Source organism: Pseudomonas sp. Pseusp21 (assembly GCF_059492145.1).
Genome location: NZ_CP168520.1, coordinates 5,247,981 through 6,167,678, shown reverse-complemented (window position 1 = coordinate 6,167,678; position 919,698 = coordinate 5,247,981). Strand labels below are relative to the sequence as shown.

Genomic DNA, 919,698 nt, shown 5'->3' with positions numbered 1-919,698 from the left:
CTTCCACGCCTTGAATGCGCAGCAGGTACGGGCGCGCCAGCAGGCCGAAGGTCACCAGCGCCGAGGTCGGATTGCCCGGCAGGCCGATCACCGGCACCGTGCCGAAATGGCCGACCGTCAGCGGTTTACCGGGTTTGATCGCGAGTTTCCACAGCAGCGGTTTGCCATTGTCGCGCAGCACCTGGCCGAGAAAATCGGCATCACCGGCAGACACGCCGCCGGTGGTCAGAATCAGATCGGCCGCCACTTGCAGTTGCTCGAGTTTGAGCCGGGTCTGCGCCGGGCGATCGGGCAGAATCCCGGCGTCGATCACTTCGCAACCCAGTTCGCGCAACCAGTGGTCGAGCAAGGTGCGGTTGCTGTTGTAGATGCTGCCGGGACGCAGCGGCTGGCCAGGTTCCACCAGCTCATCACCGGTCGACAGCAATGCCACGCGCGGACGACGCACCACCGGCAAATGGGTCATGCCCTGCCCTGCGGCGACGGCCAGCTCGAACGGGCCGAGGCGTTTGCCGGCGCGCAGCAAGGTGTCGCCGACGCGGTTCTCCTGGCCCTGGGGACGGATGTTCTGGCCGACCTTCAGCGGTTGCAGGAAATGTACGCGACCGTCCTCCAGCACTTCGACGTTTTCCTGCATCTCCACGCAATTGGCGCCCATGGGCAACGGCGCACCGGTGAAAATCCGTGCGCAGGTGCCGGACAGCAAGGCGTCCGGCGCCATCCCGGCGTAGACCCGCTGTGACACGCTCAACGGCTGGCGATGCAGGTCGGCAAGGTTCAAGGCATAACCGTCCATGGCGCTGTTCGGCCACGGCGGCAGGTCGAGGGTGGCGACCAGATCGCTGGCCAGCACGCGCCCGCGAGCCTCATTGAGCGGCACCGATTCACTGTCCGGCAGACGTTGTTCATTGGCCATGGCCAGCAGTTGGTCGAGGGCGTCCTCGACCGGCATCAACCCGGGCTTGCTCATCCGCGCGGCCCGCAGGCTTGCACCGGCTTGAGGTGCGGAACGAAGTTGCACGGGCGATGACGGTTATCCAGTTGTTCGGCGAGGATGCCTTCCCACGCGGTGCGGCAGGCGCCGGTGGAGCCCGGCAGGCAGCACACCAGCGTGCCGTTGGACAGGCCGGCCAGCGCGCGGCTTTGTACGGTCGAGGTGCCGATGTCGAGAATCGAGATGGCGCGGAACAGCTCGCCAAAGCCGTCGATCTGCTTGTCCAGCAGGCAAGCCACGGCTTCCGGAGTGCTGTCGCGACCGGTGAAACCAGTGCCACCGGTGATCAGCACCACTTGAATGCCGTCGTCGGCGATCCACTGCGCAACCTGGGCGCGGATCTTGTACAGGTCGTCCTTGAGCAGGTTGCGTTCGCTCAAGGTGTGGCCGGCCTCCAGCAGGCGGCTGACCAGCAACTGGCCGGAGGTGTCGCTGGCGTAATCGCGGGTATCGCTGACCGTCAGCACGGCAATATTCAGGGGAACGAACAAGGCATCCGATTTCACACTCATGGCACTCTCCGGCCGTCGTCAATTCAATGGATGACGAGCCTAAGTGCCGCTTGTGAGGACTGTCTAATCACTCTGGCCAACCACACTATCGACCTGCTCTATCGGTGATTTTTTTCAGCCCCTCGACCACTGTCCGACCCAATGAAACCGGGGGTCATCGAGATCCTCGATAGGCTCTTAGACACTGCCGATTGGACGAAAAAAACCATCAATGGGATCGTCGTTCCCTGCGCTTTCCGTGCGCTGTACGCATCTGCGTCAATACTCAATCAAAATTCCTTATCGAGCAGGTGCCGTCGTGGACATCAAACAACTCAAGTTCCTGATCGCGCTGGACGAAACCCGCCACTTCGGCCAGGCCGCCGCGCGCTGCCACATCACCCAGCCGACCCTGTCGATGCGACTGCGCAATCTGGAGGACGAGCTGGATCTGGTGCTGGTCAATCGCGGCCAGCGCTTCGAAGGTTTCACCCAGGCCGGCGAGCGCGTACTGGCCTGGGCCCGCACGTTGCTGGCCGCTCACGACGGGCTGTTTGCCGAAGCGGCGGCCTGCCGGGGGCAACTGGTGGGTAGCCTGCGCCTGGGGCTGGTGCCGCTGAGCAACTTCAATCCGGTGAATTACATTCAGGGTTTGTCCGGGACTTATCCGGAGCTGAAGTACAGCCTGTCGTCGCTGAGTTCGGACGAGATCATCGAAGGCCTGGGCAACAATCAGCTGGATCTGGGCGTGTGTTATCTGGACCACGTCAACCCGAACTATTTCGAGTTCTTCGAGATCGGCGAAACCCGCGTCGGCCTGCTCTACGACACCCGCCACTTCCATTTCGAAGGCCCGGAAATGAGCTGGGAAGACGCCGCCGAACTGCCGCTGGGGATGATCACTACCGGCATGCACTACCGCAAATCCATCGACCTGAGTTTCCGCAGTCGCGGGTTGAATCCGCAGCCGATCCTGGAAAGCGACTCGACCTATCAACTGCTGCAGGCGATTCACCAGGGCTTCTGCTGCTCGATCATGCCGCTGGACAGCGGGCTGGAAGAGCCGATCGAACATCTGGCTTTCATTAACCTGCCGGATGCCAGCGTGCTCGCGCCGCTGGGGCTGGTGATGCGCAAGACCGAACCGCGCTCGGCGATTGCCGAGAAGTGTTTTGCCGAGGCGCGCAAGATGTTCGGGATCGAGGCGCCTGCCGTTTAACCCTCCCCAAGTTGCCTGAAACGTTGCACTTCGGTGCAACGACTTCAGGTGCGCCTGCGGTCATCGACCAATCCAATCACTGCATCGGAACAAGCGATTGGACGCACTTTTCCCTGCCCCGTAGCCTGAACCCACTTCAGCGCTTCGTGGGACTTTCAAGATGCTGTGCCAAGTTGAACAACTCATCGAACCGGGCGACGCCAACGCCCCCGCGCCACAACCGGCGCAAGTGGCTTATCGCGAATACCTCGACGACGCGCCGGTGTCCCACGCGGCGCTGGCAGCCGAAATCGCATTGGCCATCAGTTACAACGGTTTGAATCAGGCCGTGATGATGGTCTCGCCAGGCAACATCGAGGACTTCATTCGCGGGTTCAGCCTGAGCAACGCCATCGTCGACCGCCTCGACGATATCCACGACATTCGCCTGACCCGTTTCGACCAGGCCTGCCAGGCCGACGTGCAGATTTCCAGCCGCGCGTTCTGGGCCCTGAAGGATCACCGCCGGCAAATGGCGGGCACCAGCGGTTGCGGCCTCTGCGGTGTGGAAGCCCTTGAGCAGGCGCTGCCGCAACTGGAGATCCTGACCCCTACACCGCTGCCACCGGCCGCGCATTTCAACGGCATCCGCCAGCGCATCGAGCAGGCCCAGCAACTGGCCCGCAGCAGCGGCGCCCTGCACGCAGCGTTGTACTTCGACGCCGACGGCCAAGCGTTGCTGTGCCGCGAAGACATCGGCCGCCACAACGCCCTCGACAAGCTGATCGGCGCTCTGCAATTCGAAGGCCTCGATGCGCGTCAGGGCTTCGTCGTGGTCACCAGCCGTTGCAGCCTCGAACTGATCCACAAAGCCGTGCGCGCCCGCCTCGGCACCCTCGTCAGCCTGTCTGCCCCCACCGCGCTGACCGTGCGCTGGGCGCTCAAGCACCGCTTGAACCTGATCCACGTCCCGCACCGCAACGCCCCGCGAATCTACAGCCCGATCCAGGAGCCCACCGCATGAGCAACACCCTCACCCATCTCGACGATCAGGGTCGCGCCAACATGGTCGACGTCAGCAACAAAGCCGCCACCCGCCGCGAAGCCACCGCGCAAGCCTGGGTGCAGATGCGTCCGGAAACCCTGCAAATGATCCAGTCCAACGGCCACCCCAAGGGCGATGTGTTCGCCGTGGCGCGGATCGCCGGGATTCAGGCGGCCAAGCGCACTCATGAGTTGATTCCACTGTGTCATGCGCTGCTGCTCAGCTCGATCCACGTCGAGCTCAAAGCCTGCGAACCGGACCGCGTACAGATCACCAGCACCTGCCGCCTCACCGGCCAGACCGGCGTCGAACTCGAGGCCCTGACCGCCGCCAGCGTCGCCGCGCTGACCATCTACGACATGTGCAAAGCGGTGGACCGGGCGATGGTTATCGGCGACATCCGCCTGCTCAGCAAACAGGGCGGCCGCTCCGGCCACTTTCAATGGGAGAACCCGCAATGATTCTGATCAACTACTTCGCCAGCTACCGTGACCGGCTCAATCTGGGCGGTGAAAAGATTCCGGCCAGCGACACCCTCGCTTGTGTCGAGGATGTACGACAGATGCTGATGCAGCGTGGCGATGTCTGGCGTGAAGTGCTCGGCGCCGGCAACCTGATGTGCGCGGTGAATCAGGAGCTGTGTCAGCCGGATCAGACGATCGAGGATTTCGACGAGATTGCGTTTTTCCCGCCAGTTACGGGGGGTTGAGGCATGGGTGTTCGAGTCCAGCGTAAAGGCTTCGATGCCGGTCAGTTGATTGCCGACCTGCATGCGCGCAATCCACGGGTGGGCGCGGTGGTGAATTTCATTGGTTATGTGCGGGATCTGAACGTCGGGCAGCCGGTGACCGAGCTGTTTCTGGAGCACTATCCGGGCATGACCGAAAAGGCCTTGGAGCAGATCGCCGAACAGGCCCGCGAGCGGTGGCCGCTATTGGCGGTGGAGATTGTGCACCGGGTCGGCGCGCTGTCAGTGAGCGAGCCGATCGTGTTCGTTGGCGTCAGCAGCAAGCATCGGCATGCGGCTTTTGAGGCCTGTGCGTTCATCATGGATGTGCTGAAGACCCGTGCGCCGTTCTGGAAGCGTGAGACCACGCCGGAGGGTTCGCATTGGGTCGAGGCGCGGGAGAGTGATCAAAATGCGGCGTTTCGCTGGAGTCTGGCGCATGCCTGAAGACCGAAAGCCCTCACCCTGGCCCTCTCCCAGAGGGAGAGGGGAGCGATTGGGGGATATTTCAGAAATACGCCGACCTGAACGTATAGCGTTGAATTCGAATGCAAGCAGTTTCGAATCCATAATCGACTCGGACTTTCAGGTCGATGTTTGACGCAAGACACTTCGGTCGGCCCCCTCTCCCTCCGGGAGAGGGCTGGGGTGAGGGCTGCAATCTCGATACCACTCCTTAACAAAAGCCTGATTAGATAGCCGCTCCACCACAACTCAACTCGGGAGCCACACTTGAGCCAGACACCAAAGGGCTTGCCCCGCCCCCAACCCATCACCCTGCGCCAGGCCTGGCCGTTCTGGCTCAAACTCGGCTGCATCGGCTTCGGCGGCCCTGCCGGGCAGATCGCGATCATGCATCAGGAACTGGTGGAGCGTCGGCGCTGGATTTCCGAGCGGCGCTTCCTGCATGCGCTCAACTACTGCATGTTGCTGCCCGGCCCGGAGGCGCAGCAACTGGCGACTTACATCGGCTGGCTGCTGCATCGCACCCGTGGCGGCGTGCTGGCCGGGGCGTTGTTTGTGATGCCATCGTTGCTGATCCTGATCGCCTTGTCGTGGGTGTACATCGCGTTCGGCGACGTACCGGCGGTGGCCGGGGTGTTTTACGGAATCAAACCGGCGGTGACCGCGATTGTGCTGCACGCGGCCCATCGCATCGGCTCCCGAGCCTTGAAGAACAGCTGGCTCTGGGCGATCGCCGGGGCAGCGTTCGTGGCGATTTTTGCCTTCAACCTGCCGTTCCCGCTGATCGTGCTCGGCGCGGCATTGATCGGTTATTTCGGCGGACGCTGGGCGCCGCAGCGGTTCAGCAACGGCGGCCATCGCGGCGGCGAAAAATCCTTCGGCCCGGCGCTGATCGATGACGACACACCGCCGCCCGAACATGCGCGGTTCAACCTGCCCAGGCTGCTGCGTCTGGCGCTGATCGGTGCGCTGCTGTGGTGCCTGCCGATGGCGTTGCTGACCGCGTTGTTCGGCTGGAACGGCACCTTCACGCAGATGGGCTGGTTCTTCACCAAAGCGGCGCTGCTGACGTTCGGCGGCGCCTACGCCGTGCTGCCCTACGTGTATCAGGGCGCGGTCGGACATTACGGCTGGCTGACGCCAACGCAGATGATCGACGGCCTGGCCCTGGGCGAAACCACGCCGGGGCCGCTGATCATGGTCGTGGCGTTTGTCGGGTTCGTCGGCGCTTACGTGCAACCGACGTTCGGTCCGGAACACGCGTTCGCCGCCGGCGCGCTGGCCGCGACGCTGGTGACCTGGTTCACCTTCCTGCCTTCGTTCCTGTTCATCCTCGCCGGCGGGCCATTGGTGGAGTCGACCCACAACGAATTGAAGTTCACCGCGCCGCTGACCGCGATCACGGCGGCGGTGGTCGGGGTGATCCTCAATCTGGCGTGTTTCTTTGCCTGGCACGTGTTCTGGCCCGCCGGTTTTACCGGTCAGCCCGATGTGTTCTCGATCGTGCTGGCCCTCATGGCCGCCCTCGCCCTGTTCTTTTTCAAGCGCGGCGTGATCGAGGTGTTGATCGTTTGCGCCCTCGTCGGGCTGGGGTTTTACCTGCTGCGTTGAACCGGGGAGCACGCCACCGCTCGCGGAATCAGGCGTTTACTTATCCGGGGATTCCCCCTTACTATCCAGCCACACCGGCATGGCGGGACGCTCCCGCCGCCGACGTTTTCCGCCAACGGAAACACGCGTCATGAGCACGTCACTCCAACAATCAGAATCGTTGAACGTCTCTGCACTGCGCGCCCTTCTTCACAGGGGCCGCGCATGAATCGCATCGTCAATCTCCCCATGGCCCTGAGCCGTTCCAAGCTGCGTCACTCCGCACGCCCGCCGGATATCTGCCTGCCCGTCTGATCGCGCCGGTAAAAATCGCGACAGCTCCCCCTCTTTTTTCGATATCCCTGCCAGGACGCACCCGCCTTTTGCCGAGCTGCGTCCAGGCCGAATCTGCGCGCCTGTGCGGCGCCACCGTGAGTGATTGATTATGAAATTCGCAGCCATTGAAGACGCCCGTCATTTTCTCGAGCAGAACCCCGACATCGACATGATCGAGCTGTTCATCCTCGACGCCAACGGCGTGCCGCGCGGCAAGCTGTTGCACCGCGAAGAACTGCTCGCCGTGTACGAAAGCGGTCGCCCGCTGCCGAGCACCATCCTCGGTCTGACTGTGCATGGCGAAGACGTGGAAAACTCAGGCCTGGTGTGGGACGTCGGCGACATCGACTGCCGCGCCTACCCATTGGAAGGCAGTCTGGTGCGCCTGCCGTGGCGGCAGATTCCGACCGCTGCGGTGCAGGTCAGCATGCACCCGGAACAAGGCATGCCGGCGAGCATTGCCGACCCGCGTCACCTGTTGATCAAGGTCATCGACCGCCTGAAAGCCGAGGGCTACCACCCGGTGATGGCCTGCGAGCTGGAGTTCTATCTGCTCGACGCCAAACGCGATCACAACGGTCGTCCGCAACCGGCGCTGGATGCCGATGGTGGGCGACCGCGACACACGCAGGTCTACGGTTTGCGTGAGCTGGAGCAGATCGAACCGTTCCTTGCCGACCTCTACAGCGCCTGCAAACTGCACGGCATTCCGGCGCGCACGGCTATCTCGGAATACGCGCCGGGCCAGGTGGAAATCACCCTCGAACACGGCGATGCGCTGGAAGCAATGGACCAGGCCGTGCGCTACAAACGGCTGGTCAAAGCCGTAGCGCACAAGCACGGGATGCAGGCGACGTTCATGGCCAAACCGTTCGATCACCTGGCCGGCACCGGCATGCACATGCACGTCAGCCTCGCCAATGCCGAGGGGCGCAATCTGTTCGCCTCCGAAGACCCGGCCGGCACCCCGCTGTTGCGCACGGCGATTGGCGGGATGCTCGCGTCCCTGCTCGATTCGCTGCTGCTGTTCTGCCCGAACGCGAACTCCTACCGCCGTTTCCAGGCCAACAGCTACGCACCGCTGGCACCGACCTGGGGCGTCGACAACCGTACCGTCAGCCTGCGCGTGCCCGGCGGCCCGGCCAACACCCGGCACATCGAACACCGCATCTGCGGCGCCGATGCCAACCCGTATCTGGCAGCGGCGGCGATCCTGGCGGGCATTCATCGCGGGATAAAAGAAGACATCGATCCGGGTGAACCGGTGGAAGGCAACGGTTACGCGCAGGCGAAAGAATTGCTGCCGACCGACTGGCTGACCTCGCTTACGGCGCTGGAGAATTCGGTGTGGGCGCGGGATGCGCTGGGGCAGGAGTTTCTCGGGGTGTATCTGGCAGTGAAACGTGCGGAATACCGGCAGTTCATGGCCGAAGTGGGCGAGCAGGACTGGCGCTGGTACCTCACAGAGGCCTGATCTTTCACAACTCCCCCTGTGGGAGCGGGCTTGCCCGCGAAGGCGTCGTCACATCCAACACTTCAGGTGACTGACACATCGCTTTCGCGAGCAAGCCCGCTACCACAGGGTCCGTGCACCGACTTCCGAATCTGGACACTGAAATGACTCAACGCAGCAATTCCTACTACACCGCGACCCTCAACCGCGACACCGACTACCCGACCCTGCAAGGCCGGCACAAGGTCGATGTGGTGATCATCGGCGGCGGTTTCACCGGCGTTGCCACCGCCGTCGAGCTGGCCGAAAAAGGCCTGAAAGTCGCCATCGTCGAAAGCCACAAGATCGGCTGGGGCGCCACCGGGCGCAATGGTGGGCAGGTCACCGGCAGCCTGTCCGGCGACGGCGCGATGCGCAAACAGATGCGCAATACATTGGGCGATGAGGTCGATGATTTCATCTGGCACCTGCGCTGGCGCGGCCACGAAATCATCAAGCAACGGGTCGAGAAATACGCGATCGATTGCGACCTCAAGCACGGCCATTTGCATGCGGCATACAAGCCAAGCCATATGGCCGGTTTGCGCAGCGACTACGACGAAGCCGTGCGCCGAGGCATGGGCGATGAGGTCAGTCTGCTCGACCGCAGCCAGGTCCGTGATCTGCTGCAAAGCGATCTCTACCACGGCGCAATCAAGAACACCCGCAACATGCATTTGCACCCGCTCAACCTGTGCATCGGCGAGGCGCGAGCGGCGCAAAGCCTCGGCGCGCTGATCTTCGAAAACAGCGAAGTGCTGGAGATCATTCACGGCGACAGCCCTGGCGTGCGCACCGCCCACGGCCGGATCGACGCCAATCAGGTGCTGCTGGCCGGCGACGTCTACCACAAACTCGAGCCGGGCCAGCTCAAGGGCAAGATCTTCCCGGCCATGGGCGGCATCGTCACCACCGAACCGCTGGGCGATCTGGCCAAACAGATCAACCCTGAAGACCTCGCCGTTTACGACTGCCGCTTCGTGCTCGACTACTACCGCCTCACCGCCGACGGGCGCCTGCTGTTCGGCGGCGGCGCCAACTACAGCGGCAAGGACTCACGGGACATCGCCGGCGAACTGCGGCCGTGCATCGAACAGACTTTCCCGGCGCTCAAAGGGGTGAAGATCGATTACCAGTGGAGCTGCGCGATGGGTATCGTCATCAACCGCATCCCGCAACTGGGCAAGCTTTCGGACAACGTCTGGTATTGCCAGGGTTACTCCGGCCACGGCATCGCCACGACCCACATCATGGGCGAGATCATGAGCCGGGCGATCACCGGGCAGATGCAGCAGTTCGACACGTTCGCCGCGTGCTCGCACATTCGCGTGCCGATGGGCGATCTGCTGGGGAATCCGATGCTCGCGGCGGGCATGTGGTACTACCAGATGCTGGAAAAACTGCGCTGATCGAACAGGCCCCATCGCCAGTGATGGGGCCTTTTTTGCCGCAAAACCTCAGTCGGGCAACTGCTCCACCTCAATCCCCAACCGCCGATAATCCTCGACACTCCCCGACGCCACATGCCGTTCGGTGATCAGCGTGTGCAAGCGCTCGCACGGCGCCACCACAAACGGTTCCACCGCGCCGAGCTTGTCCGCCGTGGTCACGGCAATCACCCGCGCCGCACAGTCGAGCAGTGCCTGCTTGACCGGCACTTCATCGAAATGCAGCGAGGTGATGCCAACCTCCGGATGAATCGCACAGACGCCGGTGATCGCCAGATCCGCCTTGATCCCCGACAGCAGCCGCAGCGCCTCGTGACCGCCAGCAGACAGGGTTTTCGGATTCAACTGCCCGCCTGCCAGAATCACCTTGATGCCCGGGTATTCGGACAACGCGATCGCCGTCATCGGTGAGGCCGTGACCGCCGTGAGGCTGATGTCCCTGGGCAACGAGCGCGCCACCTGCAACGAGGTGGAACCGGAGTCGAACATCACCGTTTGCCCATTCCGAATCTGCTGCGCCGCCAACTGCGCCAGACGAATCTTCACCTCGTCGATCTCGTCCAGCCGGGTGAAGTAATCCTTGCCAGTATCCTTGGGCCTCGGCAGCGCACCGCCGTGCACTCGCTGCACCAGTCCGGCGTTGTCCAGCTCGGCGAGATCGCGGCGGATGGTGTCTTCGGACACCGCAAAATGCTGGCTCAACTCGGACGCCATGACCTTGCCGTCACGTTCGAGGATCAGAAGGATTTTCTGCCGGCGCAGGGAGGGAAGCTCGGAAGCGGAATGATCACGCATGGTTTTGCCTGTTTGTGCTTTTAATTGCAGGTTTGCGCGAGCTTAGCCAAGCAAACCGGCAAACACAACGCCGGTATCAATGGCTTCGATCATTGGAATCACAAAGCCGAATTTTTTCTTTTGACCCGTCCCCGGCAGAATGGCCCCACTTTCAAAAGGACCAGGATGAACACCCCATGAACCTCAATTTCGCTTTCGCCTGCATGGTCGTCGTGTCGTTTGCCATCGCGCTCGTGCACGCCTGATCAAAATCAAGGCTCACTAGGCGATCATTCCACCACCCGCGCCTTGCGCACGAACAACGCATGCACCTTGTCCCAGAAGTTGCCGCCCAGCACGAAGAAGCTGCCGATGAACATCAAGTCGCCGAGCGCCTGCAACTGCCAGAGATTGGGCCGCACGCCCGGAAAGAAGTTATCGAAATACGGCTCCAGGAATGACGACAGCAGCGGCAGGCAGAACATCACCACGCCGATCTTGTGGCGCAGCGGGCTGACTTCGGCCACCGGGGTCGGAATCACGCCGGAAATATAGTGGCCGATCGTGCGCTTGAGTTCGGCGAACCCGGCCTTGCCCATCACCGCGATCACCAGCAGCAACAGCACTTTATTACTGATGAACAGCACCCCGGTCAGCGCCGCGACTTTCGAGCCCGGCACGTCGAGGGCGGCGGCAATCGGCACCATCAGCCACGAACCGAGCATCAGGCAGATGATTGCCACGCCGACCTTGAAACGCCAGCTGGCGCTGGTGGGGGCAAGCGGTTCTTGAGCAGTGTCCATGGCTTCCTACCTTTTTATCCGGGGCGGGGTTCGGTGGCGTTCGCCTGAAAAAGCGTAGCAGCTGATTGCTTCGAACAACCCGCAATCTGCGGTCTATGCTCCAGTGACATTTCCCGCTGGGGCCTCCCGGTATGCCTGCAACGCCAGCCCTGCTGATCCGTCCCGGCCACCTGCTGTTGCTCGGTGCGCTGAGCCTTGGCGGCTGCCTGCGGCTGGGCCCGGATTTCCAGCCGCCGGCCGAGGCCTGGAGCAAGCAGTGGCAAAGTCCGGCGTTGGAACAGGCCAGCGAACGCGGCACGGTACCGGATCTGCGCCAGTGGTGGCAGGTGTTTGCCGATCCGATCCTCGACCGTTTGATCAGCGACGCCGAAGCCCGCAACAGCAGCCTGAAAATCGCCGGCCTGCGGGTACTCGAAGCCCGTGCGCAACTGGGCATCGCCGACAGCGGTCGCTACCCGCAGCTGCAACAGGCCAGCGCCGACAGCCTGTACATCGACCGCCGTCAGTCCGGCGGCAACAACCCGCAGGACTTGCACTTCTGGCAGCACAGCGCCGCGTTCGATGTCGGTTGGGAGCTGGATTTCTGGGGCCGTTTCAGCCGCGCCATCGAGTCGGCCGACGCCAGCTACTTCGCCGCCCAGGCCAACTACGAAGACGCCCTCGTTCTATTACGCGCTCAAGTGGCCGACACCTACTTTGCTCTGCGCACCACCGAAGCCCGGCTGCGGGTCGCCCGGGAAAACGCCGCCCAACAAAAGCGCAACTTCGAGATCACCGAAAAACTCTTTCGCAGCGGCCAGACCGCCGAACTCGACCTGCAACAGGCCAGAACCCAATACCTCGGCACCCTGAGCAGCATTCCGGCGTTCGAAGACCAATTGCTGCGTACCCGCAATGCGCTGGCGGTGCTGGTCGGCCAGCCGCCCGGTGGCGCGGCGTTTCTGGCGGAGCAACCGGGGCTGATTCCGTTGGTGGATCGCGCCGTGTTGCAGGATGTCCCGGCCAACCTGCTGCTGCGCCGTCCCGATGTGCGCGCGGCGGAGCTGAACGTGGCCGCGCAATCGGCGCTGGTCGGCGTGGCGGAAACCGATCTGTATCCCTCGCTGACCCTGCTGGGCAGCATTGTCTGGTCCAGCGACACCCTCGGCGCCACCCCGCGCAGCTTCGACCTGATCGGCGGCCCGAGCCTGCGCTGGAACCTGTTCGACTACGGCCGCATCCACAACAACATCCGCGTGCAGGATGCGCGCTTGCAGCAACTGATCGAGGCCTATCGCGACAAAGTCCGCCAGGCTGCCCGCGAAGCCGACGACGCCGCCAGCGGCCTGACCAAGGCGCTGGAACGCGAGCGTATTCTCGGCGAGGCCGAAGGCGCGGCGCGGCGTTCGCTGGTGCTGGCCAACACTCAATATCGCGAAGGCTATTCGGACTTTCAGCGGGTGCTCGACGCCCAGCGCGCATTGCTGGAGCTGCAGGACAACTATCTGGTCAGCCGCAGCAACGCCGTGAGCAATCTGATCGCCCTGTACCGTGCCGTTGGCGGTGGCTGGCAAAGCGCCGGGCCGCAGATTGATTCAGCAACCCGGCAGCAGATGCAGCAACGCACCGACTGGGGCGATCTGCTGAGCGCCCCGCCGCCGCAACCGACCTATCCGATTCCCTCGCAGGTAGACCGCCATGAGTGATGAAGCGCCGCCGGATCCGGCGAAAAAAGGCATCCGCTGGGTGCTGCTGGTGATTGTGCTGAGCCTGGTCTGGTATCTGCTGGCCGACCGTTTTACGCCCTACACCCAACAGGCGCGGGTCGGCGCATTCGTGATCCCGGTGGCAGCGGAAGTCGCGGGCCGGGTGATCAAGGTCAACGTGCGCAACAATCAGGACGTGCAGGCCGGCGACATCCTTTTCGAGCTCGATCCACAGCCGCTGCAAATTGCTGTCGACCGGGCCCGCGCCGATCTGGAAAACACCCGGCGCACGGTCGGCGCCAGCACCGCGGGCATCGCTTCGGCACAGGCGTCGTTGCGGGCCGCGCAAGCCAATGAACTCAAAACGCGCCAGGACAATCGACGGCTGGAAGGCTTGTACAAAGAAGATCCGGGCACGGTGTCCGTAAGGCTTCTGGAAGTGTCCCGGGCCAATCACGAGGCCGCCGTCAGCCAGGTCGCCGCCGCCCGGGCCGAAGTGCTGCGCGCGCAGGAGCAGGAAGGCGGCAACACCGACACCAACGCCAAACTGCTCAGCGCCGCCGCCACGCTGGCCAAGGCCGAACTGGATCTGGCCAACACTCGCATCGGCGCACGTTCGGCGGGTCTGATTACCGACCTGCGCACCGACGTCGGCCAGTTCGCCGCTGCCGGCAGTCCGGTGATGACGCTGATCACGATCCAGGACGTGTGGGTCAGCGCCGATCTCACCGAAAACAACCTCGGCCGGATCAAGCCCGGCACGCCGGTGTCGATCATCCTCGACGCCCTGCCCGGCGAAGTGCTCGACGGCCGGGTGCGCAGCGTCGGTTACGGGGTCAGCGTCGGCCAGACGCCGCCGCCCGGCACCCTGCCGACGATCCAGAACAGCCGCGACTGGCTGCGTCCGGCCCAGCGTTTTCCGGTGATCATCGAGTTCAGCGAAGAGGCGAAAAGGCGCCTGTTCGAGAGTCGTTCGATTCGCGCCGGTGGGCAGGCGGAAGTCATGGCGTTTCCCAGCGAAGGCAATCTGCTCAATCCGTTGGGCCGGATGTTTGTCTGGCTGATGAGCTGGCTGAGCTATGCCTACTGAGCGGCCTATTGAGCGCAGCGTCCCGGCGCAACGTGCCTTGCGCCTGGCCTGCGGCACCGCGTTGTGCACCGCCGCCAGTTACGGTCTCGCCTTGCCGTTGTCGTTTCTGTCGCCGGTGCTCGCGGTGTTGCTGCTGGCCAGCATGCCCCGACCGTTGCCGGTGAAAATGGCGCTGGTGCTGACGTTGGTCGCCGCGTTCACCACCAGTATCGGGCTGTTGCTGGTGCCGTTGCTGCGTTATTACCCGGTGTGCGGCGTGCTGCTGATCGGTGTCGGTCTGTTTCTGGTGTTCACCTACGGTTTGCGCGGCGGCAACGTGCTGATCATGACGTTTCTGGTGATCGGCATGACCATGATTTCCGCCGCCGGTTTCGCCTCATTCGAGCTGGCCATGGCGGTGATCGGCGCGCTGGTCAAAGGCCTGTTGCTGGCCGTCGTCATCGTCGGCCTGAGCCACGTCCTGTTCCCGGAACCGGCCAACAGCCCCACGCCACCACCCGCTCCCGCCCTGCCCGCCGAAGACGTGCCCCGCGTAGCGATGCGCGCAACATTGATCGTGCTGCCGACCTTTCTGCTGGTGCTGATCGACCCGGCCAGCTACCTGCCGATCATCCTCAAAGCCGTCAGCCTCGGCCAGCAGAGCACCACCACCCGCACCCACCACGCCGGGCGCGAATTGCTCGGCTCGACCTTATTGGGCGGGCTGCTGGCGGTGTTGTTCTGGTGTGCGTTGAGCCTGTTCGTGCACCTGTGGATGTTCTTTCTGTGGATGCTGCTGTTCGGGCTGTTGGTGGCGCGCAAACTCTATCGACTGCACCCGACGCAGCTCGCGCCAGGGTTCTGGCTCAATACGCTGATCACCATGATCATCCTGCTCGGCCAGTCTGTTGAGGACAGCGCGGCGGGCAAGGACGTCTACACCGCCTTCGCGGTGCGCATGGGGTTGTTCATTCTGGTGACGCTCTACAGCGGCGTGATGATGCACCTGCTCGTCGCGCACCGGGAAAGCCGTCAGGGCGTGACCTGATAACCCCGCCCTTGCAGGCAACCGGTGTAGGCGCTTGAAGTGGCTGAAGCATCGATCCGCCGCTGCTCGCGCCGATCCTGCCGCTGCCGCGCACCGCCGACTACCGCACCGGCGGCGGCCGTCTCTTTGGCGCGGTTCTGGCGATAATCCTGTTTGCGGTCATCGTCCACGGCTTCATAGAACTCGTCGTGCTGACGCCCGCGCACTTCAGCGGCAGTGGCGCCGGCAGCGGCACCCGCGGCAGCGCCCTTCAGCCGACCACCGGCCTGGGGTGTCGACGTGGTTGAGGTGGACGCGATGGAATGGCAATCGTTGATGTCGATCTGGGTTTGCTGGGAAGTCTGGCCCTTGAGCGGGACGACGGATTCAGCGCTGGCCTGTGTGGCGCACAGGCACGCTGCGATGAACAGTGAATGGCGGAACATGATGACCTCCGACGCGGCGGGGTTGCCTGTGGGGCGGGGTAATCTTGGAGTGTAGTTCACGACCAATCCAGCAACGCTGAGCGAGTGATGGCCAAGAGATATCAAATTGAGTATAAACGTTGAGTTCTGTCATTCATTTGGAATGCAGCGATGGAAAGGATGAGCAAGGATGTACGTATATAAAATGGTTCAGGTCCCACCAAACATTGAAGTTCGTGCCAAGGAGCACCGTGGGAATGAAGCCGCAGCCTACCTTCAGAACGTAGTGAACTCCCACGCAGAAGACGGTTGGGAGTTCTACCGAATCGATACCATTGGGGTTTCTGTCAAACCAGGGTGCTTCGATGCGCTGCTCGGTAAGAAAAACGTGCTGACCGAGTATTACGTCATTTCCCTACGCAAGCCTGCATGATGGTCCCCATCGCCATATTGGCAATCCGTTGCTATCAGAAAATGGCGCCTGAAAGGCTGAGATCGGCATGTAGATTCGAACCTAGCTGTTCGAACTACTCGATTTTGGCCTTTCAGAAATATGGCTTTTTCAAAGGGGTCGATCTAACCGCCCGGCGAATTTGCAGATGCCGTTATCCAAACGGTGGCACTGATTATCCATAAAAGTCAGTACCACCTGGATCACGCCCCTTCCCGCACCCGCCGTACCTGCACCAGCAACGCCGGCGCAAAGTGCAGCACCACCATTCGCGCCAGATGGTGAGTCAGGATAAACACCACATTCAGCCCGCCGGCGAACGCGACAATGGCGATGGTTTCGATGGCCCCCGGCATGTACGCCAGCCACAGCGACAACGCATCGCTGCCCAGCAACCGTGCCGCCGCCAATGCAAAAACCGCCGCGACCAGAATCATCAAACCCACCGAGACCATTGCCGTGCGGCCATGACGTCCCAGTTCCGCGAGGCCAAGTCCCTGGAATCGCGAACCGATCCGCACACCCAGAATCAGCGCCGCCAGATTCAGGCTCCAATCCGGCATGTGAAAGCCCTGCAGCCATCCTGATTTCACGAATACGGCGGTGATGATGATTGCCGTCAACATGAACGGCGCCGGCACGCCAACGGCCAGCAGCAAACGCCCGACCACCACGCTCAAACCGATCACCGACAGCACGGTCAACGCCATGCCCGTCGACAGCGGCTCGACCTCGGCCACGTCAACCGGTGCCGTTCCGGGAATCAGCAAACTCACCAGCACCGTGATCAGCAGCAGCCGCATCAAGTGCACGATGATCACCTTGCTCGACGCCTGATGCGATTCCAGCAAATCGAACACCGCCGCCAGCGCGCCCGGATACACCGCCAGCAAGGCATCCGTGCGATTCCACCCAGCCCCGCGCGCTAGCCACCATGCGGCCAGCGCCACTTGCACTGCCAGGCACAGCAGCAACACGCCGAGGCTCGGCAACATCGTGGAGACGGTCGCGCTGTCCCACGCTTCGAACATCAACCCGGTGGCGATGCCCAGCGTGATCTGGATGTAGCCCAGGCCATAGGGCGTCGCTGGCGCGAATTTGAATTTGGTGACGACCAATGCCGTCGCGAGAATCGAGCCCAGCAGCAAACCGTGGGGCACGCCTTCGAACTGCAACAGCGCGCCGAACCCGGCAGCAATCAACAAACACAGAATGGATTTCATGGTCGCCTTCCTGGCTATTAAAAGGAGTTACGAGCGCAATCGTCCAATCGCCCGCCGGTATTTTTCGATCCGCTCCAGATCCTCCCAACTTGGCGAGGCAATCCGCGACAGGTCGCTGTTCTCTTCCAGATCCGCCAGTTTCACCACCCGCCCGATCGGGTTCTGCGCCGCGCGCTCGACAAAGTCCTCGTAGGATTCACCCGGCACTTTGGTCACCGATTCGATGGCGGACAAAACGGCTTCGCTGAAACCTTCCTTGCGCAAATCCTCCAGGCTGATGCCGCAGTCCTCGACCACATCGTGCAGCACCGCGACGATGCGTTCTTCCAGGCTGCTCATGCGCAACATGACCTTCAGCGGATGCAAAATGTACGGTGCACCGCCCTTGTCCACCTGCCCCGCGTGGGCCGTGGCGGCAATGGCGATGGCGCGTTCCAGTGTCTGAGTCATGGGCTTTTCCTCGGGTCAGACGCCGTACCGGCCGCCAATATAGAAGTGACGCTTGAACCAGCGCCCAATCGCCTGCAAACGTCCGGCTGGCTGCGCCGGCTCGGCATGGCGCTGAAGGATCAGCGAGACCAGATCAGCCTGACTGTCCCTCGGATGTGCATCCAGCAACTCGGCCACCCAGGCGCATCCGGCCTTCTTCAAATGCTCACGCCATTCACCGGGCCAGCCATCCAGCTCATCCAGCGCCAACCACCGCGCACCGCCCTGCTCAACATGCCCGCCGCCAATCGATTGCTCGAAGCAGAACGGCGTCGCCGGGCGGGACAGGTCGATGCTGAAGATGTAGATGTCCTGGGTTTTGTGCTGCGGCGTGGGGGCGTTGTTGCGGCTGCCGATGTGAATCATGCGCGGTTCCGTCCGTGGGAGAGGCGTTACAACTTGTTTCGCAGTCTACGACGTGGTGCTGATGGGGGGAACCTTTGGCGATGAGCCGGGGGGAGACAAGTGAGATGGTTCAAACCACCCTCTTTTGTGTAACATTTCCAAAACAGCGTATTTACAAGGATGTTCACCATGTCAGGAAAACCCGCTGCCCGAGTTACTGATCCAACCTCCTGCCCGCTACCTGGGCATGGAGTAAACCCAATCGCCGCCGGCTCACCCGACGTTTTTTTTGATGGGTTACCTGCAGCCCGCCAGAACGATAAGAGCGCATGTGGCAGCCCCATCGTGGGAGACGTAGCTTCCACCGTGCTCATCAACGGCTTGCCTGCCGCGACCGTGGGAAGTGTCGGAGGCCACGGCAATAAGGTAATCGCTGGCTCCTCAACTGTAATTATCGGAAATTCGCACACACCGGCAGAATTCGTCCCCCCGTCAGCCATGCCTCTCTGGGCCATGAAGTTCGACGAAAAGTTTTGCATCGTCGGGAGTGACGGCCAGCCTCTCGCCAATGTGCCGTACCACATCAAAGACGAAGCAGGCAGAGTTTATACAGGCTTCTCTGATGAATCTGGGCATACACCTCGCATCGCAACTAGCAAGCAAGAAACTCTTGAAGTGACAACCGGTGTAGCCGCGCTTGAAAAATGGGAGGACGTATGACGGAGTTCTCTTGCAAAGTGCCAACAAACAAGCAGGCAAACTCCGTTAGCAACGTACCCGGCTATTTAATGCCGGCCAATATTCATTTATTTGTTGTTGTAGATGAAATCGGCAAAGATGGATTTCTAGTCAGAAAAATTTATTCTTCGCCCGACAACCCTCACCTGATCGCAAAAAATCTTTCCGAACTTCAAATTAAAAATGAAATCTGGCCGGAAAAGTATGGAATGCGCTCTGTTGCACCTAATTCTGGCGCTACAGTTGCCCAACATGTTTACAGCAGTAGAAAATACCCTTCGGGCTATATTTCCACGAGTTCTGAATTCCCGAATGGTTCACCAAGATTCGAAGGAAAAACTGTCTACATTGATATTGAAAAAGCTAAAGCAGCAGGCGCAAAGCTAGTATCCACTGATGAAATTCTAAAAGCACTCGAAGACTACAAAAAACACGCACCAAAAAACGTAGCAAAAATCGATGAAATTGCTGGTTGGGTAAAGAACATCGACAAAGAAGTATTGATTCAAGCAGATAAGGTCCCAGCGAAGGCGATTTTCACGCCTACCTCCCACAAAGTTACAAACGCCTTTATAAAAGGCGCGAGAGTGGTGCGGGTGTTCGGGATTGCATTCACTGCATACGATCTGAAGGTCGCGACTGAAGAGTCAATTAAACAAAACAGCATCAAGCCTATATCCGTTGAGGTTGTCAAACAGGCTGGTGGTTGGGGTGCGGCGATAGCTGGTGCCAGGATTGGCGTGGTGGTCGGAGCAGCAGTGGGAATCGAAACAGGCCCTGGCGCAGTTGTCAGCGGTGCAGTCGGGGGCATTATATTTGGCACTGCCGGTTATTTAGGTGCTACTTGGCTAACTGAATATATGCAAGAGTGAGAGCAGCATGAGCTTTATCAAAAAAATAATGGCACTACTGAAGCCAGAACCTAGGCAAGAGCAAATTGCCGGGTACAGCAAGCAGGAGCTTAAAAGCTTATTCTCTCGGCCTTTAGCTCATACCAACCTACCCGTTCAGCCTCCCACTACTTCATTAGAAAGCGCTGATATCTGCGCATTTTTTTCGCAGTTCCTTATCGAACCTAAAGATTTAGTTGAATTCGAATCACTCGTTGAATCTCACTTCAGAAAAAACAATGAACGAACCTTCAATGATCTTCCGGTATTTGAATACGAAAGCGCATTGAGCGGAGACCGACTGATATTCTTCGCATCTTCTAGAGAATTCAACTCCGTCACGATTCGTTTGATAACGAACAGCCTTGACTTTCTAACGATGCTTAACCGCAAAAAATTCGCGGTTCCTCCGCCATGGTTTGCTTTTGAGGGCTACGAGCCTTCTTGGTGGGGAGGCAGCATGCAAGGTGCTCAAGAATATTACGACAACAACTACTTTTTCAGTTTTTTCACTCAATTGAGTGACGTTGAAAAGCAATCTTATTATTCGAGGTTTCGCGCAACTGATGAATGGATCGAAAGGTTAGAGTTAATGTACGACATCGAGTGAGCTGAACAGGAGCATCTTCGCGTACTCTCACCGGAATGGTTAATGGAACCTTCCGAGACGAGCCAACCTCGAAACCATAAGCGCCCCGCTCACGATCAAACACGGGGCCATGGGAGAGTTCCGCGATGAACATCCGACTGTTGCTCCTGATCGCCACCTTCAGCTTCATCCCCACCTGCGTCATGGCCGAGGGCTGCGACGTCAGGACCCGCTCCTCCAGCCCCTCGGTGCCCGCCGTCGAGACGCACAGCTGCTACGAATACGAAGGCATGCCGGTCAACGCCATCGACTGGTCATGCAGCAACGAAAGCAAGGACATGCTCAACAGCAGCAAAACCAAGGTCGAACACTGCGCCGACCACTATCAGGCCTCGTGTATCGCCACCCTCACCCAGGAATCCCTGGCCAACCCGCACTCCACCAGCAAGGACAAAAACGCCAAGACCCTGAACATTCCGGACAGCGCGCAAGTGACCACCTATTACTACGACGTGGAGCATCTGGCGCAGGCGCGGATTGATTGCGAGAACGGGGGTGGGCATTGGAAGGCGAAATAACGGCGTTCAAGCGCGCATGAAAAAGGGACACCGATGGGTGTCCCTTTTTGTTCTCAATGGCGGGTGGATTCAGCGTTTCATGGCTTCACACTGACTGCGCAGATCATGATCGCCAATTGACGAACAACTACTGCCCTTCTTCGCTTCACAAAAGGCACGTTGGTCATGATCACCGATACTTGAACACGAACTGCCTTTCTCCGCTTCACAGGCCGCGCGCAAGTCGTGATCGCCGATGGAGGAACAACTGCTGCCCTTTTTGGCTTCGCAATAAGCGCGTTGGTCATGGTCGCCAATGCTTGAGCACGAACTGCCTTTCTCCGCTTCGCAGGCCGAACGCAAATCGTGGTCGCCGATGGAAGAACAACTGCTGCCTTCCTCCCTGGCCTGGCAATAACTGCGTTTGTCGTGATCACTGATGCTGGAGCAACTGGCGGAAACGTAACCGCTGAACAGCAACAACATCGCAAGAATCAGTTTCATCTCACACTTCCTTGAGTATGCCGGGAAACAGCCTGGCACTGGGTAAAGCAATCAAAACCAGATCAGCGCTTCATGGCCTCACACCGCGTACGCAAATCATGGTTGTCGATATTCCCGCAACTGCTGCCGCCCGTGGTGGCATTGCAGTAGGCACGCTGGTCGTGGTCATCGATGTTGCCGCAGGAACTGCCACCCTGCTCCGCGTTGCACCGCGCACGCAGGTCATGATCATCGATGTTGCCGCAACTGCTGCCGCTCTTTTTGGCATTGCAATAGGCGCGCTGGTCATGGTCGTCAATGTTGCCGCAGGAACTGCCGCCCTGCTCCGCGTTACACGCCGCCCGCAGATCGTGATTGTCGATGTTGCCGCAACTGCTGCCGCTCTCCCTTGCATTGCAATAGGCGCGCTGATCGTGGTCATCAATGTTGCCGCAACTGGCAAAGCTGTAGCCGCTGAACATCAACAACATTGCGAGTAATAGTCTCATCACACACTTCCATGGTTGACCAGGAACCAGCCTGGCACTGCTTGAGCCGAAGAATGAGCGTCGCGACACGCCATCAAATTGACATCAGTTTTGAGGAAAGTTCCGGGGCAGGAATGCGTGATGGATTTTTTGATCTGAAAACGCCGTAGGAAATTACTCCGCGTGGTGAGGGAGCTTATTCTTTTGGGGCTGCGAAGATGGCCGAAACCTGGCAAGTCGTTTTCCCCTGATACGCCGCAGCCCTTGATTTACATGGGTCACGCCCCCGAACGGGAACGAACTCTCTCGCCAGACGTGGTGATTTTGCGTCCTACAGGCTGATTGCGACGCTGGGGATCGGTGCCTAGAGTGGGTCTGTCGCTGAACGAATTTGGCGATAGGGTTTCGCAGCCCTAGCGAGCTAAGTCCACACCCGGCACAATGCGGCCCGGCTATTTGCCTGTGCTTCATTTTCATGGCGGTTGTGCGTGGGAGACCTTCGGGTCTGCCGGGTCTTAGCTCCTCGGTCTGCGAACCCGCGCATAACTGCCACCCAAATCGTTTCGCAGCGAATGGTGGAAACTTTCTGAGCTAAGGATTTTTACCCATGACAAGTAAGTCGCAGCTGTGCAACTACGCTCCAATGTCCCACCCCGCCACTGACCATCCCGTCCTGTTCATCGATTCCGACGCCGCACTGCGCGATCTCCACGCCTGCGTCAGCGAACGCCTCAACGCAGTCCTCAAATACCTTGACCTCATGGCCTGCATCCGACTCCAAGACCATGCCGAACACGACATCCACACCGTCACCACCCTCGCAAGAATCATGGTGCAAGACGTGAAGGATGTTTTTGGGGTTATTGAGCGACGGCGGGATTGATATTTAACTCACAACATTTCAAGAAAGTTCTCTATTGAAACAGTCCTCCTGAAATACGAGCGCATGTCACAACGTCAATTAACATCTTAAAAATCATTCTGTAATTATAAAAAACTCTAAAAAACTGTCAGATCCAACAGGTGCCACCTCTGCCAACTTCCTCGACTCTGTCTTGGCGAATAACAAGCTTATTGCGCAAACAATGCAGGGTAATTTTAATTAAGGAAAAAATTATGAAAATCAATAAAAAATCCATCATCATCCCATCACTTTTCTTCGCAGTGAGTGGTATCGGCTACGCAGGTACAGCATTGGCTAGCCTTGCAAGCACCGAGTTGTCTGTGAAAGAGCAAAAAGTGATTTATGCAGAGCAATGCGCAGAAAAGGACAAAATCGACGGAAAATGTACTCAAAAATAACGATAGACGAAAAAGAGAAACCGCACTTTTGCGGTTTCTCTCGAGTACTTAATACATGCACTACGGACTGATAAAATCCGAACTCAAAAATTCGCCGGCGTATTCGCACTAATAATCTCAGCCTCATCCGCCCCGATATTCCGAAACTTATGCGGCAGCGTCGTCGGAAAATAATACCCATCCCCCGCACTCAACACGCTCACCTGCCCATCCACCGTCAACTCCACGGTGCCACGGGTCACCAACCCACACTCCTCGCCTTCCGCGTGAACAATCGGCTCTTCCCCGGAACTCGCGCCCGGGGCGTATTGCTCGCGCAGCAAGCGCATCTGGCGGCTTGGGACCGAGGCGCCGATCAGCAGCAGGCGCAGGCCGTGGCGGCCGAGGTCGGGTTGTTCGTTGGCGCGGAAGACGTATTGGTGTTCGCGGGGGGGCTGGTCGAAGGTGAAGAAGTCGGCCAGGGACATCGGGATGCCTTCGAGCAGCTTTTTCAGTGAGCTGACGGAAGGACTGACACGATTCTGTTCGATCAGGGAGATGGTGGCATTGGTCACGCCGCTACGCCGGGCCAGCTCGCGCTGGGAGAGTTTGTAGCTTTCGCGTACTAGTTTGAGTCGAGAACCCGTATCCATGACAGCCTTATGTGAGAACGACTTAAGGGCGATGGGGGTGGGTGGCGGGTGCCGCGCAGGTCGCGCGGATCACGTTGCTCCCGTGTCCCGGAACCGTGAAAGGCGGCTATTAAATCACGTTTGCTGGTGTTGCTCAGCAGGTTCGATGGACGGCACATGAAAAAGCCGGCGGCGCCCTTTTTGGGGGCGCCACCGGCGAGGTTAATCAGATGCCGAAACGGTCGCGCAGCGAGTAGTACACGGCGCCGAGGGCGGTCAGTGGCGCGGAGAAGGTGCGGCCGCCGAGCATCGGCATGTGTGGCAGGGAGGCGAAGGCGTCGAAGCGTTCGGCGTCGCCGCGGATCATTTCCGAGATCAGTTTGCCGGCCAGGTGCGAGCAGGTGACGCCGTGGCCGCTGTAGCCCTGCATGTAGTAGGCGTTTCTCTCGATGCGGCCGAATTGCGGCATGCGTGACATGGTCAGCAGGAAGTTGCCGGTCCAGCGGTAGTCGATTTTCACGTCCTTGAGCTGCGGGAAGGTCTTGAGGATCTTCGGGCGGATCAGGGTTTCGATGTCGTCCGGTTCACGGGCGCCGTAAACCACGCCGCCGCCGTAGAGCAGACGGTTGTCGGCGGTGAGGCGGTAGTAGTCGAGCAGGTAGTTGCAGTCTTCGACGCAGTAGTTGTTGGTGATCAGGCTGCGGGCCTGTTTTTCGGTCAACGGTTCGGTGACGCAGATCTGCGAGCCGCACGGCATGCTCTTGGCCGTCACGCGATTGTCGAGGCCTTGCGGCAGATAGGCGTTGCCGGCGATCAGCAGGTACTTGGCGCGGACCTGGCCTTTGGCGGTGCGCACGACGTTGGGCTCGCCGTATTTGATTTCCACGGCAGCGGACTGCTCGTAGATCTTGCCGCCCAGACGCACGATGGCCGCGGCTTCACCGAGGGCCAGGTTCAGCGGGTGAATGTGGCCGCCCTGCATGTCCAGCAGACCGCCGACGTAGGCGTCGGAACCGACTTCGCGACGGATGTCCGCAGCGTCGAGCATCTTCAGGTTTTTATTGCCGTAACGTTCCCAGCTGCGTTTTTGTTCGGCCAGGCCGTTCAATTGTTTCTTGTTCATCGCTGCGAAGATGCCGCCCGGGCGGTAGTCGCACTTGATGTCGTATTCCTTGATGCGCGAACGAATGATGTCGGCGCCTTCGAAGATCATGCTGCCGAGGATTTCGGCGGTCTTGTCGCCGTAACGCTCTTCGATCACGTCGACGTCGCGGCTGTAGGAGTTGACCAGTTGGCCGCCGTTGCGACCGCTGGCGCCATAGCCGACTTTCGCCGCTTCCAGCACCGTCACCTTGTAGCCGGCTTCGCTCAGGAACAGCGCCGAGGAAAGGCCGGTGTAGCCGGCGCCGATGATGCAGACATCGCACTCCACCGACTCTTCAAGCGTCGGGAAGTCGATGACTTCGTTGCGGGTGGCGGCGTAATAACTGTTGACGTGTTGTTGTTTCATTATTGTTCTCCGAGGGACGCCGGAAAAACCGGCGTCCACCGTTGTAAATAGAATTAGAGCTTGATCCAGGTCGCTTTCAGCTCGGTGTACTTGTCGAACGCGTGCAGCGATTTGTCGCGACCGTTGCCCGACTGCTTGAAGCCACCGAACGGCGCGGTCATGTCACCGCCGTCGTACTGGTTGACCCACACGCTGCCGGCGCGCAGGCCACGGGCGAAGGTGTGAGCCTTGCTCAGGTTGCTGGTCCAGACCCCGGCAGCGAGGCCAAAGATGCTGTCGTTGGCGATGTGCAGTGCTTCTTCAACGGTGTCGAAGGTGATCAGCGACAGCACCGGGCCGAAGATTTCTTCCTTGGCGATGGTCATGGCGTTGGTCACGCCGTCGAAAATCGTCGGCTCGATGTAAGTGCCGCCGGTTTCCTCGAGGGTGCGTCGGCCGCCGGCGATCAGTTCGGCGCCCTGCTCGCGGCCGATGCTGATGTAGCGCAGCACGTTGTCCAGTTGACGCTGATCGACCACGGCGCCGACGGTGGTCGCCGGATCCAGGGCGTGCCCCGGTTTCCACGCTTGCAGCGCTTCCACCAGCAGCGGGATGAATTGCTCGCGGATCGAACGCTCCACCAGCAGGCGCGAGCCGGCGGTGCAGACTTCGCCCTGGTTGAACGCAATGGCGCCGGCCGCCGCTTGTGCTGCCGCGCGCAAGTCCGGTGCGTCGGCAAACACCACGTTCGGGCTCTTGCCCCCGGCTTCGAGCCAGACGCGTTTCATGTTGCTTTGACCGGCATAAATCATCAGTTGTTTGGCAATCGCGGTGGAGCCGGTGAAGGCCAGCACGTCGACGTCCATGTGCAACGCCAGCGCCTTGCCGACGGTGTGGCCGAAGCCTGGCAGGACGTTGAACACGCCTTTCGGAATACCGGCATCCAGCGCCAGTTGGGCGATGCGGATCGCGGTCAGCGGGGATTTTTCCGAAGGTTTGAGGATGAACGAGTTACCCGCTGCCAGCGCCGGGGCGAATTTCCAGCTGGCCATGATCAGCGGGAAGTTCCACGGCACGATCGCAGCAACAACGCCGGACGGCTCGCGGGTGACCAGACCGAGTTGATCGTGCGGGGTGGCGGCGACTTCGTCGTAAATCTTGTCGATCGCTTCGGCGCTCCAGCGGATCGCGTTGGCGGTCGCCGGGATGTCGATGCTCATCGAGTCGCTGATCGGTTTGCCCATGTCGAGGGTTTCGAGCAGCGCCAGTTCTTCCTGGTGTTGCAGGATCAGATCGGCGAAGCGAATCAGGATGCGCTTGCGCTCGGCCGGGGCCTTGTTCGCCCACACGCCAGAATTGAAGGATTGGCGCGCGGCTTCGACGGCGAGGTTGGCGTCGGCTTCATCGGTGCTGGCGACGGAGGCCAGGAAACGGCCGTCGACGGGGCTCAGGCATTCGAAGGTTTCGCCGCTGATGGCCGGGCGGTATTCGCCGTTGATGAAGGCACGGGATTCGAGGGTCAGGGACTGGAAGCGTTGTTCCCAGTCGTTGCGGGTCGTTGTCATGGTGGTGGCTCGACGCGGGGGAATTTGGGGGTGTCTGGTGTGTGTGTGTTCGGCTTGAGATGGCTGCCCTCACCCTAGCCCTCTCCCTCCGGGCGGTCCGACGTATCGGGAGGGTTAGGGTGAGGGGCTTTTAAAGGCCTCACACCGTATGCAGATACCAGTTGTACTCAAGGTCAGAGATCGAGTTTTCGAACTCGGCCAGCTCGCTTTCCTTGCACGCGACGAACACGTCGATGTACATCGGGTCGATGTAGCGGGCCATGACTTCGCTGTCGTCCAGCTCACGCAGGGCGTCGCGCAGGTTGTTCGGCAGGCTCTGTTCGTTCTGCTCGTAGCTGTTGCCTTCAACCGGCGCGCCCGGCTCGATTTCGTTGGTCAGGCCGTGGTGGATACCGGCCAGCACCGAAGCCATGAGCAGGTACGGGTTGGCGTCGGCACCGGCGACACGGTGCTCGATGCGCACGGCATCCGGCGAACCGGTCGGCACACGGACAGCCACGGTACGGTTGTCGATGCCCCAGCTCGGCGAGTTCGGCACGTAGAACTGCGCGCCAAAGCGGCGGTACGAGTTGACGTTCGGGCACAGGAAGGCCATTTGCGCAGGCAGGGTCTCCAGCACACCGCCGATCGCGTGGCGTAGCGCGGCGTTCTGCTCGGGATCCTCGCTGGCGAAGATGTTGTTGCCTTCTTTATCCAGAATCGAAATGTGTACGTGCAGACCGTTGCCCGCCTGGCCCGGATACGGCTTGGCCATGAAGGTGGTGTCCATCTCGTGGTCGTAGGCGATGTTCTTCACCAGACGCTTGAGCAGGACGGCGTAGTCGCAGGCCTTGATCGGGTCGGACACGTGGTGCAGGTTGACTTCGAACTGCGCCGGGGCGCTTTCCTTGACGATGGCGTCGGCAGGAATGCCCTGCTCTTTCGCGCCTTCCAGAATGTCCTGAAGGCAGTCGACGTATTCGTCGAGGTCGTCGATCAGGTAGACCTGGGTCGACACCGGACGCTTGCCCGACACCGGCGAACGCGGCGATTGCGGACGGCCGTTCACGTTGTCCTGGTCGATCAGGTAGAACTCGAGTTCGAACGCGGCGCAGATGGTCAGGCCCAGTGCGTCGAACTTGCGCACCACGTTGGCCAGCACTTCACGCGGGTCGGCAAAGAACGGCTCGCCTTCCAGTTCGTGCATGGTCATCAGCAGTTGCGCGGTCGGACGCTTCTGCCAGGGCTCGATGCTCAGGGTGCCGGGGATCGGGTAGCAGATGCGGTCGGCGTCGCCGATGTCCAGGCCCAGGCCGGTGCTTTCCACCGTGGAGCCATTGATGTCGAGGGCAAAGAGCGAGGCCGGCAGGTTGATGCCTTTCTCGTAAACCTTGTGAAGACTGGTGCGCTCGATGCGCTTGCCGCGCACCACACCGTTCATGTCTGCAATCAGAAGGTCGACGTACAAAACCTCAGGATGTTTCTTAAGGAATGCGTTTGCTTCGTTGAGTTGAACGGCACGCAGAGGGACCGACATGATGCACCTATTTAGCTGTTAATTATTATGTTCACTGCTGTTTCGCCGAGCCAGTCAACCCGAACGGCAAAGTGAAGTCAATAGCGAACACAGAGCCGCCCAGCGTTTATTTTTCGGGCTTTTTTTAACACTCTCGTGCCAATGCAGGCGCCAGAGCCCCGGTCTTGATGAAGACTTGATGAACGGCGTTTAGAATTTTTTACATGGGAGTTGTTAATTAAAATCAACGAGGCTAAGCTCCGGAAAAGCTCGTTCAAGTGTCAAACTTCGAGGTGAATAAAAATGGCATTCAAGCCATTGATCGGCGTTACTGCGTGCGTCAAACAGATTGGCCTGCACCCCTATCACATCAGCGGCGACAAGTACGTTCGCGCTGTCAGCGTTGCGGCGCTGGGGTTGCCCGTCGTCATTCCTTCCCTTGGCAAACTGACTGAAATCGAAGACCTGCTGGGTCAGCTCGACGGTCTGTTGCTGACCGGCTCGCCGTCCAATGTGGAACCCTTCCACTATCAGGGCCCGGACAGCGCTCCCGGCACGGACCACGATCCGGCGCGGGATGCCACTACCCTTCCTCTATTACGTGCAGCCATCGCGGCGGGCGTTCCGGTACTCGGCATTTGCCGCGGCTTTCAGGAAATGAACGTGGCGTTCGGCGGCAGCCTGCACCAGAAGGTGCATGAGCTGCCGGGCATGCTCGATCACCGCGAAGCCGACAGCCCGGACGTCGCCGTGCAATACGCCCCGGCCCACGCCGTGAAGGTATTGCCGGGTGGCGTGTTCGAAGCGCTGGAGCTGCCGGGTGAATTCCAGGTCAACTCGATTCACAGTCAGGGCATCGACCGCCTCGCGCCCGGCCTGCGCGCCGAAGCCGTGGCGCCGGATGGCCTGATCGAGGCGGTCTCGGTGGAGCACAGCCCGACCTTCGCCCTCGGCGTGCAATGGCACCCGGAATGGCAGGTGCTGGACAACCCGAACTACCTGCGGATTTTCCAGGCATTCGGCGAGGCTTGCCGCCAGCGTGCGGCGCGACGCAACCAGCGCTGACGCCACCCAACGATTGCAAAACCATTTACTGCCCCCGCGGGGTCGGCGGTTGCGCGCTTGCGCATCCGTCATCCGCGATCAGCAACACACCGCGAAAACAAAAAGCACCACCCGGCAGCCAGGACGGCGGCGCCGAACAACCCGCACGGTGCGGGTCTGCAATCCACTCTTAAGCCAGGCCGCGTTGGCCCGGCGACTGAAACCTGTTGGGAGTTTCACATGGCAAACGCCTCCAGCACTTACAGGAAGGCTCTTGAAGGTCATCAGCAACCGAAAAAGGTTCTGGTGAAAGTCGATCGAGTCACCAAGAAGTTCGACGAAACCACGGCGGTGGACGATGTGTCCCTGGAGATCCATCAGGGCGAAATCTTCGCCCTGCTCGGCGGCTCCGGCTCGGGCAAATCGACCCTGCTGCGCATGCTCGCCGGTTTCGAACGGCCGACTGAAGGACGCATTCTGCTCGACGGTGTCGACATCACCGACATGCCGCCGTACGAGCGGCCGATCAACATGATGTTCCAGTCCTACGCCCTGTTCCCGCACATGACTGTTGCGCAGAACATCGCCTTCGGCCTCAAGCAGGACCGTTTGCCGGCCAGCGAAATTGACGCCCGCGTCGAAGAAATGCTGCGCCTCGTCCACATGACCCAATATGCCAAACGCCGCCCGCATCAGCTGTCCGGCGGCCAGCGTCAGCGCGTGGCCCTCGCCCGCTCGCTGGCCAAGCGTCCGAAGCTGTTGCTGCTCGACGAACCGATGGGCGCGCTGGATAAAAAGCTGCGTTCGCAGATGCAGCTGGAACTGGTGGAAATCATCGAGCGCGTCGGCGTGACCTGCGTGATGGTGACCCACGACCAGGAAGAGGCCATGACCATGGCCGAGCGCATCGCGATCATGCACCTGGGCTGGATCGCCCAGATCGGCAGCCCGGTCGACATCTATGAAGCGCCGGTCAGCCGTATGGTCTGCGAATTCATCGGCAACGTGAACGCCTTCGACGGCACCGTGGTCGAGGACCTTGAAGGTCACGCGATCATTCACAGCCCGGACTTGCAGCAAAAGATCTACGTCGGTCATGGCGTCAGCACTTCGGTGCAGGACAAGTCGATCACCTACGCGATCCGTCCGGAAAAAATGCTCGTCAGCACGATCAAGCCCGAGACCCGCTACAACTGGTCCGAAGGCAAGGTGCATGACATCGCCTACCTCGGCGGCCATTCGGTGTTCTACGTCGAATTGCCGAGCGGCAAGATCGTCCAGTCGTTCATGGCCAACGCCGAACGCCGTGGCGCGCGGCCGACCTGGGACGACAAGGTCTACGTCTGGTGGGAAGACGACAGCGGCGTGGTACTGCGCTCATGAGAACCTTCAATCAGCAATTCCTGCGCCTGGTGCCCAGCGGGCGAAAATTCGTCATCGGCATCCCGTTTATCTGGCTGTTCCTGTTCTTCATGCTGCCGTTCTTCCTGGTGATGAAGATCAGCTTCTCGGAAGCCGCGCTGTCGATCCCGCCGTACTCGGAGATCTACACCTACGCCGAACAGAAATTCCAGCTGCTGCTGAACATCGGCAACTACACCCTGCTCGGCGAAGACGAGCTGTACCTGTCGGCCTACCTCGGATCGTTGAAGGTGGCGCTGCTCAGTACGCTGATGTGCCTGGTGATCGGTTTCCCGATGGCCTACGCGATCACCAAGACCGGCAAGGAAACGCAAAACGTCCTGCTGCTGTTGATCATGATGCCGACCTGGACCGCGATCCTGATCCGCGTGTATGCGTGGATGGGCATCCTCAGCAACAACGGTCTGCTCAACGCGTTCCTGATGTGGACCGGGCTCACCGACCACCCGATCGAGATCCTCAACACCAACACGGCGGTGTATATCGGCGTGGTCTATGCGTACCTGCCGTTCATGGTGCTGCCGCTCTACGCCAACCTGGTGAAGCATGACGGCAGCCTGCTGGAAGCCGCGCAGGATCTGGGTTCGAGCAACTTCAACAACTTCTGGAAAATCACCGTGCCGCTGGCCAAGAACGGCATCATCGCCGGTTGCATGCTGGTGTTCATTCCGGTGGTGGGCGAGTTCGTGATCCCGGAACTGCTGGGCGGCCCGGAGACCCTGATGATCGGTCGCGTGCTGTGGCAAGAGTTCTTCAATAACCGCGACTGGCCGGTGGCGTCCGCGCTGGCGGTGGTGATGCTGTTGATCCTGATTGTGCCGATTCTGCTGTTCAACCGCAGCCAGGCCAAAGAGATGGAGGCACGGGGATGAAACGCTTCGGTTTTGCAAAGTTCATGTTGATCTTCGGCCTGACGTTCATTTATCTGCCGATGCTGATTCTGGTGATCTACTCGTTCAACGCCTCGAAACTGGTGACGGTCTGGGGTGGCTGGTCGGTGAAGTGGTATGTCGGTTTGCTCGACAACACCCAACTGATGGGCTCGGTAGTGCGCTCGCTGGAAATCGCCTGCTACACCGCGATTGCCGCCGTAGCGTTGGGCACCCTCGCCGCTTTCGTGCTGACCCGCGTAACGCGCTTCAAGGGTCGTACGCTGTTCGGTGGTCTGGTCACCGCGCCGCTGGTGATGCCTGAGGTGATCACCGGTCTGTCGCTGTTGCTGCTGTTCGTGGCGATGGCGCAACTGATCGGCTGGCCGCGGGAGCGTGGCATCGTCACCATCTGGATCGCCCACACCACGTTTTGTGCCGCTTATGTGGCGGTGGTAGTCTCCGCCCGCTTGCGCGAGCTGGACCTGTCGATCGAAGAAGCGGCGATGGATCTGGGCGCGAAACCGTTCAAGGTATTTTTCCTGATCACCATCCCGATGATCGCGCCGTCGCTGGCGGCGGGCGGCATGATGTCGTTCGCCCTGTCGCTGGACGATCTGGTGTTGGCGAGCTTCGTCTCGGGCCCGGGTTCGACGACCCTGCCGATGGAAGTCTTCTCGGCCGTGCGTCTGGGCGTTAAGCCCGAGATCAACGCCGTGGCCAGCCTGATTCTGCTGGCGGTGTCGCTGGTGACCTTCCTGGTCTGGTACTTCGGCCGCAAGGCAGAAGCCAACCGCAAGCGGGCGATTCAGGAAGCCATGGATCAGACCGCCAACGAATCGTGGCAGCAACCTCAACGAGTGGCAGCGACGGCCTAGGGCCGTCGCGTTTTACGGCTTTGCGCTTTGGCTTAAAAGCTTTTGAATAAAAAGAATGGAGTTTCACCGATGAAAATGTTTGGCAGGACTCTGCTGACACTGTCCTTATTGGGCGCAATCGCCACGGGCGCCCAGGCCAACGACAAGGTGCTGCGCGTTTACAACTGGTCGGATTACATCGCCCCGGACACCGTCAAGAAGTTCGAGGACGAGACCGGCATCCGCGTGACCTACGATGTGTTCGACAGCAACGAAACCCTTGAGGCACGTCTGCTCGCGGGCAAATCCGGCTACGACATCGTGGTGCCGTCCAACAGTTTCCTGGCCAAGCAGATCAAGGCCGGGGTCTACCAGACTCTGGATAAATCGAAGCTGCCAAACTGGAAAAACCTCAACCCGGTGCTGCTGAAAAACGCCTCCGCCAGTGATCCGGACAACGCCCACGCGTTCCCGTACATGTGGGGCTCGATCGGCATCGGCTTCAACCCGGACAAGGTCCGCGAAGTGCTCGGCAAGAACGCGCCGACCAACTCCTGGGACCTGCTGTTCAAACCGGAGAACGCCGAGAAGCTGAAGGCCTGCGGCGTCAGTTTCCTCGACTCGCCAACCGAAATGCTCCCGGCTGCCCTGCACTACCTGGGCTATCCGGTGAACGACAAGGACGTGAAGCACATCGCCGAAGCCGAAGCGCTGTTCATGAAAATCCGGCCGTCGGTGGCGTATTTCCATTCGTCGAAGTACATCTCCGATCTGGCCAACGGCAACATCTGCGTGGCCGTCGGCTACTCGGGTGACGTGCTGCAGGCCAAGGCCCGCGCGGTGGAATCGGGCAACAAGGTCGAGATCGACTACAGCATTCCCAAGGAAGGCGCCGGCAGTTTCTATGACATGGTCGCCATCCCGCGCGATGCCGCCAACGTCGAGAACGCCTACCTGTTCATGAACTTCCTGATGCGCCCGGACATCATCGCCGAAGTCACCAACAGCATCGGCTACAGCAACGCCAACGAAGCCGCGACGCCGCTGGTGGACGAAGCGATCCGCAACGACCCGGGCTCGTACCCGCCGCAAGCGGTGATGGCCACGTTGTATGCGGTGCCGGATCAGCCGATTGCCACCCAGCGGATCATGACCCGGGGCTGGACCCGCGTGAAACTCGGCAAGTAATGGCACCACCGATGATCGTTCCCACGCTCTGCGTGGGAATGCCTCAAGGGACGCTCCGCGTTCCAGCTCCGGAAGGGACGCGGAGCGTCCCGGGCTGCATTCCCACGCGGAGCGTGGGAACGATCAGACAGTCAGCGATCAGTCTAGAAAGTTTCCGTTCATGCAGCGCCTTACCACCGCTGCCCCCTGCTCTGAACGGCCTCACCTGGCTCTCCTCGGTTCAGGTGAATTCAGGCGCCCTCGGGCGCCTTTTTTTGTCGGCTCAGATCAGTGGCCAGTCGGCCAGCGAGCAATAACGGCCCTTGTGGGATTCGAACAGCGCAAAGCGTTCAGCGCGCAGGAAAAACTCCGGCGACGTGGCGGATTCCGGTTCCGGCGCGCGATAGTCCCGGGCCAGCGTCAGGTGCGGACGATACTCCCGCGTCGCCTCTTCAAACCCGAACGGCAACATTGCCTGCTCCAGCGCATACACCAGTCGCAGCAATGCCTGCGGCGCCTGCTCCGGCGCCAGCGACAATACCCCGGCACGACGCCAGACCTGCAACCGATCCAGTGAAATCCTCAGCGCCTCGCCCGGCGTGCGCACCTTCGCCGCCGCCTCACAGACTTCGCCAATCTGCGCCAACGGCACCGCGCCGAGAAACAGCAGCGTCAGGTGAAAGTTGTCCGCCGGCACCGGTTTGCCGGTGCGCAACCCCAGTTCGCTGCGCCACTGGGCAATCGCCTTGCGCTGCGCCGGCGGGCAGTCCAGGGCGAAGAACAGCCGCTTGAATGGTTGATCCCCGCGCGTTTCGTCCGTCATGGCCACGCTCCTTCGTTCGTCGAGATCCCTGGATTCTACACGCCCGTTTCTGGCGACTCCCGGCATGGGGTTTATAGTTCAACGATTGCCATCAACCGGAGGACGTCATGCGCGAGATCCTCAGCAAAGAACCCTGGTGGGCCCGACCGCCGAATCCCGGGCAGGATGAGAGCGAACTGGAATGGGGCTGGCTGGTGCATTACAGCGAAGGTGAGCCGCGTTTCGAATTCGTCCGCGAGCGGCCGACGGACGAGCAGATCCGCAACCGCAAAGGCTGCCGGATCACCCCGTCGGCGGAGTGACCCGGCAGCGCGACATCAAGGTTCGAGAATGTCCTTGAAGCCACCGAAGATCATCCGCTGCCCATCGAACGGCATCGGATTGACGTCTGGCTGCATGCGCGGGTCTTCCATCATTTTCGCCATGCCGCTGTCGCGGGTGGCCTTGTCCGGCCAGACCAGCCAACCGGCCGATACGACTTCGCCTTCCTTGAGTTTTACGGCCATCGGGAATGAGGTGACCTTGCCGTCCGGCACGTCATCGCCCCAGCCCTGAATCACCTCCAGCGCGCCGTATTCCTTGAACAGCTTCGCGGCGATTTCGCAGTGTTTTTTGTACTGTTCGCGGTTGGCATTCGGCACGGGAGCCACGAAAACATCGATGTAAGCCATGATCATTCTCCTTGCAGGGTGGGTTCGATCTGCTGAGTAGTCGACTCGGGCGGCCGCCATTCGACACGGTTGACGCCCAACCCGACCGACGGTTCATCTCGCCCGCCCAGATTGCCCTCGACCTGCGCCGCCATGTGCAGCGTGCCGGCCATCACGCCGGTGGTCGGGTTTTGCACCAGTTTCAGCCAGGCCTTGTCGAAGGTGTTGCCCAGGCTGCTGCGGATCAGCGCTTCGCTGTCCGGGCGGTCGTTGGCCTGAATGATTGCGCGCACGCCCGCCACCCCGACCGAAATCAGCGCCCCGGCCAGTTTGCCTGCCGCTGCCGCCACCGCACTGGCCGCGCCGCGCGGGGCCATTTCCGCCTCCATGCGCTGACTGGCGCGCTTGGCCACCGGCGCCATGGCCGATTCGGTCGAAGCCACGCCTTTGGAGCCGCCGTCGGTGTGGATCTTGTCGATCAGCGCCGCGTAGGCCGGCAGCGTGTTCAACGGTTCAGTGCTGACAACCTGATACAGCGAAGCATCCCTCGCCGGCGGCGGGCCAAGGGCGATGGCAGGGATTTTCTGCAATCGTCCGTTGAGCTGGGCGATGGGCACGCCGTGGCGCTGGGCAATGACTGGCATCTGCTGCGCCATCAGTTGCGCGTAGAACGCGGTGGACTGGCCGAGGATCGCGTCCGGGTCGATCTCCACCGCCACCGGCGCCAGCACGCGTTCCTGATATTGCTCCAGCAGATAGGCCGCCAGACGTTTGGCCGAAGCATCCTGCTCGCCGCTGGCACTGATCGTGTACCAGCTGACCTTCATCGACAGCCATTCCTGGGTCCAGTAACTGCTGAACCACGGGATGAAATTTTCTTCAGTTTGCTCATAGACCCGAATGCGCCAATGTTCCATCGAGCCACGGGCGAACACCTTGACCTGCTCGGTGGCCTGTTTCGAGGCGCTGACGATTTCCCGGTCGATCTGCTGCCAGGTCGCCGGCGAAACCACCACCGCCGGCGCGGTCACCGGGGCCCGCGCCGTGGTGGCGCAGCCGGCCAGCAACACCAGTGCGGCGACGAGCAGCGCACGCAGGTTCACGGTGGCGGTCCTTATCTGATCTTTGGTCGCAAGACCTGAAGAATCCGGGGGAGATGACATGAGTATAGGTGCGTGCGGTGCGCCGTTTATCCGCTGGTCAGGGCCGCTCCGGTCCAACCATCAATGCCGTCGATATTCACCATCGCGACGATTGCCTTCCGCATGTTGCTCGCCAAAGGCACGATTAGCCCATCCGAAACACACAGCACGAGGAGTTCACATCATGATCAATACCGTCACCCTCGCCGTGAGTTTCCCGGTCTTCGGCAGCAACTACTACGATCAGCACGCCGTGTCGCGCAAGACCCAGGCGCTGGTGTTCGACGAAGCCTTCGAAGATCTGTTGATGCCCGCCGCGAGCAATCATTTCAGCAATGAAGTGGTCGGCCTCAACGATCAGTTCCGGTTTCTGAGCGACATTCTCGCCACCCATTTGCTGGACATCGAGGCCTCAGTGCCTGCGCGATCCAGCGTCCGGGCGAGCGCTCATTTTTAATGCCAGAGGGCGTTCCCGTCGGGGAACGCCCTCTTCGTTTCAGTCAGTCATCATCCCGGTCGCGGTAATAACGACGCCCGTCGCGGCGGTCGTCATCGCGGTCGTCCCAGCGCCGGTCATGATCGTAGTAACGGCCATGGTCGCGGTCGTAATGCCGGCCATGGCGATGGTCATCATCGAAATCCGCCACACAGCCGCCCAGCAATACGGCGGCGGAAACAGTCAGCAGCAGGCTTGTTGCACGCATCATTCAGAATTTCCCTAAAACCAAGGTCTTGACGACGGAAACGGCAGCGCTGCCCGCACCGAAGAGGCGCGGTGTGCGCTGCCGCAGATACGACCGGGGAAAACGACGATGATTCACCGACAGCCGATGACCGTTGATCGCCTCGCCCGCCTCGCCCGAGCGGCGGCCAAATGCCACCTATACTGCTTGCAACGCGCAAAGGATCTGCCCCTCAAAAACAACAAGTAGAGGTGCGACATGGTCTGGCAACAAGTCTATGACCCGTTCGGCAATCCGGTGATTTCCACGATCATGGCCGCCGTTCCAGTGGTGGTGATGCTGGCGGCGCTGGCCTTCTTTCATGTGAAGGCGCATCTGGCCGCACTGCTGGCGCTGGCCTCGGCGCTGCTGATCTCGATCTTCGCCTTCGGCATGCCCGCCAACATGGCCGGTTCGGCGGCGCTGTTCGGTGCGGCCAACGGGCTGCTGCCGATTGGCTGGATCGTGCTCAACATCATTTTTCTGCATCGCCTGACCACCGAGAACGGCTCGTTCAAGGTGTTGCAGGATTCGCTAGCCCGCATCACCGACGACCGGCGCCTGCAATTGCTGCTGATCGCCTTCTGTTTTGGCGCCTTCTTTGAAGGTGCCGCCGGATTCGGCACGCCGGTGGCGGTCACCGGCGCCATTCTGATCGGTCTTGGTTTTTCGCCACTGGCAGCGTCCGGTCTGGCGCTGATCGCCAACACCGCGCCGGTGGCCTTCGGCGCACTGGGCACGCCGATCATTACGCTGGCCAAGGTCACCGGGCTGGATGAGATGGAGCTCTCGATGATGGTGGGACGGCAGCTGCCGTTCTTTTCGGTGCTGGTGCCGTTCTGGCTGATCTGGGCCTTCGCCGGGTGGCGCAAGATGCTGGAGGTATGGCCGGCGATTCTGGTGGCGGGCGTCAGTTTCGCCATCCCGCAGTTTCTGGTTTCGAACTACCACGGGCCGATGCTGGTGGACGTGATCGCCGCGCTGATTTCCATGGCGTGCCTGACGTTGTTCCTCAAGGTGTGGAAACCGGCAACCGTCCACACCTCGGCCGCGCTGTCGGGGCGGCATGACGACTCGAAGGTCGAAGAAGAAAAGGTCACGGCCAGCGCCGCATTCAGCGATCAGGCGCGCCCGGCAGTGATGCGCGCGTGGATGCCGTGGATCATCCTCACGGTGTTCGTGTTTGCCTGGGGCACCCAGGGTTTCAAGAACATGTTCGACACCCGTCCGGCGATTGATCCCGTCAGCCAATCGGCCAGGCTCGATCCGCAGGGCAAACCGCTGCGCGAGGCCAATCCGGTGTTCGCCCCGGCCGTGACTTTCAGCTCCCTGCATCTGCAGATCGAAAAAGTCCCGCCGGTGGTCGCCGCGCCGAAAGCTGAAGAGGCGGTGTACAAGTTCACATGGTTCACTGCCACCGGCAGCGGCATCCTGCTCGCGGCGATTGTCGGTGGATTGCTGATGGGCTACTCGATCCCCCAACTGATCAAACAGTACCTTCGCACACTGTGGGTGGTGCGCTTTTCGCTGATCACAATTGCCGCGATGCTGGCGCTGGGATTCCTGACCCGCTACTCGGGGCTGGACGCGACCATGGGCCTGGCATTCGCTGCCACGGGGATTTTCTACCCGATGTTCGGCACCTTGCTCGGCTGGCTTGGCGTAGCACTGACCGGGTCGGATACCGCGTCCAACGTGCTGTTTGGCGGCTTGCAACGGGTGACGTCGGAACAGCTGGGCATCAGCCCGGTCCTGATGGCGGCGGCCAACAGCTCCGGCGGAGTGATGGGCAAAATGGTCGACGCGCAGTCGATCGTGGTCGCCTCGACGGCGACACGCTGGTACGGCCATGAAGGGGAAATCCTGCGTTACGTGTTCTTCCATTCCATCGTGCTGGCAATCCTGGTCGGCGGCCTGGTGACGTTGCAGGCATATGTGGCGCCGTTTACGTCCATGGTGGTCGGCGCACATTGAGAATCGCGGGTGCCTCGGTTGTGAGAGCGATCTGACTCACAGCCAAGGCACCCGCGTTCATTCTGTCGATTCATGAACCGCGCGCATGAGGCCATGCGCAAATCAAAGAAAACCTTTTCCTCTCCAGCGTGGTCACTCCTAGAACAGAGCGAGACTGGCAACCACGCCAGCGTACCCGTGCGGGTCTTTCACACCCTGCCGACCTGATAGAGGAAGCCAAGCCAATGAACGACCATCCGCCAATGGCGATCTCCCGACGCCGTTTCCTGATTCTCGGTGCCGTGACCGCAACCGCGTTCGCGATGCCCCCTTTCATCAACCTCAAGGCCTACGCGGCCAGCCTGGAGCAACCGGCCATGGCCAAAGTAACCATCGAAGTCAACGGCAAGCCACAGGCGCTGGAGGTTGATACTCGCACCACCCTGCTCGACGCCCTGCGCGAACACCTGCACCTGACCGGCAGCAAAAAGGGCTGCGACCACGGCCAGTGCGGCGCCTGCACGGTGATCGTCGATGGCCGGCGAATCAATTCCTGCCTGACCCTGGCGGTAATGCAGGACGGCGCCAAAGTCACCACCATCGAAGGCCTCGGCATGCCGGACCACCTGCACCCGATGCAGGCCGCGTTCATCAAGCATGACGGTTACCAGTGCGGCTACTGCACGCCGGGGCAGATCTGCTCGGCGGTCGCCGTGCTTCAGGAAATCCGTGACGGCATCCCCAGCCACGCCAGCGCCAGCCTCACCGAAGCGCCGCAACTGATCGCCAGCGAATTGCAGGAACGCATGAGCGGCAACATCTGCCGGTGCGGCGCCTACTCGAACATCATCGAAGCCATCAGCGAAGTCGCGGAGGTGCCAGCATGAGAGCGTTCAATTACAGCCGCGCCGACTCCCCTGCCGCAGCCGCCGCTCAAGCGGCGAAAATCGAAGGTGCGCGTTTCATCGCCGGCGGCACCAACCTGCTGGACTTGATGAAACTCGACATCGAAACGCCGCAGCAGCTGATTGACGTCAATCACCTGGGCCTCGACCGGATCGAAGCCACCGACGACGGCGGCTTGCGCATCGGCGCACTGGTGCGCAATACCGATCTGGCCGCCGACAGCCGCGTCCGGAAAGACTACGCGCTGCTGTCCCGCGCCTTGCTCGCCGGCGCATCGGGCCAGTTGCGCAACATGGCGACTACCGCCGGCAATCTGCTCCAGCGCACGCGCTGCCCGTATTTCTACGACACCAATCAAGCCTGCAATAAACGCAATCCCGGCAGCGGTTGCGCGGCGATTGGCGGGGTCAGTCGACAACTCGGCATTATCGGCGTCAGCGACGCCTGCATTGCGACCCATCCGAGTGACATGGCGATTGCGATGCGGGCGCTGGATGCCCAGGTCGAAACGATCAAGGCCGACGGCAGCACGCGGCGCATCGCCATCGCGGACTTCCACCAGCTGCCCGGCACCACACCGAATGTCGAAACCAGTCTGATGCCGGGCGAGCTGATTACCGCCGTCACCCTGCCCGCGCCAGCGGGCGGCACCCATGTCTATCACAAGGTGCGCGACCGCTCGTCGTACGCCTTCGCGCTGGTGTCCGTCGGACTGATTCTTCAGAAGGATGGCAGCGGCCGCATCGCGGTCGGCGGCATCGCGCCGAAACCCTGGCGAGTCGAAGCGGCGGAAGCTCTGCTGCCGCAAGGCGCGAAAGCAGTCAGTGCGCGCCTGCTCGACGGCGCCACGCCTACTTCTGACAACCAGTTCAAAGTGACATTGGTCGAGCGCACGATTGCCTCGGTGCTGGCCCAAGCGAGGGACGAAGCATGAAATTCGACACGCCCGCCACGACCAACCCGATTGATCAGTTGAACGTCATCGGCAAACCCACCGACCGCATCGAAGGCCCGCTGAAGACCAGCGGCCAGGCGCCTTACGCCTACGAGCAACATGAGGCCGTGAAGAATCAGGCCTACGGCGTAGTGGTCGGTTCGGCCATTGCCAAAGGTCGCATCACCCGCATCGATCTGGAGGCCGCCCGCGCCGCGCCGGGCGTGCTGACCATCGTCACCGCCGCCAATGCCGGCAAGCTCGGCAAAGGCCAATACAACGCCGCGCACCTGCTGGCCGGGCCGCAAGTGCAGCACTATCACCAGGCAGTAGCGCTGGTGGTCGCCGAAACCTTCGAACAGGCGCGGGCTGCCGCGCAGTTGGTCAACGTCGAGTACGCGGCCGACAAAGGTCAATTTGATCTGGCCAGCGTGCGCGATCAGGGCGTGGAGCCGAAAGACGATCTGCCGGACGTCAAGCACGGCGATTTCGCCAGCGCCTTCGCCGCCGCGCCCGTGCAGTTCGACCAGACCTACACTACGCCGGATCAGTCCCACGCGATGATGGAGCCCCACGCGACCCTCGCCGCCTGGAAAGGCGATCACGTGACGCTCTGGACCTCCAACCAGATGATCGCCTGGAGCGTCGGCGACATCGCCGCCACCCTAGGCCTGCCCAAGGAAAACGTGCGGCTGATCTCGCCGTACATTGGTGGTGGTTTCGGCGGCAAGCTGTTCATTCGTGCCGACGCGATCCTCGCCGCCCTCGGCGCACGGCTGGCGAACCGACCCGTGAAGGTCGCCCTCGCCCGTCCGCAGATCGCCAACAACACCACCCACCGACCCGCCACCATTCAACGCATTCGCATGGGCGCCACGGCGGACGGCAAACTCACCGCCATCGCCCATGAAGGCTGGTCGGGCAACCTCGCCGACGGCAAGGTCGAAGTCGCGGCGCAGCCGAGTCAGTTGCTCTACGCCGCAGAAAATCGCCTGGTGACCATGCGCCTTGCGCCGCTCGATCTGCCGGAAGGCAACGCCATGCGCGCACCGGGTGAAACGCCGGGGCTGATGGCGCTGGAGATCGCCATGGACGAGATGGCAGAACAACTCAAACTCGATCCGATCCAGTTCCGCATCCTCAACGACACCCAGGTCGATCCGGTGAAAACCGAGCGGCCGTTCTCCCAGCGGCGTCTGATCGAATGCCTGCAAACCGGCGCCGAGCGTTTTGGCTGGGATAAGCGCAATGCGACGCCCGGCACCCGTCGCGAAGGTCGCTGGCTGATCGGCATGGGCGTTGCGGCAGCGATTCGCAACAACCTGCTGGTGAAGTCCGGCGCACGGGTACGACTGGAGCGCGACGGCAAGATCAGCGTTGAAACCGACATGACCGACATTGGCACCGGCAGCTATACGATCATTGGTCAGACTGCAGCGGAAATGATGGGAGTCAGCCTGGACGATGTGGTGGTGCGACTCGGCGATTCGAATTTCCCGGTGTCGGCCGGCTCCGGCGGCCAGTTCGGCGCCAATTGCTCGACCGCCGGGGTTTACGCGGCGTGCATGAAGCTGCGCGAAGCGGTCGCGACCAAACTGGGCATGAACGCGGGTGAAGCGCAGTTTGTCGACGGCCACGTGCGGCTGGGCAACCAGAACGTGCCGTTGCGTGACGCCGCGCAACACGCCCCGATCGAAGTCGAGGACAGCATCGAATTCGCCGACCTCGCCAAGCAGTACCAGCAATCGACCTTCGGCGCGCACTTCGTCGAAGTCGCCGTCGATGCCGCCACCGGCGAAGTCCGCGTGCGGCGCATGCTCGCGGTCTGCGCCGCCGGGCGGATTCTCAATCCGAAATCGGCCCGCAGCCAGGTGATCGGCGCGATGACCATGGGCGTCGGCGCAGCATTGATGGAAGAACTCGCGGTGGACAAGCGCCAGGGCTTTTTCGTCAACCATGACCTGGCGGGCTACGAAGTGCCGGTGCATGCCGACATCCCGCATCAGGAGGTGATTTTCCTCGATGAAACCGACCCCATTTCCTCGCCGATGAAAGCCAAGGGGGTCGGTGAACTGGGGATCTGCGGCGTGAGTGCGGCGGTGGCGAATGCGATCTATAACGCCACCGGTGCACGGGTGCGGGAGTATCCGATTACTCTGGACAAGGTTCTGGATGCGTTGCCTGAGATGATCTGAAACCGAATGAAAAACGCCCGGCGTGAGCCGGGCGTTTTTGTGCCTGAGACGGCATGGCACCTGCGGTTGCTGTATCCGATTCGTCTACCTGGCGGCCACGCGCTCAAGGCCTGGGCGCAGAGATTCGCTGGCGTGGAGAGTGATCTCGGCTTCCGGCACCTGCGCACTCCGTTCCTCGGCCTCGCCATTGAGCGCCCTGTGCATTTTTTCGCTATCGAGCGCCCCGACCCATTTGGCGATGGCCATGGTGCCCACGCCATTACCGATGGTGTTGGTGATTGCCCGAGCCTCCGACATGAAGCGATCGACCCCGAGCAACAGCACCATGCCTGCCACCGGAATCGTGCCGAGCGAGGCCAATGTCGCGGCCAGTATGATGAACCCTGAACCGGTTACCCCCGCCGAGCCCTTGGAGGTGAACATCAACACCGCCAGCACAATCAATTGGTCGGTCAGCGTCAGCGGTGTGTTCGTCGCCTGAGCGATGAAGATCGCCGCGATGGTGTAGTAGATGGCCTGGCCGTCCGGGTTGAAAGTCAGCCCCGAGGGGATGATCATCCCGGCCACCGGTTTCGATACGCCGGCCTTTTCCATCTTCGAGATCATCTGCGGCAGCACCGACTCCGAGGAGCTGGTGCCGAGTACCGTAAACAGCTCTTCCTTGATGAACCTGAGGAATTTCCACAAGCTGAAACCGCTGTAACGGCAGATCGGGCCGAGCACAAAAATCACGAACACCGCACAGGTCAGGTAAACGCAGGCCATCAGTTTTCCCAGCGAAAACAGCGAACTGAAACCGTACTTGCCAATGGTGAAGGCAATGGCGCCGAACGCACCAATCGGCGCCAGACGCATGACCATGTTGACGATTCGAAACATGCCCTGCATCAGACTCTCAAGCGCATCGACAAACACCTTGCCACGCGGCCCGACATGGGCCAGGGCGATGCCCAGCAGGATCGAAAACAACAGGATTTGCAAAACATTGCCCTTGGCAAATGCATCGACGATCGTGTCGGGGATGATGCCCATCACAAAATCCATGAACGACGCATGTTTGGCCGCTGTGGTGTACGTCGCCAGGCTGCTGGTGTCGAGACTGGCGACATCGACATTCATGCCCGCGCCAGGCTTGAACACGTCCACCACGATCAGCCCGATGACCAGCGCCAGCGTCGACACCACCTCGAAATAAATCAAAGCACGAAAGCCGACCCGACCCAGCTCCTTCATGTTTTCCATGCGGGCGATACCGGTCACCACCGTGAGAAAAATCACCGGTGCCAGCAGCATTTTGATCAGTTTGATGAAGGCGTCGCCCAAGGGTTTGAGCGCGGTGCCGGTCTCGGGCACCAGCACGCCGATGAGTGCGCCGAGAATCACGGCGACAAGGACTTGTACGTAAAGTTTGCCGAATATTCTTTTCATGACAGGGCCCTGATTTTTTATTGTTGTCAGGAAATGCCGAGGGGCGCGATACGCCCCTCGGCGGTGTGCCGCAGTACTGATTTGAATTGCAGAGGGATCAGCGGTTGATCAGCGCGATCACCGCGTCGGTGACTTGGCGCGTCGTGGCGGTGCCACCCAGATCCGGAGTGTGCAGACCGCTTTCCGTGACTGCCTCGATTGCCGACATCAGGTGTTTGGCGGCTGTTTTTTCGCCCAGATGCTCAAGCATCATCGCGGCAGTCCAGAACGTCGCGATCGGATTGGCCACGCCTTTGCCGGTGATATCAAACGCCGAGCCGTGGATCGGCTCGAACATCGAAGGGAAATCACGCCCTGGATTGAGGTTGGCCGTGGGCGCAATGCCGAGGCTGCCGGACAACGCAGCGGCCAGATCAGACAGAATGTCGGCGTGCAGGTTGGTCGCGACAATCACGTCCAGCGTCGCCGGCTTGAGCACCATGCGAGTGGTCACGGCATCGACCAGTTCCTTGTCGATCTTCACGTCCGGGAAGTCCTTGGCGACTTCGTAGAAGATTTCGTCCCACAGCACCATGCCGTGCCGCTGGGCATTGGATTTGGTGACCATGGTCAAATGTTTGCGCGGGCGGCTTTGCGCCAGTTCGAAGGCGAAACGATGAATGCGCTCGACCCCGGCACGGGTGAACACCGACACTTCGGTCGCCACTTCTTCCGGCAAGCCTCGATGAACGCGGCCGCCGTTGCCGGAATACTCGCCCTCGGAGTTTTCCCGGACCACGACCCAATCGATCTGCTCACCGTTGTGCAGCGGACTTTTCACCCCCGGCAGCACGCGGGCCGGACGCACGTTGGCGTATTGATCGAAACCCTGGCAGATCGGCAGACGCAGGCCCCACAGGGAAATGTGATCCGGCACATTGAGTGCGCCGACCGCACCGAAGAAAATTGCGTCGAAGGTTTTCAGTTCCTGCAAGCCGCCTTCAGGAATGTAGTGACCGTTTTTCAGGTAGTTGTCGGAGTTCCAGTCGAAGTGTTTGAAATCCAGTTCAAAACCGGATTTTTTCGCCAGGGCTTGTAGTACTTCGACGCCGGCGGCAATCACTTCCACACCAATGCCATCACCCGGAACCGCTGCAATCTTGTATGCACTCATGGTCAACTCCACTCTCTTCACGTTTTTGTTTTGCCTGCCGGACAGGGCTGTCAGGCGGGGTGTGATCGGAGTATATGTAGTGACCAGAAAGCGGTGAGTTACAGAAAATCACTACATCCATAACTTTGAGTTACCAATGAGCCAGACCCTCGATCTGTCGTTTTTTCATTTGCTGGCCAACAAAGGCAGCCTGGCCGCCACGGCTCGGGAATTGGGTGTGACGCCTCCAGCCGTAAGCAAACGCCTGAGTGCGCTGGAGGCTCGTCTGGGTGTGCGGCTGGTCAATCGCACCACGCGCTCAATGAGTCTCACGGCAGAAGGCGAACTGTATTTTTCCCATGCGGCGCGGATCCTGACGCAGATCGACGAGGTCGAGCAGTTGATCGGCGCCAGCCGGGCAACCCCTAAAGGGCTGATCCGGGTCAATGCCTCGCTGGGCTTTGGTCGTCGCTACATCGGTCCGGCCCTGGCGGCGTTTTTTGCCCGATACCCGGAGGTGGAAATCCAGCTGGAAATCAGCGACCACCCACTGGATCTGACGACCCACGGCTTTGATCTGGGGATCCGTTTCGGCACCCTGCCCGACGCGGCATTTCATGCCCGCAAGATCGCCTCCAACCGCCGCTTGCTCTGTGCCTCGCCGCTGTATCTGGAGAAACACGGGGTGCCACAGAAACTGTCGGACCTGCCGCAACACAACTGTATATTCCTGCGGCAGAACGAAACGCCCTACGGCGTCTGGAGTTTCACTGACGGCGGACGGACGCAAAACATCAAAGTGCGCGGTGCCCTGGGTTGCAACGATGGTGAGGTGGCTTTGAATTGGGCCCTGGAAGGCTATGGCATTCTGCTGCGTGCTGAATGGGACATCGCCCGCTACGTGCGCAGCGGCCGTTTGCGCCTGGTGCTGGAAGACCAGACCCCGACCCGCGCCGATGTGTACGCGGTGTATCCGCAACAGCTGCACCTGTCGGCACGGGTTCGCAGCCTGATCGATTTTCTGGTGGAGCGCTTCAAGCACATCGACAATCTGGATGACCCAGGCGACTAACTGACCAAGGCAATCAACTGCTGACGCTGCGCATCGGTCAACATCAACCCAAACCCGGCGCCGGCGTTGTCGGCCATGTACAACGGGTTGCTGGTGCCGGGAATCACACAAGTCACCGCCGGATGCGCCAGCAGGAATTTCAATGCCAGTTGCGGCCAGCTCTTCGCCCCCACCTGAGCTGCCCAACCCGGCAGCGGTTTACCTTTGAGCCGCGCGAGCAGGTCGCCACCGCCGAATGGCCGGTTGCAGATCACCGCCACCCCACGCTCGCGGCACAGCGGCAGGATGCGCTTCTCGACCCCGCGATCATCGAGCGCGTAGTTGATTTGCAGGAAGTCCAGCGGCTCGGCCTTGAGCACCGCTTCCACCTCCTCATACGCCGACGGCGTGTAGTGGGTGATGCCGATGTAGCGGATGCGGCCCTGCTCTTTCCAGTCGCGCAGGGTCGGCAGATGGGTTTGCCAGTCGAGCAGGTTGTGGATCTGCATCAGGTCGATGCGCTCGGTGCGCAGCAGGCTGAACGACTGTTCCATCTGCGCGATGCCCTCCTCGCGACCACGGGTCCAGACCTTGGTCGCCAGAAACGCCGGTGAGCGCGGTTCGTGGATCGACAGCAGTTCGCCAGTGGTTTCCTCGGCGCGGCCATACATGGGCGAGCTGTCGATCAGCGTGCCGCCCTTTTTGAACAGCTCGCCGAGCACCGCCGGCAATTGTTTGTAGACCGGATCGCCGGGGGCGACGTCGAAACCGCGATAAGTGCCCAACCCCACCAACGGCAGTGGCTCGGAGCTCGAAGGGATGGCGCGGGTCTGCATGGTCTGGGCTCCTGTGGCGTTCGGCGACGTAATGGCGGCCAGCGCCCGGTCAAAGGTGAAAACCGCTGACACCCCGGCTGCCAGCGTCAGCAACCGGCGGCGGGAATATCCCTCAGTGTGGTTCATGCTGGCGCCCTTGCCCTGTGGATCTGTTGCACCTTGTGTTTGGATGCAGCCCGCAAAACCGTTGGACTACACTGCGACAGCCAACCTGCGCGCCCGGTTAACGTTAGTCGAATGTCCAGAACCCTGTTGTCCCTCGTCGCTTTGATCGTCGCCGTGTACCTGATCCTGTGCGCGGCGCTGTTCGTTTTTCAGCGGGCGCTGATCTATTTTCCCCAGCCCGCCAGCCTCGATTCGCCGGAGTCACGGTTGACGCTGGCCATGCCCGACGCCGAGATCCGCGTGACGGTGCGCGAGCGCGCCGGCCCCAGAGCGCTGATCTATTTCGGCGGCAATGCCGAGGACGTTTCGCGCAATCTGCCGGAGTTTTCCGAGGCGTTTCCTGACTATTCGTTGTATTTGCTGCATTACCGGGGATTTGGCGGCAGCGGCGGTTCGCCCTCCGAAGCGGCGATTGCCGAGGATGCGCTGGCGCTGTTTGATCAGGTGTATGCGAGTCATCCGCAGATTGCGCTGCTGGGGCGCAGCCTCGGTTCCGGCGTCGCGGTGCGGCTGGCCAGCCAGCGACCGGTGGAACGGTTGATTCTGGTCACGCCTTACAACAGCCTCGAGGAAATCGCCGCCCGTCAATACCCGTGGGTGCCGGTGCAGTGGTTGCTCAAGGATCGTTTCCGGTCGGGCCAGTACGCGGCGCACATCCGCGTGCCGACGTTGCTGCTGGCGGCGAGCGACGACGAGGTGATTCCACGGGCCAGCACCGAGCGCTTGCTGCACAGTTTTCCCGACGGTGTGGCCACGCTCAAAGTGGTGGCGAACGCGACGCACAATTCGATTTCCGAACGGCCGCAATACCTGCAATGGATTGAGGATGCGTTGAATCGCTGAGCACTTCGTCGGCAGCCGATGAAACCCCGCGCTGCTTCGTGAACCAAGTGCAAAAAGGCCAGTCCTACCCGCGCCGCGTTCTGCGGTTCACTTTCCTTCAGCCTTGTCTTTGTTCAGAGCTTTGCGTCCCATGCGCCACGCCGTACGTTCGTCTCGCTTCGTTTCGCTGTGCCTGTTGATCCTTTCTCCCCTGTTTTCTCCCTCTGCCCACGCCGGCGCCGAGCGGCAACTGGTGGCCGCCATCAACGACTACCGCGCCCATCCGCAACGATGCGACCGACGCCCGGCCCAACGGCTGGCGCCGCTGACGCTGAAGTCGAACCTGGCGTTGCCGGTCGGTTATGGCTATGGCGGTGGATTGCGCGAACGATTGAAGGATTTCGGTTATGCGGCCGTGGCGGTGCGCAGCATCCGGATCGTCGGCGCGCAGGACGCCGAAGAGGCGTTCGAAATGCTGCAAGACGATTACTGCGGCGCGCTGCTCGACGGTCAATACGCCGACATCGGCATCAGCCGCGCCCGCAGCGAATGGCAAGTGGTGCTGGCCCGGCCGGTGCTTGACAGTCGCGTCGGCGACAACCGCAGCGTCGGCAAGGCCTTGCTGGCCGAGGTCAACGCCGCCCGCGCCCGACCGCGCATGTGCGGCCGCCAGCGCTTCGCCGCCGCCCGCCCGTTGAGCTGGAACCCGGCCCTCGGCGCCGCCGCCCAGGGCCACAGCAAGGCCATGGCCTACGGCAACTATTTCGCCCACCGCGACCCGGACGGCGACGGCCCGGCAGATCGCGCCCGTGCGGCCGGCTACCGTGGCCGGCAGATCGGCGAAAACATCGCCGCCGGGCAAAGCTCACCGGGCAAGGCCATGGCCGGCTGGCTGGCCAGCCCCGGACACTGCGCCAACCTGATGAACCCGATGTTCACCCAGGTCGGCGCCGGGTTTGCCAGTGAGGCGCGCAGTGATGAAGGGGTTTACTGGACGATGCTGTTCGGGGCGCCCTGATCCGGTTCCATCCGAAACCGTCGAAGAGCGCTGCAAGTCGCAACTCGACGGCTGATCGTCAGACCGGAGAAATCGTGGCAAGGACGCCGATCATGATGGTCAACACAAGAAAGCCGCCGAGGAAAATCGCCATCTTAGCCATGAAGGCCTCCTGAATACTCAATGTCCGGCGCACCGGGCACTTCGGAATGAAGCGCGTCGCGTATGGCCGAACGGCAGGGCCATTTTGGGCCCGTGGCTGAGATGGTTACAGATGCAGATTCGACAGGAAAAAGCGGATCAGATGGATCGGGTTGGCGCATGGGTCGATATTCAGATCGGTACAGAGGGTTTCCGTTGCGCCGCTTTGATCTAGAGTCATGGGCGCCGCGCCTAAAACAACAAAAAATACAGGAGTGAAACCATGTCCGACCTGAACCTGCACCCCAAAGCCGCCGAATCCCTGAACCGCTGGCACGAGATGATCCGCACCGGCAACCTCAAGGCCCTGCCCGAATTGCTCGATCCCAAAGCGGTGTTCCGCTCGCCCATGGCCCACACGCCTTATCCAGGCGCGCCGGTGGTGTCGATGATCCTCAATACCGTGTTCGAGGTGTTTGAAGACTTCAAATACCACCGTGAACTGGCGACAGCCGATGGCCTGAATGTGGTGCTGGAATTCAGCGCCAAAGTGGGTTCAAAAGAGCTCAAGGGCATCGACATGATCCGCTTCGATGAACAGGGCAAGATCGTCGAGTTCGAGGTGATGGTGCGGCCGCTGAGCGGGTTGCAGGCGTTGGGCGAAGAGATGGGACGGCGGTTGGGAGCTTATCTGGCGGCCGCCAAAGCCTGAAACCCGGACACAAAAAAGCCCACTGACCGTCGCCGGTTCAGTGGGCTTCGTGTGTCTGGCGTCTAGTTACAGAGCCATGTCACGTGCAGCGCTTTCTTTCGGAGCCGGGGCTTTTTCAGCCGAGGCGTCCGCCGCTGGAGCTGCAACCTGGCCAATCACCGGAGGGGTTGGCAGTTGCAGGATCTTGGCGGTGTAAGCCCACTCTTCAGCCACTTTGGCTGGATCGTTGTTCAGCTGGGTGCCGTAGCTTGGAACGATCTGGTGCAGTTTGGCTTGCCACTCAGGGGTAGCGACTTTGTCTTTGAAGACTTTCTGCAGCACGCTCAGCATGATCGGTGCAGCGGTCGATGCGCCTGGCGATGCGCCCAGCAGACCGGCGATGGAGCCGTCTTTCGAAGCAACGATTTCGGTGCCCAGTTTCAGCACGCCGCCAGCGGTTTCATCACGCTTGATGATTTGCACGCGTTGGCCGGCTTGCCACAGGCGCCAGTCTTCGGCTTTGGCGTTCGGGAAGTATTCCTTCAGCGCGTTCAGACGGTCTTCATCCGACAGCATCAGTTGACCGGCCAGGTACTCGACCAGCGGGTATTCCTTGATGCCGACCTTGGTCATAGGCCAGATGTTGTGGGTGGTGGTGGTGGTCAGCAGGTCCAGGTACGAACCTTCTTTCAGGAACTTGGTGCTGAAAGTCGCGAACGGGCCAAACAGGATGACGCGCTTGCCGTCCAGGACACGGGTGTCCAGGTGCGGAACGGACATCGGAGGCGCGCCCACCGAAGCTTTACCGTAGGCCTTGGCCAGGTGCTGTTCGGCGATGGCCGGGTTATCGGTCACCAGGAACGAGCCGCCTACCGGGAAGCCAGCGTATTCCTTGGCTTCTTCGATACCGGACTTCTGCAGCAGGTGCAGGGCACCGCCGCCGGCGCCGATGAACACGAACTTGGCGTCGGTTTCAGTCTTGGTGCCGTCTTTCAGGTTCTTGTAGCTGACGCGCCAGGTGCCATCGGCATTCTTGGTGATGTCCTGTACTTCGCTGGACAGCTTCAAGTTGAAGTTAGGCTTGGTCTGCAGGTAACCGGCGAACTGGCGGGTGATTTCGCCGAAGTTCATGTCGGTACCCAGCGGGCTCCAGGTGGCCGCGATTTTCTGGTTCGGGTCACGCCCTTCCATCATCAGCGGAACCCACTTCTTGATCACAGCCGGGTCTTCGGAGTACTGCATGCCGGCGAACAGCGGGCTCGCTTGCAGGGCTTCGTAGCGTTTTTTCAGGAACTTGATGTTGTCATCGCCCCACACGAAGCTCATGTGCGGAGTGGTGTTGATGAACGAACGAGGGTCCTTCAGGACGCCTTGACGAACCTGCCAGGCCCAGAACTGACGGGAGACCTGGAACGCTTCGTTGATCTCGACGGCTTTCGGGATGGTGACATTGCCCTTGTCGTCTTCCGGGGTGTAGTTCAACTCGGCGAGCGCCGAGTGACCGGTACCGGCGTTGTTCCAGCCGTTGGAGCTTTCCAGGGCGACGCCATCGAGGCGCTCGACCATTTCCATCGACCAGGTCGGTTCCAGCTCATTGATCCACACACCGAGGGTGGTGCTCATGATGCCGCCGCCGATCAGCAGGACGTCGACTTTCTTCGCTTCTTCGGCATTGGCGGAAGACATCCCCATCGCCAAAGCCAGCCCCAGCAAGGCTGTGTTCACTTTTTTAAACATCTGTTGCACCTATGATAAAACGCCTTCCGCCCGCCGCTGTTGTACGTATGAGGTCCCCTCTTTAGCGACACTCAGGCCAGCATCGCGGGTTCCGGCACACTTCAATTTTGACGGGTGGGCACACAAGACCGACAGGCAGTGTCGACCTCAGTTATATGTCCCTTCTGAACTGACTTCTTATCATTATTGGCTTCAGCTACTTGAGCGACAGGGGTTCTGCCTGGCCCGCCGAAAAGCGCACCAGACTGAATTGGGTCAAAACAAGTGGCGCGAAGAATATCACGTCATGGCAAACCCGCGCGTCTGTTCGCGACCGGATAGTTTTCGATTGGTTCCTCAAGCACTTTCTTACACCGATGAATTCCTGCTAAGTTGTACGACGACTGACAAATATTTCGGTCGCTCTCATCACCTACAACAACAAGGAATACCGATGAACAAAACCAGATTGCTGCTCGTTCTCGCCTGCCTCTTCAGCGGTTACGTCGCCGCCGCCCCGGCGGAACAGGATGTCGCCCAGGCCGTCGATCACCTGACCCAGGCGATGCTGCACAAGGACATCGCCGAACTGAACGCCCTGACCGCCGACAACCTCACCTACGGCCACTCCAGCGGCAAGATCCAGGACAAGAAAGCCTTCATCGCCGATATCGAAACCGGCAAGAGCGCGTTCAAGACCCTGGAGATGCAGAACCAGACCATCACCCTGTCCGGGGACACCGCGCTGGTACGCCATCACTTCTCGGCGCAGGCACTGAAAGGCACGGAGGTCGTGCCGACGGAAATCGAGAATTTCCAGATCTGGCAGAAGCAGTCTGGCAAGTGGTTGCTGGTGGGGCGTCAGGCGTACAAGTTCTGATTAAAGTAGAAGGCTCTGGCGAGTACCTCGTCAGAGTTCTCTCCCCTGGTGAGCACTTTACCTACCTGTCCATTTCGCTCCAATTTGCTCCTGCCGTTTGTCCCCTGCCCTGATATGCTGCATCGCTAAACCGTACAAGCTCGTCCTATGGAGTGATCAATGACCCGACTACGCGTCAAGCATTTCGGCCCTATCCGCGATGGTGTGAAGAACAATGGCTGGATAGAGTTCAAACGCGTGACGGTTTTCGTGGGTAACCAAGGCTCCGGGAAGAGCACGCTGGCCAAGCTTTACTCGACATTCTCCTGGATAGAGAAGGCGTTGGTGCGGGGTGATTACGATAAGAAATGGTTTGAAAGAAAGAACAAATTCATCAAACCTTTTTTGACATATCACAGGCTGGAGCACTACATCTCCGATGCAACAGAGATCGAATACGAGGGCGAGGCGTATTCGATTCTTTTCATGTGGGGACTGTTACATATCACTGAATCAAAAGGTGGTAGCTACCATCTGCCTCAGATCATGTACGTGCCTGCCGAGCGAAACTTCATCTCCTATGTCAGACACCCTCGCGAGCTGAAACTGTCCTCGGATTCTCTCAAGGAATTCCTGACCGAATTCGATGCAGCCAAAGCCAATATGAAAGGCACTTTGCTGTTGCCTATCAATCAGGCCGAACTCGAATATGACAAGCTCAACGATATCCTCAATATTCGTGAGTCCGACTACAAACTCAGGTTGGCAGACGCCTCCAGTGGCTTTCAGTCTGCCGTGCCATTGCATCTGGTAAGCCACTACCTGTCCAACGCGGTTCAAGAGCGTAGCGAAGAGCGGCAGGAAACCATGAGCGCCGATGAGCTGGATCGCTTCAGGAAAGAGGTTAAAGAGATCTTTGCCATTGATTCGCTGACAGAAGAACAAAGGCGCATTGCTCTCTCCACGCTGTCCTCCAGATTCAACAAGTCAGCGTTCATCAACATCGTCGAAGAGCCTGAGCAGAACCTTTATCCCCAGTCACAATGGAGCGTTTTGCAGAGTCTTCTGCAATTCAACCAAGGCCGGGCCAACCGCCTGGTGCTGACAACCCACAGCCCATACGTAGTGAATTACCTGACCATTTCGGTACAAGGCAAGCACCTGCAAGACAGCATTCTCCAGAAAAAGCGCCACAAGGATCTACTCCCTAAACTCGCCGCCGTTATTCCTTTGCATGCCTTGCTAGACGCTGAAGAGTTGGCGATATACCAAGCCGATGAAAGAACTGGATCGATCACGAAACTGCCTATGGTTGATGGCATTCCTTCCGATGACAATTTTCTGAACAGATCCTTGCAAGAAGGCAATGATTTATTTGACGCACTCCTCGATATCGAGGAGGAGCTTGAAGGGTGAATTTTCTTGATATCCGCTGCCAGACAGGCCCGTTTACTGATGCCGAATTTGGACTACGCGACGATCAAGAGCACCCTCTCGCTTATGTCGACTTGGACAATTCGAAAGAATGGGTAGCCACGGTATCGAACCCGCTCCAAAGACCGATCGTCTTTACCGCAATTGACAAATGCGTGATCAAAGACGCTGAGGAAATAGGTCGGGATCGATGTGACTGCATGCTGAGGACTGATGACGCGCTGTACCTTGTTGAGTTGAAAGACCGAGATGGAGGGGGCTGGCAAGGACAAGGGATCAAACAATTGGAGTCTACAATTCAATTTTTGATTGATGCACACGGCGAGCAATTCCTGGCTAACCACCACCCCAAAATTGCCTACGTCTGCAACAAAAAGTCCCCCTTCGTTAAACCAGAACTCAATGCGAAGAACCGCTTCAAGAAGTACAACTTCAGATTGAAGGTTGAGGCGACCATTAATGTACGGCGAAAAGCGGATCAGTGATCCGCTGGCTCATCTCACCTTGAGCAGATACTTACATTCCCCTCACAACCGAAACCGGTCCACCGACTGCGCCAGCCGCCCCGCCAGACTCGACAGTTCATCCGTGGTATTCGCCGTCTCGCCGATGACCTTGCTGTTGCCCTCCGACATGCCCGCGATCATCTCCACCTGATGGGCAATTTCGTTGCTGGCCTGGCTCTGTTCGCCGATGGTGCGGGTGATGTCGTTGACCAGTTGCGTGGTGCTCAGGGTGGCGTCGAGGATTTCGCGGATGGCGCGCTCGACGTCGGCGGTGACCGCCATGCCCTTGTCGACCTGGGCGACACCAGCCTCCATGCTGCTGACGGCCTCGCGGGTGCTGTTCTGGATGCGCGCGACCATCGCGGCGATTTCCTGGGTCGAGGCGCTGGTGCGCGCAGCCAGACTGCGCACCTCATCGGCCACCACCGCAAAGCCCCTGCCCTGCTCACCCGCCCGGGCCGCCTCGATGGCGGCGTTAAGCGCCAGCAGGTTGGTCTGGTCGGCGATGCTCTTGATCACCTGAATGATATTGAAGATGCCTTCGGATTCCTGATCGAGGGTGCGGATCACTTGCGCCGATTGCTGGGCGGAACGGGCGATGTCGTCCATGTCGCTGACGACCTGATGGATCACCTGCCCGCCGTTTTTCGCCAATGACTCGGCCTGGCTGGCCATGTTCAGCGCGCGCTCGGCGTGACGGGTGATTTCCTCGATGCTCGCGGTCATCTGGCTCGCGGCGGCGGCCATGGTGCCGGCGGCGGTGCTTTGCTGCTGACTGCTGTCGGCCACCTGATGGCAGCCGTGGCTCAATTGTTCGCTCATGCCGCTGACGCCGTGGGCGTTGCGCCGCACCACGTCGATCATGTCCCGCAGGTCGCGCTGCATCGTGGCCAGCGTGCGGATCAGCGCACTGGCTTCGTCCTTGCCGGACGGTTCGGCGATCGGCTCGCTGAGGTTGCCATGGGCGATGCTTTCGGCGATGCGGCTGGCGGATTTCAGCGGCCCCATGATGCTCAGGATCACCCACCGGCCCTGAGCCAACAGCAGCAACAGACTGGCGACCAGGACAATGCCGAGGGCGATATTGGCATTGTGGATCGCCGCCTCGGTGCCTTCGCTGGTGTGCCGGGTATTGGTTTCGATCAGCTCGCTGAGAGCGGCCATCTGTTCTTCGAGCTGGCTGAATGCGGTATTGAAGGTCCCCAGTTGCTGCTGGGCGCTGTCCGGATCCTCCAGTGCAAGACCGACGATCTGTTCGCCGGCGCTGATGTAGGTGTCGAGGCTGGGCTTGATCTGCTCGAGCGCGGACTTGATCGTGGGATTGACCGGCAGCTTGAGGTTTTCACCCAGCACCTCGCGAAAATGCGCCGCATGCTCTTCGACCGAACTGCGCACCTCGTCCGCCGAACTGGTGCTTTTGCCCAGCCCCACCAGCATCGCCGAATACACGTCCGCGCGCAGGGCGTCGTGCATCATGTCGGCTTCCATGTGGTTGCGCAGCGCGCTCATGCTGACCCCGTTATCACTGACCGCCGAAGCCATCCGCTGGTTGCCCACATAACTGACCAGGCTCACGATCAGCGCCGTCAGCAGGCTGGTCGCAATCAGCAACACCAAACGCAGTTTGATCGACACCGTGATTTCCTCCCAGGCTGCGCCACACGGCGCCTTTCAACGCTTCAGTTAAGCCTATTTCCATGAACCCGCTGCGTTAGAGCGTCTCAGCGTGTTTCGTTACATCCAGTAAAAATGCCGCACTGTGCGACGGTTCTCATTCCGCCCCCTACCGCCTGAGCCGACTTACGGAACTCCCGTGCCCGCCGACACCTCTCACATTATGTGGTACTTCCTTTTCGCTTTACGCTGCTGGAGGAACACCGTCATGCGTCGTTTACTACTGGTTTCGTCTCTTATGCTGTGCCTGCCTTTCGGTTCGGCTTTCGCCCGCGTGGATGCGGGGGATGTCGCCACTTCGGCCGGCGTTTCCGCCTCGCTGTATTCCACGTTCAAGGATCACAAAATGGTGATTCCGGCCCGTGACGACTTGTCGGCATTCGTCGCCAGCGGCGGAACGATCCGTGGCGTGTACCTGGAATCGGTACTGCAGCAGGTGCGTCAGGACAATCCTGGGCTGAACGCCAGCGATGAAGAGCTGGCCAATGCCATCCTGGTTCAGTACGAAGGTCTGTCGCAGTAACCACGGCACGTTCGATGATGATGGTGGCTGACGGACTTGCCACCGTTACGCCCTGCCGATGGACGGCTGGCGAACGACCATGGGCAAAACCGTCGAACGGCCTCTATGATGGAGGCCATGACGATTTCCGCCTCACTCCGCTCCCCTTGCCCGCCGGGTCTGTGCATCTGCGGGCGTGATCCGCTGCTGGATACGCCCGGCGCGGATGTGCGCATCCTGTTGCTGACCCGCGAAGAAGAAAAGCGTCTGCTCGAGCGTCTGGAAAACCTCAAAGACCTCGCCGACCTTGAGCGTCTGCAAGGCAAGATGTTCGATCAGCTCGGGATTCGTGTGCTGATCGCGCCGAAGTTCGGTGAAGTGCGGACTGTGCGCGGAGGCATCGAGATTGAGGTCGAAGAGCTTCCGGGGCTGTGCCGTAAAACCCGAAAAACCATCCCGGCCGCCATCCGCCGTGGCCTGGAAAAAAACCCGCAAGTCGCCTTCGACCTGCTCAACGCCCACGACTTGCTGCGCGACACCTGATCATTTCTTCATGCCCACCCGCTTGCGCATCTCGGCCGTGATGCTTTGCCGGGTTTTCTTCATGTCCGCCCAAGGTTCATCGCCCACGTCCGCCAGCCGTTCGTGAACGTTGTGCACGGTCCATTGATCGGCACCTTTGATCTCGCCGACCTCCTCCCGAAACAGCGGCACCGACACCGGCAACCCTTCACGGGTACGCGCCGCGTAGGCGCAAATGGTGGTGGCGCCCAGGCCGTTGCGCAGGTAATCGATGAAGATCCGCCCTACGCGATTTTTCGGCCCGGACACCGCAGAAAAACGCTCCGGCAACAATTTCGCCATGTGCGTGACGATGGCGTGGCTGAAATCCTTGACCTCGTCCCAGCCATGCTTGCGGGTCAGCGGCACCACCAGATGAATGCCCTTGCCGCCGCTGGTCTTGAGAAACGCCTTGAGGCCCAGCTCATCCAGCACGGTCAGGGTCAGCGCCGTGGCTTCGACCATGCTTTTCCACGGCAGCGCCGGGTCCGGGTCGAGGTCGAGGACAAAACGGTCGGGCTTGTCCAGATCGGTGGTGGTAGCGTTCCAGGTGTGCAGTTCGACCGTGCTCATCTGCACAGCGCCGATCAAGGCTTCGGCGTTGTTGATCAGCATCACCGGCTGGCCGGTCAGTTCCTTGTCCAGCGTGCGGATGCCGGGGATCGCCAGGTTTTCGGCGTTCTTCTGGAAGAACAGCTCACCGGCGATACCGTCCGGCGCGCGCACCAGCGCCACCGGGCGATCCTTGAGCTGCGGCAGAATCCATTCGGCGACGCTGGCGTAATACTCGGCCAGCTGCATTTTGGTGGTGCCACTGCTGGCGTCGATCACTCGGTCGGGATGGGTGATCCGCACCTTGCCGTCGGCCAGGCCGGATTGCGACGGCGCGGTAGATTCAGTCTTTGAAGTCTTCATGGGTTTGGCGCGCTCCTCGGTGATGTCCTTGGCCGGTTTGTCCTCGCGCAAGCCATGAAAAACGGCGTGACGCACCGAGCCGTCCTGGGTCATTTCGGCGAAGGCCACTTCCGCCAGCAAACTCGGCTTGAGCCAGTGCACACCCTTGGCTTCGAACCCTGTGGGCGGGTTGGCCACTGCCGGTTTTTTCACTCGCAACGGTTTCAACTGCGCGAGGATGCTCTTGAGGGTGGTTTCATTGAATCCGGTGCCGACCTTTCCGGCGTAACGCAACTCGCCGCTGTCACGATCATGCAGCCCCAGCAGCAACGCGCCGAATGAACTGCGCGCGCCTTTCGGATCGGTATAGCCGACGATCACGAATTCCTGGCGATGCTTGCACTTGAGCTTGATCCAGTCGCTACTGCGGCGCGACACGTAAGACGAGCCGAGGCGTTTACCGATCAGGCCTTCCATGCGCATCTGGCAGGCGCTGTTGAGCAAGGCCTGCGGGGTTTCGTCGAACGCTTCGGAAAAACGCAGCAGCGGGTCTCGATGCGTTTTCAGCACCGTCGCCAGCGCAGCACGCCGTTCCTCCACGGGCACCTCGCGCAGGTCGACACCGTTCAGATACGGCAGATCAAACAGGTAATAGACGATGTTTTCGCTGCGTCCCGAATCGAACGCGTTTTGCAGGGCCTGAAAATCAGGTACGCCGTCCGCGTCGGCGACCACCATCTCACCATCCAGCCACGCCGACTCCAGGCCCAGCGCCGCCAGGGCTTGCGCCTGTTTCGGCAATTTGTGCGTCCAGTCATGGCCATTGCGAGTGAACAACTGCACCTCATCCTGATCGACGCGCGCCATGATCCGATAGCCGTCGAACTTGATTTCGTATTGCCAATCCCCTTCCGGCGCGCTCTCCACCAGAGTCGCCAGTTGAGGTTTCAACTGCGCCGGGATACTCGCCTTGTGGGCGCCAGTGAGTTTGCCGGAAGCTGGCTTGCGCGGTGCTTTCGCCGGGCCTTTCAGTGGCTTGACCTGCTTCGCACTCAGCCGGGGTTTGTCGACGATCGTGCGCTCGCTGAGCACGCTGTCGGGCTCGGCGACCAGCACGTCGTAATCGCTTTGCGGGCGTGCGGCGCTGTCCTGATGCTTGATCAGAAACCACTGCTCTTTCTTGCCCGGCATGTGGGTGCGCACCAGGTTCCAAACCCCGGCGAGCTTCTCGCCGCGCAGTTCGAATTTGAGCTTGCCCCTGGCGTAGGCTTTCTCCGGGTCTTCCAGCGGAATCCACACGCCGCGATCCCAGACGATCACATCGCCGGCACCGTAATGCCCTTCGGGAATGCTGCCCTCGAACGTCGCGTAATCCAGCGGGTGATCCTCGACGTGCACCGCCAGCCGCTTGACCTTGGGATCCAGCGACGGGCCCTTGGGCACCGCCCAGCTCTTGAGCGCGCCGTCGAGTTCCAGGCGAAAGTCATAATGCAGGTGCGAGGCGTCATGCTTCTGGATGCAAAATTGCAAAGCCTGCTCACCGCCGGGCTTCTTGCCCCGTCGGTGGTCGGCTGCCGGTTCCGAGGTCGCCGAGAAGTCACGCATCCGGTTGTAGTCGTCGAGATTCCTGCTCATCCTGCACCTGCCTTGTTTCAACCTGTTCGAGTCACCGTCAGCGCGACCACGGCAATCCGGTCGACGCGCTGATAGCCGGGATTCAGCAACTCTTCGCCGAACACATCGGGATCGAGTTCGCGGTAGGTCCAGCCGAACCGTTTTTCATCCAGCCGTGGCAATACCGTGTCGAGGAAAGGATCGCGGCCATCGACCATCGCCACGCCGGTGTACAGCAGCAGCGAACCACCGGGGGTCAGGTGATTGAGCGCCTGTTCGACGATGCGCAACGACAGCCCCGCCCCCAGCGTCCCACCGCCATGGCGGTAAGCTCGTCCGGCCGGATCGGCCATGTACGGCGGGTTGGCGACGATCAGGTCGAATTCACCGTCCACGCCTTGCAATACATCACTGGCGCGCACCTCGACGTTGGCCACTTCGGCCAGCGCCGCGTTGATCGTGGTCAGGCGCAGCGCAGCGGGATTGATATCCACCGCCAGCACTTGCGCTTCGCGCCGGGCACGGCCGATCAGGATCGCGCCGACTCCGGCGCCACAACCGATGTCCACCGCACGGTGGATGGGCGCAAAGTTCTGCTGCAAATGGCTGTGAATCAGTTGGGCAAAGCGATAGGTATCCGGGCCGAAGAACACCGAATCGGCGGCATCCGTGGGAAACCCGGAATGCACGAACAGCATGTCATCCAGGCTCGACCAGCGCACCCGGCTCTTCAAGCGTCCGTCGAACGCATCAATCACCTGGGCGTCCTGCAATTGTCGCTGTTCATCGACAGACAGCAGGCCCGGTTCGAACGGGCGCGACCATCCGAACACATCCCGCAGGCAATCGGCGGCCTGCCCTTCGTCGCGCTGGTTGACCCGTTGATGGGTCAGCGGCGTCGGGGTGATGAAACGATAGCCGTCGGCCTGCAGGCGCCGCCCCAGTTGCAGCAGCACCAGATCGTTGGCAGACAGTTGTTCTTCCTGATTCATTGAATATTTCCTTAACGCAGGCCGGATTTGAGTTGGATGAATTGGCGAGTGGCAAGCAGCCCGGCCGGATGCGCGTGCCGGGCCGGCGCGAGCCAGGGGATCAACGTTGCGAACCTGGTGTGTGCGTCCTGCCCTTGCAGTGCCGCATTCAGGCGTTGCACATCGGGGTCCTGCTCGGGCACCTCGATCGGCGCGGGGACTGAGGGGCGGCGGCGGAACGCGACGGTTTTGTCCGCAGAAATCCAGTCACCGGCAATCCAGTCGTGCACCAGTTGTTTTTCATAGGCGCTGAACACGCCGAACATCGCCGCACCGTCGCCATCGATCAATTGCCAGAAGCGGCTGCCCTGTGGATCTTCGTGGCGCTTGATCCAGCCCTTGTCCTGCATGGCCTGCAGGAACCCGGACAGCTGCTGCGGATCGGCCAGCCACTGATTGACGGTCTTGCCTTCGAAGCGGCAATAGTCGGAGTGCATGTGTTGAGCGAACGGACACTTGCGTTCAAGCATCGCCAACAGTTCGCGCTCCAGATCGAACCCCTCGATGATTGCGCGACTGCCCTGTCCCAGGTCATTGAGCCGATAGCCCAGCGATACCCGGCGCAGGAAATCGCTGCGATCAGCCTCCAGAGGCAGCAGATCGAGAACGGCCTGAACGGCTTTTTGCGCATGACCGGTGCTGGCATTGTCGATGGTCACGTGCAGAGTGAAGTAGTAAGGATCGATCCCCAGTTCACTGAGTTCGTAACTGCTGATCAACAGGTGCAGGGGCAGTTGCTCGTAGCCAAGGTTGTAACCGATCACCTCCGGCAAAAAATCCATGCCGCCGGCACCCAGGGCCAATTGCAGCGCGCCTTGCAGATAGCGTTCGTCGGGCAGGGGACTGCTCGGCTCGAGGCCCTGTTCGGCGAGCAGCTGGCGGTAGATCACGACGTGGTTCTGGGCCGGATTGCCCTCGCCCAGTTCTTCCAGATAAGTGCTGATCAGGCTGCTGAAGCGCGGATCGCGCCACTGTCCGAGCAAGCCGTAGAGCCAGGCGCCATCGACCAGTTTGGTCGGCGCCACCGCTTGCAGGAAATACAGCGCATGAGCCTTGCAACTGAAGAACTGCCGCGCGCCTCCAGCCTTGCGTTGTTGCAGATAGTCGGCGTATTGCCGGGCGACATCGGCACAGTGCTCGGCCACCCAGGCATGCCACTGCGCGGGGTCCGATGGCAGCTCATCCTTCAACTGCGCGGCTTGCAGCAGGTGATCTTCCAGAAAGGCGCACGCCAGCGGCTGCGGATGTTCCTCGGATAAAAGTGCTTCATGGATACGCCGCAACCCACCCGGAGAATCGAGCGGACGCGATGGGGCGGGGGCAGCTTGCAGGTGAGTCAGGACAGTCATGGCAATATTCTCGATCGATTGGCAGGACGCTCAGTCACTCGCCTCTAATGAAGCAGAGAGGCTTGGCGCGTCAAAAATTCAATCGGCTTGAAAATTGCCCTGACGGACGGAGCCTTCGGCTCGCTCCTTGCTTGAACGGAACGGTCGAAGGCTTTGAGAGGAGAGGGTCAGGCCGTACCCTTGGCCTGCTGTTCGAGGTGAACCTGCAACTCGGGGTCGATCTGCAACGCCGCTGCCAGTTCATCCAGATAATTGCGCTCGGCGTCCTGCTGATCGTCCACCAGCATCACGCTGGCCAGGTACATCTCGGCGGCCATGGCTGGATCGTTCTGCGCCGCCTGCGCCACTTCGGTGGGATCCAGTGGTTTGGCGACCTCGTCGTCGAGCCATTGCTGCAGGTTCAGGTCATCGGTGTGCTTGCCGATTTCACTGCTGATGAGGTGTTTTTCCGACTCGTCGATCCGCCCGTCAGCCTTGGCCGCCGCGATCAATGCACGCAGAACGGCGTGGCTGTGTTCTTCGACTTGCGGGCCGGACAACAGATCCGCAGTCTGCGGAGTTTGCTGCGGCGCGGCGGACGCCTGGCTGCGTTGCCAGGCTTGATACGCCTGGAAAGCCATCATGCCCAGCGAAGCCAGCGCCGCGTAATTGGTGCCGCCGGACCGACGCTGCGTGCCGCCACCCAGCGCCCCGCCACCGCCGAGCAATCCGCCAAGCAACCCGCCCAGGCCACCCAGCCCTCCGGCAGCAGAACCGCCGCCACTGCCGCCGCCCAGCAGACCGCCGAGCAACCCGCCAAGCCCACCCGCTCCCCCGCCGGCCGACGCGCCACCTGGTTGTCCCGCCGAGGCCTGGCCTCGCAGCAGTTGTTCGAGCAGATCGCTGGTGTTCATGACGTCGTCCTCAGGCAAAGGGGTATGACTGCGTCAGGCAACGATAGCCCTCCTGATGCGTTGCGCCAGCACCGTTTGGCTGACGTGGCCCTGGGGCGAGTGATTCTCCAGAGAAATTTTTCCCCGGCCAGCTAATCTTCACGAATGGGTGAACCTTGACCCGGCCCGACCGGTCGATAGCTGCAACCCCGACCCGGTTGGTCGCCGCCCTTGCTGCCCGAGGGTTTACGCGGCTTGCTGCATTTTCTGGAGAACGCCTTCGTGATATCGACCGTCCACATCGCCAGGCTCAAGGCCTGGGGCGCCCATGGTTTCACCGCGACCGGCGTGGTCACCGCCTTCCTGGCCACCCTTGCCCTGCTGGAAAACCAGCCGATCCACTGCCTGATGTGGCTGGGCGTGGCGCTGATCGTCGACGGCCTCGACGGGGCGCTGGCGCGCAAGGTCAACGTGCAGTCGGTGTTGCCGAGTTTCGACGGATCGATCCTCGATCTGGTGATCGATTACCTGACCTACGTGTTCATCCCGGCGCTGTTCATCTATCGCTACATTCCCCTGCCTGACTACACCCTGCTGCTGACCGTGTCGCTGATTCTGGTGTCGTCGTTGTTCTGCTTCTGCAACGTCAACATGAAGAGCAAGGACAACTACTTCGTCGGCTTCCCCGCCGCCTGGAACGTGGTTGCGTTGTGTCTGTACATCATCGATCCGGGGCCGTGGCTCACCTTCCTGACGGTGATTGGCCTGGCGCTGCTGACCGTGACCCGCATGAAATTCCTGCATCCGTTCCGGGTACGCCGGTTCATGCCGATCAACATTGCGGTGACGGCGATCTGGCTGTTGTGCAGCTTGTCACTGGTGCTGAACCACCCGGTGATCAACCCGCTGGTGATGGGCCTGTGGCTGCTGGCGTCGGCGTACTTTCTCGGCATCTGCATCTGGCGCACGGCGCTGGAGTGGTTTGACAGCGCGCATCTGAAATAGAAGCCCTGTCGCAATCCCTGAGGGAGCGAGCCTGCTCGCTCCCACAGTTGTTTTGCATGACGCTCAGCGTTTGGTTATCACCACCTCCAGATACTCACTCGGCACCACCATCGATTCCGACCCCGCCCGGTTCAGCCCGTCGATCAGTAGCGTCAGGTCTGTTTCCAGCGCCTGCCCGCTCTCCGGCGGCAACGCCGCGAACGCCTTGTGTACCGGGCCGTACCAGTGGCGAAACACATCAATGAAATGCGCCGCCGAGCGATAGCGGAAGTTGAAGTGGCGCCGAGTCACCTGCAACTGAAACTGGCGATCGTCGAAATGCGAATGCAGCCAGGCTTCCGCGCCCCAGTTCGAGGGCGGTTGCGCAACGGGTGGCGGTGGCAGGTAGCGACCGAGGGTCTTGAACATCTGGCCGACGAAGCCTTCCGGCGTCCAGTTGGCCAGGCCGATCCGTCCGCCACGGCGGCAGACCCGCGCCAGCTCCTTGGCCGCTTTCGCCTGATCCGGGGCGAACATCACGCCGAACGTCGACAGCACTGCGTCGAAACTGGAATCGGCAAACGGCAGCGCTTCGGCATCGGCGACCTGAAACGTCACCTCCAGGTGCTCGGCGCGCGCCCGATCCTGGCCGCGTTCCAGCAACGCCGCGACATAGTCGGTGGACGTCACCAGACAACCCCGGCGTGCCGCCGCCAGCGTGGCATTGCCGTTGCCGGCGGCGACATCCAGTACTTCTTCATCGCAGCGCAGGTCGCAGGCCTCGGCGAGGGTTTCGCCGACGATCTGCAGCGTGGTGCCGATCACGGCATAGTCGCCACTGGCCCAGGCGACTTTCTGGCGTTCCTTCAGGGCAGTGAGATCAATGGGGGTACTCATGAATCGGTGCTCCACGGCAGAGGGGTCAATCGGCGGTGGTCGGGTCGATGATGCTCGTCACCCGGGCCACGCTGTTGGCCGGAAATCCCCCACGCCTGGCGTGTTCGCGTACCAGTTCCTCGTTGGGTGCGATGTACACGCAATAGATCTTGTCGGCAGTCACATAACTCTGCAGCCACTGCACCTCTGGCCCGAGTTCACGCAGCACGTTGCAGGACGTTTGCGATACGGCCTTGAGTTCTTGCTCCGATAGCTTTCCGGCTCCTGGAATCTCGCGTTCAATCACGAACTTCGGCATGGCAACCTCGCATTCTTTTTATGGATGTCAGAGCCGTTGGCGGCCCTGCTCGCCCACTATCGCGCGGGCGCTGTCCGGCGTCCCTGCCAATCGTCCGGAGAGCCCGTAAAACCGGGCATTGGCCGATGAATGGCGGGATTTTGTAAAGGCCCCGAAACACTGTCGGAGGGGTTGCCAACGCGCCGGCTGATCGGCTCTCATGCAGGCCCTCACCGGAACGGAATTCGATCATGTCCTTGCGCTTCGAATGGCTCGCCGATCACCTGCAGCACAGCGACACTTACGCGGCGTGGATCCACCGCCAGTTTCACTACGAATATGCCGAGCAACCTTTGGCCGAATGGCTGCGCGAATTTGCCGAGGGCCAGACCAATGGCGACTGGCGTTGCCTGATTGCGCTGGACGGGGATCGACTGCTGGGCGGTGCGGCACTGGCCCGGGCGGATCTGGCCCTTCGACCGGATCTGGGGCCGTGGCTGGCCTGTGTGCTGGTCAGCCCCGAATCACGCGGCCAGGGTCTGGCAGAAAGGCTGATCGAGGGAATTGCTGAGGAGGCGAAAAAACGGGGCCTGCCGCGTTTCTATCTGCACACCCAGAACAAACAGGACTATTACGCCAAACGCGGCTGGACGGTGCTGGAGCGTTTTCACGCCTGGGGCAACGAACAATGGCTCATGGTGCGCGACCTGTGAGCCATTGAGTTTCGCGGTTTACGCAGCAGGCGCCTTGGCCTCTTTGAGCAGCTGCTGAATCATCTGCTCCTGCGCCTGATAACTGCCTTCGCCAAAGTGGGTGTAACGCACCTGCCCCTTGGCGTCGACCAGATAATGCGCCGGCCAGTACTGGTTATCGAAGTTGCGCCAGATCGCGTAGTTGTTGTCGATGGCCACCGGGTAGGTGATGCCAAGCTTCTTCACCTGATCCTTGACGTTGTCGATGATCCGCTCGTAGCCGTATTCCGGGGTGTGCACGCCGATCACCACCAGACCGTCCTTGCCGTACTTCTTCTCCCACTCTTTGACGTACGGCAGGGTGTGCTGGCAGTTGATGCAGTCATACGTCCAGAAGTCCACCAGCACCACTTTGCCGCGCAGGGACTCAGCGGTCAGTTCCGGCGAGTTCAACCACTGCACCGCGCCAGACAGCGACGGCATCGCGCCTTTGCCCGCCTCGTCTTCAGTCGAGTCTGCACGGACTTTGCTGACGAAGTAGTCCACCACTTTCGGCACGTTCTCCAGCACGCTTTTCTCGACCGATGCCACGCCTTGGGACGAGGTATTGGCCAGCAGCACGTTGTCGGTACCGGTGGCGATCACCGCCGCCGTCGCCAGCACCGCAACACCCGCGCCGCGGCGGAACCAGCCAGTGAAAGGAATCGACGGTTTCAGTCGGTTGACCAGGCCGCGACCGGCGAAGATCAGCGTTCCCAGCGACAACGCACTGCCTGCGCCGTAGGCCAGCAGCAACAGGCTGGTCTGGGCGTTGGCGCCTTGCAGCATGGCACCGGTGAGGATCACGCCGAGGATCGGCCCGGCGCACGGCGCCCACAGCAGACCGGTGGCCACGCCGATCATGATCGACGCCATGGGCCCGGTCTTTTTCCGGCTGTCCGGGTCGAGGCGATTGCCCAGCAGCACGAAGGGCCGCGCCAGCCAGTCACCGATGCGCGCGGAAATCAGCGACAGCGCAAACAGCACCATCACCGCCAGCGCAATGTGGCGACCGGTGTTGCTGGCCTCGATCACCCACTCACTGCTGACCACCGCCAGACTGGAGATCACGGCAAAGGTCAGGGCCATGCCGCCGAGAGTCAGCAGGATCGAAGAACGGGTGCGGTCGGCTCCGGCGAACAGAAACGGCACCACCGGCAGGATGCACGGGCTGAGGACAGTCAACAGACCGCCCAGGAAAGCGATGAGAAACATGAGGTTCACCTTTTGAATGAGGGGTGGTCTGTCGACTGGATCGGGGGCCGCCCGTTACGGGCAGCCCCCTTCAATCCTCAAGCCGTCTGGTTGTCCAGCCATTGGCTTTGCGGCGTGCGGCTGGCACCGTTCTCGGCCAGCGTCTGGCCTTGCGGCGTACGGCTGGAGCCGTCGGCAGCCAATGTCTGGCCCTGTGGCGTACGGCTGGAGCCGTCGGCAGCCAATGTCTGGCCCTGTGGCGTGCGGCTGGAGCCGTCGGCAGCCAGTGTTTGGCCTTGTGGTGTGCGGCTGGCGCCGTCGGCGGCGATCAGGCCGTCGCTGCCCGGCTTGGCCACCGGAGCCAGTTGGAAGCAGGTGCTGCTGCCACAGCTGTTCTGTTCGACGGCAGCGTTGGCGTGGGCCGCGACGCCGGCGAGGGAGAAGGCAACAGCGGTCAGATAGCGCGATACGTTGTTCATGGCGATGTTCCTTTTATAGAGGTGGGTAATCAGTTGTCTTCGTTGCAGCCGTCGGCGAATTTGCGGTAGTCGAGCACCTGGGTCTTGCCGGCCGAGTCGAGGTAGGTCAGGCGGGCGTCGACGATGCCGCAGGTCATCGAGTTGTCCTGTTTCAGCGACACCACTTTCTGGATGTCCAGGTGGCTGCCGTAGGAGTAGGTTTGCGGGGTGACATCGGCTTCGGCGCGGGCCGACAGGGTGCAGATGTTCAGAGCGGCAAACAGGCAAGCGGCAGCGATCGATTTGGTCTTGGCGTTCATGGCGTTTTCCTCGGGGCTTCAATGGTTGAATCGTTGATTGGGCCGAGGCGTTCTGTGTGTGCCTCGATGGAGCTCATTTAAAGCTCGCGAGGTATCGCGCATGTGTCGGCAAATGCCGTGTATAAATCGCTACGTATCCGCACGCGCCCGGGATACACAGCGATACAAAACCCTGTAAAAATCCGCTTTTTGCGTCGGTGTGTATCCGTCACAGCGCTGGATACACTGCAATACAAAGGCAGGCAGGCGGCCTCGCGCAGGCTCGATAGACTGCCCGGCAATCCCCTTTGATTGAGGTTTGGCCCCATGGAACATGTCGATCACATCCTGATCGTCGACGACGACCGCGAGATTCGCGAACTGGTCGGCAATTACCTGAAGAAGAACGGCCTGCGCACCACAGTAGTTGCCGATGGCCGGCAGATGCGCAGTTTTCTGGAAGCCAACACCGTCGACCTGATCGTGCTCGATATCATGATGCCCGGCGACGATGGCCTGCTGCTGTGCCGCGAATTGCGCTCGGGCAAACACAAGGCCACGCCGATCCTGATGCTCACCGCGCGCAATGATGAAACCGACCGCATCCTCGGCCTGGAAATGGGCGCCGATGACTACCTGACCAAACCCTTCGCCGCCCGCGAGCTGCTGGCGCGGATCAACGCCGTGCTGCGCCGCACGCGAATGCTGCCGCCGAATCTGGTGGTCACCGAAAGTGGCCGGCTGCTGGCGTTCGGCCGCTGGCAGCTCGACACCTCCGCCCGGCATCTGCTGGACAAGGACGGCACCATGGTCGCGCTCAGTGGCGCGGAATACCGTTTGCTGCGGGTGTTCCTCGACCATCCGCAACGGGTGTTGAGCCGCGACCAGTTGCTGAATCTGACCCAGGGCCGCGACGCCGATCTGTTCGACCGATCCATCGATCTGCTGGTCAGTCGCCTGCGCCAGCGCCTGCTGGATGACGCCCGCGAACCGGCCTACATCAAGACCGTGCGCAGCGAAGGCTATGTGTTCTCGCTGCCGGTCGAAGTCCTCGGAGCCCCCGCATGAATCTCGCCCTGCGCTGGCCGCGCACCCTTGCCTCCCGCTTGTCGCTGATTTTTCTGATCGGGTTGATCCTCGCTCAGGCGCTGTCGTTCGGCGCACAGTATTACGAGCGCTACGAAAGCGCGAAAAACACCATGCTCGGCAACCTCGAAACCGACGTTTCGACCTCGATTGCCATCCTCGACCGTCTGCCCGCCGAAGAACGCCCGATGTGGCTCAAGCGCCTGGCCCGCAAGAATTACGGCTATCTGCTGAGCGAGGGCGAACCGGGCACACCGCTGGACCCGCAGGACGTGCCGATTGCCGTCACCTCGATCACCGATGCGATCGGCGAAGCGTACCCGCTGACCTTCACCGATATTCCCGGCCCGAAAAAACACTTTCAGGGCCACCTGCGCCTGAGCGACGGCAGCCCGGTGACCATCGATGTGCGCCCGTCGATGGTGCCGCTGTCACCGTGGCTGCCGGTGGTGTTGCTCGGGCAACTGGCGCTGATGCTCGCCTGCACCTGGCTGGCGGTGCGCATCGCCATCCGCCCCCTCACCCGCCTCGCCAACGCCGTGGAAACCCTCGACCCCAACGCTCACCCGATCAACCTCGACGAAAAAGGCCCGAACGAAGTGGCCTACGCCGCCCGCGCCTTCAACTCGATGCAGGCGCGCATCGCCGCGTACCTGAAAGAGCGCATGCAACTGCTGGCGGCGATCTCCCACGACCTGCAAACCCCGATCACCCGCATGAAACTGCGGGCGGAGTTCATGGACGATTCGGCCGAGAAAGACAAACTGTGGAACGACCTCGGCGAGATGGAACATCTGGTGCGCGAAGGCGTGGCCTATGCCCGCAGCATCCACGGCTCGACCGAGGAAAGCCGGCGCACCAATCTGGATTCGTTCCTCGACAGCCTGGTGTTCGACTATCAGGACATGGGCAAGGAGGTGCAACTGAGCGGCAAGAGTGACGCAGTCATCGATACCCGCCCCCACGCCTTGCGCCGGGTGCTGGTCAACCTGACCGACAACGCGCTGAAGTTCGCCGGCGCTGCCGAGCTGCTGATTCAACGCGACAGGAACGGCCTCTCGATCAAGGTCATGGATCGCGGCCCGGGCATCGCCGAAGAAGAGCTGGCCCAGGTGATGGAGCCGTTCTACCGCGTGGAGAACTCACGCAACCGCAGCACCGGCGGCACCGGGCTGGGGCTGGCGATCGCCCAGCAACTGGCGCTGGCGCTGGGCGGTTCGCTGACCCTGAGCAATCGTGAAGGTGGCGGATTGTGTGCGGAGCTGAAATTGCCACTGAGCTGAGCGCCAGCGGTCGCTACTGTCAGATCTGACAGTAGCCGGCCGGGCAGAATTATTGTGGGATGACACCTCGCTCAGCCGTTGCGTGGTGATCCATGTCTCTGCTCGAAACTGTCAATCAAGCATGCCGACGGCTCGCGCCGGGTGGCTGGCACTCGCTGTTGCTGGCCCATGGTCTGGACATTCTTGCGGTACCGCTCAAGGCCGAACTGCTCAAACCGCTGCGTATCGATCGGACTGTTCCCGGTTTCGAGGACTTTTGCCCGGCCGGCAATCGGGCGATCGAACCTTCCCGGCCCGCTCAGAGCCTGCTCTTTCATGCATTGGCGTCACCACGGGTCACGCGCGACGCGGGCGGTCAGCCCCTGCAAACGTATCCAACCCCAGCCGAAATCGAGGCGGTGCTGAACTATGTCTTCGGCGTCCAGCCGCCCACGCTCAAGGATTTACAGCGACAAGTCCAGGGCGCACCGCTGGCCGTGGCAGTGTTTGCCAGCGAATACCGTTGCGCCGCCGACACGGTGCATGGTGAGCACGCCGATCTGTGTTTCTCGCGTACAGGCGTTGCCCGGGTAGGCAATACCAGCGAACTGTACTCCCCCGATCTGCGCTCTTTCTTGCCCTTTGTTAGGAATGACGCCTACGGCATTCGCATAATGCCGGTGCGTTACAGCGCCTATATCGCCGTGCAACGCCAAGGAAATCACCATCAGTTCGGACCCATGGACTTTCAGCAGGACATCGATCCCACGCTGAACTTCTGGGTACCGATATACAAGCTGTTCAATGGAAAGGAATGCCTTGCGGGGCTGGATCTGGACGTAAGATTCGAAGCCTTTCATATCAATGAAAAGATTCGCCACATCCATCTGCGTCACAGCGACACCGGCTGGCAAGAACCGGATATTTCCCAATACCCATTTGTCATCACCGATGGTCTGGCAACGCTGGAGGTGGAGCGCGGATCGGGGTCGAGTCTACTGTTGCCCCGGCCCAGACCCAGGCTCGCCGAGCAGGCCCATTACCGGGGCCAGTTGTTGTCATTCACGATGCCCAGGGACTCGGGAGGCATGATCCACGGTCGGTCAATGCTCCACGACGATGGCACGATCGAAGATCTGAACCACCGCGAGGGTGTCGCCGAGCTGGTGAGGCAAGGCGGCTATCGCGCCCTGCACCATCGGGACGGCACGGCCGACGGTTGTATCAGTGCGCACTGCACGTCGCTGGGGCATCTGCAGTCGATACCTGCCTATTCGATCATTGCCCCCCCGGATTTCTTTCCGTTTTGCCACCCGCGCCGCCTGATGCACTGGGCCAGCCAGGTGCCAGCCTTTACCGACCCGAACATCTGGCATGCCCGACTGCAGGCGTTATCGAATGTGCGCTATTGCCCCAACCTGGCACTCAAGGGTCAACCGTTCTCCCCGGAGGATCGAGGAGTCACCGCGATAGTCGGCTTGCCGCACAAGCTTGGCTCAACGCCGTTGGCAGGCACACACCTTCCCGGTATTGATCGCCCTTCTACATTGCCGGACGGCGAAGCCGGGCTTTTCGCCCCCGGGTGGGGGGTGGGCCAGGTTCGCGAGCAGAGCCCGGACGGCAGCTGGATCAACCGTCTCGCCGGTTACCAGATGGCCAGCCCTTTTCCCGAGGATGCAAGAATCTGCGCAGCATTGGGCTCTTTCTGGCCAGGCCTGGCACCCGATTCCGCTCGCATATACGAACCACGCTCCAGCCTGCCCACCATCATCCCGTTGACCGATGCGGAAACCGGAACCGGCAACGTCGCCTGGGACAACCAGCCACCCCCGCAACTGATCCAGAATCAGGGTCGGATGTTCGTCCGCTATCGCGCCTACGAATACAGCGATTACACACAAGTCGCCCTTGAAAACAGATTCTCCCTGCAACAGACCGGCGCAATAACCCAGCAGGAATATCAAGACCGGGTGCTCTCGATGTACCGCGTGTACAACGTACTCGGTGCGGGAACCGACATGACCTTGCGTAATACGTGGCCGTTGCTGTCCTTCATCCGTGTGCAGCGCCCCGACCCGGAACTTGATTCGGCGCAACAGCAGGTCGGCATCGTGTTACGCGGTTGGGTCTTTCGCTTCCTGATATACAAACGTGGCACCGAAAGCATCCCTGTCGAAGACTTCAGATGGAGGGATGTGCAGGTCAAGCAACTGGTACGACTGTTTGCCAGCGCCGAAACGATACTGGTCAAACACGAAAACACCACGTGGCAGCTCGCCCTTGAAGTCCTTTGATGTCGTGGTGATCGGCGGCGGTCCGGCAGGGTCTGCGGCGGCGATCGGTTGCGCACAGCGCGGCTTGCGCGCGGCATTGATCGAGCGTCATGACTTCCCGCGATTTCGCCCCGGTGAAAGCCTGCATCCAGGCATTGAACCTGTTTTGCAGCAACTGGGCGTCGCCGGGCAACTGTGTGCGCAGGATGCGTTGCGCTTCAACGGGTACTGGGTGCAATGGAACGAGCCGTTGCGTTTCAACGGTTTCGGTAGTGACGACAAGGGTCCATGGCAAGGCTTTCAGATTCCCCGTGAAACGCTGGACACGACGTTATTGCAGCACGCCGCAGCGCTGGGAGTGATGGTGCGTCAGCCGTGTCGCGCACTCGCCGTCCTCAGCGAAAAGAACCGCGTGGCCGGTGTGCGAACCGATTCAGGCCCGTTGCACGCCGACTATGTGATCGATGCCAGCGGCGCATCCGCCTGGTTGCATCGACAGCTGAGATTGACCATCCGCCGCTGTTCGCCACGCCTGATTGCCCGCTACGGTTACGTCCGGGGTTGTCCACTCGCTTACCAACACGCACCGCACTTGTCGGCGGGCCCTGCTGGATGGACGTGGATCGCCAGGGTACAGGCGCAATTGACGCACTGGACGCATCTGGCATTCGAAGCGCCAAACCTTGGCCACCCAACCGTGCCGGAACCGCTGCAACACTTGCCCACGCAAGGCGCCATCCACGGCGCCGATGTGACGTGGCGCATCAGCACCGCAGCAGCCGGTGGCGGCTACTTCATGGTCGGCGACGCGGCCAGTCAGCTTGACCCGGCGTCTTCCCATGGCGTGCTCAAGGCCTTGATGACCGGCATGCAAGCCGCGCAGGCGGTGTATGACTGCCTCGGGCAACCCTCTGTCCAAACGTCGGCTCAGCGGCAATACAAACAATGGCTGGGTGACTGGTTCGAGAAGGACATGGCACAACTGCGTCGCTTCTACCGCCTTCATCCTGATCCTCCACGCTGGCTGGCTGCTGACGACTGATTTCAGACAATGCCGATCACACCGTCCTCATGCATCTGGCGCAGCAACGCCAGTCCGCTGTCCATGAACGACGCAGTTCCGGGCAATCCCGCCTCCATCGCCAACCCTTGCAACTGCTCGCGACCGCTCAGCAACGGGAACTCGTCGATCCGCTGCAACAGCCGCCACGCCAATGGGCTCAACTCGGAAAACTTCACACTCCAGTCCGTCGTGCGCCGCACCAGCAACAGCGTCGGCTGGGCCGGCGGCGTGGCCGGTTGATGATCCGGCCCGAGCATCTGCACCGGCCAGGTGTACGCCAATGCCCAGGCCAGCGCCGAGACCTGCAACGGCCGCTCCAACAAGTGCGCCGGATTGCTCGCAGGCAAGGGTTCAGCGTCAGACTGCTGCAATACCATTTCCACCCATTCGTAATGCGCCAGTTCCACCAGAAACGCCGGCCAGTCACCCGCGCTCAATACAGCGGGCTCCGACGCCAGGTAACCGACAAACTCCTCGGCGATCTCGCCGAATTTCGGCGTCTGCGCCCGGTAGTCCCGCAGGAAGCCACGAATCAATGTGCGCCAGCGTTCCTGGCCGATGATCCGGATCAGCACAGGAAACGTGCTGCCCAGCAGTTGCGAGACGTTGTTGAACACCAGATCGCGATAGACATTGACCCGTGCCGCGTTCATGTCGGCGGGCGGCGCTTCATGCTCTGGATCGCGCAGGTAGCGGGTCAACGCCTGTTGTTGCCGCAGAAGATTATCCACGCGGGCCTCCTTCGATTTGCAGACGGCGAATGGTCTGCAGCTCGGCCACCAGTTCAGAAAACGCCGGAAAGTTGAAATCCCGCTCCAGCAACGTCGGCTGCGCACCGAATCGGGCATAGGCGTCGGCCAGCAACGACCAGACCACCGGTTTGACCGAGGCGCCGTGGGTGTCGATCTTCAGCGTGTCGGACTCGTCGAAGTGCCCGGCCACGTGCATGCCGACCACCCGGCCCGGCTCAATGGCAGCCAGGAACGTCTGCGGATCGAAACCGTGGTTGATCGAGTTGACGTAGACGTTGTTCACGTCCAGCAGCAGGTCGCAATCGGCCTCGCGCAACACGGCATTGGTGAAGGTCACTTCGTCCATGTCCTGCCGGGGCGCGGCGTAGTAGGAAACGTTCTCCACCGCCAGCCGCCGGCCGAGAATGTCCTGGGCCTGACGGATCCGTGCGGCGACATGGAGCACCGCCTCTTCGGTGAACGGCAGCGGCAGCAAGTCGTAGAGGTGACCGTCGTCGCTGCAATAACTCAGGTGTTCGCTGTACAGCGGCACCTTGTGCTGATCGAGAAAGGTTCGCACTTCCCCGAGAAAGCCCACGTCCAGCGGCGCCGAACCGCCGAGCGACAACGACAACCCGTGGCAGGACAACGGATAGCGCTCGGCCAGCTCGCGCAACGCGGCGCCATGGGCACCGCCGACGCCGATCCAGTTTTCCGGCGCCACTTCGAGAAAGTCGAAATCGCCGGTGCGCGCGGCCTGCAGGTCTTTCATCAGGCCGCGACGCAGGCCGAGCCCGACGCTGGCCTGCAAGGAGGGGTGGGGAATCTGCATGGGCAAGATCTCTGCTGAGGAGTCGCCGGGCGTGGCGACTGACAGGTTCAGTAAAACCGGCGGGTGTATCGCGGCTGTGTGGGTAATGCGGGGGAAGTGGCGGGATTTGTATCGGCGGCGGGCCTGTACACAGTGGGATACAGACACCGTCGCGATACACAACCCCGAAATCCACACAGCCCGCTCCCGCCAGCGCCAACAGCGGCTAGACTCAATCAGTACCCAGTCGAGGGGGAAGCAGGACAGCAGTGTCGCCCTGCCCGTTTCCACGACCACCGCCCGGTGGTGAATGCCTCGACCCCCAACGCCACCGGACTGTGATCCTGTCAATGGAGCACATGAAATGGACGAGGCCAGACTCAATGAATTCATGGGCAAACTGGTCAACGACATGGGCGGCGCGGCGATGCTGGCCAATGTCATTGTCGGCGAAGAACTCGGCCTGTATCGGGCAATGGCCGACAGCCAGCCGATCAGCCCCGAAACCCTCGCTGCAAAAACCACCTGCAACCCGCGACTGGTGCGCGAATGGCTGAGCGCCCACGCGGCGTCCGGCTACATGGAACACCACGACGGCAAATTTCGTCTGCCGGAAGAACAGGCGCTGGCCCTGGCCAAGGAGGATTCGCCGGTGTACGTGGCCGGCGGCTTGGGCGTGGTGGCGTCGTTTTTCCATGACAAAGACAAACTGGTCAAAGCCATGCGCGGCAACGGCGCTTTGCCCTGGGGCGATCACCATCCGTGCATGTTCACCGGCACCGAGCGCTTCTTCCGCCCCGGATACAAGGGGCATTTGATCGCCGAGTGGCTGCCGGCGCTGGACGGCGTGGTGGCCAAACTCGAAGAAGGCGCCAAGGTCGCCGACATCGGCTGTGGTCACGGTGCGTCCACGGTGATCATGGCCCAGGCCTATCCCAACTCGCGGTTCGTCGGCTTCGACTATCACGCACCTTCGATCACCGTCGCCACCCAACGGGCCGAAGAAGGCGGCGTCAGCAGTCGCGCGCGGTTCTTCCAGGGCACGGCGAAAAGCTATCCCGGCGATGACTATGACCTGATCTGCTATTTCGACTGCCTGCACGACATGGGCGACCCGGTCGGTGCGGCAAAGCATGCGTTTGAATCATTGAAAGACGACGGCACGGTGCTGCTGGTCGAGCCGTTCGCCAACGACACCCTGGACGAAAACATCACGCCGGTCGGACGCTTGTTCTATGCCGCGTCGACGTTCATCTGCACGCCAAATTCGCTATCCCAGGAAGTGGGACTCGGCCTCGGTGCGCAGGCGGGCGAGTCGCGCTTGCGCAAAGTGTTTACCGAAGCGGGCTTCAAACACTTCCGGCGGGCGACGCAGACGCCGTTCAACCTGATCCTGGAGGCGCGCAAGTAACCTCGGGCAGCGGACGCCTCTGAAAAGAGGCGTCCGTCGGTGCTAACCTGCAAGGCACTTACAGCCTGCGGAGCGCTGATCATGCTCGACCGTCCCCTCCCCGACCCGCTCGACTATCTGCAACAGGTCATGGCCGACGGCGACTTCATTGTGCTGACCGGCGCCGGCATCAGCACGCCGTCAGGCATTCCGGACTACCGCGACAGCGACGGTGTGCGCCGGGGCCGGCAGCCGATGATGTACCAGGAATTCCTCGCTGCCCCGCAATCGCGCCGGCGCTACTGGGCCCGGGCCATGCTCGGCTGGCCACGGGTGCGCCAGGCGCGACCGAACGCTGCCCATGAGGCGCTGGCCAGTCTGCAAAGCCACGGCCGGATCGGCGGCCTGATTACCCAGAATGTCGACACCCTGCACGATCAGGCCGGCAGCCACGATGTCATCGAACTGCACGGCAGCCTGCACTGGGTGCTGTGTCTGGATTGCGGCCAGCGCAGCGAGCGGGACTCGATTCAGCAACTGATGGAAACGCAGAACCCGTATCTGGCGGGCGTCGATGCCGTGCAGGCACCGGACGGCGATACTCTGCTCGATCCGGCCTTCGAGGCGCGCTTTCAGGTGCCGCACTGCCCGCATTGCGCAGGCGAACGGATGAAGCCGGACGTGGTGTTTTTTGGCGAGAACGTGGCACAGCCAACGGCGGCGCGGGCCATGGCGCTGGCGGAAAATGCCGCCGGGATGCTGGTGGTCGGTTCGTCGCTGATGGCGTATTCGGCGTTTCGCCTGTGCCGGGTGATTGCGGATCGGGGCAAGCCGCTGATTGCGATCAATCTGGGGAAGACGCGGGCGGATGAGTTGCTGGATTTGAAGATTGAAGCGTCGTGCGAACAGTTGCTGCCGCTACTGGCACAACGCCTCAATGCTCAGCCTTAAGGATGTCGAACAACGCCTGCGCCGCCGCCGACAGTTCATTCCCCGGATCCGTCAGCACGCCAATCGCCCGCTCCACTACCGGTTTGTGCAAGGTCAGACACCGCGCCCCCAGTTCGCGCATCTGCCCGGCACACAAGGCCGGCACCGCACTGACGCCCAGCCCGCTCGCCACCATCCGCCCGACCGTCGCCAGTTGATGGCTTTCAAATTCCACCGGCAGTTTCATGCCTCGAGCCTGCAAGTGTTCCTCCAGCATCACCCGCACCGTGGACGGTCGTTGCAGGGTGATGAACGGCTCCTGCAGCAAGGTCTGCCAATCAATGTCACTGCGATCAGCCAGCAGCGAATCCTGCGGCACCACGGCGACGAAGCGATCGCGGTAAAGCGGTGTAAACGTCAGCGAGGTGTTCTGCATCGGCTCGAAGGCCACGCCGAGTTCGACCTGACGATCGCGAACCATTTCCAACACTTGCTCGTTGATCACGTCGTTGACCGTGACATTGACGTTCGGATAACGCGCGCGGAAGGTCTTGAGGATCGGCGGCAGCAGATTGCCGGCAAACGACGGCATCGCCGCCAGCGTCACCCGCCCGCGCTGAAGGCTGAAGCGCTGGCGCATTTCGTCTTCGGCGTTGTCCCAATCGGCGATCAGGCGCCGGGCCAGCGGCAGCAGCGATTCCCCTTCCGGGGTCAGCGCCACGTTGCGCGTGTTGCGACTGAACAGGCGCCCGCCCAGGCCTTCTTCCAGCGCCTTGATGGTCAGGCTCAGTGCCGACTGCGACAGGTGCAGACGCTCGCAGGCCACGGCGAAGCTCAGGCTCTGGGCGACGGCGAGAAAGGCGCGGATCTGCTTGATGGTCATGAACGCTATGCTTCCCTATCAGAGTCTTGATCGTTCCCACGTCGAGGCGTCGAACCGTCTGCGTGGTAACGCAGCCCGTGACGCTCCGCGTCCCCGGAGGCGTTCCCACGCGGAGCATGGGAACGATCAACGAAGCCAATTATTGAGCTTTATCAATCAATCAACCTTAAAAATCAACTTAACAAATATATCCTTGAGCGCGACACTCCAGTCATTCGGCTAGCCAGCCGCCCGACAAACAATAAAAGAGGTGCATATGGCAGGTTTCGACAAGCGCGTGTATTCCTACGAGGAAGCCATGGCAGGTCTCGAAGACGGCATGACCGTGATCGCCGGCGGCTTCGGCCTGTGCGGCATTCCGGAAAACCTGATCGCCGAGATCAAGCGCAAGGGCACCCGCGACCTCACCGTCGTCTCCAACAACTGCGGCGTCGATGGCTTCGGCCTCGGCGTGCTGCTGACCGACCGCCAGATCAGCAAGGTGGTCGCCTCCTACGTCGGCGAAAACAAACTGTTCGAAGAGCAACTGCTCAAAGGCGACATCGAAGTCGTCCTGACCCCGCAAGGCACCCTCGCCGAGAAAATGCGCGCAGGCGGTGCCGGCATTCCAGCGTTCTTCACCGCCACCGGCGTCGGCACCCCGGTCGCCGAAGGCAAGGAAGTGCGTGAATTCCACGGTCGCAAGTACCTGATGGAAGAATCCATCACCGGCGACTTCGCCATCGTCAAAGGCTGGAAAGCCGACCACTTCGGCAACGTCATCTATCGCCACACCGCCCAGAACTTCAACCCGCTGGCCGCCACCGCCGGCAAGATCACCGTGGTCGAAGTAGAAGAAATCGTCGAACCCGGCGAGCTGGATCCGGCACACATCCACACGCCCGGCATCTACGTCGACCGGGTCATTTGCGGCACGTTCGAAAAACGCATCGAACAACGCACCATCCGCAAATAATCCAGGCTGACGGAGAACAAGAACATGGCACTTACCCGCGAACAAATGGCTCAACGCGTCGCCCGCGAAATGCAGGACGGCTACTACGTGAACCTCGGCATCGGCATTCCGACCCTGGTCGCCAACTACATCCCCGAAGGCATGGAAGTCATGCTGCAATCGGAAAACGGCCTGCTCGGCATGGGCCCTTTCCCGACTGAAGACACCATCGACGCCGACATGATCAACGCCGGTAAACAAACCGTGACCGCCCGTATCGGCGCGTCGATCTTCAACTCCGCCGAGTCCTTTGCGATGATCCGCGGCGGCCACGTCGACCTGACCGTGCTCGGCGCCTTCGAAGTCGACGTACAAGGCAACATCGCCTCGTGGATGATCCCCGGCAAACTGGTCAAGGGCATGGGCGGCGCGATGGACCTCGTAGCCAGCGCCGACAACATCATCGTCATCATGACCCACGCGTCCAAGGACGGTGAGTCCAAGTTGCTGAGCCAGTGCAGCCTGCCGCTGACCGGCGCCGGGTGCATCAAGCGCGTCCTGACTGACCTGGCCTACCTGGAAATCGAAAATGGCGCTTTTGTCCTCAAGGAACGCGCACCTGGCGTCAGCGTCGAGGAAATCGTCGCCAAAACCGCTGGTAAGCTGATCGTCCCGGATCACGTACCAGAAATGCAGTTCGCTGCCGAGTGAGGAATTCGAAAATGCAAGACGTCGTCATTGTTGCCGCCACGCGTACCGCGATCGGCAGTTTCCAGGGATCGCTGGCCAGCGTCTCCGCCGTGGATCTGGGCGCAGCGGTCATCCGCCAGTTGCTTGAGCAGACCGGTCTGGACGGTGCCCAGGTCGATGAAGTGATCATGGGCCAAGTGCTGACCGCCGGCGCCGGCCAGAACCCGGCGCGCCAGTCGGCGATCAAGGCCGGTCTGCCCCACGCCGTACCGGCCATGACCCTGAACAAGGTCTGTGGCTCGGGCCTCAAGGCCCTGCACCTCGGCGCTCAGGCGATCCGTTGCGGCGACGCGGACGTGATCATCGCCGGTGGCCAGGAAAACATGAGCTTGGCCAACTATGTAATGCCGGGCGCGCGCACCGGTCTGCGGATGGGTCACGCACAAATCGTCGACACCATGATCAGCGATGGCCTGTGGGATGCGTTCAACGATTACCACATGGGCATCACCGCCGAGAATCTGGTCGAGAAATACGAGATCAGCCGCGAACAGCAAGACGCCTTCGCTGCCGCGTCGCAACAGAAAGCCGCCGCCGCCATCGAGGCCGGTCGTTTTGTCGATGAAATCACCCCGATCCTGATCCCGCAGCGCAAAGGCGATCCGGTGGCGTTCAAGGTCGACGAGCAGCCACGCGGCGACACCACCGCCGAATCCCTGGCCAAACTGCGTCCGGCCTTCAAGAAGGACGGCAGCGTCACCGCCGGCAACGCTTCTTCGCTGAACGACGGCGCGGCTGCCGTGATCCTGATGAGCGCCGAAAAAGCCAAGGCCCTGGGCCTGCCGGTGCTGGCGAAAATCGCCGCCTACGCCAACGCCGGCGTCGACCCGGCGATCATGGGCATCGGCCCGGTTTCCGCCACTCGCCGCTGCCTGGACAAGGCCGGCTGGAGCATCGGCCAACTCGACCTGATCGAAGCCAACGAAGCCTTCGCCGCACAGTCCCTGGCGGTGGCCAAGGATCTGCAATGGGATCTGGACAAGGTCAACGTCAACGGCGGCGCCATTGCCCTCGGTCACCCGATCGGTGCGTCGGGCTGCCGTGTGCTGGTGACCTTGCTGCACGAAATGATCAAGCGTGATGCGAAAAAGGGTCTGGCGACCCTGTGCATCGGCGGCGGTCAGGGCGTGGCCCTGGCACTGGAACGCGCTTAAGCGCAAAAGAGGTTCAACAGCGGGCGGCGGATCCACGACATCCACTGCCCGTTGGCAACAAACCCGGTACGACTCACGTCGCACCGGGTATTTTTTTGCCCGGACGTCAGGCGAACTTCACCAGATTCAGCACCGGCAACGGCCCGCCCGGGAACTGCACCAGCCGCGCGCCCACGCTCAATTCGCCCAGATCGATACCGAAGAAGCCGAGCTGATCGATCAGCGCACCCACTTCCGCCTTGGCCTGCGCATCATCCCCGGACAGGAACAACACGCGCTTGCCACCCTCCGACGCCGGATCCGCTTCCAGCAAGCGTGCCAGCAAATGGTTGAACGCTTTGACCACCCGCGCACCCGGCACCCACTCGGCGAACACTTCGCTGGAAGGTCGACCCTGCAAGTCCACCGGTTTGAACGATGGCGCTTCAATCGAGTTGTTGGCGTCGATGACGATCCGCCCGCCAAAGTCCGGCAGCCCGGCCAGTGCCATCGGCAGTTTCGACCAGTTCACCGCGACCAGCACGATGTCCTGGGCCGCCGCTTCTTCACGGGTAACGGCACGGGCAGTCGGGCCGAGTTCTGCGACCAGTTCAGCCAGGGTCTCCGGCCCGCGACTGTTGGCGATGACCAACGGGATGCCCTGACGCGACAAGGCTTTGGCAAACGCTGAACCGATGGCGCCAGCGCCGATGATTCCGATAGTGCTCATGGTGTTCTCCTCAAAGTGGGGTAAGACTCGAAACGAATCTTGCGCTTGCCATTCCCACTTGATTAGCCGGTAATGCCTTGAATGATCTTCAAGTATCACTATCAGGTCGAAATCCATGGAAACCCTCGCCAATCTCGAATCCTTCGTTCGCAGCGCCGAGACCGGCAGCTTCTCTGCTGCTGCGCGGTTGCTGGCGCTGACTCCGGCGGCGGTCAGTCGCAACGTGGCGATTCTTGAACGCAACCTCGGCGTACGGCTGTTTCAACGCTCGACCCGCAAGCTGTCGCTGACCGAGGCTGGTGAAGGTTTTCTGGCGAGCATCGGCGGCAACCTCGACGCCTTGCAGGCAGCGATTGCGACGGTGGCGACCGAGCGCGGCGAGCCGGCGGGCGTGCTCAAGATCAGCCTGCCTCCGACGTTCGGCATCGATCACATGCTGCCGCTGCTGCCGGAGTTTCTGGCGCGCTATCCGCTGATTCGCCCGGAATGGCACTTCGAGAATCGTCAGGTGGATCTGATCGCCGAGGGTTATGACGTGGCGATTGGCGGCGGGTTCGAACTGACGCCCGGCGTGGTCGCCCGGCCATTGTCGTCCGCCGAAGTGCTGGCGGTGGCGTCGCCGGCGTATCTGGCGGGCCGCACACTGCCGCGACATCCGGCCGATCTCGCCGATCACCACGGCATCGTCATGCGCGGCCTGCGCACCGGGCGCCTGCGCCAATGGCAGATGCACAACGAAGCCGGCGAACAGGCCAGCGCCCTGCTCAACCCGAACATCGTGCTGAATGATCCGATGGCCATGCGCAAGGCTGCGCTGCTGGGCTTGGGCGTGACGATGCTGGTGCTGCCCGATGTCAGCGCGCAGATCGAACGCGGTGAACTGGTGCGGCTGTTACCCGACTGGCAATGCGATGCCGGCGCGATTTCGCTGTACTACCCCAGCCGTACCTTGCTGCCGGCCAAGACCCGGGTGTTCATTGATTTTGTAGTCGAAGCGTTTGGCTCATGATCGTAATGATCGCCCCACGCTTCACGCATGATCGTTCCCACGCTCCGCGTGGGAATGCAGCCCGGGACGCTCTGCGTCCCATTGGAGCGCGGAGTGTCGGGCCGATCACACCGGCTACGCGGCCAGTTGCAGAATCAACCAGGCATTCGCCCCGCTGATCACCACAAACAATCCCCACGCGAGAACCTTGGTCGGCAACCGGTTCACAAACGGCCCCATCAGCCGTTTGTCGTTGGTCATGCGAATCAGCGGATACAGCGCAAACGGCAATTGCAGGCTCAGCACTACCTGGCTCAGCACCAGCAACTTGCCCACCGCGCCGTCGCCCATCAGCCACACGCCGATGAACGCCGGAATCAGCGCCAGCCCACGGGTAATCAGGCGTCGCTGCCAGCAAGGGATTCGCAGTTTCAGATAGCCTTCCATGATCACTTGCCCGGCGATGGTGCCGGTGAAGGTCGAACTCTGCCCCGAAGCCAGCAGCGCCACGCCGAACAGCACACTGGCCAGCGCGCCGCCCACCAGCGGATCGAGCAAGTGATAGGCGTCCTGGATGTCGACCACGTCGGTGTGCCCGGACTGATGAAAGGCTGCCGCCGCGAGAATCAGGATCGCCGCGTTGACCAATAACGCCAGCGCCAGTGAACCGATGGTGTCGATGCGCGCCAGTTTCACCGCGTCCTGCTTGCTGGCCAGATCCTTGCCGATCAGCCGTGTCTGCACGATCGAGGTGTGCAGGTACAGGTTGTGCGGCATCACCGTGGCACCGAGGATGCCGATGGCCAGGTACAACGGCGCGGCATCGCTGATCGCCGACAGTGAGGGTTTGAAGCCTTGGGCGACGTCCGGCCAGTACGGTTTGATCAGCAGCAGCTCGACGAAGAAACACGCGCCGATGGTGCCCACCAGCACCAGCATGATCGCCTCCAGCCGGCGGAAACCGCGGTTTTGCAGGGCCAACACCAGCAGCGTATCGAATGCGGTCAGCGCGATGCCGAACGTCAGCGAACAACCCAGCAACAAGTGAAACGCCAGTGCGCAACCAAGCACTTCTGCCAGGTCAGTGGCGATGATCGAGATTTCCGCCAGCACCCATTGCAGCCGCGCCGTCGGAGTGCTGTAGCGTTCGCGGGAAAGCTGCGCCAGATCGCGCCCGGTGGCGATGCCCAGCCGCGAGCACAGGCATTGCACGACCATGCCCGCCAGACTCGCCAGCAACACCACGAACAGCAAGCTGTAACCGAAACGCGAACCGGCCTCGATGGCGGTGGCCCAGTTGCCCGGATCCATGTAGCCGATCGACACCAGCAAACCGGGGCCGGCAAAGCGCAGCACGCGTTTGAAGAACGAGGCGTTGGGATCGACCGGGACACTTCCGGCCACTTCCGGCGGGCAGAACGGCGCCGTGGCGATTTTGGGCAAGCTGAACTTCACAAACACATCCAGAAACAAGTCGAAAGGCGCAGCTTAGACGTTTCAGTCGGCAGGCCCAAGCGCCGATGTGCTGCGTTCAGGGTTGGGCAGTACCCAGCAATTGCCGGCGCAGTTCGGGATTGCGTGTGCGTGGATCCAGCCAGATGTTGAAAAAAGCCTGGGCGAACAACGGGTCGTTGATTTCGTGCTGCAACTGTTGGCCAACAAAGAACCGCGCGCCCTGCCCCGGCAGATACACCCCCGTGATCCGCGTGCCGGCCTGCACGTCGACGAACGATTGCTGCATCTGGGCCTGCCACACCGCCAGTTGCGCAGGACTGATGGAGGCGCCTGCCAGGCGTTTGATCTCGTCGACGCTGGCCTTGACCAAATCTTCGCGGGACACGCTGCGCCGGTAGATCAGCTCCAGGGCGAAGGGCTGACCATCGGCCAATGGACGCGCGGCGCTCCACAACCGGGCGTTGTAAACGTCGAAACCGAAAATGCTGAAATCGCCGGTGCCAATGATTTGCGCACCGGGCACCACGTCTTGCCAACTGGCCCAGGTGGGTGTCAGCAACAAGGCCCACAAGCCGATCCCGCAGCATCCACGCAACAACTTCGGTGTACTGCTCATTGCGGCATCGACTCCGGTAAACCCTGATACCCAAAGCATAGTCGGCAATCGCACCCATGTTTTTGTATACATGTTTTGCATGCATATGCAGCAATCCGTGAACCACAATGCTAACGTGGCCCTCATTGACCCGACGGAGACACCTGCGTGCTGATCCTCAAACTGCTGCTGATTCCCGGTTTCCTGCTGCTGATTTCCCTCGCGGGCAAGCGCTGGGGCCCCAGCGTCGCCGGGTGGCTGTCGGGATTGCCGGTGGTGGTCGGGCCGATCCTGTTTTTCCTCGCCATCGAGCAAGGGCCGGCGTTTGCCGCGCAATCGGCGGTCGCGGCGCTGTCGGCCATGTTTGCGATGATCGCGTTTTGTGTCACTTATGCGCAGGTGGCGCAGCGGGCGAACTGGCCGCTGGCATTGATAGTTTCTTTATCGGTCTGGGCCGTGCTGGCGCTGATTCTGTCGCTGATTCCGGCCTCGTTGCCTTTCTCGATTGCCGCCGCTGCAACAGCCCTTCTTGCCGCGCCGTACCTGTTCCCCAAGGTGCAACCGGTGGTCAGCGGCCCGGCGCCGAAGTCGGACAAGCTGGTCTGGCGGATGATCGCCGGGGCCGCGCTAACGCTGGTGGTGACAATGCTGGCCAGCACCGTCGGCGAACGCTGGAGCGGTCTGCTCGCGGTGTTCCCGGTGTTGGGCAGCGTGATGGCGGTGTTCTCCCAGCAGACCCGTGGCCCGACGTTTACCGCCGCGTTGTTGCAGGCGACGGCGACGGGGATGTATTCGTTTTCGGCGTTTTGTCTGGTGCTGGCTCTGACGGTTCCCAATCTGGGTTTCGGTGGTTTCGTGGTGGCCGTGGCCGTTTCGGTGGCGATGCTGGGCGTCACTCGGCAGCTGTTGGCCAAACCGACGCCGGCGCCATCGCCGAACTGAACCCGACCGGACAAACCGCGCTGGAGTGCCAGGCACCCTCCATGGGATGATCGCCGCCCAAGCGCGACCCATCCCTCGGAGATTCGAATGTCATTGCTTTGCAAGAAAGCCGCCGTCCTGTTGTTGGCGGCGGTGGCCGGTTTCGGCGCCATCAATGCTCAAGCGGCCAAGGCCAAAGAGAAGGCTGTCACCGAGAAGGTCTCGATGCTCGACGGCAAATTCAGTTTTGTCCTTCCCAAGGGCTTTGTCGCCGACCCTCTGCCCGCCGGCCCGACCGGTGCCAAAGGCACGATGTACACCAACCAGACGACAAAGACCGTGGTCATCGCCGCCGAAAACCAGATTCCCGAAGGCAACAACGTCAAGGACAACGACAGTGCGTTCCTCGACGGCACGGTGTCCGACTTCATCGACGCCCAGCGCAAGGCCCTGCCGGACTTCAACAAGCTCAGCGAAAAGAGCCTGACCCAGAAAGGCAACGGCCTGGGCCTGCGCCAAGTCGACAGCACCGCCACCCAGGGCGGCGGCCAGACCCTCAACACCACGTTGCTGGCCGGTTCCGGCACGCGCATGGCGCTGGTCCAGGTGATTTCCCGGGCCAGCGACAAGAGCGGTCACGAGGCGCTGGTGAAAACCATCCTCAAGGAAAAATGATCTTCACGGGTTGAGTTGCTGCAACCAGTCGTTCAAATCCCGAAGCTCGGCCGCGCTGATGCTGTGGCCGACGCCGGGATAGGCATGAAATTGCGTTTTGTACGACAGCTTCTGCAACAACGCATCGGCTTCGGTGCCACCGCTGTACGGCACCCGGTCATCCGCCGTGCCGTGGCCGATGAAGATTTCCAGCGGCGGATGCTGTTGCTCCGACTTCAGCTCGCTCTTGAGCACCGGCAACACCCGCCCGCTCAACGCCGCGATGCCACCCACCGCCGCAGGCTGCCGCAACCCGACCTCGTAGGTCATCATCGCGCCCTGGCTGAAACCGATCAGGTACACCTTCTCCGGTTGCGCGTGATATTTCTGCGCCGCAGCGGCGATAAAGGCTCGCAGTTTCTGGCTGCTGGCCTTCAGATCATCAGTCTCGCCGTTGTAGGCACCTTCGCCTTTCTTGCGAAACCACTGGAAACGCCCTTCTCCCAACGCCATCGGTGCCTGCACCGACAGGTAGTTGTACTGCTGGGGCAGTTGAAATTTCATACCGATCAAGTCTGCTTCATTGCTGCCATAGCCATGCAGGAAAATCACCAGCGGACGCTGTTCAGCGTCCGGGTGCACCTGGGCCAGGTAGTTGAGCGGCAGATCGTTTTGCAGCGAGGTCTGAGCCTGAACGGCAGTGGACGCCAGCAGCGTCAACAGCGCAAACACCTTCAACATAAGCCTTCCTTCACACAGTGCAGGGTTCGGGGCAGAGCCTAACACTGTGATCCGGAGGATGGGGTGTCAGTCGTTGATCAGCTTCCCGACTCGAATCGGCTCACGCCCCGCCACTTTCGCCTGCCAGATCCCCGGCTGGGTGTAGCGTCCGCGATCGATGGCGAACAACACGCCGCTGGTGCCGGCGCGAACGGTGGTCACGCGGTCGTTCAGCGGATCGACCACTTCGAACAGCGCACCGCCACGCTCGACCCACTCACCGGCATCGCGCAGGAAACTCACCACGCCGTGGTGCGGGGCGAACAGGTATTCGGTGCCTTCGAACGGCATGCCTTCGCAGCATTCGTCCGGCGCTTTCGGCCATTCGCCGCTGATGAAACCCTGCTCGGCGAGAAAGCCCAGGATCGCCTCGCAATTGGCCTGAGCCTGATCGACGCGGGTGTCGCCCATGCTGCCCAGTTCCAGGGTGGTGGCGAGGTTGGCCGGCGGAATCGCCGCGTTCGGGAAGGCCCGGGCCAGGCGCAACCACGGCGACGAGCAGGATTCATCGAACGAACTGCCGCCGGAGTCTTCACACAACAGCGCCACGCCAGCCTTCAGGCGTGCGGCGAGGGATTTCCACTGTGGCCAGTGTTGCGGCAAGGCGTAGATATGAATCGCCGCGTCGAAATCGCAATGCAGATCGAGGGTGATATCGGCTTCGCAGGCGTGGCGCAGCAACTGGCGGTGCAGCGCTTCCAGTTGCGATGCCGGGGCCGGCAGTTCGTCGAGTACCTGCCCCATGGTCTGGCGGATCAGCGCGATGTTGGCTTCCGCATCACTGCCCAACTGATGCCCGATGCGCTCGGCCACCGGCGCACTGAGTTCCACGAAGGAGCGGTTGAAGTTCTTGCCGCTGCCCAGCTCGAAACGCCCCATGTGGCTGCCTTGCAGGTGCTGATCGAGACCGATCGGGTTGGCCACTGGCACCAGTTCGATCACGCCTTGCAACTGGCCGTTGCTCTCCAGCTCGGCCAGGCGTTTTTTCAGTTCCCACGCGGTGCGCATGCCCGGCAGTTCATCGGCGTGCAGGCTGGCCTGGATGTAGACCTTGCGCGGGCCGGCGCCGTAACGGAACACGCTCAGGGAACGTTCGCTGCCCAGGTGGCTCCAGGGCAGAAGATGGTCGATGCGTTGCATGGGGAACTCCGGGAATTCTGTGGTCGTTGCCGGGGCAATGACTGCATTGAAAATGTGCTGACAGGATAAATCACGGGCGAAAAAAAAGTGGCCACCGCGTCAACGGGGCCACTTTTTTCTACGGCGTATTAATGGCCGTACACGTCAAAGTCGAAGTACTTGTCCTGCACTTGCTTGTACTTGCCGTTGGCGCGGATTTCGTTGATGGCGGCGTTGAATTTCTCCGCCAGCTCGGTATCGCCTTTACGCACCGCAATACCGGCGCCACCGCCGAAGTACTTGGCGTCTTCGTAGGTCGGGCCGACGAATTCGAAGCCTTTGCCGGCGTCGGTTTTCAGGAAACCGTCGCTCAGGTTGACCGAGTCGGCCAGCATCGCGTCGATACGACCGGACACCATGTCCAGGTTGGCTTCCTGCTGCGAGCCGTAACGCACCAGCTCGATCCCGGCCGGCACCAGCACTTCGGTGGCGTAACGGTCGTGGGTACTGGCACGCAGCACGCCGACTTTCTTGCCTTTGAGCTCAACCAGCGGGTCTTTCACGCCGGAGCCTGCCTTCATCACGAAGCGCGCCGGGGTGTGGTAGTACTTGATGGTGAAATCGACGTTTTTCTTGCGGTCGTCAGTGATGGTCATCGAGGACAGGATCGCGTCGATCTTCTTCACTTTCAGCGCGGGGATCAGGCCGTCGAACTCTTGCTCGACCCAGGTGCATTTGACTTGCATCTGCTCACACAGCGCATCGCCGATGTCCACGTCGAAACCGGCCAGTTTGCCGTCAGGGGTTTTCATCGAGAATGGCGGGTAACCGGCTTCGATACCGATACGGATCGGCTTGGCGTCTTCGGCCACGGCGGTCAGGGACAACATCGACAGTGCCAGGGCACCGAACATAACCAGCTTTTTCATTTATTACTCCCGTGTGCGGAGGCTTTTATTGGCAGCTTTCGATTGTCAGGTTCGGCCTTGGGCTGTACAGCGCAAAAAAACCGAAGTGGCCGGCAGTCTATGGCGGCGCGCACGGGGCAAATTGTTTTTAAGCGACAAATACTTACAGAAAATCGGCGAGTGCCATCACGTGGGAAAAGTGTGCGCCAGAGCGGTGCAAAGGGTTGTAGGACAAAGCCGACAAAAGCTGCCGCCGAAGCGGCAACCCTCCGGCGATCAGCAATCGCAGGCGATCGGCGCGGTGGCGACGCGTGGTGTCGCAACACTCAACTGAAAGCCTTCATCCAGCCACCCGGTCACCCCGCCGATCATCTCTTTGACCGGATAACCCAACGCCGCCAGCTTCACCGCGGCCTTGTTGGCGCCATTGCAGTGGGGACCGGCACAATAAACCACGAAAAGCGTGTTTTTTGGGTAGTCCACCAGCCCCTCCGCTGTCAGCAAACGCCCGGGAATGTTGATCGCCCCTGGCACATGTCCACGCTCGAAGGCCAGCGGCCCGCGCACGTCCACCAGCACAAAGTCGACTTCGCCGGCCTGCTGGCTGCTGAAGACATCGGAACAATCGGTTTCGAAGGTCAGACGGTTGCTGAAATGCATCAGGGCAATGGCCGAAGGCGCTGCAGGAATCTCGCGAACCAGGCTGGGCATGTTGAATCACTCCTTTGTCTGTGGGGATGAACAGACTTTATCGAGGCGCCGCTTGCCGCTACAGTGGCGCACAAGACACTCACCGGGAATTTTCCGCCAAATGCCTGATTCACCTGGATTGGTCGCGATTCTGGCCTACGACGGCCTCTGCACATTCGAGTTCGGCATCGCCGTGGAGATCTTTGGCCTGGCCCGGCCGGAGTTCGATTTCCCTTGGTACGCGCACTGCATTGCGGCGGTCGATCAAGGGCCGATGCGCGCGATGGGCGGGATTCAGGTGCTGGCGGACGGTGGTCTGGAATTGTTGGCGGATGCGCGGACCATCATCATTCCCGGCTGGCGCGACCGAAATGCGCCGGTGCCGGAAGCCTTGCTTGAAGCATTGCGTGATGCCCATTCACGCGGCGCCCGGTTGCTGTCGATCTGCTCAGGCGTGTTTGTTCTGGCGGCCAGCGGCCTGCTCGACGGTCACGGCGCCACCACTCACTGGCGCTACACCTCGGAGCTGGCCGAGCGCTTTCCGGCCATCGATGTCGATCCGGATGTGCTTTACGTGGATTCCGGCCAATTGATTACTTCGGCCGGCAGCGCGGCCGGGATCGACGCCTGCCTGCACCTGGTGGCACGGGACTTCGGCACCCAGATCGCCAACTCGGTGGCCCGACGACTGGTGATGTCGCCGCAGCGCACCGGCGGTCAGGCGCAATTCATTCCCACCCCGGTCAGCCCGACGCCGCGCAGCGATCTGTCGCGCGTGATGCAGTGGGCCCGCGAGCGCCTGCACGAACCGCTGGAAGTGCGCGATCTGGCCAGCGAAGCGGCGATGAGCGAACGCACCTTCCTGCGCAAATTCAGCGAAGCCAGCGGCCAGTCACCCAAGGCCTGGTTGCAACACGAACGTCTGGCCCGAGCCCGGGAATTACTGGAAAGCACACCGCAAAACACCGAGCAGATCGCCCTGCGCTGTGGTTATCGCTCGGTGGAAAGCTTTCGTGTGGCATTTCGCAGCGTGGTCGGGGTGCCGCCGTCGGTGTATCGCGAGCGCTTTGGGCGTGAGATCAAGGCTTGCGCAACAGATAGGTGTCCATGATCCAGCCATGCTCGGCCCGCGCAGCTTTGCGCACCCGTTTTATCTCATCGGCAACGTCGCTGAGCTTGCCATGGATGAGGATTTCGTCCGGCGTGCCGAGGTAGGCGCCCCAGTAAATCTCGGTCTCCTGATCTGCCACTTGGTGGTAGGAATCTTCCGCGTCGAGCATCACCACCAGACTGTCCGTGTCACTCACCTGCCCCGCCGCCAGGCGTCGGCCGGTGGTGATCTCAATCGAGCGGCCGATGGTGTTCAACGGCACCTTGTGCTGCGCCGCCAGAGCCTGAACGCTGGTGATGCCGGGAATGACCTCGAATTCAAACGCACATCGCCCCGAGGCCAGAATCGCCTGCAGAATACGAATCGTGCTGTCGTACAACGCAGGATCGCCCCACACCAGAAAACCGCCGCACTGCCCGTCGGACAATTCGTCATTGATCAGGCGTTCGAAGGTTTGCTGCTTGGCGCGGTTCAGATCATCGACGCTGGCGCTGTAGTCCACATCGCCACGCTCGCGCTCAGGGCTGTGGGCTTCGGCGAAACGGTAGGTACGATCGGTGATGTAGCGTTCGCAGATTTCTCGCCGCAGGTCGATCAGCTTGTCCTTGCTCTGGCCCTTGTCCATCAGGAAAAACACGTCCACCCGATTCAGCGCCTTCACCGCCTGCATCGTGATGTAGTCCGGGTTACCGGCACCGATGCCGATCACCAGCAATCGCTTCATTACTCTGCTCCTTCCAGGCTCATGCCGGACAAGCGTAGTCGCCAGCGCCCGGCAAATCGCAGATCGACCGCCGCCAGCGGCTCGACATCCAGGCTGTGAAACGCCTCACCCTGCACGACCTGCATCAAGGCAGCACGAATCACGAACGGATGGGTAACCGCCACCACGTGCCCCGGTATGGTTTGCAGTGCAACCAGCCACGCGGCGACCCGCTCACGCAACTGCGCCACCGACTCACCGCCATGGGGTGCGGCGTGCGGATCTTCGAGCCAGACTTGCAACGCCTCGGGTTCGTTTCGTTGCAAGTTTTTGATTGACTGACCTTGCCAGCGACCCCAGTCGCAATCACGCAGGGCCTGATCGATTTGCGCTTCATGGCCAAACCACGACGCCGTCTGGCGAGTGCGCAGTTCCGGGCCGCAAATCAGGCGCGTAGCTGAGTCGAAGCGCGAAGCCAGCGAGCAGGACGCCAGCGCCGTTTCTTCAACAGGTTCGTTCGTAGGAAAACACGCCAATTTTTGTGCGACGGTTCTGGCATGGCAGATCAATGTCAAACGGGTGGTCTGCACGGGAAGTCACTCGGCTGGAAAACAAGACGGTCATCGACAAAGTCGCTGATGCGGCGGCAATTGTGCCGTAAACCGGGAGGCTCCGGACAAGTCGATTGATGCCTTAAGCATTTGAAAGCGGCAATGTCTGACACCACGATGGGCAATGGACTACAAGACTGATCGACATCCGTGTAGCCCTTGCGTTACGGGCATTGCGCCCCATTTTGGGGCCTGGTCTAAACGCCGAAAAATTCGCTAGACATGTAGCGCCAGTTACATAAATACTGTTTTAACGGATTGTGAAGCGAATTCAACACCCCATCCAGCAGGAGCCCGGATGCCCCCTTTAAGAGACCTGATCACCGACCCCGGCCTTGACCTGACGCCGTCGGAGCGCAAAGTCGTTCGCGCCTTGCTCGATCAGTATCCACGCAACGGACTTGGCCCGATGGCGCGCCTGGCCGAACATGCCGGCGTCAGCGATCCGACCATCGTGCGGCTGGTGAAAAAACTCGGCTTCGGTGGTTACGCCGACTTCCAGGACGCCCTGCTCAGCGACATGGACCATCGCCTGCGCTCGCCGCGTACCCTGTTGCAGCCGCGCTCGCATCAGAACAAGGACGACGCCTGGAGTCACTATCTGGCTCACAGCCACAATTTACTGGCCGAAACCCAGGCCCTGACCCAGCCGGAAGACGTGCGCATTCTCGCCGACTGGCTGCTCGACACCCGGCATCAGGTCTACTGCTTCGGCGGACGCTTCAGCAGCCTGATGGCGACTTACCTGCTCAATCATTTGCGTCTGCTGCGCCCCGGCTGCTTTGCGCTGGAAGACAACGCGCAACTGCCCGATCGTCTGTTCGACCTGCAACGCCAGGACGTGGTGCTGGTGTTCGACTATCGCCGTTACCAGACCCAGGCCTTGCGCGTGGCCAGCGCCGCGAAAAACAACAACGCTCGCGTCGTGCTGTTCACCGACATCTATGCCTCACCGCTGCGCGAACTGGCCGACATGATCATCAGCGCCCCGGTGGAGTCGGCTTCGCCGTTCGACACGATGGTCCCGGCGCTGGCTCAGGTTGAAGCGCTGATTGCCTGCCTGACCCTGCGCAGCCCGGACCTGGCCGATCGCCTGGAAGGCATCGATGCCCTGCGCAACGACTTCGACACCCACTTGCTGGAGGATAAATAAGGATGTTCAGCCTTCCCCATCGCTCGCCACGGGACCTGCCGTTTGTCACCGACCACTCCGCCCTGTTGCTGGTCGACATGCAGCGTGCCTGGCTCGAGCCGCAGTTCGACCCGCACCTCGAAGGCCCGGACGCCGCGTACTTCCTCAACCGCACGCGCTCGCAAGTGGTGCCCAATCAAGTCCGCCTGCTCAAGGCCTTCCGCGACGCTCGGCAGAACGTGCTGCACACCCTGATCGAAAGCCTCACTGCCGACGGCCGCGATCGCTCGCTGGATCACAAGCTGTCGGACATGCACCTGCCCAAGGGCAGCCCGCAGGCACAGGTGATCGCCGAACTGACCCCGGCGGAAAACGAAATCGTGCTGCCGAAGACCTCTTCCGGGGTCTTCAACTCGACCAACATCGACTACGTGCTGCGCAATCTGGAAACCCGTCACCTGATCATCGCCGGGATCGTCACCGACCAGTGCGTAGACATGGCCGTGCGCGACGCCGCCGACCGTGGCTACCTCGTCACCCTGGTGGCGGACGCCTGCGCGACCTGGACCGAAGCACGCCACGACGCCTGCCTGAACGCGATCAAGGGCTACTGCTGGATCACCGACACCGACACCGTGCTCGGCCGGTTGCAGGAGATGCAGCCATGAGCGAGCGCCTGTCGCCGTTGCCGATGACCACCATCGTCACCACCGACCTGATCGGCGTCACCCGTGGCCGTTCGTTTCCCACCGATGAGCTGGAGCACTATCAGGCCGCCGGTTGTGGCTGGGTGCCGGCCAACAGCGCGCTGACGCCGCAGGACATCATCGCTTCGACCAGTCCGTGGGGCGCTTATGGCGACCTGCGGCTGATTCCCGATCTGGCCAGCCGCGTCACCGTCGGCAACGGTCCGGACGCTGCAGCGCCAGCGCTGGATTTCATCCACGGCGACATCCGCGAGACCGATGGCCGGCCATGGGCGGCCTGCCCGCGCACGCTGTTGCGCAACGAGGTCGAGCGCTACCGCGATGAGCTCGGCTTGCAGGTCAACGCCGCGTTCGAACACGAATTCAACCTGCACGCCGGGTTTGCCGAACATCTGGCGTTCTCGCTCGAAGCCCAGCGCCAGGGCGCCGAATTCGGCGGCTGGCTGCTCAGCGCGTTGCGCGCCGGTGGCGTCGAGCCGGAAATGTTCCTGCCCGAATACGGCAAGCACCAATACGAAATCACCTGCCGCCCGACCCTCGGCGTGGCGGCAGCCGATCGCGCGGTCAACGTGCGCGAGATCACCCGCGAAATCGCCCGGCAGATGGGCCTGGATCTGAGCTTTGCGCCGAAGACCGCTGCCGACGCGGTGTGCAATGGCGTGCACCTGCACGTCAGCCTGCTCGATCTGGCCGGTCAGCCGATGTTCTACGACGCCGGCACCAGCAATGGCCTGTCGACCCTCGGCCAGCATTGGGCGGCGGGTGTGCTGCATTACTTGCCGGCACTGTGCGCGTTCACTGCACCGACGCCGGTGTCGTATGAGCGTTTGCAACCGCATCACTGGAGCGCGTCCTACGCCTGTCTGGGCCAGCAGAATCGCGAAGCGGCGCTGCGCATCTGCCCGACCGTGAGCGTGGGCAACAAGCCCGTGGCGAGGCAATACAACCTGGAATTCCGCGCCATGGACGCCACCGCCTCACCGCATCTGGCAATGGCTGCGCTGCTGATCGCCGGACGCCTGGGCATCGAGCAGCGTCTGGCGCTGAACGCGATCACCGATGAAATCCCCGATTCACTCAACGACGAACAACGCAAGGCCCGGGGCATCGTTGCCCTGCCCGCCTCCCTGGCCCAGGCACTGGATTGCCTGCGTCGCAGTGAAGCGCTGGTCGAAGCGCTGCCAAGCGCGTTGCTCGATACTTTTTTCGCCCTTAAAACCGAGGAACTGGCGCTGACGGAACAGCTCTCGCCCGCTGATCTTTGTGAGCACTATGCACGCCTGTACTGAATCCGTTGAGCTTGGGTTGTACACCCGACCGGTCTACAACCTGAGCCGTGAAGATTCGACGCACCCGCTGATTCTGGTGTGCGAACACGCCAGCCGCTACATCCCCGAGGCCCTGAACAACCTGGGCCTGGATGACACGGCCGCGCGCGAACACATCGCCTGGGACATTGGAGCCCTGGCGCTGGCCGAGCAACTGTCGGAGCGACTGGGTGCGACGCTGCTGAGCGCCAATTATTCGCGCCTGCTGATCGACCTCAATCGCCCCCGGCATGCGCCCGACAGCATCCCGGCGCAGAGCGAGATCTACCAGGTGCCGGGCAACCGCGAGCTCGACGAGGCCACCCGCGAATACCGGCGCCAGTGCCTGTTCAAGCCGTTTCACACGCGCCTGCAACAACTGATCGATGCACGTCTGGCCGAAGGTCGACCGGTGCGGGTGGTAGGGATTCACAGTTTCACCCCGGTGTATTACGGCCAGCCGCGCGAGCTGGAAGTCGGCGTACTGTTCGGTCAGGCCCGGGCCTATGCCCAACGGATGCTCGACGGTCTGGAACGACACCCGCTGAAAGTCGCCGGCAACCAGCCGTACAAGATCGACCCGCTGGGCGACATGACCGTGCCGGTGCACGGCGACGCCCGGGGCCTCGATTCGGTGTTGATCGAAGTGCGCAACGACCTGCTGCGCAGCCCGGAAGCGGTTTCTCGCTGGGCGAATTATCTGGCACCACTGCTGTAAAAAATGTTGTAACCACTGCTGATGCTGTAAACGACGGACCGATATAACAACTAAAACGACCGATTGGCTGACAAGGAGTTGCGCTTCATGGAAATAGAAGAGTTCGGCTACAAACAGGAGTTGAAACGTAGCCTGACACTGACCGACCTGGTGGTGTACGGGATGATCTTCATGATCCCCATCGCCCCGTTCGGCGTGTATGGCTACGTCAACGCCGAGGCACCGGGGATGGTGCCTCTGGCGTACATCATCGGCATGGTGGCGATGGTTTTCACCGCGCTCAGCTACGGCAGCATGGCCCGAGCCTTTCCGATTGCCGGATCGGTGTATTCCTACGCGCAACGGGGTCTGAATCAACACGTCGGCTTCATCGCCGGCTGGCTGATGCTGCTCGATTACCTGCTGATTCCGCCGCTGCTTTACGTCTACGCGGCGATGGCGCTCAACCATCTGTACCCGGACATCCCGAAAGTCGGCTTCATTCTGGCGTTCCTGGTCAGCGCGACCTTCGTCAACCTGCGCGGCATCACCTTCACTGCTCGCATGAACATCCTGTTTCTGCTGGCGCAACTGGTGGTACTGGGGATTTTCCTGTTCTACGCCTGGAACGCCCTGCACAACGGTGGCGGCAACGGCCAGTTGACCCTCGCGCCGCTGTATCACCCGGAAACCTTCAACTTCGCCCTGCTGATGCAAGCGGTGTCGATTGCGGTGCTGTCGTTCCTCGGCTTCGATGCGATCTCCACCCTCGCCGAGGAGATCAAGGGCGATCCGGGCCGCAGCGTCGGCAAAGCGGCGTTGATCACGCTGGTGGTGATGGGTCTGATTTTCGTCGCGCAAACCTGGATCGCTACCGATCTGGCAGCGGGCATGGGCTTCAAGTCCGCCGACACTGCGTTCTATGAAATCGCCGAAATCGCTGCCGGCAGCTGGCTCGCGACCTTGACCGGCGTGGCCACGGCCCTGGCCTGGGGCGTGGCGGTGGCAATCACTTCGCAAGCGGCGGTCTCGCGCCTGCTGTTCGGCATGGCCCGCGACGGCAAGTTGCCGAAAGTGCTGGCCAAGGTGCACCCGAAACACAACACGCCGTACCTGAGCATTTATCTGGTGGCCGTGCTGTCGCTGGTGATCTGCTACCTGTTCATCAATTCGGTGGACACCCTGACTTCGCTGGTCAACTTCGGCGCCCTGAGCGGCTTCATGCTGCTGCACCTGACCGTGATCAATTACTACTGGCGCCGGCAGAAATCCGGCCAGGTGATCCGTCACCTGATCTGCCCGGTGATCGGCTTCATCATCGTCGCGGCCATCATGTACAACATGGGCGTCGATGCACAAAAACTCGGCCTGATCTGGATCGCACTGGGTCTGGTGTACCTGTTCTTCCTGAACAAGCTCGGCGCCAGTACCGCGCTGCCTGACCCGAGCAATGGCTGACAAGAAAAAGAGCGGCGTCTGACAACAAATCAGGCGACCGCCGCTTTAACGCGTGGAAACCGACAGTGATAGTCAGGTTCGGCGAATGGGCCGAACCTTTTGATACAGGAGTGCATCCATGCTGGTCTTACGTCCAGTCGAGCCAAACGACCTGCCTCAATTGCAACAATTGGCGCGCGACAGTCTGGTGGGCGTCACGTCCCTGCCGGACGACAGCGAGCGCCTGGGCGAGAAAATCGCCGCGTCCTGCGCCTCGTTCGACAGCGATGCTGAGGCCCAGGGCCCGGAAAATTACTTCTTCGTACTGGAAGACCTGGGCAGCCGCCAACTGGTTGGCTGTTCGGAAATTCTCGCCACCGCAGGTTTCAACGAGCCGTTCTACAGTCTGCGCAACCGCCACTTCACCAGCGCCTCGCGGGAGCTGAATATCGAGCACGGCGTGCCGGCGCTGTCGCTGTGTCACGACCTGAGCGGGCATACGCTGCTGCGCGGTTTCCACATCGACGCGGCACTGGTGCGCACGCCGTTTTCCGAATTGCTGTCGCGGGCACGGCTGCTGTTCATCGCCGGCCACGCGCCTCGATTTGCTGAAGCGGTGATCACCGAAATCGTCGGTTACAGCGACGAGCAAGGGCATTCACCGTTCTGGGATGCGCTGGGCAAACATTTCTTCGACCTGCCCTACGTCGAGGCCGAGCGCCTGTGCGGCTTGCAGAGCCGTACGTTTCTCGCCGAGCTGATGCCGCAATACCCGATCTACGTACCAATGCTGCCGCAAGCGGCGCAGGACTGCATCGGCCGCATCCACCCGGACGGTCAGGAAGCCTTCGACATCCTCGAGCGCGAAGGTTTCGAAACCAACAGCTACATCGACCTGTTCGATGCCGGCCCGACCTTGTATGCACGTACCGCCAACATCCGGTCGATCGCGCAGAGCCAGACCGCCACGGTTCAGGAGCAATCCCTGATTGATGCCCGCGGTCGCTATCTGGTGAGCAATGAGGCGCTGCATGGCTTTCGGGCGGTGGTCGCCGAGCTGGATTTCCAGCCCGGTCAGCCCCTGGCGCTTGACCCGGCCCTGTGCGCGGCGCTCAACGTCCGCACTGGCGGTACGATCCGGGTAATCGCCCTGTGAACCGCGCCCCTACCCAACGACAGTGCCCGAGCAGGCGCGCAAAAGGAGTTGCAGCATGATTGTCCGTCCGGTCCAAGTCAGCGACCTGCCAGCGTTGATGACGCTGGTGCAACAGGCCGGGCCGGGGTTCACCACCCTGCCCGCCAACGAAGATCGCCTGGCCCACCGGGTGCGCTGGGCACAACGGGCGTTCGCCGAACAGGTCGAGCGGGCCGATGCCGATTACCTGTTCGTGCTTGAAGACGACGAACAGCGCGTGGTCGGCGTCAGCGCCCTGGCCGGGGCCGTCGGCCTGCGCGAGCCGTGGTACAACTATCGGGTCGGGCTGACCGTCAGTTCGGCGCCGGACCTGGGTATTCAGCGGCAGATTCCGACGCTGTTCCTCAACAATGAACTGACCGGCCAATCGGAACTGTGCTCGCTGTTCCTGCGCCACGACCAGCGCCACGGCAGCAATGGACGTCTGCTGTCGCTGGGGCGTTTGCTGTTTGTTGCCGAATTCCCGCACCTGTTCGGCGAAAAAATGATCGCCGAACTGCGCGGCAGTGCCGACGAACAAGGCCGTTCGCCGTTCTGGGACAGTCTGGGCCGGCACTTCTTCCAGATGGACTTCAGCCACGCCGACCACTTGTCCGGGCTCGGCAACAAGGCCTTCATCGCCGAACTGATGCCGCGCCAGCCGCTATACACCTGCCTGCTCACCGAACAGGCCCAGGCCGTGATCGGCCAGGCCCACCCGAACACCGAGCCGGCGCTGAAAATCCTCCAGGCCGAGGGTTTTGCCCATAAAGGCTATATCGACATATTTGACGGCGGCCCGGTGATCGAGGCGCCGATCCGCAACATCCGTACGGTGCGCGACAGCCTGGAACTGACCCTGAGCATCGGCACGCCGGACGATCAGGCGCCGCTGTGGCTGATCCACAATCGGCGCCTGGAAAACTGCCGCATCACCGTGGCGGCGGGACGCCGGGTCGGCAGTAGTCTGGTGATCGACCGCCTGACCGCCAAACGCCTGCAATTGCAACCGGGCAACTCGGTGCGGGCGGTGCCGTTGCCCAATCGACAGCAGCAGGCGGTGGCGGCCTGAGCTCAGATTCCTGGAGAGAAAGCGCCTGAACAGGTTTTTCCTGGTTAACTTCCTCGTTAATTCGTCATGATCCTTGACCCATTGGCGTGATAGCCTTTTCACCTTCGGCGTTGACACCTTTGCTCAAGCCTTTCCATTCCTTTGTATTGGTGGAACTCGTATGACCAGGCTTTCTCATCAAGATTTGCGCCGTAACTTCCGTCAGCTGCTGGCTTCCGACACCTGCTATCACACCGCCTCGGTGTTCGATCCGATGTCCGCCCGCATCGCCGCTGACCTGGGTTTTGAAGTAGGGATTCTCGGCGGCTCGGTCGCCTCGTTGCAGGTGCTGGGCGCTCCGGACTTTGCCCTGATCACCCTCAGCGAATTCGCTGAGCAGGCCACGCGCATCGGCCGCGTCGCCCAATTGCCGGTGATCGCCGACGCCGACCACGGCTACGGCAATGCGCTCAACGTGATGCGCACCATCGTTGAACTGGAACGCGCTGGCGTCGCCGCGCTGACCATCGAAGACACCCTGCTGCCAGCACAATTCGGCCGCAAATCCACCGACCTGATCACCGTCGCAGAAGGCGTCGGCAAGATCCGCGCGGCACTGGAAGCCCGGGTCGATTCGGAAATGGCGATCATCGCCCGGACCAACGCCGGCATCCTGCCGAACCAGGAAATCATCAGCCGCACCAAGCAGTACCAGGCCGCCGGTGCCGACGGTATCTGCATGGTGGGTATCCAGGACTTCGACCAGCTCGAGCAGATCGCCGAACACCTGACCGTCCCGCTGATGCTGGTGACCTACGGCAACCCGGCGCTGCGCGACGACAAACGCTTGGCCGAACTGGGTGTGCGCGTGACCATCGACGGCCACGGTGCCTACTTCGCGGCGATCAAAGCGACTTACGACAGCCTTCGCGAACAGCGCCAGATCTTCACCCAGGCTTCCGACCTGAGCGCCACCGAACTGACCCACACCTACACCCAGCCTGAGGAATACATCCTCTGGGCCAAGGAATACATGAGCGTCAAAGAGTAACCTCGCACCACGCTACAAAGAGGCAGAGCGGCCCGACGCCATCACGAGTCCACTCGCATGGCGCCCGCCGCGAAACCGCTAGACCGCTGTCTTGAAGCCTTCCTCCCGCTGTAATGCCCGCGTCTGAATCACGTTCAGAATGGCGCAGCCCTCCCGTATCAGCAGATGCACTGCGCTGGTAATGCGCGTCAGATCACAATCGGAAATGCCCTTGAGGTCGAGACTGGAAAACGTGTCGGCCAGATCGCGCACGACTACAAAACGGTGCACCTGATCGTCGATCGTTCCCACGCTCCGCGTGGGAATGCAGCCCGGGACGCTCTGCGTCCCTTCCAGAGCCGAACGCGGAGCGTCCGTTGAGGCATTCCCACGCAGAGCGTGGGAACGATCAGGCGGCTGTTACCGTTTCGCCAACTCCATAATCATCCGCGACAACAGATAAATCCGCGGCGCCACACTCTCCACCTCCGCGTATTCCTCCGGCGTATGAATGTTGCCGCCGACAATCCCGAACCCGTCCAGCGTCGGCGTCCCCACTCCGGCCGACAGGCTCGCATCCGCCGCCCCGCCGCTGCCTTCTTCGGTCAACTTGCGGCCGATTTCGCCGTAAATCCCTTGCGCCATCGCCATCAAACGATCCGACTCCGCCGTCTGCGGCATCGGTGGCAAGCCGCGTTGCAGCGAGGTCTTCACTTCGGTATCGGGGATCAACTTGTCCTGCGACACCCGCGCCAGATCCTTCTCGATCCGGTCAAATTCTTCCGGCACCGCCGCCCGCACGTCAGCCTTGGCCGTGGCCTGATCCGGGATCACGTTGGTGCGATCACCGGCCTTGAGCACGGTGAAGTTGATGGTGGTTTTCCTGGCCTCGTCGCCCAGCTTGCCCAGTTGCAGAATCTGGTGCGCCGCCTCCATCGCCGCGTTGCGCCCCAGTTCCGGCGCGACGCCGGCGTGGGCCGCCTTGCCCTTGACTTCGACCAGAGCGGTTGCGCTGCCCTTGCGCCACACCACCAGGCCATCGGCCGGGCGGCCCGGTTCGAGGTTGAGGGTGACGTCGTGAAGTTTGGCGGTTTTCTTGATCAGGTCGGTGGCGACGTCCGAGCCGGTTTCTTCGCTGGCATCGAGCAGGAAGGTGATTTGCGCGTAGTCCTTGAAGTCGAGGTTCTTCAGAATTTTCAGCGCGTAGATGCCGGCGACGATCCCGCCCTTGTCGTCCATCACACCCGGCCCGTAGGCGCGGCCGTCCTTGATGTGAAACGGTCGCTCGGCGGCGGAGCCTTCCTTGAACACCGTGTCCATGTGCGCCATCAGCAGGATTTTCGCCTTGCCGGTGCCTTTGAGCGTGGCGAGCACGTGGTTGGTTTTTTCCGGCGTATTGGGCACCAGCTCGATGGTGGCGCCGAGCTTTTTCAGCTCGTCGATGGCGATTTCGCTGACTTGCTTGAGCCCCGGTTCATAGCCGGAACCGGAGTCGATATTGACCAGGCGCTCGAGCAATTTCAGGGCTTCTGGCTTGTATTGCTCGGCATCGGCCAGCACTTGTTTGTGCGGTTCGGCAAAGACACCGGAGGCTGCAAAAGTGAGGGACAGACCGGCCAGCAGAGAACGACGGAAATTGAACGTCATGAATCAATCCTTGTTTCGTGTCGGGTACTGAACCGTACCTGACATCGCCCCAAGGCTCCATCCCGGATGCGACACCCGATCCGTTCAAACCGAATCGAATACCTCGCGCCGCGGCTTGTCGTCGCTGCAGCAAATCACCCGGTTACGCCCGCCAGCCTTGGCTTCGTACAGCGCCTGGTCGGCGTCATCGAGCCAGCGTGTCGCGTCGCCTTGGGCCGGATCGAGTGCCGCCAGACCGATGCTCAGGCTGACTTTCAGCGCCGGGTTCTGTTCGTACACCAGAAAGGAAAAACGCTCACGCAAGGCCTCCATCGCCTGCACCGCATTGAACAGCGGCAAGTCCGGCAGGATCACGCAAAACTCGTCACCGCCGTAGCGCCCCGCCACATCGGCCAAGCGCAGGTTCTGCTTGAGCATCTTGCTCAGCTGGCGCAGGACGATATCGCCAGCCACATGGCCGTAGGTGTCGTTGATCGCCTTGAAATGGTCGATGTCGATCAGCGCAATCGCCGCACCGCTCTGCTGGCGTTTGCAGCGTTGAAACTCGACTTCCAGTTGATCCTTCCAGGCGCCGTGATTGAGCAGACCGGTGAGGCTGTCGGTGCGGCTCAGGGCCAGCAATTCGCGTTTATGCAAGCCGAGGGTGTAGGCCTGGCGAAAGCAGATCCAGCCCAGCGCCAGCGGATACAGCATCAACAACGGCAGACAGGCATAGAGCTGTGCCGGCGTGGTCATCGGGACGAGCGCGGGGGCAAACACCACCAGCCCGACGCCGACGCCGAGCAACTGCGCCGCCGCTCCGGCCAATAGAAAACGAGCACCACCGATAGCGACGTTGTTCATCGCCATCATCGAAATGGTCGTGGCACTGGGCAAGGGATTGAAGTGCATGGCGGCGACCCAGAAGCCACCGAGAAAGGCGTCGATCAACAAATTACGGTGTTCGGCGTGGTACGGAACCTTCGCCCGGCGCGCCCATTGATACGCGAGGTGCGGCCAGACCAGGCCGTTGAACAGCATCACCGCCCAGACCCAGGCCGGCGGATCGAGTGGATACATCGCGACGCTCACGCACAAAAGCCCCAGAACCAGCCCGAGGATTCGCGATGTATAGAGCCTCCTGGCCAGTGAAAGTCCCTTTCCTCCCGTTCTTCCCATAGGGGCCTCGACCACTCGACGGCACTGCGCAGACCGCAGACCCGATGTATTGGGAGTCTATCAGGGCAACGTCAAATAGCCATCACCGGCCAGCGGGCCGAATACCCCGTCATCAGCACCACACGGCGAGCAAATGATTGGCTATACATGAAAGGAAGAAAATGGAAAAAAGACTCTAAAAAGGAGGCCCATGCAGACCTATCAAGTGTTGATCATCGGCAGCGGTTTTGGCGGCCAGTGCGCGGCGGTCAACCTGCTCAAGGCCGGTATCGACGACTTTCGCTTGCTGGAGCGCCGCGACTTCTTCGGCGGCACCTGGTGCCAGAACACCTACCCCGGCGCAGCAGTGGATGTGCCGTCGCCGCTGTATTCGCTGTCGTTTGCGCCTTACCGCTGGACCCAGATGTTCGCCGAACAGGCTGAACTGCACCGCTACACCGACCATGTGGTGGAGCGCTTCGGCCTCGGTGATCGGGTAGAACTGGAGGCCAATGTCGAGCGCGTCGAATGGAACGACAACGACAAACGCTGGGCCGTATACACCGGAACCAAAGGCATTTTTTATGCGCAGTTCCTGATCAATGCCACCGGGCCGCTGAGCCAGCCGGTTATCCCACACTTTCCCGGCCAGGATCGCTTTCAGGGCAAGACCTTTCATACAAACAATTGGGATCACAGCTACGACTATCACGGTAAACGCGTGGCGATTGTCGGCAGCGGTGCCAGTGCGGCACAGGTGATTCCGGCCATTGCACCGAAGGTCGCCCAATTGCATGTGTTTCAGCGCACAGCGCATTGGGTGCTGCCCCGGGCTGATCGTACGTTCGGGCGATTCCAGCGCTGGCTGCTGGGTCTGAAACCGGCCTACAAACTGCTGCGCTGGATGATCTACTGGAAATTCGAAACCCGGGTCATCGCCTTCAAATACTCGAAACCGGCGATTCACATGGTGCAGCGACACGCCCTGAAGTTTCTCAAACGCCAGGTGACTGACCCCGAGTTGCGGAAAAAACTGACACCGGACTTCACCATCGGCTGCAAACGGGTGCTGCTCTCCAGCACCTACTACCCGGCACTGACCCGGCCCAACGTCACGTTGCACAGCCGCGAGCAAGGCATCGCCAGCCTCGACGAAACCGGCATCGTCACCACCGATGGCCAGCACATCGACGTCGATCTGATCGTCTGGTCGACCGGTTACGACGCCACCGACGGCGTGATTTCCTACCCGGTCAGCGGAAAAAACGCCGTGCAACTGCGCGATGTCTGGGCGCAGTACCCGCGCGCCTACCTCGGCACGAGCCTGCCGGACTTTCCCAACCTGTTTATCGTCACCGGGCCGAACACCGGCATCGGCCACACCTCGGCGCTGTTCATCATCGAATCGCAGATGAACTACATCCTCGACTGCATCCGCATCTTGCAGGCCAATGGTCTGCGCAGCATCGAGGTTCGCCCCGAAGCAGAACGTACCTACACTCAGATGATTCACCGAGAAATGGAACGCACGGTCTGGAAAACCGGCGGCTGCCACAGTTGGTATCAAAGCAAAAGCGGTCATGTGATCGCGATGTTCCCCGGCTTCAGTTTCAGCTACCACCGGTTGACCCGGGCGCTGAAACCGGCCGACCACATTCTGTCTTGAACAAGGAAGACCCACGATGCTTTTGCTGTTTGTCGCCCTCGCGGTTTTCGTGGCCTGGAGCTGGTTGAGTTACCCGGCGGTCGGCCACTGGCTCTACGATCTGAGCGCGGCCCTGGAGGCCAGGCTATACCGGTTGCACAAGATTGAAGTGCCGATTGCCGAAATGACCGTGTCGACCTGGCAAGGCGGGCCTTATGAAGCGTCGAGCAGCATTTTGATGCTGCACGGCTACAGCGCTGAAAAAAACCTGTGGCTGCGCTTCGCCCGGCATTTTGTCGGGCAGTATCGGGTGATCATCCCGGACCTCGCCGGTCATGGTGAAACCGGCTTCAAGGCCGGCGGTGGCTACGACATTCCGGTGCAGGCCAAACGCATGATCCAGTTGCTCGACGTCTGCGGCGTCGAGAAAGTCCACGTGATCGGCAACTCCATGGGCGGCTACATCGCCGCGTGGCTGGCGGCCACCTACCCGGATCGCATTGCTTCGGTGGCGCTGATCGACCCGGCCGGCGTCACCGCGCCCGAGCCCAGCGACATGGAGCGCCACCTCGCCCGTGGGCACAATCCGTTTCTGATCAATTCCCGGGAAGAATTCCGACGCTTCTATGCCATGACCATGGCGTCGCCACCGTGGGTGCCCGGCCTGGTGCTCGACGCGATCGCCCAGCGCTACGAACAATGCCGCGACGAACTGGAAGAGATTTTCCGGGACTTTCGCGCCAGCCCGCCGATGGAACCGAAACTGCCGGACATCAAATGCCCGGCGCTGTTGCTCTGGGGCCGCAAGGACCGGCTGATCGACGTCAGCAGCGTGCCGGTATGGAGCAAAGGCATCAGCAATCTGCGGGTCGATGTCTGGGACGGCGTCGGCCATATGCCGATGGTCGAACAACCGTCGAACACGGCACGTCTGTATCGGGAGTTTCTGGGGGAAAACTCGCGCCAGGACAGGTAAACGGTCAGTCGTTGGCAGAATGAAGTTCGTAGGATTCTTCGTTTGCCCGCGTCGGCGAAGGCTGCGATCTTTTCCGACATCCTTTACGTGACCGTGCCAGGAATTTTTTTCATGACCGTGCAGCCTTTCGTCAGCCCCGACCTGATCCGCCAACGCTTCTCCAAAGCGATGTCCGACATGTACCGCGAAGAAGTGCCGCTGTACGGCGCATTGATGGAACTGGTGGAACAGACCAACCGCGACGTGCTGGCACGCGAGCCGCAAGTCGCCAGTCAACTGCACAGCACCGGCGAAATCGAACGGCTGGACATGGAGCGCCACGGCGCCATCCGCGTCGGCACCGCCACCGAACTGGCCACCCTCGCCCGCCTGTTTGCGGTGATGGGCATGCAACCGGTGGGCTATTACGACCTGACCCCTGCCGGGGTGCCGGTGCATTCAACGGCGTTCCGGGCGGTGCATGAAGATGCGCTGCAGGTCAGCCCGTTCCGGGTGTTCACTTCGTTGTTGCGACTGGAATTGATTGAAGACCCCGAGCTGCGGGCCTTCGCGCAATCGGTGCTGGATAAGCGTTCGATCTTTACGCCATCGGCGCTAAGGCTGATCGAACAGGCTGAATCTGCTGGCGGCCTGAATGATTCCGAGGCAGGGGAATTTGTCCTGCAAGCGCTGGAGACTTTTCGCTGGCACCACAGCGCCACCGTCACCGCCGCGCAATACCAGACGCTGAGCGCCCAGCATCGCCTGATCGCCGATGTCGTCGCGTTCAAGGGCCCGCACATCAACCACCTGACCCCGCGCACACTGGACATCGACATCGTCCAGGCGCAGATGCCGCTGCACGGCATCACGCCCAAAGCGGTGATCGAAGGCCCGCCGCGCCGGCAGCATCCGATCCTGTTGCGTCAGACCAGTTTCAAGGCGCTGGACGAACCGATTGCCTTCACCGACCAGACGCAAACCCGCGGCAGCCACAGCGCCCGCTTCGGTGAAATTGAACAACGGGGCGCGGCGCTGACACCCAAGGGGCGAGCGTTGTACGACCGACTGCTGAACGCGGCGCGCGATGAACTGGGCGATTTCCCCAACGAAGCCAATGCCTCACGCTACAACGCGCTGATGGCTCAGCATTTCAGCGAGTTCCCTGACAGCCTTGAGGGCATGCGCGAGCAGGAATTGGCGTATTTCCGTTATTTCCTGACAGGCAAAGGAAGTCGTCCCGCTGATGTTTCGCTGCAAGGGTTATTACGCGACGGCTATGTGAAAGCCGAACCGCTGGTGTACGAAGATTTCCTGCCGGTGAGTGCAGCGGGGATTTTTCAGTCGAACCTGGGGGACGCGGCGCAGGCGCACTATGGCGAGCACTCCAATCGACAGGCGTTCGAGTTAGCGTTGGGGCGTTCGACCATTGATGAGTTGGGCCTGTATGCCGAAACCCAGCAACGTTCGATTGAGGAATGCCTCACTGCAATTGCCCGATCCGCGTGAAAAGCGGCGATTGGCCATACTGCGCAAGAAGTTGCGCACTTGTTTCGTAAAAATGCTCACCGATTCCGCTGGAGGCCATGTGTTTAAAGGCCTCCAGCCAAGTGCGCAAGAAGTTGCGCAGTACTGCGCAACTTCTTGCGCACTTTGAGCTACCTGGCTGATCAAAAAACGCTCAAACCCGCGAGCCAGAGCGGTCAAGTCCCCGGCTCCCGGGGACGTGGCAAAAGCTGGCACGCTCCTTGATAACAGTCAGCCACCCACCGGGCGATTTCGCCTCCCGGGCACCCTAACTTTATCCGCAAGGAGCACCTCCCATGGCAACACCAGCGTACATGTCGGTTACCGGCGAAAAACAAGGCCTGATCACTGCCGGCGCTTTCACCGCCGACTCCGTTGGCAACACCTACCAGGAAGGTCACGAAGACCAGGTCATGGTTCAGGCGTTCAGCCACGACGTGATCATCCCGCGTGACCCGCAATCCGGTCAGCCAACCGGTCAGCGCGTTCACAAGCCAGTGATCATCACCAAGGTCTACGACAAGGCTTCGCCACTGCTGCAAGCTGCTCTGACCTCCGGCGAGCGCATGAGCGAAATCGTTATCCAGTGGTACCGCACTTCGGCTCAAGGCACCCAAGAGCACTACTACACCACCAAACTGGAAGACGCGATCATCGTCGCCATCAACAACAAGATGCACAACTGCCAGGATCCATCGAACGCCCACTTCACCCACCTGGAAGAAGTGCAGTTCACCTACCGCAAAATCACCTGGACCCACGAAGTATCCGGTACTTCGGGTTCCGATGACTGGCGTGCTCCAGTCGTTTAATTACGGCTGATCGTTACAAGCATCGGCCAGCTCTGCTGGTCGATGTTGTTTACGCCCCTCCAGAATTTCGCGTGCGTTGAACCGCCTGGCGGTCGTCGACACACGCCGTATGCAGCACGAGGAACAAGGGATGTTCGCGCCGGCCAATGAAACCCACTTTGCCCTGACCATCGAAGGTCTTTCCGCCGACTTTCAGGTGTTTACCCTCACCGGTCGGGAAGCCATCAGCCAGCCTTTTGTGTTCGAGGTGGAGCTGGTCAGTGAGCAGCCGTCGCTGGACCTCGAAACCCTGCTGCACAAACCGGCCTTCCTGCAGCTGTCGCCCGACGGCAGCGGCATCCACGGCCTGATCTACCGCGCCGCGCAAGGCGATTCCGGCAAGCGCCTGACGCGCTATTCCGTGACCCTGCGCCCGCAACTGGCGTACCTGGCGCACCGGATCAACCAGCGGATCTTCCAGAACCTCAGCGTGCCGAAAATCATCGGCAAGGTCCTCGAAGAACACGGCATCCAGGGCAACGCCTACGCCTTCCAGACCGGTTCGATCTACCCCGACCGCATTTACTGCGTGCAATACGACGAATCGGACCTGCATTTCATCCAGCGCCTGTGCGAAGAAGAGGGCATTCACTACCACTTCCAGCACAGCGCCACGGGCCACAAACTGGTGTTCGGCGATGACCAGACGGTGTTCAAGAAACTGGCGCCGGTGGCCTATCAGCAGGACTCCGGCATGGTCGCCAGCAAGCCGGTGATCAAACGCTTCGACCTGCGCCTGGAAACCCGTACCAGCCGCACCACCCGCCGCGACTACGACTTCGAAAAACCGCGCCTGACGCTGGAAAGCGAAAACCGCGGCGACGCCCTGCCCGACCTCGAGGACTACGATTACCCGGGCCGTTTCATCGACCGCGAACGCGGCAAGCACCTGGCCAAACGCGCCCTCGAACGCCACCGCAGCGACTTCCAGCTCGCCGAAGGCAAGAGTGATCAGCCGCTGCTGGTCAGCGGCCATTTCCTCGCACTCAAAGAACACCCGAAAGCCAAGTGGAATGACCTGTGGCTGCTCACCGAAGTCCATCACGAAGGCAAGCAGCCGCAGGTGCTGGAAGAATCGGTCACCAGCGACACCACCGCGCTGAAAGACGATTTCCATCAGGGCTACCGCAACCGCTTCCAGGCCACCCCGTGGGACGTGCCGAACCGCCCGCCCCTGCGCCACCCGAAACCGCGCATCCTCGGCAGCCAGAGCGCCGTGGTCACCGGCCCGAAAGGCGAAGAAATCCACTGCGACGAATATGGCCGCGTCAAAGTCCAGTTCCACTGGGATCGCGACGGTCAGGCCGACGACAAGACCAGCTGCTGGCTGCGCGTCTCCAGCGCCTGGGCCGGCGCCCAGTACGGCGGCATCGCCATCCCGCGCATCGGCATGGAAGTGCTGGTGACCTTCCTCGAAGGCGACCCCGACCAGCCGCTGATCAGCGGCTGCCTGTACCACAAGGAAAACACCGTCCCGTACGCCCTGCCGGCGAACAAGACCCGCACCACCTTCAAGACCCTGAGCTCGATGGGTGGCGGCGGCTTCAACGAACTGCGCATCGAAGACAAGAAAGGCCAGGAGCAGATCTTCCTCCACGCCCAGCGCGACTGGGACGAGAACATCGAACACGACCAGAAAATCCGCGTCGGCAACGAACGCCACGACGTCGTGGAAAAAAACAGCTACACGGAATTCAAGGCCGAAGAACACCACACGGTTTACGAAGACCGCAAAGTCGAAGCACGCGCCAACGACCACCTGACCGTGGGCGTGAACCAGCACATCAAGATCGGCACCGGGCAATTCATCGACGCGGGGCAGGAAATTCACCTGAGCAGCGGGATGAAGGTGGTGCTGGAGGCTGGGGCTGAGCTGACGCTGGTCGGCGGTGGCAGCTTCATCAAGATCGATGGCGGCGGCGTGACCATGAGCGGGCCGGCGATCAACATCAACTCCGGCGGAGGACCGGGCAGCGGCACCGGTGCAGCCCCGTTGATGCCGGGCGTACTGAAGCAGGCAGATGCCGACAAGGCTGGCGCCGTACTGACCCCGGCGCAAATCAACACCCTCAAACGTAATGCGCCGTTCTGCGAAGAGTGCGAAAAATGCAAGGCAGGTGCCTGTGCCATCTAATCGACTGACACCCAAAGACTGGCTGGCGCAACAGCCGCTGCAAAAAGATGAGCGTCTGTATCTGGTCATCAGCGCCGCCAGTGATGCCGAAGCGCTCAAAGCCTTGTATCAGAGCGAACCGTCCGTCCAGGCCATTCCCGTCTGGGGCGGAACGCCCTACTCCACCTGGCAACCGGTGATGCCTTACGTCGCCGAACTCAAGGCCAACTCGGCCTTCCTGCCCTGGATCACCGAAACCGACGCCCTCGACTGGGGCTGGCTGGCGGTCTCCCGCTCGGAGCCCAACGAAGTTTTCGAACATCTGCGCAGTTTGACCCAGGTGAAGATGCCAGACGGGACCGAAGTGTTTTTCCGGTTCTGGGATGGACGGCATATCTATCCGATTCTTGAAGGGTTGGGTGAGAAGGCTGGGGAAGTGTTGCCGGTGTTTGAGCGGTATCTGATCAATGGTCGGAGCCTGGAAGTCGGGCCGAGGGTGGTGCCGAAGGCGAAGGATTGGCCGTGGTGGGAGGTGCCGAAGAAGTTGCTGGATCAGTTGGCGAAAGAGGATCACACGACGCTGGTCGCCAACTTGATGCAATGGCTCGAAGAAGCACGCCCGGACCTCTACAGCGCATGGCCCGAGAACAACCTGAAACTGAAAATCACCCGTTTCGTGCGTCGCCCGGATGCTCCGGACAACCTTAAAGAAGCACTGTTAAACCACCTGATTCTGGAGCAAGGCTGATGGATCGCGTTGCCTTTGTTGACAACCAACTGAACACCTTCAAGGACAGTCTGAAGCTGTATCAGGAACAGACCAAAACCTGGTACGCCAGCGTCGCCGACAAAGCCAGCCGGGCGGCTGATCTCCCTTCCCTGCTGGGCATGGAGCGAGTGATCAAGGTAGGTGATACCAGCAAGTCGGTGAGCATGACCGACGGCGACTTCACTTCGAACGTGGCCCAGTGCCCGTTGAAGGGACCGCTGCTGATCGAGAGCAAGTTCGAATCGGTTTATGACATTCCTGTAGGCGATATCGAAGTCGAGATCGTCGCTGTGGAAGGTGGAGCAGTCAGCAAGGTCAAACTCGATCAACAAGGCAAAGCCAGCTGGACCGGTGGGATTCCCGGCAAGTTCTACAAAATCCGGGTTCACAACGAAGTGACACCCGCGCAGATCGACGCTCTGTTCAGCTCCTACAGCGGCGTGACAGCGGAGCTCGAAGGTTTCCTGCGCAAGGAGTGGGCCGGGTTCAAACCACAGTGGTCGAACCTGTCGGCTTCGGGCACTGCGATGGCGATCGGCAACGGCATTCTTGAAGGTGGCTGGGAAGCCATCAAAGGCGTGTGGGATGGCATCAGTCTGGTGCTCGACATTCTGCAAGACCCCAAGAAGTTTGCGAATGATCTCGGTGCCGGCGTCCAGGACCTGATCAACGTCGCCAAAAGCTCGCCAGACATCATGAAAAAAGCCATGTTGCTGGCCAGCGACGAAGCCGCTTTGTTCCTGCTGGTACGCAGTGCCGTGATCTGGCTGGCAGGCTTGCCGCCAATGAAGATGGCCGGCGACGTTGCGAAGATGACCACGGCCATTGTCGTCGGCATCGCGATCGACATCGTGATTGGCGTGGTACTGACGATTGCAGCTGAAGGCACAGGGGTTATCTACCTCGCCGCCCGACTGAAGAAGTACGGTGAGCTTGTCATCAACGCTGTCACCAGCTTCGTGAAGTCGCTATTCAAGATCATCAATGGCTTTATGGAGTACGTTGCCAAATACACTGCCGTTGCGGCACGTGGGGTGACGGCGAAGGTGAGAAACGGCGTCTCGGAGTTGCGTTTCGACGGTAAGCGAGTGACAACCGTCGAAGCACCAAAAGCCCATCACGACGCGCCTGCACAATCCAAGACGCCTGACGAAAAAAGTGCAACTTGCGCTAAAAACACATGCACGAATGGTTGCCCGGTTTCGATGGTGACCGGAGAAGAACTGCTGACACTGACTGATGGGGAACTGAATGGTATTTTTCCATTTTCCTGGACTCGTCTTTATCGCACTAGCGCAGCAGAAATCGATTGTGGCCTTGGCTATGGCTGGAGTCATGCGCTGGCACAACGGGTTGACGTCAACAATGATGAAGTAGTCTGGACTGACCACGAAAATCGAGTTATCACATTCCCGCTGCCGAGCCTGCAACGTCCAGCAATAACAAACAGCCTTTCTGAAGCTGCAATTTTTATTGGTGATGATCCCTCTGAGATCATCCTTGCTCAGGCTGGCGAACGCTCCCAGTTTTATCATTTCCGCTACAACCGTACCGGCGCAACACTGATTGCTGTCAGCGACGCGTATGGCAACAGGCTGCATATCACTCGCGATATCCATGGCCGCATCAAGCGAGTCGATAACGGTGCAGGTCGTGCGTTGCTACTGCGGTATGACCGCAAACACATCGTAGCCATCGAATATCAGCAATTCATCCCAGCAGACAATCTGGAAGATGCATGGAGCACAATCCAGACCATAGTTGCTTATAGCTACGACTCAGAACATCGACTGATCGCGGCAAAAAACGCAGCAGGTGAAACGGAGCACTACGCATACAACGCTCAGAACGTCATCCTAGAACGACGCCTTGCTGGTGGTGCCATCTTTTACTGGGAATGGGAAAAGGAAGGTAAATCTGCCAGGTGCATCCATCACTGGGCTAACTTTTCGCAAATGGACACGCACTACGCTTGGGATGATAAAGGTAGTGTTACTGTCACCAATGCGGACGGCAGTGAAGAGGTCTACACCCACGATGACAAAGCACGACTAGTCGCCAAAGTTGACCCTGACGGTGCTGAAAATCTCAAAGCCTATGATGACAAGGGTCGTTTGGTCGCAGAGCAAGATCCTTTAGGTGCAATTACTGAATTCCATTACAACGAAACCGGGCGACTGATTGCGGTTATTCCACCAGAAGACGAACCCACCGGCTATGAGTACAGCCATGGATTCGTGAGCAAGGTCAGTCGCGGAAAAGCCACTTGGAAGTACCAACGCAACAACCAGGGCGATGTAACGCAGCAGACTGATCCAGATGGCAACACGACCCACTACAGCTACGACAACCGGGGACGACTGCTGGAAATCAGTTACGCCGACGGTGGCCGTCATCAATTGGGCTGGAACAACCTTGGCCAATTGTTGGAGGAGCGCCTCCCCGACGGCGGTAAGCGTAAATATCGCTACGACGCACTCGGCCGGCAAATCACGCGCCAAGATGAGTCCGGCCAGATTACCCAGTATCAGTGGGATGCCGCTAACCGTCTCTCGCAAATCACCCTGCCAGGCGGAGCCACTCGCGCTTACACCTATAACCCATATGGGCGCGTGACTGCCGAACGCGACGAACTCGGCCGCGTCACCCGTTACGAATATGCCGACAACCTGCACCTTGTCAGCCGTCGCATCAATCCTGACGGCAGCCAGCTGCGCTATCGCTACGACAACTCGCGCCTGCTGCTGACCGAAATCGAAAACGAGCGCGGCGAGCACTACAACCTCGACTACTTCCCGAATGGCCTGATCCAGCAGGAAACCGGCTTCGACGGTCGTCGCACTGCGTACGAATACGACCTCAATGGCCAGTTGCTGAAGAAAACCGAATTCGGCGATGACGGCAGCGAGTTGGTGACTGAATACCAACGCGATGCCGCAGGCAGGCTTCTGGTGAAAACTCTTCCCGATGGCGAAGAAATTCACTACAGCTACGACGCCCTCGGCCGCCTGGTCAACGTCGACGACGGACACTGGCCGCTCGCCTACGAATACGACCTGCAAGATCGCCTCGTCACCGAACACCAAGGCTGGGGCACCTTGCGCTATGAGTACGACAGCGTCGGCCAGCTCAAGCATTGTCGCTTGCCCGATGGCAGCAAACTCGATTACCGCCATCAACCCGGCGGCCTGCTCAGCGGCATCGATCTCAACGGCTCGCGCCTGACGTCTCACCAGTTCAGCGGTGGTCGCGAACAGCAGCGCCAGCAGGGCCTGCTGCTCAGCCAGTATCAATATGACGAACAGGGCCGCTTGCAGGCTCACAGTGTCAGCCAACGCGACAAAAACCTGTTCCAGCGCCGCTACAACTACGACGCAAACGGCAACCTCGCCGGTATCGACGACAGCCGCAAAGGTAGCCGCAGCTACCACTACGACCCGCTTGATCGCTTGATCAGCGTTCGTGGCTCGACACCGGAAAGCTTTGCTCATGATCCGGCCGGTAACCTGCTCGGCCAGAACAACGAAGGCACAGCCAACCTCGCCAACGTCAAAGGCAACCGTCTGCTGATGCAGGGCGACCGCCACTACGACTACGACGCCTTTGGCAACCTGATTCGCGAACGCCGTGGCGCTGGCCAGAAACTCGTCACTGAATACCGCTACGACTCCCAGCATCGACTGATCGGCGCGAGCCTGCCGGGTGGCAGCACCGCGTCCTACAAGTACGACGCTTTCGGTCGTCGCATCGAGAAAACTGTCGATGGCCATACCACCGAATTCTTGTGGCAAGGCGAACGTCTGATTGCCGAAAGCGGTGACAATCGTTATCGCACTTATATCTACGAACCCGGCAGCTTCCGCCCGCTGGCCATGCTCGACGGCGAAGGCCCGCGCAAGGCAACGCCGTTCTACTACCAGCTCGACCATCTCGGCACACCGCAGGAGCTCACCGACTACAGTGGCGAGATCATGTGGTCCGCGAAGTACCGCGCATACGGCAACCTTGCCGCGCTGGACGTTAGCGAAATCGATAACCCGTTGCGCTTCCAGGGTCAGTATTTCGATGCAGAGACGGGCCTACACTACAACCGTCATCGCTACTACAATCCGGGGACTGGGCGTTTTCTGACTCCGGATCCGATCAAGCTTGCGGGTGGGTTGAATAACTACCAGTACGTGCCTAACCCTACGGGGTGGGTGGATCCGTTGGGGTTAAATACGTGTCCGGGAGGAACAAACTGTCAGCCGGGCCAACAACCCGATGATCACAGTAATGCAGCAACAAAGGATGGGGCTCCGACACCTCCAACGCCCTATACACACTTCCCTAGTGACCCGAATGAACTGACTCAAGCGCTAGGAGTTCAACCGAAGGTATCGCAGACTCAGCACGGAACGCAGCGAATGCTTTGGGAACCGAACGCAGATACACGCATAAGATATGAAAGCCATCCTGGAGATGCAGGACCTTTCAATGCAAGACACCATGGTGAGCATTATCATATTGAGTTGAAACCTTCTAACGTGACTTGGAATCAAGCTAAAAAACAAGGTTTGGTAGAGAAAGCCAAGCCTGACAACTACCAACCTGGGCATGGAACTGGCTTCCTGCCTGGTGAAAAACACCCAGGACAGTAAAATGAACGATTTTTCCATCACTGACGGCACGATACAAAAAATAACAAGCCTTCCGGGAAAACTTTCAATAGATTTTAAAGATTGGAAAGAAGATAGCTGGACGCTTATATTTGAGAACCTTATTGCGTTTCAAAGTATTGGCGCAGAAGGCGAGGAAATTGCGGAGATCTCGATGCAAAAATCAGAATTTCTAGAAAATCTGGATCAGGATGATTTGGAACAAGATTCAAAAAGCTATTCTTTTCTCTGTGCCTGGTACCAAAAACCAGTATTAATAGTAATCGCAAGCAGTTTCGAACAAATAAAATCATAAAAATCAAAAAACAAAAAGGGGCAGATTTATTCTTCACCAATTCAAATAACTCTGCCCCTGAGGGATCGAAGGTGCGACGCGCGCGTTCACCTACAACGTCTACATCAACGCCACTGCAAAGTCGCTGCAAACTCAAAAACTCAAAGGGGACAACTCAAAGGTGACAGATTTATTTTCTTTAGCGAAGAATAAATCTGTCCCCTTTTCAAAAAATATATCTGTCCCCTTTTCACTAAAAAGATGGAAAAGTCATCCGAATTTATTGGCCGAATCCGTTCGATGGGCAAAAATGACAGCGCAAAAATATATCCCACGAAGTGTATGGTATGGGCTTGACGGGACAGGCTACGACAACATTGCGCAAGAGCTAAAATCCGATGAACCATCATTAAGAAAATGGATTTCAGTTTATGCCATTTACAAGTACTCCTTCACCAACGACCCAAACCAATATTACGAATTCATCCACCATTCAAAAAGCTTCCGATACGCGATTGTAATATTTACAATTCCTACCGAAACACTTGAAACAAGCGACGGCATAGATGACGGCGATATTACTATCGAAAAAATAGAAACCATGAACTCCGAGGATGAGATCAACGCTCTACTTGAAAAACTCGATATCGATCCAGAGCTTTTCACTACACCATGGTGCTGTGAATATCCGCTATAACCACAAAATCGAAAAAAGAAAAAGCAAAAAATCCAAAGTGAAATCCAAAGGGGACAGATTTATTATTTGAAGAAAATAAATCTGCCCCCTTTTCAACCATACCTTCGCACCTAAGAGTTGGAGTGACGCAAAAATACTGAAAGTTACTGATGAAGTAGCAGCAGAGCCTGGAAAAATCTTAAGAAATGAACCTGGAGCTCTCGTCACCGAACACACAAAAATTGTTGATGGCGTTGAATGGTAGGTTATCAAAGAAAACGGCGCAGTTACTCCATCATACCCAACAGGAGCGACTCCATGAGAAACTTTGAAAAAGATGAGATTTATGAAAAATTTTGTGCCTGGATTGGTGATTCAGAAGATTCAAATTGGACAGAATACACCACGGAGATTGTTGCAAAAACAGTCCTGATAGATTTTACAAAACAACAATGGGACCGCTTAACAACAGAGATACTTTCCAAGCCAGAATATTGGCAACAACGTTGCGCGGTCTCATTGGGTGAGGACCGTACTGAACGCTCAATAGAAATACTGAAACTTTTACTTTCCGAATCGAATTACAAAGATGTAAAAACAATTGCAATATACGAACTCGACTGGGCAGAAGCCCCTATAGAAAAAAAGTATGTGCCTTTTATCAAAGAGGTTATAAAAAACACCCCCCATGAAGAAATCGAACCTGAACTCAATAACTTGCTGACCAAAGCCGAATCAACCTAACAACAATTTAAAGGGGACAGATTTATTTTCCGTTAAAAAACATAAACCCGTCCCCTTTTTTCACTAAGAACAAGACTAATTCATTCAAACGATGGACTTCTTTATACAACCAGCGACCACTACGAAACCGTTAGCTCTATTGGAACCTGAAAGTGAGTCTTAAAATGATAATTGTACTTGATGGCTTAACCATTTCATCAGAGCAAGAGTTCCATAAAAAAATAGCCATTGCTTTTGCGGTGACAGATTTTTATGGGAACAATCTCAACGCCTTATGGGACCTACTCAGCACCGACGTGGAGCGCCCAGTAAATTTAATATGGAAAAACCCTGAATACTCTCAAAAAAACATGGGAGATTCGTACAATAAAATAATTAGTATTTTTGAACGTACAAAGCAACAGGATGTGAATTTCGGATGGGAGGAAAAATTTAACTATTATCTAGAGCAACCACTAGAAAGCTAAAAGGGACTATCAAAACCACAAAACAACGTGGATAGATTCATTTTTTACTGAAAAAAATAAATCTGCCCCTGTCCCCTGTCCCCTTTTCCGCATTTCAAAACCAACAGGCAAAATGAAAATTTTTCTCAGCATTGAACACCTGAAAAACTACAATTTCCCTAGTACATTCATAGAATTCGCGACTACGGAACCTGAACCGGACATTGAACCTTGGTGGTTACTAATATATCAAGAGGGAAAAATAAATTACTGGCACAACACGCTAAAAAACCTTTACCCAAACCGCACTCTAGTTCCTTTCGCCAAATTCAATGCGAATGATGATATTGCTTGCTTTGACGGCGATGATTTATCCGGCAATCCAAAAGTGCTAATAATACATGCATATGCTTCAGAGGGATGGGAGCTTCACGGAGAACATCCTGACTTTAGCGCGTGGCTAAAAATAGCCATTGAGACCCATGCGGAATGGAATGAAGAAGATTAAAAGCATCCACATCCAACATCTCATCCAACCAAAGATGGGGACAGATTTATTTTTCGTTAAAGAAAACAAATCTGTCCCCTTTTCACTCCTAGCCCCCTTTTCACTCATTGTTAATATTTATTAAACAAGGAGCATTAATTGAAAACAATATCAGCCCCCCCCCCCTTAACGCACTTGCAATGCAACGCCTAGACATTGACGAAGCTCAACCAGGTGATTTAGCTGAACTAATATTGACGAATGATCAATACGCCGACCTCCCCAATTCTGGAGTATTTGAAAAAATCAATAAAATTTTGGGAACGCTAATTGACGAATACGAAGATGAATCCATCAAGGGGCAAAAAATCTAGCAACCACGCTTGCATTCTTTAGCGACGCGTTTAATAGTAGCCATCTTGAAGTATTTAACGACATAGTAAAGCTCAACAAGATAGCAATTGAAAAAGAAACTGGAATATTTTTTTATTTTTAACCAACGCACCAATCAAGTACGATAACAGAGGAAACCCGTTAAAAAATTCTGAGATATTCCTAGGGGAATTCAAAACAAAAAACAAGATGGAATTTATTAAAAAAAACGAAGATTTTATGCTTGAAGCATAACAAACCAAAATTTATTTTTCGCTGAAGAAAATAAATCCCCCCCTTTTCAACACCTTTCATACATTATGTTCTTGAAGACAATCCCACCACATTCCTCAGAGCTTGGAGATTCCATCAAATGAAGGTCGTATGTATATTAAATAACCTCAATCAAGCACCAAATCCAGAAACCGTCTCAAGATTAAAAAAACACATATCACTTCCTGATGGCGAATTAGACCTGCAAATAGGAAAAGAATACATTGTCTACGGAATAGAATTTCGGGATAACCAACCTTGGTACTATCTGTGTTCAGAAACCCATGATGAATATCCCATCCCTGTCGCAGCTGACTTTTTCGAAATTGTCGATAGCAGACTTTCGCGCCATTGGAAACTTTGCTTTCTCGCCTTAAAATCAAAGCCAGAAAGCAAATTGGTTTTCGCTGAGTGGGCTTCAGATATTAATTTTTATGAAACCCTGATTAATGGCGACAAGCAAGCCATCGCTATATTTTCCAAATACAGAAAACTCATGGATGCAGAAGAATAGTAGTTCCAGAGCCATGATTACTTCGTATCGATCAACGCGTCCAAAACCTCATACTTAACCACCACCCGATTCCCATACAACCGCTCCCTCTCCACCAACGCCCCCACCTGCCCCTTCTCCCTCACCTCCCGCCAAATCTCATTCTCCCGATACACCCACTCCCCTCCCGCACAAACCGTTGCCCCACCTCAAACACGTGATACCGATACTCCCGCTCCCGATCACACAACAACTCCCCCTCCAACTGCGTCTCTCCGACCTTCAGCTTCAGCTGAAAGCTGCGATCCGTCGGGTTGTGCAGTACCAGGTCGATGTAGTTGTAGAAGATCGCCGCGCCGGAGCCGAATGGCAGGACGCGGCCGTCGTCCGGGAAGGGGTCGAAGCTGTGGTTGGCGCGTTCGATGACGACCAGGGGTGAGTGAATGGCCATCCAGTGGATGAGGTTGCTGAGTTGGCAGATGCCGCCGCCGATGCCGGTGCGGGCTTCGCCGAATGAGAGTTCCATGCCTTCGACATAGCCGCGTTGGCGGCTCGGGCGGCCGACGAGGCGGCAGAAGGAGAAATATTCGCCGGGGGCGATGGTGACGCCGTCGATGGCGGCGACGGCGAGTTTGAGGTTGATGACTTTGTTGTGTTGCAGCGCGAGGTCGGAGTCGCCGAGTTTGCGGATCAGTTTTGAGGTGTGTTTGAGGTAGCGGTAAGGCAGGCGCTCGGACGTCGTGGCAGGCCGCGCGTAGCGTTTGCTCGAGCAGTGCCAGGCGATGTGGCGGAACAGTCTTTTTTGCCACACGCGCAGCCAGTAAAGGGCCGGGTGGTAGAGGGAAAGTGGTTTCATCCTTGGCGAACGGCGCGGGCCGTTGTCTTCCTTGAACTTGAAATGGCGGCGCATCTTACCGTGGAACCGCGCTTGATCGCCAAGCGCCTCGCCGGTGTTGCAGGCCGTAACAAGTCGCCCGGCCCGGGGGCTCGGAAATTAAGCTTCAACTAAGGTTGCGTCCCTACCATCCGGGCCACAAAGCAGCGGTTCTGTGTGCTGATTGCCGTCAGCAGAACCCTTCAACTTGAAGTGAGCCCGGACCATGAGTGCGATCGATTCCACCTCTAAACAACTGCCCGCCTTCAGTCTTGTATTGGTCAATTACAAGACGCCGGAAATAACCCGGATGTGCCTGGAGTTTCTCCAGCAGTATGTCAAGGAGCATCAAATTCCGGTGTGGGTGGTGGACAACGATTCCGCCGATGAAAGCCTGATTTACTTGCGGTCTCTGGACTGGATCAACTTGATCGAGCGCCCTTCTCCCGGCAAGGAAGCGGGGCATATTGCTCATGGCAAGGCACTTGATCTGGCACTTGCGAAAGTTGAAACCGATTACCTGTTTTTGCTGCACACCGACACTTTCGTTTTTGACAGTACTGTCTTTTCGATGATGATGAATGAGTGCATGCAATCTTTGGATACCGCGGCGGTCGGTTGCGTCGAACAATTGGATCGCGGCGTCCTTAGAGACACCTGGCGTTTGTCTTCGCGTTATTTCAAACACTATTTCCGCCGGGCAAAACAGCACTTGGGGTTGCCCTCCCGAGATCCAAAACCCTACCGGGAAACTCACCTGAAAAGCTTCTGCACCTTGTGGAATGCACGGCTGATCAAGGCTCACGGGCTGCATTTTTCGATGGACGACCGGGTCCCGGGATACACGCTGCAGGATCGTTTAAGCAGCCTTGGCTACGGCATCAAATGCCTCTCGCCGCGGACGATCTTCCGCTACCTGGATCACATCCAGGCCGGCACCGTGGCCGCGATCGGTGGATACGGCAAACAGCACCGCCGCACCACCATGTATCAGGAAACGCTCAAGCGCCTTCAGTTACAACAGGGCATGCGACCCGCCAAATCGTAAGACAATAAAAAAGGGCGACTTCAAAGTCGCCCTTTTTGCATCTGAATTCTTTGGCCTCCACTCCGAGGAGGTGTTCGCCCAGTGTAATGGCCTGGCAATCCATGCACCGGTAAAGAGCCCTGACACTGGGCGAACGCGAAGGATTTTAATGGAAATTGGCGGATATGTCGTCCTGCTTCAACATGAAATTTATGTACTGAAAAGTTAAAGAAAATATTCGTCGATATTTCCCGACAAACTTCCTGACATCACCACCTCGAATACTTCATATGACTGTTCTCATACAATTACTTGTACAAGAACAGCCATTCTGTAGAGTCAATACTCAACTTTCATGCTGACTGGTCACTTTTAATACATCGGTGTAAGTGACCACGACGCTTTGCCCGACTTTCAAATCTTTCAGTTTGGCCTGAATCTCAGGCTTTTCGACGTTGAGGGTTTTCGACTGGCCCGACGGGTTTTCCAGGGTCACCTGGTTTGTCGCCAAATCAATTTTGGTGATTTTCAACTGGACCTGAACCTGGCGGAAAGCCTCGCCACCGGGGTTGCTGCTGCCCACGGCGTTGCGCAGTTCACCGGTGCGCTCGGTAGAGCCTGGCAGACCTTTATCCACGTCGGTGTCCAGATAAGCGGCGACCGAACGTGTCACCTCGATCTGGACCAGATCCCCCACCTTGAGATTTCCGAGGTTTTTCGCCTTGTCGCTGAGCTGAATGTGCACCTGGCGACCTTCCGCGCCTTCCAGGACCACTTGATGATTGGCCGGGTCAACCGCCAGCACTTTGGTGGTGACCCTGTCGGCCTCGACAGCGGCCGACAGCGGGATATCGGCGGCCATCGCCGAAAGGCTGGCCGTAGAAAGGACGGTGGCAAGTGCTATGGCGTGCGTCAGTGCTTGGAGCTTCATAAGCGATACATTCCCTGTGATGGATGGCAGCACCCATCGCCGACGTGGTCAGCGACGGATGTGCCACTGAGCATAGACGCCCTTCAGGGTTTGTTCCGCGATCGTTGCGCAGTGTCCTGCGCGGTGGACTCGCCACTGGCGGTGCCTTTCCCGGAGCTCTGTCGCTGTTTGGGATCGGTGGGACGCAGTGCGTCGTTGTCGCGCTCGGTTTCACCCGGCGGACGAGGTTCGTCGGGGTGCTCGTTATCAGGGACAGTGTTCATGTCGGGCCTCCTCAGGCTTCGGGGTCGTCGAGTTCCCGCGCGACGTTCATGGCGGGCGAGTCCTTGTGCAGGTCATCGGCCTTGGCTCTGAGAATCTGCCACTGCTCAAGATCGATGGCACCTTGGCCGAGCAAATCGTCAGCAATGCGCTGCAGATCGAAGTAATGGGCATCCGGGGATTGTTGCCAGTACGTCTGATCGTCAAACATTTGCTGCCAGGTCGTCAGGTCTGGAGATTTCAGTTCCTCGCTCATGGATCGGATCCTCGGCCATGTTCCTCGGTAGAGGGGGCATCCTGGACAGAGTTCCAATCGATTCCTTCGCAGGCACGGTACGTGGAATCAGTACCCGGTCATTTCCAGATAGCCCTGCCCGCCCCGATTGCCGCTCAGGCGCACCGGCCCTTCCCAATACGGAATGCGCAGGTTCATCCAGGCGTCGGGGTTGATTGCATCGAGGGTGATCTGCAGATTCCTCGTCGGGATCTCAATCGACCAACGCACCGGCATCGAACGGCCGGCGACCTTCGCAGTGCCTTGCGGGGTCAGCTTGATCTGCTCGGCGTGCAGGGTTTCGGTCTGGCCATCGGCGGCAATCCACGTGCCGGTCAGGTAGGGCGCCCCTTCCTTCTGGCGCATGCGGTACAGCATGACGTGTTCGCCGCCGTCCAGATGCAGGGAGAACCAGTCCCACCCTGTCTGGTTGGCGGTCAGCGGCTGGCTGCTCCATTCGCGGTCGAGCCAGGCCGGGCCGTTGACGGTATAGGTCTGGCCGTCGATCTGCAGGGTGCCGCTGGCCTGGAAAAACGGCTGGCTGTAGTAATACGACGCCTGGCCCTGTTCGGATTTCTGGCTGAAGCCCTTGTCGCCCTGCAACACCAGCGGGCGGCTGGAGGTCAGGCGCAGCTGGTAGCTGAAGTTCTTGTCCCGGGCGCTGAGTTGCAGGTCGGCCAGCGGATCGCTCGCCTGACTGACGAAACGCCAGTCATCGATCCAAGCCTCGAACGGCGCCGCACGCACCCCGGCCTGCCCGACGCCGCCACGAGCGTAGCGCTCGGCGGCGTGGTGGACGCTGGCCGAGGTCACCGCTGCATGCCCGAGCCAGATCGTCTGGTTGGCCCAGCCCGGCTGCTGCGGCGAGGCGTTCAGGGCGCTGCGAAACAACGTCCACTGCACGCCGAAATCGTTGCCCTGCGCGTCCTTGAGATTGGCCGTCACGTACCACCATTCGATGCGAAAGCCGTCATGGGCGCCGTGATCCGCCGGGAAGCTGAACACCCGCCCCGGCACCACCGGTGTAAACGCCTGCGCCTGAGCGCCCATGCCGGCGAAACCCTTCTGCTCCGCTGTGGGGTTGTCGCAACCACCGAGCAACAACGCCAAAAACACCAGCGCAAACCTAGTCCTCATGGGCAAACGTCCTCAGCAAGTCCGCCGGTTGCGTGCGGTACAGCGAATACAGCGGCCACGCCGAGGCCAGCAAGGTCGCCAGCAGCGCCAGCCCCATCAGTTGCAGCAACTGCCATGGAAACACCCGCAGCGGCAGACGCCAGCCAAAGGCCTGCACGTTGATCACCGCGTCCAGACACCACGCCAGACCGATGCCCAACGGCAAGGCCAGCACCAGCGTCAGCAGCGCCAACAGCCACGTTTGCCCGAGATTGAGAAGCATCAGCTGCCGCCGCGTCACACCCAGCGCCCACAACGGTGCGAGCTGGCCGAGGCGGCTCTGGCTCTGGGTCAGCAGGCTGATGAACAGCGCCACGCCGGCGACGGCCAACGTCAGGCTGTTCAGCGCGGCGGTCGCGGCGAAGGTGCGTTCGAAGACTTGCACCGACCAGCCCTTGAGTCGCGCCTGATCGACGATCCGGCTGTCATCGAGTTGGAAGCGTGCCTGCAAGGCCCTGAGCAGCGCTGGGATGTTCGACGGGTCGATGCGCAGGTTGAAGCGGTTTGGCGTCAGCTGCGGCCAGCCGCGCAACAGGTGGTTGCTGTTGACCAGCACATGGCCCTTGGGATTGCCGTAGTCGGCGTAAATCCCGACGATGCGCGGCGACCACGACCCGCCCGGCGTGGGAATCGACAAGTGATCGCCCGGCGTCACCTTCAAGCGCCGCGCCAGTTGTTCGCTGAGCATCACCGCATCGTCCTTGGCCAGCGCCGCCCACGGGTCGTCTCCTCGAGATTCGAGCAACGGCCAGTGCTGGCGATAGTGCGGATGATCGATGATCCCGAACACGTCCGCCGGCCAGCCTTGCAGCGACACCGAAACCTGCCAGTTGGGCATGATCGCGGTGACGCTCGGTTGCTGTTTGAGCCAGGTGTACAGCTCTCGCGCCTGAGCCGGGTTGCTCGGATTCAGATAAAGCTCGGCGGTGAGCCGTTGTTCGAGCCAGTCGTTGAAGGTCTGGCGGAAACCGGCGGTCATGCTGCCGGCGCCGATGTTCGCCGCCATCGCCAGCAGCAGCGCCATCAAGGCCAGGCTCAGCGCCGGCAATTGCTGGCGGCAGTCGGCGAGAAACCACTGCCCGAGCACCGAGCGGCTGCGCCCGAGCAAACCGTTGAGCAACGCACTGAGCAACACCGGCAACGCCAGCGCGGCGCCGAGCAACAGCCCCGCCATCAACACAAAACCGCTGGCGAGACTGTTGCCCCACACCAGCGCCGCCAAGGCAATCGCCGCACACACGCCGGCCACCCAACCCTGACGCCGCAACCAGCGCGCATGTTGCTGATGCCAGGCCTGCGGATCCGCCACCGCCAATAACGGCAGACGCGCCGCCCGCAGCAGACTGTTGGCCCCGGCCAGCAACGCGCCGAGCAGGCTCAAACCGATGCCGCTGAACCACCACCACGGACTCAGGCGCAACTGCCCCGCCACTTCCGCGCCGTACAGACCGCGCAGGCTGGCGGCGACGTCCGGCAACAGCACGCTCGCCAGCCAATAACCGCTGACCACGCCGAACAGCCCGCCGATCAACGCCAACGCGCCGAGCTCGACGATCAGGCAAGCGATCAACATTCGCGCGCTGACACCACAGGCCCTCAGAGTACGCAGCAATCCCCGGCGCTGCTCCAGCGCCAGACCGATGGCCGCATGGACGATGAACAAACCGACAATGAACGAGAGAAACCCGAGGGCATCGAGGTTGAGGTGGAAGCTTTCGGTCAATCGCGCAAGGTTGTTTTCCTCGCCACTGCTCTTGAGCTGCAACTGGCCTTTGAACGCGGCCGGCACCTCGATATGAAAATCCTTCGGCAGCAGCAGACGCGACAGTTGATCAGGCTGTTCGAGCACGCGCTGAGCGACGCCAATGTCCACCAGCAGCACGCCGGGGGCCATGTCGGTTTGCGCCCGCAGCGGCGGCAGCGTCTGGCCGGTTTCGGTGGCCGGGGTCGCGCCCTCGGCGAGGTTCAGCGCCCGCAAGGTTTCGGGAGAAATCCAGGTGCTACCCGGCGGGGTGAAGAATTCGACGACGCGTTCAATCGGCATCGCCTGCCCGGCCACCGCGCTGTCACCGGGTAAAGACACCGGCTCGATGCCCATCAATTGCAGGCGCTGGTTTTCGTGATTTTTAAGAATCAGGCGCCCTTGCAGAACCGGCGACACCGGCCAGCCCAGACGCCGCAGATCGACGAACCATTGCTGCGGAAACGTCGCGCCGTTTGGCGTACTGAGGCTGGCCTGGGGTTCGCCGCCAATCAACTGGCTGGCCCGGGCATAACTGTCCCGCGCCTGACTGTTGAGCGCTTCGACCCCGGTCAACAGACTGGTGGCCAGCCACAACCCGGTCAGCACGCTGAAAAACTGCACCGGATGGCGCCGCCAGTGACTGAGCAGCGCCATCAGCGCGTAGCGGAAAACCCTCACGTCAAGCGACCGCTGGACAGCACCACGCGCTCCGCCAGCCGCGCTGCCACGCGCTGACTGTGGGTGACCATCAGCAAGGTGGTGGGTGTGTCGTCGAGCAATTCCAGCAACAGTCGCAGGACTTCGTCGCTGGTGGCTTCGTCGAGGCTGCCGGTGGGCTCGTCGGCCAGCAGCAATTTCGGTTGCGCCGCCAGCGCTCGGCCAAGCGCGACCCGCTGTTGCTGGCCGCCGGAGAGTTGTTCGGGATAGCGTTTGAGCAATTCGCCCAGCCCCAGGCGCTGCACCAGATGCTGCTGCCAGCGCGGATCATGCCGCCCGGCCAGCCGCGCCTGAAACGCCAGGTTGTCCTCGATCCGCAGGCTGCCGATCAGGTTGTACTGCTGGAACACCAGACCGATTTCGGTGCGCCGCCAGTTGGCCAGTTGCGCCTCGTTCATCCGGTCCAGCCGATGTTCGCCGCTACTGATGCTGCCGCTGTCGACCTTGTCGAGCCCGGCGATCAGGTGCAGCAGCGTGCTCTTGCCGCTGCCCGACTCGCCCATCAGTGCCAGACTGCTGCCGGGCCTGAGCGTCAGGTCGATGCCTTGCAGCACCGGCAACGGGCCTTGCGGGGTGAGGTAGCTTTTGAAGACGTTTTGAACCTGGAGCATGCCGCCATCCGATCGATCCGTGTCGGCCAAGGATAGCGGATACCGACGCGTTACTGACCCACCGCCACACTCGTCGGCGCTTCACCCGGCGTGACGATGCTGTTCAGGTCGATGTGCTTCCACTCGGGTTTGGCCCCCAGCCGCGCGTTGAAGCGGTAGTTGAAGGTGAATTCATCCGCCGTCGCCACGCTCAGCGGTTTGCCGTATACCGCTTCGATTCCCGGCAGGTCGTAGCCCATCAACTGCAACAGGGTCGGGAAGATGTTGTAGTGACTGGAGCGATCCTTGTTCGCCGCCAGTTGCGCCGACCAGTCGAGTGTCTGCAACTGATCGCCCTGAATCACTACCAGCGGCACCAGCCCTTCTTCCTCCACCGGGTCGCCGCCGCAGTGGGTGTTGAGCCCGGGATTGCCGCGTTCGTGCAAATCCTGGCCGTGATCCGAGGTGTAGATCAGCAGCGCGTTGTTCAGATTGGCCTGGGCAAACACCCGCGAAAAAAACTCGCCGACATTCCACAGCACCGTGTTTTTGTAGGCATTGCGATACAGCACCCAGTCATCCGGCTGGCCGTTGAAGCCGGTGCGTTCACCGGTGTCGGCGACTTCCGTGAACTGCCCGCGGGGCAAGGTCGGGCGGTAGGCCATGAAAGCGTCCGGGTATTTGTCGTGTACCGGGAAATGCGCGCCGACCTTGTTGATCAGCACCAGCTGCGGTTTACCGTCGTTGAGCAGTTCGATCAGCTTGGCGGCGGCAGCCATGTCGCGGTCGCGCACGCTGATCTGGTCGAATTGCACGAATTCGTCGATGTCCTTTTTCTCGGCATCGTTCATCAGGTTCTGCAGGTTGCCGCCGGTGCGCTGAGCGTCGATGTAGACCGTGCGCAGGCCGGCCTTTTTCGCGTACTGCCAGATCGACGGCAGCGTGCTGTTGATCCGCATGTAGTCGGCGCGGGTGCCACCGTAGCGCAGGGTGATGTTGGTGTCGGCGCTGCAATTGGCGATGGACGCCGCGTAGCCGTAGTTGAAGATCTCGACGCCGGGACGGGCCTGCTTGAGGTTGCTGTGCACGCCGAACGGCGCGTTGATGTCCAGGTAATTGCCGGAAATGCTTTCGTCGATGATCAGCACGATATCGTGACCGACCGCCGGGCCATTGCGCGCCAGGGTCACCGGCTCACGCGGACCGACGGTGTTGTGCAGCGCTTCGTAGCCGAACAGGTTCAGATAGGCCAGCGGCGTGTACATGATCGGCAACCCGCGCGCGCCCTCCCCGGCGCGCACGAACAGTACGGCGCTGAGCAGCAACACACCGCACAACGGCGCAGCGATCCGCAAGGCGTTGGGTACCGGGATCGTGTGCCGGGGCTTGAGACCGATCCCGAGCAACAGCAACAACCCGTTGAGCAGACCGTGGATGATCGCCCCCCGGTACTGATACGCCGCTTCCTGGATGAAGCCGCCGGAGTACACCAGTGAGACAAAACTGCTGTAGGTCAGGTAATCGGCGGTGACCCTCGTGTAAACATCGAAGAACACCGCCGAAACAAACAGGGTTAATGCGAACAAATGCCGAATGAAAGTCTGACGTATATAGGCTGTCAGTAATAATGCGAAAGTCAGCGTCAAAAACATCGCGCCAAAAAGAAGTACTGCCAAACCAATACCCATCGCATTTAAACGGTCAAGGTAATATTCGGAATAAAGCAATAGATAAATAATTAAAAGCAGTTCTTTCAGATATCGAAACATGGCAATTCCGGAGTGCGTCCGACGAGAGGTTGTCAAGGGTTTGTCGGTCAAAATCTGACACTAGCACCGGGCCATTAAAGCGCAAGAAATGTCGGACATAATCAAAAAGCGTCAAAAAAACGTTGACTCAAATCTGACACACCCAAGTCGTTAAAACCCTTGTAATACGTGGCCTACGACCGTTTATCGTTTTCTTCGAACACGTCAAGAACGGGACAAATCCAGCTACAGCAAGCACTTGATGGCCTTTCGCCCCCAAAAATGGGGGTGTTATACCCTTGCAACATGTCATTTTGCTGACACGCTTTTCCCACGCTGCGCTATACCCCTTTTGACAGTTCCATTTTCAATCTTCCATCACCGTCTTACGAGGCACGCCAATATGGACGTGAGCGTATTTGGTACGGGCTATGTTGGCCTGATACAAGCAGCCGCACTTGCCGATGTCGGACATCGCGTATTGTGCGTCGATATTGACCCGAACAAGATTAAACAACTGCAACAGGCGGTACCGCCTATTAGCGAACCGGGTCTTTCGGCAACTTTGGAAGAAAACATCAAGGCCGGGCGTTTATTGTTCAGTACCCAGGCCAGCGATGCGGTGGAACACGCCGAACTGATCTTCATCGCCGTGGGTACGCCGGCCGACGAAGACGGCTCCGCCGACCTCAGCCATGTGCTCAACGTGGCGCGGCAGATCGCAAGCTTCATGGAAGACGATCGCACGTTGATCATCAAATCCACGGTGCCGGTCGGCACGGCCGATCAGGTGCTGCACACCGCCGAAGAAGAACTGCAACGGCGCGGCAAAAGCGCTCTGGCAGTGCGGGTGGTGTCCAACCCGGAATTTCTCAAGGAAGGCAGCGCCCTCGCCGACTGCATGCGGCCGGACCGGATCATCGTCGGCACTCGCGACGAACAGGCCCGCGAGCAGATGAGCGAGCTGTACGCGCCGTTCTGCCGCAACCACGAAAAACTGATGTTCATGGACAACCGCAGCGCCGAGCTGACCAAGTACGCGGCCAACGCGATGCTCGCCACCCGCATCAGCTTCATGAACGAGCTGGCCAACCTCACCGAACTGCTCGGCGCCGACATCGAAGCGGTGCGCAAGGGCATCGGCTCCGACCCGCGCATCGGCTATCACTTCATCTACCCGGGCTGCGGCTTCGGTGGCTCGTGCTTTCCCAAGGACCTGCGCGCCCTGCTGCACACCGCCGAACACAACGGCATGCCATTGAAACTTCTGCGCAGCGTCACCGACGTCAATGACGCGCAACGGCACATTCTGTTCAGCAAACTCAGGGCGCAATTCCCTCAAGGCCTGGCCGGCAAGTCGATCGCGATCTGGGGCCTGGCGTTCAAGCCGAACACCGATGACATGCGCGAAGCCCCGAGCCGTTATCTGATGGAGGCGCTGTGGGCCGAAGGCGCCAGCGTGCAGGCCTACGATCCGGAAGCGATGTCCGAGTGCCGGCGCATTTACGGTTACCGCAATGACCTGCACCTGTGCGCCACCCGCGACGACACCCTCGAGGATGCCGACGCACTGGTGATCTGCACCGAATGGAAGAATTTCCGCGTGGTGGATTTCGAGCTGCTGGCCAGCAAGCTGCGTTCCAAAGTCATCATCGACGGACGCAACCTCTACAACCCGGAACAAGTGGCGGCCGCCGGCCTGCATTACAGCGGCATCGGTCTGCGCCACATCGCGCCCGACGGGTTGCGGCCATGAAAATCCTCGTCACCGGTGCGGCCGGGTTCATTGGTGCTCATTGCGTGCTGCGGCTGGTGCGATACGGGCATCAGGTGATCGGCCTGGACAATTTCAACGGCTACTACGATCCCCAGCTCAAGCACGATCGGGTGGACTGGGTGCGCAAGCAAATTGGAGATTTCCAGCTTGCCACGATTGATCTGGCCGACGCGTCGGCGCTGCAAGCACTGTTCAGCAGTGAACGACCACAAGTGGTGGTGCATCTCGCGGCGCAGGCCGGGGTGCGCTATTCGCTGGAAAATCCACGGGCCTATCTGCACAGCAACCTCGATGGTTTCCTCAACATCCTGGAGTGCTGCCGCCAGTACCCGGTCGAGCACCTTATCTACGCCTCGTCCAGTTCGGTGTACGGCGCCAACCAGCGCACACCGTATTCGGTGCAGGACGGCGTCAATCACCCGCTGTCGCTGTACGCCGCGACCAAGAAAGCCAATGAATTGATGGCCCACAGCTACAGCCACCTGTTCGGCATTGCCTGCACCGGGCTGCGGTTTTTCACGGTCTACGGGCCGTGGGGCCGGCCGGACATGTCGCCGATCCAGTTCGCCAAGGCCATCAGCGAAGGCTCGCCACTGAAGCTGTTCAACTACGGCGAGCATCAGCGCGATTTCACCTACATCGACGACATCATCGAAAGCATCGCACGCCTGATCGAGCGGGCGCCCCGGGCCAATCCCGAGTGGGACCGCGAACAACCCGATCCAGCCAGCAGCATGGCCCCGTGGCGCTTGTTCAACATCGGCGGCCAGCACCCGGTGGCGCTGAAAACCTATCTCACCCTGCTGGAAAAACACCTCGGCCAGAAAGCCGTGGTCGAGCTGCTGCCGCTGCAGCCGGGCGACGTACTCAATACCTGCGCCGAGGCCAGCGACCTGGCCCAGGCCACCGGGTTTCAGCCCCGGATAGAGCTGGATGAGGGACTGGGGCGGTTTGTCGCCTGGTTCCGCGATTACTACCCCACTGCCTATCGCCCACGCGCCGTTCGCGGCTGAACATCAGCGGAGGACTCCATGACTGGACTTGAGAAAGGTATACCGATCCAACAACTGGTGCGTGACAAACGCATGGATCCGGAACAGCGAATGCGCCTCGACGCGGCAATCCACCGCCAGGGCCAGGGCTGGATGACCGGTCGAGAAGGTGGCCGGCCGTGGCAACTGTCGCGCACCAATCGGGTGGTCGCCTGTCTCGGCGCCCTGATGATTCTGCTGATGATTTCGCCGCTGCTGATCGGTCTGGCGCTGGCCATCAAGTTCACCAGCAAAGGCCCGGTAATGTTCGTGCAGAAACGCACCGGCTATCGCGGCCGCAAGTTCGGCATGTACAAGTTCCGGACCATGGTCGCCAACGCCGAAGAGCTCAAGGAGTCGTTGCGCCACCTGAACAAGCACGGTGCCGACGCCATCGACTTCAAGATCGACCAGGACCCGCGCATCACCGGGATCGGCGGCTTCCTGCGGCGCACCAGCCTCGACGAGCTGCCCAACCTGATCAACGTAGTGACCGGCGACATGCGCCTGGTCGGCCCTCGTCCGACCTCGTTCAACACCTACCGCTACAAGGACAGTCACCTCGCGCGTCTGGCGATCTACCCCGGCATGACCGGCCTGTGGCAGATCTCCGGACGCAGCAATATCGACTTCGACCAGCGCGTTGAGTTGGACCTCAGCTATATCGCCGAGCAGAGCCTACTGCTTGATCTGAAGATTCTGTTGAAAACCCCCTTCAAAGTATTCAGCGGCCACGGAGCAAGCTAATGGACGGTTCAACCAACAAAAGCCTGAGCATTGCCAGCCCCAGCGAGTCGAACCTGACCTCGACCGTGCTGGACCTGGATCTGCGGATCCTGTTTCTGACCGCCGCCAACCCCGGCGCCGGCACCACCACCAGCGCCCTGGCCATGGCCAGCCAACTGGCACAGATGAGCAGCGGCCAGGTGCTGTACGTCGACGCCAGCCAGTCGGCGAGCAACCTGACCCAGCAACTGAACCTGAGCAAGGAGCGCGGCCTGCGCGACCTGTTGTTCAACCCGGACAACCCGCCGCTGTTGCAAGACTGCGTGGTGCAGGTGTCGAGCCTGCCATTCCACGTGCTGCCCAACGGCCGGCCGATCCGCACCCTGGAACACCTGACCGCCGAGCGTCTGAGCCCGTTGCTCGATCAACTGGGCAGCCAGTACCGCTTTGTGGTGATCGACGGCGACGCGGTGTATTCGGCGGCCGACACGCTGGTCATCAGCACCCAGGTCGACGGCGTGGTGTTCGTGGTACGCGCCGAAGACACTCGCTGGGAAGTTGCCCAGGCGGCGGTCCAGCGGTTGACCCAGGCCGGGGCGAAAGTGGTCGGCAGCGTGTTCAACCGACGCAAGTACTACATGCCTAAATGGCTCTACAAAAACCTGTAAGCAACCGCAAAGGATGACGCCATGAACGCCAGGATTCTTGTGCTGCTGATGCTGCCGCTTGCAGGCTGCTCGAGCACCTCCGAAACCCAGAACATGCCGGTGAATATTCTCACCGCTACCCCGGCCAACGCCCAGGCCACCGACATGCCGAAGGTCGAGCAGACCCTGCGCCCGCAGGATGTGCTGGACGTGATCTTCCACATCAGCACCAGCGGCTCGGACGCTTATCGCGTGCAGTCGGGGGACCAGATCGGCCTTAACTTCACCGCTGCCAGCCAGCTCAATGGCAACCAGTTGGTGCTGCCGGACGGCACCATCGAACTGCCGGGCGCCAACACCTCGGTGAAAATCGCCGGGCTGACCAGTGAAGAAGCGCGCCAGGAAATCCAGCGCGCCTATCAACGCAAACAGTTGTTCCAGCCCAACCGCAATCAGTTGACAGTGCAGATCATCAGCCCGCTGACCAACGAGCAGAACCTGAAAAGCGCCCTCAACCACCCGGCCACCGGCATGAGCCGCGAGATCACCGTCGGCACCGACGGCTACGCGAGCTTCCCGGAAATCGGCGCGGTGCCGCTGCAAGGCATGACCGTCAACCAGCTCGAAGCCTTCCTCAACAAGAAGTACGCGCAACTGCCGGGCCGGATGACCGTGGACGTACTGCTCAAGTCCACCGCCGGCAACGAAATCTACGTGCTGGGTGAGGTCGGCCAGCCGGGTTCCTATCCGATTCGCCGGCCGGTGTCGGTGCTTGAGGCGCTGACCCTGGCCCGCGGCACCAACGTCAAGGCGCGGCTCGATTCGGTGGTGATCATGCGCCGCAACGGCAATCAGGTGCAGGCCGTGCGCTACGACGTCGAGAAAGCATTGTCGGGCGAGGCGCCGCAAATCGCCTACCTGCAACCGGATGACATGCTGTACGTGCCGAAAACCAAACTGGCCAGCGCCGGCGAACTCGCCCGGCAACTGGCCGACGTGGTGCTGTTCCAGGGTGTGGGCTTCAGCTTCGGCTACCGCGTCGACAACAAAGACAGCAACAACAACTGACTCTCAGGTGACCGATCATGAATCCAAAGGAAAATTACCTGCATGAGTTCTTCAGGATCTTCTTCGCCAACAAGCAACTGGTGAAACGGGTCTTCCTGATCTTTGCAGTGATCGCGCTGGTGCTGCCGCTGCTGCTCAAGCAGACCTTCGATATCACCGCTCAGGTGATCGTGCAGTCGAAAAAACTTTCACAGGGCGACGCCACCACGTCGCTCACTGTGGACAACGCCACCTTCATCCCGCCGTCGCTGGCGGACATGGAAACCGAGAGCAACATCCTGCGTTCGCCGGCGCTGATCCGTCAGACCATCAGCGAACTGCGCGACAAGGGCGAATACACCCCGTCGCCCGGGATGTTCAACAAGTTGGTGAGCGAGCCGTTCAAGCGCTACATCAGTTCGCCGCTGCGCCAGTACGTGATCAACCCCGTGCGCAACACCCTGGGGCTTGAGACCGATCCGGTGCGCGACACCGCGCTCGATGCGCTGACCCAGGATGCGATAGACAGCCTGAAAATCGAGACCCTGCCTGGCTCCAACGTGATCTCGATCATCTACAGCTTCCCCGATCCGCATCAAGGCACGACCTTCGTCTCTGCCCTGTTGCAGAACTATCTGGTGAGCCGTCAGGCGCTGCAATCGATCGACCTGCCGCAATCGTTCTACGAAACCAAGAAACACCTGTATCAGGTGAGTCTCGATGGATTGGAAGGCAATCGCCAGGCGTTGCTGGAAAGTGTCGGTGCGTCGGATCCGAAGGAGGAAATCACCTTCCGCCTCAACGCGATCAACACCGAAGAGCAGGCGCTGAACCTGTATCGCGACCGCCTGCTGCAAAGCCAGCGCTGGCTCGAGTACCTGAAGACCGCGCTGGCCGCCGCCAGTAACAGCAAACTCAACGACTACACCTTCCCCTACACCTTCACCACCACGGTCGACAACGTGGCGTTCGAGGACCGGGAAATCAAACAGATGGGCGAGCAACTGACCACCCAGGTCAGCCGCTACATGAACGATCTGGCGGTGTTCCAGCCCAGCAGTGAACCGATGTTGCTGACCCGCGAGCAGATTGCCCGCACTCGCCAGCAGTTCCTCAAGGTGGTGAGCAACCGTATCCAGGAACGCACCAACGATCTGGCGGTGGTCCAGCAGGTGATCGATCAGAAAACCGCGCGCATCGCTGAGTTCAAGAACCGTATCCGCGAGCTGCAGCAAACCCAGAGCAAGCTGCGGCAGATGGATACCGAGATCGATGCCCTGCACGCCGCGTTCTCGACCTACGCCCAGCGTTTTGCCGAAAGCAGCACCACCCGTTCGCTGAGCGATGATCTGTCCAACGCCCGGGTGTTGAGCCCGCCGTTCGAACCGACCGAACCGGCGTTCCCCAAGCCGATGCTGATCATTCCGTTCGGGTTGTTCACCGGTCTGCTGCTGGCGATTGCACTGGTCTACGTGCGTGAGTTCTTCGACCACCGCTTCAAACACCCGGCGCAAATCAGCCACGAGCTGGGCCTGCCGGTGCTGTTGGTGATCAACGATCAGAACGCGCAACCGAGCAACCCGCACAAGAACTGGACCGTGCCGAGCTTCGTACACTGGGTGCGCAATTGAACATGTCCTCTACCCAGAACGCCGCGCTGCCGATCATGCATTTGCTCAGCAGCGGCGGGTTCTATGGTGCCGAGCGGATGTTGCTCGATCATTGCCTGGCGACGCCGGGGCAGCACCAGGTGCTGTTCCTCGATGCGCCGCCGGAACTGATCGCGCGCTTTCGCGAGGCTGGCGTTGATGCGCAAGGCTGCGCGGGGCTGGGTGCCCTGCTGCGGCACTTGCGTCAGCGGCGCAGTGAACGTCCGTTGATCAACACTCACAATTTCAAAGGGCTGTTGTTCGGTTGGGTCGGCGCCACACTGTTGCGCCTGCCGCTGGTCATCACCCAACACGGCTTCACCCCGCGCAGCCGCAAGCAGAAGTTCTACACCTGGCTGAGCCTGCAACTGTGCCGCACGGCGTCGGTGGATCGGGTGGTGTGTGTCGCCGAAAGCATCGCGGTGTTGCACCGTCAGGCCAGCGTACGCGCAGAGAAATTGCAGGTGATCCCCAACGGATTGCCGGCAGCGGCCGCCCTGCCTTGCGATGCGCCAGGACCACGCTGGCTCGCCGGTTACGTCGGGCGCTTGAGCAGTGAGAAAGGCCCGGATCTGTTTCTCGACGCGCTGATCCCGCTGTGTCATCAGCACCCGCAACTCGACGCGGTGATGCTCGGCGACGGCCCGGAACGCGAAGACTTGCAGGCAAGGATCGACGCCGCCGGATTGCAGCAGCGCATCCGCCTGCCGGGTTACCAGACCGACATGCGCCCCTGGTGGCAACAACTCGATGCGCTGGTGATCAGCTCGCGCACCGAAGGCACGCCGATGATTCTGCTGGAAGCGATGCAGGCCGGGGTGCCGGTGGTGGCGTTCGGCGTCGGCGGGATTCCCGATGTGCTGGAGAACCGCCACAACGGGTTGCTCGCGGCCCCGACCGACAGCGCCGCCCTCGCCCGCCAGCTCGACACGTTGCTGTCCGAGCCTGGCCTCGCGCGGCAACTGCGCGACAACGCAAAACGCACGCAACAGGACCGCTACGACCTCAAGGCCCTGGCCGAACGCTGGTCGCAGCTGTACATCCGCACGGCACGGGAGGCACGCGCATGATTTTCCCGCTCTCGATCGTCAGTCTGCTGGGGCTGGCCTGCATCGCTCTGCTGGCCAGTCCCTGGCCCTATCTGGCGCCGGGCGCAGTCATCGGCCTGGTCGGATTCGCAGTGCTGTACCGCAAACCGACCTGGGGCCTGCTCGGCATCGTCGCCCTGGTGCCGTTCGAGGGTTTTTTCAAGGACAGTTCACTGTCGGGCAGCAAACTGATCGGCGCTTCGCTGGCGGTGATCCTGATGCTGCAACTGGCGATGCACCAGATTCCCTCGGATCGCCTGCGCAGCAATATCTGGCGTTTTCTGATCGCCTTCATGGTTCTGTACTTTCTGAGCCTGCTCAACACCGATGACATGGGCATGTCGCTGGGTCATCTGCGGGAAATCAGCGTCGGCCTGATTCTGTTTGTCATCACCCTGCTGATCGGCCGCGAGCTGAACCTCGACCTGTTCGCCCGGCTGGTGACCCTGGCCGTCAGCACGACCTGCGCCATGGCCATGTTCTCCAGCAAATTCCAGGATCAGGGCCGCGCCGCCGGCCTGCTCGAAGACCCCAACGCCTTCGCCCTTCTCATCGCCTTCGCCATTCCGCTGGGGCTGCTGCTGGTGATCCGCAGCCCGAACCTGTTGCATCGGCTGTTCTGGGGCGGTTGCTGCCTGCTGTTGCTCGGCGGTATGACCAAGACCGAATCGCGCTCCGGGCTGGTGGTGCTGGCCTTGAGTCTGGTGATCGGTTGCTGGCACTACCGCGCGCAACTGGCGCGGATTCGTCCACGTCACCTCGGTTTTGCCATGCTCGGTGCAGCGATCGTGATTCCGCTGGCGATCTATGCGATGCCTGCCGGTTACATCGCCCGTATCCAGTCCCTCAGCGTGTTGAGCGCCGGCGCCAAGGGCCACAACGACGAATCCCTCGGCCGCCGCGCCTCGTACATCGTGGTCGGCAGCCAGATGATCCGCGAGAACCCGCTGCTCGGTTCCGGCCCCGGCACCTTTCCGCTGCACTACGCCACCACCGGCTACGCCAAGGCGTTTTCCGCCAACCGCAAGATCGGCGACCTGTATCGCCGGGCGCATAACACCTACCTGGAAATCTTCAGTGAGCTGGGGATTCCTGCCGGCCTGATGTTCGTCGGCATGCTCGCGCTGGGTCTGTACAACCTGATGCGGGCGCGCAAGGCGTGGATGTTGCGGCGTGACTGGCAACAGGCGGATCTGATGACCCATCTGGGGGTGAGTTTTCTGTCGCTGACGCTGTTCCTGATGTTCCTCAGCGCGCCGAACCAAAAATACGTGTGGATCATGCTCGCCATGACCAGCGTTCTGCGCCTCAAAGCCGAGCAGGCACCGCTGACGGAGAGCAGGACATGAGCCGGATCAGTATCGTCATTCCGATGTACAACGAGGCCCGACACATTGGCCGCACCTTGCTGGCCGCGCAAAAAGCGGCGCACGCGGCGGATGTCGAGTGTGAACTGATCGTCGTCGACAATGGATCGAGTGACGAAGGGCCGCAGATCGCCCGGCAGTTCGGCGCCCACGTACTGGTGATGCCAGGCCTGCTGATCGGCGCGTTGCGCAATCGTGGCACCGCCATCGCCACCGGGGAATGGCTGGCGTTCATCGATGCCGACATCGAAATGCCGGAAGACTGGCTGCGCCCATTGTTCGACATCGAAGCCAGTGGCCAGGCCGATGTCTTCGGTCTCGACCTGCACACCCCCGCCGCCGCGCCGTGGTACGCCACTGCCTGGCAGCGCCGCACCTTACGCCCGACCACACATACCAGCCATGTCGTCGACTGGCTGCCCAGTGCCAACCTGTTGATGCGCAAGCGCTGGTTCGACAAGGTCGGCGGTTTCAACGAAACCCTGCGCACCGGCGAAGACAAGGAATTCACCCTGCGCCTGCGCGAGCACGGCGCCCGACTGCTGTCGATCAATGAGAACGTCGCGCTGCACTGGGGTTACGAAATGAACTGGCGCGAGTGGATGGGCAAGGAACTGTGGCGCCAGGGCAGTCACCTGCAACTGCTGCGCAGCCATGGTTTCAGCCTGCGCCTGTTGCGGTTTCCGATGCTGTCGATCTTCGTCTGGGTTCTGGATTTCCTGGCGATCTCCGCGCTGCTCGACGGCTTTCCCCATCACGCCGCGATCATGGTGATGCTGACGCTGGTGCCGGGGCTGGTGCTCAGCGTGCGTCAGAGCGCCAAGCACCACAACGTCTGCCTGACCCTGCAACTGTGGGGCCTGCACTGGCTGCGCCTGCACCTGGCGGGCGCCGCGTTCATTCTCAGTCTGTGTCATTGGAACGCCAGGAGGCCTGCCCGTGGCTGAATTCATTTTCTGGATGTGCCTGCTGCTGCCGGCCTACGCCTATGTCGGCTACCCGCTGCTGCTGACACTGCTCGCGCCGCTGTTCCCGGCGTGGCGCCATAGCCCGGCACCGCCGCTGAACGTCAGCATCGTCATCGCCGCCCATAACGAGGCGCGGCACATCGAACACAAGCTGCGCTCGCTGCTGTCCCAGGATTATCAGCCGGCGACCCTGCAAATCATTCTGGCCAGTGACGGTTCCACCGACGACACCGTGGCCTGTGCGCACAAGGTTGTCGACCCGCGAATCACCGTGCTCGACCTGCCCCGCCAAGGCAAGGCCGCCACGCTGAATGCCGGTACGGCTTTGGCCACGGGCGACATTCTGGTGTTCACCGACGCCGACAACCAATGGTCGCGGGAAACCCTCGGCTACCTGCTGGCGCCCCTGAGCGATCCGCAGGTCGGCGCCTGTGCCGGGCACATGGTGATCCCGGTCACCGGCGGCGGCTTGAGCGTCGGCGACAGCCTGTACCGGCATTACGAGGGCTGGTTGCGCCGGGTCGAGAACCGCACCGGTTGCATGGTCTCCGCCGACGGCGCGCTGCTGGCCTTGCGCCGGGAACTGTTCGAGAACGTGCCGGCGGAGGTCAACGACGACTTCTTCATCAGCACCTGCGCACCGGTCAAATTCAAACGCATCGTCTACGTGCCCGAAGCGCAAGTGATCGACCACGGCGTGGACGAAGCCGACAAGCAATTCCGCCGGCGCCAGCGGGTCACCGTCGGCGGCCTGCAAAGCCTGGCGCAACGCAGCGAGCTGCTCAATCCGTTCAAGCACGGGCTGTATTCGATTGCGTTGATCAGCCACAAGTTGATTCGCCGTCTGGCGCCGATCCTGTTGCTGCCGCTGCTGCTGAGCAATTTCTGGCTGTGGCAAGAGCACGGTTTCTATCGCCTGAGCCTGATCGCGCAAGTGGTCGGCTATGCCATCGCGATTGCCGGCCTGCTGGATTCGCAACACCGCTTGCCCAAGCCGTTCCGCCTTGCGGCATTCCTGCTGGTGACACTGGCGGGCATGAGCATCGGCCTGTGGCAGTTCCTGCGCGGCCAGCGTTATGCCCAATGGAACCCTGACCAAAACCGTTGAGAGGGATCGAGCCATGGCGATCAAGCAACTGATTAAACGCACCAGCGGCTGGCTCTATCTCAACTCGTCCGTGGGGCGCAACCAGCTGCACGGCGCCGGCGTGATCCTGATGCTCCACCGGGTGCTGTCCAACGACCGCGCCGCCGACCTGCCGCACCGCAACGAGCTGTGCGTCGGGCCCAAGGCCTTCGAACACTTGCTGGTGTGGCTGCGCAAGCATTTCGATTGCGTGCCGCTGATGGAGATCCTGCAGCCCAATGCCTTGCGCACCGAGCGTCCGCAAGTGGCATTGACCTTCGACGACGGCTGGCGCGACAACGCCGCCAACGCCTTCCCGCTGCTGCAGAAACATCAGGTGCCGGCGAGCATTTTTCTCTCCACCGATTTCATCGGCAGCCGCCAGCGCTTCTGGTGGGAAAGCATCGGCGAAACCCTGTGGGGCAGCCATGGCGAAAAGGCCCGCACGCACCTGATCGAATGCCTGCGTGCCGCCGGCCAGCCGTTGCCAGTGCTGCTGGACGACATCGATGTGGATCGCCGCAGTCTGACCCTGTTGCATTATCTGCAAAGCCTCAAGGCGCTCGATCCGAAGAGACTCGAACGCCTGACCGACGAGTGCCCGCAAGAGTCGCAACCACAGGCACTGGACTGGCATCAGGTGCGGGCGATGGAAGCGTCGGGGCTGGTGCGTTTCGGCCCCCACGGCGCCAGTCACGCGATCCTCACCGGCCTTGACGATGTGCGCCTGGGCGAAGAAATCAGCCGCAGCCGCGATGCCATGCTCAATGGCTGCAACCGGCCGCTGCCGGTGTATTGCTACCCCAACGGAGACAACGATGAGCGGGTGCGCGAACAGATCGCCAATCACGATTTCCCGTTTGCGCTGGGCACCGGCAGTGGCATCTATCGCGGTACCGGCGATCCGCTGAACCTGCCACGCTTCGGCGTCAGCCAGCGCACCGCGCGCAATCCGGAACTGCTGTCGTGGCGGATCTATCGCGGGGCGCGGCCATGAGTCGAAGCAGTTACCTCAAGCATCTGGCGCTGAGCATGGGCACCAAACTGGCGATGATCGCCCTGCGCCTGCTGAGGAATGTGCTGCTGGCGCGGATTCTCGGCCCCAGCGAACGGGGCCTGTTCGCCCTGCTCAGTACCCTGCCCGATCTGATCAGCGCCGCCACCAGCGGCGGGTTGAATTCGGCGGTCGGTTATCAGGCCGCCAAGCAGCGGCCGATGGGTTTGCTACTGGCTCAAGTGCTGGTGTTCGGTTGTTTGCTGGCGGGTCTGTTGACCTTGCTGGTGGTGGCGCTGGTGCGCGAGTTCGGCAGTGAACTGGACGTGACCCTGCAACTCGGTCTGCTGGCGTGGCTGTTGCTGCTGGCGGTGCCGTTGACCGTGCTCAAAAGCGGTCTGCTGACCTTGCACAATGCGTCCGGCGGTGTGGTCGCGTTCAACGCCTTGCGGCTGGTGGAGTCTTTGGCGCCGCTGTTGCTGTTTCTCGCGCTGTTCTGGATGTGGAAAGAAGCGGCCCTGGAAGCGGCGCTGATCAGTTGGCTGGCCGGCATCAGCCTCGTAGTGCTGGTCGGCTGGCTGTGGCTCAAACGCGCCCAGCCGTTGCAACTGCAATGGGATCGCGCCAGCCAGAACGAACTGCTGCGCTTCAGTGCGCGCAGCCATCCGGATCTGCTGTTCCAGCAAGTGATCCTGCGTTCCGATTACCTGTTCATCGGCGCCCTGCTCGGCAGCACCGCCCTCGGGCATTACGCGATGGCCAGCGCCGCCGCCGAGTTGCTGCTGATCGTCCCGGAAGCGGTGACCACGCCGCTGATGAAACGCCTGCTGCAACAGGACGAAGGCATGGACAAGGTCACCCCGCTCGCGCTGCGTCTGACCGCCACGGTGATGCTCGGCGCCTGCCTGACCATGGCCGTGATCGGCGAATGGCTGATCGTCACCCTGTTCGGCGTCGCCTACCAACCGGCGTATCCGGCGCTGCTGGCCTTGCTGCCGGGGCTGCTGGGCCTGTGCTACGCGAGCATCCTGCGCCTGGACCTGATCGGCAAGAACCGTCCCGGCACGGTGTCGTTGATGATGGGGCTTGGCGCGCTGCTCAACCTTGCGCTGAATCTGCTGCTGATTCCGGCCTACGGCATCGTCGGCGCAGCGGCGGCGTCATCGATTGCCTATCTGGCGGTGACCGTGGCGATGCTGGTGTTGTACTGCCGGCTGAGCGGCGTGGCGTTCTGGCAAACCCTGATCATTCTGCCCAGCGACCTCACACCGATGTGGCTGATGTTGCAGCGTCGGAAGGCAGCATGAAAGGCCTGGCCCTGCTATTCGGCCTCGGCCTGTCGCTGGACGCCTTCGCGGCGTCTATGCGTTGGGGCGACATTCGCGACGGCAGTCTGTACCTGCAAGCGGATCGCCCCGACACGGTGACCGTGCGCTGGGCGCCGGCGTGGCAGGCGGAGGCCAACGAAGAGCACATTTACCTGCTCGACGGCCGGGGCAAACTGCAGGGCGAGCGCTTCATCAAGGCCAGTGAAACCCGTGGCAGCCAGAGCTGGCCGTTGGCACCGGGCGCCGCGAGTTATCAGCTGGAGATCCCCGGCTACAGCTTCCGCAGTTACCGAGTCGAACACGACGAAACCACCGTGGCGCTGTTTGCCCCGGCCAAGGTGCATTTCAGTGCGGAAACCCGTAACGGCGATGAGCTGTATTTCAAGGTCGCCGCCGGTGAGCACGCGATATTGGCGGGCAAGTTTCACGGCGGGGTCAGCGCCCTGCAAGCGCAGCGGGTCGGCGACGGACAGCCTCTGACATTGGCGCTGAAACCCTATCGTGCCTATTGGCAGTTCGATCAGCTCGCGCTGCCCGTCAGTCAGCGTGAGCAGATCTGGCGCCTGCGTCTGCAAGGCAGCGGCAAAGCGGCGTTCTGGCTCGACGGCACGGCCAATCTGTTCGCACAGACCCCGCAACAGCTCAAACCGCTGCGCTTGGACGACGGCCAGACGCGCCTGACCCTGCACGACAAAGTCCTGGGGCGCACACCTGATCTGGGCATCGCCCTGCCCTATGTGATGCCGCCGCCCGCCAGCCATCCGCTGCTCGATGCACTGAAACCGACGGCCGCGAGTTACTACACGTTCGTCGACGTGACGGCAAAAAATCCGCACTTCGAAGATGCGTTTCGCCAGGTCTATCAGGATCGTTTCGGCATTCGTCAGGACATCACCTTGCTTGCCGGCAGTCAGCGCCAGGCCGATCTGCGCGCCGACGTGCAAAGCAACAGCGGCCTCGACGCCTGGCTCGCCAGTACCCGTGCGCTGGGCGGCAAAGGCACGCATTACATCGGGTTTGCCGACGAGCCCAACCTGAATTATTCGAGTTACGAGCAATACCGTTCGATCTTCACCAGCATGGCCCGGCAAGTGCGCAGCGATCCGGCCAATGCCAAGGCCGGCGTGCGCATCGCGATGCCGGCCAGTTCACGGCTGATCAACGGCCCGTTCGCCGATAACGCGGCGAACAAGCGTGGCATCGACTGGGCCCGGCGCCTGCTCGGTGAATCCGCCGATCAGGTCGATGCGCTGGCCTGGCACGAATGGATGATTCGCGACCTGCTCGCCACCCGCGTGTACCGCGACAGCGTGCGCCGGGCGGCGGATCTGGTTGGCCTCGATGCCAAGGGTCAGCCACGCAAGGCCTTGTTGCTGGATCAGACCAACCTGTCCAGCGGCTCGAGCCTGAGCCCCTACGATCAGGAAACCCATTTCACCTCGCTGTGGTGGGCCTCGGTGGTGATCAACGCCTCCCAGGACGGTTTGCTGACCATGCTCAACTGGTTTCAGGCCGCCGATGAGCCGCAATACCCCAAAGGCATGTTGCGGGTGCTGGGCGATGACCGCTTCGAGTTGAAACCGGTGGGCCTGGCCCAGCAGTTCATCCAGCAACACTGGCTGCATCAAGTGCTGCGGCTGGAGAACGACGCGTTCGAAGTCGATGTGCTGGCGATGGCCGGCGACGATCAGCGCGGGCTGCTCGGCGTGAACAAGGGCACGCGCTTGCAGCATGTCGATCTGGCGGGCGCCAAATGCCCGTTGAACAACGGCGCGCTGCGCTACTTCGGCGCCGACAACCGCAGCCGCGACGCGCCGTTTCGCTGTCAGGACGGCCGCGTGCGCTTCGAGCTGCCGGGACAGACCCTGTTTGCCCTGAGCTGGAGCGCCTCATGACCGCCCTGTTGATGTCCGGCCGCGCTGGCCCTTGGCCGCGCGATGACTCGTCATCAGGAGCAACGACCATGAACATGCTGCGCAAACTGACTGAAAACCTACGGCAGAAAGGACTCACTGCCACCGTGAAAAAGGTCTGGAAACACTACGTCTTTTCTCATCAGGAACTGCTGTGGATGGAGCGCGATCTGGTCAGTCCGGTACCGCCCCACAGCCTCAAGCCTTACCCGCCGCTGCGGGTGGTGAAAATCACCCCGGGCAACGTCAGCGCCTTCGCCCGCCACTTCGGCGACCGCGTCGGCACCATGGCGGAACTGGCCCTGGAAAATCACACCGGGCACATGCACCTGGACGATCAGGGCCATGCGGTGGCGTTCATCTGGGGCAGCGCCCGGGACTACTTCGACCGTCACTACTACGGCTGCCTGTTTCCGGTGAAAGCCGGCGAGTTCTTCGAGTTCGGCGGCGAACTGACCCGCTCGTATTGGGGCACAGAGCTGTCGGTGGATCTGCAACTGGAACTTTGGAAAGCCATGGCCGCCCAGGGCTGCGACAAGGTGGTCGACGTCTGCGAATTCCACAACATCCCGGCGCTCAAGCTGCACCTGCGCATGGGCTATACCGAACAGGGCCGGATCATGAACATCTACAAACTGTTCGGCCGCTGGCGCTTCTACCGCGAAACCCGCTACAGCGGCTCGCGCCTGGAGGCACTGCGCAAACCTTCCCGTCCACCTGTCACAGCAACGGTGACCTGAATCTATGGCGCGATTCGAATGGCGCACCTCGTTGTGCGCACCTGACTTCCCGGCGGCGGCCTATGAAGCGCTGCGCCTGCGGGTGACGGATCACACGCCGTTCAACAGCCTCGACTGGCTGTGTGCGGCAGAGCAGGCGCTCGACACGCACGAGCGGCTGCACGTATTGCTGGGTTGGGAAGCGGACGAATTGCGCCTGTGCCTGCCGCTGGTGGCGATCCGTGAACAATTTTTCGGATTGCCGTTTCGGGTGGTGCATCACCTGGGTTATCCGCTGGCCGATCGCCTGGCGTTGTTATCACAGCTGAACGCCGACGACATGCGCCAAGCCCTGCGGCTGATTCGCCAGCGAGTGCCCCACGCCCTTTTGCAATTTAACGAAATCTCCGAGCCGGTCGGCGACGAAAGCGTGCTCACCGAATGGATGGCCCACAGTTCCACCGGCGAACGTCGCTTGAGTTGCCGGGTGCCGGTGCACCTGATCAGCGAGGCTGACCGCCAGGAAGTCTCGGGCGACCCGCGCTACAAACTGCGCCGAGCCCGCAAACGGATTGCCGCGTGCGGCGCCGAAGTCCGGCGGATCACGCCCGACGCGACCAGCATGGGCCCGTTGTTGCAGGTCATCAGCGAAGTCGAAGCGGTCAGTTGGAAAGGCGACGAAGGCGTCGGAATCTTTGCCAGCGACCGCAGCCGCCGCTGCATGGAAAACGCCTTCACCGCCCTCGCCGCTTCGGGCCGGGTGCGCGTCGTGATGCTGGAACTGGACGGACGTTGCATCAGCTATCGACTCGGTCTGTTCGAACAGGGCCGGCTCTACGATTACAACCTCGCCTTCCTGCCGCAATACGCCGACCTTGGCAGCGGCCGGGTGTTGCTGGAGGAGTGGATTCGCTGGGGGCTGGATGACAACTGGCGCTGGATCGATGCCTCGCGGGTCAGCCTGGAAAATTCCAGCCATCAACTGCACGAACGCATGACCGGGCAACTGGAGCACTGGCGCTGGAGTTTCTACTCGTGGCGCCCGAGCGGCCTGTTGCTGGGGCTCGGGCTGCGCGCCTGGCACCGGCTCAAACCTGCGTTGCAACAATGGCGGGCGAAGCGTGCGGCGGCCAAAGCGGCGGCCATTGCGACACCTGTGATCAACCCCGGCAAGGAGGGCGAACATGCCACGCCAAGTCATAGTCAACGCTGACGATTTCGGCCTGAGCCCGAACGAAAACGCGGTGATCCTCGGTGCGTTCCAGGCCGGGGTCATCAGTTCCGCTACCGCCATGGCCAACATGCCGGCGTTCGAAGCGGCCTGCGCCATGGCCCGGCTGCCGCTGCTGGAGGGCCGGATCGGCCTGCATTTCAACCTGACCTACGGCCGGCCCTTGAGCCGGGCCATTGTCGAGCGCCGCACCTTCTGCGACAGCCACGGCGTGTTCGACCTCAACCTGCCTCGCCACAGCCTGTGGCTGAGCCGCGAAGACCGCGAGGCGGTGCAGGAAGAATTGCAGGCGCAGTGGCAGCGCTGCGTCGATCACGGCGTGCGTCCCAGCCACCTCGATTCGCATCAGCACGTGCACAACATCTGGCCGATCGGCGAGATCGTCGCGCGCTTCGCCGCCCATCAAGGGGTGCCCGTGCGCCTGGCGCGCAACCAGGGGCAAAACCTCAGCCTGCCCAAGCGCCTGTTCAAGGGGTTGCTCAACCGCCGATTGCAGGGATTGGCCGGGGTCACGGCCGATTACGTCTGCACCCCGGTCGACCTGCGCAACGCCCCCGCGCCGACCGACGGCGTGCTGGAAATCGTCGCTCATCCGAACCAGCTCGGGGCGGATTTCGGCGACGCCTATCTGCCACCCGAAGAGTCCCTGAGCCGCTTGCTAGAGCAGCGGCTGACGGGGGTTCCACGGGTTTCCTATGCCGATCTGAACAAGGATTTTTTGCGGGGTGCCGAGGCGATCTGAGCCGTTACACAACTTGCAATACATTCAAAGCTGGCGCTTTGACATGAATTTGCAGGGGTGATCTATACCCACAAAAGCGTCATCCACAACACCCGGGCTCCGGCCTCGGAGGGCATCATGAGCGTCATTGAAAAGCTGCGCGAACGTATCAAGCAAAAAGGCCTGGGCCGTACCTTCGGCACGTTGTGGAAACGCTACGTGTTCTTCCATTGGGAACTGTTGTGGATGGAGCGCGACCTGGTCAGCCCGGTACCGCCGCACAAGCTGCGCCCCTACGACGGCCTGCGCAAAGTCGACATCACCGCCGAGAATGCCGGCGCGTTCGCCAAACACTTCGGTGACCGGGTGCAGACCATGGCCGAACTGGCCAACGAAGGCCACACCGGGCACATGTACCTGGACGCCGACGGCCATGCGGTGGGATTTATCTGGGGCAGCACTCGTGACTACCACGACCGCCACTATTACGGCTGCACCTTCCCGGTCAAACCCGGCGAGTTCTTCGAGTTCGGCGGTGAAATGATTCGCGCCTACTTCGGCAGCAGCCTGTCTGTGGACGTGCAGGTCGCCCTCTGGGAAGCCATGGCCGCCCGGGGTTGCAACAAGGTGGTGGACGTCTGCGAAACCCACAACATCCCCGCGCTGAAACTGCACATCCGCATGGGCTACCACGAACAGGGCCGCGTCACCCACGTCTATTGCCTGTTCGGCAAATGGCGGTTCTTCCGCGAAACCCGCTACGAAGGCTCACGCCTGGACCCACTGCGCAAACCGGGACGGCCGGTGGTGACGGCGGCTGCGCAGGCTTGACGGGTTTAACCTGCGACGGCCGGGACGGCGTCGCAGAATCTTCCTACTCTCGTACAGGAACCAGCGTCATTCAGTTTCAGCTCCATCTGGCTGCTCGCAATCATGTGAATGAATACATTCATGCAGAAACGCAGAGACAAACCGATGGAACAAAACACATCCGACTTTGAAATGACGACATTGCTGGTTGATCTGAATGCCATCCGTGAGTACCTCTCTCAGGTACTGGCAGAAGGTGACGACGAAGAGTTGTTTCGAGCAATCGGATACGTGACGCAAGCCCGTATCCGACTCACCGAAAAAGAGACAGCACCTCTCACCTCCCCCTCTTGTAGCTGCCTCAGCGCTTCACCCCCACCCACGTAAAACACATCGGCATCTGCGCCTCGCGGTTCTGGTACTGGTCATACACTTCTTCCCGGTTCGAGTGCGGGTATTCCTTGAAGTGCGTGATGTTCAGGCCGGCCTCGAGGGCGGCGGTGAAGATCGCGCCGAGGGTGTGTGCGAACCAGTAAGACTTCGCCGCCGGCTGTTCGACCTTGCCGACGTAGACGATCGGCTCCTCCTGCACGAACGGTTCTTCGCGGAAATACGAGCTGGCAAGACGAAACGGGTCTTCGGCCTCGGGGTCGACCATTTCCAGGAACGGGTGGGTTTCGTAGATCACCAGTTGTCCGCCCGGTTTGAGGGTCGAGGCGACGTGGCGGAAGAATTTGCCGATGTCAGGCATCCAGTTGAGGACGCCGATGGTGATCAGTGCAACGTCAAAACGGCCGCGCAGCGATTCAGGCAAATGATGAATATCGGCTTCGATGAATTCGGCGTTGTGCGGCGAACGCTTGTTCAGTTCGCGGGCCTGTTCGAGAAACGCGCTGGACTGATCGATGCCGACCACGCTCCGTGCGCCGAGGGCGAACAGTGACAGGCTTTCGCGGCCGTTGTTGCAACCCGGTTGCACGACGTCTTTGCCATCGACACCGACCTGCTCGAGCAAACCGCGCAGGGTGTCGTCGAGGCAGGAAAAATCCGCCTGCGTAACCTCGGTCAGCAAGGCCTGCCAATCGGGCGAGTCCTGATGATGACGGGCGGAATCATTCCACGCCTGACGATTGCTCTCGACGGCGTTTTTATTGTTTGGCACTTCCATGGCGCACTCCGGGCGATGCTCACAATTGAGCGGCCCGAGTCTAGATCAGCCACGCGCTACAGGTTGTTGCGAACTTGTAAGCCGACAACGCCTGCACCAACGCCTGCACCGCTGGCAGCTATAGTTAATAGCCTTGGGGAAATCCGCTTCCACAGGTGCTGCCATGGGAATGTTCAATCGACTGCTGTTGTCCGCCTGTCTGCTCGCCGCCACCCAGGCGCAGGCGCTGGACAGCAACTTCAACTACTACGGGGCGGACCAGCCCTTTGCCCACCCTGCTCCACCGTCGCTGTCGGCCCAGCCGCCCCGGCCGTTCGATGACACGCCGCCACAGGATTTCATCGTTATCCCGGATCGCCATGTATTCCAGGACTCGCAGCTGCCCACCGTGGCTGATGCGACGGTGCGGGTATTCATCCGCACCTACGATGCCGAACGCGGCATTTACGTCAACGACGAAGTGCTGGACCCGACGTGCGTGCTCGAATGCCTGAGCCCGCCGAATCCAAGCAGCACCGCCGTTTACCACTGACGCTTGTCCGGCCGCGCGAGGCCGAGTTTTTCGATGCGGTAGCGCAGCATGTCGCGGCTCAGGCCCAACAGGCGCGCCGATTTGGTGACGTTCCAGTCGGTCTTGTCGAGCATCTTGCGCACCATGTCGCGCTCGACTTCCGGCAGGTTCATCGATTCGGTGTTGCTCGCCGGGCGCGGTTCGAAGTGCGGGTGCTGCACCTCGTGCTGATGTTGCGGTGGCAGCTCATCGCACAGGCTCATGCACACGTTCAGTTGATGCGCGGCGATGGTGTCGTTTGGCGCCAGCAGCACGGTCTGTTCGAGCATGTTGCGCAGTTCGCGCACGTTGCCCGGCCAGGTGTAACTGAGCAGCAGCTCTTCGGCCTGGTCGCTGAAATGCAGGTTCGGTTTGCCATAGCGTTTGCCGTGGCTGGCAAGAAAGTGCCGGGCCAGCAGCAGGATGTCTTCGCCCCGGGCGTACAGACGCGGGACCTTGATCGAGATGATCCGCAGCCGGAAAAACAGATCGCGGCGGAACTTGCCCTGCTGGACCATCTGCTCAAGGTTGCAATTGGTGGCGCTGATCACCCGCAGGTTGACCTTGCGCTCCTTCACCGAGCCGACCCGGCGAATGGTGCGATCCTCCAGCAGTTTCAGCAGTTTGGCCTGGAGCACCAGATCCATTTCACCGATCTCATCGAGAAACAGCGTGCCGCCATCAGCGGCTTCCACCAGCCCGACCCGGCGGTCCTTGGCATCGGTGAACGCGCCTTTCTCGTGGCCGAACAATTCCGATTCCACCAGATTGGCCGGAATCGACGCGCAGTTGAATTCAATGAACGGGCCTTTGCTGCGCGCGCCGTCGAAATGCAGCGCACGGGCCACCAGTTCCTTGCCGGTACCGGTTTCGCCCTCCACCAGCACCGGCGGCAGATCGCCGTTGGCCATGCGCCGCTCGGCGTCGAGCAACTGGCCGATGGTGTTCTTCAGGTGCAGCATCGGCGCTGACTCGCCGATCAGCGCCTGCACCCCGGATTTCTGCGCCTCGCGCTCCTGGTAGAACGACAGCGTGCGCTCCATCCGTTCGGTGGCCAGGGCCTTGTCCAGCAGCAGTTTGAGTTCCGGCAGCGCAACCGGTTTGGTGACGTAATGAAAGGCGCCCTCCTTCATCGCGACCACCGCGTCTTCGACGTTGCCGTAACCGGTCATCATGATCACTTTCAGGTCCGGCGCGCTGATGCGCAGCTTCTGGATCAGATCGTGACCGCTCATGCCCGGCAGCGAGTTGTCGGTCAGGACGATGTCCGGCATGAAGCTTTCCAGTTGCCCCAGCGCGTCCTCGGCCGAGTGGCAGACCGTCACCTCGAAGTCTTTGCGCTCCAGGTAGGTCTGAATATTTTCGGCCAACAGTTCGTCATCCTCGACCAGCAGAATGCTGTGTTCCATATTCCCCTCCCGATGCCACTCTAAAGTTGAGACTGACGCGGGTTCCTTCCTGCTCGCGGCTGGTCAGCACGACCGAACCCTGAAACCGCTCCATGATTCGCTTGACCAGCGCCAGGCCGACCCCGAGGCCGCCCTGTTTGGTGGTGAAAAACGGTTTGAACACCTGTTGTTGCTGCTGCGCGCTCATGCCTTTGCCGGTATCGCTCAGGGTCATGCGCACCTGACCGGACTGCGCCGTTTCAATCTCGACACTGAGTACGCCGCCTCTGGGCATCGCTTCCAGGGCGTTGGCAAACAGGCTATTGAGTATTTGCGTGAGCAGCACCTTTTGGCTGACGACCGGCGGGCAATTCTGTGGCGTGAATCGCACTTCGACGCCATTGCGCCGGATCAGCGCGTCAAATGCTCCCAGGGTGTCCTCGACCGCCGCGAGCAGGTCCACCGCCTCGCCGTCATCACTCATCGGGCGCAATGACACCAGCAGCTCGCGCACCCAGCGCGACATGCGGTCGACCTGGCTGATGATGTCGCCGATGTTGCGCTGCGCACCGGGGCTGGCGATTTCCTGGGCCAGTTCGGCACTGGAACGAATGGTCGCCAGCGGGTTGCGCAGGCTGTGGGCCACCGCCGAGGACATCTCGCCCAAAGCGACGAAGGTCTCGTTGCTGATCAGTTGCTGTTGCTGGCTCTGCAACAGGCTCGAGGCGCGCCGCACGATCCAGAACAACCCGAGGTAAATTACCGCGCCGCCGAGGATGGTCGCGGCCCAGATCGAGGCGAATCCACGGTCGATGCGGTCGACCAGATCGGCCGGCTCCTTATAAATCTCGACCATGGCGACCACTTTGCTTTTGTCGGCGTTGAACATCGGGATGTAGTTTTCGATGAACAGGTATTTCGGTTCGCGGGACAGCCGCTGTTCGGGTTTTTCATCGTCGATCTTGTGGTAGCTGGAAGACACCGGCACTTTCATTTCGAACGACTCGTCCAGCTCGTCGTCATCTTCGATCCTGACGTTGATCAGCTCGGGGTTGGTCGACCAGATAATCGTGCGATCCAGGGCATACACCGTGGCCAGCAAAACGTCGGGCAGGTGTTCGACATGATCGAGAAACTCGGCACGGGCCATTGCATGAGCCAGCAGATCAACGTCGGGGTAGCTGTGATCCTGGCGCGAGTCGAGCATCTCGCCCATGGTCCGTTGCGGCGTGATGTTGGCATGGCGCATTTCCGCATCGCCGATGGCCTGCACGAATTGCGCGGTGAGCAGCGCGTCACGCTCTACGCTTTCGGTGACCACGAAACGCGTGGAGATGTAGCCCAGCCCCAGCGCCACGGCCGCGATGATGAAAAAACTCGCCAGCGAAAACCAGCGCAGCAGATTGAACTGCCCGCCCCAGCTCTTGATGGCCGCCAGCGCGAGGTTCGGTGCCGATGTTTTCTGTTCTTCCAGTCGTTGCATGGGGATGCCCTGGCGTTCTGGTATCGAGCCGGTTACAGCCGCCCTCTCGAATGAGTGTAGGTGGCAATGACCGTGACACACGGTTCAATGATGCTATTTAGCCGCTACTGCATTCGACTCACCGTTTCGCTGGCAGAAGCCGGTTTTACTGGCGTCAATGCCCCGTCGGCCAAGGGCTGCACCGACGGATGCTGACGCTCGGTTTCGGCACTCAGAAAGTCGATGATCGACTGCGCCGAAGCTTCATCCAGACGCAGATTGGGCATCGGGATGCGCTCGTATTGCTCGAACAGTTGCAGCGCGATCGGATCTTTCTCCGCCAGCACCCGATCCGGTTCGCGGATCCAGCGATTGAGCCAGGCCGGGTCACGCTGGCGGGTCACGCCGATCAGGTCCGGGCCGATGTTGCGCATGCCGATGCCTTCGCCGTCCTGCGGGCCGAGGCTGTGACACGAAGCGCAGCGGGTGCGGAACAGTTCTTCACCATTGCTCGGCGGCCGGATCTGCGGGGCGTCGGCGTAGCTTTCTTCGGTGCTGGCCTGCTTCCAGTTCTGCAGCGTGTTGGCGAGTTGGTCGGCGAGGATCCAAGGGTTCTCGAACGGCGAGGCTTTCATCCAGCGCCCGGTGCTCTGGTTACCGACGATCAGGCTCAGGTTGTGATCCTTGGTCCGGCCGTTGTCGACGCCTTCGATAAACAGCCCGAGTTTCTTGCGCAGCTCGGTGACGTCTTCGAACTCGCCGGTGAGGAATTTCCAGCCGGGGCCGACCTTGAAGCGTTGCGCATAGGCCTTGAGCACTGCGGGGGTGTCGCTCAACGGGTCGATGGTGATCGAGTAGAAAAAGATGTCTTTCCCGACCCGATCCCCCAGCAGTTTCTGCACCTGGCGCAGGCGCGCGGTCTCCAGCGGGCAGGAGTCGCTGCACGAGGTGAAGATGAAGTTGATCACCACCACCTTGTCTTTGATCAGGTCATCGAAAAACCGCACCTGCCGACCGTCCTGGTCGGTCAGCAGGGTGTTGGGGAAATAGTCGCCACCCCACGGGGTGGCGGATTCACTGGCGCCTTCGGGCTGCGCCTGATGGGCGATGAGCACCTGGCTGCCGAGCAGGCAGGTGACCAGCACCAGAATCAGGTGCATGCCCAGGGCGCGGGAGCGCGGCGTTGGCTGGGTCATGTCGGCTCCCTCCCTTTTCATGGTTTCACGGTCACTTGCGGGCCGAAGCCGTCGCCGGTGCGGAAGGTTGGCAGCGCGGCGGAGTTGACGTAGCGCACGCCATCCCAGCTCGGCAGCGGTGTCGGCATCAACTGCAGCTGCCCGGGTTTTTCCAGGTCCCAACGCAGCAGCATCGAGTTGTCCTCATGCTGAGTGTTGTGACAGTGCTCCATGTAGGTCCCGGCAAACTCGCGGAAGTTGATCGCCATCTCGACGTTGTCCAGCCCGTCGGCCTCCGAACCGATCCGGTAGACGTCCTTGCGCGCCCATTTTTCCCATTCAGGCGGGGCCTTGCCGCCACGGCTGAGGATGATCCCCTCCTCGAAGTGCACATGCACCGGATGACTCCAGCCCGTGCCGCCGGCCTTGATGTTCCACACTTCCAGGGTGCCGATGCCGCTGACTCCGGCGTCGGTCGGGCCGCTGGCCAGTTTTGTCGAGGCATTCAACCGGCGTGGGTCCATGTGGAAGCCGAAACCGCTATCGGTCTTGATCGTCCACGGCGCTTCATCGGTGCCGTCGGCGCGACCGAAGGTGAAGGTTCGGTGCAGCGCCTTGGCCAGCAGCGCCTTGTCGGCAGCGTTGTCACGGTGGATCTTCAGCGGAATCATCACCAGGCCTTCGGCCTTGCCCGGTTTGGCCGGTTCGTAGGCCGCCGGGTTCATCGACAGATCCTGGCCGGTATAAGCCTTGACGTTGAGTTGCAGGACCTTGCCCACTACCGGGTCGCCCCGGTCCCATTGCGGGCCTTTGCTGGTCTGCTTGATGACCGCCAGGTATTTCTCCGAAAGCACGTCGGCCAGCGGGATCACTTCTTTCGGGCCCTTGCCGTCGTCCTGGGCCTGCAGGTTGACGAAGAACAGCTTGTCGCCCGGCTTGATGCCGTTTTTCGCAAAGTTGACGATGATGTCGAACCGCTCGGCGATGCCTTGGGTCGGCAGAATCGCGTTGTGGTTCTGTTTGTCGCCGTCGGCATCCAGGTCCATCGAGCCGTCGAACGGCACGCTGTGTTCCATGATGTTGCCGTCGTTGGCGATCATGTGGAACGGCACCCGGCTGTAGGACACACCGGAGTTTCTCGGCCCCTGGAATTCGCCGCCGGTGCCTTTGACTTCACGCACCAGCGCGAGCTTGAAGTAGCGCGACACCGAACCGTTGAGGAGGCGGAAGCGATAACTGCGGGCCCGCACGTCGAGGGTCGGTTTCCACTGCCAGTTGACCAGCACCTGATCGCCGATGAAGCCATCGGTGTTGAACGGGTTGAACCACAGCTGACCCTGCTGATCCCAGGCCTTGTCGGCGAACACCAGGTTGACGTCGTAGTCGCGGTTGCCCCACGGCAAGGCGCTGCCGCTGGGGAAACGCAGGTTGACGCCGTCGTTCACCGATTCGTTGCCACGGTCCAGGGCGCTGTAGTAGTTCATCATCGCCGCGTTGCCCTTGTAGACGTTCTGCGCGGTGAAATCGAGCATGTGGTCGTGGAACCAGTGGGTGCTCATGGTTTCGCGCCAGTCGCCACGAATCTTGATGGTGCCGTGATCGCAGGTCTTTTTCGCAGGCTGCAGGTCGTTGACCCACAGGGTTTCCCCCGGTGCGCAGGGGAATGCGGCGCGTGGATCTTCAGCCTTGGTGTTGATGCTGTCGTAACCGGCGAGCTGGATCGGCCAGCGATAGTCGTAAAACTGGCCGGGGAAGAAGAACGCGTTGGCATAACCGTCGCTTTCAGCCGGCGCGTGGCCGTTGTGCTCATGGGTGGTGATGGTGTGCAGACCGAAACCGCGGTTGGCGGAAGGATCAATCGGCAAACCGTTGTAGTGCCGCATCAGCACCGGTTGGCCGTAGCGCACCATCAACAGTTTCGGCGGCAGCGTGCCGTCGAAAGTCCACACCGAGTTGTGGTCCTGCACCGGCATCGCCGGGTGGAACCGTGGGTCGACACCCTTGGCTGTGCCATCCGTCGCCGGCACGCCCGCGACGTTGTGGTACAGACCGCCGGGGCCGAACTCGCCCACCGCATAACCGTGCATCTGCCGACTGTCACGCAGGCCACCGTTCAGCCGCGCACCGGTCTGCACGGTCTTGTAGGCGACTTGCGGGTAGAACTCGTTCCAGCGCTGATGAGCCCAGCCTTTTCCCGGTGGCCGGCCTTCGGCGGAGGAACCGATGTGACGGTTGAGAAACAGTTCGATCTGCGCCTGCCAAGGGTTGCGGTCAACCGTGTTGGCATACTGGCTCGGAAATGGCGTGAGCCCCGGTTGACGCAGGAACGCATCCAGCGCCGTGCCGGGAGGCGCGCTGCGGGCGATGTTGTTCGGGTCTTGCGCCGGCGCCGGGCCGATGGCGGCCGGCGGAAAACTCAACGGCGCGGCCGGTGTGGTCGGGTCGAGTTTTTCCGGGCCGAACTCTTCGAACAGCACCAGTTGCTGAGTGAACGGCTGGGCACCGTACAGCGGGCTCGGCTTGCCGTTGGTGGGGTAATTGAAACTGGTCTGGACGGTGGGCGGCAGGATGTTTTCCGTGCGCGTCGTGTCCCGCGTGCCTTTGACCCCGTCGGGCAGATCGAAGGAGTCCTGGTTGGCCTCGGGCATCGTCAGGATGGCGTTGAGGGCGCCGGCGCGGTCTGCGGGCTCGTCGTAATAGGCCGACGGGTCGGACGCTTCCGGCTGATTCTCGTCGTCGATCGGGCTCGCTCGAACCCCGGTCATCTGGCCGAGGGCCAACATCAGGAAGACGCTCAGTGGCGTCAACAGGAAGAGTTTTTTGGGGTCATGCGTTGTTCTGTCCATCACCAGCCGCCTCATCTAAGGAAGGGGTGATGGTGTTTTGCAATTACCTCGCCAAAAAATCATTTCCAGTTGTAACAGGGACTTGGGCGCGCTGTTGCATTCCCCACTCCCCGGTGACCGGGGCCTGACACCCACTGCTGGGGGAAAGTTCACCCCAATTTACTGAATGAGCTGAAACGCCAGACGAACGGTGGTGCCCTCGCCTTCGCGGCTGTCCAGGCTCACGCCGCCGCCGAAGCGCTCCATGATCCGTTTGACCAGCACCAGCCCCACGCCGAGGCCGCCCTGTTTGGTGGTGAAGAACGGCCGGAACGCCATGCTGCGCTGCTCCTCGTTCATGCCTTTGCCGGTGTCGCTGAGCATGACGCTCACGCCACGGCTGTCGCTCGGTTCGAGGGTGATGGTCAGCGTGCCGCCCTTGTCCATGGCTTCCAGCGCGTTGGCCAGCAGGCTGTTGAGGATTTGCGTGAGCTGCACCGGCTGGCTCAGCACCATCGGCGTCTGCTGGGGTTGAAACACCACCTGCACGCCGGCCCTGGCGATCTGCTGCTCGAACGCCATCAGGCTGTCGTGCAGCGCCGCCACCAGGTTCACCGGTTCCGGGTCGTCATTGAGCGGTCGCAACGATTGCAGCAGTTCGCGCACCCACTTCGACATGCGGTCGACCTGGCCGATGATGTCCTTGATGTTCTTCTGCGCCGGCCCCGCGTCGAACTCCAGCGCCAGCTCGGCGCTCGAGCGAATGGTCGCCAGCGGATTGCGCAGACTGTGGGCTACCGCCGAGGACATCTCGCCCAGCGCGACAAAGGTTTCGTTGGCGATCAGTTGTTTTTGCTGGGCCGCCAGCAGAATCGCCGCCCGCCGCACGATCCAGTACAGCCCCAGGTAAATCAGCCCGCCGCCCAGCGCGGTGGCCAGCCAGATCAGCGTCAGCCCACGCTCCATGCGGGCGATCAGGTCCTTGGGCTCTTTATAGATTTCAACCATCGCCGTGACGTTCTTGCCCTCGGCGTCGAACAGAGGAATGTAATTCTCGATAAAGATGTATTCCGGGGGGACGACGAACTTCTGTTCTTCACGGCCCTTGTCTACGTTGTGGTAACTCGCCGACACCGGGATCCTTTGATCGAACGCCCGGTCGAGGTCTTCGTCGGCATGAATGCGAGTGTTGACCAGCGCGGGATTGGTCGACCAGATCACGGTACGATCCGGCGCATAAATGTTGGCGAGGATCACATCCGGCAAATGCTCGATGTGATCAAGAAACTCACCCCTGGCGCTGGCTCGGGCCGCCGGGTCGACGTCGGGAAAGTCCTTGTCCTGGCGCGGGTCGAGCAATTCGCCCATGGTGCGGATATTGGGGATCGAGACGTGGCGCACCTCCGCCGCCGCAATCGCCTGGATGAACTGCGCAGTGAGCAAGGCATCGCGCTGCACGCTTTCTTCGATCACGAACCGTGTCGACACCGCCCCGAGCGCCACGGCCACGGTGCCGATCACCGCCATGCTGATCAATGAAAACCAGCGCAACAGGTTGAACGGCTGCTTGCGCGAGTTCAGCCGCTGGCTGCCCTCCTCGACCGGTAGCGATTGTGACTGCATGTTCATGGCGGCGACTTCCCGATACGTCCCTATAGGGTTATAGCCCACGGTTGGGTGTTTGCCCGGATGCGGGGGGTGAACGGCCCCACACTCAGCCGATTTCCCGGTCAGGGAAAAACCGCCAGGCGTTCATGCCCCCACAATCCCCAATCCTGGGGACAGTCGCCCTATCCGGACGTTTGCCCTCTTCCCGCGTATCCAGCTTCCAGCCCTTGCGCCACGGGCCTTTGCCGCCGGTTGGCCAATCGTTGGTATGGAAGTTGTAAAGCCCTCAGCAACTGACCCAACCCCACGGGGCAGGTATTTTGATAGAGGGATTAACTCATGCACCCTTTACTGTCCAAAACCGCGACCGTCCTGGTCGTGAGCGCCTTGGCCCAAGGCATTGCCCAGGCCGCTCTGTTCGCCGTCGATCCGGGTCCCTACACACCGGCCAATGGCGGTTTCGCCAGCTGGTATCAGGACACCCACGGTCGCACCCTGGATCTGTGCCTGTCCAAAGCACTCAGCTCCCGCGTGCCGAGCACCCCGGGCGCCCCGTCTTACATGTGCTCGCTGCTGCCGACCCCCGGCGTGTTCGATGACACGCAACCGCTCGTATTCCCCACCAACTTCCCCGATGAAGCCTTCTGGTTCACTGGCGATACCTCCATCGTCGATGCGGCACGCGGCATCAATCTGACTTACGTCAGCGCCGTCGAGGCTGCCTTTGCCGCCGGCGATCCGGTGGAGGGCGACCAGATCAGCTTCGCGCGGATCCGCATCCGGGTCGATGTGCCCACCGCCGGCACCTACGTCATCACCCACCCGTACGGCGTCGATGTGTTCACTGTCGACACCCCCGGTCGCCGCGCGATCAACATGACCCGCGACATCGGCATCGGCACCCCGCAAACCTACGACGGCGCGCTCAAGGGTGACATCGGCCCGTTCCTGCGCAGCGTCAACGGGCCGTACACCGAGACCAATCCGTTGACCGGTGCGGCCGAGCAGTTCGTGGGCGATCCGAACCTCAATGAGGCCGTAACCGGCAGCCCGTTCAACACCAACTTCGTACGCATCGAAGGCCCCGGTGGCATCGACCTGCGCAGCACGACTTTCGCCGTGTCCGGCAAGTTGTCGACAGTGGTGCGGCCAACGCCTCTGATCACCGAGCGCAGCACCTACTCGCGCAAGCCCGGTGAAAGCGCACCAGTGGCCCAACAAGACGTGTTCGTCAAAGCCCCGCCCGCGCCGGGCACCGCCGCCATCACCAGCAGCACGCCCGTGGTGAACATGACAGAAGCCGACAGCACCGGCAGCTGGTATGCGCAATCGGCGGTCAACCCGACTTTGCCGGCCGTGTTGCAAGTGACCGCCGACAACCACCTGGCGATCGCCACCAGCTCGCCGACCACCCTGCCCATGACCCTGACCGACCTGGTGGTGATCCAGCGTGCCGAGTACAGCCTCAGTTCCGGGCAATTGACCGTGGTGGCCACGACCAGTGACGAAACCTCGCCACCGGTGCTCACCGCCACCTCCGACACCGGCGCCGCTATCGGTGCGCTGGGTGGCGACGGTGCGGAGAAAACCCTGGCCACCGGGATCACGCCGATACCACCGGCCAAGGTTCGGGTGACGTCGTCCAACGGCGGCAGCGATACCGAAGAAGTGGTCATCGTGCAATGAACGCTCACATGCCCAGATCCGCATCAGGAGGCATCATGAACAAGTGGCCACGCTTCGCGCTCAACGCGCTCGGGCTGACAATCTCGCTGACCGGCAGTGCGTTCGCGCAACTGGCCGCCGTCGATCCCGGCCCCTACACCTTCGCCACCGGGAAATTCCCGATGTGGTACCAGGACAACAATCAGCTGTCGATGGAGCTCTGCCAGTCGCGCGCCGCCAGTTCGCGGGTGCCGGTCAGCACCCCGCCGGCGTACATGTGCACCCTGCTGCCGGAACCGGGCGTGTTCGATGACAGCCTGCCGATGGTGTTCCCCGACAACTGGCCGCCAGAGGCGTTCTGGTTCCTGGCTGAAACCGCCATCCCGAACAACGGCGCCGGTTTCGGCGTGGATGCCTACGTGGCGGGGATTGAAGCGGCGTTCGCCTCGGGGAATCCGGTGGATGGCGATCAGCAAAGCTTCGCGCGGATCCGCATTCGGGTGAACGTCCCGGTGGCCGGCACCTACACCATCACCCACCCGTACGGCGTTGAAACCGTCAACGTCACCACCCCTGGCCGGCGGGCGATCAACATCACCAAAGACATCGGCATCGGTGCGCCGGGCAACTTCAGTGGCGCGCTCAACGGTGCCATCGGACCGTTCCTGCGCAGCATCAACGGCCCGTACACCGAAGTGAACCCGGACACCGGCGGCATCGAAACTTTCGTCGGCGACCCGAACCTCACCGAAGCGGTGACCGGCAGCCCGTTCAACACCAACTTCCTGCGGATCGACGGTCCGTCGGGTGTTGGCTCGATTCAGACCAACCTGTTCACCGTCGCCGGCAAGGTCCTCGACAATCGTCAGCAAACCCACGTCGCCGTCGACCGCGCCACCTATCGCCGTACCTCGGCCGGTGTGCGCGCCGAAGTGTTCGCCAATGCCGACAGCAGCTCGACCCTGTGCTTCCGCGAAACTCTGGCGCTGCTCCCCGGCCCACCGCCGACGCCGTGCCAGACCAGCCTGCTGGGTGACAACAACGGGCTGTTCTTCGGCCAGCGCCTGGGCACCGGCACCCTGCCGTCGGTGGTAGTCGTGACCGCGACCAACCCGGCCGGCACTACCCGGCCGACTGCCGTCTCGGCCAAGCTCACCGACGTGGTGAAAATCCAGACCGCCCGCTACAGCTGGGCCAACCACAGCCTGCTGATCGAAGCCACTTCGACCGATGAAGTCGCGGTGCCGGACATGGTTGCCCAAGGCTACGGACGCCTGTCGAAAACCGGCACGCTGCAAAAAATCACCGTCGCCGACCTGACTCAGCCTCCAGCCACCGTCACGGTCAAATCCGCCGCCGGCGGCAGCGATACCGAGCCAGTCGTAGTGGTCGGTGCAGCACCGGACACCGGTGAAAACCAGGCACCACTGGCCAACGCCGACACCGGCAGCACCAGCTTCGGCGTGCCGATCACCCTCAGCCTGTTGACCAACGACAGCGACCCGGACAACAACGTGCCGCTGACCATCACCGCGTTGACTCAACCGGTCGCCGGCCAGGGCACCGTGGCCCTGAACGGCACCACGTCGGTGGTCTACACCCCGCCAGCCGTGGTCAATACTCCGCTGACCACCACCTTCACCTACAAGGCCCAGGACAACAAAGGCCTGGCCTCGGTGAACCCGGCCACGGTAACGATCAGCGTCGCGCCTAACCGGCCACCGACCGCCGTTGCCGACAGTGTCGCCACCCTCGGTGTCGCGATCCCGATCAACGTCCTGGCCAACGACACCGATCCGGAAGGCAACACGCCGCTGGGCGTCGCCAGCCTGACCCAACCGCCGGCAGGACGCGGCACGGTCAGCACCGACGGCACGGTGATCACCTACACCCCACCGGCCACCGTGACCACGGCCTTCACCACGACCTTCACCTACATCGCCCGGGACAGCTTCGGCGCCCAGTCGACGCCGGCGACCGTCACGGTGCAAGTGTCGCCACGGCCAGCGGCGGAAACCTTCACGGTCACCACCTCGACCGTGCAGGCCCGTTCCGGCGGCCGCTTCAACTGGGACTTCGCCGGCACCTCGTCGGTGACCACCGGCAACACCATCACCGTGCAGGTCACCACCCCGACCGGGCTGGTAACGCTGGGCACCACCACGGTACCGGTGACCGGACGCTGGCGGCTGACGCTGAACAACACGCTGGTCGTGCCATCAGCCAACCCGACCGCCACCATCCGCTCGTCCCAGGGCACCGTTCGCACCATCTCGGTGAACACGCTCTGAACCCACGCCCCACCCAACCCACACCGCTTGGCGCGGGATGGGTGGGGCTGCCTCAGCCACGATTCCGGATTTGAGCAACACACAACACAGGACAACGCCATGAACACGCCGACCGCCGCCCTGCTTTGCCTGCTCGCCCTGTGCGTCAGTGCGGGCGTGCGCGCCGACGACCTGATGGAAAACGATGACCTGGCGCCCAACAGCGCCGATCTCGGCGAACTGCCGCCCCCCGTGGGCCAGCAAGCCCTGATCGACCAGAACGGCCAGGTCAACCTCGCCCTGCTCTCGCAGAACGGTCAGTCGCTGCTGGGCAAGATCGTGCAGTCGGGCAGCAATCAGGAGGCGTACATCCTGCAACAAGGCAGCGACCTGATGGCCCTGATCACGCAAAACGGCTCCGGCAACGCCGCGTCCATCACACAAACCGGCAGCCACAACCGCGCGCAGATTTCGCAAAACGGCAACAACAACGACGCCAGCATCGAGCAGGCCGGCACGGGGCTGCAAAGCGCCGTGACCCAGTCGGGCAACGGCATGAGCGTTTCGGTCAAGCAATATCGCTAAGCACTGCAATCATCGGAGAGTTCATCATGTTCAAACTGACGCCCCTCACCGCCGCCATCCTGGTCATGATCAGTGCCCAGGCCATGGCCGACGACAGCCTTTCCACCCAGAGCCAGTTCGGTACGGCCAACATCGCTGATGTGAAGCAGACCCAGGCCCCGTTCAGCACCGCGACCCAGACCCAACTGGGCCAGGGTAACAACGCCGCCGCCGTGCAGGACACCGCCACCAGCGTCATTACCCAGGACGCGGTCGGCGACTACAACGCCGGTTACGCCGAACAGCTTTTCGAAGACAACAGCACCATCACCCAACAACAGACCGGTGCCTTCAACACCGCCCACGCCAGCCAGTCCCTCGGTTTCGGCGCCGGCAACCAGGCCCTGCAACAACAGCAAGGCACCGGCAACTTCTCGTTCGTCTACCAGGACTCGCAGAACGGCAGCGAAGGCAAGACCTTCCAGTTCGGCGACAGCAACGAAGCCAACATCGAGCAACTTTACGAAGGCGCCGGCAACAGCTCGGTGATCACCCAGTACGGCACCGCCAACTACGGCACCGCCGAACAAGTGCTGCACAACGGCGGCCAGATCGGCATCAACCAGGCCGGCGAAGGCAACTACGCCTACGGCGACCAGCGCAACGGCACCGGCGGCAACATCACCATCAACCAGTTCGGCAACCTCAACGGCACCGAAATCTGGCAAGACTCGCAACTGGCCAGCCAGGCCACCGTCAACCAGTACGGCGACAGCAACGAAACCGTGGTCGACCAAAGCTTCGGCGAAAACAACACCGCCGCCGTCACTCAGATCGGCAACACCAACGCCATCTATGCCGACCAGTTCGAATCGGTCAACTCGACCCTGGCGCTCTATCAGGTCGGCAACGGCAACGTGCACTTCACCTACCAGAACGGCGACAGCCACACCCTCAACGCCACCTCGGTGGGTAACGACAACAAGGTCTACGCCAGCAACTGGAAAGGCCCGCAACATGGCGGCCAGTTCGGCAGCAGCCAGCGCGCCACCGTCACCCAGGCCGGCAACGGCAACATCGCCAGCTTCAAACAGGACGGCATCGGCCAGATCATGACCACCCACCAGACCGGCACCGGCAACAAGACCACGGTCAGCCAGGCTGATTCCTACAACGAGCTGTACTTCGATCAGAACGGCAGCGACAACATCCTCATCGCCGACCAGCGCGGCACCACCAACCTGGTTCAGGGCTCGTCGAACGGCTCGGGCAACAGCGCCGAATTCGACCAGTCCGGCACCGGCAACCAGGCCTACACCGCGCAGCTGTATGGCAGCGACAACATGATCACCGTGAAACAGGCGGACACCATGAACGTGGCGTATGTAACCCAGGGCGGCACCGGGAACATTGCCAATGTGGATCAGAGCGGGATGACGCAGACCGCGACCATTCAGCAGTTTGGGTCGGCTAACCAGGCTACGGTTTTGCAGCAGTAAGGGTTGGGTGTTGGAAAACCGCGACCTGTTGAGGGTCGCGGTTTTTTTGCGCTGACGCTTGAGTGGCGTCCTACGGAAAACGGAACGTTTTCAGAAATTCGAGGAGTTTTCTGACGAATTCTGGCGGTTGGCCGTCGGAAGTGCAGGCTCTAGGATTTGCCGGGACAACTTGATCCCCATGGAGCTTGGCCTACATGCAATTCATCCAGACAGCGACGACAGCGATACCGTTACCGAATAGACTTCCAGGCACCCAACCCGGAGGTTCCATGATTGACCCGTCTTTGATCGACCCACTGTGCCCGGTTGTTTCGGATCTTGGTCCTGAGGAGCAGGCTGCGAGTTATGACCGTTGGTTGATCGCCAAAATACAAGCTTCCATGGATGACCCACGTCCGAGCATTCCTAATGATCAGGTGATGGCCGAAATGCATGCCCTGATGGAAGCAAAGCGTAAAAAATACGATGCAGGTTGAGTGGCAACCCGAAGCTCGGGCTGAACTCCTGCACATTCTTGACTACATCAGTGACCGTAATTTCAAAGCGGCTAACAAGCTCTCAAACGCTATCGAAGCCGCCACGGTTACCCTTACCAAACATCCACACCTCTATCGAGTGGGGCGAACTCCCGGCACTCGCGAGATGGTCGTACATCCCAACTACCTGCTCATTTACCAAGCGGTGGGCCGGATAAATATTCTGGGCGTTGTGCACGCACGTCAGGAATATCCGTGATGTGGCGCTCGGCCACAGAATGAATGACTCCACTGAAGCAAAAAATGCGCTCCCTTTTGGGGGCGTTTTTTTCGCTGGTACTTGAGTCGTTGATCGTTCCCACGTCGAACCGACTCGGGAAATGCCTCAAGGGACGCACCGCGTTCCAGCTCGCGAATTTGACGCGGAGCGTCAGGGGCTGCATTCCCACGCAGAGCGTTGGAACGATCAATCTGGTGCTGCGGTGCAGTCCTTGTTCGACGCCTCAAGTGCCTCGTACCTGCGTTGAGCCTCTTCCATCAATACCTGTATTTCAGCCATCACTTGCTCATGCGGAATACTTGGACGCGGGTCATCGATTGACGCTTGGACTTCGGCACGGAACCACCGGTCGTAGCTGGCGGCCTGCTCTTCGCTTTCGAAGTCTGAAACGATTGTGGAGATCAGGGGATCCATGGTGGCTCCGGATTGAAAGTGAAAAACGCGACCCGTTTTTGGGTCGCGTTTTTTTATTGGGGATGTGCTGGATCAGTCCTTCAGTTCGACGTGATCCAAGGCCTGATTTACGGCCAGTTCACCCAACATGAGAATCTGCGCGATGCCCAGGGCGGTCTTGCGGTGGGCGGGGTCGAGGGTGGCGGCGAAGTTGTTGAGCATTTCGCTGGCCGAGCCCAGGGATTCGCTGGCGTTGGCGAGCAGGGATTCGGTGTTGTAGGCCGGGTTGGCGAGGTACATCGGGGCGGGTTCGTTGACGCTGCCCATGATGTGGGCGCCGGGGCAGAGGTAATGATCGAGGGCGCGTTCGGCGGCTTCGTGGAGTTTTCTGGAGGTGGTGGAGGTGTATGGGGAGGTTGGGTCGGTTTCGGGGTTGGCTTGGGTTTCGGGTGGGTTGGGTGTTGGTTTGAACATGATGTTTTTCTCTGTTTGAGTAATGAAGCTGGCCCATTCGGTTTCCGGACGAAGGGGTGGCAGCTGTACGCAGGCTGGAAACCCGGGGAACAGAGAAACCCGGACGACCCGAAGGTCCCCACGTACAGCCGCCATAACAAGGAGCACACCAGAGAAGGTGCGCAGCATACGTCATGAATGCCGCCGTTTGTTTCTGTTTTCCCGCGGGTTTCCAGGCCCGATCGCTGAATTGGCAGCGACCGAAACAGGCTAGAGCCCGCGCTTCCGACGGACAACCTGAAAACCTTGTGGGAAGGATCGCTGAAACAGACACAACTTTTAAACATTCGAGAATGGAACGCGGAGCGTCCCAGGCTGCATTCCCACGCGGAGCGTGGGAACGATCAAAGCAAAAGCAGTCCGCTTTCTGCTTTCTGCTTTCTGCTTTCTGCTTTCTGCTTTCTGCTTTCTGCTTTCTGCTTTCTGCTTTCCGCTTTCCGCTTTCCGCTTTCCGCTTCTCACCACTCAACACAATGAGCGTTAGCTCGAGTACCGCTCTTGACGTGCCGGCCCCTTCGGAAGGCTGAGTGGAGGGATTTATCCGGGGGTGGGAGCGCAGCGACCGTTTGGCGAAGCCAAACACATCGAGAGGAGGTGCAGCGAAGCAAACCGGAGGCGATGCCCCCGGATGAATCCCGGAGCGAAGGAACCCCGAGCCCCAGCGAGGGGCCGAACGCCGGGGCCAAGCCTTTTGCTTACTTTTTGGCGTTTGAAAAAGTGAGCCGCTGTAAGAGCGGAACCGCCAGCGGCAACACCCGAAGAAACGGATATTCACCCAACCCAACAAGAACCTGGTCGGCCCGAAGGCCGCCACGTTCACTCGGCATCCGGATCAATCTTGTTCTGAGTCAGGTACCGATTCAAAACATCATCCTGCGAAGGCGTAGAAGCATCCCCCGCCACCTGCCACAACCGCCGCTCAATCCCCTGCGCCACCATATGCCCCACCGCCGCCTCAATCGCCGACAACACACACAACTGCGCCGGCTCATTGGTCGTATACCCGACCTCAGCCTCAAGCAACTTCTTGAACTCGATAAACTTGAAAATCCCCGCACTGCGCGCCACCGAATAAATCGTCTTGCTGGTCATCACATTCGCCAGCACCTGCCCACTACGCACATCCACCGCACGCAAATTCACCGTCACCTGATCCACCCGATACTCACGGGACAGATCAATCCCCAGATACCGCGCCCCTTCCCCACCGCTGCGCACGTTGGTGTCGTAAGCGATGATCCCGCCCTCGAGCATCATGTTCGCCGCCTGCAACGGTGGCAGCTCACCCTGAATGTTCACCGGGGTATTCGGCTTTTTCTGCGACGCGCGAATGATCTTGCGTTCAGTCAGCAGGTTCTGCAGCCCTTCACGCTCAAGCACCACAAACCAGCCGCTGGCCTGCATGGCGTCCATCAACATCGACGCCGCGCCCTGGGTGACGCTGGTGGAAAAGGAGCTGGCCGGCGTCGGTTTGTACTGCCCGGTCTGGTCACGGAAGCCGTACACCACCGCCATCAGCCGGCCCTTGGGTCGCGGCATTTTCAGCAAGTCGTAATAAGTGGAGGCCCTGGGGGTCAGGGTCGGGGTATCGGTGTCCTGCTCGGCCGGCATCGGCTCGCGCAGACTGCACCCTTGTAATGCTGCCAACATCAGCCCTAGCGCTATTATTTTTTTCATGTCCATCACTCCCCGGAACCGTCATCCCGTCATGGGTTGAGGCCGTTCACCTGAATTTCGGAAACTTCGCCGCTCGCTCGGTCGGTCACTTCAATCGTGAGTGCCCCCGAGTCATCAACGACGTTGACGATAAAAGCGTCGGTGGACAGGCTCCCCGTGTTGCCGGTGGAGATGTTGTCCAGCAGTTGCCCCAGCAGCCGCGACTGCAATTGACTGGTGAAACGTTCGAGCGCCGAAGTGCCGGCCACCGTCGAACGCTTCTTGAGATCCGGATCGTCGTGGTCGTTTTGCGCCTGGGCGTTGTTGAGCAGCCAGGTGCCGTTGAGCGGGTTGCCGCCGAACGACGGGTTGACCGGCGTGTAGACCAGTTCGGTGGCCTGGACGGCAGCGGCGCTGGCAAGCCCGATCAACAACCCCGAGATCCAGAATCCGCTGCGCCGTGAGAACGTTGTCGTGTTCATAGTTCGTCCTTCTCAAGGTCGGTGGTGTCCTGCAACAAGGCTTCCAGCTTGCGCCGGACGACCTCCAGTCGAACCGAGTCGGCGGCCGCGTAGGCCTCGTCCTTCAGTTCCACGGTGTTCGGCGGCAGGAAGCGCCGATACACCAGGCGTTGTTGATACTCGACGGTCACCAGGCTCCCCCAGCGTGCGTCGGGGCGCTCGCGCACCACCAAGTTGAAATCCATGCGGCTGGTGTCGCGCAAGCGCTCGCTGAACGAGTAGTAAAAGTCGTGGCCGATGTGCGAGATCGTGTCGTCGACGATGAAGCCCATCATTTCGTCTTCCTCGCTGGCGCTGGCGAAAGACGCCACGGCCGCGAGGATCAACGCGCACCACACGTGGCGGCTCATGGTTGCAACGCCTGCGGCAGGGCCGACTGGCCTTTGACCGGGGCCCCGTTGCCAGAGCCGGTGCCGTCGAGGAAGGCTTTCTCGGCCACAAACTGCCAGTCCGAATAACGCTGCATGCCTTCGAAATCCGACCACTGCGACGGGAAGTCCGCCTGCTTCAACGGCACCTCGGTGGAGGCACTGTTGATGCCGGTGATGCGTCCGTCGAAACCCCGTTGCAGTGCCCATTCGCCGCCGCCGATCGGGTCCGGATAGAGCTGGCGCAGATGGTGGCGGGCTTCCGGAAAACGTTCGTCCTGCAGCAGGTCGGCCAGTTCTTTCGGGTACTGCGCCAGACCCGGCGAACTGCGGTAGTAGCTGCGCAGCGCCTGGGCGTACTGGGTGCCGACCCATAGCAGTTGCTTCTCGCGGTCGCGGCGCGACACGGTCGACCACAACTCGCCGGCACTCGCCAGGCCCATGCCCATGATCACGATCAGGAACAGCACGCCCAGGTAGGTGAACCCACCCTGCTCCACGTGCTTACCACTCGGAATACTGGCTGCCATCACGCGCCCTCCCGGTAGCTCCGCTCTTGATGTCGGCGACGCCGCCCGCCACACCGTCCGGCGGTGCGATCAGCACCCATTGGTCATTGCGTTCGGTGATCGGGTCCAGCGGCGCGTTGCGCAGGTAACGCATCTCCACCAGTTGCTCGATGGAATCGGGATAGCGCCCGGTGTCGCCGTAGTAGTGATCCAGCGCCTCGCGCATGGCCGACAGGCTCTGGTGCAACGTGGTCTCTTTCGAGGCCTCGAGGCTGTTGAAGTAGCGCGGCAAGGCGATGGTCATCAGGGTCGCGATGATCGCCATCACCACCATCAGCTCGAGCAAGGTAAACCCCTTTTCCCGGCGCATGAGAATCACCACTCGCGGTAAGCGATGCCGTTGAGGCCATGGCCCCGGGCGAGGGAGTAGACGTCGAACACGTCTTCGCCATCGCGCGGGTTCTGGGCCGAACTGTTGTAGGCCCGCAGGCCCCAACCGCCGTTGTCGTCACGTTTGGCCGGCACCAGCGGATCCCGCGGTATCCGGCGCAGAAAGTAAAACTTCGCCCCCTTGGCACTGCGCACGTCGCGCACGCCTTCGACCAGCACTTTCAGGTTCGGCGGGTAGCCGCTGCTGTTCAGGGATTTCTCGATGTAGCCGGCATCGAAGGCACGCTTGTAGGCGTCGATGCCATCGCGAATCTGATACAGCGCGGTGCGCAGTTCCTGCTCCTTGCCACGCCGTACCAGGGTCTCGGTCAGCGGTGCGGCCATGCCGGCCAGCAGGCCGATCAGGGCCAGCGTCACCACGACTTCAATCAAGGTAAAACCGCGCTGGGAGGCGTTCATGATCAAGGCTTCTCGACGGTTACACGGGTGGTGGCCACGGCCGCTTCACCGACTGCACGAGGCTGCGCGGCAGGCGTCGGCATCGAGTAACTCTGCGAACGGTCCGGCGCCTGGATGTGCATGCTGGTTTCGGTGCCGGTCGGGAATTCCATGTCCGACGGGCTTTGGTACGGCAGGTTGCGCACGATCCGTGGGGTGATCGAGAGCACCAGTTCCGATTTGCCGATGGTGTCCTTGTTGCTGCCGAACAGCCGGCCCAGACCGGGGATGTCGCCGAGGCCCGGAATCTTGTTGCCGGTGGCGCCGTGGTCGTTGCGCATCAGGCCGGCAAGGATCTGGGTTTCGCCGTCATGCAGACGCAGCGAAGTCTGGGCGTTGCGGGTGTCGACCTGCACCGGGATCGTTCCTTGGCGGGTCGGCTCCAGCGGCGTGGCGTTACTCACTTCCAGAGCAATCTTGATCGCCACTTCGTTGTTCAGGTGCACGGTCGGTTGCACTTCGAGCTTCAGACCGACGTCGAGGTAGGTGACGCTTTCGGTGATCACCGGGCCCTGAGTCGACGGCACCGAGGTGGCGCTGATGATCGGCACGCGCTGGCCGATGTGGATGCGCGCCTGTTCGCGGTTGCTGACGCGGATCACCGGGCTGGCCAGGGTGTTGATGTCGTTGTCCTGGGCATTGATCTTGGCTTGCGGCGACGGCGAGATCGAAATCCGGCTGGAGTTGATGCCCTTCAGTTGATCAAGAATGGTCACCGCCGAACCGTCGCTGTTGACCACGCCGAAAGTGTTCGGCCATTGCAGGCCGAGGTCGAGAATGCGCTGGGTGGCGACTTCCATCACTTCCACTTCCAGCACCACTTCGGGGTTGGACTGGTCTTGCGATTGCAGGAGTTTCTCGGCCATGCGCACGGCGTCTTCGGTGTCGCGCATGGTCAGGGTGTTCAGGCGTTCGTCGACGAACACGTCGCGGGTCTTGAGCATGGTCTTGATCATGTTCAGCGCGGTGTTGGCGTCGATGCTGGTCAGGTAGAAGGTGCGCATCACCAGCTCTTGGTAATCCTTGAGCTTCTGCGGCGAGTCCGGAAAGATCAGCAAGGTGTTTTCGTTCACCACTTTCTGGTGCAGCTGGTTCTGTTGCAGCAGCAGTTGCACGGCGTCTTCGATGCGCACGTCACGCACGAAGATCGTGGCTTTCATGTCGGGGCGCAGGTCCTTGTCGAAGATGAAATTGAGGCCGGCGACCTGCGACAGCACTTCGAAAATGGTCTTGAGGTTGGCGTCGCGAAATTCCAGGGTCACCGGGCGGTCGAGCCGGGTGCGCAGTTGCGGGTACTGGACCACGTTGCGGCTCTGCACCAGACGGATGTTGCCTTGCAGCTCCAGCGCGCCGTCGTTTTTCGGGTCGAGTTCGAGGATCTGTTTGACCTGGCGGTCGGCGCCGTAGATGTCGCCCCGGCGCAGGTCGCCACGGGCCAGCTCCAGTTTCTCATCCATGCTGCGCAGATAGTCGAGTTGGCGCAGGGCATCCTGGGCGCGGCGGTTGTTCGGCTCGATGGTCAGCACCCGGCTGTAGGCGGTGCGGGCCGAGGCGAAATCGCGGCGGGCGCGGTCGGTGTCGCCGGAGGTCAGCAGCGCGGTGATGGCCTTGGCCCGACCGCTATTGAGCAGCAGGTGCAGCTCGGTGTCGCGCGGATTTTCCCGCAAGCCTTCCTCGATCCGGGCCAGGCCCGCCTCGTACTGGCCCTGCTCGATCAGGTCGGCGGCTTCCTTGTTGGCGACCTGCGCGGAACTGCACGCGGCCAGCCCGGCACACAGGCCGAGGCTCATCAGCAAACGGGATCTGTTCATTGCGTACTCCCCACAGACAAGGTCTGCGACAAATGCAAAGGCAGGTAGACCAGGCTCAGTTCCACATCGGAAATCGCCGCAATCTTCCAGGTGTCGTCGATCACATCCCCGCTGCGCACGACGTAGATTTTCTCGCCGTCCTGCAAGAACACCTGCAGGTCGCTGCGGTCATGCAGCCTGCCGACGAACTGAAACGGCACCGGTGGCAGGCTCGGGGCTTGCACCACCGGGGTCGGGTTGATCGCTTGTTCGGTGACCGTCGCCAGCGTTGGCGCGGCCTTCCAGGATTTGCTCGCAAACAGGTCGCCGGCCGGGCTCAGGTCCTTGATCGGCGCCGCATTCGCCTTGGCGCTGCTGGCGGGCAAGGCGCCACGGGCGCTGGCTTTGGCCGGGCTGGCCACGGCGACTTCGGTCGAATCCGCTTCGTCGCTCGGCAAGAAATATTCCGGCAACCAGGCCAGCGCCGCCGCCACGCCGAAGAACGCCACCCAGCCGGTTATGCGTTTGCTGTCCATCACGACCTCGACAGGTAGAGGGTCATACGGATCCGGCCGCTGAGGTCGGTGTCGGCAATCTTCTTGCGTTGAAACTCGACGTCTTCCACCACCACCGCCGGCAACTGGCCGAGCAAGGCGTGCAGGAAACGGCGCAGCTGCGGATAGCTGCCGCGCACCGGCAACAGGATCTGGTAGCGCGCCAGATGGGTCTTGGGATCGACGCCGAGAGCGTATTCGCCGCGCGCCAAGGTGATGTGTTCCTGCGCGGCCAGGGCGTAGATGCGGTCGATGGCGACAGTGGCTTGCGGCTGGGCCGGCAGCTTGTTGCGAAAATCATCCAGCTGACGTTGCGGCACCACCGGCGGCGCGATGCTGCCGTCCTCGACCTTGGCCAGGTATTCGGTGGCTTCCCGGGTTTGCTGGCTGAGTTGTTGCAGCGATTGCCAGCCCGGCAGCAAACCGCCGAGTGCCCAGGCCAGCGTGACCAGCAGCAGTGCCAGACCGGCCAGGCCCGGAACGCCGAGGCCTTGCAGGTATTCGTGAACGATCAGTCTAGGGATTCGCATCGCCTATCTCCCAGGTCGCCGACAGGTTGAATTGCACCGGTTGCTCCGGCGATTTGACGACGATTTCATGGCTCAGCAGCGACACGTCGGACAGCTCGTCACTGGCCTCCAGCCGTTTGTGGAAATCCAGCATCGCTTGCAGATCCCGCGCTTCGGCGCTGATCCGCACCTGGCCCTTGCGGGCATCCGGGGTCAGGGTCAGCAAGGCGATGTCGTCGCGCGGCATGGCTTCGAGCATGGCGAACAGGCGTTCCCAGGGCCGGCGCAGTTGCTGCGAGACCTTGCGCATTTCGGCGAGGTTCTGCGCCTGCTCGCGGGTTTCCGCCGGGCTCAGCGTTGTCTTGCTTCCGCTGTCGCCGGTGAGCTGGCGCTGGGTGTGTTGCAAGTGACCCTGCTGTTGTTCGGCCTGATCGCCGAGGTGCTGCTGCACACCGAAGCACACCAGCGCGAGCAACACACCGCCGCCGAGCAGGCTCCAGCCCAACGGGCCGGAACGCGGACGAGGCTGGAAGTCGAGGTTCAAGGCGCGCATGTCAGGCCACCGCCCGGGACATGACGTACAAGGCGTCACGCACGGTCATCGAGTTGTCTTCGAGGGTGCGCAGGTGCACCCCCGCCACCTCCGGTTGCGCATCGAGGCGCGCCGGGGCGTGCAGATAAACGTTGAAGGCGCGTTCACTGGTGGAGGCTTGCAGTTGCCGTTCGCGACCGATCAGCGCGCTGAGTGCCGCGTCGCTGTCGCTGCCGCCCACCGAACGCACCGACGACCAGCGCCCTTCCCTTGCCAGCAGCAACACGCTGCGTTGCGGCTCGGCGACGATGAACAGGAAGTCGCCGGCATCGAGGCTTTTGTCGAAGCGGTTGAACGCGCTCATCAGGTACGGCTGCACCGAACGCAGGCGCAGACCGCGACCCGTGACCAGCGTGCGCAGGCGTTCCAGCAAATCCTGCGGCAAGGCACTGGCGATGCGGTCATACCCTGCCGGCTCAGCCGACAGCACCAGGCTCCACGGTTGGGTCGGTGCGCCGAACAGGTCTTCGAAGCACAGTTGGGCGAAGCCGCGCAGTTCGTCAGGGCTGCTGATCTGCTCGCTCCACGGCACCAGGCAGAAACGGCTGAAGTGGCCGGAGATGACCACGCTCAGCTCGGCGCCGGCACGGGTGTGTTCGCCGAGCAGACGGTCGAGGGTGTCCAGCGCCACCGCGTAGCTCTGGAAGCCTTCGTCGATGTAGCCGACGCTGCCCAGCCACAGGGTGTCGCTGCCCCGGCGCTGGCCGAGGCCGACACCGCTGGCGCCGAGCACGGCGATAAATTGATCACGCGATAAAAGTGACACGATTGATCTCCTCCAGCGTGGTCCGACCGTGCTCCACCAGCTCCAGCGCCGATTCGCGCAAGAGGCGCAAACCACGGGCGCAGGCCAGGGCTTTGATCTGAGTGATGGGTTGGCGCTCGACGATCATCTGGCGCAGTTCGTCGTCCAGGTGCAGCAGCTCGGCAATCGCCGTGCGGCCGCGATAGCCGCTGCCCCGGCAGTGACCGCAGCCCTTGCCGTGGACGAAGTGGTAGTGATCGACTTTCTGTGGGTCGAGGCCCGAAGCGCGCAGCTCTTCATCGCTCGGGTTGACCGGCGTGCTGCAACTGCTGCACACCAGCCGGATCAGACGTTGGGCAAGAATCGCGTTGAGCGCCGAGACCAGGCTGTAGGGGTCGATTTCCATTTGGGTAAAACGACCGATCACGTCGAACACGTTGTTGGCGTGGATGGTGGTGAATACGAGGTGACCGGTGAGCGCCGATTGCACGGCGATCTGCGCGGTGTCCGGGTCGCGGATCTCGCCGACCATGATCTTGTCCGGGTCGTGACGCAGGATCGAGCGCAGGCCACGGGCGAAGGTCAGGCCTTTTTTCTCGTTGACCGGAATTTGCAGCACGCCCGGCAGCTGATATTCCACCGGGTCTTCGATGGTGATGATCTTGTCCACGCCGTGGTTGATCTCGGTGATCATCGCGTACAGCGTGGTGGTCTTGCCGCTGCCGGTGGGGCCGGTCACCAGCACCATGCCGTAGGGTTCGGCAGCCAGGCGGCGCAGTTGGCGCAGGGTTTCGTCTTCAAAGCCCAGCGCTTGCAGTTGCACGCCGCAGACCTTGTCGGCCAGGTCCTGTTTGTCCAGCACCCGCAGCACCGCGTCTTCGCCGAAGATGCTCGGCATGATCGACACCCGGAAGTCGATCTGCCGGCCGCTGATACCGATCTTGAAGCGACCGTCCTGCGGCACGCGTTTTTCGCCGATGTCCAGTTCGGCCATGACCTTGACCCGCGAGATCACCTGCTCGGCGAACTCGCTGCCCTGGATCTTGCCGATGTTGTTCAGCACGCCGTCGATCCGGTACTTGATCACCAGGCCTTGGCCGGTGGTGCCGAGGTGGATGTCGCTGGCGTGCATTTTCAGCGCGTCGTACAGGGTCGAGTTGACCAGTTTCACCACCACGCTCGAGTCTTCGCTGATGCTGGTCAGCGACAGGCTTTGCAGGGTGTCGGTCTCGCTGCCGGCGTCGGCTTGGGCGTTGAGCGATTCGACGGCGTGGAAGCTTTCTTCGTGGCGGGCCAGATAGGCCTTGAGGTCGTCGGCATGCACCAGGTACAGCGGCGCGCCGTGCAGGCATTCGTCGATCCAGGCCAGACGCGAGGTGTCGAAGGGGTCGGCGAACACGCCGATGACTTCGTCGTTGTGGCGCAGCAGGATGAATTCACGTTTGAGGCATTGCGCGAGGGTGACCCGGTCGAACACCGGGGTCGCCAGAAACAGCGTGTCGGTGTCAAGCACCGGGTAATGCAGGGTGGCGCCGAGGCTGGCAATGAACGGCATCGGCGCCAGTTCGCAGAGCACGGCCAGTGCATCGAGCACCCGTTCCCCGGAAGTGCTGGCCCGTGCCCGGGCCTGGGCCAGTTGCTCACTGGAAAAGCGTGGCGGGGTCTGTGCCTCCTGTGGAGGATTGACCGACAGCGGTTCGACGACAACGGACAGACGATCCATGGCTTGCTCTCCAACACCCGGGGCTTGAGGCCCTGACGGCGCGGGAGGCGAGTTCGGCGAGTGCCGGAACGTCTATCGCGCCATTACTCCCCGGTGAGCATTTGATCGTCGTCCGGTGCCATGACCTCCGACCGGTTTCGTCGGCGGTCCGCCAGCACCCAACTGCCATCGTACAACTGCAACGGGAAGCTCTCGGTCCTGCTCTGGCGTCGTTCGACAAAGCCTTCGGATGGGCTCGCACCGGGTTTCGCTTCGCGCTGGATCCCCAGAAGGTCGCAGACAGCTCGGGCCAGTTCCGCCAGTGGAAACGGTTTGAACAGGATGTGACTGACCCCCAGTTGCCGCGCCCGCTCACAGACTTCAGCGGTCGGGTGACCCGTTATCAGCACGAAATGACACGTCCTGTTCTGGCGGACCGCGTCGAGCACCTCGAACCCTTCCATATCGGGCAAGCGGTAATCGAACACCAGCACGTCGGGGGCGAAAGTCTCGGCCAGGCCGATTCCCTCTGCGCCGTCATGTGCAATCCGGACTTCCAGCCCTTGCGCCGACAGATAATCCTGAAGGTTCTGTGCAAGCAGCTGTTCGTCTTCGACAACCAGTACTTTGTTAACCAAGGTGGACTCCCTGAAACCTCAAGTGCCGGCAATTGAAATTCAATGACCCGAACCTGCTGGAGTGCGCCTCACAAGAGGTAACGCACACTTCATGCCAGGCGGAATGCCGGTAATTTTTTGTCTTCATGTCCTTGAATTGAATGGAAATGCCCGCTCGTCCCGGTACCCCGTTCCCCAGAAACGGGGAAGCACCTGAATGGGCATCGAAGCCATTCCCCACTATTGGGGGGGAACCTTCAGTCGTCGTCAATTCGTTCGATCCTGTTCTCTGCCCGTAACTGCGCGAGCACCTGACGACGAGCCTGGGTCTGTTGCTGTCGGGCGAGGTACGCCCTGACTGTTTCCAGCCCTTGCTCCTCTGGGACATCGGCCGCCTCCCTGTGGTTCTCGACAAAGATCAAATGCCAGCCGAACGGTGTGCGCACCGCTTCGCTGACTTCACCAGACTTGAGGGCAAACGCTGCCGTTTCGAAGGCCGGCACCATCTGCCCACGGGCGAAATACCCCAGGTCCCCGCCCTGGCTGGCGGTGACATCTTCCGATCCCGATTGCGCGACGCTAGCAAAGGTTTGCCCCCCTGCGATAGCGGCATGCATCTGCATCAAGCGTAGTCGTGCCGCTTCAACCGTGGCGGCATCGGCATCGCCAGCAACCTTGATCAGAATGTGCCGGGCCTGCACCTGCTCCGGCGCGCCCATTTCAGCGCGGTGTTCTGCAAAAAACGCCCGCACGGTCTGTTCATCCGGGGCCTGGACTTGGGTCAGCTCGGCAAACATCCGCTGCGCCGCCAGCTCACGATGGGTGTACTCGGTGAACGAGGCTTCGTCGAAACCGGCGTCCTGCAAACGCTGGAGGAATTTGTCGGTGCCACCGATGGCGGTACGAGTCCGTTCGACCTGGTCGCGCACGGTTTGCTCATCGATCTTCACCCCGCGCTTGCGCGACTCCTGCCAGAGCAATTCCTTGTCGATCAGCGTATCCAGTGCGGCCTGACGCAGTTGTTTGTAGGCCTTGGGGTTTCGGATGCTCGCCACGGCGCGGCCCTGATCTTCCAGGTACTCGGCGAAAAAACGCTCCAGGCGAAACTCGGAAATCGCCTCGCCGTTGACCCGGGCGGCCACCGGTTCATTGTTCGCCATTCCCACCGACAACCAGCCTGTCAGCAGCCAACACAGGGTTTTGAGCTTCATGATCAGGGCCTCCGGTCAGGGCGTGGCAATAATCGGTTTGTAGGGAGCGACCAGATAAAAACGCTGGTCGGGCAAGTCAACGGTGACCACGTGCGCCCCGCTCAGGCCCAATCGTCGGCCGGGGCCGAAGCTCAGGCGCGGGGTCAGGCCGGTGTCGAAGTCATGCAGGCCTTCGAGCGCCGCCACCAGTTTTTCGCGGCTGGCGTCGCGGCCGGCCTGCTTCATGCCTTCGCTGAACAACAGCATCGAGGCGTAGGCGCCGACTTGCAGCACCGCATGCTGGGCGCCGAGGCCTTGATGCTCGCGCAACAGCGTCAGGGCCATGCGCCCGGCCTGGGTCCAGTCGCTGGGCACGAACGGATACGCCAGAAACACCCGCCGGGAAAAACCCTCCGGCACTTGCAGCAGATCCCCCGCCACCTGGCTGGATGCGGCAAAAAGGTATGGCACCTGCCCGGCATTCTGCAACCCGGCCGCCAGCCGGCTGAAACCACCGCCGTTGCCCAGGTAGAACACCGAGCGTGAGCCCAGCGGCAAGCTGTCCGCCGCCGGGTCGTAGGCCTGCAGATGGACTTTTTCCCAGCCGTGTTCCTGCAGATAGCGGCCAAGGGTCTGCGCCGCCAGCACTTGGGCCGGGTCATCGGGATAGGCAATCAGCGTCGGCCCTTGCAGCACCCGCAGACTGGCGGTGGCGTAATCGGCCAGCGCGATCAGTTGCTCACGCAGCCCCGGCAGCGGTTCGAAAATCTGCGGGCTGGCCTGCACCGGGCCGAGCAACGACATGGCCCCGATCAGCGGCACGCCGGACTGCTCAAGGCGCGGCGCCAGTTCGCTGTCCAGCGCCGGGGCCAGCGGCGCGATCAGGGCGAAAACTTGCTCTTCCTCGATCAGCCGTTGCAGGGCCTGTTCGGCACTGGCGCGATCCGGGCCGGGATCGGCCACGGTCAGGCGCAACTGCCGGCCGTGAATGCCACCGGCCTGATTGATCCGCGCCACGCTTCCGTTGAGCACCGCCGCGATGGTTGCGCCCTCCTCGGCCAGCGGCCCCTGGCTGGGCAGCAAGGTGCCCAAGTGCAAGGTCTGGTCATCGAGCCCCGGATCGCGGTCATCGGCCAGACGCTTGAGGTACGCGGTGAGGTTGCGCTGATCCTTCATCGACAGCAGGAAGCGCGGCATGCTCGGGTCGAGGCGATTGTTGCCGGGGTCGCGACCCTGCTGGATCACCCGCGCCAGACTGCTGTCGGTGTAGGCCGGGTAGTTGCGGCCGTTGATCTGTTGCTGGCCATGAATGCTGGTCAGCCGCGACCAGTTGAGTTCCGGCGGACGCACCCCTCCCTCGGGCCGGCCGAGGCCGTCGGCACCGTGGCAGTTGGCACACGGCAGGCTGGTGGCCGGCAGCAACACATCCGCCGCGCCGACCCGCGCCATGATCGGCTCGCCGCTGGCGGACAGGCCTTCGCGGTACAGGCGCTTGCCGGCGCTTTCTTCATCGGTCAGCGGCAACGCGGCCGCGCCGAGGCTGACGCCAGCGAGCAGGATCAGGGCGAGGACGCGGCCGAGGCTCATGGCGCGGACTCAGCGGCCGGCCACGGGCATTGTCAGCAGCTGCAAGCGCTGGGCAATGGCGGCGGCCGGGGCGTCGGGACGGATTTTGCTCCAGCGTTTGTTGGCCACATCGCCGACGATCAACTGGGTCGAGTGCTGTTCGGGCGTCGGCACGATCTGGCCGATGCGACCCAGCACCAGGTCCATCTGCGCCTTGTCGCCGGTAAGGAAAAGCCAGTGAGGGTCATCGGCGCCCTGCTTCAAGGTGTAAGCCTTGAGCACCGCCGGCGTGTCGCGCAGCGGATCACTGGTAAGGGAAATAAAGGTGATGCCGTCGGCCTTGTCGCCCAGCAGCTGGCGGACTTCCTTGAGCTTGCGGGTGATCAGCGGGCAGGCGTCATTGCAGCTGGTGAAAATCACGTTGAGCAGCACCACACGGTTGTGCAGCGCATCGCTGTAGAAACGCTGGACGTCGCCGTTCTGATCCAGCAACGGGGTGTCGGTGAACCAGGTTTTCGCATCATGGGTGCCTTTGGCCGGTGCGGGCGCAGCGCTGGTCGTTGTCGTTGCTGGTGCCGGTGCCGGTTGCTCGTGGCCTTCGTGAGCCAGGGCCATGGCGCTGAAAATCCAGAAACACACCGTCAGGGTGATCCAGTCCAGGGTTCTCATGGTTGTTGCTCCATGGCAATCGCGGTGTGTTTGGCGTGGGTGCGCAGGCCGCTGAGTTTCTCGACTTCCCTGGCCAGCAGTGCCGGGTCGGTGAAGCCGTAATAGCGCGTCCAGTGGCGACTGTTGCCGTCACCGACGAGGATCAGCGGCTGATGATTCTTGAAATCGCCGCTGAAACTGCCGAGGCCCTTGAGGGTGGCGCTGATCGATTGCGGCGAACCGGTGAGCCAGCTCCAGCCCGGGCCTTTCTGGAAGGTGCGGGCGTAATCCTGCAGACGTTTCGGGTCGTCGCGCTGCGGGTCGATGCTGATCGACACCAGTTGCACTTCCGCGCCGACCCGGGCACCGAGCTGTTTCTGCACCTTGCCCATGATCGACGAGACCACCGGGCACACCGTCGTGCAACTGGTGTAGATGAAACTCATGACCACGATTTTGTTGTGCACCAGATCCTGCTCCAGGTGCACGGTTTTGCCGTTCTGGTCGAGCAGCGGCACGTCGGCGAACTTGACCTGGGCGTGCTCCTGGCTGTTGGCGGCCGGTGCGGTGTGCCCGGCATGCTCGTCCGCCGAGTGGGCGCTGGCCTGCTGGATACCGACGGCCAACAGGCACAGGGTCAGCAGGCCACGGGATGCAAATCGGTTCATGGTCGTTTCCTCGTCACTGAGTCTGGCCGGGCAGCGCCCGGACACTGGCAAAGGTCTTGTCGTCGAAACCGGCGCCCAGCGATGCCGCGCGCACGTGCAGGTACCAGGCGCCGCTGCGGTCGAGGGTCACCGGCGCTTCGTACACGCCGTCGGCGACTTCCCGTGCGGCCACTTCACGGGGCCGGGAAGTCGGCGCGAGGAAGTAACGCAACTGCACGTCGGTCACGCCGCTGCGCTGGATCTTCTGTTTGCCCTGGACGATGCGAAAGCGCACCACGTAGGGGTCGTTGAGGGCCACGGCGGTCTTGTCCAGCAGGAACTCGACTTTTGCCGCGCCCAGGTGTTTTTCAGACACACCATCGGACGCCACCTGGGCGCTGAAGCAATGAATGATGTTCGGCTGGTTGAGCAGGAACGCCACGTCGAAGCGCCCCGCCGCCGGCAGCTTGACCCGGGCGCTGTAGAGCCCCGGCGAGACTTCGCGCAGGCTGCGGTCGATCACCAGCGCCGCGCGGGCGATTTGCCCCCGATTGGGGTAACCGGACATCGGCGCGTTCATGCCTTCGGCGTAGAAATAGGTGGTGTTGTCGACCGGGTTGACCACAAACACCGCGTTGTCATCGCGCGATACCGCGAGGCTCGACGCCAGCGGCAGGTCCCCGGCCAGCCGTGGCGGCTGCGGCCCGGCCTCGAAACCCTGGGTAATCGGCTGACGCCCTTCGCCGAGCGAAGACAGGTTGATCATGGTGACTTTCGGCGAGGCCAGTCCGCGCACGTAGGCATAGGCCTGGGTGAACACCACTTGATAGGGTTCGGCCGAGACTTCCAGATCATGGATCGCCGAATCGTTGGCCGCGTCGATCACCGTGGCACGATTCTCCACCGTGTTCAGCACCACGCCAAACCGGCCGTCGGCGCTGAAGCCCATCGGGCCGAGGCCCTGTTGCAGCTTGATCACCCGGCGGACGGCGCGGCTATTGCTGTCGATCACCGTGACGGTGCCGTCCTTGCCATCGGCCACGTACACCGCGCCGGACAGCGGCGAGTACGCCACCGACAACGGGCTGGAGCCGGTCTTGACCTGTTGCAGCAGGCTCAGGCTGGCAATGTCGATAACGCTGAGGGTGCCGTCGTCGCGGTTGCTGACGAAGGCGAAACGGCTGTCCTTGCTGAAACTGATTTCGTGGTGGCCGCGACCGGTCGCCAGGTGTTTCAGCGGTTTGAGGCTCTGGGTGTCGATCACCGTGACCCCGGACTCTTCAGCCTTGCTCGCGTTGTTGCCGACCCACAGCAGACGCTCGTCCGGTTGCAGCGCAACCCGCACCGGTTGGCTGCCGGCGGCCACCGAGTCGATGACCTTGAATTGCTCGCTGTCGATCACCGCCACTTCCCCCGCCGTCGGCATCGACACGAAGACCTTTTTGTTGTCCTTGGGCGTGACCCAGTCCATCGGCGATTGCTTGAGTTCGATCCGCGCCAAAGTGCTGGTGATACCGCCGACCGAGACTGACGGATCCACCACCGAAACGCTGGCATCGCGGTTCATCACCAGCAGGAAATAGCTGTTGAGGTCGAGCAGCGGCCGCGCGCCGATATTGGACTTGAGGAACGTGCCGACCCGCGACTTGCAGCTCTGGTCACGGCCCTGGGCCTGGTCGGCGGCGACGGCTTGCGGATCGATCCATGCCCCCGGCGCCACACCGGACAACGGCTGGCCGGAGGCGCCGTCGGTGACGCGAAACTGCACGTCGGCGAACTCGCCCTCACGCAACTGACCGTCGCTGGCCAGCGGCTTCAGATCGAAGGCGATCGACACGCCGTCGCGGGTCAGCACCTGCCCGGCGCCGGTTTGCGCCAGGGCAATCTCGCTCAGCGTGAGCAGCGCGCCGGCCATCGCCAGCAGGCAGACGCCGATGATGTTGATGATCCTGTTCATGTCGCTCTCCCCTACAAATCCTGTCCCCACCTGTGGGAGCGGGTTCACCGGTTCCCACAGGTCGCGCATTGACAGCTACTGAGCAGGCGGCGCCGGCTCCGGCTCATTGGTCACCCGCAACAATCCCCACAGCCCCGAGGTGTTGCCATAGGCGCCGTAATCGCGGAACAGGTAGTCCCCCGGTATCGCGTTGCTGCCCCCGGCGCTCGGGATCATGAAGCTGAAGTGCGCCGCCGGCAGGATGCTTTCGTGAGCGCCGATGTACATCGACATCGGGTTGTAGCCGAAGCGCACCGAACCCACGCCCGGCGTGCCCATCGGGTAGCCGCCGGTGTCGCTCTTCTCGGCCTGGAACGGGTTGAGCGACCAGACGTGCCCGTCGAGCTGGAACGTCGTGCCGCGACTGCCGCCGCTCGGCATCAGGATGTGCGTGCGGAACGGCTGACCCGGTTTGGCGTACAGCACCGGCGTCTGCGGATCGCCCCCCACCAGCGCATTGCTGTAGGCCATGTGTGCGTTGGTCATGTCGCCATAACCCGCGCCATCGGCATGACCGAACGGCGCATCCGGGGCGAGGCCGAAGCGGTACCACAAAGGTTCGGTCTTGTAGTTGATCGCCATGCTCGAGTTGTCCTGCGGATCGGTCGGTACACCGAAGCCCTCGGCAGCGATGCCTTCGACCGGCCGGCCATTGGCCCAGCGAGTGTTCAGCGCCTTGTGCCAGACCATCGCGAAGTCGCGGTAAGTCGTCTGCCCCGGTGCGGTGACCGTGGCGTTGACCTTGCGCGCATCGTCGACCCAGGTCGCGCCAATCGGCAGGATGCTCATCGCCCCACCCAGGCCTTTTTGCGGTTGCTTGATCACATCCGCCGGGGTGAAGTTCAGGCCACCGAACTCCACGGCCGTGGCGTTGATGTTGTCGACACTGCGCCCCAGTTGCGTGACCGGTTTGCCTTCACGCTCCAGGTGCCCGGCGTAGTACTGATAGGTACGGGTCGGATAGGCGCCGCTGCTGCCCAACCGTGGTGGCACGGTCTGGACCGGGTTGGCGCCGACGTTGGCACCGTCGGACTTGGTGATGTCATAGGCCAGCAGTTGCGCGTGCAGACCCACATGGCTGGACGGCCGCATCAGGTTGTTGCTGAAAGTGGTCGAGCCCAGGCCGCTGTTGCGATCACGTTTGACGATGCCCTGCATCACGGCAGTCTGAGTCAGGTCGGGCATCACGCTCGGCAGCCGGTTTTCCAGGGTGATATTGATGCAGTCCCCGGCCGCTGCGCGCAGCACCAGCGGTTCGACCGGAATGCCGGGTTTGAGCTTGCCGCTGACCGGATCGAGGTCGGATTTGCGCACATACAGGATCGCCGTCGGATCATGCAGCGGCCCGCTCTGGCCACCGATGGTGATGGTCTCGCCGTCCTCCGGATCGGTCACCGTGACCTGCGGGATGCTCACCGTGCGCGAGTTCAGCACCAGGGTGCCGCCCGCCGGATTCAGCGGCCCGCCGACATGCTGACTGAGCCCGGCCGAATCGCCGATGCTCAGGCCCAGCGAGTTGCCGAGGATGTCGTTGGCCAGCGCCGCCACCACTTCATAGTTGCGCTGCACCGTCGGCCGGGTGCCGATGCCGTTGGGGTTGGCGCTGATCCGTGGGCAACTGCCTTCGAAGGCCACGGTGTTGCGCATGCCCGCCGGACTCGGGTTGTTGGGGATGGCGAACAGGTCATTGCGTTTGGCCGTGTAGTTGCGCATCACGCCCCAGATCCCGCTCCAGTAGCCTTCGATCGAAGCGTCCATCGAGTACAGATAGTCACCGGTGGTCGCCGCAGAGCTGGACAGCATCGACACCGGTGCGATGAAGCCCATCTGTTCGGAGATGCCGATCATCTGCGAGGCGCGCCAGCCCGAGTTGGAGCTGTTGCCGAAACCGGAACCGCTCTGCAGCCACTTCACGCCGTGCAGGGTGACGTTGTGCTCTTCCTCGTGTCCGCCGGCATGTACCCGCAGGCGTACGTTGTCACCAGTGTAGGTGCGCAGCATCGGGGTGAACGGGTCGCCCGGCTCGCTGCCGCCCTTGTTGATGTGCGGCGGGAACAGGGTGGTGCCGCCGGTCGGGCCGGTGGCGGCCGTGACCAGGTTCGGCGCCAGGTTCATCGCCGGGATCGCCCGGTCGGTACGGCTTTGCATGGCGTACGCCAGATCGCCGCCGAGGCCGTCGGCCTGCATGCCGCGCTTGCCGTCCGGGCCGACCTTGTTCGGGTCGTAAACCCGCAGGGCCAGCGGCTCGTTGCGATAGTTGACGACGAACATGCCCGGGTCATCCACGGAGATCGCTTGCGGGCAAGGCCGGCTCGGGCAGCCCGGCACCTGACCGCCCTGCACTTCCAGCACGCCTTCCAGCAGGGTGCTGGCGTTGTTGCGCACCGGCGGGTTGATCGCGTAGCGGAAACTGTCGGCGGTGGCCGGGAACGCTTGCGGATTCGGCACGCCGTTGGGGCCGGCGCCCACGTACACACCGGCTTCATAGGCGTGCTGGAAGTCGCTGTATTCGAGGAAGAACTCACGGAAGCTGTCGTTCTTGCCGTCGCCGTCGAGGTCGCCGGTGTTGATCACCGCCTGCCAAGAGGTCGGCCCGCCGTCCTGCCGCGCGCCGCTGTACAGAGGCTCCCCGGTTTCGGCGTGGAACCAGGTGGAACCGGCCGGCTCCGCCAGCACCGTGGCATACAGCCCGATCTGCTGGTGAGTCGATGGGCCGAGGTGGTCGTGGGTGAAGATGGTGCCCAGCCCGCGATCCACGCCCTTGGCGTTGACCACCGGGTCGACGAACCAGCGTTGCATGGCCGTGCGTGCGCCCATCCAGTCACTGCGCCCGAACTGGCCGAAGAACGGATGCGCCTTGGCTTTCGGGCACGCCTGGGTGCCGTCGCGCGGGTCGGTGCCCTCGCACTGGTTGAATTCGCGGATCGCGTGAATGCGTTCCTGAACGGCGCCTGGGGAGAGCACACCGTCCTCGTAGTTCCAGCCGTTGGAGGAGCCGTCGGCAGCCGTCAGATCCCACTTCGGCAAGTGAATGTGCTGGCCGATCACGTCGGTCGGCGTGCGCACCTGATAGTCATCCATCTCGTAGGTGGCGGGCACCAGGTTGGTTTGCTGGTACTGCACGCAGTCGAAGGTGTTCATGCGCATCACCAGCGGCTCTGGCGGACGCTGCTTGGTGATCACCGGCCAGGCGTCTTCCCACAGCGCCAGAATCCGGGCTTGCGGGAAGTGATAGCCGACTTTGTTGTAGACCGCATCGAACTGGATGTTGGCGGCCTTGTAGATCCGTGGCCGGTCGGCGGTGAAGGTCGAGGCGCCGACGAAGGACATGCCGTCCAGCCGGTCACCGCTGGCGAATTCGCCGCTGCCGGCGCTGCTGGTCAGGCGTTTTTGCCGGTCGTCCATGCACGGTTCGTAGTACGGCGCGCCGGCAATCGGCAAGGCGCCGTTGGTGCGGAAGGCCTTGGCCACGATCTGATTGCCGGGCAGCAAGGCAAAGCTTGGGTGATCCTTTTTCGCGTGGAACGCCATCGCCGCCTGTTCCACTTCGGTGCCCTCTTCGGGCAGGTAAATCGGTTTGGCGCGGGTGACTTCCTTGGAGAAGTCCAGCGAGGTGGTCACGGTGTGCGCCTCGCCTCCGGCCGCCACCCCGTCGAGGGTGTGACGCTGCAAGCCGCCGTCCCAGCCGCCAGACTGATTCGGATCGAGGTTGGCCCACAGCGCTTTGCCGCTGGCTTTCAACGATTGCGCGGTGGCGGCGTCGAGCATGTCCAGCGGTGGAGTGGGCGGACGTTGGCCGACCGAACTTTCCATGCCGCCGATCCAGAACGGATAGCCAGGGTTTTTCAGGCTGCCGTCGGCGTTACGGTTGGCCTCGCTGCGATCGACCAGTGCCAGGGAACCGATGGCTTGCGATCCACCGTTACCGCCGTGGTGCTCGCCGTCGTCATCGCCCTCGTCTTCCTCATCGTCGTCATCGTGGCCGGCGACCAGGGTTTCGCCGATTTTCGGCACCACCACCACTTTGCCCGGCATCGGCGCCATGGCTTTGCCGGGCAGCGGCACGACGGCAGGAATCGGCGTGCCGGCGATGATCTCGCCATCCGGCAAGGCGCGGGCACCGGCGGCGGGTTTACCGCTGCGCAGCGCGTAAGGTTCGCTGTGATAACCATCGGCGCCCTGTTGCGAGACTTCCAGCCGGGTGCCTTCCTCGAACACATCGTGCACCCGCCACATCGACCACATGCCCTGGGCGAAATGCGGGTAGAAGTGGCAGTGATAGATCGCATCACCGGCCACCCGGTTGCGGTTGCCGGAGCCACCGTTGGCGATTTCGTAGGTATAGCCGGCGCCCGGACCGATGCCTTGGGCATCGACGTAATCGGAGTTGTCGTCGTTGGGGTTGAACAGCCACTGATGACCGTGCAGGTGGAAGATGTGCTGCTCATGCCCGTTGTGGGTGTTGCGGAATTTGACGAAGTCACCGATGTAGCTGTGGTTGACGTTCGACGGCTCCGACGGATACAGGGCCATGGTGGCCTTGACGCCAACCTGATCGGCGCTCGGTGTCTGGCCGGGGGCGATGTTCTCAAGCCCGGTGTTGGCCGGCACGTCCACCAGCATCGCCACATCACCGACGGTGTGCGAGCTGAGGAAGAATTCTTCGTAGGCGCACGACAGGCAATCGTGCATCGGCCCTACGCCGAGGCGGTTGGCGACCACTTCGGCGCCCATGCCGCCGGAACCGTAGTTGATCATGAACGAGTCGCGGGTCGGCTCCAGCACATGGGCCATGACCGGGTCGGCCCAGTAGGCGGGGAATGCCTGGGTGGCGGCGGTTTCGTCCTGGAACTGCGAGGCGAAATCGCGAAACGGCTCGAGGCGATTGGGGATCGCCGGGTTGCGTTTGCCCACCGATTCCAGCGGATAGGTGCTGGGCGCGAAACTGCCATCGGCATTGCTGCCCATGACGATGGCGTCGCTTTCGCTGGAGATGATTTCGTTGCCGTCGACCATGCTGATGATCGGCGTGCCGGCCTTGCCTTCACGCAGCCACGGTTCGCGCTGCGGGTAGCGGGCCTGGTAATCGACGATGGGGTGACCGGCCGGTGTACGGCCGGTGGTGGCCAGACGCATTTCTTCTTCGGTGAGGGTGTTGCGATAGGTGCGTCCCGACTTCGGCACCACCACGACCTGGCCGAACAGGCCATTGGCGGTGTTGCCGGCCGCGCCTTCCCCGCCGAATGTCGCACCACGGCTGCTGACGGCAAACGCCCCTTCGCGCTCGGCATACAGCACGTACGAACGGCTCGCGCCCGGCGGCACCAGGGTGTTGGCGTTACGCCCGGTGTAGGAGGAAATGTCGTCGATGCTGTTCACCGCTTGCAGGCCGTTGACCTGGAAACCGACATGGCGGTCGGCGACCTGCTCGTCGACCTTGAAAGCATCGGCGCCACTGACGTTCTCGGTGCCCTCCTCGCCTTCAGGCCCTTCGAAATGCTTGTTCGGGTTGGCCTGATAATCGAGCAGGTTCTGCAGGTTGATCGTCAGGCAATCACCGGCGGCCACCCGCAGCACCAGCGGCCGTGGACGCTTGTCCGCACGCAGCGATACCTTGCCCGGCACCGCGCTGCCGCCGTAGGCCAGCGAAACGTCATGCTCATCGACGACATCGCGGCGCAGGGCGTACATCATGCCGTTGGCATTCTGCGCACCGAGGCGGTTGAACATCAGCGGTTGATCGAAGGCGACCACGTTGGCCACCAGATTGCGCTCGCAGCGCACGGCGGCGCTGGCCAGTTCGACGCTGAGCATCGAGACCAGCAACAGCAGCCAGTTCAACAGGGGCGGAGCGTGGTGAATGCCAACCATGATCGGAAACCTCGTAGTGGGTGCTCACAGGGAACGATTCTCGTTAAAGCCCTGAGAGCAATCCGCATGCCACAAAAAATTGCCTTCCATCTCAATCAGTTACACAGGTCACTTGAGAATGCGGGGGATATTCCCCACCCGTTTCCCCACTTTTCCGGGCCCCTTGGGTTTGCCCCGATAGTGGGGAAAGCCGGGGCTGGATTTTCAAAAAAAGCTTTACAACGGCGCATCCACCGCCAGCCCCTGCAGGCGCCGGTACTGACGCAGCACGCTCGGGACATAGCGCTGGGTTTCGGCGAACGGAGGAATCACCCGGCCCCGGCTGAGCACCGCGTCAGGCCCGGCGTTGTAAGCGGCCACGGCCAAGGCGATGTCGTTGTCGAACAGGGTCATCAGGCGCTTGAGGTATTTGGCCCCGCCCTGGATGTTGGCCTTGGGGTCGTAGACGTCTTTCACCCCCAGCTCGCGGGCGGTGTCGGGCATCAATTGCATCAGTCCGCCGGCGCCCTTGGGCGAGGTGGCGCCGGGGTTGTAGTTGGATTCGGACTTGATCACCGCGTGCAGCAAGGCTTCGGGCAGGTGATTGGCGCTGGCCGCCGCTGACACCAGCTCCGCGTAGGGCTGGTTGGCGATCAATTGCGGTTGCCGGTCAAGGCTGACCAGTGGCGCATCGGACTCGCGAATCACCCGCTCGTAAGTGCGTCCGGGACGATGGACGTTCGACAGCACGTAGCTGCCCTTGGCGTCCATGGAAACGAAGACATCGGCTTGCGCGGCACCGACCGACAGCACGCAGCCGAGCAGTCCTGCAGTGAATGAATGGATCATTGGGCCTCCCCTGACAGGCCCCGAAAAATTGGGGGAAATGCCCCACTGACCCGTCGTTGATCAGCCGTACGCAAGCACTGTGCCGACTCTTGAAAAGCCCGTAATACAAGGGCTTCAGCCCGACCACAGAATTTATCGGGGGCTGAGCATGGCAATTGCATAAGCCCTTTCGGCGACACGGCTGCCACTCACGGGAGGTCATCATGAAGCTGCATTTTCGTCCGCGTGCCCAACGCGGTTTCACCCTGCTCGAATTGCTCGTGGTGCTGGTGGTGCTCGGCCTGTTGGCCGGGATCGTCGCGCCCAAATATTTCGCCCAGCTGGGGCGTTCCGAAGTGAAGGTCGCCAAAGCGCAGATCGAAGGCCTGAGCAAGGCGCTGGATCTGTACCGGCTGGAGGTCGGCCACTACCCGTCCACCGAACAAGGCTTGCAGGCGCTGGTGACCGCACCGAGCGACGAAGCCAAATGGACGGGCCCGTACTTGCAGAAAAAACTGCCGCAGGATCCGTGGGGGCGTAACTACACCTACCGCTATCCCGGCGAAAACAGCGAGTACGACCTGCTCTCAATGGGCAAGGACGGCCAGCCCGGCGGCGATGGCGAAAACGCCGAAGTCACCAACTGGCAATAAGCGGAGCACACGGCATGCGATTTCAACTCAAAGCAGTGGGCAAGGCCGGGGTGGTGTCGCTGAGCGTCGAGGCGCCGGGTCAGAGCGAGGCGCGGCGCATTGCCGAGGATCAGGGCTTGCGCGTGGTCAGCCTGCACGCCGAGAGGCACTGGCGTTCGTTGCGCCTGAGCAAGCGTGAAACTTTCAACCTGGTGCTGTTCAGCCAGGAACTGACCACCCTGCTCAACGCCGGCCTGCCGCTGATCGATGCGCTGGAAAGCCTGGCCGAAAAAGAAACCGCCCCCGCCGCCCGCAAAACCTTGAGCGAGCTGGTGCGGCTGCTGTACGAGGGCAAATCCTTCTCCCAGGCGCTCGGCCAGTTGTCGGCGGTGTTCCCGCCGTTGTACGTGGCGCTGGTACAGTCCAGCGAGAAGACCGGCGCGGTCGGCGATGCGCTGGGCCGTTACGTGAGCTATCGCCAGCGCATGGACGAAGTGCGGCAGAAGATCGTCAGCGCCTCGATCTACCCGCTTTTGTTGTTGGTGGTCGGCGGTGGCGTGGTGCTGTTTTTGATGGGCTACGTGGTGCCGCGCTTCAGCCTGGTGTTCGAAGGGCTGGGCTCGAACCTGCCGTGGCTGTCGCAGATCCTGATGAGCAGCGGCATGTTTCTGCACGCCCATCAGGGTGAGTTTTTCGGCCTGTTGGCGACGATCGTCATCGCCCTCGCCGTGCTGCAGAAACAACCGGCGTTTCGCCGTGGGCTGGATCGGCTGGTGGAGAAACTGCCCGCCGTGCACCAGCGGATTTTCATGTATGAGCTGGCGCGGTTTTACCGGTCACTGGGGATTCTGCTGCAAGGCGGGATTCCGCTGGTGACGGCCATGGGCATGGTGCGGGGCCTGCTCACCGTGGCCTCGCGAGCACGCCTGGATCAGGCCTGCGAACGGGTGCGCGAGGGGCAGTCGTTGTCCACTGCGCTGGAGCTCAATCGTCTGGTGACGCCCGTGTCCCTGCGCCTGCTGCGCGCCGGCGAACAGTCCGGCAACCTCGGGCAAATGATGGAACGCAGCGCCGATTTCTACGACGAGGAAATCAGCCGCTGGATCGAGTGGTTCGTGAGGCTGTTTGAACCACTGCTCATGACCTTCATCGGCCTGTTGATCGGGGTGATCGTGATCCTGATGTACATCCCGATCTTCGAACTGGCTTCGAGTATCCACTGACCTCGGGAACGGGTCGGATCACACGCAAAAACAAGGCACATCCACGTTCCCAATCAAGACAACAAAGACGGAGAACGATATGCACATTAAAAAGCTCGTGCTCGCAATGGCCATCGGCGCAGTCCTCTCGGCGTCTACCGTACTGATTCCGGACAGCCTGTCCGGGGTGTCGAGTGTTCAGGCCAAGGAAGGGGGAAGTGGTGGTGGAGGAAGCGGCGGTGGCGGCGGCGGTGGAAACGGTGGGGGTGGCGGCGGTAATGGAGGGGGCGGTAGCGGAGGCGGTGGTGGCGGTAATGGAGGCGGCGGCAGCGGTGGCGGTGGTGGCGGGGGCGGCAGCGGTGGCAATGGTGGTGGTCACGGCGGCAGCGGCGGTGGCGGCAACAGTGGCAGTGGCGGTGGTGGCAACAGTGGCCACAGTGGCAGTGACCACGGCTCGGGACATTCCGGCAACACGGCGTCATCCGGTCGCAGCGGCACGCATTCTGAACCCGGCGACGACCATGGTGTGCATCGGTCCGGAGAGATCGGTGATGACCACGGCGTGCATCGCGCTGGTGAAATCGGCGATGACCATGGTGTACACCGCGCTGGTGAAATCGGTGACGACCATGGCGTACATCGCGCTGGCGAGATCGGTGATGACCGTGGCGTACACGTTGGCGGCGAGCCTGGCGATGACAAGCGCGCCAACTGAACCGAACTGAAAGCACCGCAATCCCTGTGGGAGCTGGCTTGCCAGCGATGAGGCCTGGTCAGTTAAAGCATCACTAACTGACCCACCGCTATCGCGGGCAAGCCCGACTCACACAGGGCTCATCGGTGCCCACCAGTTCACCGCAAAACCTAGAGAGCGACATGATTCTGATCCAGCCGCTCACGCAAAAACTCGATCAACGCCTGCACCGGCCGCGATGCCTGACGATGCTGCGGGTACACCGCCGACAGGGTCAGCGGTTCCGGCCGAAACTCGTCCAACACCGGCACCAGCCGTCCATCCTTCAGCGCCGCGCCGACAATGAACGTCGGCAGATAGGTAATCCCCATCCCCGCCACCGCCGCATCCCGCAGCAACTCACCGTTGTTGACGCGCATCCGCCCGGTGACATTCACCAGCAGCGGCTTGCCCTGCCCCGCATTGAACCGCCACTGCACCGAACGCCCGTGGCCGTAAGGCAGACAGTCGTGGCCAAGCAGATCTTCCGGTTTGACCGGCGTACCGCGTTCGGCCAGATACGCAGGACTGGCGCAGTACACCCGCTCGATTGCCGCGATGCGTCGGGCGATCAGGGTCGAGTCTTCCAATACGCCAATGCGCAGCGCCAAGTCGTAGCCCTCACCGAGCAGATCCACCGGCCGGTCACTCAGGTCCACTTCCACCGTGACCTCGCGATAACGCTGCAGAAACGGCGGCAGCAGACAGCCCAGATGGGCCAGCGCAAACGACAGCGGCGCACTCACGCGAATCGCCCCGCGCGGCTCGGCGGTCTGCCCGGCGATGCCCTGCTCCACCGACTCCACTTCACCGAGCAAGCGCAGCGCCGATTCGTAATAGCTCTGGCCCAGCGGCGTCACGTCCAGGCGCCGGGTCGAGCGGTTGAGCAATCGCACGCCGAGGCGTTCCTCCAACTGCATCAACCGACGGCTGACGAACTGCTTGGACAGGCCCAACTGATCGGCCGCCGCCGTGAAGCTGCCGGAGTCCATGACCTGGCAAAAAATACGCATGTCTTCGAACGGGTTCATTGTCACTCTCTGGTTGACAGTTAAACGCTTTATAGCCGCTTTTTCACTTTCCGGCACCTCATTAATCTGTGCTCACGGTGTTGCTGAGGCCTGAAGCCCAGCGCCACAGCAGCCCGATCCCAAGGCATACAAAAACTCAAACGACTTAAAAAGGAATTGCACATGAACATCAAGAAAACCCTCGCCGCTTCCCTCCTCGCCCTGTCCATCGGCAACGCATTCGCCGCCGAAAGCACTGGCGTCGAACACAACACTCAGGCCTTCCTCGACGCCCTCGCCGCCGGCGGTGGCAAACCGCTCGAGCAATTGAGCCCGAAAGACGCCCGTGCGGTGCTGACCGGCGCCCAGGCTTCGGTGAAGGTTGACCTGTCCGGCGTTGAAGTCAGCGACAAGGCGATCAAGGTCGACGGCCAGACGATCAACCTGAAAGTGGTGCGTCCGGCCAAGGTCAAAGGCGAGTTGCCGGTGTTCATGTTCTTCCACGGTGGCGGCTGGGTGCTGGGCGACTTCCCGACGCACCAACGCCTGATTCGTGATCTGGTGGTGGGTTCTGGCGCGGTCGCGGTGTACGTCGATTACACGCCGTCGCCGGAAGCGCAGTACCCGACCGCGATCAATCAGGCTTACGCCGCGACGAAATGGGTCGCCGAGCACGGCAAGGACATCGGGGTCGACGGCAAGCGTCTGGCGGTGGCCGGCAACAGCGTCGGCGGCAACATGGCGGCAGTCGTGGCGTTGATGGCCAAGGAACAGAAAACCCCGGCCCTGCGCTTCCAGTTGCTGATGTGGCCGGTGACCAACGCCGGGTTCGATAACGGCTCGTACCAGCAATTCGCCGAGGGCCATTTCCTGACCAAGGGCATGATGCAGTGGTTCTGGGACAACTACACCACCAACCCGGCCGAGCGTGCGCAGATCCATGCCTCGCCGCTCAACGCCAGCGCCGAACAGCTCAAGGGCCTGCCCGCCGCACTGGTGCAGACCGCCGAGTTCGACGTGCTGCGTGATGAAGGCGAAGGCTACGCCCGCCACCTCGACGCGGCTGGCGTGCCGGTGACCTCGGTGCGCTACAACGGGATGATTCACGACTTCGGCCTGCTCAACCCGCTGAACGGGATTCCTGAAGTCAAAGCCGCCGTGCGCCAGGCAGCGGCAGAACTCAAGACTCATCTGAACTGAGTGCAACCCCTCGCCACACCTTCGGGTGTGGCGTTTTCTTTTGTGTCCGCCGGAGTTCATCCCATGAGCCTTTTTTCTGCCCATCTGCTGTCCTGGAGCGCCCTGCTGCTGGCGCTCGACGCCCTGCTCTGGCATCTCGCGCCGTTCAAACATCGCGCCCCGCGGGTCGGTGTGCGGCTGGTGCTGTTTCTGGCATTCAGTGCGCTGGCCATCAACGCCGGCGTCAGCCCGTTGCAGGTGCCGTTGTTTGCCGACGACCCGGTGGCGCAACTCGGGGCGACGGCGCTGGGGATTCTCTGGTGGCTGTACGCCGCGCGGGTGCTGACCGAAGTCATCGGTCTGATCCTGATGCGCCGCATCGGTCACAGCGGCCGGTTGTTGCAGGACGTGATCGGGGCGCTGGTGTTTCTGGCGGCCATCGTCGCGGCGGCCGGTTATGTGCTGGATTTGCCGGTCAAAGGCCTGCTGGCGACTTCCGGGGTGGTAGCGATCGTCATCGGTCTGGCGCTGCAAAGCACCTTGGCCGATGTGTTTTCCGGCATCGTGCTCAACACCACCAAGCCGTATCAGGTGGATGATCTGGTGGTCATCGACGGCGTCGAGGGCAAGGTCCTCGACATCAACTGGCGCGCCACGCACCTGCTGTCCAGCAGCGGCACTCTGGCCGTGGTGCCGAACTCGGTGGCGGCCAAGGCCAAGATCGTCAACCTCAGCCGGCCGAACAACCTGCACGGCGTGTCGATCAGCATCAAGGTGCCGAACCACATCCGCCCGCGCCGGGTGCTCGACGCCCTCGACCGCACGCTGCAAGGCAGCAGCAGTTTGTTGTTGTCGCCAGCGCCGAAAGCGGTGCTGAAAGAGGCCGGCGAAGAAATGTCGGAATACGTGGCCAGCGGATTCATCGCCGAACTGGGCAAGAAAAGCGAGGTGCGCAATCAATTGTTCGACCTCGCCCACCGGCACCTTGAAGCGGCTGGCATTTCGCGGCATCCGGATGGCGTGATCGAACCTTCTACCCGCGCTCGCGCGTTGCTCGATGAAGTGAAAATCTTCCGCTCGCTGAGCCACGAGGAACGCGATCGCCTCGCCGAATCGATGGTCGCGCAGCAGTACAGCGCCGGGCAGGTAGTGCTCAATCTGGAGGAAGTCCCGGACAGCCTGTTCGTCATCGCCACCGGCGTGGTCAGCGCCAGCGTGCCGGACGGCAGCGGCTTCACCGAGGCCGGGCGCATGGGGCCGAGTGAGGTCATGGGCGAACAGAGCATTCTGGCCGACACGCCTTCGCAGGCGACGTTCACGGCGCTGACGTCGTCGATCATTTATCGCCTCGACAAGAACCTGACCCGCCAGTGCATGGAGCAGCGCAGTGAAGTGGGTCAGGCGTTGAACAAGTTGCAGGCGGTACGGCAGCAGAACAGTCGGTTGGCGCTGATGGCCAAGCCTGTACCGGTTCGCAAGGGTGGGTTTTTGGGGTGGTTGCAAAAGCGCTGAGCCCTTTGCTACAGACGAAAAAATGCCCGCTCTTCAGCGGGCATTTTGTTCAGCCAATTACTGAGCAGTGAACTTGGTATAGCTGTTGATCAGGTTGCGGTAGTTAGGCAGACGCTGCGACAGCAGATTCGCCAGGCCTTCCATGTCGTTGCGCCAGTCGACTTGCAGCTCACAAGCCACAGCGAACCAGTTCAGCAGGTGTGCACCGGCAGCCGACATGCGCGCCCACGCCGCTTGTTGCACGGTGGTGTTGAAGGTGCCGGAAGCGTCGGTGACCACGAACACTTCAAAACCTTCAGCGATGGCCGACAGGGTCGGGAACGCCACGCACACGTCAGTCACCACACCGGCGATGATCAGTTGCTTGCGACCGGTGGCCTTGATGGCCTTGACGAAGTCTTCGTTGTCCCAGGCGTTGATCTGGCCAGGGCGGGCAATGAACGGCGCGTCCGGGAATTGCTCTTTCAGCTCAGGCACGATCGGGCCGTTCGGGCCGGAATCGAAGCTGGTAGTGAGGATGGTTGGCAGGTTGAAGAACTTGGCGATGTCGCCCAGTGCCAGCACGTTGTTCTTGAACTCGTTCGGCGAGAAATCCTGTACCAGCGAGATCAGACCGGTCTGGTGGTCGACCAACAGCACAACGGCATCGTCTTTGTTCAGGCGGCTGTAAGGAACGTTGCTCATGTGAAACTCCTCGATGGATGGTTGTTGCGGGGAGCGCCGCTCGCACAGAGCGGCGCTTTTTTCAAAAGGATCAGAACGCGAAGCAGGAACAGCCGAACGCGCCCCAGAAGCCGGCGAAATCGCTGACCGGCGCATTCGACATCCGCGCTTTTTCATGGCTGTGGGTATGCACCGCGCACGGGCCGCTGCACTGGTGCACCTGAGCCTGCAAGGGCGAATTCGGGCGCCAGTGGCCCGGGACTTTCACCACCGGCGACCAGTCCGGCAGCACCGGCAGCGAACGTGGGCCGAGGTCTTCGAAGTCGCCGGCGGCGTACACGATCTTGCCGCCAACCACGGTCATGACCGACTCGATCCACTTGATCGCTTCTTCCTCGACACTGAAGAAGTCCGCGCTCAGCGCTGCCAGGTCCGCCAGTTGCCCGACCTTGATCTGGCCTTTCTTGCCTTGTTCGGACGAGAACCAGGCGCTGCCGTGGGTGAACAGTTCCAGCGCGGTGCTGCGTGGCAAACCTTCTTCGTACAGCGCCAGACCGCCAACGGTGCGACCGCTGACCATCCAGTACAGCGAAGTCCACGGGTTGTAGCTCGACACGCGAGTGGCATCGGTGCCCGCGCCGACCGGCACGCCTTCGGCAAGCATGCGCTTGATTGGCGGGGTGGCTTCGGCGGCTTGTTTGCCGTAACGGTCAACGAAGTATTCGCCCTGGAACGCCATGCGATCCTGAATCGCGATGCCGCCGCCCAGTGCCCTCACCCGCTCGATGTTCTGCGGGGTGATGGTTTCGGCGTGATCGAAGAACCACGGCAGGCCGTTGAACGGAATGTCGCGGTTGACCTTCTCGAACACATCCAGCATGCGGCTGATCGATTCGTTGTAAGTGGCGTGCAGACGGAACGGCCAGCGCTGTTCGACCAAATGGCGCACTACCGGCTCAAGCTCCTGTTCCATGGTCTGCGGCAGGTCCGGGCGCGGCTCGAGGAAGTCTTCGAAATCCGCTGCCGAGAACACCAGCATTTCCCCGGCGCCGTTGTGGCGCAGGAAGTCATCGCCCTGATGCAACTTGACGCTGCCGGTCCAGTTCTGGAAGTCGGTCAGTTCTTCTTTCGGCTTCTGGGTGAACAGGTTGTAGGCGATGCGCACGGTCAACTGGTCGTCTTTGGCCAGTTGCTCGATCACTTGATAGTCGTCCGGGTAGTTCTGGAAACCGCCGCCGGCATCGATCGCGCTGGTCAGGCCGAGGCGATTGAGTTCGCGCATGAATTGGCGGGTCGAGTTGACCTGATATTCCAGCGGCAGCTTCGGCCCCTTGGCCAGCGTCGAGTACAGGATCATCGCGTTCGGCCGCGCCACCAGCATGCCGGTCGGGTTGCCGTTGGCATCGCGCACGATCTCGCCACCCGGCGGGTTCGGCGTGTCGCGGGTGTAGCCGGCGACGCGCAACGCGGCGCGGTTGAGCAACGCACGGTCATACAGGTGCAGGATGAACACCGGGGTGTCCGGCGCCGCCTGGTTGATTTCTTCGAGGGTCGGCATGCGTTTTTCGGCGAACTGGAATTCGTTCCAGCCACCGACCACGCGCACCCATTGCGGAGTCGGCGTGCGGTCGGCCTGATCCTTGAGCATGCGCAGCGCATCGGCGAGCGACGGCACGCCTTCCCAGCGCAGTTCGAGGTTGTAGTTCAAGCCGCCACGGATCAGGTGCAAGTGCGAGTCGTTGAGACCGGGAATCACGCAGCGGCCCTTGAGGTCGACCACTTGAGTGCCGGCGCCCTTGAGGGCCATCGCCTCGGCATCGTTACCGACGGCGACGAAACGACCGTCCTTGATCGCCACGGCACTGGCGAGGGGTTTTTCGCGGTCTACCGTATGAAATTGGCCATTGAACAGAATCAGATCGGCGTTCATCGCAGTTCCTTCGAGATAAGTGAAACGGAGCCCGGACCCGCCGCTTCAGCGCGGCGGATTGGCATTGGATTCGAGGTGTTTGTGTGACTGACCGGCTTCCAGCCACGGCGCGAACAGACGGGTCACGGGCGGCATGAACACGTAGACCACCGACACCACGATGGTCAGGGTGATCAGGAACGTGGCGACCACGTAGTTGGACAGGAAGGCATTGAGTTGCAGCAGTGGCCCCCAGATCAGCGGCACCAGCAAGGTGTGCGGCAGGATCACCAGCAGCGTCACTACAGCCTGCTTCCAGCGCGGTGGCGGTGAGCCGGCCTCGGCCAGCGGCGTGAACCAGAATTCGTTGGCCGCATTGACTTCGGTCTGGTCGCCGTCGGCGAGCATCGGCGCGGCTTCGTCGATCAGCTTCTGACGCTGCGGCGAATCGAGCCAGCGCTGCATCGCCTCGGTCGAGCAATAACGCAGCACGCAGGTGAACAGTGCGAGCCCGCCCTGCTGGCTGCGCATCACGTCCACGCCCAAGTGCCCTTCTTCGCGCCCCGCCACGCTGACGATGTTGCGCAGCCAGGCTTCGTAAGGCTGCTCGAAACCGGCCTTGACCCGGTGCTTGACGATCAGCGTCACGGTTTCTTCGGGTCCCGGTTTTTTCAGGGTCTGGGCATCAGGCATAACGGAGTACTCCGGGCAAACGAACATTGAGCGCCAGCCGTCCGGGCCCGGCGATCAGAACAGTGGTGAAGAGGATCAACAGCAACCAGCCGAACTGCCCTTCGGCCACACTCCATTGCGGATGCACAAGCAGCAGCGCCACCAGCAGCACAAAGAGAATAGGCAAGCACGCCAGACGCGCCAGCACCCCGGCGACGATCAGCAGCGGACAGAGGACTTCGGCGAAGATCGCCAGAATCAAAGTGAGATGGGCCCCGAGGTGAAACGGATCTTCGATCTGTTGCAGCTGCGCGGTGAAGTCCAACAGCTTGGGCAAGCCGTGGACGAACAGCAGAAACAATCCGCCGGCGACCCGCAGAAACAGCAGGCCGAGATCTTGCGCCTGGTCATTGCGTTGTACAGCGTTCATGGGCCCACCCTTGATCAATCATTGCAGGGAATAGTGCAATGATTGATCGGGGGGGAAATTGGATGGGTGTGCTCTCTTTTTTGAGAGCACCGTCGATCGTTCCCACGCTCTGCGTGGGAATGCCTCAATGGACGCTCTGCGTCCGCTCTTTGGGACGCGGAGCGTCCCGGGCTGCATTCCCACGCGGAGCGTGGGAACGATCAGGTGAGCAGTCGATCAGTCGATCAAGCTACAGCGGGCGCCTCAGCCTTCAGTTCCAGATTATCCAGCACTCGATTCACCGCCAGCTCCCCCAACATGATCAACTGCGCAATCCCCAACAGCACATGCCGCTGCGTGCCGTCCACCAGCCCGGCGAAGTCATTGGCCATGACCTTGGCCGAGGTCAAGGTTTCGCAGGCGTCGGCCAGCAGTTCTTCGCTGTCTATACCGGGGGCGATGAGGTAGCGGGTGTTGGGTTTTAGCAGCGGTTTTCTGGGGAGGAGCGGATTGAGGTAATGATCGAGGGCGCGCTCGGCGGCTTCGTGGAATTTCTTGGAATCGAGGGTTTCGTAGGGCGAGGTGGGGTCGGTTTCAGGCGGGTTTGGCGTTGGTTTGATCATGGATAAAGCCTCTAGAGTAGTGGAGGCGCCATGCTTCGCTGCTAAACGAAAGAGGTGGCGGCCGTACGCGGGTTAGCAGACCAGGACTCTAGAACCCGGCGCACCGAAGTGCCCCACGCAAAGCCGCCATAACGTGGACGGTCAGGCGTGAGCCTGATCACGAACGAACGGCATTGTGCGTCTAGAGTAGATCCGGGCTGCTAAACCCGATCGCTGTTTTTCAGCGACCGCCAAACAATAGAACCCGCCCCCAAGGCGCACAAGCCGGCGGATTCTGGCGTACACGTAGGCAAAGGCGCAAGGCGTTGTGGCTTACCGGAAGTAACCTTAAACGCCTTTCAACACCGCGCTAAACCGCCGGAATATCCAGCGACACCGACATGAACTGACTGATCCGCGAACGCAGCCATTTCTCTGCCGGGTCGTTGTCATGCACCCCGCTCCACGCCATCGACAGTTGCGCCGCATCAATCGGGAACGGCGGATCTTCAGCCCGCAACGCACACCCTTCGACCAATGCACACGCCGCGTAATCCGGCACGGTCGCGATCATCTCGGTGCCGGCCAGCAGCGCGCGCAGGCCGCTGAACTGCGGCACACCGAGCACCACCCGGCGGCTGCGACCGACCTTGGCCAGGTCCATGTCGATGTTGCCGCTCAGGTCTCCGGAGAACGACACCATCGCGTGCGGGCGCTCGCAATACTCGTCAAGCGTCAGCGGGCCCGGACGATTGTCGCCACGCAGGACCTTGCAGGGAATATCGCGCAGTTTCTTGCGCTTGGCGTTGGCCGGCAGATCGGTGGTGTAGCTCACGCCGACAGAAATTTCTCCCGATGCCAGCAACCCCGGCATCAGCAGGTAATTGGCGCGACGTACCACCACGACAATCCCCGGCGCTTCTTCCTGCAACTGGCGCAGCAACGGCGGGAACAGACCGAATTCGGCATCGTCCGACAAGCCGATGCGAAACACGTCGCAACTGGTCGCCGGATCGAACTCCTTGGCCCGGCTGACCGCGCCGGAAATCACGTCCATCGCCGGTTGCAGTTCCTGGAGAATCGCCAGCGCCCGCGCCGTCGGCTCCATGCCCCGGCCATTGCGCAGCAACAGCGGATCATCGAACAGATCGCGCAGACGCCCCAGCGCGGCGCTCACCGCAGGCTGCCCCATGAACAGTTTTTCGGCGACGCGGGTCAGGTTCTTTTCGAACATCAGCGCTTCGAAAATCACCAGCAGGTTCATGTCGACGCGACGCAGATCGTTACGGTTCATGGGGCACGTTTTCCTTGTTTGAGCCTGACGTGGGAGCTGCGCACTTTACTCGATCAGCGGCACTTTGGCCGCGCGTTTGTAGGGGCCGTACTCAACCGGTACCCACTGGAAGTGCTTGTCGACTGCCGTGATGTGGCCGATGCCCGGGAACGGTAAGTGCGCAGCCGTGACCCAGGTCTTGTTGGCCGCCGCTGCACTGAACACGGCGTTACGACTCTTGATCGCCTGCTGACCGTCGACGTCGAAGCGGATCGATACCTCCGGATGATCGAACTGCACCGCCAGGTTATGCACCAGGTCGCCCATGAACACGATGCTCTGGTTCTGCGAAGTGAAACGGTAGGTGGTGCTGCCCGGCGTGTGCCCGGCTTCCAGTGTCGCTTCGACCACACCCGGCAAAGGCGACTGGCCCTCTGCGAACGTCTTGAAGCGCCCGGCCGCCACGTAAGGCGCAGTGGAATCCTGGGCGATCTTGAAAAACTCCCGGGCACCGGCCGGCGCCTTGGCCTCGGCCTGCGGATCGAGCCAGTAATCGGCTTCGGCCTTGGCGGCGTAAACCGTGGCATTGGCAAAGATCGGCCGTTGCTGGCCGTCGACCAGCCCACAGACGTGATCAAGGTGCAGGTGCGTCAGCAGAATCGCGTCGACCTGCTCAGGCTTGTAACCGGCTGCCTGCATGTTCGCCGAGAGCTGGCCGGCAGTGGCGCCGATGCACTGGCCCGCGCCGGTATCCACCAGAATCAGTTGTTTGCCGGTATTGACCAGGAAGGCATTGAACGCGGTCTGCACGCCCGGCGTTTCAATCGAGCGACGGGCCAGCAGCGCGCGAATCTGGCTCTGGCTCATGCCCTGCAGCAGCTTCGGCGACAAGTCGTTGTAGCCGTCGAACAGCGCCGTCACTTCGTAATCGCCCAGCGCCAGCCGGAAATAACCCGGCGCCTGCGTGCCGACCTGCGGTGCCTGCGCCATGGCGGTGGACATCACACCGACCAACGCCATGCCGATTACGCCGTTGAACAAATCTTTCATATGCATCCTCTCGCCCGAGCCCGATTCTGCGGCCCCTTATGGCCCGCCCCCAATCGTCGCCATCCTGCCCGGTTCCCGTCATGGGGACTTGAAGCGGTGTGCTGAGTTGCAGCCGAGGGTGGAATTAACAACGTTTAACTCGTCAGCACTCGCCCTTCACCAAACAATGAATCCCTCTGCGCAGCGTTGTTTTTTTGACCTGAGGGAAAGCGCTGACCGTGCGTTCCCCCCCCCCGACACGGACCTAGGCCATGGCTCACTTACAGCAAACCGTCGCCCTCGCCCCTGCCAGCGAACACCGCAAATCCAGCACCGGCGGCCTCAGTCCGCAACGGGAACGCCTGGTGAAACAACTGATCCTCGAACGCCTCGGCGACAGCCTTGAAGTCACCGAGCTGGCCAGCGCTTGCTCACTGTCGCGCAGTCATTTTTCCCGGGCGTTCAAGTGCAGCACCGGGTACTCGCCGCAAGACTGGATCCGTACCCAGCGCATTGCCCGTGCCAAGCTGTTGATCCAGCAGACCAACCACAGCCTCACGCAGATCAGCCTGGAATGCGGCTTCTGCGATCAGGCGCACTTCTGCCACATCTTCACCCGCAGCGAAGGGATCAATCCGTTTGCGTGGCGTTGTCAGGTCATGAAAAACCGCTGAGGCGGTTTCATCCGCGAGCCATCCGCTGAGCCAGTCGCGCCACCCGCTCGCCCAGGTGCGCGGCGGTTTGTTGGTCCTCCAAAGGCGGTGCCTGCTCGGGCGGTTGTTCGACACTGGATTGGGACATCGCACCGAGGGAGCTGCCGAGGCGATTCAACTGGCCGTCGAACACACCTTCGCACGCACGCGCCGGCAACAGATCAAGCCCGACCCAGATCATCGAATGCTGGGCCGCAAACACCGCCATTTGCAGCAGGGTATTGAGCTTGTCGCCGCACAGGCTGCCGGAATTGGTGAAGCCCGCCGCGAGCTTGTCGCGCCACGGCCGGGCGAGATAGAACGAGGCCGTGGCCTCCATGAATTGCTTGAACGCCGCCGACGCGCTGCCCATGTAGGTCGGCGCGCCGAAAATGATGGCGTCGGCGCGGTGCAAGTCATCCCAGTGGGCTTCCACGTCTTCCACGGCCAGCAACAGGCAGGTGCTGCCCAGGTGACGTTCCACACCTTGGGCCACAGCCTGGGCAATGACGCGGGTATGCCCGTAGCCACTGTGATAGACCACCACCACTTTGCTCATCGCAGCGTCCTCCGGACGTATGCATTCCATTGCCCCGCAGTTTTGGCTCTGAAGCCGGCACGGACGAGTTAATCGTTGTTAATTCTCCCCGGCTGTCGGGTCAGCGGGCACGGTTTCCACCCTTTAAATACAGTGGTGACGGCACTGGAGGCCGAGCGATTCCCGGACGCGCGCCCAACGTGCACATTGCGCTGGCGCCAAATCCTGAGGAATATGCCCGGATACTGCGGTTCAGACGGCTTGCGTGCCCCTCAAGTCGCCATCCGCCCTGCCCGTCACGGACTCTTCACCGAGGCGGACCAGGATCATAAAAAACGTCGAAGGAGTGAGCGGTTGAGTTTTTCCCCGAATCAGGCCATCGGTTTCGGCCCCTATCGGATCCACCCCGGCCAGCGGCTGGTGCTTGAAGGCGACCAGCCTTTGCGCCTGGGCCGCCGCGCCATGGACATTCTGCTGATCCTGCTGGCCAACGCCGGCGAGGTGGTGAGCAAGCAGCAGTTGATCGCCGGGGTCTGGCCGGACAGCGTGGTGGAAGACATCAACCTGCGGGTGCACATGGCCGCACTGCGCAAGGCCCTCGGTGACGGTCAGGCCGGGCAGCGCTACATCGTCACCGTGGCGCAACGTGGTTACAGTTTCGTCGCGCCGGTCGTGTTGCAATCGATTGAACAACGCCCTGCCGCCGCCAACCTCGGTCGGCATAACCTGCCATTGCGGCGCACGCGGATGATCGGTCGCCAATCGGTGATCGACAGCCTGATGACGCAACTGCCGCGCCAGCGCTGCATCACCCTGGTCGGCCCCGGCGGCATCGGCAAGACCACCGTGGCCCTGCGTGTCGCCGAACAATTGATCGGCCGTTATCGCGACGGTATTCGGCTGCTGGACCTGGCACCGCTCAACGATCCGGGCTCGATCTGCTCGCACCTCGCCGCCCTGCTGGACCTTTCGCTGCATGACAGCGAGCCGATGGCGTGCCTGATCAACAGCCTGCGCGAGCGGCAGATGCTGCTGGTGATCGATAACTGCGAGCACTTGATCGACGCTGTGGCGTTGCTGAGTGAAAGCATTCTGCGTGGCGCGCCGCAGGTGCATATTCTGGCCACCAGCCGCGAAAGTCTGCGCGCCGAGGGCGAGTATGTGCAGCGCCTGGAATCTCTCGATTGCCCGCCACCGATTGCAGTGCTCGACCGCGATCAGGCGATGGGGTTTTCTGCGTTGCAGTTGTTCGTCGAACGGGCGATGGCGGCCCACGAACACTTTGAGCCGGGCAACGCCGACCTGCCCTTGATCATCGAAATCTGTCGGCGGCTGGACGGCATCCCGCTGGCACTGGAACTGGCCGCAGCGCAGGTGGCAGGCCTTGGGCTGGAGGGTTTGCTGAGTCAGCTCCAGGGGCGTTTGCCGGCTGGCAACCAGACTCGCCTCGGCCGGCATGAAACCCTGCGCGCTACGCTGGACTGGAGTTTCAATCTGCTCAACGCCTGCGAGCAGACCGGCCTGCGCCGACTGGGCGTGTTTCGTGGCGCGTTCACGCTGGAATCTGCGGCGGCGGTCATCGTCGGTCAGCACATCGAATCGAACGAAGTGTTTGCCTCGATCACGCAACTGGTCGCCAAGTCGCTGCTCAACGTCGAGGTCGGTGATGAGGAAGTGTTTTATCGCCTGCTCGACACCACTCGTCGCTATGCATTGGAAAAGCTCGACCAGGCCGCCGAACTCGGCGAAACCCGCGAGCGCCATGCCGAACGCAGCCTGGCGCTGATGCATCAGGCCCAGGCCGATTGGGAGAACACGGCGACCGAAGTCTGGATCGAGCGTTACGCCCGGGGCCTTGAAGACCTGCGCGCGGCGCTTGAATGGACGCTGAATGACCAAGGCTCGCGCGCGCTCGGCGTACGTCTGACGGCGACCTCGGCACCGTTGTGGCAGGAACTGTCCCTGCTCAAGGAGTACGGCGTTCATGTGCGCCGGGCACTGGCGTTGCTGGCGTCATCCGACAAGCCCTGCCCGCGACTGGAAATCGCCTTGAAACTGGCCCTCGGCAGCGCCTGCTACCACACCTGGGGCGGCACGCCGGAAACCATCGAAGCCTTCGTCAGTGCGCGGTTGCTGGCGCAACGGCACGACGACATGGCCGGCCAATTGCGCGCGGTGTCGGGGCACATGGCGGTCAATCTCAGTTGCGGGCATTACCAGATGGCGCTGGAGCAGAGCGAGCAATTCGAAAGCCTCGGCGTGCACGGCGATGCGCAGTTGTCCTTGAGTACCCATCGCTTGCGGGTGCTCGCGCTGCATTACGCCGGCGATCAGCATCAGGCGCGAATCCATGCCGAACAGGTCATTCAACGCATGGCCCACAGTGGCCACCTCAACCGTTTCACTCATGGTTTCGGCGTGCAATACGACCAGAGCGTCGCCTCGCTGACCGTCCTCGCCCGGGTGTTGTGGCTGCAAGGTTTTCCCGAGCAGGCCTGGCGCACGGCGCGGCAGGCACTGGACATCGCGGTGCAGATCAACCACGGCACTTCGATCTGCTACACCCTGGCACTCGCCTCGTGCCTGATCGCCCATTACAACGGCGACGTACAAAACGCCCGCGCGTTGCTGCAACTGCTGCTCGAACAGGCGCAGAAGCATTCGGTGCTGCTGTTCTACACCTGGGCGCGGCACTACGCGCAGGTGATCGACGCCGACAAGGCCCCCGCCATCCCGCCCGCCGACAGCGGTCTGGTCAGGGAAATCATGGTCACGCTGGATCCGGATTTCGTCGATGACGCATTGCTGGAACGGGCGCAAAGTGGCGCAGCCGGTTGGAGTACTGCGGAGATCTTGCGGGCCCGGGCCGAGCGATTGCTGGCGGCTGAATCGCCCTGCCATCACACGGTCGAAAGCGCCTTGCAGCAATCGCTTGAGATAGCACGGACACAAGGCGCCCTGGCCTGGGAACTGCGCAGCGCAACGTCGCTGGCTCAGTGGTGGCAGCGCCAGTCGCGTTATCGTGAGGCTATCGAATTGCTGGCGCCGGTCTACCAGCGCTTCACCGAAGGATATGCCACCCCGGACTTGCGCAAGGTACGTCTACTGCTCGACGAACTGCGCGCTCAGTCGGCCGCTTGAGGCCGGCCGGGTGCGGCCCAGGTAACGCGTGTGTCGACGCTCGACATCATTCAGCTCGCCGCACTGCTCCAGCCGTTCACGGGCATAGCGGCGCGTCGTGTTGAGCATTCGATAGCGCAGTGTTCCGCTGGACCGATCTGTGGTCAGCAACGACTTGGCCGCTAGCTGTTCGACCACGGCCACCAGTGTCGAGGGTGGCAGTTGCGCGCAACTGATCACTCCGATAGCGGCGTCCAGGGTGAATGCCATCTTGAACACCGACAAGCGTTGCAGCACGCGTTGTTCCTGCTCGCTCAAGCGCTGATAGCTCCAGTCCAGCGCGGCCTTCATCGACTGATGGCGTGGCACGGCGGTACGGCGACCGTGACTCAGTACTTGCAGACCTTGATCCAGTTGCGTCTGAAGGCCGACCAGCGCCAAGGCATCGATCTGTGCCGCTGCCAGTTCGATCGCCAACGGCAGACCATCGAGCCGCCGACAGATATCGCGCACCGTTTCCAGATCCTGTTCACGCAGACTGAAGCCGTGTTGACGGGCACGGGCACGACTGACAAACAGCTGCACCGCCGAATAGCCCATGACCTCGGCGACACTGTTGAGGGCCGAGGCTTTGGGAAGGGTCAGTGGCGGCAGCGGCTGGAGGACTTCCAGACCGAGACGTAACGGTTCGCGACTGGTGGCCAGGATCGATAGACGGGGCGCGGCGTCGAGGAGTTTTTGCACCAGGTTCCGGCAGGCTTCGTGCAGATGCTCGCAGTTGTCCAGCACCAGCAAGGCGTGACGCGCTGCGAGGGTGGGGAAATCAGTGTCGAGGGTTTTCAGCAGGTGATCGAGGAGCGGGATGTCATCGCCGACCAGCGACAGATCCACCTGCCACACGCCGTCACGAAAATGCTGCAGCAGCAGTTCCGCTGCGCGTAACGCCACGGTGCTTTTGCCAACGCCGGCAGGCCCCGTCACCGTCAGTAGCCGGGACAACGGCAGTTGCCGCACCAGACCACCGACCAGCGAATCGCGTCCGGTGACCGGCGTCAGTCGTGCAGGCAAATTGTGCTGGGGTGCTTGCAGGCTTTCGAACACCACCTGCGCGACGCTGTCGCCCTGCACCGGCGCCACGAAACTGTACCCGCATTGCGGGACATTGACGATGTAGCGCTGACCGTTCTCGCCGTCGCCAAGGGCCCGGCGCAGCGCGGCGATGTGCACCCGCAGGTTGATCTCCTCGACCACCGAGGTCGGCCACACCAGCGCGATCAATTGCTCTTTGCTGACCACCTGGCCGGCGCGCTCGACCAGCACTTGCAGAATGTCCAGCGCACGCCCGCCCATGCGCAATTGCCGATCCCCTTCGAGGATCAGCCGCTGGCGCAAATGGAACGCGTACGGCCCGAAGCGCAGGACCGACGCCGAGTTCAATTCGTTGAGGCTGTTCATGTCCGTTATCTTCGCAGGCCTCGATGACGGTACAACCACCACGCGGGGTCCAGCACGGACATCCGGATGCCCGGAACGGACAGAACCGCTCTAGCTGAACTGTTCGCGATATTGCGTGGGGGTCAGCCCGAGCTTTTCGCCGAACAGAAACCGCATGTGCCGCACACTGCCGAAACCGCTTTTGTAGGCCACGGTTTTCAGCGGCAGATCGCTGGTTTCCAGCAGATTTCGCGCGCAATCGATACGTGCACTTTGCAGGAATTCCATGGGCGTCATGTTGACCTCCCGAGCGAACACCCGGGCGAAGTGCCGTGCGCTCATGTTCGCAAGTCCCGCCATGCGCTCGACGGTGAAGGCTTCCTCCAGATGTTCCAGCACATGGTTCTGCACCCGGGTAATCGGCGTTTCCTGGGGCGCCACCGCTGCCATCAACGGGCTGAACTGCGCTTGCCCGCCCTGGCGCTTCATGACCACCAGCAGCACCTTGGCCACGTCCTGGGCAATCTTTTTGCCATGATCGCGAGCCACCACCGCCAACGCCATATCGATGCCGGCCGTGACACCTCCGGAGGTGATCAGGTTGCGATCCTCAATAAAAATCTGGTCGGTCGCGACGTTTGCCTTCGGAAAGCCCTTGATCAAGCGTTCGGTGTAATTCCAGTGGGTAGTCACACGATAGCCATCGAGCAACCCGGCATGGCCAAGCACGAAAGCGCCGGTACAGATCGAACCGTACTGCCCGGCACGCGTCACCGCACCTTGCAGCCAGGCGAGCAGCGGCGGGTGTTTTTCGTTGTAGGCGCCGGGGCCACCCGGCACCAGCAGCAAGTCGTAGCGCTCATCGGCTTCGTCCATATGCCGATCGGTGTGCACGAGGACGCCATTGGACGCACGCAACGGCCCGCGCTCGGTGCCCAGGGTGGTCAGGTGATAGTGGTCTTGCGGTTTCAGGTAGCGGTTGGCAACCGAAAAGACTTCCAGCGGCCCAGCCATGTCGAGCAGCAGAAAATCCGGAAACAGCACCATTGCCACGGTCTTCATGTGGGCATCACCAAAATCCAAGCAAAGTCATAAGTCTGCGCATTATGGCCAGATACGGTGAAAACGTTGGAAAAGAATGCGTGATCCAGTGCACACAACTGTCAACCAAAACAGGACAGTATTTCAATTTTCATCTACTTATTGCATCGCATGGTAACCAGTAACCTTCTCCTCACTCGGACGAATCAACGTCCTGAAAGGAGATTTCATCATGCTGACCCTTCGTAAAGCTTCCGACCGTGGTCTGGCCAATCATGGCTGGTTGAAGTCGTTCCACACCTTTTCCTTCGCCAGCTACCGTGACCCGCGTGAACAGGGTTTCTCCGACCTGCTGGTGATCAACGATGACCGCGTCGCCGCCGGCAAGGGCTTTGGCCAGCACCCGCACCGTGACATGGAGATTTTCTCCTATGTGCTCGAAGGCGCCCTTGAACACAAGGACACCCTCGGCACCGGTTCGGTGATCCGCCCCGGCGATGTGCAACTGATGAGCGCCGGCAGCGGCGTGGCCCACAGCGAGTTCAACCACTCGGCGAGCAAGCCTGTGCACTTCCTGCAGATCTGGATCGTGCCGGATGTCAGTGGCGCCAAACCGCGCTACCAGCAAGAACACTTCAGCGAACAGAAAAAACGCGGTCGCCTGCAACTGATCATTTCGCCCGAAGGCAGCCACGGCTCGCTGAAAGTGCGCCAGGATGCACGGGTGTATGCCGGGCTGTTCGATGGCCAGGAAAGCGCCACCCTCAAGCTGCCCGCCAATCGCTACGCCTATGTGCATGTTGCTCGCGGCAGCGTGGAATTGAACGGCGTGCAGTTGAAGGAAGGCGACGGCGTGCGGGTTCGTGAAGAACAGGCGCTGACCCTGAGCAATGGCCAGAATGCCGAAGTCCTGGTGTTTGATCTGCGCCCACAGGAACTGCCGGAAATGCCATGAGGCAGCGGTTTCAACGCTCACAAAAAACGGCCTTCAGTGAAGGCCGTTTTTTTCGCAGAACAACTATTCGTTTTCCAGCACAAACGCTTCGACAATGTGTTCGATCACCGCTCTGACCCGCGCGGTGTGGCGTAAATCCGCATGGGTCACCAGCCACACTTCATAAGGCAACGGCCGCGTGCGCTCCGGCCACAACCTGACCAGACCATCACGCTCGCCCATGTAGACCGGGATTTCTCCTACCCCCAACCCGGCGGCAATCGAGCGGCGTACCAACAGGCTGGAGCTAAGACCGGCGACGATCCGCCCGCGAGTCATGGGCTCCGACACGAGGGTCAGATCCTTGTTGCTTTGCAGATACGGCTGGTACACCACCAGATCATGGCCCTCGAACGCACTGCCCGGCGCCGGCACGCCATGGCTGTCGACATAGGCCTGCGAGGCAAACAATCCCACCGGCCAACGCGCGATGCGCCGGGCGATCAGGTCCGGATTGTCCGGGCGGGTGTTGCGCACGGCGATGTCCGCTTCGCGTTTGGCCAGGCTGAGGATCTGCGTGGAGGCGTCCAGTTGCACGCGCACGTCCGGATGCCGTTCGTGCAACTGCGCAATGGCCGGGATCAGGAAATCGATGGCCAGCGAATCGGTGGTGCTGACCCGCACACTGCCGGTCAGGCGATCGTCCAGGCCTTGGATACGCCGTTCCAGCTCCAGCGCCGAATGCTCCATTTTTTCTACCGACTTGAGCGCCGCTTCGCCGACGGCCGTCAGTGCATAGCCCTCGGAGGTGCGCAGAAACAAGGTCGCGCCCAGCGACTTTTCCAGTGCCGTGATGCGGCGCCCGACCGTTGCCTGATCCACGCCCAGCACGCGCGCGGCGCCGCGCAATGTCGACTCGCGGCAGACCGCAAGAAACACCCGTGCATCATCCCAGTTCATACCGTTCTCCATTGATGCATAAACGCATCACTATCACGCAAACTCGCTGCATTAACGCAGCAACGATAGCCGATATGCTGGGCGCCATAAACCTTTCAAAGGATTGCCGTCATGCACACTTCAACTGCTTCGCCCGAACGTCCGGACACAAGTGTCTGGCTGGCGATCTTCGCCGGCCTCTGCGCCAGCCTGGTCAGCATCGGTCTGGCACGTTTCGCCTACACACCGCTGATCCCTTCGCTGATTCAGGCGCAGTGGTTTTCCGCCCATGATGTGGTCTATCTCGGCGCGGCCAACCTGGTCGGTTACCTGATCGGCGCCCTCCTCGGCCGACCGCTGGCACGTCGGCTCACCCAGAGAAATGCCTTGCGACTGATGATGCTGGCGGTGACCGTGGCGTTTTTTGCCTGTGCGTATCCCGTGTCGGTGAGCTGGTATTTCGGCTGGCGCCTGCTGTCCGGGATCGCAGGCGGCGCGATCATGGTGCTGGTGGCTGCGACTGTATTGCCCCATGTACCGGCCGCGCGCAAAGGCCTGGCCAGCGGGGCGATTTTCCTCGGCATCGGTCTGGGCATCGCCGGATCGGGCACGATTGTTCCGCTGCTGTTGAGCCTTGGCCTGCAGGCGACCTGGCTGGGATTGGGCGCTTTGTCGCTGGCACTGACGGCATTGAGCTGGTTCGGCTGGCCCTCGCAGCTGCCCCATGCAATCACCACCACCGCTGAAGTGGAACCGGTCGCTCCGACACCGCCTGCTGTTTATCTGCTGTTTGCCCAATACGCATTCATGGCCGCCGGGCTGGTGCCGGCCATGGTTTTCCTGGTGGATTACGTCGCCCGTGGCCTGGGCGCCGGGGCGCACGTCGGCGCGCTGATCTGGGTCATGTACGGCCTGGGCGCCATCGTCGGCCCGGTGAGTTATGGCTTCCTCGCCGATCACCTTGGCGCGCGGACCGGCATTCGTCTGGTGCTGGTGGTGCAGGCGATCACCCTGGGTTTGCTGGCGGTTTCACATTCGTTCCTGGCGTTGGCGCTGCTGGCGGTGATCCTTGGTTCATTTCCGCCGGGCATTGTGCCGCTGGCACTGGCCCGGGTGCATGAGCTGGTGCCGGATCACCATCGCCAACAGGTGGCGTGGAGCCGGGCCACGGTGTCGTTCGCCACGTTTCAGGCGCTGGCGGGCTTCGCCTATTCGGCGCTGTTCAACGCCACGGGCGGACAACATGCGCTGGTCTTCGTGATTGCCGGCGGTGCCATGGTGATCGCGCTGATACTTGAGCACGCCATGAAATTGCTGCCCTCCTCCGTCGAACAACGCTGCTGCGCCGAATGACGGGAATCATTGCGCCCTGACTGCGTTCCCATCTACTGATCACTTTTTCAAGAGGAATCGAAAATGACGTTGCCCACTGAAATGACCCGAATCGAAATCACCGAACCGGGTGGGCCCGAGGTTCTGCAATCCCGACGCGTGCCGCTGCCGGTCGTCGCAGAAGGCGAAGTGCTGATCCGTGTGCACGCCGCCGGCGTCAATCGCCCGGACGCCCTGCAACGCGCCGGCAAGTACCCGATGAAACCCGGCATGAACCCGATCCCGGGCCTTGAAGTGGCGGGTGAAGTCGTGGCGGTCGGCAATGGCGTCAGCACATTCGCGGTGGGTGATCGGGTGTGTGCGCTGACCAATGGCGGCGGTTACGCCGAATACTGCGCGGTTCCGGCGGGCCAGGTCTTGCCGATCCCCGATGGGCTGGACTGGATCCAGGCAGCGGCCATTCCGGAAACCTTTTTCACCGTATGGGCCAACCTGTTCGGCCTCGGCGGCGCCAGCCGTGGCCAGCGCGTCTTGATCCACGGCGGCACCAGCGGCATCGGCACCACCGCGTTGATGCTGTGCCGCGAGTTTGGCATCGAAGCTTTCGCCACCGCCGGCAGCGCCGACAAATGCGCAGCGATCCACAATCTGGGCGGCGAAGCGATCAACTACCGGGAACAGGATTTCGCCGCTGTCATCGCTGAAAAAACCGCCGGCCAGGGCGTCAATGTGATCCTCGACATCATGGGCGGCTCGTACCTCAACGAGAACATCAGCGCCTTGGGAATGGATGGGCGGTTGGTAATGATCGGCTTCCTCGGCGGCGCGCGGGCCAATGACATCGATCTGCTGGCCATCCTCGGCAAGCGTGCGGTGGTCACCGGTTCCCTGCTTCGCGCCCGTACCTCGGCGGAAAAAGCCGCCATCGCCGATCAATTGCGCGAACACGTCTGGCCGGCGCTGGCTGCCGGGCGTTGCCTGCCGATCATCGACAAGGTCTACCCGCTCGCCGACGCAGCCAAGGCCCATGCGCACATGGAAGCGGGCGACCACATCGGCAAAATCGTGCTGAAGATCGATTGAGTCGTTGCAGCATTTTGTAATCGTTGCAGGCGTGCGGTGGTCGAAAATGTCACGCGCGGGTCAAGGCATCTGGTAAAAAGCGTTCTTTGTCCGCGCCTTGGTGAAACGTTTAATGTTCCTCGCCTTCATGACCCGACTTCGACGCCGCCGTCTGGCGTTCGCCTGCATGGCTGCCCTGATCATCGGCGTGCCGGCGAGTTGTGCCGTGCTGGAACACACCGAGCGCAAGCTGCTGTTTCGCATTGAACCGGGCACCGCCGGCTGGTATCACGGCTTGCCCGGCAGCGTGCAGGAACTCGACCTGCAACCGAAAAGCTTCAAGGCCGGGCAAAACATTCACGCATGGTGGTGGCCGGCAGAGCGCGCCGATGCACCGGCCATTCTTTATTTGCATGGCGTACGCTGGAATCTGACAGGGCAACTGTTTCGTATCGAACAATTGCGCGCGGCAGGTTATTCGGTATTGGCCATCGACTATCGCGGTTTCGGCCAGAGCCGTGGCGATCTGCCGTCGGAAAGCACGGTGTACGAAGATGCCCGGGTAGCCTGGGAACGCTTCCAGCTGTTGCAACCCGATCCGAACAAACGCCTGATCTACGGGCACTCGCTGGGCGGCGCGGTCGCCATCGATCTGGCTGCCGAACTCGGTCGCGATGCCGCCAGAAATCACACCCCACTGCCGGTGCGCGGGCTGGTCATCGAATCCACGTTTACCTCCCTGGCGGATGTTGCGGCAGCCGTGGCCAACACCTCCCTTCCGGTACGCTGGCTGTTGTCGCAGAAATTCGACTCCATCGACAAGATCGCCGAAATCCACATGCCGTTGCTGGTGGTGCACGGTCTGGCCGACGCCTTCGTGCCGTCACGCTTCAGCGAACAACTGTTCGCCGCCGCCCGGCAGCCGAAGCGCCTGCTGCTGGTGCCCGGCGCAACCCACAACAACAGCATGGCGCTGGGCGGACAGAACTATCGCAAGGCGATCGATGCGCTGATGCAAACCCGACCTGCCGCTCGGGTGGCAGGCGCTGCGGTGCAAAAGAATCCGCGCGATTCCTGACGTCCCTCCCCCGCAGACCATCGGTCACCCCGAAAGGAAATTCTTGCAGCATCGGCTGGAAATCCGGCGATCTAACGCTTTGCTGGATGGAGTCCATCCATGACGCTGCTTCGGCACACCCGGCCGCGCGGCGTTCCACTGCCTATTCGGGAGCACCACCATGAAAATCAACCCGTACCTGATCTTCAACGGCGACTGCCGCACTGCCTTCACGTTTTACGAGCAATGCCTGCAAGGCAAACTCGAAGCGATGATGACCTTCGGCGAAACCCCGGCCGCCGAACATGTCCCCAAAGAGCACCACAACCTGATCATCCACACCTGCCTGAAAGTCGGCGATCAGATGCTCATGGCTTCGGACACCACGCCCGATCGCCCGACCCAAGGCATGAGCGGTTGTTCGATTTCCCTGAATGTCGACAGCATTGCCGAGGCCGAACGGGTGTTTAACGCCCTGGCCAGGGACGGTCGTGTCGACATGCCGCTGGAAGCCACCTTCTGGGCCGCGCGCTTTGGCATGTTGGTGGATCGTTTTGGCGTGTCGTGGATGGTCAATTGCGAAAGTGACAAGTGACGCTGTCATTGCAGCGGACATGAAAAAGCCCGACCTCTTCAGGTCGGGCTTTTTCGTTCAACGCTGGGCCAGTTCATGGCGAACGCACTGCTCGTAGTAGGTTTGCTTGACGGCCGCCGGCTTGAGGCGCGACGCGCTGTCATAGGTCTGCTCGGTAATGCCCATGGCGGTCATGCGCATCCACGGTTGCTGAAACTTGCGTGCCTGCAAGCGCTTGCGCGCGCCATACAGGGAAATCCCTGACAACTTCGATTGTTGCGCGCCGGCCGCGATGTCCGAGCCCCAGGCACACGCAAAACGATGGCTCTTGCTCAGTTCCCTGGCCTGGGCCTCCAACGCGAACAGAGCGAGGGAAAGCGTTGCTACGGTGATGACAATCGTCCGCATATAGCCCACCTAACCTTTTGAAAAAAGGCGAGTTTGCCGGGACTGAAAGCTTTCGGGGGCCAGCAATTTGCCGCCTATTGCTCCCGAGCGCGAACTTCAACCTTTAACCGGTCTGCGCCTTCTTCCTGGCACTGGACGTGGATCGGTACAAACCGCTCGATCACCGAGATGTTGCTGTGCAAATGCTCGGTCATCCTGGGCGTGGTAAACGATCCACCTCCGGCCAGCACGATCGGCAACAGCAGTTGATCAGCCAGATGCTCCGCTACCGCCGCACCGCTGTGCAACCAATCGGTCGCTTGATCGATCGCGGCGTCCGCCACCTTCTCCGAACGCAGTGAGGCTTGACCGAAAGCGCTGAAAACCTCGGTGACGTGTTCAAACGCATATTCCAGCAGCAGCACATTGCCCGGTCCACATGCCGGATCAAGGATGACGGTGTTCAATTCTGCTGACACCATGTTCAATCGCTGGGCCACCCTTTCGAGCTCGCGGACACCGACACTCGGCGCCAGTCCCGCCGTCAGCGCAAACGCCTGTTGCGAAAGCGGCAAACCGCGCTCACACAAGTGCAGTGCTGACAGTTTCGATGGTTGCACCCTGACGTCGATTTCACCGCCACCCGCCGGTACAAACCCGTGGCGCAGCAACGTCAGTTCAACCTCCGCGCCCATGCGTCGCAGCAGCGGCAGCCAGCTGCGGCTGAGAAAATCGGTCGGTGGTGCCAGCGGATTATGCGTGCCGCCGCTGATCCGCACGCGGCTGGCTTGCGGCGCCAGTAACAAGGCGGGCAGCAAGGTTTGCAACACCAGGGTGCAACCGCCGGCGGTGCCAATGGCAAGGCGATAATCGCCGCCACGGATCGGCCCTGGCTCGAAGCTCAATGTCTGCGAGCCCAGTTCAGCCCCCTGGACCTTCGCACCGCAGACCTGCGCCGCCGCCATCACGGCGGTCAGATGCTGGCGCAACAGGCCCGGACGACTGCGACGGGCCCGAATCCGCTCTATTCGAAACGCCTGGCCCGTCACCATCGACAGACTCAGCGCACTGCGCAACACCTGGCCACCGCCGATGGCGCCGTCCAGCTCAATCACGTCCTGTTTCATTTTTTTCCTTAGGCGTACAAACCAACGGTTTCCCGCAGGAATTGATTGAGCTGGCGCGAATCCTCCCGGGTTCGGGGCAATGTCGGCACCACACGCTCAAGTTCCTCCTCGATGAACGCATGCAGCGCCGGACGACGAGGACCGTAAGCGCTTTCGTCGGCATTGCGCTTGAGCGCAAGCAATTCATCGACTTCATCGAGCAAGGCCCGGTCATCGACGGTGCTCAGCAGATCGCTGAACGTCATCGGCGGCCGACCCCGTCCCTGATCGATCCAGCGCACCGCCAGCAGGGGCCGCAGTACATAGAAGTACTTCTTGAACCGCACGCTTTCGCCTTGCAGATAACCACGGAAGGTCTTCTTCGCCATCGACAGGTAATGATTGCGCGCGGCTGGCGGGCTGTAGAACGCCTCGGCCAGTGCCCGCAGCTGAGAAACCGCTGCAGTCTCGCTGCGATAAACCAGCGGTGAGTCGAGCCATTCGAGCAAGGTCGGGTTGGATTTGCGCAACAGCCCGAGGGTTTTGCGCAGCTCCCAGCCACTGACATCCAGCTCGTCATCCAGCGGCCGCTCGATCACATCACTTGGCGTATCGACCTGGACGAACCACTCCGGTTTCTCCACATAAACGAAGCGCACATCGTAATCACTGTCCGGCGAGGCAAAACCCCAGGCCCGGCTGCCCGATTCGCAGGCATACAGCACCGTGACATTGCGTTCGCGTTCTATGCGCGCCAGTTCTTCCAGCACCCGGGCGCGCATGGCGCTGCACAGCGGGTGACGTTCTTCGAATTTCATGTCCTTCAATCCTTGTTCCGGCGTGCCTTGCGGCACGCGTTATCCCTTGACGCACACCACCTGACGCAGGGTGTGCAGCACTTCAACCAGCTCACGCTGGGCGTGCATGACTTTGTCGATGTCCTTGTAGGCCATCGGAATTTCATCGATCACCGCAGCGTCCTTGCGGCATTCAACGTGCGCGGTGGCGCGGATCTGGTCTTCGACGGTGAAGGTGTTTTGGCCTTGGTTCGGCTCATGGTTCGACCGGCACCGTGGCTGCAGGAGCAAAACGATTCTTCGTTGCCCAGACCGCGCACGATGAAACTCTTGGCGCCCATCGAACCGGGAATGATCCCCAACTCGCCCTTCTTCGCTGACACCGCGCCTTTGCGGGTGACCAGAATGTCCTCGCCGAAATGCCGCTCTTTCTGCACGTAGTTGTGGTGGCAGTTCACCGCTTCCAGCGCGACGTCGAATGGCTTGCGGATGATCTGCCGCGTGGCCTGAATCACCGCTTGCATCATCAGCGCACGGTTCTGCTTGGCGAAATCCTGGGCCCAGCCCACGGCTTCCACGTAGTCATCAAAATGCCGGCTGCCTTCTTCGAAGTACGCCAGGTCACGATCCGGCAGGTTGGCGATGTGCTGACGCATATCCGCCTGGGCCATCTGGATGAACAGGTTGCCGATGGCGTTGCCGACACCGCGCGAGCCGCTGTGCAACATGAACCAGACCCGGTTGGCCTCATCCAGGCACACTTCGATGAAGTGGTTACCGCTGCCCAGTGTTCCGAGATGCCCGCGGTTGTTGGTGTTGGCCAGTTTCGGGTACTTGTCGGTGATCGCCTTGAACCGTGGATTCAACGCCGCCCAGGCCTGATCGGCCTGTTGCGGGACTTCGTCCCAGGCGCCTTTGTCACGGCGCGACCGGGTCGAACTGCGGCCATGAGGCACCGCTTGCTCGATGGCACTGCGCAGGCCATGCAGATTGTCCGGCAGATCGGCCGCAGTCAGCGAGGTTCGCGCGGCAATCATGCCGCAACCGATGTCCACCCCGACCGCTGCCGGGATGATCGCGCCGACCGTTGGAATCACGCTGCCGATGGTCGAGCCCTTGCCCAGATGGACGTCCGGCATGACCGCCAGGTGCTTGAAGATGAAGGGCATCTTCGCCGTGTTCATCAACTGCTCGCGCGCTTCGTTTTCCACCGGGACGCCTTCGGTCCAGAGCTTGATCGGTTTGCCGTTGGCGACTTCCAGCAGTTGGTAAGTGTGTTCTTTCATCATCTCGATTCTTCAAGTAGTCCCACCGGCAGTCGCCGGCAGATTCAAAAAAAGGTGGCACGACAAAGGTTGATGACTGTTGCGCGTTGCCGCGCACCGGGGTTAGCCGGCCTCAAATGTACAGCCATCGGCATTCGTGCCGTCACGCGCACTGACAAGGGTTTGGTGGGACGTCTTGGATGTAGTCCCACCGGCATTCAGTGCCCGTGACAAATCAATTCGTTGGGCGGCTCAGCGCTTCACCCCATGCTTTCAATCGCTTCGACCCAGTGCTGCGGTCCGTACAGGCCGGCAGTGAACTGCTCGATCACATCGAACACCGCGTCACTGAAACCGCCGACATTCAGGATGTCGTCACGATCCGCCGCTGGTGTCGCCCAACCCGGTTGCAGGTCAATGCAAATCAGGCGTGCCTGGGGGTTGATGCGCTTTATCCGTTCCCATTGCAGCATCGTCTCGCTGGCGCCCTGGCGTCGCGCATCGATCCAGGATTCGTTGTCCGACACCATGATCAGCGTATCGACCCTGGCCTTGCTGTCCGCCAGCTTCTTCAACGGCGCCGAGCAGCAGGTTCCGCCGCCGAAAATGCCCGCAAGCTTTTCGGCATTACTGATCACACTGTCGCGCGGGTTGAGAGTGATATCCACCACCTTCCATTCGAACGGCATCACCCGCGCCGTCGGTTGTTTGCGCAACACCGCCGCCGTAATCAACGCCGCCACATCGATGCAGCGCACCGCCGTGGTCGCGCCCTGACGGTAACCGGTCAGCGGGCTGCCCATCGAGCCGGAAACATCCGGGCAAACCACCACCGCACCCGGAAGCTTCGGCACATTGGTCAACGACAGCTCCAGCGCATCCTGCAAAGCCTCGCGAATCAGCGCCGGCACGTCATCGCCGACCATCCTGTACGCCGCCAGCAACTGGTACGGATACACCCGCGCTTTAGCGACCGCTTCAGGATCCGCCAACCGCACGGCCACGTATTCGGTGCAACCCGGTACTTCAAAAGCACCGTGGCGCGCCAGCGTATTAAGGTTGATACGCAGGCCATGCCAGCCCATGTTTCGTGCCTGAGCCGCCCATTGCTCCTTGCTCAATGTTTCGTTACCGAGCAATTGAAACGGCACTTCAGGCACTTGATCACTCGCACCGCTGCGAAAGGCCAGCAAATCGCGAGTCAGTGCGGGCAACGCCTGTGCATCCACCGGTTTACCGATCACCCAGGCAAAAAAAGCTTCGCGCCAGGCCTCGGACGGTTTTGGGTGAACCATCTTCACCACATCCGCCAGCGAAGGCTGATTGCCGATCGATGCCTGCAACAGCTGTCGCTCGGTCGCGCTGTTCAGCCAGTTCTGCACCAGACGCTTGGGTTGAGAACCGAGGGAGCGGCGACCGGTGGCGCCACTGCGCAGGATCTGCACGAAGTTGCGCAGCATCTTGCCGCTGTCCACGACCTGCCCGAACACCTCCGGCACCAGCGCCGAACGCTGAGCCGTCAGCGCTGCCAGCAACAACGCCGGCATGTCTTTCATGTGTCCTTTCTGGCGAGCATAAAGAGCGGCATTTGCCACGAAACGGCTGTCCAGCTCCGCCACCAGCTTCAACACCTGATCCAAGTGACTTTGCGCGGATGCGTAAAAGGTCGAATTCAGGCAACCGGTGACTGCCAACTGAGCCAATTGATGCTTGGGCGTGTAGGCATAAGCCGCGGCTCCGGAAGCATTTAAAGTGTCGCAGGCCGGCAGGGTTTTCGATTGCGTGTTGAAGAGGTTGAAGTTGGCCATCGTGGCGTCTCGCTGTGTTGTCCTGTTCGTTGCGAGAGGTATAGCAGCCGCTGTGCCAATTTTTGACGACCATCGTGAAATATTTTTATCTATTTGATTTATAACGTTTTTATTTCTAGAGCGAGCGTGACCTGATTTTCATCACGACAAATAAAGCCCTAGAACACTATCATTCGATATCGTCATTTATCTTTCAGGATAATCAATGTCCAGCAAGCGCACCGTCGCCATCGGTTTCATCGGCGCCACCCTCGATCGCGTAGGCAAAGGCGCCAACCGCTGGAACCATTGGCGGCCTAGCGTGGGCCTGTGCCAGCAACCGGACGTATTGATCCATCGCCTGGAACTGATACACGGCACAGATGCACGGGACGCGAGCCTGGCCGAACGCATTCGCGAGGACATCCGTCAGGTGTCTCCGGGCACGGAAGTGCGCCTGCACCCGATGGCGTTGCGCAACCCCTGGGATTTCGAAGAGGTCTACGGCGCACTCCACGACTTCACCTCCGAGTACACCTTCGATACCGAGCGTGAGGACTATCTGGTGCACATCACCACGGGGACCCACGTCGCGCAGATCTGCTGGTTCTTGCTGACCGAGGCGCGCTACCTGCCCGCGCGCCTGATCCAGACCTCCCCCGCCCGCCGCAAGAGCGAAGAAGAACCGGCCACCGGCACCCACGCCCTGATCGACCTGGATCTGTCGCGCTACGACCGGATTGCTTCACGCTTCACCCACAGACGTCTGGAAGGCCTGGAGTTTCTCAAGTCCGGCATCGCCACCCGCAACACCGCATTCAACCGCTCGATCGAGCAGATCGAACGCGTGGCCGTGCGCTCGAAAGCGCCGATGCTGCTGATCGGCCCGACCGGCGCCGGCAAATCCTTTCTCGCCCGACGCATCTACGAGCTCAAACGCAGTCGCCATCAAATGCAGGGACGTTTCGTTGAAGTCAACTGCGCCACCCTGCGTGGCGACGGGGCAATGTCCGCGCTGTTCGGCCACGTCAAAGGCGCCTTTACCGGCGCACAAAACGCTCGCGACGGCCTGCTGCGCGCAGCTGACGGCGGCATGTTGTTTCTCGACGAGATCGGCGAGCTGGGCGCGGACGAACAAGCCATGCTGCTCAAGGCCATCGAAGAGAAGCGCTTCTTCCCGCTGGGCTCGGACAAGGAGGTCGACAGCGATTTCCTGATCATCGCCGGCACCCACCGCGACCTGCGCAGTCGCGTCGCCGAAGGTCTGTTCAGGGAAGATCTCTACGCACGGATCAACCTCTGGACGTTCGACCTGCCGGGCCTGGCGGGTCGCCGCGAAGACATCGAACCCAACATCGATTTCGAGCTTGAACGCCACGCGCGCGAACACGGCCAACTGGTGCGCTTCAATCTTGAAGCACGACGGCGCTACTTGAGTTTCGCCAGCTCACGGGAAGCTGCGTGGCTGGGCAATTTCCGCGAGCTTTCGGCCTCGATCACGCGCATGGCGACGCTGGCCGACAGCGGGCGAATCGATGAAGCGCAGGTCGAGGAGGAAATTGATCGGCTGCGGTATGCGTGGGGCCTGGCGCAACCGGCCGGGATGACGAATGACTTGCCGGGCGATGCCGAGACGCTGGATCTGTTTGATCGATTGCAATTGAAAGCAGTGCTTGAGGTTTGTAGACAGGCAGACAGCTTGTCGGATGCCGGCAGGCGACTGTTCGGCGTGTCGCGACAGGCGAAGGCGCAGCCCAATGATGCGGACCGATTGAGGAAGTACCTCGGACGGTTCGGCATTGACTGGAGCCAGTTGCGTGAGCAGTGAAACATGACCGTGACCAATTGAGTCGATGAGATAAACTGCGCCGCACCGCGATACCGGCACCGAACGAAGGACAAAAACGGATGGACTTACTGGATTTTTTTTCAAACCTGCTATCGATTCTTGACGGCTTCCAGACGTCCGGCCAAAAGCCTCGCAGAGTCTTCACCCGCGGATTTGTCGTGACCTGCGTCTTTGTGGCGATCATCGAGCTGTTCTTGCTGAACCACATCTATAGCGGGCGTGCGTGAAGAATAGCTATGAGTTCCCGCCCGTCAGTTGACCGGCACTTTACCCCGAGTCAGAACTTCCAACGTCTATCCACCTGACGCGGAAGCCCGACGATGAACAGAACCATTGCAGCCCTCATGCTTGGAAGTCTTTTATCTGCCACCGCACCGCTGGCGATGGCGGGAAGCAGCGTACCGCCTACCGGAATTCCAGGGGTCAATCAGGGAGGCACCGAATCCAAGGAAGACAAGGCCGATAAAAAGGGTGAAGAAGCCTCGGGGTCGAACTCCGGTGCAGAGTCCCACGAGACAGAGAAGGACGCACAAACATCCAGCAGGTCGAAGGATGGATTTGAAGAAAAGAAACCTTGAACGGTTTTGCTGCAACAGCAATTTTTCGCGGGCACAAAAAAGCCGATCCAGGTGATCGGCTTAAATGTCTGATTTTACTCAGGAATAATGGTCGGGACGGAGTGATTCGAACACTCGACCCCTAGCACCCCATGCTAGTGCGCTACCGGACTGCGCTACGCCCCGACTAGGCGTGAAACTCGCTCTTCGTCTCGAAGAACGCTCAAGAATATATCGCAAGCTTTTGAAAACTGGAAGTATTTAAAAGCAGGAAATTATTTCTTGAGAACCACCAGAACGTCTTCGAGCTCGGCGATCATCTGGCGGATCATTTGCTTGTATTGGGTGGTGTCGTCTTTGGCCTCATCGCCGGACAGTCGCAGACGCGCACCGCCGATGGTGAACCCCTGATCGTAAAGGAGCGCGCGGATCTGCCGGATCATCAGCACGTCCTGGCGCTGATAATACCGGCGGTTTCCGCGGCGTTTGACGGGGTTGAGCTGAGGAAACTCCTGCTCCCAATAGCGCAGCACGTGTGGTTTTACCGCACACAGCTCGCTGACTTCACCGATGGTGAAGTAGCGTTTGCCCGGGATGACGGGTAGTTCGTCGTTATGACTTGGTTCCAGCATAAGCCTCAACTCGGGCCTTCAACTTCTGCCCTGGACGAAAGGTGACCACACGGCGAGCCGTGATCGGGATTTCTTCCCCCGTTTTCGGGTTGCGGCCAGGCCGCTGGCGTTTGTCCCGAAGGTCGAAATTGCCGAAACCCGACAATTTGACCTGCTCGTTGTCTTCGAGAGCGTGCCTGATTTCCTCGAAAAACAGCTCCACCAATTCCTTGGCTTCCCGCTTGTTCAGGCCCAGCTCTTCATACAGACGTTCCGCCATCTCAGCTTTCGTCAAAGCCCCCATACGTCACTTCCTTAACGTGGCGTTCAACCTTTGTTCGAGCGAGGTGAGGATATTTTGCGTCGTCGAATTCACCTCATCGTCATTAAGAGTGCGCGATGGATGCTGCCAGGTCAAGCCGACTGCAAGGCTTTTTCTATCAGGATCAATGCCTTTACCCTGATACACGTCAAATAGCCTGAGGTCTGTCAGCCATTCGCCTGCATTTTCACGGATTACGTCCAGTACAGCCGAGGCTGCGACGTCTTTGTGCGCAATCAGTGCCAGGTCACGACGCACCTCAGGAAAGCGCGACAACTCATGGAATTTCGGCATTTTACCCAGAGCGACTTCAGCCAGAACCAGCTCGAAGACGAAGACCGGACGGTCGAGACCCAGGGATTTCGACAACTCAGGGTGAATCGCGCCGATAAAGCCGACTTCACGCCCTTCCCGCTCGATGCGTGCGGTCTGGCCAGGATGCAGTGCAGGATGTTTACCCGGTGCAAAAGTGAACTGATCCAGCGCACCAGCAAAGCCCAGCACCGCTTCTACGTCAGCCTTGACGTCGAAGAAGTCAACGGTGTCGCGACCTTGCGCCCAGCCTTCCGGCAGACGGCTGCCGCACACCACACCGGCGATCATCGGCTCTTGTTTCAGACCTTCCAGCTGACCTACAAAGCGCAGACCGCTCTCGAACAGACGAACGCGATCCTGCTGACGGTTGAGGTTGTGCTGCAGCGCCTTGACCAGACCCGGCCACAGCGACGAACGCATGGCGGCCATGTCATTGGAGATCGGGTTCGCCAACAGCAGCGGCTCAACGCCCGGGTTGAACAGCTCGAACTGCTTCGGATCGATGAAACTGTAAGTGATTGCTTCCTGATAACCACGAGCGACCAGCAGACGACGCAGTTCCGGCAGATCGCTGCGCGCTTCGGCCTTGGCCTGTGGCGCCAGACGAGCTTGCGGGTAACGAACCGGCAGGCGGTTGTAACCGTACAGACGTGCCAGCTCTTCGATCAGATCGACTTCCAGGCTGATATCGAAGCGATGGCTCGGCACTTCTACGCGCCACTGCCCTGCTCCGTCGGCGGAAACCTTCAGACCCAAAGCACTGAGCAGACGCTCGACTTCGGCGGAATCCATTTCCATGCCCAGCATCTGGGTAATGCGCTGCGCACGCAGAGTGATCGGCGCGATCGACGGCAGGTGCTGCTCGCTGACGGTCTCGATGATCGGGCCAGCTTCGCCACCGGTGATTTCCAGCAGCAGGCCAGTGGCGCGCTCCATGGCTTCACGGGCCAGTTGCCAGTCCACACCGCGCTCGTAGCGGTGCGAAGCATCGGTGTGCAGACCGTAGGAACGAGCCTTGCCCGCCACAGCGATCTGGTCGAAGAACGCACTCTCAAGGAATACATCGCGAGTGGTCGCGGATACACCGCTGTGCTCGCCACCCATCACGCCGGCAATCGCCAGAGCGCGACTGTGGTCGGCGATCACCAGCGTATCGCTACGCAGGCTGACTTCCTGACCGTCGAGCAGCACGAGCTTCTCACCCTCTTCCGCCATGCGCACCCGGATGCCGCCATTGATTTCGGCGAGATCGAAAGCGTGCAGCGGCTGACCCAGTTCGAGCATTACGTAGTTGGTGATGTCGACTGCGGCATCGATGCTGCGCACTTCAGCGCGACGCAGACGCTCAACCATCCACAGCGGCGTCGGCTTGGACAGATCAACGTTGCGAATGACACGACCCAGATAACGCGGGCACGCGGCAGGTGCCAGAACCTCTACCGAGCGCACTTCGTCGTGCACCGCAGGAACGGTCATCACCACCGGGCGAGTGACCGGAGCGTCGTACAGCGCGCCGACTTCACGAGCCAGACCAGCCAGAGACAGACAGTCGCCACGGTTCGGAGTCAGGTCGACTTCGATGCTGGCGTCTTCCAGGTCCAGATAAACACGGAAATCTTCGCCCACCGGCGCATCAGCCGGCAGCTCCATCAGACCGTCATTGCCTTCGCCGATCTGAAGTTCGGCTTGCGAGCACAGCATGCCGTTGGACTCGACGCCGCGCAGCTTGGCCTTCTTGATCTTGAAGTCGCCCGGCAGTTCGGCACCGATCATCGCGAACGGAATCTTCAGGCCCGGACGCACGTTTGGCGCACCGCACACGACCTGGAAAGTTTCCGCGCCATTGCTGACCTGGCAAACGCGCAATTTGTCGGCATCGGGGTGCTGCTCGGTGCTCAGCACCTCGCCCACCACCACGCCACTGAAAACACCGGCGGCCGGCGTAACGCTATCGACCTCAAGACCGGCCATCGACAGACGGGCAACCAGCGCGTCGCGATCTACCTGCGGGCTGACCCAGCCACGCAGCCATTGTTCACTGAATTTCATCCTGCTCTCCTAAGAATTCGTTACGACTAGCGAAATTGCGCGAGGAACCGCAAGTCGTTGTCGAAGAACAGACGCAAGTCGTTCACGCCGTAACGCAGCATGGCCAGACGCTCAACGCCCATGCCGAAGGCAAAGCCCGAGAACTCTTCCGGATCGATCCCGGACATGCGCAACACGTTCGGGTGAACCATGCCGCAGCCCATCACTTCCAGCCAGCCGGTCTGTTTGCAGACGCGGCAGCCTTTACCACTGCACATCACGCATTCCATGTCGACTTCGGCGGAAGGCTCGGTGAACGGGAAGTACGAAGGACGGAAACGCACGGCCAGTTCTTTTTCGAAGAACACCCGCAGGAACTCTTCGATCGTGCCTTTGAGGTCGGCGAAGTTGATATCGCGATCGACCAGCAAGCCTTCGACCTGGTGGAACATCGGCGAGTGGGTGATATCGGAGTCGCTGCGGTACACACGACCTGGGCAGACGATGCGGATCGGCGGCTTTTTCGATTCCATGGTGCGGACCTGTACCGGCGAGGTATGGGTGCGCAGCAACATGTTGGCGTTGAAATAGAAGGTGTCATGCATCGACCGGGCCGGGTGGTGGCCTGGGATGTTGAGCGCCTCGAAGTTGTGATAGTCGTCTTCGACCTCAGGGCCTTCGGCGATGCCGTAGCCGATATGGGTGAAGAACTGTTCGATACGTTCCAGAGTCCGGGTTACCGGATGCAGACCACCGGAGGTCTGACCACGGCCCGGCAGGGTCACGTCAATGGATTCGGCAGACAGTTTGGCAGCCAGTTCGGCTTCCTCAAACAAAGCCATGCGCGCATTGAGAACGCCTGTAACACGCTCCTTGGCAACGTTGATCAGGGCGCCGACTTGCGGACGCTCTTCTGCCGGCAAATTCCCCAGGGTCTTCATCACCTGAGTCAATTCACCTTTTTTGCCAAGGTATTGAACCCGGATTTGCTCCAGGGCATTGATATCTTCAGCGCTTTGCACAGCCTCTAGTGCTTGAGAGACCAGCGCATCCAGGTTTTCCATGTACAGACTCCAGATACAAAATAGGGGAAGAGCTTGAAGGCTCTTCCCCTATTTATGACGTTTAACACCTGACCCCACAGAGGTGAGGCCGGGTGACTGTCGGGGGTACTTAAGCCAAGGTGGCTTTAGCTTTCTCGACAATCGCAGCAAACGCCGCTTTTTCGTTCACTGCCAGATCAGCCAGAACCTTACGGTCGATCTCGATGGACGCTTTTTTCAGGCCGGCGATGAATCGGCTGTAGGACAGACCGTTAACACGAGCACCAGCGTTGATACGAGCGATCCACAGAGCGCGGAACTGACGTTTTTTCTGACGACGGTCACGGTAGGCGTATTGGCCTGCCTTGATTACCGCTTGCTTGGCAACACGGAATACGCGGGAGCGTGCGCCGTAGTAGCCTTTAGCAAGTTTCAGAATTTTTTTGTGACGTTTACGGGCAATGACGCCACGCTTTACACGAGCCATGAGTTACTTCCTCTATTCTTGATCCAAAAATTAACGAAGGCGCAGCATGCGCTCGACTTTTGCCACGTCAGACGGATGCAGCAAGCTGCTACCGCGCAGTTGACGCTTACGCTTGGTCGACATTTTGGTCAGGATGTGGCTCTTGAAAGCGTGCTTGTGCTTGATACCGTTAGCAGTTTTCAGAAACCGCTTAGCAGCACCACTTTTGGTTTTCATCTTTGGCATGTTCGGATACTCCGCATTCAGTTGATAAACATAATCAGAAGGCCTGCCGTGCCCTGTTGATTACTTCTTCTTTTTCGGGGCGATGACCATGATCAGCTGGCGTCCTTCCATCTTAGGATGCTGTTCGACCGAACCGTACTCGAGCAGGTCTTGTTCAACCCGCTTGAGGAGTTCCATCCCCAGCTCCTGGTGGGCCATCTCACGGCCGCGGAATCGCAAGGATACCTTGGCCCTGTCCCCGTCACTCAGGAAACGTACCAGGTTGCGCAGTTTTACCTGGTAATCCCCTTCCTCCGTCCCTGGACGAAACTTGATTTCTTTTACCTGAATCTGCTTCTGGTTCTTCTTCGCCGCAGCAATCTGCTTCTTCTTTTCGAAGATCGATTTGCCGTAGTCCATCACCCGGCAAACCGGTGGGACTGCGTCGGCAGAGATTTCTACCAGATCAAGCTTGGCTTCTTCAGCAATACGAAGCGCTTCATCAATCGAGACGATGCCAATCTGCTCGCCATCAGCGCCAATTAACCGAACCTCGCGTGCCGAGATATTCTCGTTGATCGGGGCTTTCGGTGCAGCTCGTTTATCTTGTCTCATTTCACGCTTAATAATAATTACTCCGAATCTGGGCGACCACGCCGGGAAACCGCTTGCGCGAGAAACTCAGCGAACTGGGCGACGGGCATCGAGCCCAGGTCAGCACCTTCACGAGTACGCACAGCGACAGTCTGCATCTCGACTTCCTTATCCCCAATAACCAAGAGATATGGAACCTTGAGCAAAGTATGCTCGCGGATTTTAAAGCCGATCTTTTCATTTCTCAAGTCGGACTTGGCACGAAACCCGCTTTCGTTGAGAGTTTTTTCGACCTGAGCGACGAAATCTGCCTGTTTATCAGTGATATTCATGATCACTGCCTGGGTTGGCGCCAGCCACGCAGGGAATGCACCTTCGTAGTGCTCGATCAGAATCCCGACGAAACGCTCGAACGAACCGAGGATCGCACGGTGCAACATCACCGGGTGCTTGCGGCTATTGTCTTCGGAGACGTATTCGGCTCCCAGACGCACAGGCAGGTTGAAATCGAGCTGCAAGGTACCACACTGCCACACGCGGCCGAGGCAATCTTTCAGCGAGAATTCAATCTTCGGACCGTAGAACGCACCCTCACCCGGCTGCAGATCGTATGGCAGGCCAGCGCTATCAAGGGCTGCAGCGAGGGCTGCTTCGGCGCGATCCCACAGCTCGTCGGAACCAACGCGCTTTTCCGGACGAGTGGACAGCTTCATCTCGACATCGGTGAAGCCGAAGTCACGGTAAACATCCATGGTCAGCTTGATGAACGCAGCGGATTCAGCCTGCATCTGCTCTTCGGTGCAGAAGATATGGGCGTCATCCTGAGTGAACGCACGCACACGCATGATGCCGTGCAGCGCACCCGAAGGTTCGTTACGGTGGCAGGCACCGAACTCGGCCAGACGCATCGGCAACTCGCGGTAGCTTTTCAGGCCCTGATTGAACACCTGCACGTGGCACGGGCAGTTCATCGGTTTGATGGCGTAGTCGCGGCTTTCCGACTCGGTAGTGAACATGTTGTCGGCGTAGTTGGCCCAGTGCCCGGACTTTTCCCACAGGCTACGATCAACGACTTGCGGCGTCTTGATTTCAAGATAGCCATTGTCGCGCTGCACCTTGCGCATGTACTGCTCGAGTACCTGGTACAACGTCCAGCCATTCGGGTGCCAGAACACCATGCCCGGCGCTTCTTCCTGTGTATGGAACAGGCCCAGGCGCTTGCCGATCTTGCGGTGATCGCGCTTTTCAGCTTCTTCGATACGCTGGATGTAAGCAGCCAGTTGCTTCTTGTCTGCCCACGCGGTGCCATAAACGCGCTGCAATTGCTCGTTCTTGGCATCACCGCGCCAGTAGGCGCCGGACAGCTTGGTCAGCTTGAAGGATTTCAGGAAGCGTGTGTTCGGCACGTGCGGACCGCGGCACATGTCGACGTATTCTTCGTGGTAGTACAGGCCCATGGCCTGCTCGTTCGGCATGTCTTCGACCAGGCGCAGCTTGTAGTCTTCGCCACGGGCCTTGAACACTTCGATCACTTCGGCACGCGGAGTGACTTTCTTGATCACGTCATATTCTGTATCGATAAGCTGCTGCATGCGCTGTTCGATGGCCGCCATGTCGTCCGGAGTAAAAGGACGCTCGAAGGCGATGTCGTAATAGAAACCTTCGTCGATGACCGGCCCGATGACCATTTTTGCAGTCGGATACAGCTGCTTGACCGCATGGCCGACCAGGTGGGCGCAAGAGTGGCGAATGATCTCCAGCCCCTCTTCATCCTTTGGCGTGATGATTTGCAGCGTTGCGTCGCTGTCGATGATGTCGCTAGCGTCAACCAGCTTGCCGTTCACCTTGCCGGCCAGGGTGGCCTTGGCCAGGCCTGCACCGATGGATGCGGCGACCTCGGCTACGGAAACCGGGTGATCGAATGAACGTTGACTGCCGTCGGGAAGAGTAATAGTTGGCATGGCGCCTCCTCTCCTAGTGGTGACCCCTACCAAAGGTCACGTGGGTTGGGATGAGCCAGTACAAGATCCGGTCCAGGCCATTCAATGACGAACGCCTGCCTTACAGCGGCAGGAGCCTTGCGGCCAACCGGAAAACCGAACCAGAGTGACTGGGATTCAAATCAGAAAATTCGTGCGCGGCCGCAACCGGGACTGAAGGTCATCCGGAGCCTGCGAACGCCCGAGCCAGGCATGCTAGCACAGATGAATGGTCACCGATGCACTCTGGTTTTTACCAAGAGGCAAATCGTCTGTTTTATGCCAGAGTGCTGAACTTGATCGGCCTTTGGGCCCTCAGATAACAAGACATTGACCCACAAGGAGCATCCTCGCATGCGTCTTAATACCCTGCTTGCTGCAGTCGCCCCCCTCGTTTTGCTGCTGCCGCTGAGCGCCCACGCCGACTGGCCAAAGGGCGAGCGTGAGAAATACATGGCTCAGTGCACCCAGGCGGCCACTCCGCAAATCGGTGCCGCTGCCGCAAAATCCCACTGCGCGTGCGGTGCCGATGCCATCAAGTCTTATCCGGCCAGCGACATTCAGTCATTGATGGACAACAAGGCCACGCCTGAGCTGCAACAAAAAGCTCTGGGGCAAATTGCCAAATGCAAGGCCAACGTCCCGGCGAAAAAATGATGAAACAGGCCTTTTCACTGCCCCCAGCCCCGCTGAAAGGCATCTGATTCAGGCCTTTTCGTACGATTTATGCAGGTTTTACAGGTTTTTTTATTGTCTTTACTTTTCGCGAAAAGCCTTTTAAACCGGGGCCTCCAGCCGAAACAGGCAGTAAAGAAAACACGACTGATTGGCAAACAGCACGTCCGGGGGGCTACCAAAGCGAACATTTCGACTATGATACCCCGGTGTGCCCAGTTGGCCTGAGCAGCACAGTACTACTGAAAATATATGTTTCTTGGAGATACACCATGTCTAATCGCCAAACCGGCACCGTTAAATGGTTCAACGATGAAAAAGGCTTCGGCTTCATCACTCCTCAAGGTGGCGGTGACGACCTGTTCGTACACTTCAAAGCTATCGAAACTGACGGTTTCAAAAGCCTGAAAGAAGGCCAAACCGTCTCCTTCGTGGCTGAGAAAGGCCAAAAGGGTATGCAAGCTGCACAAGTTCGCCCAGAGTAATTTCCCGGCGCACTAAAAAAACCCCGTCCATGTGACGGGGTTTTTTATGGGTGATACAAAAGCTCGACAGATTCAGCCGCAGTTGACGCGGGTGACCACCAGGTTCTGATCGGTATTCAGGTTGAGGCGATCAGAGCGGTACTCCAAAGTAATCATGTCATTGGGCTTGAGGAACCGGGCGTTCTGCGCACCGGCTTTTTTGCGTGCCTGCTCCAACAGCTCCGGCGAAGCTTTCTTGCCGAGAGCGAATTCCGCTGCTGACGCCTCACAACGACCAAGGCCGGCCTCAGTCGTCACTGGATCCTTTTGCGACTCACTGGAGGTTGTGCTGCAACCCGCCAACACAGCAACGGTCATCAGTGCACCCAGTGACGCGAACTTCCAAGGCATGAAGCCTCCTTATTTCAATTTTGAGCAGAGATCGTGCGACCGCCAATACGGCGTTTGGTTTCACGGTGAGAGCCATCCCCCTGCCCCACGATCGGAAAAACGCCGAGTGTGCCTGAGCAACGCCTGAAATCTCACCCCGTAAAACGTCACTGAATATTAATAAGGCTCAATAGACATCAATGTAGTCGTAAGGCGGATTCGGCCAATTGTCTTTGAGCGCATTGAAAATCTGCATGACCCAGACTTCGTCGCTGGCCGCGACATTTCCCACATACCCCGAGCCTTTTGCCCAGGTCTCCAAGCGAAACAGCAGGCCATCGATGTCCTGGCCGCCAGTGACACCCGAAGAGATATAGGCAATCCCGCCCTTGGTCACGCGCAGTTGGGTATGTTCGTCATCACTGGCCGACGCCAGCATCCGGCGGACAGCATCAAGGGTCAGGCCATCGGGGCTATTCAGATCGATCTGCACAGCGCAATCCTTGTTTTCTGCGGAAACGACCAAGTGTCGCATAGCCCTGCGCTCATGCCTAAGTCGCAGTGCCAAACGCTCGACAAAATGGTTAACTCAAAAATCCGATCTCGCGACCGAGCCTTGCCATGACCACCGTAAGCATTACCGCCGACATCAAGGCCACCTGGCCACAAGGGCACAGCTCCTATAGTCCGGGCAGTCCGGAGGAATTGGCATTGATCACTATCGATTTGCTGGTGAAGTCGCTGGGAACCCAGGGCGCGCAGTCATTCATTGCCCAGCTGTTCGAGAAATATCCCGATGACATCAAAGGGGCATCGGACACCGAGAGGGAGTAAAAGCCCGCAAGCTGGCACCTGCGGGGCGTATCGCTTACTTCAGACGCTTGAGACGCTCGGTCAGCAGGTCGAAGAAGCCCTGGGCGTCACCGCTCTCCACCCAGAAAGCGTTCTTCGGCGCCTTCAGGCCGTCATACCAGTCGACAATGGTCTGGCCGAAGGTCGGGCCTTCACGGCTGTCGACCACCACATTCACCGAACGCCCCGTGAACAGCTCAGGCTTGAGCAGGTAAGCCACGACAGTGGCGTCATGCACCGGGCCACCCGGAATGCCGTAGTGCTCCATATCCCCTTTGATGTACTCGTTGAGGATGTCGCCAACAATCTTGCTCGCATTGTTGTTCAGCGCCGCGATCTGCTTCAGGCGCGCGTCACTGGTCAGGATCTTGTGGGTCACGTCCAGCGGCAGGTAAGTCAGTTTCACGCCGCTTTTGAGCACCACCTCCGCGGCTTGCGGGTCGGCGTACAGATTGAACTCGGCCACTGGCGTGATATTGCCGCCATTGAAGTGGGCGCCCCCCATGATCACTACTTCCTTGATTCCCTGAACAATCTCCGGCTCCTGGATCAGCGCCAGGGCCAGGTTGGTCTGCGGGCCGAGCATCGCAATAGTGATACTGTGCGGCTTGGCTTTTTTCAGGGTGTCGATCAGGTAGTTGACAGCATTGCCCTCGGCCAGGCCTTTTTTCGGTTCGTGCACGGTGACACCCGACAGGCCTTCCTTGCCATGGATGTTTTCGGCGTAGATCGGCGTGCGCATCAACGGTTTTGGCGCGCCGGCGTACACCGGAATCTCTTCCCGCCCTGCCCACTCACGGGCCAACCGCGCATTGCGCGAAGTCTTGTCCAGACGCACGTTGCCAGCGACGGTGGTCAACGCACGAATGTTCAAATCCTCCGGGGAGGCCAGGGCAAACAACAGGGCGACCACGTCGTCGGCGCCAGGGTCGGTGTCGATGATCAGGTCGATCTTTTCCGCCGCCTGGGCGCCGGTCGCGGTTATCACGGACAAAAGCAGCAGACTCCGAATCAATTGATGCATTTTTTGAGCATAGCGGTGCATGGCGCATTCCTTGTGCAGATGAAATCAAAAGGGGCGAACCCTGTTTAGAACGTAACACCGGCCACAAGCACGATGTTGCAGTACGGCTGACATTCACCCGTACGAACAATCGCTCGTGCCTGTCGGCTGAGTACCTTGAACTGCTCGTGACTGAACAGGTCACGCCGCCCCAGCGAGCCTTCGTCATTCAGTTCGTCCAGCGTGGGCAGCGAAGTCGGTTGCTTGTCGAAAATCTCCTTGGCCAGTGCGTGGCTTTCCACCTGCATCTCGCTGAGCACGACTTTCAGGGTGCTGACGAAATCCGGCACGCCGTGCGTCAACGCCAGGTCGATCAACTCGACACCCGGCGGTACCGGCAGGCCGGCATCGCCGATCACGACCATGTCGCCGTGGCCGAGGGAAGCAATCAGCCGCGAAAGGGCGACATTGAGCAAAGGAGTCTTTTTCATGCGGGTTTGAATGCCTGTACGTCGGAGGTGGTAGGAATGGAGGGCTGGGCACCTGCCCGGGTGACCGACAGGGCCGCAGCGACCTGCCCGAAGCGAATGGCCTCGTCCTCGGTTTTGCCGGTCGCCAGCGCAGCCGCAAATCCGCCGACAAACGTATCCCCGGCGGCAGTGGTATCGACAGCCTTCACTTTGGGTGCAGGAAAATGCCGGTAACCCGTGCCGTTGGCGAACAATGAGCCTTGAGCCCCAAGCGTGATGATGACCTTGCCGGCGCCCAGTGACATCAGGTGCGCTGCTGCTTTTTCAGCGGTCTCCAATGAGTCCACCGGCAAACCGCTGAGGGCGGCGGCCTCGCTCTCGTTGGGAATAAGGTAATCGATTGCAGCAAACCAGTCCGTTGGCAGCGGGCGACTGGCCGGCGCCGGGTTAAGGATGACCGTCTTGCCCAGTTCACGTCCGCGCTTCAGCGCATGGCCTACCGTGGCATCGGGGATTTCCAGCTGGCAAATGATCACGTCGGCAGCCTGCAGCACGGCGTCAAACCGGTCGACAACCGCCGGAGTCATCGAACCATTGGCGCCGGCCACGATGACAATCGCGTTTTGACTGTTGTCATCGACCACGATCAGCGCCACGCCACTGGAATCCTCCACCACGCTGACCGCCTGGCAATCGATCTGCTCGGCCAGCAACGCGTCGCGCAATTGCACGCCATAGTCATCGCTGCCGACACAGCCGACCATCGACACCTTCGCACCCAGCCGCGCAGCAGCCACCGCCTGATTGGCGCCCTTGCCACCGGACACGGTCGCGAAGGAATGGCCGATCAGCGTCTCACCACCCCGGGGCAAGCGCGGCGCCCGGGTGACCAGATCCATGTTCAAGCTGCCTATTACCACTACATTTGCGGACATACATCACTACTCTTCAATTCGTTTCAGCGGTATTCGGTGAACACGCCGGACAGCGGTGCAGTCGATTCGCGCAGGACAATACTCGGGGTCACGATCCGCTGATCCGTCGCCAGACCCGGGGTGGCAATTCTTCGCAACAAAACTTCCGCGGCCATCTCCCCCAGTTGCAGGATCGACTGGCCCACAGTCGTCAGCGCGGGATACACGTAACGGCTCATCTGGATATCGTCGAAACCGATCACCGACAGTTCGGCAGGCACGCGCACGTTGCGCTCCGCCGCCGCTCGCAGCACACCGATGCCGATCATGTCGTTACCGGCAAAAATCGCGCTCGGCGGATTGCGCTCAAGCAGGACGGAAGCCGCGTTGTAACCGCCAGTGCTGGTGAAGTCGCTTTCCAGCATGCGCGACGGGGACACTTCAACACCGGCCTCTTTCAACGCGCGACTAAAACCGGCCTGACGCATTTGCGCAACACTGGTACTGGCCGGACCACCGATCGTGGCGATATCGCGATGACCAAGTTCAAGCAGATGCCGCGTCGCAAGGTAGGCGCCATATTCGTGATCGATGCGCACCAGGTCGGCGTCCACGCCTTCGAGACCACGGTCGACAATCACCATCGGTGTCTTCACGCCCGCCAGTCCTTGCGCCAGACCGCTGTCGCCACCCGCAGACGCGACGATCAAGCCGTCGATGCGCTTTTCGAGCAGCACCCGCAGGTAGCTGCGCTGCTTGTCCGGGTTGTCGTCGGAGTTGCAGAGAATTACGCAGTAGCCGTTACGCTCGCAGTAATCCTCGATTCCGCGCGCCAGTTCGGCGAAGTACGGGTTGAGGCTGTTGGGCACCAGCAAACCGATGGTGGCGGTGGTTTTCGCTTTCAGCGATCGGGCCACGGCGCTCGGCACATAGTCGAGACTCTTGATCGCCGCCTCGACCTTGAGCCGCACCTCTTCGCTCACCGGTCGGGTCTTGTTTACTACGTGGGACACGGTCGTGTAGGAAATTCCTGCAAGTGCCGCCACATCCTTGATCGTTGCCATTTATCAGCCCCGTCGACTTGCGCGTTGACTGCGATAGGTGTCGAGCACCACGGCGATCACGATCACCGCACCGGTGATGATGCGCTTGGTCGGTTCGGTCGCGCCAATCTGCGCCAGGCCGGCCGCCAGCACGGAAATGATCAACACGCCGAAAAAGGTGCTGATCACAGAACCACGCCCACCCATCAGGCTGGTGCCGCCGATCACCACGGCAGCGATCACTTGCAGCTCAAGGCCGGAACCGGCATTCGGGTCGGCCGCTTCCAGCCGGGAAATCTGGAACAGCGCCGCAATACCGGCGAGCAGCCCCATCAGACTGAACACCAGGATCTTGTAGGGTTTTGGATTGATCCCCGCCAGACGCACCGCTTCTTCGTTGGTGCCAATGCCGATCAGGTAGCGACCGAACACAGTACGGGTCAGAACGGCCTGGGCAATAAAGATAACCAGCAAGGCAATGATGAACGACGGCGAAATGCCGAAGGCGATCGGGTTCGACAGCCAGGCGAAGGAGTCACCGATGTAAGCCGTACGCGACCCCGTCATCTGATAGGCCAGACCACGGGCCATTTCCAGAACCCCCAGAGACACGATGAACGACGGAATTCGCCACGCCACGGTAATCGAACCAGTTACCGTGCCAGCCAACGCCGCGACAGCCATACCCAGCAAGGCCGCCGGCAGTACGCTCCAGCCCCAGCCAAGAATCGCCACGCTGACAGTGGAGGCCGCGAGTGCCAGTACCGAGCCCACCGACAGATCGATCCCGCCGATGATCAGGACGAAGGTCATGCCCACTGCCAGCACCATCAGGTCGGGAATCTGGTTGGCCAGGGTGCTGAAGGTGTTGTACGACAGGAAATGGCTGCTCATGACCGAGAACAGCGCAATCATTGCCAGCAAGGCGCCGGCGAGGCCCAGATAAGTGCCAAGGCCGTAGAAATTGCCACTGGATTTGCCGGCGGAAGATGCAGTTTTCATGGGAGATCCCTAGGCGCTGCTTCGTTGAGCAACGCATCACGTTTCTGATAGCCGGCGAATGCGGCGGCAAGCAAGTCATCCTGGGTCCAGCTGTCGCGTTCGAACGTATCGATCAGACGCCCCGCCGACAACACACCGATGCGGTCGCAGATCAGCATCAACTCGCGCAAATCGCTGGACACCACGACCAAGGCCTTGCCCTGCCGGGTCAGTTCGCCGAGCAAGGCATAGATATCGAATTTGGCACCGACGTCGATACCACGAGTCGGCTCATCGAACAGCAACACCGAGCAGTCGCGCTCAAGCCAGCGACCGATCACCACCTTTTGCTGATTGCCGCCGGACAGCTCGGACACCAGCTGCGTCGGACTGGAACTGCGGATGCGCATGGCGTCGATCTGCCGCTGCGCGAGCTTCGTTTCATCGCCGTTGTTGACGAATCCGCCGCTGGAAATTTCCGGCATGTTGCCCAAGGCAATGTTGGCGCTGATCGATTGGCTCAGCAGCAGGCCTTCGCCCTTGCGATCCTCCGTGATCAAGGCGATGCCATTGCGCACCGCATCCACAGGCGAACGAATGCTTACCGTTTTTGCCGGCGAACCGAGCGCCACCGTGCCGCTGTCCGCGACGTCGGCGCCGAAGATCAACCGCAAAAGTTCGGTGCGCCCAGCTCCGATCAGCCCCGAAATGCCAAAAATCTCGCCGGCGCGAACCTCAAAGGAAACGTCGCGAACCTTGTCGGAGCGGGTCAGGCCTTTGACCGTCAGGGCCGGCGGGCCGATATTGCGAGCCCCCAGATCGATATGCTCGCCCAGCTCGCGACCGACCATCAGGGTGACCAGTTGCTCGCTGTTGTAATTGGCCATCGGTTCGACGCAAACCAGGTTGCCGTCACGCAACACAGCAATGCGCTGAGCGACCCTGGCCAGTTCTTCGAGGCGGTGGGAGATGTAGATGATCGAGACGCCACGCGCCTGCAACCGGCTGATCTGCTCGAAGAGCATCTCAACTTCACGGGCGGTCAGCATCGCGGTCGGTTCGTCGAGGATCAGCACATGACAATCGCCGATCAGGTTTCGGGCGATCTCGACCATTTGCTGGTGACCGATGCCCAGCTCGCCGACCAGTGTGTCCGGGTCGATGGCATCGAGACCGACTTGAGCCATGGCTTCGATAGCGGCTTTGCGCAGTTGCTTGCGACTGATCCAGCCACCATTGCTCGGCAGGTTGTCGAGAAAAAGGTTCTCCGCCACCGAAAGCGTCGGCAGCAGATTGAGCTCTTGCATGACCATGCGCACACCCAGTTCTTCAGCCTGCGTGCGACTGCCGGGGCGATAATCCTTGCCCTGGAACTGCATCTGGCCGGTGGTAGGGGTGACCAGGCCACCGATGATCTTCGACAGGGTGCTTTTACCTGCACCGTTCTCACCGGTCAGTGCCAGCACTTCACCGCGCATCAACGTCAGATCGATGCCGGTCAGTACCGGTTGCGCATAGGTCTTGCCGATACCGCTGACCGAGAGGACAGCGATCGGAGCGGAAACTGACATAAAAATCTCCATGCGCTCGCCCGGACGGACGAGCGCCATTGTGTCGCCAAAGGACTTACTTGGTGACCAGCTCGACAGGCGTTTCGATCACGCCATTCGCACCGCTGTCGACTTTCTCGCCCTTGATGATTTTCAGCGCGGTCTCGATACCGAACACCGCTTGCTTCGCAGCGTACTGGTCGGCGGTCGCCAGAACGCGACCGTCCTTCAGCATGGGCTTGATGGCATTGATATTGTCGTAACCGACAACCTGCACCTGACCGGCCTTGCCGGCAGCGCGCACGGCGGAAACGGCGCCCACAGCCATGCTGTCGTTGCCGGCCAGCAGCGCCTTGACGTCCGGGTACTCGCTGAGAATCGAAGCGGCCACCTTGTTGCCCTTGTCGATTTCCCAGTCGCCGGACTGCAGGGAAACAACCTTGATCTGTGCAGCCTCCATCGCATCCTTGAAGCCAGCGGTACGCTGCTGGGCGTTGGTCGTCGTGGAGACGCCTTCAATGATGCCGACTTCGTCACCGGCCTTCAGTTGTTTGGCCAGGTACTCGCCCACCAGACGCGCGCCTTTACGGTTATCCGGGCCTACGAACGGAACGCTGATGTTCTTGCTCTTGATCACAGCCGGATCGAGCTGGTTATCGATGTTGATCACAGTGATACCGGCATCGACGGCCTTTTTGATCACCGGCACCATCGCCTTGGAATCAGACGGTGCGATAACCAGCGCGTTGACCTTCGCCAGAATCATCTGCTCGACAATGCGCGTCTGCCCCGCCGTATCGGTTTCGTCCTTGATGCCGTTGGAGATCAGGTCGAAATCGGCGGAATGTTCTTTCTGGTAGGCCTTGGCGCCGTCTTCCATGGTCAGGAAGAATTCGTTGGCCAGAGATTTCATGACCAGGGCGACTTTGGGTTTTTCAGGGGACTCGGCGAAAGCCGAAGAGACAGGCAGTGCGGCGGATGCGGCAGCCAGCATGGCGACAGCAAGAAGACGTCCAGCGAATGGCAGCTTCATGGGTTCACTCCGATCTTATGATTATTGTGAGCAACGCTTGCGCTGGCGTAAGCTCGCTGCACCCCACGACGAAATCAATTCACCGCGAAGACCGCGCAAACGTTTGCGTAGACCGAACTATGCGAATCCTGTCGACATTTGTCAACGACTGAAAATCTGCTTTTTTTGTAGGGCGAATCATAGTCATCGCCCCTTTTCCTACGCAGTCGTGTTGATCACACCGCCACTGCCAGACCCCTTGGCCATCTCGCGAACCAGATTGCCGGCCACTTCCATGAGTGCAGCGTTGGTGTCTGCGATCTGCCCCTGAATCGACATCACCACAGTTGTCTTGGCTTCTTCGGTCGGATAACTCGCTGCCTGCGCGGCAGCCAATTGCTGTTGCTGCTCCTGCAATTGCTGTTGCAATTCCTTCATGCGTTTGAGCAGTATTTTTATCGTGATGCTTTGATTGCCACTGCTCTCGGCCGGCGCCTCTTCCTGCACGGGTCCGCCACCGGTTCTGACTTGCTTCGTATCGCCAGCGTCTTTGCCCAGCGCTTCGGCCGCTGCTTGCTCGTTGGCCTCGCTCAGGGCATTGATCGTAGCGGCTGTTTTTCCGCCGATGGTAACCGCGCCGGGATTTGGCAAACCGATAGTCAATGACATTTGAACTCCTGAAAAATTGGATCCCTATCAAGGCGCATCGGCCAGTGCGCCGCTTTCTTTAGCACAGATCCGAAAACTGGCCAGCCCCCCTGTGGACGGAGCTCGTAATCCTTTTCGGTGAGCCGAACGAGAAAACAGCCCGCGTTCGGAAACCCGGATGAGCGACGGAGGATCAAACTCACCCTTCGAACAAATCTTGATTTAAATCATGAGGTTAAACATTTCTCTCAAGCACAGTACGACTGGTACAGATCCTGCTCCCTTCCTGCACCCCTGGCATTCAGATCGGCCCGGGGCGCATCTAGATGAACCTGCATCAGCACCGTCTCACTACTAGAGAGAAAAATAATGACATCTGCTTTGAAGAGTTTCGTTCCGGGCGCTTTGGCCCTCCTCCTGCTCCTGCCAACCGCCCTCCAGGCAAAAGAAGCTGAAACCCAGGCCAAACTGGCCAACGTAGTGGTACTGGCTACCGGCGGCACCATTGCCGGCGCGGGCGCCAGCGCAGCCAACAGCGCGACCTATCAGGCCGCGAAAGTGGGCATCGAACAATTGATCGCCGGCATTCCCGAACTGAGCACGCTGGCCAATGTGCGCGGCGAACAGGTCATGCAAATCGCCTCGGAAAGCATCACCAACGAAAACCTCCTGCAATTGGGTCGTCGCGTTTCCGAACTGGCCGACAGCAAAGACGTCGATGGCATCGTCATCACCCACGGCACCGACACCCTGGAAGAGACCGCGTACTTCCTTAACCTGGTGGAAAAAACCGACAAGCCGATCATCGTCGTCGGCTCCATGCGCCCGGGCACCGCCATGTCGGCAGACGGCATGCTGAACCTGTACAACGCCGTGGCCGTCGCCAGCAGCAAAGAGGCTCGCGGCAAAGGCGTACTGGTGACGCTGAACGATGAAATCCAGTCGGGTCGCGATGTCAGCAAAATGATCAACATCAAGACCGAAGCCTTCAAAAGCGCCTGGGGCCCACTCGGCATGGTAGTTGAAGGCAAATCCTACTGGTTCCGTCTGCCGGCCAAGCGCCACACCATGGACTCGGAATTCGATATCAAAAACATCAAGAGCCTTCCTGATGTAGAAATCGCCTATTCCTACGGCAATGTCAGCGACACAGCCTACAAGGCTCTCGCCCAGTCCGGCGCCAAGGCGATCATCCATGCCGGTACCGGCAACGGCTCGGTTTCCTCCCGCGTGGTTCCGACCCTGCAAGCCTTGCGCAAGGAGGGCGTGCAGATCATCCGCTCGTCTCACGTTAACGCCGGTGGGTTCGTTCTGCGCAACGCCGAACAGCCTGATGACAAATACGACTGGGTGGTTGCTCACGACCTGAACCCACAGAAAGCCCGCATCCTGGCCATGGTTGCCTTGACCAAGACCAACGACAGCAAAGAGCTGCAACGGATGTTCTGGGAATACTGATCTGCCTTCGACCGATCCATTGCTGATCGGGCACTGACTTCACCCTTCGTCAACTTGACGAAGGGTGAAGCTTGCGCCTCCTCCAAAGAAAAATTACACCTGCGCGACACCAAAACCGGAAAACCGCTGTCAGAGGATTTTCTTGAATTTTAAGCAGTTGCGAAAATGCCTACAGTTAAATACTGTATGCACGTACAGCTTAATAAGGATAACCTCGTGGCCACTTCCCCTGATGCTCCTGACGCTTACGAACGCATGGGCATGCGCGTTCAAAAAATCATCAACTCCCCTACCGCACAAAAAGCCAAAGCCGCGCTGATCTTCCGCCTTCCAGACGAGCCGGTGGATGACTGGGAGCGCTTGCTGGAAGAGATCGACGAGAACGACAACGTCACCCTCGCCTACCGCGACGATGGCGGTGTACAGATTTTCTGGGTTGTGCCGAAGGAAGATTGATTCAATGATTCTGCGTTTTGCTGCTGTGCTGTTGCTGTTCATTTCCCTGGGCGCGCACGCTGGCGCACCGCGTACATTCACCGAAGCCAAGAAGGTCGCCTGGAAGCTGTACGCCCCACAATCCACCGAGTTCTATTGCGGGTGCAAATACACTGGCAACAAGGTCGATCTGGCCGCCTGCGGCTATGTCCCACGCAAGAACGCCAAACGGGCGTCTCGCATCGAATGGGAGCACATTGTTCCGGCCTGGCAGTTCGGCCATCAGCGTCAATGCTGGCAAGAAGGCGGTCGCAAGAATTGCACCCGCTATGACCCGAGCTATCAGAAAGCCGAAGCCGACCTGCACAACCTGGTACCGAGCATCGGCGAAGTGAATGGCGACCGCAGCAATTTCAGCTACGGCTGGTTGCCGGTCGAAAAGGGTCAGTACGGCTCATGCCTGACTCAGGTCGACTTCAAGGCGAAGAAGGTCATGCCCCGCCCTTCGATCCGCGGCATGATCGCCCGTACCTACTTTTACATGAGCAAACAATATGGTTTGCGCTTGTCGAAGCAGGATCGGCAATTGTACGAAGCCTGGGACAAGACTTATCCAGTGCAAGACTGGGAACGCCAACGCAATCAGAGCGTGGCGTGCGTGATGGGACGCGGTAACGAATTTGTCGGCCCGGTGAACCTGAAAGCCTGCGGTTGATTGCCTGATCAAAAGAAAAGGCCTTGAGCGATAAACTCAAGGCCTTTTTTGTGCTCAACCGCCGGACTTGTTGAAACGCCAGTAGCCCATCAGATTGAGCGACTCGCGAGGGATGCCGCGCTCCTTGATCAGGTATTTGCGCAGACTCATGACCGCAGCGGATTCGCCGGCGATCCAGCCATAGAATCCCTCGCTGGCCGTATCGGCGATCTCCCAAAGAATTTCTTCTTCGATGTCGACATCCGCCAGTTCGACCGCTTGCCCAACCGGCGATGCATCGACAGGCAACGTCGCCTGCCGCACGGCTTCCACCATCAACGTACCTGCAACTGCCTGATCGCGAATCAGCCATTGCACCAAAAGCCCGGGCCAGTCAGGAACCGCCAACATGTCTTCACGACTGTCGACCTCAAAAAACGCCTGGGTCTGCGGCGGTTCAGCCAGTGTCGCCAGTTCTTCCAGAATCCCCATGGCGGCCGGCAAGGCGGTGGCATCGGCGACCAGCAAAAGTTGCTTGAGCGTTTGCGGAGGCTTCCATTCAAATCCCCCTGCCTCTTGTGCCGAGAATCGGCTGTCGGGGGCCAGAATCTGCATCGACTCGCCGGGCTGGGATCGCAAGGCCCAACGGGAGGCTGGACCGGTCTCGCCGTGCAGTACGAAATCGATATCCACTTCGCCTGCTTCGGCACGCAAGTGGCGGATGGTGTAGGTGCGCATCGCCGGGCGACGATCGATCAGCATCGAGCGGAAACGGGCGTACCACCCCTCGCCCTGAGAAAGCCTGGCGGGTGAGCCGTCTGCGGCAGGAAAAAACAGCTTCACTCGCTGATCCGGCGCCCAGGTCGCCATCTCGGTGACCGTGGGGCTTGCGAGCGTGATCCGCATGAGATGCGGGCTCAACTGCTGCTTGTGACGCAAAACGACGTCGAACAATTTGTAAGGATTGGCGGAGGCCATGCGGAGCTCCTTCTGGGTATCTTCAGTGACTCCTTGAAAAACGAATCACGCCGGACACCCTTTAGTCAGCTCCGCCGAATGGATCCTTATTGCGCCGCCGGGCGCTCGATCACCAGCGTTTCGATGTTCTGCTTCTTCGCCTTGATCAGCGCGGCGTTCACATCCGCCTGACGCGCCTCGGCGTCAGCCTTCGAATTGAAAGGGCCGAGGAGGATCCGGGTCTTGCCGCTGGCGTCCTTGACGACACTGGCCACAAAGGCATGCTCGATCAGCCAGCCGCTGAGGTCGCTGACCGCCTGAGGGGTTTCACCGCGCACTTCGAGATCCCACTGCGGGCCCACCGCAGCAGGCGCCGCTACCACCGCCGGTTTCGCTTTTTGCGCATCTACACTCTTGCCTTCGCCACATCCTGCCAATGCCAGTGCCGCGACTACCCAGACCAATTTGCGCACAACGCTTCCCTCTGATTTTTCAAAGCGGCGATCTTAACATTCGAGAATACTTTCGGAGCCCCGCAAAATGGGCACAAAAGGACGAGATTGATGCTGACAGCCCCTGTATAGTTACGCGCTGGGAATTAATGCCGCTGCTGCGCGTCAGAAAGAGGCACCCAGACTTTAAGACTTCGCACTAATCTATACGTACCACCGACCTCTGCACTGTCTGAATCAGGTGCCCTACAAAGCAATCAAGGAGAAGACCATGCTGATACTCACCCGCAAAGTCGGTGAAAGCATAAACATTGGTGATGACATCACGATCACCATTCTCGGCGTCAGCGGCCAGCAAGTTCGAATCGGCATCAATGCTCCGAAGAACGTTGCAGTGCACCGGGAAGAAATCTACCAGCGCATCCAGGCTGGCCTGACCGCTCCGGACAAGCCACAAACGCCCTGAGCCCTACCGCAGTCAGTAGCCAGTTCGTTTGCCTGCGCGCAATGACTGGCTAAAGATTCAAGCGCCGTATTGCCATTCCCCCACCTCCCTGGTGACGGCGCGTGCCACGCCCCTTCCCGCCTCACCCTTCTCGCGACCGATACTAACCGTCATTCAAAGGGTTGGCTGTCGGATATTTCCGAATAGCGAATGGGAATCTCGCCCGCCTAGCCGAATGTAACGCCACGCGCCATTCCGGTAGCCGCCACGACCATCAATATCAATAGCAGCGCTTCGGCATGACTGATCCGCGCAAACACCCTGGCACGCTCCGTGTCAGGGATAGCGCCGCGCGCCTTGGCCACGCGCCACTTGATCAGAGTGATCATCGGCACCAGTTCCAGAAGCAGAATCAGCACAAACAACGTCATCTTCAGATGGAACAGCGGCTGATGCAGGTAGTAGTCGGCTCCCTTCTCATAACCGGCAAAGGCGCGCATGCCGCCGGTGATGAGCAGCACCAGCGCCGAGAGCCCCCAGAGATTGTCGGCAAGCAATACGCGCCCGACTTCACCCGAGCCGGACGCCAGGCGACTGAAGGCCGTCCCACGCGTCAACACCGCCCAGAAGCCCATGGCAAATGCCAATAGATGAATCGCTGCAAGAAACCAGTGAACCAGCATTGATGAACTCCTGTCCGGCAGAGGCGAAATCAGCCTGACAGTAGTAGTCGAAAAAGTGTGGACTTGCCTGTCACCCCCTCCCGGAAAAACGGAAGCGGGCGAGACGAGAGACTGGCAGAGGCGCGGGAAAGGCAAATCGCGGGCAAAAAAAATCCCAAGCAGCTGATGGAAGCTTGGGATTTAAAAATGCATAAACCGTGGTGGTGAACGCGGGGCGGATATTACTGATTTATTCGTCTTGTAACAACGTATTTTTGATAACCGAATGGTTAATAAAATCCGTAACCCCTTAAATATCCACACTATTTAAAAGGATGCTCACGAAAGTCGGCGACGAATGGATCAAAATCCTTCGCAGTCAATACGCGCATGGCTCAAGAATTTTACAAAAATGAGTTCAGGATCCCCCGGGGCAAGGTTCTCCACCATTCCGCTATGCTGATATTCAAGATTTATCAGCAGCTGCCGCATCGGCAAGTTGGACGCATTGGTCGACGTGAAGATCTTGCCTGCAACAGCGTGATGCTCCAGACCACTCACGATTTGCCGACCCACGCCGGAACGCCTGCTCGCACTGGAGACGACCACGAGGGATATGAACCACTCACCGAAAAAGCTTCGATCCAAACAGCCGTAGCCGAGAAGAACGCCAGGATTGTCAGTCTCACAGACAACCCAGCACTCATGCGCCCCAACCGACCTCGCGATACACGCTCGACGGCAGCTATCTTTTTCAGCGACAGGATCAATCTTCAACAGGCTTTCGATGTCGCCTGGACAGGCGCGCCTGAATTGGCGACTCATGAATACCCCCCCTGCAAATGTGCCGAAGTGTAGCTGCGGTCGACCAAACGGGAATTTGCAAAGGTTCTGAAAATCGCAGACAACAAAAAAGGGCCCACCTTTCGGTGAGCCCTTTCAGACCGCCCAGCAGAGCGGATTTTGTTTGGTAGGCGCGATTGGACTCGAACCAACGACCCCCACCATGTCAAGGTGGTGCTCTAACCAACTGAGCTACGTGCCTGCTGTGAGGCGGCATTCTACGGAATTCCGGAGGGGTGTCAACACCTTTTTTTCACCTAACCCTATGAATATGCAAAATATTTAATTTCGACCCGCCGCGAGAAGATTTCCTGGTGGCTGGCGGAGGTTTTTCAACTGGGGTAGGATCGCCGCACTCGTAAAATATATTAAACAGAGGCTGCAGGATGGCGAACACCCCTTACCCAGAGTCTTATTACGCTGCGTCGGCCAACGCCGTACCACCACGCCCTGCCCTGCAGGATGACGTGGAGACGGATGTCTGTGTGATCGGCGCTGGTTATACGGGACTTTCCTCGGCGCTGTTCCTGCTGGAGAACGGTTTTCGCGTGACCGTGCTGGAAGCCGCCAAGGTCGGCTTCGGCGCCTCGGGGCGCAATGGCGGGCAAATCGTCAATAGCTACAGCCGTGACATTGATGTGATCGAACGCAGCGTCGGCCCGAAACAGGCGCAACTGCTCGGGCAGATGGCCTTCGAAGGCGGCCGGATCATTCGTGAGCGTGTCAGCAAATACAACATCCAGTGCGACCTGAAGGACGGCGGCGTATTCGCCGCCCTCACCGCCAAGCAGATGGGCCACCTGGAATCGCAGAAACGCTTGTGGGAACGCTTCGGCCATACCCAACTGGAACTGCTCGATCAGCGCCGCATCCGCGAAGTGGTTGCCTGCGATCAGTACGTCGGCGGTATGCTCGACATGAGCGGCGGCCACATCCACCCGCTTAACCTGGCGCTGGGCGAAGCTGCTGCCGTGGAATCCCTTGGCGGCACCATCTACGAACAGTCACCGGCGGTGCGCATCGAACGCGGCGCCAATCCGGTCGTGCACACGCCGCAGGGCAAAGTCAGGGCCAAATTCATCATCGTTGCCGGCAACGCCTACCTCGGCAATCTGGTGCCGGAGCTGGCGGCCAAATCGATGCCATGCGGCACTCAGGTCATCACCACCGAGCCACTGGGCGATGAGCTGGCGAAATCCCTGCTGCCGCAGGACTACTGCGTCGAGGACTGCAACTACCTGCTCGACTACTACCGCCTCACCGGCGACAAGCGTCTGATCTTCGGCGGCGGTGTGGTGTATGGCGCGCGGGATCCGGCAAACATCGAGGCGATCATCCGCCCGAAAATGCTCAAGGCCTTCCCGCAGCTCAAGGACGTGAAGATCGACTACGCCTGGACCGGCAATTTCCTGCTGACCCTGTCGCGCCTGCCTCAGGTCGGACGCCTGGGCGACAACATCTATTACTCCCAGGGCTGTAGTGGCCACGGCGTGACCTACACGCACCTGGCCGGCAAGGTATTGGCCGAGGCACTGCGCGGACAAGCCGAGCGTTTCGATGCCTTTGCGGATCTGCCGCACTACCCTTTCCCCGGCGGGCAACTGCTGCGCACACCGTTTGCCGCATTGGGCGCGTGGTACTACGGACTGCGCGACAAGCTCGGTTTCTGACGCGCGAAAAAAAGGGCCGCTGAATAGCGGCCCTTTTTACATCCAGCATCAATCACAACTGATCCCGCGCAATCCCGCTGCGAATCCGCAGAATGTCTGCGAGCACCGCCAGAGCAATTTCCGCCGGCGTCTTGCTGCCCAGGTTGAGGCCGATCGGCGCATGAATTCGCGCCAGCTCGCTCTCCCCCAGACCGCCAACCCTACGCAAACGCTCGAAGCGCTTCTGTGAAGTCTGCAACGAACCCATCACGCCGATGTAAAACGCCTCGGTGCGCACAGCTTCCATCATCGCCAGATCATCGATGCGCGGATCATGGGTCAAGGCCACCACCGCGGTATCACGGTGGCAACCGCCATCGGCAATAAACATCGACGGCAATTGCCGGCGAATCTCCACGCCATTGAGCACCACGTCTTTCAGCACTTCTTCACGCGGGTCGCAGAGAATCACTTCGAAGCCGAGACCAACCGCGAACTCCGCACAGGCCTGCGCCACGCTGGAATATCCCGCCAACAGCAAACGCTGAGCGGCACCGATGCGGATCCGTACCCGGTCGATCTCACGTTCGATCCGCGCACCCTGTTCGCGATCGGCAAACAGGCTGCGCGCACCAGTAGTCAGATCGACCTCGCGAATCAACCGGCGCTGCCCCAGCAACGCCGATTCGAGTTCGCGCAGGTGCGCCTGCACATCGCAACTGGCGTCAAATTTCTCTACCAGCACATCGAGAATGCCGCCGCACGGCAGGCTGACCCGCGAACGCGGATCGTCACCTTCGCCATAACGCACGACATTGATCGCATCGAGAAACGCACCTTCGGCGACGCGCTCGAGAAAATCTTCCTCGACGCAACCACCGGACAGCGACCCGATCCACTGCCCGCCGTCGTTCACCGCCAGCAGCGAACCTGGCGCGCGAGGTGCCGAGCCGTAGGTGGTCAGCACGGTGCAGAGCCAGATGCGTTGCCCCGCCGTCGACCACTCCAGCGCCCGTCGAACCACTTGCAGATCGAGATGCTGCATGATCAGTGCGCCTTGTGCTCAACGGACGGCGCATCAGCCTGCAGCTTCTGCACATCACCAACCGCCAGCTCGGCCGACTGACCACCCCAACCCTGACGCAGGTAGTTCAGCAGATCGGTCAGTTGTTCGGCACTGAGCTTGTCGGCAAAACCCGGCATCGGCTGCATGTGCTCGAACCCGGCGAATTTCTGTTCGCCGATGCCATCCTCGATCACGCGCAACAGGTTGCGCGGGTCTTCCAGACGCAACGTGGTGTTGCCGCGCATGGCCACCGCGATGTGCGGTTTGCCCTCGCCACCGGCCGCGTGACAGCCGGCGCAGACGTTCAAGTATTCCTGACGGCCGCGCTGGGCGCTGACACTGAGTTTTTCCACCGGCACTTCGGTCAGTTCTTTCGCCGCCGGAGGCTTGTCGCCCAGCAGGAAAGTCGCCATCGCCGCCAGATCCGGATCATTCAGGCCCTGGGTGCTGTTGTGGAACACCGGGAACATCTCGTTGAACATCGTGCCCTGGGCGCTCATGCCGTGCTTGAGGAACGTGCTCAGGTCCTGATGGTTCCAGCCGCGTGCCGCCAAGTCGGTTGCCAGCAGGCTCGGCGCCAGATAGCCGTTAAGGATGCCGCCGGTCAGGCGCTTGTCCAACTGCATCGCGCCCGGCAGGCCACGTGGTGTATGGCATTCGCCGCAATGGCCTAACACTTCGACCATGTACTGGCCGCGTTTCCAGGCGTCGCTTTTGCCTTCGGCAGGCTCCAGCTTCAAGGCGTTGCCGTACATCATGTTCCAGCCGATCAAGCCCGGACGCACGTTGAACGGAAAGCTAAGGCTCGTCACCGGCGCGGCACGCTCGATTGGCTCGATGGTTTTCAGATACGCGTGAATCGCATCCGAATCCGCACGCGGCATCAAGTGATACGAGGTGTACGGCATCGCCGGGTACAGGTTCGCGCCGTCACGGCGCTTGCCTTCAGTCAGCGCAGCGAAAAACTCGTCGTCGTTGTACAAACCGATGCCGTGCTCTTTGCTTGGAGTGATGTTGGTGCCGTAGATCGTGCCGAACGGCGACACGATCGGCAGCCCGCCGGCATACGGCGCACCACCCGGCGCCGTGTGGCAGGCCATGCAGTCAGCGGCGCGGGCGAGGTATTCGCCGCGCTTGACCTGATCATCCGCGTGCACCGCCAACACAGGCGCAGCCAGCCCGACCGCCAGGGTCAGGCGGGTCAGTAGTTGCTTCATGCTTAACCCTCCTTGACCAGGCCGAGATCGGTCAGCACGTTGCGGGTGGCGTTGTAATAACGCACGTACCCGGTGCAACGACAGATGTGATGGCCGAGGCTGTCCTCGATAACTTGCTCCAGTTTGCTTTTGACGATTGGCTGGCGTTGCAGCTTTTCCACCAGCACGGTCGCGGCGTTGACGAACCCCGGCGCGCAGTAGCTGCACTGGAAGGCGAATTCGTCGACGAAACGCTGCTGGATCGGGTTCAGCTCGGTGACCTGGCCTTGCTCGTCACGCTTGGCGTGGCCTTCGATGGTGCGAACCTTCTTGCCCTCGAAGTAATGCGCGCCGGTGATGCAGGTGCGCACTTCTTCGCTGGTGCCGTCCGGGTTGTCGACGATCACCACGCAGGCGTGGCAGATGCCCTGGCCGCAGCCCAGGCGCGAACCGGTGAGGTTCTTGTATTCGTGCAGGTAATCGATCATCGGCAGGTCATCAGGGATGTCCACCGGGCCGACGGATTGACCGTTGAGGGTCAGTTGAAGCGGACGGTTAGCCATTGAGGGCCTCCTTGATGCGCGCAGCAGTGATTGGCAGATCGCGAACACGTTTACCGATGGCGTGGGCCACGGCGTTACCGATGGCGCCGACCACCGGGATCATCACCACTTCGGCGATGCCTTTGGACGGGGCGCTCGGGGACAGCGGTGGCAGGATTTCCGACGTCTGCTTCCATACCGCCACATGGCGCGCCATCGGCAGGCGATAACGGTTGAAGTTCCAGTCACCCTCCCCCGGCCCGCCTTCGTACAGCGGCATCTCTTCCATCAAGGCGTGACCGATGCCCATGGCGATCCCGCCTTCGAGTTGGCCACGAACCAGTTCTTCGACCAGCACCCGGCCGCATTCCAGCCACGAGTGATGGTTGAGCACTTCGACTTCTGCCGAACCTTTGTTGACCTTCAACTCGACCAGCGTTGCCACCGGGCTGTAGTAGGTCACGGCGGCGTTGTTCAACTGGACGACCGGATAGGCGATGTTCTGCCGATCCAGCAGGTGGAAACCGGCGCTGGTCATCTGCGCCTTTTTCGCTTTCGGGGCGCCGTCGCCGTACTTCACCGCCAGACCGTCGAGCGGCAGACGCTCGCGCACGCCATCGATGCTGTATTCGGCCTCGGCCCAGCTCCAGCGGTTGAAACCGTGAACCGTGGCGCCAGTGACCAGACCGCGCTCGTGAGCACGCTTGGCCAGCTCTTCGAAGGTCAGTGGCTGCATGCCGTTGGCGGTCAGTTTTCCGTCGACCCAATGCGCATCTTCGCGACGCACCACGTAAGGGTTGGCCTGGCCGCCGTACGGACCCTGACGCCAGATCTCCAGCGCCGCCGGCCACAGACCGTGGTTAAACAGCACGCGCGCCGCTTCACGGGTGGCGTGGCTGAAGTAGTAGGCGGAGTTGGTCGCGGACGAAGCCGATGCCAGCTTGCCGACCCAGCGCGGATTGCGCAGGAAGTTGTCCTGCTCGGCCTGGCTCATGATGTAAGGGTTGCCGGCGGTGACCAGCTGCATCTCATCCCACTCGGTTTCGCCGGTCTTCACATCGTGAGCCGCGCTGCCGAGGAAATCAGCCACCACCAACGCTTGCGAGGTGGACATGCCGGTGCCGATCTCGATACCGATATGACGCAGGGAAATGCGCCCCTCAGCGGTGAACTCGATGCTGGCCATCGGTGCTTCGGAACCGGTGCCGAAGTCTTTCTGGCAAATGGCGAAACCTACGCCATACCAGTTGTCCGGGTCTGCCGCTTCGCGCTGTTTCTTGATCGCGTCGCGGTTTTTCCAGACTTCGTGCAACGAAGCCTTGTCGAGAATCTCGTGCAGGCGCAACGCACCGGCCGGGATCGCGCCCTGGGTGTTTTTCATCCCCGAGCGCAGCGCGTTCTTGCGGCGCAGATCGATGGCATCGACACCAAGGCGATCGGCGATTTCGTCGACCATCATCTCGGTGGAAGCCATGCTCTGCAGGGTGCCGTAGCCGCGCATCGAACCCGCTTCAACCGCTCGGGAATGGTAAGCGGTGACCTGCAGGTCGTTCTGCGGCATGTAGTAGATCGACTGCGCGGCAGTGGCACCAACGGCAGCCACCGACGGGCTGTAGTTGATCCGACCGCCACCATCGACGCTCATCTCGGCGCGGAAAATTTTGAAACTGTGATCGGTCTTGTCCACTGCCAACTGGTAGCGGATGTCGAACGGGTGACGCTTGATGCCGCTCTGGAATTGCTCGTAGCGGTCGTTGGCCAGGCGAATCGGTACACCCGCGCCGTACAACGCCGCCAGGGCCGCGTAGTAGACGAAAATGTTGTGGTCCTTGGAACCGTAACCGACGGTGTAACCCGGGTGCATGTTCAGGTTCGCCAGGCCGAAACGCGACGGCCCGATCATCTTCGCGGTCTCGGTGGCGGTTTCCAGCGGGCACTGGGTGGCGACGACGAAATGCAGGGTCTTGGTCGCCGGGTCGTACCAGCCGTTGCCGTTGTCCGGCTCCATCGCAGCAGGTTCGATCGACGGAGTTTTGTAGCGCTCGTCGAACACCAGCCAGTTGTCCGGCGGGGTATCGATCTCTTTTTTCATGCGATCGGCGTAGAACAGGCCGCGCTCGGTCAGGTTGCCGTGCAGGTTCGGCTGGGAATTCCACACCGGACGACGGTTCTTCAGCATCGGGAACAGGATCGAGTCCTTGAGGCTGGCGAACTCGTCTTCGTCCGCCGACGTCGGGCCACCGACGCGCACATAGCGGAAACTGCCATAGGGATCGCCTTCGTAGAACGGCACTTTTGCGCCGTAACGAATCGCTTTGTCATTGAATTTGAGTTTGTTCTTGGCCTGACGGAACCGCTCGAAGTCGTTCCAGATCAGGATCGCGACCGGGTGACCGATGAACATCGGCACCTTGCCTTCCGGCAGCAGCGGATCCGGTGCGTGCTCTTCAGGGAACACGATGCCGTCCTTGTCCAGGTCGGCGGCGGTAACGATCCGATCAGGCTGCAGATCGGCGCCGAGCCACGACAGGTCATAGCCTTCGTAGATACGGTCAGCCTTGATGGTTTTCAACAACATGGCGTGGCCTTGCTGCTGGGGCCAACCCGGCATGTCCTTGGAACGGATGTCGCGAGCAAACACTTTGCTGCCGCAGACCTTGGACAATGCATCGTTACGCTGGCGTGCCTTGCCGTTGCTGCCGAGCCATTGCTCGGACGGCACAGTCACGCTGTTTTCCATCAAGGCAGCCAGCGCCTGACTGCTGAGCGGCGTGAGCGTGACACTCACACCCGCCACCAGCCCGCCCTGAAGGAACGAGCGCCGGGATATTTCACGGTTGGACATGGATCATCCTCTGGACGGTTATGGATCCGCCCTTCTGGTTATCTACTGGGAATCTCGAGTCTTGCAGAAGCCCTTTTTGACGAAGCAAAGGGCGTGATGACAGTGCAAAGCTGACCGAAAGGTTAACTTTATAGGTTTCTGAGCTCGCAGCAAACAACCAGTTACAAAAATTTGACTAAAGAATCAAAAAATCAATGCGGCATTGCATCGCAGCGACTCGGAGACGCAGGTAGATTGCCCGGCAGCATCGAACGAGCCACGGCCAGGGTTCGTCGCCGGCTACAAGGGAGGAATTTGGGAGAGGTCAAATTTCAGACACAAAAAACCCCGGTCTTTCGACCAGGGTCTTTGCTATCGATTCCGAATCAACCAGAGGTTGCTTTCGGTGTTTCAAGGCGTTCAGTGGTCCTTGAAACAGATATGGCGCAGCGGACGGGACTCGAACCCGCGACCCCCGGCGTGACAGGCCGGTATTCTAACCGACTGAACTACCGCTGCGTATCGCTTTGAGCTGACGCTCAAGTAACTCGTTTGACTGAAAGCTTCGGTGCTTTTCAATCGCGAACCAGACAGTGCCTGACTCGTTAAATATGGCGCAGCGGACGGGACTCGAACCCGCGACCCCCGGCGTGACAGGCCGGTATTCTAACCGACTGAACTACCGCTGCGCGTCGGTGCAGGCACTTTCAGCCTACGCTCTTGCTTGCGCAAGTCTCTCGGGAGTGGTGGGTGATGACGGGATCGAACCGCCGACATTCTGCTTGTAAGGCAGACGCTCTCCCAGCTGAGCTAATCACCCGTTTGCATCTCCGAGGCCGCGAAATTTACGCAGGTAGCGAACCTAAGTCAATAGCAGGATTGAAGTTTTTCTAAAAAAGACGAAATTGCTTCATTCCGTATAAATCATCTTCTTGGTCATGCCGCCATCGACCACGAATTCCTGCCCGGTCACAAACCCCGCATTCTTCGACAGCAACCACGCCACCATCGCCGCCACATCCTCGACCGTCCCTACCCTGCCCGCAGGATGCTGGGCATGATCGGTGTCGGTCAGCGGCTCCGCGCGCCGGGCAGATGGATCCCGCGCATCGATCCAGCCCGGACTGACCGCATTGACGCGAATCTCCGGCCCGAGGCTGATCGCCAGCGCGTGAGTCAACGCCAGCAAGCCACCCTTGCTCGCCGCGTACGCCTCCGTATCAGGTTCCGACTGCGCCGCACGGGTCGAGGCCAGATTGACGATCGCCCCGTTGTGCGCACGCAGATAAGGCGCGCAGTGCTTGGCCAGCAACATCGGCCCACCGAGGTTCACCGCCAGCACCCGATTCCAGTAAGCCAGATCGAGACTTTCCAGCGTGATGTTGTGTGGATCGGCCACTGCAGCGTTACACACCAGCGCATCCAGACGACCAAACTGCCCCAGCACCTCAGCGACACCCAACGCCACCTGACTTTCGTCCGCGACGTCCATGGCGATGAACCAGGCGTTCTCGCCGAGCACCTTCGCCACTTTCGAACCCCGCGCACGATCCAGATCCGTCAACACCACCTGCCAGCCTTCGCTGATCAGCCATGCCGCGATGCCCAGACCGATCCCCCGCGCGGCACCCGTGACCAATGCAACGCGGCCATGGGTGCCGATCTTTGGCGTAGACAACTCGATCACAACGCCGCCAGACCGCGCGACAGGTCGGCTTGCAGGTCAGCGACATCTTCCAGACCGACTGCGATGCGGATCAGGCTGTCACGAATGCCGGCAGCCTCACGCTCCTGCGGCGCCAGACGGCCGTGGGACGTAGTGCTCGGGTGGGTGATGGTGGTTTTGCTGTCACCCAGGTTGGCGGTGATCGAGATCAAACGGGTCGCATCGATGAAGCGCCAGGCGCCCTCTTTGCCGCCCTTCACCTCAAAGCTCACCACCGCGCCGAAGCCTTTCTGCTGACGCTGAGCCAGCTCGTGCTGCGGATGGCTCTTGAGGCCGGCGTAATGCACCTTCTCGATGCCGTCCTGCTGCTCCAGCCACTCGGCCAGTTGCTGGGCGTTGGCGCAGTGCGCCTTCATCCGCAGGTTCAGGGTTTCCAGCCCCTTGAGGAAGATCCAGGCGTTGAACGGGCTCAGGGTCGGCCCGGCGGTACGCAGGAAACCGACGACTTCTTTCATCTGCTCGCTGCGACCGGCAACCACACCGCCCATGCAACGGCCCTGTCCATCGATGAACTTGGTGGCCGAGTGCACAACGATGTCTGCGCCGAGCTTTAGCGGCTGCTGCAAGGCAGGCGTGCAGAAACAGTTGTCGACTACCAGCATCGCACCCTTGGCGTGCGCGATTTCCGACAGCGCGGTGATATCCACCAGTTCAGCCAACGGATTGGACGGCGACTCGACGAACAGCAATTTGGTGTTGGACTTGATCGCTGCGTCCCAGGCCGACAGATCGGCCAGCGGCACGTAATCGACTTCCACGCCAAAACGCTTGAAATACTTCTCGAACAGACTGATGGTCGAACCGAACACGCTGCGCGACACCAGCACATGATCGCCGGCGCTGCACAGGCTCATTACCACCGCCATGATCGCGGCCATGCCGGTCGCCGTAGCCACCGCTTGCTCGGCGCTTTCCAGCGCGGCAATGCGCTCTTCGAACGCGCGAACGGTCGGGTTGGTGTAACGCGAGTAGACGTTGCCCGGCACTTCCCCGGCAAACCGTGCGGCGGCGTCAGCGGCGGTACGGAACACGTAGCTGGAAGTGAAGAACATCGGATCACCGTGCTCGCCTTCCGGCGTACGGTGCTGACCGGCACGTACGGCCAGGGTATCGAACGCTACGCCTTCGAGGTCGCTGTCCAGCCGACCGGCATCCCATTCCTGACTCATGCTGTCACTCCTTGCCCTGTTCTCGGTAAATAAAAGTCTTTTGCCAGATACAAAACCGGCCCCTAGGGGCCGGTTGAAACTCAGTTGTTGTACAGATCGATGATCGCACTGACCGCCTGGGTCTTGACCTTCGAGGCATCGTTACGTGCCTGTTCGATCTTGTTCAAGTAAGCCTCGTCGACATCGCCAGTGACGTACTTGCCGTCGAACACTGCGCAATCGAAGTTTTCGATCTTGATCTTGCCGCCACCGACCGCTTCGATCAAGTCAGGCAGATCCTGATAGATCAGCCAGTCAGCACCGATCAGATCAGCCACGTCCTGGGTCGAACGGTTGTGCGCGATCAGCTCGTGAGCGCTCGGCATGTCGATGCCGTACACGTTCGGGAAGCGAACAGCCGGAGCCGCCGAGCAGAAGTAGACGTTTTTCGCGCCGGCTTCGCGGGCCATCTGGATGATCTGCTTGCAGGTAGTGCCACGAACAATCGAGTCGTCGACCAGCATCACGTTCTTGCCGCGGAATTCCAGCTCGATGGCGTTGAGCTTCTGACGTACCGATTTCTTGCGCGCGGCCTGGCCGGGCATGATGAAGGTACGACCGATGTAGCGGTTCTTGACGAAACCTTCGCGGAATTTCACGCCCAGATGGTTGGCCAGCTCCAGCGCGGCAGTGCGGCTGGTGTCCGGAATCGGGATGACCACGTCGATGTCGTGCTCTGGACGCTCGCGCAGGATCTTCTCGGCCAGCTTTTCACCCATGCGCAGACGGGCCTTGTAGACCGACACGCCGTCGATGATCGAATCCGGACGCGCCAGGTAGACGTGTTCGAAGATGCACGGAGTCAGGGACGGGTTGGTTGCGCACTGACGGGTGTGCAGCTTGCCGTCTTCAGTGATGTAGACCGCTTCGCCTGGTGCCAGGTCGCGGATCAGGGTGAAGCCGAGCACATCCAGCGAAACACTTTCGGAGGCGATCATGTACTCGACGCCTTCGTCGGTGTGACGCTGACCGAACACGATCGGGCGGATGCCGTGCGGGTCACGGAAACCGACGATGCCGTAACCGGTCACCATCGCCACGACCGCGTAACCACCGACACAACGGTTGTGCACGTCGGTCACGGCAGCAAACACGTCTTCTTCGGTCGGTTGCAGCTTGCCGCGCTGGGCCAGCTCGTGGGCGAACACGTTGAGCAGCACTTCCGAGTCGGAGCTGGTGTTGACATGACGCAGATCGGATTCGTAGATCTCTTTGGCCAACTGTTCAACGTTGGTCAGGTTACCGTTGTGCGCCAGGGTGATGCCGTACGGCGAGTTGACGTAGAACGGCTGAGCCTCGGCCGACGTCGAGCTGCCGGCAGTCGGGTAACGGACGTGGCCGATACCCATGTGGCCGACCAGGCGCTGCATGTGACGCTGTTGAAACACGTCACGCACCAAGCCATTGTCCTTGCGCAAGAACAACCGGCCATCATGGCTGGTCACGATACCGGCAGCGTCCTGGCCGCGGTGCTGGAGCACGGTTAGCGCGTCATACAGCGCCTGATTGACGTTCGACTTACCGACGATACCGACGATGCCACACATGCGACGCAACCCCTACTTAATGGATCTGAACTGAACAACACTCACTGAGGCGTTTTGGCCGACGGCAAGAGTTGCTCCTTGAACGGAATATCAGCGGGTACGCTGATTCCGCTGGCAAGCCACTGACTGCTCCACCCGAGAATCAGGTTCTTGGACCAGTCTGCGACCAATAGAAACTTTGGCACGAGCTGTGATTCTTTCCACCACCCGTCCTGCTGTACCGGCCCCAGGCTCAACAGCCCGACCGCCACGACCACCAGCAACACGCCACGCGCAGCGCCGAAGGCCATGCCGAGGAATCGATCGGTCCCGGACAACCCGGTGACGCGAACCAACTCGCCGATAAGATAATTGATCATTGCGCCCACGATCAGTGTGGCGACAAACATGATGGCACAGCCCGTGATCACACGAGCCGACGGTGTTTCGATGTATCCGGCGAGGTACTCGGACAGTGAGCCACCGAACATCCAGGCAACAGCTCCTGCGATGATCCAGGTCACCAGCGACAATGCTTCTTTGACGAAGCCGCGGCTCAAACTGATCAAAGCGGAGATGGCGATGATTGCAACGATCGCCCAGTCAACCCAGGTAAATGGCACAGTGCAGCCTACAGACGGATAAGGCGGCGCATTTTAGCAGAGCGCATGGCTGTCGGTAAGCTGCGATTTTCAGTGCATTTCTATCGAAGTGATAGATATCAGCCACGCTCAGGCTGGAAGCGCACCACAAACCCCTTGAGGTTCTGCTGGCGGCTCAACAGATCGCGCAGACGATCGGCTTCGGCGCGCTCAATCAACGGACCGACGAACACCCGGTTCTTGCCATCGGCAGAACGGATGTAAGCGTTGTAGCCCTGACTGCGCAGGGTTTTCTGCAGGCTTTCAGCGCTGGCGCGGCTCGATAGACTGGCCAGTTGCACCGACCAGCTCACCGACAGACCATTGGCATCGACGCGGCTTTGAGTGGTGTCCGGCTTGGCAGACAGCGCAGCGATCGGCTGGGCCGGGGCTGTGGTTGGCTTGACCACAGGAGCGGGAGCGGGAGCCGGCGCAACCGGTTTGGCTACCGGCGCCGGAGCCGGGGCTGGCGCGGCGGAAGCAATAGGTGCCGTTGGCACAGCCTGCTCGGCGACTTCGTCATCGCTTGGCACTGGCTCTTGCGGGAGAACCTGCGGCTCAGGTACGGCCACGGTTTCCATCTGGATCTGCGCCACGGCGGGCGCTTGCGGCGCAGCCGGCGCTTCGACAGTCACCTGACGCTGTTCATCCTGACGGGAAAATAGCATCGGCAGGAAAATCACCGCCAGCGCCACCAGCACCAGGGCACCGACCATGCGCTGCTTGTACGCTTTATCCAGCAAAGCCATTTGCCGCTTCCTCCGTGGAGCGCCGAGACAGCCATTCGAGGGCCTCGGCGACACAATAAAATGATCCGAACAGCAAGATCTCGTCGTCGCTGGTGGCCACTGCACACTGCCCTTCCAGCGCAGCCGCCACACTGTCATAAGACGTGACCGAGGCGCCAAGGTTCTGCAATGCCTGATTCAATTCATCCACCGGACGCGCACGTGGCGAATCCAGCGGCGCCACCGCCCAGTGCTGGACGCTGGCATTCAATTCACCGATGACGCCGTCCAGATCCTTGTCCGCCAGCAGGCCGAACACCGCCAGACGCTTGCCGACCGGCGGACGAGCCGCCAGACGCCGCGCCAGATACTCCGCCGCATGCGGGTTGTGTCCAACGTCCAGCAACAGGTTCAGACGTTTGCCGTTCCATTCGAACGAGCGACGATCGAGACGACCGACCACACGAGTCGCCCGCAACGCCGCAACAATCTGTTCGGCATCCCATGGCAAACCGAGCAGCAGATAAGCCTGCAACGCCAACGCGGCGTTTTCCATCGGCAGATCAAGCAGCGGCAAATCACGCAGTTCGACGACCTGACCGTCAGCATCGGTACCGCGCCACTGCCAGAATTGATCCGTGATACCCAGATCGAAATCACGCCCGCGCAGGAAGAACGGGCAAGCAAGCTCGCGCGCCTTGTCCAGCAGGGGTTGTGGAGGATTCAGATCGCCGCACAGTGCAGGTTTGCCCTGACGGAAAATCCCGGCCTTCTCGAAGGCCACGGATTCGCGGGTATTGCCCAGGTAATCGGCATGATCGACACCAATGCTGGTGACCAGCGCGATATCGGCATCGACCACGTTGACAGTGTCCAGACGCCCGCCCAGCCCGACTTCCAGCACCACCGCATCGAGCCCGGCCCGTTGAAACAGCCAGAACGCCGCCAGGGTGCCCATTTCGAAGTAAGTCAGGGAAGTGTCGCCACGCCCCGCTTCGACCGCCGCGAAGGCTTCGCACAGCTGCGCATCAGTGGCTTCGACGCCATTGAGCTGCACCCGCTCGTTGTAACGCAGCAGGTGCGGAGAATTGTAGACACCGACGTTCAGGCCCTGCGCCCGCAGCAAAGAAGCCACGAAAGCGCAGGTCGAACCCTTGCCGTTGGTGCCGGTGACCGTGATCACCCGTGGCGCCGGCTGGCCCAGTCCCATGCGGGACGCTACCTGTTGCGAACGCTCCAGCCCCATGTCGATGGCCGATGAATGCAACTGTTCAAGGTAGGCGAGCCACTCGCCAAGGGTGCGCTCGGTCATACGTTGGCAGGCACCGGCGGAACGACGATCGGCTCGATCGGCGCAGCAACGAATTTAGGCGTCGGTTTGCCGGTCAGTTGCGCCAGCAGGTTACCCAGACGCGGGCGCAGTTCGCGACGATCGATGATCAGGTCGATGGCGCCGTGCTTCAGCAGGAACTCGCTGCGCTGGAAGCCTTCCGGCAGTTTTTCGCGCACGGTCTGCTCGATCACGCGCGGGCCGGCGAAGCCGATCAGGGCTTTTGGCTCGCCGACGATCACGTCGCCCAGCATCGCCAGACTGGCGGAAACGCCACCGTAAACCGGGTCGGTCAGCACGGAGATGAACGGAATGCCTTCTTCGCGCAGGCGCGCCAGCACGGCCGAGGTCTTGGCCATCTGCATCAGAGAGATCAGGGCCTCCTGCATGCGCGCGCCACCGGAAGCGGAGAAACAAACCATCGGGCAACGGTTTTCCAGCGCGTAGTTGGCGGCGCGCACGAAGCGCTCACCGACGATGGCGCCCATGGAACCGCCCATGAAGCTGAATTCGAACGCCGAAACCACGACCGGCATGCCCAGCAGGGTGCCGCTCATGGAAACCAGTGCGTCTTTCTCGCCGGTCTGCTTCTGGGCAGCGACCAGACGATCCTTGTACTTCTTGCCGTCACGGAATTTCAGACGGTCAACCGGCTCCAGGTCGGCGCCCAGTTCAGTACGGCCTTCGGCGTCCAGGAAGATGTCGATGCGCGCACGTGCGCCGATGCGCATGTGGTGGTTGCACTTGGGGCAAACGTCCAGGGTCTTTTCCAGCTCCGGACGATACAGCACAGCCTCGCAGGACGGGCATTTGTGCCACAGACCTTCAGGGACCGAGCTCTTCTTGACCTCGGAACGCATGATCGAAGGGATCAGCTTGTCTACCAACCAGTTGCTCATGCTTTCTTTCTCCAGTACCGGCGGCCCGAACGCTCTGGTTCGCGGCCCCGCGTATGCCCTTCAGCTAAATTCATGTGTGGCGATGATCGGCCGGACTGCCGGGTCAGCGGAACTGACCTGCGTACACCCCGAAAAGACCCTCAGCCTCTTTTCTACAGAGCTGTGGACGGCGGCAGTCTGCCAGCCGTCACATCAGCGTACGGCGTTGATGAATGCACGAATCTTTGCGTGATCCTTGATGCCCTTGCTCGCCTCTACCCCGCCGCTGACATCCACGGCATACGGCCGCACCCGGGCGACCGCATCGGCGACGTTCTCCGGCGTCAGGCCGCCGGCCAGAATCAACGGCTTGCTCAAACCCTGCGGAATCAGTGACCAGTCGAACGCCTCGCCGGTTCCACCGGGCACGCCTTCGACATAAGTGTCGAGCAACACGCCGCTGGCGCTCGGGTAGGCATCGCAGGCAGCGGCAATGTCATCGCCCGCCTTGACCCGCAAGGCCTTGATGTACGGCCGGTGCCAGCCTTCACACTCGGCGGCGGTTTCGTCGCCGTGGAACTGCAGCAGATCCAGCGGCACGGCATCGAGGATTTCCCCGAGCTCGCAACGGCTGGCATTGACGAACAGCCCGACCGTGGTCACGAACGGCGGCAATGCGGCGATGATCGCCCGCGCCTGCTGCACGGTCACGGCCCGGGGACTTTTAGCGTAGAACACAAAACCGATGGCATCGGCCCCGGCCTCCACGGCTGCCAACGCATCTTCTATGCGGGTAATCCCGCAAATCTTGCTGCGAACGGCTGACATGTCGATAAAAACCCCAAGGCAAATCCGAGAAAGTCCCGGATGGTAACAAATGCGTTCGAGGGCGTCAGCCGTCAAGTTCCGCGAAACCCGTAAGGAAATGTGGCCCGATGAAACGCTCCGGCAACGGGAACTCGTCGTGGTACTCGACCTGCACCAGATACAGGCCGAACGGATGCGCCGTAACTCCGCCGGAACGCCGCTCGCGGCTCTCCAGCACTTCTTTCATCCACTCTACCGGCCGCTCGCCGGCACCGATGGTCATCAGCACGCCGGCGATGTTGCGCACCATGTGATGCAGAAACGCGTTGGCGCGGATGTCCAGAACGATCATTTTGCCGTGACGGGTCACGCGCAGGTGATGCATCTTCTTGATCGGCGACTTGGCCTGGCACTGGCCGGCACGGAAGGCACTGAAATCATGAGTACCGATCAGGTACTGCGCGGCCTCGGCCATGCGCTCGACGTCCAGCGGACGGTGATTCCAGGTGATTTCTTCATTGAGATGCGCCGGGCGGATCTGATCGTTGTAGATCACGTAGCGATAGCGCCGGGCAATCGCCTTGAATCGCGCATGGAAATGCGCCGGCATGACCTTCGCCCAACTGACGCTGATGTCGTGGGGCAGATTGATGTTGGCGCCCATGACCCAGGCTTTCAGCGAACGGTCGACCTGGGTGTCGAAATGCACCACCTGCCCGCAGGCATGCACACCGGCGTCGGTGCGCCCGGCACATTGCAGTGAGATCGGCGAGTCGGCGACCTTCGACAGGGCTTTTTCCAGCGTTTCCTGCACGGTGAGTACACCGGTGGACTGGCGCTGCCAGCCGCTGTAGCGCGAGCCCTTGTATTCAACGCCCAGCGCGACGCGGAAAAAGCCTTCGGGTGCCATTTCGGCGGCCGGGTTATCTATGTTTGCCAAGTCGGTACAGCCTGCTGATCTACAAAGGCGGGCATTATAAGGCGGCGGGACGGGGAAACCAGACCCAAACAAAAACGGCAGCCTCATGGGCTGCCGTTTTGTTTACCGCTGAATGCCGACTCAGGCCAGATGCGACAGCATTTCGCTCGCTTCGCTCTTCTGCTTGTCGTTCCCCTCACTGATGACCTCATTGAGGATGTCGCGCGCGCCGTCGTTGTCGCCCATGTCGATGTAGGCCTGAGCCAGATCGAGCTTGGTCGCAGCTTCGTCAGTACCGGACAGGAAGTCGAAGTCATCCTCGCCCAGATCATTGCCCAACGCTGCGTCAGCCTCGGTGAAGCTTGGCTCGTTGATGCTGCTCGACAGGCGATCCAGCTCGGCGTTGACGTCGTCCAGTTCGGCGGCGAACGCATCCGGCTCGGCTGGCGTCGCGTCCATTTCGTCAGCCAGGGACAGGTCGAAATCGGCTGGCAGCTCCAGATCATCCTGCGGCACGTCGGCGACGGCCGGGGTTTCGACCAGCGGCAGATCCTTCACGCCTTCGTCCAGATCCAGCAGGAAATCATCATCTGCCAGCTCGACCGGCGCAGGCGCAGGATCGGCACCGAGATCCATATCCAGGTCGAAATCCGACAGGTCGTCGAGGTTTTCCTTGATGTCGGCCTGCTGTTGCAGCACCGACTCGAAGCTCAGATCGTCGTCAGTCGGGAACGCATCCAGCTCGACCGGCGCTTCCGGCTCGACAGTCGCCACAGGCTCTACTGGCGTGATGTTATCCAGATCGTCGAGGCTCAGGTCGAAAGCACTGTCCAGTTCGGCATCTGCCGCGGCAGGCGCTTCAGGCTCGTCGAGCAGCAGCTCCTTGACGTATTCCGCGTCCAGCTCGGCGGCCATGGCAGCAGCCGCCAGGCCGCTGGCCGCGACGATCGCCATAGCCGGGAAGCGGCTTTTCAGCTCCTCGACCTTGGCGAAGTTGTCGCCATTGGCGACCAGTTGGCGCTCCTGGCCGACGAACGCATCGCGATCACCCTGACGACCGTAGACTTCCATCAGTTTCAGACGCAGATCGCTGCGCTGCGGCTCCAGGCTCACGCCCTCCTCCAGCAGCGCGGCCGCTTGATTCAGGCGACCGCCGTCGATGTGCGACTGCGCCTTGTCCAGCACGTCGTCGGAACGCTCGGCGGCCGGCGCCACCAACGGCGCGGCGATCGGCTCGGCCATCACGACTGGCGCCACTACAGCAGCAGCGGCTGGGGCTGGGGCTGGGGCTGGGGCTGGGGCTGGGTTCAGCTTGACGCTGGCGGCTGGCACTTCCAGACCTTCGAAGCTGCTTTCCGGCAGATCGAGATCCTGGGAGAACGATTGCTCCTCCAGCGCACGGGCCATGCGCAGGTGTTTTTCGGCTTCCTGCTGCGCCTTGCGGCGGCGGGCCAGCAGCAACAGCAGGAGCAGCAGAACCACCGCACCGCCACCGACCAGACCCAGCAGGATCGGATTGGTCAGCAGTTCGTTGAAGGTTTTCTCGTCATCGGCGGCGGGCGTGGTTTCAACCACAGGCTCGACAACCGGCTCGACCGGTGCCGGGGCGGCGGCTTCAGGCGCAGGTGCGCCCGGGGCTGCCTCTGCAGGAGTAGCCGGCGGCGTGGCCGCCAGTTCAGCGGTGATCGCCGGCACCACTGGCGCAGTGGCTGCGGTCGCGGGAGCAGCACCCGAACCTTCGGCCTGCATCTTCGCCAGTTGATTGTTTTTCAGCTCGATCAGGCGTTGCAGCTTGTCCAGCTGGCTTTGCAGATCGGCCATCCGGCTTTTCAGTTCTTCGTTGTCACGACGGGTGGTGTCGAGACTTTCCTGAGTGACCGCCAGTTTGTTGCTCAGGGCCTTGGCGTCGCCGGCCGGGCCCTTGCCACGCGCCTTGGCGCTTTCGGCGGACACCAGGCTCAGGTTGTCCTTGGCGTTTTGCGCAGCACCGGTATTGGCGCGGCCACGATTGGTCGCATCGAGCTGCTGCTGACCGGTGCCCGGTTTGGCTACATAACGACGGCCCTGACGCCAGGCTTCGTTCTGCGCCGCCACTTCGGCAATCGCTTTGGATTGCGGCAGCGCGGTGCTTTGCACTTGGTCCGGCAGACGCAGCACCTGACCGGTTTTCAGGCGGTTGATGTTGCCGCCGATGAACGCGTCCGGGTTCAGGGCCTGGATCGCCAGCATGGTCTGCTGCACCGAACCGCCGGTGCGCGCCTTGGCGGCGATTTCCCACAGGGTGTCGCGCGGCGTGGTGGTGTGGGTCGAATGCGTGGCGCCGGTGGTCGGAGCGGTGATGGTTTGCGCCGGCGCAGGCTGGGCGGCGGCATCGGCGGTCTGCGGCGAGAACTTCGATGGATCCAGCAGCACGCTGTAATCACGCAGCAGGCGGCCGTTCGGCCACATTACCTGCACGAGGAATTTCACCATCGGTTCCGACAGCGGTTTGCTCGAGGTAACGCGCAGCACACTTTTGCCGCTGGCGTTGAGCACCGGGGTGAACGTCAGATCATTGAGGAAGGCCTGGCGATCGACGCCGGCCTTGGCGAAATCTTCCGGCGAGGCCAGGCTCGGCACCACTTCGGCAGCGGTCAGATCCTTGACATCGAGCAGCTCGATTTCCGCTACCAGCGGCTGGTTCAGGGTCGACTTCAGGGTCAGCTCCCCGAGCCCGAGGGCATGCGCCATACCGGAGGACAGCGCCGAGGCGGCCGCTATTGCTAACACCAGTTTGCGAACTTGAACCATAGCCTCTTCCTTTGTTTGAACGTTCCTCGGCCAGCGAGAAGATGTTGATAGTCGCTGCCGTAAGGCATTGCGCGCGACGACGACAGCATGCCGCGCGCGATCATTTCTTTGATGCCCCGGAAAGTCCCGGAGGGTGACACGTTGCCAACTGCTCCGGCCAAGCATAGCGCCCGGCTAGAATCAGTCGACAAATTGTTGCCAAGTATCTTTTACAGCAGGTCTTTTATCAACAACTCGGCGACCTGCACGGCGTTGAGGGCCGCACCTTTGCGTACGTTATCTGACGTCAGCCACAGATTAAGTTCCGACGGTTCGTCGACACCGGCACGCACCCGCCCGACGTAGACCACGTCCTGCCCCACCGCGTCACCGACGGCGGTCGGATAATCACCGGCCTCGACCAGCTCGATGCCCTCGGCATCTTCCAGCGCAGCATTGACCTTTTCCAGGTCGACCGCGCTCGCTGACTGCAAGGTCACGCTAAAGCTATCGCCAAAAAACACCGGGGCTTGAACGCAAGTTGCGGAAATCTTTAATAAAGGCTTGGCCAGCACCTGACGCAGCTCGCGCACCAGGCGTTTTTCCAGCAGCGTATGACCTTGCGCATCCGGTGTGCCGACCTGGGCCAGCAGGTTGAAAGCCATCTGCCGGTCGAAGAATGTCGGCTCCAGCGGACGCATGTTCAGCAGCTCGGCGGTCTGGCGCGCCAGCTCGGTCACGGCTTCGCGGCCCTGGGCGGAAACCGCCAGATTGGCGGTGACATGCACGTATTGCAGTTCGATCAGATCGAGCAGCGGCGCCAACACCACGGCCAAAGTAGTGGCCGACGGGCTTGGACTGCTGACCTGGAACGGCACTTTCAAACCGGCCAGCACATCGGCATTGGCTTCCGGCACCACTTGCGGCGCCTGATCCGCCGGCAAGGCGCCGGACAGATCGACCAGCGAGCAACCCGCCGCGTGAGCGCGGGCGGCGTAACTCAGGGTGATGGCCGGGCCAGCGGCGAAGAACGCCAGTTTGACCTTGCTGAAATCGAACTCGTCGACTTCACGCACGCGCACGTTCTTGTTGCGAAACAGCACCGAACTGCCGGCGGATTCGCTGCTGGCCAACAGGTGCAGCGTGCCGACCGGGAAGTCGCGTTCTTCGAGGATCTGCACAAGGGTTTCGCCGACAGTACCGGTGGCGCCGATCACGGCAATATCAAGGGTCTGGGTCATGTTGCTACCTCTGGCGAAACGGGGGGAGCGGCACTTTACCGGGTGAGTCGCACGCAGGCAATTCGCGCCCGCCGCGAAGAGCGGACGCGGAGCGTCCATGGCTGCATTCCCACGCAGAGCGTGGGAACGATCAACAGGTACAAAAAAACCCGCGCCTCGTGCAAGGCGCGGGTTCTTTCATTGCATCAAGCGATCAACGCTCAAGCAGGATCCGCAGCATGCGACGCAGCGGTTCGGCCGCGCCCCACAGCAGTTGGTCGCCGACGGTGAAGGCACCGACGAACTGCGAACCCATGTTCAGCTTGCGCAGACGACCGACCGGTACGTTCAGGGTGCCGGTGACTTTCGTCGGGCTCAGCTCCTGCATGCTGATTTCACGGTTGTTCGGCACCAGCTTGACCCAAGGATTGTGCTGGCTGATCAGCCCTTCGATATCGGCGATCGGCACGTCTTTGTTCAGCTTGATGGTCAGCGCCTGGCTGTGGCAACGCATGGCGCCGATGCGCACGCAGATGCCGTCGACCGGGATCGGGCTCTTGAAGCGACCGAGGATCTTGTTGGTCTCGGCCTGGGCCTTCCACTCTTCGCGGCTCTGGCCGTTCGGCAGTTCCTTGTCGATCCACGGGATCAGGCTGCCGGCCAGCGGTACGCCGAAGTTTTCGGTCGGGTAGGCGTCGCTGCGCATGGCTTCAGCCACACGACGGTCGATGTCGAGGATCGCGCTGGCAGGATCGGCCAGTTGATCGGCGACAGCGGCGTGGGTCGCGCCCATCTGCTTGATCAGTTCACGCATGTTCTGCGCGCCGGCACCGGACGCCGCCTGATAGGTCATGGCGCTCATCCACTCGACCAGACCGGCCTCGAACAGACCACCCAGGCCCATCAGCATCAGGCTGACGGTGCAGTTGCCGCCGATGTAGTTCTTGGTGCCTGCGTCGAGCTGCTGGTCGATGACCTTGCGGTTGACCGGATCGAGGATGATGACGGCGTCGTCGTTCATCCGCAGGCTCGAGGCCGCGTCGATCCAGTAACCCTGCCAGCCGGCTTCGCGCAGCTTCGGGAATACTTCGCTGGTGTAGTCGCCGCCCTGGCAGGTCAGGATCACGTCGAGGGTCTTCAGCTCTTCAATGCTGTAAGCGTCCTTGAGCGGAGCAATGTCCTTGCCCACGGACGGGCCTTGGCCACCGACATTGGAAGTGGTGAAAAACACCGGCTCGATAAGATCGAAATCCTGCTCTTCCAGCATCCGCTGCATGAGCACGGAACCGACCATGCCGCGCCAACCGATCAGACCTACACGTTTCATCGCAACTACACCTTCTTGAAAAGTGGGCCGCTGCTTTGTATTGAATTTCGCAGCGGGCCCGAGAGATTACAGATTCCGCAGCGCGGCGACTACTGCGTCACCCATTTCCTGCGTACCGACTTTAGTGCAACCGGTCGAAAAGATGTCGCCGGTGCGCAGACCCTGATCCAGCACCACGCTGACCGCTTTCTCGATGGCGTCGGCGGCTTCGTGCAGATTGAAGCTGTAACGCAGCATCATCGACACCGACAGGATGGTCGCCAGCGGGTTGGCAATGCCTTTGCCGGCGATGTCCGGTGCCGAGCCGTGGCAAGGCTCGTACATGCCCTTGTTGTTGGCATCCAGCGAGGCCGACGGCAGCATGCCGATGGAGCCGGTGAGCATCGACGCTTCGTCGGACAGGATGTCGCCGAACATGTTGTCGGTGACGATCACGTCGAACTGCTTCGGTGCACGCACCAGTTGCATGGCGGCGTTGTCGACGTACATGTGGCTCAGCTCGACGTCCGGGTAATCCTTGGCCACCTGCTCGACCACTTCACGCCACAGTTGGCTGGACGCCAGCACGTTGGCCTTGTCCACCGAGCACAGTTTCTTGCTACGCACGCGGGCCATGTCGAAACCGACACGGGCGATACGGCGGATTTCGCTTTCGCTGTACGGCAGGGTGTCGTAGGACTGGCGCTCGCCGTTTTCCAGGGTGCGGGTGCCGCGCGGTGCGCCGAAGTAGATGCCGCCGGTCAGCTCACGGACGATCAGGATGTCCAGGCCGGCAACGATTTCCGGCTTCAGGCTCGAAGCCTCGGCCAGTTGCGGGTACAGGATCGCCGGACGCAGGTTGCCGAACAGGCCCAGTTGCGCACGGATTTTCAGCAGACCGCGCTCAGGGCGGATATCACGCTCGATGGTGTCCCATTTCGGGCCGCCGACGGCACCCAGCAGCACGGCGTCGGCGGCACGGGCGCGATCGAGGGTTTCATCGGCCAGCGGCACGCCGTGCTTGTCGATGGCGGCGCCACCGATCACGTCATGGCTCAGCTCGAAGCCCAGGCTGTACTTGTCGTTGGCCAGCTCCAGCACCTTGACCGCTTCGGCCATGATTTCCGGACCAATACCGTCGCCTGGGAGAATCAGAATCTGCTTGCTCATGCTTTCCTCGTGTCTTCAGTCGGTGCGCCATCGACGGGCGCGCCCGGAAAAATACTTATCGTTTCAGGATTACTTTTCAGCCCAGAGCACCAGTACATCTGTACTGAACGAACCATCGGCCTCAATCTCAAAATATTCGCGTACTTCGTTGCCCATCGACTGCTGCAACTGGCGGATCGCGGCGCGCATCACCTCTGGCGTGCGCATGCGCTCGACCCAGCTGTTGTACTCCAGACGCAGGCGCTGACGCGTGGTGCTGCGGGTGTGCAGACCGGCCTCGCTGACCTGGCGCAACCACTCACCGGCCGAATAATCGCGTACATGGCTGGTATCGCGCAGCACTTCGACGCTCTGCAAATAGGTGTCGAACAGCGGACTGCCCGGCGACAGCACATCGATGAACGCCGCCACGCCACCCGGCTTCAGCACCCGACGCACTTCGCGCAAGGCCACACCGAGATCGCTCCAATGGTGCGCCGAATAGCGGCTGAACACGAAGTCGAATTCGCCATCGGCAAACGGCAGACGCTCGGCGGCGCCGTTGACCGTGGACACATTGCTCAAACCGCGATCAACAGCAGCGGCGGCCACCACGTCGAGCATCTGCTGCGACAGGTCGTAGGCCACCACTTCTTTCACCAACGGGGCAACGTGAAAACTCACGTGCCCGGCGCCGCAACCCAGATCCAGCACCCGCGCCTCGCCCTGCCCCGCCAACTCAGCCTGCAGCAGCGCAAATTCAGTGCCTTGAGCGTGAACGGCGCTGCTCAGGTAGGCGGCGGCCTGTTCACCGAATTGCTTCTGTACAACCTGACTGTGCTGGGCGGTGCTGGTCATGGGTACGTCCTTTTCTGGGTTTCAACCTTTCAGATTCACGCGTCGCGGAACAACCACGGCTGGCTAGCGCGATGTTTGGCTTCGAACGCGGCAATCGCATCGCCGTCCTGCAAGGTCAGGCCGATGTCGTCCAGGCCGTTGAGCAGACAGTGTTTGCGGAAGGCGTCGATCTCGAAGCGGTAGACCTTGCCGTTCGGGCTGGTGACGGTCTGCTCGTGCAGATCGATCTGCAACTGATAGCCCGGTTCGGCCTCGACCTGCTTGAACAGCTCGTCGACTTCGGCATCGCTCAGGATGATCGGCAGCAAACCGTTCTTGAAGCTGTTGTTGAAGAAGATGTCGGCATAGCTCGGCGCGATGATGCTGCGGAAACCGTATTCTTCCAGCGCCCACGGCGCGTGTTCACGGCTGGAGCCGCAACCGAAGTTCTCGCGGGCCAACAATACGCTGGCGCCTTGATAACGCTCGGCGTTGAGCACAAATTCCTTGTTCAACGGACGTTTGGAGTTGTCCTGATACGGCTGACCCACATCGAGGTAACGCCACTCGTCGAACAGGTTCGGGCCGAAACCGGTGCGCTTGATCGACTTCAGAAACTGCTTCGGAATGATCTGGTCGGTGTCGACGTTGGCACGATCCAGAGGCGCGACGAGACCAGTGTGCTGGGTAAAAGCTTTCATGCTGCGCTCCTTTAGATCAATTCACGAACGTCGATGAAACGACCGTTCACCGCCGCCGCAGCGGCCATGGCCGGGCTGACGAGGTGGGTACGGCCACCGGCGCCCTGACGGCCTTCGAAGTTACGGTTGGAGGTCGAGGCGCAATGTTCGCCGGACTCCAAACGGTCCGGGTTCATCGCCAGACACATCGAGCAACCCGGCTCGCGCCATTCGAAACCGGCTTCGAGGAAGATCTTGTCCAGACCTTCGGCCTCGGCCTGGGCCTTCACCAGACCCGAGCCCGGCACCACGATGGCCTGTTTGATGGTCGACGCAACCTTGCGACCCTTGGCGATCACCGCCGCAGCGCGCAAGTCTTCAATCCGCGAGTTGGTGCAGGAGCCGATGAATACGCGGTCGAGCTGAATGTCAGTGATCGCCTGATTGGCGGTCAAACCCATGTATTTCAAGGCGCGGACGATCGAGTCGCGTTTGACCAGATCCATCTCTTTAGCCGGGTCCGGCACGTTCTGATCGACGGCCAAGACCATTTCCGGCGAAGTGCCCCAGCTGACCTGCGGCTTGATCTGCGCGGCGTCGAGCTCGACCACGGTGTCGAAATGCGCGTCGGCGTCGGACACCAGGTCTTTCCAGGACTCGACCGCCAGATCCCACTCGGCGCCTTTCGGTGCGAACGGACGACCCTTGACGTAATCCACGGTCTTCTGGTCCGCCGCCACCAGGCCCACACGGGCGCCGGCTTCGATGGACATGTTGCAGATGGTCATGCGGCCTTCGATGGACAGGTCGCGAATCGCGCTGCCGGCGAATTCGATGGCATGGCCGTTACCGCCGGCGGTGCCGATCTTGCCGATCACCGCGAGGACGATGTCCTTGGCGGTCACGCCGAACGGCAATTGGCCTTCGACGCGCACCAGCATGTTCTTCATTTTCTTGGCGACCAGGCACTGGGTGGCGAGCACGTGCTCGACCTCGGAAGTACCGATACCGTGAGCCAGGGCGCCGAACGCGCCGTGGGTCGAGGTATGCGAGTCGCCGCAGACCACGGTCATGCCCGGCAAGGTCGCGCCCTGCTCCGGGCTGATCACATGAACGATGCCCTGGCGCACATCGTTCATCTTGAATTCGACGATGCCGTACTCATCGCAGTTGTCGTCGAGGGTCTGAACCTGCAAACGCGAGACCTGGTCGGCAATGGCTTCGATGCCGCCCTTGCGCTCCGGGGTGGTCGGTACGTTGTGGTCCGGGGTGGCGATGTTGGCATCGATGCGCCACGGCTTGCGCCCGGCCAGACGCAGGCCTTCAAAGGCTTGCGGCGAGGTCACTTCGTGGATGATGTGACGATCGATATAGATCAGCGCCGAGCCATCGTCGCGCTGCTTGACCAAATGCGAATCCCAGAGCTTGTCGTAGAGCGTTTTGCCGGCCATCAGACGGTTCCTCATCAGCTTGTTTCTATGCCCTGGGCTTATCAATAACCCTTTGGCTTGTGAGGCGGATCCTATGGGGTTAGATTAAATAACTCAAATTCATATTTTTTATGCTTTGGATAACCAACTGGAATACGAACATGGACCTGGCCAACCTCAATGCTTTTATCGCGATTGCCGAGACCGGAAGCTTCTCCGGTGCCGGCGAACGGCTGCACCTGACGCAACCGGCGATCAGCAAACGCATCGCCGGACTGGAGCAGCAATTGAATGTGCGGCTGTTCGACCGGCTCGGTCGCGAAGTGGGCCTGACTGAGGCCGGCCGGGCCCTGCTGCCACGGGCTTACCAGATTCTCAACGTGCTCGACGACACGCGCCGCGCCCTGACCAACCTGACCGGCGAAGTCACCGGCCGCCTGACCCTGGCCACCAGTCACCACATCGGTCTGCACCGTCTGCCGCCATTATTGAGGGAATACACCCGCCGCTACCCACAGGTGGCGCTGGATATTCAGTTTCTCGATTCGGAAGTGGCCTACGAGGAAATTCTCCACGGCCGGGCGGAACTGGCGGTCATCACCCTCGCGCCGGAGCCGCATACGCTGGTCAAGGCCACGCCCGTCTGGGACGACCCGCTGGATTTCGTGGTGGCCCCGGAACATTCATTGATCAGCAACGGCGCCGTCACGTTGGCGGACATTGCCGGCCATCCGGCGGTTTTCCCCGGCGGCAACACCTTTACTCACCATATTGTCCAACGTCTGTTCGAGGCTCAGGGCCTGACGCCGAACATCGCCATGAGCACCAACTACCTGGAAACCATCAAGATGATGGTGTCGATCGGCCTGGCCTGGAGCGTTTTGCCGCGCACGATGCTCGATGAACAGGTGGCGCGCATACCTTTGCCGGGCATACAGCTCAGTCGCCAGCTAGGCTATATCCTGCACACTGAAAGGACGCTGTCGAATGCTGCACGGGCGTTTATGGCCCTGCTGGACGCTCAAATCGATCTGCCAGGGACTCTCGGCTAACTTGTGCTACTCCTATAGAGCTGCCGCCCCTGTGCCAAACGCCCAAATCAGCTCAAGGCCCCTTAACAATGCCGAAATCTGTTGACCGTATTCCGCCGATGCCGCGTATTCAGGCCATTGATCCACGGCGATCCGAGCAGAGCTGGGAGAGCGCGCCGCAATTGCTCGCGGCGCTCAACGGTGCCCGGCTCGGCGCCTGGTACTGGGATATCGAGCGCGGGCAGATCAGCTGGTCACGCGGCACTCAGGCCTTGTTCGGCTTTGATCCTCGGCAACCGCTGCCCGAAGACCTGGAATACCTCGACCTGCTGCCACCTGAAGACCGGGCGAAAACCATCCGCGCCTTCCACGCCGTGATTGCCGGCGCGCCGCTGGAGCAGGCAATGCACCACCGCATCCGCTGGCCCGACGGCAGCCTGCACTGGCTGGAGATCAACGGCAGCCTGCTCCCCGACAAACACGGTCGACCCCGAATGATCGGGGTGATCCGCGAAATCACCCACCAGCGGCAACGGGAACAGGCGCTCAGCAGTTCGGAGAAACGTTTTGCGACACTGTTTCATCTGTGCCCGAACATGGTGCTGCTGACCCGCCAGGAAGACGGCCTGATCAGCGAGGCCAACCAGTATTTCGAAAGTCTGTTCGGCTGGCCGGTACAAAGCGCCATCGGGCGCACCACCCTGGAACTGGGCCTGTGGGTGCATCCCGAGCAACGGGCGGAGCTGGTCAAGAAAACCAAGGCCAAGGGTGAACTGGTCAGCATGGAGGTGCAGTTCCGCGCCAGCAACGGCCAGATCCACGACGGCATCCTCAGCGCGCAAAAGGTCGAACTCGAAGGCCAGCCTTACCTGCTCAGCACCTTTCTCGACACTACCGAACGAAAAGCCGCCGAACATGCCCTGAAAGACAGCCAGGAACGCCTCGACCTGGCGCTGGATTCGGCGCAACTCGGCACCTGGGACTGGCACATTCCCAGCGGCATGCTCTACGGCTCGGCCCGCGCTGCGCAATTACACGGCCTGGAGCCGAAACCGTTCCATGAATCCTTCGAAGAGTTTTTCGAGGGCGTCCCCGGCGAAGAACGCGACAGCATGCGCGACGCCTATCGCAGCCTGCGCGAAGGCCCGGCCGGCAACTATCAGCTGACTTACCGCGTGCAACTGCCGGACGGCAGCTCGCGCTATCTGGAAAGCCGCGCCCGCCTCTATCGCGACGACAACGGCGTACCGCTGCGGATGGCCGGCACCCTGCTGGACATCACCGATCAGGTTGAACGCGAGCAACGGCTGGTGGCTTCGGAAGAGAAATTCGCCACGCTGTTCCAGGTCAGCCCCGACCCGATCTGCGTCACGCGCCAGGAAACCGGGGAATTCATCGAGATCAACTCCAGCTTTTCCCAGACCTTCGGCTGGAGCGCCAGCGATGTGATCGGCCACACCGCCGAAGAAATCGGCTTGTGGGACGCCTCGGCGAAAAGCCTGCAACGCATCGAACGGGTGATCCGCGAACAGGGCCTGAGCAATGTTGCGATCATCGTCCAGCACAAGGACGGCCAGTCGCTGACCTGCGTGATTTCCAGCCGCCAGATCAGCGTCGGCAACCAGCCGTGCATCGTCACCACGCTGCGCGACATTACCCAGCAACAGCGCTCGGAAGCGGCGCTCAAGGCCAGCGAAGAGAAATTCGCCAAGGCGTTTCACTCCAGTCCCGACGCGATCACCATCACCGAGCGCGATACCGGGCGCTATCTGGAGGTCAACGACGGCTTCTGCCGCCTCACCGGCTATCGCGCCGACGAAGTGGTGGGCAAAACCGTGTATCAGGTCGGTATCTGGGCCGAGGAAAAACAGCGTTCGGCACTGCTGGCCGAGCTACAGATCAAGGGCCGCGTACATCATCAGGAAATGCTCGGGCGCAACAAGCGCGGCGAGATCCTGACGGTGGAAGTCTCGGTCGAGCCGATCACTCTCAACGAAACCGCCTGTCTGCTGTTGACCGCCCGGGACGTCAGCCTGCTGAAGAACGCCGAGGCGCAGATCCGCCATCTGGCCTATCACGACCCGCTGACCAACCTGCCCAACCGCGCACTGCTGATGGATCGCCTGAGCCAGCAGATCGCCCTGCTCAAGCGCCACAACCTGCGCGGGGCGCTGCTGTTTCTCGACCTGGATCACTTCAAGCACATCAACGACTCGCTGGGGCATCCGGTCGGCGACACGGTGCTGAAAATCATCACCGCACGGCTTGAAGCCAGCGTGCGCATGGAAGACACCGTGGCGCGGCTCGGTGGCGATGAATTCGTGGTGCTGCTCAGTGGCCTGGAAGGCACGCGCAACGAAGTCAGCGCTCAGGTGCGCGAGTTGGCCGACACCATTCGCGAGTTGCTGTCGGAGCCGATGTTCCTCGACGGACAGCGCCTGCAAGTGACGCCGAGCATCGGCGTGGCGCTGATTCCCGATCACGGTTCGACCCCGACCGACCTGCTCAAACGCGCCGACATTGCGCTGTACCGCGCCAAGGATTCGGGGCGCAACACCACGCAGATGTATCACAACACCATGCAGAAAGCGGCCAGCGAACGGCTGCGCATGGAGACCGACCTGCGTCTGGCGCTGGCCCGGGGCGAATTCGACGTGCATTACCAACCGCAAATCGACGCCCAGGACAACCGCATCATCGGCGCCGAAGCCCTGGTACGCTGGAATCACCCGGAACTCGGCGCGCAATCGCCTACCGAATTCATCAAGGTGCTGGAGGACAGCGGACTGATTCTGGAAGTCGGCACCTGGATCCTCGACGAGGCGTGCGAAGCCTTCAAACAATTGATCGCCGAAAAACTGATCGACCCTCTGGCCTTCAGCCTGTGCGTGAACATCAGCCCCCGGCAGTTCCGCCAGAACGACTTCGTCGAGCGCATCGAACACAGCATGAGCAGCCACGGTCTGCCCTGCTCGCTGCTGAAACTGGAAATCACCGAAGGCATCGTCATCCAGAACCTGGAAGACACCATCAGCAAAATGCGCCGCCTGAAAAAACTCGGCGTGAGTTTTGCCATGGACGATTTCGGCACCGGCTATTCATCGCTGACGTACCTGAAACGACTGCCGGTGGACACGCTGAAGATCGATCAGTCATTCATCCGCGACGCCACCACCGACCCCAACGACGCCGAAATCATCCGCGCCATCGTCGCCATGGCCCGCAGCCTGGAACTGGAAGTGATCGCCGAAGGCGTGGAAACCCCGGAACAGCTGGCCTTCCTTCAGGGGTTGGGCTGCCATTTGTATCAGGGTTATCTGCACAGTCGGCCGTTGCCGCTGGAGGGATTGAAGGGATTGCTGGAATGACCCGACACCTGCGATTGCTTGTCGCAAGTATTGACCCAGGCCGGTAATTGCCAGGGTTGGCGGCAACCTGTAGGGTCACGTTTTTTCGCGCTGTTTCGAGATCGATCATGCAGGATGCATCCCTCCCCCGCCCGGCCCTGCTGGGCATTGACCTTGGCACCACCAACAGTTTGATCGCCGTCTGGCAGGACGGTCAGGCCCGATTGATCCCCAACGCCCTCGGCGAGGTGCTGACCCCGTCGGTGGTCAGCCTCGATGAAGACGGGACCATTCTGGTCGGCAAGGCTGCACGCGCACGCCTGACAACCCACCCGGAACGTACAGCCGCCGCGTTCAAGCGCTTCATGGGCAGCGACAGGCAGATCGACCTCGGCACACAAACCTTCAGCCCGGAAGAGTTATCGGCATTGGTACTTGGCTCACTCAAGCAGGACGCCGAGGCTTTTCTCGGCCACCCGGTGGCTGAAGCGGTGATTTCCGTGCCGGCGTATTTCAGTGACGAACAACGCAAACGCACCCTGTTCGCCGCCGAACTGGCGGGCCTGAAGGTCTCCCGACTGATCAACGAGCCGACCGCCGCCGCGATGGCGTATGGGCTGCACGAGCAGAAATTCGAACGCACGCTGATCTTCGATCTGGGCGGCGGGACGTTCGATGTCACGGTCCTGGAATATGCGTTGCCGCTGATTGAAGTGCATGCGTCCACCGGGGACAACTTTTTGGGGGGCGAAGACTTTACCGATGCACTATTGAATGCCTGTCTGAAAAACTGGCAATTGACCCCGTCGATGATAGATCCGCAAGGCATGGCCAGCCTGGGCGATGCCCTGGAACAACTCAAATGCAAACTCGGCGAAGGCACTCAATCGTTGAACTGGCGCCATGCCGACAAACTGTACGAGTGGTCGCTGGACGAACCCGCTGCCGTGAAGATCTGGGAACCATTGCTGGCGCGGCTGCGCGCGCCGATCGAACAGGCCCTGCGCGATGCGCGCCTGAAACCACGGGATCTTGACAGTCTGGTGCTGGTGGGTGGGGCAACGCGGATGCCTGCGGTACAACAGATGGTCGCGACCCTGTTCGGACGCCTGCCCTACCGGCATCTTGATCCCGACACCCTCGTTGCACTGGGTGCGGCCACGCAAGCGGCCTGCAAGGCGCGCGATGGCGCGATCGAAGAGCTGATCCTGACCGATGTCTGCCCTTACACGCTGGGCATCGCAACCATGCGTGGCAAAGGCATCGACGGCGCCTTTTCGCCGATCATCGAACGCAACACCATCATTCCGACGTCACGGGTCGAGCGCTACCACACAACCCACCCCCGACAGGAGCTGCTGCGCATTGCCGTTTATCAGGGTGAGCGCCCGTGGGTACGTGACAACATCCTCATTGACGCTTTCGATGTCACCTTGACGCCCACCGATAACATTCAGGAGCTGGACGTACGCTTCAGTTACGACATCAACGGCTTGCTCGAAGTCGATGTCACGATGCTCGAGACCGGCGAACGCCACAGCCACAGCATCGATCGCAGTCCCACCGGGCTGGATGAACAAGCGCGCAGAGACAGCCATAACCGACTGTCGACGCTGAAGGTCCATCCACGCGATGCATTACCCAACCGCACACTGCTGGCCCGTCTGGAGCGGGCATGGATGCAAAGTCTGGGCACGCAGCGCGAACACATTGCCGAGTGGCTGCACAACTTCACCACGGTACTCGCCGGACAGCAGCCGGCAGAGATCGCCAGCCACCGCTCAGAGCTCAACAAGGCTCTGGACCAGCTGCGCCTCTAGCCGTTGAGTCGCCGCAGAGCAGCCTGCAGACCACCGGACAGCATCTCGCCAGCGCCGCTGTCCGGTGGCACGCCATATCGGTTGGGCAACTTGTCACCGGGAAAGCCGAACAGCAGCAGCGGCAGGAACGGCAAGATCGGCGACAAGGCCATGAATATCAGCAACGTGGGCAAACCTCGACCCATGTCGTGCAAACGACGCAGAGTGGCGCCGAATAACAACAGAACACTGAGTAACAGAATCGGAATGCCAAAGAACGTGGCACCGCTGATCAGAGCTGCCACCGGCGCAATCACTACACACCCCAGAACCTGAGCGATAAAAGCCTTGCGCCCCAGCCGCGACCCCAGGCGCCAGATCGCCCCAGCAGGCACCGGCTGAATATCACTTTTGGCCAGCATCAAACGCTCCGACCAGGACAGCAAGGCACACAGCGCCAGGCGCAAGCCGATACTGTTCTGCACGTCATCCTTGCCCTGCTGCAATTGGCGCAGTACTCGCGTTTTCGGCACTCCGGCAGCGCCATAGCGAACCATGGCCTTGAGCGCATCGAGAGACTCGTACGCCAACAATTTGTCGACCCCGAAATCCGTCAACACCTTGCGCGGCGGCCACAGTGGCTCGCCTTTGATCAAGCCGTCACGAAACCCTTCGAACCAGTCGTCTTCGCAACTGACCGCCGCGATGGATTGCAACAACGCACGGTGCTGCTCGGCGCTCAGGCTCGGGTCGTGATAGAGCACGCCCCAGAACATCAACAGCCCCAACAGATCGTCGCCACATGCAGCGCGATCGCTTTCGATGCAGGTGTAAAGCAGGGTGTTGGCAGGCAATCGGGCGCTGTCGAGTGCCTGCTGAACGCTGAACAATTGCTGCACCAACAAGCCGTGCACCGGATCATTGCCTTGCAGCCAGCCCAGTAAACCGTCGCAATTGCCTTGCTCGCGTTGCAAACGGCGCAACAGTGGCTGCAATCGGCTCAAGGGATGAGCCGGACTGAACGGCAGACGCTCCAGGCACTGCCCATCGATCAATTGCAGACAACGTTCCGGCTGATCCAGCAACGCCAGCAAAAACATGGTTTGAGCGTGCCACTCCCACACTGCCTCCCCCAGCCCGACCGACGGCAACCCGATCCCGCGACGGCTCAACTGAAAAAGCAGATCGAGTTCGGACAGGTCACAGTCGTCTTTGACGGCACCCAATTTGAACGCTTCAGCGATGCGCTCCAGGGCGGTGTAACTGTAGGGCCGCAAGCGACGCAGCCACAGGCGACAGACCTTGTGCAGCTCGCCTGTTGTCAGTTCCTGCGGCAATTGCTCCGATGTTGAATCCGCTTCGCTGAAGGCGCTCATCACCTGCGCAATCGGCGCATTCGCCAACCAGCGCAGATGCTGCCCGGCCTGAACTTTGAACCCGCTCAACACCAGGCATTCGAGCGCATCGACCGGAAGCGGCTGATCCAGAATCCGCTGCAGCAAGACCGCATCACCGCGATGCAGCGCCCAGGCATGCCGGTACAGTTGCAGCAGCCGGCTGTCGGCATTCTCACCCAGCAGTTGGGCAAGCAACGGGAGCTCATCGCCTGTCATGCGCCAATCGACAAAACTTTGCGCCAGGCTATCGAGCTTCAACCGCCCGACACCCAACCAACGGTTCAGCGTCTCGGGACGTTGTGACGGACTGCCGTATACCTGGGCGTCATCCCCGAGATCCGCAGGCCACTCGGAGAAATCGCCCAGACAATCGAACGCCTGAATCAGCAGAGGCAGAAAAGTCGGTTGCCGCTTGGCGCACAATTCCAGCAGACGACTTTCGGCCATCGGATGGCGGAACTCGTTCCACAGTCGGATCCAGCACGGCAATGCCTGATCGTCCCGCCCCAGCAGACTGCTCTGACACGCCAACAGGTAAAGCCAGTCCACGTCATCCGGTGCTTCCAGCTGTTTTTCGACACAGCACTGCAAAAATATCGGTGCACCGATGCCCGCTTGGGTGAACTGCACCAGTAAACGTTTCATGAACACAGCATCATCCGGCAACGGCAGGCACGTGTGCTGGCTGGCGAAGTCGGCGAATTCATGGAGGGGACGCTGGGTGAAAATAAAGTCGAGACTGCGGGCGTACCAGAGTGTTTCGGTTTGCGCAGCCACTGACCAGGCGCTCATCAGATCGGTATCGAACGGGTCAGGCGTTTCGATTCGCTGCAAAAAGGCTTCCACCCGATGCGCGTCGTTGAATTCCAGATCCAGTAACTGCTGATGCCAGGCCATACGCTTGGCCAACAAATTCGCGCAGCGGTAAGACAGCGGGCCGGCATCGGCCATCCGGTGGTAGAGACCCCAACTGAGTTCATCGAGCTGCTCCAGCGACAGCTCGTCCAGCACCCGGACAAATGCCTGCCACGCCTCGAAGTTGAAACGCCGCGCGGGATCGTCAAGCAACTCGCAGAAATCCGCGAACGCCTGCGGGATCTCGACAACCTCCTGCCCTGACTCTTCAGTTTTTTCCTCGGGCGCTTCTTCCTCGTCTTCACGCGCCAGACGCAACGCGTTTTCGTAGGCCATGCGCAGCGCCTGAAATCCTTCAGGATCGGTTTCCGGATGATGCGACGGCAAACATGCGCGGTAGGCATCACGAATCCGGGTTTCGTCGGAGGTGGGCTCGATGCCCAGTCGAATCCAGCAACTCATGACCAGTCGAACTCCTTGAGCGATGCAGGGCGGGGCAGCAGATCAATCTCCATGTGCCAGGGCAGGTCGGCCAGAAAGTGCGGGATGTTCTGGGCGAGGCCGCGGGTGATCCGCAGGTTATGAGCACTGTCCCCTTGCCGCTCCAGCTCGCAAGCCAGCTCGTCGTCGCTTGTGTCCAGGCAACACCAAAACGTACGCCCCACAACAAAGCCATTGAAGTAGGACATCCAGCTACCGTAGTGAAATTGCGCCCTGACGGCTAAACGGCTGTGCAGCCAGTTGCTTTCGGCCAGATCAATCCACTGATTGCGCACTGCGCAACGCAAGAGAAACCCCATTCGCCCGTAATCCCAGGACAAGATCCCTCCTGGACCGCAACCGCCGAAAGTGCGACTGGCAAACTCATGCAGAACCCGCTCGCGAGGGCTCAGCTCTTCGAGCAGGCGCTGCCATTCACTCGGCAGACAACGTTGCCATGCCAAATAGGCACCACTCAGGTGCTTTGCATGTCCGTCGTCCGTCATCCACTGGAGCATGTCGAACAATTGCCGCCGGTCATCGATTCCCCAGCTGCCTTTCAGATCGATGTAGCGGTCGTCGCAGAAGGCAGGGTCGTCATACCCGGCGCCGGTGTTGAGCGCTGCCATTGGCGCAGAAAGGGCGCACAGCCAGCGCTGTTGAATATCGTCCATGAAAAAAGGCTCCAGGCCGACCGATAAGGATGGGGTCGGCAAAACTGCGGCGGATTGTAGAGAAACCGCCGCTGGCGGCAAAGTCGAACAGCCATTTTCCTGCGCCCACAAAAAAAGGCCCCGACGTATCGGGGCCTTCATTCAGCGGCTTATCGCCCGTTCAGACGATTTGTTTCTGCAAGTGACTCAGTGCTGCAGTGCCGGCTGCGCTCCGTTGATCGGGATGCGCTTGGCTTTCGCCTCTTCCGGAATCACGCGCAACAGGTCGATGCTCAACAGACCGTTGCTCAGGCCGGCGGCCTTGATCTCGATGTGATCGGCCAGACGGAAGGACAGCTTGAATGCACGCTGGGCAATGCCCTGGTGCAGGAACGTGACGCCTTCGTTGGCATCGCGCTTGCCGCCACTGATGGTCAGCACGCCTTTTTCGACTTGCAGTTCCAGGTCTTCTTCCTGGAAACCGGCCGCCGCCACGACGATGCGGTATTGATCGTCACCGTGTTTTTCCACGTTGTAAGGCGGATAGGTGCTGCCTGGCTCGTTGCGCAGGGCAGTTTCGAACAGGTCGTTGAAACGGTCGAAACCCACCGAGGAACGGAACAGTGGAGCGAGGGAAAATGCAGTACTCATGATTCAAATCTCCTGAAAACAATCAGCAAGTTTTTTTGTCTCCGCGACCCGAATTCGGCATCGCGTAACCCTTAGATAGGGACCTGCGTTTTGTTTTCAAGAGATCGTTTGAAGATTTTTTTCAGGCGGCTTCGGCGACCGGCAAACCCAGTAAACGCGAGACCTGATCCGGCTCGGTCTCCCGGCGCAGCACGGTAAACAGCTCGACGGCCTCGGGGTAATTGCGGGTCAGCATGGCCAGCCACTGTTTCAAACGGCCCGGCGACTGGCGCGCGGTCATTTGCGCTTTGGCTTGCAGCCAGAAGTCCTGGATCAGTGGCATCAGTTCGGCCCAGGTCATTTCGACGACTTCCACGCCGGCACGGGCGGCGGCGATCTGACGGGCCAGATCCGGACGCGACACCAGGCCGCGACCGAGCATGATGTCTTCGACGCCGCTGATTTCCCGGCAGCGGCGCCAGTCGTCGACGCTCCAGATATCGCCGTTGGCGAACACCGGCACCTTGACCACGTCCTGCACGCGCGGAATCCACTCCCAATGCGCCGGCGGCTTATAGCCGTCGACCTTGGTGCGGGCGTGAACCACGATGTGCTCGGCGCCGCCCTCGGCCAGCGCCGTGGCGCACACCAGCGAGCCGTCCGGGCTGTCGAACCCCAGGCGCATCTTGGCGGTGACGGGAATGTGTGCGGGCACGGCGCGACGCACGTGTTCGACGATCTGATTGAGCAGCTCCGGCTCCTTGAGCAGTACCGCACCGCCACGGGACTTGTTGACGGTCTTGGCCGGGCAGCCGAAGTTCAGGTCGATCACTTCAGAGCCCAGCTCGCAGGCCAGCGCCGCGTTTTCCGCCAGGCACACCGGATCGGAACCCAGTAACTGCACGCGCAGTGGCACGCCGGAAGCGGTGCGCGCACCGTTGAGCAGTTCAGGGCCGAATTTGTGGAAATAGGCCGGGGTCAGCAACTGGTCGTTGACCCGAATGAACTCGGTCACGCACCAGTCAATACCGCCGACACGGGTCAGGACATCGCGCAGAATGTCGTCGACCAACCCTTCCATCGGCGCCAGAGCAATTTGCATGGGGAACACACACTCAAGGAAAAACGTGCGGCAGTTTACTGGGTTTCGCGAGCTAAACCCATGTCCGCCGTCTGTATGACCGGGCCGTAGCCCTCGATGAACTCGGCAGGCATGCGCTTGGGCCTGCCGGTGGACAGCTCGATGCAGACGAAGGTGGTCTGGGCGCGCAGCAGCGTGGCGTTGTCGCTGGGGCGGATCAGCTGGAAGTGACGGGTCATTTTCAGGCGCTGATCCCAATCGACGATCCAGGTCGCCAGTTGCAGTTCATCGCCTTCGTAGGCAGCGGCCAGGTAATCGATTTCGTGTCGCACCACGGCCATCGCCCGATCCAGCCGCCGGTACTCGACCAGATCCAGACCCAGACGCTGTGAGTGGCGCCAGGCGCAGCGCTCGAGCCAGGTCACATAGACCGCGTTGTTGGCGTGGCCCAACCCGTCGATGTCCTCGGCGCCCACTTGCAGATCAATGGTAAACGGCGTTGCCCGATCCCAGCCCATGCCCTACTCCCGGTCAGATGATTCAACCGGGGCAGTGTAACGGATGACTACGCCGATTGCCGCGCCTGAAGGCTGCGCCCGGCCAGCAGTGATAACACGCCATCAATCACCCGAGGGTCGGCCAGCACGCGTTGATGGCCGCCGGCTTCCAGGCGCAGCAAGCGACTGTCGAACCAGGATTCGTGGATCAGCTGGGATTCCTTGACCGAGACGAAGGTGTCGTCCTCGGCATGCACGATCAGGCCTGGCATATCCAGTTGATAGTGGGCGACATCGAGGGTGGCGGCGCGCATCCCGACGTCCTGCTCGACTTGCCGAATGAACGCCGAGCGAGCTCTGGGCGGCATGCCGACATAACGGGCAAACCCGCGCAAAACACCAAGAATTCGCGCCGGAGCGGCAATGCTCACGAGGGTTTCGGTGCGCAATCCTAATTGCACCGCCAGCATGGCGCTGGCGCCGCCCATGGAGTGACCGATGACAGCCTGCAACGGAGGCAATTCGGCAGCGGCTTCAAGCATCGCTCGAGCGAACAGGACCACGTTGGCTTCACGCCCCGGCGAGCGACCGTGGGCCGGGCCATCAAGCGCGACAACGGTGTAACCCGCTTCAACCAGCGCGGTGATCAACGCGGCAAACTGGGTGGGCCGCCCTTCCCAGCCGTGCATCAGCAAAACAGTCGGGCCTTGCCCCCAGCGCAGGGCCGAAAGACCGAAGCGCAAGGTGATGCGTTCGGATTTCGCCAGCAGCGGCAATTCCCAGTCCCTCGGTTTATTCACGCGCGGCGTCATGAACGCCAACCGCATTTTGCTCGCCACCAGTTTCGGTGCGAACCAGCCCAAGGTGCCATTAACGCCGCGAACCCACTTCAACGTGCTCATCGCTCTCTCCCCGGGCTTGCAGCCTTCAGGTCAACGCACCGCCGACTTGGCGGCGCGCAGCAATCGATCGGATAAATCCCCAGGACCCAACGCCCTCGCGAGCGCCAGGCCACCCACCATCAAGGCCACGTCGGCCAACGCTTTGTCGGTGTCTTCCGGCGCTGCGGCCAACTGCGCAATCATCAATTCCAAGTGTTCGTTCAACGCAATCCGAAAGGCCTCCGGCAGACGGCCCAACTCGCCAATAGAGGCCGGAATCGGGCAGGCCGAATCGCTGGAATCGCGGTGCTTGCGCGACAGGTAAAACGCAGCCACCAGGGCGCGGCGCTCTTCACCGGTCAGCTCGCTGTCCATGTCGGCAATCAGGTCGCGACGGCGACCAAGCAATTGCTTGAACGCCTCAAGCATCATGGCGTCCTTGCTTTCGAAGTGGGCATAGAAGCCGCCGACGGTCAGGCCGGCCGCACCCATCACTTCGCCCACGCTCGGTTCAGCCGGACCGCGCTGGATCAGTGCAGCACTGGCGGCCTTGAGAATGCGTTCGCGGGTTTGAGCTTTCTTGTCGTTCATCGTCGCCTCCGAATATTACGATAGCAATATTATTCTCATAATAATATTCCGCAAGTCACACGCGTGACCGCTGGTCTGAAGCACAGTGTTAAGGAAAAAGAGGATTTGGCCAAACGCCAGACAAACAAAAGGGCCATTCAATAATTGAATGACCCTTATAAAATCCCGCAAAGCGGGCAATCGTGGCGTCCCCTAGGGGACTCGAACCCCTGTTACCGCCGTGAAAGGGCGGTGTCCTAGGCCACTAGACGAAGGGGACACAAACCTTCTATACAACTGATCAGCGCTGAGTACCGATCGATTCAAGGCCGGTGTGGCCAGACCTTGAACTGTAAATTGGTGGAGCTAAGCGGGATCGAACCGCTGACCTCCTGCATGCCATGCAGGCGCTCTCCCAGCTGAGCTATAGCCCCGGATTTTTCGCCTCTCGGCGGAGCGACATCTTGCAACATCGCTTCTGCAAAACTGGCGTCCCCTAGGGGACTCGAACCCCTGTTACCGCCGTGAAAGGGCGGTGTCCTAGGCCACTAGACGAAGGGGACGCAAACCCTTCTATACAACTGACCAACGCTGAGTGTTGATCGCTTCGAAGCCGGTGTGGCCAGGCTCCGAAGTGTAAATTGGTGGAGCTAGACGGGATCGAACCGTCGACCTCTTGCATGCCATGCAAGCGCTCTCCCAGCTGAGCTATAGCCCCTCATCGTTGATGTCATCGCTGAGGACGGGGCGAATCTTAAGGGCGTATCGAAAGGCTGTCAAACTTATTTTTGAAAAAATTCAAAATTTTTTGTCGGCATTACAATCACTTACCGCCCTCCCCCCGTAAATTCGGGGGAAAACACCGAAGGACAGGATCAAAAGATCCTGACCTTCGGCGCGTCCCGCAGAGTCAAACGCAATCAGGCGATGGCGCCCAACAGCTTTTCCCACTCTTTGTTTTCTTTCTTCGACACGCCGCCCAGCAGGTCAATCGCCTGGCGCAGACGGAAACGGGTCAGGTCCGGCCCGAGGATTTCCATTGCATCGAGCACCGACACCGAACTCGCCTGCCCGGTGATCGCAGCAAACATCAGCGGCATCGCATCACGCAGTTTGAGCTCGAGGGATTCAACCACCGCCTGAATCGTCGCGGTGATGCTGTCCTTCTCCCACTGACGCAGGCTTTCCAGCTTCCACAGGATCAGTTGCATCAGTTGACGCACCTGATCGCCCGACAGCTTTTTCGATTCGAACAGCTTGGCATCCGGGTTCACGCCACCGGCGAAGAAGAACCCGGCCAGCGGTGCAACCTGGCTGAAGGTTTCGACGCGGCCCTGAACGTGCGGCGCGATTTTCATCATGTATTCGGAATTGAACGCCCACTTCTGTACGCGAGCGGCGAACTCTTCCACCGGCAGATCACGCAGCCACTGGCCGTTGAGCCACGACAGCTTCTCGATATCGAAAATCGGCCCGCCCAGCGACACACGCTTGAGATCGAAGTTGTCGACCATTTCCTGCAGCGAGAACTTCTCGCGCTCGTCCGGCATCGACCAGCCCATGCGGCCCAGGTAGTTGAGCATCGCCTCAGGCATGAAGCCCATGCGCTCGTAGAACGTCACCGAAGTCGGGTTCTTGCGCTTGGACAACTTGCTCTTGTCCGGGTTACGCAGCAGCGGCATATAGCACAGCTCCGGTTGTTCCCAGCCGAAGTACTCGTAGAGCAGGATCAGTTTCGGCGCCGACGGCAGCCATTCTTCGCCACGCAGCACGTGGGTGATGCCCATCAGGTGATCGTCGACTACGTTGGCCAGGAAATATGTCGGCAGGCCGTCGGTCTTCATCAGCACTTGCATGTCCATGCGATCCCACGGGATCTCGACATCGCCACGCAGCATGTCCGGGACCACGCAGACGCCTTCGCTCGGCACCTTCATGCGGATCACGTGCGGCTCGCCGGCAGCCAGGCGACGGGCGACTTCTTCCTTGGACAGCAGCAGCGCGCGGCCGTCGTAACGCGGGGTTTCGCCGCGAGCCATTTGCTCGGCGCGCATCTGGTCCAGCTCTTCGGCGGTGCAGAAGCACGGGAAGGCGTGGCCCATGTCGACCAGTTGCTGGCAGTACTTCTGGTAGATGTCGCCGCGCTCGCTCTGACGGTAAGGACCGTGCGGGCCGCCGACGTCCGGGCCTTCGCTCCAGTCGATACCCAGCCAGCGCAGGGCGTCGAAGATCTGCTGTTCGGACTCGCGGGTCGAACGCAATTGATCGGTGTCTTCGATCCGCAGGATGAACTCACCGCCGTGCTGCTTGGCAAAGCAGTAGTTGAACAGTGCGATGTAAGCGGTACCTACGTGGGGATCCCCGGTAGGCGATGGCGCGATGCGAGTGCGGACGGTGGTCATGGCATGTCTCGAAAAGAATGAAAAGCAAAGAACGATCAAGCGGCGAATGGTAACAGGCGACACCCGCCCCGCTCCAGCGGGCAGGGCATTTAAGCCAAGGTTGCGTCTGGAACGCCCGTTGGCCGTGGTGAATGGCCGAATATCAACAGACGGCATTTACCGCTCATCGGCTGTGTGCCAGATTCGCCTGCTGATAACTTTCCTTACAATTCCTCGACTACAGTTTGCCCATGCCTGCCCAACTCAAGCGTCGCCTGTTCATTTTCCTGTTGCTGGTCCTGCTGATTGCCGGGGGCTTTTTCGCCCATTGGTTTTTCAAGGGACGCTTTTATGAAAGCACCGACAACGCCTATGTCCAGGGTGAAATCACCCGGGTATCGAGCCAGTTGAGCGCACGCATCGAGGAAGTGCTGGTGCAGGACAACCAGCATGTGGAAAAAGGCCAGTTGCTGATCCGTCTCGAACCGAATGATTTCCGCCTCGCTGTCGATCGCGCCAATGCCGCCCTCGCCACCCGCGAAGCCGAACGCCTGCAGGCCCAGAGCAAATTGACTCAGCAATCGAGCCTGATCGCCGCCAGCGATGCACAAGTGGCAACCACGCAAGCCACCCTCGGGCGCTCGCAGATGGATTTGTCGCGGGCAGAAACCCTGCGTAAACCCGGCTACGTCTCCGAGGAGCGGGTCACCACCCTTTCCGCCGACGCCCACATCGCTCGCTCGCAAGTGGCCAAGGCCCAGGCCGATGCCCAGAGCCAGCGCCAGCAAGTCAATGCACTTACGGCCGAAATCAAACGCCTCGACGCGCAGATCGCCAACGCCCGCGCCGACCTCGCCCAGGCCGAACTGAACCTGACGCGCAGTGAAATCCACGCACCGATCAGCGGCCTGATCGGCCAGCGCGCGGCGCGCAATGGTCAGGTGGTGCAGGCCGGCGCCTATCTGCTTTCAATCGTTCCGGACGAAGACATTTGGGTGCAGGCCAATTTCAAGGAAACCCAAATCGGTCACATGCAGCCGGGCCAGAAAGCCGAGCTGCTTTTCGATGCCTACGGCGATACGCCGATCGAGGCCCGGGTCGACAGCCTGTTCGCCGCCTCCGGCGCGCAGTTCAGCCTGTTGCCGCCGGACAACGCCACCGGCAACTTCACCAAGGTCGTACAGCGGATTCCGGTCAAGCTGACGTTCAAGGCCGATAACCCGCTGCACGGCAAGATCCGTCCGGGCATGTCCGTCACCGCCACCGTGAACATCAAAGACGCCCCTGACAATGGCCGGTGATTCACTGATCCGCCCGGTCGGCGAACCGACCCGGCGGGACTGGATTGCGGTGATGAGCGTGATGCTCGGCGCCTTCATGGCGGTGCTCGACATCCAGATCACCAACTCGTCGCTCAAGGATATTCAGGGCGCCCTCTCGGCGACGCTGGAAGAAGGCTCGTGGATTTCGACGTCTTATCTGGTGGCGGAAATCATCATGATCCCGCTGACCGCCTGGCTGGTGCAGTTGCTGTCGGCACGGCGGCTGGCAGTGTGGGTGTCGCTGGGGTTTCTGATTTCGTCGCTGCTGTGCTCAATGGCCTGGAGCCTGGAGAGCATGATCGTGTTTCGCGCCATGCAGGGTTTCACCGGCGGCGCGCTGATCCCGCTGGCGTTCACCCTGACCCTGATCAAACTCCCCGAACACCACCGCGCCAAAGGCATGGCGATGTTTGCCATGACCGCCACCTTCGCCCCGTCCATCGGCCCGACCCTCGGCGGCTGGCTCACGGAAAACTGGGGCTGGGAGTACATCTTCTATATCAACATCCCGCCGGGGCTGATCATGATCGCCGGGCTGATGTACGGGCTGGAGAAGAAAGAAGCGCATTGGGAGCTGCTGAAAAGCACCGATTACACCGGCATTCTCACGCTGGGCGTCGGCCTCGGTTGCTTGCAGGTTTTTCTCGAGGAAGGCCATCGCAAGGACTGGCTGGAATCGAGCCTGATCGTGACGCTGGGCAGCATCGCCCTGCTGAGTTTGATCACCTTTGTGATCGTGCAGATTTCCAAGCCCAATCCGCTGATCAACCTCGGGATCCTGCGCAACCGCAATTTCGGCCTGTCGAGCATTTCCAGCCTCGGCATGGGCGTCGGGCTGTACGGTTCGATCTATCTGCTGCCGCTGTATCTGGCGCAGATCCAGAACTACAACGCCCTGCAGATCGGCGAAGTGATCATGTGGATGGGCGTGCCGCAGCTGTTTCTGATTCCGCTGGTGCCGAAACTGATGAAATTCGTCTCGCCGAAATGGCTGTGCACGATCGGTTTCGGCCTGTTCGGGCTGGCGAGTTTTTCCTCCGGCGTGCTCAACCCGGATTTCGCCGGGCCGCAGTTCAACCAGATCCAGATTATCCGCGCCTTGGGCCAGCCGCTGATCATGGTGACTATTTCACTGATCGCCACGGCGTACATCCTGCCGCAGGACGCGGGCTCGGCGTCGAGCCTGTTCAACATTTTGCGCAACCTCGGCGGCGCCATCGGCATCGCCCTGCTCGCAACGCTGCTGGACGCGCGCACCAAGACCTACTTCGATTATCTGCGTGAAGCGGTGGTGCCGACCAATCCGCAGGTTGCCGAACGCCTGGCGTCGATGACCGATCGGTTCGGCAGTGACACGGCGGCGTTGGGCAAGTTGAGCGAGATCGTTCATCAGCAGGCGCTGATCATGGCCTACAACGATGCGTTTCATTTTGTCGGGATTGCGCTGGGGATCAGCATGTTGGCGATTTTGCTGACCAAGAAATTGCCCGCCGGACTGAAGGCCGGCGAGGCACATTAACCTTGAGCGGACGCAGAGCGTCCAGGGCTGCATTCCCACGCAGAGCGTGGGAATGATCCGTTAAACGACCAACAGCCGCTCACGCAGCTTGGCGATTTCGTCGCGCATCTGCGCGGCCGCTTCGAATTCCAGGTCGCGGGCCAGCTGGTACATCTTCTCTTCCAGTTGGCGAATGCGCTTGGTGATCTCGCTCGGCGAGCGCAGTTCGGCTTCGTACTTGGCGTTTTCTTCGGCGGCCTTGGCCATGCCCTTGCGCTTCTTGCTGCGCGAACCGGGCACGGTGGCGCCTTCCATGATGTCGGCGACGTCCTTGAACACGCCCTTCGGCGTGATGCCGTTGGCCAGGTTGAAGGCGATCTGCTTGTCACGACGGCGCTCGGTTTCGCCAATCGCCCGCTCCATCGAACCGGTGATGCGATCGGCGTAGAGAATCGCCCGGCCATTGAGGTTACGCGCCGCCCGGCCGATGGTCTGAATCAGCGAGCGCTCGGAGCGCAGAAAACCTTCCTTGTCCGCGTCGAGAATCGCCACCAGCGACACTTCCGGCATGTCCAGGCCTTCACGCAGCAAGTTGATCCCCACCAGCACATCGAACGTGCCGAGGCGCAGGTCGCGGATGATTTCGACCCGCTCGACGGTGTCGATGTCCGAGTGCAGATAACGCACGCGCACGCCGTGATCGGCCAGGTAATCGGTCAGATCTTCGGCCATGCGCTTGGTCAGCGTGGTGACCAGCACTCGCTCCTCTACCGCGACGCGCTTGGTGATTTCCGAGAGCAGATCGTCGACCTGGGTCAGCGCCGGACGCACTTCAACCTGCGGGTCGACCAGACCGGTCGGGCGCACAACCTGTTCGATCACCCGGCCGGCGTGTTCGGCTTCGTAGTTGCCGGGCGTGGCCGAGACGAAAATCGTCTGCGGGCTGACCCCTTCCCACTCGTCGAAGCGCATCGGCCGGTTGTCCAGCGCCGATGGCAGGCGGAAGCCGTATTCCACCAAGGTCTCTTTACGCGAGCGGTCGCCCTTATACATCGCGCCGACCTGCGGCACGCTGACGTGGGATTCGTCGATCACCAGCAAGGCGTCGGCCGGCAGGTAATCGTAAAGCGTCGGCGGCGGTGCCCCGGCCGGACGCCCGGACAGGTAGCGCGAGTAGTTTTCGATGCCGTTGCAATAACCGAGTTCGAGGATCATCTCCAGGTCGAACCGGGTGCGCTGCTCCAGACGCTGGGCTTCCACCAGTTTGTTGTTGTTGCGCAGGTATTCCAGGCGTTCCTGCAACTCGACCTTGATCCCCTCGATGGCATCGAGCAGGGTTTCCCGCGGCGTCACGTAGTGGCTTTTCGGATAGAAGGTGAAGCGCGGCAGCTTGCGGATGACCTCGCCGGTCAGCGGGTCGAACGCGGAAATGCTCTCCACTTCGTCATCGAACAACTCGATGCGGATCGCTTCGAGGTCGGATTCCGCCGGGTAGATGTCGATCACATCGCCGCGCACCCGGAAGGTCGCACGGGCGAAATCCATGTCGTTGCGGGTGTATTGCAGGTCGGCCAAGCGCCGCACCAGCGCACGCTGGTCGAGCTTGTCGCCGCGGTCGACGTGCAAGACCATTTTCAAATAGGTTTCCGGGCTGCCCAGACCGTAGATGCACGACACCGTGGTGACGATGATCGCATCCTTGCGCTCCAGCAACGCTTTGGTCGCCGACAGACGCATCTGCTCGATGTGGTCGTTGATCGACGCATCCTTCTCGATAAAGGTGTCGGACGACGGCACATAGGCTTCGGGCTGGTAGTAGTCGTAGTAGGAAACGAAGTACTCGACGGCGTTGTTCGGAAAGAACGACTTGAACTCGCCGTACAACTGCGCGGCCAGGGTCTTGTTCGGCGCCAGCACCAGGGTCGGGCGCTGCACCTGGGCGATGACGTTGGCGATGCTGAAGGTCTTGCCCGACCCGGTCACCCCGAGCAGCGTCTGGTGCGACAAACCGGCTTCGATGCCTTCGACCATCAGGCGAATGGCTTCAGGCTGATCGCCGGCAGGGTCGAATCGGGTGACGAGCTGGAATTCAGACATAAACACCTCTGGAATCGCGACGCTGCTGGCAAACCGCAGCACCACGAGAATGACCGCAAACGACCGATGTCGCGCAAGAAAAAACGAAGATTGTGCTGAATGTGGAGCCGATTGCCTCGCCTTTCAAGGCAAACGTCCTACATCCGGTAAAGTCTCCGACAAGTCCATTCGACTAACGGTCGAGAAATAATCGGAAAAACTTACCTTAAAAGCCGAATCGCCTGTCGCCATTGATCGATGATGGCCTCTATACTAGCTCCCCGTTTGTGCACCGCTCTAGTGCATTCGGCTGGAGCGCGACACGTCCCTCCACTCTCCATTCAGAGCTGCCGTAAAAATGAGCCTGTTCTCCGCTGTCGAAATGGCACCCCGCGATCCAATCCTGGGCCTCAACGAAGCATTCAACGCCGATACCCGGACCAATAAGGTCAACCTCGGGGTGGGTGTGTACTGCAACGAAGAGGGGCGAATTCCACTCCTGCGCGCCGTCATCGAAGCCGAAACCCTTCGCGCCGCTCAGCACGCCTCGCGCGGCTACCTGCCGATCGACGGCATCGCGGCCTATGACCAGGCCGTGCAAAAGCTGCTGTTCGGCAATGATTCGCCACTGCTGGCGGCTGGCCGCGTTGTCACTACTCAGGCCGTCGGCGGTACCGGCGCACTGAAAATCGGTGCCGACTTCCTCAAGCAACTGCTGCCCAATGCCGTAGTGGCGATCAGCGACCCGAGCTGGGAAAACCACCGCGCGCTGTTCGAAACCGCCGGTTTCCCGGTGCAGAACTACCGCTACTACGACGCCGCCACCCACGACGTGAACCGTGCCGGCCTGCTCGAAGACCTGAACGCCCTGCCGAACGGCTCGATCGTCGTGCTGCACGCCTGCTGCCACAACCCAACCGGCGTCGACCTGAGCCCGGCGGACTGGAACAACGTGCTGGAAGCGGTCAAGGCCAAAGGTCACGTACCGTTCCTCGACATGGCTTACCAGGGCTTCGGTGACGGCATCGCCGAAGACGCCGCTGCCGTGCGTCTGTTTGCCGAATCCGGCCTGACCTTCTTCGTATCGAGCTCGTTCTCCAAGTCGTTCTCGCTGTACGGCGAGCGCGTCGGTGCGCTGTCGATCATCAGCGAATCGAAAGAAGAAAGCGCCCGCGTCCTGTCGCAAGTCAAACGCGTGATCCGCACCAACTACTCCAACCCGCCGACCCACGGTGCAAGCATCGTCGCCGCCGTGCTGAACAGCCCGGAACTGCGCGCTCAGTGGGAAGCCGAACTGGCTGAAATGCGCCTGCGCATTCGTGGCATGCGCGAGCAGATGGTTGCTCTGCTGGCGAAGAAAGCCCCGCAGCGTGACTTCAGCTTCGTCGGTCGTCAGCGCGGCATGTTCTCCTACTCCGGCCTGACCACCGAACAGGTTCACCGCCTGCGCAACGAGTTCGGCATCTACGCCCTGGACACCGGCCGCATCTGCGTCGCCGCGCTGAACCAGAGCAACATCGAAGCCGTGACGGACGCCATCGTTCAGGTCATCTGATCCGGCGCCGCACTGAAAACGGGAAGCCTTCGGGCTTCCCGTTTTTTATTTGTCTGAAGAAAAACCGCTACACCCTCTAGACTGCACCCAAACGATATTTCAGAGAGACGACATGAAAAACGATGACCTGCGCGCCGACCGCGACGATCTGGATGACTTCATCCCCCGCGCCCCGGCCAAACGCGGCAACAACCTGGTGCTGCAAGTCGCGGCCGGGGTGTTTCTCGGCGGGCTGGCGCTGTGGCTGGTGCAACTGGGTGCGACGATGCTCTACGCCAAACTGATGCTCGGCACCTTCACCTTCGGCGGTTAAGCCAGTTCCGCTGCACGCTGAGTCGCCGCATCGTCATAAACGACGTAGAGCGATTCGGCGACCTGGCTCTTGATGGCCTTGGTGCTTTCCAGGCCGAGGACAAAACCTTCGGCCTTGCCGCCTGCGCGGTTCAGCTCTTCAGCCGTAGCGGCCTGAGTGATCGCGTCGAAAAGCTTTTCGGCATGTGGGCCAACGCCTTTGGGCAGGCTGATTTGCGCGGTGCTCATGCGAACACCTCGACAGGACGACGGGTTAGGATGGGACTATTCATGGCGCGTACCTTTTCGGCGAATGGCCGGCAGCGCGTGTGACCACTTCCGGGCGGCCATGGTAGTCCTCTGGTGGAGTTCTGGTAACCGCCAATCGCCGATAAACCACCGCCCGTCCTGACCTTTCCAACAAACTTACATCTCGCGCTTGACTAGTCTTTTTAAATCAGTAACATACGCACCAATTCCGCAATAGCTCAGTTGGTAGAGCAAGTGACTGTTAATCACTGGGTCCCTGGTTCGAGTCCAGGTTGTGGAGCCAAATACAGAGCCCCTGAATCGAAAGATTCAGGGGCTTTTTTGTGGGCGCTGAAAAAAAGGCGACATAGAAAAAGGGCCGATCAGTTTTCCAGCTGATCGGCCCTTTTCGTTCAACGACAACGGTCAGACGTGCTCGCTGCTCTTGGCATGTGCCTTCGGTACGCCATGACCGTGATCTGCATCCGGATCGATCACCGGTACTTCGTTGCCGTCGCAGTCATGCAGCTTGCCGTCGCTGAAGTAGTCGCCTTCACGCAACGCTGCCAGATCGCGATAACGCAGGGTCCGCTCTTCTGCTGCCGCGAACACCGACTGCTGATCCGAGTTACCCGCCGTGAAGTGGTTGAACGCCAGGTTCAGCAGGATCGCCATGATCGCCGACGAGCTGATGCCCGAATGGAAAATGGTCGCGAACCAGCTCGGGAAGTGATCGTAGAAGTTCGGCGCGGCAATCGGGATCATGCCGAAGCCGATCGAGGTGGCGACGATGATCAGGTTGACGTTGTTGCGGTAATCAACCTTGGACAAGGTGCGGATACCACTCGCCGCCACGGTGCCGAACAGCACGATACCGGCGCCGCCGAGTACCGAGGTCGGCACTGCCGCGATGACCCGGCCCATGAACGGCAGCAGGCCGAGGATCACCAGGAAGATACCGCCGGTCGCCACCACATAGCGGCTCTTGATCCCGGTCACCGCCACCAGCCCGACGTTCTGGGCGAAGGCACTTTGGGTGAACGAGCCGAAGATCGGCGCAAACATGCTCGACAGCATGTCCGCCCGCAGGCCGTTGCCCAGACGCTTGGAGTCGACCTTGGTGCCGATGATTTCACCGACCGCCAGGATGTCCGCCGAGGTTTCCACCAGGGTCACCATGACCACGATGCACATCGACAGGATCGCAGCGAAGTGGAAGGTCGGCATGCCAAAATGGAACGGCGTCGGGAAGCCGAACATCGGCCCCTGGGTGACGCTGGAGAAATCCGCCATGCCGAGGAACACCGCCAGCACCGTGCCGATCACCATGGCCAACAGGATCGACAGACGCGAGATGGTCGAGCTGCCGACCTTGCTCAGCAACAACACCAGCACCAGCGTGACCGCCGCCAGACCGATGTTCTGCATGCTGCCGAAATCAGGGGCGTGACTGTTGCCGCCCATGGCCCAGCGTGCGGCCACCGGCATCAGCGTCAGGCCGATGGTGGTGATCACAATGCCGGTTACCAGCGGCGGGAAGAACTTAGTGATTCGCGAGAACACCGGCGTGATCAGCAAACCGATCAACGACGCGGCTATCACTGCGCCGAGCACCGACTGGAAGCCGCCCTCCCCGCCGCTGCTGACAATCGCCACCATGGTCGCGACACCGGAAAACGACACGCCCTGCACCAGCGGCAACTGACAGCCGAAAAACGGTAAACCCAGGGTTTGCAGCAACGTGGCCAGCCCCCCCGCAAACAATGAAGCAGCAATCAACAGACCGATGTCCGCCGGCGAAAGCCCGGCGGCCTGACCGATGATCAGTGGCACCGCGACGATACCGCCATACATGGTCAGAACGTGTTGCAGGCCGTAAGCCATATTCGCGCCGACCCCGAGATTCTCGTCCTCGGGCCGTTGGTGTGAAACATGGGGCGTTTTCATGGTGGGGGAGTTCCCTGGTTTTTGTTATGCACACACTGTATGCAAGAGTCAGGACAAATGTCCATAGACTTGTATACAACTTGTCAGTCACATAATGGTTAGCTAGCCACCCAACCTTCTATCCCGTTACTTTCATCCCCCACAAATCCGGCAACACATCCCCAATCGAGTCCACGTTTTATCCGCCTAGGCTGAAGTGTTCATGGCGACCGACGGCGCGGCCGCACTCTTTTATACATATAAAGTATGCATAATGAAGTCATTCAAGATTCAGTTCGACAAAAGCAAGAATGCTGCCAACGCATTCGAGCCCAGCGAACGATGGCAACTTTGCGCAGAGGTGATCAATGAAGGATGAGTACGATTTCAGCCAGGGTAAACGCGGCGCCATCGCGCCGATCAAGGGCAAGACCCGCATCACCATCATGCTCGATGACGCGGTGATCGAAGCCGCGCGCGAGGTCGCTGAAAGCGAGGGGTTTGGCTATCAGACGGTCATCAACAACACCCTGCGCCACGCATTGCTTAACAGCCGTGGCGCAACCGAGGAACTCGAGCATTCCAGCGGGCAATTCAAGCAAGGCATCACCGCCACCGACCTCAAAAGCCTTGAGAAAAAACTGTCGGCGGCCGTGAACGAGATCCGGCGGGTACTGGAACCGGACGTCAAACCGTAGCATTCAACTTGGCTGAATCAAGCGCGCCAGAGCCTCTCGTGCACCGGGCTGGTGCGGCAAGCGCAGGCCAAATTCCCGTTCCAGCAATTCGATCAGTTCATCAACATCTGTCACTTCGCGCCGCTCGCTCTCGGCGCCGATGCGGTGAATGGCGAAACTGCCGTTGTTCAGCGTACGCCGCCAGCCGTCGCCGGTACGCGCCACCATCAGGCGCTGGGCGAATGGTGAGTCCGGGTGGGTCGAGACGTACCAGTTGCCGAGGGTGTAATCGATGTCTTCCTGGCGCTGCAGGTCGAACAGGTACATCGGCCGCCATTCGCCAGCAACCTTGGCCCGCAACATGTAGCCATCGGCCTGCACTTCGATGCGATACGGTTCGTGCGGGGTGGATTGCTCGGCTTCGGTATCCAGCACCAGCGGCGCGGTCGGGACCATGCCGCCGAAGCCGACGTCGGTGATGTAGCGCACGCCATCGATGGTCACCAGGCTCAAGCGGTGGGTGCGCGCCGTCCAGCTGCCCTCGGGCTGATTCATGACCACGCGCCCGCTGATGCCCCGCGCATCGAACCCCAGCTCCAGCAACAAGGCCAGAAACAGGTTGTTCAGCTCGTAGCAGTAACCGCCACGGGCGTCGTTCAGGACCTTGCGCTCAATGGAGGGCAGATCGATCAGCACAGGTTCGCCACTCAGCGTCGACAGGTTTTCGAAAGCAAAGGCGCCGGTATGGCGCAGTTGCAACAGGCGCAAGGTTTCAAGGGTCGGTGCCGGGGGCGCATCGAATCCCAGGCGTTGCAGATACTGTTTCAGATTCGTCAGGCGTGGCTCGCTCATGGCTGGGTCCTTTCGCATGGGGGCGCGGATCGTTCCGCCGATGGTCGCCATGTATACGGGATCCGGGCCTCGAATCGACAATTGAATTAACCAATCACCGGCTAGCGTCTTTTACGCGAATCGATACGAATCCACGTTGGCGCGTGATCACTGGCATGCGGTTCATTACGCACCCAGGCATCCACCCCCGCCTCGTGCAAATAAGGCGTCAGCTTCGGATTGAGCAGCAGATGGTCGATCCGCAGCCCGGAGTTCTTCTGCCAGTGCTGACGGAAATAGTCCCAGAAGGTGTACAGCCGATCTTCGGGATACAGATGCCGCAACGAATCCGTCCAGCCCTGATCCAGCAGGCGCTGGTAGCACTCGCGGCTCTCCGGTTGCAACAGCGCGTCCTTGAGCCAGGAACGGGTGTTGTAGATATCCAGATCGGTAGGCACCACGTTGTAATCGCCAGCCAGCACCACCGGATGATCGCTGCTTTGCAGATCCTTGGCGTATTTGATCAGACGCTCGAACCAGGCCAGTTTGTAGTCGAACTTCGGCCCCGGTTGCGGGTTGCCATTGGGCAGGTACAGGCATCCCACCAACACCCCGTGCACCGCTGCTTCGAGGTAGCGGCTGTGTTTATCGTCGGGATCGCCGGGCAAACCGCGCCGGCTCTCCAGCGGTTGCGCATCGCGGGCAAGAATCGCCACGCCGTTCCATGACGCCTGACCGTGCCAGATGGCGCCGTAACCGGCAGCCTCCAGCTCGGCGGCGGGAAACGCGCTGTCCACCAGTTTCAGCTCCTGCAAACAGGCGATGTCCGGCTGCTCGCGCCTGAGCCATTCCAGCAGGTTTGGCAGTCGGGCCCGCAGGCCGTTGACGTTGAACGTGGCAATGCGCATTTTTTTCATCGTCCGGGTTCCTGCCAATGACCGATAAAAACTCTGACATCCGCCCACCGCGACGGTTGCGTCGGATCCTTCCCGTACGGCGTAATAAGCCCTCGCCCGATCGCCGAGAATCCCCACATGCAAACCACGCTGCAAGGCCAGGGCATCATCCTGCGCCCGCTTCAATACGCCGACGCCGATGCCCTGCTCCGCGCTGCCGCCGACGGTGAACTGTGGAACCTCACGGTCACCGTGGTGCCGTCGGCGACCACCGTCGACGCTTACCTGAAGAAGGCCCTCGACGGCCGTGAGGCGGGAACGGTCATGCCGTTTGTCATCGTACTGAAGGAAACCGGCGAGGTGATCGGCTCGACCCGGTTCTGGAAGATCGACCCGCTCAACCGCAAGCTGGAGATCGGCAGCAGCTGGATTTCGGCACGATTTCAGAAGACCTTCGTCAACACCGAGGCCAAGTACCTGATGCTGCGCCACGCGTTCGAGGTGCTCGATTGCGTGCGGGTGCAGTTCACCACCGACGAAAACAACCAGAAGTCGCGTAACGCGATTCTGCGGCTCGGCGCGCAACAGGAAGGCATCGTCCGCCACGAACGCATCATGCCGGACGGCCGCAAGCGCAACTCGGTGCGCTTCAGCATCATCGATGACGAATGGCCGCAGGTGCGCCTGAACCTGGAACGCAAACTGGCGGATTACGGCCTGCGCTGAACAGTCAGACGCGATTGCGCAGCCATTGCAGGAAACCTTTCTTCGGCAGCGCCACCGGCGTTTCTTCCGTCAGGGATTGCGCCTTGTGCAGGCGGAAATCGAGCAGCGCCTGCATCGCGTCGTTGATGTCGTGACGAGCGTCCAGGCACGGCTTGAGATAAGACTTTTCAATGCGATACAGCGCGCAGAAGGTCTTGGCGGAGAAGTCGGCCGGCAATGACGTATCGGACAGAATCCCCGCCTCGCCGATCACTTCACCCGGCCCCATCCGTCCTGACTCGAACGGCGCGCCATGGCGCTTGAGCGTCACCGAGACCACGCCGGACTCGATGATGAACAGATGATCGCTGACCTCGCCGCCCGCGAGGATCGTCTCGCCGGCGCGGAAGGTTTGCAGGGTCATGTTCTGGCTGAAGGTTTCTTTCTCCTCCTGACGCAGGGTGGAGAAAATCGGCGAGCTGTCGAGCAACGCCCGAGGGCGCGAGAGATTGCTCGGCACGCCGGGCTCATCGCTCGATAGCAGATTGACCCCGGACGCCTGCAGGTGCCGGAACACCAGGTCGAACAGCTGATTGCGCACCACGCGCTTTTCGCTCATCGAGGCGACGAACCCGCTGATTTCATATTCGGCACCCGCACTGTTGGAGCTCTTCAGCGCGACACTCGGCGCGGGGCTCTCCAATAACTGGCGGCAGCCCTGCATCGCCCGCTCCAGGGCATCAATCACCGAGCTGGGCCGCGCATGGGGACTGACCTGCACGCTGACGGCCACCCCGAACATATTGCTCGGCCGGCTGAAGTTGATGATCTTGGCCTTGGCCGCCAGCGAGTTGGGAATCACCGCCATGCTGCCCTGACTGGTTTGCAGCCGCGTGGCGCGCCAGTCGATGTCGGTGACCCGGCCTTCGGTGCCGTCGATGGAAATCCAGTCATCCAGTTGATAAGGCTTGGTGGTGTTGAGCACGATCCCGGAAAACACGTCACTCAAGGTGCTCTGCAACGCCAGACCGACGATGATCGCCAGCGCCCCGGAGGTTGCCAGCACGCCCTTGACCGGCAGATCCAGCACATAGGCCAGTGCCGCGATGATTGCGATCAGGAAAATCACCGCACCGAGCAGATCCTGCAACAACCGCCCGGTGTGCCCGACCCGTTGCATCATCACCGCACCGATCAACACCGTCAGAGTGCGCGCGCCGAACAGCCACCAGCCGATCTGCAACCCGGTCGCCGCCAGGTGCAACGGCACATTGTCGGCCCACGGCGCAGGCTCCATCGGGTTGAGCCCTTCGTTGAACAGCAGGATGCTGAACAGGGCAAAAATCAGCACCCGCACCAACAGTTTCCATGCGCTGCCGTGGGCGCTGATCAGGCGCCACAGACCGAGATCGATCAGGATCAGAATCAAGGCGCAAAACAACGGATGATCGGTGAGCAGAGACAGCATCAAACAACTCCGACAGGGGCCAATCGCGAGAAGATCGCACAGATTGGGCTCAGTGTAGGAGTAATTGATTTGGCGGGATGAGCGCTACTGCGCGTGCGCAAAAAAAAACGGCAGGCGCACGTGGCGCCTGCCGGGATTTTCAGCCGTGCATCTGGCCGAAGCGGCCGGACTGGAAGTCGGCGAAGGCCTGATGGATTTCCTGCTCGGTGTTCATCACGAACGGGCCGTGGCCGACAATCGGCTCGTCGATCGGCTCGCCATTGAGCAGCAGCACCACCGCGTCCTGGCTGGCCTGGAGGGTGATGCGATCACCGTCACGCTCGAACAGCGCCAACTGCCCTTCGCGCATCGACTCCCCACCGTTGATCTGAACCGAACCCTTCAACACCACCAGCGCCGTGTTGCGGCCTTCGTGCAGATCCAGCGAGAGCAACTTGCCGGTGTTCAGTCGCAGATCCCACACGTCGATAGGCGTGAACGTGCGGGATGGACCTTTGTGGCCGTCGAACTCACCGGCGATCAGCCGCAGGCTGCCGGCACCGTCCTTGAGCGCGATTTGCGGGATATCACTGTCCAGAATGGTCTGGTAACCCGGCGCGGCCATTTTGTCCTTGGCCGGCAGGTTGACCCACAGCTGCACCATTTCCAGATTGCCGCCGGTTTTGGCGAAGTTTTCCGAGTGGAACTCTTCATGCAGGATGCCGGAAGCCGCCGTCATCCATTGCACATCCCCCGGACCGATGGTGCCGCCGCTGCCGGTGGAGTCGCGGTGCTGCACTTCGCCTTCGTAAACGATGGTCACGGTTTCGAAGCCACGGTGCGGATGCTGCCCCACGCCGCGGCGTTCAGTAGTCGGGGTGAAATGCGCAGGACCGGCGTGATCCAACAGCAGGAACGGGCTGATGTGTTTGCCCAGGTTGTCGTAGGAAAACAGGGTGCGCACCGGAAACCCATCGCCGACCCAGTGGCCGCGAGGGCTGGTGTAGATACCGATCAGGTTTTTCATGGTGGACTCCGTCATCAGGTTGATCATGGAGCGATCATAAATTCGTCATGTATTTAGTACTAGTCAGCCAAAACCGTCCTCATCGTTCTACTGGTGGAACGATATCGATCGCGGTGATTCTTGACTTTCAGTCAACAGTACTTTGCCCCGACAGCGGTTTTTCCCAAGGAATCAGACGCGGATACTCCTGCCCATTCCCACTGCAACCCTGGAGTCCTGCATGTCTGTTCCCGCTTTCGGTCTTGGTACGTTTCGCCTGCAAGGTCAGGTGGTCATCGATTCGGTGAGCACTGCCCTTGAACTTGGTTACCGAGTCATCGACACCGCACAGATCTACGAAAACGAGGCCGACGTTGGCGCAGCCATCGCTGCCAGCGGCATTGCCCGTGAAGAGCTGTTCATCACCAGCAAGATCTGGATCGCCAACTTCGCCAAGGATCGTCTGATCGAAAGCCTCAAGGAAAGCCTGCAAAAGCTGCAGACCGACTACCTCGACCTGACGCTGATCCACTGGCCATCGCCGGAAGATCAAGTGCCGGTCGAAGAGTTCATGGGCGCGTTGCTGGAAGCCAAACGCCTGGGCCTGACCCGGCAGATCGGCGTGTCCAACTTCACCATCGACCTGATGAAACAGGCGATTGCTGCGGTCGGTGCGCAAAACATCGCCACCAACCAGATCGAGCTGCACCCGTACCTGCAAAACCGTAAGGTCGTGGAATTCGCCCAGAGTCAGGGCATTCAGATCACCTCGTACATGACCCTCGCCTACGGCGAAGTGCTGAAGGATCCGCTGATCGTGCAGATCGCCGAGCGTCTGCAAGCCACCCCGGCGCAGGTCACTCTGGCGTGGGCGATGCAGTCGGGTTACGCGGTGATTCCGTCGTCGACCAAACGCGCCAACCTGCAAGGCAACCTCGGCGCCACGGCGCTGACCCTGAGCGATGCCGACATGGCGCTGATCGCCACACTGGAGCGCGGCCATCGCCTGACCAGCCCCAAAGGCATCGCGCCGCAGTGGGACTGACCGATCAGGCCTGAAGCTGCTGCGCGAGGTCGTGCATGGCCACGCGCAGCGAATCGATGGCAGCCGTCAATGCCGCTTCGGGCTCATCGTCACGACAGGCTTGCTCGAGTAACCGACACGCCGAGACCACGCGCTCGGCACCGATCATGTGCGCCCCGCCCGTGACGTGATGCGCCAGATCACGCAAGACTTCGCGATCACGGCCTGACTCTTCCAGCCGCTTCAGGTCGATACGCAGATTGCTCAGTACTTCCTCACGCAATTGGTCGATCAGCGGGTTGTCCGCGCCCGCCAGTTGCAACAGCGCGCTCAGATCGAACTCGGCCGGTGCCGGATCGTCCGCGCTGTCGGCCTGCGAACCCCCGGAGACGGCGGCCATCAAGGCCAGGCTCAATTCGCGCAGCAGAACCGGTTTGAACAGGCAATCATCCATCCCGGCCGCGCGGCATCGCTCCTTTTCTTCCATCTGTGCATTGGCGGTAAATCCGAGGATCAGACAGGGCGTCCTGCCCATGGCAGCCTCTTCCCGACGCACCGCCCCTGTCAGTTCATATCCGTTGAATTCCGGCATGTTGCAGTCGGTGATCAGTGCATCGAAAGATTGCTCGCGCCACAGCGCGAGCCCTTCCTCACCGCCACCGGCGTCAACAGCGCGATGCCCGAGCTCACTCAACTGCCGGCACAACAGCAGGCGATTCACCGGATGGTCATCCACCACCAGCACGTTCAGCGACTTGACCGTCGCCGCCACTGGCGCCGGCGCAGCCTCTTGCACAAGCGGCGCCAGCACCGGCAGTTCCATTCGCAGCATGACCTGAGTGCCCCTTCCCGGTTCGCTGGTCATCCACAAATCACCGCCCATCATCCGGCACAGGTTGCGGCTGATCACCAGCCCCAGACCAGAACCGCCATGCGCCACAGACTGATGATCGCCGACCTGCACAAACGGGCGGAACAACCGCTGCTGATCCTCGGCGCTGATCCCTCGGCCACTGTCTTCGATGATCACGCCCGCTTCAATCAGCCCGTCCTGTTCGCCGAACACGCGCAGGCGCAGGCTCACCTCGCCGTCCTCGGTGAACTTGATTGCATTGCTCAGCAGGTTCGACAGCACTTGTTTGAACCGCAGGGGATCGAGCATCACCACGACGTTGCTGCGCTCATCCATTTCTACATGCCACAACAATTGTTTCTGCCGGGCCAGGCCTTCGAAAATCCGACACACTGACGCCACCACTTCATGCAGATTGACGCGCTCGGGGGCCAGCGACAGATGCCCGGACTCGATGCGTGCGATGTCGAGGATATCGCCGATCAATGCCAGCAGTTGCTGCCCGGCGCTGGACGCCACCTCGATCGCCTGGCGATCGGTCACGCCTTCATCGGCACGCTTGAGGGCCAGTTCGAGCATGCCGATCAGGGCGTTCATCGGTGTGCGGATTTCATGGCTCATGGTCGCCAGAAACGTGCTCTTGGCGCGATTGGCTTCATCGGCCGCGTCCTTGGCCTCCTGCAATTGCCGTAGCCATTGCTGGCGCTGGCGGATCTGCCGACGCTGAAAGCCGATCCAGCCCAACGCCAACAGCAACAGCCCCGCCGCCACTGCAAACCCGCGCAGTATTTGCGTTTGATGACGCTGCCAATAGCTGTCTTGCAGCACCACGTTACGACTCCAACGCGCGACCAGACCGTCGATTTCCTGGGGTGCGATGCTCAGCAGTGCCTTGTTCAGAATCGATTGCAACTGCGGGGCATCGAGCGCCGTGGCCATGGCGACCCGGGCCGGCTGATCACCCAGCGTGGAAACAATGCGCAAACGATCGCGGAACTGGTGATCGATCTGGTAGCGCGCCACCAGCAACGAACTCAACGTCGCATCCGCCTTGCCATCGAGCAGCGCCTGCGTGCCGTCAGCCGGGCTTGGCAACTCGATCAGGTTGATCTGCGGCACGTGCTCCAACAGATAATCGCGCAGTGGATTACCGCGGTAGAGCGCCAGGCGCCTACCTGCCATCTCTTCGAGGCTGCGCGGCGCCTGTGACTTCAAATCGGTGATCAAGACAAAGGGGCTATTGGCGTACGAGCGGGTAAGCAGCATTTGCGTTTCGCGCTGGCGGCTCGGTGTCATCACCGGCAGCAGATCCAGTTGCCCGCTCCTGAGTTGCTCGACCTGACGATCCAGCGACTGACCGCGCACCACCTCGAATGTCAGGCCACTGCGCTGACTGATCAGGTTGAGCAATTGGGCGGCCAGGCCATTGAAGCGGCCATCGGCGTCAAAGAATGTCAGCGGGGCAAAATCATCGACAGCGCCGACCCGTATCACCGGATGCTGATCCAGCCATTGTTGCTCGCTGTCGCTCAGGCTCACCCGCGACTGCGCCGCCATGTCGGCGCGACCGGCGCTCCAGCGCAGTTCCATGGCCAGGCGCTGTTCCATGGGAATCGCCAGCAAGGCCTTGTCGACCAGACGTTTCAAGCGTGTGTTGCTGCGGGCCAGGGCGAAGCCGAACGGGTTGGCGTCAAGGCCCGAGGGCCCCGCCAGTTGCAGGTCGTTGTGAAAGTGAGTGTTGATCAGATAGCTGGCGCTGATGAAGTCGCCGAGATAAAGAACAGCGTCGCCGAACGCTACAGCTCCGAGGGCATCAAGGATCGAGGGGTAACGCTGGAGGATCGCTTGCGGATAAGCCTCCTCGATGGTCCAGACAGGCAAGTAGTCTTCCACCATGGCGATACGTTTGCCGGCGAGATCATCCGGCAACGGCTCATCGAGCCGGGTCACCCACATCGGCTGATCTTCAGCGTAGGCGCGCGACAGCATCAGGTCGGGATCAGCGATTTCAAAGTTGTTCGACGTACCCAGCAGGTCCACATCCCCGGCCTTGAGCGCGGCCATCGCGCTTGCGCGGTTGGCATAACACCAGACTTCGACGTCGATGTTCAAAATCTGTGCGATCGCATCGGCGTAATCGGCGGTGAGGCCTTCCAGTTCGTGTCGTTTGCGAGTCAGTTCAAAGGGCGGGTAATCCGGCCAGGAGGCACCGATGCGCAATACCGGGTGCGTGCTCAGCCACTGCCGATCCTGCTTGTCCAGTTGAATCTGTACACCTTCCAGGCGGGTGCGGGAGACGATTTCAAGCCGCTGCGCCGGCCCGGTCGCGTGCGCTGCGCTTGCAAGCATCAGTATCGACAGAAGTACGGCCCGCAGAGGACATATCATGAGGCTACCGATCAAGACAGGCCGTTGCGTTTGACAAACGCTCCCAACGCCACCAGCGAGCTCACTCCGAGTTTCAGCATCAAACGGGTCTTGTAGGTGCTGACGGTTTTGTGACTGAGGTTCATCGTCAGAGCGATGTGCTTGTTGGACTCACCTCTGGCCAGCTTCAGCATGATTTCCATTTCGCGGGTGGACAGAAGTGCGATCAGCTCTCGCTCATCGCGGTGCGCTTCGGATTGCACGGCATTGACAGGCACTTCAGGAAAGTAGCTATAGCCCAAACGGACGGCCTTGATAGCATTCTGCAAATGCTGCATCGAGGCGGACTTGGAGACAAAAGCCATCGCCCCCGCACGTCGACAGCGCACCACATAGTGTTCAGGTTCGGCCGAGGTGAAAATCACCACCTTGCAGACCAGCCCGATGGCTCTGATGCGTTCCAATACCTCCAGGCCACCGAATCCGTTGAGCTTCAGGTCGAGCACGACCAGTTCCGGCGAGTGTTCACGGAGCATTGGCACCACATCGACACCGCTGGTAGCCACATGAATCTGTTTGTAGCCCAACCCCTGCAACAGCAGGCTGATGGCAGTGACAACCACCGGATGATCTTCGGCAACCAGTACTGAACCCATGACCACTCCCGGGGCGAATACCTGACATGACGCCACCGATCCAGCATGAACGGGACTATTGGTAGCTGCGCTACAACTGTTGCACGGTGTGCACGCTGAATCACCTGTCAGATCTGACAGGTGCGCGCCAGACCGATGTGTGATAGTGGACGCGATGATCGCCCAAGCGATGCTTCGACCGAGGTCATCAACTGTTCGATTTCGTCGAATGAAGGCAGCGCTGCAGGGCAGGTGATGATCTTTGCCTCGAAATGCCCGGGAACCCCTGTGGAATCCGCCGGCGCACCATAGACCAGGGCCCGTCGGATTTGTGGGTGATCGAACAGAAAACCGGGCAGATCCGCGATCCCGCTCGCCACTTCGGCATTGACCACCAGGACATCGAACGGCTGACAGCCGTAATCGACCAGAGTCAACAGTTCGGCAAGACTTTGCACCGGTGCAATGCGGTAATAATCGAGGCCGTTGAACAGGCGCTCGATCTTCATCCGATGAAAGTGCTGCAAGTCGGCGATCAGGATGCGCAGGGTTTTGTCGGTCAATGTGGAAGTCCGGGTAGTCGCTTCAAGTGGCGGCAAGACTACCCAAGCATCGGGATACACTCTGTAGGACTTTTCCGAAAAACACGGTCACTCATCGGGATTGAAAAAGTTACTCCGTGGTGCTCGGACTCCAGAACGCCTGCACCACCAGCGTCGACGTCGAGATTCGCGCCACCAGCGCATCCAGTTCATCACCGTCCACCGAGGTGGTGGCCAGCGTCGCTTCGATCTCGATTTCATCGGCACCGAAGGCATGTACATCGACATCGCTGGCCGGGTAATTGCTGCGTTCCAGCTCGGCCTCGAGCAAGGCGAACACGGCTTTCTGCTGCGAACGCCGGGCGATGACATAAACAATGTTGGTGACTTCCGCCGAGACCACGTCCAGCGGCTGACGGTTGATGTTGTTGACGATCGGCCGCAACAAGGTATTGGCGGCCAGCACGAACAAGGTGCCCAGCACCGCTTCGGCCAGCAGGTCGGCACCGGCGCAGGCGCCGACGGCCGCCGAGGTCCAGAGCGTGGCGGCGGTATTGAGCCCGCGCACGTTGCCCTCTTCGCGCATGATCACCCCGGCACCGAGAAAGCCGATGCCGGAGACCACATACGCGACCACCCGCACCGCGCCTTCGGCCCCGGCGAGACGGTTGGCCATGTCGACGAAAATCGCCGCGCCGACCGCCACCAGCACATTGGTGCGCAAGCCCGCCGTGCGTTGCCGGTACTGGCGTTCGAAGCCGATCAGGCCGCCGAGGATGAACGCCGCGCTGAGGCTGACCAAAGTGTCGAGCAATGAGCTGAGGTTGAGATTGTTGATCGCTTGCATGTGAAGCTCCTTGAAACCGCCCCCCTCGCTCCCACAAGGGGGGAATTCTTGCCTGTTACTGCCAGCCAAAGCGGCGGATGTAGAAGCCTTTGACGGCCTGGGTCAGTGCCATGTACGCCAGCAGGATCACCGGCAGGAACACGAAGTACATCGACGGCAGCGCCTGCAATTTGAAGTAGTGCGCCAGCGGCCCCATCGGCAGGAAGATGCCCACGGCCATGATGATCCCGGTCATCACCAGCAACGGCATGGCCGCGCGGCTTTGCAGGAACGGAATCTTCGGCGTGCGGATCATGTGCACGATCAGCGTCTGGGTCAGCAGCCCCACCACGAACCAGCCGGACTGGAACAGGGTCTGGTGATCCGGAGTGTTGGCATCGAACACGTACCACATCAAGGCGAACGTTGTGATGTCGAAGATCGAACTGATCGGACCGAAGAACAGCATGAAGCGCCCGACATCCCCCGGCTGCCAGCGTTGTGGCTGTTTCAGCATCTCGTCGTCGACGTTGTCGAACGGGATCGCGATCTGCGAAATGTCATACAGCAGGTTCTGCACCAGCAGGTGCATCGGCAGCATCGGCAGGAACGGAATGAACGCACTGGCGACCAGCACCGAGAACACGTTGCCGAAGTTCGAGCTGGCGGTCATCTTGATGTACTTGAGCATGTTGGCGAAGGTCCGACGCCCTTCCAGCACGCCCTCCTCCAGCACCATCAGGCTCTTTTCCAGCAGGATGATGTCGGCCGCTTCCTTGGCGATGTCCACCGCGCTGTCCACCGAAATCCCGATGTCTGCGGTGCGTAGCGCCGGGGCGTCGTTGATACCGTCGCCCATGAACCCGACCACGTGGCCGTTGCCCTTGAGGATGCGCACGATGCGTTCCTTGTGCGACGGGGTCAGCTTGGCAAACACGTTGGTGGTTTCCACCGCCACGGCCAGTTCAGCGTCGCTCATGCGCTCGATGTCGTTGCCCATCAGCAGGCCTTGCTGGGCCAGGCCCACTTCGCGGCAGATCTTGGCGGTCACCAGCTCGTTGTCGCCGGTCAGCACTTTCACGGCCACGCCGTGTTCGGCCAGGGCCTTGAGTGCCGGGGCGGTGCTTTCCTTCGGCGGATCGAGAAACGCCACGTAACCGATCAGCGTCAGTTCCTGCTCGTCGCTCAGGCTGTAAGTGTCGCGCCCCTGCGGCATCGACCGTGCCGCCACCGCGACCACGCGCAAGCCTTCAGCGTTGAATGCTGCTGTGACCTGACGAATTTTCGCCAGCAATTCATCGCTCAAGGCTTCGTCGACTTCACCGTGACGCACCCGGCTGCACACCGCCAGCACTTCTTCCACCGCGCCCTTGCAGATCAGCTGATGCGGCTGGCCGCGCCCTTCCACCACCACCGACATCCGCCGGCGATTGAAATCGAACGGGATCTCGTCGACCTTGCGAAACGCCGTGCCGACCTTCAGCTCACGGTGGATTTCCACGTGTTCCAGCACCGCCACGTCGAGCAGGTTTTTCAGGCCGGTCTGGTAGTAGCTGTTGAGGTAAGCCATTTCCAGCACGTCGTCGGAGTCTTCGCCCCAGACGTCGACGTTACGCGCCAGGAAAATCTTGTCCTGGGTCAGTGTGCCGGTCTTGTCGGTGCACAGCACGTCCATGGCACCGAAGTTCTGAATCGCATCCAGGCGTTTGACGATGACTTTCTTGCGCGACAGGAACACCGCGCCCTTGGCCAGCGTCGAGGTGACGATCATCGGCAGCATTTCCGGGGTCAGGCCCACGGCAATCGACAGCGCGAACAGCAGCGCTTCGGTCCAGTCGCCCTTGGTGAAACCGTTGATGAACAACACCAGCGGCGCCATGACGAACATGAAGCGGATCAGCAGCCAGCTGACTTTGTTCACCCCTTGCTGGAACGAAGTCACCGCGCGATCAGTCGCCCCGACCCGCTGCGCCAGTGCACCGAAATAGGTGCTGTTGCCGGTAGTGAGAATCACCGCCACCGCCGTGCCGGACACCACGTTGGTGCCCATGAACAGGATGTTGTCGAGCTCCAGCGGATTGCGCGTGTCACGATCGGCCTGACGCGGGAATTTCTCCACCGGCATCGATTCGCCGGTCATCGCTGCCTGGCTGACGAACAGGTCCTTGGCGCTGAGCACCCGGCAATCGGCGGGAATCATGTCGCCGGCCGACAGCACGATCAGATCACCTGGCACCAGTTGCTTGATCGGCAATTCAGCACGCGGCGCATCCCGGCGCAGCACGGTGGCGGTGTTGCTGACCATCGCCTTGAGCGCGTCGGCGGCCTGGTTGGATTTGCTTTCCTGCCAGAAGCGCAGCAGCGTCGAGAGCACCACCATCGAGAAAATCACGATCGCGGCCTTGAGGTCTTCGGTCAGCCACGAGATCACCGCCAACAGGGTCAGCAGCAGGTTGAAAGGGTTCTTGTAGCAGTGCCACAGGTGGGTCCACCACGGCAGCGGTTGCTCGTGTTCGACTTCGTTGAGGCCGTGCTGCGCACGCAGCACATCGACTTCGAAATCGGTGAGGCCATCAGTGTGGGTGCCGAGTTTCGACAACAGCACGCCGCTGTCGCAATGGGCGGCGTCCACCAGCGTGTTGGCGAGGGTGGGCGGCACTTCACGGCTGACCGTGGTGTCGCTGAGGGTTTCCAGCAAGGCCAGGCGACGGAAGTGCCGGGCGATGTGACGGGTCCGCAGGAAGCCTGCGAAAAATTCCTTGAGCGTAAGTTTCATGGCTGTTGCCCCTATGGTCAGCCGGGAAACCGTCGAGCAGGTACGTCCTCGTCCCGGGCACCGGAAAACCGGCACGGCAAGGCGTGGCGCGCCGGTCAGAAAAGACAGGCGTGTCGATAGGGCTGCAATGACGACGATGAAGTCGACTTCACAGGCTTTTCAGTGTCGATGAGAAGGACGTCGGGACATGACCGGGACCGGTCATGATCGGGATGCCGCTGCTCGCTGTTCGGCGAGACAACGGCACAAAAAAATGCGCGTTATCTTGCCGAGAATCCGCCGGTTACAAGGACCGGCCGACAACTGTCACTCGAACAAGTACCCACTGTGGGTCTCCGCTATTGATGAAAACGCGCGAAGCTTACGCCCCGATTTCAGGAGAGTAAACCCGCAAAAGGAAGCGTGTCGGGGAATGTGGCGGGTGTTCAGGAAGGGTTCAGGATTGCCCCCGAGATCGCTCCCTCCGAGATCGTTCCCACGCTCTGCGTGGGAACGATCAGTGTGGAGGCTGAAAGGATACTTAGCTGGCAGTCGCCAGCAACAGATCCATCACCGAACGGCTGTGCCCGCGGTTTTTGCCATGCTCATACAGCGAGCCGGCAATCTCGTCCGCGCGGATCGGCAGGATCGACAGCAGCGTATCGCTCAGACCATGACTGGCCTGGCAGAAGCCCTGCATGTACAGACCGGCCTTGCAGCGCTCGTCGGTGATCAACCGGTAATTGCGATCGACCTCGAAGTCGCCCAGGTATTCTTCCAGCGGCGCCAGCAGTTTGCGGTGCATCTGACGCTCGTAACCGGTGGCCAGCACGACTGCATCGTAGGTACGCACGGTGACTTCGCCGGTGGCATTGTTGCGCACGGTCAGTTCAATGCCGTGTTCGGTGGCAGTGGCTTTCTCGACCGTAGTCAGAGTGCGGAACGCATGACGTGCGACGCCGGAGACTTTCTGACGATAGAAGATGCCGTAGATGCGCTCGATCAGGTCGATGTCGACCACCGAGTAGTTGGTGTTGTGGTACTCGTTGACCAGACGCTCACGCTCGCTGCTCTTCTGCTGGAAGATCAGGTCGGTGAATTCCGGCGAGAACACTTCGTTGACGAACGGGCTGTCGTCCGCCGGTTTCAGGGCCGAGCCGCGCAGGATCATGTCGACCTGCACCGACGGGAACGAATCGTTCAGGTCGATGAAGGCTTCCGCCGCGCTCTGGCCGCCACCGATGATCGCAATGCTCATTGGCTGGTTGTTGATGCACGGCTGCTTGGCCATCTCGGCCAGGTATTGCGAGTGATGGAACACCCGACCGTCGCCCTTCAACGCCTTGAACGCTTCGGGAATGCGTGGCGTGCCGCCGGCGCTGACCACCACCGAACGCGCAGTACGCACAAACTGCTGGCCTTCGGTATCACGGGAAATCACCCGCAGCGCTTCGACCTGATGGTTGTGCAGCACCGGCTCGATGGTCAGCACTTCTTCACCGTAGCGGCTCTGTTCGGTGAACTGCCCGGCCACCCAGCGCAGGTAGTCGTTGTACTCCATGCGGCACGGATAGAAGGTGCCGAGGTTGATGAAGTCCACCAGACGGCCGTGGTGCTTGAGGTAGTTGACGAACGAGTACGGGCTGGTCGGATTGCGCAGGGTGACCAGATCCTTGAGAAAGGAAATCTGCAACTCGCTCTGGGTCGACAGGGTGTTGCCGTGCCAGCTGTAGTGGGGTTGTTTGTCGAGGAACAGCACATCCAGCTCGCCCTGGGTCGGGCCGCGCTCTTGCAGAGCGATGGCCAGCGCCAGGTTCGAAGGGCCGAAACCGACGCCGATCAGGTCGTGAACGATGGGCGATGCAATTGCCTGTGTCATTTCCAGTGTCCTCTGGAGGAACCCCGAACCAGCGGGGACGAAAAGCCTGAGTGACCTGACCGGCCTTGAGCAGGACAGCAGATCGTCTGTTGAGTAGGAACGAGGACAGTGAAAAAAAATTTAACGCCGGTAGCTCAATGGACATCCCATTGCTTGATGCGCAGGCGGCAATGTTTCATGGCGTTGACGATGTGCTTTTCCACCAGAGCCTTGGAAATCCCGAGGTGCTGCGCGATTTCGGGATGCGACAGACCTTCGATCTTGCGCAACAGAAAACTTTCGCGGCACAGCGGCGAAAGTTCTGCCAGGGCACGCTGGAGCATCTCCAGTCGCTGACCGTGATCGAACGTGTTGTGGGGGGACGGCGTGAAATAGCGCTCTTCGCTGTCGAGTACTTCCAGCGATTCGACCTGACGCAGGGCATTGCGCCGATGGTCGTCGATTACCAGATTGAGCGCGGTGCGGTAGAGGAAAGCCCGGGGTTGCTCGATCGGCGTGTCGCTGGAACGCTCCAGAACCCGTACATAAGCGTCATGCACCACATCTTCGGCGACCTGGCGGTTGCCGAGCTTGGCGTTCAGGAAACACACCAATTCGCGATAGTAGTTTTCCAACATGACTCCCGGCCGCAAGGGGTGCGGTTTCTGTCCTTGAGCCCGATCCTGACTGCACTGGAGGCAGTAGCATGATAGTGGCAACTTGAAGGGCGTAATTTATAGTAATTCTCATATAGATTTAAAGTAGTGATTCTCTTCACCAGACAAATAGTCCTGCCGGGCAACCTGTAACTTCGTGTGTGAGCACTTAAATTCCCTTGCGCATTCATCGTTTACAGGACAGCTCCCCGTGTCTGTCGTGCCTTGCGACAGCGTTCAGCGACCGACCGAACCTGTTCACCTGCTGAACGACGGGCCGAATTCCACTGGCCGGAACCCTGCATGAAACGTCCCCGCCCCGCCCGACGCGCCCTGTTCGTTGCCCTCTGCCTGATCCCTGTCATCGCCGTTGCCGCGTGGCAGGTATTGCCGCCGGGCCGTGAGACCCTCGCCACTGTTCAAGTGACACGCGGCGATATCGAAAACAGCGTGACCGCACTCGGCACCCTGCAACCGAGGCGCTATGTGGATGTGGGCGCCCAGGCGTCAGGGCAGATCCAGAAAATTCATGTCGAGGCCGGCGATGTGGTCAAGGAAGGCCAGTTGCTGGTGGAAATCGACCCGTCCACGCAAAAGGCCAAGCTCGACGCAGGCCGGTTCTCCATCGAGAACCTCAAGGCGCAGTTGCAGGAACAACGTGCCCAGCATGAGCTGGCGCAGCAAAAGTACCAGCGCCAGCAAAAACTCGCCGCCGGCGGCGCCACCCGCGAGGAAGACGTCCAGACCGCCCGGGCCGAAGTGCGCGCCACGCAGGCCCGCATCGACATGTTCCAGGCGCAGATCCGCCAGGCGCAGGCCAGTTTGCGCAGCGACGAAGCCGAGCTCGGTTACACACGCATCTATGCGCCGATGTCCGGCACGGTGGTGGCAGTAGGCGCCCGGGAAGGCCAGACACTCAACGCGCAACAGCAGACCCCGCTGATTCTGCGGATCGCGCGGCTCTCTCCGATGACCGTATGGGCCGAGGTCTCCGAAGCCGACATCGGTCACGTCAAACCGGGCATGACCGCTTACTTCACCACCCTCAGCGGCGGCAGCCGGCGCTGGAGCAGCACCGTACGGCAGATCCTGCCGGTGCCGCCGCGTCCGCTGGAACAGAGCCAGGGCGCCAGCCCCACCAGCGGTCGCAGTGGTAGCGAACGGGTGGTGCTTTACACGGTATTGCTGGATGTCGATAACGCCGATAACACCCTGATGACCGACATGACCGCCCAGGTGTTCTTCGTTTCGCAACAGGCACAAAACACCCTGACCGTGCCCACCGCCGCCCTGCAACGCAGCGCTCGCGCGGACTGGCAACTGGCGCAGGTGGTCGCCGCCAATGGCGAGGTTCAATCCCGGGAAGTGCGCACCGGCATCCGCGACCGCTTGCGCACGCAGATTCTTGAAGGGCTTGTCGAAGGCGATCATGTCCTGAGCAGCCCGGCCACCGGCAACGGAGGCTGAATGCAAACGCCCCTGATTGACCTGCGGCAGATCCGCAAAGCCTATGGCGGTGGCGACAGTCCGCGGGTGGAAGTGCTGCGCGGCATTGATCTGTCGATTCATGCCGGCGAATTCGTGGCGATCGTCGGCGCCTCCGGTTCCGGCAAGTCGACACTGATGAACATCCTCGGCTGCCTCGACCGACCGACCAGCGGCGAATACCTGTTTGCCGGTGAAGAGGTCGCGCGGCTGGACACCGACGCTCTGGCCTGGCTGCGACGCGAGGCGTTCGGCTTCGTGTTCCAGGGCTATCACCTGATTCCGTCCGGCTCGGCCCAGGAAAACGTCGAAATGCCGGCCATTTACGCAGGCACACCGGCCGCCGAACGCCACGCCCGGGCCCACGCGCTGCTGACTCGCCTGGGCCTTGCCGGCCGCACTGCCAATCGCCCGCACCAACTCTCCGGCGGGCAACAGCAGCGGGTGTCGATTGCCCGTGCGCTGATGAATGGCGGTCATATCATTCTCGCCGACGAACCCACCGGTGCGCTCGACAGCCACAGCGGTGCCGAGGTCATGACCCTGCTCGATGAACTGGCAGATCAGGGCCATGTGGTGATTCTCATCACCCACGACCGCGAGGTCGCGCAACGTGCCAAGCGCATCATCGAAATCCGCGACGGCATGATCATCAGCGACACCGCCGATCCGTCATCGCCCCCCTTGCCCGCCGTCGGTTCCGGCGCATTGCAGGCCATGGATCTGCGCGAGCGTCTGAACACCGGCAGCACCCAGACCGGCGCCTGGAAAGGCGAATTGGTGGACGCCGTGCAAGCGGCGTGGCGAGTGATGTGGGTCAACCGCTTCCGCACCGCGCTGACCCTGCTGGGCATCGTCATCGGCGTCGCGTCTGTGGTGGTGATGCTGGCGGTGGGCGAAGGCAGCAAGCGCCAGGTGATGGCGCAAATGGGCGCCTTCGGCTCCAACATCATTTATCTCAGCGGCGCTGCCCCCAACCCGCGCACGCCACCGGGCATCATCACCCTCGATGACGTCGCCGAACTAGCCGCCCTGCCCCAGGTGGAACGCATCATGCCGGTCAACGGCTCGACCGCCGGCGTGCGCTTCGGCAATGCCGACCACACCAGCTATGTGGGCGGCAATGACACCAACTTTCCGACCATTTTCAATTGGCCGGTGGTTCAGGGCAGCTACTTCACGCAAGCCGACGAAGACAGCGCCGCTGCCGTGGCGGTGATCGGCACCAAGGTTCGCGACAAACTGCTCAAGGATGTCGCCGATCCTGTCGGTCAATACATCCTGATCGAAAACGTACCGTTCCAGGTGCTCGGGGTCCTCGCTGAAAAAGGCTCCAGCTCCGGCGACTCGGACAGTGACAACCGGATCGCCGTGCCCTACTCCGCCGCCAGCATGCGCCTGTTCGGCAGCCGCAACCCCGAATATGTGGTCATCGCCGCGCGGGACGCCCGCAAGGTCAAGGAGGCGGAGCAGGCCATCGAGCAATCGATGCTGCGCCGGCACAACGGCAAAAGGGATTTCGAGCTGACCAACAACGCCGCCATGATTCAGGCCGAGGCGCGAACCCAGGGCACGCTGTCGCTGATGCTCGGCGCGATCGCCGCCATTTCCTTGCTGGTGGGCGGTATCGGCGTGATGAACATCATGCTCATGACCGTGCGCGAGCGCACCCGGGAAATCGGCATCCGCATGGCCACCGGCGCCCGTCAGCGCGACATCCTGCGCCAGTTCCTGACCGAGGCAGTGATGCTCTCGGTGGTCGGCGGCGTTGCCGGGATCAGCCTGGCGATGCTGGTCGGCGGTGTGCTGCAACTCAGCGGCGTCGCCATGGCGTTCCAGTGGATTGCGGTGTTCGGCGCCTTCGGTTGCGCGCTGGCCACCGGTGTCATCTTCGGCTTCATGCCTGCCCGCAAGGCCGCCCGGCTCGATCCGGTCAAGGCCCTCACCAGTGAATGATCGACCTATGAAAGCCCACCTGACACTTCTCGCCGCCAGCGTTTTGCTGGCGGCGTGCGGCAGCCCCGCGCCACGCCCCGACAGCGGCCTGCAACCACCGCCCGCCTGGCAATCGCCCGAACATCCCGGCGCCAGCCAAAGCGATCGACAATGGTGGACGCATTTCGGCAGCACGGAACTCGATCATCTGATCGAACAGGCCCGGCTGGGTAGCCATGACCTGGCCGCCGCAGTCGCCCGGGTGAGGCAGGCGCAGGCCAGCGCGACCATCGCCGGCGCGCCGCTGCTGCCCGAAGTCAAGGCCGGGCTGAATGCCAATCGGCAGAAACTCCTGCACGGCAAAGGCTACAGCCAGCTCGACGTGAACCCCGACAACCGCTCGCTGGATTACTACGACGCCGAGTTGAGTGCCAGTTACGAAATCGATTTCTGGGGCGGCAAACGCGCCGCCCGGGACAGCGCGGTGCTCGGTGTGCAGGCCAGCGAATTCGACCGTTCAACGGTGGAACTGACCCTGCAAAGTGCCGTCGCCAACAGCTACACCCAGGCCCTGGCGCTGCGCGAACAGGCGCGGATCGCCGAACTCAATCTGGTCAATGCGCAAAGTGTTCTGCATCTGGTGCAGACCCGCCACGACGCCGGCAGCGCCACCGCGCTGGAACTGGCTCAGCAGAAAAGCCTGGTCGCCGAACAACAACGCAAACTGCCGCTGGTACAACAACAGGCCCGCGAGGCACTGATCACCCTGGCCGCCCTGCTCGGCCATCCGGTGCAGGAGTTGCCGACACCCCGACAGGCGTTCGCCCAACTGCAATGGCCGGACATCGCCAGTGGTGTGCCCAGCGATCTGCTGCAACGGCGCCCGGACATCGCCAGCGCCGAAGCCAGACTGGCCGCCGCCCAGGCCGATGTGACCGTGGCCCGCGCCGCCATGCTGCCCAAGGTCACGCTGACCGCCAGCCTCGGCACCGGCGCGGACCTCGCATCGGATCTGCTGCGCACGACCTTCTACAACCTGTCCTCAGGTCTGGTGGCACCGATCTTCAACAATGGCCGCCTGCGTGCCGAACGCGACAAGGCCACGGCGCGCCAGGAAGAATTGCTGGAGACCTATCGCGGCGCAATCATCAATGGCTTCGCGGACGTGGAAAAAGCCCTGACGAGCATTCGCGGCCTCGATGAACAGCGTCAATGGCAAGGCGAGGAACTGCGCCAGGCACAGACCGCGTTCGACATCGCCCAGAGCCGCTATCAGGCCGGCGCCGAGGATCTGCTGACGGTGTTGCAGACTCAACGCACGCTGTATGCCGCCCAGGACATGAACGTGCAGCTGCGGCTGTCACGCCTGCAGGCCAGCATTGCGCTGTACAAGGCGCTGGGCGGGGGTTGGCAAGTCATCTGAACAGCGCCTTGTTCAAGGCAAAAAAAATCGCAGCCCGACGCTGCGATTTTTTTGCCTTCAGAGCTGCCGACCCTTGACCTTCAGGTGCCTGGCGTACCACGGTCGCTGCGGCACTTTGCGGAACAGGTCGGCCATGTTGTCTTCATCGCCGAACGTGATGCGCAATGCCAGCTTCATGGTTTCCGGGTCCATCTCCACCGAACGCCCCACCTGAAGGCCCGGAACGGTGCTGCAACCATGGGTGTCCGGGCCGAGCCACGGATCATCGACCTCGACCCAGCGCCCCGGTGCAAACCATTGGACGCCATTGACTTGCAGACGGCTCACTTCACCAGGATGAAAGCGTTCGTGAGCGCGATACCAGTCTTCAATGCGGTCGTCGATCCAGCCATGGAATCGCCAGAACACCGGGTTCACATGGGAGGAAAACGGGTCGCCGAGAAAATCGTTTTCCGGGGCATACCAGCGCGCAGCGAAGTCAGCCTGATCCCGGGCCATCGGCACTGGAATATCGTTGGACGGATCACGGGCGACCGACGCCCAGCGCATGTGCAGCCAGTCGTGCAGACCCAGCTCGACTTCCGAGCCGAACTGGCCGAGCGTCAGCTTCGAGAGATAGCGCGGATCGGTGTACTGCGATTCCCAGACCTGGAAGTTGCTGTGGTAGGTCTCGGCCGACTTGATGTCGCTGACCCACTTTGTGTATTCGTCATCGCCTTCGGTCAGCCAGGTGGGTGGCAAGGCGTCGCCGTCATGGTTGTCGAAGTAGCGGGCAAAACCCTGACGATCGCGCTCGAGCTCCGGTTGCGGCGCGGGGAATTTCAACCAGGACGGCAAGTCCTGCATCGAACGTGCAGTGCCCAGCATGTGCCGGTGCATGAAGAAGAAGTCGATGCCCGAGCCGTTGCGATCCTTGCGCGGACCGCGCGCATCGCGCTCCTTGTAACGCGGGCCGGGTTGCCAGCCGATGCCGCGCAACGCATCGCGTTTTTTCTCGGACAGTTTGTGCCACTTGTCCCGCGAGGCATGCCAGAGCTGGTGAAACAGGCGATGCTCGGGCGACACCAGCCACGCCAGCAACGTCGGGTTCAGACCGGTTCGCTCACGAGCCTCGGGGAAACGGCGTTTGACGGCGATGAAACGGTTATCGAGCTCCGGCAGACCCAACGGCCGATCCAGGCGCAGCACCTGCCCGGTGAACGTGCCGCTGCCGGCATTGCCGAAGGCCGCCCAGACTTCGTCCAGTTTGACATCGAGCTCGTAGACCGCCGGCGCCTGTGGCTGGTCCGTGCGCATCAGACGCCAGTACAGCTGCGCGCCATTACCCGAGACCAGATCGCCAATGACGTCATAGCGGGGCAACCCGTCGCTCCGCAACCGCGCGCCGGTGTCGAGACAGCCGCGCAAGCCGCGCCCGCGCTGGGCAATATCGAGAAACAATTCCAGGCCCTCACGGGGCAGGCCGTCGAGCCCGGCATCGGCGCCCGTGAAGCGGATGTCCCAGACACCGCGCAGGTTGTCGGCCAACTGCTGGCCGGCAGTGTCTGCCAGATCCACCGTGGCCTCGCCCGGCGTGACCGGCTCCTCCTCGCGGGTCAGCTCACGATGTGCATAAAAAGCGGCAGGCAGCGCAGCGCCCGTGAGTGCCATGCCCGCCATGAACCAGCGTCGAGAGATCGTCATTGCCCTACCTGTGTCAGCCATGAAGCAGGCTTTATCCAAGCTAGAACGTTTGCTGGTGCGACAAATTTATCGCCTGCCCGAAAAGATCCTCCGAAGGTCCGGACCGCGTTCGCGCGTTCTTTTGCCGCCTCGCTAAATTGTTTGCCTCCCCAGTCGTTCCTCCCAGATAGCAAAGGCCCCTGCGCCTGTACCTCGACGGCGAACCTGAATGAGATGGCAATGACAAAACCGCGTTCGAAAAAGGCTCTATACATCGGCCTGCCGCTGGCCTTGGCGATCAGCGCCGGTGCAGGCTTCCTGGCCTGGGATTACTGGTTCAGGGACAACCCCGGCTACCCGGTCAAGGTGATGAAACAGGCCACCGAACTGCAGGAACGGATCCTGTCGTTCGACAGCCATATCACCGTGCCCTTGAGTTTCGGCACCCATGGCAATGAAGCCGACAAGGACGGCTCCGGGCAGTTCGACCTGATCAAGGCCAACCGTGGACGGCTGTCCGGCGCGGCGCTGACAGTGTTCGGCTGGCCGGAAATGTGGAACGGCCCGAACGCGCCTCACCGCCCCACCGACGGTTTCGTCGAAGAGGCCCGCAATCAACAGGAAGTGCGCTACAAGATCATCTCGGGCCTGGTGCGCGACTTCCCCAATCAGGTCGGCATCGCCTACACCCCCGACGATTTCCGCCGCCTGCACGGCGAAGGCAAGTTTGCGATTTTCATCAGCATGCTCAACGCCTACCCGCTGGGCAACGACCTGAGCAAACTGGACCTGTGGGCCGGTCGTGGCATGCGCATGTTCGGCTTCAGCTACATCGGCAACAACAGCTGGGCAGACTCCTCGCGCCCGCTGCCGTTTTTCAATGATTCCCCGGATGCGCTCGACGGCCTGTCGGATATCGGCAAACAGGCCGTGCACCGCCTGAACGACCTGGGCGTGATCATCGACGTCTCGCAGATGTCGACCAAGGGCCTGGAGCAGGTCGCGCAACTGAGCCGTACACCGCTGGTGGCTTCGCACTCGGCGCCGAGGGCGGCGGTGGACATTCCGCGCAACCTCAGCGACAAGGAGCTGCAACTGATCAAGAACAGCGGCGGCGTGGTGCAGGTGGTCGGTTTCTCGCAGTACCTCAAACCGCTGACCCAAGGCACCCAGGACAAACTCAATGCCTTGCGCGCCCGTTTCGATCTGCCGCCTCTGCCGAACCTGGCCATGGCGTTGATGCCGGGCGACCCGATCATCACCGCCTGGTCGGAACAGAAACTCGGCCAGTACGCCAGCGGCCTGTACGGGATTCTCGAAGAAGAACCGAAAGCCACCCTGAAGGACTTCGGCGACGCCATCGACTACACCGTACGCAAGATCGGCATCGATCACGTCGGCATCTCTTCGGACTTCAATGACGGCGGCGGAATCAAGGGTTGGGAGAACGTCGGCGAAATCCGCAACGTCACCGCCGAACTGATCCAGCGCGGTTACTCCGAAGCCGACATCGCCAAGCTGTGGGGCGGCAACTTCCTGCGGGTCTGGGATCAGGTGCAGAAAGCCGCCAAACCCGCACTGCTCTCCCGTCAGGACGCGACCCGACCATGACTGACCGCCGTACTTTTCTGAAACAGGCCGGCGTACTGGCCGCCGCTCTGCCTCTGGGTGTGAGCCTGGCTGAGCCGGCCCGCGCCGCCGCTTCGCCGCAGGACAAATGGGTGAAACTGCGCGGGCTGTTCGAACAGGACCCGGACGCGATCCACTTCGCCAACTTTCTGGTGACATCGCACCCAAGGCCGGTGCGCGAAGCCATTGCCCGCCATCGTGCGGACATCGACCGCAATCCGGGCCTGGCGATGGACTGGGATCTGGGCGTCACCGAACAGCGCGAAGAAAACGTGCGGGTCTGGGCCGGCCAGTACTTGCAGGCCAGGCCGAGCCAGATCGCCCTCACCGGCAGCACCACCGAAGGTCTGGCGATGATCTACGGCAGTGTGCACGTGCGCCCGGACCAGGAAATCCTGACCACGGTTCACGAGCATTACTCCACCCGCAACATCCTCGACTTCCGCACCGCCCGCGATGGCACCCGGGTGCGCAAGCTCACGCTGTTCGAGAACCCGCACAACGTTTCGATGGATCAGGTGCTCGACACCATCAATCGCAACATCCGCCCCGAAACCCGCGTCCTCGGCATGACCTGGGTGCATTCGGGCAGCGGCGTGAAACTGCCGATCGCCGACATTGCCCGCCTCGTCGACGAACACAACCGAAACCGCGACGACAAGGACCGGATCATTTACGTGGTCGACGGCGTGCACGGCTTCGGTGTCGAAGACCTGAGCTTCCCGCAGATGAACTGCGACTTCTTCATCGCCGGCACGCACAAATGGATGTTCGGCCCGCGCGGCACCGGCATCGTCTGCAGTCGCAGCGACGAGGTGAAATACGTCAGCCCCAGCGTGCCGACCTTCTCCGAAGCCACGACCTTCGCCAAGACCATGACGCCCGGCGGCTATCACGCCTTCGAACATCGCTGGGCGGTGGACGAAGCGTTCAAGCTGCACCTGCGACTGGGCAAGGCCGATGTGCAAGCCCGCATCCACCAGCTCAACAGCTATTTGAAACAGCGCTTGCAGGAGCAACCGGGCGTCGAGCTGGTGACCCCGGTCGAGCCGAAGTTCTCCGCCGGTTTCAGCTTCTTCCGGGTCAAGGGCCGTGACAGCGATGACATCGCCGCCCGCCTGATGAAACACCGCGTGGTCTGCGATGCCGTCAGCCGCGACGTCGGCCCGGTGATCCGTACCGCGCCCGGTCTGCTCAACACTGAAGCCGAAGTGGACCGTTTCCTCGATGTGCTGGGCAAGACGCTGCGCGCCTGAGCCCTGCGCCCCCGGTTTTACTTTAAACAGAGACGACTCATGAAAAAGCCTCACGCCTCAACCGCCTTCAAGGCATTGTCCGCACTGGCGCTGACCGCCCTGTGCGCGGGCCTGCTGCCGGGCGCCGCCCTGGCAGCCACCCCGCCGGCACCCGGTAAAGTGTTCAAGGACTGCAAGGACTGTCCGGAAATGGTGGTGTTGCCGACCGGCAGTTACACCATGGGCACACCGGACGACGAAGTCGGCCGTGAACCCGACGAAGGCCCGCGACACGAAGTGACCTTCACCCGACCGTTCGCCATCAGCCGCTTTCAGGTGCTGGTCGGCGAGTGGGACGCATATGTCCGCGAGACCGGCGCCAGGCCCTACGACTTCGATGATCGCCCGGGTCGCCGCTGCACCGCCGGCAAGCCCGAGTTCAAACAGACCAAACGCGACCCGGCCGTCTGCATGAACGTGGCCGAAGCCCAGGGCTACATCGACTGGCTGTCGAAAAAGTCCGGCCACCGCTATCGCCTGCCGAGCGAGTCGATCCGCGAATACGCGGCCCGTGGCGGCAGCACCGGATCGTTCCCCTTCCCGTTCGACGAAGGCAGCGACTACCAGATTTCCAAACACGCCAACACCTACGGCGCCGCCGACGGTTACAACTTCACGTCACCGGCCGGCACCTTCCCGGCCAACGCCTTTGGCGTGTACGACGCCCACGGCAACGTCTACGAATGGACGGCTGACTGTTATCACAAGGATTACTCCGGCGTACCCAGTGACGGCCGTCCGTGGGTGCAGGAAAACTGCGAACGCCAGGTCATGCGCGGCAACGACTGGGGCGAAGCACCGGTGTTTTCCCGTTCCGGCAACCGCAACAGCAGCTGGCCGACCAGCAAGGGCGACTGGCTGGGCTTTCGCGTAGTGCGCGACCTCTGAGCCCGACTGTCAGCGACCGCAGCCCGTCTGCGGTCGTTTAAAGAAACCCCGTGACCATTCGTTTTCCTTACATACCGGCACTCCCTCCGCACCGAAGCAGGAATCCTCCATGACCAAGCCAACGCGTGGGGCGATCAACGAATTGTTCGCCCTGCTCAAGCCCTTCCGCCTGATTGTCTGCGTATCCATCGTGCTCGGCATGATCGGCGGCCTGAGCGTCACCGTGCTGCTGGCGACCATCAACAACGCCTTGCACTCGGCCGACGGACTGACCCGCACCGTGGTCATGATTTTCGCCGGGCTGTGCGCCCTGGCCTTGCTGACCACGATCCTGTCCGACATCGGCACCAACTACGTCGGCCAACACATCATTGCCCGCCTGCGCAAAGAGCTGGGGGAGAAAGTGCTGTCGGCGCCGATCGACCAGATCGAACGCTATCGCAGCCACCGCCTGATTCCGGTGCTGACCCACGACGTGGACACCATCAGCGACTTCGCCTTCGCGTTTGCACCGCTGGCCATTTCCATGACCGTGACCCTGGGTTGCCTCGGCTACCTGGCGATGCTGTCCTGGCCGATGTTCCTGATGATGCTGGTGGCGATCGCCATCGGCACCACCATCCAGGCGATTGCCCGCGCCAAGGGCATGCGCGGTTTTTATGCGGCGCGCGACTCCGAAGACGAACTGCAGAAGCACTACAACGCGATCGCCGAAGGTGCCAAGGAGCTGCGCATCCATCGCCCGCGCCGCCAGCGCATGTTTGTGTCGGGTATCCAGAAGACTGCCGAAAAGATCTGCGACACCCAGATCAAATCGATCAACACCTTCGTGATTGCCAAGTCCTTCGGTTCGATGCTGTTCTTCGTGGTGATCGGCATGGCACTGGCCCTGCAATCGTTCTGGCCGAGCGGTGACAAGGCCGTGATGAGCGGCTTCGTGCTGGTGCTGCTGTACATGAAGGGCCCGCTGGAACATCTGGTCAGCACACTGCCGATCATCAGCCGCGCACAGATCGCCTTCCGCCGGATTGCCGAATTGAGCGAGCAATTCTCCTCGCCCGAGCCGCACCTGCTGCTGCAAGACCAGGGCAACAAGCCCGGTGTCGTCAACCGTCTGGAATTGAACAATGTGCGTTATGCCTTCCCGCCAGTGGCAGGCAGCGAACCGTTCCGCCTCGGACCGGTGAACCTGCGCATCGAGCAAGGCGACATCGTGTTCATCGTCGGTGAAAACGGCTGCGGCAAAACCACCCTGATCAAACTGCTGCTGGGCCTGTATGCGCCGACCGAAGGCGAAATCCGGGTCAACGGTCAGCCGATCACCGCGTTGAACCGTGACGACTACCGCCAGAACTTCACCACGATCTTTGCCGACTACTACCTGTTCGACGACCTGATCCAGGGAGATCGCGAAGTCCCGCAGGACGCTACCCGCTACCTCGAACGCCTGGAGATCGCGCACAAAGTCAGCGTACGGGATGGCGCCTTCACCACCACCGATCTGTCCACCGGCCAGCGCAAGCGTCTGGCACTGGTCAACGCCTGGCTCGAAGAGCGCCCGGTGCTGGTGTTCGACGAATGGGCCGCCGATCAGGACCCGACATTCCGGCGGATTTTCTACACCGAACTCCTGCCCGACCTGAAACGGCTGGGCAAGACCATCATCGTGATTTCCCACGATGACCGTTACTTCGACGTTGCCGATCAACTGGTCCGCATGGAGGCCGGAAAGGTCAAAAGCGAACTGCAAACCGCTTGATCGACGAAGCCGCGGCCAGACCGGAAAAATATTTTCCGGTTTACCGCGGCTTTCTCGTCTTAATGAGATGAATAAGAACCATTAACAACTACACCTGCCAAGGTCTTAACCTCATGTCCGCATCCCGCTTCATGCTTCGCCCACTGACCCGAGCCCTGCTCATGCACGGTGCTACCCGCTCCCGTCTGGCCACCACCGGCCTGGGACTGGCAATGACGCTGGCCGTCACCCCGTATGTCCAGGCTCAGGAATGGAATCTGAACATCCCGGCGCAACCTTTGGTCCAGGCCCTGCAATCGCTCGGTCAGCAGACCAGCCTGCAAATCATCTACAGCCCGGAAAGCCTGCAAGGGCTGCGCTCCACCGCCCTGAACGGCCGGTATGCGGACGACAGCGCAATCGCGGCCATGCTCAAGGGCACCGGCATCCGTCACCAGCGTGACGGCAATACCGTGACCCTGCTGGCACCCGCCACCGGCAGCGCGATGGAACTGGCACCGACCAACATCGATGGGCAACGACTGACGGCCACTACCGAAGGCAGCAACTCCTACACCACCGGTGGCGTGACCATCGGCAAGGGCGTGCACTCGCTGAAGGAAACCCCGCAGTCGGTCACGGTCATGACCCGCAAGATGCTGGACGACCAGAACCTCAACACCATCGAACAAGTGATGGAAAAGACTCCAGGCATCACCGTTTACGACTCGCCCATGGGCGGCAAGTATTTCTACTCGCGCGGTTTCCGCATGACCGGCCAGTACCAGTACGACGGCGTGCCGCTGGACATTGGCAGCAGCTACGTACAGGCCGACAGCTTCAACAGCGACATGGCCATTTATGACCGCGTCGAAGTGCTGCGCGGTGCTGCCGGCATGATGAAAGGCGCAGGCGGTACGGCCGGTGGCGTCAACTTCGTGCGCAAGCGCGGCCAGGACACCCCGCACACCCAACTGTCGCTTTCGGCAGGCTCGTGGGACAACTATCGAGGTCAGGTCGACACCGGCGGCCCGCTGAACGACGCCGGCACCATCCGTGGCCGCGCCGTGGTCACCCAGCAGACCCGTCAGTACTTCTATGACGTGGCCAGCCGCAAGGACCAGATCTACTACGGTGCGCTGGACTTCGACCTCAGCCCCGACACCACCCTGGGCCTGGGCATGGCCTATGAAGACGTCGACGCCACACCTTGCTGGGGCGGTCTGCCGCGCTATGCCGATGGCTCCGACCTGCACCTCAAGCGCTCCACCTGCCTGAACACCTCGTGGAACAACCAGCGCAGCAAACGCGCCACCTACTTCGGCGACGTGAAACACCAGTTCAACGACGACTGGTCCCTGAAAGTGGCCGGGGTCTTCTCGCGCAACACCCAGGACATGGAGTACGCGTTCCCGAGCGGCGCGGTGCCGGTAGGCGCCACCAGCTCCAACACGCTGATGCTGGGGAGCATCTACGACTACGAGCAGACCGACTACGGCTTCGATGCCTACGTGGACGGCAAATTCGACGCGTTCGGCCAGCAGCACGAACTCACCGTCGGCGCCAACGCCAGCCGTTCCCACAAGGATGACTTCTACGCCGTGGCGGCCTTGCCACAGCGCCAGAACGTGCTGAACCCGAACCATCACCTGCCCCAGCCTGACGAAAGCTACTACCTGGCCAACGCCTCCCGGGGCGGTCCGGTGGACATGCGCATCAAGCAATACGGCGTTTACTCCACTGCCCGCCTGAAACTGGCAGACCCGCTGACCTTCGTGCTGGGCAGCCGTGTCAGCTGGTACAAGTCCGACACCGACTCCGTGCAGTACTTCCGCGGTGAAGGCACCCCGGTCAGCACCAAGTCCACCGAAACCGGACAGGTCACCCCGTTTGCCGGGCTGTTGTTCGACCTCAACGACAACCTGACCGCGTACGCCAGCTACACCGATATCTTCACCCCGCAAGGCGGCTACAAGACCATTGACGGCAGCACCCTCAAACCCCTGATCGGCCAGAGCTACGAGCTGGGGATCAAGGGCGAGTGGTTCGACGGTCGCCTGAACAGCTCCTTCAACCTGTTCCGCACCATTCAGAAAGATGCGGCCCAGGATGACCCGCGCTGTGAAGACAGTTCCTGCTCGCTGAACTCCGGCAAGGTCCGCGCCCAGGGCTTCGAAGCGGAAGTCAGCGGTGAAGTGATCGATCGCCTGCAACTGCTGGCCGGCTACACCTACACCCAGACCAAAGTGCTGGAAGATGCCGACGCCACCCAGGACGGCGTGGTCTACAACTCCTACGTACCGCGCCACCTGCTGCGCGTCTGGGGTGACTACAGCCTGAGCGGCCCTCTGGATCGCGTCACCATCGGTGCCGGCGTCAACGCCCAGAGCGGCAACTACCGCACCTCGCCACTGGGCGGTGACAACATCACCCAGTCGGGTTATGCGGTCTGGAACGGTCGCATCGGCTACCGCATCGATGACACCTGGTCCGTCGCCCTCAACGGCAACAACCTGTTCGACAAACGCTACTACGCCACGGTGGGCACCGAAAGTTTCGGTAACTTCTACGGCGATCCGCGCAACTTCGTGATGTCGGTCAAAGCCGACTTCTGATTACAGCGCCCATGAAAAAACCCCGCATTGCGGGGTTTTTTCTGGTCTGCGAATTTGTCTGGGGTTCAGTTCAACGCGCGATTCAGCGCACGGCTCAGGGTTTCGTGTACCTGCAGGACATCGGGCATCACCGACGCCAGCCTGAGCAAATCGTGGGTCAACCCCGGGCAGTGCTCGAGCTCGACGCTCACACCGTGCTCACGCAACTTGTCGACATACGCCTGGCCCTCATCGAGCAGCGGATCGAACCCGGCCAGCACGACAATGGCCGGGGCGACGCCACGCAGATCTTCGGCCAGCAACGGCGAGAAACGCCAGTCCTGATAATCTTCCGGGGTGCGCGCGTAATGCCCGTAAAACCAGTCCAGTGTCTCGTCTTCCAGCAGATAGCCTTCGCTGAACAAGGTACGCGAATCATGGGCACGCGAAGCGTCGGTGACCGGATAGCACAACAACTGAGCCTTGGGCGCGATGGCCACGGTGTGCGGCTGAACCACCGCTTGCACCGCGAGTACGGTGGCCAGCGTGGCCCCGGCGCTGTCACCGCCGAAGGCGACCCGGCCCGAGTCCAGGCCCAACGAAGCCGCGTGTTCGGCCAGCCACGACAAAGCGTCCTCACCGTCTTCCAGTGCCGTCGGGAAACGGTGCTCCGGCGCCAGTCGATAGCCCACGGAGAGCACCGCGCACGGCGTGCGCCGGCAGAACTCGCGACACACGCCGTCATGGGAATCGAGGCTTCCGACCACAAACCCGCCACCGTGGAAATACACCAGTACCGGCATCGGCGCTGCCACACCGTGCGGGCGATACAAGCGCAGTGCCAGAGACGCACCGTCCCGGGCGGTAGCGCTGATGGCCTGCACGTCCAGGTCTTCGGGCGCCGTCCAGCGCAACTGCGCAGTGGTCTGTTCGAAGGTGTCCCGGGCCTGGGCCGGGGTCATTTGGTGCAGCGCCGGCAGACCGGCATCCTGGCTGTCTTGAGCCAGATCGAGAAAGGCTTCCAGATCAGGGTGTAACGACATCGCGAAGATCCTTGTATCAGCAAAAAAGGGGCGCGCCTCGGCGACGCCCCCCAAAATTGATCCAGCGTGCAGCGATCAGCCCACACGCGCCATGCAATGCTCGATCAGCGCTTCAAGTTCACGCTGGTAATCCTGCATCAGTGCGTCCATGGTGCCGGCGCGGTAACGCTGGCTGCTGTAGATGCAGCGCAACGCCAACTGGCCGTCATACACCTGGCCGACAATTTCCAGCCAGTTGCCCAGGTTCGCCTTCAGGCTGTAGTTGTCACCGGTCTCCTCCAGCGCCGGCACCAGCAGAGCCTGCTCGTCGAAGCTCTGGTCGAACTGCCCCAGGTAGTTGAACGTCACCCGCGCCTGCGGCAGATCCGCCAGTTGCCGGGATACCTCGGCGCCCGCCAGATGACGCAGCACGCCGTAACCGATGCCCTTCTGCGGCACCGCCGCCAGCTGCGCCTGTACGTCGATGATCGAACGTCCGATATCGTCGCTGTCCGGACGCAACCGCACCGGGAACATGCTGGTGAACCAGCCAAGGCTGCGGCTCAGGTCGATGGATTCGAACAGATCCTCGCGGCCGTGCCCTTCCAGCAGAATCAGCGCCGATGGCTGGCCGCTCCAGCGGCACAGGGCCCGACCGAGTGCCGACAGCAGCAGGTCGTTGATTTGCGTGCGATAGACCGCCGGCGCCTGCTTGAGTAATTGTTCGGTGTGCTCGCGGGACAACTTGAGCCGCGCCTGCGCCTGCTGCCGCACCTGGTTCTTGCCACGGTAGTTGTCGCACGGCAGATCGACGCCCGGTTGATCCAGTTGTTCCAGCCAGTACGCCAGTTCCTGTTCGGCAATCGCCGGGGCCTTCGCCTGCAAGGCCTCGGCAAACGAACGATAGCTGCTGGTACGAATCGGCAGTTGCGGCGTCAGCCCTTGCACACACGCTTCATAAGCGGTTTTCAGGTCATCGAGCAGGATCCGCCAGGACACGGTGTCGACCACCAGGTGATGAATCACCACCAGCAGTCGCGCCTGACCATCCGGCAGGGCGACATGCATCACCCGCCAGACCGGCCCGTCGTCCAGTTTGAGGCTGCGCTGGGCAAGGTTGGCCAGCGCTTCGACCTGCTCGCTGTTCTCGGCCTCACGGCGCCAGAGCACCGCATCGCCCTGTTCGGTGGCTGTGCAGTAGCGTTGCAGCCAGCGCCCGTTCTCCTGAGTGAAGCGCAGGCGCAGCGAGTCGTGGTGTTGCTCGATCCAGCCCAGGGCCTGTTCGAGCGCATCCAGATCCAGTGGCTGGCGCGCACTCAACAGCAGTGACTGGTTGTAGTGATGGGCTTCGGACATGCCCTCGGCGAAGAACCACTCCTGGATCGGCAACAGATTGAACAAGCCCTCGCCCGCCACCTGCGTGACGTCCACCAGTGGCTGTCCGGCGCCTTCCTTCGTCACGTTCTGTTCGACGATGCCGGCGATGGTCTGATAGCGCATCAGATCGCGCAGCTTCAGCTCCATCTGCAACGTCGGATGGTTCCTGACCCGGGAAATGACCTGCAGGCTGAGGATCGAATCGCCGCCCAGTTCGAAGAAGTTATCCGTGATGCCCACCTGCTCGACTTGCAGCACCTGGGCCCAGATCTCGGCCAGCAGTGTTTCCTGCTCGTTGCGCGGGGCGACATATTCCTCGCTCTTGAAGTCCGGCTCCGGCAGCGCCTTGCGGTCGAGTTTGCCGTTGGGCGTGACCGGGAAAGCACTCAGGCAGACAATCTGCGCCGGCACCATGTACTCCGGCAGCGAGGCGCGCAGCCCAGCCTTCAGTTCATCGCCCACGTCTTCGCCCGTCGGCGTCACCACATAACCGATCAGTTGCTTGCCGGACGCATTGTCCCGGGCGATCACCAGCGCATCGGTCACACCCTCCAGTTGGCGCAGGCTGGCCTCGACTTCACCCAGCTCGATCCGGAAACCGCGCACCTTGACCTGATGGTCGATGCGCCCGACGTAATCGACCACGCCGTCCTGACGCAAACGCACCAGGTCGCCGCTGCGATACAGACGCTCGCCGACCGCGAACGGATTGGGTACGAAGCGCTCGCAGGTCAGATCTGCACGGCCGTGGTAACCACGGGCAACTCCATAACCGCCGATGTACAGCTCACCGGCAAAACCTGGCGGCAGCGGGTTCAGATCCTCGTCCAGCACGTACAGCGAACGTGCGCCGACGGCACGACCGATCGGTGCATAGGCCGCGTCACACTGCTGGCTCACCGGTACCTTCCAGAGCATCGGCGTGACCACGGTTTCCGTCGGGCCATAACCGTTGGTGAAGTACTCGGGGCGCAGGGCCGCCTTCACCTGTTCGAAGGTCTGGTCCGGCACGGCATCGCCGCCGAAGCAGTAAATGCGCACCGGTGGTGGCGCGATGCCGCTGGCCGCCGCGTACTCCGCCAACTGCTTGAGATAGGCCGGCGGGAAGCAGGCGATGGTGACGCCATACTCGTGCAACGCGGCGTAGGTCTGCTCCGGCGTCCACAGGCAACCGTCGCGAATCACCAGACGGCCACCGCTGTAGAGCGTACTCAACCAGCGCTCATGGGCACCGTCGAAAGCGAATGACATGAAGTGCAGCTCGCAGCTGCTGGCGTCCATTTCATACAGCTCGGCGATAGCCTGACAGTGCATGCTCAACGGCCCTTGCGTGACCGCAACGCCCTTCGGCCGACCGGTGGAACCGGAGGTATAGACCAGATACGCCAGCCCCTGCTCCTGCACGCGGCAGACTGGCGCGTGATCGGGGTAACGGGTCTCGTCGAGGTGATCGATTTCCAGACGCAACAGTCCTTCGGGCGCCGGCAAGGTGGCGCGCAGGCTGCTCTGGGTCAGCAACAGGGCCATGCCCGAATCCTCGATCATGTACGCCAGTCGCTCAGGCGGATAATCGATGTCCAGCGGCACGTACGCCGCACCGCTCTTGAGCACCGCGAGGAAGCTGACGACCATTTCCAGCGAGCGCGGCAGCGCCACGCCGATCACCACTTCCGGACCCGCCCCGTGTTCGGTCAGACAGTGGGCCAGACGATTGGCCCGTTGTTCAAGTTCGGCATAGCTCAGGCTCAACCCGGCGCACTGCAGGGCAATAGCCTCTGGTTGATGCTGTGCATGCCGGCTGATCAGTTGCGGCAGCAGCACCGGTTCGTGGCTGGAGACCGGTTCGGCACTCCAGGCGTGGATCGCCTGCCACTGCTCGTTCGACAGGCGCTGCAGATTGCCCAGTCGCTCGTAAGGCGCACGCATCATCGCTTCGAGGGTGTTTTCCAGCGTCAGGCGAATGCCTTCCACGGCCTCGGCGCTGAAGTGGCTGCGCAGGTACAGGTACTCGATCGACAGCTCGTCACCCAGCATCACCGCGAGGTCCATCGGTACGTTGGTCACGCCGTGGCCGATGGATTTGCCGAAGGTCAGGTCGGTGTCGTTTTCTTCTTGCAGGCGATCATCGATCGGGAAGTTCTCAAACACGATGATGCTGTCGAACAGTGCCTGGCCACCGAGGTTGGACCAGCGCTGCACATCGGCCAGCGGCGCCTGGGAATAGTCACGAATGTCCAGATTGTAGGCCTGCACTTCGCCCAGCCAGTCCGCCAGGCGCTGATCGGCCTGCGGCGTCTGGATGATCGGCAAGGTGTTGATGAACAGACCCAGCATGTTGCCGACATTCGCCAGCCCTTCGGGCCGCCCCGAAACCGTGGCACCGAACGTGACCGTGCGCTGCCCTGTGTAACGCTGCAACAGCAGCAGCCAGGCACCCTGAATCAACGTGTTGGGGGTGATGCGCAGGTCGCGGCAGAACTGCAACAGGCGTGCGGTTTGCGCCTGATCCCAGTTCGAGTAGATCGCATCGTGGCCGGAGACATCGGCCGAGTGCCGCGGATGGATCGCCTGGCTCAACGCCGTCGGTTCGTTGACCGCCGCCAGACGCGCTTTCCAGAACAGCTCCTGCGCGTCCTGATCCTGTGCCTGCAACCAGGCGATGAAGTCGCGGTAACGACCGTTCTCACCGCTGACCTTGCCCTTGGAGTAATACTGCAAGACTTCGCCGAACAGGCGCGAGCTGCTCCAGCCGTCCATCAGGATGTGGTGGCTGGTCCAGATCATCTGATAGCGGTCATCGCTCAGGCGCAACAGCGTCACCCGCTGCAAACGCGCCTGGGACAAGTCGAAGCCGAGGGCACGATCATCGCTGGCGAACCCGGCGATCGATTCATCGCTGACCTCACGCTCGCGCCAGTCGAGCACCTGCATTTGCAGCGGGGCCTGACGATGGACCACTTGCAACGGCTTGGCCAGCCCGTCCTGCCAGTGAAAACTGGTCCGCAGGATCGCCTGGCGATCGATCACAAATTCCCAGGCGCCCCGGAAACGCTCCACATCCAGGCCCTGGATCGGCAAGCTGACCTGGTTGACGTACAGGCTGCTGCCATTGTCCGAGAGCGTATGGAACAGCATGCCCTCCTGCATCGGCGACAGCGGATAAACGTCCTCGATCAGATCCGCCGGCACCGGCAACGCATCGAGCTGCGCCTGCTCCAGACGCGCCAGCGGGTAGCTTTCCGGCGTGCCGTCGGCCTGATGCGCGGACTCCACCGATGCCACCGTCGCCAGTTTCTGCACGGTCTGTTGCTGGAACAGATCCTTGGGGGTAAAGCGGATGCCCTGCTGGCGCGCACGGCTGACCAGCTGGATGGAGATGATCGAATCACCGCCCAGGCTGAAGAAGTTATCGGTCACACCGACCCGGTCAATCTTCAGGATGTCTTGCCAGACCACAACCAGCTGTTGCTCAAGCTCCGTTGATGGGGCGACATAGTCCCGGGCCGACTGATTGACGTCCGGTGCCGGCAAGGCCTTGCGGTCCAGTTTGCCGTTGGGGGTCAGCGGCAGCGCCTCGAGGTACAGCCACTGCGCAGGCACCATGTAATCCGGCAGGTGCGTCTTGAGGGCGGACTGCAGCGATTCGCTCAGCTCATCCTGTTCCTGAAGGCTGAGGCCGGATCGGGTCGGCACCACATACGCCACCAGTTGTTGACCGCTGAGACCGTCCACCGCCAGCACCACGCCCTCGTGCACGCTGCCCTGGGCCAGCAGGCGCGCTTCGATTTCACCCAGCTCGATACGGAAACCGCGCACCTTGACCTGATGGTCGATGCGGCCCACGTATTCGATCCGCCCATCGTCCCACAGGCGCGTCAGGTCGCCGGTGCGGTACATGCGCTCGCCGCTGGTCGAGGCCGGGTTCGGCACAAAACGCTCGGCGGTCAGGCCCGGACGGAACAGGTAACCGCGGGTGATGCCGTCACCGGCCAGATACAGCTCGGCCGCCACCCCGACCGGCGACGCTTGCAGTTGCCCGTCCAGCAGGTAGGCGGTGGTGTTGACCAGCGGCCGGCCGATGTTCGCCTGGCCGCCGGCTTCGCGGCGGGTCCAGGTCGAATAGGTGGTGTCTTCCGACGGCCCGTACAGGTCGTAGACGTGCTCGACCGACGTCTCGCGATACAGGCTGTCGACCACGTTTTGCTTGAGCGGCTCGCCAGCCAGATTGATGATCCGCACGCCATTCGGAATATGCCCGGCACGGTGCAAGGCAGCGATCGCCGACGGCACGGTGTTGATCAGGCGCACCTGATCGCGCTCCGGCAGGTCCGGCAGCTCCAGGGCATTGCGCGCCATGACGATCGAACCGCCACGCGCGAGGGTGACAAAAATCTCCCACACCGACAGGTCGAAGCAGACCGAGGTCGATGCCAGCACACCTTGCAGTTCGGCTTCGCTGTAAACGTCGGCGGACCAGTGGATCAGCGCCTGGACGTTACGGTGGGCAATCGCCACGCCTTTGGGTTTGCCGGTGGAGCCGGAGGTGTAAATGACGTAGGCCAGGTTCGCCGAATCGCCACGCACGTCGAGGTTCTCGGCAGCCGTGTCGGCAAAGGCCTCGCCGCCCGCCTCCACCAGCACCACCTGTGCGTCGGTCTGCGGCAGTTGCCCCAGCAGCGATTGTTGCGTCAGCAGGACCTTCGCCTGGCTGTCTTCCAACATGTACGCCACGCGGTCGGCCGGGTAGTCCGGATCCAGCGGCACGTAGGTGCCACCGGCCTTGAGCACCGCCATCAAGGCAATCACCAGTTCCGCCGAGCGCGGCATCGCCACGCCCACCCGAACCTCGGCGCCGACGCCCAGCGTCACCAGATGACGGGCCAACTGGTTGGCCCGGCGGTTGAGCTCGGCATAGCTCAGGGCTACGCCGCCGTGGCTCAGGGCCACAGCGTGCGGACGGGCCTGGACCTGCGCCTCGAAGCTTTGATGAATCAGACGCTCAGCCGGATACGCGGCGTGGTTGTCGTTCCATTGCGCCAGCGTGTTGTGCTCGGCACCCGACAGCAGCCCGACCTCACCCAACAGGCGTTGCGGCGACTCAAGGAACTGTTGCAGCACCACTTCCAGGTGCGTGGCCAACCCAACTACGCCGCGCTCGGAAAACTGCTCGGTCAGGTAGTTGAAGTCCAGACTCAGGACCTCGCCGGCACCGGCGATCAGGGTCAGGCCGTAGTTGGTCTGCTCGCGGTGTTCCAGACCACCGAAGCGCAGGCCGCCCGGATTGGCCTCCAGCGTCTCCGACACCGGGTAGTTTTCAAACACCAGCAAGGTGTCGAACAGCGCTTCGCCGTTGAGCTCGGCCAGACGCTGGATGTCTTGCAGCGGCGTCTGCTCGAAGTCGCGCAGCAGCAGGTTCTTGTCCTGCACGCTGCGCACCCAGTCGCGCACGCTGACGCCCGGTTGCGGGCTGGCGATCACCGGCAAGGTGTTGATGAACAGCCCCAGTTGCTGCTCGATGCCCGGCAAATCCACCGGACGCCCGGACACCGTGGCGCCGAACGCGACCGTGGCCTGGCCGGTGTAACGCTGCAGAATCAGCAGCCATGCTGCCTGCACCAGACTGTTGAGGGTGACTTGCTGCTGGCGCGAGAAACTGTTCAGGCGACGGGTGAAAGCGGCGTCGAAGGTCAGGCGATGCACGCCCTTGCCCGCCCCCGGCTGCACGTTGCCCGGGCACGCCGAGGCCAGACGGGTCGGCTCGTCGAGCTCGGCCAGTTGCCCGCGCCAGAAAGCCTGCGCGGCCTGTTTGTCCTGGCCTTGCAGCCAGGCCAGGAAGTCCCGGTAACGGCCCTGCGCACCCGGCACCGGATGGCCGGCGTAATCCTGCAACACCTCACCGAACATCCGCGAGTTGCTCCAGCCATCCATCAGGATGTGGTGGCAGGTAAAGATCAGACGATGGCGATCATCGGCCGTACGCAACAGGCACAGACGCAGCAGCGGCGGATTCTGCAAATCGAAACCGCGCTCCAGATCAGCCCGGGCCCGCGCCTCCATGGCCACGGCCAGGTCCGGCTCGTGGCGCATGTCCACTTCCGGCATTTCCAGGGTCAGTTGGCGATGTATGACTTGCAGCGGCGTGTCGAGACCGTCGCGGCCCCAGATGAAACCGGCGCGCAGCACTTCATGGCGATCCACCACCCGCTGCCAGGCTTGCTGGAAGCGCGCGACGTCCAGACCTTCGATGTCCAGCAGCATCTGATAGACATAAGCGCTGGCATCGGCGTCATAGAGACTGTGGAACAGAATGCCCTGCTGCATCGGCGCCAGCGGATAGATGTCTTCGATCCGCTGGGCAACGATCGGCAGGTTGTCCAGATGGGTCTGGGACAACCCGGCCAGCGGCACGTCGGACGGTGTCAGACCACCGCTCGGGTGATTCAGGCAATGGTCGATCAATTCGGCCAGCGCCTCTTCATAGGCACGTGCCAGCGCATGGATGGTCGCGTCTTCGAACACATCGCCGCTGTAGGTCCAGGTCAGGCTCAACTGCCCCTGATAAACCCGGCCATCGATGGTCAGCGTGTTGGCCATCGGCGCCCGTTCGTCCTGCCCGGCGCCCTTGTCTTCAGTGGCCGGCACCCACAACGCGTCTTCATCGAAGTTGTTGTCGAACTGGCCGAGGTAGTTGAACGTCACCTTCGGCTGCGCCGCGCCGCCCAGGACGGCCTGCGCCTCGGCGCTGCCCAGATAACGCAACAGGCCATAACCGATGCCCTTGTTGGGGATCGCCCGCAGTTGTTCCTTGATGCCCTTGATCGACGTTTCGACACCGGCGCCGGGGGTCAGACGCACCGGGAACATGCTGGTGAACCAGCCCACCGTGCGGCTCAGGTCGACATCGTCGAACAGGTCTTCACGACCATGGCCCTCGAGCTGTACCAGCGCGCTCTCGGCACCGGTCCATTCGCACAGCACCTTGGCCAGCGCAGTCAGCAACAGGTCGTTGACCTGGGTGCGGTAGACCGCCGGGGCCTGTTGCAGCAACTGCCGGGTGCGCTCGGCATCCAGACGCGTATCGACGCTGCGCTCGAAACGGTTGCTCAACTGACCCTGCGGGTTGTCCAGCGGCAGCTCGATGCCCGCGCCGCTCAACTGCCCGCGCCAGTAATCCAGCTCGGCTTCCAGCACGGCACTGTGCGCATGCCCTTGCAGGCGCGCGCCCCAGTCCTTGAACGCGGTGGTCTTGGCCGGCAGGCGCACAGCCTGCCCCGCCGTCAGCTGTTGGTAAACGGTTTGCAGGTCTTCCAGCACGATCCGCCAGGACACCCCGTCGACCACCAGGTGATGGATCACCAGCAACAGGCGCTGGCTGGCGTCAGGCAAGTCCACCAGCACCGCGCGGATCAGCGGACCGTTGTCCAGATCGAGGCTGCGTTGCAGTTCCTGGCACAGCGCCGGCAAAGCCGCGCTTTCCTGCAAGGTCACGGTGCGCAGCAGTTCCAGGTTCTGTTCAACCGGCGCGTGGATTTGTTGCCAGCCACCCTCAAGGTCGCGGTAACGCAGACGCAAGGCGTCATGGTGTCGTTGCAGGTGCTGCAACGCCTGCTCCAGTGCAGCCGCCGCCAGTGGTTTGGTCGGAGTCAGCAGGATCGACTGGTTCCAGTGATGACGCGCCGGGATATCGCTGTGGAAAAAGTACTGCTGGATCGGCGTCAGCACCGCCTCGCCGAGCACATCGCCCTGGGTCGCGAGCACCGCGTCACTCTGCTGCGCGACCGTTGCCAGGCGCTGCACCGTCTGATGCTGGAAGATGTCCTTGGGCGTGAAACGGATGCCCGCCTGACGGGCACGGCTGACCACCTGAATCGAAATGATCGAATCGCCGCCCAGCTCGAAGAAATTGTCGTTGAGGCCGACACGCTCGACCTTCAGCACGTCCTGCCAGATGGCGGCCAGTTGCTGTTCCAGCTCACTGCGCGGCGCGGCATACGCTTCCTGCACCTGAGCGACCTGCGGCTGCGGCAGTTGCTTGCGATCGAGTTTGCCGTTGGCGGTCAACGGCAGGCGTTCGAGGAATGCCCAGCTGACCGGCACCATGTAGTCCGGCAAGGCTTCGCGCAGTTGCGCCTTGATCGAATCGCGCAGCGTCGCTTCGGCATCGGCTTGCAGTGCCTCGTTCGGCACGATCCAGGTCGCCAGTTGCTGACCGCTCGGGCCTTCGATCGCAAGCACCACCGCCTCGCGCACCGCCGGATGCTTTAGCAGCCGGGTTTCGATTTCCCCCAGCTCGATGCGGAAACCGCGGATCTTCACTTGATGGTCGATACGACCGATGTACTCGATCACCCCGTCGCCGCGCAGGCGCGCCAGGTCGCCGGTGCGGTACAGACGTTCGCCGGCCTGCGGGTTGAACGGGTCGGGCACAAAACGCGTAGCGCTCATGCCCGGCTGATTCAGGTAACCCCGGGCCAGACCGGCACCGGCGATGTACAGCTCGCCGATGCAACCTTGCGGCACCAGGTTCAGCGCGCTGTCGAGCAGGTACCACGACAGGTCGACGATCGGCTCGCCGATCGGGCTGCTGTGGCTTTGCTCAAGGTCGGCCATCGACAACGGACGATACGTCACGTGCACGGTGGTTTCAGTGATGCCATACATGTTCACCAGCGTCGGTGCACGGTCGCCGAAACGCTCGAACCATGGTCGCAGGTTCTGCACTTCCAGCGCTTCGCCACCGAACACCACGTAACGCAGCGAATGGTCGCGCGAGGATTCACTGGCCAGTTGCATCAGCGGCTTGAACGCCGATGGCGTCTGGTTCAGCACCGTGACGTGTTCATCGCACAGCAGGGTGTAGAAATCTTCCGGGGAACGGGTGACGTCGTGGGGTACGACCACCAGTTTTCCGCCGTACAGCAGCGCGCCGAAAATTTCCCAGACCGAGAAGTCGAACGCGTAGGAATGGAACAGGGTCCAGCTGTCGTCCGGGCCGAAACCGAACCAGTGGTCGGTGGCGCTGAACAGGCGGATGACGTTGCTGTGCGGCAGTAATGCGCCTTTGGGCTTGCCGGTCGAACCGGAGGTGTAGATGACGTACGCCAGGTTGTCCGGCGTGGCCAGGCACGCCGGGTTTTCGCTGTTGCCCGGCTCCAGTGCCTGGCTCAGGTCCAGGCAGGTGAGCCCCGGCGGAATCGGCAACTGTGCCTGCAAATGGCCTTGGGTCAGCAGCAGACCGATGCCACTGTCCTCGATCATGTAGCTCAGGCGGTCTTGCGGGTAGCCCGGATCCAGCGGCACGTAGGCACCGCCGGCCTTCAGCACGGCGACGATGGCGACGATCATGTCCAGCGAACGCTCGACCGCCACACCAACCCGCACATCCGGACCGACGCCGTTCGCGATCAACCGATGCGCCCACTGGTTGGCCCGGCGATTGAGTTCGGCGTAGGTCAGCCGCTGCCCGGCAAAGGTCACGGCGACCGCATCGGGATGGCGCTCAGCCTGAGCCTCGATTACCTGATGGATGCACTGCTCGACCGGGTGCTCGACCCGCGTCGGATTCCATTGGCTCAACAGTTGTTGCTGACGGGCGTCATCGAGCATCGGCAACTGCCCGATGCTGCGCGACGGGTCGGCGACGATCGCCTGCAACAGCGCGGTCCAGTGCTGCGCCAGACGCTCGATGGTCGCCGCGTCGAACATGTCAGTGGCGTACTTGAACACCGCTTCGATCCCGTGGGCCTGTTCGGTGGTGTTCAGGGTCAGGTCGAACTGGGCGGTCTGGCTCTGCCATTCCAGTGGCTCGATGCTCAGGCCATTGAGGCGCGTCTCGACACTGCTGCGGCGTTCGGCCTGATGGTTGAACATGACCTGGAACAGCGGGCTGTGGCTCAGGCTGCGACCCGGTTCCAGGGCTTCCACCAGTTGCTCGAAGGGCAAGTCCTGATGGGCCTGGGCTTCCTGTGCGGTCTGTTTGACCTGACGCAGCAAATCGACAAACGGGATCTGGCTGTCAACGTCGGCCTTGAGCACCTGCGTGTTGACGAAGAAACCGATCAGGCGTTCGATCTCCATCCGGCCACGGTTGGCCACCGGCACGCCGACACGGATGTCCGACTGCCCGCTGTAGCGGTGCAACAGCGCCTGGAAAGATGCCAGCAGCAAGACGAACAGCGTGACGTTTTCCTGCCGCGCAAAGGCTTTCAGGCCTTGGCTCAGCTGCGCATCGAGAATCAGGTTGTGGCTGGCCCCGGCAAAGCTCTGATCGACACTGCGCGCGCGATCGAGCGGCAGTTCCAGCACCGGTTGTTCGCCGCCAAGTTTTTCCTGCCAATAGGCCAGTTGCCGCGCCTGCTCGCCGGCTTCCATCCACTGGCGCTGCCACAAGGCGTAGTCGGCGTATTGAATCGGCAGGGCCGGCAGACCGGCATCGTGACCAAGGCTGAAACCGGCGTAGAGCTGCACCAGTTCTTCGATCATCACTTGCAGCGACCAGCCGTCAGAGACGATGTGGTGCAAGGTCAGCACCAGCACATGGTCGTTCGGGTTGACCTGCAACAGGGCCGCGCGCAACAGCGGGCCTTGCTGCAGATCGAAAGTCTTCTGGCTCTGGGTCTGGACGAACGCCTGGATCGAGGCATCCGGGTCGCTCGCCAGCTCAGGGCTCAACGGGTAAGTCTCCAGTGCAAACGGTCCTGGCGGCAGGATCGTTTGCAGCGGTTGTTCGGTTTCCTGGGAGAACACCGTGCGCAAGGTTTCGTGTCGTTCGATCAGCGCCTGAAGGCTGCGCTCCAGCGCCGACTCATCCAGCGGACCCTGCAAGCGCAGGGCCGTCGGAATGTTGTAGGCCGCGCTGTGCGGCGCCCACTGCCAGAGAAACCACTGGCGCTGCTGGGCGTAGGACAGCAGCAGCGGCTCTTCGGCCGTGCGCTTGAAAACCGGGGCAATGTCAAAGAGGTTGACGCCTTTCTGCTTGAGCAGAACCGCCAGAGCCTTTCTTTGCTTAGCCGAAAGTTGTCCTACCGACTCGATTAACTCTTGCACGCGTTTTTCCCTCTCAAGAAATCAGTTTTTCCAGATCATCGAGGGATAGACGTTTGAGGGCCTCCAGGGATTTAGCCAATTCATCCTGAACGGGCGACATTTCGACGCGCAGCGCCTCGATCCGGTTGCAGAACGCTTTCAGCGTATCGGCTTCGAACAGCTCCTTGAGCGGCACCTTGTCGCCCAGACGCTCCTTGATCCGGGTCACCACCAGCGTCGCCAGCAACGAATGGCCGCCGAGCTGGAAGAAGTTGTCCGCCAGGCCCACGCGCTCGACTTCCAGCACTTCCTGCCAGACCGTCGCCACCTCCCATTGCAAGTCGGTCTGCGGCGCTTCGTACTGCTGCTGCGTCGGGCTGTCGCCCAATGCCATCAGCGCCTTGCGGTCGAGCTTGCCGTTCGGGGTCAGCGGCACCGCCTCGATCACATGCAGGTGCCCCGGCACCATGTGCGCCGGCAAACGACTGGCCAACGCTGCGCGCAGACGCTCGGTCAGCGCCGCCGGATCGGTGACCGGTTGCGCCGCCACGATGTAGCCATGCAGGTGCTTGCCCGCCGCGCCGTCCTGAGCCAGCACCACCGCCTCGCGCACCTCGTCCTGCTCCAGCAGACGCGCTTCGACCTCGCTCAGCTCGATACGGAAGCCACGGATCTTCACCTGATGGTCGGCGCGGCCCAAGTACTCGATATTGTCATCCGCGCCCTGGCGCACCAGGTCGCCGGTTCGGTAAAGCCGCTCGCCGTTGCCGGCATACGGGTTGGGCACGAAGCGTTCGGCGGTCAGCCCCGGGCGCATCAGATAGCCCCGGGTCACGCCGGCGCCGCCCAGGTACAACTCGGCCGCCACACCGGCCGGCAAGCCATTGAGCTGCGTGTCGAGCAGGTACGCCACGGTGTTGTCCAGCGGCCGGCCGATGTTGGCCTGACCGTGCGCGGTGCGCAGGGTGAATGTCGAATACGTGGTGTCTTCCGACGGACCGTACAGGTCGTAGACCTGCTTGACTGACGTGCTCGCGTACAGCGTGTCCACCAGGCTCTGCTTCAGCGGCTCGCCGGCCAGATTGATGGTCGCGACCGACGATGGAATCTGCCCGGCCCGTTGCAGCGCGGCAATCGCCGACGGCACCGTGTTGATCAGCGTGACCCGCTCGCGGGCCGGCAACTCCGCCAGGGCCAGCGCGTTGTCCGCCAGCACCATGCAGCCACCGCTGGCCAGGGTGACAAAGATCTCCCAGACCGACAGGTCGAAGCAGATCGAAGTCGACGCCAGCACACCGCGCAGTTGCTCCTCGCGGTACACCCCTTGCGACCACTGGATCAGCGCAGTGAGGTTGGCGTGACTGATGGCCACACCCTTGGGCTTGCCGGTGGACCCCGAGGTGTAAATGACGTAAGCCAGGTTTTGCCCGGTGATCCCGGCCATTGGCGCGGTGGACGGATACCCGGCCAGCGATTGCTCGCCCTCTTCCACCAGCACCACCTGAGCGCTCAACGCATCAGGCAGCATCGCCTGCGCCGCCGGCTCGGTCAGCAATACCGCCGCACGACTGTCGTCGAGCATGTGCAGCAGGCGTTCCTGCGGGTAATCCGGGTCCAGCGGCACATAGGCGCCACCGGCCTTGAGAATCGCCAACAGCGCGACCAGCATGTCCGGGGTACGGCGCATGCACACACCGACGCGCACCTCCGGCCCCACGCCCAGCGCTTGCAGCTTGTGCGCCAGCCGATTGGCCCGCCGGTCGAGGTGGCGATAGTCGATCTGCTGTTCGGCGTAGATCACCGCCGCCGCATCCGGTCGCTGTGCAACACGGGCCTCGATGAACTCGAGCACCGTGCGCGAATCGGTCGCCGTGACACCGGCCTTGCCCCAGTCGATCGCTTGCTTGCGCTGAGGCTCGTCGAGCAATTGCAAGGTGCCCAACGGTTGCGCGGCGTTGCCGAGGAACTGGCTCAACAGACTTTCGAGCTGACGACTCAGGCCGACGATCGTCGCAGCATCGAACAGGGCCTGATCGTAACTGACGCCCAGGCTCAGCTCGCGACCGGTAACCGCCACCAGCGTCAGCGGGTAGTTGGTCTGCTCCTGACGGCGGATCGCCGAGAACACCAGACCGGTATCCGGCCCCTGTTGCAGGGCTTCGGCCATCGGGTAGTTCTCGAACACCAGAATGCTGTCGAACAGCGCTCCCGCACCGAGTCCGGCCCAGCGCTGAATCTCGTAGAGCGGCGTGTGCTCGTGCTCGCGCAGCGCCAGGTTGAGGCCCTGCACGTGTTGCAACCAGCGCTCGACCGGCATCTCGGCGGACGGCGCCGCCACGACCGGCAAGGTGTTGATGAACAGGCCGATCTGCTGCTCGAGGCCGGGCAGATCGGTCGGACGTCCGGCCACCGTAGCGCCGAAGGCCACGCTGTCCTGACCGGTGTAACGCTGCAACAGCACCAGCCACGCCGCTTGCACCAGGGTGTTGAGGGTGACTTTCTGCTCCCGGGCGAAACGGTTCAGATCCGCCGTCAGCTGTTCGCTGAACAGATGCTGGTGATCGGCATAACCGCTGACGCCGGACGGCTGCGTCGGCACGGCACTGGCCAGCCGCGTCGGCTCTTCGAGTTCGGCCAGCGCCTGCTTCCAGAACGCCCGACTGGCTGGCTGATCGCGCTGACCCAGCCATTCGATGTAGTCGCGATAACGTCCCTGGGCAGCAGTCGGGGTCAGGCCCGCATAACGCTGCAGCACTTCGCCGAACAACTGCGAGGTACTCCAGCCATCCATCAGGATGTGGTGGCAGGTGTAGATCAGGTGATGCGTCGAATCATCGGTACGCACCAGCGAAACCCGCAACAGCGGCGCACCCGTCAGCTCGAAACCGTTGGCCAGATCATCGCCGGCCAGTTGTTCCAGCGCAGTGTCGAGGTCGGTTCGACCCCGCCAGTCCTGCACGCTCCACGGCATTTGCACGCTCTGGCGAACCACTTGTACCGCTGCTGCGGCGTCGCTCGGCCAGACAAACGCGGTACGCAGAATGTCGTGGGCGTCGAGGGTCTGCTGCCAGGCCTGACGGAAACGCTCGACCTCCAGATGTTGCACGTCGACCCGCAGCTGGTTGGTGTACGCCGGGCTGTCGGGATCGTTGAGGCTATGGAACAGAATGCCTTGCTGCATCGGCGACAGCGGGTACAGATCGGTGATCTCCCGGGCCGGAATCGGCAGGGCCGAAAGTTGCGCCTGCGTCAGGGTCACCAGATCGAAATCCGACGGCGTCACGCCGGCCTCGCCGCTGTCGCAGCAGTGATCGATCAGCCGTTCCAGCTCCAGGCGATAAGCCTCGGCCAGTGCCTGCACCGTGTCGGCGCGGTACATGCCCGAACCGAATGTCCAGGTCAGTTCCAGCTCGCCGCCATACACCTGACCGTCGATGCTCAGCCAGTTGCCCAACGGTGCCGCAGGGTCCTGATTGGCCCCGGTGCTTTCGCCGGACGGCACGAACAGTGCGCCCTCGGCGGCACCGAAGTCGCCATCGAACTGGCCCAGATAGTTGAAGGTCACCCGTGGCAGGGCCAGTGACCGCAGCTCGGCGGCGCCAGTCAGGTAGCGCAGCACGCCATAGCCGATGCCTTTGCCCGGCACGGCGCGCAGTTGCTCCTTGATCGCGCACAACGATTCGCCCGGCGCTGCCTGCGGTGTCAGACGCACCGGGAACAGGCTGCTGAACCAACCCACCGTGCGGCTCAGGTCGAGTTCCTCGAACAGGTCTTCGCGACCATGGCCTTCAAGCTGGATCAGCACCGACGGCTGTCGGCTCCAGTCACACAGCACCCGCGCCAGCGCCGTGAGCAGCAAATCGTTGATCTGGGTGCGATACGCGGCCGGAGCAACCTTGAGCAACTTGTGGGTCAGTGCCTGGCTCAGGCGTGAACTGACGCGTAGTGCCTGTTCCTGAGTCTGCACGTCCTGGGCAAAGTCCCGTGGCAACTCCACGTCACCCGCGCTCAGGGTCGTCAGCCAATACTCGCGCTCGCGGCTCAGTGTTTCGCTCTGGGCATAACGGTGCAGGTGCTCGGCCCAACTCTGCAGCGTGCTGCTCTTGCCCGGCAACACCAGCGGCTTGCCCGAGGCCAGTGCGGTGTAACCGAGCTGCAAGTCTTCCAGCAGGACGCGCCAGGACACGCCATCGACCACCAGGTGATGGATCACCAGCAACAGGCGCTGTTCACCGCCGGGCAGATTCGCCAGCACCGCCCGCAGCAGTCGCCCTTGTTGCAGATCCAGACTGCGCTGAGCCAGATCCGCCAGCGCCGTCAGTTGATCCAGGCTGTCCAGATCACGCACCCACAGCAGCTCCGGGTCGCGTTGCTTTTGGAAGGTTGCCTGCCACACATCGCCCGACGCCTGGAAGTTCAAGGCCAGCGCATCATGCTGTTCGATCAGTGCCGCCAGCGCGGCTTGCAGATGACCGGCATCAAGCGGCGCCTGCGGCTGCAGCATCACTGACTGGTTCCAGTGCTGACGCCGGGCAATCGGCGTTTCGAAAAAACGCGCCTGAATCGGCAGCAAAGCCAGCTGTCCGCCAACCTTCTGCGGCGCTGCCGCCACGGGTTTGGCTTCGATCAGTTTGGCCACCGCCGCCAACTGGCCGACGGTCTGCTTCTCGAACAATTGCTTGGGGCTCAACTTGATGCCCTGACGTTTGGCCCGGGCAATGATTTGCAGGCTGAGGATCGAGTCCCCGCCCAGTTCGAAGAAATTGTCGGTGCTGCCCACACGCTCGAGCTTGAGCACATCGGCCCAGATCGCCGCGAGTTTTTCCTCGACCTCGCCCACCGGCGCGACGAAGCGCTGCGTCACCACGCCCGGCACCGGCAAGGCGCGCTTGTCCAGTTTGCCGTTGGCGGTCAGCGGCAATTGCTCCAGCAGGACAACCTGCGCCGGCACCATGTAATCCGGCAGACGGGCTTGCAGTTGCTCGCGCAGGTTTTCAGCCTTCAGCGCTGCACCCGCCGCCGGCACGCACCAGGCCACCAGTTGCAGACGCGCCGGGTCGTCATCCAGCGCCAACGCGAGTACCGCCGCTTCGCTGACACCGTCCAGGCCGAGCAGCACCCGGGCGACTTCCGCCGGTTCCACCCGATACCCGCGCACCTTGACCTGATCGTCGGCGCGCCCGATGAACTCCACCGCCTGCTGGCGATTGCGACGCACCCGGTCGCCACTGCGATAGACCCGCGCACCGGCCGGCCCGAACGGGTCGGGAACGAAGCGCTCGGCCGTCAGCCCCGGTTGCCCCAGATAACCGAAGGCAACACTGTCGCCGCCGATATACAGCTCGCCCGCAACCTGATCGGCCACGTTGTTGAGCACATCGTCGAGCACATACACATGCGCACCGGTCAATGGCGTGCCGACCGGCACACTGCGAGCCCCCGGTTCCAGCGAACCGACTTCGTGGGCCAATACACCGACGGTGGTTTCGCTCGGGCCATAGTGGTTGATGACCCGGCAACCCGGCTTGAGCTGACGCACACGTTCCACCAGCACCGGCGAACAGGCTTCGCCACCGACAATCAGCGCCTGCTCCGGCAGCACATCGGCAGCACGCGACGCCTGCAACAAGGCGGCCAGATGTCCCGGAACGATTTTCAGCATGCCCACCCGGTGTCCGGCCATGTACTCGGCGAAGCGATCCGGATCGAAGCCCAGCTCTTCCGGCAACACATGCAGCAACCGGCCCGAGCACAGCGCGCCGAACAGCACGGTGAACCCCAGGTCCGCCGCGATGGTCGAGACCAGCGCCATGCTGGTGTCCGGCGCCGGATCGAGACGCTCCAGCACCCCGCGCACGTAACTGGCCAACGCACCGTGGCTGACCAGCACGCCCTTGGGTTGACCGGTGGAACCGGAGGTGTGAATTACGTAGGCCGGCGACTGCGACGACAACTCGCAGACCGGGGCCGTCACCGGCTGGTGTTGCCATTGCTGTGCATCGAACGCCAGCCCCTGACAACCGGCGACCGCCAGTTCCGACACCCGCGAATCCCCCTCGACACACACCACTGCGCGAGCCCTCGCGGCGCCGAGCATCTGCTGCAAGCGCGCGGTCGGTGCCTTGACGTCCAGCGGCATGTACACCGCGCCGGCCTTGAAGATCGCCAGCACGCACGTCAGCCAGTCGAGCGAGCGCTCCATCAGCACCGCCACCGGCTGACCGACAACTGCACCGTGGGCCAGCAGATGATGCGCGAGGCGATTGGCAGCCTGATCCAGTGCCTGGAAGCTCAAGCCGCCATTCAGATCCCGCGCTGCCAGCGCTTGCGGCTGGCGCGCGACTTCGCGTTCCCAGTGCTGCAACACCGACTGTGCCGGTTCACGCGGTGCCGCGAGAGCACTCGGCATTGCCGTCGCCACGGTGTGCAGCGGCGCTTGTGGCGCTTTCAGCAGCGCACCGAACAGACCGAGCAAGGCCGGGACAAAACCTTCGACGGTTGCGTGTCGATAGAGGTCGCTGGCGTAGGTCATCTGCCCGTGGATCAACGTGCCGTCGTCGGTGATATCCAGCGCCAGATCGAAGTGCGTGCCGTCCTTGTCCAGCGGATACTCCGCCACGGTCAGGCCCGGCAACGCCATCGAACGCTGCTTCTGCATGCCGACGTTCTGGTTGAACTTGGCCTGGAACAACGGGTTGTGCCCCAACGTACGCTCGGCGACCAACTCGTCCACCAGTTGCTCGAACGGCAGCTCCTGATGGGCCTGCGCGCCGAATGACGCCTCGCGCACCCGCGCCAGCAAGTCCTCGAAACTGCCTCGCTCATCCACCTCGCAGCGCAGCACCTGGGTATTGACGAAGAAGCCGATCAGCCCTTCGACCTCGGCGCGACTGCGGTTGGCGTTGGGCACGCCGACACGGATGTCACGCTCGCCGGCCTGACGCGAGAGGAACAGCGAAAAACCGGCCAGCACCAGCATGAACAGACTGATGCCCTGAGCCCGGGCGAACCCGTTGAGCTGACGTGACAGATCCGCGCCGAAATCGAAGCTCAGGGTCTGGCCTTCAAAACTCTGGGTCAGCGGCCGGGCGAAGTCCGGGGCGACTTCCAGCAGCGGATGCTCCTCACCCAGTTGCTGGCGCCAGTAATCGAGTTGACGCTCGCCCTCGCCCGCTTCCAGCCAGCGCCGCTGCCAGATGGCGTAGTCGGCGTATTGCAAGGCCAGCGCCGGCAACTGCGGCTCGCGCTCCAGGCTGAACGCCTGATAGCACTGCACGAATTCCTTGACCATCACGTCCATCGACCAGCCGTCGGAGACGATGTGGTGCATGCTCACCACCAGCACGAACTCATCGTCCGCCAGGCAAAACAGACTGGCGCGCAGCAACGGGCCGTGGCGCAGATCGAACGGCTGCGCCGTCACCTTCTGCACGTGCTCGGCCAGCGCCTGCTCGCGTTCCTGCGCGGCGATACCGGTCAAGTCGATGCGTTCCAGCGCAACACCCTGCGGGTCAAGGATCACCTGATGCGGCTGGTCGCCGTCGGTGCGGAACACCGTGCGCAGCACTTCATGGCGCGCCAGCAAGTGATCGAACGAGCGGGTCAGCGCCGCTTCGTCCAGCCGTCCTTTCAGGCGCAGGCCGGCGGCCATGTTGTACGCGGCGCTCTGCGGTTCGAGCTGCCAGAGAAACAGCAAACGCTGCTGGGCGAACGACAGCGGGATCTGCGCGCAGTCGTGGCGACTGACCGGCAGCGGCAGCAGGCTGAAGTCCTTGCCCTCTTCGCGCAGCCTGGCCAGAAACAGCCGACGCCGCTCAAGCGGCAAGCCGACGAACCTTTTAGCGATGCGCTCCGCCATGGTGCCGCTCATACTTCTTCTCCTTCCAATTCATTCATGAACAGGTCCATGTCGGACCAGTCGTTATCCGCTGCCCCGTCGGCCAACTGCGCCACTGCCTGGGCCAGTTCACCGAGCAGCGGCTTTTCGAACAGGTTGCGCAGCGGCAACACCACGTTCAGCTGTTTCTTGATCCGGCCGATCACTTGCGCCGCCAGCAGCGAATGGCCGCCCAGCTCAAAGAAGTGATCGTCCAGACCGACGCGAGGCACTTGCAGGACATCCGCCCAGATCTGCGCCAGGGCTTGTTCGATGTCCGATTGCGGGGCGCGGTAATCGACCTGCAGTTGATCCATGTCCGGCGCCGGCAAGGCCTTGCGATCAAGCTTGCCGCTCGGCGTCAGTGGCAATTCCGCCAACAGCAGCAGATGGCCCGGCACCATGTAGTCCGGCAGCCTGGCTTGCAGCGAAGCCCTGACCTGCTGACGGAACGCCGACTGACCGGCCACCCCGTCGAGCACGTCCTGATCGGCCACCAGATACGCCACCAGTTGCAGGCTGCCATTGAGCGGCAAGGCCAGCACCACGGCCTCGCGGATGCCCGGGCATTGCTGCAGGCGCGATTCGATTTCACCCAGCTCGATACGGAAGCCGCGAATCTTCACTTGATGGTCCACGCGACCGACGTATTCCACCGCGCCATCAGCGCGCAAACGTGCGCGGTCGCCGGTGCGGTACAGGCGCTCGCCGCTGGCAAACGGGTCGGCAATAAAGCGCTCGGCGCTCAGGGTCGGTTGTCGGTGATAGCCGCGCGCCAGGCCCGGACCACCGATGTACAACTCGCCCACCGCGCCTTGCGGCAGCAGGTTCAAATCATCGTCCAGCACGTACAGCCGACGTGCGGCCAGACCGTGACCGATCGGAATGCCGCGCCACGACACGGCGTCAGCGGTCAGCGCCGAGCAGTCGTGGATCGTCGACACCACGGTGGCCTCGGTCGGCCCGTAGGTATTGAGCAGGCGCACATGACCCAGCCCGGCCTGCTGCCACAGGCGCAGACCGTCCACCGCCATCGCCTCGCCGCCCACGTGTATCTGGCGCAGCGCACCGAAATGCGCTGGAGGATTGGCGGCGTATTCCTGCACCAGCCAGTACCAGTACGCCGCCGGCAAGTCGGCCTGGGTGATGCCGTGCTCGAGGATCACCTGATGCAATGTCGCGCTGTCCCACAGCCGTGCGTCGCGCAGCACCACGCTCGCGCCGTGACAGAGCGGCGGGAAAAACTGCTCGACGAAGCCATCGAAGCTGCTGGTCGCGAACTGCAAGACCCGGTCGCCTTCGCGCAGGTCGCTGTAGTCGATGGCGCGCTCGATGAACTCGCTCAGCGCGGCATGACTGATCGCCACGCCCTTGGGCCGACCGGTCGAACCGGAGGTGTAGATCACGTAGGCCAGGTTCTGCGGCTCGACCGTCACCGGCAGATTGTCGCTGGCGCCATCATCCGGCAGCGTGTCGAGGCAAAGGCTTTGCACGCCGTCGAGAGCCGGCAGAGCGGCCAGCGTCTGACGGTCGGTCAGCAACAGTTTCAGCCCACTGTCGTCGAGCACATGGCACAGGCGCTCGCCCGGCGTCTGCGGATCCAGCGGCACATACGCGCCGCCGGCTTTGAGCACCGCCAGCAAGGCGACAGCCAGCTCCAGCGAACGCCCCAGTGCCACGCCGACCAGCACGTCCGGGCCGACACCCCGGGCGCGCAGTTGATGGGCCAGGCGATTGCTGCGCCGGTTCAGTTCGGCATAGCTGATCGAGGGTGACGGCTCGCTCGCCAGAATCACCGCCGGCGCCTCGGGGGTTCGGGCCACTTGCGCTTCGAACAGGGTCTGAAAGCTGTCCAGTCGCGGACTCTCTTCAGTGGCCTGGATCAGACTTTCCTGTTCGGCAACGGCCAGCATCGAAATATTGCCGATCAACTGCTGCGGATCACGGCAGACCGACACCAGCACGTTGCGCCAGTGCCCGGCCAGCGCGGCGATGGTGGACTCGTCGAAAATGTCGGTGGCGTAGGTGAACGCGGCGAACAGTTGCTCGCCCTCTTCACGGGTATCGAGCATCAGATCGCTGGTGGCCGCATGCTCCCGGCCGCTGCCGGTCAGTTGTTCCTCGGTCAGGTAACCGACCCGCAAGCCGGATGCCAGCTGCGCCTGCTGCAAATCGGTCACCAGCGGCTGGTGGTTGAACATCACCTGGAACAGCGGGTTATGGCTCTGACTGCGGGCCGGTTGCAGGGCTTCGATCAAGGCATCGAACGGCAGATCCTGATGGGACTGCGCGCCGGCCGCGCACTGGCGCAGGCTCTGCAACAGATCGGCGAAACGGCTGTTCGCGGTAACCACGCTGCGCAGGATCTGCGTATTGACGAAGAAGCCGATCAAGCCTTCGGTTTCGCTGCGGGTGCGGTTGGCGATCAGGCCGCCGACGCGAATGTCGGTCTGGCCGCTGTAGCGATGTAGCAAGGTCTTGAACGCCGCCAGCAGGACCACGAACAGGGTCACGCCCTGACGTTGGGCAAGGTTCTTCAGATCCTGGCGCAGGCTGGCGTCGATGACCGTTTCCAGACGCGCGCCACGGTGACTGGCCTGGGCCGGGTACGCACGATCGGTCGGCAATTCAAGCACCGGGTGTTCGTCGCCCAGTTGCGCGCGCCAGTAGTCGAGCTGACGCTCGCGCTCGCCCGCCTCCAGCCAGCTGCGTTGCCACAGCGCATAGTCGCGGTAGTGCACGGTGATCGCCGGCAATTGTGGCTCGCGCCCGGCCACCAGCGCATCGTAGGTGCGCATGAATTCATCGATGAGAATGTTCATCGACCAGCCGTCGGCAATGATGTGGTGCAACGTCAGCAACAGCACGTGTTCCTGTGCGTCCAGCCGCAGCAGACGCAGGCTCAGCAACGGCCCGTTTTGCAGATCGAAGGCTTGCGTGGCCTCCGCCATCATGTGCTGTCGGGCCAGCGGCCAGCGCTGTTCCTCGGGCAACGCGCTCAAGTCAGTGAGGGTCAGCTTGACGGGCTGCGGTTCGGCGACTTTCTGAAAGGCTTGCTCGCCCTCCTGACCGAACGTGGTGCGCAGGCACTCATGCCGCGCCGCCAGCAGACTGAACGCCTGCTCCAGCGCCTCGGGCTGCAACTCACCGTTCAGGCGCACAGCCATCGGCAGGTTGTAGGCGGCGCTTTGCGGATCCATCTGCCAGAGAAACCACATCCGCTGCTGGGCATAGGACAGGCCGTCACGCTCGGCGGCCCCAATGCAGGCGGTCATGGGCAGCTGCGCAAAATTGATCCCTTCACGGGCCATGCCGGCGAGAAACAAACGACGTTTGTCCTGAGGCAATTCGATAAAGCGGCGGGCTAGTTTCTGTGCGTCTGCGGCATTCATGCATGGGGTCCTTGCTGATCGGCGGCGTGACCAGGAGGCCCGGTCGTATCAACAAGAACGAATGACAAACGCAATGATTTAGCGGGGCCGGGCAATCACCGGCCGACGGTTGCCGGGACTGGCGCACAAACGCCGAGGCCGGCTCACGACCGGCTTCGACAACCACCCGTTCAACTGATGCGACGGGTCAGAGTGCGTCCTGGGAGTGACCTTCGGCCATGGCCACGATCACCTTGCGCGGGCCTTCGAACGGCGAGCGGGCATGGGCCGACAACATGTTGTCGAGCATCAGTACATCGCCCTCCTGCCACGGAAAGCTGATGGCGCATTCGTCGAGCACCGCACGAATCTGGCTCAACACTTCATCCTCGATGGGCGAACCGTCACCGTAGTAGACGTTACGCGGCAGGTCCTCTTCATCGACGATGTCGAGCAGGCTCTCGCGCACCTCCGGTTGCAGGTTGGAGATGTGGAACAGGTGCGCCTGGTTGAACCAGACCATGTCCCCGGTGACCGGATGCCGGGCCACAGCCTGACAGGTCTGGCGGGTACGCAGTTCGCCGTCGTCCTTCCACTCGCAGACAATGCCGTGGGCCTGACAGTAGGCTTCGACCTCGGCCTGATCTTCGGTGTTGAACACATCTTCCCAGGCCACATCCAGGCCGTTGCCGAAGTTGCGCACATACATCAGACCTTTGCTGACAAAGCGTTCGCGGATCGCCAGCGGAATCCGGCGATACACTTCGCGACTGTCGGCAATCGGCGTTTCGCCACCCGACCTGGCCGCGATCATGCTGTAGAACCAGATCTTCATCGGCCAGTCCCGGGAGTAGGCCTGCTCGTTATGCAGCGGAATACTCTGGTGCGCCGGGTATTCGGTGGAGGTGTATACCCCCTGCGTCACGTTGGTACGTGGCGTGGAGCCGAACTCGTAGTTCAGCAGCGGATGGCCGAAGCTCGCCGCAAACTCGCGAAAGCGCTCCGCACCCTCCAGCCGGAACCCGCGAAACAGCACACCGCCGTCTTGCAGCAGGTGCTCATCGACCAGCGCTTTCAATTCGTCGAACACCGCCAGCAAATCGGTATCGGCGTCGCTCGCCTCCACCAGCAGCGGCAGGCGACCGCGGTGCGGCAACAACGGACGGACGGAAAATCCCTCAGCAACAGCCATGACTGGCCTCCTCAAAACACTCGATAGGTGAACCGCGCCTTACAGCGCCGGTGCCGCCGACAGCGCATGGCGCCGGTGATGGGCTTCCAGGTGATTCTTGAGCGTGCGGATGACCCGGGCTTCATGCTCATGAATGAAGAAGTGCCCGCCGGTCATCATGTCCACCGAAAAACTGCCCAGCGTCTCTTTGCTCCAGCCGATCAACTGTTCTGTGGTTGCGCGGTCCTCCTTGCCGCCCAGCACATGCACCGGGCAATTGAGCAGTGGCCGCTCGATCGGCGTGAAGCGTCCGCACATCATGAAATCGGCGCGCAGGACCGGCAGCGTCAGGCTCATCAGCTCCTGATTGGCCAGTACTTCTTCGCTGGTGCCCTGAAAGGTGCGCAGCTGTTCGATCAGCTCTTCGTCGCTGCGCGGCTCGGAAAAACCTCGGTCGTAATCGCTGCGCATGCTCGGGGCGGCCGTGCCGGAGGCGAACAGCGCCACCGGCTCGGGCGCACCAAGATCGCGAAAGGCGTGGGCCAGCTCGCACGCGAGCAGCGCGCCCAGGCTATGCCCGAACAGCGCATAGGGCGCCTGCAGCGAAGGTTTATGCTCGCGAGCCAGTTGCCGGGCCAGGGCCCGCATGTCGATTTGCAGGGGTTCGTCGTAGCGCGCGCCGCGTCCGGGCAACTCCACCGGTTGCAGTTGCATCCACGACGGCAGCTGGCGCCGCCAGCGGCTGTAGACCATGGCGCTGGCGCCCGAATAGGGCAGGCACAGCAGTGTCAGCTTTGTCACCGCGTTTACCTCAATGGGTTATCTGTAAAAGAGAACGGATGAGGCACGACGGGAATTAGTCCGGGTGACGATCACTTCAAATGACGGAAACTCTGCACCGCCGAGCCCAGCACCACCGCCCCGGCGGCAATCGCCAGCCAGAAGCCGCTGCGGGCGCCGAACGCATCCACCAGTGCGCCGGAACCCGCCGCGCCGATGGCCACGCCGATACTCAAACCCGTCACCAGCCAGGTCAGGCCTTCGGTGAGTTTGGCTGGCGGCACGATGCGCTCGATCAACGCCATCGCCACGATCAGGGTCGGCGAGAAGAACAGGCCGGCGATGAACACCGCGACGGCCAACCCGAAAATGTTGCTCGCCAGCAACAGCGGCAAAGTGGTCACCGCGTTCGCCAGACCGCCGTAGAGAAACAGGCGCGGCAACGGCAGCTTCGAGCGCATCGCACCGAAGGCGATACCGGCCAGACAGGAACCGATGGCGTACACCGACAGCACGATGCTCGCCGCCGCCGGCTGACCCTGCTGCTGGGCGAACGCGACGCTGACCACATCCACCACGCCGACAATCACGCCCATGGCGAGCATCAACGCCAGCAGCCATTGCACGTCGCTCGAACGAATGATCGAACCCTGATGCTGCGATTCGTGCGGATGCACCGGCGGCTCAGTACTGCGCTGGGCGACGAACGCCGTGACGCCGATGACCAACATCAACAGCGCCGCCAGCGGCCCGGCCTCGGGAAACACGCCGACGCACAAGCCTACCGAGAGCGGCGGGCCGACGATAAAGCAGACTTCGTCGAGCACCGACTCCAGCGCATAAGCGGTCTGCAACTGCGGCTGGCCGCGATAGATTTCGGTCCAGCGCGCTCGCGCCATCGCCGACATGCTCGGCATGCAACCGGCCAGCGCGGCGCAGACAAACAGGGTCCAGGTCGGCGCCTGCAAACGGGTGCACAGCAGCAACATCAGCAGCGCGCCACCGCCGATCAGCGCCGCCACCGGCAGCACCCTCCCCTGACCGAAGCGATCCACCAGTCGCGACACCTGCGGCGCACAAAACGCCGTGGCCAGCGCAAACGTCGCCGCCACCCCACCCGCCAACGCGTAGCCGCCGGTCAATTGCGAGAGCATGGTGATCACGCCGATGCCGGTCATGGAAATCGGCATGCGCGCGATCATCGCGGCCATCACAAAAGCCCGGGCGCCGGGGGCGTTGAACAGTTCGCGGTAAGGGTTTGCCATCGGATGCAGCCTCATCAGGGGCGGCCAAGTTGCCACAAAGCCTGACGGGCGGGGAAGCGAGGAATTGTTGGTGGAGTGTGAAGACTACAAGCGTGCGATTGACTCACGACTGACTCTACGTGCCTGGTCATCTATTGCCAGAATGTCGTCAATCGTATTAACCGGCGCTGAGTCGATGCGTTGCAGGGTTCGATCAATGACTCGCACGATGTCAGTGAAAGAAATTCGCATGGACAAAAAGGCGTCGACCGCCACTTCATTTGACGCGTTCAGGACAATACTTGCCGCCGGCGGTTGATTGATCACCTCCATGGCCAACTCAAGACACGGGAAACGAACAAGATCAGGTTTCTCGAAGGTCAATGCCGACAACTGGCTGAGATCCAATGGCGCGACGCCTGAAGTTATACGTTGCGGATAGGCCAACGCATGGGCAATGGACATGCGCATATCGGGATTGCCCATCTGTGCCAGTACGGACTGATCCCGAAAAACCACCATCGAATGAACAATGCTCTGAGGGTGTATCAGCGCCTCGATACGCGACGGCGCCGTATTGAACAACCAGCTGGCCTCAATGATCTCCAGGCCTTTGTTAATCATCGTTGCTGAGTCGACGGATATTTTTCGGCCCATCACCCAGTTGGGATGAGCACAGGCTTCTTTGGGCGTAACGTCTCTGAGCGATGCCAGCGAACGCGTCCTGAACGGCCCGCCCGAGGCGGTCAGAATCAACCGCTCAACGCCGGATAATTCGGGATCACAACCTTGCAAGCATTGAAAGATCGCATTGTGTTCGCTATCCAGCGGCAAAATAACTGCACCGGACTCTCTGGCCGTGCGCATGAACAACGCACCAGACATGACTAAGGCTTCCTTGTTGGCCAAGAGTATTTTTTTTCCGGCCCGGGCAGCGCTCAAAGTTGGCAGAAGCCCTGCCGCACCGACAATGGCAGCAACGACGGTATCGCACTCTGCGACACAAACGACCTCGCACAAAGCCTCAATACCGCAACATACTTCGGTACGTGACTGTACTGCCTGTAGATGTGCCTGAAGCTCTATCGCGTGGTGCGGTTCACTTACGACAGCCACGATCGGGTTAAACTCAAGACACTGTTGAAAAAGCTTTTTTATATTGCAATGCGCACTTAATGCATACACAACATACTTGTCAGAGTTACGTGCGACTACATCTAAAACACTGTCGCCAATAGACCCGGTAGAACCGAGAACACATAGGCGTTGTAACATTTGAATACCCTAACCCATCAAAACCAGACGTTAAAACTTCGATATATACAAAATCGAAATCACCCAACATCAAAAAAACTCCCACAACCTGCGACATCCACCATCACAAAATTCAGAGAAGTTCTGTCTGACAATAGCTACAAAGCTACGTACCACAAGTGCTATCTCTATGAGCGTTTGCTATAAGCATCAATACAATTCTGAATATTCACTCGCAAAATACCGCATACACCATAGAACTATACAACCAGAAAAACGCACCAAGAATAAGAAAAAGATCTAATCAAAATTTGCCCCTTCAACAACAAACAACTAACTTCCAACCACAACACCCGTCTGTTTTTCCCTAAGAAGTCTGGTCAGCGTAGTAACGCCCAGTAGCGAAGACGTATTGGAGTCTAGCTATGGAAGAGTTACTTATTCTGGTCAATCGGCGAGATCGTAAAAAAGGCTGTGCGCCCAAGTTGCAGGCCCATCAATTCGGGCTTTTGCACCGTGCGTTCTCGATCTTCATTTTCGATAACACTGGCCGTGTCCTGTTACAACAACGCGCCTTCGGCAAATACCATTCTCAAGGCCTGTGGACCAACACTTGCTGCGGGCATCCCCGGCTTGGCGAGCGGACGCTTTCAGCCGCAAAACGCCGTTTGCAGGAAGAGATGGGCATAACCTGCTCCTTGCGCAAGGTTTCCACGCTGCTCTACCGCGAAGAAGTCTCGAACCAACTGATAGAGCACGAGTTCGACCACGTGTTCGTCGGTGTCAGTGACTGTGACCCCATCGCCAATCCCGAAGAAGCCCATGCATGGCAGTGGCTCAAGCTTTCACAACTCCCCGCACGCATCGCAGCTGCCCCCGAGACCTTCACCGTTTGGTTCCGTCGGATCGTCGAGACCACCGGAGTTGCCAGGATAAGCACCTGGAAAGAACTCGCAAAAACGAACCACTAGAAAGGAATCCAGCATGTTCGAATTACTCAAGACCATCGATAGCCCGGTTGATTTGCGTGCGCTGCATGTCGCCGCCCTGGGCCCACTCGTGGATGAACTGCGGGCGTTCATTTTGCATAGTGTCGCTAGAACCGGCGGTCACCTCTCGGCCAACCTTGGCACCGTGGAATTGATTGTTGCGCTGCATTACGTGTTCAACACCCCCAACGACAGAATCGTGTGGGATGTCGGCCATCAGGCCTACGCCCACAAAATCCTTACCGGTCGACGTGAAGCGATGGAGAGTATTCGCCAATTCGGTGGAATTTCCGGCTTTCCTCGCCGTTGCGAATCTGAATTCGACACCTTTGGCACGGCGCACTCGAGCACTTCCATCTCGGCGGCACTGGGCATGGCGTTGGCCGCTCGCAATCAATCGCAACCCCGCCATTGCGTAGCAGTAATCGGCGACGGCGCGGTAACCGGCGGCATGGCATACGAAGCGATGAACAATGCCGGCTTATATAAGCAATTGCCGTTTCTGGTGATTCTCAACGACAACGACATGTCGATCTCGCCACCGGTCGGGGCCTTGCGCGAATACTTCGGGAAATTGAAGCAGGTAAAAGAGTCAGGAACACAGGCGACTTTTTTCGAAGCCTTGGGCTTTGGCTACACAGGCCCCATCAACGGCCATCAACTCGACGAGTTGCTGCCTGCACTGCGTGCCCTGAAAAAACTGCGCGGCCCGCAACTGCTGCACATTGTCACGGAAAAGGGGCACGGTTATTCACCGGCAGCATCCAACCCGGTGCTTTACCACGGACCGGGAAAATTTGACCCCGCACACGGTATCGATCCCCCTGTGACCAGCAAGGCCACTTACACCCAAGTATTTGGCAGGTGGATATGTGATGAAGCTGAACGTGATCCAAACGTCGTGGCAATCACCCCAGCGATGTGCGAAGGATCAGGTCTGGTGGAGTTCGAACGACGCTTCCCCGACCGTTTTTTCGATGTCGGAATTTCCGAACAACACGCGCTGACCTTCGCTGCAGGATTGGCAGTCGAGGGTTTGAAACCGGTGGTGGCGATCTACTCGACCTTTTTGCAACGAGCTTACGACCAGTTGATTCACGATATCGCTATCCAGAATCTGCCTGTGGTTTTCGCCATAGACCGGGCTGGTATCGTCGGTGCCGACGGCGCCACTCACACGGGCGCTTTCGACATCGCTTATCTGCGCTGTGTACCGAACCTTACTGTCATGGCCCCGGCAGATGAAGACGAATGCCGGCAGATGCTCCACACCGCACTCCTCCAAAAAGGCCCGAGTGCAGTGCGATATCCACGCGGATCGGGTAACGGCATCGTTACATCGCGGGCATTGCATACCCTGCCGGTGGGCAAAGGTGAAATCCGCCGAACCTCCACGCAGCCCACCGGCTATCGCATCGCCATCCTGGCGTTCGGCTCGATGCTGCGCCCCGCCCTTGAAGCCGCCGAAGCATTCGACGCCACTGTCGCCAACATGCGCTTTATCAAACCCCTCGATGGGGCCCTCGTTGAGCAACTGGCCCGGAACCATGATCTGTTGGTAACCATTGAGGAAGGTTGCGTGATGGCGGGTGTTGGCTCAGCGTGCCTGGAGCAGTTAGCCGCGATCAGCCACTCACCGCCAGTGCTGCAATTGGGCTTCGTCGATCAATTCATCGAGCACGGTGCATCTGAAAAATTACTGAGTATGTGCGGGCTCGATGCGCCCGGGATCACGCGTTCGATAGAGGTGTTTATAAGCCGCCTCGATGTGAAGTTTCCCGACAACAGCAACGCAACGATCGGCGTGTCGTTGCGGACACGAGTATGACGTGAATATTCACAAGGAGAGAAAACAATGAGCAAACAAGCCAAACCGGCTGTCATCGCCGACGAAACTCACTTGCCCTATCAGATCATTCAAGGATCCAGCGTCGATAACTACCAGGAAAAGGTTGTATACACCTATGGCGACAGTCCCGAAGACTGGCGCAAGGCGATCGGTAATTACATCCTCTTCCAGTTCGGTGTCTATGACGATCCACGTTCGACACCGCCAATCAGCCTCGACGAGTCAGGTATTCGCTACTTTGAGCGCCAACTGAAACTGGCAGGTCTGGAAGAACCCGATCGCCCACCGATCAAACGTATTCTCGATATCGGCTGTGGCTGGGGTTACATCCTTAAGTACCTGGCCGAACGCTTCCCGGAATGCCAGCACCTCGACGGCGTGAACGTCAGCCGGCGCCAACTGGAATTCTGCGCAAAATTTCACGCCGAACAGGGTTTGACCGATCGCATCAATCTGTACCTGTGCAACGCCAAAGACATCGAATTGCTCCCCGATGCCGATGAGCCCTATGACCTGGTGATCATTCGCGGCGTGATCTCGCACTTTCCCGATGAACTCTACGAAAACACCATGCGCGCCCTCTTTTCTCGAGTGCGCGAAAGCGGCGTCGTGGTGATTTCCGACAACCTTTACAACACCGATCCCAAGGAATACAAACCCGACACTCCGGATGACGTGGATCGCTTGGCCTGCAAACACCGCAAGACACCTGAGTACTTTCGTCAAGTGCTGGAAGGGAGTGGTTTCACCACTCATGACATGCGCGTATTGCCATCCAACATAGATGTTGCACGCTGGTTGATGGATTCGAAAGCCAATATTGAAAACGAGGAACTGTTTCCGAATGGGGTGACGGGGGCATTGGAAGAGTTGCGGGTATTGGCGGAGAACTGGTCGGTGGCGCTGCTTAAGAACAAGGTTTCTACTTATAGTGTGATTGTAAAAAAGCCAGGCGAAAAGTTCTGATCGCTTTTAAAAATATCACAAGGAGTCTACATGACCACTCTTACACTAACCAATATCAATTGCCCATTGCCATATAGAATTTATCCAGAAAGTGAAAAGCTTGAGGAAGGAGTTATCTCGTGGATGGATAAATGGCATTTATACAGTGATGAAAAACATCGGCAACGTCTGGCCAGCGTTGGATGCGGCCGCCTGGCGGCACTGATGTACCCCTATGCGGCGAGTGCTTATATCGCACAAATCTTCGCGGACTATACTCTTTGGGCTTTTTCATTTGACGACGAGTACTGCGACGAAGGTGCAATGAGTGAAAACCCCGCGCGATCAATTACCGCCATGTTACAGATGCAACGCTCGATCGAATCACCCGAAGTCCCCGCTTACCCTGAAAACAATTTTGCAATGGCTTTACGCGACATACGTCTAAGGCTGGACAAATATACAACTCCATTACACACCTCTAGATTTGTAAATACTCAACGTGGCTACTTCATGGTCGAAGTAGGAAAACTGGTCAATCCACAACCAACCTTGAACGATAGCGCACTGCTGCGTCTTAGTTCAGGTGGCGGAATGGTTTTTCCAACTTTTGGCCATATTAGCACCCTGGTCAATATAAGCCAGTCAGATATGGAGGATCGACGCCTATGTGCTCTGACCGAAATGGCTGCAATGATGATTGTCTGGGAAAGTGACTTCTTTTCGTATGGCAAAGAACTGGCAAGAGATCCCGAGGGCAGACAACATAATATTGTCTCTCTGATTCAACAGCGCACTGGAATTACTCATAATCAAGCATTGGCAGAAGCTTTCAGCATGCGCGACAACATTGCTGGCTTGTATATGCGACTGAGAGAGTCTGTGCTAGCAAAAGCATCACCGGAAGTTGAAGCCTATATCCAGAGCCTGGATTGTTACTGGCGTGGGGGGTTGGAGTGGATAATTGAAAACCCTCGATACCGTTACTTGAATGGAGTCGACGGACCACTGGCTTATTACGGGGGAACTCTGACCGAGAACTTCCCGGATAATTGCAGGGGAATAGTCGATATTCCTTCAATATCTTGGTGGTGGCATTACGATCCTTTGCATTCAGCCCCTATAGACTAGGCCACATAGAGAAAAAAGTGTGCGACAGGAATCCTGTCGATTACGAGATAGTGGGGAAACTCACCGTCCATTAATACTCAACTATAGGTGGGATCACTTCGTGACAATGTCGAGCACTCCTAATGAGAGGATAACTCCATCAACTTTATATCCTGACGGCTGGTTCGTACTGTGCTTCGCCAGTGAACTCAAACCCAAAGCTGTGAAAACGGTGCCATTCATGGGCGAGGAATTAGTGCTTTACCGCACGGAATCAGGCGCTGTCCGAGCCGTCGAGCCCTTTTGTCCGCACCTGGGTGCCCATCTCGGAAGAGGAGGAAAGATCGTCGGCGAAACCATTGTGTGCCCGTTTCATCATTTCGCGTTCACTGCGGATGGCCATTGCCTACACACTCCCAGCGGGATCAAACCGCCACAGGCAAGGCTCACTCACCGCCGAGTACAAGAATGGAACGGACTGATATTCGTGTGGCAGGGATCTGATGTACCCCACGCAATATGGAAACTGCCCGACCTTCAATTGGCAGGATTTCCCACTCCGCTCAGAAGTCATCACAACGCACGGGGCAACCTCCAGAACATAGGCGAAAATGTCTTTGACCTGAACCATTTCGCACCTGTTCACAGCTGGATGAATGCAGTCATGCAGCCACCTATCGCCGAAGGTCATCAACTGACAGTCCAGTACACTATGGAAGTACTCGGGCTCGCCATAGAGATGAAAATGACGCTTTACGGGCTCGGATTAACGGTTGTGGATGTGACCCAGAAACGACTAGGTCTGCATATCATATTGATGGTGACTCCTACCCAGATAGCCCCACAGCAATGGTCATTGAAAGACTTCATGGTGCTTCGGGTCGAGAGGCTCTCGATGTTCCCACGCTGGATAAGAAACACATTGAATCTGGCCCTGACAGCGGCGGCTTACCATTTCTGGTTCATTCCTGAGGCGAAAAAAGACCTTCATATCTGGGCGTACAGGAATTACGGCGCAAAACCTAAACTCACCGTCAACGAAGGCCCGATTATGATTTTCCGCAGTTGGACGGCGCAGTTCTATCCACCTCATGAAGTCGCGCCCGAAAAGCTACCGCTAACGGGATCGCTCATTGCTTCTACCCGCGACATACACACTTGAAGTGTCACGGAGCCAGGGCCAGCAATGGACACTGATCGCCCTTTGAGTAGCATCGAACAGCCGTAAAAGCCCCTCGCGAACCTTTAGCGACAGAGATGTGGGCGAAGCCTGTTCAGATAGATTGTGCTCATTGACAGGTAAATACCGAAGGAACGTGAGAATCCACCATGAAAGTCATCCTCGCCCAACCCCGAGGTTTCTGCGCCGGTGTAGTTCGCGCTGTCGATACCGTCGAACAGGCCCTTGAGCAATTCGGTGCACCAGTCTATGTGCGGCACGAAATCGTCCATAACCAGCACGTGGTCGAGGACTTGCGGGCCAAAGGAGCACGATTCGTCGAAGATCTGAATGAAGTACCAGCCAATGCCGTCACGATTTTCAGCGCTCATGGTGTTGGAAAAGAGGTAGAAAACAATGCTCACCAGCGGGGATTAAAGGTCCTGGACGCCACCTGCCCGCTGGTGACCAAAGTGCACAACCAGGGTCGTCAATACGCTGCCCGAGGTTATCAGGTGATCCTGATTGGCGAACCGGACCATCCCGAGGTGATCGGCACGCTCGGACAAATTCCCTCTCCGGTGGTGGTCGTACAAACCGAAGCGCAAGTCGCCACACTCGAGTTTTCACAGGACACACCGCTGGCCTACATCACCCAAACCACCCTCAGCGTCGACGACACCCATGCAGTAGTCGACGCACTCAAGCGGCGTTATCCGCAGATCATCGGACCCGACACCCGCGACATTTGCTATGCCGTACAGAATCGTCAAACGGCTGTACGTGAACTGAGCCAATGCGTCGATGTGGTGCTGGTGATCGGCAGCCCACAAAGCGCCAACTCCGTGACGTTGCGTGATATCGCCGCTGAAACAGGAATCCCCAGTTACCTGATCGCCGATGGCAGCGCAGTTCACAGCGAATGGCTTAACGATCAATCGACCATCGGTATTACCGCCGGGGCTTCAACGCCTGAGGCAATGGTCAGCGATGTTCTCAACGCCCTGAGCAGGATCGCCCCGCTCCAGATCGAGAACCTGCCGGGGCGCGAAGAACATGTTCACTTCCGCCTTCCCGACGGGTTGATCACCCGTCAGTAAGCAGCACCCCACTGGAGTCAAATCCATGGACAACCCCATCGTTCGACGCACCACCCGGCAAGTAATCATCGGTCCCGTCACCATAGGCAGCGAAGGGCCTGTTGTTGTGCAGGCCATGACCAACACCGACACCACCGACGCCCAAGCCACAGCCCGTCAGGTCGAAAGTCTGGCGCTGGCAGGTGCCGAGCTGGTGCGGATCACGGTCAACAGCCACGATGCCGCAGCGCAAGTGGCGCACATTCGCGAGCTTCTGGATCGGCGCAACATTAAAGTGCCGCTGGTGGGTGACTTTCATTTCAACGGCCATCGTTTATTGGCGGCATATCCCGAATGCGCCGAGGCACTGGGCAAGTACCGCATCAACCCCGGCAATGTCGGCAAAGGGGCCAAGCGTGACGAGCAGTTTTGCAGCATGATCGAAGCCGCCTGCCGCTACGGCAAGCCGGTGAGAATCGGCGTTAACTGGGGCAGCCTGGACCCGGTTTTGCTGGCTCGAATGATGGACGCAAACGCGGCATCAGCCCTGCCGCTGGAGTCCGATGCGGTGATGCGTGAGGCGCTAGTGGTATCGGCGCTGGAGAATGCGCAACGGGCCATCGACGTCGGCTTGCCGGCAGACCGGATTGTGCTGTCGGCAAAAGTCAGCCATGTGCAGGATTTGATCGCGGTGTACCGCAATCTCGCCGCACGTTGCGATTTTCCGCTGCATCTGGGGTTGACCGAGGCCGGCATGGGCTCCAAAGGTATCGTCGCCTCCTCTACCGCGCTGGCGGTGCTTTTGCAGGAAGGCATCGGTGACACGCTGCGCATTTCCCTGACTCCGGAACCCAACGGTGACCGCACCCGTGAAGTGCTCGTGGCGCAGCAGATTCTGCAGGTCATGGGCTTGCGTGCATTTACCCCCACCGTGGTGGCCTGTCCCGGGTGCGGGCGCACCACCAGCAGCTTTTTTCAGGAACTGGCGCAGCAGATTGAAGGTTTTCTCCAGGCCCGAATGCCCGAGTGGAAAATGCAATTTCCCGGCGTCGAAAATATGCATGTCGCGGTCATGGGCTGCGTCGTCAATGGCCCGGGCGAAAGCCGTCTGGCGAACATCGGCATTTCCCTGCCTGGAGCAGGAGAGCATCCATCGGCACCGGTGTACATGGACGGCGAGCGGGTAATGACACTCAAGGGCAGCAACATCGCAACGGACTTCACTGAGTTGCTCGACGCCTACGTGACTGCCCGGTATGGCCTGCAATCCGAGGCCAAAGCCAGACTGGAAGCACTGTTAAATCCATCCCGGTGAAGTTGAATAGATTTAGCAACGTCGTTGGAGATCTCTTCAAGTTTCAATGTGAACTCGTAGCCAAGTTGCCACAAAGCCTGACGGGCGGGGAAGCGAGGAATTATTGGTGGAGTGTGAGGGGAGTGCTCCCGCGAAAGGTTCAGGATCTTGGCTTCGCGAATTGCCTGCCTGACGCTTCGGGCGGGTCGCTGACCGCTCGTCCATTGAGCTGCGCACCTGTCAAACCTGACAGGTGCGTAAATTCTGCCAAAGGTTTTACATGGACCTGTCACCCCTGCCCAGGAACCGCGTCGGTGAGCACCACAATCGACCGCGAATAAAGGATCGCACCATGAATCAATCCATTGCCCCGACACCACGCAGCGCGACTGCACCCTTTATCATCCGCGCCGTACGCTGCCCGCCGCCTACGCGCATTGATGATGCGCTGGGCCAGGAAGTCAACGATCGCCTGATGGCCTGGATACCGAGCGTGGGAATCTTTGCCGGCAAAGAGGAAAAAATCCGCGCCAGCGACTTCGGTCGCTATGCAATGCTGTGCCACGCCGACACGAATGATCCGAATCGACTGTTACTCGCAGCGCAATGCTTTGCGGCGTTGTTTGCGGTGGACGATCACTATTGCGACGATCAATCCCTCGGCGGTCGCCCCGAGACAGTGGCCGAACACTTATCGTTCGCCCTCACCGCGATCGACCCGCCCTATGTGCCTGCACCGTTCGACAAAGAACTCGTAAAACAGCAGATACGCGACCCAGTGATCAGAGGATTGCTGGCTTACATGAAACGGGTCGCCCAATTCTGCACGCCCTCGCAAGTCGCCCGGGTACGCCAGATCACCATCGCCATGTTCGTCACCATGGCGGCGGAAGGTCCTTGGCGCCTCTATGGCACTCAACCCACCGTCGCCGAATACCTGGCCAGTCGGCAGGTCAACAGCTTCTGGCCTTGCCTGGTATTGATCGATCCGATTGGCGGCTACGAAGTCCCGGCCAACACATATTCCCGTCCAGAGATTCACCACATCACCGCACTGGCTTCGCTGGCGACCACTCTGGTCAACGATCTGTATTCCGCTTACAAAGAGCACCTGAACGAAACCGGCGACTTCAAGCTGCCTTATCTGCTGGCAGCCAGGCACAACTGTTCGCTTCAAGAGGCAATCGACCTGGCAGCCGATATCCATGACGCAGTGATGGAAGAATACGAACGCCTGCATGGAACGCTGATGAAAGGCACGCGCTCGCCGGTATTGCGGCGCTATCTCACAGGATTGAGTACATGGATCGGTGGCAATCTGGAGTGGCATAAACACAGTGCCCGGTACCATATCTGAACCCGTCCAGCCCTGCGGGGCTCGACTTGATTACGTGCCCCTTCGCATTCACGCTGAACTCTGACTCAAGGATGCCGGTCAGCAGATCAGATCCCCGCATAAGGCGCGACCGTTCATGCAGATTTCCCTCGCCCGCCAAGTGGCTCTTGTCACCGGCGCCAGTTCCGGCATCGGCCACGGTGCCGCCAAAGCCCTGGCCGCTGCCGGTGCTGCCGTGGTCATCAACTACAACCGTCAGGCCGAGCCCGCCGAAGCGCTGGCCCGGCAGATCGTCGCCGACGGTGGCCAAGCCATCGCCATCGGCGCCGATGTCTCGAAGGAGGAAGACGTTGAGCGGCTGTTCCAACAGACCCTCGACGCCTTTGGAACGCTGGACATTCTGGTGGCCAACTCCGGCCTGCAAAAAGACGCGGCGGCTGTGGATATGTCGCTGGCCGACTGGAACGCGGTGATCGGCGTCAACCTCACCGGCCAGTTCCTCTGCGCCCGCGCCGCGCTGCGGATCTTCAACCGCCAGGGCGTGCGCGAAGGCGTGTCCCGGGCTGCCGGCAAGATCATCCACATGAGTTCGGTGCACCAGCGCATTCCATGGGCCGGACACGTGAATTACGCAGCGTCCAAGGGCGGCGTCGATCAGTTGATGCAGACCCTGGCTCAGGAAGTCAGCCACCAGCGCATCCGCATCAACGGCATCGCGCCGGGGGCGATCCGCACGGCCATCAATAAGGACGCCACCGAAGGCGATGCGGGCCAGGCGCTGCTCAAACTCATCCCTTACGGGCGCATCGGCGATGTCGAGGACGTGGCCAACGCGGTGGTGTTTCTCGCCTCCGATGCCTCCGACTACATCGTCGGCACCACCCTGTTCATCGACGGCGGCATGAGCCTCTATCCGGAGTTCCGTGGCAATGGCTGAGCATCCTTCCGAACGACAAAGCCCCATCGACGCCCACGGCATCATTGGCGACCTGCGCAGCGCAGCGCTGGTCAACGACAAGGGCAGTGTGGATTTCTTCTGCTGGCCGGAGTTCGACAGTCCGTCGATCTTCTGTTCGCTGCTCGATACCCCCGACGCGGGAATTTTCCAGCTCGCGCCAGACCTGCCCGATGCCCGGCGCGAGCAGATCTACCTGCCGGACACCAATGTCCTGCAAACCCGCTGGCTCAGCGACCACGCCGTGGTGGAAATCACCGATCTGCTGCCGATTGGCGACAACGACGATGCCTTGCCGCTGTTGATGCGCCGAGTTCGGGTGGTCAGCGGGCAGGCGACGTTTCACCTGCGCTGCGCCGTTCGGCATGACTACGCCCGCGCTGAGACCCGCGCCGTCATCGATAAACAGGATGTGCTGTTCAGCGCCAGCGGGCAGCCGACGCTGCGCCTGGCCTCGGATCAAACCTTGAGCGTCGATCACGCTGCGGCGGTCGGGCAATTCACCCTCAAGCAGAATCAGACTGCCGCATTCATGCTCGGCGCCAGCGACGATCCGCGCTTTGCCGAAGGCGCCGCGCAGCTGTGCATCGAACGCACGCTGAAGTTCTGGCGCGACTGGATCGGCCAGTCCAACTATCGCGGTCGCTGGCGGGAAATGGTCAACCGCTCGGCCCTCGCTCTGAAGTTGTTGACCTCACGCCAGCACGGCGCAATCCTCGCCGCCGCCACCTTCGGCCTGCCGGAAACACCCGGCGGCGAACGCAACTGGGACTATCGCTACACCTGGATCCGCGACGCCTCGTTCACCGTCTACGCCTTCATGCGCCTGGGGTTTGTCGACGAAGCCAACGCCTACATGCGCTGGCTGCGCGGGCGGGTCAGCGACTGCTGCGGCCAGTCGTCGATGAAGCTGAACATCCTCTATGCGATCGACGGCCGCCAGGAACTGCCGGAAACCGAACTCACGCATTTGTCCGGCCATGGCGGCGCGAAACCGGTACGGATCGGCAATGGCGCGTACGACCAGATTCAACTGGATATCTTCGGCGAACTGATGGACGCCGTTTATCTGGTCAACAAATACGGCGACGCGATTTCCCACGAAGGCTGGCAACACGTGATGGAAGTGGTCGACCAGGTCTGTGAGACCTGGCAGACCAAGGATGTAGGCATCTGGGAAATGCGCGGTGAGCAACATCACTTCCTGCACTCGCGACTGATGTGCTGGGTGGCGCTGGACCGGGCGATCCGCCTGGCTTCAAAACGCTCGCTGCCGGCACCGTTCGCCCGCTGGGACCAGACCCGTCAGGCGATCCACGCCGACATCTGGGACAACTTCTGGAACGAAGAGCGCGGACATTTTGTGCAATACCAGGGCGGCACGGCGCTGGATGGCTCGATGCTGCTGATGCCGCTGGTGCGCTTCGTCAGCGCCAAGGATCCGAAATGGCTGGCGACGCTGGAAGCCATCGAGAAACATCTGGTGCGTGACGGCATGGTTTACCGCTACCGCAACGACGATGCCGGCATCGACGGTTTGTCCGGCACTGAAGGCGCCTTCGCCGCGTGCTCGTTCTGGTACGTCGAATGCCTGGCCCGCGCAGGGCAAGTTGAAAAGGCTCATCTGGAATTCGAGCAACTGCTGCGCTACGCCAATCCGCTGGGGTTGTACGCCGAGGAATTCGACAACCGCGGCCGGCATCTGGGCAACACGCCCCAGGCGTTAACCCATCTGGCGTTGATCAGTGCGGCGAGTTTTCTTGATCGCAAGTTGAGTGGGGAGAAGAATTACTGGCAGCCGTGAGTGAACGTTTCCTTATATTCCACACTTGGCTATCCCCTATGAAAACACGCTCTAGGCAGCAAGGACCGTGATTCCCCACAGCTTCCTAAAATGAGGATGCCCCACAATATTTTGGCTACGAAGAACAAAATGCGGTTTGGACGGGGCACTGACCGGAGCGTCATCATGCAACCTCAAACTGTCCTGGAGCTTTTCAAACAGAACGTTAAGCAGCTTCCCCATCACATTGCCCTCCACAGTCCTGAACGACAGGTCACTTACGCTGAACTCGATAGCGAAAGTGAGAAAGTCGCCAGCTATCTGATTCAGAACGCCATCAAACAGGGTCAACGGGTGCCCATCATCGGGCACCGGTCCATCGAGCTGATCGTCGCTCAGCTCGGGGTCATCAAGTCCACCGCCTGTCATGTGCCGATCGATGCCCGCCTGCCGGATAGCCGCAAACGCAGCATCATCGATCAATGCGGGGCTGACGTGGTACTGGTGACCGACAGCGACGATGCCACGGATAGTGCAGTACCCAAGCAATCCATCAAGACCCTGCTCGAGGCCCCTTCATCTGCTCTCCCCCCATCGCTCATGCTCAAGGCCGAGGATGTCGTGTACGTGATTTTCACGTCTGGCACGACGGGACAGCCCAAAGGGGTCGAGATTGAACACCATTCGTTGCTGAACCTGATCGAATGGCACAACGACCGATTTGGGATGAACAGTGACTGCCGTACGACAATGATGGTCGGCCCCAGCTTTGACGTTTCGCAATGGGAGATCTGGGCAACGCTGTGCGCAGGCGCCAGGCTGTACATCCTGCCGGATGAAATACGCAGCAGCGTTGCTGACCTGCATGATTTCTACCGCGAACACTCGATCACCCACGCCTATGTTCCGACGGCCCTGGTCAGAGAACTGATCGGCTACCCCCACACCCCGAATCATGCCTTGCGGTATCTGTTTACAGCGGGTGAGAAACTGCCGCCCATCGATACTCAACGCCTGAACTACACATTGGTGGATTACTACGGCCCCACGGAAGCGACGATCTATGCAACGTGTCGGCGGTTCGATCAGTCCGGCGATCCAGGTGTGTCCTCGATAGGGTTTCCCGTGGCTGACACACGAGTGTTCATTCTGGATGAAAAACTCGAGCCTGTTTCAGCAGGCAGCATGGGTGAGCTGTTCATCAGCGGCCAATGCCTGGCGCGCGGCTACCTGTCCAGCCCGGAACTGACGGCGCAGCGCTTCATCACACTGCCTTCTTGTAACCTGCGGGCTTATCGCACTGGCGACCTCGCACGCTTCCTGCCCGACGGCAGCATTGAGTACCTGGGGCGTAACGACGACCAACTGAAGATCCGCGGCTACCGGATCGAACTGGGTGATGTGGAGGCAGTCCTCTCGCGTCAGCCCGGTGTGAAGGCGGCAGTCATCTGGGTGGACGCGAACGAAGGGCCGGCCGGCAAACGCCTGATTGCCTTCATCGTGCCAACGACCGATGCACAGGCAAGCCTCCTGATCAGTGCTTTGAAAATCGGCATGAAAAAAGAAGTGCCGGACTATATGTTGCCGGCGCGCTATTTTCTGCTGGATGCCATTCCTTGCAACCTCAATGGCAAAACGGACAAACAGGCACTTCAGGCACGCTTCGCCGCCGCATCCGGAGATGTACGGACAATCGATTTCGCCAATGAAGCAGAGGCCCGCATCGTTGCCATCTGGCAGAAGCATTTGGGCCATGCCGATTTCACCACTGGCGATGACTTTTATGCGGTCGGAGGTCACTCATTGATGGCGGCGGCAGTGCTGCGCGACATCTCGGAACACCTTCAGGTCCCTGCGTATGTCCGGGATTTCTACGAGTTTCGCTCCATCAAAGCGTTGGCCGCAGAGCTGAATCGAAGGAAGAACGCCAGTGCCCCAGTACCGCAAAGCGAGCCGGTGCGCACGCTGCAAGACGACATAAGCCTGCCGTCGACGTTCGCTCCGCCCGACCATTTCAGCGAGCCGCAACTGACAGAGCCGAAACACATCATGCTTACCGGGGCAACGGGCTTCATTGGAGTTCACTTGCTTGAAACACTGCTGAGGACAACCGATGCAAAGATTCATTGTCCAGTGAGGGCCGCCAGCCTTCCATTGGCCCGGCAACGTGTGACCGCCACGCTTGAACGCTACAAAATTCAGCTCGACGCCAATGCGCTGGCCCGTATTGTCACTTTCCCCGGCGATCTGTCACAACCGCAGTTCGCAATGGAGCAGTCGTTGTACGCGCAGTTGGGCATTCAGATTGACGTCGTCTACCACTGCGCCAGTGCGGTCAATTTCATTCAGCCGTACTCCCACATGAAGAAGGACAATGTTGAAGGGCTCAAACAGATCATCGACTTTGCCGCCCGCAGCCGACTCAAACCGCTGATCCTGCTGTCGACCATTTCGGTGTACAGCTGGGGGCATTTGCACACGGGTAAAACCACGATGTATGAGCACGACGACATCGATCAGAATCTGCCCGCCGTCGTGACCGACCTGGGCTACGTGCGCAGCAAATGGGTCATGGAAAAGATTGCCGATCTGGCCGCGGAAAAAGGCCTGCCGCTGATGACCTTTCGCCTGGGTTACGCCACTTGCGACAGCCGTACCGGCGAATTTGCCGAATATCAATGGTGGAGCCGTCTGATCCAGACCTGTCTGGCATTCAAAGCCATACCCGCACTGACCAACCTGCGCGAAGGACTGACGACCGTCGATTACATGTGCGAAGCGATTGGCAGAATTTCCCGCAACCCGCTGGCCCTTGGCAAAAAATTCAATCTCATCCCCTCGCCCGAGAAAAACCTGACCCTTGAGGATTTTTTCGCTCGTCTGGAAACCCATTGCGGCCTGACATTCACCCGCCTGCCGTTCAACGACTGGGTCGATCTCTGGAAATCCAACCCCCGAGCCCCGCTTTACCCCCTGTCGAGCCTGTTTCGGGACAAGATCGTCAACAACCAGTCCACCGTGGAGCTTTACCAGAACACCTATCTTTGGGGCTGCACCAACGTCCAGCGTTTTCTTGAAGACAGTGGCATACAAGAACCGGAGTTCGACGCAAAACTACTGACTCCGTACCTGAAAAAGATTCAGGAATCGCCTTTCGTGGCGTGACCAACACTGCAATTGTGCGTCTGGGCATGACCGCATCGCGATGCGACTTCGTCATGTCCAGTTATCTCCCGTCATCTCCCGTCATCTATGTACTTGTCTTCCCACCTGAAATAGCACCAGACATTGTCAGAAAAATGCCTTTACCCTTCAGAATTTGTAGGAAAAGACTGAGTCAATGGGTCAGCTCCCCCCACTTGAATATCCTGATGCCCGCCTCAGTCATCCAACACTGAACCCTGTTGTACCGTGGCCACGCGGGTTATCAGCGGCCATCCGGCTGCCGCCATGTGCGTTTAACCACCGATAAACACTCATCCCCCCCCCGCACGCCTTCCCCATCCTTCGCACTTACACCCCGAAATACCTTGTTGCCAGCTGTTACATCCCCCCCTACCATCCACCGCAACGGGCACAGCGGAGCTGTCCAATAAAAACCCGATTCAAGGAACCAGAATGAGCCAACGCATCCACCGCCAGATCGATACCCCTCTGCGCACCGGCCTCAAGCGCGACGAACTGTGGGAAGCCGCCGACAAGGGCCTGATCAAATGCTGGGAAATCGGCCGCCAGCGCGCCGCCCGCTTCCCCGACCTCGCCCAACGCTGCCGTGCCGATGAACTGCCGGTACTCGGCTGGAAAGGCGGAGTCAGTCGCAGCTTGAAGAAGAATGAAAAATACGGATCACTGAAATACCTCGCCCAGTGGCAGGGTTTGCGCGGGGAGGATCTGGATATTGATCTGGGCGCCGAGCGGGTCATGACCTGCTCGCGGACTAAGATGGTGGTGACGTTTACCCCGGATCGCAGCAAGTATTTCAATCAGGTGGCGGAAGCCGAGGTGTAAGGAGACTTTCCATGACCCGTGCCGAAATCCGATTCAGCCAGACCCCAAGCCTGACCATCGGCTATGAACATCACGGCCCGGAAAACGGCATGCCGGTCATCCTGCTCCACGGCTTCCCCTACTCCCCCCGCGCCTACGACGAAATCGCCCCGCCCCTCGCTGCCAAGGGTTATCGGGTGATCGTGCCGTATCTGCGCGGTTACGGCCCGACCCGTTTCAACAGCCCGGACACGTTGCGTTCCGGCCAGCAAGCGGCGCTGGCGCAGGATCTGCTGGATTTGATGAACGCACTGGGGATCGAGCAAGCAACGCTGTGCGGTTACGACTGGGGCGGTCGGGCGGCGTGCATTGTGGCGGCGCTGTTCCCCGAGCGGGTGCGCGGGTTGGTGACGGGCGATGGCTACAACCTGCAGGACATTCCGAATTCGGTCCAGCCGCTGGATCCGCAGAGCGAGCATCGCTTCTGGTATCAGTATTACTTCCACACGCCCCGTGGCGTTGAAGGGCTGACGCAGAATCGTCGGGCGCTGTGCGAGTTGCTGTGGCAATTGTGGTCACCGACCTGGGCGCGGAACGCCGAGCGTTTTCCGCTGAGCGCGCCGGCGTTCGATAACCCGGATTTCGTCGAGGTGGTGATTCACTCTTATCGCCATCGCTTCATGTATGCGCCGGGCGATCCAGCGCTGGAAGGGATGGAGCAGGCGCTGGAGAAACAGCCGGCGATCGGCGTGCCGACGATTTCGCTGTGCGGTGCGGATGATGGTGTTGGCCCGGCGCCGGAAGACGATGAAGATGCCCACCACTTCACCGGGATTTACGAGCGGCGGGTGCTGGCGGGTGTCGGGCATAACATTCCCGAGGAAGCGCCGGGCGAAACGCTCAAGGCATTACTGGATCTGCTGCAGCGCTGACCGAAAACCGCTCCCGATACGCCTGCGGCGTCACGCCCATGGCCCGCAGGAAACTGCGTCTCAAGGTTTCTTCACTGCCAAATCCACAGTTGGCCGCGACCCGTTTGATCGGCAAACCTGTGTCACTCAACAACCGGCGAGCGGTTTCAACGCGGATCAGTTCGATGGCGCGGGCCGGGGTCTGGCCGGTGTCGGCGCGGTAGTGGCGCACGAAGCTGCGTTCGCTCATGCCGGCCTGTTCGGCGAGGGTCGGGATGCCCAGGTCGCAGTTCAGGTGTTCGGCGATCCACGCGTGCAAATCGTCAAAGCGGTTGCCCTGTTTTTGCAGCGACAGCGTCACGCTGAACTGCGACTGCCCGCCCGGGCGCTTGAGGAACACCACCAGTTGCCGGGCGACGTCCAGGGCCATGTCGCGGCCGAGGTCGTCTTCAACCATGGCCAGCGCCAGGTCGATGCCGGCGGTGACGCCCGCCGAGGTCCAGACCGGGCCGTCGTTGATGAAGATCGGATTCGGTTCGACCTGCAATTGCGGGTGCTGCTGCGCCAGTTGCTCGCAGCGGGTCCAGTGGGTGACGACCCGGCGACCGTCGAGCCAGCCGCTGGCGGCCAACAGAAATGCGCCAGTGCAGACCGACGCCACGCGCCGACAGCCATTCGCATGTTCACGCACCCAACTCACCAACCCGGCATCTTCGGCAGCGGCGTAAACACCCCAGCCGCCGGCGATGATCAGCGTATCGCTGGGCTGCTTCGGCAGCGGCTCGGCCAGCATCGCCAACCCGGCAGACGAGTTCACCGCCCCGCCACCGCTGGCAATTACCGTTGGCGCGTACGGCGCAGGCAAACCCTGCTGACGGGCGATGTCGTTGGCCGAGGCGAAGACCTGCAACGGCCCGGTGACATCGAGCAATTGCACGTTGGCGAATGCGAGGACATGGATGGTTTTCGGCATTTGGCGTAATTCGTGGGCTGATTGGCGTATGCGCCAAAACCTACGCGCCTACAGTGAAGCCGTCCACCCCTTTCACGGAGAAGAATCATGGCGTTGCAGATCGGTTTTCTGTTGTTTCCCCAGGTGCAGCAACTCGACCTGACCGGCCCGTATGACGTGCTGGCGTCGTTGCCGGACGTGCAAGTGCACCTGATCTGGAAGGATCTGGTGCCGGTCACCGCCAGCACCGGGCTGGTGCTGAAACCGACCACCACGTTCGAGGATTGCCCGGCTCTGGACGTAATCTGCGTACCCGGCGGCGCAGGCGTCGGGCCGTTGATGGAGGATGAGCAGACGCTGGCCTTTATCAAGGCGCAAGCGGCGCAGGCGCGGTACGTGACGTCGGTGTGCACCGGTTCGCTGGTGCTCGGGGCGGCGGGCCTGTTGCAGGGCAAACGGGCGACCACGCATTGGGCTTATCACGATCTGCTGCCGACACTGGGCGCGATTGCGGTGAAGGATCGGGTGGTGCGCGACGGCAATCTGTTTACCGGGGGCGGCATCACGGCGGGGATCGATTTTGCCCTGACGTTGGCGCAAGAGCTGGTCGGTGTCGATACGGCGCAACTGGTGCAGTTGCAGCTGGAATATGCGCCGGCGCCACCGTTTGATTCGGGCAGCCCGGAGACGGCGCCGAGTGCGGTTGTCGATGAGGCGCGTAAGCGTGCGGCGCCTTCGCTGAAGTTGCGCAAGGAGATCACCGAGCGCGCGGCGGCGAAACTCAACCTGCGCTGACATTTCAGCCACACCCGAGAACTTGTGGGAGCTGGCTTGCCAGCGATAGCGGTGAGTCAGTTAATGAAGGTGTCGACTGTGCAGACGCCATCGCTGGCAAGCCAGCTCCCACAGGTCTCTGACAGGTCTAAGTGTCAGCCACAGGTTTGCGTGTTGTCCCGGTTTCTCGCCACACCTTCACTTGTCCCCTCGTCCCCACCCGTGTAGAAAGCCTGTCCACAAATCGTGCACAAGGACTTTCCATGACAGCTCTGCCATGGCTCTATCTCGGGATTCTCAGCCTTGGTTACGGATTGGCGTCGAGTTTCGGCCAGCTCGGCTGGCTGGCGCTGATCTCCATTGCACTGCTGGTTTTCGCCGGTTACGCCGTGCGCCAGCAAACCGTGCCGGTCGGGCGTTATCTCGGGCATGGCCTGTTTATCGTGCTGGCTCTGGCGCTGGCCCTGCACTGGCTGCCGGGTTTCTACAACGGCCGGGCCATCGAGCCCCAGCGCTTCACCGACAACGCTGTGCCGTTCTCGATGTACCTGAATCTCGACAAACCGCTGATCGGCTTCTGGCTGCTATTGGTCTGCCCGTGGATCGTCGCGCGACGCTCATTGCGCCTGACGGTGTACGCCACCGCGCTGGCACTGACGCTGAGCGTGATTCTGGCGTTGGGCGGCGCCGTGTTACTGGGCATGATCACTTGGGCGCCGAAGTGGCCGGATCAGGCATGGCTGTGGGTGCTGAACAATCTGCTGCTGGTGACGCTGGTCGAAGAGGCTCTGTTTCGCGGCTATATCCAGGGCGGCCTCAGCCGGCGTTTCAAACACCTGCCCTACGGCGACAACCTCGCGCTGCTGCTGGCGTCCCTGCTGTTCGGCCTGGTGCATGTGGGCGCCGGCTGGCAATGGGTGTTGCTGGCGAGCCTGGCGGGTGTCGGCTATGGTCTGGCCTACCGTTTTGGCGGGCTCGGCGCGGCGATCGCCACACATTTTGGTCTGAACCTGCTGCATTTCGGTCTGTTCACCTATCCGATGCTCGCGGGTTGAAGCAAGGGCCGTTTTGCGACGCCGTACTTATAAATGAAAAAAAATTTCAATAAATGGCCGCCCCCGCCGACAACCTTTCAAAGCCTTGCGGATTGAAAAACCATGCGTAACAACCAGCCCATTACACAACGCGAACGGACTTTCCCGGCTCAGCAACGGTTGATTTCCACAACCGACGCCAAAGGCGTGATCACCTACTGCAACGACGCTTTCGTCGAAATCAGCGGGTTTTCGCGTGAGGAACTGATCCGTGCGCCGCACAACCTGGTCCGTCACCCCGACGTCCCGGCAGCGGTGTTTTCGCACATGTGGGGCACACTGAAACAAGGCTTGCCATGGATGGGCATTGTCAAGAATCGCTGCAAGACCGGTGATCATTACTGGGTGAACGCCTATGTAACGCCGGTGTTCGATGGCAGTCAGGTGGTCGGTTACGAGTCGGTGCGGGTCAAACCCACCGCCGAACAGATCCGCCGTGCCGAAGCGCTCTACCAACGCATCAACCAGGGCAAGTCGGCGATTCCTTCGAGCGACAAATGGCTGCCGATCGTGCAGGACTGGCTGCCGTTCATTCTGGTCAGCCAGTTGAGCTTCATGATCGGCGCCACCCTCAACTCGCAGTGGGGCTTCGCCCTCGCCGCCGGTCTGTCGGTGCCGCTGGGCCTGCTGGGCCTGCAATGGCAACAACGCGGGCTCAAGCGCCTGCTGCGTCTGGCCGAGCAGACCACCTCCGACCCGTTGATCGCGCAGATGTACACCGACAGCCGTGGCGCCCAGGCGCGTCTGGAGATGTCCATCCTCAGCCAGGAAGCGCGTCTGAAAACCTGCCTGACCCGTCTGCAGGACACCGCCGAGCACCTGACCGATCAGGCCAAACAGTCCGACGCCTTGGCGCACAACAGCTCCAGCGGTCTGGAACGTCAGCGCGTGGAAACCGAACAGGTCGCCACCGCCGTCAACCAGATGGCCGCCACCACCCAGGAAGTGGCGAGCCACGTCCAGCGCACCGCCGACGCCACCCAGGAAGCCAATCGTCTGACCGGCCGCGGCCGCGACATCGCCGGCGAAACCCGCGAAGCCATCCAGCGCCTGTCGGTCGTGGTCGGTGAAACCGGCCTGACCGTCACCCAACTGGCCAAGGACAGCGACGAAATCGGCGGCGTGGTCGACGTGATCAAAGGCATCGCCGACCAGACCAACCTGCTGGCGCTCAACGCTGCGATTGAAGCCGCGCGTGCCGGCGAGATGGGCCGTGGTTTTGCCGTGGTTGCCGACGAAGTCCGCCAACTGGCACAACGTACCAGCGAATCCACCGGCCAGATCCACGCCCTGATCGCCAAGTTGCAACAGACTGCATCCAGCGCCGTACAAACCATGGAAGCCGGCCATCGCCAGGCGGAAGAAGGTGTGGCGCGGGTACTGGAAGCAGACCAGGCACTGGTGGGCATCAGCGAAGCCGTGGCCAACATCACCGACATGACCACCCAGATCGCCGCCGCGACCGAAGAGCAAAGTGCCGTGGCTGAAGAAATCAGCCGCAACATCAGCAACATCTCGGAACTAGCGGACCAGACCTCGGAACAGGCGCATAACTCGGCGTTGCTGAGTGAAGAGCTGACCAAGACCGCCAACACGCAATACTCGTTGGTGGAGCGGTTTAACCGCTGATTGTTCTGCAATAGAAAAAACCCGGATAGCGAGAGCTTCCGGGTTTTTTATTGTGGCTCACCGCGTGACTACACATAGGGGCGCTATGCCCTACAAGAACGCCAGAATCCGCTGACTGGTGCACCTTTGGGGTCGGCTCTATCGTTTGCCGGTAGAAATCCAATCCCTTAAGCTGGTCAGTATGAATACATCTCCTTTGGAGGCTCCGATGGCCACCACCAGAAAGATCGACAAGCCAGTCAAAAAAGTCATTCGCGATGAACTGACTTTTCTTGATGTCCGGCAAGCCGCGCGTGATGGGCAGAAAGCGTTCGATAAATATGTGATCACTGGCAAGCTACCCATAACAAAGTAGCCATAGATGCCAGCAGTCAAAATCTCTGCGCTTTTCGAACAAATCAACAACTGGAAAAATTTCGCCGCTCATTTTTATAACTACAAAGTGTGCGGCGAACTGCCCGCTATTTTTGGGCGAGACGAACGACTCGACCTCAGCGATATGCATCACATCCACCTGGCCAGTACCCAAGCGACCCAGGCGCGGTGGGCAAAAATAGACCGCCAGTATTATCGAACTGCCCTGGTTGACGATCCTGACAACGACTTCTGGCTTATCTACGCCTACGATGCTTTCCGGGATGAATACCTTTTGCTGACAATCACTGGCCCGGATGCCCATAACCGGAGTGAGTGGGGTTCATTTCTGCGAACGGTGCATTACGAGATTGTTGAGCCATGGGTCGTGGGAAAAGTCATCTATCTGGACCTCGACGACTTTTGATTAACTGGCTGGCCAGTTCTCGGAAAATGTATTTAGTGGGTGATAACAAAAAACCGGATAGTGAGAGCTATCCGGTTTTTTGTTTTTGATTTGGCGTTACACGCGGTTACCAGCGATTACTGTGGCAAGCGCAGCCTGTCCAGCAGTCGATTTACCAGCAGCTCGTTCAACATGATCAGCTGTTGCAGCGCCAGCAGCGGTTTGCGTTCCGGGCCTTTTACCGAGTTGGCGATATTGCCGGCCATGGCGTTGGCTGACGACAGTGATTCACTGGCTTCGACAAGCAGTGTTTCGTCATCGAGCGTGGGATCGACCATGTAGATGGGACGGGCCTTGGGTGGGAAGTACTTCGGAATTTCGGGGCCGAGGTAAAAGTCGAGTGCGCGGTCGGCGGCTTCTTTTGTCTTTTGGGACTCGAGCTCGGGGTCTTGGAGGATTGGGTCGGCTTCTGGTGGGTTAGGCGTGGCTTTGAACATAGATTTAACTCCAGTTTCGAATATTTAGGAGCCATCACCCTCGCTACCAAACGAAGGGTGGTGGCCATACGCGGGTTGGTAGACCGGTCGAAACGGGAAACCCGGCGCTCACAAAGGAGCCCCGCGCATGCCCACCATAAAATCTGAGCCCCAAATAAGGGACTGCATATGGTGACGCCATACGACGGTTTCGAAGCGGGCTACCAAACCCGATCACTGTTTTTCAGTGACAGGGAAACGATATAGCCCTTTCCAAACCGCGTAAGCCGGCGGATTCTGGCGTACGCGTAGGCAACGACGCAAGGTGTTGTAGCCCTTATGGCGTAACGGTTCGTGTACTTTAAACGTGGTGACGCGATCGTGTTTATTCGCTGGAAATGCCGGGCTGGGGGGCTTTCAGTTTTTGTGGTGTGTCAGTGAAATCCTTACCCCTCACCCTAGCCCTCTCCCCGAGGGAGAGGGGACTGACGGAGGTGTTTGGGCGAGGTACGCCGACGTGGGATACCGAGTTGAACTCAGGTTTTGAACAGCACTTCAATCGGCTCCTAACCACTCAACAGGATGAGCGTTAGCTCGGCTGCAGCTTTTGATCTTGATCCACGGGCGACTTCGGAAGGCTGAGTGGAGGGATTTATCCGGGGGTGGGAGCGCAGCGACCGTTTGGCGAAGCCAAACACATCGAGAGGAGGTGCAGCGAAGCAAACCGGAGGCGATGCCCCCGGATGAATCCCGGAGCGAAGGAACCCCGAGCCTCAGCGAGCGGGCCGGACGTAGGAGCAAGACCTTTTGGTTACTTTTGGGGCGTTTGCCAAAAGTGACCCGCCGTAAGGGCGGAACCCTAAGCAGCCATAACCGCAGCAACGGATATACACCCCAAAACCAAACCTCAACGAAGAAACCCGGCAACCCTCTCCGCCGCCAAAGCCAAATGCTGCTCATGCGTAAACCCGGAAACCTTGAGCGGCTTCAAATCATGATCCCCAGAGGCCAGCCAAAACACCTCAACACTCGGCGATAGATCGTAAGCCTCGACAGCGTCCCGATTCCCCAGAGCATCCCGCTCCCCCTGAACAATCAACGTCCGAGTCTGCAAAGAAGCCAAATGCTCAACCCGAGGCTTCTCCGGTTTCCCCACCGCATAAAACGGATAACCAAGGCAAACCAACGCATCAGCGCCAAGCTCATCGGCAAGCAAACTCGCCATCCGCCCCCCCATGGACTTCCCGCCAATCGCGAGTGGCCCAGCGACATGAAGTCGCACCAAGCCATACACCTCACGCCAGCACTCCTGCAATTTCCCCGCAGGATTCGGCGGTCGCTTAACCCCATCAACCCGCCGCTGCGCCATATAAGGAAACTCAAACCGCAACACGTTGATACCAAGTCCGGCAAGGCGCCCAGCCACATCCGTCATCCACTCACTGTCCATCGGCGCCCCCGCACCATGGGCGAGAATGAGCGTCGCCGAAGCCTCCCCAACAGCGGCATCCCAAAGCCACCCGTGATCCCGCAGGCACTGCGCCCATTGATCCCCGTCAATACTGGCCTTGTGCTGTTTGTCCATGCTTGCCTCGCTTTTAGTCTGCCTATAACTCCAGGCGAAGGACGCGCTGTTGGCGCTCACTTCGGCTGAACCGTGGATGGGGAACCATGAACACTTCTATCAGTACCGCCTACAACTACAAGGTGGTCCGCCAATTCGCCATTATGACGGTGGTGTGGGGCATCGTCGGCATGGGGCTCGGGGTTTTTCTCGCGGCTCAATTGGTCTGGCCCGAACTCAACTTCAACCTGCCGTGGACCAGCTTCGGACGCCTGCGCCCGCTGCACACCAACGCGGTGATCTTCGCGTTCGGCGGCTGTGCCTTGTTCGCCAGTTCGTTCTACTCGGTGCAGCGCACCTGCCAGACCCAGCTGTTTGCGCCGAAAATCGCCGCGTTCTGCTTCTGGGGCTGGCAGCTTGTGATTCTATTGGCGGCCATCAGCCTGCCACTGGGTTACACCAGTTCCAAGGAATACGCCGAGCTGGAATGGCCGATCGACATCCTGATCACCATCGTCTGGGTCGCCTACGCCATCGTGTTCTTCGGCACGATCATGCAGCGCAAGACCAAGCACATTTATGTGGGCAACTGGTTCTTCGGCGCGTTCATCATCACCGTGGCGATCCTGCACATCGTCAACAATCTTGAGTTGCCGGTGAGCTTTACCAAGTCCTACTCGGTGTACGCCGGTGCAACCGATGCGATGGTGCAATGGTGGTACGGCCACAACGCCGTAGGCTTTTTCCTCACCGCCGGTTTCCTCGGGATGATGTACTACTTCGTGCCGAAACAGGCCGAACGTCCGGTGTATTCGTATCGTCTGTCGATCGTGCACTTCTGGGCGCTGATCACCCTGTACATCTGGGCCGGTCCGCACCATTTGCACTACACCGCGCTGCCGGACTGGGCGCAGTCGCTGGGCATGGTGATGTCGCTGATTCTGCTGGCACCGAGCTGGGGCGGCATGATCAACGGCATGATGACCCTCTCGGGCGCCTGGCATAAGTTGCGCAGCGACCCGATCCTGCGCTTCCTCGTGGTATCGCTGGCTTTCTACGGCATGTCGACCTTCGAAGGTCCGATGATGGCGATCAAGACTGTCAACGCCCTCTCCCACTACACCGACTGGACCATCGGCCACGTACACGCCGGCGCACTCGGCTGGGTGGCGATGATTTCCATCGGCGCGCTGTACCACATGATCCCGAAAGTCTTCGGCAAAGAGCAGATGCACAGCATCGGCCTGATCAACGCGCACTTCTGGCTCGCGACCATCGGCACCGTTTTGTACATCGCGTCGATGTGGGTCAACGGCATCGCCCAGGGCCTGATGTGGCGTGCGGTGAACGAGGACGGCACGCTGACCTACTCCTTCGTCGAAACCCTGGTGGCCAGCCACCCAGGCTTCGTCGTGCGGCTGATTGGCGGGGCGATCTTCCTCAGCGGCATGTTCCTGATGGCTTACAACACCTGGCGCACCGTGCGGGCCTCGCAGCCTGCTGACGTCGTTGCTGCCGCGCAGATGGCCTGAGGAGTCCGCCATGAAACACGAAACGATTGAAAAGAACGTCGGCCTGCTGATGCTGCTGATGGTGTTCGCCGTGAGCATCGGCGGCCTGACCCAGATCGTCCCGCTGTTCTTCCAGGACGTGACCAACAAACCGGTGGAGGGCATGAAGCCCTACACCGCGCTGCAGCTGGAAGGTCGCGACATCTACATCCGCGAAGGCTGCGTCGGTTGCCACTCGCAGATGATCCGTCCGTTCCGCGCCGAAACCGAACGCTACGGGCACTACTCGGTGGCCGGTGAAAGCGTGTGGGATCACCCGTTCCTGTGGGGTTCCAAGCGCACCGGTCCGGACCTGGCCCGGGTTGGCGCGCGCTACTCGGATGACTGGCACCGCGCGCACTTGTACAACCCGCGCAACGTTGTACCGGAATCGAAAATGCCGGCCTACCCATGGCTGGTCACCCAACCGGTCGACAGCAGCCACACCGAAACCAAGCTCAAGACCATGCGCACCCTCGGCGTGCCCTACACCGACGACGACATCAGCGGCGCGGTGGCCAGCCTCAAGGGCAAGACCGAAATGGACGCCCTCGTCTCCTACCTGCAAGTGCTCGGCACTGCGATCAAGAGCAAGAGGTGAGCCATGGTCTTTGAATTGAGCGCGGGGCTGATTCGCGGCCTCGGCACGGTCGTGGTGTTCGTGGCCTTCGTCGGCCTGACCCTGTGGGTGTTCAACCGCAAGCGCACGCCGGAATTCGCCGAAGCACGCCTGCTGCCGTTCGCCGACGAGCCGCAACCCGACACTACCCAAGTTAATGAAACAAGGAGTACCCGGCCATGACCACCTTCTGGAGTACGTGGATCTGCGTACTGACCATCGGCAGCCTGATCGGCCTGACCTGGCTGCTGATCGGCACCCGCCGGGGCGAGACCAAGGGCAGCGTCGACCAGACCATGGGCCACAGCTTCGACGGCATCGAGGAGTACGACAACCCGCTGCCGCAGTGGTGGTTCATGCTGTTCGCCGGCACGCTGGTGTTTTCCGTGGGCTATCTGATCCTTTACCCAGGCCTGGGCAACTGGAAAGGCATCCTGCCCGGCTACGAGGACGGCTGGACCGGCGTCCACGAATGGGAAAAGGAAATGAGCAAGGCGGACGCCAGGTTCGGGCCGATCTTCGCCAAGTTCGCCGCGATGCCGGTGGAAGAAGTGGCGAAGGATCCGCAGGCGCTGAAAATGGGTGGCCGTCTGTTCGCCTCCAATTGCTCGGTGTGCCACGGCTCGGACGCCAAGGGTGCGTTCGGTTTCCCTAACCTCGCCGACAAGGACTGGCGTTGGGGCGGCAGCGCCGAAACCATCAAGACCACCATCATGGGTGGCCGGATGGCGGCAATGCCGGCGTGGGGTGAAGTGCTGGGTGAGACTGGCGTGAAAAACGTCGCCGCCTATGTGCGTCATGAACTGGCGGGGCTGCCACTGCCGGCGGACAACAAGGCTGATCTCCAAGCGGGTCAGCAGGCGTTCAGCACAACCTGCACCGCCTGTCACGGGGCAAACGGCCAGGGCACCGAAGCCATGGGCGCGCCGAACCTGACGCACCCGGCCGGTTTCATCTACGGCACCAGCCTGACCCAGCTCGAGCAAACCATTCGCCATGGCCGTCAAGGCCACATGCCCGCTCAGAACGAGCTGCTGGGCAACGATAAAGTGCAACTGCTCGCCGCTTACGTATACAGTCTGTCAAAAAATACTGAGCAGTTGAGCGACAAGCTTCAAGCTGAAAGCTCCAAGTAAAATCACAAGCAATGTATACAATCCTGCAGGCGACATGATTCGTCTTGTCGCTTGCAGCTTGCAGCTTGCAGCTGCTTCCTTTTGTCGCACCCCTTCACCCCCTCTCCTTTCGGTTACCCGGATTCGGGTCTACGCTTGCTCGATGCGGACTGGCCCGTGCCGGTTCCAGGTCGACCCCGAGCGAGGCGTTGAACGAATCGGCTGACTGACATGGCCGCAAAGGCCGGTAGATACCGGCTGTCGTGCCCATTACCGTCCGTCACCCTAACCGAGCGTTCGAACACACCCCGTTACATCCGACCGGGACCCCTCGCTTTTTTCGTCCGCTGCGACATTTTGTCCGAGGGCAATTTTGTCCTTACGCGGCGCATGGAAAGGCCGCAGAATCAGCGTTGGAAAGCATTGACCCAGGTCATGGCGCGTTGCATTGACCCCCTGCTTTCTACATACTTGCGGCCGATTTTAATCCTAATAAAACACCCAAACCGTGGAACCTTAGAATGAGCACAGCAATCAGTCCGACTGCTTATAACTATAAGGTAGTCCGCCAGTTCGCCATCATGACGGTGGTCTGGGGGATCCTTGGCATGGGGCTCGGTGTCTTCATCGCCTCGCAACTGGTCTGGCCGGAGTTGAACTTCGGTCTGCCGTGGACGAGCTTTGGACGCCTGCGCCCGTTGCACACAAACCTGGTGATTTTCGCCTTCGGTGGTTGTGCACTGTTTGCCACTTCCTACTATGTCGTGCAGCGAACCTGCCAGACGCGACTGATTTCCGACAGCCTCGCGGCCTTCACCTTCTGGGGATGGCAAGCGGTGATCGTCGGCGCGATCATTACCTTGCCGCTGGGTTACACCACCACCAAGGAATACGCGGAACTGGAATGGCCGATCGCCATTTTGCTGGCCATTGTCTGGATTTCCTACGGACTGGTGTTCTTCGGCACCATCACCAAGCGCAAGACCAAGCACATCTATGTCGGTAACTGGTTCTACGGTGCGTTCATCGTGGTGACCGCGATGCTGCACATCGTCAACCACATGTCGCTGCCGGTCAGCCTGTTCAAGTCCTACTCGGCCTACTCGGGCGCCACCGACGCGATGATCCAGTGGTGGTACGGCCACAACGCCGTGGGCTTCTTCCTGACCACCGGCTTCCTGGGGATGATGTACTACTTCGTGCCGAAACAGGCCGAACGTCCGATCTACTCCTATCGTCTGTCGATCGTGCACTTCTGGGCGCTGATCACCCTGTACATCTGGGCCGGCCCGCACCACCTGCACTACACCGCACTGCCGGACTGGGCACAATCGCTGGGCATGGCGATGTCGATCATCCTGCTGGCACCGAGCTGGGGCGGCATGATCAACGGCATGATGACCCTGTCGGGCGCCTGGCATAAGCTGCGCACCGACCCGATCCTGCGCTTCCTGGTGGTATCGCTGGCGTTCTACGGCATGTCGACCTTCGAAGGTCCGATGATGGCGATCAAGACCGTCAACTCGCTTTCGCACTACACCGACTGGACCATCGGCCACGTACACGCCGGTGCACTCGGCTGGGTAGCGATGATCTCGATCGGCGCGATCTACCACATGATCCCGAAACTGTTCGGCCGCGCGCAGATGCACAGCACCGGCCTGATCAACGCGCACTTCTGGCTCGCGACCATCGGTACCGTGCTGTACATCGCTTCGATGTGGGTCAACGGCATCACTCAAGGCCTGATGTGGCGTGCAATCAACGACGACGGCACCCTCACCTACTCGTTCGTCGAAGCGCTGCAGGCCAGCCACCCCGGCTTCATCGTCCGTGCCCTGGGCGGTGCGTTCTTCGCCAGCGGCATGCTGCTGATGGCTTACAACGTATGGCGCACCGTGCGCGCCTCGAACCCGGCTGAAGCCGAAGCCGCCGCCAAGATCGCCGTAGTTGGAGCTCACTGATGAAGCATGAAGCTGTCGAGAAGAATATTGGTCTGCTGGCCTTCTTCATGGTCATCGCCGTCAGCGTCGGTGGCCTGACCCAAATCGTTCCGCTGTTTTTCCAGGACGTCACCAACAAGCCGGTCGAAGGCATGAAGCCGCGCACCGCCCTTGAACTGGAAGGCCGCGACGTTTACATCGCCAACGGCTGTGTCGGCTGCCACTCGCAGATGATCCGTCCGTTCCGTGCCGAAACCGAACGCTATGGCCACTACTCGGTCGCCGGTGAAAGCGTCTGGGATCACCCGTTCCTGTGGGGTTCCAAACGTACCGGCCCGGACCTGGCCCGCGTCGGCGGTCGTTACTCCGATGACTGGCAGCGTGCGCACTTGTACAACCCGCGCAACGTCGTCCCCGAGTCGAAAATGCCGGCCTACCCGTTCCTCGTAGAAAACAAGCTCGATGGCAAAGACACGGCCAAGAAAATGGAAGTGTTGCGCACGCTCGGCGTCCCTTACACCGACGAAGACATCGCCGGTGCAAGAGATGCCGTGAAGGGCAAAACCGAAATGGACGCGCTGGTGGCCTATCTGCAAGGCCTGGGCACCATCATCAAAAGCAAACGGTGATTCTGATGGATATCGGGATGATTCGAGGCCTGGGCACCGTTGTCGTGATGGTTGCCTTCATCGGCCTGGCGTTGTGGGTGTTCAGCCCCAAGCGCAAGTCGGAGTTTGAAGACGCGACCTTGCTGCCCTTCGCGGATGATCCCGAAGCCATCAAGCACGTCGAGCAAGCTTCTAGGAGTAACAAAGAATGACTACATTCTGGAGTCTGTACGTCACAGTCCTCAGTCTCGGTACGATCTTTTCCCTGACCTGGCTGCTGCTGTCGACCCGCAAGGGCCAGCGCAGCGAGCAGACGGACGAGACGGTCGGCCACTCCTTCGACGGGATCGAGGAGTACGACAACCCGCTGCCGAAATGGTGGTTCATGCTGTTCGTGGGCACCATCGTGTTCGCTCTGGGTTATCTGGTGCTGTACCCGGGCCTGGGCAACTGGAAAGGCCTGCTGCCGGGCTACAACTACCTCGATACCGAGAAGCAGACCGCGTTCGCCAACGGCCAGACCGGCTGGACCGGCGTTCACGAGTGGGAAAAGGAAATGGCGCGTTCGGATGCCAAGTTCGGTCCGATCTTCGCCAAGTTCGCCGCCATGCCGATCGAAGAAGTCGCCAAGGATCCACAAGCCCTGAAAATGGGTGGCCGCCTGTTCGCCTCCAACTGCTCGGTCTGCCACGGTTCCGACGCCAAGGGCGCTTATGGCTTCCCGAACCTGACCGACGCCGACTGGCGCTGGGGCGGCGAGCCGGAAACCATCAAGACCACCATCATGGGCGGTCGTCACGCGGTGATGCCGGCCTGGGCTGAAGTGATCGGTGAGCAAGGCGTGGCCGATGTGGCTGCGTTCGTACTGACCAATCTGGATGGCCGCAAGCTGCCGGAAGGCACCAAGGCAGATCCGGCCAATGGCCAGAAACTGTTCGCCGCCAACTGCGTGGCCTGCCACGGCCCGGCGGGTAAAGGTACGCCAGCCATGGGCGCACCCGATCTGACCCACCCGGCCGCGTTCATCTACGGTTCGAGCTTCGCCCAACTGCAGCAGACCATCCGTTACGGCCGTCAGGGCCAGATGCCTGCCCAGGAACAACTGCAAGGCAACGACAAGGTTCACCTGCTGGCGGCTTACGTTTACAGCCTGTCCCACGGTGAAAAACCAGCGGAAGCCGAGGCCCAGTAAGGCCAACGCCTGAAGCAAACAAAGCGGCCCCGCCAATGAGAATTGGCGGGGCCGTTTTGTTTCTGCCTTTTTGAATGCCCGACCAGCGGTCAGGCTCGTCAGGCCTTCCCGGTTGTGAGACGAGGCATGAGGTAGTAACGTTGCTACATATCTTTTTCAGGAGAGGTCGCAATGATGGCCATCACCACCATTTCCAGCCGCGAATTCAATCAGGACACAAGCAGTGCCAAAAAAGCCGCACGCAATGGGCCGGTGATCATCACGGATCGTGGCAAGCCCGCCCACGTACTGCTAAGCATTGAGGAGTACGAAAAACTAACCGGCCTCAACGCGAGCATCGTCGATCTGCTGGTCATGCCTGAAGCGGCAGACATCGAGTTCGAAACCGAGCGTGCCGTGATCACTCACCGCCCTGTGGACCTGTCCTGAATGTATTTGCTAGACACCAATGTAATTTCCGAATTGCGCAAACCCCAGGCCGACAAGAACGTTGTCGCCTGGGCCAGAACGATCATTGCCCCTCGCATGTTTATCTCGGCCATTACGCTGAAGGAACTGGAGACCGGCGTCCTACGCATGGAGCGCCGTGATCCGGCTCAGGGAAAGATACTGCGCACCTGGCTCAAGCGCCACGTAATGCCGGCCTTCGATGCGCGAATCCTGCCGGTCGATGCAGCTGTCGCCCTGCGCTGCGCGCGCATTCATGTGCCGGATCAGGCCAATGAAAGCGATGCGCTGATTGCCGCGACGGCACTGGTTCATGGGCTGACGGTGGTCACCCGCAATGTCGCCGACTTTGAATCCAGCGGCGTTGCGCTGATCAATCCGTGGGAATGAAAGACCCGCATCTCAGCTTCACATCTCGCAACTGAAATTCGATGGGCACATTGGCTGGCAAGCGATAACGTCCTGCTGCAGCCGATGGGCTGCCTACCTCACAACTCATCTTGCAAGGAAGCTATCCGATGAACGAACAACATCCGAATCAGGAAACTGATCAGCCGATTCAAATGGGTGAACAGACGCCACAAATTGACGAAGCCAACAGCGACAGCCTGAGACGACAAACACGATCCATCGTGAACGAAGCCACTGCCGACAGAAAGCGCAGTACCGGCGGGATGGACAGCCTTGGCGGCGGCCGGTTGCTTTGACCGATTGATGAAAGCGGCGGCAATTTCCGGGTTTGGGTGACTGAGCCGTCGCGATGTCAGCAGCACCCATCGTCTATAGTCAATTGATCTGCATCATGCTTTGTTACATTCGCTACACCATTCATGATTTTTCCCCAACGCGACCAAAGGTCGCACCCGTTCGTCGGTAGTACAGGCGTATCATTGCGCCACCGCAACACCCCTTTTTGACCCCGGCCGGCACGTATCGACCGAGGCATTTTTCCACTGCCGTGGGATGCAATGATGAGCAACCAGATTCCGGTACACGACGTCACGCCACCCAGTAAGAACGCAAACAACAGCGTCGACCTTTACGCCTCTCGAGAAAAAATCTACACCCGTGCTTTCACCGGCCTGTTCCGCAATCTGCGGATGATGGGCGGCGCGGCGCTGTTCCTGCTGTATTTCGGTACGGTGTGGTTGAACTGGGGCGGTCACCAGGCAGTGTGGTGGAACCTGCCGGAGCGCAAGTTCTTCATTTTCGGCGCCACCTTCTGGCCGCAGGATTTCATTCTGCTTTCCGGGCTGTTGATCATTGCCGCCTTCGGTCTGTTCTTCATCACCGTGTATGCCGGCCGGGTCTGGTGTGGTTACACCTGTCCCCAAAGCGTCTGGACCTGGATTTTCATGTGGTGCGAGAAGGTCACCGAAGGCGACCGCAACCAGCGCATCAAGCTCGACAAGGCGCCGATGAGCGCCAACAAGTTCCTGCGTAAATTCGCCAAGCACGCGCTGTGGCTGCTGATCGGCTTCGTCACCGGCATGACCTTCGTCGGCTACTTTTCGCCGATCCGCGAACTGGTAATCGAATTCTTCACCGGGCAAGCCGATGGCTGGTCGTATTTCTGGGTCGGTTTCTTCACCCTCGCCACCTACGGCAATGCCGGCTGGCTGCGTGAGCAGGTGTGCATCTACATGTGTCCGTATGCACGCTTCCAGAGCGTGATGTTCGACAAGGACACGCTGATCGTTTCCTACGACCCGCGTCGCGGTGAAAGCCGTGGTCCGCGCAAGAAAGGCATCGACTACAAGGCTCAGGGCCTGGGCGACTGCATCGACTGCACCATGTGCGTCCAGGTCTGCCCGACCGGCATCGACATCCGCGACGGCCTGCAGATCGAATGCATCGGCTGCGCCGCGTGCATCGACGCCTGCGACAGCATCATGGACAAGATGGATTACCCGCGCGGACTGATCAGCTACACCACCGAGCACAACTTGTCCGGGCAGAAAACCCATAAACTGCGGCCACGCCTGATCGGTTATGCCGTGGTGCTGCTGGCGATGATCAGCCTGTTGGTGACGGCCTTCTTCATGCGTTCGCTGGTGGGTTTCGACGTCAGCAAGGACCGCGTGCTGTACCGCGAAAACGCCGAAGGCCGGATCGAAAACGTCTACAGCCTGAAGATCATGAACAAGGATCAGCGCGACCACACCTACGTGCTGGAAGCCGCCGGTTTGCCGGATCTGCGCCTGCAAGGCAAACGCGAGATCAAGGTGCCGGCCGGGGAAATCTTCAGCATGCCGGTCGAGCTGTCGAGCGCGCCTGAACAACTGCCATCAAGCACCAACGAGGTGAAATTCATCCTCAGGGATGCCGATGACGACAGCGTCCACGTAGAAGCCAAGAGCCGGTTCATCGGCCCACAAAATCGTTGAGAGAACTGAACATGCCCGCAGCAAACGCCGCAAGTCCCTGGTACAAGCACCTTTGGCCATGGATCATCATCGCGATTCTGGCCTGTTCGGTGACCCTGACGCTGTCCATGGTGACCATCGCGGTGAACAACCCGGACAACCTGGTCAACGACAACTACTACGAGGCCGGCAAGGGCATCAATCGTTCGCTGGACCGTGAATTGCTGGCTCAGACCCTGAAGATGCGCGCCGCTGTGCACCTGGATGATGTCACCGGCGAAGTCGACCTGCGCCTGAGCGGCGACAGCCAGCCGAAAACCCTGGAACTGAACCTGATCTCGCCGACCCAGCCGGAGAAGGATCGCAAGATCGTCCTGGCCCGCAGCGAGACTGAAACGGGCCGCTACATTGGCCAGTTGAGCGACAAGGTCGAAGGCCGGCGCTTTGTTGAATTGCTGGGCACTCAGGACGATCACGTGTGGCGGATGTTCGAGGAAGAGCTGGTCAACCATGACAAGGATCTGTTGCTGGGTGATGAGCCGTTGCAGGGTGCAGAAGACCTGAAGAAATAAGCCTTACTCTGATCGTTCCCGCGCTCTGCGTGGGCACGCCGCCAGGGACGCTCCGCGTCCCAGCCGAAGCGGACGCGGAGCGTCCGGGGAGGCATTCCCACGCGGAGCGTGGGAACGATCATCGGAACGCCTCATGACCATTCCAATCCCCTGCTACCACTGCGCCCTGCCCGTCCCGTCCGGCAGTCGCTTCACCGCCGTCGTGCTCGGGGAATCCCGCGAGTTCTGCTGCCCCGGCTGTCAGGCCGTGGCCGAAGCCATCGTCGCCGGCGGCCTGGAAAGTTATTACCAGCATCGCAGCGAAGCTTCGGCCAACCCCGAAGCGCTGCCGGTGCAACTGGTCGATGAGCTTGAGCTGTACGACCGCGCCGACGTGCAGCAACCCTTCGTGCGCCACGAAGGTGAGCTGGCCGAAACCACGTTGCTGATGGAAGGCATCAGTTGCGCCGCGTGCGGCTGGCTGATTGAGAAACACCTGCGCACCCTGCCCGCCGTGGCCGAGGCGCGGCTGAACCTGTCCAACCATCGCCTGCATGTGCGCTGGGCTGACGGGCAATTGCCGCTGAGCCAGATCCTCGGCGAACTGCGCCACATCGGTTACGCCGCACACCCGTATCAGGCCGACCGCGCCAGCGAACAACTGGCCAGCGAAAACCGCCTCGCCCTGCGCCAGCTCGGCGTCGCCGGGCTGCTGTGGTTCCAGGCGATGATGGCGACCATGGCGACCTGGCCGGAATTCAACATCGACCTCAGCCCCGAGCTTCACACCATCCTGCGCTGGGTCGCGCTGTTCCTCACCACGCCGATCGTGTTCTACAGCTGCGCGCCGTTTTTCAAAGGCGCCATGCGCGACTTGCGCACCCGTCATCTGACCATGGACGTCTCGGTGTCGCTGGCGATCGGCGCGGCTTACGTCGCCGGGATCTGGACCTCTATTACCGGGGTCGGCGAGCTGTATTTCGACGCAGTGGGCATGTTCGCGCTGTTCCTGCTCGCCGGGCGCTACCTCGAACGCCGCGCCCGGGAGCGCACCGCTGCCGCCACCGCACAACTGGTCAATCTGCTGCCGGCCTCGTGCCTGCGCCTCGACGACGCCGGCCAGAGCGAACGCATCCTGCTCAGCGAACTGCGCCTCGGTGATCGGGTGCTGGTGCAACCGGGCTCAGTGCTGCCGGCGGACGGCAAGATCCTCGATGGCCAGTCGAGCATCGACGAATCGGTGCTGACCGGCGAATACCTGCCGCAACCGCGCACCAAAGGCGATGCGGTCACTGCCGGCACGCTGAACGTGGAAGGTGCGCTGACCGTCGAGGTGCAGGCACTCGGCCAGGACACGCGGCTGTCGGCCATCGTCCGCCTGCTGGATCGCGCCCAGGCGGAAAAACCACGGCTGGCGGAAATCGCCGACCGCGCCGCGCAATGGTTCCTGCTGCTGTCGTTGATCGCGGCGGCCGCCATCGGCCTGCTGTGGTGGGAACTGGATTCGTCACGGGCGTTCTGGATCGTCCTCGCGATGCTGGTTGCAACCTGCCCGTGCGCGCTGTCTCTGGCGACGCCGACCGCCCTCACCGCCGCCACCGGCACCCTGCACAAACTCGGCCTGCTGCTGACGCGCGGTCATGTGCTGGAAGGCTTGAATCAGATCGACACGGTGATCTTCGACAAGACCGGCACCCTCACCGAAGGCCGACTGGTACTGCGTTCGATCCGCCCGCTCGGGGCCCTCGACAACGATCAATGCCTGAGCCTGGCCGCCGCCCTGGAAAACCGTTCCGAACACCCGATCGCCCGCGCCTTCGGTCGCGCGCCACTGGCTGCCGAAGAGGTCCATAGCACGCCGGGGCTGGGGCTTGAAGGGTTGGTCGGTGAACAGCGTTTGCGCATCGGCCAGGCGGATTTTGTCTGTGATCTCAGCGGCGTGCCTGTGCCCTCGATGCCGAAGGAACCGGGGCAATGGTTGCTGCTCGGTGACAGTAACGGACCGCTGGCCTGGTTCGCCCTCGACGACCGCCTGCGCGACGACGCCCCGGCCCTGCTCGCGGCGTGCAAGGCACGCGGCTGGCGCACGCTGCTGCTGTCGGGCGACAGTTCGCCGATGGTCGCCAGCGTCGCCGCCGAACTGGGCATCGACGAGGCCCGGGGTGGTCTGCGTCCGGACGACAAGCTGCAAGTGCTGCAACAACTGCACAAGGAAGGCCGCAAGGTGTTGATGCTCGGCGACGGGGTCAACGACGTGCCAGTGCTGGCCGCTGCGGACATCAGCGTGGCCATGGGCTCGGCCACCGATCTGGCGAAAACCAGTGCCGATGCGGTGTTGCTGTCCAACCGCCTCGACGCCTTGGTACAAGCCTTCACGCTGGCCCGCCGCACCCGTCGGGTGATCATCGAGAACCTGTTGTGGGCCGCGCTGTACAATGGCCTCATGTTGCCGTTCGCCGCCCTCGGCTGGATCACTCCGGTGTGGGCCGCCGTCGGCATGTCGATCAGTTCGCTGACCGTGGTGCTCAACGCCCTGCGCCTGACGCGCCTGCCGAGCGCGCCGGCCGTCAGCGCCTCGTCAGAAACCCGCCCGCTGCCGGCCTGAGCCGCGCGGGCATGGAGTACAGATGCCAGCTCTCTACGTGATGATTCCGGCCGCGCTGCTGATCGTGGCCATCGCCGTCTACATCTTCTTCTGGGCGGTGGACAGCGGCCAGTACGACGACCTCGACGGTCCGGCCCACAGCATCCTGTTCGACGACCAGGACCCGAACCACACTGCCGCTGTGGACGAAGCCAACCCCGCCAAACCGGACGACAAGGCGCCACCCCATGCTTGAACTGGCGCCGCTGCTGGTGTCTGCGTTGATCCTTGGCCTGCTCGGCGGCGGCCATTGCCTGGGCATGTGCGGAGGCTTGATGGGCGCACTGACCCTGGCGATTCCCAAGGAACAACGCAGCCGACGCTTTCGATTGTTGCTGGCCTATAACCTCGGGCGAATCCTCAGCTATGCCACGGCCGGTCTGCTGATCGGGCTGGCCGGTTGGGCGGTGGCCAACAGTCCCGCCGCGCTGTTCATGCGGGTTTTGGCCGGGTTGCTGCTGATCGCCATGGGCCTGTATCTGGCGGGCTGGTGGAGCGGTCTGACCCGCATCGAAAGCCTTGGCCGAGGACTGTGGCGTTACATTCAACCCGTCGCCAACCGCTTGCTGCCGGTGTCGAGCCTGCCCCGGGCCTTGCTGCTCGGCGCGCTGTGGGGATGGCTGCCGTGCGGGCTGGTTTACAGCACGTTGCTGTGGTCGGCCAGTCAGGGCAATGCGTTGGACAGTGCATTGCTGATGCTCGCCTTCGGGCTCGGCACCTGGCCGGTGTTGCTGGCCACCGGCCTCGCGGCCGAGCGGGTCACGGCGCTGTTGCGCAAACGCAGCGTGCGCATGGCCGGCGGTCTGCTGGTGATCCTGTTCGGTATCTGGACCCTGCCGGGGCCGCACCAGCACTGGCTGATGGGCCACTGATCCCGTTGATGCAAATCAAGATGCCTTTTCGCGCCCTCCCCTAGACTCGGCACACTGCCAGCCTATCCGGGGGAATGCCCGCATGCTCGACGCCATTCGTTGGGACACCGATTTGATCCGCCGCTACGACTTGGCGGGGCCGCGCTACACCTCGTACCCGACGGCCGTGCAATTTCACAGCCAGGTCGGCACCTTCGACCTGTTTCATGCCCTGCGCGACAGCCGCAAGGCCCTGCGCCCGCTGTCGCTGTACGTACACGTGCCGTTCTGCGCGAACATCTGCTACTACTGCGCCTGCAACAAGGTCATCACCAAGGATCGCGGCCGCGCGCTGCCCTATCTGCAACGGCTCGAGCAGGAAATCCAGCTGATCGCCTGTCACCTCGACCCGGCGCAGAAAGTCGAGCAACTGCACTTCGGCGGCGGCACGCCGACCTTTCTCAGCCACGATGAATTGCGCCAGTTGATGGCGCACCTGCGCAAGCATTTCAATCTGCTGGACGATGACTCCGGTGATTACGGCATCGAGATCGACCCGCGCGAAGCCGACTGGTCGACCATGGGCCTGCTGCGCGAATTGGGCTTCAACCGGGTCAGCATCGGCCTGCAGGATCTCGACCCGGCGGTACAACGGGCGGTCAATCGCCTGCAAAGTCTGGAGGAAACCCGCGCGGTGATCGACGCGGCGCGGACCCTGCAATTTCGCTCGATCAACATCGACCTGATTTACGGCCTGCCCAAGCAGACTCCAGATAATTTCGCCCGCACCGTCGAGGAAGTCATCAGCCTGCAACCGGACCGGCTCTCGGTATTCAACTACGCACACCTGCCGGAACGCTTCATGCCGCAGCGGCGGATCAACGGCAACGAACTGCCGAGCCCGGCGCAGAAACTGGAAATGCTGCAGCGGACCATCGAACAACTGACCGCCGCCGGCTATCGCTACATCGGCATGGACCACTTCGCCCTGCCCGACGATGAACTGGCGATTGCTCAGGAAGAATCGACCCTGCAACGTAATTTCCAGGGCTACACCACCCACGGTCACTGCGATCTGATCGGCCTGGGCGTGTCGGCGATCAGCCAGATCGGCGATCTGTACTGCCAGAACAGCAGCGACCTCAATCACTACCAGAACACCCTCGCCGGCGCGCAACTGGCTACCAGCCGAGGCTTGGTGTGCAACGCTGACGATCGCCTGCGGCGCGCGGTGATCCAACAACTGATCTGCAATTTCAGCCTGGACTTCGCCGAGATCGAGCGCAGCTTCAACATCGATTTTCAGGGTTACTTCGGCGCGCTCTGGCCACAATTGCAGGGCATGGCGCAGGACGGGTTGATCGAACTGGATCGCGAGCGCATCACCGTGCTGCCGGCCGGGCGACTGCTGGTGCGTTCGGTGTGCATGGTGTTCGATGCGTATCTGGAACAGCAGAATCGCCAGCGCTTTTCCCGGGTGATCTGACTTTTCATCAACAACGCAGGGGGCTGCGTATCCATAGCGGTCATCGAAACGGTGCCTTGCACGCCGTCCGAGACACGTTTATCGGCCGTCATCCCTGCGGCGTTTTGCCGGCCGGGCAATCTCGCCACAGGCTGGCCTGAATGTCCTCCGCTGGGTTACCCTTACGCCTTATGTGTGTTTTCCCACAAGGATTTAAGAAATGTCCGAGCCAGTTAAACTGCGCGCTCACAACCAGGCTAATTGCAAGGATTGCAGCCTGGCCCCTCTCTGCCTGCCACTTTCGCTGAATCTGGAAGACATGGAAGCGCTGGACGAAATCGTTAAACGGGGTCGCCCGTTGAAAAAGGGTGAGTTCCTGTTCCGCCAGGGCGACACCTTCGATTCCGTTTATGCAGTACGCTCCGGCGCTCTGAAGACCTTCAGCCTGAGCGATACCGGCGAAGAACAACTGACCGGCTTCCACCTGCCGAGCGAGCTGGTCGGGCTGTCCGGCATGGACACCGAGAAACACCCGGTTTCCGCCCAGGCCCTTGAAACCACCTCGGTCTGCGAAATTCCGTTCGAACGCCTTGATGAGCTGGCCCTGCAACTGCCGCAGCTACGCCGTCAGCTGATGCGCGTGATGAGCCGCGAAATCCGCGACGACCAACAGATGATGTTGCTGCTGTCGAAGAAAACCGCCGACGAGCGCATCGCCACCTTCCTGGTCAACCTGTCGGCGCGTTTCCGCGCTCGCGGCTTCTCGGCCAATCAGTTCCGCCTGAGCATGTCGCGCAATGAAATCGGCAACTATCTGGGGCTGGCGGTGGAAACCGTGTCCCGGGTCTTCACCCGCTTCCAGCAGAACGAACTGATCGCCGCCGAGGGCAAGGAAATCCACATCCTCGACCCGATCCAGCTCTGCGCCCTGGCCGGCGGCTCGCTCGAAGTCTGATCTCGACCCGCGGCCGAGCGAATCGTTTCAGCCGCGGGTATACTGCGCCGTTTGCAGCCCTGCCAGGACACCTCGACGATGGTCTTCGACTCCTTCGACATCAAATCCCTGATCCGCCCCGTGATCGACTTCCCGAAACCGGGTGTGATCTTTCGCGACATCACCCCGCTGTTCCAGTCGCCCAAGGCTCTGCGCCTGGTGATGGACAGCTTCGCCCACCGCTATGTCGAAGCCGACTTCACCCACATCGGTGCGATGGATGCGCGTGGTTTCCTGATCGGTTCGGTACTGGCCTATCAGTTGAACAAGCCGCTGGTGTTGTTCCGCAAGCAGGGCAAGCTGCCGGCGGACGTGCTGGCCGAAGGCTACGCGACCGAGTACGGCGAAGCGTTCCTCGAAGTGCACGCCGACAGCCTGTGCGAGGGCGACTCGGTGGTGATGTTCGATGACCTGATCGCCACCGGCGGCACGCTGATCGCAGCGGCCAACCTGATCCGCCGCATGGGCGCCCGCGTTCATGAAGCGGCGGCGATCATTGATCTGCCGGAACTGGGTGGTTCGCAGCGTCTGGAGGACATGGGGATTCCTACGTTCTGCCTGACGCAGTTTGCGTTGACTGATAAGTAAAACCCCGCGCCTGATCGTTCCCACGCTCTGCGTGGGAACGCCTCAACGGACGCTCCGCGTTCGGCTTTGGAAGGGACGCGGAGCGTCCCGGGCTGCATTCCCACGCGGAGCGTGGGAACGATCAAACACCGAAGATTACAGTCCCATCTGTTTGCTGATGATCTCGTTCATCACTTCCCGCGTCCCGCCGCCAATCGACAGAATCCGGTTATCCCGATACAGCCGCTCCACCAGACTTTCGCGCATATAACCCAGCCCGCCAAGAATCTGCACCGCCTCATTGGTAATCCGGTCCGAAGTGTCCGTGGCAAAGTTCTTGGCCATGGAAATCTCCTTGATCACGCTCTGCCCTGCCGCCATCTTCGCCGCCTGCCGATAGGTGAACTCCCGCGAGACTTCCAGCGCCGTGGCCATTTCCGCGAGGCGATGCTTGATCACCTGGAACTTGCCGATGGGTTTGCCGAACGCTTCACGCTCCTTCGCCCACTTCAGGCTTTCTTCCAGCGCCAGTTGCGCGGTCATGTTGGCCATCAGCGCCAGCGCCAGACGTTCGCTCTGAAAGTTGCCCATGATGCAGGCGAACCCCATGTTCTCCGCGCCAATCAGGTTTCCTACGGGCACCCGGCAATCATCGAAGAACAATTCAGCCGTGTCCGACGCCCACCAGCCCATTTTCTTCAGCGGCCGGCCGACGGTGAAACCGGGCGTGCCCTTCTCGATCAACAGCAGGCTGATGCCGCCAAAACCGGGCGCGCCGGTACGCACTGCGACGGTGTAGTAGTCGGCGCGCACGCCACTGGTAATGAAAGTTTTGCTGCCGCTGACTCGATAGTGGTCGCCATCGCGTACGGCGCGGGTCTGCAGGTTGGCGACATCCGAGCCGCCGCCCGGTTCGGTGACGGCCAGCGCGCTGATTTTCTCGCCGCTGAGTACTTGGGGGACGACGCGGTTACGCACTTCGGGCCGAGCCCATTTGACGATCGGCGGCAACCCGATATCGAGCGAACCGAGCCCGGCGACCAGCCCGCCGGAGCCGCAACGCATCAGTTCTTCGCTGGCGGCGATCTTGGCAAACAGATCACCTTCGTGACTGCCGCCGAGCGCTTCGGGGTAACCGATGCCGAGAATGCCGGCCGCACCGGCCTTCAGGTACAGCTCACGGGGAAAGCTCTCGGCTTCTTCCCACGCATCGATGTCCGCCAGGATCTCGCGCTCGACGAAACGTCTGACGCTGTCGCGGACCATTTGGTGGCTGGGGTCGAAGTATTCCTGGAAGGCGGGCATCGGCGAACTCCATGGAAGGGTTCGCCGAACTTAACCGAGCGCTTGCTTGGTTTTCAACAGGATTGTGTGACTCAGAGGGAAATCGGCTTGCGCCCGGCAAACGAGTGGGCCAGCGTGCCGCCGTCCACCAGCTCCAGTTCGCCGCCCAGCGGTACGCCGTGAGCGATGCGCGAGGCGATCAGGCCTTTGTTCTGCAGCAACTGGGCGATGTAGTGTGCCGTCGCCTCGCCTTCCACGGTCGGATTGGTGGCGAGGATGACTTCGGTGAAGGTGCACGCCTCTTCGATCCGCGCCATCAATTGCGGAATGCCGATGGCTTCCGGGCCCAGGCCGTCCAGCGGCGACAGGTGCCCCTTGAGCACGAAATAGCGCCCGCGAAATCCGGTCTGCTCGACCGCGTAGACGTCCATCGGCCCTTCCACCACGCACAGCAGCGTGTCGTCGCGACGGGTGTCGGCACATTGTGGGCACAGATCGTCTTCGGTCAGCGTGCGGCACTGGCGGCAGTGTCCGACCCCTTCCATGGCCTGGCTCAAGGCCTGGGCCAGGCGCGTACCGCCGCTGCGGTCACGTTCGAGCAACTGCAACGCCATACGCTGGGCAGTTTTCTGACCCACGCCCGGCAAGGTTCGCAGGGCGTCGATCAGTTGGCGAATCAAAGGGCTGAAGCTCATGGGGAAAAAGTCCGACAAAACAACGAGACGCGGTTTATACCCGCGCCTCCGGCCAGCGTCAAATCCTCAGTCCTGGGCGACCTTCACCACCAGTTTGCCGAAGTTGCGCCCCTCCAGCAGCCCGATAAACGCCTCAGGCGCCTGCTCCAGGCCCTCGACCACGTCCTCGCGGAATTTCACCTTGCCATCGCGCACCCACGGCACCATCGCGCTGATGAATTCCGGCTGACGGTCGCCGTAGTCGTCGAACACGATGAAACCCTGAATCCGTACCCGTTTGGTCAGCAAGGTGCGTTGCAACATGGGCAGGCGATCCGGGCCTTTCGGCGCTTCCGAAGCGTTGTAGCCAGCAATCAGGCCACACAACGGGACCCGCGCCTTGGGATTGAGGAGCGGCACGACGGCATCGAAGACGTGACCGCCGACGTTTTCATAATAGATGTCGATGCCATTGGGGCAGGCCTTGGCCAGTTGTTCGGCGAAATCCGGCGCCTTGTGATCGATACAGGCGTCGAAGCCCAGTTCCTCGACCACGTATTTGCACTTCTCGGCACCACCGGCCACGCCGACGGCGCGCAGGCCTTTGATCTTGGCAACCTGGCCGACCACCGAACCCACTGCGCCGGAAGCGGCGGCGACCACCAGGGTCTCCCCTTCTTTAGGCTGACCGATGTCCATCAATCCCATGTAGGCGGTCATGCCCGGCATGCCCAGCACGCCAAGCGCCATTGACGGACTCGGCAGGCCGGACGGGATCGGGATGATGTTGCGGCCATCGCTGATGCTGTGGCTTTGCCAGCCGGTGGCACCAACCACCAGATCGCCGGCGTGGAATTTCGGATGACGCGACTGCTCGACCCGGCTGACAGCGCCGCCGGTCATCACTTCGTCGATTTGTACCGGCGCCGCGTAGGACGGCGCGTCACTCATGCGCCCGCGCATGTAGGGATCAAGCGACAGGTACAGGGTTTTGAGCAACACCTGGCCGTCTTCAAGGTCCGGCAGCGCCTCGCGCTCCAGACGGAAGTTCTCGGGCGTTGGCGCACCTACCGGCCGCGAGGCAAGCACGAAGCGTTGATTGAGGGTCAGAGGGTCGGACATGTCAGCGTCTCCTTTGAATGATGAATTCGGCGGTATAGGGAGCAGACCGTTGCAGCTATTGCGCGTTCGATGTTTCGTCAGCCGGAAACAAAAATGCCAGGCGCGATGCCTGGCATTTTTTGTAGCTCATCCAACCCGCAAAGGCGAATCAGAACGGCAGTTTCATACCGGCCGGCAGGTTCATGCCAGCGGTCATGCTGCCCATTTTGGCCTGGCTGTTGGCTTCGATCTGACGCACGGCGGCGTTGACGGCTGCAGCCACCAGATCCTCGACCACTTCGCGGTCGTCTTCGTCCAGGCCCGGCAGTACGCTCGGGTCGATGCTGACTTTCTTCACGTCATGACGACCGGTCATCACCACGGTGACCAGATCGCCGCCGGCCTTGCCGGTAACTTCGGCATTGGCCAGTTCTTCCTGCATCTTGGCCATTTTTTCCTGCATCTGCTGCGCCTGCTTCATCAGGCCGGCCATGCCACCTTTCATCATGGGAATCACCTCAAAAGTACTTGGATCAAAACAGCGCCCGGCCATACAGGCCGGACGCCCTCAGTTATTAGCCCTGACTGACCAGGGCGTCGACAGGTTCAATAGTATCGTGTCGCACGACCGCGCCGAACTGCTGGACCATCTGCTGGATGAACGGATCGCCGTGGATCGATTCTTCAGCCTCGCGCTGACGGTTGGCACGGCGCCGGGACGCGGCCTGGGCCGGGGTTTCCTGTTCGGGCTTGATCAGCTCGATGGTCAGGGTCAGCGTGCGTCCGTGGAACTGGTTCAGCGCATCGTTCAGGCGACGCTGCTGGGTGGCGTTGAACAAGGCGCTGTGGGCCGGGTCCAGGTGCATCAGCCAGTTGTCGCCGTCGACCGCGATCAGCGTGCAGTTGGCGGCGATGCTGCCGGTCATGCCGGAGATCGGCAGTTTCGGGAACAGTTCCAGCCATTGCAGGGCCAGACCGGTGGCCGGCGCGGCGGCAGGTTCCGGCTCGGGTTCGGGAGTCGGTTCTGCGGCGTGTTCGCTGGCCAGATCGTCGAGGTAACTGTAGGCCGAATCCATGTCCGGCTCGATGTAATCCTCGTCGAGCGGCGGCTCGTCGTCCATGTCCATGCCCGGTGTGGCGGCATCGACGTCGGCTACTGACGGCTCGGGGATCGGCGCGGCGGCCCACTCTGGGGCGTCCGGCACGACGCTGTCCGGAGTCGGCAGTGGCATTGGCGGCAAATCGGGTTGTTCGGCGGTGGTTTCCAGAACGGGCTCCACCGCTGGCTGCTGCACAGGCGCCGGTTCTACCGGGTCATTCCACGGCAGATCGACAACTTCCTCAACAGCAACCGGCTCTGGCTCTGGCTCAGGAACGGGTTCCGGCACAATCACCTGGGCAACCGGTGCAGGCTCGGGAGCAGGCTCGGGAGCAGGCGCAACCACCAGTGCTGGCGCGGGTGTGGGTGCAACAGCCGCAGCAACTACCGGCGCAGGTTTAGGCGCGGCAGCCACTGAGTTTGCGGAATCAACTGTGGCCTGGCTGATCCCCACTGGCTTTAGCGGTTGCCTCGGGGCGTCCGCCGTGTCCGCCGGCCGGAAGGCCAGCATCCGCAGCAGGACCATTTCGAAGCCGCCTCGCGGGTCCGGCGCCAGCGGCAAGTCGCGGCGACCGATCAGGCCCATCTGGTAATAGAACTGCACGTCTTCGGCCGGCAACGCCTGCGCCAGTGCCAGCACCCGGTCACGGTCGCCATGACCGTTGTCGACACCTTCCGGCAAGGCCTGGGCGATGGCGACGCGGTGCAGCACGTTGAGAATTTCCGAGAGCACGCCGTTCCAGTCCGGCCCCTGTTCGGCCAGGTGGCGCACGGCTTCGAGCAACGCCTTGGCGTCGCCTTCGATCAGCGCGTGCAGCACGTCGTAGACCTGGCCGTGATCCAGCGTACCGAGCATAGCCCGCACGTCGGCGGCCAGCACCTTGCCTTCACCGAAGGCGATGGCCTGGTCGGTCAGGCTCATGGCGTCACGCATCGAACCGTCGGCCGCGCGGCCGAGCAGCCACAGTGCGTCGTCTTCAAACGGTACGTTTTCGGCGCCCAGAACGTGGGTCAGATGCTCGACCACCCGCTCAGGCGTCATGTTCTTCAGGGAGAACTGCAGGCATCGCGACAAAATCGTTGCCGGAAGTTTCTGCGGGTCGGTGGTCGCCAGGATGAACTTGACGTAGGGCGGCGGCTCTTCGAGGGTTTTCAGCAGCGCATTGAAGGAATGGCTGGAGAGCATGTGCACTTCGTCGATCAGGTAGACCTTGAAGCGCCCGCGGCTCGGGGCGTACTGCACGTTGTCGAGCAGCTCGCGGGTGTCCTCGACCTTGGTCCGGCTCGCGGCGTCGATTTCGATCAGGTCGACGAAACGGCCTTCATCGATCTCACGGCACACCGAACACTCGCCACACGGGCTTGAAGTGATACCTGTTTCACAGTTCAGGCATTTGGCGATGATCCGCGCAATCGTGGTCTTGCCGACGCCCCGCGTACCCGTGAAGAGGTAGGCGTGGTGCAGGCGCTGGCTGTCCAAGGCATTGATCAGAGCCTTGAGCACATGGGTCTGGCCGACCATTTCGCGGAACGAGCGCGGACGCCATTTACGTGCAAGAACCTGATAACTCATCGAAAACCGTCGCGGCAAAGGAAGCAGAAGCGGCTAATGCTAGCGGAGCAAGGGCAAAATTGCATCCGGTGTGCTCGTCTATTCTGGCTAAGCTGCATGGGCAGGGGCTTTTATCGGTTCGGGATCGGGAATTACCGGAGCGTTTATGCGGTGGGCCGTGGGGGCAATACTGGGAATCAGCCTGAGCGCGATGGCGTCGCAACCGCCACTGCGCTTCGCCGTTGCCGACAGCTGGGCGATGCCGATGGTGCAGATCGAACGCGGCCGCCCGACCCAGGGCATCCTCTACGACATGATGCTCAGCCTGGCGACCCAAGTCGGCGTGCCAGCACAATTTCACGTCCTGCCCCGCGCCCGGGTGCAGAACGCCATGGAACACGGCGAAGTCGACGTGCGCTGCTATGCCGCACAATCCTGGTTGCCGAACCTGTCCGGCGATTACATCTGGAGCCTCCCGCTGTTCTTCCAGCGCGACCTGCTGATCAGCCGTCAGGACCAACCAACCAGCGCAGATCCGGCCCACCTGCCCCGCCAGTCGATCGGCACCGTGCTCGGCTACAGCTACCCCACGCTGCAACCGATATTCGACGCCGATCGACTCTGGCGCGAAGACGCACGCAATCAGGAGCAGGTGCTCGACAAACTGCTGGCCGGCCGCTACCGCTACGCGGTGAGCAATCAATGGACCCTGGACTGGTTCAACCAGCGCCTGCTGCCGGGGCAACAACTGCAAGCGGTGGCGGTGTTGCAGGAGCAGAAGGTCGGCTGCTATGTACGCAATGATCCGAACGTGCCGGTGCAGCAGATATTGAGGACGTTGCTGCGGATGAAAATGTCGGGGGAGATTGATGACATCATTCGGTTGTATACCGGGAGCTCCGAGATCAGCCCATAACATTTTGGAGAGTGTGAGCTTTCGCGGAGGTTGCAGCGTCTTAAAACTGCCTGCACTAACGGCTGCTCCAATTTGCAACGATTTCCAAACAGCGCGCCTTCAGCTCATCCCTTTCAACACCGTAATGGAGCTGGCGATGGGCATCCGCAGTTATTGCTATCACGTTATCAACCGTATCAGGACCACCCTCTGAAAGCGGGATAATGTGATGAGTTTCTAAATAAACACCACCATTTGCCATCTTAAAGCCGGCAACTTTCGTTAGCTCACAGATGCCTCCAGATCGTGCTAATACTCTACGGCGAACGCTCGGATCACGAAAACGCTTCACTCCCCCATAAACATAGCTATCAACGCGCCCCTCAACGAGAAACTGATCGACGACTCTTCCATCAGCAGATATATCAGCCCCATCAAGAAATTCTTCAGCTCCAGTATTTCTACAGATAATGTTTGGCTGATCTCGCTCGCCACGAACCAAAACGAAGGCTCCTGTAGCACTGTCAAACGACTCTACGAACCATGCTTGATCATCCAGCTCCCGCCCGACTGCACGATCATGCTCTGCTTCGCCTTCTTCTTTTTCGCGAACAGGTCCAGAGACTATAACTACCCGAACATTTTTTTCATTCACGTACGCAAGTTCAACGGTAGAACTGAAATGCTGTGCCCGCGTGATGCGCGGATCCTTGATTGTACGGTTTCTATTCCTTATGTCTTTTTCAAGTTGCCGTATCAGCGTGTCGGCATAGCTCCTCAGGTTTCCAACAAAACAGATTCGCCCACGACTATCGAGCTCCATTTCCTCGAACCAAACGCATAAAAGTAATACGTCACCATTTTCACTTCGAAAAGACCATTCGTAGCAGTACCCACCATTTGATTGAGGTAGGGCTACGGGCTGTCCATCTTTTCTTCTGAAGCTCCACGCTTGAATATCGATACCTGCGCTTTGCACGCAATCTATGATCATCCATTTGCCAGTTGGCTTTAGGGAATCCAGAACTGGCTCCATTGCGCACTTCCTTGTGATTTATGTGGATGCTCTTGAGGATAGCAGCCAATCGTATTGAGCACCCAGATGCTGCGACAACCGCGCGAATACTACTAGTGCACCACACTCTGTCCATGCAGGATGGAAGCTAGCAGAGCGAAAAATCGCAAGCACAAACCGCAATGGATGGCCGCCTAAATCGCTCCAACTTGTATGCTACGAACACTGTTTTTAAATGAAGCCCATCAATATCCATGCGACTCACGGAATTTCTGCGTTCTGCCTTGGTGTTCGTCCACCCATTCAACGACATCCATCGGAACGTAAAGCTTCACTTTTGCACGAGAAATTGCAATGTAAACAGCGCAAATCCGCCGATCGAACTCATAGGCATCCTTGAATCGCTCTTTGGTGAGCAGCTCAGGAGTTAAGAAAACCTCATCAAACTCCATGCCCCCCGTGCTTTCTGCAAGCATCAACATGCAGCATTTTTCAGAACGACCGATCATTCTGTTCAAACGAGTCAGATCGGCAATCTTGAAGCCTTTCTCCAGTTCGCCTTTGACCCATAGAAACGACAAGTCAAATTGGTTGGCGTCGCACACTTGCTGCCAATCAGTCATATCACTGAAATACCGATGTGCACCATTCGGGATGGCGTCGATACTGTAAAAATCAGGTTTAAACAATGCGATAGCGGTAGTCATGAAACGCTTGAGGTCATCCTCTGCGCCATCCGAAAAGCTAAACGCGCAATTGGCATCGTGCAAGGAGATCGCCCATCTCACCGTATCCCAGGGCGATGCCGTCAGTACTACACAACCTTCAGGTGGAACAAAACCTGGCGAGTAGATTTCTATACCGACGTCAGCGTCACGAGCACCTTCGAATGGAATCTTGCTCTTCTCTGTATGAAGGGAGATCAACGGATTGACCAAACGCTCAACATTGCGGCCTGAGCGTACGGAGTAACAGACGTCACTTTGCCGAACCTCACGCTTTCTTTTGACTACGTCACGATTGGCATGCTGATACTCATCCCCCAGAGTTATCAGTACCTGACGCCCACGATCAATGATCTGTAAAAGCGACGCGGGGATGTCCTGACTCTCGTCAATCAGAATATGCGTATATCGGGCAGGCACCGCACATCCTGCCAAACTCGCCCGTTTTATCATCAATAAAGCTTCGAGGTCTGCTTGAGCGACCCATGTCGGATTCGCTGAGAGATAGACCCAAAGCCGGCTCGAATACTCGAGAAGCACTTTGGCATCCAGGGTAGACAAGGCGCGCTTGAAATGAGGGAAGTGTTTGGCCGACAGCGTGTGATCCGTAGAGCCGCAGTAGAGCTCAATCACCTTGAGGCAGATATCAAGGGTGGCCGGACCATTGCGAGACTGGAAACCGAGGATATTCAATTCCCGCGAAAGAGCATCCTTGCTCGGCCCTCTGAGCGAAACCTGTGCAGCTCTGGGCGCAAACTCATGCAACAACTTCCGTGCAAAGGTTTCGAAGGTGGCGCAAGAAGTCCCCTTACCTGCGCTTCCAATGCGCTTGCGCAGCGTTTCCAGCTTTGCCTTTGTGCGCGCCAACACCAAAGCCGCACCAGGTTGCAAACAGTCCATCAGGACGCTTAGCAGGTGGCTCTTTCCAATTCCCGCGTAACCTTGAACATGTAGATCCTCATCCAGATTTGCACGAAAGGTTCTGACCAACTTGTCTTGCGCAGCGCTCAACCAACGCTCACGGTGCTTAGGCGTGACCATCTGCTGGCTGAATGGGTTGTGGGCCTTATGGTGGCGGATTTTGTACCCAACATCCCATTTGCCATCAGACATCAGGTATTCCTGCGCCGACACTTCATCAGCCAGGAGGAAACGAAGATTCAAACGCTTGAGAGCTTTCAGGCCGCGGGTCAACTTATCATTGTTGAATAACCGTTGCGCTTCGGGCAGCAAACCTGCGCCTCCCAAGCTACGAGAATCAACAGCCCACGCAATAAGCTTGACCAGAATCTTCTCCGCCGCGACAGCATTCAGGTCTTTTTCGCCTGCCTGTGCCAAATTTTGAATGACCAGCACCGCCGCCAGTTCCGGATCGCTTAGGACGTCGAGATTTTTTGCGCCATTTGCCAGAAGCAAGCTCGCACACACTTCTTCTGTAATGGGCAGAAACGCAGGACTGGATAAATCAAAATGTTCCGGGTGCATAAGTCCTCTTAGCTAAGGCAGGGAACCTCACAAGCTCAATCCCAACCATGATCTTCATTCATTTCGGGATCATCCTCCTCTGGATCATCGACTGACCAGAGATCACTATCTTCAAATACCCGAACTATTTCATTTCGGATCGGCGTGACATGGCGAACATCATTGAGCCAACCCAATTCGACCAATCTGGATCGTACCTCTCCAATCGGCACACCCAGAGTGGTGCTCAAGCGGTAAAGGATCCTTTCGGCGATCTGGATATTTCCATCCTGATGGTCGACATAGATAACCCCATGCCCGCGCCACTTCACCTCAAAATGGTCAAGGAGTGGCGCCAAGTGTTCTGCCAAGTTTTCCTTTGCCATCCATTTCGAATCACTCATGGCTGACCTCGTCATTGATTCGAAGCTCAAAGCGATAGCCCCCGAAAGTGCCCGACATTTCTCCGGGATATCTGCCCCCCCCCTTCCCTACGCTGGCTCCTTCGGCACCGATTTTCCCCTTCAACTCACAAGCCGCCATATCGAGCAGCCTGAGCAAATTTTCGGGACTCTCGGCAGTCACGCGCAACTGCAGATCACATTTCTCCGCAACCATGTGAACTGAAGGCCGGGAATTCACTATCGGATCGAGAGATATGTCTTGCTGAGATTCATCCACGCGTTTGCTAGCGGCTGCACCACTTAGAATTGCAGCATGCTCTTCGTCCATGAGATCGAGCACCCTCGAAAGCTCAAGGGTCTTTTCAGGATGCAATTGCATCTGCTCCTTGATCTCTAGGCGGCGTAGCTGCCAGTCCCGAATTTTTGCTTGGGTCGAGTTATCCATTTCACCCACTTAGACTAGTTTTCAATGCTGGGTAACGGAGTATGACAGCCTTCATCTGCGATGGTTAAAAGCACGTGCAGGACAGGAAAGCCATTTCATTAAATATGGCGGCATTGCGAGACGGGATCCCACAGGAAGAATTTGCGTGCTCCACCAAATCGCAGGCATAAAAAAACCGCAGTGGGCGAAACCCATGCAGTTCGGTGTTGATTCGTTCGATGTTCGTTAAGGTGGTAACCCTACCAGCCACACCCCGGCACACAATGTTCCCGCTGTGGCTGCTGCCTTCCGGCTCTGACCAGGTTCACGGGTAATCGTTGCGGGGGGACCGATAGGGTCACCATAACGACACTCGCCTGTCGGCGAGCCGCGCCATTGTACCTATCTGAGACGAAGTTACAACTGCTCGTTGCAGATTAAAAATATGAAGGGCTTCAAGCACTTGCTATTGCGCCTGAAGCACCTCGTCCGCCCGACCGCCCTCTTGCTGGATCACCAGATGAATGAAGTGCAGCTTGGCGATTGCCGCCGGCGGCAGGACGAAGGGATAGAAATCCGGCTGACCCATGCTGCGTGACAGTTCGTTGAGCATGCCGGCCAGTTCGATCCACGCGTTGACGAACGACAGGAACGCCGCGCCGCCGGGATGTTCGGGGTCGTACAGCGTGCTCGACGGAAATGGCTGGTAGTCGAGGTCCATCTCCCGGGCGCTCATGCCGAAACCCAGCGCCGTGTCCACCGCGTCCATCATGTGCAGGTAATGCGCCCAGGTTTCCGCCCAGTCTTCCCACGGGTGCATGGTGGCGTAGGCGCTGACGTAATGCTGCGACCAGTCCGCCGGCGCGCCCTGTTGATAATGCCGCTCCAGCGCCTCGGCATAACTGGCGCGTTCGTCGCCGAACAGGTTGCGGAAGGAACCGAGCCACGGGCCGTTGTCGATCAGGCGATCCCAGTAGTAATGCCCGACCTCATGGCGAAAGTGCCCGAGCAGCGTGCGATAAGGTTCGTGCATCTGCGCCCGGACGCGCTCGCGGTGGGCGTCGTCGGCTTCTGCGATGTCGAGGGTGATCAGGCCGTTGGCGTGGCCGGTCATCGGCGCGTTGCCTTGCAGATCGACGCCGATGAAATCGAAGGCCAGGCCGGTGGCTTCGTCGAGCGTTTTCGGGATGACCGGCAGTCCAAGGCTGATCAGTTGCGCGACCAGTCGCCGCTTGGCGATTTCCACCTTGCGCCAGCGTTCGGGGTTTTCCGGGACGGACAGATCGGGAATGGTGCGATTCAGAGCGCAGGCCGCACACAGACTGTCGTGATCGTTGGCGGGCAGCAGCCAGTTGCAGGCGGCCGGGGTGTCGAGGTTGGCGCAGCGCCGGAACAGCCCGGCGTCGGGATCGACGTCCAGCGTCCAGGTGCCCTCTTGCGGCCCCGGTTGCAGCGAGGTCAGCCGGCTGTGTTCCGGTTGATAACCCAGCGCCGCGTTGCAGGCCAGGCACTGGCTGTTGCGAAAGAACAGCGACTGGCCGCAACGGCACGGCCAGACTTTGCTGTTGCGCGAGGATTCGCCCATCAACGGCGCGACGATGCGGGAACTGAGCTGCTCGAAAAAGCGGTACATGGCGATCTCTCCCTTGGGCTTGCCAAGACTAGATCATTCCCGCCCAAAGATCGTTCCCACGCTCTGCGTGGGAATGCATACCGTGACGCTCTGCGTCACAGCGGACGCGGAGCGTCCGGGGCGGCATTCCCACGCGGAGCGTGGGAACGATCATCAGGCGCTGATACCGTGCCCTTTCAGGAACGCGATAAAAGCCTCTTCGTCCATCACCTTCACACCCAGCTCGTTGGCCTTGGTCAGTTTCGACCCGGCGCCCGGCCCAGCGACCACGCAGTGAGTCTTGGCTGACACGGAACCGGCGACCTTGGCGCCGAGGCTTTCCAGGTGTTCTTTGGCGACATCGCGGCTCATCAGCTCGACCTTGCCAGTCAGCACCCAAGTTTCGCCAGCCAGCGGCAAGCCTTCGACGACTTTCTTTTCGCTCTGCCAGTGCATGCCGAAATCGCGCAGTTGCTTTTCGGCCGCTTCAGCCAGTTGACGATGCTCGGGCAAGGCAAAAAACTCGCGAACCGAGTTGGCCTGCTTCTCCGGCAGTGCCTGGCGCATGTCCAGCCAGTCCGCGTTCATCACCCCTTCCAGCGTTTCGAACTTGTCAGCCAGCTTCTGCGCCCCGCCCGGCCCCACCGAAGGAATGTGCAGCTTGTCGAGGAAGCCACCCAGCGTGGTGCTGGCGGCAAACTCGGCGCCCAGCTCGCCCTGATCCTGAATTTCCAGACCGTGGCCCAGCAACTCGGCGATCACCTGCTGGTTGTGCGCATCTTCAAAAAAGCTGTGGATCTCGTGCGCCACTTCCAGACCGATGTCCGGCAGGTACGTCAGCACCTGCGGCAAGGCTTGCTGGACGCGCTCCAGCGACCCCAGCGAACGCGCCAGCACCTTGGCCGTCTCCTCGCCGACATCCGGAATGCCCAGCGCATAGATGAACCGCGCCAGCCCCGGCTTCTTGCTGTCTTCGATAGCGGTCAGCAACTTGTTGCTCGACACTTCGGCAAAGCCTTCGAGGTCGACGATGTCATCGAACTTCAGGGCGTAAAGATCGGCCGGCGAACTGACCAGACCTTCGTCCACCAACTGCTCGACGCTCTTGTCGCCAAGACCTTCGATGTCCATCGCGCGACGGGAGACGAAGTGAATGATCGCCTGCTTGAGCTGTGCACCACAGGCCAGTCGGCCGACGCAGCGATACACCGCGCCTTCGCTGATGGTTTCCTTGCCCTTGCTGCGTTTGACCAGTTGCGTGCGTTCGACATGGGAACCACAAACCGGGCAACTCTCGGGAAGCTGCACCGGCCGCGCGTCTTCGGGACGACGCTCGGTGACAACCTGCACCACTTGCGGGATCACGTCACCGGCGCGGCGAATGATCACCGTGTCGCCGATCATCAGGCCCAACCGGGCGACTTCGTCCATGTTGTGCAGCGTGGCATTGGCCACGGTAACGCCGGCCACCTTGACCGGCTTCAAGCGCGCCACGGGTGTGACGGCGCCGGTGCGGCCGACCTGGAATTCCACGTCGAGCAGTTCGGTGAGTTCTTCCATGGCCGGGAATTTGTGGGCGATGGCCCAACGTGGTTCGCGGGCGCGGAAGCCCAGTTCGCGCTGATCGGCAATGCTGTTGACCTTGAACACCACACCGTCGATTTCATAGGCCAGCGAGTTGCGGCGTTCGCCGATATCGCGGTAGTAATCCAGACATTCTCCAATGCCCTTGGCCAGTTTCAATTCGTGGCTGATCGGCATGCCCCAGGCTTGCAGTTGCTTGAGGTTGCCGATGTGGGTGTCGGAAATATCGTGAGAGACCTGACCGATGCCATAGCAGCAGAATTCCAGCGGGCGGTTGGCGGTGATCTTCGAATCCAGCTGACGCAGGCTGCCGGCGGCGGCGTTGCGCGGGTTGGCGAAGGTCTTGCCGCCGACTTCCAGTTGCGAGGCGTTGAGGCGTTCGAAACCGGCCTTGGACATGAACACTTCGCCGCGCACTTCCAGGGTCGCGGGCCAGCCCGTGCCGTGCAGTTTCAGGGGGATGTTGCGCACCGTGCGCACGTTGACGCTGATGTCTTCGCCGGTGGTGCCATCGCCGCGCGTGGCACCGCGTACCAGCACGCCATCCTGATACAGCAGACTGACCGCCAGACCATCGAGTTTCGGCTCGCAGCTGTATTCCACCGCCGCGCCACCGCCGAACAGATCGCCGGCCGGCAGATCCAGACCCTCGGTCACCCGACGGTCGAACTCGCGCATGTCGGTTTCTTCGAAGGCGTTGCCGAGGCTGAGCATCGGCACTTCGTGACGCACCTGGGTGAACGCGGTCAGCGCGACGCTGCCAACGCGCTGGGTCGGCGAGTCGCTGGTGATCAGTTCCGGGTTGGCCGCTTCCAGCGCCTTGAGCTCGTGGAACAACCGGTCGTACTCGGCATCCGGAATGCTCGGCTCATCGAGGACGTGGTAACGGTAGTTGTGCTGATCGAGTTCAGCGCGCAGCTCTAGAATGCGGTCTTTGGCGGCAGTCATGGATGTTCTCTCATAAAGCAAAAGAGCAGCCGAGGCTGCTCAATCTATTTTGCCGATTGCCTCTTTATCGCGAGGCAACCTTTTCAATCAACGCTTCTGGGTCAGGGCGCGGCGTTCGAATTCGACGATGCGCTGACGGTAGTGCTCGATGGTCTGCGCGGTCAGGACGCTGCGCTGGTCATCTTTCAATTCGCCGTTCAGTTCCTGGGACAGCTTGCGGGCTGCCGCGACCATCACGTCGAAGGCCTGCTTCGGATGACGCGGGCCTGGCAGGCCGAGGAAGAAGCTCACCGCCGGGGTGCTGAAATGGTCGATGTCGTCCAGATCGAAGATGCCCGGCTTGACCGCGTTGGCCATGGAGAACAGCACTTCGCCGTTGCCGGCCATGCTTTCGTGACGGTGGAAAATATCCATCTCGCCGAAACGCAGACCGCTTTCCAGAATGTTCTGCAGCAGTGCCGGGCCCTTGAAGCCGGCCGGGTCGCGGCAGATCACGCTGATCACCAGCACTTCTTCTGCCTGCGGCTGATCCTTGTCGGCCACTGCCGGCGAAGACTTGGCGGCAGGTTCGACAAAATCATCGTCGCGGCTGCTGATGCTCGGGCCGCCGTCCAGGTCCAGATCGAGATTCAGGTCGCCCTGGGCCGGACCGCTGCTGCCACGCTTGCCGCGCTTGGAACCGGATTCGCGAGGCTCGCGAGCCGGCATGCTCACCGATGGCAGATCGTGCTCGTCCAGTTGCGGCTCTTTATGGGTATCCAGCACGCGGGCCGGGCCCAACAGCTCGGCGCTGGTGTCCTCGTCGGGCAGGTTGGACAGACTTCGGTCAAGACGGAATTTCAGTTTTCCCTTGCCGCCGCGCATACGGCGCCAGCCATCGAAAAGAATACCGGCTATCACAATGATGCCGATGACGATCAGCCACTCGCGCAGACCGATTTCCATGTAATCCCGTGCCTCTATAAAAAATGCTGAAAAATAAGGGGTTTACACTGTGCAAACCGCTTTAAAACGTGGCGCCAACTCTATGTTCTGACAGGCGTTTTGCCCACGTATACGAAAAATTGACATTAAACTAGCACGACCAAAGACAACTTTACACCGTCTGTCGAAATCGCCGCGCAAATTGTGTCGAATTGCCACTTTCATTCAAATAGCCCACCTGTCGTCAGCTTTGCGCAGCTCAGCTGCAAGTTGCGAGCTACAAGCTCTTCTCTTACAGCTCGCAGCTTATCGCTCGAAGCTGCGCCGCTAGGCGTCCACCATCGCCATCGCCTCCTCGACATCCACGGCTACCAGTCGCGAACAACCCGGCTCATGCATCGTCACCCCCATCAACTGGTCAGCCATTTCCATGGCGATCTTGTTGTGGGTGATATAGATGAACTGCACGGTCTGCGACATCTCTTTGACCAATCGTGCGTAGCGTCCAACGTTAGCGTCATCCAGTGGTGCGTCAACTTCATCGAGCATGCAGAACGGCGCCGGATTCAATTTGAAGATCGCAAAAACCAGTGCCAGTGCGGTCAGGGCTTTCTCGCCGCCGGAGAGCAAATGGATGGTGCTGTTCTTCTTCCCGGGCGGCTGCGCCATGATCGTCACCCCTGTATCGAGTAGATCTTCGCCCGTCAGTTCCAAATACGCCCGCCCGCCACCGAAAACTTTTGGGAAAAGTGCCTGTAAACCGCCATTGATCTGATCAAAGGTATCTTTGAAACGGTTACGGGTTTCCTTGTCGATCTTTCGGATGACGTTTTCCAGAGTCTCCAGCGCCTCCACAAGATCGGCGTCCTGGGCATCCAGATAACGTTTACGCTCGGATTGTTGCTGGTATTCGTCGATCGCCGCGAGGTTGATCGCGCCCAGGCGCTGAATCCGCGCGGCGATGCGTTCAAGTTCTTCTTCGGCAGCCTTCTCGCTGGCCTCGGCAGTCAAGGTGTTGAGCACGCCGTGCAGATCGTAGCCGTCTTCCAGCAATTGATCCTGCAGGGCCTTGCGGCGCACGGTCAGGGCTTGCCATTCCATGCGTTGCTGTTCGAGCTGGCCACGGATCAATTGCGATTGCTGCTCGGCCTGGGTCCGGCGTTTTTCTGCATCGCGCAGTTCGCGATCGGCGTCTTCCAAAGCAATCTGCGCAGTCTTGAGTTCGTCGTCGACGCTCATGCGCTTGTCGAGCAATTCTTCGAGTTTGAGGCGCAATTCTTCCAGCGGCGCCTCGCCCTCCTCCAGATTCAGGCTGAGCTGTTCACGTTTTTCAGTGAGGCGCTCGGCCTGCATTTCCAGACGCTCAAGGGCCTGGCGAGTCGAATCATGCTGGGCCCGCAGCGAGCCGAGGCGCACGGCCAATTGATGCGCGTGGTCCTTGTGCTGGCGGGCTTCCTGACGCACCCGATCCAGCCGCTCGCGCAGGCTGTCACGTTGAGCCAGCAGCAATTCGCGCTGCTCGGTATCGAGGGCCATGGCGTCGAGGGCCTCCTGCAACAGGATCCGCGCTTCGCCGATGTTTTCGTGTTCCAGCTCGCGCTGCTCGGCGAGCTCGACCAGCTCTTCGTCGAGGCGGGTGCGACGCAGGTTCAACTGCTCGGCCTTGGCCTTGCCGGCGGACAGTTGAGCTTTCAACTCGCCTTGCTGACGGGCTTCGTCTTGCAGCAAACGACGCAAATGTTCGCGGCCGTTTTCCTGCTGACGCTGTTGCGCGCGCAGGGTCTGCAAACGGGTTTCCATAGCCTCGACCGTGGCTTCGCGCTCTTCGCGTTCGGCATGCAACGATTCAATTTCCTGGCCGCGCGCGAGCATGCCGCTTTCGGCTTCGCTGGCGCGGCGCACCCGCAGGAAATGCCGGCCGATCCAGTACCCGTCGCGGCTGATCAGGCTCTGCCCGGCAGCCAGTTGGCCGCGCAGGGCCAGCGCCTGTTCAAGGCTGTCGACCGGTTTGACCTGCCCGAGCCACGGCGACAGATCGACCTGCGCCTCGACCTTGTCCAGCAGACTGCCGGCCACGCGCACACCGTCATTGCCGGGGCTGAGCAATCGCAGATCGCCTTGGGCAAAACCGGACAGATCCAAGCCGTCGAAATCATCCACCAGCACCGCTTGCAGGTCGGCGCCGAGCACGGTTTCCACCGCCAGCTCCCAACCGGCCTCGACCTTCAGGCCTTCGGCCAGACGCGGGCGCTCGGCGAGGTTGTGTTCCTTCAGCCATTCGGCAGTGCCGGTGCCCGGATCGAGCGCGGCCTGCTGCAAGGCCTCCAGCGATGCGAGGCGACCATTGAGGCGCTGCAAATCGCCCTGCGCCTGTTGCTGCGCAGTCAACGCCTGCTGCAATTCCTGGCGCAGTTGCTCAAGTTTTTCGACCTGGGCTTCTTCGCTGGTCTGCAAATCTTCAAGGGTGGCTTCGGACTCGGCGAGCTGCTCGCTGAGCTCCATGATCGCCGCATCTTCCGGATCGGCCGACAGCAGCGCCCGCTCTTCGCCCAGGCGCTTTTGCCGATCGGCCAAACGCTCCATGCTGGATTCCAGCTGCTGGATGCGCGACTGCTGCACTTCGGCCTGGCGACGGGGTTCAGCGGCGGTCAGGTTGAAGGCGTCCCACTGCTCCTGCCAGCCGTGCATCACGGCTTCGGAATCTTCCAGCGCAGCGGCGGCTTCTTCGGCGGCGGCGTTGGTGATTTCCTGCTCGGGAGTCAGTTGATCGAGTTCTTCGCCGAGGGTCAGCAGCAAGGTGCGGTCGTGGCCCAGGTGCGATTCGGTTTCGAGGCGTGCGCGCTCGGCTTCTTTCAGATCGTCCTGCAACTGGCGCAAGCGTTGCTGACCATGCTGGATGCTCTGCTCGACCCGGGCGATGTCGCCGCCGACCGAATAGAAGCGCCCCTGCACCAGATTGAAGCGCTCGGACAGGTCATGGTGACCGTCGCGCAGGCGTTCAATGGCGGCGTCGGCGTTGCGCTGCTCGGCGACCAGCGCTTCGAAGCTGATTTCCTGGTTGCCGATGATCGATTCACGCTGGCTGACCTGATCGTTCAGATCCTGCCAGCGCAGGGCCGACAATTGCGCCTTGAGCTGGCGTTCTTCGGCCTTGTATTCCTGATACTTCTTGGCGGCTTCGGCCTGACGGTGCAGGCGTTCGAGCTGGCGCTCGAGCTCTTCGCGCAGGTCGGTCAGACGGGCAAGGTTTTCGTGGGTGCGGCGGATGCGGTTTTCGGTCTCGCGCCGGCGCTCCTTGTACTTGGAGATGCCGGCGGCTTCTTCGATGAAGTTACGCAGGTCTTCCGGTTTGGACTCGATCAGCTTGGAGATCATCCCCTGCTCGATGATCGAGTAACTGCGCGGGCCGAGGCCGGTGCCGAGGAAAATGTCGGTGATGTCGCGACGACGGCATTTGGCGCCGTTGAGGTAATAAGTCGTCTGGCTGTCGCGGGTCACTTTGCGGCGGATCGAAATTTCCGCGTAGGCCGCCCACTCGCCCAGCAGCGTGCCGTCGGAGTTGTCGAACACCAGTTCGATGCTCGCCTGGCTCACCGGTTTGCGACTGGTCGAGCCGTTGAAGATGACGTCGGTCATCGACTCGCCGCGCAGGTTTTTCGCCGAGCTTTCGCCCATCACCCAGCGCACGGCGTCGATGATGTTCGACTTGCCGCAACCGTTCGGCCCGACGACTGCCGCCATGTTGCTGGGGAAGTTCACCGTGGTCGGGTCGACGAAGGATTTGAACCCCGCCAGCTTGATGCACTTGAGCCGCAAGGTCAGGCAACCGTCAGGGCGGACACCACCAGATCGCAGCTGCGCTGGGCGTAAGCCGTCAGCACGATGCGAATCTGCGGCAGGTCACGGGCGAGGACGGCGGCGAGCAGGCGTTCGAACAGGTCGAGGAACTCGCTCATCTCGGCCTTGCGCTGCTCCAGCGCGAGGAAGTACGCACGGCTCATGGCCGGTTGCAGGTTCTCGACGGTTTCCTGCAGGTACGGGTTGTTGGCGAACGGGTACGCGGCGCGCATGACGTTGAAGCTGTCGTCGACGAAGGTGCGGATGTCCTGACGCTCGTAGCTGGCGGTCAGGCGCTGCTGGATCTGCACGAACGGCGCCATGTCGGCCTGGGTCTGCCAGCCATTGGCCACGGCGTTGCCGAGCAGGATGTACAGCTCGCTCATCAGCGTGCACAGGCTCTGCACCTTGTGCGCCGTCAGCTCAGTGACGTGCGCGCCGCGGCGCGGCAGGATCGCGATCAGGTGACGGCGCTCGAGGATCAGCAAGGCTTCGCGGACCGAGCCGCGGCTGACGTTCAGCGCCAGCGTGACCTTCTGTTCCTGGATGCGCTCTCCCGGCTTCATTTCGCCGCGAATGATCCGTTCGGCGAGGTGGTGAGCGATTTGCTCGGCGAGGCTGTCCGGCGCCTTGAACGTCATGGTTGTCCTTCAAACTCTTCGATCTGCACAAGCGGCGCAGTGTAGCGCAATGCGCGGTCATGGCGGAGTGCCCGCACAGCGGTTTTTGGCACGATTCCCGCAAAAAAGCGCTTGATCCAATGAGGGTCAATACTGAAGAGACACGTGGTTGAGCGACAAAACGGCTTTTCCTGACCTTTAAGTCAGAAAACCATTGACCGAAAAGTCAGACCTGCTAAATTCGGCTCAAGTCGCTCAACAACAATAATGAGTCTGCGAGGCCTTCCGTGATCCAGTTTTTACTTAACCAGGAACTCCGTAGCGAGCACGCCCTGGACCCGAACCTGACCGTGCTCAACTACCTGCGCGAACACGTGGGTAAATCCGGCACCAAAGAAGGCTGCGCCAGCGGTGACTGCGGCGCGTGTACGGTGGTGGTCGGCGAGTTGCAGACGGATGACGATGGCCGCGAACACATTCGCTATCGCAGCCTCAACTCGTGCCTGACGTTCGTGTCGTCGCTGCACGGCAAACAATTGATCAGCGTCGAAGACCTCAAGCACAAGGGCGAACTGCACAGCGTGCAGAAAGCCATGGTCGAGTGCCACGGTTCGCAGTGCGGTTTCTGCACCCCCGGTTTCGTGATGTCGCTGTTCGCCCTGCAAAAGAACAGCGATGCACCGGATCAGGCCAAGGCCCACGAAGCGCTGGCCGGCAACCTTTGCCGCTGCACCGGCTACCGACCGATCCTGGCCGCCGCCGAACAATCCTGCTGCGCCAAGCAACCGGATCAGTTCGACGCCCGTGAAGCGGAAACCATCGCCCGCCTCAAAGCCATTGCCCCGACGTCGATCGGCGAACTCAACAGCGGCGACAAACGCTGCCTGGTGCCGCTGACCGTCGCCGACCTGGCCGATCTTTACGACGCTTATCCACAAGCCCGCCTGCTGGCCGGCGGCACCGATCTGGCGCTGGAAGTCACGCAGTTCCACCGCACGTTGCCGGTGATGATCTACGTCGGCAACGTCGCCGAAATGAAACGCATCGAGCACTTCGAGGATCGCATCGAAATCGGCGCCGCCACCGCCCTCTCCGACTGCTACGAAGCGTTGAACGCCGAGTACCCGGACTTCGGCGAGCTGTTGCACCGCTTCGCCTCCCTGCAGATCCGCAACCAGGGCACTTTGGGCGGCAACATCGGCAACGCCTCGCCGATCGGTGACTCGCCGCCCCTGCTGATCGCCCTCGGCGCGCAGATTGTGCTGTGCAAGGGCGAGACCCGCCGCACGCTGGCCCTCGAGGATTACTTCATCGATTACCGGGTCACCGCGCGTCAGGAAAGCGAGTTCATCGAGAAAATCATCGTCCCGCGCGCCACGGCCGAGCAGCGCTTCCGCGCCTACAAAATCTCCAAGCGTCTGGACGACGACATCTCTGCCGTCTGCGCCGCGTTCAACCTGCGCGTCGAGAACGGCGTGATCACCGACGCCCGCGTCGCCTTCGGCGGCATGGCCGCGATCCCGAAACGCGCCGCTCATTGCGAAGCGGTGCTGCTCGGCCAGCCGTTCAACAACGCAGTGGTCGAACGCGCCTGCACCGCGCTGGGCGAGGATTTCACCCCGCTCTCTGACTTCCGCGCCAGCAAGGAATACCGCCTGCTCAGCGCGCAGAACCTGCTGCGCAAATACTTCATCGAACTGCAAACACCGCACATCGAGACTCGGGTGACCGCTTATGTCTAACCATCACGGCGTAGAGAAAACGCAAGCTGAACTGGCTGAACTGTTCGCCAAAGACCTGACCACCGGCGTCGGCCGCAGCGTCAAGCACGACAGCGCCGCCAAACATGTGTCCGGTGAAGCGCAATACATCGATGACCGCCTGGAATTCCCCAACCAATTACACGTTTACGCGCGGCTGTCGGATCGCGCCCACGCGAAAATCATCAGCATCGACACCCAGCCCTGCTACGCCTTTGAAGGCGTGCGCATCGCCATCACCCATGAAGACGTACCGGGCTTGAAAGACATCGGCCCGCTGCTGCCGGGCGATCCGCTGCTGGCCATCGATGACGTGCAGTTCGTCGGTCAGCCAGTGCTGGCCGTGGCCGCCAAGGATCTGGAAACCGCACGCAAGGCCGCCATGGCCGCGATCATCGAATACGAAGATCTGGAACCGGTGCTGGACGTGGTCGAAGCCCTGCGCAAACGCCACTTCGTGCTCGACAGCCACACCCATCAGCGCGGCGATTCGACCACGGCTCTGGCCACGGCCGAACATCGCATTCAAGGCACGCTGCACATCGGCGGTCAGGAACACTTCTATCTGGAGACCCAGATCTCCTCGGTGATGCCGACCGAAGACGGCGGCATGATCGTCTACTGCTCGACCCAGAACCCCACCGAAGTGCAGAAACTGGTGGCTGAAGTCCTCGACGTGTCGATGAACAAGATCGTGGTGGACATGCGCCGCATGGGCGGTGGATTCGGCGGCAAGGAAACCCAGGCCGCGAGCCCGGCGTGCCTGTGCGCGGTGATCGCGCACCTCACCGGCCAGCCGACCAAGATGCGCCTGCCGCGTGTCGAAGACATGCTGATGACCGGCAAGCGTCACCCTTTCTACGTCGAGTACGACGTCGGTTTCGACAGCAACGGGCGCCTGCACGGCATCGCGATGGATCTGGCCGGTAACTGCGGCTGCTCGCCTGATCTGTCGGCCTCGATTGTCGACCGGGCGATGTTCCACTCGGACAACTCGTATTACCTGGGCGATGCGACCATCAACGGTCACCGCTGCAAGACCAACACCGCGTCGAACACCGCGTACCGTGGTTTCGGCGGGCCGCAAGGGATGGTCGCGATCGAAGAAGTGATGGACGCCATTGCCCGTCACCTGAACCTCGATCCGCTGGCCGTGCGCAAGGCCAACTATTACGGCAAGACCGAGCGCAACGTCACCCATTACTACCAGACCGTCGAGCACAACATGCTCGAAGAGATGACCGCCGAACTGGAAGAAAGCAGCCAGTACGCCGAGCGCCGCGAAGCGATCCGTCGCTACAACGCCAACAGCCCGATCCTGAAAAAAGGCCTGGCGCTGACCCCGGTGAAGTTCGGCATTTCCTTCACTGCCAGCTTCCTCAATCAGGCCGGTGCGCTGGTGCACGTCTACACCGACGGCAGCATCCACCTGAACCACGGCGGCACGGAAATGGGCCAGGGTCTGAACACCAAAGTCGCGCAAGTCGTGGCCGAAGTGTTCCAGGTGGAAATGGACCGCGTGCAGATTACCGCGACCAACACCGACAAAGTGCCGAACACCTCGCCGACCGCGGCCTCCAGTGGCGCCGACCTGAACGGCAAAGCGGCGCAGAACGCTGCCGAGACAATCAAGCGGCGTCTGGTCGAATTCGCCGCGCGGCACTACAAGGTCAGCGAAGAAGACGTGGAATTCCACAACGGCCACGTACGGGTGCGTGACCACATCCTGACCTTCGAAGCGCTGATCCAGCTGGCGTATTTCAATCAGGTGTCGCTGTCGAGCACCGGGTTCTACAAGACCCCGAAAATCTACTACGACCGCAGCCAGGCCCGTGGCCGGCCGTTCTACTACTTCGCCTTCGGCGCGGCGTGCTGCGAAGTGATCGTCGACACCCTGACCGGCGAGTACAAGATGCTGCGCACCGACATCCTCCACGACGTCGGCGCCTCGCTGAACCCGGCCATCGACATCGGCCAGGTCGAAGGTGGTTTCGTTCAGGGCATGGGCTGGCTGACCATGGAAGAACTGGTGTGGAACAACAAGGGCAAGCTGATGACCAACGGCCCGGCCAGTTACAAGATCCCGGCCGTGGCGGACATGCCGCTGGACCTGCGGGTGAAGCTGGTGGAAAACCGCAAGAACCCGGAAGACACGGTGTTCCACTCCAAGGCTGTGGGTGAACCGCCGTTCATGCTCGGCATCGCCGCGTGGTGTGCGATCAAGGATGCGGTGGCCAGCCTTGGCGATTACAAACATCAGCCGAAGATCGACGCGCCGGCGACCCCGGAGCGGGTGTTGTGGGGCTGCGAGCAGATGCGCCAGCTCAAGGCGGTGAAAGCCGTCGAAGCTGAAACCGAGGTTGTTTGATGATCGTTCCCACGCTCTGCGTGGGAATGCAGCCCGCGACGCTCTGCGTCGCATCCTGAACAGCGGACGCGGAGCGTCCAGTGATGCATTCCCACGCGACGGTTCGACGCCTCGACGTGGGAACGATCTGAGAGGTGAGATATGTACAACTGGATCGACGCCCTCGCCGACCTGCAGAACCAGGGCGAACCCTGCGTTCTGGTGACGATCATCGAAGAACTCGGCTCGACGCCGCGCAATGCCGGCTCGAAGATGGTCGTCAGCGCCCGCCAGACGTTCGACACCATTGGTGGCGGGCACCTGGAATACAAAGCCATGCAGATCGCCCGCGAGATGCTCGCCAGCGGCAGGCAGGACACCCATCTGGAGCGCTTCAGTCTCGGTGCCAGCCTCGGCCAGTGCTGCGGCGGCGCCACGGTGCTGCTGTTCGAACCGATGGGCCAGGTGCAGGCACAGATCGCCGTGTTCGGCGCCGGTCATGTCGGCCGCGCGCTGGTGCCGCTGCTCGCCAGCCTGCCCTGCCGGGTGCGCTGGATCGATTCCCGGGAAGAGGAATTTCCCGAACAGATTCCCCACGGCGTGCGCAAGATCGTCGCCGAGGAGCCTGTGGATGAAATCGACGACCTGCCCGCCGGCAGCTACTGCATCGTCATGACCCACAACCATCAACTGGATCTGGAACTCACCGCCGCGATCCTCAAGCGCAACGACTTCACCTGGTTCGGCCTGATCGGCTCGAAGACCAAACGGGCCAAGTTCGAACACCGCCTGCGTGACCGTGGCTTCGACGCCAGCGTCGTGCAACGCATGCGCTGCCCGATGGGCATCGGCGAAGTCAAAGGCAAGTTGCCTGTGGAAATCGCCATCTCCATCGCCGGCGAAATCATCGCCACCTATAACGCCAATTTCGGCCAGCACACCGCCAGCGCCGAACCGATTGCCAAACTGCTGCCGGTTTCGCGCCGCAGTCGGGCCGCCACACTCAAAGCCTCAAACTGATTAGAGAACCCTCATGCCTCTGACTCGCAAAGCCTACCGCGCCGCCATCCTGCACAGCATCGCCGACCCCGCCGAGGTCGGCATCGAAGCCTCCTACGAGTATTTCGAGGACGGCCTGCTGGTGGTCGATGGCGGCAAGATCAGCGCCCTTGGCCACGCCAGCGAACTGCTGCCGAGCCTGCCGGCGGACATCGAGATCACCCATCACAAGGATGCGCTGATCACCCCGGGCTTCATCGACACCCACATCCACCTGCCGCAGACCGGCATGGTCGGCGCCTATGGCGAGCAACTGCTGGACTGGCTGAACACCTACACCTTCCCTTGCGAAAGCCAGTTCGCCGACAAGGCCCACGCCGATGAAGTGGCGGATATTTTCATCAAGGAACTGTTGCGCAACGGCACCACCACCGCGCTGGTGTTCGGCAGCGTGCACCCGCAATCGGTGAACTCGTTCTTCGAAGCGGCCGAGAAGCTGGACCTGCGGATGATCGCCGGCAAGGTGATGATGGACCGCAACGCGCCGGACTACCTGACCGACACCCCGGAATCGAGCTACGTCGACAGCAAGGCGCTGATCGAGCGCTGGCACGGCAAGGGTCGTCTGCACTATGCAGTCACCCCGCGTTTCGCGCCGACCAGCACCCCGGAACAGCTGACCCTCGCCGGCCAGTTGCTCAGCGAATACCCGGATCTGTACATGCAGACCCACATCAGCGAAAACCTCAAGGAAGTCGAGTGGGTCAAGGAGCTGTTCCCGGAGCGCAAGGGCTATCTGGACGTCTACGACCACTATCAATTGCTCGGCGAGCGTTCGGTGTTCGCCCACGGCGTGCACCTGTGCGACGACGAATGCGCGCGCCTGGCGCAGACCGGTTCGGCGGTCGCGTTCTGCCCGACCTCGAACTTCTTCCTCGGCAGCGGCCTGTTCAACCTGCCGATGGCCGAGAAGCACAAACTGAACGTCGGCCTCGGGACTGACGTCGGCGGCGGCACCAGTTTCTCGCTGCTGCAAACCCTGAACGAAGCCTACAAGGTGATGCAGCTGCAAGGTGCGCGCCTGAGCCCGTTCAAGTCGCTGTACCTCGCCACCCTCGGCGGCGCGCGGGCACTTCGTCTGGAAGACAGGATCGGCAACCTGCAACCGGGCTCCGACGCCGACTTCCTGGTGCTGGACTACAACGCCACGCCGCTGCTGAGCTATCGCTTGAAGCAGGCCAACAACATTGCCGAGACGCTGTTTGTGCTGATGACCCTGGGCGATGACCGCACTGTGGCTCAGACTTATGCAGCAGGTGCGCTGGTACACCAGCGCTAACTGATTGCTCGATCGTTCCCACGCTCTGCGTGGGAACGATCAGACGGACAAAAAAAATCCCCCGGTACTTTGCAGTCCGGGGGATTTTTATTGCCTGTCGATTCGCCTCAGAGCTTGACCGCCGGCCGCCCCGGCTTCTTGGTCTGCAACAGGTGCGAGAACACTGCATGCAGATCGTCCGAAGCGCTTTCCTCGTCGAGGTTGAGCTTGCTGTCGATGTGATCCATGTGATGCATCATCAGGTCCACCGCCAGCTCGCCGTTGCGCGCTTCGATGGCGTCAATCAACTGGGTGTGCTCGTCGTAGGAACAGTGCGAGCGGTTGCCGCTTTCATACTGGGCAATGATCAGCGACGTCTGCGAAACCAGACTGCGCTGGAAGCTGATCAGCGGCGCGTTCTTCGCTGCCTCGGCCAGTTTCAGGTGGAATTCGCCGGAGAGACGGATGCCGGCGCCGCGATCGCCACGGGAGAAGCTGTCGCGCTCGTCGTTGACCATCTGGCGCAGTTCGGCAATCTGCTCGGCGGTGGCGTGTTGCACCGCCAGCTCGGTGATCGCGCGCTCCACCAGACGTCGGGCGAGGAACACCTGACGCGCCTCTTCAACGCTCGGGCTGGCGACGACCGCGCCACGGTTCGGCCGCAACAGCACCACGCCTTCATGGGCCAGACGCGAGAGCGCGCGGCGAATGATGGTGCGGCTGACCCCGAAAATTTCCCCCAGCGCTTCTTCGCTCAACTTGGTGCCGGGCGCCAGACGCTGTTCGAGGATGGCCTCGAAGATATGCGCATAGACAATATCGTCCTGGGTTCCGCTGCGGCCGGCTTTGCCTGCTCGCGGTTGTTTCTTGAGGGGTTGCAACTGTTCGTTCATGGGCACTCGAGTCGGGAAGAACGGCGGCGAATTGACCGTGACTGTAATACGGCACAGTGGGTCGCTGGCAAGTATCGCGTAAAAAACAGCGCGATTGTACACAATGGAAGGTGGCAACACGACTGTACGGCTGTTTGCGACTTCGGCTGTATTGCAACGCTCCGTTACGTTTGAGTTTAGGCTTAAACCCGAAATCCGTGGCTTGAACAAGGAACGCCGCTGTCATGAACGAAATTACCCACACCCGACTGCGCCCGCTGGCGGACACATCGCCCTCCGCCATTGTCGCCGGGTTCATTGCGATGATGACCGGCTACACCAGTTCGCTGGTGCTGATGTTCCAGGCCGGGCAGGCGGCGGGCCTGACCAGCGGGCAGATTTCCTCGTGGATCTGGGCAATTTCCATCGGCATGGCGGTGTGTTCGATCGGCCTGTCGTTGCGCTATCGCACGCCGATCACGATTGCGTGGTCAACGCCCGGCGCGGCGCTGTTGATCACCAGCCTCGGCGGCGTGACGTATGGCGAAGCGATTGGCGCCTACATTACCTGCGCCGTGCTGGTGACGATCTGCGGCCTGACCGGCAGCTTCGAACGGCTGGTGAAAAAGATCCCGGCCTCCCTCGCCGCCGCGCTGCTGGCGGGGATCCTGTTCAAGATCGGCAGTGAAATCTTCGTCGCCGCACAGCACCGCACCGGCCTGGTGCTGGGGATGTTCTTCACGTATCTCATCGTCAAACGCCTGTCGCCGCGTTATGCGGTGCTCGCTGCGCTGCTGATCGGCACCGCGCTGTCGGGCTTCATGGGTTTGCTGGACTTCAGCGGCTTTCATCTGGAAGTGGCGACACCGGTCTGGACCACGCCGCACTTTTCCCTGGCCGCGACCATCAGCATCGGCATTCCGCTGTTTGTCGTAGCGATGACCTCGCAGAACATGCCCGGCATCGCCGTGTTACGGGCCGACGGCTACAACGTCCCGGCCTCGCCGCTGATCACCGCCACCGGCATCGCGTCCCTGCTGCTGGCGCCGTTCGGCTCCCACGGCATCAACCTGGCGGCCATCAGCGCGGCGATCTGCACCGGGCCCCATGCCCATGAGGATCGCAACAAACGCTACACCGCAGCGGTGTGGTGCGGGATTTTCTACGGGATTGCCGGGGTGTTCGGCGCCACGCTGGCGGCGCTGTTCGCCGCGCTGCCCAAGGAACTGGTGCTGTCGATCGCTGCGCTGGCGCTGTTCGGTTCGATCATCAACGGCTTGAGCATCGCCATGACCGAGGTGAAGGAACGGGAAGCGGCGCTGATCACGTTCATGGTCACGGCGTCGGGGCTGACGTTGTTTTCCATCGGTTCAGCGTTCTGGGGGATTGTCGCGGGGGTGTTGACCTTGCTGATCCTCAACTGGCGCAAGGCTTGAGGCCTGAATAAAAAGCAGGCATAAAAAAACGGCGACCCTCGGGTCGCCGTTTTTTTCAGTATCACTTGGCCGCGTTGATCGGCTTTTCCGGATACCAGACGTCCAGCAGCGGGCTGATTTCAGTGCTGGTCAGCTCGGAGCGGGTTTTCAACCAGGCTTCAACAGCAGCGCGCTGCTCTTCGGTGACCGAGCCGCGCTTCTGCAGGCAAACCAGACCGAAGTCGTCGCCGCCGACATAGCCCAGACCGTTGGCTTCCATGGCTTCTTTGATGAATGCTTCGAGGAAAGCGTCAATGGCTTCTTCGGACAGGTCTTCTTTGAAGCCCAGGTTCAGTTCGAAACCCAGCTCTTGAAATTCATCGACGCACAGTTTTTTGCGCAGACGCTGGGAACGGTTAGTCGCCATTGGAACAATCCTCTTAAGTAATAACGGCCGGCACTTTACCAGTTTAAGCCGGCGATTGCCCGACTCTCTGGAACGTGCGTGCGACCGCCTGTAAAAAAATAACGAATTGGCGCCCTTGCGAAAGGCACAAGCTGTAACAGCTTGGGGCATAATGCCGACACTTTCATGACCACTGAGGGCCTTTTCATCCATGTCCTCGTCTTTTTTCCCCTCGGCTGTAGGGTTTTATTTCATATGATCAAATCGTTGCGTCCTCTGCTCCTGGCCGGTCTTCTTCTGCCGCTGGCCTTGCCCGTCTCCGCTGCCACCATCAACACCGCCCTGACCCCCAACGTCGAAAAAGCCCTCAAGGCCAGCAAGCTGCAGCCCACTGCCCTGTCGCTGGTGATGGTGCCACTGGACGGTCCGGGCACGCCGACCGTGTACAACGCCGACGTGTCGGTCAACCCTGCCTCGACCATGAAGCTGGTCACCACTTACGCGGCGCTGGAAATGCTCGGCCCCAACCATCAGTGGAAAACCGAGTTTTACACCGACGGCGACCTGAACGGCGGGATCCTCAACGGCAACCTCTACCTCAAGGGTGGTGGCGATCCGAAGCTGAACATGGAAAAACTCTGGCTGCTGATGCGCGACCTGCGTGCCAACGGCGTAACCCAGGTCACCGGTGATCTGGTACTGGACCGCAGCTTCTTCGTGCAGCCGCAACTGCCGGAATTCAACGATGACGGCAACGACGAGAACAAGCCGTTCCTGGTCAAGCCGGATTCGCTGCTGGTCAACCTCAAGGCCCTGCGCTTCGTGGCCCGCAACGACAATGGCCGGGTCTTGATCTCGGTCGAACCGCCGATCGCCAGCATCAACATCGAAAACACCGTCAAAGCGCTCAACTCCAAACAATGCACCGGCGGCGTGCGCTACAACCCGGTGCCGCAGGCCGATGGCAGCGTGACCGTGACCGTGGCCGGCCAGTTGGGTGAAGGCTGCAGCTCGCAGACTTATCTGTCGCTGCTCGACCACGCAACCTACACCGCTGGCGCCGTGCGGGCGATCTGGAAGGAACTGGGTGGCAGCATCCAGGGCAAGGATCGTCTGGCCCCGACCCCGAGCAGCGCCAAAGTGCTGGCCCGTGCGTTCTCGCCGGATCTGGCGGAAATCATCCGCGACATCAACAAATACAGTAACAACACCATGGCTCAACAGCTGTTTCTGAGCCTGGGCCAGAAATTCCGCAACGACGCCGACGGCGATGACGCCAAAGCCGCGCAACGCGTGGTGCGTCAGTGGCTGGCGAAGAAAGGCATCACCGCGCCGCATCTGGTGATGGAGAACGGTTCCGGTCTGTCGCGTTCCGAGCGGGTCAGCGCCCGGGAAATGGCCAACATGCTGCAAGCGGCCTGGCACAGCCCATATGCTGCCGAGTACATCAGTTCACTGCCGATCGCGGGCACTGACGGCACCATGCGCAAACGCCTGAAGACCACCGCGATGCGCGGCGAAGCCCACGTCAAGACCGGCACCCTGAACACCGTACGGGCAATCGCCGGCTTCAGCCGCGACGTCAACGGCAACACTTGGGCGGTGGTGGCGATCCTCAACGACAAGGCCCCGTTCGGCGCGTCGTCGGTGCTGGATCAGGTGCTGCTGGATCTCTATAAACAGCCGCGGACGCCGCAGACTGCTTCGGTTCTGTAATCCCCGTAATTGATTGTTCCCACGCTCTGCGTGGGAACAATCATCACAGCCGAAACTGCCGCCCCCCCCAAACCTGATTGTTCCCACGTCGAGGCGTCGAACCGTCCGCGTGGGAATACAGCCCGTGACGCTCTGCGTCACTGGACGCGGAGCGTCCCCGGGGAGGCATTCCCACGCAGAGCGTGGGAACGATCAGGTGGCAGAGGGGCTCAGTTCATCTGCCGCTCGACCCGATCCCGTCCGCCCTGCTTCGCCGCATACACCCCGGAATCCGCCCGCAACAACAGCGCATCCGCGCCCTCCCCCGGTCGCCAGCTGGCAATCCCGAAACTGGCCGTCACCACCCCCACCACGTCGATCGGCGCACTGCGCAGGCTGTGCCATAACTCCTCGGCCAGCATGTGGGCGTGTTCGCCGTCGATGTCCGGGCACAGCACCATGAACTCTTCGCCGCCCAACCGGCAGAACACGTCGGTACGCCGCAGCCGGTGACCGATGCGCTCGCAAACCGCCTGCAACACGCGGTCGCCCACCGCGTGACCGTACTGATCGTTGATCCGTTTGAAGTGGTCGATGTCGAGCATGATCACTGACAACTCGCCACCGCCACGCTCGACCCGCGCCATCTCGGTGGTCAGGCGCTCCTGGAAATAGCGCCGGTTGTGAATGCCGGTCAGGGAATCGGTCACCGACAGCGCGCGCAATTCTTCTTCCACCCGTTTCAGGTCGGAAATATCCGAAATATAGCCGTGCCACAGCACGCCGCCACCCGGCAATTCCTCCGGCGTCGCCTCGCCGCGAACCCAGCGCAGGCCGCGCCCGGGTAATTGCACGCGGTATTCCTCGCGCCACGGGCTGAGATTGTCCGCCGAAGCGCGGATCGACTTGCGCACGCGGCTGACGTCCTGCGGGTGGATGCGGGTGAAGATCGCTTCGGCGTTGAGCAGCAGCACATCCGGCTCGAGCTCGTAGATTTCGCGGATACCGTCGCTGGCGTAGATCACGCTGAAGCGTCCGTCGAACTCCATTTTGAATTGATAGATCCCGCCGGGAACATGGGCGCTGAGCTTCTTCAACAGCACATCCCGCGCGGCCAGCGCTTCGTGCACGCGCTTGCGTTCGGTGATGTCGATGCAGATCGCCAGGTGCCCGACCCACAGCCCCTGCTCGTCCAGCACCGGCGTGGCCAGCATGTTCACTGGAATGTGGCTGCCGTCCTTGCGCACCAGCGTCCACTCGCGCGCCTCGTGCCCGCCGACTTCGCCACCCTCCACCAGCATCGCCTGGCAGGTCGGAATGGTCTTGCCATAGCGGGCGCTGAGCTCCGCCGCGCGGGCCACCAGTTCCCGGGGAAAGTGCAGGTTTTCCAGGGTCATGTGGCCGACCACTTCGCTGCTGAGATAACCGAGCATCTGCTCGGCGCCGGGGTTGAACGTGTTGATCACGCCGCGCAGGTCGGTGGCGATGATTGCCACTTGGGTTGCCGCGTTGAGCACTCCGCGCAACTGACCGTGGGTGCCGCGCAGTTCCTGTTCGCGTTCATGCAGCTCCTGAGTACGCAACTCGACCATGCGCAACGCGCGCTGGCGCTGACTGACCAGCACATAAAGCAGCGCACTCAACAGCAGACTGAGCAACCCGCCCAGCACCACCACGCTGCCCACCGCAGAATGGTTGGCCTGCATGAACGCTTCGCTGGGCAGAATATCCACCTGGTAGTCGTGATCGGCCATGCGCACCAACCGCGTAGCCGACAGATCGCTTGGCACCGGCTCATTGGTCGACTCGAACAACACTTCATGCTGATCGGTGGTGGACAAATCGAGGATGCGTACCGACAGATAGTCATGAAGTGCATCCGGCAAGCCGTCTGCCAGCAGCTGTCGCATGCTGATGACAGCCATCACATAGCCATATGATCTGGACTCCCCTTCGCGCAGCAGCGGTGCCACCAACAATACGCCGCGTGCGTAAGCCGGCTCGATACCGACCAAATGCATGGGCTGCGACACCGCCAGACCGCGTAGCTGGTCGGCGCGTTCAAGGGTCGAGCGGCGCAATGGCTGGGCCAGCAAGTCGTAACCCAGCGGCGCGCCAAGCCGGCTCTGGGTCTGGCTGTACAACACCACTACGTATTCATCGCGGGCCGAGGCCAGTTGCAGCTCGCCGCGGGCATTGAGTTCGCGCACGCTGAAGGTGCTCAGGCCTTCATCCCGCGCCCGCTGTTCAAACGCTGCACGCTCGGCACCGCTCACCCGCAGGGCGAACGAATAGGCCTGGGTGCGCAGTAATAAAGGTTGGGTGTAACCATCGAATTCGGCGCGGGACACCGATTCGGAGTTGGCGAAGAACCGACGCAAGCCGTCGAGGCGTTGCTCCTGATCCTGAAAACGTTCTTCGATGCGGCTGTAGCGCTCGTTGGCCAGTAGCTGAAAGCGTTGGCGCAACTGGCTATGAAACTGATTGAGGGTGCCCCAGGCGAGCAGCCCCGTGAGAATCCCGCCGGCGAGCAATACCAACACCGCGACCAGCCAGGCCGAGACTTCTTCGCTGATAAAACCCAATATCTTCGGGCGCACGGGGTGCAACGACATAAAAGCCACTCACTACGTCAGCATCTGCGGGAAAAACCCCATCGGCCGTGTGTGAGTTATAGCTATTAGCCACTAATTTGGCTAGTTCTGAACGGATCCAAGAGCCTTTAAAAATCAAGGCTCTGTGGATCCAATGTTGCAGAGTGTCAACGAGCCGTGATTTTCCAGGCGCGGTGGATCTTGCCGTTACGGGCGAAATCCGGGTCGATGGTGCTGGCGGTGATTTCCTCGACCGCGTAACGCTCGGCCAGGGTGTCTTCGAGCTGGAACTTGCGGAAGTTGTTGGAGAAATACAACACCCCGCCGCTGGCCAGACGCGCCATGGCCAGGTCGATCAACTGCACCTGATCTCGCTGCACGTCGAAGATGCCTTCCATGCGCTTGGAGTTGGAGAACGTCGGCGGATCGATGAAGATCAGGTCGTACTCTTCGCGGCAATTTTCCAGCCACGCCATCACATCGCCCTGCTCCAGACGGTTCTTGTCGGAGAAACCGTTGAGCGAAAGGTTGCGGCGCGCCCAGTCGAGGTAGGTTTTCGACAGGTCGACGCTGGTGGTGCTGCGCGCGCCGCCCTTGGCCGCGTGCACGCTGGCGGTCGCGGTGTAGCAGAACAGGTTGAGGAAGCGCTTGCCGGCCGCCTCTTTCTGGATCCGCATGCGCATCGGCCGGTGGTCGAGGAACAGCCCGGTGTCGAGGTAATCGGTGAGGTTGACCAGCAACTTCACGCCGCCTTCGGTCACTTCATTGAACTTGCCTTGGGCAGCCTGACGCTCGTACTGCTTGGTGCCGCTCTGACGCTCGCGGCGCTTGACCACCACGCGGCTCTTGTCGATGTTCAGCGCCTGCGGGATGGCCGCCAGCGCGTCGAACATGCGGATCGAAGCCTTTTCCGGGTCGATCGACTTCGGCGCGGCGTATTCCTGAACGTGCACCCAGTCGTGGTACAGGTCGATGGCCATGGCGTATTCCGGCATGTCCGCATCGTAGACGCGGTAGCAGTCGATGCCTTCGCGCTTGACCCACTTGCTCATGGCCTTGAGGTTCTTCTGCAGGCGGTTGGCAAACATCTGCCCGCCTTCGCTCAGGCGCGGTTGCTCGATCACTGGCGCCGGGGCCGGCGTCGGTTTGATCGGATTGCCGTTCTTGTTGAACTTGCGCTCTTGCGGCTCGTTCGGCGTCTGGTCGTAAGCCGCTTGCTCGCGCTCGGCCTGACGCTGCTCCGGGGTGCGGCGCTCGCCGGTGACGAACTGATCCGGCAGGACCTTGATCAACAGCAGCTTGCACGGCAGCGCGCCGTTCCAGAACGAATACTGTTTGTGGCTGCGAATCCCCATGCGTTTGCCCAGGTCCGGCGCGCCGGTGAACACCGCCGCTTCCCAGTTCAGGCAGGCCTGACGCAGACGCTCGCCGAGGTTCTGGTAGAGGTACAACAGACTGGCTTCATCACCCAGACGCTCGCCGTACGGCGGGTTGCAGATGACCAGACCTTTCTGGTTCTGGTCCGGACGCGGTTCGAACGTCGCCACTTCACCCTGATAGATCTTGATCCACTCGCTCAGGCCGGCGCGTTCGACGTTGTTGCGGCCCGGCTGGATCAGGCGTGGGTCGGCTTCATAACCACGGATCCACAGCGGCGGTTTGGCCAGACCGGCAGCGGCGCGCTCGACGGCTTCTTCATGCAGTTTTTTCCACAGCGCCGGCACGTGGCCCAGCCAGGCGGTAAAGCCCCACTGTTCGCGACGCAGGTTCGGTGCCATGTCGGCGGCGATCATGCCGGCTTCGACCAGGAACGTGCCGACACCGCACATCGGGTCCGCCAGCGCGCCACCTTCGGCGGCGATGCGCGGCCAGCCGGAACGGATCAGGATGGCCGCTGCGAGGTTTTCCTTCAGCGGCGCGGCGCCCTGCTGCAAGCGATAGCCGCGCTGGTGCAGGCTGTGGCCGGAGAGATCGAGGGACAGAATCGCTTCGCCGCGATCCAGACGCAGGTGAATGCGCAGGTCCGGGTTGAGCTTGTCGATGCTTGGACGGTCGCCCTGCGGTGTGCGCAGTTTGTCGACGATGGCGTCCTTGACCTTCAGGGCGCCGAAGTGAGTGTTGTCGATGCCCGAGCCATGACCGCTGAATTCCACGGCCAGGGTGCCGTCGGCCAGCATGTGGTCCTGCCAGTCGACGTCGAGTACGCCGTGGTACAGGTCTTCGGCGTTTTTCATCGGGAAGCGCTTGAGCACCAGCAGCACCCGGTTGGCCAGACGCGACCAGAGGCACAGGCGATAAGCGGTTTCCATGGTCGCCATGCCACGCACGGCGGAGGTGTGTTCGCGGGCCTCTTCAAGGCCAAGCCCGACGGCTTCCTCGATGAGCAGGCCTTCAAGGCCTTTGGGGCAAGTGAGGAAGAGTTCGAAACGGTCGGACATGGTTTTTCCAGAGCCTTTGGCTGATGAACCGGCAACGCATTGCCGGTCCGGTTTTCAATCAGGCGCTTTTCTACAAGAGCGCCCGCGTGGCACGAAGGTGTGCCGTTCCATCCCCGCTGCTCGGGTTAAAAGAGCTTAGATGCCGGGACAGATAAAAAAGTTGAAGCAACAAAATGACTCAAAGCAACCCTTCGTCGAATAGTAGCCCAGCGTAAACGTGGGTCATTCTCACTAAAGAATTAACCTCATCATCCAGCGCGGGGCCGATCATACCGGGGTTTGGCCAATAAACGCTGGATAAATACGCGGTTACTTATGGCCATAGCATCTTTTTCGTTACGTCCTTATGACAAAACGGTCATTCCATCGATGTGACTCATTGGTTAGAACTGGACACAGGTTGACGTCGCAACGGCGTCAACACCTTGGCTCGCCACGCCGGCAGCGAGCCGCCAACGGCAGAGTTTTTCTGCCAGACCTCAATTGAGGTCGACGCGACAAAAACAGTCAACAAGTGAGGGAAACACCCTATGAGAAGACTTAAGCGTGATCCGTTGGAAAGAGCATTTTTGCGCGGATATCAATATGGCGTTGGTGGTAAATCCCGTGAGCTTTGCCCATTTACTCTACCGTCGGTACGTCAAGCCTGGATCAACGGCTGGCGAGAAGGACGCGGCGACAACTGGGACGGTATGACCGGCACTGCGGGAATCCACAGACTCAACGAACTTCACGCCGTCGGCTGACACAGGGCACTTATTCCGACACGACAATCTGATTTCGTAACAACCTGATCACCATGCACGTCCTTCCCGGACGGCGGGCTACGGCCCAGGGGCTCCTTCGAGGAGCCCTTTTTTATGCCTGCCTTTTTATGCCGGCCAATCAGCGTTTGGCGGCGATCGCGTCCACGGATTCGCGGATCAGCGCCGGGCCCTTATAGATGAAGCCGGAGTAGATTTGCACCAGGCTCGCGCCAGCCGCGATCTTCTCGGCCGCATGTTTGCCTTCGGTGATGCCGCCCGCCGCGATGATCGGCAGCTTGCCGCCCAGCTCGGACGCCAGCACTTTCACGGTGTGTGTGCTCTTCTCACGCACCGGCGCGCCGGACAGACCGCCCGCCTCGTCACCGTGTTCCATGCCTTCGACGCCCACGCGGCTGAGGGTGGTGTTGGTGGCAATCACCGCGTCCATCCCCGTTTCGATCAGCGCCTGGGCGACTTGCGCGGTTTCTTCGTCGGTCATGTCCGGCGCGATCTTGATCGCCAGCGGTACATGTTTGCCGTGGCGCAGGGCCAGTTCGGCGCGGCGCGTGGCCAGATCCGCCAGCAATTGCTTGAGCGAGTCGCCGAATTGCAGGCTGCGCAGGCCCGGGGTGTTCGGCGAGCTGACGTTGACCGTGACGTAACTGGCGTGGGCGTAAACCTTGTCCAGGCAGATCAGGTAGTCGTCTACTGCGCGCTCGACCGGGGTGTCGAAGTTCTTGCCGATGTTGATCCCCAGCACGCCTTTGTATTTGGCCGCCGCCACCCGCGCCAGCAGGTTATCCACACCGAGGTTGTTGAAACCCATGCGGTTGATGATCGCCTCGGCTTCCGGCAGGCGGAAAATTCGTGGTTTCGGGTTGCCCGGCTGCGGACGCGGGGTCACGGTGCCGATTTCGACAAACCCGAAACCCAGCTGGGCGAAGCCATCGATGGCCGCGCCGTTCTTGTCCAGACCGGCCGCCAGACCCACAGGGTTCGGGAACGTCAGGCCCATGACATTCACCGGCAGCGACGCCGGCGCCTTGCACAGCAAGCCGTTTAGGCCCAAACGCCCGCCCGCGCCGATCAGATCCAGCGACAGATCGTGGGAGGTTTCCGGGGAAAGTTTGAACAACAGCTGACGGGCCAGGGTGTACATGGGCGGCTATGACTCGGGCGGCGAAAAGAGGCCGCGATTATAGCCGGGCATCGTCCCGCCGCGCGAGGCGCACGGGTAAATCCGTGCGCATGGCATATGCCTTGCACCCTCCTCGGCATCAGCCCTCAGGCCAATGGTGGCGTGCAGGCAAAGACAATGGCGTCGTCTCTCGGTTTTGCGCGGGCAAAGCCTGGGACGACGTTTTTTTTGAGGGTAGCTTTCATGACTCAAACCTCCGCCGGGCCGCTGGCCTGGGTCAACGGCAGCGATGCCCCGGAAAAAAGCGCGATCAACCTGGGTTTCATGGCCCTGAGCGACTGCGCCTCGCTGGTGGTCGCCGCCACTCAGGGCTTTGCCCAGCCTTACGGCCTGACCCTGAACCTCAAGCGCCAGAGTTCCTGGGCCAACCTGCGGGACAATCTGGTCAGCGGCGAACTCGATGCCGCCCACAGCCTTTACGGCCTGATCTACGCGGTGCATCTGGGCATCGGCGGCGTCGCGTCAACCGACATGGCGGTGTTGATGGGTCTGAACCAGAACGGCCAGAGCCTCAACCTGTCCCACGGTTTGCAGGGCCTGGGCGTGACCGGTCCTGAAGCGCTGCACCATCATGTGCACCAAACCCGCGCAAAACTGACCTTCGCCCAGACCTTCCCGACCGGCACCCATGCCATGTGGCTTTATTACTGGCTGGCGAGCCAGGGCATTCATCCGTTGCAGGATGTCGACAGCGTGGTGGTGCCGCCGCCGCAAATGGTCGCGCACTTGCAGGCCGGACGCATCGATGGTCTCTGCGTTGGCGAGCCGTGGGCGGCCAGCGCCGTGCAGCAGAATCTAGGCTTCACCCTGGCCACCAGCCAGACCATCTGGCCCGATCACCCGGAAAAAGTCCTCGGCTGCACCCGCGCCTTCGTCGAGCAATACCCCAACACCGCGCGCGCGCTGGTGATGGCGATCCTCGAGGCCAGCCGTTTCATCGAAGAGAGCCCGGAAAACCGCCGCAGCACCGCGCAACTTCTCAGCGCCGCCGAGTACCTCGACGCCCCGGCCTCCTGCATCGAACCGCGCTTTCTCGGCGACTACGACGATGGCCTCGGCAATCGCTGGCAAGACCCGCACGCCCTGCGCTTTCACGGCGATGGCGCGGTGAACCTGCCGTACCTGTCGGACGGCATGTGGTTCATGACTCAGTTCCGCCGTTGGGGTTTGCTGCGCGATGACCCGGACTACCTCGCCGTCGCCCGGCAGGTGCAGCAACTGGAGATCTATCGCGACGCGGCGACTGCTGTGGGCGTCGCAGCCTGGGGCAAGGACATGCGCAGCAGCCAGTTGATCGACGGCAAAATCTGGGACGGCAGCGACCCGGCCGCCTACGCCCGGAGCTTCAAGCTCCACGCGCTGAGCGACAGCGCGCCACTTCTTGCCCGCCGCTGACAGGAGACCGCGAACATGCTGCGCATTCTGCTGATCAATGACACCGCGAAAAAAGTCGGGCGCCTGAAAGCCGCGTTGACCGAGGCCGGTTTCGAAGTGATCGACGAGTCGGGCCTGACCATCGACCTGCCGGCGCGCGTCGAAACGGTGCGTCCGGACGTGATCCTGATCGATACCGAGTCACCGAGCCGCGATGTGATGGAACAAGTGGTGCTGGTCAGCCGCGACCAGCCACGGCCGATCGTGATGTTCACCGACGAGCATGACCCCGGCGTGATGCGTCAGGCGATCAAGTCCGGGGTCAGTGCCTACATCGTCGAAGGCATTCACGCACAACGCCTGCAGCCGATTCTCGACGTGGCCATGGCCCGCTTCGAAAGCGATCAGGCCTTGCGCGCCCAGCTACAGGCCCGCGACCAGCAACTGGCCGAGCGCAAGCGCATCGAACTGGCCAAGGGCCTGTTGATGAAAATGAAGGACTGCAACGAAGAAGAGGCCTACACCCTGATGCGCCGCCAGGCCATGAGCCGCCAGCAGAAACTCATTCAGGTGGCGGAGCAGATCATTGCCATGAGCGAGTTGCTTGGCTGAAAAGCCCCTCACCCTAACCCTCCCGAAACGTCGGACCGCCCGGAGGGAGAGGGAACTGATCGGGGAATATTCGAGAGATACGCTGACGTGAATGATCGGCTTTGAATCCATAATCGACTGGCTTTTTCAGGTCGATGTATGACGCAAGACACTGCGGTCGGTCCCTCTCCCTCCGGGAGAGGGTTAGGGTGGGTAAAGACCGGGTACATCCTTTACGTTTGAGACCGGGGACATGGTTTACAGGTATCAATCATGGTCAGGAGGTGCTGACCATGCCCTGGAATCAAGAGTCCCCGATGGATCAACGAGTGAAATTAGTCAGTGACTGGCTCAGTGGCAGCTACACCAAGAGCCAATTGAGCCGGCGTTATGGGGTCAGCCGGCCAACCGTCGATAAATGGCTGGATCCGTATGCAGCGCTCGGTGTGGATGGCTTGAAAGAGCAATCCCGCAAGCCTTTGAACTGCCCTCATCAAACCCCGGATGAAATCATTGCCACATTGCTGACCAAGAAAAACGAGCATCCGGATCGAGGTCCCAAACAGATCATTGATCGCCTGCGAAAGTCCGATCCACAGATCCCATGGCCGGCCGCGAGCACTGCCGGTGAGTGGTTGAAGAAGGCTGGCTTGGTCATTGCGCGGCGCCCTTATCCTTTGCGCCCGCGTGCTCCGACGCATTTACGCCCGGCCGATGAACCCAACCAGACCTGGTGTGCCGACTTCAAAGGGCAGTTCAGGATGCAGGACGGCAATTGGTGCTATCCGCTGACCATTACCGATCAGATGAGCCGCTATCTGCTGCTCTGCCGGGCGCTGCCCGGCACGCACAGCGAGCCGACGCGACAGGGGTTCGAATGGGCTTTCCGGGAGTTTGGATTGCCGGACGTAATCCGCACAGATAACGGGGCGCCTTTCGCATCGACCGGTTTGGCGCGGCTGTCGAAGCTGTCCGTCTGGTTCATCAGGCATGGCATCCATATCGAGACAATCACACCAGGGCGTCCTGACCAGAACGGTCGACACGAACGGATGCACCGCACCCTCAAAGCAGCGGTACTGCGAACACCTGCGGAAAATCTCGTACGCCAGCAGTTGGCCTTTGAAGAGTTCGTTCAGGACTTCAACCATGATCGACCACACACCGCACTGGGCATGAAACCGCCGGCTTCCGTATACAGACCTTCGTTGCGCCCGTATCCGGGCTACTTGCCCGCGGTCGAATATGGCCCTGAGGTTGAGGTACGCAAGGTTCGCTCGAACGGCGAGTTCAAGTGGAAGGGGCAACGAATGTTTTTGGGCGAGGCGCTGATCGGCGAGGACATCGCGCTGAAGGAAGTGGCTGATGACGTGTGGGAGCTGTACCTTTGCAACTTCTGTTTAGGCAGGCTTGAGCGCGGTGCCAACCGCGTATCAAGCCTGTAAAAGGTGTAAACGATGTCCCCGGTCTAATGTGTAAAGGATGTACCGGTCTCTACAGTGAGGGGCTTTTGATTTTGACTTGGCACAAATCTCGCTATGTAATCCCTACAGGTAACCAACGGCGGTTGCCCCACCTACGACAAAGACGTCGCTCACCCTCTTCGCCCCTTTTGGCGATCCGGGTAGCGGCGTTTTTGCGTTTTGGCCCCACAGCCCGGGGCCGGTGGTGCGGCCGTGGCGGCGCTCCACTTGCTGGCTTGTGACTCCTTCTCGAGATTCTTAACAGCTGAGGTGCGCGATGAATAAAAGCTTCTGGAAATCCGGCCACACCCCGACCCTGTTCGCAGCCTTCCTGTATTTCGACCTGAGCTTCATGGTCTGGTACCTGCTCGGCCCGCTGGCGGTGCAGATTGCTGGCGACCTGCACCTGACCACTCAACAGCGCGGCCTCGTGGTGGCCACGCCGATTCTGGCCGGCGCGGTGCTGCGCTTTGCGATGGGCATGCTTGCCGATCGCCTGTCACCCAAGACTGCCGGGCTGATCGGCCAGGTGATCGTGATCTGCGCATTGTTCGGTGCCTGGAAACTCGGCATCCACAGTTACGAACAGGCTCTGCTGCTCGGCCTGTTCCTCGGCATGGCCGGCGCCTCATTCGCCGTCGCCCTGCCGCTGGCCTCGCAGTGGTATCCGCCGGAGCATCAGGGCAAGGCGATGGGCATCGCCGGGGCCGGCAATTCCGGGACCGTGTTCGCCGCGCTGATCGCCCCGGTGCTGGCGGCGGCGTTTGGCTGGAGCAATGTGTTCGGGTTCGCCCTGATTCCGCTGATCCTGACCCTTGTGCTGTTTGCCTGGCTGGCGAAAAACGCGCCGGAGCGACCAAAAGCCAAATCCATGGCCGACTACTTCAAGGCCCTGGGCGACCGTGACAGCTGGTGGTTCATGTTTTTCTACAGCGTCACCTTCGGCGGCTTCATCGGTCTGGCCAGCGCCCTGCCCGGCTACTTCAACGATCAATACGGTCTGAGCCCGGTGACCGCCGGTTACTACACCGCCGCCTGCGTGTTCGGCGGCAGCCTGATGCGTCCGCTGGGTGGCGCGCTGGCGGACCGGTTCGGCGGGATTCGCACCCTGCTGGCGATGTACACAGTGGCCGTAGTCTGCATCGCGGCGGTCGGCTTCAACCTGCCGAGTTCCTACGCGGCGCTGGCACTTTTCGTCTGCACCATGCTTGGTCTCGGCGCGGGTAATGGCGCGGTATTCCAACTGGTGCCACAGCGCTTTCGGCGTGAAATCGGCGTGATGACCGGGCTGATCGGCATGGCCGGCGGCATCGGCGGCTTTGCCCTGGCGGCAGGCATGGGCGCGATCAAACAGAGCACCGGCAGCTATCAACTGGCGCTGTGGTTGTTCGCCAGCCTTGGCGTGCTGGCGTGGTTCGGCCTGCACGGGGTCAAACGTCGCTGGAGAACCACTTGGGGTTCGGCGGCCGTGACCGCTGCACGGGTCTGAAGCCCGAATGGCTCTGCAACTGAGCTTTGCCGAAGCCAGCGCCACCGGCCCCCGCGCGGAAAACCAGGACGCCTTGCGCCTGGTCACGCCGGCTCCGGCGCTGGCGGCCAGCAAAGGGTTTCTGTTCGCCATCGCCGACGGCGTCAGCCAGTGCGCCGATGGCGGGCTGGCCGCGCGTTCGACCTTGCAGGCGCTGGCGCTGGACTACTACGCCACCCCGGAAACCTGGAGCGTGGCCCAGGCCCTCGATCGTCTGCTGCTCGCACAAAACCGCTGGTTGCAGGCCAATGGTGGCGGTCAGCCGCTGCTCACCACGGTCAGTGCGCTGGTCCTGCGCGGCCGGCGGTTTACCCTGGCCCACGTAGGCGATTGCCGGGTCTATCGCTGGCACGCCGAGACCTTGCAACGGATCACCGAAGACCACGTCTGGGATCAACCGGGCATGCAGCATGTGCTCAAGCGGGCATTGGGACTGGATCAGCATCTGGTGCTGGACTTTCTCGATGGCGAACTGCGTGACGGCGAATGTTTCGTGCTGCTCAGTGATGGCGTGTGGGCCGCGCTTGGCGATAGCGCCATCGCCGGGATTCTGCGCGATCAACCGGATCTGCACAGTGCCGCGCAAACCTTGGTCAATGCCGCGCATCTGGCCGGCAGTCAGGACAATGCCAGTGCGCTGTTGGTGCGGGTGGATGCTGTTGGCGAGGCCAGCATCGGCGATGCGCTGATTCATTTGCAGCAGTGGCCGCTGCCCCCGCCGCTGAAACCGGGTCAGGTCTTTGAAGGCTGGCGGGTTCAAGAGGTTATAAGCCGGAGCCAGCAATCGTTGTTGTATCGCGTGCTCGATGGTCAGGGCCAGGCGTGGCTGTTGAAGACGTTGCCTGCACAACTGGCAGACGATGCCCAGGCCTTGCTGGCGGAGGAATGGTTTCTCAAACGCGTCGCCGGGCGGCATTTCCCTGAAGTCCATAGCGCCGGTCAGCGTCAGCATTTGTACTACGTGATGCGTGAATATTCGGGAACCACCCTGGCGCAGTTGTTCGAACAAAGCGGCCCGCTGCCACTGGCCCAGTGGCAGGGTTTGGCCGAGCGCCTGCTGCGGGCCGTCGGCCTGCTGCATCGACGGCAGATCCTGCACCGCGACATCAAACCGGAGAACCTGCACCTGGGGGACGACGGCGAGTTGCGCCTGCTGGATTTCGGCTTGGCGTATTGCCCCGGTCTGTCGCAGGACGCACCGTCGACCTTGCCCGGAACCCCGAGCTACATCGCACCGGAAGCCTTTCAAGGCGCAGCACCCGGCGCACAACAGGATCTGTATGCGGTGGGCGTGACTCTGTATTTCTTGCTCACCGGGCATTTTCCCTACGGCGAGATCGAAGCGTTCCAGCGCCCGCGTTTCGGGGTGCCAGTGAGTGCCGGTCGCTATCGCCCGGATCTGCCGGAGTGGCTGGCGCAGTGTCTGGAGCGCGGTGTGGCAGCTGATCCTTTGCAACGTTATGAAACCGCCGAGGAATGGCTGCTGACGCTGGAACAAGGTGAGCGCCGCAGCCTGAATGTACGCCCTCGCCCCTTGCTGGAACGGGAGCCGCTGAAGGTCTGGCGGACACTGGCGTTACTGGCACTGCTGGGCAATCTGGTCCTGCTGTTTCTGTTGTTTCATGGCTGATGCGGCGCTCCATTAACGAGCGTACTGCTTCCATTCAGTGCAAAAACCACAACGAAAATCTGGCCAATTCCAGCGTTACCCAGTGAATTCGCGGCCCGCCGCGACTTGGCACAACCACTGCATTAACGTTTTCAACTGACATACAGCCCGACCTTCAACGACGAAGGCCAGGCTTCCCGAGAGAACGGGACAAGGACAAAGGCGTCCTCGCTAGGTAACTGGCGGGACGCCTTTTTTGTTTGCGCCATTTTTGTCGAGCAAGGCCTGACTGCCCACAAGAGGCAAGCCCGATGCTCCCGGAGAACCTGATGAAAAAACTCAAACTGGTGATGATCGGCAATGGCATGGCCGGGGTCCGCACCCTGGAAGAACTGCTCAAGCTGAGCAACGAGCTGTACGACATCACGGTCTTCGGCGCCGAACCGCACACCAACTACAACCGCATCCTGCTGTCGCCGGTATTGGCCGGCGAGCAGACCTTCGAAGAGATCGTGCTCAACGACCTCGACTGGTACCTGGAAAACAACATCAAGTTACTGCTCAACCGCAAAGTGGTAGAGATCGACCGGGTCAAACGCCGGGTGATCGCCGAAGACGGCACCGAGGCCGAATACGATCGCCTGCTGATCGCCACCGGCTCGACCCCGTTCATCCTGCCGATCCCCGGCAACACCTTGCAGGGCGTGATCGGTTACCGCGACATCGCCGACACCCAGGCGATGATCGACACCGCAAAAACCCACAAGCACGCCGTGGTGATCGGCGGCGGCCTGCTCGGCCTCGAAGCCGCCAACGGCCTGATGCTGCGCGGCATGCACGTCACCGTGGTGCACCTCGGTGAATGGCTGCTGGAGCGGCAACTGGACAAGACCAGCGGCCAGCTCCTGCAAACCGCCCTCGAATCCCGTGGCCTGCACTTTCGCCTGTGCGAACAGACCCAGGCCCTGCACGACGCCGGCAATGGTCGGGTCGGCTCGGTGCAATTCAAGAACGGCGACATCATTCCTGCCGATCTGGTGGTCATGGCCGCCGGCATCCGCCCCAACACCGAACTCGCGGAAAAGGCCGGCATCCCGTGCAATCGCGGGATTCTGGTCAACGACACCCTGCAAACCTACGACCCGCGCATCTATGCCATCGGCGAATGCGCCAGCCATCGCGGCATTGCCTACGGCCTGGTGGCGCCGTTGTTCGAACAGGCCAAAGTCTGCGCCAACCACCTGGCCCAACTGGGCTTCGCCCGTTATCAGGGCTCGGTGACGTCGACCAAACTGAAGGTCACCGGCATCGACCTGTTCTCCGCCGGTGACTTCATGGGTGGCGAAGGCACCGAGACCATCACCCTCTCCGACCCGATCGGCGGGGTGTACAAAAAACTGGTGATCAAGGATGACGTGCTGGTCGGCGCCTGTCTGTACGGCGATACGGCAGATGGCGGTTGGTATTTCCGGCAGATTCGTGAGAATCACGCCATCGGCGAGATCCGCGATCACTTGATGTTTGGTGAAAACGCCCTCGGTGACGTAGGACATCAGGGCCAGGACAAAGCCATGAGCATGGCCGACAACGCTGAAGTCTGCGGCTGCAATGGCGTGTGCAAGGGCACCATCGTCAAGGCGATTCAGGAACACGGGCTGTTCAGCGTCGACGAAGTGAAGAAACACACCAAGGCCGCTAGCTCCTGCGGCTCCTGCGCCGGACTGGTCGAGCAGATCCTGATCAACACCGTTGGCGGTGCAGCCGACGTCAAACCGAAAAGCGAAAAAGCCATCTGCGGTTGCAGCGACCTCAACCATGGCCAGATCCGCCAGGCGATTCGCGAACAGCATCTGCTGACCATCGCCGGCACCATGAGCTACCTCAACTGGCGCACCCCGAACGGCTGCGCTACCTGCCGCCCGGCCCTAAACTACTACCTGATTTCCACTTGGCCCGGCGAGGCCAAGGACGATCCGCAGTCGCGCCTGATCAACGAGCGGGCCCACGCCAACATCCAGAAGGACGGCACTTATTCGGTGGTGCCACGGATGTGGGGCGGCGTGACCAACCCGTCGGAACTGCGGCGGATCGCCGACGTGGCGGACAAATATCAGGTGCCAATGGTCAAGGTCACCGGCGGCCAGCGCATCGACTTGCTGGGGATCAAAAAACAGGACTTGCCCGGTGTGTGGAAGGACCTCGACATGCCGTCCGGCCACGCCTACGGCAAATCGATCCGCACCGTGAAAACCTGCGTCGGCAGCGAGTTCTGCCGCTTCGGCACGCAGAACTCGACTCAGTTGGGCATCGACCTCGAACACGACCTGTTCAACATGTGGTCGCCGCACAAAGTGAAACTGGCGGTCTCCGGATGCCCACGCAACTGCTCGGAAGCGGGGATCAAGGACGTAGGCATCATCGGCGTCGATTCCGGCTGGGAGATGTACATCGGTGGCAACGGCGGGATCAAGACCGAAGTCGCCGAGTTCTTCGTCAAGCTCAAGACCGCCGAGGAAGTGCGCGAATACAACGGCGCGTTCCTGCAGCTGTACCGCGAGGAAGCCTTCTACCTCGAACGCACCGTGCATTACCTGCAACGGGTCGGCATGGAGCACATCAAGAAAGCCGTGCTGGAAGATCCCGAGCGTCGCAAGGCCCTGAACGAGCGCCTGCAATTCTCCCTGTCGTTCGAACAGGATCCGTGGAAAGAGCGCCTCGCCCAGCCGCAACTGAAGAAAGAATTCGACGTGATCCCCGTGAAAAACCTGGAGGTGCCGGCATGAACTGGCTCGATATCTGTGCCCTGGAAGAGATCAACGCCCTCGGTTCGCGGATCATCGCCGGGCGCAAAGGTGACATCGCGATCTTTCGCACAAGCGACGACGAAGTTTTCGCACTCGATGACCGCTGCCCGCACAAGGGCGGCCCCTTGTCCCAAGGATTGATTTACGGCAAGCGTGTCGCCTGCCCGCTGCACAACTGGCAGATCGACCTGAAGTCCGGCGAAGCCCAGGCCCCGGACGTCGGCTGCGCGCACCATCACCCGGCCCGAGTGGAAAACGGCCGCGTGCAACTGGCCCTGCGGGACGCCGTCTGATGAACCGCCAGACGACCGCCTCGACCTGCTGTTATTGCGGGGTCGGCTGCGGCGTGCTGATCGAGCATGACGGCGAGCGCATCCTCGGCGTCAGCGGTGATCCTGCGCATCCGGCCAACTTCGGCAAACTGTGCAGCAAAGGCTCGACCCTGCACCTGACCGGCGACTTGGCGGCGCGGGCGTTGTACCCGGAACTGCGCCTGGGCAAAGGCCTGGCGCGCAGTCGTTGCGACTGGGACACCGCGCTGGATCACGCCACCAACGTGTTCGCCGACACCATCGCCGAACACGGCCCGGACAGCGTGGCGTTCTATATCTCCGGGCAGTTGCTGACCGAGGATTACTACGCCTTCAACAAACTGGCGCGGGCGCTGGTCGGCACCAACAACATCGACAGCAACTCACGGCTGTGCATGTCTTCGGCGGTGGTCGGCTACAAGCGCAGCCTCGGCGCCGACGCACCACCGTGCAGCTATGAAGACCTGGAGTTGAGCGATTGCGTGGTGATCGTCGGCAGTAACATGGCCTACGCCCATCCGGTACTTTTTCGCCGTCTCGAAGAAGCCAAATCCCGCCGCCCGCAGATGAAAGTCGTCGTCATTGATCCACGGCGCACCGACACCTGCGATCTGGCCGACCTGCATCTGGCGATTCTGCCGGGCACCGATGTCGCGCTGTTCCATGGGATTTTGCATCTGCTGTTGTGGGAAGACTGGATCGACCGCGACTTCATCAAAGCCCACACCGAAGGCCTCGCCGAGCTGAAAAGCCTGGTGCGTGATTACACGTCGGCGATGGTGTCGCAGCTGTGCGGGATCAGCGTCGAGCAGTTGCAGCAATGCGCCGAATGGATCGGTACATCACCAAGCTTTCTGTCGCTGTGGTGCATGGGCCTGAACCAGTCCACCGCCGGTAGCGCAAAGAACAGCGCGCTGATCAATCTGCACCTGGCCACCGGGCAAATCGGCCGGCCGGGTGCAGGACCTTTCTCCCTGACCGGTCAGCCAAACGCCATGGGCGGACGGGAAACCGGCAGCCTTTCCAATCTGTTGCCCGGTCACCGTGAAGTCGCCAATCCAGAGCACCGCGCAGAAGTCGCGGCGTATTGGGGTGTGGATAAGCTGCCGGAAAATACCGGTCTCAGTGCCATCGAACTGTTTGAACAGGTGCGCAGCGGCAAGATCAAGGCGTTGTGGATTGCCTGCACCAACCCCGCGCAATCGATGCCGGACCAGAACGCCGTGCGTGCAGCGCTGGAGGCTTGTCCGTTCGTGGTTTTGCAGGAGGCGTTTCGCACCACCGAAACCGCGGCGTTTGCCGATCTGCTGTTGCCGGCGGCCAGTTGGGGCGAGAAGGAAGGCTCGGTGACCAACTCCGAGCGGCGGATTTCCCACGTCCGCCAAGCCATTGCCGCACCGGGTGAAGCGCGACCGGACTGGGCGATTACCGTTGATTTCGCACAACGCCTGGAGAAACGTCTGCGCCCGCAACAGCCGGGGCTGTTTGCGTTCGAGCATCCGGTGCAGTTGTTTGACGAGTACAAACAACTGACCCAAGGGCGCGATCTGGATTTGTCCGGGATCAGCCATCGGTTGATTGATGAACTGGGGCCACAGCAATGGCCCTTTCCCGCTGGTGCCCGCCAAGGTACAGCCCGGCTGTATGGCGACGGGATCTTTCCTACAGCGAATGGGCGCGCGCAGTTTGTTGCCGATCCCTATCGCGCCGCCAAGGAACAACGCGATGCGCGCTTTCCCCTGACCCTGATCACCGGCCGCCTGCGTGATCAATGGCACGGTATGAGCCGCACCGGCACGGCGGCGCAGTTATTCGGTCATGTCAGCGAAGCAGTGTTGAGTCTGCACCCGGAGGAGTTGCGCCGGCACCGTTTGCAGCCGGGGGAGCTGGTGAATCTGAAAAGTCGTCGGGGCGCGGTGATCGTGGCGGTCGCCAGTGATGACAGTGTGCGTCCGGGCCAGGCGTTCCTGCCGATGCACTGGGGTGATCGCTTCCTCAAGGGTGGCGTGAACAGCCTGACCCTGCCCGCCTTCGATCCTTTGTCGAAACAGCCGGAACTCAAGCATAGCGGCGTGCGGCTGGAGCCGGTGGATTTGCCATGGCAACTGTTCGCACTGATCGAGGGCGATGTTCAACGGCATTTCGAGGCGCTTCGACCGCTCTGCGAGGCGTTTTCCTACGCAAGTCTCAGCCTTGTCGGACGTGAACGGCCTGCGCTGCTGATACGCGCAGCCAGCGTCGTGGCGCCAGAACCGCAATTGCTGCGTGAAATCGACCAGTGCCTGGCTCTGATCGAGGGGCCGGTACTGGCTTATGACGATCCTCGCCGCGCCATTGGCAAACGGGTACGCATCGAAAACGGACGAATCACCGCGATCCGTCTTGCGGGTGAAACCCTCGCTCAGCACTGGTTGCAAGGCCTGTGGCTGGAGGGTCGTGCCGACGAACAACTGCGGCGCTGGCTGCTGGCACCGATGAGTGCACCGCCGGGCAATGCCGGCGCGCAGGTTGTGGCGGACAAAACCCTGTGCAACTGCAAGAACGTCAGCCACAGCGCGGTCTGCACCGGTATTCGTGAAGGGCTGGATCTGCAGGGTTTGAAAAATACATTGGGGTGCGGCACGCAATGCGGCTCCTGCGTCCCGGAAATCAAGCGTTTGCTGGCCGCCGAAGTGCGTCCGGTCGCCGTCATCTGAAGAGGAAAACACCATGAACGCGAAAGTCTGGCTGGTGGGCGCGGGCCCTGGTGATCCTGAATTGCTGACGCTCAAAGCGGTGCGTGCCTTGCGCGAGGCCGAGGTGGTGCTGATCGACGATCTGGTCAATGAGGCGGTACTTGAGCACTGCCCTGCTGCCCGGATCATTGCCGTCGGCAAACGCGGCGGCTGCCGCTCGACGCCCCAGGCGTTCATCCATCGGCTGATGCTGCGTTATGCCCGTCAGGGCAAATGCGTGGTGCGGCTCAAGGGCGGCGATCCGTGCATTTTCGGGCGTGGGGGTGAGGAAGCGCAGTGGTTGCGCGAGCGCGGGGTCGAGGTGGAACTGGTCAATGGCATCACCGCCGGACTGGCCGGCGCGACCCAGTGTGATATTCCGCTGACATTGCGCGGCGTGGCCCGAGGCGTGACGCTGGTCACGGCCCACACTCAGGACGACAGCCAGTTGAACTGGCGGGCCTTGGCGCAGGGCGGCACGACGCTGGTGATTTACATGGGGGTGGCGAAGCTCGGCGAGATTCGCGAACAGCTGTTGGCAGGAGGGATGGCGGCAGATATGCCAGTGGCGATGATCGAGAATGCTTCATTGCCGGAGCAACGCGAATGCCGCAGCAATCTGACAGCGATGGAAGACGATGCCCTTGGTTTCCAGCTCAGGAGCCCTGCGATTCTGGTCATAGGCGCCGTCGCAGCGGCTGCAACCCTGGTCGATTCGATTCACTGGCCAGCCGACCGGTTGGCCTGAAAATCCCCGGTTTCACCAAATCGCAGGCAAAGAAAAGCCCGGCATAAGCCGGGCTTTTCTCGTAGCGGCAGCTAATTACTTAGCTTGAGCTTCAACCTGCGCTTCTACGCGACGGTTAACAGCGCGGCCAGCTTCAGTTTTGTTGTCAGCAACTGGGCGGGATTCGCCGTAGCCGATCGACTGAACGCGGGACGATTCAACACCGTACTGGTTGGTCAGAACTTGCTTAACGGCGTTTGCACGACGCTCGGACAGTTTCTGGTTGTAAGCGTCAGGACCGACGGAGTCAGTGTGACCTTCAACAGTAGTGGTGGTGGATGGGTACTGCTTCATGAAGTCAGCCAGGTTCTTGATGTCGCCGTAGCTGTTTGGCTTAACAACCGACTTGTCGAAGTCGAACTTCACGTCCAGCTCAACACGAACAACTTCAGCAACTGCTGGGCAGCCATCAGCGTCAACAGTTACGTTGGCTGGGGTGTCCGGGCACTTGTCAACGTTGTCGCAAACGCCGTCGTTGTCGCTGTCGGAGCAGACTTCAGCCGGTGCTGGAACTGGAGCAGCAGCTGGCTTGGAGCCGCCACCGAAGTTCACACCGATACCGACGCTAGGAGCCCACTCGGTGTCGCCCTGGTCGATGTTGTACTGAGCTTCAACGCCAGCACGGGCGTAGAAGTTGTCGGTGAAGTACAGCTTGGCACCAGCGCCCAGGTTGGCGAAGGTGGAACGGTTACGACCGTTCGAACCGTTCTGGTCGATGCTCTGGTCAGAGAAACCGGCCGAAACGTATGGACGCAGCATGTCGCCTGGGTTGTTGAAGTGGTACAGAGCGTCCAGAGCGGTGTTGGCGCCCTTGACGTTCTTGCCATCGTCGGCACGCACGTTGTGCACTTCGTCGTAGCCCAGACGCAGTTCAACGTCGTCGGTCAGGAAGTAACCGATCGAACCGCCGAACAGGTTGCCGTTGTTCTTGAAGTTACGAGCGCTGTCGAATTGTTCTTTCTTTGCGAAGCCTTCGATTTCAACTGCGCCTTGGCCTTGTGCCAGAGCGCCGAAAGAAGTGGCGGCAATCAAAGAACCAATGGCCAAGCCCAAGGTGTTTTTCAGTTTCATCCGTTAAATCCCCATCTGGTGATTGTGAAGCAGTCCCGCAAACCGGGGGACAACTCGGCGGCAAGTCTATCAGAACTTGCCTACACGTAAGAGATATTTGCGCCGAACTAAGTTTCAGCAATGCCTGCAAATTTCTCACGCAATTTATCAAGAGCGCGTTTGTAACGCATTTTTGTCGCACTCAAACCCATGTGCATGATGTCTGCGATCTCCTGAAACTCCAGCTCTGCGACAAATCGTAGCACCAGAATTTCCCTGTCGATCGGGTTCACATACACCAGCCAGCGATCCAGTCCGCCCTTCTCCTCGGGTTTCGGCGCCTTTTCTTCGGACGCTTCCTCGAGGGGGTCAAGACTCAGTGCGTCCATCAAGCGACGCTTTCGCCGTTCCTTCCGATACTGTGTGATGCATTCGTTGTAGGTGATGCTGTATAGCCATGTCTTGAACTTCGATTTCCCCTCGAAGTTCTTCAGGCCGTACAGCACCTTCAACATCACTTCCTGACAGACATCGTCTGCGTCGCGATCGTTCCCAAGATATCGTGCGCACACGTTAAATAATGTCCGCTGGTAACGCCGCATCAGTTCTTCGTAGGCGCGCGTCACGTGAAAAAGCTCGGTATGCGAGCGCGCGACCAACTCCTCATCAGAGAGCTCGCGGGGATCGTAGCGCGTGGATAGCGTTTGGGCTTTATTCAAAACAAGTCGTGCCGACAGTCAGGTCAATGTCCACCGCAGCCAGCGACAGCTGGCATTTTGCGGCGGCATACATTAGCAGGGTTTGCCGGGTTAGCGGCTACTCACATGCTGTTCCAGCAGGATCCGATTGGAGAGAGAGACTAGCTCACCCTCATCGGTCAGCAATGTGGTCTTAACCGTGCCGATCTCTTCGATCTGGCCTTCGACCTCGCCAATACGCACTTGTTGCCCAACCTGATACAACTCACGCACATAGATTCCCGCAAGAATCTGACCGGCAATTTCCCGGCTTCCCAAACCCATGGCCAGCGCAACCGCCAGACCAACGGTAATCAATACGATGACGATCACATGGTTCAGCAGGTCGGTCTTGACCTCCAGCTGACTGATCGCGACCGAAATGCTGATGATGATCACCAGGCCCTGGGCAATTCGCCCAAGTCCTGAAGCGTAGTCCAGGCCTACGCCTTCTGCCGCCCCGCGAACCAGGCCATTGGCCAGTTGTGCGAGCAGGACACCCACCAGCAATACCAGCGCGGCACCGAACACTTTCGGCAAATACAGCGCGAGCATGTCAAGCGTAGCTGAAACTCGCTCAAGTCCAAGGGATTCTGCTGCCGAAACCAGAAAAATCAGCAGAACGAACCAGTAAACGATTTTGCCGATCAACGTGGAGATCGGCACTTGCAGCCCCGCGCGGGACATCAATTTAGTCAGGCCGGTGCCGCCCATCAGGCGATCAAGCCCCAGTTTGGCCAGCAACTTGGAGAGCAAGGTGTCCAGCAGCTTGGCCACGACGAAACCCAAAAGCAGCACAACCAATGCGCCGAACAGGTTAGGAATGAAGTTAGCGACTTTGGTCCACAACGCAGTCATTGCAGTGACGAGGCTCTGAGTCCAGAGATCAAGTTCCATATTCAATCAGCCTTATCAGCAGTGCGAGCGGTAGGTTTACGGAGACGGGAGACCGGCGCGACATGGGCCGAGCCGTTATTCAGGGCGATCATCAGCGCGGGCAGCCAGCGGCCCAGCAGGCTGAACAGATCGCCGGCGCCGACCTGGCGGTTGGCGGTTTTGAGCACGCGACCCAGGCAGGCATCGTCGTCGCGGCTGGACGGCGAAGCGTTGAGCATGTCGCGCAAAGACTGTTCAAACGGATCGTGCATACGCACCTCTCGTGATGTCTGTGAAAGACGCGGGCAAATTTGGTCGGGTCACATGATGCATCGTCAGACCCAGCGCAATCGGCGGAACAACCACCATTGTCCGAACGCCAGGGCGAGCACCGTCAGGCAGGCGATGAGGAAGCCATAAGGGCTGCTGGCGAACGGTATTCCGCCAACGTTTATGCCCAACAGACCGGTAATAAAACTCATCGGCAAGAAGATGCAGGTGATGATCCCGAAGCGATACATCGTGCGATTCATGTGCACGCTCAAGCGCCGGTCTTCGGCCTCCAGCACCAGCCCCACGCGCTCTCGGGTCAATTCGAGCTCTTCGAGATAACGGGTCAGGCTGTTGTTCAATTCGTTCCAGTAGTCGGCATCGTCATCGACGAACCACGGCAGCTTTATCCGCGTCAGCTGTCCGAAAATATCCCGCTGCGGTGCCAGAAAACGCTTCAGTCCGGCGGCCCGGCGACGGATATGCAAAATGGCGCCGTGCTCGGGGGTATACCGTTCGTCGGCATCCAGTTTTTCTTCCTCTTCATCGACCACTTCGGAGAGACAAGTCACCAGATCCTGCACCTTGTTGGTGAGGAATTGCGCCAGATACAGCATCAGTTCGGACGAGGTTTTCGGCCCCTTGCCCTCGGCGAGCATCGCCAGCAACTCGTCGGTGGCGCGCAATGGACGCAAACGCAGGGAAATCACCCGCTGGGCGGAGGCAAAGATCCGCACCGACACCATGTCTTCCGGCTCGGCACCCGGGTTCAGATTGACCCCGCGCAAAAACAGCAGCAGCTCGGAGTCCGGCAGCGGCAACAGGCGTGGGCGGGTATTTTCTTCCAGCAGCAAATCGCAGGTGAACTCGTTGAGCCCACTGGATTTGCGCAGCCAGGTCTGGGTCTGCGGGTGACTGCGATCCCAGTGCAGCCACAGGCTTTCATGAGCCTGCAGTTGCAGATCGTCGAGATCAGTCCGGGCTATCGAACGCGCACCGCCTTTACCGTCCAGCACCAGGGCATGCACCAGCCCCCATTGCGCGTTTTCTTCCTCGAACATCCTCACCCCTGTGGTTACCGCGATTTATTCAGGCATTTTCAGCGGACTTGGCGAGATGATCACGCCATTGTTGTCCGCATAGATGTACTGACCAGGATGGAAGGTCACACCCGCGAAGGTCACCGGCACGTTGAGGTCGCCGAGACCGCGCTTTTCAGTCTTTTTTGGATGGCTGGCCAGGGCCTGAACGCCGAGATCGGTCTGGGCGATGACGTCCACATCACGGATGCAACCGTAGATCACCAGCCCTTCCCAACCGTTTTTCGCGGCTTTCTCGGCGATCATGTCGCCCAGCAGCGCGCAGCGCAGGGAACCACCACCATCGACCACCAGCACCTTGCCGTTGCCCTTGAGCTCGGCTTGTTCCTTGACCAGCGAGTTGTCTTCGAAGCATTTGATGGTCACGATTTCGCCGCCGAACGAATCACGGCCGCCGAAATTGCTGAACATCGGTTCCAGCACCTGAACCAGCTCCGGATAGGCGTCGCACAGGTCAGGCGTAAGGTAATGGTTCATCGAAAAACTCCTGTAACAAGGAAGACGAGCAAGAATGTCGCACTCTTTTGAAACGAGTCCCAACGGTCGCTGTTTACCTTAGCCCATGTCATGGTCGCTGAACGAACCTGAACACAGGCTGAAACGTAATAGCGAAACAGTCACTAAATATGACCAGAACCGTCCAGCGCGTCATATCTTAGCCGCAAGCCGCCCCGAACGAAATGCCCTTTTCAGGGCGCCGCGCTCACACCGCTGCCGCCAGATCCGGCTTCTCGCCGAGCAATGGCGTGTGCTGATCCGCCAACCAACGCGCCACCAGCGGCCAGACCTCGGCCTGCGCCGCTTTGCTGACCAGCATCTCGACATGGCCGAACTGATCGTTGAAACCCTGTTCACGGCCCAAGTTGATGAACTGCTTGTGCTCGGAGCCGATCTGTTCGAACAGTTTCCGGCAGGCCCAGGCCGGATCCTGATGATCCCCCGCCGCGCTTACCGCCAGCACCGGGACCTGCACGTCGGCAAGACCTGCCCACCAATCCTTGTCCTTGTCGCCGAAACGCCCGAACAGTCCGTACCAGCGCATGCTTTCCAGCGCCAGGCCGATCGGCTCGTCCTCGGGGCCGCGCTTGAGTCGCGAGCCGGACAACTGGGCAAAACGCTTGAGAATGAAGCGCCCGCTCCACTCCACCGGCGGAATCTTCAGCGGCCAATAGGTGCGGCTGACCTGGGTGCCGAAAAACGCCGCCGACGCCACCGCCGGCTCACCGAGGTATTCGCCGCCCAGCGCAGCCGCCAACGTGATGCCACCCAGCGAGTGACCGATCCAATGCGGAATCTGCCCGCTCTGCTCACGGACGAACGCGGCAATCGCCGGCAGATCGTAACGGGCATAGTCGGCGACCCGGTTGCGGCGGTAGTCCTCGTTGCGCTGGGACAGACCGTGACCACGCATTTCCGGGATCCACACATCGAAACCCAGACGCGTCAGATACGCGCCCAGACCCAGCCCCTTCGGCGAGAACCAGAAGCGCCGATTGGAAAAACTGCCGTGCAGCAAGATCACCGGCACGCCGCGCGACGCCGGCTCATCGGCCATGCCGAGCCGGGTCACCGCGATTTCCACGGACCAGTCAGGGCTGTTGCCCGGTTTCAAACGGTAAACGTCTTCGCTCAGATCACCGCGTCGCTCGGCGCTGATCAGGGCGACAGGAAATAAGTTGCTGCTGCTTTGCATAATGCTCTTGCACAAAAAAGGGCGGCATCCGGAGAGCTCGCCCTACTTCAATCTTAAAGCCCTGACCCGACTCAACGGGCCGGGGCTTCATTCACGGCTTATTCCGCCGCCTGGCCTTCGGCAAGGAAGAACCAGGTTTCCAGCACGGTGTCCGGGTTCAGCGACACGCTTTCGATGCCCTGCTCCATCAGCCACTTGGCCAGGTCCGGGTGGTCCGAAGGGCCCTGACCGCAGATACCGATGTACTTGCCGACCTTGTTGCACGCGGCAATCGCGTTGGCCAGCAGCTTCTTGACCGCCGGATTACGCTCGTCGAACAGGTGCGCGATGATCCCGGAGTCACGGTCCAGACCCAATGTCAGCTGAGTCAGGTCGTTGGAGCCGATCGAGAAACCGTCGAAGAATTCGAGGAATTCTTCAGCCAGGATCGCGTTGGATGGCAGTTCGCACATCATGATCACGCGCAGGCCGTTGTCGCCACGCTTGAGGCCATTCTCGGCCAGCAGATCGACCACCTGGCTGGCTTCGCCGAGGGTACGGACGAACGGCACCATGATTTCGACGTTGGTCAGGCCCATCTCGTTGCGCACGCGCTTCAGCGCACGGCACTCGAGTTCGAAGCAGTCACGGAACGATTCGCTGATGTAACGCGAAGCGCCACGGAAGCCCAGCATCGGGTTTTCTTCTTCCGGCTCGTAGAGTTTGCCGCCGATCAGGTTGGCGTATTCGTTGGACTTGAAGTCCGACAGACGCACGATGACCTTCTTCGGTGCGAACGCAGCGGCCAGGGTGCTGATGCCTTCAACCAGTTTCTCGACATAGAAGCCGACCGGATCGTCGTAACCGGCGATGCGCTTGTCGACGCTTTCCTTGATGTCCTGTGGCAGGCCGTCGTAGTTCAACAGCGCTTTCGGGTGTACACCGATCATGCGGTTGATGATGAATTCCAGACGGGCCAGGCCCACACCGGCGTTCGGCAGCTGCGCGAAGTCGAAGGCGCGGTCCGGGTTGCCGACGTTCATCATGATCTTGAACGGCAGCTCCGGCATGGCGTCGACGGAGTTCTTCTTGATGTCGAAGCCCAGTTCGCCTTCGAAGATGTAACCGGTGTCGCCTTCGGCACAGGACACGGTCACGCCCTGGCCATCCTTCAGCAGTTGGGTGGCGTTACCGCAACCGACAACAGCAGGAATACCCAGCTCACGGGCGATGATCGCCGCGTGGCAGGTACGGCCGCCACGGTTGGTGACGATGGCGCTGGCGCGCTTCATGACCGGTTCCCAGTCCGGGTCGGTCATGTCGGAAACCAGCACGTCGCCCGGCTGGACTTTGTCCATCTCGGAGACGTCCTTGATGATCCGCACCTTGCCGGCGCCGATGCGCTGGCCGATGGCACGACCTTCCACCAGCACGGTGCCGGTTTCTTTCAGCAGGTAACGTTCCATGACGTTGGCCTGGGTGCGGCTCTTCACGGTTTCCGGACGGGCCTGCACGATGTACAGCTTGCCGTCGTCACCGTCCTTGGCCCACTCGATGTCCATCGGGCAGCCATAGTGCTTCTCGATGATCATCGCCTGCTTGGCCAGCTCGCCGACTTCAGCGTCGGTCAGGCAGAAACGCGCGCGCTCGGCCTTGTCGACATCAACGGTTTTCACGGAACGACCGGCCTTGGCCTCGTCACCGTAGATCATCTTGATGGCCTTGCTGCCCAGGTTGCGGCGCAGGATTGCCGGGCGACCGGCTTCCAGGGTGCCCTTGTGGACATAGAATTCGTCCGGGTTCACCGCGCCTTGTACGACGGTTTCGCCCAGGCCGTAGGCGCCGGTGATGAACACCACGTCACGGAAGCCGGATTCGGTATCGAGGGTGAACATCACGCCGGCGGTGCCGGTTTCCGAACGCACCATGCGCTGCACGCCCGCCGACAGGGCGACCAGTTTGTGGTCGAAGCCCTGGTGCACGCGGTAGGAAATGGCACGGTCGTTGAACAGGGAAGCGAACACCTCCTTGGCCGCACGGATGACGTTTTCCACGCCACGGATGTTCAGGAAGGTTTCCTGCTGACCGGCGAACGAAGCGTCCGGCAGGTCTTCGGCGGTGGCGGAGGAACGCACGGCCACGGCCACGTCAGGATTACCGGCCGACAACGCGGCGAACGCGGTGCGGATCTCGGTGTTCAGTTTTTCAGGGAATTCGGCTTCCATGATCCATTGGCGGATCTGGGCGCCGGTCTTGGCCAGGGCATTGACGTCATCGACGTCCAGCGCATCAAGGGCCTTGTGGATCTGATCGTTCAGACCGCTCAGTTCCAGGAAGTCGCGATAGGCTTGCGCCGTGGTGGCGAAGCCGCCGGGGACCGAAACACCGGCACCGGCCAGGTTACTGATCATCTCGCCCAGGGATGCGTTCTTGCCCCCCACATGCTCAACATCGTGTTTGCCGAGCTTATCGAGGGAAACTACGTACTCTACCAAGGTGATCTCTCCACTAACTGTGTTGGAAAAGCTCAGAAACCGGCGGCTCGGGGGAGCGTTGGCCGGCTGTATGGCCTGGACCTGGAAAATAAGTGAGAATGCGGGCCAATGGCGGCCGACAAATCGCGCCTATCATATCCAGAAATGCTCATTAGCTTAAGGCCCAAGGTGCAAATGAAACGATCTGCTTTCTTTATCTCCGATGGCACCGGTATCACCGCCGAAACCCTGGGTCAAAGCCTTCTGGCGCAGTTCGAAAACATTACCTTCAGCAAATTCACGCGCCCCTACATCGACAGCGTTGAAAAAGCGCGGGCCATGGTACAACAAATCAACAAAGCCGCTGAAACCGACGGTTTCCGGCCGATTATCTTCGACACCATCGTCAATCAGGACATTCGTGAGATTCTCGCAACCTCCAATGGTTTCATGATCGACATCTTCTCGACGTTTCTCGCCCCGCTCGAGCAGGAACTGACCGAGCATTCTTCCTACACCGTCGGCAAGTCCCACTCCATCGGTCACAACTCCAATTACATGGAGCGGATCGAGGCGGTGAACTTCGCCCTCGACAACGACGACGGCGCCCGCACCCACTATTACGACAAGGCCGATCTGATACTAGTGGGCGTGTCGCGTTGTGGTAAGACGCCGACGTGCCTGTACATGGCGATGCAATTCGGCATCCGCGCGGCCAACTACCCGCTGACCGAAGACGACATGGAACGCCTGCAACTGCCGGCCGCCCTGCGCGCCCACCAGCACAAGCTGTTCGGCCTGACCATCGACCCGGACCGCCTCACCGCGATCCGCAACGAACGCAAGCCCAACAGCCGTTACTCGAGTTACGCCCAGTGCGAGTTCGAAGTGCGCGAAGTGGAAAACCTGTTCCGCCGCGAGAACATCCCGAACATCAACTCCACGCATTTCTCCGTTGAAGAAATCTCCGCGAAGATCCTCGTGGAAAAAGGCGTCGAGCGGCGCTTCAAATAGCTCTGCGGTGTCTGATCTGACGCCTTCGCGGGCAAGCCCGGCTCCCACAGGTGTCGTGGCGTTTGCAAAAATTGCATCCGACACAAAACCCTGTGGGAGCGTGGCTTGCCCGCGAAGAACGATAACGCGGCCCCTCAGATCACAAACAAATCGACAAACCGGTGCACCGGCGTGGCCTCGAGCCGCGCCTGATCCTTGCACAACACCAGAATCTCCCCGCTGCGCTGCCCGGTGAAGCGGGTCGCCAGATTTGCCCGGAATTTGTCCTCCAGCAACGGAATACCCTCGGCGCGACGCCGGCGATGGCCGATCGGGTACTCCACCACCACGTTTTCCGTGCTCGAACCGTCCTTGAAAAACACCTGCACCGCATTGGCGATCGAGCGCTTGTCGGCCTCCAGGTATTCGCGGGTGAAACGCGGATCTTCGACGATGACCATTTTCTCGCGCAGCACATCGATGACCGGATGGGCCTTATGGAAATCGTCTTCGTACTGCTCGGCCACCAGATTGCCGAACGCCAGCGGCACGGCGGTCATGTACTGGAGGCAGTGATCGCGGTCGGCAGCATTGGCCAGCGGCCCGACCTTGGAAATGATGCGAATCGCCGATTCGTGGGTGGTGATGACGATCCGGTCGATCTCATGCAGACGGTTGCGCACCTGCGGGTGCAGGGTCACGGCGGCTTCGCAGGCGGTTTGCGCGTGGAATTCGGCGGGGAAGCTGATTTTGAACAGCACGTTCTCCATCACGTAGCTGCCGAACGGTCGCGAAAAGCTGAAGGCGCGCTTGTCTTCAGGCTTGAGTGCCAGATCATTGTTGGTGTGGCTGAACAGAACGTCGTAAAAGCCCCACTGTCTGGCACTCAAGACGCCGGGAATGCCCATTTCGCCGCGCATCGCGATATCCGCCAGCCGCACGCCCCGGCTCGACGCATCCCCCGCCGCCCAGGATTTTCGCGAACCGGCGTTCGGCGCATGGCGGTACGTGCGCAACGCCTGACCGTCGGCGAACGTATGGGACAACGCCGATAACAGCTGCTCACGGTTGGCGCCCATCAGTTTGGCGGTCACGGCAGTCGAGGCCACTTTCACCAGAATGACGTGGTCGAGGCCTACACGATTGAAGGAGTTTTCCAGAGCGATCACGCCTTGAATCTCGTGGGCCATGATCATGGCTTCGAGTACATCATGCATGGTCAGCGGCGCTTCACCGTTGGCCAGACGCTTTTGCGACAGGTGATCGGCCACCGCGAGAATCCCGCCGAGGTTATCCGACGGATGGCCCCATTCCGCGGCGAGCCAGGTGTCGTTGTAATCGAGCCAGCGCACGATGCAGCCGATGTCCCACGCGGCTTTCACCGGGTCGAGGCGATAGGAGGTGCCAGGGACCCGCGCGCCGAATGGGACGACGGTGCCTTCGACCATCGGGCCAAGGTGTTTGGTGCATTCGGGAAAGCGCAGGGCCAGCAGGCCGCAGCCCAGGGTGTCCATCAGGCAATTGCGGGCGGTGTCGAGGGCTTCGGCGGATGTGATTTTGTAGCTGAGGACGTAATCGGCAATGTCCTGCAGGACACGGTCGTAGTCGGGGCGGTTGTTCAGGTCGACGTTGGCGCTCATGTTCGATTCACTCTTGAAAGTGGTTCGTTGATGGGACCTCGGTTCAGGACTAATTTTCTTCTTATTGAAATGCAGACAACTGTGGGAGCGAGCCTGCTCGCGATTGCGGTTTATCAGCCGACATCAATCCTGAATGTCAGTCCGTCATCGCGAGCAGGCTCGCTCCCACATGTGCTCGGTGTCGGGATCAGAAAGAGTCGCCAGGAACGCGGACGTAACCTTCCATCAGGACGCGCGCACTTCGGCTCATGATCGCCTTCTTCACCACCCACTCACCATTTTCCAGGCTGGCTTCTGCGCCAACACGCAACGTCCCGGACGGATGCCCGAACCGCACCGCATTCCGCTCCACACCACCAGCCGCCAGATTCACCAAAGTGCCCGAGATGGCTGCTGCGGTGCCAATCGCCACCGCCGCCGTCCCCATCATCGCGTGGTGCAGCTTGCCCATCGATAACGCCCGCACCAGCAAATCCACATCCCCGGCGCCAATGGCTTTGCCGCTGGACGCGACGTAATCCGCAGGCTTGGCGACAAACGCAACCTTCGGTGTGTGCTGACGCTTGGCCGCTTCATCCAGACTGGAAATCAGCCCCATGCGCAAAGCACCGTAGGCACGAATGGCCTCGAACATCTGCAACGCTTTCGGATCGCTGTTGATCGCGCCCTGCAGTTCGGTGCCGGTGTAGCCGATGTCTTCGGCGTTGACGAAGATCGTCGGGATCCCCGCGTTGATCATGGTCGCCATGAAGGTGCCGGCACCCGGTACTTCCAGCTCGTCGATCAGGTTGCCGGTGGGGAACATCGAGCCACCGCCGCCCTCTTCTTCCGCCGCCGGATCCATGAATTCGACCTGGACTTCGGCAGCCGGGAAGGTCACGCCGTCGAGTTCGAAATCACCGGTTTCCTGAACTTCGCCATTGGTGATCGGCACGTGGGCAATGATGGTTTTGCCGATATTGGCCTGCCACACGCGAACCACCGCCACGCCGTTGTGCGGAATGCGGCTGGCGTCCACAAGACCGTTGCTGATGGCGAACGAACCGACCGCCGCCGACAGGTTGCCGCAGTTGCCGCTCCAATCCACGAAGGGCTTGTCGATGGACACCTGACCGAACAGGTAATCGACGTCGTGATCGGCCTTGATGCTTTTCGACAGGATCACGGTTTTGCTGGTGCTGGACGTGGCGCCGCCCATGCCGTCGATCTGCTTGTCGTACGGATCGGGGCTGCCGATGACCCGCAGCAACAGCGCATCGCGGGCCGGACCGGGAATCTGCGCGGCTTCGGGCAGGTCCTTGAGGCTGAAAAACACGCCTTTGCTGGTGCCACCACGCATGTAGGTGGCGGGGATTCTTATTTGCGGTGCGTGAGCCATGGTGCTCCTTATCAGCAAACGCGGATCAACCGACCCGCGTTCGCACTACGTGGTTTAAACGGCAACCGCCGACTCTTCGAGGAAGTCCTGAGCGAAGCGCTGCAACACCCCGCCAGCCTCATAGATCGACACTTCTTCAGCGGTGTCGAGACGGCAGGTCACCGGCACGTCGACACGCTCGCCGTTCTTGCGATGGATCACCAGCGTCAGGTCGGCACGCGGCGTGCGCTCGCCGATCACGTCGTAGGTTTCGCTGCCGTCGATACCCAGGGTCTTGCGGTCGGTGCCCGGTTTGAACTCCAGCGGCAACACGCCCATGCCCACCAGGTTGGTGCGGTGAATGCGCTCGAAACCTTCGGCGGCGATCGCTTCCACACCCGCCAGCCGCACGCCTTTCGCCGCCCAGTCGCGGGACGAACCCTGGCCGTAGTCGGCGCCGGCGATGATGATCAGCGGCTGCTTGCGCTCCATGTAGGTTTCGATGGCTTCCCACATGCGCATCACTTGGCCTTCCGGCTCGACACGGGCCAGCGAACCCTGTTTGACCTTGCCGTTTTCCACGACCATTTCGTTGAACAATTTCGGGTTGGCAAACGTCGCGCGCTGCGCGGTCAGGTGGTCGCCACGGTGGGTCGCGTAAGAGTTGAAGTCCTCTTCCGGCAGGCCCATTTTCGCCAGGTATTCGCCGGCGGCGCTGTCGAGCATGATCGCGTTCGAAGGAGACAGGTGATCGGTGGTGATGTTGTCCGGCAATACCGCCAACGGACGCATGCCCTTGAGCGGCCGCGCCCCGGCCAACGCGCCCTCCCAGTACGGCGGACGGCGGATGTAGGTGCTCATTTCGCGCCAGTCGTACAGCGGCGTTACTTTCGGGCCGGTGTCTTCATGGATGGCGAACATCGGGATGTAGACCTGACGGAACTGCTCGGGCTTGACCGAGGATTTCACCACCGCGTCGATTTCTTCGTCGCTCGGCCAGATGTCTTTAAGGCGGATTTCCTTGCCGTCGACCACGCCCAGCACATCTTTTTCGATGTCGAAACGGATGGTGCCAGCAATCGCGTAAGCCACCACCAGCGGCGGCGAAGCGAGGAACGCCTGCTTGGCGTACGGGTGAATCCGGCCGTCGAAGTTGCGGTTGCCGGACAGCACAGCGGTGGCGTACAGATCGCGGTCGATGATCTCTTGCTGGATCACCGGATCCAGCGCGCCGGACATGCCGTTGCAGGTGGTGCAGGCAAACGCGACGACGCCGAAACCGAGCTGCTCCAGTTCCGTGGTCAGCCCCGCTTCATCGAGGTACAGCGCCACGGTTTTCGAGCCCGGCGCCAGCGACGACTTGACCCACGGCTTGCGGGTCAGCCCGAGCTTGTTGGCATTGCGCGCCAGCAGGCCGGCGGCGATCACGTTGCGCGGGTTGCTGGTGTTGGTGCAACTGGTGATGGCGGCGATGATCACCGCGCCGTCAGGCATTTGCCCCGGCACGTCCTGCCACTGGCCGGCGATGCCTTTGGCGGCCAGATCCGAGACCGCCACACGGGCATGCGGGTTGCTCGGGCCGGCCATGTTGCGCACCACCGAAGACAGGTCGAAGGTCAGACCACGCTCGTATTGCGCGCCTTTCAGGCTGTCGGCCCAGAGACCGATCTGCTTGGCGTATTGCTCGACAAGTTGCACTTGCTGGTCTTCGCGACCGGTGAGTTTCAGGTAATCGATGGTCTGCTGGTCGATGTAGAACATCGCCGCCGTGGCGCCGTATTCCGGGGCCATGTTGGAGATGGTCGCGCGGTCGCCGAGGGTCAGTGCCGAAGCACCTTCGCCGAAGAACTCCAGCCATGCGCCCACGACTTTCTGTTTGCGCAGGTATTCGGTCAGGGCCAGCACCATGTCGGTGGCGGTGATGCCCGGTTGCAGCTTGCCGGTCAGTTCGACGCCGACGCTTTCCGGCAGGCGCATCCACGATGCGCGGCCGAGCATCACGCTTTCAGCTTCGAGACCACCGACGCCGATGGCAATCACGCCCAGCGCATCGACGTGCGGGGTATGGCTGTCAGTGCCGACGCAGGTATCCGGGAACGCCACGCCGTCGCGCACCTGGATCACCGGCGACATTTTCTCCAGGTTGATCTGGTGCATGATGCCGTTGCCCGGCGGGATCACGTCGACGTTCTTGAACGCCTTCTTGGTCCAGTTGATGAAGTGGAAGCGGTCTTCGTTTCGACGGTCTTCGATGGCGCGGTTCTTCTCGAAGGCCTGCTTGTCAAAGCCGCCCGCTTCCACCGCCAGCGAGTGGTCGACGATCAGTTGCGTCGGCACCACCGGGTTGACCTGCGCCGGATCGCCGCCCTGCTGGGCAATCGCGTCGCGCAGGCCGGCCAGGTCCACCAGTGCGGTCTGGCCAAGAATGTCGTGGCACACCACGCGGGCCGGGAACCACGGGAAGTCGAGGTCGCGTTTGCGCTCGATCAGTTGTTTCAGGGAATCGGTGAGCGTGGCCGGGTCGCAGCGACGCACGAGGTTTTCCGCCAGCACGCGAGAGGTGTACGGCAGGGTGTCGTAGCTGCCGGGCTGGATCCCATCGACAGCCGCGCGGACGTCGAAAAAGTCCAGCGGCGTGCCGGGCAGGTTCTTGCGAAATTCTGTGTTCATCGGTCAGGACTCGGTCACGGTAGTTTCAAAGAGGGGGCGCCTGTGCCGGCGCCCTCCCCGGTCAGCGCTGTTCGATTGGCACGAACTTGCGCTGTTCGACGCCGGTGTACTCGGCGCTTGGACGGATGATGCGGTTGTTGGCGCGCTGTTCGAATACGTGCGCCGCCCAGCCGGTCAGGCGCGAGCAGACGAAGATCGGGGTGAACAGCTTGGTCGGAATGCCCATGAAGTGGTACGCCGAGGCATGGTAGAAGTCGGCGTTGGGGAACAGTTTTTTCTGTTCCCACATGGTCTTGTCGATGGCTTCGGAAACCGCGAACAACACCTTGTCGCCCACTTCGTCGGCGAGTTTTTTCGACCAGCCCTTGATCACCTCGTTGCGCGGATCGCTGTCCTTATAGATCGCGTGGCCGAAGCCCATGATCTTGTCCTTGCGCTCGAGCATGCCGAGGGTGCCCTTGATCGCTTCTTCCGGCGACGAGAAGCGCTCGATCATTTCCATCGCCGCTTCGTTGGCGCCACCGTGCAGCGGGCCGCGCAAGGAACCGATGGCCGCCGTGACGCAGGAATACAGATCGGACAGGGTCGAAGCGCACACCCGAGCGGTGAAGGTCGAGGCGTTGAATTCGTGCTCGGCGTAGAGGATCAGCGACACGTTCATCACTTTGACGTGCAGTTCGCTCGGCTTCTTGTCGTGCAGCAGGTGCAGGAAGTGGCCGCCGATGGACTGTTCGTCCGTCACGCAATTGATGCGTTTGCCGTCGTGGCTGAAGCGATACCAGTAGCACATGATCGCCGGGAACGCGGCCAGCAGGCGGTCGGTCTTGTCGCGTTGCTCGGAGAAGTCTTTCTCCGGCTCGATGTTGCCCAGGAACGAGCATCCGGTGCGCATCACGTCCATCGGGTGGGCGTCGGCGGGGATGCGTTCCAGCACTTCTTTCAGCGCTTGTGGCAGGTCACGCAGCTTGCTGAGTTTGCTCTGGTAGTCGGCGAGTTGCGCCTTGGTCGGCAGTTCTCCGTAGAGCAGCAGGTACGCCACTTCTTCAAATTGTGCGTCTGCTGCCAGTTCGCGCACGTCGTAGCCGCGATAGGTCAGCCCGGCACCGGCCTGGCCCACGGTGGACAGTGCGGTTTGCCCGGCAACCTGGCCCCGGAGCCCGGCGCCACTGAGTACTTTTGCTTCGGCCATTGTTGTCTCCAATCTTGAATTTATTAGGGAGTACGGTTGCGGCTTACTTCTTCGCCGCAAACAACGCGTCGAGCTTCTGCTCGAAGGTGTGGTAATCGATGCGATCGTAAAGCTCCATGCGAGTCTGCATGGTGTCGATGACATTTTGCTGAGTGCCGTCGCGGCGGATCGCGGTGTAGACGTTTTCCGCGGCCTTGTTCATCGCGCGGAATGCCGACAGCGGGTACAGCACCAGCGACACATCGGCGCCGGCCAGTTGCTCGGTGGTGTACAGCGGCGTCGAGCCGAATTCGGTGATGTTGGCCAGGATCGGCGCTTTCACACGGCTGGCGAACAGCTTGTACATCTCCAGTTCCGTGATGGCTTCCGGGAAAATCATGTCGGCGCCGGCCTCGATGCACGCGGCGGCGCGATCCAGTGCCGATTCCAGGCCTTCAACAGCCAGCGCGTCGGTGCGGGCCATGATCACGAAGCTGTCGTCGGTGCGGGCATCGACGGCAGCCTTGATGCGGTCGACCATTTCCTGCTGGGTCACGATCTCTTTGTTCGGACGATGACCGCAGCGCTTGGCACCGACCTGGTCTTCGATGTGAATCGCCGCCGCGCCGAACTTGATCATCGACTTGACGGTGCGGGCCACGTTGAACGCCGAGGCGCCGAAACCGGTGTCCACGTCCACCAGCAGCGGCAGGTCGCAGACGTCGGTGATGCGGCGCACGTCGGTCAGCACGTCATCCAGGCCAGTGATGCCCAGGTCCGGCACGCCGAGGGAGCCGGCAGCCACCCCGCCACCCGACAGGTAGATCGCCTTGAAACCGGCGCGCTTGGCCAGCAGCGCGTGGTTGGCATTGATCGCCCCGACCACTTGCAGCGGATGTTCGCTGGCGACCGCATCGCGGAAACGCTGGCCTGGAGTGCTCTTGTTGGAACTCATGACTCACCTCGTTCAGTGGCTGTCTTGTTGTCGGCGCCGTCCTGGTAATGACGGGCGATGTTGCGTTTCGAGGCGCCGATGTGACGGCGCATCAACAATTCCGCGAGCTCGCCGTCACGGTCGGCGATGGCATCGAGAATCCGGTGGTGTTCGGCAAAGGCCTGGCGCGGGCGGTTGGGCGTGGTGGAAAACTGGATGCGGTACATGCGCACCAGTTGATAGAGCTCGCCGCAGAGCATTTGCGTGAGGGTGCGGTTGCCGCTGCCCTGGATGATCCGGTAGTGAAAGTCGAAATCGCCTTCCTGCTGGTAGTAGCCGACACCGGCCTGAAACGCTGCATCGCGTTCGTGGGTTTCCAGCACCCGGCGCAGTTCGTCGATTTCTTCGACGCTCATGCGTTCGGCCGCCAGACGGCAGGCCATGCCTTCGAGGGACTCGCGGATTTCGTAGAGTTCGAGCAATTCGGCGTGGCTCAGCGACACCACCCGGGCACCGACGTGCGGTACGCGCACCAGCAGACGCTGGCCTTCCAGCCGGTGGATCGCTTCGCGCAGCGGCCCGCGGCTGATGCCGTAGGTGCGCGCCAGTTCCGGCTCGGAGATCTTGCTGCCCGGGGCGATCTCGCCTTTGACGATGGCCGCCTGGATGCGCCGGAAGACGTTTTCCGAGAGCGTCTCGGAATCGTCGCCGCTGACCACCGGGGGATCGAGTTGATCCAGCATATTGTCGACACCTTCAAATCCAATGCGGCAAAAACTAGCGAATCAGCCCGCATCAGTCAAAGGATAAATCTAGATTGTCGACAATCGTCTAATAAGCCTTCATCTCAGCCCCAAGGGTTATAGACCGGTCCCGGCGCTGGCGCCATAAAACCACCGTGCTAGAATGCCGCCCGCATTTGCGAGTCATTTGCACGGCTTGTCATAAAAAGCTGATAGGCACACGAAGGCGCATGGGCAGACAGGATTTCCTGATGCCATGGCCCTGAACCGAGAACGGAACGCTGCTCGCCAGGATTTATGAGACTCAAGCCCTTCCCCACATTCTTTGCACTGTTTTGCCTGCCCGGCCTCGCTGCGGCGGGGGAAAAGACCGTGTACGGCCTCAACGAATACGCTGCCCTCGACGGGATCAACCTGGAAGTGGCGGCGAAACTCGACACCGGGGCGAAAACCGCCTCCCTGAGCGCCCGCGACATCAAACGCTTCAAACGCAACGGCGAGTCCTGGGTACGTTTCTACCTGGCCATCGACGCCGCGCATTCGCACCCGATCGAACGGCCGCTGGCCCGGGTCAGCAAGATCAAGCGCCGCGCCGGCGACTACGACCCGGAAGAAGGCAAGAAGTACACCGCCCGCCCGGTAATCGAGCTGGACATCTGCATGGGTTCGGCAATGCGCAGCATCGAAGTGAACCTGACCGACCGTAGTGCGTTCCAATACCCGCTTTTGATCGGCTCCGAGGCGCTGAAACGCTTCGATGCGCTGGTCGATCCCAGTCTTAAATACGCTGCCGGCAAACCCGCCTGCGCCATCGCCGCTCATACCGCCGAGTAATTTCCATGCGTTCTCTAACCTTCCACCTGAAAGTCCTGATCACCATCCTGGTGTTGCTGGGCGTTTCGGTTACGGCCTATCAGATTTTCGTGCTCGGCATCCCGGTGACCGAAGACGCCACCGACGACCTGTGGAACATCGACGCCAAGGTCGAGTTCGTCGCCAGCACCAAGGATCCGGTGAAGATCCAGATGTTCGTGCCGCCCCTGAGCCGCGATTACGTCAGCCTCAATGAAAGCTTCATCTCCAACAACTACGGCGTGGCGGTCAACCGCGTCGACGGCAACCGCAAGGTCACCTGGTCGGCACGCCGGGCCAAGGGCAATCAGACTCTTTATTACCGTCTGGTGCTGACCAAGCGTTACACCGCCGAAAAAACCAAGGTCAAAGGCCCGACCTTCCGCGACAGCATGGCCATCGAAGGCCCGGAAAAGATCGCCGCCGAAGCCCTGCTCGCGCCGATCCGCCAGCATTCGGCCGACGTCGAGACCTTCATTGGCGAGGCGATCAAACGCGTCAACAACGTCAACGACGACAACGTGAAACTGCTGCTGGCCGGCGATCCGTCGACGCCGCACAAAGCCAAGATCGTCGAGCTGCTGCTGTCCATCGCCCACGTGCCGGTGGAGAAAGTCCACACCATCCGCCTCGTCGCCGATCAGCCGCAAACCCCGGAACTGTGGCTGCGCAGTTTCAACGGCACCGACTGGCTGTACTTCAACCCGGAAACCGGCGAACAAGGCCTGCCGACCGACCGCCTGCTGTGGTGGAGCGGTGATGAAAACCTGATCACCGTCGACGGCGGCAAGAAAGCCAACGTGACCTTCAGCCTGAACAACAGCGAGATGAACGCGATTCGTCTGGCCAAGCTGACCGACGAAAACACCGACGCCAATTTCCTCGAATACTCGCTGTACGGCCTGCCGCTGCAAACCCAGCAGACCTTCATGATCATGGTGATGATCCCGATCGGCGTGCTGGTGATCCTGATCCTGCGCAACCTGATCGGCCTGCAGACCCTCGGCACGTTCACGCCGGTGCTGATCGCCCTGGCCTTCCGCGAGACACAGCTGGGCTTCGGCATCCTGCTGTTTACCGTGATCACCGCGCTCGGGTTATCGCTGCGCTCGTATCTGGAACACCTGAAGCTGCAAATGCTGCCGCGCCTGTCGGTGGTGCTGACGTTCGTGGTGGTGCTGATCGCGGCGATCAGCCTGTTCAGTCACAAACTCGGTCTGGAGCGCGGTCTGTCGGTGGCGCTGTTCCCGATGGTGATTCTGACCATGACCATCGAACGCCTGTCGATCACCTGGGAAGAACGCGGCGCCAGCCATGCCATGAAAGTGGCGATCGGCACGCTGTTCGCGGCGTCCCTGGCGCACCTGATCATGACCGTTCCGGAGCTGGTGTACTTCGTGTTCACCTTCCCGGCGATCCTGCTGATCCTCGTGGGTTTCATGCTGGCCATGGGTCGCTATCGCGGCTACCGCCTGACCGAGCTGGTGCGTTTCAAGGCTTTCCTGAAGAAGGCTGACGCCTGATGTTCGGTTTCTGGAAGACCTGGAAGGCCCTGGAAGCCCGGGGCATCATGGGTATCAATCGGCGTAACGCCGACTACGTGCTCAAGTACAACAAGCGCAGCCTTTACCCGATCGTCGATGACAAGATCATCACCAAGGAACGCGCGATCGAGGCCGGCATTCACGTGCCGGAACTGTATGGCGTGATTTCCACGGAGAAGGAAATCGACAAGCTCGGCGAGATCATCGGCGGGCGCAACGACTTCGTGATCAAGCCGGCCCAGGGCGCCGGCGGTGACGGCATCATCGTCATCGCCGACCGTTTCGAGGGCCGCTATCGCACGGTGTCGGGCAAGATCCTTGCCCACGAAGAGCTGGAGCATCATATCTCGAGCATCCTCACCGGCCTGTATTCGCTGGGTGGCCACCGCGACCGGGCGCTGATCGAATATCGGGTGACCCCGGACCAGATCTTCAAGAGCATCAGCTACGAAGGCGTGCCGGACATCCGCATCATCGTGCTGATGGGTTACCCGGTGATGGCGATGCTGCGTTTGCCGACCCGTCAGTCCGGCGGCAAGGCCAACCTGCACCAAGGCGCCATCGGCGTCGGTGTTGACCTGGCCACCGGCCTGACCCTGCGTGGCACCTGGCTGAACAACATCATCACCAAACACCCGGACACCACCAACGCGGTGGACGGCGTGCAACTGCCCTACTGGGACGGTTTCATGAAGCTCGCCGCCGGTTGTTATGAGCTGTGTGGCCTGGGGTACATCGGCGTGGACATGGTGCTGGACCAGGAGAAAGGCCCGCTGATTCTGGAGTTGAATGCGCGGCCGGGGCTGAATATCCAGATTGCCAATGATTGCGGGCTGACGTTGCGCACCCATGCGGTGGAAGCGCATCTGGAAGAGCTCAAGGCGCGCGGGGTGACGGAGTCGGTTGAAGAGCGGGTGGCGTTTGCTCAGGAGTTGTTTGGGCATATTCCGGCGGTCGAGGGCTGACTTCCCTTTCATGATCGTTCCCACGCTCCGCGTGGTAACGCCGACATGGACGCTCCGCGTCCACTGTGACGCGGAGCGTCACGGGATGCATTCCCACGCAGAGCGTGGGAACGATCAAACGATCAAGCGTGATACCTGCCGCCAATCTGCCAATCCCCGACATCCCCTCTAGGAGCAATTCCCGGAGGGGACTACAATCCCCACCCCGCCTCGATGGCCGATCTGCCCCGCCCATGTTGACCTGTTCCGTACACCCGCTGCCCTACCGCGCCAACCCCGCCGACTATTTCGCGGCCGTCCGCCATGCGCCCGGCGCCGTGCTGCTCGACAGCGGCCGGCCGAGTGCCGACCGTGGCCGTTATGACCTGCTCAGCGCCTGGCCGCTGGAACAACTGGCGGTGTTGCCGGACGAACACGGCGACGATTTCCTGCAACGCTTGCGGAACAATCTGACCCGGTTGGGCGAGGCGCAATTGCCCGACGGCTACGAATTGCCCTTCGTCGGCGGCCTGATCGGTTACCTGAGCTACGACTTCGGCCGACATCTGGAAAACCTGCCGAGCCAGGCCCGGGATGACCTGCAATTGCCCGATGCGCGTTTTGGTCTGTACGACTGGGCACTGATCAGCGATCACCAATCGGCCACCAGCCAACTGGTGTTCCACCCCTCGGTCAGCGCCAGCGAGAAACAACGGCTGATCGATGTGTTCAGCCAGCCGGTGGACACCGTACTGACGCCTTTCAAGCTGAGCAGCCCGATGGCAGCCGATCTCTCGGCCGATGAATACCGTAAGGCGTTCGAGCGTATCCAGCATTACATCCAGGCCGGCGACTGCTATCAGGTCAATTTCGCCCAGCGTTTCCGCGCGCCGTGCCAGGGCGATCCATGGCTGGCCTACTGCAAATTGCGCGAGGCCTGCCCGACGCCGTTTTCCGGGTTCCAGAGCCTGCCCGACGGCAACGCAGTACTGAGCCTGTCGCCCGAGCGTTTCGTCAAAGTCAGTCAGCGCCAAGTGGAAACCCGTCCGATCAAGGGCACCCGCCCCCGTGGCGCGACTCCGGCCGAAGACGCGGCGAACGCCGCCGAACTGCTGGCCAGCCCCAAGGATCGCGCGGAAAACCTGATGATCGTCGACCTGCTGCGCAATGACCTGGGCCGCACCTGCCGCATCGGCTCGGTGCGGGTGCCGGAGTTGTTCAGCCTGGAAAGCTATCCGAACGTGCATCACCTGGTCAGTAGCGTAACCGGTGAACTGGCGGAACATCGCGATGCGCTGGATCTGATTGCCGGCAGCTTCCCCGGCGGCTCGATCACCGGCGCACCGAAGATTCGTGCGATGCAGATCATCGACGAACTGGAGCCGACCCGACGCGGCTTGTATTGCGGTTCGTTGCTGTATCTGGACGTGCGTGGCGAGATGGACAGCTCCATCGCCATTCGCAGTCTGCTGGTGAAGGATGGGCAGGTGTGCTGCTGGGGCGGTGGCGGGATCGTCGCTGACTCGGACTGGCAGGCGGAGTATCAGGAATCGATTACCAAGGTCAGAGTCCTGCTAGAAACCCTGCAAAACCTTTAACCGTTGATCGTTGATCGTTCCCACGCTCTGCGTGGGAATGCAGCCCGGGACGCTCTGCGTCCCAAAGCGGACGCAGAGCGTCCATTGAGGCATTCCCACGCAGAGCGTGGGAACGATCATCAGGTGGCTAAAGGGATAAGTCGCGGTTCGAAGCTTTGAGAAACTCCTGCTTCAACTCGGCAAACGTATGCACCGCCGGAAACTGCGGAAACTCGCGAATCACGTTGTCCGGCGCATGGAACAGAATCCCCGCATCCGCTTCGCCGAGCATGCTGGTGTCGTTGTAGGAATCCCCCGCCGCAATCACCCGGTAATACAGGCTCTTGAAGGCCAGGACCGACTGACGTTTCGGATCTTTCTGACGCAACTGATAGCTGGTCACCCGACCGCTGTCATCGGTAATCAGTCGGTGGCAGAGCAAGGTCGGAAAGCCCAGCTGACGCATCAGCGGCTGGGAAAACTCGTAGAACGTGTCCGACAGAATCACCACCTGAAACCGCTCGCGCAGCCAGTTGACGAACTCCACCGCGCCGTCCAGCGGCTTGAGCGTGGCGATCACTTCCTGAATGTCCGAAAGTTTCAGGCCATGCTCATCAAGGATGCGCAGGCGCTGTTTCATCAGCACGTCGTAGTCGGGAATGTCCCGGGTGGTGGCCTTGAGCGATTCGATTCCGGTTTTTTCGGCGAAGGCGATCCAGATTTCCGGTACCAGCACCCCTTCAAGATCAAGACAGGCAATTTCCACAGGACACTCCATTTGTAATGTTTATTGAGCCGAGCGAGCCCGAACTCTAGCGGCTCGACCTGGAGCGCGCAACGCAGAGGCTGCCCCGGCGCGCGTTGCTTTTTGTTACCATCGCCGCCATATAGAGCGCCCAGCGCCACCGACCTGTAGGAAGCCGCCCTGATGAGCCCAACGTTCGACGTCGTGGAACTCGCCACGACCTATGCCAACAAATCCGCGCAGGACATCCTCAAACTCGCGTTCGCCGAGTTCGGCGATGACCTGTGGATATCTTTCAGCGGCGCCGAGGATGTGGTGCTGGTGGACATGGCCTGGAAGCTGAACAAGAACGTCAAGGTGTTCAGTCTCGACACCGGTCGCCTGCATCCGGAAACCTACCGTTTCATCGATCAGGTGCGCGAGCACTACAAGATCGACATCGAACTGGTCTCACCGGACTACACGAAACTTGAACCGTTCGTGAAGGAAAAAGGCCTGTTCAGTTTCTACAAGGACGGCCATGGCGAATGCTGCGGGATCCGCAAGATCGAGCCGCTGCGCCGCAAACTCTCCGACGTGAAGGCCTGGGCCACCGGCCAGCGCCGCGATCAAAGCCCTGGCACCCGCAGCGCCGTGGCGGTGATGGAAATCGATACAGCGTTCTCCACCCCGGAGCGCACCCTGTACAAGTTCAACCCACTGGCGCAGATGACCAGCGAAGAAATCTGGGGCTACATCCGCATGCTGGAGCTGCCGTACAACAGCCTGCATGAGCGCGGTTTCATCAGCATCGGCTGCGAACCGTGCACTCGTCCTGTCCTGCCGAACCAGCACGAACGTGAAGGCCGTTGGTGGTGGGAAGAAGCGACCCAGAAAGAATGCGGGTTGCATGCCGGGAACATCATCAGTAAGGCATAAGCATCGCTGTTGCCCCGTGGGAGCAATTCAGCTCCCACAGTGTTCACCGCCCGTCTTGAAAAATGTGTACACACGAATGTCACCATCGGTGCCATTTATGTGTGCACTTTTCGTTTCTGCGCCCTGAAAAGTTACATCAGGCTCCAAAAACACTCCCTCCCGGCGCCCGCCAAAATCCCTCCCGAAAAATAAATACCTGTTCGAACGGTCAACTTATATCGCCGGTATTTCAACGACTTGGTGTTCTTCAATAACTTTTCGAAATCAGCGGTGATTTTCATAGATCGCGGGCTGGCACAGATCTGGCTTTAGTGCATACATGTTTTGTATACAAAACCGCAAAACATGAACCCACACTTTCGATCCGCAAGCCTGAAGCGCCCTATCCCGTACAGGCTGCAGATGCCCCGAAACCAGTGATGTTTCACCGCCGCGACGAAGATCTGCCGAGCCCGAGCGCTCATGCACAGTCATCGCGACCCGGACATCAGGAGCCTGCCGGAATGCGTACGAGTCTCTCCAATAACAACATCGCGCTGAATCTGCCCGCCTCTTCAACCCTCGACCACAGCGTGGCCGGTGATGGCATCGCCGAACCGCTGCAATTGAGCCCGCGTCTGCACAACAGTGACCTCGCACCGACCAAGGTCGAAGGACGGCGTTGGGGCAAATACAGCATCTTTGCCCTGTGGACCAACGATGTGCACAACATCGCCAATTACTCGTTTGCCATCGGTCTGTACGCCCTGGGCCTGGGCGGCTGGCAGATTCTGCTGTCGCTGGGGATCGGCGCGGCGCTGGTGTATTTCTTCATGAACCTGTCCGGCTATATGGGGCAGAAAACCGGCGTGCCGTTTCCAGTGATCAGCCGGATCAGTTTCGGCATTCACGGGGCACAGATTCCAGCATTGATCCGGGCGGTGATCGCCATCGCCTGGTTCGGGATTCAGACGTACCTGGCGTCGGTGGTGTTTCGCGTGTTGCTCACGGCGATCCATCCCGGTTTCGCCGACTACGATCACAACTCGATCCTCGGCCTGTCGAGCCTGGGCTGGGTGTGTTTCGTGGCGATCTGGTTCGTGCAACTGGCGATTCTGGCCTACGGCATGGAAATGGTCCGCCGCTACGAAGCCTTCGCCGGGCCGGTGATTCTGCTGACCGTCGCCTGCCTCGCCGCGTGGATGTACACCCAGGCCAACGCGACCATTGCCTGGTCGATCCGCGAACCCCTGACCGGCGGTGAGATGTGGCGCAACATCTTTGCCGGCGGCGCCTTGTGGCTGGCGATCTATGGGACGCTGATCCTCAACTTCTGCGACTTCGCCCGCTCTTCGCCGTGCCGCAAAACGATCAAGATCGGAAATTTCTGGGGCCTGCCGGTGAATATTCTGGTGTTCGCCGGGATCACCGTCTTGCTGTGCGGTGCGCAATTTCAGATCAACGGGCGGATCATCGAAAGCCCGACCGAAATCATTGCGTCGATCCCCAACACGTTCTTTCTGGTGCTCGGCTGCCTGGCGTTCCTGATCGTCACCGTGGCGGTGAACATCATGGCCAATTTCGTCGCCCCGGCCTTCGTGCTCAGCAACCTGGCGCCGAAATACCTGACCTTCCGCCGCGCCGGGCTGATCAGCGCAACGATTGCTGTGCTGATCCTGCCGTGGAACCTCTACAACAGCCCGCTGGTGATCGTGTATTTCCTGTCCGGCCTCGGCGCCCTGCTCGGCCCGCTGTACGGCGTGATCATGGTCGACTACTGGTTGATCCGCAAAGGCCGGATCCACGTGCCGCAGCTGTACAGCGAACACCCGAACGGTGCGTATTACTACAGTCGCGGGGTCAATCTGCGGGCGGTCGCAGCGTTTATTCCGGCCGCCTTGATCGCGATCGTCCTGGCGCTGGTGCCGGGCTTCCACAGCGTTTCGCCCTTCTCCTGGCTGATCGGCGCCGGCATTGCCGGGATGCTCTACCTGATCATCGCCAAACGCCAGCCGCACTACGCCGACGTCGACGGTGAAGCCATCGCCGTCGACAACGTCAGCCACTGAATCTTTTGGCGGCCCTTCGCGGGGCCGCAGAACCAACCGTAATAAGGACTTCCCATGCGCATTCTCGTGGTCAACGTCAACACCACCGAATCCATCACCCAGGCCATCGCCCGCTCGGCGCAGGCTGTCGCTTCCCCCGGCACCGAGATTGTCGGCCTGACGCCATACTTCGGCGCCGATTCAGTCGAGGGCAATTTCGAAAGTTATCTGGCGGCCATCGCCGTGATGGACCGGGTGATGTCCTACGACCAGCCGTTCGACGCGGTGATCCAGGCCGGCTACGGCGAGCACGGTCGCGAAGGTTTGCAGGAGTTGCTCAACGTGCCGGTGGTGGACATTACCGACGCGGCGGCCAGCACCGCGATGTACCTTGGCCACGCCTACTCGGTGGTGACCACGCTGGATCGCACCGTGCCGCTGATTGAGGATCGGCTGAAACTGTCCGGCCTGTGGGATCGCTGCGCCTCGGTGCGTGCCAGTGGCCTGGCGGTGCTGGAGCTGGAACACGAGCCGCAACGGGCGCTGGAAGCGATCGTCCATCAGGCGGAACTGGCGGTGACTCAGGATAAAGCCGAAGTGATCTGCCTGGGTTGCGGCGGCATGGCCGGGCTCGATGAGAAGATCCGTCAGCGCACCGGGGTGCCGGTGGTGGATGGCGTCACAGCGGCCGTGACCATCGCCGAATCGCTGGTGCGGCTGGGCTTGTCGACCTCCAAGGTACGCACCTATGCGACGCCACGGCCAAAAACCATCATCGGCTGGCCAGCACGTTTTGCGCGTTGAACCGTTCGGCGAGGCCCTGGGTTGAAAACTGCTCGATGACAAAATCGACGAAGGCCCGGGTCTTGCCCGGCAACAGTTTGTGTTCGGCGTAATAAATGGAGATGTTGCCGTCGTCGACGTACCAGTCCGGCAGGACCCGCTGCAACGTCCCCGCCTCAAGATAGCCGACGGCGAACGGCATGCTCACCAACGCAATCCCCAACCCCTGCGCCGCCGTGGCGCAGGCGGCTTCGGAATCGCTCATGGTCATTCGCGCCTTGAGGGTCAGCGGGCTGTGTTGTCGGGTGCGATGCGTCAATTGCCAGGAGCGCACGCGACCAGTCTGCGGTGAGCGGATCAGGATGCCGTCGTGCAGTGTGAGGTCGTCCGGTTCGCTGATCGGTGCGTACCGATCCAGATAATCCTTGGAAGCCACCAACACCCGATGCGCTGGTGTCAGCCTGCGCGCCACCACGCCTTGGGGCAGTTCGAAGCCACCGCCAATCGCTGCATCGAAACCCTGGCCGATCAGATCGACCTGGCGGTTATCGAAGTGCCAGTCCGGGTTGATCGCCGGAAATCTTTTCAGGAATTCCCCCAGCAACGGCACGATGTACAAACGGCCGAACACCGTGCCCATGCTGACTTTCAGCGTGCCCGCCGGTTGGCCGCCGGCGCTGGCCAGATTGTTCACGGCGTTCTGGATGGTGGTCAGGCTGCCGCTGACCTCACTCAGAAACAATTGCCCCGCTTCCGTCAGGGTCAACCGACGGGTGCTACGCTGGAACAGCCTCACACCGAGGCGCGCTTCCAGTTTCGCCACGCTTTTGCCCACGGCGGCCGGTGTCAGGCTCAGACGGCGCGCGGCCTCGGCAAAGCTGCCGACTTCGGCGCTGCGCACGAAGCATTCGATACTGCTGAAGGTTTCCATGGCCGCCACTCTAAACTTTTGGTTTACACAGACTATAGCAACCACGGTCTACCCGCCTATTGGCGAGGGGCAGATACTCGACACCACACCAAGGCAGCCTGCCTTGAAACTCCTGGAGATCGAACATGACCACTCAACACCTCAGCGGTAAAGTCGCTCTGATTCAAGGCGGCTCTCGCGGCATCGGTGCCGCCATCGTCAAACGCCTGGCCGCTGAAGGCGCCGCGGTTGCCTTTACTTACGTCAGCTCGGCCGCCAAGGCTGAAGAACTGCAAAACAGCATCACCGCCACCGGCGGCAAAGCCCTGGCGATCAAGGCTGACAGCGCCGACGCAGGTGCCATCCGCAACGCGGTGAACGCCACTGTCGAAACCTTTGGCCGCCTCGACATCCTGGTCAACAACGCCGGTGTGCTGGCCGTCGCGCCGCTGGAAGACTTCAAACTGGAAGACTTCGACCAGACCCTGGCAATCAACGTGCGCAGCGTGTTCATCGCCAGCCAGGAAGCCGCCAGACACATGGGCGAAGGCTCGCGCATCATCAACATCGGCAGCACCAACGCCGACCGCATGCCCTTCGCCGGTGGTGGCGTGTATGCGATGAGCAAATCCGCACTGGTCGGCCTGACCAAAGGCCTGGCCCGCGACCTCGGCCCACGGGGCATCACCATCAACAACGTGCAACCCGGCCCGGTCGATACCGACATGAACCCGGCTCACGGCGAGTTTGCCGACAGCCTGATCCCGCTGATGGCGGTGGGTCGTTACGGTAAAGCCGAGGAAATCGCCAGCTTCGTGGCTTACCTTGCAAGCCCGGAGGCCGGTTACATCACTGGTGCGAGCCTGACCATCGACGGTGGTTTCGGCGCCTGATTGATCAGATAGTCGATAACGAAAAACGCCGCCCCTCCTTTGACAGAGGGGCGGCGTTTTTATGTCGGCGGTTTGATCAGGCCCAGTCGAGCGCTGGCAATCCGCATGCACTCGGCGTGAACGCTTTCAACGTACGAAGAATCCCGTCGGCGTGTGCGTATTTTTCATCGGCCATGGCGGCATCCGGAATGGCGATGGCGGTCATGCCGGCCGCTTTCGCGGCTGTCACGCCGAATGGCGAATCTTCGAACACCAGGCAATCTTCCGGCGCCACACCCAGGCGGCGCGCAGCGGTGAGGAAGATGTCCGGCGCCGGTTTGGCCGCGCCGACTTCCGGGTCGTCAGCGGTGACGATGAAGTCGAACAGCGCGAACCAGTCGCGGTGCAAGGTGGTTTTCTGACCGAACGACTGACGCGATGAGCTGGTACCGACCGCAATCGGAATGTTGTGCGCCTTGAGGTGACGGATCAGTTCCTCGGCACCCGGCATCGCCTGCGCGGTGGGAAAACGCTCGCGCATCAGCGGCTCGCGGATAACCAGAAATTCTTCGGCGGTGATCGGCAGGTCCAGCGCCTCAACCACGTAGCGCGCCAGATCGCCGGCGCCACGGCCGATGATGTTCTGCTTGATGCTCCAATCGAAGGTGCGCCCGTAACGCTCGGCAATCAGCGAGGTGACCTCGGTGTAGATGCCCTCGGTGTCCAGCAGCAAACCGTCCATGTCGAAAATCACGGCCTTGATCGGGCCAAACGCCTTCAGCGGTGCATTCATCATCGGATCCGTTATCAAAGACATCCCGAGCGACGTGGATATCGCCGCTGCTCGGATCTGATTAAAGGGTTCAGCAGCATAACGAGCGCAGCCGAGGTTGAGCAACGGGCAATGTCGGTTGTCCGCCGAACGCCCTCCCGCACATTTAGAGAATCGCCCTACAGACATCGCCTACTCGGCTGACTTCTTTCCTGTTCGATCCCCCGCAAAGTTTCGCGCCATTCCCCCGATGCGCGCGAGTGACTGCCAATGCTTCCACCTGATCCACTCCTGAAACTGAACAACAGCATCGGTTTGCTGGTGGTTGCTGCGCTGAACCCTGATCAGCCTGACGTCGAAAAGCTGTTTCAGGAGTTTCGCCTTTGTCTCAATAACTATGAAGCCTGGGCCGAACAGTTCTGGACAGGCACCGCGCTGGGTGTCGAGCAGGTGTTCAAGGTCGGCAACGATGTCCGGCTCAGTGCACCGGTTGGCAGCCGCAGCCCCATCAGTTCCTCCGTGGTCATGTGCCCCGCCACCGGCCCCCTGACGCTGGTGCACATGTTCGAAGCCGCACGGTTTGTGCCGATCGGCAACACGCCGGTGATCCTTGAACCGGTGATTTCCGATGTCGACGGCATTTTGGGGTTCGGCGAACCGCTGCATCACACCATCGGCCCCACCGGCATTCTCGAGGTCAGCGACTGCGACCGGGGCCAGCGTTATCGCATCACCTTCTTTCCCGATGTTTCCACCGCGCATATCCAGACGTTGTACGCCTCGTATCAGGGCCTTGTTGATGGCCTGGAAGGCTGGCTGCGTGAGGAATGGAAAGGGTTTCAACCGCAGTGGACGGCGTTTTCCAGCGCCGGTTTCACCGAGCGTTACGGGCAGCTGCAACAGGCTGACTGGCACGGTTTCGAATCTGCGCTGAATGGCGTCTGGGATGACGTGAAACAGCTGTTTGCCCTGCTTGCAGATTTGCAGGCCAACAGCGAAAAGCTTCTGCAATACCTGTCCAGCGCTGAACTGGATGCTTTGCTCCAGGCATCCACCGAAGCCATCGCCAATGGCTTGCTGATGCTCAGCGACGAGCCGTTGCTGTTCATTTATCTGGCGGCCTTTACCTGCTGGCTGAAGATGCTGCCGCCGCAGTATCTGGCCGAGGTGCTGGCTGAAGTTCGGGCTGAGCTGCTGGTCAGTTTTCTGCTGATGTGTGTGTCGGGTGGCATGGGTGTGCCGCTGCGGTTGAGCACCCAGGTACTGGGCAAGATCAAGTCGCCGCGTGCGCGGGAATGGCTGGCGGCTTCGGCGCTGCGGCTGGCGGAGCTGACCTCCGCGCCTGATCTGACCCGGCATGCGAGCGCGTTGAAACCGCTGATGGTCAATGCAGGCCCGGCACCGTTGCGGCCGACACCGGCTATTCCGCTGGAGGTTCGCACGGGGGATGCGCTGGTGCTGAAGGTGCCCAATCCGGCGGCCATTGCCCGCGACAAGTCCCACGGCATGACACGAATGGAACGGCACGAGCCTCGGGATGATGCTTCGGATCAGGCAAAAAATCCCAACGGTGACAGTGCCGATTGTGCACCGAGGACCTGCACCAATGGCTGTCCGGTTTCGATGGTCACCGGTGAAGAGCTGCTAACGCTGACCGATGGTGTGCTCGATGGGCTGCTTCCATTTGAGTTCAGCCGGTTGTACCGCAGCAGTGCGGCCGAGATCGATGTTGGGTTGGGGTTTGGCTGGAGTCATTCGCTGGCGCATCGGCTGGAGATTGATGGCGCTTCGGTGGTCTGGGTCGACCATGAGAACCGGCGGACGCGGTTTCCGTTGCCGAGTGTCGAGCGGCCGGAAATCCACAACAGCTTGTCGCGGGCGGCGATCTTTTTGGGGGATGAGCCGGAGGAGTTGATTGTTGCGCTGGCGGGGGACGCTACGCGGTTTTATCACTTTCGGGTTGGGCGTCTGACGGCTGTCAGCGATGCCTATGGCAATCGTCTGACCGTGCATCGGGATCTTTCCGACCGGATTCAGCGCCTGGACAACGGGGCTGGCCGTTCTTTGTTGCTGCGTTATGAGCGGGCGCATCTGGTCGCGGTCGATTATCAGGTTTTTCGGGAGTCTGCCTGGCGTACCGAGCAGACGCTGGCCAGCTACCGCTTTGATGCCCGCCATCGATTGATCGAGGCGTCCAACGCGGTCGGCGAGACTGAGCGTTACGACTACGACGACCAGCACGTCATCCTGCAACGGCAGCTGGCCGGCGGCGCGAGCTTCTTCTGGGAGTGGGAGCGTGCCGGCAAGGCAGCGCGTTGCGTGCGGCACTGGGCGTCGTTTTCGCAGATGGATACGCGTTACGTCTGGGATGACGCCGGCCGTGTCACGGTGCAGTACGTCGACGGCACTGAAGAAACCTACGTCCACGACGATACGGCGCGGTTGGTGCGTCAGGTTGCCGCCGATGGTGGCGAACAGCTCAAGGCCTACGACGCGCAGGGCCGATTGGTCGCCGAGCAGGATGCGCTGGGGGCGGTCACCGAATACCGCTACGACGATGCCGGACGGCTGATCGCGCTGATTCCGCCGGACGATGCGCCGACGTCCTACGAGTACCGCAACGGTTTCCTGCACAGTCGTTCACGTGGCGATGCCGTGTGGACGTACCGGCGCAATGCCCAGGGTGATATCACCGAAGCGGTCGACCCGGACGGCCACGTCACCCATTACCACTACGACGCGCAGGGGCGGTTGCTGTCGGTCCGTTATCCGGATTCGGGTCGGCATGTGTTCGTGTGGAACGACCTGGGCCAACTGGTCGAAGAAAGTCTGCCGGACGGTGGGGTTCGCAAGTTTTCCTACGATGCGCTAGGGCGGCGGATTACGGCGCAGGACGAGCATGGCGCGGTCACCCGTCATGCATGGGATGCCGTTGGCCGGCTGATCCAGACCACCTCGCCGAATGGCGCCACCCGCGCCTGGTCCTACAGCGCCTACGGCCAGATCACCGCCGAACGCGATGAACTGGGGCGCATCACCCGCTACGAATATGACGATGACCTGCATTTGGTCAGCCGGCGGATCAACCCCGACGGCACGCAACTCCGGTACCGCTACGACCATGCGCAGCTGCTGCTGACGGAAATCGAGAATGAGTCGGGCGAAAAGTATCGGCTGGACTACACGCCCACCGGACTGATCCGACAGGAAACCGGCTTCGATGGCCGGCGTACGGCGTATGTCTACGACCGCAACGGTCATCTGCTGGAAAAGACCGAGTATGGCGACGACGGCTCGACGCTGGTCACCACTTACCAGCGCGACAGCGCCGGGCGATTGCTGCTCAAGACCCTGCCGGACGGGGTCGAGGTCAGCTACCGCTATGACCGTTTAGGCCGTTTGGTCGGCGTGGATGACGGCCAGGATCACCCGCTGGCTTTCGAATACGACCTGCAGGACCGGCTGGTGCGCGAGCATCAGGGCTGGGGCACCTTGCGTTACACCTACGACGCCTGCGGCCAACTGACTCGCATGCGTCTGCCGGACAACAGCAAGCTCGATTATCACTATGCCAAGGGCGGTGCGCTGACCGCGATCGACCTCAATGGCGCCTTGCTGACCCGCCATGTCTACCAGAACGGTCGTGAACAGCAACGCCAGCAAGGCCTGCTGCTCAGCGAATATGCCTACGACGAACAGGGCCGCTTACGCGCCCACGCCGTAGGCCATCAGCGCAGTGCGCTGTACCGCCGCGACTTTGCCTACAGCGCCAACGGCAACCTCGAACACATCGCCGACACCCGCCACGGCCAGCGCAGCTACACCTACGACGCCCTCGACCGGCTGATCCGCGTGCGCCACACCCGCGACGATGTGCCGGAAAACTTTGCCCACGACCCGGCCGGCAACCTGCTGCTGCAGGACCGCCCCGGCCCGACGCAGATCAAAGGCAATCGCCTGCAAATGCAGGGCGACCGGCACTACGACTACGACGCCTTCGGCAATCTGATCCGCGAACGCCGCGGCCGCGCGCAAACCCTCGTCACCGAATACCGCTACGACAGCCAGCACCGCCTGATCGGCCTGACCCGCCCCGACGGCAAAACCGCGACCTACCAATACGACGCCTTCGGCCGGCGCATCCGCAAGACCGTCGACGGCCAGAGCACCGAATTCTTCTGGCAAGGCGACCATCTGATCGCCGAAAGCAGCCCGACCCAGCACCGCAGCTTCATCTACGAACCCGGCACCTTCCGCCCGCTGGCGCTGCTCGACGGCAAAGGCCCGAAACGCGCCTGCCCGTTCTACTACCAACTCGACCACCTCGGCACCCCGCAGGAGTTGACCGACTACAGCGGCGACATCGTCTGGTCCGCCAAATACAGCGCCTACGGCAAGGTCACCTCGCTGGAACTGGCGACCGAGGACTACCTGAACCAGCCGCTGCGGTTTCAGGGGCAGTACTTCGATGACGAAAGCGGGCTGCATTACAACCGGCACCGGTATTACGACCCGGACGTGGGCCGGTACCTGACGCCGGATCCGGTGAAGCTGGCGGGTGGGTTGAATCAGTACCAGTACGTGCCGAATCCGACGGGGTGGGTGGATCCGTTGGGGTTGACGTCCAACTGTCCGCCCAAAAATGGAAAATCAGTTGCTTGTTCAGATTTTGGTGAGGTTGAGCTTCCGGATGTTTCCAGACGCGGCGCTTTTAGACAGGCAAAAGCTGATGCAGGGATTCCGAAAGGTCAACAGCCAGACGTACAGTTTGACGAAGTCAGTGGCAAACCAGGTCAGTTTATTTACATCAACATGACCGATATAAACGGCAAAAGCATCTTGAACGACTCCGGCATACCCATTAGAACTAGACAGTACATGTACACTCGACAGGATGGTTTCAAGCTAATATTGCAAGATCACTCTGCTGGACATAAATTCGGCGATGCTAGGAAAATTGGAGATCAAGGACCACACTTTAACATCCGTCCCGCAGCCAACCCAAGAACTGGAAAAGTCAAAAATACTGACGAGCACTATCCTTTTAGGAAATAGCCATGAAACACTGGAACGATATAGCAGAAAGCACTTTTTTCAACATGATTTTTAGCTCCCCAATAGCCATTGGAGAAATAAAACTTTTCATCTTAAATATCGACAACAATTACTCGACCGTCACATTAGGTTTCGATATACCTGAAATCCCGGACACTCCTCCGAAAAAATGGGAAAAAATGGGATTTAACGCTTGCCGCATAGGAATAACATGCAGCGAGATAGAGGATTTGGCATTACACAATCTACCTACAAACAAAAACCTGAGATTAACCATAAAAAATACTGGTTTACGATTTAGAGTTTCGGCCACTTCTGACGACTCATCAATACATTTCACGACAGCTTTTATATGCCTTCGCGAGCCTACGGTTTATCTGACCAGCACTCCATTCCATGAAACATGATTAAAACTTGATATTTTAACTTCCATCGCGATAGTTTTTTATTTGTAATAATTGCAATTTTTATCAAGAGATATGCGCAATTACTTTATTTTTTACAGATCAGAGTAGCCAAGTCGATTACCCAAATTTAAACGAACAACACACGAAAATTGCTGCAGGAAAATTGATGCGAGCACCCCATCACTCATCATCATCAAAATCCTCATACTCAAGCTCCTCCTCACCCTCCATAAGCGGAACCGTCGCATCATCCATCAACGACCCCGGATCTTCATTCCCCGGATCATTGATAAACGGCAACCCACTCGGGCCTTTTTCTTCCTTGCCTTCGGTTTCGGGAGTCATGGCGCACCTCGTCAATCGCATTCGTATACGACGTTCGAAAAGTATGGCCGCTAATCGTTCCAGCGCATGACGCGCAGGCGCAAAAAAACCCGGCATAAAGCCGGGTTTCCGTAGAACCGATCACTCAACGATGACGATTCTTGTGTTTGTACTTGTGCTTATGACCACCGCCGGAGTGCGACTTGCCGCCATCGTCACCCAGGTTGTTGCCGACCGCACCACCCGCTGCGCCGCCCAACCCTGCGCCGATGGTCGAACCGGTGGAGCCGCCGAGGCTGTTGCCGATCACTGAACCGCCAGCGGCACCGAGGCCACCGCCAATGGCGGCTTCCGTGCGATTGCGTTTGTTCGCGCCGACGGCACTACCGGCCGCGCCACCAACACCAGCGCCCACCGCAGCACCGGTGCTGCCGCCGAGCTGGCCGCCGACCACGTTGCCCAGCGCGCCACCCAATCCGCCACCCACGGCGGCTGTGCCATCACCAGCGGCCATGGCGCCTTGGGCTACCAGTAATCCCAAAACCAATGCGGATAATGTCAAGCGCATACAGACCTCACAGGTCCCGGATCGGGACGGTACGCCCGCGGAGGGGGCTATGTGGTATTGGAGGGGATTTCGGGAAAAACGTTCAGCAACGAAAAAGCCCGGCATAAAACCGGGCCTTTTCAGTCATGCGTTGGCAATCAGTGACGCTTGTGACCCTTGGACAGGTTGCTGCCCACCGCGCCACCGGCTGCGCCGCCCAGGCCAGCACCGATGGTGGCGCCAGTCTTGCCGCCCAGGCTGTTACCGATCACCGAACCGCCCGCCGCGCCGACGCCGCCGCCGATGGCTGCTTTGGTACGAGCACCTTTCTTGGCAGCCAGTGCACTGCCGGCCGCACCCGCTACACCAGCGCCAATCGCTGCGCCGGTGCTGCCGCCCATTTTCTGGCCAACCACGTTACCCAGCGCGCCGCCGAGACCGCCACCCAGTGCGGCGGTACCGTCACCAGCCATTGCACCTTGAGCAACCAGAAGCCCCAGAACCAGAGCAGGCAGAGTTAAACGCATGACGAAAACCTCAACAAAAGGAATAAAAAAGGGCGCAGATTGAATGCTGTTGCCGCGGCAATGTCCAGCGTTGCAGCGCACTTGGCGCCGATTGGACAGTGAATACGGAAAAGGTTTTATGACGGACAAAAAAAAGCCCGCTGGGGAGACGGGCTGGAGACTTGCTTTCTAACGGATGGCTTCACCCTACTCAGGCGGGTGTGAAAAGTTTGTGAAAAAACCGGACAAAAGCTTCAATCAATGTAGGACGCTTCTTTACCAGGCAGGCATAAAAAACCCCGTTCAATGACGGGGCTCTGCGGGACAGGACTCACTTTCTGGAGCGGGTGGTGACCTTGGGCAGAAACTTCGCCTTCGGGCCCTTGGGTGCCGTGGACTTGATCTTGCCGGTCTGCACCGGATCCTCGCCAAATCCGGCCTGATACTCCGTCTGGCCGCAGCGCACGCAATTGTTGAATGAAAATTCAGCCCCGTCGTCTTCGATGTACGGATCAGTCATCTTTGCTCCCCTTCTCAAATGCGGGCCGACACCGGCAAACCCTTTTGCCTGAAAAAATATCGACCTCCAAGGCTTTTGAGACTAGCCGGTCATTCCTGGACTTGTGGTTCAGATCACCCGGAGCCCGACGAATGGCCCACGGAAATTAAACACAATGACGAACCGTTGGTCTCACGCGGCTAAAGATTCCCGGCGACCGGCCGCTGCCCTTTTTCCTACGCAATAAATCTCAAGGAGAGAACATGGAAATCAAAGGATTACCGACACTGCCTGTTGTAAAGCTCACGGATGAACAGATCGCCGCCGGCAAGGCCGGGGCGGAGAAACTCAAGGAAAAGATCGCTTCGGGTGAAATCGTCATCAAGCAGCCAACCGGACCGAGTCCGTTGCAGCCTGGCGTGATCTACCACCCAGACCCGGTTCAGCCAGTTCAACCCGGCGATACGCCGCCTCTCGTCGCGAACGACACGCCGCTGACCTACGATTCGAAAGGCACCATCCTGCTCAAACCGCAGGGCTGATTATCAGCACAGAGCCCATTCCGTTGAATGGGCTCACTAGCCTCAGCGCAACTTGACCGCCGTACCGGTCGCAAACACCACAACCATGCCACCCTTCCCTACGGGCATGCTGATCTCGAAATCCACCCCGACCACCGCATCCGCCTGCAAAGCCCGCGCACGCTCCCTGATCTCGTCAGTCGCCTGGATACGTGCCTCCTTCAATGCCCGCTCCAGCGTCTGCGAACGCCCGCCGAAAAAGTCCCGCATACCGGCGAACATATCGCGAATCACATTCACGCCCTGCACCGACTCGGCACTGACAATGTCCAGATACGCCGTAATCTGCCGGCCTTCGATGGAGTGGGTGGTGGAAATGATCATGGAGGTCGTCCTTTTTTACATGCCGGATAAAACCGCGATTGTAATGCCCTGGCAAAGGGAAGCCGAAGCAATCTCTGTGACCAAAAAACCGGGCACCAGAATGCACAAAACCCCTGGCTTCTTTCGAAACCAGGGGTTTTGTTTACATCGAATTTGGCGGTGAAGGAGAGATTCGAACTCTCGATACAGTTTCCTGTATACACACTTTCCAGGCGTGCTCCTTAAGCCACTCGGACACTTCACCGTATCTCTTCAAACATGTTCTGTCTGTCGAGGCGCGCTAATGTAGTCGAAAGCTTTTCTGATGGCAAACTTTTTTTCAGAATTTTCATGCGGTTAAGCGAAAAAGCCGCGACCGCCATCGAGAGTCCATGGCGATCCGGCCAATCTCGGGTAAACGCGGCCCTTCTATATAGGCGCGCAGGCGTCAGGCACCGGGCGCGTTGCAGCGCATCGGCCAGTAAACAGTGACTGGCGGGTCAGTCACAGTGCTTTACCTGACCGACGACGGTGGGTAACGTCTGCCCATCTTTCTTATAAGGAATTGCGCCATGAGCGACCTGATTGCCTACCACCTCGAAGACGGTATCGCGACCCTGACCCTGAGCAACGGCAAGGTCAACGCCATTTCCCCGGACGTGATCGCGGCCTTCAACGCGGCGCTGGATCAGGCGGTGGCGGATCGTGCCGTTGTGATCATCACCGGCCAGCCGGGCATTCTCTCTGGCGGCTACGACCTGAAAGTAATGACCGCCGGCCCTAAAGAGGCGGTGTCGCTGGTGACTGCCGGTTCGACTCTGGCCCGTCGTCTGCTGTCGCATCCGTTCCCGGTGATCGTCGCTTGCCCGGGTCACGCCGTGGCCAAAGGTGCATTCATTCTGTTGTCCGCCGACTACCGCATAGGTGTCGACGGCCCGTTCAGCATCGGTCTGAATGAAGTGCAGATCGGCATGACCATGCACCATGCCGGTATCGAGCTGGCCCGTGATCGTCTGCGTCGCTCGGCCTTCCATCGCTCGGTGATCAATGGCGAGATGTTTGATCCGCAAAGCGCAGTGGATGCCGGTTTCCTCGACAAGGTTGTCGCGGCCGAAGAGTTGCAAGGTGCCGCCCTCGCCGCCGCGCGTCAGTTGAAGAAGATCAACATGACCGCGCATAAGAACACCAAGCTGAAAGTGCGCAAGGCGCTGCTGGAAACCCTGGACAACGCGATCATTCAGGATCAGGAGCATCTGGGCTGACACCCGGCTCATACCGATTCTGAAAAGCCCGACCGTCGTGTCGGGCTTTTTCTTACACGCCCAGTTAAAAACTCTGCAGCAGCTCTAGGACGCCTCTGACCAACAAGTCGGAAACATGCGCTTAAACATTGCCCATCTCCGGACTCTATAGCGGCAATTGCCGAAAACAGTGCACATCCGTACACTGCGCCACCTTTTGTCCCGATGGGCCTGAAAATGCTGTTCGTGTTTCGTATGTTGTTGATGGGCCTGCACTTTATTCTGGCGGGAGTCCTCGGTGTGATCCTCGGGCTGTGCCGCCCATTCAATCCGGACAACAGTCGTCTGTGTGCCCGTCTCTATGCACTGCCGGCCATGTGCATTTTGCGTTTGCGAGTGAAAGCCGATGTCGGGCCGTTGATGAACAAGCCCGACAGCTGCGTGATCATCGCCAACCATCAGTCCAACTATGACCTGTTCGTGTTCGGCAACGTGGTGCCGCGCCGTACCGTGTGCATCGGCAAAAAGAGCCTGAAGTGGGTGCCACTGTTCGGGCAGCTGTTCTGGCTGGCGGGCAATGTGTTGATCGATCGCGGGAACGCGCACAAGGCGCGCCAGTCGATGCTGACCACCACCGACACTTTGCAGCACAAAGACACCTCGATCTGGGTCTTCCCGGAAGGCACCCGCAACCTGGGTGAAGAACTGCTGCCATTCAAAAAAGGCGCGTTCCAGATGGCCATCGCCGCCGGGGTGCCGATCGTTCCGGTGTGTGTCAGCAGCTACATCAAGCACATGCGTCTGAACCGCTGGCACAGCGGGAAAGTTCTCATACGCTCGCTGCCGGCAATTCCTACCGCTGGCCTGACCATGGATGACATGCCCATGCTCATTACCCAATGCCGCGAGCAGATGCGCGAATGTATCGATGCGATGGATCGGCAGCTGCAAGCCGCGTGAATAAAGAAGCCCGCCCAGTGCGGGTTTTCTTTTGCCCGGTGAACTGTGCAGATTTCACTGACTCTCAAGCAGCGACACGGCTAAGCTGAAGCCATGTCTCCCCTGCCATCTGCCAAGAAGAAGTGAATCAACACCATGGGTCGAGTTGTTGCTGCTGCGGTTTACAGCGCTGGTAAAAAAGTCACCAATATTTCCCTCGACGAAGGTGCGGCCTGGGCCGCCAAGACCGGCCACTTTGTCTGGATCGGACTCGAAGAGCCGAGTGCCCAGGAACTGTCCAACCTGCAACGCCAGTTCAACCTGCACGAACTGGCCATCGAAGACGCTCTGGAAAAACACAGCCGGCCAAAGCTGGAAACCTTTGGCGACGCGCTGTTCATCGTCACCTACTCGCCGGTGCGCGAGCACGGGATTCTGCAGTTCATCGAAACCCATATCTTCGCCGGCAAGGGCTACATCATCACTGCCCGCAATGGCCATTCGGCGTCCTACGCCCATGTCCGCCAGCGCTGTGAGGCGCGGCCGCTGTTGCTGGAACACGGGGAAGATTTCGTACTGTATGCGCTGCTGGATTTCGTGATCGAAAACTATCAGCCGGTGGGCGAAGCGATCCATGCAGAGATTGATGAGCTGGAACGCAACGTGCTGTGCAGTGCGCTCAATGAACACGACATCCAGAAACTCCATGGCCTGCGCCGAGACGTCTTGCGTTTGCGCCGTTACGCGGCGCCGATGGTGGAAATCGGCGAGGAGCTGCAGAAGCTGAGCTTCCCCTTCATCGACAAGAACATGCGCCCGTACTTCCGTGATGTGCAGATCCATGTGACGCGGCAGATGGAAGACCTGACCACCCTGGCCGACATTGCCAGCCAGACCATCGAAATCGGCGTGCTGCTGGAGGCGTCACGCCAGAGCGTGGTGCAGCGCAAATTCGCCGCGTGGGCGGCGATTCTGGCGTTCCCCACGGCAGTGGCGGGGATCTACGGGATGAACTTCCAGAACATGCCGGAGCTGAGCTGGCACTACGGCTATTTCGGCGTACTGGGCTTTATCACGGTCGGCTGCGTGAGCCTGTGGGCGAGCTTCAAGAAATCCGGTTGGCTATAAGAAAAAACGCCCCCGTGCAAGGCACGAGGGCGTTCGAATTCAAGCGGCGGTCGGCTTGTGCGCCACGAAGCGCATCATCCACTCCGCCACCGTGGTGCCGTGGTGCTGATGTTCCAGGCTGGCCACACCCTTGCTGTACACCTGCTCGCCCAGCGCTTCCTGACGCAGATCCAGCAACGCCCGCGAGTAGTCGTGAATGAACTCCGGATGCCCCTGGAAGCACAGCACCTGATCGTTGATGTGGTACGCGGCGAACGGGCAGAAATCGCTGGAAGCAATCACCGTGGCGTTCTCCGGCAACGCCGTGACCTGATCCTGGTGGCTGATCAACAGCGTCAGCTCTTCGCGCACCGGGCTCATCCACGGCGCCTTGGCCGCCAGTTTGTAGTTGTGAATGCCGACACCCCAGCCTTGAGTAGCACGCTCGCTCTTGCCGCCCAGCAACAGCGCCAGCAGCTGATGGCCGAAGCACACGCCGAGCAGTTTGTCGCCCCGCTCGTAGCGGGTCAGCAGGTATTGCTTTAGGGTCTGGATCCACGGGTCGGTGCCGAACGAGTCGGCCTTGCTGCCGGTGACCAGATACGCATCGAAAGTCAGGTCATCACTCGGATAGTCGCCCTGCATCACGTTGTACACCGTGAACTCGGCGGCGATCGGCTGTTGCGAGAACAGGCGCTGGAACATCTGCCCGTAACCCTGATATTGATCGACCAGTTCCGGACGCAGGATGTCGGTTTCCAGAATGCAGATGCGTAGCGACATAAAAAATACCTGACACGTGATGGGAATAATGCACACCCCAGAGCCTGCCTTGAAACCACCCGGCAAGGCAAGCCCCGAAATGCCTCCCCTCCCCGTTAGAACAACTCGCCTTTCGCGGCTTTTTCCAGCAGCAACGCAGGCGGTGCGAAACGCTCGCCGTACTGTTCCGCCAGGTACTGCGCCCGCGCGACGAAGTCCTTCACGCCATATTGATTGATGAACTGCAACGCGCCGCCCGTCCATGCCGCAAAACCGATGCCGAAGATCGAGCCGACATTGGCGTCCGCCGTCGAGGTCAGCACGCCCTCTTCCACGCAACGCACGGTTTCGATGGCCTGCACGAACAGCAACCGATCACGTACATCCTTCGGCGAAATCTGCCCGTCGGCTTTCTCGAAACGGGCTTTCAGTTCGGGCCATAGATGTTTCTGCCCACCTGCCGGGTACTCATAAAAACCGCCTCCCCCTGCCTTGCCCGGCCGCTTGTATTCGTTGAGCAGCAAGTCAATCACGGCGAACGCCGGGTGCTCAATCAGCGGTTTCCCTTCTGCCTGCAGGTCTTTGGCCGTTTGCTGACGGATATGGCTCATCAGGCTGAGGGAAACTTCGTCGGATATCGCCAGCGGCCCGACAGGCATGCCGGCCTTGCGCGCTTCGGTCTCGATCATCGGCGCACTGACGCCCTCACCCAGCATGGCAATGCCTTCATTGGTGAAAGTGCCGAATACCCGCGAAGTGAAGAAACCACGACTGTCGTTGACCACAATCGGGGTTTTCTTGATTTGCAGTACGAAATCGAACCCGCGTGCGAGGGTTTCGTCGCTGGTTTGCGCGCCTTTGATGATTTCCACCAGCGGCATCTTTTCCACCGGGCTGAAGAAGTGCAGGCCGATGAACTTGCTTTGATCCGGCACTGCGGTCGCCAACCCCGTGATGGGCAAGGTCGACGTGTTGGAAGCAATCACCGCGTCGGCGCCGACCACCTGCTGTGCTGCTGCCGAGACCTTGGCCTTGAGATCACGATCCTCGAATACCGCCTCAATGATCAGATCGCAACCTGCCAGATCGGCGTCGCTTTCGGTCGGATGGATGCGCGCCAGCACCGCTTCACGCTGCTGCGCAGTCATCTGCCCGCGAGCGACTTTCTTGTCCAGCAATGCCGCCGAATGGGTTTTGCCCTTTTCCGCAGCCGCGAGGTTGATGTCTTTGAGCACCACGTCGATCCCGGCCGATGCGCTGACATAGGCGATCCCGGCGCCCATCATGCCCGCGCCGAGCACGCCCACGCGCTTCGTCACATAAGGCGCAAAACCCTGCGGCCGCGAACCGCCGGCATTGATTTCATTGAGCTGGAACCAGAAGGTGCCAATCAGGTTTTTCGAGATCTGGCCGGTGGTCAGTTCGGTGAAGTAGCGGGTTTCGATCAGGTGCGCCGTGTCGAAATCCACCTGCGCGCCTTCCACCGCCGCACACAGAATCTTCTCCGGCGCCGGCAACGTGCCCTGGGTTTTGGTGCGCAGGATCGACGGCGCAATCGCCAGCATCTGCGCGACTTTCGGATTGGATGGCGTGCCGCCGGGAATCTGATAGCCCTTCACATCCCAACGCTGCACGGCCGCGGGATTGGCCAGAATCCAGGCCCGGGCCTTGGCCAGCAGCTCATCGCGATCCGCTGCCAGTTCATCAATCAGCCCCGCCTGCAACGCCTGCTGCGGACGGACTTTCTTGCCTTCAAGCAGATACGGCAAAGCCTTTTCGATGCCCAGCATGCGCACCATCCGCACCACGCCACCGCCGCCCGGCAACAGGCCGAGGGTCACTTCCGGCAAACCGAGCTGCACCGACGCATCGTCCAGTGCCACGCGGTGGTGGCAGGCCAGGCAGATTTCCCAGCCGCCGCCGAGCGCCGCGCCGTTGATCGCCGCGACCACCGGTTTGCCGAGGGTTTCCAGGGTGCGCAACTGGCCCTTGAGGGTCAGCACCATGTCATAGAAGGCCTTGGCTTCGGGCTTGCCGACCTTGATCAGTTCATTCAGGTCGCCACCGGCGAAGAAGGTTTTCTTGGCCGAGGTGATGATCACCCCGGCGACGTCCTCTTTTTCCGCCTGCAAACGGGCGACGCTTTCGGCCATGGCCTCGCGGTACACCGAGTTCATGGTGTTGGCGCTCTGGCCCGGCATGTCGATGGTCAGGAGGACGATGCCGTCCTGGCCTTTTTCGTAACGAATGGCTTGGGTCATGACAGGATTCCTTGGGGTCAGAGGCGTTCGATGATGGTCGCGATGCCCATGCCGCCGCCGACGCACAGTGTCGCGAGGCCGTAGCGCAGGCGCCGGGCTTCCAGTTCATCGAGCAAGGTGCCGAGGATCGCGCAACCGGTGGCGCCCAGCGGGTGGCCCATGGCGATCGAGCCGCCATTGACGTTGACCTTGTCCGGGTCGACAGCCATGTCCTTGATGAACTTCAGCACCACCGAGGCGAACGCCTCGTTGACTTCAAACAAGTCGATGTCTTCCACCCGCAGCCCGGCCTTGGCCAACGCCTTGCGAGTGGCCGGCGCCGGGCCGGTGAGCATGATGGTCGGATCGGTGCTGGTGACCGCCGTGGCGACGATCCGCGCCCGGGGTTGCAGGCCCAACGCGCGGCCCTTGGCCTCGGAGCCGATCAACATCAGCGCCGCGCCGTCGACGATCCCCGAGCTGTTGCCCGGCGTGTGCACATGGTTAATCCGCTCGACATGGCTGTAGACCCGCAACGCCGTGGCGTCGAAGCCCATCTGGCCAATCATTTCGAAACTCGGCTTGAGCTTGCCCAGACCTTCAAGAGTCGACTCGGCGCGAATGAACTCATCGTGATCGAGCAGGATGATGCCGTTCTGGTCCTGCACCGGCACCAACGACTTGTTGAACGAACCGTCGGCCCGGGCACGGGCGGCTTTCTGTTGCGAATGCAGCGCGTAGGCATCGACGTCCTGGCGGCTGAAGCCTTCAAGGGTGGCGATCAGGTCGGCGCCAACGCCTTGTGGCGTGAAGTGGCTGTGCAGGTTGGTCTGCGGGTCCAGCGCCCAGGCGCCACCGTCGCTGCCCATCGGCACGCGGGACATGGACTCCACACCACCGACCACTACCAGATCCTCGAACCCGGAGCGCACTTTCATCGCCCCCAGGTTCACCGCTTCCAGCCCGGAAGCGCAGAAGCGGTTGATCTGCACACCCGCGACGCTGACGTCCCAATCGGCCACCTGCACGGCGGTCTTGGCGATGTCGGAGCCCTGATCGCCAATCGGCGTGACGCAACCGAGCACCACGTCATCGACCTGGCTGGTGTCCAGCGCGGTGCGCGCCTGCAAAGCGGTCAGCAGCCCGGCCACCAGGTTCACCGGTTTGACGCTGTGCAGCGAACCATCGGCCTTGCCCTTGCCACGGGGCGTGCGTAACGCGTCGAAAATCAAAGCTTGGGTCATGACGTCCTCGAACCTGTGCGGTGAGTGAAATTCGTGCTGTCACTGTTGTCTTCGCAGGCGACGGATTCAATGACCACAGCGCTCAATGACGTTGACGCGCACGCTCAGACGGACGGTCATCCATGGCTTGGTTAACCGGTTCAGGTGTGCGAGCTGTCTAGCAAACGGGCGGCAAAGAAGCTGGCAATGGGCCTCATGCCTTTTTAATCGCAACCGGTAGCAAGTACATACGAAATGGATCTAAGCGAAGCGTGACGCGGGCCCTAAGGTGAAGATGTACGTTGTTGTCGTCGGGTTTTGCCGAGGCAGACGTTCTTCAACAGGAAGTGCAGCGCTTGCCATCATGGATATGCAGGCAGGCATCAGGAAATAACAAAAAAGGCGGTCAAGCCATGTTCAAACAACCGAAAGTACGGCAAGCAGGACTCATTCTTTTCGCCACGACGCTGTTGTTGATTCTGCCGAACCTGACCAAGGTCCTCGGCTGACTCAAGCGGCAGGTATTGTTTATCGCCACTGAAAATGTGACTGGCCCGCTATCCGGGCCAGCGTGGCTGTGCCAACCTTTGCGCACTTCCACGACACGGACGGCGATCACTTGAAAACGCTCATTCTGTTCGGGGCCATGCTGCTGAGCATGCCCCTGTCTGCCGCGCAGTTGAACCTGGAGCTGGGCGCGAACAGCCGCACCTGGCAGACCGAGGAGTTGCTCAAGCATCCTCAGGTACAAACCCTCACGATCAAGAATGATGTGTCCTACAAGAAGGACATGACTTATCGGGCCGTGCCGATTGCCGCGCTGCTGACCGGCATCAAACCGGACGATCACCTGCAAGCCGTAGCGCTGGACGGTTTTGCCGCTGAGCTGTCTGCGGCTCCATTACTAAAAACCCAAGGCTCACGCGCCTGGCTGGCCATCGAAGATCCGGCGCAGCCCTGGCCGCCGCTGTCGGAAGGCAAGCACAGCGCCGGGCCGTTTTATCTGGTGTGGACCGATCCGCAGGCCGGCAATATCAGCCCGGAACAATGGCCATTCGAAGTGGCGAGCATCAAGCGCATGGCACCGGTGGCCGAACGCTTCCCTGCCCTGTTGCCGGCCCCTGCGTTGAAGGCCGATGACCCGGTGAATCAGGGTTTCGCGCTGTTCCAGAAGAATTGTCTGGCGTGCCATCGCCTGAATGGCGCGGGCGATGCGCAGTTTGGGCCGGATCTGAATATCCCGTACAACCCGACCGAGTACTTCGGCGCGGACTTCCTCAAGCGCTACATCCGCGATCCGCAGAGTCTGCGTCAGTGGCCGCAGGCGAAGATGCCGGGGTTTAACGCCGAGGTGTTGCCGGATGCGGATCTGCAGAAACTGATCGGGTATTTGCAGCACATGGCCGGGCGCAAGGTTGCGCCCGCCAAGTAAACCGACCACATCGTTTACTGCTGCTGCACCGAGATGATTGGCGCTGGTGTCGGCGACACCAGCACTTTCGCGTGCATCTGCTCTGACCCGCCGCCCCGGCGCATGCCGCGCACCGGACAGGCATCCAGATAATCCAGACCCACCGCCAGTTTCAGGTGCCGCTCCGGCCGCGCCAGTTCATTGGTCACGTCAAAGCTGTACCAGGCGTCATCGATCCAGGCTTCGGCCCAGGCGTGACTGGCCAGATGCTCGCAATCCTCGCTGTACAGATAACCCGACACATAACGTGACGGCACGCCAAGGCTGCGCGCGCAGGCCAGAAACGCATGGGCGTGATCCTGGCAAACACCCGCTCGCCCGGCAAACGCTTCGGCGGCGCTGGTGTCGACTTCGGTGGAACCCGGCTTGTAAGTCATGTGCTGGTTCAAACCGTGCATCAGATCGATCAATGCGTTGCGGTCACGTCGTTGCTTGCAGGACTTCTCGGCAAACGCCCGCAATGCCTCGTCAGCCTCGGTCAGCCGGGTGAACCGCAGGAACGGCAGCGCCGACTGACTCTCGTGCTCCGCCTCGCGCAATTCGTCGATATCAACCTGCCCCCGGGCGCCGATGATGATCGCTTCGTGGGGCTCGTCCATGGTCAGGACGTGCAGGATGTTGCCGAACGGATCGAGCTGGGCGCGCACCGGGCGCGGCAGGTCAAGCTGCCAGCTCAGCACGTGCTGACGCTCGCTGTCGTGGGGTGTCAGGCGCAGGTACTGGATGCTCGCGCGCACCTGATCTTCGTAGTGATAGGTGGTCTCGTGGCTGATGGAAAGTCTCATGCGGCCTCCAGGTAGGAACTGTGAATGGCGTTGCCCAACTGGCGCACCAGCGGGATGAATTCGGTGAGCCAGGCGTGCAGCCCTTCCTCGAGAATTTCTTGAATGCCGGTGTAGCGCAGACGCGCGTCCATTTCCGCCGCCAGTCGTTGCGCAGGACGACCGTTGGCCCCCGGCAGTTGCGCGAGGATCTGGTCGATCTCTTCGGTGCAGGCCCGCAGCGAACGCGGCACGTCGGCGCGCAACAACAGCAGCTCGGCCACATGCCGGGCGCCGGGCGCATCGCGATAGATCTCGGTATAGGCCTCGAACGATGACAAGGCCCGCAACAGCGCACTCCACTGGTAATAGGCGTGAGCGGTGCCGTCGCTGACAGCTTCCGCCTGATCGCCTGCCATTTCGTAACGCGCATCGAGCAGACGCAACGTGTTGTCAGCGCGTTCGATAAACGTACCCAGGCGAATGAAACGAAACGCGTCGTTGCGCATGATGGTGCCGTAGGACGCGCCCCGAAACAGGTGCGAACGCTCCTTGATCCACTCGCAGAAACGGCTCATGCCGTAGCGACTGAGGCCCTGATTGGCGATCCCGCGGATCTCCAGCCAGGTGGCGTTGATGTTCTCCCACATGTCAGCGGTGATTCGTCCTCGCACCGCATGGGCGCTGGCCCGTGCCGCACCTAGGCAGCTGTAGATGCTTGCCGGGTTGGCCGCGTCGAGGGCGAAGAAGTGCAGCAGTCGCTCGGCATGCAACTCGCCGTGGCGTTCCAGGTAATCGTCCAGCGTGCCGGTGATCAACAGCGGCATCGCCAGTTCGTGCAGACCGTCGCCACGGCCGTCCTGCGGCATCAGCGACAGCGAATAGCTGACATCGAGCATCCGTGCGAGGTTTTCCGCCCGCTCCAGGTAACGCGACATCCAGTACAGATCCGAGGCAGTTCTACTTAACATGGCAGGCTTCCTTCAATCCTCGACCACCCAGGTGTCTTTGGTTCCGCCACCCTGGGATGAATTCACCACCAGAGAGCCTTCGCGCAGGGCGACACGGGTCAAACCGCCGGGCACGACCCGGGTTTCGCGGCCGGACAATACAAACGGGCGCAGGTCGATATGGCGCGGCGCAATGCCGTTTTCGACAAAGGTCGGACAGGTCGACAGTGACAGCGTCGGTTGCGCGATGTACGCGTGGGGCTTGGCCTTGATCCGCTCGCGGAACGCATCGATTTCCGCCGTGGTCGCCGCCGGCCCCACCAGCATTCCGTAACCGCCGGAGCCCTGGGTTTCCTTGACCACCAGATCCGGAAGATTGGCCAGTACATGGGAAAGCTCGAACGGGTTGCGGCATTGCCAGGTCGGCACGTTCTTCAGGATCGGTTCTTCGTCTAGGTAGAAACGGATCATCTCGGTGACAAACGGATACACCGATTTGTCATCCGCCACGCCGGTGCCGATGGCATTGGCCAGCACCACGTTGCCGGAGCGATACGACGACAGCAGTCCCGGCACGCCAAGCATCGAGTCCGGGCGGAAGGCCAGCGGATCGAGGAACGCGTCGTCGAGCCGGCGGTAGATCACGTCCACCGCTTTCGGGCCGTCGGTGGTGCGCATGAAGACTTTGTCGTCGCGCACGAACAGGTCCGCGCCCTCCACCAGCTCCACGCCCATTTCCCGGGCGAGAAACGCATGCTCGAAAAACGCACTGTTGAAGCGTCCCGGTGTCAGCACCACCACACTAGGGTCGTCGATCGGGCTCGAGCTTTTCAGGGTGTCGAGCAGCAGGTTCGGGTAATGATCGATGGGCGCGATGCGCTGGGCCGCGAACAGCTCGGGGAACAGGCGCATCATCATCTTGCGGTCTTCGAGCATGTAGCTCACGCCGCTCGGCGTACGCAGGTTGTCCTCGAGCACGTAATACGTGCCGTCGCCGTCGCGCACCAGATCGACGCCGGAGATGTGCGAATAGATATCGCGGTGCAGATCCAGCCCCTGCATCGCCAACTGGTATTGCTCGTTGGCCAGCACCTGCTCGGCGGGAATGATCCCGGCCTTGATGATGCGTTGCTCGTGGTAAAGGTCGGCGAGGAACATGTTCAACGCCTTGACCCGCTGGATGCAGCCGCGCTCGACGATCCGCCACTCGCTGGCCGGAATGCTGCGCGGAATGGTGTCGAAGGGAATCAGGCGTTCTGTCCCTTGCTCGTCCCCGTAGAGCGTGAAAGTGATCCCAGCACGATGGAACAGCAGATCGGCCTCGCGTCGCCGCTGGGCCAGCAGCTCGTCAGGTGTCTCGGCCAGCCAGCGGGCAAACTCCCGGTAATGCGGGCGGATCTGGCCGCCGGCATCATACATCTCATCAAAATAGGTGCGGATCATGCCGTACTCCTTGTCACTCCGGACATACAGGCCTTCGCAAGGCCCGTGCCATCGGCATAAACGCTTTGATTTCAATCGGTTGGATATTCACGCCACACGCGCCGCACCATTCCTGTGCGGCAAATGCTCCAACCTGATCGCCCCCGCTTCATTGCGACGCAATCCCGTCGCCTATCACCAGCATAGTCAGAGTTGATTTCACTGCCCGCAGGCCACTGCGGATAATCCGCGCATCCGCTGCAAAAACGTCGCTGACGAAGTACGCAGCCTCACTGATCCGGCTTGCCTCGGCAGCCCTCCCGGCCGTAACCCTGACCGGTTTCCTCTCCTTCCGGTCTTCCCTTTTAGCCACCTTTTCAGGTGGCTTTTTTTTTGCACCGGTTTCTTGTTTCAGGGTTTTGCCATGCGCTTTCGGGGCCGTAGAAACGACAACGGCCGACCCGAAGGTCAGCCGTAGCTCGACGTGTTGCGAGAGTGATCAGTTCAAACGATGCCGGTTGCGGATCTCCTGTTTCACGCCCCAGCCTTCGATGATGCCGCCCAAGGGCTCGACCACCGCCGAGAAGCCCTGCTCGAAATCGCCAATGTCGTCGTAGGTTGCGTACATCACCTTGCTCAATTCCAGAGACCAGGCGCCGTCGTCGCGCGCACTGACCTGGGCATTGATGGATTCACCGCGAAATTTGCCTGCCGCCCTGCGCGCCCGCTCCTCGTCCGGGAAAATGGCGTAGAACTCGATGGGATGGAATCGGGAAAAATCGAAACCGCCTTCTTTCATGCGGCGCAGCACGCTGCTGCTGATGTCTTCTTGATAGGCTGTGCTCATGAATCGTCCCCCTCGCATAGATGGATAGACTTTCCGTATTCCCTGCACTGGCCCACTGGGCCCGGGTGCTTACGGCAACCGCGTTGCCGGCGGGAAACAAGCATGTAGCTGACAAGACCAGACCTTAGCGATCCGTTCGCTGATCTCGCTTGCAGAGTAGCCCCAAGATAGAGCCGCTGCCAAGGCCTGGTACATGAAGAAAATGAAGATTCAGATTGGGGTGATGCTGCGGATTTCGATGCTGTTCTGGGTTTTCAGGCTTTTTACGCCGGCATCGGCGGTGCGCCCTTCCAGATCGTTCAGGTCAAGCTCGGCGGCGACTGGCAGGAATCGTTCCTTGATGAGGCGGGCTGCCCGTTCATGGCTGGGGCATTCCTCGCACTCGAAGACTTCGTCGATCGTTTCACCATGATCGTCCACGAAAGTGACTTTCCACTTTGACATCGGAGCCTCCTCGATCAAACCCGCAAATGGGCTTACACCTATCTCGACTTTTGTCAGGATTGATCGTTCAAAAGGTTTACACCGATGCAACATGAAAAAAGCCGAGGCCGGTGTGTTTTCGCACACCGGCCTCGGCTTTTTCTGACCCGCGAACGATCAGTCGTTGCTTGGCTTGCTCACCGCTTGCAGCACGTATTGCGGCAAGGCGAAAGCACCGATGTGGATTTCCGGGTTGTAGTAGCGGGTGACGATGCCGCTGCCGATGAAGCGCTGTTGCAGCACTTCGCGGCTCAGCTTGCGGTAGGCCGGGTTGGTCGAGCCCCAGGCAAAGGTCATCGAACCGCCGATGTAGGTTGGGACGGCTGCCTGATAGAAGTGCCAGTCCGGGAACAGGCTGCGCAGGCGGCCGGCAGTGGTTTTCACTTCTTCGATCTGCATGAACGGCGTGCCGTTCTGGGTCACGAGGATGCCGCCCTCGTTCAGGCAGCGGTGGCAGGCCTGGTAGAAGTTTTCCGAGAACAGCACTTCGCCCGGGCCGATCGGGTCGGTGGAGTCGGAAATGATCACGTCGAACTTTTCAGTGGTGGTGGCGACGAAACGCATGCCGTCGTCGATCACCAGATTCAGGCGTGGATCGTCGTAGGCGCCCTTGGAGTGGTTCGGTAGAAACTCTTTGCACATGTCGACCACGGTGCCGTCGATCTCGACCATGGTGATGTGCTCGATGCTGGCGTGTTTGGTCACTTCGCGCAGCATGCCGCCGTCGCCACCGCCGATGATCAGCACGCGCTTGGCGGTGCCGTGGGCGAGGATCGGCACGTGGGTGAGCATTTCGTGGTAGATGAATTCATCGGCTTCGGTGGTCTGGATCACGCCGTCCAGCGCCATCACCCGGCCCATGCGCGGGTTCTGGAAGATCACCAGGTGCTGGTGTTCGGTGCGCACTTCGTGCAGCAGTTTTTCCATGCGAAAACGCTGGCCGTAGCCTTCGTAGAGGGTTTCCAGGTATTCGCTGGTCTTGGTGACGGTCATGGTGAAGTGCTCCGATGAATGCGCGGGCGCCAATCGTCAGGTTCGATTGCCCGGGAAAGGCGCGCATTCTACGTTGCCGAAGATGACAGGTCGAACCTCAGTTCATCGGCCCGACCCGATCAGGGTGCGAACGGTCAGATCCGCACGTTGCCCCGCGGCCCGGCAATCGCCCAGATGATCAGGCCCAGCACCGGCAGGAGGATGATCAGCAGCACCCAGAGGATTTTCATCCCGGTCTCGGCGCCGCTTTTCAGCACATTGATGATCGCCCAGATGTCGAGCGCAAGAATGATCAGGCCGACCAGGCCGTTGAACGTGGAACCCATGGTGTCGCTCCAGAATAGTGGCATGCACTTTTAGGATAGACGGTCGCGCTCAGGGTTCCCTTTTATTGCGTCAGACGTGAACGGCGACCTTCAAGGCTTCCAGCGACGGCGCGGCGGCAATGCCGACTTCGGCGCACAGATCCAGCACGCGCGGCACGTCGTTGCCGTAGACCAGCACCACTTGCAGCTCGTCGTCGAGCAACTGGCTGAAGTTCATCAACGTGTAACCGCCGTTTTCCTTGTTCAGGCTGCTCATCTGCACCTGGATGCGGTTGAGCGCGGTCAGGGCCTCGGTCTTGGCCAGTTGCTTGGGCTTGAGGTTGAACTCCACGCCCGGACCGAACGAGGCAACGATCTGCGCGAACAGGTCGGCGTAGGTGTCAGCCTGGAACAGCACGGTCTCCGGCAGGCTGCCGACCACGACCCACTCGCCCAGCGGAATCGGGAAAGTCTCGTCGTAGTTAATGTCCGGGTTGGCGGTCAGAAAAGCGTCGGCATCGGCGTAGGCCTGCGCCGCTTCGTCAGCGACCTTCAGGATCTCGTCTTCGCCCATGCAGCCGGAGCTGATTTTGCTGATGAGTTCGGCGAGTGCGGCTTTCATGGGGGCGGATCCTGTGGCGAAGGGAATTTTGAGGGCGCGAAGGATAGCGCATTCTCGCCTTCGCCACAGAGCGGGTTCCGGCCAGCGGCCTCAGCCCAGCAGTTTTTCCAGCTGCGCGGTGGTGTCCACAGCGCCCATGGTGCGGGCCGCGTCCAGCGCGGTGACGCCATTGGCATCTTTGGCTTTCGGGTCGGCGCCCTGGTCGATCAAGTAGTCGACGATTTCAACCCGGTTGAACATCGCCGCCATCATCAGCGCCGTGCGGCCATCGAAGGAGGCGCCTTCAATCTGCGCCCCGCCCTCGACCAAGGCCTTGACCACGGCCAGATCGCCCTTGAACGCCGCGCCGGCAATCGGGCTCTGGCCGTTGCCATTGCGTTGTTCCGGGTCGGCCTTGTGCTTTAGCAGCACTTGCACCGCATCCACGTGACCGTAATAGCTGGCGAGCATCAGCAGGGTGTCGCCCTTGCTGTTGGTCAGGTTCACCGGCAGACCGGCAGTGATCAGGCGATCGAGCATCACCGCATCGCCCTCGCGCGCCTTGTTGAACACCTGTTCAGTGAATTCGGCTGCTTCCTCGGGGGTCATCTGGCGGCTTTGGTCAGACATGGTTCACTCCACTTTCGGTCAATCGGAAAGCCGACAGTTTCCCGAGCGCAGCGATAGCTGTCATCCCCTTTTTTCCAAGACCGCCGATAGCCAATATCAATAGCGGTACTTGCCTGCCCGGATGTCGGCAAGGATTTCATCCGTGACCTGCACGTAGGTTTCGCTCCCCGGCAGCCAGGCGTAAATCGGATCATCCGCCGTCAGGCCGGGGTCGAAGCCTTCGTTTTTCAGGCGGGTTTTCTGGTATTTGAAGGTGCCGGTGGTTTCCATTTTCACCTTGACCCGCAAGAACAGCGGCACTGCGTAGGCCGGCATGCGCTGGCGGGCGAAAGCCAGCAGCTCGGCGAAATCCAGGGTCGCGAGGGACTCGGCCGGGGTGATCGCCGCCATCCCGGCGCGGCCATTGGTGTTGGGGATTTCCACGCCATAGGCCACCGCTTCGGAAATATGCGGATGCTGGAGCAGCAGATTTTCGACCTCGGTGGTCGAGACGTTCTCGCCCTTCCAGCGATAGGTGTCGCCGAGGCGGTCGACAAACTGTGCGTGGCCGAAACCGATATTGCGCAGCAGATCGCCGGTGTTGAAGAAGCGGTCGCCCTTGGTGAACACGTCCTGCAATACAACCTTGGCGGTTTTCTGCGGATCGGTGTAGCCGTCCAGCGGCGCCTTGTCGTCGATCCGCGCCAGCAGCAGGCCTCGCTCACCCCGACCGACCTTGCGCATGAATCCGTCAGCGCCACGAATCGGCTCGCCGCTGTCCTGGTCATAGGCGACCAGTTCCCAGGCCATCAGCGAGAAACCGATGGTGTTGTCGAAATTGAGGATGTTGGTGAAGCCGATATTGCCGTCGCTGGCGGCGTACAGCTCGCAAATGTGATCCACGCCGAAGCGGGTCTTGAACTCGGCCCACGCACCGGGCCGCAGGCCGTTGCCGATCATCTTGCGCACATCATGACGACTGTCGTCGGCACTGAGCGGCTGATCCACCAGATACCGGCACAACTCGCCGACGTAACCGATGGTGGTGGCGCGGTAGCGGCGCACGTCGCTCCAGAACTGGCGGGCGCTGAACTTGCGGCGAATGGCGAAACCCGAAGCGCCATTGACCGCCGAACCCCAGCACACGCAAAGCCCGGTGGCGTGGTACAGCGGCAAGGTGCAATAGACGATGTCGTCCGGGCGCATGTCGAGGGCGATCATGCCGAAGCTCGCCGAACTGCGCATCCAGCGTCCGTGCTTGAACACGCCGGCTTTCGGCAAACCGGTGGTGCCGGAGGTGTAGATATAGAAACAGGGGTCGTCGAAGAAAATCTGCCGGCTGCTGGCCGGGTTGTCGCCCGAGGCGTCGGCGCTGGCGCTGATCAGGTTGATGTAGCCCTCGGGCGCGATGCCCGGATGGCTGAAGGTATCCTGATCGGCGACGAACCAGGCGCGCACTGCCGGGATCGACACTTGCTCGCGTACCGCCGCAAACGCCGGCAACAACTCTTCACCGACGACAATCGCCGCCGGCATTACCAGATTGATGCTGTGGATCAGCGTATCGCGGGTCTGCGAGGTATTGAGCAGCGCACTGACGGCGCCCACTTTGGCCAGGGCCAGAATCGTCACCAGCAATTCCGCGCGGTTCTCGATGAACACCGCCACCACATCGCCTTTACCGATGCCCTGCCCGATCAGATAGTGGGCGATGCGGTTGGCCCACTGGTTGACCTGTGAATAACTCAGCACCACCTCACCCGACAGCAGCGCGGGGCCCTCGGGATTGCGCAGAGTCGCTTGCTCGAAAGTCCAGCCCAGGCCACAGGTTTGGGTCGGATCCTTGACGTTGGCCACCTTCATGCCTTTCACCACCCGAGGGATGGCTTTGGCAATCATCGGCAGCTTGCGGAGCATCATGCCCCAGGTAATCGTGTCGCTAGGCGCGTGGCGCATGGCAGCTCCCGTTCGACCTTGACGTGCAGGCCGGATTTTTATTGTCGGGCAATCGGGTGAGGCAACCGGCGCTTCTCGAGCGAGGGTCGAGGCCGAAAATACGTCAGGGCTTCTCAGGCTGTACACGCGGTTTTTGCAATGTTTTGTATCCGCCCGGGGCTGCAAAGCACAGCGGGATTCCGGCCGGAGATATTGGTTCCATCGGATCGACAGTGATCCCGCAAAATGCAGGATGCACGATGGCCATTCATGCAGATTGCACGACAGACGAAACGAGTAGAATTTATAACTTACTGATTTACAACGATTTTTATAAAAATAAATACTGGCACAATCGCTGCAACTCCCTATACATGCTTGCCATTCAAGTGCATACGGAGCTGAAAGACATGAACCTGATCCAAGAAAAATTTACCTCCCTGTTCTCCAACTTCGCCGTCACCACCCAGCCCCGTCCCGATGGCGGGATTCTGCTGACGCTGAAGAGTGCCGACGGCAAAGTGTTCAAGCGTGCACTCACCTATCAGCAATTGCATACCGGCGACCAACTGTCGTGGGCGATCAGCGCGATCCGTCGTGATCTGGCAGAACAAGCCAGCGAGCTGCCGCAGATCGGCATGTTGCAAAGCCAGCAGCGTTTCGCCCTGCCGACTTATCACTCGATGTAATTCGAACACCGTATAAACAGACAGGCCGTGGAGCTTTCGCTTCACGGCCTGTTTTTTTTGCGCGTCGATTGGGTGAACTCAGAACGCTTCCGGTTCGATCCCGGTAAAACTGTCGACGGTCACATGCCCTGCCAACTCCCCACCCTCACGGGCCAGCCCGCAGGTTTGCAAGCTGGCGGCCTGGGCCGCATCGAGTTCCTGCACGATATCGGACAGGAACAGGATCTCCTGCGGTTCGACACCGATGGCCTGCTGGATGTTGCTGTACGACTGCGCTTCGCGCTTCGGCCCGGAGGTAGTGTCGAAATAGCCGCTGAACAGCGGCGTCAGATCCCCTGCTTCCGAGCAGCCGAAAATCAGCTTCTGCGCCTGGATCGAACCGGATGAATACACAAACAGTTGATAACCGGCCTGATGCCAGCGCTGCAGCGCTTCAACGGCATCCGGATAAACATGGCCTTTCAACTGCCCGGCCTGATAGCCCTGTTCCCAAACCATGCCCTGCAACGCTTTCAGCGGCGTGGCTTTCCGGTCTTCGGCGATCCAGGCCAGCAGAATTTCCACGACCCGCTCGACGTCAGCCTGCGGTTCGTTGCTGTAGCGGCGCACGGCGTCCAGTTGCTCGGCAACATCCGCGCGCTGAGCGTTCTGGCGAACGAAGTCCGGCAGATGTTTCGCCGCATACGGAAACAGCACGTCGAACACAAAACTCACCGCGCTGGTGGTGCCTTCGATGTCGGTGAGAATGACCTTGATCGACATTGGCTCAGTCCTCCAGACGCGGGAAGCGGCCGGCGATGTCTTCGCCGGTGAAGTTGGCGACCCAGCCTTCAGGGTTGTTGAACAGGCGGATCGCCACGAAGTGCGGGTTCTCGCCCATGTCAAACCAGTGTTTGGTGCCGGCCGGCACCGAAATCAGGTCGTTCTTCTCGCACAGCACGGCGTAGACGTAATCATCGATGTGCAGGGTAAACAGGCCACGACCGGCGACGAAGAAGCGTACTTCGTCTTCGCCATGGCGATGTTCTTCGAGGAACTTGGCGCGCAATTCGGCTTTTTGCGGGTGGTCGCTGTTGAGGCTGATCACGTCGACCGTGATGTAACCGCGCTCGGTCATCAGTTTGTCGATCTGCTCTTTATAGGCACCGATCACTTCTTCCTGGCTGGCGCCGGGCTGGATCTTCGCGGCGGCTTGCCAACGGTCGAAGCGCACGCCCTGCTCGGCCAGGGTCGAGGCGATGTCTTCGAAATGGGTCAGCACCTTGTTCGGAATTTCGGGGCTGGAAACGTGATAGACGGACAGGCTGCTCATGGGGCATTCCTCGGTATCGGCCTTGCCGTCCGGTTCTTCGAGACCGGTCGGGCACTGCATTCATCAGGCAAATGGGCTGGTTCTGGTGAAGTCAGCCTTGGCGGTTCATGACGCTGCGGGTCTTCAACTCGCATTCAAACAGGAATTCAAAGGCCTCGATCTGGCGCAACGCGTCGCTCATCTGCGCGCCCCAAGTGTAGAGGCCGTGGCCGCGAATCAGATAACCGACGCAATCGGGATGGGCGTCGAGCCAAGGCTGCACCTTGGCGGCGAGGCGCGCAATGTCCTGATCGTTGTCGAAGATCGGCACGCGCACCCGGGATTCGTGGGTCGAAATACCGCTGAAGGCTTTTTGCAGTTCGTAGTCTTCGAACTCGATGAAGTCTTGTGGCGTCAGGCGCGACAGCACCGTGGCGTTCACCGAGTGGGTGTGCAACACCGCGCCGATCTCCGGGCGCCAGTTGTAGAGCTGGGTGTGCAGCAGGGTTTCGGCGGACGGTTTTTTGCCGGGCTCAAGACTGTTGCCGGACAGGTCGGTGGCGAGCACGTCGTCCAGGCCCAACTGGCCCTTGTGCTTGCCGGACACGGTCAGCAGCGCTTCGCTCGGCGACAGGCGCGTCGAGTAATTGCTGCTGGTGGCCGGCGACCAGCCGCGACCATAAAGAAAACGCCCGGCGTCGACAATTTGCTGGGCAAGCTGTTCACGGGTAAGGCTCATGGCCTGTCCTCTTGCATTCGAATGGCAATGATAACGGCAGCGGCGAGCGCTGCGAGACTGGCAATACTAAAGGTCAATGTCGCGCCGAGGGCATTCCAGCTGTAACCGGAATACAAAGCGCCGAGCGCACCGCCGGTGCCGGCCAGCGCGGCATACAACGCCTGGCCCTGCCCTTGCTGGCGCGCGCCGAAGCTACGTTGCACGAACGCGATGGCAGCCGCATGAAAGCTGCCGAACGTCGCCGCGTGCAGCACCTGGGCAAACAGCAAGACCCACAGGAACTCGGCGAACGAACCTAGCAGCAACCAGCGCAGCGCCGCCAGCAGAAAACTCGCCATCAGCACCCGCCGCAGGGAAAAACGCGCGAGGATCCGGCTCATGGCCATGAACATCAGCACTTCCGCCACCACGCCGACCGCCCAGAGCATGCCGATCACGCCACGGCTGTAGCCCAGTCGCTCGAGGTGCAGGGTCAAAAACGTGTAATACGGCCCGTGGCTCATCTGCATCAGCGCCACGCAACCGTAGAACGCCAACACCCCAGGATTGCGCAACTGCTTGAGAAAGCCCTCGCCTGTCGGCCGGTTGCCCTGAGGTGGCTGCGCATTCGGCACCCACAGGCTGCTGAGGACGATGCCGGCCATGATCAACACCAGCGCCGCCGGGTAGATATCGAGGCTGAGCCACTCGAACAGGCGACCGAGGGCGACCACGGTGATGATGAAACCGATCGAGCCCCACAGGCGAATCTGACTGTAGCGGGAGGTCTGGCCCTGCAAATGCGCGAGGGTGATGACTTCGAACTGCGGCAGCACCGCGTGCCAGAAGAACGCATGCAAGGCCATGACCATCGCCAGCCAGGCGTAGGTCTTGCTGACGAAAATCAATGAGAACGTCAGCAGCGTGCACACCGCGCCAAAGCGCACGATGGCCAGGCGCCTGCCGGTGTAATCGCCGAGCCAGCCCCAGATGTTCGGCGCCACGCAGCGCATCAGCATTGGGATCGCCACCAGCTCGCCGATCCGAGCGGCACTGAAACCGAGGTGATCGAAGTACAGCGCCAGAAACGGCGCCGTCGAACCGAGCAAGGCGAAATAGAACAGATAGAAACTGGACAGCCGCCAGTACGGGAGCGCCGCCACGCTCAGACCGCAGCGGCAGTGAGTTGACCCATCAGAGCTGGCCCAGCACCGGGGTGCTCACGCGCACATCGGCATTCTGGCCACGGTGACGCAGCAGGTGATCCATCAGCACGATGGCCATCATCGCCTCGGCAATCGGCGTGGCGCGGATGCCGACGCACGGATCGTGACGGCCCTTGGTGATCACGTCGACCGGATTGCCGTCGATGTCGATCGAACGGCCCGGGGTGGTGATGCTCGAAGTCGGCTTCAACGCCAGGTGCGCAACGATCGGCTGACCCGAGGAGATCCCGCCGAGAATGCCGCCGGCGTTGTTGCTGAGGAAGCCTTCCGGAGTCATTTCATCGCGGTGCTCGGTGCCACGCTGGGCGACGCAGGCGAAACCGGCGCCGATTTCCACACCTTTGACCGCGTTGATGCTCATCAGCGCATGGGCCAGTTCGGCGTCGAGACGGTCGAAGATCGGCTCGCCCAGGCCCGGCATCACACCTTCGGCAACCACGGTGATCCTGGCGCCGACGGAGTCTTGATCGCGGCGCAACTGGTCCATGTAGGCTTCCAGCTCCGGCACTTTGTCGGGGTCCGGGCTGAAGAAGGCGTTCTGCTCGACCGATTCCCAGGTCTTGAACGGGATTTCGATCGGGCCGAGCTGGCTCATGTAGCCGCGAATGACGATGCCCTGGCTGGCCAGGTACTTCTTGGCGATGGCGCCGGCCGCGACGCGCATGGCGGTTTCCCGCGCGGAGCTGCGACCGCCGCCGCGGTAGTCGCGCGCGCCGTATTTGTGGTGGTAGGTGTAGTCGGCGTGGGCCGGGCGGAACAGGTCCTTGATCGCCGAGTAGTCCTTGGACTTCTGGTCGGTGTTGCGGATCAGCAGGCCGATGGAGCAACCGGTGGTGCGGCCCTCGAACACGCCGGAGAGGATTTCGACTTCATCGGCTTCCTGGCGCTGGGTGGTGTGGCGGCTGGTGCCCGGCTTGCGACGGTCGAGGTCGCGTTGCAGATCTTCAAGGGAAATCTCCAGGCCCGGCGGGCAGCCGTCGACAATGGCGACCAACGCCGGACCATGGCTTTCGCCCGCGGTGGTGACAGTGAACAGCTTGCCGTAGGTATTGCCGGACATGCAGGACGCTCCGTGAAATTGAACCCAGATTCGTGATGCGCGCCAGTATACGCAGGCTAACCGAGTAGTTCATCCTCGAACCTTAGCGGTGTGGGTGAGTCCAACCGGCACCTTGGCAAATGATGGCGTGATGATGCTGCGAGTTTTGATCTTGAGCCTTTCCCTGTTTACCGGCTTCGTCCAGGCGACTGTCCTGCAACGACCGGTCACGTTGACGACTGACAACGGCGAACTTTTCGGCTCGCTGTTGCTGCCGAAATCCGACAACCCCGTGCCGGTTGTCCTGATCCTTTCCGGCTCGGGTCCTACCGATCGTGACGGAAACAACCCCGACGGTGGACGCAATGACAGCCTCAAACGACTGGCCTGGGTGCTGGCCAAACACAATATCGCCAGTGTGCGCTTCGACAAGCGCGGCGTGGCCGCCAGCCTGGCGGCGACTCCGGACGAGCGAAACCTGTCGGTGGAAGCCTACGTGGCGGACGCCGTGGCCTGGGGTCAGAAGCTGAAAGCCGATCCGCGCTTCGGTCCATTGATTTTGCTGGGCCACAGCGAAGGTGCATTGATCGCCAGCCTGGCGGCGCCGAAGGTGGACGCCGCTGCGGTGATCTCTCTCTCTGGCACAGCCCGGCCCATTGATCAGGTGCTGCGCCGGCAACTGGCCCGCAGCCTCCCTCCTCCTTTGATGCTGCGCAGCAACGAATTGCTCGACAGCCTCAAGGCCGGGCGCACCGACGACAATGTGCCGGCGCCGTTGCAGGTGATTTTCCGTCCGAGTGTGCAGCCGTATCTGATTTCGCTGTTCCGTCAGGATCCGGCGGCGGCCTTCGCTCAACTGCAAATGCCGGCGCTGATCGTGCAAGGCAGCAACGATATTCAGGTCCAGGTCGATGATGCGAAATTGCTCAAGGCCGCCAAACCGGATGCGCAACTGGCGCTGATCGAAGGCATGAACCACGTGTTGCGCATCGTGCCCAATGACGTGAAGCGGCAACTGGCCTCCTACAAGGACCCGAATTTGCCCTTGGCGGCGGAACTGGGGACACGCGTGCTTGAGTTTATTGACGGACTTCGCACCCGTTGAGCTCTTTTACCCTCTAGTCCTGTAGAAAACGGCCGATAAGCCTTTGTCGCCAGCGTACTGGCTGGCGGCAAGCAGCTTGGACAGGATCTCGCCGTTATGACTGATACCCAGACTTCAACCGACACCACCGCTGAAAAAGACGCACCGCCAGCGGTCGAGCTGCCATGGGCGGATGTCCACGTCGAGCACCACAAGATGCTCCGCCTGGCGCCGTTGCAGACCGACCGCAATACCGGCGGGCGGCCACTGCGCTTCGTTGAATTCGGTTACGCCGAGCGCAACGGCAAAGAACACAGCCTGATGCGCATGGCGATCAAGTTGCCCGCTCAGCGTGTGCGTAAAGAACAGAATCACCTGGACGTGTGGGTCGATCACACGACCAAACGCGTGCACTTCGGCCCGGACAGCGGTTTGCAGATCGAACCTATGAACCGTGGCATCGGCCGTTTCATGGCTGCCCAGGGCATCAACTGGGCGAAAAAACGCTGGCCCACCTACACCGTCGACGGCATGGACTTGAACAACAAGGACGCGCTGAACGAAGACACTCGCCTGCGCCGCGATCACTTTCTGCGGGTGCACGGCTTTGATGTGGTTTACGCCGACGCCCAGCATTTGAAGGGCAGCGTCAAGGAAGTAAAGGTCGGTGACTTGCTGGGCGACTGGAACAGCGAAAAGCTGCAGATCGTCGAAATTCTCGAAGCTGCGCAAATGCTGCAGCAGGCCGAGCAGAATCTGGCCGAGCAGGAAGTGAAGCTGAAGAAGCAGGAAGACAAGGTCAGCAAGTTCAAACGTGAAGACGCCGGGTTGCGGTTCACCATTACCTGTCTGGTGGCGTTTGCGGTGTTTCAGGCCGGGTTGCTGATCTGGATTGCAACGCACCGCTAAGACCATGATCGTTCCCACCGAGGTGGGAACGATCGGTTCAGGTCAGACGCGGGAGGCGAACAGTGCCTGATGGGCGCGGCACTGTTCGGCGGTCAGCATGAACACGCCATGCCCGCCGCGCTCGAACTCCAGCCAGGCGAAATCGACTTCCGGGTACAGCGCCTCGACGTGGACCTGGCTGTTGCCCACCTCGACAATCAATAAACCCTTCTCGGTCAGGTGATCCGCCGCTTCGGCGAGCATCCGGCGCACCAGGTTCAAACCATCGTCGCCGCAAGCCAGACCGAGTTCCGGCTCGTGCTGATATTCGTCCGGCATGTCGGCGAAATCTTCCGCATCGACGTAGGGCGGGTTCGACACGATCAGGTCGAAACGTTGACCCGGCAGACCATCGAAACCATCGCCCTGCACCGTGAACACCCGCTCATCGACGCCATGACGCTCGATGTTCTGGTTCGCCACTTCCAGCGCTTCGAACGACAGATCCGCCAGCACCACTTCGGCGTTCTGGAACTCGTAGGCGCACGCGATGCCGATGCAACCGGAGCCGGTGCACAGGTCGAGAATCCGCCCCGGCTCGTCGCCGATCCATGGGGCAAAACGGTTTTCGATCAGTTCGCCAATCGGCGAGCGCGGGATCAGCACGCGCTCATCGACGATGAACGACATGCCGCAGAACCAGGCTTCGCCCAGCAGATAAGCGGTCGGAATGCGCTCTTCGATGCGGCGCTTGAGCAGGCGCTGAAGATTGACCAGCTCGTCGTCCTCCAGCGCGCAATCCAGATAGCTGTCGGCGATTTCCCACGGCAGGTGCAAGGCACCGAGCACTAGCTGCCGGGCTTCGTCCCAGGCATTGTCGGTGCCATGGCCGAAAAACAGATCCTCCCCATGGAAGCGGCTGACGGCCCAACGAATGTGGTCGCGCAGGGTACGAAGTCGGGAAGTGATCACGGGGCAGAACTCCAGAAAAAACGACTGGCGATTCTAGCAGCCAAAACGCGCCGCGACGACGCAGGAAAGATTCCGGGGCGACGGTAGGACTCTTCCGATTTTCCCCTCGGCTATTGAACAGATCGTGTAACTTGACAAGGCTGCAGGCCAGCAACGACGGTGTCTACGATGGTAGCGATTCACAGAACCGCTCAGCCAGAGGACAATGTCGCAAAAGCCCCACCCGAAGGAGCCCCAGAATGTCCGTTCCAAAAACGATGTTTCAACTCAGCGGTCGCGGTTACGCAGCGGCCACGTTGAGCCATGCCACCGTGGTCATCATCGATGCCCAGAAAGAGTACCTCAGCGGCCCGCTGGCCCTGAGCGGCATGGACGCGGCTGTCGCGAACATCAAACAACTGGTTGCCGCCGCCCGCGCGGCCGGCCGGCCGATCGTGCACGTGCGCCACCTCGGCACCGTCGGCGGTCTGTTCGACCCGCAGGGCGAACGCGGCGAGTTCATCCCCGGCCTGGAACCCCAGGGCGATGAAACCATCATCGGCAAGTTGCTGCCGAGCGCCTTTCACGGCACCGAACTCTACGATCGTCTGCAAACCATCGGCTCGCTGGACCTGATCGTCTGCGGTTTCATGAGCCATTCCAGCGTCAGCACCACCGTGCGCGCGGCGAAGAACCTGGGTTTCCGCTGCACCCTGGTCGAAGATGCCTGTGCCACCCGCGATCTGCCATTCAAGGGCCGCGTGCTCAGCGCCGAACAGGTGCAGGAAGCGGAAATGGCGATCATGGCTGACAACTTCGCTACCCTCGCCCTGACCCAGGATCTGATCTGATCTTCCGTAAATGAGCGGCTCAGCCCGCCGCTCATCTGCAAAAACCTCGCATTTGCTTCAATTACCCTAGCCTCAGGAACAACCCGGTCAACTCCCGGTCGAAGGGCCGATACCCATTGAGGAAGGTCGGAATGAAGTTATCCGATGGATTTGACGCACGCCGCTTGCGGCCCAAAGGCCAAAGCAACTGGCGATTTCGATTCGGCGCGGCGATCGCGGCCATACTGGCGACGTTCGGCGTGCTGCTGGCGATGGCCGGGGCCGCCAGCCTGCTGGGGCGCCCACCGGCGCTCGGCGACCTGAACGCAACACCGCTCGGCTCGGCGATCATTCTCGCAGTCGGCCTGCTGTTCCTGTATTTCGGCGTGGCCCTGTGGCGTCGTTGCCGGCGTCGCGCACGGCAATCGCGGGAATTGAACATGTCCCCGCACCTGATGAAAAAACACGATTGATCGACGGCCTGGCTTTTTGCCGGGCCGTTTTGTGTCTGTTTGGGTAAACTGGCCGCCCTTCGCGGAGGCTGACATGCAAGACGACGATTTTTCCCTGTTCAAAAGTGCGATCCAAGGCGTCAAGCCGATCAAGCACGACCGCGCCGACACCGGCAAACCCAAGGCTGACCGAGACCGGATCGCCAAGCTGCGCCAGTCCGCCACCGTGCGCACCGACACCACCACCGTTGACGGCCTGTCCGATCAGTTCGTGATTGACGTAGGTCCCGAAGACGAGCTGATGTGGGCCCGCGACGGCGTGCAGGAAAGCCAGATGCGCAAGCTCAAGATCGGACAGATCCCGTTCGAAGGCAGCCTCGACCTGCACGGCATGAGCGTCGAAAAGGCCCGGGAAACCCTTTGGGCCTTTCTCGCCGAAGCGACCAAATTCGAAATCCGCTGCGTGCGCGTTACTCACGGCAAGGCTGTGCGTCTGGATGGCAAGCGTCCGATGATCAAAAGCCACGTCAACACCTGGCTGCGCCAGCATGCGCAAGTGCTGGGTTTCTGCTCGTGCCAGGCGAAACATGGCGGCGCCGGCGCCGTGTATGTGATGCTCAAACGCACCATGATGGAAGGCCGCGACGAATAATCCCGTCACACCGAACTTGCAGGGTCGTGTCCGCCACCGTACCCTTGCCCTTTGCGAAAATCCCCACAGGTAGTTTCATGTCCCTGGAACAGAATTACACCGCGATTCTCGGCCAACTGGGCGAGGACGTCTCCCGCGAGGGCCTGCTCGACACGCCAAAGCGTGCCGCCAAAGCCATGCAGTACCTCTGCCGCGGTTATGAACAGACGCTCGAAGAGGTCACCAACGGTGCCCTGTTCAGCTCCGACAACAGCGAAATGGTGCTGGTCAAGGACATCGAGCTGTACTCGTTGTGCGAACACCACCTGCTGCCGTTCATCGGCAAGGCCCACGTCGCGTACATCCCGAGCGGCAAAGTGTTGGGCCTGTCGAAGGTCGCGCGGATCGTCGACATGTACGCCCGTCGCCTGCAGATTCAGGAAAACCTCAGCCGCCAGATCGCCGATGCGGTCCAGCAGGTCACCGGCGCGCTGGGCGTGGCCGTGGTGATCGAGGCCAAGCACATGTGCATGATGATGCGCGGTGTGGAGAAACAGAATTCGTCGATGATCACTTCGGTGATGCTCGGTGAGTTCCGTGAAAACGCGGCGACCCGCAGCGAGTTTCTCAGCCTGATCAAGTAATGCGTGACAGAAAAAACCGGCGTTGATCGCCGGTTTTTTTTCGTCCGTGAAAAATCGGGTAAGCTGCGCGCCTTCTTCAATGTCCCTGTGAGGCTTGTAACGTGTTCGTCAAAGCGCTTCGTGTCGGCCTCGGCCAACTGATCATCTTCGTGGACTTTCTGACCCGCCCGGGCAAGAAGCAGCGCCCCGCCGCTGCCCAGGCTCAGGTTGATGCCGCCGCCAGGAACCTGACCCTGTATCAGTTCCACGCCTGCCCGTTCTGCGTGAAGACCCGCCGCAGCCTGCGTCGCCTGAACGTTCCGGTGGCCCTGAAGGATGCGAAAAACAACGAGCAGGATCGTCAGACCCTGCTGGAACAGGGCGGCAAGATCAAGGTGCCGTGCCTGCGCATCGAAGAGAACGGCCAGACCACCTGGATGTATGAGTCCAACACGATCATCGAATATCTGAACAAGCGGTTCGCCGCAGTCTGAATCAAAAAAACCGGCCTGATGGCCGGTTTTTTTATGCCGCCTGCGCGGCCTGGGCCTGGCGCACCACCGCTGCCAGGCGTTTGAGCCCTTCGTCCAGTCGGGCCGGGTCGATGTGACTGAAGTTCAGGCGCAGATGCCCGGGATTGCGATCCGGCTCGGGGAAGAACGGCTCCCCGGGCATGAACGCCACATCGTTGGCCAGCGCGGTGTTCAGCAACGTGCGGGTGTCCAGCGGTTGCTTCAGAGTCAGCCAGAAAAACAGCCCGCCCTGCGGCGTGTTCCAGTCCGCCAGATCGGCGAAATGGGTTTCCAGCGCCGCTTGAAAGGCGTCGCGGCGCTGACGGTAGAAGCCGCGCAATTCACTCAAGTGCTGCTGATATTTCTCACTGCCGATCCACTGCAGCGCCTGCCACTGGCCGATGCGGTTGGTGTGCAGATCCGCCGACTGCTTGAGTTTGAGCAGATGCGGGAACAGATCCGGGCTGGCGATCAGGTAGCCGACACGCAGGCCCGGCAACAGGGTTTTCGACACGGTGCCGGTGTAGATCCAGCTGGATTTCTTCAGGCGTCCGGCAATCGGCTGGGCGCTGCCGCCGTCGAAGGTCAGCTCGCGATAGGGCTCGTCTTCGATCAGGGTCACGCCGAATTCGTCGAGCAATGCCGCAACGGCCGCGCGTTTGGCTTCGCTGTAGCGCACAGCGGACGGGTTCTGGAAGGTCGGAATCAAATAGATGAACGCCGGGCGGTGCTGCTCCACACGCTGACGCAATTGCGCAAGGTTCGGACCGTCAGCCTCCAGCGGCACGGTCAGGCAATCGGCGCCGAACAGCTGGAAAATCTGCAACGCCGCCAGATACGTTGGCGCTTCAAGCAGGATTTCGGTGCCCTTATCGATGTACAGCTTGGCCGCCAGGTCCAGAGTCTGCTGGGAACCACTGACTACCAGCACCTGACTCGCCTCACACGGCAAACCCAGCGCCCTCGCCTCTGCTGCCAGCGCTTCGCGCAATGCCGGCTCACCTTCGCTCATGCCGTACTGGCCGAGAGATAGCGGCATGTCGGCCCACTCTACCTTCGGCAGCATCGCTTCGGCAGGCAGCCCGCCGGCGAAAGACATGACCTCCGGGCGCTGGGCCGCGGCAAGGATTTCACGGATCAGAGAACTTTTGAGGCGCGAGACACGTTCGGAAAAAGCCATGGAAGTCACCGCTAGCGAGGCATGGGAAAAATGAGTCAAACTTGTTGACTGAAATTACGACACCTTCTCTGGAAACGTCAATATGCTTGACCTTAAAAACTGCGCCAGCCAACAACAAGCCATGGAAGCGTTTTTCTTCGGTTATCAGGCGTTCACCTCCAAGGCCGACGAAATGCTCGAACGTCGCGGCCTGTCCCGAGTGCATCAACGCATTGTGTTTTTCATAGCTCGCTATCCGAACCTTAGCGTCAAGGAGTTGCTCGCGCTGCTCGGCGTCAGCAAGCAGGCGCTGAACATGCCGTTGCGGCAATTGCAGGAAATGCACCTGGTGGACAGCGTTGCGTCCGAGACCGATAAACGTAAACGCCTGCTGGAGCTGACCGCTGAAGGCGCGAAACTTGAACAGGCGCTGCGTCGTGAACAGGTGAAATTGCTTGAGCGCGTCTTTGCCGAAGCCGGCGAAACGGCGGTCAACGGCTGGCTGGCGGTCAATCTGGCGCTGGGAACCAATCGCCCAACCGAGTGATATAGCTCGATCACCAGTCTTTTCGTCTACAAAACCAAAAACAATATTTGCTTTATTTGTACACAAAAGCATAATCCACAGCGTGCGAGTTCCTGACCGCATGGTCAACAAATTCGCGTATGCCTCAAAGGGCCGCTGCCACCCCTCATGGGTCCGGTCCTGGAAATAACAATAAAACTCTTGAGGAGTACTCGCTGTGGAAAGCCGCAAATCCGAAGCATCGACGCTGGAACTCTCGCCGCCGTTACGCACTGGCCTGCTTGAGCGCATCTTCAAACTCAGCTTGCATGGCACCACGGTGAAGACCGAGCTGATTGCCGGTCTGACAACCTTCATCACCATGGCCTACATCATCTTCGTCAACCCGAACATCATGGCCGATGCCGGGATCGATCACGGTGCAGCCTTCGTCGCCACCTGTATCGCCGCCGCGCTGGGCTGCCTGCTGATGGGCCTCTACGCCAACTGGCCGGTGGGCCTGGCGCCAGGCATGGGCCTCAACGCGTTCTTCACCTACACCGTGGTCGGCACCATGGGCTACAACTGGGAAACCGCCCTCGGCGCGGTGTTCGTCTCGGGCGTGCTGTTCATGATCCTGACCTTTTCGCGGATCCGCGAATGGCTGCTCAACAGCATCCCGGTCAGCCTGCGCTATGCGATGGGCGCCGGTGTGGGTCTGTTCCTCGGGCTGATCGGCCTGAAAACCGCCGGCATCGTCGTCGATAGTCCGGCGACTCTGATCAAGCTCGGCTCGCTGCGTGAACCCGGCCCGCTGCTCGCCGCCATCTGCTTCCTGATGATCGCGATCCTCAGCTACCACAAAGTATTCGGCGCGATCCTCATCAGCATCATCACTGTGACCCTCGCGGGCTGGGGGATTGGTCTGGTGCACTACGAGGGCATCATGTCCGCCCCGCCAAGCCTGGCGCCAACCTTCATGGCCATGAACGTCGCCGGCGTCTTCAACGTCAGCATGATCAGCGTGGTACTGGCCTTCCTCTTCGTACACATGTTCGACACCGCCGGCACCCTGATGGGCGTCGCCCAGCGCGCCAATCTGGTGAACGCTGACGGGCGTATCGAAAACCTCTCCCGCGCGATGAAAGCCGACTCCGCCTCCAGCGTTTTCGGCGCGGTCGTCGGTGTTCCGCCGGTCACCAGCTACGTGGAAAGTGCCGCCGGTGTAGCGGCTGGTGGTCGGACTGGTCTTACCGCCGTCACCGTGGGTGTGCTATTTATAGCCGCGATGTTCTTTGCACCGCTGGCCGGCATGATTCCCGCCTATGCCACCGCCGGCGCACTGATTTACGTAGCGATGCTGATGATGGGCGGCATGGCGCACATCGAATGGGACGAAGCGACCGACAGCATTCCGGCCATCGTCACCGCGATCATGATGCCGCTGACCTTCTCGGTCGCCGACGGTATCGCGCTGGGCTTCATTACCTATGTCGCGCTGAAGGCCGGCACCGGTAAATACAAGGAAATCTCCGTCAGCCTGTGGGTGCTCTGCGCGATCTTCATCGCCAAGTTCATCTTCCTGTAAGCGCTACGCGGTTCACGCTTCAAAACAGCCTCACCCCACCGGGTGGGGCTTTTGCACATTCTTGATAACGATAAAAAGGAGCAAGTGATGAGTCTGGAAACCTGGCTGCTGTTCAGTGGCGCTGCGCTGGTGGTGATCCTGATTCCGGGGCCGCTGTCGTTGCTGATGATCAGCAACAGTCTGAATTACGGCCTGCGTCGTTCGTACCCGGCGTTCCTTGGCGGCGTGTTCGCCTCGATCTGCCTGCTCAGTGCCTCGGCGCTGGGGCTGGGCGCCCTGTTGCTGGCGTCCGAAAAACTGTTCAGCGCCCTGAAAATCATCGGCGCGATCTACCTGTTCTACCTCGCCTGGCAGAGCTGGCAGCAATCGCGTCAGCCGTCGGTGGGGGCCGAAGTGCCTCAGGCCGCACCGGTTCCGAAATTCCGCGCATTGTTCAGCCGGGCCTTCGTGCTGGGCGCGAGCAATCCGAAAGACATTTTGTTTTTCGCCGCATTTCTGCCGCAATTCCTCAGCGCTGAACAGCCGTTCCTGCCGCAACTGCTGGTGATGATCGCCACCTGGACGTTGCTCGACCTGCTGTGCAAATTGACCTACGGCCTCGGTGCCCATGGCGCCGCGCGTTATCTGCGCAGCGGCAAGGGGCAGAGCTGGTTCAATCGGGTCAGTGCCGGACTGTTCGGAGGCGCTGGAGCTGCTTCACTGTTGAGCGGGCACTGAATAACGTAGTGATCGATAATGCCATCCAGGACCATAAATTGAATTTCTGGATGGCAGCAAAGAACGACGGTTGATTCGAGTACAACAACTCAAGCCATCTGCAACACACCGCAATAGCCTGCGGATATACAAAATTGAATTTCTTTAACTACCATGGAGCAGCAAATACATAACCACGCAAGAACAAGGATGTTCTATGGCAACGCTAATACTCGACTCCACCATCAACCATAATTCAGTAGACATTTCGGACATTGAACTAACTTCCTACCCCAAACCCGCCTCCACGATTGATTTTGAAGAACACCAAAGCAATACCGGGAAACCTTCTGAATCAAAACGCAAAACATCAGAGTTGAAAGTTGTCGACCAAGTATATGGTCCTCTTCGGATCGGCAACTTCTACATAACCCGAAGATCTCTCGACGCATTGGGTGCCACCCTTGACGGCCAAGTTCTGGATGGAAAAAACACTTTTTTCCGCACTCCAAGTAGAAAGTTCATCGATGGTTTGCAGTTTGATCCAGTTAAAATCAACGCTCGCATGAAAACGTCCGTCAGCGATGATGATTACTCGCTGACTGCGCTGCTGTTTGAAATTGCCAGCCGACGACCGCTGACGTCGCCCACCTTGCTGAATAACGATATCGATACCCACTCCGACACCGATGGTTATCTGACCAAGTTGAAGCAACTTCTAGTCTCTGCACAGAAACTGGACATTCGACATGCGCATATGTCCGAGCCCCTTCCTAAATGGGCAAACCGTACCGCAAGCCGCACCATGGCCGGCACCGGCATTGGCCTCCAGGCGTTTGGTATCTACAGTGGACTTTGCGGGCTCCAGGATGCAGTGAAAAACAAGGATTCCTACGGGATCATCTTCAACAGCGCTGCCTATACAGCAGATATCACTTCGATTGCAGTGGACCTGGCGGTCACTCACAAAGCCACCCAGATGCTCAAGGCCGGACAAAGCGCCTACAAGGGCTTCGCACACACCAGCTTTGCATTGAAACTGGGCCGGGGGGGCGGCTTGATCGGCGGAGCCTTGACCCTCCCTTTCGATATCATCAGCGCGGTGGATTCATTCAATGCAGCAGCCAAAGCCACGGGTAAAGAGGCTGTCAATCATTACGTAAACGCTGGCTTGAGTGTGACCAGCGCGGCGATGACCGTACTGCTGGGCACCGCGGCTCTGGCCGGTTTTTCCTCTGCCGGCCCTATAGGGCTGGTGGCTGGCCTGCTGCTGGTCGCCGGTTCGCGTATCTGGGCGGCCATCAACGTGGTCGATGACATCGACGATTACATCACCCTGACAACCGAAGAACGATTGCGCACAGGCTGGTTTGCATTCTGGGGAATCAGCCCGGATGAAAGCGTCGAAAATCGCCATATCATTGCCAGGGCCGCCGCTCAACATGCCCGGCAGCTGCAAGCCTCCGCCAGAAAATTGCTCGACGAAGATCTGAAAGACCATACCGAGGCTGTCATCAACGGCAGATTTCACGTCGAAGTCGAGTCGATTCAGATCCCCACCTACCACTCGACCCCGGAAAACCCGCAGTACAAAACCATCAAGCGCCCTAGAATCGTCGATGACAACGACACTATCGATGCACGTGCCGGCGTCACGGAAAAGACCAAAGGCTCCGTCCTCGGAGCGTCATCGGAACTCAAGAACATTCTTTGGTTTCTCGGTGGCGGTTTCGACACCGTGCAGGGAGTGACGAATAAACCCAACAACTTCTATTACAGGCTGGGTCCGAAGTTTCTGGACGGAGGCAAACAGGATGACGAATTCGTCTTTGAGGGGGCCGCCGATCTGCTGCAAACAAAAGACCATTCCGGCCTGATCGGCGAACTGGATGGAGGCGCGGGAAGCGACAGCCTGAAACTGACCGGAACGTTTCCTGCCGGACACGAAGAGCGCTTTGGCTACAAAATCGATCTGAAGCAAGGCGAGATGTTTGTAAAGGTCGAACCGGATAAAGCAGACGGACTGATTCTGCACAGCATGCTGCGCAATATCGAGAACATCGACACCCTTGCAGGATCGAACAACGAGGTGATCGGTACCGACGGGCCAAACATCATCAAGGCTCGTGGCAAGGATCATGTCGATGCCGGAGCCGGCGATGACCAGATCTACGTGCTCAGCCCCTTTGCATCAATTCGTGGCGGCCCCGGCAAAGACACTTATGCGCTTTCCCATTTACCCGGCAACGTAGTGATTCACGAGGAAGGTACAGACGAGAGTTTCATCGTGCTGGACTGGCGATCGGATCTGATTGAAAGCTGGGAAATCAAAAATGCAGACTTGATCGTCACTTCGGGGTTCGATCTCGATGACGACAAAAAAAGATACGTGCGCCTGACCAATCTTTACGACTGGACTGACAATCGAACACAAAAATTGAGGGGGGGAAAGCTGACGTTCATCACCAGGGATGGCTTCCGCTGGATACCTGAACTCCCGGAAATCATTATTGACTCGCAATACGCGCCTGCTTCACAGATTCAGGTTTCCATGTTGCAGCAAGGCACGCGCGAGCTCCCGGCCATCCTCCACTCCTCGGACATTACCGTCCCTCAGGATAAAAACACCCACTATTGGATTTCACGAAACAACCAGCACACCACTCTGACGGTCACAGAACAAAAGAACAGTTTTCTGACCACTGTGTACCTTGATTTCTCCAGCGTGGAACTTTCGAATGTCCTGGCGACTTACAACATCGAAGTCCTCGCGGAAGGTGAACTCAAAAACATCATGTACAGGAATTGCAACCTGAAGCTTTTTTTCGGTGAGAAAAGCCTGTCGATCAACAATCTTGCCAGCTCCTGGTGGCGCAGCCCTGGACGGATAAACAATGGCCTGACCCGCCCTCTCATGATGCTCAATCACTCATTCGTGCTGATCCTGAACGATGGGGTTTCTTATCGCCTGCACGTGCCTCCCATCGCGGACGACCATCTATCGAATTACGGTATCGGTCATTCGCAAAGGGCGAAGGCGATTACCCTGACACCTCGGGAAGGAGAGCATCTCTATTTGCGTCCCCTCGACAATACCCCACACCCGCTGGGCGACCAGGCACGGTGTGTCAGGTTCTCGCTCCCGACCGCCCAGACCGCCATCGAAACCCTGAGCGGAAATGGATCGACCTATCTCGTTCACCTCAGCAATGACATGTCCTTGCGCCTGTCCACTCCCGGTGCCATGGCCTCGGCGACTGAACGGCTCGCCTTCTCCTCGACCTGGGAGCTGGACGCGACAGCCCTGGGTCACGTCGACATAACGCTCTCCAACAATCAGTTACTGATTGGGAAATGCACCGTGCACCTGCCTGAATACGACAACAGCGAAGATCTGGTGGATCAGATACGTGTGATCACGGCTTCGGGGATTGTGCATGCAGTCGATCTGATCTTTGAGGCCATCTATATAGAATCGATCGATGCCAGGTTCTTCATCCCCCCCGACGATCCCGACACGCCTCTGCCTGCCGAATGGTCCACCGCGACGAGCGTTCAACTCCCCGTGCGCAATATATCGATGAAAGACGGCACACCGGGAGCGCTCTCATATCACCTGAGTCAACGTCGCTGGGTATTGGATACCGATTTTTCCCGCCTTGTGGACGTCGACGACCTGAAGACGATCAACCACTGTACCCATCAGATGAATGTGTTCGAAGTGGTAGCAAAGATTGCCCTCGATTACTCCCCTCCGATCAGCGCCCAGGGTCTGCACACGCTTCGAGCGCAATGCGCGAAGCTGAGGGGAGATCTGTCCCTTGATGACGCGACAAGGCTGGAGCGAGCGAAGAACCTGGCCTGGCTTCTGGCCGGACAATCCAGCGTCAATTGAAGGCTTTGCCTCCATCAGTGTGCAGCGTTCATGACAGACCGGCCGGGGGGTCGCGACCTCCGGCCGTTTCGGGTCAGTCATTGGCGCTGACGTCACTGGAAAGATCCGGCATCACGAATGCGTGCGCATAGACATATGTATTACCCGGAACGGGTCTGGGCTGACGATCATTTCCCCTCAATGATCCGCACTGTCGGTCTTCCAATCGCCTCGTTCATTTCAAGAGCACATCCATCAATGAGCCCCAAACGCCCTATCCGCGCCAAAGACACAGCCTCCCACGACAGTCCTCCGACTTCACGCATTCCGGCACCGGATCTGCTTCCGGGACCCCGCATTCATGCGGACGGCCACAATGCACTGCCTTTGCCTGACCATCGCTCGGACCGCTCCGTGCACTTGCCGGAGCCTCAGCCACCCACGGTCGAGATCATTGACCTGCCCGGCGATACGCAGATAACGCGACTGAATGTAGAGCCCCCCATGTCCACCTATTTTCTGGCTCCCCGACTTGTCGACCGCCTGCCGCAGCCCGACGTACAAACCGGGCTGCGCTCATCCGGACGTTATCACTATGTCGACCTGATCGACGGTGCAACGGTTCTGGTCGGTACGGATACGCAGAACCGGATACGGGCACGCCTACCCAACGAACTCATCGCTTCCGGCCCGCTTCTGGAGCGTATCGAAGGCACTGTTCAGTGGCGCCAGGTCCAGGCGCAGAGCGGTACTGGTGCGGAACCCTCGCAACTGATCCTCACTCGCCATCTCCAGGATGAATCGCCTGCCATTCCGGAAAAACGGGCGCGCCGTGAAGAAGACATTGGACCAGAGAGCGAAGGAACGCCTGCCGTTGAAAAAGACGATGCAACGGCAACAGTTCCTCGTTCACCCGCGCCGCTACCCGATGCTCCAATCGACCACTGGGAGCAGTGGGCAATCGACGCACCGCCCGGAACAACCCACGATATACAGATCAATGGCAAACGATACATGGTGTTGCCTCAAGGGCCTGCAGAAGACACACCCATTGTTTACATCACCAACCCCACACACCTGATTCACAACTATTCATCACTGGAAAGGGTTCTCGCTTCGGACCTGTTGCAACAGCCTCGCGGTGCAATCCGCGTACCTCCCGCCGGTCACTGGGAGATCGATCCCACACTGCCCTTCCTGCAACCGCTTGCAGGTTATGTTGCCGTGCATTTTCCGGAGTTGTCGGCCACCTGCCTGCAGCAGGTGGCAAAGCGTCAGTTCGAACTTGCCAATGGCTCCGACAGGATAACCGGCACCGGACTGACTCTCTTGCGCCAAACCTTCAACGACTGGAAAGCCGGCAACACCTACCCGCGAGCCGAGCTTGCGGACCCGTTATTGATGCTGCCCTCGATGATCACCCTCGAGCCGGAAAACGCGCGCTTCATGGCGCTGCCGCTACCTGATGGAGAGGGGTCGCTGCAACGCCTCGATTTCGACCCCAACCGATTCAAACTGGAATGGAGGCACTTCATGCCCAGTCAATCGGGCCAGGACTTGAAACGTTTCACTGCGGCACTGCTGAAACGCAACGGATACAACGTCTTCGACATCAGCCCTTCGACGTCATTTCCCGCCGTCGTATTCAATCGGCCAGGACATGATTTTCTGTTCTTTTTGAGCCTGCACCGCATCAGAGGTCAAAAAATCCATCTCCCCTTGAATCTCGACCCGAAGAGCTGGGGTGTCTCTCTGGGCGAACAGGTCGGCACATCGGCGGCACAGGCAGTCATTCAGGCAAATGCCGAAAAAAGGGTCGTCTGGCTCAGAGGAGGACCGCAAACGCTGGCGACTTATCCGCAAACTTTCGTGATTGTCAGGGACGAAAATTCCAGACTCTAAAATGAAACTTCGTCAGACCAAAGGCCAGCCTGCGGCGAATTTCAAGCAAAAAAAGCCCGCAGTGTGAGCGGGCGAAAGACCAAAGAAGCTATATGCGCAGTCGCTTCCCGGTGGGGGCAGCTGCTTGGGGGTCAGCTGCCCCGATAGGTGGAATAGCTGTAAGGCGAGATCAGCAACGGCACGTGGTAGTGATCCTGTTCGGCAGAGATGCCGAACCGCAGCACCACCACGTCCAGAAATGCCGGCTCCGGCAACTGGACGCCACGGGCGCGGTAGTAATCGCCGGCGTGGAACTGAACCTGATAGACACCGGTACGGTAGTCATCGCCTTGCAGCAGCGGCGCATCGACCCGGCCATCGCTGTTGGTAAGCGCACTGGCGACCAATTCCAGGTGCGAACCTTCAACGCGGTACAGCTCGACCTTGATCGAGCTGCCCGGGCAACCGTGTGCAGCGTCCAAAACGTGTGTTGTCAAACGTCCCATTGATTCTGCGCGCCTGCCTGCGTGGAGCAGTCAGACCTCGCGCCTCCCGAAGTCAGTTGAAAAGGAGACCGCACCGTTTCGGAGCACGAAAAGCTGCGGCTAGCGACTGATTAAGACACTTTTAAAAAAAATTGTACACAATAAAAACGACATTTTTCCTCCCGCCCCCAGCCTCCGCCGATTTTCCGCTGCTCAGCCCTCGAACCATGCATTCATTGAACCTCTGATCCATTAGCTGACTGATCAGGCAGATTTCTTGCAGGCTCTCACCGTTATCAGCAAAAGAGGACGGCCGGTGAAAAATGCGAAAATTCAGGCTTACAAATTGAGAATAAAGTTGTATACAATCAGCCCATCGCTGTGACGCCAGCTGCCATCCCATCTTCAAGGCGCCACACAATCTGTCAACGAATAAGAAGGAAGACTGCAGTGAGCGCTGACTACCCACGCGACCTGATCGGTTACGGCAGTAACCCTCCTCACCCACACTGGCCGGGCAATGCCCGGATCGCCCTGTCCTTCGTACTCAATTACGAAGAAGGTGGCGAGCGCAACATCCTGCATGGCGACAAAGAATCGGAAGCCTTCCTCTCGGAAATGGTCGCGGCCCAGCCTCTGCAAGGCGCGCGCAACATGAGCATGGAATCGCTTTACGAGTATGGCAGCCGCGCCGGCGTCTGGCGGATCCTGAAACTGTTCAAGGAATTCGACATTCCGCTGACCATCTTCGCCGTGGCCATGGCCGCCCAGCGTCACCCGGATGTAATCCGCGCGATGGTCGAGGCCGGTCACGAGATCTGCAGCCACGGCTACCGCTGGATCGACTACCAGTACATGGACGAGGCGCAGGAACGCGAGCACATGCTCGAAGCGATCCGCATCCTCACCGAACTCACCGGCGAGCGCCCGCTGGGCTGGTACACCGGTCGCACCGGCCCGAACACTCGTCGTCTGGTGATGGAAGAAGGCGGTTTCCTCTACGACTGCGACACCTACGACGACGACCTGCCCTATTGGGAACCGAACAACCCGACCGGCAAGCCGCACCTGGTGATCCCGTACACCCTGGACACCAACGACATGCGCTTCACCCAGGTCCAGGGTTTCAACAAGGGCGACGATTTCTTCGAATACCTCAAAGATGCGTTCGACGTGCTTTATGCCGAAGGCGCCGAAGCGCCGAAGATGCTGTCGATCGGTCTGCACTGCCGTCTGATCGGCCGTCCGGCGCGTCTGGCTTCGCTCAAGCGCTTTATCGAATACGCTAAAAGTCATGAACAGGTGTGGTTCAGCCGCCGCGTCGACATCGCGCGTCACTGGCACGAAACCCACCCGTACCAAGGGGCTGCCAAATGAGCACCTTTCAAACCCTGAAACCGTCGACCCTGAGCCGCGACGCCTTCGTCAAAGCCTTCGCCGACATCTACGAACATTCGCCATGGGTGGCCGAGAAGGCCTTCGACCTGGGCCAGGACGCATCGATCGACCAGATCGAAACCCTGCACCAGCGCATGAGCGACATCCTGTTGAGCGCCGATCACGCCAGCCAGCTGGCACTGATCAACGCTCACCCGGACCTGGCCGGCAAAGCTGCCGTCCAGGGCGAGTTGACCGAAGCCAGCACCCATGAACAGGCTGGCGCCGGTATTCACCAATGCACGGCCGAAGAGTTCCAGCGCTTCACCGAGCTGAACGACGCCTACAAAGCCAAGTTCAAGTTTCCCTTCATCATGGCGGTAAAAGGCAGCAACCGGCATCAGATCCTCGCGGCGTTCGAAACGCGCATTCACAACCCGGTCGACACCGAGTTCAAATGCGCGCTGGCGGAGATCAACAAGATCGCCCTGTTCCGATTACTGACTCTCTAGCGAGCCTGGCCCGAGAAACCTCTAGAACGCTTGTGTTTCCCAGGGCCCTGCAAGCATCCCAAGCCACTTATTTAAAGGCAGACAAGAAGAATGAAAGCTTACGCCGTACCTTTCGAGAAGTTCGTCAACCTGGCCGATGCCCGCCTGGGCACCAAAATCATCTCGGTCACCGATGACTGGTTCGCAGACGCCAATCGTCTGTTTCAGCCGACCCCGGCCGTGTGGAAGGAGGGCGTGTTCGATGACAACGGCAAGTGGATGGACGGCTGGGAATCGCGCCGCAAGCGCTTCGAAGGCTACGACAGCGCGGTGATCCGCCTGGGCGTACCGGGTTCGATCAAAGGCGTGGACATCGACACTTCATTCTTCACCGGCAACTTCCCGCCATCGGCCTCGCTGGAAGCCTGCTTCCTGGCGTCGGGCGAGCCGGACGAAAACACCCAGTGGACTGAAGTGCTGTCGGCCGTCGAACTGCAAGGCAACAGCCACCACTACCACGAAATCAGCAACGACAAGGCGTTCAGCCACCTGCGCTTCAACATCTACCCGGATGGCGGCGTGGCCCGTCTGCGCGTATACGGCATTCCGTTCCGCGACTGGTCCGCTGTTGGTGACAACGAGCAAGTCGACCTCGCCGCAGCCCTCAACGGTGGCCGCGCCCTCGCCTGCTCCGACGAACACTTCGGCCGCATGAGCAACATCCTCAATCCGGGCCGTGGCATCAACATGGGCGACGGCTGGGAAACCGCACGTCGTCGCACGCCAGGCAATGACTGGGTGATCGTCGCACTGGGCCACCCGGGCGAGATCGAAAAAATCATCGTCGACACCCTGCACTTCAAGGGCAACTACCCGGACACCTGCTCGATCCAGGGCGCGTTCGTCAAGGGCGGCACCGACAGCCAGATCGAAACCCAGTCGCTGTTCTGGCGTGAACTGCTGCCAAGCCAGAAGCTGGAAATGCACGCCGAACACACCTTCGTCGAGCAGATCAAGGCACTGGGCCCGATCACCCACATCCGTCTGAACGTGTTCCCGGATGGTGGTGTGAGCCGCCTGCGCGTTCTCGGCAAGGTCGCGAAGTAACACCCGATCGTTCCCACGTCGAGGCGTCGAACCGTCTGCGTGGGAATGCATACCGTGACGCTCCGCGTCACAGTGGACGCGGAGCGTCCATGGCAGCGTTCCCACGCAGAGCGTGGGAACGATCAATTTTCAAGAGATTAAGAAGAACAGCATGCGCACACTGACGATTGAACCGCTGACCAAAGAAGCCTTCGCCCCTTTCGGTGACGTGATCGAAACCGACGGCAGCGATCACTTCATGATCAACAACGGTTCGACCATGCGCTTCCACAAACTGGCGACGGTCGAAACCGCGACGCCTGAGGACAACGCGATCATCAGCATCTTCCGCGCCGACGCGCAGGACATGCCGCTGACCGTCAGCATGCTGGAACGCCATCCGCTGGGCAGCCAGGCTTTCATTCCGCTGCTCGGCAACCCCTTTCTGATCGTGGTCGCGCCACTTGGCGATGTACCTGTATCAGGCTTGGTCCGCGCCTTCGTCACCAACGGCAGGCAGGGCATCAATTACCATCGCGGCGTCTGGCACCACCCGGTGCTGACGATCGAAAAGCGGGATGACTTCCTGGTGGTTGATCGCAGTGGCACAGGCAACAACTGCGATGAGCATTTTTTCAAAGAGGATGAGCGTTTGATCCTCGCCCCCCACCAATAAGAGAAGGTCCGATCACTCGACAACAAGAGTGACGGGCGAGAGGTAAAGACTGTGGAAGCACATCTGTTGGAATGGCTGAACCTGAGCGTGCGCTGGGTTCACATGATCACTGGCGTGGCCTGGATCGGCGCGTCGTTCTACTTCGTCTGGCTGGAGAACAACCTCAACCGCGTCAACCCGAAAACCGGTCTTGCCGGTGATCTGTGGGCGATCCACGGCGGTGGTATCTATCACCTGGAAAAATACAAACTGGCCCCTCCGTCGATGCCGGAGAACCTGCACTGGTTCAAATGGGAAGCCTATTTCACCTGGATGTCGGGGATCGCGCTGCTGTGCGTGGTGTTCTACTCCAACCCCGTGCTCTACCTCGTGGCACCCGGCAGCGGCCTGACCGGCCCTGAAGGCGTGGCCATCGGCATCGGTTCGCTGATCGCCGGCTGGTTCATCTACGACTTCCTCTGCGATTCGCCTCTGGGCAAAAAACCGGCCCTGCTCGGCTTCATCCTGTTCGTGCTGATCATCGGCGCGGCGTATGGCTTCAGCAAGGTGTTCAGCGGTCGCGGTGCCTACCTGCACGTCGGCGCGATCATCGGCACCATCATGGTCGGCAACGTGTTCCGCATCATCATGCCGGCGCAGCGCGCACTGGTGGCCGCGATCGCCGAGAACCGCACGCCGGATCCGGCCCTGCCGGCCAAAGGCCTGCTGCGTTCGCGTCACAACAACTACTTCACCCTGCCGGTGCTGTTCATCATGATCAGCAACCACTTCCCGAGCACCTACGGCAGCCAGTACAACTGGCTGATCCTGGCCGGGATTGCGGTGTTGGCGGTGTTGGTGCGTCACTACTTCAACACCCGTCACGACAGCCACAAGTTTGCCTGGACCCTGCCGGTTGCAGCGGTGGGCATGATCAGTCTGGCGTACGTCACCGGCCCGGCGCCGATGTCGACCGCGCCGGACGTGGCCAAGGCCCCTGCGAAAATCGAGTACCAGCCGCTGCCGGAAACGGCTTTGGGTGGTGGCGCGAAACCGGCTGAAGCTGCGCAACCGGCCGCCCCTGCTGCACCTGCCGCCGCTCCCGCTCAGGCGTCCAACGCCGGCCCTGCGTTCGACAAGGTGCACACGGTGATCCAGGAACGCTGCGCGGTCTGCCACTCGGCCAAACCGACCAGCCCGCTGTTCAGCGCTGCCCCGGCCGGTGTGATGCTCGACACCCCCGAGCAGATCCGCCAGAACGCGGCGCGGATCCAGGCGCAAGCCATCACCACGCAGATCATGCCACTGGGCAACATCACGCAGATGACCCAGCAGGAACGTGACCTGATCGGTGCATGGATCGCCCAGGGAGCCCAGACCAACTAAGCAGTAAAAGCATCGCTGGCAAGCCAGCCCCCACTGGTTTTTGCACTGCCTGTGCGGGAGCTGGCTTGCCAGCGATTAGCCGCCACGCGGTTTACCTGATGCAAAGAAACAGCTGTGAGCAACCCGGCAGCTGTTCAATCACAAGAATAAAAAAGATCCGAGGTGTTGCATGTCCGAGCTGTCCAAAGCGCGCATCCCCGACGCACCCGCCATTCAGCGTTTGCCCCTTTTGCAACTGATCCTGGTCGGTTTGCAACATGTACTGCTGATGTACGGCGGCGCCATCGCGGTACCGCTGATCATCGGACAGGCCGCTGGCCTGAGTCGTGAAGAAATCGCCTTCCTGATCAACGCCGACCTGCTGGTCGCCGGCATCGCCACCATTGTGCAGTCCCTGGGGATCGGCCCGATGGGCATCCGCATGCCGGTGATGATGGGCGCCAGTTTCGCCGCCGTCGGCAGCATGGTCGCCATGGCCGGCATGCCCGGCATCGGTCTGCAGGGAATCTTCGGCGCGACCATCGCCGCCGGGTTCTTCGGCATGCTCATCGCGCCATTCATGTCCAGGGTCGTACGCTTCTTCCCTCCGCTGGTGACCGGCACGGTCATCACCTCGATCGGTCTGTCGCTGTTTCCCGTGGCCGTGAACTGGGCCGGTGGCGGCGCCGCCGCTGCGCAATTCGGTTCACCGATTTACCTGGCCATCGCCGCACTGGTGCTGGCCACCATTCTGTTGATCCACCGCTTCATGCGCGGTTTCTGGGTCAACATTTCCGTGCTGATCGGCATGTGCCTGGGCTACGTGCTCTGCGGCGCCATCGGCATGGTTGACCTGAGCGGCATGGCCAACGCGCCGTGGGTTCAGTTCGTCACCCCGCTGCATTTCGGCATGCCGAAGTTCGAACTGGCACCGATCCTGTCGATGTGTCTGGTGGTGGTGATCATCTTCGTCGAGTCCACCGGGATGTTCCTCGCGCTGGGCAAGATCACCGGTCAGGAAGTCTGCCCGCGCATGCTGCGTCGCGGCCTGCTGTGTGATGCCGGTGCGTCGTTCTTCGCCGGTTTCTTCAACACCTTCACCCACTCCTCCTTCGCGCAGAACATCGGCCTGGTGCAGATGACCGGCGTGCGCTGCCGTTCGGTGACCATCGTCGCCGGCGGTCTGCTGATCGTCCTGAGCCTGCTGCCAAAAGCGGCGTTTCTGGTGGCATCGATTCCACCGGCGGTGCTGGGTGGCGCGGCGATTGCGATGTTCGGCATGGTCGCGGCCACCGGCATCAAGATTCTGCAGGAAGCCGATATCGGCGACCGTCGCAACCAATTGCTGGTGGCGGTGAGCATCGGCATGGGGCTGATCCCGGTGGTGCGTCCGGAATTCTTCGCTCACCTGCCACTGTGGATGAGCCCGATCACCCACAGCGGGATCGCCATGGCCACCCTCAGCGCGCTGACGCTGAACCTGTTGTTCAACATCCTCGGTGGCGCCGAACGCGCCGCGATCAACGACTGCCACGCACACCCGCACTGATCCGAAGAGTAAAAAAAGGGGGCTCGCCCAAGCCTGCCCCCTCGCGACAGCTTTGCCTCAAACAATAAAAACAAGAGGGAGCAACAGATGATCCGGACTCAAACCAGCGTGTTGTTAGGCGGCGGCCTGCTGGCCGCCTCGCAAGCCATGGCCGGCGATTTACTGCTATGGCAGACCAACAGCCTGAGCTACCTGTACGGCAAGAATTTCGCGATCAACCCGTCAATCCAGCAGACGGTGACGTTCGAGCACGCTGACAAGTGGAAGTACGGCGACAACTTCCTGTTCATCGACAAGATTTTCTACAACGGCCAGGAAGACCGCAACAAAGGCCCCCACGCGTTCTACGGCGAATTCAGCCCGCGCCTGTCGTTCGGCAAGATCTTCGACAGGAAGCTGGAGTTCGGCCCGATAAAAGACGTACTGCTGGCCATGACCTACGAGTACGGCGAAGGCGACAGCGAGGCCTACCTGATCGGCCCCGGCTTCGACCTCAAGGTGCCGGGCTTCAACTATTTCACCCTGAACTTCTACCGCCGCCAGACCGAAGGCCCGCGCCCCGGCGACGGCGTCTGGCAGATCACCCCCGGCTGGTCCTACAGCATTCCCGTGGGCAATTCCGACCTGTTGATCGACGGCTATCTGGACTGGGTGGTCGACAACGATCAGAACTCGCGCGGCACCTATCACGCCAACCTGCACATCAACCCGCAGATCAAATACGACCTGGGCAAAGCCCTCGGCTGGGGTGAAAAGCAGGTGTACGTCGGCACCGAATACAGCTACTGGAAAAACAAATACGGCGTCGAAAGCACCCACAGTTTCGACACCAACCAGAACACCGCCAGCCTGCTGGTCAAGGTGCACTTCTAAGATGGCCCGCAACCGTGCCCCCTACCTGTCGTCGGTGCTCTGTTGCGGGGCACTTGAGGCCTGGCCGTTGAGTCAGTATTCTCCGCGGCCTCCTGAATTCGGTCTAAAAAAAAGCCCGAATTTAATTCCTGACCGAAAAGCCAACTTATCCAGGCTTCGGTCAGTACCGAGGCATCCCGAAAACACGCTTAATCGACTGTTTTTCAGCAGCCGACGGGCTTTTTTTTGCTTTTCGAAAAGCCTTGGCTCAGCTCTTGCTAACAGCATGAAAGCTGACCGGATGGATGACTTTTGCATCAATGAAAAAAGGCGCCACACCAGAGCGCCGACTCAAAAAAATAAACGTGGAACACCTACTTTGGGAGCAACCGAATGAAACGTATGTGCACCAGCCTGATGCTTGCGGGATCGCTGCTGGCAGGGGGTCAGGCCATGGCCGACGGCCTGCTGCAATGGCAGAACAACAGCCTGACCTACCTCTATGGCAAGGACTTCCAGGTCAACCCGCGCATTCAGCAGACCGTCACCTTCGAGCACGCCGATGCCTGGAAGTACGGCGACAACTTCGTGTTCGTCGACAAGATCTTCTACAACGGCAAGGATGACGGCGGTGTGGGTTCGAACACCTACTACGGCGAAATCAGCCCGCGTCTGTCGTTCGGCAAGATCTTCGATCAGAAACTGGCTTTCGGTCCGGTCACCGACGTACTGCTGGCCATGACCTACGAATTCGGTGAAGGTGATACCGAGTCGTACCTGATCGGTCCAGGCTTTGACCTGGCGATCCCGGGCTTCGACTACTTCCAGCTGAACTTCTACCAGCGCCACACCGAAGGCTCCCGCGCCGGTGACAACGTCTGGCAGATCACCCCGGTCTGGTCCTACACGATTCCGGTCGGCGACTCGAACATCCTGATTGACGGCTTCATGGACTGGGTGGTCGACAACGACTCCAACTCCAAAGGCGATTACCACGCCAACCTGCACTTCAACCCACAGGTCAAATACGACCTGGGCAAGGCGCTGAACATTGGCGAGAAGCAGTTGTATGTGGGTGTCGAGTACGACTACTGGTCGGACAAGTACGGGATCAAGGACAGCCAGTATTTCAAGACCGATCAGAGCACCACGAGCTTCCTGGTGAAGTTCCACTTCTGATCCGGCGGCGTCCTCACGGGCGCCTTCGCGAGCAGGCTCGCTCTCACATTGGCTCTGTGCACGACACAAATCCCTGTGGGAGCTGGCTTGCCAGCGATTGCTGCACAACAAAACTCAGGCCGGAACCAGCGACTCGCCAATCCCGAGAAACCGGCACAGCTCATCGCGCTTGGCCAAGGCATCGCGCCTGCCCAGATCGATCAATTCGCTGCAATACCCCGCCTCGAACAGCAAGTAACTCAACACCCCTGCCCCGCTCGTTTTGGTCGCCCCCGGCCCACGCAGAAACAGACGCAACGCCGCGGGCAATTCCTGGCGATGCCGCGCCGCAATTTCATCGATCGGCTGGCTGGGTGAAATCACCAGAACGTCCACCGGCGCCACACCCAACGCGCGGGTCGGCGTGCCTTCGGGCATCAGATGACTGAACTGGTTGAGACGCTGAAGCAGCTCGATATCGCTTTCCAGGCTATCAATGAAGGTGCTGTTGAGCATGTGCCCGCCGATCTGCGCCAGCGTCGGTTGCTGCCCGGTGTAAGCACGCTCCAGCGGTTGCGCCGGATCGAAACCGCGCGGGTTGCCGCTGACGCCCACCACCAGCACCCGGCTCGCGCCCAGGTGCAGCGCCGGGCTGATCGGCGCCGACTGTCGCACCGCGCCATCGCCGAAATACTCATCGCCGATCTTCACCGGCGCGAACAACAGCGGGATCGCCGAACTGGCCAGCAAGTGCTCCACCGATAACTGCGTCGGCACACCGATGCGCCGATGACGCAACCAGGAATCGATGGTCCCGCCGCCCTGATAGAAGGTCACGGCTTGCCCGGACTCGTAGCCGAACGCCGTCACTGCCACCGCGTGCAATTGCTTGCGCGCGATGGACTCGGCGATGCCGGGCAGGTGCAGTTTTTCGTTGAGAAGATGACGCAGCGGCGAGCTGTCGAGCAGCGCCACCGGCAGTTGCCGGCCCATGCCCAGCAGGCTGTGACTGACAAAACGACTGGCCTGACGGATCACCCCCGGCCAGTCGCTGCGCAACACGCGATGGCTGCGAAAGCCTTGCCAGAACAGCGTCAGGCGTTCGATGGCCGCGCGAAAATCCGTCGCACCGCTGGCCAGGCTGACCGCGTTGATCGCCCCGGCGGAGGTGCCGACGATCACCGGAAACGGATTGTCCGCCCCCAGCGGCAACAATTCAGCAATCGCCGCCAGCACCCCCACCTGATACGCCGCCCGAGCCCCGCCGCCGGAAAGAATCAAACCTGTGACCGGTTCAGCTGGGCTCATCGCAACGCTCCGTGGTGCTTGTGGGGATGGGTCAAATCAACCGCGTTTGGCGTACAGCTTCGGCTCGCCCGGTGGCCGGCTCTTGAAACGCCGGTGTGCCCACAGGTATTGCTCGGGGCACTCCCGCAACACGCCTTCGACCCACTGATTGATGCGGATGCAATCTTCTTCTTCGGTCTCGCCCGGGAAACCTTCCAGCGGCGGATGAATCACCAGACGATAACCGCTGCCGTCGGCCAGACGCTCCTGAGTGAACGGCACCACGAGTGCCTTGCCCAGACGGGCGAACTTGCTGGTGGCAGTCACGGTGGCGGCCTGAATGCCGAACAACGGCACGAAGATGCTTTGCTTGGCGCCGTAGTCCTGATCCGGTGCGTACCAGATTGCCCGGCCTGCGCGCAGCAGCTTGAGCATGCCGCGCACGTCGTCACGCTCCACCGCCAGCGAATCAAGATTGTGCCGCTCCCGGCCCTGACGCTGGACGAAGTCGAACAGCGGGTTCTTGTGTTCGCGGTACATGCCGTCGATGGTGTGCTGCTGGCCGAGCAGCGCCGCGCCGATTTCCAGGGTGGTGAAATGCACCGCCATCAGAATCACGCCCTTGCCTTCGCGCTGGGCCTTTTGCAAATGCTCCAGGCCTTCGACGTGGGCCAGTTTCGCCAGACGCTGACGCGACCACCACCAGCTCATCGCCATCTCAAAAAAAGCGATGCCGGTGGAGGCGAAGTTTTCCTTGAGCAGACGCTTGCGCTCGGCGGCGGACTTTTCCGGGAAACACAGTTCCAGATTGCGCTTGGCGATGCGCCGTCGGTCGCCGGCGAAGCGATACATCAGGGCACCGAGAAAACGACCGATGGCCAGCAATGCCGGATACGGCAGCTGCACGATCAGCCACAACAGCCCGAGGCCGCACCAGAGCGGCCAGAAGCGTGGGGCAAGAAATGCTTTTCGAAAACGCGGGCGATCCATTAAAGCTTCCGTAAATACAGTGGCCGCGCATTCTACATCGTTCGACCCGGCTTGCGGCCTGCGGGCGTTCTCGTTATAAGTCTCGGCACTTTTAGTGACAAGCCGTTGTATGCCGACATGAGCCAAACCGAACCGAAAGACCAAGATCCCGTGTTCCAGCTGAAGGGCAGCATGCTCGCCATTACGGTGCTGGAGCTGTCCCGCAACGACCTGGACAGCCTCGATCGGCAATTGGCCGCCAAAGTCGCCCAGGCACCGAATTTCTTCAGCAACGCGCCGCTGGTTCTGGCGCTGGACAAACTGCCGCCAAGCGAAGGCGCCGTCGACCTGCCGGGCCTGATGCGCGTGTGCCGTCAGCACGGCCTGCGTACCCTGGCGATCCGCGCCAGCCGCATCGAAGACATCGCCGCCGCCATCGCCATCGACATCCCGGTGCTGCCGCCGTCCGGCGCCCGCGAACGACCGCTGGAAGCAGCCGAACCCGTCGCCCCGAAGAAGCCGGAAAAGCCGTCGGAGCCGGCCGTCAAACCGACCCGCGTCATCACCACGCCAGTACGTGGTGGCCAACAGATATATGCGCAAGGTGGCGATCTGGTGGTGGTTTCCTCGGTCAGCCCGGGGGCGGAACTTCTCGCCGATGGCAACATCCATGTATACGGCCCGATGCGCGGTCGTGCGCTGGCCGGGGTCAAGGGCGACACCAAGGCGCGGATTTTCTGTCAGCAATTGAGCGCTGAACTGATCTCCATCGCAGGCCATTACAAGGTTTCCGAGGACCTGCGTCGCGATCCGATGTGGGGTTCGGGCGTACAGGTCAGCCTGTCGGGCGACGTGTTGAACATCATTCGGCTTTAACGGATACTGCCGCATTTTCCAAGCATCTCTAAAACGTAGCGAAAACGGCTCAAACGAAGTAGGAAAAAGGCCAAAAGCCGGATTCCAGCCAAGGCTGTCCGACTGCAGTAGTTTTCTAGAGATGTTTTTCAGGGGCTGAACAGTCCTTCTTCCTTAGGGGTGAAACACCTTGGCCAAGATTCTCGTGGTTACATCCGGCAAGGGTGGTGTGGGTAAGACCACCACCAGCGCCGCTATCGGTACCGGCCTCGCTCTGCGCGGGCACAAAACAGTGATCGTCGACTTCGACGTGGGCTTGCGTAACCTCGACCTGATCATGGGTTGCGAGCGCCGCGTGGTGTATGACTTCGTCAACGTCGTGAACGGCGAAGCCAACCTGCAACAGGCCCTGATCAAAGACAAACGCCTGGAAAACCTCTATGTACTGGCCGCCAGCCAGACCCGCGACAAAGACGCGCTGACCGTCGAAGGCGTGGAAAAAGTCCTGATGGAGCTCAAGGAACAATTCGACTTCGTCGTCTGCGACTCCCCGGCGGGTATCGAGAAAGGCGCGCACCTGGCCATGTACTTCGCTGACGAAGCGATCGTCGTGACCAACCCGGAAGTCTCCTCGGTACGTGACTCGGACCGCATGCTCGGCCTGCTGGCCAGCAAGTCCCGTCGCGCCGAACGCGGCGAAGAGCCGATCCAGGAACACCTGCTGATCACCCGCTATCACCCGGAGCGCGTCGAAAAAGGCGAAATGCTCGGCGTCGAAGACGTCAAGGAAATCCTCGCCGTACGCCTGCTGGGCGTCATCCCGGAATCCCAGGCCGTACTCAAGGCCTCCAACCAGGGCGTACCTGTGATCCTCGATGATCAAAGCGACGCCGGCCAGGCCTACAGCGATACCGTTGATCGCCTGCTGGGCAAGGAAAAAGAACACCGGTTCCTGAATGTCGAGAAGAAGGGATTCTTCGAGCGTCTGTTTGGAGGTAGGTAATGAACCTTTTTGACTTCTTTCGTGCCAACAAAAAGCCAAGTACCGCCTCGGTCGCGAAAGAGCGTCTACAGATCATCGTGGCGCATGAACGCGGCCAGCGCAGCACCCCGGACTACCTGCCCTCCTTGCAGAAGGAACTGGTGGAAGTGATCCGCAAGTACGTCAACATCGGCAACGACGACGTGCACGTGGCACTGGAGAGCCAGGGCAGCTGCTCGATTCTGGAACTCAACATCACCCTGCCAGACCGCTGAGTCGATCCGGCAGGAACGACGGCGGCTCAGGGCTCCTCCGACACCGGAGGGGCCCTGAGCCGCCGTTGGCATTTGTTACGAGGCTGTTTTAATGCCGTTGTCCAACGTCCAAATCATTCATCAGGACGCCGCCGTTCTGGTGGTGAACAAACCGACCCTGTTGCTCTCCGTCCCCGGCCGGGCCGATGACAACAAGGACTGTCTGATCACCCGTCTGCAGGAAAACGGCTACCCGGAAGCACGCATCGTCCATCGCCTGGACTGGGAAACCTCGGGGATCATTCTGCTGGCCCGCGACGCCGACACCCACCGCGAACTGTCGCGCCAGTTTCACGATCGTGAAACAGAGAAAGCCTACACTGCGCTCTGCTGGGGTCAGCCGGAACTGGACAGCGGCAGCATCGATCTGCCGTTGCGCTACGACCCGCCGACCAAACCGCGCCACGTGGTCGATCACGAACACGGCAAGCACGCCCTGACCTTCTGGCGTGTGCTGGAGCGCTGCGGCGACTGGTGCCGCGTCGAACTGACACCAATCACTGGTCGTTCGCACCAGTTGCGGGTGCACATGCTGTCGATCGGTCATCCGTTGCTCGGTGACGGTCTCTACGCCCACGAGCAAGCCCTGGCGGCCTGGCCACGCCTGTGCCTGCACGCGAGCATGCTCAGCTTCACCCATCCACAGTCCGGCGAACGCTTGCGCTTCGAATGCCCGGCACCGTTTTAAGCACTGTCGGACCGACAGCTGCCCGATTTATAGGATTTTGTTCCGGATGAGTTGTACTGATTCCCTGGCAACACCCGTCAAGAAAACCCGTCATCAACTGCTCTACCTGATTTACGGCAATCAGGATGTCTACCGGCGCGAAGCCAAGTTCAGCATCCTGACCGCCCTGTCCCATGCCAAGAACGGCAAGCGCCCGGCGATCAGGATTCTCACCGACCGGCCGCAAGACTACGAAGGCTGGCCAGTCGACACCGTACTGCTCGACGAAGCGACCCTGACCCGCTGGCAAGGACAGAACGGTTACCACCACCGGCGCAAGGCCTGCGCGATTGCCGCCGGTTTGCAACTGGCCGAGAAAACCCTGTTCGTCGACACCGACACACTGTTCACCAGCCACCCGAACAGCCTGTTCCAATACATCGATGCGAATCAGTCGGTGATGGATCGCTTCGAATACGACTGGAAAGACGTCTTCGAACGGCCGGACTACCTGAAGCTCGCTCGCGACCTCAGTGTCCACGGTGTTTCCCCACAGAACGGTTTCAAGCTCTACAACAGCGGCCTGTGCGGTATCACCGACCGCGACTCGGCATTGTTCGAAGAGTCGATCAGGCTGATCGACGAGTGGACGGCCGGCGGGTTCGAGATTCACACCATCGAGCAGATCGCGCTGTCCTACGCAATGCGCGAACGGCCGGTGGTGGAAGCGCGCAAACACATCTACCACTACTTCGCGGAAAAACGCTTCTTCCACGCGATGCAGGCGTTTTTCTTCGCCCAGCACGGCGAGAAATTCAGCCAGCGACTGGTGGACCTGTGTGCCGATGTGCCGCGCGTCAAACCCTTTCCGTCCGCCTGGCAGCGTCTGAAGATCAAGTGGAAGCTGCGCAACCAGAGCGGCGCCATGCGCAAGGTGGGTCGGGATCTGTTGTACGGCAGCGCCGCGCCGGATCACCCGTACTACAGCGCCTGTCGTCATGAGTGGTGGGAATGCGCCTCGCGGGAGATTCTGCGCTGGGACGAGAGCCGTCAGAAAAAGCTTCTGGAACAGAGTCGCTGGCCAAAGCAGCTGCCTCGTCCGGACAAGCCTGAAGACGAAAAAGTGATCATGAACTACCTGAAAAAACGCGTGGCCGCCGCTCGTTGACGCGAGCGGCACATGTCATGTCCCAAGCATCAGGCCGATGCGTTAAACTCCCGCCCATTGCTGTCTGGAGCTTCTTATGCGCGAAGAGTTGAACCAAGGCCTGATCGACTTCCTCAAGGCCTCCCCTACCCCGTTCCACGCCACCGCCAGCCTTGTTCAACGCCTTGAGGCCGCCGGTTATGTGCGCCTCGACGAGCGCGAAACCTGGCACACCGAAGCCAATGGTCGTTACTACGTCACCCGTAACGATTCCTCGATTGTCGCGATCAAGATGGGCCGCAACTCGCCGCTGCACGACGGCATCCGTCTGGTCGGCGCCCACACCGACAGCCCGTGCCTGCGGGTCAAGCCACAACCTGAATTGCAGCGCCAGGGCTTCTGGCAGCTCGGCGTCGAAGTCTACGGCGGCGCGCTGCTGGCGCCGTGGTTCGACCGCGACCTGTCGCTGGCCGGCCGCGTCACCTTCCGCCGCGACGGCAAGGTTGAAAGCCAGCTGATCGACTTCAAGGCCCCGATCGCGATCATTCCCAACCTCGCGATCCACCTCAACCGTGAAGCCAATCAGGGCTGGGCGATCAATGCCCAGACCGAACTGCCGCCGATTCTCGCGCAGTTCGCCGGTGACGAGCGCGTGGATTTCCGCGCGGTGCTCACCGATCAACTGGCTCGCGAACACGGCCTCAACGCCGACGTGGTGCTGGATTACGAGCTGAGTTTCTACGACACCCAGAGTGCTGCGGTCATCGGCCTGCATGGCGACTTCATCGCCGGCGCGCGCCTGGACAACCTGCTGTCGTGTTACGCCGGCCTGCAAGCCCTGCTGACCGCCGACACTGAAGAAACCTGCGTGCTGGTGTGCAACGACCACGAAGAAGTCGGTTCCTGCTCGGCCTGCGGCGCCGACGGCCCGATGCTGGAACAGACCCTGCGCCGCCTGCTGCCGGAAGGTGAAGAGTTCGTACGCACCATCCAGAAATCCCTGCTGGTCTCGGCCGACAACGCCCACGGCGTACACCCGAACTACGCCGACAAGCACGACGCCAACCACGGCCCGAAACTCAACGCCGGCCCGGTGATCAAGGTCAACAGCAACCAGCGCTACGCCACCAACAGCGAAACCGCCGGGTTCTTCCGCCATCTGTGCATGGCCGAAGAAGTGCCGGTGCAGAGCTTCGTGGTGCGCAGCGACATGGGCTGCGGCTCGACCATCGGCCCGATCACCGCCAGCCACCTGGGCGTGCGCACCGTGGACATCGGCCTGCCGACGTTCGCCATGCACTCGATCCGCGAACTGTGCGGCAGCCACGACCTGGCACACCTGGTCAAAGTGCTGAGCGCGTTCTACGCCAGTCGCGAACTGCCATAGGAAACAGCCGGGCGCGCCGCGTCGCGCTGCGATCCCCGGCCTTTAGAACCGGCTCATTTCTGATACACATCAGCACCGTCCATCGAAAACCCACCTAGACTTGAATAATCCCCTTCGACAAGGCTGTCGCCATGATCTCGATGTCTGCGTTTCACTCCATGCTCATTCCCATCCTCGGCGGAATGATTCTGCTGGCCATCGGTTTCAACTTCCGTGACAAGAACGCCGGTGTGTTCGCCATGTGGATCGGCATGCTGATGATCCTGGCCACCGTGGTCTACAAGATCCTCGCCAAACTCAACGAATAAATCCGCGCCCGGCTCGCATTGAATCTGGCGGGCTCGTACACTCGCCCGATCCGCCCCTTGCGAGGTTGACCGCCTAGTGTTTGCTCGTCTTTTTGCCCTGCCCTGCCTGTTTCTCGTTTGCCTGATGATCCTGGTGTCGCCGGCGCCTGCCGACGCCGCCGGTCTGCCGGGATTGCTCACGGGCGCCGGCAAGGCTCAGCCCGAAGCTCAGGAACCGCTCGGCCAGTCCCTGGACGAAGTCATCAAGTCGCTGGAAAACGACAAGCAACGTGCCCAGTTGCTGACCGACCTGAAAAAACTGCGCGACGCCACGAAAAAAGCCCAGGCCACCCCGGAAGAAGGGGTGCTGGGACTGATCGGCGGCACCCTCGCCACTTTCGAAAAACAGTTCTCCGGTGCCGACAGCCCACTCAATCGCTGGTCCGCCGAATTCGACATGGCCAAGGACGAGCTCAAAGGCCTGATGCTGCCGGCCAGCGAATGGCTGCCGATCATCTTCGCCTTCGCCGTGATCCTCGCGGTCTGGAGCCTGCTCGCCGCCGCGCTGATCTGGCTTGGTCATCGGGTACGCATGCGCTTCGGTCTGACCGAAGAACTGCCGCAACATCCCCGAGCCCTCGACATGCTGCGCTTCGCCCTGCGCAAGCTCGGGCCGTGGATGATCGCCCTGGTCATCACCGTGTACATGAGTTACGCGCTGCCATCGTCGCTGGGCAAAAGCCTGGCGATGGTGTTGGCCTATGCGCTGGTGGTCGGCACCTGCTTCTCGGCCATCTGCGTGATTGCCTTTTCCGTACTCGACGGCCCGCACCGCCACCGCGCGCTGTACATCCTGCGCCACCAGGCCTTCCGCCCGCTGTGGCTGATCGGCAGCTTCGCCGCGTTCGGGGAAGCCCTGAGCGATCCGCGACTGATAGCCGGCCTCGGCGTACACCTGGCCCACACCGCCGCCACCGTCGCCAACGTCCTCGCGGCGCTGTCGACCGGTCTGTTCATCCTGCGTTTCCGCCGGCCGATCGCCCATCTGATCCGCAACCAGCCGCTGTCCCGCCGCCTGACCCGCCGCGCCCTCAGCGACACCATCGAAATCCTCGGCACCTTCTGGTACGTCCCGGCGCTGGTGCTGGTGGGCATTTCGCTGTTCGCCACCTTCGTCTCCGCCGGCGACACCAGCACCGCCCTGCGCCAGTCGCTGATCTGCACCGTGCTGCTGGTGTTGTGCATGGTCATCAACGGCCTCGTCCGCCGCCACGCCCTCAAACCCCAACGCGGCCCGAAACGCCACGCGCTGTATTCCGAACGCCTGAAAAGCTTCTTCTACACCCTCGCCCATTTGCTGGTGTGGCTGGCCTTCATCGAACTGGGCCTGCGGGTCTGGGGCATGTCGCTGATCGGCTTCACCGAAGGCGAAGGCCACGACGTCAGCGTCAAACTGTTCAGCCTGATCGGCACGCTGATCTTCGCCTGGCTGATCTGGATCCTCAGCGACACCGCCGTGCACCACGCCCTCACCCGCTCACGCAAAGGCCTGGCCAACGCCCGCGCACAAACCATGATGCCGCTGATCCGCAACGTACTGTTCGTGGCGATCTTCATCATCGCCCTGATCGTCGCCCTGGCAAACATGGGCATGAACGTCACGCCCCTGCTGGCAGGTGCCGGCGTGATCGGCCTGGCCATCGGCTTCGGCGCCCAGTCGCTCGTGGCCGACCTCATCACCGGCCTGTTCATCATCATCGAAGACTCCCTGGCCATCGACGACTACGTCGACGTCGGCGGGCACCTGGGCACCGTCGAAGGCCTGACCATCCGCACCGTACGCCTGCGGGACATCGACGGCATCGTCCACACCATCCCGTTCAGCGAAATCAAAAGCATCAAAAACTACTCCCGCGAATTCGGCTACGCGATCTTCCGCGTGGCCGTGCCGTTCAACATGAGCATCGACGAAGCGATCAAACTGATGCGCGACGTCGGCCAGAAAATGCGCACCGATCCACTGCAACGACGCAACATCTGGTCACCCCTGGAATTTCAGGGCGTGGAAAGCTTTGAATCCGGCAACGCAATATTACGTGCAAGGTTCAAGACCGCACCGATCAAACAGTGGGAAGTTTCACGGGCGTTCAATTTGTCGCTCAAACGACATCTGGATGAAGCCGGCCTGGACCTGGCGACGCCAAGGATGAATGTGCAAGTGATCACCGCAGGCGGTGGCGGCCAAACTCAAGAATAGACCCGAAGAATCGGGCCGACTTCAAAGCCCTCATCGCTGGCAAGCCAGCTCCCACAGAGAGCAAAAGCAACACATATGCCCTTCCACCACTCAACACAATGAGCGTTAGCTCGAGTACCGCTTTTGACGTGCCGGCCCCATCGGAAGGCTGAGTGGAGGGATTTATCCGGGGGTGGGAGCGCAGCGACCGTGCGGCGCAGCCGCATGCATCGAGAGGAGGTGCAGCGAAGCAAACCGTAGGCGATGCCCCCGGATGAATCCCGGAACGAAGGAACACCGAGCCAAAGCGAGGTGCCGAACGCAGGGGCCCAGACCTTTGGTTCCTTTGGGGCGTTTGCCAAAGGGACTCGCTGTAAAAGCGAAACCGTCAGCGGCAGCACCCGAAGCAACGGATATTCACCCAAAACAACCCAAAACCTGGTCGGCCCAGCGGCCGCCAAGGTCAAACAACATCAACCCCGACGTGAATCGCATCATGCCGCCAAAACTCCAGATCACAATCAATCAACCGCCCAAACTGATCATAATTAACCCGAGCAATCCTCAACCCCGGACTCCCCACCGAAACCCGCAACGCCGCCGCCGCATCGACCGATAAAGACGTAGGCACAATCTCGAACCGCACCCGCCCATAGTGCAAATCGTAATGCCGCGCATACAGCTCGGTAATCGACTGATTCAGATCAAACTCCAGAATCCCCGGAAAAAACTGCGGATTCAGATAATGCTCCACATACAACACCAGCCGCCCATCGATCCGCCGCGACCGGCAAATCTGGATCACGCTCGACAACGCCGGCAACTGCAACCACGCACACACCGCCGCTGACGCCGGCTGCAACCGCGCCGAAATCACCTCGGTCGACGGCACCCGCCCCTGCGCACTGACCATCGCGTGAAAGTGACTGCGCTGCATCAGGTTGTAAGCCAGACGCGGCGGCGACACGAACCAGCCACGCCGCTCCTCGCGATAAATCTGCCCTTGCGCCTCCAGCTGCAACAAGGCTTCGCGTACCGTAATTCGCGTCGTGCCGAACAGCTCACTGAGCTTGCGCTCGGCCGGCAACTTGCTCCCCGCCGCCAGCAACCCATGGTCGAGTTGCTCCTGAAGGATCTGGCCAATCGCTGTCACCGCTTTTGTTGCCTCATCGCGCATCAACGTTACCTATCTGGACTAGACCAGCACTGTTTCGGGGCAAAACCGCACAGCAATCGTGCCGTCCGGTCGTTTTGCAAGCCTAGGCAGTGCAGATGACCGAGAGATGACAAAACTACCGAACGGTCGCCCTGACAACTTGCAATACATCGGCCAAGTCCCTTGCCCACCGGGACTTGGCGGGTGGTCTACGCTTACCGGGCACTCGCCGATACCGGAGATAGAAAAGGCTGGGTGAGCCATCGCCGACATCAAAGTGTCATCGAGTCCCCTTAAATTGGCTCAGGTATTGCTGACCTAGACCAACACAAACCGCAATCGCAGCGTTGAACACGACCCAAGGAGCTTTGGAATGAAACAGTTTTTCCTGGCATCACTGTTAGGCTCGACCATTGCCATGTGCACCGCCGCCATGGCGGCTGACGATCTGAAAACCCTCGAAGCCGCTGCGAAAGCGGAAGGCGCCGTCAACAGTGTCGGCATGCCCGATGACTGGGCCAACTGGAAAGGCACCTGGGAAGACCTGGCCAGGAAATACGGCCTGAAACACATCGACACCGACATGAGCTCGGCCCAGGAAATCGCCAAGTTCGCTGCCGAGAAAGACAACGCCACCGCCGACATCGGCGACGTCGGCGCGGCCTTCGGCCCGATCGCGGTCAAGCAAGGCGTGGTGCAACCGTACAAGCCGAGCACCTGGGATCAAGTGCCGGACTGGGCCAAGGACAAGGACGGCAACTGGGCACTGGCCTACACCGGCACCATCGCCTTCATCGTCAACAAGAAGCTGCTGCACGGCTCCGAAGTGCCGACCAAATGGGCTGACCTCAAGGGCGGCAAATACAAGGTTTCCATCGGTGACGTGAGCACTGCCGCGCAAGCTGCCAACGGCGTACTCGCCGCTGCACTGGCCAACGGCGGCGACGAGAAGAACATCCAGCCGGCCCTGCTGCTGTTCGCGGACATCGCCAAGCAGGGGCGCCTGTCGATGGCCAACCCGACCATTGCCACCATGGAAAAAGGCGAGATTGAAGTCGGCGTGGTCTGGGACTTCAACGGTCTGAGCTACAAGGCCAAGATGGCCAACCCGGATGACTACGTGGTGCTGATCCCGTCCGACGGCTCGGTGATTTCCGGCTACACCACAATCATCAACAAATACGCGAAGAACCCGAACGCCGCCAAGCTGACTCGCGAATACATCTTCAGCGACGCCGGCCAGACCAACCTCGCCCGCGGCAACGCTCGCCCGATCCGCGCCGAGCACCTGCAACTGCCGGAAGACGTGAAGGCCAAGCTGCTGCCGAACGAGCAGTACAAAAAGGTCACGCCGATCAAGGACGCCGATGCGTGGGAGAAAACCTCCAAGGCCCTGCCGCAGAAGTGGAATGAAGAAGTCATCGTCGAGATGAAGTAAGCCGGCGAATCACCGCTGTGTGATTTGTTGGAGATCCAAATGTGGGAGCGAGCCTGCTCGCGAATGCGCCGTCTCAGTCAACATCATCGTTGAGTGAACAACCGCCTTCGCGAGCAGGCTCGCTCCCACAGGGGATTGAGTTGATTTCGAGATAATTGAATTTCGCGGAGTTTTTGCCCCTATGAAGCACACCGTCATCCTTGTCGTGCTCGACGGCCTCAACTACGAGGTCGCGCGTCACGCCATGGGGCATCTGCAGGCTTACGTTGGCGCAGGACGCGCCGCGCTCTACCAGTTGGAGTGCGAGCTGCCGGCCCTGTCCCGACCACTTTACGAATGCATCCTCACGGGCGTGCCGCCGATCGACAGCGGCATCGTCCACAACAACGTCTCGCGCCTGTCCAACCAGCGCAGCATCTATCACTACGCCCGCGATGCCGGTCTGAAAACCGCCGCTGCGGCGTACCACTGGGTCAGTGAGCTGTACAACCGCTCGCCGTTCGTGGCGGCACGGGATCGGCATACCGATGACCCGACGCTACCGATCCAGCACGGCCACTTCTACTGGAACGATCACTACCCGGACTCGCACCTGTTCGCCGACGCGGAAAACCTGCGCCTGCGCCATGCACCGGACTTTCTGCTGATCCATCCGATGAACATCGACGACGCCGGGCACAAGCACGGCCTCGACACCCCGCAATACCGCAACAGCGCGCGCAGCGCCGACATCATCCTCGCCGACTACCTGCAAGGCTGGCTCGACGCCGGCTGCCAGGTGCTGGTGACCGCCGACCACGGCATGAACAACGACCGCTCGCACAACGGCCTGCTGCCGGAAGAGCGCCAGGTGCCGCTGTTCGTGATCGGTGATGCGTTCAGCCTGAACAGTGACGCTGCACCGAAGCAGACCGACATCTGCGGCACCGTCTGCGAACTGCTCGGCGTGCCCCACGACAAACCTGTATGCCGGGGGTTGCTCAAGTGAACTCAATAACTCGCGGCAAATGGCTGGCCGCCCTGTGCCTGGTGCCTTTCGCACTGTTCTTTATCGTGTTCGAAATCGCCCCGCTGATCTGGGTGATGATCAACAGCCTGCAATCGGAAGAATTCGGTTGGGGCTTTGCCAACTTCAGCAAGATCTTCAATTCGAAGTTCTATCTGCAGGCGATCCAGTACAGCCTCGAAATCAGTTTCTGGTCGAGTGTGTTCGGCATCATCATCGCGGTGCTGGGCGCCTACTCCCTGCGCCGGGTCGACTCGAAACTGCGCAACTTCGTCAACGCCTTCGCCAACATGACCAGCAACTTTGCCGGCGTGCCCCTGGCCTTCGCGTTCATCATCCTGCTCGGCTTCAACGGCAGCATCACCATCATGCTGAAGCAGGCCGGGATCATCGAGGACTTCAACCTGTATTCGAAAACCGGGCTGATCATCCTCTACACCTACTTCCAGATTCCCCTCGGCGTCTTGCTGCTGTACCCGGCATTCGACGCCCTGCGTGAAGACTGGCGCGAATCCGCCGCACTGCTCGGCGCCGACAGCTGGCAGTTCTGGCGCCACATCGGCCTGCCGGTACTGACCCCGGCCCTGCTCGGCACCTTCGTGATCCTGCTGGCCAACGCCCTCGGCGCCTACGCCACGGTCTACGCGCTGACCACCGGCAACTTCAACGTATTGCCGATCCGGATTGCGGCGATGGTCTCCGGCGACATTTCCCTCGATCCGAACCTGGCCAGTGCCCTGGCCGTGGTGCTGGTGGCGCTGATGACCCTGGTGACCGTCGTGCATCAACTGCTGCTGAAGAGGAGCTACCATGTCTCGCGCTGAATCCGGACCGGCCGGCGTCTACCACCGCGTCGTGGTCTATCTGTTGTTCGCCATCCTGCTGCTGCCGCTGGTGGGCACGCTGATCTATTCGATCGCCAGCAGTTGGTCGGCCACCATCCTGCCCAGCGGTTTCACCTTCAAGTGGTACCTCCAGCTGTGGAGCGATCCGCGTTTTCTGCACGCCTTCGGCCAGTCGTTGCTGGTGTGCGTCGGCGCGCTGTTCCTGTCGGTGGTGCTGATCCTGCCGCTGCTGTTCGTGGTGCATTACCACTTCCCGAAACTCGATGCGCTGATGAACATCCTGATCCTGCTGCCCTTTGCGGTGCCGCCGGTGGTGTCGTCGGTGGGGCTGTTGCAGCTCTACGGTTCCGGGCCGTTCGCGATGGTCGGCACGCCGTGGATCCTGATCGGTTGCTACTTCACCGTGGCGCTGCCGTTCATGTACCGGGCGATCACCAACAACCTGCAAGCGATCAATCTGCGCGACCTGATGGACGCTGCCCAACTGCTCGGGGCCAGCACCTTTCAGGCAGCCTTCCTGGTGGTGCTGCCGAACCTGCGCAAAGGCCTGATGGTCGCGTTGCTGCTGTCGTTCTCGTTCCTGTTCGGTGAGTTCGTGTTCGCCAACATCCTGGTCGGCACCCGCTACGAGACCCTGCAGGTCTACCTCAACAACATGCGCAACAGCAGCGGCCACTTCACCAGCGCGCTGGTGATCTCCTACTTCTTTTTCGTGCTGGTCCTGACCTGGGTCGCCAACATCTTGAACAAGGACAAAAGCGAATGAGCTATGTCAGCGTCCAACACCTGCAAAAAAACTACGCCGGCACCACGGTGTTCAGCGACATCAACTGCGAAATCCAGAAGGGTGAATTCGTCACCCTGCTCGGCCCGTCCGGTTGCGGCAAATCCACCCTGCTGCGTTGCATCGCCGGGCTGACGCCGGTGGATGGCGGCAAGATTCTGCTCGATGGTGTCGACATCGTGCCGCTTACCCCGCAGAAACGCGGGATCGGCATGGTGTTCCAGAGCTACGCGCTGTTCCCCAACATGACCGTCGAACAAAACGTCGCCTTCGGCTTGCGCATGCAAAAGGTCAACACCGACGACAGCCACAAGCGAGTTGCCGAGGTGTTGAAACTGGTTGAACTCAACGATTTCGCCAGCCGCTATCCGCATCAGCTGTCCGGCGGTCAATGCCAACGTGTCGCCCTCGCCCGCTCGCTGGTGACCCGTCCGCGCCTTTTGCTGCTGGATGAACCGCTGTCGGCCCTTGATGCGCGGATTCGCAAACACCTGCGCGAACAGATCCGTCAGATCCAGCGCGAACTCGGCCTGACCACGATTTTCGTCACTCACGATCAGGAAGAAGCCCTGACCATGTCTGACCGGATTTTCCTGATGAATCAGGGAAAGATCGTACAAAGCGGCGATGCCGAAACCCTCTACACCGCGCCCGTCGACGTATTCGCCGCCGGCTTCATCGGCAACTACAACCTGCTGGATGCCGAGAGTGCGTCGAAGCTGTTGCAACGGCCGATCAACCACCGCATCGCGATTCGCCCGGAGGCCATCGAACTCAGCCTCAACGGGGAGCCCGACGCGCAAATCCGCAGCCACAGCCTGCTGGGCAACGTGATTCGCTACCGCGTCGAAGCTCGGGGTGTGGAACTGGTGGTGGATGTGCTCAACCGCTCGGCGGCGGATCTGCATCCCGACGGTCAGCGCCTGTCACTTTCCATCGATCCCACCGCCCTGTGTGAGGTAGCTTGAAAACAGCTGCAAGCTGCGAGCTACAAGCTTCAAGCTGTAGACTGCGGCATACCTGATTCCAATTCTTGCTGCTCGAAGCTTGTAGCTTGCAGCTGTTCTCGGAGAGAACCGATGGCTCTGGCAATTTTTGATCTGGACGACACCCTGATCCACGGCGACTGCGCCACCCTCTGGTGCGAGCAGATGGGGCGCCTGGGCTGGGTCGATCCTGAGTCGTTCATGCGCAGGAACAACGAGCTGATGGACGCCTACAGCCATGGCAAGTTGCGCATGGAAGACTATATGGACTTCAGCCTCGAACCGATGATCGGGCGTACCCCGGAGGAGGTCGAGCATCTGGTCGGGCCTTGGGTGGAAGACTTCATCGAGCCGATCATCTTCAGCGACGCCACCAAGACCATCGCCGCTCACCGTAAGGCCGGCGACCGAATCCTGGTGATCTCGGCCTCGGGCACGCACCTGGTCAAACCCATCGCCGAGCGACTGGGCATCGACGAGGTCCTGGCAATCGAGCTGGAAGTGGCGCACGGCGTATTCAGCGGCCACACCGTGGGCACCCTGACCTACCGCGAAGGCAAGATCACCCGTCTGCTGGAATGGCTGGATGCCGAAGAGGAAAACCTTGAGGGCGCGAGTTTCTATTCCGACTCACGCAATGATCTGCCGCTGCTGTTGAAAGTGGATTACCCACATGTGGTCAACCCGGATCCGGTGTTGCTGGCAGAGGCCGAGAAATCCGGCTGGCCGATCCACCTCTGGAAATAGGCAATTGGCTTGTGGGAGCAGCCTGCTCCCACAACCGTCGATGATCAGTTCAGGCTTTCGTCGATCACCAGCACCAACTTCCCTGCCACCGTGTTGCTCGCCAGCTCGGCGAAGGCAGCCTCGGCATCCTTGATCGGGAACGTCCTGGCCAGTTGCGGCTTCAGGCGACCTTCGGAAAACAGCGGCCACACGTGCTGGCTCAGATCGCTGAACAGATCCGCCTTGAACTGATCGTCACGGCTGCGTAGGGTCGAACCCAGCAGTTGCACGCGCTTGGCCAGCACCTGGGCCAGATCCAGTTTTGCCTCGCGGCCGCCCATCAGGCCGATCAGCACCCAGCGTCCGTCCTGCGCCATCAGCTTGAGATTCAATGCCGAATAGTTGCCGCCCACCGGATCCAGAATCACATCGAACGGCCCGAAATCCCGCAGGCTTTCCAGGTCGTCGGTGCGCACCACCCCGCCCTGAGCACCCAGCGATTCGCAATAGACCAAGCGCTCCGCCGAACCGACGCTGACCCAGCACGGATTGCCGAAAGCCTTGCACAGTTGAATGGCGGCCGAGCCGATGCCACTGGCTCCGGCGTGCAGAAGAATTTTCTCACCCGGTTTGAGCGCCCCAAGTTGAAACACATTCAGCCAGACGGTCGCGTACACCTCGGGCAAGCCAGCGGCCTCGATCAGGGATACACCTTCCGGAACCGGCAGCACATGCCGTCCGTCGACGACCACTTCTTCGGCCATCCCGCCCCCGGCCAGCAAGGCGCAGACCCGGTCACCGACCTGCCAGGACGATCCTGCACCGACCTCGCTTATCACCCCGGAACACTCAAGACCCAGCACCTGGCTGGCACCCGGAGGGGGTGGATAAAGTCCTGCTTTCTGTAATAAATCCGCGCGATTGAGGCCCGCTGCCGCCACCCGAATGCGAACTTGTCCTACATCGCATGTAGGACTCGGTTCATCAACCCATGCCACTTGACCTTCAACGCCTTGCAATGCCTTCACAGTGCCTCCATAGTGAGTCTGGACTGAGCCCGAAGCTGTAGCGCCGGGCTTTTTGCATTATGCGACCGGCCCTGGGGTCTGAACGAACGCTTAACAGCAGTTATCGTACAGAGCGTAGCGGTACCGGCGACTTCAAAGACGGCCTAATATGCGTTATCAATTGTCCCCGCGTCGAATCAGCATGAAGCATCTGCTCCCCAGCACCGCCCTCGCTCTTTTCATCGGTATCGGTCTGTTGCCGGTGTCGGGCACCACATTCGCAGCCAACAGCTGGGACAAGTTACAGCCTGATCGCGACGAAGTGATCGCCAGTCTGAACGTCGTCGAGTTGCTCAAGCGTCACCACTACAGCAAGCCGCCGCTCGACGATGCGCGCTCGGTGATCATCTACGACAGCTACATCAAGCTGCTCGACCCGTCGCGCAGCTATTTCATGGCCAGCGACATCGCCGAATTCGACAAGTGGAAGACCCAGTTCGACGACTTCCTCAAGAGCGGCGACCTCAACGCCGGGTTCACCATCTACAAGCGCTATCTGGATCGCGTGAAGGCGCGTCTGGACTTCGCCCTTGCCGAGCTGAACAAAGGCGTCGACAAGATGGACTTCACCACCAAGGAAACCTTGCTGATCGATCGCAAGGACGCTCCGTGGCTCAAGTCCACCGCCGAACTCGATGACCTGTGGCGCAAACGCGTCAAGGACGAAGTGCTGCGGCAGAAGATCGCCGGCAAAGAGCCGAAGCAGATCCAGGAAACCCTGACCAAACGCTACAAGAATCAACTGGCGCGTCTGGACCAGACCCGCGCCGAAGACATCTTCCAGGCGTACATCAACACCTTCGCCATGTCTTACGATCCGCACACCAACTATCTGTCGCCGGATAACGCGGAGAACTTCGACATCAACATGAGCCTGTCCCTCGAGGGCATCGGCGCCGTGTTGCAGAGCGACAACGATCAGGTGAAAGTCGTGCGTCTGGTGCCGGCAGGCCCGGCCGACAAGACCAAGCAGGTTGCTCCGGCCGACAAGATCATCGGCGTTGCCCAGGGCAACAAAGAGATGGTCGACGTGGTCGGCTGGCGTCTGGACGAAGTGGTCAAGCTGATCCGTGGCCCGAAAGGCACCGTGGTTCGTCTGGAAGTCATCCCGGCCAGCAATGCGCCGAACGACCAGACCAGCAAGATCGTGCCGATTACCCGCGAAGCGGTGAAGCTCGAAGACCAGGCCGTGAAGAAGTCCGTGCTGAACCTGAAACAGGACGGCAAGGACTACAAGCTCGGCGTGATCGAGATTCCGGCGTTCTACCTCGACTTCAAGGCCTTCCGTGCCGGCGATCCGGACTACAAGAGCACCACGCGCGACGTCAAGAAGCTGCTGACCGAACTGCAGAAAGAGAAAGTCGACGGCGTGGTGATCGACCTGCGCAACAACGGCGGCGGCTCCCTGCAGGAAGCCACCGAGCTGACCAGCCTGTTCATCGACAAAGGCCCTACCGTGCTCGTGCGTAACGCCGATGGCCGGGTCGATGTACTTGAAGATGAAAACCCGGGCGCGTTCTACAAAGGCCCGATGGCGCTGCTGGTCAACCGCCTGTCCGCCTCGGCTTCGGAGATTTTCGCCGGCGCCATGCAGGACTATCACCGTGCGCTGATCATCGGTGGCCAGACCTTCGGCAAAGGCACCGTGCAGACCATCCAGCCGCTGAACCACGGCGAACTGAAACTGACCCTGGCCAAGTTCTACCGGGTTTCCGGCCAGAGCACCCAGCATCAGGGCGTACTGCCGGACATCGATTACCCGTCGATCATCGACACCAAGGAAATCGGCGAAAGCGCCCTGCCGGAAGCCATGCCGTGGGACACCATCCGCGCAGCGATCAAACCGGCGAGCGATCCGTTCAAGCCGTACCTGGCCCAGCTGAAATCCGAGCATGACAGCCGTTCCGCCAAGGACGCGGAGTTTGTGTTCATCCGTGACAAGCTGGCCCTGGCGCAGAAGCTGCTGGAAGAAAAAACCGTCAGCCTCAATGAAGCCGAACGCCGTGCCCAGCACGCCGACATCGACGCCAAGCAACTGGCGATGGAGAACATCCGTCGCAAGGCCAAAGGCGAAGAACCGCTCAAAGAGCTGAAGAAAGAAGACGATGACGCCCTGGCGGCCGCCGAGCCGGACAAGGTCAAACCGGAAGACGACGCCTACCTGAGCGAGACCGGGCGCGTGTTGCTGGATTACCTGAAGCTGAGCAACCAGGTCGCAAAGAAGTAAGGTGATGGCAATTTAATGCTGACGATCCCCGGATCGTCATCAAACAGTCATCATTCTGTCGTGCAATAAAGGACTGGGAGCGGTTCTCTTCATCGAGAACGCTCCCAGTCCTTTTTTTATCGCCAGAGATTGCCATGACCACGACCGAACAGCTGAGTGCCTTGAGCTCGATCCTGACTCAAAGCGGTTTACACAGCCTGTTCCAGCCGATCATTTGCCTCTCCGAACGGCGCATTCTCGGCTACGAAGCCCTGACCCGCGGCCCGTCCAACAGCCCGCTGCACTCCCCCATCGCCCTGTTCGCCGTGGCCCGCCAGGCCGGACGCTTGAGTGAACTGGAAATCGCCTGCCGCCAAAGTGCCTGTCGTCGTTTCAACGAACAGCAGTTGCCGGGCAAGCTGTTTCTCAACGTCTCTCCCGAATCCCTGCTCGAAGCGGCGCACCAACCGGGGCGTACGCTGCAATTGCTGCAGGACTTTGGCATCCCGCCGAGCCAGGTGGTCATCGAACTTACCGAACAGACGCCGATCGATGATTTCCAGTTGCTGCAGACCGCACTGCATCACTATCGGGCGATGGGGTTTTCGATTGCCCTCGATGATCTTGGCGCCGGTTATTCGAGCCTGCGTCTGTGGTCGGAGTTGCGGCCGGATTACGTGAAGATCGACCGGCACTTCATCGACGGCATTCATCAGGATGCATTGAAACGCGAGTTTGTCGGATCGATCCTGCAAATCGCCAAGGCCTCGCGGGCCCAGGTAATCGCCGAAGGCATCGAGTTGCCGGAAGAACTGGCGGTGCTGACCGAAATGGGTGTGGATCTGGTACAGGGCTACCTGCTCGGGCGCCCTCAGGAACACCCGCCGCGCGATGCCCGCGCCTTGATGCCCAAGCACGACAGCAGCGCCGTGGCGTTGAATGACGAAGGCAGCGACCTCAGCGCCCTGCTCAACGATCAACCCGCCGTGAATCGCGACACACCGACCGCCACCGTACTGGAGGCTTTCCGCCGCCAGGCCAACCTCAACTCGCTGGCGGTGCTCGATGAACAGGGCCAACCGTGCGGCATCGTTCATCGTCACTCGTTGTCCGATGCGCTGCTCAAACCCTTTGCCACCGACCTGTTCGCCCGCAAACCGATCAGCCGCCTGATGAACGACGACTTCCTCGCCGTGGAAATGAGCCAGTCGCTGCAACAGGTCAGCCGCCTGATCACCAGCCGCGCCCGCCAACGCATCGAAGAGGATTTCATCATCACCCTCAACGGCAGCTACCTGGGCCTGGGCCGGGTGATTGACGTGCTCAAACTGATCACCGAACTGAAAATCCAGCAGGCCCGCTATGCCAATCCGCTGACCTTGCTGCCGGGGAATGTGCCGATTCAGCAATGTTTGACGAGGTTGCTGCAGCAGGGGCGCGAGTCGGTCATTTGCTATGTCGACATCGACAGTTTCAAACCCTTTAACGATATCTACGGGTATGGACGTGGGGATGAGGTGCTGCTGTGTCTGGCGCAATGCCTCAACGAACGCGTCGACCCGTCTCGCGACTTTGTCGGGCATATTGGAGGGGACGATTTTCTGTTGGTGCTCGGCCCGGAGGATTGGCGCAAACGACTTAACCAGTTGCTGGATGATTTCCAGAGCCAATGCCGACGGTTTTATCGTCCCGAACACCTTGAGGCTGGGTGTTTTGTTGCGCCTAACCGCCAGGGTATACGACAGGAGTTTCCGTTGCTGTCACTGTCCATTGGCGTGGTGCATTTGCATCCTGAAGCGTGTGCACAACTGGATGCGAGTCAGTTGGCAGAGATGGCTTCGCAGGCGAAGCATCATGCGAAGAATGTTCCGGGGTATAGCGTGCATTTGATTGATAGCCTGTTCGCGGAGGCACCTGTAGAAGCACTTACACTCGGACATCGTTGATTCAACTTCACCGAATCTCATTCAGTCAGCATCTTTACCCTATGAATGCCCCCAAAGCTTACAAAATCGCAGCGAGCACCAAGTCGCGCCTACCAAGTTGATGAGTCTTCCTGACTGGCTTTGTAAAGCTCGTCTATCCATGCTTCGGATAACTGAAAGTACATGCCTTCGAAAAATGCCCTTGGATCACTTATCTCATCCCAGCCGTCTGGTAGCAAGGAGTGAGAGTATGGATCATGCTCCAGCACCTCTTGAAAGACATTACCACTCCCTTCAAGCGCCTCTCCCAACACAGCAAACAAAACGAACTTATGCCGATAGCTCAGTTTCGAGAACCGCTTGATGACGTACTTGGATATTAAAATACTTCTGTCTGATGGATCCTCAGGATCGTAGGCAGCCAGCGTCTCACCCAAGCTCTCTTCGCGATCATACGTATCAAACCCACCGAGAAAGTGAGACAACCTCGGACGATAAGGAATATCAAGATAAGGGTGCATCAACATTATGCTTTCTCTATCGGATAAAGAGCCCAAGGCTCCAGCGTCTCGAAATCAAATTTCATTTCAAAGCCGTTCATTTCAGAAATGTAGCGTGGATCAGATGGATCTGCAGGATTTGGCTCATATCCTTCACCAATATTTTCAGTTTCCATTCTCACCACCAGATTTCCCATACTATCCTCTCCAGTGAAACTGGGCATTTTTCTGGACTCTCTTGTCATCGCCTCGTTATATGCATTCATCTGTGCTTTGTGACTCAAAAAGCGAGAGCTGTGAACACCTCGGAACTTTTTAACTTTAGGAGCTGCCTCCTCATTTAACTCCTGTTTATTATTAGCAGACTCTTCAACTTCCTGAAACTGGAGCTTCGCCCTTTGCTTCACAAACACCCCTATACCTTTACAACAAAAACAAAACCCTTGATAAAAAAACCAACTTTACGATTCTGCTCAACCACAATACCAACTCCTCATAAAGCCACTTTCTTATTCAACGAGTATCAAATGACACTAATAACCGCAGAAACACTTAAACATCATTATGCGATGCATCACTTAAAATTACAGAAATGTGCTTCAACCACGAAGCTCCGTCCTGCCACTCATTCCAATAACAATAGCAACAACCATTTTTTTTCAGCAAAAAATCTCGAGTTTCATTTTCTGAAACCTTCATCGCCAAAAGAGAATCGATTTCCTTTACCACTTTCTCAAGCTCGCGAGATTCCGAGTCCGCTATGAAAGATTTGACGACATCATCTGCCGAGTCAAACTCACACATCCAGTCCTCATGAAAATAGGCCCCGAGAAACTGAAACAGGCTAGGAAAATCTTCAATTGTCATTTACAAACCCCGTCAAAATAAAGTATCCAAGCGGTGAAGTTGCATCTCGCCGCAACACCAATCTAATGCTAGACAAAGGCTCCAGCCTTCCACTCTGCCTCACTACCCCCACGCCTGCAGGAGCAGACACCTGCTCATTAATTACCAGCTTGCTTGCATTGCCCTGCAAAAAATTATCAATTGTCACTTTGTTGTTTCTAATAACCTTCGAAAGTGCAGCTTCAGCTTCTGACCTATTTAGAAACGTTGACGCAATAGGTATGTTTGGCTCGGCCGCTAGCCTAGCTCTGAGTTGAGCCTCCGATCTATCTACATGTCTGGCAATAGCATGTCCACCGCGAGACTCATGGGCTTCTAAGCCTCCACCGGGAACAATTTCGCTATAAGGTCCATCAGCAGGAATGCCTCCTGGGCAGTTACAACTCAACCCCAACGGATCCACCCACCCCGTCGGATTCGGCACGTACTGGTACTGATTCAACCCACCCGCCAGCTTCACCGGATCCGGCGTCAGGTACCGGCCCACGTCCGGGTCGTAATACCGGTGTCGGTTGTAATGCAGCCCGCTTTCGTCATCGAAGTACTGCCCCTGAAAGCGCAGCGGCTGGTTCAGGTAGTCCTCGGTCGCCAGTTCCAGCGAGGTGACCTTGCCGTAGGCGCTGTATTTGGCTGACCAGACGATCTCGCCGCTGTAGTCGGTCAACTCTTGCGGAGTGCCGAGGTGGTCGAGCTGGTAGTAGAACGGGCAGGCGCGTTTCGGGCCTTTGCCGTCGAGCATCGCCAGCGGGCGGAAGGTGCCGGGTTCGTAGATGAAGCTGCGGTGTTGTTCCTGGCTGCTTTCGGCGATCAGGTGATCGCCTTGCCAGAAGAACTCGGTGGTCTGGCCGTTGACGGTTTTGCGGATGCGCCGGCCGAAGGCGTCGTATTGGTAGGTCGCGGTTTTGCCGTCGGGGCGGGTCAGGCCGATCAGGCGGTGCTGGCTGTCGTAGCGATATTCGGTGACGAGGGTTTGTGCGCGGCCGCGGCGTTCGCGGATCAGGTTGCCGAAGGCGTCGTAGTCGTAGTGGCGGTCGCCCTGTATCAACAGGCGATTGCCTTTGATCTGTGTCGGGCCCGGACGGTCCTGCAGCAGCAGGTTGCCGGCCGGGTCGTGGGCGAAGTTTTCCGGCACATCGTCGCGGGTGTGGCGCACGCGGATCAACCGGTCGAGGGCGTCGTAGGTGTAGCTGCGCTGGCCGTGGCGGGTGTCGGCGATGTGTTCGAGGTTGCCGTTGGCGCTGTAGGCAAAGTCGCGGCGGTACAGTGCACTGCGCTGATGGCCTACGGCGTGGGCGCGTAAGCGGCCCTGTTCGTCGTAGGCATATTCGCTGAGCAGCAAGCCTTGTTGACGTTGCTGTTCACGACCGTTCTGGTAGACGTGACGGGTGAGCAAAGCGCCGTTGAGGTCGATCGCGGTCAGCGCGCCGCCCTTGGCGTAGTGGTAGTCGAGCTTGCTGTTGTCCGGCAGACGCATGCGAGTGAGCTGGCCGCAGGCGTCGTAGGTGTAACGCAAGGTGCCCCAGCCCTGATGCTCGCGCACCAGCCGGTCCTGCAGGTCGTATTCGAAGGCCAGCGGGTGATCCTGGCCGTCATCCACGCCGACCAGTCGACCGAGGCGGTCATACCGGTAGCTGACCTCGACCCCGTCCGGCAGGGTCTTGAGCAGCAATCGCCCGGCGCTGTCACGCTGGTAAGTGGTGACCAGCGTCGAGCCGTCGTCGCCGAACTCGGTCTTTTCCAGCAGGTGGCCGTTGCGGTCGTAGGCGTAGGCGGTGCGCCGGCCATCGAAGCCGGTTTCCTGTCGGATCAGTCCGGTGGGCGTGTAGTCCAGCCGATACTTTTCGCCCGACTCGTTTTCGATTTCCGTCAGCAGCAGCTGCGCATGGTCGTAGCGGTACCGGAGTTGCGTGCCGTCGGGATTGATCCGCCGGCTGACCAGATGCAGGTCGTCGTCATACTCGTAGCGGGTGATGCGCCCAAGTTCATCGCGTTCGGCGGTGACCTGGCCGTAGGCGCTGTAGGACCAGGCGCGGGTGGCGCCATTCGGCGAGGTGGTCTGGATCAGCCGGCCAACGGCGTCCCACGCGTGACGGGTGACCGCGCCATGTTCGTCCTGAACCGTCGTCCGCCGCCCCAAAGCATCGTAGGAAAACTTGCGAACCCCACCGTCCGGCAAGCTCTCCTCGACCAACTGGCCCAGGTCATTCCACATGAACACATGCCGACCACTGTCCGGATAACGGACCGACAGCAACCGCCCCTGCGGGTCGTAGTGGTAATGGGTGACGTGGCCGTCCGGATCGACCGCCTCGGTGATATCACCCTGGGCATTACGCCGGTACGTCCACACGGCATCGCCACGTGAACGACTGTGCAGGAAACCGTTGCGGTATTCGTAGGACGTCGGCGCATCGTCCGGCGGAATCAGCGCGATCAGCCGTCCGGCATCGTCGTAGCGGTACTCGGTAACCGCCCCCAGCGCATCCTGCTCGGCGACCAGCCGACCCTGCGCGTCATAAGCCTTGAGCTGTTCGCCACCGTCCGCCGCGACCTGACGCACCAGCCGCGCGGTGTCGTCGTGGACGTAAGTTTCCTCAGTGCCATCGACGTAATGCACCGTGACACGGCCGGCGTCATCCCAGACGTAACGCGTGTCCATCTGCGAAAACGAGGCCCAGTGCCGCACGCAACGTGCTGCCTTGCCGGCACGCTCCCACTCCCAGAAAAAGCTCGCGCCACCGGCCAGCTGCCGTTGCAGGATGACGTGCTGGTCGTCGTAGTCGTAACGCTCGCTTTCGCCGACCGCGTTGGTCGCCTCGATCAATCGATGACGGGCGTCGTACCGATAACGGGCGAGGGTCTGCTCGGTGCGCCAGGTCGACTCCCGAAAAACCTGATAATCGACCGCGACCAGATGCGCCCGCTCGTAGCGCAGCAACAAGGACCGGCCAGCGCCGTTATCCAGCCGCTGAATCCGGTCGGAAAGATCCCGATGCACCGTCAGACGATTGCCATACGCATCGCTGACAGCCGTCAGACGCCCAACCCGAAAGTGATAAAACCGCGCCCCGTCCCCCGCCAGCGCAACGATCAACTCCTCCGGCTCATCTCCCAGAAAGATCGCCGCCCGCGACAAGCTGTTGTGGATTTCCGGCCGCTCGACGCTCGGCAACGGAAACCGCGTCCGCCGGTTCTCATGGTCAACCCAGACCACCGAAGCGCCATCGACCTCCAGCCGATGCGTCAGCGAGTGACTCCAGCCAAACCCCAACCCAACATCGATCTCGGCCGCACTGGTGCGGTACAACCGGCTGAACTCAAATGGCAACAACCCATCGAGCACACCGTCAGTCAGCGTTAGCAGCTCTTCGCCGGTGACCATCGACACCGGGCAGCCGTTGGTGCAGGTTCGCGGCGCACAATCGGCACTATCACCGTTGGGGTTCTTCGCCTGATCTGGCGTGTCGTCGTGGTGCTCGTCTTTTTTCAGGGAAGCATTACGCCGGGCATCCCAGCGCAATTGCATGCGGCCCTTTTTCACCCCGGCGGCGATGCCTCGTGCGGCGACGGTTTTGTACTGGTTCACGTAGCCGATGAAGGTGCTGACGATGCCGAACATCGCCTTCACCAGGCGCGTCACCGCCGACAGCAACTGAGCGCCACGCTCCGCCAGACGCAAGGTCAGATACGCAATCCCCGCCCCGGCGCCAACAAAGGTCAGCACAACGCCGATCAACACATCGATCAGCAGTTGCACCACTACCATCGAAACGGCCTCGGCGGTTTTTCCGGCGACTTCACTGGGTGGCAGCATCTCCAGCCAGAGGCTGGCGGTACGCAGCAACAGGCACAGCGCCGCCTCGTCACTGACGAGCAGTTGGAGCTGCTCCATCTTTTCGGGCATCGACACCGCGAACTCGGCCAACGCTGTCGCGCTGTCTCCCAGACGACCACCAAACTCGAGCGGATTCTTGAGAATCTCCGACAACAACCCGATGCTGTCCCACACTCCCTCGATCGCCGCCCAGCTCCCGGCCAGCATGCCGTTCCCGGCTGCTGTGGCCACCGACTGCGACCATTGCGGCTTGAATCTCTGCCACTCGCTGCGCAGCCAGCCATCCAGCTGCCGAGTCAGGCCATCGTAGGATTCGAAAAGCGCATCAACCTGCTGCTCGCTGGCCTCGCCGTGCACCACTACCCGATAAAACTTGCCCGCCTCACCGGTGAACACCCCCTTGCCCTGAGCATCGAGGGTGACCGACTTGACTGCGCCGCCCTCCACCGCCACCACATCGACAACGATGTCACCCAACGGAATGTCGTAGGCCGACTCGAACTTGCTTTCGATCTCCATCGGCCCGGATTTCGGGCATTGCACGACCGCAGAAAAGAAGCGGTTGTCGTCAATCGCGACTGCCGTGCTGTGCTCGCCGAAACGGATGATCCGCTCCATCCCCATCAGCGAAGGCAGATCGGCCGCATGACTGACGCCGTCTGCCGAGCGACTGAGCCAGTGCTTCAGCTGTTCGCGATAGAGATCGAGGGTGCGGGGAAAGCTGTCGAGTTCTTGCTCGATGCGGGTGACGGCATCCATCAGCGCATTCCCATGCGCATGGCGAAACGAAAAACCGGGTCGAACATATGCGTTCCCTCGCGCAAAAATCAGGCGAGGGACTTTGCGGGGGATCAAACAGAAAAGAAGTCAGGCGAGTAGGCAGAGGATGTAGGAGAAGTCTGTAACTGATTTTTATCGAATTGCAGACGCAAAAACGGGGCGGGAGGTTTCCCTCACGCCCCGTTCACAGAACAGATGATTTGCTTATTGAGAGGCGTCTCGGCCGGCCAGCTCTTTCAACTTGAGCTCCGCCAACGGATGCCCGGCCCTGGCGGCCATGGTCCACCAGCGAGCGGCTTCCGAAGGATCCGGCGCTTTGCTCGGTGTACCTGCAAGACTGATGACACCGACTTGATACGCCGCCTTGCCATCCCCGGCCAGCGCCGCCAGTCGCAGCAACCGAACACCTTCCTCACGTGCGCCCAGGCCAACCCCGCGAAACGTCAGGATGTGCCCGTAAAAGCTTTGCGCGCCGACATCGCCCAGATTGGCCATGCGCGCAAACTGCCCTTCGAGCCAGCGCCAGCCGCGGGGCTGACGAACAAACCACGACCAGTGAAACAGCCTACGGGCCAGCCAGTAACTTGCCCGCGCCTTGAGTCGTAAAAACACTCAGGCCTCCGCCGATTCCGGGTATTCGTACTCAAACACCCGTACCACTTCCGAGGCATGCCAGGAGGCGGCGGCAACACCGTCGGACGGCCCGGAAAAACGCCCCAGACGCTCGACACACTCAAAGAAACCGGTGCGTGGCAGACGACTGGCACCCTGGCTGATCACCAGCGAGCTGCGCAACGGTTGTTCGGCTTTCGCGTCCAGTGCGGCGAGATGCTCCAGTGCTGCAGTCAATGTCTGCATGGCCGGCGTGGGCAGTTGCAGACGTTCAAGCAAGGCTCGATAAGTCAAAAGATGGCGCTGCCTGCGCGCCTGATCCAGTTCCCCCAGCAATCCGTCCCAATGTTGACGACTGATGCGTACGCTCACGATTGTTCCCTCCACCCTGGCACCGTCAACTCCCAGGCCAGGCTGCGGCGAATCGCGGCGTCGGGCAGACGCTCGCCACTTTCAATCATGGCCAGGTAAGACGGGCTGATGCCTACCGTGCGGGCCAGCGCCTCGATGGCGATGCCCTTCCCTTCGCGCAAACTGCGTAACTGATCCAGACCTGGAAGAATCGGGTCCGGGGTTGCCGCAAGCGGCGCTGGAGCCGCTTGCGACGGTGCTTCATTGATGCCTGCTGCTTTCAGTAGAGCCTGATACTGAGCCCATGGCAGAACCGCATATTCGGGCTCGCCATCGCGTGCAATTATCTGAATATCCATGACTACCCCGTAGGACAACAACACTTAGCGAGTCGGCACTTTTCCCTAGAAGTGTAATCCTAACAGCGGCCAAGGTCGTGGGGGGTATCTATCTCTGTACGAGGCTGTCGCGATTCAGGACTTTTTCGGCCCCTGAAGCTGAAGTTGCTCGGGCGTATCGGGCAGACGCTCGACCACTCTGAGCTTTTCCGGCGCCTGGCGCTGACGCCACAGGCGGAAGGCGTTCAGTTCATCGTCGAGGGTTTTCATCAGCCAGGCGAGGACGGCGATGTCATCGAGCATGCCGAACATGGGAATGAAATCCGGGATCGCATCCACCGGGCTGAGGAAGTACATCAGGCCGGCCACTACCGAAACGATCGCCTTGGCGCTGATCGCGCGGTACTCGCCGCGCCAGTACGCCAGACACAACGACTGCAATAGACGCAGATCGTCCTTCAGTTTGCCGAGGCGATTGCCTTGGGCAGCGCCTTTGCTGGCCACGGCGAACAACAAGGTCGGCAAGCGGCCTCGAGCCAGCAAGCGTCCGGCCAAAGGCAGGAATCGGGCGAAATTCCACGGCGCTTTCATTTATTTCTCCCGTTGAAATGTTATCCACACAAATTGTGGATAACCTTGTGAACAGAGCTGCATTTCAGCGCTGAGAGCCCCGTTTCATAAGGGCTGCGCTTAAATCGGGCGTTTTTTACTCACATAAAAAATCCCAATATTTCATTGACTTGGCGGCTCCGGGCGTCTAGCGCGAACAACCTTAAAGTCTAGGACTGCCATGACCGGCATCGGTTCGGTCTGTTTACGCCGACCATCGTCCAGATGCAACAACGCCCCGCATAAGCGAGGCGTTGTTGTTGAAACCGGTGCCGATGCTTATTGCTTGGCGGCAGCGGCGTCTTCTTTGGCTGGATCCTTGATACCCAGCAGTTCCAGGTCGAAGACCAGAACCGAGTTGGCCGGGATTGCCGGGCTTGGCGATTGTGCGCCGTAAGCCAGGTCGCTAGGGATGTACAGCTTGTACTTCTCGCCAACGTGCATCAGTTGCAGGCCTTCGACCCAACCCGGAATCACACCGCTGACCGGCAGATCGATCGGGCTGCCGCGCTCTACGGAGCTGTCGAAAACGGTGCCATTGGTCAGCTTGCCGGTGTAGTGAACGGTCACGACATCGGTAGGCTTGGGCTGTGGACCGTCGGCTTTCTTGACCACTTCGTACTGCAAGCCGGAAGCGGTGGTGGTCACGCCAGCCTTCTTGCCGTTTTCTTCGAGGAATTTCTTGCCGGCGGCTGCCGACTCTTCGCTCATCTTGGCCATACGCTCTTCGGCACGCTTTTGCAGCGCGGCGAAAGCTTCGACCAGTTCTTCATCTTTCAGCTTCTGTTCTTTCTTGCCGACGGCATCTTCGATGCCCTGGGCTACCGCTTTGGAGTCCAGATCATCCATGCCTTCCTGAGCAAGGCTCTTGCCCATGTTCAGGCCGATACCGTAGGAAGCTTTTTGCGCCGGGGTTTTCAGCTCTACGCTGGTCTGCGAATCACAACCCGCGAGTACCAGGCTAACCAGGGCAACCGCCGCCGCCAACCGATGCTGTTTCATGCTATTTCCTTGTTCATGCGCCGAAAGGGCAATCGAGTAAAGCCGCGAGCTTATCAGGCCGCCACGACCAATGGCTACCGGCATGAGAGCAGGAATCTTCCGATAAGTTCAGGGATTAAAACGCATTTGGCCAACGCCGTGATGAAGCTTCTGTCATCTGGCTCTGACGACAATTGATGTCACCTCCCACAACACTTGGCGTAATGGCCACTTGCCGCACACCACCCGCCTCAGGCATAACAGCGCAACAAATCGACAAGGATGTTCATCTTGCGCCTCTTATACCGTGTGCTGACGCTGATCGTGGTGCTGCTGGGACTGGTCCTGGCAGTGGTTCTTTACTATGTCGCCAATCCGAAATTGCCCTTCCCGACGCCCGCGAAACAGGTGCATTACCTGGATCAGTGGACTGAGCAAGAGCGCCAGACCTACTACTTCACCCCGCAGGGGACGCAGGTCAAGGGCTTGCGCTATGAGTGGTTCCAGGCGCTGGAGCTGCCGTTCTCGCAGCAACGCTTCGCTTCCCCGGAATACCTCGCGCGTTTCGGTTTTCTGATCGATCCGCAGCAGAAAGCCACGCCGGACAACCCGGGCAATCTGCCCGTGGGTTTCGCCCGTCACCGGAATCCCGGGAGCTCCGAGCAATATCTCGACATCACTTGCGCGGCCTGCCATACCGGCGAACTGCACTTCAATGGCCAGGCAGTGCGCATCGATGGCGGCTCGGCCCAGCACGTGTTGCCTTCCAGCGTTCCTACGTTGCGCGGCGGAAGTTTCGGACAGGCATTGGTCGCCAGTCTCACCTCGACTTACTACAACCCGTGGAAATTCGAACGTTTCGCCCGCCATGTGCTGGGTGACGACTACGACGCGCGCCACGAACAACTGCGCAAAGACTTCAAACGCTCACTGAACACCTTCATCAAAGTGGCCTGGAATGACACCCATCGCGGCCTCTACCCCACCGAAGAAGGCCCCGGCCGCACCGATGCCTTCGGGCGTATCGCCAACGCGACCTTCGGCGATGCGATCTCCCCGAGCAACTATCGCGTGGCCAACGCCCCGGTGGATTACCCGCAGCTATGGGACATGTGGACCTTCGACTGGGTGCAATGGAACGGCTCGGCACAGCAACCGATGGCACGCAATATCGGCGAGGCGCTGGGTGTCGGCGCCACCCTGAATTTCTTCGACGCCAACGGTCAGCCACTGCAGGGCGATGAGCGCTATGCCTCCAGCGTACGCGTGCGTGATCTGCACAAGATCGAAGAAACCCTGCAAAAACTGCGACCGCCGGCCTGGCCTGAAGAGGTGCTCGGCGTCGTCGACAAACCCTTGGCAGCCAAGGGCCGAGCCCTGTTCGCCGAGAACTGCGCCGGGTGCCATGTGCCGCGCCAGACCCAGGAAGGCGAACGCTGGGTGCAGCACCTGCACATGCTACCGGTGGACGTCATCGGCACCGACCCGAATGCGGCCAACAACATTGCCAATCACCGCTTCGACCTGACCGCTCTGCAATGGAACCCGGCGGAGTTGGAACAAATGGACGTGAAGTTGCACCCCAAACCCAAGGAACCGCTGGACCTCAGCCAGCTGTCGGTGGCCAAGGGACTGGCTTACGTCACCGCCTTCGTGGAGAACCGCGCGTACCGCGAAGCCGGCATCACTGCTGCCGAGAAACCACAGCTCGACGGCTTCGGTCTGCCGATCGGCGTTCGCGAAAAAGTCGCCTACAAGGCCCGACCGCTGGCCGGCGTATGGGCCACGGCCCCATTTCTGCACAACGGCTCGGTGCCGAGCCTTTATCAGTTGCTGTCACCTCAGGACGAGCGCGCCACCACCTTCTATAAAGGCACCTTCGAATACGACCCGCGCCATCTGGGCTACCGCACCGAAGCCTTCACCAACGGCTTCCTGTTCGACACCCGCATCACCGGCAACCACAACAGCGGCCACGAATTTCGCGCCGGCGAGCGCGGCAAAGGCGTCATCGGCCGACTGCTGCAGCCTGAAGAACGCTGGGCGTTGCTGGAATACCTGAAAGTGCTGGGCGGCCCGCTGGAGGCGCAACTGCCATGATCTTCAATTCCTTCAAAAGACCTTCGCTGCTCGCGCGTTTCTGGCTCTGGCTGGGACGGATACTGGGCAAAACCTTGGTCCTCCTGCTGGTGATCGGCCTGATCGGCTGGGCCCTGGCGACCACCTGGTTCGCCTGGCAACACCGTGGCCCGGTGTCGGCGCTGGAGCAGGTTCCGGACGGCGAGGCCGCCATGACCCAGGACGTGATTCAGACCGCGGTGCGCATCGTCGATCAGCACCGCGAAAGCACCCGCTACCTGCGCGACGCCCATGCCAAGGCCCATGGCTGCGTGAAGGCCGATGTGCAGGTGTTGCCGGATCTGGCTCAGGAATTGCGCCAGGGCGTCTTCAGCGAACCGGGCAAGCTGTGGAAAGCGACGATGCGCCTGTCCAACGGCAACGCGTATCCGCAATTCGACAGCATCCGCGATGCCCGGGGCATGGCGCTCAAACTGCTCGATGTGCCGGGCAAGCAGTTGCTGGGTGACCGTCAGGGGCTGCACGAGCAGGATTTCGTGATGTTCAGTCATCCGAACTTCTTTGTCAGCGATGTCGCCGAGTATCGTCAGAATGTGGCGGCGCAGGCTGACGGCAAGAAGGTCATGGCGTTTTTTCCGGGGTGGGATCCGCGCCAGTGGCAAATTCGGCACCTGTTCATTGCGCTGGCGACCCTTTCGCCACCACCAGAGAGCCCGACACGTACGACCTACTTTTCGGTATCGCCCTACAAGTTCGGCGAGGCCAATGCCAAGTTCCGGGTGATGCCGGATCCGGAGCGCTGCCCCGCATATACCTTGCCGAAACAGAACCGGGATCTGCCGAACTTCCTGCGCACCGCGTTGAATCAGCAGCTGTCGACCGACCGGATACCGGCGTGTTTCGTATTGCAGATCCAGCGCCAGGACGCGAACAAGTACATGCCGATCGAAGACACCAGCATCGAATGGCGCGAGCAGGACAGCCCATTCCAGACAGTGGCGAGGATCACCCTGCCCCCGCAGGACTTCGACACCCCGGCGCTGAACCTGCAATGCGACAACCTGTCGTTCAATCCCTGGTTCGGCATCGACGCTCATCGCCCGATTGGCGGGATCAACCGCCTGCGCAAAGCGGTGTATGAAGCGGTGAGTGATTACCGCCACAGCCGCAACTCGGCGCAATAGCAGCGCCAGAAACGAAAAAAGCGACCGTCAAAGGTCGCTTTCTCATGTTCAGGCCCGGCAAAAGCCAAACCCCGGACAGCAAAAAGCCCGCACTTGGCGGGCTTTCTGTGGTGATCTGGCGTTCAGTGTTCCAGATGACCGAATATGGCGCAGCGGACGGGACTCGAACCCGCGACCCCCGGCGTGACAGGCCGGTATTCTAACCGACTGAACTACCGCTGCGCGAAACGCTTGAAACGAAATGGTGGGTGATGACGGGATCGAACCGCCGACATTCTGCTTGTAAGGCAGACGCTCTCCCAGCTGAGCTAATCACCCTTCGCTTCGTTACGGGGCGCATTATGCCACAAGTTTTCGTAAAGTGTTGATTTAATTGAAGTTTTTTTCAAAAAAATCCGAAAACCGGTGAAACGACACATCCCGCCTGTACAACTCGAGGCAGAAAAAAACCCGCCTTGGCGGGTTTTTCCGTGGTGACCTGGCGTTCAGTGTTCCAGGTTACCGAATATGGCGCAGCGGACGGGACTCGAACCCGCGACCCCCGGCGTGACAGGCCGGTATTCTAACCGACTGAACTACCGCTGCGCTAAACACTTGAAAACGAATGGTGGGTGATGACGGGATCGAACCGCCGACATTCTGCTTGTAAGGCAGACGCTCTCCCAGCTGAGCTAATCACCCTTCGCTTCGGTGTGGCGCGCATTCTACGGAGCGACCCAACCTCTGGCAAGCACTTTTTTAAATAATTTTCTCAGGCCTTCCAAAGGCTTAGAGAAGGGTTGGCCTATGACCCGGCGAAGACAATAATGCCCCCCTTTGTATAAAGGAGAGACTCACCCCATGTGGTTCAAGAACCTGCTTATCTATCGCCTGACCCAAGACCTGCCTGTCGATGCCGAGGCGCTGGAAACTGCACTGGCCACCAAACTGGCGCGTCCATGTGCAAGCCAGGAGTTGACCACCTACGGTTTCGTCGCGCCGTTCGGCAAGGGCGAAGATGCTCCACTGGTGCACGTCAGCGGTGACTTTCTGCTGATCTCCGCCCGTAAAGAAGAACGCATTCTGCCGGGCAGCGTCGTGCGCGATGCGGTCAAGGAAAAGGTCGAAGAGATCGAAGCCGAGCAGATGCGCAAGGTCTATAAGAAGGAACGCGATCAGATCAAGGATGAAATCATCCAGGCGTTCCTGCCGCGCGCGTTTATCCGCCGCTCGTCGACCTTCGCCGCCATCGCGCCGAAACAGGGCCTGATCCTGGTCAACTCGGCCAGCCCGAAACGCGCCGAAGACCTGCTCTCCACCCTGCGTGAAGTGATCGGCACCCTGCCGGTTCGTCCGCTGACAGTGAAAACCGCGCCGACCGCCGTGATGACCGAATGGGTCACCACCCAGCAAGCCGCCCCGGACTTCTTCGTCCTGGACGAGTGCGAACTGCGCGACACCCATGAAGACGGCGGCATCGTGCGTTGCAAGCGTCAGGACCTGACCAGCGAAGAAATCCAGCTGCACCTGAGCACCGGCAAGGTGGTGACTCAACTGTCGCTGGCATGGCAGGACAAACTGTCGTTCATGCTCGACGACAAGATGACCGTCAAGCGCCTGAAATTCGAAGATCTGTTGCAGGATCAGGCGGAACAGGATGGCGGCGACGAAGCCCTCGGCCAACTCGACGCCAGCTTCACCCTGATGATGCTGACGTTCGGCGACTTCCTGCCGGCGCTGGTTGAAGCGCTGGGCGGCGAAGAGACTCCGCAGGGGATCTAAAGCCTCTGCGCAGTCTTTGGGTTATCTTCAAACGCCACCGCTTCGGTGGCGTTTTCACATAATAAGGAACAGGCCATGCGCGCACTGGCTGCACTGAGTCGTTTTGTTGGCAACACCTTCGCTTACTGGGTTCTGATTTTCGCGGTGATCGCGTTCTTGCAACCAGCCTGGTTCCTCGGCCTCAAAGGCGCGATCGTGCCGTTGCTCGGGCTGGTGATGTTCGGCATGGGCCTGACCCTAAAACTCGACGACTTCGCCGCCGTCGCCCGCCATCCGTGGCGTGTGGCACTGGGCGTGGTCGCGCATTTCGTGATCATGCCGGGGATGGCCTGGTTGCTGTGCCAGATCTTTCATCTGCCGCCGGAAATCGCCGTCGGCGTGATTCTGGTGGGGTGCTGCCCGAGCGGCACGTCCTCGAACGTCATGACCTGGCTGGCCCGTGGCGATCTGGCGCTGTCGGTGGCCATCGCCGCCGTCACCACCCTCCTCGCCCCGCTGCTGACGCCAGCGCTGATCTGGCTGCTGGCCTCGGCCTGGTTGCCGGTTTCGTTCATGGAATTGTTCTGGTCGATCCTGCAAGTGGTCCTGCTGCCGATCATCCTCGGCGTGGTCGCGCAACGTGTGCTTGGGGACAAGGTGCGCCACGCGGTGGAAGTGCTGCCGCTGGTGTCGGTGGTCAGCATCGTGATCATCGTTGCCGCCGTGGTTGCCGCCAGCCAGGCGAAAATCGCCGAATCCGGCCTGCTGATCATGGCCGTGGTGATGCTGCACAACAGCTTCGGTTATCTGCTGGGTTATTTCACCGGACGCCTGTTCGGCCTGCCACTGCCGCAGCGCAAGTCCTTGGCGTTGGAAGTCGGCATGCAGAACTCGGGGCTGGGTGCTGCGCTGGCCAGTGCGCACTTTTCGCCACTGGCGGCGGTGCCAAGTGCATTGTTCAGTGTGTGGCACAACATTTCCGGGGCGCTGCTGTCGACCTGGTTCCGGCGGATGAGCGAAAAAGAAGACCGTGAGACGTTGGCACAACAGACGGCCGACTGATTCCGGATCGCGGTGCGGCGCACATTTTTAGGTAGTATGTGCGCCACGCGGGGACGACCCTGCGGCTCAATCGAGTTTTCAATCTGGGGACGGCCCCGTCAATCGATGGAGGTCTTTCATGTCCTGGATCATTCTGTTTTTCGCCGGCCTGTTCGAAGTCGGCTGGGCCGTCGGCCTGAAATACACTGATGGTTTCACCCGTCCGCTTCCAACCGTTCTCACCGTTGCCGCCATGGCAGTCAGCTTGGGATTGCTGGGTCTGGCGATGAAGGAATTGCCGCTGGGCACGGCCTATGCGATCTGGACTGGCGTCGGTGCCGTGGGCACGGTGATTGCCGGGATCATCCTGTTTGGCGAATCGATGGCGTTGATTCGCCTGGCCAGTGTCGCGTTGATCGTCACCGGACTGATCGGGCTCAAGGTCAGCGCTTAAGCCACTGGCCTCATCACGGGCTTGCCCGCGATGAGGCCGGCACAGCCAATGATTATCTGACAGTCCCGCGCAATTCCCCGACCAACGCCTGCAGTTCCGCCGGTTGCGCTGATTCAACGGCTACCGGCGAACCCGCCACCAGCGTCACCCGCGACCACAAGCGCCGGAATACCCCCTTGTTCGGATCGCGACTGAAGAAACTTCCCCACAATCCCTGCAACGCCAGCGGAATCACCGGCACCGGCGTCTCTTCGAGAATCCGCGTCAGCCCGCCCTTGAACTCGTTGATCTCGCCATCGGCGGTCAATTTGCCTTCCGGAAAGATGCAGACCAGCTCACCTTCCTTCAGGTATTGGGCAATCCGGGTGAAGGCCTTTTCGTAGATCTGGATGTCTTCCTGGCGTCCGGCGATAGGAATCGTCCCCGCCGTGCGGAAGATAAAGTTCAGCACCGGCAGGTTGTAGATCTTGTAGTACATGACAAAGCGAATCGGCCGACGCACCGCACCGCCGATCAGCAAGGCATCGACGAACGACACGTGGTTGCACACCAGCAACGCCGCGCCCTCATCCGGAATCGCTTCAAGGTTGCGATGCTCGACGCGGTACATGGAATGGCTGAGCAGCCAGATCATGAAACGCATGCTGAACTCGGGGACGATCTTGAAGATGTAGGCGTTAACGCCGATGTTCAGCAGCGACACCACCAGGAACAGCTGCGGAATCGACAGTTTCACCACACTCAGCAACACGATGGTGACAATCGCCGAGATCACCATGAACAGCGCGTTGAGAATGTTGTTGGCGGCAATCACTCGCGCCCGCTCGTTCTCGGCGGTGCGCGACTGGATCAATGCGTACAGCGGCACGATGTAGAAACCGCCAAAGATCCCGAGGCCCAGCACATCGATCAACACCGCCCAGGCATGACCGAAACTCAGCACTTCGGTCCAGCTATGGCCAACAGCGCTTTCTGGTATTCCACCGGAATGCCACCACAGCAGCAGCCCGAAAACGGTCAGGCCGAACGAGCCAAACGGCACCAGGCCGATCTCGACTTTGCGCCCGGAAAGCTTCTCGCACAGCATCGAACCGAGGGCAATACCGACCGAAAACACCGTCAGAATCAGGGTAACGACGGTTTCGTCGCCGTGCATCCACTCCTTGGCGTAAGCCGGGATCTGCGTCAGATAAATCGCCCCAACAAACCAGAACCACGAGTTGCCGACGATCGAGCGCGACACCGCTGGCGTCTGCCCCAGGCCGAGTTTCAGGGTCGCCCAGGACTGACTGAAGATGTTCCAGTTAAGGCGCATTTCCGGGGTCGCCGCTGCTGCGCGGGGAATGCTGCGACTGGCCAGATAACCCAGCACGGCGATGCCGACAATCGCGGCGGATACCACCGGCGCGTAATTGGCCGACGACATCATCACCCCCGCGCCGATGGTCCCGGCCAGGATCGCCAGGAACGTGCCCATCTCCACCAGCCCGTTGCCGCCGACCAGTTCGTCGTCCCGCAATGCCTGCGGCAGGATCGAATACTTCACCGGCCCGAACAGCGCCGAGTGCGTGCCCATGGCGAACAGCGCCACCAGCATCAGCGACAGGTGATCGAACAGAAAGCCGATGGATCCCACGGCCATGATGGCGATTTCTGCCAGTTTGATCAGACGGATCAACGCGTCCTTGGCGAACTTTTCCCCGAACTGCCCGGCCAGCGCCGAGAACAGAAAGAACGGCAGAATAAACAGCAGCGCACACAGGTTGACCCAGATGGAGCGGTCACCTTCGATGGTCAGCCGATAGAGGATGGCGAGGATCAGCGACTGCTTGAACACGTTGTCGTTGAACGCGCCCAGCGACTGAGTGATGAAGAACGGCAGGAAGCGCCGGGTACGCAGCAGGTTGAACTGTGAGGGGTGACTCATCTTCCGTGTGACCCTGTTGTTTTTGGAAAGAGAAGGTAGCGAGTGGCCTGGCTACGCTTATAAGAATCTCGAACCGCGATCCAGGCCACACATTACCTAATCTTTGCAGGTTATTTCTTCAAACCTGCAATGCACGGTGAAACAAACAGCTCACCGCGCCACGCGCCTTGCAGGGTGCGTTTACCGACGATCAGCCACATCACCGCCAGCAACGTCACCAGCACACAACCGGCCACGCTGAAGAAAGTCAGGTGCAAGGTGCTGCCCAGTTTCAGGGTTGCCAGCGAATAAACGCCCAACGGGAAGGTGAAACCCCACCAGCCAAGGTTGAACGGGATGCCATCACGCAGGTAACGCACGGTGATCAGCAGCGCCATCAGCATCCACCACAGACCGAAGCCCCACAGCGTGATCCCGGCGATCAGGCCCAGGCCCGAAGCGATTTCACCGATGCCCGGCAGACCGTTGGCCGCGAAGATCGCCGGGGCATCGCCGCCCAGCAGCAACATGCCCAAGGCGCCGGTGCCGATCGGGCCGAGAGCCAGCCAGCTCGACGCCGCCATGTTTTCGTGGGGCAGTTTGTGCAAGGCCATGCGCAGCAACAGGATGGTCAGGATGCTGAACGCCACCGGCAGAGAAAAGGCCCAGAGCACGTAACTGGTCACCAGCACCACCAGTTGCGAGTGCGCATCGGCGAGATGCGGCGCCAGCAGTCCACCGCTGGCCGCCGCCACTTCCGCGGCCACCACCGGCAACAGCCAGACGGCGGTCATCTGATCGATGCTGTGTTCCTGACGGGTAAACATCATGTAGGGAATCAGCACGCCGCAGGCCAGCGACATCGCCACGTCCAGCCACCACAACACTTCAGCCAGATGAATGACCCCATCGCCCCAGCGCGGCAGACCGAACAGCAGAAAGCCGTTGATGATGGTCGCCAGGCCCATGGGAATGGTGCCGAAGAACATCGAAACCGTGGAGTGCCCGAAGATCCGCCGCGCTTCGTCGAAGAACAGAATCCAGCGGGCGGCGTAGGCAGCGGTAAACAGCACGAACAACAGAATGTTGAACAGCCACAGCCCTTCGGCCACGGCGTGCAGGCCGGGAATGGAAACGGGCAATTGCGCCAGCGCCAAGGCCAGCACGCCGGTGCCCATGGTGGCGGCGAACCAGTTCGGGGTGAATTGGCGGATCACTTCACGCGGGTGCTGAAGCTGGCTGAATGGCTTGATGCCGGGTTTGGCGCTGTTGGGGCAAATCATCATGAACTCCTGTCCTCAGGTGAGGTTGAGCTCATGGTAGAACCGAATCGAATATCTATATAACGGGTAATATCTCTAACTGTTATCTGTTTTGTAGATATGAAGTCAGACACTGCCTTCGGTTTCGATCACCAGAATCCGCGCCGCGCCCTGAGGATGAGCGACGTGTTCAGTGCCGATGGACGCGTAGAAGATGTCGCCAACATCAAGCAAGACCTGCTTCTCCTCACCTTCTTCGCGGTAGTGCATGAGCACTTTGCCGTCGAGCACCACAAACACTTCTTCCCCGTCATTGACGTGCCATTTGTAAGGCTGATCGGTCCAGTGCAGACGCGTGGTGATGCCGTTCATGTTGGCGATGTCGAGCGCGCCCCAGGCGCGCTCGGCGGTGAAGGTCTTGCTGCGGATGATCTTCATGCGTCGGTCCGTGAGAAGAAGGGGCTGGCCAAGGCTAACCGAATCTGACGGGCTTATGGAGCGCTGCAGGTCTTTGCCGCTTGCGCCCGGAAACTCATCAGCAGCGCACCGACCGCCAGCACAATCAGCACCGCGCCATACACATCGGTGGTGGTCAGCAGGCCCACGCTGTGGGTGAAATGTCCGGCCAGCAACGCCGGCAGGCAGAACGCCAGGTAACTCAGCACATAAAATGCCGACATCAAACCGGCACGCTCATGAGGCAATGCCAGCGGCACCAGACTGCGCACCGCACCGAGAAAACCAGAGCCAAAGCCACAACCGGCCACCAGCGTGCCAAAGAAGAACAGCGACAGACTGGCGCTGTGCACGCCCAACAGAATCAGCACGATACCGGCCGGCAGCAGGCTCGCCCCAAGTTGCAGCGCCCGGGAGGCGGGACGATTGCGCAAGGTGAAGATCATCAGCGCACCGGTCACCGTCAGCGCCGCAACAGTGGCACCGCCGATCAGGTTGGAGGTGGAGCCAGTGGCCGTGCGCACCAGCGACGGTGCCAGCGAGGCATAGAAACCACCGAGCGCCCAGGTCGCGGTGTTCAACGGCAACACTCGCCACAGTGTCGAACGCGCCTGGACCGGCACGTGCAGGGTCGGCCGCAACGAGGCCCACGCCCCGGCCTGCGGCGAGACGCTCTCCGGCAGGCGCCACACATAGATGCCCTGCAACACAAACAGCGCGAGCAGCAGCCAATAGGTCAATTGCAACGGCGCCGGGGCGAATTCCGCCAGCAAACCGCAGCCCATGCCGCCCAACGCCATGCCCAGCAACGGCGCAACGCTGTTGATCAGCGGCCCCTGCTGGCGATCAATGTCCAGCAGCGTCGCACTCAACACAGCGGTGGCCATGCCGGTGGCAAAACCTTGCAGCACCCGCGCGCCGATCAGCCAGCCCACGCTGTCGGCGTAGATAAACAGCAGCATCGCCAGCGCATTGAGCGTCACGGCGGTGAAGATTACCGGTTTGCGTCCCAGGTGGTCCGACAGCGAACCGACCGTCAGCAACGCGGCCAGCAGACTGAGGGCGTAGACGCCGAAAATCAGGGTCAGCACCGCTGCCGAAAAATGCAGCTGATCCTGATACAGGTGATACAACGGCGTCGGCGCAGTGGAAGCGGCGAGAAAACTCAGTAAGGTGATCGCCAGAAACCACAGGCTGGAACGGTTGGAAGCAAGGCTGGTCATGTGCACACTCCGCAAAAGCTAATTTTTTGCTTTTGCGGAGTGTGCTCTTGGCTTGCGCTTAAAGCAAATTCTTTGTGTTAAGGTCTGCCGCATGGCTATTAAAGAAGGTTTACGCCCGGGTGGCCGCAGTGCCCGGGTGCAGGAGTCGATTCACTCGGCAGTCCGCGCGCTTCTGCAAGAACAGGAGCGCTCAACGGTGACCGTCCCGCAAATCGCGGCGCGCGCCGGGGTGACGCCGTCGACGATTTATCGGCGCTGGGGCGATCTGGCGACCTTGCTGGCCGACGTCGCCCTCGCCCGCATGCGCCCCGACAGCGAGCCGGCTGAAACCGGCAGCCTGCGCAGCGATCTCCGCGCGTGGGCCGAACAATATCTCGACGAAATGAGTTCGGAACCCGGCCGCAACATGATGCGCGACGTGCAAGCGAGCGCGACGCCGGGCTATTGCGTGGCGATCATCGGCGCGCAGTTGCAGACCATCATCGAGCGCCACCCCAAGGAACCGGCGCCGAGCGTGGATCGGCTGATCAATCTGGTGGTGTCCCCGGTGGTGTTCCGCATTCTGTTTTCGGCAGCGCCGCTGGAAGTCGGAGAACTGCACCGCTTGATCGACATCGCGCTGAAACCGGACTGACCGCAAAACCGGCCGGTTCTGTTCCTGCGACACCCCGCCGCGCCACGACCTTGGTCGACACTGACTAACCGCCGCGCCCGTGCGAGACTGTCTGACCGGGCGCGAGTCCGGTCGTTTTCTGTCGGGAGTGTTCCATGTCGTTGTCCACCGGGCTGATCGCCGCCGTCGCCCTGGCCTATATGGCCATCATGTTCGCCATCGCCTTCTACGGCGACCGTCGCAGCACGCCGCTGCCGCCACGGGTGCGTGCCTGGGTGTACAGCCTGTCGCTGGCGGTCTACTGCACCAGCTGGACCTTCTTTGGCGCAGTCGGCCAGGCCGCCGAACAACTCTGGTCATTTCTGCCGATTTACCTCGGGCCGATCCTGCTGCTGCTCGGTGCGCCGTGGGTGCTGCAGAAAATGGTGATGATCAGCAAGCAGGAGAACATCACCTCCATCGCCGACTTCATCGCCGCCCGCTACGGTAAATCCCAATCGCTGGCGGTGGTCGTCGCGCTGATCTGTCTGGTCGGCGTCCTCCCCTACATAGCCTTGCAGCTCAAAGGCATCGTCCTTGGCGTGAACCTGCTGATCGGTGCCGGCGCCGACGCCATGGGCACCCGCGCCCAGGACACCGCGCTGATCGTGTCGCTGGTGCTGGCGCTGTTCACCATCGTCTTCGGTACGCGCAACCTCGATGCCACCGAGCACCACCGGGGCATGGTGCTGGCGATTGCCTTTGAATCGCTGGTCAAGCTGTTCGCCTTCCTCGCCGTCGGCGCCTTCGTCACTTATGGCCTGTATGACGGCTTCGACGACCTGTTCAACCAGGCGATGCTCGCCCCGCGCCTGGAGGAATACTGGAAAGAAACCATCAACTGGCCGTCGATGGTGGTACAGACCGGCGTGGCGATGATGGCGATCATCTGCCTGCCCCGCCAGTTCCACGTGACGGTGGTCGAGAACATCGACCCACAGGATCTGCGCCTGGCCAAATGGGTGTTCCCCGCCTACCTCGCACTGGCCGCGCTGTTTGTAGTCCCGATCGCCCTGGCCGGTCAGATGATGCTGCCCAGCTCGGTCATCCCCGACTCTTTCGTCATCAGCCTGCCATTGGCCCAGGCCCATCCGGCGCTGGCGATGCTGGCGTTTATCGGCGGTGCGTCGGCAGCCACCGGCATGGTGATCGTGGCGAGCGTGGCGCTGTCGACCATGGTCTCCAACGACATGCTGTTGCCGTGGCTGCTGCGCCGCAACAATGCCGAACGGCCGTTCGAAGTGTTCCGCCAGTGGATGCTCTCGGTGCGTCGCGTCAGCATCGTGCTGATTCTGTTGCTGGCCTACGTCAGCTACCGTTTGCTCGGCTCGACCGCGAGCCTGGCGACCATCGGCCAGATCGCCTTCGCCGCCGTGACCCAACTGGCCCCGGCGATGCTCGGCGCGCTGTACTGGAAACAGGCCAACCGGCGTGGTGTATTCGCCGGTCTCGCCGCCGGTACGTTCCTGTGGTTCTACACCTTGATCCTGCCAATCGCTGCGCGCAGCCTCGGTTGGTCGCTGGACAGTTTCCCCGGACTCGCCTGGCTGCACAGCAACCCGTTGAACCTGCCGATCACCCCGCTGACCCAAGGCGTGGTGCTGTCGCTGGCGGGCAACTTCACGCTGTTCGCCTGGGTCTCGGTGCTGTCGCGCACCCGCGTGTCGGAGCACTGGCAGGCCGGGCGTTTTATCGGCCAGGAAATCAGCGCCCGGCCGAATGCACGCTCGATGCTGGCAGTGCAGATCGACGATTTGCTGCAATTGGCGGCACGCTTTGTCGGCGAAGAACGCGCGCGCCAGAGCTTCATTCGCTTCGCCTACCGTCAGGGCAAAGGCTTCAACCCGAACCAGAACGCCGACGGCGAATGGATCGCCCACACCGAGCGTTTGCTGGCCGGTGTCCTTGGCGCTTCGTCAACGCGAGCGGTTGTGAAAGCCGCCATCGAAGGTCGAGAAATGCAGCTGGAGGACGTCGTGCGGATCGCCGACGAAGCCTCGGAAGTGCTGCAGTTCAACCGCGCGCTGCTGCAAGGCGCCATCGAGAACATTACCCAGGGCATCAGCGTGGTCGACCAGTCGCTGAGACTGGTGGCCTGGAACCGCCGCTATCTCGAGCTGTTCAACTATCCGGACGGTTTGATCAGCGTCGGCCGACCGATTGCCGACATCATTCGCCATAACGCCGAGCGTGGTTTGTGCGGTCCCGGTGAAGCGGAAGTCCACGTCGCCCGGCGCCTGCACTGGATGCGCCAGGGACGCGCCCACACCTCCGAGCGACTGTTCCCCAATGGCCGGGTGATCGAGCTGATCGGCAACCCGATGCCTGGCGGCGGTTTCGTCATGAGCTTCACCGACATCACCGCGTTCCGCGAAGCCGAGCAGGCTTTGACCGAGGCCAACGAAGGGCTGGAGCAACGGGTCAGCGAACGGACCCAGGAACTGTCGCAACTCAACGTCGCGCTGACCGAAGCCAAGGGCAATGCCGAGGCGGCCAACCAGTCCAAGACCCGCTTCCTCGCCGCCGTCAGTCACGACCTGATGCAGCCCTTGAACGCCGCACGGCTATTCTCCGCCGCCCTCTCCCATCAGGAAGACGGCCTGAGCGCCGAGGCGCAGAAACTGGTGCAGCATCTCGACAGTTCGCTGCGTTCGGCCGAAGACCTGATCAGCGACCTGCTGGACATTTCCCGCCTGGAGAACGGCAAGATCAACCCGGATCGCAAGCCATTCGTGGTCAATGAGCTGTTCGATATTCTCGGCGCGGAATTCAAGGCACTGGCTCAGGAACAGGGCTTGAGTTTCCGGGTACGGGGCAGTCAGTTGCGCATCGACAGCGACATCAAGTTGCTGCGGCGGATTCTGCAGAACTTCCTCACCAACGCTTTCCGCTACGCAAAAGGCCCGGTGCTGCTGGGCGTGCGTCGGCGCAAAGGCGAGATTTGTCTGGAAGTGTGGGATCGCGGGCCGGGGATTCCGGAGGACAAACAGCAAGTAATCTTCGAGGAATTCAAACGCCTCGACAGCCACCAGACCCGCGCTGAGAAAGGTCTCGGCCTGGGCCTGGCGATTGCCGATGGCCTGTGCCGCGTGCTCGGCCATACCTTGCGCGTGCGCTCATGGCCGGGGCGTGGCAGCGTGTTCAGTGTCCGTGTGCCATTGGCCAAAGCACAGACCGTGCAACCGCCAGCGGCGGTGGAAATCAATGGCAAATTGCACAGCGGCGCGCAGGTGCTGTGCATCGACAATGAAGACAGCATTCTGATCGGCATGAACAGCCTGCTCACGCGCTGGGGCTGTCAGGTCTGGACCGCGCGCAACCGCGAAGAATGTGCGGCGCTGCTCGATGACGGCGTGCGGCCACAATTGGCGCTGGTGGACTATCACCTCGATCACGGCGAAACCGGCACCGAGTTGATGGCCTGGTTGCGCACTAGGCTGGGCGAGCCGGTGCCCGGCGTGGTGATCAGCGCCGACGGGCATCCAGAAACCGTGGCGCAGGTGCATGCAGCGGGGCTGGATTATCTGGCCAAACCGGTGAAACCGGCGGCGTTGCGGGCGTTGTTGAGTCGCTATTTGCCGCTCTAGCAGAGCGGCTTATTCAGGCAGTTCGACCAGGCCGTCGGCGTCGGTCATCGCGCGCTCCAGCAGATCCGCCGGCAGGCTTTTGCTGGCCCGCGCGCCGAGCAACTTGAGCTGTTCACTACGGCTGACCAGGTTGCCGCGCCCTTCTGTCAGCTTGTTGCGCGCCGCGCTGTAGGCTTTGTCCAGTTGCTGCAAGCGATTGCCGACTTCGTCCAGATCCTGAATGAACAACACGAACTTGTCATACAGCCAACCGGCGCGCTCGGCGATTTCCCGGGCGTTCTGACTCTGGCGCTCCTGCTTCCACAGGCTGTCGATCACCCGCAGGGTGGCCAGCAGCGTGGTCGGGCTGACGATCACGATATTGCGGTCGAAGGCTTCCTGGAACAGCGTTGGCTCGGCTTGCAATGCAGCGGAAAACGCCGCTTCGATGGGCACGAACAGCAAGACGAAATCGAGGCTGTGCAAGCCTTCCAGACGCTTGTAATCCTTGCCGGCCAGACCTTTGACGTGGCTGCGCAGGGACAGCACGTGCTGCTTCATGGCGATCTGGCCGATGGCGTCGTCGTCGGCCGCCACGTATTGCTGATACGCGGTGAGGCTGACCTTGGAATCCACCACTACCTGCTTGTCGCCCGGCAGGTAAATGATCACGTCCGGCTGGAAACGCTCGCCATCCGGCCCCTTGAGATTGACCTGGGTCTGGTACTCGCGGCCCTTCTCCAGCCCGGCATGCTCAAGCACGCGTTCGAGAATCAGCTCGCCCCAGTTGCCTTGGGTTTTCTGGCCCTTCAGGGCGCGAGTCAGGTTGGTCGCTTCGTCGCTGAGGCGCAGGTTCAGTTGTTGCAGACGCTCCAGTTCCTTGGCCAGCGAAAAACGCTCGCGGGCTTCGGCCTGGTAGCTTTCCTCGACGCGCTTTTCGAACGACTGGATACGCTCCTTTAACGGGTCGAGCAACTGGCCGAGGCGCTGCTGGCTGGTTTCGGCAAAGCGTTGTTCGCGCTCATCGAAGATCTTGCCGGCCAGTTCGGCGAACTGTGCGCGCAGCTCGTCACGGGAACCTTGCAGGTCATCCAGGCGTTGTTGATGGCTTTCCTGTTGCTCGCGCAATTCGGCATTCAGCGAAGCCGCCTGGGCGTCCAGGCGCCGCAATTCGGCTTCCTTGTTCGCGCGTTCGAGGTTCCAGGCATGGGCGGCGTCACGGGCGTCGTCGCGCTCGATCTGCAACAGCTCGACTTCCCGGCGTACGGCGGCGAGCTCCGCTTGTTTCGAGGCATTGGCCTGGCCGAGGTCGGCGACTTCATCGCGGCAGGCTTCAAGTTGTGCAGTAAGGCCGTCCTGGGCCATTTGCGCCATGGCCAGCCGCTCCTCGAGCAACGCGACTTCAGACTGGTTCTGACTGGCCCGACGTTGCAGTTGCCAGGCCAATGCCAGCAACGGCACCGCCGCACCTGCCAGCCCCAGCAGGATGCTGGTCAAGTCCATCGCCATAGTGACTCCCGCCGATCCGATAAAGCCTGAAGGTTAACCAAGGCGTCTGGTCTTGGACAGCTCAGTCTTCGATCAGGCCGAGTTCCTGTTGCGCGCGTCGGTCACCGGCGCGGGCGGCCTGGCGCAGCAGGTCCTGGCCGATCCGGCGATCCCGGGCATTGCCGCACTCGCGACACATCAACTGGCCGAGGCGACTCTGCGCCGCGACCACCCCTTCCCGGGCCGGTTGCTTGAGCAGGCGGCCGGCGAGGTGCTTGGCATTTCGGCTGTCGCCCAAGCGCGGGCTGTCCAGCAGCCATTCGGCCACGCGCACGGAAAATCGCTTGGGAGCGGTAACACGAGGGAGTTGGGAGGTAACAGATTCTGGAGCTGAACGAAACTTCATAAAACACTGTGGGACAGATCGGAAGGCGCGCCACTCTACTCTTTTTTTCGCACAGGTAAAGTCGAAAAAAACCCGGCACGCCCGTGCTAGAGCAAGCGCTCGGGACAATCCACAGAAGCTGTGGATAACTCAGTGGACAACCGCCCTCCAGTCGCCGCAAAGCCTTGTGGAACGGGGCTCGCAGTCAAACTGACGATTTTTTCACCAGTTAAAAAAAGCGATGTTTTTCATTGACTTAAACTTTCGATGCAGGCAGCCATCGGGGTCAGGATTGTTGTGACAGCGCCGTTACAGTCTGCGCAACTAATGTGCACAAGTACCTGTTACGCGGTTATATCGATGCGCCTTTTCGGGTCGTTTTGGCATTCGTGCTGGGGATAAGCCGCTGCGCAGAGCGTCAGCATCTTTCGGGTCGTGGCGACCGACGGAGGTAAAGTGAGCCAGATCGGGGCAGGCGGGGAGCCCGGGCAGCGGATTCTGATTTTTTTGATCATCGGGTTTGCCTTCTGCGGTTCGTTCCGTTAGTATCCGCGGCGTTAGTACCAAGCTGAAAGTCAATTCCGGTCGAACACACCCCCACGGTCAAGTTTCTCTCACAGAGACCTTCACTGAAAAAAGCGGGATCGACCCCTCGATGGTTTCCAGGTAAATCTTGCGACGACACAGTCTTTGAATCGAATGCAAAGAGTGTTGCGAAGACCACTTACTCTGACCGAACCAACCTGCAAATTGATCAGGATCTTCACCAAGGGCCCAGAACCTCTGCCCTTGATATGTTGCCTGTCCTCCTAAGTACCTACCTGCCAGCCCAAGCGCGCCAACTTTTATAGCGCTCGAACTGGCTGCCTTGTTCCAGTCGGGTTCTTCGTTCGACCAATGGTGGTTGACGTTACTGGAACGTTTTAACGTTGCACGGTTCTTATCCGTGTCATTTGTAGGAACACCTAATAACTATGTCGACTCAAATCCAGACTCAGGATGCCATTCGCACCCTAACCAACGCTTTTGCTCCAATGAACTGCCTGATCATGGCCGCTCGCAAAGGCTGCTTCAGCTTCACCGTGGTCAATGAACACGGGATCGCCCGCCACAGCGAGCGTCTGTACCCCGATCAATACTCCAGCGCCGAACCGCTGCAGGCCGTGATTGATCGCACCCGTCAGGCATTGATCGCCTGAGAGGCCGAAATGGCTGCAAAAGCAAAAGCCCCGCTGAAAATGCGGGGCTTTTTATTGCCCGATGTTTCACTTTTACCTCTTTCCGCTTAAGCACCAACCGGTATAACGATTATAACGGCGCGCCGGAAATATTTTAAAAACAGTCCTTTACGTCGCGAATATGACACTACACTTCAACTCAAGCGGCGTGATCCGCTTCCGGCGAGCCTGAGTCGATCCACAGCTGCCAAGCTCCCCCTTCAGGCCTCGCCGCCCAATAACAAGATCCGAGGGATTTATGGGTATCGCTGCCAGCGAACTGTGCCGCTATGTGATTCGTCCTACGCTGATCTACCTGGGACGTCACTGCGCAACCGCCGAATCCCTGCTGCTGGGCATTGCCGCCAGCCAGTCCGCTCTCGGTTCCGCCCTGCATGACCGCCGTGGCCACGGCCTGTACCGGATTGCCGAGCACCGCCACCAAGCCCTTTGGGACCATTATCTTGCGCTGGATCCGGAACGCGCCAGCCTGGTTCGCGGCCTCGCCAGCCAGCATGCCTTCCTCAGCGGCCCGCACCTGGAACTGACCGTCAATTTGCGTTATGCCACAGCCATCGCCTGGCTGCTGGTCGAAGAACAAAACACTCCCCTCCCCGAGCCGGACGATCTGCTGGGCATGGCGCGTATCTGGCGTCAGACCTTTCAGCCCCAAGGTCGTCTGCGCGACTTCACCTGCGCCTGGCAAACCTGTGTTTCACCGCTGAATCAGGTCGCTTGCTGACCCGCTGGTTTCACAACATCGCCCAACAGGCAGTGATTTTGGTCGGATTGTCCTACAAAACCGCTCTAACTCAAGGCATACGGACTATAGCGCCGGGACGAAAATGTTGGTAATTTTCGCCCCGGTGATCACCAGGAGTTCTAATAATGAAAAAAGTCATGCTCAAAACCACCCTTAGCCTTGCCGTAACCGTGGCATCCACCCAGATCTTCGCAGCTGGCTTTGCCATCAACGAACACAGCATCAGCGGGATGGGGACTGGGTACGCCGGGCGATCTTCTTCTGCCGACGACGCAAGCACCGTTTATGGCAACCCTGCCGGCATGTCGCGCATCACGCGCGAACAAATCACCGGTGGCGTTGCATTCCTCGACGCAAAAACCGATATCAGCGACGCCAGCTCCAGCCCGAACGGCGGCAGCAACAAAGGCGACATGGTGCCCTTCACCTCCGTACCTATGGGCTACTACGTCAAGCCGATCGACGAGCATTGGGCATTCGGTCTGGGTGTGTACGTACCCTTCGGCCTGATCACCGACTATGAAAACGGCTTCGCCGGCCGTTACTTCGGCAGCAAGTCCGAAGTCAAGATCATCACCTTCCAGCCAACGGTCAGCTACAAGTTCAACGATGTCGTATCGATCGGTTTCGGCCCGACCATCAACCGCATCGACGGCTCGCTGGAATCCAACCTGTCGATTACTCAGGCAGCGCCGGACGGCAAGGTCAAGATCAAGGGCGACGACACCGCACTGGGCTACAACATCGGCGTGCTGGTACAGGCTACCGACAGCACTCGCCTGGGTCTGACCTACCACTCGAAAGTCGACTACAAGCTCGATGGCAACACCAAGGTCAACTACGGTGTGCTGGGCGCGATCGGCCTGGGTGCGAACCAGAAGTACGACGCTTCGCTGAAGATCACCACGCCTGAATCCGTGGACCTCTCTGTCACCCAGGCGATCAACGATCGCTGGAACGTCTACGCCGGTACCACCTGGACCCGCTGGAGCCAGCTGGAAAAGATCACCGTCAAGAACTCCGGCGTTCAGCCACTGCTGGCTGGCCAGTTCGGCGAGATCACCGAAGAACAGAACTGGCATGACACCTGGGCTTACGCCATCGGTACGTCCTACCAGTTGAACAAGGAATGGGTACTGCGTACCGGCCTGACGTTCGACCAGTCGCCGACCAACAACGTCGACCGTTCGCCACGCATCCCGACCGGCGACCGGACCATCTTCAGCATCGGTGCCGGCTGGAGCCCGACCGAAGACCTGACCATCGACGTCGCCTACTCGTACCTGAAGGAAGAGAAGGTCAACATCCGCAACGAAAACAATCGTGGCCAGAGCTACAACTCGCAGTATGAAAACTCGGCAAACGGCTTCGGTGTCGGCGCAACCTACCGCTTCTGATGCTGTACGGCGAGGCTAATGCCTCGCCCACTAAAAAGCCCCGCTCTCTTCACAGAGGCGGGGCTTTTTAATGGGCGTCGATCAGGGTTTCAGCGGCTGGGAGGCAATGGCTTTCTCGATGGCCGCCAGAAATTCAGGATCATCCGGTTTGGTCAGGCTGGAGAAATTGGCGATCACCTTGCCTTGGCGGTCGATGACGTATTTGTAGAAATTCCACTTCGGTGCGCTGCTCTGTTTGGCCAGCACCTGGAACAAGTGAGTCGCATCGTCACCCCGGACCTTCTGCGGTTCGGTCATGGTGAACGTCACGCCGTAGTTGGCGTAGCAGACCTTGGCGGTCTCGGCGCTGTCCTTGGACTCCTGCTTGAAGTCATTGGAAGGCACGCCGAGCATTTCCAGGCCCCGGGCCTTGTAGCGCTGATTCAGCACTTCGAGCCCCTCGAACTGCGGCGCAAAACCACAGAAGCTGGCCGTGTTGATCACCACCAGCGGTTTGTCGGCGTAGCGCTGACACAGGTCGATGGATTCCTTGGCCCGCAACTTGGGCAACGAACCTTGCAACAGATCCGGACAGTCCGCGGCCTGGGCCAGTCCGGTCAACGCCATCAGCAACGCGGGAACAGCACACCAGCGCTTGAGCATGTCGGGCATCCTTGAGCAATCGTCAGACCTCGACGTTACTCGCCCTCCCGCCGATCTAGCAAGCACCCATGCCCAACTGCATCAGCGCCAGCCCGCCCTGATGCCAGCCCCACCACACCAGCGCCAGCAACGCGGCGCCGAGTGCGGTGACGACGATCTGCGGCCAGAAACGGCTCATGCGGCGCTCGCACGCGGTTGCAGTCGCTCGACCGGACGCTCGCGCACCGGCCAGTTCAGCGCTGCCGCCAACAGGCTCAAGAGAATCGCCACTTGCCAGATCAAGTCATAACTCCCGGTCCGGTCATACACCACCCCGCCCAGCCAGCCGCCGAGGAACGAACCCAACTGATGGAACAGAAACACGATGCCGCCGAGCATGGACAGGTTTCGCACGCCAAACAAGGTCGCCACCGTACCGTTGGTCAACGGCACCGTCGACAGCCAGAGGAAGCCCATGGCCATGCCGAACAGATAGGCCGAAGTCGTCGTGACCGGCAGCCACAGGAACAGCACGATCACCACGGCGCGCAGCAGATAAAGTCCGGTCAGCAGACGCGGTTTGGACATCCGCCCGCCGAGCCAACCGGCGGTGTACGTACCGAAGATATTGAACAGACCGATCAACGCCAGCACCGTGGTGCCGACACTCGCCGGCAAATGCTGATCGACCAGATACGCCGGCAGGTGCACGCCGATGAACACCACCTGAAATCCGCAGACGAAAAAACCGAATGCCAGCAACCAGAAACCGGAGTGCGAGCAGGCTTCGCGCAAGGCTTCGGACAGGGTTTGTTCGTGGCCGAGCACCGGCAGCGGCTTGTCCTTGAGCATGCTCACCAGCGGCACGATCAGCGCCACCAGCAGGCCCAGCACCAGCAATGCCGCCGACCAGCCGAGCCAGCCGATCAGCCCGAGGGTGCCCGGCAACATCGCGAACTGGCCAAAGGATCCGGCGGCGCTGGCAATGCCCATGCCCATGCTGCGTTTTTCCGGCGGCACGGCGCGGCCGACGACCCCGAGGATGACCGAGAACGAGGTGCCGGACAGACCAATGCCGATCAGCAGACCGGCACTCAGGGACAGGCCCAGCGCCGTTTCCGACAGGCCCATGAACACCAGGCCCAGGGCGTAGAGCACCCCGCCGATCAGCACCACTTTCGCCGCGCCGAAGCGGTCGGCCAGCGCGCCGGTGAACGGTTGCGCCAGCCCCCAGATCAGGTTCTGCAAGGCGATGGCGAAGGCGAACACCTCGCGACCCCAGCCGAACTGGGCGCTCATCGGCGACAGAAACAAGCCGAAGCCGTGCCGCACGCCCAATGACAACGCCAGAATCAGCGCACTCCCCAGCAACACCCAACCGCACGTACGCCACATCGAACTCATTATTATTCTCCAGTCGCGGGTATATACCCGCTTAGATTCGGAAAAAACCGGCCCTCAGGCCAGTTCATCCAATAGCCGCAGCAAGGTTTCACGCTTCTCGGCACCCAGCCGGTCGATCAACCGCTGTTGCGCCGCTTCCCAGGCCGGCAAGGCTGCTGCCAGGCGTTGCGCACCGGTTTCGGTGAGCCGGACGATGCGGTTGCGCATGTCTTCGCCCTCGGCCAGCGCCACCAGGCCCTCGCCTTCCAGCACCCGCAGATTGCGCCCGAGGGTGCTGCGATCCAGGCCCATGGCCTCGGCCAGTTCGGAAATGCTCGGCTGATCCAGGCGCTGCAGATTGCACAGCAGAGAATACTGGGCAACGTTGATCCCGAAGCCGTCGAGAGCGCCGTCGTAATGCCTGCTGACGCCACGCGCGGCGCGTCGCAGGTTGGTGCACAAACACTGAGAAGGAAGCATGATGCGTGTATATACCCGCGACTGTGTTAAATCAAGTTACAGATCAAAGTTACTTATCAAAACAAGGCCAGCCCGACCAGCACTGACATTTCCAGCAATTCCAGCAACGCGCCGGCCGTATCACCGGTGGTTCCACCCAGTCGCCGCACCATCAAATGCCGCAGCCAGATGAACACGACAACCGCCAGCAGCAACGCCACGACAGCGTCGAACCCGGCGATCGCCACACACGCCGCCGCACTCCCCGCCAGCACCTGCCAACCCGCCTTGCGCGGCAGATGATCGGCCAGCGCCTGCCCCAACCCGCCGGCCCGCACATAAGTCGTGGTGAGAAACAGCCCGAGCAACGCCGCTCGGCCGATCAGCGGCACGATGATCAACGCCGTGCCCTGCTGTTGTTCGATCAACGCCAGCAACGCGGCGAACTTGAGCAGCAACACCAGCACCAGCGTCACCACCGCGATCGGCCCGCTGCGCGGATCCTTCATGATCGTCAGCGTACGCTCGCGATCACCGAACCCGCCGAGCCACGCGTCGGCGCTGTCCGCCAGGCCATCAAGGTGCAACGCGCCGCTGAGCAGCACCCACACCGTCAGCAACAGCGCCGCATGCAACAGCAACGGCGTGCCGGCCAAGGCAATGTTCAGCGCCCAGAGAATGACACCGAACAACAGGCCCACCAGCGGATAAAACAGCAGCGACCGGCCAAGCTGTTCGGGCGTCGGCATCCCCGGCAGACGAATCGGCAGGCTGCCGAGAAATTGCAGGGCGATCCACAGAGGCAGCATTTCAGAGCACTTCCCTGAGCGAACCGTCGGCCTCGACGATCAGCGAAAACAGCGCGCCGTGGCCGACTTCAACATTGAGCAGTTGTTCACGGGGCAAGCCACGGGCCTGCGCCAGCAACAGACGCATGACACCGCCATGACTGACCAGCAACACCCGCTCACCCGCGTGCGCCGCGTGCAGTCGCATCACCGCCGCCAGCACCCGCGCCGAAAAATCGCTGACCGGCTCACCCTGCGGCGGGGTAAACCCATAGGGATCCGCCCAGAACAAGCCCAGGCCCTCGGCATCGGTTTCCATCAACGCCGCCGCGCTCTGCCCTTCCCAGGCACCGAAATGCAACTCCTGCAGATCCCTGTCCAAAGAAACCGGCAGATCCCGCTGCGCGCTCAACTCTTCAGCAAACCGCGCACAACGCTGCAACGGCGAACTGACCAGCCGGTCCCACGGCCCCTGCCCGCTCACCGCCTCGCGCATCTGCGCCCAGCCTTTTTCGGTCAACGCATCGTCGAGGCTGCCGCGCAGGCCGCCGCCGAGCTCGGTTTCACCGTGGCGCAGCAGATCCAGACGCAGCGTCATGCCGGGCGGTCCGCTACCGCGGCTTCAGCGAAGGTTGCCATCTGGCCGTGCAGGTCGCAGGCCAGGCGCAACAACGGCACCGCCAGCGCCGCGCCACTGCCCTCGCCCAGACGCAGGCCCAGCTCGAGCAGCGGTTCAGCGCCGAGGGTTTCCAGTACATGGCGATGGCCCGGCTCGGCACCACGGTGACCGAACAGCAGCCATTCACGGCAGGCCGGATTCAGGCGCACCGCCACCAGTGCCGCGACCGTGCAGATGAAACCATCCACCAGCACCGCCACACCTTCCTGAGCGCACGCCAGATAGGCGCCAACCAGTGCCGCAATCTCGAAGCCGCCGAGATTGAACAGCGTCTGCAACGCATCGCCACGTTGCGCCGCATGCAGTGCCAGCGCCCGCTCGATCACCTGCGCCTTGTGGCTGACGCCTTCGGCATTCAGCCCGGTGCCGGGGCCGGTCAGATGCGCCACCGGGCAATCCAGCAAGGCACAAGCCAGCGCACTGGCGGCGGTGGTGTTGCCGATGCCCATTTCGCCGCCGATGAACAATTGCGCGCCCGCCGCCTTCGCACGCAGCACGCTGTCGCGACCGCCCTGCAAGGCGAGTTCGCCCTGGGCCTGAGTCATCGCCGCACCCTTGGCGAAATTCGCCGTGCCCGGGCCGATGTTCAGGTGACGCACGCCCGACAAGTTCAACGACGGGTTCACAGTGCCCAGATCCACCACTTCCAGCTGCGCGCCGAGTTGCCGCGCCAGCACGCTGATCGCCGCGCCGCCGCTGACGAAGTTCAGCAGCATCTGCCCGGTGACTTCCTGCGGGAACGCGGAAACGCCTTCGGCAACAACGCCATGGTCGCCGGCAAAAATTGCGATCCAGACCTGATCCAGTGTCGGCTTGACCCGGCCCTGCAATCCGGCCAGTTGCACCGCCACCGATTCGAGCCGCCCGAGAGAGCCGGCGGGTTTGGTCAATTGCTGCTGACGCGCCGCCGCGTTTTCAACGGCGTTCGCGTCCACCGGTTTGCACGGGTTCAGCCACCAGGCTTGGGTCATAACGCAGGTCCTTTCAGAGTCAGGGGCAGGCCGGCGACCGTCAGGACGACTCGCTGACAACGCTCGGCCAGAGCTTGATGCAGCCAACCGGCTTCATCGACGTAGCGGCGAGTCAATTCGCCCAGCGGCACGACACCCATTCCGGTCTCGTTGCTGACAAAAATGATTTCACCCGGCAGCGACGCCAGGCATTCGAGCAGGGCCTCGCGTTCGGCGGCGAGGCGTTCGGCGTCGTCGAGCATCAGCAGATTGGTCAGCCACAGCGTCAGGCAATCCACCAACAGGCAACGCTCGGCGCCAGCGTTTTCGCGCAGCACACGGGCCAGTTCCAGCGGTTCTTCGATCAACGCCCACTCGACGGGACGACGGGCGCGATGATGGGCGACACGCTCATTCATCTCGCCATCCAGCGGTTGGCTGGTGGCGATGTAAGTGACGGCCAGCGCGCTGTCAGTGGCGAGTTTTTCGGCCAGGCGACTTTTGCCGGAGCGGGCGCCGCCGAGGATCAACTGGAGCATGGGGAGATTCCACAGAGTTCACGTAACAGCCCGGTATCCAGGTGCTTCTCCACCAGATCCGCCAGCCGTTCGATATCGCGTTCACGCAGGCCGTGGTAATCCACCTCCTGCACATTGTTCAGACCGGCCCAGCGCAACAGCGCGGCACTGGCCGCCGGCGATTCGAACAGGCCATGCAGGTAGGTGCCGAAAATCTGCCCGTCGAGACTTTGCGCGCCGTCGCAGCGACCGTCGTCCAGATGCACGGCAGCATTTTCCAGCGCAGGTCCCGTGGTCACGCCGGCATGGATTTCATAACCGCTGACCTCCGCATCTTCCAGCGCCAGACGCCCGCGCACATTGCGCAACTGCTTCTCGGCTTCGAGCTGTGTTTCGAACCCCAGCAAACCCAGACCGGCACTGGAGCCCGGTGCGCCTTCCAGGCCCAGCGGATCGTGCACCTGCTCGCCGAGCATTTGCAGACCGCCGCAGATCCCCAGCAGCTTGCCGCCGTAACGCAGGTGACGGCGAATGGCGGTTTCCCAGCCATTGGCGCGCAGATACGCCAAGTCACTGCGCACACTTTTCGAGCCCGGCAGGATGATCAGATCAGCCGGGGGAATCGCTTGCCCCGGGCCGATGAATTGCAGATCAACTTGCGGATGCAGACGCAACGGATCGAAATCGGTGTGGTTGCTGATACGCGGCAGCACCGGCACCACCACTTTCAAAACTTGCTCGGCCTTGTCGGTCTGGCGCTGGTCAATGCCGTCCTCGGCCTCCAGATGCAAGTCCATCACGTACGGCAGCACGCCCACCACCGGTTTGCCGGTGCGCTGTTCCAGCCAGTCGAGGCCCGGTTGCAGCAAGGCGATGTCGCCGCGAAAGCGGTTGATGATGAAACCTTTGACCCGCGCCTGTTCGCTCGGTGACAGCAGTTCCAGCGTGCCCACCAGATGAGCGAAGACGCCGCCACGATTGATATCGGCAATCAACAGCACCGGGCAATCCACCGCTTCGGCGAAGCCCATGTTGGCGATGTCGCCGGCGCGCAGATTGATCTCGGCCGGCGACCCCGCACCTTCGACCATCACCAGCGGATAGGCGGCACTCAAACGTTCGTGGGAGGCGAGCACCGCCTGCATGGCGATGGCTTTGTAGTCGTGATAGGCGACGGCGTTCATGCTGGTGACCGCTCGACCGTGAATGATGACTTGGGCGCCGGTGTCGCTGTTGGGCTTGAGCAGCACCGGGTTCATGTCAGTGTGCGGTTCAAGGAACGCCGCCTGGGCTTGCACCGCTTGCGCGCGACCAATCTCGCCGCCGTCGGCAGTCACTGCGCTGTTGAGCGCCATGTTCTGCGGTTTGAACGGCACCACGGCAACGCCCTGACGGGTTGCCCAGCGGCACAGCGCCGTCACCAGCGTGCTTTTGCCGGCGTCGGAGGTGGTGCCTTGCACCATTAATGTGGTCATGCTGGTTTTTCCATGGAGCAATGCTTGGCGAATGCTTGCAGGGCTTGCTCAAGGCGCGCCTCGTCGGCGGCATCGACGGGCAGGCCGAATCGCAGGCTGCTGTTGTGCGCAAACAGGCGCAGAAGAATGCCGCGTCGAGCCATGAATTCGTGCAACGTGGCAGCCTGTTCGGTGATCAGCCACTGAAACAGCGCACAGCCACCCTGCGGCTTGAAGCCGTGGCGCTCAAGCAGCGCAGCCAATCGTTCGCTGGCCTCGTCGCTGCGGATGCGCTGACGCGTGTGGCCTTCGGTGTCGCGCAGACAGGCCTGACCCAGCACCCGGGTCGGCCCGCTGACTGCCCAGGGCCCGACCTGTTCGGCCAGCAACCGGAGCAACTTGCGCTCGGCCAGCACGAACCCCAGCCGCACACCGGCCAGACCGAAAAACTTGCCGAACGAGCGCAACACGATCAACCCCACTTGATGCGCATGCGGGGCGAGACTCAGCTGCGGCGTGTTGTCCATGAACGCTTCATCGACCACCAGCCAGCCGCCGCGCTGGGCCAGCCGCGCATGCCAGTCGAGCAGGCGCGCCGGGGTCAGATTCAGGCCCGTGGGATTGTTTGGATTGACCACCACCAGCACGTCGAGGCTGTCGAGAAAGAAGTCGACTTCCTGCTCCAGCACCTCACGCACGATATAGCCGCTGCGCCGCCAGGCTTCAGCATGCTCGGCGTAACACGGCGACAGCACGCCGACCTTGCCGGCACGGCGCAATCGCGGCAGCAGTTGAATGGCCATCTGCGAACCGGCCACCGGCAACACCTGGCTGGCGCCGTAGTAATCGCAGGCGGCCTGCTCCAGACCGTCATCGTTTTCCGGCAGGCGCGCCCACGCCCGCAGCGGAATCTCCGGGACCGGAAACGGCCACGGCGCAAGACCCGTGGACAGGTCGAGCCAGTCTTCTTCCGCGATGCCGTATTCGAGCGCCGCCCTGCGCAACCGGCCACCGTGCTCAAGCATAGAATTCAGCCCCCACGCAGAGAATCAGCAGCCATAACCATACCCCGCGCTGGACCAATTGCCAGCCGCGATCAATGGAATCGGCATCCGCCGGTGTGCCCTCGCCCAATTGCGGACGCTCGTGCAGCTCGCCGTGGTAAATCGCCGGCCCGCCCAGTTCGACACCCAGCGCACCCGCGCCGGCGGCCATCACCGGGCCGGCGTTCGGGCTGTCCCATTTCGGCGCCTGGGTGCGCCAGCATTTCAACGCCAGTCGGGTTTTGCCGAGCAGCGCGTAGGTCAACGCTACCAGCCGCGCAGGAATGTAGTTGAGGACGTCGTCGATTTTTGCCGCCGCCCAGCCGAAACGCTCGAAACGCTCGTTGCGATAGCCCCACATCGCGTCGAGCGTATTGCTCAAACGGTAGAGCACCACGCCCGGCGCACCGGCCACGGCAAACCAGAACAGCGCGGCAAACACCGCATCGCTGCCGTTTTCCAGCACCGACTCGGTGGCGGCGCGGGCGACGGCGGTGCTGTCCAGCTCATCGGTCTGACGGCTGACCAGATAACCCACACGCTTGCGCGCCTCTGCCAGATCATCGGCGCGCAAAGCCTTGGCCACCGGCTCGACGTGCTCACCCAGGCTGCGCATGCCGAGGGCGCAATACAGCGCAAGAATCTCGACGATCCAGCCCACGTAAGGCGCCCAGGAAAACGCCGTGGCCAGCAGGGTCAGCGGCAACACCGCGATTACCCACGCGGTGACGCCATGGCTGCGCCAGCCACGACCAGCGCTATTGAAACGTTGCTCGATGCGCCCGGCGAAATTGCCGAACGCCACCAGCGGATGCCAGCGTTTCGGTTCACCCAGCAGCGCATCCAGCGCAACCGCGGCGACACTCAACAACGCCACACTCATTGACTCACTCCCCAAAAATTTTCGTACAGCAGCTCATTGAGCGGACGCGCCTGCGCCCACCCTTCGAGTACCAGCATCGGCGCCGGATAGAATTCCTTGACCGGCCCCAGGCAAAGCACCGCCAGCGGCTTGGCCCCGGCCGGCAGTTTCAGCAGATCGGCCAGCGCCTGCGGCTCGAACAGCGACACCCAGCCCATGCCCAGGCCTTCGGCACGCGCGGCCAGCCACAGGTTCTGGATCGCGCAGGACAATGAGGCCATGTCCATTTCCGGCAGCGTGCGACGACCAAAGATGTGTTTTTCGCGATCGTCCATCAACGCGGCAACCAATACTTCGGCGCAGTCGTTGATGCCCTCGACCTTGAGTTTCATGAATTCGTCGCTGCGCTCGCCGAGGGCTTCGGCGGTACACACGCGTTCTTCTTCAACAAGGTTCTGGATCTGGCCACGTAGAGCGCGGTCGCTGATGCGGATGAAGCGCCACGGCTGCATCAGGCCGACGCTCGGTGCCTGGTGTGCGGCTTCAAGCAATCGTCGCAACACGTCAGGCTCGACCGTACCGCCGCTGAAGTGGCGCATGTCGCGGCGTTCGGCGATGGCGCGGTAGACCGCTTCGCGCTCGGCGTCAGTGAAGGCGTTGTCGGTCATGGCACCAACAGTGCGGCAATCGCCGACGGATTCGACGGGAAGTAAAAGTGCACGTACGAGGCGGTCATCCGCCCTTCCCGGTAAACAGCTTCCGCGCCGCGCCCGCCGTTGGGGCTGTGGCCACGGGCAATCGGCGTCAGTTCGGTGGTGGTCAGGGAATGGTGATAGGTATGGCCGCGCAACAAGCCTTCCGGCAGGTCGACCTCTTGCAAGGCCAGTGCGGCGAGGCGCTTTTGCATCACGGCGTCGCCACTCAACAGGCCGACCAAATCAGCGCGGGTGCCTTCGACATCCGTCAACGAGTCGAGCAGATAAAGCATGCCGCCACATTCGGCGAGCAGCGGTTTGCCGGCCGCATGATGCGCGCGGATCGCTTTGAGCATGTCAGTGTTCTGCGCCAAGGCAACGTGGTGCAATTCCGGATAACCGCCAGGCAGGTACAAGCTGTCGGCTTCAGGCAATTGCGCATCGCGGATCGGCGAGAAGAAACTCAGCTCGGCGCCCATCGCCCGCAGCAGATCGAGACTGGCGCCGTAGGTAAAAGCGAAGGCTTCGTCGCGGGCGACGGCAATTCGCACGCCTTCGAGCAGCTTTTCGGTCTCTACGATTGCTGGCGCGGCGAATTCCACGGCCGGTGGCAGCGCTACCTCGCAAGTGCCGGCCAGCGCTTCGGCGGCGGCGTCGAGGCGCAGGTCGAGGTCATTGAGTTCGCTGGCCTGCACCAGGCCGAGATGGCGGCTCGGCAGTTCGATCCCGGTTTCCCGGGACAACGCGCCGTACCAGCGCAGGCCTTCGGTGAGGCTGCCTTCGAGCAATTGCGCATGGCGCACGGTACCGACGCGGTTGGCCAGCACGCCGGCGAACGGCAAGTCCGGCTGATAGCGCGCCAAGCCCAGCGCCAGTGCGCCGAAGGTCTGCGCCATGGCCGTGCCGTCGATCACGCCGAGCACCGGCACACCGAAATGCCGCGCCAGATCGGCGCTCGACGGCGTACCGTCAAACAAACCCATCACGCCTTCGATCAGGATCAGATCGGCTTCGGCGGCGGCTTCCCACAACAGGCGACGACTTTCCTGCTCGCCGACCATCCACATGTCCAGTTGATAAACCGGCGCACCGCTTGCGCGCTCGAGGATCATCGGGTCGAGAAAGTCCGGGCCGCATTTGAATACGCGGACCTTGCGCCCCTGATTGCGATGCAGACGGGCCAGCGCAGCGGTGACGGTGGTCTTGCCCTGACCGGAGGCCGGCGCGGCGATCAGTACCGCCGGGCAGTGACGTGGTTGATTCAAAGTTCGACGCCTTTCTGCGCTTTGATGCCGGCCTGGAAGGCGTGCTTGATCATGCCCATTTCGGTGACGGTGTCGCCCATCTCGATCATTTCCGGCTTGGCGGCGCGGCCGGTGACGATCACGTGTTGCATCGGCGGACGGGCCTGCAGATCGCTGAGCACCTGATCCAGATCGAGATAACCGTGCTTGAGGGCAATGTTCAGTTCATCGAGCACCACCAGACCGATCGACGGATCGCGCAGCAGCTCGCGGGAGACTTCCCAGGCCGCTTCGGCGGCGGCGATGTCGCGCTGACGGTCCTGGGTTTCCCAGGTGAAGCCCTCGCCCATCACATGAAAACGCACTTGCTCGGGGAAGCGGCGGAAGAACAGCTCTTCACCGGTGCTGTTGCGGCCCTTGATGAACTGCACCACGCCGCACTGCATGCCGTGGCCCATGGCGCGGGCGAGCATGCCGAATGCCGAGCTGCTTTTGCCTTTGCCGTTGCCGGTCAGCACCAGCACCAGGCCGCATTCGTCTGGCGAATTGGCGATGCGCTCATCGATCACGGCTTTTTTGCGCTGCATGCGCGCGAGATGGCGCTCGTCGCGTTCGGGGGAATCAGTCATGGGGGAGCTCTCCGTTGAGGCTGGATAACGGCGGGCAGGCACAAGAATAGACGGCAACAAGCCTGGCATCGCCCACCGTGATGCCGCTGGATGGATCAGGCCGGTCTCCGGGCTCATGAGCGGCTTGCGCCTGGCTGCGCGCCTTCCCGCTTTTACGCAGTGGCATCAGACGCAGCTTTTACTCATTTACCGTTGCGGGGGCAGCGCCGGGATCGTGAGGGTTCATCGCTTGAAGACCCGCCTCACCGGCTTCCCTGTTTCACTCTGTCGACATGCGCCACAGAGCACCTGAAACAAGCCGCGAAGGTTAGAGGGTTGGGGGTGGAGCGTCAATTGAAGAGGGGCTTGTGCGGCGAATAACTGCCGCCGATCAATTAACTGACGCCAATCTTGTGCCACACTGCCAGCAGTAATATCAAAGAGCCATGCTCTTTGACTGCAGAGAGCCCATCACAATAACAAGGGAGAGCCCCATGCAAGGCATGATCATCAGCAATCCGCGGCTGGAATTCCTGCGCCCGGTGCTGGAACGCTGGTTTGACTGTATCGACCGCTACAACGCCGTGCGCGGCGACAATGACACGCCCTACTGGCACGACGAAAAAGCCAATCTCGGCCTGCTGTCGGCCGCCGCGTGGATGGCTGAACTGGTCACGCTGCGCGACACTGCCACCCGCAAACAGAACGAAGAGGGCGAGCGCAACGCCCGCGCCGATTTGTTTATTGCTGGCACCGAGGATCGCGCCTTCATTCAGGCGACCCAACGCTGGCCGCGCGTCACCAGCCTGAATCTGACCCAGGCCCTGGCGGATATCACCAGCGACGCCAAGCGCATCAGCTACGCCAGCGACTTGAAACTCGGCTGCCTGTTCGTCGCCCCGCAAAAAGCCCAGCACAGCGCCAGCCCGGAGGAATTGCAGGACATGGTCGACGACCTGCAGAAGGAACACACCTGCGCCGTCGCCTGGTATTTCCCCTACGCCTACCGCAAATTGCGCAGCGAAGCCGGCAACTATCACCCCGGCATTGCCGTGCTGTTCAAGGAAGCCCGCGGCTGAGGGTTGAACCATCGGGCTTGTGCGCTTCTCTATGTTTAGGAATGCATTCATAGGGAAGATCAGCAATGCGCAAGCCCCAGCTCGTTTTCGTCATCATGATCGCCGGAGGGCTCGCCGCCTGTGGTGAATCCTCCAGCTTGCAAGTCTCTGACGGCACCGGCCCGTCACCGAAACTGCCCGAACCGAACAAGACCCTGATTCCGACGGTGAACATCGCCCCGGCCATCGGCTGGCCGGCCGGCGCGAAACCGACGGCGGCGGCAGGCACGCAGGTGGCAGCCTTTGCCGAAAATCTCGATCACCCACGCTGGCTCTACGTGCTGCCCAATGGCGACGTGCTGGTGGCGGAAACCAACGCCCCGCCCAAACCCGACGACAGCAAAGGCATTCGTGGCTGGGTGATGAAAAAAGTCATGGGCCGCGCCGGTGCCGGCGTGCCCAGCCCGAACCGCATAACCCTGCTGCGCGATGCCGATCATGACGGCGTGGCCGAGACCCGCACGGTGTTCCTGCAGAACCTCAATTCGCCGTTCGGCATGACCCTGGTCGGCAATGATCTATACGTCGCCGATACCGATCGCCTGCTGCGCTTTAACTACGAGCCCGGCGCGACCGAAATCAAGAGCCAGCCGATCAAGGTCGTGGATTTGCCTGGCGGCACGCTCAACCATCACTGGACCAAGAACGTCATCGCCAGCAAAGACGGCAGCAAGCTGTACGTCACCGTCGGCTCGAACAGCAACGTCGGCGAAAACGGCCTCGATCAGGAAGAGGGCCGTGCGGCGATCTGGGAAGTAGATCGCGCCACCGGCAACCATCGGATTTTCGCTTCGGGCATCCGCAACCCCAACGGCCTGGCCTGGGAGCCGCAAAGCGGTGCGCTGTGGACTGCCGTGAACGAGCGCGACGAAATCGGCAGCGACCTGGTGCCGGACTACATCACGTCGGTCAAGGACGGTGGCTTCTATGGCTGGCCGTTCAGCTACTACGGCCAGCACGTTGATGTGCGCGTGGAACCCCAGCGGCCGGACATGGTGGCCAAGGCCATCGCTCCGGACTACGCCGTCGGCCCGCACACCGCATCACTGGGGCTGACCTTCGCCGAGGGCAATCGCTTGCCGGCACAGTTCAAGGAAGGCGCATTCATTGGCCAGCACGGCTCGTGGAACCGCAAGCCGCACAGTGGCTACAAGGTGATCTTTGTGCCGTTTGCCGCTGGCAAGCCGAGCGGAACGCCGGTGGACGTGCTGACCGGATTTCTCGACAAGGACGAGAACGCTTTGGGTCGCCCGGTCGGCGTGGTGATCGATCAGCAAGGTGGGTTGCTGGTAGCCGATGATGTGGGGAACAAGGTGTGGCGGGTGTCAGCGGCCCGCTAATGTATTGCAGGCATTAAAAAACCCGTGGGAGTCATTCAGCTCCCACGGGTTTTTAAGTATCTGGATTACGGGTTGTGCGCCAGATGCTCCGGCTGCAGAACGCGCTTGGCGCTCAGATAGGCTTTCTGCCAATACGCTTTTGACAGACTGTCCAGCTTCACCGTCCCGCCAGTGGCTGGTGCATGAACGAAGCGCCCTTCCCCGACGTAGATCCCCGCATGGCTGACCTGAGAGCCGCCATTGGTGGCGAAGAAGATCAGGTCGCCGGTCTGCAGCCCTTCCTTGCCGACGTTCGGCGCCTGCATGACGATCATCTCGCGGGTCGAACGCGGCAGGCTGATGCCGGCGGCATCGCGGTAGACGAAACCGATCAGGCCACTGCAATCAAAGCCCGAATCCGGCGTATTGCCGCCCCAGCGATAAGGCGTGCCGACCAGCCCCAGCGCGCGGAACAGCACGTCTTCGGCAGCAGGCGAAAAGGTCTGGGAGGATCCGAATACGATCGGAGCGCGAACCACCGGCGCAGGCGGCGGAGTGCGGCTGGCGCAGGCGCTGAGCAGCGCGGCGAAGAACATCAAGGCAAAGCGGGCCGACATCGTCATATGCAGAACATCCTGATCTGGCTGCGGCTTTGACTGCCGATTCGATAGAAAACAAAACCGCCTGCGTTGGGACGCAGGCGGTTTGCCATCAATATAGATCAGGATTCTAGCGGCTACGCGGCAAACTTCAAGTAAGACTTTAACTTCACCTTGTAAAGTTTAGGTCTATTGCGATTGAAGGGCCGCTTTGTCGCCACCAGCGTGGCGACAAATGCGTGATTACTTGCGAGCGGTAACCACGGTTGGAGCGTTCGCCAAAGCGCGTTTGGCTTCGATAAAGGTCTTGCTCCAGTAGCTGTCGCCCAGGCTGTCGATGCGAACACCGCCGCTGCGACGAGAGCTGGAATGGATGAACTGGTTGTCGCCCAGGTAGATCCCGGCGTGGCTTACACGACCGCGACGACCATTGGTGGCGAAGAACAACAGATCGCCTGGCTCAAGGTTGCTGCGCGAAACCAGCGGCGCATCCACGTTGATCATTTCGCGAGTGGAGCGTGGCAGGTTCATGCCGGCTTCTTCGCGGAACAGATAGCCGATGAAACCGCTGCAATCGAAACCGGCTTCAGAGGTACCGCCGAAACGGTAACGGGTACCGATCAGGGACATGCCGCGTTCGAGGATGCTGTCGGCCAGAACCGGAAGCTGGTAAGGCTTCTTGCCGTTGAAGTCGGCGAGTTCTTTTTCGGTGTCCAGCTCTTCCTGGTAAATAACGGAAGACTGGGCGGTGGCAGAGTTTTTTACCTGTTGTTGCTGCTCTTGATTAACAGGTGAATGAGCAGCGCAACCGAACAACAGGGTGACGAGTGCGAGAGGCACGAGGGGTGCGAAGCGCTTTAGCATGGGCACGACCGTGGCTGATAGTTGTAAAGAAGCCGAGACTATGCCCGCTATCAGCCTCATTTGCAAATTCAATCGATCTTTTTGTGACTTCCCGGTTTCTCGTTAACATCTAAGCGCTTAAGCCTATTTGAATCGAGACGCGGCCTGTGCAACCCACAGGAAAGCGGGTTTTCTGGCGCCTGAAATATGCCGAAACCGGCTGAAAGCCCCGGTTTTACCAGCCCAGCGTTTCTTTCAGGAAGGGAATGGTCAGCTTGCGCTGAGCCTGCAAAGAGGCCTGATCGAGCTGCTCCAGCAGATCGAAAAGCGCGCTCATGCTGCGGGTACCGCGAGTCAAAATAAAATGCCCGACTTCATCGGTCAGGTGCAGACCGCGACGGGATGCGCGCAATTGCAGGGCACGCAATTTGTCTTCATCGGAGAGAGGACGCATCTGGAAGATCAGCGCCAGGGTCAGGCGCGATTTCAGGTCGGCGAGTTTGATCGGCAGTTCACGCGGCGAAGTGGATGCCGCGATCAGCAGACGGCGACCGCTGTCACGCAGACGGTTGAACAGATGAAACATCGCCTCTTCCCAGTCCGCCTTGCCGGCAATAACCTGCAAGTCATCCAGGCAGACCAGTTCGTACTGTTCGAGGTTGTCGAGAATTTCGATGCCGCGATCCATCAACTCGGCCAGCGGCAGGTACACCGCCGGTTCACCCATCTGCTCGAAACGCAGGCATGCAGCCTGCAACAGATGCGTACGTCCTACCCCGTGCTTGCCCCACAGATAGATCAGGCTTTCGGTCCAGCCGGCGTCGGCTTCGCATAGACGCTCGACATAGCCGAGTGCAGCGGCATTGGCGCCTGGGTAGTAGTTGATGAAGGTGGCGTCGTCACGCAGACGCACACCTAGGGGCAGCTGAATCGGTTTCATGCTGACTGAACAGTTCCCAAGGAACCGTTAGTGGCCTCTGTGTAAAGTGAGCGAAGTTTATACCCGTGAAGCGGAGCGCACAATGCGACAGACCCCAAGCAAAATCAAAGGTTTGCGTTAACGTGCTGGTTTTATGACAGTTTCTTTGGCGCCATGGCCTGCAGGAGACGGGCCAACCCGGCAATCCACCGGGCAGCCCGCGCGTCACGATTACAACTCCGGCTCATCCACCCCGCTATAGATGTCGGAATCCTTGTACAGATCGTGGACGTGTCGCACCAGCACCATGATCACCGCCGCCACCGGCAATGCCAGCAGCACACCGGTGAAGCCGAACAGCTCGCCACCGGCCAGAATCGCGAAAATCACCGCCACCGGGTGCAGACCGATCCGATCCCCCACCAGCAAAGGCGTCAGCACCATGCCTTCCAGTGCCTGGCCGACCATGAACACCGCGACGATCCCGATCATCGGATACAGATCGCCACCAAACTGGAACAACCCGGCAATCAGCGCCGCGCCGATGCCGATCACAAACCCCATGTACGGCACAATCGCCGCCAGCCCTGCAATCAGACCGATCAACAGGCCCAGCTCCAGCCCGACAATCATCAGACCGGCCGCATAGATCACGCCCAACGCCAGCATCACCAGCAACTGCCCGCGCACGAACGCGCCCAGCACTTCATGGCACTCACCCGCCAGCGCCACCACACGCTCTTCGCGATCACGGGGCAACAGGCCACGGATCTTGGCCATCATCACGTCCCAGTCACGCAGCAGGTAAAAGCTCACCACCGGGATCAGCACCAGATTCGCCAGCCAGCCGATCAGTGCCAGGCTCGAGGCCGTCGCCTGACTCAGCACCACACCGACGATGTCGGTGGTCTGGCCCATGTGTTCGCTGATCGCGGCTTTGACCTTGTCGAACTTCCAGAAGCCGTCAGACAGCCCCAGCTTCGATTGCGCCCATGGCACGGCAGTGTGCTGCAACCAGTCGAGCATTTGCGGCGCCAGTTCATACAGCCGTACTAATTGCTTGGCGAGCATCGGCACCAGCACCAGCAACAACGCAGTGACGATCAGGGTGAACAAGGCGAACACCGCGATAACACCCCAGGTGCGAGACAGCCCCAGGCGTTCCAGACGATCGACGAGCGGATCGAACAGATAGGCGAGCAGCAGCGCCACCAGAAACGGCGTAAGGATCGGATGCAGCAACCAGACAAACGCGCAAAGCAGGAGCACCCCACCGAGCCAGAACCAACGCCGCGTATCGGCCATGTAACACTCCATTGCTTATATATAAGAAAGAAAAACTACCAGCGGAACCGCAAGGACGGCGCCGCCGGTGTCGGTGTCGGCGCAACGGTTGGCGCCGCCCCGACGACCGCAGGCTGAGGCGCAGCCACCGGAGCCGGTGCCTCGGCCGGCAGTTCCTGCAACTTCGCCAGCGACAATTGCGCTCGCAATTGATCGGCACTGCCGTTGACCCGATAGAGGATGCGATCGGCATCGACACTCTGCAGACGCACGCCGAACGGTTCGAGTAACCGCAGCAGCGCTGCGTAGTGCTCCAGATTCATGCCCTGCACTTCCAGGGTCTGCTGGCCGGACGCGCCCGGCTTGGCCACAAAGCGTGGCGCCAGACGTTCAGTGACCGCCAGCATCACCGCATCGGCCACCGCCGCCTGATCCGCGCCCTGCACGTTGCCCGCCTCTTTTTTATCGCCCAGCCACAATTGCCATTTGGCCTGCCATTGCCCGCTTTCTTCGCGCGCATGCACGGCGAGCAAGGCGTCAGCGTTATAGCGCTCGGAAGCGTTACGCAGCGGCGCCGGGTCGGCCCCTTCAAGCGCAGGCGCGGTTGCGACCAATTGCTCACTCAAGTCCGCCAAAGGCAGGCGCAACGGCAATCCACGGTGCTGGGCGGCGCGGCGCAACGGTGCGGCACTGGCCTGACCGTCGCCCACCAGGCTCGAACCCTCGGTCGAATCGTTCAGCCACCAGCTCAGGATCGAGGGCCGATTGGCACCCCACAGCGCCAGCCCGGCGCGGCGCAACGCCTGCTCGGTGGTTCCCGGGTCGAAATCGACTTTCAGCACTTCCGGCGGCCCGGCATCGAAACCGAACTGACTGATGATCTGCTGCGGATCCTTGCGAACCGGCGCCAGCCCCGGGTTCTGCGGGGCCTTCGGGTCACCGGTCAGGCGCAGCACCAGCGTATCCAGCGCAGCCTGGGTCGCGCGATCGCGCTCCTCTGGCGACTGGCCAGTGACCGGTTCGCGCACCTGATAAAGACCTTTGAGATTTTCCGCCTGGGTCGCCAGGCTGATCAGAGACAAACCACCCACTAACAGCAATTTACAAAAACGCATGGAGAATTCCCGTCGACAAGAGCGGCTGGAACAGGCCGCGTGCACCGTTGTGGCAAGCCTGTGACCACAGGCCGTCGCAAAACATTCACACGCGGTCGGTAAGTTTTTGCACAGTCCTAACGATAGACGGTTCCTTATACAGGCACCCGTGATGTCATCCACAGCGTCAATTGCAAAATTTTTCCATCGATATGCCCCTGCCCGTCGGCGTGAGGATGGCCGCTGCCCCTCAAGCCTGATAAAATCGCGCGCCTTCGCAGACCGGCAACAGCCGGGCACCCCGAACTTCGCGTGAGGCAATCGCCCCTGTCGGATTCGGCGTTCCCGCTGAACTCGGTCGTTACCCCTGAATCCCCTCCCCTAAAGGCCTGGATCATGAGCAAGCAACCCTCCCTGAGCTACAAGGACGCCGGTGTAGACATCGACGCCGGTGAAGCATTGGTCGAACGCATCAAGAGCGTCGCCAAGCGCACTGCGCGCCCGGAAGTCATGGGCGGCCTGGGCGGTTTCGGCGCCCTCTGCGAGATCCCGGCCGGTTACAAGCAGCCGGTACTGGTTTCCGGTACTGACGGCGTCGGCACCAAGCTGCGTCTGGCGCTGAACCTGAACAAGCACGACAGCATCGGTCAGGACCTGGTCGCCATGTGCGTCAACGATCTGGTGGTGTGCGGCGCCGAGCCGCTGTTCTTCCTCGACTACTACGCCACCGGCAAGCTGAACGTCGACGTAGCGGCCACCGTGGTTACCGGTATCGGTGCAGGCTGCGAACTGGCTGGCTGCTCGCTGGTCGGCGGCGAAACCGCTGAAATGCCGGGCATGTACGAAGGCGAAGACTACGACCTGGCCGGCTTCTGCGTCGGCGTCGTGGAAAAAGCCGAAATCATCGACGGCTCGAAAGTCGCCACCGGTGATGCCCTGATCGCCCTGCCATCGTCCGGCCCGCACTCCAACGGCTACTCGCTGATCCGCAAGATCATCGAAGTGTCCGGTGCCGACATCGAAACCGTTCAGCTCGACGGCAAGCCGCTGACCGAACTGCTGATGGCTCCGACCCGCATCTACGTGAAGCCGCTGCTCAAGCTGATCAAGGACACCGGTGCGGTCAAAGCCATGGCCCACATCACCGGTGGCGGCCTGCTGGACAACATCCCACGCGTTCTGCCAAAAGGCGCTCAAGCCGTGGTTGACGTGGCCAGCTGGACTCGCCCGGCCGTCTTCGACTGGCTGCAAGAGAAAGGCAACGTCGACGAAACCGAAATGCACCGCGTGCTGAACTGCGGCGTGGGCATGGTGATCTGCGTGGCTCAGGAGCACGTTGAAGTTGCCCTGAACACCCTGCGTGACGCCGGCGAGCAGCCTTGGGTCATCGGTCAGATCGCTGTCGCTGCCGAAGGCGCGGCTCAGGTCGAACTGAAGAACCTCAAGGCTCACTGATGTCCCAGACCTGTGATGTCGTGGTGCTGTTGTCTGGCACCGGCAGTAACTTGCAGGCCCTGATCGACAGCACGCGGACCGGCGACAGCCCGGTCCGCATCGCTGCGGTGATTTCCAACCGCGCCGACGCCTACGGCCTGCAACGCGCCAGTGACGCGGGTATCGCCACCCGCTCGCTGGATCACAAGGGATTCGAGGGCCGCGAGGCCTTCGATACCGCGCTGATCGAACTGATCGACGAATTCAACCCCAAACTCGTGGTACTGGCCGGCTTCATGCGCATTCTCAGCGCTGACTTCGTCCGTCACTACCAGGGTCGCCTGCTCAACATCCACCCGTCGCTGCTACCCAAATACAAAGGGTTACACACTCATCAGCGCGCGCTGGAGGCCGGCGACGCCGAACACGGCTGCTCCGTGCACTTCGTCACCGAGGAACTCGATGGCGGACCACTGGTCGTACAGGCAGTAATCCCGGTAGAGTTGCACGATTCGCCGCAAAGTCTGGCGCAGCGGGTTCACGCTCAGGAACACCTGATCTACCCGATGGCCATACGCTGGTTCGCCGAAGGACGGCTGAGCCTCGGCGAGCAAGGTGCTTTACTGGATGGCCAGCCACTGCCGGCCAGCGGTCACTTGATTCGAAACTAGGAGATATTATGCGTCGCGCCCTGCTCTTCGCTTGCGCTCTGCTCGCCCTGCCCTTCGCGCAGGCGGCAGACCTTCAACCGTTCTCCGCCAGCTACACCGCCGACTGGAAACAGCTGCCCATGAGCGGCACCGCCGAGCGCAGCCTGACCAAACAGGCCAACGGCGTCTGGAAGCTCAGCTTCAAAGCCTCGATGATGATTGCCAGCCTGTCCGAGGAAAGCACCCTGACCCTGGACAAGGACACCCTGCTGCCACAGTCCTACCACTTCGAACGCGGTGGTCTGGGCAAGGCGAAAAAGGCTGACCTGGACTTCGACTGGGCCAACAAGCTGGTGACCGGCACCGACCGCGGCGACGCGGTGAAAATCCCGCTCAACCGCGGCATGGTCGACAAATCCACCTATCAACTGGCGCTGCAGCATGACGTGGCCGCCGGCAAGAAAAGCATGAGCTATCAGGTGGTCGATGATGGCGAAGTCGATACCTACGACTTCCGCGTGCTGGGTTCGGAAAAAGTCGAAACCAAGGCCGGCCAGATCGATGCGATCAAGGTCGAGCGCGTTCGCGATCCGACACAAAGCAAGCGCATCACCGTCCTGTGGTTCGCCAAGGACTGGGATTACCTGCTGGTTCGCCTGCAACAGGTCGAAACCGACGGCAAGGAGTACAACATCATGCTCCTCGACGGCACGGTCAACGGCAAGACCGTCAAAGGCAGCTGATCCGACGCAAAATCAAAAAGCCCCGCAAATGCGGGGCTTTTTTTCGCCTGTCGAACGCTGATCAGACCGAGAACCTGGCCACCATGCTGTTCAGGTCCACCGCCAGCCGCGACAGCTCCTGACTCGCGGCACTGGTCTGATTGGCCCCGGCAGACGTCTGCATCGCCAGGTCGCGGATGTTCATCAGGTTGCGGTCCACTTCCCGCGCCACGGCCGCTTGCTCTTCCGACGCACTGGCGATCACCAGATTGCGCTCGTTGATCAAGGTAAACGCCGAAGCGATTTCCTCCAGCGCAACGCCGGCGGCCTTCGCCAGCTCCAGGGTCGAGCGCGCCCGGACGTTGCTCTGCTGCATCGAGCTGACCGCCGAATCGGTGCCCTGCTGGATGCCGCCGATCATCTGCTCGATCTCCCGCGTCGACTGCTGAGTGCGATGGGCCAGCGCCCGCACTTCATCCGCCACCACCGCAAAACCCCGTCCGGCATCACCCGCCCGGGCGGCCTCGATCGCCGCGTTCAATGCCAGCAGGTTGGTCTGTTCGGCAATCGAGCGGATCACGTCCAGCACCTTGCTGATGCTGTAGACCTTCTGCGCCAGATCCTCCACTTGCGTGGCATTGGCGGTGACATCGTCCGCCAGCAGCTCGATGGACGACACGGTCTGCTGCACCTGCTCGCGGCCATGCTGGGCAATACGATCAGACTCACGGGACGCCTCGGAAGTCGCGACGGCATTGCTCGCCACCTCCTCCACCGCCGCCGTCATCTGGTTGACCGCCGTAGCCGCCTGTTCGATTTCCAGGCTCTGCTGATGCAGCCCCCGCGTCGCGTCTTCAGTGACGCAACTCAACTCCTCTGACGCCGAGGCCAGTTGACTGGAGGACTCCGAGATCTGGCGGATAGTGTCGCGCAGGTTGTGCTGCATGCTCTTGAGCGCGTGCAGCAGCCGCGCCGGTTCGTCCTTGCCGGAAATGCTGATATCCCCGGTCAGATCGCCACCGGCCACCACTTCCGCGACATTGAGCGATTGCGACAGCGGCAGCACGATGCTGCGGGTCAGCAACAACGCCAGCGCGATGGTGATCAGCGCAGTGATGCCGATCATCACCCCGACCCACACCCGCGAGTTGGTGAACACCAGCCGTGCGGCCTCTGTGGCGAGGTTGGCGTTGTGCTTGTTCAACTCGACCAGCTCACGCAGGGTCACTGCAATTTCATCCGCCAGTGGGCTCATCTGTCCGTTGAGAATGGCGGCCGCCTCTTCCACTCGTCCCTGAGCAGACAACGTCATCACCTGCGCCTGCAGCTCCAGGTACTTGTGTTCGGCAACCCTGAAGCGGTCGAACAACGCACGCTCTTCAGGCAGTACGATCAACACGTCATAGCGCTGCTGGGCCTCACTCAAGACACCGCGCAACTCATTGAGCTTGGCCACGTTCTGCTCCAGCGCCTGCGGATCGCGATTGAGCAACAGGCGCATGGTCAGCGCGCGCAGGCGCAGCATGTCCTGGCTCATCTCGCCCACCGCCATCACGCTGGGCAGCCAGTTATTGTCGACCTCGTCGGACTGCGCACGCATGTTCGACATCTGCAGCAGGGCGAACGCCCCAAGGGCAAACACCATTAGCGCCAACACGCCGAAACCCAGGCCGGCCCTGGGCGCAATATTGAGACTACGGATACTCATTGCTCTGGTTCCTTCCAAAAGCGCTGCATCAACCCTGCAGCTGGTTGCTCTAGAAGGTATCGGCCCTTTTAAAAAATGCGTAAGACCAAAACGCGATATCAAAAGGCCTTGATCCTACGAACCGTCGGCATTAACGATTCAGCGCGGGTTTGCCGGACTTGAGCGCTGTTCGCGGCAATATCGCCAAGAAGTTGTCCCGTGCGACTTTTTTCGCCACCGCTTCCGGCAAGGCGTCGAGAAACGGCTTGAAGCCGTGGATTTCCTTGCCGAGTTTATTGAATCGCCCGACCACGTCCGAACCGAGCATGAAGCGATCCGGGTAGCGCTCCACCAGTTGCACCCAGTCCGCTCGCGGTTGCCCCTTTTCGTCCAGCAGATAAGGCGTCAGCAAGCTCCACGACAGATCAATAAACAGGTTCGGGTACGCCTCCAGCATTCGCGTCAGGGTCGGCAGCAGAAAATCCAGCTGCGTCTGATGACGGTGGATTTCGGCGCTGGTGCCGGCATGCGCCCAGATGAACCGGGTGTGCGGATGATTACGCAGCGGCTCTTCGATTTCCTTCAGGTACAGGGGGTTCTTCTCACGCTTGGAGGTGATGTTGGAATGCAGCATCACCGGCAGATCGTTTTCAGCGGCCAGGTGATAGATGCGGGTCATGGCTTCGTTGTTGGCGCGTGGCGTGTCGCCGGAGGTCAGCGCGGTGAGATCGTCGTGACGGGTGAAGACTTCGCCTATGCCCTGCCACAAGCCGGGATACAGATCGAGCATGCGCTGGATATGCGCGGCGGAGTTCTTGTCGTTGGGGTTGAAGCCTGAAAGAAACGGGTGAAAGTACTGGCGTTGCTCAGGTGTCAGCTTCTGCACCGCGTCGGCGACGATCACGTCAGTCGCGCTGTACCAATAGGCATCGGCATCATCGCCAGCGTAGTAACGCGGACGCTTCGGCTCGTCTTCGTGCCATTTCTTCGCCACGGGAATGCCGGAAATCATCACATGCTCGATGGCATTTTCCTTCATGGCCGTCAGCAATTTCGGCATGCCGGCGGTTTCCTGGAAAAAATCCACGTAATGCAGGTGCGCGTCACTGTAGGTGTAATCCCGGGCACTGGCGGCGCCGGTGAAAGCCATCAGGCAGGCAAGGCTCAAACGAAACACGGACACAAGCATTCTCCGGCAGACAGGCATAGCCTAGACCCTCGCCGGGCGACGAGGGTTCACCCGGCAAGAAAGTGGAACGCGCCTGTGTGGGAAATGCTCTATACCTGCAAGGTCTTTTTTGATCGAATCCCTTTTCCTACAGCTTGCGAGGTTCACATGACCGTTACCGTCAATACCGTGTCCGCCGAAGGTTTTCGCCACACCGTTCAGATCGATGAGCATGAGCTGTTTACAGACGTCCCGACGACTGCCGGCGGCGAAGGCTCGGCTCCGGAACCGCACGATTACTTCGACGCAGCCCTCGGCGCCTGCAAGGCTCTGACCCTGAAGCTGTACGCGAAGAAAAAGGACATCCCGCTGACCGGCGTCGGCGTTGAGGTCAAACGCGACAACAGCCAGGAACAGAAAGGCAAGTACGCCCTGCACGTGACCCTCACCCTCAAGGGCGTGCTCACCGATGCCCAGCGCGAAGAACTGCTGCGCGTCGCCGATCGCTGCCCGATCCACAAGCTGATGACCACCAGCGAAGTCACCATCGAAACCCACGCGCCAGTCGGCTTCGACAGCCAGTAATCACCTCGATGACACCGGCGGGTTATGCTCCACGCATCACCCGCTCAGCCTGGAATGGACCATGGACACCCAACCCCTGATCATCCGCCCGCGCGCCGAAGACGTCGAAGGCCAGCCGATCCTGCGCCCGCTGCCGTCAGCCAAATGCCGCAGCGTCGGGCCTTTCGTGTTTTTCGACCACATGCTCGAAACGGTTTATCCGGCGGGCAAAGGCATGAACATCCGACAGCATCCGCACATCGGTCTGTCGACCCTCACGTATTTGTTCGAAGGACAGATCCAGCACAAGGACAGCCTGGGTTCGGATCAGGTGGTCAGCGCCGGCGATGTCAGCTGGATGACGGCCGGCACGGCGATCGCGCACGTCGAGCGCACGCCCGAACCGCTGTGGGAGCAAAGCTTCAAGATGCACGGCCTGCAAATCTGGCTCGCCTCGCCCAAGGATCACGAACAAGGCCCGGGGCATTACAGCCATCACCCGGCCTCGACCTTGCCGGTCAGCGATAACCTCGGTGTACAGATCCGCATGATCGCCGGGTCAGGCTTTTGCCTGGAATCGCCGGTGCCGGTGCTTTCTCCTACGCTGTATGCCGAACTGAAGATGCAAACCGCGACCACGCTGCTGATCCCGACCGAACATGACGAGCGGGCGCTGTATGTGTTGAGCGGTGATGTGCAATTGAATGGCGAAGCGGTCGAACCCCATGCGCTGGTGGTGTTGCCGGCTGGGGAAGAGATGAGCCTGTTTGCCGAGAGCGACAGTCACGCAGTGTTGTTCGGCGGTGCGCCACTGGACGGGCCACGGCGGATCAACTGGAATTTTGTTGCGAGCGATCCGGCGGCAATCGATGAGGCGCGGCGCAAGTGGGCGGCCGGGGATTGGCCGACGGTGCCGGGGGAAGTCGAGCGGATCGAGCTGCCTAAATCGCGCAGCGAACCGACACCGCTGTAAAGCCACACTCCCACGCCAGGCGTGGGAGTGTGTTCAGCCGATTCAGCCCTTGAACACTTCTTCCAGCAAGTCATGCATCGACTTGAACGCCCGCGCTGCGGTCTTCGCGTCGTACATCATCTTGCCCGGCACATTGGCGTGCGGATCAGTGAACGAGTGCACCGCGCCACCGTAGCTCAGCAACTGCCAGTCCACACCGGCGGCGTTCATCTCGTCCTCGAATGCCGGCAACTGCTCTTTCGGCACCAGCGGGTCCGAAGCACCGTGCAGCACCAACACCGAGCCCTTGATGTTCTTCGCGTCCGCCGGGTTCGGCGAGTCCAGCGTGCCGTGGAACGACACCGCCGCTTTCACCGCAGCACCAGTGCGCGCCAGATCCAGCGCACAGCAACCGCCGAAGCAGAAACCGAATACCGCCAGTTTCGAGGTATCGACCGCCGCCTCGCCCTGCTTCTGCAATTGTTCGAACGCCGCCTGCATACGCTTGCGCAGCAGCGCGCGGTCATTCTTCAGCGGCATCATCGCCGCACCGGCCTGATCAGCGTTCTGCGGACGTACGGCCTGGCCATACACGTCAGCGATCAGCACCACATAACCCTTGGCCGCCACCGATTTGGCGATTTCTTCAGCGCCAGCGCTGACACCCATCCAGTTCGGCGCCATCAGCAGCCCCGGACGCGCGCCTTTGTGCTCGGCGTCGAAGGCCAGGCGACCTTCATAAGGCTGGCCGTCAATCTGATAGACCACGGAACGTACAGTGACTTGGCTCATTTCTGACTCCAGATTGGTTGAATTCCAGAATGAAAAAACCCGCCGAAGCGGGTTTTTCTGCAGCTTGGTTAAACCGACAGTTCAACCAGCAGCTTGTTCAGACGTTTCACGTAAGCGGCCGGGTCTTTCAAGCTGTCGCCCGCCGCCAGGGCGGCTTGGTCGAAGAGGATGTGCGACAGGTCGCTGAAGCGATCTTCGCTGGCCTCGTTGTCGAGCTTCTCGATCAGCGGGTGGCTCGGGTTGAATTCGAAGATCGGCTTCGAATCCGGCACCTTCTGCCCGCTGGCCTCGAGGATCTGACGCATTTGCAGACCCAGGTCCTGCTCGCCGATGGCCAGAATGGCCGGCGAATCCGTCAGGCGATGGGAAACCCGGACTTCGGCAACGGAGTCGCCCAGTGCGGTTTTCAGACGCTCGACCAGACCTTCTTTCGACTTGGCGACTTCTTCCTGGGCCTTCTTGTCCTCTTCCGAGTCCAGGTTGCCCAGATCCAGGTCACCGCGCGCGACGTCGACAAACGTCTTGCCGTCGAAATCGCTGAGGTAACTCATCAGCCACTCGTCGATACGGTCGGTCAGCAGCAGCACTTCGATGCCTTTCTTGCGGAAGACTTCCAGGTGCGGGCTGTTCTTGACCTGCGCGTAGGTTTCGCCGGTGAGGTAGTAGATCTTGTCCTGACCTTCCTTGGCGCGCGCCAGGTACTCGGCCAGACCGACGATCTGCTCGCCGTCGGTGCCGTTGGTCGATGCGAAGCGCAGCAGACCGGCAATTTTTTCCTTGTTGGCGAAATCTTCTGCCGGGCCTTCTTTCATGACCTGACCGAAGTTCTTCCAGAAGCCCTTGTATTGCTCAGGCTCGTTCTTTGCCAGTTTTTCCAGCATGTCCAGCACGCGCTTGGTCAGCGCCGACTTCATCGAGTCGATGATCGGGTCTTTCTGCAGGATTTCCCGCGACACGTTCAGCGACAGGTCGTTGGAGTCGACCACGCCCTTGATGAAGCGCAGGTACAGCGGCAGGAACGACTCGGCCTGATCCATCACGAACACGCGCTGCACGTACAGCTTCAGGCCTTTCGACGCTTCACGCTGGTACAGATCGAACGGTGCGCGGGCCGGCACGTACAGCAGCGAGCTGTACTCGAGCTTGCCTTCAACCTTGTTGTGACTCCACGACAGCGGATTTTCGAAGTCGTGGGCGATGTGTTTGTAGAACTCCTGGTATTCCTCGTCCTTCACTTCAGTGCGAGGACGGGTCCACAGGGCGCTGGCGCGGTTGACGGTTTCCCATTCAACTTCAGGCTTCTCTTCGCCTTCGGCAGCGGCCACTTCTTTTGGCAGCTCGATCGGCAGCGCGATGTGGTCGGAGTACTTCTTGATGATGTTGCGCAGACGCCAGCCATCGGCGAACTCGTCTTCACCGGATTTCAGGTGCAGGACGATGCGGGTGCCGCGTTCCGGTTTGTCGATGGTGGCGACTTCAAATTCGCCCTCGCCTTTCGACGACCAGTGCACGCCTTCGCTGGCAGCGGTGCCGGCGCGACGGCTGTACACGTCAACTTTGTCGGCAACGATGAAGGCCGAGTAGAAACCCACGCCGAACTGACCGATCAGGTGCGAATCCTTCTTCTGATCGCCGGACAGGTTTTTCATGAAATCGGCAGTGCCGGATTTGGCGATGGTACCCAGGTGGGTGATCACATCGTCACGGTTCATGCCGATGCCGTTGTCTTCGAGGGTGACGGTCTGGGCGTCCTTGTCGAAGCTCACACGGATTTTCAGTTCATCGCCACCTTCGAGCAACTCAGGCTTGGCCAGGGCTTCGAAGCGCAATTTGTCGACAGCGTCAGAGGCGTTCGAGATCAATTCGCGAAGGAAGATTTCCTTGTTGGAATACAGCGAATGGATCATGAGGTGCAGCAGTTGCTTCACCTCGGTCTGGAAGCCCAGGGTTTCCTTTTGAGTTTCCACACTCATGGTCATCAAACTCCAATCAGATGGCATTGGCCGCGACCTTGCTGGTCGGCGGCGGGTTGTTCTGTGAGTTGGGGGCGTGGTTCAGGATTTCAAGGGCTCATCGATTTTGAAGTGAGCACGGGCAGTGGCAATCGGTTCGCTTTCGGTACTTTGCCAGGCCGTGACCGCGACGTTGGCCACCCGCCGGCCCTGACGGCAGACCTGACATCGGGCCCAGGTATCGCGAAACTGCCCGGCCCGCAGGTAATCGAGGGAAAAATCGATAATCTTCGGCACACCGGGCGCGCCGGTGAAAATCAGCAGGTGCAGGGCCGCGGACAGCTCCATGAACCCGGCAATTACCCCGCCGTGGATCGCCGGCAATAAAGGGTTACCAATGTTGTCCTTGTTGGCCGGCAGCTTGAACAGCAAGTCATCACCGACCCGCGAACACTCGACGCCGATCAGCCCGGCATAGGGAATCAGCTTCAGGAGCGGCGCGTAGTCACCCTTCTCGTGTGCCTCTTGCAATTGCTGCTTGAAGTCGTCGCTCATGGGGTTTCTCCCTTGATCGCGCCACCGAAGCCTTTGGTGCCTTTCAGGCCTTTGCCCATGCGCATGAAGGTGCCGACGACATGGGCAATCGGTTGCTCGGGATCATCCTGATAGGCAAATCCGCGAGCGAAGATCACATCGGTGGTGACTCGATAACATTGGGCGAAGCCGTAAACATCTTTATGCGGCTCGGCGGCATGCATGTAGTCGATGCGCAGATCGAGGGTCGGGCAGACTTCGAATTCCGGCAGGACGCACAGGATCGACATGCCGCACGCGGTATCCATCAGCGACGTGATCGCCCCGCCGTGGATGACGCCGGTCAGCGGATTGCCGACGATTTGCGCACTGTACGGCAGCACCACAGTCAGGCCTTCGCTACTTGCGCTGTGCACCTTCAATCCCAGCACCTGACAGTGGCGCAGGGCCGAGAGAAACCGTGTCGCACGCTCAAAAACGGGGTTTTCGGCCATTTGATAATTACTCTTGTTAGTGGCTATTCCCAGTAGTGGAAAGAACAGCAAAAGTTCCATTGCAAAACAAACTTATATATCTGAAAGAAATGAGGAACTTAAGCCGTGGGCCTGAGCTCTTAAGGCCAGTAGTTATTTTCCATAAGGAGAAACACCCCATGCGTAAGACTTTAGCTATTGCCTTGATGTTGACCGCTTCCCTCGGTCTCGCTGCCTGCGATAAAAAATCCGAGGACAAAGCTCAAGATGCCAACCAACATGCTGAACAAGCTCAGCAAGACATGAACAAAGCTCAGGATAAAGTGAACGACGCAGCGAAAGAAAACGCCGAAGCTGCCAAAGCTCAGGCCGAATCGAACGCTGCAGCGCAAGAAGAAGCTGCCAAGAAGCAATAAGCCGCTTCTCGACAGCCCAAAAGAAAACCCGCCAAGTGCGGGTTTTCTTTTGCCTGTGGTTTTTGTCCATGCCGTCTTAGAGCAAGACAGTTCTAAAAGTCGGACTAATCATCAGCAACAATGAACACACTAAGCCGACCAGCCAGACCAGACTGCGCAGCTTGGGAATATCCGCCAGGTAGAACCACAAATAGAAAATCCGTGAGATCACGAAGATGATCGCCAATGTATCGATCAGCCATCCCGCTGTCTGCGTGGTATGCGCCATCAGCACGCCAACGGCGAACAGGATGAACGCTTCGATGCTGTTCTGGTGGGCCGCCAGCGCCCGGGCCCCGTAACCGGTGAGTTGCGCCTGCTGCTGACGCGGCAGGTGGTTGTTGTAACCGCCCTGCTCTTTCATGGCCTTGCCGACCGGCATACGCGCCACGTAGATCAACAATGCACTGATAAACACACACCAGAACGGAATACTCATCAAGCAGCCTCTTTGTTCGCTTCGGGCAATGGCGCCTCTGTAGGGGTATAGACCATTACATCGAGCACGTCGGAATGAAACTCCCGGCGATACAACACGAGTACGACGCCTGCGCTCATCAACATGAACAGCCACGGACTGACGAACCACGCCAGCATGCTCATCCCGAAGTAATAGGAACGCAGACCGAAGTTGAACTGGTTGGCCGCCATCGAAATCACCCGAGCCGCCCGCGAGGCGAACGCCTTGCGCTCCTGCTCCGAGACTTGCCGCTCACCGATCATCGGGGCCGAGCCGACCAGAATCGCGGCGAAGTTGTACTGGCGCATGCACCAGCTGAAGGTGAAGAAGGCATAGACGAACACCAGCGCCAGGCACAGCAACTTGATCTCCGACATGCCCTGCGAGGCCTGTTGCACCATCGGAATATCTGCCAGCAATGACACCGCGCGCTCGGAAGCGCCGAGCACGGTCAGAATGCCCGCCAGGATAATCAGCGTGCTGGAGGCGAAGAACGAGGCGTTGCGCTCAAGGTTGCCGATCACGCTGGCATCGGCGATGCGGTTGTCGCGCAGCAGCATGCGGCGCATCCAGTCTTCGCGATACAGGTGCAGCACGCTGGCCAGGCACGCGGTGTCACGGCCCTTCCAGGTGGCATAACGGGTGTAACCGCCCCAGCAGATGACAAACCAGAGCGCGGCCAGCAGGTGGATCAGGTTGGCTTGGATGAACGACATGCAGGTCCTTTGATGATAGCTAGGCAAGTAGCAAGAAAAGTTTCCGCGCAAGCAATAACTTCATAGTTTTACCCTCGCGACATGAACCCAGCTTGGACGCCAGATGAGCGCAAAAGGCACCGCTTATTGAGAATTCTATTGGTCGTGTGCAATCAATAGCTGTCAATTCTGACAGGTGCAAGGTGGACTTCAGCCGAGTAACGTCATTGGAGAATGATCAACCGCCATCCCGGAGCACCAACCATGTCAAAACCAGCTCAGACACGCGCGAAAAAAAGTCGGAACAACCAAGGCTTTGATCCCACGTTTGGTGAAGATGGAGTTGCCTATGATTTTTCCCTCCCAGGGAGCAACACCCTTGATATTGTGGCACGACTCGACGAAGGCAAAATCTTGATGTGGGGAAGCGTCAGATGGGAGGATCGCCTGGACTTCCAGCTGGTTCAACTCCTGGAAAACGGCACCCTGGATACCGGATTCGCCAATAACGGAATATTCACCGGCGGCTTCAAGGATGGTGCTCCCGCGTTTCCATCTGGGGCTCAACGAAATGACGACGGCAGCATTATTCTGATCGGCACCCATTATGGTACTGATGCTCAGAATCAAGCCATCCTGCGCCTTCTTTCAGATGGAACTCGTGATCAAACTTTTGGTGATGACGGCGTAGTGATCGTCCCACCGATTGCGAATCCCAATGTATTGAGCCTGATAGCGATGTCGGCAAATACCTCGAACTCTCCCCTTTCCAACGTTGCAATCGGCCCTGATGGTGCAATCGTATTCACTTCATGGACACTGATCCAAAAATTCTCACACGACGGTTCTCCAGACTTATCGTTCAATGGCAGCGGCAGTCTGAACACCAATTACCGCATCGCAGCTGTGGCCGTATCGAACGACGGAAAGATCACCATTGCAGGCTCCACATTTGACTATGAGGGCCTCATCGCCCGCTACCACCCCAATGGAACACCCGACCAGGGATTTGGGCAGAACGGCGAAATCCGAATCCGAGTGGACGGCGTATACACAGGGTTTTCGAGCATGATGCTGAATCCGGATGGCGGCGTTATTGTCGCTGGATCGCGAGATCTGAATTCGAATGACGTCTGGGGGCGTGAGCGAAGAGGCGTAATTGCTTTTTACAACGCTAATGGCAGCCCCAACCTCGTTTTCAACGGAGGCAAGCCTGTGGTCAGTGAAGCGCCAACAGGAGAGGCCAACGCATGGAGCGCGATAGGTGGAAACACAATCAGTGGAATTGTTGTTGCAGGCCTGCTCGGTCTCAGGAGTTATGAAAGTTCGCTAGTCGCCCGATACGATGTGACAGGCAAACCTGATACCACCTTCGGAACCGCTGGATTTCAAGAAACGAATATCGGGTATGATCGAGAACTATGGGAGTCAGTCGTCGTGCAACCTGACAACAAAATCATTGCATCCGGCAACTGTCGCTACCAATTCAATACGGCTACCGTCGTCCGCTATCTCGCTACCAACAATAGTGTGTGAAATACAAAAAATGCCCCGCATCGATTGATACGGGGCATTTCTGTTTAATCGCTCGGCAGCCGCTTGTGGCGGCCCGGCAGTCTTAGGCGAGTGCTTCGGCGCGCTTGCCCAGCAGGCGGTCGCAAACCACGGCAACCACCAGGGTCATCACGCACGGCACCAGCCACGCCAGACCTTGCTCGCTCAGCGGCAGGTGGGCCAGTTGCGATGGCATCCAGTCAGCCAGACCGGCGCCTTTCAGGGCATCGATGGTACCGAACACAAACGACACCAACATTACCGGGCCCATGATGCGGCTCTGTTCATGCCAGAACGCCGCACAGAAGCTCAGGGCCACCAGCACGATGCACGGCGGGTAGATCGCGGTCAGTACCGGGATCGAGAACGCGATCAGCTTGGTCAGACCCAGGTTGGACACCAGCAGCGAGAACGCCGCCAGAATGATCACCAGAGTCTTGTAGGACAGCGGCAATACGCGGCTGAAGTATTCGGCACAGGCGCAGGTCAGGCCAACCGCTGTCACCAGACACGCCAGGGAAATCAGCACGGCGAGGAAGCCACTGCCCAGCGAACCGAAGGTGTGTTGCACGTAAGCGTGCAGCACCGCCGCACCGTTGGTCGCGCCCGCCGCCACTTCATGGCTGCCGGAACCCAGACGGAACAGGCTGACATACACCAGCGCCAGACCGACACCGGCAATCAGCCCGGCAATGATCGCGTAACGGGTGATCAGCGCCGGCGACTCGACGCCACGGGAGCGGATCGCGTTGACGATGACGATGCCGAACACCAGTGCGCCGAGGGTATCCATGGTCAGGTAACCATTGATGAAGCCCTGGGAGAACGGTGCCGCAACGTATTCCGGAGTGGCCACGCCGATGTCACCGGCCGGCAGTGCGAATGCGGCGATGCCGAGCACGGCCAGAGCGATGATCTTCAGCGGCGCGAGGAAGCGACCGACGGTGTCCAGCAGACGCCCAGGGTAGAGCGAAATGAAGAACACCAGCAGGAAGTACACCGAACTGTAGAGGAACAGTGCCAGCGGGCTCTCGCCGGTCAGCGGCGCCAGACCTACTTCAAAGGAGACGGTCGCGGTTCGCGGGGTGGCGAACAATGGGCCGACGGCCAGGTAGCAAGCCGCTGCCAGTACGCCGCCAGCGATCTTGCCGATCGGGCTGCTCAGGGCGTCCATTGCGCCACCGACCTTGGCCAGTGCGACCACGGTGACCACCGGCAGACCGACCGCCGTGATCAGAAAGCCCAGCGCCGCGATCCAGACGTTAGGCCCGGACTGCAAACCGACGATAGGCGGGAAGATGATGTTGCCGGCCCCGACGAACAGGGCGAATGTCATAAAGCCAAGTGCCAGGATGTCCTGACCTTTCAAAACTTTCATTAAGGAAATACCACACTACTGAATCGGAATTTAGAGGGGGATTTCCCTGTGGGGTTAGGGAAATGCTGTCAATCCGTATAAGACTGACCCGTTTAGCGCGTTGCATGCCTTGTGGGCGGCAGACGCAAAATGGCGGCTAGCCTAACGAATTTGCCCGACAAACGCACTGTTAGAGGGCGAACTATCCGATACGCGACGTTTCTGTGTCGCTTTTTTGCATGTTATTGGGTGAGTGCTTATAAAATTGCCATCGTCCACCCGAACGCCAGAAACGACAAAGGCCACCCGAAGGTGGCCTTTGTTGCTGGAGCAGAGAAGTCAGCCGAAGCTTACTTCTTCACTTCCCAGCCAGTCAGCTCGGCCAGGGCCTTGCCGATGTCTGCCAGCGAACGCACGGTTTTCACGCCTGCGTCTTGCAGAGCAGCGAATTTCTCGTCTGCAGTGCCTTTGCCGCCGGAGATGATTGCGCCAGCATGGCCCATGCGCTTGCCCGGAGGAGCAGTCACACCAGCGATGTAGGAAACAACCGGCTTGGTCACGTTAGCCTTGATGTAGGCAGCCGCTTCTTCTTCAGCCGAACCGCCGATCTCGCCGATCATGACGATCGCTTCGGTCTTCGGGTCTTCCTGGAACAGCTTCAGGATGTCGATGAAGTTCGAACCCGGGATCGGGTCACCGCCGATGCCGACGCAAGTCGACTGACCGAAACCGGCGTCAGTGGTCTGCTTCACAGCTTCGTAGGTCAGGGTGCCGGAACGGGAAACGATACCGACCTTGCCTGGCAAGTGAATGTGACCTGGCATGATGCCGATCTTGCATTCGCCTGGGGTGATCACGCCTGGGCAGTTAGGGCCGATCAGGGTAACACCCAGCTCGTCGCACTTAACTTTGGCGTCCAGCATGTCCAGGGTAGGAATGCCTTCGGTGATGCAGACGATCAGCTTGATGCCGCCGAAAGCTGCTTCCAGGATCGAGTCCTTGCAGAAAGGAGCCGGAACGTAGATCACGCTGGCGGTGGCGCCAGTGGCTTCTACAGCTTCTTTCACGGTGTTGAACACAGGCAGGTTCAGGTGAGTGGTGCCACCTTTGCCTGGGGTCACGCCGCCAACCATTTTGGTGCCGTAGGCAATGGCTTGTTCGGAGTGGAAAGTACCCTGCGCGCCGGTGAAGCCCTGGCAGATTACTTTGGTGTCTTTATTGATCAGGACGCTCATTACTTGCCCTCCGCAGCTTTAACGACTTGTTGAGCAGCGTCGGTCAGGCTGGTAGCAGCGATGATGTTCAAACCGCTTTCTGCCAGTACTTTAGCGCCCAGTTCAGCGTTGTTGCCTTCAAGACGAACAACAACCGGGATTTTCACGCCGACTTCTTTCACTGCACCGATGATGCCTTCGGCAATCATGTCGCAACGAACGATGCCGCCGAAGATGTTAACCAGTACTGCAGCGACATTGCTGTCGGACAGAATGATCTTGAAAGCTTCGGTCACGCGTTCTTTGGTAGCACCACCACCTACGTCGAGGAAGTTGGCTGGCTTGCCGCCGTGCAGGTTGACGATGTCCATGGTACCCATGGCCAGGCCGGCACCGTTCACCATGCAGCCGATGTTGCCTTCCAGTGCTACGTAGTTCAGTTCGAACTTGGCAGCGTGCGCTTCGCGCGGATCGTCCTGCGACGGATCGTGGAAAGTCTTCAGCTTGGGCTGACGGTACATTGCGTTGGCGTCGATGTTGATCTTGGCGTCCAGGCAGTGCAGATCGCCGTCAGCCTTGATCACCAGCGGGTTCACTTCCAGCAGAGCCAGGTCGTGATCCTTGAACAGCTTGGCCAAACCTACGAAGATCTTGGCGAACTGAGCAACCTGCTTGCCTTCCAGACCCAGCTGGAATGCCAGCTCGCGACCCTGGAATGGCTGAGCGCCAACCAGTGGATCGATAGTGGCTTTCAGAATTTTTTCTGGAGTGTCGTGAGCGATTTTCTCGATGTCCACGCCACCTTCGGTGGAAGCCATGAACACGATGCGACGGCTCGAACGGTCAACGACAGCGCCCAGGTACAGCTCTTTAGCGATATCAGTGCACGATTCAACCAGGATCTTGGTGACTGGCTGGCCGTTGGCGTCAGTCTGGTAAGTCACCAGACGCTTGCCCAGCCACTGCTGTGCGAAGGCTTTGGCGTCTTCTTTGCTGCGAACCAGCTTGACGCCGCCCGCTTTACCGCGACCACCGGCGTGAACCTGGGCTTTGACAACCCACTCGTTGCCGCCGATTTTGTCGCAAGCTTCTGCTGCTGCTTCCGGGGTGTCTACTGCGAAACCAGTGGAAACTGGCAGGCCGTATTCAGCGAACAGCTGCTTACCCTGATACTCGTGAAGATTCATGCTTTTTACCGTCTTCGTTAGGTACTGCGCATTCGGCGCTGCGCTCTTTATGAGTGCCGCGCCACCTGTGACTGCTGCTTGCGTAGCTGAGCTACGCAAGGCTGCGTCCAGCGGACATTCCGCGGTGAGTCTTGCACGCAAGGCTCACGACGGGCCGTACCGCCGTGGTTTCTTATTGTGTCTTAACGCTTCTTGCGGTTGGCAATGTGGATGGCGCCGCCATTCACTGCCAAAGCTGCTTCGTGCAAGGCTTCAGACAGGGTCGGATGGGAGAAAACCATCATGCCCAGGTCTTCAGCGCTGGTGCCGAATTCCATACCGATCGCGCCCTGCTGAACCAGTTCTGCAGCGCTCGGGCCAATCACGTGCACGCCCAATACGCGGTCAGTCTTGGCATCGGCGATGACCTTGACGAAACCACCGGTATCGTTGGCGGCCATGGCACGGCCGGATGCTGCGAACGGGAAGGTGCCGACGTTAACTTCAACGCCTTCAGCTTTCAAGGCCTGCTCGGTTTTACCGACCCATGCGATTTCCGGGTGAGTATAAATAACCGAAGGGATCAGGTCATAGTTCATCTGGGCCTTGTGGCCCTTGATGCGCTCGACAACCATGATGCCCTCTTCCGAGGCTTTGTGAGCCAGCATCATGCCGCGAACCACGTCACCGATGGCGTAAACGCCCGGTACGGTGGTGGCACAGTGATCGTCAACGTGCACGAAACCGCGCTCGTCCAGGGTCACGCCGCTGTCGGCAGCCAGCAGATCAGTGGTCACCGGACGGCGACCAACGGCTACGATCAGCTTGTCGAAAGTGATGGTCTGTTCGCCGTTGGCGTCGGTGTAGTTCACAACGACTTCGTCGCCGTTCACTTTCGAGCCGGTTACGCGAGCGCCCAGTTTGATGTCCAGACCTTGCTTGGTCAGGGTTTTCAGCGCTTCCTTGGAAACCGCGGTGTCCGCCGCCATCAGGAAGGTGTCCAGGGCTTCCAGGACCGTCACTTCCGCACCCAGACGCGACCAGACCGAACCCAGTTCCAGACCGATCACGCCAGCGCCGATCACGCCCAGACGTTTAGGTACGGATTGGAATTCCAGAGCGCCGGTCGAATCGACGATGACTTTCTGATCCACCGGAGCCGGTGGAATGTCGATCGGACGCGAGCCTGGAGCCAGAATGACGTTTTCGGCTTCGATGACTTCAACCGAGCCGTCCGGCTTGGTGACTTCGACTTTCTTGCCGGCCAGCAATTTGCCGTGGCCCTGGATCGAAGTAACGCCGTTGGCCTTGAACAGAGTGGCAACACCACCGGTCAGGTTCTTGACGATGCCAGCCTTGCGGCCAACCATCGCAGCGACGTCCATTTTGACTTCGCCGGTCGAGATACCGTGGACGTTGAAGCTTTCTTTCGCTTCCTTGTATTTCCAGGAGCTGTCCAGCAGCGCCTTGGAAGGAATGCAGCCTACGTTCAGGCAGGTGCCGCCCAGGGCTTGCTTGCCTTCAGCATCGGTGTACTTCTCGATGCAGGCAGTGCTCAGGCCGAGTTGCGCGGCCTTGATAGCTGCCACGTAGCCGCCAGGGCCCGCACCGATCACCACTACGTCAAATTTCTGCGACATTCAAAAAATCCTCTTTAGCGAAAAGCTTCAAGCCACAAGCTTCAAGCCAAGCCGCCCTTTCTTGCGGCTTGTTGCTCGAAGCTTGCAGCTGCTTCTATCAGATATCCAGCAATAGACGAGCCGGATCTTCCAGCAGGTTCTTGATGGTCACCAGGAAGGTTACAGCTTCTTTGCCATCGATCAGACGGTGATCGTAGGACAGTGCCAGGTACATCATCGGACGGATCACGACCTGACCGTTGATGGCCATCGGACGCTGGATAATGTTGTGCATGCCCAGAATCGCTGCCTGCGGCGGGTTGACGATCGGGGTCGACATCATCGAACCGAAAGTACCACCGTTGGTGATGGTGAAGGTGCCGCCGGTCATTTCGTCCATCGACAGTTTGCCGTCACGAGCTTTCTTGCCGAAGGTGGCGATGCCGCCTTCGATTTCAGCCAGGCTCATGTGCTCGGCGTTACGCAGAACCGGAACTACCAGGCCACGGTCGCTGGAAACAGCGACACCGATGTCGGCATAACCGTGGTAAACGATGTCGTTGCCGTCGATCGAAGCGTTGACCGCCGGGAAGCGTTTCAGCGCTTCGGTGGCAGCCTTCACGAAGAACGACATGAAGCCCAGGCGTACGCCGTTGTGGGACTTCTCGAACAGGTCCTTGTACTTCGAACGCAGGGCCATGACTTCGGTCATGTCGACTTCGTTGAAAGTGGTCAGCATCGCCATGTTCGATTGAGCTTCAACCAGACGCTTGGCAACGGTGGCACGAACGCGGGTCATCGGAACGCGCTTCTCGATGCGGTCGCCAGCGGCGAACACAGGAGCGGCGGCGGCCGGAGCAGCAGCCTTGGCAGGCGCGGCAGCCGGAGCGGCTTTCTTGGCAGCAACGGCTGCAACCACGTCTTCCTTGGTCACGCGACCGCCCTTGCCGGTGCCGGCAACGGAAGCGATGTTGATGCCGTTCTCTTCAGCCAGCTTGCGCGCGGCAGGAGCAGCGATCGGGTCGTCTTCGCCATCAGCGGCAGCAGGTGCAGCGGCAGCAGCGGCCGGAGCAGCAGCGGCAGCCGGAGCGGCGGCAGCAGCGCCGCCTTCAACGATGGAGCCCAGGACTTCGTCGGACAGGACGGTGTCGCCCTCGCCCTTGACGATTGCGCCCAGCACGCCGTCGGCGGTAGCCAGCACTTCCAGTACGACTTTGTCGGTTTCGATGTCGACGATCAGTTCGTCACGCTTGACGGCGTCGCCCGGTTGTTTGTGCCAGGTGGCAACGGTGCCATCGGCAACCGATTCCGGGAAAGTGGGGGCTTTGATCTCGATAGCCATTATCTGTGGTTCCTTAAATTCGGTTTCAGGTGCGCGAAGGCGTTAAACGGTAAACGCGTCTTGCAGCAGTTGTTCCTGCTGCTCGGCGTGCATCGATGCGTAACCACATGCTGGGGCAGCAGAAGCCTCACGGCCCGCGTACTCGAGTACGAGAGATTTGTTGAGGTTGCTGATGCTGCGACGCAGGTGGTGCTGGCTGCAGTACCAGGCGCCCTGGTTCATCGGCTCTTCCTGACACCACACGGCCGCTTTGGCATTGGTGTAAGGAGCCAGGACTTCTTTCAAGTCGTCCTCAGGGAATGGGTACAGCTGCTCGATACGCACGATGGCGATATCTTCGCGGCCTTCGGCACGACGTTTTTCCAGCAGGTCGTAGTAGACCTTGCCGCTGCACAGAACAACGCGCTCGACCTTTTTCGGGTCCAGGGCATCGATTTCCGGGATAACGGTCTGGAACGAACCTTCGGCCAGATCTTCCAGGGTCGAGATGGCCAGTTTGTGGCGCAGCAGCGACTTTGGAGTCAGAACGACCAATGGCTTGCGCAGCGGGCGAATCACCTGACGGCGCAGCAAGTGGTAGATCTGGGCCGGGGTGGTCGGCATGCACACCTGAATGTTGTGCTCGGCGCACAGCTGCAGGTAACGCTCAAGACGTGCCGAGCTGTGCTCAGGGCCCTGACCTTCGTAGCCGTGCGGCAGCAGCATGGTCAGACCGCAGAGACGGCCCCACTTGTGCTCGCCGCTGGTGATGAACTGGTCGATAACAACCTGTGCACCGTTGGCGAAGTCGCCGAACTGGGCTTCCCAGATCACCAGCGCGTTTGGCGTGGTGGTCGAGTAACCGTATTCGAACGCCAGTACGGCTTCTTCCGACAGGAACGAGTCGTACAGGTCGAAGCGTGGCTGACCTTCATACAGATGCTTGAGCGGAATGTAGGTACCGGCATCTTTCTGGTTGTGCAGCACAGCGTGACGGTGCGAGAACGTACCGCGGCCGATGTCCTGGCCAGTCATGCGGATCGGGTGACCTTCGAACGCCAGGGTCGCGTACGCCATGGTTTCGGCGTAACCCCAGTTGATCGGCAGGCCGCCGGCTTGCATCTTCTGACGGTCTTCGTAGATCTTCGCGACCTGACGCTGAACCACGAAGCCTTCCGGAATTTCCAGCAGCTTGGCGGACAGTTCCTGCAGGGTCTTGAGGTCGAAGCGAGTGTCGTGACGCGCAGTCCAGGCGTGGCCCAGATACGGACGCCAGTCGACGAACAGCTCTTTGTTCGGCTCTTTGACCAGCGATTTCACGACGTGCAGACCGTTGTCCAGCGCGTTGCGATATTCGTCGACTTTCGCCTGAACACGCTCTGCGTCCAGTACACCGGCCTGGGTCAGACGATCAGCGTACAGCTCACGGGTGGTGCGCTGCTTGGTGATCTGCTGATACATCAGAGGCTGGGTGCCGCTTGGCTCGTCGGCCTCGTTGTGGCCGCGACGACGGTAGCAGACCAGGTCGATCACCACGTCACGCTTGAACTGCATGCGGTAGTCGATGGCCAGCTGGGTCACGAACAATACGGCTTCCGGATCATCACCATTCACATGGAGGATCGGCGCCTGGATCATTTTCGCGACGTCGGTGGCGTACTCGGTGGAACGCGAGTCCAGCGGGTTGCTGATGGTGAAACCGACCTGGTTGTTGATCACGATGTGCACGGTACCGCCGGTCTTGAAACCGCGGGTCTGCGACATCTGGAAGGTTTCCATGACCACGCCCTGACCTGCGAATGCAGCATCACCGTGGATGGAGATCGGCAGAACCTTCTCACCGGTCGAATCGTTGCGACGGTCCTGACGGGCGCGAACCGAACCCTCGACCACCGGGGAAACGATTTCCAGGTGGGACGGGTTGAACGCCATGGCCAGGTGAACTTCACCGCCGGTGGTCATTACGTTGGACGAGAAGCCCTGGTGGTATTTGACGTCACCGGAACCCAGCTCGACCTTCTTCTTGCCTTCGAACTCGTCGAACAGCTCGCGCGGGTTCTTGCCGAAGGTGTTGACCAGTACGTTCAGACGACCACGGTGGGCCATGCCGATGACGACTTCCTTGGTGCCGTAGGAACCGGAACGCTGGATCAGTTCGTCGAGCATCGGAATCAGGCTTTCGCCGCCTTCCAGACCGAAACGCTTGGTGCCCGGGTATTTGGTACCCAGGTATTTTTCCAGGCCTTCACCGGCCGTCACGCGCTCGAGCAGGTGGCTCTTGATGTCCGCGGAGTATTCCGGACGACCACGCACGCTTTCCAGACGCTGCTGGAACCACTGGCGCTGCTCGGAATCGGTGATGTGCGTAAATTCAGCGCCGATGGTGCGGCAATATGTCTGCTGCAACGCTTCGTGAATTTCGCGTAGGCTCGCTTCCTCTTTGCCGATGAACAGGTCGCCGGCACGGAAGGTCGTATCAAGATCGGCATTGGTCAAGCCGTAGTGATTGATCGACAGGTCTGCAGGTGCAGGACGCTGCCACAGCCCCAGCGGGTCAAGCTGGGCTGCCTGGTGGCCACGCATACGGTAGGCCTGGATCAATCGCAGCACTTCAACTTGCTTCTTCTCGTGCTCACTGCTCACGCTGCCGGCGGAAACCGGTTGGGCGCGGCGCTGGTTCTTTGCCAGCAGCACGAAATGATCGCGAATTGTGGAGTGCGAAACATCGGTGGCAGAGCTGCCGTCGGCAGGCAGCTTCTGAAAGTAGGTGCGCCACTCTTCTGGCACAGCGTTAGGGTCGTGCAGGTAGAGCTCGTAGAGCTCTTCCACATAGGCAGCGTTTCCACCTGAAAGGTAGGCGCTGTTCCACATGCGCTGCATCACGCTTTCTTGCATGCTTGGTCACCCTCGGTTAGGGGAACACCATCGGTGCCGACACCGAGCAAGCTTGCAGAAGTCCGAATGCAGCGACCAAAACAAGCCACTTAGGATCACACTGATAGTCCGGGTACCAGCCCGGATGCCCCTGCTTGTCTCATTTCTTCAAAATAAGAGCCGCAGCTTATGGCTGCTGCTCTGGTTATAGCCATGGCGCGGGTTGAAGCCCGCGCCTAAGCCCTCTGCGGGTACAGCGGTTACAGCAGCTGAATCACACGCCGCTCGAAAGCAGCATGTTACGGATGTGACCGATGGCCTTAGTCGGGTTCAGGCCTTTCGGACATACGTTGACGCAGTTCATGATGCCCCGGCAGCGGAAGACGCTGAACGGGTCATCGAGGGACGCCAGACGCTCGGACGTCTTGGTATCACGGCTGTCTGCCAGGAAGCGGTACGCTTGCAGCAGGGCAGCTGGACCCAGGAACTTGTCCGGGTTCCACCAGAAGGACGGGCAAGAGGTCGAGCAGCAGGCGCACAGGATGCACTCGTACAGACCGTCGAGCTTTTCACGCTCTTCAGGGGACTGCAGACGCTCGATGGCCGGAGCCGGCGTGTCGTTCTGCAGGAATGGCTTAACCTTCTCGTATTGCTTGTAGAAGATGCTCATATCGACAACCAGGTCACGGATAACCGGCAAACCTGGCAGCGGACGAACGATCAGCTTGTTACCTTTGACGACAGCGGACAGCGGCGTGATGCACGCCAGGCCGTTCTTGCCGTTGATGTTCATGCCGTCGGAGCCACAGACGCCTTCACGGCAGGAGCGACGATAGGAGAAACCTTCGTCCTGCTCTTTGATCAGGGCCAGCACGTCCAGCACCATCAGGTCTTTACCACCGGTATCAACCTGGAATTCCTGCATGAACGGCGCAGCGTCCTGATCAGGGTTGTAACGATAAACACTGACTTGCAACATGGCGGTCACCCTTAATAAGTCCGGACTTTAGGTTCGAAAGTCGGAACAGTCTTCGGCGAGAAGTTCACGGCACGCTTGGCGACGCGTTTCTCACCCGGGAAGTACAGGGTGTGGCACAGCCAGTTTTCGTCGTCACGGTCTTCGAAGTCTTCACGGGCGTGAGCGCCGCGGGACTCTTTACGTACTTCGGCAGCGATGGCGGTCGCTTCAGCCACTTCCAGCAGGTTTTGCAGTTCCAGCGCTTCGATACGTGCAGTGTTGAACGCCTGCGACTTATCGTTGATCTTCACGTTGGCGATGCGCTTGCGCAGATCGGCCAGCTGGGCAATACCCTTCTGCATGTATTCGCCGGTACGGAATACACCGAAGTAGTTCTGCATGCAGCTTTGCAGCTCGCGACGCAGGGTAGCGACGTCTTCGCCGTCGGTACGGTTGTTCAGGGCGTTCAGACGTGCCAGGGCAGCTTCGATATCGGCTTCGGTAGCGTCGTCGTATTCAATGCCGTCGGTCAGCGCCTTCTCCAGGTGCAGGCCGGCAGCGCGGCCGAATACCACCAGGTCGAGCAGCGAGTTGCCGCCCAGACGGTTGGCACCGTGAACCGATACGCAAGCCACTTCACCTACTGCGAACAGACCAGGGATGATCTGATCCACGCCTTCGGCGTCCTGGGTGATCGCCTGGCCATGAATGTTGGTGGCAACGCCGCCCATCATGTAGTGGCAAGTCGGAACAACCGGAACCGGAGCAACCACCGGGTCAACGTGTGCAAAAGTCTTCGACAGTTCGCAGATGCCTGGCAGACGGCTGTGCAGCACTTCCTCGCCCAGGTGGTCGAGCTTGAGCATCACGTGGTCGCCATTCGGACCGCAACCGTTGCCGGCGATGATTTCTTTAACCATCGAACGGGCAACCACGTCACGGCCGGCCAGGTCTTTGGCGTTCGGAGCATAACGCTCCATGAAACGCTCGCCGTGCTTGTTGATCAGGTAACCACCTTCACCACGGCAACCTTCGGTAACCAGTACACCGGCGCCGGCGATGCCGGTCGGGTGGAACTGCCACATTTCGATGTCTTGTACCGGCACGCCAGCACGCAGAGCCATGCCGACGCCGTCACCGGTGTTGATCAGGGCGTTGGTGGTGGATGCATAGATACGACCTGCACCGCCGGTAGCCAGCACGGTGGCCTTGGCGCGGATGTAGGTGGTTTCGCCGGTTTCGATGCAGATTGCGATCACACCAACGAATTCGCCTTCCTGGTTTTTCACCAGGTCGACAGCGTAGTACTCGTTCAGGAACGTGGTACCGGCTTTCAGGTTGCCCTGATAAAGGGTGTGCAGCAGCGCGTGACCGGTACGGTCGGAAGCGGCGCACGTACGGGCAGCCTGCCCGCCTTTACCGTAATCCTTCGACTGACCGCCGAACGGACGCTGGTAGATACGGCCTTGCTCGGTACGCGAGAACGGCAGACCCATGTGGTCCAGCTCGAAAACGGCAGCCGGGCCTTCCTGACACATGTATTCGATAGCGTCCTGGTCACCGATGTAGTCGGAACCCTTGACGGTATCGTACATGTGCCAGCGCCAGTCATCGTTCGGGTCGGCCGAAGCGATGGCGCAGGTGATCCCGCCCTGTGCGGACACAGTGTGCGAACGGGTCGGGAAAACCTTGGTGATCACGGCAGTCTTGTGACCGCCCTGTGCCAGTTGCAGCGCCGCGCGCATGCCGGCACCGCCGCCACCAATAATGATGGCGTCGAAAGAAATCGTTGGAATGTTAGCCATGAATCAGATACCCCAGAGAATCTGCACACCCCAGACGAAGTAAGCGAACATCGCGACGCCGCATACTGCCTGGAAAAGGAAACGTACTGCAGTCGCGGACTTGCCCAGCGCCATTGGCGTCAGGTAGTCGGTCGCGATGGTCCACATGCCGACCCAGGCGTGAGCGCCCAGGGCAACCAGTGCCAGCAGACTGAAGATACGCATTCCGTTGTGGGCGAACAGGCCGTGCCATTGGTCGTAGCCAATGCCCGGGTTCGCGGCGAGGTAGCCGATCAGGAATATGAAATAAGCCGCGAGAACGACCGCAGACACACGCTGTGCCATCCAGTCATAGAGGCCCGAACGCGAAAGGTTTGTAACGCTGGTTACCATATCCAAACTCCTGCCAGAACGATCAGCACCACGGAAACGGCGATGATCAGTTTCGAGCCCAGGCGGCCGCCTTCCAGCGTCTCACCGATGCCCATGTCCATGATCAAGTGGCGCACACCGGCAACCAGGTGATACAGAAGAGCGGACAGGAGGCCCCATGCTACGAACTTGGCCAGCGGGCTGGTCAAGCATGCCTTCACCTCGACATAACCTTCCTCGGAACCCAGGGATTTGCCCAATGCATAAAGCATGATGCCAAGGCCCAGGAAGAGGATGATGCCGGAAACACGGTGAAGAAACGACGTAACGCCGGTGATGGGGAGTTTGATGGTCCTTAGGTCTAGGTTTACAGGTCGTTGGCTTTTCACGGCTTTTTTTTCACACTGAAGAGCCCCTAACAATCAGGGCAAAGTTGTTGGGGAGTGCACTGGTCAGGTAACCACCACCCAGGGATGCGACCCCCAATGAAAGCAAGCCCAAAAGCCCTTGGCGGTCGGTCGCCGAGTATAGACAGTTAGGCTACTAATGACAACGCAATCGCCTACCCCCAATAGCGGATTGCACAAGTCGTATAAAAGGCGTAAATGGCAGGCAATTTCGAGGAAAAAGTGCGGTTAAAGCCTTCTGGAGCAAGACTTTAGGCAAATTGACATTCGAATTTATCTCACTATAGTGGTGCGGGCCCTGCGTGGGGGGTCTGTCTGATGATTTCAAGCATAAATAGGAGGCCACATGGCTGACAAAAAAGCGCAGTTGATCATCGAGGGCGCAGCCCCCGTCGAGCTGCCCATTTTAACCGGCACCGTTGGTCCCGATGTTATCGATGTTCGGGGCCTGACGGCCACGGGCCGCTTCACTTTCGACCCCGGTTTCATGTCGACCGCTTCCTGCGAATCGAAGATCACCTATATCGACGGCGACAACGGCATCCTGCTGCACCGCGGCTACCCGATCGAACAGCTGGCTGAAAAGTCGGACTACCTGGAAACCTGCTACCTGCTGCTGAACGGCGAACTGCCGACCGCAGAACAGAAGGCCCAGTTCGTCGGCACCGTGAAGAACCACACCATGGTTCACGAGCAGCTGAAAACCTTCTTCAACGGCTTCCGCCGTGACGCCCACCCGATGGCTGTCATGTGTGGTGTAGTCGGCGCCCTCTCGGCCTTCTACCACGACTCCCTCGACATCAATAACCCGCAGCATCGCGAAATCTCCGCGATCCGCCTGGTTGCCAAGATGCCGACCCTGGCCGCGATGGTTTACAAGTACTCCATGGGTCAACCCATGATGTACCCGCGCAACGACCTGTCGTACGCGGAAAACTTCCTGCACATGATGTTCAACACCCCGTGCGAGATCAAACCGATCAGCCCGGTGCTCGCCAAGGCCATGGACCGGATCTTCATCCTCCACGCCGACCACGAGCAGAACGCCTCGACCTCCACCGTGCGTCTGGCGGGCTCCTCGGGCGCCAACCCGTTCGCCTGTATCGCCGCCGGCATCGCCGCACTGTGGGGCCCTGCCCACGGCGGTGCGAACGAAGCCGTGCTGACCATGCTCGATGAAATCGGCGATGTTTCGAACATCGACAAGTTCATCGCCAAGGCCAAGGACAAGAACGATCCGTTCAAGTTGATGGGCTTCGGTCACCGCGTCTACAAGAACCGCGACCCACGTGCGACCGTGATGAAGCAGACCTGCGACGAAGTGTTGAAGGAACTGGGCATCCAGAACGATCCGCAACTCGAACTGGCCATGCGCCTGGAAGAGATCGCCCTGACCGACCCGTACTTCATCGAGCGCTCGCTGTACCCGAACGTCGACTTCTACTCGGGGATCATCCTCAAGGCGATCGGCATTCCGACCAGCATGTTCACTGTGATCTTCGCCCTGGCACGTACTGTCGGCTGGATTTCGCACTGGAAGGAAATGCTCTCCAGCCCGTACAAGATTGGCCGTCCGCGTCAGCTGTACACTGGCTACGAGTCGCGGGATATCACCAAGCTGGAAGACCGCAAATAAGAGCTGTCTTGCGATAGCGCCTTAAGTTGTATCGGAAACGGCCTCCATGAGAATGGGGGCCGTTTTTTTGTTTTTGGCATATCAGCGGCCTTTGGGCCGACTGTTTTTTTTGTTGATTGGGTACATATCCGTTGCTTCGGGTGCTGCCGCTGGCGGTTTCGCTCTTACAGCGAGTCCCTTTTTCAAACGCCAAAAAGGAACCAAAAGGCTTTTGCCCCGGCGTACGGCACTTCGCTTAGGCTCAGTGTTCCCTCGCTACGGTGTCCATCAGGGGGCATCGCCTACGGTTTGCTTCGCTGCACCTCCTCTCGATGTATGCGGCTGCGCCGCACGGCGCTACGCGCCTACCCCCTGATGGACACCTCCGCTCGGCCTGCCGAAGGGGCTAAAGATCAAAAGCCAGAGCCAGAGCAGAAGCCAGATCAAGAGCCCCCCCTCACCCTAGCCCTCCCGAAACGTCGGACCGCCCGTAGGGAGAGGGAACCGACCGAGTTGTTTGGGAGAATTGCGCCGACATGAAATACCGCGTCGAACTCAGACTCTGAAAAGCCCACAAATCGGCTCCCTCTCCTCGGGGAGAGGGCTAGGGTGAGGGGTAAACCCACCACAAAACAAAAGCCGAACACCCGCCCTTCACCACTCACCACGATGAGCGTTAGCTCGAGTACCGCTTCTGATCGCAGGGCCCGTCGGCAGGCTGAGTGGAGGGATTGATCCGGGGGTGGGAGCGCAGCGACCGTGCGGCGCAGCCGCATGCATCGAGAGGAGGTGCAGCGAAGCAAACCGTAGGCGATGCCCCCGGATCAATCCCGGAGCGAAGGAACCCCGAGCCTCAGCGAGGGGCCGTACGTCAGGGCAGAGACCTTTTGGTTACTTTTGGGGCGTTTGCCAAAAGTGACCCGCCGTAAGGGCGGAACCCCAAGAAGCCGTTACCGCAGCAACGGATATACACCCACCTCCCAAGAACACCCGATAACCGCCCACAAAAAAAATGCCCCAATCTCTCGACCAGGGCATTTTCAATTCAAATCAACCTACACAAAAAGCCTCAGTGCGAAACCGCCCCACTAGCCCCCAACCCAGTCTGCGAACGCACAAACTGCGGGAAGAACGCCGCACGCTCGTTCTCTGCCGCCACCGACTTATCGGTGATCGAGAAGAACCAGATCCCGATAAACGCAATGATCATCGAGAACAACGCCGGATACTCATAAGGGAAGATCGCCTTCTCATGATGCAGAATCTGCACCCAGATGGTCGGGCCAAGAATCATCAGACCCACCGCACTCACCAGACCCAGCCAGCCGCCAATCATGGCGCCACGGGTGGTCAGCTTCTTCCAGTACATCGAAAGCAGCAGCACCGGGAAGTTGCAGCTCGCCGCGATGGAGAACGCCAGACCAACCATGAACGCAATGTTCTGGCTTTCGAACAGGATGCCCAGGCCGATGGCCAGAACGCCCAGCGCGATGGTGGTGATCTTCGAAACGCGGATTTCATCCTTCTCGTTGGCCTTGCCCTTCTTGATCACGCTGGCGTACAGGTCGTGAGACACCGCCGAAGCACCGGCCAGGGTCAGGCCGGCCACTACTGCCAGAATGGTCGCGAACGCCACCGCCGAGATGAAGCCGAGGAACACGCTGCCGCCCACGGCGTTGGCCAGGTGCACCGCCGCCATGTTGTTGCCCCCGAGCAGAGCGCCCGCTGCATCTTTAAAGGCCGGATTGGTGCTGACCAGCAGGATCGCGCCGAAGCCGATGATGAAGGTCAGGATGTAGAAGTAGCCAATGAAACCGGTCGCGTACAGCACGCTCTTGCGGGCTTCTTTCGCGTCGCTGACAGTGAAGAAGCGCATCAGGATGTGCGGCAGGCCGGCGGTACCGAACATCAGTGCCAGACCCAGGGAGAACGCCGAGATCGGATCTTTGACCAGACCGCCCGGGCTCATGATCGCTTCGCCCTTGGCGTGAACCTTGATCGCTTCGGAGAACAGGGTGTTGAAGTCGAAGTTGACGTGCTTCATCACCATCAGCGCCATGAACGAAGCACCGGACAGCAACAGCACCGCCTTGATGATCTGTACCCAGGTGGTCGCCAGCATGCCGCCGAACAGCACGTACATGCACATCAGGATACCGACCAGAATCACCGCAACGTGGTAGTCGAGACCGAACAGCAGCTGGATCAGCTTGCCGGCACCGACCATTTGCGCGATCAGGTAGAACGCCACCACCACCAGCGAACCGCAGGCAGACAGCGTGCGGATCTGGGTTTGCCCGAGGCGGTAGGACGCCACGTCGGCAAAGGTGTATTTGCCCAGGTTACGCAGACGCTCGGCGATCAGGAACAGAATGATCGGCCAGCCCACCAGGAAGCCGATCGAGTAGATCAGGCCGTCGTAGCCGGAGGTGAACACCAGCGCGGAAATCCCCAGGAAGGACGCCGCCGACATGTAGTCACCGGCAATCGCCAGACCGTTCTGGAACCCGGTGATCTTGCCGCCCGCCGCGTAGTAGTCGGCCGCCGAGTTGTTGCGCTTGGACGCCCAGTAAGTGATGCACAGGGTTGCGCCAACGAACGCCACGAACATGACGATCGCGGAAACGTTGAGTGGTTGTTTGTGGACTTCGCCGGTCAGGGCGTCAGCGGCCCAGACGGCTGGAGCGAACGCTGCGATGCTCAAAAGAGCCAGTAGACGCCGGATCATTGCTGAGCCTCCTTGAGAATCGCGTTGTTCAGGTCGTCGAACTCGCCATTGGCGCGGCGTACATAAATGCCGGTCAGGATGAAGGCCGAGACAATCAGTCCGACACCGATCGGGATGCCCCAGGTGATGGATGATTCGGGACTGATTTTCGTGCCGAGCACTTGCGGCCCGTACGCGATCAGAAGGATGAAGCCGGAGTAGAGCCCGAGCATGATCGCCGAGAGTATCCAGGCGAACCTTTCTCTTTTCTTGACCAGCTCCTTGAAGCGCGGGCTGTTCTGAATCGAGAGGTAAATGCTGTCGTTCATTGTTTTTATCCTCGCAGCACAGATTTTTATTTTTGGAACGTATCCACTGTATGCGGCTGCGAGCCGGGTTCCAGACGACCTTAGTAGTAGAACGCCATGACGTTTTTGCCAATTTCCAGACCAGCCGAAAACGCCCACGCCTGCCTATTAATAGAGGACAAACAAAAAAGGCCGCCCGACTGTCATGTCGGGCGGCCCTGGGAAGCGCAGATTAGACGCTTCGGCTTAAATCACTTGGTCCAGTCGGCAACACGCTCAGGGTGCTTGGCAACCCAATCCTTGGCCGCTGCGTCAGGTTTTGCACCGTCCTGAATCGCCAGCATGACTTCGCCGATTTCGTCTTTCGAAGCCCACTGGAAGTTCTTCAGGAACTTGGCCACTTCCGGCGCCTTGGTCGCCAGTTCCTTGCTGCCGATGCTGTTCACGGTTTCAGCCGCGCCGTACACGCCTTTCGGGTCGTCGAGGAAGCGCAGTTTCCACTTGGCGAACATCCAGTGCGGCACCCAGCCGGTAACGGCGATGGATTCGTTTTTCTTCTCGGCACGGGTCAGCTCGGCAATCATGCCGGCGCCGGAACTGGCCTTGAGTTGATAACCCGTCAGGTCGTAATCCTTGATCGCCTGATCGGTCTTGAGCATAACGCCTGAACCGGCGTCGATGCCGACGATGCGCTTCTTGAAGGAGTCGTCGGTTTTCAGGTCTTCGATGGTCTTGGCCTTGACGTACTCCGGCACGATCAGACCGATTTTCGCGTCCTTGAAGTTCGGGCCGTAATCGACGACCTGATCCTTGTTCTTGGTCCAGTATTCGCCGTGAGTCACGGGCAGCCAGGCCGAGAGCATGGCGTCGAGTTTGCCGGTGGCAACGCCCTGCCACATGATGCCGGTGGCGACGGCCTGCAGTTTCACGTCGTAGCCGAGTTTCTGCTTGATCACTTCGGCCGCCACGTGGGTGGTCGCGACGCTGTCGGACCAGCCGTCAACGTAACCGATGTTCAGGGTCTGTTTTTCAGCGCTGGCGAAAGTGGAGCCCATCGCAAATACCAGAGCGGCACCTGCGCCTAAAAGTCGTCGCATCTTCATCGTTACTTCCCCGAAATGCTGCGCCCGACGGATGCCGGGCATCGTCAACGTGTTGTTATGGTGCTCGGCGCCCCCATCACGCCCGTTCGCGAACTCGTTCGAACATCAGCGGAGTACTGATGAGTCCGATCATCAACCTGACGCCCGTTAAGACCTGCTCTGCCAGCGACCTCGAAGCAACGAGAAACGACATCAGAAAGCCATTAACTGCCTCCGGATATTTGGCGCCAGACAATCCGCCCGAACTTTGCATGTCAAAATCGTGCGGGCCACCAACCTGCTTATAAATGCAGGTAACATGCGTCGCTTTGCAGCCACTCGGCCTGACCATGTCCGCAACTTCCCGTTTCCCCTTTCTTCCTTATCTGTTCGCCTGCCTGCTCGGGCTGTTTGCCCTGTGCGGTTTCTGGTACGGCCTCGGCAAACCGGTGATCCTGCCGGACGTCGCCACCCCGACCCACAAGTTGCAATGCGCCTCCTACACCCCGTTTGATAAAGACCAGTCGCCGTTCGACGTGCCGTTCAAACTGCGCCCGGAGCGCATGGACGCCGATCTCGCCCTGCTCGCCACCCGCTTCGAATGCATTCGCACCTACTCGATGACCGGCCTCGAAGCGCTGCCGGATCTGGCGCGCAAACATGGTTTGAAGTTGATGATCGGCGCGTGGGTCAACAGCAATCCGGTCGACACCGAGAAGGAAGTCGACTTGCTGATCGCCTCGGCCAATGTCAACCCGGACGTGGTCAGCGTGGTGATCGTCGGCAACGAAGCCTTGCTCCGTAAAGAGGTCACCGCGACCCAATTGGTGAAGCTGATCAACAAGGTCAAGAGCCACATCAAGCAGCCGGTGACCTACGCCGATGTCTGGGAGTTCTGGCTCAAGCACCCGGAAGTCGCGCCGGCGGTGGATTTCCTGACCATTCACTTGCTGCCGTACTGGGAAGACGATCCGTCGAACATCGACGCCGCGCTGCATCATGTGGCGCAAGTGCGTCAGGTGTTCGGCAACAAGTTCGCTCCAAAAGACGTGATGATCGGCGAAACCGGCTGGCCGAGCGAAGGCCGCCAGCGTGAGACCGCCCTGCCGAGCCGGGTCAACGAGGCCAAGTTCATTCGTGGATTTGTCACCCTCGCCGAACAGGAAGGTTGGCGTTACAACCTGATCGAAGCGTTTGATCAGCCGTGGAAGCGCGGCAGCGAAGGCGCGGTCGGCGGTTACTGGGGGCTGTTCGATGCGGATCGCCAGGACAAGGGCGTGTTGGCCGGGCCGGTGTCGAATGTGCCGTACTGGTCCCAGTGGCTGGCGGTCGGCGGAGTGATCTTCCTCGGCACATTGCTGCTGGGCGGTCGGGTTCGTACGACGCGCTCGGCGCTGATCCTGCCGTTGCTCGGCGCCCTCGCCGCCTGCTCCATCGGCGCCTGGGGCGATCTGGCGCGGGTGACCACGCGGTTTGCCAGCGAATGGCTGTGGGTCGGTTTGCTGACGATCCTGAATCTGTTGGTGCTGGCCCATGCCGCGCTGACCTTGAGCGCCCGCAATGGCTGGCGTGAACAGGCGTTCAACGCTTTCGAGCGACGGGCCGGCTGGCTGGTGGCGGCAGCCGGTTTCGCCGCTGCCGTGATGATGCTCGAACTGGTGTTCGATCCGCGTTATCGCAGTTTTCCGAGCATGGCCTTCATTCTGCCGGCGCTGGTTTACCTGTGCCGCCCGGTCAGCGTGGCCCGTCGGGAGATCGCCCTGCTGACCTTCATCATCGGCGCAGGCATTGCGCCGCAGCTGTTCCGTGAAGGATTGCAGAATCAGCAGGCGTGGGGCTGGGCGCTGGTCAGCGTGTTGATGGTGGCTGCACTTTGGCGCTGCCTGCGGGTTCGCAAAGCCTGATTCACAGAGAATACCCGCGATGACTGACGATCAGGCCTCGCGGGATTCCCGGACCAGTCGCAACCCGGCAATCACCACCGCAAACACGGCCAGCGTCGTGTTGTACAGCGCCAGCGCCGGCAACCCGAACACCAGCGCCAGCACCGCCAGCCACCACCCTGCCCGGCCCGGCACGACAAAACCGAGCACGGCTGCAGCGACCGCCGCCCAGCCCAGCAGCTTGAAATGAATCAGCAGGCCCAGGTTCGAGCGCACCGAGCATTCCCAGCGGCTCGCCTCATCCACGCAGATGCCCACCCACTGCGCATCCTCCATGAAGCCATAACGCGCGCCATAACTGGCAGCCAGCCACAACGGCAACAGAACGAGCAGCAGAATCACGGGCAAGCGGCGGGACATGGAACACTCCAATCGACGAAATCGGCGGCCAGCTTAATCTGCCGCCGCGCATACGCAAGGACTAACAACTCTTAACTGGTCATTCCTTCCTTGCAAAGTGTATCGTCCGGCTACTATTACTCCGAATTCTGTCAGTTTGGTGCCGTGGCATGGCACTTTGACGCAAACCCGGTGGTCATAGCCTGCGAACTTCATTCGGCACCTTCCTCTAAGGGATCCAGTCATGCTCCGTTCCTTGCGCTTCGCCGCCCTGTTTGGCGGCCTTATTCTGAGTGCGTCCGCGCTGGCGGTGGATATCGACGCCGCCAGCTATGGCTATCCCCTGACCAACCCGTTCGAGGCGACCATCGCCACCACGCCGCCGGACTTGCGCCCGGAACTGCCACTGGACGACGACATCGATCAGGCCGATCGCAGCATCACCCTGCGTCCCGAGCGCGAATTCATCCTGCCGGACAATTTCTGGCCGGTGAAAAAACTCACCTACCGCATCGCCACTCAGGACAAGGCCGCGCCGCTGATCTTCCTGATCGCCGGCACCGGCGCGCGCTACGACAGCACGCTCAACGAGTACCTGAAGAAGCTTTATTACAAGGCCGGCTACCACGTGGTGCAGCTGTCATCGCCGACCAGCTTCGACTTCATGAGCGCCGCCTCGCGTTTCGCCACCCCCGGCGTGACCAAGGAAGACGCCGAAGACATGTACCGGGTGATGCAGGCCGTACGGGCGCAAAACCCGAAACTGCCGGTCACCGACTATTACCTCAGCGGCTACAGCCTCGGCGCCCTGGACGCGGCCTTCGTGGCGCATCTGGATGAAACCCGTCGCAGCTTCAACTTCAAGAAAGTCCTGCTGCTGAATCCGCCGGTCAACCTCTACACCTCGATCACCAACCTCGACAAGCTGGTGCAGACCGAGGTCAAGGGCATCAACAACAGCACCACCTTCTATGAACTGGTGCTGAACAAACTGACCCGCTACTTCCAGCAGAAGGGCTACATCGACCTCAACGATGCGCTGCTCTACGACTTCCAGCAGTCCAAGCAGCACCTGAGCAACGAGCAGATGGCGATGCTGATCGGCACGTCATTCCGTTTCTCGGCGGCCGATATCGCGTTCACTTCGGACCTGATCAACCGTCGCGGCCTGATCACCCCGCCGAAATTCCCGATCACCGAAGGCACCAGCCTCACGCCGTTCCTCAAGCGTGCGCTGCAATGCGACTTCGACTGCTACCTCACCGAACAGGTGATCCCGATGTGGCGCGCCCGCACCGACGGCGGCAGCCTGCTGCAACTGATCGATCAGGTCAGCCTGTATGCGTTGAAGGATTACCTGCACGACAGCCCGAAAATCGCCGTCATGCACAACGCCGACGACGTGATCCTCGGCCCGGGCGATCTCGGTTTCCTGCGCCGGACCTTCGGCGATCGCCTGACCGTTTACCCGCTGGGCGGCCATTGCGGCAACCTTAACTACCGCGTCAACAGCGACGCCATGCTGGAGTTCTTCCGTGGCTAAATATCTCCTGCTGATTGCAGCGCTCCTCAGTGCAGGTATGGCCCAGGCCGACAACAGCAAAGCCAATGCACCGGTGGTCATCGACAGCGACGGTTTCAAGGAGCCGCTGTCCAAACTCAAGTTCAACCCGGGGCTGGATCAGCGCGAGTTCGAGCGCTCGACCCTCAGCGCGCTGAACGTCTATGACCCGCTGGAAGAGTGGAACCGCCGCGTCTACCACTTCAACTACCGCTTCGACCAATGGGTGTTCCTGCCGGTGGTCGATGGCTATCGCTACATCACCCCGAGCTTCGTGCGCACCGGCGTGAGCAACTTCTTCAACAACATTGGCGACGTGCCGAACCTGGTCAACAGCCTGTTGCAGTTCAAGGGCAAGCGCTCGATGGAAACCACCGCGCGCCTGCTGCTCAATACCACCATCGGCATCGCCGGACTCTGGGACCCGGCTACCGCCATGGGCCTGCCGCGCCAGAGCGAAGACTTCGGCCAGACCCTGGGCTTCTACGGCGTACCGGGCGGCGCCTATTTCGTGCTGCCGATCCTCGGCCCGTCGAACCTGCGCGACACCGCAGGCCTGGCCGTGGACTACACCGCCGAGTCCGCGATCAACTTCCTCAATGTCTCGGAAGTCAGCTCCAACCACCCGGAAGTCTGGGTACTGCGTGGCGTCGACAAGCGTTACCAGACCAGCTTCCGCTACGGTCAGCTGAACTCGCCGTTCGAGTACGAAAAGGTGCGCTACGTCTACACCGAGTCGCGCAAGTTGCAGATCGCCGAGTAAAAACGCCGGCCACAAAAAAGGCCATTCGATGCGAGTCGAATGGCCTTTTTGTTTGCCTCAGGATTTAGCCTTTCAGGGCTTTCCAGACTTTACCGATCACGGACACGCCCGCCAGCACCACCGCACCCGCGATGATCCCCGCCACGCCATTCAACAGCATCGGCACCACAAACCCGGCGCCACCGGCCGCAGCGCCGACGCTCTCGATCCAGTGATGCATCACCGGTACGCCGTGGGTCAGGATGCCGCCACCGACCAGGAACATCGCTGCAGTGCCGATCACCGACAGGCTTTTCATCATGTACGGCGCAGCGCGCAGGATGCCGTTGCCGATACTTTTGGCCATCTGCCCAGGCTTCTGAGTCAGCCACAGACCGAGGTCGTCGAGTTTGACGATACCGGCCACCAATCCGTAAACGCCCACGGTCATGACAATAGCGATGCCCGACATCACGATCACTTGCTGGGTCAGCGAAGCATCGGCCACGGTGCCGAGGGTGATGGCGATGATTTCCGCCGAGAGGATGAAGTCGGTGCGGATCGCGCCCTTGATCTTATCCTTCTCGTACGCCACCAGATCGGTGGCAGGATCGGCCACGGCGTCGACCAGTTGCGCATGCTCGGCCTCGTCTTCGGCCTTGCTGTGCAGGAACTTGTGCGCGAGCTTTTCGAAACCCTCGAAACACAGGTAGGCGCCGCCGACCATCAGCAGCGGCGTCACCAGCCACGGCACGAACGCACTGATCGCCAGCGCCGACGGCACCAGGATCAGTTTGTTGACGAACGAGCCCTTGGCCACCGCCCAGACCACCGGGATTTCCCGCTCCGCGCGTACGCCGGAGACTTGCTGGGCGTTGAGCGCCAAGTCGTCGCCGAGCACGCCGGCGGTCTTCTTGGCAGCCATTTTGGTCATCAACGCAACGTCGTCCAGAACGGTCGCGATGTCGTCGATCAGCACCAGCAAACTGCTTCCTGCCATGAATCATGTTTCCTTATGTTAATAATGCCGCGCAGCATACCGCGACTGCGGGCCAGACGGGGCATTGTTGAGCGCCGCGCGAGGCCGGTGCTACCATGCGCAACCGCCAGAACAGGCAAGGAACCACCGGGTTTATGAGCACAATCCGCGAGCGCAACAAAGAACTGATCCTGCGTGCAGCCAGTGAAGAGTTTGCCGACAAGGGCTTCGCTGCGACCAAAACCAGCGACATCGCCGCCAAGGCAGGACTGCCCAAGCCCAACGTCTATTACTACTTCAAGTCCAAGGAAAACCTCTACCGCGAGGTGCTGGAAAGTATCATCGTGCCGATCCTGCAGGCCTCGACCCCGTTCAATCCGGACGGCGTACCGAGCGAAGTGCTGAGCGGCTACATCCGCTCGAAGATCCGCATCTCCCGCGACCTGCCCTTCGCCTCCAAGGTGTTCGCCAGCGAAATCATGCACGGCGCCCCACACCTGAGCGCCGACCTGGTCGAGCAACTCAACGGCCAGGCCAAGCACAACATCGACTGCATCCAGACCTGGATCGACCGCGGCCAGATCGCCCCGATCGACCCCAACCACCTGATGTTCAGCATCTGGGCCGCAACCCAGACCTACGCCGACTTCGACTGGCAGATCTCCGCCGTCACCGGCAAGGACAAGCTCGACGAAGCCGACTATGAAGCCGCGGCACAAACCATCATCCGGTTGGTGCTCAAGGGCTGCGAGCCGGACTGAAGTCCGCACCTCCAGACACAAACAAGCCCGCCCTCACATGATCCTGTGAGGGCGGGCTTGTGCGTTTCAGCGGCTATTCGGTTTTAGCCACTCAGGCTGCCACCCCCGCATCCGCCCGCAGATCCAGGGCCTCCACGGCCTTGATCGCGACCTGCTCATCGATGTCCGACAGATCGCCGCTGATGCCGATCGCACCCAGTACGTTGCCCGCCTGATCACGAATCAACACACCACCCGGTGCCGGCACGACACTGCCCTGCCCCATGCTGTTGAGGGCGGCGATGAACGCCGGGCGTTGTTGCGCGTCCAGCGCCAGCAGGCGTGAGCCCTTGCCCAGGGCGATGGCGCCCCAGGCTTTGCCGATGGCGATGTTCGGGCGCAGCAGGCTGGCGCCGTCTTCGCGTTGCAGGGTGACCAGATGGCCACCGGTATCCAGTACTGCGATGGTCAGCGGCGCGGCGGAGATCGCCCGCCCTGCATTGATGGCTTCGTTGACCAGCTTGACTGCGACTTTCAAGGTTAAAGCGCTCATGGTGCCGTCCTCATTTTGTTATTGGGAAAGTCGTTGGACTGCGCGCAAGTGCCGCAGCCCGATGCAACAAATAGAACACAATGAATTATCTTTTTGTATACAATAATTCTCGAAAAGCGCCTCATGCGACGAAAAGCCACAGCAGAACAGGCTTCCGACGAATGAAACAGGCGCTTGAGAAAATGGATTGACCTGCGCCGTCCGCCGTGAATACACTCTGCGCAAAGCCACTTGTATACAATTACAAAACGTAAAGAGGCACAAAACCATGAGCAAAATGAGAGCAATCGAAGCCGCCGTTCTGGTGATGCGCCGTGAAGGGGTTGATACCGCTTTTGGCATTCCAGGCGCTGCAATCAACCCGCTGTACTCCGCCCTGCAGAAAGTCGGTGGCATCGATCACGTCCTCGCTCGCCACGTTGAAGGCGCCTCGCACATGGCCGAGGGCTACACCCGCACCAAGGCCGGCAACATCGGCGTGTGCATCGGTACTTCCGGCCCGGCCGGTACTGACATGGTCACCGGTCTGTACAGCGCCTCCGCGGACTCGATCCCGATCCTCTGCATCACCGGGCAAGCCCCCCGCGCCCGTATGCACAAGGAAGACTTCCAGGCCGTCGACATCACCAGCATCGTCAAGCCGGTGACCAAGTGGGCGACCACCGTTCTGGAGCCGGGCCAGGTGCCTTACGCCTTCCAGAAAGCCTTCTACGAAATGCGCTCCGGCCGTCCGGGCCCGGTGCTGATCGACCTGCCGTTCGACGTGCAGATGGCCGAAATCGAATTCGACATCGACGCCTACCAGCCACTGCCGCTGGCCAAGCCGAGCGCGACCCGCGTGCAAGTCGAAAAAGCCCTGGCGATGCTGGATCAGGCCGAACGTCCATTGCTGGTGGCCGGCGGCGGCATCATCAACGCCGACGCCAGCGAGTTGCTGGTCGAGTTCGCCGAGCTGACTGGCATTCCAGTGATCCCGACCCTGATGGGCTGGGGCACCATTCCGGACGATCACCCGCTGATGGTCGGCATGGTCGGTCTGCAGACTTCGCACCGCTACGGCAACGCCACGATGCTGAAATCCGACGTGGTACTGGGCGTCGGCAACCGCTGGGCGAACCGTCATACCGGCTCGGTCGACGTTTACACCGAAGGCCGCAAGTTCATTCACGTCGACATCGAACCGACCCAGATCGGCCGCGTGTTCACCCCGGACCTGGGCATCGTGTCCGACGCCGCTGCCGCGCTGACCGTGTTCATCGAAGTCGCCCGTGAATGGCAAGCCGCCGGCAAACTGAAAAACCGCAGCGCCTGGCTGCAGGACTGCCAGCAGCGCAAGGCCAGCCTGCACCGCAAGACCCACTTCGACAACGTGCCGGTCAAGCCGCAGCGCGTTTACGAAGAAATGAACCAGGTGTTCGGCAAGGACACCTGCTACGTCAGCACCATTGGTCTGTCGCAGATTGCCGGCGCGCAGTTCCTGCACGTCTACAAGCCGCGTCACTGGATCAACTGCGGCCAGGCAGGCCCGTTGGGCTGGACCATTCCGGCAGCGCTGGGCGTGGTGAAGGCCGATCCGAACCGTAAAGTCGTGGCCCTGTCGGGGGACTATGACTTCCAGTTCATGATCGAAGAACTGGCGGTCGGCGCTCAGTTCAAACTGCCGTACATCCACGTCGTGGTGAACAACTCGTACCTGGGGCTGATCCGTCAGGCCCAGCGCGGTTTCGATATGGACTACTGCGTGCAGCTGTCCTTCGATAACCTGAACGCGCCGGAACTCAACGGTTATGGTGTCGACCACGTCGCAGTCGCCGAAGGCCTGGGCTGCAAGGCACTGCGTGTGTTCGAACCGGCTGACATCGCCCCTGCCCTGCGCAAGGCCGAAGAGCTGATCGAAGAGTTCAAGGTGCCGGTGATCGTCGAGATCATTCTGGAGCGTGTGACCAACATCTCCATGGGGACCGAGATCAACGCCGTCAACGAATTCGAAGACCTGGCGCTGGTCGGCAACGATGCGCCAACGGCGATTTCGCTGCTCGATTAACTGCTTTTGCTTGATCGTTCCCACGTCGAGGCGTCGAACCGTCTGCGTGGGAATGCAGCCGGGGACGCTCTGCGTCCCAAAGCGGACGCAGAGCGTCCATAGAGGCATTCCCACGCAGAGCGTGGGAACGAGAATCTAGAACGGGAGACCACCATGCCGCGTTTCGCAGCCAACCTGTCCATGCTGTTCACCGAACAGGATTTCCTTGCCCGTTTCGACGCCGCCGCCAAGGCCGGCTTCAGCGGTGTCGAGTATCTGTTCCCGTACGATTTCAGTTCTGCCGAAATCAAGGCCAGACTCGACGCCAACGGTCTGACCCAAGTGCTGTTCAACCTGCCGGCCGGTGACTGGGCCAAGGGCGAGCGCGGTATCGCGTGCCTGCCGGACCGGGTCGAAGAGTTCCGCGCCGGGGTTGATCTGGCCATCGCTTACGCCCAGGTGCTGGGCAACACCCAGGTCAACTGCCTGGCCGGCATCCGTCCACAGGGCGTGGACGATGCCACCGTTGAAAAGACCTTCGTCGCCAACCTCAAGTACGCCGCCGACAAGCTGCAAGCCGTCGGCATCAAACTGGTGATGGAAGCGATCAACACCCGCGACATCCCGGGCTTCTACCTGAACAACACGGCGCAGGCCCTGTCGATTCGCGAGCAGGTCGGCAGCGCCAATCTGTTCCTGCAATACGACATCTATCACATGCAAATCATGGAAGGCGATCTGGCCCGCACCCTGCAATCGCACCTGGCCGAGATCAACCATGTGCAGCTGGCCGACAACCCGGGCCGCAACGAGCCGGGCACCGGCGAGATCAACTACCGCTTCCTGTTCGAACACCTCGATCGCATCGGTTATCAGGGCTGGGTCGGCTGTGAGTACAAACCGCTGACCACCACGGAAGCAGGCCTCGGCTGGCTGAAGACCCACAACGCGATTTAAGAACAATGCAAAACCCTGTGGGAGCGGACTTGCTCGCGAAGACGGTGTGTCAGTCACCGAAGATGTTGAATGTTGAACCGCATTCGCGAGCAAGCCCGCTCCCACCCGAAGCAACACCCCCTATTTGCTTGAGCAAGACAAAAACAAGAGGATTTTCTCATGGCTAAAATCGGATTCATCGGCACCGGCATCATGGGCCACCCAATGGCGGCGAACCTGCAGAAAGCCGGTCACAGCCTGTTCCTGTCGGCGCACCACGACACCGCCCCTGCCGACCTGGTCGCCGCTGGCGCCGTCGCTCTGGCCAACCCACGCGAAGTGGCGCAGGAAGCTGAATTCATCATCGTCATGGTGCCGGATACTCCGCAGGTCGACGACGTGCTGTTCCGCGCCGACGGCGTCGCTGCCGGCATCGGCAAAGGCAAGGTCGTGATCGACATGAGCTCGATCTCGCCGACCGCCACCAAGGCGTTCGCCGCGAAGATCAACGAGAAAGGCGCGCAATACCTCGACGCCCCGGTGTCCGGTGGTGAAGTCGGTGCCAAGGCCGCGACCCTGAGCATCATGGTCGGTGGCGACGCCGATGCCTTCGAACGCGCACTGCCGCTGTTCCAGGCCATGGGCAAGAACATCACCCTGGTCGGTGGCAATGGCGACGGTCAGACCGCCAAGGTTGCGAACCAGATCATCGTTGCCCTGAACATTCAGGCCGTGGCCGAAGCCCTGCTGTTCGCTTCGAAAAACGGTGCCGATCCGGCCAAGGTGCGCGAAGCGCTGATGGGCGGTTTCGCTTCCTCGAAGATCCTCGAAGTGCACGGCGAGCGCATGATCAAGGGCACCTTCGATCCGGGCTTCCGCATCAGCCTGCACCAGAAGGACCTGAACCTGGCCCTGCAAGGCGCCAAGGAGCTGAACATCAACCTGCCGAACACCGCCAACGCCCAGCAAGTGTTCAGCACCTGCGCGGCCATCGGTGGCAGCAACTGGGACCACTCGGCGCTGATCAAGGGCCTGGAACACATGGCCAACTTCTCGATTCGCGACAAGAAGTAAGCCCTGCCCCGTCGCTCGTTCCCACGTCGAGGCGTCGAACCGTTTGCGTGGGAATGCAGCCCGGGACGCTCCGCGTCCCTGCCGAAGCGGACGCAGAGCGTCCATTGAGGCATTCCCACGCAGAGCGTGGGAACGATCACCCGCACTAACCAAGAACAATAAGAATGGGAGCCCGCCATGTCGGTCGATCCGCAACAACTGCTGCGCGAGCTGTTTGCCACAGCCATCGACGCGGCCCATCCGAACCAGGTCCTCGAAGCGCATCTGCCGGCCGATCGCACCGGTCGCGTGATCGTTATCGGCGCCGGCAAGGCTGCCGCTGCCATGGCGCAAGTGGTCGAGCGCTGCTGGGAAGGTGAAGTTTCGGGCCTTGTGGTGACCCGCTACGGTCACGGCGCCCCGTGCGAAAAAATCGAAGTGGTCGAAGCCGCGCACCCGGTGCCGGACGCTGCCGGTCTGGCCGTGGCCAAACGCGTGCTGGAACTGGTCAGCAACCTGACTGAAGACGACCGCGTGATCTTCCTGTTGTCCGGCGGCGGCTCTGCCCTGCTGGCGCTGCCGGCCGAAGGCATCACCCTGGCCGACAAGCAGTCGATCAACAAAGCCCTGCTCAAATCCGGCGCGACCATCGGCGAGATGAACTGCGTGCGCAAGCACCTCTCGGCGATCAAGGGCGGACGCCTGGGCAAAGCCTGCTGGCCGGCGACTGTTTATACCTACGCGATTTCCGATGTACCGGGCGATCTTGCCACGGTCATCGCCTCCGGCCCGACCGTGGCCGACCCGAGCACCAGCGCCGAAGCGTTGGCCATCATCAAGCGCTACGGCATCGAAATTCCGGCGTCGGTGCGCAGCTGGCTGCAAAGCCCGGAATCGGAAACCGTCAAACCCGGCGATCCGAGCCTGGCCCGCAGTCACTTCCAGTTGATCGCCCGCCCTCAGCAATCGCTGGACGCGGCGGCGGTGAAATGCCGTCAGGCCGGCTTCAGCACGCTGATCCTTGGCGACCTGGAAGGCGAATCCCGCGAAGTGGCGAAAGTCCACGCCGGCATCGCGCGCCAGATCATCCATCACGGCCAGCCACTGGCAGCGCCGTGCGTGATCCTCTCCGGCGGCGAAACCACGGTGACCGTGCGCGGCAATGGCCGTGGCGGGCGCAACGCCGAATTCCTCCTCAGCCTCACCGACAGCCTCAAGGGCCAGCCGGGCGTCTATGCGCTGGCCGGTGACACCGACGGCATCGACGGCTCGGAAGACAACGCCGGCGCGATCATGACCCCGGACAGCTACGCCCGCGCCGCTGCCCTCGGCCTGAGCGCCAGCGACGAGCTGGATAACAACAACGGCTACGGCTACTTCGCGGCGCTCGATGCGCTGATCGTCACCGAGCCGACCCGCACCAACGTCAACGACTTCCGCGCCATCCTGATCCTCGAGAGCTCTAAATCATGACGCCTGATAAAAAGGTCAAAATCCTCGCCACCCTCGGGCCTGCCGTCGACGGCATCGAAGACATCCGCGAGCTGGTCGAGGCCGGGGTCAACATCTTCCGCCTCAACTTCAGCCACGGCGATCACGCCGACCACGCCAAGCGCTATCAGTGGATCCGCGAAGTCGAGCGCCAGCTCAACTATCCGCTCGGGATCCTGATGGACCTGCAAGGGCCGAAACTGCGGGTCGGCAAGTTCGCTGACGGCAAGGTGCAACTGCATCGCGGCCAGGCGTTCCGCCTCGATCTGGACACGACACCGGGCGACGAACGCCGGGTGAACCTGCCGCATCCGGAGATCATCGCCGCGCTGGAAGCCGGCATGGACCTGCTGCTCGATGACGGCAAACTGCGCCTGCGGGTCGTGACCAAATACACCGACGCGATCGACACCACCGTGCTCAATGGCGGCGAACTGTCGGACCGCAAAGGCGTGAACGTGCCGCAAGCGGTGCTCGACCTGAGCCCGCTGACCACCAAGGATCGTCGCGACCTGAGCTTCGGTCTGGAGCTGGGTGTGGACTGGGTCGCGCTGTCGTTCGTGCAGCGTCCGCAAGACATCATCGAGGCCCGCACGCTGATCGGCGACAAGGCGTTCCTGATGGCGAAAATCGAGAAGCCGTCGGCCGTCGAGCAACTGCGCGAGATCGCCGAACTGAGCGACGCGATCATGGTGGCTCGCGGTGACCTGGGCGTGGAAGTGCCGGCCGAGAGCGTGCCGCAAATCCAGAAGAACATCATCACCACTTGCCGCCAGCTCGGCAAACCAGTGGTGGTGGCGACGCAGATGCTCGAGTCGATGCGCTTCTCCCCGGCGCCGACCCGCGCCGAAGTCACCGACGTGGCCAACGCCGTGGCCGAAGGCGCCGATGCGGTGATGCTGTCGGCAGAAACCGCGTCCGGCGAGTACCCGCTGGAGGCCGTGCAGATGATGAGCAAGATCATCCGCCAGGTGGAGAACGGTCCGGACTACCAGACCCAGCTCGACGTCAGCCGGCCGAAAGCCGAAGCGACCGTGTCCGATGCGATCAGTTGCGCGATCCGCCGGATCAGCAACGTGCTGCCAGTGGCTGTGCTGGTCAACTACAGCGAGTCCGGCGCATCGAGTCTGCGTGCGGCACGGGAGCGGCCAAAGGCACCGATCCTCAACCTGACGCCGAACCTGCAGACCGCCCGCCGCTTGAGCGTGGCGTGGGGCATTCATTCGGTGGTCAATGATCGCCTGCGTCAGGTGGATGAGGTGTGCTCGACCGCGCTGGAAATCGCGCAGGCGCAAGGAATGGCCGAGCGTGGCGATACGTTGCTGATCACCGCGGGTGTGCCGTTCGGGCAGCCGGGGTCGACGAATTCGCTGCGGATCGAAACATTGATTTAACCACTGACCAAGATCGTTCCCACGCTCCACGTGGGAATGCGGCCCGGGACGCTCCGCGTCCCAAGAGCAGACGCAGAGCGTCCTTTGAGGCATTCCCACGCAGACGGTTCGACGTGGGAACGATCAGTACTGACTTTTTAGAACTGCCATGCCTGCCAATCATTTCAACACCCACTGCCCTGACTGGGCCGAAGCGTTGCTCAACGGCTTCAGTCAAATCTTCCTCCAGCGCCATCCGCTGTGTGGACTCCTGTGCCTTCTGGCCATTTTATTCACCGCGCCGGTGCTGTTCGCCGGCGCGCTGCTCGGCGCGGTCGCCGGTTTGCTCACCGCGCAACGGCGCAACTACGCCAAGGCGGATCGCCAGGCCGGACTGTTCAGCTACAACGGCGTACTGGTCGGCCTGTTGCTGAGCCTGTATTTCCCCTGGTCGCCGATGCTGCCGCCGCTGATTCTGGCGGCCGGTGGCCTGAGCGCGATGATCACGCAGCAGTGGCTCAAACGCGCACGCCTCACCGAGTACCTGCCCGCCTACACCGCGCCGTTCGTGTTGCTGAGCTGGGTGTTCTTGTGTTTCGCCGAGCCTTCGACGCCGGCTCCGGCGCTTGAACTGAACACCGTGAACCTGCTCGGTGCCGCCCTGAAAGGCTTCGGTCAGGTGATGTTCCTCGACCATCCGTTGGCCGGTGGATTGATCGCCGCCGGTTTGCTGATCGCCGATCGCCGGGCCTTTGCCTGGGCGCTGCTGGCTTCGGTAATCGGTCTGGGTTCCAGCCTGTTGCACCACGACAGCCAGATCGCGTTGTTGGGCCTGGGCGGCTACAACGCCGTCCTCGCCGCCCTCGCCTTCAGCGCCCAGCGCCAACAACCGTGGCTGCCGCTGTTCGGCATCGGTCTGGCGCTGCTGCTGACGCCGCTGTTCAGTGCCCTGGGTCTGGCAACCCTCACGGCACCGTTCATTCTCGCCTGCTGGCTGCTGCGCACCGGCATTCGCCTGATGCAACAACCGCAGATCAGCGGCGCGCCTTGCGCTCGCGGGGAGAATCAACCTAGGCTGCGCTGATCTTTGATTCAGGCGTGATCCATGGACAGTAACCAGCACTGGCGTGAACAGCTTTACGTCATGATTTTCCAGAGCGACACCCCCGCCGGGCGACGTTTCGACGGCATCCTGCTGTTGATCATTCTCGCCAGCCTGGTGATCGTGATGCTCGACAGCATCGACAGCGTTCACCGCAATTACGCCGATGTGCTGGCGTATATCGAGTGGGGGTTCACCATCATCTTTGCCGGCGAGTACATCCTGCGTCTGTACTGCTCACCCAAACCGTTGCGCTATGCCTTCAGTTTTTACGGATTGGTGGATCTGCTGGCGATCGTGCCGGGCATCCTCGCGCTGTACTACAGCGATGCGCAGTACTTGCTGATTATCCGGATCATCCGGATGCTGCGAATTTTCCGCGTCCTCAAACTCAGTCCGTACCTCAAGCAAGCCAACTACCTGATGTCGGCGCTGCGTGGCAGCAAGCAGAAGATCGTGGTGTTTCTGGTGAGCGTCTGCACACTGGTGACGGTCTTCGGCACGTTGATGTACGTGATCGAAGGCCCGGAACACGGTTTCACCAGCATTCCCAAGGGTATCTATTGGGCTATCGTGACCCTGACCACCGTCGGCTTTGGCGACATCGTGCCGAAGACTCCGTTGGGCCAGGTGATTTCGTCGCTGGTGATGATCACCGGTTACTCGATCATCGCGGTGCCCACCGGGATCTTCACCGCCGAACTGGCCAATGCGATGCGTGGTGAACAGTTGCAACACGACTGCCCGGTTTGCCAGAAAAAAAGCCATGAAAGCGGCGCCGCATTCTGTTCGCGATGCGGTAATCCGTTATTCAAGAAAATGGAATAAGCAAAGTTCTTTTTAATCTTTAAGCGACTATGCGCGCCCCGCTATAGTCGCTGGCAAATGGCCTTATCATTGTCAAAAACACCCCCACAGAACAAGGAATGCGCAGTGAAAAAACTCTTTGGCGCCTCACTTCTCGCCGCAGGTCTTGCCTTCGGCAGCGTGGCTCAGGCCGCACCGACCCTGCTCAACGTGTCCTACGACGTGATGCGCGATTTCTACAAGGACTACAACACTGCGTTCCAGAAACACTGGCAGGCCGAACACAACGAAAACATCACCGTGCAGATGTCTTTCGGCGGTTCGAGCAAGCAAGCCCGTTCGGTGATCGACGGCCTGCCGGCTGACGTCATTACCATGAACATGGCCACCGACATCAACGCCCTGGCCGACAACGGTCAACTGGTGCCGAAGGACTGGGTCACCCGCCTGCCAAACAACAGTGCGCCATTCACCTCGGCCACCGTGTTCATCGTGCGCAAAGGCAACCCGAAAGCCCTGAAAGACTGGCCGGACCTGCTCAAGGACGGCGTGCAGGTGATCGTGCCGAACCCGAAAACTTCGGGCAACGGCCGCTACACCTACCTGTCCGCCTGGGGCTACGTCCTGAAAAACGGCGGTGACGAGAACAAGGCCAAAGACTTCGTCGGCAAGCTGTTCAAACAGGCGCCGGTGCTGGATACCGGTGGCCGCGCCGCGACCACCACGTTCATGACCAACCAGATCGGCGACGTGCTGGTGACATTCGAAAACGAAGCCGAAATGATCGCCCGCGAGTTCGGCCGCGACCAGTTCGAAGTCATCTACCCAAGCGTCTCCGCCGAAGCCGAGCCGCCGGTGTCGGTGGTCGACAAAGTGGTCGAGAAGAAAGGCTCCCGCGCCGCTGCCGAGGAATACCTGAAGTTCCTGTGGTCGCCGCAAGGTCAGGAAATCGCGGCCGCCAACTACCTGCGTCCACGTGACCCGGCGGTACTGGCCAAGTACACCGACCGCTTCCCGAAAGTCGACTTCCTGTCGGTCGAGAAAACCTTCGGCGACTGGCGCACCGTGCAGAAGACCCACTTCAATGACGGCGGGATCTTCGACCAGATCTACAGCGGCCAGTAAGGTGTGAGCTGACATGAAAAAGGCGACCTGCAGAGGTCGCCTTTTTTGTGGGCCGCTACATGGGCGGCTTCACGCCATCCTTGCCGGCGGAGATGGACTGCGCGGTCAGCGTGCCGTCCGCGCTCTGGGTCACGAAGGTGACGATCTTCACCCCGACCTTGAGCAGGCTGCGATCACCCGGCGTCAGGTTGACGATCGGCACGTCCTCCGGCACCAGGATCTTCTGCTGGCCGCCCTTGTAGTTCACGGTCAGCACCCGGCCGTTGCTCACCACCAGATCGCCGACGCTGCCATTGGTCATGCTGCTGCCCTTGGCCAGGTCGAACGGCCGATGACCATCGCCGCTGCCGGCCAGCTCCGGCGGGAACACGTGAACCTCCAGCGCCTTGAGCGTGCCATCCTCCTGGGGAATGGCGGCCGAACCGATGTAGCTGCCGGGCTTGATGTCTTCGATATTGGCCAGGGTGACCGCGCGGACCTTGGTGTCCGGGGTCAACTGGATCACGACGTTTTCACCGCTGTTGACGTGAACCTTGAGCGAGTCGGCACTGACCCCGGTGATCTCGCCGCGCACACCCATGCGCATGCCGGGCGCTTCGGCGGCCTGCACAGCAGTGGCGCCGAGCAGACTGATCAGGACAATGGTTGTGGTGTGGCGAAGCAACTGACGAAACATCGCAATCCTCCGTTGATGAATGTTGAAACCCGGTCACAACATAAGCACGCTATCGAACAAGATGTAAGTGAATGTATCATCGACGCTCAACGGTCGGACGCAAGGTTCGCCGATGAACAATGGATTGTTCGGCGCCACCTGTTCCGCAACGGAATAACTGATATCGATCAGAAGCCTCTACTGCCGGCTCGGCCCGTCCCTTAGCCTCACCGCATTCCTTTTCGCTGGATCGAGAAACCCTATGACCGCCACAACTCACACAATGACCCGAGGCATGGTGCTGCTGTTCGCTTTCTGCTGCGGCGCCATCGTTGCCAACATCTACTACGCCCAGCCGATCATCGGCCTGATCGCGCCGGATATCGGTCTGAGCGACACCATGGCCAGTTTCATCGTGTCGCTGACCCAGATCGGCTATGCGCTGGGCCTGTTCTTCCTGGTGCCGCTGGCGGATCTGCTGGAAAACCGCCGCCTGATGATCATCACCACCGTGGTGGCGATTGCCAGCCTGCTCGGCGCGGCGTTTACCGATCAACCGAATGTGTTCCTGCTGATTTCGTTGCTGGTGGGGTTCAGCTCGGTGTCGGTGCAGGTGTTGATTCCATTGGCGGCGCATCTGGCGCCGGAAGAATCCCGTGGCCGGGTGGTCGGCGGGATCATGGGCGGTTTGCTGCTGGGGATTCTGCTGGCGCGTCCGGTGTCGAGCGTGGTCGCCGACCATCTCGGCTGGCGGGCGATGTTCATGATCGCCGCAGCCTTGATGGCGGCGATCAGCGTGGTGCTGGCGTTGACCGTGCCCAAGCGCCAGCCGGATCACAGCGCCTCCTACGGCCAGTTGCTGGGTTCGTTGTGGACGCTGCTGCGCAAACAACCGGTGCTGCGTCAGCGGGCGTTTTACCAGGCTTGCATGTTCGCCACGTTCAGCCTGTTCTGGACCGCCGTGCCGCTGGAACTGGCGCGCAACCATGGCCTGTCCCAGAGTGAAATCGCGATCTTCGCCCTGGTCGGCGCAATCGGTGCCATCGCCGCCCCGATCAGCGGACGCCTGGCCGATGCCGGCCACACCCGCATCGCCTCGTTGCTGGCCATGCTGTTCGCCAGCCTGAGCTTCCTGCCCGCCTTCATCCACCCGGCCTACAGCGTGATCGGCCTGGCCGTGACCGGTGTGGTGCTCGACTTCTGCGTACAGATGAACATGGTGCTCGGCCAGCGCGCGGTCTACTCCCTCGATGCCAAAAGCCGCGGCCGCCTCAACGCGCTGTACATGACCAGCATCTTCGTCGGCGGCGCCTTCGGCTCGTCGGTAGCCAGTGCGGTGTACGAGCATGGCGGCTGGTTGTGGATCGTGATTGTTGGCAGCGCGTTCCCGCTGCTGGCGCTGGTGCGGTTTTTGAGTGCTTCGCAGAAGCCTGTTCTGGCTACGGCCTAAAATCTGAAAAGCACTGCCGGATCGCTGATCCGACAGTGCTCGAGGCTTAATGCCGGACCAGCTTTTCCATGGCGGCATCCGCCAAAAAAGAGGAACGGCTTTTGACATTGTGCTCACGCACATAGCGGTCGATCCGCTGGATGACATAGCCGGGCAACGTCACGTTGACCTTTTCGGTCTTGCCCATGTACGGCGAGATGTCCAGTTCGAGCATGCCCCAGCCCATGTCGGCAAACTCCGGGTTGTTGCGATGGGTGGCCGCCGAGGTCGGCATCGGAATCGAGTCGCCATCGGCCGCGATCTCCTGCAGCATGATGTGGGCAATCTCGACGGCCGCGTTGTAGGCATCCTCAAACGTATCCCCGGCAGTAATCGCGCCGGGAATATCGGGATATCTGAATCCCGATGGCGGTGTTCTCGTCACCCCACTCGATGCAGATTGGGTATTGCATTGTGAAATTGCCTCGCCCATTAAAGTAACTCTAGAGATACCTTTAGTAGCCTGCGGAAGGTTGTGACACAACGTTGGTTGTTCTGCAGGATGTTTTGACTATCTGTCGGCGGTGTTTCCGACGAGTAGGCTGGCCAGTGTCAAGGCGCGGGCGTTCGTTGAATATGTGCAGGGGTTGTCGGCGAAAAGCCATAAAACTCCTACTCGTTTCGTTTATTGCGATTTTCGCTTATTTCGAATAACGTTCCGGCATTCCTCATTTCCAAAGCCGGACTCGCCATGTCGACCGTTATTCATCCCTCCATCAGCCTCCCCGTAGAACGCGAAGTAAAAGCCGCCATTGAAGGGCAGCGTGCCCTGGCGGCATACCTCGCGACCCATTTCGAGACTCAGCACATCCAGATTTTCGACGAGCAGAACGAAGCTCATCGCGTCGAACTGCCCACCTCGGCCCTGCGCTTGCTGATCGACATTCTGGCGGAACTGGCAGCCGGCAACGCGGTGCAGGTCGTACCGGTGCATGCCGAATTGACGACCCAGGAAGCCGCGGACCTCCTCAACGTCTCACGTCCACACCTCATAAAACTGCTGGAAAGCGGCGAGTTGTCCTACCACAAAACAGGCAAGCACCGACGCGTGCGTTTTGCCGATCTGATGGACTATAAGACCCGGCGCACCACCGCCAGCGAGCAGGCAATGGCGCTTCTCGCAGAGCAAGCTCAGGCGTTAAGGACAGGATACGAGTGAGGCATTCCTCTTTTACCGCTTTATATGATGCATGCGTCTTGTACCCTGCCCCCTTGAGAGACTTCCTCATGTGGCTTGCCCTCTCGGGGCGATTTCGGGCGCGATGGACCCAGGAGATTCACTGCGAATGGAAACGCAATCTGTTGAAGAACCGTCCTGACCTGACGATGGAACAGCTGGATCGTACGTCCGGCCTGATGGATCAAGCGATACCCGACGCCTGTGTCCATGACTATGAAGACCTGATTGCCGGCCTCACCTTGCCCGACTGCGATGATCGCCATGTTCTGGCGGCGGCCATCCGCTGCGGCGCAAGTGTGATAGTGACCTTCAACCAGAAAGACTTTCCCTGCAAAACGCTAGAGCCTTTCGGCATCGAGGCGCAGCATCCGGACGAGTTCGTCGACAACCTCTTGGGGCTTGATCCGGCAGCAGTGGTTGCTGCGGCCCAAAAGCAGCGTCGGCAGCTGAAAATGCCTGCCATGGACGTCGAACCTTTTCTTGATCTACTGCAACGACAAGGCCTGGTTAAATCAGTCCAGGCACTCCGCGGCTATCACGCAATCCTTTGAAAGCTCATTACCCCCACACAGCAAAACGGCGATCCAAAGATCGCCGTTTTTCATTACTGCCCGAACTGCTTGCCCAGTCCCGCCGGTACGCCGTGGATGTTGGTTTCTTCCCACGGGCCGTTGGGGCTGATCGAGCGGCTCCAGCCGTTGTTCCAGCGGTAGTAGGTGCGCTGACGGTAGAAGGTGTTGGTCTGGTCGTCGAGCACGTAAACGCCCAGTTTCTGGTCCCAGTGGCTGTTGCCGCCCGGTGGTGGGGCGAAGCTGGCGGAGGTGCGCGGGACAGGTTTGGCGGGTTTGGCCGGGATGCCCGGCTTGCTCGGCGTCGGGCTGGTCGACGGGGTCGGGCTGGGTTGTGACGGTGGGATCGGCGGCAGCCGTGTGGTGGGCTCCGGTCGTTGCACCGCACATGCGCTCAAGCCCAGGGCCAGTGTGAGGACTGTGATTCGGGCGATGGCGTTCATGGCGGTGCTTTCCTGTTGGTTCCGGCTATTTGTCCGGGCTGTCGATGGTCAGTGTCTGCGGCGCGGTGGTGCTGCTGGCCAGAGGCCCGCTGCGACCGACCCACTCACCGGCGGTCGGCTGACCGGCACGGGAGATGCGCGCAACCAGTTGGACTTCGGGGAAGTTCGACAGTTTCAATTGCGGCATCATCGCGTCGGCATCACCCAGTTCGACGGTCACCGGCAGATCGGCGACGGTCAGGCGCTTGGCCGCCAGCGGTGCCGGCGGGCCCGAGGTGGCGCGGGCAAAAATGAATACGCTGTCACCCGGTTGCACTTTGGCTTTGAGCTCGCTGGCCAGATCCACACGCACTTTCAACAACGCCGCCGCTTTCGCCGCCGGTGCCTGGGCGACCTTGCCGCCGCTGGCCTGCAGTTTTTCGGTGGCGCGGGTGATACCACCCTGCAGAGCCTCGCGGGATTTGTCCTGTGGTGGCAGTTGCGCCAGCAGACGGTTCCAGTAGTCGATGGCCTCCTGATAACGCTCGCCTTCGAACGCGGCGATGCCCAGCAGGCCGAGACTGGTGACTTCTTTCGGATCGGCTTTCAGCGCTTCATCGGTCAGAGCCTGAACCTTGTCCGACCATTTTTTGTTGTCGGCGAAGTATTGGGCCTGCGCCCACTGGCCGAGCAGTTCCGGCTGACGACCGGCCAGATTGACGGCACGCTCGAACATCTTCGCCGCATCAGCCGGACGATCCTGGGCCATGTAAGTGCGACCGAGGAAATACACGCCTTCAGCCGAATCCGGCTGCGCAGCGACTGCGCGTTCCAGACGCTGAGTCATCTCTTCCATCGACTGCGGCGCCTGGGCGAATTCCCGGGTCAGTTCGACCTTGTCGCTCGCGCCAAAGTGCAGGTACAAACCGAGGCCCAACACCGGCACCAGCACGGCTGCCAGCAATGGCAACGGCTTGCCCAGACGCGAAACCCGCGCCGGCGCCACACCTTCGGTGTCGGCCAACAGTTCCCGGGCCGCTTCGGCGCGGCCGCTGTCCATTTGCGCGGCGTCGAGCACGCCTTCCGCCTGCTGCGATTGCAGCTCGGCGACGCGTTCCTGATACAGCGCGACGTTGAGAGCGGTTCGATCCTCTTCACGCTGGGCGCGACGTTCGCGCAGAACGGGGATCAACAGAAAACTCAGGGCGACCAGAAGCAACAGCCCTGCGGCAAGCCAGAAATCAATCATTCTTGGTTTTTATCCAACAGTTGGTCGAGGCGCTGACGCTCTTCAGGAGACAGCGATTGCGGCGTCTCGGCGCGCTGCCCGCGACGGCGGCGGACGATCACCGCGATCACCACGAACCCACCCAGCAACAGGCCGGCCGGGCCGAACCAGAGCAAAGCGGTCTTGGCATTGAGCGCCGGTTTGTAGCGGACGAAATCACCGTAGCGGTCGACCATGAAGTCGATGATCTGCTGATTGTCCTTGCCCTCGCCGAGCATGCGGAAAATCTCTTTGCGCAGGTCGGCGGCAATCGGCGCGTTGGAGTCGGCGATGTCCTGGTTCTGGCACTTGGGGCAGCGCAGTTCCTTGGTCAGCTCGCGGAAACGCTCGCGATCGCCTTCTTTGGCGAACTCGTAGGTGTCGATGGCCGCGTGGGCCACGCCGGCCAGGCTCAAGCCCAGCACCATGGCGGCTAAAAAGCGCTTCATGGCTTGGCCTCGTCGACCAGCGCCTGATACTTGGCCGCCAGTTTTTCCCGCCAGACCTGCTCGTCGATCACCCCGACGTACTTGTCGCGGATGATGCCCTTGGCGTCGATGAAGAAGGTTTCCGGCGCGCCATAGACACCCAGGTTCAGGCCCAGCGAGCCTTCGTCGTCGCGGATGTCCAGTTGATACGGATTGTGGAATTCGGCCAGCCACTTCAACGCATCGGCGTTGGTGTCCTTGTAATTGATGCCGTAGATCACCACGCCGCGCTCGGCGAGTTTGTTCAGCACCGGGTGCTCGACCCGGCAGGAAATGCACCAGGTGCCCCAGACGTTGACCAGTGCCGGTTTGCCGAGAATGTCGGACTTGGTCAGGGTCTTGTCGCCCTGCACCGCCGGCAGCGAAAACTCCGGAAACGGTTTGCCGATCATCGCCGACGGCAGCTCCGCCGGATCCAGGTACAGACCGCGATAAAGGAATACGGCCACCAGCAGGAAAATCGCCAATGGCACCAGCATCAACCAACGTCTCATGCAGCGGCTCCTTCCATGCCCAGCGCTTCACGCACGCGGGCTTTGACCTTCATTCGATAACGCCGATCCAGCGCCGCCAGCAGACCACCGAAACCGGTCAGCAGACCGCCGAACCAGATCCAGCGCACAAACGGTTTCACATGCACCCGCACCGCCCAGGCGCCATCGCCCAGCGGTTCGCCCAGGGCGACGTATAGGTCGCGGGTGAAACCGGCGTCGATCCCGGCCTCGGTCATCACCGAGTTCTGCACGGTGTACAGACGTTTTTCCGGGTGCAGCACGCTGATTTCCTGACCGTTGCGGATCACCCGGACGGTGCCCTTGTCGGAGGTGAAGTTCGGGCCTTCGAAATGTTTGGCGCCTTCGAACACGAACTGATAACCGGCCAGGTCCATCGACTCGCCCGGCGCCAGGCGCAGGTCACGCTCGGCACTGTTCTGGCTCGACAACACCACGCCCAGCGCACAGACGGCGATACCGAGGTGGGCGATCTGCATGCCCCAGTAACTGCGGGTCAGGGTCGGCAGGCCTTTGATCAGACCTTTGTGGCGGGTCTTGTCGAAGATGTCGCGCACGCCGGCCAGCAACACCCAGGCCGCGAGCAGGAACGTCGCGATGACGGCCCAGTTGAAATCGCCGTAAGCGACACCGGCCACCACCGCCAGGGCAACGCTGCCCAGCAGCACCGGGGTCAGCATGCTGACCAGCCATTTCACCGGCGTGTCTTTCCAGCGCACGATCACGCCGACTGCCATCACCAGCATCAACAGCGCCATCAACGGAATGAACAACGCGTTGAAGTACGGCGGGCCGACCGACAGCTTGGCGCCGCTGATCGCATCAAGAATCAGCGGATACAGGGTGCCGAGCAGGATCATCGACGCCGCCACCACCAGCACCAGGTTATTGCCCAGCAGCAGGGTTTCTCGCGACCACAGATTGAAACCGACCTGGCTCTTGACCACCGGGGCGCGCAGCGCAAACAGGGTCAGCGAACCACCGACCACGAACAGCAGGAAGATCAGGATGAACACGCCGCGCTCAGGATCCGAAGCAAACGCGTGCACCGAGGTCAGCACGCCGGAACGCACGAGGAAAGTGCCGAGCAGGCTCAGGGAGAACGCGGCAATCGCCAGCAACACCGTCCAGCTCTTGAACACGCCACGTTTCTCGGTGACCGCCAGCGAGTGAATCAACGCCGTGCCCACCAGCCATGGCATGAATGAGGCGTTTTCCACCGGGTCCCAGAACCACCAGCCGCCCCAGCCGAGTTCGTAGTAAGCCCACCACGAACCGAGGGTGATGCCGATGCCGAGGAAAGCCCAGGCGACGATGGTCCACGGACGCGACCAACGTGCCCACGCCGCATCGAGACGACCGCCGAGCAGTGCGGCGATGGCAAACGCGAAGGCCACCGAGAAACCGACGTAACCCATGTAGAGCATCGGCGGATGGACGATCAGGCCGATGTCCTGCAGCAATGGGTTGAGGTCACGACCGTCGGCCGGGATCTGCGGCAGGATCCGCGAAAACGGGTTCGAGGTGAGGATCAGAAACAGCAGGAAACCGGTGCTGATCATGCCCATCACCGCCAGCACGCGGGCGAGCATGACTTGCGGCAGTTGCCGGGAGAACACCGACACCGCGAAGGTCCAGCCGCCGAGGATCAACGCCCACAGCAGCAGCGACCCTTCGTGGGCGCCCCACACCGCGCTGAACTTGTAGTACCACGGCAAAGCACTGTTGGAGTTCATCGCGACGTAAGCCACGGAGAAATCGTCGGTCATGAACGCATAGGTCAGGCAACCGAAGGCGAATAGCAGGAATGCGAACTGCCCCCACGCCGCCGGTTGGGCGAGGCCCATCCACAGACGGTCGCCGCGCCAGGCACCGAGCAACGGCACCACGGCCTGCACCAGCGCGAAACACAGCGCCAGAATCATGGCCAGATGGCCCAGTTCAGGAATGAAAATGCTGGATGTCATCGATCAACCCTCCTTCGCAGGGGTTGGCGCGGATTGACCGCTGTCCTTCAGGGCCTTGGTCACTTCCGGCGGCATGTATTTTTCGTCGTGCTTGGCCAGCACTTCATCGGCAACCACCACGCCGTCGGCGTTGAGCTTGCCCAGCGCGACGATGCCCTGCCCTTCGCGGAACAGGTCCGGCAGGATCCCGCGATAGGTGATGGTCACGGACTTGTTGAAGTCGGTGACCACGAATTTGACGTCCAGCGAATCCGTGGAGCGTTGCAGCGAGCCCTTCTCGACCATGCCGCCGGCGCGGATGCGGGTGTCCTGCGGCGCTTCGCCGTTGGCGATCTGGGTCGGGGTGTAAAACAGGTTGATGTTCTGCTGCAGGGCGCTCAGGGCCAGGCCGACGGCAGCGCCGACCCCGACCAGAATTGCCAGGATGATGATCAGACGCTTTTTACGCAGCGGATTCACTTGCCGTTCTCCCGGCGCAGACGACGCGCCTCTTGTTGCAGATAGCGCTTGCGGGCCGCGATCGGCGCCGCCACGTTGAGGATCAGTACCGCCAGACAGATGCCGTAGGCCGACCAGACATACAGGCCGTGATGGCCCATGGCGAGGAAGTCGCCGAATGACGCGAAACTCATCGAGCGGCCTCCAGGCTGTTCTGCACTTCTTCTTTCACCCAACTGGCGCGGGCTTCGCGCTTGAGCACTTCAAGGCGCATGCGCAGCAACAGCACGGCGCCGAAGAAACAGTAGAAACCCAGCACCGTCAGCAGCAGCGGCAGCCACATTTCGACGGGCATCGCCGGTTTTTCGGTGAGGGTGAAGGTCGCGCCCTGGTGAAGGGTGTTCCACCACTCCACCGAGTATTTGATGATCGGGATGTTGATCACGCCGACGATGGCCAGCACCGCGCAGGCCTTGGCGGCGCTGTCGCGATTGCTGATGGCGTTGCCCAGGGCGATCACGCCGAAATACAGGAACAGCAGAATCAGCATCGAGGTCAGACGCGCGTCCCAGACCCACCACGAACCCCAGGTCGGTTTGCCCCAGATCGCTCCGGTGACCAGCGCCACGGCGGTCATCCAGGCACCGATCGGCGCGGCGCATTGCAGGGCGACGTCGGCCAGTTTCATCTTCCACACCAGCCCGACCACACCGCACACCGCCAGCATCACGTAGATCGACTGAGCGAGCATCGCGGCGGGAACGTGGATATAGATGATGCGAAAGCTGTTGCCTTGCTGATAGTCCGGCGGCGCGAAGGCCAGGCCCCAGATGACGCCAACGCAGATCAGCAACAACGCGGCGAGGCTCAACCACGGCAAAAACTTGCTGCTGATGCCGTAGAACCACTTGGGCGAGCCGAGCTTGTGAAACCAGGTCCAGTTCATACTGTTTCCATCACGGGTGCCGCTCATCGGTGTGAGCAGTCTCAGGGTCTTTGCTGGTTAAATTTTAACCAGACCTCATTATTCGCCGACGCTGATCTTCAGGCCAGCCGCTATTGCAAAAGGTGTCAGGGTTATCGCCAGGGCGGTCAGGCTGCCAAGCCACAACAGATAACCAAGCGCCGGCATGCCCTGCAACGCCGCCTGCAAGGCGCCACTGCCGAGGATCAACACCGGGATGTACAACGGCAGAATCAGCAGCGCCAGCAACAGGCCTCCGCGTTTCAGACCGACCGTCAGCGCCGCGCCCACCGCGCCGAGCAAGCTCAGCACCGGTGTTCCCAGCAGCAACGAAAGCAGCAATACCGGCAGACACGCAGCCGGCAACCCGAGCATCAACGCCAGTAACGGCGAGAGCAAAACCAGTGCCAGCCCGGAAAAAAGCCAGTGTGCCAGCACCTTGGCCAATACCAGAAGTGGCAGGGGGTGCGGCGAAAGGACCCACTGTTCAAGGGAGCCATCTTCGAAATCACTGCGGAAAAGCCCGTCCAGCGAGAGCAGGACCGACAACAGTGCCGCCACCCAGACTAACCCCGGGGACAAGTTTTGCAATACTTGAGTTTCCGGTCCGACGGCCAGCGGGAACAGCGCGATGACGATGGCGAAGAAAATCAGCGGATTGGCCAGCTCCGCCGGGCGGCGGAACAGCAGTCGGGACTCACGGGCAACCAGCAGGCCGAACACACTCATACCGCCCAATTCCCCAGGTCGATGTCGCGATAACCGGCCGGCATCCGGCTCAGCGTGTGGTGGGTGGTGAGCACCACCAGCCCTCCCCGTTCGCAGTGCCCGGCCAGGTGTTCTTCAAGCTGTGCCACGCCCTGTTTGTCCAGCGCAGTGAACGGTTCATCGAGAATCCACAACGGCGGGCTATCGAGATACAACCGCGCCAGCGCCACGCGGCGCTGCTGGCCGGCGGACAGGCTGTGGCAGGGAACATCCTCGAAACCACGCAATCCAACCGCCGCCAGGGCCTGCCAGATCGCGTCGCGTTCGGCGGGTTGATGCAGGGCGCAGAGCCAGGCGAGATTTTCTTCCGGGGTGAGCAAGTCCTTGATCCCGGCAGCATGGCCGATCCACAGCAGGTTGCGCGCCAGTTCGCTGCGTTGCTCGCCCAGTGGCTTGCCGTTGAGCAATACCTGGCCATCGGTCGGCTGCATCAGACCGGCCAGCAAACGCAGCAAACTGGTCTTGCCGCTGCCGTTGGGGCCGCTGATCTGCACCATATCGCCACTGGCCAGTCTCAATTCGAGATTGTCGAAGAGCAGTCTGAGATCACGTTCACACGCGAGGGCGACGGTTTGCAGGACAGGACTGGTCAAGGGATCACGGGCCTTATACGGTTCAAGTCGGCTCTGGCGCGGCCGTTAAAGAGTTGCAGCATAAATGCAATGACGGCTCAATCCAGAGAGCTGCGTCAAACAATTGCTATGTTTTTTGAACGAATGGAAGGACGGGCGGCATTATACATGGCGTCCCCCGCTCTCCCGAGTGCATTTTCCTCAGGTTGTGTCCGCGTATGACAGGCGAAATGAACATCCTCCCGCTCCCGCCCACCGCCCCGGCGACCGTTCGCCCGCAGGTGGGTGAGCTGCTGAAGTTGCTGACGCCGGTCGACGGGCTGATTGCCGCCGGCCAGAGCGCCAAGGCCGAGGTGTTGTCGCTCAAGCAGGCGGATCAGACCTTTCAATTGCTGCTCAAGGTGACGCTGGACAGCGGCCGTCAGACCACCGTGCAGGCGACCAGCAATCTGCCGCTGCCCCAGGGAACCAGTCTGGCGATCACCCAGCCGTCAGCGGGCAATCTGGCGATCACCGTGCAACAGGCCATCGCCAGCAGCGTCGCCACCCTCACCCGCATCGACACCGCGCAATTGCCGGTTGGCACGCTGCTGCAAGGCAAGGTGCTGACGGCTCAGACCTTGCCGCAGGTGCCGGGGCAGCCGACCGTATACCGCTCGATGGTCAGCCTGCTCAACACCGCGTTGAGCGGCAGCACCTTGACCATCGACAGCCCGCAACCGCTGCGCATCGGCACCCTGCTGTCGGCGCTGGTGCAGGACTCGCAGACCCTGAAGTTTCTGCCGCTGAGCAATCGCCAGGAACAACTGGCGGTCAGCCAGCAGCTGGTCAGCCAGCAAAGCCGTCAGGGCTCCCTCGACGGCTTGCTGAAAATGCTCCAGAGCCTGCCCCCCGCCACCGATCAGACGTCCCAGGATTTGCGCGCCGCCGTGGACAAACTGCTCGCCAACCTGCCGGACGTGCAGCAACTGAGCACCCCAAAAGGTCTGGCCCAGGCGCTGGCCAACAGCGGTGTGTTCCTCGAAACCAAACTGCTGACCGGGCAGAACCCGACGCTGGCCCCGGACATGAAAGCCGATCTGCTCAAGCTGATCGCCCAACTCACCCCCGGCCTGCCCGGCAACACCAACCTGAATGCGATCATCGCCGCCAACACCCTGGCTCAGGCATTGCCGAGCTTTGTGCGCAACGCCCTCGGCATGCTCGGTCAGGTCAGCGCAAAACCGGTGCCGAGCAGTTTCCCGTTGCCCGAGCGACTGCTGCAAAGCCTGGAAGGTGAAGGCGATCTGGAGCATTTGCTGCGCCTCGCCGCAGCCGCCGTGTCGCGCCTGCAAAGCCATCAGCTGTCGAGCCTGGAACAGACCGGCGTCACCGATGACGGTCGTCTGCTCAGCACCTGGCAGCTGGAAATCCCGATGCGCAACCTGCAGGACATCGTGCCGTTGCAGGTCAAGTTCCAGCGCGAAGAAGCACCGGAGAAACAGGAAGCGAACGAGCAGCGCCGCGATGAGCGCGAACCGAAGCAGCAACTGTGGCGCGTCGATCTGGCGTTCGACATGGAACCGCTGGGGCCGATGCAGATTCAGGCACAGTTGATCAGCGGCAGCCTGTCCAGTCAGTTGTGGGCCGAGCGGCCGTACACCGCGAGTCTGATCGAAAGCAACCTGACCGCCCTGCGTCAACGCCTGCTGGATTCCGGGCTGAACGTCGGCGACCTCGACTGCCACCTCGGCACCCCGCCGCAAGGCATCCAAACCCGCCTCGAACACCGCTGGGTCGACGAAACCGCATGAATGACACCACCGCTCCACGCCAGGCCATCGCCCTCAAATACGACGGCAGCCACGCCCCGACCCTTACCGCCAAGGGCGACGAAGAACTGGCCGAAGAAATCCTGCGGATCGCCCGCGACTGTGAAGTGCCGATCTACGAAAACGCCGAACTGGTGAAACTGCTGGCGCGAATGGAACTGGGCGACAGCATCCCCGAAGAGCTGTACCGCACGATCGCCGAGATCATCGCGTTTGCCTGGAACCTCAAGGGCAAGTTTCCGGCGGGACAGGACCCGGACGCACCGATGGTCGAGAAAGACGTCACCGAACGCGGCGACGATTACTGAAGGCAAAAAAAACGCAGCCATCGATGACTGCGATTTTTTTCGCTGATTGTTCCCACGCTCTGCGTGGGAACACCCGCCCGTGACGCTCTGCGTCACCCTTCACACGCGGAACGCGGAGCGTTCCAAGATGCATTCCCACGCAGACGGTTCGACGCCTCGACGTGGGAACGATCCAGGTGTGACGACTAGTTCTTGTGCAGCTTGCGCATCAACTCCGCCTCAGCCTGGGTCAACCCGCAGGACTGAGTCAGCTCATCGACACTCGCGCCCATCCCCACCAGTTTCGCCGCCTGGGCGAATGACAGGCTGGAAGGATCGCGCTGTTCGAGCTGGGAGAGTTTGTCCGGGATCGGACTGACCACCGCGCGCAGCTCGTGCAGGGCTTCGCCCATGCGCACGTTGCCGTTCTGGTAATCGTCGACACGTTTGGCCAGGTCCCTGATGCGCTGATCACGCAGCGCATCGCCCTGGGCCTGTTGCGCAGCGATCACGCGCTGCGCCTTGATGTACGCCAGAAACATCGCCAGCGTGCCTGCCCAGAACAGGAACAGGACAATGACCGCTACCTCGAGAATCAATCAGATGTTCTCCAGTTCCGACCACTCTTCTTCGCTCATCATCTTGTCCAGCTCGACCAGGATCAGCAACTCGTTGTTCTTGTTGCACACGCCCTGGATGAACTTGGCCGACTCTTCGTTACCGACGTTCGGTGCAGTCTCGATTTCCGACTGACGCAGGTAAACCACTTCCGCCACGCTGTCGACCATGATGCCCACGACCTGCTTGTCGGCTTCGATGATGACGATACGGGTGTTGTCGCTGATCTCACCGCTCATCAGGCCGAAGCGCTGACGGGTGTCGATCACGGTCACCACGTTGCCGCGCAGGTTGATGATGCCCAGCACGTAGCTTGGCGCACCCGGAACCGGAGCGATCTCGGTGTAGCGCAGGACTTCCTGAACGCGCATCACGTTGATGCCGTAGGTTTCGTTATCCAGCTTGAAGGTCACCCATTGCAGGATCGGATCTTCGGAACCCTTTGCCGCCGTAGCCTTGTCGTTCATACCCTAGCCCCTCGAAAAACCGCGCCTGGCGGTGTGTGTTTCGTTCGCCGGCATTTGAATGCCGGTACTGTCTTTATGTCGGTTTGTGGTTCGGCTTACTGCCGGACATGTGCTTTGCCCCACCGCTGGCGATCAACTCGGCCAGTGCGGAAACATCAAGCAAGGCGCACATGTGTTCAATCACCGTGCCGGCGAGCCATGGCCGCTGACCTCGGTGACTTCTCCATTTGATTTCATTCGGGTCCAGACGCAACGAGCGACTGACCTGATGCACCGCCAGGCCCCACTCGTAACCCTGCACCGAAATCACGTATTGCAGGCCCTGACGGAAGTCATCGCGGTAGCGATCCGGCATGACCCAGCGTGCGGTGTCCAGCACCTTCAGATTCCCGGCCTGGCTTGGCAGGATGCCGAGGAACCATTCCGGCTGACCGAACAGCGGCGTCAGCTCATGGCCGGCCAGCGAATAGATCGAGCCGAGGCACACCAGCGGCACCGCCAGCGTCAGCCCGGCCACGTCGAACAACAGGCATTCGAACGCTTCCGAAGCCCAGGCGGGACGACCGTCGGTTTCCACCGGTGGCGGCGTGTTGCTGGGTGGCAGATGCACTTCCACCAGTGGCGCAACCAAGGTCGGTTCGACCGGGGCTGGCGCAGGCGCTACAGGCTCGGGCTCTGGCGCCGCCGGAGCCTGTGGCGTTTGCAGAAGTTGGGTTTGCAGCAGCGGTGCCAGGGTCGATACCACGCGCACCGGCTCAGGCTCTTTGATCAACGTCGCAGGTGCCTTCGCTACCTCAGCGGCAGGCGCTGCAACCGGGGCGACCGGCCGGGTGGCTTTTTGCGCATCCCGGGCCTGCTCTTCAAGCACGGCGGCCTGGAATTCATCGAGCGCCGCAGCGGTCTCGATCACCTCGACCGGCGCTGCGATTTCCTGCTCGACCTCGTCCGTCACTTCCTGCAGCAAGCCGTCCAGATAGGACTGCAACGCCAGTTGCGGCTTGGACGTCAGCTTGATCGGCCGATTCATGCTCAGGCCACCTGCGGAACGAGTTGCTGCGCCAGCAGATGCTTGAGCAGCGCGCGGTAAGCCAGCACGCCACGGCTCTTGCCGTCGAACTGCGAAGGGGTGACACCGGCACGACTGGCGTCACGCAGACGGGTATCGACCGGGATGTAACCCTGCCAGATCTCGTCGGGGAATTTGTCGCGCAGCACGCGCAAGGTGCCCATCGACGCCTGGGTGCGGCGGTCGAACAGGGTCGGCACGATGCTGAACGGCAGCGCCTGTTTGCGCGAGCGGTTGATCATCGCCAGGGTGTTGACCATGCGCTCCAGGCCTTTGACGGCCAGGTGCTCGGTCTGCACCGGGATCACCAGTTGCTGACTGGCGGCCAGCGCGTTGACCATCAGCACGCCGAGCAATGGCGGGCTGTCGATGATCGCGTAATCGAAGTCCTGCCACAGCTGCGCCAGACTCTTGGCGATCACCAGACCCAGGCCACTCTGCCCCGGCGACTGGCGCTCGAGGGTGGCCAGCGCAGTGCTCGATGGCAACAGGGAAATGCGTTCGTCGCTGGTCGACAGCAGCAGTTGGCCCGGCAGGCCTTGCGGCACGCTGCCCTTGTGTAGAAACAGGTCGTAGTTACTGTGTTCCAGGCTGTCGGGGTCGTAACCGAAATAGCTGGTCATCGAGCCGTGCGGGTCGAGATCGACCACGACCACGCGCTTGCCCGCCTCTGCCAGCAAACCGGCTAAAGCGATGGAAGAAGTGGTTTTACCAACACCACCCTTTTGATTGGCGACTGCCCAGACTCTCATTCGGATCGTTCCTCCCGGCCGGGATACTCGGCCGAGACATGGTTCAGCGTATTAATGCGGGCGACGGAGAATTGACGGCACTCTCGCGTCCCGGCGTCTTGACCGGGGTCGGTGCAGTTTGTGTGCCAGCACGCTTCAACGCGGCGTCCGGTTGCGCATGAGCGGTTCCGGTGCCGGTGAGGCTGCGGCGCACATCGAGATTGCGCGACACCACCAGTACCACACGACGGTTTTTCGCCCGGCCTTCAGCGGTGGCGTTGTTGGCCACCGGCTGGAATTCGCCGTAGCCCACCGAGGCCAGGCGGCCAGGGTTCACACCCTGCATCGCCAGCATGCGCACGATGCTCGCCGAACGCGCCGAGGACAGTTCCCAGTTGGTCGGGTACTGCGCAGTGCGGATCGGTTGATCGTCGGTGAAGCCTTCGACGTGGATCGGGTTGTCGAACGGTTTGAGGATCGCCGCGACCTTGTCGATGATGTTGAACGCGATGTCGCTCGGCATCGCATCACCGCTGCCGAACAACAGGCTGGAGTTGAGTTCGATCTCGACCCAAAGCTCGTTGCCGCGCACGGTCATCTGGTTCGAGGAGATCAGGTCGCCGAACGCAGCGCTGATGTCATCGGCGATGCTTTTCAGCGGATCGCTGGCTCCGGCGATACCGGCGTCGACCTGTTCGGCGTCCTTGACCAGCGGCTTGGCCGGGGTAACGGTCTTCGGTCGTTCTTCGCCGATCGGAATCGGCTTGAGCGCGCGGTCGGAGTCGGTGAAGACCCCGATCAGCGCTTCGGAGATGATCTTGTACTTGCCTTCGTTGATCGACGAGATGGAGTACATCACCACGAAAAAGGCAAAGAGCAAGGTAATGAAGTCGGCGTAGGAAACCAGCCAGCGTTCATGGTTTACGTGCTCTTCATGCTGGCGACGACGTGCCATGAGGTCAGTCCCTTAATCCATGAAGCCCTGAAGCTTCAACTCGATGGAGCGTGGGTTTTCACCTTCAGCGATCGACAAAATACCTTCCAACAACATTTCGCGATAACGCGACTGCCGCAACGCGATTGACTTGAGCTTGGCGGCCACCGGCAACAGGATCAGGTTGGCACTGGCCACACCGTAGATGGTGGCGACGAACGCAACCGCGATACCGTTGCCCAGTTGCGACGGATCGGCCAGGTTGCCCATCACGTGGATCAGACCCATCACCGCACCGATGATGCCGATGGTCGGCGCGTAGCCGCCCATGCTTTCAAACACTTTGGCGGCCTCGATGTCGCGGGCTTCCTGAGTGTAGAAATCCACTTCGAGGATGCTGCGGATCGCTTCCGGCTCGGCGCCGTCGACCAGCAGTTGCAGGCCCTTGCGCGAGTAGGCGTCGGGCTCGGCATCCGCCACGCCTTCCAGGCCCAGCAGGCCTTCCTTGCGGGCGGTGAGGCTCCAGTTGACCACGCGGTCGATGCCGCCGGCCAGGTCCACCCGCGGCGGGAAAAAGATCCAGGCCAGAATCTGCATGGCGCGCTTGAACGCGCTCATCGGCGATTGCAGCAGCGCGGCACCGATGGTGCCACCAAGCACGATCAGCGCCGCCGGGCCGTTGGCCAGCGCGCCGAGGTGACCGCCTTCAAGGTAGTTGCCGCCGATGATGGCGACGAACGCCATGATGATCCCGATAAGGCTTAGAACATCCATCAGACGCACGCCTCGACCAAGTGCTTGCCGATATCGTCCAGGCTGTACACCGCGTCGGCGAGGTCAGCTTTGACGATGGCCATCGGCATGCCGTAAATCACGCAACTGGCTTCGTCCTGGGCCCAGACCGTGCTGCCGCCCTGCTTGAGCAGGCGTGCACCTTCACGGCCGTCGGCGCCCATGCCGGTCAGTACGACCGCCAGAACTTTGTCACTGTAGGATTTGGCTGCAGAACCGAAGGTGATGTCCACGCACGGCTTGTAGTTCAGACGTTCGTCGCCCGGCAGGATTTTCACCGCGCCACGGCCGTCGATCATCATCTGCTTGCCACCCGGTGCCAGCAGCGCCAGGCCCGGACGCAGGATGTCGCCATCCTCGGCTTCCTTGACGCTGATGCGGCACAGCTTGTCCAGACGTTCGGCGAAGGCCTTGGTAAAGGCCGCCGGCATGTGCTGGATCAGCACGATCGGCGCCGGGAAGCTGGCCGGCAACTGGGTCAGGACCCGTTGCAGCGCGACCGGGCCGCCGGTCGATGTACCAATGGCGACGAGCTTGTAGTTCTTGCGTTTCGGCGCCGGCGACGAAGCGCTGGCCGCTGGCGCGCGAGTCGGTGCGGGCGCGGGCGCCGGACGGGCCGGAGCGCTGTGGCTGCCAAAGCTCGACGGCGCTGCTGCCGGAGTCGGTGCAGGCGTCGGTGCAGCGGCAGGCGCCGGCGCACTGTAGGCACTGAAACGACGGTTACTGCGCGAGATGCTGTGAACCTTCTCGCACAGCAGTTGCTTGACCTTCTCCGGATTGCGGGAGATGTCTTCAAAATTCTTCGGCAGGAAATCCACCGCGCCGGCGTCCAGCGCATCCAGGGTGACCCGGGCGCCTTCGTGCGTCAGCGAGGAGAACATCAACACCGGTGTCGGGCAGCGCTGCATGATGTGCCGCACGGCCGTGATGCCATCCATCATCGGCATCTCGTAGTCCATGGTGATCACGTCCGGCTTGAGGGCCAGGGCCTGATCGATCGCCTCTTTACCGTTGGTTGCCGTGCCGACAACCTGGATGCTCGGATCCGCTGAAAGAATTTCCGAGACGCGGCGGCGGAAAAAACCCGAATCGTCCACCACCAGGACTTTGACTGCCATAAACACTCCATTAGGTGCGGCGGGACGTCGTCGCCCCGCCACCCCGGATTCAAATACGCCGTGCGGCGTAACGCTTGAGCATGCTCGGAACATCGAGAATCAGTGCAATGCGGCCGTCACCGGTGATGGTGGCGCCGGACATGCCCGGAGTTCCCTGGAGCATCTTGCCCAGTGGCTTGATGACCACTTCTTCCTGGCCGACCAGTTGATCGACGACGAAGCCGATCCGCTGGGTGCCCACCGAAAGGATCACCACATGGCCTTCGCGCTGCTCTTCGTGAGCGGCGGAGCTGACCAGCCAGCGCTTGAGGTAGAACAATGGCAGCGCCTTGTCCCGCACGATCACCACTTCCTGGCCGTCCACCACGTTGGTGGTCGACAGGTCGAGGTGGAAGATTTCGTTGACGTTCACCAGCGGGAACGCGAACGCCTGATTGCCGAGCATCACCATCAGGGTCGGCATGATCGCCAGCGTCAGCGGCACCTTGATGACAATCTTCGAGCCCTGGCCCTTGGTCGAGTAGATGTTGATCGAACCGTTGAGCTGGGAAATCTTGGTCTTCACCACGTCCATGCCGACACCGCGGCCGGACACGTCGGAGATCTCGGTCTTGGTCGAGAAACCCGGGGCGAAAATCAGGTTGTAGCACTCGGTGTCGCTCAGGCGATCGGCGGCATCCTTGTCCATCACACCGCGTTTCACGGCGATGGCACGCAGGACGTTCGGGTCCATGCCTTTGCCGTCGTCGGAGATCGACAGCAGGATGTGGTCGCCTTCCTGCTCGGCCGCCAGGATCACCTTGCCGCCACGGGCCTTGCCCGAGGCTTCGCGTTCTTCCGGCGACTCGATGCCGTGGTCGACCGCGTTGCGCACCAAGTGGACCAGCGGGTCGGCCAGGGCCTCGACGAGGTTCTTGTCGAGGTCGGTCTCTTCGCCCACCAGTTCCAGGTTGATCTCTTTCTTGAGCTGACGAGCCAGGTCGCGAACCAGACGCGGGAAGCGGCCGAAGACTTTCTTGATCGGCTGCATCCGGGTCTTCATGACGGCGGTCTGCAAGTCGGCGGTGACCACGTCGAGGTTCGACACGGCTTTCTGCATCGACTCGTCGCCGCTGTTCAGGCCCAGACGCACCAGACGGTTACGTACCAGCACCAGTTCGCCGACCATGTTCATGATTTCGTCGAGACGTGCAGTGTCCACACGTACGGTGGTCTCGGCTTCGCTCGCCGGTTTTTCCGGTGGCGGCGTCGCCGGTGCACGAGCCGGAGCCGGTGCAGCAGCGGCAGCCGGTTTGGCCGGCTCGGCTTTCGGCTCAGGTGCTTTTGCAGCAGGTTTTGCCGCAGCGGCCGGGGCCTTCGCAGCAGGTGTTGCAACAGCCGAAGAATTACTGGCAGTCACGACGGCACCGGTGGCGACGTCAGTGAACTTGCCTTTGCCATGCAGATCGTCGAGCAGCGATTCGAACTCGTGATCGCTGATCAGATCGCTACCGGCCGCAGCCGCTGCCGGAGCAGCCGTTGCAGGGACCGAAGCAATCGCCGACTCCAGCGCATCAACGGCAAAGTTGCCCTTGCCGTGCAACTGATCGAGCAAGGCTTCGAATTCGTCGTCGGTGATGTCCGAGCTGTCGCCCGCCGCCGGAGCAGCAGGTGCAGCAGCAGCCGGAGCCACGGCGTCGGTCGCGAACTGGCCTTTGCCATGCAACTGGTCGAGCAGCGACTCGAACTCGGCGTCGGTGATTTCATCGCTGGCCGCTTCGGCGGAAGCAGGCGCAGCGGCAGCCGCCGGAGCTTCGGCTTCGGCCTTGACGGCGTTCAGCGAGTCCAGCAACTGTTCAAATTCGTTATCGGTGATGTCACCCGAATCACCTTCGACGACCAGTTCTTCGATCATCTCGGCAACCGGCGAAGCCGGGGCTTCATCCGCCGATTGCGGTTCGGCCAGACGCGCCAGGGCGGCCAGCAGTTCCGGGGTGGCGGCGGTGATCGGGCTGCGATCGCGGACTTCGCTGAACATGCTGTTCACCGCGTCCAGCGCTTCGAGCACCACGTCCATCAGTTCTGCATCGACGCGCCGTTCACCCTTGCGAAGGATGTCGAACACGTTTTCGGCGATGTGACAGCACTCCACCAGCTCGTTGAGCTGAAGGAAGCCGGCGCCCCCTTTTACAGTGTGGAAACCGCGAAAAATTGCGTTGAGCAGATCTGCGTCATCCGGGCGGCTTTCCAGCTCGACCAGTTGTTCGGACAGTTGCTCAAGAATCTCGCCGGCCTCAACCAGGAAATCCTGAAGGATCTCTTCATCGGCGCCGAAGCTCATTAATGGGGTGCTCCTACAGGTCTAAAAACCCAAAAAACCTATGATTCCAAAACTCTAGAATCCAAGGCTGGATAACAAATCGTCCACATCGTCCTGACCGGACACAACGTCTTCTCGTTTATCGGCATGAATCTGCGGACCTTCACCCTGCGAGAGATGTTTTTGTGGATCTTTTTCAGCAAGCATCGCCGCACGGTCATGTTCGATGCCCGCAAAGCGGTCCACCTGGCTGGCCATGAGCACGAGCTTGAGCAGGTTGCTTTCGACTTCGGTGACCAATTGGGTCACGCGCTTGATCACCTGACCGGTGAGGTCCTGGTAATCCTGGGCGAGCAGAATGTCATTCAGATTGCTCGACACCGCGCGGTTGTCCGCGCTGCTGCGTGCCAGAAAACCGTCGACCCGGCGCGCCAGTTCGCGGAACTCTTCAGCCCCGACCTCACGGCGCATGAAGCGGCCCCAATCGGCGCTCAAGGCCTGGGCTTCGTCAGCCAGGCCATTGACCACAGGGGTCGCGCTTTCCACCAGATCCATGGTGCGGTTGGCGGCAGCTTCGGTCAGTTTGACCACGTAGCCCAGGCGCTCGGTAGCGTCGGTAATTTGCGACACTTCCTCAGCCTGCGGCATGTGCGGATCGATCTGGAAATTGACGATCGCACTGTGCAGTTCACGCGTGAGCTTGCCCACTTCCTGGTACAGGCCACGGTCACGGGTCTGATTGAGCTCATGGATCAGTTGCACGGCGTCGCCGAACTTGCCTTTTTCAAGGCTTTCGACCAGTTCGACCGCGTGTTTTTTCAGGGTCGACTCAAAATCGCCCTGTGAAGATTCGTTATGCTCCATAGCTCCCCCGCGCGTTCATCAGCCGATGCGTTCGAAAATCTTCTCGATTTTTTCTTTCAACGCCTGGGCCGTGAAAGGTTTGACCACGTAGCCGTTCACGCCGGCCTGGGCCGCTTCGATGATCTGCTCGCGCTTGGCTTCAGCGGTCACCATCAGCACCGGCAGGTGCTTGAGCTTTTCATCGGCACGCACGTGGCGCAGCAGGTCGATACCGGTCATGCCGGGCATGTTCCAGTCGGTCACCAGAAAGTCGATGCTGCCGCTGTTGAGCACCGGAATGGCAGTGGTGCCATCGTCGGCTTCAACGGTGTTGGTGAACCCCAGATCACGCAACAGGTTCTTGATGATCCGCCGCATCGTTGAGAAGTCATCAACGATGAGGATTTTCATGTCTTTGTTCAATTCGACCTCCAAGCAGTCTTAAACGCGCCCAGCACCTGGACGCGCCATTTCAATCAATCCGGCAAAACACTCGATGACTGTCTGGAGCACAACAGATCGAGACCGGTGCCGTTCACCACCGCACCAGCCTCGTTCGCAGTGTCCCCACACTGCCTTCAGCGCGCTCGCCACTCCCCCAAACGCCCCCGCAAGCGGGCCGCGCACTGGCTGTGTAACTGGCTGACCCGCGATTCACTGACGCCAAGGACTTCACCGATCTCCTTGAGGTTCAGCTCTTCGTCGTAGTACAGCGCCAACACCAGTCGCTCACGCTCCGGCAAATTGGCAATCGCGTCCGCCAGCGCGGCCTGGAAACGTTCGTCTTCCAGATCGCGCGACGGCTCCAGATGAGCACTGGCGCCATCCTCGTGCAGCCCTTCGTGTTCGCCGTCCTGCAACAGGTCGTCGAAACTGAACAGCCGGCTGCCCAGGGTGTCGTTCAAAATCCCGTAGTAATCGTCGAGACTCAATTGGAGTTCGGCCGCAACTTCGTGATCTTTAGCGTCACGGCCGGTTTTAGCTTCAATCGAGCGAATTGCGTCGCTGACCATGCGGGTATTGCGGTGAACCGAGCGTGGCGCCCAGTCCCCTTTTCGGACTTCGTCGAGCATCGCACCACGGATCCGGATGCCCGCGTACGTTTCAAAACTGGCGCCCTTGCTGGCGTCGTATTTGGTCGAGACTTCGAGCAGGCCGATCATCCCGGCCTGGATCAGGTCTTCGACCTGCACACTGGCCGGCAATCGCGCCAGCAAGTGGTAGGCGATGCGTTTGACCAGTGGCGCGTAACGCTCGATCAGCTCGTACTGCGCGTCACGCGCCGACTTTTTGTAAAGGTTCATACCGCTGGCGGTCATAGCACAGGTCCTGCCGTTTGCTGCACGAGGCGCTCGACGAAAAATTCGAGGTGGCCGCGCGGGTTGGCGGGCAGCGGCCAGGTGTCGACCTTCTGTGCGATCGCCTTGAACGCCAGTGCGCACTTGGAACGCGGGAAGGCTTCATAGACCGCACGCTGCTTCTGCACCGCCTTGCGCACGCTTTCGTCGTAGGGCACCGCGCCGACGTATTGTAGGGCGACGTCGAGGAAGCGATCCGTGACCTTGGTCAACTTGGCGAACAGGTTGCGACCTTCCTGCGGGCTCTGGGCCATGTTGGCCAGGACGCGGAAGCGGTTCATGCCGTAGTCGCGGTTAAGCAGTTTGATCAGCGCGTAGGCGTCGGTGATCGAGGTCGGCTCGTCACAGACCACCAGCAACACTTCCTGGGCTGCGCGCACGAAACTGACTACCGAGTCACCAATACCCGCAGCGGTGTCGATCACCAGCACGTCGAGGTTGTCGCCGATGTCGCTGAACGCCTGAATCAGGCCGGCATGCTGGGCCGGGCTCAGGTGAACCATGCTCTGGGTGCCGGAAGCGGCCGGCACGATGCGGATCCCGCCGGGGCCCTGCAACAGCACGTCGCGCAGCTCGCAGCGGCCTTCGATCACGTCGGCCAGGGTGCGTTTGGGTGTGAGGCCCAGCAGAACGTCGACGTTCGCCAGCCCCAGGTCGGCGTCCAGCAGCATGACCCGACGGCCAAGCTCTGCCAGCGCCAGGGACAAGTTCACTGACACATTAGTCTTGCCGACGCCACCTTTGCCGCCGGTCACCGCGATCACCTGTACGGGATGCATGCTGCCCATGTTATTTCTTTACCTTGTCTTGCATAGACGGAGGCCACATTACTGGCTGCGCGTTCACAACCGGAACAATGCATGGCAGACCATCGATGTAGGTACAAAAACGGTTCATTACCTCAGCCAACCTGCTTGGTCGGACTGTGGTAGATATCAGCGAACATGTCAGCCATGGCTTCTTCGCTGGGTTCTTCCTGCATTTGCACACTGACGGCGCGGCTGACCAGTTGATGACGGCGCGGCAGATGCAGATCATCCGGAATACGCGGCCCATCGGTCAGGTAGGCGACCGGCAGTTCGTGACTGATCGCCAGGCTCAGCACTTCGCCAAGGCTGGCCGTCTCATCCAGTTTAGTCAGGATGCAGCCGGCGAGCCCGCAACGCTTGTAACTGTGATACGCGGCGGTTAGAACCTGTTTCTGGCTGGTGGTTGCCAGCACCAGATAATTTTTCGACCGAATGCCACGACCGGCCAGACTTTCCAGCTGCATGCGCAGCGCCGGATCGCTGGCTTGCAGGCCGGCGGTATCGATCAGCACCACGCGTTTGCGCAGCAGTGGATCCAGCGCCTGCACCAGGGACTGGCCCGGATCGACGTGGGTCACCGACACATTGAGGATGCGACCCAGAGTCTTGAGCTGCTCCTGCGCGCCGATACGGAAACTGTCCATGCTCACCAGCGCGATGTTCTGCGCGCCGTACTTGAGCACGTAACGGGCGGCCAGTTTGGCCAGGGTAGTGGTTTTGCCCATGCCGGCAGGACCGACCATGGCAATCACCCCACCCTCTTCCAGCGGCTCGACTTCCGGTACGGCAATCATCCGCGCCAGGTGCGCCAGCAGCATGCGCCAGGCCTGACGGGGTTCGTCGATCTCGGTGATCATCGACAGCAGATCACGGGACAGCGGGCCGGACAAACCGATGCGTTGCAGACGACGGTACAGATTGGCCTGAGCCGGACGGCTGCCTTGCAGCTGGTTCCAGGCCAGGGTGCCGAGTTGCACTTCCATCAGTTCGCGCAGGCTGTTGAGCTCGAAACGCATCGAGTCCAGAGCACGCGGATCAACGCCAGCGGAAACCGCTGCAGGCGCCGGTGCCGGACGGGCCGGAGCTTCGTAGGTCGGTTCGGTCAGCGGTTCGGCAGCGGTCAGCGGCAGGCCGGCCGTCAACGGCAGCCCGGCGAACAGCTGGCGATTGGTGTTGCCGTCGGCTTCGCCACGCAGGCTCAGTTCGGCCTGGGCGGTGACGATGCGCGACTGGGTCTTGCGCAGTTCATCCTCGAGCTCCATGTTCGGAACACGCGGGGCCAGCGCCGACAGTTTGTAATCGAGCGCCGCCGTCAGCTCGACGCCGCCGGCAATGCGGCGGTTGCCAATGATGGCGGCATCAGCGCCCAGCTCATCACGAACCAGCTTCATGGCCTGACGCATATCGGCGGCGAAAAAACGCTTAACTTGCATAAACCACTACCTCAGCCGTTGGGCCCTACTGTCGCAACGATGGTCACTTGCTTGTTGTCCGGAATTTCCTGGTAGGCCAGCACATGCAGTCCGGGAACTGCCAGGCGACCAAAGCGCGAGAGCATCGCGCGAACCGGGCCTGCTACCAACAGGATCACCGGCTGACCTTGCATTTCCTGGCGCTGCGCCGCTTCGATCAGCGAACGCTGCAGCTTCTCGGCCATGCTCGGCTCCAGCAGAACGCCCTCTTCCGAGCCTTGTCCTGCCTTCTGCAGACTATTGAGCAATATTTGTTCCAACCTTGGCTCCAGCGTGATAACTGGCAGCTCCGACTCAGTCCCTACAATGCTTTGGACGATGGCGCGGGATACGCCGACCCGCACAGCGGCCACCAAAGCGGCGGTATCTTGACTCTTGGCGGCATTGTTGGCGATGGCTTCGGCAATGCTGCGGATATCGCGCACCGGCACGTGTTCGGCCAGCAACGCCTGCAACACCTTGAGCAACTGCGACAGCGTGACCACGCCCGGCACCAGCTCTTCAGCCAGTTTCGGCGAGCTCTTGGCCAGCAATTGCATCAGTTGCTGCACTTCTTCGTGACCGATCAGCTCACTGGAGTGCTTGTACAGAATCTGGTTCAAGTGAGTCGCAACCACGGTGCTGGCGTCGACCACGGTATAACCGAGCGATTGCGCCTGGGCGCGCTGGCTGACTTCGATCCACACCGCCTCCAGGCCGAAAGCCGGATCTTTGGCGGTAATGCCGTTGAGCGAGCCGTAGACCTGACCCGGGTTGATCGCCAGTTCGCGATCCGGGTAGATCTCGGCTTCGGCCAGGATCACGCCCATCAGGGTCAGGCGATAGGCGCTCGGCGCCAGATCGAGGTTGTCGCGGATGTGCACGGTCGGCATCAGGAAGCCCAGATCCTGCGAGAGCTTCTTGCGCACGCCCTTGATCCGCGCCAGCAATTGCCCGCCCTGATTGCGGTCCACCAGCGGAATCAGGCGGTAGCCGACTTCCAGGCCGATCATGTCGATCGGAGTCACGTCGTCCCAGCCCAGCTCCTTGGTTTCCATGGCGCGGGCCGGCGACGGCAGCAGTTCCTGTTGACGCTTGACCTCTTCCAGCGCGATGACCTTGGCCACGTTCTGCTTCTTCCAGAACAGGTAAGCGCCACCGGCAGCCAGTGCAGCCATGGTCAGGAAGGAGAAGTGCGGCATGCCCGGCACCAGGCCCATGACCGCCATCAGACCGGCAGCCACCGCCAGCGCTTTGGGCGAGGCGAACATCTGGCGATTGATCTGCTTGCCCATGTCTTCCGAGCCGGAAGCACGGGTCACCATGATCGCCGCCGCTGTAGATAACAACAGTGATGGCAATTGCGCCACTAAACCGTCACCGATGGTCAGCAAGGCGTAAACCTTGCCCGCGTCAGCGAAAGTCATGTTGTGCTGGAAGATACCGACGGCCATACCGCCGATCAGGTTGATGAACAGAATCAGCAAACCGGCGATGGCGTCACCGCGCACAAACTTGCTGGCACCGTCCATCGAACCGTAGAACTCGGCCTCCTGGGCCACTTCCTGACGACGGGCCTTGGCCTGCGCCTGATCGATCAGACCGGCGTTGAGGTCGGCGTCGATCGCCATTTGCTTGCCGGGCATCGCATCAAGGGTGAAACGCGCGCTCACCTCGGAAATCCGCCCGGCACCTTTGGTTACCACGACGAAGTTGATGATCATCAGGATCGCGAAAACCACGATACCGACCACGTAGTTACCGCCGATCACCACCTCACCGAAGGCCTGAATCACCTTACCGGCAGCGGCGTGGCCGTCCTGACCGTGGAGCATCACCACCCGCGTCGACGCCACGTTCAGCGCCAGTCGCAACAGCGTCGCCACCAGCAGGATCGTCGGGAACACCGCAAAATCCAGCGGCCGCAAGGCGTACACGCAGACCAGCAGCACGACGATCGACAGGGCAATGTTGAAGGTGAAGAACACGTCGAGCAGGAACGGCGGCACCGGCAACATCATCATCGCCAGCATGACCAGCAGCAACAGCGGCACACCCAGATTGCCTCGACTGAGGTCGGCAACATTCGAGCGAGCAGTGTTGAATAACTGAGAGCGATCCACCGGTTTTCCCCGTTCCTTTAAAGCAAACTTTTGACGCCCGAAGCGGGCGCAGGGCGGCTACTGCAAGAAGCCTTCCAACTTTTGCCAAGGCGTGAAACAGAGGGGGTGATGAATGCACAAAGGGGCGGCACGCACGTCGTGCGCCCGCCCCTGTTCAGCGATGTTCACTGAGATGAAATCCCGATAGTCAACTGGCTACCGGAATGTGCGCCGAAGTGATCGGACCGAAAGAGAGGGCTGCATTATCCAGATAGCGCGTGCCCCTGAACACGCTGTGACCACCAACATCGACAACGTCCTCCTCCGTATACATCAGTACCACCATGGTGACAGGCGCGACATCAGTGGACTTCGCATGACCCTCCATCAGATTCAATGACCATTCGAAACGCATGAATGGCAGGTCGCTGATTTCAATCGGAGGAGCCCCCGCATCCAGCCGAAAGTACTGCCGCGTCGTGATGCGCAATTGGTTGCCGACTACCGTGAACGAGGGTTTTCCATATCGTTGTTCTACGGGCCCGCCATTACTCGCCCACTGGTCCATGTAATGACCGGGGTCGGTAAATAGAGCGAACAACGACGGGTTATCGCGGATATTACCGGCTGCGCCAAAGAAGTCGTTGTAGGAGTGGTGATACGCAAACCCGGCCAGTTCAGGCCGGATCGCATTGCTGGGATTATCCAGATAACTCGGAATGAACTGATTGGCCATGACCAGAAAGTTGAGAAAGTCCAGCTTCAGGTCGAACGTCACCTCATAGAAAATGGCCCGCTCGCCTGCGTCCCTTTCCAGCTTCCCTGAAACGAACTCCATCTCCATGCCCGGCAGTTTTCGGTAAACGCGACTTGTCATGATCTACCCCGGATTTCCAGTGAATGAGTTATCAACCACTGCGTTCGCAGAGTGCGAACAGGCAACGGCGTGAATTCCGGATTTATAAGGCGCCTGGGAACAACACGCGTCTACTGTCAGAACTAACAGGTCGCGGGACATTTCAGACCGACGGCACCCATTGTCTTTTAAACGCTGGTGTTTAAACGAAACCTTCAGAAACGCCTTACAGGCTACGAATTCTTGCGCCGCTGCCTACAGCTACGCCAGAATCCGCCGGCTTGTGCGCCTTGGGGGCGGGTTTTATTGTGAGTCGGTCGCTGACGAATCAGCGATCGGGTTTAGCGACTCGAACTTTCTCAGCGCATCAGCGTTCATGGCTTCGTTGTGGGACTCTTCGTCCGCAATTCCGTTATGGCGGCTGTATGCGGGAGACCTTTGGGTCTACCGGGGTGCCTGAGACCGGTTCGCTAACCTGCGTACAGCTGCCACCTTCACTTGTTTAGCGACAGGGGGAAAGTGGCTCCATAACCTCAGGAGCTTCATCATGATCAAACCAACACCCAACCCACCCGAAACCGATCCCGCCTCGCCCTACGAATCCCTCGATTCCAGAAAGCTTCACGAAGCCGCCGACCGCGCCCTCGATCACTATCTCTGCCCGCCCGGCTCCACGCCACCACCACGCAAAACCCGCAGAATGTACGCCGTCACCGCAGACTTCAAAAACGAAGAACTGCTGGCCGATGCCTGCGAAACCCTGGCTTCCGCCAGGACCATCGTCAATGACTTCACCCATCTCATGCCCGCCTCGCAGCGCAGGACATTGGTGGGGATTGCGCAACTGATCATGCTCGGAGAGCTGGCAGTGAATCGGGTGCTGGATAATCTGGAATTGCCGAATTAACGCGTCGCCACTGCCGCCCTCCTGTGGGGGTGAGCTTGCTCACGAAGGCTGACTTACAGGCAACACATCTTTCCAGACAAAAAGAACCGCCGCTCCGAATCAACCGGGACGGCGGTTTTTTCATACAGTACACGACCACTCGTCGCAAAACCGCCGTCACCTGTCAGATCTGTCAGGTGCGAAATTCATCGTTTAGCGCTCTGATAGCTCCTGCCCGTTCCCACCGCGCAGGAGCCTCATCCGTGACCACTTCAACCCCACCGGACAACACCGTTCTCGTCCTCTATCCGCCAATCGTCAATGGCCACACCACGCCCGTAGAAGGTGCGCATATCGGAGTGCCCCTGGTCGCCTATGATCTGGTCACCGATGGTGAAGGCGCTGTCGTTCTCGTCGATCCGCCGCCGACGGGCACCATGAATCCCGGAGACATCATGGAGCTTTGGCTTGAGGGGGAACCGGCAGCACTGGACAGCGAAACCATTGTCGATCCGAACGCACGCACCACGCTGCGTATTCCCAAGGGTCGACTACATCCGGACCGGGTCAACAAGCTGTACTACACGATCAGGCGTGGAAGCAGCAATTTAGGGACGTCCACGCCCCCGCTCGAAATACTCTATAACCGCATCCGTCCCGGCCTGAAGGATCGCCTGACCGACCCCGGCGGCCACTCTGAACTCAAGCTCCTTCTGCCTGACGCGATCAAGAACGGCGTCGGCCCGGATTTCGTCAGCGCCGAGGTGTGCGTTGCCTATCCATATTGCCGGGCGTATGACCTCATCACCCTCAAGTGCAATGGCGAACTGCTGGCGCCCAAGCCCAGGGTCAATCCGGATCAGGCGCCGCAACCGCCGAATCCCGGTGACGAAGACCCCATCACCACTTGCTTCACCATCACCCGCGCGTATCTGGACAAGGCAAAACGGCTGGATCATAAGCTGCATTTCTCCTACACCGTCAACGATCAGCTCGGCAACGGCCCGGACACCGATGCGCCGTGGTCGCCCGTGCAGAGTGTGGATGAGGATCTGGATGGCGTCTTACTTCCAATGCCAATTCTGCTTGAACGTAAAGAGGACTATCCCGGTGATGACGCGAGCATCATTGATCTGGAAAAACTGGCGGGTAATCCATTGCTGCTGGTCGTGATCACCAAAGACAACCGCTTTGTGGTAGGTGACGAGATTGTGGCGACCTATACCACTACAGGGCAATCCGACCCCGTGGTAGTCCGGGGCAAAGTCGAAGAGGATCCCTTCACTGGGAAACTGCCCTGTTTCCTTGAAGTGCCCAATGACAAGGTCTTCGCTGGCAGCAAGGTGACTGCGAATTATGAATTGCACAGGCCCACAGTTGGTTTGGTGGGGATTTCCAACATGGCTACCGCAACGGTGACAGGGACTGCCCCGGTCAATCTGAAGCCGCCAACACTGGTGGCACCGGCGACCAACCCCATTGATGTGCTGGCCTACGAAAACGGAGTCACCGTGCGCGTCGAGCACCTGTCAGCATTGCCGGGTGACCAGGCTCGGTTGCTGGAAGTTAACCCGTTACCCGGCGCAGAACCCTTTCCATTACTGACACTCAACGAGAACAAACGCGCCAACTTCAAACTTGACCCAGCGTTTCTCGTGGCACGGCGCGGGACAGCCATCAAGTTACGCTGGGAATTGATTCGAGGAGGAGAACCCGAAGGCGAATCGACTGATTTGACGCTGACCATCCGATCTATCGCCGAGGATGATCCGCGCTTGCCGACACCCAATATCGCCGGCAATACGAGTTCAGAGCTGAAGGTTCAAGAACTCACAACAGATGCGCGGATTCTCGCAGGGAAATGGCCGCTGTTCGTGCCAGGGCAACCGATCTGGGTGACCTGTTCAGGCTTCGACAAGAATGGGGATCCCGTCAACAAAGACGTCAGGTCGGGAGAGCCCAATGACTCACCGGATGGATTGTCGGTGCTCGCGCCGGTTGAGTGGTTGAAAACACTAAAAGATGGAAGTGAGCTGACGATTGCCTGTGCGGTCAATCTGGACGGATCTGCAATTGAAGCTGAAGCGGTGAGTTTTCCGCAACGCCCTTACATAATAAAAAGTTCCATTTCAATATATGAAAACTTTGAAAGCGCTCCGAAACAGGTATTCTATGAAAATAAACCTGTGACACTTTATAGCGGCCTGACTATAAATGTATTAAAAGATGCACACGGTATTCATCATAACCAAACAATTGAGGACCCATCCCCTCCAAGACTTCAGACCCTGCGCGTTACTGCCGGCTCGATAGTCAAATTTAGTTGGGCGGGCCTTGCGACCACAATAAAACTCGAGGTTCGTCAAGCTCACAGACCGCACACTATTATTTTCTTTGACCCCAGCGGTAACACAATAGAAACCAAGCAACTTCCTTATCGCTCCAGTGGCGACCTAATCCCACTTGATTTTGAATATAAAGCGCCTGCAGGACGATATATTTCGCACTTTCAGATCAATGCAGCGCAAGACCCCGGGACCGGCCATCTACGCTGGTTCTATCTAGATGACCTTACGATAAACTAAAAAAAGGGGACGTAAAAAAGGGGACGTATTTATTTACCAGCAAATTCGCTCCCACAGAGAAATGCATTCCAGATGTGGGAGCGACGGTTCGACCTGCTCGCGAAAGCGACCTCACAAACAACACAGCTCATCGGGCATAAAAACCGCCACCGGATTCAACCGGATGGCGGTTTTTTTGTTTCATCAGCATCAGGAATCGCGCCGTAGATCCGGCGGGATCGGCAGGTCGTCCTTGAGCGGTTCCGGGAACTTGCCCTTGCCCGCGCGGTGCTGGCGGATCTGGTAGACGTAAGCCAGCACCTGGGCGACCGCCAGGTACAGGCCACCGGGGATTTCTTCTTCCAGCTCCGTGGAGTAGTAGATCGAACGCGCCAGCGCTGGCGATTCGAGGAGCATGACGTTGTTGGCCACGGCGATTTCGCGGATCTTAAGCGCCAGGAAGTCGCTGCCCTTGGCCAGCAGCATCGGCGCCCCGCCCTTCTCGGCGTCGTACTTGAGCGCCACGGCGTAGTGGGTCGGGTTGGTGATGACCACGTCGGCATCCGGAATCGCCGCCATCATCCGGCGCTGCGACATCTCGCGCTGGAGCTGGCGAATCCGTTGTTTGACCTCCGGCCGCCCTTCCTGGTCCTTGTGCTCATCGCGCACTTCCTGCTTGGTCATTTTGAGCTTTTTGATGCTCTCCCAGATCTGCACGGGCACATCGACAGCGGCGATGATGATCAACCCGCACGCCAGCCACAGCGAGCTCCAGCCCACCAGTTGCAAGCTGTGAATGATCGCCCGGTCCAGCGGCTCGTGGGCGATGCGCAGCAGGTCGTCGATGTCCGAATTGAGCACCACCAGCGCGACGCCCAAGGTGATGAGAAACTTGGCCAGCGCCTTGAGCAGTTCGACCACGGCCTTCATCGAGAACATCCGCTTGAGGCCCGCCGCCGGGTTCATCCGGCTGAACTTGGGGGCCAGCGAACCGGCGGCAAACAGCCAGCCGCCCAGCGCGATCGGCCCGAGGAATGCCGCCAGCAACAGGGTGATCATGATCGGCTGAATCGCCAGCAATGCCTGCAATCCGGAACTCATCAGGAACGTCGCCATGGAGCGCTCGTCCATGATCACTTCCCGCGACAGCGTGAAGTTCTGGCGCATCAGGTCCATCAATTCCTGCGCCAGCATCCCGCCAAAAATCAGCAGCGCGGCAGAGCCGGCGAGCATGATCGCCAGGGTGTTGAGCTCCTTGGAACGCGCAATCTCACCCTTTTCCCGGGAGTCCTTCTTGCGCTTCTCCGTGGGGTCTTCTGTTTTGTCCTGACCGCTTTCGCTCTCAGCCATGACTCAGCGCGCCTGTGCCAGTTCGCGTAAAAACTGCAAGGCCTCGGTGGCCAGCGGTTGATACTGATTGAGAATGTCCGCCAGCCCGACCCAGACGATGAACAGGCCGAGCACCAGGGTCAGCGGAAAGCCGATGGAGAAAATGTTCAGCTGTGGCGCAGCGCGGGTCATCACGCCAAAGGCGATGTTGACCACCAGCAGCGCAGTGACCGCCGGCAGCACCAGCAACAACGCGGCGCCCAGCACCCAGCCAAGCTTGCCGGCCAGTTCCCAGTAATGCGTGGTCATCAGCCCGCCGCCGACCGGCAGCGTGGTGAAGCTCTCGGTGAGCACTTCGAAGACCACCAGGTGCCCGTTCATCGACAGGAACAGCAAGGTCACCAGCATCGTGAAGAACTGCCCGATCACCGCCACCGACACGCCGTTGGTAGGGTCGATCATCGACGCGAAGCCCATGCCCATCTGGATCGCGACGATCTGCCCCGCCACCACAAAGGCCTGAAAGAACAACTGCAAGGAGAAACCCAACACCGCACCGACCAGAATCTGCTCGGCGATCAGCAGCAGGCCGCTGAGGTCCAGAGGACTGACCGCCGGCATCGGCGGCAGGTTGGGCGTGATCACCACGGTGATCGCAAAAGCGAAGTACAGACGGATCCGCCGGGGCACCAGCGTGGTTCCGAAGACCGGCATCACCATCAACATCGAGGCGACGCGAAACAGCGGCAGCATGAACGTCGCCACCCAGGTACTGATCTGGGTATCGGTCAGCTGAAGCAGCGATTGCATGGCTTAGCCGATGACCATCGGGATGTTTTTGTACAACTGGGTGATGTATTCCATGAACGTCTGCACCAGCCACGGGCCGGCGACGATCAGCGTCACCAGCATCACCAGCAGACGCGGCAGGAAGCTCAGGGTCTGTTCGTTGATCTGGGTGGCGGCCTGGAACATCGACACCAGCAGGCCCACCAACAGACTCGGCACCACCAGGATCGCCACCATCATGGTGGTCAGCCACAGGGCCTCGCGAAAGATGTCGACCGCTACTTCTGGCGTCATGGCGACACACCTCCGAAACTGCTGGCCAGGGTGCCGATGATCAGCGCCCAGCCATCCACCAGCACGAACAGCATGATTTTGAATGGCAGCGAGATGATCAGCGGCGACAGCATCATCATACCCATCGCCATCAGCACGCTCGCGACCACCAGGTCGATGATCAGGAACGGGATGAAGATCATGAAGCCGATCTGGAACGCGGTTTTCAGTTCAGACGTCACGAACGCCGGCACCAGAATCGTCAGCGGCGCCTGATCCGGCGTCGCAATGTCGGTGCGCTTGGACAGGCGCATGAACAGTTCCAGATCACTGGAGCGGGTCTGGGCGAGCATGAAGTCCTTGATCGGCACCTGAGCCTTTTCCACCGCCTGCTGGGCGGTCAGCTTTTCCGCGAGGTACGGCTGCAAGGCATCGTTGTTCACGCGATCGAACACTGGCGCCATGATGAACAGCGTCAGGAACAACGCCATGCCGGTGAGGATCTGGTTCGACGGTGTCTGCTGCAGACCGAGGGCCTGACGCAGGATCGAGAAGACGATGATGATCCGGGTGAAACTGGTCATCAGGATGACGGCGGCCGGAATGAAGCTCAGCGCCGTCATGATCAGCAGGATCTGCAGGCTGACCGAGTACTCCTGCGCGCCCTCGGCATTGGTGCCCAAAGTGATCGCCGGGATCGACAACGGATCGGCGGCGAATGCCAGCGGCGCGGCCAACATCAAGGCCAGGGTCAAGACGATGCGCAACGCACCCATTACTTCTTATCCTTCTGATCCTTGCCGAGGATCTTCAACAGATGCTGGGCAAATTCCGGAGTCGCTTTGTCGGCGGTGCTCGGCACCTCGACCGGCTCTTTGAGCACGTGCAGCGCAGTGATGGTTCCGGGGCTGAGGCCGAGCAGGATCTGCTCGTTGCCGACCTGCACCAGCATCAGACGGTCACGCGGCCCGAGCGCGCGGGAACCGATCAACTCGATCACCTGGCCCTTGCCGGCGGGACCTGCCTGCTGCACCCGGCGCAACAGCCAGGCGAGGAAGAAAATCAACCCCAGCACCAGCAACAGACCCAGCACCAGTTGCGTCAGCTGACCCGCCACGCCGCTGTTGACGGCCGGCGCAGCCGCCGCTGCCGTGGTCGCCACCGGCTCGGCCGCCAGCACGCTGAACGGCAACGCCAGTGCCAGGCCGAACAACGCCCCCAGAAGCTTTTTCACTCAGCGCAGCTTCTTGATGCGTTCGCTCGGGCTGATCACGTCGGTCAGACGGATGCCGAACTTTTCGTTGACCACCACCACTTCACCGTGAGCGATCAGGGTGCCGTTGACCAACACGTCCAGCGGCTCGCCGGCCAGACGATCGAGCTCGATCACCGAACCCTGGTTGAGTTGCAGCAGGTTGCGGATGTTGATGTCGGTGCTGCCCACTTCCATCGAGATCGACACCGGGATGTCGAGAATCACGTCCAGGTTCGGACCGTCGAGGGTCACTGGATCGTTGTTCTTCGGCACGCTGCCGAACTCTTCCATCGGCAGACGGTTGGAGCTCGAAGCACCTGCATCGGCGGCCAGCAGCGCGTCGATGTCGGCCTGCCCGGCTTCACCGGTTTCTTCCAGGGCGGCAGCCCATTCATCGGCCAGTGCCTGATCATCCTGGGTGTTCATATCGTCGTTCATCATTTGTCCTCGGCGGGCAAAAAACCGGTAAAAGAATCAGGGAGTGAGGGCGCCGTTTCAGCGGCGCTCGATCGGCTCGATCACTTGCAACGCGAGGTTGCCTTTGTGCGAGCCCATCTTGACCTTGAAGGCCGGCACGCCGTTGGCGCGCATGATCATGTCTTCCGGCATCTCGACCGGAATCACGTCACCCGGCTGCATGTGCAGGATGTCGCGCAGCTTCAACTGGCGGCGGGCCACGGTGGCACCGATCGGCACGTCGACGTCGAGCACGTCCTGGCGCAGGGCATTGACCCAGCGTTCGTCCTGGTCGTCGAGGTCCGACTGGAAACCGGCGTCGAGCATTTCGCGCACCGGCTCGATCATCGAGTACGGCATGGTCACGTGCAGGTCGCCGCCACCGCCGTCGAGTTCGATGTGGAACGTGGAGACCACGATCGCTTCGCTCGGGCCGACGATGTTGGCCATGGCCGGGTTCACTTCCGAGTTGATGTACTCGAAGTTGACTTCCATGATCGCCTGCCAGGCTTCCTTCAAATCGACGAACGCCTGCTCCAGCACCATGCGCACCACGCGCAGTTCGGTCGGGGTGAATTCACGCCCTTCGATCTTGGCGTGACGGCCGTCGCCGCCGAAGAAGTTGTCCACCAGTTTGAACACCAGTTTGGCGTCGAGGATGAACAGCGCGGTGCCGCGCAGGGGTTTGATCTTGACCAGGTTGAGGCTGGTCGGCACGTACAGCGAGTGCACGTATTCGCCGAACTTCATCACCTGTACGCCACCGACGGCAACGTCCGCCGAGCGGCGCAGCATGTTGAACATGCTGATGCGGGTGTAGCGGGCAAAACGCTCGTTGATCATTTCCAGAGTCGGCATGCGTCCACGGACGATGCGATCCTGGCTGGTCAGGTCGTAGCTTTTGACACTGCCGGGTTCGGCAGCGTTATCGGTCTGTACCAGACCATCGTCGACACCATGCAACAGCGCGTCGATTTCATCCTGGGACAGCAGATCCTGCACGGCCATGTCGTGTTCCTACTGCAGTACGAAATTAGTGAAAAGCAACTGTTCGATCACCACTTTGCCCAGCTCTTTCTGCGCCACTTCCTGGACGCTGGCTGTGGCCTTCTGGCGCAACATCTCTTGACCGACCGGGGTCGCCAGCGTGGCGAAATCCTGACCGGAGAAGAGCATCACCAGGTTGTTGCGGATCACCGGCATGTGCACTTTGAGCGCTTCCAGATCGGCCTGATTGCGCGCCAGCATGGTGATGCTCACCTGCATGTAGCGCTGACGGCCGTTCTGGTTGTAGTTGGCCACGAAGGCCGGCGCCATCGGCTCGAAAATCGCCGGTTGCTTGCCAACCGGGGCCGCTTCGGCGGTCGCCGCAGGCTTGCTCTGGGCACTGTGCATGAAGAACCAGGTCGCCCCCACGGACGTGCCGATGGCCAGCAACAAACCCAGCACGATCATGATGATCAGCTTGAGTTTGCCTTTGGTTGCGGGGTCTTTTACTGCTGCAGCTTCGCTCTTCGCCATGCCAATAATCCGTCACTAATCGGGTTTTCACAGTCGCACGGCAAGGCAAGAGCAAGTGTTATGCCAGAAGTGTTGGTAGTAGCGGAGACAACGCTGAAGTCAAAAGCAACCCTCACCCCAGCCCTCTCCCGGAGGGAGAGGGAGCCGATCGAGTTGTCTTGTTGTGATATATCGACCTGAGGCACCGAGTCGACTTGGATTCAGCCCAAACAATAAGGTTAGCGAGCATCTCAAGCATCCCCCAATCAGTTCCCTCTCCCTCCGGGCGGTCCGACGTTTCGGGAGGGCTAGGGTGAGGGGCTTTTGATTTGATCAGGCGTAGTAGTCGACGGCGCTGGAGCCGATCACGTGAGTGGCAGTAGCTGCCGCTTCAGCCACGGCCGTCGGGGTCAACTCTTCTTCAGCCGAATCCAGGCGACCGCCGGCAGCGCTGGTGCGACCACTCTGCCCCTGCTGCGCCTGTTCCTGGCCCTGGCCCTGCCAACCACGATTCTGGTCGGACACGTTGACGTCGACCTGCCCCATGCCTTGCTGATTGAACATCTCGCGCAGGCGGTGCATCTGACCGTCGAGGGCTTCACGCACGCTCGGATGCGCGCTCATGAAGGTCACCTGGGTCTGCTGGTCCGGCACCATGTTCACCCGGATATCCAGACGCCCAAGCTCGGCTGGCTGCAACTGGATGTCGGCGGCCTTCAGGTTGTTGCTCGACAGGTACATGACCCGGTTGACCACCTCTTCGGTCCAGCCGTTCTGGTGCATGGCGATCGGCTGGTTCACCGGCACCGCGTTGGCGGTTTTCGGTGTGGCAGCCTGGGTCAGCGCCGCCAGACGGTTGGCGAAATCATCCACCCGGGTATCGCTGGTGGCGGTCTTCAGGTCTTTCAGGCCGTCATCGATCAAACCGCTGAACGCCTTCTCGCCGCCCTGACTGGTGCTGTCCTTGTCAGCCTGCACATCCAGCATGCTGGCCATACCGGCAGCGAAGTTCTGCGCCGAGGTCAATTCGCCGTCGGCCTGAGCCTGGGCCGGAGTGGCTTTGGGCTGGGACTGGCTGGAAGCAGAAATGTGACCACTCTGCTCCATGGCCATGCGCACGGCAGGCAGTGAATCCAGTGGATCCGCCTCGGGGTCGAAAGCCGGGTCAGCGGCCGGCGCCGGATCCTTGACCATACCCGGCAATGCCGCCACGACTGGCTTGTCGGTTTCAGGCTTCGCGGCGGTATCGACGACCGGAGTGGCGACTACCGGCGCCGTGACGACCGGTTCTACCGCCGCCATTAGCGCCGGGTCCACCGGAGCAGCATCAGCGACCGGGGTGGGCAGCGTTTCAACCGCTTCGTCATCGGTAGTGGTCTTGTCGTCCGTTGCCGCCGTCGCCGGTTTGTCGGCGGGCAAGGCTTTGCCGCTATCGGCAACCGCCGGCGTCGGGGCGGCAGACTGATCCTTGCCGAGGTCTTTCTTGCCGCTGTTGTCGGCAACCTTGTCACGGGCAGGTTTGAGCGAATTGTCGACGGTCACCGAGGGCTTGTTCGCGCCCTGGTCGGCGAACACCTGAGCGAAGCTGGAGGCCTTGTCCCCGGGCTCTGCGGCCACTGCCGATGATTTGGCCGAGGCAGCTTGCGCCTTGGCCTGGGCGGCGGTCTGAAGAAGAATGTTGGGGCTTGCAGGCATGGCACGGTCTCCGCTGCACTGGGATCGTAGGTACAGTTGGGATAGATGACTGCAAGTGCCGGGCCAGTTTCGCCAGGAAACCTGCAAAACCGCCCGACGGCAGAATCAGTGCGTCAGCGAGCGCTGTCGCTCGGCGACATAAACGGGCCGCACATCCGCGAATTCGCTATGAATATCGGCAACCAGTTTGATGATTTCAGAAGGGCTTTTGTCTTTGGCATGCTGTTCCAGCTCCTGGCACAGCACCGCAAGACGGGTTGCACCCATGTTGCTGCTGCTGCCCTTGAAGCTGTGCGCAACGGAAGACAATGCGTCGGCATCGGCAGTCTGCTGCAACTCGCGCAGGCGATTTTCGGAATCGGCGAGGAAGGTATCCAGCAGTTCCGGATAGCTGTCTTCCATCACTTCCCGCAGCGCACTCAGCGCTTCGTGGTCCACATGTGTATCAGCCACTTGTTCACTCCTTGATCAAGAATGCGCGGATTATGCCAGAGCCTCCCAGAAAAACTCCACGCGGGCACTGCGACCATCGTCTGACCAGCTGGCATTACGCGCCAATTGCCGGATCAGACTGACACCGCGCCCCGACAGACGGACATCGTCGAGCGGCCGCTCCATCACGCGCGCGACGTCAAATCCCTGGCCGCTGTCTTCGACCCGCACCACCAGACAACCACCCTCGCCTTCCGGCCGCACCTGCAAATGCACCCGCACGTAACCGTCCTGCAGGGCCTCGAGGCGCGCATTGCGCTGCTCGTAATAATGGGCGAAACCCGAGGCATCGCGCTTGAGGCCCGAGTCCAGGCCCAGTACACCATGCTCCAGCGCGTTGGAATAAAGCTCGGCCAGCACGCTGTACAGTGCGCCACTCTGCGCCCGCAAGCCATGCACCTCAAGCAGCAACTGCAACAGATAAGGCAAAGGGTTGAAGCGCTTGAGCGTGGCACCGCGAAATTCGAAGCTCACCGACCAGTCCAGCGGACAGGACTGGCCGCTGTCGGAATACACCGGCGCCGATGGATTGACCTGCGCCATCTCCAGCAGGCTGACTTCGACCATGCTCACATCGTCCCGGGCCTCACCGCGAAAGTCCTGCAACGCCTGCTCGATGTCCTCGAACAGCCGATCCGGCTGGCGATTGGCAGCGAACACCTGGTGCAGGCGCTCGACACCAAACAACTGATCGTTGGCATCGCAGGTGTCGATGACCCCGTCCGAGAGCAGGAACACCCGATCACCCACCGCCATCGGGTGAACCTCGGTGCGGTCATCGAAAGTCTGCGGGCTGAGCACCCCCAGCGGCAGGTGGCGTGCCGCCAGCGGCGTGCGCTCCCCGGTGGCGAGGCAATGCAGATAGCCGTCGGGCATGCCGCCGTTCCAGACCTCCACCGAGCGCCGCTGAAAACTCAGGCACAACAGCGTCGCGCAGCAGAACATGTCCACCGGCAGGATGCGCTTGAGCTTGGCGTTCATTTCCCGCAGGGTCTCGGCCAGGCCGTAACCCTTGGCCGTCATGCCATAGAACACCTCGGCAAGCGGCATGGCGCCGACCGCCGCCGGCAAACCGTGACCGGTGAAATCACCGAGCAACACATGCATGTCGCCGGCCGGGGTGTACGCGGCCAACAACAGGTCGCCGTTGAACAGCGCATAGGGTGATTGCAGGTAACGGATGTTCGGTGCACTCAGGCAACCGGAATGCGCGACCTTGTCGAACACGGCCTTGGCGACCCGCTGCTCGTTGAGCAGATAGTCGTGGTGTTTGGCGATCAGATCGCGCTGCTGAAGAACCGTGGCCTGTAAACGTCGCAAGCGATCCATCGCCTTTATTTTGGCGGCGAGGATCACCTGGTTGTAAGGCTTCGCCAGAAAGTCGTCACCGCCGGCCTCAAGGCAACGGGCCAGGGCTTCACTTTCCGTCAGCGACGTGAGGAAGATGATCGGCACCAGGTTCTCACCCGCCAGCTTCTTGATCTGGCGTGCGGCTTCAAACCCGTCCATCACCGGCATCATGGCGTCCATCAATACCAGATGCGGCTTTTGCCGGATAAATGCCTCCACCGCCTCCTCACCATGGGTGGCCGTCAGCACCTCGTGCCCCTGGCGACGGACGATGGTCGACAACAACAGCCGGTCGGCGGCGCTGTCTTCGGCGATCAGGATCGTCAGCGGCTCTAGCGGCTGCATGGCCGTCAACTGATGTCGAACAATTTGTCGAAGTTGGAGATGGCGAGGATCTTGCGCACATCCGAATTGCTGTTGACCACCCGCACATCCGAGTCGTCACCGCCGGCGTGATCACGCAACAGAAGCAACATGCCCAGGGCCGAACTGTCGAGATAGGTGGCATCCTTGAGATCCACCACAATGGAGTCAGGCTTTTTAGTGAGCCGCTCGTAGGACTCGCGAAATTCCTGATGGCGACCGAAGTCGAATCGGCCCTTGACGGAAATCGTCAACTTTTGCCCATCCGCAGACACTTCTGTAACGACTGACATGTACTGGCTTCCTTGTCATTGACGAACCTGTACAAGGTGTAGCACTTGGAGGGGTCATGGGCAAGGCGCGATAGCGTCGGGATCTGTCAGAGATCGGCTCGTCAAAACGCCTCATGACGCGGCAAACGCTGGGACAACTCGTCCAGCAGCTTCTGTTCGCGCTTGTCTTCGGCGCGCTGGGCTTCGTCGCGGTAGCGTTGTACAAGTTTGCGCAGGCCCTCGACCCGGGCGAATGCCTGTTGCCAGGCGTCACGGGCCTTGTCCAGGTTGTTCTGGTGCCATTGCAAGCTCTGGCGCTGCTGATCGACAGCGGTGTCGAGTTGCGCCAGGAAGCCCTGAAAACCCAGCAGCCATTGGCCGGTCACGCCGGTGCTGCCGCGCACGATCCACTGCTGCGAATAATCCAGACGAAAGGCGTTGAGGTCGGCGAGTTTGCTCTCGGCGACTTTCACCTGCCCCTGAAAGTAACCCAGACGCTGCACGGCGGTTTTCTCGGCCTTCTCGGCCATGTCCACCACCGGCGCCAGACGCGCGGCTCGACTCAGGGCCATGACCGGTTACCCGCCGGCCGCCGGGGCGAAAATCGTTTCGAGGTACGCCTCGCTTTCACCCAGGCTGATTTTGTCGTTGAGCCCCTGACGCAGGTATCTGACCAGTTGCGGTTGCAGATTAATGGCAAGGTCTGTCTCGCGGTCACCGCCAGCAACATAGGCGCCGACGCTGATCAGGTCGCGACTCTGTTGATAGCGCGACCACAGCTGCTTGAAGTATTGCGCGCGCTGCATGTGTTCCGGCGCCACGACTGCGGGCATCACCCGGCTGATCGAGGCTTCGATATCGATGGCCGGGTAATGCCCTTCCTCGGCCAGCCGCCGGGACAGCACGATGTGCCCGTCGAGTACCCCCCGCGCGGAGTCGGCAATCGGGTCCTGCTGGTCATCGCCCTCGGACAGCACGGTATAGAACGCTGTGATCGAACCACCGCCCTTCTCCGCGTTACCGGCGCGCTCCACCAGTTTCGGCAGTTTGGCGAATACCGACGGCGGATAACCCTTGGTCGCCGGCGGCTCACCGATGGCCAGGGCGATTTCCCGCTGGGCCTGGGCGAAACGGGTCAGGGAATCCATCAGCAGCAGGACGTTCTTGCCCTTGTCGCGGAAATATTCGGCGATCCGCGTGCAGTACATCGCCGCACGTAAACGCATCAGCGGCGCATCGTCCGCCGGCGACGCCACCACCACGGAGCGCTTGAGGCCTTCTTCACCGAGGATGTGCTCGATGAACTCTTTAACTTCCCGACCCCGCTCACCGATCAGGCCGACGACGATAATGTCGGCCTCGGTAAAGCGGGTCATCATGCCCAGCAGCACGGATTTACCGACACCGGTACCGGCGAACAGACCCAGACGCTGACCGCGACCGACCGTCAACAATCCGTTGATGCTACGGATGCCGACGTCCAGCGGTTCGCTGATCGGGTCTCGGTTGAGCGGGTTGATCGTCGGGCCGTCCATCGGCACCCAGTCTTCGGCCTTCATGCCGCCCTTGCCGTCCAGCGCCCGTCCGGCGCCGTCCAGCACGCGACCGAGCATGCTCATGCCCATCGGCAAGCGACCGGTGTCGGCCAGCGGCACCACGCGGGCGCCCGGGGCAATGCCGGCCACACTGCCGACCGGCATCAGGAACACCTTGCTGCCGGAGAAGCCCATGACTTCGGCCTCAACCTGGGACGGGTGATAGGTGTCGTCGTTGATCACCATGCAGCGGGTGCCCATGGCGGCGCGCAGGCCTTCGGCTTCGAGCGTCAGGCCGACCATGCGCAGCAGGCGACCTTCGAGAATCGGCGCACCGGCGATTTCGGTGGCCTCGGCGTAGGTGCTCAGGCGCTTGGCGAAACTGGTGCGTTCAAGGCGCATCGGGGGCGTCCGCGAGCGGCTCTTCTGCGACCGGTGCCGGTTTCGGCGTTTCCGGCAAGTCCAGGCTCAGATCCGGCGCGGCCGGGTGCAGGGCCTGCTCATGCAACTGGTCGAACAGCTTGGACATGACCTGGCTGACGCGGGTTTCGATACTGGCGTCGATCCGGCTGTGGTCGGTCTCGACCCGGCAACCGCCCGGCAGCAGGGTTTCGTCCTCGACGATGCGCCAGGTTTCCTCATGACGTTCGCGCAGGGCTTTGACCTGCTCGAAATCCTGCGGATTGACGTACAGCCGCACATTGCCCACGCCCAGCGGCAACAGCTTGAGCGCGTCGCGCATGACGTGTTCGATCTGCGTCGAGTCGATGGCCAGTTCGCGCTGAATCACCTGTTTGGCGATGTGCTGCACGAGGTCGACCAGCGATTTTTCGATCTGGGTGTCCTGCTCGGCGATGGGCTCGAACAGGTGGCCCATCAGTTGCTCAAGGCTCTCGACCTTGGCCGTCAGGACCACTTCGGCTTCCTGACGCACCTTGAGGGTGGCGCTGTGAAAGCCTTCCTTTTCGCCGATGGCGAAGCCCTCGTTGTAGGCCTCCTGACGGATGCTTTCGAGCTCTTCGAGGGTCAGTGGCTGGACTTCCTCCAGCGGCACTTCTTCCATTTCCGGCGGTTCGGGCTCCGGTTCCGGCTCGGGCTCAGGCGCCGGCGGATCGAAGCTGGGCAAGGCCCAGGTATCGAAACCGCGGACGTCCCGGGCACGGATCAGGTCCGTCACATCGTCGTCATGCTTGTCCATGGGCTTAGATCATTTCCTCGCCGCCCTTGCCACCGAGCACGATTTCTCCGGCTTCGGCCATACGGCGGGCGATGGTGAGGATTTCCTTCTGCGCGGTCTCCACGTCGCTGACGCGCACCGGGCCCTTGGCCTCGAGGTCGTCGCGCAGCAGTTCGGCGGCACGCTTGGACATGTTCTTGAAAATCTTCTCCTTGACGCCTTCGTCCGAACCCTTGAGGGCCAGCACCAGCACGTCGGAAGATACTTCGCGCAACAGTGCCTGGATCCCGCGGTCGTCGACATCGGCCAGGTTGTTGAACACGAACATGAGGTCTTCGATCTGACCGGACAGGTCTTCGTCGACTTCGCGGATCGAGTCCATGAGCTGGCCTTCGATCGAGCTGTCGAGGAAGTTCATGATGTCCGCCGCCCGCTTGATGCCACCCAGGGTGGTGCGCGAAGCGTTCGAGTTGCCGGAGAACTGCTTCTCGAGGATCTGGTTCAATTCTTTCAGTGCGGCCGGCTGCACGGTGTTCAACGACGAGACGCGCAGGATGATGTCCAGACGCACCTTGTGGTCGAAGTTGCCCAGCACTTCACCGGCCTGATCCGGATCGAGGTACGCCACCACGATCGCCTGGATCTGTGGGTGCTCGTAACGGATCACGTCGGCAACGGCGCGCGGCTCCATCCATTTCAGGCTGTCGAGGCCACTGGTGTTGCCGCCCAGCAGAATGCGGTCGATCAGGCCGTTGGCCTTGTCTTCACCCAGGGCCTGGGTGAGCATTTTGCGCACATAGTCGTCGGAGCCGACGCCCAGGCTGGTCTGATCGCCGACGATGTCGACGAACTCGCTCATGACCTGCTCGACCTGCTCACGGTGGACGTTGCCCATCTGGGCCATGGCCACGCCGACTCGCTGGACCTCTTTGGGGCCCATGTGGCGCAGCACTTGTGCGGCATCGGTCGAACCCAGGGACAGCAGCAGAATCGCGGCTTTATCGACCCGGGACAGTTTGGCGACGGCGGCTCGGTTATCACTCATCTGCGTTAATCCACTCTTTCACGACCTGGGCCACACGACCCGGGTCTTCTGCCACCAGACTCTTGATTGCGTTCAACTGAGCGTCATAACCCTCGCTCGGGCTCGGCAGCAGAATGCTGGTCGGGCCGCCGAGGCTGACGCGATCGTTGGACAGTTCACCGTCCAGACCGCCCATGCCACCGAGTTCCATGTCGCCGCCCAGACCGGCCAGCTCCTTGCTTTTGCCGCCACCGGTGATGTTGTTGAGCACCGGACGCAGCACGCCGAACACCAGCACCAGGATGAACAACACGCCCAGCACTTGTTTGACGATGTCCCAGAACCATGGCTGGGAGTAGAACGGAATGTCGGCGATCACTTCGCCGCGCTCGGCGGAGAACGGCATGTTGATCACGCTGACGCTGTCGCCACGGCTGGCGTCGAAGCCGACGGCGTCCTGTACCAGACGGGTGAAGCGCGCCAATTCGTCGGCGCTCCACGGCGCGCGAGTCGTTTCGCCGTTGGCCGGGTTGATCTTGACCTGATCGTCCACCACCACCGACACCGACAGGCGATTCAGGCGACCCTGCTGCTGTTTGGTGTGGCTGATGGAGCGGTCGAGCTCGAAGTTCTTGGTGGATTGTTGACGCTTGTCCGCCGGATACGGCGCGAGCATCGGCTGGCCGGTGGCCGGGTCCATGATCTGCTGACCGTTGGCATCAACCAGTGGCTGGCCTGGCTGCACCATGCTCGCCGGGGCGGCGGCGCCACCGGTGGTCTGCGGCGCCGAAGCCGGCGAAGGTGGCTGGTTGCTCAAGGCACCCGGCACACCTTGCGGGCCATTGCTGGCAGTGCGTTGTTCGTTGACCGACTGTTCGCTGCGCAGGGCCGGTTGATCCGGGTTGAACTGCTCGGCGGTCGATTCGACGGCACTGAAATCGACGTCAGCCGAGACTTCAGCCTTGTAGCGATCGTTGCCCAGTACCGGTTGCAGAATGTTGTGCACGCGCTGGGTGAGCATGCTTTCCATGCGGCGGCTGTAGTCGAACTGCTTGCCGGCCATGGTCATTTCGGAGTTTTCCGCCTGATCCGACAGCAGGTTGCCCTTCTGGTCGACGACGGTGATCTGCGATTTGCTCAGCTCGGGAACGGAGGTGGCCACCAGGTTGATGATGGCAACGACCTGGCCTGGCTCCAGCGAACGACCGGAGTACAGCTCGACCAGTACCGAAGCGCTTGGCTTGCGTTCATCACGCACGAACACCGAACTTTTCGGGATCGCCAGGTGAACGCGCGCGCCCTTGACGTTGTTCAGGCTGGAAATGGTGCGGGCCAGTTCGCCTTCCAGGCCGCGACGATAACGGGTCGCTTCCATGAACTGGCTGGTGCCCAGACCCTGTTCCTTGTCGAGAATTTCAAAACCGATGTTGCCGTCGCTGGGAGTGACACCAGCGGCCGCGAGCTTGAGCCGCGCACGGGACAGGTCATCGGCCTTGACCAGCAAGGCGCCGGAATTCGGTTCGACGGTGTAGGGAATGTCGGCGGAGGCCAGGGTGTCCATGACCTGCTTGGCGTCCATGCCGGCAAGGCTGCCGTACAGAGGCCGGTAGTCCGGTTGCTGCGACCACAGCACCACGGCAAAGCCAATCGCCACGCTCGCGGCCAGGCCGACCAACAGGCCCACCTGACGCAGCACGGTCATCTCGGAGAGGTTTTCCAGGAAGGACAGGCCGAACAACGGCGGTTTGCCGTCTATCGGGGTGGCCTTGGCCGGAACGTTATCGGCGACTGCTTCTGCCATGACTCAATCTCGTCCTTAAACCGGCATCTGCATGATGTCTTGATAAGCCTGAACCAGCTTGTTGCGCACCTGGGTCAGAGCCTGGAACGACACGCTGGCCTTTTGCGAGGCAATCATCACGTCCGTCAGATCGACGCCGCTCTTGCCGATCTCGAACGCGTTGGCCAATTGGCTCGACGCCTGCTGGGTATCGTTCACTTTGTTGATGGCTTGACCGAGCATGTCGGAAAAGTTGCTGCCTGCCACTTCCGGGACAGCGGAAGTCGATTTCGGCTTCGACATGGCGTCCATTTGCATGGCCTTCATGTCCATCATCAACCGATTAAATTCAATACCTTGGCTCATGGTCTACTCTCTTGGGCGGCCCGCAATTTTTTGACACTCACTCGGCGGGTACTCAGGTGTTAGCAACAACGGTGCCAGCTCATGGCACCGCTTTCAGAAAAGCCGTTTCAAACGTTTGCGCAACCGGTCAGGTGGCGAACAGGTAGCCTTCGACATCCATGCCCGCATCGCGCATTTGCGCCAGTTTGTAACGCAGGGTGCGCGGGCTGATGCCGAGTTTTTCCGCGGCCTCCTTGCGCCGACCGCGCTCGGTACGCAGGGTGTCGATGATCATCTGGAACTCGCGCCGACGCAGGTCATCGCCCAGCGCACCGGCCGAATCGGCCTCGATTTCGACTTCACGAATGACCGGCGTTGCCGGAACGGCCGCCGGCAATGGAGCGAATAACGCAGGCCCGGAGAGACAGAAATCCTGCGGCTGGATCAAGCCGCCCTGCTGCAGAATCAAGGCCCGCTGGACCGCGTTATCCAGCTCGCGCACGTTGCCCGGCCACGGATAACCGATCAGGCACGCTTGCGCCTCGGGCGAGAACTTCGCCGTCGCATGCTTCATTTTATTGACGTGTTTGGCCAACAGACGCTCGGCCAGCGGCAGGATATCGGCGGTGCGCTCGCGCAACGGACGCCAGGCCAACGGAAATACCGAAAGACGGTAATAGAGGTCTTCACGGAACCGCCCCGCCGCCACTTCACCGGCCAGATCACGGTTGGTGGTCGCCACCACGCGAATATCGAGGGTGATCGGCTTGCGTGCACCGACCCGCTCCACTTCCCGCTCTTGCAACACGCGCAGCAGTTTGGCTTGCAGACCCAGGGGCATTTCGGAAATTTCATCGAGCAGAATGGTGCCGCCGTCCGCCTGTTCGAACTTGCCGGCCTGGGCCGCGATGGCGCCGGTGAACGAGCCCTTTTCGTGACCGAACAGGGTGGCTTCGAGCATGTTGTCGGGGATCGCCGCGCAGTTGATCGCAATGAACGGCTGGCTGGCGCGATGGGATTGCTGGTGAATGTAGCGCGCCAGCACTTCCTTGCCGGTGCCGGACTCGCCGGAAATCAGCACGGTGGAATCACTGCGCGCAACCCGCGCTGCCAGATCCAGCAATTGAGCACTGGCAGGCTCGACCGCGACCGGGCCTTCGGCATCACTGACGCCAAGGCTGCCCAAGGCGTGACGCGCCACCAGATCCAGCAGAGCCTTGGGTTCGAACGGCTTGACCAGATAATCCGCCGCGCCTTGACGCATCGCATCGACTGCGCGCTCGACCGCACCATGGGCGGTCATCAGCAGCACCGGCAATTGCGGTTGTCGCGCACGCAGCAGGCCGAGCAATTGATGGCCGTCCATACCCGGCATGTTGACGTCGCTGACCACCAGACTGAACGCTTCGCGCTCGACGGCGCTCAGCGCCTCTTCGGCCGAACCCACTGCGTGATAGTCGTGACCGGCCAGCAGCAGCGTATCGGCCAGCGCTTCGCGCAACGAGCGGTCGTCTTCGACCAGCAGAACCTTGATGCCCATGACCTTCACTCAGCTCCCTGAACAGCAGAAAACAACGGCAGGATGACCTGCGCGCACGTACCGCGCCCGACCCGCGAACGCAGCTGCAATTCTCCCTGATGCGCACGCGCCACGGCCTTGACCACGGTCAGGCCCAGGCCGGTCCCGGTGACTTTGGTGGTGAAAAACGGCTCGCCCAGCCGCGCCAGCACTGCCGCATCAATACCGCTGCCGCTGTCGCTGACACACAAACGCAAGGTGTTGTCGCGGGTATAGCAATGCACCTTCAGACGCACCTCACCGGCACTCGCCTGAATCGCGTTTTCAATCAGATTGAGCAGCGCCCCGACCAGCGTGTCGCGATTGCAAAGCAACTCGCCGGCATGGCTGTCGCATTGCCAGCGGATCGGCAGATCCTGCACATGGGTCAGCGCCGCGGCCTGCAACGACTGCATCAAGGCATACGGTGTGACACGATCGGTCAGCGGCAGCTCGCCACGGGCGAAGACCAGCATGTCGCGCACCTGATGCTCCAGCTCGTGCAGACGCTCCTTGAGGCGACCGGCAAAACGCTGCTGAGTGGCGACCGGCAATTCCTGCTCGGTCAAATGACTGGCGTACAGCAACGCGGCAGACAACGGCGTGCGAATCTGGTGAGCCAGCGACGCGACCATCCGCCCCAGGGACGACAGGCGCTCGTGGCGCGCCAGTTGATCCTGCAAGTGACGGGTTTCAGTCAGGTCGTTGAGCAGCACCAACTGCCCCGGCTCGGCATCCAGCGAGCGGGTGGCAATCGACAGGCGTCGACCGTTTTTCAAGGAAATTTCGTGACCGTCATCTTCACGGGGCGCGAAGCAACGGGTGATGACGTGGCGCCACAGCTCGCCTTCCAGCGGTAGACCGAGCAATTCGATGGCGGCAGGGTTGGCCTCGCACACAATGCCGTGGCCGTCGATGACGATGACGCCACCGGGCAACAGGTCGAGGAGGTTTTGCAGACGGTTGGCCAGGCGTTCTTTTTCCGCCAGTTCCTGCATGCGCTGGGCACTGACCACGGCCAGCTCGCCCTTGAGCTCGGTGACCCGGGCTTCGAGCATGCTGTAGGAGTCGGTCAACTGGCTGGACATCTGGTTGAACAGGGCGAATGCCTGCTCAAGCCCCTGGCGGCTCGCCTGCTCTACGGACGGCAGTTGCCCCGAGGACTCGGGAACAGAAGACATCTGGGAGGCTTGGGGCATTGTGCTTTCTCGCTTGGCTGACCGTCAGTGAAACGGAACGTTGCGAGGGACATAGCAATACCCGTGCCTAAAAAAAACCGCTTATAAATGAAGCAGTTGAAAAACAGGCGTCAATCATCCGCCTGTTCATCACCTTCACGACGGCTCATGCCGTACTTGCGCATCTTCTCCACCAGCGTGGTGCGGCGAATGCGCAGACGCTCGGCCGCACGCGCCACGATGCCGTTGGCATCGTCCAGCGCCTGCTGGATCAGACCCTGCTCCAGACCACCGAGGTAGTCCTTCAGGTCGAGACCTTCCGGCGGCAACAGGGCGTTGGCGCTGAAGTCCGGCGTATGGCCGTTGATCGCCACGCGCTCTTCCAGATCGCTGCGCAGGCTGTCGACCATCTGCTCGTCTTCGTCGTCGACGTAGCGGAATTTCTTCGGCAACTCGACCACGCCGATCACCCCGTACGGGTGCATGATCGCCATGCGCTCCACCAGGTTGGCCAGTTCGCGAACGTTGCCTGGCCAGCCATGGCGGCACAAGGACATGATTGCGGCGGAGTTGAAGCGGATCGAACCGCGCTTCTCGTGCTCCATGCGCGAGATCAGCTCGTTCATCAGCAACGGAATGTCTTCGACGCGCTCACGCAGCGGCGCCATCTCGATCGGGAACACGTTCAGGCGATAGTAGAGGTCTTCGCGGAAGGTGCCGATCTCGATCATGCTTTCGAGATTCTTGTGGGTCGCGGCGATGATGCGCACGTCGACGCTCTGGGTCTTGTTGCTGCCCACGCGCTCGAAGGTGCGCTCCTGCAGCACGCGCAGCAGCTTGACCTGCATCGGCAGCGGCATGTCGCCGATTTCGTCGAGGAACAGCGTACCGCCGTTGGCCAGCTCGAAGCGGCCGGCACGGCTGGTGATCGCGCCGGTGAAGGCGCCCTTCTCGTGACCGAACAGTTCGCTTTCCAGCAACTCGGCCGGGATCGCCCCGCAGTTGACCGGTACGAACGGCGCGTCGCGGCGCTTGGAATGGTAATGCAGGTTGCGCGCAACCACTTCCTTGCCGGTCCCGGACTCGCCGAGGATCAGGACGCTGGCGTCGGTGTCGGCCACTTGCTGCATCATCTGACGCACGTGCTGGATCGCACGGCTGGTGCCGACGAGGCTGCGGAACAGGTTGGGTTCGCGATGACGGCCGCGCTCGCGGGCCTGGTCGTACATTTCGCGATAGACCTGGGCACGGTGCAGGGAGTCGAGCAGTTTGCTGTAGCTCGGCGGCATTTCGAGGGTCGAAAGCACCCGGCGGCGTTGGTCTTCGGGCAGGTCCACCGAAGAATTATCGCCCATCAGCAAAACCGGAAGGAACTCATCCCAGGTTGAGAGTGTCTTTAGCAAGCCCAAAAGCGCACCAGGAGCATTAACCGTCCCGATCAGTACGCAAATGACCTCACGACTAGACGACAAAGAGCCGACTGCCTGCTGCCAGTCATGGCTTCCGCAGGGTAAATTTTCTTCGCCAAGAAAATTTAAGATCACCGCCAGGTCGCGGCGGCGGACGCTATCGTCATCGATCAGCAAAATTTTGGTTTCACGCCACATGCAATAGCAACTTCCCTAGTCAACTCAATGCCCAAAATGAGGGGCAAGCGAGACGCTTGCAGGACACCTTGTGCCTGTAGACGCCTGAAATCTGAAAACAGCCACTAGTTAAGTCAAAAAACCGTGCACAGTCAAATTTATGGCGCACATGTCTGGATTAACTGAGGGTTAATTAACCAAACAGATGGTAAACCTTTGCCGCGTTCTGCGCTTGGGTGATCTGCGACATCTCGTCGACTATCGCCTGACGCTCACCCATCGCCACTTCCAGAAGCTGCTTGTAGACATGCAGCAACTCCTCAAGATTATCGCGCAGCGCGACCTCGTCCACCGAAGCTTCACTCAAGACATCTTCCATGCAGGAACGGCAATCGAGGTCCAGTTGACCGATCGCCTCCCAATTGCGCTCGGCCAGGGCTCCGACCAAGGCTACTCGGGTTTCTTCAATTCGCTGCAAAACAAGACTCATGGTGATCTCCTCAGAACTGCGGAGCGGGCGCAGGTGCGATCGCATCCCAGCCTTCCTTGACGGTGCTCAGCAAGCCGGCAACCTCATCAAGAATGCGCGGATCGCTGCTGATGTTCGCCTCGGCGAGACGCTTCATCATGTAGATGTAAAGACCGTCCAGATCAGCCAGCGTATCCGCGGAATTTTCCAGATCCAGGCCTTCGCGCAGTCCGCTGACGATGCCGATGGCCTTGCTGATCGACGTGCACTTGGCAGGAATATCCTTGCGCTCGATCGCACCTTTGGCCTGAGCGATACGGTCCAGGCCGCCTTCCATCAGCATTTGCACCAGGCGATGAGGGCTCGCTTCAGATGTCTGAGCGTGCGCGCCTACTTTCTGGTATTGCCGAAGGGCTAACATCGGATTCATGTTCTACCTCATTTGCCACAATGACTCGTATGAACAGTGTATCGCCAGCGAGTCGAAAAACTTTAGACCACAAGACAAAAACCCGGCGCACGCTCGAAAGCGTAGCCGGGTTTTTGTCGCTCTTGCATGTTACTTCGCGGATTGCTGAGCGTTGAGCGAGGCGAAGAACGACGTGATGTTGCTCGCCGTAGACTTCATCTGGCCTACCAGCAAGTCCATGGCGTTGTATTTTGCAGTCAACGTCTTGGTCAGGTTGGCAACACGCAGATCGAGCGCCAGTTGCTGACTGGTCAGGCTCTTGGTGTTGTTGTTCAGGATGGCCATGCGCTGATCAAGCAAACCTGTAGCAGTAGGCAGACTACCGGCAGGAGGCTTCAGGTACGGATCCACCGCCTTGCTCATACGCGCCAACAGACCGTTGGTGTCGTTGGTACCCGTAAACATCTGCTGGACCTGACCGGTCATGCCCGGCGTGGACATGGTCTTGTTGAATGCAACGGTGTCGAATGTCAGGTTACCGGTGAGCTTGTCAGTCATCACGCCCAATTGCGACAGGTAGGCCATCGGACCGGTGCTGGTCCCGCTCGGCATGGTCAATTGGCTACGGATATCGGCAATCAGCGAACGCGGCAGGGAGTCACCGGTAAAAGCCGCCTGAACAGTCAGCTTGCCATCTTCATCCGGCGTCGCCTTGGACAGGGTGTCGATGGTGGTCTTCAACGTGTTGTAGGCATCGACGAAAGCCTGGACAGACGTCTGCAGACCTTTGGTGTTCGTGTCGACGCTCACCACAACAGGCGTGCCTTGCGGATTCGGGACAGTCAGCAGGTTCAACGACAAACCACTGATGGCGCCGGTCACCGTGTTGCTCTTGCTGGTCACTGTCAGCCCATCGATGGTCAGCGATGCATCTTTGGCGAGCCCGTTGACCGCTCCGGAATCACCCGCCGCCGGAGTGGCACCCATTGTTTTGGTGCCATCGATTTCCAGACCGGCAATGCCGCTCACGCTCAAGTCAGAGCCTGCGCCAGTCTTGCTCGAACTGATCACCAGGCGCGAGGCACCGGTGCTGTCCGTCACGATGTTGGCAGAGATACCATTGACACCCTGAGCCGTGTTGATGGCATCACGAGTGCTCTGCAGGGTCGCATTGGCCGGGATCGTGACATTGTAATCAGTGCCATTCTGACTGATTTTCAGGGTACCACTCGGAATGGCACTGGCAGCACCGCCGGCAAAGGATGCACTGGCTACTTTCGAGCCGGTGGCCAGATTATTCACAACAACACTGTAAGTACCCGAGACCGCGGTGTTATCCGAAGTAGCGCCCAGAACAGTTGGATTACCCGAAGTCGCCGTGTAACCGGCAAACGCTGGGTTCGTCTTGCTGCCCAGGTTGGTCATCGCGGTCTGGAATGCCGTCAGCGCACTCTTCAGCGTACCTACACCGGAAATCTTCAGCGTGTTGGTTTTCGTCGCATTGTCGATCTGCGTCTGCTTCGGCGACTTGTCGGCGTTGACCAGCGCAGTAACGATCGCACCGATGTCCAGGCCGGAACCCAGGCCAGAACCCGGTAAAATTGGACTTGCCATGTGCATCTCCCTTGGGTTGTTGCCAGTCTTTTGACCAATACCTGCGTCTAAAGAACTTCAAACACTATTCATGCCAGCTATCAGACTTTGGCGTCGAACAACACGTGACTTGCGTTGGCGAGGCTGTCTGCCAGCTTGAGGGCTTCTGCGGAAGGGATCTGTCGTACGACCTCGCCCGTCTCGCTTGCGATCACCTTGACGATGACCTTGCCGGAATGCTCGTCGATCGAGAACTCCAGATTGCGTTTGATCGACTGAACGAACTTCTCGATCTCCTGCACCGCCAGCTTCAGCTTGGTCTCATCTGACTCCTGACTCTTTTTCGAGGCAGGAACAGCATCAACGGTCTGAGGCTTGGTTTCCGACGGCTTGTCGGCAACGGTATTGACTGGCTTGGGAGCCGGATAAGACACGTTAAGCTTGACGCTCATGTCCATGCTCATCACCTCATAACGTAAAAAGCGAGAGAGCACGCAAGCGCACTCCCCCGCTAAAACTCATTCCGAAATTACTGAAGCAGCTTCAGTACAGCGGAAGGCAGTTGGTTGGCTTGAGCCAGAACAGAGGTCGAAGCCTGTTGCAGGGTTTGCTGCTTGGTCAGGTTAGCAGTCTCTGCGGCGAAGTCGGTATCTTGTACGCGACCTTGTGCAGCAGTGGTGTTCTCGGTGATGTTCTGCAAGTTCTGGATGGTGCTGGTCAGACGGTTTTGCGAAGCACCCAGGCTGGCACGAGTTGCACCGATTGCAGCGATAGCGGCGTCGATTGCAGTGATCGCGTTGTCGATGTTCTGCGAAGCAGAACCAGCGCCAGTACCGGTAGTACCGGTCAGAACTACAGTACCGCTACCTACGGACAGGCTGACGGCGTCGAACTTGGAGCTCAGTACCAGGTCGATGTGGTTAGCCGAACCGGTGTTCGCGCCCACTTGCAGGGTCACAGTACCAGCCGAACCGTCCAGCAGGTTTTTGCCGTTCAGGTTGGTAGCAGCCGAGATACGGGTGATCTCGTCGGACATCTGAGCGAATTCAGCGTTGGTAGCGGTCTGGTCAGCAGTGCCGTTGGTACCGTTACGTGCTTTAACAGCCAGTTCACGCATACGCTGCAGAATGTCGGTCGAAGCTTGCAGAGCGCCTTCAGCGGTCTGGGCAACGGAGATACCGTCGTTGGCGTTCTGGATTGCCTGGGTGTTACCGCGGATCTGGGAAGACATACGGTTGGAGATCTGCAGGCCAGCGGCGTCGTCTTTAGCGCTGTTGATTTTCAGGCCGGAAGACAGGCGCTGCATCGAAGTCGACAGAGCGTCGGAAGCGCGGTTCAGGTTTTTCTGAACGTTCAACGACGTGGTGTTGGTGTTTACTGTTAAAGCCATGACGAATTCCTCGTTGGTTGGGTACTGCGGCTTCCGGCCCTGGCAACCGCCGGGTATGGCCTAGAGAACCTTCGTAATAGTTATCGTCGGGTTTGCAGGTTGCTTGAGGGCTTTTTTGAAAAATTTTGCCATCACCCTGCCACCCCCTAGAAAACAAAGACTTAGCAGCACTTTACCTTCGAAAAAATGACGCCATAAAACCGTCCGTGGCGCAAACCTGCGGGCCAGCGCCTTCGACCGTCGTCAGGCGGACGGGGCTTCCAGCAATTGGATCAACTCGTACTCCATGAAATCGGCAAGGCCCAACCAGTCCTGACGCTCCTGGCACTCGAGCATTTGTGCGAGCAATTGCGCCCAGACTTGCTGCTTCTGCGTGCCGGCCGACAGCAATGACTGCTGCGCGCCCTCGAACACATCGACCATGGTCAACGCCGCCTCGACGTCACGTCCCAGGCGGAACAACCCGGCGCACTGATGGCATTCGTCTACCCAGCTTTGCAGTGCAGTCATTGCACAAACTCCTGATTGAACGCTGTACCGGCAATCTGCGCACCCGCGCGGCTGCTGTTGAAAAATGCCACCTGCGGCTGACTGGCGATGTATCGCTCCAGCACGCACAGATAACCGCGAAAGTTGAGCTGGGTACTGACGCGCTCGCCATACCCGTCACGCACCCAGTGCCGCGCCTGATTCACCGACGGCCCCAGGTCACCGTCATTCCAGCCGGCATGGGTCTTGTTCATCGGAAAGGCAAAATCGGCACCGAACAGCGTGATGCGTGCAGCGCCCATCTTCACCGCCAGGTCCACGGCCGGGTGAATCACACTGCCACCCACATGCAGCAGCGCCCTCGGGTGCTGTTCACGCAATGCCGCATAGACCGGGCTGGCCGAGTAACCGCCATAACGCTTGCCCTTCCAGGCCCTCAGCACCTCGGGGTCACTCATGGGCAGATACACCAGCGGGATGCCGTCGGATTCCTCGAATGGCAAATGCCGGGAGCTGATGCGCTGATCGATACTCACCACATAGTCGGGCACGATCCCGTGCTCGCGCAGCGGCCGGTACGCGGTATCGACACAAATGAACAACGGACGCCCGGCCCGCTCGCGGATCGCGGCCAGACGTTCGAAATGCTGTTCCAGCGTCGGCCCGGTGCCGATCACATAGATCTCCCGACCGGCACAGGTGCCGAACAAGGTCGCCACATCATCATCGGCGAGCAACACAGGCAAGCAGTCGCGCAGACGCTGTTGAATGAACGGTGACTGCGGATCGAACTCACGATTGTTGAAGCTCAGGTGCACTTCGCTGACCAGCCGATCGCGGATCTTCGCGTTGAAGTCATCAGCCAGCAACATCTCGGCGGGCAAGGCGAAAAACGGCGTGCAGATGTCGGACAGGTCGCCGGCGTAGAGCAATTCAATCCGCGGGTCCTGCAACCACTCCCGTTGATCGAGCAATTGCAGCACCAGGGCAAACAGCGCGCCGTTGAGGATGTGCACATACAGCCGCTCGAGTCCGGTGCGCTCCAGCAGCACCGTGGGCAAGTCCCCAAGGCCGGTGCCGTAGACATGCAGTTGCGGCTTGTCCGCCGGCAGGCTGGCAGCCTGAATCTGCGCCTCGCGGACACGGTCATGCCGGCTGGTGAGCTGAATGCCGCCAATGCTCAGCGTCGAGCCCAGCCCCTGCGTCAGCTCAGCCTCGATCGCCGAACTGTCTTCGCCGAGCAGTCGTGCGAACAGCGCCGGCCAGCGTCGCTCGACGACTTCAGCATTGGCCTGGAAAAACTCGCTCATGGCGCCTCGCGCTCCCTTCAGGCAAAAAAATAGCGTTCAAGGTTAACCCTTGAACGCTATTTTTGTATCCGCCGTTTTTAACCGATTCAAGGACGATAAATGATCGCCGAACCCCACGACAGACCGACGCCGAAACCACTGATCGCGATGCGGTTCCAATCGGAATCCATCACGTGTTTTTCCAGCAGCAGCGGCACACTGGATGACACGGTGTTACCGGTCTCGACCATGTCCTTGATGAACTTCTCCGGCTCGCCTTCGAAGCGCCGCGCCACGGCATCGACAATCGCCGCACTGCCCTGGTGAATGCAGAAGGCATCGATGTCATCGGCCTTCAGACCGGAATCGTCGAGCAGTTCGTGCAGATGCGCAGGCACCTTGAGCAGTGCGAAGTTGAACACCTGACGGCCGTTCATGAAGAACACGCCATCGGTGACTTTCAGGTGCGGTGCGCCGGAACCGTCGGTGCCGAACTTGGCCTTGCCCAGCGCCCAGACTGGATCTTCGCCCATCCAGGTGGCAGTGGCGGCATCGCCGAACAGCATGGTGGTGTTGCGGTCTTCCGGATCGACGATCTTCGAATACGGGTCGGCGGTGATCAACAGCCCATTCTTCAGGCCGGCGGCTTCCATGAAGCCTTTGATCGCGTAGATGCCGTAGACGTAACCGGAGCAGCCGAGGGAAATATCGAACGCCGCGACATTGGTCGGCAGGCCGAGTTTGTCCTGGACGATGGCAGCGGTGTGCGGCAGGCCTTCTTCGTCACCGTTCTGGGTGACGACGATCAGCGCATCGATGGATTCACGTTTCAGTTCAGGGTTGTTGGCAAACAGCGCATTGGCCGCTTCAACGCACAGATCGGAGGTTTCCTGTTCCGCGTCTTTGCGTGGGAGGAAGGCCGAACCGATCTTGCCGAGGATGAATTCTTCATCCTTCTCGAATTTTGCACCTTGTGCGTAATTGTCCACGCCGGCTACAGGAACGTAGCTCGCAATGCTTTTTATGCCAATCATTACGGCTTCCCAATAATAAACAGCCCAATACCACCGCTCGCAAGGATTCGAGGGGCGCCGACAAACAGAAAACGGCCGCCACAACGGGCAGCCACGGGGAGCGCAAAGGGCTATCACTGGAACCGAAAACGGGCCAGGCGCCATCTCCCCGGTCATTACAATACAGTGAAGATGCGCGTTATGACTCGCAGGTCACGCTATTTTGCCGAATCGATGACAGATCGGGTCATTCGACCAATGACCAGTCCAGCGGCGTACCACGTTTGATCGGCTGGCGCGCACGGCGCCCGAGGACGGCTTCGGCGTGCTTGGGCGGCAAGCCGAGACCGGGACGAATGGCGCGCACATTAGCCACAGTGAAGGGTTCACCGGCCGCCATATCGGCCGTGACGTACAGCGACCGGCGGTAAACCAGAGACTTTTGCTCAGCCTCGGTCACGCCGTAATGCACCTGGCCCATGGCCTGCCATGCGCGCTCGGTCTCGACCACCAGACTGGCCAGTTCCGCCGGTTCCAGCGAGAAACTGGCGTCCACCCCACCGGCAGAACGGTCGAGGGTGAAGTGTTTTTCTACCACCGTAGCGCCCAGCGCCACCGCCGCCACCGACACGCCAACGCCCATCGAATGGTCTGACAGCCCGACCTCACAACCGAACAACTCACGCAGATGCGGGATCGTGCGCAAGTTGCTGTTGGTCGGGGTCGCCGGGTAGGTGCTGGTGCACTTGAGCAGCACCAGATCCTTGCATCCCGCCTCACGGGCGGCGCGCACGGTTTCGTCGAGTTCGGCGAGGCTGGCCATGCCGGTGGAAATGATCAGCGGTTTGCCGGTCGCCGCGACACGACGGATCAGCGGCAGGTCGGTGTTCTCGAAACTGGCGATCTTGTACGCCGGCACGTCGAGGCTTTCGAGAAAGTCCACGGCGCTGTCATCGAACGGTGTCGAAAACGCAAGCATGCCCAGCTCTTTGGCCCGGGCGAAGATCGGCACATGCCATTCCCAGGGTGTGTGGGCCTTTTCATACAGGTCATAGAGCGAGGTGCCGGCCCACAGGCTGTTCGGATCCTTGATGAAGAATTCGCCTTCCGCCAGATCCAGGGTCATGGTTTCGGCGGTGTAGGTTTGCAGCTTCAAGGCATGGGCACCGGCCTTGGCCGCCGCTTCGACAATCTGCAAGGCGACGTCCAGCGACTGGTTATGGTTGCCGCTCATTTCAGCGATGATGAACGGCGGCGCATCGGCACCGATCCGGCGGCTGCCGATCTTGAAACTGCTCATTGACGGGATTCCTTCAAAACCTTGGTGAACGCGCAGGCACTCTGGGTGAACCCGGCGTCACGGAAAACATTCATCGAGGGCTGATTGGCCGGCAAGACCTGGGCGGTAATGGCGGTCATTTGCGGCCAGTGCGCTGCCACAAAGGCTTCGCCCTGTGCCAGCAGCGCCCTGCCCCAGCCGAGGCCGAAACGCCCCTCGAGCAGATACAGCGAAACCTCTGCCTCAAAGCCGCGCAAATCGTAGCGCAGGACACCGACCGGGCCGTCATCCGCCTCGGCCACCAGCAGCAACCGCTGAGGATTGCGCAGGCTCGCGCCCAGCCAGTTCACATGTTGCGTCCAGTCAATCGCAGCGCTGTCCAGCGACCAGCGGCGCACCGCCTCGGCATTGCGTCCGTCGAACAGCAACTGCGCGTCATCCGGCGTCGCCGGACGCAACTTGAGCACCGCGCCGGCCAGTGCCGTCGCCACCCGCAGCGCACCGCGTCCGTCGACCAGTTGCCGCGAACGCTCGGCCAGGCTCTGGCGCAGATAAAAGTTGCCCACGACAAAGCCGATGGCATCGCGCAGTTGCTCGACACTGACCTGCTCGCGCGCGCCCATGAACACATGCGCGCCGGCCGCCGCCATCACTTCGCCGTTGGCCTGTTGGTTGTTCGACACCGCAATGCAGATCGTCGGCAGGCCCAGGGCCGCGCGTTCCCAACTGGTGCCACCGCCGGCGCCGATAAACAGGTCGGCCTCGGTCATGCGCCGATGAAAATCACTGACGAAACTGTGCAGCCGCCAGTGTGGTCGGGTTTCGGCCAGCGCCTGCATCTCTGCCCAGGCCGGGTTGTCGGCGCCGGCGACGAAATCCACTTCAAGCGCCGAAAAATCCGCCAGCGCCAGCATCGCGTGATGAGTCTGGCGTGCCGCATCAAAGCCGCCGAAATTCACCAGCACCCGGCGCGCCACCGGTTTGATCTCGATGGCCGGGGCACTGAACTCTTCGCGCAGCATGGCGAAGCGCGGGCCGAGCAGTGTTCGGCAACCGGCCGGCAGCAGCGGCTGATAATTTTCGCTGAGCCCGGAGAGGTTCTGATTGAGCAACAGGTCCACGCTGTAGCGGCGGGTCGCCAGATCATCGACGGCGGCGACCCGTGGTGCGAAGCGACGAGCTGCGGTCTGCCAGTGATGGTCGAGGCCGTAATGGTCGGCGACGACCCAGTCAAATCCGGGCTGCCCTTCCAGTTGCGCCGCCAGTGCATCGATATCCGCCTGCCACGGCAGCATCGATTCGATGGCCTGCTCCGGGTCTTCACCGGCGTAACGATCCGGCAACGCAAACGTCGCGAAGCCCTCGGCGTGCAACATGTCGAGCCGATGGCCAGGCAAGCGTCGGCAGGCAAACGCGACATGACTGCCCTGCGCCCGCAACACCCGGGCCAGAGGCAGGCAGCGGGCAATGTGACCACTGCCGATGGTTGGCGACGAGTCGGCGCGAATCAGGACTCTCACTGCAGTTCTCCACCTGCCTTGAGTGCAGCGTGAAGGTATTCGGCACGCTGCCAGTCTTCGGCATTATCGATATCCTGCACCAGATGCCGCGGCAGAATAACCGGCAGGCTGGCCGAGGAGTAGAGGACATCGCCTTTCAGCCATGCGGCGCTGCGCCCCCAATAGAACTGCCCGGCATCCTGAAAGGCCTCGGGCAGATCCTGCGAGCGGGTATTGCGAAACTCCGGATACAACGCGGTCAGAGCGCCCCGCCCGTCAAGGGTCAGCGCACGCTGTACCGGGAAACCGAAACGGCAAACCGAGAAGGTAAAGGACTTTTCCGGCTGACGCTCGAGCAGTTCAAAGCCCTCACGCAGGAAACGCGTCTGCAGCAATGGCGCCGTGGCGTAGACGCAGCAGGCGTAATCGAAGCCCGGCAGTTGTTGCAGCGCATGCACGATGACTGCTGCAGTGCCGGTGAAGTCATCGGCCAAATGTGCCGGACGCAGGAACGGTACCTGCGCACCGTGCGCCATCGCCACTTCGGCAATTTCTGCGTCGTCGGTGCTGACCACGACTTGCTCGAACAATCCGGATTTGAGTGCCGTACGGATCGAGTGGACGATCATCGGCAAACCGTCGAACAGTTTCAGATTCTTGCTCGGTATCCGTTTGCTGCCACCGCGCGCAGGAATGATTGCAACATTGCTCAAGAGCGTTTTTCCAGTAAGAAACAAGTGATGTCGTCCGCCGGAAATTGTGGATCGTGGTGATACACAACCCCGTAATCCAGCAATTGCAGATCAGCATAAAATTCAAGCACTCACCGGCGAAATCGCTTGAACAATTTGCCGCTGTTGCCGCGACAGGATACCTCCACCGGTGCCGAGTTGTAGTACTCGGCAATCAGGATGTAGCGACTGCTCAGATCATACAGCTACGCATAAGCCATCGGCAGCAACGACGAATCCAGATGAATCAGCCCCCTTGCTGAGGGTCAAGTCGTACTGTCGATCCCGGGGAAACCGAACAGCGAACCGTGCCCTGGCGCAGGTATTGGCATTGGTCCGGACCCCGAACAGCTTGCATCCGGGCAGCAGTTGACGCAGCGCCTGCAAATTGTTGCCGGCATTGGTCCCCAACTCCACCCGGTTGTCGATCCGCCTGGCACGCGCCAGCACCCTGGAGAATATCGCCAGGGTGCTGCGACCAGTGGCTGGCCGACATTACGGTCAACGTACTGGTTGCCGAGTTCGCCCTGCCAGAATTCCTCCTGCTCACTCAGATCACGCAGTGCAAGGTTCCCATCCTCCATAGCAGCGAAATTCATTGGGTCAAACGACGCAGTTGCTCGACGACATGATCCTGTTGCTCAGCACTCAACAACGGAAACATGGGCAAACTGATCGCTTCGGCGTAATAGCGCTCAGCCTCGGGAAAATCGCCTTCGGCAAATCCCAGGTCGCGATAGTACGGCTGCAAATGCAGTGGAATGTAGTGCAGGTTCACACCGATACCGGCCGCGCGCAATCCTTCGAACACCTGGCGATGGCTAAGACCGACACGCTCGGTCTGCAAGCGAATCACATACAAGTGCCAGGCCGAATCGGCTTCCGCTTGCGCGCTCGGGAGCGTCACAGGCAGATACGCCAGCAAGCGTTCATAGCGTGCCGCCAATTCTCGGCGGCGGTTGACGAATTCGTCCAGCCGGCTCATTTGCGAAAGGCCGAGCGCGGCTTGCAAGTCAGTGATCCGATAGTTGAAACCCAGCTCGACCTGTTGGTAGTACCAAGGGCCATGGCTGGGCCCGATCATCTGTTGCGGATCCCGGGTTATGCCATGGCAACGCAGACGCTGCAAACGCTCGGCCAGCTCCGGACGATTGGTCAGGACCATGCCGCCCTCGGCACTGGTGATGATTTTCACCGGGTGAAAACTGAACACGGTCATCGCTGCGAACTCGCCGCAACCGACCGGGCGCCCGGCATAGGATGCTCCGACGGCATGCGAGGCATCTTCGATCACGGTGAAGCGGTAACGCTCAGCCAATTCCGCGATTCGCCGCATGTCGCAGCTCTGCCCGGAAAACGCTACCGCCACCAGCACCTTGGGCAACGTTCCCGTCTGCTCGGCGGTCTCGAGCTTGCTGGCCAGAACCTCGGCATCAAGGTTCCAGGTCAGAGGATCGATGTCCACGAAGTCGACATCGGCACCGCAATAACGCCCGCAATTGGCCGAGGCCAGAAAGGTATTCGGCGTGGTCCACAAGCGGTCGCCAGGTCCCAGCTCCGCGGCCATGCAGGCAATGTGCAGCGCCGCCGTGGCATTGCACACCGCCACCGCAAAGTCAGCCTGACAACGCTCGGCCATTGCCTGCTCGAAACGCTCGATGGTCGGCCCCTGGGTCAACCAGTCCGACTGCAGCACGGCAACCACAGCATCGATATCAGACCGTTCGAAACGCTCTGCCGCCGAACCCTTGACCAGCCCGTCCGATTGCAGCTCCGCGACCACCGCATCAATGTCCGCTTCATCGACACTTTGCCGACCGTAGGGAATCATGCCGAATGCTTCGCAGGTGAGTCGGCGAACAGCCCGGAGCCGCTGCAGATGAAGATCGACTTACCATTAACCATAACTTGAGTCCTGTTCCTTGTACGCCAGGCCTAGGCGATCAATTGCGCCCAGTTCAGCGAAGCGCTGTCGTTCAGCACAAAGCCTTTGCCAGTCAGGCTCAGGTTGGCGTTGTACGCCTGATCCTGAGCGAACGCCGCCGCCCATTTTTCCTGCAATGCAGCCAGTGCCTGATCAGCCTGGGCGATATCGCCCTGATGGATGACTTGCACCGATGGCGTCCAGACAGTCAGGTAGCCGGCCTGACCGGCCTTCAGGCACAGGTCGACATCGCTGAAGCCGGCAGCGAACGTGTTGTCGTCCAGACCGCCCAGAGCCTCGAACAATTCTTTGCGCACCATCAGGCAAACGCTGGAAACCGCCGTGTAGTTCTGGTCCACGGACAACCGGTACAGATAGCCTTCGGCGTCGTGTTTCTCGCCGACGAATGCCGAGCCGACACCACCGTTCATGCCCAGGATCAGACCGGCCTGGCTGACCTTGCCGTCGCGGTCGACCAGTTTGGGACCGACCACCCCAATTTCCGGACGCAGCGCATGGTTGAGCAGCGAGTCGAGCCAGTTCGGATTGACCACTTCCGCGTCCGCCGCCAACAGCACCAGAAACTCGCCTTGAGCCTGCTGGCTGGCCGCGTTGCACAGCGCGGCCGTGCTGAGCGATTGATCGGCGCGCAGCACGCTGACTTTCGGATGCTGATAAGTCCCGAGCCAGTCATTGACCTCGGCCGATTGCGAAGCCGTGGTTGCAATCAGGATTTCGTACTTGTGATAGCGGGTGCGCAACAGCACGCCTTCCAGGCAGCGTTGCAGAGCAGACAGATCGTCCCCGGCCGGGATAACGATCGAAACCAGAGGGCGATCACTATGGTGATAATCGATCTGGTAGACCCCCGGCACCGCCGACGTGACCTTGGCCTTGTAACCGCGATTGCCCAGATGACGCAGCAATGCCAGACGCTCATGCGGATTCTCTTCAAGCTCCGGCGCCTGAGTGATCAGCAGCGGCTCATCAAGGTGCGCCAGGCTGTTCAGGCCACCCTGTTCAATGATGCGCAGCAGCAGATCGAACTCCAGCGCCTTGCTGAAATCGGCCCGGTAGCCGTCAACTTCCAACAACACTTCACGCCGTATCAGCCAGTGCCGCGCCATCAGGCCCGGCAGGCTCAACAACAGGTCCAGATTGAAGCCCGGACGGAACACATCCATCAGCGCACCGTTTTCCCGGCGCTGAATCTCGTCCGTGGAAACGGCGCTGATACCGCCAGCGTTCATCAGCTCCAGGCTGGCGCGCAACAGGCCGCCGGCAGTGAACTCATCCCCCGCCTCAGCCAGAAGCAACCAGTCGCAAGGCGACTGACGAGCACTCTGGTTGAGCTTGTCGACCAGATTGTCGGGAGTCACGCGGACAAAGTGCAGCGTGTTCTGCGCAGTGGTCGCCGCCGGTGCTTCACCGGTGGTGAACACGACAATGCGAAATGCCTTGCATTGACCTTCGAGCAGGCTGTCGAGGCTGACCTGCAACTTGTCGATGTCGTCATCCATATCCAGCAGGAAAATGCCGAATTGCGGACCACCACCGTTCACGGCCAGATGTTCGGCAATCGACCCGATCTGCACCGCATCGGCTTGACGCGACTCCAGCCACTTGAGCAGACGCCCGGATTGCATCTGGTCGAACACCTGATGGTGATCGGCGACGGTCAGCGTTTCCAGACGTGCGATCCAGTCACGCATCTTCAGCGCTTCCTCACTTTCGCCAGACAGCTCCAGTTGCTCGGCCAGGCGCTTGGCTACGGTGCGGTTGAACGCATTGAGATCATGGGCCTGCCACAGACGGTCGAGCACGCTGGCCGGGGTATCGTTGTTGCGCGCCTGGATCAGGTGCGCCTGACGCGTCCACACACCCTCGAGTTTTTCCAGTTGAATGCGCCCGGCCGGCATCGCGTGCAGCATGAATTCGAACTGTTCGAGGCGATCGAAGAATGCCTGGTTGTAGAACGGCATTTCGACGTACTGCAGGGGGCCGAAGCGGCGGTCCGGCCGCTTGAGCTCCTGGTTCCACGTCGACTGGATAATCAGCTCCGCCGTCAGGGCGCGGCCGCTTTGCAGACTGTCGACCATCGCCTCGAAACTTTGCAGGGCAAACGCCTTGCCCTGCTCTGCGTTCAAGTCTTTGATACCGGTTGGCAGACCCGCGAGGAACTCGGCGAAGGCTTCGCGTTCGGCCACGGATTTCGCATCGATATAGGTCAGCGAGTGGTAGACCTCTGTGCTGTGCTCAGAGTTGCCATAGTTGATCTCACGAACCACATACGGGATCGGCAGGATTCGCGCCTTGGCACTGGCCAGCAGGAAATATACATGGCCGATTTCCTGCCACTGGAAACTGGTGCCCGGCGGCAATGCCGAATGCCAGGTTTTCATCAGGTCGGTACGGGTGACCGCGTAGAACGGCGGGATGTACTGACTCATGTAGTCGACGACGCGGTCCTGCGCCCGTTCGGACGCATAGTCTTCCTGCACTTTCTTGTCGCGGCGGTAGTAGCTCACGCCACCGCCCAGCGTCAGGTACATCATGCAGTAACCGTGGCACATGCCGTAATCCGGATTCGCCTGCAGGAAGCCCACCGACTCGGCCAGCGAATCGTGCAGGATGAAGTCGTCGTCGGCCGCCAGCACCATGTACGGCGTGGTCAGTTGCTCCACGCCATAGGCCAGCTTGGCCTGCATGCCCCAGTAAGCGAACTGCGGCACGTGGTGGTAATCAACTGCGGAGAAGTCGCCTTCCGGCCGCTCGGCCGTGGAGTCCAGCACCATGATTCTGCAGGGCAGGCTGCTGTAATACTTCACCGCCCGACGCAGGAACGCCGGACGATTGTGCGTAATCAGCACTACGGTCAACAGCTCGTTGAGCGGTAGCGTCAGTTCAGAACTGTACTTGCCTTGCATAACTTCTCTCCACAACCGGCGACTCGCCGAGACAACGCTTTGGTGATGTTGCGAATTAACGAACGCGACGCAGATAGCCGTCCGGCGCCACGGTGATCAGCAGCTTGTTCTGCAGCTGAACGTCGATCTCGAAATCCTTGCTCTCTTCCAGGTATTTCCACACGGCGGTCTTCGGGTTATCGCCCGGACCCCATGGACGATCCGGGAAGAAATCGGCCGGCATGTCTTCAACCACGGTGTCCATCACCACGCAGTAGCTGTCGACCGAAACCAGTGGCGCGTAGAGGCGCAGCTCTTCGAGCACGTGGTCGTGGGTGTGGTTGGAATCGAGCACCAGAATGACTTTCTTGCCCTCGGCGGCAGCGCGAACCTGAGCGGCGATGGCCGGGTCGATGCTCGAACCTTCGATCATCTTGATGCGCTTGCTCATCGGGTGGCTTTCGATGGCTTCTCGGTTGTGCGCACGGATGTCCAGATCGATGCCCAGCACCTCGCCGTGACCTTGCAGTTCCAGCAGGGAGGCGTAGTAGATGATCGAACCGCCGTGGGCGATACCGCACTCGATGACCAGATCCGGCTTCACCTGCCAGATGATTTCCTGCATGGCCATCATGTCTTGCGGCAGCTGGATGATCGGACGGCCCATCCACGAGAAGTGGTAGCTGTACTTGTGCTTGGCCGATTCGTTGAAGAAATCGCGGGCCAGGCCGGTGAGTTTCTGGTCGTCACCCTGTTGGGCGATCTGCTCGCGGCATTCGGCTTCGAAAGCTTTGTTGATGCTGTTGTCGGTCATTTTCAAAATCTCAAGGGTCACTGGAACGAAGCGCTGTCGACGGCGTGATAGACGTAACGTCCACCGGTCATCCGCTTGATCTCTTCGAGGTAATTGGAATTCATCACAAACAGGTTGGCGCCCTCGGGCAAGGCGTCCATCGCCTCTTGCGGCGAGGACACCCGAGCGCCGCTCACGGGCAGGTAACGCCCCTGTTTGGCCGGGTTGATATCGACCACGCGATCCACCGCCACGCCGGCGCGTTGCAGGAACAGCGAATAGATCACGCCTTTGGACGAGGCGCCCCAGATCGCCGAACCCTGCTCGGGTGCGCCCTGGATGATCTGCACCGCGCGCTCGAGGCTGGCGGTGAAATCGTCCGGCAAGGCCAGGCGTGGCACCGGTTGTTCCGGGGTCAGGCGCAACGTGGCAAGGTCAGCGACGATGTACAGGTATTGGCCACCGAACAGGTGACCGGCCTCGTGCACGGTGCCGAACATCCGGCGCAGGTCATCGAGGCGGAAGTAATTGACGTGCTCGTAGAACAGGTCGAACCAGGCGCGGTGTTCGAGGATCCAGTCGAAGCACGGCACTTCGATGTAGATCTGCCCGCCGCCCTGGTTGGCTTCGGCGATCACCGCCAGAAAGCCCAGCGGATCCTGGATATGTTCCAGCACATGACGCAGCACGATGGCGTCCGCCTCAAGGCCCAGACCTTGGGTGAACGGGGCCTTGATCACGTCGGCGTTATCGCCTTCGTAAGCCGGGTCGATGCCGGTGATGCGGTAGCCCAAACCTTTGAGCAACTCGAGGAAATAGCCTTTTCCGCAGCCGACTTCGATCAGTTCCTGACCCTTGAAGTGCCGGGCAATGATGCCTTCGACATCGCTCAAGTGCTTCTGGAACTGACCGGAATGCGCCTGCTCGTTCTGGTAGTCGGCGTCGTAGCTGAGCTTGTCGGCGTCGAACGCCGCATTGAAGATCAGACCGCTGCGCTCATCCTGCACCAGCAGCATGTCGGCGCGGGCCGATGCCTTCGCCGATTCGGGATCGGCAAAGGTGCGGTTCTGCAGCACCGGCAGGTCGCTGACCCGATACAACTCGTGCCTCATTGCGGCTCTCCCAATAACTGTTGCAAGCGCTCGGTCACCGCCCAGAACGCCAGCGGTTCGTGGGTCGGATACGGGTAATGGCCGAGGTTCAGGCCGATGGTCGCGCCGCGTTCACGCACGTGCTGTTCGACCAGCGACCGCACCGAAACCGGCTGGCCGCTGGCGCAGTTGATCGTGCCGTCGAAGTCGCATTTGTGCAGGATCGCGGCGAGATGAGCGGCAGCGGTTTCAATCGGCAGAAAATCGCGCAGCTGTTCACCGGCCGACATGTTGAACGTCGCATCGCCGGCATCGATTGCCCGGTCCAGCGCGGCCAACAGACTGTTGGGGTTCTGCCCTTCACCGTGCAGGTAGAACAGCCGTGCCCATTGCAGGGTGAACGGATGCTCCTGCTGCAGATGTTGCAAAAACAGGTGCAGCGTGTGTTTGGCCAAACCGTAAGGATTGCTCGGCTGCGCGTCGTTCTGTTCGCTCAACGGGCCGCTCTGCATGCCGTACTCGAAGCAGGTGCCGGTCACCAGCACCTGCTTCGCGCCCGCCTCTACCGCGCCTTTGATGAAGCGATAGTCGGCCATCAGGTTGTGCTCGAAATGGAACAGCGCCCGATAGTTCGGCAACCCCGGCCAGGCCAGGTGGGCGAGTGCATCGACCCCCTCGGTGAGCGCCGCGACATTCAGATCCGCCGCGTGAATATCCGCGCTCACGAACTCGACGTCATTGATCCACGGCATGTCCGCGGCTTTCTGCGCGTCGCGTGCAACCGCCCGCACCGTGCAGCCACGGGCCAGCAACGCTGCGACCAGATGGCGACCGACGAAGCCGGTAGCGCCAGTGACCAAAACCTTCACAGCACGCTCAACTCAGGCACGGCGATCACGAAGCGACCGTCCCACTGACGCACCTGAGCCAGCTGCTGGCTGACTTCATGCAACAGGTTCCATGGCAGCACCAGCACGTAATCCGGCTTCTCGATATCGATCTGCGCCGGCGCGACAATCGGGATGCGGCTGCCCGGCAAGAACTTGCCCTGCTTGTGCGGGTTGGCATCGGCGACCCAGGCCAGCAGATCCGGTTTGACCCCGGCGTAGTTGAGCAAGGTGTTGCCCTTGGCAGCGGCGCCGTAGCCGACCACACGTTTGCCGTCGGCCTTGGCCTGCAACAGGAAACGCAGCAGGTCATGCTTGATCCGTTCGGCAGCCGGCGCCAGCGTCGCGTAGTACTCGGCGCTTTTCACCCCGGCGTCGAGCTCGGCCAGCAACTGCTGCTGCACGGCAGGCTGCACGGCGCGGCGTTCGCCGTCCTTGCGCTGGACGAACACCCGCAGCGATCCACCATGGGTGGTCAGCTGGCTGACGTCGAACACTTCCAGGCCGTTGCGCTCGCACAGGGTCTGCACGGCGGTCAACGACAGGTACGAATAGTGTTCGTGATACAGCGTGTCGAACTGCGCGCCGGCCATCAGCGTCAGCAGTTGCGGGAATTCGAAGGTGGCGACGCCGGTCGGTTTGAGCAGCGCAGCGAAACCACCGAGGAAATCGTTGATGTCCGGCACGTGGGCGAGCACGTTGTTGGCGGCCATCAGATCGGCGGCCCAGCCTTCGCTTTTCAGCTGGGTGGCGGTATCGCGACCGAAGAACAGTTCACGAATCTCCAGGCCTTTTTCCCGCGCCGCTTGCGCGGTACTGCGGGTCGGCTCGACGCCCAGGCACTGGATGCCGCGACCGGCCACGTATTGCAGCAGGTAGCCGTCGTTGGCCGCGACTTCCACCACGCGGCTGTCAGCGGTCAGGCCAAAGCGCTCGACCATCTGGGCCACATAACGCTCGGCGTGGGCCAGCCAGGTGCTGGAGAACGAACTGAAGTAGGCATACTCGGCGTCGAACAGGCTGTCGGCGGAGGTGTAATCCTCGGTCTGCACCAGCCAGCATTGCTCGCACACGGCGACCTTCAGCGGCACCCATTGTTCGGCCTGCTCCAGCCGATCGGTGTGGACGTAGGCATTGGACGGTGGCGAGGTGCCGAGGTCGATCAGCGGCAGGCTCAGCGGTGCAGCGCACCCACGGCAGTTCATAGACGCACTCCAGCAAAGTGTTGATCGAGCGCGGGATGGCTGGAATCACGCGCTGACAAATTATTGACAGGCAACGGCCAGGCAATCGCCAGCCGTGGATCGTTCACCGACAGGCCGCCCTCGTGCTCCGGCGCGTAATCGGCGCTGTGCAGATAAAGCAGTTCGGCGTCTTCGGTGAGGGTCTGGAAACCATGAGCGAAACCGGCCGGAATCAGCAGGCTGCGTCCGTCACCGGCCTTCAGGTGCTCGGCGTGCCAGTGCAGGAAGGTTTCGGAATCCGGGCGCAGGTCCACCGCCACGTCCCACACTTCACCGCGCAGGCAGGTGATCAGTTTGGCTTCCGGCGCATTGGCATTCTGGTAATGCAGACCACGCACGCTGCCCTTCTCGCGGGTGCAGGAATGGTTGATCTGGCGGATGTGAAATTCCCTGCCAAACGCCTTCAGGCTGCCTTCACAGAATAGCCGGGCGAAGTGCCCGCGCTGGTCCTCGAAGCGCTTGTGCTGGACGCTGAACAATCCGGCCAGCGGTAGCTGTTTCAAGGAAAACTCGCTCACAGCGCGCCCCGGTACAGGTTCAGTTGGCCGAGGGTCACGGTGCGCATGTCGTCACCGTTCTGCCACGCCAGGTGCCAGTCGAGGGTCTGGGTCAGGCATTGCTGCAACGACCAGCGCGGTTGCCAGCCCAGCACCTGACGGGCGCGGCTGCTGTCCAGGCGCAGCAGACCGGCTTCGTGCAGGTCACTCTTTTCGAGGCGCAGGCCACGGGCCTGAGGCCAGCGGTTGGAGAGCAGTTCAACCACTTCGCCGACGCTGCACATGTCTGCTTCGCCCGGGCCGAAGTTCCACGCCCCGGCGTATTCCGGGCCTTGTTCGTAGAGCCCGGCGGCCAGTTGCAGGTAGCCGGCCAGCGGCTCCAGCGCGTGCTGCCACGGGCGCACGGCTTGCGGGTAACGCAGGGTCACCGGCTCGTCGGCCGACCAGGCTTTCAGTACATCGGGAATCAGCCGTTCTGGGGCGAAATCGCCGCCGCCCAGCACATTGCCGGCGCGCGCAGTGGCCAGGGCCAGACCGTGCTCGGCGTACTTGTCGGCCGGGAAAAACGATGCCGCGTAAGACTGCGCCAGCAACTCGCAACAGGCTTTGCTGCTGCTGTAAGGGTCGTGGCCACCGAGGGCTTCGTCCTCGCGGTACGGCCACAGCCATTCCTTGTTGGCGTAGACCTTGTCGGTGGTCACCAGCACGCAGGCCCGCACGCAACCGACCTGACGAATCGCTTCGAGCAGGTTGAGGGTGCCCATGACGTTGCTGGAATAAGTGCCGAGCGGATCGCGATAGCCTTCGCGCACCAGCGGCTGGGCCGCCAGGTGCAGGACGATCTCCGGTTCGGTGTCGGCGATGATCTCGAGCAAGGCGCCCAGATCACGCAGGTCGCCGCGCTGATCGTTGATGCCTTCGTGCACGCGCGCCAGTTCGAACAGGCTCGGCTCGGTCGACGGATCGAGGGAAAAACCGCTGACCTGCGCGCCGAGGCTTTGCAGCCACAGGGTCAGCCAACTGCCCTTGAAACCGGTATGCCCGGTGACCAGAACCCGCTTGCCGCGCCAGAACTCAGAACTCAGGCCCATTGCTTCCATGGGGCCTCCCCGCTCTGCCACAGCGCTTCGAGATGGTTCTTGTCGCGCAGGGTGTCCATCGGATGCCAGAAGCCTTCGTGCTCGAAGGCTTTCAGTTGTTCGTCCTGGGCCAGTCGAGCCAATGGCTCCGCTTCCCAGGTAGTTTCGTCGCCGGCGATATACGACAGCACTTTTGGCGACAGCACGAAGAAGCCGCCATTGATCCAGCCGCCGTCGCCGCGCGGTTTTTCGGTGAAGCCAAGGACCTGATCGCCATGCCGCTCAAGGGCGCCGTAGCGGCCCGGCGGCTGCACGGCGGTGACGGTCGCCAGACGGCCATGAGCCTTGTGGTAGTCGACCAGTTGAGCAATGTTGATGTCGGAGACGCCGTCGCCGTAGGTGAAGCAGAACGCTTCTTCGTCCTTGAGGTAACGGCCGGCGCGCAGCAGACGGCCGCCGGTCATGGTTTCCTCGCCGGTGTCGATCAGGGTGACGCTCCACGGCTCGCTGTAGTTCTGGTGAACGTCCATGCGGTTGTTGCGCATGTCGAACGTGACGTCGGAGGTGTGCAGGAAGTAGTTGGCGAAGAAGTCCTTGATCGCGTAGCCCTTGTAGCCGAGGCAGATCACGAAGTCGTGAATTCCGTGGGCGGAATACTGCTTCATGATGTGCCAGAGAATTGGCTTGCCGCCGATCTCGATCATTGGCTTGGGCTTGAGGTGCGACTCTTCACTGATGCGCGTGCCGAGGCCACCCGCCAAAATAACTGCCTTCATCGTCTCCCCTCTTCTACGTCACAGGGCTTGGCCTCGCTGTTGCAGGCCTTTGCGGCTGAACCTTTGCCAGTCCGGGCGCAGGTGAATGACCGCGAGCGCTCGTTTTATGGCGATTTGAGGGGGACTTGCAGGAAACGCGCCAGCTCCACAGGCCCGACGTCGGCGGGAAAGTCGGGGCATGAAAAAAGGGATGAATCCGTTGCCGGATTCATCCCTTTCATCAAGCTACTTCAATGAGTCGGACGGATCAGCCAAACATCGCAAATCCATCGATCGTGGCCGGCAGGTCGTAGACCTGGCCGTCAGCGGTCTGCAGATGCTCGATTTTGTTGTAGCCGGCGTACCAGCCCTGCAGCTTCACGCCGCTGTCGGGAACGCCGGTGCTGCCGTCATTGGCGCTATGCAGGTAGGCGTCATCACCGATGCGAGTGACGTTCAACTGGCTGATATTGGCGAGGGTGTTCAGGATCAGGGTGTCATTCATATCCCAGCCCAGGTCCTGAATCGTCACCAGACCTGTGGTGTTCACCACGTAGGTGTCATCACCCTGACCACCATAAGCACTGCCGCCGGAATGCGACTGGCCGGCAACATTGAGGATCAACAGGTCGTTACCCTCATCACCGGCCAACTGGTAGTTGCGCCCGGTGCCCGTCAGGACGTCATTGCCCTCTCCACCACGGGCGATCCCGCCGACCACAGTGACGATGTCATTACCCTCGTCGCCACTGGCGAGGGTGTTCGTGTCAAAGGCATCACTGATGATGACGTCGTCACCGGCCCCCCCCGACAGGAAATCGGAGTTATAGCCTTGCTCATCGAGACCGGACGCCAGACCGCCATAAATATGGTCGTTACCCTCTCCACCATAAATCTGGTCGTAGCCGGCGCCGCCCTCCAGGACGTTGTCTCCCGAATCGCCTTGCAGAGAATCATTGAACCGGCTGCCGCGCAGGCCTTCGATATCGATGTAGGTGTCGTAGAGCGCGATACCGCTTTGCGACCCCCAGCTCAGCGAGGCGCTCAACCCTTCGCTACTGTCGTCGTAGCTGACGATGTCGATACCGGCCCCACCTTCAAAGCGGTCACCGCCCGCGCCCCCCAAAAGGACGTCATTGCCGGCGCCCGAAACGATGACGTTGTCCCCGTCATTACCGTAGCCCGTAAAGTCTGCGGTGCCGGTATACGTCATTTTTTCAATGAACGGATCCATGTGCATCGACGACAGGCTGGTGTACACATGGTCGGTACCACCAAAGAGGTCCGACTCGACGATACTCACACCGGCGCTGTTGATGATGTACACATCGTCGCCTCTTCCGCCTTCCAGCGTCACGCCCGCGATGTTGGCGGTGAATCGGTCATCGAACGAAGTACCGATGACTTTCTCGACGTTCAGCAACGTGACATCCGGACCTGCCTGCTGACCAATGCCGATATTGACGCCGTCCCAGGAGAGGCGGTAGCTCACGGTGTCGTAACCATCAGCGCCATCCACGATCATGGCGTTATCGAGCAGATACACCACGTCATCGAAATTCGATCCCTGAATCGCCTCGATGCCGGTGAAGGTGTCGCCAGCGGCGATGGTCAATGCGTCGTAGTTCTCGAAGTCGTGGACTCTCACACCTTCAAGGCTGTCGCTATAGCTGACGGTATCGAAGCCTTCGCCACCCACGAAGTGATCAGCGCCGGCGCCGCCCCACAGCCAGTCGTTGCCGGTGCCACCGATGATCTCGTTGTCGCTGGCATTGCCGTAACCCTTGAAGTCGCCCGTGCCGGTAAAGGTCAGCTTCTCGATGAACGGGTCCATCTTGATGGTATTGAGACTGGTGCGCAGCTCGTCGTAGCCGAGATAGTTTTCCTCGATGATCGTTACACCTTCGCTGCCGACGATATACACATCGTCACCGGCACTGCCTTCCAGCGTCACGCCGGCCACATTGCTGGTGAAGGTGTCATTTTGAAAAGTGCCGAAGACCTTCTCCACGCCGATCAGCGTATCGACCTTGCCGTCAGCGGCAGTGACGGTCGTCGAGGTATCGTTGAACTCGACGCTCACCCCCGAGGACAAGGCGTAATAATTCGCCGTATCAAACCCTTCACCGCCATCCAGCAGATCATTGCCGGCACTTGCCAGCAACACATCGTCCGACTCCATTCCATAGAGTTCGTCATTGCCATCGGTGCCCGACAGGACATCTGCCTCACTCGTTCCATTCACTACTGACATTTGCGTCTTCCTTGCGTTGTTGTTGAATCGGGAAACCTGCCTCCCGGGCACAAGCCGATCACGCCAGCAGCAACCGTCCGAGGTCAGCGAATAGAGAAGTATCGACAGGAAAATTCCGATTCTTGAGGCTCTGCGGTGAAAAAAGTATCAATACCGATACAAACAGAATCTTGAAGACGCAAAAAAGGCGACTCGAAAGTCGCCTTTTTTTCAGCAGTGCCGGTCAGTCGGCCAGCCAGCCGTTTTCCCAGTACCGCAGGTTGTCGCCGCGCAGCACGTAGTCGCGCAGTACGACTTCACGCAGCTGATCACCCATGCGGTAACTGGCATCCGGATCAGCCAGGTGCATGCGGATCGCTTGCAGCCACTCCTCGGTGGAGTTGGTCTTGACCCGGGTGCACGGCAGGTAACCCTGATAGGCCTCGGTATCGGTGCAGACCACCGGGTAGCCGCACGCGCCGTACTCCAGCAGGCGCAGGTTGCTCTTGCAGTCGTTGAAGATGTGGAACTCCAGCGGTGCCAGGGCCAGGTCGAGGTTGAGGCTGGCCAGTTTCGCCGGATACACATCCAGCGGGATCACGCCGTGGAACTCGTGCATGTACGGACGCAAGTCATCCGGGCACATGCCGAAGAACACCCAGTCGACCTCGTTTGCCAGTTCACGGACCACATCGGCAATCACCGCCAGATCACCGTGGTGGCTGGTGCCGCCGCCCCAGCCGACCCGCGGCTTTTTCGAGGTGCGACGCTGGCTGCGCAAGTCGGTCCACAAGTGCCGCGACAACATGTTCGGTACGACCCGGATGTCGTGATGCATGTCCGACAGAACGTTGGCCAGCGGTTGGGTAGACACCACCACCCGATCGCACAGACCGATCGCCCGCCGCACCAGCCGCTCCATTTCCTGCTTGTTCGGCATGTTGCGAATGTGCGCGTTGCGATGAGGGACATCGATGACATAGTCATCGAGCTCGTAGATCCGCCGGGCGTTGAAAAAGTTTTTCAGCGGTGGAATTTCATCGATGGCACTTTCCGAATAGCGCCCCTGCAATACGATCACATCGGGAGCCTGCCGCTCGATGTCGATGATCGAAGGCAAACCGTAGCAGATCCGCCCCTCGGCACGGTTGGCCGCCTCCAGTTCGATCATCGGTTGGCTGATGCGATAGTGACCAATGGCGGAAGCGTTGATGGGCACCGCCAGCACATTCGGCAACTGTTTGCGCGAAAACGGACTCCAGCCGGTACGCAGGCCCGGCTCCAGACTGAAGCTGGTCGCACCGACACCCTGCACCGCCAGATTGACGTTGAACGCAGGATCGCGCGCAATCAGTGGCAACCAGCGCTTGTAGAACGTTTCGTGTTCCTGAATCTGCAGTTGCTCTTCTTCTGCCGTGGCCTCGGCCGTCGGCCGCGCGCCCAGGGCCAGCATGGCATAAGGAGTCCAGACCACCAGGTAACCTTCCCGGCCGACGCGCAGACACAGATCCGCCACATTGAGGGCCTGCGCCAGATCCTGTTCGTCGAGCCCGTCGACAGCATCAAAGACAGCCTTGCGAATCATCAGGCAATCACCGCCGACCGCACTCAGGTCATGCACCGCCTGCAAGCGGAACATGTACCCGTCCGCCTGCAGCGACTGACCATAGAAGGGCAATCCCACGGCGCCCTGCATACCCAGAATCAGGCCGGCATGCAGCACACAACCGTCCGGATTGTACAACTTGGCGCCGACGACCCCGACTTCCGGGCGCTGCGCATGATTGAGCAGTTCGTCCAGCCAGTCGGACTGGGTGATCACCGCAAAGGTATTGAGCATCAGCACGTATTCGCCGCGGGCCTGCCCTACCGCAAAGTTGTGCGTGGCGGCTGCATTGCCCTGTTGCGCGAAGCTCAGCACGCGAACCCGGTCGCTGCCCAGTTGCGCCATGCCGTCCAGCCAGGCCAGCGCCTCGGCACTGGTGCTGCCGTTATCGACCAGCAGCAGCTCGTACTCGGTGTAGGCGGTTTTTTCCAGCAGCGTCTCGACGCAACGCTGCAAGGCGGCGGTCTGGTCCCGGGTCACAATGATGACCGACACCAGCGGACGCCGGGCGTGATGATAGTCGACACGATTGAGCAGCTCGCAGCTGCCACGGCGAATGTCGTGGGCCAGACCCAGACGCTGCAGATGCGCTTCGAGCACGCGCGGATTCTGTTCGAGGACGCCCGGGGCCGCCAGCCACTTCGACAGGTCGAAAGGCGACTCCAGCATGACCTCGGCAATGTGGCCGACAACCTGTGTGCCATCGCTCTCGACCAGACGCCACAACACATCGTGCGGCGCGAGCTGAGCGAAGTCAGGTGCAAAACCACCGAGCGCCAGAAAACGCTCACGCTCGAACGCCAGTGCCCGGCCCACATAAGGGTAGCTGCGCATCAGGTCGAGGTTGAAATCCGGCTTGAACGCAGGTTCTGCCGACTCCCCGTCACGCAAGCTGCCCTCGTCGCTGTACAGACATTTCAGTGACGGGGAATGCACGATGCGCTCGGCCATGACCAGCAACGCCGGCGCCACCAGCCGATCACCCGCCTGCAGCAGGTAGAACCAGTCGGCTCCCGCCAGTTGCGGCAGCAGCGCATTGATCTGCTCCATGCCGTCGTCTTGCAAAGGCATGCGGAACACCCGCCCGTCCAGCTCGGTTTCGGTACACGAGGCGGACAGGACAAGGATCAGCTCCGGCGGATAATCCTGAGCGGCGAGCGACGCCAGTGTGCGTTCGACACTGTCACGACTGCCCTGCCCGTCGATGACGATCGGCACGATCCGGGGTTGATGCGACCAGCCGGCCAGGGTTTCCGGCAGCAACGTGCGCTGACCTTCGGTCAGTACCCGGCAGTTGAGCCACTGCGCGTAGAGCTCGGCAAAACTCCAGCTGTCGATGCCGACACTCCACTCCTGACGGCTCTGTTTGGAGCCCAGGGTGCGACTCAGCGGCAGCTCTTCCCAGACCCGCGGAGACTCATCGGCCTTGCTCAGCGGAACATAGCGAACCCATCCCGGCGCCGGCGCGGCTTCGCCGCTGCGCGATTTGAGCATCTGCAGCATCCACTCACGCTCGACCTCGAGCGCGTCTTTCATCGGCTGTTGCGCACTCAGACGTTCCGGGTAGAGCCGCTCGGCGCTGAGCACGTTGTTGGAGACGGCCAGATTGCCGCGCCGCAGCAGGCAGACGTACAGGGCAAAATCCAGCGACGCGACGAAGCAGTGACCTTCCTGAGTCAGCGCCGGCAACAGCTCTTCAACGTCGGCACGCCGGAACAGTGCGTTGGTGAATCCACCGAGGACGTTGACCGGGAATTTCTCGAAGATGCCCAGCAGATCGTCGCCCTTGAACAGACCGCTGTGCGGCGACAACGACGTGTTTTCCAGGCGAGCGGGCAGGATGATGTCCTGCGCATCCCAGAACAGTCGCTGGGCCAGTACCAGCCTGACCTCTTCACGCATCATCTCCTGGGCCTGCTGCCGGATGCAGTCGGCATACAAGTGATCGTCGTCGCACAGGAACTTGATGAACTCGCCCTGCGCCTGACTCAGGCACGCCTTGAGGTTGCCGATCATTCCCAGGGTGCGCGGATTGCGCACGTAGCGCACCTCGACGCCGGACTGCTCGATGACCGACGCGACGATGCGTTCGATCTCGGAACCCCGACTGTCATCGCAGACGATGATTTCCAGAGGGCTGTAAGTCTGGCTGACAGCACTGTTCAATGTCCGCTCGAAGAAGCGCGGATTGAAGGCAGGAATGACGAGGCTGACAAGAGGAAGTGAATTCACGGCGGACTCGCAAGCGGCGGGAACCCGCCCGGAACAGCGAGCCCTTTGAAACCGCAGAAAAAGACAAATGATACAGAGCGAACGGAGCAAGCGGGCGCTTGCGCGCCCGCTCAGGCTTCAGATCTTGTTGAACAGGCCCAACTGAGAGATTTTGCTGAACGCCAGCTGCGAGGCCTGCAGCATGGTCTGCTGCAAGGTCAGGCGGGTCATCACTTCGGCCGGATCCGAATCACGGATCGTGCCCTGGGTGGTGGCGTTCGCCAGTTGCAGGCTCTGGTTGGTGGTGCTCTGGTCATCCAGCGACTGCCCGCGGGCACCGATGGACGTCACCGCACTGCCGATCTGGTTGGCGGCACTGTCGATGTTGCCCAGTGCCGACTCCATTGCCCCCTGGAATTTCTGCTTGGCCACCGGATCACCGTCGATCGGGGTGTTCAGCGCCGCGACCATCTGGCCCAGGGTGTCGAGCACGTTCTGGGTCTGGTGGTTGTTGGACTGGATCGAGAACTGGTCACCGGCCGCGGGCGTGCCACCGAGAGCGAAGGTCACACCGGCCGCCGTCGCGTTGCCGCCAGCCACGGTGCCCGACGAGATCGGCTTGCTGTCAGCGGTGACAGGCGCCGCATACAAGTCGAACGCGGTGGCGCTGGTGAATTTCAAGACTGCACCGCCGCCCGACGGGAAGGCCGCGTTGTAGGCTGCCTGGTTGGTCACGCTGGAACCGGTGATAACCGCAGTGGACGGGTTGCCCGGGCTGCGTGCGGTATTGAAAGTGTCCGGCGTGGCCGACAGCTGGAAGCTGTGGCCGGCAATCACCGCATCCGGGTTGGTATCACCAGCCTTGAGATTGATGTTCAGCTTCAGATCGACACCGCGGAAGCTGACCGTCTGGTTGGCGCCGTTGCTGTTGCTGATCAGACCGTTCTGGCTGGCTTCGGCCGTCACATCGTTGCCCAAGGCATCGGTAATCTTCAGCTGAGTGCTGCTGATGAAGTCCACGGTGTACGGCTGGCCGGCCGTGAACTTGGAGTTGTACGTCGCCGCGTTGCCAACGACACCGTTGGTCAGCACAACGCGACCGTCATCAACGGCCGGAGCCGTCATGTTGGTCTGGGTGCGCGCAGTATTGATGGTCTGCTGGAAAGCATCCCAACCGGTGGTGTTAGTGGCCACCGACAAACCATCGCCAATGCCCAGGTTGATCTGGGTCTGGTCACCGTTGTAGGTGTAGGTGCCATCGGCGTTCTGCGAGTACGGCGCGGTATCGGTCTTCGAGCCGGAGAACAGGTAGTTGCCGTTGGCGTCCTTGGAGTTCATCAGGCCCAGCACTTGTTGCTGGATCTGGCTCAGTTCGGCGGCGTAAGCCTGGCGGTCCTTGTCGGTGGCGATGCCGTTATTGGCTGCCAGCCCGATTTCCTTGGCGCGCTGCAAAGCGTCGGTGATGGCCGTCAGCGTAGATTCCTGAACAGTCAGCGAGCTCTTGGTGGTGTCGATGTTGCCTTTGTACTGATCGAGCATCGCGGCCTGCTGACCCAGGCGCAGCAAACGACCAGCCCCGATCGGATCGTCGGCGGCGGTGTTGATGCGCTGCAGGCTGCTGGCTTCGTTGGCGGTCGCGACCGTCTTGCTGTAGTTGCGCTGATATTGGGCAGCTTGTGTCGCGTAATACTGGGCGGTGGAAATGCGCATGAATTACGGCTCCTTAAAGGCTGTTGATCAGCGTGGCGAAAGTTTCCTGCGCAGCCTTGATGATCTGCGAAGACGCTGTGTAGTACTGCTGATACTTGACCAGGTTGCCGGTCTCTTCATCCAGGTTGACCTGGGACAGCGAGTCCCGCGCACCCTGGGCCTGATCCAGGATCACCGTGGTGGCCGCACCGTCGGACTTGCTCTGGGCGGCCTGGGTACCGACGTTGGTCACCAGTTTGTTGTAGGCGTCGGTCAGGCTGATGCCCTTGCTCGCCGTGCCGGTGTCGACGGTCTGCTTGGTCTGCAGACCGACCAGTGCCTGGGCGTTGCGGTTGTCCGAAGAGGCTGCGCCGGTCAGGTTGATGGTGAAGGTTTCGCCGGACTTCGGCGTCGCGCCCACGGTGGTCTGCACGGTGAAGGTCTTTTGCACGTTCGGGATGACGGTGGTGTCCATCACCGGAGCCCCGGTGGAGTCGACCATGCCGATCTTCAGGTTCAGGGTGTTCGCCTGACCGGGAACGATGACGCCGGAACCGATCGTGGCACCCTTGGCATCAACCATGTTGTAAGTCTGGCTGCCGCTGGTGGTGGCGCCGAATACCAGTTTGACCGGGGTCGAATACTTGAGCGCGTTCTGCAGCTCCGCCTGGGACGCCGGGTTGTAGATATCGACGACGTCTGTCAGCGTCGGCTGGGTGTAGGTGCCTGAGTTGTTGGCACTGGCCACGCCGGTCAACGGTGCGGCTGCCGCGATTTTCTTCGGATCGGTGAGAACGGTCTGGATGCTGGCCGCCGCGTTGCGGGTCGGGGTGACCTTGAACGTGTCGCCGGCACTCAGGGCACCACCGTTAAGGGCCAGGGTAAAGCCGTCGATTACCGGAGGCGGCGTGGTCGTGGTGCTGAACGAACCCATGTCGGTGCCGTCGGAGCGCTTGACCGTGTAGTTGGTCGCGCTGGTGAAGGTGACCTGGTAGTCGCTGGTGGTCAGCTTGCCGGTGTCCTTGATGGTGACATCAAGGTTGCCCGAACCTGCGCTATTGCCGGACTGGGCAATACTGCGCTGGCTGATCAGGGCGGCACTGTTGATGTTGTTGAAAATCGCTGCGCCGAAGTCACCGTTCTTGTCGATGCCCTGGGCTTGCTGGCGGTTGATCTGGTCGGCAACGACCAGTGCCACACGGCCCAGCTCGTTGAGTGCAGGATCGAGCACTTCCTTGCGATAAGTCAGCAGACCACCGATTTCACCGCCGGTCATCGCCGAGGTGATGTCGATGGTGCTCGAACCACGATCCATCTGGATGCCCATGCGCGATGGGTCACCCTTGAGCGGCACGGTGCTCAGGGTATTGGTGGTATTGCCGATGACCAACGGCTGGCCGCTACCGATGTAGATGTCGAAGCTGGTGCCACGCTCAACGACTTGCGCGCCGGTCAGCTCGGAGAGCTGACGCACGGCTTCGTTACGGCTGTCGAGCAGATCGTTCGGCTGGCCGCCGCTGGTGGAGATCTCGCCGATCTTCTGGTTCAGCGTGGCAATCGAGGTTGCCAGCTTGTTCACCTGGGACGCCATGTCGGACAGGTTGCCATTGAGCGTGGCGTTCTGATCGTTCATCTGCTTGGCCAGTGCATTGAAGCGACTGGTCAGGGCCTGCGCGCCGGTCAGTACCGACTGACGGGAAGTGTCGTCGGTGGCCGAGGTCGATACGCCTTGCATCGAGGTGAAGAATTTCTGCAGCACGCCGGTCAGGCCGGTGTTGGTGTCGGACAGCGAGCCGTCCAGTGCGGTCGCCTGCGCACCGAAAGCGGCGGCTTCGCTATTGAGCGACGTGGCGGTACGCAGCTGAGATTCGAGGTAGGAGTTGTACACCCGGCGCACGTCGGCCAGGGTCGTACCGGTACCGATGAACACGTTACCGTATTGAATCGAGGACTTGGTGCCCTGCACGGTTTGCTGGCGTGAATAACCGGCGGTGTCGACGTTGGCAATGTTGTTACCCGTCACAGCCAGAGAGGATGAACTCGCGGCCAACCCCGACATCCCGATATTGAGCAAACTCATGATTCAAACCTTACCTTGTGTTTATAAGGGCGTTGTTGAAACGCCGGCCGCAGCGTAGTTCTGATTGACCGTCATCTGCCTGGCAATCTGCGAAATCTTCGTCGCGTAGTTCGGGTCGGTCGCGTAACCGGCCTTTTGCAATTCGCGTACAAACTGTTCTGGGTTATCGGCCGACTTCAGCACATCTTGATAGCGATTATTGCTCTGCAGCAAAGTCACCAGATCGTGGAAGCTGTCCTTGTACGAGGCATAGGAACGGAACTCGGCCGTCTCCTTGACCATCTGCCCGTTGCGGAACTCGCTGGTGATCGCCCGGGCCGAATCGCCCTTCCAGTTGCTGCTCGCCTTGATGCCGAACAGGTTGTGACTGCTGCTGCCGTCCTGGGCGCGCATGACCGATTTGCCCCAGCCGGTTTCCAGCGCAGCCTGAGCCACCAGATAACGCGGATCGACGCCGATGCGTGCCGCAGCTTCCTGCGCCATCGGCAGCATGGTGTTGACGAATTCGTCGGCGTTGCCGAACGCTTTCTTCGCCGGTGCCAGCGGGATCTGCGCCATGGCGCGGCCGTAAATCTGCATCTGCCCGCCCGAGGCTTTATCGGCCTCGGCGCGCTCCAGCCAGTCGCCGTTGTACAGCGGGCCGGAACCGGTGACAGCGGCGGTCGTGGCGCGTTGCGGCAGTTGAGTGGTCGCCGCCGGCGTGGCCGACGGCACCAGACCGGCGAGCAAGCGATCCGCCAGTTTCGGCGGCAGTGCCAGACGACGCTGGTTGATCATTTCCATGTCATTGCGATGGGTCAGTTCGGTGCTCGGCGCATGCACCGAACGCGACGCCCACAGCGGACGCTCGCCATTGAGTCGCGACAACGGGCCATTCGTAGCCACGGTGCCGGCAGCAATCGGCGTGGCCACGGCAGCGGCCTTGGCTTTGGCTTCTTCCTGCTTGGCAGCGGATGCGGCCGCCGCCTCGCCCGGCGCCATCGGTTTGTTCTTCGACATCTGGCGCATCAGCACGTCGGCCAGGCCGATACCACCGCCCTCGCGGGACATGGAAACCGCCAGTTGCTGGTCGTACATCTCCTGATACTGCTTGGCTGCCGGCGTGTTGAGCGGGTTGTCCTGGCCCAGCGCTTCGGTGGCCGAGCGCATCGACTTGAGCATTTCACCGAGGAACAGCGATTCGAATTCCTGCGCAACCTTGCGCATGTTCGCATCGCTGTTCTTGTCGCCGACCTTGAGCTGATTCAGACGATTGAGGTCGGAGTACGAACCCGAATCGCTGCTGCTGACCAGACCGCTTTTGCGCATATCCATGGTCGCCGTCCTCAGATCACGATCAGGTCGGCTTGCAACGCGCCGGCCTGCTTCAGTGCTTCAAGGATGGCCATCAGGTCACCCGGCGCGGCGCCGACCTGGTTCACCGCACGGACGATCTCGTCGAGGGTGGTGCCCGGGCCGAACTTGAACATCGGCTTGGCTTCCTGTTCGGCATTCACCCGCGAGCGCGGCACGACGGCGGTCTGGCCGTTGGACAGCGGGCCCGGCTGGCTGACGATCGGGTCTTCAGTGATGGTCACGGTCAGGCTGCCGTGGGTCACGGCGGCCGGCGAGACCTTCACGTTCTGGCCGATGACGATGGTGCCGGTACGCGAGTTGATGATGACTTTCGCCACCGCCTGACCGGGATCGACTTCGAGGTTTTCCAGGATCGACAGATAGTCGACGCGCTGGCTCGGATCGAGCGGCGCGGTCACACGGATCGAACCGCCGTCGATGGCCTGGGCCACGCCTGGGCCGAGCATGTCGTTGATCTTGTCGACGATGCGCTTGGCGGTGGTGAAGTCGGAACGGTTGAGGTTCAGCGTCAGGCTGTTGCCCTGGTTGAAACCGCTCGGCACCGAACGCTCGACCGACGCACCGCCAGGGATGCGACCGGCCGACGGAACGTTGACGGTGATCTTCGAACCGTCACGACCTTCAGCATCGAAACCACCGACCACCAGGTTGCCCTGAGCGATGGCGTAGACGTTGCCGTCGATACCCTTGAGCGGGGTCAGCAACAGCGTGCCGCCGCGCAGGCTCTTGGAGTTACCGATGGACGACACGGTGATGTCGACCTGTTGACCCGGTTTGGCGAACGCCGGCAGATCGGCACTCACCGATACCGCCGCAACGTTTTTCAGCTGCACGTTGCCCGATCCCGGCGGCACCTTGATGCCGAACTGCGAGAGCATGTTGTTGAAGGTCTGCAGGGTGAACGGGGTCTGCGTGGTCTGGTCGCCGGTGCCATTGAGGCCGACCACCAGGCCGTAGCCGATCAACTGGTTGGAACGCACGCCAGAGATGCTGGCGATGTCCTTCAACCGTTCGGCTTGTGCATTGAAGGCCGCCGACAACAGGAACGCGGCCACCATGAGACTTCTGAAATTCAACGTAGCCACCTAGAAAGGGAACAGCGGGCTGAGGAAGAAACGGTCGAACCAGCCTGGCTGACTCGCATCGGCGAACGAACCGGTGCCCGAGTAGGTGATGCGCGCATCGGCGACCCGGGTCGAGGACACGGTGTTGTCGGTGGCGATGTCATCGGCCCGCACGAGACCGGCGATCCGCACCAGCTCGTCGCCGGTGTTGAGGGTCATCCACTTCTCGCCACGCACGGCGATGATGCCGTTGGGCAACACGTCGGCGACGGTCACGGTGATCGAGCCGGTCAGGGTGTTGCCCTGGGCGGCCTTGCTGTCACCTTTGGTCGCGCGGTCGCCGCTGTAACCGACATCCAGGCTCAGGTCGTTACCGCCCAACGGGTTGTTGGTGGTGGCACTGCCGCCGAACAGCGACGTCAGGCCGATACCGGTCTTGCTGTTCTTGGCCACCTGCGAGTTGGCGTTCTTGCTGGCCTGGGTCCTCTCGTTCAGGGTGATGGTGATGATGTCACCGACCCGGAACGCCTTGCGGTCGCTGTACAGGTTCTGCTCGAAACCGGCCTGATAGATCGAGCCGTTGTTGGCGGCCGACGGCAACGGTGTGCGCGGCAACACCGGGGCGTAGTAAGGATCATTGGGCTTGGGCGTCGGAGCGACGCAGCCCGCGAGCGAGACGACCCCGCTCAATGCCACAACAGATACAAAGCGTTTCATGACCCTTACCTCACGGTGTTGCAGGCAGCCTCATGGCCGCCTCATAGACTTGATTACAGATTCTGCGTTACGAACGAGAGCATCTGGTCGGCGGTGGAGATCACCTTGGAGTTCATCTCGTACGCGCGCTGAGTAGTGATCATGTTGACCATCTCTTCCACGGTGCTGACGTTGGAGGTTTCCAGGGTGTTCTGCAGGGTGGTACCGAAACCGTTCAGGCCCGGCGTACCGACTTGCGGCGCACCGGAGGCGGCGGTTTCCAGGAACAGGTTGTTGCCCACCGCTTGCAGACCGGCCGGGTTGATGAAGTCGGCGGTTTGCAGGTTGCCGATCACTTGCGAGGCGGCGTTGCCGGCGGTGGTGATCGACACGGTGCCGTCACGGCCCACAGTGAAGGTCTGGGCGTTGTTCGGGATGACGATGGCCGGTTCCAGGGCGAAACCGCTGGCGTTGACGATCTGGCCGTTGGAGTCGAGGTGGAACGTACCGTCACGGGTGTAGGACGTGGTGCCGTCCGGCTGCAGGATCTGGAAGAATCCGCGACCGTCGATGGCCATGTCCAGCGGCTGCTCGGTGGTTTGCAGGCTGCCGGCGGTGAAGTTTTTCTGGGTGCCGACGATGCGCACACCGGTACCCACTTGCAGACCCGACGGCAGTTCGCTGTCCTGGGTCGACTGGGCGCCTGGCTGACGCTTGATCTGGTACAGCAGGTCCTGGAACTCGGCGCGGTCACGTTTGAAACCCGTGGTCGACACGTTCGCCAGGTTGTTGGAAATGGTGGTCAGGTTGGTGTCCTGGGCGGACAGACCGGTTTTGGCAACCCATAGAGCCGGAAGCATTCGATTCTCCTCGTGCGCCTGTTTTACGGCGCGACGTTCTGATAATTAGCTGATCTGCAAGACCCGAGCCATGGCCTGGTCGTCGTCTTTGGCGGTGTTCATCATCTTGACGTGCAATTCGAATTGCTTGGCCAGGGCCAGCACCGACGTCATTTCTTCCACGGCATTGACGTTGCTCGATTCCAGGAAACCCGACACCAGTTTGACGTTGGCATCGGCCGGCGCAGGCTGGCCGTCCTTGGTGTAAATCGAACCGTCCAGGCCCTTGTTCATGTTCTTGATGTCCGGATTGACCAGCTTGATGCGGTCGACTTCGGCCATGACGCGCGGGCCCTCGCCCATCGCTCGAATACTGATGGTGCCGTCTTCGCCGACTTCCACCTGCTGCTCCGGCGGCACCGCGATCGGCCCGCCATTGCCCATGACCGGCATGCCGTTGCCGGCACGCAACACGCCGAGGGCATCGATGTTGAGGCTGCCGGTGCGCACGTAGCTTTCACCGCCGTTGGGATTCTGCACGGCGATCCAGCCGTTACCCGACACGGCGACGTCGAGGTCACGGCCGGTCTGCACCAGCGAGCCCGGCGTGAAGTCGGTGGCGGGCCGTTCGCTCATCGCAAACGCACGCGCCGGAAAGCTGTCACCGAACACCGGCATCGAACGCGCCTGCTCCAGGTCGCGCTGAAAACCGTTGGTGGAGATGTTCGCCAGGTTGTTGGCATGAGCCTTTTGCGCCAGTGCGTTCTGGCTGGCGCCGGTCATTGCCACATAAAGGTACTTGTCCACACTCTTTCCTCTGCATGCCGGACGTTTGCCGCCCACCGCTGTACTGCTGAGCCATAAGCAATTTGCAGACCAACTTTTTTCTGGCGGCCCACGACCCGGTAAACAAAGGACTTGAGGGATTTTGCGGGGAGGAGGGAAATGTATCGAAGACGAAAAACCGGCGGTGTCATGCCGCTTGGCGGCAAACACCTGACCCTGATTGCTGATTGCTGATCGCGGATCGCGGATCGTTCCCACGTCGAGGCGTCGAACCGTCCGCGTGGGAACGCAGCCCGGGACGCTCCGCGTCCCAAAGCGGACGCAGAGCGTCCATTGAGGCATTCCCACGCAGAGCGTGGGAACGATCAGCGTGGGGGGATCAGTGTGGGGCTGATTAGGCGCTGCCTGACTCCTTGCCGACTTCATACTCACGCAGCTTGTTGGCAATCGTAGTGTGCGAAACCCCGAGCCGCTTACCCAGTTGTCGGCTGCTCGGATGCTCGGAATACAAGCGTTCCAGCACTGCTTTTTCGAAGCGCCCGACAATCTCGTCCAGCCCTCCCTCGAGGGAAAAATCGCCAAGCGGCTGACGCACACCGTAATCCGGCAGGCGAATGTGCTCGGCCTTGACCGTGCCGCCGTCGCACAGCGAAACCGCCTGGAACAGCACGTTCTCCAGTTGCCGCACATTGCCCGGCCAATGGTAGTGACTGAGCCGATCCATCGCCGCCGGTGCCAGTTTCGGCAGCGGGCAGCCGATCTGTCGACTGGCCTGATCGAGGAAGTGCTCCACCAGCGGCGTCAAACCGTCGAGGCATTCGCGCAGTGGCGGGATGTGCAGCGAAAGCACGTTCAAGCGGTGATACAGATCCTGGCGAAATTCGCCGCGCGCGCACAGCTCCGACAAATCCACCTGGGTTGCGCAGATCACCCGCACATCCAGGTAAACCTCTTCATCACTGCCCACACGGCGGAAGCAGCCGTCCTGCAGGAAGCGCAGCAGTTTCACCTGCAAGCGCGGGCTCATTTCGCCGACACCATCGAGGAACAGCGTGCCGCCCGCCGTCAGCTCCAGCAGCCCGAGCTTGCCTTCGGCCCGAGCGCCTTCAAAGGCACCGGGGCCGTAGCCGAACAGTTCGGTCTCGGCCATCGACTCCGGCAGCCCCGCGCAGTTGAGCGCCATCAGCGGCGACTGACCACGCGGGCTCGCCAGGTGGCAGGCCCGCGCCAGCAATTCCTTGCCGGTGCCGGTTTCGCCCTCAATCAACAACGGCGCATCCAGCGGCGCCATGCGCCGGGCCTCGCGCACCACCGCTGCCATCACTTTCGAGCTCTGGAAGATGCTGTCGAAACCGCGCAACTCCTGTTTGCGCACGTTGTAGATCCGCTCGCCGACGCGGTCCGCGCGGTGCAAGGTGAGCACAGCACCGGCCATGGCTTCGCTGTCGTCGTGTTCAGATTGCAGCGGCGCGATGTCGGCCAGAAAGATGTCGCCCTTGACCTTGACCCGCATGCCGTTGATTCGCGATTTGTTGGCGCGCACCAGTTCCGGCAGGTCGAAGTCCTCGGCGTAACGCGACAACGGAATCCCCGGCACCTCGTCCACCCGCACACCGAGCAACTGCGCCGCCGCACGGTTGGCCGCCACGATGGAGCCGCCCATGTCAATCGACAGCACCGGAAACTCCAGCGCGCCGAGCAACGCATTCAACTCCATGTGCCGCCGCTCGCTGGGCATCAGCCCGACCCGCTTGACGCCGAACACTCCGGCAATTGCCTCGAACTTCGGTCGCAGCGCCTGGAACTGAATGTTGATCAGGTTCGGGCAATGCAAATAGATCGCGTTGCCATGCTCACCACCCACCTCGCCACGGGCGACGTTGATCCCGTACTCCACCAGCAGATTGAGAATGTCGCGCAGGATGCCGATGCGGTTCTGGCAGTGGACTTTGATACGCATATAAAGGCCCGAAACAGGTGAAAAGGTGGTCTGACGCCGGAATTTTCTGCGCCGCGCGCAAGATAGTCGTCAAGATTATGTGACAGCCATAAGCCTTTTCAAACCCGACAGTCACCGCAAACACGACTTATCGCACGAAGCGTAACGAAAATTTTACGAATTAAAGAGACTTTTCCTACTCAGCCAGTCTTCAACCTGCTGCAACAACAAACGTTCCGGGGTATTTCTCAGTCCATCGCAGGACATAACAAGAACGAAATTCCCCTCGCAGGAGAGCAGTATGAAGCAGACGCAATACGTGGCCCGCGAGCCCGATGCGCAAGGTTTTATCGACTACCCCGCAGAAGAACACGCGGTGTGGAACACGCTGATCACCCGCCAGATGAAAGTGATCGAGGGTCGTGCGTGCCAGGAATACCTGGACGGTATCGAAAAACTCGGTCTGCCCCACGACCGCATTCCTCAACTGGGCGAGATCAACAAGGTGCTCGGCGAGACCACCGGTTGGCAGGTTGCCCGCGTCCCGGCGCTGATCCCTTTCCAGACCTTTTTCGAATTGCTCGCCAGCAAGCAGTTTCCGGTGGCCACGTTCATCCGCACCCGTGAAGAACTGGACTACCTGCAGGAGCCGGACATTTTCCACGAGATCTTTGGCCACTGCCCGCTGCTGACCAATCCGTGGTTCGCCGAATTCACCCACACCTACGGCAAGCTCGGCCTGCAGGCGACCAAGGAAGAACGCGTTTACCTGGCGCGCCTGTACTGGATGACCATCGAGTTCGGCCTGGTCGACACCCCGCAAGGCAAACGCATCTACGGCGGCGGCATCCTGTCCTCGCCAAAAGAAACTGTTTATTCGCTGTCGGACGAGCCCGAGCATCAGGCCTTCGATCCGCTGGAAGCCATGCGCACGCCGTATCGCATCGACATCCTGCAACCGCTGTACTTTGTCCTGCCGAACCTCAAGCGCCTGTTCGACCTGGCCCACGAAGACATCATGGCCATGGTCAAGCAAGGCATGCAGCTGGGTCTGCACGCACCGAAGTTTCCGCCAAAACCGAAAGCCGCGTGACCCGCGACTTTTGCTTACAAGTGAGTCTGTCAGTCGTCGCCACTTTGGTTTAGCGTGGCGACTTTGACGGCCAATATAAAAAAACACCTTCAGATTTCAGGAAGTCCACCATGTCCACTTTGAACCAAGCCCATTGCGAAGCCTGCCGTGCCGATGCCCCACAAGTCAGCGATGAAGAACTGCCGATCCTGATCAAGCAGATCCCTGACTGGAACATCGAAGTACGCGACAGCATCATGCAGCTGGAAAAAGTCTTCCTGTTCAAGAATTTCAAGCACGCGCTGGCGTTCACCAACGCCGTCGGCGAGATCTCCGAGGCCGAAGGTCACCACCCGGGCCTGCTCACCGAGTGGGGCAAAGTCACCGTGACCTGGTGGAGCCACTCGATCAAGGGCCTGCACCGCAACGACTTCATCATGGCCGCGCGCACTGACGAAGTGGCCAAGACTGCAGAAGGACGCAAGTAATGCACTTCGACGCCATCGGCCGGGTGCCCGGCGACCCGATCCTCGGCCTGATGGAGGCCTACGCGCAGGACTCCAACCCGCGCAAGTTCGACCTCGGCGTCGGCGTCTACAAGGATGCCCAGGGCCTGACGCCGATCCCCGAGGCGGTGAAAATCGCCGAGGCGCGTCTGGTCGAGAGCCAGGACACCAAGACCTACATCGGTGGCCACGGCAATCCGCTGTTCGGCAAGGTCATCAATGAGCTGGTGCTTGGCGTCGATTCGAAGCTGATCGCCGAGCAACGTGCCGGCGCCACTCAGACGCCGGGCGGCACTGGCGCCCTGCGTCTGGCGGCGGACTTCATCGCCCAATGCCTGCCGGGCAAAGGCGTATGGCTGAGCAACCCGACCTGGCCGATCCACGAAACGATTTTCGCGGCCGCCGGGGTCAAGATCAGCCATTACCCGTACGTCGGCAGCGACAACCGCCTCGACGTCGATGCGATGCTCGCCGTGCTCAACGAAGTGCCGAAAGGTGATGTGGTGCTGCTGCATGCGTGCTGCCACAACCCGACCGGTTTCGACCTGAGCCACGACGACTGGCAGCGAGTGCTGGAGGTGGTACGCCGCCGTGACCTGCTGCCGCTGATCGACTTTGCCTACCAGGGCTTTGGCGACGGTCTGGAGCAGGATGCATGGTCAACCCGGCTGTTCTCCGCCGAGTTGCCCGAGCTGCTGATCACCAGTTCCTGCTCGAAGAACTTCGGCCTGTATCGCGACCGCACCGGTGCGTTGATCGTCAGCGCGAAAACCGCTGACAAGCTGATCGACATCCGCAGCCAACTGGCGCACATCGCCCGTAACCTGTGGTCGACGCCGCCGGATCACGGCGCGGCCGTCGTCGCCACAATCCTCGCCGACCCGGAGCTGAAACGCCGCTGGGCCGACGAAGTGGAAGCCATGCGTCTGCGCATCGCCCAGTTGCGCAGCGGTCTGGTGGAAGCGCTGGAACCGCACGGTCTGCGCGAGCGTTTTGCGCACATTGGCGTGCAACGCGGAATGTTCTCCTACACCGGTCTGTCGCCGGAACAGGTGAAGAACCTGCGCGAGCATCACAGTGTGTACATGGTCAGCTCGGGCCGGGCCAACGTTGCCGGGATTGATGCGACGCGCCTCGACCTGCTGGCCGAAGCGATCGCCAGCGTCTGCAAATAACCCCCCCTGGTCTTGATCGTTCCCACGCTCCGCGTGGGAATGCCTCAATGGACGCTCCGCGTCCGCTTCGGCAGGGACGCAGAGTGTCCCGGGCTGCATTCCCACGCGGACGGTTCGACGCCTCGACGTGGGAACGATCAGGCGCACTCATCGCGAGCAGGCTCGCCCCTGCATTTGCCCTGCGTCACCCTGTCGCACTTGTCTAGACAATCCCGCCCGTCGTAACAAATGGATTTAAAAATGAGTTTGTCATTTTTCTTGCTGTATCCTGCGCAGGCTTTCTGAAAGCGCGGATCTACCAGATCTATCAACAGACTTAGCGAGGAGCGCAACCATGCACGAGATTCCGAATCTCCCCTTCCCAAGCCTGCACGAAACTGAGCAGACGACCACGCAACAAGCCGGTGCCCAACAGCCCGAGCCGAAAGAAGCCGCCGAGAGCCGTCCGGCCGACAGCGAAGAGTAAGCAACACCCGCCGTACAGACCGTGTGGAAAGCGCTAACATGCGCTTTCCACACTGCCTGAAACCTGAGTTGCCATGTCCAAAGAATTCGATGAACAACAGGCCGAGACCCTGATCGATGCCACCGAAAAGATGATCGAGATCTGGAGCCGTCTCTCGCCCGAGAAACAGGCCGCCCTGCTCGCCCGTTTCGGCAGCGAAGAAAACGCATTGGCCGCCCTGGTCACCACGCAATTGGTCGCCCCGGCCAAATAGTTTTACTTTTCCCCGCCCTGGACGCGTCCGCATCGGTATCATGAGCAGCCTATCTATTCTGCTCTTCCCGTGGATCGTAATTCATGTCGTCCTCTATGCCAGAACCTCAGCGCCCCCTGGCGGTCACGCTGCAAGTCGTTTCCATCGTCCTGTTCACCTTCATCGGCTACCTGAACATCGGCATTCCGTTGGCGGTGCTGCCCGGCTATGTGCACAGCGACCTGGGCTTCGGCGCGGTCATCGCCGGGCTGGTGATCAGCGTGCAATACCTCGCCACCCTGCTCAGCCGCCCGTATGCCGGCAAGATCATCGACAACCAGGGCAGCAAACGTGCGGTGATGATCGGTCTGGCCGGTTGTGGTTTGAGCGGTGTGTTCATGCTGATTTCGGCGTGGACACCCAACCTGCCGCTGCTGAGCCTGATCAGCCTGTTCGTTGGCCGTCTGGTGCTGGGCAGCGCGGAAAGTCTGGTCGGGTCAGGCTCGATCGGTTGGGGCATCGGCCGGGTCGGCGCCGCCAACACCGCCAAGGTCATCTCGTGGAACGGCATCGCCAGTTACGGAGCGCTGGCCGTCGGTGCGCCGCTCGGGGTATGGCTGGTCAGCCGTTTCGGTCTGTGGAGCATGGGTGTGAGCATTCTGCTGCTCGCCACGCTGGGGCTGCTGCTGGCCTGGCCGAAAACCGCCGCGCCGATCGTGGCCGGTGAGCGTCTGCCGTTCATGCACGTTCTCGGGCGCGTCTTTCCGCACGGCTGCGGACTTGCGCTGGGCTCGATCGGTTTCGGCACCATCGCCACCTTTATCACCCTGTATTACGCCACGCAGCATTGGGATAACGCGGTGCTGTGCCTGAGCCTGTTCGGCGCCAGCTTCATCGGTGCGCGACTGCTGTTCGGCAACCTGATCAATCGCCTCGGCGGCTTCCGCGTGGCGATTGCCTGCCTGTCGGTGGAAACCCTGGGCCTGCTGTTGCTGTGGCTGGCACCGGACGCGCACTGGGCATTGGCCGGTGCGGCATTGAGCGGTTTCGGTTTCTCGCTGGTGTTCCCGGCGTTGGGCGTGGAAGCCGTGAACCTGGTGCCGGCCTCCAGCCGTGGCGCGGCGGTCGGGGCTTATTCTTTGTTCATCGACTTGTCGCTGGGCATCACCGGGCCGCTGGCAGGGGCGATTGCAGCGGGCTTCGGATTTGCCTCGATCTTCCTGTTCGCCGCCCTCGCCTCTTTGAGCGGCCTGGCACTGAGCGTCTATCTCTACCGCCACACGGCGAAGTACCGCGAAGACTAGAAATCCACCTTGCCGCGCCCGGCCTTGATGCTGCCGCGCTTGGTCTTCGATTCGAGCCGACGCTTCTTGGAACCCAGCGTCGGCTTGGTCGGCCGGCGCTTCTTCTCAACCTTGGTGGCACTCAGGATCAGCTCGGTCAGACGCTCCAGTGCATCGGCGCGGTTCTGTTCCTGCGTGCGGTACTGCTGGGCCTTGATGATCAGCACGCCGTCGCCGGTGATGCGACTGTCGCGCAGCGCCAGCAGCCGCTCCTTGTAGAACTCGGGCAAGGACGAGGCCGGAATGTCGAAGCGCAGGTGCACGGCGCTGGAGACCTTGTTGACGTTCTGCCCACCGGCGCCCTGGGCGCGGATGTACGTCAGTTCGATCTCGGCATCCGGCAGATGCACGTTGTTTGAAATCACCAGCATGGAAAAACGTCCGTAATCAGAACCCGCAGGATACCGCGAAAGCACAAAAAACCCGGCACTTGGCCGGGTTTGTTGTTTTTGCAACGACGCTTACTTGGCTGCGCTCGCTGCGTGCAGTGCCTGTTGCGCACCACGCTTGTTCTTGATCACGTAGCAGACCCACATGAACACGACCCACACCGGAATCGCGTACACCGAGATCTGAATGCCCGGGATCAGCAGCATCACGCCAAGGATGAACAGAACGAACGCCAGGCAGATGTAGTTGCCGTACGGATACCACAGCGCCTTGAACAGCGGCTTCTGGTGGGTCTTGTTCATGTGCTGGCGGAACTTGAAGTGCGAGAAGCTGATCATCGCCCAGTTGATCACCAGCGTCGCAACCACCAGCGACATCAGCAGTTCCAGCGCATGTTGCGGGATCAGGTAGTTGAGCAGCACCGCCACCAGGGTCACGGCTGCCGAGGCCAGGATCGAACGTACCGGTACGCCGCGCTTGTCGATCTTCGCCAGCGCTTTCGGCGCGTCGCCCTGCTCGGCCATGCCCAGCAGCATGCGGCTGTTGCAATAGGTGCCGCTGTTGTACACCGACAATGCCGCGGTCAGAACCACGAAGTTGAGGATGTGCGCAGCGGTGTTGCTGCCAAGCATCGAGAACACCTGCACGAACGGGCTGCCGCTGTAGGAATCGCCGGAAGCGTTGAGGGTTTCCAGCAGGCTGTCCCACGGAGTCAGCGACAACAGGATCACCAGTGCGCCGATGTAGAAAATCAGGATCCGGTAGATCACCTGGTTGATCGCTTTCGGGATCACGGTTTTCGGCTTGTCGGCTTCGGCTGCGGTGAAACCGAGCATTTCCAGACCGCCGAAGGAAAACATGATGATCGCCATGGCCATCACCAGGCCGCTGACGCCGTTCGGGAAGAAACCACCGTGGGACCACAGGTTGCTCACGGCCGCCTGCTCACCGCCATGGCCGCTGACCAGCAGGTAGCTGCCCAGGGCGATCATGCCGACGATCGCCACGACCTTGATGATCGCGAACCAGAATTCGGCTTCACCGAAGACTTTGACGTTGGCCAGGTTGATCGCGTTGATCAGCACAAAGAACGCCGCGGCAGTGACCCAGCTCGGGATCTCCGGCGCCCAGTAGTGGATGTATTTGCCGACCGCGGTCAGCTCCGACATGCCCACCAGGATGTACAGAATCCAGCAGTTCCAGCCCGACAGGAAGCCGGCGAAACCGCCCCAGTATTTGTGCGCAAAGTGGCTGAAGGAGCCGGCCACCGGCTCTTCGACGATCATTTCGCCGAGCTGGCGCATGATCATGAAGGCGATGAAGCCGCAGATGGCATAGCCGAGGATCATCGACGGACCGGCGGATTTCAGCACCCCGGCCGAGCCGAGGAACAGTCCGGTACCGATCGCGCCACCGAGGGCGATCAGTTGAATATGGCGATTTTTCAGGCCGCGTTTCAGCTCGCCTGATTGCGAGTTTTGTCCACTCATGAAAAAGGTCTCACGCAAGGTTTGATGATGTTCAGTAGACGTTGCTGCAAGGTTGCGATTTCAGCCAACCTTGATCAAACCCCAGCGCAGGCACCAGGAATTCAGCTTTTTTACAACGGTCATGCGTCACCTGTTTGTTTTTATCTGTGACGAAATCGAACCCGACACGCTTGTGACGCGGCGGAGTGAACAAGGCGGATAAACCTTGAGGTTTGCGCGATTACGCAGAGGGTCACAGTTAAAACGCGGCGCATTGTACACCGCTAACCCCCTGCTGCCAGACCTCGCCGGATCAGCGTGTCGGTTGCCGGGATTGCATGTGCCCACCCCGGGAAGCCCGGGCGGCTGCAAAATTTGAGTCAGGCCTTTGCAGGCCATCGGCGTGGACGATGGAAGATTCGCCCCACGTGGAGAAGTGAAAATGGATAACGGCGTTCATTGCGCCTCCTTCTTGTTATGCACCTGCACGACAGGCATGCCGCGCATCTCACCTTCCAAACGACGCTGAAACAAGCACGCCAGAGGGCTGCGCAAGGCCCGGTGAGCCTGGCTCCGGCAGATTTTCCTTACACCCAGGCAAAGCCACCCGATTCATGGGACGGCGAGGGCTTTTTCGTAAACATCCACTGACAGCGCGTAACGTAAAGTTTCCACTCCAGACCCCTCGAAGAGGCGTCCGGTGATTGACGTTAGCTGGCTAACTATTTGAAAGGCGTTAAGTTTTTTGTTTAAAAAAAAGAAAAACACGCCCGAAAAAAAGAAATAAAAAGTCCAAAAAAAAACGCCAACCCTGAGGTTGGCGTTTTCTGTTTTCAGCTTGAAGCTTGCCGCTCGAAGCTTACAACCGCGTTATTCCGGCTTCTTGCGACCGAAACCCGGACGCTGACCGGAACCGGCCGGTGCGCCACGGCGCTTGCCCGACGGTTTGTCATCGTCAGCCAGCTTGATGCCTGGACGCTTCGGCGATGGCTTGGACGGACGCTTGGTGTCGACTGGACGATCCGCCACCGGCGTACCGCGACCTTCGCCACGCTCGGTACGGCCATTGGCCGGACGCGGTGTGCGTGGACCGCGCTCGCCATCCGGACGCGCTGTCGGTTTGCGACCTGGACGCTCGCCTTCGATCTGCGGCTCGCGAACCGGACGCGGACCGGCGCCAATTGGCGCACCGTTGGCCGGACGCAGGGTACGCACGCGCTCGGTACGGGCCATCGGACGCGACGACTTGCGTTGCATGCGGTCGAGCTTGTCTTTGCTCTTGGCATTCAGTTGCGGCATGGCCACCGGGGTCAGGCCGACTTCGGCGCTCAGTACGTCGACTTCGTACTGGCTCATTTCGCGCCAGCGGCCCATCGGCAGGTCGGAGTTGAGGAACACCGGACCGAAACGCACGCGCTTCAGGCGGCTGACCACCAGGCCCTGGGATTCCCACAGGCGACGTACTTCACGGTTACGACCTTCCATCACCACGCAGTGATACCAGTGGTTGAAGCCTTCGCCGCCCGGTGCCTGTTGGATATCGGTGAACCGCGCCGGGCCGTCTTCCAGCACCACGCCGGCCTTCAGGCGCTCGATCATTTCGTCATCGACTTCGCCGCGTACACGCACCGCGTACTCGCGGTCCATCTCATAGGACGGGTGCATCAGGCGGTTGGCCAGTTCACCGTCGGTGGTGAACATCAGCAGACCGGTGGTGTTGATGTCGAGACGACCGATGTTGATCCAGCGGCCTTCTTTCGGACGCGGCAGCTTGTCGAACACGGTCGGACGGCCTTCCGGGTCGTCACGGGTGCAGATCTCGCCATCGGGCTTGTTGTACATGATCACGCGGCGAACCGACTCGGCGGCTTCTTCACGCTTGATGACCTTGCCATCAATGGTGATGGCGTCGTGCATGTCGACACGCAGGCCCAGGGTGGCGTCTTTGCCATTGACCTTGATCCGGCCGGCAGCGATCCAGGATTCGACGTCACGGCGCGAGCCGACGCCGATACGGGCGAGGACTTTCTGCAGCTTTTCGCCTGCTGGGCCGATTTCCTGGTCGTCTTTCTGATTGATGTCACTCATCTGGGCACCTCCCGGTGTGGTCTGTTCAGCGGCGCTGAATTGAGCCGCTGAAGCGTTGAAATCTGGGTTTTCGGGCGAAGGGATCGCCGAAGGGTCGCGAATCATACGCGGATGTGGCCGCGCGCGCATCAGAGACTAGTCGATCAGGCCAAGGTTATTTCTTTTTCCGCCGACCGGTGGCCCCGAGCTTGATCAGACGCAGCGCGGCTTCGGCCAGTACGGTGCGCTTGTCGTCCTTGTCGAGTTTCTTCCAGGCCCGGATCTCGCGCTTGCTGCGGCCGCAGCCGAGGCAGATGTCGTCGCTGAACTTGCAGACGCTGATGCACGGGTCCTTGGTCGAGCTCATGCTCAATCCTCGAACTCGCGGCGTTCGGCTTCAATGGCTTCGGCCAGGGCGCGGGCTTCGGCTTCTTCTTCGCTCAGCTCTTCCTCGGCGGCGGGTTCCGGGGCGGGCTGTTCAAGCCGGGCGACGGCGGCCAGCAGTTTTTCCCGGGCTTCGGCCACGCCGAGCACATCGTCTTCCTGCTCAGGTTCGTGCTCGAATTCAGGTTCATGCTCAAATTCAGGCTCGAATTCAGGTTCTGGCTCACCCTCGTGCGGCGGCTCGAGCGGATCGGACTCAACCCCGGTCGGCAGCGATTCGCCGCCCACCCCGTCACGCAGCAAGTCGTCGAAGTCGGTCTTGATCCCCTCCTCCATGCTGTCCAGTTCCAGCAGCAGGGTGTGGAAACTGGTTTCTTCCTTCGGCTCTTCCGGCTCGGCACTGGCGTCGGCCAGTTCCTGCAAGCCCGGTGGCACCGGAGCGTCGTCGAAGTCGAGCACCGGTTCCGCCTCGATCTCGCGCAATTCGGCCAGCGGCGGCAGATCGTCGAGGTTCTTCAGGTTGAAGTGATCGAGAAACGCCTTGGTGGTGGCGAACATCGCCGGTTTGCCCGGCACGTCGCGGTAACCGACGATGCGAATCCACTCGCGCTCGAGCAGCGTCTTGACGATGTTGGTGTTGACCGCCACGCCCCGCACGTCCTCGATTTCGCCCCGGGTGATCGGCTGGCGGTAGGCGATCAGCGCCATGGTTTCCAGCAGTGCGCGGGAATAGCGCTGCGGACGCTCCTCCCACAAGCGACCGACCCACGGTGCGAACTTTTCACGGATTTGCAGGCGATAGCCGGAGGCGACTTCCTTGAGCTCGAACGCCCGGCCCTCGCAGGATTTGCCGAGCAGGGTCAGGGCTTTCTTGAAAACCGGCGGTTCCGGGCGCTCGCCTTCCTCGAACAGTTCATACAGGCGCTCAAGGGATTGCGGCTTTCCCGAGGCCAACAGAAAGGCTTCAAGCAGGGACGCCAGCTCGCGGGGTTCAGTCAGGTTCATATCGGGACTCGTTATTCGGCTCGGGCTCGCACGTGGATCGCGGCGAACGGCTCATTCTGCACCAGCTCGATCAGGGATTCCTTGACCAGTTCAAGGATGGCCATGAAGGTCACCACCACCCCGAGCTTGCCCTCTTCGGCGGTGAACAGCTCGATGAACGGCACAAACCCGCCGCCCTTGAGCCGCTCCAGCACGTCGCTCATGCGCTCGCGGGTGGACAGTGCCTCGCGGCTGACCTGATGGCTTTCGAACATGTCGCCGCGACGCAGCACTTCGGCCATGGACATCAGGATTTCTTCCAGCGCCACGTCCGGCAACAGCTTGCGCGCGCGGGCTTCCGGGGCGTCGAGCTTGGGCACGATCACGTCGCGACCGACCCGGCTCAGGCCATCGATGCCTTCGGCGGCGGCCTTGAACCGTTCGTACTCCTGCAGGCGGCGAATCAGTTCGGCGCGCGGGTCGTCCTCTTCGTCCTCGACGGTTTCGGCCCGGGGCAGCAGCATCCGCGACTTGATCTCGGCCAGCATCGCGGCCATTACCAGGTACTCGGCGGCCAGTTCCAGGCGCACCGACTGCATCAGCTCGACATAGCCCATGTACTGGCGGGTAATTTCCGCCACGGGGATGTCGAGGATGTTGATGTTCTGTTTGCGGATCAGGTACAGCAACAGGTCGAGCGGGCCTTCGAAGGCTTCGAGGAAGACTTCCAGCGCATCCGGCGGGATGTACAGGTCCAGCGGCATTTCCGTGACGGCCTGGCCGTAGACCATGGCAAACGGCAGTTCCTGCTGGGCACCGGCCTGGGGATCAACGGTTTCCACTGCAGACATTCAGGCCTCGACCATGAATGGAGCGGGATCGCCGCAACCGACGCGGGTCACTTCCGGATCGTCGCCCGTGAGGTCGATCACGGTGGAGGCCTTGATACCGCCGGAACCGCCGTCGATGATCAGGTCCACCTGATGCTCGAGCAACTGGCGCATTTCGTACGGGTCGCTCAACGGGTCTTCATCGCCCGGCATGATCAGGGTCACGCTCATCAACGGCTCGTCCAGTTCGGCCAGCAGCGCCAGCGCGATCGGATGGCTCGGCACCCGCAGACCGATGGTGCGCTTCTTCGGATGCAGCAACAGCCGCGGCACTTCGCGGGTGGCGTTGAGAATGAAGGTGTACGGCCCCGGCAGGTGGGCTTTGAGGATTCGAAAGGTCCCGGTGTCGATCTTGGCGTAATTGCCCAGCTGCGACAGGTCGCTACAGATCAGTGCGAAGTTGTGTTTCTCGTCGAGCTGACGCAGGCGTCGAACGCGCTCGATGGCGTTCTTGTCGCCGATCTGGCAGCCGATTGCGTAGGAAGAGTCCGTGGGATAAACCACCACTCCGCCCTTGCGGATGATCTCGACCGCCTGTTTGATCAGGCGCGCTTGCGGGTTTTCCGGATGAATCTGGAAAAATTGACTCACATTCTCTACCTGTTCAGACGGCGGCAATAACTGGGTCATGTTTGAACCGACCCCACAGGGGTGGAAGGTCCTCCGGCACCGGCCGGTACTGGCCGATCTCGGACCAGCCACCAGGGCCATGGAAATCACTGCCGGCGCTGACCAGCAGACCGAACTCACGGGCAAGGATGGCAAGGCTGCCCACCTGTTCCGCAGGCTGATGGCCATTGACCACTTCGATCGCATGCCCGCCCGCTTGAATATAGTCGGCAATCAGCTTTCGGCGCTTGCTGCGGGTGAAATCGTAGTGCCACGGATGCGCCAGGCTGACCCAGGCGCCGGCGGCGCGCAACGTGCCGACGGTGTCTTCCAGGGTCGGCCAATGCTGCTTGACGTCCCCCAGCTTGCCGGCGCCGAGCCATTTGCGAAACGCCTCGGCGCGATCCTTTACAAAACCTTCACGCACCATCCAGTCGGCGAAATGCGGGCGGGCCGGCGCGTTGCCGCTGTCGCCCAATTCCTGCTGGATCTGCCGCGCGCCGTCGAGCGCATTCGGCATGCCCTTGAGGGCGAGCTTGCGGCTTATTTCTTCAGACCGCAGCCAGCGGCCGTCGTGCAACTGCGCAATCGCCTCGATCAACGGCGCGGCATTGACGTCAAAACCGTAGCCGAGCACGTGAATGGTCGCCCCGCCCCAGGTGCAGGACAATTCGACGCCGTTGACCAGTTGCATGCCCAGCCCCTCGGCGGCCGTGCGCGCTTCGGCGAGGCCTTCGAGGGTGTCGTGATCGGTCAGGGCCAGGACTCGCACGCCGTTCTCGAACGCACGCGCAACCAGTGCCGCAGGCGCCAGGGCGCCATCGGAGGCCGTGCTGTGGCAGTGCAAATCAACATTCACGGGGATGTGTTACCTCAAATCAGCTGGCGCTATCGCGCGCCCATATGTTTGTTATTATGCCGCCACATCCAGCTTCTGGCTCTCACTGTGAAACAATTCATCGATTTCATCCCGCTTCTGCTGTTCTTCATCGTCTACAAACTCGATCCACGCACCGTCGACGTTGCCGGCCATGAACTGACGGTAGGCGGCATTTACAGTGCCACCGCCATGCTGATCATCAGTTCCCTGGTGGTGTACGGCGCGCTCTTCATCAAGCAGCGCAAGCTGGAGAAGAGCCAGTGGCTGACCCTGATCGCCTGCCTGGTGTTCGGCAGCCTGACCCTGGCCTTTCACAGCGAAACCTTCCTGAAATGGAAAGCCCCGGTGGTCAACTGGCTGTTCGCCCTGGCCTTCATCGGCAGCCATTTCATCGGTGACCGCCTGCTGATCAAGCGCATCATGGGCCACGCGTTGACTCTGCCGGATCCGGTCTGGACCCGCCTTAACATCGCCTGGATCGCCTTTTTCCTGTTCTGCGGGGCCGCCAACCTGTTCGTCGCCTTTACCTTCCAGAGCATCTGGGTGGACTTCAAGGTGTTCGGCAGCCTGGGCATGACCGTGCTGTTCCTGGTCGGTCAGGGCATCTACCTGTCCCGTCACCTGCACGACGCCGATACCACAACGCCAAAAACCGAGGACTGACATGCTCTACGCCATCATTGCCACCGACGTCGCCAACTCCCTGGAAGCCCGCCTCGCTGCGCGCCCGGCACACCTTGAACGCCTGCAAGTGCTCAAGGGCGAAGGCCGCATCGTGCTGGCCGGCCCGCACCCGGCGGTCGACAGCAATGATCCGGGCGCAGCAGGTTTCAGCGGCAGCCTGATCGTCGCCGAATTCGACTCCCTGAGCGCGGCGCAAGCCTGGGCCGATGCCGACCCGTACGTCGCCGCCGGCGTATACGCCAATGTTGTCGTGAAGCCGTTCAAGCAAGTCCTGCCGTAACCTCCCCCGCAAAAGCCCTCAGCGCGATGAACCTTGTCGGTTCATCGCGTTCTCAATCGCTCATTATTCTCGTTTGCCGGCCGACAACCTGCCCAATATCCATTTGGAAACAGGAGTCGCGATGCGCAAGGGTCCGTTGTGTCTGATGTTGGTCACGTTGTCGATCATGGCGCCCGCCCATGGTGAAGAAAGCACCGAAGGCAACAGCTCCACGCCGCTTTCATTGAGCGCCGGCAGCCAGATCACCGAGTTGCAGCAGCGCCTGAAGGCCAGCGAGCAGCAACGGGAAGAACTGAGCAAACAACTGCAAAATGCCGACAACACCCGCGAAAGCGCCCAGCTCGCCCGGTTGCGCCAGGAGAACCAGCGTCTGAAGCTGCAACTCAAGGAGGCCCAGGCCAGCCCGCTGCCGCGCCTGTTGACCGAACAGCAGCAATGGTTCGTCACCGGGGCCGGGGTAGCGCTATTGGCGCTGCTCTGCGGTATCTTTGCCAGTGGAGCAAGCCGAAAACGTCGGCAATGGCTAAATTGAGTGAGTCATGAGCGAGCTGTTACTGATTGATGATGACCAGGAGTTGTGTGAACTCCTGAGTAGCTGGCTGAGCCAGGAAGGCTTTCAGGTCCGGGCCTGTCACGATGGCCAGAGCGCCCGCAAGGCGCTGGCCGAAACCGCGCCGGCGGCCGTGGTGCTGGACGTGATGCTGCCCGACGGCAGCGGTCTGGAACTGCTCAAGCAACTGCGCAGCGATCACGCCGACCTGCCGGTGCTGATGCTCTCGGCCCGGGGCGAGCCGCTGGACCGGATTCTCGGCCTGGAACTGGGCGCCGACGATTACCTGGCCAAACCCTGTGATCCGCGCGAACTGACCGCTCGCCTGCGCGCCGTGCTGCGCCGCAGTCATCCGGCCGCCGTGTCGACCCAGCTCGAGCTGGGCGACCTGAGCTTCAGCCCGGTGCGCGGCGTGGTCAGCATCGACGAAAAGGAATTCACCCTCACCGTCTCCGAAAGCCGCCTGCTTGAAGCCCTGCTCAAGCAACCGGGCGAGCCGCTGGACAAACAGGAACTGGCGCAGATCGCCCTCGGCCGCAAGCTGACGCTGTACGACCGCAGCCTGGACATGCACGTCAGCAACCTGCGCAAAAAGATCGGCCCGCACCCCGACGGCCGCCCGCGCATCGTTGCCCTGCGCAGCCGTGGCTACTACTACAGCCTCTGATCGTCTGTCAGTTTTGTCAGGTCGGCGCGAAAACGTGTTTACCCAAGCTTTACACAGCGCTGACCGTCGCTGACCTTGATCTCCGTAATCTGTACTCATCCGGAACGTACCGGGAACGAGACAAAGGAGATTCACCATGCGCAAGACTCTTATCGCTCTGATGTTTGCCGCTGCCCTGCCGACCGTCGCCATGGCCATGCCACAGGATGGCGGCCCGATGGGTGGCCCGCTGGACGGCCCGCGCCATGGCGGTCAGATGCACGGCATGCACGGCAAAGGCCCGTACAGCCAGCTCGACTTGTCCCGCGAACAGCGCGAGCAGATCCGCAAGATCATGGGCGAGCAGATGCACGAGCGTAAACAGACGGTCGAAAAATACCTGGAGAAACTCTCGCCAGCCGACCAGAAAGCCATGAAGGACGAGATGGCGGCCAACCACAAGAAAGCCGAGTCTGATGTTCGCGCCGTGTTGAAACCGGATCAACAGAAGAAATTCGACGAGATCCAGAAGAAACAGGCCGAACGTCGCGCCGAATGGGCCGAGTTCAAAGCCTGGAAAGCGCAACAGCCGCAAAAGGCGCAATAATGTTCTAGCGTCACGCCCCGACCCAACGGCTCACCGCCGTTGGGTTTTCTTTGTTTGAGGATTTTCTGTGCGTTCATTGTTCTGGCGTATCCTCGCCAGCTTCTGGCTGGCCATCGCTCTGGTTGCAGGGCTTTCCATTCTGCTGGGGCACATGCTCAACCAGGACGCGTGGATCCTCAGCCGCCATCCGGGCCTCAACACCCTTGCCGCCGAATGGACGCAGACCTACGAAGCCCAAGGCGAAGACGCCGCCCAGGACATCCTCGAACAGCGCAAACGCCAGTACCACATCGACGTGCAAGTGCTGAATGAAAGCGGCGACCCGGTGGTGCGCGGCACCTTCCCCCGGCGCGCGGCAGCCTTCGAGGCGCGGCAGAACAACGATGACCGACGCCTGCCCTGGCGCCGTCTGACCGACGAATTCACCAGCGACAAAAGCGGCGACACCTACCTCTTCATCTACCGCATCCCGCACCCGGAACTCGACGCCTGGCACCGCGAAAGCCTGCTCTGGCCGTTGAGTGCACTGGGTATCGCGCTGGTGGTGCTGACCCTGTTCAGCCTGCTGGTGACGTTTTCCATCACCCGCCCGCTCAGTCGCCTTCGCGGCGCGGTGCATGACCTCGGCCAGACCACCTATCAACAGAACAGCCTGGCGCAACTGGCCAACCGTCGCGATGAATTCGGCGTGCTGGCCAACGACTTCAACCGCATGGGCGCCCGCCTGCAAAGCCTGATCGGCAGTCAGCGCCAATTGCTGCGCGACGTGTCCCACGAGTTGCGTTCACCGCTGGCACGGCTGCGCATCGCCTTGGCACTGGCGGAACGGGCGAGCCCCGAAGAACGGGAAAAACTCTGGCCGCGCCTGACCCGCGAGTGTGACCGGCTGGAAGCGTTGATCAGTGAAATCTTGGTGCTGGCGCGAGTCGATGCCGACAACGCCAGCGCCGAAGACGTGGATCTGAATGCCTTGCTCGCCACCCTGCAAAAGGACGCTCAATTGGGTTCGCCAGAGCAGACCGTGCGTCTGGAGGCCGAGCCGGCACTTAATCTGACAGGCTGGCCGACCATGATCGAACGAGCCGTGGACAACCTGCTGCGCAATGCCCAGCGCTTCAACCCGGTGGGGCAGTCGATTGAAATGCAGGCGTCACGTCAGGGTGAGCGGATCGTGGTCAGCGTGCGCGACCACGGGCCGGGGGTGCAGGCCGAGCATCTGAGCCAGCTGGGCGAACCGTTTTATCGGGCGCCGGGGCAGACCGCTGAGGGTCATGGCCTGGGGCTGGCGATTGCCCGGCGGGCAGCGGAGCGGCATGGCGGGACGCTGGTGCTGGCCAATCACCCGCAGGGCGGATTCGTGGCGAGTCTTGAATTGCCGCTCGTACCGGGGGCAGTTGTCCAACCATGAAACCAATGTGGGAGCGAGCCTGCTCGCGATAGCTTTTTGTCAGTCAATGGTGATGTGACTGGCTGCCCCCTATCGCGAGCAGGCTCGCTCCCACATTTATTTAGTGTGTCAGGCCTTTGCCGGCCAAGCGCTGACAAACTCCGCCAAATCAACCTTCTCCGCCACCCGCGGTTCTTTCTGCGGCGTGCCGAGGTACAGAAACGCAATCACCTCTTCGTCATCCGTCAGGCCCAAGCCCTTGGCGACATGTTTCGAGTAGGCCAGATCACCCGTTCGCCACACCGCGCCAATCCCCTGCGCGTAAGCCGCCAGCAGAATCCCGTGCGCCGCACAGCCTGCGGCCAGCAACTGCTCGGCCTTGGGGTATTTGACGTGATCCTGCAACCTGGCGATGACCACGACCACCAGCGGCGCCCGCAACGGGCCATTGCGGGCCTTGTCGATCATCGCTTCGGTGACTTCGCCTTCCTGCATTTGTGCAGCTTCGGCCAGCAACTCGCCCATCTGCTCACGCGCCGCGCCTTCGACGGTCAGGAAGCGATACGGCTGCAAATGGCCGTGATCCGGTGCGCGGGTCGCGGCGGCGAACAGCACTTCGCGCTGTTCGGCGGTGGGGGCCGGATCGATCAGTCGTGGAACGGAAACACGGTTGAGCAAAGCGTCGAGAGCCTGCATCGGCCACCTCCTGAAAAAAATGTCCGGCTATTCTAGCTGCAAGTGATCCAGACGCGTCGGTTTACATGCCTTGCACCGCAGGTAGAATGGCGCCCTTCCCACATCAGCCCGAGCGGACTTCATGGCGTTGCCGACCTTACGGATCATTGGTTTCATCATCGGCATCTTCCTGATCACCCTGGCCGTCGCCATGGTCGTGCCCATGGCCACCCTGGTGATTTTCGAGCGCACCGGCGATCTGCCGTCGTTCCTCTGGGCGAGCATGATCACCTTCGTCGCCGGCCTCGCGCTGGTGATTCCCGGTCGCCCGGAACACATTCACCTGCGCCCTCGCGACATGTACCTGCTGACCGTCAGCAGCTGGCTGGTGGTGTGCATTTTCGCCGCACTGCCGTTTTTGCTGACCCAGCACATCAGCTACACCGACTCGTTCTTCGAAAGCATGTCCGGCATCACGGCCACCGGGTCGACCGTGCTCAACCACCTGGACGACATGTCCCCCGGCATCCTGATGTGGCGCTCGCTGCTGCACTGGATCGGCGGCATCGGCTTCATCGGCATGGCGGTGGCAATCCTGCCGCTGCTGCGCATCGGTGGCATGCGCCTGTTCCAGACCGAATCCTCGGACCGCTCGGAAAAGGTCATGCCCCGCTCGCACATGGTGGCGCGGCTGATCGTGGCGGCCTACGTCGGCATCACGATTCTCGGCAGCCTGGCGTTCTGGTGGGCCGGGATGAGCCCGTTCGATGCGATCAACCACGCGATGTCAGCGATTTCCACCGGCGGGTTCTCGACCTCCGACCAGTCCCTGGCCAAGTGGACGCAACCGGCGGTGCACTGGGTCGCGGTGGTGGTGATGATTCTCGGCAGTCTGCCGTTCACCCTGTACGTGGCGACGCTGCGCGGCAACCGTCGGGCGCTGATCAAGGATCAACAGGTGCAGGGTTTGCTCGGCATGTTGCTGGCGACCTGGCTGGTGCTCGGCACCTGGTACTGGTGGACTACCAATCTGCATTGGCTGGACGCGCTGCGTCATGTGGCGCTGAACGTGACATCAGTAGTCACGACGACGGGATTTGCATTGGGGGACTACAGCCTGTGGGGCAATTTCTCGCTGATGCTGTTCTTCTATCTGGGCTTCGTCGGTGGCTGTTCCGGTTCGACGGCGGGCGGGATCAAGATCTTCCGTTTCCAGGTCGCCTACATTTTGCTCAAGGCCAACCTTAACCAGCTGATTCACCCACGGGCGGTGATCAAGCAGAAGTACAACGGTCACCGCCTCGACGAGGAAATCGTTCGTTCGATCCTGACGTTCTCGTTCTTCTTCGCGATCACCATCTGCGTGATCGCCCTGCTGCTGTCGCTGTTGGGCGTGGACTGGATGACCGCGTTGACCGGCGCCGCCAGCACCGTGTCCGGCGTAGGCCCGGGCCTGGGCGAGACCATCGGCCCGGCCGGCAACTTCGCCAGCCTGCCGGATGCGGCCAAGTGGATTCTGTCGTTCGGCATGCTGCTCGGCCGACTGGAGATCATTACGGTGTTTGTACTGTGTATTCCGGCGTTCTGGCGTCACTGATCGCCTTCGGCGCCTCCAGCAACCGCGCCCGGTAATCGCCGGGCGTGGTGTCGAACCAGCGACGGAAGGCGCGGAAGAAATTGCTCGGATCGGCAAACCCCAACAGATAGGCAATCTCCAGCAAGGTCATGCTCGGTTGCGCCAGGTATTGCTCGGCGAGTTCGCGGCGGGTGTCATCGAGCAACTGCTGAAAACTGGTGCCCTCCTCCTGCAAGCGTCGTTGCAAGGTACGCTGGGACAGGTGCAGGGTCTGCGCCACCGTGTCGCGCTTGGGTTCGCCCTGCGGCAGCAGGCGGCACAACACCTGACGCGCCTTGTGGGTCACGCGGCTTTCGGAAAAACGCGCCAGATACTCCCCGGCGAACCGGTCGTGCAGCAGCGCCATCGCCTCGTTGGCGGTGGGCAGTGGCGCTTCCATGTCGGCCCGTTCGAAGATCAGCGCGTCATACGGCGCGTTGAACACCAGCGGTGCATGGAAGGCTTGTTTGTAGGGTTCGAGATCATCCGGTTCGTCGCCCTGCACCAGCACTTTGCGCGGGTGCAGCGTGCGCCCGGTCAGCCAGCCGCACAGCGCGAGTGCGCAGGCCAGCGAAGCTTCGGCACTTTGCCGGGTGGGCGGTAGATGATCGCCGTGCACCGTCAGAATCAGCGCATAACCTTCATCGAGCAGGCGAAAACTCAGATCGGCACTTTCGGCGATGATCCGCTGATAACGCACCAGACGCTGAAAACCTTCCGCCAGCGTATTACTGGACATCAGTGCATAGCCCGCGACATGGAACGAAGCCGGCCGCACCACCTTGCCCATGTTCAGGCCGATCGCCGGATTCCCGGACAGCTCGACCGCCCGTTGCCAGAGTCGGGTCATGGAATCCTGTGGGAAGCGCGCGTCCGGATCCTCCAGCGCCGCGTAGTCGAGCCCCAGCTGTCTGAACAGAACCCGGCAATCCAGGCCGTCCATTTCCAGTGCCTTGACAATCCCCATCGCCCAGCTTGCAGATGTCGTTCGTTCGCTCATGGCGTTTTTTCTTGGATGACATGGTGAGCCGCATACTACGGCCGATTTCCCAAGGATAGTAAAGTGGCGCCGATTGTCACTGGCCGACGCCATTGATCACTCTAGACTCAAATAAGCTACCCGCCGAACAACTTGCAATCAGAACAATAGCCACAGAGATCGCAGTCGTGGAAACCCTCAAGCCTTTCAACAGCTTCGCCGAGTTCTATCCGTATTACCTCAGCGAGCACAGCAACAGCACCTGCCGTCGCCTGCATTTCATCGGCACGACGCTGGTGATCTTCATTCTCGCCCTGACCATCGCCAAGGGCGCCTGGCTGCTTTTACTTGCGTTGCCGCTGGCGGGCTACAGCTTTGCCTGGGTCGGCCATTTCTTTTTCGAGAAAAACCGCCCGGCCACCTTCCAGCACCCGTTCTACAGCCTGCTCGGCGACTTCGTCATGTACCGCGACATGATCCTGGGCCGCGTGCCGTTCTAGAAATTCCGACCAAGAGGATTGCCGATGAATGCCAATGCCCGTTTCACCCACATGAAGGACGGCACACCGGACGACTGGGCGATCATTGCGGCGGATTTCAGCGCCTATGCCCGTCAGTTGCCGGGCCGGATCATGGCCCACCTGAAACTGCTAGAAGGCGATTTCGGCGGTTTCCCGGTGGATCGCCTGACCCACTCGCTGCAAACCGCGACCCGCGCCTTTCGCGACGGGCGCGACGAGGAATACGTGGTCTGCGCCCTGCTCCACGACATCGGCGACACCCTCGGTTCCTACAATCACCCGGACATTGCCGCCGCCATCCTCAAGCCGTTCGTCAGTGCCGAGAACCTGTGGATGGTGGAAAAGCACGGGATCTTCCAGGGCTACTACTTCTTCCATCACCTGGGCATGGATCGGCACCTGCGCGAGCAGTTCAGCGAGCACCCGCAGTTTCTGGCGACCGCGGAGTTCTGCGCCAAATACGACGCGGCGGCGTTCGACCCCGAGTACGACACCCTGCCGCTGAGCTTCTTCGAGCCGATGATGGAAAGGCTGTTTGCCCAGCCGAAGAACTCGATCTACAAGGCGGCGATGGAAGAGCACAGCCCGGCCTGAATCGATTTGAAAACTCAGACCAGCTCGGCAACCTTCGCCGCTTTCAACTCGGCCTCTCGCGCCTGCGCATCGGCCAGGCGATACAACTCGATCGTGCCGTCCCAGTGCTCGATCAGCGCCGTACACGACTCCACCCAATCGCCACAATTGAGGTAATCCACCTCGCCGACCTTGCGGATCTCGGCGTGGTGAATGTGTCCGCAGACCACCCCGTGCAACTCGCGCTTCACGCATTCGTGGGCGATGGCTTCCTCGAAATCGCTGATAAAGCTGACCGCCGTCTTCACCTTGTGCTTGAGATAGGCCGACAGCGACCAGTAGCCGTAACCGTATTTCGCCCGCCAGTGATTGAGCCAGCGGTTGAGGGTCAGGGTGAATTCGTAGGCCGAATCGCCGAGGAACGCGAGCCAGCGGTGGTAACGGGTGATCACGTCGAACTGGTCGCCGTGAATCACCAGCAGATGCCGGCCATCGGCGGTGACGTGGACTGCCTCGTCGACCAGCTGGATGTTGCCCAGAATCAGTTTCGAATAGCGGCGCAGGAATTCGTCGTGGTTGCCGGTGACGTAGATCACCTCGGTGCCACGCTTGCTCATGGTCAGCAAACGGCGAATCACGTTGGTGTGCGCCTGGGGCCAGTACATGCCGCCGCGCAGTTTCCAGCCGTCGATGATGTCACCGACCAGGTAGATCTTGTCGGCGTGGTAGCCCTTGAGAAATTGCGACAGATGCTCGGCCTGGCAATCCCGCGTGCCCAGGTGCACGTCGGAGATCCACAGGGTGCGAACCCGTTGTTTACGGCTGGGTCTGGCGAGCTCGGCGCTGGTCATGGGCAACCCTCTGCGATGTTTTCGCCACTGTGCGCGCGCCCGGTTAATCGACCATGACAGGTGTGCGTCAGTCGTGTGACAAACGCGTCGCCCCTGTGCCGGTGTAGACTGGCGGCTCGCCCGGAGACCGCCATGCAACCGATCCTGACCCTGCGCCATTACAGCCACGACCTGATCGCCCACAGCCACGACCACGCACAACTGGTGTTCGGCCTGTCCGGCGCGCTGGATTTTGAAGTCGAAGGGCACGGCAGCCAGGTCTTGCAGCAGAGCTTCGTGGTGATCCCCGCCGGCGCGCATCACGCGTGCGGCAGTCCCAAGGGCAGCCGTTGTCTGGTGCTGGATGTGCCGGACGCACAATGGCTGACGCGCTCGCTGGGCAATCACGCCGATGCCAGCCGCCGTCTGCTGGACAACGCCGCGCGGTTGTCGCTGGATGCCGGGCAAGGTCAACTGGTCAACTGGCTGGCGAACAGTCCGGTGGACGATCCGTTGATTGCGCAACAGGGCGCGGTGTTGCTGCTGGCGAGCCTGAACCACGTGCCACCCGCCGAGATCGTCGCGCGCCGCCTGCCCTACGCGGCACTCGACGCGCACATCGAGCAGTACGCGGCCTATCCGCTGCAAGTGGCGGATCTGGCGCGTGTCGCCGGATTGTCCAGCGCCCGGTTGCATGCGCGGTTCGTCGCCGAATGCGGGCAAACGCCTATGGACTACATTCGCACTCGCCGGCTGCACAAAGCCGTGGCGCTGTTGCGCAACACCACGCTGCCCGTCGGTGAAGTGGCCAGCCGGGTCGGCTACAACTCGCAAAGCGCGTTCTCGGCCGCCGTCCTGCGTGAGTTCGGTACGTCTCCTACACAATTGCGACGCGAGGCTGACGACAAAAGTCGATAGCCTGCCGACAGACTTTTGCGCCGTGACACGCTTCAATGTGTGCCTGTAATGGTGTTTGGAAAAAGGACTGCAATGACTCCCCGTACCGCCCTCGGCGCCCTGCATATCGGCGCACTGATGTTCGGCCTGACCGGCGTCTTCGGCAAACTCGCGGCCGCAACGCCCGCCGTCATCGTGTTCGGGCGCGCCGCGTTTGCCGTGCTGGCCCTGGCGTTTTTCGCCCGCTTCGCCCAACAGGGCGGCTGGCAGAAACTGCAGGCCGTCGACTGGCGGCGCCTGGCCCTGAGCGGCGTGCTGCTGGCCGGGCATTGGGTGAGTTTCTTCATTGCGGTCAAGGTCGCGGGCGTTGCCATCGCGACCCTGGGTTTCGCCAGTTTCCCGGCCTTCACGGTGATCCTCGAAGGGCTGATCTTTCGCGAGCGCATCCGCATCAATGAAATCGTGCTGGTGGTGCTGGTCAGTGTCGGACTGGTGCTGGTGACCCCCGCCTTCGATCTGGCCAGCGGCGCGACCACCGGCCTGCTCTGGGCGATCCTGTCCGGCCTGCTGTTTTCCCTGTTGTCCCTGACCAACCGAGCCAGCTCAGGACGCATCCCGGCGGTGCAGGCAGCGCTGTGTCAGAACGTGGTGGTGGCGTTGTGTCTGCTGCCGGTGGCGGCGCCGCAACTGAGCGAAGTACGGGCCATCGACTGGTTGTGGATCGGTCTGCTCGGGGTGTTCTGCACCGGCGTCGCCCACAGTCTGTTCGTCGCCAGTCTCGCGGTGATCAAGGCGCGCACCGCCGCAGTGGTGTTTGCCATGGAGCCGGTGTACGGGATTACCGTGGCGTGGTTGCTGTTCGATGAAGATCCGACCCTGCGCATGCTGATCGGCGGCGTGCTGATCATCGTTGCGATCGTGGTGTCGAGCCGGCTGTCAGGCAGCAGCGACAAGAAAACCGTCGCGGCCGAAGCCGCCTCTCACTGAGTACGGTCGTTGTGGCCGAGGTCGCGGTCAGGGTCGATCCGGTCGCGCACCCGCTGCTTGAGCACCTTGGCTTCGGGGAAACCGCCGTCGGCCTTGCGTTCCCAGATCTGCACGTCGTTGCAGGTGATGTGGAATATCCCGCCGGTGCCCGGCACCAGTGACACTTTGCCAAGATCGTCGCCGAAGGTGCTGAGCAGTTCTTGCGCCAGCCACGCGGCGCGCAACAGCCACTGGCATTGCGTGCAATAGGTGATGACGATTTCCGGTTTTGTGACGGTCATGATTGCTGAAACTCCTGAGCCAGAGGGCGCCGCTATAATAGCCGGCTTTATCGCTCGCCCCGAGAATCACGATGCGTCGTCTTCTGATCTGCCTGCTGCTTGGTTTCCTCCCCCTGTTCGCTGGTGTCAGCGTCCATGCCAGTGAGACCACACGCCCGAAAGTCGGACTGGTGCTATCCGGTGGCGCGGCCCGTGGCCTGGCGCACATCGGCGTGCTCAAGGCGCTGGAAGAACAAGGCATCAAGATCGATGCGATTGCCGGCACCAGCATGGGCGCGGTGGTCGGCGGGCTGTACGCCTCGGGCTACAAGATTGACGAGCTGGAAAAACTCGCCCTGACCATCGACTGGCAGCAGGCATTGTCCGACGCCCCGCCCCGCAAAGACGTACCGTTCCGGCGCAAGCAGGACGACCGCGATTTTCTGGTGAAACAGAAGCTGAGCTTTCGCGACGACGGCAGCCTCGGCCTGCCCTTGGGCGTGATCCAGGGCCAGAACCTCGCGCTGCTGCTCGAAAGCCTGCTGGCCCACACCAGCGACACCCGGGATTTCGACAAACTGCCGATCCCCTTCCGCGCCGTGACCACCGACATCGCCAACGGCGAAAAAGTGGTGTTCCGCAAGGGCCATCTGCCCCAGGTGATCCGCGCCAGCATGTCGATCCCGGCAGTGTTCGCCCCGGTCGAACTCGACGGCAGATTGTTGGTGGATGGTGGCATGACCGACAACATTCCCCTCGATGTGGCGCGGGAAATGGGCGTCGACGTGGCCATCGTGGTCGACATCGGCACCCCACTGCGCAACCGCAAGCAACTGGTGACCGTGGTCGATGTGCTGAACCAGTCGATCACCCTGATGACCCGACGCAACTCCGAAGAGCAACTGGCGACCCTGCATCCCGACGACGTGCTGATCCAGCCGCCGCTGGCGAGTTTCGGTTCCACCGATTTCGGTCGCGGCCAGGAGATGATTGACGCCGGCTACCGCGCAACCCAGGCCCTGAACGTGCGCCTCGCGCGTCTCAAACCCGTGCAGTCGCAGGACGCCGAACTCAACGCTGCCCGCGCGCCGGGCCAGCGCACGCCGATCATCACTGCGATCAAGGTCGAGAACGACTCGAAAGTCGGCGATGACGTGATCCGCTATTACATCCGCCAGCATATCGGCGAACCGCTGGATCTGGGTCGCCTGCAAACCGACATGGGCACCCTGTACGGCCTCGATTATTTCGAGCAGGTGCAATACCGCGTGGTGCACAAGGGCGCGGATCACACGCTGGTGATCAGCGCGCGCGGCAAGCGCACCGGCACCGATTACCTGCGGGTCGGCCTCAGCCTGTCGGACGACATGCGCGGTGACAGCGCCTTCAACCTCGGCGCCAGTTACCGCATGAACGGCATCAACCGGCTCGGCGCGGAATGGCTGACCCGGGCACAGATCGGCGATAAACAAGAGTTATACAGCGAGTTCTATCAACCGCTGGACGTAGGCTCTCGCTACTTCGTGGCGCCTTATGCGTCGTTCGCCGCACAAAACGTCGACTCGGTGCTGGACAACGATCCGATCGCCCAGTATCGCGTCGAGCGCTACGGCTTCGGCCTGAATGTCGGCCGGCAGATCGGCAACAGCGGCGAAGTGCGTTTCGGCGTCGGCGAGGCTTGGGGCAAGGCCGATGTACGGATCGGCGATCAGGACCTGCCGAGCGAAAACTTCAACGAAGGGTTCTATGCGCTGAAGTACTCCTTCGACTCGCTGGACAACGTCTACTACCCCCACGAAGGCGAAGACATCGGCCTGACCCTGGTGCAGTTCGAGCCGAGCCTGGGTTCCGACACGCGCTACCGGCAGTGGGAATTCAAACTGGACAAGGCCATGAGCAGCGGCCCGGATACGCTGATCCTGGGCGGTCGTTACGGTCGAACGCTGGACGATGCCAACGTGGTGACCTCCAGTTTCCTGCTCGGCGGCGCCCGGCAACTGTCCGGTTTCCGCGAGGACGCCATCTCCGGGCAGAACGTCAGTCTGATGCGCGCGGTGTATTACCGCCGTCTCACCCCGCGCTCGTACCTGCCGCTGGACTTCCCGCTGTACGCCGGCGCCTCGCTGGAACGCGGCCGGGCGTGGAACAACGACAACGAGTTCGACAGTGGCTACATCAACGCCGCCAGCGTGTTCATCGGCTTCGATACGCCGCTGGGGCCGCTGAACTTCAGCTATGGACTGAACGATGCGGATGAGCAGGCGGTGTACCTGAACCTCGGGCAGACCTTCTGACGGCGCTCAGCGAATCCCCGCCAACAGCGTGCGCGCCGTTTGCCTGAGGGGTTCGTCGGCTTCCTTGAGCAGTTCGTTGAGCAAGGCAATGGCGCTGTCGAGATCGCCGTCGTCGATGCAGGTCTGGGCCTGTTCGAGTTTGCCGGCGTTTGCGGCGTCCGAGGGTTCGGATTCCGGCGCCTGCAGCTCCAGTGGCTCCAGCGAGAGCGACGTGCCGGGATCGCCAAATTCGTTGAGAAAGTCCTCGTCCAGCGGCTGCGCTTCCGGCTCGGCGATCCATTCCAGTTCGGCGGTTTCAGCGTCGTCGGGCAGGGTTTCCGGCAGTTCGAAATCCTGTGGCAGTACCTGCAGATCGGAGCCGAGCGTTGATGGCGCCTGTTCAGGTGCGTCGGTGGTGGAGCGAGTCTCCTCAAGATCCCAACTCGACGCCATCGAGAGCTGATCCAGGTTCAGTTCGAAATTGTCTTCGGGTTCCGGCTCCACAGGGGGTTCGATCGGCAGCGCAGCAATCACCGGAGCCGCTGCCGCCAGAGGTGCGGCGCTGGCCAGTTTCGGGTAGCGGGCGCGAATCTCCTGCAAGCGCTGATCCTCGACCCCGAGCTGGCGCAGGCGGTTTTCCTGCTCGTCATAGATCGGCGTGTCGCCCTGCCGCCCCAGCACTTCAAGCAACTGCACGCCAAGGTCGATGCGCTCCGGTTCCCGCTGCAACGCATCGCGCAACAGACCGGCAGCCTCGCCCAAGCGTCCGTAGGCCAGATAAATGCCGACCGCTTCCAGCACATCACCGTTGGCGTGTTCCTCGCGATGTTCGACAGCACTGTGAACGGCACTCGGCTGCATCGGTTCGGCGTCGTCGACCGGGGGTTCGTTTCGAACCGGCAGGAACGGTGTCGGCGCCTCAGCCCCTTGTTCCTGCTGGCGGTGCCGACGCACATACAGCCCTGCCACCAGCAATCCCAGTACCAGCAGCAGTCCGCCGAGCAGCGGCCAGTTGAGTGAATCCTCCGGGGACTCAACCGGGGCAATGACCGGCGCAGGCACAGGCGCCACGGGTGCGACAGGTGCCGGCGGCGCCTGTTGCACTTCAATCAGATGGGCCTGCAAATCACCGAGCTGTTTCTTGCCGTCAGCGATCAGCACTTCCTGCGCCTGAAGCTTCACGTTCAATGCATCGATGGTTTTTTGCAGTTGCTGGTTCTGCAGAATGCTCGCCGCCAGTTGCTCGGCCTGCGCGTCGGCGACCGGAGCCGGTGGCTGCACCGGCGCAGCAGGTTTGGCCGGCGTAGTTGCGGTGGGAGTCTCGGGGGTCGGGAATTCCGAGGATTGCGCGCGCGCCGTCGGCTCGTCGGTGGCCGGAACAATTCCCGGTGAGCCCGGCGGGTCGATCAGCACGGTGTATTCGCGCAGCAGGTGGCCGTTGGGCTGATCGAGCTGCACCAGGAAATTCAGAAAGGGTTCGTTGACCGGTTTGGTCGAAGTCACCCGGATCATGTTGCGATTGCCGCGCAGGATCGGGGTGAACTTGAGGTTGTTGAGAAAGAACACGCGCTCGACGCCGGCGCGGCCAAACTCGTCCGCCGAGGCCAGACGAACCGCCAGTTCGCTTTCGCTGACGCCCCCGACATCCACCAGCGCGATGTCAGCCTTGAGCGGCTGATTGAGGGCTGAATGCACGGTGATGTCACCGAGCCCCAGCGCCAATGAGGCGGTGGACCAGGTGAGAACACCGGCCACCAGCAGCGAGTTGGCGCAACGCTTTACCACGTGCCGACTTCCGAGCATGAGCATCCCTTGAATAAGCAAAACCGACTTCTATGCGTTCGCACATCCGGTACGAACACGATATTGCCCAGTAGTTCTTATAGTCCGCCCAGCGCGATCTCTCAAAAAAACGGCACGCGGTTATGCCTCAAGACTTTTCCAGGTTAGCCAGAATGTGCCCGTGAACCCGCATGCAGACCTTCAGATCCGCCTCGTCGACGCCTTCGAACAATTCCTTGCGCAATTGTGTTGCGATGGTTTCGATCTGCTCGATCAGCGGCAAGGCCGGTGCGCACAGCACGATTTTTTTCGCCCGGCGGTCTTCCATCACGGACTGGCGTTGCACCAGGCCCTGGCTTTCCAGGCTGTCGAGCAGACGGGCCAGGGTCGGCCCTTCGACGCCGACGCTCTGCGCCAGCTCCCGCTGAGTCGGCGCCTCTTCGAAACGCGCCAGATGCAGCAGCACCAGCCAGCGTGCCTGGGACAAGCCCAGACCGGCCAGCCGGCGATCCAGTTCGGCACGCCAGCCACGGGACATCTGGGCCAATTGCATGCCAAAACGGTGTTGATCGGTTAACGGCATAAAACACTCATGATTAGACTGAACAAATAGAGAAAAACTAATTATTAGTCAGCTAAGCATGACATTTGGCTATAGGCAAGAGGCGTCCTGTACTGAATCGTTACATCGGTATAGCGGTTGGCACAAACGCCCTCTCACATTTCAAACTCGGATTGCAGCGCAGCCCGTACGCAATACAGCACACCTTCAGGCACTCGACCGGCAAACAGCTCGGCCACTTCGGCGACCGACGGCAACTCGCCTTCGCCGTCGAGGAAAGCATCCTGCACTTCGCCCATCAGGTCTTCCGGCAGATCCAGCGCCTGTTCCAGCGACAGCTGCTGCTTGCCGATGGCTTCGGCGAGCATGGCGTAGACGTTCTTTTCCGAGCACTGCAATTGACCGGAGATCTGCAACGGCGTCATGCCGGCGCGGGCCAGGGTGATCAGTTCGTGACGCACGTCGGCCACCACTTTCGGCGCCTCGGCCTCGCCGCCGAGCACTTCGAGGAAGGCCTCGCCGTAACGCTCCAGCTTGCGCGCGCCGACGCCGCTGACCCGGGCCATGTCCGCCAGCGAGGTCGGCTGGCTGCGGAGCATTTCCAGCAGGGTCGAGTCGGGGAAGATGACGTACGGCGGCACGCCGTGTTCTTCCGCCAGTTTGCGCCGCAGGGCGCGCAAGGCTTCCCACTGTTCGCGTTCTTCGCCGCGCACCAGTTGACTGGCCGGGCTCTTGCTGCCGCTCTTGGCGGTGATCTGTGGTTTGAGGTCGCGGCGCAGTTCAAGGGTCACTTCACCCTTGAGCAAAGGCCGGCAGGTATCACTCAATCGCAGGCCGCCATAGCCTTCGTGATCGACATCCGCCAGACCACGGGCCACCAACTGACGGAACAGCGAGCGCCATTCGCTCTCGCTCAGCGCCTTGCCGACGCCGTACACCGACAGGTGCTGATGGCCGAAACTGCGGACCTTTTCGTTGTCCTTGCCCAGCAGCACGTCCACCAGATGGCCGACGCCATAACGCTGGCCGGTGCGGTAGATCGCCGACAGCGCCTGACGCGCAGGCTCGGTGGCGTCCCAGGTCTGCACGCCGTCGGTGCAGTTGTCGCAGTGACCGCACGGCTCGGGCATGTCTTCGTCGAAGTAGGCCAGCAGCGCCTGACGGCGGCAGCGGGTTTCTTCGCAGAGCGAGAGCATGGCGTCGAGCTTGTGCTGCTCCAGACGCTTGTGGCTCTCGTCGCCTTCGGAGTTCTGCAGCATCTGCTTGAGCATCACCACGTCTTGCAGACCGTAGGCCATCCACGCGTCCGCCGGCAGGCCGTCACGGCCGCCACGTCCGGTTTCCTGGTAATACGCCTCAAGGGATTTCGGCAGGTCGAGGTGAGCAACGAAGCGCACGTTGGGTTTGTCGATGCCCATGCCGAACGCCACGGTGGCGACCATGATCAGGCCTTCCTCGTTGAGGAAGCGTTTCTGGTGATAGGCACGCAGATCGTTGGGCAGACCGGCATGGTACGGCAGCGCCGGGAAACCCTGCTCGGTGAGAAACGCGGCCACCTCTTCCACCTTCTTGCGCGACAGGCAGTAGACGATGCCGGCATCGCTGCGCCGCTCGGCCAGGAACGCCAGCAACTGCTTGCGCGGCTGCTCCTTGGGCACGATGCGGTAGAAGATGTTCGGCCGGTCGAAACTCGAGAGGAAACGCTCGGCATTCTGCAGGTGCAGGCGGGTGACGATTTCTTCGCGGGTACGCTTGTCGGCGGTGGCGGTCAGGGCAATGCGCGGCACGTCGGGGAACATTTCCGCCAACTGCCCCAGTTGCAGGTATTCCGGGCGGAAGTCATGGCCCCATTGCGATACGCAGTGCGCTTCGTCGATGGCGAACAGGGCGATGTTCAAGCCTTGCAGGAACGACAGCATGCGCGGCTGCACCAGCCGCTCCGGCGCCAGATACAGCATTTTCACTTCGCCGCGCTTGATCCGGTTGGCGAGGTCGCGCTGTTGTTCGGCGCTCAGGGTGGAGTTCAACGCCGCGGCGGCCACGCCCAGCTCTTCGAGGGTGGCGACCTGATCATCCATCAGCGCGATCAGCGGCGACACCACCACCGCCAGGCCATCGCGCAGCAGCGCCGGCACCTGGAAGCACAGGGACTTGCCACCGCCGGTCGGCATCAGCACAAGGGCATCACCGCCACTGGCCACGCGCTCAATGATTGCACCCTGACGGCCACGGAAACTGTCGTAGCCGAAGATGTCCTTGAGGACGCGTTGAGCCTGTTCGAGCATAAAAACTCCAAAAATCCACCGAAACATCCCTGCACAGGCTGGTTCAAGACAGCCGAGGCTGCTTTAAACAAAACGTAAGCGTGCATTGCATGCGCCGTACATAATCAGCCGCGACACCGGCAGGGATCGCAAAGCGCGGCAGTATACCCGAGCCCTCCCCGGCAAAGGGCACCGCCGATAAGAAGCTTGTGCGGGCAAATCTGCCGTGCGGCTGGCTTGAGGGCTCAAGAAGGCCTAGAATTCCCGCATTGTTTATTCCCCCAAGGTAGCCCTTTAATGTCCTTCGCCGAGCAACTAACCCGCCTGCAAGTCTTCCTCGACGCCGACGAGCTGCATGAAGAGGCGCTGGACTACGTGGCCGCTCACGGTTACCTGACCGCGCTGTCGATCTGCGCCGAAGACGTGCCGGAGCGTGAATGGATCGACGCCCTGTTCGCCGAAGAGCCGCATTACAGCAGCGAAGCGCAGCGTGAAGAGATCGAAGCCACGCTGATCGGACTCAAGGCCCACATCGCCCGCCAACTGGCGTCGGACGAAGAATTCGAGCTGCCATGCGAACTGGACCTGGGCGACGACCCGGACGATTCCGAACTGCGCGGCTGGTGCATCGGCTTCATGGAAGGCGTGTTCCTGCGCGAAGCGGCCTGGTTCGAAACCGCCGAAGAAGAAGTCAGCGAAATGCTCCTGCCGATCATGGTCGGTTCGGGCCTGTTCGACGAACAGCCCGAGTTCGAAGACATCGCCAAGGACGCCAACCTGATGGACGACATGATCGTGCAGATCCCGGAAGCCCTGACCGCGCTGTACCTGCTGTGCCAGGCGCCCGACGAAAAACCGGCGATCCTCAAGCCACGTCACCACTAAGATCCGGCCTATGGACAATCCCATAGGCAACCGCTCCCTGATGTTGCGCTACATCCTGCTGGCCATCGGCTGGCTGAGCGTGGCATTGGGGGTGATCGGGATTTTCCTGCCTGTTCTCCCCACTACCCCCTTCCTGCTGCTGGCAGCCGCCTGCTTCGCCCGCAGCTCTCCGCGTTTCTATCAATGGCTGGTCGAGCATCCCCGGCTCGGGCCATGGATCCGCGATTACCTGGATGGCAACGGCATTCCGCTCAAGGGCAAGGTCTACGCGATCGGGCTGATGTGGGCGAGCATTCTGTTCTCGTGCTACCTGGTGCCGCTGCCTTGGGCCCGGGGGTTCATGTTGACCAGCGCGGTGCTGGTGACGGTTTATATCTTGCGGCAGAAGACGTTGCGCAAATCCTGACAAGGGGCGATGGCGCAACTCAGTCCTTTCAACCTGACACCCAGTTGAATCATGTTTAAGAACATGTCCGCAAAGCCACGCAACCTTGCGCCTTTGCCTACGCATCCGCCAGAATCCGCCGGCTTGTGCGCCTTGGGGGCGGGTTCTATTGTTTGGCGGTCGCTGAAAAACAGCGATCGGGTTTAGCAGCCCGGTTAACTTCAAGGCACGTTGGTGTCGCCAATGTTTTTTATGGCGGCTGACGTGGGGCACTTCGGTGCGCCGGGATCCTTGAGCCTGGTCTGCTAACCCGCGTTCAGCCGCCACCCTCTTCGTTTAGCAGCGATGGATGACGGCTCCATTTCTCAAGGAGCTTCACAATGATCAAACCTACGCCAAACCCGCCGGAAGTCGATTCGACATCCCCCTACGAAACCCTCGATTCGAAGAAATTCCACGAAGCCGCCGAACGCGCCCTCGATCACTACCTCAATCCGCTGCTCCCCCGCAAACCGCTGCTCAAACCCAACACCCGCTACCTCATCGCCCCCGGCATCGACAGCGAAGAACTGCTGGCCGATGCCTGCGAAACCCTGACCTCGGCCAAGATCATGGCCAATGACTTCGCCGGGCTGGTGGACGGCCCGCAGCGGCATGTGTTGCTGGGGATTGCGCAGTTGATCATGTTGGGGGAGCTGGCGGTGAATCGGGCGCTGGATAATCTGGAGTTGAAGGCTGAGGCGTCCGCTGTAGCCTGATCGCCGCCTGATCGTTCCCACGCTCTGCGTGGGAATGCCTCAATGGACGCTCTGCGTCCGCTGTTTGGGACGCGGAGCGTCCCGGGCTGCATTCCCACGCGGAGCGTGGGAACGATCTACGCGCAAAGAAAAACCCGCCGTCCCGTTTGATCGGGGCGGCGGGTTTTGTCGTTTCAGCGTTCAGATCAAACCGTATCCACCTTCAACGAATGATCATTGAGCATGCCGTTGATGATGGTCGCCGTGTCGTGCCCGCTGGCAATCAGACCACCCGCCCCCGGTGTCACCCCGTAGTGGCTGGCCAGGTTGACGCCGGCCAGGTCGATGGTCTGGTTCGGCGTGGCGCCGGCCATGGCGCTGACGTCGATGCTGGTCATGAGCGAGGCGCCGCTGCCGGTGACGGTGAAGTGCAGGTAGTCATCCAGTGACGCCGACGTGCCGTTTTCACCTTGCAGCAGTTGCGACAGGTCGAGCTTGTCGGTGCCGGGGGTGAAGTCGGTGACGAGGTCGTGACCGCTGTTGCCCTTGAGCCACTGGAAGGTGTCAGCGCCCGGCCCGCCGGTGAGGGTGTTGTTGCCCATCCCGCCGATCAGCAGGTCATCGCCCCCGCCGCCATTGAGGATGTCGTTGCCCAGGCCGCCGTTGATCACGTTGTTATTGTTGTCGCCGGTGAGGGTGTCGTTGAAGTTCGAGCCGACGAGGTTTTCGATGCCGGTCAGGGTGTCCGTCCCGGCGCCAAGGGTGTTTTGCGCACCGAGCAGGCCGAGGTTGACCGTCACCCCGGCGGTCGCATGGGCGTAGCTGGCGGTGTCGATGCCGGTTCCGCCGTCGAGCAGGTCGTTGCCCGGGCCGCTGTAGAGCAAGTCGTTGCCAGCGCCGCCGTGCAGTTCGTTGTTGCCGGAGCCTGCGGTCAGCACGTCGTTGCCGTCGCCGGCGTTGATGATGTTGTCGCCGGTGCCGGCCACCAGTACGTCATCGCCCGAGGTGCCGGTGAGGGTGTGGCCGTCCTGATAGCTGATGGTCACGTTCGCCGTGTCGCTGCCGCCGTGGTTGTCGTTGGCGGTGTAGGTGCCGTGGTAGTCCGGGGTGATGTCGTGGGCCCCGGCGTAGTTGAGGGTCATGGTCAGCTGATAGTTTTCCGCCGCGTTGACGTTGTTGCCCGTGGTGTTGCTGATGTTGGTGATGTGGATCTGGTAGACGCCGTCGGACGTCGCTGTCAGGGTCTGGCCGTCCGCAAGGGCGATGTACGCGCCGCCGTTGATCGAGTACTCCATGGTGATGTGACCGGCCGCCAGGTTGTGGTCAAGGTTGAGGGTTTCACCCTGGCGCAGGTTGACGGTGATGCGGTCTTCATCGTTGGCGTTGGTGTTGGTCACCGCACCGAGGTAACCGCTGACCACCAGCACGGCGGTCATGGTCGCGGCGTTGGCGCTGAACGAATTACGCACGTTGGCCAGGTTCTGGTTGGCGGCGGTGTTGGCGTTGGTGCCGGTGAAGCTGATCGCCCCGCTGCCGGTGAAGTCTGCCGATCTGGAGATCCAGCCGGTGTTGAACGAGGTCGGCGTGGCGTTGAGGGTGTCGCCGTTGGGGTCGGTGTCGTTGGCCAGCAACAGCTCGCCCGGCACCACGATGTTGCCCGACAGCACGTTGGTGATGATGTGATCATCCGCCGCCACCGGAGGCGCGTTGGGGATCACTTTCACGGTCAGCGTCGAGCTGGCGAGGTCGCCGTCGTTGTCGCTGAGGGTGAAGCCAATGTTCTCGGTGATCACCACGGCGGTGGTTTTTTGCGAGGTGTAGCTGTAGTCGCCGGTGTCGAGGTTGACCACCAGGGTGCCGCTATTGTTGGTGGCGATACTCAGAGTGTTGTTCACCGTGTTGAACGTGCCGTGGTTGACGCCGCCGCTGGCGACCAGTGAACCCTGACCGCCGTTGGCTTTCGGGTCATAGGTGTAAGTGGTGCCGTCGACCACGATGGATTTGATGAACCCGCCATCGGCGCCGAACGTGCCGCCCTCGCCGATCAACGAACCGGTGACCGGCGCCCCTTCGACGGTGCCGGACAGCACCGAGTTGAGCTGGTTGAGGTCGGTGACCACCACCGCGTTGGTGTTGGTGTGCGTGATGCCGTCATACGCCAGCGGATCGAGGTTGGCGTTGCTCACGCCGCTGCCCAGGCCGATCGCGTAGTTCTTGATGTTGTTGGCATCGAGGAACGCCTTGAGCGTCGCTTCGTCGGCGGTGCCGATGTCACCCTCGTTGGGTTTGCCGTCGGAGAAGAAGTAGCCGACGTTTTGCGCCCCGGTGAGTTTGCCCGAGGTGTTGAACGCGTTGTACATGGTCGCCACGGCCGCATCGTAGTTGGTGCCGCCGCCCGCGCTGAGCCCGGCCAGAAGGGTCTTGGCCGTCGCGACATCGACCCACACCGAAGTGCGGTCGGTGGCGTTGCTGCTGAAGGTGACGAGCTGCACTTTCACATCGCCCAGATCGTCGTACTTGTCGAGCAAGGCACCGATCGCCTGCTTGGCCAGCTCCAGCCGCGACAGGCCCGGCACGCCAGAGGCGTCGGCCATGCTGCCGGAGATGTCGAGGACGATGAGGATGTTGGAGTCAATCTCCACCGCCGCCACCGAACGATCCGACGCTACCGCTTTTGGCACGTCGTCGACGATGTTGACCACGATGGTGCTGGTGGTGCTGTTGCCCAGCGCATCGGTGGCTTTGTAGGTAAAGCTTTCGCTCAGGGTGTTCGGTCCGTCGTTGGCGTTCGGCGTGGTTTTCGGCGCCGAGGTCAGGGTGTAGGTGTAGGTGCCGTCGGCGTTGAGCTGGATCTGCCCGTAAGTGCCGGTGGCGCTGCCGACGAGGGTGTAGGTGATCGCCCCGCTGCCGCCGCTGACCGAACCGACCAGCGTGCCGGTCGCGGTTTCGCCGGTGTTGCTTGGGGCGCTGCCGGTGACCGTGCCGGGGGCCAGGTCTTGCCCGTCCTTGGTCAGGTCGAGGGCTTTTTCGTAGACGGTCACGTCCTGATCGGTCGAGGCCACGAGTTTGCTGTCGGCGACGTTGACGGTGATGGTGGTGGTGCTTTCGTCGCCGTCACTGTCGCGGATGGTGTAGGTGAAGGTGTCGGTGGCGCCCGGCGGGCTCACCGAGTTCGGGTTGCTGTGATAGACCGCGTTGCCGGCCGCATCGAGGGTCAGGTAACCGTAGTTGCCGTTGATGTTGCTGTTGAGGCCGCCGATGGCCGAGGTCGCGGTGTTGCCGCCGGCGCGCACGCCGACCACGATCGCCGCGCCATCTGCGCCGCTGATGTCATTGCCCAGCACGCTGATGTTGACCGTGCCGCCCTCCGCCACCGAGCCGGTGTCGGGTTTGGCAGTCGGCAGGTCGTCGATGATGTTGACGTTGATCTGCCCGGTCGCAGTGCTGCCGTCGGTGTCGGTCGCCACCACGTTGAAGTTCTCGGTGATGCTGTTGGCGCCGTTGGCGTTCGGGTGGGTTTCGTTATCCACCAGGGTGTAGCTGTAACTCACCACGCCGGTGGTCGGGTTGTAACCGGTGATGGTCAGCGTGCTGCCCAGCGGGGTGACGGTCGATTGCGGGAAGCCGGCGGCCACGCCGTTGGTCATCACGGCGATGCCGCCCACGGTCAGGGTTTGCAGACCGTCGAGCGCGGTGACGGTGAAGGTGCCGCTCTGGGTCAGCGCCGGGGTGTCGGGACTGGTGCCGTCGCTGAGGTTTTTCTCGTAAACGGTCAGCTCGCCGCCATACACGTCGAGACCGTTGAGGACCACCGGATCGTCGTTATTGTGAATGTTCAGCACCAGGTTGGCGGTGCTGGTGTCGCCATCGGCATCGGTCAGGGTGTAGGTGAAGGTCTCGGTGCCGTTGCCACCGCCGTGCAGATTCTTGAAGTCTGCATCGTTGGTGTTCAGCGTGTAGGTGTAGGTGCCGTTGGCATTGAGCACCAGGGTGCCGTAAGTGCCGGTGAAGGTGCCGGGGGTGATCGGGCCGGCATTCGGACCGGTTGCCACCACGTCGGCGCCCTGCACGTCGTTGGTCAGCACGTTGCCGTTGAGGGTCAACTGGGTTTCCGACGCGGTGCTGGCGTTGCTGTCGTTGATCGCCTTCGGCACGTCATCGACGATGCTGACCACGAGGGTGCTGGTGACGACGTTGCCCAGCGAATCGGTGGCCTGGTAGGTGAAGGTTTCGGTCAGGGTGTTGGCGCCGTCGTCGGCGTGCGGGGTGGTGCTGGCCGGTGAGGTCAGGGTGTAGGTGTACGTGCCGTTGGGGTTGAGCACGATCTGCCCGTAGTTGCCGGTGGCGCTGCCGACCAGCGCATAGCTGATCGCACCGACCGCGCCGGTGACCGAGCCGACCAGCGTGCCGGACGCGGTTTCCCCGGTGCTGGTCGGATCGCTGCCGGTGACCGTGCCAGGAGCCAGATCCTGGCCGTCCTTGGTCAGATCGAGGGCTTTTTCGTAGACGGTGACGTCGGTGTCGCTGACCGCGCACAGTTTGCTGTTGTAGACGTCGATGGTAATGGTGGTGGTGCTTTCGTCACCGTCGGAATCGCGCACGGTGTAGGTGAACACATCCACCGCGCCGGGGCCGCTGACGGCATTCGGGTTGCTGTGATAGACCGCGTTGCCGTTGGCGTCGAGGGTCAGGTAGCCGTAGGTGCCGTTGATGTTGCTGTTGAGGCCGCCGATGGCAGAGGTCGAGGTGTCGGAACCGGCGCGCACGCCCACTACTGCGCCACTGGCTGCCGGGCCGTCGGCGCCGCCGATGTCGTTGTCCAGCACGTTGCCGCTGACGGTGCCGCCCTCCTGCACCGACGTCGCGTCGGGTTTGGCGGTCGGCAGGTCGTCGATGATGTTGACGTTGATTTGCCCGGTGGCGGTGCTGCCGTCGGTGTCCGTCGCCACCACGTTGAAGTTCTCGGTGATGCTGTTGGCGCCGTTGGCGGTCGGATGGGTTTCGTTATCCACCAGGGTGTAGCTGTAGCTGACAACGCCCGTGGCCGGGTTGTAACCGGTGATGGTCAGCGTGCTGCCCAGCGGAGTGACGGTTGATTGCGGAAAGCCGGCCGCGACGCCATTGGTGATCACGGCAATGCCACCCACGGTCAGGGTTTGCAGACCGTCGAGGGCGGTGACGGTGAAGGTGCCGCTCTGGGTCAGCGCCGGGGTGTTGGGGCTGGTGCCGTCGCTGAGGTTTTTTTCGTAGACGGTGAGTTCGCCGCCGTTAACGTCGAGGCCGTTGAGGTACACCTGATCGTCGTTGTTGTGGATGTTCAACACGAGGTTGGCGGTGCTGGTGTCGCCGTCGGCATCGGTGATGGTGTAGGTGAAGGTTTCAGTGCCGTTGCCGCCGCCGTGCAGGTTTTTGAAATCCGCATCGTTGGTGTTCAGCGTGTAGGTGTAAGTGCCGTTGGCGTTCAATACCAGGGTGCCGTAAGTCCCGGTGAAGGTGCCGGCGGTGATCGGGCCGGCATTCGGGCCGGTTGGTACACGGTCAGCACCTTGCACGTCGTTGGTCAGGACGTTGCCGCTCAAGGTGAGGTTGGTTTCCGACGCGGTGCCGGCGTTGCTGTCGTCCACGCCTTTTGGCAGGTCGTCGACGATGTTCACGTCCAGTGTCGCGTTGGCGGTGGTGCCGTTGTCATCGACCACGGTCACGGCGAATTGCTCGTTGAGCACATTCGCGCCGTTGGCATTCGGGTGCGCTTCGTTGTCGACCAGGGTGTAGCTGTAGCTGACGACGCCGGTGGCGGCGTTGAAGCCGGTGATGGTCAGCGTGCTGCCCAGTGGCGTGGTCACCGATTGTGGGAAGCCAGCCGCCACGCCATTGGTGACTACGGCAATGCCGCCGATGGTCAGCGTGGTGACGCCATCCAGCGCGGTGATGGTGAAGGTGCCGCTTTGGGTCAGGGCTGGCGCATCGGGGCTGCTGCCGTCGCCGAGGTTTTTTTCGTAGACGGTGAGTTCACCGCCATTCACGTCGAGGCCGTTGATGATTACCGGGTCGTCGTTGTTGTGGATCTGCAGCACGAGGTTGGCGGTGCTGGTGTCGCCGTCAGCATCGGTGATGGTGTAGGTGAAGGTTTCAGTGCCGTTGCCGCCGCCGTGCAGCGCTTTGAAATCGGCGTCGCTGGTATTCAGCGTGTAGGTGTAAGTGCCGTTGGCGTTCAGCACCAACGTCCCGTAAGTCCCGGTGAAAGTGCCCGCCGTGATCGGGCCGGCGTTGTCGCCGACAGGCACGCGGTCGGCGCCCTGCACGTCGTTGGTCAGGACGTTACCGCTCAACGTGAGGTTGGTTTCCGAAGCGGTGCCGGCGTTGCTGTCGTCCACGCCTTTTGGCAGGTCATCGACGATGTTCACGTCCAGCGTGCCGTTGGCGGTGGTGCCGTTGTCATCGACCACGGTCACGGCGAATTGCTCGTTGAGCACATTCGCGCCGTTGGCATTCGGGTGCGCTTCGTTGTCGACCAGGGTGTAGCTGTAGCTGACGACGCCGGTGGCGGCGTTGAAACCGGTGATGGTCAGTGTGCTGCCCAGTGGCGTAGTCACCGATTGTGGGAAGCCTGCGGCTACACCGTTGGTGACCACGGCAATGCCACCGATGGTCAGCGTGGTGACGCCGTCCAGCGCGGTGATGGTGAAGGTGCCGGTCTGGGTCAGGGCTCCCGAATCCGGGGCGCTACCGTCGCCGAGGTTTTTCTCGTAAACGGTGAGTTCACCACCCTCGACGTTCAACCCGTTGATGACCACAGGATCGTCGTTGTTGTGGATCTGCAGCACGAGGTTGGCGGTGCTGGTGTCGCCGTCGGCATCGGTCAGGGTGTAAGTGAACGTCTCGGTGCCATTGCCACCGCCATGCAGATTCTTGAAGTCCGCATCACTGGTATTCAGCGTGTAGGTGTAGGTGCCGTTGGCATTCAGCACCAACGTGCCGTAAGTGCCGATGAAGGTCCCGGGGGTGATCGGGCCGGCGTTTTCGCCGACAGGTACGCGGTCGGCGCCCTGCACGTCGTTGGTCAGGACGTTGCCGGTCAGGGTCAGTTGGGTCTCTGATGCCGTGCCATTGTTGTCATCGAACGCTTTCGGCACGTCGTCGGTGATGTTGACGTCCAGCGTGCCGGTGGCGGTGTCGCCATTGCTGTCGCCGGCGATCACGGTGAATTGCTCGCTGAGGTTATTGGCACCGTCGCCCGCCGCGTGGGTTTCGTTGCCGTTGAGGGTGTAGCTGTAACTGACCGTGCCGGTGGCCGGGTTGTAGCCGGTGATGGTCAGGGTGTTGCCCAGTTGCGTGGTGATCGATTGCGGGAAACCGATCGGCACGCCTCCGACGATCACATTGATGCCGCCGATGCTCAGGCTGCTCAGACCGTCCGGCGCCGACACCGTGAAGCTGCCGGTCTGGGTCAGCGCGCCAGGGTTGGCGGCGGAACCGTCGGGCAGATTGGCTTCGTTGAGATTCAATTCGCCACCGGCAACAGACAGCCCGGTGAGTGTGACCGGATTGTTGACTGGCGGTGGTGGTGGAGCGATCGGCGCGGTGTCGTCACCGTTGTTGATCACCGCGTTGTGGCGTTCTTCGGGAAACTCGGGAATGCCATTGAAACCGGCGGTGGGGAAACCGATGACCGGATCGACCCGGCCCGCCACTTCAGTCAACAACACGAAACTGTGGCCGCCACCCAGCGCGCCCGGCGCACCACCGGTGGCTCCGGGGCCCGCCGCCGTCGCTTCGGCGGTTTGGGTCGGGTCATCGCCAGCGGCAATGGCTTTCTGGATCTGTTCGACGTCGGTCAGTTGCGACTCGCTCGGGGTCACCGCTTCCGGTGCATTGACGTGGGCCGCCTGATCGGCGAGCAACTGGCCGGTCATGGTCAGGCTGCTGTCGCGGCCGAGGGTCAGTTCCTGGCCGTTTTGCAGATGAACGGCAACCGCCCCCTGCGCCCCGGTGATCAATTGATCCCCTGCAAACAGCCGATCGCCTTCGACCAGTGCGCGACGAGAGCCGTCCGCCGACTGAGCGAAAACCTGACCAATGACTTTAGTGACGATCCCGATGAGCGTTGCCATGTGCATTCCTCCGCTGCCGACCACCGTCGGCGCTGGTTCGCGAAGCAGCCCATGGCTCAAGCGGGTTGTCGGGGCGACGCTCGCACCTCGACAGTTCGTTTCGCAGGTTGCGCAAATCCAGAAATGCCAGCGCCATCAGGCACTTGGAATCTCTGTTCACTGCAGCAGGCCCACTAGCGCTACGTAACGGTGGTGAATCACCCGAGTGACAAAAATCTGTCGCTCATCAGCCGCTACGCGTCCCTCCCCTTTAGCAGTACTTCGCCGTATGTCGCAAAGTGAGTGGAACTTTCCTCAAGCCTTTCTGTGCTCCCTAAAGCGCATAAAACAAAGGCTTTCGAGTGGAACAATGTGCTGGATTTGGCGAAGCGCATAAGTTTTTTTTGGCATAACCCTTATGAAAATTTTTTCTTAGCTACGCTTCAGGATGTTCTTAGCTCTGTTGTTACAGGCATGAAACGCTTTTTACTAAAAATATCGTCAATAAATTGGCGACAGCGAAACACCATCAGGACTCAGGGAGATGCACCCATGCGCGTACTAACCCCCCTCTGCAGCGCGGTTTTGCTGGCCATGGCTTGCACTTCTCAAGCCCAGGCCATGAACCTCACCGAGGCGATTCAGAGCACCATCGCCACCCACCCCGAACTGGCCTCGCGCGTGGATGCGCGCCTGTCGGCTGATGAACAGGTGAAGGTCGCCAAGGGCGGCTTCTATCCGTCGGTGGATCTGAACGCTGCTTACGGGCGCGGCTACAGCGACAACACCAACACCCGGGCCTTCGGTAACCACCACACCGAAATCCTCAATTACACCCAGTCCGAGCTGCGGCTGCGGCAGATGCTGTTCGACGGTTTCAACACCGCCAACGAAGTCGAGCGCACCAAGGGCGTTTCCAACTCGCGCGCCTATTACGCGCAAGGCACCGCCCAGGATCTGGCCCTGCGCACCATCGAGGTCTACCTTGAAGTGCTCAAGCGTCGCGAACTGGTGACCCTGGCCAAGAACAACCTGCAGGCGCACTTGCGGGTCAACGACCAGATCGGCCTGCGCACCGAGCGCGGGGTGGGCAGCACCGCCGACTCCGATCAATCGGTGGCCCGTAAGGCGCTGGCGCAGAACAACCTCGACACCGCCGAAGTCGATCTGGCGGATGCCGAGTCGAACTTCTACAGCGTGGTCGGGCGCATGCCGGATGAGCTGGAAACCCCGGCCTCGACCCGCGGCGAATTGCCCGCCACCTTGCCTGAAGCCCAACAGAGCATGGTCGAGAACAACCCGTACCTGAAATCTGCCCAGGCCGACGTGCAATCGGCCGAGAGCCAGTACGAAGTCGCCAAGTCGCCGTTCTATCCACGCTTCGACGCAGAAGCCGCCGTCGGCGCCAACAACAACGTGCAGGGTGACGAGGGCCACGACAACGAATGGCGGGTCGGTGTGGTGATGAACTACAACCTGTTCCGTGGCGGCAGCGACAAGGCGCGACTGGCCTCCGACGCGCACCAGATCAACCAGGCGATGGACATCCGCAACAACGCCCTGCGCCAGCTCAACGAGAACATTCACCTGGCCTGGAACGCCATGCTCAACGCCAGGAAACAGACCCCGACCGCCCGCGAATACGCCGAGACCACCAAGCGTGTGCGCGCTGCGTATCAGGATCAGTTCGGCCTCGGCCAGCGCACCCTGCTGGACGTGCTCGACAGTGAAAACGAGCTGTACAACGCCAACCGTCGTTACACCGAAATCCGCTACACCGAGGAATACTCGATGTACCGCGTGCTGGCGAACATGGGCCAGTTGTTGAGCAAGCAACGGGTGGTGCTGCCGGCCGATGCGATTGCCGCGACCGAGGTGAAAAACGAAGCGCGCTTGCCCGAGCTGAAATAACCACACTGCCGAAGGCTGTGTTTTTGATCGTTCCCACGTCGAGGCGTCGAACCGTCCGCGTGGGAATGCAGCCCGTGACGCTCCGCGTCACTGGACGCAGAGCGTCCCTAGAGGCATTCCCACGCAGAGCGTGGGAACGATCAGTACGGTTCGACGCTTCGACGTGGGAACGATCAACACAGGGTTGATGTGGATAGCCGAGCCAGTTCAACGGGAGCGATCAATATGACCAGCATGCAACCCGGTAACACCGGGATCGATCCGCGGCTGAGCTTCGATGACCCGTTGCTCGATGGTCTGTTGATCCTCTGCAAACTGCATGGCGCGACGGTCAGTCGCGCCAGCCTGAGCGCCGGGCTGCCCCTGGACAAACAACGCCTGAGCCTGGACCTGCTGCCCCGCGCCGCAGCCCGGGCCGGGTTGCAGGCGCGTTTGCTGCGCCGGGAACTCAAGGACATTTCACCGCTGAACCTGCCGGTGCTGTTGTTGCTGGGCAACGGTCGCACGGCAGTGCTGCGGCGTTTTAGCGAAGACGGCAAGGCGCTGATCCTACCCAGCGAAGCCGACGGCGGCGAGCAATGGGTCAGCCGTGAAGAGCTCACCGAACACTACAGCGGCCAGGCCTTGTTCGCCCGGCCACGGCATGAACTGGAAGACCTGCGTTCACCGCTGGTGCCACGGGTGCAGGCGTGGTTTCGCGACACCCTGAAGCTGTCGAAATGGCTGTACAGCGACGCAATCCTCGCCAGTTTCCTGATCAACCTGCTGGGCCTGATGGTGCCGCTGTTCGTCATGCAGACCTACGATCGCGTGGTGCCAAACCAGGCCACGTCGACCCTGTGGGTGCTGGCCATCGGGCTGCTGATCGGCACCGGTTTCGAACTGGTGCTGCGGGTGGTGCGCGCGCACCTGCTGGACACCGCCGGCAAGAAAACCGACGTGATCCTTTCTGCGACTTTATTCGAACGCATCACCGGCATGGCGATGAAGGCCCGGCCGGCGACCATCGGCGGCTTCGCCCAGAGCATTCATGATTTTCAGGGCCTGCGCGAATTTCTCACCGCCGTGACCCTGACCAGCCTGATCGACCTGCCCTTCGTGGTGTTGATGCTGGTGGTGATCGGCCTGCTCGGCGGCTGGCTGGTGGTGATTCCACTGCTGGCGTTTCCGATCACGATCGTGTTCGCGATGATCATTCAGGTCCGCCTGCGCGACACCGTGCAGAAAAGCCTGAGCCTCGGCGCCGAGCGTCAGGCGTTGCTGATCGAAACCCTCGGTGGCCTGGAAACCCTCAAGGCGTGCAGCGCCGAAAGCGAGCGCCAGCACAAATGGGAAAGCACCCACGGCGCCCTCACCCGCCTCGACAGCCACGCCCGTAATCTCTCGGCGCTGGCCACCAACGGCACGCTGTTCATCCAGCAGTTTTCGGGGATGGCGACAATTGTGGCCGGGGTTTACAGCATCATCGCCGGCAACCTCAGCGTCGGCGCGCTGGTGGCGACTTACATGCTCGGCAGCCGCGTGCTCGCGCCGCTGGGCCAGATCGCCGGGCTGATCACCCGCTACCAGCAAGCGCAACTGACCATGAAAAGCACCGACGCGCTGATGTCCCTGCCTCAGGAACGCGACGGCAAACAGCGGCCGCTGGAGCGCACGCAACTGCAAGGTGCGCTGGACGCCAACGCGGTGACCTTCCACTACAACGGTCAGAACGCCCCGGCCCTGAGCAACGTCAGTTTCAGCGTCAGACCCGGCGAACGGATCGGCATCATCGGCCGCAGCGGCTCGGGCAAAAGCACCCTGGCGCGACTGGTGATGGGCTTCTACGAACCGGACGAAGGCCAGTTGCTGCTCGACGGCCTCGACCTGCGGCAACTGGATGTCGCCGACCTGCGCCAGCAGATCGGCTACGTCGCCCATGATCTGCCGCTGCTGGCCGGCAGCCTGCGCGACAACCTGACCCTCGGTGCCCGCTACATCAGCGATTCACGGATGCTCGAAGTGGCCGAACTGACCGGCGTCACCGAGCTTGCACGGCAACACCCGCAAGGCTTCGACCGGCCGGTGGGCGAGCGCGGGCAACTGCTCTCCGGGGGCCAGCGCCAAGCCGTGTTGCTGGCTCGGGCGCTGTTGCTCGACCCGCCGATCATGCTGCTCGACGAACCGACCAGCGCCATGGACAACAGCAGCGAAGACGTCCTGCGCCAGAAGCTGCACGGCTGGGTGCAGGGCAAAACCTTGTTGCTGGTCACCCACCGCACTTCAATGCTGAGCCTGGTGGACCGGTTGCTGGTGCTGGACAACGGCCGGATCGTCGCCGACGGTCCGAAAGAAGCGGTCATCGATGCGTTGCGCAAGGGCCGGGTCGGCTCGGCAGCGGTCTAGGAGTTACCCCATGTCTGCTTCCTCACCTTCAAAACCCCGCGGTTATTTCGACAGCTTCGGTAGAAGCGCCGAAGCCGAATTCATGCCGGAAACCGCCGGTGCCTCGCTGCAGGATTCGCCACGCTGGTCGCGCATCACCGTGTGGCTGGCGGCGGCGCTGCTGATCAGTGCGCTGGTCTGGGCCAAGTTCGCGGTGCTGCAGGAAGTGACCATGGGCGAAGGCAAGGCGATTCCGTCGAGCAAGGTCCAGGTGATTCAGAACCTGGAGGGCGGGATCGTCACCGAGATCTTCGTGCGCGAAGGACAAATGGTCGATAAGGGCGACAAACTGCTGCGCCTGGACGACACGCGGTTTCTGTCGAACAAGGGTGAGAGCGAGGCCGATCGTTATGCCTTGACCGCGCAGGTCGAACGCTTGTCCGCCGAAGCAGAGGGCCGGCCGTTCAAGCTGTCGGACGAAGTGATCGCCAAGGCGCCGCAAGTGGCCGAGGACGAGCGTTCGCTGTATGAACAACGGCAGCGGCGGCTGGCCAGCGAACAGAGAACCCTCAGCGAACAACTGCGGCAGAAGACTCAGGAACTGGCGGAGTTTCGCTCGAAACAGGGGCAATACAGTTCGAGCCTGGCGCTGGTCAATCAGGAAATGAACATGTCCGAACCGCTGGTCAAGACCGGTGCCGTGTCGCCGGTGGAGATCTTGCGGCTCAAGCGCAGTGCCGTGGAAATCCGCGGTTCCCTGAACGCCACGACCCTGGCCATTCCCCGCGCCGAATCGGCCATCGCCGAGATCCGCAGCAAGATCGACGAATCGGAACAGACATTCCGCTCCGAAGCGGCCAAGGAGCTCAATGAGAAACGTACCGACCTGTCTAAAATCACTGCTTCGAGCATCGCCATCGACGACCGCGTCAGCCGCACCACCGTGACTTCGCCGGTGCATGGGGTGATCAAGCAAATGAAGGTCAACACCATCGGCGGCGTGGTGCAGCCGGGCAGCGACATGGTGGAAATCGTGCCGCTGGAAGACAACCTGCTGATCGAAGCCAAGGTCCGCCCTCAGGACGTGGCGTTCCTGCATCCGGGCCAGAAAGCCATGGTCAAGTTCAGCGCCTACGACTACACGATCTACGGCGGGCTCAGCGCCAAGCTTGAGCTGATCGGCGCCGACACCATCACTGATGACAAGGGCAACAGCTTCTACCTGATTCAGGTGCGCACCGACAAAAACCATTTGGGCGGGGATGTGAAACCGTTGCTGATCATTCCGGGGATGGTCGCGACGGTGGACATCATTACCGGGGAGAAAAGCGTGCTGGATTACCTGCTCAAACCGGTGCTGAAAGCCCGGACCGAGGCGATGCGCGAGCGGTAGTGATTGATCGCTCTCACGTTGATCGTTCCCACGCTCTGCGTGGGAATGCATCCAGTGACGCTCTGCGTCACCGTCTCGAAGGGACGCGGAGCGTCCCGGGCGGCATTCCCACGCGGAGCGTGGGAACGATCAGGCGATCAGTATCCGTCCGATCAGCCTCCGTGATTCTTCTGGAAAGTCTCCTCCCCCATCGCCGCAATCTGCCCCTCGATCAGCGCCTCAAACGGCTTGAGCAACGGCTCGAAAGACGCCGGCGCTTCCAGCGTCTGCAACGCCTGAACAATCGCCTCGATCGTCGACAACGCTCCCGGCCCCGGTGCCTTGCGCAGTCGATACCGGGAAACCCCGCCTTCGGCCAGCGTCACCCGCGGCAACGCCGCCAGCAACGGATTGAGGTGCAACATCTTGCGCGCCTTGCGCCACGTGCCGTCCGGCACCACCAGCAACAGCGGTTCATCGGACGCGGCGTAAGCCTGCATCGGCTGCGCATCGTCCGCCGGGAACAACAACCGTGCCCGATACCCCGGCCGATTCAGCAGCGCGGGCAAATCCTCGAATACCTCACCGACGATCAGCTCGGCATTGTTCAACCCGAGCGCTGCCAGCCGTGCGGTGTTGAGCGCGTGATTGACCTCGCTCGGGTGCTGCAACAGCAACACCCGGGTGCGGCTGTCGAGGCTGGGGATCAGCGGACACAGGCAATGGGTTTGTGGGCGCAGGCAGCGCGGGCATTGGGGTCTGGACATGTTCTTATGCCTGATTGAGCTGCGCTTTGAGCAGGTCGCGGAAAGTCTGGATCAGCGGCTCGCGGCTGCGGCCACGGCGCATGATCATGGAAAACGGCGCCTGATAACCGAAGGTGGCCGGCAGCAGCACCCGCAGATCACCCTTGTCGGCCCAGGCCTGGGCGTAGTGCTCCGGCAGGTAACCGATGTAGGCGCCGGACAGCACCAGAATCAGCTGCGCTTCCATACTTTCCACGGTCGCGGCGCTGTGTTTGAAACCGTGGCGCGCCAGTTCCGCCTGGCTCCAGTAACCGCGACCGACCATGCGTTGCTGGGTGATGACCTGCTCGGGAATCCGCCGCTCGTTGAACAACGGGTGCCGGTTGCTGCAATACAGCCAATGCTGTTCGCGATACAGCGGCATGTACACCAGACCGCTCATGCGCGTGGAAAACGCGCCAATGGCCAGATCGAGACGATTGTCCTGCACGCCGAGTTGCAGCTCATACGGGCTCATCACCGACAAATGCAGATGCACCGCCGGGTGTTCCTGGCTGTAGGCGCCGATGGCTTCGGCGAACGGCAAGGCCTTGTCGCTGACCGTGGAGTCGATCACCCCGAGGTTGAGCGTGCCGCGCAACTCGCCCTTGAGCGCCGCGGCGTATTGCTCGAAACCTTCAAGCTCCGCGAGCAGGCGCAGGGTTTCCTGATGGAACAGCTCGCCCTTGCTGGTCAGGCTGAAACCACCGCGCCCGCGATGGCACAGCACCAGACCCAGCGCGGCTTCGAGCTGACTCATGTAGGTGCTGATCGCCGAGGTCGACAGGTTGAGTTCCTGCTGCGCGTTGGCAAACCCCTGATGGCGCACGACGCTGACGAAGATGCGCAAAAGTTTCAGGTCGGGTAAAGCGTTGGCCATGTCTACTCCAAGGATCGTTCCCCATAGATCGTTCCCACGCTCTGCGTGGGAACGATCAGCGAGAAGTCTATCCATCTCCCTCGCATTAGTTTAGAAATTTCTGAACTAAGTATTTGCCCGTAGCGATTCTTCCCCCCCACTACATTTCGCAGAATCGGCCCACAGCGGTGCCCGTGACCTTGCGAATACGGCGTGCCGACATAAATAAAACAAAGACGATGAGGCCCTACCCGTGGACAAGATTCTTCACCAACCACTGGGCGGCAACGAAATGCCGCGCTTCGGCGGCATCGCCACCATGCTCCGACTCCCCCATGTACCGACCGCTGCCGGTCTGGACGCCGCCTTCGTTGGCGTGCCGCTGGACATCGGTACTTCGCTGCGCCCCGGCACCCGCTTCGGGCCGCGCGACATCCGCACCGAATCGGTGATGATCCGCCCGTACAACATGGCCACCGGCGCTGCGCCGTTCGACTCGCTGTCGGTTGCCGACATCGGTGACGTGGCGATCAACACCTTCAACCTGCTCGACGCCGTGCGCATCATCGAAGAAGCCTACGACAACATCCTCGAGCACAACGTGATCCCGATGACCCTGGGTGGCGACCACACCATCACCCTGCCGATCCTGCGTGCCATCCACAAAAAGCACGGCAAGGTCGGTCTGGTGCACATCGATGCCCACGCTGACGTCAACGATCACATGTTCGGCGAGAAGATCGCCCACGGTACGACCTTCCGTCGTGCGGTCGAAGAAGGTCTTCTGGACTGCGACCGTGTGGTGCAGATCGGTCTGCGGGCGCAGGGTTACACCGCCGACGACTTCAACTGGAGCCGCGATCAGGGCTTCCGCGTCGTTCAGGCCGAAGAGTGCTGGCACAAGTCGCTGGCGCCGCTGATGGCCGAAGTGCGCGAGAAAGTCGGTGGCGGCCCGGTGTACCTGAGCTTCGACATCGACGGCATCGACCCGGCCTGGGCGCCAGGCACCGGCACCCCGGAAATCGGTGGTCTGACGACCATTCAGGCGATTGAAATCGTTCGCGGCTGCCAGGGCCTCGACCTGATCGGCTGCGATCTGGTAGAAGTCTCGCCCGCTTATGACACCACCGGCAACACCTCGCTGCTGGCCGCCAACCTGCTGTACGAAATGCTCTGCGTACTGCCGGGCGTGGTCCACCGCTGAGGGTCGGGTCATGAACGAACGTGATCAGGTTCTGAAAGCGGCCGCCAATCTGGTGTCCGCCTTCGCCCGCAATGATCGCGAAGCCTACTTCGGCGCGTTCAGCGCCGATGCGAGCTTTGTGTTCTACACCCTCGAACAGCCCCTGCTGTCGCGCGATGCCTATCAGGCGTTGTGGGACAGCTGGCGCGCCGAGGATAGCTTCGAGGTGCTGTCCTGCACCTCGTGCAACGCCTTCGTCAGCCTGCAGGGTGACGTGGCGATTTTCATCCATGACGTGGCCACCGAGCTGCGCATGCAAGGGGAGCAACACTTCAGCCAGGAGCGCGAGACGATTGTTTTCAGAAAACAAGCGTCGAGCCTAGAACAACAAGGCCTTTGGCTGGCCTGTCACGAACATTTGTCCGCAATGCCGGAAGGGCTGCCATCCCCTTAGCCAAACAGGTGACGCCTCACACACGATGAGGCGCGCCTTTATGATCGGAGCAGATCATGAATAACAACAACAACGACCAAAGCCTTACGCAAATTGAAACCCACGGGGTCGAACAGATCCCGGACAACGAACGCACCGCCGGTCCCGTGGACTTGTTCCGCATGATCTTTGGCGGCGCGAATACCTTTGCCACCGCCGTGCTCGGCAGTTTCCCGGTGCTGTTCGGCCTGTCCTTTCAGGCGGGCGTCTGGGCGATTGTCTCGGGCGTGCTGCTCGGCTCGCTGATCCTTGCACCGATGGGCCTGTTTGGCCCGCTCAACGGCACCAACAATGCCGTGTCGTCCGGTGCGCACTTCGGCGTGCACGGGCGGATCGTCGGTTCGTTCCTGTCGCTGCTGACCGCCATCGCCTTCTTCTCGCTCTCGGTGTGGAGTTCGGGGGATGCGCTGATCGGTGGTGCAAAACGCCTGATCGGCCTGCCGGAAACCGACCTGACCCTGGGCCTGGCCTACGGTCTGTTCGCGATTCTGGTGCTGACCGTGTGCATCTACGGCTTCCGCTTCCTGCTGTGGGTGAACAAGGTCGCGGTGTGGAGCGCGAGCCTGTTGTTCCTGCTGGGCATCTTCGCCTTCGCCGGTCCTTTCGATTCGCACTACGCCGGTACCGTCAGCCTCGGTCAGCCAGGCTTCTGGGCCGCGTTCATCGGCGCCGCACTGGTGGCCATGAGCAACCCGATTTCCTTCGGTGCGTTCCTCGGCGACTGGGCCCGCTACATCCCGCGTGAAACTTCGCGTCAGCGGATCATGGCGGCGGTGGTGCTCTCGCAGATCGCCACCTTCATCCCGTTCCTGTTCGGCCTGACCACCGCGACCATCGTCGCGATTCAGGCGCCGGACTACATCGCGGCCAACAACTACGTCGGCGGTCTGCTGGCGGTGTCGCCGAGCTGGTTCTTCCTGCCGGTATGCCTGATTGCGGTGATCGGCGGCATGTCCACCGGCACCACGTCGCTGTACGGCACCGGGCTGGACATGTCGAGCGTGTTCCCGCGTCTGCTGTCGCGGGTCAAGGCGACGCTGCTGATCGGCGTGCTGTCGATTGCCTTCATCTTCATCGGGCGCTTTGCGGCGAACCTGGTGCAGAGCGTGTCGACCTTCGCCGTGCTGATCATCACCTGCACCACTCCGTGGATGGTGATCATGATCATCGGCCTGGTGGTGCGTCGCGGCTTCTATTGCCCGGACGACCTGCAAGTGTTCACTCGCGGTGAGCAAGGCGGGCGCTACTGGTTCAGCCACGGCTGGAACTGGCGCGGCCTGGGTGCGTGGATCCCGAGCGCGGCGGTCGGCCTGTGCTTCGTCAACCTGCCGGGGCAGTTCGTGGGTCCGCTGGGTGAGCTGGCCGGCGGCATCGACATCAGCCTGCTGGTGACCCTCGGGCTGGCCTCGGTGATGTACCTGATGCTGCTGAGCCTGTTCCCGGAGCCGGCGCTGGTCTACGGCCCGAAGGATCCCCGCAGCAAAGGCGCGCATGCGCCGGCTGAAGCGGCGCTGCGTCAGGCTGCCTGATCAACCTTGTGGGAGCGGGCTTGCTCCCACAAGGGCAGCCTCATAGAACCAATTTTGTTTCACCATAAAAAAGACAATCGGAGACACGCCATCATGGCTTTGGATTTATTCGTCGTCCTCATCTACGCCGCCGGCATGCTCTTGCTCGGCTACTTTGGCATGCGCAAGGCCAAGACCAACGAGGACTTCCTGGTCGCCGGGCGTAACCTAGGCCCGAGCCTGTACATGGGCACCATGGCTGCGACCGTTCTCGGCGGCGCGTCCACCGTCGGCACCGTGCGCCTGGGCTACGTGCACGGCATCTCCGGTTTCTGGCTGTGCGCGGCACTGGGTTGCGGCATCGTGGCGCTGAACCTGTTCCTCGCCAAGCCGCTGCTGAAACTGAAGATCTACACCGTTACCCAGGTCCTGGAAAAACGCTACAACCCGATGGCCCGCTCGGCGAGCGCGGCAATCATGCTGGCCTACGCGCTGATGATCGGCGTGACCTCGATCCTCGCCATCGGCACCGTGCTGCAAGTGCTGTTCGGCCTGCCGTTCTGGATCTCGGTACTGCTCGGCGGTGGCGTGGTGGTGATCTACTCGGCCATCGGCGGCATGTGGTCGCTGACCCTGACCGACATCGTCCAGTTCATCATCAAGACCGTCGGCCTGATGTTCATCCTCCTGCCAATCTGCCTGTACCGCGTCGGCGGCTGGGACGAACTGGTGCTGAAACTGCCGGCCACCGCCTTCAGCTTCACCACCATCGGCTGGGACACGATCATCACCTACTTCATGATCTACTTCTTCGGCATCCTGATCGGTCAGGACATCTGGCAACGGGTGTTCACCGTCAAGAACGAAAAAGTGGCTCAGTACGCCGGTAGCTTCGCGGGCATCTACTGCATCCTTTACGGTCTGGCCTGTGCTCTGATCGGCATGGCGGCGCACGTGCTGATCCCGGATCTGGACAACGTCAACAACGCCTTCGCCGCCATCGTCAAACTGTCGCTCCCGGATGGCATCCGTGGCCTGGTGATCGCCGCTGCCCTGGCCGCGATGATGTCCACCGCCAGCGCCGGTCTGCTCGCCGCTGCCACCACCCTGACCGAAGACCTGCTGCCGAAACTGCGTGGCGGCAAACAGTCGAGCCTGGGGGTAAACCGCCTGTTCACCCTGCTGACCGGTGTCGTGGTGCTGGGCATCGCGCTGGTGGTCAACGACGTGATCAGCGCCCTGACCCTCGCGTACAACCTGTTGGTGGGCGGCATGCTGATCCCGCTGATCGGTGCGATCTTCTGGAAACGCGCCACCACTGCCGGCGCCATCGCCAGCATGGGCCTGGGTTTCGCCACCGCCCTGCTGTTCATGTTCAAGGATGGTCTGGATGCCAACACGCCGATCTACTACAGCCTGGCTGTGGGGCTGGTGAGTTTTGTGGTGGTCAGCCTGATGTCCCGTCGCCCAAACGTGGTGGCCAGCGCGATCTAAGCTGAAGCGGTAGCAACAACTTTCTTCGGCGGGTGTGGCGTCGGTTGCCACACCCGTTTTTTTCGTCTCAAGGAAAGTGCTTATGAAGATTGTTTCTCGCGATCAGTGGTTCGAAGTGCAGCACCTTAGCGACGGCATTCGGCTGATTCACGAGCCGTTCATCCGCCCGTTCTATCGCTGCAACCTGTGGCACGTTCAGGGCCGGGACAAGGATCTGTTGCTCGACAGCGGTTCCGGGCTGGTCAGCCTGCGCGAACAACTGCCGTGGCTGACCGAACGGCCGCTGGTGGCGGTGGCCAGTCATTGCCATTTCGACCACATCGCCGGGCATCACGAATTTACCGAACGGCTGGTGCACCCGGCCGAGGCGGACATTCTGGCGGCGCCGGATGGCGAGAACGATCTGAGCCGGGCCTTCGTCGGCGACGACATGTTCGACGCGCACCCGGATTGCCCGTTGTGCTACGCCGAATATCGGGTCAAGGCTGCGCCGGCCACTGGTTTTGTCGAGGACGGCGATGTGCTGGACCTGGGCAATCGCACGCTGCAGGTGCTGCACACGCCGGGACATTCACCGGGCGGGATCAGCCTCTATGAAGCGACCAGCGAAACCCTGTTCAGCGGCGACATCATTTACGACGGGCCGTTGATCGAAGACGCTTACCATTCCAACCTCGACGACTACGCCGCCAGCCTGCGGCGCTTGCAGGGGTTGAAGATCCGCACGGTGCATGGCGGGCACTTCGGCAGTTTTTCCGGAGAGCACCTGCGCGGGATGATTGACGAATGGTTGCGCCGGCACGCTTGAGGCCTGCTGTACTTCAGTCAGATCAACCACAATAAAAATCTGCCATGAGAAGAGCTGCCGTGCGTGCTGCCGTGCACCGCTTCATCCTGCGCCTGCTGGAAAATCGTGAATTCGACGACCACACCAGCCTGGCGCAACTGGGGCTGGAAAAAGCGGATATCGAGGATCTGATCTTCCATCTGGAAGATGAATTCGGACTGACGGCCTTCACCGCCGAAGAGGATCGGATGCTCAAGACTGCGAAAACCGTGAATGACCTGAGCCGGTTTCTGATGGAAATCGGGCGTCACTGAAAACAAAAGATCGCACCCGGCCGCCACTCCATGGAGCGACGGCCGGATGCGATCTTTTGTCGTTTAAATCCTTTGATCCTTCAAAGCGGGGCATTACCGCCGACGTGGCTGACGCCGACGCTGTTCGTCATCGGTGCGAATCGGGACCGGTTGCAGAGGCGGTTCGATCAAGCCGAGGGCAACACCCAAATCGTGCAGCCAGTTTTGAATTTTCTCTTTCATCGTCATGCCCCCTTCAGGGTGGTGCTGAGCGTCCGGAATACTGAGGCCGCTTCGCACTGATAATAGTCCGAAGTCCTACGCAATGCTCGGCCAAATCCGCAATGATCTGTTACTGAATTGATCCAAATCCCTGACCGTTCGTTCAAGCCGTTTCCCGCACGTCCTCGCCAGCCACGGGATAGAGCGCCTGCTGCTGTTCAATCCACGCGTTGAGGTTGGCACCGACCATGCCCCGGCGCCACATGAGCCATGTTGTCGCACTGGCAAAAGGTTCGGCCAGCGGATGCACCGCCACGCTTTCGCGCCCCGGCAGGCTGGCGAGCATCGACTCCGACATCAGCGCCACACCGCTGCCGGCAATCACGCAGGCGAGCATGCCCTGATAGGACTCGATTTCCATCGCCCGGCCCATCGCCGCCTGGTAGTGGGCGAACCACGCTTCCAGCCGTGCGCGATAGGCGCAGCCATGACGAAAGGTGAACACTGCGCGCCCTTCGACATCCTTGGCGCTGCGCACCGGCGGGTGATCGGCCTCGCTGATCAGCACCAGTCGCTCGTTGCACAACGGCACACCGTCGATCCCGGCCAGTTGCGGCGGGCCGTCCACCAGCGCGGCGTCGAGGCGCCCGGTGAGCAGGCCTTCGAGCAACTCGCCACTGGGCCCGGACTGCACCTGAAGATTCACTGCCGGATATTGCTTGTGATAGCGCGCGAGCAGCACCGGCAAATGGATCGCCGCCGTGCTGTACAGCGTACCGAGCACGAAATCCCCCGCCGGCTGCCCGCCCATCACCGCCGCGCTGGCCTGATCGCGCAGGGCGAACAGTTTGCCGGTGTAGTCCAGCAGGACTTTTCCCGCAGGCGACAACTGCAAACGCTGACGCTCACGGACGAACAGTTCGACGCCCAGTTGCTCCTCCAGTTGTTTAAGCCGTGTCGACAGGTTCGACGGCACCCGATGCAAACGTTCGGCGGCGCGGGTGATCGAGCCCTCTTCCGCAACGGCCTGGAAGATCCGCAATTGGCTGAACTCCACAACCTTTCTCCTGAACAGAACAAGTTTCTCACTATTATTCAATTTTAAAGAAAGTCAATCAGTCCTAGCCTGACGGTCATTGAACCTCCAACGGAATTCAGACCATGTCACCGCTGATTCGCTTATCCGCCTGTTTCATTGCCCTGATGATGGCCATGGGCATCGGGCGTTTCGCCCTCACCCCGCAACTGCCGCACCTGCTCAGTGAAGGGCAGATCGACCTGACCGCCGCCGGTCTGATTGCGGCGGCTAACTACCTCGGCTATCTGCTCGGTGCGGTGGACGCGATGTTTTCCCGCCGGCCCGAGCAGGTGCAGCGGCGCCTGCATGGTGGCTTGTGGTTGTGTGTGTTGCTGACACTGGCGTCGTTTTGGGCCAACGGCTTCTGGTCGCATCTGTTGCTGCGGTTCGGCACCGGAGTGGCGAGCGCCTGGGTGCTGGTGATGATTACTGCATTGAGTCAGCCGCTGGCTGCGGCGGCGGGTCGTCCACGGTTGGGGGCGCTGGTGTTTGCCGGGCCGGGGTTGGGGATTTTTCTGACTGGGCTGTTGGCGCTGTTCTCACATCTGGCGCAGCAGACTTCCGCCACCCTGTGGCTGATCTACGCCGCCGTGGCGCTGGTGACGCTGCTGGGGATCGTGCGGATCCTGCCACAACCGGGTGTCGGCGTGCCGGCCGCGCCGACTGCGGTCGGTTCGTCAAATCGTGGCATTGGACGTTTGGCGGTGGTGTATGCCTTGTATGGCGTGGGCTACATCATCCCGGCCACGTTTCTGTCGCAGATGGCCAACGCGCAGTTTCACGGGCAGTGGCAGGCCGATCTGTTCTGGCCGTGCTTTGGCCTCGGCGCGGCAATCGGGGTTCTGCTGGTGAGTTTGCGTCGGCACGATCCGGAAACCACCCGGCACTGGTTGATGGCGACATTGTGGCTGCAGGCTGCGGGAGTTTTCGCTTGCCTGCTGGGTAGCGGCCTCGGCCTGGCGCTGGGCGTTATCCTGTGCGGCACGCCGTTCCTGGCCTGCATGCAACTGGTGATGCAACGCTCCCGGGAACTGGCACCCCACGCCACCCAGCGCAACGCCGGCCTGCTCACTGCGTGCTTCGCCGTCGGCCAGCTCAGCGGGCCGTTGCTGGCGGCGGTCAGCAGCCACTTCAGCGGTGGCCTGCAACCGGCGCTGGTGATCGCCGGCAGCGGCCTGCTGATTGCCGGCGGTCTGGCGGGCAAATCGGTTACGGCTGACCGAGGGCTTTGCGCAAACGCCGACGCACCCACTGTTCCGCGCTGACGAAGGTGATGCCGAGTAACACCAGCACGGCACCGACGATGAAGTTCAGGCTGAGTTCTTCGCCGAGCAGCACCACGCCAAAGGTCACGCCGAACAATGGCGTCATGAAGGAAAACACCGCGAGGTTGGCCGCCAGATAACGGCGCAGCAGCCAGAACCAGGTCAGGTAACTGAAGAACGACACCACCAGCCCCTGAAACAACACGCTGCCCACCGCTACGACGGTCAGGCTGACGTGGGTGATCTGGCCGCTGAGCAACGCGATCAGCAGCAGGCCGATGAAGCCGACGATCAGTTGATAGAACAGGGTCAGGGTCACCGGCGCTTCCGACAGACGCGAGGCGCGCACCACCACGGTGGTCGCGCCCCAACTGGCACCGGCCAGCACGCCGAGGGCATCGCCCATCAACATGCGGCGGTCGAGGTGGTCCCACGACACGCCACCGGCAAATGCAATGGCAATCCCGACGAACGCGAGGAAAATCCCCAGCCATTGCACCGGGCGCAGACGCTCGCTCGGCAACAGGAAATGCACACCCAGCGCGGTGAAGATTGGTGCGGTGTAAAGGAACACCGACATGTGCGCCGCCGTGGTCAACTGCAAGCCTTCGGAGATGAACAGGAACTCCAGACCGAACAAGGCACCGGCCAGCAAGCCGCCGCGCCAGGTAGCACCGACCTGATCCCAGCCGCCCTTCCAGCAGATGAGCAGTCCTACCAGCAACGCGGAAATTCCCGACCGCCCCGCCGCCTGCATCACCGGCGCAATGTCGGTCGCCGCCCACTTGATCATCACCTGCTGCACGCCCCAGATCAGGCACAGGCCGATCATCACTTGCAGGGCAAACCCGTCGGCACTGCGCCGACTGGCGCTCACCTCGACACCTCGAACACACACGACATGGCAGTTTTTCCAATGGTCAAACAAAGCCCCGGCTCTTTGTCCGGGGCTAAAAAGGATGGCAGGGATTATCAACCAGTCGGACAGAAATTGCCGCCCGGCAAAGACATGCAATTGCCCTGTTGCGTCATGCCCGCCGTCAGCCTCGGCGAGCGGCCCAAAACCCGACCGTACAGGCCAGCGCCGTGGCAAACGTCCCCCAGGCCCAATCAATCAGCGACACCTGCATCGACCAGCCGCGCAAGGTCGCCCAATTGGTCAGGTCATAGGTGCCATAAGCCACCAACCCGAGCAGCGCGCCCATACGGGCGGCGCGTTGCCAGGTCAGCGACGGCAGCACCACAAACACCACACAGCCGAAAACGTACAGGCAATAAAAAACCGCTGCCGGCACCAGCAACGGTTTTTCAAGCATCAACGAACCGAGCAGTTCACGATAGGTCGGCGCCATCAGCACGCCGAGCCAGAGCCCGTCGAGCAGAAGAAACGTCAGCAGTGTGGCAACGTAGGCAATCAACGCTTTTTTCATCTGCCGATCTCAAGTAAGCCCATGCAACATGGGCCACGCAAGACTCAGGTTAGTTCAATGCGATCGGCATGAATGACGATCTGACCGTTCTTGTACAACGAACCGATGGCCTTCTTGAAATTGCCCTTGCTGACACCGAACAGGCTGCTGATCAGCGCGGGATCGCTCTTGTCGCTGACGGCCAGGGTGCCATCGTTCTCGCGCAACTTGGCGAGGATCTTCGAGTTCAGGCTGCTGGCCGCTTCCTGCCCCACCGGTTGCAGGCTCAGGCTGATCTTGCCGTCGGCGCGCACTTCCTTGATGAAGCCTTTCTCGCGCATGCCGGCCCGCATGAACTTGAAGATTTCATTCTTGTGAATCAAACCCCAGTGCTTGTTGTTGATGATCGCCTTGAAGCCCATGTCGGTGGCTTCGGCGACCAGCAGATCAACTTCCTGCCCAGCGCTATAGTTGGCCGGGGTCTTGTCCAGATAACGATCCAGGCGCGCGGTGGCGGTGATGCGGCGGGTGTGCTTGTCGAGGTAGACATGCACCACGCAGTACTCGCCGGCGGTCAACTGGCGTTTTTCTTCGGAGTAAGGCAGCAGCAGATCCTTCGGCAGGCCCCAATCAAGGAACACGCCGATGCTGTTGACTTCAACAACTTTCAAACTGGCAAATTCACCGACCTGAACTTTTGGTTTTTCAGTGGTGGCAATAAGTTTGTCATCACTGTCCAGATAAATGAAAACATTGAGCCAGTCTTCATCTTCGCTAGGAATATCTTTGGGGATATAACGGTTGGGCAAAAGGATTTCGCCGTCGGCACCGCCGTCCAGATATAAACCGAAGTTAGTGTGTTTAACCACTTGCAAACTGTTGTAACGCCCGACTAAAGCCATTTCCAATACCCTCATTGCGTGGGCGGCATTCTACCCGGTTTTGCCGTGCTGGTTGGCCGTCCGATCGGCCGGCCGCGCGAAAATCTGTGGGAAGCCTTGATTCTCCTGGATTTCGCGTTGGATGGGCGCCGCTCGTCAGGCCAGCGTGACGGCTTTCACGCGTTCCCGACAGCGCCGAACATCATGGAATCGCCTAAAGGTTGTTATTTAAAACAGCAGGTTAGCGGGATATTTCGAATAATTAATCACGAATAATCCACCCGCCCACTGGGTTATTCCGGGGGATATTTACCAAGCAATTGTCAAGTTATTCCTGTACGATGCCTGGCCGAGTTACTTTTCTACAGGTTAATGGCCGCCATGCGTGTAAAAGCATCCTCCAGCAAAGCAAAGCCAGCTCCAGCCGTTGAAACCAGCGAATCGATCAACGATCAGATCGCGGCATTCCTCAAGTCCGGCGGCGAAATCCAGCAAATTGCCAAGGGCGTCAGCGGCCAGACGTTCGGCCCGTCCAAGCAGATCAGCCTGGGCAAGAAGTAACACCCCCGCAGCACACCAGTCCAAAGGCGCTTTGAGCTTCGAAGCGTCTGGACCGGATCCCTCGCAAGACCTCTCTCGCGTTTAATCAAACCTGTAAAACAGCAGAAATCGACGAACGGCCCTCGATGCCGATCATTCGCCGGTATCCTTGCACGCGTCTGGATCAAGCGTTTCAGCAGGCTTTATCGCCCTGCGCTCGCTGCTCAAGGAGTGACGCATGCTCAAATCATCCTGTTTATTGCTTGTAGGCCTGCTGGCGAGCACGGCCGCGCACGCGCAGATTTTCCAGCGTGAACTCGGTGACTTCGACCTCAAGCTCGGCACCACGCCCAGCCGCAGCATGGCCCAGGGGCTGGTCAAACCTTCCGCAGTCGGCTCGTTCCACGGCGGTCTGGACCTGAGCCACGACAGCGGCCTGTATGTAGGCCAGTACGCACCGAGCATGGGCCTCACGCCGGGGAAGAATCTCGAAATCGACTCCTACGTCGGCTTTAAACAACCTTTCGATCAGACCCTCGGCTACGAAGTCGGGATGATCCATTACAGCTACCCCAAGGTCGACACCCTCGACAGCCAGGAACTGTTCGGTGGCCTGACCCTGCTCGGCAGCCGGATCGGCATCGCCCTGAGCAACGATCCGGACAAACAGAACAACACCCTGTTTGCCGACCTGGGCGGCAATCAGCCGTTCGGTATCGGGATCAGCATGAAATACACCACCCATCATCTCAACACGCCGGTCTCGGTGGACGGGGGTTATGTCAGCAGTTTTACCGATTGGTCGGTGAAACTTTCCCGGCCGTTCATGGGCATCGACCTCGACCTGATCTACAGCAATTCGAGCCTCAGCGGCAGCGATTGCTCGGCCTATTCCGGGCATAACAGTCAGTGCGACGGGCTGGTCACGCTCAAGGCCGAACGCCCGTTCTTTTGATGGGCTGAACTGCCGGGGCCATCCTGTGTTCACATGAGAATCAGACCCTCAAGGCTGGCTTTCGCAAGGACTCGCCCATGTCTAGCTGGTTCAAACGCATCGCAGTTCTAATGATCCTGACCCTCGCCCTCGGCGCCTGCAGCCGTGTTGGCCTGGCCTATCGCAATCTTGACGTGATCATTCCGTGGACGCTCAGCGACTACCTGGACATGAACGGCGAGCAGAAGGACTGGTTCAACGAGCGACTCAGGGAACACTTGAACTGGCATTGCACCACGCAATTGCCGGGTTATCTCGATTGGCTGGATCGCCTGCAAACCATGGTCGAGACCAATCAGGTCACCGACGCAGCGCTCCAGGCCCGCACCGCAGAAGCCAAGCAGGCGATCGCCGAAACCGCCCGGGAAATCACCCCGTCGGCGATTGAATTGCTGCAAGGGCTGGATGATCGGCAGGTCGCTGAAATGAACGACGCGTTTGCCAAGGATCTGCAAAAGCGCCAGCAGGAATACCTCAAGCCACCACTGGCGCAGCAGATTGCCGAACGAGGCGCGCGCATGGACAAGCGTCTCAACGATTGGCTCGGCCCGTTGAGCGCCAAACAGGAACAGCGGGTGATGGCCTGGTCAACCGCCCTGGGCGATCAGAACACCCAGTGGATCGCCAACCGTGCGCATTGGCAGAAGCAGTTCAGCGCGGCGGTGGCGCAACGCAAAAGTCCTGAATTCCCACAACGGATCGAGACGCTTCTGGTCAATCGCGAGCGTTTATGGACAGCGGATTACCAAAAGGCCTACGCCAATACCGAGGCGCAGGCCCGTTCGCTGTTCGTCGACCTGATGGCAGAGAGCACGCCGCAGCAAAGGCAGCGCCTGTTGAAAAAAATCGAAGGGGTGCGCAAGGACTTCAATGACTTGAAGTGCCTGAAGGCCGCACAAAAAAGCTGAGATCACTGAAAAACCCATGTGGGAGCGAGCAAAATCGCTCCCACGGTTTTTCGTGCAACGCCTCAGGCAATCTGCGCCTTGGAGGCCACCTCATCGAATGTCAGCTCATCCAGCGCATCTTCCTGCTCATCGAGCACCTGACGCGGATGATCGTTGCCGGGAATGCTGCTGTCGATCAGGCTCAACAGGCTGGAGCCACGCGGGGTCAGGCTGAAGTTGTTGCCGGTACTGCCTTCATCTTCGCCACGGGGCTCGATGTAGCCGCGCTCCAGCAGCAGCTTTTCGTAGTCGCAGGCGAGCGTTTTCAGGTGATCCAGATTCTCGATCGGCTCGCCCGCCGCCGCTTTTTCCGCCGCATAGTCTTCGGCAAAAGACCGTGGCGCAAAGCTGTGGCCCGCGCCGTTCTGCACTTCATGCAGCAGGCGCTCAATCAAATCCCAGTTATAAGTCGTCATCCTGATTCAACCTCCGGTGCGCGTGATTTTTTGGCGCGTTCACAGGTTGTGACCGGAGCGCTGCGTCAGCGTTCAGGATTATTCGGCGCCCCGACCGACCGGCGGTCTGTCGATTTCCTGCAGGGTTGAACGACTAGTCTGAGACAGACGGTTTCAACCCCCGCAGGAGAAATCATCATGAACGTTGAGAATCATCCCGTGGTGTCGCGCGAAGCATGGCTCGCCGCCCGCAAGCAGCATCTGGCCGATGAAAAGGCCTTCACCAGGGAACGCGACCGCCTCAGCGCCAAACGCCGCGCCCTGCCCTGGGTGAAGGTCGACAAGGATTACCGCTTCATGGGGCCGAACGGCGAATTGAAACTTGCCGACCTGTTCGGCAAACACAGCCAGCTCGTCGTTTACCACTTCATGTTCGCCAAGGGCTGGGAGGAAGGCTGCCCGGGCTGTTCATTCCTCAGCGACCACATCGACGGCGCCAACCAACACCTGGCCCATCACGACATTGCGCTGGTGGCGGTGTCCCACGCACCGTTCGCCGAATTCCAGGCCTTCAAGCGGCGGATGGGCTGGACATTCGACTGGGTGTCGTCGGACGGTTGCGATTTCAACTACGACTTTGGCGTGTGCGCCCGTGCTGAGGATGTCGACGCTGGCAAGGCTACGTACAACTACGAAAAGACCGACAGCGTCGAGGAAGAAATGCCCGGGCTCAGCGTGTTTTATCGCGCCGACAACGGCGACATTTTCCACACTTACTCAACCTATGCCCGCGGCCTCGACCTGTTGGTCGGCGCCTACAACTACCTCGACCTCACGCCCAAGGGCCGGAACGAGGACGAGATCATGGAATGGGTGCGGCACCATGACCGGTATGAGGGAGAAACGAAATCCAGTTGCTGCCACGCGACCTGATCGCCACTTGATTGCGATGAAGCGAGACAGATTGTTCGACCTTTTGAATCTGTCTCTGCTTCAAATACGGTAAAGCGACGCCAGTCGCTAAGGATGCTTTGCGTCAGTCAGTCTGCAGATAAAGCGTCTCGTCATACCTGAAGTCGATTTTCAACTTGCCGCCCACAATGTCCATGGCAATCTCACAGGCGTTCCACGCGGGTAGTCCGGCCGTAAGGTTTTGCGCTCTGTGCAACTTTCTAAGGGCAACCAGGCTGTTCATGACAATGCGGTCAACCTCACCACTGCTCGGACTGAACCAGTCCCGCTCGCCTTTTCCGTCGACATAATCAAACAGCAACTGACAGTGATCGTCCTCAGGCGAAAGCTCCACATCAACGATCACTCTCATCGCTGACTCAGGCGCCTCATCGACCAACAGCTGTCCGAGCCTTTGGTAAATCTTATCTTCGGTCATCGCGTGTCCTTCCTGGGTTCACAACGGCAAAGGGGCGGATCACCCAGCACGTCCGCCTTGAATTCGTTACCCGAGAACATCACTCGACCCGCAAGTATTCGTAACCGCGAACCATGGGCTTACCCTCCTCCGGTTTGCGCAACCGGATCAGTTCCATCATGTTTTCCTGTGTGTATTCGACGAAGTACTCTTTGCCCGCCTCGACGGGCAGGTTCAGGAAGACATTGCCGGGGTTCGGGCGCTGCCCTGCGGAAACCTTGTGCAAACCAGGGCTGACATACACCCACGAATAGTTTTTGCTGCCGAGTGCCACGACCGCACTGTCATTGATGCTGAAAATGCTGTCGTAGAAACTGCCCTGAATCACCTGCGAACGCATCATGTAGACCAGCGCCTTGCCCTGCGGTGGCTGGGGCGGCTCGAAGTACGGTTGAGCAGTTTGATGGTGGCTGCACCCGCTCAGCATCAGCAGGAACAACAGGGCCGAGAGACGCTGGATAAACGGGCTCATTGTTTTTGCCCCAACAGCTGATTGAACACCGGCGCCATTTTTTCCTCGACCGAGGCCAGTTTCGACAAATCGAAACCGCCCTCGTTTGTCAGGTTGTAATGGGCAAAACCGATTTGCTGCTCGCCCTTGTAAAGTCGAACGGTGGCATCGGACAAGTACATGGAGAGATCCCAGGAGCGGATGGCGGTGTAGTTCAAGCGATATTCACAGTTGGCAGGAACCGGAGCGGTATACACCTGGCTGTCGATGCCGTGGCGACGCAACACTGTTTGAACGCCAGCAACGAAGTCGCCCACGACCACTTTCGGATTTTCCTCGATGCACAGTGTCGAGATCTTGTATTGAGGAGCCACCGGCTCGACCTTGACGTTGGTGCAACCGGCCAGCGCCAGCAGCAGGCCCGCGGTGACAACTCTAGAAAGCATGTTCGATCCTTCAGTGCCAGTTGATATCAATATGGTGGCGCATCCTAGTGGAGCCCCCGAAAACGGTCAATTACAGGGCAAACCTTCAATACAGAAACTGAACTTTCGCTCGGCCAAAACCCTCAACCGGTTAACCCGCCTTAACCGGAACTGAGGCCTGCCCCCATGAAAACCCTGCTCAAGCTCACCCTCGCCGCCACGCTTGCCTGCGCCCTGCCCGTCTGGGCCTGTACGCCGGAAGAAGCCACCGCCAAACGCGAGCAACTGGCCAAGGAAGTCGCGAAGCTCACCGAGCAAAACCCGACCAAGGCCAAAGAGATCAACGCCGAGTTGCAGAAAATGGACTTGGGCACTGCCTCCGCCGATCTGCCGGACAAATGCCAGTTGATCGATCAGCGCTTGAAGGAACTGGGTTCGGCCGAGAAGAAAACCGAGGGATAGCACCCGCGCAGACAACGGCAGGCTTTGGTATCGATCCGGCTGGATCGATACCAAGGCCTGCTTTCTTTTGTCCTTAAATTTGCATTGGTGCATTTTGCTATTTGCACAAATGCATATTCACACCTAGGGTTACCCCGAGCCTGATCGGAACCGGCCATCGGAGATGGCAACCCTTTAGCACCGATCGCTCGGCAATAGCGTTATCCCGCAAACGCGGAACGTTTGTTTTCATTCATGGAGGATTGAAAAATGTTAACCACTGAGACAACGGCATTCACTGGCAACACCCTGCCCGAATGTCTGATCAGCCATCTGCTCGACCCGCAACTGGTCGAGGTCGAGGCAGCTGTTCAACAACGCGCCCTCGCGGCCGCCAGCCTGAACTTCATCATGCAGCAACAGACCCAGACCAACTGGTGCTGGGCCGCCGCTTCCGCCTCGGTCGGCAATTATTACGGCACCGGGTCCTGGACCCAATGCGCCGTTGCCAGTGCCGCGCTGGATCGCAATTGCTGCAATCAACCGGGGCCGTGCAACGTGTACGGCTATCTGGACGTAGCGCTGAAGATCACCCGCAGTTTCAACGGCATGAATTCGGGCTCGCTACAGATGTCGGCCATCCAGAACCAGATCAACATGGGTCGCCCGATCGGCCTGCGCTGTGCCTGGTACGGTGGCGGTGCGCACTTCCTGGCGATCTATGGCACCAACGGCAATTACGTGCTGGTCGCGGACTCGATCTACGGCTATTCGACCCGCGCGCTGAGTGCCTTCCCCGGCTCCTACAACGGCGGCGGTAACTGGACCCACACCTACTTCACGGCGAAAAACCAGGGGGCGGCATCATGAAACTGACTTATCCAAAAGCGCCTTCCAACGGCGTCCAGACCTTGCGTCCGGCCCTGCAGGCCGCGTTGCAGACCCAGGGTTTCGGCGTCAATCGCCAGTTCGCCAGCGCCGCGCCCACCGGGATCAGCCTCAGCGAGGCCTATCGCGGCTACTCGCTCAGTCTGGACGACTTGAGCCAGGGCAAAGGCCTGAAAAACGCCCGAGTCGGCGACTGGCATTACCTGGTGTTTTCTGGCGGGGTATCAATTGCCGATGCGCAATTGGCCGAAGTACGCGGTCACGTCGAGTTCGCCTCGCTGAACCACGGCAACCTGGCGGCCGCCACGGTCGGTGCGCTGAAACTGGCGGAACAATCACCGCAGCTGAAGGGCAAAACCGTTGAGCTGCGGATGCTGTTTGTGTCGGCGCTGCACCTTGTGGCGATCTGGCTGCATGCGGCGGGCGAAGACGTGCTGATCCCGATCGAGCCAACGCCAAAAGAGCTGGCACTGACCGGGCTGTACAGCGAGGCCGCCCTCCTCGCACAGCTCAAACCGGCAGCCGATCAGGCCAAGCGGCGTTTTGACGCCGACACCACTGGCCTGCTGGGCAGTTGATAAACCCTGGCAATAAAAAACCCGGACCATGTCCGGGTTTTTTATGGGTTGCCTGAAACGGCTTATTCCGCCGCTGGCGCTGCCGGCTTGCGGCGTTTCAGCGGGGCCATGCCGTCGCTGCTCACCAGTGCGTCCGGTTTCGGACGGTTGGCGCTCTTGCGTTTGGTCGGGGTCTTGGCGGCGGTTTTCTTCTTGTCGCCCTTGGCGTCGGTCTTTTTCTTCTTCACGCCGACGGCCTTGCCCGAGGCCTTGACCTTTTTCGGTCCGCCGTAGGTGCCTTTGACTTCCTTGATGGTGCGGCGCTCGAAGCTCTGCTTCAGATAACGCTCGATGCTCGACATCAGGTTCCAGTCGCCGTGGCAGATCAGCGAGATCGCCAGACCGTCGTTGCCCGCACGGCCGGTACGACCAATGCGGTGCACGTATTCGTCGCCGCTGCGTGGCATGTCGAAGTTGATCACCAGATCCAGGCCGTCAACGTCCAGACCACGGGCCGCCACGTCGGTAGCCACCAGGATTTTCACGCCGCCCTGCTTCAGACGGTCGATCGCCAGTTTGCGATCCTTCTGGTCTTTCTCGCCGTGCAGCACGAACGCCTTGTATTCCTGAGCGACGAGGCGACCGTAGATGCGGTCGGCCATGGCCCGAGTGTTGGTGAAGACGATGGCCTTCTGGTAGGTCTCGTTGGCCAGCAGCCAGTTCACAATCTGTTCTTTGTGCTGGTTGTGGTCGGCGGTGATGATCTGCTGACGGGTGGTGTCGTTCAGTTGGCTGACCGCGTTCAGCTGCAGGTGCTCGGGGTTGTTCAGCACCTTTGCGATCATCTCGCGCAGGCCGGAACCGCCGGTGGTGGCGGAGAACAGCATGGTCTGCTGACGGTTCGGGCATTCGTCGACCAGACGCTGCACGTCTTCGGCAAAACCCATGTCGAGCATGCGGTCGGCTTCGTCGAGCACCAACACTTCGACTTCTTTGAGGTCGAGGTTGCCGGCGTTCAGTTGCTCGATCATCCGGCCCGGGGTGCCGATCAGTATGTCCGGCACCTTGCGCAACATGGCGGCCTGGACCTTGAAGTCTTCACCGCCGGTGATCAGGCCGGACTTGATGAAAGTGAACTGCGAAAAGCGCTCGACTTCCTTCAGGGTCTGCTGGGCCAGCTCGCGGGTCGGCAGCAGGATCAGGGTCTTGATGCTGACGCGAACCTTGGCCGGGCCGATCAGGCGGTTGAGGATCGGCAGGACAAAAGCGGCGGTCTTGCCGCTACCGGTTTGCGCCGTCACCCGCAGGTCACGCCCCTGAAGCGCCAGCGGAATGGCCGCGGCTTGCACAGGCGTTGGCTCGACAAATTTCAGCTCGGCCACGGCTTTGAGCAGGCGTTCGTGCAGGGCGAATTGGGAAAACACGGGTGCTACCTCGAAGATATGCAAAAAATCAGCTGCATAGGTTACCGGTTTCGAGCGCTCAGGCCGAGTTTCTTTGTGAAATCCACGGTAATCAGTGGCTTTTTGTTGCTCGATTTGTCTCCAACGGTAATACACAGCGTCTTAAATGCTCTAATCGCCCGTCGCGTCTTACAGAAGAATCGTTTCTCTCATGGATTTCAAACAGCTCTGGCTCAACGCCCAAGACCTCTGGGGTGCCCTCGATCAGCACCCGCTCCTGCACGCCGGCCTGGCACTGCTCCTGTTGTTGGTGATCGCGCTGGTACTCGGACGAGTGGCGCGCTACCTGATCCTGCATGCCAGCCGCATGCTCGGTCGCCAGCCCGCCCTGCACTGGATCAACGACTTTCGCCATAACAAGGTGTTTCAGCGTCTGGCGCAGATGACGCCGTCGCTGGTGATCCAGTTCGGCCTGCACCTGGTGCCGGAACTGAGCAAGACCGCCATGGTGTTCCTCGGCAACGTGGCGCTGGCGTTCACCATTCTGTTCCTGCTGCTGTCGGTCAGCGCCCTGCTCAACGCACTGCTGGACATCTACGCCCGTACCGAACACGCTCGCACCCGCTCGATCAAGGGTTATGTGCAACTGGCGAAAATGGTCCTGTACGTGTTCGGCGCGATCATCATCGTCGCCACCCTGATCGACCGTTCGCCGCTGTTGCTGCTGTCGGGTCTGGGTGCGATGTCGGCGGTGATCCTGTTGGTCTACAAGGACACCCTGCTGTCGTTCGTCGCCAGCGTCCAACTGACCAGCAACGACATGCTGCGGGTCGGCGACTGGATCGAAATGCCACAAGTCGGCGCCGATGGCGATGTGGTCGACATCACCCTGCACACGGTCAAGGTGCAGAATTTCGACAAGACCATCGTCTCGATCCCGACCTGGCGCCTGATGTCCGAATCGTTCAGAAACTGGCGCGGCATGCAGCAGTCCGGCGGGCGGCGGATCAAGCGCAGCCTGTTCATCGACGCCAGCGGTGTGCGCTTCATCCGCGACGATGAAGAGGAGAAACTCTCCCAGGTGCACCTGCTGACCGCCTACATGGGCCGCAAGAAAGCCGAGCTCAAGGCCTGGAACGAGGCGCAGGGCAATGTCGCGGCGATGTCGGCCAACCGTCGGCGCATGACCAACATCGGTACGTTCCGCGCCTATGCCTTGGCTTACTTGAAGAGCCACCCGGAGATCCAGCCGAACATGACCTGCATGGTCCGCCAGATGCAGACCACGGCTCAGGGTATTCCACTGGAGATCTACTGCTTTACCACCACCACGGTGTGGGCCGATTACGAGCGGATCCAGGGGGATATTTTCGATTACCTGCTGGCGGTGCTGCCGGAGTTTGGCTTGAGCCTGTATCAGCAGCCGAGTGGTGGGGATTTGCGTTCCGGGATATTGCCGGCAGTCCTTGGCGCGAGCCATATTCCCGAGGCCGGGAAACAGATCATGTAATGACACAACACCTCCGGAAACGCTCGGCAAAATGCGTCGAGTGACCGGAGGTTTGGAGCAGGCCCGTTCAAAAGTGACCTAGCACCCACTTTTGAACAGCGGGAGTGTCATTTATGTCGCCATCGAAAACATACCGCGGTTCATAACTCTGATTGTTTCCCCGCACCCGGCCTCTCCAGACTTTCAATGGCAACCAAAACTGGGCCCCGCTCGGCAAAACCTGAGCGCCAATATCGATATATACGGTGTCAGCACTCGTTGGTAACCCGAACTGGATCGCTCCTGGAACGGCCAGTACGGCGTCTGCAAAATCCAGACAGGCACTCGCACAGAACGAATCAGTCACCAGCACGAGTTGACCCTTGAAAGTTTTCTGCTTCAGGTCTTTCGAGCGATCTTGATCGAGCGAAGATGTATCGGGCTGTCGCAACCAGTCGGCCTTCTCCTGCAGTGCAGCGTTCATGGACTTACGCAAGCCTGAAACAAAGGTATAGGCATCGCTGCCTTTCCCGTAATCACGTTCGGTACTGGCCAAAGCGCTATCGAGCGTTGAAAGTGCAAGAGGAGACACTCGCCACATTGCATACGAACGAGAGGATCGGTCCAGACTTTCTACAAACCTTTCACCCAACAACGCAGACAGAATCCTCGCTCCGACCAGACTGTTACCGCCACGATTGCCGCGTGTATCGAGTACAACCAGTCTGGCATCATCAATACTTTCGAGAACATCAAGCATCTCCTCGAGGGATGCGTTTTCGGATGCCGAAGGTGCGAAATTCGACGCATGAACCCAATAACGTCCGTCGCCGAGTTTCAGGACCGTCTGAGGTGGTTGAGGTTGATACAGGAAATCCGCTAATTGCCCGCCATCCTCCTGCCATAACAGATCGTAGTTTTGCTTTACTCCACTCGACAGAACAACCTGGCATTTGCCCGCCCGTTTTCTGGCCAACACTGGATAGTCCCCATCATCAACAGTCAAATGCTTCGCAAGGTGATTCCAGGTGGATTGCAAATCCAGTCGGCGATCTATGTAGGGTGATATCTCATTGCTCACTATCTCGCGAACTGTTTTACCGTCACATGAAATGACTCTGGAACCGATTGGCGGCAACGGTACCGGCCAGCCCTTCGCAACACGACTGACAACAAAATCCTCCCCTCTCTTGTCCAGAATGAAACCGGCCCACGAAGACTTGTCCTTTTCGGATTGATAAATGCCTACATGGCCATCCTTGAACCCTGAAATATAGAAACCCAGAACAGCTTGGGTATCTCTTCTGGAACCGACAAGGAGGGACAATTGCCTTGCCTCCAGATAGCCCCGTTCGACCCAGTCAGTGAAGTCTTTATTTTCTTTATCTATGGCCCCCGGATGGGAGCTAACTATCAGTTGATGAACCGCGGCAAGATCTTTGACAGCCAGGTCTACAAACCCGGCCTTGTGAGTATCCTTAGCCAATACAGAACCGGTAGCAGCGACACTCATCAGAACAATGGCCAAAACTTTATTATAAAAATTCAAATCGAAATTATTAATCATGCAAAAGCACCAAACCAAGGGAAATCATGATCACATGGATATATTCTGGTCATTGCGTACAAGTACACCAACGCTCGCAGCCAATCGAATTCTGGCGGCTCTCCATCGTGCCAGCGACTGTACATACTGCTGGTTTGCATTGGCGAGTGCAGTCTGAGCGTTCAAAAGTTCGATGATTGAACCAACCCCGGCCCTGTATCGCCCCTTGGCCACTCCCGAAGACTCCTCGGCCGAACGCACCAGACTTTTTGCTATGTTGATACTCTCGTTCTCGGTTTTTAGGTCCGAGTAATTCACCCATATGGCATTGGTAACGCTCAGCTCAGCCTGCCTTAACAGAGCCTCTTGAAGCTGTATGTTTTCGTAGGCTTCGGAAACTCTGGAGCTGTTTCGAAACCCTTCAAATAACGGAAATGTCAGTTTTAGCCCAACCTCCATCGCGTTGTAGTCCTTGGAATTTTCCTGAGTGTAACGTTTCTCGGAATAAGAACTTACAAAAGACAGACTGGGCTTCCCTTCGGAGATAACCGTTTGCAGATGAAACCTACTGGCTTCAAGCTGGGCTCTGGCAGAAAGAACGGATGGATGCTGCGCTGCCGCCTTCTGAATCAATAATTCTAGCGATTTGTTCAAGTCATCGGAAAAGACAGACTCATCAAGCTTGTCGATCGCTATTTTCGCTCCCGGATCCACACCTAATGTATAGGTTAATTGCGCCACTGCCTTTTGGTAGTTTCCTTGTGCTCTGACGCGATCAAGGATCGCCTCTGAATGAGCTGTTTGAGCCTGCAGCAAATCTGCTCGCGCGCCCACTCCCGCAATGTATTTGGCCTGCGCAGCCAGAAAGCTTTCTTTGGCCGCCGATTCATTATCAAGGCTCGAGACAATCACACCTTTCGCCGCGGCAACGGCAAAATAGTCTCTGGAAACATCGGACACCAGAGACAACGATTCTGAATCCTGAGCCAGGACTGCCGACAGTAATAGACTATTGTTTTCCTCAACACTGCCGCGCCTTCCACCGAAATCCAGCAGCAGCCACGACAGATTCAACGAAGAGCCCCATGAAGACTGTTCATTTGCAGCCGCCACGTCCTTGAGTACGTCGCTATTCAAGTACAGGCTTGGCAAATAAGCAGACCTGGCCGCAGCCACCTTATGTTTCTGAATTTCTATATTAGCTCTCGCTCTGAACAAGTTTGGATTCGCACAAAGCGCAAGTTCCAATGCTTCATCAATACTCAGAGACTCATCCCATGCACATCCAGAGGAGAAGTTTTCCCTCGTTTTCTCAGGACTCGAGCCTGGATTTATTGATGTATCGAGATAAGCCACCTCTCCGCGCCGGGAAACGTCAGACATCGGCGCCGCGCAAGAAAGTAAAGGCACCAGACCCAGTGCTGCCAATAACACAGGCGAAAAATACTTGTGCATTTCAAGACCGCCTCATCTGAATCACGCGGTCGGCCGCTGCAATGGTATCAGGTCGATGAGCAACAATAATCCGTGTCATTTTCAAGCTGGCCACAGCACTGTTAACTTCTTTTTCCTTCTCCAGATCGAGGTGACTCGTCGCCTCATCGAGTAAAAGAATCCGGGGACGTTTATACAATGCACGGGCCAGAAGAATTCTTTGTTTCTGACCGCCGGAAAGAACACTTCCCATGTCGCCAATAGATGTGTTGTAGCCCATCGACATTGACCGTATGTCCTCATCGATAGCGGCCATCTTCGCACACGTCTCCATCCACTCCTGATCAGGTTGATGATCAAAAAAGCAAATGTTATCGGCAATCGATCCAGAGAACAGATCATCATCCTGAAGAACAGTACCGATCATGCTTCGTAAATTCTCGATCCCCACCTTGTTAATATCCAGACCGCCGACCAGAACTTCTCCAGAAGTCGCCTTGAAAATACCAAGCAACAAATTCAGCAAGGTCGTCTTTCCACAACCAGAAGGCCCGGTAATGGCTACAAATTCACCTGGAAGCACTTTGAAATTTACATCCGACAAAACTTCCTTTTCATGATCACCATACTTGTAGCTCAGCCCTATCACTTCGATACTTGGCTCGACACCTTTATTATAAGACCCGGCATCTTCGACCATGAGTTCTGGCTTCGTCAGCACTATATCTGCAAGCCGCTCACCTTGAACCTGAAGCATCTTCACTTCAAAACCTTTATTGATCAGCGCGGTGAGCCTCAAATTGAAAATCGACTTATAGGCTATGAATGCCATCAAAAAACCGATAGAAAACTTCCCATCGATTACCATACTGACACCATAGTAGATGATCAATATGTTTTCTATACCAGTAATTACACCTATTGCGCCATGATATAAAATATGAATCTGCTGCGCTTTCAAATCCAGATTAACTTGGCTTACAAGCATCGATAGCCAGGACGCCCTTCTATCCTCCTGACGTTGGAATAACTTTATCGCACGAATACCCCTCGCTGTTTCCAGAAAATGGGTTTCCTGTCGGGCGGAATGTATGATTTGCTCTTCTGTCGCCTTCTTCAAAGGCACAAACCATAAAAAACGTATTGCCAGATACAACGCAAGAGCCATAACCGAAATCGAAGCAAGGAATGCACTGTAGTAAAACATCATGCAGACAATCGCGACCGACATGACACCGTCGAGCAGCGCTTCCAACAGCGATGTAGTGAGCGTTCTCTGAACCTGATCAATAGAAGAGAATCTCGACGTTATATCGCCGAGACTCCGTTTCTCGAAGTACTCGATCGGCAAACTTATAAGGTGCTTAAATATATTGGCCTTGAGCTGTATATTCAAATGCGTACCAAAATACAACAGCATTCGAGCCCTTATAAGCTTCATGAATTCCTGGGCCAACATAAGCCCCCCAAAAGCCAGCGCAAGCATGACTAGCAGATCGACATCAAACGCCGGCAAGACATTATCCAGCGTCAGTTGCAGAAACAAAGGGGACATGAGCGACATTAATTCTAATGCTGATGCCACCGCCAGAACCTTTGCCGCTGATCGATAGGCTCCACGAACATTCCCGATGACCGATGTTATCCCAACACGCGGCGGTTTTTCCTTTAATTCGAAGCCTGGATTCGGCCATAGCTCAAGGGCGATACCAGTGAAAAATTTTGAAACTTCTTCGTATGCAACCGTCCTCTTTCCAAGCGCAGGATCATGTATGACAAATCCCGTCTTGTTGACCTCTACCAACACCACGAAGTGGTCAAAATTCCAATGGAGTACACAGGGTAACTTGAGACTGCTCAAACCGGCCATTTCCAGCTTTACCGGACGGCTATTCAAATTCATTGCATTTGAGATCTTTACGAGCCCACGCAGAGTCAATCCTTGCTGGGAAACCGAAAATCGCTGACGGATCTCTCTTAAATCCGTGTGATATCCAAAATGACTCGCAATCATCGCGACGCACACCAACCCGCACTCCGAACGCTCGGACTGATGAATGACAGGTGTACTGTTTTCGGAATGAAAATTTATTTTTCCAAGCAACTCTTTCATTGTCACTTCCAGTTATATCTTGCCCGTTATCGAATAGATCGGTTCAATAATCCACTCGTATAACTTTCGCTTCTCCAGCATGACATCCGCGTCCAGCAGCATTCCCGCTCGTAAAGGCGTGACGTCGCCGTAGGCTTTTATATATTGACGTTCAAGTTCAACCGTCACTCTGTACATCGGTTCTTTGCTGGATTCAGGATTCGCTATTGGCGGCAACTCAGTGGGAAGAAGAGGAGCCTCGGATATCTCCAGAACCGATCCTTTGGCCTGTCCGAACTTCTGATAAGGAAAGGATTGGTATCTCACGCCTACCACCGCACCTTTGCGGATAAATCCGATTGCACGACTGGGAACAAACAAATGAGCCTGAAACTTTGATCCGCTTGGAACAATGGCTGCCAGTGCCTCGTCAACCTTTGCCGTCTGACCAACGTTTCCTCTTATCGCTGTAACGATGCCATCACTTGGAGCGGAAACAACGGTTTCATATTTCGCTTCATTCTCTACTACTTCCTGATCGATAACCTGCAAGCTCCGTACGAGTTCCTCTCTGACATTCGATTGCGTCAGCGGCGTGCTTGATATATTACGTAAAACGGTCGCATATTTATAATCAACATCTGCACGACTCCGCTCCAGATCTTTCAGGCGAATTTTCTGTTCAAGTAACTCTTCCTGTTTCTGATCAAGTTGTTCTGGAGCAATATACCCTTGCTCCATCAACCCTTTGTAGCGTTTCACCGAGCTTTCCGACAACGCCATCTTTCGGACAGCGAGCGATATCTGCTGATCAAGATTATCTCTTTCACGCGTCAGCGTAGAGGCATTATTACGCAACGCTTCCATCTCTAGCTCATGAATATGCTCTGTCGTCCTTATTGCAGACGCCAAGCTACTTCGTTTGTCTTGAAGAGCAGCATTGATGGTTTCTTGTATGGCCAGTTTTTTTTGGCTCTTCCTGTCACTGGACAAAACAAAAAGTGTGTCACCGGCCTTGACTGTCTGCCCTTCACTGACAGATCTGGTCTTGATCAACCCGCTTTGGACCGCATATATCTGGGTAACACCACTCTCTGGAATAAGCTCTCCATGCGCTGTAACACGCTTCGTGTATTGCCCACCAAACAGAAATGCAACTGTTATCAGGGTAAATACAATAGCGAAAATAGATATCAGCGTATGATTGATCGGGCTCGCAAGTATAATTTCTCCGTAGATTTCATTTTTGCTCGCCTTGGCAACCAGCGCCTCTTTCCTGAACATAATATTACTCATGAAATTTTACGCACTGGCAAGATACAGAACATCATGAAAAATCAATGAGCTTACGATTTTTGTCAGGGGCGCTTGTGGCACACGAAGTTGCACCGACAACTCGTCAATGGACAAGCCATTCTGCGCTGAAAGCAGCTTGATCACTTTCCACTCAATACTATTGATCGGTATTTTTATTCCATTGACCACGCAGCTTTCATCACTGACAGCAGCGTAATGACTGCTCAAGTTTAATTTCGAACTCGTAGACAGATTATCATCCTGCCCAAACACATTCGCATTTATGTCAAATCTCGTGTTCGTTCTGCTTGAGGAAATAATTGTCTGTTTGAACAGACTGAGATTCTCTTCACTCATGACTTCCAACCTGACTTTTTCAAACGCCAGCTCGAGATCATTAGAATCGCTTTCCGAAAAGCCAATTCTTTTTCTGCATTCAAGATGCTTTTCGAGAAACTTGTTACATACCCATTCGACATAGGTGCTGATATGCGTAGTGTGCACCCCTACCGCCACATGAAAAGTCGGCTCTCCCAGGGCTATTGCACTATGCCACCAGCCACGAGGGACATATAGAAGGTCACCCGCCTCCAGCACCGTATCCAGGACAGGTATTTCAGAGCACTCGCTCTTGAATTCCTTACTGGTTTGTCCTGGCATCGGAAGTTCGAACGTAGGTGGGTAGATCCTCCACCTTTTCCGCCCTACCAACTGAATGGCAAACACATCATGGCAGTCCCAGTGGTTTCCAAAGGCTGCCTGCGGGTTGAACGCCAAGTAGCCGTTACCCAGTGTTTCCTGATTCACCACGCCGGAAATTTCCTTACAGAGGCTATCTATGTAATGAGAGCTTTTGTGCACTCTATTTAGAATCAGCGTTGCCCCTTCCTGCATCAGTTTGTAGAACTTTGGCTTGATGATCGTCTTGCGTGGCTTTCCTACTTCGTTATAAGTAAAAACGTACTCATTCTCCGGTATAAACGTGCCATTATGGAGATTGACACCGGGGGCTTCCGGCTCGATCGTACCAAGAATATTATCTATATCGGCGAGCGTGAAGACATCGGCTTTAACCGCGCCCCGACGAAGAAAAAAGTTTTTTTCCTGAATATTATTCAAGAAATACTCATTCGACACTCCAAGATCAATAAGCATTCAAATCTCTCGACTGCGGCAGGATGGAATTACGGATTAGCTGGCACTTACAACAGGAATCAGATTCGGTAACTTGGGCAAACCGACCGCTGGACAACTTAGTATTTTTTTGTCATCCGAGTACCCCCTCATCCATAGATTCATCCGTTCCGAATCCAGCTCGACAGTTCCGTTCTCATTTATTTTCCCGACAGAGTTTCTGTCATCTGAAAGCATCACAGTACATTTCTGTATCGTTCCATCTGCGCGTATCGCGAGAGAGTTGGGACGCGACGCATAACAAACGTAAGTACCGTTATCAGACTTGCTGACGGTTTTTTCATTCAACAGCTCATTCAGCTCTGCAATCGTTGTGAGCCTTTCGCTTTTTGACAGCAAAACTCCTGACGTATCGTTCGGACCGCCTAGGTTTTCAATGGTCTTCAGAAATACCTTGAATCTCGAATCAGACAAGAATGTCTGCTTTATTTTTTCAGCCAGTCTTTTTACAGACGAGACGTTTTCTTTGGTGAGATGAACCCTGAGAGTAACATTGAAATCCAGGGTTGAATCTTTCAATGCCAGGAGGTTTGACCATATCCTGTTGAACGTGCCAGCGCCTGAGGCAAGCTTTCTGGTCTTGTCGTGGCCAGCCTCAAATCCGTCCAGCGAAATCTGATAGTTCCGCTGATTCAAGCCACAAAGTTTTTCTGCCAGATCGAGTGTCAGGAGATATCCGTTGGTGGTCAGAGCCCCACTGAAATTCACACCGGCCTGATCACAGGCTTTTTTTGCGAATTCACTTAATCCGAGAACCAGATCTTTCGCTGCAAGCGGCTCGCCACCAAACCACTGGAGATGGAGATTATCCAGTTTTGGCAACCGCCTGCCGATGAGATTCCTTATTCCTTCCTGAGTCTTTTCATCCATTCGCCCTATCAGAAAATCCTCATAACAGTAGGTGCACCTAAAGTTACACTGCTCGGTAGGATAAAGAATGAGCTCCAGGCTTTTCGGATTGAGTGTTGCCAGAATATTTTTATCTAGATCCATCTAACTTACTCATCATTCTATTTATGTGAGTGGAGTACCAGACTGGTACTCCACGCTTATCACATCAATCAACCATCCTGGTCATCACCGCAACTCGAGTTAACAGGTGGCGAACCGCAACCACCGTTCACGGGAGTATCTCCGCACTTGGCATTGACCGAACCACCGTTACAGCCGATGTTGACTTCCCAGCCACCGGCAACGGCATCCAGTACTTCCAAGTCTGTAATTTCATACGACCCATACTCGTCAAACTCAACGAGTTCAGTACCACTGGCTTTATTTTCCACGGCTATTCCTTGCTGTCTTAATGTTGCAGGCACGCTTAAGTTTGACTAAACATGCCCATTTATTCGTGAAAACAGTTTCACGAAAACTTAGATAGAGGTAAATTTCGCGCACAGACATGCCGACTCACAGCGTGTCACTGGAATCGATGTGCGTGCGTTAGTTAAATGTTTGGAGAGGAAATCATAGCCAATCCCTAGCTAATAGAAGTACCGTTCAAAGACGGCTGGTCCGAGGCGCGGGATCATAATTGCGTTACAAACCGAAGGCAATACCAGCCGATAGTAATTATTACTATTTTTTTTCGAGAGCCAGCCCTTCCATCTCTTGCATCTAAAAAAAGACATAGCAAAGGCTTCTAACCTTTAGCAAGTACATTCCTTGCAAATCCAAAAAACTTACACTTTACCTTACACTTTCACCTACTAATCGATAACTAACGGACCCGTTCTTTTAACCTTGCGGGCTATTCGGGCGTCTCATGGCTGTTATGTCACCCGAACCTTGCAGCTTCGATTGCAGTCGGCCGCTGGCCATCACCGTGACGTCGCCCGATCTCTGTGAAAGGATCGATACCTTGTCCGCCGACATTTTTGTCGTGTTTACATCACCCGAGCCATGGATCTGGATCGACAACTCCCTGACCTTGCCATCAGCCGAAATATCTCCAGCACCATAGATGTTCAAAGCAAGCCGCTCCTGAGCCACACCCATCACTTTTACATCACCACTGCTCTTGACCGTGATGTCAGGGACTTTACTGACTCCGATCCTGACCAACGCACAAGGCAGAGCCTTGCTTTCTGTTCGTGCATTGATCACCAAAGAGCTCCCGGTGGAATCCGTCGATACCGGAGTGCTCCCACACTTGAGTTTGAGCGGCGAACTCAGTTCATGGCTGAGTATCAGGTCGCCCTCTGCAAAGTCCGCTTTTATCGAGTCGATGAACGCCTGACTTTCGCCTACGATCTCGAAAACAGGATGTTCTGATTTGAAGACTTCGACATCCACAATGGTTGCTACGGTTAAGAACGTTGCGCCCTGCAATAGGCGGGCATCCAGGATTCTGGAACGGCTCGCTACAGGCCGTTTTTTTGCAATTGCCGACGCCGACGCTCCATTTTCAGCAACCGACTGCTCCGTTTCGAATGAAGCCGTCGAATTTGCCTTGGCTGAATCGCTTTTGTCTTGATGTTTCATTCCCACATGGCCTAGTTCCACCAGGCAGCCCAACAGGAAAACAGCCAAAACCACTTTGCAATGCGCAGATCTCACACAAGTCATCCTTTGGTTTCGTGCTCATCTATAGCCGCAGGGTAGCCATAGTCGCATCGATTTCGAATGGCGGCGACGATAGCGGCTTTTAATTCAGACTACGAATCCTCAGACGACAGTAGGCCCTGTGGGAGTGGCTACCACAGGGTCTACTGTCTTCAGTTTCGAAATGTCGGGTTACTTGACCTGCCGCTGCGGCGCCTTGTGCACCATGGTGTAGGCGTAATCGACGCCCATGCCATACGCGCCGCTGTGTTCCAGCACCAGGTCCATTACGGCCTGATACGTGTCTTTGTGGGCCCAGTCACGCTGGTACTCAAGCAGCACTTGCTGCCAGGTCACCGGTACTGCGCCGGCCTGAATCATCCGCTGTACCGACATGTCGTGGGCTTCCTTGGTGGTGCCGCCGGACGCGTCGGTGACGATGTACACCTCGTAACCTTCGGCCAGGGCTTCCAGGGCCGGGAAGGTCAGGCAGACTTCGGTCCACAGCGCGGCGATGATCAGTTTCTTGCGCCCGGTGGCCTTGACCGCGTCAACCAGCGCCTTGTCTTCCCAGGAGTTCATCGAGGTGCGTTCGATCGGTTTCTGCTCAGGGTGTACCGCCAGCAGTTCCGGCCAGATGTAGCCGCTGAAGCTTTCGGTTTCGACCGAGGTGTAAATGGTCGGTACGTTGAAGATCTTGGCAGCCTTGGCCAGGCCGACGGTGTTGTTCTTCAGGGTCTGGCGGTCGATCGACTGTACGCCGAAAGCCATTTGCGGCTGGTGGTCGATCAGGATCAGGGCGGAGTTGGTTGGGTTCAGCAGTTCACGGATAGACATGGCGCGTTCCTTTTGATGTCGATTCAAAGTTTCGATCAGGTATTGGTGAGTCGAGGCGGCTTGCCGTCTTCGGCGTTGTTGTCTCGGCTTGGATGTCACTTTAGGGGCTAGCCGATAAAGGGACAATTCCCTAAAATCGAGAATCATTGATTCTAAAATAGGGACAATCATGGATCGCATCGAATGCATGCGCGCCTTCGTGGTGACGGTCGGCGAAAACGGCTTTGCAGCCGCCGCCCGGGCCATGGACGTGCCCCGCTCGAAAGTCAGCAAACAGATTCAGGCACTGGAAGAAGCCATCGGTGTGCAGCTGCTGCAACGCACCACCCGCAGCCTGCACCTGACCGAGGCCGGGGCCGAATATTTCGAAGCGGCGCGGGAAGTGATTGCGGCACTGGACGAGGCCGAGCAGCGGGCGCGGGACGGGGTGGGCGAATTGCGCGGGGTGTTGCGGGTCAACGCACCGATGTCGTTCGGCCTGCGGCGGCTGGGCAAACTGATTCCGCTGTTCCACGAGCAGCACCCGAACATCGAGCTGCAACTGGTGCTCAGCGACCAGCAGGTCGATCCGGTGCGCGGCGGGTTCGACGTGACCATCCGCATCGCCAGCCTGCCCGACTCGACCATGATCGCCCGGCAACTGGCGCCTGCCCCACGAATCATGGTCGCCTCCCCCGCTTATCTCGAACGGGCGGGCACGCCGCAGACTCCGCAGGATCTGCGCTCACATCAATGCTTGAACTACGGCTATCTGCAGAGTGGCGTCAGCCTGCAACTGTGCAACGGCAAGGAGACCCAGCGCGTCAACGTCACCGGGCCGTTGCACGCCAACAATGGTGACTTGCTGGCGCAAGCGGCCGAGGCCGGGATGGGCATTGCGCTGCTGCCGGACTTCATCGTCGAAGAGGCGCTGGCGGCCGGGCGGCTGGTGCCGGTGCTGTGCGAATGGCAAGCCCCGGCGATCACCATCAACGCGGTGTATTCGTCAGCGCGGCGGGTGCCGCAGAAGACCCGGGCGTTTATCGAGTTTCTGGTGGGGCAATTGGCGCCGGAGTAGTGCCGGCTTCCTGGGCAAACTCCAGTGGATTCCTGAACATCACATACACAGGTTCCAGGCCCGAATCGGCAGGGAACACCACGACATAGTCATCGTAAGCAAGCGTTGCCGGAGCGGTGAATGTTTCCAGTAATGGCACCGGCGATGATCGAACCGTGCCCAGTCGATAATCAGCAATGGAGGTGGGTGGCCGGAAAACCTCCAGCGTGTCCGGATGGCACCAGCTCACAGTGATGGGTGTGGCTCCATCGGCGGTGAAACGGTAGGTTTGAGAAGACTCATTCCAGATCGCGGAGCGAACTCTTACGCCAGACGCCGTAATTGCAACACTGCTCGGTGCCAGTTCCACCTGAAACAAGGTTTTGATTTCTCTGACGCCCTGCGACAGGGTGCCGACCGGCACGGCATAAGTACCGCTAGTCATTCTGAACGGAACATTGACCCTTCCAAGGGTTGCCGCCAGAGACAACCAGTCCGTTCCTTCAATCGGCAGAAATTCCGCCAGAGGAACGCAAACTCCATAACGGCCAACTTCCGCTCGGCTGCGAAAGTCGAACCGTAGCACTGCCGCATACTGAACTTGATCGGTCCGGGCGTTTGAAGTGATCTGCCAGGTGAACTCTGCCACCGCCGAGCGAATGGCTTTTTGCAGATCGACACGAGGTCCTTCCAATGTTCGTGAAAGTGCGCCATCGACCAGGATTGCCGGGCGTGCATTGACGAAAGCCAGCGGGGCAAACAGCTGCCCTCCGACCTGCGCGGGCCCGAGTTGCTGCTGATCGCGTAGACCAACAAGTTGAGTCTGCGCCGTAGACAACAGCGCTTCGGCCTCAGTTTGAAGCTGTCTGAGACGCGCATTAAGTTGATTCAACTTCGCCCCATAGCCGTCATAAACAGCACTGATCTGCTGCGCAATACCTTGCCACTGTCCTTTTTCCGCCCGAGCGTACGTGACTTCGCGCTGTGCATTGTCTCTTTTGAGTTGCACGCGCAGCTTCCAGAATTGATAGCGTTGCAGGGCAAGGCGGGACTCAAATTCGCTTCCCTCCAGCGCACGTATATCCAGTTCTCGTTGAGCAATGAGCACTTGCGTACTCAGTTGCTGGCGCAAATGGCTGATGCGCAGTTGCAGATCCGCGAGTGCCGCCTGGGCGGCGCGCTCGGAAACGGCCAGATCGGCAATGATTTTTTGCACCTCAGCCTGAGTCTGGGCAATGCGTTGTCGGATTATCTGCGCTTGGTCCAGCGGCGCCCGTGGCCCTTGCGCAGGCGCAACCGCCGCAGAAGCGGCCTGCCCTTTGAACGCAACCCGGCCCTGTTTGCGGTGCCAGTCTTTGACGTAGTAAACGACCGAGCCACTGGAGTTCGGATTGGGATCATCCTCGGGGTGATAGAACAACAGATCGGCCCCTTTGGGATGACCTGAAATCCGGTCGAAATGATTGATCAATCGGTCGTGATCCGCTTTGGGCATATCGACGGCCCAGATCCGCTCGACCAGTGCCAGGAACTCCGGCTCGGTGTAATCGCCGAGGGTTGGTTTGAGTTTCATGGTTTTTAACTTCCTTGTAGGTCCGCATGACACCGGAGGGCATTCAAGCGAATGCCCTCCGTCCTTGGTCACTTGCTTCAAAGTTACTCAGGTTTGAAGCCAGGTTTGTTATTGAGCGCGCGCCACTCTTTCACTTCTTTCAGAATGCCTTCGGGGCTGTCTTCACGTCCTTCCTTGGGGTAGAAGATGACGTCCGAGCGGTCGGGGTGTTCGGTGACAAGCTCGAAATGTGTTACGCGTCTCATCATGTAGCGATCAAACTCGTCACCAGACAGTTCCTCTCCGCCCTCAAAAAGCTCTGTAAGAAACGCTCGGAATTCGGACTCTGTGTAGTCTTCGATACGTGCAGTATTTTTCATTGCATATCCCTTTCCTTATGAAAAATCATTCTGGCTTAAATCCCCGCTTATCGCTGAGCACGATCCATTCTTTCACGACACGCAGAACACCTTCAGGCGAACTTTCCTGCCCCTCTTTCGGGTAAAAAATCACATCCGAGCGATCAGGATGCTGCGTCACCCGCTCGAAGTGTTCTACTCCCTTGATTATAAAAGCGTCGTAATCGTCAGCAGACATATCATCTCTTTCTTCATAAAGAGCGCGCAGAAACTCTAAAAACTCCACCTCGGTGTAGTCTTCAAGATTGTCTTTAAAAATCACAACATATCTCCGGAAAACACCATTCTGACACTTAGTTTTGCTACTTTTCCACCATGGTAAAAACCAACGTTTTGACTTGCATGTCAGCGGTGTATTGAAACACCACCTTTTTACCTGGATAGGTATTTTGATCGAGTAGATAGGATTCCCAACCTCCAGTTTGACCCATTGGCTTGGGCATCTTTATCGGCCCCCGGGTCTCCATAGCCGCTCCGAAAATTGCATGAACATCGGTTTGTGTCATAACCGACTTGAAGGGCGTTGGAAGATCACCTTCGTAAATGACAGTCATAGGCATCGTTTTGACCAAGGTGATAAATACGCTCTCCAGCTTCTTGGACTCGGCGAGAAATGTCAGCTCCACCCCGTTTTCAATCTCAAGATCTTGCAAGTCACACCCCGGATATAGCTCCACCAGAGGCTGTTCATCAAGCAACCCCTGTGTGACTAGAGCGCCAAAAGGAAGCCCTACACCTGCAATAAGCTCACTAATCTTCAAAGAATTCATCAATACCACCCCTGCTCTTTGTGAAGACCATGTAGTTTTTTACGTCCAGCTTCAACTTCCGCCTCAGCAAACCCTGCTTCCAACAATCCAGTTTTTATCGCATCAAAATTCTGATCGACTGAACTCTCGATATTGATCGCATCTTGTCCTTGTTTTGAAGAGGTATTACGCCCCCCGTAGGTTTCACTAAATTTTCGATGCACATTAAACGGTATGGCAATGCTAGGAGCCCGTTGAAGAAAATTTCGACGCTCACGCGGAGACATATGGGGAAAATTATTCCGCAGGTACAACTCCAATGCCTTCTGCGAAGGAATATGGTCAATATCCAACCCATCCCCCCTGCTTCGCCCACTGAGTTCGTTGTACGGCCCGACCTCCAGCGGCTCAACCGGTGGACCGGCAAACACCAGATCCGGTGAAGGCAGCTCCATATCCCCCGGGAACCCCGGAATACTCGCACCCGCCTGCCCTTCATCGACAGCCGGAAACGTCTCGTTTGCCGGTAGGATCGGGATGAACGGGTTGCCGGGATAAGCCGTGGGTGTCGACGGGGAAATCGGTGTGGTGGTCGGCCCGAGGTGTTCGCTGCCCGGCGGCACCAACGGGGTCCAGGTTCCAATGCCCACTGTAGGAACCGGCCATGGCTGAACGGCGGGTAGAACACCACGTCGTCCGTGGGCACTTTGCGGCGCGACGATGCTGACCCGGTCAAGATTGAACGGGTTTTCGCCGACTGATGCATCGTCCTGAAAACGCAGTTCGAACTCGCGGCGTTCTCCCACCCATGTGCTCTTCGGCGCATAGGGGGCGAAACCTTGCTCGACGCGTTTTTTGTTGACCTTGTCGAATTGGCTGGTCAACGCGGATTGCTCACCGAGTGTTTGCCACAACACTTGGTCAAACGCGCCGAACGACTGAATCTCCCGCCCACGCAACTGGTCGCCGATCTGACTGGGAATGGCTGCACCGGTGCTGCGGCTGGCGGTGTTCCACCAGTCAGCCGTCGCGGGTTGACCGTTACCGGTGACAACGCCCGCGCCCAAGGGTGGCAAGTTGAAGGACAGGTACATCGGCGCCGAACCCGGCACGCAGATAATGCAGTCCTGAATGCGCAGGTCGACGCCCTTCGGCAAGTCCTGAACAACCGGTGGCAGCAGCGCTATCCGGCCCTGACTCGGAACCTCTTTGGTGATGCTCGCATCGGGCGTGAACTGCAGGTGTCGGGGTGGTGAACCGGGGACTTCTGCGGTGTAGTTGCCCGTCAGCGGATCAGGCACCGCATTGATGACCGGCACACTGGGGCTGATCTCGTTACCGGTGGTGACGGCAATGACGGCGGTGCCTTGCGCAACGGCCTCAGGCTTGAGCCGATAAGGCATGTCCACCGACCCGCCGGAATCGGCTATCGAGCGCAGCGTCTGCTCATCAGAAAGCCCCAGCACCTCGGCAGGCACGGCGACAGACTGAAACAATCGTCGTCGCTGCTCCGGCGTCAGTTCTCCATCACCCAGCGTTGGCGAATACACCAACCCGCCGATCAATACCGTGGACGGATGGGGAACCAGCATGGCGAGGGGAAGGTGTTTGACCGCTTGCCGTACACCTGCCTCGATGAGTGCACCCGCTTGCTGGGCGACGAGTGCTCCGGAACGCGTCAACACCATCGCGCCGTGCGTCATCGACGACATCGGAACGGTCAGCGTATTGGCCTGCCGGGTTCGACTGACCCGCGCATCTTCATCGGCCTGTTGCTTGAATCGAACCCGTGCCTCGCGTTGCGCAGCGTATTGGCGCTGAGCCTCCCAAACCGCTTCCCTTGCACGCCAGACCACGGTCTGCTCGGCGTGATGCCTGCCTAGAGCTGCGGACTTTTCCCGCAGGGCATGGATCTGCGAGGTAAGTAATCGCGCCTCATGGGCGGCGGTGTAAGCGCTTTCCCAGATCCGGTGGCCGTCGTCGAGCGCCTGGCCGAACTGGCCGAGTCGTGTCAGGTAATCGTTGGAAGTTCGAATCAGCGGATCCTGACCATCGAAGGCGCGGGCGGTCGCGTTCTTTGCATCGAGGTCTACGGATTTGCGGGCAATCAGCCCGTCGATTTCATTTTTTTCCTTGGTAATCAGGTAGAGCTGCCAGCGCTCGCTGTAGCGGCTGTCAGGGGCCCTGCGCGCCGCCAAAATCTCCTGATCCAGAAGCGGCGCAAGTTGCCTGGTCCTTTCGGCAAAGCGACGATCGACCTCGGCCCTGATGGCGTCATGTCGCTGAACCAGCCCCGCCAAAAACTGCCTGTGCGCCAGTTGGCGGGCCTGTTCCTGAGCCTGTGCGGCGGCGGCCTGTGCCTGGTTTGCAGCTTCCTGTGCCTGAGCCGCCGCTTGGGCTTGCTCTTGCTGTTGTTTTTGCCGGTGCGCCGCCTTGGCCCGCGCCCGAGCCTTTTGTTTGCTCTTGCTGACCTTGCCGAAGCCGCCCGAAACCCCGCCACCGCCACCAAAACCACCACCCGAGCCGCCACCCGAAGCAGGCGGCCCGGTTCGGATGACGACGCTTCCCGACGTTCCATCGTTGAAATTGTTCTGTGCCATACAGTCACTCCTTGTCTGTAGGGCACAGCGTGTCGATCAAGCGGTAGTCAGGTGCGGTACATAGTTATCGCGGTGGAAATAAGGGGTGGAATGACAATTCAGCCAATGGCCTGCGGTTTGCGAATCCCCAACCGGCTGATCCACACCGCCGCCAGAATCACGCTGCCACCGAGGAACAACCGCCCGAGCTCTTCGTGCTGATTCCAGATCAGCAGGTTCAGCAGCAGGCCCACCGGCACGTGCAGGTTGTTCATCACCGCCAGGGTGCCGCCGTTGACCAGGCACGCGCCCTTGTTCCACCAGTACAAACCGAGCGCGGTCGAGACCAGACCAAGGAACACCAGCACGCCCCATTGCAGCGGTGCTTCGGGCAGGAAATTGGATTTGCCGAACAGCAGGAACGCCGGCAGCGCCACCGCCAGTGCGCCGAGGTAGAAGAAACCAAAGCGCCGGTAGTGCGGCAGATCGCTCGGGTGTTTCGCCACCAGATGCTTGTACAGCACTTGCCCGGCGGCGTAGGTGAAGTTGGCCAGTTGCAGCAGCAAAAAGCCCATGAAGAAATCCGGGTTGATCCGGTCGTAGCGGATCACGGCCGCGCCTGCGACCGCCACCAGTGCGGCGATCAGCGCCCACGGATTGAAGCGTCGGTTGAGTGCGTCTTCGATCAGCGTTACGTGCAATGGCGTGAGGATGGTGAACAGCAGCACTTCCGGCACCGTCAGCACGCGGAAACTCAAGTACAGGCAGACGTAGGTCACGCCGAACTGCAACGCGCCGATCAGCAGCATGCCGCGCATGAACGCCGGTTCCACCGAGCGCCAGCGGGTCAGCGGGATGAACACCAGCCCGGCCAGCACCACCCGCACCAGCACCGCAAAGTAGCTGTCGACATGACCGGCCAGGTATTCGCCGATCAGACTGAAGGAAAACGCCTGGATCAGCGTGACAAAAAGTAGATAGCCCATGCTCGCCTCGATTTCGAATGGCGGCGACGATAGCGTTTTTTGCCAGCCATCGCTAAATCCCGGGCAAAAAAAAGCCCGATCTCGCTAAAGCGTTCAATCGGGCTACAGCACTCAGGAGCAACAAGTGCAAAGGGAGGTTCGATGCGCGTAGAGCCTTGAAGGGGTTGCGCCAGGTCACTAGAACAATCGGCGATTATCTGGCGATTAACATATCAGGCGACCTGGGACAGTTTGGCGTTGGCCTGGTTGAGGCCTTTCTCCTGGAAGTCGCCGCCCAGGTTCATGCCTTCAGCGTGGATGAAGGTCACGTCGTTAATGCCGATGAAGCCCATCACCTGACGCAGGTACGGTTCCTGATGATCCGCCGGGCCGCCGGCGTAGATCCCGCCGCGAGCGGTCAGCACGTAGGCACGCTTGCCGCTGAGCAGGCCTTGCGGGCCGGTTTCGGTGTATTTGAAGGTCACGCCGGCACGCAGTACGTGGTCGAGCCAGGCCTTCAGGGTGCTCGGAATGGCGAAGTTGTACATCGGCGCCGCCATCACCAGCACGTCGGCGGCCAGCAATTCATCGGTCAATTCGTTGGAACGGTCCAGCGAGGCCTGCTCGCTGTCGTTGCGCTGCTCGGCGGATTTCATCCAGCCGCCCAGCAGGTTGATGTCCAGGTGCGGTACCGGGTTCACGGCGAGGTCACGTACGGTGATCTGATCGGCCGGATGCGCCGCTTTCCACTGACTGATGAAGGTCTGGGTCAGTTGACGGGAAACCGAGTCTTGCTGGCGGGCGCTGCTTTCGATGATCAGAACGCGGGACATGTTGTGTAGCCTCCATCCGAGAATGTTGTAAGTCGATGGAGTGAAGGTTAAACAGTGCCGTATCGATGAAAAAGCGCAAATAATTGCTGCAAAGCATCGAAAAATTCGTTTAGATGCAAGCCGTAGCCTGTGGAAGCCCGCTCCCACAGGCCCGTGACGCTATTTCGGGGTGCAACTCAGCTTGATGCGCAGCTTGATGATGGTCCGGGTGAACTTGGCCGTGGCGTTTTTATGCTTGCCCGCCGCCACCTCGATATTGCGCGTGCGCGGCGCTTCCGGGCCGTTGGTGAATACCACCTTGCAGGTCGCGTCGACGTCGCCGTAGTTGTTGACCTGGATGGAGCCGATGTCGTTATCGGTGTCGAACGCGTTGTAGTCGATCTTCAGGCCGTTGAGGTCCTTTTCCACATCGATCGGGTAGGCGAACGCAGTCAGCGGAAGCAGCGCCAGCAACACACAACAGAATTTTTTCATTCGGCAGTCTCCATGAGGGACCGCCAGCTTAGGACAAGAGGAGCTATTGATGAAAGCGCCCCGCGTGACCCTTGATCAATGGCGAACGTTGCAGGCCGTGGTCGACCACGGCGGATTCGCCCAGGCCGCCGAGGCCCTGCACCGTTCGCAATCGTCGGTGAGCTACACCGTCGCCCGCATGCAGGATCAACTCGGTGTGCCACTGTTGCGCATCGACGGTCGCAAGGCTGTGCTGACCGAAGCCGGCGGCGTGTTGCTGCGCCGCTCACGGCAATTGGTGAAACAGGCCAGCCAGCTGGAAGACCTTGCCCATCACATGGAGCAGGGCTGGGAAGCCGAAGTACGGCTGGTGGTCGACGCCGCCTACCCGAGCGCCCGTATCGTGCGCGCATTGACCGCGTTCATGCCGCAGAGCCGTGGCTGCCGGGTGCGTCTGCGTGAGGAAGTGCTGTCGGGCGTCGAAGAAGTGCTGCTCGAAGGCGTGGCCGATCTGGCCATCACCGGGCTGAGCATTCCCGGTTATCTTGGCGCGGAATTGAGCGATGTCGAATTTGTCGCCGTCGCCCATCCTGATCATGCGCTGCACCGGCTCAACCGCGAGCTGAGCTTTCAGGACCTGGAAACCCAGATGCAAGTGGTGATCCGCGACTCCGGCCGCCAGCAACCTCGGGACGTCGGCTGGCTCGGCGCCGAGCAGCGCTGGACCGTCGGCAGTCTCGCCACGGCTGCGACGTTCGTCAGCAGTGGCCTGGGATTCGCCTGGCTGCCTCGACACATGATCGAGCGGGAACTGAAAGACGGCTCGCTCAAGCTGCTACCGTTGGACAGAGGCGGCAACCGCAACTCCAGCTTCTATCTGTATTCGAACAAGGACAAACCCTTGGGCCCAGCCACGCAAATCCTCATCGAACTGCTGCGCACCTTCGACACCCTGCCGCTGGACGCACCGTTCGCCGCCCCCGAACAAGCCTGACACGGAGTTCACCGATGGCGTATTTCGAGCATGAAGGTTGCAACCTGCACTACGAGGAATATGGCCACGGCGATCCGTTGCTGCTGGTTCACGGTCTGGGCTCCAGCACTCTGGACTGGGAAATGCAGATTCCGGCGCTGGCCGCGCATTACCGGGTGATCGTCCCGGACGTGCGCGGTCACGGCCGCTCCGACAAACCCCGCGAGCGCTACAGCATCGCCGGCTTCAGCGCTGACATCGTCGCCCTGATCGAGCATTTGAAACTCGGCCCGGTGCACTACGCCGGGCTGTCCATGGGCGGCATGATCGGCTTTCAGCTCGCCGTCGATCAGCCGCGGATGCTCAAGAGCCTGACCATCGTCAACAGCGCGCCCGAGGTCAAGGTGCGTAGCCGCGACGATTACTGGCAGTGGTTCAAGCGCTGGAGCCTGATGCGTGTGCTCAGCCTCGCCACCATCGGCAAGGCCCTTGGCGCCAAGCTGTTCCCCAAACCGGAGCAGACGGATTTGCGTCAGAAGATGGCAGAGCGCTGGGCAAAAAACGACAAACGTGCTTATCTCGCCAGCTTCGATGCGATTGTTGGCTGGGGGGTCCAGGAACGACTTTCCCGGGTCACCTGTCCAACCCTCGTCGTCAGCGCCGACCGGGACTACACCCCCGTTTCGCTGAAAGAAACCTATGTCAGACTGCTGCCCGATGCGCGGCTGGTGGTGATCGCCGATTCGCGCCACGCCACCCCGCTCGATCAGCCCGAACGCTTCAATCAAACGCTGCTGGAGTTCCTCGCCACAGCCGATAATCACCCTCAGGATCACTGACCCATGCTGAAAAAACTCGCCCTCGCCGCCGGCACCGTGCTGTTCGCCGCCAACCTGATGGCTGCCACGCCGGCAAAAGCGCCGCACGTGCTGCTGGACACCACCAACGGCCAGATCGAAATCGAACTGGACCCGGTCAAGGCGCCGATCAGTACCAAGAACTTCCTCGAGTACGTCGACAGCGGCTTTTACAACAACACGATTTTTCACCGCGTGATCCCGGGCTTCATGGCCCAGGGCGGCGGCTTCACCCAGCAGATGCAGCAAAAAGACACCAAGGCCCCGATCAAGAACGAAGCCAGCAACGGTCTGCATAACGTTCGTGGCACCCTGTCGATGGCCCGTACCTCCAACCCGGATTCGGCCACCAGCCAGTTCTTCATCAACGTGGCCGACAACGCCTTCCTCGATCCGGGCCGTGACGCCGGTTACGCGGTGTTCGCCAAAGTGGTCAAGGGCATGGACGTGGTCGACATCATCGTCAACTCCCAGACCACCACCAAACAGGGCATGCAAAACGTGCCGGTCGACCCTGTGATCATCAAGTCGGCCAAGCGCATCGACTAAGCTTTACAGGGCATATCGAGCGGCGCTGACCTGATGTCACGCCGCTCACACTGATAAAAGGAGAGCCCGTGCTCCGGGCGGTTATCTGATGCTCTATCGCCGTTTCGAACAACTGATCGACATATTCCGCGACGCCCCGACGGCGTCTCCGCCGGACCGCGTTCTGCCCTTCTATACCTATTACCTGAAGCAGGTCTGGCCGAGTTTCGTCGCCCTGCTGATCGTCGGCCTGTTCGGTGCACTGATCGAAGTGGCACTGTTCAGCTACCTGAGCCGCATCATCGACCTCGCCCAGGGCACGCCGAACGTCGACTTCTTCAAGGTGCACGGCGTCGAACTGGCGTGGATGGCGGTGGTAGCGTTACTGCTGCGCCCGCTGTTCCTGGCGCTGCACGACATGCTGGTGCACCAGACCCTGAGCCCGAGCATGACCAGCCTGATCCGCTGGCAGAACCACAGTTACGTGCTCAAGCAGAGCCTGAATTTCTTCCAGAACGACTTCGCCGGGCGCATTGCCCAGCGCATCATGCAGACCGGCAACTCGCTGCGCGATTCCGCCGTGCAAGCGGTGGATGCGCTGTGGCACGTGCTGATCTACGCGATCAGTTCGCTGGTGCTGTTCGCCGAGGCCGACTGGCGCCTGATGATCCCGCTGCTGACGTGGATCGCGGCCTACGTCGGCGCACTCTATTACTTCGTGCCACGGGTCAAGGACCGCTCGGTGGAAGCCTCCGATGCGCGCTCGAAGCTGATGGGCCGGATCGTCGACGGCTACACCAACATCGCCACCCTGAAGCTGTTCGCCCACACCAACTTCGAACAGCATTACGCCCGAGAGGCGATCCAGGAGCAGACCGAAAAAGCCCAGCTGGCCGGCCGCGTGGTCACCAGCATGGACGTGGCCATCACCACCATGAACGGCCTGCTGATCGTCGGCACCACGGCGCTGGCGCTGTGGCTGTGGACGCAATCGCTGATCAGTGTCGGCGCGATCGCCCTGGCCACCGGCCTTGTCATCCGCATCGTCAACATGTCCGGCTGGATCATGTGGGTGGTCACCGGCATCTTCGAAAACATCGGCATGGTCCAGGATGGTCTGCAGACCATCTCGCAACCGGTCAGCGTCACCGACCGGGAGCAGGCCAAACCGCTGGCCGTGGCCCGTGGTGAAGTGCGTTTCGAGCACGTGGATTTTCACTACGGCAAGAAGAAAGGCATCATCGGCGACCTCAACCTGACCATCAAACCCGGCGAGAAAATCGGTCTGATCGGCCCGTCCGGCGCCGGCAAATCAACCCTGGTCAACCTGCTGCTGCGCCTGTACGACGTCGAGGGCGGGCGGATCCTGATCGACGGCCAGAACATCGCCGAAGTCGGCCAGGAAAGCCTGCGCGCGCGGATCGGCATGATCACTCAGGACACCTCGCTGCTGCACCGCTCGATCCGCGACAACTTGCTGTACGGCAAGCCCGACGCCACTGACGCCGAACTCTGGGAAGCGGTGCGCAAGGCCCGTGCCGATGAGTTCATTCCGCTGCTGTCGGACGCCGAGGGGCGCACAGGATTCGATGCGCATGTCGGCGAACGCGGGGTGAAGCTGTCCGGTGGTCAGCGTCAGCGGATCGCGATCGCGCGGGTGCTGCTCAAGGACGCGCCAATCCTGATCATGGACGAAGCGACCTCGGCGCTGGACTCGGAAGTCGAAGCGGCGATCCAGGAAAGCCTGGAAACCCTGATGCAGGGCAAGACCGTGATCGCCATCGCCCACCGCCTTTCGACCATTGCCCGCATGGACCGGCTGGTGGTGCTGGAAAACGGCAAGATCGCCGAAAGCGGCAACCATGCCGAACTGCTGGCCCATGGCGGGTTGTATGCGCGGTTGTGGGCGCACCAGACCGGAGGGTTTGTCGGCATCGACTGATCGTTTTCACGCCTGGTCACTGATCGTTCCCACGCTCCGCGTGGGAATGCAGCCCGTGACGCGACGGGGGCCTGGACGCGGAGCGTCCCCTGAGGCATTCCCACGCGGACGGTTCGACGCCTCGACGTGGGAACGATCAACGTGAGATAAAACCGCCAGAGCCCTTTAACTATGGGCTCTGGCGGTTTTTTATCGCCTGCTGGAAATTCGCATGAACCCTGCTGTACTGACCCAAGGCTCCGGAACGGAACCTGTCGTAAATCTGCAAGGAAGCACCACTCGATCCAGTCTCGATAGTACGTCTATCAAGGACACTCTCATGTCTCTGTTCAAACGTTCAGTCACTGAGTTGTTGGGTACGTTCTGGTTAGTGTTGGGCGGTTGCGGCAGTGCGGTCATTGCCGCGTCTTCACCCTTGGGAATCGGTGTGCTGGGGGTGGCCCTGGCCTTTGGTCTGACGGTGCTGACCATGGCGTTTGCCATCGGCCACATCAGCGGCTGTCATCTCAACCCGGCCGTGTCGGTCGGTCTGGTCGTCGGCGGTCGGTTCCCGGCCAAGGAACTGCCTGCCTACGTCATCGCCCAGGTGATCGGCGGGATTCTGGCAGCGGCCCTGCTCTACCACATCGCCAGCGGCAAGGAAGGCTTCGACATCGCCGCTGGCCTTGCCTCAAACGGTTATGGCGAGCACTCCCCGGGCAAATACTCGATGGCATCCGGCTTCGTCACCGAGCTGGTGATGACCGCCATGTTCGTGGTGATCATCCTCGGCGCCACCGACAAACGCGCTCCGGCGGGACTGGCACCGATCGCCATCGGCCTGGCCCTGACGCTGATTCACCTGATCTCGATCCCGGTCACCAATACCTCGGTCAACCCCGCCCGCAGCACCGGCCCGGCGCTGATGGTCGGCGGCTGGGCCATCGCCCAGTTGTGGATGTTCTGGGTCGCGCCGCTGCTCGGTGCGGTGATTGGTGGCGTGATCTATCGCTGGTTAGGCAAGGAAGACAGCTGAGGGAGTCGGCGAGGATCAGGCTTGCCGATACGGCAAGGCGCTCCTCGCCTCTTCGGCATAGGCCAGGACACCGGCGCGCTCCTGGTGCAGGAAGTCTTTGACCGCTGCTTTCAAACCGGGATGACGCAGGTAATGCCAGGAATGGGTGATCACCGGTTCAAAGCCGCGAATCAGTTTGTGCTCGCCCTGGGCACCGGCATCGAAGCGCTGAAAACCCTGGGCAATCGCATAGTCCATGCCCTGATAGAAACAGGTCTCGAAGTGCAGCCGGTCGAACTCGGCCAGGCATCCCCAATAACGCCCGTAAAAGCTGTCGCCGCCCACCAGGCTGAACGCCATCGCCACCGGCCGTGAGCCCTGCCGGGCCAGTACCACGCGGATCGATTCCGGCATGCGCTCGGCCAGCAGGCTGAAGAATTCCCGGGTCAGGTAAGGTGCCTGCCGGCGTACCGCGTAGGTGTTGGCGTAACAGGCGTAGACAAAATCCCACTGCGTCTCGTCCAGTTCGCGGCCTTCCAGCCATTCGAACTCGAAGCCCTGTCCCGCCACTTGCTCGCGCTCCTTGCGCATCTGCTTGCGCTTGCGCGAGGCGAGCACGTCGAGGAAATCCTGAAAGTCGCGATAGCCGCGATTCTGCCAGTGGTACTGACAGCCGATGCGTTGCAGCCAGCCCGGCTGCTCGGCCATGGCGGCATCGGTAAACGCGTCGGTGAAGTTGATGTGGGCGCTGGAGAGTTCTTCGATTTCCAGATACCCCGGCAGGCTCTTGAGCAGCTCGAATCCGTCCTCGACATTCGCTGCCAACAACCGTGGGCCGCTGACCGGACTGAATGGCACCGCGCTCAAAAACTTGGGGTAGTAATCAATGCCGGCCCGAGCGCAGGCATCGGCCCAGCCGTGATCGAACACATATTCGCCGTAGGAGTGCCACTTACGATAACCGGGCAACGCGGCGATCACGCGCCCCGCTTCGACGTGCAGCAAATGCTCCGCTTGCCAGCCGGTGTGCGGGCCGACGCTGCCGCTGTCCTCCAGCGAAGCCAGGAAGGCGTGGCGCAGAAACGGCTGGTTTTGCGGGACCAGAACATCCCAGTCGGACGCTGGAATTTCCGACAGTTTATGCAGACGTTGCAGCGGCATTTTCCTCTCCACTTTCGGGCGTGAACGCCCGGCGAGTATCGCTGATCGGCGGGGCGTTGCCCACGTCCGATTACGCGACAGCGCTCTAAATCAATAGTTCACGGCAGCTTTGTATCGTCATCAACCTGCCATCATCGTGCCACTGCTCTGTCATAAACCATCGCGATACTGGCGCCTGTTTTTAGAGCGCCGGGTTCTACCCCGGACACTGTTTTCCGACCGTCAAACCGTCGGTTGTGCCCAGGATGGTTCAGCCATCCCCTTTTCATCTTCGGAGATTGCTATGCGTCTTGCTTCCACGAAAACTGCGGCGGCCCTGTGCGGTGGCCTGTTGCTGGCCATGAGTGTTCCGGCCAGTGCCGCAGTCGACGCCAAACTGCTCGACATGCTCAAGGCTAACGGTTCGATTTCCCAGGCGCAGTACGTAGAACTGCAAACCGAACTGGCCAAGGATCAGAAGGCCCAGCAAATCGCGCAGCAGGCGCAGCAGGAGACCAACGAGCAAATCGCGGCGACCGCGAAGAAAACCAACGAACTCAGCAGTTTCGACCAGAAACTGGCCTGGGCCGCCAAGACCCAGTTCAAGGGCGACGTGCGTATCCGTCAGGAAACCATCAAGATCGATGGCGAGCCGAACAACGGCGGCCGCGACAAGGATCGCCAGCGCATCCGTGCCCGTCTGGGTGCGTACACCGAGATCAACCCGCAAGTCGACACCGGCATCCGTATCGCCACCGGCGGCGGCGACGACGCCCGTTCGACCAACCAGGACCAGGACAATTACTTCGACAAGAAGCAAATCTGGCTCGACCTGGGCTACATCGACTACCACCCGGATCAGATCAAGAACCTGCACATCATCGGCGGCAAAATGCTGCAACCGTGGGTGAGCATGGGCGACGTGATCTGGGACAGCGACATCAACCCGGAAGGTCTGGCCGTTACCTACAAGTATCCGTTGGGCAGCAGCGTCGAGCTGTTCGGCAGCCTGGGTAACTACAACCTCAAGGACAACGTCGACGGCGACGGCGTGCAGTTCCGTCACGACCTGCGCCTGACCGCCGGCCAGTTGGGCAGCCGCTTCGCCATCACCGACAACCTGAAACTGACCCTGGGCGGCAGCGTCTACGCCTACCAGAACGACGAAGACAGCCGTTGCACCGGCACTTCCACGCCGTGCGCCCTGGCCGTCAACGGTAACTCGGCAGACAACGAATTCCGTCTGTACGAAGGCTTCAGCCAAGTCGACATCGGCGGCCTGCCAATGCCGCTGTCGTTCTACGGTCAGTACGTGAAGAACAACGATGCAGTGACCGATCAGGACACCGCGTGGCTGGTAGGTGCCAAGTCGAAAGTCTTCGGCCTGAACCTCGACTACAACTATCGTGACGTGCAGCGCAACGCGGTGGTCGGTGCCTTCACCGATTCGGACTTCGCCAACGGCACCACCGGTTCCCGTGGCCACAAGTTCAAGGTCGGCTACGACATCGACAAGAACTTCGCCATCGGTGCGACTTACTTCCTGACCAAGGCCGACTTCTCCAGCCGTACCCAGCGTGATGCAGACACCAACACCCTGCAGCTGGACGCGGAAGCGAAGTTCTAAGCAACCCGGCAACAGACTTCAAACGATGGGTTGTACATCCGGTTCCATCGTTTGAAGCGGCTTCAACAGACTGGCGCGGCCGCAGCGATCCCCATCATCCGTTCGCTGCGGTCGCGCCAGGCTGTGTTTTCAGGGACTGTCCTTGCGCCGCAGCGCTGCCAGCTGCTCTGCCAACGCGTCCACGCCCTCTTCAGGCTTTTGCGGCATCGCTCGCAACGTCGCCTGCATCAAACGCATCTGGCGAATGAACCGCCGGCAATTGCGGCAGAACATCAGGTGATGACGCACCATCAACTTCTCGCGAAAGCTCAACTGGCCATCGAGATAATCGCTGGATCGCGCCACTTGCTCCTTGCAGGTCAACATTCTCCCGTCTCCTCAAAATGCTCCACGGTCGCGAAGACCTTCAAGCGTGCCCTGTGCAGCAACACGCGGACATTGGAGAGCGAGATCTCCAGAAGATTACAGATTTCCTCCAGCTCCAGACCCTGACGCTCGCGCAGCGTGAGCACACTGCTCTGAAGTTCGGAGAGACTGAGCAACGTATGCTCCAGACATTCACGCAGCTCGCCTTCGGTCAGCAATGCCTCGGGGGTGTCCTGGTGCCAGGCGAACGGTGCGACCAGCCAGTGGCCGTCGCCGGGAGAAAAGCGATCGTCGTCGATGGTTCCGTGGGGGGACGGCAGATCATCCAGCAACACTTCGCGACGATTGAGTTTGTAGCGGCTCTTGGCCGAGTTGGCGGTGACGGTCAGCAGCCATGTCTTGAGACTGGAGCGCCCCTCGAAACGGCCGATATTGCGCACCACCGACAGCCAGGCATCCTGCACCACTTCCTCGACATGGCGCTGGCCGACAATCGCGTAGGCCACCGCGCGCATGGGGCTTTGATAGGTGCTGACCAGTTCCTTGAAGGCTTTCTGTTCGCCTGCCAACAACCGCTCGAGCAGTTGTGTGTCGTCAACCGCCATCCATCAATCCCCTCTTCCTGACTCCGAAAATGATAGCGGCAGGATCTCTCCTGCCGCCAGTTTCGAAAATTACAGCGTTCGCGCCGATTCGGATGTAGGAAACGTCAGCGCGATTAAGAGGAAATGAACTCGCTCTTAGCGTTTACGCAGAATCACGCTACCAATCGAGTAACCGGCACCGAACGAACTCAGCACCGCCAGCGAACCGGCCGCCAGATCGTCCTGATATTTGTGGAACGCGATCACGGAACCGGCGGAGCTGGTGTTGGCGTAGGTGTCGAGAATCACCGGGGCTTCTTCTTCGGTGGCTTCGCGGCCCAGCAACTTGCGCACGATCAGGTGGTTCATGCTCAGGTTGGCCTGGTGCAGCCAGAAGCGCTTCACGTCACCGACGTTGAGCTTGTTCTCTTCCAGATGTTCGCCGATCAGTTCGGCGACCATCGGGCAGACATCCTTGAACACCTTGCGGCCTTCCTGCACGAACAGTTTGTCGCGGGCGCCGATGCCCTCTTCCGCCGCGCGATTGAGGAAGCCGAAGTTGTTGCGGATGTTGTTGGAAAACTTGGTCAGCAGTTTGGTGCTGACCACGTCGAATTGGTGCTTGGAGGTGGCCAGATCGGCGCGCTCGATAATCACGGCGGTGGCCGCGTCACCGAAGATGAAGTGGCTGTCGCGGTCACGGAAATTCAGGTGACCGGTGCAGACTTCCGGGTTGACCATCAGGATCGCCCGGGCCTGACCCAGTTGTACGGTGTTGGCCGCTTGCTGGATGCCGAAGGTCGCCGACGAGCAGGCCACGTTCATGTCGAAACCGAAACCCTGGATGCCCAGCGCTTCCTGGACTTCGATGGCGATGGCCGGGTAGGCGCGTTGCAGGTTGGAGCAGGCGACGATTACAGCGTCGATGTCGGCGGCAGTCTTGCCGGCACGCTGCAGGGCTTGCTCGGCAGCGCCGATGGCCATCTGGCAGAGCACCGACCATTCGTCGTTGGAACGCTCCGGCAGGCGTGGCGCCATGCGCGCAGGGTCGAGGATGCCGTCCTTGTCCATGACAAAGCGGCTCTTGATGCCGGAAGCTTTTTCGATGAACGCGGCGCTGGACTCGGTCAGGGCCTGGACTTCGCCGTTGGCGATGGCTTCGGCGTTGTCCGCATTGAACTGGGCGACGTAGGTATTGAAAGACTGCACCAGCTCTTCGTTGGAGATGCTGTTGGCCGGGGTGTACAGGCCGGTGCCGCTGATGACGACGTTATGCATGGTCGTTTCTCTAATCTGTTCAGGCAGAAAGTGCTGGCACCGACGTGCCAACACGCAAAGGGTCCATTCCCGTCTAAGGGACGCAAAAACCTGGCATCGCTTTATTCCGACCTCGCCCGCAGTTGAGAAGGCTCAAAACCGCGGGGCCGGCGTTTATAGGCGCGAAGTTTGCCATAAACCTTGGCTTTTGGCGCCTTTTGCTGATCGTTCCCACGCTCCGCGTGGGAATGCAGCCAGGGACGCTCCGCGTCCCAAAAACGGACGCAGAGCGTCCGGGGAAGCGCTACCACGCAGAGCGTGGGAGCGATCAGGCACTCGCTAGGGTTCGACCTGCGTCCATTGCTTGTTGAGCCGCTTGTCGGAGATCGGTACTTTCGTCCCCAACTGCTGGGCGAACAGCGAAACCCGGTACTCCTCCAGCCACCAGCGATACAGCTCGAGCTGCGGATCGCGTTTGCCTTCCTGCGCATGCTTGGCCGCGCGGGTCTGGTATTGCGTCCAGAGGCCGGCGAGTTCGCCGCTCCAGACCCGATCCTTCTGCACCTGCGCGCCCAGCTTCTCGAAACGCTGCTCGACCGCTTTCAGGTAACGCGGCAACTCCTTGAGCCACAGCATCGGCGTTTCCCGGACGAAGCCCGGATACACCAGATGGCTGAGCTGCTGCTTGATGTCGTTGAGCGCCACGGCCTGAGCCAGATCGATCTTGCCCTTGAAGCGTTTTTGCAGACCGTGCCAGAGCTTGAGGATTTCCAGCGTCAGGCGTGCCACGCGCTCGGCGTGTTCGGTCCAGCTGCCGCGCTTGCGCTCGGCCAGTGCCGCCAGACCTGCGCCATCACGCGGCAACGGGTCTTCGCCCTCGAGAATGCAGCTGTCGAGGCTGGCCAACAGAATGTCTTCGACCAGCGCATCGACCCGCCCCAGTTCGCGGTACAGCAGGCCCAGTTCGGTCAGGCCCGGCAACTTGCCACGCAGGAACTTGGCCGGTTCGGCCAGTTGCTGCATCAGCAGACGTTGCAAGGCGCGGCGATGCTGGAATTCGGCTTCGGCCGGGGTAGAGAATCGCCCTTCCTTGACCGTGCCGCCCTCTTCCACCAGCGCCGGATAGACCGTCATCGACAGCCCGGCGATCTTCTGCTGAGTCTTTTCCGCCACCGGCGCGAAGACCTTGGCCTCCACCGGTTGCTGGCTCTTCGCACTTTGCGGCACGGCCAACGCGGCCTGGCTGGCTTCGGCGAAACGTGCAGTGAGTTCGGCCAGATCCCGGCCTTCGCCAAGGAACTTGCCTTGCCCGTCGACGATTTCCAGGTTCATCCGCAGGTGGCTTTCGACCTGCTGCGTCGCTTCGGCCCAGGCTTCATCGCTGACCCGCGCGCCGGTCATGCGCAGCAGTTCGCGACCCAGCGCTTGCGGCAACGAACCTTCGGCGAAGGTCATGCGTTGCAGCGCGGCCTTGATGAAGTCCGGCACCGGCACGAAGTTCTTGCGCAAGGCCTTGGGCAGGTTGCGCACCAGCGCGATGCACTTGGCCTCGATCAGTCCCGGCACCAGCCATTCCAGGCGCTCCGGCGGCAGCATCGGCAACAGCGGCGCCGGCATTCGCAGGGTCACACCGTCGCGCGGGTGATTCGGTTCGAAGTGGTAACTCAGGGCCAGTTCCAGATCGCCGATGTGCAGCGTGTCCGGGTAATGCTGGGCGGTGACTTCACTGGCCTCGCGAGCCAGCACGTCTTCCTCGCGCATGATCAGCAGTTGCGGGTCTTTCTGGCTGTTGACCCGATACCAGCTGTCGAAGGTCGCGGTCTGGTGGATCTCCGCCGGCAGTCGCGCGTCGTAGAACGCGTAGAGGGTTTCCTCGTCGGCCAGAATGTCCCGGCGCCGGGCCTTGGCTTCCAGTTCGTCGAGCTGTTCCAGCAGTTGCTTGTTAGCGCTCAGGCACTTGGCTTTCGATTGAATCTCGCCCCGCACCAGGCCTTCACGAATAAACAACTCGCGCGATACCACCGGATCCACCGGGCCATAATGCACCGGTCGACGACCGACCACGATCAGGCCGAACAGGGTGATCTGTTCGAACGCCACGACCTGGCCGCGCTTTTTCTCCCAGTGCGGTTCGAAATGGTTTTTCTTGATCAGGTGCTCGGCCAGCGGTTCGATCCAGTCGGCGTCGATCTTCGCCACCATCCGCGCATAAAGCTTGGTGGTTTCCACCAGTTCGGCGGTCATCACCCACTGCGGGCGTTTCTTGCCGATGCCCGACGATGGGTGAATCCAGAACCGCCGCTGACGGGCGCCAAGGTAATCGCCGTCCTCGGTTTTCTGGCCGATCTGGCTGAGCAGGCCGACCAGCACCGCTTTGTGCAATTTCGGATAATCCGCCGGTTCTTTGTTCAGGCTCAGCTGCAAGTCGCGGCAGATCAGGCTCAACTGACGGTGGGAATCGCGCCACTCGCGCAGGCGCAGGTAGTTGAGGAAATTCTTGCGGCACCAGTTGCGCAGCGGGCTGGCGGTCAGCGCCTGGCGCTGCTCTTCAAAACCGCGCCACAGATTGACCAGCCCGGCGAAGTCCGAATCGGCGTCCTTCCACTGAGCGTGGGCCTGGTCAGCGGCCTGCTGACGCTCCGGCGGACGCTCGCGCGGATCCTGAATCGACATGGCGCTGGCGACGATCAGCACTTCCTGCAGGCTGCCGAGTTTGGCCGCTTCCAGCAGCATGCGGCCCATGCGCGGGTCCACCGGCAGACGCGCCAGCTGACGGCCGAGCGGGGTCAGCTGACTGTTGCGATCCACCGCCGACAGTTCTTGCAGCAGGTTGAATCCATCGCTGATCGCCTTGCCGTCCGGCGGCTCGATGAACGGGAAATCGGTGATCTCGCCGAGACGCAGATGGAGCATCTGCAGGATTACCGCCGCAAGGTTGGTGCGCAGGATTTCCGGATCGGTAAACTCCGGGCGACCGAGGAAATCCTCTTCGCTGTACAAGCGCACGCAGATACCCGGCTCGACCCGGCCGCAGCGACCTTTACGCTGGTTGGCGCTGGCCTGGGAAATCGCTTCGATCGGCAGCCGCTGGACCTTGGCGCGATAGCTGTAACGGCTGATGCGCGCGGTGCCGCTGTCGATCACGTAACGGATGCCCGGCACGGTCAGCGAGGTTTCCGCGACGTTGGTTGCCAGCACCACACGACGGCCCGGGTGGGACTGGAAAATCCGCTGCTGCTCGGCCGGCGACAGGCGCGCGTACAACGGCAGGATTTCGGTGTGTTTGAGCTGGGCCTTGCGCAGCATGTCGGCGGCGTCGCGGATCTCGCGCTCGCCGGGCAGGAACACCAGCACATCACCGGGACTGCGGCGCTCGCTGCGCTCATAGGCGGCGATTTCGTCGAGGGTGGCGAGGATCGCCTGATCGACAGTCAGGTCGTCCTCGACGCGGTTGCCTTCTTCGTCCTGCTCGAGCGTCAGCGGGCGATACCAGGTTTCAACCGGGAAGGTGCGGCCGGACACTTCGACAATCGGCGCATCGTCGAAATGCTTGGAGAAGCGCTCCAGATCGATGGTCGCCGAAGTGATGATGACTTTCATGTCCGGACGACGCGGCAGCAGGGTTTTCAGGTAACCGAGCAGGAAGTCGATGTTGAGGCTGCGTTCGTGGGCTTCGTCGACGATGATCGTGTCGTAGCGTTCGAGGTAGCGATCGTTCTGGGTTTCCGCCAGCAGGATGCCGTCGGTCATCAGTTTGATCAGGGTGTTGGAATCGCTCTGATCCTCGAAGCGCACCTGATAGCCGACCAGCGCGCCCAGCAGCGTGCCGAGTTCTTCAGCGACCCGGCTGGCCACGCTGCGCGCTGCGATCCGCCGAGGCTGGGTGTGGCCGATCAAACCGTGCTGGCCGCGACCGATTTCCAGGCAGATTTTCGGCAACTGGGTGGTTTTGCCCGAGCCGGTTTCACCGGCGATGATCAGCACCTGATGCTTTTCCAGGGCCTTCTTGATTTCGTCACGCTTGGCCGCAATCGGCAGGCTGTCGTCGTAACGGATCACCGGCAGGCTGGCCTTGCGCGCCAGCACCTGATCGCAGGACGCCTGCATGCGCGCCACCCACTGGGCCAGCTTGGCCTCGTCGGGTTTCTTGCGCAGCTCAAGCAACTGCCGCCGCAGCCGGTGGCGGTCGGCGAGCATGGCGTGATCGAGGTTTTTCAGCAGTTTGTCGATGGAGGGCGATTCGTCGGTCATCGGGTACGCAATTCGGTCGTCTAGTGGCGCAAGGACGCGATTGTCGCAGAAAAGCAGCTACAAGCGGCAAGCTACAAGCCGCAAGTTGAATGCGGTCTTTGACTTGAGGCTTGTAGCTTGCGGCTCGCGGCTGCTTTATTCGTTATCAAGGCCCTTGCGCCGATATGGAAAGACATCGATGACTTTCCCCGCCCGAATCGCCTCCTGCAATCCCTTCCAGTAATCGGCGTTGTACAACTCGCCATGCAACTGATCGAACAGCTTGCGCTGCGCTGCATCGGCAAACAGGAACGGCGGAAATTCCTCGGGAAACACATCCAGAGGCCCGATCGAATACCAAGGCTCGGAGGCCATTTCGTCCTCCGGCGTGCGCGGTGCCGGGATGTGGCGAAAGTTGGCTTCGGTGAGGAAGCAGATCTCGTCATAGTCGTAAAACACCACCCGTCCATGGCGGGTGACGCCGAAGTTCTTCAGCAGCATGTCGCCGGGAAAGATGTTGGCCGCCGCCAGTTGCTTGATCGCCAGGCCGTAATCCTCCAGCGCTTCGCGCACCTGGGCTTCGTTGGCGTTGTCCAGGTAAAGGTTAAGCGGGGTCATCCGGCGCTCGGTCCAGCAGTGACGGATCAGCACGGTTTCACCTTCCAGCGACACCGTGGACGGCGCGACTTCCAGCAGCTCCGCCAGGCACGCCGGCTCGAATTTGCTCAGGGGAAAACGAAAGTCGGCGAATTCCTGGGTATCGGCCATGCGCCCTACCCGGTCGACGCTTTTCACCAATCGATACTTCTCGATCACCGTGGCGCGGTCGACGTTTTTCGACGGCGAGAACCTGTCCTTGATGATCTTGAACACGGTGTTGAAGCCCGGCAGCGTGAACACGCTCATGACCATGCCGCGCACGCCCGGCGCCATGATGAACTGGTCATCGGTGTTGGCCAGGTGGTTGATCAGGGCGCGGTAGAACTCGGATTTGCCGTGCTTGTAGAAACCGATCGAGGTGTACAGCTCGGCGATGTGCTTGCCCGGCAGGATGCGTTTGAGGAAGCCAATGAACTCCGCCGGCACCGGCACATCCACCATGAAATACGAACGGGTGAAGGAGAAGATGATCGACACCTCCGCTTCGTCGGTGATCAATGCGTCGATCTGAATCCCGCGCCCTTCGCGGTGCAGTAGCGGAATCACCAGCGGCCATTGATCGTCGTTGGTGTAGATGCGCCCGACCAGGTATGCGCCCTTGTTGCGATACAGCACCGAGGAAAACAGCTCGACGCTCAACTCCGGGTCCTTGCACACCCAGTCCGGCAGGTTTTCGCGCAGCTGCGCTTCCAGACGCAGCAAGTCGCCGGGCAAATCGGCGTAGGCCTCGCTGAAGCGGTAATCGGCAAAGATGCTCGCGAGCATGGCCGAAATCTGCCCTTGCGGCTTATAGGTGCGGGTCTGTGCAGCCCGGGCCCGGCGCAGGGTCGGGCGTGTGGTGTGGATGAACATGCAACCGTCGCTGATCAGGTCGTGGCTGAACAGGCTGCAGAAAATCGAGTTGTACCAGGTCTCGGACAGTTCATCGTCGAAGCGCAGGTCGATGATGCTGATGTAGGCGCTTTTCACCAGCGGCCAGCAGGTGACGTCCATCAAGGTGTCCGGCTCGAAGTACTCGCGCAGACGGGCGACGGTTTCACCGACCTTTTCTTCGTAGAGGTTGATCCGCGCCGCCGACGCCGTTTGCGTGTCCTGCCAGCGGGCCTGCTCGAAGCGCTCCCGGGCGCCGTCGGTGATCCGCCGGAAATGCTCGCGGTAATCGTCAAAGCCATCGAGGATCAGACGGGCGATGTCGGTGGCTGGCCATTGCTGCGGCATAGATGAGACCTCTGCGGGAATTGGAGAATCTGTGCTCGAAGGCCTGAGCTTAGCCACGGAAGCGGGCGCAGGAGAAGCGCAATTTCTGCCAAATGCTCTTGCGGGTTGTACAGCGACACAGTTTTTATCAAAGTTTTTTTTAATCGACCGTTCGGTCAATAAATACCCACTTCGGTTCCCCCCACCACTGGGCGCCAGCCCGCGTCTTCTCTGGGTTTCGGATCCAATTCAGCGGCGACATCTCTAGCCCGCGCTTTTGCCCGAGTTGTTCATGCCTGCCCATTCCCGTCAGCGACTGGCCTTACCAAGATAGTGGCACTTTGATATACACCCCGCCATCACCCGCCTCACAACAAGATCCTCGGCCCACGAGGACGACCTCTCCCCCAATCCCCAAGGAGCACATTGATGTCTATCCGGAATCTGCGCATCGGTTTGCGCGCCAGTTTGTGTTTTGCCGTTCTGGCCTGTCTGCTGCTGGTGGTCGGCCTGTTTGGTCTGGGCCAGATGAAAACCTTGCGCGAGAGCGCGGCGGTGATCGAGGAATCGTGGATGCCCAGCATCGAAAGCATCCATGACGCAGCGGCGAACATTGCCAGTATTCGTCTCGAATCCCTGCGCCTGATCACCAGTACTCAGGCTGCCGTTCGCGAACGCAGCAAGGGCCTTCTCACGGCGCAACGTCAGGAATTGCTCAAGCGCCTCGACGATCACAAGGCCCTGATTGCCAACGATCAGGAACGGGCGATGCTGGAAGGCTTGGGCGCCGACACCGCCAAGTACCTGAGCATCCTCGACCAGATCATCAAACAGCTTGATGCCGGACAAAACGAACAAGCCTACGCGCGCCTGACCACTGAACTGGCGCCCCAGGGCACGGTGCTCGACAAGACGCTGGAGCAAATGATCAGCCTCAATCAGCAAGGTGCGGATGCCGCCGCCAAGTCCGCGGCGGCGATGTACCAGCAGGCGCTGTGGATCGTCGCCACGATCATCGTTATCGCCCTGATTGCCACGTTGTTGCTGGCCTGGTTGCTGACACGCAGCATCACCACGCCGATCAATCAGGCGCTGAACGTCGCACGGCGGATTGCTTCGGGAGACCTCAGCGGTCGCATCGACAGCGACGGTCGTGATGAAGCGGCGCAGTTGCTCACGGCTCTGGCCGAGATGCAGGGCAATCTGCGTTCGACCATTCGCGGCATCAGCGAGTCGGCCCAGCAACTGGCCTCCGCCGCCGAGGAAATGAGTTCGGTGATGGAACAGAGCACCCGCGGCCTGCAACAGCAAAATGACCAGATCGAGCAGGCCGCCACGGCGGTCACCGAGATGAGCACGGCGGTGGATGAAGTGGCCGCCAATGCGGTGTCCAGTGCCCAGGCCTCCGAAGCATCGAACGAGGACAGCAAGCACGGGCATGTGCAGGTCAGCGAGACCATCAGCTCGATTCAGGAACTGGTCAGCGCCGTGCTCGGCGCATCCGAACAGGCCGAGGGCCTTGCGACTCAGGCTCAGGACATCAGCAAGGTGCTGGAGGTGATTCGCGGCATCGCCGGGCAGACCAACCTGCTGGCTCTGAACGCTGCGATTGAAGCCGCGCGCGCCGGCGAGGCCGGACGTGGCTTCGCAGTGGTTGCCGATGAAGTCCGTTCGCTGGCCCAGCGCACGCAGAACTCCACCGAAGAAATCGAGCTGATGATCAGCAGCATTCAGCAAGGCACCAGTGCCACCGTCGGCGCCTTGCAAAACAGCGCCGAGCAGGCCAGCCACACCCTGCGCCGGGCCAACAGCGCCGGCCAGGCTCTGGAGAAAATCACCGCGTCGATTTCGCAGATCAACCAGCGCAACCTGGTGATCGCCAGCGCCGCCGAGCAGCAGGCGCTGGTGGCCCGGGAAGTCGACGAAAACCTGGTGACCATCCGCGATCTGTCGACCCAGACTGCTGCCGGCGCCACCCAGACGTCTGCCGCCAGTCAGGAACTGTCGCGCCTGGCCGTCGACCTGAACGCACTGGTCACGCGCTTCGTGATCTGATCAGACAATTAAATGCCCGATTAGCGGTTGCCATCGCCGGGGCCCTCGGCAACACTCTCGTCCCGATCAAGGAAGGAGTGGCCCGTGAGCCCTGTCGATATTTTCCGCATGTTGTCGCTGGCTGCCATCTGGGGCGCGAGCTTCCTGTTCATGCGCATCATCGCTCCCGCGATCGGTACGGTTCCGACCGGATTCTTCCGCGTTTCAATCGCCGCCGTCGGCTTGCTGGTGATCCTCGGGCTGATGCGCATCAGCTGGGATTTCAAAGGCAAGCTCAAGACTGTGATGTTGCTCGGCGTGATCAACTCCGGCGTGCCGGCGACGCTGTATTCGGTCGCCGCCCAGGTGCTTCCGGCCGGGTACTCCGCAATCTTCAATGCCACCACGCCGTTGATGGGCGTGTTGATCGGCGGGTTGTTCTTCAGTGAAAAACTCACGCTGGCCAAACTCGCCGGGGTGTCCCTCGGCCTGCTCGGGGTGGGCGTGCTGACCCGCGCCGGCCCGGTCGCGTTCGATCTGCACCTGCTGATGGGCGCGGTCGCCTGCCTGCTCGCGACCACCTGCTACGGCTTCGCCGGGTTTCTCGCCCGACGCTGGCTGGATCAGGCCGGCGGGCTCGACAGTCGTCTGTCGGCGCTGGGCAGCATGCTCGGTGCGACCCTGTTTCTGTTGCCGCTGTTCGGTTACAGCGTCATCACTGCGCCGCCGGTGAGCTGGGGTGGCTGGAATGTCTGGCTGTCGCTGTTGGGCCTTGGGCTGGGCTGCACTGCGTTTGCCTACATCATTTACTTCCGCCTGCTGAGTTCCATCGGGCCGGTGAAATCGATGACCGTGACCTTCATGATTCCGCCATTCGGCGTATTGTGGGGGGCGCTGTTTCTCGATGAGCCGCTGTCGATGGCCCACTTGTATGGCGGGGTATTGATCGCCATTGCGCTGTGGCTGGTGCTGAAACCCGCTGTGGTGAAACCGGCAGAAATCGCCACTCGCTGATTCACAGATGCACAAAGGCCCGGGAGTTTCCTCCCGGGCCTTTTTCATGCGCGGCTATTAGGCCGATTTACGGAACACGAACACCAGACCGACGATGATCAACAGCATCCCCAGCACGCTCAACGCCGCCAGGCGATTGCCGAAGATCAAGTAGTCCATCACCGCCGTCACGGCCGGCACCAGATAGAACAGACTTGTGACATTGACCAGATTGCCCCGGGCGATCAGCCGGTACAGCAGCAACGTCGCCAGCACGGACACCACCAGCCCCATCCACAACACCGGCACGATGAAACCGGCACTGTGCTCGAAGTGGAACGGCTGAAACGGCACGAAAACCCCGCACAGCAACAGACCCGCCAGATACTGCACCGGCAGCGTGCCGAGGGGATTGTCGGTGATGCGCTTCTGCATGATCGAGCCGAAGGTCATGCTCGCCAGCGCCAGCAGCCCGAACAGCATTCCCGCCAGCGACATCCCGGCCAGACCGATGCCCTGGTAAACCACCATGATCAACCCGGCCAATCCCAACGCCAGCCCAAACATCCGGCTCGCCGAGCGCTGCCGCTCCATGATCACCACCGTGAGAATCGGCTGCACGCCCATGATGGTCGCCATCACTCCGGGCGTGACTTTTAGATCCAGCGCCAGCAGATAGAAGATCTGATAAGCCCCCAACAGCACCACCCCGGTGGCCATCGCATACAGCATCGGCTTGCCGCCCTTGGGCAGTTTCAACTTGAGCAACGGTGCCAGCAGCACCAACCCGCACAGGGCAATCACAAAACGGATCAGCAGAAAGGCAAAAGGCGAAGCGTGGGCCAGCCCCCACTTGGAGAAGATCGCCCCGCTGCTCCACAGCAGAACGAACAGGCTCGTGGACGCCGCCGCGAGCGCGGATTTTTTCGAAAGGACAAACATGAATACCACCTGTAGTCAGGCAAATAGCCAATTCAGCCGAAGCTGAAATTCAGTAGGTTTTTTCAGGCGGGCACAGGGGTCAGCAGAAAACGCCGATCAGCCCGAAACACCAACGCCCGGCGGTGATACGACTGCGCACACCGGCGTGCTACTGACAGGTGGAGGGTAATGACTGATCTGCACAGGCTGCTGATTCCCGCACGGCACGACGCCAGCGTTGACCGCTGAATCGACTACCGCGTTGATGAGGGATGCAGGCATCTGGGCTGATCTTTTTTGAAGGGTTGAAAGGTGAGTCATACGACTCACGAGCGCCGACTATAACCAGCCCGCGACATGGATTGCAACGACTTGGACAAAGGGCCAGTAGCGACAGGCAGGAGGCAGGCGCATAGGCTCGTTTGCAATTGCAACGACCATTGATGGGGGACATGGAATGCGCGAGATCATATGCCAAGGGAACGGAGTCATCTGCGGTATCAGTTGTACAAATCGCAAGCCAGGAAGCTTGCCCGCCTTGCCACTACTCAACTCCAGATTGACCTGGAGATGGCTGGCCCCACAACGCTTGACCTTTCGAAAGTACGTTTCGAACCCATCGACTCGTTGGCGCTGAGTGCTTTTGAGTGTTGGGAGAGCCCGCATTTTTCATGGGAAGAAGTCATTGGATGGAAAGCGCGCGAACCTCTCGCTCTCGACATCGCAATCTGGTTTGAATCTGAACTGTGCGGACTTTGCTTTGCCAACCCGAATAAAAGTCGACAACGCATCCGAATCGTACGACTGGAGGGGCGGCCAACAGAAACACATCCATTGAAGAACCGTGTTGCACCGCTATCCGTTCTGGCAATTGAGCAATACGCGCGCATCATTGGCAGTAGCTTGATCGAGGCTCAAGAACCATTCCAGGGAGCAATACCAATTTACGAACAGCTCGGCTTCGGTTTGGATAACGAGGGTCGCCTTGTCAAAACAGTAGGGAGCCTAGTATTGTGAAAAACGCTCAAATATTGATCAACCAAGGTGGGAATATGCGCAAAGAAATAAAAAAATCCCCCAGAAAGAAAAAAGCGCATGCAATAAGGGGTGAATCTGATCCGGCGGTTCTGACAGCCAGTCAAAGACGGCTCTTACAGATCATTGCAACCGGCACCTCTATCGATGAACCAAGCTTACTTGCTGGCCGTCCCTGATTCCGAAAACAAAAAACCGCTCAAACGAGCGGTTTTTTATGCTTTTAATTCCAGCCTCAACCAAACAGCCAATACCCCAGCAACGTCAGCACCACCACCGCCAGCACTGGCCGCATCACGCGGTAGGCTTTTGGATTACGGCGTTTCCACTGCTTGACCTTACCGCTGAACTTGTCGCTGAAGTTCTTGCTCCACGCATAAGCCTGGTTGATCCCGCCAACACGCTCGTCGTCGAGGTTCTGCGGTGCCGTGGCACGGCCCAGCCAGGCGCTGATGAAGCGGTTGATGCGGGTCATGAGGCGATTGCTCAGCGGCCGCTCGATGTCGCAGAACAGGATGACGCGGGTCTGTTCGGTTTCGTTCTTGACCCAATGCACGTAGGTCTCGTCGAACATCACGTCTTCACCGTCGCGCCAGGCGTAGACCTGACCGTCGACGAAGATTCGGCAATCGTCGGAGTTTGGCGTTGACAGACCAAGGTGATAACGCAGGGAACCAGCGAACGGATCGCGGTGCGGGTTCAAATGGCTGCCGCCCGGCAACAGCGCGAACATCGCGCCTTTGACGTTGGGGATGGCACTGACCAGCGCCACGGTTTTCGGGCACAGGGTTTCGGCCGATGGCAGCGGTTTGTCGTACCACTTGAGGTAGAAACGCTTCCAGCCTTTCTTGAAGAACGAGCCGAAACCGGCGTCGTTGTTCTTCTCGGCGGCGCGAATATAACCCTCGTCGAACAGGTGCATCGCTTCGTCGCGAATGGTTTCCCAGTTATCACGCAACACGTCCAGCTCCGGAAACTTGCTGCGATCCAGATATGGTTTGGATGGCACGCCCGAGAACAGGTACATCAAGGCGTTATACGGGGCGAACAGCGCCGAGTGGTTGACGAACTGCCGCAGCACCGGCAAACGCGCCTTGCCGCGCAAATGCACGTAGAGGATGCTGCCCACAAACAGCAGCAACACCGACACCTTGGCGGCTAACGAAAAGGTCATCAACAACTCCTTGAAATAAGACAACGCCACGCCATGTCATTTACCCGAGATGGCGGCCGGCCATGATAAACACTACCGGCTCCGGGAAAAACCCGCCCGACTCAAGATTCAGTGTTAAGAATTGCGCAACAAAGCACTTATTAACATAACGATCCTGAACCCTGGCTGACCTGAATCAACGCACCCCTTACTGCTGGTTCTCCTGATCGGTGAACAGATCACTGAACAGCATGCTCGACAGATAACGCTCACCGGAGTCGGGCAGCACCACCACAATGGTCTTGCCCTGCATTTCCGGAGTTTCCGCCAGGCGCACCGCCACCGACATGGCCGCACCACAGGAAATCCCGCACAGGATCCCTTCCTCCTGCATCAGGCGCAGGGCCATGGCTTTGGACTCGTCATCCGTCACCAGCTCGACCCGGTCAACCATCGACAGATCAAGGTTCTTCGGCACAAAACCGGCGCCGATGCCCTGAATCTTGTGCGGGCTCGGCTTGATTTCTTGACCTGCCAGCGCCTGGGTAATCACCGGCGAAGACACCGGCTCCACCGCCACCGACAGAATCGGTTTGCCTGCCGTATTCTTGATATACCGCGACACGCCGGTGATGGTTCCGCCGGTGCCGACGCCCGCCACCAGCACATCGATGGCGCCGTCGGTGTCATTCCAGATTTCCGGGCCGGTGGTCTTTTCATGAATGGCCGGGTTGGCCGGGTTATCGAACTGGGCCGGCATGAAATATTTGCCCGCGTCACTGGCTACGATCTCGTTGGCCTTTTCGATAGCGCCTTTCATGCCCTTGGCTGGCTCGGTCAGCACCAGCTCTGCGCCCAGCGCCTTGAGCACTTTGCGCCGCTCGATGCTCATCGAGGCCGGCATGGTCAGCAGCAATTTGTAACCGCGCGCGGCCGCCACGAAGGCCAGGCCGATGCCGGTGTTGCCGGAGGTCGGCTCGACGATGGTCATGCCCGGCTTGAGTTTGCCGCTGCTTTCGGCGTCCCAGATCATGTTGGCGCCAATCCGGCACTTGACCGAGTAGCCCGGGTTGCGACCTTCGATCTTGGCCAGAATGGTCACGCCACGGGGCGCGATGCGGTTGATCTGCACCAGCGGCGTGTTGCCGATGGAATGGGCGTTGTCAGCAAAAATACGGCTCATGGCTGGGTCCTTGTGCAGCGTTGAATTCAGCCTTCCAAGGTAAGCCTGTTGCCCGTGTCAGTCCAGTCGGGCCGAACGTCTGCGGCAGGCGGCAGTCAATCGCTTTACATCGTTCGGAATTTGCTGCCATGAAGCGTCGCTACCGTTGGCCATTGTGGATTTTCGCCACTGTTGTGGTGTTGCTGGTCGCCCTGCACATCGCCCTGCCCTACCTCGTGCGCGACTATCTGAATGACAAGCTGGCCAACATGGGCGACTACCGCGGCCAGATCACCGACGTCGATCTGGCGCTCTGGCGCGGGGCCTACAAGATCAATGGCCTGAAAATCGTCAAGGCCGACGGCAAGGTGCCGGTGCCATTCGTCGATGCGCCGGTTATCGACCTGTCTGTCAGTTGGCACTCGCTTTGGTACGACCATGCTGTCGTGGCGCAGGTGAAATTCTTTAAACCTCAGGTGAACTTCGTCGATGGTGGTGCCAACAGGCAGAACTCCCAGACCGGTCAGGGCACCGACTGGCGTGAGCAACTGGGCAAACTGTTGCCTATCACGCTCGACGAAGTGCAGATCAGCGATGGGCGGATCAGCTTTCGCAACTTCAACTCCAAACCACCGGTAAACATGAATGCAACCAACGTCGACGCCAGCATTTACAACCTGACCAACGTGGTCGACAAAGAAGGCAAACGCGATGCTCGCTTCGAAGGCAAGGCTCTGCTGCTGGGGCATGCCCCGCTGGAAACCACAGCCACCTTCGACCCCTTGAGCAATTTCGAAGACTTCGAATTTCGCCTGCGGGCCCGCGACATCGAACTCAAGCGCATGAACGACTTCGCCTCGGCCTACGGCAAATTCGACTTCAACGCCGGCCACGGCGATGTGGTCATCGAAGCCGCCGCCAACAAGGGCCAGCTCAAGGGCTACATCAAACCGCTGCTGCGCGACGTGGACGTGTTCAACTGGCAGCAGGATGTCGAGAACAAGAACAAGGGAATCTTCCGCTCGATCTGGGAAGCACTGGTCGGCGGCACGGAAACCGTGCTGAAAAACCAGGGCAAGAACCAGTTCGCCACCCGAGTCGAACTCAGCGGCAGCGTGCATCAGCAAGATATCAGCGCGTTCGAAGCGTTTTTGCAGATTTTGCGCAACGGATTCATTCAAGCCTTCAATGCCCGGTATGAACGGCCGAAGCCGGATGCGGGCTAAGTTTTACGGTTGACGATGTAGCGCCCGGTATCCTCTGCCGCGATCAGTGCAGGTTTCTCCTGCAACGAATCCCAACCCAGACAGGCCAGGGCCAATGATCGCGGCACCGCTTCCCGACCATTACTGTAGCGACTGATGCTGCGGGCGCTGATACCCAATGCTTCGGCCGCCTCATTCAACGGTAGACCGGTGCGAGCGCGCCAATCCATGAAAATCCGTGTGTTTTCGTCCGGCGCATTTTGCGCGAGCGCGTCCCGATACAAGGTATCGGCACCAATCTGGATATCCGGTTCCAGCCACTCCGCGCTCCAGCCGTCGTCACCCAACTCAGCGGTTGCAAACACTTCAGCGTCCAGTAGCGGAGCGAGCCCCGGATAGGTTTGCAGATCGCGGCTCAAGTCCAAGTTCAGCCGTTGGCCATCAATAAAGGTCAGCGACAGGCAAGCATCGCCAACAGCCTGCACTGCGGCCAATCGTGGCCGCTTCATGGGTAACATCGTTTCCAGTCCTCCAGCAATTGCGTCTGATGGGCCGAAACCCACGCCAACGCTTCCTTGACGATCAGTGGCGGTGCCTTGCCCATCATGAGCTCGACGGTTTCCAGGCTCAGCATCACATCCACTCCACCACCGGTCAGGTGAACATGGGGTGGAGGGTGATCCTTCTCGCGCAACTGAATGCGGTATTTTTCGCGAAATCGGTATTTGGTAGTCATGCCCGAAGGCTATCGCCAAATCGGCGATACCAGGAATACTGGCCTCGTGCCGAAACTGAGTCAACATGTGACGCCCCATTCAGAGACTGAATAAGCCGTCTGCGTTCACAGTCGACCGGGCCGCGCGTTATAGTCGGGCATCCGATTATTTCGCCCCCGCCCTGCCCGTTCAGGTCGGCGTTACCGTTCGAGGATTAGCAGATGAAGTTCGAAGGCACCCAGGCCTACGTCGCCACCGATGACCTGAAGCTGGCGGTCAACGCCGCCATCACCCTGGAGCGGCCGCTGCTGGTCAAGGGCGAACCGGGCACCGGCAAGACCATGCTCGCCGAGCAACTGGCCGAATCGTTCGGCGCCAAGCTGATCACCTGGCACATCAAGTCCACAACCAAGGCTCATCAGGGCCTGTACGAGTACGATGCGGTCAGCCGTCTGCGCGACTCGCAACTGGGCAATGAAAAAGTCCACGATGTGCGCAACTACCTGAAGAAGGGCAAGCTCTGGGAAGCGTTCGAGTCCGAAGAGCGCGTCATCCTGCTGATCGACGAAATCGACAAGGCCGACATCGAGTTCCCCAACGACCTGCTGCAAGAACTCGACAAGATGGAGTTCTACGTTTACGAGATCGACGAGACCATCAAGGCCAAGAAGCGTCCGATCATCATCATTACCTCCAACAACGAGAAAGAGCTGCCGGACGCGTTCCTGCGCCGCTGCTTCTTCCATTACATCGCCTTCCCCGACCGAACCACCCTGCAGAAAATCGTCGATGTTCACTACCCGGACATCAAGAAGGATCTGGTCAGCGAAGCGCTGGACGTGTTCTTCGACGTGCGCAAGGTGCCGGGCCTGAAGAAGAAGCCGTCGACCTCGGAACTGGTGGACTGGCTGAAACTGCTGATGGCCGACAATATTGGCGAAGCGGTGCTGCGCGAACGCGATCCGACCAAAGCCATCCCGCCGCTGGCCGGTGCGCTGGTGAAGAACGAACAGGACGTGCAACTGCTTGAGCGCCTGGCGTTCATGAGCCGTCGCGGCACCCGCTAAGAGGCTGATGCCATGTTGCTCAACCTGTTCAATGAAATGCGTGCAGCCAAGGTGCCGGTCTCGGTGCGCGAGCTGCTCGACCTGATCAACGCGCTGAAACAGCGCGTCACCTTCGCCGACATGGACGAGTTTTACTACTTGTCGCGGGCGATTCTGGTGAAGGACGAACGGCATTTCGACAAGTTCGACCGTGCGTTCGGCGCCTACTTCAACGGTCTGGAAAAGCTCGACGATCACTTGCAGGCGCTGATCCCCGAAGACTGGTTGCGCAAGGAATTCGAGCGTTCGCTGAGCGACGAGGAACGCGCGCAGATCCAGTCCCTCGGCGGCCTGGACAAGCTGATCGAAGAGTTCAAGAAACGTCTGGAAGAACAGAAGGAACGCCACGCCGGCGGCAACAAATGGATCGGCACCGGCGGCACCAGCCCGTTCGGCTCCGGCGGTTTCAACCCGGAAGGCATCCGGGTCGGCGATGCCGGCAAGCGCCAGGGCAAAGCGGTGAAAGTCTGGGATCAGCGCGAGTACAAGAACCTCGACGACTCCGTGGAGCTGGGCACCCGCAACATCAAGGTCGCCCTGCGTCGCCTGCGCAAATTCGCTCGTCAGGGCGCGGCGGAAGAGCTGGACATCGACGGCACCATCGACCACACCGCCAAGGATGCCGGCCTGCTGAACATCCAGATGCGCCCGGAACGGCGCAACACGGTGAAGCTGTTGCTGCTGTTCGACATCGGCGGCTCGATGGACGCCCACGTGAAGATCTGCGAGGAATTGTTCTCGGCCTGCAAGACCGAGTTCAAGCATCTGGAGTACTTCTACTTCCACAACTTCATTTATGAATCGGTGTGGAAGAACAACATGCGCCGCACTTCCGAGCGCACGTCGACCCAGGACCTGCTGCACAAGTACGGCGCCGACTACAAAGTGATCTTCATCGGTGACGCCGCGATGGCGCCTTATGAAATCACCCAGGCTGGCGGCAGCGTCGAGCACTGGAACGAAGAGCCGGGTTACGTGTGGATGCAGCGCTTCATGGAGAAGTACAAGAAGCTCATCTGGATCAATCCGTACCCGAAAGATACGTGGGGCTATACATCGTCGACCAATATCGTGCGGGACTTGATCGAGGATCAGATGTATCCGCTGACGTTGCGCGGGCTGGAAGAGGGGATGCGGTTTCTGTCCAAGTAAGCGGATGGTTCCCATGTCGAGGCGTCGAACCGTCTGCGTGGGAATGCATCAAGTGACGCTCTGCGTCACTGGGACGCGGAGCGTCCCGGGCGGCATTCCCACGCGGAGCGTGGGAACGATCAAACGCAGACGCGTTCGACGTGGGAACGATCAAGTAAAGCGCTGTAGATATTCGAGGTGTTCCCGGTGTGCGACGTCCTGCACCACCGGGCGCAATCTGACCTTCGCCCCCGGCAGACACTGTGCCAGTCGAGCCAGCGCCAGCGGCGTCAAGGCACCCAATCGCGGATAGCCGCCAATGGTCTGCCGATCATTGAGCAACACGATCGGCTGCCCGTCCGGCGGCACCTGCACCGCGCCCAGCGGAATGCCCTCGGAAATCATCGGTTTGCCCTGATATTGCAACGCCGTGCCCAACAGACGAATACCCATGCGATCGGCGCGACTGTCCAGCGTCCAGGCACGGTTGAAGGCATCGAACAGACTCTGCCCGCTGAACTGACCGATCTGCGCGCCGAGCACCAGATCGAGCGGCGCGTCGAGGCGCAGGTCCGGTCGATGCTGCGCCGGGACTTCACGCACCAACAGGGTTTCGCCCTGATAACTCAGCGAAGCGCCCTTGGCCAATGGCAAGCCAAAACCATCAAGACCGCCAAGCTCCTCACGCACCACCGTGGCACTGCTGCCCAGCACTTTCGGCGCACTGAAACCGCCGGGCGCCGCCAGATAGGTCCGCGCCCCCAGTAACGGTTGGGTGAACTTCAAGGTCTGCCCTTTGCGCAGCTTGAAACTGCGCCACGGCGCCAACGCCTCGCCGTCGATCTGCGCGCCAAGGTCGGCGCCAGCCAATGCCAGCAAGCAATCTTCTTCAGCCACCACCGTGAACCCGCCGAGGGTGATTTCGATCACGGGCAAGTCCAGGCCATTGCCCAGCAGCCAGTTGGCCCAGGCCATCGACCGCCAGTCCGCCGCGCCGCCCTGGGTCACGCCCAGATGGCGCACGCCAAACCGCCCGGCATCCTGCAACAGGCACAGCGGTGTGCTCGCATCAATCGTCAGTCGGCTCATGCCAGGGCCTCCAGAGGCGTGTCATCACCGCCGAGATTGATGAATTCGGCGTGGCTCACCGCTTCGAAACGCACGGTATCGCCCGGCTGCATGAGGCTGTAGCCATCGCGTTCACGGTCGAACAGTTTTGCCGGTGTGCGACCGATCAGGTTCCAGCCACCGGGAGACACCACCGGATACGCGGCCGTCTGCCGCTCGGCGATGCCGACGCTGCCGGCGGCGACTTTCTTGCGTGGGGTATTCAGACGCGGTGCTGCCAGGACTTCTTCCACCAGCCCCATGAAGGCAAACCCCGGTGCGAATCCGAGCGCGAACACCTGATATTCACGGGCACTGTGGCGGCGGATCACCTCCTCTACTGCCAAGCCGCTGCGTTGAGACAGCAAACTCAATTCCGGTCCGACGCTCAGGTCATACCACACCGGTAGAACATGACACTGGCCGCCGGTGCGCGCATTCGGCGACAGGTCAATCAGCGCTTCGGCAATCAATTCCCGGGCCTGACTCGGATTCAGCTCGGTCAGGTCGTAATGCACCATCAACGTGGTGTACGACGGCACCAGATCGATCAGATGTGCGCCGAACACCGTGCGCAACCGCTCACTGGCGGCGAGCATCCACGGCATGTTGGCTTCGGCGATTTCATCGAACAGGCGCAGCATCAGGCAATCCAGCGCCACCACTTCCACCCGCGGATTCATGGCGCGCTCTGCTCGTTCAGGGCCTGACGAATGCGCTGCACGGCGGCCACTGAACTGGCGTTGTCACCGTGCACGCACAAAGTGTTGGCTTGCAGGTGCAGCGCGCTGCCGTCGCTGGCCGTGAGGTTGTCGCCACGGGCGATGGTCAGCGCTTGCCCGATGATGGTTTCGGAATCGTGGTGCACCGCGCCCGGCAGTTGTCGCGAAACCAGTCGGCCGACGCTGTCGTAGGCGCGGTCGGCGAAGGCTTCGAACCACAGGGTCACGCCGTATTCGTCGCCGAGCTGTTGCGCGGCCGTGTTATCGCGGGTCGCCATCAGCATCAGTGGCAGGCTGCGATCGTAAGCCGCGACGGACTGAATCACCGCCCGCAACTGCGCCGGGTTGGCCATCATGTCGTTGTACATCGCGCCGTGGGGTTTGACGTAACTGACTTTGCCACCTTGGGCACGGCAAATGCCGTCGAGGGCGCCGATCTGGTAATGCAGGATGTCTTGCAGTTCCTGGGCGGTGTAGGCCATGGAGCGGCGGCCGAACCCCACCAGATCCTGATAGGCCGGATGCGCACCGATCTGCACGCCGTGGCTCAGGGCCAGGCTGACGGTCTTGCGCATGATGCTCGGGTCGCCGGCGTGAAAGCCGCAGGCAATGTTGGCGCAGTCGATGAAGGGCATGACTTCCGCGTCCAGACCCATGGTCCAGCTGCCGAAGCTCTCGCCGATGTCACAGTTCAATAGCAGGCGGCTCACGGTGAACACTCCTGTAGTTCTTTTCTTTTTTTGCTGTGGGACAGACAGTGTCCCGCAGGTTATCAGTTACTGCGCGTCCAGTTGCTTGCCACGGGTTTCCGGCAGGCTCAACGCCGCGAGGATCACCACCCCGTAGGACACCGCCGCAAAGGCACCGATGCCTACGCTCAGTGGCACCTTCTGACTGAGCAGGCCGATCAGCAGGGGGAACAATGCCGCCAGCGCCCGGCCGATGTTGTAGCAGAAGCCCTGCCCCGAACCGCGAATCCGGGTTGGAAACAGCTCGGTGAGAAACGCGCCCATGCCACTGAAAATCCCCGAGGCGAAGAAGCCCAGCGGGAAACCCAACCACAGCATCACGCCATTGCTGACCGGTAATTGGGTGTAGAGCAGAACGATGGTGAACGAGCCGACCGCGAACAGGATGAAGTTCTTCTTGCGGCCCAGCAGGTCGGTCAAATAGGCGCTGATCACATAACCGACGTAGGAACCGATGATCACCATCGCCAGATAACCGCCGGTGCCGAGTACGCTCAAGCCGCGTTCGTTCTTCAGAAAAGTCGGCAGCCAGGAGGTGATCGCGTAATAACCGCCGAGGGCGCCAGTGGTCAGCAATGAGGCGCGAATGGTGGTGAAGAGCATGCCGGGGGCGAAGATCTCGTAGAACTTCGAAGGGCTGTCCAGAGTTTGCTTGGCTTTGGCTTCGCGGTAGATCTCCGGGTCTTTCACCAGACGCCGGACAAAAATCACGAACACCGCCGGCACGATGCCGAGGATGAACAGTGCGCGCCAGGCGTCTTCCGGTGGCAGCACCGAGAACAGCAGCGCGTACAGAATCGCCGTCAGCCCCCAACCCAGCGCCCAGCCGGATTGCACCATGCCCACCGCCTTGCCGCGATCCTTGGCGCGGATCACTTCACCGATCAGCACCGCGCCGGCGGTCCATTCACCGCCGAAACCGAAGCCCATCAGGGTTCGGGCGATCAGCAGTTGTTCGTAGTTTTGGGCGAAGCCGCAAAGGAAAGTGAAGAAGGCGAACCACAGCACCGTCAGTTGCAGGGTGCGCACGCGGCCGATGCGGTCGGAGAGAATCCCCGCCACCCAACCGCCGATGGCCGAAGCGATCAGGGTGCTGGTGTGGATCAGGCCGGCTTCGCCGGTAGTGATGCCCCACATCGCGATCAGGGTCGGCACCACGAAGCTGAGCATCTGGGTGTCCATGCCGTCCAGACCGTAGCCGATCTTGCAGCTCCAGAAGGTTCGGCGCTCCTGCTGATTGATGTTGCGATACCAGTCGAACGGGCCGGGACGGGCCGCAGTCTTGGGGAGGTCGAGGGTGTCGGGCGCACTCATGGCATGTCTCCGCAGGCTTTTATTAGTCTTGTTCGAAGCTCCGACGACGCCTATCGTGGGAACCGGATGCGTCGATTCTTGGGTGCGTCACCCGGTCGCGTCCAACGAATAAAAACCCGCCCAAGACATAAGAAAAATTTGTTGCCATGAACCTGAAGTTTCTCGAAACCTTCGTCTGGGTCGCCCGGCTGAAAAGTTTTCGCCTGACCGCCGACAAGCTGTTCACCACCCAGGCTTCGATTTCCAGCCGGATTGCAGTACTCGAAGGCGAGCTCGGGGTGAAGCTGTTCCTGCGTGACTCACGCGGCGTTAGTCTGACGCCCGAAGGTTTGAAAGTGCTGGATTATGCCGAGCAGATGCTCGACACGATGCAGGCGCTGAAGCAGTCGATCGAGACCCGATCGAGCAAGGTCGGCCGGGTGCGCATCGGGGTGATGGACACGGTGATCCACACCTGGCTCAGCCCGCTGGTGGCGCAGATGACCGATCTGTACCCAAGGGTGGAAATCGAGCTGGTGGCGGATACCTCGCTGAACCTCTGTGATCATCTGCAAAAAGGCTTTCTCGACCTGATCCTGCAAACCGACCTGGTGCGCCAGGAAAGCGTGCGCAGCCTGGAGCTGGCCAGCCACCCCATCGGCTGGATCGTCGCCAGCAACTCGATCTACAACCGCGACTACCAAAGCCTCGCCGACCTGGCGCAGGAGCGGATCATCACCTACTCGAAAAACTCCCGGCCGCACCAGGACATCCTGGCGTTGATGCAGGCCCAAGGTGTGTTGGCGCCACGGTTGAACTGTGTGAATTCGGTGTCGGCGATTACCCGGCTGTTACGCGACGGGTTCGGCATTGGCGCGTTGCCGCCGGTGCTGGTGGCCGAGGAGCTGGCGCGAGGGGAATTGACCCTGCTTGACATCGAACAGCGTCCGCCGAACCTGCAGGTGGTGGTGTCGTGGCGGGTCGGTGTGGAATGGGTCGAGGAGATCGTGACGTTGTGTCAGCAGGTGCTGGAGGAATATGCGCGCAAGGTAGGTACGGATTACATCGTTCTAAGTTGATCGTTCCCACGCTCTGCGTGGGAATGCCTAAACGGACGCTCCGCGTTCGGCTTTGGAAGGGACGCGGAGCGTCCCGGGCTGCATTCCCACGCGGAGCGTGGGAACGATCTTCATAAGTCTTACAGCCCGCGCACATCCCGGTCTTCGATCGGCCGGCTCTGGCGCAGGCGCTTGCCGCCCAGCACCACCCAGTCGATCAGACGGAACAGGCATTCAAGGCCGAACGACAGCAACATCGCGCCGCTCATGCCCCAGATCATCGCCTCCGGCGTCAGCAGGATCTGGTAGCTGTAGCCGTTCCAGGTTTCCTTGCGGATGTCCGGGTCGGCGGCCAGCACCACTTGCAGGAAGCGGATGTACCACGGGCCCTGCATCGCCTGGAATTGCTTGTCCAGCGCCAGCTGACGGTTGAGCAAGGTGCTCAGGCTGTCGGCATCGCTGCGAAACACCGGGTCTTCGCTGGCACGGTAATGGGCGACCAGTGCCTGGATATCACCCTTGAAAAACTGCTCGGCGGTGCCCTGGAAGCCGCGTAGACCAGTCTGCGCCTCGATCAGGTGCGCTTCGACCCGCTTGGCGTAATCGTTGATGAAGCCCGGCACCTGGACACCGATCAACAGGCCCGCCGCAAACAACACCAGCCGTAGATAACTGAGCAACATGGGGGTGCAATCCTTATTCGGTCGTGCCCTGGCTGACGCATTCGCCGCGTCGCCACAGGCTCCATTGGCCCGGTTCGTAGCGGGTCCAGGTTTCGTTTTCAGTCAAGGGTTCGGTGGCAATCACCGTGACCACGTCGTTGGGCGTGGTTTCGGCCTGGAAGTCGACAATCACATCGACATCCTTGAGCCGCGCCGGGCCAAACGGTGCGCGTCGGGTGATCTGCGCCAGTTTGGTCGAGCAATAGCAGAACAGCCAGTCGCCGTCGCTGAGCAGGCAGTTGAACACGCCTTTGCTGCGATATTCGGCGCAGGCCGCGACCAGATCCGGCAGCAGCACTTCTATATCGACCGGTTCCGGAAACGCTGCACGTACCCGGTTGAGCAAATCGCAGAACGCCGCTTCGCTGTCGGTATCGCCGACCGGGCGGTAGAAACTCTTGATCGGGGTGAAATCGGCGAGCTGACCGTTGTGCGCGAAGCACCAGTTGCGCCCCCACAGTTCGCGGACGAACGGGTGGGTGTTGGACAGACAGACCTTGCCGACGTTGGCCTGACGGATATGCCCGATGACCACTTCGCTCTTGATCGGATAACGCTGCACCAGATTGGCCACTTCCGACTCGCTGCTGGCCGCCGGATCCTGGAACAGGCGCAGCCCACGACCTTCGTAGAAGGCAATGCCCCAACCGTCGCGGTGCGGGCCGGTGCGGCCGCCGCGCTGCATCAGCCCGGTGAAGCTGAACACGATGTCGGTCGGCACGTTGGCACTCATGCCCAGTAATTCACACATGTGCGGACTCTCGTGATTACAGACGCGGCTCGACCCGCATGCGCTGCGGATTGCTCGGCACCGGCGGGCGACCGTAGCGGTCATCGCCGGCGCCGCCGAACGGTTGATCGGCGTCGCGCTCGTCTTCGGCACGGGCCGCTGCGCGGGCGGCTTCAGCCTGCTCCCGGCGGGCCTTGGAGGCGCGTTCGATCGGCAGGCGGATCAGCACAAAAATCAGATACAGACCGAACGCGATCATGGCGTACATGAGCAGTTCGGAAATGGCGCGCCAGGCGTTATTGCCGACCTTGAACGCCAGATCCAGCACGGTGATGGCGATGGCCGGGGCAAATTTTTCCTTCACCGGGTCAATGATGGTCGGGCTGAACAGCAACACCGCCATCAGCACACGCAGCGGCTCGCGCAGCCAACGCCACATCCAGCGGGTCATGCGCATCCACACCAGCAGGCAGCCCACGGCGGCAAAGGCGTAAAGGCCCCAGGCGATCAGATAGTCGTTCTCGGTCATGGTGTCCATGGCAAGGCAGGCAAAGAGGCGCTTATAGTAACGACTTTTCGCACGTCAGGCTTCCCCGCCGTCCGTGCGGCCCTTATTTGTCATGTCCGAGAGCTTTCCATGCCCGTATCCGCCAACGTCAACAGCGCCCCGATTGCCCACAAGGCCGCCGGTCACGACCCGTACGCCTGGCTGCAGGAACGCGACACCGACGCGGTGCTCGACTACCTCAAGGCTGAAAACGACTACCAGCAGGCGCAGACCGCCGATCAGGCCGAACTGCGCGAAACCCTGTTCGAAGAGATCAAGGGCCGGATCCTCGAAACCGACCTGTCCCTCCCCTCGCCATGGGGCCCGTACCTGTATTACACCCGCACCACAGCGGGTGACGAATATGCCCGCCACTACCGCTGCCCGCGCCCGGCCGATGACAGCCTGACCCTCGACGAAAGCCGCGAACAACTGCTGCTCGATCCGAACGCACTGGCCAACGGCGGCTTTTTCTCCCTCGGCGCCTTCAGCATCAGCCCGGATCACCAGCGTCTGGCCTACAGCGTCGACGCCTCGGGCGATGAGATTTACACGCTGTTCGTGAAGGAATTGTCCAGCGAGCGCGTCAGCGAACTGGAATTCCAGGACTGCGACGGCAGCATGACCTGGGCCAATGACAGCCTGACGCTGTTCTTCGGTGTGCTCGACGACACCCATCGCCCGCACAAGCTGTTCCGCTATCGCCTCGACGGCACGGCCGCCGAAGAGGTGTTCCACGAACCGGACGGGCGTTTCTTCCTGCACTGCTACCGCGCCAGCTCCGAGCAGCAATTGCTGTTGTCGCTGAGCAGCAAGACCACCAGCGAAGTCTGGGCGCTGGATGCCCATCAGCCGCAGCAGCCATTCACTTGCCTGGCGCGACGGGTCGAGGATCACGAATACGACGTCGATCACGGCAAGCTCGATGGCGAATGGACCTGGTTCATCCGCACCAACCGCGACGGCATCAACTTCGCCCTGTATCAGGCGCCGGACACGGGCATCGCACCCAGCGAAGCCGACTGGCAGAACCTGATCCCGCACAGCGATTCGGTGATGCTCGATGGCGTGACCCTCAACGCCGAAGCCCTGACCCTGAGCCTGCGCGAAGGTGGGCTGCCGATCATCGAAGTTCGCCCACACGGTCTGGCGCCTTATCGCGTGCAATTGCCGGACGCGGCCCACAGCCTCTACGTGCAAAACAGCCTGGAATTCGAAAGCGACCGCATCCGCCTGCGCTACGAGGCGTTGAATCGTCCGGCTCAGGTTCGGCAACTGATCCTCGCCACCGGCGAGCAGACTGTCCTCAAGGAAACCCCGGTGCTCGGCCCGTTCGACGCCGACGCCTACGTCAGCCAGCGCCTGTGGGCGACCGCGCCGGACGGCACCCAGGTGCCGATCAGCCTGGTGATGAAACGGGAAATGGTCGGCAAACCCGTGCCGTTGTACCTGTATGGTTACGGCGCCTACGGTTCGAGCCTCGACCCGTGGTTCTCCCACGCCCGCCTGAGCCTGCTGGATCGCGGCATGGCGTTCGCCATCGCCCACGTGCGCGGCGGCGGTGAGCTGGGCGAAGCGTGGTACCGCGCTGGCAAGCAGGAGCACAAGCACAACACCTTCAGCGACTTCATCGCCTGCGCCGAATTCCTGATCCTCAACGGCATCACCACCGCGCCACAACTGGCGATCAGCGGTGGCAGCGCCGGTGGCCTGCTGATCGGTGCTGTGCTCAACCAGCGTCCGGATCTGTTCGGTGTGGCGATTGCCGAAGTGCCGTTCGTCGACGTGCTTAACACCATGCTCGACCCGGATCTGCCGCTGACCGTCACTGAATACGACGAGTGGGGCAATCCCGAAGAGCCGGAGGTCTACGAGCGGATCAAGGCCTATGCGCCGTACGAAAACGTCACTGCACAGGCGTATCCCGCAACACTGGTGATCGCCGGCTACAACGACAGCCGCGTGCAATATTGGGAAGCAGCCAAGTGGGTTGCGAAATTGCGCGCGACCAAGACCGATGACAATCCATTGCTGCTCAAGACCGAACTGGGCGCCGGCCACGGCGGCATGAGCGGGCGTTATCAGGGATTACGTGACGTAGCGCTCGAATATGCATTTGTTTTCAAGGTTCTGGGCATTGCCTGAGGAACTCCGCCGGTCACTTGGGTCTTAATTCCAGACCCGATAGGCCGATAGCACATCAATCCCCTGTGGGAGCGAGCCTGCTCCGGGCGGCGATCCGACGATAGCAATCTGTCAGTCATGTTGATGTTGGCTGACACTCCGCCATCGCGAGCAGGCTCGCTCCCACAGGAGTTCTGTGCAACGCCTTGAAACAGTGAAAACAAAAAAAGACCGCACGACATGTCAGAACCCACCCTACTGAACAACGAAATCCGCGACTGGCTGATGGACTGCGGCCTGTTCGATCAATTGCAACTGGCGGATTTCGCCGCCGCTTCGGGTTACTTCAGCATCAGCACCGTGGCTGAAGGCGAAGCGATCTTTCGCGAAGGCGATGCCGGCAGTTTCATGTGCATCATCCACACCGGCCAGGTGGCCGTGCAGAAAACCGGCGGCGACGGTCAGGTCGTTACCATGGCTACCCTGCGCAGCGGTCGGGCATTCGGTGAAATGGCCGTGCTCGACGGCGAACGCCGTTCGGCGACTTGTGTGGCGGCGAGCAACTGCCAGTTGCTCAACCTCGGCAAGGACTCGCTGGAAAAAATGCTCAACGACGCGCCGAAGATCGCCGCCAAGATCATCCGCGCCCTCGCCGTCTCCCTGTCCAAACGCCTGCGCATGGCCGACGGCCAGCTCGCCGCCCAGCAGATCTAGCCCCCTGGGGATTTGGGCTTGCTGTCGTTCTGTTCCAGGCCCGGCAATGGCTGATCCTTGGACGGCGGGCTGGGCATTTCGATCGGCACCAGCGGCGGGCCGCCACTGCCGGGGCCGGCCTTGGGAATCGGCACCGGGCTGATCTGCGGATACGGGGTTGGCGTCGCAGTACCGGGCGAGCCCGGTTGCGGTGTCGGGCTGACGGGAATCGTCTGTTGCGCCTGTACGGCAGTTATCGAGAGCGCGGCCAGGGTAATGACCGTTAGAATGGTGCGCTTCATCAAGGGCTCCGTTGGCCTGAAGTCTGCCTTCAGGCTACTCCCAACGCGCCGGCTTGCCTTCCCCCCTGTAGAGATTTCCATGAAACGTTTCGTTCTGCTCGACACCACGCCGATCCCTGACAACGGCGGCGCCCTGTGCCTGTTCGAGTATGGCGAGGACTTCGTCATCAAGATCCAGGGCGGCGACGGCGGCCAATTGATGAACACCCGCATGCACGGCTCCGAAGATGCGCTGGCCGAGATCCCGTGCCGCAAGGTCGCCGGCCGGCCGAACTCGCGGGTGCTGATCGGCGGTCTGGGCATGGGCTTCACCCTTGCCTCCGCGCTCAAGCACCTGGGCAAAGGTGCCGAAGTGGTGGTCGCCGAACTGGTGCCCGGCGTCGTCGAGTGGAACCGTGGCCCGCTCGGTGAAAAGTCCGGGCGCCCGCTGCTCGATCCGCGCACGGTGATCCGTCAGGAAGACGTGGCCAAGGTGCTGCAAAGTGAGCCGAACGGTTTCGACGCAATCATGCTCGACGTCGACAATGGCCCCGAAGGCCTGACCCAGAAGGCCAACAGCTGGCTGTATTCCGCCGCAGGCCTGGCCGCCTGCGCCAGGGCGATGCGGCCCAAAGGCGTGCTGGCGGTGTGGTCGGCCAGCGCCGACCGGCAGTTTTCCGACAAATTGAAGAAGGCCGGTTTCAAGGCCGAGGAAGTCCAGGTCTTCGCCCACGGCAACAAGGGCACACGCCACACGATCTGGATTGCCGAGAAGCTCAAGGGCTGAGCTAAACTTGCGTCATAACCGTCATTAGTCTTCTGCAAAGGTGAACCCATGAGTTCGTCCACCCCGACCAACACCTCGAAGCTGGATCGCATCCTCGCCGACAACCAGCGCGACAAGGAAATGGGCTACCGCGACAAGGCCCTGAAGATGTACCCGCATGTGTGCGGTCGCTGCGCCCGTGAGTTTTCCGGCAAGCGCCTGAGCGAACTGACCGTGCACCACCGCGACCACAACCACGACAACAACCCGCAGGACGGTTCCAACTGGGAACTGCTATGCCTGTACTGCCACGACAACGAACACTCGCGCTACACCGATCAGCAGTATTTCGGCGAAGGCTCGCTGAGCACGCCGAAAATCGCCAAGGCCACGCACAATCCGTTTGCGGCACTGGCCGGTCTCATGAAAAAAGAAGACTGAGTTCCCCAACTCTGATGTGATCGTTCCCACGCTCTGCGTGGGAATGCCTCAATGGACGCTCTGCGTCCGCTTTGGGACGCGGAGCGTCCCGGGCTGCATTCCCACGCGGAGCGTGGGAACGATCAACAGCGTGGGAACGATCTGTCCTGAATCTGCCCGCCCTCCCCCAATCCCCGTATAATCGCCCTCTTTTTCCCGAAGGCACCCCGCTCGTGGCAGACAAACGGTACAGCTGCATTGGTTTGTATAACCCCAAATCACCGGAAAACGTCGGTTCGGTGATGCGCGCCGCAGGCTGCTACGGCGTGTCGACCGTGTTCTACACCGGCAAGCGCTATGAGCGCGCCGCCGATTTCGTCACCGATACCAAGCGCGTGCACTACGACATCCCGCTGATCGGCATCGACGACCTGAAAAAGATCCTGCCGCTCAATTGCGTCCCGGTCGCCGTGGAACTGGTCGACGGCGCCCGCCCGCTGCCGGAATACACCCACCCGGATCGCGCCCTGTACATCTTCGGCCCCGAAGACGGCTCGCTGGATCAGGAGATCCGCGACTGGTGCGAAGACGTCGTGTACATCCCGACCACCGGTTGCATGAACCTCGCCGCCACGGTCAACGTTGTGCTCTACGACCGCATGGCCAAAGGCCTGAACACCCGCTCCGGACCGAAATTCCGCTGAAACGCCGCACATCCGATGGAACGAGCTGACCGCCTGCGCAGTCAGCTTGTTTATCGATTACTCATTGCCTGGAGAAAGATCATGACCGAGCTCAAACGCGTCGAACGTATCGAATCCACCCCGTTTCAGAGCCGTCCTGAGCAGAACGTCGAAGGCTGGGAGCGCATCGGCTCGCTGGCCGGCGGCGTGATCATGGTCGGCAAGGGCCTGCGCCGTGGCGGCGTATTCGGGCTGATTCAGGTGGCGATTGGCGGCGTGGCCATGGCCCGCGGCATCACCGGCCACAGTTCGGTGAAAAGCCTGCTGGAGAAAAGCCGTCAGGACATGAACAACGTGCGGGCGAAGATCGAGCGGGCCGGTGAAGAGCTGAGCAAGCTCAAGGCCAATGCCGAGGCGGCGACCAACACCGCCACCGTGACCGGCAATGACTCGGTGAAATCGCCGAAAGCCGGGGTTTGACCGCTACCGAAGCAACCCGCTATCAAGGACCTTGGACGACTCGCCGAGAATGCTTTCGGCGAGTTGCACAAACTCTTTGGTGTCCACCGTCCCCAGATGCATCGCCCCGCGCAGGACATCATCCAGCGAGCGCTTGTTGCGGGTCTTCAGGCGAATCTCGCCGTCCAGCTCCTGCAATAGCAACACCGCTTTCGCCACCTGCGCCGGGCTGATCTGCTCGCCGCGCAGGGTCGTGACTTTCTGACTGTCCTTGGCCAGTTTCGCCTGCAAGCTCTGATAACGCTCGTCACTCATGCCACCGGCACGGCGCACCAGTTCAATGGCGTAATACTCGGCGAACCCTTCGCTGATCCAGTCGCTGTGCTGTTCGTCGTTGATCCGCCCGAACACCTGCGCCAGCTCGCGCACCAGTGCGCTGCTGCCGCTTTCGCTGACCAGCGGCAACCGCGTGTTGAGGTAGATCGACTCCCGCGCCGCCAGACTGCCGCGCCACATCGGGTCATTGGCGCCGACAATCAGCAGTTTGCTCGGATGGCGGGGAAACACCGCCTGCACCTGTGGCCAGACAAACGTCAGCAGCGTCAGCACGTCCATCCGGCGCATGCCCTGCCCTTGCGGCGAGGCCACGGTGACTTCGGTTTCCCCCAACCGCGTGCGGCGGCTACCGAGGTGGCCGGCGAGCATCCAGCCGGTCGGGCGGTCGAACAGGCGTGACGGATTGTCGATGCGGAATTTGTTCTTGCCGATGCGCGGCCAGGCGGTTTCGACGCTTTTCCAGCCGTCGGGCAATTCGAAGTGCAGGCGCGCGACCAGCTCGATGCCATCCTGCTGATCAAGCTTGGCCGGCGGCACCAGTTCATCGCCACGCATCAACGCCCAGGTCGGGGTCATGCGCGTGTCGAAGCTGCCGTTCTTGCGGCCGTGGCTGATGCGCACGCGGTAGGTCAGACTGGCCTTGTCCGCCGTCGGGCGCCAGACCCCGCGCGCCGGTTTGCCCGGCGTCAGTTGCCATTGGCCGTCAGCCTTGAAGTCGCTGTAATGGCTGCCATCGCCCAGGTCGAAATCCAGACTGCGCACCGCTTCGCCTTTGGCGAGGGTCAGGCGCACTTCGGCCTGATCGCTCTGCGGCAGCAGGCGTACCTGATAATCCAGATCGACTTTCTTCGCCGCCCACACCGGCGCACTCAGCGCCAGCAGCGTGACGATCAGCGCCCGGCGCAATCCCGTCGCCATACCTGCTCCTTGGTCAATCGTCAGCCTGCGCGGAAAATCAGGTGATCTTCCCAGTCGTCTTCCGGCACGCTGCCTTCGGCGAGCATGCGCCCGGACTGGGAAATCCGTTCGTGGTGCACCGCGTCGCGATCACCGCAGACCAGGTGATGCCACAGCGGCAGGTCCTTGCCTTCGCTGACCAACCGATAACCGCAGGTCGGCGGCAGCCATTTGAACGCTTCGGCCTGGCCCGGGGTGAGCTGGATGCAGTCCGGGACAAACTTCATGCGGTTCGGGTAATCGCTGCACTGGCAGGTTTTCAGGTCCAGTAGTTTGCAGGCGATGCGCGTGTAATAGACGCTGTTGTCTTCTTCATCCTCGAGCTTCTGCAGGCAGCACAGGCCGCAACCGTCGCACAGCGATTCCCATTCCTCGTGATCGAGTTGATCGAGGGTTTTGCGTATCCAGAACGGTTCGACTTTGGCGGCCATGGCTCAAGCATCAACATCAGGTGGTGAAAAGGCCGCCAGTCTAGTGCCCAAGGCCCCGTGGGCCAAGCGCTGGCGACTGCCGGTTGTGCGGGGCTTGTCAGTTTTTGCACGGCCAAGTAGCTTTGCCGGTCACACCAGGCCTTTGCCGGATGCCATTAACGCTCGACCGCGTCGCATCCGGTGAACTGCAGGCTTGCGCCACAACCCCATCGTTCAGCCCAACTGATCCCGCCGGGTTTCGCTTCCAACCTGTCCTCAAACGTAGCAAGGAATCTTTCGATGAGTGCCAACCCTCGCGTTGCCGAATACGCCATTCACCCGCAGTTCACCGATCGCTGGTCGCCCCGCGCCTTCACCGGCGAAGCGATCCCGGAAGAAACCCTGCTGAGCTTCTTCGAAGCCGCGCGCTGGGCGCCATCGGCGTACAACTCGCAGCCGTGGCGTTTTCTCTACGCCCGTCGCGACACGCCGAACTGGGAGCGTTACCTGGGCCTGCTCAATGAATTCAACCGCAGCTGGGCACAGCACGCTTCGGCGCTGGTGATCGTGATTTCGAAAACCACCTTCACCGCACCGGGCGCCACCGAAGAAACGCCAGCGCTGTGGCACACCTTCGACACTGGTTCCGCGTGGGGCCATCTGGCGCTGCAAGCGAGCCTGAGCGGCTGGCACACCCACGGCATGGCCGGTTTCGATCAGGAGCTGACCCGCAAGGAGCTGAACATTCCGCAAGGTTACGCGCTGCATGCCGCCGTGGCGGTGGGCAAGCTGGGTGACAAGGCAACCCTGGCCGAATACCTGCAAGCACGGGAAACGCCGAGCCCGCGTCGTCCGCTGAGCGAACTGGCGGCTGAAGGCGATTTCACCCTTTAAAGCTTCACCACATGATCGTTCCCACGCTCTGCGTGGGAATGCAGCCGGGGACGCTCTGCGTCCCAAAGCGGACGCAGAGCGTCCATAGAGGCATTCCCACGCGGAGCGTGGGAACGATCTCTAGTCAGTAACCGCGTGCGAAATCCACTTCCCCGCGCAACGCTTCACCCGCCTGATACGCCCGCAAGTTATCCAGAAACAACTGCACCATCATCGGCGGCGAGGTCGGCGCCGAGCTGTGCCCGGTCAGCAGCAAGCCCCACGCAGTCCAGAACGGATGCCGTTGCGGCAGCGGCTCCTGGCGGCAGACGTCGATCACCGCGCCAGCCAGATGGCCTTCCTTCAACGCTTCGACCAGATCTGCATCGACTACCGCCACACCGCGTCCGGCGTTGATGAACAACCCGGTCGGCTTGAATTGCTTGAACAGCGCCGCATCGTAAATGTCGTGGGTGTGCTCGGTGTTGGGCAGCAGATTGACCACGTAATCCACCTCGCCGACCAGACGCGGCAAGTCCGCCATCGAACCGACTTCGACAAACGGCGCCTGCTCGCGGGCGCTGCTGGCGATGCCGTACAACTCGACGCCAAACGGCAGCAGGAACTGCGCCACACTCTGGCCGATGTCACCGGTGCCGACGATCAGCACCTTGCGTCCGACCAGACTCTGGCCGGTGCGGTTGTCCCACTTGCGCTCGACCTGGCTGACCAGCCGCGCCAGCACTTCGCGCTCGTGGCCGAGCATGTAGGTCAGCACGTACTCGGCCATGACCTGACCGAAAATGCCGACCGCCCGGGTCAGGCGGTAATCCCGGCGCAAGCCGTCAGCCAGCAGCGGCGTGATCCCGGCCCAGGTCGATTGCAGCCATTGTGGCTGGTGGCCCTGACGCAACAGGGTCGCCAACAGATCCGGCTGGCCCAGCCACACCGGGCAATCGGCAGCCTGGCGGGCCAGTTCGGCGGAGTCGCCACTGGTCAGCACTTCAAGCTCGGGGGCCGCCTGACGCAGCAGTCGGGCGTATATCGCGTGGTCGTGTTCAGCAATCAGAACGCGCATCTTCAAACCTTTCGCAAACCGTGCAGGCGGCCGTCCACTTCGTGGCAGCCGTCGCCGTAAAAACCGTTCCAGGGGTTACCAGAGGCCCAGGACAGGGCCTCGCGGATCAGACCGGGTCGTTGCGTCGCAGCAACTCTTCGGGCAAGTGCTCGATGTACTCTTCCTCGGCCGGTGGCATTTGCAGGTGATAGCCCTGCTTTTCGAGGTTTTCCAGGACCACTGCGATGTCTTCGCTGGCCAGCTTGCGCTCGGGGGTCAGCACCAGATCGAAGGAATGCTTCGCCTTGCCGAACGCCGCCATCAGGCCTTCCGGCACGCGCTCCAGCGCATCGCTTTTGAGCACGTACAGGTACATGCCGCTTTTCTTCGAACTTTGATAAATGGAACAAATACGTTTCAAGGCTGTTCTCCGGCGGTGGCCAGGCTGTCGAGCAGCTTCTGGCCCATCAATTCGCGGCGCCAGCCACGCAGCGAATCAGGCAATTGGTAAGGGCCCTCGGGGAAGCCACTTTTGACCAGCGCTTCGAGGGTTTTCTTGCGCAGCATCAGTTCCGGCGCGATGCCCAGACGTTCGGCTTCGGCCTGACCGAGCGCCCGCAGCTGTTTGATCAGCGCGGCAGCTTCGATCGGCAGCGGCTCCGGCACGGCTGGCGGCCATTGATCAGGCCCCACACTGCCAGAGCGCTTGATCAGATCAAGCAGAAACTCGCCGTCCTGACGCACGGTACGCGGGTGCATGTCTTCGATCTTGCCCAGCGCGCTGAGGTTGTCCGGTTGGGTCCGGGCCAGCGGCCACAGCGAGTGTTCACGCACGATGCGGTTGCGCGGCAGATCGCGGGCGCGGGCTTCGCGCTCGCGCCAGGCACACAGTTCGCGCAGCACGGCCAGTTGGGCACGGGACAGTTTCCACGCCAGTTTGGCCTCGCGATACACCTCGTACGGATCGGTCTCGCGGCGCAGGTTGGCAACCAGTTCGGCGCCGTCCTCCAGTACCCAGGCGTATTTGTCGTCAGACAGTTTCGGACGCAGTTGTACGAAAACCTCCGCCAGATGCACGGCGTCTTCGGCGGCATAGCTGATTTGCGTGTCGGACAACGGACGCTGCAACCAGTCGGAACGGGTTTCGCCCTTCGGCAGTTCGATGCCGAGCACTTCCTGCACCAGACGCGAATAGCCCATCGAGAACCCGAGGTTCAGGTAGGCAGCGGCCAGTTGGGTGTCGAACAGCGGCGCCGGCAGGCTGCCGGTCAGGCGCAGCAGGACTTCAAGGTCTTCGCTGCAAGCGTGCAGGACTTTGAGCACTGCCGGGTTTTCCAGCAACGCGGCCAAGGGTTGCCAGGCGTTGATGGTCAGCGGGTCGATCAGGTAGGCGCGTTTGCCGTCGCCGACCTGCAACAGCCCGGCAATCGGGTAGAAGGTGTCGACCCGCATGAATTCGGTGTCGAGGGCAACGAACGGCAGCTGCTGCCACTCGGCGCAAAACTGCGCGAGGCTATCGTTGTCGCGAATCCAGTGAATATCGATGGCCACACGGCTCTCCCTTCAAGAATGGCGCGCAGTATATATCGCCACCGGCGCTTTCCGCGCCTCTACAGGGCAAGAGCTTGATGAAATCTCCTGCCTGAGGGAAAGAATAGTCTTACAGAGTGAGTCTGCCGGCTCAGTCCTTGGCCAACACCCCGTCGATCACCGCGCCCCGGCAACCGGCAAACATGTCGAGATCCTGCTGGTAGACCTTGCTCTGCACCTCCAGCAGCCCGAGCATCGAGTGGAACAGGTTGTCCTGGCTCAGCGGCTTGTCACGGCTCATTTGCAGGCAATGGGTGTCGACCGAGTAGGACTTCTGATAGCTGTCGGAGAACCACGCCAGCATCGCCACGTGTTTCTGTTGCTCCGGCGCCAGCATGTACGGCGTGCCGTGGAGGAACAGGTTGTACTCGCCCAGGGATTCGCCGTGGTCGGACAGGTACAGCATGGCGGTATCGACCTTGTCCTGATTGCTGCGCAGTACGTCGATCAGGCTCGACAGCACATGGTCGGTGTACACCAGCGTATTGTCGTAGCCGTTGACGATGCTCTCGCGGCTGCAATTGTTCAGCGCGTTGCTTTCACATACCGGGGTGAAGTGCTCGTATTCCTTCGGATAGCGCTTGAAATATTCAGGGCCGTGGCTGCCCATCTGATGCAGGACCAGCACGGTGTCCTTGTCCAGGTGATCGATAAAGCTTTGCAGGCCTTGCAAGAGGATTTCGTCGCGGCATTCGCTGTTGGCGCACAGCGCCGGATCCTTGAGGTTGCTGACGTCCTGCAGGGTGACGCGATCGCAGGTGCCTTTGCAGCCGGACTGGTTGTCGCGCCAGATCACGTCGATCCCGGCCCGTTTCAGCACGTCCAGCAGCCCTTCCTCATTCTTCGCCTTGCTGGCGTCGTAATCCTTGCGGCCCATGTTGGAGAACATGCACGGCACCGACACGGCGGTTTCCGTGCCGCAGGAATGCACGTCGGTGAAGGCGATCAGGCCGGCTTCCTTGTCCAGTTTCGGCGTGGTGTCGCGGTTATAACCGAGGATGCCGAAGTTTTCCGCCCGGGCACTTTCCCCCACCACCAGCACCGTCAGGGATTTGCGCGGATGATTTTGCACGGCGGCATTGCGCTGGGCGTCTTCGCCGATCGTGACAAACGGTTGCTGCGCCGAAGCCACCTGCTCACGCAGATAACCGGCCGAGGCGCCGATGTAGTTGCTCGGCACCAGCATCAGGCGAATTTCGTGGTGATTGCGAAACAGCGACGACAGCCCTTGATAATTGGCCAGCGCAACGCCGCCAATGACCGCGACCGACGCGACACTAACCACAACTTTGCTTAATAACTCGCGATGCCAGCGACGATAGTTGACTGGAACTTTCCACAACAACCAGGACGGCAAGACACCCAGAAACACGATATAAGCCAGCAACTTCAAAGACAGCAGATCGCGCACTTCAGTGGCATTGGTTTCAGCAAAGTTACGAAACATGCCGGCATCGATCATGACCCCGTATTGGCTCATGAAATACGCCACGCCGGCACTGACCATGAACAACAACGTCAATACGGGTTTCAACACGGGTCGAAACGCCAGCAACGTCAGCACGATGTTATACGCCGCGAAGATCATCACCCCGAACGCAATGCGCATGGCAATGCCCTTGCCGTCCGCAGCGGTGATGTCGAACAGGTGTTGCCAGAGAACGAAATTGAATCCGGCCAAAAGAAAGGCGCTGGCAAACAACGTCACCCATTCCGGGCGCACGGCTTTTAACTTGAACATGGCGAGTGGCGATTTCCTTGAAATAAGTGCCATCGTCAATTGTGAAAATTTCATTGACTCAGACCACACAAACTTTATGCAGGCAACCATCAATTTTTTGTGAAAAAGAAGCCAACGATTAGTTGGCACATGAAACAACCATGAAACTTGCAGAGTATTTGAGAATGATTCAGCTGTGGTTCAGTCGCGGGCAACGAAAACGCCGTATCGAATTTCTCGATAGCGCTCCTGACTTTCTGATTTGCCGCCCTGCTCGCCTGCCCGCCTAATCGACCGCCTACGGTTCAAAGGTCTGAAGATGGAAAACGTTCGCGCCACTGCCCGCCCCGCTGTCTGGCTGATGCTCGGCATCATCCTGGTCGCCCTCAATCTGCGTCCGTCGATGGCGGCGGTGGGGCCTTTGCTCTCGGCCATTCGCGGCGATGTGCCGCTGAGTTTCAGCCTTGCAGCGTTACTGACCCTGCTGCCGGTGATGGCGATGGGGCTGGCGATGTTTTTCGGCATGGCGGTCAGCCAGCGCCTCGGTGAACAGCGCACGGTGCTGCTGTCGTTGTTGATCATTGGCGGGGCGACGCTGTCGCGACTGTTTCTCGACTCGGCGGGCGGATTGATCGCCAGCGCCGTGCTGGCCGGGATCGGCATTGCACTGATCCAGGCCCTGATGCCCGCGCTGATCAAATCGCGGTTTCCCGACAACGTGGCGCTGTGCATGGGGCTTTACGTCACTTCGATCATGGGCGGCGCGGCGCTGGCCGCTTCGTTCGCACCGTGGGTGCTGATGCAGACCGGCAACTGGCGGGCGGGACTGGCCGTCTGGGCAGTTTTGGCACTGCTCGCCATGCCTGTCTGGTGGGCAACTCGTGACACGTCACCGGACACCACCCGATCTGTTGTGAGAAAAGAATCCTTCTTCACGAATTCCCGCGCCTGGTTGCTCGCGATCTTCTTCGGTCTGGGCACCGCGTCCTACACCTGCGTGCTCGCCTGGCTGGCGCCGTACTACGTGGAAAATGGCTGGAACGAACAAAACGCCGGCCTGATGCTGGGTTTTCTGACGGCCATGGAGGTGATTTCCGGGCTGGCGGTGCCCGCCATCGCCAATCGCAGCCGTGACCGACGCCTGGTGCTTGGCGCCCTGCTCGGCCTGATCATCGCCGGATTCCTGGGGCTGATCCTCAGCCCGCAGCACCTGAGCCTGCTGTGGCCCTGCCTGCTCGGGCTGGGCATCGGCGGACTGTTCCCGATGAGTCTCATCGTATCCCTCGATCACCTTGAGGAACCACAACGTGCCGGCGGGCTGACCGCGTTCGTACAAGGTATCGGTTACCTGATTGCCGGGCTCTCACCGCTGATGGCCGGCGTGGTTCGCGATCGACTGGGCAGCTTCGAGTGGGCGTGGTGGTCACTGACGGCAGTGATGGCGCTGATGCTGCTGATGGTGCTGCGTTTCAACCCGCAGCATTACGCCCGGCACATGGGCTGATCGAGCGAATGGCAGGCCGACGCGTCTGGATAAAGGCTTCTGGCCATCTTTGCCTGGTTTGATTGGGCACGTCGTGTTACTAAAACTTTCTGTCCCACAACTGACCGTGAAACGTCCTACAGGGCTTTCTCCTGGCACCATCGTTCCGTTACGATCATGCGCACACGTTTGCGCAGATTCGGCGCAAGGAGCACAGCGAGACAGAACGGATGCTGAACAGTAACTTGCTTAGAAAGCTCGACATGCAGGATCTCATGGTGTTTGTCGCCGTGTATGAGCAAAGCAGCGTCACCGATGTCTCGGAGGCGCTGTTTGTCAGTCAGTCCACCGTCAGTTACTGCCTGAAAAAACTGCGCACCAGCTTCGAAGACGAATTGTTCGTCAACACCCGCACAGGCATGCGTCCGACCTACAAGGCCAGCAGCATGTACGGCCATGTGCAGAAAATCCTCGAAAGCATCAACCTGTGCCACGCCGGCGCCCCGACCTTCGACCCGATGGCGCAACCGGTGACCTTCAACATCTGCGCACCGGAATACTTCGAGCAACTGATCCTGCCGCGAATGTTGAAACGCTTCGACTTCGATGATTTGCCGGTGATGGTCAACATGCACAAGTTCGAAACCGACGTGCCGGTCGAAGAATTGCGCGACGGCAGTCTCGATCTGGTGATCTGTTTCGGTCCGAACTTCCATCGCAGTCACGCCGACCTGAAATCACGCATGCTGCTGGAAGATGACCTGGTCTGCGTCTTCGACAAACGCGCCACGCCGCTGGAACCGCGCCTGAGCCTGCAAGCCTTCACCGAACGCCGGCATGTGTTCCCGACACCGTGGACGTCGACCACCAACATGGTCGATGGCTGGCTGGCACGGCAGGCGCAGAAACGCCAGATCGTCGCCCGTTCCAACAGTTACAGCGCGGCGCTGAAGATGATCACCGGCACCGACTTCATCCTGACCCTGCCCCGGCGCATTCAGCGTTTGCTGACCAACGACGCGGTGTTCCAGCACTGCGAGGCGCCCAATGGTCTGCCGGGCTTCACCCTCGACATGCAGTGGAGCCACAACGTCGATCAGGACAGCGCCAACCTCTGGTTGCGCGAGCAGGTCATCAAGACCTGCGCGGAGCTGGAAGCCGCCTGAGTCCTACACGCCAATGGCGGTCTTGCTGTAGGACCCACGGTCGATGTCGAGCAGTTCCACGCTCAACTGCACCTCGACCCCGACCGGCCATTCGCACAGTTCCTGCAACACCGCCAGCAGGCTCTGCGAAAGTTGCGTCTTGATCTCCGAGGAACGACCGCTGAGCAGCGCCAGCCTTACCGCCACAAAGGCGCGCTCGTTCATGGCGGTGCCGACCTTGAAGGTTTCAACCTTGGTGGCACGACTCTTGATATCGAACTCCGCCGCGAATTGACCGGAACCCACCAGCGTGTTGTTGAGCCGGATCAACGCCACGTCGGCGTTCAGTTGCGGCAGGTTGGCGGTGTATTCCAGGTGCAGATGTGGCATCTCGGTGCTCCAGCGGTTCGGCAGAAAGGTCGTACATATAACACAGCATCGTCTGACTCACTCCAGCGATGACATCACCGGACGCTCACTCATGAACTGCTCCAGCCGCGAGCGCAACCAGCGCTCGGCCGGGTCGCTGTCAACGTGGCTGAGCCAGACCATCGACAGGTCGAGGGTCGGGGTCTTGAACGGGAACGGCTCCTTGAACAGCAGCCCGGATGCGGCCATGGCATCGGCGGTGTAGTCCGGCAGGCTGGCGATCAGATCGGTGCCGGCCAGCAGCGCCGGCAACGAACTGTACTGCGGCACCGACAGCACCACCTGACGGGTGCGGCCGATGTCCGCCAGCCACTCATCGGCGTAGCCGCTGACATTCGCGGTGTGGGAAACCAGCACGTGCGGTCGTGCGCAATATTCATCGAGGGTCAGTGGCGTGTCGGACTTGTCGGCACGCAGGATGCTCGGCTGAATGTGCCGCAACAATTTGCGCTTGGCATTGGCCGGAAGGCCGCGGGTCTGGCTGATGCCGACGGTGATATCGCCCGCGGCCAGCAGATCGGGAATCCGCCAGTAATCGACGTGCTGCACCACGAACACCACGCTCGGCGCCTCTTGGCGCAAGGCGCGCAACAACGGTGGCAGCAGACCGAATTCGACGTCATCCGACAGACCGATGCGAAAGGTCATGGTGCTGACGGCGGGATCGAAATCCCGGGTCAGGCTCAGCGCCACCGACAGCGAGTCGAGCGCAGGCTTGAGATGGCGATAAATGTCTTCGGCACGGGCGGTCGGCTCCATGCGATGGCCGACGCGAATGAACAACGGATCGTTAAGCAGGGTGCGCAGACGGTTGAGCGCCGAACTGATGGTCGGCTGGCCGAGAAACAGTTTCTCGGCGGCCCGGGTCACGTTGCGTTCGAGCATCAAGGTCTCGAACACCACCATCAGGTTGATGTCGGCCTTGCGAAGTTCATTGCGGTTCATCCATTGCCCCCCCGATTCCCAGATGGCGGCAGTGTAGAAAGGCCGTGAGGGCGGCGTCCATCGAAACGCGGCGTCATTGCACCGTCAACGTCTTCAGCCCCAGGCCCATGACCCGTGAATCGTCGTTGATATCCAGTTGTCGGGGACTGATGGCATCCGGCAGCTGCAATTCGATATCGAGCCGGTCATCGCTCCCGAGGCGCTGGCTGAGCTGGGCGCTGATCGGGATTTCCAGGCGATTATCTTGAAACTGCGTCAAACGGGTCTCCAGTACCTGTTGGCCGTTCAGACTGACTATCACCCGCTGGCCGGGGTGCCGGGGCTGGATGAATGCCAATGCGTCGATCACGATCGAGCGTGTCGGAGGGAGCACCCGCAATTGGATTTTCGCCTGTCGCCCTTCCGTCCACGTCCCCCAGCTTTCCGGCGTCGACCAGCCGCTGACCAGTTGTCGGTTTCGATAATTGAAGGTGAGCGTTTGTCCCGGGCGAGTGAGGGGGATCAGTGACATCCGCCGCCCCTCATCCTGCACGGACAGACACTGCGCACAACGCTTCCAGCCAGGCGCCAGCACTGCCATCCCGTCCACGCGAGTCAGCAGATCGGTTTCACTGTTGATGGTTCTGGCGGCATCGACCAGAACATCATCGTCCAGGAGATATAGGGAGTCCGCGTCGTACTGCCCCGAGTCAAGCATCGCGCGAGCTTTCTGCTGTGCCCGCGCCAGCGCCGAAGTGCTCATGCGTCCCAGATAGACCGCGTCGGTTTTCATCCCGTGGGTCGCTGCGAAACCGGCAATCATCTGCCAGCGCTCACCCTGATTCCGTGGCATCAGGCTGCGGACATTGGCATAACGCGCTGCGGCACTCGTCCAGAAAGGATCCGTCATCGGGCTGGCCCAGACCGACGAAGGCGCCACCCATTTTCCCTGCCGCAGCCCCATCCAGCCGTTGCGGCTGTCGGCGACCTGGATCAGCAGCGCCACCGCAAGCAGACCAATGGCGATACGCGGTCGATAACCGCGCACCACCAGAAAAATCGCAGCCAGGATGCAGACGTACAGAACCGGCCAGAACATCCGGCCCGAGGCACGAAAGATATTGGCCAGCGCGACAAGACTTTTCGGCAGCGGATAACCGAAGTTCCACGCCCCGATGCCGATCTGATTCGACAGCGCGAACAGCCATAAACCCAACAACGCCATCAACAGCCATGGACGTGCGCGCACCTGATGGTTCAGCGATTGGTGGTTGCGAAACCAGGCCATCAGCGCCAGCGGCATCAACAAGAGAACGCCCAGGCCAAGGTAGTTGAAACCTTCGTAATCCCCGTCAGCCTTTGGCAGGTCAGGCAGGATCAATGACCAGCCAGCCGGGTCGACGGGCGACAACAGATTCATCCTGTACAAACCAAAACCGCCGGAGGCCGCACCATCGGCAATGCTGAAGTAACCGGCCTGCCAGCAACACACGCTCACCAGGGCGAAAAGCATGCCCCCTTCGATCACACTCTGACGCCGGCTCAAAGACTGATTGAATGTCTTGCCCAGCAGATCCGCCACCCAGATCAGCGCAACCATCGCCAGCAGATAGGCGTGCACCCATGCCGTCACCGCCAGCAAGGCTCCCCAGGCGAGGCGCCGTCGGCGCAGATTTGGCAGCAGCGCCAGGTACAGCGAGGCCAGGATCAGGAAATGGCCGGCCAGTGAAAGATGCCCGCCCATGCGCAAGAACATCGCTGGCGAGAACACCAGCAGCCCGGCACCCAGTAGTCGAATCACGGGATTGGCCGTCATCAGCCCCATCAGTTTCCAGCCAAACCAGGCCTGCAGGACACAGCAGGCCAGCAGCCACAATCCGAAATACTGAAAGGTGTCCGGCAACCAGGCATTGAATGGTTTGAACAGCAGCGCCAGCAAAGGATTGGAGTCGGAAAAAATGATCGCACTGCCCAGTTCCAACCCGTAAGAAGGATTGAGCCCGAGCGGAAAAACCCACGGCGAATGCCGGAAAAACGCCCAGCCCAGATAATGCGTTGCAGGATCGCCCTGCTGCAGCCAGGCAATGTTCTGCGGGTTCAGCGCCTGCGGCCCGACTACCAGAAAAAACACCAGAACACCCAATAACACGGGCAATAGAAATAGAGCCGGATGCTCGCGTGAATCCTTCATCGATACGTCCAGAAGTTATGCAGTACAAACGTGAACGCCGGAATCGTCAGCGCCACTGCACCGATACCCGCCAGATAATGCAGCCCGGCCATCTGCGCCGCCCAGGCCACGAACATCGCCAACAGAAAGCCACCCGCCGAAACCATCAGAAAACGCAGCAGGGTCTTGCCGTGCAACCGGGCGGAAAAACTCCAGGTGGTGTTGATGATGTAGGACACCACCGTCGCCACGATAAAGGCCACACCATTGGCCAACGGAGGCAGGGGGCTGACGAAGTTGATGAACAGCACCGCCACCAGCGCGTGCAGCGCCGTGACAAACAGACCGGTCACGGCGAAGCGCAAGCCGCGCTGGATCAAGGCGGATCTTTCAGTGGGTGTCACGGCTTGCGCGCCAGCACGAAGACACTCAGACCAGCGAGGCGATTGATACCCATCAACGGCAGCTCAAGACTGCACAGGGTTTTCAGCAGCATATTGACCAACGGATGGTGTTTTTTCAGCTGTGAACGCGGTGCCGAACCCCGAGTGCCGCCGGGCATCAGGCGCGACGCCAGCGCAAGCGGGAACACCGCTCCGAAATAATAGGCGCCCCGCTCCACCGTCAATCCGGCGTTGCCCGCCAGAGCCTCGAATTGCCCCAGGGTGTAGCGACGCTTGTGTTCGAGGAAATCATCGTGCCCGCTCCACATGAACTGGAACGCCGGCACGGTCATCAGAAAGCGACTGCCGGACGGCACTTTGTCGACGTAGGACTTGAGCAGGCCGAGGTCGTCTTCGACGTGTTCCAGTACATCCATCAGCAACACCAGATCAGCGTCGACGTTGTCGATCGAGCGACGGTAATGCACCGGTTTGCCGACGGTGGTGGCGCTTGAATCGGCCGGGTAGCTGATGTCCACGCACCACGCTTCGCGCGCCGCCGTGTGGGTCAACAAATGATGAGAGAAGAATCCTGAACCGGCGCCGACGTCGAGAATTCGTTTGATCGGCGCCTCACCCAGCAGGCGGCGGGTGGCGGCCGCTTTGGAGCAGTAATACCAATGCTCGCCGATGCTGTCGCCGAGGATGTCGGTTTCCTTGAGATCCATGCTTCAGTCCTTGGATTCGTAAATGCGGCGCACCAGGAAAACCGGCCGGCGCTTCGCTTCGATATAAGTGCGGCCCAGGTACTCGCCGAGCACGCCGATGCCGATCAACTGCAAGCCGCCGAGAAACGTCACAGCAACCATCAGCGAGGCGTAACCGGGCAAGTCAACGCCATGAATGAGCGTGCGCAGCACAATGAACATCGCAAAGGCGAACGACACCAGAGAGACCAGCGCCCCCAGATACGTCCAGATCCGCAACGGTTCGGTGCTGAAACTGGTGATGCCCTCCAGGGCAAAATTCCACAGCCGCCAGCCATTGAACTTGCTATGCCCCGCCGCCCGCTCCGGGCGTTCGTACTCGACCTGGGTGGTGCGAAATCCGACCCAGGCGAACAGGCCTTTCATGAAGCGCCGGGATTCGGGCAGCGTCAGTAGCGCGTCGACCACGCAGCGATCCATCAGCCGGAAATCACCGACGTTTTCCGGCAATGACTGTTCGGCAATTTTGTTGTGCAGGCGATAGAACCAACTGGCGGAAGTTTGCTTGGCCCAAGTATCGTTGCGCCGGCTAAGGCGATGGCCGAGCACCACCTCGAAGCCTTCACGCCAACGCTCGATCATTTGCAAAATGACCTCGGGCGGATCCTGCAGATCAACGTCGATCGGCACCACGATCTGTCCCGTTGCGACCTGCAATCCGGCGGACAACGCCGCTTCCTTGCCGAAATTGCGGCTCAGATCGACAATGCGGATGCGCGAATCGCTCTGCTGGCAATGCAGCAAGCGTTCCAGCGTCGTATCGGAACTGCCGTCATTGACGAACACCAGTTCCAGCTGGACGAGCGCCTCTTGCTCGAAAACCTGATGAATGCGCAGGAGAAAGCCGTCGAGACTCTCCTCTTCATTGAATACGGGCACTACCAGCGACAACGTCACCGGGCCCGCGTGCTGCGTTCCATTCGAGTGGGTCAATGGACTGCTCTTTTTTATAGTGATTGTCGGTCGCCGAACGCTGTTCGACGCCATGAGCCGCACCGTATTAAGCAGCAGCCCTGAATGTCATGCAAGGGTGAAACGAGGGCGTTCCGGCCAATCCGGAGGACGATCCCTGCGCTCTGGCCCGTGCCTTTCAGAAACATTCACGAACGATTGGAAACAAATCCTCGATAGCCAAAAAACCGCGCTCCGCTAGGCTTGCGTCGAAGCGACAGGTTGTCGCACAAACGCATCGCATGGAGCGAACTGAATGTATTTCGAGATTTACAGGCAATCCAAAGGCACCCCGAGCACCGGTAAAGGCCAATGGCGCTGGAGATTAAGGGCGGGGAATCACGAGACGGTCGCCAGTGGCGAATCGTATGTGAACAAGGCGGATTGTCTGCATGTGATCGAGTTGATCAAAGGTGTGAAGGGTGAGACACCGGTCAAGGAGATCTGAGGAAAACCCAAGACGCCGAGCTGCCTGTATTGGCAGCTCCGGCGACTTGACGAATGCGGTTTCAGAACCTCTCGGGAATGTGCCTGAACGGATAATCCGACTCTTTGTATCCCCCCGGTTTCTGCCGCTTGGGCAATGTCACCTTCTCTCGCGGCACCTCTTTGTAGGGGATGCGACTGAGCAGGTCGGAGATGATATTGAGCCGCGCCCGACGTTTGTCGTTCGAGTTGGCCACAAGCCACGGTGCGTAATCGGTGTCGGTCGCTTCAATCATGTCGTCCCGCGCCCGGGAGTAGTCATACCAGCGGCTGTAGGACTTGAGGTCCATCGGCGACAGCTTCCAGATCTTGCGACCGTCGACAATGCGCGCCTCCAGGCGCCGGGTCTGTTCTTCCTGACTGACGTTGAGCCAGTACTTGAGCAGGATCACCCCAGAACCGACAACTGCGCGCTCCACCAGCGGCACGGTCTTGAGAAACTTGTCGACCTGTTTGTCCGTGCAAAAGCCCATCACCCGCTCGACGCCGGCGCGGTTGTACCAACTGCGATCGAAGATCACCACTTCGCCGGCCGCCGGCAAATGTGGCAAATAGCGCTGCATGTACATCTGGCTCTTCTCGCGATCGGTCGGGGCCGGTAACGCGATGACGCGAAAGACTCGCGGGCTGACCCGCTCGGTCAGCGCCTTGATGGTGCCGCCCTTGCCTGCACCGTCGCGGCCTTCGAAGATGATGCAGATCTTGATGCCTTCGGCCTTCACCCACTCCTGCATTTTCACCAGTTCGATATGCAGGCGGCGCAACTCGGCAAGGTAGTCCTTGTTCGACAGTTTTGTATGTTCGTCAGGTTTTTCTCGGGGCGAGTCTTTCTTCTTTCCCTTTGCCATGACCAGACCTCTCGGGTTGGAACGACAGCCAGGCTCGTTGGCAATGCATGACCTGGAACCGGAAAGTTTAGTCATTTATCGCAAAACGCAAGGAAACGTGCAGTAAGTCACAGACAACGTGCTTATTTCGAAAAAGCCTGTGCAGTTTTTGACGGAACGCCAATCGCCAACCATCCTCCATCACGGCGCAGCGTCCGATGTCGGCCGTTGATGCCTCGCGTGTTGCAAACCTGCCATCTGGATGTGGAAAAGAGGTCATGCACAGTTCGCTCTTGCGTGCCGCGTCGCTCATGTTCGCCTTGAGCGCTGCACCGCTCTTGTTGCAGGCCGCCGATGCGCCTGCGGCCCCGGCAGCTGCCAGCGCTGCGACCAAAGATGCCGTGTTTACCACGGAACAGCTCGATCAGATGCTCGCGTCGATTGCCCTGTATCCCGATCCACTGCTCGCTCAAGTGCTGATGGCCGCCACCTATCCGGGAGAGGTCGCCGAAGCCGTGACCTGGTCCAAGGCCCACCCGGACGCCAAGGGCGATGATGCGGTCAAGCAAGTGGCCAGCCAGACGTGGGATCCGAGCGTGCAGGCCTTGGTGGCGTTTCCGCAGGTTTTGGCGACGCTGGGGCAGGATCCGGTCTGGGTGCAACGTCTGGGGGATGCCTTCCTGGCCCAGCCTGACGAACTCATGGCCGGCGTTCAGCGCTTGCGGCGTCAGGCCCAGACGGCGGGCAATCTACAGAGCAATCAATATCAGAATGTGACGGTGCAGAACGTAACGCCGCCCATCTCTTCCGGGTCAACCAAGCCGGCCGACAACACGACCATCATCATTCAGCCCGCCGATCCGCAGGTGGTCTACGTTCCGACCTATAACCCGACTACTACTTACGGCACCTGGCCTTATCCGGCCTCGCCGCCGGTGTATTACCCGCCGCCGCCCGCTTACTATCCGGGTCAGGCACTGGTGGCCGGGCTGGCCTTCGGTACGGGCGTGGCGGTCGTCGCGTCGTTGTGGGGCGACTGCGACTGGGGCAATAACGACATCGACATCGATGTGAACCGTTACAACAACATCAACGCCAACAACCGGATCACCAACAACCAGAACAAATGGCAGCACAACACCGTGCATCGCGATGGCGTGCCCTACCGTGACAACCGCAGCCGCGCGCAGTATGGCCGGCAGCTGGACGGTGCGGCTCAGCGTGACGTCTATCGCGGCGACAACGCGCAGCGGGCGCAGGCTCGGGAACGGGCCCGCAGTTCGATGGACAGGGCCGGCATCGAACGTCCCGCCACCAGCAATCGCGAAGCCCGCAATCAAGTCCGCGAAGCGCAATCTGCCAATGTCGGCAACCGCATGCAAGGCGGCGCGGACAGGCCCCGAGCCGCCGACCGCGCTCAAGGCAACACGCGGGAAGCGCGGCAACCGAGCGCGAATCAACGTGATACCCGTGCATCTCAAGCCCGACCCGCAGCAGGCAGCGCACGAAACAACGCCTTCGCCGGCGCGCGTTCCCCGTCACAAACCCGAGTCCAGGCCGATCGCGGCCGGGCCAGCCAGATTTCTGCGCAACGTCCCAATACCTCCCGCGCCGCCGGACATCAGATCAGCCGGCCATCCGGCGGGGGCATGCGTCAGAGAGGAGGTGGCCGTCGATGAACATCCATTCTCTGGTCAAAAACTGCCTGACCCTCGCGGCCGGCCTCGCATTGTCGAGCTTCGCCTCGGCCCAGCAGGTATTTCCAACCCCGGAAAAAGCCGCGGACGCCTTCGTCGAAGCCCTCGGCACGCAACACGCCGACCAAAAACGCCTGACCGAACTGCTGGGCGAGGAATGGCACAGCTTCATTCCCCGTGAAGGCGTGCAGCGCAGCGATGTCGATGCCTTCCTGCAGCAATACCGCGAACAGCACACCCTGGAAAAGACCGGCGACAGCAAGGCCGTGCTCTCCGTCGGGCCCGATCACTGGACGCTGCCCATCCCGCTCATCAAAGACAAAACCGGTTGGCGCTTCGACATGAACGCCGCAAAGGCCGAAATCCGTGCCCGCCGCATCGGCCGCAACGAACTGGCGGCAGTGCAATCGGCGCTGGCCTACCACGACGCGCAAATGGACTACGCCTCGGAAGACCGCGACGGCGACGGCGCCCTCGAATACGCACAGAAAATCTTCAGCTCCCCCGGCAAACACGACGGCCTCTATTGGCCAGAAGACGACAGCGGCCAGATCAGCCCCCTCGGCCCCGCCTTCGGCCAGGCCATCAACGACGAAGACTGGCACGGCTACCACTTCCGCATCCTCGACGCCCAAGGCCCGTCAGCCCCGGGCGGCGCTTACAGCTATCTGATTGGAGACAAGATGAGCCGCGGGTTCGCCTTGATCGCGTGGCCAGCGAAGTATGGCGACACCGGAGTGATGAGCTTCATGATCAGCCATGAGGGCCAGGTGTTTCAGAAGGATCTCGGGCCGGATGGGGAGAAAGTGGCGAAAGCGATGAAGCGGTTTGATCCGGATGATAGTTGGGAGGTGGTGGATTTGGGGCAGAAGTAGTTGGGGTGTCGAATTGCGCTGGATCGGAAACGAAAAAGCCCCGTAGCTTCTCAGCTACGGGGCTTTTTCTATGTATGTGTCTCGTCCTGAATAAGGTTTACACCTTCTGGCTTCTTATCAGGAGGGTGCAATGGATTCGGGCGCAAAACGCAGTCAACGCGATTACACGCTGACTTTTAAATTGTCGGTTGTCGACCAAGTCGAAAAAGGCGAGTTGAGTTATAAAGAGGCTCAACGGCGCTACGGAATTCAGGGTCGGTCGACGGTGTTGGTTTGGTTACGCAAGCATGGTCGGCAAGACTGGAGCCAAGGCGCCTCCATTCGTTCCCAAAGGAACCGACCGATGGACGAGCCCACTTTGCCCTTAACTCCCGAGCAGAGAATCAAAGAGCTTGAGGAGCAGTTGGCGCTGGCGAATCAGAAAGCCAAGTTTTTTGAAGACGTGGTGGATGTACTGAAGAACGACTACGGCGTCTCTGTCGTAAAAAAGCGGCCCGGCAAGTCGTTGCGCAAACCCAAACCCTGAGTGTCAGCAGGGCTTGCCAGTTTATGGGGATCAGTCGCCAAGCCTTTTACAAACGTAATCGCGTCTATCGGGCTCGCATCGAGCAAGATCAGAAACTCATCCAGTTTGTGCAGACAATCCGAGTACGCCAACCCTGCATTGGCGCCCGCAAATTGCACTCGTTGATGCACGCGGAGCGTGAGAAACAGGAGCTGCATGTCGGCCGCGATCGGTTATTGGCGGTCTTGCGTGATTACCGCCAACTGGTCCGCAGGAAGCGGGCTTATCACAAAACGACCGACAGTCATCATCACTTCCGCTGCCATCCCAATCTGCTCAAACCAGGCCCGTCGCAAGTTGTCGCTACCGGTCCGGAACAGGTCTGGGTGGCCGATATCACTTATCTGTCCACCAAGCGTGACGATCCGGTTTATTTGAGTCTGGTGACGGATGCCTTCTCGAGAAAAATAGTCGGCTATCACGTGCATAGCAGCTTACATGCCGACTCGGTGGCTCAAGCCTTGCGCATGGCTTTGAAGACGCGTCGAACATGCCAGAAACTGGTTCATCACTCAGATCGAGGTGTGCAGTACTGCTCGGCGCTTTATCAAAAGCTCCATGCCAAGCATGGCATCACGTGCTCAATGACTGATGGCTACGACTGCTACCAAAACGCCCTGGCAGAGCGGGTCAACGGCATCTTGAAGACAGAGCTCTTGCTCCACCGGCCGACAGACTTGGCGCAAGCGGAGCAAATGGTGCGGGAGGCGATCTTGATCTACAACCAGGAGCGCCCGCACCTGTCCTTAAAATACAAAACGCCCGATGCAGTGCATCGGGCGTTAGGATGAGACAGGTGTAAACCTATTTCAGGACTAGACAATGGCGGAGAGATAGGGATTCACCATAAAGAAGAGCTTCGACCAACAAGACTAGCATTACGGGGTTTTAACCGTGCACAGTAGTACAATTCGCTCCAATCACTTTCACACGCGCTCCAATGGCAGACAACCTGATTCAGAAGAAAGGTGAACCCACATGGTACGTGCGACTGGCCGTGCCTGTGGATGTACAGAAAGCCATTGGCTGCAAGGTGCTGATACAGTCGTTGAAGACCGGACTTCGCAAAGAAGCAATGGATGCACGCCTTCCGATCCTCGCCAACTGGAAAGCCCAGATTCAAGCAGCACGGGACAAACGCACCAACCGTGGAGACGCTTGGAAGGAACGAGTCGCCGATGACTCTAAAGATTTTAGCCAGATCATCCGCCAGCTAAAGATAGATACAGCATTAGGTGAACTGAAACCTACACCTCTCGCCATTGATCCAGCAGACCTAGAAGAGTTTCGGCAATTCGTCTTCAGCGATACAGAAAGCGGGCGACGACGTCGGGCAGAAGCGGACGCTGTATATGCCAAGCAGGGACTGGGAGGCGAGCTTGCTGCCCATAACTTCACCCACAAAATGGTGCTCGAAATGTGGGGCGGGTTGATTGCTCACGCTAACGACTTCTCGGAGCCAGAAGCCGAAGAGATGCAAGCCATCCTAGCTGATCCCTCCGCCTGCAAAGTAAAGTCACCGATCACCAAGCAGCGTATCGCTACGTTCCGCCAGTATCGTGAAACGCGGAATGTCGCCACCAAGACAGTAGATCAGCAGCAATCGAAGCTGGAGAAGCTTTCCGCGTATCTAGCTAAAGAAGGTAAGCCACTCGACTTCGACGCCGTGTCAGCGTGGCTCGACTCCCTCAAGCTGGCGAGCAAGACCCTCACCCAATACCTACTGGCAGGCAACGTATTCTGGAAGTGGGCGATGAAGCATGACATTCGTTGGCGAGACGACTTCAAGGACAACGCCAACCCGTTTGAAAACCATGTACTACCGCAGACCCGTGGTAAGGAACGTGCAGACCGTCAGCGAAAGGACTTCCAGCCGAAAGAAATTGCAAAGCTTCATGCTGCTGCCTTAGCTGCCAACCACACGAAACTGGCCGACTTGATCCTCTTGGGTGCGTACACAGGCGCCCGCATTGAAGAGCTTTGCCAGTTGAGGGTTGAGCACCTGATTGAGCCAGATGGAATCGCCAGCTTCGACATTGTTGATTCGAAGACAGCAGCGGGCATCCGTGTCGTATCTGTACACCCTGCCCTGTCGAGCATTGTCGAGCGTTTGAAAGAGGATTCGAAAGACGGCTTCCTCATCCCCTCCTAAAGCAAAAATAAGTACGGCATACGGTCTGACGTGCTCTCTAAAGCGTTTGACAGGCTCAAGGAAGCTCAAGGTTACGGCGCCCAACACGTATTCCATTCGATCCGTAAAACGGTCATCACTCAGCTAGTCAGGGCTGAAGTACAAGGTACGCTAATCGCTGAACTGGTAGGTCATGAAGCTGGGATCGTGACCTTCGATGTTTACTCACAAGGTGCGAGCACGGCACAGAAGCTGGCAGCAATCTCCAAGCTCCCTTCTCTGGCAGCCTGAAAACGCCTGTCAACGGACCTCATCACAAAGGCAAGAAGGACATATCGAAATCCGGGTGAAGTACATATGCCCGACCGTCTGGAGACAAGGAAACGATCCTACCGCCGTAGCTGGCGTAGTACTCATTAACGAGCTTACGTTTCACCAGCACATCAACGGCACCTTCAGTCTGAACCACAGTGAATTTGATCCTTTGGCTGAGACCTATCACATCGCACTCCTCGTTGGAGTTGTCGTAATACGCGACGGCAGCAAGGACGACACGTTGATGCTCAGTTAGAACTTGCTCCTTGGGAGTCTGTAGCTCAGCGATTTTAGCGATGGCTTCAGCTCGCTCCGATTCAGTAGCTTCCAGTTTCTTACGTGTGACTTTCAGCTCCTTCATAGTCGCGTTCAGCGTGGCATCTACGGTGTTTAGCTTCCCGATAGCCTCCCTCGCCTTCGCATATGCCTTTTCCTCTTCGGCCTTTGCAACGCCCACCGCGAGACGTTTTTCAGAGAGCGCCCATACCCCGAACACGATCGCCAGTGTTGAACCGATCCCCGCAACCCAAAACAACCACAGATATATCGGTATCGTCTGGTTTAGCCATGCTCCCACCGCCGCGAACATTGAGGTAAAAAACGAAACGTCGAAGTAGCTCTCGACCATCTTTGTCACAGGCACAGCTGCGATAGTTGCGACCGTCCACCCTGCAATTTTCTTCAATCCAGAGCCCTGCTTTGCGTTGTCCGTCTGCATCTCTCACCTGTACCTGTACCTGCCCAATGTCGCGGATGTTAACTGAGTCGTTCGTCTGAAAGCCAACCAGAGCAGCACATCCGGGGAACGCTACAATTTGAGCGTCACGAGTACCCATATCCCACGTGCCCCCCCCCGGAGACAGAAACCTCACCTAAGCAAGAGTTAAACGCGGCGGCTATAACCGCCGGCATTCTTTGGTTGAGGAGATACTCGGGCAGGCATCTATAGACCGAGGCTTTTCTTAACGAGCTCGCCAACAATTGGCCACATCACAGGCTGTACGGATTCCCATGCTGGCCCGCAGACTTTTTCAAGCATGCTCTTGGCCTGCTTTCCGTTACCCTCGCTCGCTTCTTCTAAAGCTGATGCTAAATCTTTTCGTTGATCTATTGAAACCACTTGCCCTTGCTTTTCAAGTATCGAAACTAATGTTGTTAAGATGTCACTATGCACGCCTAATGTGGAGTCCATCTTTTGAGTGACACTGTTGCCAGCGGCAAGCTGCAAGTTAGAAAAATGGCCGCCAGAAATGTTCACGTTATTCACAATGCGAGGAACTCGGCTTGGTCGATTAGGTGATTGCCTAGCAGTCTTGTACCCCAGTTGAGTCAAACCCGCATACTCTCTCTTGCTGTAACCCCCGAAAATCATCACGCTACTGTTTGGATCGTTCTCATAAATCGCATATGGTCCTGTGTTGATCATTTTCTTTTTCTCAAGGTCCGAAAAAGCGATATCAAAGTCAACTTGTGTGATATCTCCACCCGAACAGACTGCCGCGTTGAGATCAGATACTTGAGGACCTTCATATCCGTCGGTCAATTGATCGGCAGTCAGTTTGCGGTCGGAAAAATCCGCTATCAATGCACCAAGGATTTGTTTTTCAGCTTCGTCTAGATGTACGGCCACGCTCATACCTCATATATAGGGGGGGGGGGGACGGGGCCAACTCTTAGTAACGATGCTGCTGAGACTGTTACTCTTCTTCGACGCCCAAAAAATTCAGGTTGGGGCGATTTTCTGATTTTCAAGCCAAGTATCGGGATTTTCTAGAAACCCACCCCATCTCGGCAGGATGCTAGCCTCACTTACTATCAGAGAAGTAGACCTTACTGATAGTCCGATTGCCGCTCACCAACAGCTATCAAATATCTATTACTGATAGATATATGATTCAATTATCATTTATCTATCAAATTCAAGACTAAAGGATAGCCAGCAGTGAACGCCAACCTCTATCTCCGAGCATCGACCAAAGACCAAGACGCCAACCGTGCAAAAGTGGCCTTGGAGCAGTTCTCCATCGAGAAGGGTTTGAACATCGTTGGCGTGTATGCAGAGAACATCAGCGGAACCAAGCTCAATCGTCCTGAGCTGCTTGCCTTGCTCGATACTGCCAAGAATGGAGACGTGCTATTGGTTGAGTCTGTAGACCGCCTCAGTCGCCTCTCACAAGGTGATTGGGACACTCTCAAGGCCACCATCAAAGCCAAGGGACTTCGGTTGGTTGTAGCTGATCTGCCTACAAGCCACATGCTCGTTGAGGCAAAGGGAATCACCGGTCAAATCATGGACGTGATCAACAACATGCTGATCGACCTCATGGCAACCATGGCCCGACTGGATCAAGAGAAGCGCGTGGAGCGCATCAAGCAGGGTTTGGAAAACAAGAAAGCTGCTGACCCTGATTGGAAGCCAGCAGGTAAGGGAAGGAATGCCGCCAAATGGGCAGAGGTTCAAACGCTGATGCAGAAACATCCAACCATGTCCGCTGATCAAATAGCCAAATTGGCTGACTGCGGTGTTACCACGGTGTACAGGATCAGGAAAGAAACGAAGGTGGCATGAATAATATACAACCTATAGCTGTTGTATTTATCAGCAGCTTTAGAGCAGGAAAAGAAGGTTATTTTCAAAAACCAGCGATTTTCGTTTGACACTCACGCACTTGGCTAAGCACCTCAGGCAAAAACACTAGATTATATTTCTCAGTGACGAACCAAACGATTATCTAAGCTCACCGAAAATTTCGGCAGGGCTGGGATGTTGCTGGAGTGTGGCGTTCGGATTACAGAATTCTTCACTAAAACCATCTTGAACACCATATTCTTCGCGGACATCGCAATTGCATTGTGATCAATCGTCCAAAGCGCCGTCTGCATCTAGTGGGAATCGTCGTTGAAAACAGAAGTCAGGATCAATTCAGTACAGAGCGAAACTGAGCGGTCATGTTTTTTATTGACTCTTTTTCAAAAAAACCAAGCTCACGAGGATAACGCAAAATAGCCCATTCGGAGTATGCTTCAGCCATCCCAAGCAAATGATGAACCTTAACCGGTAGCATTATTGTAATCATATCCACGTACCTAGAATGCTCCTCCTCCGGACACAAATCTTTGACAATCTTGAATAGAGCACAAAAAGCTTTAATGACAGAATAAAGAGAACCATGAGTCCGCTCATCCAGTTCATTTATTAGCTCACACGCCTCCACAAAAGACCGTTCTTTCTGCGTAATTGCCCGCTGGATAAACCCTACCGCCTCACCAGCTTCGATGAACTCATCCTTCCCGGGTCCCACTTTAAGTTTCAAGCTCCGATATTCAGCCAAGGCCATTTCAGAAAAATTAAACAGAGACCCCTCAAACGCTCTAAGCCTTTCATTATAGCGCGCTTCGGCCAAATCCGACTTTGCTTGCTCAGCTTGACTTATCGCTTGCTCTAGAGCCTTTTCCTGAGAGCTAAAACTCTTTATCAAAAGATAAATAGTAATAAAATTCAACAGCGGATTCAGGATACCTCCGGTGTAATCACCAAAAGTCCCCCAAACCCCCTGCTCATTCGAAAGCTCTCCACCAAACGCGTAATAGTACACACCCCAAACTATAGATAGAAAGGTGACAGCCAGAACAACAGGACTATACTTACGCATCGACTGAGTGAAGAATGTAGTGTTTTACACGACCATCAAATGCAAGCACCTCAGTAACAACCGCTTTCACTTTATAAAAGTCATCATTGGCCAATCGCTTCAAACTATCCGCCAACGCATTTTTTTGTGCCCTCGGCATCAGCTTAATACTCTTCGGAGAAAAGCTTATTGATTCCGAGTCCTCCTCCTCAATAAACCTTCCAGTTCCTCTTCTTGCATTGAACCGACTAACCGCAACTTCAATGGTTTTCTTATTGGGGCTCTTTGTTTCCGCAAAAAGATAGTTTCCGGTATTCTTATCAAAAGACAAAAGCGGAGTTCTTGCTTTATTCAGAGTGATTTTATAACCCTGTCCTGTTACCGGATGATGAATTCTTTCCAGCGGCCTTTTTAAACGCTCTAGCAACTCATCCGAATACTTCATTTGTCTGTACCACTGATTCGCCTTTCGAAGCTCAAGCTTGGTGCTACCACCAATCGGAATCCGCAGATGAAGCCTAAGTAACTCGAGGTATGCATCCATACCGATATACTTGATAACCCTGATAGACTCATCACCATTAAACTCTAACTCAATCTTCTGTCTGAACGACCCCACGAAAGAATTTTTAAAGTTCAGGCTGAACCCTTTAACAGAAGGCGTTTGCTTTACAAAATTATCATTAACAATAGCATGAGTCGTTAACGCAACGGCCTCTGCAAGACCACCAATTGCGTCGGCCCCGTAGTAAAGATCAAGACCGCGAAACTTACTTTCCCCAGAATCAACTATCAACTCTAGCGGAACCACGATATTACCCTGCATACAATCTCCACCTCAATAAATAAAAATCAGCTACCAATAGAAATTCGGCAACCAACCAACCTTTACGAGGAAGACTTTAAGACAAGATAACGGAGTTTATAGAAAACGGATTGCTGATTGTTCATCCATAAACGCAGTAGCTTGCATGAACTCCTTTCCCGCATAGCGATGCCAACGAGCCCACCTAGGCACATAGCCACTATAGCGTGCCGTAGCAGAAAACCCAACACAGCCAGCAAAAAGACGTGACCACGTAGCAAGGAGGCGTGCCTACCAGTAGAGACGAAAAGCGATTAACGAACAGGGCTTGGTGACTGCAATTGCGTTAACTCAAATCATACTGAGTAATGCACCACTTAGTTGCTAAACGCTGTCACACTTCGAGTTTTTTTACAAAAAATCCTTGTAAAATTAATGGCTTAGAGATAAGTGGCAACCCCACCAGCCACACCCCGGCACACGATGTTCCCGCTGCGGCTGCTCCCTTCCGGGTCTGCCCCGTGCCAAGGCTGAAGGCAAGAAGCTAGGACGCCCAGAAGCAACCGACACGACAGCATCGGTGCAACGCCTGAAGGCTAAGGACATGACACAGGCACAAGTAGTCGCTGAACTGGGGATTGGTATTGCCACAGTCAAGCGGCACTGGAATAAATCCTAACGCCCTGAAAGATTCGCCCCCCTCAAGATAGCTGTATACCGGAATGAAGATTGAAGAGTAATACCTCCACAGGCCAAAGCCTGTAAGGGTTTCAGCTTACACCGTCATGCATACCGGAGTGCGAACACCTACGCTGAATGCAACGAGCATTCTCCTTTGACAGCTAAGAGGTAGCCCGCCAATGAGCGGGCATTTTCATGCCCTCACGCTGCCACAGAGCGTCATACAGCCCCGACAAGATACGTTGATACGTCACTGCACCGTGTGCCCAACACCACCTGCTCACACACCGCAAACAGCGTCAAAGCCAGCCACAGAAGGTAAGTCGTGCGTAGGGTGTCCATCACTTATTTCTGCTTTTCCCATCCTTTAAAACAGGGTGGCCGTGTTTGCGTTAAGTAGCTCAGGCGATAACCCCACTTTCCAAACGCCACGCCCCATCACATTATTTTTGCCAGCTGAATTTGAAGCAGCCCTAACAATGCAAAGTCTCTCCGGGCGGCGGCGGAGTTTTATGCCGTAAAAGGTCATTCGCCCGATGGAGACCCTGAGGTCATGAATTCACTCTCAAAGAACATAAAACCCTCTATAGCTCTTGAAGAGAAAAGCACCCCCATTCTACTCATCTTTTCGCTATACCCAAGATCACGAACGCTCATGATGAGTTCAATCTGACCTTTAACCCTCTGCGAGAGCAGTGACAATAAATAGGAGATAAACTCGCGAACGATAGAGTAGTTAGCCTCTATATGGTCAAGCTTAACACTTTCGATTCTAACACCAAGAGTGTCCTGCCATAGATCGCCATACTCATACTTCACTGGCACGCTACCATTAAAGTACACGTCACCGATTTTTAGCTTATTTACGTTAAAGTTTCCGTGCAGCAAATCGTTTCTGTCACTCATGAGCTGATAGAAGTTCCTACAAGAGACGTGCGAATGATCAACGGGCCGCTCAAACCCCATGCAGTTAATGTGCAGAAGTTGCAGTCTATTAGATATGGTGTCTGAGACAAAATCTCTGTACTTGATATCGTCTTCCCTTATCTCGCTTTTGGCTAGTGCGAAGATTAAGAGATTGATGAAGGTTTCTGCCTGTACGGGAAGCATGCATCTCAAGCCGAACGCAAGTCCGGTGCCGAAGGTGTATCTTTCAGCCATTTTCGAGAATCTTTCTTGATAAGTTTTCAGCTCATCTGCGGAAGTTGGGGTATGCACTCTATCTACTGCTGGTGATAAGTTAAGCTCTCTCAGCTTGTTGAACTGAGTCTCAATCGTTGATTCTATGCTGTGGTAAGGATTAACAAACTCAGTCCACTTTTCAAGCTGCATGCGAATGGCCGTCATTTTTTTGCCATAAGCACCAAGGTCTGCCTTGATTTGCGATACCAGATTAGCTTTGGTAATCTCTGGCCGGTTAAAGTTTCCTAAAAATTGAACCTCGGTACGGTAGTTATGACCTTGAAACATGACCATGCCGTCATCATTCATCAAAGTCCATTCCCAATGTACCAAGTTGTCGGAGGAATCATTCCTCAAAAAATTCATGAAGCCATTAGGTGGACCATACTTGGCATATAGATAACAGTAGATGCTTATTGGTCTAATTTCGTTTTTTAGAATCCAGCCCGAAAAGCCTTTTGGCTGACGCTTTTCGATTAGGATTTTAGCCAGCAACTTAGGCGGAATCGCTTCGAGCTTTAGGAAGTAGTTCTGATGCTCTTCGTCCAAGGTTAGCTCCTGATTTTATGAAAAGGCGTTAGTCCGTCTTGGCTTTTCGGATGTCTCGGCGAAGTACCGCTAAGCAGAACGCCATCTTTGCAGAACGATCAGGCGTTGAGAAGAATGACCCACCTATACAGGGGTCTAACAGCAACCTTGCTTGATCAGCCGGCCTTTACAGAGATTGCCGCCAACTTCTGGGCAGAGCTCCCCCCTTCGAATACACATCGTGCGTCTCGCACCGATCCTGTCACACTCTCAGGAACACGACTCTGTTTACCACACAGCTCCCCAAGACCGCCTCATCATGCGTCATGGAGCCTTCAGGGCAGCAAAGAACTGGGGGATAGAACTTTCGCTTACACGCCATCTCCATAGGAGGCCAGTAATGCTTTACATGATGCTGCCGCTAGATAGGCATTTCGACTCAGGGTTTGGTGCAGTCGCAGACTAGTTCAGGGACGCTGCTGACGCTCTTGAAGACTCCAGAGAGAGTACCCCAACCTTGAATGCTCATCTGCCAGTGAGCTTTCTCTACCGGCACGCTATAGAGCTTTTCCTGAAGTCAGCGATCATCATTTTTCACAGGAAACTCAAAATCCCGTACGGCGCCATACCAGCAAGCGGCGAACCTCAAATCCTTGTCGGGGGAGAAGTGGAAGCCCTTGCATAACGTCCACGGCCTTCAACTGCTTTATCAACACGTCTGCTCGCTTTTTGAAGACCACGCCGAGTACCTAGCTACCCACACAAACACAGATTGGAGCTTACCCACCGAGCTAGGGCAATGGATCAGTGAAATCGAGGCAACGGACTCATCAAGTACGTTCTTCCGCTACCCAGTTACAAAGGACAAGGAAAAAGACAAACAGAAGTCCGTCATCCGGGAGGACGATTACGATGCCCTGCTTTCAAGAATGAGACAGCACCAAAAGCCGACCAAGACGCTACTGATGCTTGATCAGCATGACAACGTGGTCGAAACCTTCTCACACGACGACACACAGGCCAAAGGAATCATCGGTACGTTGAAGCAGGTTGCAGAGCTATTTTCCAATTGCCACGCGGCATTGGTAGGCGAGCTAACCGGAGGAGCTTGAAACCTCATTTTTATTCAATTGGGATGATGTTGCATGGAAGAATTTTGCGTGCAGCTATAGAGATTTGAGTAGTAAAACCGAGTAGTACAACCCAAAAAGAAAAACCCCCGTAACTCATTGAATTACAGGGGTTTTCTGAATATGGCGGAGAGATAGGGATTCGAACCCTAGGTACCGGTGAAGGTACAACGGATTTCGAATCCGTCCCATTCGGCCACTCTGGCATCTCTCCAACGGCGCGCATCATAACAACACTTTCGCTGAATGGGAAACCCCCAGACGAAATTTTTTCCGTGCTATCAGATGCTTGCGTCGATTAAAGCGGTACGCCCAGACGGTTGGCGACTTCTTCGTAGGCTTCGATGACGTCACCGAGGCCCTGACGGAAGCGGTCCTTGTCCATCTTCTTCTTGGTGTCCTTGTCCCACAGACGGCAGCCGTCCGGGCTGAATTCGTCGCCCAGGACGATGGAGCCGTCGCTGAACACGCCGAATTCCAGCTTGAAGTCCACCAGCAGCAGACCTGCGTCGTCGAACAGTTTGCTCAGGACTTCGTTGACCTTGAGCGACAGTTCTTTCATGCGCACCAGTTGCTCGGCGGTGCCCCAACCGAAGGCAACGACGTGGGATTCGTTGATGAACGGGTCGCCCTTGGCGTCGTCCTTCAGGAACAGTTCGAAGGTGTACGGGTTGAGCTTCATGCCCTCCTCGACGCCCAGACGCTTGACCAGGCTGCCGGCGGCGTAGTTACGCACGACGCACTCGACCGGGATCATGTCGAGTTTTTTCACCAGCACTTCGTTGTCGGCCAGCAGTTTGTCGAATTGGGTCGGAATTCCGGCCGCTTCGAGTTTCTGCATGATGAAGGCGTTGAACTTGTTGTTCACCATGCCTTTGCGGTCGAGCTGCTCGATGCGCTTGCCGTCGAACGCCGAAGTGTCGTTGCGAAACAGCAGGATCAAGCGGTCAGCGTCGTCGGTCTTGTAAACCGATTTGGCTTTGCCGCGGTAGAGTTCTTCACGTTTTTCCATGATGGGCTCCGCTTGCTAAGTAGATGGGCTAGGCGATGTGGCGCCAGTCGAGCCCTGAATCTTGATCGGCCAGTTGCAGCCAGTCCGGGTCGCACCCGAGGGTGTCGACAAAACATTGCCGGGCCAGCTGCGGCAGGTTGTTCTTGCTGCTCAGATGGGCCAGGACCAGGTGTTGCAAGCCTTGCCAGCCCAACTCGGCCACCAGGAATGCCGCCTGATGGTTGTTCAAATGTCCCAGCTCGCCGCCCACCCGCTGCTTGAGAAAGTACGGGTAATGACCACGGGCCAGCATGTCGCGACAATGGTTGGACTCGATCATCAACGCATCGAGGTCCCGATAGCCGTCCAGCACCCGCTCACAGTATGAACCCAGGTCGGTCAGCAGGCCGAAGCGCCGCTGCTCTTGATCGCTGAATACGTACTGGGTCGGTTCCTGTGCATCATGGGCCACGGCAATGACCCCGATGTTCAGAGCACCGATCTGCAACTGCTCGCCACCGGTCACGAAACCGGCAGGTTCAATCGGTTTGCGCATCCCGCGCAGTGTGCCGCGACTGAGGTAGACAGGCAGATTGTAGCGCCGAGACAGCAAACCCACGCCATGCACGTGGTCGGCATGTTCGTGGGTTACGAGTATCGCGCTCAGTTGCGCCGGGTTCACACCCAGGCGCAACAGGCGTTTTTCGGTTTCCCGCAGGGAAAAACCACAATCCACCAGCACATACGTATCAGCACTGGCGATCAGCGTGCCGTTCCCTTGGCTACCGCTGCCGAGAACGGCAAAACGCATTGGATCAGCCCAGGTTGTCCTGAATCACGCTCAACACTTTGCGGGCCACATCGGCCGGCGCAACGGTGTTGATGTTTTTCTCGACGGTCACCTGAACGTTCTCGCCGACCTTGCTCAGGCGAACCTGATAACGCTCGGCGCGGGCTTCAACTTCTTCCTTGGTCGGCGCGCTGCCGAACAGGCTGCTGAAGAAACCAGGCTTCTCGTCTTTCTTCTCGGCCTTTTCGGACAAGTTGATGTAGTAGAGACCGAGGCTACGGTTGATGTCTTCAACGCGCCACTCGCCCTGTTCCAGCGCACGACCGACGCTCGACCAGGCACGATCCAGGTCCGTACCGACGTTGAGTACCGGGTTGCCGCTGCCGTCTTCGCTCAGGCTGACACGGCTCGGGGTATCGAAATCACGCGAAGCCAGCATCGACACCGAACCACCCTTCTCGGAGGTTCGGCTCATGCTCGCGAGCATGTCGTCGACCAGCGCAGCGTCGAGGCCGGTGTTGACCGAACGGTTGGTGAAATCGACATTGGCGGTGCTGCCGGCAGGACGCTCGGCGCTGACCACATAGACTTCACTGGTGTTGCGCTGCACGCCCGGTTCGATGCGCACCCGCACGCGGGTTTCGCTGTCGGTGCTGACGCCGGCGGCGCTCAGGCGCTTGGCCATGGCGGCGGACAGTTCGTCGGAATGCTGCCAGGTGGTGGTGAATTCGCCGGTTTGCGGGCGCTGTTCATCCAGACGGAAACCGTTGTCCTGGAAGTACTGCACCGCCACTGGCCAGACTTCGGCCGGTGGATGCTGGGCCATGACCCAACGCGAATCACCGCTTTTCTGCAGTGAGTAGTCGCTGGCGTCGGCCACGGTCGACAGTGGTTGAGGGCGCGGAACGATGTACTCACCCTTGGCGGTGTCGTCGGCCACGTTGCGCGGGATCGGCAGCAGCGGATCCAGACGCTTGGAGGTGCTGACGTCCGGTGGCAGTTGCATCGGTGCAGTCTGTTGCGCTTCCAGGTAATCGCTACCACGGTCACGGAAATAACCTTCCGGGCCCCAGATCCATCCGCAGCCACTGGTGCTGGAGATAATCAAGGCAAGTGCGGAAAGTCCGGCCATTCGCTTCATGCGTTGTACTTCCTCAATTAAACCAGGACGTTGCACTGGCGCAGGGCCGAGCGCAGCGTTTCATGACAAGGAGCGCTCAGCCAGGTCAGCGGCAGGCGGATGCCTTGGTGCATCAGGCCCATTTCGACCAAAGCCCACTTCACCGGAATCGGGTTGGCTTCGATGAACAGGTCCTTGTGCAGCGGCATCAGTTTTTCGTTGATGGCCCGTGCGGTCTCGGCGTCGCCCTTGAGCGCTGCCTCGCACAGGTCGGCCATTTCGCGCGGGGCGACGTTGGCGGTGACGGAGATGTTGCCCTTGCCGCCCAGCAGGATCAGCTCGACTGCGGTCGGATCATCGCCGGACAGCACGATGAAGTCCTTGCTCACGCCGTCGATGATTGCCTTGGCACGCTTCAGGTCGCCGGTCGCTTCCTTGATGCCGATGATGTTCGGCACGGTGGACAGGCGGATCACGGTCTCGGCCTGCATGTCGCAGGAGGTGCGGCCAGGAACGTTGTAGAGAATCTGTGGGATGTCGACCGCTTCGGCGATGTGCTTGAAGTGCTGGTACAGGCCTTCCTGAGTCGGCTTGTTGTAGTACGGGACGACCAGCAGGCAGGCATCGGCGCCGGCTTCTTTAGCGTTGCGGGTCAGCTCGACCGCTTCGCGGGTCGAGTTGGCGCCAGTACCGGCGATCACCGGAATACGACCGGCAACCTGTTTGACCACGGCTTTGATGACGGCGATGTGTTCTTCTACATCAAGGGTTGCCGACTCGCCGGTGGTGCCGACCGCGACAATGGCATGGGTGCCGTTCTTGAGATGGAAGTCCACGAGTTTGCTGAGGCTGTCCCAGTCAAGACGCCCTTGTGCATCCATGGGTGTGACCAGTGCCACCATACTGCCCGCAATCATGAAACCGCTCCTGCCGGAAAAAGAGAGCGGTAATGGTACTGGCGCCAAGATGCTTGCACAAGCGAAGTACTGTGCCGCCATTCCCCTTGGCGCCGCTTTTCGCTACCCTTCAGACTTTGATCGGTACTGATCAGCTTGTACGCCGGGTTCCAGTCTCCCGTTTCGGCCTCCCGGGCCCCGTTCCAGTGTCGTTGCCGTACGCTTGCTTGTTGATGGAGCCGTAACGCCACACGAATCGGGCCTTCCGGACAGTCATTGCCCCGGCAATCAACGCCCTCTCGCTACCGACCGCTCATCGCTTTAGGAATGCTGCATGTCCACCCCCACAGTTCGCGAACAATTCCTTGTCATCAGTGCCCTCGGCGCCAATCCCATGGAGCTGACCAACGTCCTGTGCCGCGCCAGCCATGAAAACCGCTGTGCGGTCGTCACTTCGCGCCTGACCCGCCACGGCGAGTGCAGCGCGCTCGTGCTCGAAGTCTCCGGCAGCTGGGACGCCCTGGCCCGCCTGGAAGGCAGCCTGCCGGTGCTGGCCAAGCGTCATGCGTTCACCGTCAACGTGGTGCGCAGCGCCGCCCTGGAAAACCGCCCGCAGGCCCTGCCGTACGTGGCTTACGTGTCTTCGGCGTACCGTCCGGACATCATCAACGAGCTGTGCCAGTTCTTCATGGATCACAACGTCGAGCTGGAAAACCTGACCTGCGATACCTATCAGGCACCGCAGACCGGCGGCACCATGCTCAACGCCACGTTCACCGTGACCCTGCCCGCCGGCACCCAGATCAGTTGGCTGCGTGACCAGTTCCTGGATTTCGCCGACGCCATGAACCTGGATGCACTGATCGAACCTTGGCGCCCACAGAACCCAATGTAAGGAAGCTTTCATGGCCGTTGTCATCGACCAACCGGTTCCGGATTTCGAAGCACCTGCCACCAGCGGGCAGACCGTCAGCCTGTCGGCCCTCAAGGGCAAGCAAGTGGTGATCTACTTCTATCCGAAGGACAGCACCCCGGGCTGCACCACCGAAGGCCAGGGCTTTCGTGATCAATACGCAGCATTCAAGGCTGCTAACACGGAAATCTTCGGCATTTCCCGCGACAGCCTGAAATCCCACGAGAACTTCAAGTGCAAGCAGGAGTTTCCGTTCGAGCTGATCAGCGACAAGGACGAAGCCGTCTGCCAGCTGTTCGACGTGATCAAGCTGAAAAAACTCTACGGCAAGGAATACCTGGGTGTTGATCGCAGCACCTTCCTGATCGACAAGAACGGCGTACTGCGTCAGGAATGGCGCGGCGTGAAAGTGCCAGGACACGTGGATGCAGTACTGGCTGCTGCTCAGGCGCTGAACAAGGCCTGATGCTGTCGGCGCCCTTGCGGGCGCCGCTTCATTTTCAAAGCAGCGGAGCTACAACTGGCTCCTTGCGCGGCCAGGCATCCAGCACAGCCTTGAACAACGTCGCCAGCGGAATCGCGAAGAACACGCCCCAGAATCCCCACAACCCGCCGAACAACAGCACCGCGCAGATGATTGCCACCGGGTGCAGGTTGACCGCCTCGGAAAACAGCAACGGCACCAGCACGTTGCCGTCCAGCGTCTGAATGATCCCGTAAACCGCCATCAAATAGATGAACTGATCGCTCCAGCCCCACTGGAACAGCGCAATCAGCAGCACCGGCACGGTCACCACCACGGCCCCGACATACGGCACCACCACCGACACGCCGACCAACAGAGCCAGCAGCGCCGCGTAGTTGAGGCCCAGTGCGACGAAAGCGATATAGGTCACGCCGCCACAGATCACGATCTCGATGACCTTGCCGCGAATGTAGTTGGCGATCTGCCGGTTCATTTCCTCGGCGACTCGAGTGATCAGCGCCCGCTCTCGTGGCAAATAGCCGCGCACCCACTCGCCGATCATCGCGCGGTCCTTGAGGAAGAAGAACACCAGGATCGGCACCAGCACCAAATAGATCATGATGTTCACCAGCAGCGGCAGGCTCGACAACGAGAACGTCAACGCCCACTGGCCGAACTTGCCGATCTCGCCTCGCGCCGCTTCGATGGCTTGCAGCACCTGCTCATCGGAGACCAGATGCGGATAGCGCTCGGGCAGCAACAACAGCAGCGATTGCCACTTGGCGAGCATCCCCGGCAATTCGTTGAACAGCGTGATCAACTGATGCCAGAGCAGCGGCAGCACCACGACGATGAACACCATCAGCACGCCCATGAACAGCGCAAATACCAGACCGACCGCCGCCCCACCGGGCACGCGCAGACGTTCGAGCGTGAGCACCAGCCCCTGCATCAGATACGCCAGCACCATCCCGGCCAGCACCGGCGCAAGCATTCCGCCAAGCGTCAGCACCGCGGTGAAGGCGAGAAACAGCAAAACCGCCAGCACCACGGCTTCTTCATCGGAGAAGTAGCGCTGAATCCAGTCGCGCAACACTTTGAACATCAATTTTCCTTAGGTCATTTACGCGGTCGGTTTCAGGCTTTTTTCAGCCAGTAACGGTAGACACCCGCCTCGTCCTCTTCACGCAGCAGCGTATGACCGGCCAATTTGGCAAAGGTGCGAAAGTCGCGTTGCGAGCCAGCATCCGTGGCAATCACCTTGAGTACTGCGCCACTGGGCAGCTTGTTCAGCTCCATTTTGGCCTTGAGCAACGGCAACGGACAATTCAGGCCACTGGCGTCCAGTTCACAGTCATGGGCTACAGCGTCGGTCATGCGTCACTCCGGATCAGGTAGTCAGGCTGCCTAGAATATCTGGTCGCAAGCCCGGTGTCCGGCTACAGTAAGGTCTTTGTCGACTAAGGCTTTGTGCATGACATTTCTGCGCCCTACCCTGCTGACGCTCGCTTGCCTGCTCGCCTCACCGGGCTTCGCCGACGACCTGCCGTCACTCGGTGACGCCAGCTCTGCCATCGTCTCACCACAACAGGAATATCAACTGGGTCGCGCCTGGCTGGCATTGCTGCGCAGCCAGGTTTCGCAGCTCAACGATCCACAACTCAAGGACTACGTCGAGTCCAGTGTCTATAAGCTGGTGGAAACCAGCCAGGTCAATGACCGACGCCTGGAATTCATCCTGATCAACAGCCCGCAGCTCAACGCCTTTGCGGCACCGGGCGGGATTGTCGGGGTCAACGGCGGCCTGTTCCTCAATGCCCAGACCGAGGGCGAATATGCCTCGGTACTGGCTCACGAACTGGCTCACTTGTCCCAACGCCACTTCGCTCGTGGCGTCGAGGCCTCGCAGCGGATGCAGGTGCCGATGATGGCGGCGCTGCTGGCCGGCATCGTGATCGCCGCTGCCGGCGCGGGCGACGCTGGCATCGCGGCGATTGCCGGCACCCAAGCGGCGGCCATCCAGGAGCAACGGCGCTTCTCGCGTCAGAACGAGCAGGAGGCCGATCGCATCGGCATCCTCAACCTGGAAAAGGCCGGCTACGATCCGCGCTCGATGCCGACCATGTTCGAGCGTTTGATGCGCCAATACCGTTTTGACGCCAAACCGCCGGAGTTCCTGCTGACTCACCCGGTCACTGAATCGCGGATCGCCGACACCCGCAACCGCGCCGAACAGGCTAAACCCGGCGGCATCGAAGACAGCAAGCGCTATCAACTGATCCGCGCGCGGGTGCAGTTGATCTACGAAGAAACGCCGGGCCTTGGTGCCAAGCGCTTTCGCGCGCAACTGGACGATAATCCGAATAACGATGTGGCCCGTTACGGATTGGCGATCGCCCAGATCAAGGGCGGTCAGCTGAACGAGGCACGAGAGAATCTCAAGCAACTGCTGGCCAAATCGCCGAACGAGATCATCTACAACCTGGCGCAGGTCGATCTGGACATCACCAACAACAAGCTGGCCGATGCCCAGTCCCGGGTTGACCGGATGCTCAGTCAGTACCCTGGCAATTACCCGCTGAATCAGGTGCGCGTCGATCTGTTGCTGAAACAGAACCGCACCGCCGATGCAGAGAAGGCGCTGGAAGGTTTGTTGAAATCGCGTCCTGACGATCCGGACGTGTGGTATCAGGTCGCAGAAACTCGCGGGCTGTCCGGCAACATCATTGGTCTGCATCAGGCCCGTGCCGAATATTTCGCGCTGGTCGGCGATTACCGCCAGGCCATCCAGCAACTGGACTTCGCCAAGCGCAAGGCCGGCAGCAACTTCCCGCTGTCGTCGCGTATCGATGCCCGCCAGCGCGAGCTGATGGAACAGGAGCGCATGGTCAAGGACATGATGGGTTAAACCCGCGCCAAGACAAATTCCGGACACAAAAAAACCGCCTCTTTCGAGGCGGTTTCTTTTACTTCTTCGATAACTGGATCATTCAGCCAGTTTGAAGGTGATGAAGCTGGCACGACCCTGACGCAGAACGCGCATCGACACCGAACGGTTTTTCGGCAGCGCCTTGGCGATCTCGGCGAACTCCTTCGAAGAGCCAATGGCCTGGTTGTTCAGGTGCGTGATGATGTCGCCCGGTTGCAGACCGATCAGCGCCGCAGGACCGTCCTGCACTTCCTTGATCACCACACCGCCCTTCAGGTCGTAGGTTTTCTTCTGCTCGGCGCTCAGTTCGGCAACCGAAACACCCAGACGATTGCTGTTGGTCTCGGCACCGGATTTCGGCAGGGCATCCAGTTCCTTGTCTTCATCAGGAATGGCGCCGACAGTCAGCTCGACATTCTTGCGCTTGCCGTCACGAATCACTTCGAGATTGGCCTTGGCGCCAGCCTTCAACGCACCCACCAGATGTGGCAGGTCGGCGGACATGACGATCGGTTGACCGTTCATGCTCAGGATTACGTCACCCACTTGCAGGCCGCCCTTGGCGGCCGGGCCGTCATCCTGAATCTGTGCAACCAGCGCACCGGCCGGCTTGTCCAGACCGAACGACTCGGCCAGATCCTTGTTCACTTCCTGGATCACGACGCCCAACCAGCCACGACTGACCTTGCCACCGCTTTTCAGCTGGTTGGAAACGTCCATGGCCACGTCGATCGGAATGGCGAACGACACACCCATGAAGCCACCGGAACGGGTGTAGATCTGCGAGTTGATCCCGACCACTTCACCGTTCAGGTTGAACAGCGGGCCACCGGAGTTACCCGGGTTGATCGGCACGTCGGTCTGGATGAAAGGCACGTAGTTTTCATTCGGCAGGCTGCGGCCGACGGCACTGACGATGCCTTGGGTCACGGTGTGGTCAAAGCCGAATGGCGAACCGATTGCCACGACCCACTGGCCGGCCTTCAGGTCCTGGGATTTGCCAAGCTTCAGCACTGGCAGATCCTTGCCTTCGATTTTCAGCAGCGCGACGTCGGAACGTGGGTCGGTGCCGATCAGCTTGGCCTTCATTTCACTGCGATCTGCCAGACGCACGAGGATTTCGTCGGCATCGGCGATCACGTGGTTGTTGGTCAGAATGTAGCCATCCGGCGAAATGATGAAGCCCGAACCCAACGATTGCGCCTCACGCTGGCGATCACCACGCGGAGAACGCTGCTGTGGCGGCATGCCGCGTTCGAAGAACTCGCGCAGCATCGGTGGCAAGCCTTCAAGGTCAGGCATCTGCTGGTTAACTTTGCGATCCGGCAGCTTTTGCGTGGTACTGATGTTCACCACCGCAGGCGAGGCCTGTTCGACCAGTTGGGTGAAATCAGGCAGGCTGGCCGGGCTGACCGCTTCAGCCGCCATGGCTGCAGGAACAGCCTGACCGAGCACCAGCACCGTGGCGAAAATGGAGAGATAAGACTTCAAGCTTGGTATCGACATACAGCTCCCGTTACGACGAGCAGGGTTAAGCGATATGGAGCAAGGAACACCGGAAACCACAGGCCGGCATTTTTGTTCCGGGAACAACAAACAAGGCCAGAGCCGAGAGGCTCTGACCTATAAAAAATTTTCGGGTGTTTTGCAAATGAAAATGCTCAGCAAACATTTCACGTCTCGACGACGAAGTGGAGATAGCTGGAATCAGCTCACTGCTTGCTGGTTGCAGCGCCATCATTGCGCATCGACAGGGCAATCCGTTCGGCGGTTCCGATTGGAATCTCGCCAACCACCGTCACCATCATTTCGCCTTGAGGCGTAGTCAAACGGCGGGATACGGCAACGGTCGGGCCCAACTGAGTCCGGGTATCGGTGACGGTTGCGCCGTTCAGCGGCTCCAGGAAGACAGAAAATCGTGCAAGACCATCGTCATACATCAGGCTGTTGACCTGGGTCTTGGTTTCCGGATCCTTGTGCGAGGAGCTGCTGGTAAGTTCGAAGCCAGGAGGCAACCAGTCGGAACGCCATACCTGAGCGGTCTTGACCGCAGAAGCCTTGTCGCTGTCGAGGGTGACTGTCTTGCAATCGGAATTGGCTTGCAGATCTTTGTCGGATGGAATTTCAGAGGTATCCAGTCGCGTAAACTGAAATCTCTCGAGTAACTGCCCCTTGTCGTTCAACAGCAGCGACTTGAGCGGCAGACCCGTTTCCCTGTCCAGATGCAGTTCGAAACCGTAGCGGTGCTGATCACGCGGCGTCAGCGATACGATCACCGCTTCACGCCCGGCCACACGCGACTTGCCAATGACGGCAAGCTCATACCAGTTCTTCAGCTTTTGAGGATCGAGAGGCCGAGCGGCAGAATTGGGAGAATCTCCCAGACCCGCAATCAGGGTGCCAATGACGCATTGAGTATGCCCATCAATGCGCACGACTTCCTGAGCCGAACCGTCGAGCTGAAGCAAACGCTCGCGGACCTGGCCATTCTGGACGCGATGCCAGATGTTGTGGGTAGAAAAGCTACCGTTACGCTCGTAAACGAATGTGCCGTGAAAGCTTTGCTGCTGCTCGGCCTGGCCCAGGCGGGTCAACCAGTCCTGAGCCTCGTCGGCGTGGGCTGGAACAATGAACCAGCCGCTGAGCAGAAGCGAAAGTAGAGGTATGGCGCGCATGATCCCCCTTAACGGTTTTCCAGGCTTGCTGCACGTGCATAAGGCAGCGCGCTCTCGGTGCCTTTCAAGGCAGCCTGTTGAGCGTGTTGACGCAGGTAACCTGGCAGACGCTGATCGTGCCAGCCTGGCTGACCTTGCAATACACCATTGGCCATTGGGCCAGTAGCTTCCGAACTCTCACTATAGCCTGCCAATACAGCCGGGCCTTTGACCTGAGGTGTGGCCAACACTGGCTGATTGGATTGCTGAGCGAGTTCGACGCCGGCGATTTCGTCCTGGTTGTACAGGCGAACACCCGCGAGAACGGCAACAGTCACCGAAGCGGCTACGGCCAGACGACCGAGGCTGCGCCATGGGCCACGAGACACTTTGGCAGGAGTGGCTTCATCTTCCAGTGCAGCAGAAACCGCCGCAGCGAGATCCAGACGTGGAAGCAACAGATCCTTGTGCATGGCTGCCCGAGCGATCTGGTAACGAGCCCAGGTTTCACGGGTTTCAACATCGTCCAGTGCATTGAGCACTCGACGCAGTTCCAGTTCGTCCGCTTCGTTATCCATCACTGCGGACAGCGATTCCTGCAGGGCTTCACGACTCATGGCGTTCCTCTCTTGGCTGTCGCCGCTGTCTTTAGTTTTCCTGCAGCAACGGCTGCAGGGCTTTATCGATGGCCTCCCGGGCGCGGAAAATCCGGGAGCGCACGGTACCAACTGGACATTGCATGACGCTCGCGATGTCCTCGTAACTCAGACCATCGAATTCGCGCAAAGTTAACGCCGTGCGCAAATCCTCTGGCAATTGCTGAATGGTTCGATGGACGGTGCCTTCGATCTCATCCCGCAGCAATGCCCGCTCTGGAGACTCGAGATCTTTCAGGCCGTGATCGCCATCATAGAACTCTGCGTCCTCGGAACTTACATCGCTATCCGGCGGCCGTCGGCCGCGTGAAACCAGATAGTTCTTCGCCGTGTTGATGGCGATGCGGTACAGCCACGTATAAAACGCACTGTCGCCGCGAAAATTTCCAAGCGCTCGATACGCCTTGATAAAGGCTTCTTGTGCGACGTCCTGGGCTTCATGGGTGTCGTGCACAAAACGCACGATCAACCCGAGAATTTTGTGCTGATACTTCAGCACCAGCAGATCGAAAGCTCGCTTGTCGCCACGCTGAACGCGTTCGACCAGCTGCTGATCCTCTTCCTGGGTTAGCATGAACACTCCTCGATAAACTCGAAGGAGGCTTGCATGACCAAACGACCGGACTTGCAAACATAGACTCGGGCTTTTCGCAAAAGTTCTCCCCCTCCAAGCAAGTTTCCTGCGGGCTCTGATTTGGCACGCACGAAAAACGCAGCGCGGGATGAACCGGCTGCGCGAATAATCTTGTCATCGGCTCGCCGGCAAGAACCCAACCGCAGGTTCCGCATTGAAGCCGACACTGTCCCTTGTTTCGGGCAACTGTCTATTGATCTTGGGCCTTTGGCAAAAGTTCCAAATATTTATAGACGTGCCGCGCCGACATTGTGCAACCGTGAGCTGAAAAAGCGTGTTTCATATGCGATACAGTCGCTTTTTCCTAAAACCGATGAAAAAAACTTCCCGACAAAGCGTCCGTATTTTTTCGTCACGGTAGTTTCACAATGCCATATCGGCCCGACTATTGTGCCGCCCAACCCCTCTATATACTAGTGGGCTGTGTGGCTGTCTCGACTCGCCCATCCGCCTGTCCTGCGCCAACCCCGACCCGGGTCGCTTTGAGCGGAATCCTGAAATGAGCCAACAGTTTCAACACGATGTTCTGGTGATTGGCAGCGGCGCTGCCGGTCTGAGTCTGGCGCTGACCCTGCCCGGTCATTTGCGCATCGCCGTACTGAGCAAAGGCGACCTCGCCAACGGCTCGACCTATTGGGCCCAGGGTGGCGTCGCGGCCGTACTGGACGACACCGACACCGTCGAATCCCATGTCGATGACACCCTGAATGCCGGCGGCGGCCTCTGCCATGAAGACGCGGTGCGTTTCACCGTGGAGCACAGTAAAGAAGCGATCCAGTGGCTGATCGATCAAGGCGTGCCGTTCACTCGCGACGATCAGTCCGGGACTGAAGACGGCGGCTTCGAATTTCACCTCACCCGCGAAGGCGGCCACAGCCATCGACGCATCATCCACGCCGCCGACGCCACAGGCGCCGCGATCTTCACGACCCTGCTGGCCCAGGCCAAAGAACGCCCGAACATCGAGTTGCTCGAACAGCGCGTAGCAGTCGATCTGATTACCGAGCGCCGGCTGGGGCTGGAGGGCGAACGTTGCCTGGGCGCCTACGTGCTCAACCGCAAAACCGGCGAAGTCGATACCTTCGGCGCACGCTTCGTGATCCTGGCGTCCGGCGGCGCCGCCAAAGTCTATCTATATACAAGCAACCCCGACGGAGCCTGCGGTGATGGCATCGCCATGGCCTGGCGTTCGGGTTGCCGGGTGGCGAACCTGGAGTTCAACCAGTTCCACCCCACCTGCCTCTATCATCCGCAAGCCAAGAGTTTCCTGGTAACCGAGGCCCTGCGCGGCGAAGGGGCTCATTTGAAGTTGCCGAACGGCGAGCGCTTCATGCAGCGCTTCGACTCACGTGCAGAACTGGCGCCACGGGACATCGTCGCCCGCGCCATTGACCACGAGATGAAGCGCCTGGGTGTCGATTGCGTCTACCTCGACATCAGCCACAAGCCGGAAGCTTTCATCAAATCGCACTTCCCGACCGTCTACGAGCGCTGCCTCGGCTTCGGCATCGACATCACCAAACAACCGATCCCGGTCGTGCCGGCGGCGCATTACACCTGCGGCGGCGTGATGGTCGATCAACAGGGCCGCACCGACGTCCCCGGTCTGTACGCCATCGGCGAAACCAGCTTCACCGGCCTGCACGGCGCCAACCGCATGGCCAGCAACTCGCTGCTCGAATGCTTCGTCTACGCCCGATCGGCAGCGGCGGACATTCTCGAGCAACTGCCCGACGTCGCCATCCCGCACGCCCTGCCCGCCTGGGACGCCAGCCAGGTGACCGACTCCGACGAAGACGTGATCATCGCCCACAACTGGGACGAATTGCGGCGCTTCATGTGGGACTACGTGGGCATCGTGCGTACCAACAAGCGCTTGCAACGGGCTCAGCATCGGGTGCGTCTGCTGCTGGACGAAATCGACGAGTTCTACAGCAACTATAAAGTCAGTCGCGACCTGATCGAGCTGCGCAACCTGGCGCAGGTAGCGGAACTGATGATCCGCTCGGCCATGGAGCGCAAGGAAAGCCGAGGCCTGCATTACACCCTCGACTATCCGGACCTGCTGCCCGAAGCACTCGACACTATTCTGGTGCCGCCCACCTACGTCGGCTGAACTTGAGGCGTACGCGCAGGCGTCGGTGCAGATCCGCCGCCTGCGAATCCCGGGGCACACAGATCGACCTGATCCGCCGCTCACCGCGCAAGCGAAAGCGCAGCACCACGATCAATGGCAGCGCCAGGCTGTCCGGGCGCAATTGCACCGCCTGCCAGCCATCGGCCCGATTCCACAATTGCCAGCCATCGACGTCACGACGCAATCCGCAAAATGCCTTGGGATGACTCAGCAGAATCTGCCGCGGCAACACCCGCGCAGCATGGCCGAGACACGCGAAAGCCCCGAGCAACCCGGCCCAGAATGGAATCGATAACAGAAACAGAGAACCCAGCGCGAATGCCTGGGCCAGCAGATACGCCGCCAGCAACTGCCGTGAGGCATGCCAGCGGCATTCAAAC

At 60.5% G+C, this 919,698-nt stretch carries 831 protein-coding genes, 16 tRNA genes, 1 other RNA gene, 7 pseudogenes and 1 riboswitch (2 of these 856 running past the window's edge); of the genes and pseudogenes, 366 read left to right on the top strand and 489 right to left on the bottom strand.

Annotation, left to right across the window (positions count from 1 at the left end):
* On the bottom strand, positions 1–970 hold the 5' portion of the coding sequence (locus tag ACEN93_RS28110) for a molybdopterin molybdotransferase MoeA (RefSeq protein ID WP_103386502.1). Its footprint begins 236 nt before the window's first position; the window shows 970 of its 1,206 coding nt (coding positions 1–970); its start codon is at positions 968–970; its stop codon lies off the left edge, out of view.
* Positions 967–1,506, bottom strand: coding sequence for a molybdenum cofactor biosynthesis protein B (gene moaB, locus ACEN93_RS28105; protein ID WP_039770868.1), 540 nt, complete (start codon positions 1,504–1,506; stop codon positions 967–969). Before moaB ends, ACEN93_RS28110 begins: the two co-directional genes overlap by 4 nt.
* A 298-nt stretch (positions 1,507–1,804) precedes the next feature.
* Between moaB and ACEN93_RS28100 the strand changes: the two genes are divergently transcribed.
* The 8 genes from ACEN93_RS28100 (at position 1,805) to ACEN93_RS28065 (ending at position 9,747) form a co-directional block, all read left to right on the top strand.
* A complete protein-coding gene (locus ACEN93_RS28100) occupies positions 1,805–2,704 on the top strand; it encodes a LysR family transcriptional regulator (RefSeq protein WP_039770870.1) in 900 nt (299 codons plus the stop codon).
* Positions 2,705–2,864: 160 nt separating this feature from the next.
* On the top strand, positions 2,865–3,707 hold the full coding sequence (gene fdhD, locus ACEN93_RS28095; protein ID WP_495610794.1) for a formate dehydrogenase accessory sulfurtransferase FdhD: 843 nt from the start codon (positions 2,865–2,867) through the stop codon (positions 3,705–3,707).
* Complete coding sequence (gene moaC / locus ACEN93_RS28090) at positions 3,704–4,189, top strand: cyclic pyranopterin monophosphate synthase MoaC (protein ID WP_495610793.1); 486 nt, start codon at positions 3,704–3,706, stop codon at positions 4,187–4,189. Before fdhD ends, moaC begins: the two co-directional genes overlap by 4 nt.
* Positions 4,186–4,437 (top strand): MoaD/ThiS family protein, encoded by a 252-nt coding sequence (locus tag ACEN93_RS28085; protein WP_074687836.1) that lies wholly within the window; start codon positions 4,186–4,188, stop codon positions 4,435–4,437. Before moaC ends, ACEN93_RS28085 begins: the two co-directional genes overlap by 4 nt.
* Before the next feature lie 3 nt (positions 4,438–4,440).
* Positions 4,441–4,902 carry a molybdopterin synthase catalytic subunit MoaE gene (gene moaE, locus ACEN93_RS28080; protein ID WP_039770880.1) on the top strand — a complete coding sequence of 154 codons (462 nt, stop codon included), beginning with the start codon at positions 4,441–4,443 and terminating at the stop codon, positions 4,900–4,902.
* A 285-nt stretch (positions 4,903–5,187) separates the two neighbouring features.
* Positions 5,188–6,531, top strand: a complete 1,344-nt coding sequence (gene chrA, locus ACEN93_RS28075) for a chromate efflux transporter (RefSeq protein ID WP_495610792.1) — start codon at positions 5,188–5,190, stop codon at positions 6,529–6,531.
* A gap of 424 nt (positions 6,532–6,955) precedes the next feature.
* On the top strand, positions 6,956–8,320 hold the full coding sequence (locus tag ACEN93_RS28070) for a glutamine synthetase family protein (RefSeq protein ID WP_490840996.1): 1,365 nt from the start codon (positions 6,956–6,958) through the stop codon (positions 8,318–8,320).
* A 143-nt stretch (positions 8,321–8,463) separates the two neighbouring features.
* A complete protein-coding gene (locus tag ACEN93_RS28065; RefSeq protein ID WP_490840997.1) occupies positions 8,464–9,747 on the top strand; it encodes an NAD(P)/FAD-dependent oxidoreductase in 1,284 nt (427 codons plus the stop codon).
* A 48-nt stretch (positions 9,748–9,795) separates the two neighbouring features.
* Here ACEN93_RS28065 and ACEN93_RS28060 read toward each other — a convergent pair whose 3' ends face one another.
* Both ACEN93_RS28060 and ACEN93_RS28055 read right to left on the bottom strand, forming a co-directional pair.
* Positions 9,796–10,581: a DeoR/GlpR family DNA-binding transcription regulator gene (locus tag ACEN93_RS28060; RefSeq protein WP_490840998.1), complete on the bottom strand. Its 786-nt coding sequence runs from the start codon at positions 10,579–10,581 to the stop codon at positions 9,796–9,798.
* Positions 10,582–10,850: 269 nt separating this feature from the next.
* Entirely contained in the window at positions 10,851–11,363 is a 513-nt protein-coding gene (locus tag ACEN93_RS28055; RefSeq protein WP_414881204.1) for a transporter suffix domain-containing protein, read from the bottom strand.
* A gap of 131 nt (positions 11,364–11,494) precedes the next feature.
* Here ACEN93_RS28055 and ACEN93_RS28050 point away from each other — a divergent pair, with 131 nt between their 5' ends.
* The 3 genes from ACEN93_RS28050 to ACEN93_RS28040 are packed head-to-tail and all read left to right on the top strand — an operon-like array spanning position 11,495 to position 15,165.
* A complete protein-coding gene (locus ACEN93_RS28050; RefSeq protein ID WP_152618113.1) occupies positions 11,495–13,048 on the top strand; it encodes an efflux transporter outer membrane subunit in 1,554 nt (517 codons plus the stop codon).
* Positions 13,041–14,138 carry an HlyD family secretion protein gene (locus tag ACEN93_RS28045; protein WP_074687831.1) on the top strand — a complete coding sequence of 366 codons (1,098 nt, stop codon included), beginning with the start codon at positions 13,041–13,043 and terminating at the stop codon, positions 14,136–14,138. The genes ACEN93_RS28050 and ACEN93_RS28045 overlap by 8 nt, the downstream gene beginning before the upstream one ends.
* On the top strand, positions 14,128–15,165 hold the full coding sequence (locus ACEN93_RS28040; protein ID WP_495610791.1) for a DUF2955 domain-containing protein: 1,038 nt from the start codon (positions 14,128–14,130) through the stop codon (positions 15,163–15,165). The genes ACEN93_RS28045 and ACEN93_RS28040 overlap by 11 nt, the downstream gene beginning before the upstream one ends.
* On the opposite strand, the gene ACEN93_RS28035 is transcribed toward ACEN93_RS28040, so the two are convergent.
* Positions 15,150–15,590 carry a hypothetical protein gene (locus tag ACEN93_RS28035; RefSeq protein WP_495610790.1) on the bottom strand — a complete coding sequence of 147 codons (441 nt, stop codon included), beginning with the start codon at positions 15,588–15,590 and terminating at the stop codon, positions 15,150–15,152. The genes ACEN93_RS28040 and ACEN93_RS28035 overlap by 16 nt on opposite strands.
* Before the next feature lie 169 nt (positions 15,591–15,759).
* On the opposite strand from ACEN93_RS28035, the gene ACEN93_RS28030 reads away from it, so the two are divergent.
* A complete protein-coding gene (locus tag ACEN93_RS28030; RefSeq protein WP_011333569.1) occupies positions 15,760–16,002 on the top strand; it encodes a hypothetical protein in 243 nt (80 codons plus the stop codon).
* Positions 15,999–16,205 (top strand): membrane protein insertion efficiency factor YidD, encoded by a 207-nt coding sequence (yidD, locus tag ACEN93_RS28025; RefSeq protein WP_201817465.1) that lies wholly within the window; start codon positions 15,999–16,001, stop codon positions 16,203–16,205. Before ACEN93_RS28030 ends, yidD begins: the two co-directional genes overlap by 4 nt.
* An 18-nt stretch (positions 16,206–16,223) precedes the next feature.
* On the opposite strand, the gene ACEN93_RS28020 is transcribed toward yidD, so the two are convergent.
* The 3 genes from ACEN93_RS28020 to ACEN93_RS28010 are packed head-to-tail and all read right to left on the bottom strand — an operon-like array spanning position 16,224 to position 18,098.
* A complete protein-coding gene (locus tag ACEN93_RS28020) occupies positions 16,224–17,243 on the bottom strand; it encodes an AbrB family transcriptional regulator (RefSeq protein WP_495610789.1) in 1,020 nt (339 codons plus the stop codon).
* 27 nt (positions 17,244–17,270) lie between these two features.
* Complete coding sequence (locus ACEN93_RS28015; RefSeq protein ID WP_179695540.1) at positions 17,271–17,693, bottom strand: HD domain-containing protein; 423 nt, start codon at positions 17,691–17,693, stop codon at positions 17,271–17,273.
* A gap of 15 nt (positions 17,694–17,708) precedes the next feature.
* Positions 17,709–18,098, bottom strand: a complete 390-nt coding sequence (locus tag ACEN93_RS28010; RefSeq protein WP_490841003.1) for a hypothetical protein — start codon at positions 18,096–18,098, stop codon at positions 17,709–17,711.
* A 168-nt stretch (positions 18,099–18,266) separates the two neighbouring features.
* Here ACEN93_RS28010 and ACEN93_RS28005 point away from each other — a divergent pair, with 168 nt between their 5' ends.
* The 4 genes from ACEN93_RS28005 (at position 18,267) to ACEN93_RS27990 (ending at position 20,872) form a co-directional block, all read left to right on the top strand.
* On the top strand, positions 18,267–18,797 hold the full coding sequence (locus ACEN93_RS28005) for a PAAR domain-containing protein (RefSeq protein WP_080770648.1): 531 nt from the start codon (positions 18,267–18,269) through the stop codon (positions 18,795–18,797).
* The gene (locus ACEN93_RS28000) at positions 18,794–19,687 is read left to right on the top strand and encodes a glycine zipper family protein (protein WP_495610788.1); all 894 of its coding nucleotides are present in this window, start codon (positions 18,794–18,796) and stop codon (positions 19,685–19,687) included. The genes ACEN93_RS28005 and ACEN93_RS28000 overlap by 4 nt, the downstream gene beginning before the upstream one ends.
* 7 nt (positions 19,688–19,694) lie before the next feature.
* Positions 19,695–20,315 carry a hypothetical protein gene (locus ACEN93_RS27995; RefSeq protein WP_495610787.1) on the top strand — a complete coding sequence of 207 codons (621 nt, stop codon included), beginning with the start codon at positions 19,695–19,697 and terminating at the stop codon, positions 20,313–20,315.
* A 125-nt stretch (positions 20,316–20,440) separates the two neighbouring features.
* The gene (locus tag ACEN93_RS27990) at positions 20,441–20,872 is read left to right on the top strand and encodes a hypothetical protein (RefSeq protein WP_495610786.1); all 432 of its coding nucleotides are present in this window, start codon (positions 20,441–20,443) and stop codon (positions 20,870–20,872) included.
* Positions 20,873–20,941: 69 nt separating this feature from the next.
* On the opposite strand, the gene ACEN93_RS27985 is transcribed toward ACEN93_RS27990, so the two are convergent.
* Together ACEN93_RS27985 and ACEN93_RS27980 are read right to left on the bottom strand one after the other, a co-directional pair.
* Positions 20,942–21,355, bottom strand: a complete 414-nt coding sequence (locus tag ACEN93_RS27985) for a hypothetical protein (protein WP_064595408.1) — start codon at positions 21,353–21,355, stop codon at positions 20,942–20,944.
* A gap of 62 nt (positions 21,356–21,417) precedes the next feature.
* The gene (locus tag ACEN93_RS27980; protein WP_039770908.1) at positions 21,418–21,843 is read right to left on the bottom strand and encodes a hypothetical protein; all 426 of its coding nucleotides are present in this window, start codon (positions 21,841–21,843) and stop codon (positions 21,418–21,420) included.
* A gap of 586 nt (positions 21,844–22,429) precedes the next feature.
* Between ACEN93_RS27980 and ACEN93_RS27975 the strand changes: the two genes are divergently transcribed.
* A complete protein-coding gene (locus ACEN93_RS27975; RefSeq protein WP_039770910.1) occupies positions 22,430–22,705 on the top strand; it encodes a hypothetical protein in 276 nt (91 codons plus the stop codon).
* A 233-nt stretch (positions 22,706–22,938) separates the two neighbouring features.
* The gene (locus ACEN93_RS27970; RefSeq protein ID WP_039770912.1) at positions 22,939–23,124 is read left to right on the top strand and encodes a hypothetical protein; all 186 of its coding nucleotides are present in this window, start codon (positions 22,939–22,941) and stop codon (positions 23,122–23,124) included.
* Between the two features lie 83 nt (positions 23,125–23,207).
* Here the strand turns inward: ACEN93_RS27970 and ACEN93_RS27965 are convergent, their stop codons facing one another.
* From ACEN93_RS27965 to ACEN93_RS27950, 4 genes are all read right to left on the bottom strand, one after another.
* Positions 23,208–23,756: a cupin domain-containing protein gene (locus ACEN93_RS27965; RefSeq protein ID WP_011333561.1), complete on the bottom strand. Its 549-nt coding sequence runs from the start codon at positions 23,754–23,756 to the stop codon at positions 23,208–23,210.
* A gap of 205 nt (positions 23,757–23,961) precedes the next feature.
* Positions 23,962–25,245, bottom strand: coding sequence for an NAD(P)/FAD-dependent oxidoreductase (locus ACEN93_RS27960; RefSeq protein WP_103387428.1), 1,284 nt, complete (start codon positions 25,243–25,245; stop codon positions 23,962–23,964).
* 53 nt (positions 25,246–25,298) lie between these two features.
* The gene (locus tag ACEN93_RS27955) at positions 25,299–26,789 is read right to left on the bottom strand and encodes an aldehyde dehydrogenase (protein WP_064595397.1); all 1,491 of its coding nucleotides are present in this window, start codon (positions 26,787–26,789) and stop codon (positions 25,299–25,301) included.
* Positions 26,790–26,928: 139 nt separating this feature from the next.
* Positions 26,929–28,305, bottom strand: a complete 1,377-nt coding sequence (locus tag ACEN93_RS27950) for a glutamine synthetase family protein (protein WP_011333558.1) — start codon at positions 28,303–28,305, stop codon at positions 26,929–26,931.
* Positions 28,306–28,587: 282 nt separating this feature from the next.
* Here ACEN93_RS27950 and ACEN93_RS27945 point away from each other — a divergent pair, with 282 nt between their 5' ends.
* The 5 genes from ACEN93_RS27945 to ACEN93_RS27925 all read left to right on the top strand — a co-directional run bounded on the left by ACEN93_RS27945 (position 28,588) and on the right by ACEN93_RS27925 (position 33,664).
* Positions 28,588–29,349: a gamma-glutamyl-gamma-aminobutyrate hydrolase family protein gene (locus ACEN93_RS27945; RefSeq protein ID WP_085613021.1), complete on the top strand. Its 762-nt coding sequence runs from the start codon at positions 28,588–28,590 to the stop codon at positions 29,347–29,349.
* A gap of 219 nt (positions 29,350–29,568) precedes the next feature.
* Positions 29,569–30,711 (top strand): polyamine ABC transporter ATP-binding protein, encoded by a 1,143-nt coding sequence (gene potA, locus ACEN93_RS27940; protein ID WP_007957110.1) that lies wholly within the window; start codon positions 29,569–29,571, stop codon positions 30,709–30,711.
* Positions 30,708–31,622, top strand: coding sequence for an ABC transporter permease subunit (locus tag ACEN93_RS27935; protein WP_064595393.1), 915 nt, complete (start codon positions 30,708–30,710; stop codon positions 31,620–31,622). The genes potA and ACEN93_RS27935 overlap by 4 nt, the downstream gene beginning before the upstream one ends.
* Entirely contained in the window at positions 31,619–32,497 is an 879-nt protein-coding gene (locus tag ACEN93_RS27930; protein ID WP_495610785.1) for an ABC transporter permease subunit, read from the top strand. Before ACEN93_RS27935 ends, ACEN93_RS27930 begins: the two co-directional genes overlap by 4 nt.
* A 69-nt stretch (positions 32,498–32,566) precedes the next feature.
* On the top strand, positions 32,567–33,664 hold the full coding sequence (locus ACEN93_RS27925; protein ID WP_495610784.1) for a polyamine ABC transporter substrate-binding protein: 1,098 nt from the start codon (positions 32,567–32,569) through the stop codon (positions 33,662–33,664).
* A 262-nt stretch (positions 33,665–33,926) separates the two neighbouring features.
* Here the strand turns inward: ACEN93_RS27925 and thpR are convergent, their stop codons facing one another.
* Complete coding sequence (thpR, locus tag ACEN93_RS27920) at positions 33,927–34,466, bottom strand: RNA 2',3'-cyclic phosphodiesterase (protein ID WP_495610783.1); 540 nt, start codon at positions 34,464–34,466, stop codon at positions 33,927–33,929.
* A gap of 107 nt (positions 34,467–34,573) precedes the next feature.
* Between thpR and ACEN93_RS27915 the strand changes: the two genes are divergently transcribed.
* Entirely contained in the window at positions 34,574–34,768 is a 195-nt protein-coding gene (locus tag ACEN93_RS27915; RefSeq protein WP_007957125.1) for a hypothetical protein, read from the top strand.
* A gap of 15 nt (positions 34,769–34,783) precedes the next feature.
* Here ACEN93_RS27915 and ACEN93_RS27910 read toward each other — a convergent pair whose 3' ends face one another.
* Both ACEN93_RS27910 and ACEN93_RS27905 read right to left on the bottom strand, forming a co-directional pair.
* Positions 34,784–35,137 (bottom strand): DUF1428 domain-containing protein, encoded by a 354-nt coding sequence (locus tag ACEN93_RS27910; protein WP_039770926.1) that lies wholly within the window; start codon positions 35,135–35,137, stop codon positions 34,784–34,786.
* A gap of 2 nt (positions 35,138–35,139) precedes the next feature.
* Positions 35,140–36,219 carry a hypothetical protein gene (locus ACEN93_RS27905; RefSeq protein ID WP_085667822.1) on the bottom strand — a complete coding sequence of 360 codons (1,080 nt, stop codon included), beginning with the start codon at positions 36,217–36,219 and terminating at the stop codon, positions 35,140–35,142.
* Between the two features lie 223 nt (positions 36,220–36,442).
* Here ACEN93_RS27905 and ACEN93_RS27900 point away from each other — a divergent pair, with 223 nt between their 5' ends.
* Positions 36,443–36,715 carry a hypothetical protein gene (locus tag ACEN93_RS27900; RefSeq protein ID WP_039770930.1) on the top strand — a complete coding sequence of 91 codons (273 nt, stop codon included), beginning with the start codon at positions 36,443–36,445 and terminating at the stop codon, positions 36,713–36,715.
* Positions 36,716–36,758: 43 nt separating this feature from the next.
* On the opposite strand, the gene ACEN93_RS27895 is transcribed toward ACEN93_RS27900, so the two are convergent.
* Together ACEN93_RS27895 and ACEN93_RS27890 are read right to left on the bottom strand one after the other, a co-directional pair.
* Positions 36,759–36,965 carry a hypothetical protein gene (locus ACEN93_RS27895; protein ID WP_039770932.1) on the bottom strand — a complete coding sequence of 69 codons (207 nt, stop codon included), beginning with the start codon at positions 36,963–36,965 and terminating at the stop codon, positions 36,759–36,761.
* A complete protein-coding gene (locus ACEN93_RS27890; protein WP_160292525.1) occupies positions 36,966–37,139 on the bottom strand; it encodes a hypothetical protein in 174 nt (57 codons plus the stop codon).
* Between the two features lie 60 nt (positions 37,140–37,199).
* Here ACEN93_RS27890 and ACEN93_RS27885 point away from each other — a divergent pair, with 60 nt between their 5' ends.
* The 4 genes from ACEN93_RS27885 (at position 37,200) to paoC (ending at position 42,968) form a co-directional block, all read left to right on the top strand.
* On the top strand, positions 37,200–38,954 hold the full coding sequence (locus ACEN93_RS27885) for an L-lactate permease (RefSeq protein ID WP_064595387.1): 1,755 nt from the start codon (positions 37,200–37,202) through the stop codon (positions 38,952–38,954).
* Between the two features lie 242 nt (positions 38,955–39,196).
* On the top strand, positions 39,197–39,820 hold the full coding sequence (gene paoA / locus ACEN93_RS27880; protein ID WP_495611568.1) for an aldehyde dehydrogenase iron-sulfur subunit PaoA: 624 nt from the start codon (positions 39,197–39,199) through the stop codon (positions 39,818–39,820).
* Positions 39,817–40,773: an FAD binding domain-containing protein gene (locus ACEN93_RS27875; protein WP_495610782.1), complete on the top strand. Its 957-nt coding sequence runs from the start codon at positions 39,817–39,819 to the stop codon at positions 40,771–40,773. The genes paoA and ACEN93_RS27875 overlap by 4 nt, the downstream gene beginning before the upstream one ends.
* Positions 40,770–42,968, top strand: coding sequence for an aldehyde oxidoreductase molybdenum-binding subunit PaoC (paoC, locus tag ACEN93_RS27870; protein WP_495610781.1), 2,199 nt, complete (start codon positions 40,770–40,772; stop codon positions 42,966–42,968). The genes ACEN93_RS27875 and paoC overlap by 4 nt, the downstream gene beginning before the upstream one ends.
* 84 nt (positions 42,969–43,052) lie before the next feature.
* On the opposite strand, the gene ACEN93_RS27865 is transcribed toward paoC, so the two are convergent.
* Both ACEN93_RS27865 and ACEN93_RS27860 read right to left on the bottom strand, forming a co-directional pair.
* Positions 43,053–44,396: a dicarboxylate/amino acid:cation symporter gene (locus ACEN93_RS27865; RefSeq protein ID WP_039770940.1), complete on the bottom strand. Its 1,344-nt coding sequence runs from the start codon at positions 44,394–44,396 to the stop codon at positions 43,053–43,055.
* Between the two features lie 97 nt (positions 44,397–44,493).
* A complete protein-coding gene (locus ACEN93_RS27860; protein ID WP_039770942.1) occupies positions 44,494–45,549 on the bottom strand; it encodes a tartrate dehydrogenase in 1,056 nt (351 codons plus the stop codon).
* Positions 45,550–45,685: 136 nt separating this feature from the next.
* Between ACEN93_RS27860 and ACEN93_RS27855 the strand changes: the two genes are divergently transcribed.
* Complete coding sequence (locus tag ACEN93_RS27855) at positions 45,686–46,600, top strand: LysR family transcriptional regulator (RefSeq protein ID WP_039770944.1); 915 nt, start codon at positions 45,686–45,688, stop codon at positions 46,598–46,600.
* Here the strand turns inward: ACEN93_RS27855 and ACEN93_RS27850 are convergent.
* Positions 46,597–47,541, bottom strand: coding sequence for an aldo/keto reductase (locus ACEN93_RS27850; RefSeq protein WP_443526085.1), 945 nt, complete (start codon positions 47,539–47,541; stop codon positions 46,597–46,599). The genes ACEN93_RS27855 and ACEN93_RS27850 overlap by 4 nt on opposite strands.
* A gap of 111 nt (positions 47,542–47,652) precedes the next feature.
* Between ACEN93_RS27850 and ACEN93_RS27845 the strand changes: the two genes are divergently transcribed.
* The 3 genes from ACEN93_RS27845 (at position 47,653) to ACEN93_RS27835 (ending at position 50,252) form a co-directional block, all read left to right on the top strand.
* The gene (locus tag ACEN93_RS27845) at positions 47,653–48,423 is read left to right on the top strand and encodes an alpha/beta hydrolase (protein WP_495610780.1); all 771 of its coding nucleotides are present in this window, start codon (positions 47,653–47,655) and stop codon (positions 48,421–48,423) included.
* 130 nt (positions 48,424–48,553) lie between these two features.
* Positions 48,554–49,420 (top strand): CAP domain-containing protein, encoded by an 867-nt coding sequence (locus ACEN93_RS27840; RefSeq protein WP_495610779.1) that lies wholly within the window; start codon positions 48,554–48,556, stop codon positions 49,418–49,420.
* A gap of 403 nt (positions 49,421–49,823) precedes the next feature.
* Positions 49,824–50,252, top strand: coding sequence for a nuclear transport factor 2 family protein (locus ACEN93_RS27835; RefSeq protein ID WP_163974653.1), 429 nt, complete (start codon positions 49,824–49,826; stop codon positions 50,250–50,252).
* Positions 50,253–50,318: 66 nt separating this feature from the next.
* Here ACEN93_RS27835 and mqo read toward each other — a convergent pair whose 3' ends face one another.
* Positions 50,319–51,968, bottom strand: a complete 1,650-nt coding sequence (gene mqo / locus ACEN93_RS27830) for a malate dehydrogenase (quinone) (RefSeq protein ID WP_074687810.1) — start codon at positions 51,966–51,968, stop codon at positions 50,319–50,321.
* Positions 51,969–52,401: 433 nt separating this feature from the next.
* Between mqo and ACEN93_RS27825 the strand changes: the two genes are divergently transcribed.
* From ACEN93_RS27825 to ACEN93_RS27815, 3 genes are all read left to right on the top strand, one after another.
* Positions 52,402–52,827, top strand: a complete 426-nt coding sequence (locus ACEN93_RS27825) for a nuclear transport factor 2 family protein (RefSeq protein ID WP_039770952.1) — start codon at positions 52,402–52,404, stop codon at positions 52,825–52,827.
* A 159-nt stretch (positions 52,828–52,986) separates the two neighbouring features.
* The gene (locus ACEN93_RS27820) at positions 52,987–54,222 is read left to right on the top strand and encodes an AAA family ATPase (protein WP_495610778.1); all 1,236 of its coding nucleotides are present in this window, start codon (positions 52,987–52,989) and stop codon (positions 54,220–54,222) included.
* On the top strand, positions 54,219–54,725 hold the full coding sequence (locus ACEN93_RS27815) for a hypothetical protein (RefSeq protein WP_495610777.1): 507 nt from the start codon (positions 54,219–54,221) through the stop codon (positions 54,723–54,725). The genes ACEN93_RS27820 and ACEN93_RS27815 overlap by 4 nt, the downstream gene beginning before the upstream one ends.
* 42 nt (positions 54,726–54,767) lie before the next feature.
* Here the strand turns inward: ACEN93_RS27815 and ACEN93_RS27810 are convergent, their stop codons facing one another.
* Complete coding sequence (locus ACEN93_RS27810; protein WP_430736791.1) at positions 54,768–55,493, bottom strand: methyl-accepting chemotaxis protein; 726 nt, start codon at positions 55,491–55,493, stop codon at positions 54,768–54,770.
* Positions 55,494–55,622: 129 nt separating this feature from the next.
* Positions 55,623–56,381 (bottom strand): annotated as a pseudogene (locus ACEN93_RS27805) (MCP four helix bundle domain-containing protein); the annotation flags it as partial.
* A 247-nt stretch (positions 56,382–56,628) separates the two neighbouring features.
* On the opposite strand from ACEN93_RS27805, the gene ACEN93_RS27800 reads away from it, so the two are divergent.
* Positions 56,629–56,943: a DUF2388 domain-containing protein gene (locus tag ACEN93_RS27800; RefSeq protein ID WP_011333537.1), complete on the top strand. Its 315-nt coding sequence runs from the start codon at positions 56,629–56,631 to the stop codon at positions 56,941–56,943.
* A gap of 117 nt (positions 56,944–57,060) precedes the next feature.
* Positions 57,061–57,465: a hypothetical protein gene (locus tag ACEN93_RS27795; protein ID WP_495610776.1), complete on the top strand. Its 405-nt coding sequence runs from the start codon at positions 57,061–57,063 to the stop codon at positions 57,463–57,465.
* On the opposite strand, the gene ligD is transcribed toward ACEN93_RS27795, so the two are convergent.
* From ligD to ACEN93_RS27775, 4 genes are all read right to left on the bottom strand, one after another.
* The gene (ligD, locus tag ACEN93_RS27790) at positions 57,466–60,012 is read right to left on the bottom strand and encodes a DNA ligase D (protein ID WP_495610775.1); all 2,547 of its coding nucleotides are present in this window, start codon (positions 60,010–60,012) and stop codon (positions 57,466–57,468) included.
* Between the two features lie 17 nt (positions 60,013–60,029).
* The gene (locus tag ACEN93_RS27785; RefSeq protein ID WP_414881186.1) at positions 60,030–60,983 is read right to left on the bottom strand and encodes a methyltransferase; all 954 of its coding nucleotides are present in this window, start codon (positions 60,981–60,983) and stop codon (positions 60,030–60,032) included.
* Between the two features lie 11 nt (positions 60,984–60,994).
* On the bottom strand, positions 60,995–62,371 hold the full coding sequence (locus ACEN93_RS27780; RefSeq protein ID WP_495610774.1) for an iron-containing redox enzyme family protein: 1,377 nt from the start codon (positions 62,369–62,371) through the stop codon (positions 60,995–60,997).
* A gap of 167 nt (positions 62,372–62,538) precedes the next feature.
* Complete coding sequence (locus ACEN93_RS27775; protein ID WP_085667829.1) at positions 62,539–63,264, bottom strand: tellurite resistance TerB family protein; 726 nt, start codon at positions 63,262–63,264, stop codon at positions 62,539–62,541.
* A 261-nt stretch (positions 63,265–63,525) separates the two neighbouring features.
* On the opposite strand from ACEN93_RS27775, the gene pcsA reads away from it, so the two are divergent.
* A complete protein-coding gene (gene pcsA / locus ACEN93_RS27770; RefSeq protein ID WP_039767868.1) occupies positions 63,526–64,248 on the top strand; it encodes a phosphatidylcholine synthase in 723 nt (240 codons plus the stop codon).
* Positions 64,249–64,311: 63 nt separating this feature from the next.
* Here pcsA and ACEN93_RS27765 read toward each other — a convergent pair whose 3' ends face one another.
* Complete coding sequence (locus ACEN93_RS27765; RefSeq protein ID WP_039767853.1) at positions 64,312–65,124, bottom strand: class I SAM-dependent methyltransferase; 813 nt, start codon at positions 65,122–65,124, stop codon at positions 64,312–64,314.
* Between the two features lie 25 nt (positions 65,125–65,149).
* A complete protein-coding gene (locus ACEN93_RS27760; protein ID WP_039767851.1) occupies positions 65,150–65,422 on the bottom strand; it encodes a DUF4242 domain-containing protein in 273 nt (90 codons plus the stop codon).
* Positions 65,423–65,652: 230 nt separating this feature from the next.
* Between ACEN93_RS27760 and ACEN93_RS27755 the strand changes: the two genes are divergently transcribed.
* Positions 65,653–66,114 carry a GNAT family N-acetyltransferase gene (locus ACEN93_RS27755; protein ID WP_039767849.1) on the top strand — a complete coding sequence of 154 codons (462 nt, stop codon included), beginning with the start codon at positions 65,653–65,655 and terminating at the stop codon, positions 66,112–66,114.
* Between the two features lie 18 nt (positions 66,115–66,132).
* Here ACEN93_RS27755 and ACEN93_RS27750 read toward each other — a convergent pair whose 3' ends face one another.
* From ACEN93_RS27750 to ACEN93_RS27740, 3 genes are all read right to left on the bottom strand, one after another.
* On the bottom strand, positions 66,133–67,347 hold the full coding sequence (locus tag ACEN93_RS27750) for a cytochrome c biogenesis protein DipZ (protein ID WP_495610773.1): 1,215 nt from the start codon (positions 67,345–67,347) through the stop codon (positions 66,133–66,135).
* A 77-nt stretch (positions 67,348–67,424) separates the two neighbouring features.
* Positions 67,425–67,805, bottom strand: a complete 381-nt coding sequence (locus ACEN93_RS27745) for a hypothetical protein (RefSeq protein WP_495610772.1) — start codon at positions 67,803–67,805, stop codon at positions 67,425–67,427.
* 29 nt (positions 67,806–67,834) lie between these two features.
* On the bottom strand, positions 67,835–68,104 hold the full coding sequence (locus tag ACEN93_RS27740) for a DUF2790 domain-containing protein (RefSeq protein ID WP_039767844.1): 270 nt from the start codon (positions 68,102–68,104) through the stop codon (positions 67,835–67,837).
* A 306-nt stretch (positions 68,105–68,410) separates the two neighbouring features.
* Between ACEN93_RS27740 and ACEN93_RS27735 the strand changes: the two genes are divergently transcribed.
* The 4 genes from ACEN93_RS27735 to ACEN93_RS27720 all read left to right on the top strand — a co-directional run bounded on the left by ACEN93_RS27735 (position 68,411) and on the right by ACEN93_RS27720 (position 73,746).
* Positions 68,411–69,151 carry a response regulator gene (locus tag ACEN93_RS27735; protein WP_011333526.1) on the top strand — a complete coding sequence of 247 codons (741 nt, stop codon included), beginning with the start codon at positions 68,411–68,413 and terminating at the stop codon, positions 69,149–69,151.
* Entirely contained in the window at positions 69,148–70,452 is a 1,305-nt protein-coding gene (locus tag ACEN93_RS27730) for an ATP-binding protein (protein WP_495610771.1), read from the top strand. Before ACEN93_RS27735 ends, ACEN93_RS27730 begins: the two co-directional genes overlap by 4 nt.
* A gap of 92 nt (positions 70,453–70,544) precedes the next feature.
* Positions 70,545–72,725, top strand: coding sequence for a hypothetical protein (locus ACEN93_RS27725; RefSeq protein WP_495610770.1), 2,181 nt, complete (start codon positions 70,545–70,547; stop codon positions 72,723–72,725).
* Positions 72,712–73,746: an NAD(P)/FAD-dependent oxidoreductase gene (locus ACEN93_RS27720; protein WP_495610769.1), complete on the top strand. Its 1,035-nt coding sequence runs from the start codon at positions 72,712–72,714 to the stop codon at positions 73,744–73,746. The genes ACEN93_RS27725 and ACEN93_RS27720 overlap by 14 nt, the downstream gene beginning before the upstream one ends.
* A 2-nt stretch (positions 73,747–73,748) precedes the next feature.
* Here the strand turns inward: ACEN93_RS27720 and ACEN93_RS27715 are convergent, their stop codons facing one another.
* Both ACEN93_RS27715 and ACEN93_RS27710 read right to left on the bottom strand, forming a co-directional pair.
* The gene (locus ACEN93_RS27715) at positions 73,749–74,498 is read right to left on the bottom strand and encodes an HvfC family RiPP maturation protein (RefSeq protein ID WP_074687796.1); all 750 of its coding nucleotides are present in this window, start codon (positions 74,496–74,498) and stop codon (positions 73,749–73,751) included.
* Complete coding sequence (locus ACEN93_RS27710) at positions 74,491–75,330, bottom strand: HvfB family MNIO-type RiPP peptide maturase (protein WP_495610768.1); 840 nt, start codon at positions 75,328–75,330, stop codon at positions 74,491–74,493. The genes ACEN93_RS27715 and ACEN93_RS27710 overlap by 8 nt, the downstream gene beginning before the upstream one ends.
* Positions 75,331–75,673: 343 nt before the next feature.
* On the opposite strand from ACEN93_RS27710, the gene ACEN93_RS27705 reads away from it, so the two are divergent.
* Together ACEN93_RS27705 and ACEN93_RS27700 are read left to right on the top strand one after the other, a co-directional pair.
* Positions 75,674–76,720, top strand: coding sequence for a class I SAM-dependent methyltransferase (locus ACEN93_RS27705; RefSeq protein ID WP_103387120.1), 1,047 nt, complete (start codon positions 75,674–75,676; stop codon positions 76,718–76,720).
* Positions 76,721–76,801: 81 nt separating this feature from the next.
* Positions 76,802–77,650, top strand: a complete 849-nt coding sequence (locus tag ACEN93_RS27700; protein WP_495610767.1) for an NAD-dependent protein deacetylase — start codon at positions 76,802–76,804, stop codon at positions 77,648–77,650.
* Here the strand turns inward: ACEN93_RS27700 and ACEN93_RS27695 are convergent.
* A complete protein-coding gene (locus ACEN93_RS27695; RefSeq protein WP_495610766.1) occupies positions 77,634–78,512 on the bottom strand; it encodes a LysR family transcriptional regulator in 879 nt (292 codons plus the stop codon). The genes ACEN93_RS27700 and ACEN93_RS27695 overlap by 17 nt on opposite strands.
* 256 nt (positions 78,513–78,768) lie before the next feature.
* Here ACEN93_RS27695 and ACEN93_RS27690 point away from each other — a divergent pair, with 256 nt between their 5' ends.
* Genes ACEN93_RS27690 through ACEN93_RS27680 form a run of 3 tightly spaced genes read left to right on the top strand, consistent with a single transcriptional unit; the run spans position 78,769 to position 81,350 of the window.
* A complete protein-coding gene (locus ACEN93_RS27690) occupies positions 78,769–79,467 on the top strand; it encodes a CoA transferase subunit A (protein ID WP_007956274.1) in 699 nt (232 codons plus the stop codon).
* Between the two features lie 24 nt (positions 79,468–79,491).
* Complete coding sequence (locus ACEN93_RS27685) at positions 79,492–80,157, top strand: CoA transferase subunit B (RefSeq protein ID WP_039767826.1); 666 nt, start codon at positions 79,492–79,494, stop codon at positions 80,155–80,157.
* A gap of 11 nt (positions 80,158–80,168) precedes the next feature.
* The gene (locus tag ACEN93_RS27680; RefSeq protein ID WP_039767824.1) at positions 80,169–81,350 is read left to right on the top strand and encodes an acetyl-CoA C-acetyltransferase; all 1,182 of its coding nucleotides are present in this window, start codon (positions 80,169–80,171) and stop codon (positions 81,348–81,350) included.
* A 106-nt stretch (positions 81,351–81,456) separates the two neighbouring features.
* Here ACEN93_RS27680 and ACEN93_RS27675 read toward each other — a convergent pair whose 3' ends face one another.
* Positions 81,457–82,059, bottom strand: coding sequence for an NADPH-dependent F420 reductase (locus ACEN93_RS27675; protein ID WP_074687792.1), 603 nt, complete (start codon positions 82,057–82,059; stop codon positions 81,457–81,459).
* Between the two features lie 115 nt (positions 82,060–82,174).
* Between ACEN93_RS27675 and ACEN93_RS27670 the strand changes: the two genes are divergently transcribed.
* A complete protein-coding gene (locus ACEN93_RS27670; RefSeq protein ID WP_103387117.1) occupies positions 82,175–83,068 on the top strand; it encodes a LysR family transcriptional regulator in 894 nt (297 codons plus the stop codon).
* 114 nt (positions 83,069–83,182) lie between these two features.
* Here the strand turns inward: ACEN93_RS27670 and ACEN93_RS27665 are convergent, their stop codons facing one another.
* Together ACEN93_RS27665 and ACEN93_RS27660 are read right to left on the bottom strand one after the other, a co-directional pair.
* Positions 83,183–84,502 (bottom strand): Nramp family divalent metal transporter, encoded by a 1,320-nt coding sequence (locus ACEN93_RS27665; RefSeq protein WP_103387129.1) that lies wholly within the window; start codon positions 84,500–84,502, stop codon positions 83,183–83,185.
* A 76-nt stretch (positions 84,503–84,578) separates the two neighbouring features.
* The gene (locus tag ACEN93_RS27660; RefSeq protein WP_039767821.1) at positions 84,579–85,118 is read right to left on the bottom strand and encodes a chalcone isomerase family protein; all 540 of its coding nucleotides are present in this window, start codon (positions 85,116–85,118) and stop codon (positions 84,579–84,581) included.
* Positions 85,119–85,265: 147 nt separating this feature from the next.
* Between ACEN93_RS27660 and ACEN93_RS27655 the strand changes: the two genes are divergently transcribed.
* Together ACEN93_RS27655 and ACEN93_RS27650 are read left to right on the top strand one after the other, a co-directional pair.
* Positions 85,266–86,039 (top strand): hypothetical protein, encoded by a 774-nt coding sequence (locus tag ACEN93_RS27655; protein WP_103387116.1) that lies wholly within the window; start codon positions 85,266–85,268, stop codon positions 86,037–86,039.
* Between the two features lie 87 nt (positions 86,040–86,126).
* Entirely contained in the window at positions 86,127–86,693 is a 567-nt protein-coding gene (locus ACEN93_RS27650; RefSeq protein WP_064595309.1) for a DcrB/PsbP domain-containing protein, read from the top strand.
* 3 nt (positions 86,694–86,696) lie between these two features.
* Here ACEN93_RS27650 and ACEN93_RS27645 read toward each other — a convergent pair whose 3' ends face one another.
* The 4 genes from ACEN93_RS27645 to ACEN93_RS27630 form a co-directional block, all read right to left on the bottom strand.
* Positions 86,697–87,413 (bottom strand): alpha/beta hydrolase, encoded by a 717-nt coding sequence (locus ACEN93_RS27645; protein ID WP_103387115.1) that lies wholly within the window; start codon positions 87,411–87,413, stop codon positions 86,697–86,699.
* 66 nt (positions 87,414–87,479) lie between these two features.
* Positions 87,480–88,592 carry a succinylglutamate desuccinylase/aspartoacylase family protein gene (locus ACEN93_RS27640; RefSeq protein ID WP_495610765.1) on the bottom strand — a complete coding sequence of 371 codons (1,113 nt, stop codon included), beginning with the start codon at positions 88,590–88,592 and terminating at the stop codon, positions 87,480–87,482.
* Positions 88,593–88,720: 128 nt separating this feature from the next.
* Positions 88,721–89,500, bottom strand: coding sequence for an ABC transporter substrate-binding protein (locus tag ACEN93_RS27635; protein ID WP_495610764.1), 780 nt, complete (start codon positions 89,498–89,500; stop codon positions 88,721–88,723).
* 255 nt (positions 89,501–89,755) lie between these two features.
* Complete coding sequence (locus tag ACEN93_RS27630; RefSeq protein ID WP_039767816.1) at positions 89,756–90,190, bottom strand: rhodanese-like domain-containing protein; 435 nt, start codon at positions 90,188–90,190, stop codon at positions 89,756–89,758.
* A gap of 100 nt (positions 90,191–90,290) precedes the next feature.
* Between ACEN93_RS27630 and ftrA the strand changes: the two genes are divergently transcribed.
* A complete protein-coding gene (gene ftrA / locus ACEN93_RS27625; RefSeq protein ID WP_103387113.1) occupies positions 90,291–91,280 on the top strand; it encodes a transcriptional regulator FtrA in 990 nt (329 codons plus the stop codon).
* Here the strand turns inward: ftrA and cobF are convergent.
* Together cobF and ACEN93_RS27615 are read right to left on the bottom strand one after the other, a co-directional pair.
* Positions 91,249–92,004 carry a precorrin-6A synthase (deacetylating) gene (gene cobF / locus ACEN93_RS27620; protein WP_495610763.1) on the bottom strand — a complete coding sequence of 252 codons (756 nt, stop codon included), beginning with the start codon at positions 92,002–92,004 and terminating at the stop codon, positions 91,249–91,251. The genes ftrA and cobF overlap by 32 nt on opposite strands.
* Positions 92,004–92,573 carry a histidine phosphatase family protein gene (locus tag ACEN93_RS27615; RefSeq protein WP_495610762.1) on the bottom strand — a complete coding sequence of 190 codons (570 nt, stop codon included), beginning with the start codon at positions 92,571–92,573 and terminating at the stop codon, positions 92,004–92,006. The genes cobF and ACEN93_RS27615 overlap by 1 nt, the downstream gene beginning before the upstream one ends.
* A gap of 319 nt (positions 92,574–92,892) precedes the next feature.
* Here ACEN93_RS27615 and ACEN93_RS27610 point away from each other — a divergent pair, with 319 nt between their 5' ends.
* The 8 genes from ACEN93_RS27610 to ACEN93_RS27575 all read left to right on the top strand — a co-directional run bounded on the left by ACEN93_RS27610 (position 92,893) and on the right by ACEN93_RS27575 (position 101,150).
* A complete protein-coding gene (locus tag ACEN93_RS27610) occupies positions 92,893–93,747 on the top strand; it encodes a MurR/RpiR family transcriptional regulator (protein WP_163974623.1) in 855 nt (284 codons plus the stop codon).
* Between the two features lie 2 nt (positions 93,748–93,749).
* Positions 93,750–94,394 carry a cysteine hydrolase family protein gene (locus ACEN93_RS27605; RefSeq protein ID WP_495610761.1) on the top strand — a complete coding sequence of 215 codons (645 nt, stop codon included), beginning with the start codon at positions 93,750–93,752 and terminating at the stop codon, positions 94,392–94,394.
* Positions 94,391–95,722 (top strand): glutamine synthetase family protein, encoded by a 1,332-nt coding sequence (locus ACEN93_RS27600; RefSeq protein ID WP_163974621.1) that lies wholly within the window; start codon positions 94,391–94,393, stop codon positions 95,720–95,722. Before ACEN93_RS27605 ends, ACEN93_RS27600 begins: the two co-directional genes overlap by 4 nt.
* Entirely contained in the window at positions 95,706–96,458 is a 753-nt protein-coding gene (locus tag ACEN93_RS27595; protein WP_074687781.1) for an N-formylglutamate amidohydrolase, read from the top strand. The genes ACEN93_RS27600 and ACEN93_RS27595 overlap by 17 nt, the downstream gene beginning before the upstream one ends.
* An 87-nt stretch (positions 96,459–96,545) precedes the next feature.
* Positions 96,546–97,895: an APC family permease gene (locus tag ACEN93_RS27590; protein WP_414881175.1), complete on the top strand. Its 1,350-nt coding sequence runs from the start codon at positions 96,546–96,548 to the stop codon at positions 97,893–97,895.
* Between the two features lie 118 nt (positions 97,896–98,013).
* A complete protein-coding gene (locus ACEN93_RS27585) occupies positions 98,014–99,030 on the top strand; it encodes an arginine N-succinyltransferase (RefSeq protein ID WP_039767807.1) in 1,017 nt (338 codons plus the stop codon).
* A 55-nt stretch (positions 99,031–99,085) separates the two neighbouring features.
* Positions 99,086–100,120 (top strand): arginine N-succinyltransferase, encoded by a 1,035-nt coding sequence (astA, locus tag ACEN93_RS27580; RefSeq protein ID WP_495610760.1) that lies wholly within the window; start codon positions 99,086–99,088, stop codon positions 100,118–100,120.
* Between the two features lie 160 nt (positions 100,121–100,280).
* Entirely contained in the window at positions 100,281–101,150 is an 870-nt protein-coding gene (locus tag ACEN93_RS27575) for an isocitrate lyase/PEP mutase family protein (RefSeq protein ID WP_007956238.1), read from the top strand.
* Positions 101,151–101,228: 78 nt separating this feature from the next.
* On the opposite strand, the pseudogene ACEN93_RS27570 reads toward ACEN93_RS27575, so the two are convergent.
* From ACEN93_RS27570 to ACEN93_RS27560, 3 genes and pseudogenes are all read right to left on the bottom strand, one after another.
* Positions 101,229–101,420, bottom strand: a pseudogene (locus tag ACEN93_RS27570) (hypothetical protein); the annotation flags it as partial.
* A gap of 129 nt (positions 101,421–101,549) precedes the next feature.
* A complete protein-coding gene (locus ACEN93_RS27565) occupies positions 101,550–102,776 on the bottom strand; it encodes a M20/M25/M40 family metallo-hydrolase (protein ID WP_210709554.1) in 1,227 nt (408 codons plus the stop codon).
* Between the two features lie 84 nt (positions 102,777–102,860).
* The gene (locus tag ACEN93_RS27560) at positions 102,861–103,934 is read right to left on the bottom strand and encodes a diguanylate cyclase (protein WP_039767803.1); all 1,074 of its coding nucleotides are present in this window, start codon (positions 103,932–103,934) and stop codon (positions 102,861–102,863) included.
* 190 nt (positions 103,935–104,124) lie between these two features.
* Here ACEN93_RS27560 and ACEN93_RS27555 point away from each other — a divergent pair, with 190 nt between their 5' ends.
* The 14 genes from ACEN93_RS27555 to ACEN93_RS27490 all read left to right on the top strand — a co-directional run bounded on the left by ACEN93_RS27555 (position 104,125) and on the right by ACEN93_RS27490 (position 120,217).
* On the top strand, positions 104,125–105,579 hold the full coding sequence (locus ACEN93_RS27555; protein WP_495610759.1) for a flavin-containing monooxygenase: 1,455 nt from the start codon (positions 104,125–104,127) through the stop codon (positions 105,577–105,579).
* A 16-nt stretch (positions 105,580–105,595) separates the two neighbouring features.
* Positions 105,596–106,534, top strand: a complete 939-nt coding sequence (locus tag ACEN93_RS27550; protein ID WP_039767801.1) for an alpha/beta fold hydrolase — start codon at positions 105,596–105,598, stop codon at positions 106,532–106,534.
* A 111-nt stretch (positions 106,535–106,645) separates the two neighbouring features.
* Complete coding sequence (gene hglS, locus ACEN93_RS27545) at positions 106,646–108,022, top strand: 2-oxoadipate dioxygenase/decarboxylase HglS (RefSeq protein WP_495610758.1); 1,377 nt, start codon at positions 106,646–106,648, stop codon at positions 108,020–108,022.
* A gap of 314 nt (positions 108,023–108,336) precedes the next feature.
* Positions 108,337–108,852, top strand: coding sequence for an Hcp family type VI secretion system effector (locus tag ACEN93_RS27540; RefSeq protein ID WP_039767797.1), 516 nt, complete (start codon positions 108,337–108,339; stop codon positions 108,850–108,852).
* Between the two features lie 130 nt (positions 108,853–108,982).
* Positions 108,983–111,025, top strand: coding sequence for a type VI secretion system Vgr family protein (locus tag ACEN93_RS27535; RefSeq protein WP_495610757.1), 2,043 nt, complete (start codon positions 108,983–108,985; stop codon positions 111,023–111,025).
* A complete protein-coding gene (locus ACEN93_RS27530) occupies positions 111,015–111,752 on the top strand; it encodes a DUF4123 domain-containing protein (RefSeq protein WP_495610756.1) in 738 nt (245 codons plus the stop codon). The genes ACEN93_RS27535 and ACEN93_RS27530 overlap by 11 nt, the downstream gene beginning before the upstream one ends.
* Positions 111,752–116,413 carry an RHS repeat-associated core domain-containing protein gene (locus ACEN93_RS27525; protein WP_495610755.1) on the top strand — a complete coding sequence of 1,554 codons (4,662 nt, stop codon included), beginning with the start codon at positions 111,752–111,754 and terminating at the stop codon, positions 116,411–116,413. Before ACEN93_RS27530 ends, ACEN93_RS27525 begins: the two co-directional genes overlap by 1 nt.
* A gap of 1 nt (position 116,414) precedes the next feature.
* The gene (locus ACEN93_RS27520; protein WP_414881169.1) at positions 116,415–116,726 is read left to right on the top strand and encodes a hypothetical protein; all 312 of its coding nucleotides are present in this window, start codon (positions 116,415–116,417) and stop codon (positions 116,724–116,726) included.
* Positions 116,727–116,886: 160 nt separating this feature from the next.
* The gene (locus ACEN93_RS27515) at positions 116,887–117,402 is read left to right on the top strand and encodes a hypothetical protein (protein ID WP_495610754.1); all 516 of its coding nucleotides are present in this window, start codon (positions 116,887–116,889) and stop codon (positions 117,400–117,402) included.
* 297 nt (positions 117,403–117,699) lie between these two features.
* Positions 117,700–118,125 (top strand): HEAT repeat domain-containing protein, encoded by a 426-nt coding sequence (locus ACEN93_RS27510; protein WP_414881493.1) that lies wholly within the window; start codon positions 117,700–117,702, stop codon positions 118,123–118,125.
* 152 nt (positions 118,126–118,277) lie between these two features.
* On the top strand, positions 118,278–118,592 hold the full coding sequence (locus ACEN93_RS27505) for a barstar family protein (protein WP_495610753.1): 315 nt from the start codon (positions 118,278–118,280) through the stop codon (positions 118,590–118,592).
* Between the two features lie 112 nt (positions 118,593–118,704).
* Entirely contained in the window at positions 118,705–119,079 is a 375-nt protein-coding gene (locus tag ACEN93_RS27500; RefSeq protein ID WP_414881491.1) for a hypothetical protein, read from the top strand.
* Between the two features lie 179 nt (positions 119,080–119,258).
* On the top strand, positions 119,259–119,432 hold the full coding sequence (locus tag ACEN93_RS27495) for a hypothetical protein (RefSeq protein WP_495610752.1): 174 nt from the start codon (positions 119,259–119,261) through the stop codon (positions 119,430–119,432).
* Positions 119,433–119,803: 371 nt separating this feature from the next.
* Complete coding sequence (locus tag ACEN93_RS27490) at positions 119,804–120,217, top strand: hypothetical protein (RefSeq protein ID WP_495610751.1); 414 nt, start codon at positions 119,804–119,806, stop codon at positions 120,215–120,217.
* Between the two features lie 17 nt (positions 120,218–120,234).
* On the opposite strand, the pseudogene ACEN93_RS27485 reads toward ACEN93_RS27490, so the two are convergent.
* A pseudogene (locus tag ACEN93_RS27485) lies at positions 120,235–121,052 on the bottom strand (VanW family protein).
* 244 nt (positions 121,053–121,296) lie between these two features.
* Here ACEN93_RS27485 and ACEN93_RS27480 point away from each other — a divergent pair.
* Positions 121,297–122,118 (top strand): glycosyltransferase family 2 protein, encoded by an 822-nt coding sequence (locus ACEN93_RS27480; RefSeq protein ID WP_039767785.1) that lies wholly within the window; start codon positions 121,297–121,299, stop codon positions 122,116–122,118.
* A 325-nt stretch (positions 122,119–122,443) separates the two neighbouring features.
* On the opposite strand, the gene ACEN93_RS27475 is transcribed toward ACEN93_RS27480, so the two are convergent.
* The 7 genes from ACEN93_RS27475 to ACEN93_RS27445 all read right to left on the bottom strand — a co-directional run bounded on the left by ACEN93_RS27475 (position 122,444) and on the right by ACEN93_RS27445 (position 129,559).
* On the bottom strand, positions 122,444–123,028 hold the full coding sequence (locus ACEN93_RS27475; protein ID WP_039767783.1) for a hypothetical protein: 585 nt from the start codon (positions 123,026–123,028) through the stop codon (positions 122,444–122,446).
* An 83-nt stretch (positions 123,029–123,111) separates the two neighbouring features.
* On the bottom strand, positions 123,112–123,291 hold the full coding sequence (locus ACEN93_RS27470) for a hypothetical protein (RefSeq protein ID WP_039767781.1): 180 nt from the start codon (positions 123,289–123,291) through the stop codon (positions 123,112–123,114).
* An 11-nt stretch (positions 123,292–123,302) separates the two neighbouring features.
* Entirely contained in the window at positions 123,303–123,545 is a 243-nt protein-coding gene (locus ACEN93_RS27465; RefSeq protein WP_074687761.1) for a hypothetical protein, read from the bottom strand.
* An 87-nt stretch (positions 123,546–123,632) separates the two neighbouring features.
* Positions 123,633–124,700, bottom strand: a complete 1,068-nt coding sequence (locus tag ACEN93_RS27460; protein ID WP_085613467.1) for a lipocalin-like domain-containing protein — start codon at positions 124,698–124,700, stop codon at positions 123,633–123,635.
* On the bottom strand, positions 124,690–127,161 hold the full coding sequence (locus tag ACEN93_RS27455; protein ID WP_495610750.1) for an ABC transporter permease: 2,472 nt from the start codon (positions 127,159–127,161) through the stop codon (positions 124,690–124,692). The genes ACEN93_RS27460 and ACEN93_RS27455 overlap by 11 nt, the downstream gene beginning before the upstream one ends.
* Positions 127,158–127,811, bottom strand: a complete 654-nt coding sequence (locus tag ACEN93_RS27450; RefSeq protein ID WP_074687758.1) for an ABC transporter ATP-binding protein — start codon at positions 127,809–127,811, stop codon at positions 127,158–127,160. The genes ACEN93_RS27455 and ACEN93_RS27450 overlap by 4 nt, the downstream gene beginning before the upstream one ends.
* 50 nt (positions 127,812–127,861) lie before the next feature.
* A complete protein-coding gene (locus ACEN93_RS27445) occupies positions 127,862–129,559 on the bottom strand; it encodes a sulfatase-like hydrolase/transferase (protein ID WP_103387248.1) in 1,698 nt (565 codons plus the stop codon).
* 382 nt (positions 129,560–129,941) lie between these two features.
* On the opposite strand from ACEN93_RS27445, the gene ACEN93_RS27440 reads away from it, so the two are divergent.
* The 18 genes from ACEN93_RS27440 to ACEN93_RS27355 all read left to right on the top strand — a co-directional run bounded on the left by ACEN93_RS27440 (position 129,942) and on the right by ACEN93_RS27355 (position 149,067).
* A complete protein-coding gene (locus ACEN93_RS27440) occupies positions 129,942–131,294 on the top strand; it encodes a UDP-glucose dehydrogenase family protein (RefSeq protein WP_163974608.1) in 1,353 nt (450 codons plus the stop codon).
* Entirely contained in the window at positions 131,291–132,328 is a 1,038-nt protein-coding gene (locus tag ACEN93_RS27435) for an NAD-dependent epimerase (protein WP_495610749.1), read from the top strand. The genes ACEN93_RS27440 and ACEN93_RS27435 overlap by 4 nt, the downstream gene beginning before the upstream one ends.
* Positions 132,329–132,346: 18 nt before the next feature.
* On the top strand, positions 132,347–133,093 hold the full coding sequence (locus tag ACEN93_RS27430) for a sugar transferase (RefSeq protein WP_039767766.1): 747 nt from the start codon (positions 132,347–132,349) through the stop codon (positions 133,091–133,093).
* Positions 133,093–133,740 carry a CpsD/CapB family tyrosine-protein kinase gene (locus ACEN93_RS27425; protein ID WP_039767764.1) on the top strand — a complete coding sequence of 216 codons (648 nt, stop codon included), beginning with the start codon at positions 133,093–133,095 and terminating at the stop codon, positions 133,738–133,740. The genes ACEN93_RS27430 and ACEN93_RS27425 overlap by 1 nt, the downstream gene beginning before the upstream one ends.
* Before the next feature lie 21 nt (positions 133,741–133,761).
* On the top strand, positions 133,762–134,787 hold the full coding sequence (locus ACEN93_RS27420; RefSeq protein WP_064378938.1) for a polysaccharide biosynthesis/export family protein: 1,026 nt from the start codon (positions 133,762–133,764) through the stop codon (positions 134,785–134,787).
* Positions 134,788–134,804: 17 nt separating this feature from the next.
* Entirely contained in the window at positions 134,805–136,397 is a 1,593-nt protein-coding gene (locus ACEN93_RS27415) for a GumC family protein (protein WP_103387246.1), read from the top strand.
* 2 nt (positions 136,398–136,399) lie between these two features.
* Positions 136,400–137,485: a glycosyltransferase family 4 protein gene (locus ACEN93_RS27410; protein WP_495610748.1), complete on the top strand. Its 1,086-nt coding sequence runs from the start codon at positions 136,400–136,402 to the stop codon at positions 137,483–137,485.
* A complete protein-coding gene (locus ACEN93_RS27405; RefSeq protein ID WP_495610747.1) occupies positions 137,482–138,852 on the top strand; it encodes an O-antigen ligase family protein in 1,371 nt (456 codons plus the stop codon). The genes ACEN93_RS27410 and ACEN93_RS27405 overlap by 4 nt, the downstream gene beginning before the upstream one ends.
* Positions 138,849–139,817, top strand: coding sequence for a glycosyltransferase (locus ACEN93_RS27400; RefSeq protein ID WP_495610746.1), 969 nt, complete (start codon positions 138,849–138,851; stop codon positions 139,815–139,817). Before ACEN93_RS27405 ends, ACEN93_RS27400 begins: the two co-directional genes overlap by 4 nt.
* Positions 139,810–140,946 (top strand): glycosyltransferase, encoded by a 1,137-nt coding sequence (locus tag ACEN93_RS27395; RefSeq protein WP_495610745.1) that lies wholly within the window; start codon positions 139,810–139,812, stop codon positions 140,944–140,946. Before ACEN93_RS27400 ends, ACEN93_RS27395 begins: the two co-directional genes overlap by 8 nt.
* A gap of 13 nt (positions 140,947–140,959) precedes the next feature.
* Positions 140,960–141,961, top strand: coding sequence for a polysaccharide deacetylase family protein (locus ACEN93_RS27390; RefSeq protein WP_495610744.1), 1,002 nt, complete (start codon positions 140,960–140,962; stop codon positions 141,959–141,961).
* The gene (locus ACEN93_RS27385) at positions 141,958–143,265 is read left to right on the top strand and encodes a lipopolysaccharide biosynthesis protein (RefSeq protein ID WP_495610743.1); all 1,308 of its coding nucleotides are present in this window, start codon (positions 141,958–141,960) and stop codon (positions 143,263–143,265) included. The genes ACEN93_RS27390 and ACEN93_RS27385 overlap by 4 nt, the downstream gene beginning before the upstream one ends.
* Positions 143,262–145,181, top strand: a complete 1,920-nt coding sequence (locus ACEN93_RS27380) for a hypothetical protein (protein ID WP_495610742.1) — start codon at positions 143,262–143,264, stop codon at positions 145,179–145,181. The genes ACEN93_RS27385 and ACEN93_RS27380 overlap by 4 nt, the downstream gene beginning before the upstream one ends.
* A gap of 68 nt (positions 145,182–145,249) precedes the next feature.
* Positions 145,250–145,939 (top strand): GNAT family N-acetyltransferase, encoded by a 690-nt coding sequence (locus ACEN93_RS27375; protein ID WP_495611567.1) that lies wholly within the window; start codon positions 145,250–145,252, stop codon positions 145,937–145,939.
* Between the two features lie 4 nt (positions 145,940–145,943).
* On the top strand, positions 145,944–147,131 hold the full coding sequence (locus ACEN93_RS27370; protein ID WP_495610741.1) for a GNAT family N-acetyltransferase: 1,188 nt from the start codon (positions 145,944–145,946) through the stop codon (positions 147,129–147,131).
* A complete protein-coding gene (locus ACEN93_RS27365) occupies positions 147,103–147,891 on the top strand; it encodes a ChbG/HpnK family deacetylase (protein WP_495610740.1) in 789 nt (262 codons plus the stop codon). Before ACEN93_RS27370 ends, ACEN93_RS27365 begins: the two co-directional genes overlap by 29 nt.
* Before the next feature lie 117 nt (positions 147,892–148,008).
* A complete protein-coding gene (locus tag ACEN93_RS27360) occupies positions 148,009–148,701 on the top strand; it encodes a GNAT family N-acetyltransferase (protein WP_495610739.1) in 693 nt (230 codons plus the stop codon).
* 108 nt (positions 148,702–148,809) lie between these two features.
* Positions 148,810–149,067 (top strand): hypothetical protein, encoded by a 258-nt coding sequence (locus tag ACEN93_RS27355; RefSeq protein ID WP_343226986.1) that lies wholly within the window; start codon positions 148,810–148,812, stop codon positions 149,065–149,067.
* On the opposite strand, the gene ACEN93_RS27350 is transcribed toward ACEN93_RS27355, so the two are convergent.
* Positions 149,042–149,848 carry a class I SAM-dependent methyltransferase gene (locus ACEN93_RS27350; RefSeq protein WP_495610738.1) on the bottom strand — a complete coding sequence of 269 codons (807 nt, stop codon included), beginning with the start codon at positions 149,846–149,848 and terminating at the stop codon, positions 149,042–149,044. The genes ACEN93_RS27355 and ACEN93_RS27350 overlap by 26 nt on opposite strands.
* A 163-nt stretch (positions 149,849–150,011) precedes the next feature.
* Here ACEN93_RS27350 and ACEN93_RS27345 point away from each other — a divergent pair, with 163 nt between their 5' ends.
* Entirely contained in the window at positions 150,012–150,380 is a 369-nt protein-coding gene (locus ACEN93_RS27345) for a hypothetical protein (protein WP_495610737.1), read from the top strand.
* On the opposite strand, the gene ACEN93_RS27340 is transcribed toward ACEN93_RS27345, so the two are convergent.
* The 5 genes from ACEN93_RS27340 to ACEN93_RS27320 all read right to left on the bottom strand — a co-directional run bounded on the left by ACEN93_RS27340 (position 150,371) and on the right by ACEN93_RS27320 (position 158,877).
* Positions 150,371–151,807 (bottom strand): sigma-54-dependent transcriptional regulator, encoded by a 1,437-nt coding sequence (locus tag ACEN93_RS27340; protein ID WP_039767735.1) that lies wholly within the window; start codon positions 151,805–151,807, stop codon positions 150,371–150,373. The genes ACEN93_RS27345 and ACEN93_RS27340 overlap by 10 nt on opposite strands.
* Positions 151,776–153,269, bottom strand: a complete 1,494-nt coding sequence (locus tag ACEN93_RS27335; RefSeq protein WP_495610736.1) for a sensor histidine kinase — start codon at positions 153,267–153,269, stop codon at positions 151,776–151,778. Before ACEN93_RS27335 ends, ACEN93_RS27340 begins: the two co-directional genes overlap by 32 nt.
* 104 nt (positions 153,270–153,373) lie before the next feature.
* Complete coding sequence (locus tag ACEN93_RS27330; RefSeq protein WP_495610735.1) at positions 153,374–154,465, bottom strand: SCO family protein; 1,092 nt, start codon at positions 154,463–154,465, stop codon at positions 153,374–153,376.
* Positions 154,462–157,269, bottom strand: coding sequence for a multicopper oxidase domain-containing protein (locus ACEN93_RS27325; RefSeq protein ID WP_490841050.1), 2,808 nt, complete (start codon positions 157,267–157,269; stop codon positions 154,462–154,464). Before ACEN93_RS27325 ends, ACEN93_RS27330 begins: the two co-directional genes overlap by 4 nt.
* 159 nt (positions 157,270–157,428) lie before the next feature.
* Complete coding sequence (locus ACEN93_RS27320) at positions 157,429–158,877, bottom strand: sensor histidine kinase (RefSeq protein ID WP_285414510.1); 1,449 nt, start codon at positions 158,875–158,877, stop codon at positions 157,429–157,431.
* Between the two features lie 318 nt (positions 158,878–159,195).
* Between ACEN93_RS27320 and ACEN93_RS27315 the strand changes: the two genes are divergently transcribed.
* The 6 genes from ACEN93_RS27315 (at position 159,196) to ACEN93_RS27290 (ending at position 165,589) form a co-directional block, all read left to right on the top strand.
* A complete protein-coding gene (locus ACEN93_RS27315; protein WP_064378919.1) occupies positions 159,196–160,542 on the top strand; it encodes a hypothetical protein in 1,347 nt (448 codons plus the stop codon).
* Positions 160,543–160,577: 35 nt separating this feature from the next.
* The gene (locus ACEN93_RS27310) at positions 160,578–162,812 is read left to right on the top strand and encodes an Ig-like domain-containing protein (protein ID WP_495610734.1); all 2,235 of its coding nucleotides are present in this window, start codon (positions 160,578–160,580) and stop codon (positions 162,810–162,812) included.
* Between the two features lie 99 nt (positions 162,813–162,911).
* Complete coding sequence (locus tag ACEN93_RS27305; RefSeq protein ID WP_007956150.1) at positions 162,912–163,376, top strand: curlin; 465 nt, start codon at positions 162,912–162,914, stop codon at positions 163,374–163,376.
* A 26-nt stretch (positions 163,377–163,402) separates the two neighbouring features.
* On the top strand, positions 163,403–164,854 hold the full coding sequence (locus tag ACEN93_RS27300; RefSeq protein WP_414881470.1) for a curlin: 1,452 nt from the start codon (positions 163,403–163,405) through the stop codon (positions 164,852–164,854).
* Positions 164,855–165,123: 269 nt separating this feature from the next.
* Positions 165,124–165,330, top strand: coding sequence for a type II toxin-antitoxin system RelB family antitoxin (gene relB, locus ACEN93_RS27295; protein ID WP_246883796.1), 207 nt, complete (start codon positions 165,124–165,126; stop codon positions 165,328–165,330).
* Positions 165,320–165,589, top strand: coding sequence for a type II toxin-antitoxin system RelE/ParE family toxin (locus tag ACEN93_RS27290; protein ID WP_179695643.1), 270 nt, complete (start codon positions 165,320–165,322; stop codon positions 165,587–165,589). Before relB (ACEN93_RS27295) ends, ACEN93_RS27290 begins: the two co-directional genes overlap by 11 nt.
* Before the next feature lie 207 nt (positions 165,590–165,796).
* Here the strand turns inward: ACEN93_RS27290 and relB (ACEN93_RS27285) are convergent, their stop codons facing one another.
* The 22 genes from relB (ACEN93_RS27285) to ACEN93_RS27180 all read right to left on the bottom strand — a co-directional run bounded on the left by relB (ACEN93_RS27285) (position 165,797) and on the right by ACEN93_RS27180 (position 189,713).
* A complete protein-coding gene (gene relB / locus ACEN93_RS27285; RefSeq protein WP_127797545.1) occupies positions 165,797–166,024 on the bottom strand; it encodes a type II toxin-antitoxin system RelB family antitoxin in 228 nt (75 codons plus the stop codon).
* 72 nt (positions 166,025–166,096) lie between these two features.
* On the bottom strand, positions 166,097–166,477 hold the full coding sequence (locus ACEN93_RS27280; protein WP_197870922.1) for a DUF6124 family protein: 381 nt from the start codon (positions 166,475–166,477) through the stop codon (positions 166,097–166,099).
* A gap of 855 nt (positions 166,478–167,332) precedes the next feature.
* The gene (locus ACEN93_RS27275) at positions 167,333–168,193 is read right to left on the bottom strand and encodes a CsgG/HfaB family protein (RefSeq protein WP_064378912.1); all 861 of its coding nucleotides are present in this window, start codon (positions 168,191–168,193) and stop codon (positions 167,333–167,335) included.
* Positions 168,194–168,222: 29 nt separating this feature from the next.
* Positions 168,223–168,654: a curli assembly protein CsgF gene (locus tag ACEN93_RS27270; RefSeq protein WP_007956141.1), complete on the bottom strand. Its 432-nt coding sequence runs from the start codon at positions 168,652–168,654 to the stop codon at positions 168,223–168,225.
* A complete protein-coding gene (csgE, locus tag ACEN93_RS27265) occupies positions 168,651–169,043 on the bottom strand; it encodes a curli production assembly/transport protein CsgE (RefSeq protein WP_064378911.1) in 393 nt (130 codons plus the stop codon). The genes ACEN93_RS27270 and csgE overlap by 4 nt, the downstream gene beginning before the upstream one ends.
* Positions 169,040–169,591, bottom strand: coding sequence for a type II secretion system protein (locus ACEN93_RS27260; RefSeq protein ID WP_039769041.1), 552 nt, complete (start codon positions 169,589–169,591; stop codon positions 169,040–169,042). The genes csgE and ACEN93_RS27260 overlap by 4 nt, the downstream gene beginning before the upstream one ends.
* A complete protein-coding gene (locus ACEN93_RS27255; RefSeq protein WP_011333435.1) occupies positions 169,566–169,940 on the bottom strand; it encodes a type II secretion system protein in 375 nt (124 codons plus the stop codon). Before ACEN93_RS27255 ends, ACEN93_RS27260 begins: the two co-directional genes overlap by 26 nt.
* A 5-nt stretch (positions 169,941–169,945) precedes the next feature.
* Positions 169,946–170,419: a type II secretion system protein gene (locus ACEN93_RS27250; RefSeq protein ID WP_039769040.1), complete on the bottom strand. Its 474-nt coding sequence runs from the start codon at positions 170,417–170,419 to the stop codon at positions 169,946–169,948.
* 2 nt (positions 170,420–170,421) lie between these two features.
* Entirely contained in the window at positions 170,422–172,269 is a 1,848-nt protein-coding gene (locus ACEN93_RS27245; protein ID WP_495610733.1) for a secretin GspD/PilQ domain-containing protein, read from the bottom strand.
* Positions 172,266–172,784 carry a hypothetical protein gene (locus ACEN93_RS27240; protein WP_074687734.1) on the bottom strand — a complete coding sequence of 173 codons (519 nt, stop codon included), beginning with the start codon at positions 172,782–172,784 and terminating at the stop codon, positions 172,266–172,268. The genes ACEN93_RS27245 and ACEN93_RS27240 overlap by 4 nt, the downstream gene beginning before the upstream one ends.
* Entirely contained in the window at positions 172,784–173,332 is a 549-nt protein-coding gene (locus ACEN93_RS27235; RefSeq protein ID WP_074687733.1) for a GspMb/PilO family protein, read from the bottom strand. The genes ACEN93_RS27240 and ACEN93_RS27235 overlap by 1 nt, the downstream gene beginning before the upstream one ends.
* Entirely contained in the window at positions 173,319–173,864 is a 546-nt protein-coding gene (locus tag ACEN93_RS27230; RefSeq protein WP_007956129.1) for a PilN domain-containing protein, read from the bottom strand. The genes ACEN93_RS27235 and ACEN93_RS27230 overlap by 14 nt, the downstream gene beginning before the upstream one ends.
* 1 nt (position 173,865) lies before the next feature.
* Positions 173,866–174,669, bottom strand: coding sequence for a hypothetical protein (locus ACEN93_RS27225; protein ID WP_495610732.1), 804 nt, complete (start codon positions 174,667–174,669; stop codon positions 173,866–173,868).
* Positions 174,650–176,371 (bottom strand): GspE/PulE family protein, encoded by a 1,722-nt coding sequence (locus ACEN93_RS27220; protein WP_007956124.1) that lies wholly within the window; start codon positions 176,369–176,371, stop codon positions 174,650–174,652. The genes ACEN93_RS27225 and ACEN93_RS27220 overlap by 20 nt, the downstream gene beginning before the upstream one ends.
* An 83-nt stretch (positions 176,372–176,454) precedes the next feature.
* Complete coding sequence (locus tag ACEN93_RS27215) at positions 176,455–176,988, bottom strand: response regulator (protein WP_039769033.1); 534 nt, start codon at positions 176,986–176,988, stop codon at positions 176,455–176,457.
* Positions 176,989–177,224: 236 nt separating this feature from the next.
* Positions 177,225–178,178 (bottom strand): peptidylprolyl isomerase, encoded by a 954-nt coding sequence (locus ACEN93_RS27210; RefSeq protein ID WP_495610731.1) that lies wholly within the window; start codon positions 178,176–178,178, stop codon positions 177,225–177,227.
* Positions 178,179–178,193: 15 nt separating this feature from the next.
* Positions 178,194–179,744 (bottom strand): ABC transporter substrate-binding protein, encoded by a 1,551-nt coding sequence (locus tag ACEN93_RS27205; RefSeq protein ID WP_495610730.1) that lies wholly within the window; start codon positions 179,742–179,744, stop codon positions 178,194–178,196.
* 9 nt (positions 179,745–179,753) lie between these two features.
* Complete coding sequence (locus ACEN93_RS27200) at positions 179,754–180,392, bottom strand: SCO family protein (RefSeq protein ID WP_495610729.1); 639 nt, start codon at positions 180,390–180,392, stop codon at positions 179,754–179,756.
* Complete coding sequence (locus tag ACEN93_RS27195; protein WP_039769028.1) at positions 180,389–181,039, bottom strand: SCO family protein; 651 nt, start codon at positions 181,037–181,039, stop codon at positions 180,389–180,391. Before ACEN93_RS27195 ends, ACEN93_RS27200 begins: the two co-directional genes overlap by 4 nt.
* 13 nt (positions 181,040–181,052) lie before the next feature.
* The gene (locus ACEN93_RS27190; RefSeq protein WP_495610728.1) at positions 181,053–182,975 is read right to left on the bottom strand and encodes a YncE family protein; all 1,923 of its coding nucleotides are present in this window, start codon (positions 182,973–182,975) and stop codon (positions 181,053–181,055) included.
* 75 nt (positions 182,976–183,050) lie between these two features.
* Positions 183,051–188,885, bottom strand: coding sequence for a manganese-oxidizing multicopper oxidase MnxG (gene mnxG, locus ACEN93_RS27185; protein WP_495610727.1), 5,835 nt, complete (start codon positions 188,883–188,885; stop codon positions 183,051–183,053).
* A gap of 216 nt (positions 188,886–189,101) precedes the next feature.
* Entirely contained in the window at positions 189,102–189,713 is a 612-nt protein-coding gene (locus tag ACEN93_RS27180) for a lytic transglycosylase domain-containing protein (protein ID WP_074687725.1), read from the bottom strand.
* Between the two features lie 203 nt (positions 189,714–189,916).
* Here ACEN93_RS27180 and gspG point away from each other — a divergent pair, with 203 nt between their 5' ends.
* From gspG to ACEN93_RS27165, 3 genes are all read left to right on the top strand, one after another.
* Entirely contained in the window at positions 189,917–190,345 is a 429-nt protein-coding gene (gene gspG, locus ACEN93_RS27175) for a type II secretion system major pseudopilin GspG (protein WP_102688630.1), read from the top strand.
* Between the two features lie 14 nt (positions 190,346–190,359).
* Entirely contained in the window at positions 190,360–191,547 is a 1,188-nt protein-coding gene (locus ACEN93_RS27170; RefSeq protein ID WP_007956102.1) for a type II secretion system F family protein, read from the top strand.
* A 79-nt stretch (positions 191,548–191,626) separates the two neighbouring features.
* Entirely contained in the window at positions 191,627–192,241 is a 615-nt protein-coding gene (locus ACEN93_RS27165) for a hypothetical protein (protein ID WP_495610726.1), read from the top strand.
* A 149-nt stretch (positions 192,242–192,390) separates the two neighbouring features.
* Here ACEN93_RS27165 and ACEN93_RS27160 read toward each other — a convergent pair whose 3' ends face one another.
* Complete coding sequence (locus ACEN93_RS27160; RefSeq protein ID WP_490844074.1) at positions 192,391–193,290, bottom strand: LysR family transcriptional regulator; 900 nt, start codon at positions 193,288–193,290, stop codon at positions 192,391–192,393.
* A gap of 162 nt (positions 193,291–193,452) precedes the next feature.
* Between ACEN93_RS27160 and ACEN93_RS27155 the strand changes: the two genes are divergently transcribed.
* Positions 193,453–194,469 (top strand): alpha/beta hydrolase, encoded by a 1,017-nt coding sequence (locus ACEN93_RS27155; protein ID WP_007956098.1) that lies wholly within the window; start codon positions 193,453–193,455, stop codon positions 194,467–194,469.
* 63 nt (positions 194,470–194,532) lie between these two features.
* Positions 194,533–195,960, top strand: coding sequence for a mechanosensitive ion channel domain-containing protein (locus tag ACEN93_RS27150; protein ID WP_495610725.1), 1,428 nt, complete (start codon positions 194,533–194,535; stop codon positions 195,958–195,960).
* Between the two features lie 57 nt (positions 195,961–196,017).
* Here ACEN93_RS27150 and ycaC read toward each other — a convergent pair whose 3' ends face one another.
* The 7 genes from ycaC to ACEN93_RS27115 form a co-directional block, all read right to left on the bottom strand.
* Positions 196,018–196,644, bottom strand: coding sequence for an isochorismate family cysteine hydrolase YcaC (gene ycaC, locus ACEN93_RS27145; protein ID WP_039771508.1), 627 nt, complete (start codon positions 196,642–196,644; stop codon positions 196,018–196,020).
* Positions 196,645–196,714: 70 nt separating this feature from the next.
* Complete coding sequence (locus ACEN93_RS27140; RefSeq protein ID WP_011333416.1) at positions 196,715–198,553, bottom strand: amidohydrolase; 1,839 nt, start codon at positions 198,551–198,553, stop codon at positions 196,715–196,717.
* Positions 198,554–198,598: 45 nt separating this feature from the next.
* Positions 198,599–199,225, bottom strand: coding sequence for an antibiotic biosynthesis monooxygenase (locus ACEN93_RS27135; RefSeq protein ID WP_039771510.1), 627 nt, complete (start codon positions 199,223–199,225; stop codon positions 198,599–198,601).
* Positions 199,218–199,634 (bottom strand): DoxX family protein, encoded by a 417-nt coding sequence (locus ACEN93_RS27130; protein ID WP_085667851.1) that lies wholly within the window; start codon positions 199,632–199,634, stop codon positions 199,218–199,220. The genes ACEN93_RS27135 and ACEN93_RS27130 overlap by 8 nt, the downstream gene beginning before the upstream one ends.
* Positions 199,635–199,858: 224 nt before the next feature.
* A complete protein-coding gene (locus ACEN93_RS27125; protein WP_495610724.1) occupies positions 199,859–200,236 on the bottom strand; it encodes a DUF6124 family protein in 378 nt (125 codons plus the stop codon).
* Between the two features lie 349 nt (positions 200,237–200,585).
* Entirely contained in the window at positions 200,586–201,509 is a 924-nt protein-coding gene (locus ACEN93_RS27120) for a LysR family transcriptional regulator (protein WP_085612775.1), read from the bottom strand.
* A 45-nt stretch (positions 201,510–201,554) separates the two neighbouring features.
* Positions 201,555–202,538: an MBL fold metallo-hydrolase gene (locus tag ACEN93_RS27115; protein ID WP_495610723.1), complete on the bottom strand. Its 984-nt coding sequence runs from the start codon at positions 202,536–202,538 to the stop codon at positions 201,555–201,557.
* Positions 202,539–202,789: 251 nt separating this feature from the next.
* Here ACEN93_RS27115 and ACEN93_RS27110 point away from each other — a divergent pair, with 251 nt between their 5' ends.
* Positions 202,790–203,191: a helix-turn-helix domain-containing protein gene (locus tag ACEN93_RS27110; RefSeq protein ID WP_039771519.1), complete on the top strand. Its 402-nt coding sequence runs from the start codon at positions 202,790–202,792 to the stop codon at positions 203,189–203,191.
* A 7-nt stretch (positions 203,192–203,198) separates the two neighbouring features.
* Here ACEN93_RS27110 and ACEN93_RS27105 read toward each other — a convergent pair whose 3' ends face one another.
* A complete protein-coding gene (locus tag ACEN93_RS27105) occupies positions 203,199–203,768 on the bottom strand; it encodes a flavodoxin family protein (RefSeq protein WP_495610722.1) in 570 nt (189 codons plus the stop codon).
* 333 nt (positions 203,769–204,101) lie between these two features.
* On the opposite strand from ACEN93_RS27105, the gene ACEN93_RS27100 reads away from it, so the two are divergent.
* Positions 204,102–206,888, top strand: a complete 2,787-nt coding sequence (locus ACEN93_RS27100; RefSeq protein ID WP_495610721.1) for an ATP-binding protein — start codon at positions 204,102–204,104, stop codon at positions 206,886–206,888.
* Here ACEN93_RS27100 and ACEN93_RS27095 read toward each other — a convergent pair.
* Complete coding sequence (locus tag ACEN93_RS27095) at positions 206,850–208,322, bottom strand: ATP-binding protein (protein ID WP_495610720.1); 1,473 nt, start codon at positions 208,320–208,322, stop codon at positions 206,850–206,852. The two genes, ACEN93_RS27100 and ACEN93_RS27095, sit on opposite strands and share 39 nt — an antisense overlap.
* A 90-nt stretch (positions 208,323–208,412) precedes the next feature.
* Entirely contained in the window at positions 208,413–209,363 is a 951-nt protein-coding gene (locus tag ACEN93_RS27090; RefSeq protein ID WP_039771528.1) for a GlxA family transcriptional regulator, read from the bottom strand.
* 211 nt (positions 209,364–209,574) lie between these two features.
* On the opposite strand from ACEN93_RS27090, the gene ACEN93_RS27085 reads away from it, so the two are divergent.
* Positions 209,575–210,297 (top strand): pirin family protein, encoded by a 723-nt coding sequence (locus tag ACEN93_RS27085; RefSeq protein ID WP_085667856.1) that lies wholly within the window; start codon positions 209,575–209,577, stop codon positions 210,295–210,297.
* Between the two features lie 63 nt (positions 210,298–210,360).
* Here ACEN93_RS27085 and ACEN93_RS27080 read toward each other — a convergent pair whose 3' ends face one another.
* Entirely contained in the window at positions 210,361–211,236 is an 876-nt protein-coding gene (locus ACEN93_RS27080; RefSeq protein WP_039771533.1) for a LysR family transcriptional regulator, read from the bottom strand.
* Between the two features lie 111 nt (positions 211,237–211,347).
* On the opposite strand from ACEN93_RS27080, the gene ACEN93_RS27075 reads away from it, so the two are divergent.
* The 4 genes from ACEN93_RS27075 (at position 211,348) to ACEN93_RS27060 (ending at position 215,261) form a co-directional block, all read left to right on the top strand.
* Positions 211,348–212,568: a YbfB/YjiJ family MFS transporter gene (locus ACEN93_RS27075; RefSeq protein WP_495610719.1), complete on the top strand. Its 1,221-nt coding sequence runs from the start codon at positions 211,348–211,350 to the stop codon at positions 212,566–212,568.
* A gap of 63 nt (positions 212,569–212,631) precedes the next feature.
* On the top strand, positions 212,632–213,630 hold the full coding sequence (locus ACEN93_RS27070; RefSeq protein WP_495610718.1) for an NAD(P)H-quinone oxidoreductase: 999 nt from the start codon (positions 212,632–212,634) through the stop codon (positions 213,628–213,630).
* A 112-nt stretch (positions 213,631–213,742) separates the two neighbouring features.
* On the top strand, positions 213,743–214,687 hold the full coding sequence (locus ACEN93_RS27065; RefSeq protein ID WP_495610717.1) for an alpha/beta hydrolase: 945 nt from the start codon (positions 213,743–213,745) through the stop codon (positions 214,685–214,687).
* Positions 214,688–214,847: 160 nt separating this feature from the next.
* Positions 214,848–215,261: a VOC family protein gene (locus ACEN93_RS27060; protein ID WP_039771540.1), complete on the top strand. Its 414-nt coding sequence runs from the start codon at positions 214,848–214,850 to the stop codon at positions 215,259–215,261.
* Positions 215,262–215,318: 57 nt separating this feature from the next.
* On the opposite strand, the gene ACEN93_RS27055 is transcribed toward ACEN93_RS27060, so the two are convergent.
* The 5 genes and pseudogenes from ACEN93_RS27055 to ACEN93_RS27035 all read right to left on the bottom strand — a co-directional run bounded on the left by ACEN93_RS27055 (position 215,319) and on the right by ACEN93_RS27035 (position 220,603).
* Positions 215,319–215,648, bottom strand: coding sequence for a hypothetical protein (locus tag ACEN93_RS27055; RefSeq protein WP_039771542.1), 330 nt, complete (start codon positions 215,646–215,648; stop codon positions 215,319–215,321).
* A gap of 74 nt (positions 215,649–215,722) precedes the next feature.
* Positions 215,723–216,754 (bottom strand): RNA 3'-terminal phosphate cyclase, encoded by a 1,032-nt coding sequence (gene rtcA / locus ACEN93_RS27050; RefSeq protein WP_495610716.1) that lies wholly within the window; start codon positions 216,752–216,754, stop codon positions 215,723–215,725.
* Positions 216,755–216,762: 8 nt separating this feature from the next.
* Positions 216,763–217,551 carry a nucleotidyltransferase domain-containing protein gene (locus ACEN93_RS27045; protein ID WP_039771545.1) on the bottom strand — a complete coding sequence of 263 codons (789 nt, stop codon included), beginning with the start codon at positions 217,549–217,551 and terminating at the stop codon, positions 216,763–216,765.
* 39 nt (positions 217,552–217,590) lie between these two features.
* Positions 217,591–218,816: pseudogene (locus ACEN93_RS27040) on the bottom strand (RtcB family protein).
* 239 nt (positions 218,817–219,055) lie between these two features.
* Entirely contained in the window at positions 219,056–220,603 is a 1,548-nt protein-coding gene (locus tag ACEN93_RS27035) for an RNA-binding protein (RefSeq protein ID WP_495610715.1), read from the bottom strand.
* A 205-nt stretch (positions 220,604–220,808) separates the two neighbouring features.
* Here ACEN93_RS27035 and rtcR point away from each other — a divergent pair, with 205 nt between their 5' ends.
* From rtcR to ACEN93_RS27020, 3 genes are all read left to right on the top strand, one after another.
* Positions 220,809–222,410 (top strand): RNA repair transcriptional activator RtcR, encoded by a 1,602-nt coding sequence (rtcR, locus tag ACEN93_RS27030; protein ID WP_163974525.1) that lies wholly within the window; start codon positions 220,809–220,811, stop codon positions 222,408–222,410.
* A gap of 80 nt (positions 222,411–222,490) precedes the next feature.
* Positions 222,491–222,658, top strand: a complete 168-nt coding sequence (locus ACEN93_RS27025) for a hypothetical protein (protein ID WP_166742349.1) — start codon at positions 222,491–222,493, stop codon at positions 222,656–222,658.
* 93 nt (positions 222,659–222,751) lie between these two features.
* Positions 222,752–223,009: a hypothetical protein gene (locus ACEN93_RS27020; protein ID WP_414881452.1), complete on the top strand. Its 258-nt coding sequence runs from the start codon at positions 222,752–222,754 to the stop codon at positions 223,007–223,009.
* An 88-nt stretch (positions 223,010–223,097) separates the two neighbouring features.
* On the opposite strand, the gene ACEN93_RS27015 is transcribed toward ACEN93_RS27020, so the two are convergent.
* The 9 genes from ACEN93_RS27015 to thrS all read right to left on the bottom strand — a co-directional run bounded on the left by ACEN93_RS27015 (position 223,098) and on the right by thrS (position 230,553).
* A tRNA-Pro gene (locus ACEN93_RS27015) sits at positions 223,098–223,174 on the bottom strand.
* 89 nt (positions 223,175–223,263) lie between these two features.
* Complete coding sequence (locus tag ACEN93_RS27010; protein ID WP_003179985.1) at positions 223,264–223,620, bottom strand: MerR family transcriptional regulator; 357 nt, start codon at positions 223,618–223,620, stop codon at positions 223,264–223,266.
* Positions 223,601–223,903, bottom strand: a complete 303-nt coding sequence (ihfA, locus tag ACEN93_RS27005; protein WP_002553164.1) for an integration host factor subunit alpha — start codon at positions 223,901–223,903, stop codon at positions 223,601–223,603. Before ihfA ends, ACEN93_RS27010 begins: the two co-directional genes overlap by 20 nt.
* Positions 223,904–223,906: 3 nt before the next feature.
* Positions 223,907–226,285 carry a phenylalanine--tRNA ligase subunit beta gene (pheT, locus tag ACEN93_RS27000; RefSeq protein ID WP_495610714.1) on the bottom strand — a complete coding sequence of 793 codons (2,379 nt, stop codon included), beginning with the start codon at positions 226,283–226,285 and terminating at the stop codon, positions 223,907–223,909.
* 26 nt (positions 226,286–226,311) lie between these two features.
* Positions 226,312–227,328 (bottom strand): phenylalanine--tRNA ligase subunit alpha, encoded by a 1,017-nt coding sequence (gene pheS / locus ACEN93_RS26995; protein ID WP_011333387.1) that lies wholly within the window; start codon positions 227,326–227,328, stop codon positions 226,312–226,314.
* A gap of 109 nt (positions 227,329–227,437) precedes the next feature.
* A complete protein-coding gene (rplT, locus tag ACEN93_RS26990; RefSeq protein ID WP_002553161.1) occupies positions 227,438–227,794 on the bottom strand; it encodes a 50S ribosomal protein L20 in 357 nt (118 codons plus the stop codon).
* Positions 227,795–227,824: 30 nt separating this feature from the next.
* Complete coding sequence (gene rpmI, locus ACEN93_RS26985; protein ID WP_002553160.1) at positions 227,825–228,019, bottom strand: 50S ribosomal protein L35; 195 nt, start codon at positions 228,017–228,019, stop codon at positions 227,825–227,827.
* 60 nt (positions 228,020–228,079) lie between these two features.
* Entirely contained in the window at positions 228,080–228,631 is a 552-nt protein-coding gene (gene infC, locus ACEN93_RS26980) for a translation initiation factor IF-3 (protein WP_169432615.1), read from the bottom strand.
* Positions 228,631–230,553 carry a threonine--tRNA ligase gene (gene thrS / locus ACEN93_RS26975; RefSeq protein WP_039771550.1) on the bottom strand — a complete coding sequence of 641 codons (1,923 nt, stop codon included), beginning with the start codon at positions 230,551–230,553 and terminating at the stop codon, positions 228,631–228,633. The genes infC and thrS overlap by 1 nt, the downstream gene beginning before the upstream one ends.
* Before the next feature lie 372 nt (positions 230,554–230,925).
* Between thrS and ACEN93_RS26970 the strand changes: the two genes are divergently transcribed.
* Together ACEN93_RS26970 and ACEN93_RS26965 are read left to right on the top strand one after the other, a co-directional pair.
* Positions 230,926–231,228 carry a hypothetical protein gene (locus tag ACEN93_RS26970; protein ID WP_039771551.1) on the top strand — a complete coding sequence of 101 codons (303 nt, stop codon included), beginning with the start codon at positions 230,926–230,928 and terminating at the stop codon, positions 231,226–231,228.
* A 290-nt stretch (positions 231,229–231,518) separates the two neighbouring features.
* A complete protein-coding gene (locus ACEN93_RS26965; RefSeq protein ID WP_007956027.1) occupies positions 231,519–231,731 on the top strand; it encodes a cold-shock protein in 213 nt (70 codons plus the stop codon).
* Positions 231,732–231,803: 72 nt separating this feature from the next.
* Here the strand turns inward: ACEN93_RS26965 and ACEN93_RS26960 are convergent, their stop codons facing one another.
* Complete coding sequence (locus tag ACEN93_RS26960) at positions 231,804–232,121, bottom strand: I78 family peptidase inhibitor (protein WP_039771553.1); 318 nt, start codon at positions 232,119–232,121, stop codon at positions 231,804–231,806.
* Positions 232,122–232,287: 166 nt separating this feature from the next.
* Complete coding sequence (locus ACEN93_RS26955) at positions 232,288–232,593, bottom strand: hypothetical protein (RefSeq protein WP_007956024.1); 306 nt, start codon at positions 232,591–232,593, stop codon at positions 232,288–232,290.
* A 128-nt stretch (positions 232,594–232,721) separates the two neighbouring features.
* On the opposite strand from ACEN93_RS26955, the gene ACEN93_RS26950 reads away from it, so the two are divergent.
* Positions 232,722–232,934, top strand: coding sequence for a hypothetical protein (locus ACEN93_RS26950; protein ID WP_495610713.1), 213 nt, complete (start codon positions 232,722–232,724; stop codon positions 232,932–232,934).
* Between the two features lie 34 nt (positions 232,935–232,968).
* Here the strand turns inward: ACEN93_RS26950 and ACEN93_RS26945 are convergent, their stop codons facing one another.
* The 8 genes from ACEN93_RS26945 to ACEN93_RS26910 form a co-directional block, all read right to left on the bottom strand.
* A complete protein-coding gene (locus ACEN93_RS26945; RefSeq protein WP_039771556.1) occupies positions 232,969–233,997 on the bottom strand; it encodes a nucleoside hydrolase in 1,029 nt (342 codons plus the stop codon).
* A gap of 44 nt (positions 233,998–234,041) precedes the next feature.
* A complete protein-coding gene (gene rbsD / locus ACEN93_RS26940; protein WP_495610712.1) occupies positions 234,042–234,446 on the bottom strand; it encodes a D-ribose pyranase in 405 nt (134 codons plus the stop codon).
* A complete protein-coding gene (rbsK, locus tag ACEN93_RS26935; protein ID WP_163974519.1) occupies positions 234,443–235,360 on the bottom strand; it encodes a ribokinase in 918 nt (305 codons plus the stop codon). The genes rbsD and rbsK overlap by 4 nt, the downstream gene beginning before the upstream one ends.
* 23 nt (positions 235,361–235,383) lie before the next feature.
* The gene (locus ACEN93_RS26930; protein WP_074687701.1) at positions 235,384–236,403 is read right to left on the bottom strand and encodes a LacI family DNA-binding transcriptional regulator; all 1,020 of its coding nucleotides are present in this window, start codon (positions 236,401–236,403) and stop codon (positions 235,384–235,386) included.
* Between the two features lie 3 nt (positions 236,404–236,406).
* Positions 236,407–237,384, bottom strand: a complete 978-nt coding sequence (locus tag ACEN93_RS26925; protein ID WP_007956013.1) for an ABC transporter permease — start codon at positions 237,382–237,384, stop codon at positions 236,407–236,409.
* The gene (locus tag ACEN93_RS26920) at positions 237,381–238,934 is read right to left on the bottom strand and encodes a sugar ABC transporter ATP-binding protein (RefSeq protein ID WP_085667865.1); all 1,554 of its coding nucleotides are present in this window, start codon (positions 238,932–238,934) and stop codon (positions 237,381–237,383) included. Before ACEN93_RS26920 ends, ACEN93_RS26925 begins: the two co-directional genes overlap by 4 nt.
* A 55-nt stretch (positions 238,935–238,989) precedes the next feature.
* On the bottom strand, positions 238,990–239,946 hold the full coding sequence (locus ACEN93_RS26915; protein WP_007956008.1) for a sugar ABC transporter substrate-binding protein: 957 nt from the start codon (positions 239,944–239,946) through the stop codon (positions 238,990–238,992).
* A 198-nt stretch (positions 239,947–240,144) separates the two neighbouring features.
* Positions 240,145–240,594, bottom strand: a complete 450-nt coding sequence (locus ACEN93_RS26910) for a hypothetical protein (protein WP_039771565.1) — start codon at positions 240,592–240,594, stop codon at positions 240,145–240,147.
* Between the two features lie 348 nt (positions 240,595–240,942).
* On the opposite strand from ACEN93_RS26910, the gene ACEN93_RS26905 reads away from it, so the two are divergent.
* The 3 genes from ACEN93_RS26905 (at position 240,943) to ACEN93_RS26895 (ending at position 243,181) form a co-directional block, all read left to right on the top strand.
* Positions 240,943–242,031, top strand: coding sequence for an asparaginase (locus ACEN93_RS26905; RefSeq protein WP_039771567.1), 1,089 nt, complete (start codon positions 240,943–240,945; stop codon positions 242,029–242,031).
* Positions 242,032–242,217: 186 nt separating this feature from the next.
* A complete protein-coding gene (locus tag ACEN93_RS26900) occupies positions 242,218–242,487 on the top strand; it encodes a DUF1654 domain-containing protein (RefSeq protein ID WP_371857356.1) in 270 nt (89 codons plus the stop codon).
* A 4-nt stretch (positions 242,488–242,491) separates the two neighbouring features.
* Positions 242,492–243,181, top strand: coding sequence for an endonuclease (locus tag ACEN93_RS26895; protein ID WP_007956001.1), 690 nt, complete (start codon positions 242,492–242,494; stop codon positions 243,179–243,181).
* A gap of 54 nt (positions 243,182–243,235) precedes the next feature.
* Here ACEN93_RS26895 and ACEN93_RS26890 read toward each other — a convergent pair whose 3' ends face one another.
* Together ACEN93_RS26890 and ACEN93_RS26885 are read right to left on the bottom strand one after the other, a co-directional pair.
* Positions 243,236–244,138, bottom strand: coding sequence for a siderophore-interacting protein (locus ACEN93_RS26890; RefSeq protein ID WP_074687698.1), 903 nt, complete (start codon positions 244,136–244,138; stop codon positions 243,236–243,238).
* A gap of 86 nt (positions 244,139–244,224) precedes the next feature.
* Positions 244,225–244,590, bottom strand: a complete 366-nt coding sequence (locus tag ACEN93_RS26885) for an SPOR domain-containing protein (protein WP_495610711.1) — start codon at positions 244,588–244,590, stop codon at positions 244,225–244,227.
* A gap of 250 nt (positions 244,591–244,840) precedes the next feature.
* On the opposite strand from ACEN93_RS26885, the gene csrA reads away from it, so the two are divergent.
* Complete coding sequence (csrA, locus tag ACEN93_RS26880) at positions 244,841–245,035, top strand: carbon storage regulator CsrA (RefSeq protein WP_003179932.1); 195 nt, start codon at positions 244,841–244,843, stop codon at positions 245,033–245,035.
* Between the two features lie 206 nt (positions 245,036–245,241).
* On the opposite strand, the gene ACEN93_RS26875 is transcribed toward csrA, so the two are convergent.
* The 3 genes from ACEN93_RS26875 to ACEN93_RS26865 form a co-directional block, all read right to left on the bottom strand.
* The gene (locus ACEN93_RS26875) at positions 245,242–245,697 is read right to left on the bottom strand and encodes a DUF2214 family protein (RefSeq protein WP_039771575.1); all 456 of its coding nucleotides are present in this window, start codon (positions 245,695–245,697) and stop codon (positions 245,242–245,244) included.
* Between the two features lie 342 nt (positions 245,698–246,039).
* Positions 246,040–246,501: a GNAT family N-acetyltransferase gene (locus tag ACEN93_RS26870; protein ID WP_085667866.1), complete on the bottom strand. Its 462-nt coding sequence runs from the start codon at positions 246,499–246,501 to the stop codon at positions 246,040–246,042.
* Positions 246,502–246,644: 143 nt separating this feature from the next.
* Positions 246,645–246,721 (bottom strand) — tRNA-Val (locus ACEN93_RS26865).
* A 184-nt stretch (positions 246,722–246,905) separates the two neighbouring features.
* Between ACEN93_RS26865 and ACEN93_RS26860 the strand changes: the two genes are divergently transcribed.
* Complete coding sequence (locus ACEN93_RS26860) at positions 246,906–248,189, top strand: NAD(P)/FAD-dependent oxidoreductase (protein WP_074687695.1); 1,284 nt, start codon at positions 246,906–246,908, stop codon at positions 248,187–248,189.
* Positions 248,190–248,241: 52 nt separating this feature from the next.
* On the opposite strand, the gene ACEN93_RS26855 is transcribed toward ACEN93_RS26860, so the two are convergent.
* The 23 genes from ACEN93_RS26855 to leuC all read right to left on the bottom strand — a co-directional run bounded on the left by ACEN93_RS26855 (position 248,242) and on the right by leuC (position 272,971).
* Positions 248,242–249,213, bottom strand: a complete 972-nt coding sequence (locus tag ACEN93_RS26855) for an XdhC family protein (RefSeq protein WP_210709342.1) — start codon at positions 249,211–249,213, stop codon at positions 248,242–248,244.
* Between the two features lie 2 nt (positions 249,214–249,215).
* Positions 249,216–250,451, bottom strand: coding sequence for a c-type cytochrome (locus ACEN93_RS26850; RefSeq protein WP_103386622.1), 1,236 nt, complete (start codon positions 250,449–250,451; stop codon positions 249,216–249,218).
* Positions 250,452–250,453: 2 nt separating this feature from the next.
* On the bottom strand, positions 250,454–250,993 hold the full coding sequence (locus ACEN93_RS26845; RefSeq protein WP_039771584.1) for a (2Fe-2S)-binding protein: 540 nt from the start codon (positions 250,991–250,993) through the stop codon (positions 250,454–250,456).
* Complete coding sequence (locus tag ACEN93_RS26840) at positions 250,986–253,817, bottom strand: xanthine dehydrogenase family protein molybdopterin-binding subunit (protein ID WP_490841632.1); 2,832 nt, start codon at positions 253,815–253,817, stop codon at positions 250,986–250,988. The genes ACEN93_RS26845 and ACEN93_RS26840 overlap by 8 nt, the downstream gene beginning before the upstream one ends.
* Positions 253,818–254,238: 421 nt before the next feature.
* Positions 254,239–254,315, bottom strand: a tRNA-Asp gene (locus tag ACEN93_RS26835).
* 93 nt (positions 254,316–254,408) lie between these two features.
* Positions 254,409–254,485, bottom strand: a tRNA-Asp gene (locus tag ACEN93_RS26830).
* Between the two features lie 55 nt (positions 254,486–254,540).
* Positions 254,541–254,616, bottom strand: a tRNA-Val gene (locus ACEN93_RS26825).
* 90 nt (positions 254,617–254,706) lie between these two features.
* Positions 254,707–255,483, bottom strand: coding sequence for an SDR family oxidoreductase (locus ACEN93_RS26820; RefSeq protein ID WP_007956470.1), 777 nt, complete (start codon positions 255,481–255,483; stop codon positions 254,707–254,709).
* A complete protein-coding gene (locus tag ACEN93_RS26815; protein ID WP_085667869.1) occupies positions 255,480–256,691 on the bottom strand; it encodes an O-succinylhomoserine sulfhydrylase in 1,212 nt (403 codons plus the stop codon). The genes ACEN93_RS26820 and ACEN93_RS26815 overlap by 4 nt, the downstream gene beginning before the upstream one ends.
* Positions 256,692–256,771: 80 nt before the next feature.
* A complete protein-coding gene (purF, locus tag ACEN93_RS26810) occupies positions 256,772–258,277 on the bottom strand; it encodes an amidophosphoribosyltransferase (RefSeq protein ID WP_007956466.1) in 1,506 nt (501 codons plus the stop codon).
* 41 nt (positions 258,278–258,318) lie between these two features.
* Positions 258,319–258,879: a CvpA family protein gene (locus tag ACEN93_RS26805; protein ID WP_103386621.1), complete on the bottom strand. Its 561-nt coding sequence runs from the start codon at positions 258,877–258,879 to the stop codon at positions 258,319–258,321.
* Positions 258,880–258,977: 98 nt separating this feature from the next.
* On the bottom strand, positions 258,978–259,646 hold the full coding sequence (locus tag ACEN93_RS26800) for an SPOR domain-containing protein (protein WP_039771591.1): 669 nt from the start codon (positions 259,644–259,646) through the stop codon (positions 258,978–258,980).
* Complete coding sequence (gene folC / locus ACEN93_RS26795) at positions 259,630–260,937, bottom strand: bifunctional tetrahydrofolate synthase/dihydrofolate synthase (RefSeq protein ID WP_490841633.1); 1,308 nt, start codon at positions 260,935–260,937, stop codon at positions 259,630–259,632. The genes ACEN93_RS26800 and folC overlap by 17 nt, the downstream gene beginning before the upstream one ends.
* Positions 260,934–261,854 (bottom strand): acetyl-CoA carboxylase, carboxyltransferase subunit beta, encoded by a 921-nt coding sequence (gene accD, locus ACEN93_RS26790; RefSeq protein WP_163974511.1) that lies wholly within the window; start codon positions 261,852–261,854, stop codon positions 260,934–260,936. Before accD ends, folC begins: the two co-directional genes overlap by 4 nt.
* Before the next feature lie 192 nt (positions 261,855–262,046).
* On the bottom strand, positions 262,047–262,661 hold the full coding sequence (locus tag ACEN93_RS26785) for a phosphoribosylanthranilate isomerase (RefSeq protein WP_039771595.1): 615 nt from the start codon (positions 262,659–262,661) through the stop codon (positions 262,047–262,049).
* 64 nt (positions 262,662–262,725) lie between these two features.
* Entirely contained in the window at positions 262,726–263,550 is an 825-nt protein-coding gene (gene truA, locus ACEN93_RS26780) for a tRNA pseudouridine(38-40) synthase TruA (protein WP_039771597.1), read from the bottom strand.
* A 150-nt stretch (positions 263,551–263,700) separates the two neighbouring features.
* The gene (locus ACEN93_RS26775) at positions 263,701–266,349 is read right to left on the bottom strand and encodes a motility hub landmark protein FimV (RefSeq protein ID WP_495610710.1); all 2,649 of its coding nucleotides are present in this window, start codon (positions 266,347–266,349) and stop codon (positions 263,701–263,703) included.
* Positions 266,350–266,558: 209 nt separating this feature from the next.
* A complete protein-coding gene (locus tag ACEN93_RS26770; RefSeq protein WP_074687688.1) occupies positions 266,559–267,569 on the bottom strand; it encodes an aspartate-semialdehyde dehydrogenase in 1,011 nt (336 codons plus the stop codon).
* A 193-nt stretch (positions 267,570–267,762) separates the two neighbouring features.
* Positions 267,763–268,875, bottom strand: coding sequence for an aspartate-semialdehyde dehydrogenase (gene asd / locus ACEN93_RS26765; protein ID WP_011333354.1), 1,113 nt, complete (start codon positions 268,873–268,875; stop codon positions 267,763–267,765).
* A 66-nt stretch (positions 268,876–268,941) separates the two neighbouring features.
* The gene (gene leuB / locus ACEN93_RS26760; RefSeq protein ID WP_490841635.1) at positions 268,942–270,024 is read right to left on the bottom strand and encodes a 3-isopropylmalate dehydrogenase; all 1,083 of its coding nucleotides are present in this window, start codon (positions 270,022–270,024) and stop codon (positions 268,942–268,944) included.
* Between the two features lie 69 nt (positions 270,025–270,093).
* Complete coding sequence (locus ACEN93_RS26755) at positions 270,094–270,861, bottom strand: class I SAM-dependent methyltransferase (protein WP_115077206.1); 768 nt, start codon at positions 270,859–270,861, stop codon at positions 270,094–270,096.
* A 35-nt stretch (positions 270,862–270,896) separates the two neighbouring features.
* Positions 270,897–271,541, bottom strand: coding sequence for a 3-isopropylmalate dehydratase small subunit (gene leuD, locus ACEN93_RS26750; RefSeq protein WP_064594825.1), 645 nt, complete (start codon positions 271,539–271,541; stop codon positions 270,897–270,899).
* Positions 271,542–271,552: 11 nt separating this feature from the next.
* Positions 271,553–272,971 (bottom strand): 3-isopropylmalate dehydratase large subunit, encoded by a 1,419-nt coding sequence (gene leuC / locus ACEN93_RS26745; RefSeq protein WP_074687686.1) that lies wholly within the window; start codon positions 272,969–272,971, stop codon positions 271,553–271,555.
* A gap of 140 nt (positions 272,972–273,111) precedes the next feature.
* On the opposite strand from leuC, the gene ACEN93_RS26740 reads away from it, so the two are divergent.
* The 3 genes from ACEN93_RS26740 (at position 273,112) to ACEN93_RS26730 (ending at position 279,148) form a co-directional block, all read left to right on the top strand.
* Positions 273,112–274,002, top strand: a complete 891-nt coding sequence (locus tag ACEN93_RS26740; RefSeq protein WP_007956444.1) for a LysR family transcriptional regulator — start codon at positions 273,112–273,114, stop codon at positions 274,000–274,002.
* A 68-nt stretch (positions 274,003–274,070) separates the two neighbouring features.
* On the top strand, positions 274,071–277,349 hold the full coding sequence (locus ACEN93_RS26735) for a bifunctional diguanylate cyclase/phosphodiesterase (RefSeq protein ID WP_039770156.1): 3,279 nt from the start codon (positions 274,071–274,073) through the stop codon (positions 277,347–277,349).
* 107 nt (positions 277,350–277,456) lie between these two features.
* A complete protein-coding gene (locus ACEN93_RS26730) occupies positions 277,457–279,148 on the top strand; it encodes an Hsp70 family protein (RefSeq protein WP_414882485.1) in 1,692 nt (563 codons plus the stop codon).
* Here ACEN93_RS26730 and ACEN93_RS26725 read toward each other — a convergent pair.
* The 12 genes from ACEN93_RS26725 to gltX all read right to left on the bottom strand — a co-directional run bounded on the left by ACEN93_RS26725 (position 279,145) and on the right by gltX (position 288,573).
* Positions 279,145–281,841 carry a J domain-containing protein gene (locus ACEN93_RS26725; RefSeq protein ID WP_495610709.1) on the bottom strand — a complete coding sequence of 899 codons (2,697 nt, stop codon included), beginning with the start codon at positions 281,839–281,841 and terminating at the stop codon, positions 279,145–279,147. The genes ACEN93_RS26730 and ACEN93_RS26725 overlap by 4 nt on opposite strands.
* Entirely contained in the window at positions 281,838–282,533 is a 696-nt protein-coding gene (locus ACEN93_RS26720; RefSeq protein WP_039770152.1) for a DUF1266 domain-containing protein, read from the bottom strand. Before ACEN93_RS26720 ends, ACEN93_RS26725 begins: the two co-directional genes overlap by 4 nt.
* A 186-nt stretch (positions 282,534–282,719) precedes the next feature.
* Positions 282,720–283,163 carry an Hsp20 family protein gene (locus ACEN93_RS26715; RefSeq protein ID WP_011333344.1) on the bottom strand — a complete coding sequence of 148 codons (444 nt, stop codon included), beginning with the start codon at positions 283,161–283,163 and terminating at the stop codon, positions 282,720–282,722.
* 121 nt (positions 283,164–283,284) lie between these two features.
* A complete protein-coding gene (locus tag ACEN93_RS26710; RefSeq protein ID WP_103386615.1) occupies positions 283,285–284,244 on the bottom strand; it encodes a tRNA dihydrouridine synthase in 960 nt (319 codons plus the stop codon).
* Positions 284,245–284,279: 35 nt separating this feature from the next.
* Positions 284,280–284,741 (bottom strand): acyl-CoA thioesterase, encoded by a 462-nt coding sequence (locus ACEN93_RS26705; RefSeq protein ID WP_103386614.1) that lies wholly within the window; start codon positions 284,739–284,741, stop codon positions 284,280–284,282.
* Positions 284,742–284,788: 47 nt separating this feature from the next.
* Entirely contained in the window at positions 284,789–285,622 is an 834-nt protein-coding gene (locus ACEN93_RS26700) for an alpha/beta fold hydrolase (protein ID WP_085612829.1), read from the bottom strand.
* Between the two features lie 30 nt (positions 285,623–285,652).
* Positions 285,653–286,192 (bottom strand): TetR/AcrR family transcriptional regulator, encoded by a 540-nt coding sequence (locus tag ACEN93_RS26695; RefSeq protein ID WP_039770145.1) that lies wholly within the window; start codon positions 286,190–286,192, stop codon positions 285,653–285,655.
* 183 nt (positions 286,193–286,375) lie between these two features.
* Positions 286,376–286,451: transfer RNA gene (locus ACEN93_RS26690), tRNA-Glu, on the bottom strand.
* Between the two features lie 78 nt (positions 286,452–286,529).
* Positions 286,530–286,605, bottom strand: a tRNA-Ala gene (locus tag ACEN93_RS26685).
* Positions 286,606–286,658: 53 nt separating this feature from the next.
* Positions 286,659–286,734, bottom strand: a tRNA-Glu gene (locus ACEN93_RS26680).
* 79 nt (positions 286,735–286,813) lie between these two features.
* Positions 286,814–286,889 (bottom strand) — tRNA-Ala (locus ACEN93_RS26675).
* A gap of 202 nt (positions 286,890–287,091) precedes the next feature.
* Positions 287,092–288,573 (bottom strand): glutamate--tRNA ligase, encoded by a 1,482-nt coding sequence (gltX, locus tag ACEN93_RS26670; protein ID WP_007956429.1) that lies wholly within the window; start codon positions 288,571–288,573, stop codon positions 287,092–287,094.
* A 230-nt stretch (positions 288,574–288,803) separates the two neighbouring features.
* On the opposite strand from gltX, the gene ACEN93_RS26665 reads away from it, so the two are divergent.
* Together ACEN93_RS26665 and ACEN93_RS26660 are read left to right on the top strand one after the other, a co-directional pair.
* The gene (locus tag ACEN93_RS26665; protein WP_064594815.1) at positions 288,804–289,853 is read left to right on the top strand and encodes an HlyD family secretion protein; all 1,050 of its coding nucleotides are present in this window, start codon (positions 288,804–288,806) and stop codon (positions 289,851–289,853) included.
* Positions 289,843–291,393, top strand: a complete 1,551-nt coding sequence (locus ACEN93_RS26660; RefSeq protein WP_129973130.1) for an MDR family MFS transporter — start codon at positions 289,843–289,845, stop codon at positions 291,391–291,393. Before ACEN93_RS26665 ends, ACEN93_RS26660 begins: the two co-directional genes overlap by 11 nt.
* 60 nt (positions 291,394–291,453) lie before the next feature.
* Here the strand turns inward: ACEN93_RS26660 and uvrB are convergent, their stop codons facing one another.
* Positions 291,454–293,469 (bottom strand): excinuclease ABC subunit UvrB, encoded by a 2,016-nt coding sequence (gene uvrB / locus ACEN93_RS26655; protein ID WP_495610708.1) that lies wholly within the window; start codon positions 293,467–293,469, stop codon positions 291,454–291,456.
* A gap of 337 nt (positions 293,470–293,806) precedes the next feature.
* Here uvrB and ACEN93_RS26650 point away from each other — a divergent pair, with 337 nt between their 5' ends.
* Entirely contained in the window at positions 293,807–295,003 is a 1,197-nt protein-coding gene (locus ACEN93_RS26650) for an amino acid aminotransferase (protein WP_039770139.1), read from the top strand.
* Between the two features lie 112 nt (positions 295,004–295,115).
* Positions 295,116–295,316 (top strand): hypothetical protein, encoded by a 201-nt coding sequence (locus ACEN93_RS26645; RefSeq protein ID WP_007956421.1) that lies wholly within the window; start codon positions 295,116–295,118, stop codon positions 295,314–295,316.
* Here the strand turns inward: ACEN93_RS26645 and ACEN93_RS26640 are convergent.
* Positions 295,313–295,543, bottom strand: coding sequence for a hypothetical protein (locus tag ACEN93_RS26640; protein ID WP_007956420.1), 231 nt, complete (start codon positions 295,541–295,543; stop codon positions 295,313–295,315). The genes ACEN93_RS26645 and ACEN93_RS26640 overlap by 4 nt on opposite strands.
* A gap of 228 nt (positions 295,544–295,771) precedes the next feature.
* Here ACEN93_RS26640 and ACEN93_RS26635 point away from each other — a divergent pair.
* Positions 295,772–295,847 (top strand) — tRNA-Asn (locus tag ACEN93_RS26635).
* A gap of 122 nt (positions 295,848–295,969) precedes the next feature.
* On the opposite strand, the gene ACEN93_RS26630 is transcribed toward ACEN93_RS26635, so the two are convergent.
* Entirely contained in the window at positions 295,970–297,490 is a 1,521-nt protein-coding gene (locus tag ACEN93_RS26630; RefSeq protein ID WP_039770135.1) for a nucleobase:cation symporter-2 family protein, read from the bottom strand.
* 347 nt (positions 297,491–297,837) lie between these two features.
* Between ACEN93_RS26630 and ACEN93_RS26625 the strand changes: the two genes are divergently transcribed.
* Positions 297,838–298,167: a BrnA antitoxin family protein gene (locus tag ACEN93_RS26625; protein WP_039770133.1), complete on the top strand. Its 330-nt coding sequence runs from the start codon at positions 297,838–297,840 to the stop codon at positions 298,165–298,167.
* A 3-nt stretch (positions 298,168–298,170) separates the two neighbouring features.
* Here the strand turns inward: ACEN93_RS26625 and ACEN93_RS26620 are convergent, their stop codons facing one another.
* Together ACEN93_RS26620 and xth are read right to left on the bottom strand one after the other, a co-directional pair.
* Positions 298,171–298,998 carry an arylamine N-acetyltransferase family protein gene (locus tag ACEN93_RS26620; RefSeq protein ID WP_039770131.1) on the bottom strand — a complete coding sequence of 276 codons (828 nt, stop codon included), beginning with the start codon at positions 298,996–298,998 and terminating at the stop codon, positions 298,171–298,173.
* 101 nt (positions 298,999–299,099) lie between these two features.
* A complete protein-coding gene (gene xth, locus ACEN93_RS26615) occupies positions 299,100–299,894 on the bottom strand; it encodes an exodeoxyribonuclease III (RefSeq protein WP_039770129.1) in 795 nt (264 codons plus the stop codon).
* Between the two features lie 117 nt (positions 299,895–300,011).
* Between xth and ACEN93_RS26610 the strand changes: the two genes are divergently transcribed.
* A complete protein-coding gene (locus ACEN93_RS26610; protein WP_074687678.1) occupies positions 300,012–300,599 on the top strand; it encodes a GNAT family N-acetyltransferase in 588 nt (195 codons plus the stop codon).
* A gap of 4 nt (positions 300,600–300,603) precedes the next feature.
* Here ACEN93_RS26610 and ACEN93_RS26605 read toward each other — a convergent pair whose 3' ends face one another.
* Together ACEN93_RS26605 and ACEN93_RS26600 are read right to left on the bottom strand one after the other, a co-directional pair.
* Positions 300,604–302,046, bottom strand: coding sequence for a mechanosensitive ion channel domain-containing protein (locus ACEN93_RS26605; RefSeq protein WP_495610707.1), 1,443 nt, complete (start codon positions 302,044–302,046; stop codon positions 300,604–300,606).
* 139 nt (positions 302,047–302,185) lie between these two features.
* Positions 302,186–303,052, bottom strand: a complete 867-nt coding sequence (locus ACEN93_RS26600) for a pirin family protein (RefSeq protein WP_495610706.1) — start codon at positions 303,050–303,052, stop codon at positions 302,186–302,188.
* A 220-nt stretch (positions 303,053–303,272) separates the two neighbouring features.
* Here ACEN93_RS26600 and dkgB point away from each other — a divergent pair, with 220 nt between their 5' ends.
* Positions 303,273–304,076, top strand: a complete 804-nt coding sequence (dkgB, locus tag ACEN93_RS26595) for a 2,5-didehydrogluconate reductase DkgB (RefSeq protein ID WP_074687676.1) — start codon at positions 303,273–303,275, stop codon at positions 304,074–304,076.
* 4 nt (positions 304,077–304,080) lie between these two features.
* On the opposite strand, the gene ACEN93_RS26590 is transcribed toward dkgB, so the two are convergent.
* The 7 genes from ACEN93_RS26590 to ACEN93_RS26560 form a co-directional block, all read right to left on the bottom strand.
* Positions 304,081–307,296 carry an ATP-binding protein gene (locus tag ACEN93_RS26590; protein ID WP_495610705.1) on the bottom strand — a complete coding sequence of 1,072 codons (3,216 nt, stop codon included), beginning with the start codon at positions 307,294–307,296 and terminating at the stop codon, positions 304,081–304,083.
* 11 nt (positions 307,297–307,307) lie between these two features.
* Positions 307,308–307,931: a response regulator gene (locus ACEN93_RS26585; RefSeq protein WP_490841640.1), complete on the bottom strand. Its 624-nt coding sequence runs from the start codon at positions 307,929–307,931 to the stop codon at positions 307,308–307,310.
* A gap of 107 nt (positions 307,932–308,038) precedes the next feature.
* Positions 308,039–308,473: a chemotaxis protein CheY gene (locus ACEN93_RS26580; protein WP_495610704.1), complete on the bottom strand. Its 435-nt coding sequence runs from the start codon at positions 308,471–308,473 to the stop codon at positions 308,039–308,041.
* A gap of 109 nt (positions 308,474–308,582) precedes the next feature.
* Positions 308,583–309,299 (bottom strand): MgtC/SapB family protein, encoded by a 717-nt coding sequence (locus ACEN93_RS26575; protein WP_085612851.1) that lies wholly within the window; start codon positions 309,297–309,299, stop codon positions 308,583–308,585.
* Positions 309,300–309,354: 55 nt separating this feature from the next.
* Positions 309,355–312,054 carry a magnesium-translocating P-type ATPase gene (gene mgtA / locus ACEN93_RS26570; protein ID WP_495610703.1) on the bottom strand — a complete coding sequence of 900 codons (2,700 nt, stop codon included), beginning with the start codon at positions 312,052–312,054 and terminating at the stop codon, positions 309,355–309,357.
* Between the two features lie 520 nt (positions 312,055–312,574).
* Positions 312,575–313,912: a lysine N(6)-hydroxylase/L-ornithine N(5)-oxygenase family protein gene (locus ACEN93_RS26565; protein ID WP_495610702.1), complete on the bottom strand. Its 1,338-nt coding sequence runs from the start codon at positions 313,910–313,912 to the stop codon at positions 312,575–312,577.
* A gap of 134 nt (positions 313,913–314,046) precedes the next feature.
* Positions 314,047–314,529, bottom strand: coding sequence for a sigma-70 family RNA polymerase sigma factor (locus tag ACEN93_RS26560; protein ID WP_039770110.1), 483 nt, complete (start codon positions 314,527–314,529; stop codon positions 314,047–314,049).
* Between the two features lie 321 nt (positions 314,530–314,850).
* Here ACEN93_RS26560 and ACEN93_RS26555 point away from each other — a divergent pair, with 321 nt between their 5' ends.
* Genes ACEN93_RS26555 through ACEN93_RS26545 form a run of 3 tightly spaced genes read left to right on the top strand, consistent with a single transcriptional unit; the run spans position 314,851 to position 319,390 of the window.
* Positions 314,851–316,014 carry an efflux RND transporter periplasmic adaptor subunit gene (locus ACEN93_RS26555; RefSeq protein ID WP_210709325.1) on the top strand — a complete coding sequence of 388 codons (1,164 nt, stop codon included), beginning with the start codon at positions 314,851–314,853 and terminating at the stop codon, positions 316,012–316,014.
* Positions 316,015–317,988, top strand: a complete 1,974-nt coding sequence (locus tag ACEN93_RS26550) for a MacB family efflux pump subunit (RefSeq protein ID WP_495610701.1) — start codon at positions 316,015–316,017, stop codon at positions 317,986–317,988.
* A gap of 7 nt (positions 317,989–317,995) precedes the next feature.
* A complete protein-coding gene (locus ACEN93_RS26545) occupies positions 317,996–319,390 on the top strand; it encodes an efflux transporter outer membrane subunit (protein ID WP_103386379.1) in 1,395 nt (464 codons plus the stop codon).
* 57 nt (positions 319,391–319,447) lie between these two features.
* Here the strand turns inward: ACEN93_RS26545 and pvdP are convergent, their stop codons facing one another.
* Positions 319,448–321,073, bottom strand: coding sequence for a pyoverdine maturation tyrosinase PvdP (gene pvdP / locus ACEN93_RS26540; protein ID WP_495610700.1), 1,626 nt, complete (start codon positions 321,071–321,073; stop codon positions 319,448–319,450).
* A gap of 219 nt (positions 321,074–321,292) precedes the next feature.
* On the opposite strand from pvdP, the gene pvdM reads away from it, so the two are divergent.
* From pvdM to ACEN93_RS26515, 5 genes are all read left to right on the top strand, one after another.
* Positions 321,293–322,663 (top strand): pyoverdine-tailoring dipeptidase-like protein PvdM, encoded by a 1,371-nt coding sequence (gene pvdM, locus ACEN93_RS26535; RefSeq protein ID WP_039770100.1) that lies wholly within the window; start codon positions 321,293–321,295, stop codon positions 322,661–322,663.
* On the top strand, positions 322,660–323,937 hold the full coding sequence (gene pvdN, locus ACEN93_RS26530; protein ID WP_495610699.1) for a pyoverdine-tailoring periplasmic protein PvdN: 1,278 nt from the start codon (positions 322,660–322,662) through the stop codon (positions 323,935–323,937). The genes pvdM and pvdN overlap by 4 nt, the downstream gene beginning before the upstream one ends.
* Before the next feature lie 39 nt (positions 323,938–323,976).
* On the top strand, positions 323,977–324,864 hold the full coding sequence (pvdO, locus tag ACEN93_RS26525; RefSeq protein WP_495610698.1) for a dihydropyoverdine dehydrogenase: 888 nt from the start codon (positions 323,977–323,979) through the stop codon (positions 324,862–324,864).
* 109 nt (positions 324,865–324,973) lie between these two features.
* Complete coding sequence (locus tag ACEN93_RS26520) at positions 324,974–326,623, top strand: cyclic peptide export ABC transporter (RefSeq protein WP_085667888.1); 1,650 nt, start codon at positions 324,974–324,976, stop codon at positions 326,621–326,623.
* 113 nt (positions 326,624–326,736) lie between these two features.
* Complete coding sequence (locus ACEN93_RS26515) at positions 326,737–329,217, top strand: TonB-dependent siderophore receptor (RefSeq protein WP_134334395.1); 2,481 nt, start codon at positions 326,737–326,739, stop codon at positions 329,215–329,217.
* A 65-nt stretch (positions 329,218–329,282) separates the two neighbouring features.
* Here the strand turns inward: ACEN93_RS26515 and ACEN93_RS26510 are convergent, their stop codons facing one another.
* From ACEN93_RS26510 to ispC, 8 genes are all read right to left on the bottom strand, one after another.
* Positions 329,283–330,239, bottom strand: coding sequence for an alpha/beta hydrolase (locus ACEN93_RS26510; RefSeq protein WP_103386381.1), 957 nt, complete (start codon positions 330,237–330,239; stop codon positions 329,283–329,285).
* A gap of 75 nt (positions 330,240–330,314) precedes the next feature.
* The gene (locus ACEN93_RS26505; protein WP_495610697.1) at positions 330,315–342,641 is read right to left on the bottom strand and encodes a non-ribosomal peptide synthase/polyketide synthase; all 12,327 of its coding nucleotides are present in this window, start codon (positions 342,639–342,641) and stop codon (positions 330,315–330,317) included.
* A gap of 13 nt (positions 342,642–342,654) precedes the next feature.
* On the bottom strand, positions 342,655–350,490 hold the full coding sequence (locus ACEN93_RS26500; protein ID WP_495610696.1) for an amino acid adenylation domain-containing protein: 7,836 nt from the start codon (positions 350,488–350,490) through the stop codon (positions 342,655–342,657).
* The gene (locus tag ACEN93_RS26495; RefSeq protein WP_495610695.1) at positions 350,487–353,888 is read right to left on the bottom strand and encodes an amino acid adenylation domain-containing protein; all 3,402 of its coding nucleotides are present in this window, start codon (positions 353,886–353,888) and stop codon (positions 350,487–350,489) included. The genes ACEN93_RS26500 and ACEN93_RS26495 overlap by 4 nt, the downstream gene beginning before the upstream one ends.
* Positions 353,889–354,075: 187 nt before the next feature.
* Positions 354,076–355,059, bottom strand: a complete 984-nt coding sequence (locus tag ACEN93_RS26490) for a TauD/TfdA family dioxygenase (protein ID WP_039770085.1) — start codon at positions 355,057–355,059, stop codon at positions 354,076–354,078.
* 39 nt (positions 355,060–355,098) lie between these two features.
* On the bottom strand, positions 355,099–355,839 hold the full coding sequence (locus tag ACEN93_RS26485) for a thioesterase II family protein (protein WP_039770083.1): 741 nt from the start codon (positions 355,837–355,839) through the stop codon (positions 355,099–355,101).
* A gap of 71 nt (positions 355,840–355,910) precedes the next feature.
* Complete coding sequence (locus ACEN93_RS26480; protein ID WP_495610694.1) at positions 355,911–357,083, bottom strand: MFS transporter; 1,173 nt, start codon at positions 357,081–357,083, stop codon at positions 355,911–355,913.
* 84 nt (positions 357,084–357,167) lie between these two features.
* Positions 357,168–358,343: a 1-deoxy-D-xylulose-5-phosphate reductoisomerase gene (ispC, locus tag ACEN93_RS26475; RefSeq protein WP_414882618.1), complete on the bottom strand. Its 1,176-nt coding sequence runs from the start codon at positions 358,341–358,343 to the stop codon at positions 357,168–357,170.
* A gap of 398 nt (positions 358,344–358,741) precedes the next feature.
* On the opposite strand from ispC, the gene idi reads away from it, so the two are divergent.
* The 13 genes from idi (at position 358,742) to ACEN93_RS26410 (ending at position 375,734) form a co-directional block, all read left to right on the top strand.
* Positions 358,742–359,287, top strand: coding sequence for an isopentenyl-diphosphate Delta-isomerase (idi, locus tag ACEN93_RS26470; RefSeq protein WP_414882501.1), 546 nt, complete (start codon positions 358,742–358,744; stop codon positions 359,285–359,287).
* Positions 359,288–359,300: 13 nt separating this feature from the next.
* Positions 359,301–361,133: a 1-deoxy-D-xylulose-5-phosphate synthase gene (gene dxs, locus ACEN93_RS26465; protein ID WP_414882502.1), complete on the top strand. Its 1,833-nt coding sequence runs from the start codon at positions 359,301–359,303 to the stop codon at positions 361,131–361,133.
* Between the two features lie 27 nt (positions 361,134–361,160).
* Positions 361,161–362,120: an SAM-dependent methyltransferase gene (locus tag ACEN93_RS26460; protein ID WP_414882503.1), complete on the top strand. Its 960-nt coding sequence runs from the start codon at positions 361,161–361,163 to the stop codon at positions 362,118–362,120.
* Between the two features lie 30 nt (positions 362,121–362,150).
* Positions 362,151–363,230, top strand: coding sequence for a terpene synthase family protein (locus tag ACEN93_RS26455; protein ID WP_414882504.1), 1,080 nt, complete (start codon positions 362,151–362,153; stop codon positions 363,228–363,230).
* 106 nt (positions 363,231–363,336) lie between these two features.
* A complete protein-coding gene (locus ACEN93_RS26450) occupies positions 363,337–364,371 on the top strand; it encodes a Rieske 2Fe-2S domain-containing protein (protein WP_414882619.1) in 1,035 nt (344 codons plus the stop codon).
* 167 nt (positions 364,372–364,538) lie between these two features.
* On the top strand, positions 364,539–365,468 hold the full coding sequence (gene ispH, locus ACEN93_RS26445) for a 4-hydroxy-3-methylbut-2-enyl diphosphate reductase (RefSeq protein WP_414882505.1): 930 nt from the start codon (positions 364,539–364,541) through the stop codon (positions 365,466–365,468).
* Between the two features lie 25 nt (positions 365,469–365,493).
* On the top strand, positions 365,494–366,762 hold the full coding sequence (gene ispG, locus ACEN93_RS26440; RefSeq protein WP_414882506.1) for a flavodoxin-dependent (E)-4-hydroxy-3-methylbut-2-enyl-diphosphate synthase: 1,269 nt from the start codon (positions 365,494–365,496) through the stop codon (positions 366,760–366,762).
* A 331-nt stretch (positions 366,763–367,093) separates the two neighbouring features.
* Positions 367,094–368,098, top strand: coding sequence for a terpene synthase family protein (locus ACEN93_RS26435; RefSeq protein ID WP_103386386.1), 1,005 nt, complete (start codon positions 367,094–367,096; stop codon positions 368,096–368,098).
* 115 nt (positions 368,099–368,213) lie between these two features.
* Positions 368,214–369,014 carry a glucose 1-dehydrogenase gene (locus ACEN93_RS26430; RefSeq protein WP_085667895.1) on the top strand — a complete coding sequence of 267 codons (801 nt, stop codon included), beginning with the start codon at positions 368,214–368,216 and terminating at the stop codon, positions 369,012–369,014.
* Positions 369,007–370,836 carry a glycoside hydrolase family 15 protein gene (locus tag ACEN93_RS26425; protein WP_490841652.1) on the top strand — a complete coding sequence of 610 codons (1,830 nt, stop codon included), beginning with the start codon at positions 369,007–369,009 and terminating at the stop codon, positions 370,834–370,836. Before ACEN93_RS26430 ends, ACEN93_RS26425 begins: the two co-directional genes overlap by 8 nt.
* A 165-nt stretch (positions 370,837–371,001) precedes the next feature.
* On the top strand, positions 371,002–373,980 hold the full coding sequence (locus tag ACEN93_RS26420) for an amino acid adenylation domain-containing protein (RefSeq protein WP_103386389.1): 2,979 nt from the start codon (positions 371,002–371,004) through the stop codon (positions 373,978–373,980).
* Between the two features lie 453 nt (positions 373,981–374,433).
* Positions 374,434–374,823: a hypothetical protein gene (locus ACEN93_RS26415; protein WP_074687651.1), complete on the top strand. Its 390-nt coding sequence runs from the start codon at positions 374,434–374,436 to the stop codon at positions 374,821–374,823.
* Between the two features lie 11 nt (positions 374,824–374,834).
* Positions 374,835–375,734 carry an alpha/beta fold hydrolase gene (locus tag ACEN93_RS26410; RefSeq protein ID WP_495610693.1) on the top strand — a complete coding sequence of 300 codons (900 nt, stop codon included), beginning with the start codon at positions 374,835–374,837 and terminating at the stop codon, positions 375,732–375,734.
* Here ACEN93_RS26410 and ACEN93_RS26405 read toward each other — a convergent pair.
* The gene (locus tag ACEN93_RS26405) at positions 375,703–376,686 is read right to left on the bottom strand and encodes a GlxA family transcriptional regulator (protein ID WP_495610692.1); all 984 of its coding nucleotides are present in this window, start codon (positions 376,684–376,686) and stop codon (positions 375,703–375,705) included. The genes ACEN93_RS26410 and ACEN93_RS26405 overlap by 32 nt on opposite strands.
* 87 nt (positions 376,687–376,773) lie before the next feature.
* On the opposite strand from ACEN93_RS26405, the gene inhA reads away from it, so the two are divergent.
* The 5 genes from inhA (at position 376,774) to ACEN93_RS26380 (ending at position 380,943) form a co-directional block, all read left to right on the top strand.
* Complete coding sequence (inhA, locus tag ACEN93_RS26400) at positions 376,774–377,460, top strand: isonitrile hydratase (RefSeq protein WP_414882509.1); 687 nt, start codon at positions 376,774–376,776, stop codon at positions 377,458–377,460.
* A 242-nt stretch (positions 377,461–377,702) separates the two neighbouring features.
* Positions 377,703–378,494, top strand: coding sequence for a CPBP family intramembrane glutamic endopeptidase (locus tag ACEN93_RS26395; RefSeq protein WP_495610691.1), 792 nt, complete (start codon positions 377,703–377,705; stop codon positions 378,492–378,494).
* A gap of 102 nt (positions 378,495–378,596) precedes the next feature.
* On the top strand, positions 378,597–380,162 hold the full coding sequence (locus ACEN93_RS26390) for a methyl-accepting chemotaxis protein (RefSeq protein ID WP_039770064.1): 1,566 nt from the start codon (positions 378,597–378,599) through the stop codon (positions 380,160–380,162).
* A 208-nt stretch (positions 380,163–380,370) separates the two neighbouring features.
* Positions 380,371–380,517, top strand: a complete 147-nt coding sequence (locus ACEN93_RS26385; protein ID WP_165369536.1) for a hypothetical protein — start codon at positions 380,371–380,373, stop codon at positions 380,515–380,517.
* 6 nt (positions 380,518–380,523) lie between these two features.
* Positions 380,524–380,943: a type II toxin-antitoxin system YafO family toxin gene (locus ACEN93_RS26380; protein WP_039770062.1), complete on the top strand. Its 420-nt coding sequence runs from the start codon at positions 380,524–380,526 to the stop codon at positions 380,941–380,943.
* Positions 380,944–381,059: 116 nt separating this feature from the next.
* Here ACEN93_RS26380 and ACEN93_RS26375 read toward each other — a convergent pair whose 3' ends face one another.
* Together ACEN93_RS26375 and ACEN93_RS26370 are read right to left on the bottom strand one after the other, a co-directional pair.
* Positions 381,060–381,419 (bottom strand): DUF6124 family protein, encoded by a 360-nt coding sequence (locus ACEN93_RS26375; protein ID WP_039770060.1) that lies wholly within the window; start codon positions 381,417–381,419, stop codon positions 381,060–381,062.
* A gap of 886 nt (positions 381,420–382,305) precedes the next feature.
* Entirely contained in the window at positions 382,306–382,983 is a 678-nt protein-coding gene (locus ACEN93_RS26370; RefSeq protein ID WP_495610690.1) for an alpha/beta family hydrolase, read from the bottom strand.
* 86 nt (positions 382,984–383,069) lie between these two features.
* Here ACEN93_RS26370 and ccoN (ACEN93_RS26365) point away from each other — a divergent pair, with 86 nt between their 5' ends.
* The 19 genes from ccoN (ACEN93_RS26365) to ACEN93_RS26275 all read left to right on the top strand — a co-directional run bounded on the left by ccoN (ACEN93_RS26365) (position 383,070) and on the right by ACEN93_RS26275 (position 399,895).
* A complete protein-coding gene (gene ccoN / locus ACEN93_RS26365; protein ID WP_007969190.1) occupies positions 383,070–384,494 on the top strand; it encodes a cytochrome-c oxidase, cbb3-type subunit I in 1,425 nt (474 codons plus the stop codon).
* A 10-nt stretch (positions 384,495–384,504) separates the two neighbouring features.
* Positions 384,505–385,113: a cytochrome-c oxidase, cbb3-type subunit II gene (gene ccoO, locus ACEN93_RS26360; RefSeq protein WP_039770055.1), complete on the top strand. Its 609-nt coding sequence runs from the start codon at positions 384,505–384,507 to the stop codon at positions 385,111–385,113.
* 3 nt (positions 385,114–385,116) lie between these two features.
* Positions 385,117–385,314, top strand: coding sequence for a cbb3-type cytochrome oxidase subunit 3 (locus ACEN93_RS26355; protein ID WP_039770054.1), 198 nt, complete (start codon positions 385,117–385,119; stop codon positions 385,312–385,314).
* Complete coding sequence (gene ccoP / locus ACEN93_RS26350; RefSeq protein WP_163974457.1) at positions 385,311–386,267, top strand: cytochrome-c oxidase, cbb3-type subunit III; 957 nt, start codon at positions 385,311–385,313, stop codon at positions 386,265–386,267. Before ACEN93_RS26355 ends, ccoP (ACEN93_RS26350) begins: the two co-directional genes overlap by 4 nt.
* 500 nt (positions 386,268–386,767) lie before the next feature.
* The gene (gene ccoN, locus ACEN93_RS26345) at positions 386,768–388,210 is read left to right on the top strand and encodes a cytochrome-c oxidase, cbb3-type subunit I (RefSeq protein WP_039770049.1); all 1,443 of its coding nucleotides are present in this window, start codon (positions 386,768–386,770) and stop codon (positions 388,208–388,210) included.
* On the top strand, positions 388,210–388,818 hold the full coding sequence (gene ccoO / locus ACEN93_RS26340) for a cytochrome-c oxidase, cbb3-type subunit II (RefSeq protein WP_011333287.1): 609 nt from the start codon (positions 388,210–388,212) through the stop codon (positions 388,816–388,818). The genes ccoN (ACEN93_RS26345) and ccoO (ACEN93_RS26340) overlap by 1 nt, the downstream gene beginning before the upstream one ends.
* A gap of 5 nt (positions 388,819–388,823) precedes the next feature.
* Complete coding sequence (locus ACEN93_RS26335; RefSeq protein WP_003175465.1) at positions 388,824–389,009, top strand: CcoQ/FixQ family Cbb3-type cytochrome c oxidase assembly chaperone; 186 nt, start codon at positions 388,824–388,826, stop codon at positions 389,007–389,009.
* Positions 389,006–389,989, top strand: a complete 984-nt coding sequence (gene ccoP / locus ACEN93_RS26330; protein ID WP_039770046.1) for a cytochrome-c oxidase, cbb3-type subunit III — start codon at positions 389,006–389,008, stop codon at positions 389,987–389,989. The genes ACEN93_RS26335 and ccoP (ACEN93_RS26330) overlap by 4 nt, the downstream gene beginning before the upstream one ends.
* 174 nt (positions 389,990–390,163) lie before the next feature.
* A complete protein-coding gene (locus ACEN93_RS26325) occupies positions 390,164–390,418 on the top strand; it encodes a type II toxin-antitoxin system Phd/YefM family antitoxin (protein WP_039770179.1) in 255 nt (84 codons plus the stop codon).
* Complete coding sequence (locus ACEN93_RS26320; RefSeq protein WP_039770044.1) at positions 390,419–390,826, top strand: type II toxin-antitoxin system VapC family toxin; 408 nt, start codon at positions 390,419–390,421, stop codon at positions 390,824–390,826.
* A gap of 128 nt (positions 390,827–390,954) precedes the next feature.
* Positions 390,955–391,143, top strand: coding sequence for a hypothetical protein (locus tag ACEN93_RS26315; protein WP_039770042.1), 189 nt, complete (start codon positions 390,955–390,957; stop codon positions 391,141–391,143).
* Positions 391,144–391,407: 264 nt separating this feature from the next.
* Complete coding sequence (ccoG, locus tag ACEN93_RS26310) at positions 391,408–392,823, top strand: cytochrome c oxidase accessory protein CcoG (RefSeq protein WP_085649031.1); 1,416 nt, start codon at positions 391,408–391,410, stop codon at positions 392,821–392,823.
* Positions 392,824–392,834: 11 nt separating this feature from the next.
* Positions 392,835–393,374, top strand: a complete 540-nt coding sequence (locus ACEN93_RS26305; RefSeq protein WP_085667902.1) for a FixH family protein — start codon at positions 392,835–392,837, stop codon at positions 393,372–393,374.
* Positions 393,375–393,507: 133 nt separating this feature from the next.
* On the top strand, positions 393,508–395,958 hold the full coding sequence (locus tag ACEN93_RS26300; protein ID WP_495610689.1) for a heavy metal translocating P-type ATPase: 2,451 nt from the start codon (positions 393,508–393,510) through the stop codon (positions 395,956–395,958).
* A gap of 22 nt (positions 395,959–395,980) precedes the next feature.
* Positions 395,981–396,193, top strand: a complete 213-nt coding sequence (ccoS, locus tag ACEN93_RS26295) for a cbb3-type cytochrome oxidase assembly protein CcoS (protein WP_007951659.1) — start codon at positions 395,981–395,983, stop codon at positions 396,191–396,193.
* On the top strand, positions 396,186–396,869 hold the full coding sequence (locus tag ACEN93_RS26290) for a sulfite exporter TauE/SafE family protein (protein WP_039770036.1): 684 nt from the start codon (positions 396,186–396,188) through the stop codon (positions 396,867–396,869). The genes ccoS and ACEN93_RS26290 overlap by 8 nt, the downstream gene beginning before the upstream one ends.
* A gap of 82 nt (positions 396,870–396,951) precedes the next feature.
* On the top strand, positions 396,952–398,334 hold the full coding sequence (hemN, locus tag ACEN93_RS26285; RefSeq protein ID WP_011333280.1) for an oxygen-independent coproporphyrinogen III oxidase: 1,383 nt from the start codon (positions 396,952–396,954) through the stop codon (positions 398,332–398,334).
* 199 nt (positions 398,335–398,533) lie between these two features.
* Positions 398,534–399,268, top strand: coding sequence for a fumarate/nitrate reduction transcriptional regulator Fnr (gene fnr, locus ACEN93_RS26280; RefSeq protein WP_039770035.1), 735 nt, complete (start codon positions 398,534–398,536; stop codon positions 399,266–399,268).
* Between the two features lie 78 nt (positions 399,269–399,346).
* Positions 399,347–399,895, top strand: coding sequence for an adenine phosphoribosyltransferase (locus tag ACEN93_RS26275; protein ID WP_003223345.1), 549 nt, complete (start codon positions 399,347–399,349; stop codon positions 399,893–399,895).
* Positions 399,896–400,030: 135 nt separating this feature from the next.
* Here the strand turns inward: ACEN93_RS26275 and ACEN93_RS26270 are convergent, their stop codons facing one another.
* The 5 genes from ACEN93_RS26270 to dnaX all read right to left on the bottom strand — a co-directional run bounded on the left by ACEN93_RS26270 (position 400,031) and on the right by dnaX (position 405,605).
* Entirely contained in the window at positions 400,031–401,179 is a 1,149-nt protein-coding gene (locus ACEN93_RS26270) for an acyl-CoA dehydrogenase family protein (protein ID WP_495610688.1), read from the bottom strand.
* A gap of 71 nt (positions 401,180–401,250) precedes the next feature.
* Positions 401,251–401,853, bottom strand: coding sequence for a recombination mediator RecR (recR, locus tag ACEN93_RS26265; RefSeq protein ID WP_495610687.1), 603 nt, complete (start codon positions 401,851–401,853; stop codon positions 401,251–401,253).
* Positions 401,854–401,919: 66 nt separating this feature from the next.
* Positions 401,920–402,954, bottom strand: coding sequence for an NADPH-dependent curcumin/dihydrocurcumin reductase (curA, locus tag ACEN93_RS26260; RefSeq protein ID WP_414882514.1), 1,035 nt, complete (start codon positions 402,952–402,954; stop codon positions 401,920–401,922).
* 148 nt (positions 402,955–403,102) lie between these two features.
* The gene (locus ACEN93_RS26255) at positions 403,103–403,441 is read right to left on the bottom strand and encodes a YbaB/EbfC family nucleoid-associated protein (RefSeq protein WP_007951650.1); all 339 of its coding nucleotides are present in this window, start codon (positions 403,439–403,441) and stop codon (positions 403,103–403,105) included.
* A 67-nt stretch (positions 403,442–403,508) separates the two neighbouring features.
* Positions 403,509–405,605 (bottom strand): DNA polymerase III subunit gamma/tau, encoded by a 2,097-nt coding sequence (dnaX, locus tag ACEN93_RS26250; protein WP_495610686.1) that lies wholly within the window; start codon positions 405,603–405,605, stop codon positions 403,509–403,511.
* Between the two features lie 145 nt (positions 405,606–405,750).
* Between dnaX and ACEN93_RS26245 the strand changes: the two genes are divergently transcribed.
* Positions 405,751–406,500, top strand: a complete 750-nt coding sequence (locus ACEN93_RS26245; RefSeq protein ID WP_495610685.1) for a substrate-binding periplasmic protein — start codon at positions 405,751–405,753, stop codon at positions 406,498–406,500.
* Between the two features lie 55 nt (positions 406,501–406,555).
* On the opposite strand, the gene ACEN93_RS26240 is transcribed toward ACEN93_RS26245, so the two are convergent.
* From ACEN93_RS26240 to ACEN93_RS26195, 10 genes are all read right to left on the bottom strand, one after another.
* A complete protein-coding gene (locus tag ACEN93_RS26240; RefSeq protein WP_495610684.1) occupies positions 406,556–407,515 on the bottom strand; it encodes an HNH endonuclease in 960 nt (319 codons plus the stop codon).
* 224 nt (positions 407,516–407,739) lie between these two features.
* Positions 407,740–409,704, bottom strand: a complete 1,965-nt coding sequence (locus ACEN93_RS26235) for a hypothetical protein (protein ID WP_495610683.1) — start codon at positions 409,702–409,704, stop codon at positions 407,740–407,742.
* A gap of 35 nt (positions 409,705–409,739) precedes the next feature.
* Positions 409,740–410,087 carry a hypothetical protein gene (locus tag ACEN93_RS26230; RefSeq protein ID WP_375746301.1) on the bottom strand — a complete coding sequence of 116 codons (348 nt, stop codon included), beginning with the start codon at positions 410,085–410,087 and terminating at the stop codon, positions 409,740–409,742.
* Positions 410,080–410,532: a hypothetical protein gene (locus ACEN93_RS26225; RefSeq protein WP_495610682.1), complete on the bottom strand. Its 453-nt coding sequence runs from the start codon at positions 410,530–410,532 to the stop codon at positions 410,080–410,082. Before ACEN93_RS26225 ends, ACEN93_RS26230 begins: the two co-directional genes overlap by 8 nt.
* Before the next feature lie 237 nt (positions 410,533–410,769).
* An RNA gene (ffs, locus tag ACEN93_RS26220) (signal recognition particle sRNA small type) lies at positions 410,770–410,866 on the bottom strand.
* A 111-nt stretch (positions 410,867–410,977) separates the two neighbouring features.
* Entirely contained in the window at positions 410,978–412,144 is a 1,167-nt protein-coding gene (locus tag ACEN93_RS26215; protein ID WP_085667907.1) for a zinc-binding metallopeptidase family protein, read from the bottom strand.
* 153 nt (positions 412,145–412,297) lie between these two features.
* On the bottom strand, positions 412,298–414,655 hold the full coding sequence (gene ligA / locus ACEN93_RS26210; RefSeq protein ID WP_495610681.1) for an NAD-dependent DNA ligase LigA: 2,358 nt from the start codon (positions 414,653–414,655) through the stop codon (positions 412,298–412,300).
* Between the two features lie 87 nt (positions 414,656–414,742).
* Positions 414,743–415,600 carry a cell division protein ZipA gene (zipA, locus tag ACEN93_RS26205; RefSeq protein WP_074687633.1) on the bottom strand — a complete coding sequence of 286 codons (858 nt, stop codon included), beginning with the start codon at positions 415,598–415,600 and terminating at the stop codon, positions 414,743–414,745.
* Between the two features lie 306 nt (positions 415,601–415,906).
* On the bottom strand, positions 415,907–419,395 hold the full coding sequence (gene smc / locus ACEN93_RS26200) for a chromosome segregation protein SMC (RefSeq protein ID WP_074687632.1): 3,489 nt from the start codon (positions 419,393–419,395) through the stop codon (positions 415,907–415,909).
* A 2-nt stretch (positions 419,396–419,397) separates the two neighbouring features.
* On the bottom strand, positions 419,398–420,057 hold the full coding sequence (locus ACEN93_RS26195) for a GntR family transcriptional regulator (protein ID WP_039770022.1): 660 nt from the start codon (positions 420,055–420,057) through the stop codon (positions 419,398–419,400).
* 266 nt (positions 420,058–420,323) lie between these two features.
* Between ACEN93_RS26195 and xdhA the strand changes: the two genes are divergently transcribed.
* The 4 genes from xdhA (at position 420,324) to guaD (ending at position 426,481) form a co-directional block, all read left to right on the top strand.
* Positions 420,324–421,778, top strand: coding sequence for a xanthine dehydrogenase small subunit (gene xdhA, locus ACEN93_RS26190; protein ID WP_495610680.1), 1,455 nt, complete (start codon positions 420,324–420,326; stop codon positions 421,776–421,778).
* Positions 421,771–424,164, top strand: coding sequence for a xanthine dehydrogenase molybdopterin binding subunit (gene xdhB / locus ACEN93_RS26185; RefSeq protein WP_074687630.1), 2,394 nt, complete (start codon positions 421,771–421,773; stop codon positions 424,162–424,164). Before xdhA ends, xdhB begins: the two co-directional genes overlap by 8 nt.
* Before the next feature lie 141 nt (positions 424,165–424,305).
* The gene (gene xdhC, locus ACEN93_RS26180) at positions 424,306–425,163 is read left to right on the top strand and encodes a xanthine dehydrogenase accessory protein XdhC (protein ID WP_414882519.1); all 858 of its coding nucleotides are present in this window, start codon (positions 424,306–424,308) and stop codon (positions 425,161–425,163) included.
* Positions 425,164–425,176: 13 nt separating this feature from the next.
* Positions 425,177–426,481, top strand: a complete 1,305-nt coding sequence (guaD, locus tag ACEN93_RS26175) for a guanine deaminase (RefSeq protein ID WP_039770015.1) — start codon at positions 425,177–425,179, stop codon at positions 426,479–426,481.
* A 107-nt stretch (positions 426,482–426,588) separates the two neighbouring features.
* On the opposite strand, the gene ACEN93_RS26170 is transcribed toward guaD, so the two are convergent.
* Complete coding sequence (locus ACEN93_RS26170; protein ID WP_007952027.1) at positions 426,589–427,353, bottom strand: GntR family transcriptional regulator; 765 nt, start codon at positions 427,351–427,353, stop codon at positions 426,589–426,591.
* A gap of 224 nt (positions 427,354–427,577) precedes the next feature.
* Here ACEN93_RS26170 and ACEN93_RS26165 point away from each other — a divergent pair, with 224 nt between their 5' ends.
* Positions 427,578–428,768: a benzoate/H(+) symporter BenE family transporter gene (locus ACEN93_RS26165; RefSeq protein ID WP_039770013.1), complete on the top strand. Its 1,191-nt coding sequence runs from the start codon at positions 427,578–427,580 to the stop codon at positions 428,766–428,768.
* A gap of 61 nt (positions 428,769–428,829) precedes the next feature.
* Here the strand turns inward: ACEN93_RS26165 and ACEN93_RS26160 are convergent, their stop codons facing one another.
* Positions 428,830–429,174: a YggL family protein gene (locus tag ACEN93_RS26160; RefSeq protein ID WP_039770011.1), complete on the bottom strand. Its 345-nt coding sequence runs from the start codon at positions 429,172–429,174 to the stop codon at positions 428,830–428,832.
* 234 nt (positions 429,175–429,408) lie between these two features.
* Here ACEN93_RS26160 and dacB point away from each other — a divergent pair, with 234 nt between their 5' ends.
* The gene (gene dacB / locus ACEN93_RS26155) at positions 429,409–430,869 is read left to right on the top strand and encodes a D-alanyl-D-alanine carboxypeptidase/D-alanyl-D-alanine endopeptidase (protein ID WP_039770010.1); all 1,461 of its coding nucleotides are present in this window, start codon (positions 429,409–429,411) and stop codon (positions 430,867–430,869) included.
* A 209-nt stretch (positions 430,870–431,078) separates the two neighbouring features.
* Here the strand turns inward: dacB and ACEN93_RS26150 are convergent, their stop codons facing one another.
* On the bottom strand, positions 431,079–433,463 hold the full coding sequence (locus ACEN93_RS26150; protein ID WP_495610679.1) for a sensor domain-containing diguanylate cyclase: 2,385 nt from the start codon (positions 433,461–433,463) through the stop codon (positions 431,079–431,081).
* A gap of 146 nt (positions 433,464–433,609) precedes the next feature.
* A complete protein-coding gene (rlmKL, locus tag ACEN93_RS26145) occupies positions 433,610–435,880 on the bottom strand; it encodes a bifunctional 23S rRNA (guanine(2069)-N(7))-methyltransferase RlmK/23S rRNA (guanine(2445)-N(2))-methyltransferase RlmL (protein ID WP_039770007.1) in 2,271 nt (756 codons plus the stop codon).
* A 530-nt stretch (positions 435,881–436,410) separates the two neighbouring features.
* Between rlmKL and rmf the strand changes: the two genes are divergently transcribed.
* Complete coding sequence (gene rmf / locus ACEN93_RS26140) at positions 436,411–436,626, top strand: ribosome modulation factor (protein WP_003223300.1); 216 nt, start codon at positions 436,411–436,413, stop codon at positions 436,624–436,626.
* A gap of 139 nt (positions 436,627–436,765) precedes the next feature.
* Here rmf and ACEN93_RS26135 read toward each other — a convergent pair whose 3' ends face one another.
* Entirely contained in the window at positions 436,766–437,785 is a 1,020-nt protein-coding gene (locus tag ACEN93_RS26135; protein ID WP_039770005.1) for a quinone-dependent dihydroorotate dehydrogenase, read from the bottom strand.
* Positions 437,786–438,007: 222 nt separating this feature from the next.
* Here ACEN93_RS26135 and ACEN93_RS26130 point away from each other — a divergent pair, with 222 nt between their 5' ends.
* The 9 genes from ACEN93_RS26130 (at position 438,008) to cobA (ending at position 450,966) form a co-directional block, all read left to right on the top strand.
* Positions 438,008–439,219 (top strand): CmpA/NrtA family ABC transporter substrate-binding protein, encoded by a 1,212-nt coding sequence (locus ACEN93_RS26130; protein ID WP_085667913.1) that lies wholly within the window; start codon positions 438,008–438,010, stop codon positions 439,217–439,219.
* Between the two features lie 15 nt (positions 439,220–439,234).
* Positions 439,235–439,810, top strand: coding sequence for an ANTAR domain-containing response regulator (locus ACEN93_RS26125; protein ID WP_007916390.1), 576 nt, complete (start codon positions 439,235–439,237; stop codon positions 439,808–439,810).
* A 272-nt stretch (positions 439,811–440,082) separates the two neighbouring features.
* On the top strand, positions 440,083–441,234 hold the full coding sequence (locus tag ACEN93_RS26120) for an integrase core domain-containing protein (protein WP_495610678.1): 1,152 nt from the start codon (positions 440,083–440,085) through the stop codon (positions 441,232–441,234).
* A 295-nt stretch (positions 441,235–441,529) separates the two neighbouring features.
* Complete coding sequence (locus ACEN93_RS26115; protein ID WP_039770001.1) at positions 441,530–442,741, top strand: nitrate/nitrite transporter; 1,212 nt, start codon at positions 441,530–441,532, stop codon at positions 442,739–442,741.
* A 7-nt stretch (positions 442,742–442,748) separates the two neighbouring features.
* Positions 442,749–444,410, top strand: a complete 1,662-nt coding sequence (locus ACEN93_RS26110) for a bifunctional protein-serine/threonine kinase/phosphatase (RefSeq protein WP_085666660.1) — start codon at positions 442,749–442,751, stop codon at positions 444,408–444,410.
* 308 nt (positions 444,411–444,718) lie between these two features.
* Positions 444,719–447,172 (top strand): nitrite reductase large subunit NirB, encoded by a 2,454-nt coding sequence (gene nirB / locus ACEN93_RS26105; RefSeq protein ID WP_045121673.1) that lies wholly within the window; start codon positions 444,719–444,721, stop codon positions 447,170–447,172.
* The gene (nirD, locus tag ACEN93_RS26100; protein ID WP_495610677.1) at positions 447,169–447,486 is read left to right on the top strand and encodes a nitrite reductase small subunit NirD; all 318 of its coding nucleotides are present in this window, start codon (positions 447,169–447,171) and stop codon (positions 447,484–447,486) included. Before nirB ends, nirD begins: the two co-directional genes overlap by 4 nt.
* Positions 447,486–450,200: a nitrate reductase gene (locus ACEN93_RS26095; RefSeq protein ID WP_495610676.1), complete on the top strand. Its 2,715-nt coding sequence runs from the start codon at positions 447,486–447,488 to the stop codon at positions 450,198–450,200. The genes nirD and ACEN93_RS26095 overlap by 1 nt, the downstream gene beginning before the upstream one ends.
* Positions 450,201–450,213: 13 nt before the next feature.
* Positions 450,214–450,966, top strand: a complete 753-nt coding sequence (gene cobA, locus ACEN93_RS26090) for a uroporphyrinogen-III C-methyltransferase (protein WP_495610675.1) — start codon at positions 450,214–450,216, stop codon at positions 450,964–450,966.
* A 75-nt stretch (positions 450,967–451,041) separates the two neighbouring features.
* Here the strand turns inward: cobA and ACEN93_RS26085 are convergent, their stop codons facing one another.
* The 8 genes from ACEN93_RS26085 to ppsA all read right to left on the bottom strand — a co-directional run bounded on the left by ACEN93_RS26085 (position 451,042) and on the right by ppsA (position 459,205).
* On the bottom strand, positions 451,042–452,076 hold the full coding sequence (locus tag ACEN93_RS26085; RefSeq protein WP_011333252.1) for an OmpA family protein: 1,035 nt from the start codon (positions 452,074–452,076) through the stop codon (positions 451,042–451,044).
* Positions 452,077–452,183: 107 nt separating this feature from the next.
* Entirely contained in the window at positions 452,184–452,774 is a 591-nt protein-coding gene (gene sigX / locus ACEN93_RS26080) for an RNA polymerase sigma factor SigX (RefSeq protein WP_011333251.1), read from the bottom strand.
* A 90-nt stretch (positions 452,775–452,864) separates the two neighbouring features.
* Positions 452,865–453,689 (bottom strand): mechanosensitive ion channel family protein, encoded by an 825-nt coding sequence (locus ACEN93_RS26075; RefSeq protein WP_007951987.1) that lies wholly within the window; start codon positions 453,687–453,689, stop codon positions 452,865–452,867.
* Between the two features lie 2 nt (positions 453,690–453,691).
* Positions 453,692–453,940, bottom strand: coding sequence for a hypothetical protein (locus ACEN93_RS26070; protein WP_007951986.1), 249 nt, complete (start codon positions 453,938–453,940; stop codon positions 453,692–453,694).
* Between the two features lie 63 nt (positions 453,941–454,003).
* Positions 454,004–454,999, bottom strand: coding sequence for a zinc transporter ZntB (locus ACEN93_RS26065; protein ID WP_039769992.1), 996 nt, complete (start codon positions 454,997–454,999; stop codon positions 454,004–454,006).
* Positions 455,000–455,023: 24 nt separating this feature from the next.
* Positions 455,024–455,515 carry a ribonuclease E activity regulator RraA gene (rraA, locus tag ACEN93_RS26060; RefSeq protein ID WP_011333248.1) on the bottom strand — a complete coding sequence of 164 codons (492 nt, stop codon included), beginning with the start codon at positions 455,513–455,515 and terminating at the stop codon, positions 455,024–455,026.
* A gap of 226 nt (positions 455,516–455,741) precedes the next feature.
* The gene (locus ACEN93_RS26055) at positions 455,742–456,731 is read right to left on the bottom strand and encodes an alpha/beta fold hydrolase (protein ID WP_011333247.1); all 990 of its coding nucleotides are present in this window, start codon (positions 456,729–456,731) and stop codon (positions 455,742–455,744) included.
* Between the two features lie 98 nt (positions 456,732–456,829).
* Positions 456,830–459,205 (bottom strand): phosphoenolpyruvate synthase, encoded by a 2,376-nt coding sequence (gene ppsA / locus ACEN93_RS26050; protein ID WP_495610674.1) that lies wholly within the window; start codon positions 459,203–459,205, stop codon positions 456,830–456,832.
* Positions 459,206–459,379: 174 nt separating this feature from the next.
* Here ppsA and ppsR point away from each other — a divergent pair, with 174 nt between their 5' ends.
* A complete protein-coding gene (gene ppsR / locus ACEN93_RS26045) occupies positions 459,380–460,198 on the top strand; it encodes a posphoenolpyruvate synthetase regulatory kinase/phosphorylase PpsR (protein WP_007951980.1) in 819 nt (272 codons plus the stop codon).
* Between the two features lie 134 nt (positions 460,199–460,332).
* On the opposite strand, the gene prpD is transcribed toward ppsR, so the two are convergent.
* From prpD to ACEN93_RS26015, 6 genes are all read right to left on the bottom strand, one after another.
* Positions 460,333–461,817, bottom strand: coding sequence for a 2-methylcitrate dehydratase (prpD, locus tag ACEN93_RS26040; RefSeq protein WP_495610673.1), 1,485 nt, complete (start codon positions 461,815–461,817; stop codon positions 460,333–460,335).
* A 187-nt stretch (positions 461,818–462,004) separates the two neighbouring features.
* Entirely contained in the window at positions 462,005–463,195 is a 1,191-nt protein-coding gene (prpF, locus tag ACEN93_RS26035) for a 2-methylaconitate cis-trans isomerase PrpF (protein ID WP_495610672.1), read from the bottom strand.
* Positions 463,196–463,249: 54 nt separating this feature from the next.
* Complete coding sequence (gene acnD / locus ACEN93_RS26030) at positions 463,250–465,844, bottom strand: Fe/S-dependent 2-methylisocitrate dehydratase AcnD (protein WP_074687617.1); 2,595 nt, start codon at positions 465,842–465,844, stop codon at positions 463,250–463,252.
* A 61-nt stretch (positions 465,845–465,905) separates the two neighbouring features.
* Complete coding sequence (gene prpC / locus ACEN93_RS26025) at positions 465,906–467,033, bottom strand: bifunctional 2-methylcitrate synthase/citrate synthase (protein WP_039769981.1); 1,128 nt, start codon at positions 467,031–467,033, stop codon at positions 465,906–465,908.
* Between the two features lie 43 nt (positions 467,034–467,076).
* Positions 467,077–467,967, bottom strand: a complete 891-nt coding sequence (prpB, locus tag ACEN93_RS26020; RefSeq protein ID WP_007951973.1) for a methylisocitrate lyase — start codon at positions 467,965–467,967, stop codon at positions 467,077–467,079.
* Positions 467,964–468,689, bottom strand: a complete 726-nt coding sequence (locus tag ACEN93_RS26015) for a GntR family transcriptional regulator (protein WP_074687615.1) — start codon at positions 468,687–468,689, stop codon at positions 467,964–467,966. Before ACEN93_RS26015 ends, prpB begins: the two co-directional genes overlap by 4 nt.
* A 297-nt stretch (positions 468,690–468,986) precedes the next feature.
* On the opposite strand from ACEN93_RS26015, the gene rloA reads away from it, so the two are divergent.
* The 4 genes from rloA to pabB all read left to right on the top strand — a co-directional run bounded on the left by rloA (position 468,987) and on the right by pabB (position 473,627).
* A complete protein-coding gene (rloA, locus tag ACEN93_RS26010) occupies positions 468,987–469,523 on the top strand; it encodes a retropepsin-like aspartic peptidase RloA (protein WP_011333239.1) in 537 nt (178 codons plus the stop codon).
* 5 nt (positions 469,524–469,528) lie between these two features.
* Positions 469,529–471,064, top strand: a complete 1,536-nt coding sequence (rloB, locus tag ACEN93_RS26005; protein ID WP_039769978.1) for an osmotic stress tolerance membrane protein RloB — start codon at positions 469,529–469,531, stop codon at positions 471,062–471,064.
* Positions 471,064–472,050 (top strand): alpha-L-glutamate ligase-like protein, encoded by a 987-nt coding sequence (locus ACEN93_RS26000; protein WP_039769976.1) that lies wholly within the window; start codon positions 471,064–471,066, stop codon positions 472,048–472,050. The genes rloB and ACEN93_RS26000 overlap by 1 nt, the downstream gene beginning before the upstream one ends.
* A 233-nt stretch (positions 472,051–472,283) precedes the next feature.
* Positions 472,284–473,627 carry an aminodeoxychorismate synthase component I gene (gene pabB / locus ACEN93_RS25995; protein WP_495610671.1) on the top strand — a complete coding sequence of 448 codons (1,344 nt, stop codon included), beginning with the start codon at positions 472,284–472,286 and terminating at the stop codon, positions 473,625–473,627.
* A gap of 127 nt (positions 473,628–473,754) precedes the next feature.
* On the opposite strand, the gene thrH is transcribed toward pabB, so the two are convergent.
* Positions 473,755–474,372, bottom strand: a complete 618-nt coding sequence (gene thrH, locus ACEN93_RS25990) for a bifunctional phosphoserine phosphatase/homoserine phosphotransferase ThrH (protein WP_011333236.1) — start codon at positions 474,370–474,372, stop codon at positions 473,755–473,757.
* A gap of 162 nt (positions 474,373–474,534) precedes the next feature.
* On the opposite strand from thrH, the gene ACEN93_RS25985 reads away from it, so the two are divergent.
* The 3 genes from ACEN93_RS25985 (at position 474,535) to ACEN93_RS25975 (ending at position 478,100) form a co-directional block, all read left to right on the top strand.
* A complete protein-coding gene (locus ACEN93_RS25985; RefSeq protein WP_039769972.1) occupies positions 474,535–475,269 on the top strand; it encodes a phosphoadenylyl-sulfate reductase in 735 nt (244 codons plus the stop codon).
* A 503-nt stretch (positions 475,270–475,772) separates the two neighbouring features.
* A complete protein-coding gene (locus tag ACEN93_RS25980) occupies positions 475,773–477,317 on the top strand; it encodes an NCS1 family nucleobase:cation symporter-1 (RefSeq protein WP_039769970.1) in 1,545 nt (514 codons plus the stop codon).
* A gap of 54 nt (positions 477,318–477,371) precedes the next feature.
* Positions 477,372–478,100, top strand: a complete 729-nt coding sequence (locus ACEN93_RS25975; RefSeq protein WP_039769968.1) for an aspartate/glutamate racemase family protein — start codon at positions 477,372–477,374, stop codon at positions 478,098–478,100.
* Here ACEN93_RS25975 and ACEN93_RS25970 read toward each other — a convergent pair.
* On the bottom strand, positions 478,069–479,010 hold the full coding sequence (locus ACEN93_RS25970) for a LysR family transcriptional regulator (protein WP_103386418.1): 942 nt from the start codon (positions 479,008–479,010) through the stop codon (positions 478,069–478,071). The two genes, ACEN93_RS25975 and ACEN93_RS25970, sit on opposite strands and share 32 nt — an antisense overlap.
* A gap of 125 nt (positions 479,011–479,135) precedes the next feature.
* On the opposite strand from ACEN93_RS25970, the gene ACEN93_RS25965 reads away from it, so the two are divergent.
* Positions 479,136–479,882 (top strand): 3-oxoacyl-ACP reductase family protein, encoded by a 747-nt coding sequence (locus ACEN93_RS25965; protein WP_039769965.1) that lies wholly within the window; start codon positions 479,136–479,138, stop codon positions 479,880–479,882.
* 76 nt (positions 479,883–479,958) lie between these two features.
* Here the strand turns inward: ACEN93_RS25965 and ACEN93_RS25960 are convergent, their stop codons facing one another.
* Entirely contained in the window at positions 479,959–480,654 is a 696-nt protein-coding gene (locus ACEN93_RS25960) for an HAD-IA family hydrolase (protein WP_007960113.1), read from the bottom strand.
* A 249-nt stretch (positions 480,655–480,903) separates the two neighbouring features.
* Here ACEN93_RS25960 and ACEN93_RS25955 point away from each other — a divergent pair, with 249 nt between their 5' ends.
* Both ACEN93_RS25955 and ACEN93_RS25950 read left to right on the top strand, forming a co-directional pair.
* Entirely contained in the window at positions 480,904–485,688 is a 4,785-nt protein-coding gene (locus tag ACEN93_RS25955) for an RHS repeat-associated core domain-containing protein (RefSeq protein ID WP_495610670.1), read from the top strand.
* Between the two features lie 2 nt (positions 485,689–485,690).
* Positions 485,691–486,095, top strand: a complete 405-nt coding sequence (locus ACEN93_RS25950) for an Imm50 family immunity protein (RefSeq protein WP_074687611.1) — start codon at positions 485,691–485,693, stop codon at positions 486,093–486,095.
* Positions 486,096–486,275: 180 nt separating this feature from the next.
* Here the strand turns inward: ACEN93_RS25950 and ACEN93_RS25945 are convergent, their stop codons facing one another.
* From ACEN93_RS25945 to ACEN93_RS25930, 4 genes are all read right to left on the bottom strand, one after another.
* On the bottom strand, positions 486,276–486,440 hold the full coding sequence (locus tag ACEN93_RS25945; protein ID WP_169429543.1) for a hypothetical protein: 165 nt from the start codon (positions 486,438–486,440) through the stop codon (positions 486,276–486,278).
* 124 nt (positions 486,441–486,564) lie between these two features.
* Positions 486,565–486,987, bottom strand: a complete 423-nt coding sequence (locus ACEN93_RS25940; RefSeq protein WP_039769957.1) for a glycine zipper domain-containing protein — start codon at positions 486,985–486,987, stop codon at positions 486,565–486,567.
* A gap of 137 nt (positions 486,988–487,124) precedes the next feature.
* Positions 487,125–487,493, bottom strand: a complete 369-nt coding sequence (locus ACEN93_RS25935) for a glycine zipper domain-containing protein (RefSeq protein WP_039769955.1) — start codon at positions 487,491–487,493, stop codon at positions 487,125–487,127.
* A gap of 310 nt (positions 487,494–487,803) precedes the next feature.
* Positions 487,804–487,992 carry a hypothetical protein gene (locus ACEN93_RS25930; RefSeq protein ID WP_039769953.1) on the bottom strand — a complete coding sequence of 63 codons (189 nt, stop codon included), beginning with the start codon at positions 487,990–487,992 and terminating at the stop codon, positions 487,804–487,806.
* 242 nt (positions 487,993–488,234) lie between these two features.
* Between ACEN93_RS25930 and ACEN93_RS25925 the strand changes: the two genes are divergently transcribed.
* The gene (locus ACEN93_RS25925) at positions 488,235–488,513 is read left to right on the top strand and encodes a hypothetical protein (RefSeq protein WP_039769951.1); all 279 of its coding nucleotides are present in this window, start codon (positions 488,235–488,237) and stop codon (positions 488,511–488,513) included.
* 42 nt (positions 488,514–488,555) lie between these two features.
* Here the strand turns inward: ACEN93_RS25925 and ACEN93_RS25920 are convergent, their stop codons facing one another.
* On the bottom strand, positions 488,556–488,876 hold the full coding sequence (locus tag ACEN93_RS25920) for a YbjQ family protein (protein ID WP_490843999.1): 321 nt from the start codon (positions 488,874–488,876) through the stop codon (positions 488,556–488,558).
* Positions 488,877–489,030: 154 nt separating this feature from the next.
* Positions 489,031–489,120 (bottom strand) — tRNA-Ser (locus tag ACEN93_RS25915).
* Positions 489,121–489,427: 307 nt separating this feature from the next.
* Between ACEN93_RS25915 and ACEN93_RS25910 the strand changes: the two genes are divergently transcribed.
* The 3 genes from ACEN93_RS25910 (at position 489,428) to ACEN93_RS25900 (ending at position 492,163) form a co-directional block, all read left to right on the top strand.
* Positions 489,428–490,117, top strand: a complete 690-nt coding sequence (locus tag ACEN93_RS25910) for a crotonase/enoyl-CoA hydratase family protein (protein WP_039769947.1) — start codon at positions 489,428–489,430, stop codon at positions 490,115–490,117.
* A 216-nt stretch (positions 490,118–490,333) separates the two neighbouring features.
* Positions 490,334–491,056 carry a 1-acylglycerol-3-phosphate O-acyltransferase gene (locus ACEN93_RS25905; protein ID WP_074687887.1) on the top strand — a complete coding sequence of 241 codons (723 nt, stop codon included), beginning with the start codon at positions 490,334–490,336 and terminating at the stop codon, positions 491,054–491,056.
* A 135-nt stretch (positions 491,057–491,191) separates the two neighbouring features.
* The gene (locus ACEN93_RS25900) at positions 491,192–492,163 is read left to right on the top strand and encodes a magnesium and cobalt transport protein CorA (RefSeq protein WP_285412396.1); all 972 of its coding nucleotides are present in this window, start codon (positions 491,192–491,194) and stop codon (positions 492,161–492,163) included.
* Positions 492,164–492,202: 39 nt separating this feature from the next.
* On the opposite strand, the gene ACEN93_RS25895 is transcribed toward ACEN93_RS25900, so the two are convergent.
* The 3 genes from ACEN93_RS25895 to ACEN93_RS25885 form a co-directional block, all read right to left on the bottom strand.
* A complete protein-coding gene (locus tag ACEN93_RS25895; protein ID WP_011333222.1) occupies positions 492,203–492,925 on the bottom strand; it encodes an amidotransferase in 723 nt (240 codons plus the stop codon).
* A gap of 95 nt (positions 492,926–493,020) precedes the next feature.
* Positions 493,021–495,165, bottom strand: coding sequence for a 3-hydroxyacyl-CoA dehydrogenase NAD-binding domain-containing protein (locus tag ACEN93_RS25890; RefSeq protein ID WP_495610669.1), 2,145 nt, complete (start codon positions 495,163–495,165; stop codon positions 493,021–493,023).
* Between the two features lie 17 nt (positions 495,166–495,182).
* Complete coding sequence (locus tag ACEN93_RS25885; RefSeq protein WP_039769940.1) at positions 495,183–496,388, bottom strand: acetyl-CoA C-acetyltransferase; 1,206 nt, start codon at positions 496,386–496,388, stop codon at positions 495,183–495,185.
* A gap of 625 nt (positions 496,389–497,013) precedes the next feature.
* Between ACEN93_RS25885 and ACEN93_RS25880 the strand changes: the two genes are divergently transcribed.
* Positions 497,014–497,799 carry a c-type cytochrome gene (locus tag ACEN93_RS25880; RefSeq protein WP_052266581.1) on the top strand — a complete coding sequence of 262 codons (786 nt, stop codon included), beginning with the start codon at positions 497,014–497,016 and terminating at the stop codon, positions 497,797–497,799.
* A gap of 14 nt (positions 497,800–497,813) precedes the next feature.
* Here ACEN93_RS25880 and ACEN93_RS25875 read toward each other — a convergent pair whose 3' ends face one another.
* The 10 genes from ACEN93_RS25875 to ACEN93_RS25830 form a co-directional block, all read right to left on the bottom strand.
* Positions 497,814–498,623: a transglutaminase family protein gene (locus tag ACEN93_RS25875; RefSeq protein WP_085710657.1), complete on the bottom strand. Its 810-nt coding sequence runs from the start codon at positions 498,621–498,623 to the stop codon at positions 497,814–497,816.
* A complete protein-coding gene (locus tag ACEN93_RS25870; RefSeq protein WP_007959974.1) occupies positions 498,620–499,570 on the bottom strand; it encodes an alpha-E domain-containing protein in 951 nt (316 codons plus the stop codon). Before ACEN93_RS25870 ends, ACEN93_RS25875 begins: the two co-directional genes overlap by 4 nt.
* A gap of 12 nt (positions 499,571–499,582) precedes the next feature.
* Entirely contained in the window at positions 499,583–500,992 is a 1,410-nt protein-coding gene (locus ACEN93_RS25865; RefSeq protein WP_495610668.1) for a circularly permuted type 2 ATP-grasp protein, read from the bottom strand.
* A 478-nt stretch (positions 500,993–501,470) separates the two neighbouring features.
* Positions 501,471–501,818, bottom strand: a complete 348-nt coding sequence (locus ACEN93_RS25860) for a ribonuclease E inhibitor RraB (protein WP_007959978.1) — start codon at positions 501,816–501,818, stop codon at positions 501,471–501,473.
* Between the two features lie 210 nt (positions 501,819–502,028).
* Positions 502,029–502,262: a hypothetical protein gene (locus ACEN93_RS25855; RefSeq protein WP_074687606.1), complete on the bottom strand. Its 234-nt coding sequence runs from the start codon at positions 502,260–502,262 to the stop codon at positions 502,029–502,031.
* Between the two features lie 156 nt (positions 502,263–502,418).
* Positions 502,419–503,294, bottom strand: coding sequence for a polyamine aminopropyltransferase (speE, locus tag ACEN93_RS25850; protein WP_495610667.1), 876 nt, complete (start codon positions 503,292–503,294; stop codon positions 502,419–502,421).
* A 134-nt stretch (positions 503,295–503,428) separates the two neighbouring features.
* On the bottom strand, positions 503,429–503,620 hold the full coding sequence (locus ACEN93_RS25845) for a PLDc N-terminal domain-containing protein (RefSeq protein ID WP_007959984.1): 192 nt from the start codon (positions 503,618–503,620) through the stop codon (positions 503,429–503,431).
* Positions 503,621–503,690: 70 nt separating this feature from the next.
* Positions 503,691–504,221: a hypothetical protein gene (locus tag ACEN93_RS25840; protein ID WP_039769929.1), complete on the bottom strand. Its 531-nt coding sequence runs from the start codon at positions 504,219–504,221 to the stop codon at positions 503,691–503,693.
* Between the two features lie 90 nt (positions 504,222–504,311).
* On the bottom strand, positions 504,312–504,830 hold the full coding sequence (locus ACEN93_RS25835) for an ankyrin repeat domain-containing protein (protein ID WP_039769928.1): 519 nt from the start codon (positions 504,828–504,830) through the stop codon (positions 504,312–504,314).
* Positions 504,831–504,926: 96 nt separating this feature from the next.
* Complete coding sequence (locus ACEN93_RS25830; protein ID WP_495610666.1) at positions 504,927–506,765, bottom strand: long-chain-acyl-CoA synthetase; 1,839 nt, start codon at positions 506,763–506,765, stop codon at positions 504,927–504,929.
* A gap of 389 nt (positions 506,766–507,154) precedes the next feature.
* On the opposite strand from ACEN93_RS25830, the gene ACEN93_RS25825 reads away from it, so the two are divergent.
* Positions 507,155–507,433 (top strand): DUF3509 domain-containing protein, encoded by a 279-nt coding sequence (locus tag ACEN93_RS25825; protein ID WP_039769924.1) that lies wholly within the window; start codon positions 507,155–507,157, stop codon positions 507,431–507,433.
* Positions 507,434–507,511: 78 nt separating this feature from the next.
* On the opposite strand, the gene mtnC is transcribed toward ACEN93_RS25825, so the two are convergent.
* The 5 genes from mtnC to aroC form a co-directional block, all read right to left on the bottom strand.
* Positions 507,512–508,195, bottom strand: a complete 684-nt coding sequence (gene mtnC, locus ACEN93_RS25820; RefSeq protein WP_103387049.1) for an acireductone synthase — start codon at positions 508,193–508,195, stop codon at positions 507,512–507,514.
* A 4-nt stretch (positions 508,196–508,199) separates the two neighbouring features.
* A complete protein-coding gene (locus ACEN93_RS25815) occupies positions 508,200–508,745 on the bottom strand; it encodes a 1,2-dihydroxy-3-keto-5-methylthiopentene dioxygenase (protein ID WP_039770173.1) in 546 nt (181 codons plus the stop codon).
* 91 nt (positions 508,746–508,836) lie between these two features.
* A complete protein-coding gene (locus ACEN93_RS25810; protein WP_085666676.1) occupies positions 508,837–509,463 on the bottom strand; it encodes a methylthioribulose 1-phosphate dehydratase in 627 nt (208 codons plus the stop codon).
* Positions 509,460–510,605 (bottom strand): MFS transporter, encoded by a 1,146-nt coding sequence (locus ACEN93_RS25805; protein WP_011333208.1) that lies wholly within the window; start codon positions 510,603–510,605, stop codon positions 509,460–509,462. Before ACEN93_RS25805 ends, ACEN93_RS25810 begins: the two co-directional genes overlap by 4 nt.
* Before the next feature lie 31 nt (positions 510,606–510,636).
* Positions 510,637–511,728, bottom strand: a complete 1,092-nt coding sequence (gene aroC / locus ACEN93_RS25800; RefSeq protein WP_495610665.1) for a chorismate synthase — start codon at positions 511,726–511,728, stop codon at positions 510,637–510,639.
* A gap of 130 nt (positions 511,729–511,858) precedes the next feature.
* Here aroC and ACEN93_RS25795 point away from each other — a divergent pair, with 130 nt between their 5' ends.
* Positions 511,859–512,812, top strand: coding sequence for an alpha/beta hydrolase (locus tag ACEN93_RS25795; protein WP_039769918.1), 954 nt, complete (start codon positions 511,859–511,861; stop codon positions 512,810–512,812).
* A 96-nt stretch (positions 512,813–512,908) separates the two neighbouring features.
* A complete protein-coding gene (locus ACEN93_RS25790) occupies positions 512,909–513,700 on the top strand; it encodes a hypothetical protein (RefSeq protein WP_039769917.1) in 792 nt (263 codons plus the stop codon).
* A gap of 42 nt (positions 513,701–513,742) precedes the next feature.
* On the opposite strand, the gene prmB is transcribed toward ACEN93_RS25790, so the two are convergent.
* The gene (prmB, locus tag ACEN93_RS25785) at positions 513,743–514,651 is read right to left on the bottom strand and encodes a 50S ribosomal protein L3 N(5)-glutamine methyltransferase (RefSeq protein WP_443579612.1); all 909 of its coding nucleotides are present in this window, start codon (positions 514,649–514,651) and stop codon (positions 513,743–513,745) included.
* A 239-nt stretch (positions 514,652–514,890) separates the two neighbouring features.
* Here prmB and ACEN93_RS25780 point away from each other — a divergent pair, with 239 nt between their 5' ends.
* The 5 genes from ACEN93_RS25780 (at position 514,891) to ACEN93_RS25760 (ending at position 517,660) form a co-directional block, all read left to right on the top strand.
* Positions 514,891–515,481, top strand: coding sequence for a cysteine hydrolase family protein (locus tag ACEN93_RS25780; RefSeq protein WP_011333204.1), 591 nt, complete (start codon positions 514,891–514,893; stop codon positions 515,479–515,481).
* A 131-nt stretch (positions 515,482–515,612) separates the two neighbouring features.
* Complete coding sequence (locus ACEN93_RS25775; RefSeq protein ID WP_007960009.1) at positions 515,613–515,933, top strand: hypothetical protein; 321 nt, start codon at positions 515,613–515,615, stop codon at positions 515,931–515,933.
* A 73-nt stretch (positions 515,934–516,006) separates the two neighbouring features.
* The gene (locus ACEN93_RS25770; protein ID WP_039769915.1) at positions 516,007–516,564 is read left to right on the top strand and encodes a Smr/MutS family protein; all 558 of its coding nucleotides are present in this window, start codon (positions 516,007–516,009) and stop codon (positions 516,562–516,564) included.
* A 77-nt stretch (positions 516,565–516,641) separates the two neighbouring features.
* Positions 516,642–517,187 (top strand): GTP cyclohydrolase I FolE, encoded by a 546-nt coding sequence (gene folE, locus ACEN93_RS25765; protein WP_003204506.1) that lies wholly within the window; start codon positions 516,642–516,644, stop codon positions 517,185–517,187.
* Positions 517,188–517,288: 101 nt separating this feature from the next.
* The gene (locus tag ACEN93_RS25760) at positions 517,289–517,660 is read left to right on the top strand and encodes a glutaredoxin family protein (protein WP_074687602.1); all 372 of its coding nucleotides are present in this window, start codon (positions 517,289–517,291) and stop codon (positions 517,658–517,660) included.
* 31 nt (positions 517,661–517,691) lie between these two features.
* Here ACEN93_RS25760 and ACEN93_RS25755 read toward each other — a convergent pair whose 3' ends face one another.
* Positions 517,692–518,858: an aminotransferase-like domain-containing protein gene (locus ACEN93_RS25755; protein WP_414882576.1), complete on the bottom strand. Its 1,167-nt coding sequence runs from the start codon at positions 518,856–518,858 to the stop codon at positions 517,692–517,694.
* An 82-nt stretch (positions 518,859–518,940) separates the two neighbouring features.
* Here ACEN93_RS25755 and ACEN93_RS25750 point away from each other — a divergent pair, with 82 nt between their 5' ends.
* The 5 genes from ACEN93_RS25750 to ACEN93_RS25730 all read left to right on the top strand — a co-directional run bounded on the left by ACEN93_RS25750 (position 518,941) and on the right by ACEN93_RS25730 (position 527,402).
* Positions 518,941–519,384: a MarR family winged helix-turn-helix transcriptional regulator gene (locus tag ACEN93_RS25750; protein WP_495610664.1), complete on the top strand. Its 444-nt coding sequence runs from the start codon at positions 518,941–518,943 to the stop codon at positions 519,382–519,384.
* Between the two features lie 196 nt (positions 519,385–519,580).
* Entirely contained in the window at positions 519,581–520,930 is a 1,350-nt protein-coding gene (locus ACEN93_RS25745) for an NCS2 family permease (protein ID WP_039769903.1), read from the top strand.
* A gap of 87 nt (positions 520,931–521,017) precedes the next feature.
* Entirely contained in the window at positions 521,018–521,647 is a 630-nt protein-coding gene (locus tag ACEN93_RS25740) for a LysE family translocator (RefSeq protein ID WP_039769902.1), read from the top strand.
* Between the two features lie 196 nt (positions 521,648–521,843).
* Positions 521,844–525,521, top strand: coding sequence for a calcium-binding protein (locus ACEN93_RS25735; protein ID WP_495610663.1), 3,678 nt, complete (start codon positions 521,844–521,846; stop codon positions 525,519–525,521).
* 483 nt (positions 525,522–526,004) lie between these two features.
* Positions 526,005–527,402: a hypothetical protein gene (locus ACEN93_RS25730; RefSeq protein ID WP_495610662.1), complete on the top strand. Its 1,398-nt coding sequence runs from the start codon at positions 526,005–526,007 to the stop codon at positions 527,400–527,402.
* A 131-nt stretch (positions 527,403–527,533) separates the two neighbouring features.
* Here the strand turns inward: ACEN93_RS25730 and uraH are convergent, their stop codons facing one another.
* Positions 527,534–527,887: a hydroxyisourate hydrolase gene (gene uraH / locus ACEN93_RS25725; RefSeq protein WP_011333195.1), complete on the bottom strand. Its 354-nt coding sequence runs from the start codon at positions 527,885–527,887 to the stop codon at positions 527,534–527,536.
* Between the two features lie 429 nt (positions 527,888–528,316).
* Between uraH and puuE the strand changes: the two genes are divergently transcribed.
* From puuE to ACEN93_RS25685, 8 genes are all read left to right on the top strand, one after another.
* The gene (gene puuE / locus ACEN93_RS25720) at positions 528,317–529,243 is read left to right on the top strand and encodes an allantoinase PuuE (protein ID WP_039769896.1); all 927 of its coding nucleotides are present in this window, start codon (positions 528,317–528,319) and stop codon (positions 529,241–529,243) included.
* Positions 529,240–529,755 carry a 2-oxo-4-hydroxy-4-carboxy-5-ureidoimidazoline decarboxylase gene (gene uraD / locus ACEN93_RS25715; protein WP_039769895.1) on the top strand — a complete coding sequence of 172 codons (516 nt, stop codon included), beginning with the start codon at positions 529,240–529,242 and terminating at the stop codon, positions 529,753–529,755. The genes puuE and uraD overlap by 4 nt, the downstream gene beginning before the upstream one ends.
* Positions 529,756–529,845: 90 nt before the next feature.
* The gene (gene alc, locus ACEN93_RS25710; protein WP_007960036.1) at positions 529,846–530,841 is read left to right on the top strand and encodes an allantoicase; all 996 of its coding nucleotides are present in this window, start codon (positions 529,846–529,848) and stop codon (positions 530,839–530,841) included.
* Positions 530,842–530,992: 151 nt separating this feature from the next.
* The gene (locus ACEN93_RS25705) at positions 530,993–531,496 is read left to right on the top strand and encodes an ureidoglycolate lyase (protein WP_027613342.1); all 504 of its coding nucleotides are present in this window, start codon (positions 530,993–530,995) and stop codon (positions 531,494–531,496) included.
* A 51-nt stretch (positions 531,497–531,547) separates the two neighbouring features.
* Positions 531,548–532,861, top strand: a complete 1,314-nt coding sequence (locus ACEN93_RS25700) for a urate hydroxylase PuuD (RefSeq protein ID WP_375746150.1) — start codon at positions 531,548–531,550, stop codon at positions 532,859–532,861.
* Positions 532,862–533,030: 169 nt separating this feature from the next.
* Positions 533,031–534,389, top strand: a complete 1,359-nt coding sequence (locus tag ACEN93_RS25695; RefSeq protein ID WP_039769891.1) for a nucleobase:cation symporter-2 family protein — start codon at positions 533,031–533,033, stop codon at positions 534,387–534,389.
* Positions 534,390–534,476: 87 nt separating this feature from the next.
* Positions 534,477–535,262, top strand: a complete 786-nt coding sequence (locus ACEN93_RS25690) for an outer membrane protein OmpK (protein WP_103387057.1) — start codon at positions 534,477–534,479, stop codon at positions 535,260–535,262.
* Positions 535,263–535,634: 372 nt separating this feature from the next.
* Complete coding sequence (locus ACEN93_RS25685; RefSeq protein WP_103387058.1) at positions 535,635–536,420, top strand: outer membrane protein OmpK; 786 nt, start codon at positions 535,635–535,637, stop codon at positions 536,418–536,420.
* 114 nt (positions 536,421–536,534) lie between these two features.
* On the opposite strand, the gene ACEN93_RS25680 is transcribed toward ACEN93_RS25685, so the two are convergent.
* Both ACEN93_RS25680 and ACEN93_RS25675 read right to left on the bottom strand, forming a co-directional pair.
* Positions 536,535–537,707 (bottom strand): patatin-like phospholipase family protein, encoded by a 1,173-nt coding sequence (locus tag ACEN93_RS25680; protein ID WP_039769886.1) that lies wholly within the window; start codon positions 537,705–537,707, stop codon positions 536,535–536,537.
* Between the two features lie 36 nt (positions 537,708–537,743).
* On the bottom strand, positions 537,744–538,676 hold the full coding sequence (locus ACEN93_RS25675) for a lipid A biosynthesis lauroyl acyltransferase (protein ID WP_007960061.1): 933 nt from the start codon (positions 538,674–538,676) through the stop codon (positions 537,744–537,746).
* Between the two features lie 117 nt (positions 538,677–538,793).
* Here ACEN93_RS25675 and minC point away from each other — a divergent pair, with 117 nt between their 5' ends.
* From minC to ACEN93_RS25635, 8 genes are all read left to right on the top strand, one after another.
* Complete coding sequence (minC, locus tag ACEN93_RS25670) at positions 538,794–539,531, top strand: septum site-determining protein MinC (RefSeq protein WP_039769884.1); 738 nt, start codon at positions 538,794–538,796, stop codon at positions 539,529–539,531.
* 169 nt (positions 539,532–539,700) lie between these two features.
* Complete coding sequence (gene minD / locus ACEN93_RS25665) at positions 539,701–540,513, top strand: septum site-determining protein MinD (RefSeq protein WP_039769880.1); 813 nt, start codon at positions 539,701–539,703, stop codon at positions 540,511–540,513.
* A complete protein-coding gene (minE, locus tag ACEN93_RS25660) occupies positions 540,513–540,767 on the top strand; it encodes a cell division topological specificity factor MinE (RefSeq protein WP_007960071.1) in 255 nt (84 codons plus the stop codon). Before minD ends, minE begins: the two co-directional genes overlap by 1 nt.
* A gap of 91 nt (positions 540,768–540,858) precedes the next feature.
* Positions 540,859–541,494 carry an RluA family pseudouridine synthase gene (locus ACEN93_RS25655; RefSeq protein WP_039769876.1) on the top strand — a complete coding sequence of 212 codons (636 nt, stop codon included), beginning with the start codon at positions 540,859–540,861 and terminating at the stop codon, positions 541,492–541,494.
* A gap of 46 nt (positions 541,495–541,540) precedes the next feature.
* Positions 541,541–542,641 (top strand): hypothetical protein, encoded by a 1,101-nt coding sequence (locus ACEN93_RS25650; protein ID WP_495610661.1) that lies wholly within the window; start codon positions 541,541–541,543, stop codon positions 542,639–542,641.
* 76 nt (positions 542,642–542,717) lie between these two features.
* Complete coding sequence (locus ACEN93_RS25645; protein WP_134334366.1) at positions 542,718–544,007, top strand: M18 family aminopeptidase; 1,290 nt, start codon at positions 542,718–542,720, stop codon at positions 544,005–544,007.
* 131 nt (positions 544,008–544,138) lie between these two features.
* Complete coding sequence (locus ACEN93_RS25640; RefSeq protein ID WP_165369545.1) at positions 544,139–544,315, top strand: hypothetical protein; 177 nt, start codon at positions 544,139–544,141, stop codon at positions 544,313–544,315.
* Between the two features lie 76 nt (positions 544,316–544,391).
* Entirely contained in the window at positions 544,392–546,551 is a 2,160-nt protein-coding gene (locus ACEN93_RS25635) for a mechanosensitive ion channel family protein (protein WP_039769872.1), read from the top strand.
* A gap of 442 nt (positions 546,552–546,993) precedes the next feature.
* On the opposite strand, the gene ACEN93_RS25630 is transcribed toward ACEN93_RS25635, so the two are convergent.
* Positions 546,994–547,707, bottom strand: coding sequence for a UTRA domain-containing protein (locus ACEN93_RS25630; protein ID WP_011333178.1), 714 nt, complete (start codon positions 547,705–547,707; stop codon positions 546,994–546,996).
* A 352-nt stretch (positions 547,708–548,059) separates the two neighbouring features.
* On the opposite strand from ACEN93_RS25630, the gene ACEN93_RS25625 reads away from it, so the two are divergent.
* The 6 genes from ACEN93_RS25625 (at position 548,060) to ACEN93_RS25600 (ending at position 553,492) form a co-directional block, all read left to right on the top strand.
* Complete coding sequence (locus tag ACEN93_RS25625) at positions 548,060–549,124, top strand: ABC transporter substrate-binding protein (protein WP_039769868.1); 1,065 nt, start codon at positions 548,060–548,062, stop codon at positions 549,122–549,124.
* A 181-nt stretch (positions 549,125–549,305) separates the two neighbouring features.
* Positions 549,306–550,112, top strand: coding sequence for an alkaline phosphatase family protein (locus ACEN93_RS25620; RefSeq protein WP_495610660.1), 807 nt, complete (start codon positions 549,306–549,308; stop codon positions 550,110–550,112).
* Entirely contained in the window at positions 550,109–550,954 is an 846-nt protein-coding gene (locus ACEN93_RS25615) for an ABC transporter permease (protein ID WP_495610659.1), read from the top strand. Before ACEN93_RS25620 ends, ACEN93_RS25615 begins: the two co-directional genes overlap by 4 nt.
* The gene (locus ACEN93_RS25610; RefSeq protein WP_039769862.1) at positions 550,941–551,741 is read left to right on the top strand and encodes an ABC transporter permease; all 801 of its coding nucleotides are present in this window, start codon (positions 550,941–550,943) and stop codon (positions 551,739–551,741) included. The genes ACEN93_RS25615 and ACEN93_RS25610 overlap by 14 nt, the downstream gene beginning before the upstream one ends.
* Complete coding sequence (locus tag ACEN93_RS25605) at positions 551,738–552,727, top strand: ABC transporter ATP-binding protein (protein WP_074687590.1); 990 nt, start codon at positions 551,738–551,740, stop codon at positions 552,725–552,727. Before ACEN93_RS25610 ends, ACEN93_RS25605 begins: the two co-directional genes overlap by 4 nt.
* A gap of 111 nt (positions 552,728–552,838) precedes the next feature.
* The gene (locus tag ACEN93_RS25600; RefSeq protein WP_039769860.1) at positions 552,839–553,492 is read left to right on the top strand and encodes an HAD family hydrolase; all 654 of its coding nucleotides are present in this window, start codon (positions 552,839–552,841) and stop codon (positions 553,490–553,492) included.
* Between the two features lie 44 nt (positions 553,493–553,536).
* On the opposite strand, the gene ACEN93_RS25595 is transcribed toward ACEN93_RS25600, so the two are convergent.
* Positions 553,537–554,499 carry a zinc-binding dehydrogenase gene (locus ACEN93_RS25595; RefSeq protein ID WP_495610658.1) on the bottom strand — a complete coding sequence of 321 codons (963 nt, stop codon included), beginning with the start codon at positions 554,497–554,499 and terminating at the stop codon, positions 553,537–553,539.
* Positions 554,500–554,680: 181 nt separating this feature from the next.
* On the opposite strand from ACEN93_RS25595, the gene ACEN93_RS25590 reads away from it, so the two are divergent.
* Positions 554,681–556,765: a carboxy terminal-processing peptidase gene (locus ACEN93_RS25590; RefSeq protein WP_495610657.1), complete on the top strand. Its 2,085-nt coding sequence runs from the start codon at positions 554,681–554,683 to the stop codon at positions 556,763–556,765.
* 134 nt (positions 556,766–556,899) lie between these two features.
* Entirely contained in the window at positions 556,900–558,690 is a 1,791-nt protein-coding gene (locus ACEN93_RS25585) for a bifunctional diguanylate cyclase/phosphodiesterase (protein WP_163974386.1), read from the top strand.
* An 89-nt stretch (positions 558,691–558,779) separates the two neighbouring features.
* Here ACEN93_RS25585 and ACEN93_RS25580 read toward each other — a convergent pair whose 3' ends face one another.
* The 9 genes from ACEN93_RS25580 to bamJ all read right to left on the bottom strand — a co-directional run bounded on the left by ACEN93_RS25580 (position 558,780) and on the right by bamJ (position 567,602).
* Positions 558,780–559,196 (bottom strand): hypothetical protein, encoded by a 417-nt coding sequence (locus ACEN93_RS25580; protein ID WP_163974384.1) that lies wholly within the window; start codon positions 559,194–559,196, stop codon positions 558,780–558,782.
* Positions 559,196–559,582, bottom strand: coding sequence for a hypothetical protein (locus ACEN93_RS25575; protein ID WP_239065540.1), 387 nt, complete (start codon positions 559,580–559,582; stop codon positions 559,196–559,198). The genes ACEN93_RS25580 and ACEN93_RS25575 overlap by 1 nt, the downstream gene beginning before the upstream one ends.
* Before the next feature lie 139 nt (positions 559,583–559,721).
* Positions 559,722–560,036 carry a contact-dependent growth inhibition system immunity protein gene (locus ACEN93_RS25570; protein ID WP_163974382.1) on the bottom strand — a complete coding sequence of 105 codons (315 nt, stop codon included), beginning with the start codon at positions 560,034–560,036 and terminating at the stop codon, positions 559,722–559,724.
* Positions 560,026–564,669 (bottom strand): RHS repeat-associated core domain-containing protein, encoded by a 4,644-nt coding sequence (locus ACEN93_RS25565; RefSeq protein ID WP_495610656.1) that lies wholly within the window; start codon positions 564,667–564,669, stop codon positions 560,026–560,028. Before ACEN93_RS25565 ends, ACEN93_RS25570 begins: the two co-directional genes overlap by 11 nt.
* A gap of 225 nt (positions 564,670–564,894) precedes the next feature.
* Positions 564,895–565,302 carry an SEL1-like repeat protein gene (locus ACEN93_RS25560; RefSeq protein WP_039769853.1) on the bottom strand — a complete coding sequence of 136 codons (408 nt, stop codon included), beginning with the start codon at positions 565,300–565,302 and terminating at the stop codon, positions 564,895–564,897.
* Positions 565,303–565,674 (bottom strand): hypothetical protein, encoded by a 372-nt coding sequence (locus ACEN93_RS25555; RefSeq protein WP_003223109.1) that lies wholly within the window; start codon positions 565,672–565,674, stop codon positions 565,303–565,305. It lies immediately after the preceding gene.
* On the bottom strand, positions 565,671–566,012 hold the full coding sequence (locus ACEN93_RS25550) for a helix-turn-helix domain-containing protein (RefSeq protein WP_409317310.1): 342 nt from the start codon (positions 566,010–566,012) through the stop codon (positions 565,671–565,673). The genes ACEN93_RS25555 and ACEN93_RS25550 overlap by 4 nt, the downstream gene beginning before the upstream one ends.
* Positions 566,013–566,126: 114 nt before the next feature.
* Positions 566,127–566,582 (bottom strand): YkvA family protein, encoded by a 456-nt coding sequence (locus tag ACEN93_RS25545; protein ID WP_074687585.1) that lies wholly within the window; start codon positions 566,580–566,582, stop codon positions 566,127–566,129.
* Between the two features lie 297 nt (positions 566,583–566,879).
* Positions 566,880–567,602, bottom strand: a complete 723-nt coding sequence (gene bamJ, locus ACEN93_RS25540) for a BamJ family beta-barrel-assembly machinery protein (protein ID WP_039769851.1) — start codon at positions 567,600–567,602, stop codon at positions 566,880–566,882.
* 270 nt (positions 567,603–567,872) lie between these two features.
* Between bamJ and ACEN93_RS25535 the strand changes: the two genes are divergently transcribed.
* Together ACEN93_RS25535 and ACEN93_RS25530 are read left to right on the top strand one after the other, a co-directional pair.
* The gene (locus ACEN93_RS25535; RefSeq protein ID WP_495610655.1) at positions 567,873–569,681 is read left to right on the top strand and encodes a di-heme-cytochrome C peroxidase; all 1,809 of its coding nucleotides are present in this window, start codon (positions 567,873–567,875) and stop codon (positions 569,679–569,681) included.
* Positions 569,678–570,844 (top strand): catalase family protein, encoded by a 1,167-nt coding sequence (locus ACEN93_RS25530; RefSeq protein ID WP_085666682.1) that lies wholly within the window; start codon positions 569,678–569,680, stop codon positions 570,842–570,844. The genes ACEN93_RS25535 and ACEN93_RS25530 overlap by 4 nt, the downstream gene beginning before the upstream one ends.
* A gap of 145 nt (positions 570,845–570,989) precedes the next feature.
* Here ACEN93_RS25530 and ACEN93_RS25525 read toward each other — a convergent pair.
* From ACEN93_RS25525 to ACEN93_RS25510, 4 genes are all read right to left on the bottom strand, one after another.
* Positions 570,990–571,066, bottom strand: a tRNA-Asp gene (locus ACEN93_RS25525).
* 20 nt (positions 571,067–571,086) lie between these two features.
* Positions 571,087–571,162: transfer RNA gene (locus ACEN93_RS25520), tRNA-Val, on the bottom strand.
* 190 nt (positions 571,163–571,352) lie between these two features.
* Positions 571,353–571,429, bottom strand: a tRNA-Asp gene (locus tag ACEN93_RS25515).
* Positions 571,430–571,449: 20 nt separating this feature from the next.
* Positions 571,450–571,525: transfer RNA gene (locus ACEN93_RS25510), tRNA-Val, on the bottom strand.
* A gap of 159 nt (positions 571,526–571,684) precedes the next feature.
* Between ACEN93_RS25510 and rdgC the strand changes: the two genes are divergently transcribed.
* From rdgC to sugE, 3 genes are all read left to right on the top strand, one after another.
* Positions 571,685–572,605 (top strand): recombination-associated protein RdgC, encoded by a 921-nt coding sequence (gene rdgC / locus ACEN93_RS25505; RefSeq protein ID WP_007950430.1) that lies wholly within the window; start codon positions 571,685–571,687, stop codon positions 572,603–572,605.
* Positions 572,606–572,680: 75 nt separating this feature from the next.
* Positions 572,681–573,646, top strand: a complete 966-nt coding sequence (locus tag ACEN93_RS25500; RefSeq protein WP_039769848.1) for a bile acid:sodium symporter family protein — start codon at positions 572,681–572,683, stop codon at positions 573,644–573,646.
* A gap of 118 nt (positions 573,647–573,764) precedes the next feature.
* Entirely contained in the window at positions 573,765–574,079 is a 315-nt protein-coding gene (gene sugE / locus ACEN93_RS25495; RefSeq protein ID WP_039769847.1) for a quaternary ammonium compound efflux SMR transporter SugE, read from the top strand.
* A gap of 52 nt (positions 574,080–574,131) precedes the next feature.
* Here the strand turns inward: sugE and ACEN93_RS25490 are convergent, their stop codons facing one another.
* From ACEN93_RS25490 to ACEN93_RS25475, 4 genes are all read right to left on the bottom strand, one after another.
* Complete coding sequence (locus ACEN93_RS25490; RefSeq protein WP_495610654.1) at positions 574,132–576,006, bottom strand: MFS transporter; 1,875 nt, start codon at positions 576,004–576,006, stop codon at positions 574,132–574,134.
* A gap of 110 nt (positions 576,007–576,116) precedes the next feature.
* Positions 576,117–577,268, bottom strand: a complete 1,152-nt coding sequence (locus ACEN93_RS25485) for a TDT family transporter (RefSeq protein WP_495610653.1) — start codon at positions 577,266–577,268, stop codon at positions 576,117–576,119.
* A 105-nt stretch (positions 577,269–577,373) separates the two neighbouring features.
* Complete coding sequence (locus ACEN93_RS25480) at positions 577,374–577,685, bottom strand: cupin domain-containing protein (protein WP_074687581.1); 312 nt, start codon at positions 577,683–577,685, stop codon at positions 577,374–577,376.
* A 53-nt stretch (positions 577,686–577,738) separates the two neighbouring features.
* Positions 577,739–578,926: an MFS transporter gene (locus ACEN93_RS25475; protein WP_495610652.1), complete on the bottom strand. Its 1,188-nt coding sequence runs from the start codon at positions 578,924–578,926 to the stop codon at positions 577,739–577,741.
* Between the two features lie 91 nt (positions 578,927–579,017).
* On the opposite strand from ACEN93_RS25475, the gene ACEN93_RS25470 reads away from it, so the two are divergent.
* Together ACEN93_RS25470 and ACEN93_RS25465 are read left to right on the top strand one after the other, a co-directional pair.
* Positions 579,018–579,560 carry a TetR/AcrR family transcriptional regulator gene (locus ACEN93_RS25470; RefSeq protein ID WP_074687579.1) on the top strand — a complete coding sequence of 181 codons (543 nt, stop codon included), beginning with the start codon at positions 579,018–579,020 and terminating at the stop codon, positions 579,558–579,560.
* Positions 579,561–579,694: 134 nt separating this feature from the next.
* Positions 579,695–583,165, top strand: coding sequence for a hybrid sensor histidine kinase/response regulator (locus tag ACEN93_RS25465; protein WP_163974371.1), 3,471 nt, complete (start codon positions 579,695–579,697; stop codon positions 583,163–583,165).
* A 9-nt stretch (positions 583,166–583,174) separates the two neighbouring features.
* On the opposite strand, the gene ACEN93_RS25460 is transcribed toward ACEN93_RS25465, so the two are convergent.
* Positions 583,175–584,539 carry a DNA recombination protein RmuC gene (locus ACEN93_RS25460; RefSeq protein ID WP_414882622.1) on the bottom strand — a complete coding sequence of 455 codons (1,365 nt, stop codon included), beginning with the start codon at positions 584,537–584,539 and terminating at the stop codon, positions 583,175–583,177.
* Positions 584,540–584,714: 175 nt separating this feature from the next.
* Positions 584,715–585,038, bottom strand: a complete 324-nt coding sequence (locus tag ACEN93_RS25455; RefSeq protein ID WP_082934370.1) for an SEL1-like repeat protein — start codon at positions 585,036–585,038, stop codon at positions 584,715–584,717.
* A gap of 953 nt (positions 585,039–585,991) precedes the next feature.
* Here ACEN93_RS25455 and ACEN93_RS25450 point away from each other — a divergent pair.
* From ACEN93_RS25450 to ACEN93_RS25440, 3 genes are all read left to right on the top strand, one after another.
* Complete coding sequence (locus ACEN93_RS25450) at positions 585,992–586,216, top strand: hypothetical protein (protein ID WP_007950419.1); 225 nt, start codon at positions 585,992–585,994, stop codon at positions 586,214–586,216.
* 277 nt (positions 586,217–586,493) lie between these two features.
* Positions 586,494–586,976 carry a hypothetical protein gene (locus ACEN93_RS25445; RefSeq protein ID WP_039769836.1) on the top strand — a complete coding sequence of 161 codons (483 nt, stop codon included), beginning with the start codon at positions 586,494–586,496 and terminating at the stop codon, positions 586,974–586,976.
* A gap of 146 nt (positions 586,977–587,122) precedes the next feature.
* Positions 587,123–588,394 carry an OmpP1/FadL family transporter gene (locus ACEN93_RS25440; protein WP_074687575.1) on the top strand — a complete coding sequence of 424 codons (1,272 nt, stop codon included), beginning with the start codon at positions 587,123–587,125 and terminating at the stop codon, positions 588,392–588,394.
* A gap of 81 nt (positions 588,395–588,475) precedes the next feature.
* Here the strand turns inward: ACEN93_RS25440 and ACEN93_RS25435 are convergent, their stop codons facing one another.
* From ACEN93_RS25435 to cobO, 14 genes and pseudogenes are all read right to left on the bottom strand, one after another.
* Entirely contained in the window at positions 588,476–589,036 is a 561-nt protein-coding gene (locus ACEN93_RS25435) for a glutathione peroxidase (protein ID WP_495610651.1), read from the bottom strand.
* 55 nt (positions 589,037–589,091) lie between these two features.
* Entirely contained in the window at positions 589,092–589,214 is a 123-nt protein-coding gene (locus ACEN93_RS25430) for a hypothetical protein (protein ID WP_269669306.1), read from the bottom strand.
* Positions 589,211–590,419 (bottom strand): MFS transporter, encoded by a 1,209-nt coding sequence (locus tag ACEN93_RS25425; protein ID WP_039769832.1) that lies wholly within the window; start codon positions 590,417–590,419, stop codon positions 589,211–589,213. Before ACEN93_RS25425 ends, ACEN93_RS25430 begins: the two co-directional genes overlap by 4 nt.
* Positions 590,420–590,473: 54 nt before the next feature.
* A complete protein-coding gene (locus ACEN93_RS25420) occupies positions 590,474–590,878 on the bottom strand; it encodes a MarR family winged helix-turn-helix transcriptional regulator (protein ID WP_007950413.1) in 405 nt (134 codons plus the stop codon).
* Between the two features lie 56 nt (positions 590,879–590,934).
* On the bottom strand, positions 590,935–591,666 hold the full coding sequence (locus tag ACEN93_RS25415; protein WP_074687574.1) for an adenosylcobinamide-GDP ribazoletransferase: 732 nt from the start codon (positions 591,664–591,666) through the stop codon (positions 590,935–590,937).
* 1 nt (position 591,667) lies between these two features.
* Positions 591,668–592,243, bottom strand: a complete 576-nt coding sequence (gene cobC, locus ACEN93_RS25410; RefSeq protein WP_495610650.1) for an alpha-ribazole phosphatase family protein — start codon at positions 592,241–592,243, stop codon at positions 591,668–591,670.
* A complete protein-coding gene (gene cobT, locus ACEN93_RS25405) occupies positions 592,240–593,295 on the bottom strand; it encodes a nicotinate-nucleotide--dimethylbenzimidazole phosphoribosyltransferase (RefSeq protein WP_414882598.1) in 1,056 nt (351 codons plus the stop codon). The genes cobC and cobT overlap by 4 nt, the downstream gene beginning before the upstream one ends.
* Positions 593,292–593,813, bottom strand: coding sequence for a bifunctional adenosylcobinamide kinase/adenosylcobinamide-phosphate guanylyltransferase (gene cobU / locus ACEN93_RS25400; RefSeq protein ID WP_414882599.1), 522 nt, complete (start codon positions 593,811–593,813; stop codon positions 593,292–593,294). Before cobU ends, cobT begins: the two co-directional genes overlap by 4 nt.
* Positions 593,809–595,267, bottom strand: a pseudogene (locus ACEN93_RS25395) (cobyric acid synthase); the annotation flags it as partial. The gene cobU and the pseudogene ACEN93_RS25395, both read right to left, overlap by 5 nt.
* A complete protein-coding gene (gene cobD, locus ACEN93_RS25390) occupies positions 595,264–596,271 on the bottom strand; it encodes a threonine-phosphate decarboxylase CobD (RefSeq protein WP_495610649.1) in 1,008 nt (335 codons plus the stop codon). The pseudogene ACEN93_RS25395 and the gene cobD, both read right to left, overlap by 4 nt.
* Positions 596,264–597,172, bottom strand: coding sequence for an adenosylcobinamide-phosphate synthase CbiB (gene cbiB, locus ACEN93_RS25385; protein ID WP_103387071.1), 909 nt, complete (start codon positions 597,170–597,172; stop codon positions 596,264–596,266). Before cbiB ends, cobD begins: the two co-directional genes overlap by 8 nt.
* Positions 597,169–597,819: a 5,6-dimethylbenzimidazole synthase gene (gene bluB / locus ACEN93_RS25380; RefSeq protein ID WP_039769819.1), complete on the bottom strand. Its 651-nt coding sequence runs from the start codon at positions 597,817–597,819 to the stop codon at positions 597,169–597,171. The genes cbiB and bluB overlap by 4 nt, the downstream gene beginning before the upstream one ends.
* Positions 597,816–599,111, bottom strand: a complete 1,296-nt coding sequence (locus ACEN93_RS25375; protein ID WP_495610648.1) for a cobyrinic acid a,c-diamide synthase CobB — start codon at positions 599,109–599,111, stop codon at positions 597,816–597,818. The genes bluB and ACEN93_RS25375 overlap by 4 nt, the downstream gene beginning before the upstream one ends.
* Complete coding sequence (gene cobO, locus ACEN93_RS25370) at positions 599,108–599,719, bottom strand: cob(I)yrinic acid a,c-diamide adenosyltransferase (RefSeq protein ID WP_007950401.1); 612 nt, start codon at positions 599,717–599,719, stop codon at positions 599,108–599,110. Before cobO ends, ACEN93_RS25375 begins: the two co-directional genes overlap by 4 nt.
* Positions 599,720–599,800: 81 nt before the next feature.
* Positions 599,801–600,026, bottom strand: a riboswitch (cobalamin riboswitch).
* 166 nt (positions 600,027–600,192) lie between these two features.
* On the opposite strand from cobO, the gene ACEN93_RS25365 reads away from it, so the two are divergent.
* Together ACEN93_RS25365 and ACEN93_RS25360 are read left to right on the top strand one after the other, a co-directional pair.
* The gene (locus tag ACEN93_RS25365; RefSeq protein ID WP_064594511.1) at positions 600,193–600,777 is read left to right on the top strand and encodes a hypothetical protein; all 585 of its coding nucleotides are present in this window, start codon (positions 600,193–600,195) and stop codon (positions 600,775–600,777) included.
* A 65-nt stretch (positions 600,778–600,842) separates the two neighbouring features.
* Positions 600,843–602,156 carry a PQQ-dependent sugar dehydrogenase gene (locus tag ACEN93_RS25360; protein ID WP_495610647.1) on the top strand — a complete coding sequence of 438 codons (1,314 nt, stop codon included), beginning with the start codon at positions 600,843–600,845 and terminating at the stop codon, positions 602,154–602,156.
* A 65-nt stretch (positions 602,157–602,221) separates the two neighbouring features.
* Here ACEN93_RS25360 and ACEN93_RS25355 read toward each other — a convergent pair whose 3' ends face one another.
* From ACEN93_RS25355 to ACEN93_RS25335, 5 genes are all read right to left on the bottom strand, one after another.
* Entirely contained in the window at positions 602,222–602,758 is a 537-nt protein-coding gene (locus ACEN93_RS25355; RefSeq protein WP_039769812.1) for a C40 family peptidase, read from the bottom strand.
* Positions 602,759–602,977: 219 nt separating this feature from the next.
* Positions 602,978–603,598: a C40 family peptidase gene (locus ACEN93_RS25350; protein ID WP_039769810.1), complete on the bottom strand. Its 621-nt coding sequence runs from the start codon at positions 603,596–603,598 to the stop codon at positions 602,978–602,980.
* A gap of 214 nt (positions 603,599–603,812) precedes the next feature.
* A complete protein-coding gene (hda, locus tag ACEN93_RS25345) occupies positions 603,813–604,517 on the bottom strand; it encodes a DnaA regulatory inactivator Hda (protein ID WP_007950396.1) in 705 nt (234 codons plus the stop codon).
* 210 nt (positions 604,518–604,727) lie between these two features.
* Positions 604,728–605,801, bottom strand: a complete 1,074-nt coding sequence (locus tag ACEN93_RS25340; RefSeq protein WP_039769808.1) for an AI-2E family transporter — start codon at positions 605,799–605,801, stop codon at positions 604,728–604,730.
* 35 nt (positions 605,802–605,836) lie between these two features.
* The gene (locus ACEN93_RS25335; RefSeq protein ID WP_414882601.1) at positions 605,837–606,895 is read right to left on the bottom strand and encodes a DUF2066 domain-containing protein; all 1,059 of its coding nucleotides are present in this window, start codon (positions 606,893–606,895) and stop codon (positions 605,837–605,839) included.
* A 375-nt stretch (positions 606,896–607,270) separates the two neighbouring features.
* On the opposite strand from ACEN93_RS25335, the gene purM reads away from it, so the two are divergent.
* From purM to ACEN93_RS25320, 3 genes are read left to right on the top strand one after another with little or no spacing between them, the layout of a single operon-like run.
* Positions 607,271–608,329: a phosphoribosylformylglycinamidine cyclo-ligase gene (gene purM / locus ACEN93_RS25330; RefSeq protein ID WP_039769805.1), complete on the top strand. Its 1,059-nt coding sequence runs from the start codon at positions 607,271–607,273 to the stop codon at positions 608,327–608,329.
* A complete protein-coding gene (purN, locus tag ACEN93_RS25325; protein WP_039769803.1) occupies positions 608,329–608,979 on the top strand; it encodes a phosphoribosylglycinamide formyltransferase in 651 nt (216 codons plus the stop codon). Before purM ends, purN begins: the two co-directional genes overlap by 1 nt.
* An 8-nt stretch (positions 608,980–608,987) precedes the next feature.
* Entirely contained in the window at positions 608,988–609,701 is a 714-nt protein-coding gene (locus ACEN93_RS25320; protein WP_007950391.1) for a DUF3108 domain-containing protein, read from the top strand.
* Positions 609,702–609,762: 61 nt separating this feature from the next.
* On the opposite strand, the gene ACEN93_RS25315 is transcribed toward ACEN93_RS25320, so the two are convergent.
* Both ACEN93_RS25315 and ACEN93_RS25310 read right to left on the bottom strand, forming a co-directional pair.
* On the bottom strand, positions 609,763–611,388 hold the full coding sequence (locus tag ACEN93_RS25315) for a methyl-accepting chemotaxis protein (protein WP_495610646.1): 1,626 nt from the start codon (positions 611,386–611,388) through the stop codon (positions 609,763–609,765).
* Positions 611,389–611,518: 130 nt separating this feature from the next.
* Positions 611,519–612,574, bottom strand: a complete 1,056-nt coding sequence (locus tag ACEN93_RS25310; protein ID WP_039769801.1) for an amidohydrolase family protein — start codon at positions 612,572–612,574, stop codon at positions 611,519–611,521.
* 129 nt (positions 612,575–612,703) lie between these two features.
* Here ACEN93_RS25310 and ACEN93_RS25305 point away from each other — a divergent pair, with 129 nt between their 5' ends.
* Together ACEN93_RS25305 and ACEN93_RS25300 are read left to right on the top strand one after the other, a co-directional pair.
* Positions 612,704–613,120 (top strand): OsmC family protein, encoded by a 417-nt coding sequence (locus ACEN93_RS25305; RefSeq protein ID WP_039769799.1) that lies wholly within the window; start codon positions 612,704–612,706, stop codon positions 613,118–613,120.
* 61 nt (positions 613,121–613,181) lie between these two features.
* A complete protein-coding gene (locus tag ACEN93_RS25300; protein ID WP_039769798.1) occupies positions 613,182–614,072 on the top strand; it encodes a pirin family protein in 891 nt (296 codons plus the stop codon).
* A gap of 42 nt (positions 614,073–614,114) precedes the next feature.
* Here the strand turns inward: ACEN93_RS25300 and ACEN93_RS25295 are convergent, their stop codons facing one another.
* The 4 genes from ACEN93_RS25295 to ACEN93_RS25280 all read right to left on the bottom strand — a co-directional run bounded on the left by ACEN93_RS25295 (position 614,115) and on the right by ACEN93_RS25280 (position 617,823).
* Positions 614,115–614,843 (bottom strand): dienelactone hydrolase family protein, encoded by a 729-nt coding sequence (locus ACEN93_RS25295; RefSeq protein WP_039769796.1) that lies wholly within the window; start codon positions 614,841–614,843, stop codon positions 614,115–614,117.
* A gap of 68 nt (positions 614,844–614,911) precedes the next feature.
* Positions 614,912–616,816: a molecular chaperone HtpG gene (gene htpG, locus ACEN93_RS25290; protein ID WP_414882605.1), complete on the bottom strand. Its 1,905-nt coding sequence runs from the start codon at positions 616,814–616,816 to the stop codon at positions 614,912–614,914.
* A gap of 81 nt (positions 616,817–616,897) precedes the next feature.
* Entirely contained in the window at positions 616,898–617,350 is a 453-nt protein-coding gene (locus tag ACEN93_RS25285) for a PaaI family thioesterase (RefSeq protein WP_007959014.1), read from the bottom strand.
* A complete protein-coding gene (locus tag ACEN93_RS25280; protein WP_210709422.1) occupies positions 617,347–617,823 on the bottom strand; it encodes a PaaI family thioesterase in 477 nt (158 codons plus the stop codon). Before ACEN93_RS25280 ends, ACEN93_RS25285 begins: the two co-directional genes overlap by 4 nt.
* A gap of 158 nt (positions 617,824–617,981) precedes the next feature.
* On the opposite strand from ACEN93_RS25280, the gene ACEN93_RS25275 reads away from it, so the two are divergent.
* Complete coding sequence (locus ACEN93_RS25275) at positions 617,982–618,218, top strand: hypothetical protein (protein WP_007959016.1); 237 nt, start codon at positions 617,982–617,984, stop codon at positions 618,216–618,218.
* A 76-nt stretch (positions 618,219–618,294) separates the two neighbouring features.
* Here ACEN93_RS25275 and ACEN93_RS25270 read toward each other — a convergent pair whose 3' ends face one another.
* Both ACEN93_RS25270 and ACEN93_RS25265 read right to left on the bottom strand, forming a co-directional pair.
* Positions 618,295–618,696: an MAPEG family protein gene (locus ACEN93_RS25270; protein WP_064594489.1), complete on the bottom strand. Its 402-nt coding sequence runs from the start codon at positions 618,694–618,696 to the stop codon at positions 618,295–618,297.
* Complete coding sequence (locus ACEN93_RS25265; protein WP_011333121.1) at positions 618,696–619,433, bottom strand: DUF599 domain-containing protein; 738 nt, start codon at positions 619,431–619,433, stop codon at positions 618,696–618,698. Before ACEN93_RS25265 ends, ACEN93_RS25270 begins: the two co-directional genes overlap by 1 nt.
* 243 nt (positions 619,434–619,676) lie before the next feature.
* Here ACEN93_RS25265 and ACEN93_RS25260 point away from each other — a divergent pair, with 243 nt between their 5' ends.
* The gene (locus ACEN93_RS25260; protein ID WP_495610645.1) at positions 619,677–620,948 is read left to right on the top strand and encodes an NHL repeat-containing protein; all 1,272 of its coding nucleotides are present in this window, start codon (positions 619,677–619,679) and stop codon (positions 620,946–620,948) included.
* Between the two features lie 82 nt (positions 620,949–621,030).
* On the opposite strand, the gene brnQ is transcribed toward ACEN93_RS25260, so the two are convergent.
* The 10 genes from brnQ to sdhC all read right to left on the bottom strand — a co-directional run bounded on the left by brnQ (position 621,031) and on the right by sdhC (position 634,020).
* Complete coding sequence (brnQ, locus tag ACEN93_RS25255; protein WP_039769790.1) at positions 621,031–622,344, bottom strand: branched-chain amino acid transport system II carrier protein; 1,314 nt, start codon at positions 622,342–622,344, stop codon at positions 621,031–621,033.
* A gap of 329 nt (positions 622,345–622,673) precedes the next feature.
* On the bottom strand, positions 622,674–623,558 hold the full coding sequence (sucD, locus tag ACEN93_RS25250) for a succinate--CoA ligase subunit alpha (protein WP_011333119.1): 885 nt from the start codon (positions 623,556–623,558) through the stop codon (positions 622,674–622,676).
* The gene (gene sucC / locus ACEN93_RS25245; protein ID WP_007959029.1) at positions 623,558–624,724 is read right to left on the bottom strand and encodes an ADP-forming succinate--CoA ligase subunit beta; all 1,167 of its coding nucleotides are present in this window, start codon (positions 624,722–624,724) and stop codon (positions 623,558–623,560) included. The genes sucD and sucC overlap by 1 nt, the downstream gene beginning before the upstream one ends.
* A gap of 182 nt (positions 624,725–624,906) precedes the next feature.
* A complete protein-coding gene (gene lpdA, locus ACEN93_RS25240; protein WP_011333117.1) occupies positions 624,907–626,343 on the bottom strand; it encodes a dihydrolipoyl dehydrogenase in 1,437 nt (478 codons plus the stop codon).
* 97 nt (positions 626,344–626,440) lie between these two features.
* The gene (gene odhB, locus ACEN93_RS25235; protein ID WP_039769789.1) at positions 626,441–627,664 is read right to left on the bottom strand and encodes a 2-oxoglutarate dehydrogenase complex dihydrolipoyllysine-residue succinyltransferase; all 1,224 of its coding nucleotides are present in this window, start codon (positions 627,662–627,664) and stop codon (positions 626,441–626,443) included.
* Between the two features lie 42 nt (positions 627,665–627,706).
* Entirely contained in the window at positions 627,707–630,538 is a 2,832-nt protein-coding gene (locus ACEN93_RS25230; RefSeq protein ID WP_039769786.1) for a 2-oxoglutarate dehydrogenase E1 component, read from the bottom strand.
* A gap of 253 nt (positions 630,539–630,791) precedes the next feature.
* A complete protein-coding gene (locus ACEN93_RS25225) occupies positions 630,792–631,496 on the bottom strand; it encodes a succinate dehydrogenase iron-sulfur subunit (RefSeq protein WP_007959035.1) in 705 nt (234 codons plus the stop codon).
* A gap of 11 nt (positions 631,497–631,507) precedes the next feature.
* Positions 631,508–633,280 (bottom strand): succinate dehydrogenase flavoprotein subunit, encoded by a 1,773-nt coding sequence (sdhA, locus tag ACEN93_RS25220; RefSeq protein WP_011333114.1) that lies wholly within the window; start codon positions 633,278–633,280, stop codon positions 631,508–631,510.
* A gap of 3 nt (positions 633,281–633,283) precedes the next feature.
* Positions 633,284–633,652: a succinate dehydrogenase, hydrophobic membrane anchor protein gene (gene sdhD / locus ACEN93_RS25215; RefSeq protein ID WP_007977503.1), complete on the bottom strand. Its 369-nt coding sequence runs from the start codon at positions 633,650–633,652 to the stop codon at positions 633,284–633,286.
* Positions 633,646–634,020 carry a succinate dehydrogenase, cytochrome b556 subunit gene (sdhC, locus tag ACEN93_RS25210; RefSeq protein WP_011333113.1) on the bottom strand — a complete coding sequence of 125 codons (375 nt, stop codon included), beginning with the start codon at positions 634,018–634,020 and terminating at the stop codon, positions 633,646–633,648. Before sdhC ends, sdhD begins: the two co-directional genes overlap by 7 nt.
* 364 nt (positions 634,021–634,384) lie before the next feature.
* On the opposite strand from sdhC, the gene gltA reads away from it, so the two are divergent.
* A complete protein-coding gene (gene gltA, locus ACEN93_RS25205; protein WP_007959044.1) occupies positions 634,385–635,674 on the top strand; it encodes a citrate synthase in 1,290 nt (429 codons plus the stop codon).
* Positions 635,675–636,722: 1,048 nt separating this feature from the next.
* On the opposite strand, the gene ACEN93_RS25200 is transcribed toward gltA, so the two are convergent.
* The 3 genes from ACEN93_RS25200 to ACEN93_RS25190 form a co-directional block, all read right to left on the bottom strand.
* Entirely contained in the window at positions 636,723–638,381 is a 1,659-nt protein-coding gene (locus tag ACEN93_RS25200; RefSeq protein WP_074687559.1) for a cation acetate symporter, read from the bottom strand.
* The gene (locus tag ACEN93_RS25195; RefSeq protein ID WP_011333111.1) at positions 638,378–638,689 is read right to left on the bottom strand and encodes a DUF485 domain-containing protein; all 312 of its coding nucleotides are present in this window, start codon (positions 638,687–638,689) and stop codon (positions 638,378–638,380) included. Before ACEN93_RS25195 ends, ACEN93_RS25200 begins: the two co-directional genes overlap by 4 nt.
* 230 nt (positions 638,690–638,919) lie before the next feature.
* Positions 638,920–639,771: a glycine betaine ABC transporter substrate-binding protein gene (locus ACEN93_RS25190; RefSeq protein WP_039769782.1), complete on the bottom strand. Its 852-nt coding sequence runs from the start codon at positions 639,769–639,771 to the stop codon at positions 638,920–638,922.
* Positions 639,772–640,058: 287 nt separating this feature from the next.
* Here ACEN93_RS25190 and ACEN93_RS25185 point away from each other — a divergent pair, with 287 nt between their 5' ends.
* A complete protein-coding gene (locus ACEN93_RS25185; RefSeq protein ID WP_495610644.1) occupies positions 640,059–641,654 on the top strand; it encodes a glycoside hydrolase family 17 protein in 1,596 nt (531 codons plus the stop codon).
* A gap of 30 nt (positions 641,655–641,684) precedes the next feature.
* On the opposite strand, the gene ACEN93_RS25180 is transcribed toward ACEN93_RS25185, so the two are convergent.
* Positions 641,685–642,053: a hypothetical protein gene (locus ACEN93_RS25180; RefSeq protein ID WP_495610643.1), complete on the bottom strand. Its 369-nt coding sequence runs from the start codon at positions 642,051–642,053 to the stop codon at positions 641,685–641,687.
* Positions 642,054–642,276: 223 nt separating this feature from the next.
* Between ACEN93_RS25180 and ACEN93_RS25175 the strand changes: the two genes are divergently transcribed.
* A complete protein-coding gene (locus ACEN93_RS25175; protein ID WP_039769776.1) occupies positions 642,277–643,575 on the top strand; it encodes a serine/threonine protein kinase in 1,299 nt (432 codons plus the stop codon).
* Complete coding sequence (locus ACEN93_RS25170; protein WP_007959292.1) at positions 643,568–644,356, top strand: MlaA family lipoprotein; 789 nt, start codon at positions 643,568–643,570, stop codon at positions 644,354–644,356. The genes ACEN93_RS25175 and ACEN93_RS25170 overlap by 8 nt, the downstream gene beginning before the upstream one ends.
* A gap of 64 nt (positions 644,357–644,420) precedes the next feature.
* Here the strand turns inward: ACEN93_RS25170 and ACEN93_RS25165 are convergent, their stop codons facing one another.
* On the bottom strand, positions 644,421–645,335 hold the full coding sequence (locus ACEN93_RS25165) for a DUF808 domain-containing protein (protein WP_495610642.1): 915 nt from the start codon (positions 645,333–645,335) through the stop codon (positions 644,421–644,423).
* Between the two features lie 134 nt (positions 645,336–645,469).
* Between ACEN93_RS25165 and ACEN93_RS25160 the strand changes: the two genes are divergently transcribed.
* Positions 645,470–646,075 (top strand): TetR/AcrR family transcriptional regulator, encoded by a 606-nt coding sequence (locus ACEN93_RS25160; RefSeq protein WP_007959290.1) that lies wholly within the window; start codon positions 645,470–645,472, stop codon positions 646,073–646,075.
* A gap of 91 nt (positions 646,076–646,166) precedes the next feature.
* Here ACEN93_RS25160 and ACEN93_RS25155 read toward each other — a convergent pair whose 3' ends face one another.
* Positions 646,167–646,607, bottom strand: coding sequence for a GlcG/HbpS family heme-binding protein (locus ACEN93_RS25155; RefSeq protein WP_011333104.1), 441 nt, complete (start codon positions 646,605–646,607; stop codon positions 646,167–646,169).
* A gap of 268 nt (positions 646,608–646,875) precedes the next feature.
* Here ACEN93_RS25155 and gcl point away from each other — a divergent pair, with 268 nt between their 5' ends.
* The 8 genes from gcl (at position 646,876) to ACEN93_RS25115 (ending at position 656,517) form a co-directional block, all read left to right on the top strand.
* Entirely contained in the window at positions 646,876–648,651 is a 1,776-nt protein-coding gene (gene gcl / locus ACEN93_RS25150; protein WP_085747087.1) for a glyoxylate carboligase, read from the top strand.
* 153 nt (positions 648,652–648,804) lie between these two features.
* Positions 648,805–649,587, top strand: a complete 783-nt coding sequence (hyi, locus tag ACEN93_RS25145) for a hydroxypyruvate isomerase (protein ID WP_011333102.1) — start codon at positions 648,805–648,807, stop codon at positions 649,585–649,587.
* Positions 649,588–649,746: 159 nt separating this feature from the next.
* Complete coding sequence (locus tag ACEN93_RS25140) at positions 649,747–650,640, top strand: 2-hydroxy-3-oxopropionate reductase (protein WP_495610641.1); 894 nt, start codon at positions 649,747–649,749, stop codon at positions 650,638–650,640.
* Between the two features lie 177 nt (positions 650,641–650,817).
* Positions 650,818–652,092, top strand: a complete 1,275-nt coding sequence (locus ACEN93_RS25135) for a glycerate kinase type-2 family protein (RefSeq protein ID WP_064594446.1) — start codon at positions 650,818–650,820, stop codon at positions 652,090–652,092.
* The gene (gene pyk / locus ACEN93_RS25130; protein ID WP_495610640.1) at positions 652,089–653,504 is read left to right on the top strand and encodes a pyruvate kinase; all 1,416 of its coding nucleotides are present in this window, start codon (positions 652,089–652,091) and stop codon (positions 653,502–653,504) included. The genes ACEN93_RS25135 and pyk overlap by 4 nt, the downstream gene beginning before the upstream one ends.
* A gap of 148 nt (positions 653,505–653,652) precedes the next feature.
* Entirely contained in the window at positions 653,653–654,567 is a 915-nt protein-coding gene (locus ACEN93_RS25125; protein WP_495610639.1) for an urea transporter, read from the top strand.
* 21 nt (positions 654,568–654,588) lie between these two features.
* The gene (locus tag ACEN93_RS25120) at positions 654,589–655,413 is read left to right on the top strand and encodes an ion transporter (protein ID WP_039769763.1); all 825 of its coding nucleotides are present in this window, start codon (positions 654,589–654,591) and stop codon (positions 655,411–655,413) included.
* Between the two features lie 105 nt (positions 655,414–655,518).
* Positions 655,519–656,517, top strand: a complete 999-nt coding sequence (locus ACEN93_RS25115; protein ID WP_007959271.1) for a sulfate ABC transporter substrate-binding protein — start codon at positions 655,519–655,521, stop codon at positions 656,515–656,517.
* 55 nt (positions 656,518–656,572) lie between these two features.
* On the opposite strand, the gene ACEN93_RS25110 is transcribed toward ACEN93_RS25115, so the two are convergent.
* Complete coding sequence (locus tag ACEN93_RS25110) at positions 656,573–657,193, bottom strand: DUF5666 domain-containing protein (protein WP_074687551.1); 621 nt, start codon at positions 657,191–657,193, stop codon at positions 656,573–656,575.
* 241 nt (positions 657,194–657,434) lie between these two features.
* Between ACEN93_RS25110 and ACEN93_RS25105 the strand changes: the two genes are divergently transcribed.
* The gene (locus ACEN93_RS25105; RefSeq protein WP_163974325.1) at positions 657,435–658,622 is read left to right on the top strand and encodes an MFS transporter; all 1,188 of its coding nucleotides are present in this window, start codon (positions 657,435–657,437) and stop codon (positions 658,620–658,622) included.
* A 46-nt stretch (positions 658,623–658,668) separates the two neighbouring features.
* Here the strand turns inward: ACEN93_RS25105 and ACEN93_RS25100 are convergent.
* Positions 658,669–659,074 (bottom strand): annotated as a pseudogene (locus ACEN93_RS25100) (type II toxin-antitoxin system HicB family antitoxin).
* 278 nt (positions 659,075–659,352) lie between these two features.
* Between ACEN93_RS25100 and ACEN93_RS25095 the strand changes: the two are divergent.
* Both ACEN93_RS25095 and ACEN93_RS25090 read left to right on the top strand, forming a co-directional pair.
* A complete protein-coding gene (locus tag ACEN93_RS25095; protein WP_007959254.1) occupies positions 659,353–659,820 on the top strand; it encodes a helix-turn-helix domain-containing protein in 468 nt (155 codons plus the stop codon).
* A complete protein-coding gene (locus tag ACEN93_RS25090) occupies positions 659,817–660,392 on the top strand; it encodes a PIN domain-containing protein (protein ID WP_039769753.1) in 576 nt (191 codons plus the stop codon). Before ACEN93_RS25095 ends, ACEN93_RS25090 begins: the two co-directional genes overlap by 4 nt.
* Before the next feature lie 53 nt (positions 660,393–660,445).
* Here the strand turns inward: ACEN93_RS25090 and ACEN93_RS25085 are convergent, their stop codons facing one another.
* The 10 genes from ACEN93_RS25085 to ccmA form a co-directional block, all read right to left on the bottom strand.
* A complete protein-coding gene (locus tag ACEN93_RS25085) occupies positions 660,446–660,853 on the bottom strand; it encodes a hypothetical protein (protein ID WP_039769751.1) in 408 nt (135 codons plus the stop codon).
* A 25-nt stretch (positions 660,854–660,878) separates the two neighbouring features.
* Positions 660,879–662,081 (bottom strand): c-type cytochrome biogenesis protein CcmI, encoded by a 1,203-nt coding sequence (gene ccmI, locus ACEN93_RS25080; protein ID WP_007959249.1) that lies wholly within the window; start codon positions 662,079–662,081, stop codon positions 660,879–660,881.
* Entirely contained in the window at positions 662,078–662,548 is a 471-nt protein-coding gene (locus ACEN93_RS25075; protein ID WP_011333089.1) for a cytochrome c-type biogenesis protein, read from the bottom strand. Before ACEN93_RS25075 ends, ccmI begins: the two co-directional genes overlap by 4 nt.
* A complete protein-coding gene (locus tag ACEN93_RS25070; protein WP_039769747.1) occupies positions 662,545–663,081 on the bottom strand; it encodes a DsbE family thiol:disulfide interchange protein in 537 nt (178 codons plus the stop codon). Before ACEN93_RS25070 ends, ACEN93_RS25075 begins: the two co-directional genes overlap by 4 nt.
* Positions 663,078–665,066, bottom strand: coding sequence for a heme lyase CcmF/NrfE family subunit (locus ACEN93_RS25065; protein WP_490841892.1), 1,989 nt, complete (start codon positions 665,064–665,066; stop codon positions 663,078–663,080). The genes ACEN93_RS25070 and ACEN93_RS25065 overlap by 4 nt, the downstream gene beginning before the upstream one ends.
* A gap of 3 nt (positions 665,067–665,069) precedes the next feature.
* On the bottom strand, positions 665,070–665,525 hold the full coding sequence (ccmE, locus tag ACEN93_RS25060; protein ID WP_011333086.1) for a cytochrome c maturation protein CcmE: 456 nt from the start codon (positions 665,523–665,525) through the stop codon (positions 665,070–665,072).
* A complete protein-coding gene (ccmD, locus tag ACEN93_RS25055; protein WP_011333085.1) occupies positions 665,522–665,698 on the bottom strand; it encodes a heme exporter protein CcmD in 177 nt (58 codons plus the stop codon). Before ccmD ends, ccmE begins: the two co-directional genes overlap by 4 nt.
* A complete protein-coding gene (locus tag ACEN93_RS25050; protein WP_039769743.1) occupies positions 665,695–666,450 on the bottom strand; it encodes a heme ABC transporter permease in 756 nt (251 codons plus the stop codon). Before ACEN93_RS25050 ends, ccmD begins: the two co-directional genes overlap by 4 nt.
* A 78-nt stretch (positions 666,451–666,528) precedes the next feature.
* Positions 666,529–667,197, bottom strand: a complete 669-nt coding sequence (gene ccmB / locus ACEN93_RS25045; RefSeq protein ID WP_011333083.1) for a heme exporter protein CcmB — start codon at positions 667,195–667,197, stop codon at positions 666,529–666,531.
* Positions 667,194–667,829, bottom strand: coding sequence for a cytochrome c biogenesis heme-transporting ATPase CcmA (gene ccmA, locus ACEN93_RS25040; RefSeq protein ID WP_007959232.1), 636 nt, complete (start codon positions 667,827–667,829; stop codon positions 667,194–667,196). The genes ccmB and ccmA overlap by 4 nt, the downstream gene beginning before the upstream one ends.
* A gap of 197 nt (positions 667,830–668,026) precedes the next feature.
* On the opposite strand from ccmA, the gene fliK reads away from it, so the two are divergent.
* Positions 668,027–669,601, top strand: a complete 1,575-nt coding sequence (gene fliK, locus ACEN93_RS25035) for a flagellar hook-length control protein FliK (protein ID WP_134334354.1) — start codon at positions 668,027–668,029, stop codon at positions 669,599–669,601.
* On the top strand, positions 669,598–669,927 hold the full coding sequence (locus ACEN93_RS25030; RefSeq protein ID WP_085666702.1) for an EscU/YscU/HrcU family type III secretion system export apparatus switch protein: 330 nt from the start codon (positions 669,598–669,600) through the stop codon (positions 669,925–669,927). Before fliK ends, ACEN93_RS25030 begins: the two co-directional genes overlap by 4 nt.
* A 185-nt stretch (positions 669,928–670,112) precedes the next feature.
* On the opposite strand, the gene ACEN93_RS25025 is transcribed toward ACEN93_RS25030, so the two are convergent.
* From ACEN93_RS25025 to ACEN93_RS24955, 15 genes are all read right to left on the bottom strand, one after another.
* Entirely contained in the window at positions 670,113–670,505 is a 393-nt protein-coding gene (locus ACEN93_RS25025) for a DUF2802 domain-containing protein (protein WP_039769738.1), read from the bottom strand.
* Positions 670,506–670,991, bottom strand: coding sequence for a chemotaxis protein CheW (locus ACEN93_RS25020; protein WP_007959223.1), 486 nt, complete (start codon positions 670,989–670,991; stop codon positions 670,506–670,508).
* Between the two features lie 73 nt (positions 670,992–671,064).
* A complete protein-coding gene (locus ACEN93_RS25015) occupies positions 671,065–672,018 on the bottom strand; it encodes a CheW domain-containing protein (protein ID WP_074687547.1) in 954 nt (317 codons plus the stop codon).
* Positions 672,019–672,020: 2 nt separating this feature from the next.
* A complete protein-coding gene (locus ACEN93_RS25010; RefSeq protein WP_007959220.1) occupies positions 672,021–672,809 on the bottom strand; it encodes a ParA family protein in 789 nt (262 codons plus the stop codon).
* Positions 672,810–672,852: 43 nt separating this feature from the next.
* A complete protein-coding gene (gene motD / locus ACEN93_RS25005) occupies positions 672,853–673,743 on the bottom strand; it encodes a flagellar motor protein MotD (RefSeq protein ID WP_011333075.1) in 891 nt (296 codons plus the stop codon).
* 12 nt (positions 673,744–673,755) lie between these two features.
* Positions 673,756–674,496 carry a flagellar motor protein gene (locus ACEN93_RS25000; protein ID WP_039769734.1) on the bottom strand — a complete coding sequence of 247 codons (741 nt, stop codon included), beginning with the start codon at positions 674,494–674,496 and terminating at the stop codon, positions 673,756–673,758.
* Entirely contained in the window at positions 674,496–675,632 is a 1,137-nt protein-coding gene (locus tag ACEN93_RS24995; protein ID WP_085666704.1) for a protein-glutamate methylesterase/protein-glutamine glutaminase, read from the bottom strand. Before ACEN93_RS24995 ends, ACEN93_RS25000 begins: the two co-directional genes overlap by 1 nt.
* A 49-nt stretch (positions 675,633–675,681) precedes the next feature.
* Positions 675,682–677,952: a chemotaxis protein CheA gene (locus ACEN93_RS24990; RefSeq protein ID WP_210709413.1), complete on the bottom strand. Its 2,271-nt coding sequence runs from the start codon at positions 677,950–677,952 to the stop codon at positions 675,682–675,684.
* Positions 677,953–678,006: 54 nt separating this feature from the next.
* The gene (locus ACEN93_RS24985; RefSeq protein ID WP_011333071.1) at positions 678,007–678,795 is read right to left on the bottom strand and encodes a protein phosphatase CheZ; all 789 of its coding nucleotides are present in this window, start codon (positions 678,793–678,795) and stop codon (positions 678,007–678,009) included.
* A gap of 18 nt (positions 678,796–678,813) precedes the next feature.
* Positions 678,814–679,185: a chemotaxis response regulator CheY gene (locus ACEN93_RS24980; RefSeq protein ID WP_003183998.1), complete on the bottom strand. Its 372-nt coding sequence runs from the start codon at positions 679,183–679,185 to the stop codon at positions 678,814–678,816.
* 167 nt (positions 679,186–679,352) lie between these two features.
* Entirely contained in the window at positions 679,353–680,093 is a 741-nt protein-coding gene (gene fliA / locus ACEN93_RS24975; protein ID WP_007951959.1) for an RNA polymerase sigma factor FliA, read from the bottom strand.
* Positions 680,090–680,920: a flagellar synthesis regulator FleN gene (gene fleN / locus ACEN93_RS24970; RefSeq protein WP_003222917.1), complete on the bottom strand. Its 831-nt coding sequence runs from the start codon at positions 680,918–680,920 to the stop codon at positions 680,090–680,092. The genes fliA and fleN overlap by 4 nt, the downstream gene beginning before the upstream one ends.
* A 113-nt stretch (positions 680,921–681,033) precedes the next feature.
* On the bottom strand, positions 681,034–682,374 hold the full coding sequence (flhF, locus tag ACEN93_RS24965) for a flagellar biosynthesis GTPase FlhF (RefSeq protein WP_007951958.1): 1,341 nt from the start codon (positions 682,372–682,374) through the stop codon (positions 681,034–681,036).
* Positions 682,375–682,385: 11 nt separating this feature from the next.
* Positions 682,386–684,515, bottom strand: a complete 2,130-nt coding sequence (gene flhA, locus ACEN93_RS24960; protein WP_064378626.1) for a flagellar biosynthesis protein FlhA — start codon at positions 684,513–684,515, stop codon at positions 682,386–682,388.
* A 187-nt stretch (positions 684,516–684,702) separates the two neighbouring features.
* The gene (locus tag ACEN93_RS24955) at positions 684,703–685,371 is read right to left on the bottom strand and encodes a hypothetical protein (RefSeq protein WP_039769729.1); all 669 of its coding nucleotides are present in this window, start codon (positions 685,369–685,371) and stop codon (positions 684,703–684,705) included.
* A 526-nt stretch (positions 685,372–685,897) separates the two neighbouring features.
* On the opposite strand from ACEN93_RS24955, the gene ACEN93_RS24950 reads away from it, so the two are divergent.
* Both ACEN93_RS24950 and ACEN93_RS24945 read left to right on the top strand, forming a co-directional pair.
* Entirely contained in the window at positions 685,898–686,257 is a 360-nt protein-coding gene (locus ACEN93_RS24950; protein WP_039769728.1) for a DUF6124 family protein, read from the top strand.
* Between the two features lie 242 nt (positions 686,258–686,499).
* Positions 686,500–688,821: a hypothetical protein gene (locus ACEN93_RS24945; protein WP_495610638.1), complete on the top strand. Its 2,322-nt coding sequence runs from the start codon at positions 686,500–686,502 to the stop codon at positions 688,819–688,821.
* Between the two features lie 189 nt (positions 688,822–689,010).
* Here the strand turns inward: ACEN93_RS24945 and flhB are convergent, their stop codons facing one another.
* The 51 genes from flhB to ACEN93_RS24690 all read right to left on the bottom strand — a co-directional run bounded on the left by flhB (position 689,011) and on the right by ACEN93_RS24690 (position 746,614).
* Entirely contained in the window at positions 689,011–690,150 is a 1,140-nt protein-coding gene (gene flhB / locus ACEN93_RS24940) for a flagellar biosynthesis protein FlhB (protein WP_011333061.1), read from the bottom strand.
* A gap of 3 nt (positions 690,151–690,153) precedes the next feature.
* Positions 690,154–690,939 carry a flagellar biosynthetic protein FliR gene (gene fliR / locus ACEN93_RS24935; protein WP_039765607.1) on the bottom strand — a complete coding sequence of 262 codons (786 nt, stop codon included), beginning with the start codon at positions 690,937–690,939 and terminating at the stop codon, positions 690,154–690,156.
* A gap of 3 nt (positions 690,940–690,942) precedes the next feature.
* Entirely contained in the window at positions 690,943–691,212 is a 270-nt protein-coding gene (fliQ, locus tag ACEN93_RS24930; RefSeq protein WP_007951951.1) for a flagellar biosynthesis protein FliQ, read from the bottom strand.
* Entirely contained in the window at positions 691,209–691,967 is a 759-nt protein-coding gene (gene fliP / locus ACEN93_RS24925; RefSeq protein ID WP_007951950.1) for a flagellar type III secretion system pore protein FliP, read from the bottom strand. The genes fliQ and fliP overlap by 4 nt, the downstream gene beginning before the upstream one ends.
* Positions 691,967–692,425: a flagellar biosynthetic protein FliO gene (gene fliO, locus ACEN93_RS24920; protein ID WP_074687540.1), complete on the bottom strand. Its 459-nt coding sequence runs from the start codon at positions 692,423–692,425 to the stop codon at positions 691,967–691,969. The genes fliP and fliO overlap by 1 nt, the downstream gene beginning before the upstream one ends.
* On the bottom strand, positions 692,426–692,884 hold the full coding sequence (fliN, locus tag ACEN93_RS24915) for a flagellar motor switch protein FliN (protein WP_007951948.1): 459 nt from the start codon (positions 692,882–692,884) through the stop codon (positions 692,426–692,428).
* A gap of 57 nt (positions 692,885–692,941) precedes the next feature.
* Entirely contained in the window at positions 692,942–693,910 is a 969-nt protein-coding gene (gene fliM, locus ACEN93_RS24910) for a flagellar motor switch protein FliM (protein WP_003222890.1), read from the bottom strand.
* 9 nt (positions 693,911–693,919) lie between these two features.
* Positions 693,920–694,423 carry a flagellar basal body-associated protein FliL gene (gene fliL / locus ACEN93_RS24905; RefSeq protein ID WP_266200360.1) on the bottom strand — a complete coding sequence of 168 codons (504 nt, stop codon included), beginning with the start codon at positions 694,421–694,423 and terminating at the stop codon, positions 693,920–693,922.
* A gap of 312 nt (positions 694,424–694,735) precedes the next feature.
* Positions 694,736–696,097 (bottom strand): flagellar hook-length control protein FliK, encoded by a 1,362-nt coding sequence (locus ACEN93_RS24900; protein ID WP_495610637.1) that lies wholly within the window; start codon positions 696,095–696,097, stop codon positions 694,736–694,738.
* A gap of 105 nt (positions 696,098–696,202) precedes the next feature.
* Complete coding sequence (locus ACEN93_RS24895) at positions 696,203–696,550, bottom strand: Hpt domain-containing protein (protein WP_007951942.1); 348 nt, start codon at positions 696,548–696,550, stop codon at positions 696,203–696,205.
* A gap of 30 nt (positions 696,551–696,580) precedes the next feature.
* The gene (locus ACEN93_RS24890; RefSeq protein WP_495610636.1) at positions 696,581–698,284 is read right to left on the bottom strand and encodes an ATP-binding SpoIIE family protein phosphatase; all 1,704 of its coding nucleotides are present in this window, start codon (positions 698,282–698,284) and stop codon (positions 696,581–696,583) included.
* A gap of 5 nt (positions 698,285–698,289) precedes the next feature.
* Positions 698,290–698,595, bottom strand: coding sequence for an STAS domain-containing protein (locus ACEN93_RS24885; protein WP_039765597.1), 306 nt, complete (start codon positions 698,593–698,595; stop codon positions 698,290–698,292).
* A gap of 101 nt (positions 698,596–698,696) precedes the next feature.
* Complete coding sequence (gene fliJ / locus ACEN93_RS24880) at positions 698,697–699,146, bottom strand: flagellar export protein FliJ (RefSeq protein WP_011333052.1); 450 nt, start codon at positions 699,144–699,146, stop codon at positions 698,697–698,699.
* A 6-nt stretch (positions 699,147–699,152) separates the two neighbouring features.
* On the bottom strand, positions 699,153–700,511 hold the full coding sequence (gene fliI / locus ACEN93_RS24875; protein WP_039765593.1) for a flagellar protein export ATPase FliI: 1,359 nt from the start codon (positions 700,509–700,511) through the stop codon (positions 699,153–699,155).
* Complete coding sequence (fliH, locus tag ACEN93_RS24870) at positions 700,501–701,307, bottom strand: flagellar assembly protein FliH (protein WP_495610635.1); 807 nt, start codon at positions 701,305–701,307, stop codon at positions 700,501–700,503. Before fliH ends, fliI begins: the two co-directional genes overlap by 11 nt.
* A 4-nt stretch (positions 701,308–701,311) precedes the next feature.
* Positions 701,312–702,331 carry a flagellar motor switch protein FliG gene (gene fliG, locus ACEN93_RS24865; protein ID WP_007958288.1) on the bottom strand — a complete coding sequence of 340 codons (1,020 nt, stop codon included), beginning with the start codon at positions 702,329–702,331 and terminating at the stop codon, positions 701,312–701,314.
* Positions 702,324–704,111 (bottom strand): flagellar basal-body MS-ring/collar protein FliF, encoded by a 1,788-nt coding sequence (gene fliF, locus ACEN93_RS24860; RefSeq protein ID WP_007958290.1) that lies wholly within the window; start codon positions 704,109–704,111, stop codon positions 702,324–702,326. Before fliF ends, fliG begins: the two co-directional genes overlap by 8 nt.
* 15 nt (positions 704,112–704,126) lie before the next feature.
* Positions 704,127–704,456, bottom strand: a complete 330-nt coding sequence (gene fliE / locus ACEN93_RS24855; RefSeq protein ID WP_011333048.1) for a flagellar hook-basal body complex protein FliE — start codon at positions 704,454–704,456, stop codon at positions 704,127–704,129.
* 127 nt (positions 704,457–704,583) lie between these two features.
* On the bottom strand, positions 704,584–705,975 hold the full coding sequence (locus ACEN93_RS24850; RefSeq protein WP_495610634.1) for a sigma-54-dependent transcriptional regulator: 1,392 nt from the start codon (positions 705,973–705,975) through the stop codon (positions 704,584–704,586).
* 5 nt (positions 705,976–705,980) lie between these two features.
* On the bottom strand, positions 705,981–707,192 hold the full coding sequence (locus tag ACEN93_RS24845; protein WP_428997872.1) for a sensor histidine kinase: 1,212 nt from the start codon (positions 707,190–707,192) through the stop codon (positions 705,981–705,983).
* A 110-nt stretch (positions 707,193–707,302) separates the two neighbouring features.
* The gene (locus tag ACEN93_RS24840) at positions 707,303–708,778 is read right to left on the bottom strand and encodes a sigma-54 dependent transcriptional regulator (protein WP_039765583.1); all 1,476 of its coding nucleotides are present in this window, start codon (positions 708,776–708,778) and stop codon (positions 707,303–707,305) included.
* A 172-nt stretch (positions 708,779–708,950) separates the two neighbouring features.
* Entirely contained in the window at positions 708,951–709,247 is a 297-nt protein-coding gene (fliT, locus tag ACEN93_RS24835) for a flagellar protein FliT (protein WP_039765621.1), read from the bottom strand.
* Between the two features lie 10 nt (positions 709,248–709,257).
* Positions 709,258–709,656, bottom strand: coding sequence for a flagellar export chaperone FliS (gene fliS, locus ACEN93_RS24830; RefSeq protein ID WP_007958302.1), 399 nt, complete (start codon positions 709,654–709,656; stop codon positions 709,258–709,260).
* Positions 709,657–709,785: 129 nt separating this feature from the next.
* Entirely contained in the window at positions 709,786–711,249 is a 1,464-nt protein-coding gene (gene fliD, locus ACEN93_RS24825) for a flagellar filament capping protein FliD (RefSeq protein ID WP_074687535.1), read from the bottom strand.
* Positions 711,250–711,329: 80 nt separating this feature from the next.
* A complete protein-coding gene (locus ACEN93_RS24820) occupies positions 711,330–711,686 on the bottom strand; it encodes a flagellar protein FlaG (RefSeq protein WP_039765579.1) in 357 nt (118 codons plus the stop codon).
* A gap of 71 nt (positions 711,687–711,757) precedes the next feature.
* Positions 711,758–712,618 (bottom strand): flagellin domain-containing protein, encoded by an 861-nt coding sequence (locus tag ACEN93_RS24815; protein ID WP_007958307.1) that lies wholly within the window; start codon positions 712,616–712,618, stop codon positions 711,758–711,760.
* A gap of 243 nt (positions 712,619–712,861) precedes the next feature.
* Entirely contained in the window at positions 712,862–713,128 is a 267-nt protein-coding gene (locus ACEN93_RS24810; protein WP_163974313.1) for a hypothetical protein, read from the bottom strand.
* On the bottom strand, positions 713,125–714,417 hold the full coding sequence (locus ACEN93_RS24805) for a motility associated factor glycosyltransferase family protein (RefSeq protein ID WP_495610633.1): 1,293 nt from the start codon (positions 714,415–714,417) through the stop codon (positions 713,125–713,127). Before ACEN93_RS24805 ends, ACEN93_RS24810 begins: the two co-directional genes overlap by 4 nt.
* An 86-nt stretch (positions 714,418–714,503) precedes the next feature.
* A complete protein-coding gene (locus tag ACEN93_RS24800) occupies positions 714,504–715,430 on the bottom strand; it encodes a ketoacyl-ACP synthase III (protein ID WP_085611535.1) in 927 nt (308 codons plus the stop codon).
* 226 nt (positions 715,431–715,656) lie between these two features.
* Positions 715,657–716,709 carry a pseudaminic acid synthase gene (gene pseI / locus ACEN93_RS24795; protein WP_495610632.1) on the bottom strand — a complete coding sequence of 351 codons (1,053 nt, stop codon included), beginning with the start codon at positions 716,707–716,709 and terminating at the stop codon, positions 715,657–715,659.
* The gene (gene pseG / locus ACEN93_RS24790; RefSeq protein ID WP_495610631.1) at positions 716,706–718,208 is read right to left on the bottom strand and encodes a UDP-2,4-diacetamido-2,4,6-trideoxy-beta-L-altropyranose hydrolase; all 1,503 of its coding nucleotides are present in this window, start codon (positions 718,206–718,208) and stop codon (positions 716,706–716,708) included. Before pseG ends, pseI begins: the two co-directional genes overlap by 4 nt.
* A complete protein-coding gene (gene pseF, locus ACEN93_RS24785) occupies positions 718,205–718,900 on the bottom strand; it encodes a pseudaminic acid cytidylyltransferase (protein WP_039765557.1) in 696 nt (231 codons plus the stop codon). The genes pseG and pseF overlap by 4 nt, the downstream gene beginning before the upstream one ends.
* Positions 718,901–719,513: 613 nt before the next feature.
* The gene (gene pseC, locus ACEN93_RS24780) at positions 719,514–720,749 is read right to left on the bottom strand and encodes a UDP-4-amino-4,6-dideoxy-N-acetyl-beta-L-altrosamine transaminase (protein WP_074687529.1); all 1,236 of its coding nucleotides are present in this window, start codon (positions 720,747–720,749) and stop codon (positions 719,514–719,516) included.
* Positions 720,750–720,853: 104 nt separating this feature from the next.
* Positions 720,854–723,769 (bottom strand): TIGR00180 family glycosyltransferase, encoded by a 2,916-nt coding sequence (locus ACEN93_RS24775; RefSeq protein WP_490843958.1) that lies wholly within the window; start codon positions 723,767–723,769, stop codon positions 720,854–720,856.
* Positions 723,770–723,824: 55 nt separating this feature from the next.
* Positions 723,825–724,562, bottom strand: coding sequence for a cephalosporin hydroxylase family protein (locus ACEN93_RS24770; RefSeq protein ID WP_039765554.1), 738 nt, complete (start codon positions 724,560–724,562; stop codon positions 723,825–723,827).
* A 17-nt stretch (positions 724,563–724,579) separates the two neighbouring features.
* Positions 724,580–725,653, bottom strand: coding sequence for a class I SAM-dependent methyltransferase (locus tag ACEN93_RS24765; RefSeq protein WP_495610630.1), 1,074 nt, complete (start codon positions 725,651–725,653; stop codon positions 724,580–724,582).
* Positions 725,650–726,501 carry an NAD-dependent epimerase/dehydratase family protein gene (locus tag ACEN93_RS24760; RefSeq protein ID WP_495610629.1) on the bottom strand — a complete coding sequence of 284 codons (852 nt, stop codon included), beginning with the start codon at positions 726,499–726,501 and terminating at the stop codon, positions 725,650–725,652. The genes ACEN93_RS24765 and ACEN93_RS24760 overlap by 4 nt, the downstream gene beginning before the upstream one ends.
* Positions 726,498–727,724 carry a methyltransferase domain-containing protein gene (locus ACEN93_RS24755; RefSeq protein ID WP_495610628.1) on the bottom strand — a complete coding sequence of 409 codons (1,227 nt, stop codon included), beginning with the start codon at positions 727,722–727,724 and terminating at the stop codon, positions 726,498–726,500. Before ACEN93_RS24755 ends, ACEN93_RS24760 begins: the two co-directional genes overlap by 4 nt.
* Entirely contained in the window at positions 727,721–728,281 is a 561-nt protein-coding gene (gene rfbC / locus ACEN93_RS24750) for a dTDP-4-dehydrorhamnose 3,5-epimerase (protein ID WP_285411721.1), read from the bottom strand. Before rfbC ends, ACEN93_RS24755 begins: the two co-directional genes overlap by 4 nt.
* Positions 728,278–729,360, bottom strand: coding sequence for a CDP-glucose 4,6-dehydratase (gene rfbG, locus ACEN93_RS24745; RefSeq protein ID WP_074687524.1), 1,083 nt, complete (start codon positions 729,358–729,360; stop codon positions 728,278–728,280). The genes rfbC and rfbG overlap by 4 nt, the downstream gene beginning before the upstream one ends.
* Complete coding sequence (gene rfbF, locus ACEN93_RS24740; RefSeq protein ID WP_414881513.1) at positions 729,342–730,115, bottom strand: glucose-1-phosphate cytidylyltransferase; 774 nt, start codon at positions 730,113–730,115, stop codon at positions 729,342–729,344. Before rfbF ends, rfbG begins: the two co-directional genes overlap by 19 nt.
* A 247-nt stretch (positions 730,116–730,362) precedes the next feature.
* The gene (locus ACEN93_RS24735; RefSeq protein WP_495610627.1) at positions 730,363–732,348 is read right to left on the bottom strand and encodes a calcium-binding protein; all 1,986 of its coding nucleotides are present in this window, start codon (positions 732,346–732,348) and stop codon (positions 730,363–730,365) included.
* Between the two features lie 223 nt (positions 732,349–732,571).
* Positions 732,572–736,165: a glycosyltransferase gene (locus ACEN93_RS24730; RefSeq protein WP_085666720.1), complete on the bottom strand. Its 3,594-nt coding sequence runs from the start codon at positions 736,163–736,165 to the stop codon at positions 732,572–732,574.
* A 117-nt stretch (positions 736,166–736,282) separates the two neighbouring features.
* A complete protein-coding gene (locus ACEN93_RS24725; protein WP_074692274.1) occupies positions 736,283–737,854 on the bottom strand; it encodes a flagellar hook-associated protein 3 in 1,572 nt (523 codons plus the stop codon).
* Positions 737,855–737,867: 13 nt separating this feature from the next.
* Positions 737,868–739,913, bottom strand: coding sequence for a flagellar hook-associated protein FlgK (gene flgK / locus ACEN93_RS24720; protein ID WP_039765533.1), 2,046 nt, complete (start codon positions 739,911–739,913; stop codon positions 737,868–737,870).
* A 21-nt stretch (positions 739,914–739,934) separates the two neighbouring features.
* The gene (gene flgJ, locus ACEN93_RS24715; protein WP_039765530.1) at positions 739,935–741,227 is read right to left on the bottom strand and encodes a flagellar assembly peptidoglycan hydrolase FlgJ; all 1,293 of its coding nucleotides are present in this window, start codon (positions 741,225–741,227) and stop codon (positions 739,935–739,937) included.
* A gap of 11 nt (positions 741,228–741,238) precedes the next feature.
* Complete coding sequence (locus ACEN93_RS24710) at positions 741,239–742,327, bottom strand: flagellar basal body P-ring protein FlgI (protein WP_039765528.1); 1,089 nt, start codon at positions 742,325–742,327, stop codon at positions 741,239–741,241.
* A gap of 27 nt (positions 742,328–742,354) precedes the next feature.
* The gene (flgH, locus tag ACEN93_RS24705; protein WP_011333018.1) at positions 742,355–743,050 is read right to left on the bottom strand and encodes a flagellar basal body L-ring protein FlgH; all 696 of its coding nucleotides are present in this window, start codon (positions 743,048–743,050) and stop codon (positions 742,355–742,357) included.
* A 53-nt stretch (positions 743,051–743,103) separates the two neighbouring features.
* Positions 743,104–743,889, bottom strand: a complete 786-nt coding sequence (gene flgG / locus ACEN93_RS24700) for a flagellar basal-body rod protein FlgG (RefSeq protein WP_039765524.1) — start codon at positions 743,887–743,889, stop codon at positions 743,104–743,106.
* A gap of 45 nt (positions 743,890–743,934) precedes the next feature.
* Positions 743,935–744,675: a flagellar basal body rod protein FlgF gene (locus ACEN93_RS24695; RefSeq protein WP_007958343.1), complete on the bottom strand. Its 741-nt coding sequence runs from the start codon at positions 744,673–744,675 to the stop codon at positions 743,935–743,937.
* A 373-nt stretch (positions 744,676–745,048) separates the two neighbouring features.
* Positions 745,049–746,614 carry a sigma-54-dependent phenylalanine hydroxylase transcriptional regulator PhhR gene (locus ACEN93_RS24690; protein ID WP_039765517.1) on the bottom strand — a complete coding sequence of 522 codons (1,566 nt, stop codon included), beginning with the start codon at positions 746,612–746,614 and terminating at the stop codon, positions 745,049–745,051.
* Between the two features lie 280 nt (positions 746,615–746,894).
* Between ACEN93_RS24690 and phhA the strand changes: the two genes are divergently transcribed.
* The 6 genes from phhA (at position 746,895) to ACEN93_RS24660 (ending at position 751,348) form a co-directional block, all read left to right on the top strand.
* Positions 746,895–747,686 carry a phenylalanine 4-monooxygenase gene (phhA, locus tag ACEN93_RS24685; protein WP_039765515.1) on the top strand — a complete coding sequence of 264 codons (792 nt, stop codon included), beginning with the start codon at positions 746,895–746,897 and terminating at the stop codon, positions 747,684–747,686.
* A 110-nt stretch (positions 747,687–747,796) separates the two neighbouring features.
* The gene (locus ACEN93_RS24680; protein WP_003222798.1) at positions 747,797–748,153 is read left to right on the top strand and encodes a 4a-hydroxytetrahydrobiopterin dehydratase; all 357 of its coding nucleotides are present in this window, start codon (positions 747,797–747,799) and stop codon (positions 748,151–748,153) included.
* Positions 748,153–749,346 carry an amino acid aminotransferase gene (locus ACEN93_RS24675; protein WP_495610626.1) on the top strand — a complete coding sequence of 398 codons (1,194 nt, stop codon included), beginning with the start codon at positions 748,153–748,155 and terminating at the stop codon, positions 749,344–749,346. Before ACEN93_RS24680 ends, ACEN93_RS24675 begins: the two co-directional genes overlap by 1 nt.
* A 334-nt stretch (positions 749,347–749,680) precedes the next feature.
* Positions 749,681–749,812, top strand: a complete 132-nt coding sequence (locus tag ACEN93_RS24670) for a hypothetical protein (protein ID WP_007958347.1) — start codon at positions 749,681–749,683, stop codon at positions 749,810–749,812.
* A gap of 73 nt (positions 749,813–749,885) precedes the next feature.
* Positions 749,886–750,065, top strand: coding sequence for a hypothetical protein (locus tag ACEN93_RS24665; RefSeq protein WP_495610625.1), 180 nt, complete (start codon positions 749,886–749,888; stop codon positions 750,063–750,065).
* Positions 750,066–750,160: 95 nt separating this feature from the next.
* Positions 750,161–751,348 (top strand): MFS transporter, encoded by a 1,188-nt coding sequence (locus tag ACEN93_RS24660; RefSeq protein ID WP_170844945.1) that lies wholly within the window; start codon positions 750,161–750,163, stop codon positions 751,346–751,348.
* Here the strand turns inward: ACEN93_RS24660 and arfB are convergent.
* From arfB to ACEN93_RS24620, 8 genes are all read right to left on the bottom strand, one after another.
* Complete coding sequence (arfB, locus tag ACEN93_RS24655; RefSeq protein WP_011333010.1) at positions 751,345–751,758, bottom strand: alternative ribosome rescue aminoacyl-tRNA hydrolase ArfB; 414 nt, start codon at positions 751,756–751,758, stop codon at positions 751,345–751,347. The two genes, ACEN93_RS24660 and arfB, sit on opposite strands and share 4 nt — an antisense overlap.
* A gap of 90 nt (positions 751,759–751,848) precedes the next feature.
* Positions 751,849–753,267, bottom strand: coding sequence for an amino acid permease (locus ACEN93_RS24650; RefSeq protein ID WP_039765508.1), 1,419 nt, complete (start codon positions 753,265–753,267; stop codon positions 751,849–751,851).
* Between the two features lie 849 nt (positions 753,268–754,116).
* Positions 754,117–755,334, bottom strand: coding sequence for a 23S rRNA pseudouridine(2605) synthase RluB (rluB, locus tag ACEN93_RS24645; RefSeq protein ID WP_134334348.1), 1,218 nt, complete (start codon positions 755,332–755,334; stop codon positions 754,117–754,119).
* 154 nt (positions 755,335–755,488) lie between these two features.
* Positions 755,489–755,680: a DUF1289 domain-containing protein gene (locus ACEN93_RS24640; protein WP_007958358.1), complete on the bottom strand. Its 192-nt coding sequence runs from the start codon at positions 755,678–755,680 to the stop codon at positions 755,489–755,491.
* A gap of 2 nt (positions 755,681–755,682) precedes the next feature.
* On the bottom strand, positions 755,683–756,702 hold the full coding sequence (scpB, locus tag ACEN93_RS24635; RefSeq protein ID WP_495610624.1) for an SMC-Scp complex subunit ScpB: 1,020 nt from the start codon (positions 756,700–756,702) through the stop codon (positions 755,683–755,685).
* A gap of 11 nt (positions 756,703–756,713) precedes the next feature.
* Positions 756,714–757,532 (bottom strand): segregation and condensation protein A, encoded by an 819-nt coding sequence (locus tag ACEN93_RS24630; protein ID WP_011333006.1) that lies wholly within the window; start codon positions 757,530–757,532, stop codon positions 756,714–756,716.
* On the bottom strand, positions 757,533–758,162 hold the full coding sequence (locus ACEN93_RS24625; RefSeq protein ID WP_039765617.1) for an L-threonylcarbamoyladenylate synthase: 630 nt from the start codon (positions 758,160–758,162) through the stop codon (positions 757,533–757,535).
* A 13-nt stretch (positions 758,163–758,175) separates the two neighbouring features.
* Positions 758,176–759,039, bottom strand: coding sequence for a PHP domain-containing protein (locus tag ACEN93_RS24620; RefSeq protein ID WP_495610623.1), 864 nt, complete (start codon positions 759,037–759,039; stop codon positions 758,176–758,178).
* A gap of 87 nt (positions 759,040–759,126) precedes the next feature.
* On the opposite strand from ACEN93_RS24620, the gene ACEN93_RS24615 reads away from it, so the two are divergent.
* The 6 genes from ACEN93_RS24615 to ACEN93_RS24590 all read left to right on the top strand — a co-directional run bounded on the left by ACEN93_RS24615 (position 759,127) and on the right by ACEN93_RS24590 (position 763,235).
* Positions 759,127–759,723: a septation protein A gene (locus ACEN93_RS24615; RefSeq protein WP_011333003.1), complete on the top strand. Its 597-nt coding sequence runs from the start codon at positions 759,127–759,129 to the stop codon at positions 759,721–759,723.
* A 1-nt stretch (position 759,724) separates the two neighbouring features.
* Positions 759,725–760,024: a YciI family protein gene (locus ACEN93_RS24610; RefSeq protein ID WP_039765503.1), complete on the top strand. Its 300-nt coding sequence runs from the start codon at positions 759,725–759,727 to the stop codon at positions 760,022–760,024.
* Between the two features lie 121 nt (positions 760,025–760,145).
* Complete coding sequence (locus ACEN93_RS24605) at positions 760,146–760,556, top strand: SH3 domain-containing protein (protein ID WP_039765500.1); 411 nt, start codon at positions 760,146–760,148, stop codon at positions 760,554–760,556.
* 7 nt (positions 760,557–760,563) lie between these two features.
* Positions 760,564–761,241, top strand: coding sequence for a response regulator transcription factor (locus ACEN93_RS24600; RefSeq protein WP_007958370.1), 678 nt, complete (start codon positions 760,564–760,566; stop codon positions 761,239–761,241).
* 136 nt (positions 761,242–761,377) lie between these two features.
* On the top strand, positions 761,378–761,827 hold the full coding sequence (locus ACEN93_RS24595; RefSeq protein WP_007958371.1) for a Spy/CpxP family protein refolding chaperone: 450 nt from the start codon (positions 761,378–761,380) through the stop codon (positions 761,825–761,827).
* Positions 761,828–761,894: 67 nt separating this feature from the next.
* On the top strand, positions 761,895–763,235 hold the full coding sequence (locus tag ACEN93_RS24590) for a sensor histidine kinase (protein WP_495610622.1): 1,341 nt from the start codon (positions 761,895–761,897) through the stop codon (positions 763,233–763,235).
* 108 nt (positions 763,236–763,343) lie between these two features.
* Here the strand turns inward: ACEN93_RS24590 and ACEN93_RS24585 are convergent, their stop codons facing one another.
* On the bottom strand, positions 763,344–763,910 hold the full coding sequence (locus ACEN93_RS24585; RefSeq protein ID WP_495610621.1) for a nitroreductase family protein: 567 nt from the start codon (positions 763,908–763,910) through the stop codon (positions 763,344–763,346).
* Between the two features lie 121 nt (positions 763,911–764,031).
* On the opposite strand from ACEN93_RS24585, the gene ACEN93_RS24580 reads away from it, so the two are divergent.
* Positions 764,032–765,486 (top strand): TrkH family potassium uptake protein, encoded by a 1,455-nt coding sequence (locus ACEN93_RS24580; protein WP_039765494.1) that lies wholly within the window; start codon positions 764,032–764,034, stop codon positions 765,484–765,486.
* Here ACEN93_RS24580 and ACEN93_RS24575 read toward each other — a convergent pair.
* Positions 765,443–766,504, bottom strand: a complete 1,062-nt coding sequence (locus ACEN93_RS24575; protein ID WP_011332998.1) for an AraC family transcriptional regulator — start codon at positions 766,502–766,504, stop codon at positions 765,443–765,445. The genes ACEN93_RS24580 and ACEN93_RS24575 overlap by 44 nt on opposite strands.
* 167 nt (positions 766,505–766,671) lie before the next feature.
* Between ACEN93_RS24575 and ACEN93_RS24570 the strand changes: the two genes are divergently transcribed.
* Together ACEN93_RS24570 and ACEN93_RS24565 are read left to right on the top strand one after the other, a co-directional pair.
* Positions 766,672–766,983 (top strand): Mpo1-like protein, encoded by a 312-nt coding sequence (locus ACEN93_RS24570; protein WP_041475173.1) that lies wholly within the window; start codon positions 766,672–766,674, stop codon positions 766,981–766,983.
* 24 nt (positions 766,984–767,007) lie between these two features.
* Positions 767,008–767,598 carry an HD domain-containing protein gene (locus ACEN93_RS24565; protein WP_039765489.1) on the top strand — a complete coding sequence of 197 codons (591 nt, stop codon included), beginning with the start codon at positions 767,008–767,010 and terminating at the stop codon, positions 767,596–767,598.
* 14 nt (positions 767,599–767,612) lie between these two features.
* Here ACEN93_RS24565 and ACEN93_RS24560 read toward each other — a convergent pair whose 3' ends face one another.
* Positions 767,613–768,428, bottom strand: a complete 816-nt coding sequence (locus ACEN93_RS24560; RefSeq protein ID WP_039765488.1) for a UDP-2,3-diacylglucosamine diphosphatase — start codon at positions 768,426–768,428, stop codon at positions 767,613–767,615.
* 132 nt (positions 768,429–768,560) lie between these two features.
* Here ACEN93_RS24560 and ACEN93_RS24555 point away from each other — a divergent pair, with 132 nt between their 5' ends.
* Positions 768,561–769,325 carry an AraC family transcriptional regulator gene (locus ACEN93_RS24555; protein ID WP_039765486.1) on the top strand — a complete coding sequence of 255 codons (765 nt, stop codon included), beginning with the start codon at positions 768,561–768,563 and terminating at the stop codon, positions 769,323–769,325.
* 72 nt (positions 769,326–769,397) lie between these two features.
* Positions 769,398–770,291: a DMT family transporter gene (locus ACEN93_RS24550; RefSeq protein ID WP_085666728.1), complete on the top strand. Its 894-nt coding sequence runs from the start codon at positions 769,398–769,400 to the stop codon at positions 770,289–770,291.
* Here ACEN93_RS24550 and ACEN93_RS24545 read toward each other — a convergent pair.
* Positions 770,285–770,572 carry an Rdx family protein gene (locus tag ACEN93_RS24545; RefSeq protein WP_039765482.1) on the bottom strand — a complete coding sequence of 96 codons (288 nt, stop codon included), beginning with the start codon at positions 770,570–770,572 and terminating at the stop codon, positions 770,285–770,287. The genes ACEN93_RS24550 and ACEN93_RS24545 overlap by 7 nt on opposite strands.
* 71 nt (positions 770,573–770,643) lie before the next feature.
* Between ACEN93_RS24545 and ACEN93_RS24540 the strand changes: the two genes are divergently transcribed.
* Entirely contained in the window at positions 770,644–772,845 is a 2,202-nt protein-coding gene (locus ACEN93_RS24540) for a patatin-like phospholipase family protein (RefSeq protein ID WP_085666729.1), read from the top strand.
* A gap of 6 nt (positions 772,846–772,851) precedes the next feature.
* On the opposite strand, the gene ACEN93_RS24535 is transcribed toward ACEN93_RS24540, so the two are convergent.
* The 3 genes from ACEN93_RS24535 to recQ all read right to left on the bottom strand — a co-directional run bounded on the left by ACEN93_RS24535 (position 772,852) and on the right by recQ (position 777,453).
* The gene (locus ACEN93_RS24535) at positions 772,852–774,627 is read right to left on the bottom strand and encodes a motility hub landmark protein FimV (protein WP_085666730.1); all 1,776 of its coding nucleotides are present in this window, start codon (positions 774,625–774,627) and stop codon (positions 772,852–772,854) included.
* A 127-nt stretch (positions 774,628–774,754) separates the two neighbouring features.
* Positions 774,755–775,189: a MarR family transcriptional regulator gene (locus tag ACEN93_RS24530; protein ID WP_039765478.1), complete on the bottom strand. Its 435-nt coding sequence runs from the start codon at positions 775,187–775,189 to the stop codon at positions 774,755–774,757.
* A 134-nt stretch (positions 775,190–775,323) separates the two neighbouring features.
* The gene (gene recQ / locus ACEN93_RS24525) at positions 775,324–777,453 is read right to left on the bottom strand and encodes a DNA helicase RecQ (protein WP_085666731.1); all 2,130 of its coding nucleotides are present in this window, start codon (positions 777,451–777,453) and stop codon (positions 775,324–775,326) included.
* Between the two features lie 276 nt (positions 777,454–777,729).
* On the opposite strand from recQ, the gene ACEN93_RS24520 reads away from it, so the two are divergent.
* From ACEN93_RS24520 to ACEN93_RS24510, 3 genes are all read left to right on the top strand, one after another.
* Positions 777,730–778,317, top strand: coding sequence for a UPF0149 family protein (locus ACEN93_RS24520; protein ID WP_039765475.1), 588 nt, complete (start codon positions 777,730–777,732; stop codon positions 778,315–778,317).
* 10 nt (positions 778,318–778,327) lie between these two features.
* Positions 778,328–778,723 (top strand): YbaN family protein, encoded by a 396-nt coding sequence (locus tag ACEN93_RS24515; RefSeq protein WP_085666732.1) that lies wholly within the window; start codon positions 778,328–778,330, stop codon positions 778,721–778,723.
* Between the two features lie 359 nt (positions 778,724–779,082).
* Complete coding sequence (locus ACEN93_RS24510; RefSeq protein ID WP_085666733.1) at positions 779,083–779,460, top strand: DUF6124 family protein; 378 nt, start codon at positions 779,083–779,085, stop codon at positions 779,458–779,460.
* A 185-nt stretch (positions 779,461–779,645) separates the two neighbouring features.
* Here ACEN93_RS24510 and ACEN93_RS24505 read toward each other — a convergent pair whose 3' ends face one another.
* A complete protein-coding gene (locus ACEN93_RS24505) occupies positions 779,646–787,550 on the bottom strand; it encodes a retention module-containing protein (protein WP_495610620.1) in 7,905 nt (2,634 codons plus the stop codon).
* 531 nt (positions 787,551–788,081) lie between these two features.
* On the opposite strand from ACEN93_RS24505, the gene ACEN93_RS24500 reads away from it, so the two are divergent.
* The 3 genes from ACEN93_RS24500 (at position 788,082) to ACEN93_RS24490 (ending at position 793,197) form a co-directional block, all read left to right on the top strand.
* Positions 788,082–789,440, top strand: coding sequence for a TolC family outer membrane protein (locus ACEN93_RS24500; protein ID WP_074691154.1), 1,359 nt, complete (start codon positions 788,082–788,084; stop codon positions 789,438–789,440).
* Positions 789,441–789,665: 225 nt separating this feature from the next.
* Complete coding sequence (locus tag ACEN93_RS24495; protein WP_074691152.1) at positions 789,666–791,825, top strand: type I secretion system permease/ATPase; 2,160 nt, start codon at positions 789,666–789,668, stop codon at positions 791,823–791,825.
* A 10-nt stretch (positions 791,826–791,835) separates the two neighbouring features.
* Positions 791,836–793,197, top strand: coding sequence for an HlyD family type I secretion periplasmic adaptor subunit (locus ACEN93_RS24490; RefSeq protein ID WP_495610619.1), 1,362 nt, complete (start codon positions 791,836–791,838; stop codon positions 793,195–793,197).
* Positions 793,198–793,349: 152 nt separating this feature from the next.
* Here the strand turns inward: ACEN93_RS24490 and ACEN93_RS24485 are convergent, their stop codons facing one another.
* Positions 793,350–793,943, bottom strand: a complete 594-nt coding sequence (locus ACEN93_RS24485; protein WP_285411768.1) for a tRNA-uridine aminocarboxypropyltransferase — start codon at positions 793,941–793,943, stop codon at positions 793,350–793,352.
* A gap of 4 nt (positions 793,944–793,947) precedes the next feature.
* A complete protein-coding gene (locus tag ACEN93_RS24480) occupies positions 793,948–794,841 on the bottom strand; it encodes a LysR family transcriptional regulator (protein WP_039772530.1) in 894 nt (297 codons plus the stop codon).
* Positions 794,842–795,073: 232 nt separating this feature from the next.
* Between ACEN93_RS24480 and speB the strand changes: the two genes are divergently transcribed.
* The 6 genes from speB (at position 795,074) to ACEN93_RS24450 (ending at position 800,599) form a co-directional block, all read left to right on the top strand.
* Positions 795,074–796,024, top strand: a complete 951-nt coding sequence (gene speB, locus ACEN93_RS24475) for an agmatinase (RefSeq protein WP_003222717.1) — start codon at positions 795,074–795,076, stop codon at positions 796,022–796,024.
* Positions 796,025–796,034: 10 nt separating this feature from the next.
* Positions 796,035–796,457 (top strand): YybH family protein, encoded by a 423-nt coding sequence (locus tag ACEN93_RS24470; protein ID WP_495610618.1) that lies wholly within the window; start codon positions 796,035–796,037, stop codon positions 796,455–796,457.
* Between the two features lie 56 nt (positions 796,458–796,513).
* Positions 796,514–798,025: a purine-cytosine permease family protein gene (locus tag ACEN93_RS24465; RefSeq protein ID WP_064594245.1), complete on the top strand. Its 1,512-nt coding sequence runs from the start codon at positions 796,514–796,516 to the stop codon at positions 798,023–798,025.
* Between the two features lie 93 nt (positions 798,026–798,118).
* On the top strand, positions 798,119–799,498 hold the full coding sequence (locus tag ACEN93_RS24460; protein WP_039772536.1) for a sodium:solute symporter family protein: 1,380 nt from the start codon (positions 798,119–798,121) through the stop codon (positions 799,496–799,498).
* An 82-nt stretch (positions 799,499–799,580) separates the two neighbouring features.
* On the top strand, positions 799,581–800,306 hold the full coding sequence (locus ACEN93_RS24455; protein ID WP_495610617.1) for an MBL fold metallo-hydrolase: 726 nt from the start codon (positions 799,581–799,583) through the stop codon (positions 800,304–800,306).
* Between the two features lie 44 nt (positions 800,307–800,350).
* Positions 800,351–800,599, top strand: coding sequence for a phosphopantetheine-containing protein (locus ACEN93_RS24450; RefSeq protein WP_039772540.1), 249 nt, complete (start codon positions 800,351–800,353; stop codon positions 800,597–800,599).
* A gap of 93 nt (positions 800,600–800,692) precedes the next feature.
* On the opposite strand, the gene ACEN93_RS24445 is transcribed toward ACEN93_RS24450, so the two are convergent.
* Together ACEN93_RS24445 and ptrR are read right to left on the bottom strand one after the other, a co-directional pair.
* Positions 800,693–800,821, bottom strand: a complete 129-nt coding sequence (locus tag ACEN93_RS24445) for a PA1414 family protein (RefSeq protein WP_003184145.1) — start codon at positions 800,819–800,821, stop codon at positions 800,693–800,695.
* A gap of 142 nt (positions 800,822–800,963) precedes the next feature.
* Complete coding sequence (gene ptrR / locus ACEN93_RS24440) at positions 800,964–801,857, bottom strand: putrescine utilization regulator PtrR (protein WP_495610616.1); 894 nt, start codon at positions 801,855–801,857, stop codon at positions 800,964–800,966.
* 104 nt (positions 801,858–801,961) lie between these two features.
* On the opposite strand from ptrR, the gene ACEN93_RS24435 reads away from it, so the two are divergent.
* Complete coding sequence (locus ACEN93_RS24435; protein WP_495610615.1) at positions 801,962–803,143, top strand: MFS transporter; 1,182 nt, start codon at positions 801,962–801,964, stop codon at positions 803,141–803,143.
* Here the strand turns inward: ACEN93_RS24435 and ACEN93_RS24430 are convergent.
* The 3 genes from ACEN93_RS24430 to ACEN93_RS24420 form a co-directional block, all read right to left on the bottom strand.
* Positions 803,088–804,020, bottom strand: coding sequence for a DMT family transporter (locus ACEN93_RS24430; protein WP_495610614.1), 933 nt, complete (start codon positions 804,018–804,020; stop codon positions 803,088–803,090). The genes ACEN93_RS24435 and ACEN93_RS24430 overlap by 56 nt on opposite strands.
* Positions 804,021–804,183: 163 nt before the next feature.
* A complete protein-coding gene (locus ACEN93_RS24425) occupies positions 804,184–804,573 on the bottom strand; it encodes a DUF2177 family protein (protein ID WP_414882343.1) in 390 nt (129 codons plus the stop codon).
* A 44-nt stretch (positions 804,574–804,617) separates the two neighbouring features.
* A complete protein-coding gene (locus tag ACEN93_RS24420) occupies positions 804,618–805,454 on the bottom strand; it encodes a CvfB family protein (protein ID WP_074691138.1) in 837 nt (278 codons plus the stop codon).
* Between the two features lie 351 nt (positions 805,455–805,805).
* Between ACEN93_RS24420 and ACEN93_RS24415 the strand changes: the two genes are divergently transcribed.
* From ACEN93_RS24415 to ACEN93_RS24405, 3 genes are all read left to right on the top strand, one after another.
* A complete protein-coding gene (locus ACEN93_RS24415; protein ID WP_170844885.1) occupies positions 805,806–805,994 on the top strand; it encodes a PFL_1563 family small protein in 189 nt (62 codons plus the stop codon).
* A gap of 217 nt (positions 805,995–806,211) precedes the next feature.
* Positions 806,212–806,928, top strand: coding sequence for a TorF family putative porin (locus ACEN93_RS24410; protein ID WP_495610613.1), 717 nt, complete (start codon positions 806,212–806,214; stop codon positions 806,926–806,928).
* 77 nt (positions 806,929–807,005) lie between these two features.
* Entirely contained in the window at positions 807,006–807,875 is an 870-nt protein-coding gene (locus tag ACEN93_RS24405) for a DUF6279 family lipoprotein (protein ID WP_103385754.1), read from the top strand.
* Positions 807,876–807,937: 62 nt separating this feature from the next.
* Here the strand turns inward: ACEN93_RS24405 and ACEN93_RS24400 are convergent, their stop codons facing one another.
* A complete protein-coding gene (locus tag ACEN93_RS24400) occupies positions 807,938–808,330 on the bottom strand; it encodes a hypothetical protein (RefSeq protein ID WP_039772548.1) in 393 nt (130 codons plus the stop codon).
* A gap of 177 nt (positions 808,331–808,507) precedes the next feature.
* On the opposite strand from ACEN93_RS24400, the gene ACEN93_RS24395 reads away from it, so the two are divergent.
* A complete protein-coding gene (locus ACEN93_RS24395) occupies positions 808,508–809,242 on the top strand; it encodes a DUF899 domain-containing protein (protein WP_495610612.1) in 735 nt (244 codons plus the stop codon).
* A 103-nt stretch (positions 809,243–809,345) separates the two neighbouring features.
* Here the strand turns inward: ACEN93_RS24395 and ACEN93_RS24390 are convergent, their stop codons facing one another.
* The 3 genes from ACEN93_RS24390 to ACEN93_RS24380 form a co-directional block, all read right to left on the bottom strand.
* The gene (locus tag ACEN93_RS24390; RefSeq protein ID WP_490843670.1) at positions 809,346–809,699 is read right to left on the bottom strand and encodes a hypothetical protein; all 354 of its coding nucleotides are present in this window, start codon (positions 809,697–809,699) and stop codon (positions 809,346–809,348) included.
* Positions 809,700–809,778: 79 nt separating this feature from the next.
* The gene (locus ACEN93_RS24385) at positions 809,779–810,210 is read right to left on the bottom strand and encodes a DUF2846 domain-containing protein (RefSeq protein WP_219736955.1); all 432 of its coding nucleotides are present in this window, start codon (positions 810,208–810,210) and stop codon (positions 809,779–809,781) included.
* Positions 810,207–810,635, bottom strand: a complete 429-nt coding sequence (locus tag ACEN93_RS24380) for an Sbal_3080 family lipoprotein (RefSeq protein WP_074691131.1) — start codon at positions 810,633–810,635, stop codon at positions 810,207–810,209. The genes ACEN93_RS24385 and ACEN93_RS24380 overlap by 4 nt, the downstream gene beginning before the upstream one ends.
* Positions 810,636–810,800: 165 nt before the next feature.
* On the opposite strand from ACEN93_RS24380, the gene ACEN93_RS24375 reads away from it, so the two are divergent.
* The 3 genes from ACEN93_RS24375 (at position 810,801) to ACEN93_RS24365 (ending at position 812,521) form a co-directional block, all read left to right on the top strand.
* Positions 810,801–811,076, top strand: a complete 276-nt coding sequence (locus tag ACEN93_RS24375; protein WP_007956561.1) for a hypothetical protein — start codon at positions 810,801–810,803, stop codon at positions 811,074–811,076.
* A 249-nt stretch (positions 811,077–811,325) separates the two neighbouring features.
* Entirely contained in the window at positions 811,326–811,925 is a 600-nt protein-coding gene (locus ACEN93_RS24370) for a papain-like cysteine protease family protein (RefSeq protein ID WP_074691129.1), read from the top strand.
* A complete protein-coding gene (locus ACEN93_RS24365; protein WP_490841722.1) occupies positions 811,922–812,521 on the top strand; it encodes a hypothetical protein in 600 nt (199 codons plus the stop codon). Before ACEN93_RS24370 ends, ACEN93_RS24365 begins: the two co-directional genes overlap by 4 nt.
* 62 nt (positions 812,522–812,583) lie before the next feature.
* Here ACEN93_RS24365 and ACEN93_RS24360 read toward each other — a convergent pair whose 3' ends face one another.
* On the bottom strand, positions 812,584–813,924 hold the full coding sequence (locus tag ACEN93_RS24360; RefSeq protein ID WP_011332966.1) for a DEAD/DEAH box helicase: 1,341 nt from the start codon (positions 813,922–813,924) through the stop codon (positions 812,584–812,586).
* Between the two features lie 190 nt (positions 813,925–814,114).
* Here ACEN93_RS24360 and ACEN93_RS24355 point away from each other — a divergent pair, with 190 nt between their 5' ends.
* The gene (locus tag ACEN93_RS24355; protein WP_495610611.1) at positions 814,115–815,413 is read left to right on the top strand and encodes a mechanosensitive ion channel family protein; all 1,299 of its coding nucleotides are present in this window, start codon (positions 814,115–814,117) and stop codon (positions 815,411–815,413) included.
* Between the two features lie 67 nt (positions 815,414–815,480).
* Here the strand turns inward: ACEN93_RS24355 and ACEN93_RS24350 are convergent, their stop codons facing one another.
* From ACEN93_RS24350 to ACEN93_RS24310, 9 genes are all read right to left on the bottom strand, one after another.
* Positions 815,481–816,959 carry a S41 family peptidase gene (locus tag ACEN93_RS24350; protein ID WP_495610610.1) on the bottom strand — a complete coding sequence of 493 codons (1,479 nt, stop codon included), beginning with the start codon at positions 816,957–816,959 and terminating at the stop codon, positions 815,481–815,483.
* A gap of 30 nt (positions 816,960–816,989) precedes the next feature.
* Positions 816,990–818,393, bottom strand: a complete 1,404-nt coding sequence (locus tag ACEN93_RS24345; RefSeq protein WP_495610609.1) for a TolC family protein — start codon at positions 818,391–818,393, stop codon at positions 816,990–816,992.
* 1 nt (position 818,394) lies between these two features.
* Positions 818,395–820,485, bottom strand: coding sequence for a peptidase domain-containing ABC transporter (locus ACEN93_RS24340; protein ID WP_495610608.1), 2,091 nt, complete (start codon positions 820,483–820,485; stop codon positions 818,395–818,397).
* Positions 820,486–820,497: 12 nt separating this feature from the next.
* Positions 820,498–821,748, bottom strand: a complete 1,251-nt coding sequence (locus tag ACEN93_RS24335) for an HlyD family secretion protein (protein WP_495610607.1) — start codon at positions 821,746–821,748, stop codon at positions 820,498–820,500.
* Between the two features lie 18 nt (positions 821,749–821,766).
* Complete coding sequence (locus ACEN93_RS24330) at positions 821,767–822,915, bottom strand: JmjC domain-containing protein (protein WP_495610606.1); 1,149 nt, start codon at positions 822,913–822,915, stop codon at positions 821,767–821,769.
* Between the two features lie 36 nt (positions 822,916–822,951).
* A complete protein-coding gene (locus tag ACEN93_RS24325) occupies positions 822,952–823,947 on the bottom strand; it encodes a radical SAM protein (RefSeq protein ID WP_495610605.1) in 996 nt (331 codons plus the stop codon).
* Positions 823,948–824,015: 68 nt separating this feature from the next.
* Entirely contained in the window at positions 824,016–824,237 is a 222-nt protein-coding gene (locus ACEN93_RS24320; RefSeq protein ID WP_410237583.1) for a hypothetical protein, read from the bottom strand.
* Positions 824,238–824,688: 451 nt separating this feature from the next.
* Positions 824,689–825,510 carry a GIN domain-containing protein gene (locus ACEN93_RS24315; protein WP_495610604.1) on the bottom strand — a complete coding sequence of 274 codons (822 nt, stop codon included), beginning with the start codon at positions 825,508–825,510 and terminating at the stop codon, positions 824,689–824,691.
* Positions 825,511–825,687: 177 nt separating this feature from the next.
* Positions 825,688–826,332 (bottom strand): hydrolase, encoded by a 645-nt coding sequence (locus ACEN93_RS24310; RefSeq protein WP_179692324.1) that lies wholly within the window; start codon positions 826,330–826,332, stop codon positions 825,688–825,690.
* Between the two features lie 169 nt (positions 826,333–826,501).
* Here ACEN93_RS24310 and ACEN93_RS24305 point away from each other — a divergent pair, with 169 nt between their 5' ends.
* Positions 826,502–827,389 carry a LysR family transcriptional regulator gene (locus ACEN93_RS24305; protein ID WP_210711170.1) on the top strand — a complete coding sequence of 296 codons (888 nt, stop codon included), beginning with the start codon at positions 826,502–826,504 and terminating at the stop codon, positions 827,387–827,389.
* Here the strand turns inward: ACEN93_RS24305 and ACEN93_RS24300 are convergent.
* From ACEN93_RS24300 to ACEN93_RS24265, 8 genes are all read right to left on the bottom strand, one after another.
* Complete coding sequence (locus ACEN93_RS24300; RefSeq protein ID WP_414882341.1) at positions 827,352–828,941, bottom strand: S-type pyocin domain-containing protein; 1,590 nt, start codon at positions 828,939–828,941, stop codon at positions 827,352–827,354. The two genes, ACEN93_RS24305 and ACEN93_RS24300, sit on opposite strands and share 38 nt — an antisense overlap.
* Before the next feature lie 83 nt (positions 828,942–829,024).
* Positions 829,025–829,300, bottom strand: coding sequence for a bacteriocin immunity protein (locus ACEN93_RS24295; protein ID WP_103385759.1), 276 nt, complete (start codon positions 829,298–829,300; stop codon positions 829,025–829,027).
* Between the two features lie 25 nt (positions 829,301–829,325).
* Positions 829,326–829,601, bottom strand: coding sequence for a bacteriocin immunity protein (locus tag ACEN93_RS24290; protein WP_103385760.1), 276 nt, complete (start codon positions 829,599–829,601; stop codon positions 829,326–829,328).
* Between the two features lie 40 nt (positions 829,602–829,641).
* Positions 829,642–830,109 carry a DUF6392 family protein gene (locus ACEN93_RS24285; protein ID WP_103385761.1) on the bottom strand — a complete coding sequence of 156 codons (468 nt, stop codon included), beginning with the start codon at positions 830,107–830,109 and terminating at the stop codon, positions 829,642–829,644.
* The gene (locus ACEN93_RS24280) at positions 830,109–832,688 is read right to left on the bottom strand and encodes a pyocin-S2/colicin E7-DNase domain-containing protein (protein ID WP_495610603.1); all 2,580 of its coding nucleotides are present in this window, start codon (positions 832,686–832,688) and stop codon (positions 830,109–830,111) included. Before ACEN93_RS24280 ends, ACEN93_RS24285 begins: the two co-directional genes overlap by 1 nt.
* A 98-nt stretch (positions 832,689–832,786) precedes the next feature.
* Positions 832,787–833,653: a carboxylate/amino acid/amine transporter gene (locus tag ACEN93_RS24275; protein WP_103385763.1), complete on the bottom strand. Its 867-nt coding sequence runs from the start codon at positions 833,651–833,653 to the stop codon at positions 832,787–832,789.
* Positions 833,654–833,865: 212 nt separating this feature from the next.
* The gene (locus ACEN93_RS24270) at positions 833,866–834,465 is read right to left on the bottom strand and encodes an FMN-dependent NADH-azoreductase (RefSeq protein WP_011332962.1); all 600 of its coding nucleotides are present in this window, start codon (positions 834,463–834,465) and stop codon (positions 833,866–833,868) included.
* A gap of 159 nt (positions 834,466–834,624) precedes the next feature.
* On the bottom strand, positions 834,625–834,939 hold the full coding sequence (locus ACEN93_RS24265) for a hypothetical protein (RefSeq protein WP_011332961.1): 315 nt from the start codon (positions 834,937–834,939) through the stop codon (positions 834,625–834,627).
* Positions 834,940–834,988: 49 nt separating this feature from the next.
* Here ACEN93_RS24265 and ACEN93_RS24260 point away from each other — a divergent pair, with 49 nt between their 5' ends.
* From ACEN93_RS24260 to aqpZ, 5 genes are all read left to right on the top strand, one after another.
* A complete protein-coding gene (locus ACEN93_RS24260; RefSeq protein ID WP_011332960.1) occupies positions 834,989–835,912 on the top strand; it encodes a PA3225 family LysR-type transcriptional regulator in 924 nt (307 codons plus the stop codon).
* A 14-nt stretch (positions 835,913–835,926) separates the two neighbouring features.
* Complete coding sequence (locus tag ACEN93_RS24255) at positions 835,927–836,730, top strand: alpha/beta fold hydrolase (RefSeq protein ID WP_163974256.1); 804 nt, start codon at positions 835,927–835,929, stop codon at positions 836,728–836,730.
* A 3-nt stretch (positions 836,731–836,733) separates the two neighbouring features.
* Entirely contained in the window at positions 836,734–837,297 is a 564-nt protein-coding gene (locus ACEN93_RS24250; RefSeq protein WP_011332958.1) for a peptidylprolyl isomerase A, read from the top strand.
* 88 nt (positions 837,298–837,385) lie between these two features.
* Positions 837,386–839,218 carry an ABC transporter ATP-binding protein gene (locus ACEN93_RS24245; RefSeq protein ID WP_039772592.1) on the top strand — a complete coding sequence of 611 codons (1,833 nt, stop codon included), beginning with the start codon at positions 837,386–837,388 and terminating at the stop codon, positions 839,216–839,218.
* A gap of 319 nt (positions 839,219–839,537) precedes the next feature.
* Positions 839,538–840,233 carry an aquaporin Z gene (aqpZ, locus tag ACEN93_RS24240; protein WP_103385764.1) on the top strand — a complete coding sequence of 232 codons (696 nt, stop codon included), beginning with the start codon at positions 839,538–839,540 and terminating at the stop codon, positions 840,231–840,233.
* Between the two features lie 15 nt (positions 840,234–840,248).
* Here aqpZ and ACEN93_RS24235 read toward each other — a convergent pair whose 3' ends face one another.
* Positions 840,249–841,373, bottom strand: a complete 1,125-nt coding sequence (locus ACEN93_RS24235) for a GNAT family N-acetyltransferase (protein WP_103385765.1) — start codon at positions 841,371–841,373, stop codon at positions 840,249–840,251.
* Between the two features lie 283 nt (positions 841,374–841,656).
* Here ACEN93_RS24235 and ACEN93_RS24230 point away from each other — a divergent pair, with 283 nt between their 5' ends.
* A complete protein-coding gene (locus ACEN93_RS24230) occupies positions 841,657–842,979 on the top strand; it encodes a putative porin (RefSeq protein WP_039772596.1) in 1,323 nt (440 codons plus the stop codon).
* Positions 842,980–843,108: 129 nt separating this feature from the next.
* On the opposite strand, the gene ACEN93_RS24225 is transcribed toward ACEN93_RS24230, so the two are convergent.
* From ACEN93_RS24225 to aceK, 5 genes are all read right to left on the bottom strand, one after another.
* Positions 843,109–843,345, bottom strand: a complete 237-nt coding sequence (locus ACEN93_RS24225; RefSeq protein WP_039772598.1) for an anti-sigma factor family protein — start codon at positions 843,343–843,345, stop codon at positions 843,109–843,111.
* Positions 843,339–843,950: an RNA polymerase sigma factor gene (locus ACEN93_RS24220; protein ID WP_074691117.1), complete on the bottom strand. Its 612-nt coding sequence runs from the start codon at positions 843,948–843,950 to the stop codon at positions 843,339–843,341. Before ACEN93_RS24220 ends, ACEN93_RS24225 begins: the two co-directional genes overlap by 7 nt.
* Positions 843,951–844,085: 135 nt before the next feature.
* Entirely contained in the window at positions 844,086–845,207 is a 1,122-nt protein-coding gene (locus ACEN93_RS24215; protein WP_074691116.1) for a beta-ketoacyl-ACP synthase III, read from the bottom strand.
* A gap of 318 nt (positions 845,208–845,525) precedes the next feature.
* Entirely contained in the window at positions 845,526–849,437 is a 3,912-nt protein-coding gene (gene hrpA, locus ACEN93_RS24210) for an ATP-dependent RNA helicase HrpA (protein WP_495610602.1), read from the bottom strand.
* A gap of 135 nt (positions 849,438–849,572) precedes the next feature.
* Entirely contained in the window at positions 849,573–851,294 is a 1,722-nt protein-coding gene (gene aceK, locus ACEN93_RS24205; protein WP_210711163.1) for a bifunctional isocitrate dehydrogenase kinase/phosphatase, read from the bottom strand.
* A 408-nt stretch (positions 851,295–851,702) separates the two neighbouring features.
* On the opposite strand from aceK, the gene ACEN93_RS24200 reads away from it, so the two are divergent.
* Both ACEN93_RS24200 and ACEN93_RS24195 read left to right on the top strand, forming a co-directional pair.
* Entirely contained in the window at positions 851,703–853,328 is a 1,626-nt protein-coding gene (locus ACEN93_RS24200) for a methyl-accepting chemotaxis protein (RefSeq protein WP_074691113.1), read from the top strand.
* Between the two features lie 84 nt (positions 853,329–853,412).
* Complete coding sequence (locus tag ACEN93_RS24195; RefSeq protein WP_495610601.1) at positions 853,413–854,321, top strand: DMT family transporter; 909 nt, start codon at positions 853,413–853,415, stop codon at positions 854,319–854,321.
* Between the two features lie 57 nt (positions 854,322–854,378).
* Here ACEN93_RS24195 and ACEN93_RS24190 read toward each other — a convergent pair whose 3' ends face one another.
* Entirely contained in the window at positions 854,379–855,242 is an 864-nt protein-coding gene (locus tag ACEN93_RS24190) for a DMT family transporter (protein ID WP_085666757.1), read from the bottom strand.
* A gap of 450 nt (positions 855,243–855,692) precedes the next feature.
* Here ACEN93_RS24190 and ACEN93_RS24185 point away from each other — a divergent pair, with 450 nt between their 5' ends.
* Positions 855,693–856,238: a hypothetical protein gene (locus ACEN93_RS24185; RefSeq protein WP_495610600.1), complete on the top strand. Its 546-nt coding sequence runs from the start codon at positions 855,693–855,695 to the stop codon at positions 856,236–856,238.
* A complete protein-coding gene (locus ACEN93_RS24180) occupies positions 856,235–856,435 on the top strand; it encodes a hypothetical protein (protein WP_495610599.1) in 201 nt (66 codons plus the stop codon). The genes ACEN93_RS24185 and ACEN93_RS24180 overlap by 4 nt, the downstream gene beginning before the upstream one ends.
* 56 nt (positions 856,436–856,491) lie before the next feature.
* On the opposite strand, the gene ACEN93_RS24175 is transcribed toward ACEN93_RS24180, so the two are convergent.
* Entirely contained in the window at positions 856,492–857,430 is a 939-nt protein-coding gene (locus ACEN93_RS24175) for an aspartyl/asparaginyl beta-hydroxylase domain-containing protein (RefSeq protein WP_085700631.1), read from the bottom strand.
* Positions 857,431–857,617: 187 nt separating this feature from the next.
* Positions 857,618–858,592, bottom strand: coding sequence for a cysteine synthase A (gene cysK / locus ACEN93_RS24170; RefSeq protein ID WP_011332943.1), 975 nt, complete (start codon positions 858,590–858,592; stop codon positions 857,618–857,620).
* A 128-nt stretch (positions 858,593–858,720) separates the two neighbouring features.
* Between cysK and ACEN93_RS24165 the strand changes: the two genes are divergently transcribed.
* The gene (locus ACEN93_RS24165; RefSeq protein ID WP_039772612.1) at positions 858,721–859,797 is read left to right on the top strand and encodes a DUF748 domain-containing protein; all 1,077 of its coding nucleotides are present in this window, start codon (positions 858,721–858,723) and stop codon (positions 859,795–859,797) included.
* Here the strand turns inward: ACEN93_RS24165 and ACEN93_RS24160 are convergent.
* Positions 859,794–860,294 (bottom strand): helix-turn-helix domain-containing protein, encoded by a 501-nt coding sequence (locus ACEN93_RS24160; RefSeq protein ID WP_103385771.1) that lies wholly within the window; start codon positions 860,292–860,294, stop codon positions 859,794–859,796. The two genes, ACEN93_RS24165 and ACEN93_RS24160, sit on opposite strands and share 4 nt — an antisense overlap.
* Positions 860,282–860,512: a DUF4160 domain-containing protein gene (locus tag ACEN93_RS24155; RefSeq protein WP_085666762.1), complete on the bottom strand. Its 231-nt coding sequence runs from the start codon at positions 860,510–860,512 to the stop codon at positions 860,282–860,284. Before ACEN93_RS24155 ends, ACEN93_RS24160 begins: the two co-directional genes overlap by 13 nt.
* Before the next feature lie 201 nt (positions 860,513–860,713).
* Here ACEN93_RS24155 and ACEN93_RS24150 point away from each other — a divergent pair, with 201 nt between their 5' ends.
* Both ACEN93_RS24150 and ACEN93_RS24145 read left to right on the top strand, forming a co-directional pair.
* Positions 860,714–861,559, top strand: a complete 846-nt coding sequence (locus ACEN93_RS24150) for an AAA family ATPase (protein ID WP_007911294.1) — start codon at positions 860,714–860,716, stop codon at positions 861,557–861,559.
* A 12-nt stretch (positions 861,560–861,571) separates the two neighbouring features.
* Positions 861,572–862,750, top strand: coding sequence for a vWA domain-containing protein (locus ACEN93_RS24145; RefSeq protein WP_016771218.1), 1,179 nt, complete (start codon positions 861,572–861,574; stop codon positions 862,748–862,750).
* A 150-nt stretch (positions 862,751–862,900) separates the two neighbouring features.
* Here the strand turns inward: ACEN93_RS24145 and ACEN93_RS24140 are convergent, their stop codons facing one another.
* The 4 genes from ACEN93_RS24140 to ACEN93_RS24125 all read right to left on the bottom strand — a co-directional run bounded on the left by ACEN93_RS24140 (position 862,901) and on the right by ACEN93_RS24125 (position 866,621).
* On the bottom strand, positions 862,901–863,818 hold the full coding sequence (locus tag ACEN93_RS24140; RefSeq protein WP_495610598.1) for a 5-oxoprolinase subunit C family protein: 918 nt from the start codon (positions 863,816–863,818) through the stop codon (positions 862,901–862,903).
* Positions 863,815–864,519 carry a 5-oxoprolinase subunit B family protein gene (locus ACEN93_RS24135; protein ID WP_495610597.1) on the bottom strand — a complete coding sequence of 235 codons (705 nt, stop codon included), beginning with the start codon at positions 864,517–864,519 and terminating at the stop codon, positions 863,815–863,817. The genes ACEN93_RS24140 and ACEN93_RS24135 overlap by 4 nt, the downstream gene beginning before the upstream one ends.
* Positions 864,516–865,268 (bottom strand): 5-oxoprolinase subunit PxpA, encoded by a 753-nt coding sequence (locus ACEN93_RS24130; protein ID WP_495610596.1) that lies wholly within the window; start codon positions 865,266–865,268, stop codon positions 864,516–864,518. The genes ACEN93_RS24135 and ACEN93_RS24130 overlap by 4 nt, the downstream gene beginning before the upstream one ends.
* A gap of 66 nt (positions 865,269–865,334) precedes the next feature.
* Entirely contained in the window at positions 865,335–866,621 is a 1,287-nt protein-coding gene (locus ACEN93_RS24125) for an MFS transporter (RefSeq protein WP_074691107.1), read from the bottom strand.
* A 146-nt stretch (positions 866,622–866,767) separates the two neighbouring features.
* Here ACEN93_RS24125 and ACEN93_RS24120 point away from each other — a divergent pair, with 146 nt between their 5' ends.
* Positions 866,768–867,679, top strand: a complete 912-nt coding sequence (locus ACEN93_RS24120; RefSeq protein ID WP_495610595.1) for a LysR family transcriptional regulator — start codon at positions 866,768–866,770, stop codon at positions 867,677–867,679.
* 119 nt (positions 867,680–867,798) lie between these two features.
* Here ACEN93_RS24120 and ACEN93_RS24115 read toward each other — a convergent pair whose 3' ends face one another.
* From ACEN93_RS24115 to ACEN93_RS24105, 3 genes are read right to left on the bottom strand one after another with little or no spacing between them, the layout of a single operon-like run.
* Positions 867,799–868,341 (bottom strand): DUF2937 family protein, encoded by a 543-nt coding sequence (locus ACEN93_RS24115; RefSeq protein ID WP_011332934.1) that lies wholly within the window; start codon positions 868,339–868,341, stop codon positions 867,799–867,801.
* 13 nt (positions 868,342–868,354) lie between these two features.
* The gene (locus tag ACEN93_RS24110; protein WP_025110635.1) at positions 868,355–869,131 is read right to left on the bottom strand and encodes a class II glutamine amidotransferase; all 777 of its coding nucleotides are present in this window, start codon (positions 869,129–869,131) and stop codon (positions 868,355–868,357) included.
* A 16-nt stretch (positions 869,132–869,147) separates the two neighbouring features.
* Positions 869,148–869,648: an MFS transporter gene (locus ACEN93_RS24105; protein WP_103385774.1), complete on the bottom strand. Its 501-nt coding sequence runs from the start codon at positions 869,646–869,648 to the stop codon at positions 869,148–869,150.
* Between the two features lie 99 nt (positions 869,649–869,747).
* Here ACEN93_RS24105 and ACEN93_RS24100 point away from each other — a divergent pair, with 99 nt between their 5' ends.
* Both ACEN93_RS24100 and ACEN93_RS24095 read left to right on the top strand, forming a co-directional pair.
* Entirely contained in the window at positions 869,748–871,802 is a 2,055-nt protein-coding gene (locus ACEN93_RS24100) for a S9 family peptidase (protein WP_495610594.1), read from the top strand.
* Positions 871,803–872,021: 219 nt separating this feature from the next.
* Complete coding sequence (locus tag ACEN93_RS24095; RefSeq protein WP_007956482.1) at positions 872,022–872,495, top strand: cyclic nucleotide-binding domain-containing protein; 474 nt, start codon at positions 872,022–872,024, stop codon at positions 872,493–872,495.
* Here the strand turns inward: ACEN93_RS24095 and ACEN93_RS24090 are convergent.
* Positions 872,492–872,776 carry a hypothetical protein gene (locus tag ACEN93_RS24090; protein WP_074691103.1) on the bottom strand — a complete coding sequence of 95 codons (285 nt, stop codon included), beginning with the start codon at positions 872,774–872,776 and terminating at the stop codon, positions 872,492–872,494. The genes ACEN93_RS24095 and ACEN93_RS24090 overlap by 4 nt on opposite strands.
* A gap of 79 nt (positions 872,777–872,855) precedes the next feature.
* Here ACEN93_RS24090 and ACEN93_RS24085 point away from each other — a divergent pair, with 79 nt between their 5' ends.
* From ACEN93_RS24085 to ACEN93_RS24070, 4 genes are all read left to right on the top strand, one after another.
* Entirely contained in the window at positions 872,856–873,542 is a 687-nt protein-coding gene (locus ACEN93_RS24085; protein WP_039772631.1) for a spermine/spermidine synthase domain-containing protein, read from the top strand.
* A 48-nt stretch (positions 873,543–873,590) separates the two neighbouring features.
* Positions 873,591–873,962 (top strand): YajD family HNH nuclease, encoded by a 372-nt coding sequence (locus tag ACEN93_RS24080; RefSeq protein ID WP_007944009.1) that lies wholly within the window; start codon positions 873,591–873,593, stop codon positions 873,960–873,962.
* 212 nt (positions 873,963–874,174) lie between these two features.
* Positions 874,175–874,645, top strand: coding sequence for an RNA methyltransferase (locus ACEN93_RS24075; protein ID WP_007958066.1), 471 nt, complete (start codon positions 874,175–874,177; stop codon positions 874,643–874,645).
* A gap of 81 nt (positions 874,646–874,726) precedes the next feature.
* The gene (locus tag ACEN93_RS24070) at positions 874,727–875,104 is read left to right on the top strand and encodes a YgaP family membrane protein (protein WP_039772634.1); all 378 of its coding nucleotides are present in this window, start codon (positions 874,727–874,729) and stop codon (positions 875,102–875,104) included.
* A 3-nt stretch (positions 875,105–875,107) separates the two neighbouring features.
* Here the strand turns inward: ACEN93_RS24070 and ACEN93_RS24065 are convergent, their stop codons facing one another.
* Positions 875,108–876,337, bottom strand: coding sequence for a hypothetical protein (locus ACEN93_RS24065; RefSeq protein WP_495610593.1), 1,230 nt, complete (start codon positions 876,335–876,337; stop codon positions 875,108–875,110).
* A gap of 20 nt (positions 876,338–876,357) precedes the next feature.
* Positions 876,358–876,807, bottom strand: coding sequence for a YcgN family cysteine cluster protein (locus tag ACEN93_RS24060; protein WP_085700618.1), 450 nt, complete (start codon positions 876,805–876,807; stop codon positions 876,358–876,360).
* A gap of 279 nt (positions 876,808–877,086) precedes the next feature.
* On the opposite strand from ACEN93_RS24060, the gene ACEN93_RS24055 reads away from it, so the two are divergent.
* Positions 877,087–877,680, top strand: a complete 594-nt coding sequence (locus ACEN93_RS24055; RefSeq protein ID WP_103386836.1) for a nitroreductase family protein — start codon at positions 877,087–877,089, stop codon at positions 877,678–877,680.
* A 124-nt stretch (positions 877,681–877,804) separates the two neighbouring features.
* Here ACEN93_RS24055 and ACEN93_RS24050 read toward each other — a convergent pair whose 3' ends face one another.
* The 4 genes from ACEN93_RS24050 to ACEN93_RS24035 all read right to left on the bottom strand — a co-directional run bounded on the left by ACEN93_RS24050 (position 877,805) and on the right by ACEN93_RS24035 (position 882,047).
* Positions 877,805–878,737, bottom strand: a complete 933-nt coding sequence (locus ACEN93_RS24050) for a D-2-hydroxyacid dehydrogenase (RefSeq protein ID WP_039772640.1) — start codon at positions 878,735–878,737, stop codon at positions 877,805–877,807.
* Between the two features lie 106 nt (positions 878,738–878,843).
* Complete coding sequence (locus ACEN93_RS24045; protein WP_007958052.1) at positions 878,844–879,137, bottom strand: YcgL domain-containing protein; 294 nt, start codon at positions 879,135–879,137, stop codon at positions 878,844–878,846.
* Positions 879,134–880,267, bottom strand: coding sequence for a ribonuclease D (gene rnd, locus ACEN93_RS24040; protein ID WP_039772643.1), 1,134 nt, complete (start codon positions 880,265–880,267; stop codon positions 879,134–879,136). The genes ACEN93_RS24045 and rnd overlap by 4 nt, the downstream gene beginning before the upstream one ends.
* Before the next feature lie 130 nt (positions 880,268–880,397).
* Entirely contained in the window at positions 880,398–882,047 is a 1,650-nt protein-coding gene (locus ACEN93_RS24035) for a phosphoethanolamine transferase (protein ID WP_039772644.1), read from the bottom strand.
* A gap of 298 nt (positions 882,048–882,345) precedes the next feature.
* Here ACEN93_RS24035 and ACEN93_RS24030 point away from each other — a divergent pair, with 298 nt between their 5' ends.
* Together ACEN93_RS24030 and ACEN93_RS24025 are read left to right on the top strand one after the other, a co-directional pair.
* Positions 882,346–883,530, top strand: a complete 1,185-nt coding sequence (locus ACEN93_RS24030; RefSeq protein ID WP_490841660.1) for a cyanate transporter — start codon at positions 882,346–882,348, stop codon at positions 883,528–883,530.
* A 209-nt stretch (positions 883,531–883,739) separates the two neighbouring features.
* Positions 883,740–884,675 (top strand): LysR family transcriptional regulator, encoded by a 936-nt coding sequence (locus ACEN93_RS24025; protein WP_064383125.1) that lies wholly within the window; start codon positions 883,740–883,742, stop codon positions 884,673–884,675.
* Between the two features lie 3 nt (positions 884,676–884,678).
* On the opposite strand, the gene ACEN93_RS24020 is transcribed toward ACEN93_RS24025, so the two are convergent.
* The 6 genes from ACEN93_RS24020 to ACEN93_RS23995 all read right to left on the bottom strand — a co-directional run bounded on the left by ACEN93_RS24020 (position 884,679) and on the right by ACEN93_RS23995 (position 890,314).
* Entirely contained in the window at positions 884,679–885,044 is a 366-nt protein-coding gene (locus ACEN93_RS24020; RefSeq protein ID WP_074691099.1) for a 5-carboxymethyl-2-hydroxymuconate Delta-isomerase, read from the bottom strand.
* Positions 885,045–885,101: 57 nt separating this feature from the next.
* The gene (locus tag ACEN93_RS24015) at positions 885,102–886,028 is read right to left on the bottom strand and encodes a LysR substrate-binding domain-containing protein (RefSeq protein ID WP_039772651.1); all 927 of its coding nucleotides are present in this window, start codon (positions 886,026–886,028) and stop codon (positions 885,102–885,104) included.
* Between the two features lie 73 nt (positions 886,029–886,101).
* Positions 886,102–888,198, bottom strand: coding sequence for a DUF6311 domain-containing protein (locus ACEN93_RS24010; protein ID WP_039772653.1), 2,097 nt, complete (start codon positions 888,196–888,198; stop codon positions 886,102–886,104).
* Positions 888,195–888,581, bottom strand: a complete 387-nt coding sequence (locus ACEN93_RS24005; RefSeq protein WP_039772655.1) for a GtrA family protein — start codon at positions 888,579–888,581, stop codon at positions 888,195–888,197. Before ACEN93_RS24005 ends, ACEN93_RS24010 begins: the two co-directional genes overlap by 4 nt.
* Positions 888,578–889,288 (bottom strand): class I SAM-dependent methyltransferase, encoded by a 711-nt coding sequence (locus ACEN93_RS24000; protein ID WP_495610592.1) that lies wholly within the window; start codon positions 889,286–889,288, stop codon positions 888,578–888,580. The genes ACEN93_RS24005 and ACEN93_RS24000 overlap by 4 nt, the downstream gene beginning before the upstream one ends.
* Before the next feature lie 3 nt (positions 889,289–889,291).
* The gene (locus tag ACEN93_RS23995) at positions 889,292–890,314 is read right to left on the bottom strand and encodes a glycosyltransferase family 2 protein (RefSeq protein WP_495610591.1); all 1,023 of its coding nucleotides are present in this window, start codon (positions 890,312–890,314) and stop codon (positions 889,292–889,294) included.
* A gap of 220 nt (positions 890,315–890,534) precedes the next feature.
* Between ACEN93_RS23995 and ACEN93_RS23990 the strand changes: the two genes are divergently transcribed.
* Positions 890,535–890,726 carry a YegP family protein gene (locus tag ACEN93_RS23990; RefSeq protein ID WP_039772660.1) on the top strand — a complete coding sequence of 64 codons (192 nt, stop codon included), beginning with the start codon at positions 890,535–890,537 and terminating at the stop codon, positions 890,724–890,726.
* Between the two features lie 61 nt (positions 890,727–890,787).
* Here the strand turns inward: ACEN93_RS23990 and ppk2 are convergent, their stop codons facing one another.
* Entirely contained in the window at positions 890,788–891,612 is an 825-nt protein-coding gene (ppk2, locus tag ACEN93_RS23985) for a polyphosphate kinase 2 (RefSeq protein WP_039772662.1), read from the bottom strand.
* A gap of 257 nt (positions 891,613–891,869) precedes the next feature.
* Here ppk2 and ACEN93_RS23980 point away from each other — a divergent pair, with 257 nt between their 5' ends.
* The 5 genes from ACEN93_RS23980 to ACEN93_RS23960 all read left to right on the top strand — a co-directional run bounded on the left by ACEN93_RS23980 (position 891,870) and on the right by ACEN93_RS23960 (position 897,150).
* Positions 891,870–893,270, top strand: coding sequence for a DUF3300 domain-containing protein (locus ACEN93_RS23980; protein ID WP_495610590.1), 1,401 nt, complete (start codon positions 891,870–891,872; stop codon positions 893,268–893,270).
* A complete protein-coding gene (locus tag ACEN93_RS23975; protein ID WP_103386830.1) occupies positions 893,267–894,163 on the top strand; it encodes a DUF2950 domain-containing protein in 897 nt (298 codons plus the stop codon). Before ACEN93_RS23980 ends, ACEN93_RS23975 begins: the two co-directional genes overlap by 4 nt.
* A 130-nt stretch (positions 894,164–894,293) precedes the next feature.
* Positions 894,294–895,519, top strand: a protein-coding gene (locus ACEN93_RS23970) for an IS3 family transposase (protein WP_428997874.1) whose coding sequence is annotated in 2 segments (ribosomal slippage) — positions 894,294–894,645 and positions 894,645–895,519 — 1,227 coding nt in all. Because the reading frame shifts where the segments join, the coding sequence is not laid out codon by codon here.
* Positions 895,520–895,668: 149 nt separating this feature from the next.
* On the top strand, positions 895,669–896,880 hold the full coding sequence (locus tag ACEN93_RS23965; protein ID WP_495610589.1) for a site-specific integrase: 1,212 nt from the start codon (positions 895,669–895,671) through the stop codon (positions 896,878–896,880).
* A gap of 18 nt (positions 896,881–896,898) precedes the next feature.
* Positions 896,899–897,150 carry a tyrosine-type recombinase/integrase gene (locus ACEN93_RS23960; RefSeq protein WP_495611566.1) on the top strand — a complete coding sequence of 84 codons (252 nt, stop codon included), beginning with the start codon at positions 896,899–896,901 and terminating at the stop codon, positions 897,148–897,150.
* Between the two features lie 22 nt (positions 897,151–897,172).
* Here the strand turns inward: ACEN93_RS23960 and ACEN93_RS23955 are convergent, their stop codons facing one another.
* Together ACEN93_RS23955 and ACEN93_RS23950 are read right to left on the bottom strand one after the other, a co-directional pair.
* Positions 897,173–897,892, bottom strand: coding sequence for a hypothetical protein (locus ACEN93_RS23955; RefSeq protein ID WP_495610588.1), 720 nt, complete (start codon positions 897,890–897,892; stop codon positions 897,173–897,175).
* A 225-nt stretch (positions 897,893–898,117) separates the two neighbouring features.
* Complete coding sequence (locus tag ACEN93_RS23950; protein ID WP_495610587.1) at positions 898,118–898,810, bottom strand: hypothetical protein; 693 nt, start codon at positions 898,808–898,810, stop codon at positions 898,118–898,120.
* Positions 898,811–899,116: 306 nt separating this feature from the next.
* Between ACEN93_RS23950 and ACEN93_RS23945 the strand changes: the two genes are divergently transcribed.
* Positions 899,117–899,743: a recombinase family protein gene (locus tag ACEN93_RS23945; RefSeq protein ID WP_495610586.1), complete on the top strand. Its 627-nt coding sequence runs from the start codon at positions 899,117–899,119 to the stop codon at positions 899,741–899,743.
* Between the two features lie 349 nt (positions 899,744–900,092).
* Here ACEN93_RS23945 and ACEN93_RS23940 read toward each other — a convergent pair whose 3' ends face one another.
* Together ACEN93_RS23940 and ACEN93_RS23935 are read right to left on the bottom strand one after the other, a co-directional pair.
* Complete coding sequence (locus ACEN93_RS23940; RefSeq protein ID WP_495610585.1) at positions 900,093–900,770, bottom strand: hypothetical protein; 678 nt, start codon at positions 900,768–900,770, stop codon at positions 900,093–900,095.
* A 49-nt stretch (positions 900,771–900,819) separates the two neighbouring features.
* Positions 900,820–901,632 carry a hypothetical protein gene (locus ACEN93_RS23935; protein ID WP_495610584.1) on the bottom strand — a complete coding sequence of 271 codons (813 nt, stop codon included), beginning with the start codon at positions 901,630–901,632 and terminating at the stop codon, positions 900,820–900,822.
* A 490-nt stretch (positions 901,633–902,122) separates the two neighbouring features.
* Between ACEN93_RS23935 and ACEN93_RS23930 the strand changes: the two are divergent.
* A pseudogene (locus tag ACEN93_RS23930) lies at positions 902,123–902,290 on the top strand (recombinase family protein); the annotation flags it as partial.
* Positions 902,291–902,817: 527 nt separating this feature from the next.
* Here ACEN93_RS23930 and ACEN93_RS23925 read toward each other — a convergent pair.
* Entirely contained in the window at positions 902,818–904,023 is a 1,206-nt protein-coding gene (locus ACEN93_RS23925; protein WP_495610583.1) for a hypothetical protein, read from the bottom strand.
* A 656-nt stretch (positions 904,024–904,679) separates the two neighbouring features.
* Between ACEN93_RS23925 and ACEN93_RS23920 the strand changes: the two genes are divergently transcribed.
* A complete protein-coding gene (locus tag ACEN93_RS23920; RefSeq protein WP_495610582.1) occupies positions 904,680–905,114 on the top strand; it encodes a hypothetical protein in 435 nt (144 codons plus the stop codon).
* Between the two features lie 142 nt (positions 905,115–905,256).
* On the opposite strand, the gene ACEN93_RS23915 is transcribed toward ACEN93_RS23920, so the two are convergent.
* From ACEN93_RS23915 to dapA, 5 genes are all read right to left on the bottom strand, one after another.
* A tRNA-Ser gene (locus ACEN93_RS23915) sits at positions 905,257–905,346 on the bottom strand.
* Positions 905,347–905,430: 84 nt separating this feature from the next.
* Positions 905,431–906,144: a phosphoribosylaminoimidazolesuccinocarboxamide synthase gene (gene purC / locus ACEN93_RS23910; RefSeq protein ID WP_085710248.1), complete on the bottom strand. Its 714-nt coding sequence runs from the start codon at positions 906,142–906,144 to the stop codon at positions 905,431–905,433.
* A gap of 28 nt (positions 906,145–906,172) precedes the next feature.
* Complete coding sequence (locus ACEN93_RS23905) at positions 906,173–906,934, bottom strand: MBL fold metallo-hydrolase (protein WP_011332911.1); 762 nt, start codon at positions 906,932–906,934, stop codon at positions 906,173–906,175.
* Positions 906,935–906,938: 4 nt separating this feature from the next.
* On the bottom strand, positions 906,939–908,054 hold the full coding sequence (gene bamC / locus ACEN93_RS23900; protein WP_011332910.1) for an NlpB/DapX family lipoprotein: 1,116 nt from the start codon (positions 908,052–908,054) through the stop codon (positions 906,939–906,941).
* 17 nt (positions 908,055–908,071) lie between these two features.
* A complete protein-coding gene (gene dapA, locus ACEN93_RS23895) occupies positions 908,072–908,950 on the bottom strand; it encodes a 4-hydroxy-tetrahydrodipicolinate synthase (protein WP_007958015.1) in 879 nt (292 codons plus the stop codon).
* A 313-nt stretch (positions 908,951–909,263) separates the two neighbouring features.
* Between dapA and ACEN93_RS23890 the strand changes: the two genes are divergently transcribed.
* A complete protein-coding gene (locus tag ACEN93_RS23890) occupies positions 909,264–909,824 on the top strand; it encodes a glycine cleavage system transcriptional repressor (RefSeq protein ID WP_007958014.1) in 561 nt (186 codons plus the stop codon).
* A 10-nt stretch (positions 909,825–909,834) separates the two neighbouring features.
* Positions 909,835–910,308, top strand: a complete 474-nt coding sequence (locus ACEN93_RS23885) for a peroxiredoxin (RefSeq protein WP_039772668.1) — start codon at positions 909,835–909,837, stop codon at positions 910,306–910,308.
* Between the two features lie 34 nt (positions 910,309–910,342).
* Here the strand turns inward: ACEN93_RS23885 and ACEN93_RS23880 are convergent, their stop codons facing one another.
* Together ACEN93_RS23880 and ACEN93_RS23875 are read right to left on the bottom strand one after the other, a co-directional pair.
* Positions 910,343–911,413 (bottom strand): AI-2E family transporter, encoded by a 1,071-nt coding sequence (locus tag ACEN93_RS23880; RefSeq protein WP_039772670.1) that lies wholly within the window; start codon positions 911,411–911,413, stop codon positions 910,343–910,345.
* 32 nt (positions 911,414–911,445) lie between these two features.
* Positions 911,446–911,685, bottom strand: coding sequence for a sulfurtransferase TusA family protein (locus ACEN93_RS23875; protein ID WP_007958011.1), 240 nt, complete (start codon positions 911,683–911,685; stop codon positions 911,446–911,448).
* A gap of 97 nt (positions 911,686–911,782) precedes the next feature.
* Here ACEN93_RS23875 and ACEN93_RS23870 point away from each other — a divergent pair, with 97 nt between their 5' ends.
* The gene (locus tag ACEN93_RS23870; RefSeq protein ID WP_323150930.1) at positions 911,783–913,216 is read left to right on the top strand and encodes a M48 family metalloprotease; all 1,434 of its coding nucleotides are present in this window, start codon (positions 911,783–911,785) and stop codon (positions 913,214–913,216) included.
* 78 nt (positions 913,217–913,294) lie between these two features.
* On the opposite strand, the gene ACEN93_RS23865 is transcribed toward ACEN93_RS23870, so the two are convergent.
* The 4 genes from ACEN93_RS23865 to rpoE form a co-directional block, all read right to left on the bottom strand.
* Positions 913,295–914,665 carry a DegQ family serine endoprotease gene (locus ACEN93_RS23865; RefSeq protein WP_235375926.1) on the bottom strand — a complete coding sequence of 457 codons (1,371 nt, stop codon included), beginning with the start codon at positions 914,663–914,665 and terminating at the stop codon, positions 913,295–913,297.
* Between the two features lie 284 nt (positions 914,666–914,949).
* Complete coding sequence (locus ACEN93_RS23860; protein ID WP_495610581.1) at positions 914,950–915,912, bottom strand: MucB/RseB C-terminal domain-containing protein; 963 nt, start codon at positions 915,910–915,912, stop codon at positions 914,950–914,952.
* An 8-nt stretch (positions 915,913–915,920) separates the two neighbouring features.
* The gene (locus ACEN93_RS23855) at positions 915,921–916,508 is read right to left on the bottom strand and encodes a sigma-E factor negative regulatory protein (RefSeq protein ID WP_039772679.1); all 588 of its coding nucleotides are present in this window, start codon (positions 916,506–916,508) and stop codon (positions 915,921–915,923) included.
* Between the two features lie 31 nt (positions 916,509–916,539).
* The gene (rpoE, locus tag ACEN93_RS23850) at positions 916,540–917,121 is read right to left on the bottom strand and encodes an RNA polymerase sigma factor RpoE/AlgU (protein WP_003172477.1); all 582 of its coding nucleotides are present in this window, start codon (positions 917,119–917,121) and stop codon (positions 916,540–916,542) included.
* A gap of 559 nt (positions 917,122–917,680) precedes the next feature.
* On the opposite strand from rpoE, the gene nadB reads away from it, so the two are divergent.
* On the top strand, positions 917,681–919,297 hold the full coding sequence (gene nadB, locus ACEN93_RS23845) for an L-aspartate oxidase (RefSeq protein ID WP_039772681.1): 1,617 nt from the start codon (positions 917,681–917,683) through the stop codon (positions 919,295–919,297).
* Here the strand turns inward: nadB and ACEN93_RS23840 are convergent.
* On the bottom strand, positions 919,266–919,698 hold the 3' portion of the coding sequence (locus ACEN93_RS23840; RefSeq protein ID WP_039772683.1) for a protein YgfX. 20 nt of this gene lie beyond the right edge of the window; the window shows 433 of its 453 coding nt (coding positions 21–453); its start codon lies beyond the right edge, outside the window; its stop codon occupies positions 919,266–919,268. The genes nadB and ACEN93_RS23840 overlap by 32 nt on opposite strands.

What these genes read in the sequence shown, in the direction of transcription:
- moaB (WP_039770868.1), bottom strand. Translation starts at nt 1,506, where the DNA reads ATGAGTGTGAAATCGGATGCCTTGTTCGTTCCCCTGAATATTGCCGTG.
- fdhD (WP_495610794.1), top strand. Translation starts at nt 2,865, where the DNA reads ATGCTGTGCCAAGTTGAACAACTCATCGAACCGGGCGACGCCAACGCC.
- moaC (WP_495610793.1), top strand. Translation starts at nt 3,704, where the DNA reads ATGAGCAACACCCTCACCCATCTCGACGATCAGGGTCGCGCCAACATG.
- ACEN93_RS28085 (WP_074687836.1), top strand. Translation starts at nt 4,186, where the DNA reads ATGATTCTGATCAACTACTTCGCCAGCTACCGTGACCGGCTCAATCTG.
- moaE (WP_039770880.1), top strand. Translation starts at nt 4,441, where the DNA reads ATGGGTGTTCGAGTCCAGCGTAAAGGCTTCGATGCCGGTCAGTTGATT.
- ACEN93_RS28070 (WP_490840996.1), top strand. Translation starts at nt 6,956, where the DNA reads ATGAAATTCGCAGCCATTGAAGACGCCCGTCATTTTCTCGAGCAGAAC.
- ACEN93_RS28065 (WP_490840997.1), top strand. Translation starts at nt 8,464, where the DNA reads ATGACTCAACGCAGCAATTCCTACTACACCGCGACCCTCAACCGCGAC.
- ACEN93_RS28060 (WP_490840998.1), bottom strand. Translation starts at nt 10,581, where the DNA reads ATGCGTGATCATTCCGCTTCCGAGCTTCCCTCCCTGCGCCGGCAGAAA.
- ACEN93_RS28055 (WP_414881204.1), bottom strand. Translation starts at nt 11,363, where the DNA reads ATGGACACTGCTCAAGAACCGCTTGCCCCCACCAGCGCCAGCTGGCGT.
- ACEN93_RS28050 (WP_152618113.1), top strand. Translation starts at nt 11,495, where the DNA reads ATGCCTGCAACGCCAGCCCTGCTGATCCGTCCCGGCCACCTGCTGTTG.
- ACEN93_RS28045 (WP_074687831.1), top strand. Translation starts at nt 13,041, where the DNA reads ATGAGTGATGAAGCGCCGCCGGATCCGGCGAAAAAAGGCATCCGCTGG.
- ACEN93_RS28040 (WP_495610791.1), top strand. Translation starts at nt 14,128, where the DNA reads ATGCCTACTGAGCGGCCTATTGAGCGCAGCGTCCCGGCGCAACGTGCC.
- ACEN93_RS28035 (WP_495610790.1), bottom strand. Translation starts at nt 15,590, where the DNA reads ATGTTCCGCCATTCACTGTTCATCGCAGCGTGCCTGTGCGCCACACAG.
- ACEN93_RS28030 (WP_011333569.1), top strand. Translation starts at nt 15,760, where the DNA reads ATGTACGTATATAAAATGGTTCAGGTCCCACCAAACATTGAAGTTCGT.
- yidD (WP_201817465.1), top strand. Translation starts at nt 15,999, where the DNA reads ATGATGGTCCCCATCGCCATATTGGCAATCCGTTGCTATCAGAAAATG.
- ACEN93_RS28020 (WP_495610789.1), bottom strand. Translation starts at nt 17,243, where the DNA reads ATGAAATCCATTCTGTGTTTGTTGATTGCTGCCGGGTTCGGCGCGCTG.
- ACEN93_RS28015 (WP_179695540.1), bottom strand. Translation starts at nt 17,693, where the DNA reads ATGACTCAGACACTGGAACGCGCCATCGCCATTGCCGCCACGGCCCAC.
- ACEN93_RS28010 (WP_490841003.1), bottom strand. Translation starts at nt 18,098, where the DNA reads ATGATTCACATCGGCAGCCGCAACAACGCCCCCACGCCGCAGCACAAA.
- ACEN93_RS28005 (WP_080770648.1), top strand. Translation starts at nt 18,267, where the DNA reads ATGTCAGGAAAACCCGCTGCCCGAGTTACTGATCCAACCTCCTGCCCG.
- ACEN93_RS28000 (WP_495610788.1), top strand. Translation starts at nt 18,794, where the DNA reads ATGACGGAGTTCTCTTGCAAAGTGCCAACAAACAAGCAGGCAAACTCC.
- ACEN93_RS27995 (WP_495610787.1), top strand. Translation starts at nt 19,695, where the DNA reads ATGAGCTTTATCAAAAAAATAATGGCACTACTGAAGCCAGAACCTAGG.
- ACEN93_RS27990 (WP_495610786.1), top strand. Translation starts at nt 20,441, where the DNA reads ATGAACATCCGACTGTTGCTCCTGATCGCCACCTTCAGCTTCATCCCC.
- ACEN93_RS27985 (WP_064595408.1), bottom strand. Translation starts at nt 21,355, where the DNA reads ATGAAACTGATTCTTGCGATGTTGTTGCTGTTCAGCGGTTACGTTTCC.
- ACEN93_RS27980 (WP_039770908.1), bottom strand. Translation starts at nt 21,843, where the DNA reads ATGAGACTATTACTCGCAATGTTGTTGATGTTCAGCGGCTACAGCTTT.
- ACEN93_RS27975 (WP_039770910.1), top strand. Translation starts at nt 22,430, where the DNA reads ATGACAAGTAAGTCGCAGCTGTGCAACTACGCTCCAATGTCCCACCCC.
- ACEN93_RS27970 (WP_039770912.1), top strand. Translation starts at nt 22,939, where the DNA reads ATGAAAATCAATAAAAAATCCATCATCATCCCATCACTTTTCTTCGCA.
- ACEN93_RS27965 (WP_011333561.1), bottom strand. Translation starts at nt 23,756, where the DNA reads ATGGATACGGGTTCTCGACTCAAACTAGTACGCGAAAGCTACAAACTC.
- ACEN93_RS27960 (WP_103387428.1), bottom strand. Translation starts at nt 25,245, where the DNA reads ATGAAACAACAACACGTCAACAGTTATTACGCCGCCACCCGCAACGAA.
- ACEN93_RS27955 (WP_064595397.1), bottom strand. Translation starts at nt 26,789, where the DNA reads ATGACAACGACCCGCAACGACTGGGAACAACGCTTCCAGTCCCTGACC.
- ACEN93_RS27950 (WP_011333558.1), bottom strand. Translation starts at nt 28,305, where the DNA reads ATGTCGGTCCCTCTGCGTGCCGTTCAACTCAACGAAGCAAACGCATTC.
- ACEN93_RS27945 (WP_085613021.1), top strand. Translation starts at nt 28,588, where the DNA reads ATGGCATTCAAGCCATTGATCGGCGTTACTGCGTGCGTCAAACAGATT.
- potA (WP_007957110.1), top strand. Translation starts at nt 29,569, where the DNA reads ATGGCAAACGCCTCCAGCACTTACAGGAAGGCTCTTGAAGGTCATCAG.
- ACEN93_RS27935 (WP_064595393.1), top strand. Translation starts at nt 30,708, where the DNA reads ATGAGAACCTTCAATCAGCAATTCCTGCGCCTGGTGCCCAGCGGGCGA.
- ACEN93_RS27930 (WP_495610785.1), top strand. Translation starts at nt 31,619, where the DNA reads ATGAAACGCTTCGGTTTTGCAAAGTTCATGTTGATCTTCGGCCTGACG.
- ACEN93_RS27925 (WP_495610784.1), top strand. Translation starts at nt 32,567, where the DNA reads ATGAAAATGTTTGGCAGGACTCTGCTGACACTGTCCTTATTGGGCGCA.
- thpR (WP_495610783.1), bottom strand. Translation starts at nt 34,466, where the DNA reads ATGACGGACGAAACGCGCGGGGATCAACCATTCAAGCGGCTGTTCTTC.
- ACEN93_RS27915 (WP_007957125.1), top strand. Translation starts at nt 34,574, where the DNA reads ATGCGCGAGATCCTCAGCAAAGAACCCTGGTGGGCCCGACCGCCGAAT.
- ACEN93_RS27910 (WP_039770926.1), bottom strand. Translation starts at nt 35,137, where the DNA reads ATGGCTTACATCGATGTTTTCGTGGCTCCCGTGCCGAATGCCAACCGC.
- ACEN93_RS27900 (WP_039770930.1), top strand. Translation starts at nt 36,443, where the DNA reads ATGATCAATACCGTCACCCTCGCCGTGAGTTTCCCGGTCTTCGGCAGC.
- ACEN93_RS27895 (WP_039770932.1), bottom strand. Translation starts at nt 36,965, where the DNA reads ATGATGCGTGCAACAAGCCTGCTGCTGACTGTTTCCGCCGCCGTATTG.
- ACEN93_RS27885 (WP_064595387.1), top strand. Translation starts at nt 37,200, where the DNA reads ATGGTCTGGCAACAAGTCTATGACCCGTTCGGCAATCCGGTGATTTCC.
- paoA (WP_495611568.1), top strand. Translation starts at nt 39,197, where the DNA reads ATGGCGATCTCCCGACGCCGTTTCCTGATTCTCGGTGCCGTGACCGCA.
- ACEN93_RS27875 (WP_495610782.1), top strand. Translation starts at nt 39,817, where the DNA reads ATGAGAGCGTTCAATTACAGCCGCGCCGACTCCCCTGCCGCAGCCGCC.
- paoC (WP_495610781.1), top strand. Translation starts at nt 40,770, where the DNA reads ATGAAATTCGACACGCCCGCCACGACCAACCCGATTGATCAGTTGAAC.
- ACEN93_RS27865 (WP_039770940.1), bottom strand. Translation starts at nt 44,396, where the DNA reads ATGAAAAGAATATTCGGCAAACTTTACGTACAAGTCCTTGTCGCCGTG.
- ACEN93_RS27860 (WP_039770942.1), bottom strand. Translation starts at nt 45,549, where the DNA reads ATGAGTGCATACAAGATTGCAGCGGTTCCGGGTGATGGCATTGGTGTG.
- ACEN93_RS27855 (WP_039770944.1), top strand. Translation starts at nt 45,686, where the DNA reads ATGAGCCAGACCCTCGATCTGTCGTTTTTTCATTTGCTGGCCAACAAA.
- ACEN93_RS27850 (WP_443526085.1), bottom strand. Translation starts at nt 47,541, where the DNA reads ATGAACCACACTGAGGGATATTCCCGCCGCCGGTTGCTGACGCTGGCA.
- ACEN93_RS27845 (WP_495610780.1), top strand. Translation starts at nt 47,653, where the DNA reads ATGTCCAGAACCCTGTTGTCCCTCGTCGCTTTGATCGTCGCCGTGTAC.
- ACEN93_RS27840 (WP_495610779.1), top strand. Translation starts at nt 48,554, where the DNA reads ATGCGCCACGCCGTACGTTCGTCTCGCTTCGTTTCGCTGTGCCTGTTG.
- ACEN93_RS27835 (WP_163974653.1), top strand. Translation starts at nt 49,824, where the DNA reads ATGTCCGACCTGAACCTGCACCCCAAAGCCGCCGAATCCCTGAACCGC.
- mqo (WP_074687810.1), bottom strand. Translation starts at nt 51,968, where the DNA reads ATGTTTAAAAAAGTGAACACAGCCTTGCTGGGGCTGGCTTTGGCGATG.
- ACEN93_RS27825 (WP_039770952.1), top strand. Translation starts at nt 52,402, where the DNA reads ATGAACAAAACCAGATTGCTGCTCGTTCTCGCCTGCCTCTTCAGCGGT.
- ACEN93_RS27820 (WP_495610778.1), top strand. Translation starts at nt 52,987, where the DNA reads ATGACCCGACTACGCGTCAAGCATTTCGGCCCTATCCGCGATGGTGTG.
- ACEN93_RS27810 (WP_430736791.1), bottom strand. Translation starts at nt 55,493, where the DNA reads ATGGCCGCCGCCGCGAGCCAGATGACCGCGAGCATCGAGGAAATCACC.
- ACEN93_RS27800 (WP_011333537.1), top strand. Translation starts at nt 56,629, where the DNA reads ATGCGTCGTTTACTACTGGTTTCGTCTCTTATGCTGTGCCTGCCTTTC.
- ACEN93_RS27795 (WP_495610776.1), top strand. Translation starts at nt 57,061, where the DNA reads ATGACGATTTCCGCCTCACTCCGCTCCCCTTGCCCGCCGGGTCTGTGC.
- ligD (WP_495610775.1), bottom strand. Translation starts at nt 60,012, where the DNA reads ATGAGCAGGAATCTCGACGACTACAACCGGATGCGTGACTTCTCGGCG.
- ACEN93_RS27785 (WP_414881186.1), bottom strand. Translation starts at nt 60,983, where the DNA reads ATGAATCAGGAAGAACAACTGTCTGCCAACGATCTGGTGCTGCTGCAA.
- ACEN93_RS27780 (WP_495610774.1), bottom strand. Translation starts at nt 62,371, where the DNA reads ATGACTGTCCTGACTCACCTGCAAGCTGCCCCCGCCCCATCGCGTCCG.
- ACEN93_RS27775 (WP_085667829.1), bottom strand. Translation starts at nt 63,264, where the DNA reads ATGAACACCAGCGATCTGCTCGAACAACTGCTGCGAGGCCAGGCCTCG.
- ACEN93_RS27765 (WP_039767853.1), bottom strand. Translation starts at nt 65,124, where the DNA reads ATGAGTACCCCCATTGATCTCACTGCCCTGAAGGAACGCCAGAAAGTC.
- ACEN93_RS27760 (WP_039767851.1), bottom strand. Translation starts at nt 65,422, where the DNA reads ATGCCGAAGTTCGTGATTGAACGCGAGATTCCAGGAGCCGGAAAGCTA.
- ACEN93_RS27755 (WP_039767849.1), top strand. Translation starts at nt 65,653, where the DNA reads ATGTCCTTGCGCTTCGAATGGCTCGCCGATCACCTGCAGCACAGCGAC.
- ACEN93_RS27750 (WP_495610773.1), bottom strand. Translation starts at nt 67,347, where the DNA reads ATGTTTCTCATCGCTTTCCTGGGCGGTCTGTTGACTGTCCTCAGCCCG.
- ACEN93_RS27745 (WP_495610772.1), bottom strand. Translation starts at nt 67,805, where the DNA reads ATGAACAACGTATCGCGCTATCTGACCGCTGTTGCCTTCTCCCTCGCC.
- ACEN93_RS27740 (WP_039767844.1), bottom strand. Translation starts at nt 68,104, where the DNA reads ATGAACGCCAAGACCAAATCGATCGCTGCCGCTTGCCTGTTTGCCGCT.
- ACEN93_RS27735 (WP_011333526.1), top strand. Translation starts at nt 68,411, where the DNA reads ATGGAACATGTCGATCACATCCTGATCGTCGACGACGACCGCGAGATT.
- ACEN93_RS27730 (WP_495610771.1), top strand. Translation starts at nt 69,148, where the DNA reads ATGAATCTCGCCCTGCGCTGGCCGCGCACCCTTGCCTCCCGCTTGTCG.
- ACEN93_RS27725 (WP_495610770.1), top strand. Translation starts at nt 70,545, where the DNA reads ATGTCTCTGCTCGAAACTGTCAATCAAGCATGCCGACGGCTCGCGCCG.
- ACEN93_RS27710 (WP_495610768.1), bottom strand. Translation starts at nt 75,330, where the DNA reads ATGCAGATTCCCCACCCCTCCTTGCAGGCCAGCGTCGGGCTCGGCCTG.
- ACEN93_RS27705 (WP_103387120.1), top strand. Translation starts at nt 75,674, where the DNA reads ATGGACGAGGCCAGACTCAATGAATTCATGGGCAAACTGGTCAACGAC.
- ACEN93_RS27700 (WP_495610767.1), top strand. Translation starts at nt 76,802, where the DNA reads ATGCTCGACCGTCCCCTCCCCGACCCGCTCGACTATCTGCAACAGGTC.
- ACEN93_RS27695 (WP_495610766.1), bottom strand. Translation starts at nt 78,512, where the DNA reads ATGACCATCAAGCAGATCCGCGCCTTTCTCGCCGTCGCCCAGAGCCTG.
- ACEN93_RS27690 (WP_007956274.1), top strand. Translation starts at nt 78,769, where the DNA reads ATGGCAGGTTTCGACAAGCGCGTGTATTCCTACGAGGAAGCCATGGCA.
- ACEN93_RS27685 (WP_039767826.1), top strand. Translation starts at nt 79,492, where the DNA reads ATGGCACTTACCCGCGAACAAATGGCTCAACGCGTCGCCCGCGAAATG.
- ACEN93_RS27680 (WP_039767824.1), top strand. Translation starts at nt 80,169, where the DNA reads ATGCAAGACGTCGTCATTGTTGCCGCCACGCGTACCGCGATCGGCAGT.
- ACEN93_RS27675 (WP_074687792.1), bottom strand. Translation starts at nt 82,059, where the DNA reads ATGAGCACTATCGGAATCATCGGCGCTGGCGCCATCGGTTCAGCGTTT.
- ACEN93_RS27670 (WP_103387117.1), top strand. Translation starts at nt 82,175, where the DNA reads ATGGAAACCCTCGCCAATCTCGAATCCTTCGTTCGCAGCGCCGAGACC.
- ACEN93_RS27660 (WP_039767821.1), bottom strand. Translation starts at nt 85,118, where the DNA reads ATGAGCAGTACACCGAAGTTGTTGCGTGGATGCTGCGGGATCGGCTTG.
- ACEN93_RS27650 (WP_064595309.1), top strand. Translation starts at nt 86,127, where the DNA reads ATGTCATTGCTTTGCAAGAAAGCCGCCGTCCTGTTGTTGGCGGCGGTG.
- ACEN93_RS27645 (WP_103387115.1), bottom strand. Translation starts at nt 87,413, where the DNA reads ATGTTGAAGGTGTTTGCGCTGTTGACGCTGCTGGCGTCCACTGCCGTT.
- ACEN93_RS27640 (WP_495610765.1), bottom strand. Translation starts at nt 88,592, where the DNA reads ATGCAACGCATCGACCATCTTCTGCCCTGGAGCCACCTGGGCAGCGAA.
- ACEN93_RS27635 (WP_495610764.1), bottom strand. Translation starts at nt 89,500, where the DNA reads ATGAAAAAGCTGGTTATGTTCGGTGCCCTGGCACTGTCGATGTTGTCC.
- ACEN93_RS27630 (WP_039767816.1), bottom strand. Translation starts at nt 90,190, where the DNA reads ATGCCCAGCCTGGTTCGCGAGATTCCTGCAGCGCCTTCGGCCATTGCC.
- ftrA (WP_103387113.1), top strand. Translation starts at nt 90,291, where the DNA reads ATGCCTGATTCACCTGGATTGGTCGCGATTCTGGCCTACGACGGCCTC.
- cobF (WP_495610763.1), bottom strand. Translation starts at nt 92,004, where the DNA reads ATGAAGCGATTGCTGGTGATCGGCATCGGTGCCGGTAACCCGGACTAC.
- ACEN93_RS27610 (WP_163974623.1), top strand. Translation starts at nt 92,893, where the DNA reads ATGCCCCCTTTAAGAGACCTGATCACCGACCCCGGCCTTGACCTGACG.
- ACEN93_RS27605 (WP_495610761.1), top strand. Translation starts at nt 93,750, where the DNA reads ATGTTCAGCCTTCCCCATCGCTCGCCACGGGACCTGCCGTTTGTCACC.
- ACEN93_RS27600 (WP_163974621.1), top strand. Translation starts at nt 94,391, where the DNA reads ATGAGCGAGCGCCTGTCGCCGTTGCCGATGACCACCATCGTCACCACC.
- ACEN93_RS27595 (WP_074687781.1), top strand. Translation starts at nt 95,706, where the DNA reads ATGCACGCCTGTACTGAATCCGTTGAGCTTGGGTTGTACACCCGACCG.
- ACEN93_RS27590 (WP_414881175.1), top strand. Translation starts at nt 96,546, where the DNA reads ATGGAAATAGAAGAGTTCGGCTACAAACAGGAGTTGAAACGTAGCCTG.
- ACEN93_RS27585 (WP_039767807.1), top strand. Translation starts at nt 98,014, where the DNA reads ATGCTGGTCTTACGTCCAGTCGAGCCAAACGACCTGCCTCAATTGCAA.
- astA (WP_495610760.1), top strand. Translation starts at nt 99,086, where the DNA reads ATGATTGTCCGTCCGGTCCAAGTCAGCGACCTGCCAGCGTTGATGACG.
- ACEN93_RS27575 (WP_007956238.1), top strand. Translation starts at nt 100,281, where the DNA reads ATGACCAGGCTTTCTCATCAAGATTTGCGCCGTAACTTCCGTCAGCTG.
- ACEN93_RS27565 (WP_210709554.1), bottom strand. Translation starts at nt 102,776, where the DNA reads ATGACGTTCAATTTCCGTCGTTCTCTGCTGGCCGGTCTGTCCCTCACT.
- ACEN93_RS27560 (WP_039767803.1), bottom strand. Translation starts at nt 103,934, where the DNA reads ATGGGAAGAACGGGAGGAAAGGGACTTTCACTGGCCAGGAGGCTCTAT.
- ACEN93_RS27555 (WP_495610759.1), top strand. Translation starts at nt 104,125, where the DNA reads ATGCAGACCTATCAAGTGTTGATCATCGGCAGCGGTTTTGGCGGCCAG.
- ACEN93_RS27550 (WP_039767801.1), top strand. Translation starts at nt 105,596, where the DNA reads ATGCTTTTGCTGTTTGTCGCCCTCGCGGTTTTCGTGGCCTGGAGCTGG.
- hglS (WP_495610758.1), top strand. Translation starts at nt 106,646, where the DNA reads ATGACCGTGCAGCCTTTCGTCAGCCCCGACCTGATCCGCCAACGCTTC.
- ACEN93_RS27540 (WP_039767797.1), top strand. Translation starts at nt 108,337, where the DNA reads ATGGCAACACCAGCGTACATGTCGGTTACCGGCGAAAAACAAGGCCTG.
- ACEN93_RS27535 (WP_495610757.1), top strand. Translation starts at nt 108,983, where the DNA reads ATGTTCGCGCCGGCCAATGAAACCCACTTTGCCCTGACCATCGAAGGT.
- ACEN93_RS27525 (WP_495610755.1), top strand. Translation starts at nt 111,752, where the DNA reads ATGGATCGCGTTGCCTTTGTTGACAACCAACTGAACACCTTCAAGGAC.
- ACEN93_RS27520 (WP_414881169.1), top strand. Translation starts at nt 116,415, where the DNA reads ATGAACGATTTTTCCATCACTGACGGCACGATACAAAAAATAACAAGC.
- ACEN93_RS27510 (WP_414881493.1), top strand. Translation starts at nt 117,700, where the DNA reads ATGAGAAACTTTGAAAAAGATGAGATTTATGAAAAATTTTGTGCCTGG.
- ACEN93_RS27500 (WP_414881491.1), top strand. Translation starts at nt 118,705, where the DNA reads ATGAAAATTTTTCTCAGCATTGAACACCTGAAAAACTACAATTTCCCT.
- ACEN93_RS27495 (WP_495610752.1), top strand. Translation starts at nt 119,259, where the DNA reads ATGCAACGCCTAGACATTGACGAAGCTCAACCAGGTGATTTAGCTGAA.
- ACEN93_RS27490 (WP_495610751.1), top strand. Translation starts at nt 119,804, where the DNA reads ATGAAGGTCGTATGTATATTAAATAACCTCAATCAAGCACCAAATCCA.
- ACEN93_RS27480 (WP_039767785.1), top strand. Translation starts at nt 121,297, where the DNA reads ATGAGTGCGATCGATTCCACCTCTAAACAACTGCCCGCCTTCAGTCTT.
- ACEN93_RS27475 (WP_039767783.1), bottom strand. Translation starts at nt 123,028, where the DNA reads ATGAAGCTCCAAGCACTGACGCACGCCATAGCACTTGCCACCGTCCTT.
- ACEN93_RS27470 (WP_039767781.1), bottom strand. Translation starts at nt 123,291, where the DNA reads ATGAACACTGTCCCTGATAACGAGCACCCCGACGAACCTCGTCCGCCG.
- ACEN93_RS27465 (WP_074687761.1), bottom strand. Translation starts at nt 123,545, where the DNA reads ATGAGCGAGGAACTGAAATCTCCAGACCTGACGACCTGGCAGCAAATG.
- ACEN93_RS27460 (WP_085613467.1), bottom strand. Translation starts at nt 124,700, where the DNA reads ATGAGGACTAGGTTTGCGCTGGTGTTTTTGGCGTTGTTGCTCGGTGGT.
- ACEN93_RS27450 (WP_074687758.1), bottom strand. Translation starts at nt 127,811, where the DNA reads ATGCTCCAGGTTCAAAACGTCTTCAAAAGCTACCTCACCCCGCAAGGC.
- ACEN93_RS27445 (WP_103387248.1), bottom strand. Translation starts at nt 129,559, where the DNA reads ATGTTTCGATATCTGAAAGAACTGCTTTTAATTATTTATCTATTGCTT.
- ACEN93_RS27440 (WP_163974608.1), top strand. Translation starts at nt 129,942, where the DNA reads ATGGACGTGAGCGTATTTGGTACGGGCTATGTTGGCCTGATACAAGCA.
- ACEN93_RS27435 (WP_495610749.1), top strand. Translation starts at nt 131,291, where the DNA reads ATGAAAATCCTCGTCACCGGTGCGGCCGGGTTCATTGGTGCTCATTGC.
- ACEN93_RS27430 (WP_039767766.1), top strand. Translation starts at nt 132,347, where the DNA reads ATGACTGGACTTGAGAAAGGTATACCGATCCAACAACTGGTGCGTGAC.
- ACEN93_RS27425 (WP_039767764.1), top strand. Translation starts at nt 133,093, where the DNA reads ATGGACGGTTCAACCAACAAAAGCCTGAGCATTGCCAGCCCCAGCGAG.
- ACEN93_RS27420 (WP_064378938.1), top strand. Translation starts at nt 133,762, where the DNA reads ATGAACGCCAGGATTCTTGTGCTGCTGATGCTGCCGCTTGCAGGCTGC.
- ACEN93_RS27415 (WP_103387246.1), top strand. Translation starts at nt 134,805, where the DNA reads ATGAATCCAAAGGAAAATTACCTGCATGAGTTCTTCAGGATCTTCTTC.
- ACEN93_RS27410 (WP_495610748.1), top strand. Translation starts at nt 136,400, where the DNA reads ATGTCCTCTACCCAGAACGCCGCGCTGCCGATCATGCATTTGCTCAGC.
- ACEN93_RS27405 (WP_495610747.1), top strand. Translation starts at nt 137,482, where the DNA reads ATGATTTTCCCGCTCTCGATCGTCAGTCTGCTGGGGCTGGCCTGCATC.
- ACEN93_RS27400 (WP_495610746.1), top strand. Translation starts at nt 138,849, where the DNA reads ATGAGCCGGATCAGTATCGTCATTCCGATGTACAACGAGGCCCGACAC.
- ACEN93_RS27390 (WP_495610744.1), top strand. Translation starts at nt 140,960, where the DNA reads ATGGCGATCAAGCAACTGATTAAACGCACCAGCGGCTGGCTCTATCTC.
- ACEN93_RS27385 (WP_495610743.1), top strand. Translation starts at nt 141,958, where the DNA reads ATGAGTCGAAGCAGTTACCTCAAGCATCTGGCGCTGAGCATGGGCACC.
- ACEN93_RS27380 (WP_495610742.1), top strand. Translation starts at nt 143,262, where the DNA reads ATGAAAGGCCTGGCCCTGCTATTCGGCCTCGGCCTGTCGCTGGACGCC.
- ACEN93_RS27375 (WP_495611567.1), top strand. Translation starts at nt 145,250, where the DNA reads ATGAACATGCTGCGCAAACTGACTGAAAACCTACGGCAGAAAGGACTC.
- ACEN93_RS27370 (WP_495610741.1), top strand. Translation starts at nt 145,944, where the DNA reads ATGGCGCGATTCGAATGGCGCACCTCGTTGTGCGCACCTGACTTCCCG.
- ACEN93_RS27365 (WP_495610740.1), top strand. Translation starts at nt 147,103, where the DNA reads ATGCCACGCCAAGTCATAGTCAACGCTGACGATTTCGGCCTGAGCCCG.
- ACEN93_RS27360 (WP_495610739.1), top strand. Translation starts at nt 148,009, where the DNA reads ATGAGCGTCATTGAAAAGCTGCGCGAACGTATCAAGCAAAAAGGCCTG.
- ACEN93_RS27355 (WP_343226986.1), top strand. Translation starts at nt 148,810, where the DNA reads ATGAATACATTCATGCAGAAACGCAGAGACAAACCGATGGAACAAAAC.
- ACEN93_RS27350 (WP_495610738.1), bottom strand. Translation starts at nt 149,848, where the DNA reads ATGGAAGTGCCAAACAATAAAAACGCCGTCGAGAGCAATCGTCAGGCG.
- ACEN93_RS27345 (WP_495610737.1), top strand. Translation starts at nt 150,012, where the DNA reads ATGGGAATGTTCAATCGACTGCTGTTGTCCGCCTGTCTGCTCGCCGCC.
- ACEN93_RS27340 (WP_039767735.1), bottom strand. Translation starts at nt 151,807, where the DNA reads ATGGAACACAGCATTCTGCTGGTCGAGGATGACGAACTGTTGGCCGAA.
- ACEN93_RS27335 (WP_495610736.1), bottom strand. Translation starts at nt 153,269, where the DNA reads ATGCAACGACTGGAAGAACAGAAAACATCGGCACCGAACCTCGCGCTG.
- ACEN93_RS27330 (WP_495610735.1), bottom strand. Translation starts at nt 154,465, where the DNA reads ATGAAAAGGGAGGGAGCCGACATGACCCAGCCAACGCCGCGCTCCCGC.
- ACEN93_RS27325 (WP_490841050.1), bottom strand. Translation starts at nt 157,269, where the DNA reads ATGGACAGAACAACGCATGACCCCAAAAAACTCTTCCTGTTGACGCCA.
- ACEN93_RS27320 (WP_285414510.1), bottom strand. Translation starts at nt 158,877, where the DNA reads ATGAACATGCAGTCACAATCGCTACCGGTCGAGGAGGGCAGCCAGCGG.
- ACEN93_RS27315 (WP_064378919.1), top strand. Translation starts at nt 159,196, where the DNA reads ATGCACCCTTTACTGTCCAAAACCGCGACCGTCCTGGTCGTGAGCGCC.
- ACEN93_RS27310 (WP_495610734.1), top strand. Translation starts at nt 160,578, where the DNA reads ATGAACAAGTGGCCACGCTTCGCGCTCAACGCGCTCGGGCTGACAATC.
- ACEN93_RS27305 (WP_007956150.1), top strand. Translation starts at nt 162,912, where the DNA reads ATGAACACGCCGACCGCCGCCCTGCTTTGCCTGCTCGCCCTGTGCGTC.
- ACEN93_RS27300 (WP_414881470.1), top strand. Translation starts at nt 163,403, where the DNA reads ATGTTCAAACTGACGCCCCTCACCGCCGCCATCCTGGTCATGATCAGT.
- relB (WP_246883796.1), top strand. Translation starts at nt 165,124, where the DNA reads ATGATTGACCCGTCTTTGATCGACCCACTGTGCCCGGTTGTTTCGGAT.
- ACEN93_RS27290 (WP_179695643.1), top strand. Translation starts at nt 165,320, where the DNA reads ATGCAGGTTGAGTGGCAACCCGAAGCTCGGGCTGAACTCCTGCACATT.
- relB (WP_127797545.1), bottom strand. Translation starts at nt 166,024, where the DNA reads ATGGATCCCCTGATCTCCACAATCGTTTCAGACTTCGAAAGCGAAGAG.
- ACEN93_RS27280 (WP_197870922.1), bottom strand. Translation starts at nt 166,477, where the DNA reads ATGTTCAAACCAACACCCAACCCACCCGAAACCCAAGCCAACCCCGAA.
- ACEN93_RS27275 (WP_064378912.1), bottom strand. Translation starts at nt 168,193, where the DNA reads ATGAAAAAAATAATAGCGCTAGGGCTGATGTTGGCAGCATTACAAGGG.
- ACEN93_RS27270 (WP_007956141.1), bottom strand. Translation starts at nt 168,654, where the DNA reads ATGAACACGACAACGTTCTCACGGCGCAGCGGATTCTGGATCTCGGGG.
- csgE (WP_064378911.1), bottom strand. Translation starts at nt 169,043, where the DNA reads ATGAGCCGCCACGTGTGGTGCGCGTTGATCCTCGCGGCCGTGGCGTCT.
- ACEN93_RS27260 (WP_039769041.1), bottom strand. Translation starts at nt 169,591, where the DNA reads ATGGCAGCCAGTATTCCGAGTGGTAAGCACGTGGAGCAGGGTGGGTTC.
- ACEN93_RS27255 (WP_011333435.1), bottom strand. Translation starts at nt 169,940, where the DNA reads ATGCGCCGGGAAAAGGGGTTTACCTTGCTCGAGCTGATGGTGGTGATG.
- ACEN93_RS27250 (WP_039769040.1), bottom strand. Translation starts at nt 170,419, where the DNA reads ATGAACGCCTCCCAGCGCGGTTTTACCTTGATTGAAGTCGTGGTGACG.
- ACEN93_RS27245 (WP_495610733.1), bottom strand. Translation starts at nt 172,269, where the DNA reads ATGAACAGATCCCGTTTGCTGATGAGCCTCGGCCTGTGTGCCGGGCTG.
- ACEN93_RS27240 (WP_074687734.1), bottom strand. Translation starts at nt 172,784, where the DNA reads ATGGACAGCAAACGCATAACCGGCTGGGTGGCGTTCTTCGGCGTGGCG.
- ACEN93_RS27235 (WP_074687733.1), bottom strand. Translation starts at nt 173,332, where the DNA reads ATGCGAATCCCTAGACTGATCGTTCACGAATACCTGCAAGGCCTCGGC.
- ACEN93_RS27230 (WP_007956129.1), bottom strand. Translation starts at nt 173,864, where the DNA reads ATGCGCGCCTTGAACCTCGACTTCCAGCCTCGTCCGCGTTCCGGCCCG.
- ACEN93_RS27220 (WP_007956124.1), bottom strand. Translation starts at nt 176,371, where the DNA reads ATGGATCGTCTGTCCGTTGTCGTCGAACCGCTGTCGGTCAATCCTCCA.
- ACEN93_RS27210 (WP_495610731.1), bottom strand. Translation starts at nt 178,178, where the DNA reads ATGAAGCTCAAAACCCTGTGTTGGCTGCTGACAGGCTGGTTGTCGGTG.
- ACEN93_RS27205 (WP_495610730.1), bottom strand. Translation starts at nt 179,744, where the DNA reads ATGAGCCTCGGCCGCGTCCTCGCCCTGATCCTGCTCGCTGGCGTCAGC.
- ACEN93_RS27200 (WP_495610729.1), bottom strand. Translation starts at nt 180,392, where the DNA reads ATGAGAACCCTGGACTGGATCACCCTGACGGTGTGTTTCTGGATTTTC.
- ACEN93_RS27195 (WP_039769028.1), bottom strand. Translation starts at nt 181,039, where the DNA reads ATGAACCGATTTGCATCCCGTGGCCTGCTGACCCTGTGCCTGTTGGCC.
- ACEN93_RS27190 (WP_495610728.1), bottom strand. Translation starts at nt 182,975, where the DNA reads ATGAACAGGATCATCAACATCATCGGCGTCTGCCTGCTGGCGATGGCC.
- mnxG (WP_495610727.1), bottom strand. Translation starts at nt 188,885, where the DNA reads ATGGTTGGCATTCACCACGCTCCGCCCCTGTTGAACTGGCTGCTGTTG.
- ACEN93_RS27180 (WP_074687725.1), bottom strand. Translation starts at nt 189,713, where the DNA reads ATGATCCATTCATTCACTGCAGGACTGCTCGGCTGCGTGCTGTCGGTC.
- gspG (WP_102688630.1), top strand. Translation starts at nt 189,917, where the DNA reads ATGAAGCTGCATTTTCGTCCGCGTGCCCAACGCGGTTTCACCCTGCTC.
- ACEN93_RS27170 (WP_007956102.1), top strand. Translation starts at nt 190,360, where the DNA reads ATGCGATTTCAACTCAAAGCAGTGGGCAAGGCCGGGGTGGTGTCGCTG.
- ACEN93_RS27165 (WP_495610726.1), top strand. Translation starts at nt 191,627, where the DNA reads ATGCACATTAAAAAGCTCGTGCTCGCAATGGCCATCGGCGCAGTCCTC.
- ACEN93_RS27160 (WP_490844074.1), bottom strand. Translation starts at nt 193,290, where the DNA reads ATGAACCCGTTCGAAGACATGCGTATTTTTTGCCAGGTCATGGACTCC.
- ACEN93_RS27155 (WP_007956098.1), top strand. Translation starts at nt 193,453, where the DNA reads ATGAACATCAAGAAAACCCTCGCCGCTTCCCTCCTCGCCCTGTCCATC.
- ACEN93_RS27150 (WP_495610725.1), top strand. Translation starts at nt 194,533, where the DNA reads ATGAGCCTTTTTTCTGCCCATCTGCTGTCCTGGAGCGCCCTGCTGCTG.
- ycaC (WP_039771508.1), bottom strand. Translation starts at nt 196,644, where the DNA reads ATGAGCAACGTTCCTTACAGCCGCCTGAACAAAGACGATGCCGTTGTG.
- ACEN93_RS27140 (WP_011333416.1), bottom strand. Translation starts at nt 198,553, where the DNA reads ATGAACGCCGATCTGATTCTGTTCAATGGCCAATTTCATACGGTAGAC.
- ACEN93_RS27135 (WP_039771510.1), bottom strand. Translation starts at nt 199,225, where the DNA reads ATGCCTGATGCCCAGACCCTGAAAAAACCGGGACCCGAAGAAACCGTG.
- ACEN93_RS27130 (WP_085667851.1), bottom strand. Translation starts at nt 199,634, where the DNA reads ATGAACGCTGTACAACGCAATGACCAGGCGCAAGATCTCGGCCTGCTG.
- ACEN93_RS27125 (WP_495610724.1), bottom strand. Translation starts at nt 200,236, where the DNA reads ATGATCAAACCAACGCCAAACCCGCCTGAAACCGACCCCACCTCGCCC.
- ACEN93_RS27120 (WP_085612775.1), bottom strand. Translation starts at nt 201,509, where the DNA reads ATGAACCGTAACGATCTGCGTCGCGTCGACATGAACCTGCTGGTGATT.
- ACEN93_RS27115 (WP_495610723.1), bottom strand. Translation starts at nt 202,538, where the DNA reads ATGAAAGATTTGTTCAACGGCGTAATCGGCATGGCGTTGGTCGGTGTG.
- ACEN93_RS27110 (WP_039771519.1), top strand. Translation starts at nt 202,790, where the DNA reads ATGGCTCACTTACAGCAAACCGTCGCCCTCGCCCCTGCCAGCGAACAC.
- ACEN93_RS27105 (WP_495610722.1), bottom strand. Translation starts at nt 203,768, where the DNA reads ATGAGCAAAGTGGTGGTGGTCTATCACAGTGGCTACGGGCATACCCGC.
- ACEN93_RS27095 (WP_495610720.1), bottom strand. Translation starts at nt 208,322, where the DNA reads ATGAACAGCCTCAACGAATTGAACTCGGCGTCGGTCCTGCGCTTCGGG.
- ACEN93_RS27090 (WP_039771528.1), bottom strand. Translation starts at nt 209,363, where the DNA reads ATGAAGACCGTGGCAATGGTGCTGTTTCCGGATTTTCTGCTGCTCGAC.
- ACEN93_RS27085 (WP_085667856.1), top strand. Translation starts at nt 209,575, where the DNA reads ATGCTGACCCTTCGTAAAGCTTCCGACCGTGGTCTGGCCAATCATGGC.
- ACEN93_RS27080 (WP_039771533.1), bottom strand. Translation starts at nt 211,236, where the DNA reads ATGAACTGGGATGATGCACGGGTGTTTCTTGCGGTCTGCCGCGAGTCG.
- ACEN93_RS27075 (WP_495610719.1), top strand. Translation starts at nt 211,348, where the DNA reads ATGCACACTTCAACTGCTTCGCCCGAACGTCCGGACACAAGTGTCTGG.
- ACEN93_RS27070 (WP_495610718.1), top strand. Translation starts at nt 212,632, where the DNA reads ATGACGTTGCCCACTGAAATGACCCGAATCGAAATCACCGAACCGGGT.
- ACEN93_RS27065 (WP_495610717.1), top strand. Translation starts at nt 213,743, where the DNA reads ATGTTCCTCGCCTTCATGACCCGACTTCGACGCCGCCGTCTGGCGTTC.
- ACEN93_RS27060 (WP_039771540.1), top strand. Translation starts at nt 214,848, where the DNA reads ATGAAAATCAACCCGTACCTGATCTTCAACGGCGACTGCCGCACTGCC.
- ACEN93_RS27055 (WP_039771542.1), bottom strand. Translation starts at nt 215,648, where the DNA reads ATGCGGACGATTGTCATCACCGTAGCAACGCTTTCCCTCGCTCTGTTC.
- rtcA (WP_495610716.1), bottom strand. Translation starts at nt 216,754, where the DNA reads ATGAAACAGGACGTGATTGAGCTGGACGGCGCCATCGGCGGTGGCCAG.
- ACEN93_RS27045 (WP_039771545.1), bottom strand. Translation starts at nt 217,551, where the DNA reads ATGAAATTCGAAGAACGTCACCCGCTGTGCAGCGCCATGCGCGCCCGG.
- ACEN93_RS27035 (WP_495610715.1), bottom strand. Translation starts at nt 220,603, where the DNA reads ATGGCCAACTTCAACCTCTTCAACACGCAATCGAAAACCCTGCCGGCC.
- rtcR (WP_163974525.1), top strand. Translation starts at nt 220,809, where the DNA reads ATGTCCAGCAAGCGCACCGTCGCCATCGGTTTCATCGGCGCCACCCTC.
- ACEN93_RS27025 (WP_166742349.1), top strand. Translation starts at nt 222,491, where the DNA reads ATGGACTTACTGGATTTTTTTTCAAACCTGCTATCGATTCTTGACGGC.
- ACEN93_RS27020 (WP_414881452.1), top strand. Translation starts at nt 222,752, where the DNA reads ATGAACAGAACCATTGCAGCCCTCATGCTTGGAAGTCTTTTATCTGCC.
- ACEN93_RS27010 (WP_003179985.1), bottom strand. Translation starts at nt 223,620, where the DNA reads ATGCTGGAACCAAGTCATAACGACGAACTACCCGTCATCCCGGGCAAA.
- ihfA (WP_002553164.1), bottom strand. Translation starts at nt 223,903, where the DNA reads ATGGGGGCTTTGACGAAAGCTGAGATGGCGGAACGTCTGTATGAAGAG.
- pheT (WP_495610714.1), bottom strand. Translation starts at nt 226,285, where the DNA reads ATGAAATTCAGTGAACAATGGCTGCGTGGCTGGGTCAGCCCGCAGGTA.
- pheS (WP_011333387.1), bottom strand. Translation starts at nt 227,328, where the DNA reads ATGGAAAACCTGGATGCGCTGGTCTCTCAAGCACTAGAGGCTGTGCAA.
- rplT (WP_002553161.1), bottom strand. Translation starts at nt 227,794, where the DNA reads ATGGCTCGTGTAAAGCGTGGCGTCATTGCCCGTAAACGTCACAAAAAA.
- rpmI (WP_002553160.1), bottom strand. Translation starts at nt 228,019, where the DNA reads ATGCCAAAGATGAAAACCAAAAGTGGTGCTGCTAAGCGGTTTCTGAAA.
- thrS (WP_039771550.1), bottom strand. Translation starts at nt 230,553, where the DNA reads ATGCCAACTATTACTCTTCCCGACGGCAGTCAACGTTCATTCGATCAC.
- ACEN93_RS26970 (WP_039771551.1), top strand. Translation starts at nt 230,926, where the DNA reads ATGCGTCTTAATACCCTGCTTGCTGCAGTCGCCCCCCTCGTTTTGCTG.
- ACEN93_RS26965 (WP_007956027.1), top strand. Translation starts at nt 231,519, where the DNA reads ATGTCTAATCGCCAAACCGGCACCGTTAAATGGTTCAACGATGAAAAA.
- ACEN93_RS26960 (WP_039771553.1), bottom strand. Translation starts at nt 232,121, where the DNA reads ATGCCTTGGAAGTTCGCGTCACTGGGTGCACTGATGACCGTTGCTGTG.
- ACEN93_RS26950 (WP_495610713.1), top strand. Translation starts at nt 232,722, where the DNA reads ATGACCACCGTAAGCATTACCGCCGACATCAAGGCCACCTGGCCACAA.
- ACEN93_RS26945 (WP_039771556.1), bottom strand. Translation starts at nt 233,997, where the DNA reads ATGCACCGCTATGCTCAAAAAATGCATCAATTGATTCGGAGTCTGCTG.
- rbsD (WP_495610712.1), bottom strand. Translation starts at nt 234,446, where the DNA reads ATGAAAAAGACTCCTTTGCTCAATGTCGCCCTTTCGCGGCTGATTGCT.
- rbsK (WP_163974519.1), bottom strand. Translation starts at nt 235,360, where the DNA reads ATGTCCGCAAATGTAGTGGTAATAGGCAGCTTGAACATGGATCTGGTC.
- ACEN93_RS26930 (WP_074687701.1), bottom strand. Translation starts at nt 236,403, where the DNA reads ATGGCAACGATCAAGGATGTGGCGGCACTTGCAGGAATTTCCTACACG.
- ACEN93_RS26925 (WP_007956013.1), bottom strand. Translation starts at nt 237,384, where the DNA reads ATGAAAACTGCATCTTCCGCCGGCAAATCCAGTGGCAATTTCTACGGC.
- ACEN93_RS26920 (WP_085667865.1), bottom strand. Translation starts at nt 238,934, where the DNA reads ATGTCAGTTTCCGCTCCGATCGCTGTCCTCTCGGTCAGCGGTATCGGC.
- ACEN93_RS26915 (WP_007956008.1), bottom strand. Translation starts at nt 239,946, where the DNA reads ATGAAGCTGCCATTCGCTGGACGTCTTCTTGCTGTCGCCATGCTGGCT.
- ACEN93_RS26910 (WP_039771565.1), bottom strand. Translation starts at nt 240,594, where the DNA reads ATGTCATTGACTATCGGTTTGCCAAATCCCGGCGCGGTTACCATCGGC.
- ACEN93_RS26905 (WP_039771567.1), top strand. Translation starts at nt 240,943, where the DNA reads ATGACATCTGCTTTGAAGAGTTTCGTTCCGGGCGCTTTGGCCCTCCTC.
- ACEN93_RS26900 (WP_371857356.1), top strand. Translation starts at nt 242,218, where the DNA reads ATGCACGTACAGCTTAATAAGGATAACCTCGTGGCCACTTCCCCTGAT.
- ACEN93_RS26895 (WP_007956001.1), top strand. Translation starts at nt 242,492, where the DNA reads ATGATTCTGCGTTTTGCTGCTGTGCTGTTGCTGTTCATTTCCCTGGGC.
- ACEN93_RS26890 (WP_074687698.1), bottom strand. Translation starts at nt 244,138, where the DNA reads ATGGCCTCCGCCAATCCTTACAAATTGTTCGACGTCGTTTTGCGTCAC.
- csrA (WP_003179932.1), top strand. Translation starts at nt 244,841, where the DNA reads ATGCTGATACTCACCCGCAAAGTCGGTGAAAGCATAAACATTGGTGAT.
- ACEN93_RS26875 (WP_039771575.1), bottom strand. Translation starts at nt 245,697, where the DNA reads ATGCTGGTTCACTGGTTTCTTGCAGCGATTCATCTATTGGCATTTGCC.
- ACEN93_RS26870 (WP_085667866.1), bottom strand. Translation starts at nt 246,501, where the DNA reads ATGAGTCGCCAATTCAGGCGCGCCTGTCCAGGCGACATCGAAAGCCTG.
- ACEN93_RS26860 (WP_074687695.1), top strand. Translation starts at nt 246,906, where the DNA reads ATGGCGAACACCCCTTACCCAGAGTCTTATTACGCTGCGTCGGCCAAC.
- ACEN93_RS26855 (WP_210709342.1), bottom strand. Translation starts at nt 249,213, where the DNA reads ATGCAGCATCTCGATCTGCAAGTGGTTCGACGGGCGCTGGAGTGGTCG.
- ACEN93_RS26850 (WP_103386622.1), bottom strand. Translation starts at nt 250,451, where the DNA reads ATGAAGCAACTACTGACCCGCCTGACCCTGGCGGTCGGGCTGGCTGCG.
- ACEN93_RS26845 (WP_039771584.1), bottom strand. Translation starts at nt 250,993, where the DNA reads ATGGCTAACCGTCCGCTTCAACTGACCCTCAACGGTCAATCCGTCGGC.
- ACEN93_RS26840 (WP_490841632.1), bottom strand. Translation starts at nt 253,817, where the DNA reads ATGTCCAACCGTGAAATATCCCGGCGCTCGTTCCTTCAGGGCGGGCTG.
- ACEN93_RS26815 (WP_085667869.1), bottom strand. Translation starts at nt 256,691, where the DNA reads ATGAGTCAGGAATGGGATGCCGGTCGGCTGGACAGCGACCTCGAAGGC.
- purF (WP_007956466.1), bottom strand. Translation starts at nt 258,277, where the DNA reads ATGTGTGGCATCGTCGGTATCGTCGGTAAGTCGAACGTCAATCAGGCG.
- ACEN93_RS26800 (WP_039771591.1), bottom strand. Translation starts at nt 259,646, where the DNA reads ATGGCTTTGCTGGATAAAGCGTACAAGCAGCGCATGGTCGGTGCCCTG.
- folC (WP_490841633.1), bottom strand. Translation starts at nt 260,937, where the DNA reads ATGACCGAGCGCACCCTTGGCGAGTGGCTCGCCTACCTTGAACAGTTG.
- accD (WP_163974511.1), bottom strand. Translation starts at nt 261,854, where the DNA reads ATGAGCAACTGGTTGGTAGACAAGCTGATCCCTTCGATCATGCGTTCC.
- ACEN93_RS26785 (WP_039771595.1), bottom strand. Translation starts at nt 262,661, where the DNA reads ATGTCAGCCGTTCGCAGCAAGATTTGCGGGATTACCCGCATAGAAGAT.
- truA (WP_039771597.1), bottom strand. Translation starts at nt 263,550, where the DNA reads ATGGCACCCGAAGGCTTTTTCCGCGTCGCGCTGGGCGTTGAATACAAG.
- ACEN93_RS26775 (WP_495610710.1), bottom strand. Translation starts at nt 266,349, where the DNA reads ATGGTTCAAGTTCGCAAACTGGTGTTAGCAATAGCGGCCGCCTCGGCG.
- ACEN93_RS26770 (WP_074687688.1), bottom strand. Translation starts at nt 267,569, where the DNA reads ATGACCCAGACCCTTGATATTGCCGTGATCGGCGCCACCGGTACTGTC.
- asd (WP_011333354.1), bottom strand. Translation starts at nt 268,875, where the DNA reads ATGAAACGTGTAGGTCTGATCGGTTGGCGCGGCATGGTCGGTTCCGTG.
- leuB (WP_490841635.1), bottom strand. Translation starts at nt 270,024, where the DNA reads ATGAGCAAGCAGATTCTGATTCTCCCAGGCGACGGTATTGGTCCGGAA.
- ACEN93_RS26755 (WP_115077206.1), bottom strand. Translation starts at nt 270,861, where the DNA reads ATGACCAGCACCGCCCAGCACAGTCAGGTTGTACAGAAGCAATTCGGT.
- leuD (WP_064594825.1), bottom strand. Translation starts at nt 271,541, where the DNA reads ATGAAAGCTTTTACCCAGCACACTGGTCTCGTCGCGCCTCTGGATCGT.
- leuC (WP_074687686.1), bottom strand. Translation starts at nt 272,971, where the DNA reads ATGGCCGGCAAAACGCTCTACGACAAGCTCTGGGATTCGCATTTGGTC.
- ACEN93_RS26740 (WP_007956444.1), top strand. Translation starts at nt 273,112, where the DNA reads ATGGACCTGGCCAACCTCAATGCTTTTATCGCGATTGCCGAGACCGGA.
- ACEN93_RS26735 (WP_039770156.1), top strand. Translation starts at nt 274,071, where the DNA reads ATGCCGAAATCTGTTGACCGTATTCCGCCGATGCCGCGTATTCAGGCC.
- ACEN93_RS26730 (WP_414882485.1), top strand. Translation starts at nt 277,457, where the DNA reads ATGCAGGATGCATCCCTCCCCCGCCCGGCCCTGCTGGGCATTGACCTT.
- ACEN93_RS26725 (WP_495610709.1), bottom strand. Translation starts at nt 281,841, where the DNA reads ATGAGTTGCTGGATTCGACTGGGCATCGAGCCCACCTCCGACGAAACC.
- ACEN93_RS26720 (WP_039770152.1), bottom strand. Translation starts at nt 282,533, where the DNA reads ATGGACGATATTCAACAGCGCTGGCTGTGCGCCCTTTCTGCGCCAATG.
- ACEN93_RS26715 (WP_011333344.1), bottom strand. Translation starts at nt 283,163, where the DNA reads ATGAGTACTGCATTTTCCCTCGCTCCACTGTTCCGTTCCTCGGTGGGT.
- ACEN93_RS26710 (WP_103386615.1), bottom strand. Translation starts at nt 284,244, where the DNA reads ATGCAAATTGCTCTGGCGCCGATGGAAGGGTTGGTCGACGACATTCTG.
- ACEN93_RS26705 (WP_103386614.1), bottom strand. Translation starts at nt 284,741, where the DNA reads ATGGGCTGGGATCGGGCAACGCCGTTTACCATTGATCTGCAAGTGGGC.
- ACEN93_RS26700 (WP_085612829.1), bottom strand. Translation starts at nt 285,622, where the DNA reads ATGAGCACGTTGAAGTGGGTTCGCGGCGTTAATGGCACCTTGGGCTGG.
- ACEN93_RS26695 (WP_039770145.1), bottom strand. Translation starts at nt 286,192, where the DNA reads ATGAACGACAAGAAAGCTCAAACCCGCGAACGCATTCTCAAGGCCGCC.
- gltX (WP_007956429.1), bottom strand. Translation starts at nt 288,573, where the DNA reads ATGACCACCGTCCGCACTCGCATCGCGCCATCGCCTACCGGGGATCCC.
- ACEN93_RS26665 (WP_064594815.1), top strand. Translation starts at nt 288,804, where the DNA reads ATGCCTGCCCAACTCAAGCGTCGCCTGTTCATTTTCCTGTTGCTGGTC.
- ACEN93_RS26660 (WP_129973130.1), top strand. Translation starts at nt 289,843, where the DNA reads ATGGCCGGTGATTCACTGATCCGCCCGGTCGGCGAACCGACCCGGCGG.
- uvrB (WP_495610708.1), bottom strand. Translation starts at nt 293,469, where the DNA reads ATGTCTGAATTCCAGCTCGTCACCCGATTCGACCCTGCCGGCGATCAG.
- ACEN93_RS26650 (WP_039770139.1), top strand. Translation starts at nt 293,807, where the DNA reads ATGAGCCTGTTCTCCGCTGTCGAAATGGCACCCCGCGATCCAATCCTG.
- ACEN93_RS26645 (WP_007956421.1), top strand. Translation starts at nt 295,116, where the DNA reads ATGAAAAACGATGACCTGCGCGCCGACCGCGACGATCTGGATGACTTC.
- ACEN93_RS26640 (WP_007956420.1), bottom strand. Translation starts at nt 295,543, where the DNA reads ATGAGCACCGCGCAAATCAGCCTGCCCAAAGGCGTTGGCCCACATGCC.
- ACEN93_RS26630 (WP_039770135.1), bottom strand. Translation starts at nt 297,490, where the DNA reads ATGAAAACGCCCCATGTTTCACACCAACGGCCCGAGGACGAGAATCTC.
- ACEN93_RS26625 (WP_039770133.1), top strand. Translation starts at nt 297,838, where the DNA reads ATGAAGGATGAGTACGATTTCAGCCAGGGTAAACGCGGCGCCATCGCG.
- ACEN93_RS26620 (WP_039770131.1), bottom strand. Translation starts at nt 298,998, where the DNA reads ATGAGCGAGCCACGCCTGACGAATCTGAAACAGTATCTGCAACGCCTG.
- xth (WP_039770129.1), bottom strand. Translation starts at nt 299,894, where the DNA reads ATGAAAAAAATGCGCATTGCCACGTTCAACGTCAACGGCCTGCGGGCC.
- ACEN93_RS26610 (WP_074687678.1), top strand. Translation starts at nt 300,012, where the DNA reads ATGCAAACCACGCTGCAAGGCCAGGGCATCATCCTGCGCCCGCTTCAA.
- ACEN93_RS26605 (WP_495610707.1), bottom strand. Translation starts at nt 302,046, where the DNA reads ATGCTGTCTCTGCTCACCGATCATCCGTTGTTTTGCGCCTTGATTCTG.
- ACEN93_RS26600 (WP_495610706.1), bottom strand. Translation starts at nt 303,052, where the DNA reads ATGAAAAACCTGATCGGTATCTACACCAGCCCTCGCGGCCACTGGGTC.
- dkgB (WP_074687676.1), top strand. Translation starts at nt 303,273, where the DNA reads ATGTCTGTTCCCGCTTTCGGTCTTGGTACGTTTCGCCTGCAAGGTCAG.
- ACEN93_RS26590 (WP_495610705.1), bottom strand. Translation starts at nt 307,296, where the DNA reads ATGATATGTCCTCTGCGGGCCGTACTTCTGTCGATACTGATGCTTGCA.
- ACEN93_RS26585 (WP_490841640.1), bottom strand. Translation starts at nt 307,931, where the DNA reads ATGGGTTCAGTACTGGTTGCCGAAGATCATCCGGTGGTTGTCACTGCC.
- ACEN93_RS26575 (WP_085612851.1), bottom strand. Translation starts at nt 309,299, where the DNA reads ATGCAAGCGATCAACAATCTCAACCTCAGCTCATTGCTCGACACTTTG.
- mgtA (WP_495610703.1), bottom strand. Translation starts at nt 312,054, where the DNA reads ATGAAACTTACGCTCAAGGAATTTTTCGCAGGCTTCCTGCGGACCCGT.
- ACEN93_RS26565 (WP_495610702.1), bottom strand. Translation starts at nt 313,912, where the DNA reads ATGACACAGGCAATTGCATCGCCCATCGTTCACGACCTGATCGGCGTC.
- ACEN93_RS26560 (WP_039770110.1), bottom strand. Translation starts at nt 314,529, where the DNA reads ATGTTGGAAAACTACTATCGCGAATTGGTGTGTTTCCTGAACGCCAAG.
- ACEN93_RS26555 (WP_210709325.1), top strand. Translation starts at nt 314,851, where the DNA reads ATGAAACGTCCCCGCCCCGCCCGACGCGCCCTGTTCGTTGCCCTCTGC.
- ACEN93_RS26550 (WP_495610701.1), top strand. Translation starts at nt 316,015, where the DNA reads ATGCAAACGCCCCTGATTGACCTGCGGCAGATCCGCAAAGCCTATGGC.
- ACEN93_RS26545 (WP_103386379.1), top strand. Translation starts at nt 317,996, where the DNA reads ATGAAAGCCCACCTGACACTTCTCGCCGCCAGCGTTTTGCTGGCGGCG.
- pvdP (WP_495610700.1), bottom strand. Translation starts at nt 321,073, where the DNA reads ATGACGATCTCTCGACGCTGGTTCATGGCGGGCATGGCACTCACGGGC.
- pvdM (WP_039770100.1), top strand. Translation starts at nt 321,293, where the DNA reads ATGACAAAACCGCGTTCGAAAAAGGCTCTATACATCGGCCTGCCGCTG.
- pvdN (WP_495610699.1), top strand. Translation starts at nt 322,660, where the DNA reads ATGACTGACCGCCGTACTTTTCTGAAACAGGCCGGCGTACTGGCCGCC.
- pvdO (WP_495610698.1), top strand. Translation starts at nt 323,977, where the DNA reads ATGAAAAAGCCTCACGCCTCAACCGCCTTCAAGGCATTGTCCGCACTG.
- ACEN93_RS26520 (WP_085667888.1), top strand. Translation starts at nt 324,974, where the DNA reads ATGACCAAGCCAACGCGTGGGGCGATCAACGAATTGTTCGCCCTGCTC.
- ACEN93_RS26515 (WP_134334395.1), top strand. Translation starts at nt 326,737, where the DNA reads ATGTCCGCATCCCGCTTCATGCTTCGCCCACTGACCCGAGCCCTGCTC.
- ACEN93_RS26510 (WP_103386381.1), bottom strand. Translation starts at nt 330,239, where the DNA reads ATGTCGTTACACCCTGATCTGGAAGCCTTTCTCGATCTGGCTCAAGAC.
- ACEN93_RS26500 (WP_495610696.1), bottom strand. Translation starts at nt 350,490, where the DNA reads ATGAGCGGCACCATGGCGGAGCGCATCGCTAAAAGGTTCGTCGGCTTG.
- ACEN93_RS26495 (WP_495610695.1), bottom strand. Translation starts at nt 353,888, where the DNA reads ATGAATGCCGCAGACGCACAGAAACTAGCCCGCCGCTTTATCGAATTG.
- ACEN93_RS26490 (WP_039770085.1), bottom strand. Translation starts at nt 355,059, where the DNA reads ATGGCTGTTGCTGAGGGATTTTCCGTCCGTCCGTTGTTGCCGCACCGC.
- ACEN93_RS26480 (WP_495610694.1), bottom strand. Translation starts at nt 357,083, where the DNA reads ATGGCAAACCCTTACCGCGAACTGTTCAACGCCCCCGGCGCCCGGGCT.
- idi (WP_414882501.1), top strand. Translation starts at nt 358,742, where the DNA reads ATGGAAGAGTTACTTATTCTGGTCAATCGGCGAGATCGTAAAAAAGGC.
- dxs (WP_414882502.1), top strand. Translation starts at nt 359,301, where the DNA reads ATGTTCGAATTACTCAAGACCATCGATAGCCCGGTTGATTTGCGTGCG.
- ACEN93_RS26460 (WP_414882503.1), top strand. Translation starts at nt 361,161, where the DNA reads ATGAGCAAACAAGCCAAACCGGCTGTCATCGCCGACGAAACTCACTTG.
- ACEN93_RS26455 (WP_414882504.1), top strand. Translation starts at nt 362,151, where the DNA reads ATGACCACTCTTACACTAACCAATATCAATTGCCCATTGCCATATAGA.
- ACEN93_RS26450 (WP_414882619.1), top strand. Translation starts at nt 363,337, where the DNA reads ATGTCGAGCACTCCTAATGAGAGGATAACTCCATCAACTTTATATCCT.
- ispH (WP_414882505.1), top strand. Translation starts at nt 364,539, where the DNA reads ATGAAAGTCATCCTCGCCCAACCCCGAGGTTTCTGCGCCGGTGTAGTT.
- ispG (WP_414882506.1), top strand. Translation starts at nt 365,494, where the DNA reads ATGGACAACCCCATCGTTCGACGCACCACCCGGCAAGTAATCATCGGT.
- ACEN93_RS26435 (WP_103386386.1), top strand. Translation starts at nt 367,094, where the DNA reads ATGAATCAATCCATTGCCCCGACACCACGCAGCGCGACTGCACCCTTT.
- ACEN93_RS26430 (WP_085667895.1), top strand. Translation starts at nt 368,214, where the DNA reads ATGCAGATTTCCCTCGCCCGCCAAGTGGCTCTTGTCACCGGCGCCAGT.
- ACEN93_RS26425 (WP_490841652.1), top strand. Translation starts at nt 369,007, where the DNA reads ATGGCTGAGCATCCTTCCGAACGACAAAGCCCCATCGACGCCCACGGC.
- ACEN93_RS26420 (WP_103386389.1), top strand. Translation starts at nt 371,002, where the DNA reads ATGCAACCTCAAACTGTCCTGGAGCTTTTCAAACAGAACGTTAAGCAG.
- ACEN93_RS26415 (WP_074687651.1), top strand. Translation starts at nt 374,434, where the DNA reads ATGAGCCAACGCATCCACCGCCAGATCGATACCCCTCTGCGCACCGGC.
- ACEN93_RS26410 (WP_495610693.1), top strand. Translation starts at nt 374,835, where the DNA reads ATGACCCGTGCCGAAATCCGATTCAGCCAGACCCCAAGCCTGACCATC.
- ACEN93_RS26405 (WP_495610692.1), bottom strand. Translation starts at nt 376,686, where the DNA reads ATGCCGAAAACCATCCATGTCCTCGCATTCGCCAACGTGCAATTGCTC.
- inhA (WP_414882509.1), top strand. Translation starts at nt 376,774, where the DNA reads ATGGCGTTGCAGATCGGTTTTCTGTTGTTTCCCCAGGTGCAGCAACTC.
- ACEN93_RS26395 (WP_495610691.1), top strand. Translation starts at nt 377,703, where the DNA reads ATGACAGCTCTGCCATGGCTCTATCTCGGGATTCTCAGCCTTGGTTAC.
- ACEN93_RS26390 (WP_039770064.1), top strand. Translation starts at nt 378,597, where the DNA reads ATGCGTAACAACCAGCCCATTACACAACGCGAACGGACTTTCCCGGCT.
- ACEN93_RS26385 (WP_165369536.1), top strand. Translation starts at nt 380,371, where the DNA reads ATGGCCACCACCAGAAAGATCGACAAGCCAGTCAAAAAAGTCATTCGC.
- ACEN93_RS26380 (WP_039770062.1), top strand. Translation starts at nt 380,524, where the DNA reads ATGCCAGCAGTCAAAATCTCTGCGCTTTTCGAACAAATCAACAACTGG.
- ACEN93_RS26375 (WP_039770060.1), bottom strand. Translation starts at nt 381,419, where the DNA reads ATGTTCAAAGCCACGCCTAACCCACCAGAAGCCGACCCAATCCTCCAA.
- ACEN93_RS26370 (WP_495610690.1), bottom strand. Translation starts at nt 382,983, where the DNA reads ATGGACAAACAGCACAAGGCCAGTATTGACGGGGATCAATGGGCGCAG.
- ccoN (WP_007969190.1), top strand. Translation starts at nt 383,070, where the DNA reads ATGAACACTTCTATCAGTACCGCCTACAACTACAAGGTGGTCCGCCAA.
- ccoO (WP_039770055.1), top strand. Translation starts at nt 384,505, where the DNA reads ATGAAACACGAAACGATTGAAAAGAACGTCGGCCTGCTGATGCTGCTG.
- ACEN93_RS26355 (WP_039770054.1), top strand. Translation starts at nt 385,117, where the DNA reads ATGGTCTTTGAATTGAGCGCGGGGCTGATTCGCGGCCTCGGCACGGTC.
- ccoP (WP_163974457.1), top strand. Translation starts at nt 385,311, where the DNA reads ATGACCACCTTCTGGAGTACGTGGATCTGCGTACTGACCATCGGCAGC.
- ccoN (WP_039770049.1), top strand. Translation starts at nt 386,768, where the DNA reads ATGAGCACAGCAATCAGTCCGACTGCTTATAACTATAAGGTAGTCCGC.
- ccoO (WP_011333287.1), top strand. Translation starts at nt 388,210, where the DNA reads ATGAAGCATGAAGCTGTCGAGAAGAATATTGGTCTGCTGGCCTTCTTC.
- ACEN93_RS26335 (WP_003175465.1), top strand. Translation starts at nt 388,824, where the DNA reads ATGGATATCGGGATGATTCGAGGCCTGGGCACCGTTGTCGTGATGGTT.
- ccoP (WP_039770046.1), top strand. Translation starts at nt 389,006, where the DNA reads ATGACTACATTCTGGAGTCTGTACGTCACAGTCCTCAGTCTCGGTACG.
- ACEN93_RS26325 (WP_039770179.1), top strand. Translation starts at nt 390,164, where the DNA reads ATGGCCATCACCACCATTTCCAGCCGCGAATTCAATCAGGACACAAGC.
- ACEN93_RS26320 (WP_039770044.1), top strand. Translation starts at nt 390,419, where the DNA reads ATGTATTTGCTAGACACCAATGTAATTTCCGAATTGCGCAAACCCCAG.
- ACEN93_RS26315 (WP_039770042.1), top strand. Translation starts at nt 390,955, where the DNA reads ATGAACGAACAACATCCGAATCAGGAAACTGATCAGCCGATTCAAATG.
- ccoG (WP_085649031.1), top strand. Translation starts at nt 391,408, where the DNA reads ATGAGCAACCAGATTCCGGTACACGACGTCACGCCACCCAGTAAGAAC.
- ACEN93_RS26305 (WP_085667902.1), top strand. Translation starts at nt 392,835, where the DNA reads ATGCCCGCAGCAAACGCCGCAAGTCCCTGGTACAAGCACCTTTGGCCA.
- ACEN93_RS26300 (WP_495610689.1), top strand. Translation starts at nt 393,508, where the DNA reads ATGACCATTCCAATCCCCTGCTACCACTGCGCCCTGCCCGTCCCGTCC.
- ccoS (WP_007951659.1), top strand. Translation starts at nt 395,981, where the DNA reads ATGCCAGCTCTCTACGTGATGATTCCGGCCGCGCTGCTGATCGTGGCC.
- ACEN93_RS26290 (WP_039770036.1), top strand. Translation starts at nt 396,186, where the DNA reads ATGCTTGAACTGGCGCCGCTGCTGGTGTCTGCGTTGATCCTTGGCCTG.
- hemN (WP_011333280.1), top strand. Translation starts at nt 396,952, where the DNA reads ATGCTCGACGCCATTCGTTGGGACACCGATTTGATCCGCCGCTACGAC.
- fnr (WP_039770035.1), top strand. Translation starts at nt 398,534, where the DNA reads ATGTCCGAGCCAGTTAAACTGCGCGCTCACAACCAGGCTAATTGCAAG.
- ACEN93_RS26275 (WP_003223345.1), top strand. Translation starts at nt 399,347, where the DNA reads ATGGTCTTCGACTCCTTCGACATCAAATCCCTGATCCGCCCCGTGATC.
- ACEN93_RS26270 (WP_495610688.1), bottom strand. Translation starts at nt 401,179, where the DNA reads ATGCCCGCCTTCCAGGAATACTTCGACCCCAGCCACCAAATGGTCCGC.
- recR (WP_495610687.1), bottom strand. Translation starts at nt 401,853, where the DNA reads ATGAGCTTCAGCCCTTTGATTCGCCAACTGATCGACGCCCTGCGAACC.
- curA (WP_414882514.1), bottom strand. Translation starts at nt 402,954, where the DNA reads ATGTCCGACCCTCTGACCCTCAATCAACGCTTCGTGCTTGCCTCGCGG.
- ACEN93_RS26255 (WP_007951650.1), bottom strand. Translation starts at nt 403,441, where the DNA reads ATGATGAAAGGTGGCATGGCCGGCCTGATGAAGCAGGCGCAGCAGATG.
- dnaX (WP_495610686.1), bottom strand. Translation starts at nt 405,605, where the DNA reads ATGAGTTATCAGGTTCTTGCACGTAAATGGCGTCCGCGCTCGTTCCGC.
- ACEN93_RS26245 (WP_495610685.1), top strand. Translation starts at nt 405,751, where the DNA reads ATGCGGTGGGCCGTGGGGGCAATACTGGGAATCAGCCTGAGCGCGATG.
- ACEN93_RS26240 (WP_495610684.1), bottom strand. Translation starts at nt 407,515, where the DNA reads ATGGAGCCAGTTCTGGATTCCCTAAAGCCAACTGGCAAATGGATGATC.
- ACEN93_RS26235 (WP_495610683.1), bottom strand. Translation starts at nt 409,704, where the DNA reads ATGCACCCGGAACATTTTGATTTATCCAGTCCTGCGTTTCTGCCCATT.
- ACEN93_RS26230 (WP_375746301.1), bottom strand. Translation starts at nt 410,087, where the DNA reads ATGAGTGATTCGAAATGGATGGCAAAGGAAAACTTGGCAGAACACTTG.
- ACEN93_RS26225 (WP_495610682.1), bottom strand. Translation starts at nt 410,532, where the DNA reads ATGGATAACTCGACCCAAGCAAAAATTCGGGACTGGCAGCTACGCCGC.
- ACEN93_RS26215 (WP_085667907.1), bottom strand. Translation starts at nt 412,144, where the DNA reads ATGTACCGCTTTTTCGAGCAGCTCAGTTCCCGCATCGTCGCGCCGTTG.
- ligA (WP_495610681.1), bottom strand. Translation starts at nt 414,655, where the DNA reads ATGACTGCCGCCAAAGACCGCATTCTAGAGCTGCGCGCTGAACTCGAT.
- zipA (WP_074687633.1), bottom strand. Translation starts at nt 415,600, where the DNA reads ATGGAAATCGGTCTGCGCGAGTGGCTGATCGTCATCGGCATCATTGTG.
- ACEN93_RS26195 (WP_039770022.1), bottom strand. Translation starts at nt 420,057, where the DNA reads ATGACGTTCAAGGCGCCGGACAGCCTCGCCGAGCAAATCGCTCACCAC.
- xdhB (WP_074687630.1), top strand. Translation starts at nt 421,771, where the DNA reads ATGTCTAACCATCACGGCGTAGAGAAAACGCAAGCTGAACTGGCTGAA.
- xdhC (WP_414882519.1), top strand. Translation starts at nt 424,306, where the DNA reads ATGTACAACTGGATCGACGCCCTCGCCGACCTGCAGAACCAGGGCGAA.
- guaD (WP_039770015.1), top strand. Translation starts at nt 425,177, where the DNA reads ATGCCTCTGACTCGCAAAGCCTACCGCGCCGCCATCCTGCACAGCATC.
- ACEN93_RS26170 (WP_007952027.1), bottom strand. Translation starts at nt 427,353, where the DNA reads ATGAACGAACAGTTGCAACCCCTCAAGAAACAACCGCGAGCAGGCAAA.
- ACEN93_RS26165 (WP_039770013.1), top strand. Translation starts at nt 427,578, where the DNA reads ATGAACGAAATTACCCACACCCGACTGCGCCCGCTGGCGGACACATCG.
- ACEN93_RS26160 (WP_039770011.1), bottom strand. Translation starts at nt 429,174, where the DNA reads ATGGCGACTAACCGTTCCCAGCGTCTGCGCAAAAAACTGTGCGTCGAT.
- dacB (WP_039770010.1), top strand. Translation starts at nt 429,409, where the DNA reads ATGATCAAATCGTTGCGTCCTCTGCTCCTGGCCGGTCTTCTTCTGCCG.
- ACEN93_RS26150 (WP_495610679.1), bottom strand. Translation starts at nt 433,463, where the DNA reads ATGTCGTTGCACCCCGTGCGCCCGAAGATATTGGGTTTTATCAGCGAA.
- rlmKL (WP_039770007.1), bottom strand. Translation starts at nt 435,880, where the DNA reads ATGTCCGACCGTTTCGAACTCTTCCTCACTTGCCCCAAAGGCCTTGAA.
- rmf (WP_003223300.1), top strand. Translation starts at nt 436,411, where the DNA reads ATGAGAAGACTTAAGCGTGATCCGTTGGAAAGAGCATTTTTGCGCGGA.
- ACEN93_RS26135 (WP_039770005.1), bottom strand. Translation starts at nt 437,785, where the DNA reads ATGTACACCCTGGCCCGTCAGCTGTTGTTCAAACTTTCCCCGGAAACC.
- ACEN93_RS26130 (WP_085667913.1), top strand. Translation starts at nt 438,008, where the DNA reads ATGACTCAAACCTCCGCCGGGCCGCTGGCCTGGGTCAACGGCAGCGAT.
- ACEN93_RS26125 (WP_007916390.1), top strand. Translation starts at nt 439,235, where the DNA reads ATGCTGCGCATTCTGCTGATCAATGACACCGCGAAAAAAGTCGGGCGC.
- ACEN93_RS26120 (WP_495610678.1), top strand. Translation starts at nt 440,083, where the DNA reads ATGCCCTGGAATCAAGAGTCCCCGATGGATCAACGAGTGAAATTAGTC.
- ACEN93_RS26115 (WP_039770001.1), top strand. Translation starts at nt 441,530, where the DNA reads ATGAATAAAAGCTTCTGGAAATCCGGCCACACCCCGACCCTGTTCGCA.
- ACEN93_RS26110 (WP_085666660.1), top strand. Translation starts at nt 442,749, where the DNA reads ATGGCTCTGCAACTGAGCTTTGCCGAAGCCAGCGCCACCGGCCCCCGC.
- nirB (WP_045121673.1), top strand. Translation starts at nt 444,719, where the DNA reads ATGAAAAAACTCAAACTGGTGATGATCGGCAATGGCATGGCCGGGGTC.
- nirD (WP_495610677.1), top strand. Translation starts at nt 447,169, where the DNA reads ATGAACTGGCTCGATATCTGTGCCCTGGAAGAGATCAACGCCCTCGGT.
- ACEN93_RS26095 (WP_495610676.1), top strand. Translation starts at nt 447,486, where the DNA reads ATGAACCGCCAGACGACCGCCTCGACCTGCTGTTATTGCGGGGTCGGC.
- cobA (WP_495610675.1), top strand. Translation starts at nt 450,214, where the DNA reads ATGAACGCGAAAGTCTGGCTGGTGGGCGCGGGCCCTGGTGATCCTGAA.
- ACEN93_RS26085 (WP_011333252.1), bottom strand. Translation starts at nt 452,076, where the DNA reads ATGAAACTGAAAAACACCTTGGGCTTGGCCATTGGTTCTTTGATTGCC.
- ACEN93_RS26075 (WP_007951987.1), bottom strand. Translation starts at nt 453,689, where the DNA reads ATGGAACTTGATCTCTGGACTCAGAGCCTCGTCACTGCAATGACTGCG.
- ACEN93_RS26070 (WP_007951986.1), bottom strand. Translation starts at nt 453,940, where the DNA reads ATGCACGATCCGTTTGAACAGTCTTTGCGCGACATGCTCAACGCTTCG.
- ACEN93_RS26065 (WP_039769992.1), bottom strand. Translation starts at nt 454,999, where the DNA reads ATGTTCGAGGAAGAAAACGCGCAATGGGGGCTGGTGCATGCCCTGGTG.
- rraA (WP_011333248.1), bottom strand. Translation starts at nt 455,515, where the DNA reads ATGAACCATTACCTTACGCCTGACCTGTGCGACGCCTATCCGGAGCTG.
- ACEN93_RS26055 (WP_011333247.1), bottom strand. Translation starts at nt 456,731, where the DNA reads ATGCAAAGCAGCAGCAACTTATTTCCTGTCGCCCTGATCAGCGCCGAG.
- ppsR (WP_007951980.1), top strand. Translation starts at nt 459,380, where the DNA reads ATGAAACGATCTGCTTTCTTTATCTCCGATGGCACCGGTATCACCGCC.
- prpD (WP_495610673.1), bottom strand. Translation starts at nt 461,817, where the DNA reads ATGAGCGCCAACGTCGACCTGAACAACCGCCCCGACTACGACCGTGTC.
- prpF (WP_495610672.1), bottom strand. Translation starts at nt 463,195, where the DNA reads ATGGCTCACGCACCGCAAATAAGAATCCCCGCCACCTACATGCGTGGT.
- acnD (WP_074687617.1), bottom strand. Translation starts at nt 465,844, where the DNA reads ATGAACACAGAATTTCGCAAGAACCTGCCCGGCACGCCGCTGGACTTT.
- prpC (WP_039769981.1), bottom strand. Translation starts at nt 467,033, where the DNA reads ATGGCCGAAGCAAAAGTACTCAGTGGCGCCGGGCTCCGGGGCCAGGTT.
- prpB (WP_007951973.1), bottom strand. Translation starts at nt 467,967, where the DNA reads ATGAGTTCCAACAAGAGCACTCCAGGCCAGCGTTTCCGCGATGCGGTC.
- ACEN93_RS26015 (WP_074687615.1), bottom strand. Translation starts at nt 468,689, where the DNA reads ATGCTGGATCAACTCGATCCCCCGGTGGTCAGCGGCGACGATTCCGAG.
- rloA (WP_011333239.1), top strand. Translation starts at nt 468,987, where the DNA reads ATGAGACTCAAGCCCTTCCCCACATTCTTTGCACTGTTTTGCCTGCCC.
- rloB (WP_039769978.1), top strand. Translation starts at nt 469,529, where the DNA reads ATGCGTTCTCTAACCTTCCACCTGAAAGTCCTGATCACCATCCTGGTG.
- ACEN93_RS26000 (WP_039769976.1), top strand. Translation starts at nt 471,064, where the DNA reads ATGTTCGGTTTCTGGAAGACCTGGAAGGCCCTGGAAGCCCGGGGCATC.
- pabB (WP_495610671.1), top strand. Translation starts at nt 472,284, where the DNA reads ATGTTGACCTGTTCCGTACACCCGCTGCCCTACCGCGCCAACCCCGCC.
- ACEN93_RS25985 (WP_039769972.1), top strand. Translation starts at nt 474,535, where the DNA reads ATGAGCCCAACGTTCGACGTCGTGGAACTCGCCACGACCTATGCCAAC.
- ACEN93_RS25980 (WP_039769970.1), top strand. Translation starts at nt 475,773, where the DNA reads ATGCGTACGAGTCTCTCCAATAACAACATCGCGCTGAATCTGCCCGCC.
- ACEN93_RS25975 (WP_039769968.1), top strand. Translation starts at nt 477,372, where the DNA reads ATGCGCATTCTCGTGGTCAACGTCAACACCACCGAATCCATCACCCAG.
- ACEN93_RS25970 (WP_103386418.1), bottom strand. Translation starts at nt 479,010, where the DNA reads ATGGAAACCTTCAGCAGTATCGAATGCTTCGTGCGCAGCGCCGAAGTC.
- ACEN93_RS25965 (WP_039769965.1), top strand. Translation starts at nt 479,136, where the DNA reads ATGACCACTCAACACCTCAGCGGTAAAGTCGCTCTGATTCAAGGCGGC.
- ACEN93_RS25960 (WP_007960113.1), bottom strand. Translation starts at nt 480,654, where the DNA reads ATGAATGCACCGCTGAAGGCGTTTGGCCCGATCAAGGCCGTGATTTTC.
- ACEN93_RS25955 (WP_495610670.1), top strand. Translation starts at nt 480,904, where the DNA reads ATGCTTCCACCTGATCCACTCCTGAAACTGAACAACAGCATCGGTTTG.
- ACEN93_RS25950 (WP_074687611.1), top strand. Translation starts at nt 485,691, where the DNA reads ATGAAACACTGGAACGATATAGCAGAAAGCACTTTTTTCAACATGATT.
- ACEN93_RS25945 (WP_169429543.1), bottom strand. Translation starts at nt 486,440, where the DNA reads ATGACTCCCGAAACCGAAGGCAAGGAAGAAAAAGGCCCGAGTGGGTTG.
- ACEN93_RS25940 (WP_039769957.1), bottom strand. Translation starts at nt 486,987, where the DNA reads ATGCGCTTGACATTATCCGCATTGGTTTTGGGATTACTGGTAGCCCAA.
- ACEN93_RS25935 (WP_039769955.1), bottom strand. Translation starts at nt 487,493, where the DNA reads ATGCGTTTAACTCTGCCTGCTCTGGTTCTGGGGCTTCTGGTTGCTCAA.
- ACEN93_RS25930 (WP_039769953.1), bottom strand. Translation starts at nt 487,992, where the DNA reads ATGACTGATCCGTACATCGAAGACGACGGGGCTGAATTTTCATTCAAC.
- ACEN93_RS25925 (WP_039769951.1), top strand. Translation starts at nt 488,235, where the DNA reads ATGGAAATCAAAGGATTACCGACACTGCCTGTTGTAAAGCTCACGGAT.
- ACEN93_RS25920 (WP_490843999.1), bottom strand. Translation starts at nt 488,876, where the DNA reads ATGATCATTTCCACCACCCACTCCATCGAAGGCCGGCAGATTACGGCG.
- ACEN93_RS25910 (WP_039769947.1), top strand. Translation starts at nt 489,428, where the DNA reads ATGAGCGACCTGATTGCCTACCACCTCGAAGACGGTATCGCGACCCTG.
- ACEN93_RS25905 (WP_074687887.1), top strand. Translation starts at nt 490,334, where the DNA reads ATGCTGTTCGTGTTTCGTATGTTGTTGATGGGCCTGCACTTTATTCTG.
- ACEN93_RS25900 (WP_285412396.1), top strand. Translation starts at nt 491,192, where the DNA reads ATGGGTCGAGTTGTTGCTGCTGCGGTTTACAGCGCTGGTAAAAAAGTC.
- ACEN93_RS25895 (WP_011333222.1), bottom strand. Translation starts at nt 492,925, where the DNA reads ATGTCGCTACGCATCTGCATTCTGGAAACCGACATCCTGCGTCCGGAA.
- ACEN93_RS25890 (WP_495610669.1), bottom strand. Translation starts at nt 495,165, where the DNA reads ATGACCCAAGCCATTCGTTACGAAAAAGGCCAGGACGGCATCGTCCTC.
- ACEN93_RS25885 (WP_039769940.1), bottom strand. Translation starts at nt 496,388, where the DNA reads ATGACCCAAGCTTTGATTTTCGACGCGTTACGCACGCCCCGTGGCAAG.
- ACEN93_RS25880 (WP_052266581.1), top strand. Translation starts at nt 497,014, where the DNA reads ATGCTGCTGAGCATGCCCCTGTCTGCCGCGCAGTTGAACCTGGAGCTG.
- ACEN93_RS25875 (WP_085710657.1), bottom strand. Translation starts at nt 498,623, where the DNA reads ATGAGACTTTCCATCAGCCACGAGACCACCTATCACTACGAAGATCAG.
- ACEN93_RS25870 (WP_007959974.1), bottom strand. Translation starts at nt 499,570, where the DNA reads ATGTTAAGTAGAACTGCCTCGGATCTGTACTGGATGTCGCGTTACCTG.
- ACEN93_RS25865 (WP_495610668.1), bottom strand. Translation starts at nt 500,992, where the DNA reads ATGATCCGCACCTATTTTGATGAGATGTATGATGCCGGCGGCCAGATC.
- ACEN93_RS25860 (WP_007959978.1), bottom strand. Translation starts at nt 501,818, where the DNA reads ATGAGCACAGCCTATCAAGAAGACATCAGCAGCAGCGTGCTGCGCCGC.
- ACEN93_RS25855 (WP_074687606.1), bottom strand. Translation starts at nt 502,262, where the DNA reads ATGTCAAAGTGGAAAGTCACTTTCGTGGACGATCATGGTGAAACGATC.
- speE (WP_495610667.1), bottom strand. Translation starts at nt 503,294, where the DNA reads ATGACCGTCACCAAGACCAGCGAATACCTGGAAACCCTCTACGAAGGC.
- ACEN93_RS25845 (WP_007959984.1), bottom strand. Translation starts at nt 503,620, where the DNA reads ATGGGTTCCACGTTCAACGGCCTGGTCGGCCTGATCATTCTTGCGCTC.
- ACEN93_RS25840 (WP_039769929.1), bottom strand. Translation starts at nt 504,221, where the DNA reads ATGAAAGCCGCACTCGCCGAACTCATCAGCAAAATCAGCTCCGGCTGC.
- ACEN93_RS25835 (WP_039769928.1), bottom strand. Translation starts at nt 504,830, where the DNA reads ATGTCTGACCAAAGCCGCCAGATGACCCCCGAGGAAGCAGCCGAATTC.
- ACEN93_RS25830 (WP_495610666.1), bottom strand. Translation starts at nt 506,765, where the DNA reads ATGCGCCACGCGCCTAGCGACACGATTACCTGGGGCATGATGCTCCGC.
- ACEN93_RS25825 (WP_039769924.1), top strand. Translation starts at nt 507,155, where the DNA reads ATGAACCTGATCCAAGAAAAATTTACCTCCCTGTTCTCCAACTTCGCC.
- mtnC (WP_103387049.1), bottom strand. Translation starts at nt 508,195, where the DNA reads ATGTCGATCAAGGTCATTCTCACCGACATCGAAGGCACCACCAGCGCG.
- ACEN93_RS25815 (WP_039770173.1), bottom strand. Translation starts at nt 508,745, where the DNA reads ATGAGCAGCCTGTCCGTCTATCACGTTTCCAGCCCCGAAATTCCGAAC.
- ACEN93_RS25810 (WP_085666676.1), bottom strand. Translation starts at nt 509,463, where the DNA reads ATGAGCCTTACCCGTGAACAGCTTGCCCAGCAAATTGTCGACGCCGGG.
- aroC (WP_495610665.1), bottom strand. Translation starts at nt 511,728, where the DNA reads ATGTCCGGCAATACCTACGGCAAGCTGTTCACTGTCACCACCGCGGGC.
- ACEN93_RS25795 (WP_039769918.1), top strand. Translation starts at nt 511,859, where the DNA reads ATGATGCTGCGAGTTTTGATCTTGAGCCTTTCCCTGTTTACCGGCTTC.
- ACEN93_RS25790 (WP_039769917.1), top strand. Translation starts at nt 512,909, where the DNA reads ATGACTGATACCCAGACTTCAACCGACACCACCGCTGAAAAAGACGCA.
- ACEN93_RS25780 (WP_011333204.1), top strand. Translation starts at nt 514,891, where the DNA reads ATGTCCGTTCCAAAAACGATGTTTCAACTCAGCGGTCGCGGTTACGCA.
- ACEN93_RS25775 (WP_007960009.1), top strand. Translation starts at nt 515,613, where the DNA reads ATGAAGTTATCCGATGGATTTGACGCACGCCGCTTGCGGCCCAAAGGC.
- ACEN93_RS25770 (WP_039769915.1), top strand. Translation starts at nt 516,007, where the DNA reads ATGCAAGACGACGATTTTTCCCTGTTCAAAAGTGCGATCCAAGGCGTC.
- folE (WP_003204506.1), top strand. Translation starts at nt 516,642, where the DNA reads ATGTCCCTGGAACAGAATTACACCGCGATTCTCGGCCAACTGGGCGAG.
- ACEN93_RS25755 (WP_414882576.1), bottom strand. Translation starts at nt 518,858, where the DNA reads ATGGCTTTTTCCGAACGTGTCTCGCGCCTCAAAAGTTCTCTGATCCGT.
- ACEN93_RS25750 (WP_495610664.1), top strand. Translation starts at nt 518,941, where the DNA reads ATGCTTGACCTTAAAAACTGCGCCAGCCAACAACAAGCCATGGAAGCG.
- ACEN93_RS25740 (WP_039769902.1), top strand. Translation starts at nt 521,018, where the DNA reads ATGAGTCTGGAAACCTGGCTGCTGTTCAGTGGCGCTGCGCTGGTGGTG.
- ACEN93_RS25735 (WP_495610663.1), top strand. Translation starts at nt 521,844, where the DNA reads ATGGCAACGCTAATACTCGACTCCACCATCAACCATAATTCAGTAGAC.
- ACEN93_RS25730 (WP_495610662.1), top strand. Translation starts at nt 526,005, where the DNA reads ATGTCCACCTATTTTCTGGCTCCCCGACTTGTCGACCGCCTGCCGCAG.
- uraH (WP_011333195.1), bottom strand. Translation starts at nt 527,887, where the DNA reads ATGGGACGTTTGACAACACACGTTTTGGACGCTGCACACGGTTGCCCG.
- uraD (WP_039769895.1), top strand. Translation starts at nt 529,240, where the DNA reads ATGAGCACCTTTCAAACCCTGAAACCGTCGACCCTGAGCCGCGACGCC.
- alc (WP_007960036.1), top strand. Translation starts at nt 529,846, where the DNA reads ATGAAAGCTTACGCCGTACCTTTCGAGAAGTTCGTCAACCTGGCCGAT.
- ACEN93_RS25705 (WP_027613342.1), top strand. Translation starts at nt 530,993, where the DNA reads ATGCGCACACTGACGATTGAACCGCTGACCAAAGAAGCCTTCGCCCCT.
- ACEN93_RS25695 (WP_039769891.1), top strand. Translation starts at nt 533,031, where the DNA reads ATGTCCGAGCTGTCCAAAGCGCGCATCCCCGACGCACCCGCCATTCAG.
- ACEN93_RS25690 (WP_103387057.1), top strand. Translation starts at nt 534,477, where the DNA reads ATGATCCGGACTCAAACCAGCGTGTTGTTAGGCGGCGGCCTGCTGGCC.
- ACEN93_RS25685 (WP_103387058.1), top strand. Translation starts at nt 535,635, where the DNA reads ATGAAACGTATGTGCACCAGCCTGATGCTTGCGGGATCGCTGCTGGCA.
- ACEN93_RS25680 (WP_039769886.1), bottom strand. Translation starts at nt 537,707, where the DNA reads ATGAGCCCAGCTGAACCGGTCACAGGTTTGATTCTTTCCGGCGGCGGG.
- ACEN93_RS25675 (WP_007960061.1), bottom strand. Translation starts at nt 538,676, where the DNA reads ATGGATCGCCCGCGTTTTCGAAAAGCATTTCTTGCCCCACGCTTCTGG.
- minC (WP_039769884.1), top strand. Translation starts at nt 538,794, where the DNA reads ATGAGCCAAACCGAACCGAAAGACCAAGATCCCGTGTTCCAGCTGAAG.
- minE (WP_007960071.1), top strand. Translation starts at nt 540,513, where the DNA reads ATGAACCTTTTTGACTTCTTTCGTGCCAACAAAAAGCCAAGTACCGCC.
- ACEN93_RS25655 (WP_039769876.1), top strand. Translation starts at nt 540,859, where the DNA reads ATGCCGTTGTCCAACGTCCAAATCATTCATCAGGACGCCGCCGTTCTG.
- ACEN93_RS25650 (WP_495610661.1), top strand. Translation starts at nt 541,541, where the DNA reads ATGAGTTGTACTGATTCCCTGGCAACACCCGTCAAGAAAACCCGTCAT.
- ACEN93_RS25645 (WP_134334366.1), top strand. Translation starts at nt 542,718, where the DNA reads ATGCGCGAAGAGTTGAACCAAGGCCTGATCGACTTCCTCAAGGCCTCC.
- ACEN93_RS25640 (WP_165369545.1), top strand. Translation starts at nt 544,139, where the DNA reads ATGATCTCGATGTCTGCGTTTCACTCCATGCTCATTCCCATCCTCGGC.
- ACEN93_RS25630 (WP_011333178.1), bottom strand. Translation starts at nt 547,707, where the DNA reads ATGCGCGATGAGGCAACAAAAGCGGTGACAGCGATTGGCCAGATCCTT.
- ACEN93_RS25625 (WP_039769868.1), top strand. Translation starts at nt 548,060, where the DNA reads ATGAAACAGTTTTTCCTGGCATCACTGTTAGGCTCGACCATTGCCATG.
- ACEN93_RS25620 (WP_495610660.1), top strand. Translation starts at nt 549,306, where the DNA reads ATGAAGCACACCGTCATCCTTGTCGTGCTCGACGGCCTCAACTACGAG.
- ACEN93_RS25610 (WP_039769862.1), top strand. Translation starts at nt 550,941, where the DNA reads ATGTCTCGCGCTGAATCCGGACCGGCCGGCGTCTACCACCGCGTCGTG.
- ACEN93_RS25605 (WP_074687590.1), top strand. Translation starts at nt 551,738, where the DNA reads ATGAGCTATGTCAGCGTCCAACACCTGCAAAAAAACTACGCCGGCACC.
- ACEN93_RS25600 (WP_039769860.1), top strand. Translation starts at nt 552,839, where the DNA reads ATGGCTCTGGCAATTTTTGATCTGGACGACACCCTGATCCACGGCGAC.
- ACEN93_RS25590 (WP_495610657.1), top strand. Translation starts at nt 554,681, where the DNA reads ATGAAGCATCTGCTCCCCAGCACCGCCCTCGCTCTTTTCATCGGTATC.
- ACEN93_RS25585 (WP_163974386.1), top strand. Translation starts at nt 556,900, where the DNA reads ATGACCACGACCGAACAGCTGAGTGCCTTGAGCTCGATCCTGACTCAA.
- ACEN93_RS25580 (WP_163974384.1), bottom strand. Translation starts at nt 559,196, where the DNA reads ATGTTGATGCACCCTTATCTTGATATTCCTTATCGTCCGAGGTTGTCT.
- ACEN93_RS25570 (WP_163974382.1), bottom strand. Translation starts at nt 560,036, where the DNA reads ATGACAATTGAAGATTTTCCTAGCCTGTTTCAGTTTCTCGGGGCCTAT.
- ACEN93_RS25565 (WP_495610656.1), bottom strand. Translation starts at nt 564,669, where the DNA reads ATGGATGCCGTCACCCGCATCGAGCAAGAACTCGACAGCTTTCCCCGC.
- ACEN93_RS25550 (WP_409317310.1), bottom strand. Translation starts at nt 566,012, where the DNA reads ATGGATATTCAGATAATTGCACGCGATGGCGAGCCCGAATATGCGGTT.
- ACEN93_RS25545 (WP_074687585.1), bottom strand. Translation starts at nt 566,582, where the DNA reads ATGAAAGCGCCGTGGAATTTCGCCCGATTCCTGCCTTTGGCCGGACGC.
- bamJ (WP_039769851.1), bottom strand. Translation starts at nt 567,602, where the DNA reads ATGAAACAGCATCGGTTGGCGGCGGCGGTTGCCCTGGTTAGCCTGGTA.
- ACEN93_RS25530 (WP_085666682.1), top strand. Translation starts at nt 569,678, where the DNA reads ATGATCTTCAATTCCTTCAAAAGACCTTCGCTGCTCGCGCGTTTCTGG.
- rdgC (WP_007950430.1), top strand. Translation starts at nt 571,685, where the DNA reads ATGTGGTTCAAGAACCTGCTTATCTATCGCCTGACCCAAGACCTGCCT.
- ACEN93_RS25500 (WP_039769848.1), top strand. Translation starts at nt 572,681, where the DNA reads ATGCGCGCACTGGCTGCACTGAGTCGTTTTGTTGGCAACACCTTCGCT.
- sugE (WP_039769847.1), top strand. Translation starts at nt 573,765, where the DNA reads ATGTCCTGGATCATTCTGTTTTTCGCCGGCCTGTTCGAAGTCGGCTGG.
- ACEN93_RS25490 (WP_495610654.1), bottom strand. Translation starts at nt 576,006, where the DNA reads ATGAGTCACCCCTCACAGTTCAACCTGCTGCGTACCCGGCGCTTCCTG.
- ACEN93_RS25485 (WP_495610653.1), bottom strand. Translation starts at nt 577,268, where the DNA reads ATGATTTGCCCCAACAGCGCCAAACCCGGCATCAAGCCATTCAGCCAG.
- ACEN93_RS25480 (WP_074687581.1), bottom strand. Translation starts at nt 577,685, where the DNA reads ATGAAGATCATCCGCAGCAAGACCTTCACCGCCGAGCGCGCCTGGGGC.
- ACEN93_RS25475 (WP_495610652.1), bottom strand. Translation starts at nt 578,926, where the DNA reads ATGACCAGCCTTGCTTCCAACCGTTCCAGCCTGTGGTTTCTGGCGATC.
- ACEN93_RS25470 (WP_074687579.1), top strand. Translation starts at nt 579,018, where the DNA reads ATGGCTATTAAAGAAGGTTTACGCCCGGGTGGCCGCAGTGCCCGGGTG.
- ACEN93_RS25465 (WP_163974371.1), top strand. Translation starts at nt 579,695, where the DNA reads ATGTCGTTGTCCACCGGGCTGATCGCCGCCGTCGCCCTGGCCTATATG.
- ACEN93_RS25455 (WP_082934370.1), bottom strand. Translation starts at nt 585,038, where the DNA reads ATGAAGTTTCGTTCAGCTCCAGAATCTGTTACCTCCCAACTCCCTCGT.
- ACEN93_RS25450 (WP_007950419.1), top strand. Translation starts at nt 585,992, where the DNA reads ATGTCGACTCAAATCCAGACTCAGGATGCCATTCGCACCCTAACCAAC.
- ACEN93_RS25445 (WP_039769836.1), top strand. Translation starts at nt 586,494, where the DNA reads ATGGGTATCGCTGCCAGCGAACTGTGCCGCTATGTGATTCGTCCTACG.
- ACEN93_RS25440 (WP_074687575.1), top strand. Translation starts at nt 587,123, where the DNA reads ATGAAAAAAGTCATGCTCAAAACCACCCTTAGCCTTGCCGTAACCGTG.
- ACEN93_RS25435 (WP_495610651.1), bottom strand. Translation starts at nt 589,036, where the DNA reads ATGCTCAAGCGCTGGTGTGCTGTTCCCGCGTTGCTGATGGCGTTGACC.
- ACEN93_RS25430 (WP_269669306.1), bottom strand. Translation starts at nt 589,214, where the DNA reads ATGAGCCGTTTCTGGCCGCAGATCGTCGTCACCGCACTCGGCGCCGCG.
- ACEN93_RS25425 (WP_039769832.1), bottom strand. Translation starts at nt 590,419, where the DNA reads ATGAGTTCGATGTGGCGTACGTGCGGTTGGGTGTTGCTGGGGAGTGCG.
- ACEN93_RS25420 (WP_007950413.1), bottom strand. Translation starts at nt 590,878, where the DNA reads ATGCTTCCTTCTCAGTGTTTGTGCACCAACCTGCGACGCGCCGCGCGT.
- ACEN93_RS25415 (WP_074687574.1), bottom strand. Translation starts at nt 591,666, where the DNA reads ATGCTGCCTCTGTGGATCGCCCTGCAATTTCTCGGCAGCCTGCCGATT.
- cobC (WP_495610650.1), bottom strand. Translation starts at nt 592,243, where the DNA reads ATGACGCTGCGTCTGGATCTGCTGCGCCACGGTGAAACCGAGCTCGGC.
- cobT (WP_414882598.1), bottom strand. Translation starts at nt 593,295, where the DNA reads ATGACCCAAGCCTGGTGGCTGAACCCGTGCAAACCGGTGGACGCGAAC.
- cobU (WP_414882599.1), bottom strand. Translation starts at nt 593,813, where the DNA reads ATGCTCCAGTTGATCCTCGGCGGCGCCCGCTCCGGCAAAAGTCGCCTG.
- cobD (WP_495610649.1), bottom strand. Translation starts at nt 596,271, where the DNA reads ATGCTTGAGCACGGTGGCCGGTTGCGCAGGGCGGCGCTCGAATACGGC.
- cbiB (WP_103387071.1), bottom strand. Translation starts at nt 597,172, where the DNA reads ATGAGTGTGGCGTTGTTGAGTGTCGCCGCGGTTGCGCTGGATGCGCTG.
- bluB (WP_039769819.1), bottom strand. Translation starts at nt 597,819, where the DNA reads ATGACCGACAACGCCTTCACTGACGCCGAGCGCGAAGCGGTCTACCGC.
- cobO (WP_007950401.1), bottom strand. Translation starts at nt 599,719, where the DNA reads ATGACTGATTCCCCCGAACGCGACGAGCGCCATCTCGCGCGCATGCAG.
- ACEN93_RS25365 (WP_064594511.1), top strand. Translation starts at nt 600,193, where the DNA reads ATGCAAGGCATGATCATCAGCAATCCGCGGCTGGAATTCCTGCGCCCG.
- ACEN93_RS25360 (WP_495610647.1), top strand. Translation starts at nt 600,843, where the DNA reads ATGCGCAAGCCCCAGCTCGTTTTCGTCATCATGATCGCCGGAGGGCTC.
- ACEN93_RS25355 (WP_039769812.1), bottom strand. Translation starts at nt 602,758, where the DNA reads ATGACGATGTCGGCCCGCTTTGCCTTGATGTTCTTCGCCGCGCTGCTC.
- ACEN93_RS25350 (WP_039769810.1), bottom strand. Translation starts at nt 603,598, where the DNA reads ATGCTAAAGCGCTTCGCACCCCTCGTGCCTCTCGCACTCGTCACCCTG.
- hda (WP_007950396.1), bottom strand. Translation starts at nt 604,517, where the DNA reads ATGAAACCGATTCAGCTGCCCCTAGGTGTGCGTCTGCGTGACGACGCC.
- ACEN93_RS25340 (WP_039769808.1), bottom strand. Translation starts at nt 605,801, where the DNA reads ATGGCCGATACGCGGCGTTGGTTCTGGCTCGGTGGGGTGCTCCTGCTT.
- ACEN93_RS25335 (WP_414882601.1), bottom strand. Translation starts at nt 606,895, where the DNA reads ATGCGTTTTTGTAAATTGCTGTTAGTGGGTGGTTTGTCTCTGATCAGC.
- purM (WP_039769805.1), top strand. Translation starts at nt 607,271, where the DNA reads ATGAGCAAGCAACCCTCCCTGAGCTACAAGGACGCCGGTGTAGACATC.
- purN (WP_039769803.1), top strand. Translation starts at nt 608,329, where the DNA reads ATGTCCCAGACCTGTGATGTCGTGGTGCTGTTGTCTGGCACCGGCAGT.
- ACEN93_RS25320 (WP_007950391.1), top strand. Translation starts at nt 608,988, where the DNA reads ATGCGTCGCGCCCTGCTCTTCGCTTGCGCTCTGCTCGCCCTGCCCTTC.
- ACEN93_RS25315 (WP_495610646.1), bottom strand. Translation starts at nt 611,388, where the DNA reads ATGAGTATCCGTAGTCTCAATATTGCGCCCAGGGCCGGCCTGGGTTTC.
- ACEN93_RS25310 (WP_039769801.1), bottom strand. Translation starts at nt 612,574, where the DNA reads ATGCCTGTCTGCCGGAGAATGCTTGTGTCCGTGTTTCGTTTGAGCCTT.
- ACEN93_RS25305 (WP_039769799.1), top strand. Translation starts at nt 612,704, where the DNA reads ATGACCGTTACCGTCAATACCGTGTCCGCCGAAGGTTTTCGCCACACC.
- ACEN93_RS25300 (WP_039769798.1), top strand. Translation starts at nt 613,182, where the DNA reads ATGGACACCCAACCCCTGATCATCCGCCCGCGCGCCGAAGACGTCGAA.
- ACEN93_RS25295 (WP_039769796.1), bottom strand. Translation starts at nt 614,843, where the DNA reads ATGAGCCAAGTCACTGTACGTTCCGTGGTCTATCAGATTGACGGCCAG.
- htpG (WP_414882605.1), bottom strand. Translation starts at nt 616,816, where the DNA reads ATGAGTGTGGAAACTCAAAAGGAAACCCTGGGCTTCCAGACCGAGGTG.
- ACEN93_RS25285 (WP_007959014.1), bottom strand. Translation starts at nt 617,350, where the DNA reads ATGAGCGACGACTTCAAGCAGCAATTGCAAGAGGCACACGAGAAGGGT.
- ACEN93_RS25280 (WP_210709422.1), bottom strand. Translation starts at nt 617,823, where the DNA reads ATGGCCGAAAACCCCGTTTTTGAGCGTGCGACACGGTTTCTCTCGGCC.
- ACEN93_RS25275 (WP_007959016.1), top strand. Translation starts at nt 617,982, where the DNA reads ATGCGTAAGACTTTAGCTATTGCCTTGATGTTGACCGCTTCCCTCGGT.
- ACEN93_RS25270 (WP_064594489.1), bottom strand. Translation starts at nt 618,696, where the DNA reads ATGAGTATTCCGTTCTGGTGTGTGTTTATCAGTGCATTGTTGATCTAC.
- ACEN93_RS25265 (WP_011333121.1), bottom strand. Translation starts at nt 619,433, where the DNA reads ATGTCGTTCATCCAAGCCAACCTGATCCACCTGCTGGCCGCGCTCTGG.
- ACEN93_RS25260 (WP_495610645.1), top strand. Translation starts at nt 619,677, where the DNA reads ATGTCAAAACCAGCTCAGACACGCGCGAAAAAAAGTCGGAACAACCAA.
- brnQ (WP_039769790.1), bottom strand. Translation starts at nt 622,344, where the DNA reads ATGAAAGTTTTGAAAGGTCAGGACATCCTGGCACTTGGCTTTATGACA.
- sucD (WP_011333119.1), bottom strand. Translation starts at nt 623,558, where the DNA reads ATGAGCGTCCTGATCAATAAAGACACCAAAGTAATCTGCCAGGGCTTC.
- sucC (WP_007959029.1), bottom strand. Translation starts at nt 624,724, where the DNA reads ATGAATCTTCACGAGTATCAGGGTAAGCAGCTGTTCGCTGAATACGGC.
- lpdA (WP_011333117.1), bottom strand. Translation starts at nt 626,343, where the DNA reads ATGTCGCAGAAATTTGACGTAGTGGTGATCGGTGCGGGCCCTGGCGGC.
- odhB (WP_039769789.1), bottom strand. Translation starts at nt 627,664, where the DNA reads ATGGCTATCGAGATCAAAGCCCCCACTTTCCCGGAATCGGTTGCCGAT.
- ACEN93_RS25230 (WP_039769786.1), bottom strand. Translation starts at nt 630,538, where the DNA reads ATGCAAGAAAGCGTGATGCAGCGCATGTGGAACAGCGCCTACCTTTCA.
- ACEN93_RS25225 (WP_007959035.1), bottom strand. Translation starts at nt 631,496, where the DNA reads ATGTTGCAAGTCAGTGTTTATCGTTACAACCCTGATCAGGACGCTGCG.
- sdhA (WP_011333114.1), bottom strand. Translation starts at nt 633,280, where the DNA reads ATGGCTAACATTCCAACGATTTCTTTCGACGCCATCATTATTGGTGGC.
- sdhD (WP_007977503.1), bottom strand. Translation starts at nt 633,652, where the DNA reads ATGGTAACCAGCGTTACAAACCTTTCGCGTTCGGGCCTCTATGACTGG.
- gltA (WP_007959044.1), top strand. Translation starts at nt 634,385, where the DNA reads ATGGCTGACAAAAAAGCGCAGTTGATCATCGAGGGCGCAGCCCCCGTC.
- ACEN93_RS25200 (WP_074687559.1), bottom strand. Translation starts at nt 638,381, where the DNA reads ATGATCCGGCGTCTACTGGCTCTTTTGAGCATCGCAGCGTTCGCTCCA.
- ACEN93_RS25195 (WP_011333111.1), bottom strand. Translation starts at nt 638,689, where the DNA reads ATGAACGACAGCATTTACCTCTCGATTCAGAACAGCCCGCGCTTCAAG.
- ACEN93_RS25190 (WP_039769782.1), bottom strand. Translation starts at nt 639,771, where the DNA reads ATGAAGATGCGACGACTTTTAGGCGCAGGTGCCGCTCTGGTATTTGCG.
- ACEN93_RS25185 (WP_495610644.1), top strand. Translation starts at nt 640,059, where the DNA reads ATGCAGGTAACATGCGTCGCTTTGCAGCCACTCGGCCTGACCATGTCC.
- ACEN93_RS25180 (WP_495610643.1), bottom strand. Translation starts at nt 642,053, where the DNA reads ATGTCCCGCCGCTTGCCCGTGATTCTGCTGCTCGTTCTGTTGCCGTTG.
- ACEN93_RS25175 (WP_039769776.1), top strand. Translation starts at nt 642,277, where the DNA reads ATGCTCCGTTCCTTGCGCTTCGCCGCCCTGTTTGGCGGCCTTATTCTG.
- ACEN93_RS25165 (WP_495610642.1), bottom strand. Translation starts at nt 645,335, where the DNA reads ATGGCAGGAAGCAGTTTGCTGGTGCTGATCGACGACATCGCGACCGTT.
- ACEN93_RS25160 (WP_007959290.1), top strand. Translation starts at nt 645,470, where the DNA reads ATGAGCACAATCCGCGAGCGCAACAAAGAACTGATCCTGCGTGCAGCC.
- ACEN93_RS25155 (WP_011333104.1), bottom strand. Translation starts at nt 646,607, where the DNA reads ATGAGCGCTTTAACCTTGAAAGTCGCAGTCAAGCTGGTCAACGAAGCC.
- gcl (WP_085747087.1), top strand. Translation starts at nt 646,876, where the DNA reads ATGAGCAAAATGAGAGCAATCGAAGCCGCCGTTCTGGTGATGCGCCGT.
- hyi (WP_011333102.1), top strand. Translation starts at nt 648,805, where the DNA reads ATGCCGCGTTTCGCAGCCAACCTGTCCATGCTGTTCACCGAACAGGAT.
- ACEN93_RS25140 (WP_495610641.1), top strand. Translation starts at nt 649,747, where the DNA reads ATGGCTAAAATCGGATTCATCGGCACCGGCATCATGGGCCACCCAATG.
- ACEN93_RS25135 (WP_064594446.1), top strand. Translation starts at nt 650,818, where the DNA reads ATGTCGGTCGATCCGCAACAACTGCTGCGCGAGCTGTTTGCCACAGCC.
- pyk (WP_495610640.1), top strand. Translation starts at nt 652,089, where the DNA reads ATGACGCCTGATAAAAAGGTCAAAATCCTCGCCACCCTCGGGCCTGCC.
- ACEN93_RS25125 (WP_495610639.1), top strand. Translation starts at nt 653,653, where the DNA reads ATGCCTGCCAATCATTTCAACACCCACTGCCCTGACTGGGCCGAAGCG.
- ACEN93_RS25120 (WP_039769763.1), top strand. Translation starts at nt 654,589, where the DNA reads ATGGACAGTAACCAGCACTGGCGTGAACAGCTTTACGTCATGATTTTC.
- ACEN93_RS25110 (WP_074687551.1), bottom strand. Translation starts at nt 657,193, where the DNA reads ATGTTTCGTCAGTTGCTTCGCCACACCACAACCATTGTCCTGATCAGT.
- ACEN93_RS25105 (WP_163974325.1), top strand. Translation starts at nt 657,435, where the DNA reads ATGACCGCCACAACTCACACAATGACCCGAGGCATGGTGCTGCTGTTC.
- ACEN93_RS25095 (WP_007959254.1), top strand. Translation starts at nt 659,353, where the DNA reads ATGTCGACCGTTATTCATCCCTCCATCAGCCTCCCCGTAGAACGCGAA.
- ACEN93_RS25085 (WP_039769751.1), bottom strand. Translation starts at nt 660,853, where the DNA reads ATGAACGCCATCGCCCGAATCACAGTCCTCACACTGGCCCTGGGCTTG.
- ccmI (WP_007959249.1), bottom strand. Translation starts at nt 662,081, where the DNA reads ATGATTGATTTCTGGCTTGCCGCAGGGCTGTTGCTTCTGGTCGCCCTG.
- ACEN93_RS25075 (WP_011333089.1), bottom strand. Translation starts at nt 662,548, where the DNA reads ATGAAGCGCTTTTTAGCCGCCATGGTGCTGGGCTTGAGCCTGGCCGGC.
- ACEN93_RS25070 (WP_039769747.1), bottom strand. Translation starts at nt 663,081, where the DNA reads ATGAGACGTTGGTTGATGCTGGTGCCATTGGCGATTTTCCTGCTGGTG.
- ACEN93_RS25065 (WP_490841892.1), bottom strand. Translation starts at nt 665,066, where the DNA reads ATGACATCCAGCATTTTCATTCCTGAACTGGGCCATCTGGCCATGATT.
- ccmD (WP_011333085.1), bottom strand. Translation starts at nt 665,698, where the DNA reads ATGAGTTTCGCGTCATTCGGCGACTTCCTCGCCATGGGCCATCACGGC.
- ACEN93_RS25050 (WP_039769743.1), bottom strand. Translation starts at nt 666,450, where the DNA reads ATGAACTGGACCTGGTTTCACAAGCTCGGCTCGCCCAAGTGGTTCTAC.
- ccmB (WP_011333083.1), bottom strand. Translation starts at nt 667,197, where the DNA reads ATGAGTGTGTTCGGCCTGCTGGTTGCCCGTGAGTCCCGACTGCTGTTC.
- fliK (WP_134334354.1), top strand. Translation starts at nt 668,027, where the DNA reads ATGACAGGCGAAATGAACATCCTCCCGCTCCCGCCCACCGCCCCGGCG.
- ACEN93_RS25030 (WP_085666702.1), top strand. Translation starts at nt 669,598, where the DNA reads ATGAATGACACCACCGCTCCACGCCAGGCCATCGCCCTCAAATACGAC.
- ACEN93_RS25020 (WP_007959223.1), bottom strand. Translation starts at nt 670,991, where the DNA reads ATGAACGACAAGGCTACGGCGGCAAAGGGTTCCGAAGATCCGATCCTG.
- ACEN93_RS25015 (WP_074687547.1), bottom strand. Translation starts at nt 672,018, where the DNA reads ATGAATCGGCCGATCAAGCTGACGTCCAAGCCGCAACTGGCGTTGCAG.
- ACEN93_RS25010 (WP_007959220.1), bottom strand. Translation starts at nt 672,809, where the DNA reads ATGAGAGTCTGGGCAGTCGCCAATCAAAAGGGTGGTGTTGGTAAAACC.
- motD (WP_011333075.1), bottom strand. Translation starts at nt 673,743, where the DNA reads ATGGCACGTCGTCGCCAGCATGAAGAGCACGTAAACCATGAACGCTGG.
- ACEN93_RS25000 (WP_039769734.1), bottom strand. Translation starts at nt 674,496, where the DNA reads ATGGATGTTCTAAGCCTTATCGGGATCATCATGGCGTTCGTCGCCATC.
- ACEN93_RS24995 (WP_085666704.1), bottom strand. Translation starts at nt 675,632, where the DNA reads ATGGCAGTCAAAGTCCTGGTGGTGGACGATTCGGGTTTTTTCCGCCGC.
- ACEN93_RS24990 (WP_210709413.1), bottom strand. Translation starts at nt 677,952, where the DNA reads ATGAGCTTCGGCGCCGATGAAGAGATCCTTCAGGATTTCCTGGTTGAG.
- ACEN93_RS24985 (WP_011333071.1), bottom strand. Translation starts at nt 678,795, where the DNA reads ATGGAGCATAACGAATCTTCACAGGGCGATTTTGAGTCGACCCTGAAA.
- ACEN93_RS24980 (WP_003183998.1), bottom strand. Translation starts at nt 679,185, where the DNA reads ATGAAAATCCTCATCGTTGATGACTTCTCAACGATGCGGCGGATCATC.
- fliA (WP_007951959.1), bottom strand. Translation starts at nt 680,093, where the DNA reads ATGACCGCCAGCGGTATGAACCTTTACAAAAAGTCGGCGCGTGACGCG.
- fleN (WP_003222917.1), bottom strand. Translation starts at nt 680,920, where the DNA reads ATGGGCAGCATGCATCCCGTACAGGTGATCGCGGTGACCGGCGGCAAA.
- flhF (WP_007951958.1), bottom strand. Translation starts at nt 682,374, where the DNA reads ATGCAAGTTAAGCGTTTTTTCGCCGCCGATATGCGTCAGGCCATGAAG.
- ACEN93_RS24955 (WP_039769729.1), bottom strand. Translation starts at nt 685,371, where the DNA reads ATGACAAGTCGCGTTTACCGAAAACTGCCGGGCATGGAGATGGAGTTC.
- ACEN93_RS24950 (WP_039769728.1), top strand. Translation starts at nt 685,898, where the DNA reads ATGATCAAACCAACACCCAACCCACCCGAAACCGATCCCGCCTCGCCC.
- flhB (WP_011333061.1), bottom strand. Translation starts at nt 690,150, where the DNA reads ATGGCTGAGAGCGAAAGCGGTCAGGACAAAACAGAAGACCCCACGGAG.
- fliR (WP_039765607.1), bottom strand. Translation starts at nt 690,939, where the DNA reads ATGCAATCGCTGCTTCAGCTGACCGATACCCAGATCAGTACCTGGGTG.
- fliQ (WP_007951951.1), bottom strand. Translation starts at nt 691,212, where the DNA reads ATGACGCCAGAAGTAGCGGTCGACATCTTTCGCGAGGCCCTGTGGCTG.
- fliP (WP_007951950.1), bottom strand. Translation starts at nt 691,967, where the DNA reads ATGGGTGCGTTGCGCATCGTCTTGACCCTGGCCTTGATGTTGGCCGCG.
- fliN (WP_007951948.1), bottom strand. Translation starts at nt 692,884, where the DNA reads ATGAACGACGATATGAACACCCAGGATGATCAGGCACTGGCCGATGAA.
- fliM (WP_003222890.1), bottom strand. Translation starts at nt 693,910, where the DNA reads ATGGCCGTGCAGGATCTGCTGTCCCAGGATGAAATCGACGCGCTGTTG.
- fliL (WP_266200360.1), bottom strand. Translation starts at nt 694,423, where the DNA reads ATGGCGAAGAGCGAAGCTGCAGCAGTAAAAGACCCCGCAACCAAAGGC.
- ACEN93_RS24900 (WP_495610637.1), bottom strand. Translation starts at nt 696,097, where the DNA reads ATGCCTGCAAGCCCCAACATTCTTCTTCAGACCGCCGCCCAGGCCAAG.
- ACEN93_RS24890 (WP_495610636.1), bottom strand. Translation starts at nt 698,284, where the DNA reads ATGCAGCCGCTAGAGCCGCTGACGATCCTGATCGCCGAAGACAGCGCC.
- ACEN93_RS24885 (WP_039765597.1), bottom strand. Translation starts at nt 698,595, where the DNA reads ATGTCAGTCGTTACAGAAGTGTCTGCGGATGGGCAAAAGTTGACGATT.
- fliJ (WP_011333052.1), bottom strand. Translation starts at nt 699,146, where the DNA reads ATGGCCCTGAGTCGAGCCGCGCGTCTGGCGCCGGTGGTGGACATGGCC.
- fliI (WP_039765593.1), bottom strand. Translation starts at nt 700,511, where the DNA reads ATGCGCCTTGAACGCACCAGTTTCGCCAAGCGCCTGAGCACCTACGCC.
- fliH (WP_495610635.1), bottom strand. Translation starts at nt 701,307, where the DNA reads ATGGACAAGCATGACGACGATGTGACGGACCTGATCCGTGCCCGGGAC.
- fliG (WP_007958288.1), bottom strand. Translation starts at nt 702,331, where the DNA reads ATGAGTGATAACCGAGCCGCCGTCGCCAAACTGTCCCGGGTCGATAAA.
- fliF (WP_007958290.1), bottom strand. Translation starts at nt 704,111, where the DNA reads ATGGCAGAAGCAGTCGCCGATAACGTTCCGGCCAAGGCCACCCCGATA.
- fliE (WP_011333048.1), bottom strand. Translation starts at nt 704,456, where the DNA reads ATGAGCCAAGGTATTGAATTTAATCGGTTGATGATGGACATGAAGGCC.
- ACEN93_RS24850 (WP_495610634.1), bottom strand. Translation starts at nt 705,975, where the DNA reads ATGGGCATCAAGGTTCTGCTGGTCGAAGACGACCGCTCGTTGCGCGAA.
- ACEN93_RS24845 (WP_428997872.1), bottom strand. Translation starts at nt 707,192, where the DNA reads ATGCCCCAAGCCTCCCAGATGTCTTCTGTTCCCGAGTCCTCGGGGCAA.
- ACEN93_RS24840 (WP_039765583.1), bottom strand. Translation starts at nt 708,778, where the DNA reads ATGTGGCGTGAAACCAAAATTTTGCTGATCGATGACGATAGCGTCCGC.
- fliT (WP_039765621.1), bottom strand. Translation starts at nt 709,247, where the DNA reads ATGAGTCTTGTTTTGCAGCGAATTGAAGAAACCCGAGTAGCCTTGGTC.
- fliS (WP_007958302.1), bottom strand. Translation starts at nt 709,656, where the DNA reads ATGAATCCGATGTTAGCCCTTCGGCAATACCAGAAAGTAGGCGCGCAC.
- fliD (WP_074687535.1), bottom strand. Translation starts at nt 711,249, where the DNA reads ATGGCAAGTCCAATTTTACCGGGTTCTGGCCTGGGTTCCGGCCTGGAC.
- ACEN93_RS24820 (WP_039765579.1), bottom strand. Translation starts at nt 711,686, where the DNA reads ATGGACATGAGCGTCAAGCTTAACGTGTCTTATCCGGCTCCCAAGCCA.
- ACEN93_RS24815 (WP_007958307.1), bottom strand. Translation starts at nt 712,618, where the DNA reads ATGGCTTTAACAGTAAACACCAACACCACGTCGTTGAACGTTCAGAAA.
- ACEN93_RS24810 (WP_163974313.1), bottom strand. Translation starts at nt 713,128, where the DNA reads ATGACTGCACTGCAAAGCTGGGTAGACGAATGCCATCAGTGCGCCGGG.
- ACEN93_RS24805 (WP_495610633.1), bottom strand. Translation starts at nt 714,417, where the DNA reads ATGAGCGAGTTTTTCCAGGCCAATGCTGAAGTCGTCGAGCGACGCTGG.
- ACEN93_RS24800 (WP_085611535.1), bottom strand. Translation starts at nt 715,430, where the DNA reads ATGATTGGCATAAAAAGCATTGCGAGCTACGTTCCTGTAGCCGGCGTG.
- pseI (WP_495610632.1), bottom strand. Translation starts at nt 716,709, where the DNA reads ATGAGCAGTTTCAAGATCGGCAGCCGCCGGATCGGTGCCGATGCGCCG.
- pseC (WP_074687529.1), bottom strand. Translation starts at nt 720,749, where the DNA reads ATGATTCCCTACGGTCGGCAAAGTGTCGATGAAGCGGACATTGATGCG.
- ACEN93_RS24775 (WP_490843958.1), bottom strand. Translation starts at nt 723,769, where the DNA reads ATGCAAGGCAAGTACAGTTCTGAACTGACGCTACCGCTCAACGAGCTG.
- ACEN93_RS24770 (WP_039765554.1), bottom strand. Translation starts at nt 724,562, where the DNA reads ATGACCGACAACAGCATCAACAAAGCTTTCGAAGCCGAATGCCGCGAG.
- ACEN93_RS24765 (WP_495610630.1), bottom strand. Translation starts at nt 725,653, where the DNA reads ATGAGGCACGAGTTGTATCGGGTCAGCGACCTGCCGGTGCTGCAGAAC.
- ACEN93_RS24755 (WP_495610628.1), bottom strand. Translation starts at nt 727,724, where the DNA reads ATGAACTGCCGTGGGTGCGCTGCACCGCTGAGCCTGCCGCTGATCGAC.
- rfbG (WP_074687524.1), bottom strand. Translation starts at nt 729,360, where the DNA reads ATGGAAGCAATGGGCCTGAGTTCTGAGTTCTGGCGCGGCAAGCGGGTT.
- rfbF (WP_414881513.1), bottom strand. Translation starts at nt 730,115, where the DNA reads ATGAAGGCAGTTATTTTGGCGGGTGGCCTCGGCACGCGCATCAGTGAA.
- ACEN93_RS24735 (WP_495610627.1), bottom strand. Translation starts at nt 732,348, where the DNA reads ATGTCAGTAGTGAATGGAACGAGTGAGGCAGATGTCCTGTCGGGCACC.
- ACEN93_RS24725 (WP_074692274.1), bottom strand. Translation starts at nt 737,854, where the DNA reads ATGCGCATTTCCACCGCCCAGTATTACGCGACACAAGCTGCCCAATAT.
- flgK (WP_039765533.1), bottom strand. Translation starts at nt 739,913, where the DNA reads ATGAGTTTGCTCAATATCGGGATGTCGGGGTTGGCCGCGAGTTCATCC.
- flgJ (WP_039765530.1), bottom strand. Translation starts at nt 741,227, where the DNA reads ATGGATATGCGCAAAAGCGGTCTGGTCAGCAGCAGCGATTCGGGTTCG.
- ACEN93_RS24710 (WP_039765528.1), bottom strand. Translation starts at nt 742,327, where the DNA reads ATGGTGGCCGCGTTCCTGTTGTCGGCGGCCTTCAATGCACAAGCCGAA.
- flgH (WP_011333018.1), bottom strand. Translation starts at nt 743,050, where the DNA reads ATGAAACGCTTTGTATCTGTTGTGGCATTGAGCGGGGTCGTCTCGCTC.
- flgG (WP_039765524.1), bottom strand. Translation starts at nt 743,889, where the DNA reads ATGCTTCCGGCTCTATGGGTTGCCAAAACCGGTCTGTCCGCCCAGGAC.
- ACEN93_RS24690 (WP_039765517.1), bottom strand. Translation starts at nt 746,614, where the DNA reads ATGCGTATCAAAGTCCACTGCCAGAACCGCATCGGCATCCTGCGCGAC.
- phhA (WP_039765515.1), top strand. Translation starts at nt 746,895, where the DNA reads ATGAAGCAGACGCAATACGTGGCCCGCGAGCCCGATGCGCAAGGTTTT.
- ACEN93_RS24680 (WP_003222798.1), top strand. Translation starts at nt 747,797, where the DNA reads ATGTCCACTTTGAACCAAGCCCATTGCGAAGCCTGCCGTGCCGATGCC.
- ACEN93_RS24675 (WP_495610626.1), top strand. Translation starts at nt 748,153, where the DNA reads ATGCACTTCGACGCCATCGGCCGGGTGCCCGGCGACCCGATCCTCGGC.
- ACEN93_RS24670 (WP_007958347.1), top strand. Translation starts at nt 749,681, where the DNA reads ATGCACGAGATTCCGAATCTCCCCTTCCCAAGCCTGCACGAAACTGAG.
- ACEN93_RS24665 (WP_495610625.1), top strand. Translation starts at nt 749,886, where the DNA reads ATGTCCAAAGAATTCGATGAACAACAGGCCGAGACCCTGATCGATGCC.
- ACEN93_RS24660 (WP_170844945.1), top strand. Translation starts at nt 750,161, where the DNA reads ATGCCAGAACCTCAGCGCCCCCTGGCGGTCACGCTGCAAGTCGTTTCC.
- arfB (WP_011333010.1), bottom strand. Translation starts at nt 751,758, where the DNA reads ATGCTGGTGATTTCAAACAACGTGCATCTGCCGGATGCCGAGATCGAA.
- ACEN93_RS24650 (WP_039765508.1), bottom strand. Translation starts at nt 753,267, where the DNA reads ATGAGTGGACAAAACTCGCAATCAGGCGAGCTGAAACGCGGCCTGAAA.
- rluB (WP_134334348.1), bottom strand. Translation starts at nt 755,334, where the DNA reads ATGAGTGACATCAATCAGAAAGACGACCAGGAAATCGGCCCAGCAGGC.
- ACEN93_RS24640 (WP_007958358.1), bottom strand. Translation starts at nt 755,680, where the DNA reads ATGAGCTCGACCAAGGACCCGTGCATCAGCGTCTGCAAGTTCAGCGAC.
- scpB (WP_495610624.1), bottom strand. Translation starts at nt 756,702, where the DNA reads ATGAACCTGACTGAACCCCGCGAGCTGGCGTCCCTGCTTGAAGCCTTT.
- ACEN93_RS24630 (WP_011333006.1), bottom strand. Translation starts at nt 757,532, where the DNA reads ATGTCTGCAGTGGAAACCGTTGATCCCCAGGCCGGTGCCCAGCAGGAA.
- ACEN93_RS24610 (WP_039765503.1), top strand. Translation starts at nt 759,725, where the DNA reads ATGCTCTACGCCATCATTGCCACCGACGTCGCCAACTCCCTGGAAGCC.
- ACEN93_RS24605 (WP_039765500.1), top strand. Translation starts at nt 760,146, where the DNA reads ATGCGCAAGGGTCCGTTGTGTCTGATGTTGGTCACGTTGTCGATCATG.
- ACEN93_RS24600 (WP_007958370.1), top strand. Translation starts at nt 760,564, where the DNA reads ATGAGCGAGCTGTTACTGATTGATGATGACCAGGAGTTGTGTGAACTC.
- ACEN93_RS24595 (WP_007958371.1), top strand. Translation starts at nt 761,378, where the DNA reads ATGCGCAAGACTCTTATCGCTCTGATGTTTGCCGCTGCCCTGCCGACC.
- ACEN93_RS24585 (WP_495610621.1), bottom strand. Translation starts at nt 763,910, where the DNA reads ATGCAGGCTCTCGACGCTTTGCTCAACCGTGTTTCCGTTCCACGACTG.
- ACEN93_RS24580 (WP_039765494.1), top strand. Translation starts at nt 764,032, where the DNA reads ATGGCGTTGCCGACCTTACGGATCATTGGTTTCATCATCGGCATCTTC.
- ACEN93_RS24575 (WP_011332998.1), bottom strand. Translation starts at nt 766,504, where the DNA reads ATGAGCGAACGAACGACATCTGCAAGCTGGGCGATGGGGATTGTCAAG.
- ACEN93_RS24565 (WP_039765489.1), top strand. Translation starts at nt 767,008, where the DNA reads ATGAATGCCAATGCCCGTTTCACCCACATGAAGGACGGCACACCGGAC.
- ACEN93_RS24560 (WP_039765488.1), bottom strand. Translation starts at nt 768,428, where the DNA reads ATGACCAGCGCCGAGCTCGCCAGACCCAGCCGTAAACAACGGGTTCGC.
- ACEN93_RS24555 (WP_039765486.1), top strand. Translation starts at nt 768,561, where the DNA reads ATGCAACCGATCCTGACCCTGCGCCATTACAGCCACGACCTGATCGCC.
- ACEN93_RS24550 (WP_085666728.1), top strand. Translation starts at nt 769,398, where the DNA reads ATGACTCCCCGTACCGCCCTCGGCGCCCTGCATATCGGCGCACTGATG.
- ACEN93_RS24545 (WP_039765482.1), bottom strand. Translation starts at nt 770,572, where the DNA reads ATGACCGTCACAAAACCGGAAATCGTCATCACCTATTGCACGCAATGC.
- ACEN93_RS24540 (WP_085666729.1), top strand. Translation starts at nt 770,644, where the DNA reads ATGCGTCGTCTTCTGATCTGCCTGCTGCTTGGTTTCCTCCCCCTGTTC.
- ACEN93_RS24535 (WP_085666730.1), bottom strand. Translation starts at nt 774,627, where the DNA reads ATGCTCGGAAGTCGGCACGTGGTAAAGCGTTGCGCCAACTCGCTGCTG.
- ACEN93_RS24530 (WP_039765478.1), bottom strand. Translation starts at nt 775,189, where the DNA reads ATGCCGTTAACCGATCAACACCGTTTTGGCATGCAATTGGCCCAGATG.
- recQ (WP_085666731.1), bottom strand. Translation starts at nt 777,453, where the DNA reads ATGCTCGAACAGGCTCAACGCGTCCTCAAGGACATCTTCGGCTACGAC.
- ACEN93_RS24520 (WP_039765475.1), top strand. Translation starts at nt 777,730, where the DNA reads ATGTCCTTCGCCGAGCAACTAACCCGCCTGCAAGTCTTCCTCGACGCC.
- ACEN93_RS24515 (WP_085666732.1), top strand. Translation starts at nt 778,328, where the DNA reads ATGGACAATCCCATAGGCAACCGCTCCCTGATGTTGCGCTACATCCTG.
- ACEN93_RS24510 (WP_085666733.1), top strand. Translation starts at nt 779,083, where the DNA reads ATGATCAAACCTACGCCAAACCCGCCGGAAGTCGATTCGACATCCCCC.
- ACEN93_RS24505 (WP_495610620.1), bottom strand. Translation starts at nt 787,550, where the DNA reads ATGGCAACGCTCATCGGGATCGTCACTAAAGTCATTGGTCAGGTTTTC.
- ACEN93_RS24500 (WP_074691154.1), top strand. Translation starts at nt 788,082, where the DNA reads ATGCGCGTACTAACCCCCCTCTGCAGCGCGGTTTTGCTGGCCATGGCT.
- ACEN93_RS24495 (WP_074691152.1), top strand. Translation starts at nt 789,666, where the DNA reads ATGACCAGCATGCAACCCGGTAACACCGGGATCGATCCGCGGCTGAGC.
- ACEN93_RS24490 (WP_495610619.1), top strand. Translation starts at nt 791,836, where the DNA reads ATGTCTGCTTCCTCACCTTCAAAACCCCGCGGTTATTTCGACAGCTTC.
- ACEN93_RS24485 (WP_285411768.1), bottom strand. Translation starts at nt 793,943, where the DNA reads ATGTCCAGACCCCAATGCCCGCGCTGCCTGCGCCCACAAACCCATTGC.
- ACEN93_RS24480 (WP_039772530.1), bottom strand. Translation starts at nt 794,841, where the DNA reads ATGGCCAACGCTTTACCCGACCTGAAACTTTTGCGCATCTTCGTCAGC.
- ACEN93_RS24470 (WP_495610618.1), top strand. Translation starts at nt 796,035, where the DNA reads ATGAACGAACGTGATCAGGTTCTGAAAGCGGCCGCCAATCTGGTGTCC.
- ACEN93_RS24465 (WP_064594245.1), top strand. Translation starts at nt 796,514, where the DNA reads ATGAATAACAACAACAACGACCAAAGCCTTACGCAAATTGAAACCCAC.
- ACEN93_RS24460 (WP_039772536.1), top strand. Translation starts at nt 798,119, where the DNA reads ATGGCTTTGGATTTATTCGTCGTCCTCATCTACGCCGCCGGCATGCTC.
- ACEN93_RS24455 (WP_495610617.1), top strand. Translation starts at nt 799,581, where the DNA reads ATGAAGATTGTTTCTCGCGATCAGTGGTTCGAAGTGCAGCACCTTAGC.
- ACEN93_RS24450 (WP_039772540.1), top strand. Translation starts at nt 800,351, where the DNA reads ATGAGAAGAGCTGCCGTGCGTGCTGCCGTGCACCGCTTCATCCTGCGC.
- ACEN93_RS24445 (WP_003184145.1), bottom strand. Translation starts at nt 800,821, where the DNA reads ATGAAAGAGAAAATTCAAAACTGGCTGCACGATTTGGGTGTTGCCCTC.
- ACEN93_RS24435 (WP_495610615.1), top strand. Translation starts at nt 801,962, where the DNA reads ATGTCACCGCTGATTCGCTTATCCGCCTGTTTCATTGCCCTGATGATG.
- ACEN93_RS24425 (WP_414882343.1), bottom strand. Translation starts at nt 804,573, where the DNA reads ATGAAAAAAGCGTTGATTGCCTACGTTGCCACACTGCTGACGTTTCTT.
- ACEN93_RS24420 (WP_074691138.1), bottom strand. Translation starts at nt 805,454, where the DNA reads ATGGCTTTAGTCGGGCGTTACAACAGTTTGCAAGTGGTTAAACACACT.
- ACEN93_RS24415 (WP_170844885.1), top strand. Translation starts at nt 805,806, where the DNA reads ATGGCCGCCATGCGTGTAAAAGCATCCTCCAGCAAAGCAAAGCCAGCT.
- ACEN93_RS24410 (WP_495610613.1), top strand. Translation starts at nt 806,212, where the DNA reads ATGCTCAAATCATCCTGTTTATTGCTTGTAGGCCTGCTGGCGAGCACG.
- ACEN93_RS24405 (WP_103385754.1), top strand. Translation starts at nt 807,006, where the DNA reads ATGTCTAGCTGGTTCAAACGCATCGCAGTTCTAATGATCCTGACCCTC.
- ACEN93_RS24400 (WP_039772548.1), bottom strand. Translation starts at nt 808,330, where the DNA reads ATGACGACTTATAACTGGGATTTGATTGAGCGCCTGCTGCATGAAGTG.
- ACEN93_RS24395 (WP_495610612.1), top strand. Translation starts at nt 808,508, where the DNA reads ATGAACGTTGAGAATCATCCCGTGGTGTCGCGCGAAGCATGGCTCGCC.
- ACEN93_RS24390 (WP_490843670.1), bottom strand. Translation starts at nt 809,699, where the DNA reads ATGACCGAAGATAAGATTTACCAAAGGCTCGGACAGCTGTTGGTCGAT.
- ACEN93_RS24385 (WP_219736955.1), bottom strand. Translation starts at nt 810,210, where the DNA reads ATGAGCCCGTTTATCCAGCGTCTCTCGGCCCTGTTGTTCCTGCTGATG.
- ACEN93_RS24380 (WP_074691131.1), bottom strand. Translation starts at nt 810,635, where the DNA reads ATGCTTTCTAGAGTTGTCACCGCGGGCCTGCTGCTGGCGCTGGCCGGT.
- ACEN93_RS24375 (WP_007956561.1), top strand. Translation starts at nt 810,801, where the DNA reads ATGAAAACCCTGCTCAAGCTCACCCTCGCCGCCACGCTTGCCTGCGCC.
- ACEN93_RS24370 (WP_074691129.1), top strand. Translation starts at nt 811,326, where the DNA reads ATGTTAACCACTGAGACAACGGCATTCACTGGCAACACCCTGCCCGAA.
- ACEN93_RS24365 (WP_490841722.1), top strand. Translation starts at nt 811,922, where the DNA reads ATGAAACTGACTTATCCAAAAGCGCCTTCCAACGGCGTCCAGACCTTG.
- ACEN93_RS24355 (WP_495610611.1), top strand. Translation starts at nt 814,115, where the DNA reads ATGGATTTCAAACAGCTCTGGCTCAACGCCCAAGACCTCTGGGGTGCC.
- ACEN93_RS24350 (WP_495610610.1), bottom strand. Translation starts at nt 816,959, where the DNA reads ATGATTAATAATTTCGATTTGAATTTTTATAATAAAGTTTTGGCCATT.
- ACEN93_RS24345 (WP_495610609.1), bottom strand. Translation starts at nt 818,393, where the DNA reads ATGCACAAGTATTTTTCGCCTGTGTTATTGGCAGCACTGGGTCTGGTG.
- ACEN93_RS24340 (WP_495610608.1), bottom strand. Translation starts at nt 820,485, where the DNA reads ATGAAAGAGTTGCTTGGAAAAATAAATTTTCATTCCGAAAACAGTACA.
- ACEN93_RS24335 (WP_495610607.1), bottom strand. Translation starts at nt 821,748, where the DNA reads ATGTTCAGGAAAGAGGCGCTGGTTGCCAAGGCGAGCAAAAATGAAATC.
- ACEN93_RS24330 (WP_495610606.1), bottom strand. Translation starts at nt 822,915, where the DNA reads ATGCTTATTGATCTTGGAGTGTCGAATGAGTATTTCTTGAATAATATT.
- ACEN93_RS24325 (WP_495610605.1), bottom strand. Translation starts at nt 823,947, where the DNA reads ATGGATCTAGATAAAAATATTCTGGCAACACTCAATCCGAAAAGCCTG.
- ACEN93_RS24310 (WP_179692324.1), bottom strand. Translation starts at nt 826,332, where the DNA reads ATGTCTATCCGTGAACTGCTGAACCCAACCAACTCCGCCCTGATCCTG.
- ACEN93_RS24305 (WP_210711170.1), top strand. Translation starts at nt 826,502, where the DNA reads ATGGATCGCATCGAATGCATGCGCGCCTTCGTGGTGACGGTCGGCGAA.
- ACEN93_RS24300 (WP_414882341.1), bottom strand. Translation starts at nt 828,941, where the DNA reads ATGAAACTCAAACCAACCCTCGGCGATTACACCGAGCCGGAGTTCCTG.
- ACEN93_RS24295 (WP_103385759.1), bottom strand. Translation starts at nt 829,300, where the DNA reads ATGAAAAATACTGCACGTATCGAAGACTACACAGAGTCCGAATTCCGA.
- ACEN93_RS24285 (WP_103385761.1), bottom strand. Translation starts at nt 830,109, where the DNA reads ATGAATTCTTTGAAGATTAGTGAGCTTATTGCAGGTGTAGGGCTTCCT.
- ACEN93_RS24280 (WP_495610603.1), bottom strand. Translation starts at nt 832,688, where the DNA reads ATGGCACAGAACAATTTCAACGATGGAACGTCGGGAAGCGTCGTCATC.
- ACEN93_RS24275 (WP_103385763.1), bottom strand. Translation starts at nt 833,653, where the DNA reads ATGGGCTATCTACTTTTTGTCACGCTGATCCAGGCGTTTTCCTTCAGT.
- ACEN93_RS24270 (WP_011332962.1), bottom strand. Translation starts at nt 834,465, where the DNA reads ATGTCCCGCGTTCTGATCATCGAAAGCAGCGCCCGCCAGCAAGACTCG.
- ACEN93_RS24265 (WP_011332961.1), bottom strand. Translation starts at nt 834,939, where the DNA reads ATGAAAAAATTCTGTTGTGTGTTGCTGGCGCTGCTTCCGCTGACTGCG.
- ACEN93_RS24260 (WP_011332960.1), top strand. Translation starts at nt 834,989, where the DNA reads ATGAAAGCGCCCCGCGTGACCCTTGATCAATGGCGAACGTTGCAGGCC.
- ACEN93_RS24255 (WP_163974256.1), top strand. Translation starts at nt 835,927, where the DNA reads ATGGCGTATTTCGAGCATGAAGGTTGCAACCTGCACTACGAGGAATAT.
- ACEN93_RS24250 (WP_011332958.1), top strand. Translation starts at nt 836,734, where the DNA reads ATGCTGAAAAAACTCGCCCTCGCCGCCGGCACCGTGCTGTTCGCCGCC.
- ACEN93_RS24245 (WP_039772592.1), top strand. Translation starts at nt 837,386, where the DNA reads ATGCTCTATCGCCGTTTCGAACAACTGATCGACATATTCCGCGACGCC.
- aqpZ (WP_103385764.1), top strand. Translation starts at nt 839,538, where the DNA reads ATGTCTCTGTTCAAACGTTCAGTCACTGAGTTGTTGGGTACGTTCTGG.
- ACEN93_RS24235 (WP_103385765.1), bottom strand. Translation starts at nt 841,373, where the DNA reads ATGCCGCTGCAACGTCTGCATAAACTGTCGGAAATTCCAGCGTCCGAC.
- ACEN93_RS24230 (WP_039772596.1), top strand. Translation starts at nt 841,657, where the DNA reads ATGCGTCTTGCTTCCACGAAAACTGCGGCGGCCCTGTGCGGTGGCCTG.
- ACEN93_RS24225 (WP_039772598.1), bottom strand. Translation starts at nt 843,345, where the DNA reads ATGTTGACCTGCAAGGAGCAAGTGGCGCGATCCAGCGATTATCTCGAT.
- ACEN93_RS24220 (WP_074691117.1), bottom strand. Translation starts at nt 843,950, where the DNA reads ATGGCGGTTGACGACACACAACTGCTCGAGCGGTTGTTGGCAGGCGAA.
- ACEN93_RS24215 (WP_074691116.1), bottom strand. Translation starts at nt 845,207, where the DNA reads ATGCATAACGTCGTCATCAGCGGCACCGGCCTGTACACCCCGGCCAAC.
- hrpA (WP_495610602.1), bottom strand. Translation starts at nt 849,437, where the DNA reads ATGACCGACGAATCGCCCTCCATCGACAAACTGCTGAAAAACCTCGAT.
- aceK (WP_210711163.1), bottom strand. Translation starts at nt 851,294, where the DNA reads ATGCCGCAGCAATGGCCAGCCACCGACATCGCCCGTCTGATCCTCGAT.
- ACEN93_RS24200 (WP_074691113.1), top strand. Translation starts at nt 851,703, where the DNA reads ATGTCTATCCGGAATCTGCGCATCGGTTTGCGCGCCAGTTTGTGTTTT.
- ACEN93_RS24190 (WP_085666757.1), bottom strand. Translation starts at nt 855,242, where the DNA reads ATGTTTGTCCTTTCGAAAAAATCCGCGCTCGCGGCGGCGTCCACGAGC.
- ACEN93_RS24185 (WP_495610600.1), top strand. Translation starts at nt 855,693, where the DNA reads ATGCCAAGGGAACGGAGTCATCTGCGGTATCAGTTGTACAAATCGCAA.
- ACEN93_RS24175 (WP_085700631.1), bottom strand. Translation starts at nt 857,430, where the DNA reads ATGACCTTTTCGTTAGCCGCCAAGGTGTCGGTGTTGCTGCTGTTTGTG.
- cysK (WP_011332943.1), bottom strand. Translation starts at nt 858,592, where the DNA reads ATGAGCCGTATTTTTGCTGACAACGCCCATTCCATCGGCAACACGCCG.
- ACEN93_RS24165 (WP_039772612.1), top strand. Translation starts at nt 858,721, where the DNA reads ATGAAGCGTCGCTACCGTTGGCCATTGTGGATTTTCGCCACTGTTGTG.
- ACEN93_RS24160 (WP_103385771.1), bottom strand. Translation starts at nt 860,294, where the DNA reads ATGTTACCCATGAAGCGGCCACGATTGGCCGCAGTGCAGGCTGTTGGC.
- ACEN93_RS24155 (WP_085666762.1), bottom strand. Translation starts at nt 860,512, where the DNA reads ATGACTACCAAATACCGATTTCGCGAAAAATACCGCATTCAGTTGCGC.
- ACEN93_RS24150 (WP_007911294.1), top strand. Translation starts at nt 860,714, where the DNA reads ATGAAGTTCGAAGGCACCCAGGCCTACGTCGCCACCGATGACCTGAAG.
- ACEN93_RS24145 (WP_016771218.1), top strand. Translation starts at nt 861,572, where the DNA reads ATGTTGCTCAACCTGTTCAATGAAATGCGTGCAGCCAAGGTGCCGGTC.
- ACEN93_RS24140 (WP_495610598.1), bottom strand. Translation starts at nt 863,818, where the DNA reads ATGAGCCGACTGACGATTGATGCGAGCACACCGCTGTGCCTGTTGCAG.
- ACEN93_RS24135 (WP_495610597.1), bottom strand. Translation starts at nt 864,519, where the DNA reads ATGAATCCGCGGGTGGAAGTGGTGGCGCTGGATTGCCTGATGCTGCGC.
- ACEN93_RS24125 (WP_074691107.1), bottom strand. Translation starts at nt 866,621, where the DNA reads ATGAGTGCGCCCGACACCCTCGACCTCCCCAAGACTGCGGCCCGTCCC.
- ACEN93_RS24120 (WP_495610595.1), top strand. Translation starts at nt 866,768, where the DNA reads ATGAACCTGAAGTTTCTCGAAACCTTCGTCTGGGTCGCCCGGCTGAAA.
- ACEN93_RS24115 (WP_011332934.1), bottom strand. Translation starts at nt 868,341, where the DNA reads ATGTTGCTCAGTTATCTACGGCTGGTGTTGTTTGCGGCGGGCCTGTTG.
- ACEN93_RS24110 (WP_025110635.1), bottom strand. Translation starts at nt 869,131, where the DNA reads ATGTGTGAATTACTGGGCATGAGTGCCAACGTGCCGACCGACATCGTG.
- ACEN93_RS24105 (WP_103385774.1), bottom strand. Translation starts at nt 869,648, where the DNA reads ATGGACACCATGACCGAGAACGACTATCTGATCGCCTGGGGCCTTTAC.
- ACEN93_RS24100 (WP_495610594.1), top strand. Translation starts at nt 869,748, where the DNA reads ATGCCCGTATCCGCCAACGTCAACAGCGCCCCGATTGCCCACAAGGCC.
- ACEN93_RS24095 (WP_007956482.1), top strand. Translation starts at nt 872,022, where the DNA reads ATGTCAGAACCCACCCTACTGAACAACGAAATCCGCGACTGGCTGATG.
- ACEN93_RS24090 (WP_074691103.1), bottom strand. Translation starts at nt 872,776, where the DNA reads ATGAAGCGCACCATTCTAACGGTCATTACCCTGGCCGCGCTCTCGATA.
- ACEN93_RS24085 (WP_039772631.1), top strand. Translation starts at nt 872,856, where the DNA reads ATGAAACGTTTCGTTCTGCTCGACACCACGCCGATCCCTGACAACGGC.
- ACEN93_RS24080 (WP_007944009.1), top strand. Translation starts at nt 873,591, where the DNA reads ATGAGTTCGTCCACCCCGACCAACACCTCGAAGCTGGATCGCATCCTC.
- ACEN93_RS24070 (WP_039772634.1), top strand. Translation starts at nt 874,727, where the DNA reads ATGACCGAGCTCAAACGCGTCGAACGTATCGAATCCACCCCGTTTCAG.
- ACEN93_RS24065 (WP_495610593.1), bottom strand. Translation starts at nt 876,337, where the DNA reads ATGGCGACGGGATTGCGCCGGGCGCTGATCGTCACGCTGCTGGCGCTG.
- ACEN93_RS24060 (WP_085700618.1), bottom strand. Translation starts at nt 876,807, where the DNA reads ATGGCCGCCAAAGTCGAACCGTTCTGGATACGCAAAACCCTCGATCAA.
- ACEN93_RS24055 (WP_103386836.1), top strand. Translation starts at nt 877,087, where the DNA reads ATGAGTGCCAACCCTCGCGTTGCCGAATACGCCATTCACCCGCAGTTC.
- ACEN93_RS24050 (WP_039772640.1), bottom strand. Translation starts at nt 878,737, where the DNA reads ATGCGCGTTCTGATTGCTGAACACGACCACGCGATATACGCCCGACTG.
- ACEN93_RS24035 (WP_039772644.1), bottom strand. Translation starts at nt 882,047, where the DNA reads ATGTTCAAGTTAAAAGCCGTGCGCCCGGAATGGGTGACGTTGTTTGCC.
- ACEN93_RS24030 (WP_490841660.1), top strand. Translation starts at nt 882,346, where the DNA reads ATGGAAAACGTTCGCGCCACTGCCCGCCCCGCTGTCTGGCTGATGCTC.
- ACEN93_RS24025 (WP_064383125.1), top strand. Translation starts at nt 883,740, where the DNA reads ATGCTGAACAGTAACTTGCTTAGAAAGCTCGACATGCAGGATCTCATG.
- ACEN93_RS24020 (WP_074691099.1), bottom strand. Translation starts at nt 885,044, where the DNA reads ATGCCACATCTGCACCTGGAATACACCGCCAACCTGCCGCAACTGAAC.
- ACEN93_RS24015 (WP_039772651.1), bottom strand. Translation starts at nt 886,028, where the DNA reads ATGAACCGCAATGAACTTCGCAAGGCCGACATCAACCTGATGGTGGTG.
- ACEN93_RS24010 (WP_039772653.1), bottom strand. Translation starts at nt 888,198, where the DNA reads ATGAAGGATTCACGCGAGCATCCGGCTCTATTTCTATTGCCCGTGTTA.
- ACEN93_RS24000 (WP_495610592.1), bottom strand. Translation starts at nt 889,288, where the DNA reads ATGGATCTCAAGGAAACCGACATCCTCGGCGACAGCATCGGCGAGCAT.
- ACEN93_RS23995 (WP_495610591.1), bottom strand. Translation starts at nt 890,314, where the DNA reads ATGGCGTCGAACAGCGTTCGGCGACCGACAATCACTATAAAAAAGAGC.
- ACEN93_RS23990 (WP_039772660.1), top strand. Translation starts at nt 890,535, where the DNA reads ATGTATTTCGAGATTTACAGGCAATCCAAAGGCACCCCGAGCACCGGT.
- ppk2 (WP_039772662.1), bottom strand. Translation starts at nt 891,612, where the DNA reads ATGGCAAAGGGAAAGAAGAAAGACTCGCCCCGAGAAAAACCTGACGAA.
- ACEN93_RS23980 (WP_495610590.1), top strand. Translation starts at nt 891,870, where the DNA reads ATGCACAGTTCGCTCTTGCGTGCCGCGTCGCTCATGTTCGCCTTGAGC.
- ACEN93_RS23975 (WP_103386830.1), top strand. Translation starts at nt 893,267, where the DNA reads ATGAACATCCATTCTCTGGTCAAAAACTGCCTGACCCTCGCGGCCGGC.
- ACEN93_RS23965 (WP_495610589.1), top strand. Translation starts at nt 895,669, where the DNA reads ATGGCAGACAACCTGATTCAGAAGAAAGGTGAACCCACATGGTACGTG.
- ACEN93_RS23955 (WP_495610588.1), bottom strand. Translation starts at nt 897,892, where the DNA reads ATGCAGACGGACAACGCAAAGCAGGGCTCTGGATTGAAGAAAATTGCA.
- ACEN93_RS23950 (WP_495610587.1), bottom strand. Translation starts at nt 898,810, where the DNA reads ATGAGCGTGGCCGTACATCTAGACGAAGCTGAAAAACAAATCCTTGGT.
- ACEN93_RS23935 (WP_495610584.1), bottom strand. Translation starts at nt 901,632, where the DNA reads ATGCAGGGTAATATCGTGGTTCCGCTAGAGTTGATAGTTGATTCTGGG.
- purC (WP_085710248.1), bottom strand. Translation starts at nt 906,144, where the DNA reads ATGGAAAAACGTGAAGAACTCTACCGCGGCAAAGCCAAATCGGTTTAC.
- ACEN93_RS23905 (WP_011332911.1), bottom strand. Translation starts at nt 906,934, where the DNA reads ATGCGTTTTGCCGTTCTCGGCAGCGGTAGCCAAGGGAACGGCACGCTG.
- bamC (WP_011332910.1), bottom strand. Translation starts at nt 908,054, where the DNA reads ATGAAGCGAATGGCCGGACTTTCCGCACTTGCCTTGATTATCTCCAGC.
- dapA (WP_007958015.1), bottom strand. Translation starts at nt 908,950, where the DNA reads ATGATTGCGGGCAGTATGGTGGCACTGGTCACACCCATGGATGCACAA.
- ACEN93_RS23890 (WP_007958014.1), top strand. Translation starts at nt 909,264, where the DNA reads ATGTCCACCCCCACAGTTCGCGAACAATTCCTTGTCATCAGTGCCCTC.
- ACEN93_RS23885 (WP_039772668.1), top strand. Translation starts at nt 909,835, where the DNA reads ATGGCCGTTGTCATCGACCAACCGGTTCCGGATTTCGAAGCACCTGCC.
- ACEN93_RS23880 (WP_039772670.1), bottom strand. Translation starts at nt 911,413, where the DNA reads ATGTTCAAAGTGTTGCGCGACTGGATTCAGCGCTACTTCTCCGATGAA.
- ACEN93_RS23875 (WP_007958011.1), bottom strand. Translation starts at nt 911,685, where the DNA reads ATGACCGACGCTGTAGCCCATGACTGTGAACTGGACGCCAGTGGCCTG.
- ACEN93_RS23870 (WP_323150930.1), top strand. Translation starts at nt 911,783, where the DNA reads ATGACATTTCTGCGCCCTACCCTGCTGACGCTCGCTTGCCTGCTCGCC.
- ACEN93_RS23865 (WP_235375926.1), bottom strand. Translation starts at nt 914,665, where the DNA reads ATGGCGGCTGAAGCGGTCAGCCCGGCCAGCCTGCCTGATTTCACCCAA.
- ACEN93_RS23860 (WP_495610581.1), bottom strand. Translation starts at nt 915,912, where the DNA reads ATGCGCGCCATACCTCTACTTTCGCTTCTGCTCAGCGGCTGGTTCATT.
- ACEN93_RS23855 (WP_039772679.1), bottom strand. Translation starts at nt 916,508, where the DNA reads ATGAGTCGTGAAGCCCTGCAGGAATCGCTGTCCGCAGTGATGGATAAC.
- rpoE (WP_003172477.1), bottom strand. Translation starts at nt 917,121, where the DNA reads ATGCTAACCCAGGAAGAGGATCAGCAGCTGGTCGAACGCGTTCAGCGT.
- nadB (WP_039772681.1), top strand. Translation starts at nt 917,681, where the DNA reads ATGAGCCAACAGTTTCAACACGATGTTCTGGTGATTGGCAGCGGCGCT.